Here is a 910820-nt window from a genome sequence, read left to right as displayed (position 1 = left end):
CCGGGCGGTCGGCGCGTACCGACCGGCGCCGGGCCGGCCTGCTGCTCTGGGGCGGCTGGCTGCTGGTCACCGGGCTGATCTTCAGCTTCATGTCCGGGATCTTCCACGCCTACTACACCGTCGCGCTGGCCCCGGCCGTCGGCGCGCTGGTCGGCATCGGGGTCACCCAGCTGGGGCGGGCCCGGACCGCCTCCGGCCGGTGGCGCGGGTACGCCGCCACGCTGATCCTGGCCGGCACGCTGGCGGTCACCGCCTGGTGGTCGTGGCGACTGCTCGGCCGCAGCCCCGACTGGCATCCCTGGCTGCGCCCGGCCGTGCTGGCCACCGGCCTGACCACCGCCGTCCTCCTGGCGCTCCTCGACGCCCCGGCGGCCAAGGGGTTCGCGTCGCGCCGGGCGGCCCAGGGTGACGCGAACTCCTTGCCCGACCCGTCGCGGGGCCCGAGGTGGGCGCGGTGGGCGTCGGCGGGGGTGCTGGCGCTCGGGCTCGGCGCGGGGCTGGGCGGGCCGGCGGCGTACGCGGTGCAGACGGCGGCCACCCCGCACACCGGCTCGATCCCGAGTGCCGGCCCGTTCGTCGCGGGCGGCTTCGGGCGGGGCGGCTTCCCGGGTGCTCGGATGCCGGGTGGCGCGGAGTTCCCCGGGGGCGGGTTCCCGGGCTTCCCGGGCGGCACCGGCTCGGTCCCGGGCGGCTCGAATGCCGGCCGGAACGGCGCGTTCCCGGGTTTCCCGGGCGGCCGGCCGCCGGGCCTCCCCAGCGGCCCGGACGGCGGCACCGGCCCGGACGGCGGCATCGCGCAGAACGGCGGCACCGGGCGCGGGCAGCGCGGTGGCGGCATGGGCGGGCTGCTCGACTCCCGCGAGCCGAGCGCCGAGATGACCGCGCTGCTCAAGGCCGACGCGGACGACTACACCTGGGTCGCGGCCACGGTCGGCTCGAACAACGCCTCCGGCTACCAGCTCGCCACCGGCGAGCCGGTGATGCCGATCGGCGGTTTCAACGGCAGCGACCCGTCGCCGACGCTCGTGCAGTTCCAGCGGTACGTGGCGGACGGGCGGATCCACTGGTTCCTCGGCGGGGGCGGCTTCCGGGCCGACGGCGGCAGCAGCGCGTCGGCCGAGATCGCCGCGTGGGTCGCCGAGACCTTCACCGCGACCACCGTCGACGGGGTGACCGTGTACGACCTGAGCAGCGGAAAGCAGGGCTGAGCGATGACGCTGACGCCGGAGCCCCGGGCCGCGGTGCGGGCCCGCCCCACCGCCGAGGGCGCCGTGCTGGACGTGGTGGTCCCGGTCTACAACGAGGAGGTCGACCTCGGCCCCTGCGTCCGGCGGCTGCACGCGTACCTGGGCGCGCAGTTCCCGTACCCGTTCCGGATCACCGTGGCCGACAACGCCAGCACCGACGGCACCCTGGCGGTGGCCGAGGCGCTCGCCGCCGAGCTGCCCGAGGTGGCGGTGCTGCACCTGGCGGAGAAGGGGCGCGGACGGGCGCTGCGGGCCGCCTGGTCCGCCTCGCCGGCGCCGGTGCTCGCGTACCTGGACGTGGACCTCTCCACCGACCTGGCCGCGCTGCCCCCGCTGGTCGCCCCGCTGCTGTCCGGGCACTCCGACCTGGCCATCGGCACCCGGCTGGCGCGCACCAGCCGGGTGGTCCGCGGCGCCAAGCGGGAGGTGATCTCCCGGGGGTACAACCTGCTGCTGCGCGGCACGCTCGCGGTGCGCTTCTCGGACGCGCAGTGCGGGTTCAAGGCGATCCGCGCCGACGTGGCGGCCGAGCTGCTGCCGCTGGTGCAGGACACCGGCTGGTTCTTCGACACCGAGCTGCTGGTGCTGGCCCAGCGGGCCGGGCTGCGGATCCACGAGGTGCCGGTGGACTGGGTGGACGACCCGGACAGCCGGGTCGACGTGCTCGCCACCGCCCTGGCCGACCTGCGCGGCATCGGGCGGCTGGGCCGGGCGCTGGTCACCGGCGCGCTGCCGCTGGCCCGGCTGCGCGCCCAGCTCGGCCGGGGACCGCTGCCGGTGCCGCCGGCGCCGGTGCCGGTCGGGCTGCCCCGCCAGCTCGTCCGGTTCGCCGCGGTGGGGATGGCCAGCACCCTCGCGTACCTGCTGCTCTTCCTGGCGGCCCGCGGGCCGCTCGGCGCGCAGCCGGCGAACCTGCTGGCGTTGCTGCTGACCGCGGTGGCCAACACGGCGGCGAACCGGCGGCTCACCTTCGGGGTGACCGGCCGTCGGCACGCCGGGCGGCACCACCTTCAGGGGCTGCTCGCGTTCGCCCTCGGCCTGGCCCTGACCAGCGGTTCCCTGGCGGTCCTGCACGCGCTCACCGCCCCGCCGCGCGTGGTCGAGCTGGCCGTCCTGGTGTCGGCCAACCTGGCCGCCACCGCGCTGCGTTTCCTCCTGCTCCGCCTGGCCATGCACCACCGCCCCTGAGCCCGCCGGGGAGGTGGCAGGGTGGGTGGGGTGTACCGGGAGCGGGAGGCGGTGGGGATCCGCGGGGGCGTGCGGTGGGTGAGCGTCTCGGCGGGCGACGGGCCGGTGCGGGTGCTGCCGGACGGGTGCCTGGATCTGCTCTGGTCCAGCCGGGCCGGGTTGCTGGTGGCCGGGCCGGACCGCGTCGCGCAGGTGGGCCGGTCGGTGCCGGGGGAGCGGTGGATCGGGTTGCGGCTGCCGCCGGGCGTCGGGCCGGCCGTGTTCGGGGTGCCCGCCGAGGAGCTGCGGGACCGGCGTGTGCCGCTGGCCGACCTCTGGGGCCGCGCCGCCGCCGACCTGGCCGAGCGGGTCGAGGCGGCGGCCGGCCCGGCCGGGTCGCCGACCGACTGGTCGGCCGCCGGCGCGACCCTCCTGGAGGAGGTGGCGCGGGCGCGGCTGCGCGCCGCCGGCGGGCCCGACCCGCTCGGCGCGCGGGTGGCCGCCCGGCTGGCCGCCGGGGCGACGGTCGCCGCGACCGCCGCCGAGGTCGGCCTCGGGGCGCGAGCCCTGCACCGGCGCAGCCGGCTCCTCTTCGGGTACGGACCGAAGACGCTCGCCCGCATCCTGCGCATGCGCCGCGCCCTCGACCTGGCCCGGGGCGGCGTTCCGCTCGCCGAGGTCGCGGCGCGCACCGGGTACGCCGACCAGGCCCACCTCACCCGCGACGTGCGCGAGCTGGCCGGGGTGCCCCCGACCCGGCTGCTCACCCCGTCCGTCGGCTGACCGGGTCAGCCGGCGGGCAGCGGCGCGAACAGGTCCACGCCGTTGCCGTCCGGGTCGTGCAGCACCGCGTACCGCTGCCCCCAGAAGGCGTCCCACGGGGGCAGCTCCCCGTGGTGACCGGCGGCGGTCAACTCGGCGTACCAGCGGTCCACCTCCGCCGGGTCGGCGCAGCGGAAGGCGAGGCTCATCCGCGAGTTGCCGCCGCTCGGGTCGAAACCGGGGTGGAAGCTGCGGATGGTCTCCACGGTGTCCCAGGCCAGCCGTACGCCGCCGGGCAGGGCGACCTCCACGTGCGGTTCCGTCTCGGCGCCGGGTGGGATCGGCAGCCCCAGGCGGCGGTAGAAGTCGAGGGTGCGGGCCATGTCGGTGACGACCGTCCCGACGAGATCGAACTGCGGTGTCATGCCGGCCACGGTAGGCGCGTCCGGACCGGTCCGTCTTGAACGGATCGGACGGAGGGGAGTGCCCGGTGTGCCCGCGCGGTGTCCGGTCGACAGCGTACGGTAGGGGACGAGTCCGGCTTTGAGGAGCAAAGCTCGCATACCGGACCGCGCTTCGATGACCGGCGAAGGAAGGGAAAGCAGCCGTGACGCACCTGGCCTACCTGGACGCGGGATCCGGCAGTCTCATCGTGCAGGCGGTGGTCGGCGGGGTGGCCGGAGTGGCCGTGGCCGCCAAGCTCTACTGGCGCCGACTGGTGAGCCGGTTCCGTCGCCAGCCCACCGACCAGGGCTGACGGCGTGACGGTCCCCGACACCGGCGCCCGCGTCGAACCCGGCTCCTTCCGCGACCCCGGCAACCGGGTCTTCCACCGCGGTCAGGAGGTGCTGCGCGGGCTCGACGAACGCTCCGCCCGCGACTGGCGCGCGCTGGCCGCCAGCGACCTCTTCCGCGACCTCACCGCCGCCGGGCACCTGGTCGGCACCGAGGAGCTGACCCCGACGCCGGTCGACGCGCCCTGGGCCGCGGTGCTGCGACACGACCGCATCCCGTTCGTCTCGCACCCGTACGAGTGGTCGTACGCGATGCTGCGCGACGCGGCGCTGCTGCACCTGGACCTGCTGCGCGCCGCGCTGGAGGCCGGCTTCACCACCAAGGACGGCTCCGCCTACAACGTGCAGTGGCACGGCGCGCGCCCGGTGTTCATCGACGTCGGCTCGTTCGAGGCGCTGCGCGAGGGCGAACCCTGGGCCGGCTATCGGCAGTTCTGCCAGACGTTTCTCTATCCGCTGCTGATCCAGGCCCACCTCGGGCTGGACTTCCAGCCGTTCCTGCGGGCCCGCGTCGACGGCGTCGAGGCGGACCAGATGCGGCGGCTCTTCGCCGGCACCCGCCGCTGGCACGCCGGCGTGCCCACCCACGTGCACCTGCACGGCGCCATGCAGGCCCGCAACGCCGGATCCAGCACCAGCGACGTCCGCGCCCAACTGCGCGCCGCCGGGTTCTCCCGCGAACTGGCGCTGGCGACCGTACGCGGGCTGACCCGGCTGGTGCGCCGCCTCGACCACCGGCCCGGCGTCAGCCACTGGTCGGACTACCAGCGCACCTGCGCCTACTCGGTGCCGGACCGGCAGGCCAAGGAGGCCTTCGTCGAGCGGGCGACGGCCGCCGTCGGCCCCGGCACCGCGCTGGACCTGGGCGCCAACGACGGCCGGTACGCCCGCATCGCGGCCCGGCACGCCGCGCACGTGGTCGCCGTCGAGCAGGACCCGGCCGTGGTCGACACGCTCTACCGCACCCTGCGCGACGAGGGGGAGCGGCGGATCCTGCCCCTCGTCATGGACCTGGCCGACCCGTCGCCCGGCGGCGGCTGGCGGGGCGTCGAACGGGCCGCGTTCGCCGACCGGGCGCGCGCCGACGTGGTGCTCGCCCTGGCCGTCGTGCACCACCTGGCGATCGGCCGGAACGTGCCGCTGCCCGAGGTGCTCGACCAGCTCGCCGCATTCACCGAGCCCGGCGGCAGCCTGGTGGTGGAGTTCGTCCACCCGGACGACCCGATGGCCCGCCGGTTGCTCGCCAACAAGCCCGACGGCCTCTTCCCCGACTACCGGCGGGACGCGTTCGAGGCGCTGCTGGCCCGGCGCGGCCGGGTGGTGGCCCGCGCCGAGCTGCCGTCCGGCACCCGCACGCTCTACCAGGTGGTGGTGGGTGGCTGAGGAGACCCTCGCGCCGCCCCGGGAACAGCCGGCCCACACCGACGCGCCCCGACGGCGTGCCCCCTGGCGGGCCGAGGCGGCCCGGCTGGCGGAGGTGGTGGCGCTGGTCGGCCTGGTGGTCACCCAGCCGCTGCTGGACGTGCTCGGCCGCAGCCCCGACTTCTTCCTGTTCCACCGGGCCTCCCGGGGCGACGTGCTGCTGCTGGTCGCCCTGATCGCGCTGGCGCCCACGCTGCCGTTCGCGGCGCTCGGCGCGCTGGCCCTGCTCGGCGGCCGGACCACCCGCGGCGCGGTGCACACCGTGCTGGTCGGGCTGCTGCTCGCCGCGCTGGCGGTCCAGGTCGGCCGGCACCTCACGCCGCTTCGGGGCGTACCGCTGCTGCTGGTGGCCGGCGTGGCGGGCGCCGGCGCGGCGGCCGCGCACCGGCGGTGGCGGGCGCTGCGGCGGGTGCTGCGGGTCGCGGCGGTCGGTCCGGCGGTCTTCGTCGGGCTGTTCCTGTTCGCGTCGCCGGCCTCGGCGGTGGTGCTGCCCCGCGGCGACGGCGGCGCTGCCGGCGTCGCCGGGGCGGGCGCGCACCCGCCGGTCGTCATGATCGTGCTGGACGAGCTGCCGCTGGTGTCCCTGCTCGGCCCGGACGGGCGGATCGACGCCACCCGCTACCCGAACTTCGCCGCGCTGGCCGCCGGCTCGACCTGGTACCGCAACGCCACCGGGGTCAGCGGCTGGACGCCCTACGCGCTGCCGGCCATGCTCAGTGGCCGCTACCCGGAGCGGGCCGTGGCGCCGCACTACTCGCAGTACCCGGACAACCTGTTCACCGCGCTCGGTGGCCTCTACCAGATCAAGGCCGAGGAGAGCATCACCCGGCTCTGCCCGCCCAGCCGCTGTGAGCAGGCGGCCAGCCCGCAGCAGGGGATCGGTGTGCTGACCCGGGAGAGCGGCAAGCTGCTGCGCCAGCTCGCCGCGCCGGTGGACAGCCGGGTCGACCCGGAGGACTCCTACCGCGAGCAGACCGCCGCCGAGGCCGGGCTGGACGCCGCCGAGCCGGTGCCCGACGACCCCAAGTTCCGCTGGGACACCCTCGACGACAACCAGCCCGCCCGGTTCACCTCGTTCCTCGCCGGGCTGCGCCCCGCCGCCCGGCCCACGCTGCACTTCCTGCACCTGCTGATGCCGCACTCGCCGTGGGCGTACCTGCCGTCGGGGGCGCACTACGACGCGCCGGAGGACCTGCCCAACGACGGCGCCGGCTGGGTGGACCTGGCCCGCGCCCGGCACCTGGCCCAGCTCGGCTACACCGACCGGCTGATCGGCGAGACGCTGCGTACGCTGCGCGCCACCGGCCTCTACGACAAGGCGCTCGTCCTGGTCACCGCCGACCACGGGGTGAGCTTCCGCCAGGACTGGCAGGGGCGGGGGATGGGCGCCATCGAGCACGCCGCCGACCAGGTGGCCTGGGTGCCGATGTTCGTCAAGGAGCCCGGCCAGCGCGCCGGCCGGACGGACGACCGCAACTGGGAGCACGTCGACCTGCTGCCCACGATCGCCGACGAGACCCATGTGCGGGTGCCGTGGCGGATGGACGGCGTCTCGGCGAAGGTCGCCCCGCGCGGGCGGACCGACAAGCGCTTCTACGACCGGCCCGGGCAGCCGGTGACGATCACCGGCGGGGTGCCCGCACCGGTCCCGCTGCCCGCCGCCGACCCACTGGTCGGCAAACGGGTCGGCGTCGTCCCGGCCGGCGGCGCCGCCACGGTGGCGAACCGGTCCGCGTTCGACGCGGTCGACCCGGAACGTGGGCTCCCGGCGCTGGTCTGGGGCACCGTGCCCGACACCGTGCCGGACGGCGCCCGGCTCGCGGTCGCGGTCAACGGCACGGTCGGCGCGGTGGTGCCGGTGGTGCCGCCCGACGCAGGCGGGCGACGGTTCGCCGCGTTCCTCGCCGACGACCGGCTCTTCGCCGCCGGCGCCAACCGTCTCGACCTCTACCGGGTCGACGGTGGGGCGCTGCGACGCCTCGACCTGTCCTGATCCGCGCTCCCGGCCGGTTTCCGACCCAGCAAGTCGGGAATGAGGTGACGCATACCTCACCCCCAAACCATGCCGAGCGTTGTCCACCGCACCGTGATTACGGTAGAAGCGAAGGCAATTCAACGAAGATCTTGCCGGCGAAGCGAGGAACAGATGACGGAAGTCAAGCTCGACCACCCCGGTGGACAGCTGTCGATGCCGGTGCAGTCCGCGGTCGAGGGCCCCGCCGGGATCGGCGTGAGCAAGCTGCTCAAGGAAACCGGGATGACCACGTACGACCCCGGTTTCGTCAACACCGCGTCCTGCTCGTCCGCGATCACCTACATCGACGGTGACGCGGGCATCCTGCGGTACCGCGGCTACCCCATCGACCAGCTGGCCGAGAAGTCCTCTTTCCTGGAGGTCTCCTACCTGCTGATCTACGGCGAGCTGCCGACCCAGACGCAGCTCACCGAGTTCAGCGAGCGGATCCGGCGGCACTCGCTGCTGCACGAGGAGATGCGCCGCTTCTTCGACGGCTTCCCCCGTGAGGCGCACCCGATGGCCGTGCTCTCCTCGGCCGTCAGCGCCATCTCGACCTTCTACCAGGACAGCCTGGACCCGTTCGACTCCGAGCACGTGGAGATGTCCACGGTGCGGCTGATGGCGAAGGTCCCCACCATCGCCTCGTACGCGTACAAGAAGTCGATCGGCCAGCCGCTGCTCTACCCGGACAACTCGCTCGGCTACGTCGAGAACTTCCTGCGGATGACCTTCGGCGTCCCCGCCGAGCAGTACGAGGTCGACCCGGTGGTCGCCCGGGTGCTGGACATGCTGTTCGTCCTGCACGCCGATCACGAGCAGAACTGCTCCACCTCGACCGTGCGGCTGGTCGGCTCCAGCAACGCCAACCTGTTCGCCTCGGTCTCGGCCGGCGTGAACGCGCTGTTCGGCCCGCTGCACGGCGGCGCCAACCAGGCCGTGCTGGAGATGCTCCAGAAGATCCAGGCCGACGGCGGCGACGTGGCGTCCTTCGTGCGGAAGGTGAAGGACAAGCAGGACGGCGTGAAGCTGATGGGCTTCGGCCACCGGGTCTACAAGAACTACGACCCGCGCGCCGCGATCGTGAAGAAGGCCGCCCAGGACGTGCTCGGCCGGATGGCCAAGCCGGACCCGCTGCTGGACCTCGCGATGCAGCTCGAGGAGATCGCGCTGGCCGACGACTTCTTCGTCTCCCGGCGGCTCTACCCGAACGTGGACTTCTACACCGGCCTGATCTACAAGGCCATGGGCTTCCCGACCAAGATGTTCACGGTGCTGTTCGCGCTGGGCCGGCTTCCGGGCTGGATCGCCCAGTGGCGCGAGATGATCAACGACCCGGAGACGAAGATCGGCCGCCCGCGGCAGATCTACACCGGCGCCCCCGAGCGCGACTACGTCCCCGCCCCCAACCGCTGAGGTGTGTAAGGAGGGGCCCCCTGTTAACGCCTCAGGTATAGGCGGGGCCCCTTCTTAACAACGGCGCGACGCGAAGGCCGCCGACCCGATCGGGTCGGCGGCCTTCTGCGTGCTCCGGAGCGCGGAACGTTAAGAGGGGGCCCCTGCTATGCCTGAGGCGTTAACAGGGGGCCCCGCCTTTCACCTCAGGCCGGCGGCGGTGAGGAGGTTGCCGGCGGGCAGGGCGGGCAGCGCGCTGCCAACCGCCATCCGCTGCTCGGTGCGGGCGGCGGTGAACGCCGGGTCGCCGGCGATGGCGGCGGCGTACGCGGCGGCCGTGCGGGACGCGATGGCGCTCCAGCCGTACTTCTCGTGCACCATGGCGCGGGCCCGGCGGGCCATGGCGCGGGCCCGGTCGGTGTCGGCGAGCACCGCGTGCACCGCCTCGGCGAGCCCGTCCGGGTCGTGCGGCGCGAACGTCATCCCGGTCGCGCCCGGCTCGACGATCTCGGCCAGCCCGCCGGTACGCGACACCGCCAGCGGCGCGCCCGCGGCGGCCCCCTCCAGCGCGACCATGCCGAACGGCTCGTAGATGCTGGGCACCGCGAAGCAGTCCGAGGCGGCCATCACGGCGGGCAGGTCGGTGCCGCCGAGGAACCCGGGCATGCTGACCGTGTCGCCCAGCCCGAGCCGGTGCACCTCGGTCTCCAGTTCGGCCCGGTACGGCCCGTCGCCGACGATCACCGCGCGCAGCCCGGGGTGCCGCTCGCGCAGCCGGGGCAGGGCGGCCAGCAGGTGCTGCACGCCCTTCTCGTAGACGAGGCGGCCGGCGAACGTGACGAGCGGGCCGCCGGCGGCGAAGCGGGTCCGGGCGGCGGCGACCGCCGAGGCGGGCACCCGCCAGCGGTGCGGCTCGACGCCGTTGGGGACCACGTCGACCCGGGAGCGGTCCACGCCGAACAGCGCGCCGACCTCGTCGCGCATGTAGCCGGAGCAGACGATGACCCGGCCGGACTCGCCGGCCAGCCAGTGCTCGACGCCGTGGATGGTGCGGTTCATCTCCTCCGGCAGCCAGCCCTGGTGCCGGCCGGCCTCGGTGGCGTGGACGGTGGTCACCAGCGGCACGTCCAGGTGCTCCCGCAACGTCATCGCGGTGTGCGCGACCAGCCAGTCGTGGGCGTGGATGACGTCGTACGAGCCGGTCTGGGCGGCGCGCAGCGCGGCCCGGGTGAGCGTGTGGTTGAACGCCATGGTCCAGGCCAGCAGCGAGCCGGTGGCGAGCGGGAAGGTGACCGGGTCCTCGGCGGCGCGGACGATCCGCACGCCGTCGGCGTACTCCTCCAGCGGCGCGCCCTCGGCGTGCCGGGTGACGACGGTGACCTCGTGCCCGGCGGCGGCCAGCGCGACGGAGAGCGCGTGCACGTGGCGGCCCAGACCACCGACGAGCACCGGCGGGTACTCCCACGACAGCATCAGGATGCGCCGGCTGCGCGGCGCGGCGCCGGGCTGCGCCGGCGGCGTCGGCCGGGAGGTGAGGGTGGGCCGGTGGAGCCGGTCCGTCGCGGTGGCGGTCTGCGCGCCGACCCGCAGAGAGGTCACGTCGATCTCCGTCCATGCATGGGGGGACACGCCGGCATCGGTGGCGGCGGGAAGCAGCGGTGAGGGTGGCCGAACGGCCGGGGCGGACCCACGCGGGCGCGCGTCCGCGCTCCAGGAAAGTGCATCGGGCGCTCCGGCGCACCCTGAAAAGGACGATCGTGACGGACGACACCCGTGCTTTCGGGTTACCGTCCGAACGGGTGGATTGGTGGCCGGTACGGCGGGGCATGAACCGCGTGCGCGTCGGCCGCCCGTCCGGTGCGCTCATGATCATGGGCCGAAGGAGCGACATGCAGGTCTGGCCGGGCGACAGCTACCCCCTCGGCGCCACCTACGACGGGATGGGCACCAATTTCGCGATCTTCTCCGAGGTGGCGGAGAAGGTCGAGCTCTGCCTCTTCGACGAGTGGGACATCGGCACCGAGCGCCGGGTGGAGCTGCGCGAGGTCGACGCGTACGTCTGGCACGCCTACATCCCCGGCGTGGAGCCGGGCCAGCGCTACGGCTTCCGGGTGCACGGCCCGTGGGACCCGGCCAACGGGGTGCGGTGCAACCCGCACAAGCTGCTGCTCGACCCGTACGCGAAGGCGGTCGACGGCGAGGTCTCCTGGGACCCGGCGGTCTACGACTACGAGGTGGGCGGCGACCCGGACCGGATGAACACCGCCGACTCGGCGCCGCACATGCCGAAGTCGGTGGTGGTGAACCCGTACTTCGACTGGGGCAACGACAAGCCGCCGCGCACGCCCTACCACCACTCGGTGATCTACGAGGCGCACGTGCGCGGGCTGACCATGCGGCACCCGGACATCCCGGAGGAGCTGCGTGGCACGTACGCGGGGATCGCCTCGCCGGTGATGATCGAGCACTTCCAGCGGCTCGGGGTGACCGCTGTCGAGCTGATGCCGGTGCACGAGTTCGTGCACGACCACCGCCTGGTCGACCTGGGGCTGCGCAACTACTGGGGCTACAACACGATCGGCTTCTTCGCCCCGCACCACGGCTACTCCGCGCTGGGCCGCCTCGGCCAGCAGGTGCAGGAGTTCCGGGGCATGGTCAAGGCGCTGCACGCCGCCGGCATCGAGGTCATCCTCGACGTGGTCTACAACCACACCGCCGAGGGCAACCACCTCGGCCCGTCGCTGAGCTTCAAGGGCATCGACACGCCGAGCTACTACCGGCTGTCGGAGGAGGATCGGCGCTACTTCGTCGACTACACCGGCACCGGCAACAGCCTGAACGTGCGCAGCCCGCACTCGCTGCAACTGATCATGGATTCGCTGCGCTACTGGGTCACCGAGATGCACGTCGACGGCTTCCGCTTCGACCTGGCCGCCACGCTGGCCCGCGAGTTCTACGAGGTGGACCGCCTCTCCACGTTCTTCGAGGTGGTGCAGCAGGACCCGGTGGTCGGCCGGGTCAAGCTGATCGCCGAACCGTGGGACATCGGCCCCGGCGGCTACCAGGTGGGCAACTTCCCGCCGCAGTGGACCGAGTGGAACGGGAAATACCGCGACACCGTCCGCGACTTCTGGCGCGGTGAGCCGGCCACGCTCGCCGAGTTCGCGTCCCGCATCTCCGGCTCCGCCGACCTCTACCAGGACGACGGCCGCCGCCCGTTCCACAGCATCAACTTCGTCACCTGCCACGACGGCTTCACGCTCACCGACCTGGTCTCCTACAACGACAAGCACAACGAGGCCAACGGCGAGGAGAACCGGGACGGGGAGAGCCACAACCGCTCCTGGAACTGCGGCGTCGAGGGCGACACCGACGACGCGGGCGTGCGGGCGCTGCGGGCCCGGCAGCGGCGCAACTTCCTGGCCACGCTGATCCTGTCCCAGGGCGTGCCGATGCTCGGGCACGGCGACGAGCTGGGCCGCACCCAGCGCGGCAACAACAACGCCTACTGCCAGGACAGCGAACTGGCCTGGGTGGACTGGGAACGCGCCGACGACGAGCTGCTCGCCTTCGTGCGGCGGCTCACCGACTTCCGCAACCGGCACCAGGTGTTCCGCCGCCGGCGGTTCTTCACCGGGCTGCCGGTCGGTGGCCGGGCCGCCGGCTCCGGCCTGCCCGACCTGGCCTGGTACACCCCGGACGGCCGGGAGATGACCGGCGAGGACTGGGGCAACGACTTCGGCCGCTCGGTGGCCCTGTTCGTCAACGGCGACGGCATCCCGGAACGCGGCCAGTACGGCCAACGCCACCGGGACAGCTCCTTCCTGCTGCTGTTCAACGCGCACGACGCGCCGCTGGACTTCACGCTGCCCGGCGAGGAGTTCGGCCCGCAGTGGGAGCTGGTGATCAGCACCGCGGAACCGGATCCGGAGAAGACGACAGTGGTGGAGGCGGGGGGCACGGTCTGCGTACCGGACCGCTCGCTGCTGGTCCTGGAGAGGACGCCCTGACCATGCCCGACACCCCCCGCTCGACCTACCGCGTGCAGGTGCGGCCCGGCTTCGACCTGGACGCCACCGCCGACCTGACCGACTACCTGTCCGCGCTCGGCGTCACCCACCTCTACACCGCGCCGCTGCTCACCGCCACCCCCGGCTCGCAGCACGGCTACGACGTGGTCGACCACCGCGCGGTCAACCCGGAGCTGGGCGGCGAGGCCGGTCGGCAGCGGCTCGTCCGGGCGCTGCGCGCGGCCGGGCTGGGCCTGGTCGTGGACATCGTGCCCAACCACGCCGGGGTGGGCCGGCCGGCGGCCAACCCGGCCTGGTGGGACGTGCTGCGCCGGGGGCGCGACTCGGCGTACGCGGGCTGGTTCGACATCGACTGGGACCGCGGCCGGCTGCTGCTGCCGGTGCTCGCCGACGCTCCCGAGGCGCTCGACGACCTCAAGCTGGTCGACGGCGAGCTGCGCTACCACGAGCACCGCTTCCCGGTGGCCGACGGCACCGGCGACGGGACGCCGCGGCAGGTGCACGACCGGCAGCACTACGAGCTGGTCGACTGGCGGCGCGGCGACACCGAGCTGACGTACCGTCGGTTCTTCGCCGTCTCCGACCTGGCCGGGCTGCGGGTGGAGGACCCGGGCGTCTTCGACGCCACCCACGCGGAGATCCTGCGCTGGGTCGACGCCGGGGACGTCGACGGCATCCGGGTGGACCACCCGGACGGGCTGCGCGACCCGGCCGGCTACCTGGCCCGGTTGCGCGCCGCCGCCCCGGAGCGCTGGCTGGTGGTGGAGAAGATCCTGGAGTACGGCGAGGACCTGCCGGACTGGCCGGTCGACGGCACCACCGGCTACGACGCCCTCGCCGCGGTGTGCGGACTCTTCGTCGACCCGGACGCCGAGGCGGACTTCACCGCGCTCGACGGCCGGGTCACCGGGCGGCACACCTCCTGGGAGGACCTGACCCACGCCACCAAGTTGGAGGCCGCCACGCGGCTGCTCGCCGCCGAGCTGACCCGCCTCGCCGCGCTCGTGCCCGAACTGCCCGGCGAGCAGGTCCGCGCCGCCCTCGCGGAGCTGGCCGCGTGCTTCCCGGTCTACCGCGGCTACCCCCCGCAGGGCGCCCGGCACCTGGCCGCCGCGCGCAGCGAGGCCGGCCGGCGGCGCCCCGACCTCACCCGCGTGCTCGACGAGGTCACCGCCCGCCTGCGCGACCCCGGCCACGAGCTGGCCGCCCGGTTCCCGCAACTGACCGGCGCGGTGATGGCCAAGGGCGTGGAGGACACCGCCTACTACCGGTGGAGCCGCTTCGTCGCGCTCAACGAGGTGGGCGGCAGCCCGGCCCACTTCGGCGTGCCGCCGGCCGAGCTGCACCGCTTCGCCACCGCCCGACACGTGCGCTGGCCGGCGAGCATGACCGCCCTCTCCACCCACGACACCAAACGCGGCGAGGACGTGCGGGCCCGGCTCGCGGTGCTCAGCGAGATGCCGGGACGCTGGGCCGAGCGGGTCACCGACTGGATGTCCCGCGCGCCGCTGGCCGACCCCGCGCTGGCGCACCTGCTCTGGCAGACCGCCGTCGGGGCCTGGCCGGTGGAGCGGGACCGGCTGCACGGGTACGCCGAGAAGGCCGCCCGGGAGGCCTCGGTGAGCACCAGCTGGGCCGACCCCGACCCGGCCTTCGAGCACGAGATGCACGCCCTGGTCGACCGGATGTACGACGACCCGGAGCTGCACGCCCAGATCACCGCGTTCGCCGACGAGATCACCCCGGCCGGCTGGTCCAACGCGCTCGGGCAGAAGCTGGTCCAGCTCGCCATGCCCGGGGTGCCGGACACCTACCAGGGCACCGAGCTGTGGGAGAACTCCCTGGTCGACCCGGACAACCGTCGCCCGGTCGACTTCGCCGTACGCCGGGACGTGCTGGCCCGCCTCGATGCCGGCTGGCAGCCGGCGGTGGCTGCCGACGGCGCGGCCAAGCTGCTCGTGGTCTCCCGCACGCTGCGGCTGCGCCGCGACCGCCCGGAGCTGTTCGACGGCTACCGGCCGGTGCCGACGCGCGGCCCGGCCGGCGCGCACGCGGTGGCCTTCGACCGGGGCGGCGCGATCGCGGTGGCGACCCGGTTGCCGCTGCGGCTGGCCCGCGAGGGTGGCTGGCGGGACACGACCCTGTCACTTCCCGTTCATGGTGTGACCGACGTGTTCACCGGTCGGGTCTACAGTGGTGGGGAGCTGCTCCTGGATGATCTGCTGAGCACCTATCCCGTCGCCCTCCTCGCACCCACCGACCCTGTGGAGGCCGCCGCATGACCGAGTTCACGGTGTGGGCGCCCGAGGCCGCCCGGGTGCGGCTGCGCCTGCCCGGCGCGGCCGACCACGAACTGCGTCCCGACCGGGACGGCTGGTGGCGGGTGGAGGCGCCCGACGCCGGGCCGGGCACCGACTACGCGTTCCTGCTCGACGACGACGAGCAGGCACTGCCCGACCCTCGCTCGGCCTGGCAGCCGGCCGGCGTGCACGGCCCCAGCCGGGTGTACGACCACGCGGCGTTCGCCTGGACCGACACCGCCTGGACCGGGCGGCAACTGCCCGGCAGCGTCCTCTACGAGCTGCACGTCGGCACGTTCACCCCCCAGGGCACGTTCGACGCGGCGATCGCCAAGCTCGACCACCTGGTCGACCTCGGCGTCGACCTGGTGGAGCTGCTGCCGGTCAACGCGTTCAACGGCGAACACAACTGGGGCTACGACGGGGTCTGCTGGTACGCCCCGCACGAGCCCTACGGCGGGCCGGACGGGTTGAAACGGTTCGTGGACGCGGCCCACGCCAAGGGGCTGGGGGTGATCCTCGACGTCGTCTACAACCATTTCGGGCCCTCCGGGGCCTACGCGCCGCGGTTCGCGCCCTACCTCACCGAGCAGAGCAACACGTGGGGCCGCACGGTCAACCTCGACGGCCCGCACTCCGACGGCGTCCGGCGCTACATCGTCGACAGCGTGCTCATGTGGTTGCGTGACTACCACGTCGACGGGCTGCGGCTGGACGCCGTGCACGCCATGCCGGACGGCCGCGCCACCCACTGGCTGGAGGAGGTGGCCGTCGAGGTGGAGTCGCTGTCGACGGCCCTGGGTCGGCCGCTGTCGCTGATCGCCGAGTCCGACCTGAACGACCCGACGCTGATCACCGCCCGGGAGGCCGGCGGCTACGGCCTGCACGCCCAGTGGAACGACGACGCCCACCACGCGCTGCACACGTTGCTCACCGGCGAGCGGCAGGGCTACTACGGCGACTTCGGCTCGCTGGAGTGCCTCACCGACGTGCTCACCGGCGCGTTCTTCCACGCCGGCACCTGGTCCAGCTTCCGTAACCGCAGCCACGGTCGACCGGTCGACCGGCAGCGCACCCCGGGTCACCGGTTCGTGGCCTACCTGCAGAACCACGACCAGATCGGCAACCGGGCCACCGGTGACCGGATCTCCGCCACGCTCTCGGCCGGGATGCTGCGGGTCGGCGCCACGCTGCTGATGACCGCGCCGTTCACCCCGATGCTGTTCATGGGGGAGGAGTGGGCCGCCACCACGCCGTGGCAGTTCTTCACCAGCCACCCGGAGCCGGAACTGGCCGTCGCGGTCGCCACCGGCCGGCGGCGCGAGTTCGCCGCGCACGGCTGGGCCACCGACGACGTGCCCGACCCGCAGGACCCGCAGACCTTCCTGCGGTCCCGGCTCGACTGGGCGGAGCTGGACAAACCCGAACACCGCGAGATGTACGAGTTCCACCGCCGGCTGATCGCGCTGCGCAGGTCGCGGCCCGACCTGTCGGACCCGCGGCTGCACCGGGTCGAGGTGCGCCACGGCGACCAGTTCCTGGTGATGCGGCGCGGCGACACGCTGGTGGTGGCCAACCTGGCCGACCGGCCGCAGCGGGTCAACCTGCCCGGCGTGGTGCGTCGGGTGCTGCTGGCCACCTCGGAGGGGGCCACGGTGATGCGCGACGGGATCGAGCTGCCGGCGGAGAGCGCGGCGATCGTCTCGCTCTGACCCGAGCGGTGCGGGGTCTGACCGGCCGGCCGCCGTACCCGGAGGACCGGCCCGGCGACCTCCTGGACCACCAGCATGCGCCCGCCACACCTGGGTCGGGTGCGCGTCTGCTCCCGAGGGAACCACCTGATGCTTGACGACCTGGATGTGCTGCGCGCCGCCGTGGCGCGTTACCGTGCCGCGGCGCGCGCAGCCGGCCTCGACTGGCCCGACGAGCCGGAGAAGCCGGCCGGCCCGCCGCCGGAGCAGGTGTACCGGATCTTCGGCGTCGACCACGTCGCGGAGCAACTCACGTGGCTGTATGCGCAGCCGTGGCGCGAGCTGCAGATACTGCCGGACGGCGGGTGGCTGGAACCGTGGCCACCCGGTGTGGACGCGCTGGACGGTCTGCACATGTCGGTCGGTACGCCGTTTCCGTGGCGGCAGCAACTCCCGCTGTTCCACTTTCACAACCTCATCTACAACTTCGTGCTGGCCGGCGAGCACGAGGGGGAGATCTGGCGGTTCGAGTTCGGTCCGGACGGCTCGGATCCGGTCCGTGCCGCCGTCAGCCTCGCCCCGCTGTTCGACCAGTGGACCCGCGGTGTCGGCGAGGGGGTGCTGGTCCATGACGAGGGCGGCTGGCTCCGGATCGAGGAGGACGAGGTGCCCTGGGCCACCGGGCTCGACCCGGTGGCGTTCCCGATCGACCTGGACGAGGACCTGCTGCGGCAGCGGCAACGCGAATGCGGCGTGGACCTCGCCGCCGTCGCCGCGGGTTTCGAGCGGTACGAGCAGATGATCCGCACCGTCGACGCCGTCAAGGCATCGCTGACGTAGATCGGCCGGATCGCACGACGATCGCCCCGCCACCACTCCGGTCGCGGGGCGATCGTCGCCATGCGGTCGGTGCCTCGATCGCGAAGGTCGGTGGCCCGTCAGCCGACCCGCTGATCGCCGCGCCGATGAGTCCGGGGCCGGAGCGCGGTCCTCACAGGGACAGCTCGACCCCTTGGAGGCTTCCGTGTCCGACACGCTTTCCCGCGCAGACCTGTGGGCGCTCGCGCACGCCGAGCGGGCCGCGCTCGCCGACGACCTGGCCGGGCTCGACGCGGCGCAGTGGGCACGCCCCTCGCTGTGCGACCGGTGGACGGTGGAGGAGGTGGTCGCCCACCTCACCGCGGCGGCCAGCGTCGGCCGGGTCCGCTGGCTGGTCAGCGTGCTGGGCGCCCGGTTCGACTTCGACCTTCACAACGACCGCCGCCTGGCCGAGCACCGGGGCGCCGACCCGGCGGAGACCCTGGAACGGTTCCGCCGCGTCATCGGCAGCACCACGTCGACGTTCGGCCCGACCGAGGCGTGGCTCGGCGAGGTGGTCGTGCACGCCCAGGACGTCCGCCGCCCGCTCGGCCTCGGCCGCACTCCGCCGGTCGAGGCCGTCACGCCGGTCGCCCGCTTCTTCGCCGGGCGGGACTTCACCGTGGCCGGGCGCACCGCCCTGGCGGGACTGCGGGTGGCGGCGACCGACGGGCCGTTCCGCGCCGGGGACGGCCCGCTGGTCAGCGGCACCACGCTGGCGCTGACCATGGCCATGGCCGGACGGGCCGCGTACTGCGACGATCTCACCGGGCCCGGCGTGCCCACCCTGCGGGCGCGCAGCGCCCCGGCCGGCCGGCCGGCGTCGCGGGAGGACGCCACCGGGTGACCTTGTCGGACGACGCCCTGGTCACCCGGTGGCGGCGGCGACCCTGACGGCGCTGCGCGGACAGCATACTGAGTATGCTGTCGGCCATGCCCCCCGCACGTCGCACCCTGGCACTGGCCGCCCCCGTCGTCGGCTTCCTGCTCGGCTTCCTCGACTTCGTCTGGATCAAGTGGGTGCCGTACCCGTTCGCCGAACTCGGCAACTCCACGGCCACCTGGGCGGTCGCCGCTTTCGCACTGGGCTGGTGGGTCCGGGCGGGTGCGCTGCGGGCCGCCGTGGCCGCCACCGTCCTGCTTGTCGTCGCCGTACCCAGCTACTACCTGGCGGCGACGCTGCTCCAGGGCGACGACCTGGCCGTCGTCGTCGCGCCGACGGCACTGCTCTGGATGGCGTCCGGTGTGCTCGCGGGCGTGGTGTTCGGCGTCGCCGGCGTCTGGGCGCGCACGTCCGGATGGCGTGAGGTGGTGGCGACCGCGCTGCCGGCGGCCGTGTTCGTCGAGGAGGCGCTGCGCTTCGCCGGCCGGGCCCGCACCGGCTACCCGGGCGCGTGGTGGAACGTGGCCATCGACCTCGGGCTCGCCGCGCTGCTGCTGGAACTGGTCGGCCGCACGCTGCGGGGGCGGCTGCTCGCCACGGCCGTGGCGCTCCCGCTGGCCGTCGTCGGCGCGTTCGCGTTCGCCGCCGCCGCCGGCTGACGGGGAGGGTGATGGTATGCCGGATATTCCGGTCAAGGTAGGTCAGTGGTGATTACTTAGCGTAGTCAGATCATGGATAATGCCTGGTCGCACTGTTACCTAACGTCAAGCCGTCAAGTCGGCAGCCCGGCGTCAGCCGGGTAGGGAACAGGAGCAACCCATGTCCCAGCACACCAGACCCTGGCGGCACGCCACGGTCGCCCTCGCCCTCTGCGGCACCGCCGCGGTCGTGGTGGTCGCCCCCGCCACCCCGGCCTCCGCCGCCGTACCCGGCCTGGTGCGGATCTCCGCCGTCAGCGCCACCAACTCCAACGACTTCCGCACCGTCACCGCGACCTGCCCGGCCGGCAAGGTCCTGACCGGCACCGGCTACCAGATCGACGGCGCTCGCGGCGAGGCGGTGGTGGACGACCTGCGGCCCAACGGCGGGCCGGCCACCGCGCCCACCGCGGTCACCGTGGGGGCGTACGAGGCCGACGCGTTCGCCGGCAACTGGAACGTCACCGCGTACGCGATCTGCGCCAACCCGGTTCCCGGGCTGGTCCGGGCGTCGGTGACGAGCGCGAACAACTCGAACGACTTCCGCAGCGCCATCGTGTCCTGCCCGGCGGGCAAGGTGCTCACCGGCACCGGTTACGAGCTCAACGGCGCCACCGGTGAGGCGGTCGTCGACGACCTGCGGCCCAACGGCGGACCGGGCACCGCGCCCACCGCCGTCGTCGTGGACGCGTACGAGGCCGACGCGTTCGCCGGCAGCTGGCGGGTCACCGGCTACGCGATCTGCGCCAACCGGCTTCCCGGGCTGGTCCGGGCGTCGGTGGCCAGCGCCACCAACTCCAGCGACTTCCGCAGCGCCGTCGCGCCCTGCCCGGCGGGCAAGGTGCTCACCGGGGCCGGCTACGCGGTCAACGGCGCCACCGGTGAGGCGGTCGTGGACGACTTCCGGCCCAACGGCAGCAACGTCACCGCGCCCACCTCCGTCACCTCGGGCGCCTACGAGGAGGACCCCTTCGCCGGCAACTGGAACCTGACGTCGTACGCGATCTGCGCGACCGCGTAGATCGCACCTGGGCCGTCCCCCGAAGCCGGGGGACGGCTCCGAACCGGATCAGGGGATCGGCCACTCGTGGACGGGGCGGTTGCTGTGCATCAGGTCGACGTAGTGGCGAACCACCTCGCGCAGCGCGTCCGGGCGGTCCAGGTGGTCGGCGGACTCCAACCGGTGCAGCGTCTCCACCTGCCAGGTCGCGCCGTTGCGGCCGGTCAGGCAGCGCTGCTCGATGATGCCCAACAGCCGGTCCCGCTCGGCCGGGTCCAGCCCCCACCGGTCCAGCCCGTGGTGGGCCATCGGCAGCAGCCGGCGCAGCACCAGCTCGGTCACCGGCAGGTAGCCGAGCCCGGGCCAGAACACCTGGGCGTCGATGCCGTGCCGGGAACACGCGTTGAAGTTCTCCTCCGCGGCGCTGAACGACATCTGCGACCACAGCGGACGGTCCGACTCGGCCAGCGCCCGGACCAGGCCGAAGTAGAACGCGCCGTTGGCGACGGTGTCCAGCACGGTCGGACCGGCCGGCAGCACCCGGTTCTCCACCCGCAGGTGCGGTCGCCCGCGCAGCACGTCGTAGACCGGCCGGTTCCAGCGGTAGATGGTGCCGTTGTGCAGGCGCAGCTCGGCCAGCTTCGGCACACCGCCGCTGGCCAGCGTCGCCGCCGGGTCCTCCGGGTCGCAGACCGGCAGCAGCGCCGGGAAGTAGCGCACGTTCTCCTCGAACAGGTCGAACACCGAGGTGATCCAGCGCTCGCCGAACCACACCCGCGGGCGTACCCCCTGGGCTTTGATCTCCTCCGCCCGGGTGTCGGTGGCCTGCTGGAACAGCGGGACGCGGGTCTCCCGCCACAGCTCCCGGCCGAAGAACAGCGGCGAGTTCGCGCCGAGCGCCACCTGGATGCCGGCGACCGCCTGGGCCGCGTTCCAGTAGTCGGCGAACTGCGCCGGGCTGACCTGGAGGTGGAACTGGGTGCTGGTGCAGGCCGCCTCCGGCGTGATGCTGTCGGCGGTGGTGGCCAGCCGCTCCACCCCGCTGATCGAGATCGGCAGGTCCTCGCCCCGGGCGGCGAGGATCTGCTCGTTGAGCAGCGCGTAACGCGGGTTGGTGGAGAGCGTCTCGGCGGTCAGGTGCTCCGGACGCAGCGTCGGCAGGACGCCGATCATCACCATGTGCGCGCCGACCGTGCGGGCCTTCTGCTCGGCCGCGTTCAGGCTGGCCCGCACGTGTTCCTCGAACTGGGCGGTGCCGGTGCCGGCGAGCCGGCGCGGCGCCACGTTGATCTCCACGTTGAACCGGCCCAGCTCGGTCTGGAACGCCTCGTCGGCGATCGCCTCCAGCGCGTCCGCGTTGCGCATGGCCGGGTCGAAGGCGTCGTCGACCAGGTTCAGCTCGATCTCCAGCCCGGTCATCGGCCGCTCCACGTCGAACCGGGACTCGCGCAGCATCTCCGCGAAGACGTCCAGGCACCGCCGCACCTTCTCGCGGTAGCGGGCCCGATCCTCCCGGCTGAAGGTGCGCGCGCCGACGTCCTCGCCCATGGTCACCGCCTTGTCACCGTTGGTTCTCCCAACCTGGCACGGAGCGGCCGGTCAGGAAAGGCCCGAAGGACCTTTCCTGTACCCACAACGGCGCCCGCTCACCCTCCACCGGTGCAAGGAGGGGCCCCCTGTTAACGCCTCAGGTATAGGCGGGGGCCCCTTTTAACGCCTGGTCCCAGCTGGGGCGGATACCATGGCCGCCGGCTGCGACAGGGGGAGCGTTGATGCGCGACGGGTGGATCCGGGCGTTCGTGGTGGCGGCGATCGCCGAGGCGTGCTCGTGGGCGGCGCTGCTGGCTGGCATGGCGGTCAAGTACGGACCGCCGCGCAACGAGATCGGCGTGCAGGTGTTCGGCCCGATCCACGGCGCGCTCTTCGTGGCGTACGGGCTGCTGGTCCTCGTGGTGGCCCGGCGCCGCCGTTGGTCGCTGGTGCGGACCGGGCTGGCACTGGCCAGCGCCGTCCCCCCGTTCGCCACGGTGCTGTTCGAGCGCTGGGCGCGCCGCCGCGGCCTCCTCGACGCCCCCACCGACGCGCCTGCCGAGCGCACCCTCACCGGTGTCGGTGGTTAAGAAGGGCCCCCTCCTCTGCCGAAAACGTTAAGAGGGGGCCCCTCCTTTCACGTCAGCGCGGAGCAGGCGGCGACGCCGAGCACGAGCGCGGCGCCGAGCAGCGCCTGCAGCAGCAGCGCCGGGCCCAGGTGCGACCAGAGCGTCGCGGTACGCGGGGTGAGCAGCTGCCCGGTGGTCAGGTTGACGATCCGCTCGATCCGGGGCGGCAGGTCGGCGTCGCGCTGGGCGCGCAGCGTGAGCTGGACGTGGTCGCCGGGGTGCAGTGCGCTCTGCGGCAGGTGGCCGTGCAGCTCCACCTCGACCAACCGGTCCGTGGTGTCGCGGACCCGCACCGGGGTGACCAGGAACTCGGGCCCCTTCTTCAGGTCCTTGAAGCTGCGCTTGGCGCCCCCGCCGCCGTTGCTGAGCAGCGCGCGGACCACCCGCAGCAGCAGCCCCACCACCCCGGCGGCGGTCAGCACCGCGACCAGCACCGGCTGGCCCACGCGTACCTCGCGGGCGTAGCCCTCCATCAGCCGGACCAGGCGGCCGGTGACGACGCGTTCGGTCGGATGCGCCGGGCGTCTGATGTGCAGGTCCGTGTCCATGTTCACCACCGAGAGTTCCGTTGCGTGCACAGATGGTATCGATCCTTCGGGTTGAACGACGTGAATGAACGGCGGTCACGGCCCGGTCCGGGGTGCAGGTGACATCGGCCGGGGTGCGGGTATGCGTGCGGCCGAGCTGGAAAGGGGTCGAGCATGCAGCTGTCCTTCCTGCGCCCGCTCTACGACCGTCCCGGGCCCTGGTGCTCGGTCTACCTGGACGCCTCCCGGGACACCCACGACTCCCGCCCGCAGGTCGACCTGCGCTGGCGGGCCCTCAAGGGTGACCTGCTGGCCCAGGGCGCCGACCAGGTCACCGTCGAGGCGGTGGAGGAGGTGGTGCGCCGGCACGAGCCGATGCCCGGCGACTACGGCATCGCGGTCTTCGCCAGCCGGGGCCGGGTGGTGCTCACCGAGTACCTCTCCGCGCCGCCGCTGCGCGACCTGGCCACCTGGGCCGCGCTGCCGCACACCATGCCGCTGGTCGCCCAACGCGGCGAGCAGGTCGCCTGGGTACGCGTGCTGGCCGACCGGAGCGGCGCGGACGCGATGGCGGTAAGCGCCGGCGGCGTGCCCCGGCGGGCCCACGTGACGGGCCGGCAGAGCCGGCAGCTGCGCCGCGTGCAGCCGGGCGGCTGGTCGCAGTCCCGCTACCAGCGCGCCGCCATGGAGGCCTGGCACCACAACGCCGGCGACGCCGCGGCCGCCACCGCCGACCTGGCCGAGCGCGTCGGCGCGGACGTGGTCGTGGTGGCCGGGGACATCCGGGCCACCGGCATGATCGCCGCCCAGCTTCCGGAGCGCTGGCAGGACGTGCTGGTCCGCACGGACGCCGGCGCGCGTACCGGCGGCGCCGACGACACGCTGATGGACGACCTCACCGTGCAGACCGTCGCCGAGGTCGCCGACCGCCGGATCGCCGCCGCGCTGGACCGCTTCGGCGTGCAGGAGGACGTCGGCGCCGGCCTCGACGCGGTGGTCGCCGCGCTGCAACGCAACCAGGTCGACACCATGCTGATCGTCGACGACGCGTCCGCCGACGGCGAGCTGTGGGTCGGCCCCGAGCCGACCGAGATCGCCACCGACCCGGCCCAGCTGGCGGACATGTCGGTGGCCGACCCGCAGCGGGTACGCGCCGACGCCGCGCTGCTGCGTGCGCTGATCGGCACCGACGCGGACCTGACCGTGCTCGCGCCGGAGGAGGCGCCGGAGTTGACCGACGGGGTCGGTGCGGTGCTGCGCTACGTCGACGCCGGCACCCCAGGGCGGGCCGATGGCTGACCGTACCGTCGCCGACCTGGTGGTCGAGCGCCTGCGGGCCTGGCGGGTGCCGCGGGCCTTCGGCTACCCCGGCGCGGCGCTCGCCCCGCTGCTGACCGCGCTCGACGACGCGGGCGGCGACCCGGCGTTCGTGCCGGCCCGGCACGAGGAGACCGCCGCCTACATGGCCACCGGCCACGCCAAGTTCACCGGCGGCATCGGGGTGTGCCTGGCCACCCAGGGTCCCAGTGCGGTGCACCTGCTCAACGGCCTCTACGACGCCAAGCTGGACAGCAAGCCGGTGGTGGCGATCATCGGCGAGGACGTCAGCGGCCCGCTCGGCGGGGCGCACGAGGAGATCGGGCTGAGCCGGCTCTTCGGCGACGTGTGCAACCAGTTCGTCCGCTACGGCCGCAGCCCGGAACAGGTGCCGGCGCTGCTGGACCAGGCCTTCCGCACCGCGGCGGCGACCCGCAGCCCGACCTGCGTGGTGTTGCCCCGGGCGTTGCAGGTGACCGCCGTGCCGGACCTGCTGCCGCAGACCGCCGGCGTGGTCACCGCCACGCCCGGCGAGCCGCTGGCCCGGGTGCTGCCGCACGACGCCGACCTGGACGCCGCCGCCTCGCTGCTCGGCGCCGGGCAGCGGGTGGCGCTGCTGGTCGGCCAGGGGGCGCACGGCGCGGCCGAGGAGGTCGTCGCGCTCGCCGACCGGCTCGGCGCGGGCGTGGCCACGTCGCTGCTCGGCAAGCCGGTGCTGGACGAGCGGCTGCCGTTCCACACCGGTGTGCTCGGCGAGGTCGGCACCACGGCGGCCGCCCAGCTGATGGGCGGCTGCGACACGCTCGTGATGATCGGCACGAACGACCCGTGGACCGACTGGTTCCCGCTGCCGGGGCAGGTCCGCACGATCCAGATCGACATCGACGGGCGGCGGATCGGCACCCGCTACCCGGTCGACGTGCCGCTGGTCGGCGACGCCGCAGAGACGCTGCGGGCGCTGCTGGCCCGGGTGCCGGAGCGGCCCCACACGCAGTGGCGCGGCGTGGTGGAGAGCGCGGTGGACCGCTGGCGGACCGCCGCCGCCGAGTGTGCCGACGCCCCGGCCGAACCGGTCAACCCGCAACTGGTGCTCCGCGAGCTGTCCGCGCGCCTGCCGCGGGAGGCCGCGGTCGCCGTCGACGTGGGCTCGGTCGTCTACTGGTACGCCCGGCACCTGGAACTGCCGCCCGGCGTGCAGGCCCGGCTGTGCGGCACGCTCGGCTCGATGGGCTGCGCCCTGCCGTACGCGGTCGCGGCCAAGCTGGCCCGGCCGGACCAGCCGGTGCTGGCGTTGCTCGGCGACGGGGCGATGCAGCTCAACGGCCTGGCCGAGCTGATCACCGTGGCGCACCACTGGACCGAGTGGCCGGATCCCCGGCTGGTCGTGCTGGTGCTGAACAACCGGGACCAGTCCGGCGTGGGTGGCGGTCGCCCACCGGGCGCGTCGGTCGACCGGCGGCCCGATGTGCCGTACGCCGGTTGGGCGAGGCTGCTCGGCCTGCACGGGGTCCGGGTGGACCGGCCGGACCTGGTCGGTGCGGCGTGGGACGAGGTGCTCGCGGCGGACCGCCCCAGCGTGCTGGAGGCGGTGGTGGACCCGGCCGTGCCGCTGGACGTGCCCGAGCCGGCCCTGGCGGACCTGCGCGGCCTGGTGGCCGAGGGCGACGCGGCCCGGCGGGTGCGGGAGCGGGTGATCCAGACCGAGGCCATCGCGGCGGAGGACCTCGTTTAGCCGGACCCGGGTGGGGCACTGCGAACAGGCGTTCGACGGCCCCGGGAGGTCCCGCTTGTCCACCAGCACCGATCGTCGTTACGGCCCCGCCCCGCTGCCGGCGGCGCGTGGGCCGGTCTCCGCCGCGCTGCTCACCGCGTTGCGCGGGTCACCCGGCGAGCTGCCGGCCGGGCTGGGCGACGGGTTCGCCACGGTGGCCGAGCCGTTGACCGACGAGGATCTCCAGCTCACCCTCTTCCTCTGCTACGAGCTGCACTACCGGGGTTGGCGGGACGTGGCCGAGGAGTGGGAGTGGGAGCAGTCCCTGCTGGCGCTGCGCGCCCGGGCCGAGCGGCCGTTCGAGGCGGCGCTGCGCGGGCTCGCCGGCCCGCTGCCGGCGGTGCTGCCCGCCGCGCTCCCGGCGACGCTGACCGACCTGGTGGCCGCGGACGACGGCCCCCCGCTCGCCGGCACCCTGCAACGCCGGGCCGACCTGGAGCAGTTCCGCGAGTTCGTCACCCACCGCTCGATCTACCACCTGCGGGAGGCCGACCCGCACAGCTGGGCGCTGCCCCGCCTCGGTGGGCCGGCGAAGGCGGCGCTGGTGGAGATCCAGATGGACGAGTACGGCAACGGCCGGCTGGACCTGATGCACGCCGAGCTGTTCCGCGCCACGATGGACCGGCTCGGCCTGGACACCGGGTACGCCGCCCACCTGGACCGGGTGCCGGCGGTGACGCTGGCGATCAACAACCTGATGTCGCTGTTCGGTCTGCACCGGCGGCTGCGTGGGGCGTTGCTGGGGCACCTGGCCGCGTACGAGATGACCTCGTCGCTGCCGAACCGCCGCTACGGCAACGGGTTGCGCCGGTTGGGGTTCGACGCGGTCGCCACCCGGTTCTACGACGAGCACGTCGAGGCGGACGCGGTGCACGAGCAGATCGCCGCGTACGACATGTGCGGCGGGCTGGTCCGGGCGGAGCCGGCGCTCGCCGGGGACGTGCTGTTCGGGGCCGCCGCCGGGCTGGCGCTGGACCGCCTCTTCGCCGGTCACGTGCTGTCCGCCTGGTCCGCCGGCGAGTCCTCGCTGCGCGCGCCGCAGCGCGCCCTCGCTGCCGCGTGAGCGCCGCCCGGTGTTAGGCGGGGCCCCCTGCTATACCGGAAGCGTTAAGAAGGGGCCCCTCCTCAACTCCGGAAGTTGGCGACCTTGTGGGTGCCGTCGCAGAACGGCTTGATGGCGCTCTTGCCGCAGCGGCACAACGCCACCGTGCCCCGGCGCCGCTCGATCGGCTCGCCCTCCGGTGTGACCAGCGCGAAGTCGCCGCGCACCAGCAGCGGTCCGTCCCGGTACGGGGTGATGGTCGCCGCCGGGGTGCTCTCGTCGTCGGGCATGCGCCGTGCAGTGCCCGTCCCGCCCCGGCCCAAACCCGCACCGCCGTGCCGTTGCGCCCGCGACGGCGGTTCGGCGGCGCGACGGCACCCGACCGGGCGTTGGTCCGCGCCGTGGGGAGATGCCCCGTTTAGACCCAAGCGGGACGGGAAGCCGGGCCGCGTGGTGAGCGAACGAGTCACGCGGAGGGCGGCGGAGGACGCCGGGCTGCCCGGTGCGCGGGTGGTGGCGACGGCCAGCGCCGCCCGTACCCTGGTCGCGGCGACGGCCCGGGCGCTGCGCGGCGACGACTGCGGCGACCTGGGCCACCCGGGTCCACTGGCCCGGCTCACCGGGACGCCGGAGCCGGTGCGTCGCGCCGCCGCGAGCCGCGCCGCCGGGCGGGCCGCGCTCACCGCCGCCCAGGTCGCCCGCGTCGACGCCGAACGGGTGGCCGGCTGGTTCGTCGACCAGTACCCGGAGCGGCGGTGGCCGGGGGCGGTGCTCGGTTCGCCACACGGGTCGGCGGCCCACCTCGCGGTGGCGCTCGGCGTGCCCTGGCTGCCCGCCGGCTTCGAACTGAGCGCCCAGTGGGGCCGGGGCGCGGTGGACCGGCCGGACGCCGCGCTCGACCACGGCGCGGCGCTGGCCGCTCGGCTGCTCGCCGGCAACCCGCGGGTGCACGTGCGGCAGGTGCACTGCCCGGCCAGCCGGGGCGTACCGGCGGGCGCCACGGTGACGCTCACCGTCCGCTGGCGGACGCTGCCCGGGGCGTACGCGAGCTTCCTGGCCGACCGGCTGGAGCCGGCGGCGCCGGTGCTGCTGTTGCACGACGCGCGCACGTGGCCGGTCCGCGACACCGGTGACGGGCACAGCTTCCAGGCCGGTAGCCCGGGCAGCGGCCTCGACCCGGTCGACTTCCACCCGGACGCCCGGACGCTGCGGCACGTGCTGCGCGCGGCCGGTGGCGACGAGACGCGCTGGCGCGCCCCCGAGGTCACGGTGTCGGCGGCGTTCGCCGAACACGGCGTCGAGTCCGGTTTCGAGCACGGCGCGCGGGAGTGGGGCGACCGGCACCGGCACCCGTTGCACCGGGTGGTCGTGCCGCAGCCGGACGCGTTGAGCGCGGCCACCGCCGACCTGTACCGGCGCTGGCTGCGGCGGGCCGGCAAGACCGGGGACCGGTTGGTGGTGGAGTGCGGCCGGCTGCTCGACCCGGGGCAGGTGCTGCGCGCCGGCCTGGTGCCCTACTGGTGCGAGAACGCCACCCGCCGCCGGGTGGAGGGCGCCGAGTGGTGGCTCGCCGGCAGTGAGCCCTTCAGCTCGGTGGACGTGCTGCCGGAACCGCCCGGGCTGCGCTCGCCCGCGCTCGCCGGGCTGCCCCAGTGGCTGGCGGTGGCCGGGTTCGGACGCCGGCGGCGGGCCCTGGACCGGGGTGCGGCACGTGGCTACCCGGTCACCTCGGTACCGACCCGACGTGCCACGGAGGTGTTGCGCAACCAGCCCTGTGACCTGCCCGCGCCGCCGCCGCTGGCGATGGCCGAGGCCCTCGCCGCGCTCCGGGACGCCGGCGCCCACCAGGGCCTGCTGGTCTGCTGACCGGCAACCTGGCGAAACATCCTCGCGATCCTGCGGTCCGTGATTGAGTACCTACGGAGCGGGAAGACCGCTCGCCGCGGAACGGCCCACGACGCCCGTGCGGCGGGCAGCCACCGCCTTGGACGTAATCCGTCACGTAACCCAACTTCCTCACCCGGTGCGTGGCCCGACCACGCGCACGACCGGTTTCCGACCGGGCGGGGGACCCTTCGGCGAGGGAGGCGCGGATGTTCGGACAGACCGCCACACCCACACCACCGACCACCGATCGTGGCCTGGAGGACCTCGACGCGGCGGCGCTCGCGTACGCGGCCCGGATCGAGGGGCTGCCACCCGAGCGGCGGCAGGAGGCGCGCGACGATCTGGTCCGCTTCGCGTTGCCGTTCGCCGGCCGGCTGGCCCGCCGCTACCGGGGCCGCGGGGAGCCGCTGGAGGATCTGGAGCAGGTGGCCCGCCTGGGCCTGGTCAACGCCGTCGACAGGTACGACCCGGAGCGGGGGTCGTTCACCGCGTACGCGGCGATCACCATCGTCGGCGAGATCAAACGGCACTTCCGGGACCGTACCTGGGGCGTGCACGTGCCGCGCCGGCTGCGCGACCTGATCCTCGAGGTGGGGCAGGCGACGGCGACGCTGACCAGCGAGCTGTCCCGAGCCCCGTCGGTGGCCGAGCTGGCCGAGCGGTTGGAGACGCCGGAGGAGGAGATCCTCGCCGCGCTGGAGTCGGCCGCCGGCTACAGCCCGGCGTCCCTCAACGCGCCGGTGGGTGGGGAGAGTTCGGCCGAGTTCGGCGACCTGGTGGGCGAGTCCGACAACGCGCTGGAGTCGGTCGACGACCGGGTCACGGTCAGCGGCCTGCTGCACCGGCTGCCCTGGCGGGAGCGGCGGATCCTGGCCATGCGCTTCTACGGCAACCAGACCCAGGCGGAGATCGCCGCCCGGTTCGGCATCTCGCAGATGCACGTGTCCCGGCTGCTGTCGCGCGCGCTGACCTGGCTGCGCCAGGCGATGCTCGCCGAGGCGCCACCGCCGTGGCAGAACGGGGCCGCCGAGACCGAGCCGGCCAAGGCCCGCATCTCGGTGCGGCAGAACGGTGACCGGGTGGTCGTGGAGGTTGGCGGCGAGGTCGACCGGGCCGGCGCGGACCAGTTGCGCCGGGCCGTGCTGGAGGCGGTCACCGGGCAGCCCCGCGAGGTGGTGGTCGACCTGGTGGGCGCGGGCGGCTTCGACGCCGGGGGGATCGCCGCGCTGATGGCCGGTCGCGACGCCGCCGCCCGGACCGGGGTGCCGCTGCGGCTGACCCGGGTGCAGCCGGCGGTACGCCGCTCGCTCACCGCGGCCGGCCTGCCCGCCGCCGACTGACCGCCCGCACACCGCGCGCCGCCCACCGCACGACGTGCGGCGGGCGGCGTGGGTGTCAAGCGGGGCCCCCTCCTGTACCGAAAGCGTTAACAGGGGGCCCCGCCTTGCTAGTTGTCCCGGGAGTCGCCGTGCCCGCGCGGGTGGCGCCACCGGTCGTCCGGGGGATCGCTCCGCTGGGCGCCCAGGATGTTCTGCTCGGGCTCGTCGGTCTCCTCGAAGCTGGGCCGGATCACTCCCTCCGGCTCCGGCACGTCGACCGGCCGCGCGCCGGACTGGGGCGCGGGCTGGTACTCCACCGCCTCGCGGGCGCCGTGCGCGCCCTCGGCGGCCGGGGACTCGGGCGTCCGCCTCTCGTGGCGCAGCTCCTCGGCGAAGTGCTGCGGTGGCTTCGTGCTGCGCTGCGGCAGGTCGCGGCCGAGGTCGGAGACGAGCGGACCGTACTTGGCGTCGAACGCCGGGCGCTCGGAGCGGATCCGGGGCATCCGGTCGAAGTTGCGCAGCGGCGGCGGGCAGGTGGTGGCCCACTCCAGCGAGTTGCCGAAGCCCCACGGGTCGTCCACGGTGACCATCGCGCCGTACCGCCAGGACTTCCAGATGTTGTAGATGAAGAAGAGCGTGGACGCGCCGAGCACGAACGACCCGATGCTGGAGATCTCGTTCAGCCCGGTGAAGCCGTCGCTGGGCAGGTAGTCGGCGTACCGGCGGGGCATGCCCTCGGCGCCGAGCCAGTGCTGCACCAGGAACGTGGCGTGGAAGCCGATGAACATGGTCCAGAAGTGCATCTTGCCCAGCCGCTCGTCGAGCAGCCGGCCGGTCATCTTCGGGAACCAGAAGTAGATCCCGCCGAACGCGGCGAACACGATGGTGCCGAAGAGCACGTAGTGGAAGTGCGCCACCACGAAGTACGAGTCGGTGACGTGGAAGTCCACCGGCGGGCTGGCCAGCAGCACGCCGGTCAGGCCGCCGAGCAGGAACGTGACCAGGAAGCCGACGGCGAACAGCATCGGCGTCTCGAACGTCAGCTGCCCCTTCCACATGGTGCCGATCCAGTTGAAGAACTTCACCCCGGTCGGCACCGCGATCAGATAGCTGAGGATGCTGAAGAACGGCAGCAGCACCTGCCCGGTGGCGAACATGTGGTGCGCCCAGACCGCCATCGAGAGCACCGTGATGGCGAGCGTGGCCAGCACCAGCCCGGTGTAGCCGAAGATCGGTTTGCGGGAGAAGACCGGGATGATCTCGGTGATGATGCCGAAGAACGGCAGCGCGATGATGTAGACCTCGGGATGGCCGAAGAACCAGAACAGGTGCTGCCAGAGCATCGGCCCGCCGGTGGTCGGGTCGTAGACGTGCGAGTGCAGGATCCGGTCCGAGGCGAGCGCGAGCAACGCGGCGGCCAGCAGCGGGAACACGAAGATCACCAGGAGGCTGGTGAGCAGCAGGTTCCAGGTGAAGATCGGCATCCGGAACAGCGTCATGCCGGGCGCGCGCAGGGTCAGGATCGTGGTGATCATGTTGACCGCGCCGAGGATGGTGCCCAGGCCGGAGATGACCAGCCCGACCACCCACATGTTGGCGCCCACGCCGGGGGAGTGCTGCGCGGTGCTCAACGGCGTGTACGCGGTCCAGCCGAAGTCCGCCGAGCCCTGCGGCGTGAAGAAGCCGCCCACGGTGATCGCGGCGCCGAAGAAGTACAGCCAGTAGGCGAACGCGTTCAGCCGGGGGAAAGCCACGTCCGGCGCGCCGATCTGCAACGGCACCAGGTAGTTGCCGAACCCGAACACCATCGGCGTCGCGAACAGCAGCAGCATGATCGTGCCGTGCATGGTGAACATCTGGTTGTACTGCTCCGGCGAGAGCAGCTGCATCCCGGGCCGCGCCAGCTCCGCCCGGATGAGCATCGCCATGAACCCGCCGATGATGAAGTACGCGAACGACGTGCCCAGATAGAGCAGGCCGATCAGCTTCGCGTCGGTGCTCCGCAGCAGGCGCCACAGCGAGTTGCCGTGCACCTGCTCCCGGACCGGGCCCGGAAAACCGCCGAACCGGGCCGGTGCGAGGATCGCCGGCCCCCGGTCGTGTGCCGGATCCGTGACTACTCGCTTGGGCATGGCATCTCACCCCGTGTGACGACAGACAGGACGGGCGCGCGTACCCGTCCCCTCTGCCCATAAAACCAGGCGAGAGCGGAGAATTCGGTCAGTTCGCCGGGAGCATGGCCCAGACGACCTTGCCGGCGCCGACCGGCGTGCTGCCCCACCGCTGGGTCAGCTCGCGCACCAGCATCAGCCCGCGGCCCCCCTCGGACCGCAGGTCGCGGCCGGTCGCGGCGCGCGCGTCGGCCGGGCTGCCGTCCATCACGGCCACCCGCAGGTACGGCCGGCGCAGCGTCAGCGTGACCTGCATGGGCGTGCCGGCGTGCCGGACCACGTTGCCGACCAGCTCGCTGAGCACCAGCGAGGCCGGGCCGACCAGCTCCGGCACGTTCCACCTGCCGCACGCCTCGGTGACCAGCTCCCGGGCCCGGCGGCAGGCCCCCGCCACCGGCTCCAACCGGGCCCGCAGCCGCGGCGCGGCCTCGGCGCCGGCCAGCGCGGTGGCCTCGGCGCAGTCCTGGCGCACCGGCACCACCCGGCAGGCGGTGGTCTCGTTCAGCCAGGCCGCCGCCTCCCGCGGCGGCGCGGAGAGCACCAGCGGCACCGCCGGCCAGTCGTCGGCCCGCCGGCAGGCCGCGGCGAAGACGGAGAGCGCCAGCGGCTCGACGACGTGGACGTCCTCCAGGTCGACCACGAGCGCGTCCGGCTGCGCGGAAAGGCACCGGTCCAGCACCTCGTGCACCGCGCGCGTGGTTCCCAGGTCGAGCGCACCGGCCAGCCGTACGACAGTGACCGGGGACTCGTCGCGGACCTCGCACCTGATCCGGGTCGACATCGGGCCCCTCGTTTCCAACTCGTCGGGAGGACTACCGACGTACCCGGACCCCGGAGGCCCGAAACCGGGCGCCCGGCACGTCACGTCGCCGCCGCGCGGCGAGGCGTGCCCGCAGGTCAGCGGCGGCGTTCGCGGCGGCCGGCGAAGAGTCCGAGGGCCAGCATGGCGGCGCCCAGCAGCAGGTGCAGCCAGGTGCCGGCCGGGTTGACCGCCAGCACGTTCGCGTCGCTGCGCCGGTCGACGGCCAGGCCGTGGAGCCAGAGGACCAGGTAGACCGCGCCGCCGCCGAGCAGGAACGCGCGGGCGCCGGCGACGGTGCGGGCGAGCGTCAGCCCGACCGCGCCGAGGACCAGGTGGACGAGGTTGTGCAGCGCCGAGACCTGGAACAGCCCGAGCAGCCGGGCGCCGGATCCGGGCCCGGCGAACCGCAGGTCGGCGTACGAACTGGTGATGCCGGGCACGAAGCCCAGCACGCCGAGCAGCAGCAGGAGCACGGCGAACGCCGAGGCGACCCGGCGTACCGGCGCGCGGCCGTCGGCCGGGTTGCGCCGCGCCCGGGAGTGCGCCATCGAGTTCGTCACGCCGACCTCCTCGCCGCCGCCGGTTTCCCCGGGCCGCCTGCCGCAAACCGGCGAGCGGAGCGGCAGCGCGCCGTGCCGGCGGGCCGAGTGGCTGCCGAACGAGCGGTCGAGTCGATCCGGACGGGCCAGGGCGACGGCCGGGCCCGGACGAGCGCCGGCCCGACCGCGCGGAGCGGCCGGGCCGGTGGACGTGCTGCCGAACTCAGGCGAGCTGCAACGGCTTCGCGGCGCCCTGGCGGACCCGGTCGTACAGCTCGACGTAGCGCTGCGCCATCCGGGCCGGGGTGAACCGTTCGGCCGCCACCCGCCGGCACTCGTCCTCCGCCAGCGTGCCGGCGGCGAGCACCAGCTCGCCCAGCTCCTCCTCGTCGGTGGTGAGCAGGCCGGTGCGGCCGTGCTCGATCAGCTCCGGCAGGCAGCCCCGGGCGGTCGCGACCACCGGCGTGCCGAGCGACAGCGACTCCACCACCGCGGTGCCGCCCGGCTCCTCCCAGCGCAGCGGGAACAGCGAGGCGCGCGCCGAGGCGACCAGGTCGTCGCGCTCCTGCCCGGCCACCGTGCCCACCCAGCGCACCAGGTCACCGTCGACGTACGGGGCGACGTGGTCGTGGAAGAACCGCACGTCCGGGTTCTGCCGGGCCTCGTCGCCGGCCGCGGCCAGGTCCTCCGGCCGGTGGTACGGGCCGACCGGGCCGGCCAGCACCAGCGGGAAGCCGACCTCCCGGGCCAGCCGGGCGCCCAGGTCCTGCCCCTTGCCCGGGTTGATCCGGCCGAGGATCACCACGTGCTCGCCCTTCGCCACCGCCGGGCGGCGGTCCGCGTCGACCGCGAGCGGGGTGGACAGGTGCACGTGGCCGACCGAGTGGTCCCGGAGCGCGCGCGGCGCCCGGGCCAGCTGCGAGGCGGACACCCCGTTGACCCGGACCCGGTCGCCGCCGTCCAGGTTGCCGTACAGCTCCGGGTGCTTGGCCAGGTCCCAGTGCAGCGTGTGCAGCACCGGCGGCGCGTCCGGCCCCATCGCGGCCAGGGTGGCCAGGCCGACCGCCTCCACGTGGTCGTGCACCAGGTCGATGTCGTCCCGGCGGTGCAGCTCCCGCACCACGCCGGCCAGGTGCGCCTGCGACACGCCGCAGACCTGGTTGTACGGCCGCTGCAACGCGTGGAACTGCCCGTCCGGGTAGACCGCGATCCGCTCGTCGACCGGCAGCGTGCTGGTCTCCACCGAGGCCAGCACCACCCGTACGCCGAGCCGGCGCAGCTCCGGCACCAGCGTCGCGATCACGTTCTCGATCCCGCCGTAGCCCGGCGGCGGCACGGACAGCCACGGACCCGCGTTCATCAGCACGGTGAGCGTCATGCGCCGCCCTCTCTCTCACTTGTCGTCGTCACGCGGGAACCCGCCGGCGGGGGACGCGGTGGCGCAGCTCGGCCAGGGGCGGCCGTTCCTCGACCGAGACGTCGTTGACCACGATCTCCCGGTCCAGATTGGGCAGCGCCTCCGAGCCGCCGCGGCGGAACTGGGTCAGCAGCGGCGTCGGCACCGTCCCCGGCGCGGCCCAGCCCCGCCGTTGCAGCCGGGACCAGGCGGTCAGCATGATCTGCGCCGACATCCGGCCCAGCGCGGCGGTGTCCTGGTGCCGGTGCTTGCGCTCGCCCAGGTCGACCTGGGCCAGCGCGTCCAGCCCGACCAGGTCCAGCAGGTCGATGAGCATCGCCGTCTCGACGCCGTACCCGGTGACGAACGGCACCCGCTCCAGCACCTCCCGGCGGCCGGCGTACTCGCCGGCCAGCGGCTGCACGAAGCCGGCCAGCTCCGGCCAGAACAGGTTGAGCAGCGGCCGGGCCATCAGCTCCGTCACCCGCCCGCCGCCGTCGGGCTCCACGCTCGTGGCGCCGACCAGCGGGCGGTGGTAGAAGCCCTTGACGAACTCCACCCCCGGGTCGGTGAGCAGCGGCCCGAGCAGGCCGGTGACGAAGTGCGGCCGGAACTCGCGCAGGTCGGCGTCGATGAACGCCACCACGTCCCCCTCGGCGGCGGCCAGCCCGGCCCAGAGCGCGTCGCCCTTGCCGGCCAGCTGTGGCAGCCCACGCGTCATCGCGTCCTGCCCCACCACCTCGGCGCCGGCCGCGCGCGCCACCTGCGCGGTCCGGTCGGTGGACCGCGAGTCCACCACGATCAGCTCGTCGACCAGCGGCACCCGGTCCATCAGGTGCTCGCGGATGGTCGACACGATCGCGCCGACCGTGGCCTCCTCGTTCCGGGCCGGCAGCACCACGCTGACCCGGCTGGCTCCCTTGGCACGCAGCAGCCGCCCCGCCGGCCAGTCGTCGGCCGTGCTGGTGCGGTACGTGGCCCACGCCTCCACCACCGGTGAGACGGTCGAATCTGATTCCCGCACGGGCACCCCCCATTAGTGGCGGAATCGCGGACTCTTGTTTCCCAGTGGCGAGCCCGCGCTAACCGGATAATGCTCAACTACTTGATCACTAGGTGCGTACCGGTCGGTTCCCGGCGGATGAACGTCACGTTGCGGGCCCCGCCGGTTTGCCGCGGAGCCGGCCGGGGGAGTGCTTGGCGCAGCTTGTCAGTCACGGTGAGAGGGCGGTCGGATGCGGGTGGGACTGGTCGGGGCCGGCGGGGTGGCGCAACGCCACGCCCGCGTGCTCACGGGCTTCGAGGACGTGGAACTGCTCGGCGTGACGGACGTGGCGCCCGAGGCGGCGGAGGCGCTCGCCGGCACGTACGGCGGGCGGGTCTTCCCGGACGTGGCCGAGCTGCTCGCCGCCGGCCCGGACGCGGTGTACGTGTGCGTGCCGCCGTTCGCGCACGGCCCGGCCGAGGAGGCGGTGATCGCCGCCGGCGTGCCGATGTTCGTGGAGAAGCCGGTGGCGGTCGACCTGGAGACGGCGGAGCGGGTCGCCGGCCTGGTGGAGCGGGCCGGGCTGCGCACCGGCGTCGGGCACCACTGGCGCTACCTGCACGTGGTGGAGGAGGCGCGGCGGCTGCTCGCCGACCGGCCGGTGCGGATGGTCAACGGCGCCTGGCTGGACAAGGTGCCGCCGGTGGCCTGGTGGGCGCGGCGGGACCGCTCCGGCGGCCCGGTGGTGGAGCAGGCCGCGCACGTGCTCGACCTGGTCCGGCTGCTGGTCGGCGAGGTCACCGAGGTGACCGCGTACGGCGACGGCTCTCCGCCGCCGGTCGAGGGCGCCGACATCGACTCGGTGACCGCCGCCACGCTGCGGTTCGCCTCCGGGGCGGTCGGCACGCTCGCCGCGGCCTGCGTGCTCACCTGGAAGCACCGTGCCGGCCTGGAGATCCTCGCCGACGGGCTGGCGCTGTCGCTGGCCGAGGACGGCCTGACGATCCGCGACGCCGACGGCGAGCGGCACCTGCCCGCCGACCCGGACGCCGCCCGGGTCGCTGTCGACCGGGCCTTCGTCGACGCGGTGCGCGGCGTCGGCGACGACGTCCGGGTCCCGTACGCCGAGGCGCTGCGCACCCAGCGGCTCGCGCTCGCGGTGGCCGAGTCGGCGCGGACCGGCCGGCCGGTGGCGCTGCCGACCGGCCCGGCGGCCCGGCTGACCGCCGCGGTGGCGGACGCGGGGGTGACAGTCGATGCGTGACCGGGTGGTGGTGGTCAGCGGACCCGGCCGGGTCGAGCTGGTCGAACGGGACGCGGCCGAGCTGCGCGACGGCATGTTCCGGGTGGAGACGCTCTACAGCGGGGTCTCCGCCGGCACCGAGCTGAGCTTCGTCAAGGGCACCAACCCCTACCTGCACGTCACCTGGGACGCCGGCCTCGGGCTGTTCCGGCCGGGTTCGGCGAGCACGCCGTACCCGGTCGAGCGCCTCGGCTACATGCAGGTCGGCCGGGTGGTGGAGAGCCGCACCTCGGCGATCGCGGTGGGCACGGTCGGCGCGATGACGTACGGGCACCGCAGCGGCTGGGTCGCCGATCCGGTCGCCGAGCGGTTCGTGCCGCTGCCCGACGACCTCGATCCGCTGCTCGGCGTCTACGTCGCGCACATGGGTCCGATCTGCGCCAACGGGCTGCTGCACGCCGCGGCGGACCTGTGCGGCACCGACGTGCGTACTCTCGGCGACGGCGTCCGGGGACGGCGGGTGGCGGTGGTCGGCAGCGGCGTGGTCGCGCTGCTCACCGCCCTGTTCGCCCGCCGGCACGGCGCCGCCTCGGTGGTCGTGGTGGACCCGACCCCGGCCCGCCGCCAGGTGGCCGAGTCGCTCGGCCTGGAGACGCTCGACCCGGAGGCGGACGACCCGGCCGTGGTGCTCAAGACCCGCTGGAACCACGCCGCCGGCGACCGGGGCGCGGACGTGGTCTTCCAGTGCCGGGGCCAGGACTGGGCGTTGCAGCTCGCGCTGCGCCTGCTGCGACCGCAGGGCACCGCGATCGACCTGGCCTTCTACCAGGGCGGCGCGGACGCGGTCCGGCTCGGCGAGGAGTTCCACCACAACGGGCTGTCGCTGCGCTGCGCGCAGATCGGGCGGGTGCCGCGCGGGCTCGCCCCGACCTGGGACCGGGAGCGGCTCTCCGCCGAGACGGTGGAGCTGCTGCGCCAGTACGGCGACCAGATCCGCAAGCACCTGGTCTCCGCGGTGGCGCCGCTGGACGAGGCGCCGACCCTGCTCACCGACCTGGCGGAGCGCCGCCGCTCGGAGCTTCAGGTGGTCCTGACCGGCTGACCCCGCCGCGGCGACCGGCCGGCCCGGTGCGGGGCCCGGATACGGTTCGGTCATGACCGCCGAAGCCGGCCCGACGCCAGGGCTCGCCGCTCTGCTGCCCTACCTGCGCGCCCACCGCGGCACCCTGCTCGCGGTGGGCGCGCTGTCGCTCACCGGGTCCGCCGCCGCGCTCGCCCAGCCGCTGCTCACCCGCACCGTGCTGGACCGGATCACCGCCGACCGCCCGGCCGCCACGCTGGTGGTCGCGCTGGTCGCCCTGGTGGTGGCCGGGGCGCTGCTCGGCGGGCTCCGCGACTTTCTGCTGCAACGCACCGCCGAAGGGCTCGTCCTGGGTGTCCGCCGGCGACTGGCCGGGCACCTGCTGCGGCTGCCGATCGTGGAGTACGACCGGCGGCGCACCGGTGACCTGCTGTCCCGGGTGGGCGCCGACACCACGCTGCTGCGGGCGGTGGTCACGTCCGGTCTGTTCGAGACCGTCACCGGGGCGGTGATGGTCCTCGGCGCCGGCACCGCGATGCTGCTGCTGGACCCGCTGCTGTTCGGGGTGACGCTGGCCGCGGTCGCGGTCGGTGTGGTCTTCGCGGTCACCGTCGCCCGCCGGGTGCGCGGGCTGGCCCGGCGTGCGCAGGAACGCGTCGGCGAGATGACCTCGGCGGTCGAGCGGGCGATCTCCGCGGCGCGGACCATCCGGGCCAGCCGCGCCGAGGGCCGGGAGACCGGCACGGTGGTGGCGAGCGCGACCGCGGCGTACCGGGCCGGGTTGGGGGTGGCCCGGGCCGAGGCGGTGGTGGGCCCGGTCAGCACGGTCACCGTGCAGGGCGCGTTCCTGTTGGTGCTGGCCGTGGGCGGGGCCCGGGTGGCGGCGGGCGCGATCAGCGTCGGCGACCTGGTCGCCTTCGTGATGTTCCTGTTCTTCCTGGTGCTGCCGCTGGGCCAGGCGGTGCACGCGTACACCCAGTTGCAGAGCGGCCTGGGCGCGCTGGCCCGGATCGAGGAGATCCTCGCCGTGCCGGACGAGGGGGGCGACGACCGGCCCGCCGTGGCGGTCCCGCCCGCCGCCGGCGTGCCGGCGCGGGTCGAGTTCGACCGGGTCGGCTTCGGCTACCCGGGCGGCCCGCCGGTGCTGCGCGAGGTGAGCTTCACCGTGCCGGCCGGCACCCGGACCGCCCTGGTCGGTCCGTCCGGCGCCGGCAAGTCCACGCTGCTGGCGCTGGTCGAGCGCTTCTACGAGGTGGGCGAGGGCGCGGTGCGCCTGGACGGCGTGGACGTGCGGGAGCTGCCCCGCGACGCGCTGCGCGCCCGGCTCGGCTACGTCGAGCAGGAGGCGCCGGTGCTCGCCGGCACGCTGCGCGACAACCTGCTCATCACCGCGCCCGACGCCACCGACGACCGGCTGCGCGCGGTGCTCGACGAGGTCAACCTGGGGCACCTGGCCGACCGGACCGCCGACGGGCTGGACGTGCAGGTGGGGGAGGGCGGCGTGCTGCTCTCCGGCGGGGAACGGCAGCGGCTGGCCATCGCCCGGGCGCTGCTGGCCGGGCCGCCGGTGCTGCTGCTCGACGAGCCGACCAGCAACCTCGACGCGCGCAACGAGGCGGCGTTGCGCCGGGCGATCGACGCGGTGGCGGTGCGCCGTACCCTGGTCATCGTGGCGCACCGCCTCTCCACCGTGGTGGACGCCGACCAGATCGTGGTGCTCGACGGCGGCCGGGTGGTGGCGGTCGGCACCCACGACGAGTTGACCACCACCAGCCCGCTCTACCGCGAGCTGGCCACGCACCAACTTCTGGTGGCCTGATCCGCCCGGGTCGGGGGTCACAATCGGCTGCGGTTCGCGTACCGTTGCGGCTCATGGGTGTGTCGCAACGGATGAAGACCAGGTTCCGCCGGTTCCTCCAGCGCCCGGGGACGACGGTCGACCTGGCTCCGCTGGAGAAGCTGCTGCCGGCGATCGAGGCCCGGGAGGCCGAGCTGGAGCAGCTCTCCGACGCCGAGCTGACCGAGGCCGCCGGCCGGGCCGAGAAGTACGAGGAGATCTGCGCCGTCGGGCGGGAGGCGGCCCGTCGCGGGCTCGACCAGCGCCCCTACGACGTGCAGCTGCTCGGCGCCATGGCGCTGCTCTCCGGCAAGGTCGCGGAGATGGCCACCGGTGAGGGCAAGACGCTCACCGCGACCGTCGCCGCCTACGGGCACGTGCGGCTGGGCAACGGCCCGGTGCACGTGCTCACCGTCAACGACTACCTGGCCCGCCGCGACGCGGAGTGGATGGAGCCGGTCTACACCCTGCTCGGGCTCACCGTCGGGTGGGTCAACGAGGCCTCCACGCCGGAGGAGCGGCGCGCCGCGTACGGCTGCGACGTCACCTACGTCGCGGTCAGCGAGGCCGGCTTCGACTACCTGCGCGACCAGCTCGCCACCGACCTGGCCGACCGGGTGCAGCCACCGCTGCGGACCGCGATCGTGGACGAGGCCGACTCGATCCTCATCGACGAGGCGCGGGTGCCGATGGTGCTCGCCGGCGCCGTGCCGGGCGAGCAGGATCCGGTGCACGCCGCCGCCGCGCTGGTGCGTGGCCTGCGCAAGGGCAAGCACTACACCGTCGCCGAGGACGGCCGCAGCGTCGCCTTCACCTCGGTCGGCCTGGCCACCGTCGAGGCCAAGCTGGGTGGCATCGACCTCTACGACGCCGAGCACGTCGGGCAGCTCTCCGCGGTGAACGTGGCGCTGCACGCGCACGCCCTGCTGCACCGCGACGTCGACTACATCGTCCGGGACGACTCGGTCGAGCTGATCGACGAGATGCGCGGCCGGGTCGCCCAGCGCCGCCGCTGGCCGGACGGGCTCCAGGCCGCGGTCGAGGCGAAGGAGGGGCTGGACGCCACCGCCGAGGGCGAGGTGCTGGGCACCGTCACCGTCCAGGCCTTCATCGCGCTCTACCCGACGGTCTGCGGGATGACCGCGACCGCGGTGCTCGTCGGCGATCAGCTCCGCGAGTTCTTCGGCCTCGAGGTGGCGGTGATCCCGCCGAACACCCCGTGCGTACGGGAGGACGAGCCGGACCGCATCTACGCGACCCGCGCCGAGAAGGAGGAGGCGCTGGTCGACGAGATCAGCCGCTGCCACGAGGCGGGGCGTCCGGTGCTGGTGGGCACGCTCGACGTCAAGGAGTCCGAGGCGCTGGCCGCCGCGCTGGGCGCCGCCGGGGTGCCGAGCGTGGTGCTCAACGCCAAGAACGACGACGAGGAGGCGGGGATCATCGCCGAGGCCGGCGCGTACGGCGCGGTGACGGTCTCCACCCAGATGGCCGGTCGGGGCGTGGACATCCGGCTCGGCGGCAGTGACCAGTCCGACCGGGAGCGGGTGGCCGAGCTGGGTGGTCTCTACGTGATCGGCAGCGGCCGGCACGACAGCCGCCGGGTCGACGACCAGCTGCGGGGCCGGGCCGGTCGGCAGGGCGACCCGGGCGGGTCGGTCTTCTTCGTCAGCCTGGAGGACGACCTGGTCGTCCGGCACGCCGGCGACACGGTTCCGGCCTCGCCCCGGATGAACGCCGACGGCCTGGTCACCGACGCGCAGGTCGACTACGCGGTGGAGCACGCCCAGCGGGTCGCCGAGGGCGTCAACCACGAGATCCACCGCAACACATGGCGCTACAGCCACGTGATCGAGCAGCAGCGCAAGGCCCTGGCGGAGCGGCGGGAGCGGCTGCTGACCACGGACATCGCCGCGCTCATGCTGATGGAGCGGGTGCCGGAGAAGGCCACCGAGATGGACGAGGACCTGCTCGCCGACGTGGCCCGCAAGATCGCTCTCTATCACCTGGACCGGCTCTGGGCCGAGCACCTGGCCGAGCTGTCCGAGGTGCGCGAGGGCGTGCACCTGCGGGCCCTCGGGCGCCTCGACCCGTTGGACGAGTTCCACCGCAGCGCGGTGCCGGCGTTCAACGCGCTGATGCCCGAGATCGAGACGCGGACCATCGCCACGTTCGAGGAGACGGAGTTCGACGAGGGCTGGGAGCCGGACGCGTCGAAGCTGGTGCGGCCGACGGCCACCTGGACCTACCTCGTGCACGACAACCCGTTCGGCTCGGAGCTGGACCGGCTGATCGCGTCGGTGGGCCGGCGGCTGATCTCCGGGTCCCGCTGACCCGCGTCGCGGCGGCCCCTCCGGCCGGTACGGCCGGAGGGGCCCCTTTTGCGCGGTTTCGACGCCGGTCCGGCCGGGTAGTAGGCCGAGGCTCGGCCAGAGAGAGGACGGACATGGGACAGGCAACGGCGCCGGACGGGGACACCGCGTGGACGGACGCGGGGGCGGTGGAGGCCTCGTCGCGGTGAACCTCGACGCCTGCCAGCCGATGACCGACGACCTGGGCGTGCTGGAGACGGCCGCGCTGCTGCGCGAGCTGACCGCCGGCCTGATCGCCGTGGCCGACTTCGACGAGGCGCTGGACCGCCTGGTCCGCATCGCCCGCGATGCGGTGCCCGGCGTCGACTGCTGCGGGTTCACCGCGCTGCGCGCCGGTGAGCCGGCCGGGGTGGCCGCGTCCGACCCGCAGCGGGCCGAGCTGGACGACCTGCGGCACGGCCCGGACACGCCGGCCCTGACGGCCATCCGCCGCCGCGAGATGATCATCGCGGGCGGGTTGGCGGACGAGACCCGCTGGCCGGTGTGGAGCGCGCGTGCCCGTGCGCTGGGCGTGCACGGGGTGATCTCCGCGCCGGTGGACGTGGACGAGCAGGTCATCGGCGCGATCAACCTCTATGCGCAGTCGCCGGAGGCGCTCACGCCGAGCCACCAGCTCACCGCGATGCTGTTGGCCGAGCACGCCGGGCTGCTGCTCGCCGCGGTTCGTGACCGGGAGCGGTCGAGCGCCCGCGCCGACCAGCTCGACAGCGCGCTGCTCGCCGAGGGCGTGGTGGGTCAGGCGGTCGGGGTGATCATGACGCAGCGGGGTTGCCCGGCGCCGGAGGCCCTGGGCGTGCTGCGCAGCGCCGCCGCCTCGTTGGACATTCCGTTGCGCGAGGTGGCCGAGCGGCTCGTGCTCACCGTGTCCCGGCCTCGGGACAACTGACCGACAGTCGTTTCGCGTCGCGGGGCGTCGGGTAGCACCCTGGACTGGTGATCTGCGCCGACGTGGGGAGAACGCGATGGAGAGCCGACTTCGGGTGCAGGGGCACCCCATTCAACCGATGCTGGTGACGTTCCCGTTCGGGCTCTTCGTCAGCGCCGCCGTCTTCGACCTGGCCGACGTCGCCGGCGGCCCGGCCTTCCTCGGTGAGGTGGGCTACTGGACGGCGGTCGCCGCGCTGGTCGCGGCCGGGCTCGCGACGGTCGCCGGGCTGGTCGACCTGTGGGACGTGCGGATCGGCCGGGCCAACCGGACCGCTGTCACGTTCAACCTGGTCAATGCCGTGATGGCGGCGATGTTCCTGCTCACCTGCCTGATCCGGGCGCACGCGCCGCAGCGCGGCGCGACCGGAGGCCAGCTCGCCACCGAGCTTGTCGCGCTGGCGGTGGGCGCGGTCGGCGTGGCCCTGGGCGCGCGGCTGATGCAGCAGTCCGACCGGGGTCGTGCCGCCACCGCCGAGCCGGCCGGGCTGGACGCCTTCGACGGCGTGCACGGCGCCACCGTCGAGATCGCCCGTCCGCGCCCCTTCTGACCACCGCTGAGCATCCTGGTCGCCGCGTCCCGGTGGGGGCGCCGGGCGTGTCGCGGCGGTCAGGACATGTGAGGTCGACGCGACATACCTCCTGGTCATATTTATGACCAGGAGGTATGTCGCTGTCGAGTTGACGCTTGTCCCCGGGCCGTTACGTTGGGTGACCAGACGGCACCGAGGTCGGGGGGCCGCCCGGGCACGACGGCGGGCACGCCCGCCCGCCTGCCCGGCCCGCATACCCGGACCAGCGGGCCCGCAGACTCGCGCCGGCCGGCGCGCACACACCGGCGTCCGCCGGCAACGCGCAGCCGGGCCGGACACGGAAATCGCGTTGCCGGCCGCCGCCGTCCGGCGGCAGGCTCGGCCGATGGTCACCGATCGTGGATTCGACGAACTGGTCGCCGAGGCCGAGGCCGCGCGGGTTGAGGGATGGGGGTTCTCCTGGCTGGCCGGGCGGGCCACCGAGGAGCGTCCGCCGTGGGGCTACGCGCGTCTGGTCGGGGCCCGGCTGGCGGCCGTCGACGCCGCCCTGGACATCGACACCGGCGGCGGCGAGGTGCTGGCCGAGGTGCCCGCGCCGCCACCGCTGCTGGTCGCCACCGAGGCCTGGCCGCCGAACGTGCCGGTGGCCCGGCGCAACCTGCGCGGGGTCGGCGGGCACGTGGTCCGCGTCGGCGAGCGCCCGCCGCTGCCGTTCCGCGACGCCGCGTTCGACCTGGTGGTCAGCCGGCACCCGGTGGACACCTGGTGGGACGAGGTGGCCCGGGTGCTGCGCCCCGGCGGCAGCTACCTCTCGCAGCAGATCGGGCCCGGCACGGTGCGGGAACTCAGCGAGGCGATCCTCGGGCCGCTGCCGCCACCGGAGCACCGCCACCCGGAGCGCGCGGTCGCCGCCGCCGAGGCCGCCGGGCTGACCGTGGTGGACCTGCGGACGGCCACCCTGCGTACCGTCTTCCACGACATCGGCGCGGTGGTCTGGTTCCTGCGCAAGGTCGTCTGGACCGTGCCCGGTTTCACGGTCGACGGGCACCGCGCCGCGCTGCGCCGGTTGGACGAGCGGATCCGGGCCGAGGGCCGGTTCGTGGCCCACGCCCGGCGGTTCCTCATCGAGGCGCGCCGCCGGTGACCGGGCGGTGCGCGGCGGCGTGGTGTGCGGCCAGCACGTCGGCGCCGAAGTCGCCGGCCGGGCGGCGCAGCACGGTGTGCGCGTGGTTGCCGTCGTCGGTGGTGTTGTCGTACTCGATCAGCAGGTCGTCGCCCTGCACCCGGTAGTAGTGCCGCCGGCCCGGCTCGACCGGGCCGGCCCAGGCGAAGTGCAGCTCGCCGCCGTCGAGCCGGTCAGCCTCCCGGGCGGCCAGCTCGGCCGGGAGCCGGTCGAGGTAGAGCGCGACGAGGCGGTCGAGAAGCGCGCGGCCGGTCGGCCCGAGCCGACCGCGCGCCACGCCGAGCGGGTCGAGCCGGCCGGGCGCGGTGGCCCGGGTGGCGCTGATGATGTCGGCGGGCGCCTCCGCGGCGATGATCGCGGCGGAGCGCCCGCCCGGGCCGAGCGCGTCCAGCAGCTCGCGGGCCAGGTCCTCCTCCGGGCCCAGCGGCCGGGAGACCGGCCGGCCGCCGTGCCGGACGGTGGCCGGGTTCGCGCCGAGGAAGATCGGGGCGGGGGAGACCCGGTCGTCGGCGACGGTCATGCTCACCGACAGGTGGTGGCCCTCGAACCGCCACGCCCAGCGGTCGTCGCGCGCCGGGTCGCCGAAGACCGCCACCCAGTAGTCGCCGCTGTGCCGGCCGCGCCGCCAGCCCTCCGCCCGGTCGAGCACCTCCTCCAGTGCCACCACGGCCATCGCCTGCGCGTAGGCGGCCGGGCTCAGCGCGGTGGCGAGCAGCCGGTGCGCGGCCTTGCGGGCGGTGACGTCGAGGTCGGCGAGCGCGACGCCGGGGCGGGGCCGGGGTCGGTACTCCAGCCACCGCCGGGCCGGCTCGTCGTCGAAGTCGTGCCGGGCGCGTCGGCGGGCCGGGTCGTCGAGCGCCGCCAGCAGCGCGGTGGCCGCCGTGCGCATCTGCTCGGGTACGGGATCCTCCACCGACCCTGTATACCCGCCCGCGGCCGTCAGTCGCGGTCGAGCAGCGCCAGCATCTCGGGCAGCTCGAAGAACCGGGCGGTCTCGACCGCCGACGGGCCCCCGTGGTCGGGGTCGGCGCCGGCGTCGAGCAGCGCTCGTACCGCCGTCGTGTCCTGCCGGAACACGGCCGCCGCCAGCGCGGTCTGCCCCCGGTCGTTGACCCGGGCCGGGTCGGCGCCGCGGGCGAGCAACGCGGACACGGTCTCCGGGTGGGCGTGGTAAGCGGCCAGGATCAGCAGCGTGTCGCCCTTGCCGTTGGTGAGGTTGACCGGTAGTCCGGCGTCCACGTTGGCCGCCAGTTCCTCGGTCGCGCCGGCCCGGGCCAGGTCGAACATCCGGTGGGCGAAGTCGATCGTCGCGGCGTCCAGTTCGTCGGGCATCCGCCCAGGTTAGGGCGTCCGGGCCGGCCGCGCCTGGTAGCTTGCGCAGCCGGGCACGGGAGGCGGGCATGGACGATCGGGTGTACGTGGGCAATGCGGCGGTGGACGGTGCGACCGACGCGGGCTGGTTGCTGGGTCACTTCAAGCCGGTCGGCGACGTGCGGCACAGCGCCGAGGTGGAGGTGAAGTGGGGTGTGCACCCGGCGGGGGAGGCCCGGTCGCGGTGGGCCACCGGCGAACGGCGTACCGCGCTGCTGGTGCTGATCAGCGGCGCATTCCGGGTCGAGCTGCCGGACCGCACGGTGGTGCTGCGCGCGGCCGGGGACTACGTGGTGTGGGGTCGCGGTGTGGACCACTCCTGGTACGCCGAGCGCGAGTCCACCGTGCTCACCGTCCGCTGGCCGTCGGTGCCGGGTTACCGGGTGGACCCGCCGGTCGTCCGCTGACCGCATCCCAGCATTCGGTATTACCTACTAAACCTATAGGGTTTACCGTCTAGAGTATGGGGGCACGCGCCGCTCCGCACCGTGAGGACGTCCCGCCGATGACCAGGACCGACCCGACCGATCTGCTCGCCGTCGCCGCCCACTGGGCCGACCCGACCGGCTGGCCGGTGCCGCTGAGCTTCGACCGGTCCGAACGCTGGTACGCGCGGCTGCACGCCGACGGCGAGCGCGAGGTGTGGGCGCTGAGCTGGCTGCCCGGGCAGGGCACCGACCTGCACGACCACGGCGGCTCCTCCGGCGCCTTCCTGGTCGTCGCCGGCGTCCTCACCGAGGAGACGGTCAGCGGCGGCCGGCTTCGCCCGCACCGCCTCGCCGCGGGCGCCGGCCGGCGTTTCGGCGCCCGGCACGTGCACCAGGTCACCAACCGGGGCGACCAGCCGGCGGTCAGCGTCCACGTCTACCGGCCCGCGCTGCGCCGGATGACCCGCTACCGGCTCGACGCCGGGCGGCTGCGGGTCGCCGAGGTCGCCGAGGCCGGTGTCGCGTGGTGAGCCGACCGGCCACCCCGCCCCCGGTTCCCGCCGAACGGAAGGACGCCACCATGGCGCTGCCCCCCGCCCCCGCCGAGAGCTGTCCGGTCCCGCCACCCGGCTCGCGGGGCATCGACGAGATCCTCGCCGCCGCCCGTGCCCGGCTACGTCGCCTCGACCCCGAGCAGGCGCACCTCGCCTGTCGGGCCGGCGCGCTGCTGGTCGACATCCGCCCGGCCGGCCAGCGGGCCGCGCACGGCACCGTGCCCGGCGCGCTCACCGTCGAGCGCAACGTCCTGGAATGGCGCTTCGACCCGCGCTGCGCGGCCCGGCTGCCGCAGGCGGTCGACTACGACGTGCCGGTGGTCGTCCTCTGTCAGGAGGGCTACACCTCGTCGCTGGCCGCCGCCGCACTCCGGGACATCGGCCTGCACCGGGCCACCGACGTGATCGGCGGGTTCGCCGCCTGGCGCATCGCCGGCCTGCCCACCCTCGGCCCCACCCCGCCGCCCCGACCCTCGTTCACCGCGCCCCCGGTCACCGCCGGCCGGGCGCTCCGCTGACCGTCCCGCCGCACCCGGCGGGGCGGGGCGACCGCCCGCACAGGAGGCTCCCATGTCCGTCGTCGCCCTCAACACCCGTCCGGCCCGACCGGGCCGCCCCGACCGGGCGCTGCCGCCCCGGCCGCGCACCGCGCCGACCCTGACCATCACGCTCGACCTGGGCGCCGGCCCGCTGACGCCCGGCCTGGCCCGGCTGGTCGACCTGCTGGACGAGCTCGCCGCCTCCGGCGAGGGCCTGGTCCGCGCCGACGAGCACCGGGCCGCCCGGGCCGTGCTCGACCTGCGCCGCCCCGCCGCGCCGCCGGCCGAGGCCCGGCCGGCGGCCGCGCCCGGCGCCGTGCGCCTGCTCACCGGCACCCGCCGGGTCCGGCACGGCGGCGTCGAGGTCGGCCTGACCCGCATCGAGTACGACCTGCTGCTGTTCCTCGCCGAGCACCCCCGCCGGGTGTTCACCAGGCTGCAACTGCTCGCCAACGTGTGGGGCTACGAGCACGCGGTGGCCCGGACCGTGGACGTGCACGTCCGCCGGCTGCGGGCCAAGTTCGGGCCGGACACGCCGCTGGTGACCACCGTGTACGGCGTCGGCTACCGACTCGCCGACGACGCCCCGATCGAGGTGGACCGCGACGCGTGAACCGGCCCCGGTCGACCCGCGGCGTGCCCGGTTCCCGGGCACGCCGCGTTCACGTTCGTGTCGCACCCGCCATTGTGAACCGGCCGGGGACCCCCCGTAACGCCTCGTCCGGCCGCTCTGCTGTAATCAACGGGCCTCGTACGCAGAGCGAGCACCCGGCTCCGATGCGTTCGTCAATTGTCACATTCATGCAACGCAGTGGCCCCTTGACCCTCACGCGAGCGCCGGGAAGCATCGATGAAGCGGCGTCCCGGGCCGTGGGGAGATACCCGGACCAGCCAAGGAGGACCATGTCGGTCAGCCCCGCCTCGTCGCGCGCCGGATGGCATACGTCCCAACCCGCGGTCCCCGGCCGTCCACCCGGTGGCCAGCGTCGTCCCGCCAACACCGCCACCCCGGTGCTCACGGTGACCCTGAACATCCCGCTGGCCTGCGAGGAGTCGCTCACCCCGGCCGCCCGCCGGCTCCTCGACGCCGCTCGTGAGCTGCTCGAACGCGGCGACGCGGTGATCAGCACGGGCACCGTCGCGCCGGAACGCCGCCCCGAGGTGCCGGCCGGCCGCACCCCCGCGCGCCCGCTCACCTCGACCATCCCGACCCTGCACATCCTGGCCTCGTCCCGGTCGGTGCTGCGCGACGGCGAGCCGCTGCCGCTGACCCGCCTGGAGTTCGACCTGCTGCTGCACCTGGTCGCCCACCCGCGCCGGGTGTTCACCCGGCTGCAACTGCTCAACGCGGTCTGGGGGTACGAACACGCCGGCGTCCGCACCGTCGACGTGCACGTCCGCCGGCTGCGCGGCAAGGTCGGCGTGGACGTCCCGCTGGTCACCACCGTCTACGGCGTCGGCTACCGGCTCGCCGACGACGCCCGGGTGACCATCGACCGCACCGGCTGACCGCCCGCCACCCGTCGACCGCCCGCCGGACGGAGCCCCGACCGCCCGGACGCGAGCACGAGGTGAGCCACCGCCGCCGGCCGGGCAGGATGGTCGGATGCGCGTCCGCCCGATCAGCCCCGACCGGCTCGTCGCCGAGCTGGCCGAGCGCCTCACCCACGCCGAGGCGCCCGGCCGGCTGCGGGTGGCCGTCGACGGCCCGCCGGCCGCCGAGCCGGACACCCTCGCCGCCGCCCTCGTCGACCCGCTGCGCGCCGCCGGCCGGCCGGCGCTGCACGTACGGGCCGCCGACTTCCTGCGACCCGCCTCGACCCGTCTGGAGCAGGGCCGCACCAACCCGGACGCCTACTACGAGGGCTGGCTCGACGAACCCGGACTGCGCCGCGAGGTGCTCGACCCGGCCGGCCCGGACGGCAGCGGCCGGCTGCTGCCGTCGCTCTGGGACGCCGACGCCGACCGGGCCAGCCGGGCCGCGTACCAGGATTTGCCGGCCGGCGGGGTGGTCCTGGTCAGCGGCGCGCTGCTGCTCGGCGGCACGCTCCCGTTCGACGTCACCGTCCACCTGGTGCTCTCCCCGGCGGCGCTGGAGCGGCGCACCGACCCGGAATGGCGCTGGACCCTGCCGGCCTTCGCCCGCTACGCCGACGAGGTCGACCCGGCCTCCTTCGCCGACGTGGTGGTCCGCGCCGACGACCCCCGCCGTCCGGCCCTCGTGGAACCGGCCTGACCAGGCCAGACAAACTCCCCGGAAAGTGCCAGGAAATCTCCGGTTTGGCCCGCCGGAGGCAGGGGTATTCGCCCGGCTCACAGAGCACGGGTGATCTCACCCGGGCACCCGACGTTCTCCACCGGGTCCTCCGGCGCTCGCCGCCGGAGGAGAACCCGCCACGAGGCCGCAGGAAAGGCAGGCAGCGATGCTCGTCCACGACACGACAGCCACGGGCCGCTCCCAGGCGGAGGTCGACCAGATCCGGCAGTCCCTGCGGTCCCGGTACGACGAGCTGACCGCGGAGTACGACCACGCCGTCATGCAGAGCCAGGTGCTGCGACTGGTCGAGGTCGGCGACACCGCCGGCGACGACCAGGCCGACAGCGGCACCAAGACCGCCGAGCGGGACACCGCGCAGTCCCTGCTGCGCACCATCCTGGACCGGCGGGCCCAGTTCGAGCGCGCGCTGGCCCGCCTCGACGAGGGCACCTACGGCTTCTGCGAGGGCTGCACCGCGCCGATCCCGGTGGAGCGACTGGAGATCTTCCCGTCCGCCACGTCCTGCGTGGCCTGCAAGCAGACCCGGGAGCGGCGGGCGGCCTGAACCGTCCCGCCCGCCGCGCCGGTCGGTCCTCATGGGTGAGATCAAGGTAGGCACCGCGTCCTGGACCGACCGGACCCTGCTCGACTCCGGCTGGTATCCGGCGGACGCCGACACCCCGGAGCGCCGGTTGTCCTACTACGCCCGGCGGTTCCCGCTGGTCGAGGTGGACGCCACCTACTACTCGCCGCCGGCCGAGCGCACCGCGCGGCTGTGGGCGGAGCGCACCCCGCCCGGGTTCACCTTCAACGTCAAGGCGTTCAGCCTGCTGACCGGCCACCCGACCCGGGTCTCCGCGCTCTACAAGGACCTGCGACCGCAGACGGAGAAGCGCAACGTCTACCCGGACGACCTGCCGGCGCAGGCGTACGAGGAGGTGTGGACCCGCTTCCTGTCCGCCCTCGACCCGCTGGTCTCCGCCGGCAAGCTCGGCGCGCTGCTGTTCCAGTTCCCGCCCTGGTTCACCATCAGGCGGGACAACAAGCAGTACCTGATCGAGGTGGCCCGGCGGTGCGCCCCGCTGCGCCCCGCCTTCGAGTTCCGGCACGCCTCCTGGTTCGACGGCGACAACGCCGACGAGACGCTGGGCTTCCTGCGCGAGCACGAGCTGCCGTTCGTCTGCGTGGACATGCCGCAGGGCCACAAGTCGTCCGTACCCCCGGTGCTGGCCGCCACCGCGGACCTCGCGGTGGTCCGGTTCCACGGGCACAGCGACAAGTGGACCAGCAAGGACATCCACGAGAAGTTCGGCTACGACTACTCCGACCGGGAGCTGCGCGACTGGGCGCCGAAGCTGCGCGAGCTGGCCGGTCAGGCCGAGCGGACCCACGTGCTGATGAACAACTGCTACCGCGACAACGCGCAGCGCAACGCCACCACGCTCGTCGACCTGCTGGCCCGCTGAGCGCGCCTCACCCGTTCCGGGTGAGGCCGGCTCACCCGCTCGCCGCGCAGCATGGAACCAGCGCGCGGACCCACCGGCCCGCGCGCGGCGACGAGGAGGTGGGTCATGACGGTACGGGTGGTGGCGGACCGACGCCGCGGCGGCGTCCTGCACGTGGTCGGCAACTCCGAGGCGCCGCGGGAACGCGGCGCGCGGCCCGGACGGTTCAGCCCGACCCGGCTGTGGCGGGGACCCAGCGGCCCGCCGCGCCGCGCCGACGACCGACGCTGGGAGACCGACGCCCGGGGGTGAGCCGCATGCCTGAACAGCTGATGTCCGCGTTCGAGTCCTCCCTGGACAAGACGAACGTGATCCTCAAGGAGATCGAGTCGGAATACGGCTGGCCGCCCGAGCGGCGCAACCAGTCGTACGCGGCGCTGCGCACGGTGCTGCACCTGCTGCGCGACCGGATGCCGGTGGGCGAGAGCGCCGAGTTCGCCCAGCAGTTGCCGGTGCTGCTTCGCGGCATCTACTTCGACGGCTGGCAGCCGGAGAACGTGCCGATCAAACTCAACCGCGACGACTTCCTCTACGAGGTCCGCCAGGGCTTCCCGTACGACGTCGAGGGCGGCCCGCAGCGGGTGACGCAGGTCGTGCTGGACACCCTGCGCCGGCACGTCACGCAGGGCGAGTGGCAGGACGTGAAGTCGAACATGCCGCAGGACCTGGCTCGACTCATTCCCTGACCGGCCCCGCCCCGACCCGTCCCGCCCCCTCGGCGGGGCGGGCCGGCGGCGTCCGGGACACCGGCAGCCCGGCCCGCCGGGCCAGCCCGGCGAACGCGACCGCGTCGACGATCGCCGCGCCGCCCGGGTCGTTGTTGAAGTAGACGTACGCCGGCTCGCCGTCGCCGAACGCGGCGGCCAGCCGGTCCACCCAGCCGGCCAGCGCCGCCCGGCCGTAGCGCGGCCACGGCCGGGCCCGGCCCTCGTGCAGGCGTAGATAGCCGAAGTCGGTGGTGCGCCACAGGGGGGTGATCGGCCGGCTGCGCCGGTCGGCCCAGACCAGCGCCGCCCGGTGCCGCTCCAGCACCCGCCGGGTGTCGCCGGTCCACCAGGACGGATGCCGCGGCTCCACGGCCACCCGCACCTCGGCGGGGAAGCGGCGCAACACGCCGGCCAGCGCCTCCGGGTCGGCCCGCAGCGTCGGCGGGAGCTGCACCAGCACCGGCCCCAGCCGGTCACCGAGCCCCGACGCCCGGTCGAGGAAACGGGCCACCGGCTCGGCCGGATCGCGCAGCCGCTTCACGTGGGTCAGGTAGCGGCTCATCTTCACCGCCACGCAGAAGTCGTCGGGGGTGCGCTCCCGCCAGGCGACGAACGTGTCCCGCACCGGCAGGCGGTAGAACGCGTTGTTCACCTCGACCGTGGCGAAGCCCTCGGCGAAGTGCTCCAACCAGCGCCGCTGCGGCACACCGGCCGGATAGAACCGCTCCCGCCAGTCCTTGTACTGCCAGCCGGACGTGCCGACGAGAAACACGCCGCCGCCTCAGGCCAGGTCGATCCGGAACACCTCGAACGCGGCGCCGTAGCGGACGCCGAGCCGGGCGCCGGCGGGTCGGGCCATCCCCTCCAGGAACTCCTCGGCGTCGAAACTGCCGTCGCCGAGGCCGCTCAGGTAGGCGCCGTGCGCCCGCAACGACGCCACCCCGGCGTCGAAGCTGTCCGTCACGTCCACCCCGTGCCGGGCCACCGGCGAACCGGCCGCCCAGACCTCGCGGACCCGGGACCACGGCTCGGCGCCGTCGCCGAGCTGCTCCGGGAAGACCCACCGGTTGCCGGCGTCGCGGACCGCGTCGAGCGTGGCCCGGCCGCAGGCGATGTGGTCGGCCTGGTTCAGCGCGTACTCGCCGTCCCAGGTCTCCCGGAAGTTGTTCGTGAGCACCACGTCCGGCCGGTGCCGCCGGACCACCCCGGCGATGGCCCGGCGCAGCGGCACGCCGTATTCCAGCAGCCCGTCGGGGAGGCCCAGGAACTCGACGGCGGACACCCCGACCACCGCCGCGGAGGCGCGCTGCTCCTCCTCGCGCAGCACCCGGCTGCGCTCCGGCGGCATCCCGTCGATGCCCGCCTCACCGCTGGTGAGCAGGCAGTAGACGACCTCCTTGCCCTGCCGCGTCCAGCGGGCCACCGCGGCGGCGGCGCCGAACTCCAGGTCGTCCGGGTGGGCCACCACGGCCAGCGCCCGTTGCCAGTCCTCGGTCAGCGGGGTGAGCGGTTCCGGCTGCGCCACCTGCGTACCTCCTCGCGCGTCTCCTCCGGCCATCCTGGCACCGACCGGGCCCGGCCGCCGTCCCGCCGCGAACCGTCGGTGCGCGCCGGCCCCGGCGTCTACCGTGTGGTTAGAGAAGATCGGGCGTGGGGTACCCCCCGCTGAAGACGGACCCCGGGAACACGCGGGGCGGCACACCGAGGGAGCACCCATGGCATTGAACGACGACGACATCCAGACCAGCGGCGGCGGCGGCCTGGAGGGCCCGGCCGACGGCGGTGCCACCCCGGGTCAGCACGACGGTGGCGCGGACGGCGGCGCGGAGGGTCCGGCCGACGGCGGCGCGACCCCGGGTCAGCACGACGGTGGCGCGGACGGCGGCGCGGAGGGTCCGGCCGACGGCGGCGCGACCCCGGGTCAGCACGACGGTGGCGCCGACGGCGGCGCGGAGGGTCCGGCCGACGGCGGCGCGACCCCGGGTCAGCACGACGGTGGCGCCGACGGCAGCGCCTGACACATGACCATGACGCACGTCGACCCGCCGGGTGGCCACGGCCACCCGGCGGTTCCGTCTGCCGCCGCGACGGCGCTGGCCCGGTGCGTGGCCGTCGAACCGGCCAAGTTCGCCGCCGACCACTGGGGGAGCAGTCCGCTGCTGTCCCGGGCCGCCGAACTGCCCAACCCGCACGGCTTCACCGACCTGCTCAGCCCCGCCGACGCCGACGAGCTGCTCAGCCGCCGCGGCCTGCGTACCCCGTTCCTGCGGGTGGCCAAGGACGGCCAGCTCGTGCCGGCGGCGCGGTACACCGGCGGCGGTGGCGCCGGCGCCGAGGTCGGCGACCAGGTGCTCGACGACAAGGTCCTGGCGCTCTACGCCGACGGCGCCACCCTGGTGCTGCAGGGCCTGCACCGCACCTGGCCGGCGCTCGTCGACCTGGCCCGCGACCTGGGCGCGGCGCTGGCCCAGCCGCTGCAGGTCAACGCCTACCTGACGCCCGCCGGCAGCCAGGGCTTCGCCACCCACTACGACACCCACGACGTGTTCGTGCTCCAGGTCGACGGTCGCAAGCGCTGGCGCATCCACCCGCCGGTGCTCACCGACCCGCTGGAGCGCCAACCCTGGGGCGGCCGGGCCGACGAGGTCTCCGCCACCGCCGAGGGTCGACCCGCGCTGGACGTGGTGCTCGAACCCGGCGACGCGCTCTACCTGCCGCGCGGCTGGCTGCACAGCGCCCAGGCCCAGGAGTCCTCCTCGCTGCACCTGACCGTGGGGATCCGGGCGCTCACCCGCTACGCCCTGGTGGAGGAGCTGGCGGCGCTCGCCGCCGAGGACGCCCGGCTACGCGCCGGCCTGCCGTTCGGCCTGGACCTGGCCGACCCGGAGGCGATCGAGCCGGAACTCACCGAGACCGTCGAGGCGCTGCGCGACTGGTTGCTGCGCGCCGACCCGGCGGCGGTGGCCGCGCGGCTGCGGGCCCGGGTGTGGCCGGCCGCCCGACCGGCGCCGATCCGCCCGCTGGCCCAGGCCGAGGCGCTGGCCCGGCTCGACCCGGACAGCCGGGTGGCGCTGCGCGGCGGCCTGCGCTGGCAGCTCGCCCCAACCGGCGACGGCACGGTCGCGCTGCGCCTGGTCGACCGCACGCTCACCCTGCCCGGCACCTGCGAGCCGGCGCTGCGCGCGCTGCTCGCCGGCGAGGTGACCCGGGTCGGCGACCTGCCCGGCCTCGACGACGACGCCGACCGCCTGGTCCTCACCCGCCGCCTGCTCAAGGAGGCCGTCCTGGTCCCCGCCTGACCCCGACGCTTTCGTTGACCATGGACTTGTGGTGCCATGGAATGCCGGTTTCGGCCCGGAATCTGAGGTGCCACAAGTCCATGATCGGCGGGCGGCCCCTTCGGGGTCACCGGGTGTAGGTGACCGTCAGCAGGAGCAGGGTGGTGGCCAGGCCGCTGGCGGCCACCAGGATCATCGGGCGCGGGGTCAGCACCGCGTGCCGGCGGTCGGCCAGCAACCGGGCCGGCGCCAACCCGACCAGCGGGCCGAGCAGCGTGATCACCAGGGCCAGCACCGGCAGGCCGACCGCCAGGTCACCGCCCGAGCCGGCGCCCAGCGCCCGCGCGCCGGTCCCCAGCAGGAACGCCACCAGCGCGCCGCCCACCCCGCACGCGATCAACAGCGGGTTCACCGAGCCGGGCAGCTCGCCCGGCTGCCCGGTGCGCTCCAGCAGGTCGCGCACGCCGCGCAGCAGCGGCACCGGGTCGCCGGCGGCGCCGCGTACCGGGCCCGGCGGGTCACCGAGGCGCCGGGCGCCGCCGCCGAGACGGGCCCGCAACTGCGCCCACAGGTGGGTGACCTCGCCGTCCACCCGCTCCACCATCCGCTGCGCCTCGTCCACCTCCGCCTCGGCGCGTCGCACCTGCCCGGCCGCGTCTGACACCGCCCGCTCGGCGGCGGCCACCTGCTGCGCGTGCCAGGCGTGCGCCTCGGCGCGCTGGGCGGCCACCCGGGCGGTCAGCTCGGCGAGCCGGCGGATCTGGGCGCTGTACGTCTCACTGGAGACCGGTTCGTTCATCGCGATGGACCATAAGGGATGATCACCTGCCCGGTGCGGTGCACCGCGCGGTCGAAGTAGAGACCGCGCCACGGCCGCGGATACCAGTCCGGGCCGCCACTGCCCGGATAGAGCGACGAGCCCAGCTCACCGCCCTGCACGTCGAGCGCCACCCAGGCCCCGATCTGGTCGGTGCGGGCGCCGGCGCCACCCAGGTCGGCGCGCATCCGGGCCACGCCCCGCCACCAGGCCAGCACATGGGTACGCCGCTCCGGCCCGTCGTGCAGGATCCGGCGCAGCTGCTCCAGCCCGCTGCGGGTGCCCGCCTTGCCGGCCAGCGCCCCGGCCGCCGCGTCCACCGCGTAGAGCAGCAGGAAGTGCGGGGTACGCGGGGTGCCCGGCGCGGCCAGCCCGTCGCCCACCTCGGCCATCAGCTCGGGCACCGTCTCCTCGTCGTACCAGGAGGAGTCGTCGGGCAGGTCCTCGTAGAGCGCGCGGGCGGCCGGGTCGGCGTCCGGGTCGAGGCAGGCGATGGAGAAGCGGGCGGCGCCCGGGGCGTACTGGCGGGCCAGCGAGCGGGCGGCGGCGTCGAGCACCGCGCACGCCTCGTCCACGCGGGTGCCCAGCACGGCCAGGTTCCGCCCCGGTGCCCGGGGCAGGCGCAGCGACGCCGAGCGGGACTGCACGTCGATGATCTCCCCGAGCAGTGCCACCGGGTTGCGGGGCACGCCCTGCTCGGGGGCGGTCAGCGCGCGGAAGTCCGGCGCCTCGGCCAGCCGGGGGATCGCGTCGCCGTCGAAGAGCCGGGCCGGCGCGGCGTCCTGCGGGCGCATCCGCCACAGCCGGTGCTGCAACTCGCTCCAGGTCTCCCAGTCGCTGGCCGACGGGATGCGGGCCACCTCGTTCCCCTCGGCCAGGCCGGACTCGGCGTTGACCACGGCGTGGTGGCGGGGCAGCGACTGCGCGGCGTCGTTGCGTTCGGCCAGGATGCGCAGCGCCTTCGGCAGCGCGATGCGCAGGGTGAACTGGGCGACCAGGGCGGGCCGGCCCCACAGCGCCTCGATGCCGCGTACGTCCTGCGAGGCGAGCACCAGGTGGATGCCCTGCGAGCGGCCCCGCCGGGCCAGGTCCTCCAGCAGGTCGGCGGCCTCCCGGGCGACCACGTCCCGGCCGGCGAGCAGCGCCTGGAACTCGTCGACCACCGCGACGATGCGCGGCCAGTGCCCGGTCGGGTCCACCGCGCGCAGCTCGGCCAGCTTGGTGACCTCGTGCTTCTTCGCCGCGTCGGCCCGCCGGCGCAGCTCCTCGGCGAGGAACCGCAGCAGGGCCAGGCCGAACTCGCGGTCGGTGTTGACGTTGATCCCGACCAGCCGCATGTGCGGCAGCCAGCTCGGGTCGCGGCGGCCCTTGGCGAACCGGGCGAAGGACACCCCCTCCTTGAAGTCCAGCAGGTAGAACTCCAGCTCGGCGGGGGAGTAGCGGGCGGCGAGCGCGCCGATCCAGGCGAAGATCAGGTTGGTCTTGCCGGTGCCGGACGGCCCGCCGATCAACGCGTGCGGCGGGTAGTCGCCGAGGGTGAGCAGCACCGGCCGCCCGTGCGGGCCCTCGCCGATCGGGGCGCTGAGGCCGTGCGCCGAGTCCTCCCGCCAGTATTCGTCGGGCGGGGGGAGCAGGTCGCTGAAGGGCGTCGGCGGCGGCCCGGCGGCGACCCGGGAGGCGACCGCGCGGCAGGTCTCGGTGACCAGGGCGGCCGGCGGCGGGTCGTCGAGCACCACCGGCAGCCCGGCGATCCGGGCGTCGTCCTCCTCGACCACGATCCGGGTGACGGTCCGGTCCTCGGGCAGGTCGATGCCGCGGACCACCAGGTGCACGCCGCAGGCCGCCCCGGTGCGGACCACCCGGTCGAGCTGGCCGCGCTCGTGCCGGGACAGCTCGTCGCCGCCGAGCAGCACCGCCACCCGCCACGGCTCGGGCCGGCGCCCGGTGGCGGCGGCCAGCTCGCGCAGCGAGCCGTACTCGCCGGCCAGCACGGTGGCGTTGATCCGGCGGATCTGCTCGACCAGGTCGTCCAGCAGCCGGCCCAGGCCGCCCGGGCCGACGAAGGTGAGCAGGCCGGCGGTGCCGAGCGGCGCGAACCCGGCCAGCCCGCCGCCCAGGTGCTCCGGGTCGTAGCCGTACACCCGCACTGCGCCCGGGTCGGCCCGGCCGACGGAGCGCAGCAGCAGCGCGGGCACCACCGAGGCCAGGCCGTCCCGGTCACCGCCGGCCAGGTGCGCGTGCCCGGCGTCGAGGAGCGGCACCAGCGCCGGCACCGGTTCGGCGCCGGTGATGCGTACCGTGCCGATCCGGACCGCGCCGGGCGGCTCGGCCCGGCCCGCGGGCGTCGCCTGCCAGTGGTCCCAGGGCTCGGACGCCGCGCCGGGCGCCTCCCGCCGCGCCGCGTCCGCGGCGCGGCGCGCCAGCTCGGCGAGGCGGGCGGTGTGCCGGTCGTCGATCTCGGCGAGCCGGCGGTCACGCGCCGCGCCGACCCGGGCCGGCACCGCCGCGGCGGCCCGCCGGGTGCGGTCCAGCCGTTCCCGGCCGGCGACCAGTTCGGCGTCGGCGGCGGCGAGCCGGGTACGGGTGGCGCCCAGGGCTTCGGAGAGCATTCCCCGGACCCGTGTCACCAGTTGGGCGCGGACGTCAGCCACGCTGCGGCTCCCGTTCCTCGGTGTCCTTCGGCAGGTCCCGGCCGAGCCGGTCGAGCAGTACGCCGGTGAGCACCCCGGCGGTGACCGCCGGGTCGGCGGCGTGCGGCTGCTCCGGCCCGCCGTCGCGGCGCGGCGGGGGCATCCGGCAGACCCGGGTGAGCAGCGTGTCCAGCACCGGCGGTGGCAGCCCGGGCAGCAGGTCGCGGACCCGTCCGTCCAGCTCGCGGCGCAGCCGGGTCAGGTCGTCCGCGCGGGGCGGGTGGCCGAGCAGCTCACCGGCCAGGTCGCGCAGCATCGGCGGGGCGATCGCGGCCAGCCCCAGCCCGACGTCGGCGTGCGCCCGGCGCAGCTCGGCGTGCAGCCGGTCCCGGTCGCCGGAGCGGATCCCGACCACCACCCGGCGCAGCAGCTCGCGGGAGTCCGCCACCCGCTCGTCCGGCTCGTCCGGCGCGCCCTCGCGCCCGCCGGTCAGCTCCGCCACCCGGACCGCCCACCAGCGGCGTACCGCGGGCGGCTCGTCGGGTTCGGCGGCCGCGCCCGGCGTGGGCGGCGCCGCGCCGCGCGGCGCGTCGTGCCGGGGCCGCCGCTCGCCCGGTGTCGCGGCCGGCGCGCCGTCGGCGGCCAGCCCGATCGCGGCCAGGTACGCGGTGAGCTGCTCCTGCGCCACCCGCAGCGCGTAGCCGGCGGTCTCGGCGTGCTCGGTGGCCGCGGTCAGCTCCGGCACGCCCAACGGGTCGGCCGACTCCTGGCGCACCCAGCGCAACCGTTCCTCGGCCTGGCCGAGCTTCTCCAGCGCGGCGGCGAGCTGCGCCAGCGGCAGCTCCTCGGCGGCGGCGCGGACCTGCGCGCCGATGTCCTCGACGATGGACACGGCCGGCCCTTCAGAGCGTCGCGACGTAGAGCTGTGCCTGCTCCACCGCCACCAACGTCGCGGCGAGGCACTCCTCCAGCTCCTGGCTGGCCTGGGTCAGTGAGGCCTGCGCCGCCTCGACCGTCTCGTGGCCGCTGCCCTCCAGCGCGCCGGCCAGGGTCTGCTGCGCCTCGGCCAGCTTCTCGCCGGCGGCCTGCACCGCTGTCTGGCCGTCACCGATCTGCTGGAGAGCGACATCGATGGCGGCCTTCAGCTCGGCGACGCTCGCCACGGGGACCTCCTGGGGGCAGGGGAGATCTCCATTACAACCCATCCCGACGGGTGGGCGAACATCCACCCTCGCGTCGTTCCTGCCCGGGTGTCCGATTAGGGCCTTGACGTGCGCGAAGACGCCGCCTGACGGATCCGCCGGTCCCGTCCGCGGGCACGCCGGTCCCGCTCACGGCACCCGCGTCAGCGGCCCAGCCAGCGCGGGCCGCGTACCTCCGCGCCGAGCGCGGTCACCCGGGCCCGCAGCTCCCGGTCGGCGGTGACCACCACCCGGCGCCGGTCCGGCGCGGCGGCGACCAGCTCGACCACCGTGTCGTCGCCGGACCCGGCGGCGGACACCACGTCGACGTCGGGCACCGGCGCGACGTGCCGGGCCGCGCCCTCCACCACCAGCACCACCTGCACCGGCGGTGGCAGCTCCGGCGGCACCCCGGCCCCGGCCACCGACGCCAGCGCGTCGCGCAGCCGGACCGCCGCGCCGGCCCGGTCCCGCCACCAGCCGTCCGGCCGCGACCCGACCACGTTCGCGCCGTCGACCACCAGCAGCGCTCTGCTCTCCATGCCCCCAGCCTGCCATCGGTGTCGCGTTTGTCGGTCACCCCGCCGGGTAGCCACCGCCGACCGCGCCGCGCCCGTCGCGTCCCGGTCGTGCCGACCGACTGCGGAGGACGAAGATGATGGGACCCGGTGACTTCGGCAACGACCCGTGGGACGAGTTCCTGGCCCGCTACTTCGGCCGGGGCGAGGGGGGACGCCGGCCGGCCCACCGGGTGGACATCACCCGCCTGATGACCGCCGACGCCCGGGAGATGCTGGCCGACGCGGCCCGCCGGGCGGCCCAGAAGCACAGCAACGACCTGGACACCGATCACCTGCTCTGGGCGGCGCTGCAACGCGAGCCGCTGCGCGACCTGGTCCGACGCGCCGGCGCCGACCCGGACGCGCTGGTCAACGCCCTCGGCGGGCGCGCCGAGGGCGCGCCCGGCGGCGAGGTGCCGCCGAACCTGTCGCTCACCCCGGCCGCGAAACGGGCGCTGCTGGACGCGCACCAGCTGTCCCGGGCCATGGGCGCCAACTACATCGGGCCCGAGCACATCCTGATGGCGCTGCCGCTGAACCCCGAGTCGCCGGCCGGCCGGATGCTCGCCGCCGGACGGATCCAACCGGAGTCGTTGCAGGCCGCCAGCGCCGAGCGCGGCGCGGCGAACGGACCGCGCCCGGACCGCGGCACGCCCACCCTCGACCAGTACGGGCAGGACCTCACCGAGTTGGCCCGGATGGACCAGATCGACCCGGTGATCGGCCGGGCCGACGAGATCGAGCAGGCGGTGGAGATCCTGTCCCGGCGCACCAAGAACAACCCGGTGCTGATCGGTGAGGCCGGCGTCGGCAAGACCGCCATCGTGGAGGGGCTGGCCGAGCGGATCTGCGACGGGGACGTGCCGCAGACCCTGATCGGCAAGCGCGTCGTCCAGCTCGACCTGTCCGGCCTGGTCGCCGGCACCCGCTACCGGGGCGACTTCGAGGAACGCCTGAAGAAGGTGATCGACGAGATCCGCGCCCACCGCGACGAGCTGATCGTCTTCCTGGACGAGATCCACACCCTGGTCGGCGCCGGCGGCGCCGGCAGCGAGGGCGGGATGGACGCGTCCAACATGCTCAAGCCGGCGCTCGCCCGGGGCGAGTTGCGGGTGATCGGCGCGACCACGCTGGACGAGTACCGGCGCAGCATCGAGAAGGACGCCGCGCTGGCCCGCCGGTTCCAGCCGGTGCTGGTGCCCGAGCCGACCGTCGAGGACACCGTCGCCATCCTGCGCGGCCTGCGCGACCGCTACGAGGCGCACCACCAGGTCCGGTTCACCGACGAGGCGCTGGTCGCCGCCACCGAACTGTCCGACCGGTACGTCACCGACCGGTTCCTGCCGGACAAGGCGATCGACCTGATCGACCAGGCCGGCGCCCGGGTGCGGCTGCGCACCCGCACCCCCGCCTCCGACGTGCGCGACCTGGAGCAGCAGCTCGACGAGGTACGCCGGGACAAGGAGCAGGCGGTCTCCGACGAGCAGTACGAGCGGGCCTCCTCGCTGCGCGACAAGCTCGCCGAGTTGGAGGACCAGATCCGCCGCGCCCGCGGCGACGAGGGACCCAACCACGTGCCCGAGGTGGGGCCGAAGGAGATCGCCGAGGTGGTGTCCCGGGCCACCGGCATCCCGGTCACCCAGCTCACCGAGGAGGAGCGCGACCGCCTGCTGCGCCTGGAGGGACACCTGCACGAGAAGGTGATCGGGCAGGACGACGCGGTCGGCGCGGTGTCCGAGGCGGTGCGCCGCTCGCGTACCGGGCTGGCCGACCCGAACCGTCCGATGGGCAGCTTCCTGTTCCTCGGCCCCACCGGCGTCGGCAAGACCGAGCTGGCCCGCGCCCTCGCCGAGGCGCTGTTCGGCGAGGCGGACCGGATGGTCCGGGTGGACATGAGCGAGTTCCAGGAGCGGCACACGGTCAGCCGGCTGGTCGGCGCCCCGCCCGGCTACGTCGGCTACGAGGAGGCCGGCCAGCTCACCGAGGCGGTCCGCCGCCGCCCGTACGCGGTGGTGCTGCTGGACGAGATCGAGAAGGCGCACCCCGATGTGTTCAACATCCTGCTCCAGGTGCTCGACGACGGCCGGCTCACCGACAGCCAGGGCCGGACGGTGAACTTCAAGAACACCGTGCTGATCATGACCAGCAACCTCGGCTCGGAGCTGATCACCGGCGCCCAGCGCACCGTCGGGTTCGCCACCGGCGAGCCGGGTCAGCAGGAATCCACCGAGCTGCGGGAACGGCTGATGCGCCGGTTGCAGGAGAACTTCCGCCCCGAGTTCCTGAACCGGGTCGACGAGATCATCATCTTCCAGCGGCTGGAGGCCGAGCAGCTGCGCGAGATCACCGGCCTGCTGCTGGAGGAGACCCGCCGCCGGCTGCACGCCCAGGACATCCAGGTCGAGATCAGCACCGCCGGCGTCGACTGGCTCGCCGAGCACGGCTACCAGCCGGAGTTCGGCGCCCGCCCGCTGCGCCGGGTGATCCAGCGTGAGATCGACAACCGGCTGTCGAGGATGCTGCTGGAGAACGAGATCTCACCGGGGCAGAAGGTCACCGTGGACGCCCGCGACGACCAGCTCGTCTTCGACGTGTCCGCCGGTGAGCGCGGATACACGGCCGCCACCACGTCCCATCCCCGGTGAGGCCGGCGGCCACCCTCGGCGGGCCGGCCCGGCCCGTCGCGCACGGATCGGAGGGCGGACATGACCGAACCCGAGGAGACCCGGGAGGACATCGCGGCCGGCGAACCGATCGAGGCGGCGCCGACGGCGAACCCGTCCCGGGTCCGGGTGCCGCCGGAAGGCCTGACCCAGCAGACACCGCACGGCGAGGGCGATCCGGAGGAGTCCGGGCCGCCGCCGGGAGAGGAGGCGTGATGGTACGCGAGGCGCGACTCGACAGTGAGGTCGAGGTGATCTGGGACGACTTCCACGCCGAGGTGAATGTGCCCTCCGAGCAGCTACGACAGTGGTTGCTGACCCGTGGGTCGGGGGAGGAGGCGTTCGGCCCCGACCCCGACCTGGACCTGCCCGAGCCCGGCCGGCAGATCCTCGCCGTGCTGCGCAAGCGCAAGGTCGACCTCACTCCGGAGGACATCGAGGTGATGCGGGACGCGATCACCCGGATCCGGGAGCTGACCGCCGAGAAACCGGGCCGGGGCAACGCCGACGACGAGTGGCGGCACGCGCTGCTCGACCTCGGTCACGACGTGCTGGTCGAACGCTGAGCCGGGGTCGCGGTGCCCGGGCGGACACCCGCCCGGGCGGGCGGCGTCGTCGGACCGGCCCGGCGCCGGCAGCCGCCGGCCGTCGTCACGGCGGGTGACGACGGCGGAAAGCGGATGCGGTCGGGAGCGGTATACCTCCCAGGCATAATCCTGCCTCTGCGGTATACCGCTCGCGACCGAACTCTCCGCCCGGACCCGACACGCCCGGGTCGCCGACGGTGGTGCGTTCGCCCGTCCCGGCCTACTCGGACTCCATGCTGGGCAGTCGCAGCCCGGCGGCGTCGGCGGCGGCCTGCCGGTCCGTCCGGGCCCGCTCCTCCCGGCTCAGCAGATCAGCGTACTCGGTGACGTCCGCCGGGTCGGGCACCTCCGGCAGGCGGCGCAGGAACGCCTCCACGTCGGCGGCGGCGGCGGTGTGCGCGGTGGCCGCCCGACGCAGCAGCTCCCGGTCGTCGGCGGCCGGATACAGATCAGTCATGCCGCGTGATACCCGCGTTCAGGCGGTTCGCACCCCGCCCACCCGGTGCGGCTGCACCCCGAAGTCCGGATGGGCCAGCAGCCAGGCCAGATAGTCCGGATGGTTGGCCAGCGCGTCGGTGTACGCCGCCACCGCCGTCTCCAGCACCGGCTCCGCCACCGCCGCGGCGGGTGCCTCCGGGTGCCAGCCGAACAGCAGCCGCCAGCGCAGCGGGGTGCCGGCCAGCCGGCGGGTGACCAGCCCGGCGACCGGGCGGAAGGTGGCCTGGCACAGCGCCACCGCCGTGCCCGCGTCGACCAGGTCCAGGGCGGCGCGCACGTCCGCCTCGTACACCTTGCGGGGGGTGAAGCCGGCGCGTGCGCAGGCGGCGGCGAAGCAGTCGCCGAAGCAGCCGTCGCCCGGCGCCGCCACCCACTGCTCACGCCGCAGGTCGACCAGGTCGATCTCGTCCCGGCCGGCCAGCGGGTGGGCCTGCGGCAGCAGCACGAAGACCGGGTCGACGGCCACCTCCCGCCAACTCAACCCGAACACCGGCGACGGCGCCGCGTCCCCGCACACACCGGTGAGCGCGAAGTCGAGCCGGCCGCCGGCCACCATCTGCGCCAGCTCGTCCACCGACCAGGACGCGAACGTGGAGATCTGCGCGTCGGCGCGCTCGGCGGCGAGCCGGTGCACCAGCCGGCCCAGGATCGGGCTGTTCACCCCGCCGAAGCGGTAGCGGCGCAGCGGGTCGCCCGCGCCGGCCAGCCGGGCCGCCTCGTCCTGCAGGCCCTTCATCGCCGGCAGCAGCACCCGGGCCCGGTCCAGCACCAGCTCACCCAGCGCGGTGGGCCGGGCGCCGCGGCGGTCCCGCTCGAACAGCGGCCCGCCGAGCACCCGTTCGATCCGCTGGAGCTGGGCGGTCAGCGCCGGCTGGGCCAGGCCGAGCATGGAGGCCGCCTTGGTGACGCTCCCCGTCTCGGCGATCGCGCAGACCACCCGCAGGTGTCGCAGCTCCAGATTCATAGGGTGACGGTAGGACCACGAACGGGTGTCCGGGAAGGGGCGGTTCGGCTCAGGCGTCCCGGCGGTGCTCCAGGTCGGCCAGGCGGGTGCGCCGCCCGGTGACCGCGTCGCGGACCTTGTCCAGCACGCCCACCGCCGGCTCGACGATCTTGTTCCACGGCGGGGTGGCCGGGGTGCCCGGGTGCGGGCGGGTCGGCGCGGCCTCCTCGGCGATCTCCCACCGGTTGCCCAGCCGGATCAGCTCGGCGTCGCTGGCCACCTCGCGCAGCGGCGTGACCAGCGCGGCCACCCGGCTCACGTGCCGCCGGACCCGCTCGGCCACGTCGGCGACCACCGCGTCGTCCGGACCGGACAGTTGCTTCAACGCGGTCAGCAGGGCGGCGTCCGCCTCGATCTCCCGGGCGACCAGGTCGGCGCTCTCCGGCACCGCGGCGCGGGCGGCCGGGAACAGATACTGCTCCTCGGCGGACAGGTGCCGCGACACCGCGGCGGTCAGCACGTCGAGCACCCGGCGCCGGCCCGCCGGGTCCAGCCCCGGCTCGGTCACCCGGTCGGCCAGCTCGAGCAGGGTGCGGTGCTCGGCGTCCACGAGGTCGGCGAGGCTCCGCCCACCCGGCCGGTACGCGTCGTCGGCGGCGGGCGGCAGCGGCGGCAGGGGGACGGTCATGGTGCCCTCCTCGTGGTGGCCGGCAGTGGTGGCCGGAATCGATGTTCGGCGTTACCCGTCCGCGCGTCGCGCGAAACCGCACCGCACCGCGCCGGCCGTCGCGGCCCGCCCGGCTGGTATAAGGAAGCGATGACGACCTCCGCCTCACCCCAGCCCGCCGACGAGGTCGTGGACCTCTGCCGGGACCTGCTGCGCATCGACACCACCAACACCGGGGACAACGACACCAGCGCGGGGGAGCGGCGCGCCGCGGAGTACGTCGCGGAGAAGCTCGCCGAGGTCGGTGTCGACGCCGAGATCCACGAGTCGGCGCCCGGGCGGGCCAACCTGGTGGCCCGGATCCCCGGCACCGAGCCGGGCCGGGACGCGCTGCTCGTGCACGGTCACCTCGACGTGGTGCCCGCCGACCCCGACGAGTGGTCGGTGCACCCGTTCTCCGGCGAGATCCGCGACGGCTACCTGTGGGGCCGCGGCGCGATCGACATGAAGGACTTCGACGCCATGGTGCTGGCCGTGGTGCGCGACTGGCAGCGCACCGGCGTGCGGCCCCGACGCGACGTCGTGCTCGCCTTCACCGCCGACGAGGAGGCCGGCAGCGACTACGGCGCGCACTTCCTGGCCCGCAACCACCGAGGGCTGTTCGACGGCTGCACCGAGGCGATCGGGGAGGTGGGCGGCTTCTCCTACTCCGTCGACGACGCCCGCCGGCTCTATCTCATCGAGACCGCCGAGAAGGGCATCGACTGGCTGCGCCTGCACGCCCGGGGGCGGCCCGGGCACGGCTCGATGGTGCACGACGACAACGCGGTGACCGCGCTCGCCGAGGCGGTCGCCCGGATCGGCCGGCACCGGTTCCCGGTGGTCATGACCGACACCGTGCGGGCGTTCCTGGCCGAGGTCGGCGACGTGCTGGGCATCGAGATCGACCCGGACGACCCGGAGACCGCGATCGCCAAGCTCGGCCCGATCGCCAACATCATCGGTGCCACGATCCGCAACACCGCCAACCCCACCCGGCTGGCCGCCGGCTACAAGGACAACGTCATCCCCGGCCGGGCCACCGCCACCATCGACTGCCGCAGCCTGCCCGGGCAGAGCGAGGAGCTGGAGCGGCAGCTGCGCGAGCTGGTCGGCCCGGACATCGCCATCGAGTACGTCCAGCGCCAGCCGGCCCTGGAGACCACCTTCGACGGCGACCTGGTCGAGCAGATGTCGGCCGCGCTGCGCGCCGAGGACCCGGGCGCGCACCCGGTGCCGTACATGCTCTCCGGCGGCACCGACGCCAAGGCGTTCTCCCAGCTCGGCATCCGCTGCTTCGGCTTCGCGCCGCTGCGGCTGCCCGCCGACCTCAATTTCTCCGGCCTGTTCCACGGCATCGACGAGCGGGTCCCGCTGGACGGACTACAGTTCGGCGTGCGGGTTCTCGACCGCTTCCTCCGCAACTGCTGACCGCGCCCGCCGCGGCGCCGCCGGCGCGGACCTCCCCCATCGCGAAGGGACTGCCTCACATGACCGACCAGCACGCTGAGCTGGACGCCGCCCTCGAGCAGGTGATCGACGCCGCCCGCACCCACCTGGCCGCCGTCCGGGCCGCGCAGGGCCGGATCGACGACGACGCCGTCTGGCAGGCGTACGTCGCGTTGAACAACGCCTCGTTCGCCTACGACGAGCAGCTGCTCGACGCGTTCGGCGAGGTGACGCCCTGGGACGTCGAGTCGATCGACCCGGACGAGGCGGACGAGCGCTTCGGCGCGGTCGAGGGCGGCGAGCCCACCGACCCGCACCCGCGGGTGATCTCGGTGCGGCAGCGGCGCGACTACCGGGTGCCCAGCGTCGCCGCGCTGCTGCGGGTCGCCGAGGCGGCCCGCCGGGAGGGCACCCCGGAGGAGGACGAGCCGGCGCCGGTGGAGGGCGTCGGCGAGGCGGTGCTGGAGCTGTTGCAGAGCGGCGACGGCTCGCTCTCCGCGCTCGACGTGCCCGAGCTGGAGCCGCTCGACGGCGTGGTCATGGTCAGCGAGGTCGGCACCCCGGTCGACCTGGAGTCGTTCGACGACGACGACCCGGTCGGCCCGTTCCAGCCGGCCGTCGACGACCGGCTGGTCGGCCGGCTCGACGAGCACCCGTTCCTGGAGCTCGACGACGAGCACGACCACGCCCACTAGGCAGTGCTCGCCCCGGGGCCGCACCGCGCGCGGCGCGGCCCCGGGGCGGGACCCGTCAGTAGGACAGGCCCGGCTGCGGCTTGCTCACCACGCGACGGCGCAGCATCACCTGCCGCGTGCCGTCCCGGTAGAGCCGCACCCGGGCCAACTCCCAGCCGGAGAACTCCGCCTGGATCGCCAGCTGCGCCGCGGCGGTCAACCGATCGACGTTCGAAGGCAACCGCAGCGGCGCGTATTCGTAGTCCATGGGCTCTATGCTGCCCAGCTCGCGGGCCCTTCGCCACCCCCTGGGCGTGACCCGGATCGCTCCCGTTTCAGCCGTCGCGCTCCGGGTAGCCGACCGGCACCGCGGAGACGTCGTCCAACGCCGTGACGATCTCGTCCGGCAGCGTCATCCGCTCCACCTGGAGCGCGCCCAGCAACTGCCCGACGGTGCGGGCGCCGAGGATCGGCGCGGTCACCCCGGGCCGGTCCCGCACCCAGGCCAGCGCCACCTCCATCGGCGACACACCGAGCCCGCCGGCGGCGATGGCCACCGCCTCCACGATGCTGGAGCAGCGGGGCTCCAGGTAGGTGCCGACGAAGCGCTCGAAGTGCGGCGACACCGCACGCGAGTCGGCCGGGCGGCCGTTGCGGTACTTGCCGGTGAGCACGCCCCGGCCCAGCGGCGACCAGGGCAGCACGCCCAGCCCCATCCCGGCGCAGGCCGGCAGCACCTCACGCTCGATGCCGCGCTCCAGCAACGAGTACTCCACCTGGGCGGCGACCACCGGCGCCCGCCCCGGCCAGGCGGCCTGCCATGCCGCGGCCCGGGCGGTCTGCCAGCCGGAGAAGTTCGACACCCCGACGTAGCGCGCCTTGCCGCTGGACACCGCGTGGTCCAGGGCGGTGAGCGTCTCCTCCAGCGGCGTGTCCGGGTCGTAGCCGTGCACCTGCCACAGGTCGACGTGGTCGGTGCCGAGCCGGCGCAACGACGCGTCCAGCGTGCGCAGCAGGTGCCCGCGGGAGCCGTCGCGGCGGCGCCCGCTGCCCGGCCGCAGCCCCGCCTTGGTGGCGATGAGCAGCTCGTCGCGGTCGACCAGGCTGCCCAGCAGCGAGCCGATCACCGACTCGGCGTCGCCGTCGGCGTACACGTCGGCGGTGTCGACGAGGTTGCCGCCCGCGTCGAGGTAGCTCTTCAGCTGGGCGGCCGCGTCGTCGGCATCGGTGTCCCGTCCCCAGGTCATGGTGCCGAGCGCGAGCCGCGAAACCGCCAGCCCGCTTCGGCCGAGCGGTCGCTGTTGCATGGGTGAACCTTATTTCCATCCCGGGCGTCACGGATATCCTCGCCGTAGTCAAGTTCCCGCGCGACCGCAGAGCGGTGTGACGTGTTCGGGGCGAGCCGGTCGTCGGCGGTGGCACCGGCATTGCGTAACCTGATGCGACCTGTGGTGCGGACGGTGGGAGGACCAGTGCGACTCGGGCTCAACCTCGGATACCAGACGGCCTGGAGCACACCGGCCGACCACCTGGCGTTCGCCCAGGAGGCGGACCGGCTCGGCTACTCGGTGGTGTGGGCCGCGGAGGCGTACGGCTCCGACTCGCCGAGCATGCTCGCCTGGATGGCCGGGCAGACGCAGCGGATCGACCTCGGCTCCGCCGTCATGCAGATCCCCGCGCGGACCCCGGCGATGACCGCGATGACCGCCGCGACCATCGACACGCTCTCCGGCGGCCGGTTCCGGCTCGGCCTCGGCGTCTCCGGCCCGCAGGTCTCCGAGGGCTGGCACGGCGTCCGGTTCGCCAAGCCGCTGTCGCGCACCCGGGAGTACGTCGACATCGTCAAGCTCGCGGTGGCCCGCAAGGAGGTCGCGTACGACGGCGAGCACCACACGCTGCCGCTGCCGGACGGCCCGGGCAAGGCGCTGCGGCTGAGTTTCCACCCGCCGCGCGAGCACATCCCGATCTACCTGGCCGCCGTCGGTCCGAAGAACCTGGAGCTGGCCGGCGAGATCGCCGACGGCTGGCTGGCCGTCTTCTTCGCCCCGGAGTTCGCCGAGGATCATCTCGCCGCGATCCGGGCCGGGCGGGCCACGGCCGGCAAGGAGCTGGCCGGCTTCGACGTGGTGCCGTCGGTGCCGGTCGTGATCGGCGACGACGTCGCCACCTGCGCCGAGCTGGTCCGCTGGTACGCCGCGCTCTACGTGGGCGGGATGGGCAGCCGGAAGCAGAACTTCTACAACCAGCTCGCCACCCGGATGGGCTACGGCGACGCGGCCCGCGAGGTCCAGGAGCTCTACCTGGCCAAGCGGCAGCGCGACGCGGCCGCCGCGGTGCCGATGGAGTTCATCGACCGCACCTCGCTGCTCGGCCCGAAGGAGCGCATCGCCGAGCGGATGCGGGAGTACGCCGCCGCGGGCGTGACCACCCTGTCGGTGACGTTGTTCGTGGCCGACCGGGACAGCGGCGTCAACACGCTGCGCACCGTCGCCGAGGCGCTGGAGCTGTCCGGGGTCGGCGAGTGACCTGGGTCGAGGCCATCGTCCTGGGCGTCGTCCAGGGGCTGACCGAGTTCCTGCCGGTGTCGTCGTCCGGGCACCTGCGGATCACCTCGGCCATCTTCTTCGGCCGCGACGCGGGCGCGTCGTTCACCGCGGTCACGCAGCTCGGCACCGAGGCCGCCGTGCTGATCTACTTCTTCAAGGACATCTGGCGGATCGTCCGCACCTGGTGCCTGGGCCTGGTCGACCGCTCGGTGCGCTCCAGCCTCGACTACCGGATGGGCTGGTACGTCATCGTCGGCACGATCCCGATCGGGATCCTCGGGCTGCTCTTCAAGGACCAGATCCGCACCGCGGGCCGCAACCTCTACCTCATCTCGTTCACGTTGATCTTCTTCGCCCTGGTGCTCGCGTTCGCCGAGTACTGGGGGCGGCAGACCCGCACGCTGGAGAACTTCCGGATGCGCGACGGCGTGGCGATGGGCCTGGGGCAGGCCATGGCGCTCATCCCCGGTGTCTCCCGCTCGGGCGGTACGCTCACCGTCGGCCTGTTCCTCAACCTCACCCGGGAGACGGCGGCGCGTTACTCGTTCCTGCTGGCCATCCCCGCCGTGGTGATCTCCGGCGTGTTCAGCCTGCCGGACGTCTTCGAACCGTCCGCGCCCGGCACCGCCGCGCCGAGCGTCGCGCAGATGGTGGTGGCCACGCTGATCGCGTTCGCCATCGGCTACGCGGCCATCGCCTGGCTGCTGCGCTACGTCGCGCACCACACGCTCTACCTGTTCGTGCTCTACCGGGTGGCGCTCGGCACGCTCGTGCTCTGCCTGCTGCTCACCGGCACGATCAGCGCCACCTGATCCCGGCGACACGACGAAGGCCGGCACCCCGTCACGGGGTGCCGGCCTTCGCGTTCGTCAGCTGTTCCAGTGCTGGGCGACCAGGTCGGCGGCCTGCTGCTCCCACTGCGCGTACGCGTCGGGGTAGGCGCTGACCTGCACGGTCTGCGCCGCCTGGGTCAGCGGCATGTCCTGCCAGCCGTCGACCTGCTTGAGGCCCTTGAGGAACGCGAGCGTCGAGTACTCGGGGTCGGTGATCTGCTCAGGGGTGCCCCAGCCGCTGGACGGGCGCTGCTGGAACAGGCCCAGCGAGTCGTGGTCGTTGCGGTCGCCGAGGTGGCCGAGGTTCTCCAGCTTCGACTCCTGCAGGCTGGTGGCGATCGAGACGACCGCGGCGCGCTCGTCCATGTCCGCCTTCTTGGTGGCGGCGACGATCGCCTTGACGTTGGCGGTCTGCTCGTCGTTCAGGTCGACGCGGGACTGCGCGCCCTGCACGCCGTGCGGCACGAGCGCGGCGGGGTCGGCCTGCGCGGTGACCGCCACGTCGCGGGCGGTCGGGGTGCTGTCGTGGTGGTTGAGCGGGCCGGCGGCCAGGCCACCGGCGACGGTCAGACCGGCGATACCGAGGATGCTCTTGCGCAGCATGGTGTTCATGGGGGGCTCCATTCGGGGGTCGACACCCGGGGGTGGGTGTGCGAGCACCGTCAGGCGCTCTCGTGGGGGACTCCGTCGGCTCACGGGGCGGGGGCCTCGTCGTGGCGGCGGAACCATGTGCAACGACCGGCGACCCGCCGTCATTCCCCGGATCCGGGGACCCAGGTGGCGAGCGTTTCCGCTGCTCAGCCGTGCACCGGTTACAACGCCCCAGCCCCCGGACCCATTCCACCCGCCGGCACCCGCGAACCGGACACGCGCTCCATACGCCCGTCCGCACGCATCGCCCCGACGAGATCTTGGTAGGAAACGGCCCCTCGAGGAGTCGTTTCCTACCAAGATCTACCCAAGTACGTGGGACACGGATGAAGCCGCCCGGTTGGGCGGTTCGTCACCGATGCCCGCTCGCTCGGCGGCCTGCGGCTGACGGGCCGGAGGTAACCAGTGGCTGTCGCCGCCTCCGGATCGTCCGTCAACCGTCGCCGCCCGTCTCGGTCGCGGGTCGCCCGTCCCTGGCGGCGGTTGCTGGTGAGCGCCGGCCGCCCGTCACGGGTCGCTGGGTAACGGGAAAGGGCGTCGTCAGGCGGTGGGCCGGGATGCGCGTCCGGTGGTGGCGGGGGACGGTTGTCGAGGTGGCACCCCCTAGGGTGGTGGGCGTGGCGACCCTTCTGCTTCTGCGACACGGCCGGACCACCGCGAACGCCGACGGTGGCCTCGCCGGCCGGCAACCGGTCGAGCTGGACGACACCGGGCGGGCCCAGGCCACGGCGGTGGGCGGCCGGCTCGCCGGGCTGCCGCTCGCGGCGGTGGTGACCAGCCCGCTGATCCGTTGCCGGCAGACCCTGGAGCTGGCGTTGCCGCAGGCCGAGCCGGTGGTCGAGGACGGGCTGATCGAGTGCGGCTACGGAGCCTGGGAGGGGCAGTCGCTGAAGAAGCTGGCGAAGGAGCCGCTCTGGCCCGTGGTGCAGCAGCATCCGAGCGCCGCCGCCTTCCCGGAGGGGGAGTCGATGGCGGCGATGTCCGCGCGAGCGGTCGCGGCGGTGCGGGCCTGGGACGCGCGGGTCACCGCCGAGCACGGGCCGGAAGCGGTCTGGCTGGCGTGCAGCCACGGCGACGTGATCAAGGCCATCGTGGCGGACGCCCTCGGCGTACACCTGGATCTTTTTCAGCGGATCGTGGCCGACCCGGCGTCGGTGACGGCGATCCGCTACACGCCGCTGCGGCCGTTCCTGGTCCGGCTCAACGACACCGGCGGCGACCTGGCGGCGCTGGTCCCGCCGCCGCGCAAGCGGCGCCGGCGGGCGGTGCGCGCCGCCGAGTCGGACGCGACGGTCGGTGGTGGCGCGGGCGCGGCACGGTGAGCCGGCGGTCGCCGCGCCGCGTTGCGCTCTGGGCGGATTCGGCGTCGGTGGGCTGCGCGGTGCTTCCGCGCGCCGGATAGGGTCGTGGGTATGACGCACCAGGTGCACGCGTTCGAGCCGCCGGAGCGGTTCGTCGCCGGAACGGTCGGCCCGCCGGGGGAGCGCACGTTCTTCCTCCAGGCGCGCGGCGGCGGCCGGCTGGTCAGCGTCGCCCTGGAGAAGGTCCAGGTGTCGCTGCTCGCCGAGAAGCTGGAGGAGCTGCTCACCGAGGCGCAACGCCGGTTCGGGGTGAAGCTGCCGGAGTCGGCGCCGATCGTGGTGGGCGACAACGAGCCGCTCGACACCCCGGTCGACGAGGAGTTCCGGGTCGGCACGCTGGGCCTGGCCTTCGACGTGGACACCGCCACCGTGGTGATCGAGGCGATCGCCGTGGGCGAGGCCGAGGTCGAGGTCGAGCTGGGCGACGCGGACGACGACGAGGTCGAGATCGACGAGGAGCCGGACGAGCCGGACGACGACCTCGACCGGCTCCGGGTGCGGCTGACCCCCGAGGCGACCCGCGAGTTCATCGAGCGCGCCAAGCGGGTGGTCAACGCCGGCCGGCCGCCCTGCCCGCTCTGCGGCCAGCCGCTCGACCCGGCCGGCCACCTGTGCCCCCGGCACAACGGCTATCACCGGTGACCTCGTCGGAACTGCAGCCCCGACAGGGCGGCGCCGAGGCGCTGCCGTTGCTCACCGACGGTGAGCTGACCCTGGAGGGGCGGCTGGTCGACGCCTCCAACGCCACGCTGCGCGCCGTCATCGCGCTCGGTGAGGTGAGCGCGCACTGCGTCTACAAGCCGGTGCGCGGCGAGCGCCCGCTCTGGGACTTCCCGGACGGCACGCTCGCCGGCCGGGAGGTGGCCGCCTACCTGGTCTCCCGGGCCACCGGGTGGGACCTGGTGCCGCCGACCGTGCTGCGCGACGGCCCGTTCGGCCCCGGCTCCTGCCAGCTCTGGATCGACGAGCCGGCCGACGCCGAGCCGCTGGTCGGCTTCGTGCCCGCCGAGTCGGTGCCGCCGCGCTGGTTCCCGATCGCCGCCGCGCGCGACGACGACGGCGCGGCGTACGCGCTGGCGCACGCCGACGACCCCCGGCTGGCCCGGTTGGCCGTCCTCGACGCCGTGATCAACAACGCCGACCGCAAGGGCGGCCACGTGCTGGTCGGCGCGGACGACCGCATCTACGGCGTGGACCACGGCGTCAGCTTCCACGTGGAGGAGAAGCTGCGCACGGTGCTCTGGGGCTGGGCCGGCCGCCTGCTCCCGCCGGACGCGGTCGAGATGCTCGACGCGCTGGCCGCCCGGCTCGACGGGGCGCTCGGCGAGGAGCTGGCCGAGCACCTCACCCTCGGTGAGGTCAGGGCGGTGGCGGCCCGGGTGGACCGGCTGCGTGACACCGGCCGGTTCCCGCAGCCCCCGGAGGAGTGGCCGGCCATGCCCTGGCCACCCATGTGAACCGCTGTCGCGTTGATCACCCGTGGGGCGGCACCCGCGTGCCTGACGGATCGTTAGGCTGGCGGTCATGGAGTCTTGGGCGGGACACGAGGTGCCACGGCTGCCGGGTGAGGGCGCAGCACTGAGGTTGTACGACTCGGCGCGGCAGGGCCCGCACCCGTCCCGGCCCGACGGCGTCGCCTCGATGTACGTCTGCGGCATCACCCCGTACGACGCCACCCACCTCGGGCACGCCGCCACCATGATCACCTTCGACCTGGTGCAGCGGATGTGGCGCGACGCCGGCCTGACCGTGCGCTACGTGCAGAACGTCACCGACATCGACGACCCGCTGCTGGAGCGCGCCGAGCGCGACGGCGAGGACTGGAAGGTCCTGGCCATGCGGGAGACCGCGCTGTTCCGCGAGGACATGGAGGCGCTGCGGATGATCCCGCCGGCGCACTACGTCGGCGCGGTCGAGTCGATCCCGGACATCGCCGACAAGGTGCTCGTGCTGCTCAAGGACGGTGCGGCGTACCGGCTCGACGACGGCACCGGCGACGTCTACTTCGACGTCTCCGCCGCTCCCGCGTTCGGCTACGAGTCCAACCTGTCCCGTGCCGAGATGCTGGAGATCTTCCCGGAGCGCGGCGGCGACCCCGACCGCGCCGGCAAGCGGGACCCGCTCGACCCGCTGCTGTGGCGCGGCGCCCGCGAGGGCGAGCCGTCCTGGCCCGGCGGTGAGCTGGGTCCCGGCCGCCCCGGCTGGCACATCGAGTGCACGGTCATCGCGTTGAACCTGCTGGGCGACCGGATCTCCGTGCAGGGCGGCGGCAACGACCTGATCTTCCCGCACCACGAGTGCTCGGCGGCGCACGCCGAGCGGCTCACCGGCGAGGCGCCGTTCGCCGACCACTACGTGCACGCCGGCATGATCGGCCTGGACGGCGAGAAGATGTCGAAGTCCAAGGGGAACCTGGTGTTCGTCTCCCGGCTGCGCGCCGACCGGGTCGACCCGGTGGCGGTGCGGCTCGCGCTGCTCGCCGGCCACTACCGCAGCGACCGGGCCTGGACCGACGAGCTGCTCGCCGAGGCGCTCGGGCGGCTGGACCGTTGGCGGCGGGCCGCCGCCGCGCCCGCCGGCCCGTCCGGCGGGGCGTTGCTGGCCGGGGTACGCGACCGCCTCGCCGACGACCTCGACACGCCGGGCGCGTTGGCGGTGGCCGACGCCTGGGCCGAGCGGACGCTCGCCGGCGAGGCTGACGACCCCGCCGCCCCCGCGCTGTTCGCCGACACCGTCGACGCCCTCCTCGGGATCCGGCTGTAAGGCGGGGGCCCCGCTTAACGCACGCCGGGTCCCGCCTGGGCGAGTCGGGCTCGGCCCGCCTCGGAGGGCCCGCGCCGGAGAGGCGCTCAGCCGAGGACGAGTCCGGGGTCCGGGTCCTGCTCGGGCGCCGGCGCGGGGACCTTGTACTCCTCGGTCAGCGTGGTCATCGGGCCCGGCCAGGTGGCCTGGGCGACCTCGATCGGCTTGTGTCGTTCGTCGTACGCCACGTGCAGCAGGTGCAGCACCGGGGTGTCCGGGCGGATCTGCAGGATCTCCGCCTCCTCCCGGCTGGGCTGGCGGGCGCTGATGGTGTCGGTCGCGGTGGCGTACCGCCGGCCGATCGCCTCCTCGGCCTCCTGGTAGAGCGGCCGGCCGAACGCCTCGGCCCGTTCGAGGGAGGTGCCCGCGGTGTCGGCGGGCAGGAACCAGGAGGCGCCGACCTCGACCGGGGAGTCGTCGGTGCGGACCAGGTGCCGCCGGCAGAGCAACTCGGTGCCGTCGGTGACACCGAACGCGTCGGCGACCTCGGGCGGGGCGGCGGCACGGCCGACCGAGACGAGCTGCTGGCGGTACCGGGCAGCGAGGTCGGTGTGGTAGCCGCGGAAGCCGCCGTACCGGCCCCGGGAGAGGCGGTTCAGCCGGCGCCGGGTGCCCCGGACAAACGTACCGGAGCCGGGTTTGGTGATCAGGATGCCCTCGACCCGCAGCTGGTCGACGGCGCGTTGCACGGTCTGCTTGGCGACGCCGAACATCTCGGCGATGGCCGGGATGGACGGCAGTCGCTCGCCCGGGCCCCAGTCGCCGCGGCGAACCTGGGTCTTGAGCTGCGTGGCGATCTGCCGGTGGGGGAACTCGGCCGCACCCGGGTTGATCTGCATGCCCGCCTCCTCATGACAGCTAGGTTCCTAGGATGCCCTAGAGGGTGTGACAGCGCCACCCCGGACACGAAGAAGCCGGGCCCCGACCACGGAGCCCGGCTTCGACGGAGAAGAGCTACCAGGAACCGGCGGTCGGGCCGGCGGAACCGCCCCGACGGCGCAGGTACTTCTCGAACTCCTGGGCGATCTCGTCCCCGGTCAACGGGGTGATGCCCGCATCGCCGACGCGTTCCTCCAGCTCACGCACGTACTCACCGAGTTCGGCGTCCTGCTCGGCGGCGCTGCGCACCCGCTGCTCCCACTCGGCGGCCTCCTCGGCCAGATCGGCCATCGGCACCGGGAGGTCGAGCACCTCCTCGACGCGGTGCAGCAGCGCCAGCGTGGCCTTCGGGCACGGCGGGTTGTTGGCGTAGTGCGGCACGTGCACCCAGAACGACACCGCGTCCACCTCGGCCCGGGTGCACGCGTCGTGCAGCACCCCGACGATGCCGGTCGGGCCGTCGTAGCGGGTGGGGGTGAGCTGGTAGCGCTTGGCCGCGTCGGCGTCCGAGGCGCTGCCGCTGATCGGCAGCGGCCGGGTGTAGGGAACGTCGGCCAGCAACGCGCCGAGCAGCACCACCCGCTCGACCTCCAGGCTGTGGCAGATCTCCAGCACCTGCTCGCAGAAGGTGCGCCAGCGCATGCTCGGCTCGATGCCGCGGATCAGCACCACGTCGCGCTCGGTGCCCTCCGGGCTGGCCACCATGAAGCGGGTGGTGGGCCACTCGACCCGTCGGGTCTCCCCGTCGGCCATGGTGATGGTCGGACGGCTCACCTGGAAGTCGTAGAAGTCCTCCGGGTCCAGCTCGGTCACCTGCCGGGACTGCCAGACCTGTTCCAGATGCTCCACGGCGGCGGTGGAGGCGTCCGCGGCGTCGTTCCAGCCCTCGAAGGCCGCGATGGCGACCGGTGAGCGCAGGACCGGCAGCCCGTCGAACTCGGTCACGCCGTCACCTCACCCTGCTCGTCGGGAGCGGTGCCGCCCCGTCGCACGGTCGCATCCCTGTTGTCCTTCACGTCCGCCAGCCTACGTGCCGCCGCCGGAGCCGGCCCGTCGGCCGCGCCGGTCGCCCGGCCCGACCACCCGGTCGAACCGGATGAAAGGTACGCGGTGATCCGGCCGACACTATGTGGGAAGGCCCGATTGGGGTGACCGCTGCGTACCGGGGCGCACTAACCTGGCCGTGTGCCTACTTCGTTGCGCGACCTCCTGGCGGACCGGATCCTCATCGCCGACGGGGCGATGGGAACGATGCTCCACGCGGCCGACCTCACCCTGGACGACTTCGACGGTCTCGAGGGCTGCAACGAGATCCTCAACGTCACCCGGCCGGACGTGGTCCGTGGCGTGCACGACGCCTACCTGGCCGCCGGCGCCGACTGCGTGGAGACCAACACGTTCGGCGCGAACCTGCCCAACCTCGCGGAATACGGCATCGCCGAGCGCATCCGGGAGCTGTCCGAGGCTGCCGCGCGGATCGCCCGGGAGGCCGCCGACGCCCACGCGACGCCGGAGCGCCCGCGGTTCGTGCTCGGCTCGATGGGGCCGGGCACCAAGCTGCCCACCCTGGGCCACGCGAGCTACGCCTCGTTGCGCGACGCGTACCAGGAGAACGCCGCCGGCATGATCGCCGGCGGCGCGGACGCGTTGATCATCGAGACCTGTCAGGACCTGCTCCAGGTGAAGGCCGCGGTGGTCGGCGCGAAGCGGGCCCGCGACGCCGCCGGCCGGGACGTGCCGATCATCTGCCAGGTGGCCATGGAGACCACCGGCACCATGCTGCTGGGCAGCGAGATCGGCGCGGCGCTCACCGCGATCGAGCCGCTCGGGGTCGACCTGATCGGGCTCAACTGCTCCACCGGACCCGCCGAGATGGGCGAGCACCTGCGCTACCTGTCCCGGCACTCGCGCCTCCCGGTATCGGTGATGCCGAACGCCGGCCTGCCGGTGCTGACCGCCGACGGGGCCTACTTCCCGCTCGGCCCGGAGGAGATGGCCGACGCGCTGGAGCAGTTCGTCGACGACTACGCCGTCGGGCTGATCGGCGGCTGCTGCGGCACCACGCCGGAGCACATCCGGGTGCTGGTGGAGCGCCTGGGCGGACGCCGCCCGGCGCCCCGGGAACCCCAGCCGGACGCCGGCGTCTCCTCGATCTACCACCACGTGCCGTTCGCGCAGGACGCCAGCGTCCTGATGGTGGGGGAGCGCACCAACGCCAACGGCTCGAAGGCGTTCCGCGAGGCGATGCTGGCCGCCGACTGGCAGGCCTGCGTGGAGACCGCGCGTAGTCAGTCCCGGGACGGCTCGCACCTGCTGGACCTGTGCGTGGACTACGTGGGCCGCGACGGCGCGGTCGACATGCGGGAGCTGGCCGGCCGGTTCGCCACCGCCTCCACCCTGCCGGTCATGCTCGACTCGACCGAGCCGGCAGTGATCGAGGCCGGGCTGGAGATGCTCGGCGGCCGGTGTGTGGTCAACTCGGTCAACTTCGAGGACGGCGACGGCCCGGATTCCCGTTACGGCCGGGTGATGCCGGTGATCGCCGAGCACGGCGCCGCCGTGGTTGCGATGCTGATCGACGAGGAGGGTCAGGCGCGCACGGCGGAGTGGAAGGTCCGCATCGCCGGGCGGCTCATCGAGGACCTGACCGGCAGGTGGGGGCTGCGCCGGGAGGACATCCTCATCGACGCCCTGACGTTCCCGATCGCCACCGGTCAGGAGGAGACGCGCCGCGACGGCATCGAGACGATCGAGGCGATCCGCGAGATCACCGCCCGCTGGCCGGGGGTCAACTTCACCCTCGGCATCTCCAACGTGTCCTTCGGGCTCAACCCGGCGGCCCGGCAGGTGCTCAACTCGGTGTTCCTGCACGAGTGCGTGCAGGCTGGCCTGACCTCGGCGATCGTGCACGCCAGCAAGATCCTGCCGATGTCGAAGATCCCGGACGAGCAGCGCGAGATCGCGCTCGACCTGGTCTACGACCGCCGCCGCGAGGGCTACGACCCGGTGCAGCGCTTCATCGAGGTGTTCGAGGGCGTCGACGCGGCGTCGGCGCGCGCCACCCGGGCCGAGGAGCTGGCCGCGCTGCCGCTGGAGGAGCGGCTCAAGCGGCGCATCATCGACGGGGAGCGCAACGGCCTGGAGGCCGACCTGGACACCGCGATGGCCGAGGGGCGCACCCCGCTGTCCATCATCAACGACCTGCTGCTCGACGGCATGAAGGTGGTCGGCGAGCTGTTCGGCTCGGGGCAGATGCAGTTGCCGTTCGTGCTCCAGTCCGCCGAGGTGATGAAGACCGCGGTGGCCTACCTGGAGCCGCACATGGAGCGGGCCGACGACGACGGCAAGGGCAGGATCGTGCTCGCCACGGTCAAGGGCGACGTGCACGACATCGGCAAGAACCTGGTCGACATCATCCTGTCCAACAACGGCTACGACGTGGTCAACATCGGCATCAAGCAGCCGATCACCGCGATCCTCGACGCGGCCGAGGAGCACCGGGCCGACGCCATCGGCATGTCCGGGCTGCTGGTCAAGAGCACGGTCATCATGAAGGAGAACCTGGCCGAGATGGCCACGCGGGGCGTCGCCGAACGCTGGCCGGTGCTGCTCGGTGGTGCGGCGCTGACCCGGGCGTACGTGGAGGACGACCTGCGTGCCATCTACCCCGGTCAGGTGCACTACGCCCGCGACGCGTTCGAGGGGCTGTCCCTGATGGACCGGGTGATGGCCGCCAAGCGCGGCGGCGCGCCGGTGGTCGATCCGGAGCGGGAGGCCGCGCTGGCCGCCCGCCGGGAGCGCCGGGAGCGGCAACGGGCGCAGGTCCGTGAGGCGCTGCCCGAGCTGGACGACGCCTCGGTCCGCTCCGACGTGGCGGTGGAGGTGGGCGTGCCGACCCCGCCGTTCTTCGGCACCCGGGTGGTCAAGGGCGTGCCGCTGGCCGACTACGCGGCGCTGCTCGACGAGCGGGCCACGTTCCTGGGTCAGTGGGGGCTGCGCGGCGCCCGCGGTGGGAAGGGCCCGTCGTACGAGGAACTGGTGGAGACCGAGGGCCGGCCCCGGCTGCGTTACTGGCTGGACCGCCTCATCTCCGAGCAGGTGCTGGAGGCGGCCGTGGTGTACGGCTACTTCCCGGCGTACTCCGAGGGCAACGACCTGGTGGTGCTGGACGAGAACGGGCACAGCGAGCGGGCCCGGTTCTCCTTCCCCCGGCAGCGGCAGGAGCGCCGGTTGTGCCTGGCCGACTTCTTCCGGCCCAAGGGCGACCAGCTCGACGTGGTGGCGCTGCAACTGGTCACCGTGGGGCAGCCGGTCAGCGAATACACGGCGAAGATGTTCGCGGCCAACGAGTACCGCGACTACCTGGAGGTGCACGGCCTGTCCGTGCAGCTCACCGAGGCGCTGGCGGAGTACTGGCACCGGCGGATCCGCTCCGAGCTGGTGCTGCCGGACGGCCGTACCGTCGCCGCCGACGATCCGGGCGACCTGGCCGGCCTGCTGCGCACCGACTACCGGGGCTGCCGGTACGCGTTCGGCTATCCGGCCTGCCCGGACCTGGAGGACCGGGCGAAGATCGTCGGGTTGCTCGGCGCGGAGCGCATCGGGGTGCAGTTGTCGGAGGAGTTCCAGCTCGTGCCGGAGCAGGCCACCGACGCGATCGTGGTGCACCACCCGGAGGCGAACTACTTCAACGCCAAGTGACGCCGTCGCCCTTCCCCTCCGGGCCTGCGAACGGTGCTACCGCTGCGGCTCGCCTGCATACCAGCATGGACGCCCACCCGTAGCCTTGACGCATGAGTGGCAACGAGCCTCCGCGACCGGTTGACGCAGATCCGCGCTCCTCTGACGGCAGCCGGCCGAGCAGCGCTCCGCCTCCGGGTCCTCTCCCCGTGGCCCCCTCGATCGTTCCTTCCTTGCCGCCTCCGGCCGTCTCCCCCGGGTCCGGGGGCGTTCCGAACCCAGGTGATGTCGCCACCTGGTTCGGGGCGGCGATGGCTGCCGGAGTTGTCGGGAACGTTGCCTACGATGCGCTGAAGGCAGCACTGGGCCGCCTCTCTCGACGGAAGGGAAGTTCCCCCGCATCGCCGGAGAGCACGGCTGACGCGTCGCTTGTCGCAAGCGCGGTGGTGCGGACGAGGGCCCAACTGCCCAGCGACGCCGTCCTGAGTGTCGACTGCCTGCCCACGCCAGGTGGTTGGCAGGTCACCCTCTACGGCGAGGACATCGTGGCGGACGTGTGGATCCGTTCGGCAGGCGTGTCGGACGAGGGCGCCATGGTCGAAACACAGATCTCCCGGCGTCGCATCGAGTCCCGTCCCAAGGAAGTGGCGGACGTGAGGCGCAGGTGGGTGCCAGGCTTCCTGTCGACGCGGATCTTCCGCCGACGAGACTGACCGGGGTGACTACCTCTGCGATCTGTCACAGGCTGTGGTCGGTGCCGAACCAGAAGACCAGAAACGGCAGGGCGAGTGGGACGAGGGTGGCCGCCAGCAACGGTACGAGGCCGACGTGCCGGGCGCGGCGGAGCCGGCGATTGACGAACGTCGCGGCTACCAGCAGCACCGCGCTCATGATGCTGATCTCGGCGACGGCGAACCGGGCGCCGGCCGGGCCGTACGGTGAGACGACGTCGTCGCCGGCGGCCGCGCGCAGGTAGTGGGACAGGGTGTGGATCGCGCCGATCGGCAGAATCGCGCACACGCCGATGAGCAGGTTGCCGACCAGCCAGGCCAGCACGGTCCGGAGCAGGGGCGTCCGGATGTCAGTGGTCGGCACGAGTGCTAACCCAGGCTCAGATCGTGGTCCTCGAGGGCGCTCTGGATGATGTCGAGCGCCTTCGGGCCCAGGCCGTGCAGCGCCGCAAGTTTCGCGCGCGGCACCCCGGCAAGTTCGCGCAGAGCGGTGTAGCCGGCGTTGGTCAGTGCTCGCGTCGCCGGCGCGCCGATCCTCGGCAGGGAATCGAGATCGGAGTGCACGCTCTTCATCATGGCGGCTCCGGCGTGAGTCGATGTCGGCCACGGCGACCGGGTGAGAACGCTACTCGTCGTCTTCGTCGTCGCGCATCAGGCGCCGCGGTGGTTGGGATCCATCCCGTTGCGCCGCCGTGAGCTGCGGTCGTACCCCTTGAGGAAACCGCGGGTGGACCTCGGCAGGAGCGCGGGACGGCAGCTGGTCACCGCGCAGCCTGTTCACACGCTGGGCGGATTGACGTTCCTCGCGGTTATGCCCGACCCGAGGTGACGCTCCGCCTCGTGCCGATGCTGGTCGGCGCCGGCGTGGTGGACGGCCGTCGCATCCTCCTCGGACGAGAGCCGATTCCGGTCGCGCCGGTTCACGAAGACCACGACTGCGAGCACCAGCGCCACGAGCGCCACGACTGACACCATCACCGTCGTCATGCCGTCGACGGTACAGCGTCCGTGCCGGTGCCGGCTGCCGCCGGTACGGGGTGGACAGGGTCCGCCGACATGGGCACCATCCCTGCGTGACGGTCGAGGCATGGACGGCGTTGACGTCGCTCGGTGGCGTGGCCATCGGCGGAGGACTCTCCTATCTGGTGCAGCACTCCACCGCCCGGCAGTCGGCGCGCGCCGAGCGGCGCCGGCAGGAGGCCGCCTTGGCGGAGAGCCGACGGGCCGAGCGGCTCGCGTTGCTGGAGCGGTTCGTCGGGGTGGCGGCGGACGCGGAGCGATGCGCGTTCACCCGGCCGGACCGCTGGGCGGACGATGAGGAGTGGCCGACGCGGACCCAGGCGGTGATGAACCAGCTCTGGGTCGCGGAGCGGATGATCCGTCTGTTGTTCCCGATCGCGGTCCATGACGCCGCCCGGGTCTACTTCCTGGTGCTCAACGGCGCGGTGTGGGAGGGCGTGCCGGAGGGGGAGAGCGCGCGGGACCGGTTGGAGCGGCCTCGGCTGGACTTCCTGGACGCGGCGCGCAAGGCCCTCGACCCCTGACCGGGGCGGTCACTCGGACGGGTTTCGCCCTCCTCTTCCGCTTATGTGAAGAAGTGTCCGGTCTTAGCGTGAGGTCGCACGCCGGCAAGGGTCCGAGGCCCGTCGGCCCGACCGAGAGGCGAGGACCATGCCCGACATTTCTCGACGTACGCTGCTCCAGGCCACCGCGGCCGTGGGCGCCGGGGCGGTCGTCGCACCGGCCGTGCTCGCCGGGGCCGCCCAGGCGACGACCGGCACCGACGGCTCGGGGGCGCCGATCTGGGCGGAGTGCCCGCCGGCGCAGTTGACCGGCCGGATCGTGCGTTTCGGCGACCCCGACTACCCGACCGCGAGCCAGGGCTGGGACGAGCTGTTCGTCCGCAATCCGCTGGTGATCGTGTTCGCGCAGAACACCCAGGACGTGGTGAACGCGCTCGCCTGGTCCCGGCAGAACGACGTCGCGCTGCGGGTGCGCAGCGGCCGGCACAGCCTTGAGGGCTGGTCGAACGTGGACAACGGGATCGTGATCGACGTCAGCGAGCTGAAGTCGGCCGAGATCAACCGGCAGGCGCTCACCGCGCGGGTCGGCGCCGGGCTCAACCAGTTGGAGGCGGTCACCGCGCTCGCCCAGCAGGGTCTCGCCGTGACGACCGGTACGGAGGGGACCGTGGGCCTGTCCGGCGCGACCCTCGGGGGCGGTTTCGGGTTCCTCACCCGCTGGCTCGGCATGGCCTGCGACAGCCTGATCGGGGCGGAGATCGTCGTCGCGTCCGGGGCGAACGGCGCCCGGGCGATCGAGGTGGACCTGCGCAACCGCGGGGACCTGCTGTGGGGGTTGCGCGGGGCGGGCAACGGCAACTTCGGCATCGTCACCTCGCTGACCTACCGGGTGGCCCCGCTGCGCAGTGTCGCCTACCTCCAGGCAACGTGGTCCGGTCTGGACGACCTGCGGGGCGTCTTCGACAGGTGGCAGCGCACCGCGCCGTTCACCGACGTCCGCCTCGGCTCCCAGCTGGAGATCCACAAGTCGCAGATCCTGCTGTTCGGCGTGCTCGCCGAGGGCACCGAGGCGGAGGCGCGGAGGCTGCTGGCGCCGGTCCTGTCGGTCGGCAGTCCGCAGGTCACCGTGCAGATCGGCGGCTGGGGCGAGATCTACGCCGGGTTCCAGATCCCGACCCAGGACGAGCCCGCGAACTGGAAGTTCTTCTCCCAGTTCACCCGCAGGCCGTTCCCGCCCGAGGCGATCGAGATCATCCGTACGTTCATGGCGGTCGCGCCCACCGACGCCAGCAACTTCTTCACCCAGGCGTTCGGCGTCGGCGCGCAGGCGAGGCAGCCGGTCGGCGGGTCGGCGTTCCCGCACCGCGACGCGATCTTCTACTCCGAGCCGGGCGCCGGCTGGGGGACCCGCGGCGTGCCGGACAGCGGTGACGCCCTCACCCCGGCCTCCCAGGCGTGGATCGCCGAGTTCAGCCAGGCGCTGCGCCCTTACGTGGACGGCGCCTACGTCAACGTGCCCAACATCGGCATGCAGGAGTGGGAGACCGCGTACTGGGGGCCGAACGTCGAGCGGCTCCGCAGGCTCAAGGCGAGGTACGACCCGCACAACGTCTTCCAGTACGAGCAGAGCATCCCGCCCGCGTCGTGCTGACCTAACGGGCGGTGCGGAGGATGTCGCGGGCCTGCTCGGCGGCGCGGGTGATGCTCTCGCTGATGAAGTCGAGGAAGCGGGCGATGTTCTCCAGGCGGGCGGCGGCCGGGGTGTCGGCGCCGAGCAGGGCGACGCCCCGGCGGGCGACGGCGACGAGCTGGTCGTTGGCCCGGGTGCTGGCGATCGTCGCCTGGTAGAAGAGGTCGTCGTCGACGACGTAGCGTTCCCGGCGGCCGTCGCCGCGTTCCCGGCGGACCAGGCTCTGCCCGTCCAGGAAGGTGATCGCCTTGGAGACCGAGGCGGGGCTGACCTGGAGGCGCCGGGTGAGTTCGGCAGCGGTGAGACTGCCCGCGTCGGTGGTGAACAGGCAGGTCAGGATCCGGGCCGCCATCGTCGGCAGGCCCGAGGCCATGAGGACGGTGGTGAGCGTTTCGGCGTACTCGGTGACGGCGTCGTCGGGTTCGTGTGGCCGGGGGAGCGGCCCGGAGCCCGGCGAGGCGGTGATCGTGCGTCGCCGGGCGCGTCGTTCGGTGGCGCGGTGGGCGAGGTCGGCGCGGTAGGCGGTGGGGCCGCCGTTGCGCATCACCTCACGCGTGATCGTCGAGGTCGGGCGGTCGAGGCGGCGGGCGATCTCCGCGTAGGCGAGGCTGTCGGCCAGCCCGGCCGCGATCCGCTGCCGTTCCTGTTGGGTGAGCCTGCCTCCGGGCATCGCCGTCTCCCCTTCCGTGACCGTTCCGCGGAACCATAGCCTTCACCATCATCCATTGCAACGCTCGCTCCTCGGATTGTTGCGTTAGATCCAGGCTGGTTGCAATGAAAAGCGCACGCTGAGCAGCAAAGAGCACCGTCCGGTGCAACAACGATGTTGAAGCAATATAGAAAGCAACGTAGCGTTTCCCATATCGGAAAGATGCCACGCACCGCTGGGAGCGCACGATGCAGACGTTCACCACCCCCGAACCGATCACCGCCGTCCTGGACGTCCCCGCCGGGCGCGTCCAGGTCATCGCCGCCGACCGCGCCGACACCACCGTCGAGGTCCGACCCGCCGACGCCGCCCGTGACCGCGACGCCCGGACCGCCGGGCAGGCGGTCGTCGGCTACGCCGACGGCGTCCTGCGGATCCGGATCCCCGAGCCCACCAACCGGATCGTCGGCGCCGCCGGGTCCGTCGAGGTCACCGTGCGACTGCCCGCCGGCTCCCGCGTCCAGGCGACATCCGGCGCGATCGAGGTACGCGGCGTCGGCCGCCTCGGCGACGTCACCGTCGACGGAGCGCACCGGCGGGTCAAGATCGACGAGGCCGCGAGCGTGCGACTGACCGCGACCGACGGTGACGTCGAGATCGGTCGGCTCACCGGCGCCGCCGAGATCAGCACCGCGCGCGGCCACATCCGGATCGCCGAGGCGGTACGCGGCATGCTCGTGCTCCGCACCCGCTCCGGCGACATCAGCGTCGCCGCCGCCGGCGGTGTCCCGGCCACCCTGGACGCCGGCACCGACCACGGCCGCATCGACAACGCCCTGCGCAACGACGGCGCACCCGTGCTCGACATCCGGGCCACCACCTCGCACGGCGACATCACCGCCCGCAGCCTCTGACCCACCGCCGCCCCCCACGAGCAGGAGCAGGATCATGACGACGAACACGTGGACCGGAATGGTGCCGGTCGAGGACACCGCGCTGGCGGTCACCGACACCGGCGGCACCGGCGTGCCCGTCCTCTACCTCAACGGTCAGTTCGCCACCCAGGGCTACTGGCGGCGGGTCGTCGCCGGCCTGGGCGACGGGTGGCGGCACATCACCTACGACGAACGGGCCCGTGGCCGCTCGAAGCGGTCGGCGGACTACTCCTTCGACGCGGCCGTGCGCGACGTCGACGCCGTGCTCGCGGCGCGCGGAGTGGACCGGGCGCTGCTGGTCGGCTGGTCCTACGGCGCCGTGGTCGCGGCGCACTGGGCCGAACGCAACCCCGACCGTACGGTGGGCGCGGTCCTGGTCGACGGCGCGTTCCCCTACGACTGGCTCGACGAGGCGATGGAGGCGCGGATCCGCAAGCTGTTCCAGCGGATGGGCTGGTTCACTCCGCTGCTGCGCCCGACCGGCCTCACGCCGCGGATGTCCGCGGCGCAGCAGGCGGAGAGCAACATCGAGCTGGGTCGGCTCTCCCGCGAGCGCGAACTGGGCCCGGTGCTGGACCGGATCACCGTCCCGGTGCGCTACGTGGTCGCCTCGGGCACGTCCCTCGGCAGCCGCGGCGACGAGCAGGAACGCATCCGCGCCGGGCTCGACGCGGTGACCTCCCGCAACCCGCACATCCGGATCAGCGCGAAGGTCGCCAGCAACCACGGCGCGCTGCTCAAGAAGGACGCTCCGGCCATCGTCGCGGCCGTCGGTGAGGTCGCCGCGCTCGACAGGGCCGGTACGGCCAGGTAGCCGACGACGACCGTCCCGCCGGACGCGGCCGGTGGGACGGTCAACTCGTGCGCGGCGCGTACATGATGACCGCGACGCCGACCAGGCAGATGGCCGCGCCGACGAGGTCGTAGCGGTCGGGCCGGAACTTGTCGACGAGCATGCCCCAGGCCAGCGACCCGGCGACGAAGATGCCGCCGTAGGCGGCGAGGATGCGCCCGAAGTTCGGGTCGGGCTGGAACGTGGCCACGAAGCCGTAGATGCCCAGCGCGATGATCCCGCCCGCGACCCAGAGCAGGCCACGGTTCTCCCGCCAGCCCTGCCAGACCAGCCACGCGCCGCCGATCTCGGCCAGCGCGGCGACCAGGAACAGCAGGATCGAGCGGGCGACCGTCATGCCTCCGACCGTACCGTGACGATCTTGTCGGCGGGCCGGCAGGCGCAGTCGCCGCCCGCGCAGCCGGCGCGGTGGCTGCGTCGGGCGGCCCACCACCAGGCCAGGCCGGCGAGCGCGGCCAGGGCGACGGCGACCCCGGGCAGGACGCGGGTCACGGCCGCCCAGCCGCCGCCGGCCAGGACGCCGGCGGCCAGCAGCAGCGGCAGTACGCAGCACGCGGCACAGGCCGCGCCGGCGAGCCCGGTCAGGCCGGTGGGCAGCAGCCGGCGCAGCCGGTCAGCGGGGTTCGGCACGGTCGGTCCTCCCGGCGAGTTCGACGAAGGGCAGCGGGCAGCAGGTGCTGCCGGCGCAGGCGACCAGGTCGTCGCAGCCGGCGGAGATGGCGGCCCGCAGCGTGTCGCGGATGACGGTGAGGTCCGCCAGCCGCCGCTCCACCTCGGCGAGCTTCTCCCCGGCGCGGGCCCGCAGGCCGGTGTCGCGGCCGTGCCGGTGCCGGCCGGCGTCGAGCAGTTCGGCGACCTCGGCGAGGGTGAACCCGAGGCGTTGCGCGGTCTTGACCACCCGCAGCAGCGTGACGGTCTCGGCCGGGTAGAGCCGGTGCCCGCCCGGGGATCGGCGCGGCGCGTCGAGCAGCCCTCGACGTTCGTAGTAGCGCAGCGTCTGCACGTTCACCCCGGCGGCGTCGGCGAGCTGGCCGGTGCGCAGGCCGGTCATGGTCGGGGCGCGGGCGCGGCCCGCTCGGCGAGGGCGTCGAGCACGTCGACGTGGGCGGGCGGCACCCGGATGTCGAGCGTCAGCGTGGCGTCGTCCGGTCGGGTGAGGTCGAACGTGAAGAAGGAGCAGCACGCCGACTCCCGGGCGATCAGGTCCCGGGCGACCGGTTCGGCGGCGCCGTCGAGGCGCAGCCGCAGGTGTCGGGCCGACACCCGGTCGGTCTCGTGGACGGCGTCGTGGAACAGCCTGTCGAACTCGGCGAGTCGCCGCGGCCGTTCGGTGGTCGGCAGGGTGCAGGCCTCGGGCACCCAGTCACGTTCGGTCATGCCTCGACGGTAGGCCTGTACCGGGGTACCGGATGCAAGTCGGCGGCGGTGAAGATCCAGTCGAGGCCGTCCTCGCCGGGCGTGTCCAGGTGCGCGGCGCGGCGCAGGCCGGCTCGCCGGGCGACGCGCTGGGAGGCGACGTTGTCCGGGCGTACCCGGGCGATCACCGGCAGACCCGGCCGGTGGGCGGCGGCCCAGCCGACGACCGCGGTGGCCGCCTCGCCGCCCACACCGTCGCCCCAGGCGGCCGGTGCCAGGCGGTAGAACAGGTTGAGCACGTCGTGTCCGTGCAGCCGCATGACCTTCAGGCCGCAGAAGCCGAGCCGTCGGTCGTCGCGGCACACCACCCAGTAGCCGAAGCCGTGCCGCCGCCAGTGCGCGTCCCAGCGGTCGAAGCGCTCGGCCGCCTCGGCGCGGTCGCGCAGCAGGTCGGACGGGTTGTGCGCGCAGGCGAGCGGGTCGGTGTGCAGGAGGTGGATCAGGTCCACGTCGGCGGGGGTGGGGCGACGCAGGGTCAGCCGCGCCGTGGTCAGCTCCTCGTCGCCGCTCATGCCTCCGCATCCTGCTGCCGGTCGAGCCACGCGTCCAGGTGCGACAGCGTCGCGGTCGGGTTCTCCAGGTGCGGGAGGTGCCCGGCCTCGGGTACGACGACCAGCCGGCCGTCGCCGAGCGCCGCCGCGTACGCCGCGCCGTAGGCGGGGGTGACGATGCGGTCGCTCTCGCCCCAGAGCAGCAGGGCGGGCACGCCTACCCGCCCCAGCCGGCGGCGCAGCTTCGGGTCGTGCATGTAGGGGTCGCCGACGAGCACCCGCATGGTCTCGCGGTTGGCCGCCTGCCGGGCCTGCTGCTCCGGTGCGAGGGCCGCCGGGTCGACGGGGAACCGGTCGGGGTCGTGCCAGGCGTGCTCGGCCAGGCTGCGCGGGTCGAGGGCGAAGAAGTCCTGGATGGGTTCGCCGGGCACGTCGATGCCGACCGCGTCGACGAGGACCAGGCCGGTGACCAGGCCGGCGGTGTCCCGCACGGCCATCTCGGCGGCGATCCAGCCACCGAGGGAGGAGCCGACGACGAGGACGTCGCGCAGCCCGCGGTCGTGCAGCAGGTGCAGGTAGGCCAGGGCGAGGTCGTCGATGCCGGTGAGCCAGGAGGGCCGCTGGGTGCCGTCCCAGCCGGGATGCACCGGCGTGATGGTCTGCGCGCGCCGGGCCAGGTGCCGGCCGAGGGGAGCGACGGTGGTCGGTCCGCCGCCGCCGTGCAGGAGCAGGACGGGACGGCCGTGGCCGGCCTCGGAGACGGTCAGGGTGAGGTCGGGGTAGCCCGCGAGGGAGGTCATGCCGCCACTTTAACTAAGGAAGCTTAGTTAAGCTAGTTGAGTTTCCGGCTAGAATGGACCGGTGCACGAACTGCAACAGCTCGCCCGCACCGTCAAGCAGGCCCAGTACCGGCAGCACCGCGCCCTGGAGGCCGGCCTGACCGAGGTCGGCACCACGCTCGCCCAGTGGGACGCCCTGCGGGCGGTCGACCGGTCGCCCGGCGCGTCGGCGCGCGAACTCGCCGCCGCGACGTTCCAGACCGAGCAGGCCTTCGGCGCGCTCGCCGGGCGGCTCGTCGCGCAGGGCCTGGTGGAGCGGCGCGCAGGTCGCGGCCGGCGCATCCCGCACCACCTCACGCCCGCCGGGCGACGCGTGCTGGAGGCCGGTCACCGGGTGGCCGACGAGGTGCTGGAGCGCTGCTACGCCGGGCTGCCCGCCGCCGACCGCACCGATCTGCTCGCCCTGCTGCGCCGCGCGCTCGCCGACGAGGACGCCTGAGCCACCCCCTCTCCCCCCACTACCGGCGTCGGCGTCCGGAATAAGGGGTGTGCCGGCCGTCACACCGGGCTACCGTCACCGGAGTACGGCCGACGCCGGCACACCGAGCGCCGCGTCCCCACCCGCGCCGTCCCGTTGACGCGGCGGAGACGCCCCAGGGCGAGCATGGGTACGACGAAAGGGGCGGAAATGGCCGACCAGGTGACGACGAAGGTGCCACCCGAGCGGACGCCCGTGCTGACCGCGCCGCCCCGGCCGGCTCAGGTCGGGCCGCCGAGCAGCCTGGACCTGTGGGCCCGCGCCCAGGTGCTGCACCGCTGCTTCGGCGACGACGACGGCGAGCCGCACATCATGCGCGGACTCGACTGACGCCCGGAGCGGATCACTCCACCGTCGCGGAACCGAGCAGCGCGGCGGTGGGCAGCGCCACCATCCCGTCGGCGTCCCGGTAGCCGGCGGTGAGCCGGTCGTACGCCCGGCGGATGCGAGCCCGCACCGCCGGCTCCTGCCGCTGCACGACCAGCCCGATCGCGCTGATGCCCGCCGCCGGCCCGGCCCACCAGTCGTCCGGGTCCGCGCGGTGGGTCCAGCTCAACGTCGCGCACGCGGCGTCGACCAGGCCGGCGGTGGTCAGCAGCCCGGTCACACCCTCCTCGGTGCGGGGGAAGTCCCGTTCGGGCGCCAGCCGCGGCAGATCCGCCGGCGGCGTCACCCCGGCGGCGTCGAGCGCCTCGCCCCACAGCCGCTGCAACGGCGGATGCGGGGACGGCCAGAGCGTCACCGACACCCGGCCGCCGGGGCGTACCAGGCGGCGCAGCTCCGCCACCGCGGCCGCCGGGTCGCCCACGTGGTTGAGCACGAAGTTGGCCACCGCGGCGTCGAACCGGCCGTCCGGGAACGGCAGCCGCGGCAACGCGGCGCCGACCAGGCCGGCGCCCGCCGCGTCGATCCGCGCCGCGGCGAGCATGCCCGGCTCGGCGTCGACCGCCACCACCTGCGCGCCGCGGGCGAGCGCCGCGGCCGCGACGGTCCCCGGCCCGGTGCCGACGTCGATCACCCGCCGTCCGGCCCGCACCGCCGCCGCGTCCAGCAGCGCCCCGGTGGGGTACGCGCAGAGCCGGCCGAAGCTGCGCCGGTAGGCCTGCGCCCGCCCGGCCCAGCGGGACCGTTCGTGGGCGTCGAAGTCCACTCCGATCATGGATCGCAGCGTACGGGGCCCACGGCCCGGCCAACGCCCCCTGTCGAGGCGGGCATGACGGCTGGAACAGCGGCGGGCACGGCTTCACCGGCTGACGGCGCGGGTCAGCGCACCGCCGCGCCCGCGCGGGCCAGCGCGTCGCGCCACGACCGGGTGTGGAACGCGGCGCCGGAGTTGAAGACCAGGTCGAGGAAGCTCGGCGCGTCGCCGCTCGGCGGGGCCCGGTGGGCCCAGAACTCGTCGAGCGCGCGCCGCTGCTCCGGGCTGGGGGAGGGGGAGATGTCGGAGCCCCGCCCGACGATCGGGTAGCGCCGGCCGCCCACGGACAGCAGCAGCGTGCCCAGCCGGGTCAGCCGGCCCTCGACCTGTCCCGTGGGCGCGGCGAACACCTCGGCGCCGCGCCGGTCGCGGGACCTGAGCCAGCCCTGGTCGAGGGTCATCAGCACCGGCACGCACCGCCGGCCGTTCCAGAGACTGCGTCGCCAGTGGACGATGCTGGCCAGGGCCACGTCAGGAGTCACGGCGGGGACTGTACCGGGGTGGCTCCACGGTGGCCGGCGGCGACTACCCTGCCGGCGTGACCCGCCGATCGTGGTTCGTGACCGTCGCCGCCGTGCTCGGCGTCGCCCTGCTCGCCGGCTGCGGCGGGGTGCTGTGGCTGGCGCGCGCCGGCGACACCGACGAGCGGGACTGCGCGGCACGGGTCGCCGCCGAGGAGGCGACGGTCCGCACCGACCGGCGGTGGACCGAGGAGGACGTGCCGGGCATCGGCGCGTACCCCGAGATCCACTGGCAGGTCGACTACCCGAGCTTCGCCTGTTCCCGCGCGCCCGGCCCGACCGACCGGCGCTACCAGGGCGTGGTGCGGCTCGCGCCGGCCGACGCGCGGGCGCTGGCCGCCGCGTACACCTGGGCGCCGGTGACCGGCGCGGCGCCCGCGCTCTGGCCGGCGCTGGCCGGGTACGTGCCGGACGGCGTGCGCTGGCAGCGCAGCACCGACCACGATGCGGGCGGCACCGAGGTGTTCCTCGACCCCGGCGAGGCGCTGCTGTTGTTCACCGCCGTCGACACGTGATGAACGATTGCCGCCGCCGGTGCGTGAGAGCCGGTGGAAACGGGGGTACTGCGGCGGGCACGAGGTCGGACAACCGGAGGTGGTCGTGGGGGACAGGGTGCGACGACGGCGGCTCGGGCCGCTCGCCGGGCTGCTGGTGGCCGCGGTGGTGGCGGCCGGGTGCATGGGCGGCGGGCTCGACCAGGGCGAGCCGCAGCAGCCCGCCCCGCGTCCCAGCGGGCAACCGGCGTCCCCCGGCGCGGAGACCACCCGGGCGGACGGGACCACGAGCGTCGCCGAGTTCAAGCAGGACTTCGCCGACGCCGTCGCCGGCGCCGAGCAGTACTGGACCGCGCAGTTCCGCGCCTCGGGGGAGCAGTTCCGGCCGATCCGGCGGGTGGTGCCCTACACCCGGGCCGGCGAGGTGTCCTGCGGCGGGCAGGGGCTGCCGCGCAACAACGCGGTCTACTGCTCGGCCGGCGACTTCATCGCCTACGACGTGAACTGGTCGGTCTCGGCGTTCCGGCAGGTCGGCGACGCGTTCCTGTTCTACCTGCTCGGCCACGAGTACGCCCACGGCGTGCAGACCCGCCTCGGCATCCGCTACAACTTCACCATCCAGCAGGAGTTGCAGGCCGACTGCATGGCCGGGGCGTACCTCGGCGACAGCGTGCGCGCCGGGACGCTCAAGCTGGAGGACGGCGACCTCGACGAGTTCCGCGAAGGGCTGCTGGCGGTCGGCGACGACCCGGACCAGCCCTGGTTCGCCGAAGGCTCGCACGGCACCGCCGAACAGCGCTCCGACAAGTTCTTCGCCGGCTACGAGAACTCGCTGGACGCCTGCGGCCTGCGGTGATGCCGCAGGTCACCCCGCTCGGGGGACGCCGCCGGCCCGGTGCCTGCGGGCTGGCAGGATCGGCGGGGTACGCCTACCGAAGGAGGCCCCGCTGAGCAGCCCACACCCCGCCGCCGTGCTCTTCGACATGGACGGCACCCTGGTCGACAGCGAGAAGCTGTGGGACGTCGCGTTGCAGGAGCTGGCCGCCGTCTACGGCGGCACCCTGTCCGACGCGGCCCGGCAGGCGATCATCGGCACCTCGATGGCCGACGCCATGCGGATCGTGCACGACGACCTGGGCCAGCCGCAGCGGGACCCGCAGGCCAGCGCCGACTGGATCAGCGCGCGGATCCTGGACCTGTTCCGCACCGGGCTGCGCTGGCGGCCGGGAGCGCTGGCGCTGCTGCGCGCGGTACGCGCCGCCGGCATCCCGACCGCGCTGGTCACCTCCAGCGGCCGGCCGCTGGTCGAGGTCGCCCTGGACACGCTGGGGCGCGACAGCTTCGACGCGGTGGTCTGCGGCGACGAGGTGGGCGAGGCCAAGCCGCACCCGGAGCCGTACCTGACCGCCGCGAAGCTGCTCGGCGTGCCGGTCGAGCGGTGCGTGGCGATCGAGGACTCGCCGACCGGGGTGGCGAGCGCGCTGGCCGCCGGGGCGGCGGTGCTGGCCGTGCCGGCCGAGGTGCCGCTGCCGCCGACCGACGGCGTGCACCAGCTGGAGAGCCTCACCACGGCGGACCTGGAGCTGCTCGCCGCGCTGCTCGACCGTTAGGAAGGGGCCCCTCCTATCGCCCAGGCGATAACAAGGGGCCCCTCCTTCCACCTCAGTCGTGGGCGATGGCGCCGAGGACGTTGATCCGCGCGGCGCGGATGGCCGGCAGTACCGCCGCCACCACGCCGATGATCGCGGCCAGGACCAGGAACGTCACCATCTGCCCCCAGGGCAGGACCAGGTCGGTGATGCCCTCGTCCTTCAGGGCCCGGACCACGGCCGCGCCGAGACCGGTGCCGACCACCACGCCGAGCAGCGCGCCGAAGATCGAGATCACCACCGCCTCGACGGTGATCATGCGCATGGTCTGCGCCCGGCGCAGGCCGATCGCCCGCAGCAGACCCAGCTCGCGGGTCCGCTCCAGCACCGACAGCGCCAGCGTGTTGATGATGCCCAGCACCGCGATCACGATGGCCAGCGCCAACAGGATCTGGATCATGGTGATGAGCGTGTCCGTCTGGCTGGTCTGCTGCTCGATGAACGCCGCCCGGTCCGCCACCGACACCTCGGGACTGTCCGCCAGCAGCCGCTCGACCTGCGGCTGCACCGCGGCGACCGAGGTGCCCGGGTCGAGCTGCACGAAGCCCTGGATCGGCTGCGGGATCGCGAAGTCCGCCGCCGCCTGCGGCGGCAGCACCACCGGGTTGGTCAGCTGCGAGCTCTCGTAGATGCCGCTGACCGTGTAGGTGCGCGCGTCGCCGCGCGACAGCTGCACCGGCACCGTCGAGCCGACCGTCAGGTTGCGCGACGTCGCCGTGTCCGAGCTGAGCAGCATCTGGTCGGGGGCCAGCCGGCTGATGTCACCGGCGGTGGCCTTCGCCCCGAAGATCTGCTGGAGCGCGGCCACGTCGCTGGACGCCGCCACCCAGGTCCGCTTGCCGCCGACGGTGGCCATGTCGCCGTACTCGCCGTCGACCAGCCGCACCCCGGGGATCGCGGCGGTCTTCTCCAGCACCGCCGCGTCGAAGCTCGCCGGGCGCGGCCCGGACGAGGCACCGGAGATCACCAGCTCGGCCTTGATGGTGTCCTCGGCCAGCGAGCTGATGCTGCTCTTGGCCGAGTCCAGGATCACCGTCACGCCGGTCACCAGCGCGATGCCGACCATCAACGCGGCGGCCGTGATCGCCGTGCGGCGCGGATTGCGGCCGGAGTTGAGCCGGCCCAGCTTGCCCGGCACCGACCAGGCGAAGATCGCCCCGAGCAGCGACACCACCGGCCGGCTGATCACCGGGGTCAGCAGCGCCACCCCGATGAACGCGAACAGCACGCCGCCGAGGATGGTCGCGAGAGTGTTGTCGCCGGCGTTGCCGCTGAGGCCGAGGAAGAGCAGCACCGCGCCGATCGTGGTGACCACCGCGCCGCCGACGGTCACCTTGGTCAACGGCCGGTCCGGGGTGGCGACGTCCTGCATGGCGGCGATCGGCGGGATCCGCGACGCGCGGATCGCCGGCAGCAGCGCCGCCACCACCGTGATCACCATCCCGACGCCGAAGGCGCCGATCACCGCCGCGGCCGGCACACCGAGCCCGGCCAGGGCGAGACCGCCGGCCAGCTTCCCGAACAGGTACGCCAGCAGCGCGCCCACCCCGATGCCGGCGGCCAGACCCACCGCCGAGGCGATCAGGCCAACCGCCACCGCCTCCAGCACCACCGAGCCGATGACCTGCCGGCCGCTGGCGCCGATGGCCCGCATCAGGGCCAGCTCGCGGGTGCGCTGGGCCACGATGATCGAGAAGGTGTTGAGGATCAGGAACGTGCCCACCAGCAGCGCCACCGCGGCGAAGCCGAGCAGGATCTTGTTGAAGAAGGAGAGTCCCTCCTTCAGGCCGGCCGAGGCGCTGTCGGCCAGCTGCTCGCCGGTCTTCACGTCATAGGCGCCGCCGAGCGCGCGGGACACCTCGTCACGCAGCGCCTCCGGTGTGGTGCCGCTGCCGGCCCGGGCCGTGACGTTGGAGAACACGTCCGGCTTGCCGAGCATCAGCTGCTGGGCGACCGGCGTGGTGAAGGCGACCTCGTTCGCGCCGCCGACGGAGTCCCGGCCACCGCTGTAGCCGAACACGCCGACCAGGGTGAACTCCTTCTTCGGCGACAGCGTCAGCACGCCGACCCGGTCGCCCACCTTCACGTTCGCGGCCTTCGCCAGCGCGGCGTTGACCACGATCTCGTCGTCGGCCTGCGGGCCGCGCCCCTCGCGCAGCTTGACCAGGTCACCCTCGCCGAGCCAGTTCTCGCCCAGCTGCGGCGGCCCGAACGAGGTGACCACCTTGCCGTTGCTGCCGATCAGCCGCGCGCCGTCGGTGGCGACCACGCCGCGTACGTCCGCCGCGCCCGGCACCGCCTTCACCCGGTCGACGAGCGACGCCGGCACCGGGGCGGCCACCTGCTCGCCCTCGGCCTCGGAAAGCTCGACCTTCGGCTTCGCGGCCACGTTCACGTCGACGTCGGCGTAGGCGTCGGCGAAGACCGCGTCGAAGGAACGCCCGAGCGTGTCGGTGAGCACGAACGCGCCCGAGACGAACATGACGCCGAGCACCACCGCCAGGCCGGACAGCAGCAGGCGCAGCTTGCGCGCCAGCAGGCTCTTCAGCGTTGCCCGCAGCATCAGTTGCCCACCTCGACCGGGGCGTCCAGCTTCTTCATGGTGTCCAGCACCGTCTCGGCGGTCGGCTCGATCAGCTCCGAGACGATCTGCCCGTCGGCGAGGAAGACCACCCGGTCGGCGTACGCGGCGGCGGTCGGATCGTGGGTGACCATGACGATGGTCTGGCCGTGCTCACGCACCGAGTCGCGCAGGAAGTTGAGCACCTCGGCGCCGGAGCGGGAGTCCAGGTTGCCGGTCGGCTCGTCCGCGAAGATCACCTCGGGGCGGGCGACCAGCGCCCGGGCGCACGCCACCCGCTGCTGCTGACCGCCGGAGAGCTGGGCCGGGCGGTGCCCGAGCCGGTCCCGCAGCCCGACCGTGTCGATCACCGTGTCGTACCAGGCCGGGTCCGGCTTGCGCCCGGCGATCGACAGCGGCAGCACGATGTTCTCGTGCGCGGTGAGCGTGGGCAGCAGGTTGAACTGCTGGAAGATGAAACCCACCTTGTCGCGGCGCAGCTTCGTCAGGCCCGAGTCGTTGAGCCCGGTCACCGTCGTCTCGCCGATCGTCACGGTGCCCTTGGTCACCGAGTCCAGGCCGGCGAGGCAGTGCATCAGCGTCGACTTGCCGGAGCCCGACGGCCCCATGATCGCGGTGAACCGGCCGCGTTCGAACTCGGCGCTCACCCCCCGCAGCGCGATCACCTGCGCCTCGCCGCTGCCGTACACCTTCCACACGTCGTTCGCCCGGGCCGCGGCCTGCGCCTGCCGGCCTACCGTCGCGGTCACGTCATCTACCTCTTCCGTCTGGCTAGGGAACCGCACCGCCCCCGCTGGCCGGTGCGGCAGTTCCATCCTCGGTGCCGCCGGGCGCGGATCCCTCCGACCCCGGGCGGAATCCGTGCCGAACTTCTGGTGGGGGCCGCCCCCCAGACCGGCTCAGGGTGATCCCTGAGCGGCCGGCGACGCCGACGGTAGGACCTCACGTCGCGTCATGGTCAACCACCGACCGCCGCCGTTGGTCACGGTACGTGAGCGCCGCCACCTATTTCCCCGGCCGGACCAGCCCCGTCTCGTACGCCAGCACCACGGCCTGCACCCGGTCGCGCAGCCGCAGCTTGGTCAACATGTGCCCGACGTGGGTCTTGACGGTGGTCTCGCTGACCGACAGCGCGCGGGCGATCTCGGCGTTGGACAGCCCGCGCGCCACCTGGACCAGCACCTCCCGCTCCCGCTCGGTCAGCGGGTCCAGCACCGGCGGCGGGACGGCCGCCGGATCCGGCAGCACGTCGGCGAAGCGGTCCAGCAGCCGGCGCAGGATCCGCGGCGCCACCACCGCCTCCCCGGCCGCCACCGTGCGGATCGCGGTGACCAGGTCCTCGGCCGGCACGTCCTTGGCCAGGAACCCGCTCGCCCCGGCGCGCAGCGCCCCGACCACGTACTCGTCCAGCTCGAACGTGGTCAGCACCAGCACCCGCACCGGCAGCCGGGCGTCCACGATCGCCCGGGTGGCGGCCACCCCGTCCATCCGCGGCATCCGGATGTCCATCAGCACCACGTCGGGCAGCAGCCGCCGGGACAGCTCCACCGCCTCCACCCCGTCGCCGGCCTCGCCCACGATGTCCAGGTCGTCCTCGACGCCGAGGACCATCCGGAACCCGGTACGCAGCAGTGGCTGGTCGTCGGCGAGCAGCACCCGCACCGGTCGGGGCGCGGCGGCCTCGGTCATGGGTTTCCCCTCGTCGTGCCGGCGGTCAGTCGCGGACCGCGCCGGCCGGGTCCAGCGGGATCCGGGCGTACACCCGGAAACCGCCGCCCGGCGCCGCTCCGGTCCGCAGGATCCCACCGTAGAGGGCGACCCGCTCCCGCATGCCGACCAGCCCGTGCCCGATGCGGTCGGGCGCTCCCGGGCCGCGCCCGGTGTCGGTGACCTCCACGGTCAGCGCGCCGCCGACGGCGGCGAGCCGGACCAGCGCGGCGGCCGGGCCGGCGTGCCGGAGCACGTTGGTCAGCGCCTCCTGCACGACCCGGTAGGCGGCCAGCGCCACCCCGTCCGGCACCGACCCGAGCGGACCCGACGTGCGCACGGTGACCGGTAGCCCGGCGTCGCGGGCCGCGCGCGCCAGCGTCGCGATGCCGGACAGGCCGGGCTGCGGCGCCAGCTCGGCCGCCGGGCCGGCGGGGCGCAGCACCCGCAGCAGGCGGTGCAGTTCCCGCAGGGCCGCCCGGCCGGTGTCCTCGACCGCGGCCATCGCCCGGTCGGCCGCGCCCGGATCCCGGTGCAGGGCCCGGCGGGCACCGGTGGCCAGCACCTGCATCGCGGCGACCTGGTGGGCCACCAGGTCGTGCAACTCCCCGGCGATCCGGCGGCGCTCGTCGGCGGCCACCGCCTGCCCGGCGGCGCGCGACACCTGCCCGCCCGCCCGGGCCGGCTCCCGACCGGCCCCGGCGTTGCCGATCCTCTCCCGTTGCTCGCCGGCGGTCCGGCGGCGCGCCCGGGCTCCCCACCGGGCCTGCGTGACGCGGCCCAGCGCATACGCCAGCGCGGCGGTGAGCACCGTGTCGCGCACGCGGCGGGCCGGCAGCCGGTCGGTCATGCCTGCGACGCTAGGCCGCCGCAGGGCCCACCTCGTCGTCGCCGCAGCCGAACCCCGTCTCCTCCCCGAGGAGGAGGATCACTCGTCGGCACCCGGGGTGGCCGGGCGGGAGCGGGCGTCCACGAGCGGGTCGGGCGCGGCGGCGGCGACCGGGAACGGCGGCGGGGTGCCGCCGAAGCTCGGGCACCGCGACTGGTGGCTGCACCAGTCGCAGAGCCGGCTCGGCCGGGGCCGGAAGTCCTGCCGGGCGGTGGCCTGCTCGATCGCCCGCCACAACGCCACCACCGTGCGCTCGAAGCGGACCAGCTCCTCGGCGTCGGGGGCGTAGTCGCAGACCTCGGCGTCCTTGAGGTAGAGCAGGCGCAGCACCCGCGGCACCACGCCCCGGGTGCGCCACAGCACCAGGGCGTAGAACTTGAGCTGGAACAGCGCCCGCGCCTCGAACGCCTCGCGCGGCGCGCCGCCGGTCTTGTAGTCGACCACCCGCAGCGCGCCGTCCGGCGCCACGTCGAGGCGGTCGAGGTAGCCCCGGATGAGCAGCTCGTCGTCGACCACCGCGGAGATCAACGCCTCGCGTTCGGCCGGCTCCAGCCGGCGCGGGTCCTCCACCGCGAAGTAGCCCTCCAGCAGCGCCGCCGCCGAGCGGAGGAACCCCTCGACGCCGGCCGCGTCGTCACCGGCGAACAGCTCCGCCAGCTCCGGCTCCTCGGTGACCAGCCGGTCCCACTGCGGGGCGACCAGGTCGCCGGCGGACTCCGGGGTGCGCGTCGGTGCCGGCAGGTCGAACAGGCGCTCCAGCACGGCGTGCACCAGGGTGCCCCGGGCCTGCTCGATCGTCGGGCGCTCGGGCAGCCGGTCGATGCTGCGGAACCGGTAGAGCAACGGGCAGGTCTTGAAGTCGGCCGCCCGTGACGGCGACAGCGACGCCCGCACCGTGACCGGCGTCCGCGTCGCCGTCTGGTCGCCCTGGGTGTCGATCACCGATTCCGCCGTCATGTCCGGAAGGTTAGGCCACCGGTGTGACACCGCCGCGATCGCCGCACCGGTCCATGATCTCCCCCGCGTAGCATCGCCGGGGTGCAGCAGCGGACCCGACCACCGCGCCGGCGTGGGCTCAGCCTGGGCCGGGTCTTCGGGGTGCCGCTGCGCGCCGACGCCTCGATGTTGCTGCTCACCGTCGTGGTCACCGTGCTCTACGCGGCCCTGGCCCGCCGCCAGCTCGACCTCGGGCACCTCGGCGGCTACCTGGTCGGCCTCGGCTTCGTGGTCTCGCTGCTCGGCTCGGTGCTGCTGCACGAGCTGGGCCACGCGCTCACCGCCCGCCGCTTCGGCATCGGTGTGCGGGGGATCACGCTGGAACTTCTCGGCGGCTACACCGAGATGGACCGCGACGCCCCGACACCCCGCGTCGAGCTGCTGATCTCGCTGGCCGGGCCGGCGGTGTCCGCGGTGCTCGGCGCCGGCGCGGTCGCCGCCACGCTCGCGCTGCCCGCCGGCACGCTGGGCCACCAGCTCGCCTTCCAGCTCGCGGTCAGCAACGTGGTGGTGGCGATCTTCAACAGCCTGCCTGGCCTGCCGCTCGACGGCGGTCGGGCGCTGCGCGCGGCGGTCTGGGCGCTCACCCGCGACCGGCACCGGGGCACCGAGGTGGCCGGCTGGGTCGGGCGGGCCGTCGCGCTGGGCACGCTGGCCCTGGTGGTGGTGCTCACCCTGCGCCGGGCGCTCGCCCCGCTGGCCCTGCCGCTGCTCCTGCTGGTCGCGCTGACGCTCTGGCGCGGCGCCGGGCAGTCCGTCCGGCTGGCCCGCATCGGCCGCCGGCTGCACCTGGTCGACCTCGCCCGGCTCGCCCGCCCGCTGCTGCCGGTGCCCACCGGCACCCCGCTGGCCGAGGCGCAACGCCGCCGCGACGCCGCCGGCACGCCGGACGCGGCGCTCGCCGTGGTCGACTCCGCCGGCCGTACGGTGGCGCTCGTCGACCCGGCCCGCGCCGCCGCCGTACGGCCGGAACGGCGGCCGTGGCTCGCGGTGGACGAGGTGGCCCACGCCCTGGCCGACGTCCCCGCCCTGCCGGTCGGCGCGGACGGCGAGCATGTGCTGGAGACCGTCCGCACCCACCCGGGCGCGCAGTACCTGGTGACGGCAGGCGAAGATGTGGTCGGCGTGCTGCACGTCGCAGATCTCGCCCAGCTCCTCGAACCGAAACGGAAGACGAACACGTGACCGCAGAGCTCTCCACCGTCCCGGCGCTGCCTCCGGTGCACCGCGGGCCGTTCCGGCCCGGCGACCGGGTCCAGCTGACCGACCCGAAGGGCCGGATGCACACCGTGACGCTGGAGCCCGGCAAGGAGTTCCACACCCACCGGGGCATCCTCGCGCACGACACCCTGATCGGCCTGCCCGACGGCAGCGTGGTCACCACCGCCGGCGGCGGCACCGCGTTCCTGGCGCTGCGGCCGCTGCTGTCGGACTACGTGCTCTCCATGCCGCGCGGCGCCCAGGTGATCTACCCGAAGGACTCGGCGCAGATCGTCGCCATGGGCGACGTCTTCCCCGGCGCCAAGGTGCTGGAGGCGGGCGCCGGCTCCGGCGCGCTGTCCTGCTCGCTGCTGCGCGCCGTCGGCACCGAGGGCGAACTGCACTCCTTCGAGGTGCGTGACGACTTCGCCCAGATCGCCCGACGCAACGTCGAGGCGTTCTTCAACGGGCCGCACCCGGCCTGGCGACTGCACGTCGGCGACGTCGCCGAGTGCGCCGAGACCGGCTTCGACCGGATCATCCTCGACATGCTCACCCCGTGGGAGATGCTCGACATGGTCGAGCGGGCGCTGGTCCCCGGCGGCGTGCTGATCGGCTACGTGGCCACCACGCCGCAGCTGTCCGAGCTGGTGGAGGCGCTGCGCGAGCGCGGCGGCTGGACCGAGCCGCGGGCCTGGGAGTCGATGGTCCGCGACTGGCACGCCGAAGGGCTGGCGGTCCGCCCGGACCACCGGATGATCGCGCACACCGCCTTCCTGGTGTCCGCGCGCAAGCTCGCCCCCGGGGTCACCGCCCCGCCGCGCCGACGCAAGCCCAGCAAGGGCGCCGAGGCGTACGCGCAGCGCCGCGACGCGCTGCGGGCCGCCGCGGCGGCCCGGTCGGCGGAGGAACCCGAGCAGTCCTGACCCCCCGGCGCGCGGACCGGTGCGGGCGGGGGAATCATGTGTGCCCGTGGGGACGACGACACCGGAGACGGTAAGCATGAGGGAGCGGGCCGGGGCGCGGGACGGGCGGGGCGCCCGTGGCGGCGACGGCGGCACGGGCCGACGGGAGGTGGCGTGAGCAGTCCCGGCTACGGCAACGGCGAGATGCCCGCCGTCTTTCCCGACTGGTCGCCCTACGCCGACCTGGAGTCGGCCGCCCGGGCCTACCTGCGCGACCCCGACATCGCGCTGGAGGCGCTCGGCGGGGTGCTGCGCGGCGCCTCGGTGCTCGGGTTCACGCTGGAACGCTTCGTCAACGAGGTGAACGGGGTGTGGCAGGAGGTCGTCGTCTGCGACGGCAGCCGGCTGGTGCTCTGGCACGGCGAGGACGTCCCGCCGGGGGAGGGGCCACCCGGCGCGATGACCTCGTCGCTGCGCGTGGTGCCGGTCTCCACGGTCACCGAGGTCGGCTGCCGGCGGCGGCTCACCCGCGCCGACGACGGCACGGTCCGGGTCGACAGCATCGACGTCTACCTGCTGCTCAGCTCGCTGGACGAGGCGCCGCCGAGCGACGACGCGCCGGGCACGCCGCGGCACGACGCGCTGCGCTTCGGCAAGACGCTCGACGACGGCGGCGCCGGCCAGATCACCCGGCTGGAGGAGTTCGCCCGGCTGGTCGCCTCGGTCGTCGGGCGTCCCATGCTCTGAGACGACAGCACGGGCCGGGGACGCCGTCCCCGGCCCGTCGCGATCATCGTCCGCCTCAGTCGTCGGCCTCCGGGCCGGCCACCTCGACGCCGTCGCTGCCGCGCACCACGTGGATGCACTCGCCCGGGCACTCCTTCGCCGAGTCGATCACCTCGAGGCGCAGGTGCTCCGGCACGTCCACCCGAGCGCCCGGGGCCTGCCGCAGCTCACCGTCGGCGCCCTTGACGTACGCCAGGCCGTCGACGTCGAACTCGAAGACCTCCGGCGCGTACTGCACGCACAGGCCGTCACCCGTGCAGAGTTCCTGGTCCACCCAGACCTGCAGCTGGTCCGTCGCGACGTCGGTCACGAAGCACCCCCCATGTTCTCCCGTCCCGGACTCCGACGGTACCCGAACGCCCGTACCCGCCCGTCGACCAGCCCTTGGCGATCAAGCTTCGGTGACGAGCGCGTTGCGGAGGACCGAATCGGGCTCATAGCGGCTAGTGTTAGCTCAGAACGTTCAAGCCCCCCGGGGAGGTGGGACGTGGCACGCAGCGACGACGCGGACTCGCGCGCCGCACGGTGGGAGAAGGAAGCCCACGATCTCTCCACGCAGGTCGCGTTCCTGCAAGAGGAACTCGCTCTGGTGCGACGCAAGTTGACCGAAAGCCCCCGACACGTCCGGCAGCTCGAAGAGCGGCTGGCCGCCACCCAGGCGCAGTTGGCACGGCTGAACGAGAACAACGAGCGGCTCGTGAGCACCCTCAAGGAGGCTCGCGCGCAGATCGTGACGCTCAAGGAGGAGATCGACCGACTCGCCCAGCCGCCGAGCGGCTACGGCGTCTTCCTGGCGAAGCACGACGACGGCACGGTGGACGTGTTCACCGGCGGGCGCAAGCTCCGCGTCGCCGTCTCGCCCTCGCTGGAGGTCGACGAGCTGAGCCGTGGCCAGGAGGTGCTGCTCAACGACGCGCTCAACATCGTCGACGCGTTCGGCTTCGAACGGGTCGGCGAGGTGGTGATGCTCAAGGAGATCCTCGCGGGTCCCGACGGCGCTCCGGGCGACCGGGCGCTGGTGGTGTCCCACTCCGACGAGGAACGGATCGTGCACCTCGCCGAGACCCTGATCGGCAGCGCGATCCGGGCCGGCGACTCGCTCATGATCGAGCCCCGCTCGGCGTACGCCTACGAGCGGATCCCGAAGAGCGAGGTCGAGGAGCTGGTCCTGGAGGAGGTGCCCGACGTCGGCTACGAGGACATCGGTGGCCTCCAGTCGCAGATCGAGCAGATCCGCGACGCGGTGGAGCTGCCCTTCCTGCACGCCGACCTGTTCCGCGAGCACCAGCTCCGGCCGCCGAAGGGCATCCTGCTCTACGGTCCGCCCGGCTGCGGCAAGACGCTGATCGCCAAGGCGGTGGCCAACTCGCTGGCCAAGAAGATCGCCGAGCGCGAGGGGAAGGAGCGGCACACCAGCTTCTTCCTCAACATCAAGGGTCCCGAGCTGCTCAACAAGTACGTCGGCGAGACCGAGCGGCACATCCGGCTGATCTTCCAGCGAGCCCGGGAGAAGGCCGGCGAGGGCACCCCGGTGATCGTGTTCTTCGACGAGATGGACTCGATCTTCCGCACCCGTGGCTCCGGCGTCTCCTCCGACGTGGAGAACACCATCGTCCCGCAGCTGCTCAGCGAGATCGACGGCGTGGAGGGCCTGGAGAACGTCATCGTCATCGGCGCCTCCAACCGGGAAGACATGATCGACCCGGCGATCCTGCGGCCGGGCCGGCTCGACGTGAAGATCAAGATCGAGCGGCCGGACGCCGAGGCGGCCAAGGACATCTTCTCCAAGTACGTCCTCGCCGACCTGCCCCTGCACGCCGACGACCTGACCGAACACGGCAGCGACCCGCAGGCCACCGTGGCCGCGATGATCGACGCCGTGGTCCTCCGGATGTACTCGGAGACCGAGGAGAACCGCTTCCTCGAGGTCACCTACGCCAACGGCGACAAGGAAGTCCTCTACTTCAAGGACTTCAACTCCGGCGCGATGATCCAGAACATCGTCGACCGGGGCAAGAAGATGGCCATCAAGGAGTTCCTCACCTCCGGGCGCAAGGGGCTGCGTCTGCAGCACCTGCTCGACGCGTGCGTCGACGAGTTCCGGGAGAACGAGGACCTGCCCAACACCACCAACCCCGACGACTGGGCGCGCATCTCCGGCAAGAAGGGCGAGCGGATCGTCTACATCCGCACGCTCGTCTCCGGCGGGAAGGGCGCCGAGGCCGGCCGGTCCATCGAGACCGCCAGCAACACCGGCCAGTACCTCTGAGATCGGCCCACCGGGGCGGCGCCGCGCAGGCGTCGTCCCGGTCGGTCGTCTCCAGGGCCACGAAAACGAGGCAACCTCGCTAGAGTCTGCCGGTGCGTAGATCACTTGCCCCGGCCCTGGCCGTCTGCCTCACCGCCCTGCTCACCGCCTGCGGCACCACCACCGACAACGATTCCACGCCGGCCGACTCCGGCTCGGCGTCGGCGTCGGCGTCCACCGCCGCCGACCCGGTCGCCGCGATCCGGCAGGGTCTCGGCCGCAGCCTGGAGAAGACGGCCAAGATGGACGTCACCATCAAGGCGGGAGAACAGACCATCACCATGCGCTCCGCCATCGAACCCGCCACGGGTGCGATGACGCTGGACATGAAGACCCCCGACCCGGTGAGCATGGTCGTCACCGCCGACGCCCTCTACGTCAAGCAGGACGAGCCGGACCGTAAGCCCTGGGTGAAGTTGGACCGCAAGCGCCTCCGGCCGGACGGGCCGTTGGCCCAGGGCCTCGACGTCCGGTCGCAGGCCGGCATCCTCGGCGGCGTGGAGTCCGCCCAGTCGGTCGGCGACGGCCGCTACACCGGTGTCGCGGACGCCGAGAAGGCCGTCGCTGCCGCCTCCACCGAAGGCGAGCGCAAGACCCTGCGGAACGCGTTCAAGGTGCTGAAGAACAAGTCCGTGCCGTTCCAGGCCACCCTGGACCCCGAGGGTCGGCTCACCCTGCTCACCTACACGTTCGACACGGCCGCCGGGGCCATCGAGAACGAGATGAAGATGCACAGCTTCGGCGAGCCGGTCCGCATCAACCCGCCGAAAGCGTCGGACACCGAGGCGGCATCGGCCGAGATGTACCGCTTCTTCTGACCGGTCGCGCGGGGGCGCCCGGAGCGGAAGGCGCTGCTCCGGGCGCCCCCGCCTGCCGCGCCGCCCCGCCCACCCGGGGCCCGGCGCGTCACCTATCGGCGACGCGCCGACTACGCTCGACCTGACGGGGAATCCGACGGCGAGCGGAGCGGGCAGGTCGATGAGCGTCAGACGGATCATGGGCACCGAGGTCGAGTACGGCATCTCCGTGCCCGGCCAGGCCGGAGCCAACCCGATGGTCACCTCGTCCCAGGTGGTCAACGCCTACGGAGCACGACCGGAACTCAACCGGGGCGGACGGGCACGCTGGGACTACGAGGAGGAGTCGCCGCTGCGCGACGCCCGCGGGTTCACCTACTCCGGGGCGGCGTACGACCCGGCCGAGGCGCTCGCCGACGAGGATCTCGGGCTGGCCAACGTGATACTCACCAACGGCGCCCGGCTCTACGTCGACCACGCCCACCCCGAATACTCCACCCCCGAGGTGACCACGCCGCTCGACGTGGTGCGCTGGGACAAGGCGGGGGAGCGGGTGATGGCCGAGGCGTCCCGGCGGGCCGCCACCATCCCGGGCACCCACCCCATCCACCTCTACAAGAACAACACCGACAACAAGGGCGCCAGCTACGGCTCCCACGAGAACTACCTGATGCGCCGGCAGACGCCGTTCGCCGACATCGTGGCGTACCTGACGCCGTTCTTCGTCACCCGGCAGATCGTCTGCGGCGCGGGCCGCGTCGGCATCGGCCAGGACGGCGGCCAGAGCGGCTTCCAGATCTCCCAGCGCGCCGACTTCTTCGAGGTCGAGGTCGGGCTGGAGACCACCCTCAAGCGGCCCATCATCAACACCCGCGACGAGCCGCACGCGGACGCCGACAAGTACCGGCGCCTGCACGTCATCATCGGTGACGCCAACCTCTCCGAGATCTCCACCTTCCTCAAGGTCGGCACCACCTCGCTGATCCTCGCCATGATCGAGGAGAAGGCGCTCGGCGCCGACCTGGGCATCGCCGACCCGGTCGGCGAGCTGCGCGCGGTCAGTCACGACCCGTCGTTGAAGCACCTCATGCGGATGCGCGACGGCCGCAGGCTCACCGCGCTGGACGTGCAGTGGGCCTACCTGGACCGGGTCCGTTCCTTCGTGGACGACCGCTACGGCCAGGACGTGGACGCGCAGACCGCCGACGTCCTCGACCGCTGGGAGAGCGTGCTGGACCGGCTCGGCCGCGACGCCTTCGAGTGCGCCGACGAGCTGGACTGGGTGGCCAAGCTGCGGCTGCTGGAGGGCTACCGGGAGCGGGAGAAGCTCGGCTGGGGCTCGCACAAGCTGCAGCTGGTCGACCTGCAGTATTCCGACGTGCGGCCGGAGAAGGGCCTCTACCACCGGCTGGTGCAGCGCGGGTCGATGAAGACGCTGCTCACCGACGAGCAGACCCGGACCGCGATGACCGAACCGCCGGAGGACACCCGGGCCTACTTCCGCGGCCGCTGCCTGGCGCAGTACGCCTCCGAGGTGGTCGCCGCGAGCTGGGACTCGGTCATCTTCGACGTGGGTCGGGAGTCGCTGGTGCGGGTGCCGATGATGGAGCCGGAGCGGGGCACCCGGGCGCACGTCGGGCAGCTCTTCGACAGGTGCGAGAGCGCCAAGGACCTGCTGGAGATGCTCACCGGCGGCTGACCAGGATGCCGGAAGGCCCGCCGAGTGCCGGAACCCGGCGCGCGGCGGGCCTTTCGTCGTCCGCGCGAGGTAAGTTGATCGCAGGCGATCGTGGAGGAGGCACCACCATGGCGGCACAAGAGGGTGGGCAGACCCAGTCCGGCAAGTCCCACGAGGAGGTCGAGGAGGTCACCGCTCAGGCCAACCCCGAGGTTGCCGAGCGGCACGCCGAGATCACCGAGGACGTCGACGACCTGCTCGACGAGATCGACTCCGTCCTGGAGGAGAACGCCGAGGAGTTCGTGAGAGGATACGTCCAAAAAGGCGGAGAATGAGGCTTTTGTCCGTTTCTCCGGTGGTGGGCGACGGCCGGTCCGCCTGGCGTCGCGGTCCGGCCCACGATGATCGCATCTGACGGGTGCGCGGGATACTCTGCTTCAACTGCAACGGCGGTCTCGGCCAGTTCAAGGACGACCTCGACAGCCTGGCCGGGGCGATCACATACCTGAGAGGAACCACGTGGCAGCGGGTTTTGATCCATCCGGGCGTCTTCCAGATGTGTTCACCAACGCGGGGACGTCCTCCTTCACCACATTCCTGAGCAAGGCGGCCCCCGAGATGCTGCCCGGCCGTCGGCCGCTGCCGCCCGGCATGGCCGCCGACATGGCGCCGCACGCCACCACGATCGTGGCCATCTCGGCCGCCGGTGGTGTGGTCATGGCCGGCGACCGCCGCGCCACCATGGGCAACCTGATCGCCCAGCGCGACATCGAGAAGGTGCACCCGGCCGACGCCTACTCGCTGGTCGGCATCGCCGGCACCGCGGGCATCGGCATCGAGCTGATGCGACTGTTCCAGGTGGAACTGGAGCACTACGAGAAGATCGAGGGCGCGATGCTCTCGCTCGACGGCAAGGCCAACCGGCTGGCCTCGATGATCCGCGGCAACCTGGGCGCCGCCATGCAGGGCCTGGCCGTCGTCCCGCTGTTCGCCGGCTTCGACCTGGCCGCGAGCGACCCGGCGCGGGCCGGCCGGATCTTCAGCTTCGACGTGACCGGCGGCCCCTACGAGGAGACCGGCTACGACGCGATCGGCTCCGGCTCACTGTTCGCCAAGTCCGCGCTGAAGAAGCGCTTCCGGGCGGGCCTGTCGGTCGACGACGCGACGCGGCTGGCCGTCGAGGCGCTCTACGACGCGGCGGACGACGACACCGCCACCGGCGGCCCCGACCTGACCCGGCGGATCTACCCGGTCGTGATGACCGCGACGGCCGACGGCACCCACCGCCTCACCGACGCCGAGACGGCGGCGATCGCCGAGGGCGTGGTGTCCGGCCGGATGGAGAACCCGGGCGGCTGACCCCGCTTCCGACGCCCACCGAGTCAGCAGTCCCGCACCACAGGCACGAAGGAGAACCACCGCCGTGGCCATGCAGTTCTACGCCTCGCCCGAGCAGATCATGCGCGACCGCTCCGAGCTGGCCCGCAAGGGCATCGCCCGGGGCCGCAGCGCGGTGGTCCTGAGCTATGCCGGCGGCGTGCTCTTCGTCGCCGAGAACCTGTCCAGCACGCTGCACAAGGTCAGCGAGATCTACGACCGGATCGGCTTCGCCGCGGTCGGCCGCTACAACGAGTTCGAGAACCTGCGCCGCGCGGGCGTGCGGATGGCCGACCTCAACGGCCTGAGCTACGACCGGCGGGACGTCAACGGTCTGGCGCTGGCGAACGCGTACGCGCAGACGCTGGGCGCCATCTTCACCGAGCAGTCGAAGCCGTTCGAGGTGGAGATCTGCGTGGCCGAGGTGGGTGCCACGGCCGAGGACGACTCGCTCTACCGGGTGACCTACGACGGTTCGGTCAACGACGAGCCGGGCCGGATGGCGATGGGCGGCCAGTCCGAGGCGATCGCCGGGGTGCTGAAGAACGAGCACCGCCCGGAGATGTCGCTGTCGGAGGCGGTCCGCGCCGCGATGAAGGCGCTGAGCAGCGTCGGTGGTGACGGTGGGTCGGCCCGCACGATCGCCGCGAACCAGCTCGAGGTGGCGGTCCTGGACCGGGCCCGGGTGGGCCGGACGTTCCGGCGGATCACCGGGGCGGCGCTGTCGGCGTTGCTCGACGGCGACGCGGAAGGTGACGTCGCGCCGGCGCCGGGGCGGGCGAAGACGCCGACGGTGCCGACCGAGGAGGCGAAGAAGCCGACCACCTCGGCCGGCTCCGCCGACCTGGAGGGCAACCCGCAGGACAAGCCCGGCGAATGAGGCCGGTCGTCGGACCCCGCCACTTCCCGAAGTGGCGGGGTCCGTTGCTGTCCGGGCGGCTCCGCCGTGCGACGCTGAGCCCGCGCGCTGCCATCGGGGCCTCCGGGCGGCTAATGTCTCATCATGGAACGGCGAATCTTCGGCATCGAGACCGAGTACGGCGTCACCTGCACCTATCGCGGGCAGCGCCGGCTGTCGCCCGACGAGGTCGCGCGGTACCTGTTCCGGCGGGTGGTGTCGTGGGGCCGGTCGAGCAACGTGTTCCTCCGCAACGGAGCCCGCCTCTATCTGGACGTCGGCTCGCATCCGGAGTACGCGACACCGGAGTGCGACTCGGTGACCGACCTGGTGGCCCACGACCGGGCCGGTGAGCGGATCCTGGAGGGCCTGCTCGTCGACGCGGAGAAGCGGCTGCACGACGAGGGCATCGCAGGCGAGATCTACCTGTTCAAGAACAACACCGACTCGGCCGGCAACTCGTACGGCTGCCACGAGAACTACCTGGTGTCCCGGCACGGCGAGTTCGGCCGGCTGGCCGACGTGCTGATCCCGTTCCTGGTCACCCGGCAGTTGATCTGCGGCGCCGGCAAGGTGTTGCAGACCCCGCGTGGCGCGGTCTACTGCCTGTCGCAGCGGGCGGAGCACATCTGGGAGGGCGTCTCCTCGGCGACCACCCGCAGCCGACCGATCATCAACACCCGCGACGAGCCGCACGCGGACGCGGAGCGCTACCGCCGGCTGCACGTGATCGTCGGCGACTCGAACATGAACGAGGTCACCACGCTGCTGAAGGTCGGCACGGCCGACATCGTGCTGCGGATGATCGAGGCCGGCGTGGTCATGCGGGACCTGACGCTGGAGAACCCGATCCGGGCGATCCGCGAGGTGTCGCACGACATCACCGGCCGGCGCAAGGTCCGCCTGGCCTCCGGCAAGGAGGTCTCGGCGCTGGAGATCCAGCAGGAATACCTGGCCAAGGCGACGGAGTTCGTGGAGCGCCGCGGCGGTGACCAGACCGCCAAGCGGGTGGTGGACCTGTGGGCGCGGGTGCTGCGCGCGGTGGAGACCGGCGACCTGGACCCGGTGGCGCGGGAGATCGACTGGGTCAGCAAGCTGAAGCTGATCGAGCGTTACCAGCGCAAGCACGACCTGCCGTTGTCGCACCCGCGGGTGGCGCAGATGGATCTGGCCTATCACGACCTGCGGCGCGGCCGGGGCCTGTACGGGCTGCTGGAGCGTCGCGGCGAGGTGGACCGGGTGGCGAACGACCCGGAGATCTTCGAGGCGAAGGAGACGCCGCCGCAGACCACCCGGGCGCGGCTGCGTGGCGAGTTCATCCGGCACGCGCAGGAGAAGCGGCGTGACTTCACCGTCGACTGGGTGCACCTGAAGCTGAACGACCAGGCGCAGCGCACGGTGCTCTGCAAGGACCCGTTCCGGGCCTACGACGAGCGGGTGGAACGGCTGATCGCGAGCATGTGACGCCGGTGGGCGGCCGGTGCCCGGCACCGGCCGCCCGGGCACCGGTACGCTGGCGTCGCCATGGACACTTCCGAACCGCAGGGCCGCGAGCGCGGCCAGACCTCCGGCCGCGAGCGGGACGGCGGCACCGAGAAGCTCAACTGGATCGACCGGCGGCGGGAGAAGATCCGCGCCGAGCTCGAGCGCAACCGCCGCGGCGACCACAAGGTGCCCACCTGGGCGCTGGCGGCCGCGCTGGTGCTGATCGTGGTGGCCTGGGTGGGGCTGATCCTCTGGTTCGGCTGAGCCGGCGCCCGGCGTGCGCCGGTCAGTCGAGCAGACCGGCGGCGTACCGGCCGGCGGCGGCCGCGGCCAGGAAGTAGGCGTGGTCGGCGTCCAGGCCGCGACCCATCGTCGACAGCCCGACCGGGCTGGCCCGCAGCGCCGCGTAAAGGCCGTCGGTGGGCACGGTGACGATCCGGTGCCGGTCGACCAGGGGCGCCAGCGCCGCCGTGACGGCCGCCGTGAGTTCCGGGTCGAGGCCGTCCGGCACGACCAGCTCCGCGCGGGCCAGCGCGACCCGGCCGTACGCGGTGAGGCTGTGGTGGGAGACGCCGCGGTGCCGGGGGCGGGGGTCGGCGTCGGAGACGCGCAGCGAGCCGACCGGGCGCCCGCCGAGCGTGGCGACGGCGTTGACGGCCTCGCCGACGGCCACTCCGGAGAAGCCCCAGCGGGTGCCGGTGCCGAGGTTGCCCGGGCCCTGGGCGACGATCGCCAGGTCGGCGTCGAGCACGTGGCGGGCGGCGAGCAGGCCGCTGTGCAGGGTGGTGGCCTCCAGGTCGCCGCCGAACGCCTGCCCGACGGTGACCGTGCCGGCGAGGTGGCCGGCGAGCCCGGCCAGGGTCCGGGAGAACCAGGCGGGCAGCGCCCCGCCGTCGGTGAGCAGGTAGGCGACCCGGGCCCGGGGGGCGTCGGCGTGCACGCCGGCCAGGACCGCCGGCAGGGCGGAGTGCAGGTCGGCGGTGACCACCGGCATCCCGTCGATCGACTCGGCGGTGGCCAGCCGCGCGTGGTGCGGGGAGGCCTCCTCGTCGACGCCGAGCAGGATCGGCTGCAGCGGGGTGTAGCGGGCCTTGACCAGGTGCCCGGCGTCGCGGTTGTCGACTGCCTGCGGCGGGTCCGCGGGGAGCCGGTCGGGCAGCGCGACGACGAGCGCGTACCCGCCGGTGCCGAGGCCCATCAGCAGGGCGCCGGCGTTGAGCAGCACCCGGTCGCCGGGTTCGGGGTCGCCGACCAGTGCCGGGTAGGCCAGGGCCCGCATCCGGGCGCCGTCGGGCAGCTCGACGTCGAGTTCGACGGCGCCGGCCCACCGCCGTCGTACCGTCGTGACCGTCCCGGACCGCCATCGCACCATGCGGGCACGCTATCGGCCGGCGCCCCGGCGGCGGGCGGCCGGGGTCAGGCCCCCTGGTCGACCGACCGGCCCGGCTCGTCCTGCGTGGTCCGCGCGCGGCGGCCGGTGCCGCGCGACCGGGTCGGGTCGAGGAAGACGTACGCGATCTCCGGGAACCGCCCGGTGAGCCGCCGTTCGGCCTCGTCGGAGGCGGCCTCGATCTCGGCGCCGGTGGCGTCGTCCCGGAAGTCGACCTTGGCGGCGACCAGGATGTCCTCCGGGCCGAGGAACATGGTCATCAGCGTGTCGACCCGGTCGACGGTCGGCAGCTGCGCCAGCTCCTGCTCGATCTGCCGGTGCGTCCGCTCGGAGACCGCGCGGCCGACCAGCAGCGAGATGTTGCTGCGGGCCAGGACGGCGGCGACCACCAGCAGCAGCACGCCGATGAGGATCGACGCGACGCCGTCGTAGAGCTCGTCGCCGGTGAGGTGGGACAGGGTGAGCCCGGCGGCGGCGATCAGCAGGCCGATCAGCGCGGCGCTGTCCTCCAGGAAGACCGCCTTGACCGTGGTGTCGGCGGTGAGCCGCAGGTAGCGGCGGGGGGTGGTGCGCCAGCGCCGCGACTCGCCGCGCACCTGCCGCACGGCCCGGGCCAGCGACACCGACTCGATGGCGAACGAGATCGCCAGTACGACGTACGCGACCAGGTAGCTGCCGGTGTGCTCGTGCACCAGGATCGTGGTGACGCCGTGGGTGATGGCGAAGCCGGCGCCGGCCACGAACGTGAACAGCGCGGCGAGGAACGCCCAGACGTAGCTCTCCTTGCCGTACCCGAAGGGGTGTCGGGGGTCGGCGGGCCGTGCGCCGCGGCGCAGCGCGAGGTAGAGCAGCAGTTCGGTGGTGGTGTCGGCGACCGAGTGGGCGGCCTCGGAGAGCATCGCCGCGGAGCCGGAGAGCAGGCCCGCGACCAGCTTGGCGATCGCGATGGCGAGGTTCGCCGCGCCGGCCACCACCACGGTGCCGACGCTCTCGGTCTTGACTTCCGCTTCCGCCATGCGCCCACCCTATGACCGCTGCCGGTGGGTCGCCCGTCCAGCCGGGCCCGCGCCGCGCCCGCGCGGGTGCCCGCGTCGGACGCGCGGACTGCTAGCGTTCGGTACGTGTCCCGGACCCGTACCGAACGCCTGGTCAACCTGGTGATCTGCCTGCTGTCCACGCGGCGTTTCCTGACCGCCGCCCAGATCGCCGCGACCGTGCCCGGCTACGAGCACGACCCGGACGACGCCAAGGACCACGAGGCGTTCCAGCGCAAGTTCGAGCGCGACAAGGCCGAGCTGCGGGAGCTGGGCGTGCCGCTGGAGACCGGGACGGCGAGCGTCTTCGACGCCGAGCCGGGCTACCGGATCGCCCACCGGGAATACGCGTTGCCCGACATTCCGCTGGAGCCGGACGAGGCCGCCGCGGTGGGCATCGCGGCGCGGCTGTGGCAGCACGCCGGTCTGGCCGCCGCCGCGTCGTCCGGGCTGGCGAAGCTGCGCGCCGCGGGCATCGACGTGGACCCGCAGGCCACCCTGGGCCTGGAGCCGATGGTGACGGTCGACCCGGCGTTCGCGCCGCTGACCGCCGCCGCGCGGGACCGGCGGGAGGTCAGCTTCGACTACCGGGTGCCGGACCGGGACGCGCCGACGCGCCGCCGGGTGCAGCCGTGGGGTGTGGTCTGTTGGCGCGGCCGGTGGTATGTCGTGGGTCACGACCTGGACCGCGCGGCGACGCGCTGCTTCCGGCTCTCCCGGGTGGTGGGCGCGGTCCGGTCGACCGGTGAGCCGGGGGCCTACGAGCCGCCCGTCGGGGTGGACCTGATCAGTCACGTGGCCCGCTGGTCGGGGCCGGTGGAACGCACCGGCCGGGCGACCGTGCTGGTGACGCCGGGGCGCGCCGCCGGGCTGCGTCGCTGGGCGGTGGAGAGCCACGCCGGTCCGGACGGTGACCGGCTGGTGCTGCCGTACGCCGACGCCGACTTCCTGGCCGGGCAGATCGTCGGCTACGGCCCGGACGTGCGGGTGTTGGAGCCGCCGGAGGTGCGTGAGGCGGTCATCCAGCGGTTGAAGGAGGTCGCCGCCCGGCACGACGAGCTGGCGGTCGCCGGGGGTGCCCGGTGACCCGGCCGGCGGCCCGCGCCGGCCGCACCTCGGCCGACCGGCTGGCCCGGCTGCTCAACCTGGTGCCCTACCTGCTGGCCCGCCCCGGCATCGAGATCGCCGAGGCGGCGCACGACCTCGGGGTGACCGAGAAGCAGCTCCGGGAGGATCTGGAGCTGCTCTGGGTGTGCGGGCTGCCCGGCTACGGCCCGGGTGACCTGATCGACATGGCGTTCGACGGCGACCGGGTGACCATCACCTACGACGCCGGCATCGACCGGCCGTTGCGGCTCACCCCGGACGAGGCGCTGGCCCTGGTGGTGGCGCTGCGGATGCTCGCCGAGACGCCCGGGGTGGCCAACCGGGAGGCGGTCGAGCGGGCCCTCGCGAAGATCGAGAGCGCGGCCGGCGACCTGGCCGGCGCGCCGGTCGAGGTGCGGCTGCCCGGCGACAACGCGCGGGTGCGTGAGCTGCGTGCCGCGGTCGAGCGGGGTCGTGCGCTGCGGATCACCTACTACACGCCGGCCCGCGACGAGACCACCGAGCGCACCATCGACCCGCTGCGGATGCTGATGGTCGGCGGCCGGGCGTACGTGGAGGCGTGGTGCCGCCGCGCCGAGGCGGTGCGGCTGTTCCGCGCCGACCGGATCGACGCGGTCACCGAGTTGCCGGAGCGGGCCGTGGTGCCGCCGCAGGCCCGCCCGCATGACCTGAGCGACGGCGTGTTCCGGCCCTCGGCCGACCTGCCGTTGATCACGCTGCGGATCGGCCGGGGTGAGCGGTGGATCACCGAATATTATCCGTGCGAGCGGGTCGAGGCCGACGGCGAGCAGTGGTTGGTGTCGCTGCGGGTCACCGACCTGGGCTGGGCCCGCCGGTTCGTGCTGGGGCTGGGCCCGGAGGCGACCGTGGTGGCCCCGGCCGAGTTGGCCGAGCAGGTCCGCGCGCAGGCGGTCGCCGCGCTCGAAGCGTATGCGGTCCCGACCGGCACCGCCGATCCGGCGGCGACCGGCGTCACCCGATAGGCTGACCGCCGTGGTGATCTGGATCGTGCTCGGGGTCGTGCTGTTCGCGCTGGTCATGCTGGCCCTGGCGGTCCGCCCGGTGGTGGCGCGGCTGCCCCGGTTGCGCCGGTCGGCGGTGGCGTTGCAGCGCCGGGCTGCCGAGGCCGAGTCGCTGCGTTCCGCCGCCGAGGACCTGCAGGCGCGGGCCGAGGCGCTGCAGGAGCGGGCGGCCGTCGCGCAGCAGCGGGTCACGTTGATCAAGGCCAAGCGCGGGGAGTGATCGACGCGGGCCGTTTTCGGCCCGAATGCTCCATGACAGGTGGTTGACGGGACACTTCGGGTTGGTCGAGACTTCACCGACCGGGCCGGCACCAGCAGACCCGGCGAGGGTGGCAAGCCGCTGCGACGCACGTACGATGGGCGGCGACCCACCACACACCGACACAGAGCGACTGGAGCTTCCCATGGGTGCCCTCAAGCCGTGGCACATCGCCGTACTCGTGGTCGTGCTGATCCTGCTCTTCGGCGCGAAGCGGCTCCCCGACGCGGCCCGCTCGCTGGGCCGCTCGCTGCGGATCATCAAGGCCGAGACCAAGAGCCTGCAGGACGACGACCGTGACCTGGCCGAGAAGGCCGACGCGCAGGCCGGCTACCAGCCGCTCCCGCCGCAGCAGCCGGTCCAGGGCCACCCGCAGTACGCCCAGCAGCAGCAGTACGCTCCGCAGCCGCAGCAGCCGGTCGCCCCGCCGGTCGACCCGGTGCACCGCGTCCGCGAGAACTGAGCCGGAAGGGCCCCCACCACCGTGGCCTTCGGGTTGAAGAAGCGCGGGCCGAGTTCGTTCGCGCGCGCGTCCGACGGCTCGATGACGCTCATCGAGCACATCCGCGAGCTGCGGAACCGCCTGTTCCGGGCGTCGCTGGCGATCCTGTTCGGCTTCGGCTTCGGCGTCTGGCTCTCCGGGCCGGTGATGCACCTGCTGCAGAAGCCCTACTGCGACCTGCCCAAGGCGCGGTTGATCAACGGCGACTGCAACTTCGTCCAGCTCGGCCCCGCCGACCTGTTCCTGCTGCAGATGAAGGTCTCCCTCTGGGTCGGCCTGATCATCGCCGCGCCGATCTGGCTCTACCAGCTCTGGGCGTTCATCGCGCCGGGCCTGCACCGTCACGAGCGGCGCTACGCCTACTTCTTCACCGCCCTGGCCGCCCCGCTGTTCGCGGCCGGCGCGGTGCTGGCGTTCTTCGTGACGTCCAAGGGCCTGGAGTTCCTGCTCGACGTCTCCGGCGGCGGCGACGTGACCACCACGCTCGACATCACCCGCTACATCGGGTTCGTCACCAACCTGATCCTGCTGTTCGGGGTGGCGTTCGAGTTCCCGTTGATCGTGCTGATGCTCAACTTCGTCGGCCTGGCCAGCGCCAAGCGGCTGCTGAGCTGGTGGCGGGTGGCGATCTTCGTGTTCTTCGCGTTCTCCGCGGTGGTCACGCCGACGCCGGACCCGTTCGGCATGACGGCGCTGGCGTTCTGCCTCTCCGCGCTCTACTTCGGCGCGGTGGGGCTGGCGTTCCTCAACGACCGGCGGCGCGGGCGGGGCCGCGAGGTCTACGCCGGCATCGCCGACGACGAGGTGTCGCCGCTGGACCTGTCGAACGAGCCGGTGCCGACCGGCGCCCGGATCGAGGCGTCCGCCCCGGTCGAGGCGCCCGAGCCGGTCGCCGCCCCGGCGCCGATCGAACGCCGCTACGACGACATGACCTGACCGTCTCCCAGCAAGCTCCACCCGGCCGCCGTTCCCGCCCACGGGGACGGCGGCCGCGTCTCACCTTCACCCCCGTCCGCGTCGATCTTGGACTTGTGGCGCCTCGAATGCGGCTCCCGCACCTTTTGTCAACGACCACAACTCCAAGATCGACGGAATTGGGCGGGGCGCGGGGCGGGGCGGGGCGGGGCGGGGCGGGGCGGGGGCGGTCAGGACACGCGGCGGGCGGCGGTGGGGGAGAGGGGCGGGACCGCGTCGGGGTGCAGGATGGCGGCGATCGCCTCGGCGCCGTCGACCAGGCGCGGGCCGGCGCGAACGATCAGCGCGTCCGCGTCCAGCGCCCACACCTCAGCACCGGGAAAGTGCCCGGCCACCTCGGCCGCCTGGTCGGCGGCGCCGTCGAGCCGGAAACCGCACGGCGCGACGAGCACCACCTCGGGGTCGGCCGCGCGCAGCTCCGCCCAGGTCGTCGCCGTGGACCGGGCCCCCGGATGGGTGGCCACCGGCGCGCCGCCGGCGACGTCGACGAGATCCGGGATCCAGTGCCCGGCGCCGAACGGCGGATCCACCCACTCGACGACGGCGACCCGCCGCCGGGGCCGGCCGACCACCGCCGCGCCGATCGCCGCCAGCCGGGCCCGCAGGCCGTCCACCAGCGCCTCGGCGCGCTCCGGCACCCGGGCCGCCGCGCCCACCGCGCGGATCGTGCCCAGCACGTCGTCGAGGGTGTACGGGTCGAGCGACAGCACCTCCGCCCGCACGCCGAGATGGTCGACGGCGTCGGCCACCCGGCCGGACGGCAGCGCGCAGACCCGGCACAGGTCCTGGGTGAGGATCAGGTCCGGGTCCAGCCCGGCCAGCGCGCCGGCGTGCAGGGTGTAGAGGTCCGCCCCGGCCGCGAGCCGTTCCCGGACGTAGGCGTCGATCTCACCGGGGCTCATCCCGCTGGTGTCCCGCCCACCGACCACCACCGAGACCCCGGCCCGGTACGCCGCCGGCACCTCGCACTCGAACGTGACCCCGACCAGGTCGTCACCGAGACCCAGGGCGTAGACGATCTCGGTGGCGGAGGGGAGGAGGGAGACCAGTCGCATGCCGCCATCATCGCCGCACCGGAGCCGGACAATCGAGCCGCCCTCGGGCCTTGCCGGGACACCCGGCCCGCTTAGACTCTGCTGACTCTGCCGAGTCCCACCCCGTCCCGGTCAGCGCGCTGACCTCCGCTCCGGAGCGCCCGATGAAAAGCCGTACCGCCGCCGTCCTGACCCTCCTCTGCGCCGCCGCCGCGCTCACCGCCTGCGGCGACGACGAGCCCGCGCCGAAGGGCGAGCAGGTGCCGGTGACCGCCACCGACACCAGCTGTGAGGTCACCACCACGCTGTTCACCCCGGGCACGGTCACCTTCACCGTGACCAACCGGGGGCAGCAGGCCACCGGGGTCTACGTCTACGGCCGGGAGGGCGACCACTTCACCAAGGTGGTCGCCGAGGTGGCCGACGTGCCGGCGGGCCGCACCGGCGACCTGCGCGCCACGCTCGCCACCGGCTCCTACGAGGTGGCCTGCAAGCCGGGCCGGCAGGGCGACGGGGTGCGGACCCGGATCACCGTCTCCGACGACGGCAACGTGGCCAGCGCCGCGGCCGAGACGGCGTACGACCGGGCGGTCGCCATCGAGCTGACCGGTGACACGCTCACCGGCGCCGACGGGTTGATCGCCGAGCCCGGCGAGAAGCTCTCGCTCAAGGTGACCAACAAGACCGCCGGCGCCCGGACGCTGTACGTGCTCAACCCGGACGGCAAGCGGATCGCCGAGCTGAAGGCGGAGCCGAACGGCACCGCCGAGACGGTGGTGGCGCTGGGCGCCGCCGGTAACTGGACGCTCAAGGTTAAGGGCGACGGGGTCGCCGCGGTGAGCCGGCGGCTGGTGGTGCGCTGACCGACGGATCGCGGGCGGGTGCATCCATCGGGGACGGTCCGGGCGAAGCAAGGGTCGTGACGACAGTCACGGACCCGTTCGCTCGACGAAAGGCTCCCCGATGAACATCGCTCGTCTCGCCGCCCGGCTGGCCGTGGGCGCCACCGCCGCGGCGGTGGCCACCACCGCCGTCGCCGCTCCCGCCCAGGCCGGCGCGAAGCAGCCCGGCACCCGGTCGCTGGCCGCCGTGCTGACCGCCGACAAGAGCGGCTTCGACCGCAACGCGCGGGACTTCGACGTGCTCACCAAGGCGGTCCTGACGGTGCTCCAGGCCAAGCCGGACTCGCCGGTGAAGGTGCTCACCGACGGCACGGTCGCGCTCACCGCGTTCGTGCCGAACGACTACGCGTTCCGCGAGCTGGTCCGCGACATCACCGCCGCCAAGAAGCTCCCCGGCGAGAAGGCCGCGTTCGACGCGGTCGCCGGCCTCGGCGTGGACACCGTGGAGGACGTGCTGCTCTACCACGTGGTGCCGGGCGCCACGATCGACCGCAGGGCGGCGCTGAAGGCCGACGGCGCGGAGCTGTCGACCGCGCTCGGCGCCACCGTCGAGGTCGACGTGCGGCACTGCTGGTACGGCCGGCAGGTGCGCCTGGTCGACGCGGACACCAACGACCGCGACGCGCAGGTGGTCCGCTACGACATCAACAAGGGCAACAAGCAGATCGCGCACGCGGTGGACCGGGTGCTGCGCCCGATCGACCTGCCCTGATCCGCTTCCGTCGACGGCGTCCGGCACCCCCTGCCGGGCGCCGTCACCGTTCGCGGTGTCCGAACTGCTCGCTGAGCGCCAGCCCGGCGGAGCAGCTCAGCTCACCGGGGGCGAGCTGCACGTGGGAGGGCCGCCACGTCTCGGCGCCCTTCGGGCCGACGCGGGCCAGCAGGCAGTCGTACTGGCTGGCGCGCAGCGCCACGCCGACCGTGTCGCCCTCGACCGCGACCTCCTGGCGTACCGCCGGGTCGAGCTTCAGGCCGGCGACGGCGGCGCGGACCTTGCTCTCGTGCGGGCCGGCGCCGCTGAGGGCCCGCCGGAGGCGGTCGTCGAGGCCGGCCAGCGACGGGTCCTTCGCGACCGGCAACGGTTGCCCGGCGGGGCAGTCGACGTCGTCGTCGCGGTCGTCGTCCTTCGGGCCGAGGCGCAGCCGGAAGCAGACCTCCTCGGTGCCCTCGACCCGCTCGCCCCAGTCGTTGACGCTGCTGCCGTGCCCGGTCACCCGCAGCACCAACGTCACCCCGGTCTGCCAGTGCGTCTCGCCGTCGACCCGGAGCACCGCGACGGCCGCCTCCTGCCCGGCGGTGTGCGCGTAGTCCTCGGCCTTGTAGAGGTGGTCGCGGTCGAACCGCGCCTCGATCCGGTCGACCGTCTCGGTGGCGTCGGCGACGGCGTCGTCGTGCCACGGCGCCTCGTCCGGCCGTTGGGCCCACCACGCGGCCAGCAGGAACGGGGCGAGCGCGACCGGGGCGAGGACGGCGATCAACGTGCGGGAACGCATGGCGCGCAGTATTCCGCACGGCCGTGCGCGCCGTGGCCCCGTCGATGTCCGCTGCGGGCGTCGCCCCTGGTGGGTGGTGCGAGGTGTGCCGTACGGTGCTCGCCGTGACCGCGCACGATCATGCCCCGCCCGGCCCCGTCGCCGTGCTCGCGAACCCGACCGCCGGCCGGGGGCGGCACCGGGGTCTGCTGCCCGAGATCCTGGCGAGCCTCGGCCGGGCCGGCCGCCCGGTCGAGCTGCTGCGCGCCCGTACCCCGCAGGAGGCGGAGGCGGCGTGCCACGCCGCGGTGGCCGGCGGCGCCGGGGCGCTGGTCGCGGTCGGCGGCGACGGCACGGTGCACCGCGCGATGCAGGCGGTGGCCGGGACGGTCGTGCCGTTCGGGCCGGTGCCGGCGGGCACCGGCAACGACTTCGCGGTCGAGACCGGGTTCCCGGCCGACCCCCGCGCGGCCGTCGAGGTGATCACCGACGCGCTGGCCGCCGGCCGCAGCCGCCCGGTCGACCTGGCCCGGATGTCCGGGGCCGGCGGGGACGACCGGTGGTACGGCGCGGTGCTCGCGGCCGGGTTCGACGCGATCGTCAACGAGCGGGCCAACCGGATGCGCTGGCCGCGCGGCCCCCGCCGGTACGACCTGGCGATCCTGGTGGAGCTGGCCCGGCTGCGGCCGCGTCGCTACCGGCTGACCCTCGACGGGGTGCCGCAGGAGGTGGACGCGGTGCTGGTCGCGGTCGGCAACGCGGCCAGCTACGGCGGGGGTATGCGGATCTGCCCGGACGCCGACCCGACCGACGGCCTGCTGGACGTGGTGGTGGGCGGCCGGTTCGACAGGCGCACCCTGATGCGGGTCAAGCCGCGCATCTACCGGGGCACCCACGTGACGCACCCGCTGGTGCGCGCCTACCGGGCCCGGACGGTGGAGCTGGCCGCCGAGGGCATCACCACGTACGCCGACGGCGAGCGCGTCCTCGACCTGCCGGTGACCGTCACCGCGGTGCCGGCGGCGCTGCGGCTGCTCCGCTGAGCGACGGCGGCGGCCCGACCGGCGGCGGGGGCGCGGCGGCCCGGACCGCGCCGACGCTCGCCACCACCACCAGCGCGATGGCGAGCACCTCGATCGGGTGCAGCGCCTGGCCGAGCACCAGCCAGCCGGCCAGCGCGGCGACCGCCGGGCCGAGGCTCATCAGCACCGCGAACGTCGCGGTGGGCAGCCGCCGCAGGGCCGCCAGCTCCAGGCTGTAGGGCAGCACCGAGGCGAGCAGCGCCAGCGCGGCGCCGAGCCCCAGCACCGCCGGGTCGGCCAGCCGGCCGCCGGCGTCGGCCAGCCCGATCGGCAGGGTGACCAGCGCGGCCACGGCGAGCGCCAGGGCCAGCCCGTCGGCCCGGGGGAACCGCGCGCCGACCCGGGCCGAGCAGACGATGTACGCCGCCCACATGGCGCCCGCGGCCAGCGCCAGCGCGGCACCGAGTGGGTCGAGCCGGTCGAACCCGCCCTGCCCGAGCAGGGCCACCCCGGCCAGCGCCAGCCCGGCCCAGCACCAGGCCGCGACCCGGCGCGCGCCGGCCACCGACAGCGCCAGCGGGCCGAGCACCTCCAGCGTGACGGCCGGACCGAGCGGGATCCGCTCGATCGCCTGGTAGAAGACGGAGTTCATGCCGGCCAGGGCCAGCCCGAACGCGACCACTGCCGTCCAGTCGTCCCGGCCGTGCCCGCGCAGCCGGGGCCGGCACGCCGCGAGCATCAGCAGCGCGCCGAGGGTCAGCCGCAGGGTGACCGCGCCGGCCACCCCGGTGCGCGGGAACAGCAGCGCGGCCAGCGCGGAACCGAACTGCACCGACAGCGCCCCGCCGAGCACCAGCGCGACCCCGCCGAGCCGGCCCGACGCGCGGGGCGGAAAGGGGTGGGCTGCGGTCACGCCCCTGACCCTAGTCGGGGCGGCCGGTCACCCGACGCCGGCCAGGTCCAGCACCGCGCCCAGCCCGTTCGGGCGGCCGGCGTCGGCGGCGGGCAGCACCAGCACCCCGCAGCCGGCCGCCACCGCGCCGGCGTCGGCCGGGGTGTCACCCACCATCAGCGTGTGCTCCGGGTCGACGCCGAGCATCCCGCAGGCCCGCAGGAAGATGCCCGGATCCGGCTTGCAGCGCCCCACCTCGTACGACAGCGCGTACGCGTCGACCAGTCCGTCGAGGCCCCAGGCGGCGAAGAGGGGACGCAGGTCGAAGCCGATGTTGCTGACCACCGCCACCTTCACCCCGCCGGCGGCGAGCGCACCGAGCACCGGGGCGGTGTCGGGGTACGGCAGCCAGCCCTCGGGGACCAGCACCCGCTCGTAGAGCGCGTCGGCGAACCCGTCGATGCCGGCGTCGACGGTCTCGGCCAGCGCGGTGTAGGCACCGCGGTGGGCGTGCGGGTAGAGGTCGCGGTCGGCCCACAGCTCGGCCAGCCGGGGCGGGACCCGGGCCGGCAGCGGGCCGCCCGCCCGGCCGGCGGTGAGCAGGCGGTCGGCGAGCGAGGTGGCCCGGATCCGGTCCAGCTCGACCCCGCAGGCGGTCGCGGCGGCGTACACCCAGGCCAGTGGCTCCTCCACCTGGGCGAGCGTGCCGTGGAAGTCGAAGAGAACCGCCTCCACGGGCCGACGGGACGGGCTCGGGCGGACGGCGTCGTCGGCGCCGCGCGAGGCGTGGGGCAGTTCGGTACGGTCCGGCACGTCGTGCACCCTACCGACCCGCTCCGACCGCCCCGCCGGACGGCCTTGACCGGTGGCCGTCGGCGGTACCGATTAATCTTGGATGCATGTCGAGCCCCGCCGAGCGGTACGCCGCGGCGCGCCGCCGGGCCGCGCAGGCCTCCGCCTTCCCGGCCCTGGACGAATTCTCCCGCGACCTCGGGTTCGACCTGGACGACTTCCAGCGCGAGGCGTGCGAGGCCCTGGAGCGGGGCAGCGGGGTGCTGGTCTGCGCGCCCACCGGCGCCGGCAAGACGGTGGTGGGCGAGTTCGCGGTGCACCTGGCGCTGCGCGAGGCGCCCGCGGGCGACGGGCCGGCCGTGCGTCGCAAGTGCTTCTACACCACGCCGATCAAAGCGCTGTCCAACCAGAAGTACCACGACCTGGTCGACCGCTACGGCGCCGAGCAGGTCGGTCTGCTCACCGGCGACAACGCGATCAACGGCGACGCGCCCGTGGTGGTGATGACCACCGAGGTGCTGCGCAACATGCTCTACGCCGGCTCGGCGACCCTCGAGGGCCTGGCCTACGTGGTGATGGACGAGGTGCACTACCTGGCCGACCGCTTCCGCGGCGGGGTCTGGGAAGAAGTGATCATCCACCTGCCGGAGTCGGTGACGTTGGTGTCGCTGTCGGCGACCGTGTCGAACGCCGAGGAGTTCGCCGACTGGCTGGTCACGGTGCGGGGGGAGACCACGGTGGTGGTCTCCGAGCACCGGCCGGTGCCGCTCTGGCAGCACATGCTGGTCGGCAAGCGGATGTTCGACCTCTTCCACGACGCCGACGCGGCCCGCAAGCACGACGTGCACCCGGAGCTGCTGCGCTACACCCGGGACACGACGCGCCGGCTGGAGCTGGGCGAGGGGCGCAGCGCGGGCCCCGGCGGCGGGCGGCGCGGCCCCCGGTGGCGCGGTCCGATGCGCCCCGACATCGTCGACCGGCTCGACCGGGAAGGGCTGCTCCCGGCGATCCTGTTCATCTTCAGCCGCGCCGGCTGCCAGGCCGCCGTCCAGCAGTGCCTCGCCGCCGGGCTGCGGCTGACCTCCGCGGAGGAGCGCGCCGAGATCCGCGAGGTGGTCGAGTCCCGGATCACCGCCATCCCCGGCGAGGACCTGACCGTGCTGGGCTACTGGGAGTGGCTCGACGGCCTGGAGCGCGGGCTGGCCGCGCACCACGCCGGCATGCTCCCCGCGTTCAAGGAGGTCGTCGAGGAGCTGTTCGTCCGCGGCCTGGTCAAGGCGGTCTTCGCCACCGAGACGCTGGCCCTGGGCATCAACATGCCGGCCCGCTGCGTGGTGCTGGAGCGGCTGGTCAAGTTCAACGGCGAGGCCCACGTCGACCTCACCCCGGGTGAATACACCCAGCTCACCGGCCGGGCCGGCCGCCGCGGCATCGACGTCGAGGGCCACGCGGTGGTGGTCTGGTCGCCGGAGACCGACCCCCGGCACGTGGCCGGGCTCGCCTCCACCCGCACCTACCCGCTGCGGTCCAGCTTCCGGCCGTCCTACAACATGGCCGTCAACCTGGTCGGCAGCGTCGGGGCGGAGCCGGCCCGGGCGCTGCTGGAGTCCTCCTTCGCGCAGTTCCAGGCCGACCGGTCGGTGGTCGGCCTGGCCCGGCAGGTGCAGCGCAACACCGAGACGATCGAGGCGTACGGCGCGGAGGCCGCCTGCCACCAGGGCGACTTCGACGAGTACTTCGCGCTGCGGGTGGCGATCGCCGACCGGGAGCGGGCCATCGCCCGCCAGGGGCAGACCCAGCGCAAGGCGGCGGCCGTCGCCTCGCTGGAGCGGCTGCGGGTCGGTGACGTGATCCGGGTGCCGTCGGGGCGGCGCGCCGGCCTGGCCGTGGTGCTCGACCCGGCCACCGGCGGGTTCGGCGAGCCCCGCCCGCTGGTGCTCACCCAGGACCGGTGGGCCGGCCGGGTCAGCCCGGGCGACTTCACCACCCCGGCCGAGGTGCTCACCCGGATCCGGGTGCCGAAGCACTTCAACCACCGCTCGCCGGCGGCCCGACGCGACCTGGCCGCCGCGGTCAGCGGCACCGGCCTGGACCGGCACAGCGGCCGGCGCGGCGGGCGTTCCCGCCAGGCGGTGGGGGAGGACCACCGGCTCAGTCAGCTCCGCGTCGAGCTGCGCGGGCATCCCTGCCACGCCTGCCCGGAGCGGGAGGAGCACGCCCGGTGGGCGGAGCGCCGCCGCCGGCTGGAGCGCGACACCGAGGAGCTGCGCGAGCGGGTGAGCGGGCGGACCGGCTCGCTGGCCCGCACGTTCGACCGGATCGTCGCGCTGCTGACCGCACGCGGCTACCTGGCGACCGACGGCGAGGTGACCGACGCGGGTCGGATGCTGGCGCGGATCTGGACCGAGGCCGACCTGCTGGTCGCCGAGTGCCTGCGCCGCCGGGTGTGGGACGGCCTCTCCCCGGCCGAGCTGGCCGCCGCCGTGTCGGTGGTGGTCTTCGAGGCGCGGCGCGACCTGGACGAGCGGGCGTCGCTGCCCCGTGGCGCGGTCGGGGACGCGGTCGACGAGACGCTCAAGCTGTGGGGCGACATCGAGGCGGACGAGGCGGCGCGCGGTCTGACCGTCACCCGCGAGCCGGATCTCGGCTTCGCCTGGCCGATCTACCGCTGGGCGCGCGGTGAGGCGCTCGCCAAGGTGCTCGCCAGCGGGCACCAGATCGACGGCGAGATGCCGGCCGGCGACTTCGTCCGGTGGGCGCGGCAGGTGGTCGACCTGCTGGGCCAGATCGCCGACTCGGGCGGCGCCTCGACGGAGCTGCGGGCCACCGCGCGACAGGCGATCTCGGCCGTCAACCGGGGCGTGCTGGCCTACCACGCCTCCGCCTGACGATCACTTTCGGTCACCGACGCCGGTGAATCGACGCATCGCTGCGTCATCACGACACCACCCCACGAAACCTCCGGGGGGTGGTGTCGCGCCTGGTCAGGCCCTGCCGGATCATTGCCGAGGCGCGACGGTTACGCGCCGGTAGCGGATCGGGGGAAGGTCACCGTGGGCGAGATCAATCACTTTGAGTACGGGTGGATCACACCCGCGCTCAGCTACGCGCTGTCCGTGCTCGGCTCGGCGCTCGGCCTGGTCTGCGCCGGCCGCATCCGGACCGCCACCGGTGCCGGCCAGCGCGCCTGGTGGGGTCTGCTCGCGGCCTGGGCGCTCGGCGGCACCGCCATCTGGGCGATGCACTTCATGGCCATGCTCGGCTTCGCCGTCGGCGGCACCCGGATCCGCTACGACGTGCCGCTGACCGCGGCCAGCACGGTGATCGCCATGGTCGGCGTCGGCATCGGCCTGGCGATCGTGGGCACCGGCCGGCTCACCGCCGTCCGGTTGCTCGCCGGCGGTGTCTTCACCGGCGCCGGCGTGGCCGCAATGCACTACACCGGGATGGCGGCCATGCGGCTGGACGGCACGCTCGGCTACGACCCGTTGCGGGTGACGCTCTCCGTCGTCATCGCGCTGGTGGCCGCCACGGTGGCGCTCTGGCTGGCGATGACCGTCCGGCGCGGCGTCGCGATCATCGCCTCCGCGCTGGTCATGGGCATCGCCGTGAACGGCATGCACTTCACCGGCATGAGCGCGCTGTCGGTGCACCTGCACGAGGGTCGCGGCGCCACCACCGGCACCGAGGTCAGCGGTCTGCTGGTGCCGATCGTGCTCGCCGTGATCTTCGGCGTGGTGGGGCTGGTATACGCGCTGCTCGCCGCGCCGTCCGACGACGACCGGGCCGGGGCCGCGTACGTGGCCGCCCGGCTCGACGGCGCCACGCCGGTGCCGGAGGCGGCGCCGGATCCGGTGGGCCTGCGCGCGCCCCGCGTGGCACCGGAGCAGCCCGCGCCGGATCCGGTGGGCCTGCGCGCGCCCCGCGTGGTGCCGGAGCAGCCCGCGCCGGATCCGGTGGGCCTGCGGTCCCGCTCGACGCTGGCACAGCCCGGCGCCCAGTTCCCGTCCCGCCGCAAGTCCGACCCCCGCAGCTGACCCGGCGGCGAGACCGCTGCCGCAGTCCGGCCTTCCACGCTCGACGCGCCTGCCCGTCGATGTCGTCCCGTCCGGAATCAGCTCGCGGTGCGGCGCCGTGGCGGTACCGGAAACCGCGACAGCCCGCGGTCTCTCAAATAGCGAGAACGATCTTCCGCTGGACGGACCATTGTAGATCTTGGTACGAAAGTGCCCCCATGAGGGCCAATTCGTACCAAGATCTACATCACCGGCACCGATACCCGGGACGTGAAGTGCATTGTGCTGCGATGGACGGCGGCCCGAGAGGGGCGCAGACCTGCCCTGACGCCAGCGTCGTCGACCAGGCCGGTGAGCGGGCCGAGCCGTTCGGCGGCAACGCCAACGCGCCACCCTCGCCGAGCCCGCGCCGTCCGGGCCGAGATGCTGGGCCGCCTGCCCGGCGGGCCTGGCTGGCGCGAAACGGCCGGCACCCTCAGCTGGGGTGGGCCTCGGCGGGGGTGAGCCGCGGCGCTGCCGTCGGGTGGGTCCGCGCTCAGGTGCGGGGGGCGGCGAGCGCGTCGACCAGGCGTCGGCAGGAGCCGGCCAGGTTCCAGCGCTGCGCCAGTTCGAGCAGCCGCTCCGGGTCGGCGGGGGAGGTCGGCAGCGCCGGGTCCAGGTCGGGCAGCGGCACGTCGGTGGCGACCCGGACCACCTTCGGCGCCACGGCCAGGTAGTCGCGCGCGCCGTCGAGCTTGCCGCGCAGCCCCGGGGCGAAGCCGGAGCCGGGGTCGTCGAGCGCGGCCAGGATGCCGTCGAGCCCGCCGTAGCGGTCGATCAGGCGGGCGGCGGTCTTCTCGCCCACGCCGGGCACGCCGGGCAGCCCGTCGCTCGGGTCGCCGCGCAGCGCGGCGAAGTCGGCGTACCGGTCGGCGGGCACGCCGTAGCGGGCGCGGACCGCGGCGTCGTCGCAGTCGTCCAGCTTGGCCACGCCCCGACCGACGTAGAGCAGGCGCGTCGGGTGGGTGTCGTCGACGAGCTGGAACAGGTCGCGGTCACCGGAGACCACCTCGACCGGGCCGGGCTGGGTGACCGAGAGCGTGCCCAGCACGTCGTCGGCCTCGTAGCCGGTGGCGCCGACCACCGGGACGCCCAGCGCGTCGAGGACCTCCAGGATCATCGGCACCTGCGGGGACAGCGTGTCCGGCACGACCTCGCCGCCCTCCGGCGCGACCCGGTGCGCCTTGTACGACGGGAGCAGCTCCACCCGCCACGCCGGCCGCCAGTCGTGGTCCATCGCGCAGATCATCCGGTCCGGCCGCCGGGTGCGGACCAACTGGGCGAGCATGTCGAGGAAGCCGCGCACCGCGTTGACCGGCTGGCCGTCGTCGGTCCTCGCGGCCGACTCCGGGATGCCGAAGTAGGCGCGGAAGTAGAGGCTGGGGGAGTCGATCAGCAGGATCGGGGGTCGGTGTGCCACGCGCAACAGGGTGGCACACCCCTGGGACGAGATGGGGGACGGCGGTTGCGCAGACTGGTCGGGTGACGTTCGTACCCGGTCTGATCCTGGCCCGCCGGTTCCACGACGAGGTGGTTGCCCCGCTGCTGGCCCGGCGGTTGCCGGGCCTGCCGTACTCCGCCGGTCTGCTCGACGGCGGCTCCGAGCTGTTCGGTCTCGACATGCCCCGCTCGACCGACCACGACTGGGGGCCGCGTACCCAGCTATTCGTGGCGGACGCGACGCGGATCGCGGCGGTGCGGGCGGCGCTCGACGCGGAGCTGCCCGCGGAGTTCCTCGGCTGGCCGGCCCGGTTCGCCGGTGGCCCGACGACCCGGCTCGGCGTGGTCCGCGCGGACGGCGACCGGCACGGGGTGAGCGTCGAGGAGCTGGGGTCGTGGCTGCGGGCCCGGCTGGGCGTCGACCCGCGCGCCGGCCTGTCGACGGCGGACTGGCTGGCCACGCCGACGCAGCGGCTGGCGGAGCTGACCGCGGGCGCGGTGTTCCACGACGGGCTGGGCGGCGCGCTCACCGCCGTGCGGGCCCGGCTGGCGTGGTATCCGGACGACGTCTGGCGTCACGTGTTGGCAGCGTGTTGGCAGCGGGTGGCGCAGGCCGAGCACCTGGCCGGTCGCTGCGCCGAGGTCGGCGACGAGGTGGGCAGCCGGGTGGTCACGGCCGGGCTGGCCCGTGACCTGATGCGCCTCGGCCTGCTGCTGCACCGCCGCTGGCCCCCGTACCCGAAGTGGCTGGGCACGGTCTTCGCCGGCCTGGCGGCGGCGGGGCCGGTGGTGGACGCGTTGGCCGTCGCACTCGGCGGCGGCGACTGGGCGACCCGGCAGGCCGGCCTGGTGCGGGCGCTGGAGACGCTGGCCGGCTGGACCAACGAGGCCGGCTTGGCCGCGCCCGTGGACCCGGCGGCGCGGCCGTTCCACGACCGGCCGTTCCTGGTGCTGGACGCGGGGCGGCTCGTCGAGGCGCTGCGCGCCGCGATCGTCGATCCGGAGCTGCGCGGGCGCCCGCCGGTCGGCGCGGTGGACCAGTACGTCGACAACGTCGACGTGCTCACCGAGCCGGGCCGGGCGCGCCGGGTGGCGGCGGCGGTGCTGCCGGGCTGACCGTCAGGGCGCGGCGACCGGCTCCGGTGCGGGCGGCGCGTCGACGCGCAGGTCGGTCAGGTCGCGCAGCCGCCGGATCGGGGAGAAGAGCAGGGTCAGCGGGGCCAGCGCGGTGGCCGCGGCGAAGCAGAACAGGGTGGCCCGGGCCCCGGCGGGCCCGGCGAGGGCGCCGGCGAGCAGCCCGCCGACCGGGATGGCGCCCCAGGAGACGAAGCGGACCGTGGCCATCACCCGGGAGAGCAGGCCGGGCGGGCTGGCGGTCTGCCGGTAGGTGCGGGTGGTCACGCTGAGCACCACCACCCCGGCGGCGAAGAGCACGTTCCCCGCCGCGAAGGCCAGGTACGCGGGTGCGCCCACGCCCACCGGCACCAGGGCCGCGCCGCCGACCGACACCAGGCAGGCGACCACCAGCGAGCGGGCCGTCCCCCACCGCCCGGTGATCCACGGGGTCAGGGCCGCGCCGACGAGCGAGCCGACGCCCTCGACGGCGAGCAGCACGCCGACCAGCGCGGGTGGCGCGTGCAGCTCGCGGACCAGGTAGAGCGGGTAGACGGCGAGCTGGGCGCCGCAGACGAAGTTCACCGCGGTGGCGGTCCACATGGTCGGTCCCATCACCGGGTGCCGCGTGACGTACCGCCAGCCTTCGCCGATCATCGCCCGCACCGGGGGCCACCGGTCGGGCGCGTCGGTGCGGCGGGCCGGCAGCGAGCCGAGCAGCGCGGCGGAGACGAGGTAGCTGACCGCGTCGACAAGCACGGCCGGCACCGCGCCGAGCGCCTGCACCGCGACTCCACCCAGGGACGGGCCGCCGAGCTGCGTGGCGGCGTGCGTGGCGGAGGTGAGGCTGTTGCGGGCGTGCAGTTGCTCGCGGGGGACCACGGTGGGCAGGAACGTCGCGTTGGCGACGTCGAACAGCACGTTGGCGAAGCTGACCACAAGCGCCACGACGATCAGGTGCGCCACCGTCAGCCAACCCCACCACCAGGCCAGCGGTACCGACGCCACCGCCACGGCGCGGGCCAGGTCGGTGCCCACCTGTGCGCCGCGCAGCGGGAGCCGTTGCACGATCACGCCGGCGGGTAGGCCGATCACCAGCCAGGCGACGTAGCCGGCGGCGGCGACCAGCCCCATCTCGAACGCCGAGGCGTCCAGCACGGTCAGCGCGGTGAGCGGCAACGCCACCGCACCGACCGCCGACCCCAGATAGCTGGTGGTGCCGGCGGCCCACCAGCGCCAGAACACCCCGGCCCGATGCTCGACGGACATGCCGCCAACCCCCGATCCGAGCCAGTGAGTTCCAATCTGGAACGGACTATAGTCGTCGTGGGGGTGACGTGTGAAGCGGGCTGGACTCGAGGATGCGGACTGCGGCATCGCGCAGGCGCTCGGCGTGCTCGGCGACTGGTGGGCGGTGCTGATCGTCCGCGAGATCGCCGGCGGCACGACCCGGTTCGACGCCGTGCAGCGCGAGCTGGGGGTCAGTCGGCGCGCGCTCACCGAACGGCTCGGTGGCCTGGTCGCCCAGGGCGTGTTGCGGCGCGAGCCCTACTCACTGCACCCTCCGCGCCACGACTACCTGCTGACCGCCAAGGGCGAGGGCCTGCTGCCGGTGCTGGTGGCGCTCCAGGACTGGGGGACCCGGCACGTGATGGGCGACGGCGCGTTGACCGGCACCGCCGACGCCGGCTCGGCCGAGGCGCGCCGGATGCACCGTCTCGTCGGCCGGCGGCTGCCCCCGCTGGAGCTGACCCGGCACGACGGCGCCGTGGAGGCGCCCGCCGTGCCCGGCCGGTGGACAGTGCTCTACCTGTTCCCGGGCGCCTTCGCGCCGGGTGCGCCCGGCCTGCCGCCGGCCTGGGCGGACATCCCCGGCGCCGTCGGTTGCACGCTGGAGTCTCGCACGTACGCCGACCGCCACCCGTCGTTCCGGGTAGCCGGGGCGGAGGTGCGCGGCGTCAGCACCCAGCGCCCCGACCAGCTGGCCGCGTTCGCCGCGCACGCCCGGCTGCCGTATCCGCTGCTCGCCGACGAGGACGCCCGCCTCGCCGCCGGACTGCTGCTGCCCACCTTCCGCGCCGGCGGAGTGGTCCGGTTCAAGCGGCTCACCCTGCTGGTCGACCCGTCGGCCGTGGTGCGGGCGGTGCAGTTCCCGATCACCGATCCGGCCGGCTCCGTCGACGAGATGCTCGCCGAGGTACGTCACCGTGCCGGCTCGGACAGTTAGAAGTCGCGCGGAAGGGTGGTGTTCATCGGCGACATTCGGAGCGGCTGTCCCGCCGGCGGCGGATCCATCTCGCGTCGGATCAGGCTACGAATGGTGATGATCGCGTCGGCGGGTCGAAGTACGCGTCGATGACCTTCTCCGTTCGTCGTAGCAGCACACTTTCCTCGCCGAGTTCCCGATCCGGCAGCGGCCGCGGTGGGGCTCCCCTAGTGGGTGGCATGGGGAAAGGTCGGGGAGTTCCTCCGGATGCCCGGGGGCCTGGCCACGGGCCAGGATGAGGGGGTGACCATGCCCGCGTCCATAGCCTCCGACAACCCGTCCCGGACCCGTCGACCGGTCCGGGACGAGGGCGGCGCGGACCGGTTCACGCTGTTTCTCGTCGCGGCGGTGCTCACCATCCTGGTGACCCGGGCGTTCCTGCATATGACCGGCTATCCGCGGGTCGGCGGCGGAGGACTGCACGTCGCGCACGTGCTGTGGGGCGGCCTCGGGATGCTCGCCGCCCACCTGATGTCCATGCTGTTCCTCGGCATCGCGGTGAGAAATGCCGCCGCTGTCGTGGCCGGAGCCGGCTTCGGCTTGTTCATCGACGAGGTCGGCAAATTTCTCACCGCCGACAACAACTACTTCTATGAACCCGTCGCCGCCATCATCTACGCCGTTTTCGTCGCGACCTACGCCGTAGTAAGGCTCGGTGTCAACCGCCGGCCCCTGAGCGAACGGGAGCGACTCGTCAACGCGGCGCAGCGGACGGCAGATGGCCACGCCGGCTCGCCGACGGGCGGTGAATGGCCGACGCGCATCCGCGAGCAGTGGCGGGCGGCGCTTGCCGACTTCTGCCGACGGCCGTTGCTTCGCCGCTGGACCGCACCAGCGATCGCGTTGTTCACCCTCTTCTCGCTGGGTCGCCCGCTCGTGCTGCTGTCCCGGGATCCGAACCTGCCCAACGTCATCTATGCGACGTTCGCGTCCACCGCGTTCGTGCTCGCGGTCCTCGGGCTGTGGCGCTCGAGGCGTGGCCGGTCAGCAACCAACCTGTTCGAGGTTGCTCTGATGATGGAACTGCTGGTGGTACAGGTCTTCTGGCTCCTGGACAGCGAGTTCGCCGGAATCCTGCCAGTCGCCGGGACCGTGGCCCTGCTGACCGTCAACCGACGACACGCCACCCCGTCGCGTCGCGGGCGGTGCGGCGCTGCCGCGTACGTCCGGCACGTGTCCGGCGTTTGTGATGCAGATCACTGACCTCGCTCATGCTCAGCCCTCGCGCGCCGGGGTGCGCTGCCTCGCAAGTGGCCACTCACCCACCCTGAGGCCCCCGGGAACCGCCCGGGCGAGCGCGCGCGTACTCCTCCCAAGCGAATGACCTCGCCGAAGGCAGAGACGGCCTGCGGGCATGATCCACAGTAGATTCGAGGGGATCGCCGAAGGCCCGGACCGTGGCTACGGTGGCTCGCATGCCAACTCTGATATCGCCCACCACCAGCCTGTATGCCGCCTTCCAGGACTGCCGCGACGACTGGGGACCCGGTCTGCACGAGGACGGCTTCGGCATCGGCCCCGAAGACGACCTGGACTCGCCCGACGGCTTCGCCGACTGGGTGCGGCGACGTCTCCGGCTCGACCACGGGGCCGGGGCGCCGTGCCCCGACGAGCGGCACGCCTCGTGCCGGTGGATCGTCGAGGACGGGCAGGTGCTCGGGGGCATCGCGATGCGGCACTGGCAGGACGACGACCTGGGCCAGATCGGCTACGGCGTACGTCCCTCCGCGCGCCGCCGCGGCCTGGCGAGCTGGGCCCTGGGCGAGATGCTCCGCGAGGCCCGCACCGTGCTGGGTCTGCACCGGGTGCTCATTCCCTGCCTGGAGGACAACCTCGCCTCGGCGCGCACCATCGAGAGCCAGGGCGGCGTGTTCCAGGGAATCCTCGACACCGGGCACGTCCGGGTCCGCCGCTACTGGATCTCGCTCAGCCGCTGACCTGCCCACCGGCCGTCGGAGGTCAAGCAGGACCAGGCCGTCGGCGGTGCGCTCACCAAGGCGCCCGACGGTGGGCGGCGGGCGGGCCGATCCCCGGTCGACCGGGGCAAGGGCGGCCTCTACCTGGCAGCCGCCCTCGTCACGGTACGTCAACTCATCCGCCGAGCCCGAACCCTCTACCGGTGGACGCTCGCCCCACCGCCCGATGCCCCACGTGACACCTGCTGCCGGCGGTCTTAGTTCCGGACTTTTCACAAGGCGCGAAAAAAGCGGTGGAGCGGTGCCGCGGGAATTGACATACGCCACTGCGTACCGGGAGGGTCCTGCGCACGGGCAGACACCACGACACGCCCGGAATCCCCGACCCGCACTCCACCCGTCCCGGAGATGCCCATGTCACCCGTACCGTCCAGACGCCGCCGGCCGCTGCTCGCCGCGCTGACCGCCCTGCTCGCCGCCGTGGCGCTGGTCGCGCCGCCCGGCCCGGCCCGGGCCGCCGACCCGCTGCTGTCGCAGGGCCGGCCCACCACCGCCTCGTCCACCGAGAACGCCGGCACCCCGGCGTCCAACGCCACCGACGGCGACGCCGGCACCCGCTGGTCGAGCGCGTTCGCCGATCCGCAGTGGATCCAGGTCGACCTCGGCGCCACCGCCGCCGTCTCCCGGGTCAGCCTGGCCTGGGAGGGCGCGTACGCGCGGGCGTACCAGGTGCAGACCTCGACCGATGGCGCCACCTGGACCACCGTGTTCAGCACCACCAGCGGCGACGGCGGCACCGACGACCTGACGGTCAGCGGCACCGGCCGCTACGTGCGGGTGTACGGCACCGCGCGGGCCACCGGCTACGGCTACTCGCTCTGGGAGTTCCAGGTCTACGGCAGCACCGGCGGCGGCAGCGGCTGCGACACCGCGACCAACGCGGCGCAGGGCCGCCCGGCCACCGCCTCGTCGACCGAGAACGCCGGGACCCCCGCCTCCGCCGCCGTCGACGGCAACCCGGGCACCCGCTGGGCCAGCGCCGCCGCCGACCCGCAGTGGCTCCGGATCGACCTGGGCAGCGTGCGCACCGTCTGCCGGGTGGTGCTGAGCTGGGAGGCCGCGTACGCGCGGGCGTACCAGATCCAGACCTCGACCGACGGCGCCACCTGGACCACCGTGTACGGCACCACCACCGGCGACGGCGGCACCGACACGGTGACCGTCACCGGCACCGGCCGATACCTGCGGGTGTACGGCACCGCGCGGGCCACCGGCTACGGCTACTCGCTGTGGGAGGTCGCCGTCAACACCACCGGCGGCGGCACGATCCCGGGCGGCGGGCCGCTCGGGCCCAACGTCATCACGTTCGACCCGTCGATGTCCGCCGCCACCATCCAGGGCCAGCTCGACACCGTCTTCCGGACCCAGGAGTCGAACCAGTTCGGCACCCAGCGGTACGCGCTGATGTTCAAGCCGGGCGACTACTCCGGCATCAACGCGCAGATCGGCTTCTACACCTCGATCATGGGGCTCGGCCGGAACCCCGGCGACGTGCGGATCCACGGCGACGTCACGGTGGACGCCGGTTGGTTCAACGGCAACGCCACTCAGAACTTCTGGCGCTCCGCGTCGAACATGCAGGTCTTCCCGTCCGCCGGGTTCACCCGCTGGGCGGTGTCGCAGGCCGCGCCGTTCCGCCGGATGGACATCCAGGGCGACCTCAACCTGGCCCCGAACGGCTACGGCTGGGCCAGCGGCGGCTACATCGCGGACAGCCGGGTGACCGGCATCGTCCAGCCCTACTCGCAGCAGCAGTGGTACACCCGCGACAGCAACGTGGGCGGCTACCTCAACGCGGTCTGGAACGTGACCAACTCCGGCGTGGTCGGCGCGCCCGCCACCAGCTTCCCCAACCCGCCGTACACCACGCTGGCGCAGACCCCGGTCAGCCGCGACGTGCCCTACCTCTACCTCGACGCCGCCGGCGCCTACCAGGTGTTCGTCCCGTCCACCCGCACCAACGCCAGCGGGGCGTCCTGGCTGGGCGGGTCGACGGCGGGCACGTCGATCCCGCTGAGCCAGTTCTACGTCGCCAGGCCCGGCGACTCGGCCGCCACCATCAACGCCGCCCTGACCCAGGGGCTCAACCTGCTGTTCACCCCCGGCGTGTACGCCGTCGACCAGACCATCGCGGTGAACCGGCCCGGCACCGTGGTCCTCGGCATCGGCTACCCGACGCTGGTGCCGCAGAACGGCGTGGTGCCGATGACGGTCGCCGACGTCGACGGGGTCCGCCTGGCCGGGCTGCTGTTCGACGCCGGCGCGGTGAACTCGCCGGTGCTGCTCCAGGTCGGCCCGGCCGGGTCGAGCGCGCGCCACGCCGCGAACCCCACCTCGATCCAGGACGTCTTCTTCCGCATCGGCGGCGCCCACGCCGGCAAGGCCACCACCAGCCTGGTGGTCAACCAGGACGACGCCCTGATCGACCACATCTGGGCCTGGCGCGGCGACCACGGCACCGGCATCGGCTGGACCGTGAACACCGCCGACACCGGCCTGATCGTCAACGGCGACAACGTCACCGCGCTCGGTCTGTTCGTCGAGCACTACCAGAAACACGAGGTGATCTGGAACGGCGAGAACGGGCGGACCATCTTCTTCCAGAACGAGCTGCCGTACGACCCGCCGAACGCGGCCGCCTGGACCAACGGCTCACGGGTCGGCTACGCGGCGTTCAAGGTCGCCGACAGCGTCACCTCGTTCGAGGGCTGGGGGATGGGCAGCTACTGCTACTTCAACGTGGACCCGACCATCGCCGCCTACCACGCCTTCGAGGCGCCGACCCGCTCCGGCGTGCGGTTCCACGACCTGCTCACCGTCTCACTGGGCGGCAACGGGTCGATCACCCACGTCGTCAACGACACCGGCGCCGCCGCGCAGGGCACCGCCACGGTCCCGGTCAACGTGGTCAGCTACCCCTGACCCGGCCCGCCGCCGCCCGGGGGAGAACACCCGGGCGGCGGCGAAGCCGACCAGCGGCCGGTAGATCCGCACCGAGTCGGCCAGCGCCGAGAAGTGCGAGCCGGAGTTGCCGGCGTGGTAGCGGGTGGCGATGTCGACCTGCTCGATCGGAAGCCCGTCCCGGGCCGACTCCAGCAGCACGTTCATCTCGTACTCGAAACGGTCGCCGGGAATGGTGGCGAGCCAGCTCAGCAGCCCGGCCGGGTAGGCGCGCAGGCCGGTCTGGGTGTCCCGCACGTCGCGGCCGGTGGCCAGCCGGAACGCCGCCCGGGTCGCCGCGTTGCCGAACCGGCTGCGGGCCGGCACCTCGCCGTCGAAGCGGCGCACACCCAGCGTCTGCGCCCCGGTGTCGCGCATCCGCTCGGCCACCCGAACAACGTCGGACACCTCGTGCTGGCCGTCCGCGTCCACGCACACCACGCCGTCGCCCGGGCGGTGCGTCGTGGCGTACCGGAAACCGGTGCGCAGCACCACGCCCTTGCCCCGGTTGACCCGGCGGCGCAGCACGGTGGCGCCCCGGGCGCGGGCCGCATCGAGCACCGCGGTGGCGGACGGGCCGCTGCCGTCGTCGACGACCAGCAGGGACGCCCCGGGCACCGCGGCGGCGAGGTCGGTGACGAGCGGCGGCAGCCGGTCACCCGGCCGGTACACCGGCACCAGCACGATCACGGAACCTCCCGGGGTGGTGTCGCCCGCCGGCACGGCCCGCCGGGTCGATCGCGGACCGTCGTACCCCCGGGGCCGGTCCGCGAATCCACCGTGGTCAGCGACCGCCGAGAAGCCGCTCGACCCGGTGCGCGGCGCGGGTCAGCCCGCGCTCGCGCCGCAACAGCGACTCCGGGGTACGCAGGCCGAGGTAGCCGAGCCGACAGGCGACCCGGGCCGCCCGCTCCCGCCGGGCCGGCACCGGATCCGGACCGGTCACCGGCACGTCCAACAGGTCGGCGCCGCGCAGCCCGAGAGCGCGGCGGGCGAGCAGCCGGATCCGGGGCAGGTGCCACGGGTGGGAGACCAGCCCGAGCGGGTGCGCCGGGGTGAACCGGGCCGCGTCGAGCAGTCCGTCCTGGACGGTGAGTGCGAGGTTCTGCAGCGTGGTGCGGGAGCGGGTCTCGGCGTCCAGCCGGGCGTACGCGTCGAGGCCGGCGTCGCGGGCGAGGGCCCGCATCAGCTCGCCCTCGCGGTGCTGCGCCGGCGGGTCGGGCGCGCCGGCCGGACCGTGCGGCCAGCCGCCGGTGAAGACCACGCGCGCGTCGGGCGCGGCCCGGAACTCGGCCGCGTGGGCGCGGACGTACCCGATCGCGGCCCGGGTGCGGGCGACGCTCTCGGCGGTGAGCCGGTAGCCGCCGCCGTCGGCCACCACTCCGCGACCGAAGACGAGCAGCACGGTGGCGATCATGATCCAAGTGTAAGGAGGGGCCCCTTTTTAACACCCGTCTGTTAAAAGGGCCCCCTCCTCACACCCAGGGTGGCGGGCCGACGCCGGTGATCCGCACGCCGCCCCACGGGTCGACCTCGGTGAGCCGGGCGGGGGCGACCCGGTCGCCGATCCGGACCTCGACGTCGCGCCGGCCGGCGCGCAGCAGCCGTGCCACCCGGGGCTCCGGCTCGATCCGCCCGGCCCAGTGGTAGCGGCCGTCGACCGGCTCCCACCGGCCGGCGGCGTGCAGCCGCACCGGGGTGCCGGCCACCTCGGCCGGCCCCTGCCAGGTCACGGCTCGATCCGCTCGTGCGCGCGGGTCAGTTCCGGCGGCAGGTCGGCGCCGCGCCGGACCCCCTCGATGCCGCTCCACAGCAGCGTGGTCAGGTAGTCGGTGAGCGCCTCCCGGCGGATCGGCTGCCCGTGCGTGGTCCACCAGTCGCCGACCGCCTGCACGAAACCCACCAGCCCGTACGCCCACGGCTCGGCCGGGCCGGCGTCGAGGCCGAGCGTCCGCAGCCGGTCGCCGATCACCCGGGCCAGCCCGGTGGCGACCTGCCGGCTGGTGCCGGTGACCACCTGCTGGATGCCGGGGTGGCCGGCCTCGTGCACCAGGAAACGGTAGAGCGTCGGCTCGGACTCGATCACGCTCAGGTAGGCGTCGATGGTCGCCTCGACCAGCGCCCGTTCCTCGCGTACCTGGGCCACGGCGGGGGCGATGGCGTCCACCACGCGCGCCGCGACCACCTCGCTGACCGCGAGCCAGAGTTGCGCCCGGTCGGCGAAGTAGCGGTAGAGCACCGGTTTGCTCACCCCGGCCGTGGCCGCCACCTGGTCCATGTCGACGGCGGGGCCGTGCCGCAGCAGCGCCTGCACGGCCGCGCCGATCAGCTCGTGCCGGCGTTGCTCGCGATGCTCGGCCCAGCGGTCGCGCCGGCCGCTGCGCGGTGGCTCCGTCGGCCCGTCGGAGCCATTGACATCGGTGGAGGTGCGTCGCATGCTACCACTCGTAACAGTTACCTGAAGTTACGTCAACCTGGAGGGGTCATGGAGCGGACGCCGGCCGGATTCCCCCGCGAGGCGGTCGCCGACCGCCTGCTCACCGCCTCGGTGCGGACCAGCTACGACCCGCTGGTGGACCTCGACTGGTCGGCGCCCCCGGTGCCGGGCGCCTACTGGATGCCGCCGCGACGCAGCAGCCTCTACGGCACGTCGCTGTGGGAGGCGATGACCGAAGACCAGCGGATCGAGCTGACCAAGCACGAGGTGGCCGGCGCGGCCAGCGCCGGCCTGTGGTTCGAGACGATCCTCATGCAGATGCTGATCCGGCACTACTACGACGCGGACCCGACCAGCCGGCACGCCCAGTACGCGCTCACCGAGGTCGCCGACGAGTGCCGGCACTCCATCATGTTCGGCCGGCTCATCGAGGCGATGGGGTGCCCGGTCTACCGCGCCGACCCGGTCGACCACCTGCTCGGCCGCTGGCTCAAGGCCACCGCCACCGGCCCGCAGATGTACGCGTCCATCCTGATCGCCGAGGAGATCCTCGACTCGTTCCAGCGCGAGGCGATGGCCGACGAGTCGGTGCAGCCGCTGATCCGCATGGTGTCCCGGATCCACGTGGTGGAGGAGGCCCGGCACGTCCGGTTCGCCCGCGACGAGTTGGCCCGCCAGGTCGAGGCGGCCGGCCCGGTCGCGCTGGGCTACGCCCGGTTGGTGATCGGCCGGGCCGCGCACTCGATCAGCCGGCGGCTGGTGAACCCGCGGGCGTACGCGGCGGTCGGCATCGCGCCGGCGGTCGGCCTGGCCGCGGCCCGGAGCAACCCGCACTGGCAGGCCACCCTGCGCTGGTCCGCCCAGCGGATCGCCGAGCACCTGGCCGACCTCGGTCTGATCGCCGGTCCGGGCCGCGTGCTGTGGCGGCGCTCCGGGCTGATCGCGTCCTGAGGCGGGGGCGGGCCGGCGGCGACCCGAAGGGGGGAGGGTCGCCGCCGGCCGCCCGGTCAGGAGGTGGGGAAGTTGTCCGGGGTGCGGATCCGGTCGCGCATGTACGTGCCGGACTCGGTGAGCACCGAGGGGCCGGTGAACGTGCCCGCCGCGCAGGTGCCCGGGCGCAGCGCCGCGCTGCCCTCGGCCGCGTCGGAGAACGTCCAGTTCGCGTAGCTGATCTTCAGCCGGTCGAGCAGATCCAGCCAGGCGTTGCTGCTGGCCGTGTCGACCGCGCCGTCACCGGTGTAGGTGACCGTGCCGAACTCGGTGACGAACAGCGGCAGCCGGGAGGCGGCCCGCTGCACCTCGTTGCGGTAGTTGTCCTTGTGCGACGCGGCGTAGAAGTGGAACGTGTACATGATGTTCTCGGCCCGGACCGGGTTGTTGACGATCTCGTCGGAGTTGCCGCCCTCGGACACGCCCAGTGAGGACCAGCCCCGGGTGCCGACGATGACCACCGCGTCCGGGTCGGCGGCCCGGATCACCGGGATCACCTGCTCGGCGTAGCTGCGGATGGTCGACCAGCTCACCCCGTTGGGCTCGTTGGTGATCTCGTAGATCACGTTCTTCTTGGCGGCGTTGCGCGAGGCCACGTTCGCGAAGAACGTCTTCGCCCGGTCCAGGTTGTACATCGGGTCGCCGGGCGTCAGCGTGTGGAAGTCGATCAGCGCGTACATGCCCCGCGCCTCGGCCTTGTCGACGAGCGTGTTCACCTGGTTGGTGAAGGCGGTCGGGTTCGTCTCGTAGCCCTTCTCCTGCACGTACATCGAGATGCGCAGCAGGTCGGCCTGCCAGTCGTCGGCCAGCGCGGTGAGCGACGTGTCGGTGTAGCAGTTGGCGAACCACTGCAACCCGTGGGTGCTCATGCCGCGCAGTTGGATCGGCTTGCCGTACTGGTTGCAGAGGTTGACGCCGCAGACCCGCAGCTGCCCGTTGATCGCCACCGGCGTGGTGCCGGTCGGCGGCGGTGGCGTGGTCGGCGGGGGAGTGGTGGTCGGTGGCGTGCCGGGCGTCGTCGGCGTGGTGGTGCCGCCGGTGCAGACCGTGCCGTTGAGCGTGAACGAGGTCGGGTTCGGGTTCGACCCGGTCCACGACCCGTTGAAGCCGACGGTGGTGCTGGCCCCGGTGCCGAGTGATCCGTTGTAGTCCAGGCTGCGCCCGGTGACCGCGGAGCCGCTCTGCTGCCAGGTGGCCGACCAGCCCTGCACCAGCCGCTGGCCCCCGTCCGGGAAGGTGAAGCCCAGCGTCCAGTTGTTCACCGGGTCGCCGAGGTTCTTGATCGTCAGGTTGGCGGTGAAGCCGCCCTGCCAGGAGTTGGTGGTGTAGGTGACGGCGCAGCCGGTCGCCGCCATCGCGTTCGTCGTCGGCAGGACGGCCGTCGCCGCCAGGGCGAGCGCGCCGACTGCGCCGCCGACGAGCAGGTGCCGCCGGGACGGTCGGGGGATCGAGAACATGCGGGAAGGTCCCATCTGATGGGTGATGATCGGACGGTGCCCGTCGTCAACCTGCCCGGAAAGTCCGACGTGGCGCACAGGGGAGCGCTCCCACGCCGAGGGTAGAGGCGGATGCCGATACGTGCAACCGCCGTCGATGGGCTCAGCGCCGACCGCGCCGCCCCCCGTACAGCCGCACCGCGTTGCACACGTCGAACACGCCCGGCACGTCCCAGGCCAGCTCCGCGGCGACCCGGCGGGTCTCCGGATCGGCCACCAGCCCGGCGAGGATCACCACCCGGTTCTGCACGGTCACCGTGATCTGCTGCCGCCGGGTGGTCCAGTCGGCGCTCAGCCGCTGGGCGACCAGCGAGGAGAGCCGCACGTCCGCGTCGTCGGGCTCCGGCCCGCCGGTGAACGGGAACTCGGGGTACGGCCAGGGCATCATCACGGGGGAGGCTCCTTCTTCTACGGTCATGACCGCCCGCCGGGCGCGACGCCCGACGCCGGGGCGCGGTCGTCGACGACGCCGAAGACGCCGTCGAGACGCATGGTGTGCAGCACGGTGAGCACGAAGCGCGACGGCGCCACCAGGCAGAGCTGCCGGCCGTCGCGTCGCGCCTCCTGGTGCGCGCGGACCAGCAGGCCGAGGCCGGCGGAGTCGATCACCTCCAGCTCGGCGAGGTCGACCAGCACCCGGTCGTCCCGGACGAGCCGGTCGGCCAGCGCCCGGCGTACCGCCTCGGCGGAGGCCTCCTCCGGGGCGGCCCGCGGGCCGCGGACCTGCTCCAGGTCGTCCATGCCCAGGCCGTCGTCGGCGACCGCCGCGCGGACGCTGCACCGGGGGCAGTGGTGCGGCCCGGAGGCGAAGGGCGAGCCGACCCAGTCGTGCTCGAAGACCAGCGTCCACACCACCTCCGCGTCGGGGAGGGTGGTGCCCGGGCCGGTGACACTGTCGCCGCAGCCGTCGCAGATGAGCATCATCAGGTGTTCCGCCGGTACGACCGTCACACCTCCTCCTTCCGCCGGGCGCCCCGGTCGGAGGGCGCCTGCGGGTCCGCCGTCGACCGTCCGGCGGCGAGTACCGCCAGGATGACCGCCACGGCGGCGAAGCCGGACTGCACCAGCAGGGGCAGCAGCGGTGACCCGGTCGGGCGGCGGTCGACCTGCCCGGTCACGATCGCGCCGAGCAGCGCGGCGGCCACGCCGAGCGCCAGGGTCAGCCAGATCGGGGCCGCCTTGCGACCCGGGATCACGAGGCGGCCCACCGCGCCGATCGCGAGCCCGACGACCAGCGCCCCGACGAGCGTGCTGACGGTCACCACTCCTCCTCAGCGCGGGCCGGACGTGACCCGGGCCCGGCCGCGGACGGGCGCGCGGGGCGAGTCGACGACGGGCACTGTCGCGCCGACCCCGGCGGTGTCGAGGATGCGCCGGATCCGGGGGTGCGGGTTGCTCAGGGTGAGAGTCCCGTCACGTCGGCTCAGGCGACGGTGCACGTCCAACAGCAGCGCGATCGCGGCGGCGTCCACGTGACGGCACCCGGCGAGGTCGATCGTCACCTCCCGGGGACGCAGCGCGAGGACCTGGTCGAGCACGTGCGCGACCTCGGGCAGCCCGTCGAGGTCCAGCTCATCGGTGATCTCCACGCGCACGTGCGGCACGGTGGAGTCCGGCGGGGAGGACGGCAGGGTGCTGGTCATCGGGTCGCTTCCGGGACGGGTGCGGAGGGCGCTCCCCACTCTGTGCGCCGACCTTGGAGGTCACCGGACGGTTGGATGACGGTTCGATGACAAAAACCGTGAGCGGCCGGCGCGATTGGGCGACCCGTGGTTGGCCGGTCATGATGCCCATATGACGGCCGTACTGGTGATCGAGGACGACGACCGTATCCGGCTCGCGCTGCAGCTCGCCCTGGAGGAGGAGGGCTACGACGCCGGCGGGGCGGCGACCGCGGAGGAAGGGCTGCGCCAGCAGCGGGAGAACCCGGCCGACTACGTGCTGGTCGACCTGATGCTGCCCGGCATGAACGGCTTCGACTGCATCCGTCAGCTGCGACGCGACGACGACGTGCCGGTCGTGGTGATCAGCGCCCGCGACGACACCCACGACATCGTCGCCGCGCTGGAGGCCGGCGCCGACGACTACGTGGTCAAGCCGGTCGCGATCAAGGAACTCTCGGCCCGGCTGCGGGCCCTGCGCCGGCGGGTACGCACCGTCGCCGGCCCCGCGCCCGCCCAGTTCTTCGGCGACCTGGAGATCAGCGCCGAGGCCGGCGAGGTACGCCGCTCGGGCCAGCCGGTGCCGGTGACCCGCACCGAGTTCCGGCTGCTCTGCGAGCTGGCCGAGCACGCCGGCCGGGTGCTGTCCCGCCAGCAGTTGCTGAGCCGGGTGTGGGGGTACGAGACCGGCGACGAGCGGCTGGTCGACGTACACGTGGGCCGGCTGCGACAGAAGATCGAGTCGGACCCGGCCAATCCCCGCCACCTGGTCACCCTCCGTGGCCTCGGATACAAGCTGCAGCGATGAGCCGACCGGGACTGCGTGCCAGGGTCACCGCCGCGTTCGCCATCGGGGCGCTGCTGCTCGCCGCGCTGATGGCCCTCTTCTCGTACGACCTGACCCGCCGCTCGCTGCTCGACGAGCGTGAGCGCGCCGCGGTCCGGGCCGCGTACTACGACGCCGCGGTGGTCCGCTCCGGCCTGGACACCGGCACCCCGGACGTGGTGGCCGTGCTGCGCTCGCTGGACACCGGCAGCGCCCGGCGCCCGTTGCTGCACCTGCGCACCGGCTGGTACGCCCGCACCGCGGACGTGGGCGCCAGCTCGGTGCCGGCGGAGCTGCAACGCGTGGTCGCCGAGGGCCAGCCCGCCGTGCAACGGATCCGCCTCGACGGTCAGCCGACGCTGCTGGTCGGCGTCCCGCTCCCGGGTGAGCTGGGCTACTACGAGCTGACCTCGCTGCGCGAGGTGGAGGACACGTTCCAGGTGGTCGGGCTGGCGCTGACCGCGGTCGCCATCATGATCGCCGGAGCCGGCGCGGCGCTGGGCTGGTACGCCACCCGCAACAGCCTGCGGCCGCTCACCGCGGTCGCCGACGCCGCCGAGCGGATCGCCGCCGGCGACTTCGCGACCCGGCTCGACCCGACCACCGACCCGGACCTCACCCGGCTGTCCAGCTCGTTCAACGAGATGGTGGACAAGCTCGTGCAGCGGATCGACCGGGACCGTCGCTTCGCCGCCGACGTCAGCCACGAGCTGCGCTCTCCGCTGCAGACGCTGGCCGCGGCGGCCAGCGTGCTGAACCGTCGCAAGGAGCACCAGGACGAGCGCACCGCGACCGCGGCCGGCCTGGTCGCCGACGAGGTGGCCCGCTTCCAGCGCCTGGTCGACGACCTGATCCAGCTCGCCCGCACCGAGCAGCCGGCGCACCGCGAGACGGTCGACGTGGACGAGCTGGCGCGGGCCGCCTGCCGGGAACGGTCGTTGCCGGAGGATCTGGTGCGGGTCGGCGACGGGGTCCCGCACCAGTGGTGGGTCGACCGGCGCCGGCTCGCCCAGGTCCTGTTGAACCTGCTGGAGAACGCCGAGCGCTACGGCGGCGGGCCGGTCGCCGTCCGCCTCGACGCGGCGGACGGAGTGGGCGTGGTGGAGGTCGACGACGACGGGCCGGGTGTGCCGGCGGCGGACCGGGAAGCCATCTTCGACCGGTTCGTCCGGGGCCGGGCGGCGCACGCCCGGGCCGGCACCGACGGCACCGGCCTGGGGCTGGCCCTGGTGGCCCAGCACGCCGCGGCGCACGGCGGGACGGCCACGGTGCGGGACCGGCGCCCGGGCGCGCGGTTCCGGGTCGAACTGCCGGGGGCGGTCCGATGAACCGGCGACTGGTTCCGGCGCTGCTCGCGGTCGTCCTGCTGGCCGGGTGCGGCGTCCCGGTCGATGACGAGCCCCGGCTGGTGCGGGAACCGCCCGGCCGCTTCCCGACGCCGGCGGGCACGTCCACCGCCGATCCGGACGGGCGGGTGGGTGAGCCGTTCTGCTTCGTGCGGGACGAAGGGCTGGCGGTGGTCAAACGCCGGGTCGACGGCCTGCCCGGGGTGGACGCCCACCTGCAGCACCTGCTGGCCGGGCCGGACAGCGCGGAGCGCCGCAGCGGGCTGGCCACCGCACTGCCGGGCACCGTGGTGGTGGCCGGGGCGACGATGACCGGCAACGTCGCCACCATCGACGTGCGGCAGGCCGGGCAGGAAGCCCGCCGCAACGACGAGGTGCTGGCCTTCGGCCAGATCGTGTGCAGCCTCACCCAGCGCCCGGACGTGGACAGCGTGGCGTTCCGGCGCGACGGCCAGCCGTTGGAGGTGCCGCGCGCCGACGGAAGCGTCTCGGCGCTGCCGCTCACCGCCGCCGACTACCGGCCGCTGATGCCCCGCTGACCGCCTTTTTCCGAGTCGTGCCTGCTCTATGTCCGGTTTTGGGATTAAACATCCATCGGCCGTTCGGTTGATTTGCCGGTGACTTTTGGTCTAGTGTCACTGGCACGAACCGGTGTGGGAGTCCACCCCGTTCTCTGAGGACAGGAAGGGCAGCATGACCACGATGACCATGGCACCGTCCGTCACCGAGGTGCACCGCGCGCCGCAGACCGGTGAGGAGAACCGCGCCAGCGAGCTGATCGCGGCGCTCGCCGAACTGCCGGCGGACCACCCCCGGCGGGCCGCCCTGCGCAACCAGGTCATCGAGGCGTGGCTGCCGCTGGCCAACCACCTGGCCGCCCGCTACAGCGGTCGCGGCGAGCCGGCCGGCGACCTCGCGCAGACCGCGGCGCTGGGCCTGATCAAGGCCGTGGACCGGTTCGATGCCTCGCGCGGCGTCGACTTCGCCGGCTTCGCCATCCCGACCATCCTCGGCGAGATCAAGCGGCACTTCCGCGACCGCACCTGGAACATCCGGGTTCCGCGCCGCCTCCAGGAGCTGCGGCTGCGCATCTCCGAGGCGAACAGCACGCTGACCCAGACGCTCAACCGGGCCCCGACCGTCGCCGACATCGCCACCCACCTCGACGTCACCGAGGAAGAGGTGCTGGAGGGCCTGGAGGGCGCCCGCGCCTACAACGCGGTCTCGCTCTCCACCCCGATCGGCGACGGCGACAGCGCCACCGAGCTGGGCGACACCCTCGGCACCGAGGACAACGAGTACGAGCTGGCCGACCTGCGCGCCTCGCTCGGCCCGGCGCTGGCCACGCTCGACGAGCGCGAGCAGAAGATCCTCACGCTCCGCTTCTACGGCAACCTGACCCAGAGCGAGATCGCCACCCGGGTCGGCGTCTCGCAGATGCACGTGTCGCGACTGCTCGCCCGTGCGCTCACCAAGCTGCGCGGCCAGCTCACCGAGGTCTGAGAAGTAAGGAGGGGCCCCCTCTTAACGCCTGCGGTATAGGCGGGGCCCCTTCTCACGCACGCGTCCCGACCGCCACCGGCCCCGCCGGTGGCGGTCGCGTCTTTCCAACTCGGGCCGCTCCCGGCCGACATCGCCGGCCCCGGCTCGGCGGAGACGCCACCCCGAGCTGTCGACTGAGTGGCGAACGTCGCTGGAACGTCGCTGGTGCCTGACCAGTCGACGGCGGTGTGGGAGCTGAGGCCGCCGACGGGATCATCGACGCACCACGTCGGGGAACTCGCCGCTCCGACCGCAGCCCGGGATCACCGGTGCGGCCCTCGCCCCGCTCGCTCGCGCCTTCTCGGCTGCCATCTCGCCGCCGAGGCCCGGGCGGCGGGAGTCGGCGCGGTCGTGGTGCAGACCGTCTGCGTACCGGGGAGACGCCCGAACCGGCGGTGCGCGTCGGCAAGCTGCATGCCACTCAGCGGCGGCCGGCGCACGATGAGCCAGTGACATGGTCCGACGTGGTCGCCACCGCGACGCGGACTCCAGCGTCACCACCTTACGCGTGCCAGCACGGACGCGGTTCGGCCAGCCAGTCCTTTCCGGAAAACTTCCGGAAGAATCATTGACGTGTCCGAAACGCCGCTGCAATACTCCGAACGCTGTGGCATCAACTTCTGTCGATTAACCCAGCGTCGTCAGGTGCCACCCGTCCCAAGGAGGACCTGCTCATGTACGCCAGCATCGGCGGCCGCCGCCCGTCCGCTCCCCGAACATCGCGTCTCACCGTCCGGATGGCCGTGCTCGCCTCCACCGTGGCGCTGAGTGCCGCCGGTCTCGCGGTCGCCGCCACTCCGTCCAGCGCCGCCACCTGCAACGGGTACGTCGGCCTCACTTTCGACGACGGGCCGACCGGCAGCACCAGCGCACTGCTGTCCGTGCTGCGCGCGAACGGCGTACGGGCGACCATGTTCAACGTCGGGCAGAACGTGCAGAGCAACCAGTCCGCCGCGCGGGCCCAGGTCGACGCGGGCATGTGGGTGGGCAACCACAGTTGGAACCACGCGCACATGACCTCGATGAGCCAGAGCCAGATGCAGTCGGACCTCTCCCAGACCAGCTCGGCGATCCAGTCGGCGACCGGCGTGCGGCCGCAGTTGTTCCGCCCGCCCTACGGGGAGACCAACTCGACCCTCCAGTCGGTCGCCGCGTCGCTCGGCCTGCGCCAGGTGATCTGGGACGTCGACTCCCAGGACTGGAACGGCGCCAGCGTCAGCCAGATCGTCTCCAACGCCAGCCGTCTCCAGGACGGCCAGGTGATCCTGATGCACGACGGCATTCAGAACACCCGCGACGCGATTCCGCAGATCGTGGCCAACCTGAGCAGCCGCAACCTCTGCCCGGGCATGATTTCACCGAGCACCGGCCGAGCGGTGGCCCCGGACGGCACTCCACCGCCGACCACTCCGCCGCCGACCGGCACGCCGACCACTCCACCGCCCACCGGCGGGTGCACAGCGACGGCGACGACCCCCAACGTCTGGGGTGACCGGTACAACACCTCGGTGACGGTTCAGGGGGCCAGCAACTGGACCGTGGTAGTGGCGGTGACCGCGCCGCAGCGGATCGTCACTACCTGGAACGGCTCGCCCAGTTGGGACAACACCGGTTACGTCATGACGATGCGGTCCAACGGCAGCGGCAACACCTTCGGCTTCACCACGATGATGAACGGCAACAGCGGCGCCAGAGCCCAGATCCGTTCCTGCACCACGGGCTGATCCCGGTGGCCCGCCCAGGCCACTGAACTGGCTCAGATGGGCGTGGTCGACCGTGCCCCTGCGGTGAACTCCACCTGACCGTGGACCGTAGGGGCACCTCCGGCCGAGGCTGATCTCGATTCCCTTTACGCTCCGCGGGTTTCCGTGTCGGTCCGGTCGGTGGTCCGGCTCGGCCCGCAGGCCCGGCCGGGCCCCGGGTCACCAGGGGGCGGGCGGGGGCGGCGGCGCCACCGGCGGTCGGTCGTCGCAGGTGATGGTGTTGGGCAGCAGCCACGGGGCCAACCAGCCGCCGTCGTTGCCGCCGAGGTCGGTCAGCCGGAACTCCGAGCCAGCCGGCGTGAAGTGGAACGAGCCGCAGTTGTTGACCCCGACCGCCCCCACGTTGCGCGCGTCGACGTCGGAGAAGCTCGCCCCGCCGGCCGATCGGGCGCTGACGACCGAGGTGCCGGTCCCGTCGACCCGGATGTCGCGGAAGGCGACGTTGTCGATGCGGACGCTGTCCTTCACCGGCCAGTCGCTGACCAGCATGATCGCGTTGTAGGTGTTGTCCAGATAGGCGTCGCCGACCACCTGGACGTCGGCGTCGATGCTGCGGTCCAGGGCGTAGAACCAGATCGCGCCGAGGCCGATGTTCCAGTTGAGGTCGTAGGTGCCGGCCCGGACCGTGGTGTTGCCGGTGATCCGGATCCGGCCGGCGAACGGCTCCGCGCCGAAGCGGGCGCCGACGTGGATGGCGCTGCCCTCGCGGACCGGGTCGGCGATCAGGTTGTGCGCCACGGTCAGGTCGGCGCCGCCGTAGAGCGCGATGCCGTTGGCCAGCACCGGCGACTGCACCGTGTTGTACGCGAACGTGTTCGACGCGTTCGCGGTGCCCTCCGACCACATGGCCAGCGCGTCGTCGCCGCTGTTGCGCACCACGGAGTTGGTGACCGACGACCGGGTGACGCCGGTGTGGAGGTTCAGCCCGTCGGCGATCTGGTCGGCGATCACCGTGTTGGTGACCCGCAGGTCGGTCATCGGCCCGTCGAACCACATGCCGACCTTGGTGTGGTGCAGGTAGAGGCCGTCGATCGTGCTGTGGCTGAGCGCGCCACCGACGCCGTTGACCTGGTCGGTGTCGATCCGCTCGCGGACGTCGCCCTCGACCGCGAAGCCGGAGAGGTGCACGTCGCGGCTGCCGCCGTCGGCGGCGTCGCGGCCGTAGAAGCCGACGCCGGTGTGCCGGGAGCCGTCGGGTGCGGGGGTGTCCAGGGCGACCTCGCGTCCCTTCACCACTGTGTACCAGCTGCCGGCGCCGGCGATCGTCACGTCGTCCACGACGATGTGCCGGTTGACCTGGTAGGTGCCCGGCGGCAGGTAGAGCGGACGATGTACCCGCCGGGCGTGCGCCACGGCACGGGCGAACGCGTCGGCGGACTCGCGGCGGCCGGTCGGGTCGGCGCCGAAGGCCAACACGTTCAGCGCGTGGGGGAGCACCCGGGGCGGCGCGACCAGATGCGAGTCCAGCAGGTCGATGACGGTCCAGGCGGCGGCCGTACCGGCGGGCGCGGTCAGCCGGACCACCTCGCCGGCCCGGTGGGTCCGGCCGAGCAGCATCCGCTGTTCGTCGTAGAAGTGGTGCGGCCGGAACGGCTTGCTGATCGCCGGCGTGGGTGTGGTGGCCGCCGGCACGCAGGAGCACTCGGTGATCCACCAGTCCGGGTGCAGCAGGTCGGCGTCCGGGTCGTTGGTGAACGGGTACTGGTTGTAGAGCCAGGCGTACTGCGAGGTGAGCGTCATGGTTCGCGCGGGCGCGTGGCCGACGGCGACCCGCAGCGGCGCGGTGATGCCACCGCCGCCCGGCGCGTCCGGGATGCTGTACCGCACGGTGAGCGCGTTTGTGGTGCGGGGCAGCGTGAACTCGACGTACTGGCCGGGGAGCAGGCGCACGGCGCGGCGGCCGGAGGCCTCGCCGGCCAGGGTGTAGGCCGAGCGGTCGGGGCCGATGACGGCGCCGGTGGTCCGGGCGTGCTCGGCCTCCTGCTCGAGGTAGTCGACGCGGGCGCCGCGGCCGTCGACCAGCGCCGGGTCGAGCGCGGCCCGGGTCGCCGGGACCGCCGGGCCGGCCGGCGACGCCGCGGCGACGCCGGCGGTCGGGACGGCCAGGGCGGCGGCGGCGACCGCGGCGGCGAGGAGCTTCGGTACGGACGGACGGCCCGCCGGGCCGGGAACGCTCCGCTGCATCGGAGCACCCACTTTCTCGGGGGAGGGAACGGTGGCGGCCATGTTATTCCTGAACTCTGTCGTCATTCAAGCATCAATATGCCCGAATCTTTCGACACTGTTGGCCGGTCCGACGGCAGGATTGGCGCCGATCTGCTGTTCATTTCTTGCAAGAATCTGACGTACGATTGCCGCCGTGACGAAGCGCTTGACGGAGGTGGCCCGCAAGGCGGGTGTCAGCGAGGCGACCGTGAGTCGGGTGCTCAACGGTCGGGTCGGCGTGTCCGAGGCGACCCGGACGGCGGTGCTGACCGCGCTCGACGTGCTCGGCTACGAGCGCCCGACGAAGCTGCGCGGCGAACGCGCCCGGCTGGTCGGGTTGGTCCTGCCGGAGTTGCAGAACCCGATCTTCCCGGCGTTGGCCGAGGTGGTCACCGGCTCTCTCGCCCAACGGGGTTTCACCCCGGCGCTGTGCGCCCGCACCATCGGCGGCGTGCCGGAGTCCGGCTACGTGGAGATGCTGCTGGACCACCAGGTCAGCGGCGTCATCTTCGCCGGCGGCTCGTACGCGCTGGCCGACGCCTCGCACGAGCACTACCGGCGCCTGATCGACCGGGGCCTGCCCGTCGTGCTGGTCAACGCCGGCGTCGAGGAGCTGGGCTTCCCGCGGGTGTCCACCGACGACGCGGTCGCCGTCGAGCAGGCCTACGGGCACCTGCGCTCGCTCGGGCACGAAATGATCGGCATGGTGCTCGGCCCGGAGGACCACGTGCCGTCGCGGCGCAAGCTGGACGCCATGGTCCGGGCCGCCGACTGGGGCGAGGACCGCAGCTACGTCGAGCGCTCCAGCTTCTCCATGGAGGGCGCAAGGGTCGCCGCCACAAAACTGATCGAACGCGGCGTGACCGGCATCGTCTGCGCCAGCGACGTGCTGGCGTTGGGCACGATCCGGGCCGCCCGGCGGCTCGGTCGCGCGGTGCCCGCCGACGTGTCGGTGGTGGGCTTCGACGACTCGGCGTTCATGACCTGCACCGACCCGCCGTTGACCACGGTGCGGCAGCCGATCGAGACGATGGGGCAGGCCGCGGTCGACCTGCTGGTCACCCAGATCGAGGGGGCCGGCGTGCTGCGCGACGAGCTGCTCTTCGAACCCGAGTTGGTGGTCCGCGGCTCCACCGCCCCCGCTCCCCGTACCTGATCCCGCGCGCCACCCGGCCGTCGACCGCCCCCGCGGTCGGCGGCCTTTTCGTGTGCTCCTGACCTACCGTCGTGATCAGCCGTTGCAAAGTCGTGTTCTTTCGTCATGAGGTCGAAACCTTGCTGTGAAGAGTCCGCGTCGCTACATTGACTCCACTCACCAGCGGTTCCCGCACTCACTGACATTCATCGATACTCCCGTTCCCGAAGGGATGGACAGATGTCCGTACCGCAGTACCGGAAGCTCGCGGCGGCGGCGCTCGCGGCCGGCCTCGGGCTCAGCCTCGCGGCGTGTTCCACCAAGAGCGACGACTCCGCCGACGCCGGCGGCAAGGTCACCATCACTGTCGACTGCCAGCCGGTCGGCGCGCAGAAGGAGCTGCTGAAGAACTGGAACGACGACGTCGCCGAGTTCCAGCGGCAGAACCCCACCATCGTGGTGAAGAGCGTCAGCGTCGGCGAGCAGTGCAACAACCCGCCGGACTTCACCGCCCGCCTCGCCGGCGGCACCGTCACCGACGTGTTCTACGGCTACATGACCGACCTGCAGCAGGTGCTGGACTCCGGCCAGGCGATGGACATCACCGAGTACGCCACCAAGGACACCATCGGCACCTGGGACAGCGTCGACCCCGCGCTCAAGGAGGTCTTCACCGACGGCGGCAAGCTCTACGGGATCCCGGTGAAGAACTACTCGATGGGCCTGGTCTACAACAAGGCGCTGTTCCAGCGCGCCGGGCTCGACGCGGCCAACCCGCCGAAGACGTGGCCGGAGGTGCGCGCCGCGGCCAAGAAGATCTCCGCGCTCGGCGGCGGCGTCGCCGGCTACTCCGAGTACAGCGCCGGCAACACCGGCGGCTGGCACTTCACCTCGCTGCTCTACTCGCAGGGCGGTCAGGTGCTGAGCGCCGACGGCAAGAAGGCCGACTTCAACAACCCGATGGGCAAGCAGGTCCTGCAGAACCTCAAGAACATGCGCTACGGCGACAACAGCATGGGCAGCCGCCAGCTCCTGCAGTGGGGTGACCTGCTGACCAACGCCGGTGCCGGCAAGGTCGGCATGTTCATCGGCGCGCCCGACGCCACCCAGGCGATCGTCACGCAGTTCCAGGGCAAGTACCAGGACTGGGCCATGGGCCCGCTGCCCGGTCAGGACGGGCAGGCGAAGGCGACGCTCGGCGGCGGCGAGGGCTACTTCTTCAAGAAGGGCCTGAGCCCGGAACAGGTCAAGGCCGGTCTGAAGTGGATCGCCTACCAGAAGCTCACCCCGGGCAAGGGCCAGTTCGACTACGCCCGGGCCAAGCCGCAGAACTACCCGGTGGGCCTGCCCCAGCCGCTGCTGTTCGCAGGCGGCAGCGACGCGCAGAAGCAGGAACTGGAGCTGCGCAAGGCCAACGCCAACGTGGACACCGCCAACTTCGCGGTCTTCGAGGCGAACCCGGTGCCGATCAAGGGTGAGCCGCGCAACGCCCAGGCCATCTACGCGGTGCTCGACGCCGCGATGTCCGGGGTGCTGACCAACCCGAACGCGAACATCGACGCCCTGCTCAAGACCGCCGAGGACAAGGTCAACCAGCTCCTCGCCGCCGGCAGCTGACCCGACCGGGGTGGGGGCCGGCCGCACCGGCCCCCACCCACTACCGCAGGAGTCGTCTTGGCGCTCACCACCGCCCCGGGTGCCACCCGCCGGCCCGCCCGTCCCGCGCCCGCGTCGCCGCGTTCCGCGTCGCGTCGGGCCGGGTTCGGCCGGAAGGTACGGGACAACCTCACCGGGCACACGTTCCTGATCGGCGCGGTCGCGTGCTTCGCCGTCTTCTCCTGGTATCCGATGGTCCGCGGCGTGGTGATGAGCTTCCAGCGCACCAGGCGCGGCGAGACCACCTGGGTCGGCTGGGACAACTACACCCGGATCATCGCCGACCCGAGCTTCTGGACGGCCTGGAAGAACACGTTCGTCTTCACCGGGCTGGCGCTGGTGCTGGGTTACGCCGTGCCGTTCTTCGTGGCGATCCTGCTCAACGAGCTGCGCCACGCCAAGGGCTACCTGAGGGTGCTGGTCTACCTGCCGGTGATGCTGCCGCCGGCGTCCGCGCTGTTCCTGTTCAAGTTCTACGCGTACGACCCGAGCGAGGCGGGACTGTTCAACGCGATCCTCACCGCGCTCGGACTGCCCACCTCGGAGTGGATGCAGTCGCCGACCATGACGATGCCGGCCATGGTGCTGGCGTCGACCTGGATGAACATGGGCGGCGCCGTGCTGATCTACCTGGCCGCGTTGCAGAACATCCCCGGCGAGCTGTACGAGGCCGCCGAGATCGACGGCGCCGGGGTGTGGCGGCGGATCGTGCACGTGACGATCCCGCAGACCCGGCTGATCCTGGCGCTGCTGGCGATGCTCCAGATCGTGGCCACCATGCAGCTCTTCATCGAGCCGCTGATCCTCGCCAACGGCGCCGGCACGCAGGACTCGGCGACCTCGGTGGCGTACCTGATCTACCAGCACGGGTTCTTCCAGAACGACCTCAACGGCGCCGCCGCGCTCGGCGTGATCATGCTGGTGGTGCTGGCCGGGTTCTCCGCCGTCTACGTGCGACTGACCGCGAGACAGGACTAGGACATGGCAGTCGACTCCACCACCCGTACCCTGATCTCACCGGCGCAACTGCGGCGCGGTCGCGGCCGGTTCCTCTACTGGACCGTGCTCGTCGTCGTGGTGCTGGCGTTCACCCTGGTCTTCCTCGGCCCGCTCTACTGGATGGTCACCGGCGCGCTCAAGAGCGGCCAGGAGATCGCGCAGACGCCGCCGTCGCTGTTCCCGCGCGACCCGCAGCCACAGAACTACGTCGACGCGTGGACCAACCTGGACCTGGCCAAGCTGCTGTTCAACACGTTCTACTACGCCACCGGCGCGGTGCTGTTCCAGCTGGTGTTCGACACCGCCGCCGCATACGCGTTGTCGAAGCTGCGCCCGGTGCTGGGCGGGCTGATCCTCGCCATGATGCTGGCCACGCTGATGATCCCGGCGATGGTGCTGATCGTCCCGCAGTACGTGACCGTGATCGACCTGCCGATCGTGCACGTCAACCTGCTCGACTCGCCGTTCGCGATCTGGCTGCCGCTGGTCGCCAACGCGTTCAACATCTTCCTGCTCAAGCGGTTCTTCGACTCGATCCCCGAGGACCTGATGTCGGCCGCGGTGATGGACGGCGCCTCGCCGCTGCGCACCCTCTGGTCGATCGTCCTACCGATGTCCCGCCCGATCCTCGGCGTGGTCGCCATCTTCGCGGTGACCGCGGTCTGGAAGGACTTCCTCTGGCCGAAGCTGGTCATGCCGTCGCCGGAGACCCGGACGGTCAGCGTCGGCATCTACGCGTTCGCCGGCGGCACTCCGATGAACGTGGTGATCGCCGCCTCGGTCATCGCCGCGATCCCCACCGTCGTGCTGTTCCTGATCTTCCAACGGAACATCATGGCCGGCCTGACCACCGGCGGCCTCAAGGGCTGACCGGTCGCCGCCGCCCGCCGCATCAGAACCGACCCGCAGAAAGCAGGTGCCCGTGTCCATCGTCGACAGCAGCCCGTGGTGGCGCTCCGCGGTGATCTACCAGGTCTACCCGCGCAGCTTCGCCGACGGCAACGGCGACGGGATCGGCGACGTCGCCGGCATCCGGTCCCGCCTGGACCACCTCGCCGCGCTCGGCGTCGACGCGATCTGGTACAGCCCCTGGTACCCGTCGCCGATGGCCGACGCCGGATACGACGTGTCCGACTACCGCGACATCGACCCGGTCTTCGGCACGCTCGCCCAGGTCGAGGCGCTGATCACCGAGGCGCACGCGGTCGGCATCCGGACCGTCGTCGACGTGGTGCCCAACCACTGCTCGGACGCGCACCCGTGGTTCCGCGCGGCACTGGCCGGCGGCCCGGACGCGCCCGAGCGGGAGCTGTTCTGGTTCCGCGCCGGCCGCGGCCCCGGCGGTGACCTCCCACCCACCGACTGGACCGGCGAGTTCGGCGGCCCGACCTGGACCCGCACCACCGACCCGGACGGCACGCCCGGCGACTGGTACCTGCACCTGTTCGCCCCGCAGCAGCCCGACTTCAACTGGGACCACCCCCGGGTCCGCGCCGAGTTCGAGGCCATCCTGCGGTTCTGGTTCGACCGGGGCGTGGACGGCATCCGGATCGACTCGGCCGGCCTGCTGGTCAAGGACGGCACGCTGCCCGAGGTCCACCCGGACCGGCCGCACCCGTTCCGCGACCAGGACGGCGTGCACGACGTCTACCGGGCGTGGCGGCGGATCGCCGACAGCTACCCGGGCGAGCGGGCGCTGGTCGGCGAGGTGTGGCTGCCGGACCGGCAGCGCTTCGCCCACTACCTGCGCCCGGACGAGCTGCACACCGCGTTCAACTTCGACTTCCTCGGCTGCGCCTGGGACGCCGGCGCGCTGCGGGAGAGCATCGACGGCACGCTGGACGCGCACGCGCCGGTCGGCGCCCCGGCCACCTGGGTGCTGTCCAACCACGACGTCACCCGGCACGTCACCCGCTACGGCCGGGCCGACACCAGGTTCAGCTTCGCCGCCAAGCGCGAGGGCATCCCCACCGACCTGGAGCTGGGCACCCGCCGGGCCCGGGCCGCCGCGCTGCTCTCCCTCGCGCTGCCCGGCGCCGCCTACGTCTACCAGGGCGAGGAGCTGGGACTGTGGGAGGTCGAGGACATCCCGTACGCGCTGCGGCAGGACCCGATGTGGGAACGCTCCGGGCGGGTCGACCCGGGCCGCGACGGCTGCCGGGTGCCGCTGCCCTGGCAGGGCGACGACCCGCCGTTCGGGTTCAGCCCCGAGGGCGCGACGGCCGCGCCGTGGCTGCCGCAGCCCGCGGACTGGAAGGACCGCACGGTCCGCGCCCAGACCGGCGACCCGCACTCGATGCTGGAGCTGTACCGGGCCGCGCTTGCCCTGCGCCGCGCCGAGCCGGCACTCGGTGACGGCGCGCTGACCTGGCTGCCCGCGCCGGAGGGGATGCTCGCGTTCGCCCGCGAACCCGGATTCGCGTGCCTGGTCAACCTCGGCGACCAGGCGGTTCCGCTGCCCGCGCACGATCGCCTGCTGCTGGCCAGCGGGCCGCTCGACGACGACCGGCTGCCCCCGGACACCGCGGTCTGGCTGCGTACCCGATCGACCTGAACCGCGGCGGCGCCGGCGGCCCCGTCCCGTCGCCGGCACCGCCGCGCCGCACGACGACCGGCGGCCCGTCCCGGCCGCCATCGCAACACCTGGGGAGGAAAGGAGACCGGAGCACCGCCGCAACGGGGGACCTGGCCACCGATGAAAGGGAGCACACCCCGCATGGCCGAGCACCGCACCGCGCACCGCCACCGACGCACTCAGCTGGCGGCCCTGACCGCCGCCGCGCTCGCCGCCTCGACACTGACCGTCGTGGCGTTGACCTCCACCGCCACCCCGGCCTCCGCCGCCGGGCTGTCCCCGTTCGACATCGCCGGCCGCGGCGCCACCGTTCCGTTCCGGGAGCAGGAGGCGGAGCAGGCCGCGCACACCGGCACGAAGATCGGCCCGGACCGGCGCTACGGCACGCTGCCGTCCGAGGCGTCCGGCCGGGAGGCGGTCACCCTCGACGCGGTCGGGGAGTACGTCGAGTTCACGCTCGCCGCCCCGGCGAACGCCGTCACGTTCCGCTACAGCCTGCCGGACAGCGCCGCCGGCACCGGCCGGGACGCCAGCATCGACCTGCGCGCCAACGGCACGCTGGTCAAGGCCGTCCCGGTCACCTCCCGGTACGGCTGGTACTACGGCGGCTACCCGTTCAACAACAACCCGGGCGACACCAACCCGCACCACTTCTACGACGAGACCCGGGCCATGTTCGGCACCACCTGGCCGGCCGGCACGAAGATCCGCCTCCAGGTCTCCTCGACCGCGCAGTCACCCACGTTCACCATCGACCTGGCCGACTTCGAGCTGGTCGGCGCGCCGATCGCCAAGCCGTCCGGCGTGCTCGACGTGGTCACCGACTTCGGCGCGGACCCGACCGGGGCCACCGACTCGACAGCGAAGTTCCAGGCCGCGGTGGACGCCGGCAAGGCGCAGGGGAAAGCGGTGTGGATCCCGTCCGGCACGTTCACGCTCTGGGACCACGTGGTGGTCGACAGCGTGACGCTGCGCGGCGCCGGGCCGTGGTACTCGGTGCTCGGCGGCCGGCACCCCACCGACCGCAAGCGCGCCGCCGGCATCTACGGCAAGTACGTCCCCGGCGGCGGCTACTCCGGCGAGATCCGCTCGCACGAGGCCGGCGGCCCCAGCCGCAACGTCACGCTGCGGGACTTCGCCATCATCGGCGACATCCGCGAGCGCGTCGACGAGGACCAGGTCAACGCGCTCGGCGGCGCGATGACCGACTCGGTGGTGGACAACCTCTGGCTGCAGCACACCAAGGTCGGCGCCTGGATGGACGGCCCGATGGACAACTTCACCATCCGCAACAGCCGCATCCTCGACCAGACCGCCGACGGGGTGAACTTCCACTGGGGGGTCACCAACTCCACGGTGACGAACACGTTCGTCCGCAACACCGGCGACGACGCGCTGGCCATGTGGGCGCAGAGCGTGCCGAACGTCGGCAACTCGTTCACCCACAACACCATCGGTGTGACGGTCCTGGCGAACCACCTGGTCACCTACGGCGGACGCAACATCACCATCGCCGACAACGTGACCGCCGACTCGGTGACCAACGGCGGCGGCATCCACGTGGCGAACCGCTATCCCGGCGTCACCGGGTCGACGGCGGTGGCCGGCACGATCACTGTCGCCCGCAACACGCTGATCCGCAACGGCAACTCCGACTACAACTGGCAGTTCGGGGTGGGCGCGATCTGGTTCTCCGCGCTCAACGAGCCGATCCAGGGCGCGGCGATCAACGTCACCGACACCGACATCCTGGACAGCTCCTACGCGGCGCTGCACTGGATCGAGGGGCAGACCAGCGGCATCTCGTTCACCAACGTCCGCATCGACGGCGCGGGCACGTACGCGCTCCAGGTGCAGGCGCCCAGCCAGGTCAGCTTCACGAACGTGCGGGCCACCAACATCGCCCAGGCCAACCCGATGCACAACTGCGTGGGCAGCGGCTTCCAGATCACCCAGGGCGCCGGCAACTCGGGCTGGTACACGGCCACCCCGTACTGCGGGCCGTGGCCGCAGCCGCAGTGGGGCAACGGCCCGTCCAGCCCGCCGCCGACCAGCGCGCCGCCGACCACGACCCCGCCGACCACCGCGCCCCCGACCACGCCGCCGCCGACCACCCCGCCGCCGACCGGCGGGAACCTGGCGCTGGGCCGGCCGGCGACCGCCACCAGCGTCAACCAGGTGTACGCGGCCGGCAACGCGGTCGACGGCAACGCGGCCAGCTACTGGGAGAGCGCCAACAACGCGTTCCCGCAGTCGCTGACCGTCGACCTCGGCGCGTCGCGCACCGTCGACCGGGTGGTGCTGAAGCTCCCGGCCGGCTGGGAACGCCGCACCGAGACGCTGTCCGTGCTCGGCTCCACCGACGGCTCCTCGTTCAGCACGCTCGCCTCGTCGACGGGCCGGGTGTTCGACCCGACCTCCGGCAACAGCGTGTCGATCGCGCTGCCGTCCGGCGCCCGCCGGTTCGTCCGGGTCACCGTCACCGGCAACACCGGCTGGCCGGCGGCCCAGCTCAGCGAGCTGGAGGTGTACGGCGACGGCACCACCACCCCGCCGCCGACCACCACCCCGCCCACCACCACACCGCCGCCGACCACCGCGCCGCCGACCGGCAACCTGGCCGCCGGCCGACCGGTGGTCGAGACCAGCCACGCCGACGTGTACGGCGCGGGCAACACCGTCGACGGCAACGCCAGCACCTACTGGGAGAGCGCCAACAACGCCTTCCCCCAGTCGGTGACCGTCGACCTGGGCAGCGCCCGCCCGGTCGCCCGGGTGGTGCTGAAGCTGCCGCCGTCGGCGGCCTGGCAGACCCGCACCCAGACGGTGGCCGTGCTCGGCTCCACCGACGGCTCGTCGTTCACCACGCTCAAGTCGGCGGCCGGTTACACGTTCGACCCGGCGGCCGGCAACACCGTCTCGATCGCGGTGCCCTCCGGTGACCGCCGCTACGTGCGGCTGACGTTCACCGGCAACACCGGCTGGCCCGCCGGCCAACTCTCCGAGTTCGAGGTCTACGCCTCCTGACCCGGCGCGGCGGGGACCCGCCCGGGTCCCCGCCGCACCACATCCCCCACCCCGTCAACGCCTCTCCACCTCCCCCGGGAAGAAGGTGTCCGTCCACCATGTCCAGACTCCGTACCAGAATGGTCGCGGTGCTCGCCGCGGTCGGCCTGGCCGTCACCGCGGCGCCCGCCCCACCGGCCCTCGCCGCCGGCGGCCCGAACCTCGCCGCCGGCCGGCCCGCCACCGCCAGCAGCGTCAACGGCCCCTACGTCACCGCCAACCTCACCGACGGCAGCCAGGGCAGCTACTGGGAGAGCAGCGGCGCGCTGCCCCAGTGGGCCCAGGTCGACCTCGGCGCCAGCCGTGCCGTCGATCAGGTGGTGCTCAAGCTCCCCGCCGCCTGGGAGGCCCGCAACCAGACGCTGTCCGTGCAGGCCAGCGCCGACGGCAGCGGCTTCACCACGGTCGTCGCGTCCGCCGCCCGCTCGTTCAGCCCGGCCGCCGGTAACGCGGTGTCGCTCGGCTTCAGCGCCACCAACGCCCGCTACCTGCGCGTCGTCGTCACCGCGAACACCGGCTGGGCTGCCGCCCAACTCGCCGAGCTGGAGGTCTACGGCACCGCCAGTTCGTCCACCAACCTGGCGCTCGGCAAGACCATGGCCGAGAGCGGGCACTCCGACGTGTACGCCGCCGGCAACGCCAACGACGGCAACGCGGCAACCTACTGGGAGAGCCCGAACAACGCGTTCCCGCAGTGGATCCAGGCCGACCTCGGTGCCGCCACAAGCGTCAACCGGCTGGTGCTGCGGCTGCCCACCGGCTGGGGCGCGCGCACCCAGACGCTGACCGTGCAGGGCAGCACCAACGGCTCCACGTTCAGCACGCTCGTCGGGTCCGCGTCGTACGCGTTCGACCCGGCCGGCGGCAACACGGTGACCGTCAATGTGCCCACCGCGTCCACCCGCTACCTGCGGCTGCTGTTCACCGCGAACAGCGCCTGGCCCGCCGGGCAGCTCGCCGAGCTGGAGATCTACGGCCCGGCCACCGGCGACACCCAGGCGCCGAGCGCGCCGGGCAACCTGGCGTTCACCGAGCCGGCCACCGACCAGGTCCGCCTCACCTGGACCGCGTCCACCGACAACGTCGGCGTCACCGGCTACGACGTGTACGCCAACGGCGTCCTGCGCACCACCGTCGGCGGGTCCACGCTGACGTACACCGACACCCAGCCGGCCGGGACCACCGTTTCGTACTACGTGCGAGCCCGCGACGCGGCGGGGAACGTGTCCGCGAACAGCAACACGGTGACCCGCACCGGCAACACCGGGGACACCACCGCGCCGACCGCGCCCGGGAACCTCGCGTACACCCAGCCGGCCACCGGGCAGATCAAGCTGACCTGGACCGCGTCCACCGACAACGTCGGCGTCACCGGCTACGAGGTGTGGGCCAACGGGTCGCTGCGCACCACCGTCGGCGGTTCGACGCTGACGTTCACCGACAGCCAGCCGGACAGCGCCACCGTCTCCTACCAGGTGCGCGCCCGCGACGCCGCCGGGAACGTGTCCGCGAACAGCAACACGGTCACCCGCACCGGCACCACCACCGGCGGCACCAACCTGGCCGTCGGCAAGCCGGCGACCGCCTCGTCGGTGGTGCACGTGTTCAACGCCGCCAACGCGGTCGACAACGACGTCGCCACCTACTGGGAGGGCGCGCCCGGCGCGTACCCGAGCACGCTGACCGTGGCGCTGGGCGCCAACGCGAGCATCAGCGCGGTCGTGGTGAAGCTCAACCCGGACCCGGCGTGGGGCGCGCGTACCCAGACGTTCCAGGTGCTCGGCCGGGAGCAGTCCGCCTCCGGGTTCACCAGCCTGGTCGGCTCCGCGACGTACTCCTTCAACCCGAACACCGGCAACACGGTGACCGTCCCGGTGTCCGCGACCACCGCGGACGTCCGGCTCCAGTTCACCGCGAACTCCGGCTCGTCAAACGGTCAGGTCGCCGAACTCCAGGTGATCGGCGTGCCGGCCCCCAACCCGGACCTCACCGTCACCGCCGTCACCGCCGCGCCGTCCGCGCCGGTGGAGACCGACACGATCACCCTGTCCGCCACCGTGCGCAACGCCGGCAGCGCGGCGTCCGCCGCCACCACCGTCAACCTCTACCTGGGTACGACGAAGGTCGGCACCGCCGCCGTCGGCGCGCTCGTGGCCGGCGCGTCGAGCACCGTCTCGGCGAGCATCGGCGTACGCGACGCCGGCAGCTACCAGCTCACCGCCACTGTCGACGAGTCGAACACGGTGATCGAGCAGAACGAGGCGAACAACTCCTACACCAACCCGACCGCGTTGACGGTCAGCCCGGTGGCCAGCAGCGACCTGGTGGCCTCCGCGGTGACCTGGTCGCCCGGCACACCCGCCGCCGGCACCACGGTCAGCTTCTCGGTCACGCTGCGCAACCAGGGCACGATCGCCTCGGCGAGCGGGTCGCACGGCATCACGCTCACCGTGCTCAACGACGCAGGCTCGGTGGTCCGCACGCTGACCGGCTCGTACTCCGGCACGATCGCCGCCGGGGCCACCGCCGGTCCGGTGTCGCTCGGCACCTGGACCGCCGCCAACGGCCGCTACACGGTCCGGGTCGTGCTCGCCGACGACGCCAACGAGCTGCCGGTGAAGCGGCAGAACAATTCGAGCGACCGGCCGCTGTTCGTCGGGCGGGGCGCCAACCTGGGCTACGACGCGTACGAGGCCGAGGACGGCTCGGTCGGCGGCGGCGCGCAGGTGATCGGCCCGAACCGCACCATCGGCGACCTGGCCGGCGAGGCGTCCGGCCGCCGCGCGGTCACCCTCAACACCACCGGCGCGTACGTCGAGTGGACCACCAAGTCGGCCGCGAACGCCCTGGTGACCCGCTTCTCCATCCCGGACGCCCCGGGCGGCGGCGGGATCGACTCCACGCTCGACGTCTACGTCAACGGGGTGCTGCACAAGCCCATCAGCCTCACCTCGAAGCACATCTGGCTCTACGGCGCCGAGGCCGCACCGAGCGACTCACCCAGCGCGGGCGTGCCCCGGCACCTCTACGACGAGGCGAACGTGCTGCTCAACTCCACGGTCCCGGCGGGCAGCCGGATCCGCCTCCAGAAGGACCCGGCCAACAGCACCACGTACGCGATCGACTTCGTCAACACCGAACTGGTGTCGCCGCGCGCCAACCCGGACCCGGCGCGCTACAAGGTGCCCACCGGCTTCAGCCACCAGGATGTGCAGAACGCGCTGGACGCGGTGCGGATGGACACCACGGGCACGTTCGTCGGCGTCTACCTGCCCGCCGGCACCTACGAGACCGCGCAGAAGCTCCAGGTGTACGGCAAGGCGGTGAAGGTCGTCGGCGCCGGCATGTGGTACACCCGCTTCCAGACGCCGACGAACCAGCAGAACACCGACGCCGGTTTCCGGGTGGAGTCCTCGGCCAGCGGGTCGAGCTTCGCCCACCTGGCGTTCTTCGGCAACTACACCAACCGGATCGACGGGCCGGGCAAGGTGTGGGGCGAGCTGAAGGACGTCGACAACCTGACGCTGGACAGCGTCTGGGTGGAGCACACCGTCTGCGCCTACTGGGGGGTGAGCGTGGACGGGCTGACCATCCGGGACAGCCGGTTCCGCGACACCTTCGCCGACGCGGTGAACATGACAAACGGCAGCACCAACGCGCTGGTCACCAACTCGGAGGGCCGCTCCAACGGCGACGACGCCTTCGCGTTGTTCTCCGCCACCGACCAGGGCGGCTCCGGCGGCAACCACGGCAACGTGTTCGAGAACCTGACCGCCACGCTGACCTGGCGGGCCGCCGGCATCGCCGTCTACGGCGGCTACGACAACATCTTCCGCAACCTCTACATCGCCGACCAGCTGACGTACTCGGGCATCACCATCAGCTCGCTGGACTTCGGCTACCCGTTCGTCGGGTTCGGCGCCAGCCCGCCCACCCGGTTCGAGAACATCTCGCTGATCCGCTCCGGCGGGCACTTCTGGGGCGCGCAGACGTTCCCGGCGATGTGGTTGTTCTCCGCGTCCAAGGAGTTCCGCGGCATCCGGGTGACCGACGTCGACATCGTGGACCCGACGTACTCCGGGATCATGTTCCAGACCAAGTACACCGGCAGCCAGCCGGAGAACCCGATCACCGACACGGTCCTGACGAACGTGTCGATCTCCGGCGCGCGGCGCAGCGGTGACGCGTTCGACGCGAAGTCCGGCATCGGCATCTGGGTCAACGAGATGCCCGAGGCGGGGCAGGGGCCGGCGGTCGGGTCGGCGACGTTCACCAACCTGCGGCTGAGCGACAACGCCCAGGACATCCGCAACACCACGAGCACGTTCACCATCGTCAGGTGAAAGGAGGGGCCCCTTCTTAACGCCTCCGGTAGAGAAGGGGCCCCCTCTCACATTCGGGAACGCCCGACTCGGCCATGTGCGGGTACCGGAGCGCCTCGCCGGCCGAACTCCGGCACCGCCCGGGCCGCGCGTGACCTGGTCACGCAGCTCCCGACGGTGCTGCGCGCCGATCGTGGAGTTGTGGCACCTCCGATAAGGGGGTGAAGCGGAAGTTTCCCGGCACCACACCTCCAAGATCGACGAGGCGGGGCCGGCGGACGGTCAGGACGGGGAGCGGAGGGTTCGGGTCAGGGCGGGGATCATCACCGCCGCGGCGACCAGGTGCAGCCCGGCCAGCGTGACGGCGGTGGCGAGGGCGGCGCCGGCCAGGAACGGCGGCACGAGCGAGATCGCGGTCAGCGTCACCGCCGTCCACAGGAACCGCCGGGCGGGTCGGATGCTCCACCGCAGCAGGGCGGCGGCGATCAGCACGCCCACCAGCGAGAAGAAGCAGGTGACCACGGCGAACCCGGACAGCGGGATCGTCTCACCGCCGTCCGGGATCGCGAAGTCGACGCCGGCGGTCCGGGCGAGCGCGGCGGCCACCGTGGTGGCCACCACCGCGACGAGCGCGGCGATCAGCCCGGTGCCGGTGAGCCGGCGGAACCGGTGGGTACGGCCGACCCGGTCCGGTGCGGGGTCGGTGGTCTGGGTGGTGCCGGTCATGTCGGGACCTCCGTGGTCGGTGACGGGGCAGCGCTACTCGGAGCCGTCCGCGGGCAGGCGCTCCGGCAGCCCGAGCCCGGCGAACCGGTCGGCGTGGAACGTGAAGATCTCGGTGATCGCCCCGCCGGTGACGCGCAGGACGTCGAGCGTCAACGGCAGGTACGCGCCCTCGCGCTCCCGCCGGTGGTAGAACGCGACCGCCGGCTGCCGATTAACCGCGGTCGGCACGCCGCGCAGGCCGGTCATGCCCTCGAAGCCGTCGTCGACCCAGTCCTTGACCACCGCGTCGCGGCCGACGTGCAGCCCCGGGGTGGGCGGCATCGCGCACCGGACGTCGTCGCGCAGCATCGCGGTGAGCGCGGGGATGTCGGTTGCCACGCTGGCGTCGGTGAAGCGGCGGACCAGGTCGCGGGTCGCGGCGTCGCCCTCGCCGCCGGTCCAGTCCTGGCGCTCGGCGGGCAGGTGCTCCCGCATGCCGGCGCGGGCGCGTTGCAGCGCGCTGTTCACCGAGTTGACGGAGTCGCCGAGCAGCTCCGCGACGTCCTTCGCCGGCCAACCGAGCACGTCTCGCAGGATCAGCACGGCCCGCGGGCGCGGCGCGAGGTGCTGCACCGCCACCACGTACGCCAGCTCGATCGTCTCCCGCGCCACCGCGAGGGTCTCCGGCTCGTCCGCGCCGGCGGCGGGCAGCTCGTCGAGCAGCCGGTCCGGGTACGGCTGGAGCCAGCGCACCTCGCCACCGGTCGCCGGTTCCGGCCGGCACCTGGCCAGCCGGTCCAGGCAGGCGTTGGTGGCGATGCGGTAGAGCCAGGCCCGGAACGTGGAACGCCCCTGGTAGGTCTCCCGTCGCCGCCAGGCCCGCAGGTAAGTCTCCTGCACGGTGTCCTCGGCGTCCTCGAACGAGCCGAGCATCCGGTAGCAGTGCACGTGCAGCTCCCGCCGGTGGCGCTCGGCCAGCCCCGAGAACGCCGACTCGTCGATCTCGCCCATCCGGTCATCCTTCCGCCTCGTGGTGTCCCGTCGTAGGTATGACTGCCGCGGGCCGCGGAACTCATCACCCGGGTCGGCGCGCCGGGCCACGACTGGTCAACCGCTGTTCGTGAATTCAAACTCCGCTCTTGTCACGACTTCGGGATGTGGAACTCACCGCCGTGTCATGACTCATCGCACTGGGCCCACGCCTCCGCCATCCGCAGGATTGACGTCAACCGATCAGCCGGTGGAGGCACCCGACATGGACGAACGCTACGACTCGTACTGCGCGGTCGATCCGCTCTTCTACGACTCGCTGGCCAGCGCCACCGTCGAGACCGGCGGCTACTCGACCGGCCCGGTCCCGCCGGGCTGGGAGTGCGAGACCAAGGACGACTGGATGATCCACGGCCCGGTCGACGGCTCCCTCCCCGCCCAGGGCTGGAAGATCCACGTGTCGGCCCGGCTGGACAACGCCGAGCGTGTCCTCGCCCAGGTGGTGGACTACTGCCGGCCCCGGGGCATCCCGTTCAAGCACCTGCGCGGCCCGCGCCTGCTGCTCATGCGCAACAGCAAGTACGCCCGGCGCGGCGCCAGCGGCAAGTTCGTCACCGTCTACCCGCGCGACGACGCCGAGCTGGAACTGACGGCCAAGGAACTCGCCGACCTCCTCGACGGCGAGCAGGGGCCGTACATCCTCTCCGACCTGCGCTACGGCGACGGCCCGGTCTACCTGCGCTACGGCGGTTTCGCCGCCCGCTACTGCGTCTCCGCCGACGGGCAGACCGTGCCGGCGGTCGAGGACCCGGACGGCGTCCTGGTGCCCGACCGGCGGGACCCGGTGTTCCACGTGCCGGAGTGGGTGCCCCTGCCCGACTTCCTCGCCCCGCACCTGGCCGCCCGGAACGCGGCGACGACGACCGACCTGCCGTACCGGATCGAGAAGGTGATCCACTTCTCCAACGGCGGCGGCCTGTACGAGGCCCGCGACACCCGCACCGACCAGCGGGTGGTGCTCAAGGAGGCGCGCCCGCACGCCGGGCTGGACGCCACCGGCGTCGACGCGGTGGCCCGGCTGCGCCGCGAGGCGCAGACGCTCCGCCGGCTGGCCGACGTGGCGCACCTGGTGCGGGTGCACGACGAGTTCAGCTTCGGCGGGCACGAGTTCCTCGCGTTGGCGTTCGTCGAGGGACGCCCGCTCAACCAGCTCGTGGTGGAGCGGTACCCGCTGGTCAACGCCGACGCCGACCGGGCCGACTACACCCGCTGGGCGCTCGACGTGCACCGCCAGGTCGCCGAGGCGGTCGCCGCCATCCACGCGCACGGCGTCGTCTACGGCGACCTGCACATGTTCAACGTCATGGTGGGCGACGACGGCGCGGTGACCCTGATCGACTTCGAGGTCGCCGCCGACGTCGCCGACGCGACCCGGCCCGCGCTGCGCAACCAGGCGTTCGCCGCGCCGCGCGACCGCACCGGCGTCGAGGTCGACAGGTACGCCCTGGCCTGCCTGCGACTCGCCCTGTTCCTGCCGCTGACCGCGATGCTGCGGCTCGCGCCGGCCAAGGCAGCGCACCTGGCCGACGTGGTCGCCGAGAACTTCCCGGTGCCGCGCGAGGTGCTGGACGAGGCGGTCGAGGTGATCGTGGGCGGACGACGGGCGGACCTGCGCGACGTCGTCACGATCGACCCCGACGACTGGCCGGGCCTGCGCGACCGGCTCGCCGAGGCGATCACCGCGAGCGCCACCCCGGAGCGCGACGACCGGCTCTTCCCGGGCGACATCCGCCAGTTCGCCGGCGCCGACGGCGGGCTCAACCTGGCGTACGGCGCGGCCGGGGTGCTCTGGGCGCTGCACGTCGGCGGCGCCGGCACCGACCCCGCGCACGAGCGGTGGCTGATCGACCGGGTACGCGAGCCCGCCTCCGGCAGCCGGCTCGGCCTCTACGACGGGCTGCACGGCATCGCGTACGTGCTGGACCTGCTCGGCCACTCCGACGAGGCGCTGCGCCTGCTCGACCTCTGCCTCGACCAGCCCTGGACCGAGCTGCGCGACGACCTGACCGGCGGGCTGCCCGGCATCGCGCTGAACCTTGCGCACTTCGCCGCGCGCACCGGCGAGCGGCGGTACGCCGACGCCGCCCGGCGGGCCGTCGACGTGGTGGTCGGCCGGCTCGGCGACGTCGACTCGGTCGCCGAGATCAGCGGCGGACAGCACCCGTACGCCGGGTTGACCCGGGGCGGGTCCGGCGTGGCGCTGATGCTGCTGCGGATGTACGAGCGGTACGGCGAGGCCGACCTGCTCGACCACGCGCGCACCGCGCTCCGCCAGGACCTGCGTCGCTGCGTCCGCCGCGACGCCGGGCACCTGGAGGTCAACGAGGGCTGGCGGACCATGCCCTACCTGGCCGAGGGGAGCGTCGGCATCGGGCTGGTGCTCGACCAGTACCTGCGACACCGGCCCGACGACGAGCTGCGTGACGAGGCGAGCGCGATCCGCCTCGCCGCCGACTCCCCGTTCTACGCCCAGTCCGGGCTCTTCGCCGGCCGCGCCGGGATCGTCGCGTACCTCGCCGAGCGCGGCGACCGGGACGCGGCCCGGCAACAGGCCCGGCTGCTCGGCTGGCACGCCCTGCCGTACTCCGACCGGCCCGCGTTCCCCGGCGACCAGCTCCTGCGGCTCTCCATGGACCTGGCCACCGGCACCGCCGGGGTGCTCGCCGCGCTCGCCGCGACCCGGCCGGACGACCCGCTCCACCTGCCGTTCCTGACCCCGCTGCCCGACGTGACGACTGTCGCGGGCGCGGACCGGGCGGCCACCGACCCCCCGGCTTCCCCGGGGCGACCCCGCACCGACGTGACCGGAAGGAGGTGAATCGACATGGCTCTGCTCGACCTCCAGGGGATGGAACTGCCGGCCGCCGAGCGTACCGGCGGTGGCAGCCAGGCCAGCCTGCTGCTCTGCGGCGACAGCTCGCTGAGCGTCACCACGTGCAACTGATCCGTCCGACGACCGACGTCAACGTCACACGAGAGAAGTGAGGAACCGACATGGCTCTGCTCGACCTCCAGGGGATGGAACTGCCGGCCGCCGAGCGTACCGGCGGTGGCAGCCGCGCCAGCCTGCTGCTCTGCGGCGACAGCTCGCTGAGCGTCACCACCTGCAACTGACGATCAGTCGCTTGGCCCCGGACCGGCTCCGCGCCGGCCCGGGGCCCGCGCCCGTGGGAGGCCCGATGACCCCCGCCGACCGGCTCGCACTGCGCGCCGTGGCCTTCGCCGGCTGGTGGACACCGACGCTGGCGGTGCTCGCCGTGGTCGAGACGGCCGCCGAGCTGGCACTGCCCGCCGTCCTGGGCCGCGCGGTGGACGCCGTGGTCGGTGCGGGGCCGCAGTCCTCGTCCGGCCGGTGGATCGTCGTGGTCACCGTGCTGGTGCTGGTGCTGATCGGCACGCGGGCCGCGCAGGACTACGGCGGCGGCGTGGCCGGGGCCCGCTCGGTGGCCGCGTTGCGGCACGCCCTGGTCCGGCACCTCTTCACGCTCGATCCGCGCACGGTGGCCCGTCGGCCGGTGGGTGATCTGGTCGGCCGGCTGGTCGGGCAGGTCGCCGACGCCGGGCAGGCCGCCCCGACGGTCGTGCTGGCCGGCAGCGTGCTGCTGCCACCGCTGGGCAGCCTGGTCGCGCTCACCCTGATCGACAGGTGGCTCGGCGTGACCTTCGTGGTCGGGCTCCTGCTGCTGGCCGTGCTGCTGCGGCGCTTCGTCGGCGAGGCGTCCGACGCGGTCGCCGGCTACCAGCGGGCCCAGGGGGACCTGGCCGGCCGGCTCGTCGAGGCGCTCGCCGGCGCGCGGACCATCGCCGCCGCCGGCACCGCCGGGCGGGAGGTCGACCGGGTGCTCACCCCGCTGCCGGAGCTGCACCGACACGGCGTACGGACCTGGCGGGTGCTGGCCGGGGCGTCCGCCCGCGGGGCGCTGCTGAACCCGCTTCTGCAACTGGCGGTCGTGGCGGTCGGCGGTTGGTCGCTGTCGGCCGGGCGGCTGACCCCGGGGGAGCTGCTCGCCGCCCTGCAGTACGCGGCGATCGGCGCCGGCCTGGGCGCCGCGATCGCTGCCGTCAACACCGCCGTGCGGGTACGGGCGGGCTGCGCCCGCGCCGCCGAGATCCTCGACGAACCGGCCCGCCGCCACGGCGCCCGGGACCTGCCGCCCGGACCGGGTCGGCTGGAGCTGTGCGGGGTGCGCGTCCGGGACGACGACGGCCGTCCGCTGCTCGACCGGGTGGACCTGCGGGTGCCGGGCGGGACGCTGCTCGCCGTGGTCGGTCCGTCGGGTGCCGGCAAGTCCCTGCTCGCGGCCGTGGCCGGCCGGCTGCGTGACCCCGACGCCGGCGAGGTACGCCTGGACGGCGTGCCACTGGGCGAGTTGTCGCCGGCGGCGCTCGGCCGGGCGGTCGGCTACGGCTTCGAACGGCCCGTGCTGGTGGGCGACACGGTCGGTGCGGCGGTCGGCTGCGGCGCCGACCCGGTGCCGTTGACCCGCGCGGCGCAGGTGCACGACGTGGTGCGGCTGCTGCCCGAGCGCTATCGCACCCCGCTGGCCGGGCTGGCCCTCTCCGGCGGGGAGCGGCAGCGCCTCGGCCTGGCCCGCGCGCTGCGGGCCGAGCGGCTGCTGATCCTCGACGACGCCACGTCCAGCCTGGACACCGTCACCGAGCACCGGGTGGTGGACGCGCTCACCGGCTCGCACGACCGGCGTACCCGGGTGGTGGTGAGCCACCGCGTCGGCACCGCGGCCCGCGCGGACCTGGTGGCCTGGGTGGACGGCGGCCGGGTCCGGGCGGTGGCCCGGCACCAGGCGCTCTGGGCCGATCCGGCCTACCGGGCGGTGTTCCGGTCGTGACCACGGTGGGCGCTACCGTCCGCGCCGCGCTGTCGGCGCGGCGGGGCCCGCTGCTACGCCTGGCCGGCTGGTCGCTGGCCGAGGCGCTGCCGGCGGCCTTGACCGGCCTGCTGACGGCCCGTGCCGTGGACGACGGGTTCCTGGCCGGCCGGCCCGCCGTCGGGCTGCTCTGGCTGGGCCTGCTGGCGGTTGCCGTGCTGGTCGGCGCGCTCGGCACCCGGCAGGCGTACGGGCTGCTCGGTGCGGTGGTGGAGCCGTTCCGCGACGACCTGCTGCGACGGGTGGTGGCGGGGGCACTGGCCGGCGCGAGCGACGGCCGGGTCGACGACGCGGCGGTGACCCGGCTGACCCACCAGGTGGAGATGGTCCGGGACACCTGGGCCGGCCTGCTGATGGTGGTCCGGGGTTTCGTGTTCGCCGCCGGCGCCGCCGTGGTCGGCCTCATCTCCCTGGCCGCTCCGGTCGCGCTGCTGGTCTCCGTGCCGGTGCTCGTCGGTCTGCTGCTCTTCGGCGCGGCCCTGCCGGCGATGGTCGCCCGGCAACGCGAGTACGTCCTGGCCGGCGAGCGGCTCGGCCGGGACGCGGTGGTGGCGGTGGCCGGGCACCGCGACGTGACGGTCAGCGGGGCCGGGGACCGGGTCGTCGGTTGGCTCGGCGGTCACGTCGACGCGCAGGCCCGGGTGGAGCGGCGCCTGGCCGTCATGGCCGCCGCGCGCAGCCTCAGCCTGGCCGTCGGTGGCTGGCTCCCGGTGCCGCTGCTGCTGCTGGCCGCACCGTGGCTGCTGCGGCAGGGACTGGGGCCGGGTGCGCTGCTCGGGGCGCTGGTCTACGTCGTCCGCGGCATCCAGCCCGCGCTTCACACGTTGTTCCAGGGGGTGGCCGCCGGCGGTCTCCGCTTCGTGGTCACCCTCGACCGGCTGCTGCGCACCTGCGTACCCGCGGAAGCGTCCGGCGGCGCGGCGACCGCGCCGGCACCGGATCCGACGGCGCCCGCGCTGTCGCTGCGGGCGGTGACCTTCCGGTACGGGCCGCACGCCGAGCCGGTGCTGGACGGCTTCGACCTGACCGTGCCGCCCGGCGACCACCTGGCGATCGTCGGCGCGAGTGGGATCGGCAAGTCCACTCTCGCCGGGTTGATGGCCGGGGTGCTGCGTCCGGCTGCCGGCACGGTCCACGTCGCGGGGACGCCGACCGCCGGGGCGGGCGCGGCCGAGCTGGCGACCCACCGGGTGCTGATCCCGCAGGAGGCGTACGTGTTCACCGGCACGGTCCGGGACAACCTGCGCTACCTGCGACCCGACCTGGACGACGCGGCCCTCCTCCGGGCGGCCGACCGGCTGGGGCTGGCGGGCCTGGTGGCGCGGCTCGGCGGTCTCGACGCGACGCTGCGGCCGGCCGGCCTCTCGGCCGGGGAGCGCCAGCAGGTGGCCCTGCTCCGCGCCTGGCTGTCACCGGCGCCGCTGGTCATCCTCGACGAGGCGACCTGCCACCTGGACCCGGCCGCCGAGGCGCGCCTGGAGGCGGCCTTCGCGGCCCGGCCCGGCACCCTCGTGGTGATCGCGCACCGGATCAGCTCGGCGGCCCGCGCCCGTCGGGTGCTGCTGCTCGACGGCGGAGACGCCCACCTGGACAGCCACCGGGGGCTGCTGGCCGTCTCGGCGGCCTACCGGGAACTGGTGGGCCACTGGGCGGGCGGCGGGTCAGATCCAGCAGGACTCCCGGGCGATCCGCACGGCTTCCAGGCGGGTCCGCGCCCCGGTCTTCGCCATGACGTGGGACAGGTGGTTGCGGACCGTTCCCGGTGACACGCCCAGCTTCTGGGCGATCTCCCGCACCGGCATGCCGCCGGCGGCCACGTCGAGCACCTCCCGCTCGCGTGCGGTGAGCGGATTGTCGGCGACGTCGAGCGCGGCGACGACCAGGTCCGGGTCGAGCACCGGCTGGCCGTCGGCGACCTGCCGGACCCCGTCGGCGATCCGTTCCGGCGGCACGTCGCGGTCGAGGAAGCCGATCCACCCGTGATGCTCGGCGAGCACCTCACGGAGGCGTCCGGCCCGACGTCGGTCCACGAGCACCAGCACCCGGCCGCCGTGACTGTCGTCGGCCGCGGCGGCCAGCCGGGCGAGCTGCTCCACCGGTACGACGTCGACGTCGATGACGGCGACGTCCGGGCGGACATCCAGGAGCGCGGCGTGGGCGGTGTCCGCGGTGTCCGCCTCAGCGACGACATCGATGTCCTCCTGGGCGGCGAGCAAATGGGCGAGCGCGCCCCGAACCAGCCGTCCCTCGATCGCGAGCAGCGTGCGGACCATGTCGACTCCCAGCCATGACCCCCGCCTTCCTGACATAATGTGAACAACCGATAACCGGCCGTCAGGAATCTTATTTGCATCGCTGTCTCGGCGACACCCGAGTGCGGGTGTCGACAATCAGATCCAGCCGGCGTCCCGGGCGCGCCGCACCGCCTCCCACCGGTTCCGGCCGCCGGCCTTGCGCAGGAGGCTGGACAGGAGGTTGCGGACCGTGCCCGGGGCGAGGTGCAGCAGCGCGGCGATCTCCCGGCTCGGCAGGCCCTTCGCCGCGGCGGTGGCCACCTCACGCTCGCGGTCGCTGAGCGGGTTGTCCGCGGTGTCGAGCGCGGCGAGCGCGGTCACCGGGTCGACGGTGCAGCGCCCCTCGGCGACCGCCCGCAACCGGGCGATCATCTCCTCGGGCGGCACCTCCTTGGCGACGACCCCGCGGGCCCGCAGTCGCAGCGCCGACCGCAACACCCGGGCGGTCGGCCGGCCGGTCAGCACCACGATCGCGCAGTCCGGCACCGCGGCGCGCAACGCCGCCACCACGGTCCACGGCTCCTGCTCCGGGTTCTCGTCCTCCGGGTTCTCGCGCTCCAGGTCGAGGTCGACCAACGCGAGGTCCGGGCGGGTACGGGCGAGGCGGCGCAGGTCGGCGGCGGTGCCGTCGCACTCCCGCACCACCTCGAAGTCGGGCGCCGCCGCCACCACCCCGGCCACGAGTGTCCGGCACAGGCCGGGCTCACCGAGCACGGCGACGCGGACCGTCGACGTCGGACCGGCGGAGGGTTCGGGGGGAGTATCACTCACGGGACCACTGTGCCCCACGGAGCGTCACCGATAACCCCCGTCGGCGGGACATTCCCGGTCTTCCCGAAATGTGGTCGGCGCGCCGTCCTCAGTGGCCGAGCGCGGCGGCCAGCCGGCGGACCGCCTCGTCCATCTGCTCCGGCGCGGCGGCGGCGTAGGTGAGGCGCAGGTGCGGCGCCGGCGGCTCGGCGGCGTACCAGGGCCGGCCGGGGAAGACGGTGACCCCCTCGACGGCCGCCGCCGCGGTCACCGCGACATCGTCCACGCCGTCCGGCAGGCGCACCCACAGGTGCAGGCCACCACGGGGCACGTGGCGCGGGACGAGCGCCGGCAGGTGCCGCTCCAGCGCCGCGAGCAGCGCCTCCCGGCGGGCCCGCAGCTCCCGGCGGAGCGTACGGCGGTGCCGGTCCCAGGCCGGCGCGGTGAGGAACTCCAGCGCGGCCTGTTGCAGCGGACCGGCGACGAAGAGGTCGTCGAGCAGCCGGGCGGCGCGTAGCCGCGCCCCGGCCGGTCCCCGGGCACCGAGCGCGGCGATGCGCAGGCCGGGTGCGGCCGCCTTGGTCAGCGAGCGCAGGTAGACGACGTGTCCGTCCGGGTCGTCGGCGGCCAGCGGCGGCGGCGCCTCGCCGTCGACGGTCAGGTCACGGGCGTAGTCGTCCTCGACCAGGAACGCGCCCGCGTCGCGGACCGCCGCGGCGACCTCGCCGCGGCGCGCGGGGGAGAGGATCGCGCCGTGCGGGTTGGCGTGCAGCGGCTGGCAGTAGAACAGCCGGGCGCGGGTGCGGGCGAACGCGGCGGCGAGCTGGTCGGGGCGTACGCCGTCGGCGTCGGCGGGCACCGGCACCACCCGCAGCCCGGCCGCCCGCGCGGCGGCCAGCGCGCCCAGGTAGGTGGGGGACTCGACCAGCAGCGTGTCGCCCGGCGTGCTGAGCGCCCGCAGCGTGGAGGAGAGCGCGGCCTGCCCACCCGGGCAGATCACCATGTCCTCGGCGCGCAGCCCGCCGCCGGCCGCGCGGGCGAACCAGGCCCGCAGGTCCGCACGCCCCTCCACCGGACCGCGATGCCAGCTGGCCGGTTGCCGGGCCGCGCGGGCGAGCGCGGCACCGAGCGCGGCGGCCGGCTGGAGGTCGGGATCCAGGTATCCGCCGGAAAGCGGAATGGCCCCGGACGGCGGTAGCGCCAGTAGCGCCTGCATCTCCTCCTCGCCGTCGCGCCGGGAGCCCAGCGCGACCGTCTGCCAGGACAGGTCCCGGCCGGGCCGCTCGTCCCGGCGGGCCGCCACGAACGCTCCGCGACCGGACCTGGTCTCGACCAGACCCTGGGCGACGAGCCGGCGGGTCGCCTCGGCGACGGTCACCGGGGAGACACGATGGCGGGCGGTCAACTCGCGCACCGACGGCAGTCGCGATCCCGGCGCTGCGGTCGCCACCAGTGCCCCCAGGTGGTGAACGACCCGGTCCACAGCGCTACCATCATTCATGAAGCCACAGAATAGCGCTACTCATCCCGCAGCGGTAACGGCCGTCGCCCTCGGCGCGCTGGGGGTGCTCGCCTTCAGCATGTCGCTGCCGATGACCCGCGTCGCAGTGCAGGCGTTGGACCCGTGGCTCGTCGCGTTCGGACGGTCCGTCGGCGCGGCGCTGCTCGCCGGCGCGTACCTGGGGCTGACCGCCGGACCGCGGCCCACCCGGGAGCAGTGGCGGCGACTGGCCGTCGTCGCGCTCGGCGTCGTCGTCGGCTTCCCGCTGTTCACCTCGCTCGCCCTCACCACGCAGACGTCCGCGCACGGCGCGGTCGTGGTTACCGTGCTGCCGGCCATGACGGCGGTGTTCGCCGTGCTCCGGGCCGGCGAACGACCGCCGCCGCTGTTCTGGCTCGCCAGCGCCGCCGGCCTGGCGCTGGTGCTCGCGTTCCTCGCCGCCGGCGGCGCGATGCGCGGGACGCTCTCCCTCGCCGACGCGTTCGTGCTCGCCGCCGTGGCGCTGGCCGGTCTCGGCTACGCCGAGGGCGGCGTGCTGGCCCGGGAACTCGGCGGCGCCCGGACGATCTGCTGGGCGCTGCTGCTCTCGCTGCCGGTCACCGTGCCGATCACGGCGGTGGCTGCCGTCGCCGACCCACCGAGCGCCGGTGTCGCCGCCTGGTCCGCGTTCGGCTATCTCACCGTCGTCTCGATGTTCCTCGGCTTCTTCGCCTGGTACGCCGGCCTGGCCCGGGGTGGAATCGCCAAGGTGGGCCAGATCCAGCTCGCCCAGCCGGTGCTCACGCTGATCTGGTCGGCGCTGCTGCTCGGTGAGGCGGTCACCCCGGCCACCGTCGCGGTGGCGGCGGCGGTGCTGGCCTGCGTCGTGCTCATCCAGCGCACCCGCGGCGGTGGCGTCCGAGCACGGGGGTACGCCCAGGCCCACCCCGAACAGGCCGCCCAGCGGTAGTGAACCCACCGCGCGCGTGATGATCAGCTCAGGGCATGTCACTTCGGGTACGCGGAATCGTCGTCTTCCTGGTGGCCGCGTTCGGCGGGACGTGGCCGTACCTCTTCTTCGCCCGGTGGGTGATGGGCTGGTCGTTGGTGAATCCGCTGGTCCAGCTGCCGGTGGCGATGATGCCCGCGCTCGGCGCGGTGGTGGTGCGGCGGTGGGTGACCCGGGAGGGGTTCGCCGACGCGGGCCTGCGGCTGCGGCTGCGCGGCGCGTGGCCGCACTGGCTGCTCGCCTGGTTCGCGCCGCTCGCGGTCACGTTCCTGGCCCTGGGCTGCGCCGCCGCGCTCGGCTGGTGGCGGCCGGACCTGTCGCCGGCCGGCGGGCCTGGCGGCGTCGCGTTCCTGCTGGTCCTGCAACTGGTCTCGACGCCGCTCTACTGGGGGGAGGAGTTCGGCTGGACCAGCTTCCTCTGGCCGCGCCTGGTGCCCGGTCGCCCCCGCGCCTCGGTGGTCGCGACCGGGCTCGTGTGGGCGGTGTGGCACTACCCGCTCGCGTTCCTCGGCTACGCGGAATTCACCGACCACACCGTGAGCATGGCGCTGTGGACGGTCATGTTCGTGCTGTTCCAGGTGATGCTGTGCTGGCTCTACGCCCGCAGCGGTTCGGTGTGGGTGACCAGCCTGGCGCACGCCGGCAACAACATGGTGATGGGTCTGCTCACCGAGCAGTTGTTCGGTGGGCTGTCGACCGTGCGCAACATGATCTGCGTCGACGTGGCGCTGGCCCTGGTCTGCCTGCCGTTGCTCCGATCGAGCGCGTTCCGTTCCCCGGGAGGCACGGCCGCACGGATGAGGGCCGGCCGTCGCGTCGTCGTCCTTCTCGGACCTGGCTGTTCTGATCGATCGACGCGATGGCCGGCCCTCATCCGTGCGCAACCCCAATCTGCGGCGGCATCCGCGCTCGGTGCCACCCCCCGTTGAACGTTGACTCTAGCTAGCTAGCGGAGTGGTGTCTACCTAGCTAGAGATAGCTCATTGCCGGAGGCGCAACACGATCGCCAGGGACACCGCGGCCCGCAGGCACTGCACCAGCTCGTCGGCCCACCGGCGACGAGACCCCTGCTCGCGGAGGACCGCCTGGAGGCCGTCCCGCCATTCCTCGACATATCGGTGCCGCACATCCGGCGGGAGCAGCGCCGCGGCACAGCCGAGGCCCCGCTCGCCCCACCTGGGAGCGGCGAGGCTCCGATCGGGAGCGGTGTACCGACCGAAGATGGCGCTGTGCCCCATCTCCAACCGCCGTTCCCGCAGCGACCGTGGATCCTCCTCCACGATGGCGAGACTGATCTGGACCGGGGTGCGATAGGGCACGTCGTGCTCGGAACGGGTTCGGCGCATTGCTGGGCTCCTACCACTGGTAGCCGGGCTGCGTCCTGAGGTTCGTGGCCGGCGTCCGGGCGCTCTGGCGGGCGGTGTCCGCGAGAGCCGCGCGAGCGGCCCGTTCGCCGTCGTCGGTCAGCCGGTAGTACCGGCGTCGCGGCCGTCCCTGGTCCTCGTGCTCGGCCGGGTCCTCCCAGAAGCTGTCGATCCACCCCGCCAGCTCCAACCGGGCCAGGATCGGATGCACGGTGCCCGTCTTGAGCCCGGTCTCGCGGGCGAGGTCGCGACCGTACCGGGGCTCCGTCGGAGTGGCGAGCAGAAGCGCGAGCAGCTGCGTCGTCTGCGGGGTGAGGCGGGGAGCGTTCGCCGGCATGTACGCAGTCTAGCTAGGTAGCCCCCTGGAGCACCGTGGGATCCGCCTGGGCCGGTGCCGGGTCGCCTGCTCAGTGGGCCGCCCGTGCTTGACCCGACTTGCGCCGGAATCTAAACTAACAACCTGTTAGCGCTAACAGCGGCGTCAGTCGATGAGGGCCGACGGGTCATTGACGCCGGGGTCGCGGGCAGTCCCCAGGGCGACGCTGGAGGGGCGGTGCCGACCGGTCCGGGCAGGACCGGGGCACGCGCGTGTCACCACCACCAGCCAGGAGGACGCAGAATGACGCACGACCAGAACGGGCCGGTCAGCGGCCAGCGGCGATTGCTGAGCCGGAGAGCCGTCCTGATGACGATGGGAGCCGTGCCGGTCTCGGCAGCGGCGACCACGCTGCTGGGAGCCACGGGAGCCTCGGCCGCGCCGGCGACCATCAACCTTTCGGCGCAGCGGCAGACGATCAAGGGCTACGGCGCCATGACCCACGCCGCCTGGATCGGCGACCTGACGGCGGCTCAGCGGGAGACGGCGTTCGGCACCGGCGAGGGACGGCTGGGTTTCTCCATCCTGCGGATTCCCGTCGGCGAGAGCTCGGCTGACTTCGGCCGTGACCTCGCGACGGCGAAGCGCGCGGCCGAGCTCGGGGTGACCGTCTTCGCCTCGCCGTGGAACCCGCCCGCCAGCATGATCGAGACCTTCACCCGCGGCAGCCAGACCAACGCGAAGCGGCTCCGCTACAGCTCGTACGCCGCCTATGCGCAGCACCTCAACGACTTCACCACGTACATGCGCAACAACGGCGTGTCCCTGTACAGCATCTCCGTGCAGAACGAGCCCGACTACGCACACGACTGGACGTGGTGGACCTCCGCCGAGATGGTCAAATTCCTGCGGGAGAACGCCGGCTCGATCAGCACCCGGGTCATGGCGCCCGAGTCGTTCCAATACGTGAAGTCCATGTCCGACCCGATTCTCAACGACCCCACGGCGCTGGCCAACGTGGACATCATCGGGGCCCACCTCTACGGGACGTCGTACTCGAACTTCCCGTACCCCCTCTTCAAGCAGAAGGGCGCGGGCAAAGAGCTGTGGATGACCGAGGTCTACTACCCGAACAGCAACACCAACTCGGGCGATGCCTGGCCCGAGGCGCTCGACGTGGGCGAGCACATCCACCGCGCCATGGTGGACGCCGAGTTCCAGGCGTACGTCTGGTGGTATCTGCGGCGCAGCTACGGCCCGATGCGGGAGGACGGCCAGGTCAGCAAGCGTGGTGCCATGATGGCGCACTTCGCCCGGTTCGTCCGGCCCGGCTACACCCGGATCGACGCGACGGCGAACCCGGCGTCGAACGTCTACGTCTCGGCGTACCGGGGTGGCGACACCGTCGTCATCGTCGCCGTGAACAAGAACACCTCCTCGGTGAGCCAGCAGTTCACCCTGTCGGGCGCCACCGCTTCCGGCAGCGTCTCGAACTGGCTGACGGACGCGAGCCGGACCGTCGCGCCCCAGGGCGCGCTCACCATGTCGAACGGCTCCCTCACCGTCACCCTGCCCGCCCGAAGCATCATGACCTTCGTGACAAGCGTGAACGGCACCCCACCGCCCAGCCCGACCCCCACGCCCACCGTCATCCCGACCCCCACTCCCACTCCCACCGCCACCCCGACCCCGGGTGGGGGCACCGGTCCCCGGGTCGCCTACACGATGAACTCCTGGGGCTCGGGCTTCACGGCCAGTATCGACATCACCAACACCGGCACCTCGGCGATCAACGGCTGGACGTTGGCCTTCAACCTGCCGTCGGGCCAGTCGATCACCTCAGGCTGGGGTGCCACCTACTCGCCGTCCAGCGGTCAGGTGAACGCCCGCAACGTCGACTACAACGCCGCGATCGCCCCCGGGGCCACCATCAACATCGGCTTCCAGGCCAACACCAGCGGCAACACCGCTGAGCCGACGGCCTTCACTCTGAACGGCGTCGCCTGCACGGTGGTCTGATCGTTACGACGCAGGTCCACTCCACGGTGGAGATCCGCCAGAACCGGGTGCGGCCCTTCCGACGACGGAAGGGCCGCACCCTTCTCATGCCCGGGCCGGTGTCCACCGGACGCCGCGCACGAGGCGACCGCCCACGCTGCTGAGGCTGAACGGTCCGCTGTGGCACGGCGCGCCGACGCTACTGACGCGGGCGAGGACCCATATCTCTGCAAAAAACCTGCAAACGCCAGCCCTTGCTCTGGGCGAAAGCGCTTTCTTACGATTGCGTCACATCGATGTTTCGTTTGCGGGCCGGGCACCGCGAACGGATGAACGCCGCTGGCGGCGCGCCTGATCGCGTCGCGGCACTTCACTTTCCCGTTCGGCGACAGCCGGTGATCCGGCGTGCGCGAAAACGAAACGAGGCGTCAATGAGACGACCAGTCGCACTGCGACTTCAGGCCACGGTGGCCACGGCGGTGGTGGGGGTCGCGGTCGCCGTGGCCATGCCGACCCCGCAGGCGTCGGCGGCGGCCGGGACCGCCACCGGCTTCGCGAGCCAGAACGGCGGGACCACCGGCGGCGCGGGCGGGCAGACGGTACGCGCCACCACCGGCACCGCGATCCACGCCGCGCTGTGCAACCGGGCCAGCAGCAGCACCCCGATCACCATCGAGGTCTCCGGGACCATCAACCACGGCAACACCGCCAAGGTGTCCGGGCCGAGCTGCAACACCGCGGCCGGGGTGATCGAGCTGAAGCAGATCAGCAACGTCACCATCGTCGGGGTGGGCGGCGGCGCGGTCTTCGACCAGCTCGGCATCCACATCCGCGACTCCCGCAACATCATCGTCCAGAACGTGACGGTGAGGAACGTGAAGAAGTCGGGTTCGCCCACCTCCAACGGCGGTGACGCGATCGGCATGGAGAGCACCGTCCGCAACATCTGGGTGGACCACGTCACGCTGGAGGCGTCGGGCGGGGAGGCGGAGGGCTTCGACGGCCTGTTCGACATGAAGGACGACACGCAGTACGTGACGTTGTCCTACAGCATCCTGCGCAACTCCGGCCGCGGCGGTCTCATCGGCTCCAGTGAGAGCGACCGGTCGAACAGCTTCATCACGTTCGACCACAACCTCTACGAGAACATCGACTCGCGTACGCCGTTGCTGCGCGGCGGCGTCGCGCACATGTTCAACAACCACTACTCGGGCCTGCACGAGTCCGGCATCAACTCCCGCGCCGGCGCCCGGGCCAAGGTGGAGAACAACTACTTCCGCAACTCCAAGGACGTGCTCGGCACGTTCTACACCAACGAGCGCGGCACCTGGCAGGTCGGCGGCAACATCTTCGACAACGTGACCTGGTCGGCCCCGGGCAACGAGAACTACCCGGCCGGGCCGAACCCGACGTCCACCACCACGGTCAGCATCCCCTACTCCTACCGGCTGGACGGGGCGAGCTGCGTGCCGGACATCGTCCGGCAGACGGCCGGCGCGAACACCGGCCTGAAGGTGTCGAACGGCAACTGCACGCCGGCGTCCCCGGCGCCCACCACGCCGGGCCCGACCACGCCCGCGCCGACCACCCCGCCGCCGACGACCACCAGCCCGCCCCCGCCCAGCGGGACCAACCTGAGCCTCGCCTCCGGCGCCGGCGCCGACGGCACCAGCAAGGCCGACGGCACCAGCTACGGCAACGTGCGTGACGGCAGCCTGGGCACCTGGTGGTCGCCGTCCGGGTCCACCGGCACCATCTCGATCAAGTGGGGCTCGGCCACCACGGTGTCGCGCGTGGTCATCCGCGAGCCGTCCGGCACCCAGGGTTCGATCGGGTCGTGGCAGCTCGTCAACAACGACACCGGGGCGGTGCTGGCCTCCGGGAGCGGCGCGGGCGCCACCAGCTTCGCCGCCACCTCCCTGAAGAAGATCAACTTCAAGATCAACAGCTCGAACGGTACGCCGAAGGTCGGCGAGTTCGAGACGTACGCCGGCTGATCGGCGAAAGGGGGGCGGGGGCGGCCGTTTCGGCCGCCCCCGCCCTCGCGCGTCCCTGCGTCAGGGGGTGAGTACGACGGTGGCGATGTGCTCGGACTTGCTGACGCTCTGCGGCTGAGCCGTCAGCGCTGGAGGGTGAGCAGGCCGGGGCGGTAGGGCAGGAGGCCGTAGTCGCCGCCGGAGTTGGGGGAGCGGCCCTGGTAGAGCAGTTGCAGGTTGCAGGGGTCGACGGTGAAGGTCTGGTCGGCGGTGGTGCGGATGAGTTCGCCGTGGCTGATGTCGTTGGTCCAGGTGGCGCCGCTGTTGGCCTTGCCGGCGAAGGGGTTGCTCTCGGTGGCGGCGTTCGGGGTCCAGGTGCCGCCGAGGCTGGTGGCGGTGAAGGAGCGGAAGTAGCGGCCCTGCGCGCCGATGGCTTCGACGATCATGAGGTAGCGGGTCTGGCCCTGCAGCTTGTAGACCTGCACGGCCTCGAAGAGGTTGTTGGTGCTGTCGCTCATGATGGTGGTGTAGGTGGAGCCGAAGTTGCCGGGGAAGTTCCCGATCGGCATGCTGGCCCGGTAGATCTTGCCGTTGTCACCGGCGAAGAACAGGTACATGTTCTGGCCGTCGGCGATGACGGTCTGGTCGATGGGGCCGGTGCCGGAGCCGGAGATGCTGCCGGTGAACAGCGGTTGCGCCGAGGACCAGCCGTTGGGGTTGGTCGGGTCGGTGGAGGTCTTGTAGGAGAACGCGGTGGCGCCCCACTGGTAGGTGAGGACCCAGATGTTGCGCGGGGCGAAGTAGAACAGCGTCGGCGCGACGGTCCCCTGGTTCATGCCGTTCTGGCTGGCCGAGGCCATCTCCGACCAGTTGGTGAACGGGCTGAAGTTCATCGAGCCCCAGGACGTGCCGGTGTTGTGGGTGGTGGCGTAGACGAGGTGCTTGCCGTTGTAGGGCGCGACGGTGAAGTCCTTCAGCGACACCCAGCCCGACTTCGGCTGCGCCAACGCGCCGGTCGAGGACCACCGGTAGGACGACGGCAGGGTGCACGTGCCGGTCGGCGGCGGCGTGGTCGGCGGCGGCGTGGTGGGCGGTGGCGCGGTTGTCGGTGACGTGGTCGGTGAGCTGGTCGGGGTGGTGGTGCCGCCGGTGCAGGTGACCCCGTTGAGGGTGAAGCTGGTGGGGGCGGGGTTGCTGCTGGTCCAGGAGCCGTTGAAGCCGAACGAGGTGGTGCCGTTGGTGGGGATGGATCCGTTGTAGCTGACGTTCTTGGCGGTGACGGCGGCGCCGCTCTGGGTGACGGTGGCGTTCCAGGCCTGGGTGACGGTCTGGCCGGCGCCGTAGTTCCAGGTGAGCGTCCAGCTCGACAGCGCGTCGCCGAGGTTGGTGATGGCGACCTCGGCGCCGAAGCCGCCGCCCCACTGCGACGACACGGTGTATTTCACCGAACAGCCGGCCGCCGCGGCGCCGGCCGGCAGCGCGGCGACGACTCCCGTGGTGGCCAGCAGCACGGTGCCGGCCGATGCCAGGCCGACATTGGCGGCCCTAGATCTAGGCATAACGCTTCCTCCTGTGGTGGTGGCGGCCCACGCATTCACTGAGGTGATTGTGTTGTGAACGTTAACAGCCGCATCAGGCATGTTACGGGAGCGCTCCCATGTGCTCAATGGGAGAAATCCCGAGATGGCAGCGGTCGACGTCCGGGACGCTGGTCAGCGGGTGGCGCAGGGGGTGCCGTCGGCGGCGCACGACTCGGGGGCGTTGTGCAGGGGGTCCGGGTCGCGGACGTCGAACCGGATGGTCGTCGACCCGTTGGCCGGCAGCGCGGTGCCGGTGAACGTGAGCACCGAGCCGTCCTGCGCCGCCTCGGCCCCGTCGACCGGACCCACCGTCGCGCCGTCGCCGATCGTCACGGTCACCGTCCACTCCGGCCGTGGCGCCGGGCCGGGGTTGCGCAGCACCACCTCGCCCCGGTAACCGAACACCCGGTCGGTGACCGTCTGGTAGGTCGCGGTCAGCGGCACGGCGGCCGGTGACGGCGGCGGGCTCGGCGTACGGCTGGGGGAGCGCGACGGCGACGGCGAGGGGGAGGCGCTGCGTCGGCTGGGGCTCGGCGTGGGCCGGGCGGTCGTGGATCGCGGCGACGCGGTGGTGGTGGCTGGCATGACCAGCGGCGGCGCGGACGGCGGCGGCCCGGCCGGCGCGGGCGCGGTGTCCCGGGTCGCCCACAGCGCCGCCCCGGTGGCGGCGGCGAGCACCGTCACCGCACCGGCCGCCAGCAGGGCCCGCTTGCGGGAGCGGTCACGCCGCGGGACGAGCAGGGGGACGATCGGCAGCTCCGCGGTCAGCCCGCCCTCGGCGCGGCGCAGGTCCACCTCCTGGAAGGCCAGCCAGTCGAGGATCGCCGGCAGGCGTCCGGTCAGCGCGCGTTCGTGCTGCTCGGCGCGGGCGTCCGCGTCCCAGTCGCCCTCCTCCAGCACCTCGCGCACCGAGAGCCGGGCGCCGTGTGCGGTGGGGGTCAGATCGCACGCCATGCGGGTGGCCCGGGCGGCTTCCCGGCACCGCACCACCAGTCGCCGCGGGGCGCGCAGCTCGACCACCTCGACCTCGGTGTCGGCGTCGTAGCCGGGCAGCGCCGCGGTCGCCAGCATCCAGCGGTCGTCCTGCGGCGTGCTCTCGGCGAACCACTTGGCCAGCAGCGCCCGCTCGGTCAACGCCTGCCAGATGCGGGCGGGCGGGTGGAACAGCTCGACCTCGGTGGCGATCTCGATCACCCGGAGACTCTAAGGCCCGTGCCGTCCGACCGGTCGCCGTGGTCGGGTCACTCCGACTCGCCGTCGTGCCACCGGGCCCGCCAGGCGGCCTCGCTCTCCTCGGCGCTGACCCGCTCCTGGTGCACCACCCGGCGTAGCGCGGCTCGCGCGTCCGCGAAGACCACCAGCTCGACCGCGACAAGCGCCACGCAGATGAAGGTGACCAGGGCGAGCGCGCCGAGCGCCGGCAGGTGCCGGCCGACCGGCAGCGCCACCGCCAGCACCACCAGGGCGCCGACCCGGGTCCACGACAGCGTCCGCAGCGTGCGCCACTGGAACGCCATGTTCGCGGCCAGGTAGACCATCACGCCGACGAAGAGCAGCGGTACCGCCGGTCCGTGGCCCCGCTCCAGCGCCCCGCCCACCGGGTCGGTGACGGTCCGGACCAGCTCCTCGGCCCCGATCGCGAACAGGATCACCCCGGCGATCATCGGCAGGTACAGATACGCGTACGCGTCGCGGGCCATGGCCACCCGCGGATGGCCCCGGGCGGCGTGCAGCGCGATCCGGGCGGCCGGTCCGATCATGTCGAAGTGCGCCCACCAGAGCGCGGCGGTGAACAGGATCCCGCAGATTGCCGCCGGGATGGCCGGCCAGGTCACCGGCTTGCCGAGCAGGTTGCCGCCGACGCCGATCGAGATGACCGACTCGCCCAGCGCGATGATCAGGATGAGGTCGTAGCGTTCGGTCCAGTGCTCGGCGGAGGTGATCTTCCAGCCGTCGGTGCCGGCCAGCAGCCCGCTGCTGTACTGGATCGCCACCACGGCGATCCACAACCCGTCGCGCAGCCACGGCCCGGTGTCCGGGTCGACGTGCGACGGCAGCAGCGCGGCCACCAGCAGCAGGCAGGTCGAGAGCAGCACCTCGGGCAGGAACAGCCACACCTTGCGCCGCGCCGGCGGGTCGCCGCGGGTCGCGTACCAGTAGAGCAGCGTGTGCACGACCCGGATCACCACGTAGCTGACCGTGACCAGGATCGGGCCGGCCGCGCCCTTGTCCAGGTCGCCGAACGTCTGCGGCAGCGCGAGTGCGAACGTGAACAACGCGATCATGCCGATCACCATGAGGACCGGTACGAAGCCCTCGCCCAGCCGCAGCCGGGCCGCCACCGCGCTGTGCACCACCCAGCACCACCACAGCACCGCGAGCACCAACAGCGCGTGCAGCAGCTCCCGCACGGTCACGTTGGCCGCGGTGGCCCGGGTGATGATGAAGAAGGACACCACGAAGACGAGGTCGAAGAAGATCTCGAACTTGTCCACCCGGGTGGCGGGGGCGACCTGCGCCGCGGGCCCGAGCCCTCTGCGCCACCGGTCGCCGCCCACCGAAAGAGTGTGTCAGCCCAGCTCAGAGGCAGGGTCGGAATCGGTGGGCCGGCCACCCATCCGCAGCCGGCGCGGCACCGAATCACCTGTGTGACGGACCATCTCGAGCGTGTGGGGCGCTACCGGCTGGTGCGCTGCGTCGGCCAGGGCGGCATGGGGCGGGTGTGGCTCGCCCGCGACGAGCTGCTCGACCGCGACGTCGCGGTCAAGGAGGTGCTGCCCCGGGCCGGCGCGTCGCCGCAGGAGACCGCCGAGCTGCACGACAGCACCCTGCGCGAGGCGCGGGCCGCCGCCCGCCTGGACCACCCCAACGTGGTACGCGTGCACGACGTCATCACCGCCGACGGCCGGCCCTGGATCGTCATGCAGTACGTCCCGTCGAGGTCGCTGCACCGGATCGTCACCGACGACGGCCCGCTGCCGCCCCGGGTGGTGGCCCGCATCGGCGTCGAACTGGTGGAGGCGCTGCGCGCGGCGCACCGGGTCGGCGTACTGCACCGCGACGTGACTCCGCGCAACGTGCTGGTCACCGCCGACGGCCAGGCGCTGCTCGGCGACTTCGGCGTGGCGGCGGTGGAGGGCGCGGCGGCGCTGAGCCGGTCCTGGGGGATCACGGCCACCCCGCAGTACGTGGCGCCGGAGCGGGTCCGCCAGGGCGTCTCCTCGCCCGGCACCGACCTGTGGGCGCTGGGCGCCACGCTCTACACCGCGGTCGAGGGACGGCCGCCCTACCGGCGGGACGGGACGATGGCGACGCTGCTGGCCATGGCGACCGAGCCGCCGGACCGGATGCGCCGCGCCGGCCCGCTCGGGCCGGTCGTCGCCGGCCTGCTTGCGCGGGACGAGCGGCAGCGGCTGACCGCGGGGGAGGCGGCCCGGATGCTGCGCCGGGTCGCCGGCCTGGACGGTCGCCGTGGCCTCGGCCGGCTGCGCCCGCTGTCCCGGCCCGTCCAGGGGTCGGACCGGACGCCGGGCGTCGAGCCGTCGCGGTCGCCCGAGATCGACGCGGGCGGGCCACTGCCGGTGACGGCCGAGGACGTCACGCAGTCGCTGCCGGTCGGAGAGGTGACGCAGTCGCTGCCGGCCGGAGGCGTGACGCAGGCGCTGCCGGCGGCGGAGGCCGATCGGTCGCTGCCGTCCGGCGCGAAGGTCACCCAGGCGCTACTGGCCGCCGACGTCACGCAGGCGCTGGCGGCGGCGGACGTCATGCGATCGCTGTCGCCGGACCCGGAGGTCACCCAGGTTCTGCGGAGCGGGGACGTGACGCCGGCTCCGGCGGGCGGCGACGTGACACAGGTGCTGCCGGGCGGGGGCCACGACGTCCGCCGGCCGCCCGTGCCGGAGCTCGACGTCCTGCCGCTGCGCGTGTCGACCGGTGCCGCCGATCGGCGTACCGGATGGCGGTCCGCGGCCACCCTGGCCACGGTGGTGGTGGCGCTGGCGGCGGCCGGCGGGGTGGCGGTCGCGGGCGTGCGGACCGCGCTCGGTGAGTGGCGGGACGGCACCGGGGGCGGCCCGTCCTCGGCGGCGGCCGAGCCCGACCCGGCCGGCCCGATGTCGACGGCGGCTGGTGCCGCGCCGCCGAGCCCTACGCCGACCGGGGCGGGCCCCACGCCGCCCGGCACCAGCCCGACGCCGACCGGGGGCGGGGCGGGCGTGGCGACGGGGGCGGCGGGCGCGCCCTGCCTGACCCGGCCGTCCGCGTCGGTGCCGGTGACCGCCGGTCGAGCGCCCACCGGCGGCGTCCGGTTGCCCGCCGGGTGGGTGTGGCACCGGGACCGGGCCGGGTTCGCCGTGGCCCTGCCGGCCGGCTGGACCCGTGACGTCGACGGCGCGGTGGTCTGCCTGCGCGACCCGACCGGTACGCGGGCGCTGGGGGTGCAGGTCGGCGGTGGCCGGGCGGCGGACCCGAGCGGGCTGTGGCGACGCGAGGCCGAGCGGCTGCGCGCGGCCGGCGGGCTGCCCGGTTACCAGCGGCTCAGCATCGGCCCGGTGATCCGGCCCGGCGGCGCGGCCGAGTGGGAGTACACCTGGGACGGTCCCGACGGCCGGCTGCACGCCCGCCGCCTGGTCGCCAACGGCGCCGGGGCGACCAGCCGGCACCGGCTGGTCTGGGTGACCGCCGACGACCGCTGGCCGGCTGAGCAGGAGGCCTACCGGGTGGTGCTGGCGAGCTTCCGCCGCCCCGGGTGAGCCGCGACCCATCCGGTCGCCGCGCCGCTCCGAATGCCTGACACGTCCCGGCGCCGGTGCCGGGACCGGCGACGAGGAGAAACCGTGAAACTGTCCCGAACCCTGCTGGCGTTGCCGGCGGCGGCGCTCGTACTCGGCTTCCCCGGTGTGGCGCACGCCGACGAGAGCGTCCGGGTGGCCCTGCTGGACCTCAACGAGACCGGGGCCAAAGGCACGGCCACGCTGACCGCGACCGACGGCGGTGACCTGCGCGTGCGGATCACCTCCACCGGGATGACGCCGAACTCCCCGCACGCGCAGCACATCCACGGCGCCGTCAACGGCATGGACTTCCACTGCCCGGACAAATCCGCCGACGCCGACGGCGACGGCTACGTCAGCACCGAGGAGGGCCTGAAGATGTACGGCGACATCTTCATCTCGCTCACCACGAACGGTGACACCACCCGGGCCAGCGGACTGGCGGTGGACCGGATGCCGAAGGCGGACGCCCAGGGCAAGCTGACCTACGACCGGGTCATCCCGGCCGCCGACCTGCCGGCCGGCACCGTCGCCCACCTCAAGGACCTGCACCTGGTGCAGCACGGCATCGACGCCAACCGCAACGGCAAGTACGACATGGACGCGCTCGGCGAGTCCACGTTCGCCAAGTCGGTCGGCGTGAACGGCATCCCGGAGGAGGCCACCGACCCGGCCACCTGCGGCATGGTCAGCGGCGCCGCCGCGGGTTCCGTGCCGGCCGGCGGGGTCGCCACCGGGGACGGCAGCACCGAGGCCACCCCCGTCGCCGGTTACGTCGCGGGTGGGCTGGCGTTGCTCGGCGCGTTCGGCCTGGTCGCGGCGCGGCGTCGCCTCGGCCGGCAGGGCTGAGCCGGCCGTGGGCGACCCGCAGGACCGTACGGCCACCGGCCCCCGCCGTCAGCGCGCCGCGCTCGCGGCGGGGGCCGGCCTGCTCACTCTCGCCGCCGCGGTCGTCGTCGGGCTGGCGGTGTCCCGCGCGGACGACGGCCCGCCCGAGGCGGCGCGCCCGGCAGCGTCCGGCCAGGCGTCGGCGCCGCGCCCCGTCGGGCGGGCCGGGGAACTGACCAGCGGGCCGCTGATGGCCTCGTCCCCGCCGGTGCGCGTCCGCATCGCGAGCCTGCGGGTGGACGCGCCGATCGTCCCGCTCGGACTGCGCCCCGACGGCGCGATGCAGGTGCCGGACAGCGCGACCGACGTCGGGTGGTTCACCCGGGCGCCGACGCCGGGCTCGCTCGGGCCGGCGGTGCTGGCCGGGCACGTGAACTGGAAGGGCCGCGAGGGTTCCTTCTTCGACCTGGCCCGGCTGCGTCCGGACACACCGCTGAGCGTGGAGCGGCGCGACGGCAGCACCGCCACCTTCGTGGTCACCCGGGTGGAGCAGCACCCGAAGGACCGGTTCCCCAGCGACGACGTCTACGGCCCGACCGACCACGCGGCGCTGCGCCTGATCACCTGCGGCGGCGAGTTCGACCGGAAGCGGGACAGCTACCGGGACAACGTCATCGTGTACGCGCGGCTGGCCCGGGCGGAGCCGGCCCGGTAGCCGGCGTCAGGCGGCGTGGGCGGAGGCGGCCGGGGTGGCGTGCGCCAGGACGTCGCTCAGCACGTCGCGCAGCGGCGCGTCCGGGTGTTCGATCCACTGTTGGGCGGCGACGCGGAGCGTGGCCAGGAACGTGGCCGCCAGCACCCGGGAGCGCACCGGCACGTCGGGGCCGGTGAGCCGGCCGGCGATCTCCACGGCCAGGTCCCGCTCGATGGCCGCGTACGCGGCGACCTGGTGGGCGACCAGGCTCGGATGGCCGTGCAGCCGGCGGCGCCGGTTCAGCCAGGGCTCGGCCGGGTCGTCGTAGCTCTCGTCGGCCTGGAACACGGCGGCCCGGGTCAGCGCGGTCCAGGGCGGCAGCTCGGTGGGCTGCTCCGCGATCAGCTCCAGGAGCCGGCGCAGCCGCATGGTGTCGCCGTGGAAGAGCGCCTCCTCCTTGCCGGAGAAGTAGTTGGAGAACGTGCGCCGGGAGACGTTGGCGGCGTCGGCGATGGCCTCGACGGTGACCCGGTCGGGGCCGTGCTCGACGGCCAGGCGCAGGGCGGCCTCGTGCAGCGCCAGGCGGGTGGCCGCCTTCTTCCGCTCCCGCAGGCCGGTGCACTCGTCCACGCCGGCCAGCGTACGTGATCCTTTTCTCAATGGGCAAACTTGCCTGCTGGGCAAGATTTGTTGATGATTGCTTGAGGCAACCAAGCTGGCCACCATATCCGACACACCTGGAGGACGCGCGATGAGCGCACCCACCGCGACGGCCGAGGCCGTGCCCATGAGCCGGCGGCAGACGCTGGAGGCACTCAGCGGGCTGCTGCTCGTGCTCTTCGTGGCCATGCTGAGCAGCACCGTCGTCTCCACCGCCCTGCCGAAGATCATCGGGTCGCTCAACGGCTCACAGACGCAGTACACCTGGGTGGTCACCGCCACCCTGCTCACCGCCACGGCGACCACCCCGATCTGGGGCAAGCTCGCCGACCTGTTCAGCAAGAAGCTGCTGATCCAGGCCGCCATCGTGGTCTTCCTGGCCGGCTCCGTCGCGGCTGGCTTCTCGCAGAGCGCCGGCCAGCTCATCGCCGCCCGGGCCTTCCAGGGCATCGGCGTCGGCGGCCTGCAGGCGCTGGTCCAGGTCGCCATCGCGGCCATGATCCCGCCGCGGGAGCGGGGCCGTTACAACGGCTACCTGGGCGGCGTCATGGCGCTCGCCACGGTCGGCGGCCCGCTGCTCGGCGGCCTCATCGTGGACACCTCCTGGCTCGGCTGGCGCTGGTGCTTCTTCGTCGGCGTGCCGGTCGCGATCATCGCGCTGTTCCTGCTCCAGCTCACGCTGAACCTGCCCACCGTGCGCCGGCAGAACGTCAAGATCGACTACCTGGGCGCCGCGCTGATCGCCGCCGGGGTCAGCGTGCTGCTGATCTGGATCTCCTTCGTCGACGACTCGTTCGCCTGGCTCTCCTGGCAGACCGCCGCCATGGTCGGCGGCGCGGTGTTGCTGCTGGCGCTGGCCGTCTGGGTCGAGTCGCGGGCCGCCGAGCCGGTGGTCCCGCTGGAGATCGTCCGCCAGCGCACCACCGCGCTGGCCATCCTGGGCAGCCTCGCGGTCGGCATGGCCATGTTCGGCGGCGCGGTCTTCCTCGGCCAGTACTTCCAGATCGGCCGCGGCTACAGCCCGACCGAGGCCGGCCTGCTCACCATCCCGATGATGGCCGGCGTGCTGATCTCCTCGATCGTCGCCGGCCGGATGATCACCGCCAGCGGAAAGATCAAACCGTACATCGTGTTCGGCGCGATCGTGCTGGTCGCCGGCTTCGCCCTGCTCGGCACCATCGACCACGAGACGTCCCTGGTCATCGTCGGGGTGGCCATGTTCGTCGTCGGCGTGGGCGTCGGCATGACCATGCAGAACCTGGTGCTCGCGGTGCAGAACACGGTCGCGCTCAAGGACATCGGCGCCGCCAGCGCCAGCGTCGCGTTCTTCCGCTCGCTCGGCGGCACCATCGGCGTGTCGGTGCTCGGCGCGATCCTGGCCCGCCGGGTCACCGACCGGATCACCACCGACCTCGCCGCGGCCGGCATCCCCACCTCCGGCAGCGGCGGCAGCAGCACGTTGAACCTCGACGCGCTGCCCGAGCCGGTGCGGCAGATCGTCCGGGCCGCGTACGGGGACGCGACCGGGCACATCTTCCTCATCTCGGCCGCCATCGCGGTGGTCGGCGTCATCGCGGCGCTGTTGCTACGCCCGGTTACTCTTCGCTCCAGTCTCGATCTTCCGGACACCGGTCGATCGGTGGCGGTGGGCGCCGACGCGGTCGACGGAGCGCCCGCGTTCGACGGGGTGAGTGCCGACCAGGCCGGCCGGGAGGAACACGCCCGCCGCTGAGGCCGTACCCCAGGGCCGTCGCCGACCACGGCGGCGGCCCTGGTCCGTGCCGGAAGGCACCGAAGGAGGAGCCGTGCAGCTCACCAAGACCGCGTCGACGCGGGCCGGCGCGCTGCGCCGGGCGGCCCGCGAACTGGCGCTGGTCGCCGTGCTCTTCCTCGCCTACAAGGCGGGCCGGCAGCTGATCGCCGGGCGGGCCGGGACCGCGCTGGCAAACGGCGAGCGGATCTGGTGGCTGGAACGCCTGCTGCACCTGCCCGACGAGGCGCTGCTGCAGGCGCCCCTGCTCGCGCACGAGCTGCCGGTGCGGCTCGCCAACAGCTACTACGCCTACGTGCACTTCCCGGCCACCGTGCTCTGCCTGGTCTGGCTCTACCTGCGCCGGCCGGAGGACTACCTGCGGCTGCGGCGGGCGCTGGCGGTGCTGACCGCCGCGGCGCTGGTGCTGCACGTCTGCGTCCCGCTCGCGCCGCCGCGGCTGACCGCCGTCACCGCCATGGTGGACACCGGCCGCCGGTTCGGCCCCAGCGTCTACGGGCCGCCGGAGGCCGACCAGCTCAGCAACCAGTACGCGGCCATGCCGTCACTGCACGTGGGCTGGGCGCTCGCGGTGGCGCTGGCCCTGGTGGCGGTCACCGCCGGGCGGTGGCGCTGGCTCTGGCTGGCGCACCCGCTGGTCACCGCCGTGGTGGTGGTCGCCACCGGCAACCACTACTGGCTCGACGGGGTGGTCGCCGCGGTCCTGCTCGCGGTGATCCTGGCCGCGCTGCCCCGACCCGTACCCCCCGACCGGACGCCGCCGCCACCGGTGGCCGGGCCGCCGCGCCCGCACGTGGTGCCGCCGCCGCGCCGCGCCGGCCGCCGCCGGACCGCGAAGGTCCCGACGGCGGCCGACGCCCGGCTCCGGCCGCCCGGCCGGGGCTGAGACCCGGCTCAGGAACGCACGGTGCAGACCGTGCCGTTGAGCCGGAACACCCCCGGCGGCACGTTCGGCCCGCTGTACGCGCCGACGAAGCCGACGCTGGTGCTCCCGCCGTCCGCCGCGAGCCGGCGGTTGTCCGCGGTCGGGGTCACCCGGACCTCCCTGCCGGTCTGCGTCCAGGTGGCGTTCCAGCCGCTGCTCACCTGCTGCCAGCCGGTCGGCCAGGTCCAGGTGAGCGTCCAGCCGTCCACCACGTCCGGGCCGGTGTTCACCACCTCGACGGTCGCCACGTAACCGTTGCCCCAGTCGGTGTCGTCGTGGAAGCGGACCGCGCAGCCGGCGTCGACCGGGCTGCCGGTGGCGAACGTCAGCGGCGGCGACGACCAGGACACCCGGCCGGCGGTGTCGCGAGCGATCACGTTGACCGTGTAGCGGGTGCCCGGTTCCAGGTTGCGCACCGTGAACGAGGTGCCGGCGGTCTCACCGAGCTGCTCGCTGACCGCGCCGAACTGCCGGTACACCTCGTACTTCGCGATCGGCGCGGCGCCCGCGGTCGCGGCCGGCCAGGAGATGGTCGCCGCGCGGTCGGTCACCGCGCTCGCGGTCGGGCGCCCCGGCGCGGTCGGCCGTCCGGCGGAGCTGACGGCCGGTCGCAGCACCAGCGTGGTCAACGAGTACGGCGGCAGCGTCCGGGTGGTCGCGCTGCCGGAGCGGCCGGTGCTCACGCCGTTCGCGCCGTTGGTCAGCGTGTGCACGGTCGGCGCCTCGTCCGCCGGGGTGAAGCCGGCGTAGTCGACCGTCACCGGGTAGGCGGTGTCCGGGTCCTTGTTGAGCAGCTGGACCGCGAGGCCGCCGTCCGGCCGGCGCACCGCGTGCGCGGTGACCAGCGGCTGGTCGGTGCCGGCGCGGACGAACTGGTCGCCGGGGCGGGCGAACAGGTTCATCATGGACAGTGCGTGGTACGGCGCGAACGGCGTGTTGAACGCCGGCTCGCAGACGTCACCGTCGCTGGTGCAGCCGCCGCTGGAGAGCAGCCCGAAATCGCCGTAGTCGGTCTGGCCGGCCACCTCGGAGACCGTGCCGAGGCCGTTGTGCACGTTCCACCACTGCACCGTGAAGACGCCCTGTTCCAGCAGGCCGCTGTAGGCGTCGGCGAGGAACAGCGCGCCGGGCTGGGTGTTGCGGCCGGCGTCGACGTTCAGCTCGGTGAGGCTGATCCCGATCCGGTCGGCGTCCGGGCCGGCGTACCGGGAGATCTGCTGGCGCAGCAGCCAGGCGGCGTCGGGCAGCTGGTTGGTGCGGGTCAGCGACTCCGCCGCGCTGCCGCCCGGATACCAGTGCACGTCCACAAAGTCGATCTTCGGCCCGGCCAGGGAGAGCACGGTCTGGTTCCACGGACCGGGGTCGGTGCCGGCGGTGATCCCGTCGGGCCAGTTGCCGGGCATGGTCAGCACCGCGCCGACCTTGACGCTCGGGTCGACCGCCTTCATCGCGTCGGCGTACTCGATCACCAGCTTGGCGTACTGGGTGGCGCTCTTGTCCGGGTGGTCGTCGGCCTCCCAGGCCGATCCGTAGTGGCCGTTGCCGTAGTTCTCGTTGCCGACGGTCCACCACTTCGCGCCGTAGCCCTTGGTGACGTTGGCGTAGCGCACCCAGTCGGCCGCCTCGGCGGGCGTCCCGGTGCCGTAGTTCGCGATGATCATCGGCTGGGCGCCGACCCGGCGCGCCCCGGCCATGAACGTGTCGAAGTCGGTGTCCGGCGCGACGTAGCCGCCCGGCGCGGTGTGCGTCTTCCAGTGGTAGATGTCGGCGTACGAGCCGCCGGGGTAGCGCAGCATCCGCACGCCGGCCGCCTTGAGCAGGTCGGACGTCTCGGCGCTGCCGAGTTGCGCGTCCCAGATGGCGTGGTTGACGCCGAGCGCGGTGTCCGGCACGGTGGCCAGCCCGGCGCGGGCGTTCACGGTCACCGTGACCGGGTCGACGGCGGCGTCGGCGGCGGGCGGTCGGACGGTGGCGAGCGCGGTGGTGACGAGCAGCAGGCTTGCCGCGTACGTGGTCCACCGGCGCGCGGTGGGCAGGGATCTCCTCATGGGGGTTCCTTCGAGAGGCGGGGTTCCCGGGTCTGTGCCGCCGTCCGCCCGGATGCCTGCCGGCCCCCGGGTGCCCTGGGACGACGATCGGCTCCGCGTGCTGATCAGAATTCCACGCGCGACGCGGCCGGCTCAAGGCTTAATTTATAGATAGGAGTCTTTACTGTTAACAAGGTTTAATTTATGTTCGTGGCACCTCCCGTTCCCCCGAAGGAGTTGCCACCATGCGTCGAAGAATCACCCTGCCCCTGCTCACCACCGGCGCGGTCGGTGCCACCCTCGCGCTCGCCGCACCCGCGCAGGCCCACGGCTACGTCTCCTCGCCCCCCAGCCGCCAGGCGCTCTGCGCACAGAACCGGGTGCCCGACTGCGGGCAGATCAGGTACGAGCCGCAGAGCGTCGAGGGGCCCAAGGGCCTGAAGACCTGCAACGCCAACATCGCCCAGTTCGCGGTGCTCAACGACGACAGCCGCAACTGGCCGGCCACCCCGGTCGGCAGCACGGTGACGTTCACCTGGATCAACACCGCCCGGCACGCCACCGCCACCTGGGAGTACTGGATCGGCAACACCCGGGTCGCGGTCGTCGACGGCGGCGGCCGCCAGCCCGACGCCACCGTCTCGCACACGGTCAACCTGGGCGGCTTCTCCGGCCGGCAGAAGCTGCTCGCGGTCTGGAACATCTCCGACACCGCGAACGCGTTCTACTCCTGCGTGGACCTGCAGATCGGCGGCGGGGGCGGCAACCCGACCCCCACGCCCACCCCGTCGCCCACGCGCACCGCCACCCCGTCGCCGACGCCCACCCCGACCGGCTCGTCCACCCCACCCGGCACGCCCGCGCCGGGTGGCACCTGGACCGCCGGCCGGTCGTACCAGGTCGGCGACACGGTCACCTACGCCGGCCGCACCTACCGCTGTCGCCAGGCGCACACCGCGATCGCCGGGTGGGAGCCGCCGAACGTGCCGGCGCTCTGGCAGCAGATCTGACCGCTCCCCGGCGGCCGCCATCGCACCAGGCGCGTCGCGCGGCCGGTCGGTCCCGCCGGCCGCGCGACGCGCGTCCGCCCGCTCCCGATCGGAGGTTCCGCATGCGCCGCCCGTCCGCCGCCGTGCCGTCCGTGCTGCTCGTCGCCGTGCTGCTCGTCGCCGCCGGCTGCGGCGGCGGACCGCCGGCACCCACCGCGTCCCGCCCCGCCCCGGCCGTCGCCGACACGACCAGCGGCATCGACGCGCTCTTCCTCGCCATGATGGTGGCGCACACCGCGCAGACGCTGGAGATCGCCGACCTCGGGCTCGACCGGGCCACCGACCCCGAGGTCCGCACCCTGATCGCCGCCGTCCGCGCCACCGAGACCGACGAGCTGGCCACCATGCGTGGCTGGCTGCGCGAGGCCGGCCCCTCCGCGGCGGCCGCCGCCGCGCGGCACGACCACACCGGGCACAGCGACGCCGCCGCCGGCCTGGCCCGCCTGCGGGCCGCCCCGGCCGCCGAGGTGGACCGGGTGCTGCTCGACGTGTTCGCCGCGCACCAGCGCACCGCCGCCGCCCTGGCCCGCGCCCAGGTCACCGCCGGCACCAGCGACCGGGTACGCGACCTCGCCGCCCGCATCGACCGCTCCCGCACCGCCGAGGTGGCCCTGATGGCGAAGCTGCGCGCGGACTCCCGGCGCTGACCTCGTCGATCTTGGACTTGTGGCGCCTCGGATGTCGTTGATGCACCCTTTGTCAACGACCACAAATCCAAGATCGACGAGGCAGGCAGGCGGGCGGGGCATGACGTTCGTCACGGGAGTGGCGGGCGGGGGTGTGGGTGGGAGCGGGTGGGGGAGAGGCGAAAGGGGGCGGATCGGGGTCTTTCTCTCGGGGAAGCGGCTCGGTGAGGGCCGGCGCCGGGTGCGGCGGACGGGGGCGGGGCGTGGGGGCGTTCGCCTCTGGGCAAAACCGGCCGCGCGATGTCGCAGGCCGTGACTAGGCTTTCGCCGGGCCTCGTCCCGCCGCGCGCCCCGCGTGCGTGCGGCGCCGCCACCCCTCGGACCGGACCGGAACCAGGAGACTGTCTGTGACCCAGCAACCCGTCGCGACATCGAACAAACTCGACGCCGCGGTGCTCAAGGTGGCCGGCGTCGTCGTGCTCGGTGCGATCATGTCGATCCTCGACGTGACCGTCGTCAGCGTGGCCATCCCGACGTTCCAGAGCGAGTTCGACGCGTCCTACGCGCGGGTCGCCTGGACCATGACCGGCTACACCCTCGCGCTGGCCACGGTGATCCCGCTCAGCGGGTGGGCCGCGGACCGGTTCGGCACGAAACGCCTCTACATGGTGGCGCTGGCGCTGTTCACCATTGGCTCCGGGCTGTGCGCCACGGCCGACTCGATCGGCGAGCTGATCGCCTGGCGGGTGGTCCAGGGGCTCGGCGGCGGCATGCTCATGCCGCTCGGCATGACCATCATGACCCGGGCCGCCGGCCCGCACCGGATCGGCCGGCTGATGGCCGTACTCGGCATCCCGATGCTGCTCGGCCCGATCGGCGGCCCGATCCTCGGCGGCTGGCTGATCGACACCGCGAGCTGGCACTGGATCTTCCTGATCAACCTGCCGATCGGCGTGGTCGCGCTGATCTACGCCCAGCTGGCGCTGCCGAAGGACGCCCCCGAGCCGTCCGAGTCGTTCGACTTCCTCGGCATGCTGATGCTCTCGCCGGGCCTGGCGCTGTTCCTCTACGGCGTCTCCTCGCTGCCGGAGGCCGGCACCGTCACCGACACCGAGGTCTGGCTGCCGATGGCGGCCGGCGCGGCGCTGGTGGTGGCGTTCGTCCGCTACTCGTTCCGGCCCCGGCACCCGCTGCTCGACCTGCGACTGTTCCGCAACCGTAACCTCACCCTCGCCTCGCTGACCCTGTTCGTCTTCATCATCGCGTTCATGGGCGCGGGCCTGCTGTTCCCGAGCTACTTCCTGCAGATCCGGGGCGAGACGACGCTGACCGCCGGCCTGCTGATGGCGCCGCAGGGCATCGGCGCGATGCTCACCATGCCGATCGCCGGCATGCTCGCCGACCGGGTGCCGGTCGGCCGGACGGTGCCGTTCGCGCTGGTGCTCATCGCGGCCGGGTTCTTCACCTTCACCCAGCTCGGCACCGACACGTCCTACCTGCTGCTCTGCGGCTCGCTGTTCGTGATGGGCCTCGGCATGGGCGGCACCATGATGCCGATCATGACCTCGGCGCTGAAGACGCTGCAGGCCGCGGAGGTGGCCCGGGGCTCGACGCTGGTCAACATCCTCCAGCAGATCGGCGGGTCGGTCGGCGCGGCGGTGATGTCGGTGATCCTCACCAGCGAGCTGAACGGCTCGCGGGTGATCCCCGGCGTGACCGACCCGGGCACCGGCGCCCCGGTCACCGAGGCCCAGCTCGCCATCGGCGTGCAGCAGCAGCCGGAGCTGGCCCAGCAGCTCCCGGTGCCGCCGTCGCTGATCGAGCGTGGGCTCGACTTCGCGGCCAACTCGTTCGCCACCACGTTCTGGGTGGCGTTCGGCCTGGTGCTGCTCACCTTCATCCCGGCCGCCTTCCTGCCCCGCCGCCGCGAGCCGTCGCACCTGCTCGACGGCGAGCCGGGGGAGGAGCAGCGGCCGATGCCGGTGCCGATCCACTGATCCCGCCCGTCGCCGTGGGGCCGACCACCGCCGGTGGTCGGCCCCACGGCGTCCCGGCCGCCCCCGCGGCGCCGGCGGTCGGACCGGTGATGGCCGGCCGGGCGGGAGGCGGGATGCCGGCCGTATCCGCCACCGGCGGGCCGGGCTGCGCCTAGGCTCGACGCAGGTGGCGGGCGAGAGGCGGGCACGGTGAGCGCAGGCGGCGAGGACCGGTCGGCGCGGCGGCGCAAGCGTCTGCTGCTGGCGGGCCTGCTGGCCGTGGTCGGGCTGATCCTGCTGCTGCTCGGCCTCACCGTCGCCAACGGCGCGGTCGCCGGCGTCGAGGTGGTGCTGGCCCTGCTGCTGTTGGTGGCCAGCTACGCGATCCAGCGGGTGGCCCGCCGGGAGACCGTCTACCGCGACGAGGGGCGGCGGTGACCGGCGCGACGGTCCGGCCCGGCTAGGCTGACCGGCGTGGATCAGGAAGACCGGATCGCGCTGTTCCTCGACTACGAGAACCTGGCGCTGGGTGTACGGGACCATCACGGCGGTCGGCCGTTCGACTTCCGTCCGATCGCCGACGCCCTCGCCGAACGCGGCCGGGTGGTGGTGCGCCGGGCGTACGCGGACTGGTCGTACTTCGACGAGGACCGGCGGATGCTGACCCGCTCGCACGTGGAACTCATCGAGATCCCGCAGCGGATGGGCTTCTCGCGCAAGAACGCGGCCGACATCAAGATGGCCGTGGACGCCGTCGAGTTGGCGTTCGAGCGGGGCTACATCTCGACGTTCGTGATCTGCACCGGCGACAGCGACTTCACCCCGCTCGTGCACAAGCTGCGCGAGCTGAACAAGCGGGTGATCGGTGTCGGGGTGGAGAAGTCGACCTCGGCGCTGCTGCCGCCGGCCTGCGACGAGTTCCTCTACTACGACCGGCTCGAAGGGGTCGACGTGCCGCCGCCCGCGGCCCGCCGCACGCGCCCGGCCCGCACGACCGGGCCGTCGCCGGTGGAGCCGGCGCCCGAGCCGGCGGTGGAGGAGACCGTGCCGGTCGAGGAGGAGCCGTCGCGGGACGTGGACACCCTCGCCGTCCTGCTCGTGCAGACCGTGGCCGGCATGCAGGGCAGTGGCGGCGGTGAGGTGACCGCGTCCGGCCTGAAGCGGGCCCTGCTCCGCAAGGACCCGACGTTCAGCGAGTCGAACTACGGCTTCCGTACCTTCGGGGAACTGCTGCGGCACCTGGCCGCCTCCAACGTGGTGGAGTTGGCCGCCGGCCCGGCCAAGGGCGACCCCGAGGTGTCGCTGCCCGAGCGCGGTGACCGGGAGGTCGCGTTCGGGCTGCTGCGGTCCGTGGTGGTGGATCTGGCGGGCGAGGGCGGCGCGGTGGCGCTGTCCGGCCTGAAGGACCAGCTCCGGCGCGCCCGGCCGGATTTCAGCGAGAAGAAGCTCGGCTACCGCAGCTTCCTCCAGTTCTGCAAGGCCGCCGCCACCGACGGGGCGGTGGACCTGCGCTGGAGCGCCGACGACGGCGACTACCTGCTCAGCCCGCAGCCGTCCTGACCGATCCGGCGTCGCCCGGCCACGGCACGTGACCCGACGCGGCTACCCGGTCGGGCCGGAGCCTCCGGTCGGGCTCGGGTCGCCCGGAGGGCTCGCCGCGCCGGTCGGGCTGGTGACGACGGTCGGGCTGGGAGCCGCCGGGGAGGGCGGGACCTGACTCGGGACCGGGTCGGTCGGTGTGGCCGGTGGCGGCGTCGGCGCCGACGACCGGCCGGGGACGGCCGTCGCGCCCGGGGCGGCGATCCGCGGACCGTTTCGGTCCACCGCGGCGGCCGGCGACGGCCGGGAGGGCGGGCGACCCGTCCGGGGCAGCGTGCGGGGCGACCGGGGACCGTCGGTCGCCCGCGGATCGACCGGGGCCACGACGGGCGTCGGCGTGACCGGGGCCGTGCCGACCCGGCCGCTCCCGACCGGCGCGGGCGCCGCGGAGCGGGCCGACGACTGGTTCGGCCCGGCGGTCGCCGGCCAGGTGCCGGCGGAGGTCACCCCGAGCAGGACGGCCACCACCGCGACGCCGGCCGCCACCAGTCGTCCCGGCGGCATCCGGTCGGGCGGGGCGTCGCCGGGGCCCAGCGGGCGGGGCGGCCGGGGCCGGGCGGCACGGTGGGCGGCGCGCAGCGCCTCGACGTCCTGCGCGACCGCGCTTCTCGCCCCGCTCGCGTCGGCATGGGCGAGCGTCAGGTAGAACCGGGTGTTCGCGGCGCCGGACGCCGGCACCCGCAACCCGCACGGGGGTGCGCCGTCGGCAGGATGCAGCAGCGTCACCGGGCGGTCGGGGTGGTGCCCGGCGCCCCGCAGCTCACGCAGGGGCCAGTCCTGGCGGCCGTCCCGGCCGGCGAAGGCCACCCGCCGGTCGGTCACCACGGCGGCGCCGGTGTCGACCACGCGCAGCCCGGCCGGCAGCGGGCCGTCGACCGGGTCGAGGCGTCCGACCAGCGTCCCGCCGGGCGCGGGCAGTCCGGCCACGTGCCGGGCGGTGGCCTCCACCAGCTCGACGACGGGCAGGATGCGGTAGACGACCTCGCCGTCGTCCAGCGGCACGGGCAGCGGCGTGCCGGGCAGCGCGCATCCGTGGAACCCGTCCGCCTCGATCCGCAGCCGGTCGAGGTGGTCCGCGCGCCGGCGCCAGCCGCGCGCCGCCGTCTCGTACGCCCGACGCCGGAGTTCGTTCTCGCGCCGCGCCCAGGCCAGCCGTCGCGCCGGATGGGACCCGAGCGGGTCGGGTCGTCTCGCCGTCACGCCCGGTACAACGCCGACCACCGGTACGCGGACACGTGAGCGTGGCTATCATCCGCATTGGTGGCGTTATGCCCGCGCCTAGACTCGGGCCATGCCGCGGATCGTCCAGTTGCTGGCCTCGCCGGTGCACCGCTACGTCGGCCGCCCGGCGGACGGTCCCGCCCCGGCACCGCCCGGCGAGCTGGTCGACCAGGTGCGGCTCCGGGCCGGCCTGGGCGTCGTCGGCGACCGCTACTTCGGCCGGCCGGCGCACCGCACGGCGAGCGTCACCCTGATCGCGCAGGAGTCGCTGCCCGCCGGCGCCGACCTCACCCAGCTCCGACGCAACGTACTGACCAGCGGCATCGCGGTCGACGAGCTGGTCGGCCGGGTGCTCACCCTCGACTCCGGCGACGGTCCGGTCCGCCTGCGCGTGCACCGGGCCGCACCGCCCTGCGCCTGGCTGGACGTGGTGGTCGCGCCCGGCACCTGGACGGCGATGCGCCGCCGCGGGGGCGTACGCGCCGAGCCGCTCACCGACGGCGTCCTGCGGGTCGGCCCGGTCACGGTCGCCGTCGGCGACTGACCCGTCCGGGAACTTTTCCGGCCCGCCGGCCGACCAACCTCGGGGTCACCGATCGCCGGATCGGCGGCGAGGTGACGGAGAGGACGCCAGGGATGAACCGAGCGACGCCCCCATCCGTACCGTCCGGCATGACGGTGCCGGACCGGCGGGCGGGCCGCGGATGAGCCCGGACGCCGACGACGAGCAGGTGACCCGGTGGGCGCACCAGGCCGGCCGGGGCGACCAGCTGGCCGCCGCCGCGTTCGTCCGGGCGCTCCAGGGCCCGGTGTGGCGGTTCCTCGCCCACCTGGCCGGTCCCGCCGAGGCCGACGACCTGGCCCAGGAGACGTTCCTGCGCGCGCTGCGCAGCCTGCCCGGATTCGCCGGCCGGTCCTCGGCCCGGACCTGGATCTTCACCATCGCCCGCCGGGTCGCCGTGGACCACGTCCGCGCCGCGACCGTCCGCCCCCGGGTGGCCGCGCTGCCGGACTGGCAGACCGCCGCCGAGGCGGCCGGGGCGGTCACCGTGGGCGGAGACGACGGCGTCGCGCTGCGTGGGCTCATCGCCGGGCTCGCCCCGGACCGGCGGGAGGCGTTCGTCGCCACCCAGGTGCTCGGCCTCTCCTACGCCGAGGCCGCCGAGGTGTGCGGCTGCCCGGTCGGCACCATCCGGTCGCGGGTCGCCCGCGCCCGCGAGGACCTGGTCGCGGCCTGGTCCGGCGACCTCCGGGACCGCCGGGCCCGCTGAGCCGCCCCCACCGACGGCCGGCCGGCGCGTGCCGGCCGGCCGCCCGCAGCCGGGCGTCCGTCGACGGTCGCGGCCGGTGCGGGCGTCAGGCCGCGCGACGGTCGCGGGCCTGCGCGGTGTACGGGCCGGGCGGCACCAGCCGCAGCGGCGCCGGGGCGGCCGGCTCGTCGGTACGCAGCGCCCAGCGCGAGCCGGACGACCGGCGCTGGCCGGGCGGCGTGTCCCCGGGACGCAGTCCGGGCCGGGACAGCAGCAGCATCACCGCCCAACCGACCAGCAGGAAACCATGGCTGACCAGCCGGGTCATCGCCACCTGCCCGGTGATCAGGTCGTTCACCGACAGCAGCACCAGCGTGGCGACGAACGCGCTGAGCATCGGCAGCAGCCCGGACGGGGTGGACCGGCGCAGCGCGACGTAGAGGAAACCGGCGCCGACCGCCACGTTCCACGCCGCCGACTCGTGCCACAGGTGCTGGCCGGAGGTGTGCGCGTGCGCGACCACCGCCTCCCGGCCGATCTGCGCCAGACCGAGCACCAGCTGCACCGCGCCGAGCAGGCCGAGCGCCCCGCGCAGCCCCCACACCACCCGCTGGCGCCGGCTCGGCCGGGGCGGCGGCGCGGCTGCCAGCACGGACGCCACCAGGTCGGGCACCTGCGGGGCGAGCTGCGTACGGGCACGCCGGGTGACCGCCGCGGCCGAGTCGAACCAGCCCTGGCACCCGGCGCAGCCGCCCAGGTGCGCCTCGGCCGCCTCGGTCTCGGCCCGGGACGCCTCACCGTCCAGCTCGGCCGACAGGATCTCCCGCCACTGCTCACACGCCATGTAGGGATAGTCGTCCGGACTCCCCGCCTGGTTCCCGGCGGGGTGCCGATCACGCCGGTGACTAGCCCGGACGGGCGCGGGTAAGCGGGCCGGACTACCGCGTCGGGGGAGGGGAGTGGGGTGACACGGGCGTTCGTCAACTGGTCCGGCAGCCTCTCCTTCACCCCGGCGCAGTGGGCCGAACCCGCCGACGAGGACGAGGTGTGCGCGCTGGTGCGCCGGGCCCGCGACAGCGGCGTCACGATCCGCCCGGTCGGCTCGGGGCACTCGTCCAGCCCGCTGGTGCGTACCGACGGGATCCTGCTCGGCCTGGACCGGCTCGCCGGCGTGATCTCCGACGACGGCCGGCTCGCCACCGCCTGGGCCGGCACCACGCTGAAGGCGCTCGGCGAGGGTCTCTACGACGCCGGGCTGGCCATGGACAACCTGGGCGACGTCGACTACCAGTCGATCGCCGGGGCGACCGCCACCGGCACCCACGGCACCGGGCTGGGCTTCGGCAACCTGAGCACCCAGCTCACCGGCGTACGCCTGGTCACCGGCACCGGCGAGGTGCTGGAGATCGACGCGGAGCGCAACCCGGAGCTGCTGCCGGCCGCCCGGCTCTCCCTCGGCGCGCTCGGCGTCGTCACCCGGGTCACCCTCCACGTGCAGCCGCGCTACGAACTGCGCCGACGGTCCTGGTGCGCCCGCCTGGACTGGACGCTCGACCATCTCGCGGAACTCCAGCACACCAACCGCAACATGGACTTCTACTGGTATCCCCGCAGCGACCGGACGCAGATCCGGGTGATCAACCGGGTCGACGAGGCGCATCACCGGCCGGCCTGGCCAGGGTCGCCGACAGCGGGTGGCGCGCCACGGCAGAGCCAGGTCGGGCCGACCCACCGCACCATCCCCCGGCACCGGGAGCTGCGATTCGAGGAGATCGAGTACATGCTGCCGTCGGAGGCGTTCCCGGCCTGCTTCGCCGAGGTGCGTCGCCGGGTGCGGGAGCGGCACCGGCGGGTGGCCGGCTGGCGGGTGCTGGTGCGCACCGTCGCGCCGGACGACATCTGGCTCAGCAACGCCCACGGCCGGCCCACCACCACGATCGCCTGCCTGCAGAACACCTCCCTGCCGTACGACGACTACTTCCACGACATGGAGGCGGTGTTCCGGCACTACGGCGGCCGGCCGCACTGGGGCAAGAAACACTGGCTCGGCGCGCGGGAGCTGCGCCCCCTCTATCCCCGCTGGGACGACTTCCAGGCGGTCCGGCGCCGGCTCGACCCGGACGGGGTGTTCCTCACCCCCGACCTGGCCCGGCTGCTGGAGGACTCGTGACCGCGCCGGTCGGGGCCCGGGTGTGGGTGGTCCCCGGCGGGCACGTGCCGTTCCCGGCGCACGGGACGGAGCCCGAGTTCACCGGCTTCGACCAGCTCTGCGTGCTCAACGCCGGCGACGACGACGCCGAGCTGACGCTCGACCTCTACTACGAGGACGCCGAGCCGGTCGGGCCGTACCGGATCCTCGTGGCCGCCCGCCGGATCCGGCACGTGCGGGTCAACGACCTGATCGACCCGGAGGCGGTACGGCTGGACCGCCCGTACGGCTGCGTGCTGCGGTCCCCGGTGCCGGTGGTGGCGCAGTTCCTGCGCCAGGACACCCGGTTGCCCGGCGTGGTGGCGCTGACCGGCACGATGGCGTACCCGGGGTGAGGTTCGACCGCGCGGCGACGGGTACCCCGGCGCATGCGGGGAGCCGGTGACCGGGTACGCGAGGCGGGACGGGCCAGCCGGGACCGGCTGCGCACGTACTTCATCGTGGCGGTCCAGGCGGGACTGGCCGCGGCGCTGGCCTGGCTGATCGCGCGCGAGGTGCTCGGCAACCCCGACCCGACGTTCGCTCCCGCCGCGGCCGTCGGTGTCATCGCCGCCTCGCTGGGCGGGCGGACCCGGCGCACGGTGGAGCTGGTCGGCGGCGTGGTGCTCGGCATCGTCGTCGGCGACGTGCTGCTGCACCTGCTGGGCACCGGCCCGTGGCAGACCGGTGTGATCGTCTTCCTGGCGGTCAGCGCCGCGGTGCTGGTCCGCGGCACCGGCGCGCTTGTCACCCAGGCCGGCGGTACGGCGGTGCTGGTCGCCACGCTCACCCCGGTCTCGCCGGACCTGGAGCTGCCACGGACGATCAACGCGTTGGTCGGCGGCGCGGTCGGCCTGTTCGTGGTGCTGGTGCTCGCGCCGCTCAACCCGCTGCGCACGGTACGCCGGGTCGCCGACCCGGCGCTGGACACGTTCGCCCGGGAGTTGACCGCCTCGGCGGAGGCGCTGGCCCGCGGTGACGTGCGCGCCGCCGACGCGGTGCTGACCCGGATGCGCGCGGCCGAACCGGAACTCGACCGGATCGACGAGCTGGTGAGCGCCGCCGACGAGGTGGTCCGCTTCTCCCCGGTGCGCCGGCGGCGACGGCGCGCGCTGACCGCGTACCGGCGCGGCGCCGAGCACCTGGACCGGGCGTTCCGCAACAGTCGCGCGCTGGTCCGCCGGGTCGGCACCGCGCTGCGCGACGACGAGCCGGTGCCGCCGGACCTGCCGGCCGCGCTGGAGCACTTCGGTGCGGCGATCCGGCTGCTGCACCGGGAGTTCCTCACCGCCCGGGAGCCGGTCGCGGCCCGGGACCGGGTGTTGCAGGCGGTTCGCGACGCGGGTGCGGCGTGCCGGCAGGACATCGGCTTCTCCGGCACCATCGTGGTCTCGCAGTTGCGGACCGCCGCGAACGACGTGCTGCGCGCCACCGGGGTCCCGGCGGACGAGGCGCGCCGCCTCGTCCGCCGGGCCGCCGCGGCCCGCTGAGCGCGGTCGTCCGGCTTCGCGCTCTCCGGCGGCCGGCTCCCAGAGGCTCTACTTTTTAGCGGTATGACTCCGCGTCATAATTATGACCAAGAGTCATCCCGCGAAAAAGACACCTTCTTCCGGCCGCCGACTCGCCGCGCGGAACAGACATCTCATGGCAACGCATCGACCACAGCCCTCGGCGGCACGCCGCCGTGGTTAGCATGGGCCGTGCCCGAGCAGCCGACGACCGACGACGCCACGCTCGCCCGCATCAACGAGGGCGTGCAGTTGCACCACCAGCAGGGTGAGCGGGCCGCCGCGCGCGACCTGTTCGCGCGGGTCTGGGACGACATCGGCGGTGAGCGGGGCGACCCGTTGCACATCTGCGTCCTCGCGCACGCGATGGCCGACGTGCAGGACGACACCCGCGAGGAACTGCTCTGGGACGAGCGGGCGCTCGCGGCGGCCGGCCGGCTCACCGACGCCCGGGTGGCCGAGTCGGGGGTGCCGCTGTCGGTGGCCGCGCTCTATCCGTCCCTGCACCTCAACCTGGCGGAGTGCCACCGTAGGCTCGGCGACCTCGACCGGGCCCGCGAGCACCTGCGGCATGCGGAGGCCGGGATCGGCGCGCTGGGCGACGACGGCTACGGCAAGCTCATTCGGGGCGGCCTGGACCGCCTGCGGCAGCAGGTGGACGTCGGCTAGTGCCCTGCGTCCTCAGGCTGGTGAAGCAGAAGCTCAACGGCAATGCGGGTAGCTGGCTCACCTATCACCTCGGTGACGACGAGGTCGGCTCCTGGCTGTTCCATCCCGAAGGAACCTCCTACACAGGTCGGTGGGCCGACGGCCGCGAGGCCGTGTGCTTCTCCGGGGTTCCTGAGGAACCGGGCTGCGCCGTCCTCTGCTTCGCACCACATCAGGGCGGCTGGGTCGCCGCCTGGAGGCGCACGCCCTGGACGGGGATCACCGTCGACCTGTCCCGCCCGGTGACGCGAAGCGGGGACGTGTGGCGCTTCGTCGATCTTGAACTCGACCTCTGGCATCGGCTCGACCGCGACACGCCGTCCGGCGCCGATCCTGGCCCCAGGATCAGCCGGCACGGCAGGACCGTCGGCATCGCCGACGACGACGACCTCGACGAGGCCGTCAACCGCGAATGGATCACCCCGGCCGAGGCCTCCCGCACCCGCGACGACGCACGGTACGTCGCCGACCTGATTCTCGACCAGGTCCACCCCTTCACGCAGGCCGCCTGGGAACACTTCGAGCAGGCAGTCGCCCGAGGACTGCCGGCTCCTCGACAACCGGGGAGAAGCCTCGCACCTTGAGGCGGGAGCCGCGGCTCGTGCGGTTGCGATGAGTTCGGCGGGGGATGGCGGTCTACCTTCCAACTGAGACGAACCGAACTCAACGGGAGCACCGCATGGGCGTGATCCAGATCGAGCTGTTCACCACCCTGGACTTCGTGGCGCAGTCGCCCGGCAGCCCGGACGAGGACCCGGATGGTTTCCCGTTCGGCGGTTGGCAGGCGCCGCTGCTGGACGAGGTCTCCGGCGCGCAGGTGATGAAGGCCTACCAGGGCACGGACGCCCTGCTGCTCGGCCGGCGCACCTACGACATCTTCGCCGCCTACTGGCCGCACCAGGAGGGCGGCGAGGACAACGAGATCGCCTCGCTCTTCAACCGCATCCCGAAGTACGTGGCCTCGCGCGGCCGGCCCGACCTGTCCTGGCAGGGCTCCACGCAGCTCGGCCCGGACCTGGTGACGGCGGTGCGCGAGGTGCGGGACCGGCACGAGAACGTGAAGGTCGTCGGGAGTGTGAACCTGGTGCAGACGCTGCTGCGGGAGAAGCTCTTCGACCGCATCGACCTCTGGGTGCACCCGATCGTGCTCGGCGTGGGCAAGAAGGTGTTCGACGGCGGCGCGGTGCCCACGAACGTCACTCTCCTCGAACCGCCGGTCGCCAACCCGAAGGGCACCGTCTACCTGCGCTACGGGCTCGCCGACGGCACACCCGCGACCGGGGACATGAGCGCGCCCGACCGGGGGGTCTGAGGCCGTCAGCCCTCGGTCAGCCGGCTCTTCTGCACCTTGCCCATGGCGTTGCGGGGCAGCGCGTCGACCAGCCGCACCTGCCGGGGTCGCTTGTGCACGGACAGCTGCCGGGCCACGAAGTCGATCAGCTCGGCCTCGCCCAGGCCGTCACCGACCACGTACGCGGTGATCTGCTGGCCCAGGTCGGGGTGCGGGGTGCCGACGACGGCGGCCTCCCGCACGCCCGGGTGGGCCAGCAGCGCGTCCTCCACCTCGCCGGCACCGATCCGGTAGCCACCGCTCTTGATCAGGTCGGTGGCGGCCCGGCCGACGATACGGTGCCAGCCGTCCGGTCCGACGGTGGCCACGTCGCCGGTGCGGAACCAGCCGTCCGCCGTGCGGGTCGCCGCGTCGGCGTCCGGCCGGTCGAGGTAGCCGTCGAAGAGCGTGTCGCCGCGCACCTGCAGCTCGCCCATGGCCTCGCCGTCGGGGGGCAGCGCGGCGCCACGCTCGTCCACCACCCGCGTGCCCACCCCGGGCAGCGGCACGCCGACCGTGCCCGGCCGTCGCGGCCCGTCGGCCCGGGCGCTCACCGTGATCAGGGTTTCGGTCATCCCGTACCGTTCGACCGGCCGGTGGCCGGTCAGGTCCGCGAGCGCGGCGAAGACCGGCTCGGGCAGCGCGGCGCTGCCGGACACCAGCAGCCGGGCGCCGCGCAGTTCCCGCGCCGCCGCCGGCTCCGCGGCGATCCGCGACCAGATCGTGGGTACGCCGAAGTAGAGCGTGCCGCCCGCGGCCGCGTACCGGTCGGGGCGGGGTCGGCCGACGTGGTGCAGCCGGCTGCCCAGGCGCAGCGGGCCGAGCACCCCGAGGACGAGCCCGTGCACGTGGAACAGCGGCAGCCCGTGCGCCAGCACGTCGTCCGGCGTCCAGGCCCAGGCGTCGGCGAGCCCGTCGAGGCAGGCGGCGATCGCACGGCGGGACAGCACCGCGCCCTTCGGTGCGCCGGTGGTGCCGCTGGTGTAGAGGATCAGCGCGGTGGCCGCCGGGTCCGGCTCGGCATGGCGGCTGTCCGAGCGCCGGGCCAGGTCGACCGACACCACCGGCGGGGCGGCGACGCCGTCCGGGCCGGGCGGCCCCAGCAGCACCTCGGCCCCGGAGTCGCGCAGGATGTGGTCGCGTTCCACCGGCCCGGCGTCCGGCGGCACCGGCACCACCGCCGCACCGGCGAGCAGCCCGCCGACCACTCCGACCACGGTCTCCAGGCTGGCCGTGGCGGACACCGCCACCCGGCGTACGCCGCGCAGGTCGTCGGCGACGGCGCCGGCCGCCCGGCGCAGCTCGACCCAGGACAGCGACCGGTCGTCGACGCGGATCGCGCCCGGACGCTCGTCGGTGGACTCGTCCAGCCAGGTCAGCAGCGGCACGGCGTCCCCTCTCGGGTCGGGCCGGCGCCGACCTCGGACGCCCCGACCGTAACGGCGTCCCCGAGCGGGCAGCCACCCCTACGGCGTGTCCAGCCCCTACCGCCCGGTGTCGCGTCACCGCCGGCGCGCCCGGTCCGGCCTCGGCGAACAGTTCGCGTTAGGGGGTGCCTAAGGGTTCTTTCGGAATTGTGACCCCGATTACGGTCGAATGGCACAGGAGATCGCCACCGGCCACCGGTGCAGGGCCATTCCTTCCGTCTCGGCGGAATGCGGCGGCGATCCGCTCGACAGATGCGTTCGGCGACTGCGCGCGCATGGCGAGGCTGAACGACGAGCGACGGAGGTCGTGTCATGACAGCTTCTATCAATCCCGCTCCGGCCGTCCGGGGCTCCTTCGTCGACGGCGACGACCGGAGCGCCTGGCCGGCCCAGGTGGGCGCCGACGCCGCGGGCGTCGTCGAGGCGGTGCTGGAGGGCGGGCCGGCGATGCTGCCGGCCGAGCTGCGCAACCAGCGGGTGTCCACGGTGGAATCCAAGATCAAGGTGCGCTACTACGGGGGCTACGAGCACTTCGAGCGGGACCCCGCGGTCACCCTCGACGGCGTGCCCACCGTGTTCCGCTGGACCGGCCGTACCCGGATCGCGGAGTGAGTGAGAGGCGGTAGGGCGATGGGCGTCGGGGAACTGCGCAACGATGCGCACCTGGCGGTGACCGATGTGGCCACTGTGGCCGCGTTCTACGCGGAGGTCTTCGAGGCCGTGCCGGTGCAGCGGGAATGCCTGCTGGACGGGCGGGTCGTGCACGCCGAGCTGGTGGTCGGCGACCACCGGCTGACGGTGAGCGAGTGGTCCGACCGGCCGGCCGAGAAGGGCGGGGACGTCCCGATGTCGCTCACGCCGACCGATCCGCACCTGCTCGTGCAGCGCGCGCTGGCCGCCGGCGCGACGCTGGAGGCGACGAACGGCGGCCCACCGGTGGGCGTGGTGCTGCGGGACCCGGCCGGCCTGCGCTGGGCGGTGCCCGGGGCGAACACGACCTAGTCCGCCGTCATCGACGGACGCCCCGCCGCCGGCGACGGCGGCGGGGCCGTCACGGCCGGTGCGGCGACGCGACCGGCGGGAGGAACAAGAACACATGTCGGGACCGTTGCGCGGGATGCTCATCGCCGACTTCTCCCGGATCCTCGCCGGGCCGTACGCGACAATGCTCCTGGCCGATCTCGGCGCGGACGTGGTCAAGGTGGAGGCGCCGGGCGGCGACGACACCCGCGACTGGCGTCCACCGGTCCGCGACGGCGTCTCCACCTACTATCTAGCGGTCAACCGCAACAAGTGGTCGGTGGTCCTCGACCTCGCCGACGCCGACGACCTGGTGCTGGCCCACCGGCTGGCGGACCGGGCCGACGTGCTGATCCAGAACTTCCGCCCCGGCGCGCTGCGCCGCTTCGCCCTCGACCACGACACGCTCACCGCCCGCAACCCGGCCCTGGTGTACGCGTCGATCAGCGGCTTCGGCGCCGCCGCCGGCGCGGACCTGCCGGGTTACGACCTCATGGTGCAGGCCGCCGCCGGCCTGATGAGCCTCACCGGGGACGCCGGCGGCCCGCCCTACAAGGCCGGCGTGGCCGTCCTCGACGTGATCGCCGGGCTGCACACCGCGATCGGGATCCTGGCCGCGCTGCACCACCGCGGGCGGACCGGCCGTGGGCAGCACGTCACCGTGGACCTGCTCTCGTCGGCCCTGTCCGGGCTGGTCAACCACGCCGCCGCGTACGTCTCCGGGGGAGTGACGCCGCAGCGGACGGGCAACGCCCACCCGAGCATCATGCCGTACGAGCCGCTGCCCACCGCCGACGGCGAACTGGTGGTGATCGCAGGCAACGACGCCCAGTTCCGTACCCTCTGCCGGGTCCTCGGGGTGCCGGAACTGGCGGACGACGCCCGGTTCCGCCACAACGCCGACCGCACCGCGCACCGCGACGCCCTGCGGCCGCTGCTGGTCACGGCGCTGGCCCCGCGCGGCAGCGCGGAGTGGTTCCGCGAGCTGCGCGCGGCCGGCGTGCCGTGCAGCCCGATCAACTCGGTCGCCGAGGGGGTGGCGCTGGCGCAGCGGCTCGGGCTCGACCCGGTGGTGACGGTCGGCGGCGTGCCGGGCGTCCGACATCCGATCGGCCTGTCGGCCAGCCCGCCCCGCTACGACCTGCCCCCGCCGGACCTGGACGAGCACGGCACCGAGTTGCGCGCCTGGCTCGCGGGGGAGTGAGAGCCGGCCAGGTCCACTACGATCGTCCCCATGTCCGTCGATGCCCTGCCGGCCCGGCCGCTGTTGGCGCGCACCGTGGCCGCGGCCCAACTCGCGCTGGTGCTGGCGTTCCTCGCCGTCGCCGCCCTCTGGCTGGCCCGGATGGCGGCGGCCGACGTGGGCCCGGCCGAGATGCGCAGCGGCGCCTACGACCCCAAGGATCTCGTGCCGTTCGGCATGCACGGCTGGAACCCCTTCATGTGGCTCTACGGCCTCACCGCGATGCTCTTCCTCGCCGGCCTGGTCAGCCCGCTGCTCGCCGGCTACGGCGCGCTGCTGCTGGCCCGGGACCGCCGGGCGCTGTCCGGCGCGCTGCGGGCGCTGCTGCTGGTCGGCGTGCTCGCCGGCCTCGTGGTCACCGTGCTGCGCTTCACGCCGGTCGGGGCGGACATGCAAGCCTGGTGGCTCGACTGAGCGGTGGCCCGCCCGACCCGGCCGCGTTCACCGACGCCGAGAACTGGACCGGCGGCTTCTACGAGCTGGCGATCGAGGTCGGCGACGCCGACGACGAGCGACTGGACCGTGCGCTGGGCGCGCTGTGGCGGGCGGCCGGCGTCCGGGGCTGCCACCTCGACCCGGCCCGGGAACCGGACGAGACCACGGTGGTGCCGCCCACCCGGTCGTCGATGGTCGCGTCGGACCACCTGTACGGCCGGGTCGACCTGCCCGGCGGCGCCCGGATCGTCTGCGGCGTCTTCGTCACCCGTGAGGATCGGGGCTCCGACTGGGTCGACTTCTACCTGCCGACCACCGCGCTGGCCCGGGTCGACGCGCGGGTGGGCGGCTTCCCGTTCTCCGACGACGGCGGGCCGCGGTCGCTGGACTGGCGCCGGCCGATCGACGACTGGCTGGCCAGGATCGGTGCCGAGATGTACGACGACGTCGGCTTCCGGCTCGGGCTGATCGGCTTCGAGGTCTTCGGCGACCCGGATGTCGAGGAACCGTTCGACCGTGCGGACCCGCCGCCGCACTTCGGCTACCTGTTCCCGGAGCCTGCGGGTGTGCGCTACGTCCCCGCGACGCGATGACGCGTCTTGTGTCCGGCGGCGGGCGCGGGGCGGAATCTGGGGCGGCCCGCGGGTAGCCTGCCCGGCATGATCGAGAGCGTGAAGGTCGCCGTCGTGGGCGTCGGGAACAACACCTCGGCGCTGGTGCAGGGCATCGACCTGCACCGGCGGACGGGGAGCCTGACCGGCGTCCGCCATCCTGAGGTCGCCGGCCTGGGCGTGGACGCGGTCGAGGTCGTCGCGGCGTTCGCCACCTCGCCGGTCCGCGTGGGCCGGGACCTGCACGAGGCGATCTTCCTGCCACCCAACAACTTCCCCCGCCTGGGCGCGGACCTGGCGCCGTCCGGTGTGCTCGTCGAGCGTGGCCTCGTCGACTCGACGGAGGTCCACCGGGTGGCCGACGCGCTGGCCGGAGCGGAGGTCCTGCTCTACTCGGCGCCGAGCGGCCGGCCGGCCACCGCACGCGCCTACGCCGAGGCGGCGCTGCTGGCCGGGGTGGGGTTCGTCAACACCACGTCTGACCCGGTCGCCCGGGACCCGGCACTGCTCGGACGGTTCACCGAGGCCGGCCTACCCCTGATCGGGGACGATCTGGCCAGTCAGTTCGGCACGTCCGTCGTCCACCACGCGTTGCTGCGCCTGTTGCAGGAGCGCGGCCTCACCCTGACCAGTTCCTACCAGGTCAACCTCGGCGGTACGGAGGACTTCCGCAACCTGGCGGAGCACCCGGACACGAAACACCGGTCCAAGTTGAACGCGCTGGGATCCGACCGGGTCCACCTGGCGCCCCTGGGCTACCTGCCGCACCTGGGATCGCAGAAGGTCGCGCACGTCAACGTCGAGGCGCAGGGCTGGGGTGGGACCGCGGTCAGCCTGGACCTGCGGTTGACGGTGCACGACCCGAGCGGCGCGGCCGGGGTGAACATCGACCTCGTCCGGATGGCCGCGGTGGCCCTGCGCGCGGGCCGAGGTGGGCACCTTCCCGAGGCGGAGTCCCTGCTGAAGTCGCCTCCGGGCACGGCGGTCTGAACGAGTTCGTGTCCGCTCCGCACGCCTCGGTCAGAGCGTCTCGACGAGCCGGAACCGCTCCAGAACGGCCGGCGTGTCGTCGTCGATCGTGAAAGCCGGGTCGCCGAGCCATCCCCGGTAGTCCGCGCCGTGCCAGTAGTTCTCGTGGCCGGCACGCCAGTCGGCCACCGACGCGTAGCCCTCGCCCTCGTCGCGGGCATGGTCGAGATCGACGTCGCCGATCCGGGCGACGCGGACCTCGACCAGTTCGATCACCGCCACCGGCCGGCAGGCCGAGTCGATCACCGCGAAGCGGGTGCCGACCTCCGGCATGGCCTCGCCCTCGATCTCGAGATCCTGGAGCAGCCCGGTCGTGCTGGTCTTCGTCCCGTCGAGCACGGCGGCGACCAGTTGGTCGCGCAGCGGCCCGGGGAAGGCGAACTCGTAGTGCGGCAGCTCGGCGGCGGTCATGGCGGGCAGCGTAGCGGCGGTGCCGGCGGCCGGCGACGCGTTTACCGGCCGGGCGGCAGCCGCCGGTCGAGCCAGCCGAGCAGGACGGCCTCGTACTGCGCGCTGACGCCGGCCAGGTCCTCGCGCTCGTCGAGCGTGGGCGCGTGGTCGCAGCCGGCCAGCCGGGCCACGGTCAGCTCGGCGTCGCGGGCCGCCCGCCGCCACACCGCGAGGCTGTCGTCGATCGGGGTCCACGCGTCGGTCTCGCCGTAGCAGAGCAGCACCGGGCCGGTCAGCCGGGCGAGGATCGGCGCCGGGTCGAAATCCATGTCGGCCCAGGTGCCGGGCGCGTCGGGCAGCACGCGGGGCAGGAACGCCAGCGGGAACCACGGCCGCCGCACCGCGGCGTCCAGCTCCGCCTGCGCCGTCGACCGGGGCACGTCGCCGCGCAGGAACCCCTCGGCGACCTCACGCAGCCGGGCCAGCTCGGCCAGGTCGGTCGGCCCGTAGCCGTGCCGGCGCAGCTGCTCGGCGGTGCCGTAGCGCATCTGGACCGCCGGGCTGACCCCGCTGGACCCGACCAGGACCAGGAAGTCGACCGGATTCCGGGTCGCGGTGAGCGCCGCCGCCCACGAGCCCTGGCTGAATCCCCAGAGCCCGACCGGCGCCGAGCCGACGTGCCGGCGCAGCTCGGTGAGCGCTGCGGCGGCGTCGTCGGCCTGGTCGGCCAGCGGCACGTCGTGACCGTCGACGCGAGGGCGGCGGTCGAAGCGCAGCACCGCGACGCCGACCGGCGGCAGCAGCCGGGCGAGGTGCTCATAGAGGAAGTAGGACCGCTGGTCGGCGTGCGAGCCGTGCAACACCACCAGACCGCCGCGGGCCGGCCCGGCCGGCAGGTCGAGCGTGGCCGGTAGGCCCGGCGCTCCGATGGTCGCCTCCATGGCGGGCAGTCAACCACGCCCGCGCCGGTCCCGGCCGTCCCGCCACCGCCGGGTCCGCGCCATGTCGGGGCGGCGGCCTGCGTACGCTGGCCCGGTACGCCGCCTCGACCGTGGAGAACACGATGCACATCCGCACCGCTCGACCTGCCGACGTGCCCGCCCTGGTCGACCTGATCCAGTCGGCGTACCGGGGGGACCGCGCCCGGGCCGGCTGGACCCACGAGGCGGACCTGCTCGACGGGCAGCGCACCGACCCGGAGATGGTGGCCGCGGCGGTGACCGGCCCGGGCGGCGTGGTGCTGGTGGCGGAGCGCGACGGCGGGCTCATCGCCTGCTGCCAGGTGGAGCGGCGCGACGACCACGCCTACTTCGGCATGTTCGCGGTCGACCCGCGGCACCAGGGCGGCGGGCTGGGCCGGGAGTTGCTGGCCGAGGCCGAGCGGTACGCCCGCGAGAGCTGGCACGCCGGCGAGCTGCGGATGACCGTGATCGTCCAGCGTGACGACCTGATCGCCTGGTACGAGCGGCGCGGCTACGTGCGTACCGGCGAGCTGAGCCCGTTCCCGTACGGCGACGAGCGTTTCGGCGTGCCGCGCCGCCCGGACCTGGCGTTCGAGACGCTGCGCAAGAAGCTGGGCTGACTCAGGCCCGGGTGCCTGCGCCGCCGTCCGGCGTCGCGGCGGTCGACTCCGCCGCCTCACCGTCGGGCGCGGTCGGTGGCGTCGTCGGCGGGTCGGGGTCGGTCGTTTCGGTCGGGTCGGCGGTGGGCCGGGGCGGTGTCGCCGACTCCGACGGTTCGGCGGACTTCGACGGGCTGGTGGACGGCGACGGCGTGGCCGACGGCGACGGGTCGGCGCCGCTCGCCGAGCCGGACGGCCGGGGATCGGCCGTGGGTGGGTCGGAGGCGCGTCCCGGCGCGCCGCTGGCCGGCGGTCCCTCGTCCCGTACCAGCTCGGTGGGCGGGGGTGCCCAGGGTCGGTCCGGGCCGGTCGCGGAGCGGGAGTCGCCGATGGTGACCACCGTGGATCGCCGGCACGGCACGCCGCCGATCGCGAACGAGTCGGCGACGGTCCCGGCGCGATCCGTCCAGGTGCCCCGCAGCGGCAGTCGTGTCGTGCCGGCCGGGTCCACCGCCACCGGCAGACGCACCTGGCGGCCCGACTGCCAGCGGTCGAGCGGCGCGGTGAGCTGTTGACCGGGCGGGAGTCGGAACGACAGCACCGGCTCGCCGGCCGGTCGCGGCCCGGTGACTTCGACGCTGACGTCGGCGCCGAACGTGCCGTCCGTCGCCCGGTCGGCGGACCAGGCGACGGCGCAACCGAACGGCGCGCCGGACGGCGGCTCCGCCGCTCCCTCGGCGGCGTCGCCGGTCGAGGAGAGCCCGGGCAGTTGGGCGGCGAGCACCGCGCCCGCCAGCACGACCGGCAGGCCGCCCACCAGCAGCGCCCGGCGACGTCGTGAGCGCGCGGACCCGGTGACCACCGTCGGCGGGAAAGCCGGAGGGCCGGCCACGGCGGGTCGCATCCGCGCCGGCGGGGTCGCGACGGTCCCGCCGAGCCGGTGGGCCACCTCCTCGGCCGTCGGCCGGTCCTCGACCTCGGGTGCCAGGCAGGCGCGACGCAACTCGTCGACCGCCTCCGGTACGCCGTCGACCGGGAGCGCGGCCAGGTGGTCCGGGCGCTCGGGCTGGTCGGGGCGCACCGGCGGGTGTCCGGTCAGGCACTCGGTGAGCAGTAGGCCGAGGGCGTAGACGTCGCTGGCCGGCACCGCGACCTCGCCGAGCAGTTGCTCCGGCGCCATGTAGCGGGGTGTCCCGCGGATCTCGCCCCGGCCGTTGACGGTGTCGGCGCCGACCGCGAGCGCGATACCGAGATCCACCAGCTTCGGCCCGGCGGGCGGGAGTAGCACGTTGCCCGGCTTGAGGTCGCGGTGCACCAGCCCGGCGGCGTGCACGGCGGCGACCCCGGCCGCGATCTCCGCGCAGATCCGGACCGCCTGAGACCAGTCCAGCGCCCCGTCGCGGCGCAGCGCGTCGGCGAGCGTCTCGCCCTCGACGTACTCCAGCACCAGGAACGGCAGCCGGCGCAACCCGGCGACTCGGGCCTCGCCGTAGTCGTAGACCATGGCCACGTTGGGATGGTTCAGCCGGGCGGCCGCCCGTGCCTCTTCCCGTACCGCGGCCCGCCACCAGCGGTCGTCGGCGGCGTCGGAGTCGAGCAGCTTCACCGCGACGGTCCGGCCGAGCAGTTCGTCGACGGCGCGCCAGACGGTCGCCGTTCCGCCCCGACCGATCTGATCGACCAGCCGGTAACGCCCCGCCAGAACCCGCACGCTCACCCCCCCCCGGACGGTCTCGTGGCCGCGTCGGTCCCAGCCCCGGGACCACCGCGGCGACCGGCCCGGGTTGCGGGCAGTGCTACCCCGCACACGGTAGCGGGAAACGGAGGTGCGCCGCATCCCCCGGCGGGTGGGTCAGCCGGGGGGATGCGGGCGCGCGACCAGCGTGACCAGCTTCTTGGGGGCGAGCACGCAGTAGCTCTCGGTCAGCAGTTCGGCGACCTCGGCCCAGTCGGTCTCGTCGTCGAGCGCCAGGCCGACCACGTCGGGGCCCCAGTCCGGCTTGAAGAACGGCGGGCCGGCGGCGACCAGCCCGGCGATCTCGTCGCCGGGGGAGCGGAACGTGAGCACGCAGATCGGCTCGTCGGTCCCCGCGGCCCGCGCGTACGCCGCCTGGTGGTCGGGGTCGACGGTGCACACGTGGGCGAACGTGCGCTTGCGGATCCGCCAGCGGGTGCCCACCCAGGCCGGCTCCTCGTAGGTCTCGGGCAGGCCGAGGCAGACCGGCCGCAGCCGGTCGAGGTAGGGCTGTGGGACGTCTCCGGGCCCGGTCATGCGCGCAGGCTAGCCGCACCCACCGACAACCTCCGGCGGCCGGCGCGGCGGCCTTGCCGCCACCGGCGCGGACGCCGATTGTCGTACCCGGGGAGTACGACAGCGATGAGTTTCGGCGTGGCGCACGGTCGGACCTGGTGAACGGTCGAACGGAGGACGAGACGTGACATCAACACGAGTACTTGTCGGCACGCGCAAGGGCGCGTTCATCCTGACGTCGGACGGCCGGCGCGCCGACTGGACGGTCGACGGGCCGCACTTCGGCGGTTGGGAGGTCTACCACCTCACCGGCTCCCCGGTGGAGCCGGACCGGCTCTACGCGTCGCAGTCCGGTGGCTGGTTCGGGCAGCTCATCCAGCGCTCGGACGACGGCGGCAAGAACTGGACGACGGTGGGCAACGACTTCGCCTACACCGGCGAGGTCGGCGACCACCTCTGGTACGACGGCACGCCCCGGCCCTGGGAGTTCAAGCGGATCTGGCACCTCGAGCCGTCCCGGCACGACGTGGACACGGTCTACGCCGGCGGGGAGGACGCCGCCCTCTACCTCTCCACCGACGGCGGCCAGAAGTGGTCCGAGCTGACCGCGTTGCGCCAGCACCCGACCGGCCCGAGCTGGCAGCCCGGCGCCGGCGGGATGTGCCTGCACACCATCATCCTGGACCCGGCGGACCGCGACCGGATCTACGTGGCGATCTCGGCGGCGGGAGCGTTCCGCAGTGACGACGGCGGCGCGAGCTGGCTGCCGATCAACAAGGGGCTGCGCTCGGGCGAGATCCCCGACCAGGATTCCGAGGTCGGGCACTGCGTGCACCGCCTCGCCCAGCACCCGTCCCGCCCCGACACGCTCTTCATGCAGAAGCACTGGGACGTGATGCGCACCGACGACGCCGGCGCGAACTGGCGCGAGGTCAGCGGCAACCTGCCGACCGACTTCGGCTTCCCGATCGCGGTGCACGCGCACGAGCCGGAGACGATCTACGTGGTACCGATCACCAGCGACTCGCTGCACTACCCGCCGGACGGCAAGCTGCGCGTCTACCGCAGCCGCACCGGCGGCGAGCAGTGGGAGCCGCTGACCAACGGGCTGCCGCAGGAGCACTGCTACGTCAACGTGCTGCGCGACGCGATGGCCGTCGACACGCACGAGGAGTGCGGGATCTACTTCGGCACCACCGGCGGGCAGGTCTACCACTCGGCGGACGGCGGCGACAGCTGGGCGCCGATCGTGCGCGACCTGCCGGCGGTGCTGTCGGTCGAGGTCCAGGTGCTGCCGTGATCCGGGTCGTGCTGCCGGCCCACCTGAAGAACCTGGCGCACGTCAGCGGCGAGGTCCGCGTCGAGGTCGCCGGGCCGCCCACTCAGCGTGAGGTGCTCGACGCGCTGGAGACCGCGTACCCGATGCTGCTGGGCACGATCCGCGACCGGCACAGCGGCGAGCGCCGCGCGTTCGTCCGCTTCTACGCCTGTGAGCTGGACCTGTCGAACGAGTCGCCGGATTCGCCGCTGCCCGAGGAGGTGGTCGCCGGCAAGGAGCCGTTCATCGTGCTCGGCGCGATGGCCGGCGGCTGATCCCCGGGCGGCGGAACCGCGCCCGGGGCGGCCGCGTCTGACGGTCCATGACTGGTGGCAGATCCCGGACCGTCGGATGGGCGACGGTCGCCGTGTTGACCCTGGCCGGCTGCACCACGCACGCACCCGCCGCGCCGCCGCCCCACGATCGGGGCGTGCCGGCGGGCGGCCTGCGGCTGGTCGCGTTCGACTCCTGCGACGAGGCGCTGCGGCAGCTCAGGTCCGCCGCGAAGGCGGCCGTGGGTCCGTGGGGTCTCGGCGCGGACGCCGGGATCCTGCCGTATGCGGCGGCCGAGCGGGCCGGCGCGGTCGGCGGGGCGGTGAAGGACGCGGCGGGCGCGCCGTCGGCGGGCTTCTCCGGCACCACCGTGCACGAGGCCGGGGTGGACGAGCCGGACCTGGTGAAGACCGACGGCCGGCGGATCGTCACGGTCTCCCGCGGCACGCTGTCCGTGGTGGACCCGGCGAGCCGTCGGCTGACCGGCCGGCTGGTGCTCGACCCGACGACCGAACAGCAGCGGTACGCCGGCGGTGAGGCCAACCTGCTGCTGCACGGCGACCGGGCGCTGGTGTTGCTGCCCGACCGGTGGGTCACCGCGCCGGGCGCGGCGAAGCGGCGCCCGGCGCCGGGCGCCCCCCAGGCCCGGCTGGTGCTGGTCGACCTCGCTGGCGCGCCGAGGATCGTCGGCGACTACCAGGTCGACGGGCACCTCGTCGACGCCCGGCAGGTCGGTGCGACCACCCGGGTGGTGGTCCGCTCCGCGCCGCGGATGGTGTTCCCGCAACCGGCGAAGGGCACGGACGCGCAGCGGACCGCCGCCAACCGGGCGGTGATCGACAAGGCGACGCTCGACGACTGGTTGCCCCGCTACCAGGTCCGCGAGGGCGGTCGCACCGCCTCCGGGCGGGTCGGTTGCGACCGGCTCAGCCGGCCCGCCGGCTTCTCCGGCGCGTCGCTGGTCACCGTGCTCAGCTTCGACCTCGGCGCGGCCGCTCTCGGCACGGGTGACCCGGTGACCGTGGCGGCCGACGGGGACACCGTCTACAGCAGCGGCCCGCGGCTCTACCTCACCAACGACAACCGTTGGCGGCTTCCGCTCCGGCCGGCGACCCGGGCGGCCGACTCCACCGAGATCTACCAGTTCGATGTCGGTTCAGGCACGCCGCGCTACGTCGCCGCCGGCACCGTGCCGGGCCGGCTGATCAACCAGTACGCGCTGTCGGAGTGGGACGGTCACCTGCGGGTGGCCACCACGACGGGCGGCGACCGGTGGGGCAGCGGCGACGACACCGTCTCGGGCGTGCACGTGCTGCGGACCGACGGCGCGCGGCTCACCGAGGTCGGCAAGGTCACCGGCCTGGGCAAGGGGGAGCGGATCTACGCGGTGCGCTTCCTCGGCCCCACCGGCTACGTGGTGACGTTCCGGCAGACCGATCCGCTGTACACGGTGGACCTGCGTGACCCGGTCGCGCCCCGGCTGACCGGCGAGTTGAAGGTCAACGGCTACTCGTCGTACCTGCACCCGGCCGGCGACGGCCGCCTGCTCGGGGTCGGGCAGGAGGCGACCGACCGGGGGCGGATCCAGGGCCTGCAGGTGTCGTTGTTCGACGTCGCCGACCCGGCCCGGCCGACCCGGGTCGCCCAGCACCATGTCGCGCAGGGCTGGTCCGACGCGGAGTTCGACCCGCACGCGTTCCTCTGGTGGGCGCCGGAACGTCTGGTGGTGCTCCCGGTGATGCGGCCCGGCGTGGCCACCGACCGGGCCGGCGGCGAGGGTCGCCGGGGCGCGCCGGGCGCCGAGGTGCTGGCGTTGCGCGTCGGCGCCGACGGGTTCACCGCGGTCGGCACGATCGCGCATCCGCCGTCCCTGGCCGACGGCGCGCAGTGGAGCATGCGGATCCGCCGCTCGCTGGTGGTCGACGGCGTGCTCTGGACCGTTTCCGACGCCGGCTTGAAGGCGACCGGGCTGACGGGCCTGACCACGCTGGCCTGGGTGCCCATGCCCTGACCCGCCCGGCGCGCCGGCTCTGGTCGCCAGCTCGGCGATGTGGCGGTGTCCCGGAGGGGGACCCGGCGACGTCCCCGAGCTGGTGTCGATCATGCCGGGGCAGGGGCCGGGCCGGTGGAGTCGCGGATGACCAGCGTGTGGCCGGTGGAGCGTCGGCGCGGTCGGGTGGCGCGGGGCTTCAACGCGAGTTGCAGCGCCATCCGGCCCATCTCGGTCATCGGCAGGCGCACGGTGGTGAGGCTCGGTGCCAGGTCGGCGGCGACCGACACGTCGTCGAAGCCGACCACGGAGATCCGGTCCGGCACCGGGATGCGCCGGGACCGCAGCACGGAGAGCACCCCGATCGCCATCGCGTCGTTGAGCGCGACGATCGCGGTGCTCTCCGGGTACGCGCCGAGGATCCGCTCGGCCGCCACCCGGCCGCCGTCGCGGGTGAAGTCGGAGTGCACCACCGACAGCGCGTCGGGGGAGTGCCCGGCGGCGGCCAGCGCGGCGGCCACGCCGGCGAGCCGGTCGGCCACCGTGGTCAGGCCGGGCGTGCCGGCCGCCACCGCGATCCGCCGGTGCCCGAGGCTGAGCAGGTGCGCGCCGAGGGCGCGGCCGCCTGCCTCGTTGTCCGGCACCACGGCGTCCACGCCGAGCGCGTGCCGCCCGACCACGGCCACCCGGCCGCCGCCGCGCTGGAACCCGGCCAGCTCGTCGCGGGCCTGCGCCTCGACCGCCGGGTCGTCGTAGCCGGAGCCGGCGATCAGGATGATGCCGACCCGCTGGGCGATGAGGTGTCGCAACTGGCGCAGCTCGTTCTCCGGGTCGCGGCCGGAGTGCGCGATCTGGACGAGCAGGCCCTGCTCGGCGGCGACCTCGATGACGCCGCTGGCGATCTCGGAGAAGTAGGGGTCGTCGATCTGGTGCACGATCAGCCCGACCGTGGAGGTGGCGCCGCCGGCCAGCGTCCGGGCGTAGGGGTTGGCGACGTAGCCCAGCTCCCGGGAGACCTCGCGGACGTGCCGGGCCAGTTCCTCGCTGACGCCGTCGCGGCCGGCCAGCGCGCGGGAGGCGGTGGCGAGGGAGACGCCGGCGCGCGCGGCGACGTCGGCGAGGCGCAGCCGTGGACCGGGTCGGGGCATCGACGAACTCCTGCTGGGGGCATTGATCCGCGCCGCGCTCTTGCCTGGGCGTGGGGACAAGCATAGGGTACGAAAGCGCTTACGTAAGCGCTTTCGCAGTTCGGTGATCCACCTTCGACACCACCTCACACCGACGAAGGGAGCACCACCACCGTGAGAAGACCTCGACGCCTCGCCGCCGTGACCGCCGTCGCGCTCGCGTCGGCCCTGGTCGCCGCCGCCGCCGGCCCGGCCAACGCCGGCCGGCCCGCCTCCGGCGACGTCCACCCCGCCCTCCGACCGCACCTGGTCGCCTCCTACGACTTCGACCACCCGGTGCCGGGCGACCCGGCGCTCGAGCGCGACCAGGGTCGCTCCGGCACCGAGATCGAGCTGGTCAACGGCGGCGCCGCCATGCGGGTGCGGGACCGCGCGTATCCGGGCAGCGGCCGGGCGCTGCAGACCCGGCAGGTCGCGCCGGACACCGCCGGCAACGACGACTGGAAGGCGGGCATCTGGTCCGCCGGCGGCGTGCGTACGCTGCGCCCGTTCGCCGCCACCGGCGGCACCACGGTGATGGGCTGGTTCAAGCGCGAGATGGACGGCCCGGCGCTCAACTCCACCACCGCCGACCCGACCGACCGCTACAACGCCATCGGGCTGGCCGGCGTGCTCACCGGCGACTCCGACGGGCACGGCGTCCGGGCGCTGCTCGAACTCATCGACGTGAACGGCGAGCTGCGCCTGGTCGCGCTCGGTCGACGCGTCGACGGCGGCGCCTCGCAGACGTTCGCCGCCCGCGAGGACTGGCGCACGCTGCTGCCCAAGGGGGAGTGGGTGCACCTGGCCGCCACGTACGACTTCACCCGCGGCACCATGGCCCTCTACCGCGACGGCCGGCCGGTCGACGGCTTCTACACCACCGCCGGCGACCCCTGGCAGCTGAGCGGGCCCGGCCCGCACCTCACCAGCGCCACCGACCCGCGCGGCATCAAGATCGGCGGGAGTTTCCCGCAGGACACCCTGGAACGCAACCCGTGCGACTGCCGGATGGACGGCCTGATGTTCCTCGACACCGTCGTGCCGGCCCGCGACGTCGCCGCGCAGTACCGGCTGATGAGCCGATGACCCGTCCCGTCGACAAGGAGAACCGCGTGTCCCACCACCGTGGCAGCGCCGGCCGGCTCCGCAGAGCCGTGTTCACCGCCGGCGTCACCGCCGCCACCCTCGTCCTGTCCACACTGGTCGGCGCGCCCGCGCGAGCCGCCGGCGCGGTCTACGACCCGATCCCGCAGACGCCCACCCAGTCCCGCCTCGGCCTGGTGCTCGAGGAGTACGCCAGCTTCCCGCAGTCCACCCCGAACCCGGTCCCGGTCGACAACCGTCTGGTCCGCAAGGCGCGGATCAACACCATCAGCGAGCTTCCGGACCGCTCCGGCCGCCGCGCGGTGCCCGACCTCAACGGCAACCTCTACCTGGTGCGAAACGGGGTGCCGCACGTCTACCTGGACGTGGCCGCCACCTTCGCGCCGCAGTTCTTCTCCGGCCGCGGCCTCGGCCAGGGCTTCGGATACGTCGCGTTCCACCCCGATTTCGGCCGCAACGGTCGCTTCTACACCATCCACACCGAGCAGGCGACGCTCGCCCCCCGGACGCCGGACTACGCCCAGCCGAAGACGATCTACCAGGCCGTCATCACCGAGTGGACGGCTACCGACCCGGCCGCCGACACGTTCGCCGGCACGCACCGGGAGTTGCTGCGCATCGGCTTCGCCGGCCAGATCCACGGCGTCCAGGAGATCAACTTCAATCCGACCGCGAAGCCGCGCGACCGCGACTACGGGATGCTGTACCTCGCCGTCGGCGACGGCGGTCAGGGCGCCGGCAACGGCGACCCGCAGAACATGGGCCTGCCGCACGGCAAGCTGCTGCGCATCGACCCGCGCGGCACCAACGCCCCCAACGGCCGCTACGGCATCCCCGCCGACAACCCGTTCGTCAAGCGCGCCGGGGCGCTCGGCGAGATCTACGCGGTGGGCTTCCGCGACCCGCACCGGTTCTCCTGGGACAAGGCCACCGGAAAGATGTACCTGGGTCACATCGGTGAGCACGCCGTCGAGTCGATCTACGAGGTGCGCGCCGGCGACAACTTCGGCTGGAGCGAACGGGAGGGCAACTGGGTCTTCGACAAGACCGCCACGAACCCGTGCGACAAGCTCTACCCGCTGCCCGCCGACGACGCGAAGTACGGCTACACCTACCCGGTCGCCGCGTACGACCATGACCCGCCCGCGGACTGGAACTGCACCTCGGACGTCGGGGTCGCGGTGGCCGGCGGGTTCGTCTACCGCGGCCGCACCCTGCCGGCGCTGACCGGCAAGTACGTCTTCGGTGACCTGGTCGACGGTCGCGTCCTCTACACCGAGGCCGACGAGATGCGGCGCGGCCGGGGGCTCGCCGAGATCCACCAGCTCGCGCTCTACACGCCCGCCGGTGACCTGGTCCGCATGCGGGACCTCTCCGCGCCCGGCGCGCCCGGCGACCCGAACCGCGTCGACCTGCGTTTCGGCACCGACGCGGCCGGGGAGATCTACCTGGTGGCCAAGGCCAACGGCAAGATCTGGAAGGTGGTCGGCACGAGGAAGGTGGCCGACGGCGATGTGGGCCGCACCCGGGTCAACAACACCGCGGGCGAGCGCAACTGGGCGCCGCGGACGCCGTCGAAGTGGCGGTTCGAGGGCAACCAGGTGATCCTCGCCGAGGCCGGCGACGCCCCCACCGGCCCGCGGCGTCCCTTCGAGTACGCGGTGCTGACCAAGGGCCCGGCCTGGACGTCGGTCCGGATCGATGCCAAGGTACGCCTGGACACCCCGGTCGAGGTGACCAACCGCGACGTGATCGTCGTGTTCGGCTGGCAGTCGGACACGCAGTACTACTACGCGCACCTCTCCACCGACAACACGATCTATCCGCACAACGGCATCTTCAAGGTCGACAACGCCGACCGCGAGCGCATCGACCACCAGTGGAACGGCCGCTCCCGGGGCGCCAACCCGGCGGTCACGGACGCGAAGTGGCACGACGTGCGGGTGGTGCACCTGCCCGCCACCGGCGAGATCGCCGTCTACGTCGACGGTCATAAGGATCCGTTGATGACCGCGAAGGACACCACGTTCACCTCCGGTCGGGTGGGCTTCGGCTCGTTCGACAACGTCGGTCGTACCCGGAACTTCACCGTGACCGGCAGGCCGGCCTGACGAACGCACCGGGTGGGGGCGGTGGCCGGACGGCCACCGCCCCCACCCGTCAGGACAGCCAGGCGTAGCGGCGTTCCGGGCGGCCGGCGGCGCCGTAGCGCAACGTCACCTCGGCCCGGCCGCTGCCGGAGAAGTGCTCCAGGTAGCGGCGGGCGCTGACCCGGGAGATGCCGACCCGGTCGGCGCACTCGCTCGCCGACAACGTGCCGTCGTGCCCGCGCAGCGCGCGTTCCACCAGGTCGGCGGTCTCCGCGCTCAGGCCGCGCGGCAGCGTCGGGACGGCGGCGACCGCCCCGCCTCGCGACAACACCCGGTCGACGTCGGCCTGGTCGGCGACGACCGCCGCGCGCAGCGCGCTGCGGCGCGCGGCGTACTGCTCCAGGCGGACCCGCAGCTCGTCGAAGCCGAACGGTTTGAGCAGGTAGTTGACCGCCCCGTAGCGGACCGCGCGGCGCACCGCCTCGGCCTCCCGGGCGGCGCTGATCACCAGCACGTCGCAGTCGTGCCGGGCGGCCCGGATCCGGGTGACCACGTCCAGGCCGAACATGTCGGGCAGGTAGAGGTCGAGCAGGATCAGGCCCGGGCGCAGCCGGTCGATCTCGGAGACCGCCTCCTCGCCGGTGCTGGCGGTGCCGACCACCCGGAAGCCGGGGACCCGCTCGACGAAGCCGCGGTGGATCCGGGCCACCATGAAGTCGTCGTCGACCACGAGTACGTCGATCATCGGGCCCCCTGCGGCGCGGTCGGGAACGTCGACATCCGGGCGGTGAACATGGCGCCCTCGTCGGTGTTCGTCACCGCCACCTCCCCGGCGCGCCGGTGGCACACCAGCCGGGTGAGCGCCAGGCCGATGCCGCGTTCCCCGCCCTCGGCGGCCTTCGTGGTGAAGCCGTGGGTGAAGACCTCGGTGGCGAGTTCGGGCGCGACGCCGGGCCCGCTGTCGCGGACCACGATCTCCACCGAGGCGGTGTCCTGGCGCAGCTCCACCTCGACCCAGGCCGGACCGGTGGCGGCGTCACCGGCCACCGCCTCGACCGCGTTGTCCAGCAGGTTGCCCAGCACCGTGGCGACGTCGGCGGCCACCTCGGGCGGCAGCCGGTCCAGCCCGGTGCGCTCGGAGACGCGCAGCTCCACCCGGCGCTCGGCGGCGGCCGCCGACTTGGCCATCAGCAACGCCGCCACGGCCGTGTCGTGGATGCGGCTGGTGATGGTCAGGTCGAGCGAGGCGCGGTGCCGGCTGAGCGTGTCGACGTAGCGGACCACCTCGTCGTGCTCGCCGATCTGGATCAGCCCGGAGATGGTGTGCAGCTGGTTGGCGAACTCGTGGGTCTGCGCGCGCAGCAGCTCGGTGGTGCTGCGGAACGAGCCCAGCTCCTGCTCCAGCCGGGCCAGTTCGGTGCGGTCGCGCAGCGTGGTGACGGAACCGAGCCGACGCCCGTCCTTGGTGACAGTCGTCCGGTTCATCACCAGCACCCGGCCACCCCGGACGACCACCTGGTCCGGTGCCGCGCCGCCGCCGGCCCCGGCCAGCACGTCCCGGAGCCGGCCGTTGATCCGCAGCTCGGCGAGGCTGCGGCCGAGGCAGTGCTCGGGCAGGTCGAGCAGGCGGCGGCCGACCGCGTTGACCAGGGTGACCCGGTGCTGCGGATCCAGCGCGATCACCCCCTCGGCGATGCCGTGCAGCAGCGCCTCCCGGTGCTCGGCCAGGCCGGCGATCTCGCGCGGCTCCAACCCCAGGGTCTGCCGTTTGATCCGGCGCGCCAGCAGCCAGGACCCGGCCACGCCGAGCGCGCTGGCGATGCCCAGGTAGGTGAAGAGGTACGACGACGCTCCGACCAGCCGCTGCCACCAGCTCGGCGACGCCTCGCCGATGACCACGACGCCGAGGTGCCGGCCCAGGTTCTCCTCCCGCGCGCCGAGCACCGGCACCTGGGCGACCAGCTCCCGCGACCGGCCCAACTCCAGCTCGCCGAACCAGCTGCGGCCCCGGGTCACCCCCGGGTCGCCGAGCACCAGTTGACCGCCCACGAGCGTCGGGTCGGTCGAGCTGACCACCCGGCCCCGGGCGTCGGCCACCGTCACCGAGGTGACGCCGGACTGGGTGAGCGTGTTCTGCACCAGCGGTGCGATCGCCTCGCCCGGCGCGGGCCGGTTGAGCCGGTCGCGCAGCAGCGCGTTGCCGGCGAGCTGTTCGCCGAGGGCGGCCACCCGGCGGCCCTCGACCCGGTTGAACGTCGCCGCCGACTGGGCCAGGGACACGGCGGCGACCGCCACCAGCACCACCAGGATGATGGCGAGCTGGAGGATCAGGAGCTGCCCGGCGAGCGTACGGCGCCGGGACGTGACCGCGACCACAAAGACCTCAACTTCCGCTGGTGACACAACGCAGACGGGCGACCCGACCGGGAGCCATCATCTTGCCGCCGGACTCATTCGAAACGGAAGAGAAACATGATGGCAACCAGGAAAAGTGTGCTGGTCATGGGCGTCGCGATGGCGACGGCTCTCGCGCTGGGCGGGTGCGGCGCCACCGCCGGGCAGGACGAGCCAGGCGAGGACGGCAAGCCGGTCGCGGGCTTGCGGATCATGGTGCCGAACAGCCCGGGCGGCGGTTACGACACCACGGCCCGGACCGCGGCCAAGGTGATGGAGGACGCCAAGATCGCCACCGGCGTACAGGTGTTCAACCTGCCCGGCGCGGGCGGCACGGTCGGTCTCCAGCGGACCGTGAACGAGAAGGGCAACGGCAAGCTCGCCATGCAGATGGGGCTGGGCGTGGTCGGCGCCTCGTACACCTCGAAGTCGGCGGCGACGCTCACCCAGACCACCCCGCTGGCCAAGATGATCGAGGAGGCCGGCGCCGTGGTGGTGCCGAAGGACTCCCCGTACAAAACCATCAACGACCTGGTGGCGGCGTGGAAGGCCGACCCGAAGAAGATCGCGGTCGGCGGCGGTTCCTCGCCCGGCGGCCCGGACCACCTGCTGCCGATGCAGCTCGCCAAGACCGTCGGGATCGACCCGCGCCAGGTCAACTACGTCTCCTACGACGGCGGCGGCGAACTGCTGCCGGCCGTGCTCGGCGGCAAGGTCGCCTTCGGCGCGAGCGGCTTCGGCGAGTTCCTCGACCAGGTGGAGGCCGGTCAGCTCCGCGTCCTCGCGGTCACCAGCGAGGCACCGATCGACGCGCTGAAGGACGTCCCGACGCTGAAGTCCGCCGGGATCGACCTGGTGTTCACCAACTGGCGGGGGATCGTCGCCCCGCCCGGGATCAGCGACGCCGACAAGAAGGTCTGGATCGACGCGCTGACCAAGATGCACGAGTCCGCGGAGTGGAAGGCCGAGCTGGCCAAGCGCGGCTGGACCGACGCGTTCGTCACCGGCGACGAGTTCGGCGCGTTCCTCACCGCCCAGGACACGTCGGTGGCCGACCTGCTCAAGCAGCTCGGACTGGCATGACCGGCACGTCGACGCGACCGGACCGGGACGGCGACCCGCCGCCCCGGCCTCCGGGCGTACCCGAGATCCCGGCGCAACCCGGTCCGACGCCCGCCGGCGAACCGCGCGACGCCGTACCGCCGGGCGCCGGACCGTCCGACGGCGCAGCCGCCGGCGAAGCGCGCCCGGACCGCGCGCAGTACGCGGTGTGCGCGTTCCTCGCCGTGCTCGGCGCGCTCGTGCTGGTGGACGCCGGCCGGATCGGCCAGGCCCTCAACGCCGCCGACCCGATCGGACCGAAACCGGTGCCGATGCTGCTCGGCGCGCTGCTGCTGGTGGTCGCGGCGGTCTACGCGGTGGACGTGTACCGCGGCGGCACGGGCGAGCCGGAGGGTGGCGAGGACGTCGACCTGAGCAGCCCGATCGACTGGCGCACGGTGCTGCTGCTGATCGCGGCGTTCGTGGTGAACGCGGTGCTGATCGAGCCGCTGGGCTGGGTGATCAGCGGTGCGCTGCTGTTCTGGGGCTCCGCGTTCGCGCTCGGCAACCGGCACCACGTGCGCAACCTGGTGATCGCGGTCGCGCTGTCGCTGATCACCTTCTACGCCTTCGCCATCGGGCTCGGCGTCAACCTGCCCGCCGGTGTGCTGCAAGGGATCCTCTAGATGGACAGCCTCTCCGCCCTGCTCGACGGGTTCGGCCACGTGCTGACCCCGATGAACCTGCTGATCGCGTTGCTCGGCGTCACGATCGGCACCGCCGTCGGCGTGCTGCCCGGCATCGGCCCGGCGATGACCGTGGCGCTGCTGCTGCCGGTCACCTACGGCATGGAACCGGCCCAGGCGTTGATCCTGTTCGCCGGCATCTTCTACGGCGGCATGTACGGCGGCTCGACCACCTCGATCCTGCTGAACACCCCCGGCGAGTCGTCGTCGGTGGTCACCGCGATCGAGGGCAACAAGATGGCCAAGGCGGGCCGGGCCGCGCAGGCGCTGGCCACCGCCGCGATCGGCTCGTTCGTCGCCGGCACCATCGCGACGCTGCTGCTGGTGCTTGTCGCGCCGCCGGTGGTGTCGTTCGCGGTCAGCCTGGGCGCGCCCGACTACTTCGCGGTGATGCTGCTGGCGTTCGTGGCGGTCACCGCCGTGCTCGGCGCCTCCCGGATCCGCGGCTTCGCCTCGCTGCTGCTCGGCCTGGTGATCGGGGTGATCGGAATCGACCAGACCGGTCAGCAGCGGCTCACCCTCGGCCTGCCGCAACTCGCCGACGGCGTCGACGTGGTCGTGGTGGCGGTCGGCATCTTCGCCGTCGGCGAGGCGCTGTGGATCGCCGCGCACCTGCGGCGACGCGCCGGCGAGGTGATCCCGGTGGGCCAGCCGTGGATGGGCCGGCAGGACTGGCGGCGGTCCTGGAAACCGTGGCTGCGCGGCACCGCGCTCGGCTTCCCGTTCGGCGCGGTGCCGGCCGGCGGCGCCGAGATCCCCACCTTCCTGTCGTACGTCACGGAGAAGAAGCTCAGCCGGCATCCGGAGGAGTTCGGCCGGGGAGCGATCGAGGGCGTGGCCGGGCCCGAGGCGGCGAACAATGCCTCCGCCGCCGGCACGCTGGTGCCGATGCTCGCGCTGGGACTGCCCACCAACGCCACCGCCGCGGTGATGCTTGCCGGCTTCCAGCAGTACGGCATCCAGCCCGGGCCACTGCTGTTCACCCGCGAGTCCGCGCTGGTCTGGACGCTGATCGCCAGCCTCTTCGTGGGCAACCTGATGCTGCTCGTGCTCAACCTGCCGCTCGCGCCGGCCTGGGCGCGGCTGCTGCGGATTCCCCGCCCCTACCTGTACGCCGGCATCGTCTTCTTCGCCTCGATGGGCGCGTACGCGGTCAACGCCCAGCCGTTCGACCTGTTCCTGCTGCTCACCCTCGGCCTGCTCGGGTTCGGCATGCGACGCTTCGGGCTGCCGATCCTGCCGCTGGTGGTCGGCGTGATCCTCGGCCCGCGCGCCGAGTTGCAGGGCCGGCGGGCGTTGCAGCTCTCCGGCGGCGAACTGCACGGCCTCGTCGGCGGCTGGGTGTCCTGGCTGGTGTACGCGGTCATCCTGGTGGTGCTCCTCTGGCCGCTGCTGGCGCGTTTCGTGGTGCGACCGCTTCGGGAAAGGTCGGTGACGGCATGACGATCCTGGTGGGCTACGTTCCCTCGCCGCCGGGGGAGGCGGCGCTGCGGGCAGCGATCGAGCAGGCCCGCCTCCGCGACGAGGGGGTGCTGGTGCTGAACACGTCCCGCGGCGACGCCTACGTCGACCCGAGGCTGGCCGGCGAGCCGGACCTGGACCGGGTGGTGCGGGAACTGGTCGCGGCCGGGGTGCCGCACGAGGTCCGGCAGCTGGTCCGCGGCCGGGACGCGGCCGAGGAGATCGTCGAGCTCGCCACGACCACGGACGTGTCGATGGTGGTGATCGGCGTGCGGCACCGCACCCCGGTCGGCAAGCTGATCATGGGGTCGACCGCGCAGGAGATCCTGCTCCGGGCGCCCTGCCCGGTCCTCGCGGTGAAAGCCGACTGAGTCACCGACCCGGGCACGCCTGCCGCCACCCGGCGGCACCGCTCGCTCGGGTGGACGGCCGTGCGCCACGACGGTGGCGACCGGCCGTCCACCCGTACGGCGGGCGGGTGCGATCAGGAGATCGAGCAGGCAGCGCCGTTCAGGCTGAACGACGCCGGCTTGCCGGTGTTGCCGGTGTGGGTGGCCTGGAAGCCGATGTCGATCGAGCCGTTCGGGGCGATGGCGCCGTTGTAGGAGACGTTGCGCGCGGTCACCGCGCCGCTCGTCGGCGCGTACGTGGCGTTCCAGCCGCTGGTGATCGTCTGTCCGCCCGGCAGGGTGAAGGCCAGCGCCCAGCCGTTGACGGTCGAGCCGCCGGTGTTGGTGATCGTGACGGCGGTGGTGAGGCCGTTGTTCCAGGCGTTGACCGTGTAGGCGACCCGGCATCCGCCGGCCGGCGGCGGAGTGGTCGGCGGGGGAGTCGTGGGCGGAGGAGTCGTCGGCGGGGTGGTGGTGGGCGGCGCGCTGGTGGGCGGGGTGCCGTCGCTGATGCTGCCGGGCACCGACCGCAGCGCGGCGTACCAGGCCGCGGCCATCTTGTTGTAGCCGCCGGCGTTGGGGTGCACCCCGTCGGCCAGGTCGCTGAGGGTGAGGGCCGCGTACATGTCTACCAGGTGCACCCGCCGCCCGGCGTCGGCCCGGCTCTTCACGATGCCGGGGATCGCCGCGTTGTAGGCGCGGACCTGAGTGTCCGCGCCGGACTTGGGGACGATCGTCGCGACGAAGACCTCGGTCGTGGGCGCCGTCGTGGTGATGCGGTCGATCAGGGTGGCCAGCCGGGACGGAGCGCCGCTGGTGTCGCCGTACATGTCGTTGGTGCCGATGTGCAGCAGCACGGTTCGGGGGTTCGTCGCCCGCAGCCAGTTCACCACGTTGGCGTCGACCTGGGCGATGGTCCACCCGGAGTGGCCCTCGTGGTCGTGGTCGCCGAGGCTGCTCGGGCCGTTGAACTGCGAGCCGACGAAGTCGATCCGGTAGTTGTCCGCCGCCAGCCTCCGCCACAGCTCGATCCGGTAGCCGCCGGGGACGTTGAAACCGTCCGTGATGGAGTCGCCGAGCGGCATCACCCGTACGCCGCCGTTGGATTCGGCGCTCGCCGGGCCGGTGGCCATGGTCGCCGCGGCGACCATGACGGCCACGGCGGCGGCCGCCGCGCTGAACAGTCGAAGTCTTCGGGTCATCGGGTCCTCCGGATGGTGATCGGTGGTGGCGTGTCGCCGCGGCGGCGCGACGGCGTGGACCGGCCGGCGGCGACGTCGTGCGGAAAGGGCGGGCGCGATGGAGAACGGCCCGCCGGGGACCCGGACACCGACGGACGGCTCGTGCTGTTGCGGCGCGGGACGGCACCCGGCTTCCGGCGGGGCACCTGCCCTCCGCTCCCGCCGACCTCACGCTACTGCGCCTTCGAAAACGTTGTCAATAAACGATCTTCGATTGATGCCGCCGGCGGGAACCCGGTTGCGTGCGCCGCTGTCCCGACCCGAGGATCGGTCGATGCGAACCCGACTGCGGCGGCTGTGGATCGAGGGGCGGGCCGTCTCGTGGCGCGCGGAGATCCGGGACGTGATGGGCAGCACCGACTGTCACCGGTGCGTCCGGCTGCGGATCTGGGGCACCGGGAAGACCGGCCAGGCGCTCCAGGTGGACCTGCTGTCGACCACCTGGGGCACGCCGTGGACGCCCTGCACCGTCGACGGTGCCTACCCGACGCCGGCCGATGTGCGCGCCGTCGTCGGCTATGCCGTGCGGCACGGGTGGGAGCCCGATCGGCGCGGCGGCACGTTCGTGCTGTCCGAGCGGGAGCACGCGGCCGGGTTCCGGCTCCCCGGCTTCCTGTTGACCGACCGGCTGGGCGGCGCGGGCGGTGGCGATCCGACCGCGCGGGTCGTCGCGGCGCATTCCACCTCGCCCGGCGGCTGACGGGCGGCGCGCCGGGGGAGCGCGTGGTACGCAGGGCGGTGACCGCACGCGCGACGAGAGGACCGAGCCATGCCGACGTTCATCACCATCGGATACGGCGACCAGGCGGGCTACGACCGCACCGATCCCGCCGTACGCGACGCCGCCCACGCACACGACGAACGGCTGCGGGCGGCCGGGGTGCGGATGGGCGTCGCCGGCCCGCCGGCGCAGGTGCGCAACCACGACGGCGCGGGCACCCAGGTGCGCGACGGCGCGTTCCTCACCTCGGCGCTGCCGATCGGCGGGTTCGCCGTCATCGAGGCGGCGTCGATGGAGGAGGCGATCGAGATGGTGGCCGGCACGCCGTGCGCGGTGGCCCACGGTGTGGTCGAGGTGTGGCCGCTGCGGGACACGCCCTAGCCGAGCCGGCGCAGCGCCGCGTCCAGGGTGTCCTCCGGCGTGCTGTTGAAGGCGATCGCCGCGCCGGGAGCGTGCCGGTGCACCAGGTTGACCACCTGTTCGAAGAACTCCAGCAACGGCTCGTGCTTGCGGATGCCGCCGCCGACCACCACGCAGGCGTACTCCCGGCGGGTCAGCGCTGCCGTGATCTGCTCCTCGGCGGCCGCGTCGGTCGCCGTGAGGCACAGGTCGGCCTCGATCCCGTACTCGGCGAACCGGGCGTGTCCGCGGGCGATCGCGGACACGACCGGCTCCGGGTCCCAGCCCGGGATCCGGGCCGGGTCGAGCCCGACGACCAGCACGGGGCCGTGTGCCATGTGTCCTCCTCGGGGTGCCTGAGCCATCACACACCAGTCGGTTTCGTTTTTCGTTGCCTTGGGCAATCAGGTCGGCGACGACAACCACCCCGTGGAAGGGCGACCATCATGCACGTCGGCGGCATCATCTCCGGCATCATCATCGGTCTGATCATCGGCGCCCTGGGTCGCCTGGTCGTACCGGGCAAGCAGAACATCCCGATCTGGCTCACCCTGGTCATCGGCGTGGTGGCGGCCCTCCTGGGCACGGCCGTCGCCGGCGCGCTGGACGTGGCCGACACCAACGGCATCGACTGGATCGAGCTGCTGATCCAGGTCGTCTTCGCCGCCATCGGCGTGGCCATCGTCGCCGGCACGTACGGCCGCCGACGGATCTGACGCTGGGCGAGCCGCCGGCCGGACCAGGTCGTGACGACCCGTCACAGCGGTGACGGGTCGTCACGCAGCCGGCTGTAGAGCCACCCGTCGCGCCAGGCGCCGGCCCGGAACTCGCAGGCCCGCACGACCCCCTCCAGCTGGAAACCGGCCTTCTCCAGCGAGCGCTGCTCCGCGGTGTTCTCGGCATGGGTGCCGGCCTGGATGCGCTGCGCCGGGGTGTGGCTGAACAGGTAGTCGCAGAGCAGCGCCTGGGCCCGCCAGCCGATACCCCGGCCGCGCCACTCGGGCAGCAGCACGATCCCGATCTCCCAGTAGGGTGCCCGGCCGCCGTACTGGCCCTGCAGATAGCTGAGGTAGCCGGCCGGGCCGTCCTCCGCCGGGTCGACCTGCACGACCAGGCCGCCGGTGCGCTCGCCGAGATAACCGTCCTCGGCGAAACGGCGGGCCGGCGCGGCGGCGTCCCGGAAGCCGGCCCAGTCGAGCCCGATCAACCCCGGTTCGACAGCGAACCGGCGCAACATCGCCAGATCGCCCTCGGCCACCGGACGCAGCCGGACGGTCGAGCCGGGTGCCTCGTGCACGATGCCCGCCACCGGCGGGTGGGAGCTGTCCACCTTCCGTACCGTAGCGACGGGCCGCACCACCCGCTGTCCCGCGCGGCGGTTCCTGCCGGGACCTACCGCCCGTGGCGTCGACGACGCGCGCGTTCGAACTCGGCGACGTCCGACATCCAGGGACCGTGCCTGTCGAGTGCGGCGCAGCCGCCGCGGACGAAGGCACGCACCAGCTCGCGGTATCCGGCCATCCCGTCGACCAGGCGGTACTCGACCCGGTACTGCGGATCCGACCCGCCTTCCCCGGGGCGGACCGTGGTGATCCGGGCGACGGAGTCCGCGTAGAAGTGCAGCTGGATCCCCTCGCCCATCTCCTCGTCCTCGATGGTGAACACCTCGTTGTCCGCCGCGGAGCGGTCGGCGACGAACGCCCAGAACTCGGCGGAGGCGGTGCGCGGACCGTCCCGCGACCACGTCACCTCGCCGCCCTTGTCGTCGGTGAACGACAGGGCCGTCTTCCCCGCACTCCCACCGACGGCGGCGGCCTCGTCGTCGTCCTCCACCGGGGCGCTCCTGGAACGCTCCGCCACCTCCGAGCACATCAGAAAGCTCACCGTACGCACCGCGTCGCCGGCGAGATCGGGGTACGCGCGGCGCACGGCCGCGTCGACCGTCGCCGCCGTCCGATCCCAGTCGCCCTTGTCCGTGGCCCGGTTTCCCCGCCGCGGATCGAGGCCGATCCGCATCCCGGCGCACGCCTGCTCCGCGGTGGCGATCACCCGCATGACCTGCGGCAGCAGCGCGGGGTCGACGTCGTCGGGCAGTCGCCTCGGAATCGTCGCGCCGTGCAGGTACTGGCCCGTGTACCGCAGAATCTGCGCGTCGAGCGGCCCGAGGACCACTCCGCGGTCGGCGCGACGGCGGTTCGCGGCATGCTCCTGGGCACGCTTCTCGTCCGCCCCCTCCGTCGCCGCGCGCATCGCCTCGCAGACCCGACCGCGCTCGAGCAGGTCGACGTCGGCGCCGTGGGCGACGAGCCGACTCCGGTCCCATCGGATGCGCCGGAACAGCGCGTCGACCTCCGCGGGCGGGGAGAGCAGGACCGGGTCCAGGAGCGCGACGGCGGCGTTCTCGTCGAGCCGCCCCCGGCTTCCGGCGGCGTCGCACAGCGGCAGGACCGCGCTCCACAGCAGCAGGTGTCGGGTCAGGTCCTCCCGGATCACCGCGAGGTGGGCTTCGGAGATCGGGACCGTGAACACGCGAGGCTCGTGATTGGCGTCGGCCCCGGCGGCGAGCATCAGCTTCAGCTCACCGTCGGAGCGGACCACGTCCGGGATCCAGCCGTCGCCGACGCGCGTGAAGACGACGTCTCTCGCCGGTCTGCTCACGACCATCGCTCGCATTCGGCGTCGAGTCGCGGATCGCTGCGCACCCAGACCTCGCCCCCGGCGGCCCCGGCCGGAGGGTCGACGCGTTCCAGACCGAGGAATGCGATCAGCTGGAGCAGCTCGGCGCGTTCGGCCCGGTCGTGGTCGAGATCGTCCGAGTCGAAGAAGACGTAGTACCGGTCGCTCGGGTCGACGATGCCGGAGTCCGCCCAGATCCGGCCCACCTCGGCGATGGCCGCGGCTTCCGTGGTGAACATGGCGGCGCGGGTGGCGCCGCGGGCCTCCGGTGCCGCGTCGAGGTCGGAGAGGTCGGCGAGCCACTGGCCGAAGTAGTCGAGGCCGGCGTATCCGTTCTCGAAGAACAGCATCGCGGCCGGAAGGTAGCGGTTGCCCCGGTCGACCTTGAGGTGTTCCGACCGGGGTTGGTCCGCATCCCGGAATCGGGAGATCAGCCCTCGACGGGGCATGAGCACGAGACTCTGCCCCGCCGGTTCGTCCCTGATGGTGGAGGTGTCGGACTCTCGCCCCTGGAGGAACGCGGCGAACGCCTCGTAGGCCTCCTGCGGATCACGCACCGAGACCCGTTGATCGTCGCCGTCGCCGGCGGCGAAGACGAACTGCTTCGGTCCGGGACCATAGGGGCGAGCCATGTACGTCCTTCGTTCGGGTGGGACAGTCCGGCGAGTGTAGTGGATGAGGCGGACCGCCCCGCGGCGTCGACGGGTCGACGGAGCCGGGATCGCCCGCCCGCTCAGTCGGCGAACGGACCGCCCGGGCCGAACGCCAGCGCCGCGAACCGCTCGCCGATCCGGCGGTCCGCCACCGGGTCGGGGTGCAGCGCGTCGGGCAGCGGCAGCTCGGCGAAGTCCGCCTCGCCGTAGAGCGCCAGCCCGTCCAGGTAGTGCAGGTTCGGGTCCTCGGTGGCCCGCTCCGCGACGATGCGGGCCAGCTCGGCGCGGATGACCCGCAGCGTGAGCTTGCCGGCGGCCTGCTCGGCCGGGTCGCCGGTGGCGACGAACCGCAGCGTGCCGGTGCTGAGGTCGGCCGCGCCCGGCCCGGGCGTGTCCTCCTGGATCGGGCACAGGATCGACGACACGACCAGCAGCGGGGTGTCCGGGTGCCCGTCGCGCAGCGTGTCGAGGAAGCCGTGCACGGCCGGGGTGAACGCGCGCAGCCGCATCGCGTCGCTGTTCACCAGGTTGATGCCGATCTTGACACTGATCAGGTCGGCCGGGGCGTCGCGCATGGCCCGCGCGGTGAACGGGTCGAGCAGCGCGCTGCCGCTGAAGCCGAGGTTGACCAGATCCACGCCGGCGAGCCCGGCGGCGATCGCCGGCCAGGTGCCGGTGGGGCTCTCCGCGTCCGAGCCGTGGCTGATCGAGCTGCCGTGGTGCAGCCACACCCGCCGGCCGCGGTCGCCGACCGGCTCGACCGGCGCGTCGGTGCGCAGCGCCACCAGCTCGGTGATCTCCCGCTGCGGCAGCCAGATCTCCACCTCCTTTTCGGTGGCGGGCAGGTCGGCGAAGCGGACCGCGGCGACCGGGCCCGGCTCGGTGCTCACCGCACCGTTGCTCAGGTCGATGGCGAGCACCTTGCCGCCGCCGGCCGTGGCCTGGCCGGTCAGCCGCCCGTCGACAAGCAGGTCGTAGCGGCCGTCCGGGCGCGGCGGCGTGCCCCGGTAGACCATCTTGGTGGCGAGCACGTCCAGCTCGACGACGGTGGCGCGGGTGCGGAACACCAGCCGTACGCCCGACGGCATCGCCTCCGCCATCGCCACCTGCGGGTCGGAGTTCTGCGCCCGGGCCCGCGCGGGCAGCCGGTGCGGCAGCACCCCGTGCGCGGTACGTTCCAGGTCCAAGGCCCCGCGCAGCAGGTCGGGGGTGATGGGCGTGGTGATCCGGGGGTGGGCGGATGTCATGATCCGATCCTGGTCCACCGGCGGGTCGATCGGCTACGTGTTCTGTCCGACAGGCCGGACTCGCGTCCCGGGGGCGGGGAGGAAGCCGTGCGCGTCGAGATGCTGACCAGCCCGGGCCGGGACGGTCGGCCGAACGAGGATTTCGCCGGCGCGGTGCCCGGCGCCGCCGTGCTGCTGGACGGTGCCGGAATCCCGGGCACGGAGGCGGTCTGCCGCCACGGCGTGGCCTGGTACACGCACCGCCTCGGCGGGGCCCTGCTCGGCCGGCTGCTCCGCGACGGCGGGCGCGACCTCGCGACGATCCTCGCCGAGGGGATCGACGAGGTGACCGACGCGCATCGCGACACCTGCCACCCGGCCGACCCCGCCGGCCCGCAGGCCACCGTGGCGATGATCCGCGTCGATGGTGGGCGGCTGGACTACCTGCTGCTCGCCGACGCGTACCTTCTCCTCGATCGGGCCGGCGCCTCCCCACGGGTCGTCACGGACGTGCGGGAGGTCACCGCCCGGCGGGCCTGCGCGGCGCCGCTGGACGGGGTGCCGGCGGGCACTCCCGAGTACGACCGGGTGTACGCCCGCTGCGTCGAGGCGTTGCGGGCGCGTCGCAACCAGCCGGGCGGCTACTGGCTCGCCAAGGACGACCCGCACGCGGCGGCCGAGGCGGTGACCGGTGACCTTCCCGTCCGAGGGGTCCCCGACGTCGCGTTGCTCAGCAACGGCGCGGCCCGCCTGGTCGACCCGTACGGCCTCCTCGACTGGGCCGGTGTGCGGGACGTGCTGCGCTCCGAGGGGCCGGCTGGCGTCGTGCGTCGCGTCCGGCGGGCCGAGGAGTCCGGTGCGGGCGCAGCGCCGGACGATGCGACGGTCGTGCGCTGTACCGACCTGGCGGGCTGAGCGGGCGGTCACCTCGCCGTGGCGGCGCCGGCGAGCCGGTCGCCGGCCGCGCGCAACCACCGGCCCGGCTCGGCCAGCGCCGACTCCACCGACCCGGCCAGCTCCACCAGCGACACCGCCGCCGTCACCGCGTCCGGGGGCGTCGCGCCCAGCTGACCGGCGACGACCTGCACGGGTACGCCGGCGGCGGCTGCCGTGTCGAGCAGCGTGCCCACCACCTTGCCGCCCAGCGACGTCTCGTCGAACCGGCCCTCGCCGGTGAGCACCAGGTCGGCGTCGGCCAGCGCGTCGGCGAGGCCGGCCAGTTCGGCGACGGCCGCCGCGCCGGGCACGATCCGCGCGGCCCAGAGCGCGGCGAGACCGTATCCGGTGCCGCCGGCCGCGCCGGCGCCCGGCTGGTCGGGGTCGCCGCCGGCGTGCTCGGCGAGGCGGCGCAGCGCGGCGTCCAGCGCCGCCACGTCGTCGGGGCCGGCGCCCTTCTGCGGGCCGAAGACGGCGGCGGCGCCGGCCGGCCCGGTCAGCGGCGCGGTCACGTCGACCAGCAGCCGCACCCCGCCCGGCGGGGCGGGCCGCAGGCCGGTGCGGTCGAGGTCGGCCAGGTCGGCCAGCGCGGCGCCGCCGAGCGGCAGGTCCCGGCCCCGGCGGTCGCGCAGGCGCAGCCCGAGGGCGCGCAGCGCGCCGGTGCCGCCGTCGGTGCTCGCCGACCCGCCGAGACCGATCACGAGGTCGGTGGCCCCGGCGTCGAGCGCGGCGGCGGCGACCGCCCCCAGGCCGTAGGTGTGGGCGTGCCGGGGGTCAGGCGCGCGCAGCAGCGGCAGGCCGCTGGAGCGGGCCAGCTCCAGCACCGCGGTGCGCCGCCCGTCGGTGCCGGAGCCCGGGTCCGGCCCGACGGCCCGGTGCTCCGGCAGCAGCAGCCAGCCGGCGTCGACCGGGCGGCCGTCCGGCCCGGGCACGGTGGTGGTGTGCCACCCCGCGTCGGGCCGGGCGGCGGCGAAGGCGTCGAGCGTGCCCTCGCCGCCGTCGGCGAGCGGAAGCAGCCGTACGTCGTCGTCGGGCCGGCGGGCCCGCCAGCCGTCCGCGAGGGCGCGGGCCGCGTCGCGGGCGTCCAGTGAGCCCTTGAACGAGTCCGGCGCGACGACGACCCGCATCAGTCGGCCAGCACCAGCTCGACGTAGCGCTCGGCCATGGTGGCGAGCACCCGGTCCGGGTCGGTGGCCCACACCTCGGCGTTGAAGATCTCCACCTCGGTGTCCCCGGTGTATCCGGCCGCCTCCACGGCGCGGCGCAGCGGCGGGAAGTCGATGTGCCCGTCGCCCATCATCCCGCGGCCGAGCAGCACGTCGGCCGGGAGCGGGGTGAGGAAGTCGCAGACCTGGAAGCTGGCGATCCGCGCCCCGGCGCGGGCGATCTGCCGCCACACGTCCGGGTCCCACCAGACGTGGAACGTGTCCACCACGACGCCGACCTGCTGCACCGGGAACGCCTCGGCCAGGTCGAGGGCCTGCCCGAGCGTGGACAGCACCGCCCGGTCGGCGCAGTACATCGGGTGCAGCGGCTCCAGCGCCAGGCGCACGCCGCGCTCGCCCGCGTACGGGGCAAGTTCGGCGAGCGCGTCGGCGACGCGCTGCCGCGCGCCGGCCAGGTCGCGGGAGCCGGGCGGCAGTCCGCCGACGACGAGCACCAGGCAGTCGGTGCCCAGCCCGGCGGCCTCGTCGATCGCCCGCCGGTTGTCGGCCAGCGCCTCGGCCCGCGCGCGCTCGTCGGCGGCGGTGAGGAACCCGCCCCGGCACAGCGACGACACCCGCAGCCCGGCGTCGGCGACGAGTTTCGCCGCGGCCGGTACGCCGACCTCGGCGACCGGTTCGCGCCACAGCCCGATCGCGCCGATCCCGGCGCGTACGCAGCCGTCGACCGCTTCCCGGACCGTCCAGCGTTGCGTGGTGCGCTGGTTGAGCGACAGCTTCGCCAGCCGCGGGTCGGCGGTCATCCGGTCACCCCCGCCACGGTCAGGTAGCCGCGCATCCGGGCGGCGGCCAGGTCCGGGTCGAGCAGCAGCCCGGCGGCGTCGGCCAGCCGGAACACCTCGACCAGGTGCGGGACGCTGCGCCCGCCGTGCAGGCCGCCGACCATGGTGAAGCCGGGCTGCCGGCCGTTGAGCCAGGCCAGGAACGCGATACCGGTCTTGTAGTAGCGGGTGGGTGGGGCGAAGACGTGCCGGGACAGCGGCACGGTCGGGTCGAGGATCGCCCGGAAGCCGGCCGGGTCGCCGGCGTCGAGACGTCGCAGCGCCGCCGACGCGGCCGGTGCGATGGCCGCGAACGCGCCGAGCAGGGCGTGGCTGGACCGTTCGCCGTCGCCGGCGATCAGCTCGGGGTAGTGGTAGTCGTCGCCGGTGTAGACCTTCACGGTCGGCGGCAGCAGCTCGCGCAGCCGCACCTCCCGGCCGGCGTCCAGCAGCGACACCTTCACCCCGTCGATGACGTCGGCGTGCGCGTGCACCAGCGCGACGAACGTCTTGGTGGCGTCGTCCAGGTCGGTCGAGCCCCAGTAGCCGGCGAGGGCCGGGTCGAACATGTCGCCGAGCCAGTGCAGCACCACCGGCGCGCCGGCTTCCCGCAGCACCTGCTCATAGACGCGCAGGTAGTCGTCGGGGCCGGTGGCGAGCGCGGCGAGGTGCCGGCTGGCCATCACCACCGCGACCGCGCCGCACTCCTGCACGAACGCGACCTGCTCGGCGTACGCGGCGACGACGTCGTCGAGCGTGTCGGGCACGCCGGTGAGCTGGTCGGTGGCCGCCCCGGCGACGATGCGCCCACCGCAGGCGGCGGCCTCGGCGGCGCTGCGCCGGATCAGCTCCCGGGTGGCCGCCCAGTCCAGTCCCATGCCGCGCTGCGCGGTGTCCATCGCCTCGGCCACGCCGAGCCCCCAGGACCAGAGGTCGCGCCGCACCGCGAGCGTGGCGTCCCAGTCCAGCCCCGCCGGGGCGTCCGGCGCGTTGTCGGCGTACGGGTCGGCGACCACGTGCGCCGCCGCGTACGCGATCCGGCTGGTCGGCGGCGCGGCCGGCCGCTGCCAGCCGGCCGGCTCGCGCAGGGTCAGCGTCTCGACGCCGCCGCCGGGGGTGGGCACTGTGATCCGTGCGGTCACCTGTCGATCTCCTCGATCTCGACGCGGCGGCCCTCGCGGGCGGAGCGCAGCCCGGCCTCGGCGAGCTGCACGCCGCGCACGCCGGCCAGGAAGTCCCACGGGAACGGGTCGCCGTCGACGACGTGTCGCAGGAACGCCTCCCACTGCACCTTGAACCCGTTGTCGTAGTCGGCGTTGTCCGGCACCGTCTGCCACTGCGCCCGGAACGGCTCGGTGACCGGCAGGTCCGGGTTCCACACCGGCATCGGGGTGGCGCCCCGGTGCTGGATGCGGCAGTCGCGCAGCCCGGCGACCGCGCTGCCGTGGGTGCCGTCGACCTGGAACTCGACCAGCTCGTCGCGGTAGACCCGGACCGCCCAGGAGGAGTTGATCTGGGCGATGACGCCGCCGGCCAGTTCGAAGATGCCGTACGCGGCGTCGTCGGCCGTGGCCGGGTAGGTGGCGCCGTTCTCGTCGACGCGCTCGGGGATGTGCGTGGCGGTGACCGCGGTGACGGCGGTGACCTTGCCGAAGATCTGCTCCAGCACGTAGTGCCAGTGCGGGAACATGTCGACGGTGATGCCGCCGCCGTCCTCGGCGCGGTAGTTCCAGCTCGGCCGTTGCGCGTCCTGCCAGTCGCCCTCGAACACCCAGTAGCCGAACTCGCCGCGCACCGACAGGATCCGGCCGAAGAACCCGCCGTCGACCAGCCGCTTGAGCTTGCGCAGGCCGGGCAGGAACAGCTTGTCCTGCACCACGCCGTTCTTCACGCCCCGGGCGGCGGCGAGGCGGGCCAGCTCCAGCGACCCGGCCAGCCCTTCGGCGAGCGGCTTCTCGGTGTAGATGTGCCTGCCGGCCTCGATCGCCGCCCGGATCGCCTTCTCCCGCTGGGCGGTGACCTGCGCGTCGAAGTAGATCTGGTGGGCGTCGTCGGCGAGCGCCGCGTCCAGGTCGGTGGTGTAGGAGGTCAGCCCGTGCCGGGCGGCGATCTCGGCGAGTCTGGCCTCGTTGCGGCCCACCAGGGTCAGCTCCGGCCAGATGCGGCTGCCGTCGGCCGCGGGCAGTCCGCCCTGCTCGCGGATCGCGAGCAGGGACCGGACGAGATGTTGCCGGTAGCCCATCCGTCCGGTCACGCCGTTGAGGATGATCCCGATAGACGTGCGCTCCACGTGTGTGTCCTTCCCAGTGCTCAGTCGGCGGACGTCGTCGCGCCCAGCAGGTCGCGGATGCGGCCCGTGACGCGGGCGAAGACCGGGTCGGACATGGTCCGGCCGTAGTCGCGCTCCGCGGGCAGGTCGACGTCGATGACCTCGGCGACGGTGCCGGGTCGAGGGGTCATGACGATCACCCGGTCGGCGAGGTAGACGGCCTCGGCGATGGAGTGGGTGACGAGCAGGACGGTGGTGCCGGTCTCCCGCCAGATGCGCCGCAGCTCGACGTTCATCTGTTCCCGGGTGAGCGCGTCGAGCGCCCCGAACGGCTCGTCCATCAACAGCACCGGGGGCCGGTGCAGCAGCGCGCGGCACAGCGCCACGCGCTGCTGCATCCCACCGGACAGCTCGTTCGGGTACGCGTCCTCGAAGCCGGTCAGCCCGGTCATCGCGATCAGCTCGTCGACCCGGGCGCGGGCCTGCGCCTTGGGCAGGCGCCGCATCTCCGCCTGGAGCAGGATGTTGCGCCGGGCGCTGCGCCACTCCAGCAGCGCGGCGCGCTGGAAGACGTACCCGATGTCGCGGCGCGGCCCGCGGACGTCCTCGCCGTCCAGGCGGACCTGGCCGGACGACGGGCGCAGCAGCCCGGACACCAGCTTCAGCAGCGTCGACTTGCCGCAGCCGGAGGCGCCGACGATGGCCACGAACTCGCCGGGGGCGATGCGCAGCGTCACGTCGCGCAGCGCGGTGGTGTCCTTCTTCTTGGTGCGGAAGCGGACCGCCACCTGGTCGATCTCGACCGCGGCGCCGGTCGCCGTGGCGTCCGGGGCGGCGTCGGTGGTGGGGTTGCCGACCGTCATCGCGCTCATCCCTTCGGGGCGAAGCTCGCGTCCCAGTAGGACGCGGGCGGCTCCGCCTTGGTGATCACGCCGGAGTCGGCGAAGACGGTGATGGTCTTCTGCCAGTCGGCCTCGTCGTTGACGCCCGGCGCCATGGCCTTCGTGGCGTCGGTGTGCAGCAGTTGCAGGGTGGCGTTGAACTGGTCGGTGAGCACCTTCTCCGAGGGCAGTTGCTGGGAGGCGCCGGCCATCGCCGCGACCGCGGCGGCCGGGTCGGCCTGGGCGGCGGTCCACGCCTCGCTGCTGGCGGTGACCATCCGCTTCACCAGGTCCTGCTTGTTCTTGATGGTGTCGGTGGAGGCGATCAGGCCGTTGCTGTAGAAGTTGAGCCCGTGCTCGGCGAACTTCAGGTACGACACCTGCTTGCCGGCCTTCTCCTGCATGGTCGGGCCCTGGTCGCTGGCGAAGCCGAGCAGCGCGTCGGTCTTGCCCGACATGACCGCGGCCATCTTGCCGGCGGGGTCGGTGTTCTGCAGCGTCACGTCGCCGGCGGCGAGCCCGTTGGCCTTCAGGAACGCCGGGAAGGTCTTGCTCAGCGCGTCGCCGGCGGTGGAGGCGATGGTCTTGCCCTTGAGGTCGGCCGGGGCGTTGATGTTCTTGTCGCTGAAGAACTGCACCGACGACGGGGTGGTCTGCAGGAAGACGCCGACGCTCTTGACGTCCATGCCCTGGCCGACCGCGGAGAGCAGCGCCGGGGTGTCGGCCCAGCCGAAGTCGGTCTGCCCGGCGGCGGTGGCCTGGACGGTCTTCTGCGAGCCCTGCCCGGCGTTGATGGTCAGGTCGATGCCGTGCTTGGCGAAGATGTCCTTCTTCTGGCCCAGGTAGAACGGGGCGTGCTCGCCGTACGGGTACCAGTTGAGCGTCAGGGTGACCTTGTCCTTGCCGTCGGCGGACTTGGCCTGCTCGCCCCCGCCCGACGAGCCGCAGGCGGTGACGGAGATGAGGAACGCCGGCAGCAGCGCGGCGGTGAGGAAACGCTTCTTCATCTGCGGATGGCTCCGTTTCACATCGTTGTGGTGGTGGCGTCGGTGCGGCGGCTGGCGTGCCACGGCAGCAGGAGGTGTTCGAGCAGTTCGACGACGACGAACAGGACGACGCCGAGCAGCGACATGACGACCAGCCCGGCGAACAGCGTCGGGGTGTCGAGGTTGCCGTTGGCCTGCAGGATCACGTAGCCGAGGCCCTCGTTGGCGCCGACGAACTCGCCGACCACGGCGCCGGTGACGGCCATCGTGGCGGCGACCTTGAGGCCGGCGAACAGGTGCGGCAGGGCGGCCGGGAAGCGGATCTTGCGGAACGTCTGCGCCGGCCCGGCGCCCATGGTGGCGGACAGTTGCAGCATCTCCGGGTCGATCGACTTCAGGCCGGTGACGGTGGAGATGACGATCGGGAAGAACGCCATCAGGACCGCGACGACCACCTTCGGCGACAGCCCGAAGCCGAGCCACACGACGAACAGCGGCGCGATGGCGATCTTCGGGATGACCTGGGCGAACAGCAGCAGCGGGTAGAGGCTCTTCTCGACCGTGGGGGAGTAGACCATCACCACCGCCGACAGCACGCCGACGGCGATCGCGATGACGAAGCCGAGCACGGTCTCGTAGGTGGTGATCCAGGTGTGGTGGGCGAAGTAGCCCGGCTGGGCCCGCACCACGTCGAGCGTGGCGGACGGCGACGGGACCAGGTACGGCTTGACCAGCTCGGCGGCGGTGACCACCCACCAGAGCGCGAGGATGCCGGCGAGGACCGCGGCCGGCCGCCAGGTGCGAGAGGCGAACCGGAGCGCGGCGGCGCCGGGCCGGCCCGGTCGGCGGGCGGCCGGCGTGGGGCGGTCGGGCGGGCTGGTCCGTCCGGGCTGCTCGATGGTGCTCTGCGCGGCCATGACCCTCCGTTCTCCAAGGAGCCGACGATCCCCGGTGAGGTCGGGGATGCGGCCCTGAATGCGCTTTCAGTAAGCGCTTTCAGGATGCTACGGTAACCACGCAGAAACAGGCCGGTCAAGACGTTCCGCAGGGGGAAAATCGATGCAGCCACGGACGCACGTGACCCTGGAAGACGTGGCCAGAGCCGCCGACGTCTCGCTGGCCACGGCCTCCCGCGCGCTCAACGGCATGCGCGTCACCCCGCACCTGCGCGACCGCGTCCTCGCCGCCGCCGCGCAGCTCGCCTACACCCCGAACGCGCACGCCCGCGCGCTCGCCGGCGCCTCCCACCGCACCGTCGGCGTCATCTGCCACGACGTCACCGACCCCTACTTCGCCGCCATCGCCGGCGGCGTCATGCGCGTCGCCGGCGCCAACGACCTGCTGGTCATGCTCGCCAGCACGTTCCGCGATCCGGAACGCGAGATCGCCTACGTGTCCATGCTGCGCGCCGAACGCGCCCCGGCCATCCTGCTCATCGGCTCCGGCTTCGAGGACACCCGCTGGGAGCGGGCCATGGAGGCCGAGCTGAAGCCCTACCTCGACGGCGGCGGGAAGGTCGCCGTGGTCAGCCGGCACCGCAGCCTCAAGGTCGACAGCGTGCTGCCGGAGAACCGCGCCGGCGCCGCCGCCATGGCCCGCGCCCTGCTGGAACTCGGCCACCGCCGCTTCGCGGTGCTCTCCGGCCCCCGCGCGCTCACCACCGTCATCGACCGCCTCGGCGGTTTCCGCGACGAACTCGCCGCCGCCGGCGTCCCGCTCGACCCGGCCGAAGTGGTCGAGGGGCCGTTCACCCGCGACGGCGGCTATCAGGCGATGACCGAACTGCTCGACCGCGGCCTCGACGCCACCTGCGTGTTCGCGCTGACCGACGTGATGGCCATCGGCGCGTACGCGGCGCTACGCGACCGCGGGCTCTCCGTGCCCGGTGACGTCTCCGTCGCCGGCTTCGACGACATCCCGATCGTCCGCGACCTCACCCCGCCGCTGACCACCGTGGCGCTGCCGCTGCGCGAGATCGGCGAGAAGGTCATGGAGTTGGCGCTCACCGAGAACACCGGCAGCCGGCGGCGGATCGTGCGCCTGACCGGCGAGGTCGTCGTACGCGCCAGCACCGCCAAGGTGGGCTCGTGACCACGCTCGCCGGCCTCACCGTCGACCGCGTCGAGACGTACGCGGTCGCGCTGCCCACCATCCGCTCGTTCGGCGTCTCCGGCGGCGCCGTCGCCGTCGCCGGCACCCCGAGCATCCGGGTGCTGACCAAGGTGAGCGCGGACGGCATCACCGGCTGGGGCGAGGCCACCCCGATCCCCGCCTGGACCTACGAGACCGCCGAGTCCATCGTCACCACGATCGACCGCTACCTCGCCCCGGCCATCCTCGGCCGCCCCGCCTGGGACCTCGACGGCGTCACCACCGCCTTCGACCGAGCCATCAACCGCGGCTTCACCATCGGCGCGCCGCTGGCCAAGGCCGCCGTCGACATCGCGCTGCACGACCTGCTCGGCCGCGCCCTCGGCGTCTCCGTCGGCGTGCTCTGGGGACAACGCCGCCGCGACACCGTCGACCTGGGCTGGATCGTCGCCGGGCAGAGCGCCGCCGAGGTCGCCGACGCGGTCGCCGAGGGACGCGCGCTCGGCTACCGGGCGTTCAAGGTCAAGGTCGGCCTGCACACCGAGGCCGAGGACGCCGCAGTGGTCCGCGCGGTGCGCGACGCCGCCCCCGACGCGGCGCTCTGGGTCGACGCCAACCAGGCGTACACCTGCGACGCCGCGCTGCGGATGGCCCGCCGCCTGGCCGACCTCGACGTCACCGCGTTCGAGCAGCCGCTGCCGGCCAACGACGTCGCCGGGCTGCGCCGGCTGCGCGCCGCGTCGCCGGTGCCGGTCGCGCTCGACGAGAGCCTGCGCCACCCCAGCGACCTGGCCACCTTCGTCAAGCTCGACGCCGTCGACGTGGCCATCGCCAAGGTGCAGCGCAGCGGCGGGCTGACCCTGTCGCGGCGGCTGTGCGCGCTCGCCGAGGACGCCGGGGTGCGGCTGATGGGCTCCGGGCTCACCGACTCCGACCTCGGCCTCGCCGCCTCGCTGCACCTGTTCGCCGCGTACGGCATCGAGACCCCGGTCGACCTCAACGGCCGGCAGTTCCTCACCTCGTCCTACGCCACCGGGGAGACGGTGCGGATCCACGACGGCGTGGCGACCGTGCCCACCGGCCCGGGCCTCGGCGTGGACGTGGACGAGTCGGTGGTGCGGGAGCTGGCCGTGGACGTGCTCGCCCGCGCCTGACCCCGGGCGTACGCTCGATTCGTGCCCCGCCTGACCTGGCCCGACCTGCGCAACGCGCGCGACGTGGGCGGCCTCCCGACCGCCGGTGGCGGTCGGATCCGCCAGCGGGCGCTCGTCCGCACCGACAACCACCGTCGGCTCGGCGCCGCCGGACTCGCCGCCCTCCGCTCGTACGGCGTCAGCCGCGTGCTCGACCTGCGGTGGCGGTCGGAGGCGGAGGCGGACCCCAGCCCGCTGGCCGCCGACTCCCGCTACCGGCTCGTGCCGGCCTGCTTCGACCCGACCGGCGACGAGGACATCCCGCCGGACAGCTACCGGTTGCTCGTCGATGCCAGCCGGGAGCGCCTGGCCGCCGCGTTCACCGCGATCGCGGACGCGCCACCCGGCGCGGTGGTGGTGCACTGCCACGGTGGCCGGGACCGCACCGGCGTGCTGGTGGCGCTCGCGCTGCACATCGCGGGCGTGCCGGTGTCGGCCATCGCCGCCGACTACGCGCTCACCGAGAACGCCCCGGCCTTCATGATCACCAACACGTGGGACCACCTGCACACGCGCTACGGCGGCGTCACCGACTACCTGCTCGGCTCCGGTGTGGCCGCCGCCCACCTCTCCGCCGTCCGCACCAGACTCACCGGGGAGCCGCCGGCCCGGTAGGGTGCCGCCATGATCGAGGACGCCGCGTGCCGTTGACGAATCCGTGGCTGGCCGGGCCGACGCCGACGCGGAAGCTGGACCGGGAACGCCTCGAGGAACGCATCCTCAACCTGCTGTCGTCGCAGAACATGTGCGTCCTCGCCACCGCTGGGCCGGACGGGCCGCTGGCCACCCCGGTGCGCTACTACTCGCTCGGCTTCACGCTGATGTTCACCGCCGCGCCGCGCTCACCGAAGATGCGCAACATCGCCGCCGACCCGCGGGTGTCCGTCGGCGTCTTCGCGCCGCTGGTCGGGCTGGCCAGCAGCCGCGGCGCCCAGGTGTTCGGCGCCGCCCGGGTGCTCGCCCCGGACCACCCGGACCACGCGCACCACTGGTCGGCCTTCCGCTGGCAGAACGAGCACGCCGAGCGGGGCCGGTCGTTGGCCGAGCCGCCCCAGGAGACGCTCGTGCTCGTCGAGGCGGAGCGGATCGTCTACACCGAACACTGGCTACGCCGCGAGGGTTACGCCCCACGCCAGCACTGGCGCCGCTGACCACCACGGGACCCGCTCAGCGTCGGCGGGTGGTCCGCAGCAGGTGGCCGGGGAGGCGGAGGTCCTCGGTGTCGACCCGGGCCAGCACGTCGATCGGCTCGACCGTGGTGTGCGTCCAGGTCGGGTCGGGGAACGCCGACCGCAGTGCGTCGGCGTCCAGGCCCCAGCCGCCGCCCGCCTCCGGCGACACGGCCAGCACGAACACGGTTCCGCCGGGCGCGGTCAGGCGCGGCAGCAGGGCCAGGTAGTCGCCGACCGCGGCCCCGCGCCGGTCCAGCGTGTGCAGCAGCCCGGAGTCGAACACCGAGTCGTACGGCGTGGGCGGCACCGGCAGGCGGGTGGCGTCGTGCACCTCGAAGCGCACGGTCAGGCCGGCCGCGGCGGCCTTGGCCCGGGCCAGCGCGATCGCCACCGGCGACAGGTCGACGCCGGTCACGTCGTGGCCGAGGCGGGCCAGCGCCAGGGCCAGCTCACCGGTGCCGCAGCCGACGTCGAGCACGCGCGGGCCGCGTACCCCGGTGTCGAGCACCGCGGCGAGCGCCGGCTGCGGGCCGCCGATCTCCCACGGCGGGCGCCCGGTGTCGCTGGTGTCGCGGTAGAGGCGGTCGTAGTGGACGACGTCCGGCTCGTCGGTCATCGCGTACCCCCTCGGTCGGTGCGTGACCACGACCCGAGCCTGCCACGTCCGACGGCGGCCGTGGGGCCCCACGCGCGGACGCCGCGTCAGTAGGTCAGGCGGCGCAGGTAGCGGTAGCCGACGGCGGCGGTCTGCTGCGGGGTCACGTCCGGGGTGTCGTTCTCCACGATGTACTCCAGCACCGGGTGCCGGCGGAAGATCCGGGCGAAGTCGATCATGCCGGTGCCCAGGTCGGCCATGTCGCCGGTGGCCGGGTCGCGGTCCTTGACGTGGTATTGCAGCACCCGCTGCGGCGCGGAGCGGATGACGTCGAGCGTGAAGCCCTCCGGGTCCCGCACGCCGTCGCCGGAGTTGATGCCGCCGGTGACCGCCCAGTAGATGTCGATCTCCAGGTGCACGAGCCGGGGGTCCAACTCCTCGGTGAGCACGTCCCACGGGCGCCGGCCGTTGCCGAAGTCGATGGTGAACTCGTGCGCGTGGTTGTGGTAGCCGTAGCGCAGGCCGGCCCGGCGCGCGGCGGCGGCCTCGACGTTCATCTGCTCCGCCCAGCGCTTCCAGTCGTCCTCGCGGTCGGAGTTCAGGTAGGGCACCACCATGAACCGCTGGCCCAGCGTACGGGCGTTCGCGATCTTCTGTTCCAGCCCGGCGGCGTCGGCGGCGATCCCGTCGTGGCTGGAGCTGGCCCTGATGCCGATGCCGTCGAGGAACCGGCGCAGCTGCCCGGCGGTGCGGCCGAAGTAGCCCAGCGCCAGCTCGACCCGGGGGTAGCCGATCCGGGCCAGGTGGGCAAGCGTCGCGTCGTAGCCGGGTGGGCCGTTGAGCGCGTCGCGGACGGTCCAGAGCTGGAGGCTGATCAGCTCCTTCGGCACGTGCCGCCGGCCGTGGTGGTGCCCGCCGCCGGCCTGGGCCGCGGTCGCGCCGAGCCCGCTGGCCAGCCCGACACCGGCGAGCGCCGCCAGCGAGCCGCGCAGCAGGTTGCGCCGGTCGAGCGAGCGACGTAGCGCGCCCTCCCCGTCGAATCCGTAACACATGACGGTTCTCCTCTCGGCCGGCCTGCGCCCGACGCTACAAAAGACATGTCGATGTGTCCATGACTTTCGCTGTTCTCGTCTCGACTTCTGTCTCGCTGAGGCAAAAGGCGTGGTGTGGCATGCTCGGGCCGTGGCCTTCTACGACGTAGCCCTCGTCCTGCTCGTCGACCGGACCGGCGCGATCCTCATGCAGCACCGGGACGGCAACGCGCCCGTCTCACCGCACCAGTGGAGCCTGCCCGGCGGCAGCATCGAGCCCGGTGAGACGCCCGAGCAGGCCGCCCGCCGCGAACTGCTCGAGGAGACCGGCCTGACCGCCGGCGAGCTGCACCTGTTCTGGAGCGGCCCGCGCCCCCACGAGGAGGGCTTCCCGCACACCGTCACCGTGTACATCTTCCGCGGCGACACCGACGCCCGGCAGGAGGACGTGGTGCTAGGCGAAGGGCAGGCGATGGTCTTCGTGCCCCGCGACGAGGTCCTCGACCGGGAGCTGGCGGTCAGCGCCGCGAAGGTGCTGCCGATGCACCTGGCCGAGACTCAGCCCGCTGCCCTCAACGCTCCGGCCAGCTCCCGCACGAACCGGGGGAGCACCTCGCCGTCCGGCAGGTGATCCGGGTTGATCTCGGTCACTGACAGCCCGGCGAACCGCGGGCTCGCCACCAGCTCCGCCAGCGTCGTGGCCGCCTCGGCGAGACTCAGCCCGAACGGCTCCGGCAAGTCGGCCAGCGGTGCGTCCACGAAGCGCAGCACGTCCACGTCGAAGTGCACCACGAACGTCTCGGCGGCGGCCTCCGCCGTGGCTCGGGCCCGGCGCGCCGCCGCGACCGGGTCGGCGTGCACCTCGTCGGCCGGCACGTAGGCGAGCCCCAGCTGCGCCACCAACTCCCGCTCGTGGTCACCCCGGGGCAGTGAATCGCCGTACACCACCACCCGGTCGGGTGTCAGCAGCGGCACGGCCGGGCCGACGCCCGTCACCTCGGGCAGCGTTCCGGGCAGACCGAGCAGGTGCGCTAACCCTGTGGCGTCCAGGTTGCCGTTCGGCCGGGTCGCCGGCGTGTAGAGATCCGGACCGCCGTCCACGTAAACCAGCGCGGGTGACCGGCCGGCCCGCGCGTGCCCGGCGACCAGACCGATCGTGACGGTGCAGTCGCCGCCGAGCACCAGCGGCGTGCGCCCGCCGGCCACCGCCGCCGCGACGAGCTCGGCCACCTCCGACGCCACCGCGGCCACCGCGCCCGCGTTCTGACCCCGGGGGTACGCCGGATCCGGCCGCCACCGGAACTCTCGGATGTCACCGGCGTCCTCGACGGGGGTGTGCTGCCTGATCAGGTCGACCAGGCCGGCGGCGCGCAGGGCGGCCGGGGCGCGCTCGACACCGGGGGTGTGGGCGCCGGCGCTCGACGGCGCGCCGATCACCGTCCACATGCGATGGCGCATGGCCCACCCTAACCGGCTGATCAGCGCAGGACGAGCAGGTCAAGCGCGTCGACGACAGGGCCGGTGGTGACACGTGCCGCCTCGCGGAGGCGCGCGACGCCTGCCGCGTACTCGTCGTCGCTGATCAGTTGCAGCGGGGTGTGCGCCTCCCGTCGCAGGCCGGCCGCCGCCTCCCGCAGCGACCCCGCGGTGACCTGCGGAACCGGCTCGACCGCGGCGGTGGCGAAACCGGCGTCGGCGAACGCCGCCTCGACGTCGGCGATCGAGGGATAGGAGTCGAGCACGCGTACCGCCTCCGGGAAGTAACGGAACAGGGTGATCGCCTCGTGTCGGCCGGCGAACGCCGACCGGATCAGCACCGGGCCGCCCGGCCGCACCACCCGACGCAGCTCCCGCGCCGCGGCGGCCAGGTCCGGCACGTGGTGGACGACGGTGGAGAGCCACACGCCGTCCACGCTGGCATCGTCGAGCGGGACGCGCGTGGCGTCACCGGCGAGCACGGGCCGGAACACGCAGCGGTCGCGCATGGCCGCCGACGGGTCCACGGCGACGACCTCCAGGCCCGGGAACCAGGCGGTGAACGCCTGGGCCCAGCTGCCGGTGCCGGCGCCCAGGTCGAGCAGGCGCATGCCCGCTTCCGGGGCGAGGTGCAGCGCGACGGCGTCGCGCCAGGCGGCGAACCCGTCGTCGGTCGGGTGACGCGTCGCCGCGAAGGCCTCCGCGTCGGTGTCGTCGTACGCGATGCGAGCCATGCGTCGAGCCAACTCCGCGGCCAAGCCGTGAGGCAAGCGTTCTGTGACGAACTGCGCACATGCGACGGGCTTTTCCGCGCCTAGGGTCGGAATCATGAGCGCTGACGTCGATGTGTACGCCTGGCTCCGCGACCGCGGCGCCGAGACCATCGCGCATCCCGGCGGCACCCTCTACGCCCACCTGCGCCGGGTGCGGCAACGCCTTGCCGAGCTGGGCCAGAGCCCGGACGTGCAGCTGGCCGGGCTGACGCACGCGGCGTACGGCACCGACGGCTTCGACGTCGTGCTCCTCGACCACACCGACCGGGGCCCGCTGCGCGCCCTGATCGGGGCCGACGCCGAGGACCTCGTCCACCTCTACGGCGCGTGCGACCGGAAGCGTTCCTGGCCGATGCTCGCCGCCACCGGCACGGTGCACGACCGCTTCGCCGGACGGGCGGTGAGTGTCCGCGCCGACCAGGTGACCCCGCTCGTCGACCTGAGCATCGTCAACGAGTTGGACGTGGTGCAGCACCTGGCATCGGTGTCCGACGCGCATCTGGCGTACCTGCGGGAGTTGTTCGCCACGTGGTCGCCGGCCGCGTCGGTGGCCGTGCGCGGTGAGGCGGCACGGGTGCTCGGCGGGTAGCCGCATCAGCCGGTGAGGCTGACGTGTCCGTCGCGCCGGAACGCGCCGCCCGGGTGCCCGGCGCGGCCTTTCCAGCCCGCGACGACCGGTGGGGAGGCGCTGGTCCGCTGCCCGATCTCGCCGCGTCCCCGTTCCTGGTCGGGTCGGGGCCGGCAGGCGGCGCCGTGGTCGGCGGCCAGCCGGACCGCGTTGTCGAGAAGCTGACCGGCCGAGGTGAGCTGGTCGTAGTGGGCCGCGGTGAGCGCGAGGGCGACCGTGTCGCCGATGCTCCGGCACCGGGGGCAGTCGGTGCGGAAGACGTGGCGGCGCAGCGGGAGGACGCGGGCTTGCAGGGCAGCGGGGAGCAGGTCCAGGGCCTGGCGGAACTCGTCGGGGCGCACGGGTGCCTCCTCGGGATGTCTGCGGGCAGGGGCGACCGGCCCGGCGTGATACGCCGGGCGGCCGGTTCGGGAGCGGTACGCGTCAGGCGGGTGGGATGGCGACGATCTCGACGTCGACGCCTTCGGCGCGCAGCGTCTTCACCGCCTGGTAGAGCGCGACCTGGGCGAAGGTGAAGAGCGAGTCCACGGTGAGTGCGCGGCCGGCGCTCAGCGCGATGGCGTAGACGACGGTGCGCGGGCGGAAGTCGTCGGGCAGGTCCGGCCCGCCGGGCTGGGCGCGGACGAGGTCACGGAACCGGGTGCGCGCCTGGGCGTCGTAGCGCAGCGCGTCGTACGAGGTGACGCCCTGGGCGAAGAGGTGGCTGAGCGGGGAGCTGCCGGAGGCCCGCTTGACGTGGATCAGCTCGCCGTTCGGGCCGAGCAGGTCGCACGCCTCGATGCCGCGCGGGTGCTGGCGGGTCCGGACGAGCTTCTTGTCCAGCAGCACCAGCCCGGGGTCACGCTTGGCGGCCTCCCTGTTGTAGGCGTCCTCGTTCGGCAGGTGCGCGGTCCAGGGCGGGAGCGCGATGCTCGACGGACGGTCCAGGATGCGGCTGATCTCCTCGCGCAGGAACTCCCGGTGCCGGTCGCCGATCTCGTACCAACGGCCCTCGTGCAGCAGCACGTGGCTCGCGTCGAGCGCCACCTCGGCGGTGAGCCAGCGGGACACCGGCGTCGACGCCATCTCCTCGGTGCCGGCGGCGTCGGCGTAGAGCGTCAGCGTCCCGTTCCGCAGCCCGTTCCACCGGTCGCCGTCGAGCGCCCGGGTGGTGTGCGCGAGGATGCCGTCCAGGTCCAGCTCCGTGGTCAGGGTCGGGCGCCGGCCGGTGCGGGGCACCCGGATCCGGTACGAAACGACGTGTTCGACGTCGGCCACGAGGCTGCCCGGCACGGCGACGCCGAGATCCGGCGGGTCGGCCAGCGCCAGCCGCCGGTCCAACTCGTCGGCCAGCGCCGCCTGACGCGGGTCGGTGGAGCGCAGCGGCCGGATCTGCTCGATAAACTCCAGATCCGCTGGAGGCGACTCCTGCCGGCACACCCGATCGATCTCCCGCAGGTCGGCCAGGAGACGCTCCGGGGTGACGCCCAGCGGGATGCGCAGCGCCTCACCGCCCTCGACCTTTACCGCACCGCCGGAGGTCCGGCAGGCGGTCAGGTGCGGGTTGTCGGTGCGGCCGCACACCTGGCCGACGATCTCGCCCCACTTGTCGATGCCGTACCGCCAGATGGGCTGGCCGCCCGGCACGAGGCTGCGGTCCACCCGGCCGCTGGCGCCGAGCATCCGCCGGCGGACCTGGCGGATGTCGTCGGGCCGGAGCGCCCGCACCGCGAAGCGGACGCCGAACGTGGGATCCACCTTCTCCTGCTCGACCATGAACCGGCCCAGCGTGCCGAAGGTCAGGGCGTACGCCCGGTCGTCGACGGCCAGCAGCAGCGCGCCGCCGCCGCTGCGGTAGCCGAGGGCCACGTCCACGCCGACGAGCCCGGACAGGATGTCGCACCACTCGGCCCGGGCGCGCGGCGCGCTGCCGTGCACCAGCAGCGCCGGCACGTCGGCGACCCGGTGCGGCGCCGGCTCGAAGCCGTGCCGCCGCAGGTAGTCGACGTTGAGCGCGGAGGCGAGGCCGTCGGCGGTGGACGGCACGGCGAGCCGGTAGACGGTGGTCGGGTAGGTGCCCAAGGGCGTCGGCGGGTGCGTGGGGTCGAAGAGCGGGAGCTGCTCGGGGAGACGGCGGTCGGCGCCGTCGTCCGGCTTGTTCGCACTGCGCATGTCGATCTCCTCGCGTAGAGAGGGGGACGGCGGTGGTGCGGAGGGAGTCGCGTCGGGGGCGGGCTTCGCGGGGCCCGTCCCCGACCGGTGCGGGGATCAGCCGAGGGCGACGGTGACGCCGCCGGAGAACGCGGAGTCGTGCAGTTCGAGCCGGGTGAGCTTGACGGTCTTCGGGATGTCGAAGACGAACACGCCGGTCACCTGGTTACCGGGGTTGATCTCCTCGAAGAACGTGCTCTGCTCCTGGTTGGCGTAGATGCCGGCCTCGGTGTCGGTGGAGTATTCGGTGCCGTTGGCCGCGTAGGCGGTCTGGCTGCTGCCGTCGAGCAGCTGCGCCTTCTTGCCGATGTTCTTGACGGTGATGGTCACCAGGCAGAACTGGCCCTGCGCCTTGGCGCCCAGCGCCGACGACCCGACCTTGGTGACGCCGCACTTGGCGGACTTCACCGTGAATTCGAACTTGCCGTCGCGGGCCGGTTGGCCGATCTTCGCGGTCTTCGGCGTGTCCCCGCCCTGCCCGCCGCCCGCGCCGGTCTCCGTCTGGCCGCTGCTGCTGGTGGCGTCGTCGGTCGAGCCGGCGCCGCAGCCCAGCGCGACGAGAGCGCCGGCGATCAGGGCGAGCGTGGTGGTCTTGCGCATCGTTGTCCTCCTGCTGTGAATGTGGCGGCGTCAATAAGAACATCATCCGTGAACACTGTCAACAGACATTATGCTTGACGGATGTGACACACTCCGAATGTGCAGGAGACACCGACCATCACCGCAGCGGAGATCGCCCGGCTCGCCGGTGTCGGTCGGGCCGCCGTCAGCAACTGGCGCAAACGCCACGACGACTTCCCCGACCCGGTCGGCGGCAGTGCCACCAGCCCCGAGTTCGACCTCACCCAGGTCGAGCGCTGGCTGCACGCCCAGGGCAAGCTCCCCGAACTCGCCACCGGCGACCGGCTCTGGCGACACCTCGCCGCCACCAGCACCTCCCCGGCCGCCGGCCTCGCCGCCGTCGGCATCCGGCTGCTCGCCCGGCAACGCGGCCAACGCCCCGCCCGGTCGACAGACCCTCAGCTCAAACCGCTGCTGCCCGACGTCGACAAGCTCGCCGACGAACTCGGCCCGCAGGGCGCGTTCGACGCGCTCTGGCAACGCTTCTCCGCACCCGGACCCGGCCGCCCCTTCGCCACCCCCGACGACTTGGCCGACCTGATGGCCGGCCTCGCCGACGTTGGCGGCGGCTCGGTGTTCGACCCCGCCGCCGGCTCCGGCGCCACCCTCCGCGCCGCCGTCCGCGCCGGCTGCACCTCCGCGTACGGGCAGGAACTCGACAGCGATCTCGCCCGGCTCGCCGGACTCTGGCTGGCCCTGCGCGACGTGCCGGGAGAGGTGAGCACCGGCGACTCGCTACGCGCCGACGCCCACCCCGGACGCACCTTCGACGCCGTCGTCTGCCACCCGCCGTTCGGTGCCAGCAACTGGGGCGACGACGAACTCGGTCACGACCCGCGCTGGATCGTCGGCACCACCCCGCGTACCGAACCTGAACTGGCCTGGGTCCAACACGCCCTGGCCCATCTGCGTCCCGGCGGCCACGCCGTACTCCTGATGCCGCCCACCGTCGCCGGCCGCCGCGCCGGCCGGCGGATCCGCGCCGAGCTGCTGCGCCGCGGCGCGCTGCGTGCCGTCGTCGCGCTGCCACCGGGGGCGGCGGCGCCGCACGGCGTACCCCTGCACCTGTGGGTGCTGCGACGCCCGTCGGCCGACGCGCCGCCACCGGCGCGGACGCTGCTCGTCGACGCCGCCGCCGGCGACCTGGCGCGCGTCCTCGACACCTGGCGGGCGTTCGCCGCGGGCGACGACGTCGACGAGGCTGGCTACGCGCGGGCCGTGCCTGTGATCGAGCTGCTCGACGAGGAGGTCGACCTCACCCCCGCCCGCCGCCAACCCGCCGTCGTGGGCGAGGCGAGTGGAGAACAGCTGGTACGCACGCGCGAACGCCTCGCCGCCGTCGTGGCCGACCTGCCGGCGCTGATGCCGCAGGTCACGCCCGCGCCCGACGGGATCGACGGGGAGTTCCTCAACGTGGGGGAGCTGGTCCGGGCCGGGGCGTTACAGCTCCTCGGCCCGCTCCGAGGCACCGGCGACGGTGCCTCCGACGGTGACGGGCGACCGGTGCTGACCGTGGCGGACGTGCTGGGCGGCGTGGCGGCGACCGGGCGGGACGACGGGCGGCTCGGGCAGGAGATCGAGCTGGCTGTCGGGGACGTGGTGGTGCCGATGATCGCGCGGCAGCTCACGGCGCGGGTGGTGACGGTCGACGGTGTTCTGCTGGGGCGGAACCTCTATCTGCTGCGGCCCAATCCTGCGGTGTTGGACTCGTGGTTTCTGGCCGGACAACTGCGGACGTCGACGAATGAGCGGCAGGCGTCGAGCCTGTCGGGGACGCTGCGGTTCGACGTGCGGCGGGCGCAGGTGCGGCGGGTGTCGCGGGAGGAGCAGGGGGCGTACGGGGAGGCGTTCCGGCGACTGGACGCGTTCGAGTCGGCAATCCGACAGGCCGCCGCGATGGGCGCCGAACTCGTCCAGTTGACCGCGGACGGACTGGCCCGGGGGGCTCTGACGCCGACGTCCCGGCGTTCGGACCAGCGCAAATCGCCGAAGGGTCAGTAGCTCCTTGATCGTTCAACGATGTACGGTCGTGCGTCCACCGGGTGTGGCGTCGACGGATCGGGTCGGCAGTTCGGTGGGGTGTCATCGTGAGGGGGTGGGATGACGCTGGGCAGCATCGGCGGCTTCAAGTTGGTCAAGCCGCTGGGGTCGGGCGGGATGGGTGAGGTGTTCTTCGCCGTGTCGCCGACCGCCGACCGCGTCGCGCTCAAGGTGATCCGGAAGCACCTGCTCACCGAGTCGACGGTCCGGGACCGATTCGCCGCCGAGGTCGACAGCCTCAAGCTGGTGTTCGGCTCGCGGATAGCCCGCTTGGAAAACGCCGACCCCTACGGCGACCCGGCCTGGCTGGCGGTCGAGTACGTGCCGGGCGCGACGCTGCGGCAGCACGTCGACGCCCGTGGCCCGCTGTCGTTGCCGGTGGCCGCCATGGTCGGCGCGCTGCTCGCCGACGGCCTGGGCAGGGTGCACCAGGCCGGCCTGCTGCACCGCGACCTGAAGCCGCAGAACATCATCCTCGGGCCGGACGGTCCGAAGCTCATCGACTTCGGTCTCGCCATCCTGATCGACCGTAGCGACTTCCTGACCGAGCCGGGGGCTCTGGTCGGCACGCCCGCCTACATGTCGCCGGAGCAGGTGCGGGGGGAGCGGGAGCTGACCGCTGCCGTGGACGTCTACGGGCTGGCCGCGACGCTTGTCTTCGCGATGACCGGCCACGGCCTCTACCCGCCGACCAACTCGTGGAACCTGCTGCTGCGCATCACCGAGCCGAGCGACCTGCCCGACCTGTCCGGCGTGCCGGCCGAGCTGGCGCCGCTGCTCGGCGCGATGCTCGCCCACGATCCCGGCGCCCGACCCGGCCTCGACGACGTCGGTGCTCGGCTGCTGGCGGTCGCCTCGGCGAGCAGCGGCAAGAGCGTGCCGAGCCTCCGGCAGGAGGTCGCCGGGCTCACCTACGACGGCGAGACTGAGCTGCTCGTCCCGCCGGACCTCCAGGACCCGCGAAAGGAGCCGGAGGACACCGCCGTCGACGCGCACGACACGCTCGAGGTGCCGGACCCGGCCCCCACCCTGCCCGACCCGGAGCGCGCCGCCGGCCGAGGCCCCGACGTGACCTGGCTTGTCGACCGGATCCGCCGCCAGTACGCCCGCCGCTCGACGCTGTAGGAAGGCTCCACCGTATGACCACCTCCCAGGACGCCATTTTCGCCCCGGGTTCCCGCATCGTCGTCCGGGACGAGGAGTGGCTGGTGCGCAGCGTGAAGACCGGCACCGCCGACGGCACGATGATCAAGGCGGTCGGCGTGTCCGAGTTCGTGCAGGACGTCGAGGCGACGTTCTTCACCGAGATCGACAAGACGATCCAGGCGATGCGGCCCGAGGACACCGTGCTGGTCCACGACACCTCCTCGCGATTCCGGCAGAGCCGGCTGTTCCTGGAGGCCGTGCTGCGGCGTACCCCGCTGCCGCGCACCGAGCGCGGGCTCGCGTTGGCCGACCGGTTCCTGCTCGACCCGCTGACCTACCAGCAGCGCCCGGTGGAGCTGGCCCTGGCCGGCCTGCGTCCGCGCATCCTGCTCGCCGACGTGGTGGGGCTCGGCAAGACCCTGGAGATCGGGCTGATCCTGGCCGAGCTGATCCGCCGGGGCCGGGGCGACCGGATCCTGGTGGTGTCGCCGCAGCAGGTGCTCGAACAGTTCCAGCGGGAGCTGTGGACCCGGTTCGCCATCCCGCTGGTGCGGCTCGACTCGACCGGCATCCAGCGCATCCAGCAGGAGATCCCGGCTGGGCGGAACCCGTTCACCTACTTCAAGCGGGCCATCATCTCGGTCGACACGCTCAAGGACGCCGGCCAGTTCGGCCACCACCTCGACGCCACCACCTGGGACGCGGTGGTCATCGACGAGTCGCACAACCTCATCAATAAGGGCACCCAGCGCAACGAACTGGCCCGCCGGCTCGCCGCGAAGACCGACGCGTTGCTGCTGGCCAGCGCCACCCCGCACAACGGCGACAAGGAGTCGTTCGCCCAGCTCATCTCGCTGCTCGACCCGGCGGCCATCGCCGACGAGAAGCGGTACGAGGCGAAGGACATCGCCCATCTCTACCTGCGCCGCACCAAGATCAGCCCGGAGGTGCGCGACCAGATCGGCGACCGCTGGGCCGATCGTGGTCCCTCGCAGGCGGTGCGCTGCACGGCCGGCCCGATCGAGGAGCAGATCTTCGACGAGCTGACCGACGTGTGGCTGGCCGGCAAGTGGAGCGACGAGGCGGTCACCGGGCAGCACCGCCTGTTCCCGTACACGTTGGTGAAGTCGTTCCTCTCCTCCCACCGGGCGCTGCACGAGACGGTGACCAACCGGCGCAAGAAGGCCACCGGCGCGGAACGGGCGGCGCTGGACCGGCTCGCGGAGCTGACCTCGGCGATGACCGACCAGGACTCCAGCAAGCTGCGCAAGCTCGTCGAGGAGCTGAAGGAGATCGGCGTCGGGCGGGGCAGCGACACCCGGGCGGTGGTCTTCTCCGAGCGCGTCCCCACCATCAAGTGGCTGGCCGAGACCGTCCCGGCGATGCTCGGGCTCAAGCCGAACGCGGTGCGGGTGCTGCACGGCGGCGTCGCCGACCAGGACGAGCAGCGGATCCTCCAGGAGTTCGAGCTGGCCGGCAGCGACGTGCGGCTGCTGTTCACCGGCGATGTGGCCTCCGAGGGCGTCAACCTGCACCAGCAGTGCCACCACCTGATCCACTACGACATCCCGTGGAGCCTGATCCGGATCGAGCAGCGCAACGGCCGCATCGACCGCTACGGGCAGAAACACCAGCCGCAGTTCCGCGCGCTCATCCTCACCTCCGACCGGGAGGACGCCAAGGACGACCGTACGGTCTCGGAGAAGCTGCTCGACCGGGAGGCGGTCGCCCACCGCAGCCTCGGCAGCGTGGAGGCCGCCACCGGTCTCTACGACGCCAAGGCCGAGGAGGACCGGCTGGTCCGTGACCTGCTGGCTGGCCGAAGCGTCGACGAGTCCTACGAGGCCGCGCACGCCGAGATCGACGTGATGGCCGACCTGTTCGGCGACGTCGGCACCGCGCCGGTCGCGGCGGACATTCCGGTGGCCCGGGTGCCGAAGCTGTTCGGCTCCACCGAGGACTTCGTCGACGCGGCGCTCCAGGAGATCTACCAGGACCGGCCCGAGGACCACATCGACCTGCGCCGCGAGGACGAGCTGCTGACGTTCCTCGCCCCCGACGACCTGGTGCACCGGCTCACCGACCTGCCCCGCTCCTATCTGCGTGCCCACCGCGAGGGCGAGGACCTGCGGCTCAAGGTCACCTTCGACCGCGGGCTCGCGCAGCGCAAGCTCGACCAGGCCCGGCAGAGCAAGACCCCGATGTGGCCGGAGGTCGCCTTCCTCAGCGACGTGCACCCGATGGTCGACTGGCTGGTCGACAAGGTGCTCATCCGGCTGGGCCGTCAGCAGGCCCCGGTGCTGACCGCCGACGTGTCCGCGCCGACCTATCTGATCCAGGGCGTCTACGCCAACCGCCTCGGCCAGCCGACGGTGGTGCAGTGGATGGCCGTCTCCGGCCTGCCCACCGCGCCCGAGATCCGGCCGATGGACGAGGTGCTGCGCGAAGCCGACGTCGGCCCGACCATGGTCAACCGCGCGGAGGCCGCCGCCCTCGACCCCCACCGGCAGCTCCTGCCGCAGGCCGTCCGCGTCGCCCGCGCCCACCTGGAAGGCAAGCGCGACGAGTGGGCCGCGGCGAACGCCGAACCGCTGGAGCAGTACCGCCGGCAACTGCGCACCTTCGAGCAGGCCAGCCTCTTCGACGAGCTGCCCGCGGCGCACCGCGCCAAGCGCCGCGAGCACGCCCGGCACACCGTCGCCGAGCAGCACGACCTGCTCGACCGCCTGGAAACCGCGGGCGACCCGCTGCTGCGGGTCCTCGCCGTCCTCGTCCCGTCCCCGGAGAGTGCCGCATGAGCTTCGACGCGTTGACCAACCGCGGTGAATACCTCTCCGCCCACTACCTGGCCGAGATCCTGCCCACCACGCTCAAGGGCGGCCTGCTCAAGCAGTGGACCGAGCGGGAGAAGGCCGGCGACCCGACGCCGCGCACCGGCCTGCGTGGCCTGCGCCGGCCCTACTTCGACGCCAAGTCCGAGCTGGCCGACGACGAGTTCTTCGACCCCGAGCGGCAACGCAAGCTGCACCAGGAGCTGTTGAAGGCGCTCGGCTTCGAGCCGAACCCGCAGACCATCACCGTCGAGCGCGCCGGCCAGGAACACCAGATCGCCGTCGCGCACGCCGAGCTGACCTCCGCGCACGGCATCGTCGCGCTGGACTGCGGCTGGGCCGTCGACGCCGAGGCCGCCCAGGACCCGGACGACGCCGGCCGGCTGCTCGCCCCGGTCACCCTCGGCGGCACCGAGACCATCGACACCGGTGCGAAGCTCGCCTCCTGGCTGTTCGCCGCCGACAACCCGAAGCCCCGGTACGTGCTCATCCTCAGCGGCGGCGTGGTCACGCTCGCCGACCGCGTCGCCTGGGGCGAGGGCCGCTACCTGGCGGTCAGCCTGGACACCGCCTACGCGCGCAACGACGACAAGGAGTACGGCGTCGTCGCCGCCCTCTTCGGCGCCGACTCGCTGCGCCCACCCGCCGAGGGCGGCACCGAACCCCTCGCCGACCTGGTCGCCGGCTCCCGCCAGCACGCCGTCGGCGTCTCCAGCGAGCTGCGCGAGGGCCTGAAGGTCTCCGTCGAACTCATCGCCAACGAGGTCCTCGACCGCATCCGGCAGGCCGGCTACCAGCCGCAGGACGTGATGGTCCTGGACGAGCTGGCCAAGGAGCTGGGCCGGGAGGCGCTGCGTTACCTCTACCGGATCCTGTTCCTGCTCTATGCCGAGGCCCGCCCCGAGCTGGGCGTCCTGCCGGTCAACGACCGCGAGTACGTCGAGGGCTACAGCCTCGCCCGCGTCGGCGACCTCGTCTCCCGCCGGCTCGCCCCCTCCGCCGAGGACGGCTTCCACCTGTACGAGTCGCTGGAACTGCTGTTCCGCATGGTCAACGGCGGCCACCGCCCGCGCGGTGGCGCCGACGTCGACGACAAGGCCAGCGAGGGCGAGGGCCTGCGCTTCGAGCCGATGAAGTCGGACCTGTTCCTGCCGGAGAAGACCAAGCTCATCGGCCGCGTCTTCGCACCGGACGGCGACGAGGACGACCCGGACGCGCCGACCATCGACACCCGGCTGCGCAACAAGGTGCTCTACCAGGTGCTGCGCCGGCTAATGCTGACCAAGGGCGCGAAGAAGCGCCGTGGCGGTTTCATCTCGTACGTGCAGCTCGGCATCAACCAGCTCGGCGCCGTGTACGAGGGCCTCATGTCGTACACCGGTTTCGTCGCCACCGAGCAGCTCTACGAGGTCGCCAAGAACGGCGACCCGAAGGACGGCTCGTGGATGATCCCGGCCTCCAAGGCCGACGAGTACGAGGACAGCGTCTTCGTCTACAAGGAGGACCCGTACACCGGAGTGCGGAGCCGGGTCAGCTACACCCCCGGCGCGTTCGTCTACCGCCTCGCCGGCCGGGACCGGCAGACCAGCGCCTCCTACTACACCCCGCAGTCGCTGACGGAGGTCACCGTCCAGCTCGCCCTGAAGTACCGCCTCGACCAGGACGGCACCACCACCCCGGCGCGGGAGCTGCTGGACTGGACGATCTGCGAGCCGGCGCTCGGCTCCGGCGCGTTCCTCAACGAGGCGATCAATCAGGTCGCCGCCGAATACCTGCGCCGCCGCGCCCGCGAGTTGAAGGTCGACCTGGACCCGGAGCAGTACCAGGTGGAACTCCAGCGGGTGAAGGCGTACATCGCGCTGCACAACTGCTATGGCGTCGACCTCAACCGCACCGCCGTCGAGCTGGCCGAGGTGTCGCTCTGGCTCAACGTCATGCACGCCGGCCTCCAGGCCCCCTGGTTCGGCCTGCACCTTCAGCGCGGCAACTCCCTGATCGGCTGCGGACGCAAGACCTACGAGCCGAAGCAGCTCGCCGACAAGTCGTGGCTCACCACCGCCCCGGCCGAGAAGCCGTTCCGCGACGGGCCGATCGACGAGGGCGCCATCCACCACTTCCTGCTCCCCGCCGACGGGTGGGGCGCGGTCGCGGGGGAGAAGGAGGCCCGGGAGCTGGCGCCCGCCGAGACCGCAAAGCTCAAGGCATGGCGTACGGCGATGAAGCGCGTGCCGTCCGCCAAGGGCAAGAACTCCCAGGTCAAGCGGTTGCAGGCGCTGGCCGGGCGGGTCGAGTTCCTGTGGGGGTTGGTGCAGCAGCGCCTGGACATCTCCGAGCGGGAGATCCGCCGTGACATCACCGTCTGGGGTGCCGACGACCTGCCGCCGGTGACCGAGGCGGTGGCCCGGGACAAGATCCTCGCCGACCTGACCGCGCCCGGCACGCCGTACTGGCGGCTCAAGACGCTGATGGACGTGTGGTGCGCGCTGTGGTTCTGGCCGCTGGACAAGGTGGGGCTGCTGGACGGCTCCGACCCGGTCTATCCAGCCGCGCCGGTCCAGGTCTCGCACGTCAAGGACGTCCCGGCGTACGAGGAGCCGGCCGCTTACGAGGTGGCGGACCTCTACGGGAACGTGCAGCCGCAGCAGATGAAGCTGCCGACGAAGGCGACCGGGACCCGGCGGCTGAGCGTGGCGGAGCAGTTGCGCCGGCAGGTGCCGTTGACCGACCTGGACGATTGGCTGACGTTCGCGGAGGCGCTGATCGGCCGCAGCGACGTGGACGAGGCCACCGAGCGGTTCTACGGCCGGAAGTTCACGACCCTGGACGAGATTAGCGAGTTCGAGCAGCGGCTTGACGGTGTGATCGGGGTGGACTCGCCCTGGACACTTTCAGATCGCTTCCCCTGGCTGCTCGCCGCCGACCAGGTCGCTGAACGTCAGGGATTCTTCCATTGGGAACTCACCTTCGCCCAATCCTTCGGCAAAGGTGGCTTTGATCTTCAGATCGGAAATCCGCCATGGGTTCGCCCCGATTGGCAAGAAGATATCGTCCTAGCCGAGCGGGACCCGTGGTTTGTCATGACGGAGGCTGTGTCAGGACAGAGAAGGAAGGACCGCAAGAGGACTGTGCTACAAGCTGGCGGCTTTTACATGCGTGAGCTTACTGTCAATGCGGGAAGCGTCGGCTTTTACACATCTATAGCTAATTACCCCTTGCTGTCAGGGACTCGTCCGGACCTCTACCGGGCATTCATGTGCCGCGTTTGGGCAAGTATCTCCGGCGCTGGCACCGCTGGGCTGATACATCCCGACAGTCATCTGGCAGGAGCTCGCGAAGCGCGCTTGCGTTCGGGTGCCTATGAGCACCTGAGACTCCATGGGCACTTTCAGAACATGCGCCTACTTTTTCGAGAGATTAACTGGCGTCAGGAATTCGGTATCCATGTTTATGGATCACGACGGAGTCGGATCGATTTTCTGCATGCGAGTTGGTTGTACGCGCCTGAGACGCTGGTCGGATCACTGGCGCATGACGGAACGGGTGCCCTGCCGGGCATGAAGGCGTCAGGTACTTGGGACCTGCGTCCGCATAGAGGGCGGTTAATTGCCGTAGATGAGTCGGTGCTCTCGGAGTGGCGAATGGTTGTCGGGGATGCCGGCATGTCGGTACGTCAGGCCCCGCTACTGCAGCCAATAACCGTTGGGGAGCAGCGAGCAATATCTGCGCTTGCCTCTGTGAATCGGCGGCTAGCAAATTGCCGTCCGATGATCTCGACAGGCCTCAATGAAAAAACTGCAAAGGAGGACGGATTAATCGAGTGGGATACATCCGCGAGTGATGATTGGTCCGAGGTGATCCTGCAAGGGCCGCATTTCGGAGTAGCAACGCCGTTGGCCAAACAACCCAACACTCCATGCCGGAGCAACAAGGACTACGAGGCATGGGATCTGGCCACCTTGGATGAGAACTCTGTGCCGCGGACAAATTATAGACGGACTGCTGAACGTGCCGCTTTTCGACAGGCTCAGGATCTGTGGTCGGGTATTTCCGCAACTGACTACTACCGACTCGTTTGGCGAGAGATGGTGCCCCTCACCACCGAGCGAAGCCTGTTTGCTGCAATTATGCCCCCTGGACCGACACATATTCATGCCGTTCGGTCTATGGTGGTGGGTGCCGAGCGTGAGACCGCTTTGCATGCGGCCTTCTGGTCCTCCTTGCCGCTTGACTACCTGCTTCGTATCACTGGTCGTGGCCATTTAGACGTGAATAATTCGGGGGCAATGCCGGCCCCTGACCCTGATCATCCGCTTGCATCTGCCGCACTGCTGCGCGTGCTTCGACTAAATTGCCTTACCAGGGCATACGCCGCGCTGTGGGAAAAGGTTTACGACAGCCGTTGGCGTGCTGAAGAATCCTGGGCGGTGCCTTGGCCCGCACTACCCGAAGCGGAAGTGCTCGGTGACCTTGAGCGCTCTTGGACGCGAGAGGTTCCGCTCAGGACGGAAAGGGCTCGCCGATCTGCCTTGGTTGAGCTTGACGCGCTCGTCGCTGTTTGGCTCGGCATCGGGGAGGAGGAGCTGCTGTCGATGTATCGGGCCCGCTTTCCCGTACTTAATGAATATGAGTCCGCGATGTGGTTTGATAGCAAGGGCCGTAGGATCACGCGAGATTACTATGCGCGTGGCATCTATCAGTCAAACAACGCGCATGATCAGCTGATCAAATATCTGGATGATTCGGAGCGTAATCCGGTGCCCGAGGGTTATCAGGTGCCATTCTATAAGGCGGATCGGGAAAGCGAGTATCGGCAGGCGCATGCCGCATTCCGAAAACGTCTCAGTGATTAGATTGACAACAGCTTGTCGCCCGCTTGGCCCGCATTCTTCTCATCAAGCTGGTTGATTGCAATGGTCCGCCACTTGCGCCTGGCCGATACTTCCTTGCGGTGAGGCGTCACTGCTGGATTTCGGAGGCTAATGGAGCCGACGGGAGTGCGGCCAGCAGGTCCGCCAACTGTGTTCTTGGCGGAGGCTGGTTAGTGAGTGCCCCGAATTGTCACGATAAAAATTTGCCAGGCGCCGGTAGTAAAGGTGAGAGGGGGGCCTGCTGGATCCTTGCTGTCACGCACAGCGACGAGGCTGGGCAGGTTGTCGGCGACCTCGATGCAGTTGCCGCCGTTGTCGCCGCTGCGGGTGCTCTTGCGCCACCGTGCTCCGGTCAGGTCAGCCATGATGAACCTCTCTGATGATCTTGTTGATCAGTTGCCTTGACTGGTGCTCATCATGGGCCAAGGACATGAGACTTGCCCATACCTCTTCGTAGACAGCGACCTCGTCCTTGCGATCGAGGTAGAGCGCCCCGGTCAGCGACTCGCTGTAGATGACCGAAGGATCGGGCTCGACACGGTTGCGGAGCGGGAATTCGAGCATGACGAAGGGGCCGGCCACTGCGCCGAAGTGCAGGCCGGCGGTGAGTGGAAGAACCCGGATCGACACGTGAGGAAGCCTGCCCACGTCGAGCAGGTGACGTAGCTGCTCGGCCATGGTGGATGAGGTGCCGACGGTCCGGAGGAGGACCGCCTCGGAGAGGACAGCCTGGAACTTCGGTGCGGGTGGGAGGCGACGTTCCAGGAGCGCTTGACGCTGCAAGCGCACTTCGACCAGACGCTCGCGCTCATCCTCAGACATCCTTGATCGGTGCTGATAGACGCCACGGGCGTAGGCACGGCTCTGGAGCAGCCCTGGTATCAGCGTGTCTTCGTACTCTCTGAGGTGCGATGCGGCGGATTCCAGGCCGACGTACAGCTCGAACCAGTCGGGGATGGCGTCGCCGTAGGAGTGCCACCAGCCCTTGGCCTTGGTTTCGGTGGCCAGGGCGGTGAGCGCGCCGGTCAGCTCGGGCGTCGCCCCGTACAGCTCGCACAGGGCATTGACGTCGACGCCGCGGACGGCGCCGATGCCGGTCTCGATGCGCCACAGCTTCTGCCGGCTGCACTGCACGGCCTCCGCCGCGCCGTCGAGGGTCATCCTCGCCTCGGTGCGCAGCTCGCGCAGCGCCCGCCCGAGCTGTCGCCTCGGGACCGTCGATCCCATGTCGTCGGCCATCCGCCGCCCCTCTCCGCGTTGCATTTTGTTACATCCGGAAGCCGCCATCGCAACGTTTATCCGTTGCTATGACTATTCTTCAGGAAGCGTGACCACAAACGAGTACCGACGTTCGACCCTACAAGGCCGCGTCGCGCCAGTCACGTCCGTGCAATTCCCATGTCGGGTCGCGAAAATGATCGACTTCCGAAAACCGCGAATGCGGATCGGTATATCTTCTGACAGTCATCGCGACCGGGCGCGGTGATGATTGTCGGATGCCGAAGTGCCGCGCGCGGTGCCAGGACAACACCCTCTGCAAGAACCGCGTGCGGATTCCTGGGCTGCGCTGCCACCGGCATATCGGGTTGCCCGAGGCCGGGCCACGGCATCCGAAGGAGAGGAAGGCGCGGGGGAGGGCTTGGGCGCCACAGCCGAGGCGTCGGGTCGCCGTCATGGGCGCCGTACCCGGTGGTGTGGGTGGTGGCGCCCGGGCACGGAGGGGGCAGGAGCGTGTCGCGAAGGCAGCCGAGTTCTGCGCCTCGGTCCTCACCGACGGGTGGGTCGAGGTCGTGTCGGACCGGGCCACGGCGTACGTGACGGAGGAGACCTGGACGCGGCTCTTCCGCCGGCGACGGCGGAAGCGGTGCAAGCTGCTGGCGCGGATGGCCGGCGCGATCCTGGCGGGCAAGAAGAAGCTGCACGACCTGGTCGGCGCGATCGGGGCCTGGCTCGTCTCACTCCTGGGCGGCGACCGGGTCGTGCAGTCGCTCGCCCGCGAACTCGCGTCCCGCATCCCGCTGCCCCCGGACGCCAAGATGGTTGCGGCGGCCCGGGGGCTTCAGGTGACCGGGGTGCTGTTGTGCCTGGTCAACGGGGACGACCTGACGAGATGCCAGTGCTTCATCGACCTCGCGCTGGAGGAGACGAAGACTCAGGTCAAGAAGATCCTCGTCGCCGCGCTGGAGGACTGGACCGGCCTGGCGCAGTTTCCGGCCAAGCCCGCGGTGGTGGAGCGAGGCGTGTACGGGACGGCGGGTGGCTGACGGCGGCGCGTACCCGTTATGGCCACGACGGCGGGGGCGGGCCGAACGCGCGACGGCCGGCCTTCACCGCGAGGGTGGCCATTGCGGCGTTGGCGCCACCGCCGATCAGCGCGCCGATCCCGAACGGCGCCACCCGGCCGAGCACGATGATGCCCTGCTTCGTCCCGTACTTCGTGATGAAGTTCCTGCCCAGGATCTTGTTGATCTGTCGCAACGTCTCCAGCGGCACCTTGGCGACGACCTGACGCCCCCAGTGTTGCCCGGTGCGCTCGGCGACCTTCGTGATGGTCGCGGAGCCGGACCCGCCGAGCATGATGCCCATGACGATGGTGCGGCGGCGCTCGATCTCGTCGATGCCGACGCCGTGGACCTCGGCGACCGACAGCGCGAAGAGCGCGCTCAGTTCGAGCGAGGAGAGCGCCTCGCCGGCCGACAGCGCCAGCGCGATGCCCGTGCCGACGCCTGGTGCGGCCGCTGCACCGCCGACCGCCGCGCCCGTTCCGGTCAACGCGCTGACGTACATCCGCTCCAGATTGCGGATCACCTCTTCGGGCGTCGCCTCCGGGTTCCGTTGGCGGGCCCGGGCGATGTTCTTGCGCACCAGTGGGCTCTGGACGGCGATCGCCTTGTCCAGGAGGTCGAGGACCCGCTGCCCGGGTACGACTGCGTCCGAAACCGGTCCGTCGAGGGCATCCGAGGTCATGCCGGCAACTCCTTGGTCGAGGCGCGTGGGGGTGGGCGGTCCGAGCCGTGTCGCGTTTGGCCGCAGTGGGTCAGGCTATGCGGCGGCGCCTGGCTGTCGAAAGATCAGAAGCGTCCGTCCACTGGGTACGAAAGGTCACCCGGCGAATACGTCACGTTCGCCTGGTCCCACCGATGGGACCTTGACGACATCAGGCATCGCGGTCGGGCCGGCGGGTTCCGTCACACCGAACTGCGCCGCGCCGCCAGCCCGCAGGAGGCCAGGATCGCGGCCAGCACCAACCCGACCCGCAGCCACGGCACGTCCCGCGCCGGTCGTGCGCCGATCGAGACCGCGATCCCGAGCTGCACGACGACGACCAGGCAGATCGCGATGCTGAGGAGCCGGTAGGCCAGGCCGAACTCCGACCACCACATCACGGTGCCGAACAGCGCCGGTACGAGCATCAGCAAGCTCAGCAGGATCAGGGGTGTGGCGAGCTTCCAGCGGAACCAGGCGCTCACGGGCGGCCCGACCGGATCTGGGTGCCGTGCCGGCCCGGCGCGACCGGCCAGTGCCGGCTGATCAGACTGGTGGTCGGCGTCAGGAACAACGGCACGACCCGAGCGCCGAAGGCACGACGCCGCACGCGAAGCAGGCGTCGGGGTGGGGGGCTCGCACGGTCCGCAGCGATGAAGTAGATGCCAGCGCCTTCAACATCGCTGGAGTCGGCTGTGGCGGAATCGGTCGCAATGATTGCCGAGCGGACTGCACCTCCTTCTTGGTGGCCGTCGGCCAGCCGCGTGCCCTGACCTCCTGGGCCAACAGCTTGATGCCGATGCCCGGATGGCTTGCCTGGACTGCACGGACCACCTCGGCCAGGGAAGGCCGATTACGGGCAGCGGTTGTGACCTTCGCCGACTTCCGGGTCCCGGTGGGGGGAGTGATCACCTTGATGGTTCCCCGGGACTTCTTCGGCGGCGGAGGGTTTGTAGGCGGAAAGATCACCGTGATGGTTCCGCCGGACTTCGCCCTCGTCGTCGACGACGTGGGGGTGGGCGCGGGGGCGGGGGCGGTTCGGTGAGTCTGTGCGTTCGACCGGGCGGGGTGGGAACGCAACGCGTGGCGAATCTGATCCGCGGTGACGTCCGGCCAGCCGCTCTGTTGGAGATGCCGGACGAGCGTCTTGTCCTTGATGCCGCGCATACGCGCCTGAAGCTCACGGGCGGCATCCGCCAAATCCCGCTGTGTCGGCACCCGTCCGGGGCTGCTCCTCCGCGAGGTCGAGGCGGAACGGCGCGAAGGGCGGGCAGCAGCCGGCCGCTCCGACGGCTTCAACCGGTCGAGCCAGGAGTCGGGAGTGCGGTCGGGTCGGTCGTCGTTCTCCCAGTCGCGCCGGAAGTCGGCCGAATCGCGGCCCTCCGCGTTCGAATACCAGTCGGCGATGCTGCGCCTCATGACCAAGGTGCCCTCCGATGCCGTCGGGGTGGATCACCGTACGTGAGGCAGTCGACACTATGGCGAGCGCGCAACACGTGGAAGCCACCGATCGTCCTGGCAGGACAACGAACGGCTGATCCATCGATACGGCTACCTGGCTGATCCGCTCCAGCGGGCGAACGCGGTAAACCGTCGTCAACCTTCTCTGTCCGGTCGTCGGTTGTCCTGCGCAGCTGACGCCACCCTTGCGCGCAACCGTTCTGCCCGTGGATCGGGAAACCGAGTGAGGATTCTGGTCGCCTCGTCCCAGCAACGGTGTGCCTCCTCGGCCTGACCGATGCCGGCCAGCGCCGTCGCGAGGTGATCCAGCGTCACCGCGAGCTGCCAGTCGTCGCCGAGCTGCCGATGGACCGCGGCGGCCCGTCGGTGGAAGGCGATCGCTTCCTCCGGCTGACCCAGCTCTCGATACCCCTCACCGGCCTCGTCGAGCGCCATTGCCTCACGGCTCAGGTCACCCAGCCGACGCTGGATCGTGGCCGCCCGGTGTGCCGCCTCCAGGGCCGACGTAGGGCTGCCGAGCGCACGCTGCACGCGGGAGTACTCGACCAGCCAGTGCGCCAGCCACAGCGGGCTTCCGTTTTCGGCGATGGCGAGCGCCGCCTCGATCGCAGTGAGTGCTTCGCCGGTGCGGCCAAGTTCCCGCAGCGCCATGCTGAGGAAGAACAGCGAATTGCCCTCCTGGCCTCGATCGTCGATATCCCGCTGGACCGCGAGCGCCTGCTCCAGCAGCGACACCGCGTCGTCGAGGTCGCCCAGCTCGTACCGTGTCTCCCCGAGGTTGCTCAGTAGCAGCGCCCGCCACCGGCGGTCGCCGCGGCGGATGAAGATATCGAGGCTCTCGCCGAAGTGGGTGAGCGCGTCGTCGAGCCGGCGGTGGCGAAGCGCCAGCAGCCCCAGCGCGTTGACCGACACCGCCGTACCGTGTTCGTCGCCGATCTCGCGCCGGATCGCCAGCGCTGCCCGGTGGGAATCCTCGGCCTCGGCCAGCCGGCGCGCCTGGAAGTGGGCCTTGCCGAGGCTCTCCAGTGCCTCGGCCTCGGCTCGCCGGTCGCCTAACGTCCGGGCTGCGGCCAGGCCGATCCGCGCGGTGGTGAACCACCCGTCGAAGGCGTTGCGGTGCATGAAGACGCTGCGCAACAGCACCGCCAGGCGCCACGCGATCCGCGGCAGACCCGCATCGGCCGCCGCGCGGGTGGCGGCGACGAGATTGTCCTGCTCGGCGACGAGCCAGGCATCCGCCTCCCCGGCGTCGGTGAACGCGAGCGGTGTGATGTCGGTCGGCGGCTCCAACCGCTCGGTGCGGTAGAACGGCAAGCTGCGGCCCAGCGCGGCGTCCGCCGTGTGCAGATACCAGGCGAGGACTCGCGCCAACGCCGCCTGCCGGCTCTCCTCGCTCTCCAGGTGTCTCGCCTGATCGATCGCGTACGCGCGCAGCAGGTCGTGAAGCTGGTAGCGGCCGGGTGCGCCCTGCTCCAGCAGGTGAGCGCCCACGAGCGCGTCGAGAGGCTGCCGGACCTGCGTCACCGGCACACCGGCCAGCGCGGCTGCGGCCGGCGCGCTGACATCCGGCCCGGGATGCAGCCCGAGTAGACGGAAGAGAAGAGCCGCCGAAAGGCTGAGTGCTCGGTATGACCAGGCGAAGACGGTACGGACTGCATCCGCCTCCTCGCCTTCCTCCGTGGTGAGGGCATCCCACAGCGCCGACTCGTCGCGCAGATCCTGGATCAGTTCGGCGAGCGGCATGAACGGGCGACTCGCCGCCCGTTCGGCGGCGATGCGCAGCGCCAACGGCAGGCGCGCGCACAAACGGGCGAGTTCAGCCAGCTCCTCCGGGTCGTCGCCGGCGCGATAGTCGGCGGTCACCTCGTGCAGTAGCTTGACCGCATCGCCGTCGGACAGCATCGGCAGCGTCAGTCGCCGGCCGCCGTCGCGACTGACGAGTCCGGACAGCTTGCTACGGCTCGTGACGATAACCAGGCAACTGCTCGTACCCGGCAGCAGCGGCCGTACCTGCCGTACGGTGGCGGCGTTGTCCAGCAGCACCAGCACTCGGCGGTCGGACAGCCGGGAGCGGTACAGCGCCGCCCGGTCATCCAGGTCGGCGGGTACGGCGGACGGCGGGATGCCGAGCGCCCGGAGGAAGCGGTCGAGCACCTCTTCCGGTCGGCTCGGCTGCCCGGGGTCGTAGCCACGCAGGTTCGCGTAGAGCTGCCCGTCGGGAAACCGCTCGCGTACGGCGTGCGCCCACCGCAACGCCAGCGCGGTCTTGCCGACGCCGGCGGTGCCGCAGATGACGGAGAGACCGACGTCGAGAGCCTCGCCGGCGAGAAGCTGGTTCAGCGAGCCGAGTTCCTCAACCCGGTTGACGAAGCCACGGACGTCACCGGGCAGCTCGCGCGGCGGGATGTACACGGAAGAGGTGCCGCCGGAGTGGAAATGCACCCCGCCGTAGACGTCACGGGCCTGCACGAGATCGGCGGGACCGGACGACCTGGACCGGTTGACGTGGTCCGGTCGCCGGTCCTCCTCATCCCCGCCGGCCATCGAGCTCAGTCCAGTTGCGGAGGCTCCAGGGGCGCCACCGCCCGCGCGAAGTATTCATCCAACGGCTCACCGTCGGCATAGAGCGACTCGATGAACTGCTGACAAGTCGCCACCACCGCCGGGTTCCGCCACCGGCGGGCCGCTTCCAGCACGCCGTCGGCGTCGTAGATCGCCTCGTACATGACGTCGCCGCCCAGGGTGTACAGCTCCGGCAGCGGTCCGCGCGCCTCAGTGGCGCCGACGCGGTCCGGCCCCACTACCCGGGTCAGACCGCCGTACTCGTGGCGCAGCCGCAGCACGTGCAGCTCCCATTGCAGGTACGGAGTCAGCGGCTCCTCCACCACTCGTACCCGCCGGGTGGCGAACCCGCTGTCGGCGATGCGCCGGTAGTAGTCCGCGAATTCGGGACGCCGCGCGTCGAGGATCCGCTGCGACTCCTCCCACCGGCCGGCGGCGAACGCCTGCCAGCCTTCGTCGAAGGGTTCCCTGAACGTCTGCTGCCGCTCCAGCTTCCAGAACCCCGGCGGACCGGTCTTCCAGAACTGCTGCTCGAAGTCGGCCCAGTAGGCGTCGAGAGCCAGCAGTTCGCCGGGATCTCCGCCGAAAAGTTCACGCATCCGGGATGTCCACCTTTGCCGCGATCATGGCTGATCGGGGGATGATGACAAGCCGCTCGCCCGGGTCGACGGAAACGCCGTCGGGCAACCGTTCCCGGTAGGTGTCGGTGAGATCTTGGCCGATCACGGCGACATCCCCATTGCTCAGCTCCCAGATGTCGGGGCAGCTGCCATCACCGGAGGTGTTGCCGAGTTCGTGCGACGACTTTCCCCAGCGGCGACTGAGCTGGGCGGACGGGTCAGCCTCCCACCGGTGTGCCTGCATGCCGACCTCCTGGACGCGTGTCCGATCGAACGCAGATAGTAACATCGGTGGATGGATGACCCGCTGATGCTCGCGGCGGCGACGACGCTGGTCGGGTGGACGACCACTAACCTCGCCGAGGGCGCCCGGTCCGCCGTGAACGGCCTGACCGAGTTCCTCCGACGTCGCTTTCGAGGCGAGGCGTCAACGCGGGAACTGGTCGACGCAGCGTTGGACCGATCGTCTCCAGACTCGGTCCGTCGCTTCGCCGTTCTCCTCGACCAGGAGATGCTGCGGGACCCAGGGTTCGAGGCGGAACTTCGGGCCCGCTTCGAGCGGGTGCAGGTCGTAGTCACGGCTCACCAGGGCGATGTGACGAACCTGGTGTCCGGTGACGTCAGCGGGTCGGTGGTGCAGGCACGCGACGTCCGCGGAGGCATCTCCTTCGGCAACGGCCCCAGCTGACGCAGGCACCGGGAGTCAACTGATGACTGCGGCCACCTCAGGCAGTAGCACGGTCAAATCGACAAGTTCGACGTGACCGGCGGGACCGGCCGTGAAGTCACGGATCGGCACATCCAGTGAGCCGAATCTTTCCTCGAAGCGCTGCCTCAGCCTGGGTGACGACCTGTTGAGTCCCCATGCCGCCGTCGCTTTTGCGCTTCGCAGGAAGTGGATGGCCGGTGGCCCGGCGACGTACAGTTGCGCCCGGCGACCCGATGTGTCGAGCGCCAGGTGGACCAGGTCTGCGAAGGCACCCCGCTTGCGCATCGCGTCCGCACCCTTCCACACCGACATCTTGAACTCCGCAACCCTCCGGTCGGTCTCCAGATCAAAGGGCCGACTCGGATCGTTGCCCGCAGCGAGAGACGGGCGAGTTGCAACCCGTTCACCCTCTTCGAGGATCTGCGGCAGGACTTGGGCGATCACGGCAGCGTGGATCACGTCGCTGAGGCGACCAGCGTGCCGGCGCACCAGAAGCGCGGCGCTGAGCAGTTCCGGGCCCATGGCAGTCTCCTCGGCAAGCGACACTGCTGCTCGGCGATCGGCTCCGTTGAGTCGCGTTTCCAGGTCGGCGATCCGCGCGGTCAGATCCGAAGAGCCAAGGAAGGTGAGCAGCGTCGCGAACGCCGCTGCCGGATCCGACCCCTCGCGCGGCGGAATCGGCGACCGGCCCGTCCGGGTGTCCCGGTCTCCTTTCGAGCGAGCGCTGGTCGGAAAATCCAACGCTTGGAGATGCCTCAGCGCGGTGTGTGAGGTAAAGGCGCTTCGGTGCAACCCTGTGAGGGCACCGAACACCTGCTTGACTGGCCACCGGACCCCGTCGATCTCAACCCAGTGCTCGCGGATGTCCTCCCGGAGGAGGGCCGCCAGCGCCGCCCGAGTCGTTGTGGTGCTGATCGTATAGGTCTCGCCATTGAGCTGGAAGGTGTGATCTTTCATCCGCGGTACTGGCGAATCAGATCGAGGAAGTTTCGCAGCTTATGTACGTCTGCGAGTTTGACCGGATCGGGGTTGAAATGCATGACGTTGTTGCGGACACGGCGTAGCCGGTCAAGGCGCTTGATGAATACCTTCCGATCGAGCGGCCAGCCGAGTTGCTTCCAGCAGTCTGGGTTGTCGAGTACCGCCTGGTACTGCCCGATGGACATGGAGTCGAACGACTTGAACGACGCGCCGGCCGACAGACATGCCTGTTTGACGGTCTCCTCGTCGAACGTGTTCTGGAGAAGCTGCCGCAACTCCTGGTCGATCTCGCCGATCAGAAAGAACGGAGTCGCCGTCTCGTCGTACTTGCGCACGACGTCGGCAGCCGTGATGATCCCGCTGATTTTGCGTTGATCGTCCCGTACGAAGATGAAACCATCCTGCTGGAGAGTGCCCAGCACGTCGAGCAGTCGTACGTCGTAGTCAAAGACACGGGTTCCCGCGCGGCGGTCGATCGCATCACTGAAGGTGGCGTTCGCGTCGCGATGCTTGGCGGCTGCGATCGAGCCCCAGCTCACCGCACCGTGCAACGTATACGGATTGGTCAGCACCGCGATCTGCGAGAAGTCATCGACCTGCATCGCCGTGATTGCCTCCTCGAACGAGGCCGTGGGGGACACAAAGGTCAACGACATGTCATCGGGTAGGAGGTTGCCCAGCGTCAATCCGACGTCGACGCTCTCTTCGTCGCTGGCTGACACCGCCGGCTCGCTGCTCTCGGGGCTGGATTCGATTGCCTCGGCGGCCTGGCCATCCTCGGGCAGTGCCATGATCCGGATTGTTTTGTCCAGGCTGACGGTGCGGAAGTCGGGAACGGTGCTCAAGCCGTGGTTGGCCAGGTCAGCATCGATCTGCACGCTCACGGTGCGATCGCGGTCCTCTATGCCCCAGTGCTTGATGAACTCGCGGACGGTCAGTGTGCGCGGTTGACCTGCCTCTGCGTCCGCTCGTGCCTCTTCGAGTAGTGCGAAGCGCCGCCGCGCCTCCTCCGCCTCCTCGTGGGGACGCGCCTGATCCGTGTCTACCTCCTCGGCGACATCCTTGAGCAGCTTCACGCGGAGCTGGTGCAGCGTCTGCCCACTCGGCTGGACCCGCCAGACCGCCCACCCGGGTACGGCTACCAGTCCAGACACTTCGACGGCGGCACGGGAAGGGGTAGCGAACTCCCGTCCGTCGGCGAGCCGAAGCTGTCCTCGCGCCGTGACGGTTGCTCGGTATGGGGTCTCACCGATCCGTTGCTGAAAGGTCAGCTCGGTCTCAGGGGTGAGCAGCCCGGCAGCGATCAGGTCGGAGATCCGGACGCGCCGCCCGTTGATGAGGAGCTCTCGACGGCTTCGCAGGGACGTGTCGTTCGACATGCTGTCGCTTTCTCTAATGGGTGAGGGCGAGTGCGGCTCTGTCGCCTGGGACTGGTCCTCGGCTCCCTCGCGCTCGTCGCCGTCGTCGCCGTCTGCTCGGGGCACCAGGACCGGTTCCACGCCAAGGACGTTGCTAACGATTGCGAGGGCCCGCTCACCCGCTGTCGTCTTGCTGATCTCGCGGGCTGCCCATTTCCAACCGAGGACGGAGAGGTCATTGGCGGCCCGACCGAGCGCGGAGTCGTCGTAGCCGTCGACGACTCGTACGGTGACCCGGTCGGCCTGTTCGTGCACCCGAGGCGCCAGATGCATCAGCTTGGCTTTGCGGCCGGAGGGACGGTCAGCCCGGTCGTAGCCGGGGGGAGCGGCGGTGAGGTCACCCCGACGCCATGCGTTGACGATGTCGGCGATGGCCGGGTAGTCGGTCACGACGGTCACCCGATACGTGGGCAGGAGTCGGTGCAACGCCCAGAACAATGCCCTTGCTTCTGCTGCCAACTCTCCGTCGCCGTCGAATCGGCGTTGGGTGGTGGTGGCCCCGAAACCGTAGTGGCCGTCGTCCGCGAGGTAGCCCCATCCACGGGGGTGCTCATGATCGGTCGGATGCAGTTGGTAGCAGCCGACGACGGCAACCTCGACCGAGCTGTCCGCAGGTATGACGAGTTGCCGGAGTTGGGCCTCGTGTATCCATCGGTCACGTCTGACGAGTTGCATCGCACCACGCTTCGCCTCCTGCGGTGTCGCCAGCCGCAGTGGTTCAGGTTGGTCGCAGATACGCCGGGCCTTCAGGGTGCGCCATGGTTCCGGGTGAACCCATCCATGGTCGTGCGGGATGCAGATGACGCCGCAATTGCGGCAGATGTGTTCGCCGCTGGTGTTGGTGTCCGTCACGCAGGATTGCCCATCCCTCGGATTTAGGTCGTCGCAGCCTAGGTGATGATCGACACCGAGCAGTGTCGCGAATCTGACTCACGCATGGATCAGACGGTCCGGCAGGTCAGGGGCCGGTAAGGGGTGAAGTAGCATGCGTCGGGTGATCCGCTCATGAGACCGACGATCGCCGCCGACACCCTGCGCCGGACCCTCACGCAATACCTGACCACCACCTTCGGCCTGACCGAGGACGGCGTACGCCACGGTCTTGAGGGTTTCCTCTCCCACCGCGAGCAGGGCATCTTCCGCGGGCCGTACCTGCGGATCCGCACCCCCTTCCGCCCGGCGGCGGGCGACTGGCGGGCGTGCCTGGACTGGGCGCCGGCCGGGTTCGCCCCCTACCTGCACCAGGCGAAGGCGTTCGCCCGGCTCTCGACGCGTGGCCGGGCGGCCACGCCGACCCTGATCACCACCGGCACCGGTTCCGGCAAGACCGAGTCGTTCCTGATCCCGGTGCTCGACCACTGCCGCCGGCAGCGGCAGCAGGGTCGGTCCGGGGTCAAGGCGATCCTGCTCTACCCGATGAACGCCCTGGCCACCGACCAGACGCAGCGCATCAACGAGCTGCTCGCCGACCCGGCGCTGGCCGGGGTCACCGCCGGCCTCTACATCGGTGACGTGGCGGCCATTGAATACCGGCACGTGATGACCAAGCGGTCGGAGATGCGGCGGACGCCGCCCGACATTCTGATCACCAACTACAAGATGTTGGACCTGCTCCTTCAACGCGGCGATGACCTGCCGCTCTGGGAGGGCGCGGAGCCGGCATACGTGGTGCTGGACGAGTTCCACACCTACGACGGCGCGCAGGGCACGGACGTGGCGATGCTGCTGCGCCGGCTCGGTGCCGCGCTCGGCCTCGCCGAGCCGGACCGCCCACTGGGCGGCATCTGCCCGGTCGCCACCTCCGCCACCCTGGGCGAGGGCGGCGGTCGCGACGGTCGGACGGCCATCCGGGAGGTCGCCGAGCAGGTCTTCGGCGTCGCCTTCGACGCCGGATCGCTGGTCGGTGAGGACCGCTACGAGCCCGGCGAGTTCATGGCCCGCCAGGACTTCAGCCTGCCGCTGCCCAGCCCGGAGCAGCTCGCCGCGGTCGACGACCGCGACCCCGAACTCATGATGGCCGAGGTCGCTGAACTGGTGGTCGGCCAGCGATGCGTGAACGACCCGCCACGCCTTGGCCGGCTGTTGCGCCAGCATCCGCTGACCAAGGCGGTGCTCGACTCGCTCCAGACCCGGCCGTGCACGCTCGACGAGATCATCGACGTGCTGCCCCGGAAGAACGCCACCGGCTGGGGCAGCGCCATGAGGACGCGTCCCGAGGTGACCGCCCGGGCGCTCGCCCGGTTCGTCGGCCTGCTGTCCCTGGCGCAGAACCCTGAGGTGCCCGGTCGGCCGCTGCTCAACATCGAGACGCACCTGTGGGTGCGGTCCGTGTCCCGGTTGCTGCGCGGCACCTCCCACCAGCCCGCCTTCGGCTGGTACGGCGAGCCGCCCCGGCAACTCGACCCGTACGCGTCCGACGCCGACGTCGTGGTGGCCGACAACCGCCATCCACGCCTGCCGGCCGTCTACTGCCGGCACTGCGGCCGGTCGGGCTGGATGGCCCTGTCGCCGGAGAAGGACCCGCAGGAGCTGGAGACCGACCCGGACAAGATCTACCGGGCCAGCGTCGGCCGGGACAAGCGCCGGGTCCGCGCGCTGATCGCCGCCACCGACGACGAGATCCAGCAGCGGACCGGCGGGCTGCTGGTGCTGGAGTACGGCCGCCGGGTCCGTCCCTTCGACGAGCACCGGGACCGGGTACGGTCCGACGACGCGGTCGTCGTGCTCGGTGACATCGTCGCCATCGACGCGGCCGAGAAGGACCGCTGTCCGTCCTGCTCGATGGACCACGGCATCCGGTTCCTCGGCGCAGGGCTGGCCACGCTCGCCTCGGTGGCCATCACCCAACTGTTCACCGGCGGCGAACTGGACGAGCACGAGAAGAAGACGCTGCTCTTCAACGACTCCGTGCAGGACGCCGCGCACCGCGCCGGCTTCGTGGCCAACCGGTCGTACGCTTTCTCGCTGCGCTCACTGCTCGCCAGCCGCCTGCGGCCGGGGCAGTCGGTCGGGTTGGACGACCTCTTCGTCGAGATGATCGAGAAGGCCGCCGAGCCGGAGATCCTCTCCACCGTCGTCCCGCCCGACCTGCACGACCGACCGGACGTCGACAGCCTGCTCGCCGGCGAGCACCAGGGCAGCCGGGAAACCTGGTCGCTGATCAGCGAGCGGCTCGTCTTCGCCACGGTGATGGAGACCGGGCTGCGCTCCCGCCAGGGCCGCACCCTGGAGCTGACCCGCAGCGTCGCCGTCGAGGTCGCCCTCGACGACCCGGCGAAGGCCGCCGCGATCTGCCGCGACGTGCACCTGACCGGTCCCGGGCATCTCGGCGAGACGCCGCCGGACGACGCCCGCTACCTCGCCTTCCTGCGCGGCCTGCTGGAGCGACTCCGCACCCGGGGAGCGGTCTACCACGAGTGGCTCGTGCCCTACCTGCGGCGCGGCGGCACCCGGTGGCAGGTGTGGGGTGGCCGTCCCGCCGGCATGCCCGCCTTCCCGCGCGGCGTGTCGGCGCCCGCCTTCCTGCTCACCACGTCCAAGTCCCGGTCCGAGTTCGACGCGATCAACGCCCGCGGCAACTGGTACCAGGACTGGACCTCCCGCTGCCTCGGCATGGACCACGGCGAGGCCGGCGTCTACCTGTCCCGGCTGCTGCCGGCCCTGGCCGCCGCCGACGTCGTCGCCGCCGGTGACACCGAGGACGGCAACACGGTGTACGGGCTGATGCCCGGCCACCTGCGGGTCACGCTGCTGGACGACGATGCCGCCGTGCGGGCCGGGGTCGGCTGCGACACGTGCCACTGGCAGCAGACCGAGCACCCGGACCGGGTCGGCGAGTGGGTTGACCAGCCGTGCCGTCAGTACCGCTGCCGTGGCCGGCTGCGAGCCGTCCACGACGACACCGCGCCGGACGACTACTACCGCCGGCTCTACCTGGAGAGCCCGGTCTTCCGCGTGGTCACCGGCGAGCACACCGGCATGCTCACGCGGGTCCAGCGGGAAACCGTGGAGCAGAAGTTTCGCGGCGGCAAGCGGTACACCGACCCGAACGTGCTCTCCTGCACGCCCACCCTGGAGATGGGCATCGACATCGGCGCGCTCTCCGCGGTGGTGCTCGCGTCGCTCCCGCACGGCCCGGCCAACTACGTGCAGCGGGCCGGTCGCGCCGGTCGTAAGAGCGGCAACGCGCTCGTGCTCACCCTGGTCGGCCGCAGCGAACGGGACCGCTACTACCTGACCGAGCCGCGCGACATGATCGCCGGGCAGATCGTGCCGCCCGGCTGTTTCCTCTCCGCCGTCGAGATCCTGCGCCGGCAGTACCTCGCCCACCTGATCGACCTGGCCGCCCGCGGCCGCATGCCGGGCGTGCTGCCGATGCCCCGGCGCGCACACGTCCTGTTCGGCCCGAGCGGGTGGCTGACCAACCTGGCCGACGCCGGCCGCCGCGACGGGGTCCGGCTGGTCGAGGACTTCTTGGCGCTCTTCGGCGACCGGATCCTGCCGTCCGCGGTCGAGCAACTGCGGGAGTTCGCGGTCGACGGGATCGTCCACCGGGCAAAGGAGGCGGGCGAGACCTGGGAACTCCGACTGGCGGACCTGCGACGCCGCCTCCAGGAGATCAGCAGGGCCCGCGGCACGCTCGTGCCGAGCGACCCCGACCACGCCCGCGAGATCCGGATGCTGAAGGCGGAGGAAGGGGCGGTCCGCCGCCGGCTGCGGGAGGTCAGTGCCGCAGCCGCGCACGGCACCCTGGTCGAGTTCGGGCTGCTACCGAACTACGCGCTCATCGACAGCCGCACCGACCTCGAAGCCACCCTGACCTGGGAGGAGCAGGTCGACGGCGACCGCCGGTTCCACAGCGAGCTGCGCGAATACGCCCGGCCCGCCCGGCCCGCCCTCGTGGAGATCGCCCCTGGCAACAGCTACTACGTGCGGGGCTACAAGCACGAGATCTCCGGGCTCGACGTCGGCCCGCCCGACCGGCCCACCTACGAGCAGTGGCGGGTCTGCGCCCAGTGCGGCTACGTGCGTACCCACCTGGCCAAGGAGGACACCAGCGCGTGCCCGCGCTGCGCGGACCGGGGCATCGCCGATCACGGCCGGCTGTTCCAGGTGCTCCAACCGACCCGCGTCTACAGCCGGGACAAACGCGACGACGCCCGGATCCGGGACGACAGCGACGACCGGGACCGCCGCTTCTACGCCACCACCGTCGCGGTCGACATCGACCCGGCCAAGGTCGGGTCGTCCTGGCGGCACGCGCACGACACGTTCGGCGTCGACTACAGCCGGCACGCCATGATCCGGCACTTCAACCTGGGCGCCCAGCGCTACGACCGGACTGCCGAACTCTTCGCCGGCGAGGAGGTGCGGATCAACCGGTTCCACACCTGCACGTCCTGCGGCGGCACCACGGTCGACGGCAGCCCGGTGGTCAGCCAGCAACTCGCGGCGCAGGCCTCCGGCGCCACCGTCATTCAAGGCGCCGAGCACCACCGGCCCTGGTGCCCGTACCGCCGGTCCGCGGCGGCCCCGGACACGCACGTCGACCTGATCCTGGCGCACGAGCTGGAGACGGAGGCGCTGCGGATCCTGATTCCGGCGGCGACCGCGTTGGTGCAGGAGCGGCTGTTGTCCTTCGCGGCCGCGATCCAGCTCGGCATCGCGGCCCAGTACGGCGGCGAGCCAGCCCACCTCCAGGCGATCTCGGCCACCATGCCGGACGGCCAGAGCGACGGCACCCGCAACTTCGTGGTCGTATACGACACCCAGCCGCAGGGCACCGGCTACCTCCACCGCCTCGCCGAGCCGGAGGAGTTCCGGGCCGTCCTGCGCCTGGCCCGACAGCAGATCGCCGACTGCGACTGCCGCAACGAAGCCAAGCCGGTCTGCCACCGTTGCCTCCTGCGCTACGCCCGCAACGAGCACTTCGCGCTGATGAGCCGGGACGAGGCGCTGGGCATGCTCGACAAGCTGCTCGACAACTGGGGCGTCGAGGAAGGCACCCGCACCGACGAGATCTCCCTGATCCACCAGGTGGAGAGCGAACTGGAGCTCCAGTTCCTCAGCAAGTTGCTGAAACTCGGTGAGACGCCGGGCTCCGGGCTGCGGATCGACAGGCGCCGGGACCACGACGGCGCGCGGATCGCCGACCTGCGGTTCGTCAGCGACGGTGGGCAGAGCATCACGCACTGGCAGATGAAGTTGCAGAACACCGTCCGGGGAACCCGACCCGACGTGCACTTCACGCGCCTCGACGCGCCGTCGCCCGAGGTGGCGGTCTACCTCGACGGGTTCAAGTACCACGCCTCGCCGCAGTACAACCGGCTCGCCGACGACGCCGAGAAGCGGGCCCGACTGCGCGCCCACGGCTACCTGGTCTTCGCCGCCACCTGGGACGACGTGAAGACCTGGGGGAGCGCCGACGGGTCGGGACGGTGGACGCCGTACGGCGGGGTCTGCAAGCAGACCGCCCGCGAGCGGTACCGGCAGTTCCTGCCCGGCGTGGACCCGGACGAGCTGGAAGCGACGATCTGGACCAACCCGATCGAGCAGCTGATGCGCTTCCTCGCCGAACCCGACCTCGTCCGCTGGCAGCGCCGCGCGGAGGCGACGCTCGCCGGTCTGCTCAAGCAGGCCCGGGACAACAGCGCCACCGACTCCGGTGGGGTCGCGGAACGCCTGGTGGCGGCCCTACGCGGCGACGCTCTGCCCGCACCGGGCGCGGCACGCCACATCATGGTCGCTCGGGCCCGCGACAACGCGGACTGCCCGGTGACGGTGCTGATGGACGGCCGCAGCAAGCCGCTGCCGACCTGGTCGGCGCTGGCCGTCGTGGACGATCTACCCGCCGCGATGACCGACGTCGGCCACAAGGACCGCTGGACGGCGTGGCTCGCCTGGGGCAACGTCATCCAGTTCCTGGTGCACGGTGGCGGTGACGGCGGCCAGCTCGCGGTCTCCGCACTGGACACCTTCGAACCCGCGTCCCTGGCGGTCACCGAGGGCACCGGGCTGATGCTCGCTCAGCGTGCGCTGCCGTTGGACGAGGAGACCGCCACCTGGCTCGGTGCCGCCCCCCAGCCGACGCCGACCGAGCCGGATCCCGTCGACGACCAGTCGCCGTGGCGGGACGTCCTGCGGTACCTGGATCCCGAGGAGAGCCGCCTGGAACCCCTCGTGCAACAGCTTGCGCGGCACAACCTGCCCGCGCCGGTCGTCGGCTACGAGCTGGGCGACCAGGCGTGGCCGGCCGAGCTGGCATGGCCGGAGCGGCGGGTAGCCATCGTGCTCACCGGTCGGCCCGACGACCCGGAGACCGAGGACCGCGATCGGGCGTACGCCGAAGCGGGCTGGCATGCGCGCACCGCGCGGGAATGGTCCGCCGAGGAGCTGGCGGCGCAGCTCGCGGCGACGAGTGGGGGAGAGAACTGAGATGAGCACCGGAGCGATGCTGCGCATCCTGGACCGCGCGGACAAGGAGGTCATGAAGCTCACCCGCGCCGACATCGGCGCGGTCTACGAGTTCATGCACAAGTTCCGCGACAACCCGGCCAACCCGGGGCTCAAGCTGAAGGCGCTCAACGGCGACTCCCGGCTGATGTCCGCCCGTGTCACCCGCGACTACCGGGCGCTCCTTCTCCACATCGCCGACCGGGACTACCTGCTCGTCGCGGTCAAGCACCGCAGCGAGGTGTACGACGACCTGTCGCGGTACGCGTACCGGATCAACCGGGTGACCGGGGGCATCGAAGTCGTCGACCTGGCGCCGGTCGGTGACAGCATCATCGGCCGGGTCGTACCGCCGGACCCCGAACCGGTGCCCGCGAGCAAGCCGCTCTTCGACGCCCACACCGACGCCCAACTCATCGACCTCGGCGTCTCCGAGCCGCTACTGCCGCAGATCCGGGAACTCACCACCGAGGCCAGCCTGCTGGAGCTGCTGGACCGCGCGCCGCAGCTCACCACCGACGTGCTCTTCGCGCTCTTCGACGGCACGTCCTACGACGAGGTGCTCCAACAGGTCACCGACCCGGTACGCGCCGACGAGCCGATCGACCCGGACGACTTCGAGGCGGCCGTGGAACGCCCCGCCACCCAAGTGACGTCCGACGACGAGGCGTTGCAGGCGATCATCGGGGAGGCCTTCGAGCGCTGGCAGATCTTCCTGCACCCCACCCAGCGCAAACTGGTCGAACGGAAGTACAACGGTCCCGCCCGGGTCGGCGGCGGTCCCGGCACCGGCAAGACCATCGTCGCCCTGCACCGGGTCGCCCACCTCGCCCGGCAGCTTCCGCCCGGCGCGGACAAACCCATCCTGCTGACCACCTTCAACCGCAACCTCGCCGCCGACCTCCGTACCCGCCTACTGGCGCTCGGCGGTCAGGACCTGGTGGCCCGCGTCGACATTGTCAACATCGACCGGCTGGCCAGCCGGGTCGTGACCGAGGCGAAGGCCGGCGCGAACCGCAGGGTCGTCGACGACAACCGGGTCCCCGACCTGTGGGGCGAGTTCCTCCTGGAGACCGGCGAGTCGGGTTGGGACGCCGACTTCCTCGCCGCCGAGTGGACGCAGGTGATTCTCGGCCAGGTGCTGAACTCCCGCGCCGACTACTTCAAGGCACGCCGGCCCAACCGGGGCCGCAGCCTCACCCGCATGGAGCGGGATCAGATCTGGCAGCTGACGGAACGCTTCACCTCGTGGCTCGAAGACCGCGGCGTCTGGACCTGGCGCCAGGTGGCCCAGCGGGCGGCCCGACTGGAGATGGACCGGGCGGACGCCTCCGGGGAGTCGTCCGGCGCTCTCCGCCGCCCGCGCTACCGCCACATCGTGGTGGACGAGGCGCAGGACCTCAGCGCCGCGCACTGGAAGATGCTGCGGGCCATGGTGCCCCCGGGGCCCGACGACCTCTTCCTGACCGGCGACACCCACCAGCGCATCTACGACAACCACGTAACGCTCGGCAGCCTCGGCATCAACATCCGCGGCCGGTCGTCCCGCCTCACCCTGAGCTACCGCACCACCCGCCAGATCCTCGCCGACGCCCTCCAGATCATGACCGGCGAGGTGTACGACGACCTGGACGGCGGCGAGGAGGACCTGGCCGGCTACCGATCGCTCCTGCGAGGTGCGCCACCGATGTTCCGTGGCGCGCCGACCTGGGCCCAGGAGCGGGAGCTGATCGCCGAACAGGTACGTGCCTGGGGTAACCCGGTCGACGGCTCGGTGGCCGTCTGCGTCCCGACGAAGGACCTGGCGGCCGAGGTGCTGAGCCGGCTCGAAGCCGACGGGCTCCCGGCCGTGGAGATCGGCCCAGACGGCCCGAAACAGCCGGACGGCATCCACGTCGGCACCATGCACCGGTTCAAGGGCCTCGAATACCAGCGCATGATCATCGCCGGTGTCGGCGACGGACTTGTGCCCCGGCAGATGATCAGCCGGTACCGGGACACCGATCCGAAGCGCTACCAGCGGGAGCGTCAGAAGGACCGGTCGCTCCTCTTCGTCGCCGCCACCCGGCCGCGTGACGAGCTGGCCGTGTTCTGGCACGGCACGCCCAGCCCGTTCCTGACCGCCCGACTCGTGCAACGGCAGTTGCCCGGATAGGAGGCCAGATGCAGGCGCGGGATCGCGTCAGTGATCGGTACGAGCTGACGTATCCGATCGGACGTGGGGGGATGGGTCAGGTCTGGGCCGGCTACGACGAGCGCCTCGACCGACCGGTGGCGGTCAAGTTCCTCCGGACCAAGGAGGTGCCGGAGACCGAGCGAGAGGTCTCGGTCAAGCGTTTCCGGCGGGAGGCGCGGGTGACCGCCCGCCTCGACCACCCCGGTGTGCCGGTCATCCATGACCTCGGTGTGCACGACGACGACCTGTACATCGTCATGCAGCTCGTCCGTGGATGCGAGCTCGCCGACGTGGTGGCGGAGCAGGAGCGACTGTCGGTGGCCAAGTCGGCGTCGATCGCCGCGCAGGTCTGCTCCGTGCTGACGGCCGCTCACGCGGCCTCCCTGGTGCACCGTGACCTGAAGCCGCAGAACCTCATGATCACACCTGCGGGGGTGGTCAAGGTCCTCGACTTCGGTGTCGCCGCGCTGATCGGGCCGGCCGAGCAGTCCCGCCTGACGGCCACTGGTCACACGCTCGGCACGCCCGCCTACATCGCACCGGAGCAGGCGTCCGGCGCGGCCGTCGGACCTGCCGCCGACCTGTACGCCCTCGGGTGCATACTCTTCGAGACGCTCACCGGAAGACCGCCCTTCGAGGCCGCGAACTCGCTGGAGATGCTGCACCGGCACATGCGGTCACCCGTCCCGATCGTCACCGAGTACCGCTCGGATGTGCCCGACGACCTGGCTCATCTTCTGTTCTGCCTCCTGGCGAAGGATCCGGCGGACCGGCCCGCGTCGGCTGCTGAGGTCGAGCAGCTCCTCACGCCCTTCAGCGGCGGCGGAAGCGTCGGCGCGCTGGGCGGAGGTAAGACCGGTCCGGCCGCGTCGACGACCGCGAACGTCGTGCCACCACAGCGATCGGTGCAGTCCCTGGCCGAGCTGCGTGCACAGGTCGAGGAACTGGCCGAGCAGGAACGGTTCGCGCAGGCGGCGGAACTCCTGGAGCGTTCTCTCGATGCCGCCAGGGCTGGGGACGAAATCGTGCCGCTACGGCTCGATCTCGCCAATCTCTTCATGCTCGGAGGCGACTTCCGGCGGGCGGAACGTGCATTCGAGGAGCTTGGTCGGGACTTATGTCACTCGGGGGGCCACGAAGATCTCGCTGAACAGTGCCGCCGAGACGCGATCGCATGCCGTGTCGAACTGGGGGAACTGACGCAACCGGTGACGGAAACAAATTCCTCAGCTTGACTCCCGCGAGCGAGGGGCCTCGACGGCGTGATCAGCGACGCCCGTCGCGCACCGGGCCACTGAGGAACGCGGACCAGATCTGCGGGGCGAAGGTGAGAGCGGGCCCGTGCGGATCCTTCGAGTCGCGTACGGCGACGAGGCCAGGGAGGTTGGTGGCGACCTCCACACACTCGCCACCATTGCCGCCACTGCGGGTGCTCTTGCGCCAGGCGGCGCCGGTCAGGTCAGTCATGGCGCAGCTCCCCGATGATCCGCTTGATCGTGTCCCTCGATTCTGCCCGACTCTGCGCGAGCTGAGCCACGCTCGCGAACGCCTGTTCGTAGGCGCTCAGCTCCGCCGGCTTGTCGAGGTAGAGCGCACCGGTCAACGACTCGCTGTAGACGACCGACGGTTCCGGCGCTGCTCGGCCGCCCTTGGCGGCGGGGAAGTCGAGGATGACGAAGGATCCGGCTACGGCGCCGAGATGCGGCCCGGCGGAGAGCGACACCACCCGAACCGAGACATGTGATCGCTCGGAGGCCTCGAGGAGACGGGTGAGCTGACCTGTCATCACGCCAAGCCCGCCGACCTGGCGCCGGAGCACGGCTTCGGAGAGGATCACGTCCAAGGTGGGCGGTTGTGGTAGACGACGGCTCAGCAGGTTCTGCCGTTGCAGGCGCACCTGGACGGCGTGCTCGCGTTCCTCGTCGGTCGCCGCCGGCTTGTCGATGCGGGCCAGCGCGCGGATGTATTCGTGGGTTTGCAGGAGCCCGGGAATGACCGTCTCCTGATACTGACGCAGGCTGGCGGCGGCGGATTCCAGGCCGACGTACAGCTCGAACCAGCTCGGCACCGCGTCCCCGTACGCGTGCCACCACCCCTTCGACTTCGTCTCGGCGGCCAGCCCTTTCATCGCGTCGGCCAGTTCGTCGGACACCCCGTACAGCTCGCACATCGCCTTGACGTCGAGCACCCGGACGGCGCCCATGCCGCACTCGATGCGCCAGATCTTCTGCCGGCTGTATTCGAGCGCCTCGGCGGCCGCGTCGAGCGTGACGCCGGCCTCGGTGCGGTACTGCCGCAGCAGCCGGCCGAGCTGCCGGCGCGGCACGGTCGATCCGATGTCTTCCGCCATTCGAGCACTCCCCGGTTTCACTGTGCAACGCTGAGTGATGATGCTCTGAAACGCTTACAGGTTGCAGTAAAGAAAGTCAATGCACCTCGGAAGAAATGCGGGATGGAATGTTGCGCAAGAGGGGATGAGCGTCCCATCCTGGCCACCAGGAGTCGGGCTCGGAGGAGGCCAGCACATGATCGTCGGCATTCGGCGTACGACACTGGGGAGTGCCGCCGCGTACCCCAGGCTTCTGCCGTGGCAGGTGCGTGAGCGCCGCTTCAAGCCGGCCGGGTTCGGACGCCGGGGCCTCGACCCGCGCGAGGTGTACGCCTACCTCGAACGGGTCTCCGGTGAGCTGGCCATCGTCTACGACGCGTTGGCGGCCAGCCGCCGGGAGGCCGCGGTCGCCCACTACGCGTTGTTGCGGCGCGAGGCAGACCAGCCGCTGGGAGACGACCGGTGACCCAGCGGTACGTCATTCACCTGCCGATCGTCGCCGCCGACCTGCCCGCCGCGCAGCGCCTGGCCCGGGTTGTCGGCCGCTGGATGCTCGTGCTGCCGTGCGCCGAAGCGGGCGGCATCACCGTGTCGGCCGAGGACGACCAGAACGTACGCCACTGGGTCTTCTGCGACGCGCCGATGGCGAACGGTCGGCGCTGCCTGCTCGGCGCCGACCACGACGGACCCTGCTCCCGGCGCCTCTCCGGTGCCCGGGGGTCGGAGCGCTGACGGCCGAGGCCGGGGTCCGGACGTCACCGCGGCGGGCGGAAACGCGAGCACCCGCCACGTAGGCTGTAGGTGGCCATCTCCCTCCCACCGGAGCATGCCTTGACCCTCAAGTACTACCTCTACATGTCGCACCTCAAGCTCGGGCTCCTCGCGGCGCAGGTCGCCCCCTCCGCGCAGCACGAGACCGAGCTGGCCGTGGATCTGAAGGTCGTCCGCTACAGCCGCAAGGCGGTCTGGCCGGAGCGCCACGACCTCGACAAGCTGGAGAGGGTGATCCGGCACCTCCAGGACGCCGACCAGATCGGCACCGCTTTCGAGCCGGGCCCCTACTTCCAGGCCTGCCTGCCGATGCGCTGGCAGGTGTTCCCCACCGCCGGCATCGTGGTCTTCGCGGGGACGCTCGACGACCAGGTCATCGTGCTGGGCGGGTCGGCGTCGCACGTGGTCGGCGGCGGCGATGCCGAACCGCGCGGCTCGGTCCCGCCATACCTGTTCCGCAAGCTTCAAGAACTGCACCCGGAGCCGGGCGAGTTCGACGACGAGCGCCTTCACGAGGCGCTGGCACAGATCGGGGACGGGCTCCCCGGGCCGACGCAACCGGTCGAGTTCGTCGCCAAGCGGCTGGCCGAGAAGTCGGGACCGAACGGCGCGTTGCTGGGCAGCCCGATCTACGTGGCGCTCGCCGACTAGGGCTTCGGGTGGCCGCGAGGGACGTGATCCGGTGGCGGCCGGGGGAGACCGTCCTCGACACGTTCCGCATCGACGAGGTGGTCGAGACCGGCGGCATGGGCTTCGTCTACCGCGCCCGTCACCTCGGGTGGAACGTCGACCTCGCCGTGAAGACGCCCCGACCCGACCTGGCCACCGCGTCCGGCATCCTTGACCTGCTCGCCCAGGAGGCGCAGGCCTGGACCGATCTCGATCCCCATCCGAACGTGGTCGGCTGCGCCTACGTGCGGCGCGTCGGCGCGTACCCGGTGATCTTCTCGGAATGGGTCGCCGGCGGCGACCTGACCGCGGCGGTGCGGGAGGGTCGCTGCCGCGACCTCCCGATGGCGCTCGACGTCGCGATCCAGACGCTGCGCGGCATCGGGCACGCCCACGCCGCGGGCCTGGTGCATCAGGACATCAAACCCTCGAACATCATGTACGACGGCGAGACAGCCCGGGTGACCGACTTCGGCACGGCCAAGGCGAAGGCGCACGCACCGCAGAATCCGCAGGGATCCGCGGAGACCGCGTACGCGACGCTCGGCGGGTTCACGCCGCAGTACTGCTCCCCGGAGCAGGTCGATCCGGACGGCCGGATCGGTCGGGCCAGCGACCTGTGGTCCTGGGCGCTGACGGTGATCGAGATGCTCCACGGGCGCCGGCTGTGGGAGTGGGGCCACGACGGCGCGGACGCGCTGGCGGCGCTGCGCGTCGATCTCCCGGCGGCGCTGCGTGACCTGCTGGCGGGCTGCCTCGCGCGCGATCCCCGGTCGCGGATCGACGACACCGCCGAGGCGGAGGCCGTCCTCACCGCCGTGTACGCGGACCGCACCGGCAGCCCCTACCCGCGCTCCCACCAGGTCCCGCCGTCGCTGAAGGCCGACGGCCTGTCCAACAAGGCGCTGTCGCTGTGGGACCTCGGCGAGCAACGCCGCGCGATCGAGTTGTTCGATCAGGCGAAGGCGATCGATCCGCACAACGTCCGCGCGGTCTACAACCACGGGCTCACCAGGTGGGCAGACGGGCTCGTCACCGACGAGACCCTGCTGTCGGAGCTGCGCGCCACCGGCGACTCGTGGGAGGCCGACTACCTCGCCGCGATGGTCCACCTGGAACGCGGCGACGGCGTCCTCGCGAAACGGCACCTGGTTGAGGCGGACCGGAAGCATCCGGGCTCACCCGAGATCACCGCTGCCCGCGAGCGCTGCGCCCAACTGACGCCGAGGGGCACGCTCGAGACGTTCGGGCAGTTCTCCGGCGAGGTCGTGGCGATGGCCTGCGACCACGACGCGACGCACGTGGTGGTGGCCGAGGCGTCCGGCCGGGTGCGGATCTGGGACGCCTTCGCCGGCCGGGTGGTCGGCGAGCTCGCCGATTCGGGTCGGACACCCGTCGACGTCGCGATCGACCACGCCGGGGCGCGGGTCCTCGTCTGCTACCAGGACACCGGGGTCGAGCGGTGGCGTCTCACCGACGGCATCGCCGAACTCGAAGGCCGGCTGGACAGCGGAACGGCCGTGGCGCTCAGTCCGGAGGGCGGCTTCGCGGCCGTGGGCACGACCGACGGTCGGGTCCTCGTCTTCCGCACCGACACGTGGGAGTCGGTCGCCGACATCCAACCCCACGAAGGTCGGGTCACCCGGGTGATCCTCGCCCGGAACGCCGAGGTGTGCGTCTCCGCCTCACTGGGCGGCACCGACGCCGATCGCCGGGTGGAGCAGTGGTGGCCCCTGCGGCGTACGAGGATGCGCGGCCTGCAGATGCCGTCCGACGGAATGGGCGATGACGACCGGAGGATCGCCCTGGCGACGGACGGGTCGATGGTCCTGCGGCTCGGCGTCCGGTCCATGATGACGGTGGACATGCGGGTCTGGGACGAGCCGCGTCGGTGGGAGGTTCCCTGGCTCCTCGGATACGACGTACTTGGCGTCTCGGGCCGGGCCGGCTGGGCCCTGCTCGACCCCGGGACCGGCGACCTCCAGATTCTGGAGTTGGCCATCCGCCGCTGCGTCCGTACCTTCCCGAAGGACTGGAAGCGCGGGTCGCATCGTGACGCGACCGCGTTCAGCGGCGACTGCGGATACGCCGTCATCGCCGAACGCGACGGTTACCGCGGCCGGACCTCGTTGTCGCGCCTCCCGATGCCGCTGCCCGGACATCTCGCCCCCTGGGCGTACGCGCCGCCTCGCCCGGTCGGCACCCTCGCCTCCGAGGAGCGTGCGTTCGACCAGGTCATGGCGCGCATCGAAGGGATGATCGCGGCCGGGGAGGGTCAGCGCGCGACCGAGGCGGTCCGCGAGGCCAGGACCATTCCCGGCTTCGCGCGCCATCCGCGGCTGCGCCGGGCCTCCCGGGACGCGGGCCGCGGCCGGCGACGCACCGGACTGGCCGGCATCTGGGTGGAGCAGGAACTGTCCGACGTGATGCTCGCCCACGGGGCCTTCGACGTCAGCGACGACGGGCGACTGTTCGCCTTTCCCGCGAACGTCGACGAGGTGGAGATCTTCGACCTGGAGACGCTGGAGAAGGCGGGCTCGGTGGTCGAGAGGCGGAACCCCGCCCGCGGCCTGCACTTCGCCCGGGCCGGGCGCGACCTGGTCATCGGCTACGCGGACGGGTCCGTCGCGTGCCACGACACCGCGACGTTCGAGCCGCGTTTCAAGGTCGCCGGCGCCCTGCCGCGCGACGAGGGGGAGACGACATTCGACATCTCCGGCGATCTGCTGACGGTCGGGTTCGGACACGGGCTGGCAACGGTGTGGTCGTTGGAGGATGCGGCCTGCGTCGCGAAGACCCGCACCGGTGCCGGGACGATCCGTGGCGTCACGGCTGACGAGAAGTCCCGCTCGATCGCGGTGCACCTGGCGACGGGCGACACGACAAGCGTGGAGGTCCGGTCGATCGACACCGGCAAGCTGGTGCGTACCTTCCCGGACGTCCACTCGCACACGGAGATCCGCTTCGCCTCCGGCGTGCTGTTGCTGGCCGAGATGACCCGCCTCACCGCGTGGCGGCCGGAGCGCCGGCGCCCGCTGTATCGCCTCGACGGGGTCAGGCACAGCTCGTCGGCGGACCTGGCCTTCGCCGACTCCCGTCGCCTCGCCGTCCTCGCCGGGATGGCGGGCTTCGTGGTCTGGCACGCCGCGACCGGAGAGGTGGTGTTCGACGGGCGGGCCCTCGCGGAGCCCGATCTCCGCCACGGGACCGAGGAGGTGGCGGTCTCCTCCGACGGTCGATTCGCCGTGGCGGGAGACGGTGAGGACGAGACCGTCGACGTCTGGGACCTCCGCGCCCGGCGCCGGATCCGATCGCTGCACGGTCACCCCGTGCGGGTGAACGCGATCCGCGCCGACGCCTCGTTCCGCACCATCGTCACCGGGGACCACCAGGGCAACGTCCGGATCTGGGGCCTCGACTGGGACCACGGGAGCGATCGATGACGTCCAAACCCGACCTGCGGGCGAAGTTCGTGGCCAACCGGGAGCAGGTCCGGTCCTGGCTGGAGGCCTGGGAGATCCCGGAGATCGTGTGGACCGACGAGTTCAACGAGATCCCGGCGCCCTGGGTCGTGTTGGGGCGGGATGAGAAGAGTTGGCTCAAGGAAAACGCACCCTTCCTGGACGCGTACCACTGGATGTTCCTCGGCCGGCCGCTTACCCCGGGGGTGCGCAAGGTGCAGGCCCTGTGGCGCTTCGGGGTGGGACACCGGTTCGAGAAGCTCGAACTTTCGATCACCAGCGTCTGCGATCCCGGCTACCTGGCCGAGAAGCTGACCCTGGCGGTTCACCACGGCGGGTTGAAGGGGTGGCGGCAGGAGGACGCGCAGCCGCTCTACCAGTGGCTCGTCGAGGGCGTGAACACCAGACCCCTCGACGACGCCGTGCGGGGCAACAAGAGGTTGGGATTCATCCTGCTGAGCTTCACCCGCTTTCCGACCGGCGACGGCGACGTGGCGGTGTCGCTGACCGCCGTCGAGACGGATCGCGCGCTGGACGGTTCGCTACTCGACGACAACGGGGTCTCCATTCCCCCCACACAGTGATCCGCTCGGCAGACCGGATTTCGGAGGCTGCCCCGGCCAAGGTGTCGGCATCGACGGAGGCGAGGCAGTCGTCATGCGTGGCGTGGCCGTAGACGAGGTGGCGCGCCGTCATGGCGCCATCCTGCCCCAGCGGTACGACGACCAAGATCGGCCGGGGGCGGCTCGGCCGAACGCCCGACCGCTAGGCTGGGCGCTTCCTGGCCTCGCCACCTGGAGTAACGCCCATGTCCGACAGCGTCTTCGCGCAATTCACCGCCGACGACGACCAGCTCGCGGTCGCGTTGCTCGTGCAGCCGGCGATCAACGCCGCCCTGGTGCACAACCGGGTGCCTCTGGTCCGCCACCTCACGCTGACCAACCGGGGCGCCGAGCCGCTGGTGGACGTGACCCTCACGCTGGAGCTGCTCGGCCCGGAGGGCGCCCTCGCCGAGCCGTGGACGCGGACCCTCACCCGACCGCTGAGACCCGGCGCCGGCACCGGCTGGGACGACTTCCGGGATGTCACTCCCGACCGCGCGCTGCTCTACCGCACGGACGAGGCGTTCCCGGTCGACTACCGCCTGACCGTCCAGCCGCACGGCGGGACGGCGAACGGCGGGCCGCTGAGCCTGGTCGCCCCGTCGCGCGTGCTCGCGCACAATGAGTGGTTCAACAGCCCTGTCCTCTACGACAGCCTGGCCGCGTTCGTGCAGCCGAACACCCGCGCGGTCGACGCGGTGCTGCGGTCGGCGGCACAGCTCCTGCTGGCGCGTACCGGCTCCGGGTCGTTGCAGGGCTACCAGGAGGGATCCGAGCGGGCGGCGCTGATCGCCGGCGCCGTCTACGAGGCGCTGCGTCGACTGGAGATCACCTACCAGACGTTGCCGGCGTCGTTCGAGAACACCGGCCAGAAGGTACGGACCACGGCAGCGGTGCTGGACGGGCGGCTCGGCAACTGCCTGGACCTGTCCGTCACGTACGCCGCCTGCCTGGAGGCGGCCGGGCTGCACCCGCTGGTCTTCGTCAGCGAGGGGCACGCGTTCGGCGGTTTCCTGCTCGAGGAGGAGCGGCTCAGCGCGGCGGCGGTGACCGAGACGAACCTGCTCACCTCGATGGTCGACTCGGGTCGGGCGGTGCCGGTCGAGCTGACCCGGATCGGACCGGGTGCCCAGAGCGCGACGTTCACCGAGGCAGCACGCGTCGGACTCGGCCACTTCCGCGGCGACGGCCACCGGCTGCTGGGGGTGGTCGACGTCCACCTGGCCCACCGCTCCGGCATCCGGCCACTGCCGTCCGCCGACGAACTGGTCGCGCCGGTCGACGCCGCCCCGGCCGGCGCGACCACCGCCGAGGCGTCCCTGGACCTGCCGGCCGGGGTGGCCGCGGCCAAGCTGCGCCGCCTCGCCGACGAGGGCGAGGAGGTGCCGCAGCCCGCCGACGGGTCACCGGCGCGTATCCAACAGTGGCGCAAGTCGCTGCTCGACCTGAGCCTGCGCAACCCGCTGCTGAACCTGCCGAAGCGGGGCCGCGGCCTGGAGCTGCACGTGCCGGCCGGCGCGCTGGCCCTGCTCGACGACCTCATCCACGACGGCCGTCAGGTGCAGGTCATTCCGCAGGACGACATCAGTCGTGTCCACGAGTTGGCCGGCGCGCGTCGGGCCCAGGACCTCGACGCCGACATCCTCACCCGGGACCTGCGTACCGACCGTCGGGTCTACGGCGCGGTCACCGAGGCGCGCTACAAGACCGTGATGCGGGCGTTGCAGCGCGAGGCGCGCACGATGGAGCAGGAGACCGGCAGTAACTACCTCTACCTGACCATCGGCACGCTGGTGCATCCCCGGGCGGCCGGGGGAGAGGCGTACGCGCCGCTGTTTTTGCTGCCGGTGCGCATCGAGGGCGGCACCGGTCGCCGCCCGTACGCGATGGTCATCGACGGTGCCGAGGTGGCCAGCCCGAATCACTGCCTGGTCGAGTGGCTGCGGGTCAAGCACGGCGTCCGCATCCCGGAGCTGGAACAACCGGTCCGCGACGAGCACGGCATCGACGTGGCGAAGACGCTCGCCGCGATCAACACCGGGCTGGTCGACAACCGGCTCAACTACCGCATCGACGAGTCCGCCAGCCTGCGGCTGTTGCAGTTCTCCACCTTCCAGATGTGGCGGGACCTCGGCGACCACTGGCCCCGCTTCCTGGAGAACCCGGTGGTGCGGCACCTGGTGGAGTCCTCCGGCGCCACGTTCGACGACCCGGCGCGACCGGAGGGCCAGGCGGAGGCGACCGTCGACGAGGCGGAACTGCACCTGCCCATCCCCGCCGACGGCTCCCAGATGCAGGCCATCGTGATGGCCGAGCGCGGCCAGTCGTTCGTCCTCGAAGGGCCGCCGGGCACCGGCAAGTCGCAGACCATCACCAACATGATCGCCCGGGCGGTCGCCGCCGGCCGGTCCGTGCTCTTCGTCGCCGAGAAGCAGGCCGCGCTGGAGGTGGTGAAGCGGCGGCTGAAGCAGATCGGCCTCGGGCCGTTCGCACTCGACCTGCACGGGCGCAAGCAGTCCCTCAACGCGATCCGCCAGCAGTTGCGCGACGCCCTGGACCAGTACGACGCGGGCGGCGACGGCACCTGGACGGCCGTCGAGACCGCTTACCGGACCCGGCTCGCGCCGCTGGTCGACTATCCGGGGCAGGTCCACACCGCCAACCCGGTCGGGATGTCACTCTGGTCGGCCTACGAGCAGGTCCTCGCGTACGGCGACGGGCCGGTCGCCCCGATCCCGGTGAGCTATCTGCACGCGCCGGACGAGACGCGGGCCGCGGTGCAGCGCACGCTGCGGGAGTTCCCGGCCGCCGCCCGCTCGGCGCGGATCCGGCCGGCGCACCCGTGGGCGTTGAGCGCGTGCCGCGCGCTCGACGGGCTGCACGCCGCGGCGCTGGCCGAGATCGCCGTCGACCTGGAACGCGTCCGGGCCGACCTGGCCACCCGCCCGCACCTGGTCGGCCTGTTGCGGACGCTGCCGGCCCCGGAGGCGGTCGGCGAGCTGCTGGCCGGCGCCTGGCTCGCCGTACGCGGCATGCTGCCGGACCGGGAGACCACCGCGCGGGCCGGCGATCGGCGCTGGGACGAGGCGGTGGCTCGCCTTCAGGCGGAGGTGGCCGGCTTCCACCAGGGCTTCGCCGGTGAGCTGGCCACGTTCCGACCCGATGTGTACGCGCGCCCGGAGCTGGCCGCATGGCACGCCGAGGCGCAGGAGGCGGGCAAGAAGGTCTTCGGCAAGCGCAAGCGCCGGCAGGCCGTGGTGGACAGGCTGGCCGTGTACCTGGTCGCCGGGGCGACACTCGAAGCCGAGCAGGTCGAGGTGAACACCGGCCGGCTGGTCGCCGCCCAGGCCCAGGCCGCGGCGCTGCACCGGCAGATGGCCGCGCTGGGTGGGCTGCACCTGCCCGGATGGCTGCCCACCGACGCGGACGCGCCGCGGCGGCTCGCCGACGCGGTCGAGGCGACCCGAGCCGGTCGGGTGCTGCTGGCCCGGCACCCGCAGGCGTGGGAGCTGTTCCGCCGCGGCGTCGCCGACACCGACGCCGCGCTCCTCGACCGGGTCGCCTCCCGCTGGCGGGCCTGGCGTGGGGTGCTGCGCTCCGGGGAGCCGGAGCTGGCCCTGTGGGCCGCCGGCGGGCACTGGCTCGACGCCTGGGAACGCGACGGGGCGACCTGGCCGCACGAGCTACGCGCCGAGGAACTGTTCCCGCTGCGCCGGTGGGCCACCGTGCTCGGCCACGCCGACGTGCTCGCCGCCGCCGGTCTCACCGACTACCGCGACCGGTTGTTGCGCGGCGAGGTGACCGGGCAGTTCGCCGAGGAGGCGTACCGGCGTGGCGTCGCCGTGGCCTCCCTCGCCGAGCGGGTCCGGGCCGGCGGCCTGCAGTACTTCGACCCGGAGCTGCACGACGACGAGATCGCCCAGTTCGAGGCCGCCGCCGGTGAGCTGCGTGCGGCGCTGCCCGAACACCTGCCGTCGGTGCTGGTCCGCCGCCGCCCGTTCAGCCCGACCGACCGGCGGGGACGCTTCGCCGACTTCGCGGCGGAGCTGCGTCGCAAGCGCGGCGGACGGTCCTTCCGGGACCTGTTCGAGCGCTACCCGGACGCGGTGCTGGCCCTGACGCCGTGCGTGCTGGTCAGCCCCGCCTCGGCGGCGAACTTCCTCGCCCCCGGCGGCCAGCGGTTCGACCTGGTGATCTTCGATGAGGCGTCACAGATCCGGGTCGCCGAATCGGTCGGCGCGATGGGACGCGGCCGCGCGGTGGTCGTCGTCGGTGACTCCCGGCAGATGCCGCCGAGCAGCTTCATGCAGGCCAGCCACACCGTCGACGACGCCGACGAGGATGCGGAGCCGGTGCTGGAGGACCTGGAGAGCATCCTCAGCGAGGCCGTCGAGTCCGGGTTACCGCAGCGGTGGCTGTCCTGGCACTACCGCAGCCACGACGAGTCCCTGATCGCCTTCTCCAACCGGTACTACTACGACAACAAGCTCTCCAGCCTCCCGTCGCCCGGCGCCAGCGACACGGCCGGGGTCACCTGGCGGCGGGTCGACGGCCGCTACGACCGGGGCGGCGCGCGGACCAACGAGGTCGAGGCGCGGGCCGTGCTCGCCGACATCACCCGCCGCCTGCACGACCCGGGCACCGCCGGGCAGTCGATCGGCGTGGTCACCTTCAACATCCAGCAGCGCGACCTCATCCTCAACCTGTTGGAGGAAACGGCCGACCCCATCATCCGGGAACGGCTCACCGACGCGGTCGCCGAACCGATCTTCGTGAAGAACCTGGAGAACGTGCAGGGCGACGAGCGCGACGTCGTCCTGTTCTCGTTGGCCTTCTCCACCAACCCGCAGACCGGGCAGTTGCCGCTGAACTTCGGCCCGCTCAGCCAGGTCGGAGGTGAGCGGCGGCTCAACGTGGCGATCACCCGGGCCCGCCGGCAGGTGGTGCTGTTCTCGTCCTTCGACCCGTCCGACATCGACCTGTCCCGCACCTCGGCGGTCGGCACCCAGCACCTGCGGGCATACTGCGAGATGGCCGCCGCCGGCGCCGACCGGCTCGGTGACCTGGCCACCGACCGGACCGAGCGGCGCAGCCGCGTCCGCGACGAGGTGGCCGCCGCGCTGCGCGAACGCGGCCACGAGGTACGCCCCGCCCACGGCCTGTCCGACTTCACCGTGGACCTCGCCGTGCGCCGGCCCGGTTCGGCGCGGTGGCAGGTCGCGGTCATGCTCGACGGCCCCGACTGGAGCAGCCGGCCGACGGTGGCCGACCGGGACTCGGCGCCGGCGCTGCTGCGGCACATCATGGGCTGGCCCGAGGTGGTCCGGTTCTGGCTGCCGGCGTGGATCCACGACCGGGCCGCGCTGCTCGACCGCGTCGACGAGGCGGTCACCCGCGCCGACGAACCGGTGGCGCCTCCCGGCGAGGTCGAGGTGCCGTCGCCCCGTGAGCCCGTTCCGGCCGAGGTGTCCCTCGGGGACCCCGGGCCGCCGCCGGTGACGAGCCTCGTCGCCGCACCGGCCACCGTCGAGCCGCTGCCGGCCGCACCGGCCCCGGTGTCGGTCGCGTCGTCGGTGGCCGCCGGCGCCATCGAGGTCCGGCCGTTCGTCCCGTACACCCCGACGCCGCTCGGCGACCAGGCCGACCTCGACCTGCTCGCCACCGACCAGCGGACACGCGGCCTGGTGCGGGAGGCGCTGCGGGAGATCATCGAGGTCGAGGGGCCGGTCGAGCAGCACCGGCTGGCCCGCCTGGCACTCGCCCGCTTCGGCTTCCTGCGCACCCGGGAGGACCGGCGGCTCGCCGTGCTCTCGCTGGTCGACACCCGCCGGCTCTACGACCACCCGACGGTCGGGCGGTACGCCTGGCCCGAGGGGACGGACCCGCAGGGCTGGCACGCGTACCGGGTCACCCAGGTGAGCAACGACCGGGCCTTCGAGGAGGTGCCGCCGGAGGAGGTGGCGAACGCGTTCGTGCACGTGCTTCAGGGCTACCCGAGCATGGACGAGGACCGGCTGTTGCGTGCGGGACTGGAGCGCCTGGGCTACCGGCGGCGCACCGAGAAGATCGACCGGTTGTTGCGCTACGGCCTGCACGTCGCGGTGACCAGCGGACGGATCCGCTTGGACCCCGAGCGACGCCTCACGCTCGGCTGACGCTTCCCGCTCGCCCTGCTCAGAATGCCGGAAGAGGCCTCGCTCGCTCTCGAGCATCCTCCGCGATCCGGGACGGCTACTCGCAGCCAAGCGCCGCTTGGTACTCGGCCGGCGGGTTTCCGGCGGCCACCTTGTCGGCGGTCTCCCAGAACACCTCCGGCCAGTCACCCTCCTCGTTCATCTGGTGCAGCACCGTCCACTTGTGGCTGCTGCGCAACGCCTCAGCGGCCCGTTGGAGGGCGGCGTCGTCTCCTGCCTTGTTCGCGCGTAGCCATTCGGCTATCCACGCGCAGCCAACTCGGCTGGTCACCTTGGCGCCGAACTGGTAGGCGTCGTTGGTGCCGACGTCGCCCAGCGTGCTGGTGTCGAAGCCGGGAGGCAGCGGCACGTCGGCGAGCACCTTGGCCGCCTGCGCGTCCACTCGCTTCGGCGTGACGATCTCCGCCGGGAGCGCGGCCAGCCACGTACGCGCGTCGACGCGCACCACGTCGGCGAGAACCCGATCGAAATCGCTGCGCGTCCAAGTGCCCCCGGTACGCAGTTCGACGAAGGAACCGTCGCGGGGCCGGAGCATGACCGCGAAGTCGCTGGCGCTGTATCGGAACAGGTCCGCCGGCCAGCCGTCGACCTTCACCGGCTCCGGCTTGCTGACGTGGAGCCGATCCTGGTGGTAGCCGTCGTACTGGTCGGCCGGGTACCAGTTCATCTCCACCTGCCGTGCGCCGTTGCTGAACCCGATGGTGCCCGTTTTTTCGGCGAAACCGTAGACCGTGGTCGCCTTCCAACCGGGTTGGTCGATCAGCAGCCGGGGGTTCTCCTCGGCAGCTTTCAGCACCATCGCCGAGAGCGTGACCGGGTCCGTCGCTGCGGAGGTGATCGCCGGGTTCGCCGGTCGCCCTTCCGGCTGGTCGGACTTCATGATCGAGACGGTCAGGACACCGGCGAGAAGGGTGGCCGCGACGCCTGCGCCGGCGAGGCCACCCATCACGCCGCGGCGCGCCCGGAATCGCTTGCCCAACGGTTCGGCGACAGGGTCGAGGGTCGGCACGGACATGATGTCCTCCAGGAGGTTCTGCGCGGCCCCGTCGAGGTGCCTGATGACACCGGGTCGGTACGGGTCGGCGTCTCGGACCATCCGGTCGAGGTGCTCGTCGGTCATCTGCCCTCCTCGGCGGTGCGTGCGGCCATGACGTCGAGTACATGTCCGGGCGGGGCGAGGTCGTCACCGATGAGTTCTCGCAACCGGGCCCGGGCCCGCGACAGCCGGGTACGGACGGCAGCCGCCTTCACGTCAAGGACCGCCGCGGCCTCGCGGGGCTCCAAGCCCTCCCAGAAGGTCAGCATCAACACCTCCCGGTCCAACTCACCCAGCCGGGCCAGCGCGGCCTGGACCGTTAGCCGCTCGGGCACCTCGCTGCCCGGGTCGACGGCGACGGCGACCCTGAGCCGTTGCCGCAACCGTTCACCCAGCCGTTCCCGGCGCATTCCGCCCCGGTGGTGGTTGGCCAGCACCCGCCGGGCCACGCCGTACAACCACAGTCGGGCCTCGCTCTCGGGCGGCATGTCACGGCTGCGCCGCCAGGCGACGAGGAAGGTCTCGGCGACCACGTCGGCGGCGTCATCAGGCTGCCCGACGCGCCGCATCGCGTACGCCAGCAGCGGCTCGAAGTTGACCGCATAGACGCGTCGGAAGCGATCCTCGTGCTCAGTCCCGGGGCTCACGTCTACTCCATGTCCGGTCGAGCGCCCATCGTGACAAGCCCGACCAGAATTCACGCAGTTCGCCAGGCCGGCTCCGACCGGGACAGCGCTCGAAGAGCCTGGAACCCCAGGTCGGTCGCGGTCGCTCCCTCCGGGAATAACCAGTGACCTCTTCGATAACACCGAAGAGGTCACTGGTTCGATCCCAGTATCGCCCACGCAGGTCAAAGGCCATCTCCCGCTTCGGCTGGCCTGTCTGCTCGTCTGCAACAGCGGTGTGCAGCAACGGTCACGGGAGAGTGCAGCCGGTTGCAGGAACGGCTGGTGGGTGTGCCAGGCGGTTTCGTGCGCCCCGCAACTGGTGACGGGACCACATCGGGGCGATTCCCGAAGGCGGAGGCCGCCGGCTCGACCCAGTCTCCACTGTGCCGAAGCGGGCTTCGGGGAGCCCAAAGGCGTGAACGTCGAGGGTCCGCCGGGTCCGCCTGTCGACGTGAGCGGCCGGGCGCATCAGCCAGCCGTAGATCTGTCCGACCGGTATTGCCAGTAGACGAGGTTGTTGTGTGTGGCGCGGATGTCGGGATGGTTCGGGCCGAGTACACGCGAGCGGTCGCTGAGCAGCGCTCGGAAGGCGGCTGCGGCACCTCTGGCATCTCCGGCGTACCCGCGCCACGAGGCGAGGTTGTTACGGGTGGTCAGCGTGTCGGGATGGTCGGGTCCGAGAACACGCAGGCGGTCTGACAGGAGCGCTTCGAAGGTGGCCACCGCACCGGCGGCGTCCCCCGCCTTACCTCTCCAGTGCGCGAGGTTGTTGCGGGTGGTCAGCGTCTGCGGGTGGTCGGGCCCGAGGACACGCAGACGGTCCGACAGGAGTTCCTCGAACGCCGTCACGGCGCCGGCGGCGTCCCCGGCCTCACCCTGCCAGTGAGCCAGGTTGCTCCGTACCCGAAGTGTGTCGGGGTGGTCGCGGCCGACACGACGAAGCTGATTGTCCAGTAACTCCTGGAAGGCTGTGACGGCTCCGCCGGCGTCGCCCGCCAGGCCGCACCAGGAGGCGAGGTTGTTGCGGGTTTTCAGGGTGCGCGGATCGTCTGGGCCGAGGACGCGCAATTGCTCGTTCAGGAGGGCCCGGAAGGCTGCGGCAGCGCCGGCGGCGTCCCCGGCCATGCCCCGCCAGAGGGCGAGGTTGTTGCGGGTGGCCAGAGTTTGAGGATCGCCGGGGCCGAGGATGCGTAGCATGCTGTCGAGGAGATCCTGGAAGGCGGCGGCCGCCCCGGCGGGATTCCCGGACTGCCCCTGCCAATCCGCCAGGTAGCCGCGGATGCCCAGGGTGTGGGGGTGATCGGGACCGAGGAGACGTAGGTGCTCGTCGAGTAGGTCCTGGAAGCCGGCGACCGCGCCGGCCGGGTCGCCCGCCTCGCCCTGCCAGTGGGTGAGGTCGCTTCGGGTGACCAGGATGTCGGGGCGGTCCGGCCTGAGGTGCCGCCGCTGGTCGTCCAGTAGCTCGCCGAGGAACGTGATGGCCGGTAGAAGCAGTCCGGTTCTGCCGAAACTGCGTCCTATGGCGAACAGCACCGGGTGGGTGCGCGGGGCGATCAGCAGATTCCCGGTGACGTGGCGTAACGCAAGGGCGTTGTCCCGCATGAGCTGTTCCGGCTCGGGATGGTGCGCTGACGACCAACAGTCGAGGAGGGCGTCAGCAGCGGTCAGCGCGGCGGCGCGCAGTTCATCGGGCGAGAGGTGCTCGCGGGTAGCGCGTTGGATGAGCGCGTGAACGCGGATCTGATCCCTGGTAACGGTGGCTAGATTGAGCCGGTGCAGGTTGTGCAGAGCACCGGTAGCTGCGTGAGCGTTGCTCTGCTGATCGTCGTCCGTCGCGCGGGTGAGGTAGGCCAGGGCGGGTCGGCTGGTGAAGACGGCCACGGGTATGCCGTTGGAATCCAACAATGAGGCCAAGGCGAGCATCGGCCGTGCGAGGCCTTGAGGCTCGGCCCGGTCCGCTGCCTCGACGGACAGGGACCACGCGGCGGTCACCGTTGCCCGCTGGTCGTCAGGTAGAGCGTCCTGGTGGGGCAACAGCTCTGCCAGAGCAAGCTTGCGGTCGGCGAGGCGTCGGCGGTAGCCGGCGCAGTCGAGGCCGTCGGTATCGGCGCGGTCGCGGATGTAAGCCGTCGCTTGTGCAAGCGCGAGAGGCAAGAAGCCCAGATCAGCGGCGAGTCCGTCCGCGCCGGTGAGCCGAGCCGGGTCGGCGATGGCCCGGTTCACGTAGGAAACGGCCTCGACAGGTGTGAAGAGACCTACGGTGATCAAGGTCCGTCCTTCGGTTGCGAGGACGGCGTCACGACGACGGGTTGTCACCAGCGTGCGGCCGTTGCTGTTGGCGGGAGGCCACAGACCAGCGGCGTGGACTGGCGCGTCGAGGTTGTCCAGAACGATCAGATGCTTCTGGGGGGTGCGCTCGAGCCAGCCGAGCAGGGCACCTGCTGCCTCCTCGGGAGGAACCTTGGCGCCGGCCACCCCGAGCCGTTCCGCGGTCTGGGCGTATGCGGTGACGATCGCGTCGCGGCTGGCGGCAGTAATCCACACCAGCAGATCAAGCTGATCGGTGTCTGCCAAGTGGCGCGCGAACCGGGCAGCCAACTGCGTCTTGCCGACCCCGCCCATCCCGGACAGCACCTGGGTCGTCGCCGTCGTCCGCCCTGCACGAGCCGAGGCGACCAGATCGTCGGCGATGCGCCGATCCTGGAACCATGCCGCCAGCCGCGGGACCGACCCAACCTGAATCAAGCGACCGACAGTGGCACGGTTCCTGGCCTGGATTGGGCTGGAACCGGGCCGCAGCGTCACCACCAATGAGAACAGCCCGAGCAGCGCGCTGACTATCCCCGCGATCCACCCCGCCTGCTCCGTGCCTTTCCACCCCGGCCGTGGCAGCTCCCCGCCCCACAGAGCGCCCACGGCAAGCACGGCGAGGCCGAGCAGCAGCGCCACGGCTGTCCCCAACAGCAGGCCTGCTTGATGTCGCCGCGGCTTGCGGCCGAAGACTCGGGTCACCACCCCATCATCGATGGTTCTTCCCATCACGAGGGAACCGACGAGCCAGCAGAGGCGAGATTGGACTTTCGGACCAGCCCAGCTCCGGGACTACATGAGCTTCCCTGGCGATCGGCCTCGCCATCGACGGCTTCATCGTACGCCTGACGGCCGGCCCGGCGGTCATTTCACTGCGGGGCCACGGCGCGTGGTGGCGGCCGCGGTCGCTGGACCGGCTGCCGAACGTCGCCATCGAGGGCGACGGTCGACGCCTGGCCGCCGAGCCGGGGTGGGAGGCCGTCCGGGCCTGATCCGCGCGGGCGACCGCGACCGGTCGTCGCCCGGGACCGGCCCCGTCAGCGCGGGTGGTAGACGACCGCGCGGCTGACACCCCAGACCGGGCGGATCGACGCCGCGATGCGGCCGCGGTCATCGAGGTCGACGACCTCGCCGTCCGTGCTGACCCCGGCGAGGCTGAGGTCGTGCAGGACGCCGCGTCGCCACAGCGCCGGGCGGGCGCTTCCGTCGGTGGCCTGGGAGCTTGCCAGGATCTCGCCGCGGTTGTTGATCGCCCGCAGCTGGGTGAAGCTGCCGCCGAGGGTGCCGACGTCCAGAGCGCGGCCGTGCTGCCAGAGGATGCCGCGCTCGAACTGCTCGGCCGAGAACTGCCAGCCGATCACCCAGCCGTGGTCGTTGAGGGCGTACGTGTTGCTGCGGTCGAAAGGGCCGGCGCCGAGGTCGGTGACCCGGCCACGGTGCCACAGGGCGGCGTGGAAGCCGCCCGGCACAGACACCCCGCCGGAGACCTGGCCGCGCTCGTTGACGTCGGACACCTCGTCGAGGGCCAAGGGCAGGGCACGGCCGTTCGTCCACAGGACGGGGCCTGCGTCGGTGCGGCCGAGGACCTGGCCGCGGTTGTTGATCGCCACGGGCAGGGTGGACGGGGCTCCCAGCGGCCGCAGGACACCACGGTGCCAGACGTACCCGCCTGAGCCGTCGTCGCGGGTGCCGACGACCTGGCCGCGGTCGTTGACGTCGGTCGGGTTGAAGGCGCCGAGATCGATCATCCGGCCGTGGTGCCAGAGGAACCCGTGGTAGGTGCCGTCGGCGGCCTGGGCGCGGCCCACCACGTCGCCGCGGTCGTTCATGGCGCTGGCGTAGCTGCTGTCGCCGCCGAGGGTGCCGAGGTCCACCATGCGATAGCCAGCCAAAGCGCCGGGCGTGGTAGACGCGGCGGCGGTGGGTGCGGCCGTCAAGGCGGCCGCAAGGAGAGCGGTGGCGAGAATGGATGGCATGGGACGGCTCCTTCCGGAGCTCGCCGGGCGAAACGTGCGCTCAGCCTAGGCGCGTCCCACCGCTCTGCCAGGTAGCCGTCACGAATCCGACAGTCTCGCCACCCGCTACGCGTCACTCGCCCGCGATCATGGGCGTGGAGCCCTTTCGAAGGCCGGCGTGGCCGCAGAACATCCTCTCGATTCCGAGATCATCGAGACGAGCGGACCATGGTGATGCCTATGAATCCGACATAGCGTGGGCCGACGGTGCCACACTTCCAAGGAGCAAGACGTTGGAAAATGAGATTCAGCTGATCAGTGACGGCGATGGGTTGGCGATCATCGGGCATCCGGCGGCTGTCGATCGTTTCCTCACCACGGAACGGCTCCCATCGAAGGACCTGGGGCTGAAGCGGCTCAGCAGCGCCCTCGGTACCGGTTCCAAGATCGCCAAAGTGGGGGCCGAAATCTCCGAGCAGTCCGGTCGCTGGGTCCAACTGTCCGCTGAGTCCGCCCAGGCGATGAAGAAGTACAACCTGATGAGCGGCTCGGAGCATGGTCTCAGCCGTGCCGTGCTGACCGACCACGGCAGGATCACCGGCCTGCTCGAGATCGTGCAAACCCCGAGCGCGATGCTGACAAACCCGGCGATCCTGACCGGTGCCGCTGGTCTCATGGCGCAACTCGCGATGAAACAGAGCATGGACGAGATCACCGACTATCTCGCCGTGATCGACGCGAAGGTCGATGCCGTGCTCCGCACTCAGACCGACGCGGTGATGGCTGACATGATCGGGGTAGAGCTCGTCATCGACGAGGCCCTGACGATCCGGGAGCAGGTGGGCAGGGTTTCTGAGGTCACCTGGTCGAAGGTGCAGGCCACCCCGGTGCCGCTCGCCCGGACCCAGGCGTACGCGTTGCGGCAACTCGATGCCATCGCCGAGAATCTGGAGACGACCAACGTCGGTGACTTGGCCGCGACGTCGAAGCAAGCCGAGATCAAGGTGCAGGAGTGGCTCGCCGTTCTGGCCCGCTGCTTCCAACTCCAGGACGCGGTCGCCGTGCTCGAACTCGATCGCGTGCTGGACGCGTCCGCAGAAGAGTCGGAGGAGCACCGCGTCGCCATCCGGATCGCCCGGCAGAAGCGCCTCGAGCTCATCTCCCGCACCACCGAACGCCTGATGGCCCGGATGGACACTGCCGCCGGCACCGCCAACGCGAAGGTGCTGTTCAATCCGACCTCGTCACGCGCCGTGGTGCGGTCGACCAATCACGTCGCGACCATCGTCGTCGATTTCCACGGCCGGCTCGGCATCGAACGCGTCCGCCGGTCGTGGGATGCCAGGCGATGGCTCGACGCGGCCGTGGAAGTGCGCGACAAGGTCGTCGAAACCGGGTCCGAGGTGGGAGCCAAGGTTCTTGACACCGGAGCTGAGGTGAAGGACAAGGTCGTGGAAACTGGGGCGGAGGGTGTCGGTGTCGCCAGTCGTTTCAGTATGCAGGCTTTCGGCCGGGCCAAATCGATGATGGGCAGGGTTCCCGGCGGGATCGCCGAGCGGGCCCAGCGGCAGCTTGGGAGTAGCGAGGAACTTGATCGGGAACAACCGTAGTGCTGCGTCTGGATCGGCGGTGATCCGCACGCTTTCAACCCGAGGCCCGGGATTCCTCAGGCGTCTCGTGACGGGTGAAGGATTGGATTGACCTCGGTGAGCGTGTCGACCAACTGCGCGGTGCCGTGGCGAACGCGATCGTCCGGGTGATGGATCAACGTCTCACACTCAGGCCGAGCGGCGTCGCGCGGTGAGAGCCTCGACCCGAATCGTGTTGATGGGGTGAGTCGCGATGCGGTAGCACTCGACCTCGATGGCCGCCCAGCGTCAGTTCCGCTGAACCCTCGGGTCAGCGCTACGCCCGCATGCCCTGAGCAGAACGGCTCGCCGATTCCGCCAACGGCGGGCAGGCTTCCGCCATGACAAGCGGCTTCAGCGGTGAGGTGGCCACCTACTACGCCCGGCATCGACGCGGCTATCCGCCCGAGGTGCTCGACGCGCTCACCGCGACATTCCACCTCGGCGCCGAGGACACGGTGATCGACCTCGGCTGCGGCACCGGCCAGCTGAGCATCCCGCTCGCTGCCCGGATCGGCGCGGTCCTCGGCGTGGACCCGGAGCCGGACATGCTGGCCCTTGCCCGCAGCGCCGGTGTGGAAGCCGGAACGACGAACGCCACCTGGATGCTTGGCGGTGACCGGGACCTGCCCGCCCTGTCCCGGTCGCTCGGTGGTCGGACGGTCGGCGCGTTGACTGTCGCCGTCGCCATCCATTTCATGGACCGCGACACTCTGTTCGAGGCCGTGCGGCCGTTGCTGCGGCCCGGTGGCGGCATCGCCGTGGTCACCAACGGTGCGCCGTTGTGGCTGCAGAACACCGCATGGTCGGAGGCGCTGCGCGGATGCCTGGAGCGGCTGTTCGGCCATCCCGTCACCGCGAGCTGCCAGACCGACGAGGCGGGCCGCCGTCGCAACCGGGAGGCGCTCGTCCGCGCCGGCTACCGGTACGCGGAGACGTGCGTGGAGTACGACGCCCCGCTCACTGTCGACGACATGGTCGGCGGTGTCCTCTCCGCCATGTCGGCCGACTCGCTGCCCTCCGTACAGCAGCGGGCCGAGTTCGCCTCGGAGGTTCGCGAGGCTCTCGGTGGGACGGACGAGGTCACGGAGCGGGTGCGGGTCTGGCTGCAGTACGGCGTGCGGGCGTAGCCGCGCACATCCCTGGTCGGACTTCCAGCCCGGAGAAGGCGATAGTCGCCAAGGCCCACCGGGCAGCGGGTGGACCGTCATGGTGTAGGACGGGGCCGCAGACACCCGTGGCGTTCCACCCGCTCGGTTCTGCGGTTACGGGATCCTCGGGGTCAGCTTGCGAACAGCATTCTCTGCGGGAAGTCGCCAGCACTGCGCCACGAGTTGACGATCTTGGCGGCAATGGCGCTGGCAGCGGCATTGAAGTCGCCGTCCGTGACCGATGCCTCCAAGGTCTTCGGGTCGATGATGAGAACGCGATCGAACCTGTCCTCGAACCCGAACTCGTAGCGCACCTCATCCGGCGGGGCGTCAACCCGACGTGCGACCACCATCATGCCCATGTCGCTATTCTCCCTACCTGGAGTAGTCCTCGAACGTCGGGTCGGGAATCGAGTCCTCCCAGTTCGAGATTCGATTCGCCGCGAGGTGGGCTTCTCGGTAGTCAGCATGCGGGTTGGCGAGGTAGTACCTCGACTCTGCCAGCTCGTGTTCCAGCAGCCTGAAGTCCTCCGGCAGGGGATCGCCTCGGCGCAGCCGCAGCCAAGCCTCGGCCATCGGCGCGCTCGGATCGTACTGTTGTCGGATGATCCCGCCGGCGTAGTCGTCCATCGGATGCTCTTCGAAGAAGACGTGCCGTCGGATCTGCTCGATCTCCGCTGGTGAGAACCCGCGAGATCCATCGAGCCGAGGTGCATCGGTGAGGTTGGCCGCGATCGTTCCCGCATCGTCCTGCTGCCGGATCGCCGCGTAGGCGTCCTTGGCCCAGCCCTCCTGACGTTCGTAGTCGGACAGGTTGCGTGGCCTGCTGGTGTGCCCTCCATGGACTCCGTCGACCGGGTTGTGCGGGGATCTGGGGGAAGAGTCGGTGAGCCGGCTCAGTGCCTGCTTGAGCCTCTCGATCAGCTCGCCGAGCCGCCGCACCTCCGGCATCAGCCGCCGCAGACTCGCCAGCAACCCCCGCAACAACCGCGCGATCCGTGCCGCCCAGGACGCCACAGTCGTGGTGACCTGTTCTACGACCAGCGGCGTGGCCAGTCCGGCGCTGGCGACCAGCTCCGTGGCGTACACGATGAGGCGGGAGACGCAGGCGGCGACGGCGTCGCGGACCAGCAGCCGGACGGCGGCGACCAGGCCGGCGGCGCCCTCGGTGATCGCGGCCAGCGCCTCGGCGCCCTGCGCCAAGCCAATGACGGCCTGCTGCTGCTCGCCGGCCCAGCTGCGGTATCCGGCCCCGGCGACGCCGGTCCAGCCGGCGACCTCGGTGCGGACCGCGTGGGCCAGGTCGGCGGCGTCCTCGCGCAGCGAGGCGGCGACGTTGCGCCAGGTCTGGGCGTGCGCGGTGATCTCGGCCGGGTCGCCGGCGAGCCAGTCGAGGGCCTCGCTGAGTGGCTTGACGTGTTCGACGAGCCACGCGATGCCGTATTGCAGCAGCGCGCTGACCGGGTCGGACACGATCGCGAGCGCGTCCAGGCCGGCGCTGACCACGCCCAGGCCGCCGTCGATCCAGCTGCCGGTGCGGACACCCTGGGCGATGAGTTCGATGTCCTCGCAGATCCAGATGCCCGCCCAGGCACTGGGCCCGGTGTCCGCCGCACCGGCGACCAGCGGGTTGCTGCTCACCGCCGGTTCCGCGCCTGGTCGAGCAGGTGCGCGGCGTGGGTGTCGGAGGCGCGGTAGCGCTCGGCGCTGGTGCGGACCTTGCCGGCGGTGTCCCGGACCGACGTGGCGGCGGCGCCGACGCCGTCGACCAGGGTGCGCCCGAGGCCGTCGAGGAGCACCGGCATGATCTGGCAGAGTTGCCCGTACGCGTCGGCGCCCAGCCGGACGTGCTGCCCGGCCTGGCGGGCGGTGTCGATGCTGTCGGCGCAGCGGTCCAGGTGGGCGGCGTGGGCGGTCAGGTCGCCCGGATCGACCTGGAGGATCTCACCGTCGGGCATCCGGCGGGCCCTGGTCGGGGTCGAGCCGCCGCCGGTGGGACTCGACGATCGCCCGTGCGGCCGGGTCGTCCGTGCCGAGCGTCTCGGCGGTCGCCTCGGTGAGCCTGCGCAGCAGGTCGGTGCGCGCGGCCCGGGCGGTGGACACGACCTGCCGGGCGGTGTGGGCGGCGGAGTGCTGCCGGGTGCGTTCGTCGAGCCGCAGGTCGGTCAGCAGCCCGGACGCGTCGACTGTCACCTCGACCAGGCCGTCGTCACTGCGGGCGGAGCCGGTCAGCGCCTGTGTGCGGGCGGCGAGGTCCCGCGCCCGCGCGGCCTGCGCGGCGAGGCCCGACTCCCACTCGTCGAGTCGGCGACCCGCCGCGTCCAGTGCGGCCTCGTCCGCCCACATGGCCACCCTCCCCAGGGGACATCGGTGACCGCTACGCTACCAACCGGTGGCGCTGGGTGTATGTCCCGTCCTGCGGCGATCTCGGGCGGCGGGAGGGGCAACGGTCAGCCCTGGAGCCGCTGTGCCCAGTAGATCTGGTCGTCGGGTCCCAGGTAGACGAGCGCCAGCAGCAGGTCGGGCAGCGTCACCGGCGCGGTGGCGATCGGGAACTCCTGCCGTTGTCTTCCCAGGCGTGGAAAGAGCGCCACGAACGTCACCGGTGAAGCCCGGGCGTCTCCGATCGCCAGCCGGCTTCCGCCGTTCCGCCAATCGTGTTCGCCGACCCGCACGTCGCCCGCGCCGCGTAACCAGGGGTAGCGGTCCGGGATCCTGTTCTCCACCCCTGCGCTGCCCATGCCGACGCTCTCCTGCGGCGCGGACACCGCGAACACCGGCGGTTTGAGGTCGGTGCGCTTGTCGATGAGGAAGAGCGCGAAGTAGCCGCCGTCCAACGGTGCCGGTGGCGTCTGCCAGGACACCCGGCCCAGCACCAGTTGGTCACCGCCGGACGCCACCGGTGCCTGGTACGCCGAACCGAGCGCGGCCTGCGCCTCGTCGTAGGTGACGAACTCCAACGACGAGCGGAGGTGCAGCGCCTCCGGCCCGTAGGGCGGGCGCTGGTGCCACAGGTGCCATCCGCCGATCGCCGCCACGATCACCACCAACGCCACCGCCGCGGAGGCTGCCCGTCGCCACGTCACGACCGTGAGTGAAGCATGCCCTCGCCCGTCCGGCGGGCCAGCCGGCTGATCGCCGCCACCGACCGGTCCACGTCCGCCTCGGTGGTGGTCGCGTTCGACACCGAGATCCGCATCAGCCGCCGCCCCCGCCACGTCGTGCCGCCCACCCAGCACGTCCCGTCGGCCTGCGTCGCGGCCACCACCCGGTCGGTCTCCGCGTCGTTACCGAAGCCGACCAGCACCTGGTTGAGCACCACGTCGTTGACCACTTCAAACCCGGCCGCGGTCAGCCCGTCGGCGAATCGGCGGGCCAGCGCGCAGCAGCGTTCGACGAGCGCCGCCACGCCGTCGCGGCCCAGCTCCCGCAGGCCGGCCCAGGCCGCGAAGCCACGGGCGCGCCGGGAGGACTCCGCGGTCAGGTCGGCGCCCCCGGGCACGCCACCGGAGCCCACGAGGTACGTGGCCGCGTACGACATGGCCGCCGCGTGCACGTCGGGTCGGGCGCAGAACGCGAACGCCGTGTCGTACGGCAGGTTCAGCCACTTGTGGCCGTCGCAGGCCCACGAGTCGGCCGCCTCGACGCCGTCCACCAGGTGCCGGGTGCTCGGGCTGGCGGCGGCCCACAGCCCGAACGCGCCGTCCACGTGCACCCAGCCGCCGTGCCGGTGCACCAGGTCGCACGTCGTGCGCAGCTCGTCGAACGCGCCGGTGTTCACGTTGCCGGCCTGCAGGCAGACGATGGTCGGGCCGGTGCCGCCGTCGCGCAGCGCCGCCGCCAGCGCGGCCGGGTCGACAGCGCCCTGCGGGCCGGCGGGCACCTGCGTCACCGCGTCCGTGCCGAGGCCGAGCAGGCGCAGCGAACGGTCCACTGTGGCGTGTCGTTCGGCTCCGGCGAGCACCCGCACCGGCGGCGCGCTGAGCAGCCCGCGCCGTTCCACGTCCCAGCCGGCGTCGGCGAGCACCTGGTGCCGGGCGGCGGCGAGCCCGGCGGTGTTGGCGGCCTGGCCGCCGGTGACGAAGCCGACCGACGCCGTCGCCGGAATGCCGAGCAGGTCCTTGAGCCAGGTGCCGGCGGCCGCCTCGGCGGCCACCGCGGCGGGCGAGGTGACCGCGTTGAACGCGATCTGGTCCCAGCCGGCGGCGAGCATGTCGGCGGCGGTGGCGGCCGGGGACGCGCCGCCCACCACGAAACCGAAGTAGCGCGGCCCGGCGGTGGCGACCAGCCCTGGCTCGGCGGCGGCCACCAGCTCGGCGAGCACCTGCTCAGGCGGGGTGGGCGCGGCCGGCAGCCCGACGGCGAACGCCTCGTTCAGCGCGGCCTGGTCGACCGGCACCCCGACCGGCCGTTCGGCAAGTGTCCGCCGGTAGTCGGCGGCATGCTCGGCGGCCCGCCGAAACAGCTCCCGCAGCTCGTCCATCGCCGCACCCTAACCGGAGGTCGTGGGGCCGGACGCCCCGACGGTGGCCGGGTGTACTCGGAGTGAGTGCTGAGTGACCCCCGTGACCGCTGGCTCACCCACGAACTCCTGGGTTTCTGTGGATGGATCGGACCGTCGGTGGCTTTCCCGCCGACGAGATGGCACACCGGGGGAGGGCCGATGGGTCTGCGGAGACTGCTGGACAGCACACCCGCGCGTCTCGCCGGGCAGGGTTCAGACCTGCTCCAACTGGTCGTACTCGCCGGGACGGCTCTCGCCGCGCTGTACGGTGTCGGCACCACCTGGGCGGTGGCGCTGCACGTCCCTCCCGCGACGCTCGTCGTCGTGGCGGTGCTTCTCCTGGCCGCCTCGGTGCTGACGTACTACGTCAGGTGCGTCTACCGCCCGCCGGACTTCCTGATCGAGGAACTCGACGGGTCGCTGGTCGTCACGCGCGTCAAGGGGGCCGACGGTCGTTCCCACCACCGCTACGCCTACACGCGACAGCAACGAGTCCGGGCGACGCGGCAGATCCGCCTGGTCGGCGTCCGCTCGCACTGGAGCGGCCAGAACCGCACGGTCGAGGAGGCGACGTCGCTGTTCCCGGAACACCGGCTGCTCGACGGCGCGGTGGCCGAGGAGGACGGGCGGGTCTACCGGTGGTTGTACCTGCTCGGCCCGCTGGCCCGCGGCCGGCGGGTGAGGGTCGGCATCAGGCAGGTGTTCGAGGATGCCTACGCGCCGATGAAGCCGTACTACCGGGAGAGCTGCGAGGAACGCCCGGTCGGAAAGCTGTCGGTACGGGTGCAGTTCGACCACGCCGACGCGCCGGCCGAGGCGTGGCACGTGGTGTGGCGGAGAACGCGGTCGGGGTCGAGTCGTCAGGAGGTCGCCCGCACCCGATGCCGGCCCAGCGCTGACCAGGCGGCGGGAAAGGTCGTCTACGCGTTGACCCTGCGGCGGCCGGACCCCGAGTGCGCCTACGGCATCTGGTGGCGGTGGCCGGAGGAAACGCCCCGACGACTCGCGGGTGCGCCCGCGCGACGGGCGCAGGGCGAGGACGTCAGTCGGGCGCTTCCCCGAGGGCGGCGGTGAGCCGGTCGAGGTGCACGGCGACCGGGCCGGCGGTGAGCATCCCGCTGCCGGCGCCGGCCACCTCGTGCGCGGCCGGCGCCAACGCGTCGCGGGCGCGGCGCATCGCGGCCCGGTCGTGGAGCGCCACGGCGGCTCGGCCGGTGAGCGCCCACAGCGCCTCCAGCAGCAGGTCGCGCGGCGGTGGCGGGGTCCGGCGCAGCGCGGCGGCGGCGTCGGCGCGCCGGTCGGCGGCGAACAGCACGAGCGGGCGGGCCCAGGGCGCGTACGGGCCCCAGTCGGTGTCGTCGGGGAAGTCGGCCGGGAGGTCGTGCCACACCCGCAGGCAGAGCAGCGCCAGCGGGAGCAGGCCCCGCTCGACGCCGGGCATGCCGCAGCCGGCCAGGCGACCAGCGGCCGCCCGGTAGGCGGCTTCCGCCTGCGGGTACGACGCGCCGGTCGCCGCGGTGCCCATGGCCCGGTACCAGGTGGTGAACACGCCGGTGAGCGGGGACTCGTGCCGGGCGGCGAGCCGGTCCGCGGCGTCGGCGTGCGCGTCGGCGGCGGTGAGGTCGGCGAGCGCGCCGCGCGCCTGCATCCGGATCAGGTGTCCGAGGATCTCGACCGGGGCCAGGCCGTGCCGGGCGGCCAGCGCGACCAGCTCCGCGCCGGTCGCGTCCCGCTCGGCGGCCAGCCCGGCGCGGTGGAACGTCTGCATGAACACGCCGTTGAGCGCCTGGGCGAGCAGGGCCGGGTCGGCGAGGCGCCGGGCGATCGCCTCGGCGTGGCGGGCCGCCTCGGGCCCGCGCGTCGACGGCAGGCCGCGGGACTCGACGGCGACGGTGGCGAGCAGCCGCGCGCGGGTCGCCTCCGGCGCGTCCGGGCCGAGGCCGGCCAGCGCCCGTTCCGCCGCCGCCACCACCCGGGCCGCCTGCTGGGGGTCGTCGGCGCGGGTCCAGATCGCCGGCACGTCGTAGCCGCCGATCACCCGCGCGGTCAGGTCCGGGTCGCCGAGCTGCTCGGCGGCGTCGATGGCGGCGACCCGCTGGTCGCGGGCCGCCTCCAGACCACCCGGTCCGGTCACCGCCAGGCTGCGCAGCAGCCCGACGGTGGACTCCAGCCGGGCCCGCGCCCCGGGGACCACGCTGCGTTCGTACGCCGCGGCGGCCTCCGCCCACACCCGGGCCGGGCCGGTCGGCTCCGGGTCGGTCTGGCGCAGGAGGTCGGTCTCCAGCCGGCGCAGTCGCGGGCCGGGGTCCAGGCCGAGCTGGTCGCGCAGCCGCTCGCGGGCGCGGCGCAGCACGGCCAGCGCGTCGGCCTGCCGCCCGGCGCGGTAGAGGGCCAGCGCCAGCAGCCGCCAGCCGTCCTCGCGCCACGGGTGGTCGGCCACGTGGGCGTCCAGATCGGGTACGGCGTCGACGGCGCGCCCGAGCGCGAGCAGCGCCTCGGCGCGCCGTTCCACCGCGGTCAGCCGCAGCTGGTCGAGGCGGGCGCGTTCGGCGCGCGCCCACGGCTGGTCGAGGCCGGCGTACCCGGGGCCGCGCCACCAGCCCAGCGCGGCGTCGAGGCGGTCGAGCGTCGGCCGGGGGAGCGCGTCGGCGGAGGCGGTGACGGCGTCGGCGAACCGCCAGGCGTCGACCATGTCGCCGGTGGCGCGCAGCGCGTACCCCGGTCCGTCGGTGACCAGGAGCCGGGCCGGCTCGCGCGGTGCGCGCCGCGGTTCCAGGCGGCGGCGCAGCGCCGCCACGAAGGTGCGGACCGCGCCCACCGCGCCGGCCGGCGGGTCGTCCCACAGGTCGTCGACGAGGTGGTCGACCGGCACCACCCGGCCCCGGGCCACGATCAGCCGGGCCAGCACCGCGCGGTGCCGGGGGCCCTTCAGGTCGACCGGCGCGCCGGCGTCGTCCCAGGCCGTCACCGGGCCGAGCACACCGAAGCTGACCTGCACCGACCCCTCCTCGACCCGGGGGCCACCGTACCGCGCTCATCGGTTGCTCATCCGGCGCCGCCACGCTTGGCCGGTCCGACGAGAAAGAGAGGTACGAGATGACCATCGGCATCACCGGATTCGACTACCAGCGCGTCACCGTCGCCGACGGCGTGGCGCTGAACGTGGCGGTGGGCGGTTCCGGCCGCCCGGTTGTGCTGCTGCACGGCTTCCCGCAGACCCACCTGATGTGGCGGCACGTCGCCGCCGACCTGGCCGCCGACCACACCGTGATCTGCCCGGACCTGCGCGGGTACGGCGCCAGCGACAAGCCGCCCGCGCGCGACGAGGACACGTACGCGAAACGGACCATGGCCGCCGACGTGGTGGCGCTGGCCCGGGCGCTGGGTCACGAACGGTTCGCGCTGGCCGGGCACGACCGGGGGGCGCTGGTCGCGGTGCGCGCCGGCCTGGACCACCCGGACACGGTGACCCACCTGGCGTCGCTGGACGTGCTGCCCACCCTCGACATGTGGGACGTGCTGCACGGGGCGTCGGCGGCGGTGGCGTTCCACCTCTACCTGATGGCGCAGCCGCCCGGCCTGCCCGAGCGGATGATCTCCGCCAGCGCGGACGCGTTCTTCGGCTACTTCCTCGACGCCTGGGGCACCGATCCGGCGGCCATCGGCGCACAGGTGCGCGCCGAGTACCTGCGGGCCTCCCGGGAAGCCGTCGACTCGATCGTCGCCGACTACCGGGCCTCGGCCGGCATCGACGTGGCGCACGACCGGGCGGACCAGGACGCGGGTCGGCGGCTGGCCATGCCGGTGACCGTGATCCAGCAGGATTGGGGCGCGGCGCTCGGCTACGACGCGCAGGCGGTGTGGCGGGCGTGGGCCCCGGACCTGGAGCACCGCACCACCACCGCCGGGCACTTCATGGCCGAGGCGGCGCCGGCCGAGATCAGCGAGGCGCTGCGAGCGCTCCTGAAGCGGTAGCGTACGACCTATCGTACGTTGTACGGTAGGTCGACGACACCACGGAGGAGGCGACCCGGTGGAACACGCGATCATCGCGGAAGGGCTGCGCAAGCGGTACGGGGACACGGCCGCGCTGGACGGATTCGACCTGCGGGTGCCGCCCGGCACGGTCTGCGGGCTGCTCGGCCCGAACGGCGCCGGCAAGACCACGGCGGTGCGGATCCTCGCCACGCTGCTGCGCTTCGACGCCGGCCGGGCCGAGGTGGCCGGTCTCGACGTGGCCCGCCAGGCCGACCGGGTGCGCTACCGGATCGGCCTGGTCGGGCAGCGTCCGGCCCTCGACGAGGCGCTCAGCGGTCGGGAGAACCTGGTCATCCTCGGCCGGCTGTTCCACCTCGGCCGGTCGCAGGCCCGGGCGCGCGCCGCAGAGCTGCTGGAGCGGTTCGGGCTCGCCGACGCCGGCGGCGCGCCGGTGCGGACGTACTCGGGCGGCATGCGCCGGCGGCTCGACCTGGCCGCCGGGATGATCCGCACGCCGTCCGTGCTCTTCCTCGACGAGCCCACCACCGCACTGGACCCGCGCGGGCGCAACGAGGTGTGGGAGTCGGTCCGGGACCTGGTCCGGGCCGGCACCACAGTGCTGCTCACCACGCAGTACCTCGACGAGGCCGACCAGCTCGCCGACCGCATCTGCGTGCTCGACGCCGGCCGGGTCATCGCCGAGGGCACCCCGGACGCGCTCAAGTCCCGCCTCGGCGGCGACCGGATCGACCTGGTCGTCCGCGACGCCCGCGACCTCGCCACGGCGGCGGACCGGCTGCGCCGGGTGGCGACCGCCGAGCCGGTCGTCGACGCGGACCGCCGCGCGGTCAGCGCCCAGGTCGACGACCGGGCCGGCGCGCTGACCGAGGTGCTGCGCGCGCTCGACGCCGACGGGGTGACCGTGGCGGACGTGGCGCTGCGCCGGCCCACCCTCGACGAGGTGTTCCTCCGGCTCACCGGCCGACCCGCCGAGCGCGCCGACGCCACCGTGGAGGTGCCCGCGTGAGCGCCGCCACCGTCGCCTCGTCGCCGGGCCGCCCGTCCCTGGCCGGCGACAGCCTCACCCTCACCTACCGGGCGCTCGCGCACTGGCGTCGTGACCCCGGCCAGCTGGCCGGCGCGCTGGCCTTCAACATCCTGATCGTGCTCATGTTCGCCTACCTGTTCGGCGGCGCGCTCCAGGTGCCCGGCGGTGGCAGCTACCGGGAGTTCCTGATGCCCGGCATGTTCGCCATGACCATGCTCTTCGGCATCAGCCAGACCACCATGGCGGTCTCCGCCGACGCCGAACGCGGCGTCACCGACCGGCTCCGGTCGATGCCGGTGTCCCGGCTCGCCCCGCTGCTCGGCCGGGCGCTGGCCGACATGCTGTTCGCGGTGGTGACGCTCGCGGTCATGCTGCTCGCCGGCCTGGCCGTGGGCTGGCGGGCGCACGGCGGTCCCGGCGACACGCTCGCCGCGCTCGGGCTGATCCTGCTGCTGCGCTTCGCGCTGACCTGGGTGGGCATCTACCTCGGCCTGGTGACCAAGGGCGCGGGCGCGGTGACCGCCGTGCAGACGCTGGAGTTCCCGCTCGGTTTCCTGTCCAGCGCGTTCGTCGCGCCCTCGACCATGCCCGCCTGGCTGGGCGCGGTCGCCGAGTGGAACCCGCTGTCGGCGACCGTCGGCGCCACCCGGGAGCTGTTCGGCAACCCCGGCTGGGGTGGCGAGGGCTGGGTGGCCGCGCACCACCCGCTGCTGGCCGTGCTCTGGCCGCTGGCCCTGGTCGCCGTGTTCGTGCCGCTGTCGCTGCGCCGCTACCGGGCGCTGGGCGGCTGAATCCCGCCGGCGGGGGCGGCCCCACCGTCCCCGCCGGTGAGCACGACCAGCTGTCCGGTGGCCCGGGTCATCGCCACATAGCGGTCCACCGCCCCGGAGATCCCGGCGCCGAACGCCTCCGGGTCGACCAGCACCACCAGGTCGAACTCCAACCCCTTGGCCAGCTCGGGGGTCAGCGACCGGACCCGGCCCGACGCCGGGCACCCGGGCTCGCCGATGACGCACGCGACGCCCTCGGCGTGCGCGGCGAGCCAGCTCCGGACCACCTCGTCCAGCTCGGCGCGGGCGCCGTAGCGCACCGGCAGGTCACCGGTGCGGATGGAGGTCGGCACGTTGGCGTCCGGCAGCACGGCCCGGATCACCGGCTCGGCCGCCGCCATCACCTGCGCCGGGGTGCGGTAGTTGACGGTCAGCGACGCCACCTCGATCCGGTCGAACCCGACCCGTGCCAGCCGCTGCCGCCACGACTCGGTGAACCCGTGCCGGGCCTGGGCCCGGTCGCCGACCACGGTGAAGCTGCGCGACGGGCAGCGCGCCAGCAGCATCTGCCACTGCGCGTCGGTCAGCTCCTGCGCCTCGTCCACCACCACGTGCGCGAACGGCCCGGCCAGCGGGTCCGCGTCGGCGACGGTCAGCACGCTGTCGTCGACCAGGCTGGTCCGCATGTCCGCGCCGGACAGCATGGTCATCAGCCCTTCGCCGTCGTCGTAGGCGTGCGACGCGATCAGCGCGTCCACCACCGTGTCCATCCGCTCCCGCTGCGCGGCCAGCGCCGCGTCGTCGCGGCGCCGCCGCCGCGACGCCTGCGGGTCGCCGACCCGCCGGCGCGCCGCGTCCAGCAGCGGCAGGTCGGCCACCGTCCAGGCCCGGGCGTCGACGCGTCGCAGGGTACGGATCTCCTCGGCGCTCAGCCACGGGGCGCACCGACGCAGGTAGGCCGGCACGGACCACAGGTCCGCCACGATGTCGGCCGGGTCGAGCAGCGGCCACGCCCGTCCGAACGCGGTGACCAGCTCCCGGTTGCCCGCCAGCGACCGGCGCACCGCGTGTTCCGGCTCGTCGCCGTCGTAGCGTTCCCACAGGATCGTCAGCAGCTCCTCCCACACGTCGTCGCGCGCCTCGTTGTGCGCGGCGCCCGGGCCGGCCGCCGCGAACGCCTCCGTCCAGTCGTCGGCGGTCAACTGCAGCTCGGTGTCCTCGACGGCGACCGTCATCGCCGTCGCGGGCGGCTCCTCGTAGAACCGCACCGCCGCCTCCACCGCGCCGAGAAGCTCCGCCGACGCCTTCAACCGGGCCACCTCGGGGTCCGTCTCGACGGTCGCCGCCGCACCCTCGGGGACCAGATCACGCAGCGTGCAGATCTGCACCTCCTCCTCGCCGAGGCTGGGCAGGACGTCGGAGACGTAGCTCAGGTAGGGCTGGTGCGGGCCGACGACAAGCACCCCGCCGCGGCGCTCGCCCAGTCGCGGGTCGGCGTGCAGCAGGTACGCGGTGCGGTGCAGTGCGACGACCGTCTTGCCGGTGCCCGGCCCGCCGTCGACCACCAGCGCACCCCGGGAGCCGGCCCGGATGATGGCGTCCTGGTCGGCCTGGATAGTGCCGAGCACGTCGCGCATCCGGGCCGAGCGGGTGGTGCCCAGGCTGGCGACGAACGCGGACTGGTCGTCGAGGGCGGCGTGCCCGACGAGCCCGTCGGCGGTGAACACCTCGTCCCAGTAGTCGGTGACCCGCCCGCCGCTCCAGCGGTAGCGGCGGCGGCTCGCAAGGCCCATCGGGTCGGCGTGGGTGGCGCCGAAGAACGGCTCGGCGGCCGGGGAGCGCCAGTCCAGCAGCAGCCGTCCGCCCGCGCCGTCGGTGAGGCCGAGCCGCCCCACGTACACCGGTTCGGCGCCGTCCGCGCCGACCATCCGGCCCAGACACAGGTCCAGGCCGTAACGGCGCAGGGTACGCAGCCGCGCGCCCAACCGGCGTACCTCCTGGTCCCGCTCGACGGCCTGGCGGCCCTTGCCGCCCGCGGCCCGGCGCACGGTGTCGAGCCGGTCGGACAGCTCGGCGATCGACCGCCGCAGGCTCTCCGCGATGACCGCGAAGTGCCGTTCGTCAGCGGCGATCAGATTCGGGTCGGCCTTCGCGGCGAGGCGCTCGGGGAGATCGAAGACGCTGGTGGTGGACGGTTTCACGCGGTTCAGCTCCGATCTGCGGCCTGCGTCGGCCGGGTGTGCGGCTCGTGCTCGCGACTCGTCGATCCGCGGACGCGGGCACGACCGGACCGCCGCTGCGCGCGGCCGTCATGTGCAGGGGAATCGCTTCGAGCGGCCATTTTGCGCCAGCACCGGGGGCTTGCCGCAAGACCCCGGGTGCGCTATAAGGTGGTAGTGGCGGGAGAGGTGTCCCCGCCTTTTTTCGCGCTCGATGTCGGCGCGCCCACCCGTTCCGTGCCTCCACGCTGGCGCGGCCAGCTTCGCGTCGCAGCTACGGTACGTTGTACGGTAGGCGCGGGGCGGTCGGTGGCTGACCGCGGCGATGCCGCCGAGCGGGGGAGGTGCCGGGTGCGACTCGGTCGGTTCGCTGTCGTCTTCGAGCCGGGCGACCCGCCGCGGGCCGGCGTCGTCAGCTTCTACCACCCGACCGGTGACGCCGTGCCGGATGAGCCGGACCCGCCGGGTGAGGCCCGCGAACTGGAGCTGGCCCTGCCGCTCGACGGACCGGTGGCCGCGTGGCGGGTGCCGGTCCGCGCGGTGCCGGTCGCCGACGCGGTGCCCCTACTCATCGCGCTGCGCGACGTCGAGGACGCCACGCCCGCCGCCGCATTCTGGTCGGCGGTGGCGGTCACCGGCCTGCATCTGGTCGCCCGTGGACGGTTGCTGCCCGGCGTCAGCCCGGACGGGTACGACGCCTGGCGGGCGGGGCCGTTCGACGTCGCCGACGTGCGGCGGGTCCGCGCGCTGGCCGCGGCGATGCCGGCCGGGGCCCGCGCCGTACCGGTCGACCCGTTCGCCGAGCCCGTCCAGCTTCCGGACGCCGAGGGCCTGGTCCGGGCGTTCCTCGACGCGGTGGCCGACACCCTGCCGCGGACCCCGGCCGCGCCCTGGCTGACCGGCGACCCCCGATTCGCCGCCCGGGACCCGCGCCCGGCGCCGGAGCTGCGCGACTGGGCGCGGGACGTCGCCGCCGGCGTGGACACCGGCCTGCGGCTGGCGCTTCGGCTGGTCGCGCGCCCGGACGTCGCCGCCGGGGGCCTGACCGCCGTCGTGCGGATGCGCAGCCTCGCCGACCCCACCCTGGTCAGCGACGCGGCGGCGCTGTGGCGCGGCGACGCGCACGGCCTCGGCGACACCGCGACGTTCGAGGCGATGCGCGCGGTACGCCGGTCCGCGCCGGTGTGGCCGCCGCTGGAACGACTGCTCGACGACGCCGCGCCGGTCGAGCTGAAGCTGCTCGACGAGGATCTGGCCGACCTGCTCGACGGTGCCGAGCGACGGCTCGCCGCAACCGGTGTCGACGTCGAGTGGCCTCCCGACATCTCCCGCGAGCTGGGCGCCCGGGTCCTGATCGGCTCACCACCGGAGCAGCCGGCGGAGGTGGCCGCGTTCTTCCACTCCGCCGCCCCGATGCCGGTGAGCTGGCAACTCACGCTCGCCGGGGAAGCGCTCACCGACGCCGAGACGGACCGGGTCGCCACGTCCCGGCCCCTCGTCGAGCTGCGCGGGCGGTGGGTGGCGGTCGAGCCGGAGCTGGCCCGCCGCGCCCGGCAGCGGTGGCTGCCCCCGCTGCCCGCGTACGAGGCTCTGGCCGCCACGCTGATCGGCAGCACCGAGGTGGCGAACGAGCGCGTCGAGGTGGTGGCCGACGGATGGCTGGCCGCCCTGTGCGCGCGGATCGCCGAGCCGGAGCACGGCCCCGAGCCGCTCGCCCCGCCGGCCGGGCTGGACGGCACGCTGCGCGACTACCAGCTCCGCGGGCTGCGCTGGCTGGACCGGATGACCGCGCTCGGATTCGGCGGCTGCCTCGCCGACGACATGGGCCTGGGCAAGACGGTCACGGTGATCGCCCTGCACCTGCGCCGCCGCGCCGGCGCGACGCTCGTCGTCTGCCCGGCCTCGGTGCTCGGCAACTGGGAACGCGAGATCCGCCGGTTCGCCCCCGGCGTACCGGTGCGCCGCTTCCACGGTGCCGCCCGCTCGCTGCATGGCGTGACCGACGGGTTCGTCCTGACCAGCTACGGCACCATGCGGCGCGACGCGGCGACGCTCGGCGGTCACCGGTGGGCGACGGTCGTCGCGGACGAGGCCCAGTACGTGAAGAACCGGCTCAGCGGCGCCGCAAAGGCGCTGCGCGAGATCCCCGCCGACGCCCGGGTCGCGCTCACCGGCACACCCGTGGAGAACAACCTCTCCGAGCTGTGGGCCGTCCTCGACTGGACCACGCCGGGGCTGCTGGACAGGATCGGCGCGTTCCGCGCCGGTTGGGCCCGCCCGATCGAGGTGGACCGCGACACCGCCGCCGTGCGGCGGCTGTCCCGCCTGATCCGACCGTTCCTCCTGCGACGCCGCAAGTCCGATCCCGGCATCGCCCCGGAGCTGCCGTCCCGGACCGTCACCGACCACCTGGTCCCGCTCACCGGCGAGCAGGCGGCGCTCTACCGCCGGGTGGTCGACGAGGTGATGGCGGAGATCCGCGCCAGTCCGACCGGCATCGCCCGTCGCGGACTGGTGCTGAAGCTCCTGGTCGGACTGAAACAGGTGTGCAACCACCCGGCGCACTACCTCCGCGAGCCGCACGGCCGGCTCACCGGCCGCTCGCAGAAGTTGCAGCTGCTCGACGACCTGCTGGAGACCGTCCTCGCCGGGGACGGCGGCGTCCTGGTCTTCACCCAGTACGTGCGGATGGCCCGCCTGCTCGAGCGGCACCTGAGCGAGCGGGGCGTACCGGCGCAACTGCTGCACGGCGGCACGCCGGTGCACCGGCGCGAGGAGATGGTCCACCGGTTCCAGGCCGGCGCCGCGCCGGTGTTCCTGCTCTCGCTCAAGGCCGCCGGCACCGGGCTCAACCTGACCCGCGCCGACCACGTCGTGCACTACGACCGGTGGTGGAACCCGGCGGTCGAGGACCAGGCCACCGACCGCGCCCACCGGATCGGGCAGACCAGACCGGTGCAGGTGCACCGGCTGATCGTCCAGGGCACGCTGGAGGAGCGGATCGCCGCGCTGCTGGAGTCCAAACGGGACCTGGCCGACGCGGTGCTCACCGGCGGCGAGCGCGCCCTGACCGAACTGTCCGACGCCGAGCTGCTGCGGCTCGTGCGGCTGGACGAGGGATGAGGGACGTGGACCGCGACGACGACTGGGACGACGAGCCGGCCGGCGCGCCCGCGCACGACGGGCGGGCCCGCAGCTTCCCGGCGTTCGGGCCGGGCCGGCGGATCGGCCGGAGGTTCGCCGACACCTGGTGGGGCAACGCCTGGATCGAGTCCATGGAGCACACCGCGCTCGACCCGGAGCAACTCCGCAAGGGCCGGCGGTACGCCTTCGCCGGGCAGGTCGGGACGATCACCGTCAGCCCGGGCCGGATCTCCGCGCCGGTGCACGACGGCGACCCGGACACCCCGCACGACACCGTGGTCCGGGTCGGGACGCTCTCCGACGCGGACTGGGACCGGCTGCTCGACCGCGTGGCCGCCCGGGCCGGGCACATCGCCGCGCTGCTCGACCGGGACATGCCGCACGAGCTGGCGCACACCGCCGAGGACGCCGGCGTGCGGCTGCTACCCGGATACGGCGACCTGGAGCCGGAGTGCGACTGCCCGTCCTGGGACCATCCCTGCCGGCACGCCGCCGCCCTTTCCTACCAGGCGTCCTGGCTGCTCGACCGGGACCCGTTCGTGCTGCTGCTGATGCGCGGTAGGGCGGAGGCGGAGCTGGTCGAGGAGTTGCGCGCGCGTAACGGCGGCCGCGGCGGCGTCGGCGGCGAGGAGACCGCCGGCGGCGTCCGCGCCGACGAGGCGTACGCGCTCGTCCCCGCCGTGCTGCCCGACCCGCCGGCAGCGGTGCGCGGCGAGCCGATGGCGCTTACCCCGCTGCTGGCCGGGCACGACGTGCCCGGCCTCGACGTGGAGGCGCTGGGGATGCTCGCCGCGGACGCCGCGGACCGCGCCCGGCGCCTGCTAGACGCCGGCGCGCACGGGGCGTCGGCGTCCGCACCCGACGCCTGGCCGGACGCCGTCCGGCTGGCGGCGCGGCACCCACGCTCACCGGCGGCGCAGCGCCTCGGCGACGCCAGCGGCCGGCCCGACGACCTGCCCCGGGCGATCACGGCCTGGGAGTACGGCGGCGCCGGCGGCGTGGACGCGCTCGACGCGGTGTTCAGCCCGCCCCGGGACCTGGTGTCCCGGACCACCGACGCGCTGCGCGCGGCCGGGCGGGCCGGCGACGCGGCGCAGGTGCGGCACTGGCGCAACCGCTGGACCGTCGGCGGTGACACGCAGGTGCGCCACGGCCGCGACGGCCGCTGGTATCCGTTCCGCCGCCGCGCCGGCCGGTGGTGGCCGGCGGGCCCACCCGGCCCTGATCCGCTTGACGCGCTGCTGGACCTGCCGCCGGACTGAACCGGCCGCCGCCGTACGCGATACGGTGGCGACCGGTAGGAAGGATCACCCATGTCGAAGCAGCGCGGGGGCAAGGTCGACCCCGCACGCAGCCTGGCCATCCTCTGGCGCACCCGGGAGCCGACGAGCCGGGGCGCCGGGCCCGGCCTCAGCGTCGACCGGATCGTGCGGACGGCGATCGAGATCGCCGACGCCGACGGCATCGACGCGCTCACCATGCGGCGGGTCAGCGAGGCGCTCGGCGTCGGCACCATGTCCGTCTACACCTACGTGCCGGGCAAGGCCGAACTGCTCGACGTCATGGTCGACACCGTCCTCGGCGACCTGCCCCGCCCGGCCGACGTGCCGGGCGGCTGGCGAGGTCGGCTGGAACGCATCGCGCGGGACAACCTGGCGCTCTACCGGGCCCACCCGTGGCTGCTGCGCGCCGAGACCACCCGGCCGGTGCTCGGCCCCAACGTGCTCGCCAAGTACGACCACGAGTTGCACGCGGTCGCCGACATCGGGCTCGACGACGTGGAGATGGACGCCGTGCTCACCCTGGTGCTCGGGCACGCCAAGAGCGCGGCCCGCGCCGCCGTCGACGTGGTCGAGCTGGAGCGGGAGACCGGGATGACCGACGAGGCGTGGTGGCAGACGCACGCGCCCTGGCTGGAGAAGTTCATGACCACCGGCAGCTATCCGCTCGCCGCCCGGGTCGGCACCGCCGCCGGCATGGCGCACGGCGCGGCGTACGGGCCGGACCACGCATTCGAGTTCGGCCTCCAGCGGGTGCTCGACGGCATCTCGGTGGTGGTCGCCGAGCGTGCGGCCGGCTGACGGGTCGCTATGGTGCTCGCATGATCACCTGCGTGGTGCACTACACCATCGATCCCGGGCAGATCGAGGCGTTCGAACGGTTCGCCCGCGCCTGGATGACGCTGGTGCGGCGGCACGGCGGCGTGCACCACGGCTACTTCCTGCCGGCCGAGGGCGCCAGCGACCGGGCCGAGGCGCTGTTCAGCTTCGAGAGCCTGGCGGCGTACGAGCGCTACCGCACGCGGTTCGGCACGGACCCGGAGTTCCTCGCCGCCGACCGGATCCGCGACGAGTCGGGCTGCGTGCTGCGCTACGAGCGCACGTTCATGCGCCCGTTGTTGCCCTCGGACTGAGTTCGGGGCGTCGCGGGTGCGGGTGGCCGCCCTAGACTGGCGGCGATGACGAGCTGGCCCCGCCTGGACGACTGGGCGGAGGTCGACCCCGCCCGCCACCCGTTCGACGCCGCCGAGGCGGCCGATGTCGTGCGACGGCTGGCGCCGCCGGTGCCGCCCGCCGCGCCCGTGCCGCACCCACGCCGACATTTCGACGAGGCCGACTGGGCCGCGTCCCGCGAGGCGGACCGGGTGGCCTACGAGTGGAACTCGGCCGTGACCGACGCCCTGATGGGCCACTACGGATCCTGGGCCTACTCCTGGCACTGGGGGCCGCGCCGGCACTGGTACTACTTCTCCCCGATCGTCACCTCACCGCCGGAGACCCTCGCGCTGGTCGCCGCGGCCCTGGTGGACTGGCGGCGATGGCTGGAGGAGGTGGCTGAGCGGTTCGACCGGCTGCTGCCCGCGCTGCGCGAGGCGACGCTCACCGGGCCGGACGAGGCCGTCGCGGCCTGGGAGTCGGCGCTCGCCGAGCTGCTGACCACCAGCTCGGCCTGGGCCGAGGACGCGGACGGCTGGTGGGGCCCGTGCAGCCGGCTGCTGACCTGGCTGCTCACCGCCGCCGGGCTGCCGGAGGACCGGAGCGTGGCGCTGGTCGGCGAGGCGCTGGCGCCGTGGTCGATGACCTATGCCTACCTGTCCGCCGCGGATGTCGCCGACGTGGCCGAGCGCATCGCCCGCGAGGTGGTCGGCCCCGAGGCGCGCACCCTCGCCCCGGGCGAGACCGGTGACGACTGGCCCGACACGTGGCCGCACGACTGGCCGTCCTGGCGCGCGACGAACCGCCCGTCCCCACCCCGGCGGTGACCTTCCCCGCCGATCTTGCACCTTCGGCCCCGTATCCGTCGGGAAAGTCCCTTGTGTCGGGGCGGTAAGTGCAAGATCGCGGGGGAGGGGTCAGGGTTGGGGTGAGGGGTGGGCGGCGGCGGTGTAGCGGCGGGCCAGGTGGGCGAAGGCGGCGCGCAGCTCGGGTGGGCCGATGACCTCGATGTCGGCGTCGTAGCGGCCGAGTACGGCGGCCAGGCCCGGCCAGGACCAGGCGCCCAGCACCAGCCGGCACCGGTCCGGGCCGAGTTCCTCGACGACGCCGTCGCGGGTCCACGCGGAGACCGTGCGAGCGGGCAGGTCGAGGATCACCTCACCCCGGCACGGCCAGTCGCCGGGGCCGGTCGCCCCGGTGAACCGGCCGGCCACGTACGCGGCCACGTCCCCGCCGGGCAGCTCGCGGGGCGTGAACCGCGGGCCGGTGGGCGAACGCGGGCGGATCCGGTCGACGCGGAAGGTGCGCCAGTCGGCGCGGTCCAGGTCCCAGGCGACCAGGTACCAGCGCCCGCCCCAGGTGACCAGGTGGTGCGGTTGCGTCCGGCGCGGCGGCGTCACCCCGTCGGCCGGGGCGGCCGTCGGCGCGGGCGGATAGTCGAAGCGCAGTTCCTCGCGGGCGTGCACGGCGGCGCTGAGCGTCATCAGCAGGGCCGGCTCGACCCGGGGCTTCGTGGCGGACCCGGCCCGTTGCACCGCGACGACCCGCAGGGCGTCGACGCGGTGGCGCAGCCGCGCCGGCATCACCTGCCGCACCGTGGTCAGCGCCCGCGCGGCGGCCTCCTCGATGCCGGTGACGGTCGTGGCGGCGGTCTGCAACGCCACCGTGAGCGCGACGGCCTGCTCGTCGTCGAAGAGCAGCGGCGGCAGCGCCGAGCCGGCGCCCAACCGGTAGCCGCCGTCCGGTCCCTTGGCGCTGACGATCGGATAGCCCAGCTCGCGCAGCCGGTCCACGTCGCGGCGCACGGTGCGCGGGCTGACGCCGAGCCGTTCGGCCAACACCGCGCCCGGCCAGTCCCGGCGCGCCTGCAACAGGGACAGCAGGGAGAGCAGTCGCGCGGAGGTGGTCGCCATGACACGCATTCTGCCGGCAGTAGCGGACACAACCTGACCGCTACGGCTGCGAGCGTGTGCCCGTACCCGAAACTGGACCGGAAGGAACCGATGACCATGACCGTCCCCACCGCGACCACCCTCGACGCCGAGCGCGCCGACCTGCTCAAGGCGCTCGCCGGCGCCCGGGCCGCGCTGACCGCCACGGTGCGCGACCTCACCGACGCCCAGGCCGGCGAGCGTCCCACCGCAAGCGCGCTCTGCCTCGGCGGCGTGCTCAAGCATGTGGCGTCCGGCGAGGAAGCCTGGCTGCGGTTCGTGGTCGAGGGCCCGGCGACGATGACGTTCACCCTGCCCGACGGCGTCGCCTGGGCCGACATCATGGCCGGCACGGCGCGTGAGATGCCACAGTGGTTGGTCGACCGGGAGCGGACCTTCCAGATGCTGCCCGAGGACACGCTGCCCGCGATCCTCGGCCGGTACGCCCGGGTGGCCGCCCGGACCGAGGAGATCGTGGCCGGCGTCGACGACCTGTCCGCGGCGCAGCCGGTGCCGGAGGCGCCGTGGAACGAGCCCGGCACGGTGATGAGCGTGCGCGCGGTGCTGATGCACGTGATCGCCGAGACCCGCCAGCACACCGGCCACGCGGAGATCCTGCGCGAGACGCTCGACCGGCGCGCCGCCGCCTGACCCGCCCGGCGCCGACGGAACGGAACCCGATGACCGTGCTCGACAACCGGGCGCTCAACCGGGCCACCCTGGCCCGGCAACTGCTGCTCGACCGCGCCGACCTGCCGGCCGTCGACGCCGTGGCGCAGCTGTGCGGCCTGCAGGCGCAGGAGCCGCAGGAGCCGTACGTCGGGCTCTGGTCGCGGCTGCGCGACGTCGACCCGGCGGACGTGTCCGACCTGCTGGTGCGACGCCGGCTGGTGCGTACCCACCTGATGCGCCGCACCGTGCACCTGCTCACCGCCGGCGACGTGCTGGCGTGGCGGTCCCGCCACGCCGGCATGCCGCGCCAGCGGGTGCACGGCGCCTACCGCGGCGAGTTCGACGGGATGGACCTCGACGACCTCGCCGCCGCCGGCCGGGCGGCGCTCGCCGACGGCGAACCCCGCACCACGGCGGAGATCGTGCGGGTGCTCGCTGACCGCTGGCCGGCGCCGGACCGGCGGGCCCTGGCCGAGATGACGATCGCGCTCGTCCCGACCGCCCAGGCGCCGCCGCGCGGGCTGTGGCGCACCGGCGGCGGCGTCCGCGTCGTGGCGCTCGCGTCGTGGCTGGGCCGGGAGGTCGACCCGCCCGGCCCGGCCGCCGACCCGGTCGGGCGCGAGCTGGTCCGGCGCTACCTGGCCGCGTACGGTCCGGCCGCCTCGGCGGACCTGCGCGCCTGGTGCGGCCTGGCCGGGCTGCCCGCGGCGGTGGCCGCGGTCCGCGACGAGCTGGTGTCGTTCCGCGACGAGCGCGGCCGGGTGCTGCTCGACCTGCCGGACGCACCCCGTCCGGACCCCGACACCCCGGCCCCGGTCCGGTTCCTGCCCGCGTTCGACAACGCCGTGCTCGGCTACGACGACCGCCGTCGCGTCATCGACCACGCGCACCGCGGCCTGTCCGTCGCCGGAACCCGGATGGTGCTGGTGGACGGACGGGTGGCGGCCACCTGGACGGTCGACGCCGGCACCGTGCTGGTCACGCCGCTGCGCCCGCTCAATGCGGCCGAGCGGGCCGACGTCGACCACGAGGGCAGGGCGCTGGCGTCGTTCCTGTCCGACGGGGACAGCGACCGGTTACGCCTCGCCGCGCCTCCCGGGTGACCGGTCGACGGACGCCCGGCCCATCCGGGTCACCGCCTCGGTCAGCACGGCCGGTGAGGTGGCGAAGTTGAGGCGGACGAAGCCGGCGCCGCCGGCGCCGAAGACGTGCCCGGAGCTGAGCGCCACCCGGGCGTCGTCGAGGAACATCCGCGCCGGGCCGGCCAGGTCGCTGGCCACCCCGGGCCCGTCACCCGGCGCCTCGGTGGGCACACCGAGGCGGGTGCAGTCCAGCCAGGCGAGGTACGTCCCCTCGGGTGGGTGCCACGACACGTCGGGCAGGTGCTCGGCCAGCAGCGATCCGAGCAACGCGCGGTTGGCGTCGAGGCCGTCGAGCAGCAGGTCCAGCCAGGGCCCGCCGTCGCGGAACGCGGCGGTGTGCGCGAGCACCCCGAGGTGGCTGGGGCCGTGGCTGACCTCCTCCGGCATCCGGGCCAGGTCGGCGGCGGCCGCCGGCCCGGCGACCGCCAGGGCCGCCTTCAGGCCGGCGAGGTTCCACGCCTTCGACGCCGACACCAGGGCGAACGCGTCGTCGGCGCCGGGCACCGTGAGGTACGGGGTGAACCGCGCGCCGGCCAGCACCAGCGGGGCGTGGATCTCGTCGGAGACCACCCGCACGCCGTGCCGCGCGGCCAGCTCGGCGACAGCCGCCAACTCGTCGCCGCGATGCACCACCCCGGTCGGGTTGTGCGGGTTGCAGAGCAGGAACGCCGGCCGGTCGCCGACCGTGCGCGCCCGGCGGAACGCGTCGTCGAGCGCGGCGAGGTCGAGCCGCCGGTCCGACCCGAGCGGAGCCTCGAGCACCCGCCGGTCGGCGTGCGTGACGAACGCGTAGAACGGCGGGTAGACCGGGGGACAGACCACCACCGCGTCGCCCGGGCCGGTGACCAGCCGCAGCACCTCGACCACGCCCATCATCACGTCGGGCACCAGCGTGCTGCGCCCGACCGGGAAGTCCGCCCAGCCCCAGCGCTGCGCGGCGAACCCGCCGAGCGCCTCCGCGTACGCCGTCCCGAACGAGTAGCCGGTGTCGCCCAGCTCGACGGCGCGGCGCAGCGCGTCGGCCACCGGCGGCGCCAGCGGCACGTCCTGCTCCGCCACCCACAGCGGCAGCACGTCCGGGGGGTACAGCCGCCACTTCACGCTGGTGCGCCGGCGGAGCTGGTCGAGCGTGAGCCGGGTCAGCGGATTGCGGTCGTCGGCGGAAACGCTCATGCCGCCCACCCTAGGTGGCCCTACCATCGCCCGATGGCCCACCCGAGCTACCCGCTGCGTACGACCCGGCTGCTCCTGCGGCCGGTCACCCTCGACGACCTCGACGACGTGCACGCCTGGCAACGCCGCCCCGACGTGGTCCGCTGGATGCGCGGCGCCGAGCCGCGTACCCGGGAGGCGTCCCGGGCGTCGGTGGCCGCGATGGCCGGCGAGACCGCGCTGCGCGCGGAGGGCGACTGTTTGACGCTGGCCGCGGTGGCCGGGACCCGGGTGGTCGGCGCGGTGGAGCTGGTCTGGCGCAGCCAGGCCGACCGCACCGCCGAACTCGGCTACGTCTTCCACCCCGACCACGGCGGCCGTGGCCTGGCCACCGAGGCGACCACGGCGGTGCTGGACTGGGGTTTCGGGGAGTTCGGCCTGCACCGGGTGATCGCCCGGTGCCACGCCGGCAACGAGGCGTCCGCGCGGCTGGCGTCCCGGCTCGGCATGCGGCGCGAGGCCCGGCACGTGCGCAGCTACCGGTTCCGCGGCGAGTGGGCCGACCAGCTCGTCTTCGCCGTGCTCGCCGAGGAGTGGCGGGCCGGTCGGGACGCGTTGGTAGATTCCAGCGGTGCCAGCCCCCGCAGATGACCCGACCATCGGGCCGGCCGACGGCGAGCTCTACTTCCGCGTGCTCGGACCGCTCACCGTCGAGCGTCGCGGCGAGCCGGTCGCGCTGGGCGGGCCGCAGCACGCGGTGGCGTTGGCGCTGCTGCTGTGCCACGCCGACCAGCCGGTCCCGGTCGACGGCTTCGTGGCGGAGCTGTGGCGGGACCGGCCGCCGCGCTCCCACCGGGTGCAGGTGCAGGGCATCATCTCCGAACTGCGCCGCCGGCTGGCGCCCGGTGGCCGGGCCGCCGCCCCGATCGTCACCCGGCCGTCGGCCTACCTGCTGCACACCGCGCCCGGCGGGCTCGACCTGCGGCAGTTCTCCGACGAGGTGGCCGCGGCGGCGGCCGCGCGGGCGACCGGCGACAGCGCGGCCGCGCTGCGCCTGTTGGAGGTGGCGCTGGGGCGCTGGCGCGGGCCGGCGTTCAGCGGCCTGACCGGCCGATCGATCGAGTCCACCGCCGCGACGTTGCACGAGGCGCGCCTCGACGCCGCCGCCGAGCTGGTCGACGCGCGCCTCGCCGACGGGCGGCTCACCGGCCTGGTCGCCGAGCTGGGCGCGCTGATCGGCGAGCGTCCGCTGGACGAGCGGTTCCACCGGCAGCTGATGACGGTGCACGACCGGCTCGGCCGGCCGGCCGACGCGCTGGCCGCCTACCGGGAGCTGCGCGAGCGGCTGGTGCGGGAGCTGGGCATCGAGCCGGCCGTACCGACCCAGGACCTGCACCGGCGGATCCTGTCCGGCGAGCCCGGTCCGGCCGGCCCGGCGAACACCCCGGCGCCGGCGAGCGCCCTGCGGCAGCTGCCGCCGGACATCGCCGACTTCGTCGGCCGGGAACGGGAACTCCGGGCGCTGCGCGGCCAGCTCGCGCGCAGCGCGTCGGCCGGCGCGGTGCCGATCGTCGCCGTCGAGGGCATGGCCGGCGTGGGCAAGACCAGGTTCGCGGTGCACGCCGCGCACCGGCTCGCGGCCACCTACCCGGACGGGCAGTTCTATCTGGACCTGCACGGGTTCAGCGCCGAGTCGACGCCGGCCGCCCCCGGTGCGGTGCTGGAGTCGTTGCTGCGCCGGCTCGGGGTGCCGGCCCCGGCGATCCCGGAGTCCGTCGACGACCGGTCGGCGCTGCTGCGCGACCGGCTGGCCGACCGGCGGGTGGTGCTCGTGCTGGACAACGCCGCGGACGAGGCCCAGGTGTCGCCGCTGCTGCCCGCCACCTCGGGATGCCTGGTGATCGTCACCAGCCGGCGCGCCCTGGCCCTGGACGGCGCGGGCGTGATCGTGCTGGACGTGTTCAGTCCCGTCGAGGCGCGGGAACTGCTGACCGGGATACTCGGGCGGGACCGGGTCGCCGCCGAGCCGGCCTCGGTTGAGGAACTCGCCGGTCGGTGCGGGCACCTGCCGCTGGCCGTCGCGGTCGCCGGGCGGCGGCTGCGCGGGCGACCGGCGTGGCGGGTCGAGCACCTGCTGGCGCGGCTCAGCGACACCGACCGAGGGCTGGCCGAGTTCGCCGTCGGCGCCCGCGGCGTCGAGGACGTCTTCGCCCTGTCGTACCGGGCGCTGCCGGCCGGCCGGCAGCGGCTGTTCCGGCTGCTCGGCGTGCACCTCGGCGACGACGTCACCGCGGCGTCGACGGCGGCGCTGGCCGGCGGCGACCCGGCGGACGCGGAGCGGGACCTGGAGGCGTTGCTCGACGAGCACCTGGTGCAGCAGGTGCGGCCCGGCCGCTACGAGCTGCACGACCTGCTCCGCCGGTATGCCGCCCGGCAGGCGGCGGTGACACCGGACGAGGCCGCCACCGCGCGGCGCCGGCTCGTCGACTGGTACGTCGCGACGGCCGACCGGGCCACCCAGCTGATCCGCCGCTTCCCGCTGCCCCCGGTCGGGCGGCCGCCGGAGCCCGCCGCGCCGGTGCCGGGCTTCGGCGACGGGGAGGCGGCGTTGCGCTGGCTCGACGCGGAGTTCACGAACCTGCGGGCGGTGATCCACGGCGCGGCGGACCTGCCGTCGTGGCGCAACGCGGTGGTGCTGGTGCACGTCCTCCAGCCGTACCTGGTGCGACGCGGTCAGGTCGACGACGCGCTGGTGACGTTGCGCGCCGCCGCGGCGGCGGCGCGCCGCCTCGACGACCCGGTCGCCGAGGCGCACACGTTGACCGCGCTGGGGCAGGCCTACGACACCGCGGGCCGCACGGACCGGGCGCTGGAGTTCCTCCGCGACGCGCTGGACCGCCACGTCCGGCTCGGCCAGCCCGTCGGCGAGGCGACCACCCGCCACCACCTCGCGACGGTCTTCCGCCGGCTCGGCCGGCACGAGGACGCGATCGCCGAGTACCGGCGGGCCGTGGTGCTGTTCCACGCCGCCGGCGACGGTCAGTGGGAGGCGTCGGCGCTGAGCAGCCTGAGCGTCGACCTGCACCTCGCCGGCCGGGACGAGGAGGCGCTGGAGCAGGCGCTGCGGGCGCTGTCACTGCAACGCGTCGTCGGCGGGCCCGGCCTGGCGAGCGTGGAGAACAACGTCGGCCTGCTGCACGCCCGCTTGGGCCGGCACGCCGAGGCGATTCCGTACGCGCTGCGCGCCCTGGCGTTCCAACGGCGCACCGGGAGCCGCCCCGGGCAGGCCAACGCGTTGGCGAACCTGGCGTTCAGCTACTCCCGTACGGGCCGGCACGACGACGCGGTGCGGGCCGCCGTCGAGGCGGTGGAAATCGCCCGCGATCTCGGCCCGGACCTGCGGGCGAACGTGCTGAACACGCTGGGGGAGGCGCACCGGTTCGCCGGTGACCACCGGGCGTCGTTGCGCTGCCACCGCGAGGCGCTCGACATCGCCACCCGGATCGGGGAGGCCGACGAGCAGGCCCGGGCGCGGGCCGGCATCGACGGCGCGAGCCTGCCCGCGGGCGCTTAGCGGATTCTTAGCGACCGTCGGTAGCGTCCGGCTCGTTACGGGGGTGACCCGGCGAGCGATCGCCGTCCGACGCCGGCGCGTGGTGTCGTGGAGGATCTCGGTCCTGGTCAGCGAGGGAGCAGCACCGGCGCGGGGCCACGGCGTCGGCAGCCGTCGGGGATGCCCGAGACGCCGGATCCCACCGGCCGGTTCGCACCACCGGCCGGTGCCCCGGCGAACGGGGTCGCTGAGCGTCGCGGACCGGCCCGGCGGCGGCGCGTCGAGGGGGCCGTGCCGCCGCCGTCAGCCGGCCACGACCGGGTCACCGACGGAGATCTCGCCGGTCGTCACCGGAATCAGCCGGACGCCGAACCATGTCTTGCCGTCCTGCCGCCGGTGCCGCGCCAACGTGCGGATCGGCTCCTTGCCCCGGGTGAGCGTCTCCGGGTCGATCAGGGTGAGCTGGCAGCGGTCGCAGCGTTCGGAGACCCGGAAGTCGACCGCGCCGATCCGGACCCGGGCCCAGCCGTCCTCGGCGAACGGCTCGACCGGCCCGTCGAGGACCACCGTGGGGCGGAACCGCGCCATCGGCAGTGGGTCCGGCGCCGGCTCGCCGCGCTCCAGCGCGCCCTCGACGATCCAGTCGCGCAGGCGGCGCAGCGACGGCAGCGTGGCGAGCAGCAGCGGGCCCGCGTCGGAGAGGTTCAGCGGGTCGCCGGGCCGGCCGCCGTGCGCGGCGGAGACCGGCCGGCGTCGCGGGTCGTCCAGCCAGCCCAGCCGCACCGGCTGGCCCAGCCGGTCGGAGAGCCAGTCGTGTGCCTCGCCGGCGGCCAGCCGCAGCGTGTCCAGCCGGGACAGCGTGGTGCCGGCCGGCGGCCCGTCCTTTGGTTCTGCGACCGTCAGGGACGCGCCGGCGGAGTCGTCCAGGGTGATCGACCCCGGGCCGGGCTTGGCGGTCAGGCCGAGCATCCGGGGCGCGGTGCGGGCGGTCAGCACCGCGCCGTCGGGTTGCAGGAGCACCCAGCGCCGGTCGTGGCGCAGTCCCCACGGCTCGACAGTGGCGTGGTCGACGTCCACCCCGGCGAGGGACTTCACCGGGTGGACGTGCGTCGAGACGAGTCGCACGCTCAGCCGACCTTCGGGGTGGCCCGGTCGATGATCGCGGCGAGGTCGACCCCGGCGGGCAGCGTCCCGTACGCCTGGCCGTGGTCGCCGTCGAGGCGCGACGCGCAGAACGCGTCGGCGACGGCGGGGTGGCCGTGGCGGACCAGCAGCGCGCCCTGCAGCACCAGCGCGAGGCGTTCCACCACGCGCCGGGCCCGCAACTCCAGGTCGGTGTGGTCGGCCAGCTCGTCGCGCACCCGCCGGACCGCGGTGTCGAGACGCCGGTCCGCGCCGGCGGCGGCGGCCACCTCCGCCTCGTACGCGGCCAGCACCTGCGGCTCGCGGGTGAGCGCGCGCAGCACGTCCAGCGCGGCGACGTTGCCGGAGCCCTCCCAGATCGAGTTCAGCGGCGACTCGCGGAACAGCCGCGGCATGCCGGATTCCTCGACGTAGCCGTTGCCGCCCAGGCATTCGAGGGCCTCGGCGGCGTGCCCGGGCCAGCGCTTGCACACCCAGTACTTGCCGACGGCGAGGGCGAGCCGCTTGAACGCGGTCTCGCCGGCGTCGCCGCGCGCCGACCGGTCGGTCGCGCCGGCCAGCCGCATCATCAGCACGGTGGCGGCCTCGGACTCCACCGCCAGGTCGGCCAGGACGTTGCGCATCAGCGGCTGGTCGGCCAGGTAGCGGCCGAACGCCTGGCGGTGGGTGGTGTGGTGCACGGCCGTGGTGACGCCCTGGCGCATGCCGGCCGCGGCGCCGATCACGCAGTCCAGCCGGGTCAGGTTGACCATGTCGATGATGGTGCGCACGCCCCGGCCCTCGTCGCCGACGCGCCACGCCACCGCGTGCTCGTACTCGATCTCGGCGGAGGCGTTGGAGCGGTTGCCGAGCTTGTCCTTGAGCCGCATCAGCCGCATCGGGTTGCGGGCGCCGTCGGGCAGCACGCGGGGGACCAGGAAGCAGGTGAGGCCGCCCGGTGCCTGGGCGAGCGTGAGGAACAGGTCGCACATCGGCGCCGAGGTGAACCACTTGTGCCCGACCAGCCGGTAACTGCCGTCGGGCTCGGGCCGGGCGGTGGTGGTGTTGGCGCGCACGTCCGAGCCGCCCTGCTTCTCGGTCATCGACATGCCGGCCAGCAGGCCGCGCTTGCCGGTGGGCGGGCGCAGCCCGAAGTCGTACTCGGTGCTGGTGAGCAGCGGTTCGTAGCGCGCGGCCAGCTCCGGGCTGTGCCGCAGCGCGGGCACCGCCGCGTAGGTCATCGAGATCGGGCAGCCGTGCCCGGCGTCCGGCCGCCACACGTAGAAGCCGGCGGCGCGGGCCACGTGCGCGCCGGGCCGGTCGTCGGCCCACGGCGCCGCGTGCAGGCCGTGCCCGACCGCGGTGCGCATCAGCTCGTGCCAGGACGGGTGGAACTCCACCTCGTCGACGCGGTGGCCGAACCGGTCGTGGGTGCGCAGCACCGGCGGGTGCTCGTTGGCCAGCCGGCCGTGCTCGGTGGCGGCCTCGCCACCGGCCAGCCGGCCCAGGTCGTGCAGCCCGGCGGCGGCCCAGCCGGCACCCTCGCGGGCCAGGCCGTCGAGCAGCGCCGGGTCGTCGGCGGTGTCGTGGCCGACCAGCGGCGGGGCCTGGTTGACGACCTCGTGTGTGGGCACGGCGGCACTCCCTGCGCGCGGTGACGGAAGGTGGATTGAACCACCGTTCAGCGACGGCCGGCAACCGCCCGCCGACCAGTCGATTCGGCTCGATTCGTTTGACATCATCCCGCTCGGCGAGAAGAGTGGCCGAAACTTTCTTTTGTTCGGAAAGCGGCAGGGGGGCCAATGTCCAGGAACAAGCTCGGCGTGATCGGCGCGGCACTCACCCTCGCGGTCGGTGTCCTGTCCGGATGCACCGGCGGCGAGAGCGTCGACGTCGGCGACGGCGGCGGCAGCGCCGGGGGCGCGGGGGGCGTTCTCAACGCGGCCATCGGCGGCGAACCGGACCAGCTCGACCCGCACAAGACCTCGGCCTACTACAGCTTCCAGGTCCTGGAGAACGTCTACGACACGCTCGTCGAGCCGGACGCCGACCTGAAGATGGTGCCCGCGCTGGCCACCAAGTGGACCACCAGTGAAGACCAGCTCACCTGGACGTTCACCCTGCGCGACGGGGCGAAGTTCTCCGACGGGTCGCCGTTGACCTCGGAGGACGTCGTCTACTCCTACGAGCGGATCATCAAGCAGAAGCTCAACACCGCCTACAAGTTCGCCACCGTCAAGTCGGTGACCGGCCCCGACCCGGCCACCGTCGTGGTGACGCTCAGCGCGCCCACGCCGAACCTGCTGGCCAACCTCGGCGGCTTCAAGGGTGTGGCGATCGTCGAGAAGACCAACGTGGAGTCCGGGAAGGTGAAGACCGCCCCGGTCGGCAGCGGCCCGTTCAAGGTCGCCGGCTACACCTCCGGCGACAGCATCAAGCTGGTCCGCAACGACGCCTACTGGGGTGACAAGCCGAAGCTCGACGGCGTCACCTTCACCTTCGTCAAGGACCCCACCGTCGCGTTGCAGAACCTGCGCAGCGGCCAGGTGCAGTGGACCGACAACCTGCCGCCGCAGCAGGTGAAGTCGTTGCGCGACGGCGACGACCCGGTGGTCAGGTCGGCGCCGTCGACCGACTACTGGTACGTGGCGCTCAACGAGGCCCGCAAGCCGTTCGACAACCCCGAGGTCCGCCGCGCGATCGGCTACGCGCTGGACCGCGAGGCGATCACCAAGGCGGCCAAGTTCGGCCTCGCCACCGTCAACCAGACCGCCATCCCGAAGAACAGCGCGTTCTACTACGACTACGCGCCCTACTCGCACGACCCGGACAAGGCCAAGCAGATGCTCGACCAGGCCGGCGTCGCCAACCTCACCCTGGACCTGATGGTCACGAGTGAGTACCCGGAGACGGTCACCGCCGCCCAGGTCATCGCGGCGCAGCTCAAGGACGTCGGGATCACCGTGAAGATCCGTACGCTGGACTTCGCCCAGTGGCTCGACGAGCAGGCCAAGGGCAACTTCGGCGCGTTCATGCTCGGCTGGCTCGGCAACGTCGACCCGGACGAGTTCTACTACGCCCAGCACCACAGCGGCGGCACGTTCAACTTCCACAAGTACGCCAACCCGGCGGTGGACAAGCTGCTCGACGCCGCCCGCACCGAGACCGACCAGGGCGCCCGCAAGCAGGCGTACGAGCAGGCCGCGAAGCTGATCGTCGACGACGCCAGCTACCTCTACCTCTACAACCCGGACGTGGTGCAGGGCTGGTCGAAGAAGGTCTCCGGCTACGACGTCCGCAGCGACCGGGCGATCCGGTTCCGCTCGGTCTCCCTCGGCAAGTGACCCGCTTCGTCCTGCGGCGGGTCCTGCAGTCGGCGGTCGTGCTGCTCGGGGTGACCCTGGTGGTCTTCCTGCTGCTGCAACTGGTGCCGGGCGACCCGGTGCGGGTGGCGCTCGGCACCCGCTTCGACCCGCAGACGTACGAGGCGCTGCGCTCACGCGCCGGCCTGGACCAGCCGCTGCCGGTGCAGTACGCCAGCTACCTCGGCCACGCGCTGACCGGTGACCTCGGGGTCAGCTTCCGCACCGGCCAGCCGGTCAGTCGGATCGTGCTGGAACGGTTGCCGGCGACGCTGTCGCTGGCCGTCACCGCGGTGGTGTTCGCCCTGCTGGTGGCGTTCCCGCTGGGCATCGTCGCGGCGGTGCGCAGCGGCTCGGCGGTGGACCACGCCGCCCGCGTGTTCAGCCAGTTCGGCGTCTCGGTGCCCGACTTCTGGATGGGCATCATGGGCATCATCCTCTTCGCCGGCGTGCTGGGCTGGCTGCCACCGTCGGGCTACGTGGCGCTGACCGAGGACCCGGGCCGGTGGGCCACCCACGTGGCCCTGCCGGCGGTGACCGTCGGCCTGGTCACCGCGTCGATCCTCACCAGGTTCATCCGCTCCTCGGTGCTGGAGGTCCTCTCCGCCGACTACGTGCGTACCGCCGAGGCGAAGGGGCTGCGCAACCGGGTGGTGATCCTGCGCCACGTGCTGCGCAACGCGCTGATCCCGGTGGTCACCGTGGTCGCGGTGCAACTCGCAAGCCTGCTCGGCGGTGTGATCGTGATCGAGGTGCTGTTCGCCTGGCCGGGCATCGGCCGGCTCACCTTCGACGCCGTGCAGGCCCGTGACTACCCGGTCCTGCAGGGCGCGGTGCTGCTCGTCGCCGCGCTGTTCCTGCTGGTCAACCTGCTGGTGGACATTCTCTACGCCCGCCTCGACCCGAGGATCACGGTCAAGTGAGCGCCGGAGGTGAGAGCACCGGACGCCGGGTGCTGGACGCGCTGCGCCGCGACCCGCTCGCCGTCGGCGGCACGCTCGTCCTGCTGCTGCTGGTCGTGGTGGGCGTCGCCGGCCCGTGGCTCGCCCCGGCCGGCGTCAACGACGTCGACGTCGACCAAATGTTGCGCCCGCCCAGCGGCACCCACTGGTTCGGCACCGACGAGCTGGGTCGGGACGTGCTCAGCCGGGTGCTGGTCGCGGCCCGCGTCTCGCTGGAGGTCGGCGTGGTCAGCGTCGGCATCGCGCTGGTGGCCGGCGTGACGCTCGGGCTGTTCGCCGGCTACTACCGGGGTTGGCTGGACAGTGTGCTGATGCGCTGCATGGACGTGTTGTTCGCGTTCCCGGTGCTGTTGCTGGCGGTGGCGATCGTGGCGGTGCTCGGTCCCGGCCTGCTCACCGCCATGGTCGCCATCGGCGTGGTCTACACGCCGATCTTCGCCCGGATCACCCGCGCCGGCGTCCTCTCCGTACGCGAGCAGGTCTTCGTCCGGGCGGCCGTCTCCATCGGCGCGTCCGACCTGCGGATCATGCGCCGGCACGTGCTGCCCAACATCGCCGCGCCGCTGATCGTGCAGACGTCGCTGTCGCTGGCGTTCGCGATCCTCTCCGAGGCGGCGCTCTCCTTCCTCGGCCTCGGCATCCAACCGCCGGCGCCGGCCTGGGGGCGGATGCTGTTCGACGGGCGCGGCTTCGTCACCGACGCCTGGTGGCTGGGCGTGTTCCCGGGCGCGGCGATCTTCCTGACCGTGCTCGCCTTCAACCTGGTCGGTGACGCGCTGCGCGACGTGCTCGACCCGCGCCAGCTCACCGTCAGCGAGGCCCGCAGGAGCACCTCATGACTGAAGAGACCGTGTTCTCCGTCGAGGACCTCACCGTCACCGTCGGCACCCGGCGCGGGGCGGCCCGGGCGGTGGCCGGCGTGTCCTGGCAGGTCCGGGCCGGCGAGACGTTCGCGCTGGTCGGCGAGTCCGGCAGCGGCAAGAGCATGACCCTGCTCGCGGCCACCGGGCTGGCGCCGCGCGCCGCGACGGTCACCGGCCGGGTGCGGCTGCTCGACTCCGAGCTGAGCGCGCTGCCCGACGACCGCCGCCGCAAGCTGCGCGGCCGGCACGTCGGGTTCGTGTTCCAGGACCCGATGACCTCGCTCAACCCGGTGCTGCCGGTGGGCCGGCAGGTCACCGAGGCGGCCGAGGAGCACCTCGGACTGACCCGCCGGGCCGCCCGCGACCGGGCGGTGGAGCTGCTGGAGCTGGTCGGCATCCCGTCCGCCGCCCAGCGGGTCGACGCCTTCCCGCACCAGTTCTCCGGCGGCATGCGCCAGCGCGTGGTGATCGCGATGGCGCTGGCGTGCGAGCCGGACCTGCTGATCGCCGACGAGCCCACCACCGCGCTCGACGTCACCACCCAGGCCCAGATCGTCGAGCTGGTCGCCGACCTGCAACAGCGGCTCGGCACGGCGGTCGTCTGGGTCACCCACGACCTGGGCGTGGTGGCCGGCATCGCGGACACCGTCGCGGTGATGTACGGCGGCCGGATCGTCGAGCAGGGCCCGGTCGACGCGGTGTTCGACGCGCCTACCCATCCGTACACCCGGGCGTTGCTCGCGGCCCGGCCGGACCCGGCGCGGCGCGGCGAGGACCTGGTGGCCATCCCGGGCGCGCCGCCGAGCCCGCTGGACCTGCCGCCGGGCTGCGCGTTCTGGCCGCGCTGCCCGGTACGCGCCGACCCCCGGTGCGAGCACGAGCTGCCCCCGCTGACGCCGGTCGGCCCCGGGCACACGGTCCGCACCTTCTATCCGGGAGAGACCTCATGACAGCCGCGGACGTGGTCGCCGAGCTGGACGAGCTGGCGGTGCACTTCCCGACCCCGGCCGGCCTGGTCCGCGCCGTCGACGGTGTCTCCCTCGCGGTGCGCCGGGGCGAGACGCTCGGCCTGGTCGGCGAGTCCGGCAGCGGCAAGTCGACCGCCGGCCTGGCGCTGCTACGGCTGGTCGACCCGACCGCCGGGCGCATCCGGGTGGCCGGCGCCGACGTGACCGGCCTGTCCCGGCGTCGCCTGCGCGGGATGCGCCGGCACGTGGCGATGGTCTTCCAGGACCCGCAGGCGTCGCTCGACCCGCGCCGCACGGTCGGCGACAGCATCGCCGAGCCGCTGCACGTGCACCGGCTGGCCGGGTCCGCCGCCGCTCGCCGGGACCGGGTGGCCGAGCTGCTGGACCTGGTCGGCCTGCGCGCCGACACCGCCGACCGGCACCCGCACGAGCTGTCCGGCGGGCAGCGCCAGCGGGTGGGGGTGGCCCGCGCGCTGGCCGGCGAGCCCGACCTGATCGTCCTGGACGAGCCGATCGCCTCGCTGGACCTGAGCGTGCAGGCGCAGATCATGAACCTGCTGCGGCACCTGCAACGCGACCTCGGGCTGACCTACCTGTTCATCGCGCACGACCTGGCCGCGGTCGAGCACATGAGCGACCGGATCGCGGTGATGTACCTGGGCCGCATCGTCGAGACCGGCCCGCCGGAGCGGATCTACCGGCGACCGGCCCACCCCTACACGGCGGCGCTGCTGTCGGCGGTCCCGGTGGCCGATCCCCGCGTCGAGCGGGAACGCCGCCGCACGGTGCTCTCCGGCGACATCCCCAGCCCGGTGGACCCGCCCAGCGGCTGCCGGTTCCGGACCCGCTGCCCGCAGGCCCGCGCCGCGTGCGCGGAGACCGACCCGGCGCTCGCCGAGGTGGGCCCCGACCAGCACGCCGCCTGCCTGTTCCCGCTCGACGGCGGAGCCGCGGACCCGGCGTAGGATCGACGCCGATGACGTTCACCACCCGGCCGACGCTGCGCGGCACGTTCGGCATGGTCTCCTCCACGCACTGGCTGGCCAGCCAGTCCGCGATGGGTGTGCTGGAGCGCGGCGGCAACGCCTTCGACGCCGCCGTCGCCGCCGGGTTCGTGCTGCACGTGGTCGAGCCGCACCTCAACGGCCCGGCCGGCGAGGTGCCCGCGATCGTGGCCACGGCCGGTGACCCCACCCCGCGGGTGCTCTGCGGCCAGGGCCCGGCCCCGGCCGGCGCCACGATCGCGCACTTCCGCTCGCTCGGGCTGGACCTGGTGCCCGGCTCCGGCCCGCTGGCCGCGGTGGTGCCCGGCGCGGTGGACGCCTGGCTGCTCCTGCTGCGCGACCACGGCACCCGGTCGCTCGACGAGGTGCTGGAGCCGGCGATCGGCTACGCCTCCGCCGGCCACCCGCTGGTGGGCGCCGCCGGGGAGACCATCGACCGGGTCCGGTCGCTGTTCACCGAGCACTGGCCGACCTCCGCGCAGCTCTGGCTGCGCCACGGCCGCCCGCCCGCGCCGGGCGAGATGGTCACCAATCCGGCGTACGCGCGGACGCTGCGCCGACTCGTCGACGCCGCTCGGGCGGCCGGGGCGGACCGGGTGGCGCAGATCGAGGCGGCCCGGCGTGCCTGGCGGGAGGGCTTCGTCGCCGAGGCGGTCGGGGCGTTCAGCCGTCTGCCGTTCCGCGACTCCAGCGGTCGCGCGCACGCCGGGCTGCTCACCGGCGACGACCTGGCCGGCTGGTCCGCGGGCTGGGAGGAGCCGGTCACGTTCGACTGGCACGGGCACACGGTGGCGAAGACCGGCTTCTGGGGCCAGGGTCCGATGCTGCTGCAGACGCTGGCGACGCTCGACGCGCTCGACGACCCCCGGGTGCTCGACCCGTCCACGGCCGAGGGCATCCACGCCCAGGCCGAGGCGCTCAAGCTGGCCTTCGCCGACCGGGAGGCGTGGTACGGCGACACCGACGTCCCGGGCGACGCGCTGCTGTCGTCGGAGTACGCGCGAGCGCGGGCCGCGCTGGTCGGCGACCAGGCGTCGACCGAGCTGCGCCCGGGCAGCCCGGCGGGCACGCCGCCCCGACTTCCGGCGCACCTGCGCGCGCACGCCGCCCGGCGGGCCGGCCCGCAGGACCCGACCACGGGCGAGCCCACGGTGCGGGCCGACGGGGTGACCCGCGGCGACACCTGCCACGTCGACGTGGTCGACCGGTGGGGCAACATCATCTCCGCCACGCCGAGCGGCGGCTGGCTGCAGAGCTCGCCGGCCGTCCCGGAGCTGGGCTTCGCGCTGGGCAGCCGGTTGCAGATGTGCTGGCTGGAGGAGGGGCTCGCGTCGTCGCTGCGGCCGGGCCGACGGCCGCGAACGACGTTGAGCCCGACGCTGGTGCTGCGCGACGGCGAGCCGGTGCTGGCCTGCGGCACGCCCGGCGGCGACCAGCAGGACCAGTGGCAGTTGCTGTTCCTGCTGCGCCACCTGGCCGGCGGGCAGGAGTTGCAGGCGGCGATCGACGCGCCCGCGTGGCACACCACCAGCCTGCCGGCGTCGTTCTACCCGCGCGAGGTGGAGCCGGGCGTCCTGGTGGTGGAGGACCGCCTCGACCCGAAGGTGCTGGCCGGGCTGCGCGCGAAGGGCCACACCGTCCGTCTCGCGGACCCGTGGAGCCTGGGCCGCCTCTGCGCCGTCACCCGCGACCCGCACACCGGCGTCCTCTCCGCCGCCGCCAACCCCCGCGGCGCCCAGGGCTACGCCGCAGGCCGCTAACCCCACCCCACCCCACCCCCGCCCCACCCCCGCCCGTCGATCTTGGAGTTGTGGCGCCTCGGATGGGCTGGATGTCCACTTCGCCAACGACCACAACTCCATGATCGACGGATCGGGTCGGGGCGGTTACGATCTCGCGGTCGAGTCACGGGGGAGGAGAACGTCATGGGGTTGTTCCGGCGGCTTCGGGGACGAGCGCAGGAGCGGGTGGGCGGGCCGGTGATGGATCCGGCGTTCGGGGATCCGGTGGCGCGGACGCTCGTCGACGCGCTCAAGGCGCGGGACTGGCGGGCCGCCCGGGACGTGCTGACCCCGGTCACCGACCCGGACGACCGCGCGTACCTGATGGAGGCCGCCGGCCGGGTCGACGGCGTGCAGGACTGGATCGGCGAGTGGGTCGCCGCGGAGCCGGACTCGACGCTGCCGGTGCTGGTGCGCGGCTGCCACGCGTTCTACTGGGCGTGGGAGGCGCGCGGCAACAAGCGCGCCCAGCACACCGGCCAGGACCAGTTCCGGGAGTTCCACAAGCGGCTGCTGGTGGCGGAGAACCTGCTCGACGAGGTGGCGGACCGGGACCCCGACGACGTGACCTGCCGGGCCTGGCTGGTCGCCACGTCCCGGGCCCGCCAGGTCGACGCGGACGAGGCGGCGGCCCGCTTCGACGCGGTGGTCACCCGGCACCCCGGGCACCAGGTGGCGCACGAGCACCGGTTGCAGTACCTCTGCCCGAAGTGGTTCGGCACCGAGGAGGCCATGTTCTCCCTGGCCCGGGCGGCGACCGCGAGCGCGCCGGAGGGCAGCATGCTGCCGGCGCTGATCGCCGCCGCGCACATCGAGAAGTGGCTGGAGTTGCCGGCCGAGGAGGACGACGCGTACATGCGGTCCGACGAGGTCGGCGCCGAGCTGGTGGCCGCCGCCGAGAAGTCGATCCTGCACCCGACGTTCCGGCCCGGCCTGGGGCTGGCGCCCCGGGCCGGCCTGTTCGCGCTCGCCCTGGAGCTGGCGCACGAGTTCGACACCGCCGCCCGCGTCTTCGACCTGCTCGGCGACCAGGTCAGCGAGTGGCCCTGGGGGTACGTGGGGGAGCCGGTGGCGGCGTTCGTCCGGTCCCGGGACTGGGTGCGCGAGCACGTGTCCTGACGAGGAACGCGATGTCCGATCGCCGCCGGACGTCACCGTCGCCCACGCCCAGACTTGTGTGCATGAACAACAACATGCTTGCGGGCAAGGTCGCCCTGGTCACCGGAGGCGGTCGCGGGATCGGAGCCGCGGTCGCGGTGCGGCTGGCCGAGGAAGGCGCCGACGTGGCCCTGACGTTCCAGCAGGACCAGCGGCGAGCCGACGAAGTGGTGGACCGGGTCAAGGCCGTCGGCCGACGTGCGATGGCGGTACGCGCGGACAGCGCCGACCCGGGGGAGGTGGTGGCCGCGGTCGATCGGGTCGCCGAGGAGTTGGGCCGGTTGGACGTGCTGGTCAACAATGCCGGTGCGTTCCTGATCGGGCCGGTGGAGCAGCTGAGTTCCGACGAGTTCGACCAGACCGTCGCGGTGAACGTCCGGGCGCCGTTCGTCGCCTCGCAGGCAGCGGTGCGGCACATGCCCGCCGGCGGGCGGATCGTCAACATCGGCAGCAACATGGCCGAGCGGACGCCGTTCCCGGGCTTCGCGCTGTATGCCATGAGCAAGACCGCGTTGATCGGGCTCACCCGGGCGCTCGGCCGGGAACTCGGCGGCCGGGCGATCACCGTGAACCTGGTGAACCCTGGGCCGACGGACACCGACTCGAACCCGGCGGACGGTCCGAACGCGGGCACGATCAACGGTTTCACCGCCCTCGGCCGCTATGCGGAGCCGGCGGAGGTGGCCGCCGCGGTGGCGTTCCTCGCCGGCCCGGACGGGCGTTACGTCACCGGCGCCACGATCAACGTCGACGGCGGCTTCGCCGTCTGACCGTCGGGTCGTCCGGTCATCGCACGTGGGGCCCGTCCCGGTCGGACCGGGACGGGCCCCACGCGACGCTCAGCCGTCGATCCGGGTGATGTTGCGGATCTTGTTGGCGGCGTCCAGCGCCGCCACCTTGTACGCCTCGGCCAGCGTCGGGTAGTTGAACACCGCGTCGAGCAGGTAGTCGACCGTGCCGCCGCAGCCCATCACCGCCTGCCCGATGTGGATGATCTCGGTGGCTCCGGTGCCGAAGACGTGCACCCCGAGCAGGCGTCCGTCGCCCGGCGAGACGAGCAGCTTCAACATGCCGTACGAGTCGCCGACGATCTGCCCCCGGGCCAGTTCGCGGTAGCGGGCGATGCCCACCTCGAACGGGGTGGAGCTGTCGGTCAGCTCGTCCTCGGTCTTCCCGACGAAGCTGATCTCCGGGATGGTGTAGATGCCGATCGGCTGCAGGTCCGGCATGGCACGCGCCGGTTCGCCGCAGGCGTGCTGCGCGGCGAGGCGGCCCTGTTCCATCGAGGTGGAGGCCAACGCCGGGAAGCCGATCACGTCGCCGACGGCGTAGATGTTCTCGACCGAGGTGCGGTAGTCGGCGTCGACCTGGATCCGGCCCCGGTGGTCGGCGGTGAGGCCGGCCGCCTCCAGCGCCAGGTCGTCGGTCTGGCCCTGCCGGCCGGCGGAGTACATCACGGTGTCCGCGACGATCTTCTTGCCGCTGCGCAGCACGCACAGCGCGGCGGTGCGGTGCTTCTCCACCGACGCCACCTCCTCGCCGAAGCGGAAGGTGACCGACAGGTCCCGCAGGTGGTACTTCAACGACTCGACGATCTCCTCGTCGCAGAAGTCGAGCATCCGCTCGCGGCGCTCGACCACCGTCACCTTGGTGCCGAGCGCGGCGAACATGGACGCGTACTCCATGCCGATCACGCCGGCGCCGACCACCACCATGCTGCGCGGCACGGCCTGCAGGTTGATGACGCCGTCGGAGTCGACGATGGTCCGGTCGTCGAAGTCGACGCTGTCCGGGCGGGCCGGGCGGGTGCCGGCGGCGATGACCGCCTTGTCGAAGGTGATCCGTTCCTCGCGACCGGAGCCGGCGTCGACCCAGACGGCGTGCGGGTCGGCGAACCGGCCGGTGCCGGTGATCATCGCGATCCGGTTGCGGGCGAGCTGGTTGCGGATGACGTCGGTCTGCCGGTTGATCACGTGCTGGGTACGGGCGGCCAGGTCGGCGACCGTGATGTCCTCCTTGACCCGGTAGCTGCTGCCGTAGAGGTCACGCTGGCTGAGCCCGGTCAGGTAGAGGACGGCCTCGCGCAGCGTCTTGGACGGCACGGTGCCGGTGTTGATGCACACCCCGCCGAGCATGTCGCGACGGTCCACGATGGCCACCCGCCGCCCCAGTTTGGCCGCGGCGACGGCCGCCTTCTGTCCACTCGGTCCGGATCCCAGCACCAGCAGGTCGTAGTCATACACGTCCGACAGCCTGGCAGCATGTGCGGGCGCGCGCCAGGGGAGGGGCCACCGGAAGTGGATCATTGCCGTAGGGTGCGCTGATGCGTCGCCGCGTACCTCTGATCCTGCTTCTCGGGCCGCTGCTCGCCGCCGGGTGCACCACCGACCCCGCCGCGCCGGCCGCCGACCCGTCCGCTCCCACGACCACGCCCGCCCCGACCGCACCCGCCGTCGACTACACCGCCTGGCAGGCGGGCCGCTCCACGCCGGTGGCCGACAAGGTCTACCCGGCACGGGGCACCGACGCGGTGGACGTCCTGCACTACGACCTGGCGGTGCAGTGGGCGCCGCCGACCCGGACCCTCACCGGCACCGCCACGCTGCGGATCCGCCCGGTCCGGGACGCGCCGGACCTCACCCTGGACTTCATGCCCTACCAGCTCGACGGCGTGACGCTGGACGGCGCGACGGTCACCGCCGCGGTGGCCCGGGAGAAGCTTACGGTGTCCGCGCCGGTGGTCGCCGACCGACCGGTGACGCTCGTGGTCAAATATCACGGCCGGCCGCGGAGCACGCCGATGCCGTCGCACCGCAAGGACGTGGAGGACCTGGGCCTCACCGTCACCAAGGAGGGCGGCCTCTGGACGATGCAGGAGCCGTTCGGCGCGTTCACCTGGTACCCGGCGAACGACCAGCCCGCCGACGAGGCGCTCTACGACATCCGGGTGACCGTCCCGGCGGGTTGGACCGCGATCGCCGGGGGCACCCCGGCCGGGCAGTCCGGCACCACGTTCACCTACCGCAGCACCGACCCGGTCGCGACGTACCTGACCACGCTCGCGGTCGGCAAGTACCAGAAGCTCACCGCCAAGGGGCCGCGCGGCGTGCCGCTGACCTACTGGTACCGCAAGGGCGCCGACGACAAGCTGGTGCCCTACCTGAAGAAGTCCCCGCAGTACCTGGCCTGGCTGGAGAAGAAGTTCGGCCCGTATCCGTTCCCCTCCGGCGGCGTCGTGGTGGTGGACTCCGCCTCGGGCATGGAGACCCAGCAGATGATCACCATGGGCGGGAAGATCGAGGACACAAGGGACCGCCGGGACCGCTGGGGCAGCGACCTGCTGCACGAGTACGCCCACCAGTGGTTCGGCAACTCGGTCACGCCCACCAGCTGGACCGACCTGTGGTTGAACGAGGGGTGGGCGAAGTACGCCCAGGACCTGCACACCCAGGAGACGTTGAAGTTGAGCGCGGCCAGCCTGGACCGGTACCTGCGCGAGGGCGACGCCGTCCTGCGCAAGAAGCTGGGCCCGCCCGGCCGGCCCGATCCGAAGCGGTTCGCCGAGGGCAACGTCTACCTCTGCCCGGCGGCCATGCTCCGCGAGATCCACCGGCAGGTCGGCGACAAGACGTTCTTCGCGCTGGCCCGGGCCTGGGTGCAGGAGCAGCGCAACACCCAGCAGGACCGGGCGTCGTTCATCGCGTTCGTCAACAAGCGGACCGGCCGCGACTTCACCAAGCTGATCAACACCTGGCTGGACTCGAAGACCACGCCGAAGTCGATCAAGGTCGCCTGACCGGCTCCGGGGCCTCGCCGACGCGCGGGCCCCGGAGCCGGCTCAGCGGCCCTGGAGTCCCTTCACGGTGTCGCCGAACGTCCAGCCCTTCGACCCGTCCCAGTTGATCGACCAGGTCATCAGGCCCTTGAGGCCCGGGACGGCGTTCCAGGCCTGGCCGACCAGCGACGGGCCCATGTACCCGCCGCCCGCGCCGGGCTGCGCCGGCAGGCCGGGGACCTGCTTGTCGTAGGGGACGCGGATCGTGACGCCCTGCACGGTCAGCCCGTTGTGCAGGCACTGCGTCTGCACCGTGAAGCCCTGCACCGTGCCGGCCGGGTACGAGTCGCCGGCGCAGCCGTACATCGAGCCGTTGTAGTACTGCATGTTCAGCCACCAGAGCCGGCCGTTGTCCGCGTACTTCTTGACGATCGGCAGGTAGGCGCCCCAGATCGAGCCGTAGGTGACGCTGCCCCCGGTGACGTACGCGGTCTCCGGCGCCATGGTGAGCCCGAACCCGGCGGGCATCTGGGCCAGCACCCCGTCGATGATCCGGATCAGGTTGGCCTGCGACGGCGAGAGCTGGTTGATGTTCCCGCTGCCGGTCAGCCCGGTCTCGATGTCGATGTCGATGCCGTCGAAGTTGTGCCGCTTGAGGATCGGCACGACGGTGGCGACGAACCGGTCGGCGACGGCGGCGGAGCCGAGGTCGATGCCGGCGGCGGCGCCACCGATGGAGAGCAGCACGGTCAGCCCGGCGGCCTTGGCCTGGCACACCTGCGCCGGCGTGGGCACCTTGACGCCGGCGTCCATGCCGTCCTCCCAGAGCACGGTGCCGTCGGCGCGGATGACCGGGAACGCGGCGGTGACTACGTTGTAGCCGTGGCCGGTGATCCGGGTGTCGGTGATCGGGATCCAGCCGAGCCCGGGGTGCACGCCGTTGGCCGCGCCGTCCCAGTTCTCCCAGTAGCCCTGGAGCACCTTGCCCGTCGGCCGGGGCCGCAACGCGCAGGTCTCGCCGCCCGGGGTGGTCGGGCTGGGCGTGGCGGTCGGCGTCGGGGTGGGGCTGGGCGTCCGGGTGGGGGAAGGGCTGGGGGTGGGCGAGGGGGGCCGGGTGGTCGGGCTCGGTGACGGGGTGCCGCCGGAGCAGGCGCCGAGGTCGGTCCAGAGCGCCGGCACGGCGGCCGGCGTCCAGCCCGCGCCGACCGGTGGGGTGTGGGTCACCAGCGCCTGGTAGAGCCGTCCGCCGAAGGTGGCCCGGCTGCCGGCGGTCCAGGTGACGCCCTCGGCCCAGGCCGGCGCGTCGCAGGCGACCAGGGCGGCGGTGCTGCCGGCGAGCGTGGCGCCGCCGGTCGCGGGCAGGGCCACGGTGGCGGCGAGCAGCGCGACGCCACCGAGCAGGGCTGTCATCGAACGTCCGAGTCGCATGTCATACCTCCTCGTCGATGCGGCGGACGGTATCAGTTAACTTTGTTAAATGTAAATGGGCAGTATTCTGTCAGCACTTCGTTCAGGGCGTGAAAATGCGGGAAGGGCGGCGGCGGACGTGGACGCCAGACGCACCACGGTGCGCGACATGCGCCGGGCCAACCGGTCGGTCCTGCTCACCCGGATCTGGCTGGACGGGCCGCTCAGCCGGCACGAGCTGGGCCAGTCCACCGCGCTGAGCCTGGCCAGCGTGAGCAACCTGGTCGGCGAGATGATCACGGAGGGGCTGGTCGAGGAGGCCGGCTCCGTCGAGTCCGACGGCGGCCGCCCCCGGGTCCTGCTGCGCGTCGCGCCCGGCTACGGCTACCTGGTCGGCGCCGACGTCGGCGAGACCCGGGTGCAGGTCGAGCTGTTCGACCTGAGCATGACCGCGCTGGCCAAGGCCGAATATCCGATCGCCGCCGCCGAGCCCGACCCGGCGCGCGTCGCCGACCACCTCCTCCACGGCCTCGCCGCGGTGACCGAACAGGCCGGCGTCGACCCGGCGGCGGTGCTCGGCTTCGGCGTCGCCGTCTCCGGCACTGTCGAACGCACCGCCGACGCCGTGGTGCACGCCCAGACGCTCGGCTGGGACGGCGTGCCGCTCGGCGCGATGCTGCGTGCCGGCACCGACGTGCCGGTGCACGTCGACAACGGCGCCAAAACGCTCGGGCAGGCCGAGATGTGGTTCGGCGCCGGTCGCGGCGTCCGGCACGCGGTGGTCGCCCTGGTCGGCTCCGGCGTGGGCGCGTCAGTGGTCGCCGACGGCGTCGGCTACCGCGGCGCGCACAGCAGCGCCGGCGAGTGGGGCCACACCACAATCGTGTACGGGGGCCGGCGCTGCCGCTGCGGCAACCACGGCTGCCTCGAGGCGTACGTCGGGGCGGAGGGCGTGCTCGACCGGTACCGGCAGGCCAACCGGGGTCGCCCGGCGGCCGGCGGGGACGAGGAGACCGCCTTCGGCGAACTGCTGCGCGGCACCGGCCGCACCGCCGCGAAGGTGATCGACGAGACGGTCGGCTACCTGGGCGCCGGGGTGGCGAACCTGGTGAACCTGTTCAACCCGGAGCGGGTGGTGCTCGGCGGCTGGGCCGGGCTGGCCCTGGGCGAGCGGCACCTGCCGGCGATCCGCGAGGCCACCGCGCGGCACGCGCTGCGCCAGCCGTACGCCCAGACCTCGATCGAGCTGTGCCGGCTCGGACCGGACGCGGTGGCGATGGGCGCGGCCACCCTGCCGATGACCCGGCTGCTGCGCGACGGCGGCGTCCCCCGCGAACCCGCGGTCCGAATCGCGCCTGCGCGCCGGCCGGGCCGCCGCTGAGCGGCGGCCCGACCGGTCGGTTCAGGACGGCAGCGTCCACTTCTGGTTGGCGCCGCCGGTGCAGCTCCACACCTGGGTCTTGGTCCCGTCGGCGGAGGTGTTGCCGGTGACGTCGAGGCACTTGTTCGCCTGCGGGTTCACCAGGTCCCGCCCGGCGGTCCAGGTCCACTGCTGGGCGGCGCTGCCGTTGCAGGTCCACAGCTGCACCTTCGTGCCGTCGGCGGTGCCCCCGCCGGCCACGTCCAGGCACTTGCCGAGCGCGCGCAGCGTGCCGTCGGCGGCCCGGGTCCAGCGCTGGTTGGCGCCGCCGGTGCAGCTCCAGATCTGCGCCGGTGTGCCGTCGGCGGTGGCGTTGTCGGTGACGTCCAGGCACTTGCCGCCGATGCCGGTGACCGGGCCGGTCGGCGCGGCGCCGCCGCCGGACGGGGTGCCGGACCAGGTGAACGTGGCGGTGGTGCGGGCCGGCAGCGTGTAGGTGAACGACTGCCCGCCCCACACCACCTTCACCGACTGCGCCGACGTGCCGCCGTTGTGCGCGAGCAGGGCCTTGGAGCCGTCCGCGTTGCGGTAGGCGACGTTCGGCACGGTGCCGTCGGCGGTGGAGTCGATCCGGGTCGCGCCGGGCCGGACGAACTTGGTCAGGTGCCCGGTGGTGTAGTACTCGACGGTGTAGTCGACCTGGCCGGCCCGGGCGCCGCCCTCCTGCACGGTGATCAGGCCGGTGCAGGTGCCGCAGCCGCCGTTGTGCGGGCCCATGTTCTGGTTGACCGCGAGGCTCCACTTCACCACGCTGCGACTCCAGTTCCGGGCGTAGGTGACGATGTCGGCCATGTCCTCGTTGTGCTGGTTGGTGATCCAGGTGCCGCCGGAGTGCTCGGTGCTGAACTGCGGCACCGCCGGATACTGGGCGCGCACCTGGCTGCCGACCGCCGGGTCACCGAAGTAGCCGTGCCAGGCGATGCCGCCGAAGAGCGGGTCGGTGCGGACGCCCGCGTCGCCGAGCACCCCGGAGCCCAGGGTGGCGTAGTCGCCGTAGTTCCAGTCGTGCACCAGCACCTTCGTGGTGATGCCGGCGGCCCGGAACGCCGGGTAGACGAAGTTCTTGGTCAGCTCGGCCAGGCCGGAGGAGTTCCAGCTCATGCCCGGGTAGTCCATCGCGGTGGGGTTGCCGGACTGGCAGCAGTTCGGCTCGTTCTGCACCGACAGGTAGTCGACCTTCACGCCGCGGGCCGCGTACGCCTGGATGGTCCTGACGAAGTACTGGGCGTAGGTGGCGTAGTACTCCCACTTCAGCCAGCCCATCTGGTCCATCCGGCCGTTGTCCTTCATCCATGCGGGCGCGCTCCACGGCACCACCATCACCCGCAGCGCCGGGTTGAGCTGGCGGGCCTGCGCGGTGAGCAGCTCGACGTTCGTGTCGTAGCCGTTGGCGCCGAAGTCGTTCAGGTCGCAGCAGGTGTCGTCGAGGGACACGTTTCCGGGGCGGGACAGGTCGGATGCGCCGATCGGGTTGCGCACGAACGACAGCCCGATGCCGTCGGTCGGGCTGAACAACTTGCGCATCACCGCGTCCCGGGTGGCCGCGCTGACTCCGCCGCCGCGCAGCAGGTACGCCGTGGTGTCGGTGATGGACGCGCCGGCGCCCTCGAACGGCTGGTAGCGGGTGTTCTCGTCGACGGTGATGGTGTGGGTGGCGCCGGGGCTGGTGGTGGCGAAGCTCAGCGGGCTCTGCTGTTGCAGTCCGCGGGTGACGGTCCGGCCGCCGGCGTCGGAGGTGGTGGTGAGCCAGACGTCGACGGTCTCGCCGGCGGCGTGGGCGGCGGTGGTGGGGACGAGGGCGCCGGCGGTGAGGCAGAGCGTCAGGGCGACGCGGCCGGCGTGGCGGGCAGCGGTGGTGGGGGACACGGATGCTCCTTCCCAACTGGATTGACATCCGCGAATGAGCGAACCGTTGTTCCGGCCTTATGTCAAGACGTGAAAAAAAGGGGCGGCCGCCCGGGAGGACTCCCGCGCGGCCGCCCCCTGCGGTCGACTCAGCGCTGCCCGCGCACCCGACGCACCGTGTCGCGGTACCACAGCGCGCTGCGCTTCGGCGTGCGGCGCTGCGAGTCGTAGTCCACCCGGACGATGCCGAACCGCTTGTCGTAGCCGTACGCCCACTCGAAGTTGTCCAGCAGCGACCAGGCGAAGTAGCCGCGGATGTCCGCGCCCGCCTGCCGGGCCCGGGCCACCGCCCGCAGGTGCTCGGTCAGGTAGGAGACCCGGTCGTCGTCGGCCACGAACCCGTCGGCGTCCGCCTCGTCGTCGAACGCCGCGCCGTTCTCGGTGATCACCATGGGCACGCCCGGGTAGTCGCGGTGCAGCCGCACCAGCAGGTCGGTGAAGGACTCCGGCACGATCTCCCAGTCCATCGCGGTGCGCGGCAGGTCCCGGCGGACCACCCGGCGCACCGGCTTTCCGTCGTCGTCGCGCTCGCGGCCCTGCTCGTCCACCCCGGAGTGCAGCTGCCCGAAGTAGTAGTTGACCCCGAGCACGTCGATCGGCGTGGCGATGACCTCCAGGTCACCGTCCTGCACCGGGATCTGCACGCCCTCCGCGGCCAGGTCCGCGATCACGTCCTGCGGGTAGGAACCACGCAGCACCGGGCCCAGGTAGAGCCGGTTGCCCAGCCCGTCCGCGGCCCGCGCCGCATCCCGGTCCGCCGCGCTGTCGGTGGCCGGGTCGGCGGTGGCCAGGTTCACGGTCAGGCCCAGCTCGATCGGCGCCTGTGCCGCCGCGCGCAGCCGCTGGGTGGCCAGCCCGTGCCCGAGCAGCAGGTGGTGGGCGGCGGCGATGCCGTCGCCCAGGTTCCGCCGGCCCGGGGCGTGGTCGCCGTACGCGTAGCCGAGCATCGCCGAGCACCACGGCTCGTTCAGCGTGGTCCAGGTGCGGACCCGGTCGCCGAGCGCGGCGAAGACCAGCTCGGCGTAGTCGGCGAAGCGGTAGGCGGTGTCCCGGTTCGGCCAGCCGCCGGCGTCCTCCAGCTCCTGCGGCAGGTCCCAGTGGTAGAGCGTCACCCACGGGTCGACGCCCCGGCCGAGCAGCTCGTCCACCAGCCGGTCGTAGAAGGCCAGCCCGGCGGCGTTCGCCGGTCCGCGCCCGCCCGGCTGCACCCGCGGCCACGCCACCGAGAACCGGTAGGTGTCCAGCCCCAGGTCGGCGATGAGCGCCACGTCCTGCGGCATCCGGTGGTAGTGGTCGCAGGCCACGTCGCCGTGGTCGCCGTTCGCCACCGCCCCCGGGACCCGGCAGAAGGTGTCCCAGATCGACGGGGTGCGGCCGTCCTCGGCCACCGCGCCCTCGATCTGGTACGACGACGTCGCCACCCCCCACCGGAAGGTCGGCGGCAGCGTGTCGATCGGGTCGGCCTGATCGACACTCGGGCGGTTGAGGTCGGTGTCCATGGTTCTCCTCGCGGTAGCGGTGGGCTCGGACTCTTCAGCGGGGCAGGGGGGTGACGGCCGGGTGCAGCCAGCACGCGACCGCCCGCGTCGGATCGTCGACGCCGGGCGGGCCCAGCACCGGCACCCGCTCGTCGCACGGCTCGAACGCCTTGGGGCAGCGCGGGTGGAACGCGCAGCCGGCCGGCATGGCGCGCAGGTCAGGCGGGGAGCCGGGGATGCCGGTCAGCTCGCGGCGCGGCCCGCGCAGCGCCGGGAACGAGTGCAGCAACCCCTCGGTGTACGGGTGCAGCGGCTCCCGGTACAGCCGGGCGGCGGGCGCCTCCTCGACGATCCGGCCGCCGTACATGATGGCGATCCGGTCGGAGAACTCCACCAGCAGCGACAGGTCGTGGGTGATGAACAGCACCGCGAAGCCCAGCCGTTCGCGCAGCTCGGCGAGTTGGCCGAGGATCTGCCGCTGCATCACCACGTCCAGCGCGGTGGTCGGCTCGTCCATGATGACCAGTTGCGGCTCCAACGCCAGCGCCATGGCGATCATGACGCGTTGGCGCATGCCGCCGGAGAGCTGGTGCGGATAGCTGTCCAGCCGGTCGGCGGCGATGCCGACCAGGCGCAGCAGGTCCTTGGCGCGGGCCAGCCGGCCCGCGGCGGTGCTCTTCGGCTCGTGCGCCCTGATCACGTCGAGGAGCTGGGTGGAGACCTTGTGCACCGGGTTGAGCGAGTTCATCGCGCCCTGGAACACGATCGACGTCTCCGCCCAGCGGAACTCCCGCAGCCGGGCCGGGCTGAGCGTCAGCACGTCGACCGGCGGGCCGTCGGCCGGGTGGTAGATCACCTGGCCGCCGCTGACCACGCCGGGCGGGGGCAGCAGCCGGGTCAGCCCGTACGCCAGGGTGGACTTGCCGCTGCCGCTCTCCCCGGCCAGGCCGAGCACCTCGCCGCGGTGCAGCGTCAGGTCGACGTCGCGGACCGCCCGCACCGCGTCCGCGCCGATGCCGTAGTCGACGCAGAGCCCACGGATCTCCAGCACCTTGCCGTTCATGAGATCTGGTCCTTCCGGGTGTCAGGCATCGGCACGGTGGCCGCCTTCGGGGCCAGCACCGGGGTGAAGCCGACCCGCATCCGCACGGTGCGGCCGTCGGCGGTGCGGATCCGGGTCCGGCCGCCGGTGCGCAACCGGGGGCTGACGAACTCGTCGATGCCGAAGTTGATCAGCGCGAGCGCGGTGCCGAGCAGCGCGATGGCCAGCCCGGCCGGCACGAACCACCACCACGCGCCCTGCGCGAGCGCCTGCTGGCCCTGCGCCCAGAACAGGATCGTTCCCCAGTTCCAGGAGCTGACCGAGGAGATGCCGATGAACGCCAGGGTGATCTCCGACATCACCGCGAAGATCACCGTGCCGACGAAGCCGGAGGCGATGATCGCGGTCAGGTTGGGCAGGATCTCGAAGCCGATGATCCGCCAGGTCCGCTCGCCGGTGGCCCGGGCCGCCTCCACGTAGTCGCGGCGACGCAGCGACAGGGTCTGGGCGCGCAGTACCCGGGCCCCCCACGCCCACGAGGTGAGCCCGATGATCAGCGCGACCAGCAGGTCGCCGGCCTGGTCGACGAGCGACGCCACGATGATGATCAGCGGCAGCGCCGGGATCACCAGGAACACGTTGGACAGTGCGGACAGGCTCTCGTCGGCGGCGCCGCCCAGGTAGCCGGCGGTCACGCCGATCAGGATGGACAGGACGGTGGCCAGCACGCCGGCGATCAGCCCCACCACCATCACGCTGCGCGCGCCGACCAGGATCTGGCTGAAGATGTCCTGCCCGAGGTGGGTGGTGCCGAACCAGTGCCGGGTCGACGGCGCCTGGAGCACGTCGGCGCTGCGCGCGTCCGGGTCGTACGGCGCGATCCACGGCCCGATCACCGCCAGCAGCGCGTACACGCCGAGGACGACCAGCCCGGTGGCGGCCTTGGCGTTGGCCACGAAGCGGAACCGGCGTCGCCGGGCCCGGGCCGACGGCTGCGCCATCGCGCCCTGCCCGGGGATGACCTGCTCGATGCTCGACGGGGAGATTGTCATCGGCTCAGCTCTTTCGGGTCCGCGGGTCGAGAAGCAGGTACGCGACGTCGGCCAGCAGGTTCGCCACCAGCACCGAGATCGTGATGATCAGGAAGATGCCCTGCATCAGCGGGTAGTCCTTGCTGCCGACGGCCTGGAAGAGCTGGAACCCCAGGCCCGGGTAGGAGAAGACGATCTCCACCAGCAGCGTGCCGCCGACGATGAAGCCCAGCGACAACGCGAAACCGGAGACGTTGGGCAGCAGCGCGTTGCGGGCGGCGTAGCTGAGCGCCACCCGGCGCTCGGATAGCCCCTTGGCGTGCGCGACGGTGATGTAGTCCTCGCTGGCGACGGTGACCATCATGTTGCGCATGCTGAGGATCCAGCCGCTCATCGACGACACCAGGATGGTCGCCGCCGGCAGGATGCTGTGCTGCAACGCGCTCGGGATGAAGTACGCGTCGAACGCCGGCACCAGCCCTGGTTCGTAGCCGCCGGAGGAGGGGAAGAAGCTGCCCGGCCCGGCGAACAACGCGATCGCCACCAGGCCCAGCCAGAAGTAGGGGATCGAGGAGAGGAACGTGGTGGCCGGCAGCAGCCCGTCGATCCACGACCCGCGCCGCCAGCCCGCGCCGACGCCGAGGGCGGTGCCGAGCAGGAAGCTGACGATCGTGGTGACGCCGACCAGGCCGACCGTCCACGGCAGGCTGCTCCCGATCACCTCGGACACCGGCGCCGGGAAGAACGTGAACGACAACCCCAGGTCGCCGTGCAGCAGTTGGCCCCAGTAGGCCACGTACTGCTCCCACAGGTTGCGGTCGGAGTCCAGCCCGAACAGCACCCGCAGCGACGCGATGGCGTCGGCGCTGATCCGGCCCTGGTTGCGGGAGATCAGCGACTGCACCGGGTCGCCCGGCACGATCCGCGGGATGAAGAAGTTGAGGGTGATCGCCGCCCACGCGGTGAACAGGTAGAAGGCCACCCGTTGCAGCAGGAACCTCATCGGGCCGCCTCCTGCCCGGCGGTGGCGCCGGCCGTCGGGGTCGCCGCGGCGGTTCCGGTCCTCTCGGCCGCGACGGTGGCCGGGTCGAACAGCCAGCACGCCGCCCAGTGCCCGGGCCGGTCGTCGACCGGGATCGGCGGCGGCAGGTCGCTCGCGCACCGGGGCATGGCGTGCGGGCAGCGCGGGTGGAACCGGCAGCCGGCCGGCGGGCGGATCAGGCTCGGCGGCTCCCCGTGACCGCGCTCGGTGGTCGCGGGGGCGTCGGCGCCCGCGCCGGTGATCCGCTCCGGGTCCGGCGCCGAGTCGGTCAACAACCGGGTGTACGGGTGCGCCGGCCGTTGGGTGACCGTCTCGCTGTCGCCGCCCTCGACCATCCGGCCGGCGTACATCACGATGGTGTCGTCGGCGAAGTAGCGGGCCGACGCGATGTCGTGGGTGATGTAGAGGATCGCCAGGTTGAGCCGGTCCTTCAGGTCCTGCAGCAGGTTGAGCACGCCGAGGCGGATCGAGACGTCCAGCATGGAGACCGGCTCGTCGGCCAGCAGCACCTCGGGGTCGGCGCCGAGCGCCCGCGCGATCGCGACGCGCTGGCGCTGGCCGCCGGACAACTCGTGCGGGAACGCGTCCAGGTAGCGCTCCGGCGGGGTGAGGCTGACCCGGGTGAGCAGGTCGGCCAGCGCCTTCTCCAGCCCGTCCGGGCCGGTCCCGGCGTTGCCGTGGATGCGCAGCGACCGGGTGAGGTGGTAGCGGACCGTGTGCACCGGGTTCAGCGAGGCGAACGGGTCCTGCAGGATCAGCTGCACCCGGCGCACGTACGCCCGGAAGCGGCGGCCGCCGCGTACCCGGATCGAGGCGCCGTGCAGCCGGATGTCGCCGCCGGTACGCGGGTAGAGCTGGGCCAGCAGCCGGGCCACCGTGGACTTGCCGGAGCCGGACTCGCCGACCAGCGCGGTCACCCGGCCGCGGCGCAGCGCGATCGAGACGTCGTCGACGGCGTGCACCACCGTCGGGGTCCGGGAGAGGAGGTCGCGCAGCCGCCGGCGGACCGGGAAGTGCTTGGTCAGGCCGACGGCCTCCAGCACCACCTCGTCGGCCGGCGCCGGGGCGCTCTCGGTCGTCGTCATGCCGAATTCCTGTCTGGGGTTGCCGGGGTGAGGGCGGGGTCCGTCGCCCCGGCCGGCGGGCGTGCCGGCCGGGGCGACGGCGCCGGGTCAGCCGGCGGTCGGCTTGAGGTGCAGCACCACGTCCACCGCGTTGGGCTGGGTGGGCTGCAGCGCGCCGTACGGGTTCGAGTCGTCCGGCCAGCCGGTCCAGTTCTTCGCGCTGTAGGCGCCGCCGATGTTGTCAGCGCCGACCGGGATCATCGGCGTCTGCTCGACGAAGATCTTCTGCAGCGTGGCGAGCGCCGCGGTGCGGGTGGCGTCGTCGGTGGCGTTGGCGTAGGAGACCAGGGCGTCGGTCGCCGTCTTGTCGTCGAAGCGGCCGAAGTTGCCGGCGGGCGACGCGGTGCCGATCGGCTTCAGCACCCGACCGTCCATGATCGTCCGGTAGATGTCGTACGGCGTGGCGCCGCTCTCGGTCCAGCGGAAGGTGGCTTCGAAGTTGCCCTGCTCCACGTTGCGGAACCAGGCGTCCTGGTTGGCCTTGTCGATGGTCGCCGCGATGCCGATCTTGGACAGGTTGTCCTTCACGATCTCCAGGCTGGTCTGGTAGTCGGACCAGCCGGCCGGGTCGGTCAGCTTGATCGTCACCGGCTTGCCGGTCTTGTCCTTGAGCGTGGTGCCGTCGAGCTTGTAGCCGGCGCCGGTGAGCAGCGCCTTGGCGCCCTCGACGTCGACCTTGTGCTCCTGCCCCTTGTACTCGGGCGCGATGAACGAGTCACCGGCCGGGCTGGGCAGGCCGGTCACGCTCTTGACCTCGGGGTGGAAGTAGGCCGCCTCGGCGGTGGTGAAGATGTCGGCCCGGTCGACCACCATGTTCATCGCCTTGCGCAGCGTCGGGTCGTCGAACGGCTTCTTCGTGGTGTTCAGGTAGAGGCCGTGGATGCCCAGCACCGGCGGGGCCCACACCTTGTGGTTCTTCTGGTCCTTGGCCACGAACACGGTCTGGTAGTTGGGGATGAAGACGAAGCTCCACTCCGACTCGCCGTTGGCCAGCGCCGTGGTCTGCGCGCTGTTGTCGGTGTACGAGGTGAAGCGCAGTTCCTTCACCTTCGGCGCGTCCTGCCAGTAGCCCTTGTCGCGCACGGTCAGCGTGGTGGTGGCCGGGGTGAACGACTTGAGCGTGTAGGGGCCGCTGCCGACCGGCTGCTTCACCGGGTCGGTGGTCGGGTCGGCGATCTTCTCCCAAAGGTGCTTGGGCACGATCGGCACCCGCCACAGCACCTTCTGCTGGTTGACGAACTGCGGGCTGGACATGGTGATGGTGACGTCGTTGCCGCTGGCGGTCGCGTCGGTGTAGGGCACGCCCTGGTCGTTGAGCGCCGGGAACTTCTTGACCAGGTTGTAGGTGAACGCGACGTCCTCGGCGGTGACCTTCTGCCCGTCGGACCAGGTGGCGTTGTCGCGGACGGTCACCTTGACCGACTTGTAGTCCGCGGACCACTCGGCCTTGGTGGCCAGCCACGGCTTGAACGGCTCGGCCGGCTTGACCGGGTTCCACATCATCAGCGGCTCGTAGATCTGCCACCGGTAGCCGAGCGACGCGGCGGCCGAGGTGGTGAGGAACGGGTTGTTGTTCTCCGCCTGCGGGCCGTTGGGCATGCCGACGTTCAGCACGGTCGCGGCCTGGCCGCTCTTCTTGTTGGCGTTCGGGCTGTCGCCGCAGGCGGCGACCGTGGTGGTGACCATCGCGCCGGCCAGCGCGACGGCGAGGAGTTGCCTTCTTCTCATGGAGGTCTCCCTCGGTGGTCCCGCGTGTCCTCGGGCGGGATGTGGTGGATGGAGGGTGTGCGGTGGTGCACCGGCGGGCTGGCTGCCCACCGGCGGGGTCGCCGGGTGCGGCGGGGTGGCGCTCAGGTGACGCGGGTGGAGGCGCGGGCGGCGAAGCCGGTCGGGATGACGGTCGGGGTGTCGGGCAGCGGTGTGCCGGTGAGGTGGGCGATGAGGAGTCGGGCCGCGGCCGTGCCCATCTCCCGCAGCGGCTGGTGCACCGAGCTCAGCGGGGGATGGGTGTGCCCGGCGAGCGGCAGGTCGTCGAAGCCGACCACCGCCACGTCCTGCGGGACGCGCCGTCCGGCGTCGCGCAGCGCCTGCAACGCGCCGGCGGCGGAGAGGTCGTTGTGCGCGAAGACCGCGTCGAACGGCACGCCGTCGGCGAGCAGCCGGCGCACCGCCGCGCGCCCGCACTCGAAGGTGAAGTCGCCCTCCACGACCCGTTCCGGCGCGATGGGTACGCCGGCGTCGGCGAACCCGCCGGCGAAGCCGGCGAGCCGCTCCCGGGTGCAGCCGAACCGGCGCAGGCCGGTGATGACCAGCGGCCGTCGGCGGCCGAGGGACAGCAGGTGCGCGGCGGCGGCCCGGGCGCCGTCCTCGTTGGTGGTCCGCACCGACGGGAAGCCGGGCTGGTGACCGCGGTCGTCGATGAGAATCACCGGCAGGCCGCGCCGGTGCAGCCCGGTGATGTAGTCGAGGGTGCCCTCGGGTTCGACCACGAGCAGGCCGTCGAAGGACTTGGCGGAGACCTGGGAGGCGAACCGCCGCATCGACTCGTCGCCGTGGGTGCAGGTGAACAGCAGCATGCCGTAGCCCTCGGCCTCGACCGCGTCGGCCGCGCCCTGCAGCACCTCGCCCATCCAGGGCCAGGTCAGCGCCGGCACCAGCATGCCGACCACCCGGGTGCGCCCACGCGCCAGCCCGACCGCGCGGGCGCTCGGCACGTAGCCGAGGTCGCTGATCACCGCGCGGACCCGGTCGGCGGTGCGGATGTGCACCTCGCCCTTGCCGTTGAGCACCCGCGAGACGGTCGTCTTGCTCACCCCGGCCCGGGTCGCGACGTCGGCGATGGTGATCGGCACGTGACGCTCCCGGGTCGCAGGGATGAGGAGGGTGTTTCGGAACCGGTTGCGGTAGCGGTTCCGTGGCAGTCAACCGAAGTGGCGCCGGTCACGTCAATAACGGGCCGGTAACGAAACATGGCTAAGTTCGACCCTTGAAAAAAGCGGCCGGGCAGCGGATGTGTCGATCAAGCCGGTGAGCAGCGTCAATGTGGTCGGACGCGGTAAATCCGATGTGGACGGACGTCAGGTCCGCGCGTACACGTCGCCGGCGTTCGCCTCGTGCGGCAACGCGTCCAGGTACGCCGCCACGTCCGCCGCCGGCCGCCAACTCGGCAGGGCGAACGTCATCTCGTCGCCGAGCGCCACGGTGAACGCGGTGAAACCGAGCGCGGTGAGCCGGTCCAGGCAGCGTCCGGCCAGTTCCCGGGCGATGGTGGTGAACTCGAACGACAGCGCCGGCACCGGCCGGCTCAGCCCGGCCAGCACGGCGTCCTCGAAGCCCTCCACGTCGATCTTCACGAAGGCCGGCACGCCGTATGCGTCGATCAGCGCGTCCAGCGTGGTGCCGGCGACCTCGATCTCGCCGTCCCAGGTCTCGCCCTCCCAGCCGGCGGCGTGCCCGGCGGCCCGGACGAACCCGGGGGAGGCGGTGGAGACGGTCGGGTTGGCGGAGTTCACGTGCAGCCGCACCGGTGCGGCGTTCCGTCCGCAGGCCGCCTCCAGCACCGTCACCGCGTCGTCGCCGTCGTGCAGCGCGCGCAGCACCCGGGCGCACAGCGGTTGCGGCTCCACCGCCACCACCCGGGCGCCGAGCCGGCGGAAGCTGGCCAGCCGGTCGCCCACGTGCGCGCCGACGTCGAGGACCAGGTCGCCGGCGCGGACCAGCGGCGCGTAGAACGCGTCGAGCGCCGCCTCGCGCACCGGATCGCCGTGGTAGAAGTCCAGCGAACGGCGCAGGCCCGACATCGCCGGATCCGCCTTGAGCGCCTCGATCACCCCGTCCCGACCCCCACCCCACCGACGGTAGCCACCCGTCGTCGGACGCGAGCCGTATTCGCCCGCCCGGGCACCACGCTATCCTCCTAGGATGCTTTAGCGGGCGTGACCGCGGTGACGCTCCCGGCAACAGGTGGTCGGCCGCGGCGGATCGGAATCCGCGGCGGCCGACCCTTCGGGTGAACTGCCTGTCGAGCTGATGTCGACAACGACTCAACCGGCGGCGCTCCGGCGGTCCGGCCGTCCGGGCCGCCGATGTCCGCCGTCGACCGACACCCCGGGCGGCCGAGTCGTTTCTGTCGACCGACCGCGGAGGCCCGAGCACTTCTGTCGCCCGACCGCAGGCGGCCGAGTACTTTCTGACGACCGCCCCCGGGGGGCGGCCCGAGTCGTTTCTGACGTCAGCTCGACAGGCGCCAGGAGGAGGGTGGCCGACCGTCGGGTGCGGCCGGGTCAGGGAGTCTCGACGACCTCCTGGCCGAGCGGCCAGAGCGCGGCCGGGACCAGCTTGAAGTTGGCCACCCCGAACGGGATGCCGATGATCGTTACGCAGAGCGCGACCCCGGCGAGGATGTGCGACAGGGCCAGCCACCAGCCGGCCAGCACCACCCAGAGCACGTTCGCCAGGCCGGACGGGACGCCGGCACCCGGCTTCGGCACCAGCGTGCGGCCGAACGGCCAGAGCGCGTACGAGGCGAGGCGCAGCGAGGCGACGCCGAACGGGATGGTGACGACGAGGACGAAGCAGATCAGGGCGGCCACGCCGTAGCCCAGGGCCAGGACGAAGCCGCCGCCGAAGACGAGCCACAGCAGGTTCAGCAGGAAGCGGATCACCACTCCATGGTGCCTGCCACCGGCAAGTGCCCAGAAGGCCCGGACGTTCCCGGCTAGCGTCGAAGCCGCGGCCCGGCCGCCCGCCCGGAAAGGAGCACACCGTCGTGGGACCCTCGACCGAAGGCGTCACCCGCACCGAGTTGCAGCGCGCTCACGCCGAGGTGCCGGGCCGGCTGATCGTGCAGACCCTGTTCCGGATCCCGGTCGGCCACGAGTCGGGACGGCACAGCCACCCCGGCGAGGAGGTCGGCTACCTGATCCAGGGCGACATCGTCATGGAGTTCGACGACCGGCCCGCGCTCACCGTCGGCGCCGGGGAGCCGTTCCTGATCCCGCCGGACGTCGTGCACAACGCCCGCAACATCGGCGACGTCGAGACCCGGATGCTCTCCTCCTACTTCGTGGACGACGGCCGGCCCCTGGTCACCCCGCGCTGAGCTCGGGCCGCCCCGGCGGTGCCAGCAGGGCCGCCACGGCGTGGGCGGTGTCCGGGTGCGCGGCCAACAGCGGCGAGCCACCGCCGCCGCCGGGCGCACCAGGCTGAGCGGGGGAGCGCCACGGCGCGTCGCAGCCGAGCAACGCGGCCACCGCGTCGACCGCCGCCGGGTGCGCGACGAGCAGCCCGTGCGCCCGCCCCGGGCCGGCGGCCGGCGACCCGGCTGGGGGCGAGACCGGCGCGGCGGGCGGGGCGGCCCATGGGGGTGTCCAGCCGTCCAGCGCCGGCAACGTGGCGGGGAAGGTGCGTTCCGCCTCGCGGACCAGCAGCGGCACCAGCTCCGGGCCGTGTTCGCGCAGCGTCGTGATCAGGGTGGGCAGCCAGGGCAGCAGCACCGGGTCGGGCAGCCGGGCGAATGCGGCGGACATGGTCTCGACCACGAACGGCGCCAGCCCCGGCACCGGGTCGAGGGCGTGCACGAACCCGGAGAGGTAGTGCGGGAACGCCGGCACCACCAGCGGGTTTGCCAGCAGGTCGGCGCAGCGCTCGCGCAGGTGCGCCAGCGGCAGCAGGCCCAGGTGGTGGCGGGCGGCCCAGAGCAGCGCCAACTTGGCCGGCGCCTCGGGGTGGGCCTGGGCGACGGCCAGCTCGAGCTGCGACCGGTCACAGCCCAGAGACAGGGCGAGGCTCTCCAGGTGGAACAGGAAGCCGAGCATCGCGCCGACCTGGCGGACACCTGTCGTCTCGTCGACGAACGCGGTGGGCAGCAGCGTGCAGTAGTGGGCGTAGCCGGTGGTGACGAACGCCTGACACCAGGCGGGCAGCGCCGGTGCGGTGGTGCGGTGGTGCGCGAGCAGCCGGCGGATGCGACGCAGCACCTCCGGCGCGTCGTCGACGGTGCGTTCGGTGGCGAGCAGTTCCACCGCCCGCGCACCGAGTTCGTCGACCAGGCGCGGGCTGTCCAGCAGGCGGATGGCGTCCTCGACGGCGGCGAGCGCGCGGGCGGCGGTGGCGTCCGGGCCACGCACCGCTCGCCGCAGCCGCTGCTCCAGCACCTGCTCGACGGTGACGCCCTCGTAGCCCAGCTCGATGAGCGCGCGCTGGTTGCGGCCGAGGGCGAGGTCCCAGCTCTCCTGGGTGGAGCGGTGGCCGAGGCGACGCTCGCCCATGATCGGGCGCACCGCGTCGGCGGGCAGCAGGTGTCGCAGCATCCAGAGCAGGTCGGAGCAGGCTTCCAGCGCCGGGTCACCGCGCAGGTCGAGCAGCGCGCGTTGCACGGTGCGCCGTTCCAGGTCGAGGCCGAGCGGGCGGAGCCGGTCGAGGACGTCGCGGGCCAGCGGCGGCAGGGAGTCGTAGCCGACCTGGCCGATCCGGTCGCCGCCGAGCAGGATCTCGCAGAGCCGGCGGACGTCGCGCCGGCCGGGCACCACGTCCTTCTCGATGCAGGTGACCGCGGCGTCGGCGAAGTCGTACGGCGTGGGTCGGGCCCGGTTGCGCAGGTTGGCCAGCAGGATCGAGGTCTCGAACACGGCGATCGCGTCGGCGGTGCTGGCCAGGTAGCCGTTGCGTCGGGCGAGCCGGACGATGTCGACGCACCAGCCACGCAGCTCGGCCTCGTCCAGCTCGTCGAGCGCGGGCGGCGCGGCGAGGAAGCCGGTGAGCCGGTCGGTGGTCGCGTCGGGCGGGGCGGGCGCGGTGACGGCGCGGTGGCGGCGCCCTTTCTTCCCGGTCTGCTGCCCGGCCAGCCGGAACGGCGTGACGCGGGTGCGGCCGAGCGCGGCGGTCCAGTTGGCGGCGGCGATGGAGACGGTGCCGGGAGCGAGCCCGAACTGTGCCTCGATGGCGGAGTGGCTGGACGGGATGAGGCCGTAGCGCCAGCGGGTGCCGGTGCGGGGGCTGATCGGGAAGTCCGGCGCGGTGGAATCGAGGCCGAACTGTTCGACGCGGCTGGCGGCGTGGAACGCGCCGCAGACGTAGAGGCAGTCGGCGGGGTCGGCGCCGGTGGCGGCGAGGTGCTGGCGCATCCGGGTCCACATGTGGCGCTCGCGGTCCTCGTCGCGGTCGTCGCGGGCGGACCGGCTCGGGCGCAGCCGGCGGAACAGGCTGCCGATCAGCACCATGACCTGCCGGTAGGTGTCGTGGTCGGCGTCGGCGAGGGGGCGTTCGACATATTGCTCCCACCACTCCGACCAGTGCCGGACCTTGCCGTGGTGCAGCAGGTAGGACTCCAGTTCGGCGAAGCGGGGGCGCAGGTCGCCGATCTCCACGCCGACCGCGTCGCCGTGCAGGGCGGCGTCCTCGTCGGCGGACGAGGCCGGGTGGGGGCCGGCCGGTTGGTCGTCGCGGGGGGCCCACTGGTAGACGTGGTCGGTGGAGCGGTCCACCAGCACCAGCTCGACGCCCGGGGTGTCCAGCGCGTACGCGATGGCCTGGTATTCCGCGGAGGCCTCGGTGACGGGCGCGATGACGCTCAGCGGGCTCCACTCGGCGGGGAAGCCGTCGAGTTCGGTGGCGAACGCCTGCACGGCCACCGGCAGGCGGCAGTTGCGCAGCTCGTCGAGGAGGGGCCGGAGGTCCTCGCAGAGTTCGAGATAGATGACCCGGGGTGGGCGGGCGCGCAGCCGTCGGGCCATGGCCAGCGCGGACGCGGGGGAGTGGTGGCAGACGGGGAAGATCTCCAGCCGTTCGCCGAGCGCACGGTCGACGTCGTCGACCATGCCGGCGAGGATCCCGGCGAACGCGTCGGGTGAGCCGGCGAACGCGGCGGCGGCGTCGGTGAGCTGCTCGCGCAGCGCGCCGAAGAGGCCGGTCGGGGCGGGCGCGGTCATGCCAGCGACGCGATCGCCTGGCGACCGCCGTCGAGGAAGCCGTCCCAGTCGCCGCCGTCGGCCTTGGCGCGGGGCTCGACGACGCCGTGCAGGTATTTGTTGAGGATGGCCAGGTCCTCCGGGCTGCGGCGGGCCAGCGAGCCGACCAGGGAGCCGGCGAGGGTCGCCGCGCGCAGCGTACGGTCGCCGAAGAACTGGCTGTGCAGGACGGCGTCCTCCAGCACACCGATCTGCTCGGCGGTGGACAGCGCCGACTCCAGCTTCTCGTCGTCGCTGGTGGCGGCGGACGCGGCGGCGCGCAGGTCGGCGAAGCTCTGCAGCAGGATGTCGAGCAGGGTGGGGGGCACCTCCAGCTCGATGCGGTGCCGGCGCAGCAGCTCCTCGGTGCGGAAGCGGACGATCTCGGCCTCGCTACGCTTGTTGGTCACCACCGGGATGCGGACGAAGTTGAACCGCCGCTTGAGCGCGGAGGACAGGTCGTTGACGCCGCGGTCGCGACTGTTGGCGGTGGCGATGATCGAGAAGCCGGGCTGGGCGAAGACGATGTTGTCGTGGTCCAGCTCCGGGATGGAGACGTACTTCTCGGACAGGATCGAGATGAGCGCGTCCTGCACGTCGCTGGTGGAGCGGGTCAGCTCTTCGAAGCGGCCGATGACGCCCTGTTCCATGGCGGTCATGATCGGCGAGGGGATCATCGACTCGCGGGACTGGCCACGGGCGATGACCATGGAGACGTTCCAGGAGTATTTGATGTGGTCCTCGGTGGTGCCCGCGGTGCCCTGCACGACGAGGGTGGAGTTGCGGCAGATCGCGGCGGAGAGCAGCTCGGCGAGCCAGCTCTTGCCGGTGCCGGGGTCGCCGATGAGCAGCAGGCCGCGGTCGGAGGCGAGGGTGACGATGCTGCGTTCGACGAAGCTGCGGTCGCCGAACCACTTCTGCGGGATCTCCCGGTCGAGGCTGTCGGCGCGTTCGGAGCCGAGCACGAACAGTCGGACCATGCGCGGGCTCAGTCGCCAGGAGAACGGCTTCGGCCCGGTGTCGACGGATTCCAGGTAGGCCAGCTCGTCGGCGTACTTGACCTCGGCGGGGGCGCGGAGCATGTCGGACATCAGGGGTGCTCTCCTAGGTGAGGAAGTTCTTGAGCTCGGTGACGAGCTTGCGGATGTGGCCGGAGATGACGGGCGTGCCGAGGTCCTTGAAGCGCTGCCGGAACCAGGGGTTGACGCTCTGGTGGCCGGAGCTGTTGACCGAGCCGACGGGGATGAACTTCACTCCGGAGCGGTGCACGGCCTCGATGCCGTCGAAGAGTGGTTGCGAGCGGTCGAACTCGTAGAAGTCGGAGATCCAGACCAGCACGGTGTTGCGCGGTTCGACGATCTTGGGGCGGGCCAGGGCCATGGCGACCGGGCCGTCGTTGCCGCCGCCGAGGTTGGTGCGCAGCAGCACCTCGAACGGGTCGTGGACCCAGGGGGTGAGGTCCAGCGCCCGGGTGTCGTACGCGATCAGGTGCACGTCGACCTTGGGCAGCCCGGCGAAGATCGAGGCCAGGATGGTGCAGTTGACCATCGAGTCGACCATGGAGCCGGACTGGTCGACGACCACGATGAGTCGGGCCGGGGTGGTGCGGCGGGCGGTCTGCCGGTAGTAGAGCCGGTCGACGTAGAGGCGCTCGTCGTCCGGGCTCCAGTTGGTGAGGTTCTGCCAGATCGTGCGGTCCAGGTCGAGGTTGCGGAAGACCCGCTTGGGCGGCACCGACCGGTCGACGGCGCCGACGGTGGCCTGGGCCACCTGGGTGCGCAGCACCTCGGCGACCTGGTCGACGTAGCGGCGGATCAGCGACTTGGCGTTGGCCAGCGCCACCCCGGACAGGTTCGCCTTGTCGCGCAGGAGTTGCTCGATCAGCGACATGCTCGGGGTGAGCCGGGCGGCCAGTGCCGGGTCGGCGAGCACCTCCCGCAGCCGCATCCGGCGGACCAGGTCGCCCTCGAGGCCGGCGAGCGTGGCGCCCAGGCCGGCGCCGTCGCGGCGCAGCTCGCCGGGGGCGACGCCGCACGCCTGCTCGAACCAGCCGGCGTCGGCCTGCCAGCGGGCCAGTTGCCCGGCGCTGACCTCGCCGGTGCCGGTGGCGAGCACGTTGAGCAGCAGTTTGGACGCCAGCGCGGCGCGGCGTACCTCGGCCTCTGCCGGGTGGAACGGCTCGGCGCCGGTCGGGGTCTCCCGGTCGGCGGCGAGCAGGTCTCGCAGCTCGTCGGCGAGCGCCGGGAAGCGCTGGACGACGGTGTCGACGGAGACGGTCGGGTCGAGCAGCGCGGCGGGCAGGCCGAGGTCGTCGACCACGGCGACGCTGGCGGACTCCAGCGCAGGCTGCTCGTCGGGGCTGAACAGGCGGGCGAGCAGGCGCCAGTAGAGCACCTGGCGGCGGTTGGCGTGGGCGCGGTCGTCGTCGGTCATCGGCGCAGCAACCGTCCCGCGCGCTCGCGCAGCACGGCCACCGCGTCGCCCGCCCTGGCCTCGGCCTTGGCGGCCTTCGCGTCGGTGACGCCGCACGCCCAGTCGCCGTTGTGCGCCTCGACGGCCTGCCGCTTGACGGTGGCCCGCACGGCGAGCGGTTGCAGCAGCCAACGGTCGTCGTCCCAGCGCAGCAGGCCGAGGCAGGCGGTGGCGGCGGCGAGCAGCGCCGGGGTGAGCGGACCGGCAGCCGGCAGCCGGTCGGTGGCCAGCGGAACCGATCGGCCGTCGAGGTCGACCACCAGGTCGCCGGCGGCGTCCCGGACGACCCGACCCTCGACGAGGACCGGCTCGGCGATCGCGGCGGGGTGGCGCTGCAGCGGCGGGGTCGCGGCGGCGGACGCGCCGGCGAGCAGCACCCGGGCCGTGGCGAACGGGTCGGCCGGCTCGGCCAGCTCCGCGCGTGCGTCGACCCAGTGCAGGTCGCCGCCGTACGCCGGCAGGTCGGTGACGGTCATCGCCCGCCGCTCGGCGAGCGCCTTGAGCAGCACCGGATAGGCCTCCAGCAGCCGCCAGCCGGCCGGGCCGACGATGGTGGCCACCTTCGCCGCGCCCACGGTGACCCGGACCAGCCGGGGCGTGCCACCGCCGGCCGGTTCGAGCAGCGCGTGCAGCTGCGCCTGGAACGCGGTGTCGTGCTCGTGCACGTCGAGGCCGAGCGGCAGCAGCCGGCCGGACACCTGCTCGGGCGCCGTGGCCTCGGCGGCTGCGGCGCCGGCGGCGAGCAACACGCCCCGCGTCCACAGGTCGGCCCAGCGGCGGGCGGGCAGCCGCGCCGGGTCGGTCACCGGCAGGCCGGCGCGCAGCTCGGCGGCGAGACCGTCGAGCAGCACCGCGAGGCGGCGCAGCGCCGGCGCGGCGAGCGCGGTCTCCACCGGCGCGGCGGCGCCGGAGAGCAGTTCGTGGTCGGCGCCGCGCCAGCCGGCGAGCGTCAGCTCGTGCAGCCAGGCCCGGGCGCCGGCGCGGGCGGGCGCGGCGTCCGCCGGCCTGCCCACGGAGGCCTCCTCCGGCGGGGTGCCGGCGGAGGTGACGCCCGGCGGCGCGTCGGTGGTGGCGTCCGGCGGGGTGCCGGCGGAGGTGACGCCCGGCGGCGCGTCGGAGGTGACGACCGTCGGAATGCCGGTCGCGGCGGCCCATGGGACGCGGGACCGGTGCAGGGCGGTGTCGAGCCGGTCCAGTAGCGCGTCGTGGACGGCGCCGAGCAGCGCGGCGCGGGCACCTGCGAGCACGGCCAGGTGCTCCTCGGTGAGCCCGCCGGTGGTCGCGGCGCGCACCGCCTCGCCGGCCCGCTCGGCCAACGGCGTGCCACCGACCGCCTCGGCCAGCGCCGCCCAGGCGGCCGCGTCCGGTTCGGCGACGCGGGCCAGGCCGCGGGTGAGCGTGTCGTCGATGCCGTCGACGACGGCGAGTGCCTCGGCCAGCCCGGCCGGTGCGTCGTCATGGAGCTGGGTGAGCTGTGCGGCGAGCATCAGCGCACCCCCGCCGTGGCCGGGAACCAGTGCAGCTCGGGCACCGGCGTGGCGCTCGGCGGCACCTCCAGGTAGGCCAGGTGGCGCAGGAAGCGGCTGAACACCACCGCCGCCGGGCCGGGCTCGTGCCGCGCCTCGGTGCGGGCCAGCAGGTCGGCGCCGCCGTCGACGCCGTCGCCGACGTCGATGCGCAGGTAGCGGGCGACCTGGTCGACGCCGTACTGCAGCACGGCCTCGTCGGCGAGCGCGTGCAGGTGCTTGCAGAGCAGGCTGCCGCGCAGGCCGCCGCAGGGCCGGTTGTTGTTGGTGCTGCAGTTGACCGCGTGGCTGCCGGCGGTCACCGAGGAGACGTAGACGCGCTCCACGTCGGAACCGCTGGACACCACCCCCTGCAGCCGCCCGTCGGCCAACTCCACGAAGGGCACCTTGGCCAGCTTGCGGGCGCGCGCGGGGGGTGCGACCCGCAGCACGCTCCGCCGTCGCCAGGAGGCGTCCGTCGGCTCCGTCATCGTTTCGACCTCCCCGCCGGCGGCCGGCGCCGGGCACGCCGGAACGCCGTCGCCGGCCCGTGATCCGTGCCGCTGTGACGACAAGGATCATGGACCACGGGTACGACAGGAGCGCGCCGGCCTCACCCGGCGTCGAGCGCCACCAGCCGGGTTCGCAGCTCGACCACGACCGGGTGCTCCGGCACCAGGGCCGCCAGGGCGTCGGCGAGCGCCCGGCCCGGTGCCAGGTGCCGGTGGTCGCGCAGCGTGTCGAGCGCGGCGAGCAGCTCCAAGCGGGCCGGGCCGGGCCGGGTCAGCTGCTCGCGGACGCGCATCGGCAGCCGCGCGTACGCCTGGGCGCGGAACGCCGGGTCGGTCATCCCCGGCACCGCGAGCAGCAGGTCCACCAGCTCGGCGTCGGCGCCGGTCGACGGCGCGTCCCCGCCGGCGCGCGGCCGGGGGAGCGGGGTCGCCGGTGGTCGGTCGTCGGCGCGGGCCAGGCGCAGCAGCTCCTGGCGCAGCACGACGTAGGACCGGTGCGCCGGCGAGTCGGGCTGGACGATCGTGAAGTGGTCGCCGGGCAGCACGCCGGCGTCGGGGAACACGCTGCGGGCGGAGGCCGGTGGCACCACGGCGTCGCTCTCGCCCGCGAACGCCAGCACCCGCGTCGACGGCTCGGCCGTGTGCACGATCCGGTGCAGCACGGCGCGCTGGGCGTCGAGGACGGCGGCGTTCAGCGGCCGCAACTGCCGCTCCTGCGGGTTGGCGCGCAGCAACGCCCGGCGCGCGGAGAGCCCGAGGTCCGAGCCGGCGGTCGGGCAGGCGTACATCAGCAGCAGACGGATCCGGGCCAGGTCGGCGTCGTCGTCGGTGAGCATCCGGGCCAGCGCCCGCTGCGCCACCAGGCCGCCCTGGCTGTGCGTGACGAGCGCCAGCCGGGGCCGGTCGGCCAGGTCGTGCCGCAGGAACGTGCGCAGCCCGTCGGCGACCTCGTCGAACGTCGGCACCTGCCGCAGCGGGTGCCAGGACAGCAGCGAGGTGGCGTATCGGTACGCGTGCGTCTCGACGTCGTCGAGCGCGGGATCGGCACGGATCAGGTCGCGGAACGCCGTCCACACCCGATCCGAGGACAGGAAGCCGTGGACGAACACCACGGTGGTTCTGGCCACGACGTCACGCTAGCATCGCGCCGCACGGGGGCGGGGCGGCGCGGGTTGCCGCGCCACGCGGCGATTCTTCGGCCCACCGACCGTCCCGGAGGCCCGCCACTATGGATAATGACTCCCCGTGAATCAACCGTACGCTGTCGACGTCGACTCGGAGCTGATCGATCTCAACCCCGTCGATCTCGCCCTGCTTCCCGAGCTTGACCAGGAGATTCTCGGCCCCGTGATGGGCCGGTTGCTGCGCCGTGTCGACGATCCCGAGAGCATCACCAGTGGTTACAATCCGCAACGACTCGACTGATCTCGCCCACCCGGGTGGAGGAAGCATGACCGTCACGCAGCCGACGGACGAGCTGGTCCGGCACCGGCTCGCCCGCCACCACTTCGGGGTCCTGGCGGCCGGCGGCGGCGACGCCGACACCGTCGAGGAACTGCTCGCCGCCGAGCACAGCTGGCGGCTGCTGCAGTTGCGCGCCGTGCTCGACGCGGTGGCCGGCACACCGGAGGTGGCGGGTCCGCTGCCGCCGGTGGCCGAGGCGTGGGCGCTGCTGGTGGCGGCGCAACGCCGCGCCCCGGCCGAGGTCGACCGGCTGGTCGCGCATCCGCACGTCGGCACCTGGGCCGGTTACGTGCTGCGCCGGCTGCGCGGCTCCACGGTCACCGCCGACGGCCCGCTCTGGGTGGACCTCGGCTATCTGCACGCCCTCGCGGCCGTGGCCGGCCTGCGCGCCGGCCTGTCGTTCGCGTTGCGGGTGCCGGTCCGCGACGGCTTCGCCGCGCTGCCCACGCTGGGCGGTGCGGTGCTGCCGGCGACGCGGCGGTGGACGGTGGCCGAGGTGGCCGGCGCCGACGGCGGGGCGACCGTCTCGCTGGAGGGTCACCGGGTCGCCTTCGACGCCGCGGGCGGCGGCGCCGACGGCTGGTTCGCGCTGCCCACCGTCCGGGCCGAGGCCGGCGGCCAGACGCTGACGGTCGGCCTGGACTTCCTCGACCCGTACCGCAACCTGCGCAGCCCTACCCCGCCGGACCTGGACACGGTCGCGGCCATCGACCGCTGGCGGACGCTGCTCACCGAGGCGTGGGAACTGCTCGTGCGGGTCTGCCCGGAACGCGCGGCGCCCATCGGCCGCGGCCTGTTCTCGGTGGTGCCGCAACGCCCGGCGGAGCGGTTCCGCACCATGAGCGCGTCGGCCGGGGACGCCTTCGGCAGCATGCTCATCTCGGAACCGGAGGACGCGCCGGAGCTGGCGGTGACGCTGGTGCACGAGTTCCAGCACATCAAGCTCGGTGGCCTGCTGCACCTGACGCCGTTGCTGACCGCCGAGCCGCCGCACCGGCTCTACGCGCCGTGGCGGGACGACCCGCGCCCGCTGGGCGGCCTGCTGCAGGGCGTGTACGCGTTCGTCGGCATCACCGAGTTCTGGCGGGCGTACCGTCCGGTGGCCACCGGCGTCGGGGGGCCGGTGGCGCACTTCGAGTTCGCCAGGTGGCGGCGGCAGGTCGCCGCGACGCTGGAGATGCTGCGTGCCCGGCCCGAGTTGACCGACGTCGGTCGGCACCTGCTCGACGGGCTGGCCGGCACCGCGGCCACCTGGTGGTCCGAACCGGTGCCGGCGGAGGTGCTCGCCGCGGCCGACGCGGCGGTCGACGACCACCGGGCCCAGTGGCGGCTGCACCACCGACACCCCGACCCGGCGGTGGTGCGGGTGTTCGCCGAGGCGTGGCAGGCCGGCGCGGCCCGACCCGCCGTGGACTACCCCGATCCGCCGGTCGTGGCGGACGCCGCCGCGCGGCGGCTCGACACCCGGGCGGTCCTGCTGCTGTGGCGGCTCACCGACCCGGAGGGCTTCGAACGGCTGCGCAAGGACCCGTCGGCGGTCGGTGAGCGGGTCACCGGGGCGGGACCGGCCGACCTGGCCTACGCCGCCGGCGATGCCGTGCAGGCGCACCACCTGCATCTCGGGGAGCTGGCCGGCGGCTCGGACACCCCGTCGGCGTGGGCCGGGCTGGCGTTGACCAGCGCCGCCCTGGGGCTCGACGAGGCGGCGGCGGCGCTGCGGAGCCGGCCCGAACTGGTCCGCGCCGTGCACCGCCGGCTCGCCGACGCGACACCGACCGACCCGGTGGACCTGGCGGCCTGGATCGGGCCGGCGCCGACCGCCGGATGAGCCGCCCGCCCCGGTGGCGGTACGCGAGCCGCCACCGGGCCGGGCCGGCTACAACGGCATCGGGTCGAGGTCGCAGTCGCCCCGCACCGCCGGGTCCAGGCCGGCGCGGGTGGCCGGGTGGGCGTCGCCGAGCGTCCGGTGGAACGCCGGCACGATCTCGTCGAGCAGCGCCCGCCCCTCCGCCACCCGGTCCAGCGCGATCAGGTCCATCGCCAGGTTGCCCAGCGCGATCAGTGTGGTCGGGTGCTCCGGCCCGAACACCTCCCGCGCCCGGTCCACTGTCGCCCGGTCCAGCTCGTACGCGGCCCCGTGGTCCTGAAGCACGTAGAGGTCGTTGCCGAGGTTGATCGAGGCGGCCAGCACCAGCGGGTGGTCCGGGCCGAGGCGGCGGGTGAGCACCGCCAGACCGGACTCGTTGACCGACCGGGCGAGCCCGGCGTCGCCGCGCAGCCGGTGCACGATAGCGGCGTTCGCCCGGGCCGCCACGGTGTAGGGGTGGTCGTCGCCGAAGAGCCGCTGGTAGCTCTCGCCGATCTCCTCGCTGAGCCGGGCCGCGGCCGCCAGGTCACCGGTGGCGCGCAGGTCGACGGCGAGACCGAACGCGGCGAGCAGGGTGTCCGGGTGGCCCTGGCCGTAGCGGGCGGCGAAGCCGTCGCGTACCTCCTGGGAGAGGGCGCGGGCGGTGACGTGGTCGCCGGCCTTGCGCACCGCGGAGGCCAACCGGCGCCGCGCCAGCAGCGTCTGGGTCTGCGCGCTGCCCCAGACCAGCGGCAGCCGGTCCACCACGTTCTGCATCTCCGCCCGGGCGGGCAGGTATTCGCCCAGCTCGCGCCGGTCGATGATGAGGTTGAGGTGGGACTCCAGGGTCTGCGCGTGGTCCTCGCCGAACAGCAGCACCCGGTGCGCGTAGGTGGACCGGTCGACCGCGAAGGCCCGTCGCATGTCGCCGGTCAGGCGCAGGCTGACCGCGAGGTTGTGGGCCGCGTTGAGGGTGCTCGGGTCGTCCTCTCCGAGCAGCACCACGTGCCGGCGGTAGACGTCCTCGTCGATCTCGAGCGCCTGCGCGAAGTCGCCGGCGACGCGCAGGTCGGCGGCGACCGCGCCGAGCGCGCTGAGCAACTCCTCGGTGTCCTCGTGACTGGCGCTCTCGTGGGCCCGCAGGATCCGGGTGTTCAGCTCGGCGGCCTCGGAGTGCCGGCCGAGGCGGTAGAGCATGAAGCCGAGCCACTGGCCGATCCGCAGCGTGGTCGGGTCGGTCTCCCCGAGCCGCTGCCGCCAGGTGTCGTAGGCGTGCCGGGACAACTCCAGCGACGCCTCCATGTCGCCCCACCAGTAGAGGTAGCGGGCCTCGTTGTAGATGAGCTGGTGCACCCAGCCCTGGGCGGACTCGACCGCCCCGGAGACCAGCACGTGCGGGTAGAGGTCGGCGTAGCTCGGCCAGTTGGCCGGCGTGTCCGGGTCGTTGCGGTCGCCGGTGGCGAGCAGCCGGTGGGCGCTGGCCCGCATGGCGTCGCGCTCGGCGGTGTTCATCCGGTCCAGCAGCACCGCCTGGATCAGGCGGTGCATCTGGATCGAGTTGGTCCGGTGGATCACCCGGGCCAGCGCGTACCTGTTGATGTCGCGGATGGCCCGGCCCAGCCGCATCGGGTCGCGCAGCGCGCCGTTGAGCTCGGGGTGGATGTCGGCGTTCTGCGCGCCGCTGAACAGCGTGCGGGGGATGGGCTCGGGGGCCAGGAAGGAGCACACCTGCAGCAGCCGGAAGGCGGCCGGGTTGGCGACCACCAGCCGGTCCAGCGAGACGTTCCAGGCGGCGGCCACGGGGAGCTGGTAGTCCATCGGCGGGGCCTGTTCGAGCAGCTCGACGCGCTTCTCCTCGAACACCCGCAGGTATTCCTCGGCCGGCATGCCGGTCTCGGCACGCCAGGCGGCCGCCTGTTCCAGGGCCAGCGGCAGGTCGCCGAGCGCCTCGGCCAGCCGGTCGGCCTGCTCGTCGGTGAGTTCCGGGCCGCGCCGGCGCAGCAGCTCGACGCTCTCGGCGCGGGTGAAGACGTCCACCTCGAGGGTGCGGGCCATGGTGGCCCACTGCGGATTACGCGAGGTGATCATGATGCTGCCGGAGCCGCCGGTGGGCAGGTAGGGCAGCAGCACCTCCGGGCTCTCCGCGTTGTCGAAGATCAGCAGCCAGCGCGGGTAGGGCCGGCCCGTCCGCAGCGCCTCCTGCACCGCCAGCCGGGCGCTGCCGATGTCCGGTCCGGCGGTCAGGTTCATCCGGTGGGCCAGCTCGACCAGCGAGGCGCCGATCTGGGTGGCGCGTTCGGCCGGGATCCACCAGATCAGGTCGTACTCACCCTGGTGCTGGTAGACGTATTCCACGGCGAGGTGCGACTTGCCCACGCCGCCCATGCCGTGCAGGGCGTGCGGCAGCACCGCCGTGGCGCCGCCCTGGATCTGCCGGTGCAGCATGGCCAGGTGGTCGGCGCGGCCGGTGAAGTTCGGGTTGCGCGGCGGGACGTTGCCCCAGACGGCGGGAGTCCGGCCGGGGGTGCTGGCGTCCACTGGGGTCGTCGACAATCCGGCTCCTTCAGCGGGGACGCTACGGGGGACGTCGGCTTCTTCGCCTCCGTCCATGATGACATTCGTGCCCCGCGATGCGGGAGTGTCGCGGACGTCGCGTTCGTCCGGCGTGTCCCGCTCCAGCGCGCTCCGCAGCCTGCGGGCCCGCCCCAGGTAGCGGCCGGAGAGCGCGCGCAGCACCGCCACCTCGACCTCCGCGGCCGGGCCGGGCCGGTCCAGTGGCGTGCCGTCCGGGTCGGACAGCACCGGCCCCCACGCCGCCAGCTCCGGCCGCTCCGGGCCGAGACGCGCGGCGAGGGCGCGCAGGATCCGTACCGTCTCCGCCCGCCGGCCGATCGCCAGCAGCTCCTCGCGCACCCCGGGCCGGAAGTCGAGGCCGAGCTGCCGCGGCCCCGGCCCGACCAGCGGACCGGTGAGCAGCTCGGCGAGGTGCACGTCGCCGGCCTCGGGCACCGCCTCGTCGCGGACCGCCGCGATGGCCGCCGCGTCCAGCGGAGCGGCGGCCAGGCCGGTGGCCAGCCGCAGCGCCGCCGGGGACGCCCAGGAGACGAACTCGCGCACCGCCGCCGCCGGATCCCACCGCCCGGGGGTACGCCGCTCGGCCAGGTGCGGCGGCCGGGCGTACGCCAGGACGGCGGGCAGGTCGACCCAGCGCGGGTGCCGGCCGGCGACCAGGTCCACCCAGGCGGCCAGCCAACGGGGTCGCAGCTCCACCACCGGCACCGGCACCGCGTCGGGGTCGGCCGGGCGGCCGGCGTCGGTCCACGCCCGCAGCGGGTCCGGCTGCCGCCACCACAGGCGGGAGTTCGGCGCGCCGGCCCGGGGCGCCCGCAGGCCCAGGCGTTGCGCGGCGAGCCCGCCGCGGTGCCACATCTGCTGCGGCAGCAGGTGCACCACCGCCACCGGCTGGCGGCGCGCCCACGCGTGCAGGTGCGGCAGGGCCGCGCCGCTGCGCCAGGCCGGGGCGGCCCCGTCGGAGAGCACCAGCACGATCCGGTGCCGGCGCACCGCGGGCAGTCCCGCCGCGGCGGGCACGGCCGGGCCGCGCCGGCTGCGGCGCAGCAGGACCTCCTCGGGGCTCGTCCCGCCGGTGGCGAGGTGGCACACGCGCACGTCGTGGAAGGCCAGGTGCCGGCGCAGCAGGGTGGTGAAGGTCCGTACCCGGGTCGACCAGACCGTCATCGAGGGGTGCTCGTCCACGACCAGCACCACGTCCCAGCGGGCCCGGGCCGCCCGCCGCAGCACCGGCCGGACCAGCCCCGCCTCGGCCTGGGCGGCGGTGGCCTCCTCGTCGTACACGAACAGCTCCCGCGGCGAGACCAGCCGCCGGAACGGACGCAGCACGTCGGCGAGCGACTCCTCGCCGGCGGCCGCGGCACCGGATTCGGCCGGGCCGGCGGGGGGCCGGGCCGGCAGGATCATTCCGGGTCCGCCGTCGGCCCGCCGCGCCACAGCACCTCGGCGAGGCGGTCCCAGTCCGCGGCGTCGTCGGCGTCGGCGGCGGCGAGCTGGACCGCGTCGAGCAGCTGGTCGAGGGTGGGCGCCTCGGGGCCGTGTCGCCGGTCCAGGTACGCCCGGACCAGCCCGGCGGCGCCCGCCGGGCGCTCGGCGAAGTGCGCGTCCACCATCCGCAGCAGCGCCGCCTCGTCCGGGTCGGCCAACCGCAGCCGCAGGCAGTGGCGCAGGAACGCGGGTGGGAACACCCGGTCCTCGGTGCAGGTCATCACCACCAGCGGGAACTCGTGGCAGCGGACGCGCCCGCCGCGCACCGTGGCCCGGCCGCCCGGGTCGGCGGTGTGCACGGTGACCTCGGGGCTGCCCCCCGCGGCCCGGACCAGCTCCGGGATGTCGAACCCGCCGTCGTCGAAGACGGTACGCAGTTGCTGGGGCAGGTCGATGTCGCTCTGGTCCAGCTCGTCGACGAGCAGCACCCGGGGGGTGCGGTAGGGCAGCAGCGCGGTGCCCAGCGGCCCGAGGCTGAGGTGCTCGCCCAGCTCGTCGCCGACCGAGCGGTCGTGACTCCGGCCGGCGCGTACCCGCCCGAGCGGGTCGTGCTGGTAGAGGCCGGCGCGGACGGTGTCGTGGGCGGACACCGGCCAGTGCAGCACCCGGCCCAGGCCGAGTTCCCGGGCGATCCGGTAGGCCAGGCTGGACCTGCCCGACCCGGCGCGGCCGGTGACCAGCAGCGGGCGGCGCAGCAGCAGCGCCGCGTTCACCACGTCCACCTCGCGGGGGTCCGGGCCGGCGGGCGCGGTCGCCGCGCCGAGCCGCCGCTGAAGGTCCGGGTCCTCGGTGGGCGCCGGTGGCTCGTCCGGCCCGCCGTCGAAGGCGCGCCAGCGCGGCGGCGCCGGCCAGCGCCGGTCGCGCTCCGCCGGGTCGAGCGGCTCCCCGGTGCCCCGGTAGACGCGCCACCCGGCGGCCCGCGGGGCGCTCACGCCGACCGTCCCGGTCGGTCGTCGGGCCGGTGCAGCTCGGGGGTGCGTTCCGGGTCGTCCCAGAGCACCACCAGGTGGCGGCCGTTGTGTCGGTCGGCGTGCGGCTCCAGGGCGAGCGCGTCCAACCGCGCCCGCCGGGCGTGCACCGGGAGGCGCGCGATGCGTCCGTCGGCGGTCATGTCCCGGATCTCCTCCCAGAACTCCGTGTCGGACGGGCGGGTGCGGTGCCAGACGATCACCGGCAGTCCCGCCCGCAGGGCGGTCATCACTTCCTTGAAGCCGAGCGGGTTCGCCGGCGTCGGCGGCGCGCTGAGCAGCAGGGTCGACCAGCGCGGGTCGGTGGTCAGCTCGGCCTCCAGGCGGGTCAGGTACGCCGGGCCGCGCGGCCTGCTGCGGAACAGCCGGCTGTGCGCCGGCTCGGCCTGCAGGTGTTCCCACCGTCGCCGCCAGGCCCGGTGCCACTCCGGCTGCCGCAGCCGGTTGAGGCTGCGCACGACCACCGGGTAGTCCATCGCCAGCACCTTCTGTTCCAGGTGGACGCTGGCCGCCTCCTTGCGCCACCAGGCGACGTCCTCGTTGAGCAGTTCCACCGGCAGCACCAGTTCGACGGCGACGTCGGCGCGCCGGTCGGACCACTCGATCTCCATCTGCTGCACGATCCGCTCGACGGTGGTCTCCAGCTCGGCGTGCGCGACGTCGGTGAGCTGGCCGTGCCGTCGGGAGTGCCACCCCTGCGCGCCCTGCCACTGGCGGTAGTGCGAGACGGTGTAGCCGGCGCTGCCGGGGGCCAGGTCCGGCTCGACCTGGATGACCAGGTAGACGTACGGCTCGGGGGTCTGGTCGCCGGCGTTGACCTGGGCCCGGCGGCGGTCCAGGTCGGCGGTCAGCTCCAGCAGGCTGGCCTGGCGCCGGTTGCGGTGCCGGATCACCTGGGCCGTCTCGGCGTCCACCTCGTGCTCCAGCAGCACCAGGAAGAGCATGCTCGGGGGCAGCCCGCGCGGCGGGGCGTTCTGCCCGCTGAGGTAGACGAAGACGTCCCAGGCGCTGACGCACCAGGACGGGGGCGTGGCCGTCTTGTGGTCGGTGGCCCGCTGGTACAGCCAGCCGAGCGACTCCGGCCGGTGGGTGGTGAGCGCCGGTCGCAGGTCGGTCCAGTCCTCGGCGGCGAGCAGCTCGAACGCGTCGACCTCGTGCCGCAGCCGGTGCAGCGGGCCGAGCTGGGCCGCGGCCGGCTCGAAGAGCGCCACCACGTCGACCAGGGCGGCCAGGTCGCCGAGGCAGACGCGGGCCACCTCGATGCTCTGGTCGCGGGGGTTGGCGAAGTCGTTGACGCCGTGGTCGGCGAGCCTCTCGCGCAGCCTGCCGACCATGAGCCGGCGGCTGTCCGGCTCCTGCAGCAGGCGCATGCCGGAGAGCAGGTCGACCAGTTCTTCCTCGATGCGGTGTCGCTGGGCGGCGCCGGGGGACGGAAGGTGCGTCATGGGCCATCCGGTTCGTCGCACGGCGGGTGTCGGAGGTCGGCCGGTGCGGCCACGCCGGCACTGCGGCGGGCGACGGCGGACGTCCATGATCGCAGTGGGGGGAACGGTCTCACGTCGACTGTCCGGTCCCCGACACCGTTTGCATCGGTACCCTCCGATTCGTCGTGGCGGAGCACGCACCATTCTGACGCTGCGGTCAAGCGCCGGCCACGGGCCGTGGGCGCGGGTGGACTCCCGCCGACGCCCAAACGACCGTTAAGCTGCAGGGGTCCACACCCGGACGCCGCACCGGCTCACCCACCCCCACGGAGCTCATCGCGCTATGGACGTCGACCGGATCCTCCCCACCGACGAGGCCCACGACCTGCTGGACCTCGCCACCGAGCTCGCCGACCGGGAACTCGCCCCGCGGGCCGCCGGCTTCGAGGAGCGCGCCGAGTTCCCCCGCGACGTGCTGCGCACCCTGGGCCGCGCCGGCCTGCTCGGCCTGCCGTACGCCGAGGAGCACGGCGGCGCCGCCCAGCCGTACGAGGTCTACCTGCAGGTGCTGGAGATCCTCGCCAGCCGGTGGCTCGCAGTGGCCGAGGCGGTCAGCGTGCACACGCTGTCCTGCTACCCGCTGGCGCAGTTCGGCACCGACGAGCAACGCAAGCTGCTGCCCGACATGATCGGCGGGGAACTGCTCGGGGCGTACTGCCTCTCCGAGCCGCAGGGCGGCTCGGACGCGGCCTCACTGACCACCCGGGCGGTGCGCGACGGCGACGACTACGTGGTGACCGGCACCAAGGCGTGGATCACCCACGCCCGGGTCGCCGACTTCTACAACATCTTCTGCCGCACCGGCGGGCCCGGCCCGAAGGGCATCTCCTGCCTGCTCGCCGACCGCGGCACGGCCGGGATCCACCCGCAGGCCGCCGAGCGCACCATGGGCCTGCACGCCTCCCCGGTGGCGCAGATCGCCTTCGACGACGCCCGGGTGCCGGCCGAGCGGTTGCTCGGCGGCGAGGGTGCCGGCTTCACCATCGCCATGGCCGCGCTGGACTCCGGGCGCCTCGGCATCGCCGCCTGCGCGGTGGGGCTGGCGCAGGCGGCGCTGGACTACGCGGTCGGCTACGCCCGGGAACGCCGGCAGTTCGGCCGGGCGATCATCGACTTCCAGGGGCTCGGGTTCAACCTGGCCGACCACGCCACCGGCATCTCGGCGGCCCGCGCGCTCATGCTGGCCGCCGCGCGGCTGCGCGACGCCGGCCGGCCGTACTCGATCGAGGCGGCGAAGGCGAAGCTGTTCGCCACCGACCTGGCGATGCGGGTGACCACCGACGCGGTGCAGGTGCTCGGCGGCGCCGGTTACGTCGCCGACCACCCGGTCGAGCGGTACATGCGTGAGGCGAAGGTGCTGCAGATCGTCGAGGGCACCAACCAGATCCAGCGCCTGGTCATCTCCCGCGCGCTCGCCAAGGGCTAACCTGTCGCGGTGACCTTCCCCCGGATCACCGTCGACCCCGACGTCATGGGTGGTGCGCCCTGCGTGCGGCAGTCGCGCATCCCCGTGGCCACGCTGCTGGCCATGATGGCCGAGGGCATGTCCGTCACGGACATCCTCACCGACCTGCCGTTCCTCGACGAGGAGGACATGGCGGAGGTGCTGAACTACGCGGCGGACGCGGTCCGCGACCGCACGGCCCGCTGAGCGTCACGACGGCGGGGCGGGTACGCCGTGGGAGCGCTATCTCCGGTAGGTTGCACCGCGTGGAGGACATCGACCGCGCCATCGTCGCCGCGCTGACCGGCGACGGTCGGCTGTCGTACACGGACCTGGCCGAACGGGTGGGCCTGTCGGTGTCCGCCGTGCACCAGCGGGTCCGCCGGCTGGAGCAGCGTGGCGTGATCAAGGGCTACTCCGCACGCGTGTCGTTCGAGGCACTGGAGCTGCCGCTCACCGCGTTCGTGGCGATCCGGCCGTTCGACCCGTCGCAGCCCGACGACGCGCCGGAGCGGCTGGCCCACCTGCCCGAGATCGACTCCTGCTACTCGGTGGCGGGGGAGGACTTCTATCTCCTGCTGGTGCGGGTGGCCGGCCCGGCCGACCTGGAGCGGCTGCTGCAGGAGATCCGCACCTCGGCCAACGTCACCACCCGCACCACTGTGGTGCTCTCCACGCCCTACGAGAACCGGCCGCCGAAGATCAGTGCCGAGCTGTCCGGTCGGGGTCGTTCCCGTTCGGCGGCGGAGCCGGCAGGTTCCACCGCTGGATGACCCGCCGGCCGTGCTCGTGACCGAGCACGCTGAGCGTGGCGGTGTCCAGGCGCAGCAGCCCGCCCGCCGCCGGCGGCAGTCCGATCCAGCGTGCGCCGAGCACCCGCAGGCTGTGCCCGTGCCCGACCAGCGCGACGCTGCCGCGCTCGAGCAGCGGGGTGACCCGGTCGAGGACCCGGTCGAGGCGCGCGGCCACCTGCTCCGGTGACTCGCCGCCGGGGCCGCCGTCGGTCCAGATCGTCCAGTCCGGCCGCTCCTCGGTGATGGCCGCGGTGGTGCGTCCCTCGTAGTCGCCGTAGTTCCACTCGGCCAGGTCGGGGTCGGTGGCGTCGACGGTGAGCCCGGCCAGGTGCGCGGTGCGGGTGGCGCGCTGCCGAGGGCTGGACAGCACCCGCACGAAGCGCCGGCCGGTGAGCAGGGGAGCGAGCGCCCGGGCCTGTCGCTCGCCGTCGGCGGTCAGCTCGAGATCGGTGTACGAGGTGTGCCGGTGGCTGGCGCTCCAGGTGGTCTCGCCGTGCCGGACCAGCAGTATCTCGTTCACCGACCCAGTCAACCACGCCCTCGGTGCGACCGCCGGTGCACGCCTTTCAACCTATTATCCTAGGATGCATTAGAGGTGGTGCGTGGTCGCACCACGTTTCACCAGCACGGCACCGGGGACGCAACCGGGGCAACGCTCAGCCGGACGAGGAGGGCGACATGAGCTTCACCGACAAGGCGAAGAACAAGGCCCAGGAGATGAGCGGCATGGCCAAGGAGCGCATCGGCGACGTGACCGACAACGAGCGGTTGCGGGCCGAGGGCGCCAACGAGCAGAGCACGGCGCGCGCCAAGCAGGCCGGGGAGAACGTCAAGCAGGCCGGCCGCGACGTCAAGGACGCGTTCGAGAAGTGACCACGAACGAGGGCGGGCCACCGGTACTCCGGTGGCCCGCCCTCGGACGGCAGGGAGCGCGGATCAGTCGTCGCGGTGGGCGTGCCACCAGGCCTGACCGGCCTCGGGCAGGGTGTCGATCGGGTCGTAGTAGGCGTAGCGCTTGTTCAGCGCCTCCAGGTCGGCCGACTCGATCGAGGTGCGGTAGTTCTTGGTCCAGTAGGAGATGCCGCGCTCGCGGTCGTAGTCGGTGAGCATGTGCACCCAGCGCTTGCCGACGAACGGGACGTCGCAGACGATGCGCGGGGTGGCGTAGCCGGGCAGGTAGCCCATGATGTCGTGCTGGAGCTGCTGGGCGTGCCAGACCGGGACGCGCCAGTGCTCGGCGTTGGGGATCATGTCGCACATGTAGAAGTAGTACGGCAGGATGCCCGCCTCGCCCTGGAGCGCGAAGCACAGGTCGAGCAGGTCGGCGTTGGTGGCGTTGACGCCGCGCATGAGCACGCCCTGGTTGCGCACGTCGCGCACGCCCACGTCGAGGGCGGTCTGGGCGGCCTTGGCGACCAGGGGGGTGAGCGACTGGGCGTGGTTGACGTGGGTGTGGATGGCGAGGTTGACGCCGCGGCGGGCGGCGGTGCGGGCGACGCGTTCCAGGCCCTCGACCACGTCGGGCTGCAGCCAGTGCTGGGGCAGGCCCATGAGGGCCTTGGTGGCGAGCCGGATGTCGCGGATGGTTCCGATCTCGAGCAGGCGCATGAGGTAGGACTCGAGGTTGCGCCAGGGCACGTTGGCGACGTCGCCGCCGGAGACGACCACGTCGCGGACGCCGGGGTGGGCCTTGAGGTAGGCGATGTGGGCGTCGTAGCGGTCGACCGGCTTGAGGGTGAGCTTGAGCTTGTCGACGGCGGGGGTGGAGTTGCCGACCAGGTCCATGCGGGTGCAGTGCCCGCAGTACTGCGGGCAGGTGGAGAGCAGCTCGGCGAGCACCTTGGTGGGGTAGCGGTGGGTGAGGCCCTCGGCGACCCACATGTCGTGCTCGTGGAGGCTGTCGCGGCTGGCGTAGGGGTGGGACGGCCAGTCGGTGCGCCGGTCGGAGGCGACGGGGATCATGTAGCGGCGGATCGGGTCGGCGAGAAGCGCCTCGGTGGTCATCGGCGCGAACGGCACCATGGTGTTGATCATCTGGGGCGGCACCAGCATGGACATGGTGGCCAGGGCCTTCTGGTCGGCCTCCAGGTCGGCGTAGAAGGTCTCGTCGACGAGGTCACCGAGCACGGCGCGGAGCTGCTTGATGTTCTTGACGCAGTTGACCCGCTGCCACTGGGCGCTCTCCCACTGTTCGCGGGTGACGTGGCGCCAGCCGGGGAAGCGGGTCCAGTCGGGTTCGACCAGCGGGGTGCGCCGGTATTCGTAGGGTTGTCCGGCGGTGGGGACGGCGACCGGCGTGGAGCGGGGCGTCGGGATGGTCTCCACCGGTTGGGTCTGGGTCACGGCCCCTCCTCGTCTGCGGTGCGGGTTGATCAACCTTGCGAAGGCTACTGGAAAATCTGCGGTGAAGAAATTAGTCTGCCGTAAGTTTTCCCGCGACGCGAACCCTGGCCGGGGGTTCGGGCGGCTGAACATAGGGGGTCGGCGTGACGTCACCGGTGGGTCTGCACCGAGTCGTGGAACCGGCGGGGGTGCTGCCGCAGGCGGCCTGGCGCCTGGACGCCGATTCGCGGATCGCGGCGAACGAGGTGCGGATCCGGGTGGAGCGGCTGAACCTGGACGCGGCCAGTTTCCGGCAGCTCGCCGAGAAGCACGGCGGGGACGGCGAGAAGGTCCGCGCCGAGGTGCTGGAGATCATCTCGACCCGGGGGAAGATGCAGAACCCGGTGACCGGCTCCGGCGGCATGCTGATCGGCACGGTGGAGGAGGCGGGGCGCCGCTCCCCGCTGGGGCTGCGGGCGGGGGACCGGGTGGCCACGCTGGTGTCGCTGACGCTGACGCCGCTGAGCATCTCCGACGGGCTGGCCCGCTGGGACGGGCGCAGCGAGCAGGTGCCGTGCGACGGGCACGCGATCCTGTTCGCCCGCTCGATCGCCGCGGTGCTGCCGGCGGACCTGCACCCGGAGTTGTCGCTCGCGGTGCTGGACGTGTGCGGGGCGCCGGCGTTGACCGCGCGGGTGGTGGCCGAGCAGGTGGCGCGGCGGGGCCGCGAGGGTGATCCGCGTCCGGTGTCGGTGGCGGTGATCGGTGGGGCCGGTAAGAGCGGCTCGCTGTCCCTCGCGGCGGCGCGGCGGGCGGGCGCCGCTCGTACGGTCGGGGTGGTGCCGGTGGCGGCGGAGCGTGACGCCCTGGTGGCGGCCGGGTTGGCCGACGCGGTGGCCCTGGCCGACGCGCGGGATCCGGTGGGGTTGTCCACGGCGGTGACGACGGCGTTGAGCGCGCCGGCGGACGTGACGGTGGTGTGCGTGGACGTGCCGGGGTGTGAGCACGGCGCGGTGCTGGCCACGGCGGACGGCGGTACGGTGATCTTCTTCTCGATGGCGACGAGTTTCGCGGCGGCGGCGTTGGGCGCGGAGGGTCTGGCCGCGGACGTGACGATGCTGGTGGGGAACGGGTTCGTGCCGGGGCACGCGGAGCTGGCGTTGGAGTTGTTGCGCTCCGAGCCGGGGGTGCGTGGTCTGTTCGAGGCGCGGCTGGCGGCAGACTGAGGCCATGACGAACCCCTCGACGCTGTATCGCGGTGGAGTGCTGCACTGTCCGGCCGAGCCGAGCGCGACGGCGCTGTTGGTGCGCGACGGTCGGATCGCCTGGTTGGGCACGGACGCGGACGCGCCGGCTGCCGACCGGGTGGTGGAGTTGGGTGGTGCGCTGGTGACGCCGGCGTTCGTGGATGCGCACGTGCACGCGACGGACACCGGCCTGGCGTTGTCGGGGCTGGACCTGTCGGCGGTGCGGTCGGCCGGTGAGCTGTTGGCGGCGGTGTCGGCGTTCGCGGACGGGTTGCCGGGTGACGCGGTGGTGCTGGGGCACGGGTGGGACGAGTCGTGCTGGGCGGAGCCGGTGTTGCCGGACGCGGCGGCGTTGGACCGGGCGGCCGGGGGTCGCCGGGTGTACCTGTCGCAGGCGTCGATCCATTCGGCGTTGGTGTCGTCGGCGTTGCTGGCGGCGTGTCCGGACGCGGCGGGGGCGGCGGGGTTCGACGGGTCGGGGTGGTTGCGGCGCGACGCGCACCATGTGGTGCGGGCGGCGGCGTTCGCGTCGGTGACGCGGGCGCAGCGGGTGGCGGCGCAGCGTCGGGCGTTGGCGCACGCGGCGTCGTTGGGTATCGCGGCGGTGCACGAGTGCGGTGGTCCGGACATTTCCGACGAGGAGGACTTCACCGGGTTGTTGGCGGTGTCCGGTGACGGGGTGCCGGAGGTGTACGGGTACTGGGGTGAGCTGCTGGGTGCGGCGCGGGCCCGGGACCTGGGTGCGGTGGGCGCGGGTGGTGACCTGTTCGCGGACGGTGCGTTGGGGTCGCGGACGGCGCACGTGTCGGCGGCGTACCTGGATGGTGAGCCGGGGGCGTGTGGGCACGGGTACGTGTCGGCGGAGCAGGTTCGTGATCATTTGTTGGACTGTGCGGCGCACGGGATGCAGGGCGGGTTCCACGCGATCGGTGACGCGGCGATCGGGACGGTGCTGGCGGGGTTCGCGGAGGCGGCGCGGAAGCTGGGCACGGAGCGGTTGCGGGCGGCGCGGCACCGGGTGGAGCACGCGGAGATCATGAGTAAGCGGTTGATCGCCGGGTTCGTGGAGTACGGGATCGTGGCGTCGATGCAGCCGGCTTTCGACCGGTTGTGGGGCGGTTCGGGGCGGATGTACGAGTCGCGGTTGGGCCTGTCCCGGTCGTTGGAGTCGAATCCGATGGGTGCGATGCACGGGGTGGGTGTGGCGTTGGCGTTCGGGTCGGATTCGCCGGTGACGCCGCTGGACCCGTGGGGGTCGGTGCGGGCGGCGGCGGCGCATCACAACCCGTCGCAGCGGATGAGTGTGCGGGCGGCGTTCGCGGCGCACACCCGTGGCGGGTGGCGGGCGGTGCACCTGGACAACGAGGGGGTCGTGGCGTTGGGTGCGCCGGCGACGTTCGCGGTGTGGGACTCCCCGGCGGGGGTGGAGCGGGGTCTGCCGGTGTTGCAGGCCGAGGATCCGGAGGTGCGGGGGGCGGATGATCCGACTCCGCTGCCGGTGTGCCGGGCCACGGTGTTGCGCGGTGACGTGATCTATCAGGAAGGTTCTTCGTGACGGGCAAGCTTGGGTTGGATCCGGCGCTGGTGGCGCGGGCGCGGGAGTTGGCGCGCCGGGCGGGGCAGCCGGTGGTGGATCTGGCGCGTAGCCACACCACGGTGTCGGTGGAGCGGGCGGTGTTGCGGCTGGCGGGGGTGTCGGGCGCCGACCCGGACGGCATTCCGTGGGTGAACCGCCTGGTGGACGCGGTGGTGGCCGATGTGGGGCTGGGGCACGGGGTGGCGTTGCCGGTGTTCGACGCGTTGGCGCGTGAGGGCATCGCGGATGTGACGTTGCTGGCGCAGAAGGCGGCGGCCGGGTCGGTGCGGTTCGACCAGCCGTCTCCGAAGGCGGCGACGGCGGCGCGGCGGTCGTCGCGTCGGGCGGTGGCGGCGGGGATCCGGCAGATCGACAGGCGGCGCGCGGAGCGTGACCGTCTGGTGAAGCGGTTCGGGGATCCGAAGCAGCGGCCGTGGATCTATCTGATCGTGGCGACCGGGGACATCTACGAGGACATTCCGCAGGCGCAGGCGGCGGCGCGGGCCGGTGCGGACGTGATCGCGGTGATCCGGTCGACGGGGCAGTCGTTGTTGGACTACGTGCCGGAGGGCGCGACCCGGGAGGGGTTCGCCGGCACGTACGCCACGCAGGAGAACTTCCGGTTGATGCGGGCGGCGTTGGATGAGTCGTCGAGGGAGTTGGGCCGGTACGTGCGGCTGACGAACTACGCGTCGGGGCTGTGCATGCCGGAGATGGCGACCCTGGCCGGCCTGGAGCGGCTGGACATGATGCTCAACGACTCGATGTACGGGATCCTGTTCCGCGACATCAACCCGATCCGCACGTTCGTGGACCAGCGGTTCTCGCGGCAGGTGCACGCGCGGGCGGGGATCATCATCAACACCGGTGAGGACAACTACCTGACCACCGCGGACGCGGTGGACGAGGCGCACACGGTGACGGTGTCGCAGTTGTTGAACGAGTTCTTCGCGCACGAGGCGGGGTTGCCGGACCGGCTGTTGGGTCTGGGGCACGCGTTCGAGATCAACCCGGATGTGCCGGAGTCGTTGCGGTTGGAGTTGGCGCACGCGTTGTTGGCGCGGGAGTTGTTCCCGGACGCGCCGTTGAAGTGGATGCCGCCGACGAAGCACATGACCGGTGACGTGTTCCGGGGCAATCTGCTCGACGGGTTCTTCAACCTGGTCGGGGCCATGACCGGGCAGGGCATCCTGCTGGTGGGGATGATGACCGAGGCGGTGGTGACGCCGTGGTTGTCGGACCGGGACATCGCGTTGCAGAACGTGCGGTACGTGTTGGGCGCGGCGGGCGGCCTGCACGAGGACTTCGTGCCGGCGTCGGGCGGGTTCATCCAGCAGCGGGCGCACCGGGTGCTCGGTGAGGCGGTGGAGTTGCTGGAGCGCATCGGGGAGCAGTCGTTGTTGACGGCGATCGCCGAGGGCACGTTCGGGATCATGAAGCGGCCGGCGGACCGGGGCAAGGGCCTGGACGGGGTGGCGCGGCACGAGGCGAACTACTACAACCCGGCCACGGAGATCCTGGAGCAGCCGGCATGAGCGAGCGCACCGAGCGAAGCGAGGGCCGTGAGCGCACGCCCGGCCAGCACAGCATGAGCGAGAAGAAGGTCGTGCGGCCGTACGGGGACACCACCGGTGACGGCATGGTGCAGGTGTCGTTCACGTTGCCGGTGCCGCACGACAAGCGGGCCGAGGGCGCGGCGGTGCAGTTGGCCAACAAGATGGGCATGGACCCGGCGATGCTGGTGCACGCCAAGCCGATCGGCGACGGGTTCACGTTCTTCGTGGTGTACGGGCGGGTGAACCACCTGGTGGACCTGGACAAGGTGCAGGTGGTGGAGCGGGACTTCCCGCTGCTGTCGGCCAAGGAGGTCAACGCGGTGGTGAAGCAGAAGATGCGCCGCAAGTTGTCGGTGGTGGGGGCGTGCATCGGCACCGACGCGCACACGGTGGGCATCGACGCGATCCTGAACGTCAAGGGCATCGCCGGGGAGAAGGGCCTGGAGTACTACCGGGAGTTGAAGGTCAGCAACCTGGGCGCGCAGGTGAGCGTGCCGGAGCTGGTCGAGGCGGCCCGGCAGGAGAAGGCCGACGCGGTGCTGGTGTCGCAGGTGGTGACGCAGCGCGACGCGCACCTGCACAACACGCGGGAGATGTCGGCGGCGTTCCGGGAGGCCATGCCGGCGGGGAAGCGGCCGCTGTTGATCGTGGGCGGGCCGCGCTTCGACGAGTCGATGACCGGTGAGCTGGGCGTGGACCGGATCTTCGGTCGCGGCACCACGCCGGGCGAGGTGGCCAGCTACCTCGTGCACGCGTTGATCACTTCCAGGAAGGCGAGCAGTTGAGCGAGCAGGATCCCCGGCTGGGGTTGACCGTGACGCACCGCCGGTACGTGCCGTACGCGCACGCGCACTACGCGGGGAACCTGGTCGACGGGGCGTACGCGTTGGGGTTGTTCGGTGACGTGGCCACCGAGGTGTGCATCCGCACCGACGGCGACGAGGGTCTGTTCGCCGGCTATTCGGATGTGCGGTTCACCGCGCCGATCCGCGCCGGGGACGTGGTGGAGGTGACGGCGCAGGTCGCCCGGGTGGGTTCGCGCAGCCGGACGCTGGAGTTGAGCTGCGCGGTGGTGTGCCGGGGCCGCCCGGAGCGGGGCGAGTCGGCGGCGGAGGTGCTGGATCCCCCGATCGTGGCGGTCACCGCGACCGGCACGGTGGTCGTGCCGCCGGCCCCGTGAGCGCGAGGAGCGAGCCGATCCTGCGAGCCCCGCAGTCGCGAACGAAAGACGACACCGTGAGCGCGAGGAGCGAGCCGATCCTGCGAGCCCCGCAGTCGCGAACGAAAGACGACGGCGTGAGCGCGGGGAACGGGACGGAGGGCGGCGCCGCGTGAGGGCCGCGGTCTGCGCCGACGTGGGGTCGACGTACACGAAGGCGGCGGTGGTCGACCTCGACGGCGGGCGGCTGGTCGGCGCGGCGTCCGCGCCGACGACGGTGGGCACGGACGTGCTGCACGGCCTGGACGCCGCGGTCGGCGCGGCCACCGCGTCGGCGGGCGTGGGTGAGGTGCCGTGGTACGTGTGCTCGTCGGCCGGTGGTGGGCTGCGGCTGGCCGTGATCGGCTACGAGCCGCTGGTCACCGCGCAGGCGGGTCGGCGGGTGGGCCTGTCGGCGGGGGCGAACGTGGTGCACGTGGCCGCCGGGCGTCTCGGCGCGGCGGAGCTGGCGGCGTTGCGGGCGGCCCGTCCGGATGTGGTGTTGCTGGTCGGCGGCACCGACGGCGGTGACGCGGACACGTTGACGCACAACGCGACGCGGCTGGCGCGGGCCCGCTGGCGGGTGCCGGTGGTCCTGGCGGGCAACGTCGACGCCCGCGCCGGGCTGCACGCGCTGCTCGCCGACGCGAAGGTGCCGGTGACCGTGGCGGACAACGTGCTGCCGCGCATCGGGGTGCTGGCGCCGGCGTCGGCGCGCGCGGCGATCCGGGAGGTGTTCCTGCGGCACGTCATCGGCGGCAAGAAACTGTCGCGCGGTGCGCGGTTCGCGCGGCTGGTCCGCGCGGCGACCCCGGACGCGGTGCTCACCGGCGTGGAGGTCCTCGCCGACACGCTCGGCGGTGACCTGGCGGTGGTGGACGTCGGCGGCGCCACCACCGACGTGTACTCGGTGCTCACCCCCGACGAGCGGGCCGAGGGTCCGGGTCGGGAGGTCACCGGCACGCTGTGGCGGGCCCGCACCGTGGAGGGGGACCTGGGGATGCGGTGGTCCGCGCCGGGGGTGGTGCGCGCCGCCGCCGAGGAGCGGCTGCTCGCCCCCGGGGAACAGGAGACCCTGGCCGCGGCGGCCGCGGTGCGGGCCGCCGACCCGGGGTTCCTGCCCGGCGGGGACGCCGACCGGGCCGCGGACCGGCGGATCGCGGCGCTGGCCGCGACCGTGGCGGTGCGCCGGCACGCCCGCGGCGCGGCGACCGGGGAACGTGCCGGGCGGGACCTGCGGGAGGTGCGGCTGCTCGTCGGCTCCGGTGGGGTGCTGCGCCACGGCGACGCCGCCGACGCGGGTGCGGTGCTCGACGCGGTGCTGACCGACCATGCCGGCGGGTGGCCGTTGCCGCGCGCGGCCCGGCCGGTCGTCGACGTCGACTACGTGCTGGCCGCGGCCGGGCTGCTCGCCGCCGAGCATCCGGGCGCGGCCGTCGCGGTGCTGCGCCGGCACCTCGGCGCCTGAGTCGAGGCGTCCACCCATCGAGACGCGCCGACGCGACACGCCGTGGCGCAACACACGACAGGCCGGGGTGGGTTGACAGCGGCGGGGGTGCACGCCGTACCGTCTTTGAGTCCTACCACGGGAAGCGGCTGTTGTTCGTTTCGTCCTCTCGTCCGCTGGCCGAGTGACCGGAAGGTTGCGGCGGCCAGGTCCAGCGGGCGGGGGTCGGCGGGACGGCGCGAACCGGTCGCGGTTACCGGTGTACGGGCAGGGTGTGAGGAACGGCCAGTAGACAACGGCCAGGCGGGGGCAGCCAGTCCACGTCCGGTCGGTCCGAAGGTCGGCGCCGATCACTCTCGCCCCACCGGCCGGGGAGGGCCTGGGAGCATCGGGGCGCGGCTTAGGCCGCGCCCCGATTTCCGTCTCCGGGCCGCCCGCGGGCCGGCAGGCGCCCACGCCGGGTAGCCTTCGGCCCGTGATCGTGGTGAGGTGCCGGTGACGACGCTCGAGCAGGACCAGCCGCGTGCCACCGACGGGGCACGTCCGCACGCCGGTGGGCGTCCGCTGCCGTTGACGGTGGCCGTGCCGGCGGCCGTGGCGGCCGGGTTGGCGCTGCTGGCGGCGTTCCCGCCGTACGGTTTGTGGCCGCTCGCGCCGGTCGGGGTGGCGTTGCTGGCCGCCGCGGCGCACCGGCGTCGGTTGCGCGCCGGCGCCGGGCTGGGGTTCCTGGCCGGGGTGGCGCTGTTCGCGCCGCTGCTGGAGTGGACGAACCTGCACACCGGCTGGCTGCCGTGGGCGCTGCTGTCGCTGCTGCAGGCCGGCTATCTGGCGCTGCTCGGCGCCGCCACGGCCTGGGTGTCGCCGCTTGTCGACCGGTGGCGGGCGGCGTGGCCGCTGCTGACCGGCGTGCTGTGGGTCGGGCAGGAGGCGCTGCGCGACCGCACCCCGTTCGGCGGGTTCCCGTGGGGGCGGTTGGCGTTCAGCCAGGACACCTCGCCGCTGCTGCGCCTCGCCGCGCTCGGCGGCGCGCCGCTGGTCACGTTCGCCGTCGCGCTCGCCGGTGGGATCCTGCTCACCGCCGCCTGGCGGGACTGGCGGCGGCCGGCCGGGCAGTGGCGGCCGGTGGCCGGCCTCACCGCCGCGCTGGTGGCGCTGCTCGCCGCCGGACCGGTCGTCCCGGCGGGGGTACGCGGCGCCGGCGACACCGTCACCGTCGCGATCGTGCAGGGCAACGTGCCGCGCCTCGGCCTGGACTTCAACGCGCAGCGTCAGGCGGTGCTCAACAACCACGTCGACGCCACCCTGAAACTGGCCGAACGGGTCATCCAGGGCGCGCAGGCACGCCCCGACCTGGTGGTGTGGCCGGAGAACTCCAGCGACATCGACCCGCTGCGCAACCCCGGCGCCGGCTACCGGATCTCCCAGGCCGCCGACGCGATCGGCGCGCCGATCCTCGTCGGCGCGGTGCTGCTCGGTCCCGGCCAGGGGGAGGTCCGCAACGCCGGCCTGCTGTGGCGCCCCGGCAGCGGCGCCGACCTGGGCCAGGTGTACACCAAGCGGCACCCGGTGCCGTTCGCCGAGTACGTGCCGCTGCGCTCCATCGCCCGCAAGGTCAGCGCCGAGGTCGACCGGGTCCGCTCCGACTTCGTCCCCGGGGACCGCCCCGGCGTGCTGGACGCCGGCGCGGCCACCCTCGGTGACGTGATCTGCTTCGAGGTCGCCTACGACGGCATCGTCCGCGACACCGTCACCGGCGGCGCGCAGCTGCTGGTGGTGCAGACCAACAACGCCACCTTCGACGTGGCCGAGGCCCGCCAGCAGCTGGCCATGGTGCGGCTGCGCGCCGTCGAGCACGGCCGCGCGGCGTTGATGTCCTCCACGGTCGGGGTGTCCGGGTTCGTTTCCCCCGACGGGCGGGTAGACGGTGCCACCGGGTTCAACACCGCCGAGGTGGTGGTGCGGCAGATGCGACTCGGGGACGGGCGTACCCCGGCCACGACGGTCGGGGTGTGGCCGGAGGTGGCGCTCGCGGCCCTCGCGGTCGCGGCCCTGGCCGGCGCGGCCGTGGCACGCCGCCGCCGGGAGGTCACGCCCGGCTGAGGCGACGGAAGGCGGTGCGACGGTGGGTGCGGCAGCCGGCCATCCCGGGGTGGGGCGGGTCCTCGTGGTCATCCCCACCTACAACGAGGCGGACAACGTGCGCCACGTCGTCGCCCGGGTCCGCGCCGCGGCGCCCGCGGTGGACGTGCTCGTCGCCGACGACAACAGCCCCGACGGCACCGGCGGCATCGCCGACGCGCTGGCCGGCGTCGACACGCAGGTGCACGTGCTGCACCGGCCCGGCAAGGACGGCCTGGGCGCGGCGTACCTGGCCGGGTTCGCGTGGGCGCGCGAGCGCGGCTACGACGCGGTGGTGGAGATGGACGCCGACGGTTCGCACGCCCCGGAGGACCTGCCGGCGCTGCTGCACGCCGCCCGCGACGCCGACGTGGTGATCGGCTCGCGGTGGACACGCGGCGCGCGGGTGCTGAACTGGCCGTGGCGGCGGCTGCTGCTGTCGCGGGTGGGCAACCTGTACGCGCGGGTTGCGTTGGGCATGCCGGTCAGCGACGCCACCGGCGGCTACCGGGTGTACCGGTCGGCGGCGTTGGACGCCATCGACCTGGGTTCGGTGCGCTCGCAGGGCTACGCGTTCCAGGTGGAGCTGTCGCGGCTGGCGCACCGGGCCGGGGTGCGCATCGTCGAGGTGCCGATCACGTTCGCCGAACGGGAGCACGGTGACAGCAAGATGAGCCCGCTGATCGTGGCGGAGGCGCTGTGGCGGGTCACCCGGTGGGGGGTGCGGGACCGCCGGGCGGCGGTGCGGGGCCGGCCGCGGGCGTTGGCCCGGTGGCCGTGAGCGCGGGCGTGTCATGCTGGAGGGGCGTGAGGACACACCGGGCGGATGGGGTGAGATGCGCCGAGGACTCAGATTCGTACCACCGGCTCTGCTGCTGCTGACGCTGCTGGAGCTGGCCGTTTTCGTGCTGGTCGGGCGGGCCGTCGGGTTCGGCGCGGCGCTGCTGCTGGTGTTCGCCGCGTCGCTGCTGGGGCTGGTGCTGCTGCGCCGCGAGGGGATGCGGGCGTGGCGCGGGTTCCGGGCCGCCGCGCAGGCCGGCCAGCCGCCCGGCGCGCAGGTCACCGACGGTCTGGTCGGGTTGGCCGGCGCGCTGCTGTTGGCGCTGCCCGGCCTGGTCAGCGGCGTCGTGGGCCTGCTGCTGCTGGTGCCGCCGCTGCGCCGCCTCGCCGGCGGCGGGGTGCGCCGGGCCACCGAGCGGCGGGTGTCGTCGATGGTCGCCGGTGACCTGTTCGGCCCGCGCCGGGTGCGGGTCTATCCCGGCGCGCCGCAACCGGCACCCACCACCGTGCAGCCGCCGGCCGGGCCGCAGCAGCAGCCCGGCCCGGCGATCGAAGGGGAGATCGTGGACCGCTGAGCGCGGCGCAACCGCCCAGACGTGACGAAAGCGCCCCCGGGATGATCCCGGGGGCGCTTTCGACGCATCAGGTGCTCAGGCGCGACCGCGGCGGGTGCGGACCTCCTGCAGCCGCTCGGCGAGGATGTCCTCCAGCTCGGCGATCGAACGCCGCTCCAGCAGCATGTCCCAGTGGGTGCGCGGCGGCTTGGCCTTCTTCTGCTCCGGCTCGCTGCCGTCGACCAGCCGGGCGACGCTGCCGTCGAACTTGCACTCCCAGGTCGTGGGGACCTCGGCGTCGACGGCGAACGGCACCTCGAACTGGTGGCCCTTGGCGCACAGGTACTCGCGGGTCTGACGCGGCGCGAGCTCCGTGTTGCGGTCGGATTCGTAGCTGACCGCGCCCAGCCGGCTACCGCGCAGCATACGCTCGCCCATGATCGACTTCCCCTCGTTCGTGGTGCTGGTCCTCAGGTGTAACGGCCGGTCACCGTCCGCCCATTCCCCACCCACGCCGGCCGGGCCGAACGCGGGTCGGGAAGCTCAAGGGTAACCGGCCGCGACAGCCGACCGAATCGGTGGAGTGTTTCGCCCGTCACCGGGGATGTTACCCACCACGCGTGCCGGAGGTGACGATGAGCAGTGACGCGCCGGTCGGGGCCCGACCGCCCGCAGGGAAGACGTTCTTCGGTCACCCGCGGGCGCTGTCCACCCTCTTCCTCACCGAGATGTGGGAGCGGTTCAGCTTCTACGGCATGCGGGCCATCCTGGTGCTGTACCTGACCGCGGCGGTCGCCGACGGCGGCCTCGGCATCGGCGAGTCCACCGCCAACGCCGTCTACGGCACCTACAACGCCATGGTCTACCTGATGGCGCTGCCCGGCGGATGGGTCGCCGACCGGCTGATCGGGGCGCGGCGCAGCGTGCTCTGGGGCGGCGTGGTGATCGCCGCCGGGCACTACGTGATGGCGATCCCCACCGGGTGGAGCGTGTTCGCCGGCATGACGCTGATCGTGCTCGGCACCGGCCTGCTCAAACCCAACATCTCCACCATGGTCGGCGACCTGTACGAGCGGGACTCACCGCGCCGCGACGCCGGGTTCTCCATCTTCTACATGGGCATCAACCTGGGCGCGTTCATCGCCCCGTTGATCACCGGCTTCCTCGGCGAGAAGATCAACTGGCATCTGGGGTTCGGCGCGGCCGCCGTCGGCATGACCTTCGGCGTGCTGCAGTACGTGGCCGGGCGGCGCAACCTCGGCGACGCCGGCGCCCGCCCGGCCGACCCGCTGCTGGGCGCCGACCGCCGCCGCGCCCTGACCCGCGCCGGCATCGCCGTCGGCGTGCTGCTGCTGGCGCTGCTCGTGCTGCTGCTGGCCGGCTGGTTCACCGTCGACACGGTGGTCAACCTGCTCGCCGTGCTCACCGTGCTGGTGACCGTCGGCTACTTCACCAGGATCCTCACCGACCGGGAGATCAGCGACACCGAACGTCTCCGGATGAGGGCCTACGTGTGGTTGTTCGTCTTCGCCGCCGCGTTCTGGCTGATCTACGACCAGGCCGGGTCGGTGCTGAACATCTTCGCCGCCGACCGCACCGACCGGAACGTGGGCGGGTTCACCTTCCCGGCGTCCTGGCTGCAGTCGGTCAACCCGATCCTGATCATCATCGGCGCGCCGCTGGCCGCGTGGCTGTGGCTCAAGCTCGGCCACCGGGTGTCCACGCCGACGAAGTTCGCCGTCGGCCTGGTGCTCAACGGCCTGTCGTTCGTGCTGATGGCCGCCGCGGCGCGCGCCGCCGTCGGCGGCGACCTGGTCTCACCGTGGTGGCTCGTCGCGGTCTACGCGATCCAGGTCGCCGGTGAGCTGTCGCTGAGCCCGGTGGGCCTGTCCGCCACCACGAAGCTCGCCCCGGTGAAGTACGCCAGCCAGATGCTCGGCCTGTGGTTCCTCGCCACCGCCGTCGGCGACGCCATCGGTGGCCAGGTCGCCCGGCTGGCGCAGAGCTGGTCGCAGTCGACCTATTTCCTCACCTTCGGGCTGGCGTCGGTGGTGCTGGGCCTGGCCGCGGTGATGTTCACCCGCCAGATCCGGGGCCTGATGGCCGGCATCCACTGACCGGCGGTCAGCGAGCCGGTGTGGGCGGCAGCGGCAACGGCAGGCCGGGCAGCCCGTCGATGCTGCTCGCCACGTGCTCCTTGCCGGCGAAGTAGGCCGACAGCGACTCGTCGTCCTCCCGGGCGAAACGACGCCCATGCAGGTCACGGTCGGTGTCGTAGCTCATCAGCGGCACCGCGTAGCCGCAGGTGTCGCGGACCAGTTGGGCGCGCACCACGATCACCGCCCGCAACCCGTGCGGCGTCGGGTCGACGTCGAAGTGCCGCAGCAGGTCGGGCCAGCGCGGATCGTCGCGGAACACCGGCTCGCCGTGCCCGTGCACCCGCACGATGTTCGGCGGGCCGCCGAACGCGCACCACATCAGCGTGACCCGGCCGTTCTCCCGCAGGTGGGCGATGGTCTCGGCGTTGCTGCCGGCGAAGTCGAGGTAGGCCACGGTGTGCTCGTCGAGCACCGCCAGGGTGCCCCGCAGGCCCTTGGGGGACAGGTTGACCGTGCCGTCGCCGGCCAGCGGCGCGGTGGCCACGAAGAACATCGGCTGCGCCTCGATGAACTCCCGCAGCCGGCCGTCGATGCGCTCGTACGTCTTTCCCATACCGTCGATCCTCGCCCGACACGCCGACGTCGCGCTGCCCCGTCCCGGTCCGTGGCCGGGCGCCACGCGGTGCTCGGTGGCGTGCTGAGTTCTCCGTCCACGCGCCGGCCTCCGTCCATAGCGGAAAGGATCGCGTGATCGACTCCAGGTCGCCGACGTGGCGGGGTCGGGCGCACCGGGATACGGCCACCTCGGCGAGTTGGTGTCGATCAAGGCCGAGATGCCGCCGCCTCGCCGGCGCCCGCGGTCTTCGAGCCGAAGACGTCGGCGGTGCGGTCAGCCGGCCCGGGAACCGAGCGCGGCCAACGCCCCCGCCAGGTCGCTGACCTGGTCGGCGAGCTGCCCGGCGCGGCGCGTCGCGGCGTCCCGGTCGGCCTCGGCCGTGGCCAGGCGCGCCGCCAGGTCGCTTCCGCGCGCCTGCGCCGCGGCGGCGGCCCGCCGGGCCTCGGCCAGCTCGGCGCGCAGCGCCTCCCGCTCGGCGGCACGGGCCGCCACCTCCACGCGAAGCGCCTCGGCCGCCTCGGCGCGGGCCGCGTCGGCCGCCGCCACGGCGTCGGCGCGGGCGGTCTCGGCCCGGTCCCGTTCCGCGACGGCCTGCCGCGCGGCGGCGGCCTCGGCGGTGGAGCGCTCGGCGGCGGCCTGCGCCGCGCGGCGGTCCTCGGCGGCCTGCGCCCGGGCGGCCTGCGCGTCGGCGCGAGCCGCGTCGGCCTCGGCGCGCAGGCGGTGCGCCCGGTCCAGGGCCTCGGCGGCGGAGCGGGTGGCGCGTTCGGCGTCGGCGCGGGCGGCGTCGCGTTCGACGGTCAGCTCGGTGACCCGATGCCGCTCGGCGTCGCGTTCGGCGCGCACGCCACGCAGCTCGACGCGCGCGGCGTCGCGGTCGCGTTCGGCCTGCACCCGCAACGCCTGCGCGGCGCCCGCCTCGGCGCGGGCGGCGTCGCGTGCGGTCTCGGCGGCGGCGGCCCGCTCGGCGGCCGCGGCGGCCGACGCGTCCGCCCGCTCGGCCCGCTGAGCGGCGGTGTCGCGTTCGGCCAGCGCGGCGCGGGCGTCCTGCCGGTCGCGGGCGGCCGCGGCGGCGGCGTCCTCGGCGTCGCGGCGGGCCTCGTCGCGCTCGGCGTGCGCGGCGGCGACCTGCGCGGCCGTCTCGGCACGCAGCTCGGCGAGCTGCCGCTCCACCCCGGCCGGGGACAGCTCGGCGTGCAGCGCCTCGGTGAGCGTCTCCACCACCTGGTCGAGCCGGTCCACCGCCTCCCAGGTCCGCGCCACCTGCCCGGGCAGGCCGGGGGAGTTGCGGTGGCGCATCCGTGAGTTGCGGGCGGCCCGCTGGCAGGTGCCGTCGTTGTCCCGGCAGTAGCGGAACGGGCGGCCGGCGCCGGCGCGCTGCGGCACCTCGCGGCCACAGTGGGCGCAGGGGCGGGTCTCGGTGGCGGGCTCGGCGTCCATCGGGGGCGAAGTCTAGTGCTCGTCGCGCGCGGCGCCGTCCAGGGTGTAGCGGCGCTGCACCAGCACCGCGAGCACCATCACGGCGGCCGGCAGCAGGCCGAAGCCGTAGCGCAGCGCCGCGAGGGCGTCCGGCGACTGGACCACCGTCTGCCCGGCGCCCGACGCCACGAACCCGCCGGCGGCCAGGCACAACGCGTACGCGTAGGGGCCCAGTGCGGCGCCGGTGGCCTCGGTGGCGGTCCACACCCCGGTGTAGGTGCCGGCCCGCGGCGCGCCGGCGGCGCGGATCACGTCGGGCAGCATCGAGAACGGCAGCAGTTGCATGCCGGCGAACGCCACGCCGAGCACCGCCACGGCGGCGACCAGCACCGGCAGCCCGGCCGGCCGGCCGACCGCCAGCACCAGCGACCCGGCGGCGAACGCGACCTGCGCGCCGAGCAGCGCCCGCTGCTTGCCGACGCGCCGGGCCAGCGCCAGCCACGCCGGGGTGACCAGCAGCGCCGGCGCGACGAACGCGGCGACCAGCACCGTGGTCAACCCGGCACGGCCCAGCTCGTACTCGGCGTAGTAGGGCACCCCGGCCAGGACCAGGTGGGTGGTGGTCGACATGGCCAGGTACGCCCCGGCGAGGCGGCGGAACTGCCTGTCGCGCAGGCTCGCCGCCAGCGCCCGCCACCCGCCCGCGCCGTGCCCGGCCGCCGGGGCGGGCGCCGCGCGGCGCAGCCGGCCGATCCCGGCCACCCCGACCGCCATCGCGGCGAGCATGCCGGCGGCCAGCAGCACCGCCATCCGCAGGTAGCCGGCCCGGGTGGCGTCGTCGCCGCCGGCCAGCAGCGGCGCCAGCAACCCGGAGACCAGGATGCCGAGGGTCAGCACCACCATCCGGAAGGCCATCAGCCGGGTCCGCTCGTGGTAGCCGATCCGCAGGTCGGCCGGCGTCGCCAGGTAGGGCACCTGGTAGGCGGCGAACAGCAGGTTGCCGGCCACGAAGAACACCGCCACCCAGGCCGCCGCGCCCGCGCCGGTCAGGCCGCCGGGCACCGCGAACAGCGCGGCGAACGCCACCGGCAACGCGCAGCCGGCCAGCAGCAGCCGACGCCGGTGGCCCCGGCGGGCCTGCTCGACGTCGCAGCGGTGCCCGATCCACGGGTGCAGCAGCACGTCGGCGACCTTCGGCAGCAGCAGGGTCAGTCCGGCCAGCCACGGCGCGACCGCGAGGACGTCGGTGAGGAAGTAGAGCAGCAGCAGGCCGGGCACGGTGACCCAGACGCCCATGCCCAGCGAGCCGGCGGCGAACCCGACCAGCGGGCCACGCGGTAGGGCGACGGCCTCGCGTCGCGGCGCCACAGCGGTCATCGCCACCCCAATCCAACGGTTGCTGGATTGTAGGGGGAACAATGGCCGGATGACCATGCCCCGCCGGCGGCCGGGCCGGCCCCGCCGCGACGACCAGCGACCCACCCGCGACCTGGTGCTCGCCGCCGCCACCGCGCTCTTCGCCGAGCGGGGCTTCGACGCGGTGAGCGTGCGCGACGTCGCCGCCGCGGCCGGCGTGGACGTGGCGACCGTCGCCCACCACACCGGCGCCAAGGCGCAGCTCTACGACGCCTGTTTCGCCCGGGTGTTCAGTGCCGAACGGCAGGCCTTGGAGGCCGCCGGGGAACGCGCGCGCGCCGCCCTGGCGGCCGGGCCGGCCGACGCGCTGCGCGCCCTGCACGACCTGGTCGACGTGTTCGTCGACTTCCTCGAGGACCGGCCGGAGACGACCGCGCTGTGGCTGCGCCGCTGGTTGGAGCCGCAGCGGCACGCCGAGCTTGACCAGCGCTACGCCGCGCCGCTGTACGTGCAGGTCGAGGGCCTGCTCGCCGCTGCGGCCGACGCCGGGGCGCTCGTCGAGCCGGCGCCGCACGTCACCGTGCGCAGCCTGGTCTGGGCGGTGCACGGGCACGTGGTGGCGCTGGCCGCGCGCACCGGCTCGGCGGCCCGCGAGCGGCGGGAGTTCCGCGCGTTCGTGCACCGGCTGCTCGACGGGCTCTACCCGCCGGCCGGCTCTTGACGCGTGCCACCTCGCCGGGGATTATCCAGCGGTCGTTGGATTAAGGGGGCGGGATGGCAACACCACCGAGGGTCGCGGTCGTTGGCGCGGGCGCGGCCGGACTGGCCACGCTCAAGGCGCTCGCCGACGCCGGCGTACCGGCGGTGGCGTTCGAGACCGCCGGCACGCTCGGCGGCCTCTGGGTCTACGGCGCGCCCGGCTCACCGGCCTACCGGACGCTGCACCTCAACACCAGCAAGGGGCGCACCGAGTTCGCCGACCACCCGATGCCGACCGACTGGCCCGACTACCCCGACCACACCCGCGTCGCCGGCTACCTCGACGACTACGCCGACCGGTTCGCGCTGCGCGATGCGGTACGGCTGCGGCACACCGTCGACCGGGTCACCCGCGCCGGCGACCGCTGGCGGGTGCACGCCACCGGACCCGACGGGCCGGTCCAGGTCGACGTCGAGGCCGTGGTGGTGGCCAACGGACACAACCGGGTGCCGAACCGGTCCGAGCCCTACCCGGGCGAGTGCGCCGCCGAGCAGATGCACAGCCACGACTACCGGGGGCCGGAACAGCTCGCCGGCCGGCGGGTGCTGGTCGTGGGCGGCGGCAACTCGGCCATGGACATCGCCGTCGACGCGTCGCACGCCGCCGACCGGACGCTGCTGTCGCTGCGCCGCGGCGTCTGGGTGGTGCCGAAATACCTGCTCGGGCGTCCCTCGGACACCCTCAACGGGGCACTGGCGCGCCGGTTGCCGTGGCGGCTGCGGCAGCGGATCAGCCAGCGGATGCTCACCGCCACCGTCGGCCCGCCCACCCGCTACGGGCTACCGGCGCCGGCGCACGGCTTCCTCCAGGACCACCCGACGCTCTCCGACGCGCTGCTGTCGCGGCTCACCCACGGCGACATCCAGCCCCGCCCCGGCATCGCCCGCTTCGACGGGCACCGGGTCGAGTTCACCGACGGCCACGCCGACGAGGTCGACCTGGTGATCTGGTGCACCGGCTACCGGGTGCGGGTGCCGTTCCTCGACCCGGGCCTGCTCGGTGACGGCGCCGACCGGCTGCCGCTGTACCGCCACGTGTTCCACCTGGACGCCCCCGGGCTGGCGTTCGTCGGGCTCATGCAGTCCACCGGGGCGGCGTTCCCGCTGCTGGAGGCGCAGGCCCGGCTGGTCGCCGCGCGCCTGGCCGGCGACTGGGCGCCACCGGAGCCGGCCCGGCAGGCCGCCGCCTGCGCCGCCGAGCTGCGCGCCGCCACCGCCCGGTGGGGGCAGCGCCGCCCGCACATGCGGGTCGACTTCGACGCGTACCTGGCCGAGCTGCGCCGGGAGCTGGCCGTCGGCCGGCGGCGCGCCGGAGCGACGCGGTGAGCGCGTTGGCCGGCCGGCGGGTGCTGGTCACCGGCGCGCGCGGCACCTTCGGCCGGCGCCTCGGCGACGCGCTGACCGCCGCCGGCGCACACGTGGTCGGGCTGGACCTGCACGCCGACCCCGACGGCACACCCCCCGTGCTCGGGGTGGACCTGACCGACCCGGCGGCCACGCCGGCGGCCGTGACCGCCGCCGTCGACCGGCTCGGCGGGCTGGACCTGCTGGTCAACAACGCCGGTGTCGGCGGGCCCGCGCCGGCCGAGCTGGCCCCCGACGAGGTGGTGCGCCGGCAACTGGAGGTGAACCTGCTCGCCGCCTGGCGGACCACGGCCGCGGCGCTGCCCGCCCTGGAGGCCGCCCGCGGTCGGGTGATCTTCGTGGCCAGCCGGATGGCAGTGCTGCCGCTGCCGCTGGCCGCCGCGTACGGGGTGAGCAAACGCGCCCTGGTCGCGTACGCCGACGCGCTGCGCCACGAGGTCGGCACGCACGTCGGGGTCAGCGTCGTCTATCCCAGCATGGTCGACTCGCCGATCCACGACAGCACGGTGGCGGCCGGGCTGTCGCTGAGCGGGGTGTCCCGGCCGGAGCCGGTCGACGGGGTGGTGGCGGCGATCCTGCGCACCGCCGCCGCCCGGCGGGCGCCCCGCGACGTCGCCACCACCCGGCGCGGGCGTGTCGAGCTGGCGCTGGCCCGGCACGCGCCGGCGCTGGCCGACCGGCTGGTGCGGCGTACCGTCGCCGGGCGCGTCGCCGCCGGTGACCTGGACCGTGCGGCGCTGGCCGCCGGGATGCTCCGGCGGCACCGCGACGCCCGGCGGTAGCCTGCTCGCCATGCCCGTGTCGCCGTACATCGCCCGGCTGCGCCAGCACGTCGGCCAGGACCTGCTCATGCTCTACGGGATCAGCGCGGTGGTGACCGACGACGCGGGGCGGGTGCTGCTGGCCCGCCGCGGCGACAACGGCCGCTGGTCGGTGCCGGCCGGCACCGTCGACCCGGGTGAGCAACCCGCCGACGCGCTGGTGCGCGAGGTGCGCGAGGAGACCGGGGTCGAGGTGGTCATCGAACGGTTGGCCGGCGTCGCCACCCACCCGGTGGTCTACCCCAACGGCGACGCCTGCGAATACCTCAACGTCTGGTTCCGCTGCCGGGCCGTCGGCGGGGCGCCCACCCCCGACGGCGACGAGTCGCTCGCGGTGGCCTGGTTCGCCCCCGACGCGCTGCCCGACCTGGACGACTGGGCGCGGCTGCGGATCGGCACCGCGCTGGCCGACGGCCCGCCCTGGTACGCGGCGCCGGGCGATCGGCACGCCGCGCTGCGCCGACCCGACAGCCTCTGACCATCCTGGGCGGGCGGGTCCGTCGCCCTCTCATCTCGTCGCGGTGGCCCAGCCGGCTGCCACGGAAGGGCTGTAGTACCGGGTGAAACCGCAGCCCCACGCGATCGGGTCGGCGAGCGGCGCGCCACCCCAGCGGGGCGTGCCGGACACGAGCAACCGGGTGCCGATCCGATAGGCAGGGACATGCTCGGACGTGGCGTCGCCCGTCCCGGCCCCCGCGGCGGGCGGCGACATGTCCACCACGGCGGTGCCCGCCGAGCCACCCCTGAACCAGGTGTGCACCTGGAAGGTCACCGATCGCAGGTCCCGGGGCGGCTGCGTACTGCGCCCGGTTCGCGCCGGTCCGATGGCGGTCACGGTGCCGTCGAAGGCGAAGGCCTGCTCGGCGAGCGTCTTCGGTGAGTAGGGCTTGACGCACTGCGCCGCGCCGAAGGCGAGCGGATCGCCCGGCTCCACCCCGGCCGGCAGATCGGCCGCCGGCGCCGAAGCGCCAGGTGCGAGCGAGGACGTGACCGGCGGCTGTGCCTGCGGCGTCGCGGCCGGCCGGTGGACGCCGTACACGCCCGCCGCGACGATCACCGCGATCACGGACACCGCCACCAGCAGGGTTCGGCGCCTGCGGTGGACCCTGCGTACCGCCGCCGCGGCCACGGCCAGCTCGTCGGGGGCGTCGGCGGCGTCGGCGGCGAACAGCTCACGCAGCTCGCGCTCGGTCGACTGGTTCATCGGGTCTCCCTCTGGGCGTCGATGGCCGCGGGCACGCGCAGGCTCGCCAGGGCACGCGAGGCGGTGGCCCGCACCGAGCTCTCGCTGACCCCCATGGCCGCGGCGATCGCCGCGTCGTCCAGGTCGGCGTAGTAGCGCAGGACGAGCACCGTGCGCGCGCGGGGGGCGAGCCTGCTCAACAGCACCCGCATCTGGTCCCGGGCGGCGACTGCGTCGGCCGGGTCGGCCACCGTGGCGCCGGTCTCCTGGCTCAGGTCGGCGGGCCGCTCCGTCGTCCAGCGCCGACGGCGCCAGCTCAGATGCGCGTTAACCAGCATGCGGCGTACGTAGGCTTCGGGGTCCGCCGCCGCGCGCACCCGCTTCCAGTGCCGGTACGCGTCGGCCAGCACGGTCTGGGCAAGATCCTCCGCCAGCTGCCGGTCGCCGCTCAGCACGAACGCCAGGCGTACCAGCGACCGGCCGTACCCCGCCACGAAACTCTCGAACGACACGCCCGCTCCCGTCAGTGCTCCTCACCAGAAAGACGCATCGGCTACCGCCCCGCGCTGCACGCCCGCCCCTGTTAGCTCACAGTCGAACGTTTGTCAGCCCGCTGCCGACTGTTGTCGGCAATCGAACCGAGTCGATTGCGATGTGTTCCCGTGTCATAACCTGACGATCGGCAGCCATCCATACCTGCCGCTGCGGCACCTTCGCCGCGCCGACAAATCGGGGGAAACATGCAGGTCAATCATCGCTCAAGGTGGCTGTTCGCCACCGCGACGGCCATCGCGCTGACAGTGGCCATCCTGCCGGGGGCCGCCCACGCGTCCACCACGCACGCGTCCGCCGCGACGTTCGTCGACCCGGACGAGCAGTACGCCGCCTTCCTGGCGGAGAAGAAGGCGGACGGCAGCTGGGCGGGCTCCGCCGACCCGGGCGCCAAGGCCAAGGCCCCGGCCACCGACCTCGCCGCCTACCCCAAGCTCACCGACCAGCAGCTCGCCGCGATGAGGGCATCGGCGACCGCCGCCGCGCCGGTCGGCGCGGCGGAGCCGGTGACCGTGCAGAGCGTGCAGGTCACGCCGACCGGCATCAGCGTGACCACCTACGACCCGGCGCCGGGGTTCACCCCGGAGAAGTTGGCGGACAAGCTCCGGGCACAGGGCAAGACGTCCGTGCGCGTCGTCCGGCCGGAGCCGACCGACGGCATCTCGGCGATGGCGGCCAGCGACTGCGCGTACGGCTCGGCCAGGAGCTGGAGCTGCCCGGTGTCGTACTGGCGCAACCAGGGGTGGGAGGACCCGTACGTGCGGTTCAACGACCACTCCGGCTCGTCGTGGCCGGTGTCCTCGGTGGTGCCCAAGTGGAACACGGTGAAGAACATCGACAGTGAATACCGCTGGAACAGCTGCCCGACGGTGTCCGGTTCCCGGTGCGTCGACGTCTTCTCCGGCAACTACGGCGCCGGCTGGACCGGGCTGACCACGCTGTTCTACGCGTCGGGTTCGCCCGGCGCGTTCTCCAACACCGGCGCGAAGGTCCAGCTCAACGACTACTACGACTCGGCTGCGATCGGCGGCACCCGCAACAACACCACCACCCACGAGTTGGGCCACGCCCTGGGGCTCGGCCACAACACCTACAGCAACGACGTCATGTACTACGCGGTCAACAAGCGTGAGGACCTCGGCGGCGAGAACCCGGTGCTGCTGGCCAGCATCTACTCGGTGACCCGCTGACCTTCGCCCCACACCGGAGCCGGCCCGCCGCGTCGCGGGTCGGCTCCGCGCCTGTGCCCCTCCCGGACGGGTCGACGGTGACCGGGCGGCGGCGTCACCGGCTGGTGTCGCGCACGGTCAGCCGGGGCTCCAGCAGGGTCACCTCCGGCACCGACTCGTCGCGCAGCCGCCGCATCAGCAGCGTCACCGCCTGCCGGCCCACCTCCTCGGCGGGCACCGGCACGCAGGTCAGCCCGGACGGTTCGGCCAGCTCGTCGGGGCAGACCGCGACCACGGAGACGTCCTGCGGCACCCGGCGACCCAGCGTCGGCAGCGTGGACAGCACCGGCTCGACCGCCGACTCGTTCTGCACCACCAGGCCGGTGACATCGGGATGCTCGGCGAGCAGTGCCGCCAGGTCCCGGCGTACCGCCGCCGGGTTCTCCTCGCAGGGGCGGGTCACCGCGTCGACGCCGAGCCGGTCGGCCGCGGCCAGCACGCCGGAGCGGGTGCGGTGGGCGAAGCCGGTGCCCCGGTCGTAGACGGCGGCCGGGGCACCGAGCAGCGCGATCCGTTGGTGCCCGGCGCCGGCCAGGTGCTCCACGCACAGCTCCCCGGCGCGCCGGAAGTCGAGGTCCACGCAGGCCAGACCCGTGCTGTCGGCCGGGTGCCCGATCAACACACCGGGCAGCGACAGCTCCCGCAGCAGCGGCACCCGGGAGTCCTCGAGTTCCACGTCCATCAGCAGCACCCCGTCGACCAACGCGCTGCCGGCGATGCGGTGCAGCCCGGCCGGCCCCTCGTCGGCGGTGACCAGCAGCACGTCGTGGTCGAAGCGGCGGGCGGTGGTGACCACCGCGGTGGCGAAGCGCATCACCACCGGCACCTGCATGCCGGTTCGCAGCGGCAGCACCAGCGCGATCACGTTGGCCTTGCGGCTGGCCAGGGCGCGCGCGCCGGCGTTCGGGTGGTAGCCCAGGGCGCGCACGCTGGCCAGCACCCGGCTGCGGGTGGTGGCGGAGATGGCGCGCTTGCCGCTGAGCACGTACGACACGGTGCTGGCCGCCACCCCGGCGTGGCGGGCCACGTCCGCGATGGTGACCTGCTCGCCGGCGGCCCGGCCGCTCACCGGCCGGCCCCGGAGCGCCGCGCCGCGGGCGTGCTCACCCCGTCGGCGCCGGTCACGGTGACGGCGCCGACCAGCCGGATGTCGCGGGCGGAGCGGCCGACCAGCACCGAGTGGGTGGCGTCCTCCACCACCGGGGCGGCGCGGGTCTCGTCCCACCAGGCCAGTTCCGCGGTACGCAGCCGCAGGGTGACCCGGGCCGCGCAGCCGGGTTCGAGGGTGACCCGGGCGAAGTCGCGCAACTGGCGCAGCGGCTGCTTGACCCGGGAGCGGCGCTGCCGGGTGTAGAGCTGCACCACCTCGGTGCCCGGGCGGCGGCCGGTGTTGGTGACCTCGACGCTCACCTCCACCTCCTCGCCGGCGTGCGCCGCGGCGGTGCTCAACCGGAGGTCAGCGTAGTCGAACTCGGCGTAGCTGAGCCCGTGGCCGAACGGGTACAGCGGCTCGCCCCGATGGTAGAGGTAGGTGGCGTCGGCGCCGATGACGTCGTAGTCGAGCAGGTCGGGCAGCTCCGCGGTGTCGGCGTACCAGGTCTGGGTGAGCCGGCCGCCCGGGTCCTCCGCGCCCAGCAGCACGTCGGCCAGCGCGTTGCCGTGCTCCTGCCCGCCGTGGGCGCTCCACAGCACCGCCGGCAGGTGCTCCCGGGCCCAGCGCACCGCGTACGGGTAGCTGCTGGTCAGCGCCAGCACGGTGCGCGGGTTCGCGGCGTGCACGGCGCGCAGCAGGTCGAGCTGGCCGGCGGGCAGCGCCAGGTCGACGCGGTCCTCGGTCTCGCGGCCGTTGACCATCGGGTGGTTGCCGAGCACCACCACGGCCACGTCGGCGGCGGCGGCCAGCGCGGCGGCCTCGGCCGCGCCGTCGACGCGCAGCCGCACGGTGAACGCGGCGGGGGCGCCGGCGGCGACGCTGAGGCGGCCGCCGCCGTCGACGCCGACGTGCCGGCCGGTGGCGAGGTGGTGCAGCAGCGCCGTGCCGTCGGGGCGGTGGTGCAGGCGGAACGTCTCGCGGACCACCCAGCCGCCCGGACCCGGACGGTCGGCGACGAGCGCGCCGGAGTCGTCGGCGCCGACGTAGCGGCCGGTGTGGACCGTGCGCAGCGCCAGCACACCGTCGCCCCAGTCGACCACGTCGAACTCGGCCGGCGTCGCGTCGGCGAGCGTCAGCGGTCCGTCGTCGGCGCAGCTCACCGCGCGACCGTCGACGTGCAGCGTGATCCGGTCCGCGCCGGCGTGGGTGGTGACCTCGCGTACCCGCCCGAGCAACCCGTCGTACGCGCTGACCGCGTACGGCAGCGTGCCGCTGTACCAGTCGGTGAGCACGGTGTCGGCGAGCGGGCCGAGTACGGCGACCCGCAGGTCGGCCGCGAGCGGCAGCAGCCCGTCGTTGCCCAGCAGCACGATCGACTGGCGGGCGGCCTCGCGGGCGAGTTCCCGGTGGGCGGGGCAGTTCACCACGTCGGCCGGCACGTCGGCGTACGGGTCGTGGCCGGGCGGGTCCAGGTCGCCCAGGCGCAGCCGCACCGACAGGATCCGCCGCACCGCCCGGTCCACGTCGGACTCGGCGATCAGGCCACGGGCCAGTGCCTCGGTGAGCCGTTCGACGGTGGGGCCCGGATCCTCGTCGTCCTCGGTGAAGCTGTCCACCCCGGCGCGCAGCGCGGCGGCGAACCCGGCGACGTGGTCGGGCAGGTGCCGCTGCACGCCGGCGATGTTGCCGACCGCGCCCGCGTCGCCGACCACCATGACCTCGTCGTCGGCCCAGCCGCGCAGTTCGCCGTCGATCAGCGGGCTCAGGTGTGCCGGCACGCCGTCGACCAGGTTGTACGACGCCATCACGGCGACCGCCGCGCCGGCGGCCAGCGGTGCGCGGAAGGCCGGCAGCTCGTACTCGTGCAGCACCCGCGGCGGCAGGTTGCTGGAGGTGACCGCCCGGTCGGTCTCGTTGTTGTAGCCGAGGAAGTGCTTGAGCGTCGGCGCGGTCCGAAGCCGGGTGGGGTGCTCGCCGCGCAGCCCGGACGCGTACGCGGTGCCGAGCCGACCGGTGAGCCAGGGGTCCTCGGACCAGCCTTCCTCGTTGCGGCCCCACCGGGGGTCGCGCAGCGGGTTGACCACCGGCGCCCACACGTTGAGCCCGACGCGCCGCGGGTCGGCCCGGTGCTTGGCCCGTACCTCGTCGCTGACGGCGGCGCCGACCGCCCGGATGAGCTGCGGGTTCCAGCTGGCCGCGAGGCCGAGCGCCTGCGGGAAGACGGTGGCCTCGCCGAGCCAGGCGACGCCGTGCAGCGCCTCGGTGCCGGTGCGGAACGCCGGCAGGCCGAGTCGGGGGACCGGCGCCTGCCACTGGTGCAGCAGGCCGAGCTTCTCCGCCACGGTGAGGCGGGCCAGCAGGTCGTCGGGGCGGTGGGGGGTGTGGTCGGTCATGGCGGGCGCCTCCGGTGGGCGTGCGCCCGCCCGCCGGTGCGTCGAAGCGCTTCGACGACCAGCCGGTGGACGGCGGCGCGCACGCGTGCAGAAAAGGGGGTGGTCGGCCGGCGGCGGTCGGCCCGGAGCACTGGTGAAGCGCTTCGACAATCGCCGGAAAACAGGCCGCCCACGGGTTGCCCGGCCCGGTGGCGGCGCTACCGAGGTTGGCACCCGGGGGCGGTGCGGTCAAGGGTCAGGCGGCGGGCAGTTGCCCGGCCTCCACCGTGGCCAGTGCGGCGGTGGCGCCGCCCAACGCGCTGGCCACCGCGCCCAACGCGCTGGCCTCCAGCCGGACCGTGGCCGGCGGCCCCGACGTGCGGGCGGCGACCTCGGCGCGGGCGGCCGGCAGCAGCCACGGCGCGAGCGCCGCCAGGTGACCGCCGACCACCACCACCTCCGGGTCGAGCAGGTCGACCAGGACGGAGATCGCGTACCCGAGCCGCCGGCCGACCTCGGCGAGCCCGTCGCGCACCGGGGCGTCCCCGGCGCGGGCGAGGGCCTGGATCCGTTCGATCTCCGGCAGGTAGTCGGTGACCGGGCCGTGCGAGGCGGCGTCCGGCAGGAGGCGACGCACCACGGCGTCCACCCCGGCCACCGCCGCGAGACAGCCGTGCCGGCCGCAGTGGCAGGCCGGCGCCTCGGTCCCGGTCGGCAGCGGACCCGCCGACACCGGCAGGTGGCCGATCGCGCCGGCGAAGCCGCGGCCGCCGCGCAGCAACCGGCCGCCGCTGACCAGGCCGGCGCCGACGGCCAGCCCGCCGGTCAGGTGCACCAGGTCGGCCGTGCCGGCGTACGGGCCGTGGCGCAGCTCGGCCGAGACGGCGAGGTTGGCGTCGGTGTCGACGCCGACGGGGAAGCCCGGGTCGCGCAACGCGCGGCGCAGGGCGGCGGCGAGCGGCACGCCGCGCCAGCCCAGCGCGGGCGCGGCCGGCACGGCGCCGTCGGCGTCGACCAGCCCGGGCACGCCCACGGTGAGGCCGAGCACCGTGCGGCCCGCGCCGGTGACCCGGGTGACCGCGCGGCGGGTGAGCGTGGCGAGCGCGCGTACCGTCTCCTCGGGCCCGGCGGTCGCGGCGGCGAACGCGCGTCGCCAGGTGAGCAGCGGCTCGCCGGCGAGGTCGGCGGCGACCACGACCAGCTCGTCGGCGCCGATCTGCAGGCCGAGCCCGACGTGGCGGGAACCGTCCAGGACCAGCATGGTGGCCGGCCGGCCGACCCGGTTCTCGGTCAGCCCGGTCTCGCGCAGCAGACCGTGATCGATCAGCTCGCCGACGAGGCTGGAGACGGTGGCCTTGTTGAGCCCGGTGCGCGCGGCGACGTCGGCGCGCGAGCAGGGGGCGTGCAACCGGACGTGCCGCAGCACGACGGCCCGGTTGGCCACCCGCACGTCGCCCAGGTCGGCCGTCTGGAACGACCGGTCGATGCTGATCACGTGGTGCCCGCCTCCTGCGCCGCGACCGTCGGGTTCGGCTACAGCTTAAACTAAATCGGCCACGTCCCCGGCCGGTGGCCTCAGCCGCCGAACCAGGGCTCGAACGGGGCCACCGGCGCCGGCTGGCCGTCGAGCACCACCCGTCGTGGCGGGTCGTCGCCGACCACGCTGACCCGGCGGACGTCCAGCGGCCCGTCCACCCGTACCCGCAGCGTGTCGCCGTCGCGGGCGGCGGTGACAGTGGTGTCGCCGTCGGGGTCGCGGATCACCGTCACCCCGTCGGTCCCGCCCCAGGCGACGAGCGTGACGTCGCGGAACGGGCCGTCGGCGACGGTCGGCGCGGGCGCCACCACCGGCACCAGTGCGCCGCGTCGCACGTACAGCGGCAGCCGGTCGATCGGCGCGTGCACCCGCAGGTGCCGGCCGCCGGCGTGTCGCTGCCCGGTGGCCGCGTCCAGCCAGTCGTCGCCGGCGGGCAGGTAGACGGCGCGGCGCCCGGACTCGTCGAGCACCGGCGCCACCAGCAGGTCGGCGCCGAGACGGTACTGCAGGTCGGTGGCCCAGGCGGTCGGGTCGTCGGGCGTGTCGAGCAGCAGCGCCCGCATCATCGGGCTGCCGGTGCGCGCCGCGTCCACGGCGGCCGACCAGAGGTACGGCAGCAGGCGGTAGCGCAGCCGTAGCGCGGCCACCGCGTGGCGTTCCGCCTCCGGCGGGAAGTCCCACGGCAGCCGGCTGGTGGTGCCGTGCAGCCGCACCAGCGGTGACAGCGCGCCGAACTGGGTCCAGCGCACGTACAGGTCGGGCTCGGGCGTGCCGTGGAAGCCGCCGGTGTCGTGGCTCCAGAACGGCACCCCGGACAACCCGTGCGACAGCCCGCCGCGCAGCGTGCTCGCCATGCCCGGCCAGGTGGCGTTGACGTCGCCGCTCCACTGCGCGCTGTGCCGCTGCCCGCCCAGGTAGGACGAGCGCGCCCACACCGTGCGGTGCCCGGCCACCTCCTCGGTGACGTCGGCGACCACGTCGTTGAACAGCAGCGCGTAGACGTTGTGCAGCTCGACGCCGGTCATGCCGTTGTGCGCCACCGCGTCGGCGGGCACCGCCTCGGCGAAGTCGGTCTTGAACACCGCGACGCCCTGGGCCAGCAGCGGGCGCAGCAGGCCCTGGAACCAGCGCACCGCCGCCGGGTTGGTGAGGTCCACGATGGCGCAGACCGGATAGCTGCCGTGCCAGGTGTCCGCGACGTACGTCCCGCCGTCGGGGTGGCGCAGGAAGTAGCCGGCGGCCTCCGCCTCGGCGTAGAGCGGGCTGTCGGTCATCAGGTAGGGGTTCATCCACAGGCACACCCGGAAGCCCTGCTCGGTGAGGTCCTTGAGCATCCCGGCCGGATCCGGGAACGCCTGCTCGTCCCAGCGCAGCTCGGACCAGCGTCCGGCGACCTGCCAGTAGCAGTCCAGGTGCAGCACGTCGCAGGGGACGTCCCGTTCGCGGATCAGCCGGGCCCGCTCGCGCACCCGCTGCTCGCTGTCCGGGAAGAACCCGGAGGAGATCCACGCGCCGAACGCCCACCGCGGCGGCAGGTACGGCCGGCCGGTCAGCGCGTCCAGCCGGTCCAGGACCTGCGCCGGGGTCGGGCCGGCCAGCACGTAGTAGTCGAGCAGGTCGTCCGGGACCAGCAGCTGCACGCTGCTGTGGGTGCTGGCGCAGACGTCGAACTGCACCGGCAGGCCGCTGTCGACGAGCACGCCGTAGCCGCGGTCGGACAGGTAGAACGGCATGTTCTTGTGCGACCGGTCGGACTCGCCGCCGAACGCGTCGAAGTTCCACATCAGCGGGCGCTGGCCGCGCTTGTCCAGCGGGGTGAACTTCTCGCCGAAGCCGACGAACCGCTCGTCGCCGGGCGCGACGAAGCTCTCGTGCCAGGCGACCGGCTCGCCGTCCACGGTGGAGCGGCCCAGCGGCAACGTGCGTCGCCGGCCGCTGATGTCGCGGGTGCCGCCGTCGGTGGCCACCAGCAGCCGGCCGTCGGAGTCGAGGAACCGCAGCCCCCACGGGTCGAGGCGGATCTCGGCGACCACCCCGCCGGCGTCCACCCGGGCGTACGCGTCGTCGACGGTGACCTCGGCCGGGTGCGGCGTGGGTCGGGTCAGGGTGGTGGCGGGCGCGGAGCGGCTGCGCACCGACAGGTCGTCGGTGAGGCGTACCCGCAGGATCCCGTCCCCGGCGGCCTCGACCCGGGCGACGAGCGTGCGACCGGAGCCACAGGTGGCGGTGAGCGTGACCCCGTGCGGGTCGGTCCCGGCCACCTCGGCCCGCAGCACGTCGTCGGCGCCCTCCTCACCGGGGGAGCGGACCGGCAGGTCGGGCGGGTCGGCCACGAACGTCTCGTACGGGACCAACGGCGGGCGGTACGGCATGGGCGTCTCCTTGCGGCGACCCGGGCGGCGGCACCGCCAGTTTCTTTGGAACCACAACTAACTGTCAATGATCGGGCGCATTGACTTTCCGCCTCACCTGTTCTTATTTTGGCCGGGATGACAACTAAAGCGCTGTGGTACGGCGGGGACTGGAACCCGGAGCAGTGGCCTCCCGAGGTGTGGCACGAGGACGTCGCCCTGATGCGCGCGGCCGGTGTCAACCTGGTCACCGTCGGCGTCTTCGCCTGGTCCCGGCTGGAACCAGCCCCCGGCCGCTACACGTTCGACTGGCTCGACCGGGTGCTGGACCTGCTGCACGCCGGCGGCGTACGGGCCGCGCTGGCCACCCCCACCGCCTCGCCGCCGCCCTGGTTCACCCACGCCCACCCGGACGCGATGCCGGTCACCGCCGACGGCACCCGCCTGCACCACGGCAGCCGGGACACCTACTGCGCCGCCGCGCCCGCCTACCGCACGGCGGCCCGCCGCATCGCCGAGACGCTGGCCACCCGCTACGCCCACCACCCGGCGCTGGCGCTGTGGCACGTGCACAACGAGTACGGCACCACCTGCCACTGCCCGCACGCCGAGGTGGCGTTCCGCCGCTGGCTGAAAAACCGGCACGGTGACCTGGACTCGCTCAACGACGCCTGGACGACCAGCTTCTGGGGTCAGCACTACGCCGACTGGGCGCACGTCGGCGCGCCGCGCGCCACCCAGTACCTGGGCAACCCCGGCCAGCTGCTCGACTTCCGTCGCTTCTGGTCGGACGAGCTGCTGTCGGCGTACACCGAGCAGCGCGACGTGCTGCGGACGGCGAACCCGGCGGTGCCGGTCACCACCAACTACGTGCTCGGCGACTGGGTGCCCGTCGACCACGCCCGGTGGGCGCGCGAGGTGGACCTGGTGGCGATCGACCACTACCCCGACCGGGTCGACGGCGGCGCCGAGGAGCAGACCGCGCTCGCCGCCGACCTCGCCCGCGGCTGGGCCCGCCACGGCGCCGGCCGGCCCGCGCCGTGGCTGCTGATGGAGAGCGCCCCCGACCAGATCCACACCGCCGGGCGGATGCACACCAAGGAGCCGGGACGGATGACCCGGCACAGCCTCGCGCACGTCGCCCGCGGCTCCGCCGGGGTGATGTTCTTCCAGTGGCGCGCCCCGGCCGGCGGCGCGGAACGCTTCCACTCCGCCGTGGTGTCGCACGCCGGCCCGGACACCCGGGTGTTCCGCGAGGCCACCGACCTCGGCACCGCACTCTCGCGGCTCGGCGGGACCGAGGCGGGCCGGGTCGAGGCGCGGGTGGCCATCGCGTACGACGCGGCCAGCGGCTGGGCGCTGCGCCACCCCGGGATGCCCCGCGCCGGCCTCGACCACCCGGGCGAGGTGGCCGCGGCGCACCGGGCGCTGTGGCACGCCGGCGTCACCACCGACCTGGTGATGCCCGGCGACCCGCTCGACGGGCACCGGCTGCTCGTGCTGCCCGCGCTCTACCTGGCCGCCGACGCCACCGTCGAGTGGGTGCGCCGGCACGTCCACGCCGGCGGGCACCTGCTGGTCACCTGGCTCAGCGGGGTCGCCGACGAGCACGCCCGGGTCCGCCTCGGCGGCCACCCGGGCGCATACCGCGACCTGCTCGGGGTGCGGGTGGAGGATTTCCACCCGCTCGCCGACGACGAACGGGTGCCGCTGACCAGCGGCGGGTACGGCCGGATCTGGTCCGAGACGGTGCACCTGGCCGGCGCGGAACAGGTCACCGCCTACATCGGCGGGGTGCTCGACGGCCGGCCCGCCGTCACCCGGCACCGGGTCGGCGACGCCCGCGCCTGGTACGTCTCCACCCGGCCCGACGAGGACAGCTACCGCCGGCTGCTCACCGACGCGGCCCGGCTCGCCGGCGTCGTCCCGACCTGCCCGGCGGCGCCCCCCGGCGTCGAGGCGGTACGCCGGCGCGACGGCGACCGGAGCTGGCTGTTCCTGCTCAACCACACCGACCGGCCGCAGCGGGTGCCGGCCGCCGGGCACGATCTGCTCACCGGCGAGCCGGTCGACGACCGGGTCACCGTGCCGCCCGGCGGGGTGGCGGTGCTGTGCGAACCGCCGCGCTGAGGCGCGTACCCGATCACGGGGTGGCGACGGCGGCGCGGGAGCGGTCCGCGGCGATGCGCACCGCGAGCCCGGCCAGCACGGTGCCCATCACGTAGCGCTGGAGCCGGGCCCAGCCCGGCCGGCGGGTGAGGAACGCCGACACCGCGCCGGCGCTGAGCACGATCATCGCGTTGACGGTCAGCGCGATGCCGATCTGGGTCAGCCCGAGCAGCAGGCTCTGCACCGCCACGTGCCCGCGCGCCGGGTCGACGAACTGCGGCAGCAGAGACACGTAGAGGATCGCGATCTTCGGGTTGAGCAGGTTGGTCACCAGCCCCATGGTGAACAGCCGCCGGGGCCGGTCCGGCGGCAGCGGCGCCGGCGTGAACGCCGACCGGCCGCCCGGGCGCAGCGTGCGCCAGGCCAACCAGAGCAGGTAGGCCGCGCCGGCCAGTTTCACCGCCGTGTAGAGCGGCGGGACCAGCACGAAGACGGTGGCGATGCCGGCCACCGCGGCGGCCAGGTAGACCAGGAAGCCGACCGCCACCCCGAGCAGCGACACCAGACCGGCGCGGCGCCCCTGGGTGACCGAACGGGACACCAGGTAGACCATGTTCGGCCCGGGCGTGAGCACCAGACCGAGCGCCACCAGGGCGATGCCCACCACCGCACCGAGCGTGACCATGCCGCCTCCCACCGTCGACCCTGCCCGGACCCTACGCCGCCGGGACCGCCCACGGGTGCGGGGTCGCGGCCCGGGCGCGTGACGCGCGACACTGTCGGAATGCCCGTCGTGCTGTCCGCCGCCGCCACTCCCGCCGCCCCCGGCCTGACGCTGCGGCCGTGGTGCGACGGTGACGCCGACGACCTGCTGGAGATCTACCAGGATCCGGTGCTGCGCGCCTGGACCCGCTACCCGGTGACCACCCGGGGCGAGGCGCGGGCGTTCGTGCGCCGCAGCCGGCAGGGCTGGGCGGCCGACCGCCGGTTCAGCTTCGCCGTGCTGGAGCAGGCGCCGGCGGGGGAGCGGCTGGTGGCCTGCGTCGTGCTCAAGGAGGTTCGCCCGGGCCACCCGGCCGCCGAGGTCGGCTACTGGACCGCCGCGCCGGCGCGGGGGCGGGGCGTCGCGCCCCGGGCCGTCGACGCGGTCACCGGCTGGGCGTTCGCCCGCTTCGCCGCCGCCGGGCTGAACCGCATGGAACTGTTCCACCAGATCGACAACCCGGCCTCCTGCCGGGTGGCGGAGAAGAGCGGGTACGCGTTCGCCGAGGTGATGCCGGCCCGCCCGCCGTTCCCCCGCGACGGCCACCGACACGTACGCCTGCGGCACTGAGCGGTCACGGCGCGCCGAGCAGGCGCAGCAGCAGCCGCGGTTCGCCCGGCCACGCGTCCAGCAGCACCTGGCGGGGCACCTGCCGCCCGGCGTAGCGCAACGCGAGCGCGACCACGACGATGTCGTCCAGCGGGCCGATCACCGGCAGGAACTCCGGGATCAGGTCGATCGGGCTGGCCAGCCAGACGCCCGCGACCACGATCGCGATCCGGGCCCGGCGCGGCACCCGGGGATCGCGGCGCAGCCGGCGCACCGTGGTCAGACAATCGGGCACGAAGGCGGCCAGATCGCGCAGGATCCCCGGCGGCAGTCGCCGGGCCAGCAGCACCAGCAGCGCCCAACTCCCCACCAGGCAGACCACCGCCGCCCCGAGGCCGACCAGCCAGTCCCGCACGCCACTCCCTTTCTCACGGGCGCCCGGGAACACCCCGTCGCCGCCCGGCGCTGACCATAGGCGAAAACCGGCGGATACGGTGGACTCCGGAGGTGACGGGGATGACGTACGGCTGGGAGGCCGCGGTCGAGGCGCAGATCCGCTCCGCCCAGGAGCGCGGCGAGTTCGACAACCTGCCGGGCGCCGGCAAACCGATCCCGGGCCGCAACGAGCCCTACGACGAGGGCTGGTGGATTCGCGGCTTCATGGAACGGGAGCAGATCCCGTCCGACCTGATGCTGCCCACCCCGCTGCAGTTGCGCCGCCGCATCGAGCAGCTTCCCGGCGAGCTGCGTGACCTGCCCACCGAGGAAGCCGTCCGGTCGTACGTGGCGGTGCTCAACGCCGAGGTGGTGGCCTGGCTGCGCACCCCGACCGGACCCCGCGTGGTGGTCCGCCCGGTCGACGTCGAGCAGGCGGTGCTGCGGTGGCGCGCCGACCGCGGTCGGGCCGCGACGAGCCCGCCGGCGCCGATGTCACCGCCGCCGGCCGAGCGGCCCGCGCGATCCCGGCGCCGGTGGCGCTGGTGGCGTCGCTGAGCCCGACGGCAGGTCGACCGGGTTATTCTCGATTCCATGGACCCGACCGGCTCCGTCCGAGGTGCGAGTGCACCACACACGGCCCGTCCGAGGCGCCGTGTGGTCGTGGCGGACGATCTCCGCGAGCTGCGCGGTCCCACCACCGGTGTCGTCGAGCTGCCCCACCGGCTGTTCTGGCAGTCCGACCGGCATGTCGACCTCGATCGCCCGGGGCTGTTGCCCTGGATGTACGAGACGGTGCTGACCGAAGCCGTCCGCACCGATGAGCTGCGCACGTGGCTGCACGGACCGACGTTGATCCGACTCTGGTCGACGCTGTATCTGCCTCGCGGCGTCCGCCGCGCCTGGGAGCAGCGCCACCAGATGCTCCGCGTCCAAGACATCGCGGCCTGATGCCGCTGATCCCCGACCCGTTTCAGCACGATGTCGCCCGGATCGCACTCACCGCGGCCGCCGACCACGGCTTCGCCCTCGCCGGCGGGCAGGCGCTCGTCGTCCACGGCGTCGTCAATCGTCCGACCGAGGACGTCGACCTGTTCACCGACATCGACGGTGGGGTAACTGCGGGCGCCGAGCTGGTCCGCGAGGCACTCCACGACGCTGGCTACCAGGTCGAGAGCGTCGCAGATCCCACCGAGTTGGATGAGGTTTTCTACGGGTTCGACCAGGACATGGTCGAGTTCGAGGTTCGCCACGACGCCGAGGCGGTCCGGGTGCAGCTCGTCCGCTTCGCCCGGACCAACACTCCCGTCGTGCTCGACATCGGACCTGTCCTGCACCTCGACGATCTCATCGGCACCAAGGTGGCTGCCATGATCACTCGGGCTCAGCCTCGTGACTACATCGACGTCGCGGCAGTCCTCGACCGCTACGACCGATCCGACCTGATCGCGCTCGGCCAGCGCGCCGACCCCGATCTCACCGAAGACGAGGCCCACGACGCCCTCCGACGGCTCGACCGCCTTCCCGACGCCGTCTTCACCCTCTACCGCCTCGCACCCTCGGAGATCGATCGGCTGCGCAAGGCCTTCGCGGACTGGCCGCGAACGTGACGACGGTCTTGGCGCACCTGCGCGGCTCGGCGTGCCGGTGACGTCGTACCTCGGTCCTATCCTCGGGGCGTGACGATTCACCGGATGGACAACGTCGGCATCGTGGTCGACGACCTCGACGCCGCGGTGGCCTTCTTCACCGCGCTCGGCATGGAGCTGGAAGGCCGGATGCCGATCGAGGGTGACTGGGCGGGCCGCGTCGTCGGGCTGTCCGACATGCGCAGCGAGATCGCGATGATGCGGATCCCGGACGCGCCGGGCCGGCTCGAACTCGCGACCTACCACGCCCCGACGTCGATCATCCCCGAGCCGGCGGTCACCCCGGCCAACACGCTGGGCCTGCACCGGGTCATGTTCGCCGTCGACGACATCGAGGCCACGCTCGCCCGCCTGCGTCCGCTCGGCGGCGAACTCGTCGGCGAGGTGACGCGCTTCGAGGACAGCTTCCTGCTCTGCTACCTGCGCGGCCCGAGCGGGATCATCCTCGCCCTGGCCGAGCAGCTGAACTGAGACGTAGGCCCACCGCGGGGGCCGGGCCGCGCCTGCGTACCCTCGGGCCATGACTCGACGGGGGTGGGGCCTGGTCGTCGTCGCCGCGAGTGTGCTGGCGTTGGTGTCGCTGGCCTCGAACGTGACGACTGCGGGCCAACTCGAAGGCCGGGCGGACACCCTGTTGGCCAGCCGGTTGACACTGAGTCAGTTGGTCAACGCCGGAACGGCCTGGGCCGGGTTGGCAGTGCTGTCCGGGTGGCTCGTCCGGCGCCCCGCGCCGGCCGCCGCCGCGGGAGTCGTCGCCCTGCTCACCGCCTGCGTCGTGCACTACGGCGTGGGGGCGGCGTTCGGGATGTTCGACCGGGGCGACTGGGCGGCCAACCTGTTCTGGCTGGCGGCGGCCGTGGTCGTCGGCGGCCCGCTCGGCCTGGTGGGCGCGATCGCCCACCGGGCGGATCCGTGGGGGCTGGCCGCCCGCCTCGTCGTCCCGCTCGGCGCGATGCTCGAACCGTTCGTCGTCGGTCGGTTCACCACCCCCGCGATCCTGCCCTGGCCGAACCGGGTCGCCGACGTCGTCAGTGGGCTGGTGCTGATGGTGGCCGGAGTGGTGGGCTGCGCGCGGATCCTCGTCGCCGGCAGGCGGCGGACAGCAATGCCTGGGCAAAGGCCGACCGCCGACGTCTGAGCACCGTCGTCCCAGGTCAGGAGCCCGGCCGCGCTCAGCCGCGCGCCGCCCGCCAGGTCCAGGCGCTCCGGCGCGGTCGACCGCCCAGCGGGGCGCGGCCGGTCAGCCAGAGCAGCACCGGCGCCGGGTCACCGGCGGGCGCGTCGGGGAACAGCCGCCGCACCGCAGCCGCGCACAGCTCGGCCGGCGGTGACCAGGCCAGGCCGAGGCCCCGGGTCACGTCGTGGGTGTGCAGCAGGATCTCGGCCACGCCCATCGCGGCGAACCCGTCCGCGTCGCACGGACCCCAGTGCCAGCCCCGGTCGGCCGGGTCGGCGGCGTCCACCACGGCCGCGAGCATCCCGGCGGCGGCCACCGCCACGGCCAGCACCTCGGCGGGCGGTGCGTCCGGACGGACCCGCAGGTCGAACGGGAGGTAGCCGTCGGTGCGACGGCCGGCCACCTGGCCGGCGTATCCGACCAGGTCGTGCGCCACGTGCGCGGCGGTGGTCCAGCAGGACCAGTCCAGGTCGCCCGCGCGTACCGTCCAGTCGCGGTCGGCGGCCGGCAACAGCGCGGCGGCCATTACCGTGGCGGCCGAACGGACGTCCGCGCCGTTCACCGCCGCCGCACGCGCAGCACGCAGGTCAGCATGGGCACGGTGAACTCGCCGTGCGCGGTCTCCGGGCGGCTCGCCAGGAACGCGCGGATCCGGTCGAGCGCGGCCGCCCGCTCCGGCTCCGGCATGACCAGCATCCCCGCCCGGGTGGCCAGCGTCGCCACCAGCGAGTCGGCGGTGCGGCGCTGCCCGTGCGGGAACTCGGCCTGCTCCGGCGCGTCGAAACGGGCCGGCGCGCCGTTCCTCGGCAGGTGCATCCGCGCCGTCTCGACCCGCCAACTGGCGGGCGTGTCCCGGGGGCCGACGGCCGCGCTGCCGCTGACCTCGGCCAGCCCGGCGACCCAGTCGACCCGGTCGTCCAGCACGTTCCACAGCCCGGCCAGCACGCCGCCGGGGGCGAGGACCCGGGCGATCTCCGGGCCCGCCACCGCCATGTCGAACCAGTGCATGGCGTTGCCGGCCAGCACGGCGTCGACGGCGGCGTCCGGCAGCGGGATCGCCTCGGCGCTGCCCGGCAGCGCCGACGCGTCGGGCAGGGCGCGGCGCAACTCGCCCAGCATGGCCGGGTCCGGCTCGACGGCGGTGACCTCGGCGCCGACCGCGCCGAGCGTGGCAGTCAGCTTGCCGGTGCCGGCGCCGAGGTCGAGCACCCGCCGACCGGGCGCCGCCTCCAGCGCCCACCGAACCGCGTCGCGCGCGTAGTCCGGGCGGTGCTCGGCGTACGCGGTGGCCGCCGCACCGAACGACGAGGAGTGCCGATCGTGTGCGTCCTGGTCCATTCAGACGTTCCCCTCGTCGAGCGCGGCGAGCAGGCGCAGCGGATTGATGTAGTCGCGGTAGGACACGACCAGGCCGTCGCGGACCCGGAACACCGCGATCACGGTCTGCTCGAACGGCGCACCGGTCGCGACGACGGTGCCGTGGGCTTCGTATTCCACGACGACCACCTCGGGGTCGGTGCTCTCGTGCAGCACCAGGTCGCGGTGCTCGTCGATCGTGACCAGGGCGTTGGCCGCCTCGGTCAGGTGCCGCCGCAGCTCCGCATGCCCCTGCACCCGGCCGGGCACACCCGCCGGCCGGAACGGCCACTCGATGTACCCCTCCGGGGCCATCAGGGCCACGAACGCCTCGACGTCCTGCTCCCGGCCGGCGCGCAGCACCCGCTCGACGACCTCACGCGACGACACCGGCACCGTTGCCTCCAGAGTGGATCGGCGTTGTTGCTGCCACCGTAGTGGAGGTCCCGGTCGTCCGGTGCGCCTGTGCGCTGTTCTGCCAGCGGCGAAACCCGTTCTGACCGGGCTCGCCGGTCACTACGCTCAGTGCGATGACGGCGATCACCACACGTACGGTCGAGTACTCGGCCGACGGCCTGACGATGATCGGGCATCTCGCGCTCCCGGCCGGTGTCGACCGGCGACCAGCGGTGTTGCTCGGGCCCGAGGGCACGGGACTCAGCGACGTCGAGCGCGGCCGGGCCGATGCGCTCGCCGAGCGGGGATACGTCGCGCTCGCCTTCGACCTGCACGGCGGGCGCTATCTGGGCGATCCCGAGGAGATGCTGGCCCGGTGCCTGCCGCTGCTCGCCGACCCCGAGCGGATGCGGGAGATCGGCCACGCGGCGCTCGCCGTGTTGCACGCCGAACCGCGGACCGATCCCGAGCGGATCGCCGCCGTCGGCTACGGCACCGGGGGCGCCATCGGGCTGGAACTCGGGCGCGACGGCGTCGACCTGCGGGTGATCGGGACAGTCAACGCACTGACCACGGGCCGACCGGGCGAGGCGGCGCGCATCCGCTGCCCGGTGTGGGTCGGGGTCGGATCGGAGGACCCGATCATGCCGCCCGCGCAACGGGACGCGTTCGTCGACGAGATGCGGGCCGCGGGCGTCGACTGGCGCCTCGTCGTCTACGGCGGCGCCCTGCACGCCTTCCACCACCCGCCCGTCGACCACCCGGTGGTCCCCGGCGTCGGCTACCACCCACAGCACGCGCGGCGGGCCTGGCGCGACGTCGTTGCTCTGCTCGACGAGTGCCTGCCCGTGACGCAGTGACACGGCCCTGCGTCGAACGGCTACCGTGCACCGCAAACGACGGTCAGGGTTGACCGGTCGCGGCGGGCCGAGTGCCCGCCGCGACCGGATGCCCGCTACCGCACCGAGATCAGCGTGAAGGTGAAGCCGGCGATCCTGGACCGCCGCATCGGCACGTCGCACTTGACCCGCCGCTGGACCTCGGGCCGGCTGAGGCCGAGCCCGCGCGCGACGAGCCGGTCCGGGCGTACCGGTACCGGATCGCGGAAGGCCACCTCCACCCGGACCGGCCACGCCTCGTCGAGCGGCGTCGGCGCGGCGTCCAACCGCCAGGCGTCCGTCCAGTCGAGGGTGAAGCGGTTGCGCCGGGCCAGCGCCGGATCCAGCAGTGTGGACGCCACCAGCCGGCTGTCGTTGACGTGGTAGCCGTGCAGTTCGACCGGATCGAACGAGCCGACCGGCATGCGCTCGTACACGGTGAGTTTGCTCGTCCGGTCGCAGCGCATGCAGCGGACCAGCAGCCACACGTCCAGCAGCTTGCCGTTGGCGTTGACCCGGAACCGCCCGGCGCCGATGGTGGCGGACTCCGAGGGGCAGTCCACGCACCGCCACGACAGCAGCGGCAGCCGGGTTCGGTGAACGACCCAGGGCAGCACGATATGAGGTTGTGAGGACATGAGTTTCGAGACCTGATCTCTCTAGACCTGACACGAGGCCGATTACGCGCGACCTCGAACGCCGCATGACCGGGTGCGCGGGGCAGCCCGGCGGAACCGACGCGGGGCGTCGGCTACCGGTGAGCGGTGGAACGTGTCAGATCTGGAGAGCAGGCGGGGTCATGCGGTGTGTCCTCTGTCCTCGACGCGATAGGTCGAGCGGAACCTACGGGAGTTCGGCCGCACGGCTCAACCGGTTTCCGCCGGAGGGTCGGGCCGTGGGCGGCCGCACGCCGTCGAACAGGACTGCGAGAGCGCGGTCGAGAACCGGGCCTGGGTAGTCGCCGGTCTCGGCGGCGAGGCTGGCTCCCCGCAGCAGGGCGAGCACCTCGGGCATGTCGATGTCGGGGCGCACCGCGCCGACGCGCTGGGCGTCGTGCAGGAGTTCCGTCAACGCCGCGCGCATGCGCGTTCGCTGCTCCGACTGCTCCGCCTTGGGATCGACGCCGGCGCCTCGTAACGCGTCGGTCAGCGACTTCCTGCCCGCCGCGTCCGCCACGATCTGCGTGAAGAAGTCGAAGAAGGCGGTCTTCGGCGTGGCGGCCGTCCGTAACCGGGCGGCCGCCTGCAGAAGCAGTTCCACCCGAGCCGAGATGATGGCCGCGTACAAGGCCTCCTTGGTGGCGAAATGGCGGTAGACGGTGCCGACGCCGACTCCGGCGCGCCGGGCGATCTCGTCCATGCGGGCCGCCGGCCCCTGCTCACCCAGCACGACCTCGGCCGCGGCCAGGACTCGTGCGCGGTTGCGCGCCGCGTCCGCGCGCATCATGCCCGCCCCGCAACGTCCGGCGGCGTTGACAAGCGGAATCCAGGTTCCATATATTCAAACGGAATCACGGTTCCGATTCTACGAGGGCGGCCATGCGGTACACGACACTGGGCCGGTCGGGCCTCCGCGTCTCCCGGGCATGCCTGGGCACGATGAACTTCGGCAGCGATCCGCAGGCCCCGACTCCGGAAGCCGAGGCGCGGCGAGTCGTCGACGCATTCCTCGACGCCGGCCACAACTTCATCGACACCGCGGACACCTACCGGGGCGGCACCAGCGAGGAAATCGTGGGACGGGCAATCGCGCACCGCCGCGCCGAGGTCGTCCTGGCCACCAAGGCGGGGGTGCCGCAGGGCGGCGGTCCCAACGACCGCGGCCTGTCCCGGGCGCACTTGACCCGCGCCCTGGAGGCGAGCCTGCGCCGCCTGGGCACCGACTACGTCGACCTGTACCAGTGCCACGTCCCCGACCCGGACACCCCGGCCGAGGAAACCATGGCCGTCCTCGATGATTTCGTCCGCTCGGGCAAGGTTCGCTACCTGGGCTGCTCCAATTTCACGGCGGCGGGGATCGTCGGGGCCCAGTGGGCGGCGCAGCGCGTGGGCGCAACGCCCTTCATCAGCCTGCAGGCCAACTACTCCCTGATCGCACGCGCCATCGAGGGCGAGATCGTCCCCACCTGCCGACAGCACGGCCTCGGCATCCTCGCCTACAGTCCACTCGGCAGCGGACTGCTCGCCGGGCGATATCACCGAGGCGTTGCGCCGGCCGAGGGTTCGAGACTCGCCGAGTGGGCAGCCATGCCCAGCCCGACGGCTCGGACCTTCGTGAGCGGTCTGCTCGCCGAACGGCATTTCGACATCGCCGAGGAAGTTGCCGCCGTCGCCGCCGAACTGGGGACCCCTACGCCGGCCGTCGCGCTCGCGTGGCTCGGCGGCCGATCCGAGATCACCTCGGTCGTCCTGGGGCCCCGCTCGGTCGAGCAGTTGGAGACCAACCTCGCGGGCTTGGCGGCCAGCCTGCCCGAACACACCGTCACCCGGCTGGATGCCGCCAGCCGCAGCACCGTGGCACCACCGGTGAACGGCCAGCACCACGCATCCTGACCCGGGACCGCCCGGCTCGGCGACGGCGTGCACCCGAATTAATGGATTACCGGTTACGATATTCCACCAACCTGGACGGACATTATGGACAAGTGGGGCTTGCATCATAATGACAGTTCTTGTGCGTAATGCTTCAGCCTGGTGTTCGACGCCCGCTAGCCTCCAGCGGTGAGCGTCATCGACAAGGTCGCGTGGCTGCGGGTGGAGAACGGGGCGATCCTCAGCACCCGGTCCTTCGGCAAGGACGTCTACTACCTGCCGGGCGGCAAACGGGAAGACGGTGAGAGCGACCTCGACACGCTCGTCCGCGAGATCCGGGAGGAACTCAGCGTCGACGTGGACCCCGACAGCGCCGTGTTCACCGGCGTCTTCGAGGCCCAGGCGCACGGCCACGCGGACGGCGTCGTGGTGCGGATGCGCTGCTACACCGCCGACTACCGGGGGACCCTACGGCCGGCGGCCGAGATCGCCGAACTGGCCTGGCTCACCTACGCCGACCGTCACCGGGTCTCCCCGGTGGATCAGATCATCTTCGACCATCTACGTCGCGAGGCCGAGCTGCGGTGAGCGGGCTCAGGGCCGGTAGCCGGCCCGGGCCGCGGCCACCTCGGCGGCGCGCCGCTCGCGCCACCGACGCTGGGCGTCGCTGTTGCAGCGCCGGCACACCTTCCGGAACCGCCCGGTGGTGGGGTCGAACTCCCGGTCGTGCCCGTTGCGGCACGTCGGCTGCTGCTGACGCTCCCGGCAGTTGTCGGCGTGGCTGAGCTGCCGCAGGTGGGTCGGCTCGATGCAGTCGGGGACGCCGCAGTCGTGGCGTACCTCGAGGTCCGGCCGGTAACCGCCGACGAAGACCGCGTACGCGGCGACGTGCGCCCAGGCGCGACCGGCGAGCTTCTGGTGGACCCCGCGCCGGTCGCCGTAGCCGCGCACGACCAGGCAGCCGGTGGGTGAACGCTCGGCCCGGCTCAGCAGGTAGGCCCGCAGCGACTCGTCGGTGAAGCGTCGGGACAGTCCGGTCACCTGCGACAGCATGCGGGGAGAATACGAGAACCCGCCGGCGCGCGGGCCGCCCGCACCGGCGGGCGACCCGCGTCTCGTCTCAGCGTTGGGTGCGATCGTCGATCTCGGTGCCCGACTCGCCGGGCCGGGCGCCGATCGCCTCCTCGGCGGCGCGACCGCCGGTGCTCTCGTCGCCCTGCCGAAGCGAGCTACGGGGCAGCCCGGCCAGGTGCGCCGGGTCCTCGATCGGCTGGTCCGGCCAGTCGTCCTGGGTGCCGTCGGCCAACCCGGCGCGGCGTAGCACCTCGACCAGGTCGTCGTGCGACAGACGCTCGGCATTTGGAATGCCGGCCCCGCGCGCCATCGACTGAAGCGTCTTCAGGTCTTCGCTCACGAATGTCTCGGCCATGCCGAAGCCTTCCCCGCGCTCAGGACAAGGAAACCGGCGTGATCGCGGAAGAGTGGTATACCTAGGAGTCATAATTATGACCAGGAGTCATACCGCTTTTGCTCTGCTATTCCAATGACGGCGACACGCCCGAGGGAGCAGGCGCCGCCGAGCGCGACACCACCGGCCGGTACCTCCTCGGCAGTGTCGACGGGCGACGCGTGGATCCGCCCGAGACCGCGGCCGAGCGGCCCGCCGGCCCGACCGGTGCGGACCGCGATCACCTCGGCGGCGATGCTGATCGCGGTCTCGGCCGGCGTGCTCGCGCCCAGGTCCAGGCCGGCCGGACCGGCCAGCCGCGCCAGCGCGCCGTCCTCGACACCGGCCGCGCGCAGCCGGGTGACGCGCTCGGCGTGCGCGCGGCGGGACCCGACCGCGCCGACGTAGGCTGCCGGGCCGGCGAGGGCGACCTCCAGCAGCGGCAGCTCGAACTTCGGGTCGTGGGTCATGGCGATCAGCACGGTCCGTTCGTCCACCCGGGCGCCGGCGACCTCGGCGGCGAGGTAGCGGTGCGGCCAGTCGACGACCACCTCGTCGGCCGAGGGGAACCGGCGGCGGGTGGCGAAGGCGGGCCGGGCGTCGCAGACGGTCACCCGGTAGCCGAGCTGGGACCCGACTGCGGCCAGCGCCGCGACGTGGTCGGTCGCCCCGAAAAGGATCATCCGCGGCGGCGGTCGGTACGCGGTCACCAGCACCGCGAGGTCACCCGGGTGTCGGCGCACCTCGGTGCGGGCGGCGGCCAGCGCCGCTCGCGCGTCCCGGACGGCCGCCGCGTCGAACCGCGCGTCGCCGAGCGAGCCGTGCACCCCCCAGGGGCCGAGCAGCATCCGCCGGCCCAGCCGGTGCCGGGGTCCGGCGACACAGGTCAGCACGGCCACCGGCGCGCCGGTGGCCACGGCGGTGACCACGTCGTCCAGCCGGGGAAACGTGTCCCGGTCGAGGCGTTCGACGAAGACGTCGATCGTGCCACCGCAGGTGAGGCCGACGCCGGTCGCCGCCTCCCGGCCGGCGCCGTAGCGCAGCGCCCGGGCGAGCCCGGTCTCGCGTACGCGCTCGGCCTCGGCGTGCACCGCCGCCTCCACGCAGCCACCCGAGACGCTGCCCAGGACCGTGCCGTCCGGCCCGACCAGCATGGTGGCGCCGACCGGGCGCGGCGCGCTGCCGGTGGTACCGGTGACGGTCGCGGCGGCCACCGGCCGGCCCGCCAGCCACCACCGCAGCAGGTCGGCGAGGTGCTCACGCATCGAGCAGCCCCGCCTGCTCGGGCCGGTCCACGTCGGTCCCGTCGGCGACGTCGGCGCAGGGCACGACCCGCAGCCGGTCGCGGTGGGCCCGTAGGTAGTCGCGCGCGCCCCGGTCGCCGACCGCCGTGCGGGCAACTCCCGTCCAGTGGTCGCGGCCGAGCAGCACCGGATGTCCGTGGCGACCGTCGCGGTGGGCGGCCACGGCGAGGGAGCCGGTGGTGGCGTTCCGGGCCACCCGGCGTACCGCGGCGGGGGTGAGGCCGGGCATGTCGACCAGGGTGACCACCGCCGCGACGGCGGCCGTGGGCCGGAGCGCGGCCAGCCCGGCACGCAGGGACGAGCCCATGCCGGTCGGCCACGCGTCGTTGTGGACGACCTGGGGCAGTCGGGCGCGGGCCCGTACCTCGTCGGCGGCCGCACCGAGCACCACGACGACCGGATCGCAGCCGGCGGACGTGAGGATCCCGGCGGTGTGCTCTACCAGCAGGCCACCGCGACAGGCCAGGAGCGCCTTCGGGGTGCCGAACCGACGGCCGGCGCCGGCGGCGAGGAGCAGTCCAGCCGTGGCCATGGGCCGAGCCTAGGCGGGAGAACCGAGATCCGGTATCCCTCGCTTGTTGGTTTCTCGCCTAGCATGTATCTCGTATTTGTCGACGGGATGGCGGTGAGGTGCCGGGTGACACCAGACGAAGCGCCCGCGTGGCGGCGGCTCAGCCCGCTGCCACTGGACCGGTTGGCGCCACTGCCGGCGGTGGCCGACCACCTGGGCCGGGCCGGCGCCGGCCGGCGACTGGCCGAGGCCGACGCCGCCCGCACACCCCCCGACGACCTGCTGGCCGAGTTGCGGTCCCTCGGCGTCGCGGCCGTGTACGACCCGGCCACGGCCACCGCTGTGCACGTCAACGCGCTCAACGCCGTCCTCGCACGGCACAGCGGCAGCCTCGCGATCACCCTCGGCGTCAACGCGTTGGCCCTGCTGCCGCTCTACATCGCCGGGACCCCGCAGCAACGCGATCGGGCCGGTGCCGTGCTGCGGGCCGGCGGCTCGGCCGCCATGCTGCTCACCGAGCTGGAGCACGGCAGCAACCTGGCCCGAATCGCGACCCGGGCGGTGCCCGACGGCGACGGCTGGCGGCTGACCGGCGAGAAGGACCTGATCAACGGCGGCCGACGGCACGAGCTGCTGGTGGTCCTGGCGCGCGTCGACGACGGCGCGGACCTCGGGATGTTCCTCGCCGAACGCGACGGCTCGGTGGACGCCCTGCCCGCCTGGCGCACGCTGCCCACGTCCGCGGCCGACATCTCCGGCGTACGCCTCGACGGCACCGTGGCGCAGCCGGTCGGCGCGCCGACCGACGGCGCGGGTGTCCTGCGGCTGACGCTCGCCCTGTCCCGGGGCGGCATCGGGTCGCTGGCCTCGGGTGCCGCCAGCGGGGCGCTGGCCCAGGCGGTCGCCTACGCCCGGGAACGGGACGTCTACGGCGAACCGATCGTGCACCTGGGCGCGATCGCGGAGCACCTGTTCCGGGCCACCGCCCTCGACGTGCTGGTGGCGGCCGCCGCCGTCAAGGCCACCTTCCTGATCAACACGCTCGGGCCGGCCGCCGCGCACGCCACGGCGGTGGCCAAGTACGCCTGCTGCCTGCTCGCCGAGGAGGCCGTCACCGAGGGCCGCGCCGTGCTGGGCTCCCGGGCGCTGGTCGAGGAGTTCGGCTACGCCGCCCGGGTGCGCGACGTGCTGCTCTACGGCGTCTTCGACGGCACCAGCCACATCCTGCTCGACCAGTTGCAGTGGCGGCTGGAACGCTTCGCCGCCGGGCCGCCCCGGGGCGAGGACGGCTACCGGACACTCACCGCTGCGTACGCGAGCGCGCCGCAACCCCTCATCCACGTCGCCCGGTTGCGGGTGCGGCCGTTCGCGCCGAACCCGGCGGTGCGCGCCGCGACGCTGGCCGCGGCCGGCGGCCGGCCGGCGGTGGGCGCGCTGGCGACGCTGCTACGGCGCCTGTTCGACCTGGTGGGCCGGGCCCGGCGCAGCGGACGCTGGGCCGCCGACCAGGCCTGGCGGTTCGCCGCCGCCGGGGTCCTCGCGGAGGTGGAGGCGCTGCTGGCCGCCGTCGAGCTGGTCGATCCGCACGGTCGGGTCGCGGCCGGCCTGCCCGGCCGCGCCGGGGAGGTCGACGAGGCCGCGCTCGGCTACGCGCTCGGCTGGCGGGGTGCCGTGCTCGCGGCCCGGGTCGACGACCTCGCCGCCGACCTGGCGGCCGACGATCCACCCGGACCTGGGCCGGCGCGGACCGACGACCTGATCGCCGCGTTCGCGGGCGAACGGGCGCCGGCGCGTGCCGCGCTGCGACGCTGGCTGACCGCTCCGCCCGCCGACCGGTCGGCCGCCGGGGCGTCCCGGTGAGCGGCGCCGACCGCCGACCGCGGGTGGCCGTCGACGTGGCCGGCGCGGACCTCGGGCCGGAGCCGGTGGTCGCCGGCGCGCTGGCCGCCGCGGCGACCACGGACGTGGTGCTGGTCGGCCCGCGCGAACGCATCCGGCCGCTGCTGCCCGACGGCGTGCCACCACCGGGGGTACGGCTGCTCGACGCCCCGGACGTGGTGGGCATGGCCGACGACCCGGTGGCCGCCACGTACGCCAAGCGGCGTTCCTCGCTGCTGCTCGCCGCCGCGGAGGTGGCGGCGGGCCGGGTCGACGCCATGGTGACCCCGGGCAACACCGGCGCCGCCGTGCTGGCGGCGGCGGCCCGGCTGGGGCGGGTGCCGGGGGTGACCAACCCCGCGCTGGCGACGGTGGTGCCGGTGCCGGACGCCGGGCCGACCGTGCTGCTGGACATCGGCGCGACGGCCACCGCACAGCCGGAGTGGCTGGTCGAGTTCGCGGTGCTCGGCGCCGAGTACGCCCGCTGCCGCCTCGGCGTCGAGCGGCCCCGGATCGGGTTGCTGTCCAACGGCCACGAGTCGGTCAAGGGCGGCCCGGTACGCCGCGACGCGCACCTGCTGCTGGCCGCGGCGCCCGGCTACGTGGGCCAGATCGAGGCGTACGACGTGCTGGGCGGCCGGGTGGACGTGGCGGTGACCGACGGGTTCACCGGCGACGTGGCGTTGAAGATGTACGAGCGCACGCTGGACGCCACCGTGGGGCTGGCCCTGGCGGCGGTGCGGGCGTTCTCGCCGATCGGGGCGCTGGCGCGCGACCGGGAGCGGCGGGTGACCGCGGCGGTACGCCGAGGGCTGGCGGCCGAGGCCGGCGGCGCGTTGCTCGGCGTACGCGGGGTGTGCGTGGTCTGCCACGGCGCGGCCGGCGCGGCCGACGTGGCGGCCGGCGTGGACATCGCGGTCGAGTGCGTGCGCTCCGGGGTGGTGGCGCGGACCGGCGTGGCGTTCGCGGCCTCGTCGCGTCGCCGCCGGGCGGTGCGTCGGGTCGCCGTCGACGGATGACTCAGTCGTTCTTGTATCTGGTTTTCCACATACGAGCGTTGATATGGTGCCGGGGACTCCTGGGGTGAGGGTGGTGCGATGTCAGAGCAGATGATCCAGGTCCACGAGCTGCGCCGGTCGTTCGGCGCGACGACCGCTGTCGACGGGGTCGGATTCTCCGTCGCCGCCGGCGAGGTGGTCGGCCTGCTCGGCCCGAACGGCGCCGGCAAGACCACCACGATCCACTGTCTCACCACACTGCTCAGACCGGATTCGGGCAGCGCCCGCGTCGCCGGGTTCGACGTGGTCGAGCAGGCCGCGCAGGTGCGCCGCAGCATCGCGGTCACCGGCCAGTTCGCCGCGCTCGACGAGATGCTCACCGGCCGGGAGAACCTGGTGCTGTTCGGCCGGCTGCTCGGCCTCGACCGTCGGGCCGCCGCCGCGCGCGCCGACGAGCTGGTGGAGCGTTTCGACCTGGGGGAGGTGGCCGGCAAGGCGGTCCGCACCTACTCCGGCGGCCTGCGCCGCCGTGCCGATCTGGCCGCGAGCCTGGTGGTCGACCGGCCGGTGCTGTTCCTCGACGAGCCGACCACCGGTCTCGACCCGCGCAGCCGGCGGGCGTTGTGGGAGGTGGTGCGGCAGCTGCGCGCCGACGGCACCACGGTGCTGTTGACCACGCAGTACCTGGAGGAGGCGGACCAGCTGGCCGACCGGGTGCTGCTGATCGACCACGGGCGGGTGGTCGCCGAGGGCACGCCGGACGAGCTGAAGGGACGCCTCGGCGGCACGGTCTGCGAGGTGCGGGTGGAGGATCCGCGGGCCCGGGAGACGGCCGCCGCGCGCCTGCGCGAGGCGTTCCCGGACCTCACCGAGGACGACGACGTGCTGCGCGTCGCCGCGGGCGCGGGCACGCTGACCGAGGTGGTACGCCGGTTGGAGTCCGCCGGCGTCGAGGCCGACGACGTGACGGTCCGCCGGCCCACCCTGGACGAGGTGTTCCTGTCGCTGACCGGGTCGACAGCCGGCGTGCCCGACGTGGCGGGGGCCGGGCGGTGACCGTCGCGAGCCCGCCGGCCGCCGGGCCGGCACGGCAGTTCGCCGTGCTGGCCGCGCGCAACCTGCGCCAGGCGCGGGTCGGCCGGTCGATCGGGCTGACCGTGGTGTTCCCGCTGACGTTCTTCGCCGGCTTCATGGTGGTGTTCCACCGGCTGATGGCGGACTACGGGATCGCCTACGAGCAGTTCCTGCCGCCGGCGATCGTCGTGCAGACCACCGTCCTGGTGGCCATGTCGGCGTGCTACATGGTCGCCGGTGACGCGCGCAGCGGGTTGATCTCCCGCTACCGGACGCTGCCGATGGGAGCGGCCGTGGTGCCCGCCGCCCGGCTGGTGGTGGACGCGGCGCGGGCCGCCGTCGCGGTGGCGGTGATCCTGGTCGCGGCGGTGGTGGTCGGCTTCCGGTTCACCGCGGGCGCGGCCGGAGCGGTGGATTTCGTGCTGTTGGCGATCGGTTTCGCGGTCGTGCTGGCGGCCGGTTGCGCCGCGTTGGGCCTGGGCGCTCGCGACCCGGAGCAGGCCTACTCGGCGCTCACCCTGCCGTATCTGGTGTTGACCACGGTGTCCACCGCCTTCGTGCCGGTCGACGCGTTCCCGGGCTGGTTGCAGCCGGTGGTCCGGGTGTCGCCGTTCTCCGCCCAGGTCGACGCGCTGCGGGCGCTGTCCACCGAGGGCGCCGACCAGCGGGTGTGGCCGGCGCTGGTCTGGTTGCTGGTGCTGGGTCTGCTGTTCGGCTTCGCCGCCGCCCGTTCCTTCCGGAGGACCCGATGAGCACTGTCACCCAGGCGTCGCTGTTCGCCGGGCGCAACCTGCGCCGGTTCTTCCGCGCCCCGCCGGCGCTGATCTACTCGTTCGCGTTCCCGGTCCTGCTCCTGCTCACCCAGTACGCGGTCTTCGGGCGCATCGTCGGCGACGGCGACCGCCAGCACTACCTGGAGCGGCTCGCGCCGCTGGTGGTGCTCTCGACCGCCGCGTTCGGCTCGCCGTCGAGCGCGGTGGGTTTCCTGCGCGACCTCAAGGGTGGGCTGGTCGACCGGCTGCGGACCATGCCGGTGCGGCCTGGGGCGCTGCTGGCCGGCCGGCTCACCGGCGACGTGCTGCGCATCGTGCTCATCGGGGTGCTCACCACCGCGGTGGCGCTGCTGCTGGGGTTCCGGTTCCGGCAGGGCGCGGCGGCCGTGGTGGGTTTCTTCGCGGTGCTCGCGCTGTTCGGGGCGATGTGGGCGGCGATCGCGTTGTGGCGCGGCTCGGGGCCCGGCGACGAGGAGTCGCTGCCGCCGTCGCTGACCGGCCCGGCGACGCTGCTGTTCATCTTCTCCTCGGGGTTCGTGCCGGTGTCGGCGTTCCCGTCGGTGGTGCAGCCGCTGGTGCGGGCCAACCCGTTCTCGACGGCCACCGAGGCGCTGGTCGGGCTCTCCTCCGGCGGCCCGGTCCTGGCGCCGGTGCTGCAGACCCTCGCCTGGGTGCTCGGGCTGGGCGGGGTCTGCCTGCTGGTGGCGGTGCGCCGGTTCGCGCGACGTACCGCCGCCTGACGGCGCGGGCCGGTCAGACCGGGCTGGCCATCCGGTAGAGCATCTGCTGGCCGCCGGTGGCCAGCAGATGCCCGCCCGCCGACCACACCCTTGCGCGGGCGCCCAGGGTGCCGCCGTTGGCCGAGGCGGCCTCGCCCTCGACCAGCAGCCACTCGCCGGCGTCGCCGCCGGCCTGGAAGCCCACGTACAGGTCCATGCTCGGGGCCATGAACGTGGTCTGCTCGAACGCCTGCACGATGGCCGGGAACTGCACCACGTCGACGGCGAACACCAGTCGGGCGGCGGCCAGCCACGGGTCCGCATCGGCCGGCAGCGGCTCGTGCAGCCGCAGCCAGCCCCGCACCGTCGGCACGCCGTCGCGCTGCGGCGACCAGCCGCCGGCGGGCCAGCCGGACAGGCGTACCTCGTAGCAGCGTTCCCAGATCGGCAGCACCGGCAGGCCGTCGCGGCGCATCAGGTCGACGAGCGCCGGCAGTTCGTCGGGCCCGGGCAGCTCCGGCGCCGGCATCCAACGACGTTCCGGGCCGACCAGGCCGTCCGCGACGGTCCACACGTGGGCGGCGAGCACGGTGCGGTTGCGTTGGCGCAACGTGACGTGGAACGCGGCGGCGCGGCGGGTCCCGTGCACCCGCTCCACCGTCAGTTCGGCCTCGCCGTAGCGGGCCGGGGCGAGGAACTGGCAGCTCAGGCTCACCGGCAGCAGCCCACCGGCGGCGTCGCCGGCGGCGCGCAGGGCCACCGCCGCCAGGTAGCCGCCGTTGGGCCCCCACACCGACCAGTCCTCCGACAGGTCGGCCCGGTAGTGGCCGGGCACGGTCCGCTCGACCGCGGCGTCGTCCGCGAGACTGGCCATCCGGTCCTCCTCCTCGACGCACCCGTCCGTCGACACAAGATACTGCACAACAAAAGCAGATACGAGTACGATGCGGCGCATGGATCTACGTGACAGCGCCGAGGAGGCCGCGTTCCGGGCCGGGCTGCGCGACTGGCTGACCCGGTCGGTGCCGGTGACCGCCGGGGCGGACGGCGCGCCGGCGCGGGGGCGGTGGGACGACGTCGACGCCGTCCGGTCCTTCAGCGCCGCGCTGCACGATGCCGGCTACGCCGGGCTCACCTGGCCGGCGGAGTACGGCGGTCGCGGGCTGTCCCCGGTGCACCAGGCGATCTACCTGGAGGAGAGCGCCCGGGCCGAGGCCGGCGAGCACATCGGGGTGATCGGCCTGGGCATGGTCGGTCCCACCGTCATCGCCTGCGGGTCACCCGCCCAGCGGGCCTGGTACCTGCCCCGGATCCTCACCGGCGAGATCATCTTCTGTCAGGGCTTCTCCGAGCCGGAGGCGGGCAGTGACCTGTCCGCCGTGCGGACGCTCGCCCGCCGCGACGGCGACACCCTGGTGGTGACCGGGCGCAAGGTCTGGTCCTCCTACGCGCACCTGGCCGACCACTGCCTGCTGCTCGTCCGCACCGACCCGGGGGCGACCCGCCATCGTGGCCTGTCGTGCCTGCTGGTGGACCTGCGGGCGCCGGGGGTGACGGTGCGGCCGATCCGGCAGATGACCGGCGAGGCCGAGTTCGCCGAGATCGAGTTCGACGAGGCGCGGGTGCCGCTCGACGCGGTGGTCGGCGAGATCGGCGACGGCTGGCGGGTCGCGATGACCACGCTGGCCCACGAGCGCGGCACCTTCGGGTTCACGCTCACCGCCCGGCTGGAGGTGGCGTTCCGCCGGCTGGTCGCGACCGCCCGGGCCCGGGGTCGCGACACCGACCCGCTGGTCCGCGACCAGATCGCCGCCCGCTACGTCGAGCTGGAGGGACTGCGCTGGACCAATCGGCGCGCCCTGGCCGCGCTGCGACGCACCGGCACGCCGGGCCCGGAGACCTCGGTGGTGAAGCTGCGCTGGTCGCAGGCGCACCAGCGGTTGACCGCGCTGGGGGTGCAGCTCACCGCCGGTGGCCGGCCGGACGGGTGGGACCGCTACTGGCGGCGCGAGATGCTGCGCAGCCGCGCCAACACCATCGAGGGCGGCACCTCGGAGGTGCTGCGCAACGTGATCGCCGAGCGGGTGCTCGGCCTGCCCCGGTCCTACTGACGCGCCGCCCCGTCCGTGGAGGAGACAGCATGGACTTCGCACTGACCGGTGAGCAGGAGGCGTTGCGCGACACCGCGGCGAAGTATCTCGCCGACGAACGCGCCGACGCCGACCGGGCGTGGAACGACGTCACCGGGCTCGGCTGGATCGACCCGGAGCTGGGCACCGTCGAGCTGGCCCTGCTCGCCGAACAGCTCGGTTACGCGCGCAGCCCGTCGCCCTGGTGGGCGACCGTGGGCCTGGCCGGGCCGGCGCTGCGGGCCGGCGGCCGTACCCTGCGCCGGCCGGCCACGCTGGCCTGGGCCGAGGAGCCCGGCCCCGGGACGCTCGCCGCCCTGCTGTCGCCGGCCCGCTCCGGCGGTGTGAGCTGTACGGTCGCCGCCGACGGCACCCTCGACGGGCGCAAGGTCGCGGTCCCGCACGCGGGGGAGGCGGCGGACCTGGTGGTGGCCGTCGCCGGTCCGGACGGCGTGGAGCTGCGCCTGGTCGACGCGTCCGCGCTGCACCCGGCGCCGAGCGACGCCGGGCCGGCGGGCCTGGACCCGACCCGGCCGGCGGCCACGGTGGACCTGTCGGGTGCGGCGTCGGCGCCGCTGGTCGCGGCGCACGCGAGCGGGGACGTGCTCGCGGAGATCAGGCGGCGCACGCTGACCCTGCTCGCCGCGGAGGCCGTCGGCGTGGCGACGCGCGCGCTGGCCTGGGCCACCGAATACGCCACCGCCCGCACCCAGTTCGGCCGGCCGATCGGCGCCAACCAGGCGGTGGCGCACCCCCTCGCGGAGCTCTACGGCCAGGTCGAGACCGCCCGGTCACTGGCCTACCGGGCCGCCTGGTCGGTCGACGCGGAGCCCGGCCCGGTCGCGGACCGGGCGGTCGCCACCGCCGCGGTGGCCGGGCGCGAGGCCGCGACCACCGCCTGCGAGGCCGCCATCCAGACGTACGGGGGCAGCGGGTTCACCTGGGAGCAGCCGTTGCACCACTGGTATCGGCGGGCGTGGTGGCTGGCCACGTTCGACGGCACGGTGAGCGACCTGCGCGCCGAGCTGGCCGCGTCGCTGTTGGACGGGACGACCGGTCAGGACGCCCCGGGCCGGTAGGAGCCGAAGCTCCAGATGTTGCCCTCGGAGTCACGCACCGAGTAGCCCTGGCCGCCGTAGTCCTCGTCGCGCAGCTTCTGCACGATCTCGGCTCCGGCCGCGACGAGCCGGTCGTAGTGCGCGCCCACGTCGTCGAGGACCACGTAGGTCGCGCCGGGGCCGGTCTCCAGCACCAGGCGCCCGTCGCTGCCGTCGGTCTCGGAGGCGAGCATGACCATGCCGTTGCCCCAGGTCAGCTGGGCGTGGCTGATGGTGCCGTCCGGACCGGGGACGACCAGGGCCTCGCGGAAGCCGACGACGTCCACCAGCCAGCGGACGGCGGCCGGCGCGTCGCGGTAGCGAAGCGTGGGGATGATTTCCGGGCCTGCGCTCATGCCGGAGAGTCTAATGAAGAATCGCGGATAGCACATGCGCTGCGCATGGCATGTCGGATCTTCGGCTACGCTGTGCCCATGCTTCGCTACGACTACGTCATCGTCGGCGCGGGAGCGGCCGGCGCGGTGCTGGCCGCGCGGTTGAGCGAGGAGCCCGGGCGTTCGGTGCTGCTGCTGGAGGCCGGGCCGGACCTGGTCGGTGACGCCGGTCCGGAGGTGTTGCGCACCGGTTCGGTGGAGGCGGAGGACGGCTTCGACTGGGACCTGCGCGCCACCGTCGTCGCCGGGCGCGAGGCGCCGCTGCGCCGCGGCCGGGTGGTCGGCGGCTCGACGCGGATCAACGACCGGGGCGCGATGCGCGCGCCGGCGGCCGACTTCGCCGCCTGGGGTCGCGCCCTGCCGGAGTGGGACTGGCCGGCGGTGCTGCCCGCCTTCCGCCGGCTGGAGAGCGACAAGCAGTTCGGCGACCGCGACCACCACGGCGCGGACGGTCCGGTGCCGATCACCCGCTGGTCGCGCGGTCAGCTGACCCCGGCGATGGACGGCTTCCTGGAGGCGGTGCTCGCGCTCGGGCACGACTACCAGGAGGACATGAACGCCCCCGACGCGGTCGGCATCGGGATGTATCCGCAGAACCGGCGCGACCGGCTGCGCATGTCGACCGCGCTCACCCACCTCGACCCCGCCCGGTCCCGGCCCAACCTGACGGTCCGGGGCGACGCGGAGGTCGAGCGGGTGCTGCTGGCCGACGGCCGGGCGGTGGGGGTGCGCGTCGGCGGCGAGACGATCGGCGCCGGCGAGGTGGTGCTGTGCGCCGGCAGCCCCTACAGCCCCGCGTTGCTGCTGCGCTCGGGCATCGGCCCCGCCGACGAGCTGCGGGCCGCCGGCGTCGACCCGCTGGTCGACCTGCCGGGTGTGGGCGCCGACGTGATCGACCAGCCGGGCGCGATCATCCTGGTGGTGCCCGAGCCGGAGGCGGTCGGCGGCGACTGGCCCCGCACCCAGCTCATCGGACGGCTCGCCGGCATCCCGGGGCACGCCGCCGACCAGGCCTTCTACCTGAGCCTGTTCACCGGGATGAGCACCACGCGCGGCCCCGGCGCGGGCCTGGACAGGCTCGTCGGCACCGACCTGATCAACACGGTGATGATCGGCGACATGGCGATGGCCTCGCGTGGCCGCATCGGCATCCGCTCCGCCGACGCGGGCACCCCGCCGGTGGTCGACCTCGACTTCTACTCGGCCGACGGCGACCTCGCCCGGATGCGCGACGCCTACCGGCACGCCTGGGAGATCGCCAACCAGGCGGCGTTCACCAAGACCGTGGCCCGCTTCGCGCTGGTGGACGACGCGGTGGTGGGCGACGACGAGCAGCTCGACCACGTGTTGCGCAACACGACCTACAGCCGGCTCAACCTGGTCGGCGGCGCGCGGATGGGCCCCTCGGGCGACCCGGGCGCGGTGGTCGACGGGCACTGCCGGGTGCACGGCGTGCCAGGCCTGCGGGTGGTGGACGCCTCCGTGGTGCCGGTGCCGCTGCGGGCGCCGGCGGCGCTGACCAGCATCATGATCGGGGAGCGCGGCGCGGAGCTGATCCGGGGCTGACCGCGCCGGCTGACCCGCCCGGGTGGCGGCGGGGCGCTCGCCGTGCGACCGGGCGGTCAGCGGTAGAGGCTCGCCGACGCGGCGGGGGCGTCAGCGCCGCAGCAGCGCGGACAGCGGCGTCCGCGGGTCGGCCACCACGGTGCGCGCGACGGCAACGTAGCCGTCGAGCAGCCGCTCCGCGTCGGCGGGCGCCAGCCTAGGGGTGTGGAACAGCACCACCCGCAGGCCGGGCCCGCGCGGCGCGACCGCCAGTTCGGTGCCGAACCGGCTGCCGATCGCCTCCGGCAGGAGCAGTTCGAAGTCGGCGTCGGCGACCGGGACCCGGTGGTCGAGCTCGGCCATCATCTGGAACACCACGTCGTCGACCCGCCCGCCCAGGTTGGCGCTGCCGGTCGAGACCGCCTGGTAGGGCTGCTCCTGGTGGGCGAAGGCGGCGGCGGCGGTCGCGTGGGTGGCGCCCAGCAGGGCCTCGAAGGTGGCGAACGGCGGCAGCCGGGTGCGCAGCACCACCATGTTGGCGCAGAAACCCACGGTGCGTTGGCTGTCCGGGTGGCTGCGGTTGGCGAACAGCGAGGCGACGGCGAGGTCGCCCTGACCGGTGATCCGGTGCAGCACCGCGTAGTAGACCGCAAGCGTGACGGTGAACAGCGTGGTGCGGTGCTGCCGGGCCAGCTCCCGCAGCCCGCCGGCCACGGCGACGTCCAGGTCGCGCCCCAGTACGCCCGGCGTGGCGCCCGGCGGTGGTTCGCGGTAGGGCAGTCGGGGCAGCCGCAGCCCGGTGAGCTGGGCGCGCCAGAACTCCCGCTGCCGGTCCAGTTCGGTGCCGGCCAGCCGGGCCTCCTGCCAGGCGACGAACCGGCCGTACTGCCACGGCACCGCTGGCAGCTCGGCGGGCCGGCCCAGGTGCCGGGCGTAGAGCGCGCGCAGTTCCTCGAAGAGCAGCCCGCACGACCAGGCGTCGGTGACCAGGTGGTGCATGGTGAAGCAGAGGACCACCTCGTCGTCGGCCACCCGCCAGGCGGTCGCCCGGGTGGGCCACTCGCCGACGTCCACCCGGGTGGACAGTTCGGTGGCGACGGCCGCCTCCGCTGCGGCGCGCGGGTCGGGGTGGTCGCGCAGCTCGACCACGGGCAGCGGCACCGGTCGCGGGTCCTGCACGTGTTGGGTCAGGCGGGGGCCGCGGCCGGTGAACGTGGTCCGCAGCGCCTCGTGCCGGGCGGTGAGCGCGGTCAGCGCCGCCGCCAGCGCGTCGACGTCGACGGTTCCGGTCACCCGGCACAGCAGCGGGCAGTTCAGCGCCCCGTGGTCGGCGCGGTAGTGGTCGATGATGCCGAGCAGTCGCTGACCGACGGAGGCCGGTAGTTCTCGGGGCGCCACGCTGCGACGGTACCCGCCCTCTCGCGTATCTGTCATCAAGGGTCTGGCATCTTGTGTTGTTCGTCGGTACCTTGGGCGCATGTCTGGTCTGTCGGTCACCACGCCCGTGCCGGCTCGGCTGACGTGGCGGTACGAGTCCGAGATGCCTCGGGTGCTCGCCCTCTACGAGCGGGCCAAGAGCGCGCAGTGGAACGCCACCACGGACGTGGACTGGTCGATCCCGGTGCCGTTCGGCGAGCCGTTGCCCGACGACTCGGCGTTCGCCATGGCGTCCTTCGAGGCGTCCCCGCTGGCCGCGCGCGGCCGCCCGATGTGGGACACGTTCCGCTGGGAGCTGCAGTCCTGGATGGTCAGCCAGTTCCTGCACGGCGAGCAGGGCGCGCTGGTGGTCGCCGCCCGCCTGGTCGAGGTGGTGCCCGACCTGGACAGCAAGTACTACGCGGCCAGTCAGGCCGCCGACGAGGCGCGGCACGTCGAGGCGTTCTCGCGCTACCTGCGGGAGAAGGTGCCGGACCCGTACCCGATCAACCCGGCGCTGGCCGAGCTGCTGGAGGACCTGCTGTCCGACGCGCGCTGGGACATCACCGCGCTGGGCATGCAGATCATCGTCGAGGCACTGGCGATGGCCGCGTTCCGGCTGGCCAACAGCACCTTCCACGACCGTCTCATCTGCGACATCACCCGGCTGGTGGCCCGCGACGAGGCCCGGCACGTCTCGTTCGGCGTGCTGTCGCTGGAGGGCATCTACGCGGAGATGACAAGCGCCGAGCGGGCCGACCGGGAGGAGATGGTGCTGGAGTCGGCGAGCCTGATGCGCCGCCGCTTCCTGCTCGAGGACGTGTGGGAGCGCATCGAGGTCGACCGCGAGGAGGGCGTCGACTTCGCCGCGCACAACGAGCTGATGATCAAGTACCGGCAGGCCATCTTCGCCCGGGTGGTCACCGCCCTGGCCAACATCGGCCTGCTGACCCCCCGGGTCCGCTCGGGGCTGGAACGCCTCGACCTCATCGGTTTCGCCGACCGCTCGATCCGCCTACCTCGCGCCTGACCGGAGTGGACATGCCAGTGCTGACCACGCTGACCCTCGACGGCATGTGCGACGACGTCGCCGAGCTGCTCGACGAGCCGGTGTCGCCCGACGACGACCTGCTCGAACGCGGTCTCGACTCGATCGGCCTGATGCGGCTGGCGGCGCGGTGGTCGGCCGCCGGGGCGGACCTCACGTTCGGCCAGCTCATCGAGCACCGCACCGTACGGCAGTGGCACGCCCTGGCGCACGCGGCCGGCGGCGACGCGACGCCCGCGCCGCCCGACGACGAGCAGGTCGACCCGACCGCGCCGTTCGCGCTGGCGACCATGCAACACGCGTACTGGGTCGGACGCGCCGGGGACCAGGCCCTCGGCGGGGTGGGCGCGCACTTCTACAACGAGTTCGACGGCCGGCACGTGGACGCGTCGCGGCTGGAGCGGGCGGTGCGGGCGCTGGTGCGCCGGCACGACATGCTGCGGGCGCGGTTCCTCGACGACGGCCGCCAGCAGATCACCCCGGACGGCGGGTGGCCCGGCCTGACCGTGCACGACCTGCGCGGCCTCACCCCGGCCGACCGGGAGCTGCGACTCACCGAGCTGCGCGACACGCTGTCGCACCGCAGCCTGCGGGTGGACCGGGGCGAGGTGTTCGACATCCAGCTCTCCCTGCTGCCCGAGGGCCGCACGCGGATCCACGTCGAGATCGAGATGCTGGTCGCCGACGCGCACAGCTTCCGGGTGCTCCTGGCCGACCTGGCCGCCCTCTACGACCGCCCGGACTCACCGCTGCCGCCGATCGGCTACAGCTACCCGCGTTACCTCGCCGTGCACACTCGCCGCCGGGAAGCCGCGCGGGAAGCCGCGTCCGCCTACTGGCGGGAACGGCTGCCGGACCTGCCCGGCGGGCCCGAGCTGCCGGTCGCGGTGGCGCCCGAGCGGGTGAGCGGGCACCGGGTGACCCGCCACCACCACTGGTTGTCCGGCGCCGACCGGGACCGCCTCGCCGCACGCGCCCGGGAGCACGGCGTCACCCCGCCGATGGTGTTCCTGACCGCGTTCGCCGAGGTGCTGGCCGCCTGGAGCAGCCGGCAGCGTTTCCTGCTCAACCTGCCGTTGTACGACCGCACGCCGTACCACCCGGACGTGCCGCTGCTCAGCGGTGACTTCACCAACCTGCTGCTGCTGGAGGTGGACGCGACCGACGAGGTGCCGTTCGTCGACCGGGCCCGCCGGTTGCACGAGCAGTTCACCCGCGACGTCGCGCACGGCGCGTACTCCGGGGTGGACGTGCTGCGCGACCTGGCGCGGCACCGCGCGGACCGGGCGGTGCTCGCGCCGGTGGTCTTCACCAGCGCGCTGAGCCTCGGTGAGCTGTTCGGCACGGACGTGCGGACGTGCTTCGGCGATCCGGTGTGGACCAGCTCGCAGACCCCGCAGGTGTGGCTGGACAACCAGGTCACCGAGCGCGAGGGCGGCCTGTACCTGAACTGGGACGTGGTGGCGGAGCTGTTCCCGCCCGGTGTCTCGGAGGCGATGTTCGACGCGTACGTCCGGTTGTTGCGTGCCCTGGTGGACGGGGACTGGTCGGCGTCGGTGGGGTTGCCGGCGGCGCAGCGGGCGGTGCGGGAGCGGGTGAACGACACCGCAGGCGAGTTGCCGGTGGGTCTGTTGCACGAGGGGTTCTTCGGGTGGGCGGCGCGGGAGCCGGGCCGGACGGCCGTGTGCGGTGACGGCGTGTCGGTGTCCTACGGCGAGTTGGCCGAGCGGTCGTTGCGGCTGGCCGGTGCGTTGGTGCGGGCCGGCGTCGGGGTCGGTGACGCGGTCGGGGTGCGCCTGCCCAAGGGTGTCGACCAGATCGTCGCGGTGCTCGCCGTGCTGGCCGCCGGTGGCGTGTACGTGCCGGTCGGGGTGGACCAGCCGGCCGCACGGCGGGAACGCATTCTGAGCCGCGCGCGGGCCAAGGTGCTGATCCGTGACGGCGGCGAGCTGGGGCCGGACGGCGACGGTGGGCCGGCGTTGGAGCGGCCGGTGCAGGTCGACCCGACGTCACTGGCGTATGTGATCTTCACGTCGGGGTCGACGGGGGAGCCCAAGGGTGTGGAGGTGTCGCACGCCGCCGCGGTCAACACCATCGAGGCGATCCGCCGCCGCTACGACGTGAACGCCGACGATCGGGTGCTCGCGGTGTCCGCGTTGGACTTCGACCTGTCCGTGTTCGACGTCTTCGGCCTGCTCGGCGCCGGCGGCGCGCTCGTGGTCGTGACCGAGGAACAACGCCGCGACGCCCGCGCCTGGCTACGCCTCGCCACCGAGCACCACGTCACGATCTGGCAGTCGGTGCCGGCGTTGCTGGACATGCTGCTCACCGCCGCCGAAGCCGACGGCGCGACCACCCACCTGCGGCTCGCGCTGCTCGGCGGCGACTGGGTGGGGTTGGACCTGGCGGCCCGGCTGACCGCGCTGCGCCCGCACGCCCGGCTGGTCGCCCTGGGCGGCACGACCGAGACGGCGATCCACTCCACCGTCTTCGAGGTGGGCGAGGTGCCGGCGCACTGGCGGTCGATCCCGTACGGCCGCCCGCTGCCGAACCAGCGTTGCCGGGTGGTGGACGGGCGGGGGCGGGACTGCCCGGACTGGGTGCCCGGCGAACTGTGGATCGGCGGCGCGGGCGTGGCCGCCGGCTACCGGGGCGACCCGCAACGCACCGCCGAACGCTTCGTCACCCACGACGGCACCCGCTGGTACCGCACCGGCGACCTCGGCCGCTACTGGCCCGACGGCACCCTGGAATTCCTCGGCCGCACCGACCACCAGGTCAAGATCCGCGGCCACCGCATCGAACTCGGCGAGATCGACACCGCCCTGCACCAGCACCCGGGCGTACGCGACGCGGTCACCGTGGCGGTCGGCGCGACCACCCGACGGCTCGCCGCCGCCGTCACCGTCCACCCCGGCCACGACGTCGACGACCTGCGGGTCTTCCTCGCCGACCGGATGCCCGCGTACATGGTGCCCGAGCACGTCGCGGTCCTCGACGACCTGCCGCTGAGCGGCAACGGCAAGATCGACCGGCGGGCGCTGGCCGAGCGACTGGCCGACCGGGCCGACCGGCCCACCGAACTCCAGCCGCCGATCGGCCCGGTGGAGACGGCCCTGGCCGCGGTCTGGGCCGAACTGCTCGACGTGCCGACCGTCGGTCGTACGGACAGCTTCTTCGCCCTGGGCGGAGACAGCCTGCTCGCCACCCGCCTGCTCGGCCGAATGCGGGCGGCCGGCCTGGCCGGCGGGCAGCTGCGGCAGCTCTTCGCCGCGCCGACGCTGAGCGGGTTCGCCGCCGGCCTGCGGCTGGAGCGCGGCGCCGACGCGACCGCCACGCTCACCGCGGACCTCGCGCACCGGCACGATCCGTTCCCGCTCACCGACGTGCAGCGGGCGTACTGGATCGGGCGCACCGGCGACTTCGCGCTCGGCGAGGTGGGCTCGCACTGGTACTGGGAGTTCGACGGCGCGGACGTCGACCTCGACCGGCTCGCCACGGCGTGGAACCGGCTGGTGCGCCGGCACGAGATGCTGCGCGCGGTCATCGACCCGGACGGGCGGCAACGCATCCTCGCCGAGGTGCCCGAGGTCGTCATCGACGTCACCGAGGGCGGCGCGGCGCTGGCCGACCTGCGTGACCGGCTGTCGCACCGCGTCGCCGATCCGACCCGCTGGCCGCTGGTGGCCGTCGAGGCGGTCCGGTACGGCGAGAACCGGGTCCGGCTGGCGTTCAGCTTCGACTACATCGTGCTCGACGCGCTGAGCATCGTCACCGTCTTCGCCGAGCTGTCCGCCCTCTATGCCGACCTCGACGCGCCGCTGCGCCCGATCGGAGTGTCCTTCCGGGACTACGTGCTGCACGCCCGGCCCGACGAGGCCACCGTCGCGGAGGACCGGCGCTACTGGTCGGCGCAGGCGGCCGAGCTGCCACCCGCGCCGCAGCTGCCGCTGGCGGTCGACCCGGACCGGATCCGCGCGCCCCGCTTCGTCCGGCACGAGGGACGGCTCGACCCCGCCCGGTGGACCGCGCTGGTGGCCACCGCCCGTACCCACGGCGTGAGCCCGGCAGCGGTCCTCGCGACCGCGTACGCCGAGGTGCTCTCGGCCTGGAGCGGCCGGGGAGACCTCACGCTCAACCTGACCCTGTTCGACCGCCGTGAGGTCCACCCGGACATCGACCACGTGTTGGGCGACTTCACGTCGCTGCTGCTCGTGCCGCACCGGCCCGCCGCCGGCGACGACTTCCTGGCCCTGGTCCGCGGCCTGCAGGAGCGGATGTGGGACGGCATGGAGCACCACGGCGTGTCCGCCCTCTGGGTGCTGCGGGAGATCGCCCGCCGCACCGGGGCGTCCGCGGCGACCATGCCGGTGGTCTTCACCAGCGCGCTCGGCATCAGCGACGAGCTGGTCAGCATGGACCTGCCGTTCGGCGAGCAGATCTGGGGCGCCTCGCAGACCCCGCAGGTGTGGTTGGACAACCAGGTCATGGAGCGCGACGGCGGCCTGCTCGTGAACTGGGACCTGGTGGCGGAGCTGTTCCCGCCCGGCGTCTCGGAGGCGATGTTCGACGCCTATCTGGAGTTGCTGCGCGCTCTGGCACAGGGGGACTGGTCGCGGGCGGTGCCGGTGGGGTTGCCGGCGGCGCAGCGGGCGGTGCGGGAGCGCGTGAACGACACCGCCACGGCGTTGCCGACCGGGCTGTTGCACGAGGGGTTCTTCGGGTGGGCGGCGCGGGAGCCGGGACGCCCGGCCGTGCTGGGTGACGGCGTGTCGGTGTCCTACGGCGAGTTGGCCGAGCGGTCGTTGCGGCTGGCCGGTGCCCTGGTCCGGGCCGGTGTCGGGTTGGGTGACGCGGTCGGGGTGTGCCTGCCCAAGGGCGCCGACCAGGTCGTCGCGGTGCTCGCGGTGCTGGCCGCCGGCGGCGTGTACGTGCCGGTCGGCGTGGACCAGCCGGCCGCCCGGCGGGAACGCATTCTGAGCCGCGCGGGGGCCAAGGTGCTGATCCGTGACGGCGGCGAGCTGGGGCCGGGCGGGGACGGTGGGCCGGCGTTGGAGCGGCCGGTGCAGGTCGACCCGACGTCACTGGCGTATGTGATCTTCACGTCGGGGTCGACGGGGGAGCCCAAGGGTGTGGAGGTGTCGCACGCCGCCGCGATGAACACCATCGAGGCGATCCGCCGCCGCTTCGACGTGAACGCCGACGATCGGGTGCTCGCGGTGTCCGCGTTGGACTTCGACCTGTCCGTGTTCGACGTCTTCGGCCTGCTCGGCGCCGGCGGCGCGCTCGTGGTCGTGACCGAGGAACAACGCCGCGACGCCCGCGCCTGGCTACGCCTGGTCACCGACCACCGCGTCACGATCTGGAACACCGTGCCGGCGCTGCTCGACATGCTGCTCACCGCCGCCGGCGACGAACCCCTGACGGCGCTGCGACTCGCACTGGTCTCCGGGGACTGGGTCGGGCTGGACCTGCGGGACCGGTTGACCGCCTGCCGGCCCCACGCGCGGCTCGTCGCGCTCGGCGGGGCCACCGAGGCGGCGATCTGGTCGAACGCGTGCGAGGTGCACGAGGTACCGGCGCACTGGCGGTCCGTCCCCTACGGGCACCCGCTGCCCAACCAGCGGTACCGGGTGGTGGACGGGCGGGGGCGGGACTGCCCGGACTGGGTGCCCGGCGAACTGTGGATCGGCGGTGCCGGAGTGGCCGCCGGCTACCGGGGCGACCCGCAACGCACCGCCGAACGATTCGTCACCCACGACGGGACCCGCTGGTACCGCACCGGCGACCTCGGCCGCTACTGGCCCGACGGCACCCTGGAATTCCTCGGCCGCACCGACCACCAGGTCAAGATCCGCGGCCACCGCATCGAACTCGGCGAGGTCGAGGCCGCGTTGCTGCACCACCCAGCAGTGCGGGAGACCGTCGCCGTCGCGGTCGGCGCGACCACCCGCCGCCTCGCCGCCGCCGTCACCGTCCACCCCGGCCACGACATCGACGACCTGCGTGCCTTGCTCGCCGACCGGCTGCCCGCGTACATGATCCCCGAGCACGTCACGGTCCTCGACGAGCTGCCGCTCACCGCCAACGGCAAGATCGACCGCGGCGCGGTGGCCCGGCTGCTCGCCACCGGCGACGGCGCGCCGCCCGACGAGCCGCCCCGGCCCGGGCTGGAGACCGAACTGGGCGCGCTCTGGGCCGAGCTGCTGGACTGCCCGACGCCCGGCCGCAACCGCAACTTCTTCGGCCTCGGCGGCGACAGCCTGCTCGCCACCCGCCTGCTGGCGGTGCTGCGCGACCGCTACGGCGTCGACCTGCCGATGCGCGGGCTGTTCGACCGACCCACCATCGCGGACCTGGCCACCGCCGTGCAGGACGCCGCCGGCGCGTACGAGGAAGGGGCGATATGACCGGGCAGGACCTTCTCGCCGAACTGGCCGAACTCGGTGTCCGACTCTGGGAGGAGGACGGTCAGCTCCGCTTCCGCGCCCCGGCCGGCGTCCTCACCGAGCAGCGGCGGGCCGCGCTGCGCCGGCACCGGGATGAGGTGCTGGCCGCGGTGCGCGACGCCGCCGTCCCCGCCGCCGTGCCGCACCCCGAGCAGCGGTACGAGCCGTTCCCGCTCACCGACGTGCAGAGCGCCTACCTGCTCGGGCGCGGTGACACGTTCGCCTACGGCGGGGTCGGTTGCCACGGCTACGGCGAGCTGGGCTTCCCCGACCTCGACGTGGACCGGCTGGAACACGCCTGGCGGCAGGTGGTGGCCCGGCACGACATGCTCCGGGCCGTGGTCGACCGCGACGGCTCCCAGCAGGTCCGCCCCGACGTCCCGCCGTACCGGATCGAGGTCCGCGACGCGGACGCGGACGGCTTCGCCGACGCGGTCGCCGCCACCCGCGCGGAGCTGGACCACCGCCGCTACGACCCGCGGCAGTGGCCGCTGTTCACCCTGCGGGTGACCCGGAGCCCGGAACGCAGCGTGCTGCACTTCTCCATCGACTTCCTGGTCTGCGACTTCGTCAGCATCAACCTGCTCCTCGACGAACTGGGCCGCCGCTACGCCGGTGACCCGCCCGCCGAGGACCTGGAGCTGACCTTCCGGGACCACCTGCTGGCCACCGCCCCGCTGCGCGACGGGCCGCGCCGCGACGCCGACCGGGACTGGTGGCTGGCCCGCCTCGACGACCTGCCGCCCGCGCCGGAGCTGCCGCTGCGCCCCGACGCGCTCGCCGCGCCACCCCGGTTCCGCCGCCTCGACCTGCGCCTCGACGCGGCCGAGTGGGCCGGGTTGCGGCAGCGGGCCGGCCGGCACGGCGTCACCCCGTCCGGCGCGGTGCTCGCCGCGTACGCCGAGGTGATCGCCGCCTGGAGCACCCACCCGCGCTTCTGCGTCGACGTCACCCTGCTCGACCGCACGCCGACACACCCGCAGGTGGACCGGATCGTCGGCGACTTCACCTCGGTCAGCCTGCTCGCCGTCGACCAGGACCCGGACGCGCCGGTGCAGGAGCGGGCCAAGCGCCTGCAGGCACAACTCTGGTCCGACCTGGACCACCGCCGGTTCTCCGGCGTCGACGTGCTGCGCGAGGTGGCCCGACGGCGGGGACCCGACGCCGCGCTCATGCCGGTGGTGTTCACCAGCGCGATCGGGCTCGGCGGCGACACCGGTGTGGAGGGCTTCGGCGAGCTGGGCTACGGCATCAGCCAGACGCCGCAGGTCTGGATCGACTGCCAGAACATCGAACGCTCCGGCGGGCTCGCCACCAACTGGGACGTGCGCGAGGGTGTCTTCCCCGACGGCGTCGTCGACGAGATGTTCGCCGCGTACACGGCGCTGCTGCGCCGGCTGGCCGGCACCGACGAGGCGTGGGAGGAACTCGCCCCGGTCGCGCTGCCGGCCGCGAGCGCCCGCCGGCGGGCCGAGGTCAACGACACCGCCGCGCCGCTGCCCGACGGGCTGCTGCACGAGGGCGTGCTCGCGCAGGCGTTGCGCACCCCGGACCGGGTCGCCGTGGTGACGCCGGACGCGACCCTGACATATCGGCAGCTCACCGGGCGGGCGAGCGCGGTGGCCGCCCGGCTCACCGAGGCCGGCTGCCGCCCGGGCGACCTGGTCGCGGTGGTCGCCGACAAGGGCTGGCGTCAGGTCGTCGCGGTGTTCGGCGCGCTGCTCGCCGGCGCGGCGTACGTGCCGATCGACACCAACCAGCCGCCGGCGCGCCGCGACCTGATCCTCGGCGGCGCGGGCGTGCGTCTCGTGCTCACCGAGTCCGGCCGCGCGGACGGCCGCTGGCCGGAGCGGGTCGAGGTGATCACCGTGGACGACTGCGACGGTCCCGCGCCGGCCGCCCTGCCGGCGCGTCTGGTCGGGCCCGACGACCTCGCGTACGTCATCCACACGTCCGGTTCCACCGGCACCCCGAAGGGCGTGATGATCACGCACCGGGCGGCGTTGAACACGGTGGCCGACATCAACACCCGCTTCGACGTGACAGCCGACGACCGGGTCCTCGGCCTGGCCGGTCTCGGTTTCGACCTGTCCGTCTACGACCTGTTCGGACCGCCGGCGGTCGGCGCCGCCCTGGTGCTGCCCGCGCCCGAGCGGCGCGGCGACCCCACCCACTGGGCGGACCTGGTGACCGGCCACGAGGTGACGCTCTGGAACTCGGTGCCGGCGCAGTTGCAGATGCTCGCCGACTACCTTGCCGCCGCGCCGACGGTGCGCACGCCGTCGCTGCGCCTGGCGCTGCTCAGCGGCGACTGGATCCCGGTCACCCTGCCGGAGCAGATCCGCGGCCTGGTGCCGGGCCTGGCCGTGGTCAGCCTGGGCGGCGCGACCGAGGCGGCGATCTGGTCGATCATTCACCCGGTCGGTGCGGTCGACCCGACCTGGCGCAGCATCCCGTACGGCGTGCCGCTGGCCAACCAGAGCTGGCACGTGCGCGACGCCGGCCTGCGGGACCGCCCCGACTGGGTCACCGGCGAGCTCTACATCGGCGGCGCCGGGCTGGCGTCGGGCTACCTCGGTGACGCCGAGCGCACCGCCGAGCGGTTCGTCACCGACCCGGCCACCGGGCAACGGCTGTACCGCACCGGTGACCTGGGCCGCTACCGGCCCGACGGGGTGATCGAGTTCCTCGGCCGGGAGGACCACCAGGTCAAGATCCGTGGCCACCGGATCGAACTGGCCGAGGTGGAGTCCGCGCTGCTCGCCCATCCCGCCGTGGGCGCGGCGGTCGCCGTGGTGGACGGGGACCGCCCGTTGGAGCGCCGGCTGGCCGCCGTCGTCCAACCGGCCGCCGTGGAGCCCGGCCCGGCCTCGGCCGTCGACCCGGCCGGACCCGCCACCGCCGGCGCCGCCGTGGTCGCCGGCACCGACCTGGACGGGTACGCGGCGTACCTGCACGACCTGGACCGCCTCGGCCTGGCCGCCATGCTGGACACGCTGCGCGCCGCCGGCCTGTTCCTCGACGACCGCCCGCACCCGCTCACCGAGGTGTACGCGGCCACCGGTGTCGCGCCCCGGCACCGCCGGCTGCTGCGGCGCTGGCTGCGGGCGCTCACCGACTCCGGCGTGCTGCGGCGCGACGACGACGCGTACCGGCTGGTGGAGACGCTGTCGCCGACGGCGCGCGGGTGGGACGCGGCGACGCGCCGGGCGGCGGAGGTGGGGGAGGCGCCGGAGCTGGTGCGCTACTTCCAGGGCAGCGCCGCTGCGCTGCCGGCGCTGCTGCGCGACGACGAGGACCCGCTGGCGCTGCTCTTCCCCGCCGGGGAGCTGGCGGTGTCGGACAACCTCTACGCCGGCGCGCTGTTCAACAGGTGGGCCAACGCGGTCGCCGCGGCGGCGGTGCGGGCGCTCGTCGAACGGTTGCCCGGCCCGGTGCGGATCGTCGAGGTCGGCGCCGGTTCGGGCGGCACCACGGCGGCCGTCCTCGACGCGCTCGACGGGCTGGACGTCGACTATCTCTACACCGACCTGTCCGGGTTCTTCGTCGAGGCCGGCCGGCAGCGTTTCGGCGACCGGCCGGGCCTGCGCTTCGCCGCGCTGGACCTCGACGCCGATCCGGCCGGGCAGGGCCTCGCGCCGAACAGCGCCGACCTGGTGATCGCCGGTGACGTGCTGCACGCCACCCGGGACGTGCCCGCGACGCTGGCCCGGCTGCGGGGGATCCTCGCCCCGGGCGGGCATCTGGTGCTGCTGGAGATGACCCGGGAGCACTACCAGATCATGACGTCGCTGGAGCTGCTGGTGCGGCTCGACGACGAGCTGGGGGACTTCGCCGACCTGCGCCGCGGCACCGACCGGACGTTCCTCGACGCCGACGAGTGGCGGGGCCTGCTCACCGGGGCGGGCGCCGCGCCGGTGCTGGACCTGCCCGCGCCCGACGACCCGATGGCCGGGCTCGGGATGCGGATCATCGCGGCCCGGGTCAAGGCGGACCGACGTCGGGTGGTGCCGGACGAGCTGCGGGCGCACCTGGCCGACCGGCTGCCCGACTACATGGTGCCGAACGTGGTGCAGGTGCTCGACGAGTTGCCCCGTACCGCCAACGGCAAGTTGGACCGCACCGCCGTACGCCAGGTGGTGGCGGCCTCGACGGCCGGTCCGGAGACCGGCGGCGCCGCGCCGAGCGCCGGTCTGGAGGAGGAGATCGCGGCGGTCTGGGCGGACGTGCTGCGGGTCGACCGGGTGAGCCGGGACGCCGACTTCTTCGCACTGGGCGGTGACTCGCTGCTCGCCGCGAAGCTCGCCGGCCAGCTCGCCGAGCGGGTGCCGGCCGCGGCCGGGGTCTTCTTCGACGAGCTGCTGCGGACCATCCTCGAACACCCGACCGTCGGCGCGCTGGCCGGACGGCTGGCCGCCACGGCCGGGCCCGCCGCGCCGGACGACGAACCGGACGAAGGCGCGGTGGAGACGACCCGGCTCGCCGGTGACGGCCCGCCCCGGTACGTGCTGGTGCACGACGGCAGCGGCCGGCTCGACGGGTACGCCGGCCTGCCCGCCCCGCTGGCCGCCGGCGGCCCGGTGTGGGGCGTGGCCGACGGCGCGCTGCACCGCTACGCCGGCCTGGACCCGGCGCCGCTGGTGCAGCGGCTCGCCGCCGACTACGCCGCCGACCTGACCGGGCACCTGGCGGGGGAGCCGCTGACCGTGGTGGGCCGGGGCGAGGCCGGCGCGCTGGCGCTGGAGCTGGCCCGCCAGCTCACCGAGTCCGGGGTGGACGTGACCGGGCTGGCGGTCGTCGACCCGGTGCCCGGCGACGCGTACGCCAGCTCGCCGTACGCCGGGGACGTGACGCTGCTCTGCGCGGGCGAGCCGGACCCGGACGGTGTGGCGTGGTGGCGCGAGGTGTGCCTCGGCGAACTGACCGTGGCCCGGGTGCCGGACGACCCGTCCGGGTGGGCCGACGCGATCGCCGGGGAGGGCTGACGTGCCCGGCGCGATCGCGCTGGTGGGCGCGAGCGGTGGGGTGGGCCGGCACGCGTTGGCGCACCTGCTGGCCTGGACCGTGGACACCGTCCGCGCGGGCAGCCGCGACCCCCGGCGGGTGCCGACCGGTGACCCGCGGGTCCAGGCCCGCCCGGTGGACCTCACCGACCGGGGCAGCCTGGACGCGTTCTGCGCGGGCTGCCACACGGTGGTCAACTGCGCCGGTCCCGCGGTCACGGTCGGCGACACGGTCGCCCGCGCCGCGGCCCGCGCCGGCGCCGCCTACGTGGACGCCGCCGGCGACGACGGGCTGTACCGGGCCGTCGCCGCGCTGCCCGGCGCCGCCGACCGGGTCGCGGTCATCTCCGCCGGCATGATGCCGGGGCTGTCCGGGCTGCTCCCGGCGTACCTGGCCGGGCACCTTCCGGGCGCCCGGCGGCTGACCGGCTGGGTCGGCGGGCGCGACGGTTTCAGCCCGGGCGCCGCGTGGGACTTCCTCGCGGTGGGCGAGGGCGGCTACGGCGAGCCGCTGGCCGCCTGGCGCGACGGGGCCCGACGCAGCCGGGCGCTCGCCGCGCAGGTCGGCGTGGCGGTGCCGTTCTTCGACGAACCGGTGCTGCTGCAGCCGTACCTGAGTACCGAGACCGAGCGGCTGGCCGGCCGGCTGCGCCTCACCGACGTGGACTGGTGGTCGGCGTTCGCCGGCAGCCGGGTGCCGGCCGCGCTCGCCGACGGCGCACGGCGCGCGTCGGCCTCCCGCGCCGGGCCGGTCGACGCGGCCGAGCGGACCGGGCCGGCGGAGGCGGCGGACCTGGCCGACGCGGTGGACGCGCTGTGCCGGGCGGCCGAGCTGGACGCGTTCGGCCGACCCCGCTACCAGGTGCTGCTCGTGGAGCTGAGCGGCCCGACCGGCAGCCGGGTGCTGGCCTGCCGGGGCGCCGGCGCGAACGCGCTCACCGGCGCCGCGGTGGCGCTCGGCGCGGTGGCGGCCGCCGCCGGTGACCTGCCGCCGGGCGTGCACCACCTGGCCGAGGCGGTCGACCCGACGTGGGCGGTGGACCGGCTGCGGAGCAGCCCGGCGGTCACCGCGCTGCACGTCGAGGACGGCCCGCTGGCCCGCTACGAACCGATCGAGGAGGGGGTGGCGTGAGACCGAGGGTGCTCGTCGCCGGTACCAAGTTCGGCCAGGTCTACCTGCAGGCCTTCCGGCAGCCCGACTTCCCGTTCGAGCTGGCCGGGATCCTGGCCGGTGGCAGCGCCCGCTCGGTGGCGTGCGCGCGGCACTACGGGGTGCCGCTGTTCACCGACGTGACGCAGGTGCCCGAGGACGTGCGGCTGGCCTGCGTGGTGATCCGCGGCGGCCTGCTCGGCGGGCCCGGCGGCGAGGTGGCCCGCGCGTTGATGGAACGCGGCCTGCACGTGTTGCAGGAACATCCGCTGCACCACGACGAGCTGGTCGAGTGCCTGCGCACCGCCGGCCGGGCCGGGGTGGTCTACCACCTCAACTCGTTCTACGTGCACACCGCGCCGGTGCGCCGGTTCGTCGCCGCGGCCCGCGCCCTGCTGGCCCGCCGCCCGGCCCGCTACGTCGACGCGGCGTGCGGCTTCCAGGTCGCGTACGCGCTGCTGGACATCCTCGGCCAGGCGCTCGGCGGGGTCCGCCCGTGGGGCCTGGCCGCCCCGGCGGAGCTACCCGAGCAGGTACGCCGCCTGTCCCCGGTGGATGTGCCGTTCCGCAGCGTCGACGGGGTGCTCGCCGGGGTGCCGCTGACCCTGCGGGTGCAGAACCAGATGGACCCGGCCGACCCGGACAACTACGCGCACCTGCTGCACCGGGTCACCATCGGCACCGAGGCCGGCAACCTGACCCTGCTCGGCACGCACGGGCCGACCGTGTGGAGCCCCCGACCCGACTTCCCGCAGCAGGTGCAGGACCGGGCGGTGGGCCGCCCGCACTTCGCCGGCGCGGCCGGTGACGAGCCCGACCACCTGGACGTGCCGAGCGCGCAGCCGCTGGACGAGCCGACCGCGCCCAGCTACCGCGACGTGTTCGAGCGGGTCTGGCCGGCCGGCGTGGGGCACGCGCTGGGCGAGCTGCACCGCGCCGCGCAGGCAGGCGAGAAACCGGTCCGGCACGGCCAGTACCACCTCACCCTGTGCCGGCTGTGGCAGGACGTCACGGCCCGGCTCGGCCCGCCCGAGCTGCTGCACTCCACGCCGCCGCGAATGCTGCTGCCGGCCGACGTCGCGGAGCTAGCCGACGCCGCCGCGCGGGCGGTCGAGCCGGAGCCGATCGGGGCGCGCCGGTGAACGCCGCCCGGACCTGGCTGCGCTGCCCCCGGCCGCTGCGCTGGCCGGCGCTGCGCCTGGTCTGCTTCCCGCACGCCGGCGGCAACGCGGCGTTCTACCGGCCCTGGGCGGCACACCTGCCCGACGACGTCGAACTGCACGGCGTGCAGTACCCGGGCCGGATGGACCGCACCGGGGAGCCGTTCGCCGCCGACCTGCCGAGCCTGGCCGCCGGCGTGGTGTCGGCGCTGCGCGCGCTGCCGGGCGACGTCCCGGTGGTCCTGTTCGGGCACAGCCTCGGCGCGTCGGTGGCCTACGAGACGGCACGCCGGCTGGACGGCCCGGGCGGCGGGCTGCGGGCACTGGTGGTCTCCGGCCGTCCCGCGCCGGACCGGCTGCGCGACACCAGCGTGCACCTGGCCGACGACGACACGCTCTGGGCCGAGACCGGGCGCCTCGGCGGGACCGGCCGGGAGACGCTGGAGCACGACGGGGTGAAGGCGGTGGCCCTGCCGGTGCTGCGCGCCGACTACCGGATCGCCGAGACGTGGCGGCCGGAACCACCGCTGCCGTTGCGCGCCCCGGTGCTGGCCTGCATCGGCGCGGACGACAGCGAGGTGACCGCGGACGAGGCGAACGCCTGGGCCGCCCGGACCCGGGGCCGGTTCACGCTGCACACCTTCGGAGGCGGGCACTTCTATCTGCTCGCCCACCGCCACCGGCTCGTCGAGACGATCCTGCGCGCCACGCACCGCAGCCCGGTGCCCACCTGGTCGGCGGCCGGCCCGTGATCCCGGCGCACCTGCGGTACCACCGCGCCGGCGACCTCACCGAGGCGCTGCGGCTGCGGCGCGAGCACGGCGACCTGCTGCGGCCGCTGGCCGGCGGGCAGTCCCTGCTGCCGGCGCTGAAGCTGCGCCGCGACGCCGTCGACACGCTGCTGGACCTGGGCCGGCTCACCGAGCTGTCGTACGTGGCGGCGCGCGGCGACCACCTCGCGATCGGCGCGCTGACCCGCTACCACCTGCTGCTCGCCGACCCGCTCGTCGCGCGGCACGCGCCGATCCTGGCGGCGGCCGCCGCGTCGGTCGGCGACCCGCAGGTCCGCCACGCCGGTACGGTCGGCGGCGCGCTGGCGCAGGCCGACCCGGCCGCGGACCTGCCGACCGCCCTGGTCGCGCTGGCCGCCACCGCGGTCCTGACCAGCGTGGACGGCGCCCGACTGGTGCCGGTCAACGAGCTGGCCGTCGCGCCGGGTGTCACCGTGTGCCGGCCCGACGAGCTGCTCACCGAGGTGCGGGTGCCGCTGCCCGGTCCGCGCCGGTGGAGCTACCGCACGTTCGCCCGGCCGGCGCTGGAATGGTCGCTGGTCGCCGTCGCGGTGGCCGACGGCCGGGTCGCCCTCGCGGGCATGGACCGGACGATCCGGCGCGCCACGGCCGTCGAGGCGGCGCTCGCCGAGGGGGCCGGACCGGTCGCCGCGGCGGCGCACGCGGACCGCGACTGCGAACCGGCCGACGACGTGCGCGGCTCCGCCGACTACCGCCGGCACCTGAGCCGGGTGCTGGTGGCCCGGGCCCTCGCCGACCCCGTGGAGGAGCGACGATGACCATCGACACCCGACCCGGCGCAGCGACGGTCACCGTCACGGTCACCGTGAACGGCCGCCCGCAGCGCCGGGAGGTGCCGGCCCGCACCCTCCTGGTCCACCTGATCCGGGAGGAGCTGGCGCTGACCGGCGCCACCGTCGGGTGCGACACCTCCTCCTGCGGCGCCTGCACGGTCCTGCTGGACGGCCGGTCGGTCAAGTCGTGCACGCTGCTCGCCGCGCAGGCCGACGGCGCCGACATCGGCACCGTGGAGGGGCTCGCCGACGGCGACCGGCTGCACCCGGTGCAGGAGGCGTTCCACGAGCACCACGCGTTGCAGTGCGGCTTCTGCACACCCGGCATGGTGCTCGCGGCGGTGAGCCTGCTCGCCGAGCACCCGGGACCGCTGACCGAGCAGGAGGTGCGGCACGGGCTGAAGGGCAACCTGTGCCGCTGCACCGGCTACCACAACATCGTCCGCGCCGTGCTCGCCGTCGACGCGGCCCGCCACGCCGGGTGAACGGCAGAAACCGGAAGGGAGACCGACGATGTCGGCACGCTACGTACTCGGGGTGAACATCGGCTTCCACGACTCCAGCGCGGTGCTGCTGCGCGACGGCGCGCTCTGCTCGCTCGTCGAGCAGGAGCGGGTCAGCCGGCGCAAGCACGCGGTGGGGCAGCCGCCGGCGGAGGCGGTCGCCGCCTGCCTGGCGATGGCCGGCATCGGGCCGGCGGAGGTGGACACCGTGGCGATCGGCTGGGACTTCCGGCAGATCCCGCTGGGCCGCAACCGCCGGTTCACCACCGAAGGGCTGCGGGCGATGCTCTTCCCCGACCAGGAGGACCTGGTCATGCCGGCGGTGCGCTGGGTGCCGCACCACGTCGCGCACGCCGCGAGCGCGGCGTTCAGCTGCGACGCCGAGGAGGCCGCGGTGCTGGTGGTCGACGGTGCCGGCGAGACTCAGTCGACGTCGATCGGTCGCTTCGCCGACGGCGAGGTGGAGATCCTGCGGGAGTGGCCGGTCGAGGAGTCGCTGGGCTTCTACTACAACGCCGCCGCCGAGTGGGCCGGGTTGGGCTACTGGGGCACCGGGAAGCTGATGGGCCTCGCCGCGTACGGGCGGCCCGGGCCGGGCGCGCCGGTGCGGGCGGCGCCGGGCGGGTACGAGCTGGTCCGGGCACCGGCTGCGGAGGTGCCGGCCCGGCGGATCGCGTCGCTCGGCCCGCTGATGGCCTACTACCCGGCGGTGGCCGAGTCGCTGCGCCCGGGCTTCGGCGCGTTCTTCCCGTACGCGCCGCGCGAGGCCGAGGAGCCGATCGCGTACGCGGACTTCGCCGCCACCGTGCAGCAGGGGCTGGAGGAGGCGGTGCTGTCGCTGGCCACCGAGCTACGCCGGCGGGTGGACACGCCGGTGCTGGCGCTGGCCGGGGGCGTGGCGATGAACTGCACCATGGTCGGGGTGCTGGTGCGCAGCGGCCTGTTCGACCGGGTCTACGTGCCGCCGGTGCCCACCGACGCCGGGGTGTCGCTGGGCGCCGCGCTGGTCTCCGCCCGCGAGTGCGGGCCGTTCACCCCCACCCGCATCGACCACGCGTACTGGGGGCGGCCGGTGACCACGCAGGCGGGGGAGGCGGCCGCCGCCCGGGCCGGCCTGCCGTTCCGCCGTCTGGGCGACGACGCGTTGGCCCGGTTCGTGGCCGGCGAGATCGCCCGGGGGCGCATCGTCGGCTGGGCGCGGGGCCGCGGGGAGATCGGGCAGCGCGCGTTGGGCGCCCGCAGCCTGCTCGCCGACCCGCGCGACCGGCGCAGCCTGGAGCGGCTCAACGTGCTCAAGGGGCGGGAGATGTGGCGGCCGGTGGCGCCGAGCATGCTGGCCGAGCACGCGCACGAGCTGATCGAGGGCCGGCTCGACGACCCGTCGAGGTTCATGCTGGCCGCCGCGTCGGTGCGCCCGGACGCCCGGCGGCGGATCCCGGCGGTGACGCACGTGGACGGCTCGGCGCGCCCGCAGACGGTGCACCGCGACACCAACCCCGGCTACTGGGCGCTGATCGAGCAGTTCCGGCAGCTCACCGGCGTGCCGGCGGTGGTGAACACGTCGTTCAACCTGGCCGGTGACCCGATCGTGGACTCGGCGGCGGACGCGGTGGACACGTTCACCCGGGCCAAGGAGATCGACCTGCTGGTGCTCGGCGACACGGTCGTGACCCGCGGCGAGGACGAGCTGCCGGCCTGAGCGTGCGCGGGCGGGCCGAACACCCGGTCCGCCCGCGCATCTCGGTCAGGCGGTGGTGCGCCGGCGTTCGCGCCGCCACACCTGGCGTAGCCGGTCGACGAAGAAGTCGCGGTTGACCCAGTAGAACTCCAGCCAGATGTGGTCCGGGTCGCGCAGCCAGATCTGCGAGCCCGCCTCGTGCTTCGAGGTGGTGATGCCGGAGTGGGGCACGCCGAGGGCGTCCAGGTGGGCGGCCCAGTCGTCGAGGTCGCCGCGCTCGGGCACGTGGTAGGCGAGATGGTGCAGGCCGGGGCGGCGCTCGTCGAAGCGGTCCGGCACGGCCGGGTCGCCGGGCGGTTCGGCGCGGCCGAGCACCACCGAGGCGAACGAGCCGGGGTGCACCAGGGTGCGGAACCGGAACCCGGACTCGGGTGGGGTGACGTCGTTGACCACCACCATCTCGAAGACCGCCTGGTAGAACTCCGTGCTGCGGTCGAGGTCGACGACGGTGAGGTTGATGTGGTTGCGGCCGTCCAGGCGGGGCATCGGGTCCTCCTCAGCCGGCCCGACCGGCGGACACGGCGGCGGCCGGGGCGTCGTCGACGGGCGGGCCGGCCGGCACCGCCTCCAGGACGGACATCGACGACGTCGGGGTGATCCGGGTGAGCCGGAAGCCGGCGTCGGCGAGCAGCGCGCGGAACTCGTCAGCGGTGCGGGTGTGCCCGCCGAAGAGTGCCAGCGCCTTGACGTCCATCACCTTGCCGGTGTCGTCGTGGTTGCCGTAGCGGCTGACGGATTCCACGATGACCACCCGGCTGTCCGGCCGGACAGCGGCACGTACCGACCGCAGGATCGTGGCGGCCTGCTTGTCGGGCCAGTCGTGGATGATGGTCTTGAGCAGGTAGACGTCGGCGCCGTCGGGCAGCGGGTCGAAGAAGGAGCCGCCGCGGATCTCGGCCCGGTCCGCGACGCCGGCGCGGGCCAGCACGGCCGGCGCCTCGGCCACCACGTGCGGCAGGTCGACCAGGACCGCGCGCAGCCCTCGGTGGCGGGCGAGCAGCCCGGCGGCGAAGGTGCCGTGCCCGCTGCCCACGTCCACGAGGGTGGCGTCGTCGGCGAGGTCGAGCACGGGCAGCACGGTGCGCAGCACGAACGGGTTGACGCTCTCCGCCGAGCGTTCGAACCGGACGCACTCGTAGGGGTGGTCGGCGAAGTGGTCGTAGTAGCGGGCGCCGTCGTGGACGTGGCCGAAGGCGGTCTCGCCGGTGCGGATGCTGTGGGTCAGCCGCGCCCACGAGTAGATGTCGGGCGGCATGAGCGGGAAGCACTCCCGCACCGAGAAGGGGTGGTCGCTGCGCAGCGGCTCGGCGAGTGGGGTGAGCCCGAAGACCTCGGGCTCGGTCTCGGTGAAGATGCCGCGCCCGGCCAGGGCGCGCAGGCCCCGGGTCAGCGCGCCGGGGTCCGCGCCGACGCGCCGGGCCAGCTCGGCGACCGGCAGCGGGCCGTCGGTGAGCTGGTCGGCGACGGCGAGGTCGCACATGACCCGGATGGTGAACGGGACGATGTAGTCGGCCAGCTCGGTGAGCCGGGTGACCGAGGCGAGGTCGATGCGGGGCGTCACGGGCATGACGACACCGTATCGGGTCGGCCGTTGCCATACCAGATACGATGCGAGATGCTTGATACGTGCATCTGAATCTGTTCACCCAGTGCTCGCCGTCCCCGCAGTTCAAGGGCTTCTGGCGGCATCCCGCCGACCGCAGCGCCACCGGCTACCGCGACCTCGGCTACTGGGTGGACCTCGGCCGCAAGCTGGAGGCCGCCTGCCTGGACGCGCTCTTCTTCGCCGACGTGCACGGCGTCTACGACGTCTACCGGGGCGACTGGCGGGCGGCGGTACGGCACGCGGTGCAGATCCCCTCGATCGACCCGCTGCTGGTGTTGCCCGCCATCGCGGCCACCACCTCCCGCCTCGGGCTGGCCGTCACCTACTCGACCACCTACCACGCCCCGTACGAGTGCGCGCGCGTGTTCAGCTCGCTGGACCACCTCACCGGCGGCCGGGTCGCCTGGAACATCGTCACCTCGTACCTCCGCTCGGCCTCGGCGAACGGGCTGGGCGAGCACCTGGACCACGACGAGCGCTACGACCGGGCCGACGAGTACGTCGAGGTCGCCCGCCGGCTGTGGGAGGAGAGCTGGGACGACGGCGCGGTGGTGCGCGACGCCGCCGCGAACGTGTTCACCGACCCGGACCGGGTGCACCAGATCGACCACCGGGGTCCGTGGTTCGACGTGCGCGGGCCGCACCAGTGCGAGCCGTCGCCGCAGCGCACGCCGGTGCTCTACCAGGCCGGCGCGTCCGGTCGAGGGCTGACGTTCGCCGCCCGGCACGCCGAGGTGGTGTTCCTGACCATGGCCGAACCGGCCGACGGCGCCCCGCAGGTGGCGAAGCTGCGCTCGACGGTCGCCGCGCACGGGCGCGACCCGCGCTCGGTCAAGGCGTTGCAGGGCAGCATGGTGATGGTGGCACCGACCCGGCAGGAGGCCCGCCGCCGCGCCGAGGAGTACGTGGCGCTGTGGAGCGGGGAGGGCCAGCTGGCCAAGTGGTGCGGCTGGATGGACGTCGACCTGGGCGCGTACCCGGACGAGACGCCGGTGGGCGAGATCGCCGGGCAGGGCAGCCACAGCTTCCTCGGCTTCCTGCGCCGGCTCGGCCCGGAGCGCGACTGGACCGTCGGCGACGTGCGCTACCTGGTGGCGACCGCGCGGCGGCCGCGCACGAACGCGCCGGTCACCCTGTTCGGCACCGTGGAGCAGGTGGCCGACCGGATGGAGCAGTGGCTGGAAGTCGCCGACGTGGACGGCTTCAACCTGATCCCCTGCCCGACCACCCAGGGCATCGCCGACATCTGCGACCTGCTGGTGCCGGAGCTGCAGCGTCGCGGGCTGTTCCGCACCGCGTACGACCCGGCGGAGCGGACCCTGCGGGAGCGCTACTTCGGCGCCGGCGCGCCGGTGCCGCCCCGGGTGCCGCTGGCGCCCGTGCCGGGTTGAGGCGGTGCCGCTGGCGCCCGTGCCGGGTTGAGGCGGTCAGAACCCCGAGCCGGTCAGAACATCGTGGTGTCGACCGGCGCGCCGGCCAGCAACGCGCCGACCGTGGCGTAGCTGTCGCGGCCGTTGACGAAGTGCTGGGTGGCGGTGTTGATGTCGCGCAGCCGGCGTTGCAGCGGCGAGCCGTCGAACACCGTCGACGCACCGGCCAGCGCGTACGCCGCCTGCACGGCCTGGTGGGCGACGGCGGTGACCTGCGCGGCGGTGGCCCGCAGGCAGGCCCGGTCCAGCGGGCTGAGCACCTCGCCCCGGCGGGCGGTCTCCCAGGCGGTCTCGGCCTCGGCGTGCAGCAGCGCGCGGGCGGCGCGCAGCGCCACGTGGGCCTCGCCGAGACGGTCGTGGAAGACGGGGGAGTCGGCGAGCGAGCGGGTGCTGAACGTGCGCCGGCGGCCGGCGGCGGCCTGGGCGGCGGCGTCGCCCACCGCGCCCTGGGCGATGCCGAGGTCGACCGCGGCGATGAGCAGCCCGGCCTGGGCGATCCGGAACACCGTGCGGTGCACCTCGTCGCCGCCGCCGACCAGGCTGAAGCCGCGGTGCTCCGGGCAGGTCCGGGCGGCCGCCCGGACGTCCACGCTGGCGGTGCCGCGCAGGCCGAGCACCTGCCAGGTGTCGACCAGCTCCAGCTCGGCGGCGGGGAAGAGCACCATCCGGGTCAGCGGGGCGCCGTTGGGCAGCGTCTGCGGGGTGCGCCCGTCGAGCACGAGGCAGTTCAGGTAGATCCAGCTCGCCTGCGGCGCGCCGGTGACGAACGGCCACCGGCCGTTGACCTGCCAGCCGCCCGCGCCGTCCGGCGCGGCCCGGCCCTTGGGCGCGACCGCGCCGGCGCCGAGCACGTCCGGGCCGCTCGCGTAGATCTCCTGCCGGGCGGCCTCGGGGAAGCAGGCGAACAGCAGGTGCGCCAGCCCGACCTGACCGACCAGCCAGCCGGTGGACGAGTCGGCGACGGAGAGCTGCTCGACCACCCGCAACGCCTCGACCAGCGGCAGGTCGGCGCCGCCGTGCGCGGCGGGCACCAGCATGCGCAGGCAGCCGGCCGCGGCGAGGCCGGCGATGACGTCGTCCGGGATCCGGCCGGTGCGGTCGATCTCCGGCGCCCGTTCCGCCAGGTCGGGAAGCAGGCCGTCGACCCGGGGCAGCGTACTGGTCACGAACGCACTCTATCGGCTCACTCGTATCTTGTTTAGCCTTGTATCTGCTATCAATCTCAGATACATGTACTGAGGGAGGAGGTGACGGCTCGATGACCGCAGGCGCCACGTCGGGTTCCCCGTTGCTGAGCTGGCTGGAGCGCCCCCGCTCGGACCGGGGTGTGCACTTCGCCGCCGCCGGCGACGAGTGGGAGTTCCGCTCCTACGCCGAGCTGGCCGACCGTACCCGGGCCATCCTCGCCGGCCTCACCGCCGCCGGGGTCGGCCCGGGCGACGTGGTCTCCGTCGTCGAGCCGGCCGGGCCGGACTTCGTGGCCACGCTGTTCGCCGCGATGGCCGCCGGGGCGGCGCCGTCGCCGATCGCCCCGCCGCTGACCTTCGGCGACCGCGACGTCTACCGCGAGCACGTGCTCGGGCTGCTGCGTGCCGCAGCGCCCCGGGTGCTGGTCTGCGCGCCGCGGCTCACCGCGACGATCGGGCCGCTGGCCGCGGCCGCCGGCGTGGCCCGGGTGCTCAGCGCCGAGGAGCTGGTCTCCGTCGGTGGCGACGCCCGGGGCACGGTCGCCGAGCCCGGCCCGCTGGCCCTGCTCCAGTTCACCTCCGGCTCCAGCGGCCGCGCCCGCGGCGTACGTGTGCCGCACGCCGCGCTCGCCGCCAACGTCGCGGCGATCCGGAAGTGGCTGGCCATGACCCCCGACGACCCGACCGCCTCGTGGTTGCCGGTGCACCACGACATGGGCCTGATCGGCTGCCTGGTGACGCCGGTGGTCAACACCAGCGACCTGTGGCTGATGCCGTCCGAGGAGTTCGTCCGCGACCCCGCCCGCTACCTGCGCTGCTTCGGCCGGCACGGTGCGCGGCTGACCTCGATGCCGAACTTCGGGCTGGAGTACATCGCCCGGCGGGTGCGCCCGGCCGCGCTGGAGGGGATGGACTTCTCCGCCTGGCGGGCGGTGATCGTCGGCGCCGAGCGCATCGACGTCGACGCGCTGCGCCGCTTCTGCGACCTGCTCGCGCCGCACGGCTTCGACCCGCGGGCGCTGCTGCCCGCGTACGGCCTGGCCGAGGCCACCCTGGCGGTGACCGGGCTGCCGCTGGACGAGCTGTACACCGCCGTCGACCTGCGCCCGGACCGGCTGCGCCCGGGCACCCAGGTGGTGGCCGACCCCGACGAGCCCGCCGGCGACGGGCCGACGCAGCCGGTGGTGGGCTGCGGCCGGCCCCTGACCGGGGTGGCGGTGCGGATCCTGGACGCCGACGGCGCGCCGGTGCCCGACGGCGTGGTCGGCGAGATCGAGGTGCGCGGCCCGTCGGTCGCCCAGGGATACGTCACCGACGGCGAGTCGGCGTCGCAGACCGCGCTGGACGAGGGCGTGCTGCGCACCGCCGACGCCGGTTTCCTGCACGAGGGCCAACTGCACGTGCTCGGCCGCCTCGGCGACAGCATGAAGGTGCGCGGTCGGGCGGTCTTCGCCGAGGATCTCGAGTGGGCGGTCTGCCGCCCCGGGGTGCCGGCGCAGCGGATGGCCGCCCTGCTGGGGCACCGGGCCGGCGCGGCGACCGTGGTCGCCGTCTTCGAGCAGGCCCGCCCCGAGTGGCTGGCGCAGGCGTCGCAGGAGCTGCGCCGGCGGGCCGAGGGCGCGCAGGTGGTCATCGTGGACGCCCCGCGCGGCACCATCGCCCGCACCTCCAGCGGCAAGCCCCGGCGGCGCCAGATGTGGCAGGCGTTCGTCGACGACCGACTGCCCGGCACCGTGGTCACCCCGACCGCCGGGCAGCGGCAGCAGACCACCGAACACACGACGGCGTCCTGAGGGATGTCCGGACAGGAGGCGGCAATGACCGAGGCGACCAGGTCGACCCCGACCGAGGTGCGTACCGAGGAGGACGTCCGCGAGTCGGTGACGGCGATCGTCACCGAACTGGCACCGAACCCGGAGCAGATCGAGGGCGCCGGCGACTCGCGGCTGGTCGAGGATCTCGGCTTCCACTCGCTGGCGCTGCTGGAGCTGGCGTTCACGCTGGAGGACGAGTTCGAGCTGCCGCCGATCGACGAGACGACGGCCCGCAAGATCGTCACGATCGACGCGGTCGTCGAGCACGTCACCGGGATCCTGCGCGAGCGCGGCGAGATGGCCAGTTGACCATCCGCACCGGGCCCGCCCCGGGGCCGGCGGCGCCCGGTGCGCCGGCCGACGGGCCGCAGCGCCGTGCCCGGGCGTTGTCGCTGCGGCTGTTCCTGGCCATGTTGCACACCCAGGAGCTGCTCGCCGGCTACCTGGGCACCAAGCTGGGCCTCTACGAGGCGCTGCACCGTGGCCCGGCCGACCCGGCCGAGCTGAGCGCGCGTGCCGGGATCGCCCCCCGGTACGCGCGGGAGTGGCTGGAGCAGCAGGCGGTGGCCGGCTTCCTCGACGTGGACGACGTGACCGCGCCACCGGAGCGACGGGTCTACCGGCTGCCGGAGGGGCACGCCGAGGTGCTGCTCGCCTCGGACAGCCCGCTGTCGCTGGTGTCGCTGACCATGCTGCCGCTGGGCGGGGTGGCCGGGGCGCTGCCGGCGCTGCTGGAGGCGTACCGCACCGGGGCGGGCGTGCCGGACGAGGTGTTCGGCGACGACTGGCGCCACGGGCACTCCGGCGCCAACCGGGCGTTATTCACCCACGCGCTGCCCGGGTGGCTCGCCGCGTTCCTGCCGGAACTCCACGATCGGCTCACCGCCGGGCCGAGCCGGATCGCCGACGTCGGCTGCGGTGCCGGCTGGGCCGGTGTCGCGCTGGCCCGCGCGTACCCGCTCGCGCAGGTCGACGGCTTCGACCTGGACGCGGCGACGCTGGCCGCGGCGGCGGAGCACGCTGCGGCGGCCGGGGTGGCCGACCGGGTCCGCTTCCACCGCCGCGACGCGGCCGAGGCGGAGCCGGCCGGCGGCTACGACCTGGTCTGCGTCTTCGACGCGTTGCACGAGATGAGCCGGCCGGTGCCGGTGCTGCGGGCCTGCCGCCAGCTGCGCGGGCCGGGCGGCGCGGTGCTGGTGCTCGACGCCAAGGTGGCACACCGGTTCGTCGCGCCCGGCGACGAGGTGGAACGGTTCCAGTACGCCACCAGCGTGCTGCACTGCCTGCCGGCCGGTCTGGCCGGGCCGGACTCGTCGGCCACCGGGACCGCGCTGCGCCCGGCCCAGGTGCGGCGGTTCGCCACCGACGCCGGCTTCGCCGACATGCAGATCGTGCCGGTGGACGACCGCTTCCACCGGCTCTACCACCTCACCGGCTGAGCGCCGCGGGGCCGCCGGACGCGCCGGCGGCCCCGCGGCTCAGGCCGTCAGCTCCGCGGCGAGCGCCCGCTTGTCCACCTTGCCCACCCCGGTGTACGGCAGCGCCGCGCGCACCTGGAGCCGGTCCGGCAGCTTGTAGCCAGCCAGGCCGCGTCCGGTGAGGAACTCCCGCAGCTCGGCCAGCGTCGGCGGGCCGTCGTGCGGCACCACCACCGCGCAGGTCTTCTCGCCGAGCACCCGGTCGGGCACCGGGAGCACCGCCACCTCGCGCACGCCCGGGTGGGCGAGCAGGTGTTCCTCCACCTCGCCGGCCGGGACCTTCTCCCCGCCCCGGTTCACCACCTCCTTGATCCGGCCGACCACGACCAGTTCGCCGGTCGGGGTCCACCGGACCAGGTCGCCGGTGCGCAGCAGGCCGTCCGGGGTGAACGCGTGGGCGTTGTAGTCGGCGGCCCGGTAGTAGCCGCGCAGCGTGGTGGGTCCGCCGACGACCAGCTCGCCCACCTCGCCGGCGGGGACCGGCTCGCCGGTGTCGTCGACCACCCGGAACTCGTCGGCGGCCGACAGCGGCCGGCCCTGGGTGTGCGCGGCGCGCTCCGGCGGGTCGTCGGGCCGGGTGCAGGCGATCGGCCCCTCGGCCATGCCGAAGAAGTGGGTCAGCCGGATGCCCAGCTCGGCCACCGCCCGGTCGGCCACCTCGGGGCTCAGGTTGGCGCCGCCCACCTCGACCACCAGGCCGGAGAGATCGGCGCCCAGCACGGGCGCGAGGTCGGTCCAGAGCGGCAGGAACGCCGGCATCAGGGTGGTCAGGGTGACCCGCTCCCGGGTGATGAGCCGGAACGCCTCGTCGGGGCTGGGGCTGCCGGCCAGCACCGCGGTGCCGCCGGCGCGCAACGCGCCGAGCACGCCCGGGCAGCCCAGCGCCGCGTTGTGCGCGGCCGGCAGCGCCGCCAGGTAGACGCCGTCGGCGCCGAAACCCATCGCCGCCGCGGTGGCCCGCAACTGGTACGCGTAGTCGTCGTGGGTGCGTGGGATCAGCTTCGGCACGCCCGTCGAGCCGCCGGAGAGCAGGAAGAACGCCACGTCGCCCGGGTCCGGGCGGGGCAGCGGCACCGGGTCGGCGTCCACCTGCGCCAGCGCGGTGAACTCGCCGGGGTCGCCGACGACGAACACCTCCCGCAGCGACGGCGTCTCGGCGCGCACGTCGGCGGCCAGCTTGCGCAGGTCGAAGCCCTGGGTCTGGTCGACGGTCAGGTAGGCCACCGCCTCGGTGTGCGCGCACAGGTGGCCGATCTCGGCGCGCCGGTGCGCGGGCAGCGCCAGCACCGGCAGCGCGCCGAGGCGGAACAGCGCCAGGCACACCACCACGAACTCGACCGAGTTCGGCAGTTGGACGACCACCCGGTCGTGCCGGCCGATGCCGCGCTCGCGCAGGCCGGCGGCGAGCCGGTCGGCGCGGCGGTCCAGCTCGCCGTAGCCGACCCGCTGCTCGCCGGCGACCAGCGCGGTCCGCTGCGGATCGGAGCGGGCCAGGTCCCGGCCCAGGTCGCCGAGCACCTCGCCGCGCCAGTAGCCCTCGGCGCGGTAGCGCGCGGCGAGGTCGTCGGGCCAGCCCACACAACCGTCGAGCATCGAAGCCTCCCGGGACGACGGTGACAGCGATCCCTCCACAAGCTAGTGTGCACATACACGAGATACAAGACACGCGATAGGGGAGGCGGTTGATGCTGGTGGCCCGGCCCCGCGCCGATCTCGGTGCCCTCACCCGGCTCACCGAACTGGCCGACTACATCGTGCCGTTCACCGTGCGCGTCGTCGCCGACCTCGGCGTCGCCGACCAGCTCGCCGACGGGCCGCGCCCGGTGGGGGAGCTGGCCGAGGCCACCGGGGCGCACGCACCGTCGCTGCTGCGGGCGCTGCGCGCGCTGGCCGGCAAGGGCATCTTCACCGAGGTCGAACCCGAGGTGTTCGGCCTCACCCCGCTCGCCGAACCACTGCGCACCGACCACCCGCTGTCGCTGCGCGACGCCTACCCGCTGCTCGCCGCCGACGTGCGCGCCTGGGCCGGGCTCGGCCGCTGCCTGCGTACCGGCGAGGCCGCCTTCCCACGCGTGCACGGCACCGACTACTGGTCGCACCTGGAACGGCACCCCGCCGACAGCCTGGCCGTGGACCGGTGGATGTCCAGCCTGACCAAGCTGCACCTGCGTACCGTCCTGCCGGCCTGGCCGTGGGACCGGGCGCGCGAGGTGGTCGACGTCGGCGGCGGCGACGGCGCGTTCCTCGCCGGGCTGCTGACTCGCTACCGGCAGCTGCGCGGCGTCCTGCTCGACCTGCCGCACGTGGTCGCCGCCGCACCGGCGCTGCTGGAGCGCGCGGCGGTGACCGGCCGCTGCCGGATCGTGCCCGGCAGCTTCTTCGACCCGGTTCCGGCCGGCGCCGACCTCTACGTGCTCAAGACGATCCTGCCCGGCTGGGACGACGCCCAGGCCACCGCGATCCTGCGCCGCATCGCCGAGGCGATGCGGCCGGAGAGCCGGCTGCTGCTGCTGGAGGCGATCATCCCGGCCGGCGACGCGTTCGACGTGGCGAAGCTCGTCGACGTGCACACCCTGGTCCTCACCGCAGGCCGGCACCGCACCCAGGCGGAACTGGTCGGTCTGCTCTCCGACGCCGGCCTGCGGCTCGACCGCGTCGTCGGCACCCCCACGCTCACCGTGATCGCCGCCGGTCCCGCCGGGGCGCGGCCGACCACCCCCTAGGAGGTAATCGATGGCCCCGAGCCGACCCCGGATCGACATCGAGTCGGTGTTCCGACTGACCGAACTGGCCGACTACATCGTGCCGTTCACCGTGCGCGCCGTCGCCGACCTCGGCATCGCCGACCAGCTCGCCGACGGCCCCCGCCCGGTCGACGACCTCGCCGAAGCCACCGGCGCGCACGCGCCCTCACTCCTGCGGGCGCTGCGCGCGCTGGCCGGCAAGGGCATCTTCACCGAGGTCGAACCCGAGGTGTTCGGCCTCACCCCACTCGCCGAACCACTGCGCACCGACCACCCGCTGTCGCTGCGCGACGCCTACCCGCTGCTGGAACCCGACATCGAGGCGTGGGCGCACTTCGACCACAGCATCCGCACCGGCAAGGCCGCCTTCGACGAGGTGCACCCGGAGGGCTACTGGTCCTACATGGCCGCGCACCCGCGCGACAGTGCCCGCTTCGACGCCTCCCAACAGGCCGCCACCCGGCTGGAGCTACGCGCCGCGCTGCCCGCGTACCCGTGGGGTGAGCTGGCCACCATGGTCGACGTCGGCGGCGGCAACGGCGCCTTCCTCGGCGGCATCATGGCCCGCTTCCCGAACCTGCGCGGCACCCTGTTCGACCTGCCCCACGTGGTCGCCGAGGCCGAGCCGGTGCTGCAGAAGCTCGACGTCGCCCAGCGCTGCACGGTCACCGGCGGCAGCTTCTTCGAGACGGTCCCGGCCGGCGCGGACGCCTACATGCTCAAGCGCATCCTCTACGGCTGGGACGACGACAACGCGGTGCGGCTGCTCAGCGCGGTGCGCGCGGCGATGCGGCCGGACAGCCGGCTGCTGGTGCTGGAGCCGGTGGTCGAGCCCGGCGACCGCTTCGACGTCGGCCGCCTCTACGACCTGCTGCTGCTGGCCATGGTCGGCGGCGGCGCCCGCTCCCGCGAGCACATCGAACGGCTGCTGGACGTCGCCGGCCTGCGGCTGGCCCGCAGCCTGCCGACCATGATGTTCCCCATCCTCGAGATCGTGCCGAAGACGGAGGCGTGAGCGATGCGACTGGTCGTGGACTACTCCCGCTGTGAGAGCAACGCCGTGTGCGTGGGGCAGGCTCCCGAGGTGTTCGACGTCGGTGAGGACGACCTGCTGCACGTCACCGAGCAGCCGCTGGAGGGCTCTCTGGGCAGGCGGGTGCGCGAGGCCGCCCGCCGCTGCCCGAAGCAGGCCCTCTCCGTCGTCGACGACTGAGACGACGGCGTGCGGTCGCCGCCCCGTCGGGCCCGGTCGGACAACTCCTGCGCGACGCCGCGGTGAGCTTCGGATTCCGGCCGGGCCCGGATCCGGCTCGCTCGCCTGGACGGCGCGGTGGGTCGGGGGCAGCTCGTAGCCGAACCTGCCCGCCAGGGCGTGCACGTCGAGAAGATCCTTCGGGGCCGGATCGTAGGCGGTCTTGAAACGGAACATCCACTCCGGTGCGATGCAGTGCACATCGAGTCCGCCGAGAGTGGCGCGTCCGGTCAACGACTCCGCCGGGTACGCGATCCCGTAGACGTGCCGCCCCTGCTCGTCGTACTCGAACACGTGCACGTCGACGTCGCGCCCCCGGGCGTCACCGAGCACGAAGTTCCACGCCGACTCGCCGGCCCTCGGCCGGTGTGCGTAACCTCGCCCACCGAACCAGCCGCGCAGAGCCCCCTCATCCGCACGACTCACGGCGACGTCGAGATCTGCGTGCTCGCGCAGCTCGCGCCCGACAAGGGCGTCCACGCACCAGCCGCCATCGACCCACACGGTGATCCCGTCGGCGGCGAGGCCACCGACGATCTCGGTCACGTCCCGCACGGTCATCCTCGGCACGGCGCCACGGTATCGGCACCCCTCGCCACCGGCGGGTCAGGCGGTCGCGGCCCGGATCGCCGACCAGACCCGCTCCGCGGTCAGCGGCATGTCGACGTGCCGCACACCCAGGTGGCGTACGGCGTCGACCACCGCGTTCTGCACCGCCGGCGGCAGCCCCACCGCGCCCGACTCGCCCAGGCCCTTGGCGCCCAGCGGGTTCACCGTCGTCGGCGTCTGCATCGCCACCGTGTCGAACGAGGGCAGCTCGGCCGCACCGACCATCGTGTAGCGGTGCAGGTCGCCGTGCAGCGGCGTGCCGTCGGGGGCGAAGCGGACCTCCTCCACGAGCGCCTGCCCGGCACCCTGCGCCAGCCCGCCGTGCACCTGCCCCTCGGCCAGCAACGGGTTGAGCAGCACCCCCGCGTCGTCGACCGCCACCACCCGCAGCAGGGTCACCCGGCCGGTCTCCACGTCCACCTCGACCACCGCCAGGTGCGCCCCGTACGGGCAGGTGGCGGCCGACGGCTGGAACGTCGCCTCGGCGTGCAGGCCGTCGCCGCCGGCCAGGTCGGCCCAGCCGACATCGCTGCCGGACGCGGCCCGGAACCGGCCGTCGGCGAACTCGACCGCGTCGGCGGGTACGCCCAGCCGAGCGCCGGCCGCGTCCCGGCCCCGCTCGACGAGCGCCAGCGCCGCCTCCCGGACCGCCATCCCGCCGGTCTGCAACGAGCGGGACCCGCCGGTGCCGCCGCCGGCCGGGATCGTGCCGGTGTCGGAGAACAGCACGTCGATCCGGTCCACCGGCACGCCGAGCACGTCGGCGGCGAGCATCGCCCAGGCGGTGCCGTGCCCCTGACCGTGCGGGCAGGTGCCGGAGCGGACCGTCACCCGGCCGTCCTCCTCGAGGCGCGCCGAGGCGTACTCGCTGCGGGTGTCCGCGCCGGTGAGCTCGACGAACGTGGACAGGCCGACGCCGAGCCGGCACACGTCGCCGCGGGCGCGGCGGGCCGACTGCTCGGCGCGCAGCGCCGGATAGTCGGCCTCGGCGAGCACCCGCTCCAGCGCGGCCGGGTAGTCACCGTTGTCGTAGCGGGCGCGGGTGACGGTGGTGACCGGGAAGCTCTCCGGCGGCAGCAGGTTGCGCCGGCGCACCTCGGCCGGGTCCAGGCCGATCTCCGCGGCGTACAGGTCGATCATGCGTTCCAGCGCGGCCACCGCCTCGGGCTGCCCGGCACCCCGGTAGGACACCACCGGCGTGGTGGTCGTGGTGACGCTGGCCGAGGAGAACCGGGCCCGGTCGATCCGGTACGGGCCGGTCAGCATGGTCCGGGTCCAGAACGGCAGGATCGACCCGATGCGCGGATAAGCGCCGGCGTCCTGCACCACGTCCAGCGCGTACGACACGATCCGCCCGTCGCGGGTGCCGCCCAGTTCGGCGCTCTGCCGCTGGGCCCGCCCGTGCCCGGCGGCGACCATGCTCTCGCTGCGGGTCTCCGCCCAGCGCACCGGCCGGTCCAGTCGCCGGGCCGCCCAGGCCAGCAGCACGTCCTCGCGGCCGGCGAACGCCTTGGAGCCGAACGCGCCGCCGACGTCGCCGTTGACCACCCGGACGCGGTCCTCCGGTTCGCCCAGCGCCGCCGCCATCTGCGCCCGCCACAGGTGCACCGCCTGGCTGCCGGCCCGGTAGCGCAGCCCGTCCGGCCCCCACTCGGCCTGCCCGGCCCGCGCCTCCAGCGGACAGGGCGCGACGCGCTGGTTGGTCATCCGTTGCCGGATCACCACCTCGGCGCCCTCGTGCAGCTCGGCCCGGCCGGCCGGGCGGCGGAAACCGAGCTTGAGCACCATGTTGGTGCCGGCGTCGGGGTGCAGCACCAGCGCGTCGGTGAGCGCCTCGTCCGGGTCGACAAGCGGCGGCAGCGGGTCCACGTCGACGGCGACGAGCGCGGCGGCGTCGACCGCCTCGGCCCGGCCGGTCGCCACCACCGCGGCGACCGGTTCACCGACGAACCGGACCACGCCGTCGGCCAGCAGCGGCGTGGTCATCTTCTGGTTGAGCACCCCGGCCTCGGGTGGTAGCGGCGGCAGGTCCACGTCGGCGGCGGTGAACACGGCGACCACGCCGGGCGCCCGCCGGGCGGCCGAGGTGTCGACGCCGCGCAGCCGGCCGTGCGCCACGGTGGAGCGGACGAACACCAGGTCCAGGCTGCCGGGCACGACGACGTCGTCGACGTACGTGCCGCCGGTGGTGAGCAGGACACGGTCCTCGGTACGCCGGACCGGGCGGCCGATCACTGACATCTGGCGACTCCTCGGTGCGCCGGCTCAGGCCGGGGTGACGGCGAGCGGGATCGACGCGTAGGACCGGAACAGGGCGCTGGGCTCCCGCTCCGGCGGCGCGGCCAACTCCAGGCCGGCGAGCCGCCGGGCGAGCCGGTCGAAGATCACCGCTCCTTCGATGCGGGCCAGCGCCGCGCCGAGACAGCCCCGGACGCCGCCGCCGAACCCGACGTGCGGGTTGGGCCGGCGTCCGATGTCGACCCGGCCGGGGTCGGCGAACACCTCTTCGTCGTGGTTGGCGCAGCCGAGCAGCAGGAACACCGAGCGGCCGGGGCGGATCACCCGGTCGCCGACCGCGATCGGCTCCAGCGCCAGCCGGGCGGTGTACTGGATCGGCGCGTCGAACCGGACGAACTCCTCGGCGGCGGTGCCGGCCAGCGACGGGTCGGCGCGCAGCCGCCGCCACTCGTCCGGCTGCCGCGCCAGCGCCACCGTGCCGGTGCAGACCATGTTCATGGTGGTCTCGTAGCCGGTGAAGCAGAGGAAGACGATGTTGTCGACGACCTCCTCGACGCCCTCGGCCGGGTCGGCCACGGCGAGCATCCGGTCGAGCAGGTCGCCGTCGGGGTCCGCGCGCCGTTCGGCGAGCACGTCGCGCACGTAGCCGCGCAGCCAGCTCAGCGCGGCGTCGGCGGCCGGGCGGTCGGCCGCGGGCAGGAACGGGGTGAACGCCCGGCCGAGCGCGGCCGCGCGGGGCCACACCTCCGCGCGGGTGCGCGCCACCGGCAGCCCGATCAGCTCGCAGACCACGCTTGCGGCCACCGGGAACGCCAGGTCGGCCACCGCGTCCAGGCGGCCGGTGTCGCACCCGAGCGCGAGCAGCTCGTCCACCATCGCGCCGATGCGCTGGGCGCTGCGCCTGGCGACGCCGGGGCTGAACGCGCGCACCATCTGCTGGTGCAGCCGGCTGTGGTCGTCCGGGTCACGGGTCGGGATGATCCGCCGGAACACGTCGCGGGACAGGTCCGGCGCCATCCGGAACTGCGGGTCGTCCTCGGGGAAGGTGTTGCTCAGCCGGCGGTCGCGCAGCAGGGCGGCCACGTCGCGGTGGCGGGTGACGCCCCAGCTCGCCGGGCCGAAGCGGCACAGCGGGCCGGCGGCGCGCACCCGCGCGTACGTGGGGTAGGGGTCGGCGACGACGTCGGGGGAGAGCGGGTCCATCCGCGCCGGCAGGACCCGGCCGGCGGGCGTCACGGTCCGACCGCCACGGGCACGCTCGCGTACGAGCGCAGCGTCCCGTCGGTCTGCCGGCGCGCCGGGCCGGCGGCGGTGAGCGTGGGGAACCGGCGCAGCAGCGTCTCGAACGTCACCTGCGCCTCGACGCGGGCCAGGTAGCCGCCGAGGCAGTGGTGGATGCCGCCGCCGAAGGACAGGTGCGGGTTGTCCTCGCGGGTGACGTCGAGCCGGTCCGGGTCGGCGAACTGCTCCGGGTCGCGGTTGGCGCTGCCCAGCAGCAGGATCAGCACCCGCCCGGCCCGGATGGTGCGGTCGCCGACGGTGACGTCCTCGCGGGCCAGCCGGGCGACGCCCTGGATCGGGCCGTCGTAGCGCAGGAACTCCTCCACCGCCCGGGGCACCAGCGTCGGGTCGGCCCGCAGCAGGGCCTGCTGGTCGGGGTGCTCCAGCAGCGCGGCGACCCCGGTGGCGAGCAGGTTGGTGGTGGTCTCGAAGCCGGCGAAGAACGCGAACACCGCGTTGTCCACGATCTCGTCGGCGGCGAGCACCGCGCCGTCGTCGTCGGTGGCCGCGAGCATCCGGGACAGCAGGTCGTCGCCGGGTTGGGCGCGGCGTCGGTCGAGGATCTCGCCGAGGTAGCCGCGCAGCCACTCGACCGCCCGGTCGGCGGCCGGCCGGTCCTGCTCGGGCACGATCGCGGCGAACGCCTTGCTGAGGTCGAGCGCGTGCGGCCGGATCTTCTCGTGGTCGGCCGGCGGGATGCCCATCAGCGCGCAGACCACCATCACCGGCAGCGGAAAGGCGAGATCCGAGACCGCGTCGAACCGGCCGGCGCGTTCCGCCGGGTCGAGCAGCTCGGTGACCATCGCCTCGATGGTGGGGCGCAGCCGGCGGACCAGGGCGGGGTTGAACGCCCGGGCCATCAGCCGGCGCAGCCGGCCGTGCTCGGGCGGGTCGCGGTAGAGGATGATGCTGCCGAAGAACGACCCGGCGGGGCCGTCGCCGGCCGACATCCGGTGGTAGTCGGGCGGGAACTCGCTGCCCAGGCGGGGGTCTCGGACCAGCCGGGCGACGTCGGCGTAGCGGGTGACGCCCCAGCTTCCGGGTCCCATCCGGCACAGCGGCCCGGCCGCGCGCAGCGCGGCGTAGGTGGGGTAGGGGTCGGCGACCACGGCCGGGTCGCGCGCGTCGAATCTCGGCGGCATGCGGGTACGGGCCGTCGTCATGCCCGCCAGTATGCGCAACCAAAGATACGAGAAACAAGTGCTTCCGAGATACGGGAAACGCGATTAGGCTCCGGTGTCATGACCGAGACCGTGGCGAGCGCTGATCCCCGGATCATCGCGATGGAGTTGCTGATGAAGGCCCCGGCCACCGTCAGCAGCCCCTACCCGCACTACCACGCGCTGCGTGCCGCGGCGTCGAAGTACCGGATGGAGCAGCCCGGCCAGGGAGTCGGCTGGGTGCTCACCGGCTACGACGAGTGCCGCGCCCAACTGCGCAACCCGGCGCTGGACAAGTCGGCGCAACGCCCCCGCATGGGCGACTCCCGTGGCCGCCAGGGCGCCCGTACGCTGCTCTTCCTCGACGGGCCGGAGCACACCCGGCTGCGCGGGCTGGTCAGCCGGGTGTTCACCCCCCGCCGGGTGGAGACCCTGCGTCCCCGGCTCGCCGGCTTCGTCGACGGGCTGCTCGACGACGTCGCCCGCCAGGTCGGCCCGGGCGGCGGCGAGGTCGACATCGTCGGCTCGTTCGGCTTCCCGCTGCCGGTGATGGTGATCGGCGAGCTGGTCGGCGTGCCGCCGGAGGACTGGCCGCTGCTGCGCCGGCTCACCCGGGCCGCCTCCGCCGGGCTGGAGATCTTCGCCCCCGAAGAGGTGCTCAAGGCCTCCGACCAGGCTCTCGGTGAGATGGAGGAATACTTCACCGACCTGGTCCGCAAGCGCCGGGAGAACCCGCGCGACGACCTCGCCTCCGCGCTGGGACAGGTCGAGATCGACGGCGACCGGCTCGGCCTCGACGAGCTGATCCAGGTCATCGTGCTGCTCTTCGGCGCCGGGTTCCAGACCATGACCGACCTGATCGGCCTCGGCACCCACGCCCTGTGCCGCAACCCCGACCAGCTCGACCGACTGCGCGCCGAGCCGGACCTGACCCGCTCGGCCATCGAGGAGTTGCTGCGCTACGACTCCCCGGTGCACGTGCTGGGCCGGGCCGCGGTCGAGGACACCGCGTTCCTCGACGGCACCCCGCTGAGCGCCGGCGAACACGTCATCACGCTGATCGGCGCGGCCAACCGGGACCCGGCCCGCTACGCCGACCCGGACACCCTCGACATCGCCCGATTCGCCGGCGCCGAACCGCCGGAGACGCCGCTGTCGTTCGCCTGGGGCCCGCACCACTGCCTCGGCGCCCAGCTCGCCCGCGCCGAGGGCCAGATCGCGTTCCGCCGCCTGGTCGACCGGTTCGCGGTGGTCGAACTGGCCGACCCGGACATCGACGAGATCGACCTGGAGTGGCGGCACAGCAGCACGTTCCGCGGGCTGGAGGAGCTGCGGGTGCGGCTCGTACCCGCCTGAGAAACCACACCACCACACGCCGACAGCCGAGAAGGGGGGGACCGATGCCGGAGGCGGTGATCGTCGAGGCGGTCCGCACCCCGATCGGCAGACGCGACGGGGCGCTGTCCGGCCTGAAGGCCGTGCAGCTGCTGCGACACGTGCAGGTCGAGGTGCTGCGCCGCGCCGGGGTGGAACCCGGCGACGTCGACCAGATCATCGGCGGCTGCGTCACCCAGGTCGGCGAGCAGAGCCTCAACGTCACCCGCAACGCGTGGCTCAACAGCGGCCTCGACTTCGAGGTCGCCGCGAGCACGGTGGACACCTCGTGCGGCTCGGCCCAGCAGGCCAACCACCTGATCGCCGCGCTGGTCACCGCCGGCGCGATCGACGTGGGCATCGCCTGCGGCGTGGAGTCGATGAGCCGGGTCCCGGTGGGCACCAACCTCTACCAGGGGCCCGGCCACTACAAGACGCCCGACTACCCGTACGACGATCCGCCGCGGGCGCAGTTCGGCGGCGCCGAACGCATCGCCACCCGGCAGGGGCTGACCCGCGCGGACCTGGACGCCTACGGCCTGCGCTCGCAGCGCCTCGCCGCCCGGGCCCGCGACGAGGGCCGCTTCGACCGGGAGATCAGCGCGGTGCCGCTGCCCGACGGCACGCTCGTCACCACCGACGAGGGCATCCGCGACAGCACCGCCGAGGGCCTGGCCGCGCTGCGCCCGGTGGTCCCCGACGGCCGGCACACCGCCGCCACCATCTCGCAGATCTCCGACGGCGCGTCGGCCATCCTGTGGATGTCGCGGGAGCGCGCCACCGCCCTCGGGCTGCGGCCCCGGGCCCGGCTGGCGCACCAGGTGGTCACCGGCGCGGACCCCTACTACCTGCTCGACGGGCCCGTCGTGGCCACCCGCAAGCTGCTCAAACGCGCCGGGATGAGCCTCTCCGACGTCGACCTGGTCGAGGTCAACGAGGCGTTCGCGGCGGTCGTGCTGTCCTGGGCCGCGCACCACGACGCCGACCTGGACCGGGTCAACGTCAACGGCGGCGCGATCTCGCTCGGGCACCCGCTGGGCAGCAGCGGCACCCGGCTGCTGGTCACCGCGCTGCACGAGCTGGAACGCCGCGACCGGCACAGCGCCCTGGTCACCATGTGCTGCGGCGGCTCGCTGGGCACCGCCTCGCTGTTGGTGCGGGAGTAGGCGGGCATGGACACCGACACGAGCGCCACCACCGACGCCGCCGCGTTCTACGCCGACGCGCGCGCCGACCTGCCCGGACCGCTGCACGGCGTGCGGGTGCTCGACGTGACGAAGGTCTGGTCCGGCCCGGTCGCCAGTTGCGTGCTGGCCGACCTCGGCGCCGACGTGCTGCGGGTCGAGATGCCCGGCAACCGGGAAGGGCTGATGCCGCCGCACATCCCAGGCACCGGGCTGTCCTGGTTCCGGCAGAGCGTGCACCGCAACAAGCGCAGCATCGGGCTGGACCTGCGCCGCCCCGGCGCGGCCGAGGTGTTCCTGCGGCTCGTCGCCACCGCCGACGTCGTGGTGGAGAACTACAAGCCCGGCACCCTGGACGCCTGGGGCGTCGGCTACCGGGCCTGCCGCGAGGTGCGGCCCGACGTCGTGCTGGTCTCCATCTCCGGCTACGGGCAGTACGGCCCGGACGCCGGGCGCCCCGGCTACGACCCGACCACCCAGGCCGCCGCCGGCTGGATGTCGCTCAACGGCGAACCCGACGGCACCCCGCTCAAGGCGCCCACGTTCCTCGCCGACGACATCGCCGGCCTGCACGCGGTGATCGGCGCGCTCGCCGCCCTGCGCCACCGCGACCGCACCGGCGAGGGCCAGCACGTCGACGTGAGCATGCTGGACGCGCTGCTGTTCTCCAGCAACGGCTACCTGACCCTCGGCGCGACCGGCGTGCCGCTGCGCCGCTGGGGCGACCAGGCCGACTTCGTGGTGCCGGCCGGCTGCTTCCGCTGCGCCGACGGGCACGTATACGTCGCCGTCGCGCTGGACCGCTCCTGGCGCGGGCTCGCTACGGTGATCGGCCGGCCCGAGCTGGCCCGGGCGCCCGGCTACGCCACCAACGAGGAACGCCGGGACAACCGCGCCGAGGTCAATGCCGTGCTCGCCGGCTGGTGCGCGGAGCGCACCTGCGCCGAGGTGGTCGCCGCGCTCGACGGCGCGGGGATCACCGCCGAGCGGGTCCGCACCTTCGCCGAGGCGGCCGCCGACCCGCAGGTACGCGCCCGGGCCATGGTGCAGCAGACCGTGCTCGCAAACGGCAGCACCGCGCCGCTGACCGGACCCGCGGTCAAGTTCTCCCGCACGCCGACGGCGGTGCGCGCCGGCGCCCCCGAACCGGGCGCCGACACCGAGCAGATCCTCGACGAACTGAAGGTGGACGCGGCCACCCGGGCGCGGCTACGGGCGGAACGGGCGATCGGATGACCGGAGGTGGCATGGACACGGCGGGTGACACGTCGCGCTGCGCGCTGGTGACCGGCGCGTCGCGCGGCATCGGGCGGGCGGTCGCGCTGCGGCTGGCGGCCGAGGGCTACGCGATCGCCGGATGCTTCAACACCGCCGGCGAGGCGGCCGAGAAGACCCGGGCGGAGATCGAGGCGTACGGGGTGCCGAGCTGGTTCGCCCCCTGCGACGTCACCGACCGCACGGCGGTCGACGAGTTCGTCGCCGCCGCCGAGAAGCGCCTCGGCCCGCTCACCGCGCTGGTCAACAACGCCGGCATCACCCGGGACCGGCCGCTGGTGCTGATGGGCCCGGACGACTGGCACGACGTCATCGACACCAACCTGACCGGCACCTGGAACGTCTGCCGCACTGTCGCGTTCCGCTTCCTCAAGCGCCGGCGCGGCGCCGTGGTCAACCTTTCCTCGGTCGCCGGCGTCACCGGCAACACCGGGCAGACCAACTACGCCGCCAGCAAGGCCGGCATCATCGGGTTCAGCCGCTCGCTGGCCAAGGAGGTCGCCGGGCACGGCGTCCGGGTCAACGTGGTGGCGCCCGGCTTCATCGAGACCGACATGACCGCGGCGCTGGCCGGCAAGCTGCGCGAGCAGGCGCTCAAGCAGATCCCGTTGGGCCGCTTCGGCACCCCGGAGGACGTCGCCGAGCTGGTCGAGTTCCTGCTGTCCGACCGGGCCGCATACCTCACCGGCCAGGTCGTGCGGGTCGACGGGGGGATCGTGCTGTGACCGCCGCCGCGCCCGCGTTCGCCCCGGACCGCACCCCCGCCCAGACGTACGCCGAGGCGGCCGCGCCGCTGCCGGCCGTCGCGTGGGTCGAGGTCGCCGCCGGCCCACGCGGCGGGATCACCCTGCGCGCCGGCACCACGGTCGACCCGGACGACGTCTACCTGACCGGGCACTTTCCCGAGCTGACCGTCTACCCGGGGGTGTTCACCCTGGAGACGCTGCGGCAGGCGGTCACCGCGGCGGTCGGCCACTGCGCCGGCCGGCCGCCGGAGCTGCACCGGCTGCGCTCGGCCCGGTTCCTCGCCCCGCTGCTGGCCGGCGACACGCTGACCGTCGAGGCGTCCGTCGGCCCGGTCGCCGAGGACCAGTCCTTCGAGGTCACCGCCCGCTGCGTACGCGGGGACGGGGTGCGGACCGCGACCGTGCGGGCGGTGTTCCGCTGGCCGGTCGAGGACGGGGACGACGGCCGATGAGACTGGAGCACGCCGCGCTGCGCGCGCTGCTGCCGCACCGGTACCCGATGCTGCTGCTCGACCGGGTCGAGGACGTGACGCCGGGGGAGAGCCTGACCGGCGTCAAGGCGGTGAGCGGCTGCGAGCCCTGCTACCGGGGCATCGCCGAGGGACAGCCCGCCGACCGGTACGCCTACCCGGCGTCGCTGCTGATCGAGTCGTTCGGCCAGGGCGCGGCGGTGCTCTGGCTGCTGTCACGGCGGTCCGGCACGGCGGGGCTGCCGATGTTCACCGCGGCCCGCGACGTCGCCCTGCTGAGCCCGGTGCACCCGGGCGACGTGATACGCCACCGGGTCCGGCTGGAGCAGGTCGTCGACGGCGCCGCGTTCGCCTCCGGGTCCAGCTGGGTCGGGGAGCGGCGGGTGGCCGAGTTCGACTCGATGATGGCCGTCGTCCGGGCGGTCGACGCCATCGTCGAGCCGCGAGATGAGAGGGAGGAACCGCGATGAGTGAACGCGACAAGCACCTGGAGCAGCTGCGGGAGATCGTCGCCGAGGTGCTCGAGATGGAGCCGGAGGAGGTCGCCGACACGGCCGACTTCGTCGAGGAGTACGAGGCGGACTCGCTGCGGGCGATCGAGATCCTGGCCCGGATCGAGAAGACCTACAAGGTGGAGATCCCGCAGGCCGAGCTGAACGAGATGCGCAGCCTGAAGGCCGTGCACGAGGTGGTGGCGCGGTACGCCGGCTGGCAGGACTGAGGTGCACCGGGTAGTCGTCACCGGGCTCGGCCCGGTGTCGGGCATCGGCATCGGCGTCGACGAGTTCACCGACGGGCTGCGCCGGGGCCGCTCCGCCGCCGCGCCGATCACCAGCTTCGACGCGTCCGGCTTCCCGCACCGGTACGCCGGCGAGGTGCCCGCGTTCCGGCCGGCGGAGGTGCTGCGCCGGCTGCGGGTCGACCAGTGGGGCCGCTCGGCGCTGCTGGCCGCGGCCGCCGCCCGGCTGGCCGCGACCGACGCGGACCTGCCGCTGCCGCTGGCCGACCCGGGGCGCGCGGGCGCGGTCATCGGCACCACCAGCGGCGAGTCGACGGTGGTGGAGCAGCTCGTCGCGGACCTCGTCGCCGGCGGCTACCCGAGCATGTCGGCGCGCTCGCTGCGCCAGGCGCCCGCCGAGCGGCTGGCCTACGCGGTCAGCGCCGAGCTGGGCCTGGGCGGTGAGTCGGTCACGCTCACCACCGCGTGTTCGGCAAGCAACTACGCCATCGGCTACGCCTACGACCTGCTGCACACCGGCGAGGCGGACGTGATGGTGGCCGGCGGGGCGGACTCGGTGTGCCGGTGGGCGCACGCCGGCTTCTTCCGGTTGGGCGCGCTGACCGAACGGCAGTGCCGCCCGTTCGACCGGGACCGCTCCGGCATCCTCACCGGCGAGGGCGGCGCGGCGCTGGTGCTGGAGACGCTGGAGCACGCCCGGGCCCGGGGCGCCCGGATCTACGCCGAGGTGCTCGGCCACGGCCTGAACTGCGACGCCCACCACATGGTGGCGCCGAACGAGGACAGCATCGCCGCCTGCATGCGCCTGGCCCTGGACAACGCCGGGATCAAGCCGGTGGACGTCGACTACGTGAGCACCCACGGCACCGGGACGCCGGCGAACGACCTGTGCGAGGCGCGGGCGATCCGGGCGGTCTTCGGCGACCGGGTGCCGCCGGTCAGCTCGATCAAGTCGATGCTCGGGCACACCATGGGCGCGGCCAGCGGCTTCGGCGCGATCGCCACCACCCTCGCCATCCGGCACGGGTTCCTGCCCCCGACGATCAACTGGGAGAATCCGGACCCGGAGCTGCCGTGGATCGACCCGGTGCCGAACGTCGCCCGGCCGGCGACGGTCCGGGTGGCGCAGAACAACGGGTTCGCCTTCGGCGGCAACAACGCCATCACGATCTTCGGGGCGATCCGGTGAGCGGCGTGGTGACCGGCTGCGGGGTGGTGTCCGCCGCCGGGGACTCCGTCGCCGAGGTGCTCGCCGCGATCCGCGCCGGCACGGCCGTCCGCACCGACGTGCACGACCGGTTCGCCGAGCCGCTGCCGGAGGCCGAGGCGCCGGCGATCGCCGGCTTCGACGTACGCGGCCTGCTCGGCCGCAAGGGCACCAGCTTCCTGGACCGGGCCACCGCGCTGGCGATGGTGGCCTGCGGACGCGCGCTCACCGACGGGGAGCTGACCCCCGACGACGACAACCGGCACCGTATCGGGGTGGTGCTGGGCACCACCACCGGCAGCCTGAGGTCGACCATGGACTTCTCCCGCGAGACGCTGGTGCAGGACAAGCCCTACCTGGTCAACCCGGTGCTGTTCCCCAACACGGTGATGAACTGCGCCGCCGGCCAGGCGGCCATCCGCTACGGCCTGCGCGGCGTCAACGCCACAGTGGCCGGCGGCCCGCTGGCCTTCCTGTACGCGCTGCGCTACGCGCTCAACGCCATCCGGCGCGGCTACGCCGACGCGCTGCTGGTCGGCGGCGTGGAGGAGTACACCCCGAACACGGCCTGGGCGGCGCGGCTGACCGACGCCGGGCCGGCCGGCGAGGCGTCGGCGGTCTACCTGCTGCGCCGTCGCGGCGCCGAGGCGGGCGGCGCCCGCGCCGAGGTGCTCTCGGTGGCCACCGGTTTCGCGCCCGACGACGCCGACGCCGGGCTCGCCGGCTGCGCCGGCCGGGCGCTGGCGGCCGCCGACGTCCGGACGGCCGACGTCTGGGCGCTCGCCGGCGACGACGCCGACGGCCTGCGGAGTGCCGTGCCCGCCACTGTGGAACGGCTGCCGGTGCGTCCGGCGCTCGGTGACTGCCAGGCCGCGGCCGGCGCCCTGGCCTTCGGCGCGCTGCTGGCCCGCTACGCCGAGGAGCCCGAACAGGCCGGACGCCCGGCGCTGGTCACCGCGCGTTCGCGCGACGGCGGGGTGGCGGCGGCCGTGGTGAGGGGGTGGGCCGGTGGCGGCGACGATCACCGCTAGCGCGGCGCGTACCTGCTTCGGCGACGGACCGGCCACCTGGGACGCGCTGCTGCGCGGCGAGTGCGGCGTCGCGCCGCTGCGGCGGGTTGACCCGCGACGCGTCGGGGTGGAGCACGGCTACCCGATCGCCGACGACCGGCCGTTCGGGCCCGGTCGCTGGCTCGCCGACTGCGTCACCGAGGCGCTGGCCGCGGCCGGCGTGGATCCGCTGCGCCGCCGGGTGGTCAGCCTGGTCGGCACCGGGCTGCGCGAGTCGGCCGAGGTGGAACGGGCCGCGCTGGGCGGCGCCGTCGACTTTCCCGCCGAGCGGCTGCACTTCGGCCCGGCCGTCGCCGGCGCGGCGCCCGGCGTGGGTCGTGTGGTGACGCTCGCCAACGCGTGCAGCGCCGGCGGGCACGCCCTCGCGCTGGCCCAGGATCTGGTGGAGACCGGCGAGGCGGACGCGGTGCTGGTCGGCGGCGCCGACGGCAGCAGCGCGTCGATGCTGGCGATGATCGGTCGGGTGGCCGCCCGGCCGACCGAGCGGGTGCGGCCGTTCGACGCCGACCGCACCGGTGTGCTGCTGGGCGACGGCGCGGTGGTGCTGGTCGTCGAGGCGGACCGGCCGGGCGCGGGGCTGGCCCGCCTGCTGGGCACCGGGCTGTCCTGCGACGCCGGGCACGAGACGGCCCCCGACCGCCACGGCATCCTGCGGGCCGTGCACGACGCGTACCGCCGGGCCGACCGCCGGCCCGAGCAGGTCGACCTGGTGCTGGCGCACGGCACCGGCACCGCGCTCAACGACGAGACCGAGGCCGGCGTGCTCGCCGAGGTCTTCGCCGGCTGCGAGCCCGGACCGCTGGTGACCGCGCTCAAGGGCGCGGTGGGGCACACCTCGGGCGGGTCGGCGCTGCTCAGCGTCGCCGTCGCGATCGAGGCGCTGCGCACCGGGCGGGTCCCGCCGGTGGTCGGGCTGAGCCGGCCCACGCCCGAGGCGGCCGGGCTGCGCCTGGTACGCGACCGGGCGGTGGCGGCGGCCCCGCGTGTCGCCCAGGTCGACGCGTTCGGCTTCGGCGGCCTCAACGCGGTCACCCTCCTGGAGACGACATGACGACAGTCCACGCCGTGCCGTCCCCGGCGACGACCGGCTTCCGGCCGGTGGCCGCGGTGCTGAGCGCCGCGCTGAACGTGCCGGGACTCGACGTGCCGACCCTGCTCGCCGACGCCGGCCGGCCCGCACCGGACGCGGATCTCGCCCCGGCCGGCGGGCCCACGGTCCCCGCCGGCCCCGGTGCGAGACCCGGCGGTGTCGGTGCGCCGGACGACGCCGCCGACGGGCCGGGCTGGCCGCCGGAGCGGGCCGCCGAACTACTCGGCCGCAAGGGCCTGCTGGCCAAGGAGCCGGCCACCCGGCTCGCGCTGTGCGCCGTACACCGGGCGTTGGGCCTGCCGCCGAAGGCGCCCCGGCGGACCGGACCGGCCGACCCGCGTACCGCCGTGGTGGTCAGTTCCAACCTGGGCAACGTCGCCACGGTGGGCGACATCGCCGGGCGGCTGCGCGACGGCGGGCCGCGGGAGGTCGGCCCGCTGGAGGCCCCGAACGCCTCCAGCAACGTCATCGCCGGGGCGATCGCGATCTGGTTCCGCTTCGGCGGCCCCAACCTCACCGTCTGCTCCGGCGCCACCGCCGGGCTGGACGCGATCTGGCTCGCCGGCCTGCTGCTGCGCGTCGGCCGCGCCGACCGGGTGGTGGTGGTCGGCGTCGAACCGGACGACCCGCAGGCCCGGGCCCTGCACGCCGCCCGCCGCGGCGCCACGCCCGGTCGGCCGCTGCGCGCCGGCGCCGCCTGCCTGCTGCTCGGCCCGCCCGACACCCCGGAGCGGCCGCTGCCGCCACGCGACCCGGCCGACGCGGCGGGGCGACCACCGGCGTCGCTCGACCCCACCGGTACGCCGGAGCGGCCACTGGCGCTGCTCGGACCGGTCCGCGACGGCGCGTCCGACACCGACCCCCTGGTCGACGAGGCCCGGCTGGACGCCGACCACTACGGCGCCGCCGGGGTCGTGCACACCGCGCTCGCCGTGCGGCTGACCGCCGGCACCCCGGCCGTCGCCGTGCGCTGCGGCGACCCGGTCGACGGCGTACGCGAGACGACCGTGCGGGCGGTGCCGCGATGACCCGGACCGCACCCGCCGCGCCCGTGCACCCCGTCGCGGGCCCGGACTCCGGCGCGCCGACCGTGCTGCTGGTGCACGGCATGTCCGACACCTGGCAGAGCTGGCGGCACCTGGCGGCACGGCTGCCGGGCACCTGGCGGCTGCTCGCGGCCGAGCTGCCGTGGAAGGCCGGCACCGACCACCACTGGCGGCGGCGGGGCACCCCGGGCGCCTGGCTCGCCGGGACCGTCGAGGCCATGCCCGCGCCGCCCGACATCGTGGTCGGCCACTCGCTCGGCGCCAACGCGGTGCTGGAGATGCTGGCCACCGAGACGGCGGTGCGCCCGCGCGGCGCGATGCTGATCGCGCCCTTCTACTGCCCGCCGGACCTGCCGATCACCTGGGCGGTGCACGAGCGGGCCCAGGCCAACTTCGTCCGGATCATCGACGAGGGACTGCGCAACCGGCTCGGCGCGCGTCTGGCCACGCTGGACGCCGCCACGCTGGCGTCGATGCGCGACATCATGGTGGACCGGATCGGCCCGGTCGGGTTCACCGCGCTGTTCGACCACTTCACCGCCACCGCCGGCCTGCCCCTGCACGCGGTGACGGTGCCGACCAAGGTGCTCACCGGCGGCCGGGACCCCAGCCTGGACGGCCCCCGCGCGAGCGCCCTGCGCGCCCGGCTGCCCGGCGCCGAGGTCGTCGTCGAGCCGGAGTTCCACCACTTCTGCCACCTCGACCGCGCCGCCGAGGTGGCCCGGCACATCGCGGTCTTCGTCGCGCAGGTGTGCCCCGATCCCGCGATCCGAGGAGGTACGCCGTGACCACGGCGGTCCAGCACGAGCCCGTGACCCTGTCCGCCCGGCCCGGGTTCGAGGGCGCCAACATCCGCACCTGGATCGGGTTCAAGCACTTCGCGTACCTGGTGGAGCAGGGTGTCCTGCAGTGGTTCCGGGAGCGTGGCCACGGCCCGGGCCGGCTCTACCTGGAGCACGGCGTGGGGCTGTCGGTGCGGGAGTGCTCACTGCTGCTCCCGGCCGTGCTGGAGGTCGACGACGAGGTCGACGTGACGGCCACCCCGGGTGCGGGCGGCCGGTTCGCGGTGCGGATCGCGCGCGCGGGCGGCACGGCCGGGGCCGAGACGGTCACCGCCTGCCGGGCCCGGGTCCGGGTCGCGCTGGTCCGCGAGCCGGACGCGCCGGCGTCGGCGCCGCTGCCGGCGGAGCTGGCAGGCCTGCTGGAGGAGCCGGGCGCCGGCGAGCCCGGCCCGGCCGCCGGCGCCGACCCGGCCGCCACCCTGCGCGCCGCCGGCGCCGGCTTCGTCTGGGCCTGGCGGGTGCCCTACTTCTACTGCCAGTACTCGCAGCGCATGCAGCACGCCGGCTACGTCCGGCTGCTGGAGGAGGTGGTGGACCGCTACCTCGCCGACCGGGGCGTCTCGGTCGGGCGGATGCTGCGCGAGCGGGGCTGGATCCCGGTGGTGTCCCGGGCCCGCGTCGAGGTGCGCGGCGACGCGCGCGTCGAGGAACCGATGTGGATCACCTTCACGGTCACCGACGTGCTCAAGGACGTCACCTACGACGCCCGGATGACCTGTCACGTGGTGCGCGACGGCCGGTTGGTGCAGGTGGCGACCGCCACCATCCTGCACGGCTACGCGGCCAGCCGAGGGCCGGACGCGGGCAGCCTGGCCACCCTCGACCCGGAGACCGTGGCCGCGTTGACCGCGGGGAGCCGGTGATGGCGCCCCGGCCGCCCCGGTTGTACTTCTCCTTCCGCAGCCCGTACAGCTGGCTGGCGGTGGAGCGGCTGACCCGGGCGCTGCACCGCCCGCAGGAGGTGCTGGAGTTCATCCCCTACTGGGACCCGGATCCGCGGACCGAGGCGGCGCTGACCGCGGCCGGCGGCGCGTTCCACTACGTGCAGATGAGCAAGCCGAAGCACCTCTACCTGTTGCAGGACGCCAAGCGCCAGGCCCGGCGACTGGACCTGCCGATGCGCTGGCCGATCGACGTCGACCCGTGGTGGGAGCGGCCGCACCTGGGCTTCCTCGCGGCCCGGGAGCGGGGCGCGGGGGAGGCGTTCTACCGGGAGGTGATCGCGGCGCGCTGGCAGCGCGGCGAGGACGTCTGCACGCCGGAGGTCCTCGCCGGGGTCGCCGAGCGGGCCGGCGTCGACCCGCAGGTGGTGCTCGGCGCCGTCGACGACGACGCGGTCCGGGCCGCCGGGGTGGACTGCCTGATGCGCGCCTACGACGACGACATCTTCGGCATCCCCTACCTGCGGCTCGGCCCGCACCGGTTCTGGGGCGTGGACCGGGTCGACGACTTCCTCGCCGCCTACGCCGACCGGCCCGGCGCCCCGGCGCGCCCGGCGGAGCCGGTGCCGGCCGGCGCCGGCGGTTACGACACCGACACCGGAGGCGGCTGTGGCTGAGCGACGCACCCCCGAGCAGGAGCGGGCCCACCGGCGTCGGCAGCTGGTGCTGACCGTGCGCGCCTTCGCGCTGGCCGGCTTCGACGAGGGCGCCGGCGGGCACGTGACCGCCCGGGACCCGATCGACCCGGACACGTTCTGGATCAACCCGTTCGGCCGGCACTTCGGCCACGTCCGCGACGACGACCTGCTGCGGGTCGACCACGCCGGCGAGGTGGTCGAGGGCACGGGCCGGGTCAACCCCGCCGGGTACGCCATCCACTCCGCGATCCACAAGGCACGGCCGGACGTGGTGGCCGCCGCGCACACCCATTCGATCCACGGCCGGGCGTTCGCCGCGCTGGGCCGGCCGCTCGCGCCGATCACCCAGGACGCCTGCGCGTTCTTCGAGGACCACGAGGTCCACGACGAGTACGGCGGGGTGGTGCTCGACGGCGCGGAGGGCGACCGGATCGCGGCGACGCTGGGCGCCGGCAAGGCGGTCGTGTTGCGCAACCACGGCCTGCTCACGGTCGGCGGCTCGGTCGCCGAGGCGGCCTGGTGGTTCCTCGCCATGGACCGCTGCTGCCAGGTGCAGCTGCTCGCCCAGGCCGCGGGCGAACTGGTCCTGATCCCCGACGAGGCGGCCCGGGCGGCGCGCGCGGACATCGGCGCCCCCGGGATCGCCCGGCTCAACTTCCGGCCGGTGGCCGAGCACGTCCTGGCGGTCAGCCCGGACCTGACGGCCTGAACCACGCACAGACAGGAGGTTCGGAGTGGCCGAGCTGCTGGAGAACATGGTGCGCGACGCCGGCGACGACACCGCGCTGGTCGACGAGGACGGCACCCGGACGTGGGCGGAGCTGGACCGGGCGGTCGACAGGTGGATCGGGGTGCTGCGCGGCGCCGGCCTGACCGTCGGCGACCGGGTGGCGTTCGTGCTCGGCAACCGGCACGAGACCTTCGAGGCGCTGCTCGCCTGCGTGCACGCCGGCCTGGTGGCGGTGCCGGTCAACTGGCACCTGACCGCGCCGGAGATCGCGCACATCCTGGCCGACTCCGGCGCCCGCGCGGTGCTCACCGAGGCCGCCTACGCCCCGACCGTACGCGCCGCCGTGGACCGGGTGCCGGACACGCCCGCCGTGCTGGTCACCGTGGACGGCGGCGACGGGTTCACCCCGCTCGCCGAGCTGCCCGTCGGCGACGCCGGACAGGCGGTGTCCGGGGGCGTGCTGCTCTACACCTCGGGCACCAGCGGCCGCCCCAAGGGCGTGGTCAACCCGTTGCTCACCGTCGGCGCGCCGATCGAGCGGGTGGCCGCCACCACGGCCGCGCTCGGTGGCGGGCTGGGCATCCCGACCAGCGGGCGGGCCCTGCTGGTGGGCCCCTGGTACCACTCGGCGCAGCTGTTCTTCGCCCAGTTCCCGCTGCTGCGCGGCTGCGCCCTGGTGATGCGCCGACGGTTCGACCCGGTCGAGGTGCTGCGGGTGATCGACGACGAGAAGATCACCATCAGTCATCTGGTGCCGACGCAGTTCATCCGCCTGCTGCGCGTCGACGACGCCACCCGCGCCGCGTTCTCCGGCGCCGGCCTCGCCCGTATCTGGCACGGCGGCGGTCCGTGTCCGCCGGAGACCAAGCGCGCGATGATCGACTGGTGGGGTCCGGTGTTCGTCGAGTACTACGCCGCGACCGAGGCCGGCATCGTCACCCTCGCCGACTCGCACACCTGGCTGGCCCGGCCCGGCACGGTGGGCCGGCCGGCGCCGCCGACCGAGGTCCTGGTGGTCGACGACGCGGGCCACCCGGTCCCGGCCGGGCAGGAGGGCCGGGTCGCGGTCCGGCGTCCCCCGGGCCGCGGTTTCCACTACCACAACGCCCCGGAGCAGACCGAGAAGGCGCACGTCGCCCCGCACACCTTCACCCTCGGCGACCTCGGCCGCCTCGACGACGACGGCTACCTCTACCTGACCGGCCGCTCGGCGGAACTGATCGTCTCCGGTGGGGTCAACGTGTACCCGGCCGAGGTGGAGGCGGTGCTGCTGACTCACCCGGCGGTTGCCGACGGGGTGGTCGTCGGGGTGCCGGACGCCGAGTTCGGCGAGCAGGTCAAGGCGCTGGTGCAGCTCGATGCGGCGTGGCCGGCCGAGGGCGTCGAGGCGGTCCTGGACGCGCACTGCCGGGCCGGCCTGGCCGGCTTCAAGGTGCCGCGTTCCTACGAGCTGGTCGACCGGATCCCCCGGGAGCCCACCGGCAAGGTGCCGCGCGCCGCGCTGCGCGAGCGCCACCGGCACGCGCCGGCCCCGCCGGGCCTGCTCGCCGACCCGGGTACGTACCTGACCGGCGTGCCGCACGCCGAGTTCGCCCGACGACGCCGGGAGGCACCCGTCGCCCGGGTCGACGAGGTCGCGCTGACCCGCACCGACCGGGACGGCGAGACCACGTCGCGGGGACGCGGCTTCTGGGCGGTCACCCGGTACGCCGCCGTGTCGGCGGTCTCGCGGGACCCGGCGCTGTTCTCCTCGGCCGCCGGCGGCGCGTTCCTCGCCGACCCGCGTACCCCGGCCGACCTGGACCGCAACCGGCAACTTCTGATCAACATGGACGCGCCGGAGCACACCTGGGTACGCCGCCTGGTGGCCGGCGCGTTCACCCCGCGCGCCGTCGGGCGCCTGCGTGAGCTGGTCACCCGGCACGCCGAGGAGGTGGTGTCCCGGGCGGTGGCCGCCGGGGACATCGACGTGGTGGCGGACCTGGCCGCCGAACTGCCGCTGCTGGTCCTCACCGACCTGCTGGGCATGCCGGCCACCGACCGCAAGCTGCTGTTCGAGTGGAGCAACAACCTGGTCGGCTTCGACGACCCGGAGCACGGCGGCGGCAGCGTGGCGCGCTACCGGGACACCTTCGCCGCCGCCTTCGCCTACGTCCGGCAGCTCGCCGAGCAGCGGCGGGCCGGACCGGGCGACGACCTGATGAGCCTGCTGGTGCACGCCGAGTCCGACGGCCGAGGGCTGACCGACGCGCAGTTGTGCCAGCTGTGGCTGCTGCTGGTCATCGCCGGTAACGAGACCACCCGACACCTGATCTCCGGCGGCGTACAGGCCCTGGTGGAGCACCCGGAGCAGCGCGACCGCCTGATCGCCGAGCCGGACCTGACCGGGACGGCGGTGGAGGAGCTGCTGCGCTGGGTCACCCCGATCATGCAGTTCCGGCGGACCGCCACCCGCGACACCGTGCTCGACGGCGCCCGGATCGCCGCCGGCGACAAGGTCGTCGTCTACTACAGCTCGGCCAACCGGGACCCGGAGGCGTTCACCGACCCGGACCGGCTGGACCTCGGCCGCGACCCGAACCCGCACCTGGCGTTCGGCATCGGACCGCACTTCTGCCTCGGCGCGCACCTGGCCCGGCTGGAGATGGCGGCCTTCCTCACCGCGGTCCGACCGCACCTGGCCGGCCTGCGGCTGACCGGACCGGTCCGCCGGATGCGGACCAACTTCATGAACGCGATCACCGCGATGCCCGCGCGCTTCGACACCGCGCCGAGGGGGGAGTGACCCGATGCCACTGGAACTGCACTGGTTCCTGCCCTCGCACGGCGACGGCCGGGATCTGGCCGAGCCGGCGCGGGGCGGCGCCCGGCCGGCGCGGATCACCCGCCGCGCACCGGACGTCGGCTATCTCGCCCAGGTGGCCCAGGCCGCCGACCGGCTCGGCTTCGCCAGCGTGCTCACCCCGGCCGGGCTGTTCTGCGAGGACCCGTGGATCGTGGCGTCCGCGCTGGCCGCGCAGACCGAACGGCTCAAGTTCATGATCGCGCTGCGGCCGGGGCTCGTCTCGCCCACCCTGGTCGCCCAGATGGCCGCGACCCTGCACCGGGTCACCGGTGGGCGGGTGCTGCTCAACATCGTCGCCGGCAGCGACCCGGACGAACAGCACCGCTACGGCGACTGGCTGGACCACGACGACCGCTACGCCCGGGCCGAGGAGTTCCTGGCCATCCTCAACCAGCTCTGGTCCGGTCGGCCGGTGGACCACACCGGCGCGCACTACCGGGTGCGTGGCGCGCTGCTGGCCCGACCACCGGAGGCCCCGCCGACGGTGTTCCTCGGCGGCTCGTCACCCGCGGCCCGGCAGGCGGCGGCCCGACACGCGGACGTCTACCTCGCCTGGGGCGAGACTCCCGCCCTCCTCGGCGAGCTGCTGAACCGGGCCCGCGACCGGGCGGCGGAGGAGGGGCGGACGCTGCGCACCGGCAGTCGGCTGCACGTGATCAGCCGGGACACCGCACGGGAGGCCTGGGCCGAGGCGGAGCGGCTGCTCGCGGGCGTGGACCAGGCGCGCATCGACGCGGCGCGCAAGCGGTTCTCGCGTACCGAGTCGGAGGGGCAGCGGCGGGCCGCGGCGCTGCACGCCGGCGGCAACGCCCGGATGGAGGTCCACCCGAACGTCTGGGCCGGCTACTCGCTGGTCCGGCCGGGCGCCGGCGCGGCGCTGGTGGGCAGCCACGAGGAGGTCGCCGAACGGATCGCCGAGTACCACGCCGCCGGCGTCGACCACCTGATCCTCTCCGGACAGCCGCACCTGGAGGAGGCGTACTGGGTCGGTGAGGGGGTGCTGCCGTTGCTCCGGCACGACGGCCTGCTCGCCGCCGACGCCGGCCGGGCGCCCGAGCTGGCGGCGCGGTGATGGCGGCGCCGGCGCGGCACCTGCCGCTGACCGTGGTGATCGGCAACCCGAAGCCGCACTCCCGGACCCGGACCGTGGCGCTGAGCACCGCGGCGGCGCTGCACGAGCGGCTGGCCGACGGCAGGACCCCGGTCGGGCTACCCGGTGTGATCGACCTGTCCGAGCTGACCGCCGAGCTGGTCGGTCAGGGCAGCCGCCCGGAGGCGCTGGACGAGGCGCTGGAGTCCGTCCGTCGTCCCGGGCTGCTGCTGGTGGCCAGCCCCACCTTCAAGGCGGCGTACAGCGGCCTGCTGAAGCTCTTCGTGGACGTGCTTCCCCGCGGCGCGCTGGCCGGCGTGGTGGCGGTGCCGCTGATGACCGCGGCCCGGTCCGGGCACCGCCGCGTCGTCGACACCCACCTGGGTGCGCTGCTGGCCGAGGTGGGCGCCTGCGTCCCGGTGCCCGGGCTGTGCGTGCTCGAACGCGAACTCGACACCGCCGAGGTGGGCATCGGGCGGTGGCTGGACGGCGCGGCGCCGGCGGTCACCGAGGCGTTGGCCGGCACGGTCGGACCGGGTTGAGCCGGTACGCCCTCCGGCGCGCGGGCTGGTCAGCCCGCGCTCACCTCGGTGCCGTGCTTGCGTCGCAGCCGGCTGATCCAGCCCTGCGCGGTGTGCACCGGCACGTCGAAGTGCTCGGCGACCCGGCTGATGGTGCCGACCTGCTCGTAGATCGCCTCGAGGTCGGCCGCGTCGGGCGCCCGCCGGTAGGCCCGCCCGCTCTTGAGTCGGCTGAGGCGCTCCGGCTCCGCCGGCCGGCGGGCGGGACGCGGTGGCGCCGGCGGCGCCGGCGGCGCGGCGGCGGGGGTGACGGCGGTGGCCGTGGGGACCGGACCGACGCCCGGCTCCGGGCGACCGCCGGAGACGGTGCTCCGGCCGCGCTCGCGGTCCTGCGGCGGGACGAAGGCACGCAGCAGGGCGTCGAAGTCGACGTACGGCAGCTCGCCGGTGAGGCCGGCGCTCTGCGGAGCGCGGACGGTGAGCTCGCGGACGACCGGGTGACCGTCACCGGTGTCCAGACGCACGACGGTCTGGGCCACCGGACCGGTGATCTCCTCGCCGTCGTCCTCCACCGGGACGATGGTGATGATGTATTGGCTCACGGCGATGCCTTCCTGCGCATGTCCGGTGGGGCAGCGAGGCCGTCCGATCTGCTTGAACGGGGGTGCTCGACGGTGGGAGACAAGATATCGGATCTCAGTATGACAGGAGCCTAGATGTCCGACACCATCCTGCGGTCGCCTATCCTTCATCTCTCTTCGGGCCACCGGTATGAACAGGGGTGCTAGGCGGGACCCCGATAGTTGACAGCACCGGTGGCCAGGAGCGCCGCCAGCGCCGCCCGGGAGGACACCCCGGTCTTGCGGAAGATCCGGGTCAGGTGGGCCTCCACCGTCTTCACTGTCACGTACACCTGCTCCGCGGCCTCGGCGTTGCTCGCTCCCGCCGCGACCAGCCGGGCGATGTCCCACTCCCGCCGGGTCAGCGTCAGCTCGCCCCGTGCCGCGCTGTCGGGGCGACGCCCCGCCGCGCCGGCCGCCCGGCTCTGCACGCCGGCGACCGCCCGCCGCAGCGGCGGCGAGCCGACCAGATCGGCGATCCGGCGTGCCTCGGCCAACTCGACCTCCGCCGCCGTCCACTCCCGCACGTCGCACAACGCCCGCGCCCGCACCAGCCGGGCCGACGCCTCGTCCAACCGCCAGCCGATGTCGGCGAAGCTGTCCGCGGCGGCCCCGGCGAGTTCCGCCGCGCCACGCGGATCGGTGTCGAGGGTCAGCCGGGCCCGGCTGACGCGCACCATGGCGCTCTGCCCGCGCAGCCGCAGCCGCTGGGCGTGTCGCCCGGCCACCGCCAGCCAGTGCAGCGCCTCGTCGCGCCGGCCGGCGCGGTGGGTCATCTCGGCCAGCGACGAGGCCCAGCAGGCCCGGCCGGCCGCCTCCACCTGGCCGAGTTCGACGCCGCCGCAGGCGCGCAGCAACGCCGGCGCCGCGCCGACCCGGTCGCCGGCCAGGAACCGCAGTCGCACGGCCACCCGCTGGCTCACCCCGTCGTACCAGTTGGGCCGGCGGGTGGCGGCGTCCAGCACGGCGGTCTCGGCCAGCTGGCGGGCCGCGGCCGGGCCACGCCGCCAGGCCACCGCGATGGCGCGATGCGCCCGGGCCAGCCCGACCAGCGGTTCCACCCCCATCGCCACGGCCACCTCCTCGGCGTCCTCGCCCTCGCTCAGCGCCCGGTCGAGGCTGCCCAGCCGGCAGGTCACCGCGCAACGACCGATCAGCAGCCACGGGGTCAACGCGACCAGGCCGGCGCGGCAGCAGATCTCCAACGCCCGGTCGAGGTGGTGCAACGCCGACCGGTCCCGTTCGAGCAGGTGCTCGGCCCAGGCCAGCAGCGCCAACAGGTCGGGGTGTCGGGCGAGTTCGTCGTCGGCGAGCGCGTCCACCTCGGACGACGCGCGGCCCAGCGCCTCCTCGGCCGGGAAGCCGCAGTCGACGTGCGCCGCGACGAAGCAGCGGACCACTGCGGCGGTGGTGCCGCACCCGGGTTCGTCGAGCTTGTCGGCGAGCCGGCCCAGTTCGCACGCGTGCTGTGCGACGCCGGCCGCGCCGCACAGCGCGCCCGCCACGGCGGCCTCCGCGGTCAGGTCGAACCGGGCCCGCGCCCCGGCCGGCGCGTCCAGGTGCGGCAGCAGCAGGGCGTACGCGTCGAACGGGCGCCCCAGCAGGCGCTCGACGCGGGCCCGTGCGACAAGCGCCCGCACCCGCTGGTCCTCGCCCGGCAACGCCCGACGGCTGAGGTCCTGCAACAGGGTGCGGGCCTGACGCAACCGGCCCGCGCCGACCAGGGCGTCCGCGGTGGCGAAGTCCAGACGGACCCGGCGCGGGTCGGTCGACCCGGCGTCCGGCAGCAGCCGGCGCACACCGGTCAGCCAGCGGATGGCGTCCGGCCGTGGCGTCCGCGGGCTCTCCGCCGCCTCGATCAGCGCGTCGGCCGCGGCCGGGTCGGTGCACTGCCCACCGGCCGACAGGTGCTCGGCGTAGCGCGTCACCGGGTGGCCGAGGTCGCGCAGGATGTCGGCGGCGACGGCGTGCAGGCGGCGCCGCCGCCCGGGGGACAGCGAACGGTAGACCACCGCCCGGTCGACCTCATGGCGGAACCGCAGGGTGGGCGCCAGCGCCGGGTCGGTGCGCAGCAGGTCGGCGGCGACCAGCCCGTCCAGCAGGTCGCTGGTGGCGGCGGGATCCCGATGGGCGAGCGCGCCCGCGAGCGTCGGCTCGAACCCCTCCGCGCACACCGAGACCGCCTCCAGCATCTGCCGCTGGTCGACCTCGAGCGCGTCCACGTCGAGCTGGACCGCGGCGGTGACCTCGAACGGCAGCTCCGCGGGCAGGCCACGCAGCGCGGCCACCGCACCGTCCAACGCCTCGGGCCGGTAGGCGAGCACGTAGCGGGGCACGCCGCCGGAGAGGCGGTGCACCCGCTGCCCGGCGCGGCCGTCCGGCAGCCCGAGCAGCGCGGCCACGCCGGCCGGGTCCAGCGGCGACAGGGTGAACGTGCGACGGTTCAGCTGGACGACGCCGCCCAGCGCGGCCGTCGCCCAGCCGGGCATCTGTCGCGGCCGGTACGCGACGACCAGCAGCAGCCCGGCCGGCGGCGCCTGCGCGACGCGGGCCAACAGTGCCGCCACCGCCGGCGGCGCCAGGTGCAGGTCGTCCAGGAGCAGCACCGAGGCGCCGCTGACCGGTTCGGCCCGGTGCGCCGCCGGAGCGACCAGCGAGGTGAGCAGTCGTCGCATGCGGTCACCGTCGCGGCCGGCGGCGGCGAGCACCGGCACGGCCGCCTGCCCGGCCCGAACTGCCAGCTCCCGCAGCAGACGGGTCTTGCCGCAGCCCGGGTCGGCGGCGAACTCCAGCATCGACGGCTGCCCGGCCCGTGCCGCGCACAGCGCCCGGTCGAAGAGGTCGAGGGCGCAGTTGCGGCCGACCAGCGGTTCGAGGGGTCCGCCGGACGAGGCCGGCTCGACGCCGGTCACCGGCGCACCGCCGGCGGGTCCGCCTCGACGCGATCAGGTCGGGCGGGGCCAGGTGACATGGTCCGGTCAAGCATCGGCCGCCCCCCAGTTCCGCCCCTTGTGGACCGCGCGGCGCTCCCGAGCCGACGGATCGTCGCCGGCGTCGGGCGAGCGCCCGGTGCCACTGTACGAGCGTGAAACAACTGTGACGATCGCGAGAGTGGCTGAATCTGACCGTCTGGGAAGAGGAATCGTGCGTGGTCGACCGACCATGTTCGGTTCCCGACCCGCGACTCAGCGCGCCGCCGCGCTCGCGCTCAGTTCACCCCAGTGTCGGGTTTTCCCTACTGTCGCATCGGTGGGCTTGGCCTACCGTCGACTGCGGCGGGTGCGACGCCTACGTTGGGGGAACCGTTCATGACGATGCATGGCCCATCCTGTCTGGACAGTCCACCGGAGATCCGGGCCGAGGGGGGACCGCCCGACCGCTGGCACGTGTTCCGATGCCTGCTGCCCCCGCGCGCGGCGGTGGCCGACGCGTTCGTGACGCGGGGGGTCGGCCCGCTCCTGCGCGAGTTGCAGGCGGTCGGTGAGCTGTCCGGCTGGTCCTTCACCCGCCAGTCGCCGCGGGTGGTCGACATCCACCTGCTCGGTGGCGCGCCGGGGCTGCTGGCGGCCCGGCTGGCAGGCCTCTGCGCGGCGGTCGGCGCGCACGGGCCGACGCGCCTGCCGCAGCTCGCCGGGCCGCCGACACCCGACCTCCGGCTGGTCGACGTGGCGGTGGAGCTGATCGGGATGACGCCGAACCGACCGGCCCGCCTCGGCGCCGCCGTCGACCTGACGATGGTGGCGGCCGTGCACACCTGTCCCGCGTTGCGGGTCGCCGACGCGCCCGTCGTGGCCGGCACCCGGGACGTCGCGGTGGTGTCGCCGGCGCGGTGGCGCCGGATCGCCGCCGCGCTGGCGACCGACCAGCACCCGCTGACCTGCTGGTCGCGGCTGCTGGAGACGCACCGGCGCGCACCCGGCTACGACGGCGCCGCGGCGTTCGGCATGGTGCACCTGCTGCACAACCAGCTCGGACTGACCGAACGCGACGAACAGCGGGTGCACGCCGGGTTGATCCGGTCGATGTCCCGGCGGTCCGGCGGCCCGCGCCGCTCCCAACGCTGGCACCAGGGCGTCGTACCTCCGGGGGCGGTCGGCCAGCGCGGCTGAGGGACCCGGCGGGCCCTCGGCTGCGGGCGGGCCGGCGCTGATCAGGGGCCCGGCGGGCCCTCGGCTGCGGGCGGGCCGGCGCTGCTCAGGGGCCCGGCGGGCCCTCAGCGGCGGGCCGGCCGGCGCTCGGGGCGCGGGCGGTCGCGCTCCGGGTCGACGCCGACCTGCACGGCGAAGGCCGGGTCGACGGCGAGCAGCGGCCGGGGGCCGAACAGCGCCATGGCGGTCAGCAGGGCGTCGGTGTCGCGCCCCTGCCAGACCGGGCGGCGCTCCGGATCGAGCTCGGCGTGCTCGCGGCGCAGCCGGCGCAGCAGCCGGCGGGCGGCGGCGCCGGTCTCGGGCACCTCGGTCAGCCACCAGCCGCCCAGCGCGGTGGCCAGGCAGCACAGCAGCAGACCGGCGACGGACGCCGGGCCGCCGGCCGTGCGACCCTCGACCGCGCTCTCGACGAGCCGGGTCACGCCGACGGCGGCGACCGCGAACAGGGGCAGGGTGCCCAGGGCCACCCGCCGCCGTTGCCCGGGGGTGAGCAGCCAACCGTCGCGGGCCAGCCGGGCGACGCTGCGGCGCAGCGCCCGGCCGACGTCCGGGTCGGCGAGGACCGCAGCCCAGGTCTGCGGGCGGCGCAGCGCGGTGTGCAGGGCGCGGACCAGCCCGGGTGCGCGGGGCGGCGGCAGGCCCTCGGCCTGCAGGGTGGCGAGTTCACCGACGGTCACCCCGCCGGCGCGGCGCAGCGCGGCCACGCCGACCTGGCAGGCCAGCAGCGACCGGTCGGTGAGGTACGCCAGTTCGACCCGGTCGGGCGTCGCGCCGCGGGCCCGGTGCCCGGTCAGCTCCCGCGCCGCCAGGGCGACCGCGACGGCCACGGCCACCGCGCCCAGGTAGTCGAGGAGGAAGAGCGGCCCGCTGACACCCCAGAGCATGGCGACAAGTATGGCCGCCGCCGCTCAGGAGGCGTGCCGGACCTCGCCGTCCCAGATGTCGGCCCACGGACGACGCAGGCCCCGCCCGAGGAAGATCGGTTCGCCGTTCTCGTCGTTGTCGACGTCGACCCGCTGGTCGACCCGGCCCACCTCGGTGACCTCGGTGAACCAACGGCGCAGCTGGTCGGGGCGGGACCAGCCGACGGCGATCACCACGTCGGCGTCGGCCGGCGGCCGGCCGAACGCGGCCATGCTGTTGTGCCCGGAGTAGGCGCGGGGCAGGCCGCGCGCCGGACCGTAGCGGGCCAGCGCCCCGGCCTCGCCGTAGTTGCCGGTGAGCACGACCGCCCGGTCACGCTCCGGCGCGGGCAGGCCGCGGTGCACGGCGGCGACGGAGTCGGCGAACGCCGGCCAGCCGATGGTCTCCCCGGCGTCGTAGTTCACGTCGACCACGAAGCCGGGCAGCCGGTCCGCCGGCAGGACGGGCAGCATCAGCGCCGCGCCGCCGGCCACCATCAGCACGGCGGCGACGGCGAGCAGCGCCCGCCGGGCCCGGGCCGCGCCGCGCCGGGCCCACCCGACCGTCGGCACCGCGCCGGCGGCGGTGAGCACCAGCAGCAACGGCGCGGTGTAGTAGCCCTTGCCGCCGGCCAGCACCACGATCGCGAGCACCACCAGCCACGCCCAGGCGAGCGCCCGGAACGCCGCCCAGGCCGGGCGGCGCAGCAGGGCGACCAGCCCGGCCACCCACACCGGCACCGCGAGCGGGCTGATGATCTCCAGCTGCAGCACGACCGCGTCGAGCCGGCCGCTGTAGGAGCTGTCGCCCTCGGCGATGGCGGAGGCGACGGAGAGCTGCGGGAAGCCGTGCGCGGCCTGCCACGCCACGTAGGGCGCGGCGAACAGCACGGCGACCGCCGCGCCGGCGAGGACCCACCGGTCGCGCAGCAGCGGACGCGGCCCGGCGATCAGCACGCCGGCGACCAGGCCGACGCCGAGCAGGGCGGGCAGCGGTTTGTTGAGCAGTCCCACGCCGAGGGCCAGCCCGGCGCCGAGCGCCCACCGGGTGTCGCCGGTGCGCAGCATCCGTGTCACGCAGAGCGCCGCCACCAGCCACACCAGCAGGTCGACGGTGGTGGTGCTGAGCAGGTGGCCGCCGGCCAGGACGATGCCGGAGGCGGCGGCGAGCACAGCCGCGGTCGACTGGGCGGCGCGGCCGGCGCCGAGCTGCCGGGCGATCGCGGCGACCAGCACCACCGCAGCGCCGCCGATCAACGCCGACGGGGTCCGCAGCAGCACCAGGTTGCCGGGCGCGATCGTGTCGGCGGCGCGGGCCAGGGCGGGCACGAGCGGCCCCTGGTCGACGAAGCCCCAGTCGAGGTGCCGCCCGCACAGCAGGAAGTAGAGCTCGTCGCGATGGTAGCCGTAGCGGCCGGCGAGCAGCAGCAGCGCGGCGGTGACGGCCGCGCCGACCAGCCACGGCAGCGCCGTGCGCGGCCCGGCGGGCGGCCGGCCGACGGGTGTGACGGCGTCGCGGCGATCGACGTCGGTGACGGATTCGGCCACCCACCCATCATGGCCCGACCGACGCGGGTCGCGCTGCCCCGGAATGCGGTGGCGGGGCACCCCGGGCCGGCGCTACCGTGCCGGCGATGCACATCCGTGACTGCACCGAGGGCGACTGGCCGAACGTCTGGCCGATCGTCGAGGACGTCGTCACCGCCGCCGACACGTTCGTCTACGACCCGGCCTGGCCGGCCGAGGTGGCGCGCGAGGTGTGGCTGGAACGGCCGCCGGGGCGTACCTCGGTGGCGGTGGACCACGACGGCGCGGTGCTCGGCACCGCGAAGATGGGCGCCAACCGGCCCGGGCCGGGCTCGCACGTGGCGACGGCGAGCTTCATGGTCGCCGCGACCGCCCGCGGTCGGGGCGTCGGTCGGGCGCTGTGCACCGACGCGCTGGACTGGGCGCGCCGGCGCGGGTTCGCCGCGATGCAGTTCAACGCCGTGGTGGAGACCAACACCGCGGCGGTGGCGCTCTACCTGCAGCTGGGCTTCGCGGTGGTCGGCACCGTGCCGCAGGCGTTCGCCCACCCCCGTGCGGGTCGGGTGGGCCTGCACGTGATGCACCGGTTCCTGTGACCGTCCACGGTGCGCGAGGATGACCGGATGAGCGCTGAACCGATCGAGCTGGCCGCCGCCCTGGCGCGTTTCGACCAGCTGTGGAGTCCCCGGATCGTCACCACGGTCAACGACTACGACGTGCGGATCGCGAAGGTGGCCGGCGAGCACGTCTGGCACAGCCACGACCACACCGACGAGTTCTTCCTGGTGCTCGACGGCGAGCTGCGCATCGCGCTGCGCGACGGCGCCGACGGCGGGCAGCGCGAGGTCACGCTGCCGCGCGGCGCGGTGTTCGTGGTGCCGCGCGGGGTCCAGCACCGGCCGTACGCGCCGGACGGCGCGTCGATCCTGATGTTCGAGCCGTCCGGCACGTCCAGCGTCGGGGACCGGCACGACGCGGTGCCCGGGCACGTGGACGCCACCACCGGGCACCGCCTCTGAGCCGGCCCGGAAGTGTCGGAGGCCACGGTTAGGTTCGTCGCGACGACAGCCGCCGAAGGAGTCCCGCCATGACCACGCTCGCCGACCGCCCGCGCACCGCCCTGCTCGTCATCGACGTGCAGAACGGCGTGGTGGGTGACGCCCACGACCGCGACCGGGTGGTCGCCAACATCGCCGCCCTGGTCGAGCGGGCCCGCACCGCCGGCGTTCCGGTCGTCTGGGTGCAGCACCACGCCGACGACCTGCCCGCCGGCAGCGAGCCCTGGCAGATCGTGCCGGAGCTGACGCGCCGCGACGACGAGGCGCTGGTGCACAAGGCCTACGGCGACTCGTTCGAGGACACCGACCTGGAGCGGGTGCTCGCCGACGCCCGGGTGGGCCGGCTGATCGTGACCGGCGCGCAGACCGACGCCTGCGTCCGCTCGACCTTGCACGGCGGGTTCACCCGCGGCTACGACGCCGTCCTGGTCGCCGACGCGCACACCACCGAGGACCTGTCCGGCTACGGCGCGCCCCCGCCGGCGCAGGTCATCGCGCACACCAACCTCTACTGGCGGTTCCAGAGCGCCCCGGGGCGCACCGCCGGCACGGTCGACACCGCCGACGTCGACTTCGCCGCCACCGTCGCGGCCTGACCGCCGGGCCCCGTCGACGCGGCGCGGCCGGGCACCACGCCCCGTCGTCGCCGGCAACCGCGCCCGGTCCGCCGCCTGCCGGCGACGCGGCCGGGAAAACGCCTCGCTGTCCGGCCGTGCCGCTGGCAGGCTGCCGGCCATGACCGCACAAGCTCTCGCGGGGGCGCTCGCCGACGAGCGTCGCCGTGTCGTGTTCGCCGCGATCGTGCTCGGCGCCCGGGACGTGCCCGCCGTGGTGGCCCGCACCGGCCTGCCCGCCCGGGACGCCGCCACCGCTGTGCGTCGGCTGACCGACGCGGGCGTGCTGACCGACGACGACAACGCCGGGCTGCGGGTCGACGCCGACCGGCTGCGCGAGTTCGCCCGGGCCGCCGCGGCGGCACCGGCGGCGCCGACGGCCGACCCGCGCCAGACGATCCTGCGCACCTTCCTGCGCGACGGGGCGCTGACCCGGCTGCCGGCCCAGCGCGGCCGACGTCGGGTGCTGCTGGAGCACATCACCGAGCGCACCTTCGAGCCGGGGCTGCGCTACCCGGAGCGGGCGGTGGACGACGCCCTGCGCCCGTGGTGCGAGGGCGGCGAGGCCGATCACGTCACGCTGCGCCGCTATCTCGTCGACGACCTGCTGCTCACCCGCGAGCACGGGGTCTACTGGCGGACCGGCCCGTGACCGGCTGGACGACCGGCCTCGCCCGGCCCGACCACCCCGACGCGGGCGTGCTGCTGCGCGAGTACATGGCGGACATGGTCCGCCGCTGGTACGGCCGGCCGGAGCGCCCCGGCGAGGTGGCTGCCGCGCTGGCCGAGATGCCCAGCGACGACCTGGCCCCGCCGACCGGGCTGCTGGTGCTGGCCCACCATGACGGGCGGCCGGCCGGCTGCGCCGGGTTGCGGTGGCAGCCGGGTTGGGCGGAACTGACGCGGGTCTACGTGCGTCCGGCGCACCGGGGATCCGGTGGTGGCGCCGCCCTGCTCGCCGCCGTCGAGACGTACGCGGACGGCGCCGGGGCGGACCGGATCCGGCTGGACACCCGCGCCGACCTGGTCGAGGCACGCGCCCTCTACGCCCGGCACGGCTACCGGGAGATCCCGGCGTTCAACGCCGGCCCGTACGCGCAGCACTGGTTCGAGAAGACGCTGCCGGCGCGAGTTGACGAGACGTCGGTGTCGCGCTAAAACAGAAACCGGAAGTTGAGTCACCCCGACTCAACAGGAGACCTTGGGCCAGGAGAACCGAGGAGGCAAGGGCCATGCTGATGCGTACCGACCCGTTCCGCGAGATCGACCGGATCGCCGAGCAGTTCTTCGGCACCACCGCCCGGCCGGCGGTGATGCACCTGGACGCCTACCGCGACGGCGACCACTTCTACGCCGCGTTCGACCTGCCCGGCGTCGACCCGGACAGCATCGACTGCACTGTCGAGCGCAACGTGCTGACCGTCCGCGCCGAGCGCCGCCGGCCCACCGGCGAGCACATCGAGCTGGTCGCCGCCGAGCGGCCGATGGGCACGTTCACCCGGCAGCTGTTCCTGGGCGACACGCTGGACACCGACCGGCTGGAGGCCGGCTACGACAACGGCGTGCTGACGCTGCGCATCCCGATCGCCGAGCGCGCCAAGCCGCGCCGCATCGCGGTCACCGCGACGGAGGGCAACGGCCACCGGCAGCTCACCACCGCGTGAGCACGCCTCACGCCGACGCGGGGGAGGCCGGTGCGCCGCCGTCCCCCGCGTCGGCGGGATAGAGCCGGGTCAGCGCGTGCGCGGTCGCGGTGAACCGGTCGCGCAGCTCGACCGGCGCCAGCACCTCCACCTCGGCGCCGAGCTTGAGCAGCTCGGCGTGGGCGTGGCGCACCGACTCGATCGGCACGGTGGTCTCCAGCCAGCCGTCCGGCCCGGGTTCCCCGGCCGCCGCCCGGGCTCCCCGGCTCATCTCCGGCGGGAAGACGTACGGCATGAACTCCAGCGCGGCGACGGTGAGCCGGATCCGCGCCTGCTCGCGGTAGACGTCCCGTTCGTAGCGGGCGGTCCACTCCCGCCAGTAGCCGGCCAGGTCGAACCCGTCGGGTCGCGCGAAGCCCTCGTCGGTGACGGTCGCGTCGAGCACCGCGCCGACCCGGTAGGTGCGCACCTCGTCGTCACAGCCGGCGACCAGATACCACCGGCCGGCCTTGAGCACCACGCCCAGCGGGGCGACCAGCCGGGTGACCTCGCGCGGGGCGCGCCAGCGCCGGTAGCGCAGCCGCACCAGCCGGTCGGCCCACACCGCGCCGGCCAGCGTCTCCAGGTGCGGCACCGGCTCCGGGTGGCGGAACCAGCCGGGCGCGTCCAGGTGGAACCGTTGCCGGATGCGGCCGCTGCGGTCGGCCAGCTCGTCGGGCAGGGCGGCGCGCACCTTCAGCTCGGCGGCGGCCACCGCCGACGCCAGCCCCAGCTCGGCGGCGGGCCCGGGCAGTCCGGCGAGGAACAACGCGTCGGCCTCCGGCCCGGTCAGCCCGGTGAGCCGGGTACGCCAACCCGCCAGCAGCCGGTAGCCGCCGGCCGGGCCCCGGTCGGCGTACACCGGGACACCGGCGGCGCCGAGCGACTCGACGTCGCGGTAGACGGTCCGCACCGACACCTCCAGGGCGTCGGCGAGTTCCCCGGCGGTCATCCGCCCCCGGGTCTGCAGGAGCAGCAGCAGGGAGACCAGCCGACCGGCGCGCATCCGGTGACGGTAACCCGCGCCGGAAAACCTTCTCGGGCGCGCCTCGTCGCGAAACGCCGCACCGACTGAGAACCTTTCTCACATGCTGCGTCCTGAGGTGCTGCCCCGCGCGCGTCCCGCCCTGCCCGGCGGCCCGGCCGACTTCACCGAGGCGTGGCTGCGCAACCGGCGCCTGTCCGAGCACACCCGCGACGCCTACCGCCGCGACGTCACCGGCTGGCTGCGCTGGTGCGCCGAGCACGGGGTGGAGCCGCTGCGGGTCACCTTCCTCGACGTCAACGCGTACGGCCGGGATCTGGAGTCCATCCCGCGCGGGCGCGACGGGCGTCCGCTGACCCCGGCCACCGTGGCCCGCCGACTGTCCGCGTTGTCCAGTTGGTACGACTTCCTGGTCAAGCTGGGCGCGGTGCCGGCCAACCCGGTCGCCGCGGCGGACCGGCCCCGGGTCGACCGGGACCACTCCGCGACCGTCGGCCTGAGCCCGGAGGAGGTCGACGCGCTGCTGGCCGCCGCCGAGGCCGACACCGGCCCCACCGCCGCCCGCAACCGGGCCGCGCTGGCGCTCCTGGCCGACCTGGGGCTGCGCGTCGGCGAGCTGGTCTCGCTGAACCTGGCCGACCTGGGCGCGGAGCGCGGGCACCGCAGCGTCCGCTTCGTCGGCAAGGGCGGCAAGGTCCGCCGCCGCGCGCTCACCCCGGGCACCGCGTACGCGCTGGACGCCTACCTGGCCGAGCGGGCCGCCGGGCAGGGGGTGACGGTGCCGGAGCTGACCGGCCCGCTGCTGGTCACCGCCACCGGTGGGCGACTGGACCGGCACGCGGTGTTCCGGCTGGTGCGTCGCCTCGCACAGAGCGCCGGGATCGCCGCCTGGGCCCGGCTGTCGCCGCACTCGCTGCGGCACTCGTTCGCCACCACGGCCCGCTCGGAGGGGGTGCCGCTGGAGGACGTGCAGGACGCGATGGGGCACGCCGATCCGCGCACCACCCGCCGCTACGACCGGGACCGGCACAACCTGGACCGCGACCCGGCGTACGCGATCTGGGCCGCCCGCGCCCGCCGGCGCGGCTGAGCGTCGCACCCCGGCCGTAGGGTGCCGGCATGCGACACGGCCTGGAGATCCCCTGCGGCGGCGCCTCGGTGACGGACCTGGTGGCGCTCGGCGAGCTGGCCGAGCGTGCCGGCTGGGACGGCGTGTTCCTGGAGGACTATCTGATCCACCACGCCGGCGACGACCCGCCGACCTGGGATCCCTGGCTGGTGCTGGCGGCGGTGGCCGGGCGCACCGAGCGGGTCCGGCTGGGCACCACGGTGACCGCGCTGCCCCGGCGTCGCCCGGCGAAGCTGGCCCGGGAGGTGCTCACCCTCGACCACCTCTCCGGCGGCCGGGCGGGCGTCGCGGTCGGGGTCGGCGATCCGGCCGACCGAGGGCTTGCCGCGTTCGGCGAGCCGACCGACGTGAAGACCCGCGCGGCGATGCTCGACGAGGGCCTCGACCTGCTGGTCGCGCTGCTGGGCGGCGAGCGGGTCAGCCATCGGGGCGCCCACTACCGTGCCGAGGACGTGGTGCTGCGCCCGGCGCCGGTGCAGTCGCCTCGGGTGCCGGTCTGGGTCGGCGGCAGCACCCAGGCCGGAGCGGTGCTGCGGCGGGCGGCCCGGGCCGACGGGATCGTGCCCTACAAGCTCACCGACACCGACGGCTGGTCCGACTTCACCGCCGACGAGGTGGCCGCCCTGGTGGCCGCGCTGCCGGCCACCCGTGCCGACGGTGCGCCGTTCGACGTCGCGGTCGGCGGCCGGCGGCGCCGCGCCGACGAGCGCGCCGAGCGGGCTTACTTGGCCGAGTTGGCGGCGGCGGGCGCCACGTGGTGGCTGGAGTACGTGCCGGCCGGTGACCCGGCCGCGATGCGGGCCGCGGTCGCCCGCGGCCCGCTGCGCTGAGTCAGTCGTTGCGGCGCGGGCAGAGGCAGAACGGCTGCCCGATCGGGTCGAGCAGCACGGTCCAGCCCTCGCCGGGCTGGTGGTCGGGGCGGGTCGCGCCGGCGGCCAGCAGGTCCTTCTCCGCCAGCGCCACGTCGTCGACGACCAGGTCGAGGTGGTAGCGCTTGGCGCCGTTCTCGTCCGGCCAGGCCGGCGGCGCGTACCCGGGCACCAGGCCGAAGCCGATCGACGTGCCACCGGAGACGATCATGGCGTACTCGGCCTGGCTGTGGGTGATCTCCCAGCCGAGGGCGTGGGCGTAGAAGGCCGCGTGGGCGGCCGGGTCGGAGCTGTCCAGGTTGACCATCGCGAGGTCGGCGTGTGTCGTCATGTCGGGGAAGTCTGCCGACCGTACCTGCCACCTGCTGTCAGGTACCGCCCGCGGGTCGCAGGGTCAACCGGCCGTCGGGGCCCCGGCAGGCCAACGCGTCGGCGACCAGGTGGCAGTCGCGGGTGCCGGCGGGCAGCGTGCCGCCCTGGCGAGGGCCGTCGGGTCCGACGTCGACGAGCGAGGCGCGGCCGTCGCCGCCCGGGCGCAGCAGCACCTGCCGGCTCGGGTCGGGGCCGCCGGGCACCGGCTGCCAGCCGGCGCCTCCCGGCCATCGCCACAGCGACGCACCGCTGCCCGCGTCGAGCGCGCGCCGGTCGGTCATCCCGGCCAGGCAGAGCACCCGGGGGCAGCCGGGCGCGGGTGTCTCCCCGACCGGCAGCAGCCGCCGCCAGCGCGGGGTCAGCGCCGGCAGGTCGTAGCCGGTCAGCGCGGTCCCGCCGGGCGCGGGGTGCCGCAGCACCAGGTGGTCGCCGACGACGAGCGGGTTGTCCGGCGCGTACCCGGCCGGTGGCAGGCGGGTCTCGGCGATCGCCGCGCCGTATCGGGTGTCGTGCACCCGGGCCAGTCCGCTGTCGTGCACCACGACGACGCGCCCCGGTGCCGTCGCGAGCACGGCGGTCGACGGCACCGGTGTCGACCAGCGGTCCGCGCCGGTGGCGAGGTCGACGCCGCGCACCGCGCCCTGGATCCGTTGGCCGGGGTCGGCGACGCTGCGCACCTCGGTGACCGCCACCGCGGCGGCGCCGGCCACGTCGACCCGGTCGGGGCGGCGCCAGCGCAACTGCCCGGTGTCGGCCGCGTAGGCCGACGTGCCGGTCACCTGGCGGGCGGAGTCGCGGGTGGTGACCAGCACCAGGTCGCCGACGGACGCGGCGGACCGTGCGCCGGCGGGCGCCGGGACGCGCCACGTCACCCGGCCGGTCGAGGTGTAGCCGGTCAGCGTGGTCGGGTCGGCGACCAGCAGCAGGGCGCCGGTGGGCAGCAGGAGAGCCCGGGCCGGCAGCGGTGGCCCGCTGATCGCCGGTCGGGCCGGCGCGGCGGCGGCGCCCAGCAGCAGGCAGCCGGCGAGCACCGGCGCGACCAGCCACCGTCGGGTCGACGCCGGTCGTGGCGTCGGCGCGGCGGCCGGCCGGTCCAGCTCGATCACCGGTCCGGGGCGGTCGGGTGTCATCCGGGCTCCTCGCGAGGGGTGGCCCGACGGTAGACGATCAGTGGTCGCGGGGGCGAGTGCGGCGCAACCGGCTGCGGGCCGGTCGCGGTTTGCCTACCGTCGGTGGTGATGGGCAGGGAGCAGGTGTGGCACCGGCCGGCCCGGCGTCGCCGGCCGATGCGTGCGGGTGTGCTGGCCGCCGGGCTGGGGCTGGGTACCTGCCTGATCGGGGTGGCCGGGCTGGCGGTGTGGAACGCCCAGGTGGTGCTGCAGGCCGGCGGGCCGGTGCGGGAGACCACCGACGGGTTCTTCCGCGAGGTGGCCGCCGGCGACACCGACCGGGCGTACGGGCGGCTGTGCCGCGAGGCGCGCAGCCGGTGGAGTCAGGCCGGGTTCGGCAGTTGGGTGCGCACGCCGCCGCTGGTCAGCGGCTACGAGATCGTCGACGTGTCAGTGACCACCCGGGCCGGGCGTCCGCGCGCCACGGTGGTGGTGCGACTCAACCGCGACGGCGGCGGCAGCGAGGAACGCGAGCTGCCGGTGGTGTCGGAGGACGGCGGCTGGCGGGTGTGCGGGGACCCGTTCTGAGGCTCAGGCGCGCGGGCCGAGGTCGCCGGAGCGGTAGTGCCGCCGGCACAGCACCTGGTAGCGCACGTCGGCGGTGTCGACGGTGTCGCCGATGACGACCTGCGCGCCTTCGCGGACCACCCGGCCCTGCACCACCCGGGCGTTGAGCAGCCCCTCGCGCCCGCACCAGCAGAGCACCTCGACCTGGATGCGGGCCACCTCGTCGGCCAGCTCGAACAGCCGCTGCGCGGCGGGGAACAGGCAGGAGCGGAAGTCGGTGGCCAGGCCGAAGGCGTAGACGTCGACGTCGAACTTGTCGACCAGCTCGGCCATCTGCTCGACGTGCTCCAGGTCGTAGAAGGACGCCTCGTCGCAGATCAGGTAGTCCACGCGTACCCCCTCGGCCCACGCGGAGCGGACCAGGTCGCGCAGGTCGAGGCCGTCGGTGACCTCGATGGCCTCGTGGGCCAGGCCGATGCGGGTGGTGACCTGGGGGCCCAGCGAGCGGTCGATGCGGGTGGTGACCAGGCCGCGGCGGCCCTGCCGGGCGTGGTTGTAGTTCATCTGCAACGCCATGGTGGACTTGCCGCAGTCCATCGGCCCCCAGAAGAACTTCAGCGCGGCGGCGTGCAGGGGCCGGCCGTCGACGCCCCGTGCGGCGGCGCAGCCACCGGCGCGGTCGTCGCCGGGCCCCGGCAGGGGGCGGGCCAGGCAGGTCGGGGAGGCAGCGGCGTCGTCGGTCACGTCGGGGCAGCCTAGCCGATCGACGCCGCCGCATACCGGCCGCGATGATCGACCCGGCCGGGTCAGAGCACCCGGGGCGGGGTGTTGCCGGCGGCGAGGATGGCCCGGCGCATCGGCACGGCGGCCAGCAGCGCGAAGCCGACCACGAAGAAGATCAGCAGGGAGACCAGGCCGACCCGGTAGGACGAGGTCAGCTGGAAGACCAGGCCGAAGGCGAGCGGGCCGAGCCAGCTGGTGCCCTTGTCGCTGATCTCGTAGAAGCCGTAGTACTCGCCCTCCTTGCCGGCGGGGATGAGCTGGCTGAACAGCGAGCGGCTCAGCGCCTGGCTGCCGCCGAGGACCAGGCCGATGCAGCCGCCGAGGATCATGAACGGCACCGGCGCCTCGGCGGGCAGCCGGAACGCCGCGATGATCACACCGGTCCAGAGCACCAGCGACAGCAGCACGGTCTTCCAGGCGCCGATGCGCTTGGCGAGGGCGCCCAGGGTGAGCGCGCCGCCGAAGGCGAGAAACTGCACCAGCAGGATGGTCACGATCAGCGTGCTCTGCTCCAGGCGCAGTTCCTCGGTGCCGTACTGGCTGGCGAGGGTGATGACGGTCTGGATGCCGTCGTTGAAGACCAGGAAGGCGAGCAGGAAGAACAGCGTCAGCGGGTACGCCTTGATCTCGCGCAGGGTGCGCCCGAGTTGCCGGAACCCGTCGGTGAGCACGTTCGCGCCGCCGCCGGCCACGGCGGCGGCGGTGGGGTGTTCGCGCAGCCAGCGCAGCGGGATCAGGGTGAACGCCGCCCACCACACGCCGGCCGACACGATCGACCAGCGGGCCAGGTCGAGGGTGCGCTGGGCGTTGCCCTCCTCGCTGAGCGCGGTGACGGCGACCAGGTTGAGCGCGAGCAGCAGGCCGCCGCCGAGGTAGCCGATGGCCCAGCCGCGGCTGGAGATGCCGTCGCGGTCGTCGGGGCCGCCGAGCTGCGGCAGGAACGAGTTGTAGACCACCACGGCGGCGCCGAAGCTGATGTTGGCGATCAGGAACAGCGCGCCGCCGAGCAGGTAGCGCTCGCCGGTGACGAACGCGAAGGCGATGGTCGCCCCGGCGCCGGTGAACGCGGCGGCGGCGAGCAGCCGCTTCTTGTGCGCCGACCGGTCGGCGATCGCGCCGACCACCGGCAGCACGAACACGGTGAGGAAGACCGACAGCGAGATCAGGTACGGGTAGTAGGAGCCGGCGGCGACGCGGATGCCCAGCGGGTGCACCACGCCGTCGCAGCTGTCGGCGCCCAGTTCGCAGCCGGCGGCCAGTTCGGTGACGGTGGTCAGGAACGGGCCGAGGAAGACCGTGATGACGGTGGTCTGGAACGCGGAGTTCGCCCAGTCGTAGAAGTACCAGCCGGTGCGTTCGCGTCGGGTGCTGCCCGGGCGTGCGGGCTCGGCGACGGCGGGGGTGACCGTATCGGCCATCGGGCGGTCCTCGAGTGGCTCAGGCGGCCCAGTGGCCGCGGCTGCGGTAGACGTCGCGGAGCACGCCGACGTGATCGGTCATGATGCCATCCACACCAAGATCAAGTAAGTGGTGCATCTGGGCGGGTTCGTCGATCGTCCAGACGTGCACCTGCAACCCGATCCGGTGGCAGTAGGCCAGGAACCGCCGGTCCACCACCGGGATCCGCCCGTAGGAGACCGGCACCTGCGCGGCGACCACGGACGGCGGCAGCCGCAGCGACCGCCCGTGCAGCGAGGCCATCCGCAGCCGGGCCACGGCGCGCATGCCGAGGCTGGTGGCGACTTTCGGGCCGGCCAGGGCCCGCAGCCGGGTCAACCGGGCGTCGCTGAACGAGGCCAACAGCACCCGGTCGGCGGCGCCGGCCCGACCGACCGCGGCGACGGTGGGCTCCACCCCGCCGTCGGCCTTGACGTCGACGTTGAACCGGACCTCCGGCCAGGCGGCGAGCACGTCGTCGAGGCGGGGCACCACGGCGGCGCCGCCGACGCGCACCGAGGCGAGGTCGGCCCAGCGCAGGTCGGCGATGCGCCCGGGCTCGCCGGTGACGCGGCGCAGCGTCGGGTCGTGGAAGACCACCGGCACGCCGTCGGCGGTGGCGTGCACGTCGGTCTCCACGTACCGGTAGCCGAGGGCGACGGCGCGGGCGAACGCGGCGGCGGTGTTCTCGTCACCGTCGGCCGCGCCGCCGCGGTGGGCGAAGGCCAGCGGCGCGGGCGCGTCGAGGTAGCCGTGACGGGGCTGCACGCCGGCAGTATGCCGGGCGCGGACGGCGCGCGGGTGTCCGGCCAGCGAAATTCCCTATCCTTCCCTGAAGCCGCTAGAATAGGGTGCGATGAGTAACGACATGTACTCGGTGGAGCAGGTGGCGGAGTTGCTCGGGCTGCACGTGCGCACCGTGCGCGGCTACATCCGGGCCGGCCGGCTGCGCGCCACCCGGATCGGCAAGCAGTACCGCATCGCCCGCGCCGACCTCGACGCGTTCACCGGCCGCCCGGCCCCACCGCCGGGCGCGGCGGCGGAGGTGTCGAGCATCGTGGCGCTCGACGGCGTCGACCGGGCCGGCGCCGACCGGCTCGCCACGCTGGTGCTCGCCGGCGTCAACACCCACCACGACCCGGACCGTCCGCTGCGGGTGCGCACGGTCCACGACGAGGAACGGCACCGAATGACGATCGTGATCCTGGGCGACCTGGCCGCCACCGCCGAGCTGCTGCGGCTGCTCGACGCGGTGCTCGACGGCGACAACGGCCTGCTCGGCGGGGCGACCCACGATGGCTGACGAACTGTCCGAGCGCGCCGGGGTGACGGTGCTGCTGTGCGATCCGGCCGGCCCGCCGATCGCCACCGAGGCCGACGCGCTGGACCTGATCGGCGCGGCGTTCCTCGGCGCCACGGTGGTGGCGGTGCCCGCCGAGCGACTCGATCCGAGCTTCTTCGCGCTGGGCACCCGCTTCGCCGGGGAGGTCATGCAGAAGTTCGTCAACTACCGGCTGCGCCTGGTGGTGGTCGGCGACATCTCCGCGCACCTGGCCGAGAGTGGTGCGCTGCGCGCGCTGGTCGCCGAGTCCAACCGCCACGACCAGGTGTGGTTCGTGCCCGACCTGGCCGCCCTCGACGCCCGCCTGCGCGCCGCCCGGTAAGCCCCGCGTCGATCTTGCATTTCCGGCCCTCGTTCGGGGAGGTTTTGCCCGATACGTCCGGACAGCAAGTGCAAGATCGGCGGGGGAGGCGCTCAGCGCAGCCAGCCGGCGGTCAGGGCGGTCACGCCCAGGCCGTCGGTGTCGGCCAGCTTGACCGCGACGAACTGCCGGGCGGCGGCCGACGTCTGCACGCGGGGCGCGGGTTCCGGGTCGGTCAGCGTCGCCACCACCGCCGCGGCGGCCTCGGCCGGGGACTGCGCGGCCGCGAACGCGCCGGCGCTGCGCTCGAGGTACGCCCGCAGCGCCGGCCCGTACGGCCCGGCGGCGGCGACGGCGGTGTCCGGGTCGACGCCGACGTTGGCGACGAACTCGCTGGCCACCGCGCCGGGCTCGACCACGCAGACGCTGACGCCCACGGTGGCCGCGACCGGGGCGAGGGATTCCATGAACCCCTCGACGGCGAACTTCGCCGCGCAGTACGCCTCGTTGAACGGCTGTCCGACCACCCCGCCGACGCTGGTCACGGTGATCAGGCGGCCGTGCACGGCGCGCAGGTGCGGCAGGGCGGCGCGGGTGACGTGCAGGACGCCGAAGAAGTTGACCTCCAGGACCGCCCGGACGTCGTCGACGGTCTCCTGTTCGAGGGTGCCGACGTGCCCGGCGCCGGCGTTGTTGACCACCGCGTCGAGCCGGCCGTGGCGGGCCACCACGTCGGCGACGCAGGCGGCGACCGAGGCCTCGTCGACGACGTCGAGCCGGCGTACCTCCAGCAGGTCGCCGACCCCGGCGGCGTCGGCGGCCGCGCGCAGCGCGCCGGAGCGCCCCGGGTCGCGGAGCGTGGCGACGGTGCGCCAGCCGGCGCGGGCGGCGCCCACGGCGGTGGCCAGGCCGATGCCGGTGGAGGTGCCGGTGATCAACACGACGGGTGCGCTCACGCCTGTCACGGTCCCATCCCGGCGGCGCCGGTGCGCCGGGTTCAGCCGGTTCGGTGCCGGCGGTGCGCGCGGCTGAGGTCGACCGGGCGGCCGGGGTCGACGTGGCGCGGCCGGTCCGGCTCGTGCGGGCGCAGCGGGGCCAGGGTGTCGGTGATCGCGTCGATGATCCGGTCGGTGGCGTGCCGGGCCGCGCCGGGCACGCCGGGGCGCAGGTCGCGCAGGGTCACCGGGGCGCCGAAGTGCACCCGGATCACCGGGCGCCGGCGCAGCGCTCGGGCCAGGCCGCGCAGCATCCCCTTGGGGGCGCGGTAGGGCAGCACCTCGTGCGAGCCCCACTGGGCGACCGGGACGACGGCGGCGCCGCTGGCGAACGCGAGCCGGGCGGCGCCGGTCTTGCCGCGTTCGGGCCACATGCCGGGGTCGAGGCCGATGCGTCCCTCGGGATAGACCAGCACCACCGAGCCGCCGGCGACGGCCTCGGCGGCGATCTCCAGGGAGCGGTGCACGGCGGTGGTGCCCCGGTCGACGCGGATGTGCCCGGCGCGGCGCATCAGCGCGCCGAGCACCGGGGCGCGGAACAGCCCGCCGGTGGCCATGATGCGGGGGGCGACCCGCCGGAGGTGGCAGGCGGCGGCGAGCACCACCGGGTCGAACGGGCTGATGTGGTTGGCCGCCAGGATCAGCGGCCCGCGGCGCAGCTCGGCCGGCACGTCGCCGGTGACCTCGAGGCGGCCGATCAGCGCGACGACGGCGCGGGCGAGCGTCTGCGCGCCGCGCCACAGCAGCGGCGCGCGCCAGGGGGAGGTGTCCATCAGTGGTGGATGGTCGCATGTCACGGCGTGATCAGGGTCATTGGTCCCGGGTCGGTTCGGGACCTGCGGCCCTCACGTTTCCACTACGACGCCGAGTAGTATTTACTACGTCTCGTAGTACGAAGGCTGGGGGTTTCAGGTGGACGCGTTGGACGTCGCCCGCTGGCAGTTCGGTGTCACCACCGTCTACCACTTCTTGTTCGTGCCGCTGACCATCGGCCTGTCCGTCCTGGTCGCCATCCTGCAGACGATGTGGCACCGCACCGGCAACGAGCGCTACCTCAAACTCACCAAGTTCTACGGCAAGCTCTTCCTCATCAACTTCGCGATGGGGGTGGTCACCGGCATCGTGCAGGAGTTCCAGTTCGGCATGAACTGGAGCGACTACTCCCGCTTCGTCGGCGACATCTTCGGCGCGCCGCTGGCGATCGAGGCGCTAGTCGCGTTCTTCCTGGAGTCCACGTTCATCGGCCTGTGGATCTTCGGCTGGGACCGGCTGCCGAAGCGGCTGCACCTCGCCGCGATCTGGGCCGCGGCCATCGGGACCAACCTGTCGGCCTACTTCATCCTCGCCGCGAACTCGTTCATGCAGAACCCGGTCGGCTTCCGGATCAACCCGGACAGCGGCCGCGCCGAACTGACCGACTTCGTCGCCGTGCTCACCAACAAGGTCGCCCTGGTCACCTTCCCGCACACCCTCGCCGGGTCGTTCCTGGTCGCCGGGTCCCTGGTGGTCACCGTCGGGCTGTGGCACGTGATGCGCAACCGCGGCAGCGCCGACACCGGCGCCTACCGCTTCGCCACGAAGTTCGGCTCCTGGGTGGTGCTGGTCTCCTCGGCGCTCGTCGTGCTCACCGGCGACATCCAAGGCAAGATCATGACCGAGGTGCAGCCGATGAAGATGGCCGCCGCCGAGGGCCTCTACACCACCGAGAGCCCCGCCTCGTTCTCCGTACTCACCGTCGGCAGCCTCGACGGCAGCCGCGAGGTCTTCGCCGTCAAGATCCCCTACCTGCTGTCGTTCCTCGGCACCGGCGACCCGAACGGCACCGTGCAGGGCATCAACGACCTGCAGGCCCAGTACGCCAGCCAGTACGGCCCCGGCAACTACGCCCCGATCATCCCGGTCACCTACTGGAGCTTCCGCTTCATGATCGGTTTCGGGTTGGCCGCCGCCGCGATCGCCCTGCTGGTGCTGTGGAGCCAGCGCAAGGGCCGCACCCCCACCAGCCGGTGGCTGCTGCGCGCCGGCCTGGTCATGCCGGTGCTGCCGCTGCTGGCCAACTCCTTCGGGTGGATCTTCACCGAGATGGGCCGCCAGCCGTGGATCGTCTTCGGCGAGATGCTCACCCGCAACGGCGTGTCCCGCAGCGTCTCCCTGACCGAGGTGCTCACCTCGTTCACCGCCTTCACCCTCATCTACGCCACCCTCGCGGTGATCGAGTTCAAGCTGCTGGTCCGCTACGCCCGCGCCGGCGTACCCGACGTCAGCGACCGACCCGCCGACGACGACACCGACGACGCGCAGCGCCCGCTCGCGTTCGCCTACTGACCCGGAGCCCACCGTGGAACTGACGACCGTCTGGTTTCTCCTCGTCGCCGTGCTCTTCACCGGCTACTTCATCCTCGAAGGCTTCGACTTCGGCGTCGGCATGCTGCTGCCCGTGCTCGGCCGCGACGACCGGCAACGCCGCGTCCTGATCAACACCATCGGCCCGGTGTGGGACGGCAACGAGGTGTGGCTGATCACCGCCGGCGGCGCCATGTTCGCCGCCTTCCCCGAGTGGTACGCCACCCTGTTCTCCGGCTTCTACCTGCCGCTGCTGCTCATCCTGCTGGCCCTGATCGCCCGCGGCGTCGCCTTCGAATACCGGCACAAGCGCCCCGAGGCGTCCTGGAAACGCCGCTGGGACCAGGCCATCTTCGCCGGCTCGGCGGTGCCGGCCGTGCTGTGGGGCGTGGCGTTCGCCAACATCTTCCGCGGCGTGCCGCTGGACGCCGACCACGAGTACGTCGGCGGCCTGCTCGACCTGCTGCACCCGTACGCGCTGCTCGGCGGCCTGACCACCCTCGGGCTGTTCCTCACCCACGGCGCGGTGTTCCTCGCGCTCAAGACCACCGGCGACATCCGCGAGCGCGCCGGCGCCCTCGCCGTCAAGCTCGGCGCCGGCACCGCCGTGGCCGCGGTGGCGTTCCTCGGCTGGTCGCTGACCATCCGCTCCAGCGCCGCCGCCGTCGTGCTCGCCGCCGGCGCCGCGCTCGCCCTGCTCGGCGGCCTGGCCGCGGCCCGGGTACGCCGGGAGGGCTGGGCGTTCACCGGTACCGCGGTGGCCATCGCGCTGGCCGTGGCGACCCTGTTCGCCGCGCTGTTCCCGAACGTGCTGCCGTCCACCGGGGACCCGGCCGGCACGCTCACGGCCACCAACGCCGCGTCCACCCCGTACACCCTGAAGATCATGACCTGGGTGGCGGTGGTGTTCACCCCGATCGTGCTCGCCTACCAAGGTTGGACCTACTGGGTGTTCCGCCGCCGAATCGGGGTACAGAACATTCCGCAACACTAATGGACCTGTGGGCGCAGGGGTACGCGGGGCCGGGGCGAGGGGGTCGCACCGGCCCCGCGGGGCGTCCGGGACCCGCTCAGCGCGCCTCGCGCAGCTCCGCCAGCCGCGCCTCGATCTCGGCCAGCTCGGCGCGCAGCTTCTCCGCCTGCTGCTCCGCCTCGGCCCGCTCGGCGGCCAGGATCTGCTCCACCGCCTCCTGCACCCCGGGCACGTCCACCAGCGCCACCATCCGCAGCGCCTCGGCCGGCTTCACCACGTACGGCCGAGCGAGGGCCTTCGTGCCCTGCTGCGCGGCGACCGTCCACTCGCCCTCGGCGTAGGCAAGCGTCACCGTCAGCCCGGGCGGGCTCTTCGGCTTCGCCGCCTTCACCGCCCGCTTCGCCGGCTTCGGCTCCACCTGCTGCTGCTCCACCTTCGGCTCCTCCCGCCGCGGCGCCGGCACCCGCGGCGTGTCCAGCACGAACTCCGGCTCCGCGACCGCCGGCGCGCTCGGCGGCGCCGGCTCCGGCTTCGCCTCGGCGACCGGCTTGCGACCGGCGCCCTTGGGCGCGATCGCCACGTCGGCGGGGGAGAAGGGCAACTCGTCGCGGCCGAAGCGCACCACCACGAACTCCTCCGACACCGCCGGGTCGGTCAGCTCCACCACCTGCCCGAGCTGCCCGGCCATCTGCCCGGCCGCCTCGGTGAACACCACCCGCGGTTTACGGCCCGCCGCCAACGACTCACGGATCTGCTGGACCTCGTCAGTGGACAAACCCTGGACCGCCATCACGCCACGCCCTCTTCCGTACACCTGTTTGATGCAGCCTTGATACCAGTCGGGGGCGACAGCGCGACGCTCAGCCCCCGAGCGCGCGCAACGCCGCGTCGGCGTGCTCGTTCATGCTCAGCTCGCTGTGCACCACGGCCAGCACCCGCCGGTCCGCGCCGATCACGAACGTCATCCGCCGGGTGCTCAACGCGCCCAGCGGCAGCCGCCGCCGCACCCCGAACGCGTCCGCGACAGTGCCGTCGACGTCCGACAGCAGCGGATAGTCGAAGTCGTGCCGGCGGGCGAACTCCGCCTGCCGGTCCACCGGGTCCCGGCTGATCCCCACCCGGGTCGCGCCCAGCGCCGTGAACTCCGCCGCCAGGTCCCGGAAGTGGCAGCTCTCCGCCGTGCACCCGCGGGTCATCGCCGCCGGGTAGAAGAACAGCACCACCGGACCCGCGGCCAGGAACTCCGACAGCCGCCGGGGCGTACCCGTCTGGTCCGGCAGCGTGAAATCCTCGACCAGGTCACCGACACTCAACGCGTTACTCATGGCACGAGGATAGGTAGACATCGCCGAGGCGGCTCCGACGTACCCGGCGAGCGACGGAGAAGCCGCCGCCCGAGACGAGGGAACGACCGTGAAGTACGTCATCATGATCCACTCCAATCCGGAACCGTGGGGGCACCCGACCTCCGACTACCTGGCCGCCCACCAGGACCTGCCCGAGCAGGTACGCCAACGGCTCAACGCCGACTTCGAGCAGGTGATGGCCGAGCTGCACGCCAACGGCGAACTGATCGGCGGCGAAGCGCTCGGCGCCCCGTCCGCCGCCCGGCTCTACCGGTGGCACGACGGCGCGCCGCTGGCCAGCGACGGCCCCTACTCCGAGGCCAAGGAACACCTCGCCGGCTTCTTCCTCATCGACGTCGAGGACTCCGCCCGTGCCGACGCCGTCGCCGCGAGGTTCGCCGGCCCGGGGGAGACCGTCGAGCTGCGTCCCCTGATGTGGCCCGGCGGCGACGATCAGTAACGCCACGCACCCGGACCTCGCGGACGTGTGGCGCCGGGAGGCGCCACACGTCCGCGGCGCGCTGCTGCGCCGCTACGGCCACGCCGACGCCTGCGACGACGCCGTGCAGGAGGCGGCCGAGGCCGCCGTGACCCGCTGGCCCGTCACCGGTGTCCCCGACGACCCGCGGGCCTGGCTCGTCCGGGTCGCGTCGCGGCGGCTGATCGACCGGCTACGCGCCGACACGGCCCGCACCCGACGCGAAACCCTCGACGCGGCACGGCGACCCGACGCCGGCGTCGCGCCCGCCGCCGACGACACACCCGCGCCGGCCGTCGACGACACGCTCCGGCTGCTGTTCCTCTGCTGCCACCCGGCCCTGAGCAGGCCGTCGCAGGTCGCGCTGACCCTGCGCGCCGTGGCCGGGCTGCCGGTGGCGCAGATCGCCGCCGCCTTCGCAGTGCCGGCCCGCACCATGACGCAGCGCCTCAACCGGGCCCGCAGCGCCCTGCGCCAGGCGGGCGCCCGGTTCACCATGCCACCGCCGCGGTCACTGCCCGACCGGGTCGCCGCCGTGCTGGACGTGTGCCACCTGGTGTTCACCGAGGGCTACACGCGGACCTGCGGAGACAGCCTGGTCGACGGGGAACTGGCCGAGGAGGCCATCCGGCTCACCCGCCAGATCCACACCGCGCTGCCCGGGCACCACGAGGTGACCGGCGCCCTCGCGCTGATGCTGCTCACCCACGCCCGCTCACCCGCGCGCACCGACTCCGGCGGCGACCTCGTGCCGCTGGCCGAACAGGACCGCTCCCGCTGGCGCCGCGACCTCATCGACGAAGGCGTCACCCTGCTCGGGCAGGCCCTGCCCCGGGGCCCGGTGGGCCGCTACCAACTTCAGGCCGCCATCGCCGCCGTCCACGCCGAGGCGCCGACGTTCCAGGCCACCGACTGGCGCCAGATCAGCGTCCTCTACGACATGCTCAGCCGCGTCGCGCCCAGCCCGTTCGTCACCCTCAACCAGGCCGTCGCCGTGGCCATGGCGCACGGCCCGGCACTCGGGCTGGCCCTGCTCGACCCGCTGCTCACCGACGCGGCGATGCTCCGCCACCACCGGCTGCACGCCGTGCGCGCGCACCTGCTGGAACTCAACGGCGAACCGGACGCCGCCGCCGAACACTACCGCCGTGCCGCTCGACTGACCGCAAGCCTTCCCGAACAGCGCTACCTCAACCGGCGACTCACCGGGCCGTGACACCTCGGCGCGCCGGCGCCGCTCACCGCCACACCGCCGCCACCTCGTCGGCCACCACCGCCGCCTGCGCGAACCCGGCGCGCGCCGACGCCGCCCGCCGCGTCGGGTCCAGCACGTTACGCCCGATCGCGGCGCGCGCCGCCCGTTCCGGCGCCACCACCGTCGCCCGCGCCCCCGCCGCCTGCAACGCCGCCACCTGCGCCGACAGCCGCGGCATCGGCCCGACCGCCGCGCTGGTGGGCGCCAGCACCACGACCTGCCGGGCGCCGGCGGCCAGGTCCGCGTTCACCGGGGAGCGCACCCCGCCGTCGACGAAGCGCCGCCCGCCGACGGTCACCGGCGGCCACACCCCGGGCACCGCGCAACTCGCGCCGACCGCGTCGACGAGCGAAACCCCGCTGGCTGCGTCGAACACCACGAACTCACCCGAGGCCGCGTCGACCGCGGTGACCAACAGCCGCCGCGCCGGCCACGCCGCCGTCGGCAGCCGCGCCGCGATCACCGCCCGCCGTGACTCCTCCGACGGGGTACGCGCCGACAACGCCAACGCGCCCACCCGCGCCCGGGCCCGCGCGCCGGCCCACGCCCACCGCGCCAGCACCCCCAGGCCCAGACGGGCGGGCACCTCGTCGCGTGGCGGGCGCAGTTGCGCCGCGTACAACTGGGCCAGGGGCACACCCGAGCACACCTGCGCCCCGACCACCGACCCGGCCGACGTGCCCACCACCAGGTCCGCCTCGTCCAACCGCACGCCCCGCTCGGCCAGCCCGGCCAGCAGCCCCAGCTCCCAGGCCACCCCGGTGACCCCGCCGCCGCCCAGCACCAACGCCCGCCCCATGTGACCGTCCTCTCCGTCCCCGGTGGTCCCGCCCACGGTAACGTCGCCCCCACCACCGGGCAGGGGAGAACGCATTGACCTGGATCACCATCGTCACCGGCGGCGGGCGCGGCATCGGCGCGGCCACCGCCCGCCGGCTCGCCGCCGACGGGCACGACCTCGTCATCGGCTACCGCACCGACCACGCCGCCGCCGAAGCCGTCGCCACCGACGTGCGCGCCGCCGGCCGCCGCGCCGTCACCGTCGCCGCCGACACCTGCGACCCCGAGCAGGTCCACCGACTCTTCGCCGCCGCCGAACGGCTCGGCCCACTCACCGGCCTGGTCAACAACGCCGGCGTCACCAGCCCGATCGGCCCCTTCACCGACCTGCGCGCCGAGGACCTGCGCGAGGTCGTCGACGTCAACCTCGTCGGCTACGTGCTCTGCGCCCAGCAGGCCGCCCGCCGGATGAGCGCCGGCGGCGCGATCGTCAACGTCTCCTCCGCCGCCGCCACCCTCGGCAGCCCCGGCGAGTACATCCACTACGCCGCCGTCAAGGCCGCCACCGACACCCTCACCGTCGGCCTGGCCAAGGAACTCGCGCCGCGCGGCATCCGGGTCAACGCGGTCGCCCCCGGCATCATCCGCACCGACATCCACGCCCGCTCCGGCGTGCCGGACCGCCCCGACAGCGCCGCCGGCCGGATCCCGCTGGGCCGCGCCGGCGAACCCGACGAGGTCGCCGGCGCGATCGCGCACCTGCTCGGCCCGGACGCCTCCTACACCACCGGCGCGGTCCTGCGCGTCGCCGGCGGACTGTAGAGACGACGGCGGCCCGGGGCAGACCCCCGGACCGCCACCACCACCGTCGTCAGTTCGTGAACAGCTTCGCCGCCGTGATCAGCGTCTGCACCACGCCGTACCCCAGCAGCGCGGCCACCACCAGCCACGACACCACCAGGCGGACCTGCTGCCCGCCGCCGCTGCGCTCGTTCACGATCCGCTCCGCTCCGCCGTCACCGGCTGTCCGTCCGCCATCTCGTCCCGGCCCGACGCCGGCTCGTGGAACCGCTGCGGCACCGGCCGGATCAGCAGGTTCGCCAGCAGCCCCACCGCCAGCACCCCGACCATCGTGAACAGCGCCGGCCGGTACGCCGACGCGGTCAACGAGCCCGGCTCGCCCTGCGCGTCGAGGAACGCGTTGACGATCAGCGGCCCGGCCACCCCCGCCGCCGACCACGCGGTCAGCAGCCGGCCGTGGATCGCGCCCACCTCGAACGTGCCGAACAGGTCCCGCAGGTACGCCGGCGCGGTCGCGAACCCGCCGCCGTAGAACGACAGGATCACGCAGGCCAGCAGCACGAACAGCGCCGTCGCGCTCTGCCCGAACAACGCCAGCAGCAGGTACAGCACCAGCCCGACACCCAGGTACACCACGTAGATCGGCTTACGGCCGATCACGTCCGACGTCGAGGACCAGACGAACCGGCCGGCCATGTTGAACAGCGACAGCAACCCGACGAAACCGCCGGCCGCCGCCACCGACACCGCCGAGGTGCCGTTGTCCCGGAAGAAGTCCTGGATCATCGGGCTGGCCTGCTCCAGGATGCCGATGCCCGCGGTCACGTTGCAGAACAGCACCACCCACAGCAGCCAGAACGAGCGCGTCTTCACCGCGTTGGCCGCCGACACGTTCGCGGTGGTCACCAGCGGCTTCGCCGCCACGCTCGCCGGGTCGAACCCGGCCGGACGCCAGTCCGGCGCCGGCACCCGCACGTTGAACACCCCGAACATCATGATCGCGAAGTAGCCGACACCGAGCGTGACGAACAGCCACACCAACGCCGAACCCGACGCCGTCGACCCGCTGTTCGACGGGTCGTACCCGGAGTCGAAGAACGACAGCAGCTGCCGGGACAGGGGAGAGGCCACCATCGCCCCACCGCCGAAGCCCATGATCGCCAGGCCGGTCGCCAGGCCCGGCCGGTCCGGGAACCACTTGATCAACGTGGAGACGGGGGAGATGTACCCGATCCCCAACCCGATGCCGCCCAGCACCCCGTACCCCAGGTACAGCAGCCACAGCTGCGACGTCGCGATGCCCAGCGCGCCCACCAGGAACCCGGCCGCCCAGAAGCACGCCGAGACGAACATCGCCTTACGCGGCCCGTTCGCCTCCACCCAGGTCCCGGCCACCGCGGCCGACAACCCCAGCATCACGATCGCGATGCTGAAGATCACGCCGATCGCCGTCTGCCCGGTGTCGAAGTGCGCGATCAGGGAGTTCTTGTACACGCTGGTCGCGTAGACCTGCCCGATGCAGAGATGGATCGCCAGCGCCGCCGGCGGGATCAGCCAGCGGCTGTACCCCGGCGGCGCGATGGTTTTCCGACGATCGAGTGCGGAAAGCATCAGTGCTTCCTCCGTCCAGATGGCGAGAACCGCTCGCTTCATGCCCCCAGCGCACGCTGCGCCCAAACCCGCGACGCGCCCGACGGTCGAAACCATGAGCCGAGCGGTCGACGCTACCCCCGCCCGTCGCCCGACGACCACTCAGCGTGACCACCCGCCGGGATGCGACGATGGGCCGGTGAAGATCCTGTCCATCCAGTCCTCGGTCGCCTACGGTCACGTCGGCAACTCCGCCGCCGTGTTCCCGCTGCAACGCCTGCGGCACGAGGTGTGGCCGGTGCTGACCGTGCACTTCTCCAACCACACCGGCTACGGCGCGTGGCGCGGCCCGCTGCTCGCCCCCACCGACGTCGCCGACGTCATCGCCGGCATCGCCGACCGCGGCGTGCTCGGCACCGCCGACGCCGTGCTCTCCGGCTACCAGGGCGACCCCGCCGTCGGCGCGGTGATCCTCGACACCGTCGCCCAGGTCAAGGACGCCAACCCGGCCGCGCTCTACTGCTGCGACCCGGTCATGGGTGACGTCGGGCGCGGCATGTTCGTCCGCCCCGGCATCCCCGAATACCTGCGCGACACCGTCGTCCCACGCGCCGACATCGTCACCCCGAACCAGTTCGAGCTGGAATTCCTCGCCGGCCGCCGCACCGACACCATCGACGACCTGCTCGCCGCCGTCGACGCCGTGCGCGCCACCGGCCCCGAACACGTCCTGGTCACCAGCGTCCTGCACAGCGACCTGCCCGCCGGCCACCTCGAGGTCGTCGCCGTCTCCTCCCACGGCGCCTGGGCCGTCACCACCCCACTGCTGCCCATCAGCCCCAACGGCGGCGGCGACGTCACCGCCGCCCTCTACCTGGCCCACCTCGCCACCACCGGCTCACCGCAGACCGCACTCGAACACACCACCAACTCGATCTTCGCGGTGCTGGAGGCCACCCTCGCCGCCGGCACCCGCGAACTGCAACTCGTCGCCGCCCAGGACGCCATCGCCGACCCACCCACCCGCTTCACCGCCCGCCGCCTGCGCTGACCCATGTCGACCGGGTGCGGGGCCGACCCACCCCGCACCCGCCGGCCACCGTCGAAACGCCGACCCACAAGGTGGCCGACGACCCGACCCAGCAGCGAAGATGCACCCGTGCACCCCGACGACCCCGCGTTCGCCCAACGCCTGCGCGACCTCACCCGGCTGCGCCGCGTACGCGACCGCATCGACCGCGAGTACGCCCAACCCCTCGACGTCGAAGCACTCGCCCGCGGCGAACACATGTCCGCCGGCCACCTCAGCCGCCAGTTCCGCCAGACCTACGGCGAATCCCCGTACGCATACCTCATGACCCGCCGCATCGAACGCGCCATGGCCCTGCTGCGCCGCGGCGACCTCACCGTCACCGACGTCTGCTTCGCCGTCGGCTGCCAGTCCCTGGGCACCTTCAGCACCCGCTTCACCGAACTCGTCGGCGAACCACCCAGCGCCTACCGCGCCCGCCACGCACCCGACACCCCCGAACCACCCACCTGCCTCACCAAACAGGCCACCAGACCGATCAGGAATCGAGAAGCCCGACCCACGCCACCCCCACTAGCGTGACCACCATGACGATCACCATCCACTACGCGTTCCTGCCCCACACCGACGCCGACGCCGCCATCGCCTTCTACCGCGACACCCTCGGCTTCGACCTGCGCAACGACGTCGGCCAGGGCGCCACCATGCGCTGGCTCACCGTCGGCCCACCCGAACAGCCCGAAACCGGCATCGTCCTGCACCCCCCGGCCGTCGACCCCGGCATCACCGACGACGAACGCCGCACCATCCACGAACTCATCGCCAAGGGCAGCTACGGCGCGCTCACCCTCGCCACCGACGACCTCGACGCCCTGTTCGACCGCCTCCAGGCCAGCGGCGCCGACGTCGTCCAGGAACCCACCGACCAGCCCTACGGCGTACGCGACTGCGCCTTCCGCGACCCCACCGGCAACCTCATCCGCATCAACCAGCGCCCCTGAAACCCGTCCACGATGACCGACACCCCCCGCACCCGCGCCCGACGCCGCCACGACACCACCCACCGCCTCGAACACGACATCGACTGCTGGGTCGCCAGCGCCGACACCGACGGCACCCCCCACCTCGTACCGCTGTCCTTCCACTGGGACGGCCACACCCTGCTGCTCGCCACCGACGCCGACAGCCCCACCGGCCGCAACCTCGCCGGCGGCCGCGCCCGCATCGCCCTCGGCCACACCCGCGACGTCGTCATGATCGACGGCCACGTCGAGACCCTCGACCTCGACGCACTGCCCACCGAACGAGGGGAGCGGTTCGCCACCCGCACCGGCTTCGACCCCCGTACCCTGACGCCCTACCGCTGGTACCGCATCCAACCCCACCGCGTCCAAGCCTGGCGCGAGGTCGACGAGATGCCCGGCCGCACGCTCATGCGCCACGGCCGCTGGCTGGACTGAACCCCACGACCGGACGGAGACCCCATGACCACGGCCCACGCCGACAGCCACGACGTCATCCGCGTCCACGGCGCCCGCGAGAACAACCTGCGCGACGTCGACGTCGAACTGCCCAAACGCCGCCTCACCGTGTTCACCGGCGTCTCCGGCTCCGGCAAGAGCTCACTGGTCTTCGGCACCATCGCCGCCGAGTCGCAACGCCTCATCAACGAGACCTACAGCGCGTTCGTCCAAGGCTTCATGCCCACCCTGTCCCGACCCGAGGTCGACATCCTCGAAGGCCTCACCACCGCCATCATCGTCGACCAGGAACGCATGGGCGCCGACCCCCGCTCCACCGTCGGCACCGCCACCGACGCCAACGCCATGCTGCGCATCCTCTTCAGCCGCCTCGGCCGACCCCACATCGGCCCACCCAACGCCTACTCGTTCAACGTCCCCTCCGTACGCGCCGCCGGCGCCATCACCGTCGACCGCGGCCCCGGCAAGACCCAGACCAGGAAAGGCACCTTCAACCGCCTCGGCGGCATGTGCCCCCGCTGCGAGGGCCGCGGCAACGTCAACGACATCGACCTCACCGTCCTCTACGACGCCGACCGCAGCCTCAACGAAAGCGCCATCACCATCCCCGGCTACAGCATGGACGGCTGGTACGGCCGCATCTTCCGCGCCAGCGGCATGTTCGACCCCGACAAACCCATCCGCGACTACACCGAACGGGAACTGCACGACCTCCTGCACAAGGAACCCACCAAGATCAAGGTCGAGGGCATCAACGTCACCTACACCGGCCTCATCCCCGCCCTCCAGAAATCCATGCTGGCCAAGGACGTCGACGCCATGCAACCGCACATCCGCGCCTTCGTCGAACGCGCCGTCACGTTCACCACCTGCCCCGACTGCGACGGCACCCGGCTGGCCCCCGAAGCCCGCTCCTCGAAGATCAACGGCATCTCCATCGCCGACGCCTGCGCCATGCAGATCAGCGACCTCGCCACCTGGCTCCACGACCTCGACGAACCCTCCGTCGCCCCCCTGCTCACCGCGCTGGGGGACACCCTCGACTCCTTCGTCGAGATCGGCCTCGGCTACCTCAGCCTCGACCGACCCGCCGGCACCCTCTCCGGCGGCGAGGCCCAACGCACCAAGATGGTCCGCCACCTCGGCTCGTCGCTCACCGACGTCACCTACGTCTTCGACGAACCCACCATCGGCCTGCACCCGCACGACATCACCCGGATGAACAACCTCCTGCTGCGCCTGCGCGACAAGGGCAACACCGTCCTGGTCGTCGAGCACAAACCGGAGACCATCGCCATCGCCGACCACGTCGTCGACCTCGGCCCCGGCGCCGGCACCGACGGCGGCACCATCTGCTACCAGGGCACCGTCGCCGGCCTGCGCGCCAGCGACACCACCACCGGCCGCCACCTCGACGACCGCGCCACCCTCAAGGACACCCCGCGCACACCCACCGGCACCCTGCCCGTGCGCGGCGCGTCCACCCACAACCTGCGCGACGTCGACGTCGACATCCCCCTCGGCGTCCTGGTCGTCGTCACCGGCGTCGCCGGCTCCGGCAAGAGCTCCCTCATCCACGGCTCCCTGGCCAAGCGCGACGACGTCGTCAGCGTCGACCAGAGCCCCATCCGCGGCTCCCGCCGCAGCAACCCGGCCACCTACACCGGCCTGCTCGACCCCATCCGCAAGGCCTTCGCCAAGGCGAACGGCGTCAAACCCGCCCTGTTCAGCGCCAACTCCGAGGGCGCCTGTCCCACCTGCAACGGCGCCGGCGTCATCTACACCGACCTGGGCATCATGGCCGGCGTCGCCAGCACCTGCGAGGACTGCGAGGGCAAACGGTTCCAGGCCGCCGTGCTCGACTACCACCTCGGTGGCCGCGACATCAGCGAGGTTCTCGCCATGCCGGTCAACGAGGCCGAGAAGTTCTTCGGCGCCGGCGACGCCCGCACCCCGGCCGCCCACACGATCCTGGACCGCCTCGCCGACGTCGGACTCGGCTACCTCACCCTCGGTCAGCCGCTGACCACGCTGTCCGGAGGGGAGCGGCAACGGCTCAAGCTCGCCACCCGGATGGGGGACAAGGGCGGCATCCACGTCCTCGACGAGCCGACCACCGGCCTGCACCTGGCCGACGTCGCCCAACTGCTCGGCCTGCTCGACCGGCTCGTCGACGCCGGCAAGTCCGTGATCGTCATCGAACACCACCAGGCCGTCATGGCGCACGCCGACTGGATCATCGACCTCGGCCCGGGCGCCGGACACGACGGCGGCCGGATCGTCTTCGAGGGCACCCCGGCCGACCTGGTGGCCGCCCGATCCACGCTCACCGGCGAGCACCTCGCCGACTACGTCGGGGCCTGACCCCGCGGGGCCCGGGGCGGCGGCGTCCGGCACCGACGCCGCCGCCCCGACCAGCCCACCATCCGCGATTCGATAATCTACATTATGTCAAGTAAACCGGATCGGGGCCTCCCCGGACCTCACTCCGCCACCGGATCGTCGAGCACCGCGGCCAACGCTCGCGCCTGCTCCTCGTGCGGCCCCGGCGCGAGCGACACCAGCGCCTTCCACAACGCCCAGCCGCTCGCCCGCCGCCACGCGTCCGCCGGCAACCCCACCGCGTCCCGGAACACCGCACGCTCGGCGCCCACGCACCACGTCCACGCCGGCACCAGATCGCAGGCCGGGTCGCCGACGCCGCACTGCCCGAAGTCGATCACCGCGGCGAGCCGCCCGTCCGCGACGAGCAGGTTGCCGGCGGAGACGTCGCCGTGGAACCACACCGGCGCGTCCGGCCAGGCCGACGTCAGCGCCCGCGCCCACACCGCCCGACAGGCGGCGGTGTCCACCCGGCCACCCAGCACCGCCAGGGCCTGCTCGACCTCGTCGCCGTAGACGCTCGGGTGACAGCCCCGGAACGCGGAGTGCCGGCCGGCGGCCGGGCCGCCCGCGGACGGGACCCGGCGCAGCGCGGCCAGCAGGCCGCCGAGGTCGCGCGCCACCGCGGCGCGGTCGAGGCCGCGGGCGGCGGCCAGGGTGTCGCCGGGCAGCCACCGTCGCACCGACCACGGGTACGGGTAGCCGGCGCCGGGCGCGCCGGTGGCGACCGGTTCGGGTACCGGCAGTGGCAGGTGGCGGGCCAGGATCGGCAGGCAGTGGTCCTCCTTGGCGATGCCTGGCGCGTAGCCCTCGGCGCTGGGCAGTCGGACCAGCAGCTCGCCGCCGAGGCGGAACGTCCGGTTGTCCCACCCCTGCCGGGTCACGGCGGTCACCGGCAGGTGCGCCCACCGCGGGAACTGCGCCGCGACGAGGGTGCGGACGAGCGTCTCGTCGATCTCCACCATGGGGCCCAGTCTGCGCTGCGCGGCAAGCGTTTTTCGGCCACTCTCCCCCGGGGCGACCACTGGCGGGAACGCGAGAATCATGCATAATATCCCTTATGCATGACAAACCGGACGAAACGGTAGGAACGTTGATCGGGGAGTTCCTGACCGCCCGGGCCACCCGCAAGCCCTCCCCCCACACCCTCGCCGCGTACCGGCGGGACCTGAACGCGGTGGCGGCGCTGGTCGCGGCGGACGGCGACGACGCCACTCCCCTCCCCCCGGGTCGGCTGCCGGTGGGCGCCCTGTCCCCCCGGGTGATGCGCGCGGCGTTCGCCCGCTTCGCCGCTCCCCGCGCCGCCGCCTCCGTCCACCGCGCCTGGTCCACCTGGAACAGCTTCTTCACGTTCCTGGTGGCCGAGGGCGTCGTACCGGGAAATCCGATGCCGGCGGTGGGGCGGCCCCGCACGCCGCTCCCCCGTCCCAAGCCGTTGCGCGGTGAGGACACCCCGGAGGAGTTGCTGGCGGCGGTGGCGCGGGCCGAGGGCCGGCAGCGTGACCCGTGGCCGGAGCGGGACCTGGCGGTGCTGGCGCTGGCGCTGTGCGCCGGGTTGCGCCTGTCAGAGCTGCTGGCGTTGCGGGTGTCGTCGGTGGCCGGGCGCGACGGTGAGCGGCGCGTCGACGTGGCGGGCAAGGGCGGGCGGCCGCGGACGGTGCCGATCGAGGCGGGCGTGGACCGGGTGTTGACCGGCTATCTGCAGAGCCGGCGATTGCGGTTCGGGCGGCGCAGCGTGCGGCCGGACGGGCCGTTCCTGGTGGATCGGGCGGGTGAGCCGTTGCGTCGCGGTGGCCTGCAGTATCTGGTGGAGTCGTGTTACCGGCGGGCGGGCATCGGTGACCGGGTGCCTCGGGGGGCGCGACTGCACGCGTTGCGGCACACGTTCGCGACGCGGTTGGCGGAGGACGGGGCGGGCGCGGCGGAGATCATGCGGCTGTTGGGGCACGCGTCGTTGGCGTCGTCGCAGACGTACATCGAGGTGACGGCGGGTCAGCAGCGGGCGGCGGTGGCGGCGAACCGCACGAATCGCGCGTTGTCGGGGCTGTCCGGTCTCTAGCGTGGCGCCGGCGGGGTGGTCGGGAAGTCGGCGTCACGGGAGAGGCGCTCGTTGGCCCGGATGTCGGCGGCCCGCTCGGCGAGGGTGGCGGTGACCGCGTCGAACGCGTCGCTGCCGAGGACGAGTCGGTGTGGTGGTGGGTCCTGGTTCATCGCCTCGACGACGGCGCGGGCGCCGCGCCGGGGGTCGCCGGGTTGCGCGCCGTGTTGGTCGATCATCGCGGTGCGGACCTGGTGCAGCATCGGCTGGTAGTCGTCGATGGTGTCGCGCGTCGGCTCGTCGGCGAAGCCGGCGTAGGCCTGGGTGCGGAAGGCTCCGGGTTCGACTGTCAGTACGCGGATGCCGAAGGGGGCCACCTCGTCGCGCAGCGCGTCGGTGAGTCCCTCGATCGCGTGTTTGGCGGCGCTGTAGTAGCCGAATCCGGTCACCGCGCGCAGGCCGGCGGCGGAGGACATGGTGACGATCCAGCCGGTGCCGCGGGCGCGCATGCCGGGCAGGGCTGCGCGGGTGACCGTCAGGACGGCGAAGAAGTTCAGTTCGAACATGTGTCGTACGTCGGAGTCGGGGGTGCCCTCGACGGATCCGTACCAGCCGCGTCCGGCGTTGTTGACCAGCACGTCGATGCCGCCGAATCGCGCCTCGGCGGCGGCGACGGCTTGTTGCGCCTGGGCGGGGTCGGTCACGTCCAGCGGCAGTACGAGGGTCCGGTCCGGCTGGGTGTCCGCCCAGTCGCGCAGCGGTTCGGTGCGTCGGGCGGTGAGCACCACCCGGTCGCCGGCGTCGAGGGCGGCTTCGGCGTAGGCCATTCCGAAGCCGCCGGGGCTGCCGCCGGTGATGAACCAGGTCCTCGCCGTCGGGGTCGGGGCGGTCACGGTTCGATCACCAGGCGGGCGATCAGCCCGTTGCGGAGGGTGAATCGGAAGTGCAGGTCGGCGGTGCCGCCGGGGAAGTCGCCTTCGAGGTGGTGCACGGCGTCGTAGTGCTGGTCGTCGAGCTTGGCGGCGGCGGTGAGTTCGGTGGTGAAGGTGTATTCGCCTGTCGATCGGGACAGCCAGGCGCGGATCTGCTCGGGTCCCTGGTGGGTGCGGCCTTCGTCGGTGACCGACGCGTCGGGCGTGAGGAGCGCGACGGCGGCGTCGAGGTCGCGCGCCTGGTGCGCGGTGAGGTATCGGGTGATCGTCTCGGGCAGTTCGTCGGGTGCGACGACGTCCGCTCGGGTCCAGTCGGTCGTGTCCATGTGCCCACCGTGAGGTCTCTCGTCGGGAGAGGGTCAAGTCGTCGGGTCTCCCGCGTGGGGAGGGTGCAGAGTGGGTGGTGTGCGGAAGGGTCTGACGATCGGTGAGTTCGCGACGGTCACCCACCTCAGCGTGCGGACGTTGCGTCGGTACCACGAGGCCGGCCTGTTGGAGCCGGAGAGTGTCGATCGGTTCACCGGGTACCGCTACTACGCTACGGAGCAGATCCCGACGGCGCAGGTGATCCACCGGTTGCGTGAGTTGGACGTGCCGTTGGCCGAGGTGAGGGCGATCCTGGCGACCGACGACCCGGATCGGCGTGCCGCTCTGGTCGCGGGGCACCTGCGTCGGCTGGAGGAGGCGTTGGAGCGTACCCGTGGGGCGGTCGTCGCGCTGCGGCGGCTGTTGGGGCCGGAGGACCGTGAGTTGCCGGTCGAGATGCGTTCGGTGCCCGGGGGTGCGGTCGCCGGTGTTCGGGGGGACGTGGAGTTGGCGCGGGCCGGTGCCTGGTACGACGGTGCGATGGCCGAGTTGGACGCGGCGTATCCGGTGGGCGAGCGGACCGGGCCGCCGGGCGGGCAGTACGCGAACGAGTTGTTCACCGGTGGCGTCGGTGCGGTGGTGGTGTACCGGCCGGTGCGTGACCCGCGTCCGTCGGGGCGGGTCGAGGTGGTCGACCTGCCGGCGGCGGAGTTCGCGGTTGCCGTGCACCGCGGGCCGCACGATGACATCGACGTGACGTACGGGCGGCTCGGGGCGTGGGTGGTCGGACACGCGCTGGCCGTTGACGGGCCGGTCCGGGAGACGTACCTGGTGGGGCCGCGTGACACCGACGTGCCGGCGGATTGGCGTACCGAGATCGGTTGGCCGGTCTTCCGCCTCTCCCCCGCCTGACTCTGCCGGGGTGGGCGTCATGCGCGGTTGAGGCCGAGCTGGGCGGCGACGTAGGCCAGGTGGTGGGAGGTGCCCCAGGCAAGCCACTGTGTGGCGGTGCCGGGTCCGGCGTGGCCGGCCGCCCGACGCGCGATCTGCTCGTCGCCCCAGGAGAAGCGTCGTCCGTCGGGCGGCCAGTGGTCGGCGGAGACCAGGGCCCGGCAGAGATCGTAGATGGCGCTGTTGCCTCTGCCGTCGCGTGCGGCGCGGTAGGTCCACCATGTGTCGCGGTCGGTGTAGCGGATGTTGGGTGCCGGCCCTCGCGCTCGCTGGTTCGTTCCGGGATGGGAGATGCCGTAGTCGGCGAACTGGATGCCGTGATCGTGGATCCGCTCCCAGAGTTCGAGGTCGCGACGCGTAGTGGGGTCACGGTGTTGGGCGGCAGATGGGACAGGCTCTGTGGCATCGCTCCCGCGGCGATGACGACGGCTTTCCAGGGGTGGTGCTGCGCCCAGGCGACGCACTTGCGGACGAGTGGTTCGACTCGCGCCAGGTCCCGCTCCGAACGCAGCTCGGCGACGTCGAGGAGGAGCACGCAGTTCTCGGTGTGCAGCTCGATGGCGGGCAGCACGCGGTGGAGACGGGTTTCGGCTTCGGCGGGGTCGGGGTCGGCGTGGTCGTCGCCGAGTCTTAGGACGGCGCCGCGGCCGTGCAGGGCGGCGGCGTCGCGGACGTCGGCCAGCCGGACGGGAGGGTCGTGCAGGTGCGCGACGGGCACCATGACGGTCCCCCACTGGTGCAGGTCTTCGGCGATGTCGTGGAGTGGTCGTCGGAGGCCGCTGCTGGGTTCGGGCAGGTGGCGGATGTCGACGGCGATGGTCATGTCGCGCGGGACGGTTCGTTGCGCGTGCTGAGCGAAGGTGTGGGCGTCGTGGATCGGTCCCCGCTCGGTGGCCGTCACATCGAAGACCGGGAGGATGTGTGGCGCGAGTTCGTCGTTGATGTGGTCGAGGGCCTCGAACTCGGCTCTGCGGCCCTTGAGGATCGGGTAGTAGCCAGCCATCACGCATCGCCCCACACGATTCGACGACAGTCATTACTATCGATATTGCACGCTGTGTGTCTGATCGGCAACGCCACGTATTCGGACGGGCGGCGGCGTGGGTGTCGGGCTGGCAGGATCGGCCGGATGCGGGTGGGTGCGGCGCGGGCGGTGGCGGTGGAATGGGTGCGGGAGCGGATGCGGGTCGATCCGTCGATCGAGGGGGCGTTGTTCAGCGGGTCGACGGTGGGGTTGCCGGACGACGCGGTGTTGCCGGTGTCGTCGGACGTGGACGTGTTGCTGGTGCGCGACTCCCCCGGCGCGAAGGTGGGCAAGTTCGTCCGTGGCGGGGTGCTGCTGGAGGTCAGCACGGTGACCTGGGCGCAGTTGGGTGGCCCGGAGGACGTGTTGGGGTCGTGGGTGTTCGCGCCGATGTTCCGTACCGATGGGGTGATCGCGGATCCGTCGGGGCGCTTGGCCGCCGTGCGGCGGCGGGTGGCGGCGGGGTTCGCGGATCCGGTGTGGGTGCGGCGGCGGTGCGCGGGCGTGCGGCGGCGGGTGGAGGACGGGCTGCGGGCGTTGGACGCGCGGGCGCCGTTGGCGGATCAGGTGTTGGCGTGGGTGTTTCCGACTTCGCTGGTGGCGGTGTGGCCGGCGGTGGCGGGGTTGGTGGATCCGACGGTGCGGCGGCGGTACGTGCGGGCGTCGGAGATGTTGGCGGGTCACGGGTTCGGTGGGCGGTATCCGGAGTTGTTGGCGACGTTGGACGGCGGTGGGGTGGGCGCGGGGCGGGTGCGGGAGCATCTGGCCGGGTTGGCGGTGGTGTTCGACGAGGTGGCGCGGCTGCCGCGGGAGGGTTTCGCGTTCGGGGCGGATCTGGGTGCGGCGGGGCGGCCGGTGGTGTTCGACGGCGGCGCGGAGTTGGTGGCGGCGGGGCGGCACCGGGAGGCGATGTTCTGGGTGCTGGTGACGTACGCGCGGTGTGACGCGGTGGTGGCGGCGGTGGCGCCGGAGCGGGCGCGGGTGGTGCGGCCGGGGTTCGAGGCGGTGTTGGCGGATCTGCGGGTGGTGTCGGCGGCGGACCGGCGGCGGCGCGCGGATGCGGTGTTGGCGTCGTTGCCGGCGTGGCAGGCGGTGGTGGATGCGGTGTCGCGGCGGGTTGTGGCAGGCTGAGGGGGACGCGACTGGCGGCACGGGGATGGGTGAACCATCGGGGAGCTCGTCGTGGGGGTCGACCGCCTGGGCCTCCGCGGGCGAGGTGTCGCATGTCTTCTTCTTCGTCGGTTTCCGTGGTGTCCGGTGCGACCGCGCGGCTGTTGCCGGGTGGGCCGGTGGCGGATGAGGTGTTGGCCGAGGTGGCCGCGTCGGTGGGGCGGCTGCGGGCCGCGGGGGTGACGCCGGCGTTGGCGACGGTGCTGGTGGGTGACGACGACGCGAGCGCGGGTTACATCCGGATCAAGCAGCGGCAGGCGGCGGAGTTGGGGTTCGCGTCGCCGCACGTGCATCTGCCGGCGTCGGCGTCGCAGGCGGATCTGCACGCGGTGCTCGCGGACTTCAACGCCGATTCCGGGGTGCACGGGGTGTTGGTGCAGCATCCGATCCCGGGGGGTCTGGACTACGACCGGGCGTTGGCCGAGGTGGATCCGGACAAGGACGTCGACGGGATGCATCCGGTGAACATGGGTCGGTTGGCGTTGGGGTTGCCGGGGCCGTTGCCGTGTACGCCGGCGGGGATCGAGGCGTTGCTGGCGTTCCACCGGGTGCCGGTGTCGGGCCGGGAGGTGGTGGTGCTGGGTCGGGGTGCGACGTTGGGTCGGCCGTTGGCGATGTTGTTGGCGCAGAAGCGGCCGACGGCGAACGCGGCGGTGACGGTGGTGCACACCGGGGTCGCGGACTGGCCTCGGTACACGCGGCGGGCGGAGATCCTGGTGGCGGCGGCGGGGGTGCCGGGGATCGTGCGGCCGGAGCATGTGCGCCCGGGTGCGGTGGTGGTCGGTGGTGGGGTGCGCTACGAGGGGCGGCGGTTGCTGCCGGACGTGGACGAGTCGTGTGCCCGGGTGGCGGGGGCGATCACGCCGCGCGTCGGTGGGGTGGGTCCGACGACGGTGGCGATGTTGTTCCGTAACGCGGTGCGGGCGGCGCAGCGGCAGACCGGGTTGGGGTGAGGTCTCAGCCGAGGTCGACGACGAGGGGCCGGTGGTCGGAGATGGTGGCCAGCGGGGTGTCGACGGCGGTGACGGGTGGGAGCCGGTCGAGGTGGTGGGGGTCGGCGAGGACGTGGTCGAGTTGGACGCGGGGTTGCCCGGCCGGGTAGGTGGCGCGGCGGGCCAGGGGCCGCCAGCGGGTGACGGTGGCGGCGGGGCCGGCGGGGAGGTTGAGGTCGCCGAGCAGGATCCGGGGGGCGGGTAGCGCGCGCAGGGCGCGCACGACGCGGCGCAGTTGCCAGATGTTCCAGCCGGGGACGAAGGACAGGTGGGTGGCGGCGACGGTGAGGGGGCCGTGGGGGGTGTCGAGGACGGCGGCGAGCACGACGCGGGGTTCGTCGCGGAGCAGGACGAGTCCGCCGCCGGGGCCGGGGACGTAGATGGGTGAGCGTACGGGTGCGGCGCGCAGCCGGGTGACGTGCCAGGTGCGCACGGGGTGGCGGCTGATGAGGCCGACGCCGTAGAGGGGTTCGCCGTGGCCGTCGTCGTCGTGGGTGAGGGGGCGGAACTGTTCGCCGGGGGTGCCGACGACGGCGGCGGCGAAGCGGTGGTGGTCGGCGCCGAGGGCGCGGGCGGCGAGGGCGGTGAGGTCGAGTTTGCCGCTGCGGGTCTGGTCGCGGTCGACTTCCTGCAGGGCGAGGACGTCGGCGTCGAGGGCGGTGACGGCGGCGGTGAGGCGGTCGGGGTCGACGAGCCCGTCGGTGAGGGAGCGGCCGTGCAGCAGGTTGAAGGTGGCCAGGCGCACCTGCACACCCTACGTCGCTCTGGCAGGCTGGCCGGGTGCTGAAGCTGCTGTGCTGTTCGATGCTGGTGTTCGTGGCGGTGGCGTGCGTGGGGATGTGGTTGCGGCGGCGTCGGGGCCGGTGAGGCTGGCCACAGCCGTTCTCGCCGGTGGCGGCGTGGTGGGCAGAATGCGCGGCGTGGATGCGTGGGCGTTGACGACGTTGCTGTGCGTGGCCGCGTTGGCGGGTTGGGTGGACGCGGTGGTGGGCGGCGGCGGGCTGCTGTTGTTGCCGGCGTTGTTGGTGGCGGCGCCGGGGGTGCCGGTGGCGACGGCGTTGGGGACGAACAAGTTGGCGGCGATCTTCGGTACGTCGACGGCGGCGGTGACGTATGCCCGGCGCACGAAGCTGGACTGGGCGGTGGCGGGGCCGGCGGCCGGGTTGGCGGTGGTGACCGCGGGTGTGGGTGCGGCGTTGGCGGGCGCGGTGCCGGCGGGGGCGTACCGGCCGGTGGTGTTGGTGGTGCTGGTGTCGGTGGCGGTGTTCGTGGTGACCCGGCCGCGGTTGGGCACGGTGGCGGTGCCGTCGCGGCGGACCCGGTCGCGGGTGGTGGCGGCGGTGCTGGTGGCCGGGCTGGGCATCGCGTTGTACGACGGGTTGGTCGGCCCGGGCACCGGGACGTTCCTGGTGTTGGCGTTCACCGCGTTGGTGGGCGCGGATTTCCTGCACGCCTCGGCGATGGCGAAGGTGGTGAACGCGGGGACGAACCTCGGCGCGTTGGTGGTGTTCGGGGTGAGCGGGCACGTGTGGTGGTGGTTGGGCGCGGCGATGGCGGTGTGCAACGTGGCGGGGGCGGCGGTGGGCGCGCGGATGGCGGTGCGTCGGGGCGCCGGGTTCGTGCGGGTGGTGCTGCTGGTGGTGGTGCTGGCGTTGGTGGCGCGGTTGGGCTATGACCAGTGGGTGGTGGGCTGAGGTGGCGGTGCGGGCGGAGCACGACCGGGCGGTGCTGGCCGGGCTGTTGGGGCGGGATCCGGTGTTGCACGCCTACCAGTTGGGTGATCTGGACGATTTCTTCTGGCCGTTCACGTCGTGGTTCCGCTCGGGCGACGAGGTGGTGTTGCTGTATCACGGGGTGGCGCCGCCGACGTTGTTGGCGTTCGCGGCGCCGCAGCGGGCGGCGGCGTTGGCGGAGTTGCTGACGCGGGTGGCGCCGGTGTTGCCGGCGCGGTTGTACGCGCACCTGTCCCCCGGGCTGATCGGGGCGCTGGCCGGGTCGTTCGACCACGTCCCGGGTGGGCGGCACCTTCGGATGGCGTTGACGGATCCGGGGCGGCTGGCGGGGGTGCCGGCGGCGGGCGAGGTGTTGGGGGCGGCGGACCTGCCGGAGTTGCTGCGGTTCTACGAGCGGGCGTATCCGGGGAACTGGTTCGACGCGCGGATGGTGGAGACCGGGCAGTACGTGGGGGTGCGCGACGGCGGTGAGCTGGTGGCGGTGGCGGGGGTGCACGTGTTCTCGCCGGCGTACGGGGTGGCGGCGTTGGGCAATGTGGCGACGGTGCCGCGGTGTCGGGGGCGGGGTCTGGGCGCGGCGGTGGTGGCGGCGTTGTGCGGGCGGCTGCGCGAGCGCGTCGGGCACGTCGTGTTGAACGTGAAGGCGGACAACACGGCGGCGGTGCGGTTGTACGAGCGGGTGGGGTTCACCCGGGTCGCCGACTACGACGAGTTCTCGCTGGTCGCCCGGGTGGGGTCAGCGGCCGCGGCTGGGTGAGTCGAAGCGCCCGGCGCGGATCTCGCGCAGCGCCTGGCGGCGGGTGTCGCCGCGCAGGGTGTCGACGTAGAGGCGGCCGCGCAGGTGGTCGGTCTCGTGTTGCAGGGCGCGGGCGAGGAAGCCGCTGCCGGTGATGGTGAGTGGTTCGCCGTGCTGGTCGTGGCCGTGGGCGGTGGCGTGCAGGGCGCGGGGGGTCGGGAAGTAGAGCCCGGGGATGGACAGGCAGCCCTCGTCGTCGTCGGAGAGTTCTTCGGACAGCTCCAGGGTGGGGTTGACGAGGTGGCCGCGGTGCCCGTCGGCGTCGTAGACGAACACCTGGGTGTTGACGCCGATCTGGGGTGCGGCGACGCCGGCGCGTCCGGGTGCGCCGAGCAGGGTGTCCATCAGGTCCTGCACGAGGGCGCGTAGGTCGGCGTCGAAGGTGGTGACCGGTTCGCTGGGGGTGCGCAGGACGGGGTCGCCGATGATCCGGATCGGGCGCATAGTCATGCCCGGAAGGTTATCCGTTGCTTACCGGGTGCGGGTGTCACCGGGCGGGTGGGAGCAGGCCGGTGTCGGCGATGCGCTCGCGTAGCGGGCGGCGGCGCAGCGCGTCGAGCACGGCGTACAGCTCGTCGGCCAGGGGCACGGGCAGTTCGGTGTCGAGCCGGCGTACGGCGGCGGCGGTGGCGGCCCATTCGGCTTCGACGGCGGGCAGCAGGGCGCGGGCCCGGTCGGTGAGGGTGACGATGCGGTGGCGGGCGTCGGCGCCGGGGGTGAGGGTGACCAGGCCGGCGTGGCGCATGCCGGCGACGGTCTGGCTGGCGGCGGAGTGGGTGACGCCGACGCGGGTGGCCAGGTCGCGGATGGGCAGCGGCCCGTCGGCGACGAGGACGCGCAGCACGGGTGAGTAGCGGGGCCGGTAGTCGGTGAGGCCGAGGCGGGCGTGCACGGCGGCGACGTCGGCGTCGAGGGTGTCCAGGACGTGGCGCAGCAGGGTGCCGAGGGCGTCGCGGTCGGGGGCGGTCACGTCCGCTAATGTAACAGCGCTGTTGTATCCGGTGGCGGGGAGGACCGCGGACATGTATCCACCGATCGAGCCGTACGCGTCGGGTCACCTGGACGTCGGTGACGGCCAGCGCGTGTACTGGGAGACCTGCGGCAACCCCGACGGGCGGGCGGCGCTGGTGGTGCACGGCGGTCCCGGCTCCGGCGCCGGCGCGTCGTGGCGTCACCTGTTCGACCCGGACGCCTACCGGATCGTGCTGTTCGACCAGCGCGGCTGCGGGCGCAGCACCCCGCCGGCGGCCGACCCGGCCACCGACCTGTCGGTGAACACCACCGGGCACCTGGTGGCCGACATGGAGGCGCTGCGGGAGCACCTGGGCGTCGAGCGGTGGCTGCTGTGCGGCGCCTCCTGGGGGTCGGCGTTGTCGCTGGCGTACGCCCAGGCCCACCCCGGGCGGGTCACCGCGCTGGTGCTGTTCAGCGTGGTGGCCAACACCCGGCGGGAGATCGAGTGGGTGACCCGGGACATGGGCCGGGTGTTCCCGCAGGAGTGGGCGCGTTTCCGCGACGGGGTGCCCGAGGCCGAGCGCGACGGTGACCTGGCCGCCGCGTACGCCCGGCTGGTCAACGACCCGGACCCGGCGGTGCGCGAGCGCGCGGCGCGCGACTGGTGCGCGTGGGAGGACGTGCACGTCTCCCTCGCCGGCGGCTACGCGCCCAGCCCCCGCTACGCCGACCCGGTGTTCCGCTACGGCTTCACCCGGCTGGTCACCCACCACTTCGCGAACCTGGGTTTCCTGCCCGACGGTCAGCTCCTGCGCGACGCCGGGCGCCTCGCCGGCATCCCGGGGGTGCTGATCCAGGGCCGCCTCGACGTCAGCGGGCCGCCGGACATCGCGTGGCGGCTGACCCAGGACTGGCCGGACGCCCGGCTGGAGATCGTCGAGACCGGCGGCCACGGCGGCGGGCACGGCATCGGCGAGCGGGTGGTCGCCGCGCTGGACGCGTTCGCCGCCTCCTGAACGCCCCGGCGGCCGGGGCCGGTCTCAGCCTGCGGCGAGCAGCGCCCGCACCGGGGCGGCCTTGGCGGCGGCCTCGGCCACCTCGGCGGCCGGGTCGCTGCCCCAGGTGATGCCGCCGCCGGCCCACAGGTGCAGCCGGTCGGCGTCGGCCGCGGCGGTGCGGATGGTCAACCCCAGGTCGAGCCGGTCCGGCGCGACCCAGCCGAGGGCGCCCATGCCGGCGCCGCGACCGACCGGCTCGAGGGCAGCGACCTCGGCGAGGGCGGCGTGCTTGGGCGCGCCGGTGACCGACCCGCCCGGGCACACCGCGCGCAGCAGGTCGGCCAGGCCCAGGCCGTCGGCGGGCGCCGCGGACACCGTCGACTCGGCCTGCCACAGGTCGCACCAGCGGCGTACGGCGAACAGCTCGTCGACGCGCACGCTGCCGGTGCGGGCCACCCGGGCCAGGTCGTTGCGTTCCAGGTCGACGATCATCACGTGCTCGGCGCGTTCCTTGGCCGAGGTGAGCAGCTCGCGGCGCCCGGCGGCGGTGGCCGGGCGGGTGCCCTTGATCGGGCGGGTGACCAGCCGGCCGTCCTGCACGGCGACGAGCGTCTCCGGGGAGGCGCAGCCCAGCGCCCAGCCGGGCCCGCTCAGGGTGCCGCCGTAGCGGGCGCCGGGCAGCGCGGCGAGGCGGGCCAGCGCCGGGCGCGGGTCGCCGGCGTACCCGGCCGTGGCGTGCCCGACGAGGTTGACCTGGTAGACGTCGCCGCGGGCGATGGCGGCGCGGACCGCCTCGACGGCGTCGGCGTGCGCGCCCGGGGTCCAGCTGTCGCGCCAGTCGGCCAGCCACCAGCCGCCCGCCGTCGCCGGTCGCCGCGGCGGCGGGTCGGCGTGCCGGTAGACGACCACGACCAGGTCGGGCAGCGCGGGCGCCGGGGTGGGCGCGCCGGTCGGTGCGCCGATGGCGTACGCGCCGGCGGCGGCGGACAGGAACAGCGCCGCCCCGCACACCCCGTCGGGGGCGTGCCGGCCGGGTCGGGTCAGGTCGTCGACGGGTACGCCGTGTGCGCCCAGGAAGCTCTGCGCCAGGTCGGCGGGGTCGCCGCCGTCGCCCAGGCGCCACTGCAGCCGGGCGGTCTCGACCAGTCGGGACCGGCAGGACCGCGGCGCGCCGGGCACATCGACCGGTACCTGTGGGAGCGCTTCCACGACGTCCGGGCGGTTCCGGCTCATCCGTTCAGCCGATTCTGGGTGAACAAGACGCATCCTTGCTCGATGCCGCGCGGTTTCGCTTGGTACTGTGCGTCACTGGTCATGTGAACCATGACACAGTGCCCCCACAGTCCGGAGAACCCGATGTGTCAGCACCAGCCCACCTGCCCCTCCGCCGACGCGACCGACCGCGAAGCCGCCCGCGTCCTCGCCTGCTTCCCTGAGCAGGGCTGGAGCCTGCTCTGCAACGGCGTCATCGTCTTCGAGGACACCGGTGAGCTGCTCCCCGACGGGCGGACCATCGCCCCGCACCGGGGACCGGCCCGCCACGCCCTCGTCGCCTGAGCGATCACGCAGCGTCAGTGAGCGTACGCGCCGGCGGTGACCGTCGGCGCGCCGGCCGGGGCGGCGATCCACCCACCGCCCCGGCGCGATGCGCTCAGTCCTCCTCGAACGCCTCCGGCGCGGGGCACGAGCACACCAGGTTCCGGTCGCCGTACGCGCCATCGACCCGCCGCACCGGCGGCCAGTACTTCCCCGCCCGCTCCGTCCCACCCGGGTAGGCGCCCACCGACCGCGGGTACGGGTGCGGCCACTCGTCGGCGGACACCATCGCCGCGGTGTGCGGCGCGTTGGACAGGGGGTTGTCCCCCGCCGGCCACCGCCCCGCCGCCACCTCGTCGATCTCCGCGCGGATGGCGATCATCGCGTCGCAGAACCGGTCCAACTCGGCCAGGTCCTCGCTCTCGGTCGGCTCCACCATCAGCGTGCCGGCCACCGGGAACGACATCGTCGGGGCGTGGAAGCCGTAGTCGATCAGCCGCTTCGCCACGTCGTCGACGCTGACCCCGCTGGCCTTCGTCAACGGCCGCAGGTCCAGGATGCACTCGTGCGCCACCAGGCCCTTGTTGCCGGCGTACAACACCGGGAAGTGCTGCCGCAGCCGCGCCGCCACGTAGTTCGCCGCCAGCACCGCCACCGCGGTGGCGCGGGCCAGCCCGTCCGCGCCCATCATCCGCAGGTACGCCCACGGGATCGGCAGGATCCCCGCCGACCCGTAGCGGGCCGCCGAGATCGCCGGCCGCCCGTCGACGTGCCCGCCGACCGGGTCGCCGGGCAGGAACGGCGCCAGGTGCGCGCGCACCGCCACCGGCCCCACGCCCGGGCCGCCGCCGCCGTGCGGAATGCAGAACGTCTTGTGCAGGTTCAGGTGCGACACGTCCGCCCCGAAGCGCCCCGGCTTGGCGAACCCGACCAGCGCGTTGAGGTTCGCCCCGTCGACGTACACCTGACCGCCGGCGTCGTGGACCTTCGCGCACAACTGCGCGATGCCCGTCTCGTACACCCCGTGCGTCGACGGGTACGTCACCATGATCGCGGCCAGGGCGTCCCGATGCTTGTCGATCTTCGCGTCGAGGTCGACCAGGTCGACGTTGCCGTCGGCGTCGCAGCCGACCACGACCACCCGCATCCCGGCCATCACCGCCGACGCGGCGTTGGTGCCGTGCGCCGACGACGGGATCAGACACACGTCGCGGTGTGCCTCGCCCCGGTCCCGGTGGTAGGCGCGGATCGCCAGCAGCCCGGCCAGCTCGCCCTGCGACCCGGCGTTGGGCTGCACGCTGACCGCGTCGTAGCCGGTCACCTCCGCCAGCCACCCCTCCAACTGGGCGATCAGCCGCCGGTAACCGGCGGTCTGCGCCTCGGGCGCGAACGGGTGCAGGTGCGCGAACTCCGGCCAGGTCACCGGTTCCATCTCGGTGGTGGCGTTGAGCTTCATCGTGCACGACCCCAACGGGATCATGCCCCGGTCCAGCGCGTAGTCGAAGTCGGCCAACCGCCGCAGGTAGCGCAGCATCGCCGTCTCGGAGTGGTGGGTGCCGAACACCGGGTGGGTGAGGAAGTCCGACGTACGCGCCAGCGCGGCCGGCAACGCCGCGTCGACGTCGCCGTCGACACCGTCGACACCGAACGCCGCCCACACCGCCGCGACATGCGCCGCCGTGGTCGTCTCGTCGCAGGACACCCCGACCCGGTCGGCGTCGACCAGCCGCAGGTTCACGTTGCGCGCCGCCGCGGCGGCCACCACCTGCGCCGCCCGCCCCGGCACCGTCGCGGTGACGGTGTCGAAGAACGCCACGTCCGCCACCTGCACGCCGCCGGCGCGCAACCCGGCCGCCAACCGGGCCGCCGCCTCATGGGTACGCCGGGCGATGGCGCGCAGCCCGTCCGGGCCGTGGTAGACCGCGTACATGCCGGCCATCACGGCCAGCAGCACCTGCGCGGTGCAGATGTTGCTGGTCGCCTTCTCCCGCCGGATGTGCTGCTCGCGGGTCTGCAACGCCAACCGGTAGGCCGGGTTGCCGTCGGCGTCGCGCGACACCCCGACGAGGCGGCCGGGCAGCATCCGCTCCAGCCCGGCGCGCACCGCCAGGTAGCCGGCGTGCGGGCCACCGAAGCCCATCGGCACGCCGAAACGCTGCGTGGTGCCGGCGGCGATGTCCGCGCCGATCTCCCCCGGCGGGCGCAGCAGCGTCAATGCCAGCAGGTCCGCCGCGACCGTGACCAGGGCCCCGGCGTCGTGCGCGGCGGCGACCAGCGGGGCGTGCTCGCGCACCGCCCCGGACGCGCCCGGGTACTGCAGGTGCACGCCGAAGAACTCCGCCGGCAGCGCCTCGGCGTCCAGGTCGAGCACCCGCACCTCGATGCCCAGCGGCTCGGCGCGCCCGGCGATCACCGCGATCGTCTGCGGCAGCGCGTCGGCGTCCACCACGTACACCGGGCTCTTGCTCTTGCTCGCGCGGCGCGCGAGGGTCATCGCCTCGGCCGCGGCGGTGCCCTCGTCGAGCATCGACGCGTTCGCCGTCGCCAACCCGGTCAGGTCGGTGACCATGGTCTGGAAGTTCAGCAGCGCCTCCAGCCGGCCCTGGCTGATCTCCGGCTGGTACGGCGTGTACGCGGTGTACCAGGCGGGGTTCTCCAGCACGTTGCGGCGGATCACCGCCGGGGTGTGCGTGCCGTGGTAACCCAGGCCGATCATCGACACGGCGACGGTGTTGTCGGCCGCGAGGGCGCGCAGCTCGGCGATCGCCTCCCGCTCGCCGGCCGGCGCCGGCAGGTCCAGGGTGCCGTGCCAGCGGATCACCTCGGGGATCGCCGCGTCCATCAGCTCGTCGACGGAGCTGTAGCCGACGGCCTCCAACATCCGGCGCTCGTCGTCCGGCCCGGGGCCGATGTGCCGGTCGGCGAACTGCTCTGCGGTCATGCGCGGCGCTCCTTGCGGGGGCGAGGTCGACGGGTCGGCCTCCCCCTGAGTCGCGCTGACGCGCTCCACAGCGCCTGCCCACGTGGTCCTTTTGCCTGAGAGGTTCCGGGGAGAATCTGCCCCTTCGGCGCCGTCTGCTCGACGGTCTCTCCCACGTGGGTGGTACCGGCACCCTCCACGCTACCAGCGGCGGTGTTTCCGGCTCATGTCCCGGGGGTGATCACACCGGCGCGGGCGCCGCCGCCGTCAGCCGGGCCGCCACGGCCGTCAGGGTGGCGCCCAGCGGCGCGTCGAGGCGCAGTGTGGCGTAGCCGTCGCCGCGCGTCGCGCCCTGGTTGACGATGCCCACCGCGATGCCGTGCTTCGCCGCGCGCAGCACGAACCGCCGACCCGACATGACCGTCAACGACGAGCCGAGCACCAGCAACGCCCGCGCCCGCTCGACCAGGGCGAAACAGTCCGCCACCCGGGTGGCGGGCACCGTCTCGCCGAAGAACACCACGTCCGGTTTCAGCATGCCCGCGCCGCACACCGCGCAGTCGACGGTGCGGAACCCGGCCACCGCGTCGTCGGGCAGGTCCACGTCGCCGTCGGGGTTGACGTGCGCCACCGCCGCGTCGAACCCCGGGTTGGCCTCGCTGAGACGCCGGTGCAGCTCCGCCCGGCCGGTGGCGTTGCCGCAGTCCAGGCACGTCACCTCGTCGAGGCGCCCGTGCAACTCGATCACCTGAGTCGCGCCGGCCGCGGTGTGCAACCCGTCGACGTTCTGGGTGATGATCCCGCCGAGCAGCCCGGCCTGCTGCAACCGGGCCACCGCCCGGTGCCCGTCGTTGGGCGCCGCCCCGGCGATGGTGCGCCACCCCAGGTGGCTGCGCGCCCAGTAGCGCCGCCGCGCGTCCGGATCCCGGGTGAACGCCTGGTAGGTCATCGGGGTGTGCCGCCGCGCCGCGCCGCTGGGCCCCCGATAGTCCGGGATGCCCGACTCGGTGGACAGCCCCGCACCGCTGAGCACCACCACGTCCCCGGCGGCCACCAGCCGCGTCAACGCCTCCAACGCATCACTCACCCCACCATGCTGCCTCGCCCACCCCCGCACCTCCCACCCCCACGCCTCACCCCCCCTCGTCGATCATGAGGTTGGCCGGCGGTCCGCGCGGCATGTCGCACCGCCAACCTCATGATCGACCCGGTCGGTTCACCCGGCTCGGCGCACGGTGGCGCGCTACGTTGACGGCATGCGCGTCGTCATCGCCGGAGGCCACGGAAAGATCGCCAAACTGCTGGAGCGGGAACTCGCCGGGCGCGGCGACACCGCCGTCGGGTTGATCCGCAACCCCGAGCACGCTGCCGCGCTGCGCGCCGCCGGCGCCGAACCGGTCGTCTGCGACCTGGAACACACCGACGTCGACACCCTCGCCGCCCACCTCGACGGCGCCGACGCGGTCGTGTTCGCCGCCGGCGCCGGCCCCGGCAGCGGCGCCGACCGCAAGGACACCGTCGACCGCGGCGCCGCCGTGCTGCTCGCCGACGCCGCCGTCCGCGCCGGCGTCCGCCGCTACCTGCTGGTCTCCTCGATGGGCGTGGACAACCCGCCCGCACCCGACACCGACGACGTCTGGGCCGCCTACCTGAAGGCCAAGAAAGCCGCCGAGGACGACGTCACCGGCCGCGACCTCGACGTCACCGTGCTGCGCCCCGGCCGGCTCACCGACGACGAACCCGCCGGCCGGATCACCCTGGCCCGGCCCGTCACACCCGGCGCGGTCAGCCGCGCCGACGTCGCCCGGGTGCTGCTGGCCCTGCTCGACGCACCCGACACCGCCGGGCACACCGTCGAACTCGTCGCCGGCGACACCCCCATCGCCCAAGCCGTCGCCGGCATGTAAGGAAGGGCCCCTTCTTAACGCCTGGCGTCGAGAAGGGGCCCCCTCTCACCCTCAGCGCTGGTGACGCGGCAACGCCGGCTGCGCCTCCCCGGCGCCCACCGACGGGGCCTCCCGGGCGATGCGCTCCATCGTGCGCGCCAACTGCTCGCTGCCGTCGTCGAGGTGCCGCGCCGCCGCCCGCATGTGCGACATCATCATCTCCCCGAAGATCCGCAACGCCTCCCGCGTGGCCACCGAATCGTCCGCGTTGCCACCGGCCGCGCTGCGATACTCCATCACCGCCCGCTCGGCCTCCTGCTTCGCCTCCTCCGCCGCCGCCCGCAGGTAACTCTCGTACTGCGTACGCGCGTACTCGGCGACCCGCCGGGCGTAGTCGTGGGCCTGCGCGATGATCTGCTCGGCCTCCCGCTGCGCCGCCGACAACAGGTTGACCTCCTTCGCCGCCGGCATCACCGGCTTGTCGGCGCTCGGGATCACCCCGTGCCGGTGCAGTTCCAGATGGTCGTTGAGCCGCTCGTTCTCCGCCCGCAGGTTCGCCACCTGCGCGGCCAGCAGATCCAACTCGTCGGCCACCTGCATCCGGAACCGGTCCACGTCGGCCTGCTCGTAGCCGCGGCGGGTGAACGCCGCCGCCCCGAACTCCCACCGCCGCACCCGATCCGAGGTCAGCCGCACCTGCACCGGCCCGGACACCTGCTGCGCGTCGTAACCGCTGATCGGAGTCGCACTCACCGGAAACCTCCGTCAGGGGTGGTCACGGTACGCCACGTCGGCCCGTACCAATGCTTACCGAAACCCTCATGGTGCAGCTGACCCGGCTGGTAGCCGGCACCTGTCAACGCCGCCACCGAATGGCCCACCATCTCGTCGGACCCGCACACGTACACATGCCGCGACCGCCAGTCCCCGTCGGCCAGCACCCGATCGACCACCCGCGCCACCTCACCCGGACGCCGCGGATCCGACCCCGTCACGTACGACACCCGCAGCCACGGATGCGACGCCGCCACCTTGTCGATCGCCTCGCTGTCGTAGAACTCCGTACGCGAGCGGGCCCCCACGTACAGGTCCACCTGCCGCCCCGAACCCTCCGCCGCGACCTGCTCCACCAACGCCTTCAGCGGCGCCCAACCGGTGCCCCCGGCCAACAGCAGCAGATCCGACGAACCGGCCGGCCGCAACGTCAACCGGTCCCCCACCGGCGCCGCCAGATGGATCTGGTCACCCGCCGCGCACCCGTACACCAGCCGCGACGACACCGCCCCACCCGGCGCCGCCCGCACGTGCAGCTCCACCGTCCCGTCCGGACGGGGCGCGTTCGCCGGCGAGTAGTACCGCCACGACCGCACCGCCGGATGCGACACCCCGATCGACTGCCCCGGCGTGAACGGCAACAGGTACTGCGGCCGCACCGTCACCACCGCCACGTCGAACGTGCGCCGCTCGTGCGCCAGCACCTCCGCCGCCCACCACGGCGGGGAATGCGCCTCCGCCGCCTGCGCGGCCTCCGTCATCACCTGCGCGACCAACCCGTACGCCGCCGCCCAGTCCGCGGCCAACTCGTCGGACCACGCCGCGCCGCTGAAGTGCCGCAACGTCTCCAGCAGCGCCCCACCCACCGCCGGATAGTGCTCGGCGCGCACCGCGAACTTGCGGTGGTCGGCGCCGAGCTGCTGCAGGAACCCCACCAACCGGTCCACCTGGTCCACGTGCGACACGATGTGCCCCAACGCGGACACCAGCCGGTCCCGCTGCCCGGCCATGTTGGTCGGGAACATCTGCCGGGTCTCCGGATGCGCCAGGAACAACGTCGAATAGAAGTAGAGCGGCACCTGGTCGCCGTGCCCGGCCACCAGCGACCAGCTCTGCTTGAGCCGTGCCGCGTCCACGCTCAGGCGTTCCCCGCCGACACGACCTGGTCCCGCACCTGACCGAGCACGACCTGCACGTCGGCGATCACGTCCGCCGGCACACCCAACTCCACCAACGTCGCCGTCAGGTGCTCGCCGACCTTCGCGTAGTGCGCGCCCGCAATGTTCAACGGCTGGTGCGCCTCCGCCAGCCCCCGCCCCGCGTACTCGTTCGGCCCGCCCAACACCACCGCCAGCATCAACGCCAGGTGCCGCCGCTGCTCGGCCATGTCCACACCGGTGAAGTAGCCGGCCAGGTCCGGGTCCGCCAACACCTTGTCGTAGAACAGCTCCACCGCGGCCTTCACCGCCGCCGCGCCGCCGATGCGCTCGTAGTGGGAGATCGGCGTGGTCTCGCTCGTCACCGTCATGCTCGGTCCTTCCGCCAGGGGACCGCGGCAGCGCCGCGGCAGGGGCATCGCCAGCCGGCCCGGCGTCACACACCGTGACGTCGACGCGCCGACGACCGAGACGGACCATAGCGCCTCCGCCGCCACAGTTCACGCGTGCCCTATCGGCGTCCCGACAACCCTCAACTACGGAAAGTCAAGGAACCGGCCCGATCCGGTGGACGCGGCGCACGCACCCCACCACAGCCGGTCAAACCGGCCCGCGTACCGTCTCTTTCGGACACTGCGCGGCCACCCACCGCCACCTGCGCACACCCGCCCCACCACGCACGCCCGTCGCGCCGACACCCCGAACCGGCCCCGGACACCCCACCACGCTCACCGTCGGTCACCGAAACGACGAATCGCGCCGGGCCGAAAGGCCACGACGCGATCCCGTGCACGAGACGCCGATCGATCAACCGGCCCGACGCCGCGCCCGACGCGCCGCCAACTCGTCCCCCACCGACTCCGCCTCCGGCTCCACCTCCGGAGCACCCCGCTCCGGACCCCCCGCCGGCTCCGCCGGCAGATGCGACAGCGAACCCTGGATCTCCTTGAACGCGCCACCGATCGCGATGCCGAACACCCCCTGGCCGCCCTGCAACAGGTCGACCACCTCCTCCGGCGACCGGCACTCGTACACCGTCGTCCCGTCGGAGATCAACGTGATGCCCGCCAGATCATCCACCCCACGCGACCGCAACGCCTCGATCGCCTTCCGGATGTTCTGCAACGACACCCCGGCGTCCAACAACCGCTTCACGACCTTCAACACCACCAGGTCGCGGAACGAATACAACCGGGACGTCCCCGAACCCGACGCGTCACGCACACTCGGCACCACCAGAGACGTCCGCGCCCAGTAGTCCAACTGCCGGTAACTGATGCCCACCGCCGAACACGCGGTCACACCCCGGTAGCCCACCTCACCGTCACCGGCCAGCGGTTCCCCACTCGGACCAGGATCCTGCGGCTCGTGCATCGGACCAACCTCCCCGCCCGTGCGGCGCCACGTCGACTTCCCCGTACGCGCACCCCTCGACACGGCCACCCTAACGCCGCCGAGCCGACGACACCGGCAGGAGACACCCGACACGCCGCGCCACCGACAGCACACACGGCGGCAAGCCGCCACCACCGTGACAACCACCGCCGCGCACCCCGACCCACCGGCCGGCCACCGCTCAGCCCGCGAAATCCTCCGGACGCACCTGGTCCAGGAACTCCCGGAACTTCTCCACCTCGTCCTCCTGCTCGTCCGGGATCACGATCCCCGCCTCGCTGAGGACCTGCTCCGCACAACGAATCGGCGCACCCACCCGCAACGCCAACGCGATCGAGTCACTCGGCCGCGCCGACACCCGCACCCCGTCACCCAGCAGCAGATCCGCGTAGAAGACGTTCTCCTTCAACTCGGTGATCTCCACCGCCCGCAACGGCGCCTGCACCGCCGCCAACACATCCCGCAGAAGATCGTGCGTCAACGGCCGAGCCGGCTTCACGCCCTGCTGCTCGTAAGCGATCGCCGTCGCCTCGACCGCGCCGATCCAGATCGGCAGATAGCGGTCCCCCTCGACCTCCCGCAGCAGGACGATCGGCTGGTTGCTGGGCAACTCCACCCGAACTCCGACCACGCTCAGCTCGCGCACCGCCGCCTCCGTGTCGTCGTCACCATCGCACCGCGCCCTTCCCTGCACGGTACACGGACCAGGACACGCAAGTCCCACGCGCTACGTGCACCACGCCTCGACAGACGGGCTTACCCCGGCAAGCCTACGACACGCCCACGCCGGCCGAACGGCGCGCGCCCACCCACGACGAAGGGCCGGACACCCCACGGCGCCCGACCCCTCACCACCACCTCACCGACCCAACGTCGACCGCAGCCCCACCCGCACCAACGCCGCGTGCAGCTGCTGCGACAACGCCATCAACTCCCGCGCCGTCTCCGCCGCCCGCGCCCGCGCCGCCGGATCACTCTGCCGCGCCAACGGCGCCACCAACTGCGCGAACAGACCGACCTCCCGATCCGCCGCCGACCGGTACGCCCGCAGATGCCGCGGCTGGAACCCGTACGCCGCCAACCCCGCCACCGCACTAGCGATGATCAACGCATCCGCGTCGTACCACCCCGGCGGATCCGACACGAGCACACCGAGTCGCTCCAACTCCACCAACGTCGACTCGTCGACGCCGCTGCGCGACAGCAACTCCGACCGGCCCAACCGCACCTCGGACGACTCGACCGGCTCCACCGACTCCCGACCCGGCACCTCACCACCCGGACCGACCGCCACCAGATTCGGCCGCGACCGCCCCGACGGCGCACCCGACGAATCCCACTCCGCCAACTGCTCCCGGATCACCCGCAACGGCAGATACTGATCCCGCTGCGCGGTCAGCACGAACCGCAGCCGCGCCACGTCGTCCCAGCCGTACTTCCGGTAACCCGACGGCGTCCGCTGCGGCTCCACCAGGCCCTCGGCCTCCAGGAACCGCAACTTCGAGATCGTCACGTCCGGAAACTCCGCCCGCAACTGCGCCAACACCTCGCCGATACTCATCAGCCCAGGCGAGCGCGCCGCACCGGACGGCGTCGAAGCCGCAGGCTCGTTCACCCCCGGCCGGCCTCCTCCTCCGGGCGCGGACCGGCGATGAACACCACCCGGAACTTGCCGATCTGCACCTCGTCACCGTTGCTCAACGTCGCCGCCTCGACCCGCTCACGGTTCACGTACGTGCCGTTCAGGCTGCCCACGTCCCGCACCGTGAACGTGCCACCGTCACGGTGGAACTCCGCGTGCCGCCGCGACACCGTCACGTCGTCGAGGAAGATGTCACTGTCCGGGTGCCGTCCACTCGTCGTCACATCGTGGTCCAACAGGAACCGGGCACCCGCGTTCGGGCCCCGGCGAACCACCAGCAACGCCATTCCCGGCGGCAACGAACCGGACATGCGGCTCGGCACCACATCGGTGTCCGGCCCCTCCAGCACTTCGTCGAGCGAACCGAGATTGAGCGTCGAAGTGACGTCGAGCGGGGGGAACTCGTCGTCTGGGCGCGTCATGGGACCACCTCACGGATCTGTTCGGTCGGCGTCGGGGAATGGCGGGTCTGGCCGCCGGGCAAACCCACACCCGGCGGCTGGCTCCCCGTGCCCGGGAAGGCGCATTCCGCAACGCTCAAACTATTGGTTCTCGGTCGACTGGGCGAGCCTAGCCAGCGCCGAAATGCAGGGCAACCGGACGCGCGGAACCAACCCCGCCGCCCGGAACGACACGAACTCAGCTCTCGGTGAGCTCGCGGTACGCACCAGCGGTCAACAGACCCTCGACCGCCGCCGGATCATCCGGAGTGATCTCCACCAACCAACCCGCACCGTACGGGTCCGTGTTGATCACCTCCGGCGTGTCGGCCAACGCCTCGTTGCGCGCCGACACCGTGCCACTCAACGGCGCGTAGATCTCCGACACGCTCTTCGTCGACTCGATCTCCCCCAGCGACTCACCGGCCGCCACCACCGCACCGGCGTCCGGCAGTTGCACGAACACGATGTCACCCAGGGCGTCCTGCGCGAAGTGCGTGATACCGACGCGGACGACACCACCGTCACCACCGACCACCCACTCGTGCTCGGCGGTGTACCGCAGATTCTCAGGAATCACCAACTGCGTCCTTCGTCATCGGCGCACCGGGAGGAACCGGCGCGGCCGCGACCGGTCAGGAGACCGGCCGGGCGTGGTCCAGCTTGATCGGCGCGTGCAGCTGCGAAACCTCCACAACCTCACGATCCTCGGACGTCACGTTACCGCCGTTGTTCCGCACCGTTGAGACCACCCCGCCCGGAATGTTCAAGGCCGTACGCATCGTCGCCGGGTCACCGATCACCAGGATCGTGTACGGGCCACCCAACCGACGCCCGTCCACCACCAGGCCACCACCGGAGGCGTCCACGAAATACGTCGACGCGATGATCCGCACCGCGGTGCCGTCCGCACCCTGGATCTGCATCGCCTCCGCGCCCGCGCCCCGCAACTCCTGCACCGCGTCCAGGATCCGCGTCGACGACATCGCCTTGCCCGACCCCGAGAACCGCACCTCCAGGCCCGGCCCCACCGCCGGCAGCGTCCCCGCCAGGATGCCCAACTCGTCCGCGCGCCGCGTCGCCTCCTGCAACGCCGCCTGCCGACCCTGCGCACCCGAACGCAACTGCCGCTGGCTCTCCTCCAACGCCTCGATGTCCTGACGCAGCCGCCGCTCCCGCGAATCCAGATCCGACGAGATTCGCACCAGGTCCTCCTCCCGCGTCGCCGCGAGCGTCGGATCCGTCGACGTCGTCTTGAGCTGCACCACCAGCGTGAAACCCAACAACGCCAGCAGCACGCCGATCATCGCCCCCGCCGAGGTGAACCGCCGCGCCACCGGCGCCCGCCCACGCTCCGGCCCGGCCGCACCCGGCTCGTCCGCCGGCGCCGGCACGTCCTCCCGCTCCGCGGGGTCCTCCCGCTCCGCGGGCTCGATCGGCTCGGCGGGCTCGATCGGCCCCACGGGCCCCACGGGCTCCACCGGACCCACGGGCGCGACCGGCTCGACCGGGGCCAACGGGCTCAACTCGTCCGGATCCGGCGCGTCCGGACGCGGATCCGGCTCACCCGCCGGACCCGACGGCCGCCCCGGCACCGCCGGCTGCGGCCACCCCGTGCCCGTCTCCCTGTGCTCCTCGCTCATCGCCACCAACCTACGCCCGGAACAGGTGCCGGCGGATCGCCGCCACGTTCCCGAAGATGCGCACCCCGAGCACGACCACCACACCGGTGGACAACTGACCGCCCACACCCAACTGGTCACCCAGATACACGATCAGACCCGCCACCAGCACGTTCGAGATGAACGACACCACGAACTGCTTGTCGTCGAAGATCCGGTCCAGCTTCGCCCGCACCCCGCCGAACACCGCGTCCAACGCGGCCACCACCGCGATCGGCAGATACGGCTGCAACGCCGCCGGCACCGTGGGATCCAGGTACACCCCCAGCACCACACCGGCGAGCAACGCCAGCACCGCGATCATCGGCCACCTCCGGAGGGACTGGGGGAAACACCCGAGCCGGACGGCCCAGGGCTGGACGAACCCACGACTGGCGAACCCGACGGACTCGGACTCACCGAGGGCTCGGCGTAGCGTAGCCGTGGCTCGGGAGCGGCCGGGAGGGTGAGGTCGTCGACCTCCTTCACCCCGAACGACAACCCCTCCGTCCGCGCCACCTCCCGCATCAACGCCGCCGCCCGGCCGTCGTCGAACTTGTCCCGCATCGACCCCGGCCCGATCGCCTGCACCTCGTACGGGCTCGTCACCGGCCGGTAGTCCACCAGGATCGCCTCACCGGCCTGCCGGATCGTCGTCGTCGCCGTCAACCGTTGCCCGTTGATCGACACGGCCTCCGCACCCGCCGCCCACAGATCGTTCGCCACCTTCTGCAGATCCGAGTACAACACCTGCGACTCCGCCCGGTCCTCGCCCGTCACCGCGTCCTTGTCGCGCGGGGCGTCGGCCAACCGCACCACCACACCGTCGCCACGCACCCGACCCAGGCCGGTGCCCGCCTCCAGGTCGCGCAACCGGGACGCCTGCGAGCCACCCAGCGCCGCGTCCCGCTGCCGGCCGACCTCCTCGCGCAACTGCTCCGCCCGGGAGGTCAACCGGTCGGTCTCCGCCTCCCGCTGCTTGATCTCGGCGATCAGCCCGGCCCGCGCCGTCGCCCGGCTCGGCTCCGCGGCCATCGTCTCCTGGTACGCCACCGCGAACAGGAAGCCGATGACCGCCAACACCGCCAGGCTCACCGGCCGCCCCAGCACCTGCCGCACCCGCGACACCGGACCCGTCGCCCGTCGCGCCGCCGCGTCCCCGTAACCCGGATCCAGCGGATTGCGGAACAGCTCGGTCAGGAAGTCCGGCGCGTACACCCGCGCCGACGGGTCGCGCTCACCGTCGCGCGGCGGCGCCGTCATGCCGTCGCTCCCGCACGCCGTGCCCGCATCTCCCGGACCAGCCGGCGGGCCTGCACGACGTACATCGCGCCGGCGACCCAGTAGAGCACCAGGCCCCACCACGCCAGCCCCCACCCGATAGCCCCGGCGGCGGTGGCCGCGCCCGGGGCGGCGTCGGCCAGCAGCAGGAGCGGGAACGCGGCCAGCAACAGGAACGTCGCGGTCTTGCCCACGTAGTGCACCGGCGGCGGGCCGTAGCCGTGGCGGCGCAGCACCCCCAGCGAGCCGAGCAGCAGCAGCTCACGGGCCAGCAGCGCGGCGGTGAACTGCCAGGGCACCACCTCGCGGGCGGTGAACGCGAGCAGCGTCGCCAGGATGTAGAGCCGGTCGGCCAGCGGGTCCAGCAGCTCGCCCAGCCGGCTCACCTGGCGCATCCGACGCGCGATCCAGCCGTCCACCCAGTCGCTGGTGCCGCCCACGGCCAGCACCACGACGGCGATCACGTCGGCCCGGACCACCAGGAAGAGCCAGAGGAAGAGCGGCACACCCAGCAGACGCACGAAGCTGATCAGGTTGGGCAGGGTGAGGACGCGATCGGCCGCGGCCGTCGAACCATTCCCCGGGTGCTCCGCCGGAGCCGGCCCACGCGACACCCCAACCCCCTTCGCAGCACGGTCCGGCAGCCGTACGAGCGGCCGCCGGAGGAACGTGCGCGTTGCCGGCCGGTCAGATGCCGGCGCCCTCCCCGATGCGGCCCATCATCCAATCGATCATGGGCCGGCCAGTTGCGCTGCCACTATATCGGGCTCCCCTGCCGGCTCCGCCCGCTGCGCTGCGTGGCTGCTCAGTGTCGTGACGGTGGCGACCGTCACAATCGCCAGAGCATCCTAGGATACTAGCTGAATGCGGGAGCCGGTGTGGCGGGCCGGGAGATCAGGCGGTGCGCGCGGTCGAGTCGGAGCCGGTCTGCGGCGCCGTCATGGTGGCCGCCTGGCCGAACGCGAGCAGCGCCAGCAGCAGCTCGTGCTGCACCCGGTTGGGCATCCGGTCGAGCACGGCCTGCACCGCCCGGTGCCGCCGCTCCTGCAGCTCCCGCAGCAGCGACTCGGCGGCGTTCGTGGGCAGCAGACGCACCTCGCGGCGGTCGCGCGGGTCGGCCACCCGACGCAACAGGCCCACCGCCTCCAGTCGGTCGCAGAGCCGGCTGGCCGACGACGGCACCACGTCCAGCAGCTCGGCCAGCCGGTTCACGTTGGTGTCGGGATGCGACATGATCAGCGACAGCACCCGCAACTGGGTGGGCGAGACGCTGACGGTGTCCCGCGAGACGGCGGAGTCGAGCACACCGATGAGCGCCTCGGCAGCCGCCTCGACGGCCGCGGCAAGATTCGGAGGTCGCTCCACCCGCTGTCCCCTGCGATCGTCTCGCTCGTGTTCGCTCCGCCGCTCCGGTCACTGCCCGGTGACGTCGTCCGACCGGCTGGAACCGCGCCAGTCCAGGCAGACGACGACCGCGTCGTCGCGGAGATCCGCGTCGGCATGGTACGCGTGCAGTTCGCGCATCACCGTACCAACTGCCTCGGTCGCCGGCTGCAACCGCGTGGACCGCATCGCCCGCGCCATCGCCCGATTCCCGTAGGGCTCCTGCTCGTCCGGCTCCGCCGCGTACACCCCGTCGCTGACCACGAACAGCCGGTCCCCCGGCTCCAGGCCGAACTCCTGCACCGCGTAGCGGGTCTCGGCGAACATGCCCAACGGAAGCTGTTGCTCCAGCGTGACCGGGGTGACCCGGCCGCCGCGCAGCCGCAGCACGTGCGGGGAACCGGCGTCCACCGCCCGCACCACGCCGCGCCGGTCGTCCAGCTCCAGCAGCAGCGTGGCCACGTGCCGTTCCCCGCGGTGCTGGTAGAAGATCGTGTCGGAGGCCAGCTCCGCCTGCTCGACCAGGCTGCCGCCGGAGCGGCGCGCGTTGCGCATGGCGTTCACGGTCACCGCGGTGAGCAACGACGCGGACAGCCCGTTGCCGGCGCCGTTGAGCACCGTGACGGTGAGCCGGTCACCGTCGACCGACCAGTCGAAGTGGTCGCCCCCCACCGTGTAGGCCGGTTCGAGTTGCCCGGCCAGCAGCACGTCGCCGTGCCGGACGCTGCGCCCGGGCAGCAGGTCCCACTGCATCTCCGCGGCCATGCTGAGCCGTTCCCGGCGCCGCGCCCGGCGGTAGCGGTCGGTCTCCCGGTCGGCCGCCCGGATCGCCACCGCCAGGTCGCCGGCGGCGTCCCGCGCGGCGGAAACGGTCTCGCCGTCCGGCGTGTCCGGCAGCTCCACCATCAGCACGCCGAGCCGCTCCCCCCACACCGACAGCGGCAGGTAGGTGCGGCAACGGCCGTCGTCAGCGGTGTCCAACACCGGCTGCTGACTGCTGAAACAGCGCTGGGCCACGCCGTGGGAGCGGAGCGGGCCGCCGTCGGGCCGATCCGGGTCCAGCACCGGCCAGAGGCCGCTGGACCGGTAGTCGGCGACGAACACCTCCGCCCGCACGGCGCCGAACGTCTGGCGGAGCACCGCTTCCGCGGCCTCCGCCAGCTGGTCGGGTGGCGCCGTGCGCAGGGCACGCGACACCGGTCCGGACGCCTCCGGCATGTGCTCATCCTCCGATGACGACTATTGCTACAGGGCAAACATCATACGGAGGGCCACCGACACCGGGCCGGGGGTGGCGGTCAGCCGGCCGGACGCTGCGCCAACGCGCCGTGGAAGGCGTCCGGCACCCGCTCCGGCTCCCCCACCGGCCGCCACCGGGCGACCGGCACGACGCCCTCGACCGTGGGTCGCCACCGGCCGAGCAGCGGCGCGAACCGCTCGGGCGCGCGCATCCGGAACGCCGGACCCATCATGGCCAGCGCCTCCGGGTGCCCGGCCAGTTCCTCGCCGTCGAAGTCGATCGCCAGCCAACTGCCCGGCGCCACCGCCTCGTACAGCTCGTCGAGGGTGCGGGCGAGCGTGTCGTCGTCCAGGAACGCGGCCAGCCCGAGGAAGACCACCCCGACCGGCCGGCGCCCCCAACCCGGCACGAAGCGGTGCAGCAGGGCCGGGTCGAGGGTACCGATGTCGGTGGCGTCACCGTAGCCGTAGCCGACCCGGTCGCTGCCGGCCAGTAGACGCTGGCCGAGTCGGACCGTCTCGGGGTCGACATCGGTGTAGAGGACTGTGGCATCCGGCGCCACCTCGTGCACGTTGCCGCAGGTCGGCACGCCGGCGCCGAACACCAGGAAACTGTCGACACCCTCGGCGGCGATCGCCCGCACCGCCCGGCCCAGGAAGCCCCGCAACGAGCGGAAGATCGCCGCACTCGGCCCGTACGCAGCCTCGAACGCGGATGCCGCCGCGACGTCCACCGGGCGGTGGTGCCGGCCGCCGAGCCAGTGGTCGATCATGCGGGCGGTGCTCGGTGCCTCCGGTGCGGCCATCGACGAGGCTCCCTCCCCTGGACGCTGACCGCCAGCGTACCGAGCGGCCCACTCACGCGGTATCGGCCCGGCGGGGCCGCGCCGGCCGGGATACTGACGCCAGGGCGGCCGGCGACGGGAGGTACGGGGTGAACTCGGCGAACGGCGCGGCCGTGGTGGTGGGCGTGGACGGCTCGGAGCCGGCGGCCCGGGCGGTGCGCCTGGCGGCCCGGGAGGCCGACCGCCGCAACCGCCCGCTGCGGGTGGTACACGCCTTCATCTGGCCCCTGCTGCGCGTGCCGGTGTCCGCGCCCGCGCAGTCGCCGCCCGGGGCCGGCCTGCGCCACCAGGCCGAGCAACTGGTCACCGACGCGGTCGCGACGGCCCGGGCGGAGTGCCCCGGGCTGCGGACCACCGGCGAGATCATCGACGGGGAGGCGGCGGCCGTGCTGCTCGGTGAGTCCCCCGCCGCCGCCCTGGTGGTGCTCGGCGACCGGGGTCTCGGCGGCTTCGCCGCGCTGGTGGTCGGCTCCGTCGCGGTGCAGGTCGCCTCGCACGCCGACTGCCCGGTGCTGATCGCCCGCGGCACGGACCGCGCCGCCGGCCCGGTGGTGGTGGGCGTGGACGGCTCGCCGCTGTCCCGCGACGCGGTCGAGTTCGCCGCCGGCACCGCGTCCGCGCGCGGCGCCCGCCTGCACGCCGTGCACGCCTGGACCCATCCGACCTCGCGAGGGCCCGGCGACATGCAACCCCTGGTGTACGACGAGGGCCAGGTGCGCGACGAGGAGGAACGGGCGCTGACCGAGACGCTGGCCGGCATCGACGAGCGCTGGCCGGACGTGCCGGTGACCCGCGAGGTCGTGCACGCCCGCCCGGTCGCGGCGCTCACGGCGGCCTCGCGCGACGCCCAGCTGGTGGTGGTCGGCCGGCAGGGGCGCGGCGAGCTGACCGGGCTGCTGCTCGGCTCGGTGAGCCAGGCGTTGCTGCACCGCGCCGACTGTCCGGTCGCGGTGGTGCGCGCCCCCGACTGAACGGTTGTCCGCGCCCCGGGCGGGTAGACGGTGCCGTCAGCCGAAGCGACCGGAGGAGGCAGCGATGCCAGGACCACGGCCGGGCAGCAACGCGTACGACAAGCAGCGGGCGCGCCTGCGCGACCGCGTCGAGCAGTCCGGACGGGCCGCCGACCAGGAGGCGAACCAGGTGGCCAACCGGATCCTGCAGGACGACCGGGGCCAGCGGGGCGTCGTGCGGGGCGAACGGACCTACGGGCCCAAGGGTGAGCGCGAACCGGGCGACCCGAAGTGAGGGCGGCGCCCCTGGTCGACGGCGCCATCGCGGGCGCCGTCGGCAGCGCCGTGCTCAACGTGGTCAGCTATCTCGACATGACGGTACGGGCCCGCCCGGCGAGCACCACCCCGGAGACGACCGCCGGGCGTCTCGCCGACGTGGCGCACGTCGACCTGGGGCCGGTGGAGGAGGCCGCGAACCGCCGGGCCGGCCTGGGGCCGGTGCTCGGGTACGTCACCGGGATCGCGGCCGGGGCGGCCTTCGGTCTGCTCGCCGCCCACCGGCGGGTGCCACTGCCGGTGGCCGTGACGCTGCTCGGCGGCGGGGTGATGGCCGTCTCGGACAGCTCGATGACGCTGCTCGGCGTGACCGACCCGCGCACCTGGCGCCGGATCGACTGGCTCTCCGACCTGGTGCCGCATCTGGCGTACGGGCTGACGGCCGCAGCCACCTGGCGGAGGCTGCGGCCGTCGTCGTGACCCGCTCAGCGGTCGCTGGCGTCGTCGGCCACCGGCTCACCGGCCGGGCCGTACGGCGACGTCTGCCCCTTCGGCACCGGCCGCCCCGCGTCGGCGTTCGACGTGCCACCGCCGCGCGAGCGGTCTCCGCCGCCGACGGCGGACTTCCGGCTGTCCTGGCTGGTCGCGCCGAGGTCGTTGCGGCGAAGTTCCTCCTGCTGCGGCTTGACCACAGGTCTCTCCCTCCCGGTGGGTGCGCACGGCCGTCGGCCGGGCACGTGAGCGGGGTACCCGCCGCCGCCCGGCGCATTCCGCCACCGCGTCGGGGTCTGGCCCGGCCCCCGGTGGGTAACCGGGACGAATGGCGGACGATCGGAACGTGGCGCGGGCCCTGCTGGACCGGCAGTCCCGCACGTACGCGGAGGAGGCCGGGATCACGCTCGCGGACCGGCCCGGCCCGCTCTACCAGCTGCTGGTGCTCACCACGCTGCTGAGCACCCGGATCCGGGCGAGCGTGGCGGTGGCCGCGGCGCGGGAGTTGTTCACCGCGGGTTGGCGCACCCCGCAGACGATGGAGGCGGCGAGCTGGCAGCAACGGGTGGACGCGCTGGGTCGGGGTCACTACCGGCGCTACGACGAGCGGACCGCCACCATGCTCGGCACCGGCGCCCGGCTCTGCCTGGACCGGTGGCACGGCGACCTGCGCCGGCTGCACCGGGAGGCCGGCGCGGACCGGACGGTGCTGCGCCGGTTCCTCACCGAGTTCCCCGGCATCGGCCCGACCGGCGCGGACATCTTCCTGCGCGAGGCGCAGGCGGTCTGGCCCGACGTGCGCCCGTACGCCGACCGGCGGACCCTGGCCGGGGCCCGGCGCCTCGGCCTGCCGGCGAACCCGGGCAGCCTGGTCGGGCTGGTCGGGGAGGCGGACTTCGGGCGGCTGGCCTCGGCGCTGGTGCGGGTGGCGCTCGGCGAGGAGTCGGCCGGTGAGGTGAGCCGCACCGCCGCGGCGTCCGGTTGAGCCGGCGCGGCTACTTGGCCGGCCCGGGCCGGGTCAGGTGCCAGGCCAGCAGCGAGGCGAGCAGGGCCAGCAGCACCACGCCGCCGGAGATGCCGCCGCCCTCGCCGTCGGCGGCACGGTGCCCGGTGGCACCGAAGTAGATCACGGCCAGCCCGGCGAGCACGGTGACGAACGTCCGCATTCCTCGGTCCTTCACGCCCCGCACGGTATGGCCGGTGGCCGCTGCGGCGGGGTGGTTCGACCCGGGTGTCCCCCGTTCGGGGTCAGTCGGTCTCCAGGTCGTCGAGGGAGACGGCGTGCGTCATCAGCCAGCGGGCCAGCGCGGCCATCCCGAACAGCCACAGCGGCGCGGACTCGGTGGTGCCGTTCGTGGCGAAGATGGCGAAGCGCAGGTCCGGGGCCCGGTACGCCTCGATGCGCCACCTGTGGTTCTTGTCCCGCCAGATCGCGGAGGGGTCCATGGCGTCACGGTAGGTGACCGGCCGGGCCACCGTCGCCGGTTCGCTCACCGGCTGGGCACGACGCCCTGGCCGAGCATCGCGCCGAGCGCCACCACCACCAGCGACAACCCGATGCCGCCGACGAGCCACCAGCCGAACCCGCTCCAGCCGGAGCGACGCGGCCGGGCGGCGGGCGCGTCCGCGCGCCAGCACTCCCGGTACGCCCAGGCGAGCACGCCGACGCCGAACGGCAGCAGCCCGATCCAGAACCAGAACCAGCGGGTGCCGAGCACCGGCGGTGGCGCGGCGAGCAGCGTGAGCAGCCAGGCGGCGCCGATCACCAGCGCGATCACGGCGGCGGCGTCGGCGAGCGCGTCGGCCCGGGTGTCCCCGAAGTGGGTGGTGGCGTCGAGGGCGCGGGGGTCGGCCAGCGGGTCCGTCCACGGGTCCCGGAACCGACCGTCGTCCGGGTCCGGCGACGCGCCGGTCGCCGCCGGGGACGGGGAGCCGGGGTCCACGCCCTGCTGCGGGTCCGGGTCGGCGCCGTCCTCGTCGTCGGTCCCGTCGGACACCGGCGCGGGCACGTACGCGTAGTGGAACCGGCCGTCGGGGCGGGCCCAGACCACCGTCGAGCCGCGCTCCGCGAACCGGGGCTCCGGCCGTGCACCCCACGGACCCCTGTCGTCCCACCCCTCGGCACGGGTGATCGTCAGCACCCTGTCGGCGGCGAGGTCACGCTGCAGGCCGGACTCGTCGTCGGCGCGCGGCGCGGTCCACCAGGCGAGCGCCGACCAGACCAGCCAGCAGACCAGCAGCGCCGCGGGCAGCGCCCGGCGGCGCAGCCACGCCCGGTCGAGCCGCCGCATGTCGATCATGCCGATACTGTGACATCCGCGCGCAACCGGTCAGCCGGGCGGGCGGACCACCTCGCGGGCGTCGTCGGGCAGCCGCCGGGTGACACCGCGACGGTCCAGCAGCTCCAGCAGCGGCACCGCCACCCGGCGGGTGGTGCCCAGCGCCTGCCGGGCGGCGCTGAGCGTGAACGGCTGCGGCAGTCCGGCGAGGACCCGCGCCGCGTCGTCCGGCGCGCCCGGCAGCAGCACCACGTTCTCCGCCAGCTTCAGCAGCGCGCCGGCCCGCACCGCCGCGCCGATCTCCCTCGGCCCCAGGCCGAGGCCGGCGAGGTGGTGGGTCTCGGGGGCCTGGAACGGCCGGTCGCCGTACTCGGCGCGGACCCGCGCCACCGCCCGGGCCACCGGTTCGGGCAGGGTCCCGGCGGACGCGGCGGTGACCAGGCCGTCGCGCAGCCGCAGCGGCGGACGCAGCAGCGCGGTCACCAGCGCCCGGTCGGGCAGGCCGAGGCGGTGGCGCAGCACGTCGACGGGCACGCCGGCGGCGAGCGGATGCTCGCCGGCGTAGTGGGCGACCTCCTCGGCGAGCCGGCGGCCCAGGTCCCGCCAGTGCTCCGGGTCGGCGAGCCAGTCCCCGGCCACCGGGCTCGCGGTCGGTGGCACGCCCATCCGGGTGAGCTGCCCGGCCCGCACCAGCCGCCGGCGGCGCAGCTCGCCGGCCAGGTCGGGCCGGCCGTCCAACCCGGCCAGCACGCCGGCCCGGGCGGCGGCCGCCCCCCGGCGGCGCAGCGGCGGCGGGTCCACGTCCAGCACTGTCACCCCGCCGGCCACGTGGTGCCGGCCGGGGTCGCGCAGCAGCGCCCGGTCGCCGATCAGCAGCGGCAGCGGGCGCGCCAGGCGCAGCCGGACCGTGTCCGGGCCGAGCGGCCGGACCCGGGCCGGCACCGCCGCGGAACCGACGTGCAGCATGAGGGTGGCGGGCAGGTCGGCGGCCGGGTCCCCGGTCAGGCGCACGTCGAGCAGATCGGTGCGGCCGAACCGGCCGGGGCGCAGCAGCGCGTCACCGCGGCCGATCCGGTCCCGGGACACACCGCGCAGGTTCACCGCCACCCGGGCCACCGCGTCGACCTCGGCCCGGGCGACGCCCAGCGAGTGCAGGCCGCGGACCCGCACCGGCTCACCGGTGGCGGCCAGTTCGAGTTCGTCGCCGACGCGCAGCCGGCCGCCGCCGAGGGTGCCGGTGACCACGGTCCCGCTGCCGCGCACGGTGAACGCCCGGTCCACCCAGAGCCGCACCGGGGCGTCCCGGGCCGGGTCGGGCAGCCGGGCGACCAGGCGGTCCAGGGCGGTGCGCAGCTCGGGCAGGCCGGCGCCGGTGACAGCGGAGACCGCCACCGCCTCCACCTCGCCGAGCGACGTGCCGGCGATCTCCTGCCGGGCGCGGGTCATGGCCGGCGCCGGGTCGGCCAGGTCGGCGCGGGTCACCGCCAGCAGCCCGTACGACACCCCGAGCGCGTCCAGCGCGGCGAGGTGCTCGGCGGACTGGGGCATCCAGCCCTCGTCGGCGCCGACGACGACCAGCGCGGCCGGGACCGGGCCGACGCCGGCCAGCATGTTCGGCACGAACCGTTCGTGCCCGGGCACGTCGACGAACGCCAGGGTGCCGCCGGAGGGCAGCGTGGTCCAGGCGAAGCCCAGGTCGATGGTCATGCCCCGGCGGCGTTCCTCCGCCCACCGGTCCGGTTCCATCCCGGTCAGCGCCCGGACCAGTGTGGACTTGCCGTGGTCGACGTGCCCGGCGGTGGCGACGACCCACACCGCGCTCAGCCCTCCGGGACGCGCAGGATCGCGGCGCGCACGTGGTCGTCGGCGGTGTCGGGCACGGCGCGCAGGTCGAGCAGGAGCCGGCCGTGCAGCACCCGACCGAGGATCGCCGGCTCACCGGTGCGCAGCGGCACGGCGTAGCGTTCGGGCAGGCTCAGCGCCCAGGAGTCCAGCTCCACGCCGGGCGCGCCGCCGCCGCCGACGACCGCCGCCGCCGGCACCACCTCGGCCTTGCAGCCGTCGGCGCCGAGCAGGTCGCGCAGCCGTTCGGTCCGCTCGCGCAGCCGCGCCGGGTCGGCGCGCAACGCCTCCCCGGTGGGCGTGGCCGGGGCGTGCAGCGTGGCGGCGAGCGCGGCGAGGGTGAGCTTGTCCACCCGCAGCGCCCGGGCCAGGGGGTGCCGACGCAGCCGCTCGACCAGGTCGGCGTCGCCGAGCAGCAGGCCGGCCTGTGGCCCGCCGAGCAGCTTGTCGCCGCTGGCGGTGACCAGGTGCGCGCCGGCGCGCAGCGTGCTCGCCGCGTCCGGTTCGTCGGGCAGCAGCGGATCCGGCGCGAGCAGCCCGGAGCCGATGTCGACGACCACCGGCACGCCGAGCGTGGCCAGTTCCCCCACCGGCACGGCCGAGGTGAAGCCGGTGACCACGAAGTTCGAGGGGTGCACCTTGAGCACGAAGCCGGTGTCCGGGCCGATCGCGGCGGCGTAGTCGGCAGGGGTGGTGCGGTTGGTGGTGCCCACCTCGCGCAGCCGGGCGCCGGTGCTGGCCAGCAGGTCGGGCAGGCGGAACCCGTCGCCGATCTCGACCAGCTCGCCGCGGCTGACCACGATCTCCCGGCCGGCGGCGAGCGCGGTGGCGGCCAGCACCAGCGCGGCGGCGCCGTTGTTGACCACGTGCACGGCTTCCGCGTCGGGCACGGCGGCGGCGAGCGCGTCCAGCGCCTCCCGGCCGCGCCGGGCCCGCCGGCCGGTGGCCAGGTCGAGTTCCACGTCGGTGTGCCCGGCGGCGGCGACCAGTGCGTCCACGGCGGCCGGCGCGAGCGGGGCCCGGCCGAGGTTGGTGTGCAGCACCACGCCGGTGGCGTTGAGCACCGGCCGGGGCGTGCGCCCGGGCAGCGCGGCCAGCGCGACGTCGCGTACCTGCTCGGGGGTGATCTCGCCGCGGCGGGCGCGGTGCTGGGCCGCGACGATCGCGGCCTTGACCCGGTCGCGGCCGAGCGTGCCGGCGGCGACCGCCAGCGCCGGGTCGGCGAGGAGCGCGTCGGTGCGCGGCACCCGCCGACGCGGGTCCACCTCACGCATGAACGCTCCCCCGGACGGTTTGGCGGAGACGGACGGGAATCGAACCCGCCTGGCCCGGGTCCCGGACCACACCGGTTTTGAAGACCGGGAGGGGCACCAGCCGCCTGAACGCCTCCACGCAGCAGTCAACCACAGGGGCCCGCCGGCCGCCCGGCAAGGTGCTCAGGCCCCCCGGTCGGCGCGTTCCCGCTGCGGGACCACGGTGTACTTCGGGTCGCGCGCCGACGCGACGCCGCCGTGGAAGATGCCGAACCGGGTGCAGACGGAGGCGGCGAGCAGCGCGCCGCCGGAGACCGCGGAGAGCAGCCGGCTCCGGCGGCCGAGCCACGCGCCGGCCACCCCGGCGGCGGTGAGCGCCCGCCCGGCGCGCAGCAGCCGGCCCGGCGTGCCGTCGGTGTAGGGCTCGCTGAGCAGCCCGAGGCGGTTCTCCACCCGGTGCGCGCCCCACAGTTCCAGCGCCGCGCCGGCGACCGCGAGCCGTCGCGCCGGCCCGGCCTGCCCGGGCGGCGCGGCCAGCAGCCCGACGCCGGCGCCGCTGGCCAACGCGCTGCCCGCGAAGATGACCGGCAGCTCCGGGTACGCCTCGTGCCAGGACGGGACCGCCGTGTCGGCCAGCAGCACCCCGGTGTACGTGGCCAGCGCCGGCGCGGTGACGGCGGCGACCAACCCGGCCGCGTGCCCGGTCGGCGGCAGCAGCCGGCGGCCCAGCCCGAGCACACCGTGCTCGGGCAGTCGGGGCGCGACCTCGGCGACCGCGGCGATCCCGGCGGCCGGGCCGAACGCGCTGAGGATCCAGGTGCCCACGGACATCGGCGAGGTCAGCTTCGCCACCCGCAGCATGTGGTGGAAGCGGCTCGGCCGGCCCAGGTCGTTGATGAGGAAGTACGCGCTGGCGCTGACCGCCACCAGGGAGGCGGTCCGGCCGGCGCGGCGCAGCGCCGGGCGGCCGGTGAGCTGCCCGCCGGCGGCCAGCAGCGAGGAGCCGGCGGCGAGGCCGCCGGTGAACAGGTAGGCGGCGATGTCCCACTTCCACACCGGCGGCTTCAGCACCGGCCGGCCGTAGTAGGAGGTGAACTCCGCCGGCGGCACGTTGAGCTGCTCGCCACCCTTGCCACCCTTGCCGCCGCGTCGACGGCCGACGGTCGGCGCGGCGTCGCGGGGCGGGTGCGGGGTCAGCCCCGCGTCGCGCGCGCCGGCGTCGGTGCGGCCGACGCCGGGGCCGGCGCCGGTGGCCCGACTGCCGCTGTCGGCGCGGCCCACCCCACGGGCGGTCGGCGAGCCGGCCGACGGCGCGGCGCCGGACTCCCCGGCGACGGGCACGCCCTCGCCGGTCCGTTCCGCGACGGCCGTCCGCTCGGCGGCCAGGCGCTCCCGGAAGCGACGGAACAGGGCACCCACCGGACGGTCCGGGCTCACGACGATCCTCCGACGAACGCGGCGACGGTCGCCGCCGCCATTGCCAGCGCGGCAAGGCCGGCCCGCTTCCACATCTGCGGCAGGTCCCGGGTGGTGACCACCGGGTCCGGCGGCAGCCCGTACACCTCGGGTTCGTCCAGCAGCAGGAAGAAGGCGCCGTCCCCGCCGACACCGTCGGTCGGGTCGTGGCCGTAGAGCCGGGCCTCCGGCACGCCGCGCTCGTGCAGCGTGGCGACCCGCTGGGCGGCACGGTCGCGCAGCTCGTCGAGCGGGCCGTACTGGATCGACTCGGTGGGGCAGGCCTGCGCGCAGGCCGGGGTCATGCCGGCGCCCAGCCGGTCGTAGCAGAGCGTGCACTTCCACGCCCGGCCGTCGTCCTTGCGCTGGTCGATGACGCCGTACGGGCAGGCGGAGATGCAGTAGCCGCAGCCGTTGCAGATGTCCTCCTGCACTACCACCGTGCCGAACTCGGTGCGGAACAGCGAACCGGTCGGGCAGACGTCCAGGCAGGCCGCGTGGGTGCAGTGCTTGCACACGTCGGACATCATCAGCCAGCGGAAGTCGGTGCGGCTCTCCGCGCCGGTGTCCCGCCCGGGCGGCTGCGCGCCGGGCATGCCGAGGAACTCCGGCCCGGCCGACATCCGCGCCGCCGGCTCCGGTCGGCCCGGTGGCAGGCCCGGGTTCGTGCCGGTGTCGGTGGCCGTGCCGGCGCCGACCGACGCCGACACCGGACTGCTGGCCGCCGGCCCGGTCGGGTCACCGGCGAACGGCGGCGTGCGGTGCCCCGCCGGGCGGGGCTGCTCGATGAACGCCACGTGCCGCCAGGAGTTCGCGGTCAGCGCGCCGGTGTTGTCGTAGGACATGCCGAGCAGGTCGAAACCCGAGTCCGGGACGCCGTTCCACTCCTTGCAGGCGACCTCGCACGCCTTGCAGCCGATGCAGACGCTGGTGTCGGTGAAGAAACCCATCCGGGGCGGCGCGGACACCCAGCCGGCGTCGGGCGCCGGGTCGAGCGGTCCGTACAGGCTGTTGGTGTCAGGCATTACCGTTCCCGTCCTGGTGCGCGGCGGCCGACTGCTCGTCGGTGCTGCCGGCGGCGTCGTCCCCGCCGGCCGCGTCGGTGGTGACCATCGGCACCTTCCGGTCCGGGGTCATCCCGGCCCGCCGCTGGTAGTCGCCGACCAGGTCGAGCAGGGCCGGCCCGGTGGGCCGGCGCCCGGACCGGATGTCACAGGTGCCGATCTTGCTCTCCTGGATGAGCACGTTCGGGTCCAGGGTGATGCCGAACAGGTCGTTCGCCGAGTCGCCGGTGACCAGCCCCTCGCTGCCGAAGTGGTAGGGCAGCCAGACCTGGTGGATGATCCGCCCGTCCACCCGCAGCGGGGTGAGCCGGTCGGTGACCAGCACCCGCGCCTCGATCACCGCGCGCCCGCTGATCAGGTGCGCCCAGCCGAGATGCGCCAGCCCGACCTCGGCGGCCAGCTCCGGCGACACCTCGACGAACATCTCCGGTTGCAGCTCGGCCAGGCGCGACACGGTACGGCTCATCCCGCCGGCCGTGTGGTGCTCGGTGAGCCGGCTGACCGTGAACACGTACGGGAAGACCTCGCTGTGCGGCTCCGGCGGGCTCGGGTTGATCCGGTTCACCGGGTGCTCGTAGATCTTGCGGGTCGGGTTGGCCTGCTGCCCGTAGAGCGGGTTGCGCATCGGTGACTCGGCCGGCTCGTAGTGCGTCGGCATCGGGCCGTCGAGCACGCCGCTCGGCGCGTACAGCCAGGCCTTGCCGTCGCCCTGCATGACGAACGGGTCGTCACCCGCGAGCGCCGCCGGGCCGGAGGCGTCCTCCGGCGGCCGGTACGACGGCGGCTTCGTCTTCTCGAAGTCCGGCACGTCGTAGCCGGTCCACTCGCCGGCGTCCGGGTCCCACCAGACGTACTTCTTGCGCTCGCTCCACGGCCGGCCCTCCGGGTCGGCGGAGGCGCGGTTGTAGAGCGTGCGGCGGTTCGCCGGCCACGCCCAGCCCCACTCGGCGGCCACCCAGTCCTGCTCGTGCCCGGGCTTGCGGCGGGCCGCCTGGTTCACCCCGTCGGCGTAGACGCCGGTGTAGATCCAGCAGCCGATCGCGGTGGAGCCGTCGTCCTTCGCCTCGGCGAACGCGTTCAGCGGACGGCCGGTCGCCACGTCGAAGCCGTTGATCTCCCTGAGCACCGCCTCGGCGCTCGGCTCGGCGTGCTCGCCGTGCGTCGGGTAGTCCCAGGCCAGGTCCAGCAGCGCCCGGTCGCGGGGCTTGGTGGAGGCGGCCAGCTTCTCCCGCAGCACCCGGCCCAGGTGGTAGAAGAACCACAGCTCGGAGCGGGCGTCGCCGGGCGGGTTGACCGCCTTCTCCCGCCACTGCAGCATCCGCTGCGTCTGGGTGAAGGTGCCCTCCTTCTCCACGTGCGAGGCCGCCGGCAGGAAGAACACCTCGGTGCGGCACTCCTCCGGGACGATCTCCCCGGTGGCGATCTCCGGGCTGTTCTTCCAGAACGTGGCGCTCTCGATCTGGAACAGGTCGCGCACGACCAGCCAGTCGAGGTTGGCCATGCCCAGGCGCTGGGCCCGGCCGTGCGCCGAGCCGACCGCCGGGTTCTGCCCGAGCAGGAAGTAGCCCTTCACCTTGCCGTCGATCATGTTGAGGACCTGCTGGTAGGTCCCGTGGTCGCCGGTCATCCGGGGCAGCCAGCCGTAGCCGAAGTCGTTCTCCGGCGTCGCCGCGTCACCCCAGTACGCCTTGAGCAGGCTCGCCGCGAACGCCCGCGAGTTGCCCCAGAAGCCCTTCTGGCCGGGGTGCCGGATGCTGTCCACCCACTTGTCGAACGTCGGGTGGTCGGCGTGGTGCGGCATCGGCAGGTAGCCGGGCAGCAGGTTGAACAGCGTCGGGATGTCGGTGGAGCCCTGGATGCTGGCGTGCCCGCGCAGCGCCAGGATGCCGCCGCCCGGCCGGCCCATGTTGCCCAGCAGCGTCTGGATGATCGAGCCGGTGCGGATGTACTGCACGCCGACGCTGTGCTGGGTCCAGCCCACCGAGTAGACGAGCGCGCCGGTGCGCTCCCGGCCGGAGTTCTCCGTCCAGGCGCGGGCCAGCTCCAGGAACTTCTCCTCCGGAATGCCGCAGACCCGGGCCACCATCTCCGGGGTGTAGCGGGCGAAGTGGCGCTTGAGGATCTGGTAGACGCAGCGCGGGTGCTGCAACGTCTCGTCCCGCTGGGTCTGCGCCGGCACCGGCTCGCCGTGGGACTCGTGTTCCAGCCCGGAGGCCGAGTCGCGCTCCTTGCCGGTGCCCCGGACCTTGGTGTTGCCCTCCTGCCCCTCGTACTGCCAGCTGGCGTGGTCGTAGGAGCCGGTCTCCGGGTTGTAGCCGGAGAAGAGGCCGTCCAGGTCCTCGGTGTCGGCGAACTTCTCGCTGACGATGGTGGCCGCGTTGGTGTAGGCCAGCACGTACTCCCGGAAGTCCAGCTCGTTGTCCAGGATGTAGCGCACCACCCCGCCGAGCAGCGCGATGTCCGTGCCCGCCCGGATCGGCAGGTAGGTGTCGGCGAGCGCGCTGGTGCGGGTGAACCGCGGGTCGACGTGGAAGACCTTCGCGCCGCGCTTCTTCGCCTCCATCACCCACTGGAAGCCCACCGGGTGGGCCTCGGCCATGTTGGAGCCCTGGATGACGATGACGTCAGCGTTGGCGAGGTCCTGCTGGAAGTCCGTCGCGCCGCCGCGACCGAAGCTGGTCCCCAGACCGGGGACGGTGGCGGAGTGTCAAATCCGGGCCTGGTTCTCGATCTGGAGTGCCCCCATCGCCGTGAACAGCTTCTTGATGAGGTAGTTCTCCTCGTTGTCCAGCGTCGCGCCGCCGAGACTGGAGATGCCGAGCGTCCGGTTGAGCGGACGGCCCTCGTCGTCGACGTCCTCCCACGTCTCCTCGCGCGCGGCGAGGATCCGGTCGGCGATCATGTCGAGCGCGACGTCGAGGTCCAGGTCCTCCCACTCGGTCGCGTACGGCCGGCGGTAGCGGACCTTCGTCTGGCGCAGCGGGCTGGTCACCAGGCTCTTGCTGGCCGAGCCCTTCGGACAGAGCCGGCCGCGGGAGATCGGGCTGTCCGGGTCGCCCTCGATCTGGGTGACCTTGCCGTCCTTGTGGAAGACGCGCTGCCCGCAGCCGACCGCGCAGTAGGGGCAGACCGAGCGGGCCACGCCGTCCGCGGTCTCGGTGCGCGCGGTCAGCTCGGCGGAGCGCGCCGACTGGGCGGCGGTGCCGCGGCCCAGCGGGTCGGTGCCGGTGAGTTGCCGGTAGACCGGCCAACCCTGGATGAACGTCTTCAGACCCATCCGGGCACCCCCTCCACGTTCGAAGATCGGCTGACCCTTTGCACACTAGGCCAGCCGAACGACGCTCGCGAGTCGAGCGGCAAACAGCGCCGCCCCGACCGGAACGGCCGGGGCGGCGCTGGGCGTCGGTGTGCAGGTCGCCTCTCGGCGAGTGGCGCGACGCGGCTCCAGCCGAACGGTATTCCGCGAAGGCAATTTAGGTGAGGCCCGGGGACACTGGTCACACCGACGCTCTGCATAACCGTACCCGTGAGTCCGTTCTTCCGCCGGGCGTCGTGACGCCGGTCACCGACCTCGACGCCCGCGACGCCGGGCAGGGGTTACCCTGATGCCATGTCGGCCACCGTCAGCGCGTACCTCGCCCGGCCCGGGCGTCCCGCGGTGGTGGCGCGCACCCTGGCCGAGCTGGCCGGCCCCACCGCCGGCATCGTCGAGCTGCCGGTGCGCCTGATGTGGAGCAGCGAGCGCGCCTTCGACCTGGCCGACCCGGACGAGCTGCTCTGGATGTACGAGAACGTGCTGCGCGAGACCAGCCGGGTGGAAGACCTGCGGGAGCTGATCCACGCGGGCACGTTGCGCCGGGTGTGGCCGCTGCTCAACCTCCCCCGGGGCGTGCGCCTGGCCTGGGAGGGCCGGCACCGGAGCCTGCGCAGCGCGTGACGCACCCGCACGACTTCTACCGGGAGGTGGCCCGGGTGGCGCTGGCCGCCGCCGGCCCGCACCGCTTCGTGCTCGGCGGCGGCGTGGCCTGGGCGGCGCACGGCCTGGTCACCCGCCCCACCGAGGACGTCGACCTGTTCGCCGACGTCGAGGGCGCCGCCGCCGCGGCGGCCGCCGACGTACGCGACGCGCTGCGGCGGGCCGGCTACCGGGTGGAGGAGGCGGACCCGGGCGGGCTCGGCGAGGTGTTCGACGGCTTCGACCGCGACCTGCGCGACTTCGTGGTGAGCCGGGACGGGCGCGAGATCCGCCTCAGCCTGGCCCGCCTGGACCGGCACCGCAGCCCGGTGGTGATGGACCTCGGCCCGGTGATGGACGTGCGGGACCTGATCGCCAACAAGACCGCCGCGCTGGTCAACCGGCGGGAGGTACGCGACTACATCGACGTCGCCGCCGCCCTGGACCGGTACGCGGTGACCGAGCTGCTGGAACTGGCCCGCCAGGTGGACCCGGCGCTCGACGACGCCGACGTGCGCGCGGCCGGCCGCTACCTCGACGCCCTGGCCGACCGCCGGTTCACCCGCTACGGCCTGGACGCGGCACGGATCTCCGGGGTGCGCCGCCGGATGGCCGTCTGGCCCCGCTGACCCGACGGACGGCGCACGGGCGGGTGCGTCACTTCGTCGGCTTGCCGCCGGTGACGCCGAGGATCTCGCCGGTGACGTAGCTCGACTCCTGGGACGCGAAGAAGACATACGCCGGGGCCAGCTCGGCCGGCTGCCCGGGGCGGCCCATCGGCACGTCGGTGCCGAACTGCTTCACCTTGTCCTCCGGCATGGTGGCCGGGATCAGCGGCGTCCAGATCGGGCCGGGCGCGACCGCGTTCACCCGGATGCCCCGGTCGGCCAGGTTCAGCGCCAGCGCCTTGGTGAAGTTGGCGATGGCCGCCTTGGTGGTGGCGTAGTCGAGCAGTTGGGGCGACGGGTCGAACGCCTGGATCGACGAGGTGTTGATGATCGCCGAGCCCTCCTTCAGGTGCGGCACCGCGAACTTGCTCAACCAGAACATGGCGTACACGTTGGTCTTGAAGACCCGGTCGAACTGCTCGGTGGTGATGTCGTCGATGCCGTTGTCCTGCGACATCTGGTAGGCCGCGTTGTTGACCAGGATGTCGATGCCGCCGAGGTCGGCGACCGCGCGGTCGATCAGCTCGCGGCAGTTCGCCTCCTCGCGCAGGTCGGTGCGGACCGCGACGCCCCTGCGGCCGGCCCGCTCGACCAGGTTGACCGTCTCGCGCGCGTCGGCCTCCTCCTCCTCGCCGAGGTAGGAGACGAGCACGTCGGCGCCCTCCCGGGCGAACGCGATGGCCACGGCCCGGCCGATGCCGGAGTCACCGCCGGTGATCACCGCCCGCTTGCCGCTGAGCCGGTCGGCGCCCCGGTACGACTCCTCGCCGTGGTCCGGCTTCGGGCCCATCTCCTGCGTGGATCCGGGGGTGGACTGCTGCTGCGCGGCCTGGCCCTGCTGCTGGCCGTACTGCTCGGTGGGGTCCTGCCGGGTGTACTGATCCTCCGTCATACCTGCGCCCCTACCCCGGCCGGTCGGCCGAAAACAGCAGCCGGTGACGACAGGGCGAACAACTCGGGGCGGTGTGGCGCATGCGACAGCTGGTGGTTATGGTGCGCAACGGCGCCCACGAGGCGCGTACCCCCTCCGAAAGGCACCGCATTGACCTCCTCCTCCGGCGCCTCGCGGCGCCAGGTGCTCGCCGTTGCCGCCGCCGCGGCGACCGCTCCCCTGCTCGCCGGCGCCCCCGCCGAGGCGAAGCCGAAGCAGCCGAAGACCTGGGACCTGACCGTCCTGGGCACCTCGGACACCCACGGCAACGTCTACAACTGGGACTACTACAAGGACGCCGAGTTCGACGACAGCAAGCACAACGACGTCGGCGTCGCGAAGCTGGCCACCCTCGTCAACCAGATCCGGGCCGAGCGCAAGGGCAGGGCGACGCTGGTCCTGGACGCCGGCGACACCATCCAGGGCACGCCGCTGGCCACCTACTACGCCAAGCAGGAGCCGATCACCAGCACCGGTGAGACGCACCCGATGGCCAACGCGATGAACGTGCTCAAGTACGACGCCGTCACACTGGGCAACCACGAGTTCAACTACGGCCTGCCGCTGCTCGCCACCTGGATCAAGCAGCTCGGCTTCCCGGCCCTCGCGGCCAACGCGCTCAACGCCAAGACCGGCAAGCCGACCTTCCTCCCGTACGTGATCAAGGAGGTGCGGCTCGGCGGCCACGGCGCCCCGAAGCTGCGGGTGGGCATCCTCGGGCTCACCAACCCCGGCGTGGCCATCTGGGACAAGGCCAACGTCGAGGGCCGCCTGGTCTTCGCCGACATGGTCGCCACCGCCGCCAAGTGGGTGCCGGAGATGCGCCGGCGCGGCGCCGACGTGGTCATCATCTCCGCGCACGGCGGCGACAGCGGCACCTCCAGCTACGGCCCGGAGCTGCCGAACGAGAACCCGACCGCGCTGATCGCCGAGCAGGTGCCCGGCATCGACGCGATCCTCTTCGGGCACGCCCACAACGAGGTGCCGGAGAAGTTCGTCACCAACCTGAAGACCGGCAGGGCGGTGCTGACCTCCGAGCCGTCGAAGTGGGGCCAGCGGCTGACCCGGATGGACTTCACGCTGACCCGGGAGAAGGGCTGTTGGAAGGTGGTCGACTCGTCGGCCACCACGCTGAACACCAACACCGTGGTCGAGGACCCGGCGGTGCTCGCGGCGGTGCAGGGCCAGCACGCCAAGACCGTCGACTACGTCAACAAGGTCGTCGCGCAGTCGAGCGTGGAGTTGTCCGCCGCCGAGTCGCGCTACAAGGACACCCCGATCCTGGACTTCATCAACCACGTCCAGACCGAGGTGGTCACCGCGGCGCTGGCCGGCGGCGCGTACGCGGGCCTGCCGGTGCTGTCCATCGCCGCGCCGTTCAGCCGCACCGCGGTGTTCCCGCAGGGCGACGTGCGCATCCGCGACGTGGCCGGCCTCTACGTGTACGACAACACCCTGGAGGCGGTCGTGCTGACCGGCGCCGAGGTGAAGGCCTACCTGGAGTACTCGGCGAAGTACTTCGTCACGGTGCCGGTGGGCGCCGCGGTCGACCCGGAGACGATCAGCGACCCGGCCGTGCCGGACTACAACTACGACGTGTTCTCCGGCGTCGACTACGACATCGACATCTCCAAGCCGGTCGGGCAGCGGATCACCCGGCTGGTGCTGGCCGGCACCGACACCCCGGTGGCGGCGGACGCGCAGTTCGTGGTGGCGGTCAACAACTACCGGCGCAGCGGCGGCGGCAACTTCCCCGGCATCGTGAAGACCCAGGTCTACAACGCGCAGCAGGAGATCCGCCAGCTGCTCATCGACTGGGCGCAGGCAAAGGGCGTCATCGACCCGGCCGACTTCTTCGTGCCGAACTGGAAGCTGGTCCGCGAGGGCGTGCCCGTCTTCTGACCCGCCCCGCCCCACCCCCCTTGTTGATCATGAAGTTGGCGGTGCTCCCGGGTCCGCTTCGACACCGCCAACTTCATGATCGACGCGGCCGGGTGGAGATCTTGGAAGGAAAGGGCCCCTGGAGGGGCCGGGAGCTTCCAAGATCGGTTCGTCGCCCGTGTGTCAGCCGCCGGCCCGCAGGTGCCACTCGGACTCGCCGCCGGCCGGGTCCGGCCGGTCCGGGCGGGTGTCGGTCTCGGTGGACTCCGCACGCTCCTCGGGACGCACCCGGGACGGCAGCTCGCCGAAGCGGACATGCCGCAGGAACGCGTACTCCTCGTCGGTGAACGACTCGACCGGCTCGCTCATGCCCGCATTGTGCCCCCGCCACGCCCGCGCCGGTATCAACCGGGACGGCACGGGTATGCCGCCCCGACGGCCGTCGGCGACGAGGTGGAGGCGACGCGATGCGCGCGGTACGGATGACCGCTCCCGGGGTGCTGGAGCTGACCGAGACGCCCACCCCGCAGCCCGGGCCCGGTGAGGTGCTGCTGCGCGTCGGCGCGGTCGGGGCCTGCCACTCGGACCTGCACATCCTCGACGCGGCGGCGGGGATGTTCCCCACCCCGATGACGCTCGGCCACGAGATCGCCGGCACGGTGGAGACCGCCGGCCCCGGCGTGGAGGGTTGGTCACCCGGGGACCGGACGGCGGTCTACGGGATCATCGGCTGCGGCCGGTGCCGGGCGTGCCTGCGCGGCGAGGAGAACCGCTGCCGGGTGAATCCGCTGGGCGGCATCGGGCTCAGCCGCGACGGCGGGCTCGCCGAGTACGTGGTGGTGCCGGCGTCCCGGCTGCTGCACGTCGGCGACATGGACCTCACCCAGGCCGCCCCGCTGACCGACGCCGGGCTGACCCCGTACCACGCGGTGGAGCTGGCCCGGCCCCGGCTGCGTCCCGGCACCACCTGCGTGGTGATCGGCATCGGCGGGCTGGGGCACATGGCGCTGCAGATCCTGGCCGCCACCACCGCGGTGCGGATCGTCGCGGTGGACACCAGCGTCGCGGCGCTGGACCTGGCCGGCCGGCTCGGCGCGCACCACGTGGTGCAGGCCGGCCCGGACGCCGTCGACAAGATCCGCGAACTGGTCGGCCCACCGCCGGACGGCGCCGACGTGGTGCTCGACTTCGTCGGCGCGCAGCCCACCCTGGACACCGCCCGGCAGGTCGTCGCCACCGGCGGTCAGCTGCTGCTGGTCGGCCTGGCCGGCGGCACGCTGCCGGTCCGGCCGGTCGCCGACGAGCCGCCCACGGTGCCGCTGGAGACGAGCGTGGTGGTGCCGTTCTGGGGCACCCGGGCCGAACTCCAGGAGGTGATCGCGTTGGGCCGGGCCGGCCGGCTGCACGCCGACGTGCAGACGTTCCCGCTGGCCGAGGCGCCCGAGGCGTACGAGGCGTTGCGCCGGGGCGACATCCACGGTCGGGCGGTCATCGTCCCCTGACCGGGGGCAGCCGGTCGAGCAACGCCAGCCCGGCCCGCACCGGCCGGCGCTCGAGCGCCTCGGCGAAGCTGACCCGGCCCTGGCAGAACCGGACGAACATCCGCCAGCCGGGCGGGCTGGCGAGCATCGCGTGGAACACGTCGGGCCGCCGCTCGAACACGTCCAGCAGCCGGTGCCCGGCGCGCATCTCCGGCGCCAGCCGCCGCCCGACCTCCCGCCCGTAAGCGTCGAGGTCGCCGCCGGCGACCGCCTCGCCGGCCAGGCGGCCGGAGCGCAACGCGTAGCTGATCCCTTCCCGGCTCCACGGCTCCAGCAGGCCGGCCGCGTCGCCGGCGACCAGCACCCGGCCGTGGCGCAGCGGGGCGTCCTCGGCCCGGCAGCGGGTCAGGTGCCCGGAGTCGTGCTCCGGGGCGATCCCGGCCAACCCCAGCCGGGTCACGAAGTTTCGCAGGTAGGCGCGGGTCCGCTCGCCCTCGCCGCGCGCGGAGATGACGCCGACGGTGAGCCGGTCGCCCTTCGGGAAGACCCAGGCGTACGAGCCGGGCACCGGGCCCCAGTCGAGCAGCACCCGTCCCCGCCACCGCTCCCGCTCGGCGGCGGGCACCGGCAGTTCCAGTTCCAGGCCCAGGTCGACCTGGTCGAAGCGCACCCCGACGTGGCGGGCGGTCACCCCGGAGGAGCCGTCCGCGCCGACCACCGCCCGGGCGCGCACCACCTCGCCGTCGGCCAGCCGCAGGCGTACCTCGTCGGGGTCCTGCTCGACGGCGCGCACCGCGACGCCCTCGCGGACCTCGGCGCCCGCGGCGATCGCGGCGGCGCGCAGCCGGTCGTCGAACTCCTCCCGGCGGATCATGGTCACCAGCGGTGCGCGGTGGCGGCGGGTGAACGCGCGCCGCCCGTCGCGGGTGAACGTCACCCGGTCGACGCGGTCGTGCGCGGGCACCTCGACCCGGCCGTCGACCTCGGCCAGGGATGTCCCGATCAGGCCCCCGCCGCACGTCTTGTAACGGGGATGGGTGGCCCGCTCGACCACCAGCGTGCGGACGCCGGCCCGGGCCGCCGCGTGCGCGGCGGAAAGTCCGGCGGGCCCGCCACCGACCACGACCAGGTCCCAGATGATCACGGGTGCAGCCTAGGGCACCGCCGGACCGAACCGCCCGCCACGACCCTCGAACGGGTGGGCATCATCGCCTGCCGTCCGGGTAACCGCCGGTCGCCGGCTGTCCGCGGGTCGGGCGGCCCACGCCGAGGAGGAGCGATGCCTCAGGTCCAGCTGTCCGCGGTCGAGGAACGGGTCTACCAGGCGGTGACCGCGCTGGAGGTGCGCGGCCACGTCCCCTACCCGGACATGATCGCCGAGGAGACCGGATTGAGCGAGGAGGAGGTGCACGAGCCGCTGCACTCGCTCACCGAGCGGGGGCTGTTGCACCGGGAGGACTCGCCGATGTCGGGCCTGGACTTCGGGCCCCGGTGGTGCGCACGCCAGACTGCCTGATCGCGCCGTTTGCCCCGCCGGGGTCCGGGTAGCGATCGGGGATGCGTGATCAACGGTCTGCGGGGGGCACGATGAGCGGTGGCCGGGCACCGGCGCCGGACGCGGGACACGACGACAGGCGCCGCTGGCAGGCGCTCAGCGTCGGCTTGGTCGCGGCGTTCATGACGCTGCTGGACGTCAGCATCGTCAACGTCGCCGTCCCGTCGATCGACCGGGCGCTGGACGCCACCCCGAGCGACCTGCAGTGGGTGCTGTCCGGGTACGCGCTGACGTTCGGCCTGGTGCTGGTGCCCGCCGGGCGGTTCGGCGACGCGCGCGGGCGGCGTACCGCGTTCGTGGTCGGGGTGGGACTGTTCACGCTGACCAGCGCGCTGGCCGGGCTGGCCACCTCGTCGACCTGGCTGATCGTCGCCCGGCTCGTTCAGGGCGCCGCCGCCGGCGTGGTGAACCCACAGGTCAGCGGCATGATCCAGCAACTGTTCCGCGGCGCCGACCGGGGCCGTGCGTTCGGGCTGCTCGGCGCCACCATCGGCATCTCCACCGCGGTCGGACCGCTGCTCGGCGGGCTGCTCATCCAGCTCGGCGGCGAGGAGCACGGATGGCGCTGGGTGTTCTTCGTGAACATCCCGGTCGGCATCCTGGCGATGGTCCTCGGCTGGCGGCTGATGCCGGCCCGCCCCGAGGGCCAGCCCCGCCGGCACCGGCTCGACCCGGTGGGCGTGCTGCTGCTCGGGGCCGGGGTCACCGTGATCCTGCTGCCGCTGGTGCAGCGGGAACAATGGCAGGGCTCGGCCAAGTGGCTACTCATCCCGCTCGGCCTGCTGCTGCTGGCCGGCTTCGCGCTCTGGGAACGCCGATTCGCCCGGCACGCCACACCCCTGTTCGACCTGCGGCTGTTCGGGCTGCGCTCGTACACCCTCGGTTCGCTGATCGGGCTGATCTACTTCGCCGGCTTCACCGCGATCTTCTTCATCTTCACCCTCTACCTCCAGATCGGTCTGGGCTACAGCGCGCTGGTCGCCGGCCTGGCGATCACGCCGTTCGCGCTCGGCTCGGCGCTCGCCTCCGCGCTCGGCGGCCGGGTCGTCACCCGCTACGGCCGGCCGCTGGTCGCCATCGGACTGCTCGCCGTGGTGGTCGGGCTGGTCGCGACCGACCTGGTGCTGACCGGCGGGCCGCACCAGAACGTGCCGCTGCGGACCGCGTTGCCGCTGCTCGTCGCCGGGCTGGGCAGCGGCCTGGTGATCGCGCCCAACCAGACGCTCACCCTCTCCGAGGTGCCGGTGCCGATGGCCGGCAGCGGCGCCGGCATGCTCCAGACCGGGCAGCGGATCGGCACCGCCGCCGGCATCGCCGCGGTCGGCGCGCTGTTCTTCTCGACGCTGGCGCAGAACCAGAACGACTGGGCGCTGGCGTTCCGGCACTCACTGCTGCTGGCCGCCGGCATCATCGTGCTGGCGCTGGGCGTGGCCGTGGCCGACATCGTCGCCGGCCGGCGCCGGTCCTGACCGACCCGTCCCGGCCAACCCGGACGGAAGTCCCGGAGAACTCTGCGTGACCGGGGCAGCGCACAGCGCGTCGACATTGATAGATACGAGGGCATGACGAACACCCTCGACCGTCGTGCCCTGCTGCGCCTCGCCGGCGCCTCCGCCGGCACCGCCGTCCTCGCCGGCGCCACAGTGGCCGGCGCCTCCCCCGCCGGCGCGGCCACCGCCGCCTTCCGGCACGGCGTCGCCTCCGGCGACCCCCTGCCCGACGGGATCCTGCTCTGGACCCGAGTCACCCCCACCCCCGACGCGCTGCCCGGCTCCGGCGCCGGCCCGGACGTCGAGGTGCGCTGGCAGGTCGCCGCCGACCCGGACTTCACCACGCCGGTCGCCGTCGGCACTGTCACCACCGGCGCGGCCCGAGACCACACCGTGAAGATCCCGGTCACCGGCCTCGCGCCGGCCACCACCTACTGGTACCGCTTCGGGTACGCCGACGCCTGGTCGCCGACCGGCCGCACCAGCACCGCCCCGCCCGCCGACTCGGCGGTGGACCGGCTGCGGCTGGGCGTGGTGTCCTGCGCGAACTGGGAGGCCGGCTACTTCGCGGCGTACCGGCGGCTGGCCGACCGCGACGACCTGAACCTGATCGTCCACCTCGGCGACTACCTCTACGAGTACGGGACCGGCGAGTTCACCGCCGCCGGCCGGGTGGTCCGGCCCACCCAGCCGGCGCACGAGGTGCTCACGCTGGCCGACTACCGGATCCGGCACGCGCTCTACAAGACCGACCCGCACCTGCAGGCGCTGCACGCGGCGGTGCCGTGGGTGATCACCTGGGACGACCACGAGGTGGCCAACGACGAGTGGTCCGGCGGCGCGGAGAACCACACGCCCGGCACCGAGGGGCCGTTCGCCGACCGGCTGGCCGCCGCCCGGCAGGCGTACCTGGAGTGGATGCCGGTGCGCATCGGCGCGGACGGGGCGATCTACCGACGGTTCCGATTCGGCCGGCTGGCCGAGCTGTCCATGCTCGACCTGCGGTCGTACCGCTCGGCGCAGGCGTCCGGCACGGCCGTCGACGACCCGTCCCGCACCATCACCGGCGACGCGCAGATGGCCTGGCTGAAGGCGGGCCTGGCCGGCTCGACCGCCCGCTGGAAGCTGGTCGGCAACCCGGTGATGATCGCCCGGGTGGACGTGGGCGCGCTGCCCGCGTGGCTGCTCGGTCCACTCGGGAAGCTGCTCGGCATCCCGGAGAACGGCGCGGTGCTCAACGCCGACCAGTGGGACGGCTACAACGCCGACCGCAACGAGCTGGTCGACCACCTCCGGGCCACCGGCACCCGCGACGTGGTGTTCCTGACCGGCGACATCCACACCTCGTGGGCCAACGAGGTGACCACCCGGGCGACCGGGTCGGCCAACCCGGCCGCGGTCGAGTTCGTCGTACCGTCGGTGACCAGCGACAACGTCAACGACTTCCTGAAGTTGCCGGCCGGCAACGCGCTGAGCCAGCTCGGCGCGGGCCTGATCCGTGCGACCAACCCGCACGTGCGCTGGACCGAGCTGGACGGGCACGGGTACGGGGTGTTCGAGGTGACGCCGCAGCGCTGCCGGATGGACTGGTACCACCTCGCCGACCGGACCAGCAGCACCAGCGGCAGTCGCTGGGTGGCCGGCTGGTCGGTGGCCGCCGGGTCTTCCACGCTGCGGTCCGAGGGCGCTCCGCTGTCCTGACACGTGCGAAGGCCGGCACCCGTCGTTCGGGTGCCGGCCTTCGCGTGTGTGCTTACTTGGTCCAGTGCTGGTTGACCAGGTCGGTGGCCTGCTTCTCCCACTGGGCGTAGGCGTCCGGGTAGGCCGACACCTGCACGGTCTGGGCGGCCTTGGTCAGCGGCATGTCCTGCCAGCCGTCGACCTGCTTGAGGCCCTTGAGGAAGGACAGGGTGGAGTACTCGGGGTCGGTGATCTGCTCCGGGGTGCCCCAACCACTGGACGGGCGCTGCTGGAACAGGCCCAGCGAGTCGTGATCGTTGCGGTCGCCGAGGTGGCCGAGGTTCTCCAGCTTCGACTCCTGCAGGGCGGTGGCGATCGAGACGACCGCGGCGCGCTCGGGCAGGCCGGCCTTCTTCGTCGCGGCGATGATCGCCTTGACGTTGGCGGTCTGCTCGTCGTTCAGGCTGATGGTCGACTGCTCACCCTGCACCGTGGCGACCGCGACCGGCTTGGTCGAGGCGGCGTGGGCGGGGGTGTCGGCGTGCGCGGCGATCGGACCGGCGAACACACCACCGGTGAAAGCCAGACCAGCAATACCGAGAATGCTCTTACGCAGGATCGTGTTCATGAGGGGGCTCCATTCGGGGGTCGACGCACCCGGGGGACGGGGTGCGGGCACCGTCAGGCGCTCAGAAGACTCGGGGGGATCCGGCATGCTCGCGGGGCAGGAGGCTGCCTCGTCGCGGGTGCCGGGAGTGTGTGTAACGACCGGGCGGCCACCGTCATTCCCGGGGCCGTCACCACGGGGGATGCGGGCTTCGGGGTGCAGTGGGCGGCCTCGCGGGTCGGCCCCACTCAGGGCTGGCGGCGCGGGGTGCGCTCGCCTTCCTCGGTCGTTCACCCGTCTACAACGCCCCGCACCCCGCGACGATTCCACCGCCGGAGTGCCGCCCACCACCCCCGAACCGGACACCCACCCCACCCGGGCCGTTCGGCGACACACCACGGGCACCCCGACAGGCCGTCACCATGCTTCGGCCAGCGCGACCGGGATGCCATGGGGTGCATTCCGGTCGACCCGGACACCCGGGTGTTAAGCGGGGGCCCCTCCTCTACCGAAAGCGTTAAGAAGGGGCCCCGCCTTTCACCAGAGCTGCTGGACGATGTCCGCCGCCTGCTCCTCCCACTGCGCGTACGCGTACGGGTAGGCGGACACCTGGACCGTCTGCGCCGCGCTGGTCAGCGGCAGTTCCTGCCAGCCGCCGACGTTCTTCAGCGCGCCGAAGAACGCCTTGCTGGCGTAGTCCGGGTCGGTGATCTGCTCGGACGAGCCCCAACCGGACGACGGGCGCTGCTGGAACAGGCCCTCCGAGTCGTGGTCGTTGTAGGTGCCGAGGTGACCCAGGTTGTAGAGCTTCGACTCCTGCAGGGAGGTGGCGACGCCGATCACCGCGCCCCGCTCCCCCACGCCGGTCTCCTTGGCCGCCTTGACGATGGCCTTGGCGTTGTCGAGCTGCGCGTCGTCGAGCGGGATACGCGACTGCGCGCCCTCGACGCCGTGCGGCATGAGCTTGTCCCGGGCCGGCCGGTCGGCCCTGGTCGGCACCTTGTCGCTGCCGGTGGTCAGGCCGGACTTCGCCGACTCGGTGGCGGTCTTCTTGCCGGTGGCCAGGTCGATGGCGGCCACGGCGCCGGCGTGCGGTCCGCTGGTCACCGGGGCGGCGACGGCGGTCGGGGCGAAGGCCAGGCCACCCAGGGCGGCCACGCCCGCCACGGTCAGCGCGGCGCGGCGGTTCTGGGCGACGGTGGTGGTCTTCGCGTAGGCGGTCTTCGCGACGGCGGGGAGCCATCGGGTGACGTGCTGCTTCACGATGGTTGCCCTTTCGATCGTTACGACGCGCTCCGGGGTGAGCGCCCCTCGGGGGTCGGCCGGCGTCCCGGGTTTGGGTGCCGGCGGTACGGGGGACACAACCAGCCGGGCCTGTCGGTCATTCCGGAAATGTCAGGGGCGGCGCGGGCTGCGATCCAGGTCACCCGGGCCTCCGGACAGCGGGCCCCTCACCCCGGGAAACGGGACGATCCGGCCGGACGCCCGAACCACACCAGGACGTGCCACAGCTGCTTGAGGTGCTGCCAGGTGACCTCGGCCGCGCCCCGGTCGGCCCAGCGCTGCGGTTCGCGTACCAGGGAGGCGGCGGCGCGGCCGATGAGCGCCGCGTGCAACGGCTCCCCCGGCCGGCCGAACTCGGCGTGCACGCGGGCGGCCAGCGGCGGGATGTCCGGACCGCGGAACTCGGCGTCGACGCCGTCGACGGGCAGCTCGAAGCCGGCGTGCCAGTCCAGCACGAACCCGTGCCGCCGGGCGAGCAGCGCGAGGCGCCGTCCGTCGTCGGTGCCGCGGAACGACGGGTCGACCACGACGGCCTCGACGTCGCGGTCGAGGCGCAGCTCACCGTGCACCTGGGCCTCGATGTAGTCGTCCAGCGCCCGGCCGGCCCGCGCGGACGCCCGTTCCCGCCGGGACAGCAGCGCCCGCAGCAGGGCGCCGGTGTCCATGCCCGACACGCCCAGGCTGACGCCGGTGCTCTCGGTGGCGTCGAGGAGCGCGGCGAGGACCGGCTCGAAGACGGCGAGGGTGCCGACCTCGGTGGGGCCGAGGTGACTGTCGCCGAACGTGAACGTCGTCCGGGTCGACACCTCCGGGCGCAGCCGCAGGTGGCAGGAGCCGAACCGGGGGCAGGCGCCGTCCGGGTGGTCGAGCAGGTTGAGCCCGCCGTACGTCGGACGCTCCGCGGGTCCTACGCCCGGTCGCTGGTACGCGCCGCCGAACATCGACCGCTCCCACACGTCGCGGTCGCCGCCGGGAAACGCGGTCAGCCCGCCGTTGGAAATGCCGGTGGCGAACTGACTGCGGTACACGCCCTCGTCGTCGAGCGCCCCGACCACGGTGCGGCCGTCGCGCAGCAGCCGGTCCGGGTGGAAGTTGACGGTCAACCGGCCGTGCCCGGTCACCGCCGCGACGACCTCCTCGCAGCGGACGTCGGCGCCGGAGCCGGCGAGGTGGGCCGCGATCACGGCGAGCGCCGACGGCCGGTCCCGCAGGGCGACGTCCCGCACGTGTCGCAGGGCGGCGGACTGCGCGGCGGTCAGGGTCGGCCCGGGCATCGGGTGAGTATGGCGGGCCCGGAGCCGAGCGGCCAGGCGGTTACCGGTGGTCGACCGCGCCGAGTCGGGCGAGCAGGTGCGCGTTGCCGCCGGTCGCGGTGAGTTGCCGCAGGAGCTGGTCCAGGGCGGCCTGGCGGTCCAGGGTGGACAGCGCCGAACGCAGTGCCCGCAGGCGGTGTCGTTCGGTGTCGGACAGCAGCGCCTCCTCCCGCCGGGTGCCGGAGGCCCGCACGTCCACGGCCGGGAAGACGCGCCGGTCGGCGAGCGAACGGTCCAGTCTCAGCTCGGCGTTGCCGGTGCTCTTGAACTCCTCGAAGATGAGCGTGTCGGCGGCGGAGCCGGTTTCCACCAGGGCGGAGGCCAGGATGGTCAACGAGCCGGCCTCCTCGGTCGCGCGGGCCGCCGCGAGCAGCTGCTTGGGCGGGGTCAACGCGGCCACGTCGACGCCGCCGGACAGGGTGCGTCCGGCGGAGCGCACGGTCAGGTTGTAGGCACGGCCGAGCCGGGTCAGCGAGTCGAGCAGCACGACCACGTCGTGGCCCAGCTCGACCAGGCGCTTCGCCCGCTCGATCGCCAGCTCGGCGATCGAGGTGTGGTCCTGCGGCGGACGGTCGAACGTGGCCGCGACGACCTCGCCCTTCACCGACCGAGACATGTCGGTGACCTCTTCCGGCCGCTCGTCCACCAGCACCACCATCAGGTGGCACTCCGGGTTGTTGCGGGTGATCGCGTTCGCGATCGCCTGCAGCACCATCGTCTTACCGGCCTTCGGCGGCGACACGACCAGGGCCCGCTGACCCTTGCCGATCGGCATCACCAGGTCGATCACCCGGGTGGTCAGGATGTGCGGCTCGGTCTCCAGCCGCAGCCGGTCCCGCGGGTAGATCGGCGTGAGCTGGTAGAAGTCGGGGCGGCGTCGCGCCTCGTCCGGGGCGTAGCCGTTGACGGTGTCGAGCCGGGTCAGCACCGGCCGGCCCGGTCGGGACCCGCCGGCGACCTCGCCGGTGACCAGGTCACCGCGGCGCAGGCCGTGGCGGCGCACCTGGCCGACGGTGAGGTGGACGTCGGCGGGTGACGGCAGGTATCCGTCCACCCGGATCGTGAAGTGTCCGCCGGCGGTGTCGAGGACACCGCTGACCGGACGGCATGCGTGCGTCATGGGTTGCCTTTCTCAGGCGGCGTCGGTGGACGTCACCGACGCGGGAAGGGAAGCCGGCAGGGATCGCCCGACGGGAAGCCGGGTGTCGCTGCGGCGGGGACGACGGTCGAGGGACCGGCCACACGGGAGAGTTCGAACTCCGGGCGGCGCCTGGCGCCGGCATCCGGGTCCACCGGCAGGCTAACCCCTCGGCGGCGCGGCGGGCAAGCGGATCGCCGGCACGGCGGCGGCACCGCCCTTCGTTAGAGTGAGGCACCTGCCGCACCGGGAAGGCCGTACCGTGACTGCTACGAGCGTGGTCGACCAGGTCGATCTGGGCGATCACGTCTGTTGGATCCACGACGACGACAGCGACGCGCTCGACGCCGTCGGCCGTTTCGCCGCCGCCGGCCTGCGCCGCGGTCACAAGGTGGTCTGCTTCACCGAGACGTCGACGCCGCAGGCGGTCCGCGCGCGCGTCGACGCCGTGGGGGTCCCCACCGAGGCCGCCGTGGCCGCCGGGCAGCTGCGGATCCTGCCGGCCGTGGACGCCTTCCTGGCCGACGGCCGGCCCACCCCGGCCACGCTCGCCGACGCGGTCCGCCACGAGGTCGACCAGGCCCGGCGCGAGGGCTATCCGGGGGTACGCCTCAGCGGCGACATGGCGTGGGTGCTGGGCACCGGTGTCACCCTGGACGAGCTGCGCCGGTACGAGCTGGCGCTCAACCCGCTCTTCCCCGACGGCCGGGTCGCCGGCCTGTGCCTGTACGACCGGCGGCGCTACCCCGCCGACCGGCTCCGGCTCCTCGGCGCGGCCCACCCGGGCACCGCCGCGCCGTCCACGCCCCGCACCTGGTCACCGCTGCTGCGGGCGTACCGGATCGGCGACCCGGCCGGGTTGCGGCTGGTGGGCCAGGTGGACCGCAGCAACCGGGACGCGCTCGTCGCGCTGCTGGGCGGCCTGACGGCCGGGCGGACGGCCGGCGTACCCCCGGTGCTGGACCTGACCGACCTGAGCTTCGCCGACGCCGGCGCCGTCACCGAGCTGGCCCGGGCGGTCCGGGCCGGCGGCCCGGGCGTCCGGTTGGTGGGCTGCCGCCCGGCGTTGCGCCGGCTGTTGCACGTGCTCGGCGGCGTGACCGCGGGAGGGTCGGCATGACGACCCCCGCGTTCAGTGGCCGCGGGCGATCCACTCGTCCAGGTGCGGCGCCTCCGCCCCGATGCTGGTGTCCGCGCCGTGCCCGGTGTGCGCCACCGTCTCCGGCGGCAGGGTGAGCAGCCGGGTCCGGATCGACTCGATGATGGTGCCGAAGTCGCTGAAGGAGCGGCCGGTGGCGCCCGGGCCGCCGGCGAAGAGGGTGTCGCCGGTGAAGACCGCGTCCAGCTCCGGGGCGTACAGGCTGCACGCTCCGGGGCTGTGCCCGGGGGTGTGCAGGACCCGCAGCGTGGTGCCGCCGACGGTCACGGTCTGCCCGTCGGTGAGGTCGCCGTCCGGCGGCGTGTCCGGGTGGACCTGGTCCCACAGCACCCGGTCGGCCGGGTGCACCAGCACCGGCGCGCCGGTGGCCCGGGCCAGCTCGGGGGCGACCCGGACGTGGTCGTCGTGGGCGTGGGTGGCGAGGATCGCGAGGACGCGGCGGTCGCCGACGACCGCGTGGATGGCGGCCACGTCGTGCGGCGCGTCGACCACCACGCATTCGTCGTCGTCGCCGATGACCCAGACGTTGTTGTCCACGTCGAACGTCTGTCCGTCCAGCGAGAACGTGCCGGAGGTGACGGTGTGGTCCACGCGGGCGGTCACGGGAACACCACCACCGAGCGCAGCACGTCGCCGTGGTGCATCCGGGTGAACGCCTCCTCGACCTGGTCGAGGGCGATCTCCTCGGTGACGAAGGCGTCCAGGTCGAGCCGGCCCTGCCGGTACAGCTCGGTGAGCATCGGGAAGTCCCGGCTGGGCAGGCAGTCGCCGTACCAGCTGGACTTGAGCGCGCCGCCGCGACCGAACACGTCGAGCAGCGGCAGGTCGACGGTCATCTCCGGGGTGGGCACGCCGACCAGCACGACCGTGCCGGCGAGGTCACGGGCGTAGAAGGCCTGCTTCCAGGTCTCCGGGCGGCCCACCGCGTCGATCACCACGTCGGCGCCGAACCCGCCGGTGGCGGCGCGGATCGCCTCGACCGGGTCGTCGGCGGAAGCGTCGACGGTGTGCGTGGCGCCGAACGTCCGCGCCCGGTCGAGCTTGCGGGCGTCGGTGTCCACCGCGACGATCGTGGTCGCGCCGGCCAGGGCCGCGCCGGCCACCGCCGCGTCGCCGACGCCGCCGCAGCCGATCACCGCGACGGAGTCGCCCCGGGTCACGTTGCCGGTGTTCATCGCCGCGCCGAGACCGGCCATCACGCCGCAGCCGAGCAGGCCGACGGCGGCGGGCCGGGCGGCCGGGTCGACCTTGGTGCACTGGCCGGCGTGCACGAGGGTCTTCTCGGCGAACGCGCCGATGCCGAGCGCGGGCGTCAGCTCGGTGCCGTCGGTCAGGGTCATCTTCCGCGCCGCATTGTGGGTGGCGAAGCAGTACCAGGGTCGGCCACGCCGACAGGCCCGGCACTGCCCGCAGACGGCCCGCCAGTTGAGCACCACGAAGTCGCCGGGGGCCACGTCGGTGACGCCGTCACCCACCTGCTCGACGATGCCGGCGGCCTCGTGGCCGAGCAGGAACGGGTAGTCGTCGTTGATGCCGCCCTCGCGGTAGTGCAGGTCGGTGTGGCAGACGCCGCAGGACTGGACGCGGACCACCGCCTCGCCCGGCCCCGGGTCGGGCACCACGATCGTGGTGACCTCCACCGGCGCGCCCTTGCGCCGCGACACGACTCCCCGGACTTCCTGGCTCAAGAGATTCTCCTTCGTTCGGTCCCCTCCGCCGAACCTACCGCCGATCATCACCGCCGGCCCAGCGTCGCGTACACGTCAGGCCGGCACCGCCACCGCGGCGGCCCGGTCGTCGGCCCAGCGGCGGCGCGCGGCGTTGCGGTAGCGCAGCACCTGCACCGCGCCGAGCGCCCAGAGCAGATACTGCACGGCGAACGCCCAGCGGAACGCGGACAGCGGCGGGGTGCCCTGCCCGGCGGGGGTGGCCAGGTCGAGCACCACGCCGACGGCGAGGATGAGCACGATCGAGGCGACGAAGCCGCCGACGTTGACGATGCCGGTGGCGCTGCCGATGCGGTGCACCGGGTTGAACGTGCGGGCGTAGTCGAAGCCGATCACCGAGCCGGGGCCGTTGACGGCGAGCACCACCACCAGCGCCACCAGCAGCCCGTGCGGGGCGCGGCCGGGCCAGGCCAGCACCACCGCCCAGACCGCGGCGGTGGCTGCCGTGATGGCGAACACCACCACCGAGCGGTGGAACGGGTGCCGGGCGCACAGGTGCGCGATCACCGGGCCGCACACCAGCGTCACCACGGTCATCAGCGTGAGCAGCCCGGCCGCGGCGGTGGGTGAGAACCCCTGCCCCTGCACCAGGAACGGATAGCCCCAGAGCAGCGCGAACACCGCACCGGAGAACTGGGTGACGAAGTGCGTCCACAGCCCCAGCCGGGTGCCGGGCTGCCCCCAGGCGTCGGCGAGCTGCCGGCGGACGGCCGCCAGGCCGCCGGTGGGCGCGGTGACGTGCTCGGCGCGCGGGGTGTCGCGTACCGCGGCGAGGACCAGCAGCAGCACGGTGGCGCCGAGCGCCGCAGCGGTCAGGAACGCCGTGGTCCAGCCCGCGTGGTGCAGCAGCGCCACCAGGGGTACGGCGCCGAGCACCGCGCCGAGCTGGCCGACGGTGCCGGTGAGCTGCACCAGCAGCGGGTTGCGCCGGCCGGGGAACCAGTACGCCACGATCCGCAGCACGCTGATGAACGTCATCGCGTCGCCGAGGCCGACCAGTACCCGGGCGGCGACGGCGAGGCGGACGTCGACGGCGACCGCGAAGACGAGCTGCCCGGCCACCATGAGCGCGCCGCCGGCCAGCAGCAGCCGACGCGAGCCGTAGCGGTCCAGCAGCACCCCGACCGGGATCTGCATGGCGGCGTAGACGGCGAGCTGGGCGACGGAGAAGGTGGCCAGGGCGGCGGCGTTGATGTCGAAGCGGTCCGCCGCGTCCACCCCGGTCACGCCGAGGGAGCTGCGGTGGAACACCGCTGCCACGTACGCGGTGACGGCCACCGCGTAGACCAGGGCGGCCGGCCGGCGGCCGGCGGTCACCGCAGCGTCCCGAGCATGGTGGCGGCCGTGTCGATGTGCCCGGCCACCGCGTCGCGCCACGCCTGCGGGTCGTCGCCGTCGAGCGCGGCGAGCTGGCCGGCGTGCTCGGCGAGGGCGACCTCCGCCCAGCCGGGCGAGAGCCGGAAGCTGGCCTCGCCCATCCGCAGCTGCCGGTCGCGCAGCCGGTGGTAGAGCTCGGCCAGGATCTCGTTGCCGGCCGCCTCCACCACCGCGGCGTGAAAGGCCCGGTCGGCGGCCATCAGCGCGGTGAGGTCGCCGACGGCGTGCGCGCGGCGCATCTCGTCGAGCCGGCCGGCCAGCTCGGCGCGGAGCGCGGCCCGCCGGGGCCAGCCCCGCTCGGCGGCGTGCAGCTCCACCAGCCGGCGGGCCTCGACGACGTCGGCGATCTCCCGGGCGGAGACGGGCCGGATCAGCGCGCCCCGCTTCGGGTAGAGCCGCACCAGGCCCTCGGACTCCAGCCGCAGCAGCGCCTCCCGGACCGGGGTCCGGGACACCCCGGTCGCCTCCGCGATCTCGCCCTCGCTGACCAGGTGGCCACCGGGGTAGACCTGTTCCAGGATGGCCTGCTTGAGGTGCCGGTACGCCCGCTCGGCGGCCGACGGCGCCACCACGCGCGCATCGGCGGCAGCACTGGGATGCGTCATGTATCTATGCTGCGCCCGCACCGGGAGGCGCCTGACCGCGCCATCCCCGTTCGTGGCGCGCACCACGCCCACCCGCCCACCGCTCGCGTGACCAGGGATGTCACGTCCCGGGAGCGGGAGAGGGGTTGATCATGAGGTTAGCGGCGTTTCAGGTCCGAATTGTCGCCGCCAACTTCATGATCGACGCGCGCCGTTGTGGGGTGGGCGCGGGGTGGGGTGGTTCGACCAGAGGGCGCGCAGCAGGGCTTCCACCTCGGGGGTGCGCTCGATCTGCGGCATGTGGCCGGTGTCGCGGAACAGGTGGGCGCGGGCGTGCGGCAGCCGGGTCCGCGCGTACGCCAGGTGGGCGGCGGGCAGGATCAGGTCGCGGTCGCCCCAGACCAGCAGCGTGGGCAGCTCCAGCGCGGCGACCGCGTCGAGCAGCTCGGCCCGCCAGCGGGGGCGTACCCCGCGCCAGGTGCCCAGGTCGCGCACCAGCTCCCGCATCACCCGCGCGGCGTGCGGCTGCCGCGCCACCGCCAGCGCGGTGGCGATCCGCTCGTCGGTGACGTGGGCGGGGTCGACGAAGATGGCCCGCTCGGTGCGGCGGGCGATCGCCGGGTGCGGGCGCAGCAGCAGCCGAGCCAGCGGCGGCACCGCCAGCAACCGCAGCGCCACGGTCACCTCCCGACCGAAGCCGGCGCTGTTGAGCAGCGCCACGTCGGCCACCCGGTGCGGCGCGTCGACGGCCAGGCGCATGGCCACCGCCCCACCGAGGGAGTTGCCGACCAGGTGAGCTGCGCCGGTCACCCCGGCGGCGTCGAGGAACCCGGCGACCGCGCCGGCCAGCGCGGGCAGCGTGTGCGGCCCGTCCAGTGGCGCGGAGCCGCCGTGGCCCGGCAGGTCCACCGCGAGCACCCGGTGGTCCCGGGCCAGTGCCGCGTGCAGCGCGGTGAAGTCGTCGAGGGTCCGGCCGATGCCGTGCAGCAGCACCACCGGCGGCCCGTCGCCGGTGATCCGGCAGCGCGTGCGCAGCCCGGCCACGGTGCGCTCGTCGGCCGGCGGCAGCGCGACGCTCACGCCGGCCGTCCGGGCTCCGGGGCGACCGCCTCGCCACCCGACCGCGCGCCCACCCCGGGCCCCGGCTCGCCGGGTACGCCCACGGCCGGGCCGGAGCCGTCCGGCCCGGCGGGCTCGGCAGGCGGAGCCGACTCGGCGGACGCCGCACGCGGGGCGGGCTCGGCGGAAGCGGCACGGGGGGCCGGCACCCGGGCCGGGCGGGAGCGCATGCCCAGCGCGAGCACCCGACCGTAGCCGGCGGGAGCGATCCGGGCGAGCAGGTCGGGCAGCGTCGCCGACCAGCCGATCAGCACCCGGCCGCGACGCCGCCGCGCGCCGTTCAGGATCGCCTCGGCGGCGACGGCCGGGTCGATGGTGAGCAGCTTCTCGAACTGCCGGCGCCCGGCCTCGTACTCCTCGACCGGCACGCCGCTGCCGACCCGGGCGCTGGCGGCGATCCGGGTCCGGATGCCGCCCGGGTGCACCGAGGTGACGCCGATCCCGTCGTCGACCAGCTCGTGCCGCAGCGCCTCGGTGAACCCGCGGACGGCGAACTTGCTCGCCGAGTACGCGGCCTGCCCGGCGGGGGCGATGAGCCCGAAGAGGCTGGAGACGTTGACCAGGTGGGCGCCCGGCTCGGCCTTGAGCGCGGGCAGCAGCGCGTGGGTCAGCCGCACCACGGCCCGGAAGTTGATCTCGACGACCCAGAGGAACTCGTCCAGCGTGACCTGGTCGAACCGGCCGCCCAACGCGACGCCGGCGTTGTTGATCAGCAATCGGATCCGGGGATGGGCGCGGTGGATCTCGGCGGCGACCCGGTCGGTGGCGTCGGCGTCGGCCAGGTCGACCACGTAGGTGTCGATCTCGCGGGGCAGGTGCCGGGCCCGGATGGACTCGACCACCGCGGCCAGTCCGTCGGCGTCGCGGTCGAGCAGGACCAGGTCGCAGCCGCGCCGGGCCAGGCCGTCGGCCAGCGCCGCGCCGATACCGCCGGCCGCGCCGGTGACGACCGCGGTGCCGCCGGGAAAGTCCAGGTCACGCATTGCTGCCTCCCGAGGTGGACACGGCCGCGGTGGCCGGCGCGCCGGCCCGGGCGAACCGCACGCCGTCGGTGAGCGGCCCGTGCCGCATCAGGCGTACGTCCCGGGGATAGTTCTGGTGCAGCCGCCACGGCGCGCGCGGCCCCTGCTTGGGCAGCTGGTCGACCGCGCGCAACACGTAGCCGGACTTCAGGTCGATGATCGGCACGAGGTCGTCGGTGTCCGGCGCGTCCGGGGTGACGATCTGCTGCCCGGTCTCGTCGAGGTGGCGCAGCAGCCGGCAGACGTACGTGGCGACCAGGTCGGCCTTCAGCGTCCAGGAGGCGTTGGTGTAGCCGATCGTCATGGCGAAGTTCGGCACCCCGGAGAGCATCATGCCCTTGTAGGCGATGGTCGAGGCGAGGTCGACGTCGGCGCCGTCGACGGCCAGCGTCATGCCGCCGAGCGCGAGCAGGTTGAGGCCGGTGGCGGTGACCACGATGTCCGCCGGCAGCTCCTCGCCGGAGGTGAGCCGGATGCCGTGCTCGGTGAACGTGTCGACGGTGTCGGTCACCACCGATGCGCGCCCCTCGCCCAGCGCGGTGAACAGGTCGCCGTCCGGCACCACGCACAACCGCTGGTCCCAGGGGTCGTAGCGGGGCGAGAAGTGCCTGTCGACGTCGTACCCGACGGGGAGGCGGCCCTTCGCGGCCCGGCGCAGGAACCGCTTGACCAACCCCGGCGCGCGCCGGCTGAGCTGGAAGTTGGCCACGCCGAGCGCGACGTTCTTCCACCGGGCCACGGCGTACGCGGCCTTCGGGGGCAGCCAGCGCCGCGCGGCGTCGGCGAACGCGTCGCGCGACGGCAGCGAGATCACGTACGTCGGTGAGCGCTGGAGCATGGTGACGTGGGCGGCGGTGTCGGCCATGGCGGGGACCAGGGTGACCGCGGTGGCGCCGCTGCCGATCACCACCACCCGCTTACCGGTGACGTCGAGCCGCTCCGGCCAGTGCTGCGGGTGCACCAGCGTGCCGGCGTAGCGCTCGACGCCGGGCAACCGGGGCGTGTAGCCCTCGTCGTAGCGGTAGTAGCCGGAGTTGGTGAACAGGAACGCGCAGGTCAGCGTCGTGTCCTCGCCGGTGTCGTCACGGTGGGCGTGCACCGTCCAGCGGGCGGTGGCGCTGTCCCACTCGGCGCGCACCACCCGGTGGTGGAAGCGGATGTGCTCCTGGACGCCGTACTCGCGGGCGGTCTGGCGCACGTAGCGGCGGATCGACTCGCCGTCGGCGATGGCCTTCGGGTCGGTCCACGGCTTGAACGAGTAGCCGAGCGTGTACATGTCCGAGTCGGATCGGACGCCGGGGTAGCGGAACAGGTCCCAGGTGCCGCCGATCGCGCCCCGCGCCTCCAGCACCGCGTAGGTCTTACCGGGGCACTGGAGTCCCAGGTGGACGGCGGCGCCGATGCCGGACAGGCCGGCGCCGACGATGAGGACGTCGACGTGGTCGCAGGCCATGGCTTCTCCCGTTCTCGCCCGGCGGTGGACCGGACCCTATCCACCGCTCTCGACCCCAGTCAACACCCTGTCGAGTCCGATCGACAGGGTGTCGAGCGGGTGTAGCATCGGCCGACATGAGCCCCGCCCGTACGCCGAACGGCGCCGCGCCGAGCCGCGGGCGGCGGGCCGGCCGCTCCACCGGCGACGACCGGGAGGTGGCGATCCTGGCCACCGCCGAACGGCTGCTGCGCGAGCGCGCCTTCGGCGACATCTCCATCGACGATCTGGCCCGGGGCGCGGGCATCTCCCGCCCCACCTTCTATTTCTACTTCCCGTCCAAGGACGCGGTGCTGCTGACCCTGCTCGACCGGGTCACCGAGGAGGCCGACGCCGCCGCCGGCGACGTGCTGGAACGGCTCGCCGAGGACCCGCGCGCCCGGTGGCGGGAGCTGATCGCCCGGTTCCACGCCACCTTCGGCGGCCACCGGGACGTGGTGCTGGCGTGCGCCCAGGTGCGCGGCACCAACGCCGAGGTCCGGCGCCTCTGGGCCGAGGTGCTGGAACGCTGGGTCCGTGCGGTCCAGGCCGCGATCGAGGTGGAACGCGTCCGGGGCGCGGCCCCGGACGGGCTGCCCGCCCGGGACCTCGCCATCGCGCTGAACTCGATGAACGAGCGCGTCTGGTACGCCACGTTCGCCGGCGACGGGCCGGCGGTGGCCGAGCGGGACGTGGTCGACGTGCTGCTCGACGTCTGGCTGACCGCGATCTACCGCACCACCACTCCCCCGGTCACGCCACCCGGCTGAACTCCATGACCCAGTTGGTCTCCCAGGTGCGCTCGCCGTCGGTGGAGAACGCCTGCTCCCAGCGGCAGGAGGTCGGGGTGATCGCCGACCAGACGAACCGGCAACGCACCGGCCGGCCGTCGTCGGTGTCGTCGGCGAAGAACGTGCCGACGCCGTCGGTGAACCGGCCCACCACCGGCGGCAGCTCCAGCACCCCACGCCGGCTGTTCATCCAGTAGATCGACCACAGGCCGGTGGTCGGGTCGAGCAGACGCACCGTGGAGCCGGAGAAACCCCGGCTCGGGCAGCGCATCTCGTCGAAGCTGCCGGCGCCGGCGAAGAACGACCGGGCCTCGCTGACGCCGGGGAACTCGTCCCAGGCGTCGCTACCCACGTGGCGCTCCCGCAGCCGCCGGTTGGTCACGTCCCAGGTGCCGACGAGGAAGTCGAAGTCGCCCATCAGCGCCCCACCGGCCCTTCGGCGCGGGTGTCGGCCAGGTAGCCGGCCAGGTCGGGCCGGGCCGGCGCGAGCAGGTGCCGGACCCAGGCGGCGCGCTCGTGCTCCAGCACACCCAGCTCCCACACGCAGCCCACCCCGGGCCGCCGGAGGTCGACGAAGTGCGTCGGGTCGTCGTCCGGGCAGTCGAGCGCCGGTTGCCCGGCGATCGCGATGCGGCACTCGACGACGTTGTCGAAGAACCAGCTGTACGCCAGTAGGTACGCAGCGGTGTCCGCGCCCCGGTGCAGCACCACCCAGCTCGCCGGCGGGGTGCCGCCGTCCGGGCCGGGCAGCAGCCCCGGCAGGTACGCGTAAGCGGCGTCGACCACCTCCGGTTCGAGGCGGCGTTCCGGCTGGTCGATGTGGTAGCGCTTGACGTGCCGGCCGGCGACCTCGACGGTCCCCGGCACGGTCAGCTCCTTGTCGTGAAAGGCCATGCCGGGACGGTAGGACCCCTTCCCTGACAGCTAGTGTCAGCGGAATGCGGGCCAGTCGACTCCTGTCCATCCTGCTGCTCCTGCAGGCCCACGGCCGACTCACCGCCGCCGACCTGGCCGCCCGCCTCGAGGTGTCGACGCGCACCGTCTACCGCGACGTCGAGGCGCTGCACGCCGCCGGCATCCCGCTCTACGGCGCGGCCGGGCACGCCGGCGGCTACCGGCTCGTGGAGGGGTGGCGTACCCGGCTGACCGGCCTGACCGGCGAGGAGGCCGACCGGCTGCTCTTCGCCGGGCTTCCCGGGCCGGCCGCCGAGCTGGGCTACCAGTCGGTCGTGGCGGCCGTGCAGCTCAAGCTGCGCGCCGCGCTCCCGGCCCCGCTCGCCGACCGGGCCGCCCGGCTGGAGCAGCGGTTCCACCTGGACACGCCGGGCTGGTACTCCGACGGCGACCCGTCGCCGCACCTGGCCGCGGCGGCCGAGGCGGTGTGGCGGGAACACCGGGTACGGGTCCGCTACCGCAGTTGGCGCGGCGAGGTGACAAGGGTGCTGGAACCGTACGGGCTGGTGCTCAAGGGCGGGCGCTGGTACGTGGTCGCGGCCCGACCGGACCGGACCGAGCCGGCCACCTACCGGGTCAACCAGATCCTCGACCTCACCCCGCTCGACGAGCCGTTCGACCGCCCGGAGTTCGACCTGCCGGCGTGGTGGCGGTCGCACGTGGTCGCGTTCCGGGCCGGGCTGCACCGCGACGAGGCCACCGTCCGGCTCTCACCACGCGGGCGGGAGCGACTGCGGGAGATCGGCAGCGACGTGGTGGTCGCCGCCGTCGAGGCGAGCGCCGGGCCACCCGACGAGGCGGGCTGGGTGCGGGCCACGCTGCCGATCGAGTCGCTCACCCACGCGCACGGCGACCTGCTGCGGCTCGGCGCCGACGTGGAGGTCCTCTCCCCCGCCGCCCTGCGCGACCGCCTGGCCGGGACCGCCGCCGCGCTGGCCACCCTCTACCACCCGCGCTGAGGCGCGCGGCCGGCTCAGCGTCGAGCGGACGGTGGTGCGTTCGCCCGGTTCGCCGAGTCGGCGCGGCGCCGACGGAGGAACCAGCCCGCTCCGATGAGAGCGACGACGATCGGAACGATCACCTTCTCCACGATCGAGAGGATCCGATCGAAGGTCGAAGGCTTCGGATCTGGGGTCGGCGGTGCAGGCTGGGCGACGGCCGGCGTGGAGATCTGTGGAGGCACCGCTGACTGCTGCGGCGCCACCGGTCCGCGTGGCGCCCCGACATCAGCTGGCCCGTCGTACGCTACCTGCCGCGCGGTGAGCGCGACCGGGATCGTCTCCGGCGGCACCAACGCCTCGTCGCCCTCTGCACCGAAGACGCGGATCACGACGAACAGCGTGAACGTTCCCGACCTCGTGGCTCGGACGTCCCACATCCACGCCCCTGAGTCCGACGGGTTCGTCAAGGGCTGAGGCTCCGCCTCGTCCAGCAGCGGTCGGATCAGCAGCCGCGGGTCGGCCGACCGCAACTGCACTCGCACTCGCCCGCCCAGAAGGACATCCGGGTACGGCGTCCCCGACACCTGCACGAGCCCCGTCGGGGGTGGCTGACGCACGCAGTCCTCGGAGGTGGCGGCGGGTCCGCAGAGCGCCACCCGGACGATGAACGACTCGGCCACCTCGACCGCCTCGTCGGCGGTGAGGTAGACCCGGCCGTGGAACAAGGCGCGGCGCTCGTTCTGCAGCTTCGCCTGATACCGGAATTGCTCCGACGAGGTCGGCCGGGCGCCCGAGGGTGAGGCGGCGGGGTACGTGTCGTCGGGGCCTGAGGGCGAGATGGTGGGCGGGGGTGACTGCGTGGAAGGTGGCGACTGCCCGTACAGCCAGGTCGCCGCGGCCGCCAAGATCGCCGTCACCGTCGTCGCCACGAGGGCGAGCAGATGGATGCGTTCGCGGGACGTCTGCCGACTCTGCCGCTGGTGATCCCTGCCTGCCACTGCCGGTCCTTCCGACGTCGATCCGTTCGCCCAGTGTGCGACAGCCAGGGACGGACCGCGAGCGGACGCTGACGATGGGTCACCCTCGGCGACGCCGGCTCGGTATCCGCACCGGTTGGGATCGCCTACCCGGGGGTACCGGGCCGGCATGCCCCAGCGATACGAGGACTACGACCGCGTCGCGATCGTCACCGGCGCGGACTCCGGCATCGGCAAGGCGTGCGCGGTGGCGCTCGCCGAGGCCGGCTACGACATCGGCATCACCTGGTACGGCGACGCGGACGGCGCCGAGCGCACCGCCGCCGAGGTACGCGCCACCGGCCGGCGCTGTGAGGTCGCCGAACTGGACCTGACCCGGCTCCCCGACGCGGCCAAGGTGGTCGACGACCTCGCCGACCGGCTAGGTGGCCTGGGCGTTCTGGTCAACAATGCCGGCACCGGCCTGTCAGAGTCCTTCGTGGACGTGACCTGGGAGAAGTGGCGGGAGGTGCTCGCGGTCGACCTGGACGGGCCGTTCCTCTGCGCGCAGCGGGCCGCCCGGCGGATGCGGGTGTCCGGGCGGGGTGGCCGAATCATCAGCATCACCAGTGTGCACGAGCACGCTCCCCGGGTCGGCCTGTCGGCGTACTGCGCGGCGAAGGGTGGGCTCGGGATGTTGACCAGGGCGATGGCGCAGGAACTGGCGGCGGACGGGATCACCGTCAACGCGGTCGCGCCCGGCGAGATCGCTACCCCGATGACCGGCCAGGAGGACGTCGACCCGTTCACCGAGGAACGCCCGGGGGTGCCGGTGGGACGTCCCGGGGACGCCCGGGAGGTGGCCGCGGTGGTGGCGATGCTCGCCTCGCCCGCGGCGGCGTACGTCACGGGGGTGTCGTGGCCGGTGGACGGCGGGATGCTGCTGATGGGGCCGCAGGCGTCCGAACTGCCCTCCGACTCGTGGCGCGCGGTCCGAGCCGGTCAGTAGGCTGAGGCGGTGATTCGGGCGGTGATCGTGGACGTCGACGACACGCTGTGCCTCACCCAGGCCGCCTCGCTCGCACTGGAGAACGAAGTCCTGACCGAGATGGGCCGGCAGCCGGTGCCGCGGGAAGTACATCTGTCCACATGGGGCGAACCCCTCCTCGACGCCATGCCCCGGAGGTCGCCCGGCGTCGACCTTTCTCTGTTCTCGGCGCTTCATCGACGCGCGCTGGAACGGCACATCGCCGACGGTCGCCTGGACGTCATTCCGCCGGAGAACCTGCGCGCGCTGGACGAGTTCGTGCTAGCCGGCCGGTCGGTGTTCCTGCTGACCTCCCGGACCGAGGACGAGATGCGGCACATGTTGGAGCCGGATCACGTCTTGGCCGGGCGCGTCAGTGGCATCTACCACGCCGGCAACACACGTTTCCGGAAGCCGGATCCTCGTGTCTTCGACGAGCTGCTGACAGCCGCGGGGATACCGCCTCGGCAGTGCGTCTACGTAGGGGACTCACCGGGCGATGCCGTGGCCGCCGGCCGCGCCGGAATGAGCTTCGTCGGCTGCCTACAGAGCAAGGTACGAAAACCGGAGGACTTCCACCTCCTCTACGTCAACGTGTTCGTCGACGCCTTCCCCGATGTCGTCGAGGCAATCCGGCAACTCGACCGGTTGACCGCTGCTGACGTCTAGCCGGTAGCCGACGAACGGGCCCACGCCACCGACGAGTCCGTGCCAGATGAGCGAGCGAGAGCAGGAGCCCCCGGAACCCGTCGATGACGCGCGTTGTTGCTGGCGTGAGCCACACGTGTGCGAGGACGGCGTCAACCGCTCCAGCTCATACCCCGCGGCCCCCGAGTTCGAGCGCATGATCACTCGGCCTTCATATTGTCCCTTCGGAATGGTGGCTCGTACCCGCAGTGATCGGGTCGTTCTCGGGGTAGTGGCAGGCGGTGAGTTGGGTGCCGCCGTCGCGGGTGGTGAGTGCGGGTGTGTCGGTGGCGCAGTGGTCGGTGGCTTTCCAGCAGCGGGTGCGGAAGCGGCAGCCCGAGGGTGGGTCGAGGGGGGTGGGGACGTCGCCGGTGAGGCGGATGCGGCCGGCGGGTCCGAGGGTGGTGACGTCGGGGATGGCGGAGAGCAGGGCGCGGGTGTAGGGGTGCTGGGGGCGGGTGTAGATGGCGTCGCGGTCGCCGATCTCGACGATTTTTCCGAGGTACATGACGGCGACGCGGTGGCTGAAGTGGCGGATGACGGCGAGGTCGTGGGCGATGAACACGAAGGCCAGGTCGAGGTCGCGTTGCAGGTCGCGTAGCAGGTTGATGACCTGGGCCTGGATGGAGACGTCGAGGGCGGAGACGGGTTCGTCGGCGACGATGAGTTTCGGTTTCAGGGCCAGGGCGCGGGCGATGCCGATGCGTTGGCGTTGCCCGCCGGAGAACTCGTGGGGGTAGCGGTTGTAGTGCTCGGGGTTGAGTCCGACCAGTTCCAGCAGTTCCTGCACGCGTTTCTTGACGCCGCCGGGTGGGGTGATGTTGTTGACCTGCAACGGCATGGCCACGATCCGTCCGACGGTGTGCCGGGGGTTCAGCGACGCGTAGGGGTCCTGGAAGATGATCTGCAGGTCCTGCCGCAGCGACCGCAGGTCACGCCGGCCGGCGTGGGTGATGTCCCGGCCGGCGAACGTGATCGTCCCGCTCGTGGGTTCCAGCAGGCGCACCAGCATCCGCCCGGTGGTGGTCTTCCCGCACCCGGACTCTCCGACCAGGCCGAGGGTCTCGCCGGGGCGCACGTCGAAGTCCAGCCCGTCGACCGCCCGCACGGCGCCCCTGGCGCGGAAGCCCTCCCGCACCGGGAAGTGCTTGGTCAACCCCCGCACGGACAGCAACGGCTCCACGGCCGCGGACGTCCGGGGCCGGGCGGTCGCAACGGGCGACGACCCGACTGGCGACGTGGACACCGCCGGATCCGCAGTGGACGCCATGGGCGCCGCCCGATCGACGGGCGTCGCGGACGCTGCCGGCGTCCCGGACTCGGCAGAAGGCGTCGTGGTCGTGTCCGGCTGGCCTGCGGTCGGGTCGGTGTTCATCGGGCCACCCCCGTCTGCGTGACGTCCTGCTGGTAGATCCGCTCCCGCCTGGCAGCCGGCAGGTGGCAGGCCACCAGATGACCCGCCTCCCCGGCGTCGCGCAGTGCGGGCACCTCGGTGCGGGAACGGTCACCGTTCACCTCGGCGTAGCGGCAACGCGGATGGAACGCGCACCCCGACGGCAGGTTGATCAACGACGGCGGGTTACCCGGAATGGGCACGAGGTCCGCGTCCGCGTCACCGCGCAGCGACGGCACGCTCGACAACAACCCCCACGTGTACGGGTGCTGCGGCGCCCGCAACACCTGCGCCACGCTGCCGCGCTCCACCGCCCGACCCCCGTACATGACCAGCACGTCGTCGGCCACCTGGCTGACCACACCCAGGTCATGAGTGATCAGGATGATCGCCGAGCGGAACTCCTCCTGCAGATCACCGAGCAGATCCAGGATCTGCGCCTGCACCGTCACGTCCAACGCCGTGGTCGGCTCGTCGGCGATCAACAGATCCGGATCATTCACCAGGGCCATCGCGATCATCGCCCGCTGCCGCATCCCACCGGAGAACTCATGCGGATACTGCTCGAACCGCCGCTCCGGCTGCGGGATCCCCACCCGATCCAGCATGTCCACCGCCCGGGTGCGGGCCTCCCGCTTCCCGGCCCTCGGATGGTGCACCCGATACGCCTCGGCGATCTGCTTCCCCACCGTGTAGTACGGATGCAGCGCCGACAGCGGATCCTGGAAGATCATCGCCATGTCCCGACCTCGCAGCCGCCGCACCTCCTCCTCCGGCAGACCGACCAGCTGACGCCCACCCACCGAGATCTCCCCGGAGATCGACGCCCGCTTCGAATCGTGCAGACCCAGGATCGCCAACGACGTCACGCTCTTACCCGAACCGGACTCCCCCACGATCCCGAGCGTGCGGCCACGCTCCACGGCGAAGGACACCCCGTCCACGGCCCTGACCACACCGTCCTCGGTGTCGAACCGCACCCGCAGATCCGTGACCCGCAGGTACGGATCCCGCGACGACGACTCCACCATGTCCCCACTCCTCCCTCTCAGCTCAGCCGGACCCGCGGGTCGATCACCGCGTACAGCACGTCGACGACGATGTTGGCGGCCACGATGAACACCGCCGCCAGCAGCACGGTCGCCATCACCACCGGCAGGTTGAGGAACTGCACCGCCTCCACTGTGGCCTTGCCGAGACCCTGGAGGCCGAAGATGGTCTCGGTGATGAAGGTGCCGCCAAGGCTGGTGCCGATGTCCAGCCCCGCGATGGTGACGATCGGGGTGATCGCCGCGCGTAACGCGTGCCGGGTGTGCACCTGCCGGGCCGAGAGGCCCTTGGCCCGGGCAGTGCGGACGAAGTCCTCCGACAGTGTCTCCAGCATCTGCGCCCGGGACAGCCGGGCGTAGAGCGCCGAGTTGAGGAATCCCAACGTCATCCAGGGCAGCAGCAGCCCGGCCGCCCAGCGAGCCGGACTCTCGGTCAGCGGGGTGTAGCTGGGGAACGGCAGCAGGCCGGTGGAGTAGACCAGCAGGTAGAGCAGGATCAGCCCGAAGAAGTAGACCTGCATGGACGCACCCGCGAGGGTGATGCCGATGGCGGCGCGGTCGAACGCGGTACCCCGGCGCAGCGCCGACACCATGCCCAGCGAGACGCCCAGGGCCAGCCAGAGCACGGCCCCGCCGAGCACGATGCTGAACGTCACCGGGGCACGCTGGACGACGATCTCGGTGACCGGCTGGTTGTTGCGGAACGAGTAGCCCAGGCAGGGCGCCGGGCAGTCCTGCCGGAAGTCGCCGTCGCCGTAGCTGCGGCCGACGAAGACGCCCTGGACGAAGTCCGCGTACTGGCGCGGCAACGGTCGGTCGATGCCCAGCCGGCGCTCGACCTGGGCGATGTCCGCGGCGGTGCAGTTCTTGCCGCACATCACCTTCGCCGGGCTGCTCGGCACCGCGAAGAACAGGCCGAAGGTGACCAGGCTGATCACCGCGAGGGTCAGGACGGCGACGAGCAGCCGCCGGACGACGAATCGGAGCACGGGACACACCTCCCTCGGATGCGGCGGGGACGGCCGGTGTGACCGCCCCCGCCGGCGACTGTCACTTCTTCACGTAGATGCCGTTGAGCGAGATGATGCCGAACGCGTCGCTGAGGACGGCGTTGCCGACCTTCGAACCGTGCAGCTCGTAGGTGGCGTCGTAGTAGCAGGGCACCACCGGGGCGTACTCCTCCATGATCTTGCGGTCGAGCGCCATCCAGCCGGCGTCCTGCTCGGCGGCCGGCAGCTTGCGGACCCGGTCGATCTCCGCGCCGACCGACGGCTGGTTGAGGTACGACAGGTTCTGGTTGCCCTCGGCCACGATCTCCCGGCCGTCGTAGACCGGTGGGATGACCGTCGAGCCGGTGGGCCAGTCCGAGCCCCAGCCGCTGAGGTAGATGTCGTACGGGTTGTCCTTGCGGCCGATCTCGTCGTAGTAGCTGCTGTTGTCGATCGGCTTCATCACGATGTCGAAGTCCATGTCGGTGAGGTTCTTGCGCAACGCCTCGGCCTGCTGGGTGCGCAGCTCCAGGTTGGAGTGGGCGAGTACCAGCTTCGGGCGCTTGCCGGCGAGCAGCTCGGCGACCTTGGCCTTGTCACCTGTCACCGGGGCGTTGAACAGGTCGTACTTCTGGAAACCGGCGGTGGTGGGTGACATCAGCGTGGTGGCGGGCGAGCCGGCCGCCTGCCCGCCGAGCACCTTGAGCAGCGCGTCCTTGTCCACCGCGTAGTTCAGCGCCCGCCGTACGGTCAGATCGGTGACCCGCTGGGTGTTGATGCTGAGCACCCAGTTGTACTGCGTGGGGCCCTTGACCACCCGGTCGGCGACGCCGGCGCCGGTGGTCCGGGGCAGCACGGACGGCGGCACGTCCGTCCAGCTCAGCGCCGCCTGGTCGGCGGCGCCGTCGGCGACCAGGCGCTCGGCGATCTGGGCCTGTTCGAGGCCGAAGGTCATCCGCACGGCGTCCGGGTAGGCGTTGCGGATCGGGTCGGTCTCCGGGTCCCAGTTCGGGTTGCGCTCCAGCTCCAGCGCCACGTCGCGCTGGTAGGACTTCACCTGGTACGGGCCGGACGAGAACGGCCGCAGGTCGTAGTTGGCCCGGGTGTCCTTGGCCGGCGGCACCGGCGCGCTGGTGGCCAGCGCGGCGGCGTACGGCAGGTCGCAGTGCGGCTGCGGGAACGTGAACCGGATGGTCCTGTCGTCGGGCGTGGCGACGCCGTCGGGCACCGGCCGTCCGCCGTCGTACGGTCCCTGGTAGCTCGCGTTGTACGCCCCGCCGGGGTAGAGCCACTGCTGGATGTAGTGCGGGCCCTCGTTGAGCGCCGGCGCGAACGACCGGGCGATCCCGTGGGCGACGTCCTTGCTGGTCACCGGCGAGCCGTCCTCGTACTTCACGCCGTCGCGGAGGGTGAACTCCCAGACCTTGCAGTCGCCGTTCACGTCCTTGCCGGGGTTGGTCGCCAGGTCGCCGACGAGCAGTAGCTTGCCGGTGCCGTCTTCCCGGTAGCCGTTGAGCGCACGGTAGAGCAGGCCACCGGCCACCTGCTGGGTGTTGACGTAGTTGCGGGCCGGGTCGAGGTGCTCGAAGTCGGCCGGCTGCATGACGGTCAGGGTGCCGCCCCGGGTCGCGCCGTCCACCGGCTTCGCCGGGCCCTGGTTGTCGGCGGCCTCGTAGGAGATCGATCCGCTCTGCGTCTTGGCCTTCTGGTCACCGCCGCCGCTGTCGTCGGTGGTGGGGCTGCAACCGGCGGCGACAAGCGCCGCCGTGGCGAGGACACCGGTCAGTGTCCGGGTTCGGGTACGCACGAGGTGCTCCCTTCCTGCCCGGCGGCCCCCGCCGGCCGGGCTTGTGACGGCCGGATGGGGACTACCGGGTGGAGCGGGGATCCAGCGAGTCGCGCAGCGCGTCACCGAGCAGGTTGAACGCCAGGACCAGCAGGAAGATCGTCAACCCGGGGAACAGGGTGTACCAGGGGTCGCTCGCGACGTAGCCGATGCTATTGAAGATCATCCGGCCGAGGTCGGGCGTGGGTTCGGTGACGCCGATGTTGACGAAGGCCAGCGCCGCCTCGATGGCGATGAACTGGGGCACCATCAGGGAGACGGTCACCAGGATCGGGGCCCAGATGTTCGGCAGGAGCTGCCGCAGCAGGATGTGCCCGGTGCCGGCGCCGGCGGCGCGGGCCGCATCGACGAACTCCCGCTCCCGCAGCGAGATCACCTGCCCGCGGACCAGCCGCGCGGTGTACGTCCAACTGAACAGGCCGAAGGTGGCGACGATCAGGGCCACCCGGAAGGCCGGCGACGGGGACTCCCGGTCGGAGTAGAACCGGTCCTGCAGGATCGGGATCACCGCGAGCGCGAAGATGAGGAACGGAAACGCCAGGGTCAGGTCGATCAGCCAGTTGACGAGGCTGTCCAGCCAGCCTCTGGCCCAGCCGGCCAGCACCCCGACCGCGACGCCGATGAAGGACGCCAGCAGCGCCGAGGCGAACGCGATGAACAATGACGTACGCAGGCCGTAGACCAACTGGAGCAGGATGTCGCGTCCGCTGCCGGGTTCCAGCCCGAGCCAGTGGTCGGCGCTGATTCCGCCGGCATAACCGATGGGCATTCCGAAATCGTTGAGCCGGTCGACGAACTTGTCCGTCGGATCGATTCCGGTGACCAGGCCCAGCAGCGGCGCGCCGAGCGCGACCAGCGCGGCGACGACGAGCGTGACGGCGCTGGCCCGGGCCGTGCGGTCCCGCTTGAGCCGCAGCCAGGCGAGCTGGTTCGGGGATCGACCGACGATCTTTCCCGGGCCGGCGGCGGTTTCCGGTGGAACCTCGACCGTGGCGTCGCCGGCGGCCGGCACACCGGGTGCGGTCAATGACGGTGGATGGGAGAGATCGCTCATGCTCACGTCCTTGAGACGGGGACCGAAAGCGCCCTGCCATTCGACGGTAATGCGCTGGGGAACACCGAAAAGAATCGTTACGGTAACGGCCTTTCCGGTTGTCGTCGGCGGACAACGATCCGGCCTACGGAAGGCATCGGCGCAATAACGGAACGATCCGGTTGTCAACCTTTCAGGCATTCGTTCCGCTCATTCGAAATGCGTTGCCATTGGCCGCGGCCCCGGTTGTCAGCCGTTCGGGCATTCCCCTGCACCGATGTCACACCCACCGACCGGCGCGGCCGGGTGGTGTAACACTTCGTGACTCTTCGCGTTCATACCGTCCACCTAGGGTTCTCGGCGGCCCGGTTCGCACGACGTGCCGGACCGCCCACCGGCCCTCACCCGGGGCCCCGACGGAAGGACCACCCATGCCCTTCGCCCGACGTACCGTCGCCCTGGCCCTGGCCGCCGCGCTCGGCGGCCTCGCCGCGGTGGCCGCCCCCGGCGCCGCCGGCGCGGCGCCCCGTCCCGGCCCGGAGACCCCCTCGGTGCTGCTGCTCACCGTCGACGGCGGCGGCGCCGACGTGCGCGCCACGGTGCTGGTCTGCGGACCCGCCGGCGGCCTGCACCCCCAGCCGGCCGCCGCCTGCCGGCTCGTCGCGCGCGTCGACGGCGACCTCGACGCGCTCGACGTGGACGCCGACCCCTGCACCGCCGTCTACGCCCCGGTCGTCGCGCGCGCCGTGGGCCTCTGGCAGGACCGCCCGGTCCACTACACCCGCACGTTCGACAACCGCTGCCTGCTGACCCGCGCCACCGCCACCCTCTTCGTCTTCTGACCCCTGCGGTCCTCCGGAGGGCGGCGGGCTTGAGCCCACCCCGTTTCGTCGATCATGGACTTGTGGTGCCATGGAATGTCGGTTTCGATCCGATATTGGAGGTGCCACAAGTCCAAGATCGGCGGCGTCATCCGAGATCTTGGAGGGCGAGGGTCCCTGGGCTCGGCGTTCGTGAAGGCGGCGGTGCAGGGCGGCCGGTAGTCGCCATGAGCGTGGTGAACCCCTGACAACCCGGTCGCAGATCGCCGGGTGAGTCGTCGGGGGGGACGGCGGACCGTGGCGGGGGTGGGACGGGGGCGGGGTGGGGGTGGGGCGGACAATGGGCTGCGGAGATGGGGCACGGCGGGCTGGGGAGGTGCGATGACGGCGAGGGATGGGACCGCGGGTGTCCGGGAGCTGCGGGCGGACTGCGGGCGCTGCGCCGGGGTCTGCTGCGTCGCGCCGGCGTTCGCCGCGTCGGCCGACTTCGCCATCGACAAGCCGGCCGGGCGACCCTGCCCGAACCTGCGCGCCGACGCCCGCTGCGGCATCCACTCCGAGCTGCGGCAGCGCGGCTTCCCCGGGTGCACCGTGTTCGACTGCTTCGGCGCCGGCCAGCACCTCACCCAGGGCACCTTCGCCGGCCGTGACTGGCGCACCGATCCGGACACCGCGCGGCGGATGTTCGACACGTTCGCCGTGCTGCGGCCGCTGCACGAGCTGCTCTGGTACCTGACCGAGGCGGTGCGGATCACCCCGCCCGGCGCGCTGCGCGACGACCTGACCGCGATCCTCGACGAAACCGGGCGGCTCACCGACGGCACCCCGGAGGACCTGCTCGCCGTCGACGTCGACGCCCACCGGGGCCGGGTCAACCGGCTGCTGTCGCGCGCCGGCGAGCGGGCCCGCGCCGGCCGGGCCGGCCCGGACCGCCGGGGCGCCACGCTGATCGGGGTCGACCTGCGCCGCGCGACGCTGACCGGGGCCAACCTGCGCGGCGCGGTCCTCATCGGGGCGGACCTGCGGGGCGTACGCCTCGGCGCCGCCGACCTGACCGGGGCCGACCTGCGCGGGGCGGACCTACGCGGTGCCGATCTCGGCGAGTGCCTGTTCCTGCACCAGTCCCAGCTCGACGCCGCCCGCGGCGACCACCGCACCGTCCTGCCACCGACCCTGCGCCGCCCCGCCCACTGGTCCCCGTCCCTCCCCCTCACCCCCATCCACCGCACCCGCACCCGCCGCTCCCGGTGATCGAGGAGTTGGCGTCGGGGTGGGCGTCCGGCCGTGACGCGAACTCCTTGATCGACGGCGGTGGGGCAGGGCCCCGAGGGCCGGGGGTGTGGTTTCGGTGGGTGTGGGGCGGGTAGGCGGCGGGGCGATCGACCGACGGGAGGCGGACCGATGGGCTATCGGGCACGCGACGGCGAGGAACCGGTCGACCCGGCGCACGCCGAGGACGCGGCCGGTCAGGCCCGGCTGGTGCAGGTGCCGGCGGACACCGACGTGCCGGCTCCCGCGCCGGACGCGCCGCGACCGGACGAGGTGACCGAGGACGACGGGTCGGGGATGGCCGGCGGGGCCTCCGGCAGCAGCTCGGGCGGCTCGTCGATGCCGACCCATCCGGACGCGTCCCGCTGAACGTTTGCCGTCACCGGATGCGGGCAGGAGTGCGACATGACCAGTGAAGAGTCCTTCGGCCGCGCCACCGACGACGAGCCCGACGGCGCCACCGCGTACGAGGCGTCGTTGCGCCCGCCGGGCGAATCCCTGCACACCACGGACGACACCGGCGACGACTTCGCCGACCTGCCGGCCGAGGACCGACGCTCCGCGCGGGACACGAGCCGGGCCGGCTACGACGTGGACGCCGTCTCCGGCACCGCCGACCCGGCCGACGGGCCGGAGGAGATCGAGGAGGGCCGCCCGCTGCGGTGACCCGCGGCCGCGCGCGGGGTGGCCGGTGCGCCGGCGCCCCGCGCCTCGGTCATCCCCCGGTTGGCCAGCGCGTCGGCGCGTTCGTTCTCCGGGTGCCCGTTGTGGCCCTTGACCCACAGCCAGGTGACGTCGTGCCGGGCGCACGCCGCCTCCAGCCGCTGCCACAGGTCGGCGTTCTTCACCGGCTGCTTCGCGGCGGTGAGCCAGCCGTTGCGCTTCCACGCGGTCAGCCAGCCGGTGATGCCGTTGCGCACGTAGGTGCTGTCGGTGTGCAGCCGCACCGTGACCGGCCGGGTCAGGCTCTCCAGCGCCCGGATCGCGGCGGTCAGCTCCATCCGGTTGTTGGTGGTCGCGGCGGCCTCGCCGCCGCACAGCTCCCGCTCACGATCGCCCCAGCGCAACACCGCGCCCCAGCCGCCCGGCCCGGGATTGCCGCTGCACGCGCCGTCGGTCCAGATCTCCACGACCCGGCCGCTCTCCGCCTCCACCATGCCGGGCAACCTACCCGGTACGTCGCCCGCGGCTACCCGCCGACCCGCCGGGCCGGCCGGCGCACGGGCCGCCGGGGACCACCGGTCCGACGGCGCGCGGCCCGACGTGCCGGGTGCCGACCGGCGGCCCCGCCCGTCCCCCACCTCCACGCCCGGCCCGGCGGGACCGCGGGCCGCGCGCCGTCCGGCTACGGTGCGGACCATGACCGCGCCCCCGCAGTTCGACACCCTGTGCAACTTCCGGGACCTCGGCGGCTGGCGGACCGGCGACGGCCGCACCGTCGCGCGGGGCCGGCTCTACCGCTCCGACTCGCTGGCCAAGCTCGCCGGCGACGACCTGGCCCGGTTCACCGCGCTCGGCGTCCGCACCGTCATCGACCTGCGCTACCCGTGGGAGATCGCCGACCGCGGCCGGGCACCGGAAAGCCTCGGCGTCACCTGGCACAACCTGAGCATCGAGCACCGCCCCTACGTCCAGGCCGACATCGACCCCGACGTCGACCCGTGGCGCTACCTGGCCGACCGGTACGCGGAGGTGGCCGAGGACGGCGTGGTGGAGCTGCGCCGGGCGCTGGAGGTGATCGCCGAGGGAGAACACCCCCTGGTGTTCCACTGTGCCTCCGGCAAGGACCGCACCGGGCTGCTCGCCGCGCTGGTGCTGGCCCTGCTCGGAGTGGACGACGACCAGATCGCGGCGGACTTCGCCCGCACCGAACTGGCCACCGACCGGCTGGTCGACGAGTGGCGCGAGCGCAACGGCGGCGCGACGCCCGGCTGGCCCGCGTACGGGCGGGCGCCGGCCGAGCTGATCCGGCTGGTGCTCGCCGAGCTGGTCGCGGCGCACGGCTCGGTGCGCGGCTACGTCACCGGGCGGCTCGGGGTGCGCGAGGACACCATCGCCGCGCTGCGCGCCCGGCTCCTCACCGACGACGAAAAACCGCACGACGGCGACGGGGCGCTCTGGCAGGCTCGCTGATCGTGGACACTCGCTGGGACGGCCTGCGGGCCGAGGTGCGCACCGCGCTCGACGACCTCGTCTCCTCCGGCCGGGAGGCCGGCGTGCAGGTGGCCGCCTACCTCGACGGGACACCGATCGTCGAGGAGCAGGCCGGCCTGGCCGACACCGACACCGGCCGGCCGATGACCGCCGACACCCCGGTGCACGCGGTCTCCACCGGCAAGGGCCTCACCGCCACCGTGGTGCACGTGCTCGCCGAGCAGGGCCGCCTCGACGTCGACCTGCCGCTGGCCCGGGTGTGGCCGGAGTTCGCCCGGCACGGCAAGGACGGCATCACGCTGCGCCACGTGCTCACCCACACCGCCGGCCTGCCCACCCTGCCCGCCGACGTCACGCCGGCCAACTTCGCCGACTGGGCGCGGATGTGCCGGCTGCTCGCCGACGCGAAGCCCCTGTGGGCGCCCGGCGAACGGCTGGCCTACCACGCCTGGACGTGGGGCTGGCTGGTCGGCGAGGCGGTCCGCCGGGTCACCGGCCGGTCCGTGTCGCGGGTGCTCGCCGAGGAGGTCGCCGGCCCGCTCGGCGTCGACCGGGAGCTGTTCCTCGCCGTACCGGAGGCGGAGCTGCCCCGGCTGGCCCGGCTGGAGGACGCCGGCCTGTCCGCGCTGATGACCTGGGCCGGCGCCAACCTGCCGCACTTCGACGCGGTGGCCCCGCCCGCGGTCCGGCCGGACGCCACGATCGGCGGCAACCCCGACGTGCTGCGCGCCGAGGTGCCGTCGGTCGGCACGATGAGCGCCCGCGCGGCGGCCCGGATGTACGCGGCACTGCTCGGCCCGGTCGACGGGGTGCGGCTCGTCTCCCCCGAACGGCAGCGCGCGATCTGCGCGCCGGCGGTCCGCGCCCAGGAGTGGGTGTTCGGGCAGGAGAGCACGTTCGGGCTCGGCTACGCGGTCGACGACGACGGGTCGTTCGGCACCGCCGGCAGCGGCGGCAGCCTCGCGTTCGCGTACCCGGAACTGGGGTTGACCGTGGCGGCAGTGCGCAACCGGCTCGGCGCGGGCGACGGCGACCCGATGGAACGGCTGCGCGCGCTGGTGCACGACCGGGTCGCCGCGACCCTAGGCGGGGCGCAGCCGGGCGCGTAGCCGCCCGGCCGCGTCGCCGAACACCGCCCCGGCCATCGGCAGCAGCGGGCTGGACCGCATCACCGCCAGGTCCTCGGCCGGACTCGTTACCCCGTCGAGGAACCGCAGCACCCGTTCCGCCGGGTTGCGGTCGAACAGCCGCTCGAAGAACTCCACCCCGTCCACGTGCCCCCGGTCCAGGGCGCGCAACGCCACCGCGTCCATCCACCGGTGCCGCCCCGGGTACGCCGGCGCGGGCACCGGCGGCCGGCCCGCCGCGACCGCCCGGGCCACCTCGTCGGCCTGGCGGAGCATGGCGGAGAAGGTGAACCCGGTGGACGGCCGGGTCGCCCCACCGGCCGTGCCCAGCCGCACCACCCGCGGGCTCGGGCGGGCCACGAACGGGCCGTCGGTCATCGGGATCACCCCGTTCTCCACCTCCCGCACCCGCAACGCGGCCAGGTCCAGCCCGAGCAGCGCGGCGTAGCCGCGCAGCGCCGCGTCGTAGCCGGCGTCGTCGAGCAGCGCCGGCCCGAACTCGGTGTACTCCACAAGCGCGAAGCGGTCGTCGACCGGCAGCACGTAACCGAACGACACCCCGCGCGCCGGCTGCGGGGTGCGGAAGTCCATCAGCACCGCCCGGCCCGGGTCGAACGTCGGCCTCTCGGCCGCCAGCCACCACCCCCGGAAGTGCTGCAACCAGCTGGTCCGCCCCGGCCGCGACGGCGGGCGGGGGCGCGAGTCGAGCACCCAGCCGGCCCGCACCAGCGCCCGACCCTCCGGGTCGCACACCGTCACCCGGTCACCGTCGTCGCGCAGCTCCCCCGCCGGCGCGCCGATCCGCACCGCGTCCAGCCGCCGCTCGGCCTCGGCAGCCCGGTCGTAGACCGGGGCGGAGCGCACCATGGCGTACCGAAGCGGGTCCAGCGGCAGGACGCGGCGGCCCGCCGCCGTGACCACCTCGACCCGCGACCAGCTCGCACTCAGCAGCGGCTCCAGGTCGCCGCCGGGCGTGCCCCAGAACGCCCAGGTGCGGTCCTGGCCGCGCTTGTGCACCGGGTCCACCACGGCCACCCGCACACCTGTCACCCGGTGCCGGTCCAGGGCGGCCAGGACAAGTGAGGCGGCGCCGCCGCCGCCGACCAGCGCGAGGTCGACGTCGACCGGGGAGGATGCGGGCACCCGCCCACGCTGTCACACCGGCGGGGAGCGCCGCCGGGGACCCCGCCGGCCGCGCCGGCACGCCGCGTAGATTCGGCGGCATGACGGGCGCGCCGCTGCGGGTGGGGTTGCTGGGGTACGGGACGGCCGGACGGGTGTTCCACGCCCCGCTGATCGCCGCCACGCCCGGGCTGCGGCTGGACGCCGTGGTGACCCGGGACGCCGAGCGCCGCGCGCAGGTCGAGGCCGAGCACCCCGACGCCCGCGTGGTCGACGACGCCGCGCAGCTGTGGGCCGCCGCCGACGCGCTCGACCTGGTGGTGGTGGCCGCGCCCAACCGCCAGCACGTGCCGTTGGCCCGGGCCGCGGTCGCCGCCCGGCTGCCGGTGGTGGTGGACAAGCCGGTCGCGCCGGACGCCGGGCAGGGCCGGGCGCTGGTGGCCGAGGCCACCGCCGCCGGGGTGCCGCTGACGGTGTTCCAGAACCGGCGCTGGGACGGCGACTACCGCACGGTGCGGCGGCTCGTCGAGGGTGGCGAGCTGGGCCGGGTGACCCGGTTCGAGTCGCGGTTCGAACGGTGGCGGCCGGCGATCAAGCCGGGCTGGCGGGAGAGCGCAGCCCCGGGCGAGGCCGGCGGCGCGCTGTTCGACCTCGGCGCTCACCTGCTCGACCAGGCGGTGCGGCTGTTCGGGCCGGTGGAGCACGTCTACGCCGAGGTGGACCGGCGGCGCCCCGGCGCCGAGGTGGACGACGACGCGTTCGTCGCGCTCACCCACACCGGCGGCGTGCGCTCGCACCTGTGGATGGGGGCGGTGACCGCGCAGCTCGGCCCCCGCTTCCGGGTGCTCGGCGACCGGGCCGGGTACACCAGTTGGGGCCTGGACCCGCAGGAGGCGGCGCTGCGCGACGGCCGGCGCCCCGGCGAGCCCGGGTGGGGCGAGGTCGCCCCGGAGCGGTACGGGCGTCTCGGCGCCGGCGACGACCTGCGGGTCGTGCCCACCGAGGCGGGCTGCTACCCGGACTTCTACGCGCGGGTGGCGGCGGCGCTGCGCGACGGCACGCCGATGCCGGTCGACCCGGCCGAGGCGGTCGCCGTGGTCGAGCTGATCGAGCTGGCCCACGAGTCCGCCACCCAGAACATCACCCTCCCCGTGCCGCCGGTGTAAGGAGGGGCCCCCTGTTAACGCCTGCGGTCGAGAAGGGGACCCCTCTCACACCCGCCAGGCGAGCACCGCCGGGGTGAGCGGGTCGGTCAGGTCGACCAGCACGTCGGCCCGTTCCGCGGGCCCCGCCTCCGCCCGGTACAGCTCCTGCCCCGGCAGGTAGCGCGCCCGGTAGCGGCGGCGCACCTCGTCGGCCGAGCCGAACACCTCGAGGTCCCGGACCAGCGCCCGGCGCACCGTCTCCTCCGGAGCGACGTGCAGGTAGACCGTCACGTCCCAGTGCTCGCGCAGCTCCGGGCGGAGCAGGAACACCCCGTCGACCAGGAGCACCGCGTCCGCCGGCGCGGTCAGCGGCTCGGCGGTCACCGGCGCGTCGGCGCGCACGTCGTACGCGGCCGGCAGGTAGCGCCGGTCGCCGCCGGGGCCCAGCGGACGCAGCACCCGCGCCACGATCGTCTCGTGGTCGAACGAGTCCCGGTAGTAGCCCTCCGGCGACAGCCGGCCCCGCGCCGACCGGATCGCGGCGGGCCGGTGGAACCCGTCCACGCTCACCCGGCACACTGGTCGCCGCCGGGCCAGCACCCGGGCCAGGTCGTCGGCGAACCGGGTCTTGCCGGCCGCGTCGGGACCGTCGATCGCCACCCGCAACGGGTGCGGCGCCCGGCGCCCGGCGAGGTCGTCGGCGAAGCGTTCCAGCAGTTCGGCACGCACGGGCTATCCGGTGACCGGCTCGCGGACGGCCGCGGCGGCCGGCTCGGCGTACGCGGCGGCCACCGTGGCCCGGTCGAAGACCCGCCAGGTCGCGGCGATCACCCCGACCGCCACGGCGAAACCCACCCAGTACGGGGCGGTGATGCCGTACCGGGCGGCGACCACCCCGCCGAGCAGCGCGCCCACGCAGTTGCCACCGGCCGCGACGAAGAGCGTGGTGCTGCCCACCCGGCCCATCATCGCCGGCGGGGTGAGTCGCTGCCGCAGCGAGTTCGCCACGATGTTCCACAGCGCGCTGTGCACCCCGAACGCGAACAGCGCGACGCCGACCACCACCGCGCTGCGCGAGGCGGCCAGCGCCAGGTGCAGGCCGGCCTCGACCAGCAGACCCACCCGGACCGTCCAGGTGGCGGTGACGGCGGCGATCAGCCGGTCACCGAACACCGACCCGAGCAGCCCGCCCACCGCCATGCAGGTGAACAACGCACCGTAGCCGACCGAACCGAGGCCCAGACGCTCGGTCGCGAGCAGCACCAGCACCGCGATGGCCGCGGTCAACGTGACGTTGAGCAGGCCGATCAGCGCCGCCATGGTGCGCAGCAGCCGCTGCGACAACAACCACCGGAACCCCTCGGCGATCTCCGCCCGCGCCGAGCGTGGCCCGGGCCTCGGCCCCTCCCCCCGGTACGTGCCGGCGAGCAGGCCGACGAGCACGGCGCTGAGCGCGTACGTGCCGGCGTTGAGCGCGAACGGCGCCGCCGCCGCGAGCACGAACAGGAACCCGCCGAGCGGGCCGGCGACCATGTTCTGCGTGACCTGGGTGCCGCCGTTGAGCCAGCCGTTGGCCCGTTCCAGCCGGGACCGGGGCACCACCGCCGGCAGGACCGCCTGGGCGGCGGTGCGGAACACCACCTCGCCGGTGTTGACCACGAACAGCACCACGTAGAGCAGCGCCACCCCGGCCCGGTCGGTGAGCATCGCCGCGGCCAGCACGACCAACGCGACGACCCGCACCCAGTCGATGAGCACCATCAGCCGACGCCTGTCCACCCGGTCGGCCAGCACACCGCCGGGCAGCGCGAACAACAGCCACGGCAGCCACGACACCGCCGCGCCGGCGGAGACCACCAGCGGGTCGTCGGTTCTCGACGCCACGTACAGCGGGGCGGCCACCGTGGCCGTGCCGCTGCCGAGCGCGGACAGCGTGCTCGCGGTCCACAGGCGGGCGAACCGCCCGCCGAGTCGTTCCCCCGTCACGACGAGGCAAGCTACCAGCGAAAGCGCCACCCGCCGAGCAATTAACGGAGGGGCCCAGCAGGACGGACGGGCACCCCGCTCAGCTCAGTCGGGCTCGCCGGGGATGGGAATCGGCAGCGCGACCGGGGCGGTCGGGCCGCCCGCCGTGGCCGAGTGCGCGGGTGCCGGCCGGTCCGCCGCCGGTCGCCGCGAGAACAGCCGACCCTGGCCGGCCGGACCGTTGCGGCGGGACACCTCGATCGTCACCATCCGGATCGGCGGGGGCGGCGCGGCGAACCCGGGTACGCCCCACCGAAGCCAGATCGGGATCCGCCCGGCCCCGGCCTCGGCCAGCAGCTTCTCCACGGTCCGTCGACGGTCGGTGTGGTCGACCTCGACGACGACCGGCGGACGGTCCGGCCGGGCGCAGGCGACGTCGAGCACCGACTGCCGCCCGGACAGTGGCGGCGGCAACGGCAGCACGCTCGCCGCCCGGCGGTAGACCCGCCAACCCTCCCCGCTCGCCCACTCGACCACGGCGTCGACGAGCCGAGCGGTCACCTGGTCGGTGGTCAGATCCTCGAAGGTCAGCCCGTCGAGTCGGTGCGCGAGGGAGGCGGCCACCCGCTCGCCGTCCTCCCCCAGATCCATGCCCGCAGGCTAGCGCGCCACCGGAGCGCACCGTCCAGGACCACCGGCCGGGGTCACCGGGAGTTCAGGCGGGCGGCCTGGCGGATCAGGTGGTCGCGTTCGGGCAGGTTGGTGGCCCTGCGGGCGGCCTCGGCGTAGAGGCGTGCGGCCGTCTCCGGGTTGCCGTCGCGCTCGTGCAGGTACGCCGCCACCGCCGCGCGCCGGGGCAGCGCGTCGTCCAGTGCGGCGAGCGCGGCCAGTCCGGCCCGCGGGCCGTCCGCCTCACCGACCGCGACCGCGCGGTTGAGCCGTACGACCGGGCTGTCGGTGAGGCGGACCAGTTCGTCGTACCACTCGACGATCTGCACCCAGTCGGTCTCCGCGGCGGTGGGCGCGTCGGCGTGCAGCGCCGCGACGGCGGCCTGGGCCTGGAACTCACCCAGCCGGTCCCGGGACAGGGCCGTCTGCAGGATCTGGACCCCCTCGGCGATCAGGCCGGTGTCCCACCGGCGGCGGTCCTGGTCGGCCAGCGGCACCAGGTCGCCGTCCGGACCGGTGCGGCTGGCCCGGCGGGCGTGGTGCAGCAGCATGAGGGCGAGCAGCCCGGCCACCTCGGGATGGTCGACGGCGGTCGCGAGCTGCCGGGTGAGCCGGATCGCCTCGGCCGCCAGGTCGACGTCGCCGGAGTAGCCCTCGTTGAACACCAGGTAGAGCACGCGCAGCACGGTGGCGACGTCGCCGGGCCGGTCGAACCGTACGCCGGAGACGGTGCGCTTGGCCCGACTGATCCGCTGCGCCATGGTCGCCTCGGGCACCAGGTAGGCACGGGCGATCTGGCGGGTGGTGAGCCCGCCGACCGCGCGCAGGGTGAGGGCGACCGCCGAGGACGGGGTCAGCGACGGGTGCGCGCACAGGAAGTAGAGCCGGAGCGTGTCGTCGGCCTCGGGCACCGGCCCGGGCGCCGGCTCCTCGTCGACGAGGTCCTCCCGCCGGCGGCGGGCGGCGTCGGCGCGGGCGGTATCGAGGAACCGGCGCCAGGCCACGGTGACCAGCCACGCCCTCGGCTCGCGCGGCGGATCGGCCGGCCAGACGCGCAGCGCCTCGACCAGCGCGTCCTGCACGGCGTCCTCGGCCGCCGCGAAGTCGGCTCCGCGGCGGACGAGGACGCCGAGGACGCCCGGCGTGAGGCTGCGCAGCATCGCCTCGTCCATCGGATCAGGTCACTCCGTGACGGTGGGCGGGTCGGTCATGAACGGGCGCAGCTCCAGCCACTCCCGGATCGGCTCGCCGCCCTGCCCCGGCGCGGCGGACAGCTCCGCGGCCAGTTCGAGGGCGCGCTCGTAGCTGTCCACGTCGATCACCATCCAGCCGGCGATGAGGTCCTTCGTCTCGGCGAACGGGCCGTCGGTGACCGGCGGGCGCCCCTCGCCGTCGTAGCGGACGAACGTGCCCTTCGGCGCGAGCGCCTGCGAGTCGACGAACTCGCCGGAGGACTCCAGCCGGGCCGCGAAGTCCTTCATGTACGCCACGTGCGCGGAGAACTCCTCCGGCGTCCACCGGTCGAACTGCGGCATGTCGGTGACCGGGGTCGGGCCGCCGCGGTAGTGCTTCAGCAGCAGGTACTTCGCCATGGTGCGCTCCTCGGGTCGACTGCGGCCATTCTGGCCGCGTTCATTCCGGGGACGGAGCCGCCCACCGGTTCTCGACATCGCGGCGGAGGTTTTTTCGTCGGCTCACATCCCCTAGAGCGTCCTAGGAGGCTAGCTTCGGGCTGGACAGGCAACCGGCGGGGTGCCTATCCTTCCGAAGGGCAACCGAATGGCTGCCCTTCGGAAGAGCGGAGCAGCGGGTGGACGACGTGTTCCGGGCGCTGGCCGACGCCAACCGGCGACGCCTGCTCGACCGCCTGAACGCCCGCAACGGCCAGAGCCTGCGCGAGCTGTGCGCCGGCCTGGACATGACCCGGCAGTCGGTGAGCAAGCACCTCGCCGTGCTGGAGGCCGCCGGCCTGGTCACCACCACGCGGCGGGGGCGGGAGAAACTGCACCACCTCGACGCCGCCCCGATCAACGCGGTGGCCGACCGCTGGATCGGCCGCTACCACCGGGAGCGCGCCCGCGCCCTCGCCGACCTGCGGACAGCACTGGAGGGGGAGCCCATGGAGAGCCCCACGTTCGTCTACACCACCTACGTCCGGACCACGCCGGAGCGGCTCTGGCAGGCCCTGACCGAGCCCGCGTTCACCCGCCGCTACTGGGGCGGCGTCACGCTGGTCTCCGACTGGCGACCCGGCTCGCCGGTGCGCTGGCAGGACACGCCGGACGGCGAGCCGAAGGACCTGGGTCAGCGGGTGCTCGTCGCCGAGCCGTACCGGCGGCTCGCGTACACCTGGCACGGCTTCCAGGCAGAGCACGCGGCGCACTTCGGGTGGTCCGACGAGGAACTGGCCGCCCGGCTCGGCGAGCGCCGGTCGAAGGTCACGTTCGACCTCGTTCCGCAGGGCGGGACCGTCCGGCTGACCGTGGTCCACGACGACTTCTCGCCGGACAGCGAGATGCACCGGGCGATCAGCGGCCAGCTCGACGGCAGCGGCGGCTGGCCGGAACTGCTGGCCAGCCTCAAGAGCCTGCTGGAGACCGGCGAGCCGTTGCCGGAGCCGGTCCCGGCGGGCTGACCGGCGGCCGGGTCGGGACCGCCCGCCCCCGTGACGGCGGTCCCGACCATCCGGTCAGCGGACGGCGGTGCGCCGCAGACCGGGCACCAGCACGGCGCCGGCGAGCAGGTGCAGCGCCACGAGCGTCAGCGTGGCCGCCCGACCCACTCCCCCGCCGACCGGCCCGAGCAGGGACAGCAGGAGCACCAGCACGGCGACCACGGTCCAGACCGTCCGCGCCCGCCCGGTGAGGCGCTCCAGCAGGGCCAGCAGCGCCCATCCGGCCAGCCCGGCGAGCAGCGTGCTGACCGCCACCGCCACCGGGCTGACGCGCTGTTCGACGCCACCGTTGCGCGCGGTCAGCTCCACCCCGGCGAGCGGCACCGCGACGGCCCAGCCCACCAGCGTGGCCACGGTGGCGCCGAGCACCGTGAGCAGCCGGTCGCGGCGGCGGACGGGACGGGCGGTGGGGCTCGGGATGGTGGTCTCCATCGGTGCGTACCTCCGGTGCGGCGGGATCGACTGCCGGAGACGCTAGGGCCGCCGGGGCGTCGCCCGGATCGCACCGGCGACCGGTTCCCGGCTCCGTCGCGAGAACCAGGAACGGGCCGGATCTCCGTCTACCGGCCGATGAACGCGGGCGGGTCGGCGGCCTAGCATCCGGACATGAGGTGCCCGTCCCGCTCCCGGTCCGCGCTGCTGCTGATCGACGGCGGCATCGCCGCGGTCGTCCTCGTCGTGTCGCTGCTCGTGCTGCTGACCTCCGACCTCGGCCCGCCGACGGCGGGCGGGACCGCCGTCGCGGTCGGCCTCGCCGCGCTGCAGGCCAGCTGTCTGCTGTGGATCCGCTACCGCCCCGGGTACGCCCTCGCGGTGGCCGCGCTGGCCGGCGTCGGCCTGGAGGCGTTCTGCCCGGCGCTCGGCTGGCTCGGTCTGGTGGCCGCGCCGCTGTCCTACGTGGCCCGGTTACGACCGCCCCGGTTCTCGCTCGTGGCCCTGGGCCTGCTGGCGGCGCCCACGCCGTGGAAGCTGGTCACCGGCGGGTGGCGCGACCTGCTGCTGGCGGTCTTCGCGCTCGGCTTCAGCTGGTCGGTCGGCGAGCTGGGACGCGCCCGGGCGCAGCGGCGCTGCGAGTGGGAGCGCCACGTGCGCGCGACCGAACGGGAGCGGATCTCCCGCGAGCTGCACGACGTGGTCGCCCACCACGTGGCGGTGATCGCGGTGCAGGCCGTCGCCGCCGAGGACGTCTTCGACCAGCAGCCGGAGCAGGCCCGCGCCGCGCTCGGTTCGATCAACCTGGCGGCCCGGTCGGCGCTGACCGAACTGCGGGCCATGCTGCACGCCCTGACCGCCGACGACGGGTCCGACCCGGACGGGCCGCAGCCGCGACTGGCGCAGCTCGACGCGCTGGCCGACGCCGTACGGGCGGTGGGGTTGCCGGTGACGCTGCGCCGGGAGGGCGACTGCGAGGCACTGCCCGGCGGGGTGCAGCTGTCGGCGTACCGGATCGTGCAGGAGTCGCTGACCAACGCGCTGCGGCACGGGCACGCCACCCACGCCGACGTCGACGTCCGCTTCGGCGACGGGGTGCTGCGGCTGGAGGTGGTGAACGACGGCTCGGCGGCGGCCCGCCGGCCCGGCACGAGTGGCGGGCGCGGCATCGTCGGCATGCGGGAGCGCGCCCGGCTGCTCGGCGGCACGCTCGACGCCGGCCCGCTGCCGGCCGGCGGTTTCCGCGTGCGCGCCGACCTCCCGGTGGGAGCGAACCGGTGAGCGCGAGGAGTGAGCCGGTCCTGCGAGCCCCGCAGTCGCGAACGAAGGAGGCCCGGTGAGCGCGAGGAGTGAGCCGGTCCTGCGAGCCCCGCAGTCGCGAACGCAAGACGGTCCGGTGAGCGCGAGGAGCGAGCCGGTTCAGGTGCGGGTGGTGGTCGCCGATGACCAGGAACTGATCCGCACCGGGCTGCGGATGGTCCTCGACGCGCGGCCCGACCTGACCGTGGTGGGCGAGGCGGCGGACGGCGTCGAGGCGGTCGCGGTGGCGACGCGTACCCGGCCCGACGTGGTGCTGATGGACGTGCGGATGCCCCGGCAGGACGGCATCGCCGCCACCCGCGAGCTGGTGGCTGCCGGCAGCCCCGCCCGCGTCGTCATGCTCACCACGTTCGACGTCGACGAGCACGTCTACGCGGCGCTGCGGGCCGGGGCGAGCGCCTTCCTGCTCAAGGACACCCGCCCGGCCGACCTGGCGGAGGCGGTGCGGGTGGTGGCCCGGGGCGAGGCGCTGCTGGCGCCGACCGTGACGCGGCGGCTGCTGGACCGGTTCGCCGGCCGGCTGCCCGGCCCGGCGCCCACCGCCGAGCGGGCCCTGGCCGCGCTGACCGCCCGCGAGGTGGAGGTGCTCACGCTGACCGCACGCGCCCTGTCCAACGCGGAGATCGCCGCCCGGCTGCATCTCAGCACCGCCACCGTGAAGACGCACGTCTCCGCGATCCTCACCAAGCTGGGCCTGCGCGACCGGATCCAGGCGGTGGTGCTGGCGTACGACACCGGGCTGGTCCGGCCGGAACGCCCGTCCCGGTGAACTTTCGCCCGCCCTGCGCCGCTCCGGCCGGCATGTCCGTCGTGGGTGGCGAGACGGGGAACACCGGACGGCAACGAAGATTTCTCAATTACCCCCAGTGACCGTCGCAACCCTCCTAGTGTTGGCCACACCGGTGCTAGTCACGGAGTTGGCCACCCGAACGACGTCCCACGCAGACAGCGGACGAAAAGTGAGGGAAGACGCGGATGAAGGCACAGTCATTTCTCGGATCGGCGGCGGTCGGCGTGGGCCTCGGCACACTGCTGCTCCCGGCCGCCGCGCTGGCGGACACCAGAGTCTCACCCGCCACCACCCCGGTCGGCGGCACGGTCGTGCTCACCACGACGTGCAACCCGAACGCCGGTGACGCGATCTTCCGGGTCACCGGACCGGACCGCGACCAGAACGTCCGATCCACCACGGCCGCCGCGGGCGGCGGGCTGAGCGCCGAACTGTTCACCGCCGGGTTCACGCTCGGCACGTACACGGTCGCGGCCACCTGCGGCGACGGCAGCGACGGCGGCAGCGCCACGTTCACCGTCACCCCGATCGGCGGCGCGCAGGCCGGCGCCGGCGGCCGGGACGGCGACACCGGAGTCCTGGTCGCGGGCGGCGCGCTGGCCGCGGGCGCGGTCGCCGGGGGGACGTACGTCCTCCTTCGTCGCCGGCGGCGGGCGGGCGCCACCGCCTGAACGGCTCACCGAGCGGATCGCCCGCGCCGGCCCGACCGGCGCGGGCACCGCGTCCACGTCGGACGGAGGTGGAACCGGTGTCCTCGTCGAACCGCCGCACGGGCCGGCCGTCGCGGGCCCGCACCGCGGTCGTCGTCACCGCCGTCACCCTCGCCGGCGCCACCGGCGTCGGACTGGTCTCGGCCGGCCTCGGCAGCACCTCGGCGTCGCCGCCGCAACCCGGCGCCTCCGCCGCGCCGGCCACCGAGCAGCCCGGCTCCGCCGGCCCGACCTTCCCCCGGTCCACGCCGGTCCGGATCGCCATCCCCCGCATCGGCGTCGACGCCGACATCGTGCCGGTCGCCACCGACGACAACGGCGCGCTGGAGGTGCCGCCGCTGGAGCGCCCGGAGGTCGCCGGCTGGTACCGCCCCGGTCCCGCGCCCGGCCAGGCCGGCAACGCGGTGCTGGTCGGGCACGTCGACTCGCAACGCGGACCGGCGGTCTTCTTCGACCTGGGCCGGCTGCGCCCCGGCGACACCGTGCGGATCGTGCGGGCCGACGGACGGACCGCGGCGTTCACCGTGGACGGTGTCGGCGCGTACCCGAAGGACCGCTTCCCCACCGAGCGGGTGTACGGCGGCGGGGCGGCGGCCCGGCTGCGCCTGATCACCTGCGGCGGGCGGTTCAACCCGCGCACCGGCAGCTACCCCGACAACATCGTGGTCTTCGCCACCGCCGCCCGCTGACGCGGGCCCGACACCACCGGGGCGCCGGCGGGCCGTACGGTAGGCCGTCGGTTTCCCGGCGGGCGGAGGTTGCGGTGGACCGGATCCGGTGGCGGCCGCGGCTGCCCGGCCTCGTCGGGCGGCTGCTGCGGCGCGACGAGGCGGCGACCGTGCCGCGACAGCGCCGGGTGAACCCCGACGCGGTGGTCGACTGCGCGGTCTACGTTGCCGGGCGGCGGGAGCCGGGCCGGCCGCACTACGCCGACGCGTACGCGAGGGCGCGCCGCGGCCGGCGTACCTTCGTCTGGCTCGGGCTGCACGAGCCCGGCGCCGCGGTGCTGGCCGCGGTCGGGCGGACGTTCGGGCTCGACGAGGCGGCGGTCGAGCAGGCGCTCGCCGACGGGCACCGGCCCACCGTGCGGCGCTACGGCGAGGTGACGCTGCTGGTGCTGCGCAGCGCCGGCTACGTCGAGCACACCGAACTGACCGCCACCTCGGAGGTGGTCGACACCGGCGACGTGCTGGTGTTCCTCGGCGAGCGGTTCGCGCTGACCGTGCGGCACGGCGCCACCGGCGCGCTCGCCCCGGTGCGCGAGGAGGTGCAGCGCCGCCCGGACGTGCTGGCCCAGGGGCCGTGGGCGGTGGGGTACGCGGTCTGCGCCCGGATGGTCGAGCTCTACCTGGAGGTCGCCGAGCACCTGGAACGCGACCTGGACCGGGTCGAGGAGAGCGTCTTCGCCCGCGAGCACGGCGCCGACATCCAGCATCTCTACCAGCTCAAGCGGGAGGTGGTGGAGTTCAAACGCGCGGTGCTGCCGCTGACCGCGCCGCTGCGCGCGCTGCTGGACTCCCCCGACGGCGGCCCGCCGGCCGCGCTGCGGCACCGCTTCGCCGCCGTGGGCGACGGGTTGGCCCGGGCGGTCGAGCGGATCGGGGCCTACGACGAGTTGCTCACCTCGCTGGTGCAGTCCCGGCTGGCGCAGCTCGCCGTGGAGCAGAACGACGACATGCGGCGGATCGCCGCGTGGGCGGCGATCGCCGCCTCGCAGACCGCGGTGGCCGGCGTCTACGGGATGAACTTCGCGCACATGCCGGAGCTGCACTGGCGCTACGGCTACGGCGGCGCGCTGCTGCTCATGGCGACGCTGGCGGTGACGCTGCACCGGTTGTTCCGCCGCTCGGGTTGGCTGTGAACGGCGCTCGGCGGCGGGTCAGTCGGAGGTGGCGGCCCGGAGCAGGGCCGTGAGGCCCTCCTCGAACAGCAGGTCGTCGCTCCACCGCGTGTCGTCGAGGTGGCCGGTGGCGGTCAGGGTCGGGTAGGCGTCGGCGTGCGAGGCGACGTGGTCGCGGGCGGCCGCGCGCACCTCGGGGTTCGCGGTACGACGCCACGTGGCCTCGGTCAGCGAGGCGCCGACGACGAAGTTCGCCAACATGCGCGTGACCACCGCGAGCCGGCGGCCACGGCAGCCGCCGCGCGCCAGCGCGGCCTGCAGGAACTCCGTGCGGGCCAGGACGTTGGGTCCGAGCATCGGACGCCCGACCAGCCCCGGCGCCCACGGATGGTCGAGCATGGCGGTGCGCCACCCCCGGACGAGAACCCGGACGTCCTGCGCCCAGTCGTCGCTCGCGTCCGGGACCGGCACGTCGCCGAAGATCCGGTCGACGGCGAGGTCCACGACGTCGTCCTTCGTCCGCACGTGCCAGTACAGCGCGGTGGCCGTGACGTCCAGGCGCTCGGCGAGGCGGCGCATGGTCAGGCCGTCGGCTCCGTGCTGGTCCAGCAGCGCCACCGCCACGTCCACGATGTGCTCCCGGGTGAGGGGCCGCCCGCGCCGGGCTCGACTCGGCTCCGCCCGGAGCCAGACCGGTTCGACGGTGTTCATGCCGCCACATTAAACAATGTACATCTGACTTGACAGCGGTAAGTTAGATGTCGTCGGACCGGTCGACGAGGAGGTCCCCGCGATGCCCCTCCTGCGCATCCAGCTCGACAGCGACCCCGCCACCGCTCGACGCGTCCTGCTCCTGCATCGGTGCGGCCGCATCCACCACGAGTCACGGGAGGCCGCCCGGGAGCAGGCGTGGCGGCAGGGCCGGACCCCGGCCGGCGACCCCTTCTTCGTCGGCGTCACCAACGGCCGCCGGCACGTCCGGCTGCTCTACGACGTCCCGGTCCACCCCGACACGGTGCCCTGACCCCCCACCACGGGCGGCCCTCACCCCACCGGCCGGGCCAGGTCGGACAACTCGGCGTCGAGCAGCTCGGCCAACAACGCGACCCGACCCGGGTCCGACTCCGCGGTGATGGCCCGGCTGGGCATCTCCACGGTCATCAGCAGATAGAGGTGCAGCCGGTAGAGGCCGAGCCGCCGCCGCGCGCCGGCGTCCAGCGGGAACGGCGCGGCCATCCGGTAGGCCCGCACCAGCGGATCGTCCGGCTCGTCCTCGGCGCGGCGGAACAGCAGCGGCGACACCAGGTCCAGCAGCGGGTCGCCCCACAGGTGCCGTTCGCCGTCGACCAGGCCGCTGAGCCGGGGCGTGCCGTCCGGCCCGTCGACGGCCAGCACGTTGCCGGCCCAGCCGTCGAAGTGCAGCAGCGCCGGCCGGCGTACCACGTCGAGGACGGTCGCGTGCCGGGCGACCAGCTCCCGGATCCGGGTCGCGGGCGCGGGCAGCGGCACCGCCCAGTCCGCCGCGTCGGCGAGCAGGTCGTCCACCATCGCGGTGTAGGCGTCCCGCCAGGTGGCCGCGGCGGCACGGCCGCCGTCGTAGCCGTACCGGTCGCCGGTGACGGCGTGCAGCGCGGCCAGCGCCCGGCCGAACTCCGCCCGCAGCGGCCCGACGTCCGCGCCGGCCCGGGTCAAGTCGGCGAGGGTACGGCCGGGCAGGCGCGCGCTGAGCAGCCAGTCGCCCAGGTCGGGGTGGCGGCCGTGGTGCAGCAGCGACGGCACCGGCACCGCGGGCGCGCGGGCGGCCACCAGGCGCAGGTAACGCGCCTCCGCGCCGATCATGTCGCGCTCGTAGCGCAGCAGCGGCACGTGCGGCGGCGGCCCGACCTTGAGCACCACGTCGCGGCCGTCGGTGAGGCGTGCCCACCACACCGCGGCGAACCCCCCGCCGGCCAACGGCCCGCAGTCGGCGGCCTCGGCGGCCGGGCCGAGCGAGGCGGTCAGGTAGCGGCGCACCTGCTCCGGATCGAGGTCACGCCGCGTCGGGCTCACGCTCATGACCCCCGGACCCTAGTGCGCCGCCCCGGCGCGCGCTGCCCCGCAGGTGTAAGGAGGGGCCCCTTATTAACGCGCTGGGTATAGATGGGGCCCCTTCTAATCGGATGTGTCGAGCGGGGTCCCCTCCTCGTACGTTCCGGCGGCGGGCGAGAATCGGCGGATGGTGACACGCGCAACGGCCTGCCCGTGCGGCTCCGGCCGGCCCTACGAGGACTGCTGCGCCCCGGTGCACCGGGGCGCCGCGACGGCGGCCACCGCCGAGGCGCTGATGCGGTCCCGGTTCAGCGCGTTCGTCCTCGGCGACGCCGACTACCTGCGGCACAGCTGGCACTCGCGCACCCGGCCCGAGCGCCTGGCGCTGGACCCGGGCACCCGGTGGACCCGGCTGGAGGTGCTGGAGACCGGGCAGGGCGGCCTGTTCGACAGCACCGGCACGGTCCGCTTCCGGGCGCATTACCGCGAGGACGGCCGGGCCGGCGTACTGGCCGAGCTGAGCCGCTTCGCCCGCGAGGACGGCCGCTGGGTCTACCTCGACGCGCTGCCGGAGTGACACCTCGGCCGAGGGGCGTTGAGAAGGGGCCCCGCCTCTACCGGAGGCGTTAACAGGGGGCCCCGCCTTACGCCAGGGCGCGCGCCGCGGCGACGACCGCGTGCACGCCGATGCCGGCGCGGTCGAGCTGCTGGGTCGGGGTGCCGGAGCCGGGCAGTCCGCGCACCGCGAGGTGCCGGACGCGCACCGGCTCGGCCAGGTCGGCGAGCGCCTCCAGCACGGCCGAGCCCAGGCCGCCCTCCGGGTAGTGGTCCTCCACCACCACGAGCCGGCCGCCGGTGTCCCGGACGGTCTCCAGCAGGCGGTCCCGGTCGACCGGCTTGATCGAGTAGAGGTCGACGACCCGGGCGTCGATCCCCTCCCGGGTCAGCTCGTCGGCGGCGGCGAGGCAGACGTGCACGGTGACGCCGGCGCCGAGCAGCGCGACGTCGCCGCCGTCGCGCACCACCCGGCTGCCGCCGATCGGGAACGCCTCGCCGTCGTCGTAGAGCACCGGGTAGGCGCCGCGGGTGGTACGCAGGTAGGACACGCCGGGACGGTCCGGCAGCTGGGCGACCAGGGCCGCGCAGGAGACCGCGTCGGCCGGGCAGAGCACCGTGGAGCCGGGCACCGCGCGCAGCGCGGCGACGTCCTCCAGCCCCATCTGGGACGGGCCGTCCGGGCCGATCTCCACGCCAGCGTGCGATCCGACCAGGGCGATGTCGGCGCGGGAGACGCCGGCCATCCGGATGAAGTCGTAGGCCCGCGACCAGAACGCGGCGAACGTGGCCGCGAACGGCCGCCGGCCGCGGACCGCCAGCCCGACGGCGGCGGCGACGAGCTGCTGCTCGGCGATGAACATCTGGAAGAACCGGTCCGGGTACGCGTCGGCGAAGCGGTCGGCCCGGGTGGAGTCGGCGACCTCGCCGTCGAGGGCGACCACGTCCGGTCGGGCGGCGCCCAGGGCGCGCAGCGCGTCGCCGTACGCGTCGCGGGTGGCGACCTTCGCGCCGCGTTCGTAGCGGGGCAGCTCGGGCCGGCGGTGCTCGACCGGGTCGGCGCGCGGCACGGTGAACGGCCTGGGTCCGGCGACCCGGATCCGCCGCGGCCCGCCGAGCGCCCGGACCGCCCGGTCGGCCAGCTCGGGGTCGAGCGCCTTGCCGTGCCAGGACGGGTCGTCCTCGATCTCGGTTACGCCCCTGCCCTTGACCGTGCGGGCCAGCACCACGGTCGGTCCGGTGGCGTGCCGGGCCTGCTCGTACGCCTCGTCGACCGCGCCGAGGTCGTGGCCGTCGACCAGGATCGCCCGGCAGCCGAACGCCTCGACCCGCCGCCGGTAGGTGTCCAGGTCCCACTCCAGCTCGGTCGGGCCGCGCTGGCCGAACCGGTTGACGTCGACGATGGTGCTGAGGTTGCGCAGCCCGTAGTGACCGGCCTTGTCCAGCGCCTCCCAGACCGAGCCCTCGGTGGTCTCGCTGTCGCCGCAGAGCACCCAGACGTGCGCCGGTGACCGGTCGAGGTACTGCGCGGCCAGCGCCACGCCCACGCCGACCGGCAGGCCCTGCCCGAGCGAGCCGGTGGCGACGTCCACCCAGGGCAGGACCGGGGTGGGGTGGCCCTGCAGGCGCGAGTCGGCCTTGCGATAGGTCTCCAGCAGCTCCTGTTCGCTGATCGCGCCGACGGCCCGGAACACCGCGTACAGCAGCGGTGAGGCGTGGCCCTTGGAGAAGATCAGGTGGTCGTTGCCGGGGTTGCCGGGGAAGGACCAGTCGTAGCGCAGGTGCCGGGCGACCAGCACGGCCAGCAGGTCGGCGGCGGAGAGGCTGGAGGTGGGGTGGCCGGAGCCGGCCATCGTGCTGCACCGGATCGCGTCCACCCGCAGCTGCGCGGCCAGCTCCGCGAGCCCGGTCAGGTCCTCGTCGCGCAGGGTGCGCTCTGCTTCCAGGGTCACCGGACCGACCGTAGTGACGAGTGCCCTTCCTGTTCGTCTTTCCGGCGATTCACCCCCGATCGGTGAGCTGCCAGAGCGCCACCAGCAGGTACGGCAGCACGGCCACCGCGAACGCGGCCGGGATGCCCAGCGCGCCGGCCAGCAGCCCGTACCCGCCGTAGAAGGCGACGGTGGTCAGGTCGGTGGTCATCCCGGCCAGGGAGGTGACGGTCGCCCGGGCCTCGCCGGTGATCCGCGCCTGCAACCGGACGTCGGCGAGCACGGTGGCGAGCTGGAAGGCGGCGAACGCGAGGGCCAGCAGCAGGAAGCCGACCGGGTGGCGCAGCAGTGCCCCGCCCGCCGTCGCCGCCGCAGCGACGACGAGCAGGCCGGCGTACCCCCGGTGGGACAGCCGCTCCCCCCACGGGGCGAGCAACCCGCCGACGGTCATCCCACCCCACACCAGCAGGAGCAGCAGCGGCACGGTCACCTCGGCGACGCCGGTGTCGCGCGCCAGCAGCCCGGTGTACTCGTCGAGTCCGCCCCAGATCGCGGCCACGGCGGCGACCAGCAGCACGGCGACGCGGACGCCGCGATCGGCCCGCACCTCGGCGAGACCCCCGCGCAGGCTGTCCCACCAGCCGGGCTCGTCGTCGTCCGGCCGCTCCCCCGGCGCGGCGTCCGCACCCGCCGGCGACCGGTGCTCCGGGAGGCGGGCCCCGACGACGGCCGCGAGCAGGCAGGTCAGCACGCTGGCGGCACCGACCGCGAGGTAGCCGCCGAGCGCGTAGACCGGCCCGGCGAGCACGCCGGAGCCGACCGCGCCGAGCACCTCGGCGGTGCGGGTGCGGCCGATCAGCCGGGCGTACCGGTCGGCCGCGCCGAGGCGGTCGAGTTCGGTGAAGACGAGCGCCTCCAGCGCGCCGGAGCGCAACGCGCCGCCGGCGCCCCAGAGCAGGAACCCGACGGCGAAGGCCGGGTAGGACGGCAGCAGCACCCAGAGCGCGAAGCCGGCGGCGGCGAGCAGCGGCGCCAGGCAGAGCAGCAACCGGCGCGACAGCGCGTCGGCCCACGCGCCGGACGGCACCTCCAGCAGGATGCCGGCGGCCGACCAGAGGACGAAGAGCGAGGAGATCTGCCCGACCGACAGCCCGGTGTCGGCGAACAGCAGCACGTAGAGCGGGTAGAGCAGGACGAGGTCGGTGAGGAACGCGTAGCCGTAGAGCGTCGCCGCGAGGCGGCGGATCGCGGGCACGCGGGCAGGAGCGACGAGCATGAGGCCTTCCCACGGGACGTGACGGACACCTGTCGCAGTGCGTGGTGTCCGCGGTGGCCCGCGGCCTCGTCGTTCAGGCGGGGATCAACATCGCCAGGTCATGCAGACGATCCTAACCGGACCCACGGCTTGACGGGAGTCCGCGCGCGAGGCAGTCTGTTAATCGATTAACAACGGGAGGTGCGGAATGGGTTCCCGGGTCACGTTGCGATCCGTCGCCGAGGCGGCCGGCGTCTCCACGGCGGCGGTCTCCTACGCCTTCAACCGGCCGCAGCGGCTCTCCGCCGAGGTGCGGACCCGGATCCTGGCCGTCGCCCGGGACCTCGGCTACGCCGGCCCCAACGCCGCCGCGCGGTCGCTGCGGACCGGGCGGGCCAACGCCGTCGGCGTCATCCTGACCACCGAACTGGCGTACGCGTTCCGCGACCCCTACGTCCTGGACCTGCTCGGCGGCCTCGCCGAGACACTGGCGGCAGGCCGGACCAGCCTGGTGCTCATCCCGTTCGCGCCGGTCGTCGCCGGGCTCACCGACGCCCAGGTGCGCGAGTCGCTCGACGCCGTGCACCGCGCGGTGATCGACGGCGCGGTCGCCGACGGGCTCACCGACGCGCACCCGGCCGTCCGGGCGCTCGCCGACCGCTCACTCCCGCTGGTCCTCTCCGCCGAGTCCACCGCCGCCCGCTGCGTGCTGATCGACGACCGGCAGGCCGGCCGGACCATCGGCCGGCATCTGGTCGACCTCGGGCACCGCGACCTGGCGATGGTGGTCGCCGCGCCGGCCCCACCCGGCCGACTCGTCCCGACGGTGGACGAGGCGACGCTCTACCCGTACTCCCGCAACCGGCTCGCCGGGGTCCGCGACGCCCTGCCGCCCGGCGCCCGCCTGCGGGTGGTCAGCGGCGGCGGCAACGCCACCGTCTCCGGCCACACGGCCGCGACGGCGCTGCTGGCGGGCGGCGACCGGCCGACCGCGATCGTCGCGGACAGCGACGTGCTCGCCGCCGCCGTGGCACACACCGCCGCGGAGCGGGGCCTGCGGGTCGGACACGACCTCTCGGTCACCGGCTTCGACGACGTGCCGCTCGCGGCGGCCGCCGGGCTCACCACGGTGCGCCAGCCGATCGCCGAGAAGGGCCGGCTGATGGCCCGCATGCTGCTCGACCCGGCCGGCACCCCGAACCGGGTCACCCTCCCCACCCACCTCGTCGTCCGCTCCAGCAGCGGCCCCGCGCCGGCACACCGAGCAGGAAGGACCCTGACGTGAACCGACCACCCACCACCCCGCTCGGACTCGTCGACCCGGCCGCGCACTGGCCGGTCGACGCGCTCGACCTCGACGCGTACCTGCGTCGGGTGGGCCACCGCGGACCCGTCACGCCGGACGGACCGACGCTGCGCGCCCTGCACCGGGCGCACGTCGCCGCGATCACGTTCGAGAACCTGGACGTGATGCTCGGCCGGGGCGTCGAGGTCGACCTGCCCCGGGTGCAGGACAAGCTCGTCCGGGCCGGGCGCGGCGGCTACTGCTACGAGCACGGCGTGCTCTTCGGCGCGGTGCTCCAGCGCATCGGCTACCGGGTCGACCGGCTGCTCGCCCGCACCGGCGACCCGGCCGAGAGCCCGCGCCCGCGTTCGCACCTGGTGCTGCGCGTCGACGACGGCGACCGGGTGTGGCTCGCCGACGTCGGCTTCGGCTCCGGCCTGCTCGAGCCGCTGCCGCTGGTCGACGACGAGCCCCGGCGGCAGGGCCGGTGGGAGTACCGGCTGCGGCGCGGCCTGGACGGCGCGTGGCGGCTGCAGGAACGGACCACCGGCGACTGGGTCAGCCTGCTGATCTTCACCGAGGAGCCGCAGTACCCGGTGGACGTCGAGGTCGCCAACCACAACACCGCCACCAGCCCGCACTCGCCGTTCACCCGGCAGCGCGTCGTGGTCCGCAAGGACGACGAGTCGGTGCGCCGGCTCATCGACCGCGAGTACGCGCGGGAGAGCCCCGGCCACCCCGCCCGGTCCCGCTCGCTGACCGACGAGGAGTACGCCGACGCGCTGGTCGGCGAGTTCGGCCTCACCCTGAGCCCGGCCGAGATCCGGGCGCTGCTGGACTCGCTGCCCGCGCCGGACGTGGGCGCCGCCGTCGCCCCGGACGTCGAACTGCGGGCCCCCGCCGGAGGACACCGTGCCTGACCGGCCCGCCCCGTACCCGCTGGCGGTCATCACCGCCAGCGTCCGGCCCGACCGGATCGGCCCGACCGTGACCCGCTGGCTTCTGCGGCGGCTCGACGGCCACCCCGCCGCCGTGGACCACATCGACCTGGCCGACCTCGACCTGCCGGGCGACCTGGCCGGCGGCGGGGACGCCGAGCGGTTCACCAAACGGATCGCCCACGCCGACGCGTTCGTCGTCGTCACACCCGAGTACAACCACGGCTATCCCGGGCCGCTGAAGACCGCCCTCGACACCGCGTACGTCGAGTGGCGGGCCAAGCCGCTCGGCTTCGTCTCGTACGGCGGCGCGTCCGGTGGCCTGCGGGCGGTGGAGCAGCTGCGGGTCGTGCTGGCGGAGCTGCACGTCAGCACCATGCGCACCGGCGTCATGATCCCCGACGTGCACGCGGCGTTCGACGAGCACGGGGAGCTGCGCCGGCCCGAGCGGGCGGAGGCGGGCCTGGCCGGGATGCTGCGCCAGCTCGACTGGTGGGCCCGGACCCTGCGGCACGGCCGGACCCGTCGTCCCTACGACGGCTGAACGACGACCGGGGCGGGATCCGCTCGGATCCCGCCCCGGTCGTCACGCGCTCGGCTCAGCGGCGGAACTTGTCCGCATCCGCCGGCGGGATGACCATCGTCGCCTCGCTGTCCGCGGCCTGCTCGGCCGTGGTCTGGCGCGGCGTGGTCGGCTGGGTGCGCTCGGAGTCGGCGAGCGCCGGGATGACCTGGGTGGTCTCCCCCGCGGCCGCCGCCGGGTCGCCGCCGGTGTGCGTCGGCACCACCTGGGTCGGCTCGGCCGAACCCGCGTACGCCGGCACCGGCTGGGTGCGGTCCGCCTCGGCGTCCCCGGCCGCCGGCCGGGTCAGCTCGGCCTCGCGGTCCGCGGCGAGCCGGGCCGCCACGTCACGCCGACCGGCCTGGTAGGCACGGGCGTGGGTGGCGATGGTCCGGGACTCCTCCTCGGCCCGGCTCAGCCAGCTCTCCCAACGGCTCTGCATCGGCCGGACCAGCCCGCCACCGACGCCCACCACCAGGATGCCGCCGACGGTGGCCAGCACCGCGATCAGCACCGGCGTGGTCACCGCGGTGGCGACGCCGATCTGGTTGAGCGCGGCGATGACGCCGAGGCCCAGGATGAACACCGAGGCGAGGTTGGCCAGCACCCGGCCGTAGGAGAGGCCGCCGAGGGCGCTGGAGATGATGTCCTTCACCGCGCGGGCGATGGCCGCGGCCACCACCACGATGACGATCGCGACGAACGCCCGCGGCAGCCAGGCGACCACGCCGGCGATCAGGTCGGAGATCGGGTTCGGGCCCCAGATGCCGAACGCGAGCTGGAGCGTGACCAGCAGCACCGCGTAGTAGGCGAGCTTCGCGACGATGTCGCTGGCGTCGTACTTCGAACGCGCCAGCGCGGTCTTGATCCCGCCGCGCTCGACCGCCCGGTCGAAGTGCACCCGCTCCAGGACCTTGTCCACCAGCTTCAGCACGGCCTTGGCGATCAGCCAGCCGGCGACCAGGATCGCGACGAACGCGACCGCCTTGGGTAGGAACAGCATCACCGAACGGAACGCGTCGCCCACCGCGTCACCGAAGTTGTCTCTCATCGAAGGGCCTCCACGCACAGGGTCAGGGTCGTTCCGGGTGGGCCTACCCTGACCGGCGCGCGGGGAAACGCTCAGCCGCCGGGGCAGCGGTAGCCGACCCGCGTCCCGGCCTGCACCGGCGCCGGTTCGACGATGTTGACGGTGGCCGTCCCGGTGGTCGCGCCGACCCCGCTGAACGTCCACCGGAGGGTGAGCGTGACGGTCCGCTGCCCGCTGCCGACCCGCTCGCTGAGCAGCGCGCCGGGTGGCGCGTCGGAGCGGAACCACTGGTAGCGGATCGTCCCGGCGCGCCCGTTGGTGCGGACCGTGGCGACGACGTCGACGGTCACGTCGCAGGCCACCCCGGCCGGTCGGGGCACCGCCACCGAGACCTGCTCGACCTCCAACGGCCGCAGCCGCTGCCACAGGTAGAGCCCGACCGCCACCAGCAGCGCGGCGGTGAGCACTGTGGACAGCACCGAGACGACCCGACGCCAGACCGGTCGCGGCGGCCGGACCGGCGGCGCGACCGGCCAGGCCGGAGCCGGCGGCGGCGTCGCCGGCACACCCGGGCCGAAGCGCAGCTCGCCGCCGGGCCCGGGCACGCCGCTCACCGCCCGCGTCGTCGGATTCCGGTACGCCCCGGAGGTCGTCCCCGCCGTCGGGGCGGCCGGGCCGGTGGCCGCCGGCCGGTACGCCGCGGTCGACTGCCCGCCGGCCCACCGCGGCGCGGTCGGGTGCACTGTCGACTCCACGCCGAACCGGGCGGCGTCCGGCCCCGCGAGACTCACCGTCGCGTCGGCGCCGGCGGGCGACACCGCACCCGGACCGGCGAAACTGACCGTCACGTCGACGTCGGCGGGCGACGCCGCCGCCCCCGGACCGGCGAGATTCACCGTCGCGTCGGCGTCGGCGGGCGGCGCCGCAGCCGGACCGGCGAAGTGCACCGTCGCGTCGACGTCGGCGGGCGGCGCCGCAGCCGGACCGGCGATGTGCACCGTCGCGTCGACGTCGACGGCGGCGGGCGCGTCCGGGCGGACGGGCCGCGCGGTCGGTTCCGTCGCGGCGGGGTCGACGGTCAGCGGCGCGGTGGCGTCCGCGTCGACCGGCGGCCGGGGCGGGACGAGGTGGACGGTGGCGGCGTCCCCGGCCGGGACGGCGGGCAGGGCGCGGGTGGGCAGCGCCTCGGTGGGTTCGTCCGGCCGGTTCACGCCGACCGTCCCCGGTCCGGGCTGCGGTGCTGGGCAGCGGGCACGTCGTACTCCTAGCCGGGGGTGCAGTAGTTGTAGAGCGTCACGTACACCGGTCTGGCCGAGGTGGCCGCGTTGCCGGCGGCGTCGACGGCGGTGACCTGGATCGGGATGCGGCTGCTCTGCTTCGGCGCCGCCAGCGGGCCGAGCGTGCCGGTGAACACGTCGCGCCCGGCGGCGGCCATCCGGACCGTTCCGGTGGCACCCTCCACGGTGTAGCGGAACGTGACCTTCAGGGCGGCCGGGCCGCTGCGGTCGTCGGTGACCGTGACGGTGACGGCGCTGCTCTGGAGGCCGAACGGGCAGCCCTTCGGTTCGAGCTGACCCGGATCGGCGTCGACGGCGCCGACGGTCGGCGCGGTGACGTCCGGCGGGGGCGGCGGCGCCGTGCTGCGCGACGGGGTGGGGGTCGGTGTGTTGGTGCGGACCGGAGGCCGGGTCGGCCCCCGGGTCGCGTCCGCGGTGGCGGACGGCGTGCCCGGCAGCGGGGTGGGCAGGGCGGACGGGGTGGGGGTGGCGTCCGGGGTCTCGGCGCCCGTCGGGTCCGGTGCGGCCGGGTCGGTGCGGGTGGGGCCGGCCGGCGACGGGCCGTCGGGAGCCCCGGCGGCGGCCGGGGTCTCGCGGGCGGCGTAGCTGTAGCCCGTACCGCCGGCCAGCACGGCGGCGGCCAGCGCGCCGGCCGCCAGCACGGTGCGCCTGCGTCCCCGTCGGGACGCGCCGGCCCGGCCGGTCGTCGCACCGAGCGCCGTGCTGGCCACCGCGGTGGCGCCCTCCGCCCGGTCGGGGAACGGCCACAGCGCGGCGAGCAGGGCGGCCCGGCGGGCCAGCTCGCGCAGTCCACGCTCCTCCCACTCCGGGCCGTATCCGGCGCCGGCCACCCGGTCCAGCAGTTCCAGGAAGACCTCGGCCGGTTGCGGCCGGTCGGCGGCGCTCTTGGCCATCCCGTGCCGCAGCAGCTCGTGCACCTCGGCCGGCGCCGGGTCGGTGGGGATCGGCGCGGTGGCGTGCTGCGCGCGCAGGGAGAGCAGGTCCGGCCCCGGGTACGGGGGTCGCCCGGTGAGACACTCGAAGAACGTGGCGGTGGCGGCGTAGATGTCGCAGGCCGGGCCGGCCGGCGCGCCGGTCCACTGCTCCGGAGCCATGTAGCGGGGCGTGCCGGAGACGGTCGTGTCCGAGCCCCGGCCGATCGGCATGGCGATGCCGAAGTCGGCGAGCTTGCTCGACCCGGCGCCCGTGACCAGCACGTTCTCCGGCTTGTAGTCACGGTGTACGACCCCGTGGGCGTGTGCGGCGGCGAGCCCGGCGAGCGATCCCTTCAGCACCCGGAGCGCCGCCTCCGGGGTGGTGGGGCCGTGCGCGCGCAGCATCTGCCGCAGCGAGACGCCGTCGACCAGTTCCATGACGATGGCCGCGCCGTGGGGCGATTCCACGTACTCGTAGAGCCGGCTGACATGCGGGTCGTCGACCTCGCCGAGCAGCCGGGCCTCGTCACGGAACGCGGTGCGGAACGAGGAGTCCGCGCCGAGGTCGCGGACCAGGTACTTGATCGCGACCGGGGTTCCGGTGGCGTCGTGGGTGGCCAGCACGACGCTGCCCGACGCCCCGGAGCCGAGCCCACGAACCGGCGTGTAGCCGGACAGCTGCCAGCCGCTCATGCGACGAACCCCACTGCGATCCACGGACGGCTGCCGGTTGCCGCCTCGCTGGTCATTCTGGTCGCGTCGGCGCCGCCGTCCATCGGCGCAACGGACGCCTCCGCCCGGCGGACGGCGACCCCGGACCGGCGGTGTCCCGCCGGCCGGGGGCCGGGCGGCGGATGGTCGGTAACGGACACACCGCCACTGCAGCAGACCGGCGCAACCCTCAGCCGGCCGGACGCTCCCGGTCGGCGGCGCGTCCCAGCGCCACCATCCGCTGCGTCTCCTCGCGTCGCCGGACCAGCAGCACCCCGGCCAGGAACGTGACCGGAGGGACGAGCACCAGCATCGCCCACTGGCCGCCGGCCAGGGGAATGACGTGCCCCATGTGGACCGTGGAGGTCGCCCAGCCGGCCAGCGCACCGTCGATCACCAGGGCGAGGGCGGCCACCGGCGCCAGCAGCACCACGATCCGCCGCCGCACCGCCGGGGTCAGCCGCAGCACCGGTACGCCGACCGCCAGGCCCGCCGCCGCGAGGCCGGCGAGGTACAGGTTCATCACCGCTTCGCTGCCGGCGCTCAGCCCGTAGAAGCTCTCGTAGCTGACCTCACCCCCGCCGAACAGCGGACTGGTGACTCGGTTCAGCTCCAGCAGGCCGACGGCCACGACCGGGCCGGCCGCCACCGCGGCGAGGCGGCGCGCACCCAGCACGTGCACCGCCCGGCGTGGCGGCGCCGCCACGGTGAGCGCGCCGGCGGCGATCACCGCCAGGGTGAACTGCGGCAGGGTGTCCACGACGTATCCCGGCTGGTCGACCGCGCCCGGCCCGACCAGCACCAGCCAGCCGGCGACCCCGGCCCAGGCCACGCCCGCGGCGATCCGGCGCAGCCCGACCGCCGCGGCCACCGCGACCACCGCCCAGCCGACCAGACGCAGCCAGTCGACCGGGTCCGTCGCGGGTGGTCGGAACGGCGGCGGCAGGGACGGGTCGACCAGGATCTGGTCCAGCACGTTCTTCCCGGCGGCGGCGGTGAGCACCAGCGCCACCAGCAGCCCGGTGACGGCGGCGGCGTCGGCCCACGCCGGCTCGGTGAACCCCCGTGCGCCCACCCGGAGCCGGGCCCGCAGCCCCGCCCCCACCAGGTCGACCGTGTCGGCGAGACCCGGGCGGGTCTGCCCCGGCCGGGCGCCCGCCATCAGCACGGCCAGCATCTCCTCCTCGTAGACCCGGCGATGGGTCCAGGGATGGACGGCCAGCAGCCGCCGGTAGCGCCGCTCCAACTCCCCGCTCATGCTGAGCCACCTTTCGTTCGCGACTGCGGGGCTCGCAAACCCGGCTCACTCCTCGCGCTCACGAGAGACCCCCCTCGGGCAGCAGCCCGGCGGCGCGCAACCGGCGGCCGGCGGTGTCGGCGTGCCGGCGCAGCCGGTCCACCTCGGTGGCGAGCCGGGTCGCGCCCAGCGCGGTGAGCCGGTAGTAGCGGCGCAGCCGGGACTGCACCACCTCCTCCCGGTCGACCTCGATCAGGCCGTCGGACCGCAGCCGGTCCAACACGGCGTAGAGGGTGCCGGCGCGCAACCGGACCCGACCGTCGGAGATGCGGAGCACGTCCTCGATGACCGCGTAGCCGTGCCGGGGCTCCTCGGTCAGCGCGGTGAGGATCAGGAATGTCGGCTCCCGCAGCGGAGATTCACTCACACCGAGAGCATATACCGACTAGCGGTATATGCACACGCCCGGTCAGAAGCGACGGGACGCGGGGACGCCCTGGGACGGGGGGTGGCGCAGCAGCCAGAGCGGATTGCTCGCGGCGACGATCGCGCCGTCGCGGTCTCGCACCTGGGTGCGCAGGTACACGCCGCCGCCCACCCGCACCGGCACGTCGTGCCAGCCCTGCCGCAACTGCCGCCACGGCACCTGACCGGTGCGGATCGCCGGTGTCGGATCCGCGGCGCCGGCCAGGTCGACCTCGCCGGTGACCGCCTCCAGGACAGCCCCGGCCGGCAGGTCGGTGGCGCGCAGCCGCACCGTGACGGTGTCGTCGACGACCGTCGGCAACGCGCCCATCGCGCTGCGGCCACCGAGTTGCAGGTCCAGCGCCCCCCGATAGCCGACCAGGTCGGCGAACCAGGCCTGCCCGGCGCGCAGCGCCGCGACCAGGTCGTCGCGGCCGGTCGAGGCGGCCCAGACGGACGTGACCCACCGGTCCCGCCCGGCCCGCCAGTCGGTGCCGTCGTGGTCGTCGGTCACCCCCACGGCGGTCAGCGGGATCGCGTTGCGGGCCGCCACGTCGTACGCCCAGAGGTGGTCCTCGACCGGGGTTCGTCCGATCTCGATCAGGTCGGCGCCGAGCCCGCGCCGGGCCACCAGCAGCCGGGCCAGCGAGTCCCGGCGCTCCACGTCCAGCGGGTGGTTCCAGCAGACCACGCCACCGTGGGCGTGCAGGAACTCCACCATCCGCTCGGTCGCGCCGGGATCGTTGTCCCGGTAGGGCGGGGACGGGAAGCGCGGCAGCGTGCCGTCACCGCCGAACCAGTTGAGGTGCCGCACCATCGACACCTCGTACGCCCGGTGGTGGGTCACGCCCGGGTACGTCCCGTCGTAGCCGCGCAGCACCTCGGCGCGCAGGTCCTCCCCGCCCTGCCCGGCCCGCCGCGCCCGGTCGAAGACCAGCCGGTCGACCAGGTACGCGCCGCGCGCGCCGCCGGCGACGGTCACGCCGAGGCGCAGCCCGCGCAGCGAGTTGTCGCCGGCCACCAGGTCGGGCCAGAGCCGCCGGACGTCGGCGAGCAGATCGAAGGTGTGCCGCCGCCAGGCGCCGGCCGGGGCGGGCACGTCGACGGTGCCGTGCCGGCCGTCGACGGTGTGCCGGACCGTCCTCGCCGCGCCGAGGCGGTAACGCAGCACCAGCTGGCCGGCGGGCCGGCCGGGCCCGGCCGGGTGGTGGGACAGGGCGATCTCGACGGTGAGCGTGGTGTCCGGGCGGGTCGCCTCGGGTCGCACGTCCAGGTGCAGCGTGGTGTCGGAGATGTTCCCGGTGTGCGTCCAGTTCCAGGCCTTGCCCGCGTACCAGTGGGTGCCGGCGCCGGTGGCGGCCAGGCGCAACGCGCGGCCGGGGCCGTCGGCGGCGTCCGGCGCGGCGACGAAGTCGGCCGCCGACTCGGTGAGCCGACCCTCGGTGGCCGACGTCCAGGTCCAGGCCAGCTCGCCCTCCCGTTCCTCCGGACCGTCGAAGCGCACGACGCGGCGGTGGTCGTGCGCGGCGACCCGGAAGTCGTGGTCGGTCCACCAGAGCACGTCGACGGCGTTGCGGCGGGCCTGGTCGAGGTGGGCGGCGTAGCTGGCGACGCCCTCGCTGAACGAGGCGTGCAGGTGCATGGCCATGCTGACCGGCCGGCGTCCGCGGGCCGGTGCCGGCCGGTCACGGGTGAGGGCCAGCCCCACCGGTACGCCGATGCCGGCGACCGCCAGCCCGCCCGCGGCGGCGAGCACGGCGCGCCGGTCCGGTCGTGCCCGTCCGCCCATGCCACTCCCCCGTCCCGCCCCGACCCAAGCGTAGAACCGCACCCCCCCATCCGAGATCTCCACTCGCCGATCTTGCGGTTGCGGCCCTCGGTCCGGGCGGATCGTCCCTTTCGCCGGGGCACCAAGTGCAAGATCGGCGGGGTGGGGTGGGGTCAGCGTGGGGGGACGGGGAGGCGGGCGGTCAGCGGGTGGCCGGTGAGGCGGCGGAGCGCCAGGTAGGCCTCGCAGCCGAGGCAGAGTCCGAACGTTGCGTTGAGGAACGCGGCGGCGAGCGCGGCGGCGGTGGCGACCAGCCCGAGGGCGCTCAGGCCGGCGTACCAGGCCACCGCGCCCACGACGGTGAAGGCCAACCCGACGAGCTGCGCGAACCGGACCGGGGCGACCGGCTCCAGCTCGACCGGCGGGTCCAGCCGGGGGGCCACCACGGCCCGGAAGAGCAGGCCGTACGGGCCGAGACGCGGGTGGGCCGCGGTGAGCGCGAAGACGACGGCCTGGGCGAGCAGGAGCAGCCCTGATCCGGTGAGCAGGGCGGCGGCGAGGACGACTGTGGTGAGGGCGGCGGCGAAGCGCGGCCCCCGAGGATCGAGCAGCATCGAGGTCTTCCGTTCCGGCGTGAGGCGAGGGCGAGGGCGAGGGGGTGCGGTCGGTCAGGCGGGGCGGACCGGCGCACAGAGGCTCGCCGCCAGCCGGCCGTGGTCGACCACCCGACGCCGGGTGAGCCGCGCGCCGGTCATCCGCGCGCCACGGCGGAGAGGGAGCCGAGCGCGGTGCGCAGCTCGTCCCGGTCGGGTACGCCGGTGGCCCGCCGGACGATCCGCCCACCCGCGTCCACCACCAGCAGCGTCGGGGTGCGCCAGACGTCCAGGGCGCGGGCCGCGTCGAGGTGTTCGTCGACGCCGACCTCCAGCAGGGTCACCCCGTCGAGCCGGCCGGTGACGTCGTCGAGGATCCGGCGGGTGGCCCGGCAGGGCGCGCAGACCGGGGCGGAGAACTGCACCACGGTGACCGCGCCGGGTCGTACCCCGAGGGCGGCGAGGGTGGCCGCGAGGCGCACGTCGCCGGCGGCGACCGACCGGCCGGTGCCGGCGGCGACCGACCCGTCGGCGCCGGTCGACCCGTCGGGGCCGGCGGGTCGTCGATCCCGGACAGCGCGCAGCCGGCCGTCGTGACGGCGGCGCCACCAGCCGAACGCGGTGGCCGCCGCGAGGACCGCGACGAGCACGGCGAGGCCGGTCAGGTTGGGCGACTGCACCGGTCCAGGCTGCCACGGCGACCGGCCGAGCGACATGGTCCGTCCCGGTCATCGGACGTGACATCGCCTACTGGTCCGGTAGGAGCCGGCCGGCCCGGGTGGCTTTTGTCCTCTGGCGCACGGCGCGGTCTTGGCAATATTCTCCACCTCGCGCGCCTCACTTGGAGTTCCTTTACATCGCCCGGCGTCGGTCGGGCCATCGAGGAGATGCCATGCACTTCGACCATCCCGAGCTGGATCGCCGCACGCTGCTGCGGGCCGGCCTCGGCGCCGCCACGGTCGCGGTCGTCGGGACCGAGCTCGCGCTCCCGAACGCCGCGCACGCCGCGCCGGGCACGGACCTCGACTGGATCATCAGCTGCGACGAGTGGGCCGCCCGCCCGCCGGCGGACCCGCTGTCGGTCAGCGCGATCCCCACCAACAAGATCATCCTGCACCACATGGCGTTCCCGAACGTCACCGACTACTCCGAGGAACACGCCAAGCAGCTGGCCCGCGACTGCCAGGACCTGCACATGGACGGCAACGGCTGGTCGGACACCGGGCAGCACTTCACGGTCAGCCGCGGCGGCCACGTCCTGGAGGGACGGCACGGCAGCCTGGAGCGGCTGGCGGCCGGCGACCGGCAGATGATCGCCGCGCACTGCCCGGGCGAGAACGGCCGCGCCATCGGCATCGAGAACGAGGGCACCTACGTCACCGAGGCGCCGCCGGAGGACCTGCTCGACGGGCTGGTGCGGCTCTGCACCGCAATCTGCCGGCAGTACGGGCTGCACGCGCACGACATCTTCGGCCACTGGGACTTCCGGGAGACCCAGTGCCCGGGCGCCACGTTCTACCGGGAGTTCCCGGCGGTGCGGCGTCGGGTGTTCCGGAAGCTGGGCACCCGCCTGGGCGACGTGCCGGCGCGCCGCTGGCCGGACATCTGGCGCTTCGTCGGCGGCCCGGTGGTCCGGGTCGCGCAGTACCTGCTGACGTTCCGCGGCTACGCCGTGCCGGTCACCGGCGTGTTCGACGCGGCAACCGTCGCGGCGGTGCAGGACTGGCAGGCCCGCAACGGCATCCCGGTCGACGTCGACGCCACCCTGACGGCGCCCACCTGGGAGACGCTCGCCCCGGAGCTGGACCAGCGCGACACCGGCGTGCCGGTGGTCGCGGCGCAGGTCATGCTCGCCTCCAAGGGCTGGGCGGAGGTCACCCCGACCGGCGAGTACGACCACGCGACCCGCAGCGCGGTGAAGGACCTGCAACGCCTGCACGGCCTGCCGCCCACCGGCAAGCTCAGCACCACCACCTGGTGCGCCCTGGTGGGGGGCGTGGTGCGCCAGTCGTTCCACAAGCACTGACGGCGCGCCGGTTCAGGAACGCGGTGGGGGGTGGCAACGGCGCCACCCCCCACCGTCGCGTCCACGGGCGACGGTGGGGGCGAAACGTCGGCATTCACGGCTGGTGAACGACGGCTATCCCGAGCGACGGTTCGCCGCCGATCATTGCCCGGAGATAGATATGAGTCATTCTCACCTCCGGGTGGAACGCCCGGGCGCGGAGGGCGAGACGTCGGCACCGACCCGCCGGGCGTACCGAAGGCCCGACTCCGCGTCCCCGGAGGATCGCCATGCCCCGTCGCCCACTCCGCGCCCGGCTCGCGGCACTCACCGCCGCCGCCCTGACCGCGAGCGTGCTGACCGTCACCCCGCCCTCACCGGCGCTCGCGGCCAGCACCTTCGCCCCGAACGACTACTGCCTCGGCCAGTGCGCCGACATCCTGCCGCCCGGGCAGAACGGCAACGCCACGCTCGTCGCGATCCTGGCCCACCAGACGCTCGGCACCCGCCCGGCGCACTCCAGCGACCAGCTCGACGAGTACGCGAACCTGGTCTACAACTACGCCGGGCTGACCGACGAGCAGATCGCCTCGTTCTACAACGACTCCTCGTTCGGCGTGCCCGCCGCGCAGGTCGAGAGCACCGTCTCACCGCGCTCGGACGTCACCATCGTGCGCGACAAGGCCACCGGCGTCCCGCACGTCACCGGCACCACCCGCGGCGGCACCATGTTCGGCGCCGGTTACGCCGGGGCCCAGGACCGGCTCTGGGTGATGGACCTGCTGCGCCACGTCGGCCGCGGCAACGTCACGTCGTTCGCCGGCGGCGCCCCCGGCAACCGGGAGCTGGAGCAGAGCGTCTGGGCCAACTCGCCCTACACCGAGGCGGACCTCCAGGCCCAGGTGGACGCGCTGCGCACCAAGGGCGCCCGGGGCCAGCAGCTCTACACCGACGTGGTCGACTACATCGCCGGCATCAACGCCTACATCGACAAGTCGATCGCCGACGACAACTACCCCGGCGAATACGTGCTCGCCGGCGCCGGCAAGCCGAAGCACTTCACCATGACCGACCTGATCGCCACCGCCGGCGTGATCGGCGGCCTGTTCGGCGGCGGCGGTGGCAGCGAGATCCAGTCCGCGCTGGTGCGCGTCGCCGCGCGCGCCAAGTACGGCGCCACCGAGGGCGACAAGGTGTGGGCGGCGTTCCGCTCGCAGAACGACCCGGAGACCGTGCTCACGCTGCACGACGGTCAGAGCTTCCCGTACGGCGCGACGCCGCCGGGCGCGACCAGCGCGGTGCTGCCCGACGCCGGCACCGTGACCGCCGAGCCGCTCGCCTACGACCAGAGCGGCGGCGCGGCCTCCCGTACCGGCGCCAGCAAGGCCACCAAGGAACTGCTCGGCGGCCTGGCCAACCTGCGCGCGCACGGCATGTCCAACGCCGTGGTGGTCTCCGGCCGGCACACCACCACCGGCAACCCGGTGGCCGTGTTCGGACCGCAGACCGGCTACTTCGCCCCCCAACTGCTGATGCTCCAGGAATTGCAGGGGCCGGGGATCAGCGCCCGCGGCGCGGCGTTCGCCGGGCTGAACCTCTACGTGCTGCTCGGCCGCGGCCAGGACTACGCGTGGAGCGCCACGTCCGCCTCGCAGGACCTGACCGACACGTACGCGGTGCCGCTGTGCACCACCGACGGCAGCGCGCCGACGCTGCGCACCAACCGTTACCTCTACCACGGGCAGTGCCTCGCCATGGAGGCGCTGGAGCAGCGCAACTCCTGGTCGCCGACGCTCGCCGACTCCACCCCGGCCGGCTCCTACACGCTGCGCGCGCTGCGCACGAAGTACGGGCTGGTGTCCTACCGGGGGCTGGTGAACGGGCAGCCGACCGCGTTCACCAAGCTGCGCTCCACCTACCGGCACGAGGCCGACTCGGCGATCGGCTTCCAGGCGTTCAACGATCCGTCGGCGATGGGCAGCGCGGCGGCGTTCCAGGCGTCCGCGGCCAGCGTCGGTTACGCGTTCAACTGGTTCTACGTCAACTCGACCGAGGCGGCGTACTACAACTCCGGCGCGAACCCGGTCCGGTCGTCCGTCACCGACCCGAACCTGCCGGCGAAGGCCGAGCCGGCGTACGAGTGGGCCGGCTGGAACCCGGACACCAACGACGCCAGCTACGCCCCGGCGTCGGCCCACCCGCAGTCGGTCAACCAGGACTACTACGTCAGCTGGAACAACAAGCAGGCGCGCGACTTCGGGGCGGCGGACGGCAACTTCAGCTTCGGCTCCGTACACCGGGGTCAGTTGCTCGACGGCCCGGTGCGCGCCGCGATCGCCCAGCGCAAGCTCGGCCGCGCCGACGTCGTGAAGATCATGGCGGACGCGGCGGTGACCGACCTGCGCGGCCAGCAGGTCCTCGGTGACCTGCTGCGGGTGCTGGACAGCGCGCCGGTCACCGACCCGGCGCTGGCCGACGCGGTGACCAAGCTGCGGGCCTGGCAGCAGGCCGGCTCCCGGCGGGTGGCGACGTCCCCGGGGTCCAAGGTCTACCAGCACGCCGACGCGATCCGGATCTTCGACGCCTGGTGGCCGCTGCTCGCATCGGCGGAGTTCCGCGCCGGCCTCGGGCCGGACCTCTACGCCGCGCTCGTCGACGCCATCGAGGTCAACGAGGCGCCGTCGGGCGGGCAGAACGGCGGGCGCGACGGCAACGCGAACTGGGCCCTGGCGGGCCAGGCGCACAAGGGCTCGTCGTTCCAGTACGGCTGGTGGGGCTACGTCGACAAGGACGTGCGCACCGTGCTCGGTGACCCGGTCGCCGGCGGGCTGGGTCGCGCGTACTGCGGCAACGGCAACCTGGGCGCCTGCCGCACGGCGCTGCTCGGAGCGCTGGGCCAGGCCGCCGCGGTGCCCGCGACCACGGTCTACCCGGGCGACAAGTCCTGCGGCGCCGGCGACCAGTGGTGCGCCGACTCGATCGCCCAGTCCGGCCTGGGCGGCATCACCCACCCGCTGATCGCCTGGCAGAACCGGCCCACCTACCAGCAGGTGGTGTCGTTCCCGGCGCGCCGGGGTGACGACGTCACCAACCTGGCCCAGGGCCGCCCGGCCAGCGCGTCGAGCACCCAGTTCCTGACCAGCTACACCCCGGACAAGGCGGTCGACGGCAGCCTGGGCAGCCGGTGGGCCAGCAGCTACAACGACAACCAGTGGCTGCGGGTCGACCTCGGGGCGGCCCGCACGGTGAGCCGGGCGGTGCTGCGCTGGGAGTCGGCGTACGGCACGTCCTACCGGATCGAGGTCTCCGGCGACGGCAGTTCCTGGACGCCGGTGTTCGCCACCACCACCGGCAACGGCGGCGTCGACAACGCCACCTTCGCCCCGGTCAGCGCCCGCTACGTGCGGGTGTACGGGGTCAAGCGGGCCACCTCGTACGGCTTCTCGCTCTACGAGTTCGAGGTCTACGGGCGGTGACGCAGGCGGCCGGCCGGCGGGATCCTCCCGCCGGCCGGTTGCCGTCCGGGCAGGTCAGCCCACGCTGATCGAACAGGTGTGCGAAGATGGCCGGGTGTCGGGCGAGGCCACCATCCTGCATGCCGACCTGGACGCGTTCTACGCCTCGGTCGAGCAACGCGACGATCCCCGGCTGCGCGGCCGGCCGGTGATCGTCGGCGGCGGCGTCGTGCTCGCGTGCAGCTACGAGGCGAAGGCCCGGGGCGTGCGCAGCGCGATGGGCGGCCGGCAGGCGCGGCGGCTCTGCCCCGACGCGATCGTGGTGCCGCCCCGGATGGCCGCCTACACCGCCGCCAGCCGCGCCGTGTTCGAGATCTTCCGGCACACCACCCCGCTGGTCGAAGGGCTCAGCATCGACGAGGCGTTCCTCGACGTGGGCGGGCTGCGGCGGCTGGTCGGCCCGCCGGCCGGCATCGCGGCCGACCTGCGCGAGCGGGTCCGCCGGCAGGTGGGCCTGCCGATCACGGTCGGCGTGGCCCGCACCAAGTTCCTCGCCAAGGTCGCCAGCGGGGTGGCCAAGCCGGACGGGCTGCTGGTCGTCGAGCCGGACCGGGAGCTGGCCTTCCTGCACCCGCTGCCGGTGGAGCGGCTGTGGGGCGTCGGCCCGGTCACCGCCGGCCGGCTGCGCGAGCGCGGCCTGCGTACCGTCGGGCAGGTGGCCCGGCTCGACGAGCCCGCCCTGGTGTCGCTGCTCGGCGGCGGCGCCGGCCGGCACCTGCACGCCCTGGCGCACAACCGTGACCCGCGCGCGGTGCAGGTGGGCCGCCGGCGCTCCTCGATGGGCGCGCAGCACGCGCTGGCCCGCGAGCCGCACTCCCCCGCCGAGCTGGACGCGGTGCTGGCCGGGCTGGTCGACCGGGTGACCGGGCGGATGCGCGACGCCCGGCGCACCGGCCGCACGGTGACGCTGCGGCTGCGCTTCGCCGACTACACCCGGGCCACCCGCTCGCACACGCTCGACAAGCCGACCGCGCAGACCGCGCCGCTGCGGGCCGCCGCCCGGGCGCTGCTGCGCGCCGCGCTGCCGCAGATCGAGCAGCGCGGCGTCACCCTGCTGGGTGTGTCGGTGGGCAACCTGGACGGCGGGCACACCCAGCTCACCCTGCCGTTCACCGCCGAGCCGGGGCCGGCGCTGGACGCCGCGGTCGACGCCGTGCGCGACCGGTTCGGCTCGCGAGCGCTCACCCGCGGCGTGCTGCTCGGCCGCGACCCGGGCGTGGAGATGCCCCGGCTGCCCGACTGAGCGTCTCCTCCCCCGGTAGGAGGCGCGGCTCGCACCGCCGGCCGCGACCGCGGCTTCCGGTCGGGCGCGACCGGCCGCGCCGACCACCAGCATCTACAGGCATGACTACCGTGTGGAACCGGGCGGCCGGATGGCACCGCCCCCTGCTGCTCCTCGTGGCCGCGATGGCGGTGCTCACCGTCGTCGCCGCGGTCGGCGTCGTGGCCGACCCCCGGGTGCTCACCGGCGCGCCCGCCTGGCTCAAGCCGCTGAAGTTCGCGATCTCGTTCGTGCTCTACGGCGTGACGCTCGCCTGGATGCTGTCCCTGCTGCCGACGCGCAGCCGACTCGCGGAGCGGGCGGCCACCGTGATCGTGGCGGTGTCGGTGGTGGAGATGGTCGTCATCGTCGGCCAGGTGATCCGCGGCACCACCAGCCACTTCAACGGCACCACCCCGCTGAACGCGGCGCTGTTCGACGTGATGGGCGCGGCGATCATGGTGCTCTTCCTGGCCCAGGTCGTGCTCGCGGTCGTGCTGCTGCGCCGCCGCACGCCGGACCGGGCCGGCGGGTACGCGGTGCGCCTCGGCCTCGGGGTGTCGCTGCTCGGCATGCTCGTCGCGTTCCCGATGGTGGCGCAACGGCCGGCCGGGGCGCCGGCCGGGATCACCGGGGCGCACAGCGTCGGCGTGCCGGACGGCGGACCGGGGCTGCCGCTGGTCGGCTGGAGCACCACCGGCGGTGACCTGCGGGTCGGACACTTCGTCGGGTTGCACGCGCTGCAGGCGCTGCCGTTGCTGGCGATCCTGCTCGACCGGTTCCTCGGCGCCCGACTGGACGAGATGACCCGGGCCCGGCTGGTGCTCGTCGGCGGCGCCGGGTACACCGCGCTCACCCTGCTGCTCACCTGGCAGGCGCTGCGCGGGCAGCCGCTGTCGCGGCCGGACGGGCTCACCCTGGCGGTGGCGGCGGTGGCGGCGCTCGCCACCGCGACGGCCGCCGGTCTGGTGCTGGCCCGCCGGGTCCGCCGCCCCGGAATGGCGCTGGCCGGATGAGCGGCGCGCTGTTCGGGTTGACGTTCGCCCTCGCCGCCCCGTTCTGGGCGCTGATGATCCTGGCGCCGCGCTGGTCGTGGACGACCCGGATCGTCGGCTCGCCGCTGATCGTGGCACCGGTCCTGCTGGTGTACGCGCTGCTGGTGCTGCCGGCGCTCGGCACGGTGCTGCCGGTGGTCACCGCGCCCACGCTGGACGGCCTGCGGGACCTCCTCGGCACCGCCGACGGCGCGGCGGCGGCCTGGGCCCACATGATCGGCTTCGACCTGTTCGTGGGCCGCTGGATCTTCGCCGACGCGCGGGAGCGGGGCGTCCCGGCCCTGCTCACCGCCCCGGTGCTGGTGCTGACCATCCTGCTGGGCCCGCTCGGCCTGGCCGTCCACCTCGGACTGCGGGCCGGCTGGCGGCGGCCGGCCCGTGACGGTGGGACGGGCGCGCTGGCCCGCACCGCGCCGGTTGCCTAGGCTGGCGCCGTGAGCTGGGTGGGTCGGCTGTTCGACGCGCGGGACACGCTGGCGCGGATGCTGCTGCTGGATCTCAGCGGCGTCGGCTACCTGGTCGTCGGCGCACACAGCCGGCCCGACCCGACGGCGACGCAGTGGCTGCTCGCGCTCGCCGCGTTCGCGGTCGCGCTGCTCTGCCACCGGCGCCCGCGGCTCAACGTGCTGCTCCAGTCGGCCCTGCTGGTGGTCGCGTTCCGGCTGGTCGACGACGTGACGATCAATCAGGTCGGCGCGAGCTGGGCGCTGCTGGAACTCACCATGCGGGCCGCCCGCCCTCGCACGTTCTGGCTGGCCGCCGCCCTGCTGGCCGCCGTGGACCTGACCGATCTGATCGGCGACCCGATCCGGCAGGTGGTCACCGGGGTGTTCGGGCTGGCCGTCACCGTCGGCCTGCCGCTGCTGCTCGGGCTGGTCGTGCGGACCACCCGGGAGCTGGGCCGGCAGGCCGCGGAGCGGGCCGCGGCGGAACAGCGCCGGCGCGAGTCGGAGAGCCGGGCCGCCCGCGCCGACGAGCGCAGCGCCATCGCCCGCGAACTGCATGACGTGCTCGCCCACCACGTCGCGTCGATGGTGCTGCGCGTCGGGGTGGCCCGGCACGTGCTGCCGGACCTGGACCCCCGGGTGGGCGAGGTCTTCGACGACGTGCACGGCACCGGCACGGCCGCGCTGACCGACCTGCGCCGGCTGGTCGCGGTGCTGCGCGACCCGGACGGCGTACGCGGGGACGCGGCGCTGACGGTGATCGAGCCGGGGTCGCTGCCGGCGGCGCTGGGCGCGACGGTGGACCGGGCCCGGCAGGCCGGGGTCGTGGTGGAGGCCGACGTGGACGCGGCCGTCGGTACGCTGGACGCGGTCCGCGGCCAGGCGGTGCTGCGCCTGACCCAGGAGGCGTTGACGAACGTGGCGAAGCACGCGGGCGCGGCGGCCCGGGCCCGGCTGTCCGTGTCGGTGGTGGACGGTGCGGTGCACTGGGCGGTGTCCGACGACGGGCGCGGCGCCACGCCGACCGGGGTGCCGTCCGGCGGCGGCCACGGCCTGGTGGGCATGCGGGAACGGGTGGAGGTGCTCGGCGGGCGGCTGGAGGCCGGGCCGACCGGGTCCGGCTGGCGGGTGCGCACCGTCCTGCCGCCGGCCGACCCGGAGCGGACGTCCGCCGCCGCGCCGGCGCCACGGCACCGGCCGGCCACGCCGGAGCCGGCGTGATCCGGGTGCTGCTGGTCGACGACCAGCACCTCATCCGGGCCGGCCTGCGGATGCTCTGCGACGCCCAGCCCGACCTCGAGGTGGTCGGCGAGGCCGACAACGGCCGCGACGCGATCGCGCTCGCCGCCCGGCTGCGCCCGGACGTGGTGGTGATGGACCTGCGGATGCCCGGCGTGGACGGGATCAGCGCGACCAGCCGGATCCTCGCCGACCGGCCGGCCACCCGGATCATGGTGCTCACCACGTTCGGCGACGACGACCACCTCTATCCGGCGCTGACCGCCGGCGCCTGCGGCTTCCTGCTGAAGGACGCGCCGCCGGCCGACCTGCTCGACGGTGTCCGGCGGGCCGCCGCCGGGGACAGCCCGTTCAGCCCGGAGGTGCTGCGCCGGCTGGTCCAGCGGGCGGTGCACGCCCGGTCCGACGCGCCCCGGCGCACCGTCGAACTGACCGCCCGCGAGCAGGACGTGCTCGGTCTGGTCGCGGAGGGGCTGTCCAACACCGAGATCGCGGAGCGGCTGCACATCGGCGTGACCACGGTGAAGACCCACATCACCAGCCTGATGACGAAGACCGCCAGCCCCAACCGGGTGCGCCTGGCCCTGTGGGCCCGCGGCGGCTGAGCCTCACTCCTCGATCGCGCCGCCCACCGCGCGCAGGTGCGCCCGGAACGTCAGCGTCGCGTCCGCCGCCCGGGCCGCCAGGTAGTCGCCGAACCCGAGCTGCGCGCGCAGCGACTCGCCGGCGGCGATCCGGTCGGCCTGCCGCCGCTCGGTGTCCCGGATGGACCCGGCCAGGTCGAACAGCTCGCTGGCGGCGTCGGCGGGCACGAAGAGCACGCCGTCGTCGTCGGCCAGGACCAGGTCGCGGGCGTCGACCGTCCACGGGCCGACCCGCGCCGAGTCCAGCGCCCCGGCCGGCGGCGGGTCCAGCTCCAGCGGCCCGGTCGGGGTGACGGCGGCGCTGAACACGGGCAGCCCCACCGCCGCCAGGTCGGCGGTGTCCCGGTGCGCGCCCCACACCACCAGGCCGGCCAGGCCGGCCGCCCGGGCCTCCCGCACCACCAGGTCGCCCACGCACGCCCGGTCGGTGCGCCCGCCGTCGTCGACCATCAGCACGTCGCCCGCCGACGCCCGGTCGATCGCCTCCAGGAACACGTCGACGCTGCCGGCGTGCCGGGCCGGCAGCACCCGCCCGGCCAGGCGCCACCCGGCCACCACCGGGCGTACGGCGGCCGGGGCGCAGCGCACCGGCACCCCCGCCCGCAGGCAGGCGTCGGCGACGTGGGCGGTGGTCAGGCCGGCGAACCGCCCGGCAGGCGCGCGGTGATCGGTGTCCATGGGCCGACGCTAGCCAGCCCGGCCGACGACGGCAGGTGCCAGTCGAGTGCCCGTGGCCTGCCCTCCCGCCGAAGTGGTCAGCGGGCGGCCAGCCGCGCCACGCCGTCACCGGTGAGGTCGGCCAGCGCCACCCGCCGGCCGGTCAGCGCGAGCAGGAGCGCCTCGCCGGGGCCGTGGACCGCCGGCCCGTCGCCGGCCGACCAGCCCAGGTCGGTCGCCTCGAACCGCAGCCCGGCGACCCGGCGGCGGTCGACGAACCCGATCGCCCGGCCGCCGGTGAGGAAGTCCAGCGAGATCCGCAGCCGGTCCGGGTCCAGGTCGGCGGGGAGGCCGAGCGGGCGGCGGATGTCCTGCCCGTGCACCTGAAGGTCGGTGAGCTGGCCGTACCAGCCGACCACGGGCGGGCGGAACCGGTGCTCGGCATGCGTGCGCAGCGCGGCGGCCAGCTCGCCGGGCGGACGCCGGGACACCAGCCGGGCCAGCCGCGCGTTGGCCACGTGCGGCCGGAAGCCGGCGCCCACCAGCAGCGGCAGCAGCCGCCACGGCGACTCGACCAGCGGCGACACCAGGTGCCCGGCGACCTCGCGCACGGTCCACGCGCCGCAGAGACTGGGCGTGTCCAGCTGGGCCGGCGTGAGCGAGTCGATCAGGTCGGCCGTGCGACGCCGCTCGGCGGCGATCATCGGCAGCAGGTCGGCGTCCACCGCACCATTGTGGCCGTCCCGGGCCGTCCGGGTCAGCCCCGGAACGTGCGTTCCAGCAGATCGAACAGCGCCTCCCAGTGCCGCTCGGTGGCCTGCTCGTCGTACATCGGGGTGTCCGCCTGGGTGTAGCCGTGGTGGGCGCCCGGGTAGACCTCCGAGCGGTAGGTGACACCGGCCGCGTCCAGCGTCTTCTCCAGCACGGCGATCTGCTCGGCGGTCATCGACGCGTCCTGGTCGGCGTGGCCGAAGTAGAGTTCCCCGGTCACCGCGCCGACGCCGAGGTGCGGGCTGTCCGGCGCGTCGGTGACCACCCGCCCGGCGTGGAAGGCCGCCACCGCGGCGATCCGGTCCGGGTGCGCCTCGATCGCCCGCAGCGCGTTCGTGCCGCCCATGCAGTAGCCGGTGATCGCCGCCGGGCCGGGCGCCACGTCCGGCTGGGCGGCGAGGAAGTCCAGGTAGGCGGCGGTGTCGCGGGCCACCGTCTCCGGCGTCAGCGCGGCGATCATCGGCCCGACGCGCCCGAACAGCTCGGCGCGGCGGCTGTCGTCGGCCAGGGCGGACATGTCGACCGGCCCGGTGCGGCCGGCGCGGTGGAACAGGTTGGGCACCAGCACGACGTACCCGCGGGCGGCGATCGTCCCGGCCATCTCGGCCAGCCGGGGCCGCAGCCCGAACGCGTCCATGAACAGCAGGACTCCCGGGAACGGGCCGCCGGAGTCGGGCCGGGCCAGGTAGGCGTCCGCCATTCCGTCGGGGGTGGGCACGTCCACGATCGTCGGCTGCACGGTCCTGACCTCCTCGTTGCGGGTTCCGCGTCGCACGCTACTCCCGGCCGCGTCACCCGGCCCGCCGGGTGCACCGGCCGGCCGGGCCTTCCCTCCCGGGTCCGGGTGGGGCATCCTGGATCGATGGGAGAGGTGCGACCGCTGCCCGAGTTCGGTGATCTGTTCGGCGACCTGCGCGGTGAGGACCGGACGCTGCGGGTGAGCTACCACCCCGACCGGGGCGCCGTCGTCCTCTCGCTCTGGACCGGCCCCCGGTGTCGTGGCTCGTTCCGCCTGGCCGCGACGGACCTCGACCGGTTCCTGGACCTGCTCACCGTCGTGCGGGACGACGCCGACCGGGATTCCACCGGCACCGGGGTCGTGGTGGACGCGCCGACGGACCCGGCCGTCGAACGGACCGGGCAGATCGCCGTGGAACGGACCGAGCCGATGGACCTGGAACGGACCGGGCAGATCGACGCCACCGCGCACCGGGTGGCGTGGCCGGTGCCCCGGGTCGCCTGAGTCACCGTCCCGAGGCCGTCGACCCGAGGCCGCCCGGCAGCCGTTTGCGGCGGCTGAGCGCGGGAATCCCGCTGTCCCGGCAGAGGGAGGCGGCGAGATGGACCAGGACCAGTTCATCGGCGCGGTGGCCAGGCGCTGCGGGGCGTCCGCGGAGCAGGCCGCCGCGGTCACCCGGGCCACGTTGACCACGCTGGCCGAGCGGATCGACGGCGGGGAGGCCCGCGACCTGGCCGACCGGCTCCCGGAGGCGCTGCGGGCGTACGCGTTCGGCCCCGGCGAGGCCGCCGAGGCGTTCGGGCTCGACGAGTTCGTGACGCGGGTCGGCGGGCGCGCGGACGTCGACGCCGACGCGGCCCGCGACGGGGTGACCGCCGTCTTCGACGTGCTGCGCGACGCGCTCGATCCGGCCGCCTACGCGCAGGCCGTCGCCCAACTCCCGGCCGGTTACGACGACCTGGTCGACCGGAGCGCACCGGTCGTGCGGCGGGCGGCGCGATGAGCGAGGACGCGCTGCGCCGGCCACCGGAGGCCGACGCCAGGAGCAGCGGCAGGACCAGCGGGTCGTCGGCCCGCCCGAGCGGGTGGCGGACGCCGTGCCCGAGGCGGCCGAGGCCGACCTGGCCGAGCAGGGCGTGCTGCGCCCGCCGAGCGACCGCGCCGGCCTGGGCGAGTCGGTCCGCGCCGACCTGACCACCGCCGACGCGGTGGAGCAGAACCAGGAGATCCCGCTGCCCGACGAGGACCGCCCGGTGTGACCGGTCAGCGGTCCGGGCTGTCCGCCGGGGCCATCAGCCGCAGCGCGTTCGGGTCCAGGCCGATGCGCACCGGTGTCTCGCCGTACGGCTCGCCGTCGACCTCGATGCGGGCCGGCCGGTCGGTCTCCAGCCAGAGCTGGCGGACGGCCAGGAACGGCTCGTCGCCGAGCGTGCGCCGGCGGCCGGCGGCGGCGTTGCGCGCCGTCTCGCGCAGCAGCCCGCGCCGGGTCGCCCCACCCACCGGGTACGCGACCAGCAGCCGGTCGTCGGCGTTGGCGTCGGCGGTGATCGGTCGCCCGGCGTGGAACCCGCCGTTGGCCACGTACACCTGGTGCGTGGTGAACGCGTGGTCCCGCCCCTCGGCGCGGACGGTCACCTCCAGCGGCCGGTGCCGGGCCAGCAGCCCGAGCGCGGTGAGCGGGTAGGCCAGCCGGCCCACGGCGCGCTTCAGTCGGGGCGGCGCGGTCAGCATGATGTCGGCGGACAGGCCGATCCCGACATGGTTGGTGAACCGGGTGTCGCCGATCAGGCCCAGGTCGACGTCGATCACCTTGCCGTCGGTGAGCACCGTGACCGCCGCGTCGAGGTCGAGCGGGACGCCGACGGTGCGGGCGAAGTTGTTCGTGGTGCCCAGCGGCAGCAGGCCCAGCGCGACGTCGCGGTGGGCGAGCAGCCGGGCCGCCGCCCCGATGGTGCCGTCGCCGCCGCCGGTGACCAGCAGGTCCGGCCCGAGGCCGACGGCCTCGGCCAGCGCCCGGTCCAGCTCGCCCGGCCGGTCCACCGGGTACGCGCCGAGCAGCGTGAACCCGGCCGCGCGCAGGCGCGAGTGGACGGTGTCGTAGAGCCGGCGCCCCCGGCGGGAGTGGGCGTTGACCACCAGCGCCGCCCGCCGTCGTTCCCGGATCGCCGCCGACAGCTCCTGCTTGGTCCGCACGGGTCCGACCTTATCCGGGGGGCGCCGTCGCCCCGTCGCGGGCGAGCTGGTCGAGGTGCGCGGCGAGCAGGTCGCGGAGTCGCTGCGGCGGCATCCGGTCGGGGTGCAGCAGCGCGTGCAGGGTGAGGCCGTCGAGCAGGGCGTGCAGGCGGGCGACCGCCGCGTCGTCGGCCGGTCGTTCGCCGGTGAGCAGCGCGACGGCGAGTTCGGCGGCCCGGCGTACGCCGTCGTCGGCCTCGGTCATCCGCTCCCGGGCGGCGGGGTCGACCTGCGCCCGGGCGGCGAGCAGCAGCCACACCTCGGCCTCCCGGACGCGCTGGCGGTCCAGCGGCAGCAGTTCCTCCAGCATTCCCTGGACGACGTGGCGGGCGGGGCCGGTGCGGTGGTCGGCGGTGAACCGCTGGGTCGCCTCGGCCATCACGTGTTCCATGGCGAAGACCAGCAGCTCGGTCTGGGTGGCGAAGTAGTGCCGCAGGGCGCTGGGCGACCAGCCGGCCTCGGCGGCGATGCTGCGCACCGTGGCCGCGCCGACGCCGTCGCGGTAGACCACCCGCCACATCGCCTCGGCCAGCTCGGCGCGGCGGGCGTCATGGTCGACGATCTTGGGCACGGGCCCCTCCGGCGGCTGGTGGTCGGCGGTTGCTAGGGTTGTTGTCGCACAGCGTACTAAAACGGGGAGGCCACATGCTCATCGGAGTCATCGTCGCGTGCGAGGTGGCGTTCTGGCTGTTCCTGGCCGCCGGCCTGGTCGCCCGGTATCCGCTGCGCCGCCCCCGCCTCGGCGCCGCCCTGCTGCTCGCCGTGCCCGCCGTCGACCTCGTCCTGCTGGCCGCCACCATCGTCGACCTGCGCGGCGGCGGCACCGCCACCTTCGCCCACGGCCTCGCCGCGGCGTACCTCGGCTTCTCGGTCGCGTTCGGGCACAGCATGGTGCGCTGGGCCGACGAGCGGTTCGCGCACCGGTTCGCCGGCGGACCGCCACCGCGCCGCGCGCCCCGCTACGGGTGGGCGAGGGCCCGGCACGAGTGGCGCGAGTGGGGCAAGGGCATGATCGGCTGGGCGGTCGCCTGCGCGGTGCTGCTCGGCGGCGTCGCCCTGGTCGGCGACGCCGAGCGGACCGAGGAGCTGTGGGCGTGGGCGGCCCGGCTCACCCTGGCCATGGCGGCCTGGCTGGTGTTCTGGCCGGTGGCCTACACCGTCTTCCCGAAACGGGCGCCGCGCGACGCCTGAGGCTCACCCCTTGCGGCCGGTGGTCGCGATGCCCTCGACGAAGTGCCGCTGCGCCAGGAAGAACAGCACGATCATCGGTACGGTGGCGATCACGCTGCCGGCGAGGACGATCTCCCACTGTTGCTCGCCGCCGTAGCCGAACCGGTCCAGGATCACCTTGAGCCCGCGCGGCAGCGTGTAGAGCTGCTCGTTGCGCAGATAGATCAGCGGTTTGACCAGGTCGGTCCAGCTGGCCTTGAACTCGAACACGAACGCCACCAGCAGGGCCGGGCGGACCAGCGGGAACGCCATCCGCCAGAACAGCTGCGGATAGCTCGCGCCGTCCACCCGGGCCGCCTCGAAGTACTCCCGGGGCAGCGAGAGGAAGAACTGGCGCAGCAGGAAGATGTAGAACGCCGAGCCGAACAGGTTGCCCGCCCAGAGCGGCACCTGGGTGTCCACCAGGCCGAGCCGGTTCCAGATCAGGTACGTCGGGATCATGGTGACCGCGAACGGCAGCATCATGGTGGCGAGCACCAGACCGAAGAGCAGGTTGCGGCCGGGGAACCGGAAGTACGCGAAGCCGAACGCGACCCAGGCGCTGGACAGCGTCGCCGTGGCGGCCGCCGCCACCCCGACCACCAGGCTGTTGAACAGCCAGGTGAGCAAGGGCATGGCCTGCCAAGCCTCGGCGTAGTTGTCCGGCGCGAAGGGCACGGGCAGGAAGCCGGGGGCGAACACGTACTCCCGGGGCCGCAGCGAGGCGCTGACCAGCCAGACGAACGGCAGCAGGAAGACCACCGCGGCGGCCACCAGGGCGAGCACGAACAGGATCCGCTGCCAGCGTGGCCGCCGGCCGTCGTCCGGCCGGTCCGCCCGACCGGGCACCGCCACCGGGGCGACGACCGTGCCGACACCCGCCGGCCGACTCGTCGTGGTCGTCACCGGTCCTCCCCCTCGTAGTAGACGAAGCGATTGCCGAGCTTCACCTGGACCAGCGTGATGCCCAGAATGATCAGGAAGAGCAGCCAGGCCATCGCCGAGGCGAAGCCCATGTGCAGGAACTGGAACGCCTCCCGGAACAGGTGGATCACGTAGAACGACGCGGCGTCGCTGTTGAACGAGCCGGCGGTCTGCCGGTTGCCGAAGTACATGGTGTAGACCTCGGTGAACATCTGCAGCGACGCGATGGTGTTGACGATCAGCGTGAAGAACAGCGACCCGGAGATCATCGGCAGCGTGACGTGCCGGAACCGGGCCCACGCGTCGGCGCCGTCGAGGTCGGCCGCCTCGTACAGGTCACGGGGCACGTTCTGCAGCGCCGCCAGGTAGATGATGACCGTGGAGCCGAGGCTCCAGAGGCTCATCAGCACGATGCCCGGCATCACCCAGCCCGGGTCGGTGGTCCAGCTCGGACCGTCGATGCCGACCAGGGCGAGACCACGGTTGATCAGGCCGTCCTGCGTGTTGAGCAGCAACAGGAACAGGATGCCGACCGCCACGGCCGGGGTCATCACCGGCAGGTAGAACACGGTACGGAAGAAGCCCTGGAGCCGGCCGACCCGCTTGAGCAGCAGCGCCAGCCCGAGCGAGAGCGCCATCACCAGCGGCACGTGCAGCGCCGCGTAGTAGACGGTGTTGCCGAGGCTGCGCGCCACCTGCGGATCCGACACGAGCTGCCGGTAGTTGTCCAGCCCGGAGAAGCGCGGCGCGTTGATCACGTCGTACTCGGTGAAGCTCAGCCAGAGGCTGGCGACCATCGGCCCGGCGGTGAACGCCAGGAAACCGACGATCCACGGCGCCAGGAACAGGTACGCCCAGCGGGCCTCCCGCCGGGCCAGCGGCGTGCGACGCCGCCGGCCCGGTACGGCGGGGGTGACGGTGGTGGCCATCCGCGACCTAGCCCGCGGCCTTGTCGAGTGCGGCGGTCGCCTCCTGCTGTGCTCGGGCGAGCGCCTGGGCGGGCTGCTCCTGGCCGGCGAGCACCCGGTTGACCGCGTCGGTCCAGGCCTTGTCGAACTCGGCACCGGCGGGCGAGGCGGGCATGGCGAACGCGACGTCCTGCGCCTGGCGTACGGCCGCGACCGCGTCGTCGAAGCGCTTGTCGCCGGTCGGCTGGTACACCTCGTCGAAGATCTTCTTGTCGGCGGCGGTGTTGCCGGTCCAGAGGCCGGTGAAGGGCAGCTTGTCGGCCTTGCGGGCGTCGGCGCGCACCCGGGCGGCGGCGAGCCAGGTGTCGGTGGCGGTCATCTGCTTGACGAACGCGCAGGCCGCCTTCGGGTTCTTCGCCCCCTTGGTGAGCACCCAGGCCTGGCCGGAGGACATGCTCAGCGGCTTGCCCTGCCGGTCCACGAACGGCTTCACCACCAGTTCCGCCTTCGGGCTGTTCTTCGCCGCCTGGTTGAGGAACCACTCCTCCATCGGCCAGGCGACCATCTGGTTCTTGGCCAGCGGGTTCTGCGCGCCGAAGAAGTCGAACGTGTCGCGGAACGACTTGAACTTCCCCCAGCCGCCCTGGTCCTGGACCAGCTTGAGGCCGGTGGTGAGCGCCTCGACCACCTTCGGGTCGGTGAGGTTCGGCTTCGTGCCGTCGGCGGAGATCATCTCGGCGCCGTTGGCCTTCGCCCACATCGGCAGGAACTCGGGGATCTTCGGGTCGATGCCGATGCGGCTGAGCCGGCCGCCGGAGACGGTGGCGAGCTTGGCGTTCAACTCCGGCAGCCCGGCCCAGTCGGCCAGGTTGACGTCGTCCGCGGTCAGGCCGGCCTTCTTGAGCAGCCCCTCGTTCAGGTAGAGCACGCGGACCTGGGAGAACTCGGGGATCCCGTAGACCGTGCCGTCGAGCGTCACCTGGTCCTTCGCGGACTGGCGGAACTGTCCCATGTCGATCCCCTGCTCGTCGACGCAGTCGGTGAGCGGCTGGATCGAACCGCGCTTGGCGTACGTGCCGATCAGCTTGCGGTCCAGGTACACCAGGTCCGGCGGGTTGCCCGAGGCAACCGCCGACAGGAACTGCTGCTCGTCGAAGGCGCCCTCGGTGATCTGCAGCCGGACGTCGGGGTGGTCCCGCTTGAACGCGTCCACCCGGGTCGTGGCGATCTCGTCGGACAGGCTGAGGCCCATGGTGCTGAGCGCGCCGCTGCCCTTGGCGCCACCGCCGTCGGAGTCACCTCCCCCGCCGACGCCGCCGCAGCCGCTGATCGCCAGGGCCAGCACCCCGACCAACGCGGTCGCCCGCAGTTTCCGTGACATCGCCACCTCCCGTGGTCGCGCCGGCTACTCTGCCCGCGCGACCTGCACTTCTCCGAGAAGCGGACTCTCAAACCGGTTGATGCACATCGTTTACCGAACACCGGCGTGGGCCATCGGTGTCCCTGACCGGTCCACCGCGACGGCGACCAGCAACAACCCGGTCAGCACGCCGAGCGCCGCCGCCGGGGGCAACACCACGCCGACCGGCGCCAGCAGGACGACCGCACCGGTGACGGCGGTTCGGGCCGGCCCGACCGGCTGCCCGGTGAGCCGGCGGAACACCAGCCGCCCGGTCAGGTAGACCGCCGCGCCGCCGAACAGCGCCCCGGCGGCCCAGCCGTCCAACCTCGCCCCCGGTTCCGCGCCGGCGACGTGCGCCAGCACCTGCTCGACACCGATCGCCAGGTAGATGACGCCGGCGACCAGCATCAGGTGGGTCTGGCTGTAGGCGTCCGCGGCCATCCGGTCCCGCCGCGCCGGCGCCGCCGCGCCGAGCGCTCGGGCCGCCGCCGCCGCGGTGCGGTGGAAGTAGAGCCACCAGAGGCAGACCGTGGCGGTGAACCCGACCAGCGCCACGCCCAGGACCGGCGGCGACGTCACCGCCGAGCCGGCGCCCACCCCGGCCGCGACCACCGACTCCCCCAACGCGATGATCAGGACCAGGTGGTGCCGCTCGGCGAAGTGCGTCGGGCTGCGCAGCGGCCAACTGCCCCGGCGGGCGTACGCCAGGCGTTGGCCGACCACCTCCACCAGAAAGGCCAGCACCCACAGCGCGGCGTGCCCGGCGCCCCCGAGCAGCGCGCCGATCAGCAACGCCACCCAGCCCACGACGCTGACCAGCGCGAAGAAGCGGATCCGCGCGCGCAGCGGCGCGTCGTCCCCGGCCGCCCAGTGGGACAGCGCCAGGTGCACCACGCGCAGCAGCACGTAGCCGAGCGCGACCAGCAAGGGCCCGTCCAGCCCCGGCCCCGGCGTCCAGGACCGCGGCATGACCAGCGCGACCACGAACAACGCCGCCATCGCGACCAGGAATCCGCCGCGCACCACCCCCACGTCGGCCCGTGTCTGGTTGCCCAACCAGGTGTACGACGACCAGGCGACCCAGAGCAGCACGAGCAGGAGCAGTCCGCGGGCCATCCCGGCCGGCGTCGGATGCCGCCCGACCAGTGCCATGATCCGGGTGAGCGCGAAGACGAAGACCAGGTCGAAGAAGATCTCGAACGGCGTGACCCGGCGGTCCCGCGCCGCCGGCCGGGGAGGACGCGGCCACGGCGGGCGCCGTCGCCCCCGGTCGTCTCCCACGCTCCGCCCTCCGCCGCCGCACCGCCCCCGCCGACGGTAGGCGGCAGCGGCCGGGCCGGTCGGGCGATTCGACCGATCAGACCGGACAGGGGCCGGTCAGTCGCCGGCGTCCGCCGGCCAGGCGACCCGGACCAACGCCGGCAGCACGTCGCCCGCACGACCGCGCAGGTTGACCGCGCAGACCGCGTCCAGCGGCGTAGGCTCCGGATTCACCTGCACCACCGGCGCGCCGAGGCGGGCCGCCACCAGCGGAATCTCGGCGGCCGGGTGGACCAGCGCCGAAGTGCCGACAGTGAGCAGCAGGTCGCAGCGGGACGCCGCCTCGGCCGCCGCCCCCAGCGCCTCCTCCGGCAGCGCCTCACCGAACCACACCACGCCCGGCCGGACCGGGGCGGCGCAGCGCACGCAGGCCGGCGGGTCGAGCGGCCCCTCCGGCGGCGGCGCGTCGTCGGGCACCGGCGCCGGGTGGGCGCAGGCCGAGCAGCGGGGCGCGAACAGGCTGCCGTGCAGCCGCACCGCGCCGGGAACGCCACCCCGCTCGTGCAGGTCGTCGACGTTCTGCGTGATCACGACGGTGCCGGGAAGCCGGGCCTGGATCGCGGCCACCGCCCGGTGTCCCGGGTTCGGCTCGGCCCGGCGCACCCCGTGCCGCCGGCCCTCGTACCAGCCCCAGACCAGGGCCGGGTCGGCGTGGAACGCGGCCGGGGTGGCCAACCGGCTCGGGTCGTACCGCTGCCAGAGGCCGGTCCGGGCGTCCCGGAACGTCGGCACGCCGCTCTCGGCCGACATCCCGGCGCCGGTGAACACCACCGGTCGGGTCGCGGCGGCGAGCAGCCGGCCCGCCTCCGCCAGGGCCTCGGCGGTCACCCGCCCACCGTCAACCGGACGTCCACCCGGTCGCCCAGCTCGATCCCCTCCGCCCGGCGCGCCGCGACCCGCAGCGGCACCACGTAGCGCCCGTCCTTCGGCCACAGCGACGTCCGCCAACCGGTGTCGCCGATCCGGACGCGCACCGGGACCATGCCCCAGCCGTAGGTGACCGAGGCCGCCGCGGCCTCCAGCGCCGCGCACTGCTCGTCGGGCACGGTGACGAAGTGGTAGGGCGCCGGCCCACGCCAGAACCACACCTCGCCGCTGAACGCCAGCTCCATCGGATCAGGATAGGCGCGGGCCGGCCGCCCTCGAGGGCGTGGCGGGCCGGTGGCGAGGTAGGGCCAGACCCACCTGGCAATCGGGGTCTGGACGGCTGGGCCGGCCACCGGCCGGCTGGCTAGCGTCAGGTCATGACTCAGCCGTCACACCTGGCCGGGGCGTTGCGCCGCCGCCGCTACCCGCTCTCCGCCTGGCCCTGGCGCGCCCTGGCGTACGCCGCGACCACAGTGCCGGTGGCCGGCGCCTTGGCGGTCGGGTGGTCCGTGGTCGCCGCGCCGCTGCTGCTCGTGGTGAGCGCGCTGCGGCGGGGCCGGCCGGTCGACGTGCCGGTGCTGGCCGTGCTCGCCGTACTGGCGCTGGCCGCGCTCGCCGTCGCCCCGCTGGTCAGCGCGCCGGTGGCGGCGGTCGAGCGGTGGCGACTCGGCCTGGTCGACGACCGGCCGCTGCCCGGGCCGCTGCGGCGCGGCGCGGCCGCCCGCTGGACCAGCGCCGCCGCCTGGCGGGAGGTCGCGTACGCGGCCTGGGTGGCCACCGCGGTGCCGCTGGCCTACGGGACGTTCGGCCTGCTGGTGCTGCTCGACGTCGCGCTGGTCGCCGGTCCGTGGCTGACCGGCCGGGGGGAATGGATCGTGCTGGTCTGGACCACCGTGGACTCCCCCGCCGCGGCCGTCCCGTACGCCGTCGCCGGCGTGCTCGCCGCGCCGGTGCTCGTCTACCTGGCCGGTCTGCTGGTCGCCGGCCAGGCGGCGGTGGCCCGGTGGCTGCTCGACGGCGCGCCCGACGCCGCGGCGTTGCGCGAGGTGACCCGGTCCCGGGCCCGCCTGATGGGCGCCTACGAGGCGGAACGCCGCCGGATCGAGCGGGACGTGCACGACGGGGCGCAGCCGCGCCTGACCAGCCTCACCCTCCAGCTCGGGCTGGCCCGCCTCGACGTGCCGGACGACTCGCCGGCCGCACGGCCGCTCGACGCGGCGCACGAGCAGGCGAAGGAGCTGATGGTGACGCTGCGCGGCATCGTCCAGGGCATCCGCCCCCGACAGCTCACCGAGCTGGGGCTGGCCGGCGCGGTCGACGACCTGGCCGCCCGGTCGGTGGTCCCGGTCACCGTGCGGGCGGAGCTGTCCCGCCCGACGCCGGAGCTGGTCGAGACCACCGCCTGGTACGTGGTCTCCGAGGCGCTGGGCAACGTGGCCCGGCACGCCGGGGCGACCCGGGCCGAGGTGCGGTTGACCCGCGCCGACCGCGGGCTGGTGGTGGAGGTCGAGGACGACGGCCGCGGTGGCGCCGACCCGGCGCGGGGCACCGGCCTGACCGGGTTGGCCGACCGGGTGGCCGCGGTGGACGGCAGGTTGCTGCTGGCCAGTCCACCCGGCGGGCCTACCCTCGTGCGGGTGGAGCTGCCGTGCCGTCCGTGACCCGGGTCGTCCTCGCCGAGGACGAGGTCCTCCTCCGCGAGGGCCTGGTGGGCCTGCTGACCCGGTTCGGTTTCGCGGTGGCCGCCGCCGTCGGTTCCGCCCCGGCGCTGCTGGACGCCGCCCGCACCCACCGGCCCGACCTGGTGGTGACCGACATCCGGATGCCGCCGGAGCACCGCGACGACGGCCTGCGCGCGGCGGTCACGCTGCGCGCGGAGCGGCCGGACCTCGCCGTGGTGGTGCTGAGCCAGCACGTGCAGAGCGGGTACGCGGCGGCGCTGCTGGACAGCGGCGACGGCCGACGGGTCGGCTACCTGCTCAAGGACCGGGTCGCCGACGTCGCCGAGTTCGCCGACACGCTGCGCCGGGTGGCCGCCGGCGGCACCGCCGTCGACCCGGACGTGGTGCGGCACCTGCTGCGCCGTCCGCGCGATCCGCTCGACGCGCTCTCCCGGCGCGAGCGGGAGGTGCTCGGGCTGGTCGCCGAGGGGCACTCCAACGGCGCGATCGCGGCCCGGCTGCACGTCACCGAGGCCGCGGTCGGCAAGCACGTCGGCAACATCCTGGCCAAGCTGGACCTGCCGCCGGACGACGACACCAACCGCCGGGTCCTGGCCGTGCTCGCCTACCTGCGCGCCGGTACCTGACACCGCGCCGCCCAGGCGTGAGGATGAGAGCATGCCTGTCGCCGACCCCACGCCCGAGCCGGGCCCGGAGCACCGCTATCTGCTCGACAACGCGCGGTTGGAGGCGGGCGAGCGGTTCACCTGGCTCGCCGAGCTGTTCGACGGGGTCACGCGGGGACACGTCGACCGGCTCGGGCTGCGGGCGGGCTGGCGCTGCTGGGAGGTCGGCGCGGGCGGCCCCGGCATCCCCGAGGCGCTCGCCGCGGCCGTCGGCCCGACCGGTCACGTGCTGGCCACGGACATCGATCCGGCCTGGCTGGACCCGCACGGCGGGTACGAGGTGCGCCGCCACGACGTCGTCCGGGACCCGCCGCCGCAGCCCGGCACGTTCGACCTGGTGCACGCGCGGCTCGTGCTCGTCCACGTGCCCGACCGGGCCCGCGCGGTGGCGACGATGGTGGCGGCGTTGCGGCCCGGCGGGTGGCTGCTGGTGGAGGACGCCGACACCGAGCTGCAACCGCTGGCCTGCCTCGACGAGGTCGGCCCGGCGCAGCGGCGCGCCAACCGGCTGCGGCGCGCCGTCCGGGAGTTGATGACCCGCCGCGGCGCCGACCTGCGCTTCGGCCGGACGTTGCCGCGGGCGCTGCGGGCGGCGGGCCTGGTGGACGTCGCGGCGACCGGCTGCTTCCCGGTCGGCGGGGTGGCCTGCGACCGGTTGGAGGCCGCGACGGTGCGCATGGTCCGCGCCGAGTTGCTGGCCGCCGGGCTGACCGACGACGACGAGATCGACGCCCACCTGGCGGCCGTCGACGCCGGCGAGCTCGACCTCACCCTCGCGCCGCTGATCTCGGCGTGGGGACGCCGCCCAGGCTGAACCGACGCGTCCCCCGTGCCGCCGGGCCCCGCGTCGCGGTGGGCCCGGGCCGGCTCACAGGCTCATCGGCGCCGGGTCGGCGGCCAGCGCCCGGAACCGCTCGCGCGGCTCGGGCACCAGCCGCCGGGCCGTCAGGTCCAGCAGGCCGCCCACGCCGGTCACCGAGGCGACCGGGCTCCCGTCCGGGCGGGTGAAGTCCTGCACGATCTGGAACGTCCTGCCCTCGCCCCACCGGAACTCGCAGGTGACGTCGACCTCGTCGCCGCCGCGCAGCTCCCGCAGGTAGCGCACGGTCACCTCCAGGGCGACCGGCCCGACGCCCGCGGCGAGCAACCGGTCCTGGGCGATCCCGGCGGCGCGCAGGCACTCCCAGCGGGCGTGCTCGGCGTACTGGAGGTAGACCGCCTGGTTGAGGTGCCCCTGGGTGTCGAGCTCGTAGCCGCGCACGGTGACGCGCACCCGGAATGGATCTGCCATGCCGGCAGACTAGCCAGCGTCCTGCGGCGCGCGGGTCTCGACGAGCGTGCCGTCGGCCAGCCGCAACCACCGGTCCACGCCGATCGCGGTGAGGAACCGCGGGTCGTGGCTGACCACGAGCATCGCCCCCCGGTAGCCGCCGAGCGCGCTCTCCAACTGCGCGACGCTGTCCAGGTCGAGGTTGTTGGTGGGCTCGTCGAGCAGCAGCAGCTGCGGTGCCGGCGAGGCGTTCAGCACGCAGGCCAGGGTGGCCCGCAGCAGCTCGCCGCCGGAGAGCACCCGCACCGGCAGGTGCACCCGGTCGCCGCGGAACAGGAACCGGGCCAGCAGGTTCATCCGCTCGGCGTCGGCGAGCGCGGGCGCGAACACGGCCAGGTTCTCGGCGACCGTACGCGCCGGGTCGAGCAGGTCGAGCCGCTGCGACAGGTACGCCACCCGGCCCTCGACCCGGGTGGCGGTGCCGGCGACCGGCGCCTGGTCGCCGCTGACCAGGCGCAGCAGCGTGGACTTGCCGGCGCCGTTGCCGCCGGTGAGCGCGATCCGCTCCGGCCCGCGGACGGTCAGGTCGATGCCGTCGCCGGCGAACACCGGCCGGCCGCCGTACTCGGCGCGCAGCCGCTCGCCGGCGAAGACGGTCCGGCCGGCGGGCACGGTGGTGTCGGGCAGGTCGATGACGATCCGGTCGTCCTGGCGGGCCGCCCGGCTGGCCTGGTCCAGGCGGGCCTGCGCGTCGCCGACGCGCGCGGTGTGCGTCTCGGCGGCGCGCCCGGCGGAGACCTGGGCGTCCCGCTTCAGGCCACCGGCGACGATCCGGGCCAGCCCGGCGTCGGGCAGGTTGCGCGCGGCGGTGGAGGCCCGGCGGGCGGCACGTTCCCGGGCCTGCTGCAACTCGCGTTTCTGCCGCTTCAGGTCCTGCTCGGCGCTGCGGACCTGGCGTTCGGCGACCTCGCGCTCGGCGCGCACGGCCTGCTCGTAGGCGGTGTAGTTGCCGCCGTACCAGCGGATCTCGCCGGATTCCAGCGACGCGATGCGGTCCATCTCGTCGAGCAGCGACCGGTCGTGGCTGACCACCACCAGGCAGCCGGTCCAGCCGCGCAGCACGGCGGTGAGCCGCTCCCGGGCCACCTCGTCGAGGTTGTTCGTCGGCTCGTCGAGCAGCAGCACGTCCGGGCGGCGCAGCAGCTGCGCGGCCAGGCCCAGGGAGATCACCTGGCCCCCGCTGAGCGTGCCCAGGCGGCGGTCCAGCGCCAGCTCGCCCAGCCCCAGCCGGTCCAGCTCGGCGTGGGTGCGCTCCTCCACGTCCCAGTCGTCGCCGACGGCGGTGAAGTGCTCCTCGCGGGCGTCACCGGCCTCGATGGCGTGCAGCGCGGCGATGGCCCGGTCGACGCCGAGGACCTGCGCGACGCTCTGGTCGACGGCGAAGGGCAGATGCTGGGGCAGGTAGCCGAGGACACCGTGGACGGTGACCGTGCCGGCGGCCGGGCGCAGCTCGCCGGCGATCAGCCGCAGCAGCGTGGTCTTGCCGGTGCCGTTGGGAGCCACCAGACCGGTGCGGCCGGCGGGCACGGAGAAGGACAGGTCGGTGAAGACCGGAGTGTCGTCCGGCCAGGAGAAGGTGAGCGCGGAGCTGACGACGAAGGCGTCGGACATGATCGACCTCGAGAAGGGAAGCGCCGGGGCGCGACGTGGCGCCCGGCGGTGGCAGGGGACGACGAAGGGGGCCGCGGCGACGGCGCGGGGTGTGCGCGTCGGCGGCCGTCCGGGCTCTCACCCGGAGATGTCGTCGTCACCTGCCATGATCACTCCGATTCTCGGGGACCGCTCCACCCTAGCTCACCGGCGGGAAATCGGCGTGCGGGTCGGACCGGGAGTGCCTAGTGTGCCGGTCGTGGACCTGAAGATCATGACCTTGGCCGAGCGCCCCGACCTGGCGCCGCGACTCGACGCCGACTTCGCCGGCGCCTGGCCGGAGTTCATGCTCTGGGACCCGATGGGCGCGGTCTACTACGGCGTCGCCGACGACCTCTACCCCGAGTTCGTCTTCGCCGCCGTCGACCCGGCCGAGCCGGGTCGCGTCGTCGCGCGGGCCTACGCGGTGCCGCTGCGCTGGACGGAGGACGAGCTGCCCGACGGCGGCTGGGACCGGGTCATCCAGCGGGCCACGCTCGGCCGGCTCACCGGTTCCACCCCCAACCTGGTCTCGGCCCTGGAGATCTGCGTCCGCCCGGACCGCCGCGGCGGCGGGGTGTCCGCGCTGATGCTGGACGCGATGCGCACGGCCGTCGCCGCGCGGGGCTTCGACACGCTGGTGGCGCCGGTGCGCCCGAACGGCAAGGCCGCGCTCCCGGACGTGCCGATGGCCGAGTACGCCGCCCGCCGGCGCCCGGACGGCCTGCCCGAGGACCCGTGGCTGCGGGTGCACGTCCGGGCCGGCGGCGTCGTCGAGCGGGTGGCGCCCCGGTCGATGGCGGTCACCGGCACGCTCGACGACTGGCGACGCTGGACCGGGCTGCCGTTCGACACCGACGGACCGGTGCACGTGCCCGGCGCGCTGGCGCCGGTGCTGGTCGACGTGGCCCACGACCACGCCGCCTACGTCGAGCCCAACGTGTGGGTGCGGCACCGGCTCTGAACGGCCGGAGCGCGCTCAGGCCGGCCAGGCGTGCCCGATCCCGTCGAGCAGCAGCACCACCCCGTCGGTGGCCGCCTCCCGGTCGCGGGACATCTCCCGGTATTCCGGCGAGGTGGACCAGCGCTCGAAGTCCTCCCGGCTGTCGAAGGACAGCAGGACCACCTTGTCGTGCGGCCACTCGCCGGACACCACCCGCGGTGCGGTGTCCGCCGCGAGCAGGCGACCGCCGTGCCGGGCGAGCACCGGCAGGAAGGCGGCGACGTACCTGTCGTAGCGCGCCCGGTCGTGGACGGTGAGCTGCGCGAGGGCGTAGACGGTCACCGCGCCAGGCTAGCGACCGTCGGGCGAGCGCGGCGTCCCCCGTTCCGCCGGTGCCGGCGGTGGTCCGGGGTAATCCGGGCGGCACGCGTCCGGCCTGCGGATACTGGGGGAAGGAACGGCGCGGAACCGGACCCGCCGGGGAGGTGCACGATGACCGGACGGCAGGGCCGGGTGGCACCGGGGGCGGACGGCGGGCCGGGGACCGGTCCGCGGCGCCGCCACACCGGGGTGCCCGGCGCGGTGTGGCAGGTCGAGGTCCGCACCCGGCTCGACGAGCTGCACCAGCAGCTCGACTCCCTGGGTCCCGGCGATCCGCCGTTGGCCGCGGCGTTGCGCGAACGACTGGCCGGGGTCGAGCCGGTGCTCGGCCGCGCCGGGGTGCTCGGCTGGCTGCGCGGCGGCGACGTCGAGTACGCCTGGCAGACGCTGCACGCCGTCGAGCGGGCCATGGTGGGGCTGCGGCCGGTGGCGGAGATCGTGGGGTTCCTGCCCGCGTACCGGGACGCGGCGGCGCGGTTCCTGCGGGCCGACGACAAGGTGGTCACCGACATCGACCCGGCGGCGGACGCGGCGACACCGGCGCTGCTGCGGGCCAAGGTGCAGGCGTTGCTGCTGCGCTACCACTGCGCGTCGGACGAGTTCCACGAGGCGGTACGCCGGCTGCGCAACCGGATGCTGGGCCTGTCGGTGTCCGCCCTGGTGGCGGAGGCGCTGCTGGTGCTGGTGCAGTGGCGCAACCCCGACGTGCCGTTGGTCCGGGTGCCCGCCGACGCCGTCGGCGTCCCGCCGTGGCGGCTGCTGCTGGTCGTCCTGCTCGCCGGCGCGCTCGGGGCGTTCGTCAGCGCGCTGCCCTCGATGATCACGTCACAGTCCGCCGGGCTGCCCTACCGGCTGCCGTTCCAGCAGGGGCTGCTGAAGCTGGCGGTCGGCCCGCTGGTCGCGGTGGTCGGCATCATGCTGGTCGTCGGTGGCCTGGCGAACACCACCGTGAACAGCACCGCCGCCCTGCTGGGCCTGGCCATCGTGTTCGGCGCCGGTCAGCAGGCGGTCACCGCGTTCGCCGACCGGCGGGCGGCCGACCTGCTGGCGCCGGTGACCCGGGGGCGGGGCGCCCGACCTGGGTAGCCTGGACGCATGATCTTCATTACCGCCAAGTTCCGGGTCCGGCCCTCCGACGCCGACCGGTGGCCGCAGATCGCCGCCGACTTCACCACGGCGACCCGGGCCGAGCCCGGCTGCCTGTGGTTCGACTGGTCCCGCAGCCTGGACGACCCGACCGAGTACGTGCTGGTCGAGGCGTTCCGCGACGACGAGGCCGGCGCGGCGCACGTGCAGTCGGCGCACTTCCGCGAGGCGCAGCGCACGCTGCCGCCGCACCTGGCCGAGACGCCCCGGATCGTCAACGCGACGGTGCCGCAGGAGGACTGGTCGCTCCTCGGTGAGATGGCCGTGCCCGGCGACGCCTGACGCCGGTCACGGGATGGTCAGGCCGTACGCGGCGAGGATCTCCAGGATCGGCTGGTAGTAGCTGGTGCCGCCGCTGGCGCAGTTGCCGCTGCCGCCGGAGAGCAGGCCGAGGACGGTGCCGGTCGCGGCCACGTAGAGCGGGCCGCCGCTGTCCCCCGGCTCGGCGCAGATGTTGGTCCGGATCAGCCCGGTGACGCTGCCCTCGGCGTAGTTGACTGTCTGGTTCAGCCCGGTGACCAGTCCGCACCGCACGCCGGTGGTGGCCCCGCTGCGGCAGACCGCCTGCCCCACGTACGCGTTGCCGGCGCCGGAGATCGTCACCTGGCCCGGCCAGGTGTACACCGCGCTGGGGTGGGCGACCGTGCCGGTGTAGCGGACCACCCCGTAGTCGTTGCCGGGGAAGCTGCTGCCGGTCCGGGTGCCCAGCACGCTGGTGCGGGCGCTGTCGGCGTACCAGGTGGCGCCGAGGCTCGTGCAGTGTCCGGCGGTGACGAAGTACCAGGTGCTGCCGCTGCGCGCGTTCGCGCCGAGCGAGCATCGGCCACCGCCGCCGTAGATGGCCTGGCCGCCGGCGATCAGTGTGCGCAGCCGGCCGGGCTCGTGCCGCAGCACCGCCCCGGACCGGTCGGCGGCCCGGCGCACCGCGGCCAGTTCGGCCCCGCGCACGGTGTCGTCGACGGTGACGGTGAGGCGGCCGGTGGCCGGGTCGTGGCCCCAGGCGGTGCCGGCGGCGCGCACCTCGGCGAGCGACGCCGGGGTGGCCGGCCGGGGCGCGCCGGCCCGGGCCGCGGCCGGGGTGACGGCGAGCAGCGCGGCGAGCGCGAGGACGACGAGCGACGGTCGGCGCATCAGGACTCCTCCATCGTCGATAATCGATGTAATGCCAGCATCGACCCACGGTCGCCCCCGTTCAAGCGCCGGCGGCGGTCCGGTGGCGGACAGCGTGTCGGCCCGACGGGCCCGGGTCCCGAAACTTTCGGGGCCGGTGCACCGGGGCGACCCCGGCGCGTCCACCGCCCACGGCCGGCACGTTCCCGTCTCCGGGCGTCGCAGGCGGCGGGCGAATCGAAGCATCGAGAACGTTAAGTTTTCGGAACGCTTCCGGTAGGCTCCTGACAGATTCGCTTCGATCACTCCACGGTGACGGGGAGTCACTCCCCACCCGCGCGGCCTCCGGGCGGCCGCGTCCGAGCCGACACCGTGGCGGGCGGTGGTCGAGGTGGACCGTCCCATTGGTCAGGCTAGGAGAGGCTTCAGATGGACAAGGTGTTCGCCCGCACCAGTCAGCGCGCGGCGGCCCGGCCGCGCCCCCGCGCCACGGTGGTGTCGATGCTCGCCGGGGCCGCGGCGGTCGCCGCGACGGTAGCGGTCGCGACCAGCGCCAGCGCCGGCACGACGCTCGGCGCGTCGGCGGCGGAGCAGGGTCGCTACTTCGGCACCGCGGTGGCCGCGAACAAGCTGTCGGACAGCACGTACGTCGGCATCCTGAACCGCGAGTTCAACATGGTCACGCCCGAGAACGAGATGAAGTGGGACGCCACCGAACCGTCCCAGAACCAGTTCAACTACAGCAGTTCCGACCGGATCGTCGCGCACGCCCAGGCCAACGGCATGCGGGTCCGCGGGCACGCGCTGGCCTGGCACTCCCAGCAGCCGGGCTGGGCGCAGAACATGTCCGGCACCGCGCTGCGCAACGCCATGATCAACCACATCACCCAGGTCGCCACCCACTTCAAGGGCAAGATCCACTCCTGGGACGTGGTCAACGAGGCGTTCGACGACGGCAACGGCGGCCGCCGCGACTCGAACCTCCAGCGCACCGGCAACGACTGGATCGAGGTCGCCTTCCGCACCGCCCGCGCCGCCGACCCCGGCGCCAAGCTCTGCTACAACGACTACAACACCGACAACTGGACCTGGGCCAAGACGCAGGGCGTCTACAACATGGTCAAGGACTTCAAGGCCCGAGGCGTGCCGATCGACTGCGTCGGCTTCCAGTCGCACTTCAACAACGGCTCGCCGTACCCGAGCAACTACCGCACCACGTTGCAGAACTTCGCCGACCTCGGCGTCGACGTGCAGATCACCGAGCTCGACATCGAGGGCTCCGGCAGCGCCCAGGCCACCACCTACGGCAACGTCGTCAAGGACTGCCTGGCCGTGGCGCGGTGCAACGGCATCACCGTCTGGGGCATCCGGGACAGCGACTCCTGGCGGGCCAGCGGCACGCCGCTGCTCTTCGACGGCAGCGGCAACAAGAAGGCGGCGTACACCTCGACGCTCAACGCGCTGAACGCCGGCGGCACCACGCCGCCGACCAGCACCCCGCCCACCACCACGCCGCCCACCAGCACCCCGCCCACCAGCACGCCGCCGACCAGCACCCCGCCGTCGACTCCCCCGCCGGCCGGCGCCTGCACCGCGACGCTCTCCACCAACCAGTGGCAGGGCGGCTTCGTCACCAACGTCCGGGTCACCGCCGGTGGCAGCGCGCTCAACGGCTGGTCGGTGTCGCTGACGCTGCCGTCCGGCTCGTCGGTCACCAACGCGTGGAGCGCGCAGACCAGCGGCTCCACCGGTCCGGTGACGTTCCGCAACGTCGACTACAACCGCCAGGTCCCCGCCGGTGGCAACACCGAGTTCGGCTTCCAGGGCACCGGCACCGCCCCCTCCGGCACCGTGAGCTGCACGGCCGGCTGATCCCCTCCCGTGGCCCGGCGCGGCACCCCGCCGCGCCGGGCCACGGCTCAGTCCTCCAGCTCGGGGCCGAGCAGCCGGATCTCCTCGATGTCCGTGGCCGCCTGGAGCTCGCGCAGCACCGCGTCGTCGATCTGGTTGGTGTTACGCAGCCGGGTGACCGCCTGACGCTTACGGTCCAGCATCTCGAGTTGCAGCCGGCGGGCCAGCTCCCGCTCCCGGTCCGCCTCCTCGCCGCGCGGATTGCGTACCTCATCGAGGTGGTCCTGGTAGCCGGCGCGGAGCCGGTCCACGGTGTCCGGCGCGACGCCCAGGTCGGCGGCGGCCGACGGCAACGCCTCCAGCACCGCCTCGGTGGCCCGGATCCGCGCCCGGCGCACCTCGTCGTCGCGCTCCCGGTCGCCGGTCAGGCCGGCCCAGCTGACGACGGCGGGCAGGGTGGTGCCCTGCACCACCATGATCAGCACGATCACCACCACGGTGACGAAGATGATCAGATCGCGCTCGTGCACCCGGGTGCCGTCGTGCATGGTGACCGGCACGGCCAGCGCCGCGGCGAGCGAGACCGCACCACGGAACCCGGCCCAGCCGGCGGCGGTACGCATCCGAGCGTCGAAGTGCGCCGACCGCCGTGACTGCCGCCGGTCGACCCGCTGCAACGCCGACACGGACAGGTGCACCCAGCCCAGCCGGGTCGCGACCACGACCAGCGCGACCAACACCGCGATGCCGAACGACGCGGCCGGCGAATGGCTGGTGATGCTGCGCAGCGAGCTCGGGACCTGCATGCCCAGCAGCACGAACAGGCTGCCGTTGATCATGAAGGTGGACAGGTCCCAGAACGCGTAGGCGGTGACCCGGGAGCGGGCCCGGATCACCCGCGGGCCCGCGTACGACAGCAGCAGGCCGGAGACGACCACCGCGAGCACCCCGCTGGCGTGCGCCGCGTCGGCGAGCAGGAACGCCACGAACGGGGTCAGGATGCTCAGCCCGCCCTCCCGTAACGCGTCGTCGACGTGCTTGCGGATCAGCACCACCACCCCGCCGACGAGCAAGCCGGCGGCCACCCCGCCCAGCGACTTGCCGACGAACTGACCGGTGAGCGAGAACGCGCCGGGCACCTTCCCGCCCGCGATCACGCCGGCCGCCACCGCGAACAACACCAGCGCCGTACCGTCGTTGACCAGGCTCTCGGCGCGCAGCGTGGTGAGGATGCCACGCGGCATCCGCTTGGCCAGGCCGGCGACGGCGGCGGCGTCGGTGGGCGCCAGGACCGCGCCGAGCACCCAGGCGGCGGCCGGTTCCACGCCGAGGGCCTGAGCCACGTACGCGACGGCGACCATCGTGATGATCACCAACGCGACGGCCAGCAGCACGATCACCGCGAGGTTGGCGCGGATCTCGCGGAGGCTGATCACCAGGCTCTCCCGGTAGAGGATCGCCGGGAGGAACAGCACCAGCACCACCTCGGGTTCGAGGACCACGTTCTCGAACGGCGGCAGCAGGCCGAGCAGCGCGCCCATCGAGATGAGCAGCACCGGCGGCGCGACGCTGTACCGGCCCCCGATGGTGGTGCCGATGAGCACCGTGGCGCCGAGCACCGTGATCAGCACGAGTGCGCTCACGCCATACCCCCGTCACCGTCCGCCGGGTCCACCGTGCCGCACGGCACGATCGGGTGGGGCGGAACGGCCCGATCGTTACTCGAAGCGGGACGGGTCGCCGACGCCCCGGCGCAGGATCTCCGGCTCGTCGCCGGAGAGGTCGACCACGGTGGTGGGTTCCAGCCCGCAGTCGCCGGCGTCGACCACGGCGTCGACCTGATGGTCGAGGCGTTCCTTGATCTCCCAGCCCTGGGTCATCGGCTCCGGCTCGTCGGGCAGCAGCAGCGTGCTGGAGAGCAGCGGCTCGCCCAGCTCGGCGAGCAGCGCCTGGGTGACGGTGTGCTTCGGCACGCGCGCACCCACCACCCGCCGGCGCGGGTCCTGGAGCCGCCGGGGCACCTCGGAGGTGGCCGGGAGCAGGAACGTGTAGCTGCCCGGGATGACGGCCTTTACCTGCCGGAACACCGAGTTGCTGAGCTTGACGAACTGGCCGAGCTGGGCGAAGTCGGCGCAGACCAGCGTGAACGGGTGCCGCTCGTCGAGCCGGCGGATGTCCCGGATCCGCTCCACGCCGGCCCGGTTGTCGAGCCGGCAGCCGAGGGCGTAGCAGGAGTCGGTCGGGTAGACGATCACCCCGTCGGACCGCAACAGGTCCACCACCTGCCGGATGACCCGCGGTTGGGGATTGTCCGGATGCAGGTCGTAGTACCTCGCCACGCCGGCCAGCCTATGCCCGTTCCCGATCACCCGCAGGTTTGGCGGGCGCCGGTTCCGGAAACAGGTCAGGGCCGTTTTCAGCACAGGGGGGACCGACCATGTCCGCATCCACCACCGACCGCGTCGCCGACCGTCCCGCGGAGGTGACCGACCCACTGCTGTGGGACCTGTCCGCCGCGGTGGCCGACACGCACCAGCCCGACGCGCAGCGGGCCTGCGCCAGCCCGAGTTGCGCCGGCGTCGCCTGGCCGTGCCCCGCGTGGAACGCGGCCCAGGCGGGCCTGACCATCGCCCGCGCCGGCTCACCCGGCACACGGACCGGAGCCACCGGCCCTCGGACCGCCGTCACACCGGCCGGGACCGCCGCCACCTGGGTCGGCTCACCCGTCGCCCGAGCCGGCTCCCGCGCGACCGACCCGACGGCTCCCGGCGTCGCCACCGACTCCTCGGCAAGCGGCGGCCCCACCGACCCGGGCCGCCCCACTGCCGACACCCACCTCACCGCCACCGCAGCCTGAACCCACCCCACCCCACCCCACCCCGGCCCGGCCCGGCCCGGCTCGGCTCGGCCCGTCGATCTTGGAGTTGTGGCTGTTGTCAAAAGGCGCAGTCCCGACTATCCGGGTGCCATAACTCCAAGATCGGCGAGGCGGGGTGGGTTCGGGCGGCCGAAGGAAGGTTGACCAAGGGGTTCGTGTCGTCGGGCGGCCTCGGTGCCGACGCCAACTCCTTGATCGACAGCGTGCGGGACGGGGTGACGCCGGCCGGGCCGGACATCCAGGCCGTGCCCGCCGCGCGGCCAACGGCATGGCTCGAACGCCATGATTGCCGGCGCGGGAGGGCTCCCGTTCACGCCGTTCCACCGCGAGCCACCAGCGGGCCGCGACGGGAACGCCACGCGCCCCGGCTCCACACCAGACCCTCCACACCGTTCCACCCGGGCGGCCGACCGGCAGTGCCGGAAACGCCATGCGCACCAACCCAGGCGCCGCACGTCCACGCCCTTCCAGGCCCGCAGCCACAGGCCCGCATCCCGCGTCGATCATAAAGTTGGCGGCATTTTCGATCTTCCCGACCTCCGCCAACTTCATGATCGACGGCAGGGGCAGGCTCAGGGTGGGACGGGGACGGCGTGCGCGGCGCGCAGAAGCGAGGGCTACGCACCCCACGCCATTCCACCCGGGCAGCCGACGGGCCGTACCGGAACGCCATGCACCCCGAACCGCGCGCCAGATCTCCACGCCGTTCCACCTGGGCGGCCGACAGGCCACAACCGGGATGCCATGCGTGCCGATCGCGGCGCGACACGGCCATGCGGGCGACCGACGGCCGCGAGTGGACGGCACGGGGCGCGCTCGAGGGCTCGACGTTCCACGCCGACCCGTGAAACGGGCAGGGGGTCCACGGTGGACGGGTGGGACATGGTGCGCGCCGGTACGGACCCCTGTCGTGGGAGCCGTCCCATGGTGCGGAGAGCGCTCTCTTTGGTAACGAGACATTGACGGACGCGTAACCGGAACCTAATCTCGCTTCTCAAGAGAGCGCTCTCTCGACTATCGGACCACCCTCCGAACACCACCTTCTCCTCTGAAGGGGACCTCCATGACACTCCCCCTGCGGGACGTCTCCCCCGTACCCCCGCCTGCCTCGCCACCCTCGGCCACCCGCCGGCGTCGACGCCGGGTGACCGCCCTCGCCGCCGTCTCCGTGCTCGCCGCCGGCCTCCTCGGTGTCGTGGTCGGCGGTGGCGGCACCGCCGCCGCCGGCACCGTCGGCGCGGGCAGCTACACCGAGACGCTGCCGCCCGGCGCCGCGCTGCCCAAGGGCTGCGGCACGGTCAGCACCAACCCCCGGATCTTCGCCACCGCGGACGCCCCGGCCGGCGCGATCCCCACCAACGACTGGTGGTCCTCGCTGATCTGGAAGCGCAACACCTGCGGAGGCAGCGAGAACCTCCAGGCCCACCCGCTGGCGTTCAAGGCCGAGAACAACGGTCTCGGGCTGTCCTACAACACCACGCCGGCGATCAGCGGCACCGCCACCGGCGTCGGCGAATACCACTACCCGTACACCGAGGACGTCCGCGTCGGGGTGGCCGGGCTGGCCGCGCCGGTGGTCAAGGCCGCCGACTGGACGGACTGGACGGTCACCGCCGACTGGAGCGACGGCAGCCGGAGCATGCGGGCCACCATCGGCCACGGCCTGCCGTTCAGCTACTACACCGTGACCGGCGGCGGTGCCGCGCAGCTCACCGCCACCGCGACGCCCACCGTGTGGCGCAACTCCGGCGCCACCATCGGCTTCACGGTCAACGGCCACGACTACGTCGCGTACGGGCCGACCGGCGCGACCTGGACCGTCAACGGCGCCGGCATCAGCTCGACGCTCGCCGGCAAGGGCTACTTCTCGGTCGCGGTGCTGCCCGGCGGCGCCGACAAGGCCGCGCTGGCCGACACCTACGGCCGGTACGCCCACGCGCACGTCACCGGCACCCGGATGAGCTACGCCTACGACCCGGCGACCGGTTCGGTGCGCACCACCTACGCGTTCACCACCACGCCCCGCGAGGGCACCGAGACGAAGACCGTGGTGGCGCTCTACCCGCACCAGTGGCGCAGCCTCACCGGCGCCACGCCGATCACCCCGACGTACGTCTCGCCACGCGGCGCCATGCGGGTGCTCGCCGGCGTGCCGTCGTTCACCACCTCGATGCGCTTCACCGGCGTACTCCCCGAGGTGCCCGCAGTCGGCGACTCCACCGGCGCGGACCTGAGCACGGTCACCAACTACCTCAACGCCGAGCTGGCCAACCCGGAGGGGATCAGCGGCCAGGACACCTACTGGGCCGGCAAGGGCCTCGGCCGGGCCGCCCGGATCGCCGAGATCGCCGACCAGCTCGGCCTGGCGCCGGTCCGCGACAAGGCCGTCGCGGCGATGAAGGCCCGGCTCACCAACTGGCTCACCGCCTCCTCCGGCGAGACCAGCCAGCTGTTCTACTACGACCGCAACTGGGGCACGCTGATCGGCTACCCCGCCTCGTACGGCTCCGACGAGGACCTCAACGACCACCACTTCCACTACGGCTACTTCATCGCCGCGGCGGCCACGCTGGCCAAGTTCGACAGCGGCTGGGCCGACGACACCCGCTACGGCGGCATGGTCGACCTGCTGATCCGCGACGCCAACAACTACGACCGCGCTGACAACCGCTTCCCCTACCTGCGGGACTTCGACATCTACGCGGGCCACGACTGGGCCTCCGGGCTGGCGCCGTTCTTCGCCGGCAACAACCAGGAGTCCTCGTCCGAGGGGATGAACTTCGCCAACGCGCTGATCCAGTGGGGCCAGGCCACCGGGAACACCGCCGTCCGTGACGCCGGCGTCTACCTGTGGACCACCCAGTCCGCGGCCATCTCGGAATACTGGTTCGACGTGCACGACGAGAACTTCCCGGCCGGCTTCCAGCACAAGACCGTCGGCATGGTGTGGGGCGACGGCGGCGCGTACGCCACCTGGTTCTCCTCCGCGCCGGAGATGATCCAGGGCATCAACATGCTGCCCATCACCGGCGGCCACCTCTACCTCGGCGAGTACCCGGAGTACGTCAAGGCCAACTACGCGGAGCTGCTCGCCAACAAGGGCGGCCCACCGACGGTGTGGCAGGACATCATCTGGGAGTTCCTCGCCCTCGGCGACGGCGACCAGGCGCTGCGCAACTTCCGGGCCAACAGCACCTTCGCCAGCGAGGAGGGCGAGAGCAAGGCGCACACGTTCCACTGGATCCGCAACCTCGCCGCGCTGGGCACGGTGGACACCTCGGTCACCGCGAACCACCCGCTGGCCAAGGTGTTCAAGAAGGGCACCGAGCGCACCTACGTGGCGTCGAACATCACCGCCGCGCCGCTGACCGTCACGTTCTCCGACGGCACCACGCTCGCCGTGCCGGCCGGCAAGACCGTCACCTCCGGGGCGTACACCTGGAGCGGCGGCAGCGCCACCGGCGGGGTGACGGTGCCGACCGGTCCCCCGCCGACCGGGACGCCCACGCCCACCCCGACCACCCCGACCCCGACGCCGACCACGCCGAGCCCGACGCCGACCAGCGCCAGCCCGACGCCGACGCCGACCAGCCCGAGTCCCAGCCCGAGCACCACGCCGCCAGCGCTGGAGCCCACCCGCTACCTGGGCGCCGACGGGGCGCTCGGGGGCACCGCCGGCCCGGCCGGCACGGTCACGGTGGCCGCGGCCAACGGCAACCACGACGGGTCACCGGCCAACCCGCAGGTGTTCACCGCCACCGGGCTGACCGGCACGTACACCGGCGGGAACACCGCCTTCGACCTGGCCGTCGACGCCGGCACCTCGGTCGGCAACGGCGTCCAGGCCCGGGTCTCCTACGACCTGACCGGTGACGGCAGCTTCGACCGGGTGGAGACCTACCGGTACTACGCCACCGACCCGGTCACCGGCGTGGAGCACTACCGGCACACCCAGGGCCTGACCTCGGCCACCGGCACGCTCGGCGACCTGTCCGGCGGCACGGTCCGGATCGAGGTGTGGAACGCCATCGGCGCCGGCGCCACCACGCTCGGCGTCGGTGACGCGTCGCGCCTGGTCCTGCCGTACGCCGGCAGCACCGCCACCACCACCGCGCCGCCGCCCGCGGGCGGGTTCACCGCCGAGCGGCACCTGGTCTCCCCGACCGGGCTGGCCGGCGCCGCCGGGGCCTCCGGTGCCGCGGCCGTCCCGGCGGCCGGCGGCGACCACCTGGTGTTCACCGCCTCCGGTCTGACCGCCCGCTACACCGGCGGGGCGACCCGGTTCGACCTGCTCCTCGACGCCGGCACCGCGGTGGGCAACGGTACCCACGTGCGGGTCTCCTACGACCTGACCGGCGACGGCAGCGCCGACCGGGTGGAGACCTACCAGTACTGGGCGACCGACCCGGTGCCGGGCTGGGAGCACTACACCGAGGCCCGGGGCCTCCAGTCGGGCGTCGGCACGCTCGGTGACCTGGCCGGCGGCACGGTGACCGTGGAGGTGTGGAACGCCATCGGCGGCGCCCCGACCAGCCTCGGCGTCGGCGACCGCTCGACCGTCACCCTGCCCTTCGGCGCGTGACACCGACCGGAGCCCCGGCCGTCCGACGGCCGGGGCTCCGGTGTGTCCGCCGCGCCCCGGCCCGCGCCGCGGCGGCGGCTCAGGGCCAGCGGGTGGCGGTGGACGCGAACAGCTCCGGGTCGCTGGCCACCGGGATGACGCAGACGAGGTGGCCGCCGGGCGCGCGCAGCACGTGGCAGTCCTGCCAGCGGGAGACCGGGGTGGCGCCCAGCCCGCGCAGCCGCTCCACCTCGGCGGGCACGTCGTCGGTCTCGATGTCGAGGTGGTGCCGGGGCGCGTCGTCGACCGCCTGCACGGCGGTGACCAGACCCGGGACCACGTCGGCCAGGCCGGTGAACTCGGGCTCGGACGGGTCGGTGCGGACCTCCGCGCCGAGCGCGGCGGACCAGAACGCGGTGACCTCCCCGGCCGAATCCTGGGGCGCGTCGATGATCAGTGCGTAGAGCCGGGACCGGTGCATGGGAAGACCCTAACCACGGCCGCCCGTCCCGGCAGCCCCGGTTCCGGCCGCGAGCCGCGCGCGCAACCACGCCGGGTCGGGGTTCACCACGGCCCCGTCCGGCAGCACCACGGTCGGCACGGTCTCGTCGCCGCCGGTCACCGCCCGGACCGCCGCCGCCCCCTCCGGGTCGCGCCAGATGTCCACCCAGTGCGCCCGCCGGGCACGCCGGCCCAGCCGCAGACGCAACCGCAGGCAGTACGTGCAGCCGGGGCGCCAGTAGACCACCGGCCGGCCGTCCCGGGCGCTGCGGGCGCGCGCCTGTTCCGCGCTCAGCGACCGGGGGAAGGCCAGCGGCGAGAAGAGCACCGCCAGCACGGCGAAGGCGGCGAAGCCCAGCACGGACGGCACCACCCCGTCCCGGGTGACGCCCACGAGCACACCGGCGACCAGCATCAGCCCGGCGAACCACCAACTGCGCCCCATCAGGCGGTCACCTCCGCGAGCAGCTCCAGCAGGTGCCGGTACGGCTGGCCGGTGGCCCGCGCCAGGCCGATCTCGCAGGTGCGGTTCACCGAGGCGTACCCGTCGAAGGGCCGCGCCGCGACGGCGGCGGCCTCGGCCCGGGTGGCCGACGCGGTCAACTCCGGATGCAGCAGCCCTCGGTCGCCGGCGAAGCCGCAGCACTGCCAGCCGTCGGGGACCACCACCTCGTCGGCGACCGCCCGGGCCACCGCGCGGAGCGCGTCGTCCAGGCCGAGCCGGGTCGACGAGCAGGTCGGGTGCAGCGCGAGCGAACCCAGCCGGCGGCGCACGGTCAGCCGCGGCAGCAGCGTGGTGGCCGCGAACTCCACCGCGTCGACCACCCGCAGGTCGCCCGCGTCGGCGAGCAGCCGGTCGAAGCCCTCGGTGCAGGAGGCGGCGTCGCTGACCACCGGCAGCGCGCCGTCGCGGCTGGCCGCGCGCAGCACCGGCGGCACCCGGTCGCGCACCGCCCGGTAGCCGTCGGTCAGCCCCTTGGACGACCAGGGCGTGCCGCAGCACAGGTCGCCGACGCCGTCCGGCACGAGCAGGCGTACGCCGGCCCGGTCGGCGAGGGTGAGCAACGCGGCGGCCACGCCGGCGCCGCCCTCGGCGGGGGCGAACAGCGTGCCGAGGCAGGAGGGCACGAAGACCGCGTCCGGCTCACCGGCCGGATTCGGGCGGCGGGGCGACCCGCCGGTGGGCAGGTCCCGTCGCCACTGCGGGACCCGCTCGGCGCCGAGCACCGCCCGGGCCACCCGGGTGGCCGCCTCGGGCAGCGCCGGGGGCAGCGCGCCGGCCAGGTCCAACCCGCGCGCCATGCCCCGGGTGGTGGCGCCCCACCGCCGGGCCGCGGCCCGCCAGCCGGTCGACGCGGCCCGGCCGTGCTCCTCGGCGCGCAGCCGCTTGACCAGGTCACCGGTGTTGATCAGCACCGGGCAGGCGGTGGCGCACATCCCGTCGACCGCGCAGGTCTGCACCGCGTCGTAGTCGTAGGCGTCGGTCAGCTCCTTCGCCAGCGCCCGGTCACCGGCGGCCTCGGCGGCGGCGATCTCGCGGCGCAGCACGATCCGCTGCCGAGGCGTGGTGGTGAGGTCGCGGCTCGGGCAGACCGGCTCGCAGTAGCCGCACTCGACGCAGCGGTCCACCTCCTCCTCCACGGTCGGCACGGTCTTCAGATGCCGCAGGTGCACCTCCGGGTCGTCGCCGAGCAGCACGCCCGGGTTGAGCACGCCGTCCGGGTCGCAGAGCGTGCGCAGCTCGCGCATCACCTCGTACAGCTCGTCGCCGAACTGGCGGCGCACGTACGGGGCCATCACCCGGCCGGTGCCGTGCTCGGCCTTGAGCGTGCCGCCGTGGCCGAGCACCAGGTCGACCATCTCCTCGGTGAAGTCGGCGTAGCGCGTCGGGGCCTCGCCGCCGGCGAACCGCTCGTTGAGCATGAAGTGCAGGTTGCCGTCCTTGGCGTGGCCGAAGATCACGCTGTCGGCGTAGCGGTGACGGTCGAACAGGTCGGTCAGCGCGGCGCAGGTGTCGGCCAGCGCCGCCACCGGCACGGCGACGTCCTCCAGCAGCGCGGTGGTGCCGGAGGGTCGGGCCCCGGCCACCGCCGCGTACAGGCCCTTGCGGATGTGCCAGAGCGCGGCCCGGGCGGCCGGCTCGCCGCTGAGCCGGGCCGCTGTGGTCAGCGGCAGGTCGGCCAGCACCGGCTGCGCGGCGGCGACCCGGTCGGCGAGCGCGTCCGGTTCCGACTCCTGCCACTCCACCAGCAGCGCGGCGTGACCGCGCACGGCCAGGCCGCGCAGCGCCGCGTCCGCCTTCGGGTCGCGCTGGGCCACCCGCAGGGCGGCGGCGTCCAGCAGCTCGATCGCCGCCGGCCCGGCGGCCACCAGCGCCGGCATGGCCGCCGTCGCCGCGCCCAGGGTGTCGAAGACCAGCAGGCCGGTCGCGGCGTGCCGGAGCACGGGTACGGTGCGGAACGTCGCCGACGCGACGAACGCGAGCGTGCCCTCGCTGCCCACCACCAGCCGGGTCAGCAGGTCGGCCGGGTCGTCGTGGTCGAGGAACGCGTTCACCCCGTACCCCATGGTGTTCTTCATGGCGAACTGGGCGCGGACCCGGCGCACCGAGTCGGGGTTGCCGCGCACTCGGTCGCGCAGCCGCAGCAGGCCGGCGTGCAGCGCCGGCTCGGTGGCGCGCAGCCGGGCGTCGGCGTCCGGCGCGCCGGTGTCCAGCACGGTGCCGCTGGGCAGCACCAGCACCAGCGACTCCAGCGTGCGGTAGGTGTTGAACTCGGTGCCGCAGGTCATCCCGCTGGAGTTGTTGGCGACCACCCCGCCGACGGTGCACGCGGACTCGCTGGCCGGGTCCGGGCCGAGCCGGCGGCCGTGCGCCGCGAGCCGCGCGTTGACCTGCCGCAGGACCACCCCGGGCTGCACCCGCACCCGCCGCCCGCCGTCGAGCACCTCCAGGTCGCGGAAGTGCCGGCGGACGTCGACGAGCAGCCGGTCGGTGACCGCCTGGCCGCTGAGGCTGGTGCCGCCGGAGCGGAACGTCAGCGGGACGCCGACGCGGCGGCTCTGCGCCAGCAGCGCGGCGACCTGGCCGGCGTCGGCCGGGGTGACCACCGCGCCGGGGTGCAGCAGGTAGTGCGACGCGTCGTGGGCCAGCTTCAGCCGGTCCACGGCCCGGGTGCTCACGCCGCCGGGCACCGCCGCCTCCAGCCCGGCCCGTACCGACGCGTCCAGCTCCGTCATGATCACCGCACCTCCCCCACCCACCCTAGGCCGGGCCGGTCGCGGGTCAGCGGGTGGCCGGACGACATCGGGCCTCGTCAACCGGCCTCGATCCGCGCCAGCACCCGGTGCTGGAACGCGCGTGCCGCCGGCCCGGACGGCGGTGGCCCGCCCGAGCGGGCGGCGACCGCTCGGAGGATCAGCGCGGCGTCCGGGTCGTCGGCGGCCACCCGCCGACCGGCGTCGACCTTGCCCAGCCAGACGCCGTCGCGGCAGCGCACCAGCGCGCGGCAGGCCCCGAGCACCGCGTCCTCGGCGCCCGGCGCCGGCGCGTCGCCGGGTGGGGTGGGAAGTGCCAGCCACCAGCGCAGCGCGTCGACCAGCAGCGCCCGCAGCGCGGCCGGCGGCGGGTCGGCGAACGCGTCGGCGGCGGGCGGGCCGAGCAGGGTCAGGCCGGACTGGCGCAGGATGCTGCGGTCCAGCGCGTACCAGAACCGCCCGTCCGCGGCGGGCCGGTCCGCCGGGTCGTAGGTGGCGCGGAACGGCATCGTGGCGCCGGTGTTCAACTCCACCTCGAAGCCCGGGTCGGACGTGCCGGAGGTGGCCACGTCCCGTCGGTAGACGACCAGTTCCAGGCCGCGCGCCGGGCAGGGCAGCGACTCGTGCCGCAGCTTGTCCACCAGCGCCCGCTTCGCCGCGGCGGACGGCGGCCCGGCGGCCAGCAACGCCACGTCCACGTCGCTGCGCCCCGGCTGGTAGGCGCCCAGCGCGACCGAGCCGGCCGCGTACGCGCCGGCCAGGTCGGCGCCGAGTACGTCGCGGGCGCGCCGGAGGAGTTCGGCGAGGTAGTCGCGGACGTCGTCGCGCATGCCCGCATCCTGCCCGGCGCGGTTCCGGCGACGCCGTCCGGGTGGGCTCGGACGCCACCGCGGCCCGCCGCGCCGGCCGGTGCCGTCGGCGCAGGTCGGTTAGCCTGCGAGCCGGGCATGGACACGATTCGGCCGAGCAGTCGGAGGCATCGCGTGCGGCACAGCGGAGACAACGGCGCGGTCCCGAAGCGGCCGCGACGGCGGGGGCGGCGACTGCTGGTCGTGCTGGCGGTGGGCGCGCTGCTCGCCGGGTGCGGGCTGGTCGCCGGCGGCTACTACTTCGACTCGGTGCCGACGCCCACCGACCTGAAGCTGCCCGAGTCGACAACGGTCCTCTACGCCGACGGCCGCACGCCGATGGCGAAGCTGGGCGCGCAGAACCGCACCATCGTCCCGTACGAGGCGATGAACGACTCGGCGAAGCAGGCCATCGTGGCGGCCGAGGACCGCACGTTCTGGACCAACCGCGGCATCGACGTCAAGGGCGTGCTGCGGGCGGCCTGGGCGAACGTGAGCGGCGGGCAGCGGCAGGGCGCGTCCACGCTCACCCAGCAGTACGCGCGGGTCGCGGCCGACCTGCGCGGGGTCACCTACTCCCGCAAGCTGCGCGAGGCGGTGATCGCCTGGAAGCTCGACGACAAGTACAGCAAGGAGGAGATCCTCGGCTTCTACCTGAACACGGTCCCGTTCGGCCGGGGCGCGTACGGGATCGAGGCGGCCGCGCAGACGTTCTTCGGCAAGACCGTCCGTCGGGACGCCCCGGCCGCGCAGCAGCTCACCCCCGCCGAGGCGATGGTGCTCTGCGCCATGGTGAAGCAGCCGGAGGCGGACCCGGCGGACCCGCAGGGCTCACCGGGTTACGACCCGCGCCGCAACGCGCTCGCCAAGCAGAATTCGATCGACCGATGGAACTACATCCGCGACGGCATGGTCAAGCTCGGTTACCTGACCCCGCAGCAGGCGGCGGACCTGGCGTACCCGGACACGGTGCGACCGATCGACCGTGACGCCGGCCGCTCCGACCTGGACCGGCCGACCGGCCTGGTGGTCAACCACGTGCTGGCCGAGCTGCGGGAGACCGAACCGTTCCGCGGCAAGCCGGACGAGGTGATCCGCGACGGCGGCTACCGGATCGTCACCACCATCGACAAGCGGGTGCAGGACGCGGCCGAGGCGGCGGCGGACATCCGCCGCGACACCGCGCCGGCGGCGGTCCGCGGCCAGCCGAAGAACTGGCAGGCGGCGCTGGTCGCGGTGGAGCCGGGCACCGGCCGGGTGCTCGGCTACTACGGCGGCGACCGCGGCTCGGGCGCCGACTACGCCGGCTGGTACACCGACGAGCAGGGCCAGGCGCGCGGCTTCGGCCAGCATCCGCCGGGGTCGTCGTTCAAGGTGTACGACCTGGCCGCCGCGGTGCGCGACGGCATGTCGGTGAAGCAGCGGTTCGACTCGCCGGACACCAAGGAGTTCCCCGGGTCCGGCCGGACCCGGGGCAGCGCGGCCGGGCCGATCCGCAACGCCGAGCACGCGTCGTGCCAGCCGGACTGCGCGCTCTGGGAGGCCACCGTCGCCTCGTTGAACGTCACCTACTTCGAGCTGACCGAGAAGCTGGGCACCGCGAAGGTCATCGAGACGGCCCGGCAGGCCGGCGTGGGGTCGATGTGGGAGACGGTGCGGGGCAACCCGCGGCCGCAGCGGGTCGACCTGCGCGACGACCCGGCCGACGAGCTGGCGGAGCACTTCTCCACCGAGGTCGGCATCGGCCAGTACGGCATCACCGTGCAGGACCACGCCAACGGGATGGCCACGTTCGCGGCCGGTGGCAAGCGGGCCGACGCGCACTTCGTCCGGTCGGTGACCAAGGGTGACGACAAGGTGTGGACCGAGCAGCTGCGGCAGACCGACCTCGGTCTCGACGCCGAGGCGGTGAACCAGCTCGACTGGACGCTGCGCCGGGTCCGGGCGGCCCGGCTGGACAACGGCTGGGACTCCGCCGGCAAGACCGGCACGTGGCAGGCCGGGCAGAGCACCACCAAGAACGTGCACACCTGGATGGTGGGGTGGACCGGCGCCCTCGCCTCGGCGGTCTGGCTGGGTACCACCGACGGCAAGCCGCTGCGGACGACGGGCGGCAGCTACGAGGTGTACGGCTCGACCGGGGCCGCGCCGATCTGGCGCCAGTTCATGACCCGGGCCACCGCGGCGATGAAGCTCGACCCGGACAAGTACCGCTTCCGCGAGCCGGCCTTTCCCGGCGACGCGCCGGAGCCGAGCCCGTCGGCGCCGGTCCCGAGCAGCTCCACGCCGAGCCCGTCCGCGTCGCCGACCGGGTCGCCGACCGCGAGCCCTGCTCCGTCGAGTGCGAGTCCCAGCCCGAGCCGGCGACCCGGACCGCGGCCGACCCTGTCGCCCTCACTGACGACGCCGCCCGGGGGGGCCGCCGACGAGGACCCGGGGACCGCGCTGAAACTCTGTGCACCATTCGGTAACTGCGGCATTGAACCTACATCGGGCATGCACTCGTCCACTGCCGACAATGTTCGCCCTGATCAGGGGCTATTGAAGATCATGGCTTCCTGAATTCGGGTCGACGGCGGGGTGTCCGACGGCAGTCGGTTGCCCAGGTCACCCATTGCTCACGGCTCCGACGGCGTGTGATCGTGCACCAGCGAGTCGTCGACCCCCGGCGGCTCACGACGGTCGATCTGTCGACCCGGAGCCACGCCGGCAGCTCCGGTGACCGCCCGTCACCCTGCCTCGCACCATCGCGCCGCCCGACCCCACCGGGCTCCGTGCGGCGCGCCTAGGAACAGGAGCGAACCCTCGTGAAGCTCTCCCCTCGCCTCGCCGCGCTCACCGGCGCGGCCGCGGCCGGCGTGATCGCCGCCGGCACCGCCGCGGCCGTGCAGGCCGCGCCACCCGGGCCCGCCGCGCCCAACCCCGCCCAGGCCCGCGCGGCGGCCGCCGACTCGGCCCGCGCGCTGGTCGCGAACCGCCCCGCCTACCTGCAGGCCGGTTCCGACGACGCGTTCGTGCAGAAGCCGGTCATCTCCTCCGAGGGCACCCAGTACGTGCCCTACGAGCGCACCTACAAGGGCCTGCCGGTGGTCGGCGGTGACTTCGTGCTCGCCACCGACGGCGCCGGCAACCTCAAGTACGCCTCGGTCGCGCAGCAGCGGCCGATCGGCGCCCTCGCCACCTCCCCCAAGCTGACCTCGGCCGCCGCCGCGAAGACGGCGCGCGGCCAGCTCAAGACCGTCAGCTCCGTCGAGGGCACCACGCTCGTCGTCTACACGCTCGGCGCCAGCCCGGCGCTGGCCTGGGAGACGACGGTACGCGGCACCGACGCGGACGGCCCCAGCCGGCTCACCGTCGACGTCGACGCCCGCACCGGGGCGGTGCTGCGCAAGCAGGAGCACATCGTCGCCGGCACCGGCACCGGCGCCTGGAACGGCCCGGCCCCGCTCACGCTGAACACCACCCAGTCGGGCAGCACCTTCACCATGAAGGACCCGACCGTCACCAACCTGAGCTGCCAGGACGCCGCCAACAACACCACGTTCAGCGGCACCGACGACGCCTGGGGCAACGGCACCGCCACCAACAAGGAGACCGGCTGCGTCGACGCGCTGTTCAGCGCGCAGACCGAGCACAAGATGCTCGCCCAGTGGCTGGGTCGCAACGGCGCCGACGGCAACGGCGGCTACTGGCCGATCCGGGTGGGCCTGAACGACCAGAACGCCTACTACGACGGCACCCAGGTGCAGATCGGCAAGAACACCGCCGGCCAGTGGATCGGCTCGCTCGACGTGGTGGCCCACGAGATCGGCCACGGCATCGACGACCACACCCCGGGCGGCATCTCCGGCGGCGGCACCCAGGAGTTCGTGGCCGACACGTTCGGCGCGGCCACCGAGTGGTTCGCCAACGAGCCGTCCAGCTACGACGCGCCGGACTTCCTGGTCGGCGAGAAGATCAACCTGGTCGGCTCCGGCCCGATCCGCAACATGTACAACCCGGGCGCTCTCGGCGACCCGAACTGCTACTCCAGCAGCGTCCCGGGTGGCGAGGTGCACGCCTCCGCCGGACCGGGCAACCACTGGTTCTACCTGCTGGCCAACGGCAGCAGCCCCACCAACGGCCAGCCGTCCAGCTCCACCTGCAACAGCAGCAGCGTGACCGGCCTGGGCATCCAGAAGGCCATCAAGATCATGTACAACGCGATGCTGCTGAAGACGTCGTCCTCGTCGTACCTGAAGTACCGCACCTGGACGCTGCAGGCGGCGAAGAACCTCTACCCGACCGGCTGCACCGAGTTCAACACGGTGAAGGCGGCCTGGGACGCGGTCAGCGTGCCGGCGCAGTCCGGTGACCCGACCTGCTCCGGCGGCACCACGCCCACGCCGACCGCCACCACCACCCCGCCGTCGGGCGGCTGCTCCGGCAACAAGCTGGCCAACCCCGGCTTCGAGTCCGGCAACGTGAACTGGACCGCCTCCTCCGGCGTCATCACCACCGACAGCGGCCAGGCCGCGCACGGCGGCTCGTACAAGGCGTGGCTCGACGGCTACGGCTCCTCGCACACCGACACGCTCAGCCAGTCGGTCACCATCCCGGCCGGGTGCAAGGCGACGCTGACCTTCTGGCTGCACATCGACAGCGCGGAGTCCACCACGACCACCGCCTACGACAAGCTGACCGTCAAGGCCGGCAGCACCACGCTGGCCACCTACTCCAACCTGAACAAGGCCACCGGTTACGTGCAGCGATCCTTCAACATCTCGTCGCTCGCCGGCACCACGGCGTCCATCTCGTTCAGCGGCGTGGAGGACGCCTCTCTCCAGACGTCCTTCGTCGTCGACGACACCGCGGTCACGCTGAGCTGACCACGACGCGAACGGCCGGCCGTCACCCTCGGAGACGGCCGGCGGTTCCGCGCCTCCAACTCCCGGCTCCCGGCCCGCCCGGCTCCCGGCCCGCCCGACTCCCGGCCCGCCCGACTCCCGGCCCGGCTCCCCTCCTCGCCGGCTCCCCGCCCGGCCGACTCCCCGCCCGGCCAGCTCCCCGCCCGGCCGACTCCCCGCCCGGCCCGGCCCGGCCCGGCCGGAGATCTTGGTACGGATCGGCCCCTATAGGGGCCCTTTCGTACCAAGATCTCGGCCGTTCCCGCTGTTCGGACGCTCCATCCCGACAAGCGGGAAGAGGCAGCCGCATGTGGCGCGCGTTCCTCCGGCAGGGACAGCGGGCGGCACGGCGGGATGAGTCGCCGTCGGATAGGCCGGCACGTCACTCGATCCGGCACGTCAGGCAGGGCGACCGACCAAGCGGGCTGGTCACTCAGACCGGGTTGACCGCTCAGACCGGGTTGACCGCTCAGGCAGGGGTGATGACTCAGGCAAGGGTGATGACTCGCGCAGGGACGGCCACTCAGGCAGAGGTGATGACTCGCGCAGGGGTGACGACGCAAGCAGGGGTGACGACGCAAGCAGGGAGGTCGGTCAGGCAGGGTGGGCGGCGCGGGTCACCGCGTCTCGGTCGCGGCGGATGCGCGCGGCCACCTCGTGCATCGTCCGACTGAACAGCTCCGCCTGGTCGGGCAGGCCGCCGAGCCGGGCGGCGAGCGCGTCGGTGTCCGCCCGGGCGGAGTCGCCGACCCGCGCGTCCAACTCGCTCAACGCGTCGTTGACGGCGTCGACCAGGTGTCCGCAGAGGACCTCCAGCGACACGTCGGCCAGTTCCGGGTCGACGACGACTGAATGCAGCCGGCCACCCTGGACGGCGACCGCCCGGACCCGGCCGCCGGCGGCCGCGCCCTCGGCCCGGAGCAGCTCACCCGGCTCACCGTCGGCGAGCCCGCAGGCCCGGGACCGCATCGCGGCCAGCGCCTGCTGCGTGCGGGTCAGCAGCTCGTCGAGGCTCGCGGCGGCCGAGAACGCATCGTTGGTCATATCCGCGCTTTCTTCACGTCTTAGCCGAGCCTCGTGACCATAGCAACCACCGGCGACGGAACCTCGTCACCCGCCGCGCCCGGCCGGCCGTCGACGCCGGGAGCAGGACGGACGCCCACCACCCCCGGCGTGTCGCGACGACGAACGCCCGACCGGATGACCCGGCCGGGCATGTCGTCGCCGGTCGCCACGACGCGGTCCGAGGAGTCGTGCCGCCGGCCCACCGGATGCGTCACGGACACGGCAGCCACACGGACCGCGGGACCTGCCGCGAGCCGGGGATCAGCGCAGGCTCAGCCGCTGTCCTGGAAAGATCAGGCTCGGGTCCGCACCGACCACGGCACGGTTGCGCGCGTGCAGGGCGTGCCAACCGCCGGCGACGTGCTTCGCCGCCGCGATCTCGGACAAGGTGTCGCCGGGGCGTACCAGATAGGCGCCGGTGGCCGGCGCGCCGCGCCGCTCACCGGCCGACGGGCGCGGCGAGGCGGCCTTCTTCGTGGACGTGGTCGAGGCCTTGCCGGCCTTCGTACCGTTCGTGCCGCGCGACCCGGCGGTCCGGCCGCTCGAACCGGCCTTGTCGCCGCCGGACCGGGCCTTCTTGCCACTGGACCCGGCCTTCTTGCCGCAGACCGGCCAGGCGCCGATGCCCTGTCCGTCGAGGACCCTCTCGGCGACGGCGATCTGCTCGGAGCGGCTGGCCAGGTCGGCTCGGGCGGCGTACTTCTGGCCGCCGTGACCGTTCCAGGTGGACCGGGAGAACTGGAGCCCGCCGTAGTAGCCGTTGCCGGTGTTGACGTGCCAGTTGCCGCCCGACTCGCAGCGGGCGACGGCGTCCCAGTTCACGCTCGCGGCGCTGGCCGGCGCGGCCGGCCCGAACAGGGCCGCGGCACCGGTGGCGGCACCGGCGACGAGCGCGGCGACCACGGTTCGGCGGCGGCGGGTTGAGTATGCAGTTGACATGTGGATTCCTCCACGCCGACGAGGTGAGCTGTCGGGTTCGGGCCGAGGAGCCCGGCCGCCGGTGGCGGCTTCACCCCGAGGTGACGTGCACCGTGGAACGTGTGGGTCCCCCGCTCCCGCCCGAGGTTCGGGTACCACCGGGCCGGTGGCGGGACTAGGCGTTACCGGCCCGTGGTGTCCGCGACTGCGAACGGAACCGACGCTAGGGATGATTTGCGACGATCGCCCGCTTCTTGTGACGTTCTTCACCCGGCCGGACTACCGCGTCCAGGGTGGCGGGTCCACCGCCGCCGGCCCGCTGACGGGGCTACCGTGGGCCGGGACCGGGCAAGATCGCGCAAGGAGCGGGGCGGATGACCGACAACGGACACGAGCTGGCATTCGGCGGCTTCCTCACCCCCGACGCCGGTCGCCCCGACCAGGTGGTCGCGCTGGCCACGCTCTGCGAACAGGCCGGGCTCGACCTGGTCACCTTCCAGGACCACCCCTATCAGCCGGCCTTCCTGGACACGTGGACGCTGATGTCGTACGTGGCCGCCGCCACCGACCGGATCGGTCTGGCCGGCAACGTGCTCAACCTGCCGCTGCGCCAGCCGGTGGTGCTGGCCCGCAGCGTGGCCAGCCTGGACCTGCTCACCGGCGGCCGGGTCGAGCTGGGGTTGGGCGCTGGCGCGTTCTGGGACGCGATCGAGGCGACCGGCGGGCGGCGACTCACCCCCGGCGCGGCGGTCGACGCGCTCGACGAGGCGATCCAGGTCATCCGCGAGGTCTGGGACGCCGAGCGACGCGGCATGATCCGGGTGGCCGGCGAGCACTACCGGGTGGTCGGGGCGAAGCGCGGGCCGGCGCCGGCGCACCCGGTGGGCATCTGGGTGGGCGCGTACAAGCCGCGCATGCTGCGGCTGGTCGGACGGGCCGCGGACGGCTGGCTGCCGTCGCTGGCGTACCTGCCGAAGGGACCGGACGATCTGCCGGCGCTCAACGCCCTCGTGGACGAGGGCGCGCGGGCCGCCGGGCGCGATCCGGGCTCGATCCGCCGGATGCTGAACGTCACCGGCACGTTCAGCCGCTCGTCCACCAGCTTCCTCGCCGGGCCGCCGGAGCAGTGGGTCGAGGAGCTGGCCGGCCTCACCCTGGAGCACGGCGTCACCACGTTCATCCTCGGCAGCGACGAACCGCGCGCCATCCAGCTCTTCGCCCAGGAGGTGGCGCCGGCCGTCCGGGAGCTGGTCGCCGCCGAGCGCACCACGCCGGGTAGCGGGGCCCGCGCCGTGGCCGAGGAGCAGGCCGCCGCCGGCGGTCCGACCACGCTCGCGGTCACCCCCACCCCCGACCCGGGGGTACGGCGCAGCGCCCGCCGCCTCTGGGACGAGACGACCCGTCCGACCGCCCCGCCGCCACCGGCCGGGCACGTCTACCCGGCTCGCGGACAGGCCGCCGGGCAGCACCTGGTGGACGTGCACGACCACCTGCGCCAGGAGCTGGCCCAGGTGCGCGACCTGCTGGAGCAGGTCCGGCGTGGGGCGGTGTCGCCGGGCGGAGCCCGGGCCGCGCTGAACGCGATGACCATGCGGCAGAACGACTGGACGCTGGGCGCCTACTGCGCCGCGTACTGCACCGTGGTGACCCAGCACCACGGCCTGGAGGACGCGTCGATCTTCCCGCACCTGCGCCGCTCCGACGCCGGGTTGGGGCCGGTGCTGGACCGCCTGGAGCAGGAGCACGTGGTGATCCACGGAGTGGTGGAGAGCGTCGACCGGGCGCTGGTGGAGCTGATCGGCTCGCCCGGGGACTTCACCGCGTTGCAGGAGGCGGTGGACCTGCTCACCGACACGCTGCTGTCGCACCTGTCCTACGAGGAGCACCAGATCGTCGAGCCGCTGGCTCGGCACGGTTTCTTCCCCGGCCAGCTGTGATAAGCGGGGGCCCCTCCTATCGCCCAGGCGATAAGAAGGGGCCCCTCCTTGCATCTACAGGTTGCGGGCGAGACGGTCGGCGAGGATGCGGGTGAAGTGGGCCGGGTCGGCCAGTTCCCCGCCCTCGGCGAGCAGCGCCATGCCGTAGAGCAGCTCGGCGGTCTCGGTCAGCGCGGCGGTGTCGCCGCCCTCGCCGTGGGCCTTGCGCAGGCCGGTGACCAGCGGGTGGGTCGGGTTCAGCTCGAGGATCCGCTTGACCCGGGGCACCTCCTGGCCCATCGCCCGGTACATCTTCTCCAGCGTCGGCGTCATGTCGTGCGCGTCGCCCACCACGCAGGCCGGCGACGTGGTCAGCCGGGTGGACAGGCGCACCTCCTTGACGCTGTCGGTGAGCGCGCCGCCGAGGAAGGTGAGCAGGTCGGCGTACTCCTGCCGCTCGGCCTCGGCCTTTTCCTTCTCCTCCTCGGTCTCCAGGTCGACCTGGCCCTTGGCCACCGAGCGCAGCGTCTTGCCGTCGTACGCGCCGACCCGCTCGACCCACACCTCGTCCACCGGGTCGGTGAGGATCAGCACCTCGTAGCCCTTGGCCCGGAACGCCTCCAGGTGCGGGGAGTTCTCGATGGTGGCCCGGTTCTCGCCGGTGGCGTAGTAGATCTCGGTCTGGCCGTCCTTCATCCGCTCCACGTAGTCACGCAGCGTGGTGGGCTCGGCCGGGTCGTGCGTGGAGGCGGCGCGGACCAGGTCGAGCAGCGCCTCGGTGTTGTCCGGGTCCTCCAGCAGACCCTCCTTGACCACCGGCCCGAACTCCGTCCAGAACGTGCGGTACGACTCGGCCGACATGTCCTTGAGCGTGCCGAGCACCTTCTTGACCAGGCGCCGGCGCACCGCGCGGATCTGCCGGTCCTGCTGCAGGATCTCCCGGGAGATGTTCAGCGACAGGTCGTGCGCGTCCACCACACCCTTGACGAAGCGCAGGTAGTTGGGGATCAACGCATCGCAGTCGTCCATGATGAACACGCGCTTGACGTAGAGCTGCACGCCGCGGCGGCCCTGCGGGGAGAACAGGTCGAGCGGGGCGTGCGAGGGCAGGAAGAGCAGCGCCTCGTACTCGAAGGTGCCCTCGCCGCGCATGTGGATGGTTTCGAGGGGGTCGGCCCAGTCGTGCGCGACGTGCCGGTAGAACTCCTTGTACTCGGCCTCGTCCACCTCGTCCCGGGAGCGCGCCCAGAGCGCCTTCATCGAGTTGAGCGTCTGCTCCTCGCGGACCGTCGCGCCGTCCTCGCCGGGCTTGTCGACGGTCATCCGGATCGGCCAGGCGATGAAGTCGGAGTATCGCTTGACGATGTCCCGGACGGTCCGCTCGTCGGCGTAGTCGTGCAGGTTGTCCTCGGCGTCGACCGGCTTGAGGTGCAGGGTGACCGAGGTGCCCTGGGGGGCCTCCTCGACCTCCTGCACCGAGTAGGTGCCCTCGCCGGTGGACTCCCACCGGGTGCCGCCGGCCTGCCCGGCGCGCCGGGTCAGCAGGCTGACCTTGTCGGCGACCATGAAGGTGGCGTAGAAGCCGACGCCGAACTGGCCGATCAGCTCCTGCGACGCGGCGGCGTCCTTGGACTCGCGCAGCTTGCGCAGCAGCTCGGCGGTGCCGGACTTGGCGATGGTGCCGATCAGCGCGACCACCTCGTCGCGGGACATGCCGACGCCGTTGTCCCGGACGGTGAGCGTGCGGGCGTCCCGGTCGACCTCCAGCTCGATGTGCAGGTCGGACGTGTCGGCCGACAGCTCCTTGTCGACAAGCGACTCCAGCCGCAGCTTGTCCAGCGCGTCGGACGCGTTGGAGATGAGTTCACGCAGGAAGACGTCCTTGTTCGAGTAGATCGAGTGCACCATCAGCTGCAGCAGCTGACGTGCCTCGGCCTGGAACTCCAACGTCTCGACCCGGTCGCTCACACCGACTCCCTTCCCGGTCGTGGGCCTACGGCGGAAAGGATACGAGGGGTGACCGCGGCGGCACGCACCGGCCGCCGATCACACTGGTACAACCAGTTGACGGGTTGATGTGTCCCGGGCCACACTGCTGTCCATGGCCTTCGTCCCCGCCCCCCGCGCCTCGGTCTCCGACCACGTCTTCGGCCAGCTCCGCGACGCGATCGTGGCCGGCCGGTACCGCCCGGACGAGACGCTGCCCGGCGAGCGTGAGCTGGCCGCCGCGTTCGCGGTGAACCGGCACGCGGTGCGCGAGGCGCTGCGCCGGCTGCAGCAGCTCGGCCTGGTCCGGGTGAGCCAGGGCGGCGCGACCCGGGTGCTCGACTGGCGGGTGCACGCCGGCCTCGACCTGGCGCTGTCGCTGGCCCGCTCCGGCGACGTGCTGCCGGTCGAGACGCTGGTGCGCGACATGTTGGAGATGCGGGCCTGCGTCGGGGTCGACGCGGCCCGGCTCTGCGCCGAGCGCGCCGACACCGACGTCGTCGCCGCGCTGGTCCGGGCCGCCGAGGAGTACGGCACGCTCGCGCCCGACCTGGACCGGATGGCCGAGGCGAACATCCGCATCTGGCGACTGGTCGTGCGGGGCAGCGGCAACACCGCGTACCAGCTCGCCTTCAACAGCCTGGTGGCCGGCACGTTCGCGGTCGGTGACGTCCCCCCGGACGCCCGCGCCGCCGAGCTGCTCGACGTGGTCGGCCACCGCCGGCTCGCCGCCGCCGTCGCGTCCGGCCAGGGCGCGGCGGCCGCCCGGCACGCCCGGGCGCTGCTGACCGCCCCGGTCACCACCCCCACCCCCACCACCCCCGGAAGGGAAGCGCGCGCATGATCCCCGCCGTGCTGTACGCCGTACCGGCGTTCCTGCTGCTGATCGTCATCGAGGCGGTCTCCTACCGTTTCCTGCCCGACGACGACGAGCGCGGCTACGAGCTGCGCGACACCACCACCAGCCTGTCGATGGGGTTGGGCAGCCAGGTCATCGGCTTCCCGTGGAAACTGCTGACCGTCGGGCTCTACGCGGCGCTGTGGACGGTCGCGCCGGTGCACCTCTCCCCCGGCGACTGGTGGACCTGGGCGATCGTCTTCTTCGCCGACGACCTGGCCTACTACTGGTTCCACCGGTCGCACCACGAGGTACGCGTGCTGTGGGCGAGCCACGTGGTGCACCACTCCAGCGTCCACTACAACCTCTCCACCGCGCTGCGGCAGAGCTGGACGCCGATGACGTCGCTGCCGTTCTGGCTGCCGCTGGCGCTGCTCGGCATCCCGCCGTGGATGATCTTCCTGCAGCAGTCGATCAGCCTGCTCTACCAGTTCTTCCTGCACACCGAGCGGGTGGGGAAGCTGCCCCGGCCGATCGAGTGGGTCTTCAACACCCCGTCGCACCACCGGGTGCACCACGGTTCCAACACCGAGTACCTGGACCGCAACTACGGTGGCATCCTGATCGTCTGGGACCGGCTGTTCGGCAGCTTCGAGCCGGAGCGGGCGCCGGTGCGCTACGGCCTGACGAGGAACATCCAGACCTACAACCCGCTGCGGGTGGCCACCCACGAGTTCGCCGCGATCCTCTCCGACGTACGCCGGGCCACCTGCTGGCGGCACCGGCTCGGCTACCTGCTGGGCCGCCCCGGCTGGCAGCCGGCCCGGTGAGGCGCTTCTGGCTCACCCTGTTCGGGGTCGTCGCCGCCGTGGAGCTGGCCGGGGTCGCGCTCGACTCGACCGCGCTCCAGTGGCTGGCCAAGCCACTGCTGGCGCCGGTGCTGCTGGCGTACCTCGTGACGCACCGACGCCGGGTGGACGCGGTGGCCGCCGGCCTGGTCGCGGCCACCGCCGGCGACGTGGCCCTGCTCGTGCCGGGACGGGCCGCGTTCCTGGTCGGCATGGGGTTCTTCCTGGTCGCGCAGCTGTGCTTCCTGGCCGGCTTCCTGCGTCACGGTCGACCGCCGGCGTCGGCGTGGGTGGGCTACCTGCTCGCCTGGGCGGCCGGGAACGCGGCGCTGTGGGGCGCGCTGGGGCCGCTGCGACTGCCCGTGCTCGGCTACAGCCTGGCGCTGTGCCTGATGGCCGCCGCGGCGACCGGGGTGTCCGCCCGGGTCGCGGCCGGCGGCGCGCTCTTCCTCGCCTCCGACCTGCTCATCGGCGTGGGCGCGGCCGGCACCGAGCTGCCCGGCGCGGGCCTGCTGGTGATGGGCACCTACTGCGCCGCGCTGCTGTTGATCACCACCGGCTGGATGGCCGCCCGCGTCGACGCCGCCCGCGAGCCGGACATGGTGCCCGCCTGAGCGGCGCGGGTGGCGGTGTGCGGGAGCCGCGCACCGCCACCCGCCCGTCAGCGGATCCGGACCGGGGCGGAGAGCAGTTCGTTGTCCGCCGGGAGCGCGTCCCGGTGGTCCCGCACCGCGGCCACCGCGCGGAAGGTGACCTTGCCGGCCGCCGCGTCCTGCGGCGTCACGGTGTACGCGAACGAGAACGAGGTACGCCCGCCCCCGGCCGTCGCCGGAACCGGCTTGGTGGCGGCGTCCACCTGCTCGAATCCCCACGGGTGGCTGCGCTCGAGACGGATCTCCACGGTCTCGTCGTAGCGGGTGTTGCGCACCTCGACGGTGACGCCGACGCGCTGCCCGGCACGGGCGGTCGACGGAGCGTTGACCTTGACGACCGCCACGTCGTGCGTGCGGACCACCGACGTGTGGGTGGCCGAGGCGGTGCGCCCGTCGACCGTCCGCGCGGTCAACCGCACCGCGTGGTCGCCGTCGGACGCGAAGCGGTGCCTCGGGAACTGCTCGGTCGACGTGGTGCCGTCTCCGAAGTCCCAGACCAGCGAGCCGAGGTCGATGCCCAGCCCGGCCGGGTCGAACAGGCGGGGCCAGAACGCCACCTCGTCGAAGACGCTCCACTCCACCTCGGCGACGTCGAAGCCGACCTCCGGCGGCGGCGCCACGTCCAGCCGGAACGTGGCCTGCTCGGCGTAGTTGGCCCCGACCCGGAACCGGTACGTCGTGCCGGCCCGCGCCTCGAACGTCACCGGCGTCCCGCTGTAGGTGGGGCGACAGGTGACCTCGGCGAGGGTGTCCAGGGAGTCGCCGGTGTAGACCGCCACGCCGAGGTGGTCCGGCCCGGCGTGGGCGGTGACCATCCCGGTCTCCGCCGGGGTGTACGAGTACCAGACCGTCCGGTCGGTCTCGAAGCAGGACGACGGCTCGCCCTCCTGCACGGTGGCGGTGCTGAGATCCTGGCCGTTCGCGAACGGCAGCGCGCCGACCGGCAGCGCGCCGGCCAGGTCGTCGTTGACCGGCGCGTCGGTGGCGGCGGACGCGCCCGCCGCGTGGACGGCCAGCAGAGCGACCACGCCCGGAACCGCGACCGCGATCCGGGCGAGTTGACGGTTGAGCACTTCTCCTCCTGAGGGGCCCCGTATCCCTTGTGGATGCGACCGGGCCACGGTAGGAGCGCGCGCCCCAGGACGGGGCTAAGCGAAGCTCTCGTTCCGGTTAAGACCGCCCGAGCATCCGGGTCACCACGGTCAGGTCGTCACCGCCGAGCCCCTGGTCCGCCGCGTGCCGCCACTCGGCGGCCAGCGCCTCGGCGGCCGGGAAGCTGCCCGCCGGCGCCTCGCGCAGCGCCAGCTCGACGTCCTTGAGCGCCAGCGCGAGCGCGTACTGCGTGCCGTGTTCGTCGCGCACGACACGGGCGAGCTTCTCCGCCGCCCAGGGCGCGACCAGCGGGCTGCCGTCGAGCGCCTGGCGCACGGTGTCCCGGTCGAGGCCGAGCGTGTCGCCGAGCGCCACCGCCGCGGCGACGCCCTCGTTGACGAACGCCAGCAGCAGGTTGTTGACGAGCTTGAGTCGCGAGCCGGCGCCCACCGGGCCGAGCCACAGCGTCCGCTGGCCGACCGCGTCGAAGACCGGGGCGACCCGGTCGCGCGCCTGCTCCGGGCCGGAGGCGAGCACCGTGAGGCGGCCCTGTTCGGCCGGGCCCCGGCTGCCGGCCACCGGCGCGTCCACCAGGGTGACGTCGGGTCGCTCGGCGGCGACAAGTTCGGCCAGCAGCTCGGTCTCGGCCACGCCGATGGTGCTCATCTGCGCCCAGACCGCGCCGTGCGGCAGGGCGGCGAGCATGCCCTGCTCGGTGGCGATGGCGCGGACCGCGGCGCCGTCGGTCACCATGGTCACCGCCACGTCGGCCCGGCGGACCGCCTCCGCCGGGTCGGCGGCCACCTCGGCGCCGCGCTCGGCGAGCGCGCGGGCCGGTTCGGGGTGCCGGTTCCACACCACCGTGTCCAGCCCGGCGCCGACCAGGTTCGCCGCCATCGGCGTGCCCATGCCGCCGAGCCCGAGCACCGCCACCCGTGTCATCCGCCGCTCCCCTCGTCGCCGTCCGGGCCAGCCTAGGTGCGGGTTCGGGCGGCGGCACTCCGAACGACGTCGCGCCCGTTCACTTTCGCAAGAACTCGGAAATTCTTTCTTATCAAGACTGTCCACTTGCAACTCTTGAAAGACTTTCCAATGCCTCCTAGCGTGGTCCGAGCCACCGCCGCCCGCTGGAGCATCCGCTACCGGAAGGACGACCATGCGACGTACCCTGCGCGCCCTGCTCACCACGTTCGCCCTGCTCGCCGCCGCGCTCGCCGCGCCGGCCGCGGCGCACGCCTCGCCGCCGCCCCCGCAGGAGCTGGGCGGACTGGACCTCGGCGCGTACTGCCGGTCGCTCGGGGCGGCCGACGCCGCGCTGACCGGGCCGACCGCGTACGACTGGCACTGCCGGGCCGCCGACGGCCGCCTCGGTGACCTTGCCTTCGACGCGGCGTGCCGGTGGACCTACCGGACCGACGCGGCGGTGGACCGCATCGGCGACTTCTACGACCCGACCTCGGTGCGCTGCTGGCGGGTCCGCCCGGAGGTGGTGACGCCGGACTTCACGCTCTGGTGCCAGCTCACCGGGAACTCCACCGCCGAGCTGCGCGGCGACACCGTCTACGGGTGGCGCTGCGTGCGCTACAGCCGTGCCGGGGTCACCTACTCCGACATCGACGTGCTGGCCGCCTGCCGGGAGACCACCTTCGGGTACGCGACGGTGGAGCGCTTCGTCCGCTTCGGTGACCCGTACTCCTGGCAGTGCCGCGCCTGATCCCTCCCCACCACGCCCGCCGGCGCCGGCAGCCAGCCGGTGCCGGCGGGTATCCTGCCGGCGTGGCCAGGGAGAACGGGCGCAAGCTGATCGCCTCGAACAAGAAGGCGCGGCACGACTACGACGTCCTCAAGACCTACGAGGCGGGCATCGTGCTGGCCGGCACCGAGGTCAAGTCGTTGCGCGAGGGGCGGGTGTCGCTGGTCGACGCGTTCGCCCAGGAACGCGACGGCGAGCTCTGGCTCTACGGGCTGCACATCGCCGAGTACGGCTTCGGCACCTGGACCAACCACGCGCCCCGGCGCACCCGCAAGCTGCTGCTGCACCGGGTGGAGATCGGCCGGATCCTGGAGAAGCTGCGCGACGGTGGCGTCACGCTGGTGCCGCTGTCGATGTACTTCGCCGACGGCTGGGCCAAGGTCGAGCTGGGCCTGGCCCGGGGCCGCCGGTCCTACGACAAGCGCCAGGCGCTCGCCGAGCGGGACGCCAAGCGGGAGATCGCCCGGGAGATGGGCCGCCGGCTCAAGGGCCGGGCGGCGACACGTCGGAGCTGAGCGCCCCGGCCCCGTCCGCTCCGGCGAGCGTCGAGAGGCGGCGGGCGAGCCGGGCCGCCGCCTCCCGCAGCTCCGGCGGCTCCAGCACCTCCGCCGGGAGGTCCAGCCGGGCCACGTGCGCGGCCAGCCACTCCAGGTCGTCCCCGCCGACCACCAGCACGCACCATCCGTCGCGATCGTCCTCGACCCGCCCCACCTGCGGCGGCACCAACCCGCGCAGCTCCTCCGGCCGGGCGCGCACCCGCACCCGGGCGAGATGACGGTACGGCGCCTGGGTCACCGCCCGTTGCACGTACGCGACCGGGTCGGGATGCTCCCGGGGCCGGAACCGCCAGGTGGTCGGGGTCACCGCGAGCATCCGGTCCAACCGGAAGGTGCGCCACTCGTCGCGGTCGACGTCGCGGGCCATCAGATACCAGCGGCGGCCGGTGGTGACCATCCGGACCGGCTCGACCGTGCGCTCGCGCCGCTCCCCGTCGCGGCCCGCGTAGCCGAACCGCACCCGGACCGCGTCCCGGCACGCTCGCGCCAGCGTCACCAGGACGTCCGGGTCGATCTCGGCCCCGGGGCCGACGAGCGTCTCCGTGGCGCCCTGCACCGCGCGCACCTCGGCACGCAGCCGGGGCGGCATCACCTGGTCGAGCTTCGCCAGGGCACGAAGCCCCGCCTCGCCCGCTCCGGCGACCGTGCCGCCCGCCGCGAACCGGAGGGACACCGCCGTCGCGATCGCCTCCTCGTCGTCGAGGAGCAGCGGCGGCAGCCGGGTGCCCGCGCCGAGGCGGTAGCCGCCGCCGACGCCGGCGACCGCGTGCACCGGATAGCCGACCGCGCGCAGCCGTTCCACGTCACGGCGTACCGAACGGTCGGTGACGCCCAGCTCGGCGGCGAGCTGGGCGGCGGTCCAGGACGGCCGGCGCGGCAGCAGCGCCAGCAACCGCAGCACCCGCTCGGTCGTTCCCTCGACGGCCATCCGCGCATCGTTCCACGAATCACGGAACGGAACGGTCCGCAATAGGTGGCAGGCTGCCATCACGGCCGGGACGACGCCCCGACTGCCGTCCGCACACCCGACAGGAGACGAGCTGACATGGCCCGCGACGTTCAATTCACCTTCGACTGCGCAGACCCGGCCAAGCTGGCCGCCTTCTGGGCCGAGGCGCTCGGCTACCGGGTGCAGGGGCCGCCGCCGGGATTCGACTCGTGGGAGCAGGCGCTGACCGCGATGGGCGTGCCCCCGGAACGGCACAACGACGCCTCGGCCGTGGTCGATCCCGACGGCGCCGGGCCACGGGTGTTCTTCCAGCGGGTGCCGGAACCCAAGCGGGTCAAGAACCGGGTGCACCTCGACGTACGGGCCGCGCCCGGGCTCGCCGAGGAGGCCCGGATGGCGGCGCTGGAGGCGGCCGCCGACCGGCTCGTCTCGCACGGCGCCACCCGCCTCGAACGCCACGAGCCCGCTCCCCCGCTCGACGCCGGGCACATCGTGATGGCCGACCCCGAAGGCAACGAGTTCTGCCTCGACTGATGGGACTCTCGAGGACCGACCACGTGACCGAACCGACCTGGAACCCGCTGCTGCGCGAGCAGCTCACCTGGCACTGGACGCACCAGTTGCGCGGCCGCCTGGAGGGACTGACCGACGAGGAATACCTCTGGGAACCCGCGCCCGGCTGTTGGAGCTTGCGCCCGGGTGCCGAGGGCGGCCCGCCGGCGATCGACGTCGCCCTGCCGCAGCCGGACCCGCCGCCGTTCACCACCATCGCGTGGCGGCTCGCCCACGTGATCGTCGGTGTGCTGGCGGTGCGCAACGCCGGGCACTTCGGCCGCGCGCCGACCGACCACGGCTCGTTCCCCTACGCCCCGACCGCCGCCGGCGCGCTGGCCCAACTCGATATCGAGTTCGCAGCCTGGCAGGCCGGCGTCGAGTCGCTCGGCGATTCCGGCCTGGCCCGACCCGCCGGCCCGGCCGAGGGCCCGTTCGCCGACGTCCCGATGGCCACGCTGGTGCTGCACATCAACCGGGAGGTGATCCACCACCTGGCCGAGGTGTGCCTGCTGCGCGACCTCTACCGGCACACCCGTCGACCTTGAGTACAAGGGTTCTTGTACATCACTTCTTGTCGGTCTAACCTGACCCCCATGGCGGACGAGCCGAATCACGTGCACCTGACCGACCCGCGTGCCATGCGGGCGCTGGCCCACCCGACCCGGCTACGGCTGCTCGGCGAGCTGCGGCTGCGCGGCCCGCAGACCGTGGGCATGCTGAGCGACCGCACCGGCGAGGCGGTCGGCTCGGTCAGCTGGCACATCGGCAAGCTGGCCGAGCACGGCTTCGTGACCGAGGCACCCGACCTGGCCCGCGACCGCCGCGAGCGGTGGTGGCGGGCCGCGCACGCCACCACCGACTGGGACCCGGTCGAGCTGCTCGACGACCCGGAGCGGCGACTCGCCAGCAACATGCTGGGTCGCGCCGTGATGGAGCGCTACGCGGCCCGCTACCAGGCCTACCTGGAGTCCGAGGCGAGCCTCGACCTGGCCTGGGTGCGCGGCACCACCAGCAGCGACACCGTCCTGCACCTGACCCCCGACGAGCTGGGCGAGCTGCGCGACGAACTGTCCGCGCTGGGCCGGCGCTGGCGGGAGCGAGGCGCGCCCGGCCGACCGGGCGCGGAGATGGTCACCCTGATCTGGCAGGCCTACCGGGGGCCGCAGTGACCCGCGACCGCCGGCCACTGGCCGGGCTGCTGATCGGGCACGCCGTCTCGCTGACCGGCAACGTGCTGACGCTCATCGCGCTGCCGCTCTACGTCCTCGCGGAGACCGGCTCACCGGCGGCCACCGGACTGGCCGGCGCGTTCGCCACCGCGCCCGTGGTGCTCGGCGGCGCGTTCGGCGGCGTGCTCGTCGACCGGATCGGCTACCGCCGGTCCAGCGTGCTGGCCGACGTCGTCTCCGGCGTGACCGTCGCCGCCGTACCCCTGTTGCACGCCACGGTCGGCCTGCCGTTCCCGGCGCTGCTGGCGCTGGTCTTCGTCAGCGGCCTGCTGGACACGCCCGGCCAGACCGCCCGCACCGCGCTGCTGCCGGAGGCCGCCGCCGCGGCCGGGGTGCCGATCGAGCGGGCGGTCGGCTGGGCGGAGGCCACCTCGCGGGGCGCCCGCATGATCGGCGCGCCGGTCGCCGGCCTGCTGGTCGGCGTGCTGGGTCCGCTGCCGGTGCTGGCCGTGGACGCGGCGACGTTCGCCGTCTCGGCGCTGGTCGTGACGCTGCTGGTGCCGCGCGGCCTGCGGCCGTCCACCGAGGACGACGAGGTGGAGGCGAGCGGCTACTGGCGGCAGTTCGCGGCCGGGCTGCGCTTCCTGGTCCGGGAGCCGCTGCTGCGGGCCATGGTGCTGCTGGTGCTGGTCACGAACCTGTTCGACGCGGCCAAGAGCAACGTGCTGCTGCCGGTCGTCGCCGACCGCGAACTCGGCGGGCCGGCCGCGTTCGGCCTGCTGGTCGGCGTGATGGGTGGGGGCGCGCTGATCGGCTCGCTGGTGTTCAGCGCGATCGGGCACCGGCTGCCCCGCCGGGCCACGTTCGTCACCGCGTACGCGATCTGCGGCGCGCCACCGCTGTGGGCGCTCGCCGCCGCGCCACCGCTGCCGGTGGTGGTCGCGGTGATCGCGGTGGCCGGGTTGGCGGCCGGCGCGCTCAACCCGCTGATGGGCGCGGTGGAGCTGGAGCGGGTGCCGGCATCGATGCGGGCCCGGGTGTACGGGGTGATCGGCGCCGGTGCGTGGGCGGCGATGCCGCTCGGCGCGCTGGGCGCCGGGCTGGCCGCCGACCGGTTCGGCCCCGCCTCCACGCTCGTCGTGATGGCGGCCTGCTATCTGCTGGTGGTGCTCACGCCGCTGCTGGGCGGGCCGTGGCGCTCCATGGGTCGGCCGGTTCCGGCGACGCGCCAGGTGCAGCGGGAGGAAGCGCTCTCTTGACAGCGGGGTGGCTTCGTTCATACCTTCATCGAAGCCTATCTTTATAGTTTGTTTACCGTTCGACGGGGCCGGCCGGCCGCACGGTGAGCGAACCCCACCACCGCAGGAGGCACCCCGTGCGCAGTATCCGTACCGTCGCCGCGCTGGCGATGGCGGCGGTCGGCCTCACGGCCGCCCTCACCACCGTCCCGAGCACCCCAGCGGTGGCCGCCCCCGGCGCGGTCACCTGGTCCGACGACTTCACCGGCCCGGCCGGCGCCGCCCCCGACGCGAGCAAGTGGCGCTACGACGTCGGCGGCGGCGGTTGGGGCAACAACGAGTTGCAGTACTACACCAACAGCACCCGCAACGCCGCGCTCGACGGCAACGGCAACCTGGTCATCACCGCCCGCAAGGAGAACCCGGCCGGCTACAACTGCTGGTACGGAAGCTGCCAGTACACCTCCGCCCGACTGCTCACCAACAGCACGTTCGCGCAGGCGTACGGCCGGTTCGAGGCCCGCATCAAGATCCCGCGCGGGCAGGGGCTGTGGCCGGCGTTCTGGATGCTCGGCAACGACATCGGCAGCAACCCGTGGCCCAACAGCGGCGAGATCGACATCATGGAGAACGTCGGGTACGCGCCGTCCACCGTGTGGGGCACGCTGCACGGCCCGGGTTACTCCGGCGGTAACGGCATCGGCGCGTCCACGTCGCTGCCGGGTGGCCAGGCCCTTGCCGACGCGTTCCACACGTTCGCCGTGGACTGGGCGCCGGACTCGATCACCTGGTATCTCGACGGGGTGGCGTACTCGCGCAAGACGCCGGCCGACGCGGGCGGCAACCGCTGGGTCTTCGACCACCCGTTCTTCATGATCATGAACGTCGCGGTCGGCGGCAACTGGCCCGGCTCGCCGGACGGTTCCACCACGTTCCCGCAGACCATGACCGTCGACTACGTCCGGGTGCAGGCCTGGGACAACGGCGGCGGGGGCAGCGGCGGGCAGATCGTCGGATACGGCAACAAGTGCGTCGACGTGGCCAGCGCGAACACCGCCAACGGCACCCCGGTGCAGCTCTGGACCTGCAACGGCACCGCCGCCCAGCGCTGGACCTGGAACGCCGACGGTTCGGTGCGGGCGCTGGGCAAGTGCCTCGACGTGACGTCCGGGTCGACCGCCAACGGCGCCAAGGTGCAGCTCTACGACTGCAACGGCTCCGGCGCGCAGAAGTGGGTGTTCAGCGCCGCCGGCGACATCGTGAACCCGCAGGCCAACAAGTGCCTGGACGCCACCGGGAACAGCTCGGCCGACGGCACCCGGCTGCAGATCTGGGAGTGCGGCGGCACCGCCAACCAGAAGTGGCGGCGCTGACCGCCCGGTGAGCCGGGGCGGGCGGCGCTCACCGCCCGCCCCGGCGCCGTGCCCAGCCGACGAAGCGCCGATAGCGGTCCGCCGCCCCACCGTCCGGCGCGGGCCGCTCCGCCTCGGCCTCCGCCCACAGCGTGGCCAGGTGCATCAGCAGCGCCGGCCGGGCGTCGCGGTAGGCGGCGAGCAGCCGCAGCCTCGCGGCCGAGCAGGGCCAGGCGACCCCGCAGGCCCGGCACCGCCACGTCGGTCGGGACGGGACGTGCTCCCGGCTCACCGCAGCCGCCGCGCGACCGCACGCGCCTCCTCGTCGTTCAGCGTCAGGAACCACAGGAACCGCCGCACGATCTCCGGTGGCTGCGGCCCGCCGGGACGGCCGCGCAGGTCGCGGATCGCCCGCCGGGTCAGCCGGACGAACTCCGGCAACAACTCGGCCCGCCGCGCCGCGTCGGCCGGCGTCGACGTCCACGCCGGACACGGCCAGTCCGCGCCGCAGGCGTCACAGACCCAGGCCGGGGCGGCCGTCGAGTGCAGGGCGGTCATCGCTGGCACCGTCCGAGATTCGTCCGGCTCCCCTCCCGGTACGTCCGACCGCTCCGCGCGCGCCTGGTCCCCCTGCATAGCGCGTCTCCCTCCGTCGCCTCGACACACTGCCCACCAGAACCCTGCCGACCGTTGCGGGGCGATCACACTGCGTTGCAGGATGGCGTGGGGATGGGCGGAACGTTCAAGGAGGACATAGGGATGAACCGTGCCGTGGCGGCGGCGATGTCCGAGGCGGGGCACACCGCCGAGAGTCTGGCCGAGCGGGTCGGCGTCGACCCGAAGACCGCGGCCCGCTGGGCGAGCCAGGGCCGCATCCCGCAGACCCGGCACCGCGCCCAGGTCGCCGAACTGCTCGGCAAGGACGCCGCCGAGTTGTGGCCGGACGCGCTCAAGCGCCGCGAGCCGGCGTGGTTCCGCCCCTGGGCCGACATCGAACGCGAGGCGACGGCCCTGCGGTGGTACGAATCCGCCGTCCTGCCCGGTCTACTTCAGACGCCCGAATACGCTCTCGCGGTCCTGCGAAGCGGGCCACTGTTCGCGGACGCGGACAGCCTCCTGGAGGCGCGGCTCCGCCGCCAGGCGGCAGTCCTGGACCGACCACGACCCCCGCTGCTGGTGTTCGTCGTCGACGAGGCAGCGCTGCACCGGGGGGATCCCGAGATCATGCATCCCCAGTTGGACCACCTCGTCGACCTCGCCGGACGTCAGCATGTGATGGTCCACGTCCTCCCCCTGCGTGCCGGGCTCCACCCCGGCCAGGCCGGCCCGTTCATCATCGCCAGCACCCCCGAGGGCGAGGACGTCGGCCATCTCGACGACCAGGCGGCCGGACGGATTCAGAATGATGTTGCGGCCCTCTGGGCAGTCTGGGATACCGTGAGGTCCGTTTCGTTGCCGCGGGACCAGACCATCGACTTCCTGAGAGCACGATCATGGATAAGCTGATCGGTGCGCGTTGGCGCACCAGCACTCGGAGCAGTTCCAACGGTGGTGCCTGCGTCGAGGTGGCCGACAATCTGGCGGCCGTGGTGGGCGTGCGCGACTCCAAGGATCCGACCGGCCCGGTCCTCGTCTTCGCGCCGCCGGCGTGGCAGGCGTTCGTCGCCCACCTGGCGCCCCGGCGCTGACCCTGATGAGCGGGTTCGCGCCGGAGCCCATCGCCACCGCGCGGCTGCTCCTGCTGCCGCTGGGCGTCGCGCACGCCGAGGAGATGGCCGCCGTGCTCGCCGACCCGGCCCTGCACACCTTCATCGGCGGCGAGCCCGCCGCGCCGGCGGCGTTGCGTGCCCGCTACGAACGGCTGGTCGCCGGCTCCCCCGACCCGGCCGAGTCGTGGTGCAACTGGGTCATCCAGCTCCGCGACGACGGCCGGCTGGCCGGTTTCGTGCAGGCCACCGTCACCGCGCCCGAGGCTCCGACCCGGCACGCCGCCACGGGGAGCGCGCGGGCGGTCGGGCACCGACACCTCGACGAGGCGACGCCGGCCGCCGCCGGGCCGGTCGCGGAGATCGCCTGGGTGGTGGGCACGCCCTGGCAGGGGCGCGGGATCGCCACCGAGGCCGTCCGGGGGATGGCCAGCTGGTTGGGGCGGCGCGGTATGCGTACCCTCGTGGCCCACATCCATCCCGACCACCGCGCGTCGGCGGCGGTGGCCACGGCCTGCGGCCTGGCCCCCACGGACGTGTGGCACGACGGCGAGGTCCGCTGGACCCGGGCGTAACCATCTGTAGCCCTCCCTGCCCTGACCGGAGCGGCGGCGGAATGTCTCAGACCGGCGGTGAGGGCGACTCCAAGGGTCTACCCCAAGCGCGCCGCACGTCCGCCACGGCGACTCCGCACAGCACGATTCCGGCGGCGCCGAGGACGATGAGGGACGGTGCCCACAGCAGCGTCGGGATCAGCGCCACCAGCAACACGAAGGCGACCAGTCGGGACGGCGAGACCCGATTGAAGACCTCGTGCTCGAAGCGTGACCGGCCCACGATGTACAGCGCCGGGCCGCCGAGGATCACGATGATCCACACGGGCGGGATGTGACCCGTTGGCCGTAGAAGGGCAAGTTCGTAGCCGACCGCCGAGGTGATGACCCCTGCCACCATGAGCATGTGTGATTCGGCGGCGGAACGGCCGATCCGCGCCGGTTGCCGGCTCTGGGCGACGGCCTCGGCGAGGATGCGGCCCGCCCGGTAGAAGTAGATCCGCCAGATCAGAACAGACGTGGCCAGCGCCATCCCGAATGCCAGCATGCGCATCGGGGTCTCCGGGTGGGCCTTGTACGCCAGCCCCATGGCCAGCACCGATTCCCCCAGGGCGACCAGGAAGAACTGCTGGTACCGATCGGCCAGGTGCTCGCCCGCGATGCCCCACTCGGAAGCCGTCGACCTGCCGAGACCTGGCACCGGCCAGCCGCTGCGCCCGGCCAGGTACTCGATGGCCAACGCCGTCGCCCAGAGCAGTCCCAGTACCCAGCCCCGCGCCAGGGCCGCCGCCGCCAACCAGACCACGCCCGTTGCCGCACACGTCATCAACATACGGACCTTCAGGCGCTGCCGGTCCGTGCCGCGCAACGCGAAGGCCAACAGCAGCGGCCTACTCATCTGAGCCGTCACATAGCCTGCGGCGAAAGCGAGCGCCGCGGGTTCGAGCTGCCGCCGGATGGCCACCGCCATCACCATGCTGGACGCCAGCGCGATGAGCACGATGACCTGGATGACAGGCTGGTACGGGTCGTACTGGCTGGTGGTCCACGCCGTGCCCTGCCAGACCGCCCAGAGGGCCAGCAACAGGAAGGTGGTCTTCAAACCGTCCGCGACGATGGTTCGAGGATCATTCGCCCCCGACCTGGTGCTGAGGTCATCGACCGCGCGCGCCACCACCCGGGTCAGCGCGAAGACGAAGACCAGATCGAAGAACAGTTCCAGGAACGAGGCATGTCGCGTCGCCTCCCCCTTGTGCAACAGCCGCGATTGCCGATCCATCCCTCGACCCACCTGTCCGCGGGCAGTTCGAACCTGGACGTCACGCCACGCTCATCAAAGGATGTGCGCCCGAGCGAGTGGAGAGGCGTTGCGGCGGTCGGCGTAGACCAGTTCGTATCCTTCGGCCATCCGAGCGGTGGAGAAGTTCCGGCTGACATGCTCCTGGCAGGCCCGCCCACTGAGGCGGGCAGCGTCGTGCAGGGCCTGCGGGAGATCGCCGGGGTCGTCCCGGATGAAGCCCGTGACGCCGTCCTGCACCAGTTCGGGCATGGCGCCTCGATTCAACGTGACCACCGGCGTGCCGACGGCCATCGCCTCGATCACCACCATCCCGAACGGCTCATCCCACTGGATGGGCATGATGAGGCACCGTGCGGACAGCAGGAGCCGAGCCGTTGTCGACCGGTCCGGGTTGAGGACCACCTCCACGTCCGGGCCCAGCATCGGTTCCACCACCTCACTGAAGTACTCCTGCTCGAACGGCTCGACGCACTTGCCGGCCAGCACCAGGGGCAATCGGGCCGCCCGACATGCCTCGATCGCCAACTCCGGCGCCTTCTCGGCGCTGAATCGGGCGAGCCAGAGCACCGGTCGCCCTTCCCGATCGGCCGCCGTGTCGGTCGATCGGCCGGCCAGGTCATCGACGACCATCCCGTTGTGCACGGTTCCGTACCAGGGCAGGGTGGGGGCCAGTCGGCGTTGGGCGTCGGAGATCGCTACCAGCCGGACGTCGGGGCCGAGCGAGCGCAGCACGTCGCCGTACTCGTCGACGGGGTTGCCGTGCACCGTCGCCACAGTGGGGACGCTGCGCCGCTGGGCTGTGAGCGGTCCGATCACGGTGTGGTCGTGCACGATGTCGAACCCGCCGGCCTCGATCATCCGATTGGTCCGGGCGACGTGGACCACCTCCGGCAGGAACTCGCCCAGTCGCTCCATCTGCGGCTCCTCGACGGTAGCGGCGAGTCGGGCCCGGGTGCCGGTCTCGGCGCCGGCACCGAAGAGGGTCACGTCGTGCCCCCGATCCACGAGGGCGTCCACCAACCCGGCAACCACCTGCTCCACGCCGCCGTAGCCCGGCGGTGGGACCTCGTACCAGGGCGGCACCACCATCGCGATCCGCAACCACCGACGATTGTCGTAGGCCTTGCTCCTGCTCGCCATTCCTACCTCCAGCGGTCGCGCCTTCGCCGGCCCGGCAGAGCCGCGCGCGGCGGACCGGGCGGGCTGCCTGTGCCGGGCCTCAGGGCTTCCCGAGACCGACCCATTCACTCATGCCGACCGCTGTTGATTGGTCGGTCAGGTTGATGTCACCCGGACGAGGCCGCTGCCCCGGGACACTGTGGAGCTGCCGATGTCGAGCGCGGTTCGACCCGCGACAGATTGGCTGACTGGTCGGTCAGGTTCTAAGCATCATGGCGATGCCGACAGCCGCCGCTGTCGCCGCGGCGCTCAGTGGTCCGACCCGGTCGAAGAATGCGCCGCGCCGACCGATTTGGACTGCGACGACCCTCGTTGTCGCAGATAGATGGAGAGGACGACCATCGAGGAGACGGCCAGTAGTTCCGACTGCCAGTTCTGCAGGCTCCGGTTCCAGAAGTCAGGCCGGAGCAGGTACCGGCCCCAGGACACCGGATCCTGCAGGTTGCCGAGTTGCTGCTCGTTGTACGCGGCGACCCCCGTAATGGACTGGGCGGTCCACGACAGTATGAAGCCGGCGCCGAACACCAAGCCCAGCGAGTGCGAGAACAGGGCCCGCCGCAGGCCACCGACGCGCGCCCATCCTGGCGAGGAGGCGGGAGCGTGGGCGCCGACCATCTGGTCCTCGTCCGATCCCCGGCCCGCCTTGTCCAGCGCCTCGGATTCCGGAGAGCCCTTCTGCAGCAACCAGACCGCGAGGAAGATGTAGAGGAAGAACTGCAGGTACTCCGATTGCCAGTTCTCGGTGACGTCGACGGCGAAACTCGCCGAGGTGAGATAGCGGCCGAGCGAGATCGGGTTCAGGCCGTCGTCCATCTGGTGGCGGTTGAAGTCGGCATGCCCGGCGGAGGCCTGGCCGACCAGCGCGGCGGCGAACAGCAGACCGAACACCAGCCCGAGGGAGTTCTCCCGCAAGAATGTCCTCACCTGTGCAGCACCCCCAGAGCGCAGAAGTAGGCAAGGCCCACTGCGACCACCAACAGCATCAGCACGAACTGGGACCGCACGACTCAGTCCCTCTGCAGCACACAGTCGTAGGGCTCGTCGCCGCGACCGGCGCATCCGGCGGCAACCACGCGCCAGCCGCCATCGAAGACGGCGAGGAAGACGGTGTCACCCGTGAGTCGCACCTGCGCCCACTGGCCGTACACCTCGCCGGCCAGAACCGAGCCCGACGCGGGTAGACCGGCGTTCACGATCGCCTCGGCACACGGCTTGCCGGTGGAACGCTCGAGTTCGGCCGCGGTACCGGGCGCCAGCAGGGAGCAGGCCGCACCCCCGCCCCTGTCGGCCACGGCACTCAGCATCCGCACCGCGACGCCGGCCGCCGCGTCGACCCGAGCAGTCACCGACGCGCATCCCACGGCCGTCATCGCCATGACGGCGCCCACCACGATCCGGACGGTGCGCCACACACTCGCCCCAGGCGCGTCCCGACCCCAAAGGTCGGTCCACCGCACTGGCGGCGGGCACGGCGGCTGATCACTGTCGGGAGGTACCAGGCCCACCGTCGTCCACCCCACTGTCTCACGGCATTGGTGATGACTCGCTCGCGTGCCTTCCCTCTGTACCGCAGTGGCCGATCGAGAGTCAGTGCGTTCACCTGGTTCACGCCTCCGAGTTCGCCGACCACCGACCGGCACGTGCGGAAGGCTGCCGCGTTCCCGTCGAGTGGCGCTACTAACGGGCCACACCCCACCGCAAGGCCTCCCGAGATCTGCCACTCAGCGATTGCCGGCCCCTCTCGCTACTCAAAGTGACGGTATCGCAGCGGCGAGTTGGCCCGACCGGATCGACATGCTCGCGATCCCGACGGACCACATCGGAGGGTGAACAGGCCACCTGGGCTGCGCCGCCCTCCCGGTCGTCGCCACACCCCGCCGACGCCGCCGGCACCGGACGCGCAACCGGGACGGGAAACGACTGACCTAACACTCAGTATCGGCCCGAGGCTTTTGCCCGAGAAGCACTTTTCATTGTGCTTCAGGCGCTTACGATCGCTGAGCGTCTTGCCGACCAAGGTCTGGGAGTGAGCGATGCCGAAGCCGGCGAGTGTTGGGCCTGGTCAGCGGGGTGGGTCAGCGACGCGGGCCGCAGCGGCGTCCGAGGGCTACCCGGGACCGCTGCGTCGAGCAGTGCCCGGTAACACCCTGCTCAGGATGCTTGCCACCACCGATGCCAAGCAGATCGGCCTGCTCTACCTGATCTCGTCGTTCTTCTTCTTCCTCGCCGCGGGCATCGAGGCGCTGCTCATGCGCGGCGAGCTGGCCCGCCCGGGAATGCAGTTCCTCTCTCAGGAGCAGTACAACCAGCTGTTCACCTCCCATGGAACGATCATGATGTTCCTGTTCGCCACCCCCCTCGCCTTCGCGTTCGGCAACTACCTCGTGCCCCTGCAGATCGGCGCGCCGGATGTGGCCTTCCCCAGGCTGAACGCGTTGGCCTACTGGCTCTACCTGTTCGGTGGCCTGATGGTGCTCGGTTCCTTCATCACCCCGGCCGGCGCCGCGGACTTCGGATGGACCGCCTATCCGCCGCTGAGCGAGGCGGAACACACCCCCGGGGTGGGCGGCAACCTGTGGGTGGTCGGGTTGGTGCTCTCGGGCGTCGGCACGATCCTCGGGTCGGTCAACCTGATCACGACGACTCTGACCCTGCGCGCCCCGGGGATGACGATGTGGCGACTGCCGTTGTTCACCTGGGCCATGTTCATCACCGCGCTGATGGCGGTCGTCGTGTTCCCGCTGCTGTCGGCGACCCTTCTCGGCCTGCTGTCCGACCGGTTGCTCGACAGCCACATCTACGACCCCACCACGGGTGGCCCGCTGCTCTACCAGCATCTGTTCTGGTACTTCGGCCATCCCGAGGTCTACATCGTGGCATTACCGTTCTTCGGCATCATCAGCGAAGTGCTTCCGGTCTTCTCGCGAAAGCCGCTGTTCGGCTACAAGGGCATGGTCCTGGCGCTGTGGGCGATCTTCGTCTACTCGCTGAACGTGTGGGCGCACCACATGTTCGCCACCGGCCAGGTTCTCCTGCCCTTCTTCTCAGCCACCACCTTCATCATCGCCGTGCCCACCGGGGTCAAGTTCTTCAACTGGATCGGCACGATGTGGAAGGGCCAGCTCACTTTCGAGGCACCGATGCTGTTCGCCGTCGGGTTCCTCGTCACGTTCCTCTTCGGCGGCCTCACCGGCGTACTGCTGGCCAGCCCACCGATCGACTTCCACGTCCACGACAGCTACTTCGTCGTCGGGCACTTCCATTACGTCCTCTTCGGGACCATCGTCTTCGCCGCGTTCTCCGGCGTGTACTTCTGGTTTCCGAAGATGACCGGGCGGCTGCTCGACGAGCGACTCGCCAAGGTCCACTTCTGGACGATGTTCGTGGGTTTCCACACCACTTTCCTGGTCCACCACTGGCTGGGCAACCGTGGAATGCCTCGCCGCTACGCCGACTACCTACCGCAGGACGGGTTCACCATCATGCACACCGTCTCGACGATCGGATCGTTCGTGCTCGGCGTGTCCACCCTGTTCTTCATCTACAACGTCTGGAAGTCGTGGCGCTTCGGTGCCGTCGTCTCCGTCGACGACCCGTGGGGCTACGGAAACTCCCTGGAGTGGGCCACCACCTGCCCACCTCCGTTGCGCAACTTTGAGCGCATTCCGCACATCCGCTCCGAACGCCCCGCCTTCGACGCCAAGTACGGCCCCCTGGTCGCCGACCTCGGTCGTGACCTGCCGCAACGTGCGGCCAAGGCGCCGCAGAGACTCCGCGACGAACTGCACCGCGATCGGTCGGTGCCGCAGTCACCCGCTGCCCAGGGCGTCCACGGCGGCCCGGCCGCGACCGGGTACCGCATTCCTCAGTCCGGCGCCCGTCCCGTCGAGGTACCCGACCCGGACCAGACCCGCCGCCCGAGCTTCGAGCGGACCACCGAAGCGGACGAGAACCCGCTGGACTCTCAACGAAGCGAACAGGCACCGCCGCAGTGGCGTCATCCGGGCGACGAGAACGGCGAGAGGAGGTAGGGCGGGCGGCAGCGACGTGGCGATCTCAGGTGCGCTCGCCGTAGCGTTCCCGGGTGAGCCGGTTGGCCGTATCTGGATCAAGACCGCTGGCGCGGAGCAGATCACTCGTCGCGACACGCGTCTGGGTGACCAGGGTCTGAGTGAACCTGCCGGTGGCGACGTCGCCGGCCTTGCGAGCGCTGTGCATGGCCGCGAGGGCTGTCGCGCGCGCCCGCTGCGGATCGCGCCCCGAGACGCGTTCGGCCCTAAGGTGCTCGGTGGCCTCGGCGAGTTGCCTGAGTGTGGTGGGCAGCTCATCCGGAAGGGGCTCGTCGTACTGCAACGCGGTGGCCGAGGTCCGCGCCAGATCCTGCACGTCACCGACCAGCCGTTCGCCTTGCTGAGCGAATTGGGCGAACTGTTCCACGTCATGCCGCCGCTGCCATCTCACCGGAGCCAGACTCACCACCTCTCTCGCCCCGTCGAGCGCCTGCGACAACCGCGCGAGATCGGGCCCGGCTTCCCGAAGGCGCTGCAGGGACGCGACCGCCAGCTCGGTGTCGCGCTGATCCAGCGCACTCGCGGTCGTGCGTAGTTCCGCGCTGATCAGCTGGACGATCGGCGTGGCTGCGCGGTTGAGCACGCGTATCGGGTTGACCGGGAACAGGAGCGTGACCACCACCAGCCCCACCGCCCCGCCGACGAACGCGTCCAGGACCCGGGGCCACTCGAGGTTGGGATTCACCGGCGACAGCGTCGCGATCAGGACGGCTGAAGCACCGGCCTGGGCCACGGCTGCACCGCTGCCACCGGAGATGACGAGCGCGGTCGCGATCGCGATCGCGACCGCCAGACCGATCTGCACCGGCCCGGGGCCCAGGGTGTAGAGCAGAGCGTTCCCGACGAGGATTCCGATTCCTACACCGATCAACGACTGGGCGGTTCGTCGGGCCCGCTGCCCGATCGCCGCGACGATCGTGCCGACCGCCGCGGACGGAGCGAACACGGGCGCGGGGTTACCCAACACGTCGTGCCCGATGACCCAGGACAACGCCGCGGCTAGCCCCGCCTGGACCGCGATCACCAGGATGACGTACGTCAGGCGAAGCCGCACCCGCCACTCCCGACGGCCGCGCTCGCGGGCCCGCTCTCCCAGTCGAAGGGCTCGGCCGGCCAGGACGTCGGCATCGTAGGCCGGACCTGGTGCGCGCTCCTCGGCAGCACTCATGCCGATGACTTCCCCGAGCAGCGATCAACAAGTCAGCGCCCCGCGTCGCGCCGGGCAACAGGTGCGCGGCATGTCGATCCTCGCGACCTGCTCGACCCGCCAGTGGGTCTCGTATCACCCCCGCGGTCCGTGCCCGGTAAGGGCATTCCCAGCATGACGGTGATGCGATATGACAGTTTTGTCCCTGACGGAGTCGTCAGTCAGGAAGATGCAGCGGCGATACCAGCGGCTGAACTCGGGGGTGTCCATGAAGGCATTGGTCAAGGCAGGGGTCATCGTGGTCGGGGGGTGGGCACTTCGCAGGTTCCTGCTCCGGTCGACCCGTCAAGGGCCCTGGCAGTCCGCTCCATTGATGCGGCATGAGCCGCGGTGGCACGTGGTGACCGTCAACCCGACCCGCGACGAACTGACCCCCGACTCGCCACTCCCGGAGCCACTGGCCGATCTCGGTGACGCGGTGGACGTACAGATCCGCCGCGCCGCGGGCGACCGTGGCATCGAGCTGGCCGTACGGCTGCGCGAGTCGGCCCGGTCGCCGCTGACCGCGGGAGTCAGGCGACTCGCCGGTAACGATCCGAACCAGGCGATCCGGGCCGCGCTGCGCGAGGCGAAGCAGTTGCTGGAGACCGGCGAGGTGCTGCACCCCGACGCTCCACCCACCACCCGGACAACGGTGGTCAACAAACCGCTGCAACTGGCGACGCGGCAGGGACGTCGGGAGGGGCGACTGTGAAGGCACTGATGTGGCAGGGCGTCAACGAGCTGTCGGTGGGCGAGGTCCCGGACCCGACGATGCGCAACGAGCAGGACGCCATCATCCGGGTACGGAAGACGGCGACGTGCGGTTCCGACCTGCATCTGCTGGGTGGGTACATCCCGTTCATGGAGCAGGGCGACGTCCTCGGGCACGAGTTCCTGGGCGAGGTGGTCGAGGTCGGCCCGCAGGTGCGTAAGCACAAGGTGGGCGATCGGGTGGTGGTCTGCTCGTTCGTCTCCTGCGGTCGCTGCTGGTACTGCCGACAGCAGCAGTACTCTCTGTGCGACAACGGCAACACCAACCCGGCGATCACCGAGGACGTCTGGGGCTTCGCACCCGGCGGCTGCTACGGCTACTCGCACGCCCTCGGTGGCTTCGCAGGTAGCCACGCCGAGTACATCCGGGTTCCCTACGCCGACCAAGGGGCCTTCACCGTCCCCGACGGGGTGAGCGACGAGCGTGCTCTCTTCGCCTCCGACGCCGCCCCGACCGGCTGGATGGGCGCGGACCTCGGTGGAGTCAGAGCCGGGGACGTGGTCGCGGTGTGGGGCGCCGGCGGGGTCGGCCAGATGGCGGCACGCGCCGCCGTCCTGCTCGGCGCCGAGCGGGTGATCATCATCGACCGATTCGCCAATCGGCTGCAGATGGCCGAGAAGTACCTGGGTGTGGAGACGCTCAACTACGAGTCCCAGGACATCGGTGGTGAGCTGCTGGAACGCAGCGGCGGGCGAGGGCCGGACGTCTGCATCGAGGCCGTGGGGATGGAGTCCCACAGCACCGGACCGCAATACCTGTACGACCAGGTCAAACAACAGCTCCGCCTGGAACCTGACCGCCCGATCGCCGCTCGGCAGGCCGTCTACCACTGCCGCAAGGGCGGCAGCGTGTTCCTGCTCGGCGTCTTCGCCACCCTTGTCGACAAGTTCCCGCTCGGGGCGCTGATGAACAAGGGCCTCACCCTGCGCGGCGCCCAACAGCACGGACACCGCTACATCCCGATGCTGCTCGATCGGATGGCACGGGGCGAACTGGTCACCGAACACCTCGCGACACACACCATGCCACTCGACGAGGCACCGCAGGGATACCACATGTTCAAGAACAAGCTCGACGGATGCGTACGCGCCGTCTTCGAGCCCTCCCGATGATCGGACGCGCTCTGGTCTCCCGTCTCCGACCGGACCACCGAGCGCGCCAGGTCCGGTAGCCGAGACACCTGCCGGTCGGGGCTCCGGGCCGGGCTGATCCCCCCGCTCCGGAGCCCCACCGATCACGCCGTCGCCATCTGGCGCACGTGTTCGCCCTTGGCGAACTCCTCGACCATCCTGGCGCAGAAGGCCGGCAGGTCGCCAGGGTTGCGGCTGGTGATCAGGCCGTTGTCGACCTGCACCTGTTGATCCACCCAGTTACCGCCCGCGTTCTGGATGTCGGTGCGCAGGCTGGGGAACGAGGTGACGGTCCTGCCGTTGACCATCCCGGTCTCCACCAACGACCAGGGACCGTGGCAGATCGCCGCCACCGGCTTCTGTTGTGCGAAGAACGCCCGGACGAAGTTCATCGCCTGCTGGTTCATCCGGAGCCGGTCGGGGTTGACCGTCCCGCCCGGCAGCAGCAGCGCGTGGTAGTCGGCCGCGTCGGCCTCGTTCACGGTCCGGTCCACCCGGTAGCGGTTCGCCGGGCTGATGTCCTGGTTCATCGACTGGATCTCGCCGGAATTCAACGAGATCAGGTGGACCTCGGCCCCCGCCTGCTCCGCGGCGGCCCGCGACTGGATGTATTCCACGTCCTCCACCCCGTCGGCGGCGAGGCAAGCGACTCGCTTGCCGGTCAGTCGCTGCTGGCTCTGCGCCATTTTTGCGGCCTCCCCTTCGCGGTGCCGCCCGGTCGGCGGCACATCGTTCGCTCGCGGCCGCCTTCCCGGTGGCGGCACCGCAAAACAGGCAGCCGCACGCCGCTCGAGGCGGACAAACTCGCCCATCCGCTCGTCCCTGTGCGGAGAAAGGTCGCGCCGTGAGAGTGCTTCCTGTCGCAGCGGGAAGGCACTCGACCCACTGGTACCGAGGCTCGGGAAAGGTCACATCATGACCCTCGCCGCAGACGCGATCGAACTGCCGTCCGGCCAGACGATGCCCGTGCTCGGCCAGGGCACGTGGTACCTGGGTGAGCGACCCGAGAGGCGACGGGACGAGCTGGCCGCCCTCCGCACCGGGCTCGACCTGGACATGACCATGATCGACACTGCGGAGATGTACGGTGACGGCGCTTCCGAGGAACTCGTCGGCGAGGCGATCGCCGGACGACGCGCCGAGGTGTTCCTGGTCGACAAGGTGCTGCCGTCCAACGCCAGCCGGCGGGGAACCGTGCAGGCCTGCCGTCGCAGCCTGCAACGACTCGGCGTCGACCACATCGACCTCTACCTGCTGCACTGGCGCGGCAGCCATCCGCTCACCGACACCATCGAGGCGTTCGGCGAACTCGTCGAGGCCGGCGACATCGGGCAGTGGGGTGTGAGCAACTTCGATCTTTCCGACATGCAGGACCTCCTGGAGGCGGGCGGAAGCGCCTGCGCGACCAACCAGATCCTGTACAACCTCACCCGCCGGGGCCCGGAGTTCGATCTGCTGCCGTGGCTACGCGAGCACCAGATCCCGGTGATGGCGTACTCGCCGATCGAGCAGGGCAGGCTGCTCGGCCACCCCCAGGTCGCGGAGGTCGCCGCCCGGCACGAGGCCACCGCTGCTCAGGTCGCGTTGGCCTGGCTGCTGCGGCAGGGGAGGACAGCGGCGATCCCCCGGTCGTCCAACCCCGAACACACCCGGGAGAACGCGGAAGCGCGCGACCTGTATCTGGCCGAGGAGGACGTGGCGGCACTCGACACGGCCTTCCCGCCGCCGGCCGGCCCGCAGCCGCTGGAGATGTTGTAGCGTCCGGCGGATCGGCGCATGCGGTTGCTGGTCGGTGCCCGCCGCGATCGTCCAGATCACCCCACCGGTACCGCCGCTACGACTCGTCCGATGGCGGCGGAGGACGGCGGCTGATCCGGCGCGGCAGCCGAAACTGGTACAGGCCCGCGCTGGTGACGGCGTAGAAGATGGGCGGGAGAAGGAAGATGGCGAGGCCGACCAGCGGCGTCACCAGGTAGCCGAGCACCCCCGCGAGGACGTACAGCAGGACCCCGGCGAGAGCCCGGATCCGCTCGACGCGGAAGAACTCGTCCTTCACCTGTTCTCGCAGCAGGTCGGGGTGCCGGCTCAGGTAGTGGTAGAACGCCAGCCAGGTGGCGCACAGCGACGCGCCGATCAACGCGTAGAAGGCGATGGCCACGCGCTGGTCCGTGTTGTCGTGCTCCTGCAGGGCGTGCGACACGACGATGGTGGGAAACGGCAGCAACGCCGTGGTGAACAGCACCAACAGGTTCATCCAGTGCAGGCCACGATCAGTCTGCTGGATGCGATTGAATGCCGCCTTGTGGTTGAGCCAGACAACGGCCACGTACGAGTAGGACGCGAGGTACGCGACGTACGACGGCCACTGGCCGAGCAGTCCGGACAGCAGACGGCCGGGCGGGACGTCCGGCACCTGGAGATCCAGGACCAGCAGCGTGATGATGATCGCGAAGATGGCGTCGCTGAACGCCACGGCGCGACTGGTGTCCGACCGGGTGCCCAGGCGCGTGTCTGGCCCACTCATCGGCCGCGTCTACCCAGGATCGTCGGCGGCAAACAAGCCACCGTATCCGGCCGCCGCGCACGTCGCGGTGGCCGGATACGGTTGGCTGGTCAGGCCTTGAGGACGACCTTTTCGCAGTGGTCCCGCTTGTTCTTGAAGATGTCGAAGCCGTGTTCGGCCTCGTTGAGCGGCAGCGTGTGGGTGATGACGCGGGTCGGGTCGATCTCGCCGCGTTCGATGCGCTGCAGCAGCGGCTTCATGTAGCGCTGGACGTGGCACTGGCCCGTGCGCAAGGTCAGCGAGCGGTTCATCCAGGCGCCGGCGGGAAACTTGTCGAGGAAGCCGCCGTACACGCCGATCACCGAAACGATGCCGCCGCTTCGGCACGACATGATCGCCTGACGCAGCGCGTGCGGGCGCTCGGTCTCCGACCGGACCGCCTGCTTGATCCGGTCGTAGGCGTGGATGTGCGCGGCGCCGTGGCTGGCCTCCATGCCGACCGCGTCGATGCACTTGTCCGGTCCCCGCCCGCCGGTCAGTTCCAGCAGCCGGGACCGCACGTCGACCTCCTCGAAGTTGATCGTCGTGTGGCCCGCCCGCTCCGCCATCTGCAGCCGGTAAGGCTCCTTGTCGATGGCGATCACCTTTGCGGCGCCGAGCACCCGGGCGCTGTCCATGGCGAACTGGCCCACCGGCCCGGCGCCCCACACCGCCACCACGTCGGTGGACTGGATGTCACACAGGTCGGCGCCCATGAAGCCGGTGGGCAGGATGTCGGAGAGGAACAGCACCTGCTCGTCGGTCAGATCAGACTCGATCTTCAACGGACCCACGTCGGCGAACGGCACTCGGGCGTACTGCGCCTGACCGCCCGCGAAGCCACCCGTCAGATGCGAGTAGCCGAAGATCCCGGCGACCGGGTGACCGAACATCTTCTCCGCGATGCCGGCGTTGGGGTTGGAGTTCTCGCAGCAGGAGTAGAGTTGGGCGGCGCAGGCGCCGCACGCGCCGCAGGCGATCGGGAACGGCACGACGACCCGGTCGCCGACCCGTAGCTTGTCGGCCGGCACTCCCGATCCGACCTCGATCACCTCGCCCATGAACTCGTGGCCCATGACGTCGCCGTCCTGCATGGTGGGCACGTATCCGTCCACCAGGTGCAGGTCCGATCCGCAGATCGCGGTGGAGGTGATCTTCACGATCGCGTCGCGCTTGTTCAGGATCTTCGGGTCCGGCACATCGCGGACCTTGACCTTGTTGCGGCCCGCCCAGGTGTTCGCCCTCATGCGTCCGCCCCCTTCGCCAACTCGGCATCCGACAGCGGTTGCGCCGCGCGCTGCGGGAACTCCTTGCGGGCCCGCTTGCCCCACGGGGCGCCGTCGGAGCGGACCACCTCGCCGGTTTCCAGCACCTGCTTGAACCGGCGCAGATCGTCATCGAGCTGCTGGTGCGGTTCCTCGCCGAAGTACTTCGCGACCGCTTTGCCGACCGCGCCGCCCGGGATGTCGTAGCTCAGGACGACGCGCACCTGGGTGCTCACGCCGTCCGGGGCGGGCACGAACCGGACCGTACCGGCGTTCGGCACATCGGCGCTCCCGGTCGACCGCCAGGCGATCTTCTCGCCGGGCGCCTCGTCGGTGATCTCGGCGTCCCACTCGACGTTCCTGCCGAAGGGAGCGCTGGCGGACCAGTGGCTCGTACGCCCACCGGTGACGCGGACCTCCTCCAGATGAGCCATGAACGTCGGGAGGTTCCCCAGCTCGCGCCAGAACTCGTACACCTCCGACGGAGGCTTGCGAACGGTCGTGGTGGCAGTGAGCTCCATGGGTCCTCCTCTGCGTACGCCCCGTACCGCCGATCCGGAGGCGGTCTCCTTCGCCCGGGTGGCCTGCACGGCGGTCAGTACATCCAGCACCGTGATCCCGAGGATGGCGCCGGTGACACCGACGAGCCGCCGCCGGCGGCGCCCGCCCCGGTGCGCGAGGGCCATTCCGAGCGAGGTCAGATCCATCGCATCGCCCACGACCCGGGTCCACGCCCAGACGCCCTTCCGCCGGCTCGTCAGGAGCCCGGCCGCGTGTACCAGTTCCCGTGCCCCGACGAGCGGCACCACCACCCGCGAAGTCGGGGAGTCGTCCACGCCGCTGATCCGACGCACCTTGTCCGGCGCCGCCAACTGCGCCACGCCCAGACCGAGACTCATCCAGCCGAGCCCTCGCCCCCGCCGCTGCACCTCCTCCTGCCTTGCCTGCGCTTCCTCTCGGACTGCCAGTCGAGTCACGCTAGCCTCCCTATCCGGTCGCACCAGGCCAAGCAGCACGGTTCCTTGCGAACCGGGGCGGCGGACCGGCGGGGCCGGCATACCCACCGCAGACCACCTGAACCCTGTCAAATCGACCACTGGCGCAGCCTGCACGACAGGCCGGCGGGGCTCAGCGGGCTTCCGGAGGGCCCCGTGACGGCAACCGGCCTGCGGTGCCGGCGGACCAGGGGTGGCTGTGGGGCTACCCGTCCTTCTCGTCCCGCCAGCCGTCGGGCTCGGGGTGGTAGCCGTAAGCGGCGGCCCGCACCGCTTCCTCGTCCTCCAGCCCGGAGCCGATCGCACCGCCGACGGTGGCCAGGGAACTGGTTATCCAGGCGAGCGTCAGGTAGTCGGTGAAATCGACCGGCCGCTGCAAGGTCTGCTCCAGCACCGAGGTGTCGATCAGCAGCGCCCCGACGAGCGCCGTTCCGGCGAACAAGACCAGGTAGGACACCGCCGTGGCAAGAGTGAGGGTGAGGATCGTACCCAGGTTGAACAGCCGGGCCAGCTCCGGCGGTGTCGTGGGGCCCGGTTTCTCCCACAGGTCGTGGGCGACGATCAGCCAGGCCACCAACGCGGTCAGTCCGAGCACCATGATCACGGCGAGCCGCAGTCCGCCGAGGGCATCACCCATCTGCCAGATGGTGTCCGTGGTGAGCGCGAACGCGGCCGCGCCAAAGGCGCCGACCAGCAGCTTGGACAGGCCCAGCAGAGCGCGTCCCGGTCGGTTGGCCCGGACCATCCCGGCCAACAGCCGCATCCGGCCGATCAGCGGCGAGGCCACGTATCCCAGTTCCCCGGCCTCGCCGACCACCTGATGGATGGCCCCGACCCGGCTTGCCATCTCGGCCGGCATCCACCGGGCACGCAGCACCCGCTGGTCCGAGGCGTCGGTGAGTAGTCGACTCACCATGTCCGGAACGGCCGCGCGGGCTGCTCGCAGTTGCCGCGGTCCCAACGCCGGCAGGGACACCAACGCGACCCGGCGCCGGCCGGAGGTCTGCGCGACCAGCGGCACTCCCCCGCTGTGCAGCGGCAGGTCGGTCAGGCAGATCGCGACATCCCACCGGTCGCCGGTGCGCCGTTCGGCAATGTCGTCGAGCAGCGCCTCCACTCCGGCGTCCCGGCGCGGCGCCGCCTCACCCCAGCCTTCCCGAACGGTCCACCGCACGTCCGCGTCCACCCGCTCGGCGAGCCGGCCGGCCAGCTCGGCGGCGAGCCGCGCGGCCACCCGGGCCGGCTGGTCCGGCGGGGTCGCCACCAGTCCGACGACGATCTCCGGTCGGTGCCGTTCGCTGTGGATCATCGGTGTCCTCACGGGTAGCCGAGCTTGTCGCCGTCCACCGGCACCAGCCGGTCGTCGTGAGCCTCCGGCCGTCGTCACGGTGCTTCGTTGTGACAGCAATGCGGAGGTCTTTCGTCAACCCGCGCGGCACGGCCACCACGAAGAAGGCGCCGACGAGCCCGGCTGAAGGGGCAACCATACCCCTCCGCGAAGGTGAATCCGCCTGCCTCGCTTCCCGACGCAGCTGATCTGCGGGGCTCCTCGGCCGCACCGCTGAGCCGTTTGACACTTCGGCACACGGGTAGACCGCGACCTCGTCCAAGACGGTGGGCCGCGGGTCGCGCACACACTGACCGTGGGCTCCATCCGGTCCGGATGCCAGGCGAGGCCCGAGGAGTACGCAATGGCCGAACCGAAGAGCCGAGCCACGAGCACACGCGAGTCGGCCACGCAGTCGCGCGAGCAGGTCGATCGGCAGCGCGACTCCGCCCCGCGGCGTGGTGAGCACGACCTTCCCCAGCCGTCCGGCGGACACAGCAGCAAGACGATGTCCGACCCGGACGTCGTCCTCCAGATCCCACAGGCCAAGGTCGAACAGCTCTACGTCGAGTCGCTGGTCAGGACGGTGGACAGCGCCGTGAACCAGGTCGGGCGGACAGCTGAGCAGGTGCTCGGGCCGCAGGGGCCGCTGTCGCAGACGCTGGAGCAGACCAGCCAGCAGGTTGGCCAACAACTCGGGCAGGCCACCCGGCAACTGGCTCAGAACGGCGAGGCAGCGGCCGGCGACGGAGGCCGGAGCGGCGTGCCAGGCGGATCCCTCGCCCGCGCGGCGTGGCAACGCATGAAGAAGGTCGTCGACAACAACCAGCCGCTGAGGCAGATCACCATGCGGCTGGTAGGGCCGCAAGGGCACCCGCAGGACTGACCGAGGTACCCGGTCAGAAGGGGGCGTCGACGGCCAGGCGGCGGACCTGGGTGAGGTAGGGGTCCAGTTCGCCGACCTCGAAGCGGCAGGTGCCGATGACGTGCCAGAACTGGCCGCCCGGGTCGCCGTCCAGCTTGTACCGGCCGTCCGGGCTCACCGCCGCCCAGCCGTCCGCCAGGCCGATCAGCGTGGTCCGCAACTGCGCGTGCTCCGGATCCGCCACGTCCCAGAGCCGCACCGTGCCGTCGTCGCCGGCGCTGGCGAGCAGGCTGCTGTCCGGGCTGAAGTGCACCGACCAGACCCGCCGGGTGTGCGCGGCCAGAGCGCCGTGCAGCCGACCGGTGACCGGGTCCCAGAGTCGGATCACCAGGTCGTCGCCGGCGGTGGCGAGCAGGTTGCCGTCCGGGCTGAACGCGCACGACCAGAGCCGCCCGACGTGCTCGCTCAGCACGAGGCGCCGCTCGCCGGTGGCCACGTCCCAGATCACCGCCGTACCGTCGTTGCCGGCGCTGGCCAACAGCGTTCCCTCGCTGTTGAAACCGACCGAGTAGACCCGGTCGGTGTGGTGTTCCAGGGTCAGCCGGCAGGTGGCGGTGGCCGCGTCCCAGAGCCGGACCATCTGGTCGTCACAGCCGGTGGCGATGGTCTCGCCGTCCGGGCTGAACGCCACCGTCCGCACCCGGCCCCGGTGCGGGGTGAGCGTGGCGAAGTGCCGGCCGGTACGGCGGTACCACAGCCGCACGGTGTCGTCGTCGTTCGCGGTCGCCAGCGCGTCGCCGTCCGGGCTGAACGCGACCGCCCAGACGTGGTCGGTGTCCACGTTGAGTTCCCGCTCGTCGGCGCCCGTGTCGGTGTTCCACAGGTGCACGCCGCCGTCGCCGCTGGGCGTGGCGACCAGCGGCTCGTCCGGGCAGAAGACCACCGACAGCAGGCGGTCGGCCGGGCTGGCGAGCTGCCCCAGCAGGCGCCCCGTACGCGGCTCCCAGAGCCGGATCACGCCGTCGTTGCCGCACGCCGCCAGCACCTCCCCGTCGTCGCGGAAGGAGAGCGCGGTGACCCGCCGGCCGTGCCCGCGCAACGTGTGCTGGAGTTGCCCGGTGTGCACGTCCCACAGCCGGGTGGTGCCGTCGTTGCTGCTGGTGGCGACCTGGTTCTGGTCCGGCCGCCAGACCACCGGCCAGACCGAGCCGCGGTGCCGGGTCAGCTCGTGCCGCACCTGACCGTCGTCGGTGTCCCAGAGCTGGATCGCGCCGTCGCTGGCGGCGGTGGCGAGCAGGCTGCCGTCGCCGTTGAACCGGACGCTGTAGATGGCGCCGCGCTGCCGGCCGAGCACCCGCACCGGCCGGCCGGTCTCCGTCTCCCACAGCCGCAACGCGCCGTGTGTGTCGCCGGTGGCCATCAGCGTGCCGTCGGGGCTGATGTCGAGCGCGTACACGTCGGCCTCGTGGCCGCGCGGCTGGCGCAGCAGTTCGCCGTCGGTGGCCCGGCGGATCCACACCCGGCCGTGCTGCCCGACGGCGACCAGCAGTCGCCCGTCCGGTGAGTGCACCACCCGGTAGACCACCTCCGGCTCGCGCACCTCGAACGCCTGCCGGCCGGTGTGGATGTCCCAACCGCGCACCGTGCCGGCGCTGTCCGCCACCACCACCCGCCGGCCGTCCGGGCTGAACGAGGTGCCCCAGATCGGCGCGTCGTGCCCCGGCCATTCGTGCCGCAGCCGGGCGGTGCGGGTGTCGAAGAGCCGGACCACGCCGGCCGCGTCGCCGACCACCAGCCGGCCTCGACGCCCGTCGGTGAGCAGCGGCCAGACCCAGCCGGCGAAGACGTCCTCGATGACGTGCCGCACGTCGCCGTGGTCGGCGTCCCACAGCCGTACGGTGAGGTCGGCCGCGCCGGTGACCAACTGGTGCGAGGCGGCGTCGTAGCGGACCGCGTAGACCCGGGACCGGTGTCCCGGCAGGGTGCGCACCGGCAGCCCGGTGGCCGTGTCGCAGAGCAGCACGCCACCGTCGTCGCTGCCCACCGCCAGCACCGCGCCGTCCGGGCTGTACGCGACCGGCACCGGCAGGCGTCCCACCTCGAAGCCGTACCCCACGCCCACCGCGGGCGGGGCCAGGCCGGGCGCCACAGGCCGGCCCGGCGCGACCACGGCGCCGCGCAGTTCCGGCGCGCGCAGCATCGCCGGGTCGGCGCTGACGTCGATCAGCGCGGTGCGGTGCCAGCTGCTGCCGGCGATCCGCGCCCCGCGCAGGTCGGCCCGGAACAGCCGGGCGCCGGCCAGCTCCGCGCCGCGCAGGTCCGCCCCGGACAGGCGGGCCTGATCCAGGCGGGCGCCGCGCAGCCGGGCGTGCTCCAGCCGCGCCTCGGTCAGGTTCGTGGCGACCAGCCGGGTGTCGGTCAGGTCGGCGCCGGTGAGGTCGGCGCCGGCCAGCTCCCGGTGCGACAGGTCCTCGCCGCGCAGCACCGCGCCGCGCAGGTCGGCCCGGTCGGGCAGGCGCAGCCGCGCGCTGAGCCGCAGCGCGTTGGCCCGCAGCGTCTCGCCCGCCGCCTCGTCGCCGAGCACCCGGGCCGTCCACGCCGTGCACCGGGCCGGGTCGGCGAGGTCACCGAGGAACTCCACGGCCAGCGCCGACAACGACCGCACCGCCAGCGCGGCCGGCTCCTCACCCCGGTTGAGCTGCTCGGCCACGCCCTCGGCGACCAGCCACTCCATCACCGAGGTGTGGATGAAGCCGAACAGCCCGTCGTCGGTGCGGACCAGCAGGCTGCCCGCGCCGACCGCGTGGGTGGCCTGCGGCCCGGACAGTCGCGAGTCGGCCCGCCCGGCGAGCTGGCCGGTGGACTCGGCCAGCTCGGCCAGCCGCAGGTAGGCCTCGCCGCTCTCCCAGAGCTGGAACGCCAGCCGGCTCACCGCCTGCCACAGCTCCGGCCGGCGCAGGCTGACCGGCGCCCCCGGGATGCCCTGGGTACGCCGCTCCTCGAAGTCCAGCCAGGACTCCAGGATCTCGCGGTAGAGCGCGGCGGCGCTGAACGTGCCGCCGGCACCGGCCACCGCGGCCAACCGGCCCTCGTCGAGGTTGGCGATGAAGCCGAGCATGCGCGGGTTGCGGGAGAGGCCGAGCAGGTCCTTGACGCCGCCGAGCAGGGTCATCCGCTCCCGCGCGGCCTGCTCGTCACCGCCGTAGCGGTTGCGCAGGAACGCCTCGATCTGGCCGGGGGTGAAGTCCTCCACGGCCAGCACCCGGCGGTGCGGCAGCAGCCCGACCCGCTCGCCCAGAGCGGTCAGCACCTGCGAGTTGGTCTTGAAGTGCTGGGTCCGGCTGCTCACCACGATCTTGGCCGCGCCGTCGGCGGCCTGGAGCAGCGTCTCCAGGTGGTCGGCCGCCCGGTCGTAGGTCACCCGGGCCACCAACTCGTCGAACCCGTCGAAGAGCAGCACGATCCGGCCCTGCCGCAGCATGTAGCGGAACGCCTTGAGGTCGATCACCTGCTCGCCGTGGTTGGCCAGGTGCGCGGCGACCAGGCCGTCGACGGAGTGCGCCTTGTCCAGCGCGCGCAGCTCCACCAGGATCGGGATCAGGTCCGGCGCGGCGGTGGGCAGCCGGCGGGCCACCTCGCGCAACGCGAACGTCTTGCCCCGGCCGAAGTCGCCGAGCACCAGCACGAACCGGCCGTCCGGGGCGGAGACGGTCTCCAGCAGCTCGTCCACCACGTCGTCGCGGACCCGCTGGTCGGCGCCGACCAGGTGCCGGTAGCGCTGCGGCACGTACTGCCCCGGCGGGTAGAGCCGGTCGGCCTGGAGCCGGGCGGTCTGCGCGGCGACGTAGTCGCGCAGGTCGAGCAGGCCCTGGAACTCGGTCAGGTGCAGCACCCGCACGCCGCGCCGCTGCGCCTCCTCGGCCAGCCCGCGCGGCACCCGGTCGCCGTCGTAGACCAGCTCGGAGGCGATGTCCGGGTCGGTGGCGTGCACCCGGCGGGCGAACCGGTCCAGGTCGGCCGGCGCCGGGGTGCCCACGTGCGCGCCGACCCGCTGCTGCCGCACCACACCGTCGGAGCGGTAGCTGACGTAGAGGTGCGGCGGGTCGGCGTCGACCCGGCGCACCACCACCCGGTCGTAGCGCGCCTCGCACACCTCGGCCAGCCGGTCGAGCAGCCGCTCCACCGGCGTCCCGACCGCGGGCGTGGCCTCGCGCTGGGTGGCGCCCTCGACCCCGACGGGACGACGCGGATCCGGCACCTGCGCCGGGCCGGCCGCGCCGAACGTCGCGTCGGCCCGCGGCCACGCCACCACGGTGGACTCGCCGCCGTCCAGCCGGTCGTCGCGGCCGAGCACCCAGCGGGTCATCCCGTCCGCGCCGAGACGCAGCACCTGGGCCCGGCCGTCGCGCGGGGCGGCGGCCAGCGGCACCACCGGGTCGGCCCGGCCGGCCGGCGCGGCGTCGGAGAGCAGCAGGTTGAGCATCGGACCGACCAGCCGGTTGACCGAGCCGCGGTCGCGCAGCGACACCCGGTCCGGCGGGGCCTCGTCGGCGTACGGGCTGCGCGGGCCCGGCGCGTGCGCCATCGCGCCCAGCCGCAGCCAGCCGGACTGCTGGTAGTGGCGCAGCCGCTGGGCGAACCAGCTGGACTGCGCCTCGCCGAGGAAGCCGTAGCGGTCCTCCTCGCGGTGGGTGATGGCGATCGTCGAGTTCAGCCCGGCCACCACCACCCGCAGGTCGGGCACCGGGAACAACGTCCACGGTTGCTCGCTGTCGAAGATCCGGTCCTCGAGGCCCTGGAACAGGTCGTCGAAGAGGCGCGCGTAGTGCCGCCACTTCGGCCAGTAGGGCGGCTGCGGGTCCACGTCGTCGGCCTCGCAGGTGGCGAAGTAGGCCCGGCAGGCGGCCATCGTCACGTCGCGCGGGCCGGGCACCACGACCAGGCGGTGCGGCTCCAGGCCGAGCAGCACCCGCAGCCCGGTGAGGAAGCTCAGCGCGTCGGAGAACTCGCGCGGGCTGCCCGACTCGGTCAGGTTGCCGGCGACCACCAGCAGGTCCGGGCGGGGCACCCCGTCGTTCATCAGCAGCGTCAGGTCACCCATCAGGTGCTCCTGGAGCTCACCGGGGGTGACCGGGGCGCCGGGCTCGATCACGCCGCGACCGAAGCGGGGCCCGCCCACCTGGAGCACCGTGACGGTGTCGCGGGCCGTGGGCGGTGCGGTCGCGGCCGGCGGGAACGGCGGCGGGTTGATCGGGGTACGCCGGGGGCGGCGCTGGGCCGGCGCGCCGGCGGCCGGCGCGGCCAGCACGTCGGCGGGGTCGTCGAGGTGCAGCGGGAACACGGGCTGGCGCATCGGCTTGGCCCGGCCGTCGAGCGTCTCGCGGATCCGGTTCAGCACCCGGGCGCGCGCCTGCGCCGGATCGTCCACCCCGACCAGGTCGACGTAGGTGATGGTGGCGAGCAGGCCGTCGATCGGGCAGTCCTCGACCCGCACGGTGACCAGCTTGTTGCCGGTGCCGTCGGGGTCGGCGCGCAACGCCGCCTGCCACTCCAGCTTGCCGTACGTCGAGTGCAGGTAGCGTTCGGACAGCACCGCCACCACCACCTCGGCCTCGCGGACCCCGCGGTCCATGAAGTCGATGAAGTTGGTGCCGGCGACGAAGTCCCACGCCTGGATCATCGTGCGGTAGCCGGCCTTCTCGAACTCCCAGGCCAGCCACGTCGCCCACCGTTCGTCGGCCGGTGAGTAGCTGATGAAGAAGTCGATGGGGCGGTCGGACCGGGTGGGGTGCGCGCCTACAGCCACGTGGTCATTATGACCACCGACGGTCAACAGATCGACACCGTCGGCAGCTCGACATGACGATCGCGTCGGGCCGGACCGGCCGTGGCCGGATGTGCGAGGATCAGCGTTCGTGGAGACCGTCGGCGACCCGCCGTCCGCCGCGCCGGACCGGCCCCGTCGGCGCCTGCACGTGCTGGACTGGATCGCGATCGTGCTGGCCGTCGTCGGGGTGCTCTGTGTGCTCACCGGGCTGCTGCCGCGCGCCGACGCCGAGGCCACCGTACGCCGCATCGTGCCCATCCTGATCTTCCTCGGCACGGTGGTGGTGCTGGCGGAGCTGACCGCGGTGGCCGGGGTCTTCGACGCGCTCGCCGCCCGGGTGGCGATCACCGCCCGGGGCAGTTTCCGGGCGCTGTTCTGGCTCTGTGTCGGCTTCGCGTCGGTGACCACGATCGCGCTCAACCTGGACACCACGGCGGTGCTGCTGACGCCGGTGATGATCGCCCTGGCCCGGACGCTGAACGTGCCGGCGACGCCGCTGGCCATGACCACGGTCTGGCTGGCCAACACCGCGAGCCTGCTGCTGCCGGTGTCCAACCTGACAAACATCCTGGCCAGCGACCGGATCGGGCTCGACCCGGTGCCGTGGGCGGCCCGGATGTGGTGGCCGCAACTGGTCGCCATCGCCATCACCATGCTGCTGCTGTGGTGGTGGTACTGGCGCCCGGCCCGCGCCGGCGCCGATCCGTTCGTCCCGCCGCCGCCGTACGTGCCGCCGGACCGCCTGGTCTACCGGACCGCGCTGGTAGCCTGCCTGCTCTTCGTCGCCGGGGTGCTGGCCGGCGTCGAGATCGGCGTCGCCTCGGCGGTGGCCGCCGCGATCCTGGTGGCCGGCTTCGCGGTGCGGGCCCGGCACCGGCTGCGCCCGGCGCTGGTGCCGTGGCGGCTGCTGGTGTTCGTCACCGGGCTGTTCCTGGTCGTGCAGACGATCGGCCGGCACGGGCTGGACACGGTGATGGGCGCGTTGATCGGTGCCGACCCGGGCGCGGAGGGCGCGCTGCGGGCGGGCGCCGTCGGCGCGTTGTTCAGCAACGTGGTCAACAACCTGCCCGCGTACGTGGCCGGCGAGGCGGTCATCGCCGCCGACCGGCACACCCAACTGCTGGCGCTGCTGATCGGCACGAACGTCGGCCCGCTGGCCACGCCGTGGGCGTCGCTGGCCACGCTGATCTGGTACGAGCGGTGCCGGGCGGCCGGGCTGACGGTGCCGCTGGGCCGGTTCGTGGCCACCAGCGCCGCGCTGGCCGCGCTCGCCACCGCGTGCACCGTGGCCGCGCTGCTGGTCGGCCCCGGCGCGTGACGCCGCCGTGCCGGCCGGTCAGCGCCGCCACGGCCGGCGGGCCGTGTAGAGCAGCGCGCTGACGGCGAACAGCACGCCGGTGACCGCCAGCCAGCGACCCAGCAGCGGTGCCGGGGCGAGGCCGGTGGCCGCCGCGTAGGTGCCGTCGCCGAGGCCGAGCACACCGGGCAGGTAGACCAGGAACAGCAGCGCGGACCCCAGCGCCGGGACCCGCACGTGGTTGCGCAGCGACCGGCCGGCCCGCCCCAGTGTCCGGTCGGCCGCCGCGTACGCCGGGAACAGCACCAGGTCGTGCACGACCGCCGCGCCGACGAACCAGAGCAGCATCCGGCCGGCGGTCGGCTCGCCGGCCAGCCGCAGCGCGACCCATCCGGCCACCGCCAGGCAGCCGACCGTCAGCGGCAGGTGCCACGCCGCCGCGCCGTACGCCCGCCGCAGGTCAGCCATCGAACACGATCTCCTCCACCCACTTGGTGCAGTGCACGCCGGGCAGCGCGGGCACCACGACCCGGGCCGGGAAGCCGTGGTCGGGGCTCAGGTCGACGCCGTTGACCCGCAGCGCGAGCAGCGCGTCCGGGTCGGTCACCTGGCCGCCGTGCAGGGTGGCCCGGCCGAACAGGCCGCTGCGCTCCAGCGACCGGACCCGTGCGGCGGCCGGACCGGCGGCGCCGACCAGGGCGGCCAGGTCACGCAGGCGTACCCCGGTCCAGGTCTGTGACGTGGACCAGCCCTCCACGCAGGCGATCGGCAGCGTGGCGGTGTGCTGCGGCAGCGCGAGCAGCCCGGCCCGGTCCAGCGTGACCGTGCGGTCGCCGGCCCGCAGCGACAGCCGCCAGCCCGGGCCGGTGCGGTCGGCGGTGACGCCGGCCGCCGCGGCGGTGCGGTTGACCGGGAAACCGGTGGGCCCGTCGTCGACGCGCCGGCCCCGGGGCAGCAGCAACGCGGTGCGCCGCAGCGCGTCCACGCTCTGCCCCACGGTCAGCGCGGCCAGCAGCAGCGCGCCGCCGCCGGCCAGCGCCAGCACCCCGCGGCGGCTCATCGTCGCCGGGCCGGGGCGGCGGGCCACCAGGCCGTCCGGATCCGCCGGCTCCGGCGCGGTCCGCTCCACCGGGGTACGCGCGAAGCCCGGCCCGCGCAGCGCGGTCACCAGCCGGGGCAGTTTGAGCGCCACGTGCGCCACCAGCGCCACCGTGAAGATCCACGCGCCGTACCAGTGCGCGGTGTAGAAGTCGAAGCCGAACAGGTAGGCGTACTGGACGTTGAGCAGACCGGTCACGCTCTGGAACAGGATGCCGCCGACCAGCAGCAGCAACGACAGCCGCTCCAGCACCTGCGCGACCGAGCGGGCCGGCGGCCACGCGAACAGCTTCGGCACCACCGACCAGAGCTTCGCCAGCACCACCGGCACCAGCACGATGCCGAGCGTCACGTGCAGCCCCTGGGTGAGCCGGAACAGCCAGGCCGGCCGGGTCGGCCAGTCGAACACCGGCGGGTGCAGCCAGCCCACGTCCCGGGGGAACGCCTGGTCGAAGCGGGGTCCGTAGGCGATCCAGTCGAGCAGCCCGGTGACGATCACCAGCGGCAGGGTGGCCAGCAGCACCGCGCCCAGCACGGAGGTCAGCCACGGCCCGCGTACCGGGCTGCGCCAGGCCCGGTCGACCACGTCGACGCCCGGCGGTCGGTGGCGGTCCAGGGCGCGCCAGAACGACGCGGGCGCGGCGTACGCCGGGCGGGCCCGCGGTGCGACCTCGACGGGCGCGGGGCCGTCCGGGGGCGGGGCGTCGGTGGGCACGGCACCTCCTCCGGCGGCGGGGCCGACCCTGGCGGCCGGCGCTTCCACCGATGGGACGCTAGACGCCTCCGGCGGCCCGTGACGGCGTTTGCCGCATTACCGATGCCTTACCGCGGCCGTCCCTTACGGACCGCTGACGTCCGGCCGGAACCGGCCTCCCACCCGCGCCGGGTGCCCTAGCGTCAGCCGGTATGCGGGTACTGGTCACCGGCGCGGCCGGGTTCATCGGATCGCAGATCGCCGACCTGCTGGCGGCCGAGGGCCACGAGCCGGTCTGCCTGGACGCCCTGCTGCCGCAGGCGCACGGCGGGACGTTGCCGGAGTGGTCCCGGCGGCACGACCCGGTGGTCGGCGACGTACGTGACGCCGCGCTGCTGGACCGGCTGCTGTCCGGGGTGGACGCGGTCTGCCACCAGGCGGCCATGGTCGGGCACGGCCTCGACCCGTCCGACGCGCCCGACTACGCGGCGCACAACGACCTCGGCACGGCGACGCTGCTGGCCGCCATGCACTCCGCCGGGGTACGCCGGCTGGTGCTGGCCAGCTCGATGGTGGTCTACGGCGAGGGGCGCTACACCTGCGACCGGCACGGCGTGGTCCGTCCCGCCCCGCGTCGCCCCGCCGACCTGGCCGCCGGCCGGTACGACCCGACCTGCCCCGACTGCGGCGGCACGCTCGCCCCGGCGCTGGTGCCCGAGGACGCGCCGCTGGAGCCGCGCAGCACGTACGCGGCCAGCAAGCTCGCCCAGGAGCACTACGCCGCCGCGTGGGCCCGGCAGACCGGCGGCGAGGTGTGGGCGTTGCGCTACCACAACGTCTACGGCCCGCGGATGCCCCGCGACACCCCGTACGCCGGGGTGGCCTCGCTGTTCCGCTCCGCGCTGGCCAACGGCCGCGCGCCGGTGGTGCTGGAGGACGGCCGGCAACGACGGGACTTCGTGCACGTCACGGACGTGGCCCGGGCGAACCTGCTGGCACTGACCGCGCCCCCGCCGGACGGCCTGGTGCCGGTGAACGTCTGCTCCGGACAGCCGCACACCGTGGGTGACCTGGCGGCCGCGCTGGCGGCGGCCATGGGCGGCCCGGTTCCGGTGGTGGCCGGCGGCGCCCGGGCCGCCGACGTCCGGCACGTGGTCGCCGACCCCACCCGCGCCCGGGAGCTGCTCGGCTACACCGCGACGGTCACCTTCGCCGAGGGAGTGACCGCCTTCGCCACCGACCCCCTCCGCGCCCCCGCCACCCTCCTCACCCCCCACCCCGCCTAACCCCGCCCCGCCCCGCCCCGCCCCGGCACGGCACGGCTCGGCTCGGCTCGGCACGGCTCGGCACGGCTCGGCACGGCTCGGCACGGCACGGCTCGGCACGGCACGGCTCGGCACGGCACGGCTCGGCACGGCTCGGCACGGCACGGCTCGGCACGGGAGATCTTGGTATGAAACGGCCCCTGGAGGGGCCGTTTCATACCAAGATCTCGCACCATCTCACCCACCGGAAGCGCTCTCTCACACTGCGAACCCGCAACCCTGCGCCCGACACTCCCGACCTGACCGCATCGTCGATCTTGGAGTTGTGGCACCTCTGATATGGGTCTGATCCGACATCCTGGGCGCCACAACTCCAAGATCGGCGAGCCACGGCCAGTCCGGTGAGCGCCGTGTCCAGAGCGCTTGCGGGCCGGAGAGCGCCCCGCGCGCTCGGGTGGAACGCGATGGGTGTCTGGGAGGGCCTGAGACACCCACGGCGTTCCAGTCACGCCCAAGCGGCGTGGTGGGTGGAACGCGATGGGTGTCTGGAGGGCCGGGGGGCGGGGCAGGCCCGACGGGGGGTCCGTGGGTGTTCGGCGGGGGTGGGGTGGGTCAGGAGACGGTGCGGAGCAGGTGGTTGACGAGCAGGGCGGTCAGGGCCTGGGCGGCGAGCCAGCGGCGGCGGGTCGGCGGGGGCAGGTGCGCGGCGGCGACCAGCAGCCAGACCACGAACGGCAGCCAGATCCGCTCCACCTCGGCCTTGCTCATCCCGGACAGGTCGGCGGCGGTCACCACCAGCGCGGCGGCGGCCGGTAGCAGCACCGCCGGCCCGAGTCCGACGACCCGCCGCGCCCGGACGACCCACGCGGCCGACCCACCGACGGACGACGACGCGTCGACGGCACGCCAGGTGGCGCGGGCGGCGACGGCGGTGCGGCGTAGCGCCGGGCCGAGCACCGGCCCGGCCGAGAGCAGCAGCGCGGCCAGGTTCGCCCACACCCAGTAGGCGTACGGGCGGTCCGCCGCCCAGCCCTGGTAGTAGCGCTCGACGACCTGGTCGTACCCCTCCCACCAGCGGAAGCCGGCCAGCACGAAGACTCCCGTGACGGTGGCGACGCCGGCGGTCGCGGCGAGCAGGGCGGCCCGGCGGCGGTCGGGCCGCAGCGCCAGCACGGTCACCGCCAGCGCCCCGACCAGCACGAACCCGTAGGACAGGTGCAGGGCGAACCCGAGCAGCAGCCCGCCTGCCAGCGCGGCCCGTGGCCCGCGTACCGCCAGCAGCGCCAACCCGGCGGCCACCACGCCGGTGAACACCGCGTCGGCGGAGGCGCCCAGCCACACCGCGCCGGGCAGCAGCACCAGGAACGGCAGCACCGCCCGGGCAACGTCGGGGGCGCCGAGCGCGCGCAGGGTGACCGGTACGGAGACCACGGCGGTCGCCCCGACCAGCACGCAGCAGAGCGCGGCGGCGGTGCCACCACCGAGCCCGACCCGGTCCAGCCAGACGAAGACCAGCAGCGCGCCCGGCGGGTGCCCGGCGGTGTGGGTGGACCACGAGTCGGGCTGGAAGTCCAGGATGCGCCCGGTGAAGCCGGCCAGCATGGCCGGGATGTCGATCACCCCGGGCACCTCGTGCAGGTACTCCGCCTGCGGGATCAGCCGCCGGGTCAGCCCGGCGGACCAGCCGTCGATCAGGGCCAGCGCCAGCGTCCAGGCCACCGCGGCCAGCCAGCCGGCGGTCAGCAGCGGCCCCCACCGCGCGGTCCGCGACCAGCGCAGCCCCGGCCCGAGCACGACCAGCGCGACGGCCACCGCGAGCGGGGTACCCCAGCCGACGTGCGGTCGCCAGGTGGCGTAGAGCGGCGCCGCGTCGGCGTGCAGGCCGACGCCGCGTCGGTTGAGCACCAGCCCGACCACGACGGCGGCGGCGAGCAGCGCCGCCTCGACGGCGACCGCGACCAGGTCGCCCCGGCGTGGGGGCCCGGCCCGGCCCGCGGTGGGGGTGCGGCGCAGCGTGGGTGCGGATCTCATGACGACCGGACGGTACGGCCCGCCGGCGCCGGCCGGGTCGACAATCGCCGGCCCGTCACGGGACGGTAAGAAATGCCTGCTCGGTAAGGGTTCCGTAAGCACGATCGGGGCTCGTCGGGGCGGCTGCCGGCCTAGCGTCGGCGGCATGCGGACACAGATCGACGTGGTGCTGCCGTGCCTGGACGAGGCCGCCGCGCTGCCCGGGGTGCTGGGCGCGCTGCCTCCCGGCTACCGGGCGATCGTGGTGGACAACGGCTCGCGGGACGGCTCGCCCGAGGTGGCCGCCCGGCACGGCGCGCGGGTGGTACGCGAACCCCGCCGCGGTTACGGCGCCGCGGTGCACACCGGGCTGGAGGCCGCCGAGACCGAGCTGGTCTGCGTGCTGGACGCGGACGGCTCGTTCGACCCCGGCGAGCTGCCGGCGCTCGTCGCCCCGGTCGCGGCGGGCACGGCCGACCTGGCGGTGGGCCGCCGCCGGCCGGTGTCCACCGGCGCCTGGCCGTGGCACGCGCGGGCCGGCACCGCGCTGGTCGCCGCGTTGCTGCGGCAGCGCGGTGTGCCGTTGCGCGACCTCAGCCCGATCCGGGTCGCCCGGCGCGCGGAACTGCTCGCGCTCGGCGTCACCGACCGGGCCTTCGGCTATCCGCTGGAGCTGATGATCCGCGCCGCGGCGGCCGGCTGGCGGATCCACGAGCACGACGTCCGGTACGCCCCGCGCGCCGCCGGCACGAAGTCCAAGGTGTCCGGCTCGGTCCGCGGCACGGTCCGCGCCACCCGGGACTTCCTGACGGTGCTGCGCAGCGTGGACGGCCCCCGGTGACCGTCCTGCTGGTGGTGGCGAAGGCGCCGGTGCCCGGAGCGGTGAAGACCCGGCTCTGTCCCCCGGCCACTCCGGCGCAGGCGGCCCGGATCGCCGCCGCCGCGCTGCGCGACACGGTGGACGCGGTCGCCGCCACCGGGGGCGTCCGGCCGGTGCTGGCGCTGGCCGGGCGCCTCGCCGACGCCGAGGACGGCGCAGGGCTGGCCGCCGCGGTCGCCGGGTGGCCGGTGCTGCCGCAGCGCGGCGACGGACTGGCCGACCGGCTCGCGCACGCCCACGCCGACGTGGCCGAGGCGTACCCGGGTCGGCCGGTGGTGCAGATCGGCATGGACACCCCGCAGCTGACGGCGGCGCGGCTCGCCGACGCCGTACGCCGGTTGTCGACCCCCGGCGTCGACGCGGTGCTCGGCCCGGCCGCGGACGGCGGCTGGTGGGGTCTGGGCCTGCGCGACCCCCGGTGGGCGGCGGCGCTGCGCGGCGTGCCGATGTCCACCGCCGACACCGGGCGGCTCACCTACGCGGCGCTGGTCGCGGCCGGCCTGCGGGTGGCCGCGCTGCCGACGCTGCGCGACGTGGACGACTGGGCGGACGCGCGGGCGGTGGCCCGGGACGCGCCCGCCGGCCGCTTCGCCCGCGAGGTCGCCGCGCTGCGCCCCACCCTGGTGGGGCACCCGTGAGAGCCCGGCAGTCGCGAGCCGAGGCCGGCACCGCGAGCGCGAGGAGCGAGCCGGGCTTGCGAGCCCCGCAGTCGCGAGCCGAAGCCGGCACCGCGAGCGCGAGGAGCGAGCCGGAGGTGCGGGCCGGTGGGGACGGGTTCGGGGCGGCGCTGCGGCGGCGGGCCGGCGCGCACTGGCTGGTGCAGGCCGACGGGGTGCGCCGCCGGTTGCCGGTGGAGCGGTGGCACGGTCCGGCGGAGCCGGCGACCGCCGCGGTGGTGGGCCGGTGCCACGGGCCGACGCTGGACCTGGGATGCGGGCCGGGCCGACTCGCCGCGGCGCTGACCCGGGCCGGCGTCACCACCGTCGGGGTCGACGTGTGTCCACGGGCGGTGGCGTTGACCCGGGCGCGGGGCGCGGTCGCGGTGCGTGCCGACCTGTTCGCGCCGCTGCCCGCCGAGGGGCGGTGGCGGCACGTGGTGCTGCTGGACGGCAACGTCGGCATCGGCGGAGACCCGGAACGGCTGCTGCGCCGGTGTCGGGCGCTGCTCCGCCCGGACGGCACCGTGCTCGTCGAGCTGGACCCGCCGGGCAGCGGCGCCTGGCGGGGCCAGGCGCACGTGGTGTCCGGCCGGCGGCGGGGACCCAGCTTCGGCTGGGCACGGCTGGACACCCGGTCGGTGCACGCGCCGGCCGCCGCGGCCGGGCTGGTGGTGCGGGACCTGCGCCCGGCCGGGGGCCGCTGGTTCGCGGAGCTGGTCAGCGACTGAGCCGGCGCCGCCGGCCGGGCGGAACTGGCGGCCGAGCGGGAACCGGCAGCCGGGCGGGAAATCCGCTACGGCGGAGCCTCGCACGCCGACTACCGTGCCGGCATGGCCACCACCCTGCACTTCCACGCCGACCCGGGCGAGTTCCTCGACGCCGCCGGCGACCACCTGGCCGCCGATCCGGTGGTCAACACCGTGGTCGCCTCCGTCGCGTACCGGATGGCCGCCCGCCGGGCCGAGGGGCTCGGGCTGCCGCCGGACGACTGGTGGCTGGTGGTCCGGGACGGTTCCGGCGCGGTGGTCGGCGCGGGGATGCGGGCCGCGCCGTTCCCGCCGCGCCCGCCGTTCCTGCTGCCGATGCCGGCGGAGGCGGCGGTCGCGCTGGCGCGGACCTGGCACGAACGCGGCGAGCAGGTGTCGGCGGTCAACGGCGCGCTGCCCGCGGCCCGCGACTGTGCCGACGAGGTGGCACGCCTGTGCGGCGGGCGGGTGGAGGTCGCCCAGCACACCCGCCTGCACGAGCTCGACGCGCTGGTCCCGCCCGCGCCGGTGCCCGGCGCGCTGGCGGTCGCCGGCGAGGACGACGTCGAGCTGGTCACCGCCTGGTTCGGCGCGTTCATGGCCGACGCCGACGAGCAGGCGGGCCGCCCGCGCGGCGCCAGCGCCCACGAGACGCCCGACCGGGACGAGATACTCCGCCGGATCCGGGGCGGCCGGATCTGGTTCTGGACCGACGCGGCGGGCCGGCCGGTGCACCTCACCGCCGCGAACCCGCCGGCGTTCGGCGTGGCCCGGGTGGGACCGGTCTACACGCCACCGGAGCAGCGCGGCCGGGGCTGGGCCGGCAGCGCGGTCGCCGAGGTGAGCCGGCTGCTGCGGGCCGAGGGCGCGCGGGTGTGCCTCTTCACCGACCAGGCGAACCCGACGTCGAACCGGCTCTACGCCCGACTCGGCTTCCGGCCGGTGGTGGACATGGCCAACCTCGTCGTCGTCCGCTGAGGCGGGCCGCCCACGCCGGGTAGGGCTCAGCCGTCGAGGCCGAGCGCGGCCAGCCGACGTGGGTCGGCGATCACGTCGACGGCGACGACCAGACCGCCGGTGACCGTGAACGCCATCACCGACAGCGGCCGGCCGCCGGCGCTCACCAGCACCCCGGCGGCGCCGTTGACCAGCACCGGCCGGGCGTACGGGAAGAGTCGACCGAACGTGGTGGCCTGCGCGGCGACCTCCGGCGCGCCGGTCAGCACGGTCGTGTGCCGGGCCCGGGCGGTCCCGCCGTCGGAGCGGAGCACCACGTCCGGGTGCAGCACCGCGATCAGCGCGTCGAAGTCGCCCTCGCGGGCGGCGGCCAGGAACGCGTCCACCATCGCCCGCTGGCGGGCCAGGTCCGGGTCCGGCGTGGGCGCCTGGCCGCGTACCCGGCGGCGGGCCCGGCTGGCCAGTTGCCGTGCCGCCGCCGGCGAGCGGTCGACCAGCGGGCCGATCTCGTCGAACGGCACCCTGAACATGTCGTGCAGCACGAACGCGAGTCGCTCGGTCGGGTTCAGCGTGTCCAGCACCACCAGCAGCGCCAGCCCCACCGAGTCGGCGAGCACCGCGGCGTGCGCCGGGTCGGCGTCCGGCTGCGGCGACTCGACCACCGGGTCGGGCAGGCGTACCTCCAGCGGGTCCTCCCGGCGGGCGGCGCGCGACCGCAGCATGTTCAGGCTGACCCGGGCCACCACCGTGGTCAGCCACGCGTCCAGGTTGTCGACCGCGTCTGCGTCGGCGCGGGCCAGCCGCAGCCACGTCTCCTGCACGGCGTCCTCGGCCTCGCTCAGCGAGCCGAGCAGCCGGTAGGCCACCGCGCGCAGGCGCGGCCGTTCCCGTTCGAACCGCTCCGCCAGCCAGGTGTCGCCGTCCATGAGCGCCTCCCTTCCCCCACCGTCCCGACCCGTGGCCGGCCGGCCATGTGACCGCAGGTGACACCGATCACATCGGTCACACCGGACCGCTCCCCCGGGTCGACCGGTCACCGCAATCGAACCTGGAGGACGAGATGAACGCACCCATCCTGGTCACCGGCGGCACCGGCACACTCGGCCGGCACGTCGTACCGCTGCTGCGCGCCGCCGGGCACCCGGTCCGCGTGCTGAGCCGGCGCGGCGGGCCGCCCGGCGACGGGGTCACCCACGTGACCGCCGACCTGCTCACCGACACCGACCTGACACCGGCGCTGCGCGGCGCGGCCACCGTGCTGCACCTGGCCGGCGGCGCGAAGGGCGACGACCGGGCCGCCGCCAACCTGGTCCGCGCCGCGCGGCGGGCCGAGGTGACGCACCTGGTGCACGTCTCCGTGACCGGCGCCGACCGGGTGCCGCTGGCCTGGCTGCGGTCCAAGCTCGACGCCGAGCGGGCGGTCGCCGACGCGGGCCTGCCGTGGACGGTGCTGCGGGCCGCGCAGGTCCACGACCTGGTGCTGAGGATGCTGACGGCGATGACGAAACTGCCGGTGGCGCCGGTCCCCGTTGGCCTGCGCCTGCAACCGGTCGACGCCGCCGAGGTGGCCGCGCGGCTGGTGGACCTGACGCTCGGCCCACCGGCCGGGTTGGCGCCCGACCTGGCCGGCCCGGCCACGCTCGGCCTCGACGAACTGCTGGCCGGCTACCTGGCCGCCACCGGACGACGCCGGTTGCGGCTGCCGGTGCGACTTCCCGGCAAGGCCGGGCGGGCGTACCGGGAGGGGGCGAACCTGGCCCGCCCGGGCGCGACCCGCGGCGTACGGACCTGGGACGACTTCCTGGCCGACCGGCTCCGGAGCGGCGTCGGTCAGCCCTGACCGGCCGGCCTGTGGAACTGCTCGAACATGACCTCGTAGCCATCCGGGTCGAGGCCGTAGAAGATGCGAGCCCAGCCCACGTCCTCCGGTTCCAGCGTCACCGGCAGCCCTTCGGCGCGCCACAACGCGTGGGTGGCGTCCAGGTCGGGCGTGGGCACGGTGATCACGACGCCGAGCCCGGGCGGACCCTCCCTGGTGGCGCGTTCCCGTTCGGCGTTGTGGTGCCCGTGCCGGTGCAGGTCGGACAGGATCAGCCAGGTGTGACCGAAGGTCAGGTAGCGCAGGTGGGCCTGGTCGGGTTGCGGGATCTGCCTGAAGCCGAGCCGGAGGTAGAGCCGTTGGGAGCGGTCCAGGTCGCGGACCCGGAGCCCGATCTTCAGCTGTCTGGCGGCCACCGACGCGACGCTACCGGATCTCGGTGGCGTGCCGGCCGCGCCGGATGGGAACCTGCCCGACGTGTGCAGCAGCGTGCCGCTCGTGGTGCAGGTCCACTGTCGAATCGACGTCGTGGTCGACGATCCGGGCGCGGTGACGGCGCTCGCCCGGCGGCGGCTGCGCGAGGCGGACATCGACTGGACGAACGAGCCGGACACCATCGAGGAGGCCACCGCCGAAGTGGCGGCGGACCTGCCGCTGGCGCTGGCCGGCCTGGTCGACCCGGAGCGCCTGCTCACGGACCTACCCGGCGTGCGGTTCCGGGGCGCGCACTGCTGGGCCACGGCCGCCGGTCAGCTCACCACCCGACCGAGCCCAGACTGACCGGGGTCAGCCGGCGCACCTGCGGTTCGATCCACTGTGCCGCGGTGACCAGCTTGACCAGCCGGTCGATCGTCTCCGGCGGGCCGGCCACGAAGCTGCGCCGGTCCGCCGGGACGCCGTAGCGGTCGTCGAACGTGCCGCCGTCGAGCGCGCGCACGGCCATCCCGGCCTCGGCGGCCAGCAGCATCCCGGCCGGCAGGTCGACCGCCTCGGGGTGGTAGCCGACGATCCCGTCGATGTCGCCGCGGGCCAACATCACCCAGGCCAGCAGCGGCGCCCACAGTTGCAGCACCCGGCGAGCGGTGGAGTCGAGGACGACCTTCAACGCCCGGGCGGTGCTGTCGTCGCGGCGTACCCCGTGGCCCTGGGTCCAGGCCAGCACCGGCGCGGCCGGCACCGGCCGGTGTGCGGCGCGCAGCCGGCGCCCCACCGGGTCGGAGCCGTGCACGAAGGCCCCCTGGCCGCGCACCGCGGACCAGGTCCGGCCGGCGACCGGGTCGTGCACCACGCCGAGCACCGGGGAGCCGCGCTCGCACAGCGCGATGCCGACCACGTACGCGGGAAGGCCGATCGCCACGTTGTTGGTGCCGTCGAGCGGGTCCACCAGCCACGCCCAGGTGGTGTCCGGCGCGTATTCCCCGCCCTCCTCGGCGATCACGCCGTGCTCCGGCCAGCGGGCCCGGATCCGGCCGACGATCAGCCGCTCGGCGGCCAGGTCGAGGTCGGTGACCAGGTCACCGGAGTCGTTCTTGGCCCGGGCGTGCACGTCGCCCCGGATGCCGTGGCGCAGCAGGCGGCCGGCCGCCCGGGCCGCCTGCACCGCGAACCGGTGCGCGTCGCGCAGGTCGGGCCCGTCTCTGTTCGGCTCCACGTCCACGGCTCCTCCAGCCAGTCAGCCCCGTGCCACCAGTCGCGCGATCTGTCGCGCCATCCGCGCGGTCTCCGCCGCGTCGCAGCGGTCCCGGCGTACCCGGTGGCTGCGTCCGTCCACCGCGCCGAGGCTCAGGTCGCACGCGCCGGGGGTGGTCCGGCCGAGCGCCACGGTGACCGCGGGCGCACCGGCGGTCACCTCCGAGGTGTGGAAGCCGCCGGCGCGCAGCGCGTACGAGTCGCCGGCGGAGTGCGTCTCCACGGTCGCGGTCGTCGCGGTGACCAGCCGGTCGGTGGCGGCCACCTCGTCGACCTCGCCGAGGCTGTGCACCTGGTAGACCCGCCAGGACGGGTCGGCGGGCGTGTCGGTGACGTCGATCAGCTCGTTGCGGACCGTGCCGTGCAGCACGTGGCTGAGCAGGTCCCAGCTGTGCGAGTGCATGGCCGAGGTGCTCGGGCGCACCGGCGGCGGTTCGGCCGGCCAGGCGTGCACGCAGATCCCGTCCGGGCCGTCGCGTTCCACCGGCAGGCAGGTGAAGCCGAGCGGGTGCCGGACCGCCCGCAGCGGCCGCCGCCCGTCGGCGACGTCGCCGAGCACGCCGAGCACCCAGTCGCGCAGCAGCTCCGGCCGGGTGCCCCGGTCGATCTCCCGTTCCAGGTCGGCGTAGCTCGTCATGTGTAGGGGTTCCTCGCCTGGAGGGCCTTGCGCACGACGTCGGCGACCTCCCGGTCGCCGAAGGACCGGGGCAGGGCCAGGCCGAGCGCGGTGAACAGCCGGCGCACCTGCTCGACCGACGGCTCGTCGTCGAGCCGGACCTGACCGGCGGACTCGACCGGCACCCGCCGGCTCTGCCGGCGGCTGTAGTCCAGCTCGATGGTGAACCGGTTGTAGTAGACCTCGCCGCGGTCGATGCGCAGCGCCGGGGTCTGCGGGTTCTCCTGGGTGATGACCACGCAGGAGGAGGAGAGGTCGTAGCGGAACGTGGTCATCTGCGCGGTGAGCCGCAGGTCGACCGTGAGCAGGCCGGAGCGCTGCGCGTACCAGCAGGCGGCGAGCACCGTCGCGTACGACTCCTTGCGGGTGCGGTCGACCGTCCACGGCTCGGTCGGCTCGTCCGACTCCAGGCTGCGCCGGAAACGCGCGTAACGCTCGCAGACCTCCTCGTCGGTCGGGTCGATGATCTCGACGGCGACGGTGAGCGTGGCGTTGCGGCGGCGGGCCAGCTTGAGGCACTCGGGCAGCGTGACCGCGCGCAGGTAGGTGCCGGTGCCGCCCTTGAAGTCCCACCGGTCGGTGTGCTGACGCGCCTCGGCCAGCGCCTGGCCGACCTCGCTGCCGTGCAGCACCCGCACCATCGAGGAGCTGTGGATCGCCTCCCGGGCCCGGCTCAGCGCACCCTCCGGGCCGGTCAGCTCGCGCATCGGCGGCACCAGGTCGGTGAGTCGCTCCCGGGTGTCCACGATGACCTGGCGGACCTCCTGCTCGGCGGTGCGGCGGCGCAGCCGGTCGCGCAGCACCGCCTGCGCGAGCAGGCCGAGGACCAGCAGGATGGCGCTGTTGACCACGTCCTGGCTGACCGTGTTGGTCAGGCCCAGGACCGCGACCGTGACGGCCAGCACCAGACCGATGAACGCGTCGAGATTGGTGACGACCCAGCCGATCAGGCGCGCCATGACAACCCCCGGTCGACGACGGAGCCTCCATGATAGCCCTTTGTCAATGTCGCGATCACGCCCTGTTCCGGGGCGGTGGCGGTGCGCCGCACCGCCGGGCGGCACAGATCAGCGACCCGCCGAGCCCTGGCGCGGCCCGGGCCAGCCACCGCGACGTGACCCATCGTCCACCCGGCAGCCGCCATCCGACCTCGTTGGAACGGATCACCAGCGGGGCGAACCCGGCCCGGCGCAGGGTGCGCCGCAGCAGCGACGCGGTGAACGGTCGGATGTGCAGCCACAGGTAGGGGTGCAGCGGGTCGACCTGGCGCGGCGCCCGCCCGGCGAGGAACGCCAGCCGGTCCTGCACCGGCGCCAGGTTGGGGGTGGTGAGCACCAGCAGGCCGTCCGGGGCGAGCACCCGGTGGCACTCGCGCAGCAACGCCAGCGGGTCGTAGACGTGTTCGATCAGCTCGCCGGCGAGCAGACCGGCGAAGCTGCCTGCCCGGAACGGCAGCCCTCGGGTGGCGTCCAGGCAGACCGGCAGCGCCCGGCCGCCGGCCGCCCGCCGGGCGGTGCCCAGCGCGGCCTCGGCCACGTCGGCCAGCACCAGCGGCCCGGGCAGCGCGACCGGGTCGAGCATGCCGCGCGACCCGCACCCCAGTTCGAGAACCGGGCCGCCGCCGGTCACCCCCTCGGCCACCAGCCGGGCCGCGACGGCCCGGCGCACCCGGTGGTACGGGTCGTCGACGTACCCGTCGACCTGCGCTCCGTCGTGGTAGCTGTGGTGGTTGGCGTGCCGGCCGTGGGCCTGCGCGCGGTGCGCCGAGGCCCCGGTCGGCGGCTCGACCATCGCACCTCCCCGGCGGTCGCCGGCCCCGTCGGCGGCGTCCACCCCCAGCCTCGCACCGCGCGCGCCCGACCGCGTGGACATCCACACCGCAGACGCCGACGCGGCGGCCGTCAGCCGGCCGCCGCGTCGGTGCGGACGCGTCAGATCGCCCGCGTCCAGTCCAGCCGGGTGCTGTCGTCGTACTCGTCGCCGGCGATCCACCACTGCGCGTCGAAGCCCCTGGTGAAGACCGTGATGTTGCCACCGTCGGGGTATTCCTGGTTGGCCGGTGGGATGGACAGCGCGGCGCAGTAGCGGCCGTCCGGGGAGAACACCGGCGACAGGTAGAACTGCGGTTCGTCGGTGAGCTTCTTCAGGCCGTCGCCGCCGATCCGCACCGACGCCAGCGACTGGTTGTAGGTGTCCCGGTCCGGATACCACCGGGTGGTGCAGAAGACGACGCGCTGGGAGTCGGGCGTGAACACCGGCCCGCTGAAGCGCTCCCCGACCAGGGGGGCGTAGAGCCGCCGCACCGTGCCGGTCGCCAGTTCCAGCACGCGCAGTTGCAGGCCCTCCGAGCGACTGAGCCAGTGCATGACGATCATCGAGCCGTCCCGGGACCAGTCCGGCGAACCCATGGTGTGGCCCTGGGCCAGTACCCGGGTCCCGCCGGTCGCCACGTCGACCGCGATCAGCGTGTCCCGCTGCTTCCCCGTCACCAGGGCGATCTCCCGGCCGTCCGGCGACCAGGTGGGCGCGCCGTAGAGCACGCCGGGCGGGTCGGCGAGCAGCGTGCGCTTCGCGCCGGTGACGCGGTCGTGCACCGCCACGTAGGGCAGCAGCGTGCCGTCACCCGACCAGGCGTCGTTTACCCAGGCCACGTACCGGCCGTCCGGCGAGGCCTTGGCGTGGTCCCCGTCCGGCAGCAACGACCGTGGCGTGGTGTGGCCCGGGTCGATCTGGAGCACACCCCAGCCCACGCTCACCAGCCACGACCCGTTGACGACCTCGGCGGCCGAGGCCGGCGCGGCGGCGACGAGGCCACCGGCCAGGCCGGTCGCGGCGGCGGCGCCGGTCAGGGTGGCGGCGCGCAGGAGGGTACGACGATTCAGTGCGGTCATGCGGTCTCCCCGTGATAGACGTCGGCACCACCCTCCTGATCGGACGTTGGTCGGGGGATCGGGTGAGCGGACCGTTCACCGTCGGCCACTCGGCCAGGACAGGGGGTGACCGGCCGGGACGGCCGGTACCCTCGCCCCGGTGACCTCCGACGCGTTGCGCCACGCCCTGACCGACCCGGGTGACCCGCCGCTGCTGCCGCTGCCCGGCGTGGCGGTCGAGCTGCTGGACGCCCTCGCCGCGCCGCCCCGGCTCGGCGCCCACCTGCGGCTGGTGCACGACGTGGCGTGGCACCTCACCGCCGCGTTCGCCGACCGCTTCGCCGCGGTGCCGTTCGACCGGCAGGCGGTGCTGTTCGGCGCGGCCGTGCACGACATCGGCAAGGTCGAGCACCCGGCCGAGCTGACCGGCCCCGGTTCGGCGCACGAGGAGGCCGGCTTCCAGCTGCTGCTGCGCTTCGGTGTGCCCGAGGAGCGGGCCCGCTTCGCCGCCACCCACGCCGACTGGCACTCCCCCGGCGTGCAACTGGAGGACCTGCTGGTCAGCCTCGCCGACAAGGTCTGGAAGGGCCGCCGGGTCACCGACCTGGAGCAGCTCGTGGTGGACCGCCTCGCCGGCATCACCGGGCAGGAGCCGTGGCAGACGTTCCTGGACCTCGACGACGTGCTCGCCGAGCTGGCCGCCGGCGCGGACCACCGGCTGGCCTTCCAGGCCGAGCATCCGGTGTACGGCTGAGCATCGTAAGGAGGGGCCCCCTCTTAACGGATTCGGTAGAGGAGGGGCCCCCTTTCAACCACCTGACGGTACGTATCACGGTCCGCGTGAGCCTGGTGAGCCGGCGGCGTCGATCAGCGCCTCCGACGGGCCGGTCCGCGCGTACAGGAGGTAGCGCCCTGCCCGGTGGGTGCCGACCAGACCGGCGTCGCGCAGCGCGGTGAGATGGTGGGAGATCGTGCCGGCGCTCAACCCGCAGCGCCCGGCCAGTTCCGTGGTGGAGGCCGGCACCGCCAACTCGTGCAGCAGGGTGGCGCGGGTCCGGCCGAGCACGCGGGCGAGCGCCGCGCTCGGCGGGGCGGCGCTGCGCTCCCAGAGCGTGCCGAGGGCCCCGGCCGGGTAACGCAGCAGCGGCTGAGTCGGCCGCTCGGTCAGGTTGGACCAGACCCGCGCCCCGGCGAACACGGACGGGACCAGCACCAGACCGCGCCCGCCGAGGTCGACCGCGCCGGCGCGGGTCAGGTGATCGACGCGCAGCGTGCCGTCGTCCCAGGACACGTACCTGTCGATCCCGTCGAGCAGGCCGCGCAGCCCGTCGGTCGCCATCCGCCCGGCCGCCACCATGATCTCCCGCTCCAGCAGGGATCGCATGCGCGGCCAGTACGGCGCGATCGCCACCGCGGCGTAGTCGGCGATCACCGACGCGAGGCGGGCCAGCCCGGCCGTCGGGTCGGCGTGGAAGGCGGCCAGCCGGGGCGAGCGGGTCCCCGGCAGTTCGGCCAGGCCGGCGCGGACCACGTCCGGCGGGGTGGCCACGAGCGCGGCCAGTTCCGTCTTCAGCGCCGGCAGCGCGGCCGGCGGCGCCGGGCAGACGAAGCCCGGGATCACCACGGTCGGCTCCGGCACCAGGTCGGCGAGCAGGCGCCAGTCCACCCCGGCCAGTCGCGGCGCGACCTGGTCGCGCCAGAGCTGGTGGGCGGGGAAGAACTCGGGCAGCCGCAGCGCCCGGACGCTCGCGACCACCTCCCAGAGCGGCGAGATCGCGAAGCGCACCCCGGCGAGATCCCGCACTCCCAACGCGACCCGCAGCACCGACGCCTCCCGGATTCGACCAGGCTCAAACTTATCGACCGTCGCCGGTGGCACGGGACAGGCTCCCGGCATGACCGCCACCACCGCCCCACCCGCCCGCTGGCCCCGCGCGTTCCGCCAGGTCTACACGGCCAACCTCGTCGAGGGCATCGGCTTCCAGGTGGGGCAGCTCGCCGTACCGGTGCTGGCCGTGTCGGTGCTGGCGGCCACGCCCGGTCAGGTCGGCCTGCTCGCGGTGCTGAGCACCGCCGCGTTCCTGCTGATCGGCCTGCCCGCCGGGGTGTGGGTGGACCGGACCCCCCGACGCACCGTGCTGGTGACCGCCGGCCTGGCCTGCGCCGCGCTCTACGCCTCGGTCCCGCTCGCCTGGTGGGCGGGCGGACTGACGCTCGGCCAGCTCTACGCGGTGGTGCTGCTCGTCGGCGTCGCCACCGTCTTCGGCGACGTGGCGTCGCAGAGCGTCCTGCCGGAGCTGATCGGCCGGGAGCGCCTGGTCGCGGCGAACTCGCTGCTGATGACCACCAACGCCATCGTCCAGATCGGCGGTCGAGGGCTCGGCGGCCTGTTCGTGCAGGCGCTCGGCGCACCCTTCGCGCTGGCCCTGAACGCGGTCACCCACCTGCTCGCCGCGCTGGTCCTGACCCGGGTCCGTCCCGCGGTGCCCGCCACGGGGACGCGGCCGACCGGCGGCTTCGGCCGGGAGCTGGGCGAGGGGGTACGGCACGTGCTGGGCCGGGGGGTGCTGCGTCCACTGGCCGTCTCCCTGGCCGGTATCAACCTCACGGTGAACCTGATGACCACCATGCTGCCGCTGGTCTTCCTGCGTGAGCTGCGGCTGGGCGCCGGCGCGCTCGGCCTCTTCCTGGGCGTCGGCGGGGTCGGTGCGCTGCTCGGCGCGGTGACCGCCCGCGCGCTGGCGGCCCGGATCGGTGTCGCGCGCACGCTGTGGCTGCCCGGGCTGCTGGTCGCGCCGGCCGGCGCGCTGGTGGCGCTGATCGACCGGGGGCCCTGGCTGTGGTTGGCCGGTCTCGGCTGGCTGGCCCTGGCGTGGCGGACCGGCATCGGCAACGTGATCGGGGTGAGCCTGCGGCAGCGGGTGACCCCGGACCGGCTGCTCGGCCGGATGAACGCCACGTTCCGGTTCCTGCTGACCGGCGCCATCGCGGTCGGCGCCGGGCTCGCCGGCCTGCTGGGCCAGTACGCCGGACCACGCGCCCCGCTCTGGGCCGGGGCGATCGGCGCCGCGCTGACCTGGCTGCCGCTCTACCGCGCCCGGCAGCGGGTCACCGGCGAGGACGACCGGTGACGCCGGCTGTTACCCGGCGGTTACGCCGCTGCGAAGGCGCTGTTGCCGGGCCGGTCGACCGTCGGGGCAGGGACACCGGAGGGGGGTCCCGGCACACGGGAGGTCACCATGAGACTGAGGAGAACACTGCTGGCGCTCGTCGTCCTGCTCGGCGGCCTGGTCGTCGGCGTGAGCGGCGCGAGCGCGGCGGCGCCGTACTGCGGGATCACCTGGGGCAGCACGGCCAGGTCGGGCGGCGCCCTGAGCGCCGCCCCGCTGGTCGGCGTCGCCACCGAACGGCAGGACTGCTGGGACCGGGTCGTCTTCGAGTTCGCCGGGCCGGTGAACGGCTACTCCGTCGCCTACGGCGAGACGTACACCGAGGGGCAGGGCCTCGCGTTGAGCCCCTACACCGCCGGCGGGGCGCTGCTGTCGGTGTCGCTGCGGGCGCCCGCGTACGACGCCGGACACGTCGCGACCGTGCCGTACCGCGTCGGTGAGCACGCCGGGACCGTGCTGGGTTCCCGCACGTCGCGCGACGTCGTCTTCGGCGGCAGCTTCGAGGGCTACACCACCTTCGCGGTCGGGGTCCGCGCCCAACTGCCGTTCCGCGTCGTCGTGCTCGGCGGCCCCGGCACGCACAGCCGGATCGTGATCGACGTCGCCCACCAGTGGCAGGTGTGAACCACGTGCCGAGGGGCCGGTCGGCCCCTCGGCACCGTCCGATCCACCCACGCCACCCGGGGTTCCGCGGGACTACCCTCGGTGATTGTGGAGGGCCGCGTGCTGGTCGTCGAGGACGACGCCTCCATCCGGGAGGTGTCGGCTCTCGGCCTGCGCCGCGCCGGTTTCCGGGTGACCACCGCCGCCGACGGCCCGGCCGCCCTCGCCGTCTGGCGAGCTGGCCCGACCGACCTCATCGTGCTCGACGTGATGCTTCCCCGCCTGGACGGATTCGAGGTGTGCCGGGAGATCCGGCGCACCAGTCGGGTGCCGATCCTCATGCTCACCGCACGCACCGACACCATCGACGTGGTGGTCGGTCTGGAGTGCGGCGCCGACGACTACCTCCGCAAACCGTTCGACCTGCCGGAGTTGGTCGCCCGGGTCCGCGCCGTGCTCCGCCGGACCGTCGCGCCGCCGCCCGAGGCCACCGTGACCGCCGGTCCGCTGGAGATCGACCCGGCGCGCTTCGAGGCCCGCCTCCGGGGGCGCGAGCTCACCCTCACGGCCACCGAGTTCCGGCTGCTGCTGGAGTTGGCCCGGCGTCCCGGCCAGGTGTTCACCCGCGAGCTGCTGCTGCATCGGGTCTGGGGGTACGACCACCTCGGCGACTCCCGGCTGGTCGACGTGGCGGTGCAGCGCCTGCGCGCCAAGGTGGAGGACGACCCCCACGCGCCGGCCCTGATCCGCACCGTGCGCGGCGCCGGCTACAAACTGGCGACGGGGTGAGCGCGCCGTGGCGGCCGGCACTGTCGCGCCCGGCCGGCTGCGGCGCCGGTTGGTCGTCGCATTCGTGCTGGTCGCCGGCCTGTCCGCCGGGATGTCGGCCGCCGGCTCCTACCTCCTGGTGCGGCAGGCCCGGTTCGACGGCTCCCTGCAACGCGCCGCCGCCGACGCCCGCTACCAACTGGTGGTCGCCGCCCAGTTCCTGCCGCTGACCGAGGCCCGCCGCGCCGACCTGCTGGCCAGCTTCGAGGAGGCGGGCCGGCACGTGCTGCTCGTCGCCGGCGGGACCCGGGCCTCCAACCCCCGGTACGCGCCCACGCCGGGGGCGGGCCTGCGGGCCACCGTCGCCGCCGGGCAGCTCGGCTTCCGGCGCACCCCCGGCCGGCCCCACCTGCTGGTCGTCGGGGGCCGCATCCCCGGATCCACCGCCGAGCTGTACGTGGTGACCGTCGAGGACGACGTCGTCGACGCGCTGGACCAGCTCCGTACCGCCTCGGTGCTGGGCTGGGCGGCGGTGGTGCTGGTCGCCGCCGCCGTGGGCCACGCCCTCGCGCGCCGCACCCTGGAACCCGTCGGCCGGGCCAGCCGGGCCGCCCGGGCAGTTGCCGAAGGGCTGCTGCGCACCCGGCTGCCGGTGCGGGGCCGCGACGAGTTCAGCGACTGGGCCGTCGCCTTCAACGAGATGGCCGAGGCGCTGGAAGTCAAGATCGAGGCGCTGTCCCGGGCCCAGGCCCGGGAGCGGCGGTTCACCGCCGACGTGGCGCACGAGCTGCGTACCCCGGTCACCGCCCTGGTGGCGGCGGCCTCGCTGCTGGCCGACGAGATCGACGCCCTCCCGGCCGGCGCGGTGCGGGCGGCCGAGCTGCTCGTGGCCGACGTGGTCCGGCTGCGCCGACTGGTCGAGGACCTGCTGGAGATCTCCCGTCTGGACGCGGGGCGGGAGGCGCTCGCGGTCCGCCCGGTGGACGTCGCGGCGCTGCTGCGGCGGATCACCGCCGCCGACCCGGGCGCCCGGGTCGGGGTGGCCGTGGACACGCCGCCGGTGGTGACCGATCCACGCCGGCTGGAGCGGATCCTGACCAACCTGGTGGACAACGGGATCACCCACGGCGGGGGCCGGCTCGGGGTCGAGGTCCGGCGCGCCGGCGCCGAGTTGGTGGTCGAGGTGGCCGACCACGGCCCGGGCATCCCCGCCGAGCACCTGGCCCACATCTTCGAGCGCTTCTACAAGGTCGACCCGGCCCGCACCGGACCCGGCAGCGGGCTCGGGCTGGCCATCGCCCGGGAGAACGCCCGGCTGCTCGGCGGCCGGCTCGACGTGACCAGCGCGGTGGGTCACGGCACCCGGTTCCGTCTCACCCTCCCGCTCGATGCCGCCGGGGACACCTGATGCGACGACTGATCCCACCCCTCGTCGCGCTGCTGCTCATCGCCGCCGCTTGTGCCCCGCCGCGCACCGGCGCCCTCGGGCCGGCGCCGGCTGTCCCGTCGGCCACCGCCGTCCCGTCGGCCACCACCGCCGCGCCGACGGGCGCGCCCGCGCCGGGTCCGCCCGCGACCCGCGACCCCGGCCCACCGGCCGGTCCGGGTACGCCGACCCTCCGTGTGTCCGGCGGGCCGGACGGGACGCTGGACGTCCAGCTCTGGTTCGTCCGGGCCGGCCGGCTCGCGCCCACCCGGCACGCGCTTCCCGCCACCGTCGCCACGTCCCGCCTGGCGCTCGCCGAACTGGCCGCCGGCCCGTCCCCGGCGGAGCGCGTCGACGGCCTGACCACCCTGGTGCCGGCCGGCGCGGAGGTGACCCGCATCGCCGGCGGCGTCGCGACACTGGTTCCGCCACCGGGGTTCGACGCCGGTGGGGCCGTCGTCGTCCGGATGCGACGGGCCCAGGTGGTCTGGACGCTCACCCAGTTCCCCACCGTCCGGCGGGTCGCCTTCGCCCCGGCCGGCGCGGCGACCGGCCGGGACGACTACGCCGACCTGCTGTCCCCGATCGTGGTGACCGCCCCGGTGACCGGCGACCGCGTCGCCAGCCCGGTCACCGTCACCGGGACCGCCGACGTCTTCGAGGCCACCGTGAGCGCGCGGGTGCTGGACGCGGCAGGCCGGGAGGTCGGCACCGGGTTCACCACGGCCTCGTGCGGCTCCGGCTGCCGGGGCGCGTACCGGATGGCGGTCCGCTATCGGCGTGCGGCGGCCGGAGCCGGCGTGGTGGAGGTGTTCCAGGTGTCGGCGCGCGACGGTTCCCGGGTCGACGTGGTGCGCGTCCCGGTCACGCTGACGTCAACCGGATAACAGCGGATCGATTGACTTTCGATAACTTGCGAGCGATAGTCGATACATGTTGACTACCGAGCGCGCGGTGACCGCACTCCGCGCCTTCCTCGTCCTCCTGTTCGGCGTCCTGGTCCTGTTCCAGACGATGTCGCTGCCCGGGCAGTTCGCGCACATGGCCCGGGAGAACCCGGACGACGCGTACCTCCGGTGGCCGGCCACCGCGGTCACGGTGTTCTGGGTGCTCTGCGTGCAGGTGGTGATCGTGTGCACCTGGCAACTCCTCACTCTGGTCAAACATGATCGGATCTTCACCGAGGCGTCCCTGGCCTGGGTCGACGGCATCGTCTGGGCGATCGCCGCCGGCTGGGTGAGCCTGGTCGGCGTCTTCCTCTGGGTCGGGTTCAACGCGAACGACCCCGGCCTGCCGCTGCTGCTCTTCCTGCTCAGCACCGGGGTCAGCGTGCTGGGGCTGCTGATGGTCGTGATGCGTGCGCTGCTGCGGCAGGCCACCACGCTGCGCACCGACATGGAAGCGGTGATCTGATGCCCATCGTCGTGCGCATCGACGTCGAGCTGGCCAAGCGAAAGATGAGCGTCGGCGAGTTCGCCGAGCGCGTCGGGCTCACCCCGGCCAACGTCGCCGTGCTGAAGAACGGGCGCGCCAAGGCCGTCCGCTTCAGCACCCTGGAGGCCATGTGCCGGGTGCTCGACTGCCAGCCCGGCGACCTGCTGGAGTGGGTCGACGACGGGGAGGAGCGATGAGAACGCTGCTCGCTGCCGTCGTCGTCCTCGCCGCCGCGCTCGGCGTCGCCGGACTGGTCTACGGGGAGGCCGACGACTCCCCCGGGCTCCAACTCCTCTCCGGTCTGCTCGTCATCGGCGCGGTCGCCGTCGTCGCGCGCCACGCCCGTCGTTCCCGGTAGGGCCGGCGCCCCCTCGACGCCGGCCCTGCCTCAGCCCTTCACGCAGACGACCTGCTTGAGGTGGGCGACCACCTCGACCAGGTCCTCCTGCTGAGCCATCACCTCGGTGATGTCCTTGTAGGCGCCGGGGATCTCGTCGACCACCCCGGCGTCCTTGCGACACTCCACCCCGGCCGTCTGCGCGGCCAGGTCGGCCGTGCTGAACGTCCGCTTCGCCTGCCCCCGCGACATCCGCCGCCCCGCGCCGTGCGACGCCGAGCAGTACGCGTCGACGTTGCCCTTGCCTCGCACGATGTACGAGCCGGTGCCCATCGAACCCGGGATGATGCCCAGGTCGCCCGCGCCGGCCCGGATCGCGCCCTTGCGGGTCACCAGCACCTCCACCCCCTCGTAGCTCTCCTCGGCCACGTAGTTGTGGTGACACGAGATCGGCTCGTCGTAACCGACCCGCGGGAACGCGTCCCGGACCACCTGGCCGAGCAGCGCCAGCATGACCGCCCGGTTACGCCGCGCGTACTCCTGCGCCCACCACAGGTCCCGCCGGTAGGCGTCCATCTCCGGCGTGCCGGCGAGGAACACCGCGAGATCCCGGTCGGGCAGGCCGGTGTTGTGCGGCAGACCGCGCGCCACCGCCATGTGCCGCTCCGCCAACTCCTTGCCGATGTTGCGGGAACCGGAGTGCAGCATCAGCCAGACCCGCCCGTCGTCCGGGCCACCCTGCTCGAGGCAGACCTCGATGAAGTGGTTGCCGCCGCCGAGCGTGCCCAGTTGCCGCTGCGCCCGCGTCTCCAGCTGCGCCACCCTCCGGTCGAGAGTGCCGAACCGCCGCCAGAACTCGTCCCAGCCGGCCTGCTCCAGCCCGCGTATCCGGCGCGGGTCGACAGCGTCGTCGCGCATCGCGAAGCCGACCGGGATGGCCGCCTCGATCGCCGAACGCAGCGGCCCCAGGTCGTCGGGCAGGTCCGCGGCGGTGAGCGAGGTCCGCACCGCGGACATGCCGCAGCCGATGTCGACGCCGACCGCGGCCGGCGACACGGCCTGCCGCATGGCGATCACCGAGCCGACGGTCGCGCCCTTGCCGAAGTGCACGTCCGGCATCACCGCGACACCCTGCACCCAGGGCAGCGAGCCGATGTTGCGCAGCTGCCGGGCCGCCTGCGCCTCGATCGTGTACGGGTCGGTCCAGACCCGGACCGGCGCCCGGGTACCGGCCAGCGGGGTGAAACCCATCGTCGTCTCCTCGTTCGTGGGGTGTAGGCCGTACGGGACTCGAACCCGTAGCCTCCCGGGTGAGAACCGGGTGAGCTGCCAATTGCTCCAACGGCCCGTGACGGGCGGACGAAAAAACCGCCCGGCTCCGGTCTGGGGCGGGCGGTTCGCGCGAGATCGTCGCGTCGGCGCTAGACGCGCCACCACCCTGACTGCCACCGCTGCTCCCGGCGGCCCGCGCCCGGTTCGGGCAGCAGGGCACCGACGCGCGGCACGGACCGCTCGACGCGGGTGCGATTCTGCTGCGACACGGTGTGCTCCCCAGTGGATCGGTTCGGTGTTGCCCGCTCACGGTACGGCGGCCGGGTCCGGGGCGACAACCGGATATCGGCGGCAGTCTTTCGCGCCCGGCCGCGGCACACCCCCGCTGAGTTGACCTTCGTCCCGGGCAGGCCGCAAGCTGGCCGAATGGGGACCGTCATCCGCAACATCGCATTCGACTGCGCCGACCCGTACGAACTGGCGCACTTCTGGGCCGAGGTCTTCGAGTGCCCGGTCGACCCCGGGTTCCAGCCCGACGACGAGGAGGTGGCCATCGAGCCGCCCGACGGCGGCAGGCTCTACTTCCAGCGGGTGCCGGAGCGGAAGAGCGTCAAGAACCGGGTGCACATCTGTCTGCAGCCCGATGGGCCGCGCGATCAGGAGGTCGAGCGGGTCGGCGCCCTCGGCGCCGCCATCGTCGACGACAGGCGTCATCCGGACGGCAGCGGCTGGGTGGTGATGGCGGATCCGGAGGGCAACGAGTTCTGTGTGGTACGCAGCGACGCCGAGCGCCCGGACACCGCGTAGGCCGACGATCGGCCCCACCCGGCCCTCCGGTCACGGGTGAGCGGCCCGGACCGCCGGTTCGAGCAGCGCGAGCGTGCGTCGCCCCGCGTCCAGGGCGACCCGGATGCCGACCGGCATCGGCAGGTTCGGGCCGGCGTGCCCGAACTCGACGTTGCCCAGCACCGGGATGTCCCGATCGCCGATCACGTCGAGCACGATCTCCGGCAGGGTCGGCGAGGCGTCGGGGGTCCCGAGGCCGTCGATCGCGTGCGGGACGCCCACCACCATGCCGGCGATCCGGTCGAGCACGCCGCCGTGTCGCAGCACCTGCAGGTCGCTCCACACCCACGACGCGTAGCCGCCCATCTCCTCCCAGAACAGCACCGCGCCGTCGAGCCGGTCGAGCGGCAGCGCCCACCGCGTCGCCTGGGCCCGCATCACGCGGTTGAGCACGCCACCGATCAGGCGGCCCTCGACCCGGCCGGGACGCCAGCACTCCCACGCGGGGCTCGTCGGCAGCGCGCCGATCGGCTCGACGCCGGTCAGCAACGTCGAGTAGAGCCGCTCCAGGTCGGCCCGGCGCGCCGCCGGTGCGGCCTGCCACGAGCCGCCGAGGCCGGGCGTGGCCAGGTCGGCGTGGAAGCCGACCAGCCCGGTGCGCGCGTGGAGCACCAGGTGCAGCAGCGAGATGTCGCTGTAGCCGAGGATCGGCTTGGGGTCGGCGAGGATCGCCTCGACGTCGATCAGGTCGAGGTAGCCGAGGGCCGTCTGGCCGCCGTCGTGGGCGACGATCGCGCGCACCTCGGGGTCGCGCAGGAGGCCGTTGAGCTCGGCGGCGATCTCCGCCGGCCGGGCCGCGCTCCACCAGTGGCGCCGACCCGCCTCGAGCAACGGCGCCCGGCGTACGCGGAAGCCCATCCGCTCCAGCACGGCCACCGCCTGCTCCAGGTCGGGCTCGTAGACGGCGTGCAGAGGCCCGGACAACGACGCGACGACGACGAGATCCCCCGCCGCCAGCGCACGGGGCCGGAGCAACGGAGGCGACACGGAAGCGGTCATGGGGGAAGAATCAACGGCGCCCGCGGCGACGCGCCACTCCTTTACCCGGCCTGGGTCACCGGGTGGCGCTTCATCTGCTCCATGAAGGGGAAGCGCGCGGTGAGGTCGGCGAGCGTGGTGCCGGCGCGCCAGGCGTCGGCCACCTGCGCGACCTGGAGGAGGTCGGTGGCGTCGCCCCGAGCCTCGACCTCGCCGTCGACCCGCAGGTCGATCATGAAATAGCGGGCCTGGGCGCCGAGGCTGACGCAGACCACGCCCCGCTTCGAGGTCAGCTCCGCGCAGGTGAACCGGCTGCGGCCCTGCTCGGGAGCGGTCACCTGGCCGACATCGAGCTGGTGGGCGGTCGCGGTCTGCGCGAGCGCGGGAGCGAGGCCGCCGGGCTCGACCAGATCCGGGTAGAGGCGCACACCCAGTGCCGCCGAGACGTCGCTCATGCCTGACTCCCACTTCCTCGTGACAGAGACCAGCAGCGCGCAGGTTACGAACACGTTTCCGACACGCATGCCCATCCTGTCCCGCCCGGGTGGCCCGCGGCAATAGGAACGGTCGATCAACCCCCCATCGGGTCGCGGGTACGCTGCGGGCTCATGGCGCGGATCCGCTGTGACTTCTTCTCCGAGGCGCTCGGCATGGGCACCTCGATGACCGTGCTGCTGCCCGATCGCGGCGCGGCCGGGATCGGTATGGCCGGCGCCGCCGGCGACGGCGACCCGCCGGTGCTCTACCTGCTGCACGGCCTCACCGACGACGACACCGCGTGGACCCGGCGGTCGTCGATCGAACGCTACGTCGCCCCGCTGGGACTGGCCGTGGTGATGCCGCAGGTGCAGCGCAGTTTCTACTGCGACGAGGAGCACGGCAACCGCTACTGGACGTTCCTCAGCGAGGAACTGCCCGAGGTGTGCCGATCGCTCTTCCGCCTCTCCACCCGGCGGGAGGACACGTTCGTCGCCGGCCTGTCGATGGGTGGCTACGGCGCGGTGAAGTGGGCGCTGCGCCACCCCGACCGGTTCGCCGCCGCGGCCAGCCTCTCCGGGGCACTCGACGTGGTGCGGCGACGCCACCACCCGTCCAGCCCGGTCGACCCGGCGGTGTGGCACACGGTCTGGGGCGACCGCCCGCCGCCGGACGAGGACGACACCGTGGCGCTGCTGGAGCGGGCCGGCGACGACCTGCCGGCGCTCTACGTCGCCTGCGGCACCGAGGACTTCCTGTACGAGGACAGCGTGCGCTTCGTCGACACCGCGCGCCGCCTGGGCCGGCCCCTCACCGTCGACTTCGGTCCGGGTGACCACGACTGGGCGTACTGGGACGCCCGCATCGCCGACGTGCTCGCCTGGCTCCCGCTGCGGTGAAAGGCGGGGCCCCCGGTTAACGCATTCGGTAGAGGAGGGGGCCCCGCTTAACACCCCTCAGCGGGTGAGCACGACCTTCAGCGCGCCGGTCTCGGCCGCCCGCGCGAACACGTCGTACGCCTCGACGATCTCCTCCAGCGGGTACCGGTGGGTCACCATGTGCGCGGTGTCGAGCTGGCCGGCGACCAACATGTCCAGCAGCTTCGGCGTGGTGCGGGTGTCGACCAGGCCGGTGGTGATGGTGACGTCGCGGATCCAGAGCCGCTCCAGGTGCAGCGTGGCCGGCGCGCCGTGCACACCGATGTTGGCCACCCGCCCGCCGGGGCGGACCAGCGTGGTGCACAGTTCGAAGCTCGCCGGCACGCCGACCGCCTCGATCGCCACGTCCGCGCCGAGCCCGTCGGTGACCGCGCGGACCGCGTCGAGCGGGTCGTCGTCGGCGAGCACGGTCTGGTCGGCGCCGAACCGCTTGGCCGCGTCGAGCCGGCTCTGCGCCTTGTCGACGGCGATCACGTGGGTGGGCGAGAAGAGGCGCGCGGTCTGGATCGCGGCCAGGCCGATCGGGCCGGCGCCGACCACCACGACGGTGTCGCCGGGCCGCACCCCGCCGTTGAGCACGCCGACCTCGTACGAGGTGGGCAGGATGTCGGCCAGCAACACGGCCGCCTCGTCGGAGACGCTCTCCGGCAGGCGGTACGTGGAGAGGTCGGCGAACGGGATCCGGGCGTACTCGGCCTGCACGCCGTCTACGGTGTGCCCGAGGATCCACCCGCCGCCACCGAGGCACTGCCCGTAGACGCCGTCGCGGCAGTACCGGCAGACGCCGCACGCGGAGATGCAGGAGGCGAGGACCCGGTCGCCCGGGGTCAGGTTGGCGACGCCCTCGCCGACCGCCACGACCGTGCCGACCGCCTCGTGGCCGAGCACCCGACCCGGCTCGACCTCGGGCACGTCGCCACCGAGGATGTGCAGGTCCGTGCCGCAGATGGTCACCGCGTCGACCCGGACGATCGCGTCGCGCGGGCCGGCGATGGTGGGATCCGGGATCTCGGACCAGGACTTCTCGCCCGGCCCGCCGTACACGAGTGCCTTCATGGCTCCTCCTCACGCCGTTGTCACCACCCACGCTTCTCCCCGGTGGTGGCGGGCGGCAGGGCCGGAGGGCCCGGTGGCCGGGACGTCCGGCCCGCGCCACGATCGACAGGTGTTAAGAGGGGGCCCCTCCTCTACCGAAGGCGTTAACAGGGGGCCCCGCCTTACACGCCGACGGTGCCGTCGACGGCTTCGCGGATGAGGTCGGCGTGGCCGTTGTGGCGGGCGTACTCGTGCAGCATGTGCAGCATCACCAGGCGCAGCGAGACGTCCTCGCCCCAGCGCGCCTGGTGGCCGGTCACGTCGAGCGACTCGGCCTCCCGCTCGATCCGGCGGGCGTGCTCGACCTCCCGCCGCCACGCCTCGAACGCCTCCGCGCGGTCGGCCTCGCGTGCGTCGTACGCCACCTGGAAGTCGCCGCTGTCCGACCAGACCAGCGGCACGTCCTCGGCGGCGATGACGCGGCGGAACCAGGTGCGTTCCACCTCGGCCATGTGCCGGACCAGGCCGAGCAGGGACAGCGTCGACGGCGGCGAGGCCGGCCGGCGCAACTGCTCGTCGGTCAGCCCCTCGCACTTGAGGGCCAGGGTGGCCCGGTGGAAGTCGAGGAACGCGCGCAGCGTCTCCCGTTCGCCGGCCAGCAGCGGCGGGCCGATCCGTTCGGTCTCCACGGGACATCCTTCCGGGCAGGTGTGCGGTCACCGGGAGCCTAGCGGTCATGGATCATGGAGCAACGGCATTACCGCAGCGAGGAGCGGGCCACCGGGAAGTCGAACCAGGTGTCCGGGTACGGCTCGTCCACGTACCGGTAGTGCCACCACTCGCGCGGGTAGTTCTCGAAACCCTGCTCGGTCATCAGCCGCTTCAACAGCTCGCGATTCGCCCGGGCGGCGCCGGTGGTCCTCGCGTCGGCGGTGTGGGCCCGCGGGTCGAAGCAGTCGAACCCGGTGCCCATGTCGACCGAGGCGTCGGCGAAGCGGCGGCCGGCGGGGTCGGTGCAGGGCAGCAGGGGTTCGCCGGGCGTGTAGTCGGGCTGGGCGGGGGTGGGTACCGGGACCAGCGTCAGGTCGAGTGTGCTGCCCCGGCTGTGCGCGGTCGGCGCGCCGATGTAGCCGTCGGCGAAGAGCCGGTCCTTCGGCAGGCCCGGGTAGAACTCCACCTTCATCTGCTGCTCCGCCGGGCGCTTCGCCCAGGCCACGAACTCGTTCACGGCGCGTTGCGGGCGGTAGCAGTCGTACACCTTCAGGCTGCGCCCCCGGGCCAGCGCGGCGGCCTGCACCCGACGCAGCGCCTCGGCGGCCCGCCGGGTGAGCAGGCAGAGCGGCTCGGGGTAGCCGTCGATCGGCCGCCCGACGAAGTTGTGCGCCGAGGCGTACCGGATGTCGGTGCGCACGGTGGGATCGACGGCGGCCAGGTCGACGATGTCGGCCGGCGCGCGCGGCCCGGTCGGGGTGGGCGACGGCGCCGGGCGCGGCGCGGGCCGCTGGCAGGCCGTCGCGACGGCCGCGACCACCACGACCAGGACCGCTGCCGTACGTCTGCGCACGCTGCCGTGTCTACCACGGGGTAAGGAGGGGCCCCTTGTTAACAGACGTCTGTTAACAAGGGGCCCCTCCTTACATCAGGGCCGTGCGGAGGAAGTCGAGCGCCGCGGCGTCGTCGTCGATGCCGCCCGCCTCGTGGCCGTTGAAGCGCCACACCGTCAATTCCTTCTCGCCCCGGTAGTCGTGGTATGCGGCGTAGACGGTCGACGGTGGGACGATCTCGTCCATCAGCGCCACGGAGAAGCGGGCCGGCACGGTGGCGCGCCGGGCGAAGGCGACCCCGTCGACGTAGGAGAGCGTGCGCCGCACCTGCTCCTCCCGGTCGCGGTGCACGGCCAGGTAGTCACGGATCTCCCGGTACGGCGCCGAGTCGGTGAGCGTGACCGCACGCGGGATGTCGCAGAGGAACGGCACGTGCGTCACCGCCGCCCGGACCCGGGGCGCCAGCGCGGCGGCGGCCAGCGCCGCGGCCCCGCCCTGGCTGTGCCCGAGCACGGCGACCCGACCGGGGTCGACGCCCGGCAGGTCACCGAGGGCGTCGACCGCCCGCACCGCGTCGGTGAGGAACCGCCGGTAGTAGTAGCGGCGCGGGTCGTCGACGCCCCGGGTGGCCATTCCGGGCGCCTGCGGCCCGGCCGCCGCCACGTCGGGCGTGTCGCCGCGGCTCCACCCGGAGCCCTGGCCGCGGGTGTCCATCTGGAGGTGGGCGAAGCCGGCGGCGGACCAGAGCAGGTTCTCCAGCGGGTGGCCGCGCCCGCCGCCGTAGCCGACGTACTGCACGACGGTCGGCAGCGGCCCGGGAGCGCCGCGCGGGACTCGCAGCCAGGCCCGCACCGGCTGCCCGGCGAAACCGGGGAACGTCACGTCGAAGACGTCCACCCCCGCCAGCGGGGTGGACACCGGCGTCGCCGCGACCGGATCGCCGCACGAGCGCGCCTCGGCCAGCGTGTCGGCCCAGAAGGCGTCGAAATCGGACGGTTCGCACAGGTCGCTGCGGTGCTGGCGGAGTTCCGCCTCGGGCAGGTCGGTGAACACGCCTCGGCTCTCTGGTCGGTCCGTGGGCCGGCCGGGGCGCGTTTCCGCGCCCGGCACCCGGCGCATTTCCGGAAGGTTTCCGTAACTTGACCGAACGCTAGGACCGGACCGATCTGTCGTCAAGGCCTCGGCGTACGGCAAGATGTGCGTGGGGCGGAACGGTTTTCCGGTCGGTTCCGGCAGCCGGCGAAGGGAACACGGGTGAGCGGGGACGACGAGCGCAGGGTGACCATCACCGCGATCGCACGGGAGGCCGGTGTCTCGGTGCCGACCGTGTCACGGGTGCTCAACGGGCGCTCCGACGTCGCCCCGGACACCCGGGAGCGGGTCGAGAAGCTGCTGCGCCACCACGGCTACCGGCGTCGCGGCAGCCGCACGGTGCGCCGGGCGGACCTGGTCGACCTGGTCTTCAACGACCTGGACAGCCCCTGGGCCGTGGAGATCATCCGCGGGGTGGAGGACGTCGGCCACGCCGCCGGGGTGGGCGTGGTGATCTCGGCCGTGCACCGGGAGTCCAGCTCCACCCGGCAGTGGCTGCACAACCTGCGCGCCCGCGCCTCGGACGGCGTGATCGTGGTGACCTCGCACCTGAGCCCGGCGGTGCAGGCGCAGCTGCGCCGGCTCAACGTGCCGGTCGTCGTGGTCGACCCGGACGCCGGCGTGGCCGGGACGGACGTGCCGGCGATCGGCGCCACCAACTGGACCGGCGGCCTGTCCGCCACCGAGCACCTGTTGAAGCTGGGCCACCGGCGGATCGGCTTCGTCGCCGGCCCGCCGCACCTGCTGTGCAGCCGCGCCCGGCTGGACGGGTACCGGGCGGCGCTGGCCGCGGCCGGCGTGCCGACCGACGACTGCCTGGTCCATCCCGGCGACTTCTACCACGCCTCCGGTTACACCGCCGGCGGCGCCCTGCTCGACCTCGACGACCCGCCCACGGCGATCTTCGCGGCCAGCGACCAGATGGCCTTCGGGGTCTACGAGGCGGTGCGCCGGCGTGGGCTGCGGGTCGCCGACGACGTCTCCGTGGTGGGCTTCGACGACCTGCCGGAGGCGCGGTGGGCCTCCCCGCCGCTGACCACCGTGCGCCAGCCGCTGGTGGAGATGGGGCGGCTCGCCGCCCGCACCGTGCTGCGGCTGGCCCAGGGCGAGGAGATCGAGTCGCCGCGGATCGAGTTGGCCACCGAGCTGGTGGTGCGGGACAGCACCGCGGGCCCCGCCGGCCGGTAGCCGGACCGGTCCTTTTCAGTCCTCTTCCGGAAGTTTCGACCCCCGCAGGACGGGGCCGGTCGACATGGCCGCGGCCGCGGCGTGCCGGCGACGCCGGGCCAGCAGCACCCCGCCCCCGGCCACCAGCACCGCGCCCACCGCGACCGACAGACCGGCGCCCGGCCGGGCACCCGGGGCCGCCGCGCCGCCACCCAGGTCGGCGTGTCCGGCCAGGGCCGACGCCGCACCGGTCGCGGGCGCCGCCGAGCGGTCCAGCTCGCCCGGCTCGACCAGCCGGCCGACCTTCGCGTCCCGGGGCGTCCCGAATCCCCAGTCCAGCAGCGCCGCGCCCTGCTGCCAGCCCCGCTGGGTGGGGATCTCCGCGCCGAGCACCGTCACCACGAGCCGGCGCCCGCCCCGCTCGGCCGCGCCGACGTACGTGTGCCGGGCCAGGTCGGTGAAGCCGGTCTTACCGCCGATCGCACCCGGGTAGTGGTCCAGCAGCATGTTGTCGTTCTGGATCTGGAAGGCCTTCTCGTGCAGCGCCGGCTGGGCGGGCACCCGCGCGGTCCGGGTGACGGTGTAGCGGCGGAAGGCCGGTTCGTGGAAACACGCCCGGGCGATCAACGCCAGGTCGTACGCGCTGGTGAACTGTCCCGGACCGTCCAGACCGGACGGCGTGACCGCGTGCGTCTGCCGGGCGCCGAGGTGCTGGGCCTCGGCGTTCATCGCCCGCACGCCACCGGCCAGGCCGTCCGGCCCGCCACCGAGCCGGGCCAGGGCGTTGGCCGCCTCGTTGCCCGACTTCAGCAGCAGGCCCAGCCAGATCGTCTCGATCCGGTAGCGCCCGCCCTCGGCGAGCCCGACCGCCGAGCTGCCCGGCTCGATCGCCACGTCGCCGGCGGTCACGGTGACCTCCCGGTTCGGGTCCAGCCGGGGCAGCATGGTCGCGGTCAGCAGCAGCTTCTGCACGCTGGCCGGGGCGCCGTACTCGTGCGGGCCGCACCCCCCGAGCACCGCGCCGGTGTCCAGGTCCGCGACCAGCCACGAGGTCGCGGTCACCGGTGGTGGCGCGGTCGCCGCGGGCGGCACGACGAGCCCGGTGGTGTCCAGCGCGGCGCCGCCGATCGACCGGGCGGCCGGATCTGGTGCCGGTGGGGCCTGCGGCGGGCGGGTCGCCGGGGCCGGCACGTTCGGGCAGGGCGGCGCGGCGCCCGGGAGCCGGCGGGCGGACGCGGCGCCGGGCCTCGTCCCCGCCACGGCGGGTGTCGCCGGCGTCGACAGGGGCAGCAGCAGGGCGGCGGCAAGCGCCACGGACGGTCCCCAGGTCCTCATGCCCCGCACGCTAGCCACGCCGACCCGAACGGGTCGCCGGCTCCGGGATTCGCGTCCCGGGCCGGGTGCCACGGGGTACGCTGCCGCACCGCTGGGGGTCAGCGCGGGGTGAGGCCGTGCGCGGCGAGCGGGCCGACGTGCCACCCCCGTCGGCGGCACTCCTCGATCAGCCCGGGCAGCGCGGCGAGCGCGGACCGCCAGGCGCCCGGCTCGGCGGCGCCGGAGGAGTCGTGCAGCAGGACCGTGCCGCCGCCGCGCAACCCGGCCAGTACCCGCCGCCGGACGCCGTCCCCGGTCGCCGACGCGGTCCAGTCCCGCCCCCAGCAGCTCCACAGCACCGGACGCAGGCGCAGTCGGCGGGCGGCCAGCAGGGTCGCGCCGGTCAGCACCCCGTACGGCGGGCGCAGGAACCGCGGCGGTCGGCCGGTCACGTCCGCGACCAGGTCGTACGCCCGGGTCAGGTCGCGGACGGTGCCGGCCGGTCCGCGCAGCAGGAGGTTGTCGTGCGCCCAGCCGTGCAGGGCCACCTCGTGGCCGCCGGCGACCAGCCGCCGGCCCAGGTCCGGGTGCCGGCGCAGCATCGCGCCGAGCACGAAGAACGTGGCCCGCACCCGGTGCGCGGCGAGCACGTCCAGGAAGTGGGGGGTGGACTCCGGGTCCGGACCGTCGTCGAAGGTCAGCGCGACCCGGTCGGGCGGCCCGAGGCCGTGCAGGCCGGGCAGCAGGCGCCGGCGGAGCGCCGGCAGCGCGGTCACCGCCGGCGCCACCTGGACCGCCGGCAGCGTCACCGCCGCGGCCAGGGCCAGGGCGGCGGGCCTCACCGCAGGCCGCCGGTCGACTGGAGCAGCGCGGCGACCACGGCCACCGCGTCACCGACCGGATCGAGCAGCGGCCGGCGCTCCGGCTCGGCCGGACCGGCGGGGGCGGCCCGGCGGGCGGCGGCGGCGACCAGCCCGGCCGGGTCCTCGGGTGGCGGGCCGTCCCGCGGCGCGGCCGGCGGGTCCGCGCCGACCACGGCCGCGAGTACCGGCCCGAGCTGTTCGGGCGTGCCGGCCCAGCGGGTGAGGCCGGACCGGGCGAGGATGGTGGCGTTCGCCCTGCCGTGCCCGGGAAGGGGACGGTAGGTGACCACCGGCACGCCGGCGGCGAGCGCCTCCTGGCAGGTCAACCCGCCGGCGTTCTCGACCACCACGTCGACGGCCCGCATCAGCGCCGGCATGTCGTCCACCCAGCCCAGCACGTGCCGCCCGGCGCCGCTCAGCCGCCGGTACAGCGCCCGGTTCCGGCCGCAGACCACCACCGGCCGGACCCCGGTCGACCCCACCTCCGCGGCCGTGGCCGCCACCGCGCCGGCGCCCCAGGAACCGGCCACGATCAGGGCGAGCACACCGTCCTGCGGCAGGCCGAACCGCTGCCGGGCACGGCCCCGGTCGACCTTGTCACCGCCGGCGAAGGCACGCGACACCAACGGCTCGACCAGCGTGACGTCGACCTCGTCGGGCCGGCGCAGCTCGGCGTGGCGCACCGTGCAGTAGACGTCCACGCCGGGCGCCAGCCAGGTCGGGTGCACCACGAGGTCGGTCACGTAGGTGAGAACCGGCACGCGGAGCCGCCCGCGACGCCGCAGCGGCCCGAGGAGCTGGTTGGCGAACGGGTAGGTGCTCACCACCGCCCGGGTGTCCGGCGGGATGCGGCGGCGGATCCGGGCCCGGAACGGGCGCAGCAGCACGCGGATGGCGCGCACCGATGTCCGCGAGCGACTGGTGAGACGGAAGAGCAGGTGGTAGCTCCAGGGGAGCCGGTGCAGCACTCCCCGGTACGTCTCCCGCACCGCCCGGTGCACCGGACCGGGCAGCAGGTGCAGGAGGTTCAGCCGGTCCACCTCGAAGCCCCGGCCGCGCAGCCGCGCCGCCAGCTCGTCGGCGGCCCGGTCGTGCCCGGCGCCGATGTCCGCGGAGACCACCACGATCCGTCCCGGGTGCTCCATGGGCGGCGCATACCCGCGCGGGCGGCGTCCACGCGGCCGGCCCCGCAACCCGGCCCGGCCGCGCTCCCACGACCGGGCGGTCCGCGCGGGCGGCCCGCAGCCCGGCCGCGCTCCCACGACCGGAGGGGCGGCGGGCGCGGGCGGTCGGGCGGGGGTCAGGCGCGACGGCGACCGCGACGGCGGGTCCGGGTGCGAGCGGCGAGCACCGCCGCGACGCCGCCGACGGCGAGCGCCAGGAGCCCGGCGGCCGGCACGATGACCTGCCAGTCGCCGTCGGCCATTCGCCGCAGCGCGGTCCCCGCCGGCCCCCGCCACGGCTTCGGCTCGCCACCGGCGGGCGCCGCGGCCAGCGGCGCGTCGCCCGGCGGCTCGTCCGTCGCGGCGTCCAGTTCGCCCGGCTCGACCAGCTTGCCGACGGAGGCGTCCCGGGGCAGCGAGAAACCCCAGTCGAGCAGCTGCGCGCCCTGCTGCCAGCCGCGTACCGGCCGGGCCTCGGCGCCGAGCAGCGTGACCACCAGCCGGCGTCCGCCGCGCTGGGCGGCCCCGACGTAGCTGTGCCGGGCCAGCTCGGTGAAGCCGGTCTTGCCGCCGAGCGCCCCGGGATAGCGGTAGATCAGCTGGTTCTCGTTCTGAATCTGGAATCCGCCCTTCTTCAGCGCGGGCTGGGCCGGGATCTGGGCCCGCTCGGTCAGCGCGTACCGGCCGAAGCGGGGGTCGGCGAAGCAGGCCCGGGCGATCAACGCCAGGTCGTATGCGCTGGTGAACTGGCCCGGACCGTCCAGGCCGGACGGCGTGACGGCACGGGTCTGCAGCGCGCCGAGCCGGCGGGCCTCCGCGTTCATCTCGCCCACCCCCGCCCGGGCGCTGCCGGCGCCCAGCCGCGCCAGCATGTTGGCCGCGTCGTTGCCGGACTGGAGCAGCAGCCCCAGCCAGAGCGTCTCGACCCGGTAGCGACCGCCCACCAGCAGACCCACGGCCGAGCTGCCCGGTTCGATGTCCAGGTCGTCGCGGGTGGCGACGGCCACCTGATTCGGGTCGAGGCGGCCCAGCATGGTGGCGGCCAGCAGCAGCTTCTGGGTGCTCGCGGGCGTGCCGTACACGTGCGGCCCGCAGGCGCCCAGCACGGCGCCGCTGTCCAGGTCGGCGACCAGCCAGGTGGTGGCGGTGACCGCCGGCGGCGCGGTCGCGCCGGGCGGGGTGACGAGCCCCGGCGCCGCCAGCGCCTCGCCGCCCACCACCTGCTGTTCGGGCACCGACGCGGGCGGGACGGGACGCGGCGGCCGGGTGACCTTCGGGGCCGGCAGGCGCGGGCAGGGCACGGCGGCGGCGCGGGCCGCGGGGGCCGCCGGCGCGCCGGTGGCCGGGGTGGGCACCCCGGCGACGAGCAGCGTGACGGCGGTGACGGGGGCCAGGACCCGGGCTCTCATGAAGAGGCACCATACCGAGCGCGGCGTCCGGGTCGACGCGGCTCACCAGCTCGGTGACGCTGTGCCGATCCGGCGGTCCCGCGCCGTGGTCGGCGCGAGCGCCGTCACCGGACGCCGCGCAGCCACCACCGCTGCCACGGCGTCTCCACCGCGCGTGGGTGGTAGTGCGCGCGCACCCAGGCCACCGCCCGGCCGGGGTCCAGCCCGTCGAGCACGGCAAGGGCGGCCAGCGCGGTGCCGGTCCGGCCGACGCCGCCGTGGCAGGCGGCCTCGACCCGCTGGCCGGCGTACGCGCGTCGCCGCGCCTCGCGCAGCGCGTCGAGCGCGTCGGCGCGGTCCAGCGGGAGCCAGAAGTCGGGCCAGCGGATCCGCCGGAACGGCCACTGCGGCTCCGGCCCGGGTGCCAGCACCAGGGTGAAGTCGGCGGGCGTGGCCGGCGCGGCGATCCGACGTCCACGCACGGTGGCGCCACCGGGCAGCGTGAGCAGACCGGCCGGATCCGTCCACGGCGTCGTCGGGTCCATCAGGTCATTGTGCGGCGTGGTGGAGACACGCGAGTGCCCGCCGGACGGGGTCCGGCGGGCACTCACGACGTGCCGGGTCCACCCCGGCTCGCCTCGGGTCAGCCGAGGCGACGGCGGCGCCAGGCCAGGGAGGCCAGCAGCAGCACCGCTCCGGCGCCGGCCAGGCCGCCGCCGAGCTTCAGCGGCGTGCCGATGCTGCCGCCCGTGACGGGCAGGTGTCCGCCGTGGTGCGGCGGGCGCGGCGGGTGTGGCGGCCGCTTGGGCAGCACCGTGCCGGTCGTGCTGGCGGTCCGGCCGGTCGTCTGGCCGGTGGCGGTGAACGTGTACCGACCGGTACGGGTCGGACGGTACGTGGTGGTGAAGTTGCCGTTCGCGTCCGCCCGGACGGTGAAGTCGGTCGGTGCCGGCTGTGGTGCGGCGTTCGGGATGTACGCCACCGTCGACATCGCCACCGTGCTGCCGTCGCTGCGCCGCGCCGTCCCCTCCGCCGGAGCCGCGATCGGGAGGTTGGTGCGGGACACGTGGATCGAGACCAGCTCGTTCGGCCCGAAGCCCCGGCCCCGCAGGGTGAAGGTCTGACCCTCGAAGATGGTCGGATTGAGCAGGTCAAGCCGGACGGTGGTCGGCGGGTAGACCGGTGGCTGCGGCTGCGCCGCCCCGGCCGCGGTCGGCGCGGCCGCGACGGCCAGGCCCACCGTGAGCGCCATGATGATGCGGGATAGCCGCATGATGGATTCCCTCCTACTGTTCACATCTGGGTGCGGTGACTATCTGGGTGGTCCACGGGGTGACGGTGGGTGTGAGCACCAGGTCGGCCGTGCCCGCGCCGTTCTGGCCGGTGAGCAGCGTGACGTCGAGCGTCCGGGTCTGCCCCGGTCCGACCTCCACGTTCGCCACCGCCACCTGACGCCGACGGTCGGTCCCGCCGCCCATCGAGGTGTTCCGTCCGTCCAGCCGGCCGGTGAGGACCGCACCCCCGCTCGGTGTGTGCACCGAGACGAAGGTCCGGGCGGTGTACTTGTCGCCGGACAGGGCGAGGCCGGTGACCGACTCGGTGAGGCCCGACCGCGGGGCGGTGGAGTGCACCGTGACCCGCAGCCGCAGTTCGCGGCGGCCGTCCGGCTGGCACGCGCCGACCGTCAGGGTGGCCGAGAACCTGAGGTAGTAGCCGAGCTTCGCGCCGCTGCCGTCGTTGAGGAACACGCCGACCGTCGGCACGGTGTCCTTCTCCGGGAGCTGCCCGGCCAACCGGGTGCCGGCCAGCACGCGTTGCTCCTCAGATCGGACACTCCAGAACAATATCCGACGTTCCTGTATTGAGCGTCTTATAACGGTCAGAAGGGCTGTCGCGTCCACCGTTTTGGTGAACAGCGCCTCGAACACCCCGGTGGCGGCGCGTGCGAAGAACGTGTCCTGCGCTTGCGCGTCCAGGTCCCGGTACGAGTCGCTGAGCAGCGTCCGTACGGCGGTGCTGCCGGTCAGCGCGGGTCCGTCCGGCACGGTGACCGGGCCGATCACGCCGAGCAGGTACGACAACACCACCGGGTCCACCGCCAGGACGCCGTCCACCGTGGTCCCGGTGCGGCGACGCACCATCTCGCGGTAGAGCGCGGCGGCGGCCGGGAAGTCCGGACTGAGGTTCACGTCGGCCGGATAGATGCCGGGCAGGTCGGACCAGAGGCGGCGCGCCTCCGGGTCGACCTTGAGCGGCGGATCGAAGCGCAGCAACTGGCTCGCGTTGCCCTGCCCGGCCAACCGGATCCGGCCACCGTCCGTCCGCAGCACCACGTAGGCGCCGAACATGCCACCGGTGGCGCGCAACTCGGCCGGATTCTGCGAGACGATCAGGTAGGTGCGGGGCCCGTCGGCACCGAGCAACGGCGGCAGCAACCGCGCGCCGCGATCGGCCGCCGAGGTGAGGTCGCCCAACTTGTCCAGTTCCACCTGCAGGGCGGTGACCGCGTCCCGCACCTGCGTCACCAGACCTCCGGTCGGCACCGCACGCAGCCGTTCCGAGCTGCGCCGTACCGCCTGGTCGGCGCTCGACACCTCCGCCGAGACGGCGCGCAGGCGGTTCACGTCGAGCCGGCCCTGCTTCGGCACCAGCGAGGCGAGGTCGACCCGGAGCAGGGTGGGAAAGGCGAGCCGGGCCAGGTCGTCCACCGCCACCGAGATCTGGCGGACCGCGGTCAGGTCGTCGCCGGCGTACGGGGTCCGCTGGCCCAGCCACCAGACCGGGTCCCCGGTCGCCCCGCGGGCCGCGGTGGCCTGCTCCTGCAACGCGGAGAGGGTCCGCTGAGCCCGGGCCATGTCCCCCTCCAGCACCTGGACGCTGAGGTCCTTGGCGAGCCCGGCGGCGTTGACCAGGTGGGAGCGGGCCTGCCAGCCCCGGAACGCGACCCAGCCACCGGCGGCCAGCAACACCGAGACCACGACCAGTCCGGTCAGCAGGACCCGGCGCACGCGCCTTCGACCGCGTCGTCGCGAGCGCCGCCGCCGACGATGCGAAGCCCCGCGTTCGGTCACACCACTCCCCCAATGCGTTAAACGGACAGACAGCTACTTTCTAGCACATATCTGCTGTACGTTTTTCGGATAACAGTATGTATAGGCAATGCAGGTTGAATGAGTGGTTTGCTAGTTTTTAACCCGATCCGACGTCACCCGTCGGAGGGAATCCTCGATCCGGTCGACACCGGCCCGCAGCGACATCTGCCCGAGGTAGGCGTCCCGGCCACGCCGTCCCATGTCGACCCGGGCCGCCGGGGGGATCGCCGCGGCCAGCCAGAACCGGTCGGCAAGCGCGGCCCAGTCCTCGGGCGGGCAGGACAGCCCGGCCCGGCTCCGCTCCACCAGCTCCGCGGTGGCGCCGCCGGTCGAGGCGACCACCGGCGCGGCGCAGGAGAGCGCGGCCGGCAGCTTGCCGGGCACGGTGGCGCGAAGCTCCGGCAGGTCGCGCTGCATGACGAGCTGGTAGTCGGCGGCCGCGTACAGCTGCGGCATGTCCGCCGGCGAGCGCCGCTCGACGAACCGGACGTTGTCCGCGCCCAGCTCGGCCGCCAGGCCGCGCACCCGCCGCTCCTCGCTGCCCGACCCGACCAGGACCAGGTCCATCCGGTCACCGAGCGCGGCCGCCGCCCGAACCGCCGTCTCCAGACCCTGTCGTACGCCGATCGTGCCGGCGTGCATCACCACGCAGCGGTCGTCCCGGCGGACCAGCCGGCGCGCCACGGGACCGGCTTCGGCCGGCCGGAACAGACGCTCGTCGGTCCAGGTGAGCACCGTACGCACCCGCTCCGGCTCGGCACCGCCGGCCAGCACCAGCTCGCGCATGGACGGCGCGCCGACCACGACCATGCCCGCCTCCCGGTACAACCGGCGCAGGCCGGCGTCCAACCGGCTCGCCCGGCCGCGCGACTCCCCCGTCCGGGCCGCGTCCTCCTCCGACCAGACGTCCTGCACGTGCAACACCGTCGGCACCCGGCCGAGCAGGCGCAGCAGGCCGGTGGCGGCGAACGTCACGGCGGGGAGCTGGAAGACGTAGAGAGCGTCGAGATCCCGGAAGTAGCGACGGCCGGCGAGCGCCACGCTGCCGGCGAACGAGAGCCGGTTGGCGGTCCGGGCCCGGGGCGAACCGTCGCCGCCGGAGTACCGGGGCACCCGGCGAACCGTCAACCGCTCGCTGTGCGTCCGGTGCCGCCACCGCTGCCGCCAGCCCGGATAGACCTGGCCGCCGGGGTAGTCCGGGAAGCCGGTGAGCACGCGCACCTCGTGGCCACGGGCGGCCAACTCCTCGGCCAGGCTGCCCGGGACGAACGCCGGCTCCGGCGGGAAGTGGTACGTCAGGATGCCGACTCTCACGTCCACCCTCCCGGCGCGGCCGGCCGGGCGGTCGGCGCCGGTGCCACGTACGATGCCGGCATCCCCTCCGTGACCACCCGCGACCGGCCGCCGCCGACCGTCGCGGCGCCGCGCGGTGTCACCGCGCCGACCAGAGGGGTCCAGATGCTCGACGAGGTGCTCTTCGTCTGCCAGGCCAACATGTGCCGGTCGCCGATGGCCGAGTTCATCGCCCGCCGGTTGCTCGCCGACCTCCCGGTGACCGCGACCAGCGCCGGCACCGACGCGGTCGACGGCGCGGCCATGCACCCGTACGCCGTCGAGGTGGCCGCCGCGGCGGGCGCGGACGTCACCGCCTTCCGGACCCGCCGGCTGCGGGCGGAGCACCTGACCGCGGCCGATCTGGTGCTGACCGCCACCCGGCGGCAGCGCTCCGCCTGCACCGCGCTGGCACCGGCCGTGCTGGGCCGCACGTTCACGCTGCACCAGTTCGCCCGGTTCGCCGCCGCGGCGGCACCGGCCGGCGCGACCGGCGACACCCCGGTGCGGGCGGCGGTGGCCGCGGCCGTCCGCGCCCGGGGGCGGCTGCAACCCGCCGCCCCCGGCGCGGACGACCTGTGGGACCCGATCGGTGGTTCCCCGGCCGACTTCCGTCGCTGTGCCGAGGAGATCGAACGGTCGATCCGGCCGGTGTTCGCGCTCATCGCGACAGCCGGGTGAGTTCCTGCGTCCGGTTCCCCTCGGCGGGCGGCGCGCCACGCCGCGCCGTCTCGGCCCGGTCCGCGGGCACCGTGGTCGGGGCGGGCGGCACGACCACCTTGTACGTCTCGTACTGGTAGGCGTCCGCCTTGCCCACCTTGGCCATGTTGAGCACGCAACCGAGCAGTCGCACCGACACCGAACTGAGCGACCGCGCCGCGGCGGCCACCTGACCGCGCGAGGTCCGCCCCTGCTGGGTGATCAGCAGCGCGCCGTCGGCCTGCACGGCCACCACCACACCGTCGGTGACCGCGAGCAGCGGCGCGGTGTCGATGATCACGATGTCCGCGGACTCGCGCAGCGCCACCAACAGGTCCGACATCGCCTTGGAACCGAGCAGCTCGCTCGGGTTCGGCGGCGCGGCGCCGCTGGGCAGCACCAGCAACGACTTCTCGCCCCAGCGCTGCACCACGTCGCCGACCTGGACGTCGCCCACGAGCACGTCGGTGAGTCCGACCCCGCCGTCGACGCCGAGGTAGTCGGCCACCTTCGGGCGGCGCAGGTCGGCGTCGATGAGCAGCACCCGCCAGCCCGCCTCGGCCAGCGCGATGGCGGTGTTGCAGGCCATCGTGGTCTTCCCCTCGCCCTGCAGGGCGCTGGTGACCGCGATGACCCGGGCCGGCTCGTGCACGTCCACGAAGCGCAGATTGGTGCGCAGCTTGCGGACCGCCTCGGCGCGGGCCGAGGTGGCCGCGTCGCCGACGATCAGCGGGGCCGTCTTCGCCCCGGACTCGAACGGGATCTCCCCCAGCAGCGGGCTGCCGGTCACCCGCTGCAACGCGGCGGCGTCACGCATCCGCACGTCCGCGAGGCCGCGCAGCACGGCCAGGCCGGCACCGGCCAGCAGGCCGAGCAGTCCACCCAGAATCAGGTTTCGCACCGGCCGCGGCGAGACCGGGCTGGATGTGACCCGCGGCCCGCTCACCACCTCGATCTTGATCGGCGTCGCCCGGCCGTCCGCCGGCGTCTCCACCTTCCGGACCAGCTCGGTGAACTTGGCGGCGAGCGCCTCGGTGGTCTTCAGCGCCCGATTCTGGTCGGTGTCGGTGAGGGTCGCGTTGAGCAGCACCGTGCCGGTCGTGGCGGACGTGGTGATCCGGCCGCGCACCTGGTCGGCGGTGAGCCCGAGCGGCGCGTCGGCGACCACGCTCTGTGCCAGCCGGTCGCTGGTGAGCAGGTCGGCGTAGGACTTCACCCGCTGCTGCAGGAAGAGGCTGCCCTGGTAGGCGTCGGTGACCCCCTGGCTGGGCGTGGTGACGAAGAACGTCACGGTGGCCTGGTACCGCGGCGGCGTCCGGACCGTCACCAGCGCGGCGGCACCGACGGCGAACATCACCGTGATCAGCACGATCCACCAGTGGCGTCGGACCAGGCGCAGATAGCCGAGAACATCCATCACGCTCCCCCTCGCGACACGCCGGTCTGCCGATGAAACTGCACGAAAGCCCCCTAAAACCCACAGTCGTCATGCCAGGATCGAACCGCCCATTAAGCACGTTAGGCGACTGGATGGAATCTAAACGACGCAACATGCTCGTATGACCTGAAACTTCTTATTCCGGATAGGACACGAGGGCAACCATGGATCGTGACGCCACCGCCGCCGAAGACGTCGTGCGACCCCGTAGCCGGATCACCCATCGCGCCGCCACCCTCTCCCTGTTAACGCTGGACACGGCCGCGTGGTGCGGAGGATTTCTCGGCGCCGCCTGGACCCGGTACGAGTTCGACCTGACCGCCGCCGGGGGCGCCCGGGTGCTCGCCGCCGCACTCGCCTGCGCCGCGCTCTACGCGCTCCTCACGTTCGTGCGGTCGCGGCTCTACGGCCGCTACCCGATCGGCAGCGCCGGGGACGCGCGCGGGCTCGCCGGCACGGTCACCATCGCCGCCGTCGTCACGCTCGCCGCCGTGCTGCCCTGGACCGAGCGACCGATCCCGGCGACCACCCCGCTCGTCGGCGGCGCCGTCGCGCTGGTGCTGATGGCCGCCGGTCGCGGACTCTGGCGCGCCCACGCCGACCGCCACCGTCCCGCCGCGCGGCACGCCGAACGCTGTCTGGTGTACGGCGTGGACGCGGCCAGCGAACGACTCGTCCGCGCGCTGCTGCACGACCCGGAGAGCAACTACCGGCCGGTCGGACTGCTCGACGACGCTCCGGAGAGCCGCGGGCTCCGGCTGGAGGGCCTACGCGTCCTCGGCGGGCGGGAGCAGGTCGGCGCCGTCATCCGCGGCACCCAGGCCCGCACCGTCATCTTCTCGATGAGCTGCTCGGACGCCGGGCTGCTGCGCGACGTGCGCACCCGCACGCTGGAGGCCGGCGCCGCGTTCAAGGTCCTGCCCCCGGTGCGGGAGCTGCTCGACCGGCCGGTCGCCGCCACCGACGTCCGCGACCTCCAGCTCACCGACCTGCTCGGCCGCGCCCAGCGGGTGGCCGAGCTGACCGTCGAACGCGGCGGGCTGGCCGGCCGGCGGGTGCTGGTGACCGGCGCCGGCGGCTCGATCGGGTCCGAGCTGTGCCGGCAGATCGCCCGGTGCGAGCCGGACGAGCTGATGATGCTCGACCGGGACGAGTCGGCGCTGCACGCGCTGCAGATGTCCCTGCACGGCCGGGCGCTGCTGGACGGCCCCGAACTGATCCTGGCCGACATCCGCGACGCCGAGGGCATCGCCCGGGTGGTCGCCGACCGGCAGCCCGACGTGGTGTTCCACGCCGCCGCGCTGAAGCACCTGACCATGCTCCAGCGGCACCCCGGCGAGGCGATCATGACCAACATCTGGGGCACCCTGAACGTGCTGGAGGCGTGCCGCGACGTCGCCCAGTTCGTCAACATCTCCACCGACAAGGCGGCCAACCCGGCCAGCGTCCTGGGCTACTCCAAGCGGATCACCGAACGGCTCACCGCCCACCAGGCCCAGCAGCTGGGCGGCACCTATCTGAGCGTCCGGTTCGGCAACGTGCTGAGCAGCCGCGGCTCGGTGCTGACCGCGTTCCAGGCGCAGATCCGGGCCGGGGTGCCGATCACGGTCACCGACCCCGACGTGACCCGCTACTTCATGACCGTGCAGGAGGCCGTCCACCTGGTCCTGCAGGCCGCCACCATCGGTCGCGGCGGCGAGGCGCTGGTGCTCGACATGGGCGAGCCGGTCCGGATCGCCGACGTGGCGCGCCGGCTGGCCGCCGAGGCGGACCACCCGGTGGAGATCGTCTACACCGGGCTGCGGACGGGCGAGAAGCTGCACGAGCATCTCTTCGGCGCCGACGAGTCGGACACCCGCCCGCTGCACCCGTTGATCTCCCACGTGCCGGTGCCCCCGCTCGATCCGGACGAGGTGCGCGGGCTGGACCCGTACGCCGATCCGGACGAACTGGTCAAGCGGATGGCGGCGTTCTGCGAGACGGTCGGCTCGGCGCTGCCGGCGTTGCCCGGCCAGCGCTGAAGCGCACCCCGCTGCGGGCGCCGCGCGGACGCGGCGCCCGCCCCGGTCCGACTCGCCACCGGGCCGCCGGCGGCGATAGGGTCGGCCCTGGTGTGCCGGGAAGCCTGGTCGGCGATGTGATCAGTCGACCCCTCTTCCCGAAACGGACACCCTGTGTCTCATCGCCCTCCGCACTCCTCCCGCCTGCTGGCCCGCCGGTCCTGGCCGGAGGCCCGCTTCCTGGCCGACGTGCTGCGCACCGAGACGGTCGGTGGCGGGCTGCTGCTGCTCGGCGCGGTCCTCGCGCTCGTCTGGGCCAACTCGCCGTGGCGCTCGGCGTACGCCGCGCTGGGCGAGTGGGTGCCGTGGCCCGGCGGCGCGGCACTTCACCTCGACCTCGGCCTCGCCGCCTGGGCCGCCGACGGGCTGCTGGCGATCTTCTTCTTCGTGGTCGGGCTGGAACTCAAGCGCGAGTTCGTCGCCGGTGACCTGCGCGATCCCCGGCGGGCCGCGCTGCCGGTGGTCGCCGCGCTCGGCGGCATGGTGGTGCCGGCGTTGATCTACCTGGCGGTAACCGCGAGCGCCGGCGGCGCGGGGCTGCGCGGCTGGGCGATCCCCACCGCCACCGACATCGCCTTCGCGCTGGCCGTGCTCGCCGTGATCGGCTCCCACCTGCCGCAGGCGTTGCGGGCCTTCCTGCTCACCCTCGCGGTGGTCGACGACCTGCTGGCGATCACCGTCATCGCCGTGTTCTACACCGCCGACTTCCAGCCGCTGCCGCTGCTCGGCGCGCTGCTGCCGATCGCCCTGTTCGCCCTGCTGGTGCAGCGGCGGCGCACGTGGTGGTGGGCGCTGATCCCGCTCGCGGCAGCCGCCTGGGTGCTGGTGCACGCCTCCGGCGTGCACGCCACGGTGGCCGGGGTGCTGCTCGGCTTCACCGTGCCGGTGCTGGCCGGCCGCAACGGCGAGCCCGGGCTGGCCGAGCGGCTGGAGCACCGCTGGCGGCCGATCTCCGCCGGGCTCGCCGTGCCGGTCTTCGCGTTCTTCGCCGCCGGGGTCTCGCTCGTCGACGTCGACCTGGGTGCGGTGGTACGCGACCCGGTGGTGCTCGGGGTGGCCGGCGGCCTGGTGCTCGGCAAGGTGATCGGGGTGTTCGGCTCGACGTTCCTCCTCGCCCGGTTCACCCGCGCCGAACTGGACGAGGAGATCACCTGGGCGGATCTGGTCGGCCTGGCGCTGCTGGCCGGCATCGGCTTCACGGTGTCCCTGCTCATCGGCGAGCTGGCGTTCGGTCCGGGCAGCCCGGAGGACGCGCGGGTCAAGGCGGCGGTGCTGGCTGGTTCGCTGATCTCCGCCGGCCTGGCCGCCGTCGTGCTGCTGCGCCGCAACCGGGTGCACCGGCGGATCAGCGAACGGGAAAGCCGGGACGACGACGGCGACGGCATCCCCGACGTCTACCAGGAACGGCCCGCCTGACCCGGACGCGCCGGCCGCCGTCCCGCATCGGGACGGCGGCCGGCGCGCGGCCATCAGCGGCGGTGCTCGGCGCGCCGCTCGGCGCCCTCGTCCTCGGGCTCCTCCAGCGCGTCGGCGAACGGCTCGGTGAGGTCGTCACCCGGCACCGCGACCCGCTCCGCGCGGTCCTGCTCGTCCGCGTGACCGCCGGCCGGCGGCTGCGGCGCCGTGGCGCCCCCGGCGAAGCCGTACTCGTTGGGTTCGTCGTGCCTGCTCATGCGCGCAACCTCCCGGTCGTCCGATTCGGTGGCCCGCCGGGCGGCGCTCGTCGCGCCGCCACGGCGTCACCGGAGGTACTTACCCACGGTCGTGGTTCCTGATCATCCGAGGACCGCTCAGCTCAGCTCCCGGATCGCCTCGAAGATCAGCCAGAGGCCGCAGATGGCGAACAGCACGGCCGCGCCGTAGCGGATGGCCCGCTCCGGCAGGTGCCGGCCGAGCATCCGGCCCACCAGGATGGCCAGCGCGTCGGCGGCCACCATGCCCAGCGTCGAGCCGAGCCAGGTGCCGAACCAGCCGTACTTGGTGGCCAGGGTGATGGTCGCGAGCATGGTCTTGTCCCCCAGCTCGGCCAGGAAGAACGCCACACCGACCGCGACGATCGCCGACTTGGTGCTGCGCTCGGCCTTGCGCTTCTCCTCCTCGGTCAGCTTGTCGCCGCGCAGCGTCCAGGCGCCGAAGCCGAGGAACGCCAGACCGGCGATCAACGAGATCCAGCCCGTCGGCAGGGCGGCGTTGAGGCCGACCCCGATGGCCACCGAGGCCAGGTGGACGATCGCGGTGGCGACGGTGATGCCGATGAGCACCGGCAGCGGGCGGAAACGCGTGGCGAACGTCAGGGCCATGAGCTGGGACTTGTCTCCCAGCTCGGCGACGAAGATGACGCCGAAGCTGACCACCAGCGCGACGAGGAAACCCTCCATGTGAACCTTCCCGATCAAGCCGGGAGGAGAGACAGGGATGCCCTCGACCCGGCTGCGACAGCCTGAGTCGAAGGTCTCGCCCGCCCCGGGGACCGGGGCCGCGTGGCCGGATGCGGAACGCACCAGTGTGTCGACCACGACATTGGGGGCTACTCCCCTTCGCGCCGACCAGCCTAACCGATCACCACCGGAGCCGCCCGCCGGGTGTGGGCGAGGCCACCGGCCTCAGTCGGCTCGGGCCAGGCAAACCCCGAACAGCCCGTCCGGGTCGGTCCAGAAGGCCTGGCGCGCGAATCCGGCGCCGGCCAGCTCGGCCGCGATCCCGGCCGGCCGGAACTTGGCCGAGACCTCGGTCCGCAGCTCCTCCCCGGCGGCGAACGCGACGTCCAGACCCAGCGCCGCCACCCGCACCCGCGTCGGGCGCTCGGCGCGCAGTCGCATCTCGATCCACTCCCGCTCCGGGTCCCAGACCGCCACGTGGCGGAACGCCTCGACGTCGAAGTCGGCCCCCAGCTCCCGGTTGACCACCCGCAGCACGTTGCGGTTGAACTCGGCGGTCACCCCGGCCGCGTCGTCGTAGGCGGGGACGACCACGCCCGGGTCCTTCACCAGGTCGGTGCCGACCAGCAGCCAGTCGCCGGCCTCCAGCGCCGCGCGGGTGGCGGCGAGGAACCCGGCCCGCTCCGCCGGCAGCAGGTTGCCGATGGTGCCGCCGAGGAACGCCACCAGGCGCCGGCCACCGGTGGGCAGCCGGTCCAGGTGGCGGGTGAAGTCACCCACGATGCCCCGCACCCGCAGCCCCGGGTACGCGACGGCGATCCGCTCGGTGGAGGAGCGCAACGCGCTGACCGAGACGTCCAGCGGCACGAACGTGCCGAGGTCGCCCTGGCGGGTGAACGCGTCCAGCAGCAGCCGGGTCTTCTCCGACGAGCCCGACCCCAGCTCGATCAGCGTCTTCGCCCCGGTCATCGCCGCGACGTCGTCCGCGTGCGCGGCGAGCGCCGCCCGCTCGGCCCGGGTCGGGTAGTACTCCGGCAGGCGGGTGATCTCCTCGAACAGCTCGCTGCCCCGGGCGTCGTAGAACCACTTCGGCGGCAGCCACTTCGGCGACGCGGTCAACCCGACCCGTACGTCCTCCCGCAGCGCACGGTCGAGGTCCTGCTCCTCCAGGTGGATCTCCAGCGGCTCCGCGCTCATCGAGAATTCCTCTCTCCTACCGGTGGGTGGGTGGTCAGGCGGTGGTCAACTCGTGGACGTCCAGCCCGGTGGCGGTGGCCAGCACCAGTCGGCCGTCCGGCACCGCCTGCCAGGCGGGGTCGTCGTCGGACGGCTCGGAGGACAGCAGCACGGAACCGGGGCCACGCCGTACCGACAGCGCGTGCCCGGCCACGCTCGCCGCCACCGTCACGCCGTCGGTGAGCAGCAGGTTCAGCCGCGAGCCGGGAGCGGCCGCGGCGACCGCCGCCACGGTGTCCGCCACCGCCTCGCCGGGTGTCGCGCCGGCACGCAACCGGTGCCGCGCCAGCGCCCAGAGCACCGCCGAGTCGGTCGGCACCTCCAGGGTGAGCAGATCCCGGACGGGCAACCCGGCGGCGAGCGGGACCAGGCTGTCCGGCCAGCCCCGGACCACGCCGTTGTGGCTGAACAGCCAACGTCCCTCGGCGAACGGCGCGGCCGCGGTCTCGTGCAGCGGCATGCCCACCGTCGCGGAGCGGACGGCGGCCAGCACCGCGCCGGCGGACGTCACGGCCGCCAGCTCCGGCAGGGTCGTGTCGCTCCACATCGGTTGGGCCCGCCGGTAACGGACCGGATCCGCGCCGTCGGGGTACCAGCCGACGCCGAAGCCGTCGGCGTTGATGGTGCCGCCGCCCCGCATGTCACGCGGCGCCCAGGACTGCCGCAGCAGCCCGTGCGGCGGGTCGTGCAGCAGGCTGCGGAGGGTGACCGGTGGACCGAGGTACGCGAGGTGACGGCACATCGGGCCGAGTCACTCCCCGGCGTCGCGGGCGCAGCGGAAGCCGCTGAAGATCTGCCGTCGGATCGGGTAGTCCCAGTTGCGGAACGTGCCCCGGCAGGCCGACCGGTCGGTGCCGAACGAGCCGCCGCGCAGCACCCGGTGCTCCTCGCCGAAGAAGACCTCCGAGTATTCCCGGTACGGGAACGCGGTGAAGCCCGGATGCCCGTGGAAGGTGCCGGCGGTCCACTCCCACACGTCGCCGATCAGCTGGTGCACGCCGAGCGGCGAGGCGCCGGCCGGGTACGCGCCCACCGGTGCCGGCCACAGGTGACGCTGCCCCAGGTTGGCGTGCGCGGCGGTGGGATCCTCGTCGCCCCAGGGATAGCGGCGGGAGCGGCCGGTCGCCGGGTCCCAGCGGGCCGCCTTCTCCCACTCGGCCTCGGTGGGCAGCCGCTTGCCGGCCCAGGCCGCGTACGCCTGCGCCTCGTACCAGCAGACGTGCACCACCGGCTCGTCGTCGCGCACCGCGGACCACCGGCCGAACCGGCGGTACGCCCAGCCGTCGCCGTCACGCCGCCAGTGCAGTGGCGCGCTCAGCTCGGCGTCGACCCGGTGCCGCCAGCCGGCCTCGCTCCACCAGCGCGACTGCTCGTAGCCCCCGTCGGCGATGAACGCGCGGTAGTCGCCGTTCGTCACCGGCGCGGCGTCGATGAGATAGGCGGGCAGGTCGACGGTGTGTGCCGGGCGTTCGTTGTCCAGCGCCCACGGGTCGGTGGAGGTGCCCATGGTGAACGGCCCGGCCGGCACCAGCACCTCGCCGACGACGGTCGCCCGGGGCTCGGGCGGGGGCGGGGCGTCCAGCACCGGCACGCCGTCGCGCAGTTGGTGGGTGGCGAGCATCGTCTCGTCGTGCTGCTGCTCGTGCTGCACGATCATGCCGAACGCGAAGCCGTCCTCGACCAACCGGCGGTCGGTGAAGCGGATGCCGTCCAGCAGGTCGTACACCTTCTCCCGCACCGTGCGCACGTAGGCCCGCGCCTCGGCCGGCGGCAGCAGCGGCAGCGACGGCCGGTCCCGCCGGGGCTGCTTGAACGCGTCGTAGAGATCGTCGATGTCGCGGCGCACCGGGTCACGCCCGCCGACGTCGCGTACCAGCCACAGCTCCTCCTGGTTGCCGACGTGCGCCAGGTCCCAGACCAGCGGCGACATCAGGGTGGAGTGCTGCCGGACCAGGTCGTCGTCGTCCACCGCGTCGGTCAGCGCGGCGGTGCGGGCGCGGGTGCGCTCCAGCTCCGCCGCGATCCGCATGCGCAGTTGCTCGGCGTCGGTTCCCGGCCGCTCGGTGGTGGTCACCGGTGTCCCCTCTCCGCGGCGGCGCGGTGCCGCCGGATCGCTCGGTGGATCTGATCGTGGATCCCGGCCGGCAGGTCCAGCCCGGGCAGCGCGGTCAGCGCCAGGTCGAACAGGGTCGTCGCGGCGGTCGCCAGCGGACGCTCGGCCAGCCCACGCCGCGCCGCCGCGTGCCACCGGTCGGCGACCGGAAGGGCCGCGGCGAGCGCGTCGCCGGTGGTCGGCGGTTCGGCGAAGAGCGCGGCCAGCACCGCCGACGGGACGGTCCACTCCCGGCCCGGCTGGGCGTCGAGGTAGCGCAGCTCCAGGTAGCCGCGCGGCCGCACCGGCGGGAAGAGCGTGCTGACGTGGTATTCCAGGTCGTCGGTGGTGGGCGGGCGGGGCAGCGCCCCGGCCAGCCAGTCGGCGAAGGTCACGCCCTCCGGCGGGGCCCAGTCCGGGCCGTCGCCGCGGACGCAGAGCAGCGGCGCGGCGAGCACGTACCCGGTCCAGGCGGTGACCGGGTCGCGGTCGGCGTGCGCCGGCGACCACACCGGGCGGGTGCGCGCCGGGTCGATCGCCAGCCAGGCGGCCATCCGGGCGGACACCCACCCGGTGGACCGGCCGGCATGCCGGTCGGCGGTGGCGAACGCGGCCAGCAACGGCGGTCCGACGGCGTGCGCGGTGGCCCACCGCTGGGCAAACTGGTCCGGCTCGCCGGCGTCCAGGCAGACCTGGAGCCCGGCCGTGCTGTACATCATGGCCCGCCCGGCCGGACCGCGCCGGTCGAAGACACGGCGCATGGCGCGGTAGCGGGGGGTGTCGACGACCGGCCGCGGCGGGCGCCACGGATCCATCCCGGTGTCCCCCAGCACGAGGCCGGCGGCGTCCAGCAGGGCTCGCAGCTCGTCGATGTCGGCCTGGGTGGCGCAGAGGAGCGCGGCGACCGACGGTCGCGGCGGCGCGGAGACCTCCACCTGCCCGCCGGGCTCCACGGTCACGGTGCCGCCGTGCCGGAGCTCGTGGGCCGGGCTGGTGGGGTCGAGGGTGACGGGGCCGTGCCGGCCCAGCGCCTGGCGCAGTCGCTCGCGGTCGACCGGACGGGTCGGGTCCGCGGCGTCGTGCACGGTCCATTCCAGTTCGACGCCGGTGAGGATGGGTGGACCGGTCTTGAAGCAGATCCGGGCCAGGTGGCCACGGGCCGCGGCCTCGTCCCCCAGGACGGTGGCCCGGTCCAGTTCCGGCGACATCACCACGTGACGGCTCCTCTCGCGGAGACGGGCGACCACGCCGTCGCCCTGGACCCGACCCCGACGGCCCGGGTCCGCGCGTCCCACCATCCTCTGTCTAGCAGACGGAATCCGCGCGCCCGGAGAGATGAATTTTTGTCCGGATCCGATCGCCCCCGGGCCGGCTCAGTCGTCGTCCTCGTCGTCGGGGCCGGGCCTGCGGTCCTCGTCAGCTGACGACTTCTTCGACTTCGGCTCCGGCGGCGTCGGCGCCGCGGCGCTCGGCGCCGTGCCCCGGCAGTAGCTCTCCACCCGGTCGGCGCCACCGGCGGCGGCCACCAGATCGGCGAAGCCCGGCTTGGTCAGGGCCTTGGCCCGTTGCCCCTCCGGCTTGGCCAGGTAGGCGCGGCACTGACCGGCGAGCTTGCCGTCGACCGGCGGCGGGGCCGGGCGCCCACCGGGGGGCGGCCCGGCGGAGGACGGTGGCGTGGGCGACAGCGGGGTCGGCGACGGCGCCGCGCCGGACGCCTCGCCGGCCGGGCCGCTGGGCGCCGGCCGCGAGGGGCCGGTGCCGGTAGGGCCGGTGCCGGCCGTCGTCGAGGCCGGTGGGACCACCGGTTCCGGGCCGTGGTCCAGCCGCACGGCGGCGAACGCCACCCCGGCCACCGCGGTGGCGGCGAGCCCGGACAGCGCGGCGGCGATCCGGAGCCGGCGGCGCGGGCGGGGCGCGGGCGCCCGCTCGGTGACCGCGGGGGCGGCGCGGGCGGCCCGGAAGGCGGCGAGCGCCCGTTCCTCGCCGGCCAGTTCGTCGCCGGTGGCCGGCGCGGCGGCTGCGGCGAGCAGTCGGGCCAGCGGGTCGACGCCGGCCGACGTCGCGGCGCGCGCGGCGTCGAGGCGCCGGTCGGACTCCGCCCGGTCGGCGGGCCCTGCGGGCCCGGGAGAGTTCATGCCGTTTCCCCTCACGTCAGCCCTCCGCCGGCTCGGCCTCGGGCGCGTGCGGCGCCGGACGGTCGGTGCGGGGGCGCGGCCGCACCGCGCCCCGGTCGCCCTCCGGGACCGCGCCCGGCACGTTCTCCGGCGCGCCCTCCGCGGCGCGCTCCAGCATCGCCGCCAACCGGCGCAGCCCACGATGCGCCGCGGTGCGCACCGCGCCGGCTCGCCGGCCCAGCACCCGCCCGGCGGTCTCCGCGTCGAGGCCGACGACGGCCCGCAGCATCACCGCCTCCGCCTCGGCCGGCGGCAGGGTGCGGATCAGCGCCAGCGCGCTCTCGGTGCCGATGGCCTCACCGGCGCGGTCCGCGGTGTCGGCGTCCGCGGCCAGGTCGTTGAGGGCCTGCACGGGCACCGGGACCACCGGCCGCCGCCGCTGGCGGCGCAGGTGGTCCATGGCCCGGTTGCGGGCGATGGTGACGGCCCAGGCGCGGAACTCACCGCCGGTGAACGAGGGCAGGTCTCGGGAGATCTGCAGCCAGGTCTCCGAGGCCACGTCCTCCGCGTCGGCGCCCACCAACGACGTCAGGTAGCGCAGCAGGGCCGGCTGCAGGCCGCGGTAGAGGAAGCGGAACGCCTCCTCGTCACCGGCCTGCGCCGCGGCGACCGCCTCGTTCAGCTCGGCGGTCACGGGCGCCGCCCCGGCCCGGCCGGCGCCTGCGGCCGGGCGTCCGCCGACCCGGGAGACCACACCGCCATCCGCACCTCGGCCCCCCGCTGAGCTGATCGGCAACCGGCTCGGAGCCGGTGCGCACCTGGACACCGCCGCCGGCACGCCGGGGCGGGACATACCGTACCGGCGTCATCGTGCGACCGGGAGCCCGGCCGACAGTGGTGGAGCGAGCCGGTGGCCGGCAAGGCACGGACCGGCGAAAAAGCGAGAGAAATGTCTAAGCCCACCGTCGGCGTGTCGGTGTAACGAAGACCACCGCACGGACGCTACCCATCAGGCGGAATGGGGCGGATCAGGCCGGAAGGAGCGGACACCCGCCCGGAGACCGGCATTATCTGGCCGATCGTACCCGCCCGATCACGGTCAGCGCACCGGCCCACCCGCCCCCGGCCGTTCGGCCGAGCGGCCCGCAGCCGCTCGCCGACCGCGACAGGAGAGATCGCCGGAAATACTCCGGGGCCACTGTGGGTACGGTATGGGGATGCTCACCTCCGACGTCGTACTCAGCGGTCGGTACCGCCTGGATGACCGTGTCGCCACCGGCGGCATGGGCGACGTCTGGCGTGCCAAGGACCTGGTGCTCGGCCGTCAGGTGGCGGTGAAGGTGCTCCTTCCCGCGCTGGTCAACGACCCCGACTTCATCGCCCGGTTCCGCTCCGAGGCGCGGATCATGGCCTCGCTGCGCCACCCCGGCGTGGTCCAGGTCTTCGACTGCGGCGAGGACGAACTGCCCGACGGCAGCCGCGCCGACTACCTGGTCATGGAGTTCGTCGACGGGGAGCCCCTGTCCCGGCGGATCGAGGACGCCGGCCAGCTCGAGGTCGCCGAGACCATGTCGATCGTGGCCCAGGTGGCGCAGGCGCTGCACGGGGCCCACGGCCGGGGCATCGTGCACCGTGACGTCAAGCCGAGCAACCTGCTCGTGCAGGACGACGGCACCGTGGTCCTGGTCGACTTCGGGGTCGCCCGCTCGACCAACGTCACCAGCATCACCAGCACCAACGCGGTGCCCGGCACCGCCCTCTACATGGCGCCCGAACAGGCGTCCGGCCGTCCGGTCTCGGGCGCCACGGACGTGTACGCGCTCGGCGCGGTCGCCTACTGCTGCCTCACCGGCAGCCCGCCGTTCACCGGCGACAACCCGCTCCAGGTAGCCGTCCGTCACCTCGACGACGCTCCGCCGGAGCTGCCCGCGGAGATCCCGGCCCCGGTCCGTGAGCTGGTGGCCCGGGCCCTGGCCAAGGATCCGGGCGACCGCTACCCGAGCGCCGCGGCGATGGCCGACGCCGCCCGCGCCGCGCGGAGCGTGTCGCCCACCGCGACGGTGCCGGCGGCGCTGCGCGGCGCGGCCGGTCCGGCGCCGACCCGCGGCGACCAGCCGGTGGTGCGGTCGGCGGCGACCGCCGCGGCCCCCCGCCGCCGGGGCCGGCGCGGCGCGCTCGTCGGCGCCGCGGGCGCGGTGCTGGTCGCGGTGACCGCGCTGGGCGCGATGCTGGCCGCCGCCGGGGACGCGGAGGCGCCCGCCACCCAGCTGGACACGAACCCGCCCGCGGTGGCGCCGAGCAACTCGGTCGCCGACACCGCGGTCACCGGCGGGCCGTCGAGCAGCGTCGACGACAACAACTGGCAGCCGGCCGGTTCGAGCGGTCGACCGTCGACGTCGACCTCGGTGTCGCCGAGCGCCTCCCCGACCGGGTCGGTCCAGCCCAGCCCGTCGGCCACCCCGTCGACGGCGCCGACCGCGCCGAGCACCGCACCGACCACCAGCCCGCCGCCGGCCCAGACCACCGCGCCGACCGAGACCACCACCACCACGACGGCCCCCGCCGACGGCGGCGGCGGCGACGCCGGCGGCCAGCCGGTCTCCCGGCCCTGATCGCGCCCGGCCCGGTCCCGCCGTCGTGGCGGGGCCGGGCCGGACCGGGATCAGTCCGCGCCGAGCGACGCCACCACCGGTCGGGCCAGCGCACGCCGGGCCGGCACGACCGAGGCGAGCAACGCGGCGAGCACCGCCACCGCGACGATCAGACCGAGCCGCCCCCACGGCAGCACCAGCGTGAAGTCGCCGCCGATGCGTGCCACCACCGCCATCGCCCCCGCCGCGACCCCGATGCCCAGCGCGACGCCGAGCAGCGTGCCGACCAGCGCGGTGAGCACCGCCTCGACCGCGAGGACGGCCCGCATCCCGGCCCGGCTCAGGCCGACCGCGCGCAGCACCGCGTTCTCCCGGGTCCGTTCCACCACCGACAGGCTGAGCGTGTTGGCGACACCCACCAGCGAGATCACCACGGCCAGGCCGAGCAACGCGGTGACGAAGCCCAGCACCAGGTCGACGGTGCCGGTGAGCATCTTCTTGTAGGCAGCCTGGTCCATCACGTTGACCGTGGGGTAGCGGACGACCACGGACTCGACCGCGGCCCGGGCGACGTCCACGCTCACCCCGTCGGCCGGTTCGACCTCGGCCAGGAAGCCGTGCTCGGCCGGGAAGAGACGGCCGAAGTCGGCGTCCGCCATCTCCACCACGTGCCCGGTGGGCACCGCGCTGCCGCCCAGGAGCGGCCCGTCGTCGGCCACCACCGCCACGACCCGGAACTGCCGGCCGGCGACGGTGACCGTGTCACCCACGGTCCATCCCCGGGCGGCGGCCAGCTCGCGGTGCACCAGCACCGAACCCGGTCCGAGGGCACCCGGGTCGCCGGCGTCCACCGCGGACAGCGTCCGCCGGACCAGCGCCGGGTGCGCGGCGCGTACCTCGACGCCGTCGGTCACCCGGCTGCGCTGCTCGTGCACCACGCCCAGCTCGGGCCGGGCGGCCAGCTCGCCGGCGAGCGGGGCCGGCAGGTCCGCGCCGATGCCGGTGACCAGGAAGTCCACCCCGACCCGGGCGTCCACCGCGTGTTCGATGCCGGCCTTGACGCTGCCCGCGCCGACCACGAACGACGAGACCAGCCCGATTCCGATCACCATGGCCGTGGCGGTGGCCGCGACCCGGCGCGGGTTGCGTACCGCGTTCGCCACGGCCAGCGCCGCCGGGGCGCCGAACAGCACGCGGGCCGGCACGCCGAGCACCCGGACCAACGCCGGCACCAGCACCGGGCCGAACGCCACGACACCGCCGAAGGCCAGCAGCCCACCGGCCGCCACCAACGGCACCTGGCCGGTGGGGCCGGCGCCGAACAGCGCCGCCACCCCGGCGGCGAGGACCAGCGCTCCGACCACGAGGCGGACCCGCCCGGCCGGGCGGGCGGGCCGCGTCGCCGCGTCGGTCAGCGCCGCCACCGGCGGGATCCGGGTGCCCTGCCACGCCGGCACCGCGGCGGCCCCCACGGTGAGCAGCGTGCCCAGCGCCAGCGAGACCAGCACCGTACGGGCGGTCACCGTGACCCCGCCACCGGCCGGCGCGCCGACGCCGCCCAGCAGCGCACCGAGCGCGGCGGCCAACGCGGTCCCGACCAGCACGCCGACCGCGGCGGCGACCAGCCCGGTCAGCGCCGCCTCGGCCAGGGTGGCGCGGTAGACCTGCCCCCGGGTCGCCCCGACCAACCGCAGCAGCGCGGTGCGGCGGGACCGCTGGGCGATCACGATGGCGAAGGTGTTGGCGATGACGAAACCGGCCACCACCACCGCCACCGCGGCGAACGTACCCAGCATCAGCTCGAACTGCCGCAGGTCGCGGACCGCGTCGGCGACCGCCGCGTCGAGGATCGCGGCCCGGTCCCGCACCGTGACACCCGGCCCCGCCACGGCCCGCACCCGCTCGGCCAGCGCCGCGACGTCCGCGCCGGGCCGCGCCGCCACCATGATCCGCCCGTACCCACGCTCGCCGCCGACCGCGAGGGCGTCCGCGCCGGTCAGGCCGATGAACGGGCCGCCGGCGTCGCGGACGGTGCCCGCCACGTCGACCGAGCCCACCAGCGTGTACGGCCGGGCCGCACCGGCCGCCCCGCCGACCGAGACCGGACCGCCGAGGGCGAAGCGCTGCTCGGCGACCGTCCTCGAGTCCAGCACCAGCTCGCCCGCGCGCTGCGGCAGCCGCCCGGCGACCACGTCGTACGACTGGAGGGCCGGCTCGGTGGGGACGGCGGCGAGGACCGCGTAGCCGAGCACCGGCCGCCCGTCGGCGCCGACCACTCCGGCGGAGCCGGTCAGCTCCCCCGCGGCGGCGGCCACCCCGTCGACCGCGCGCACCCGGTCGACCAGGGCCGGCGGCAGGGGCGTGGCACCGGCGTACGCGGCCAGGTCGGTGTGCCGGTCGAACGCGCCGGCCCGCTCGTACGCGCCGGCCCGCATGCCGTCGGTGAACATCAGGGTGCCGGCGACGAACGCGACACCGAGCACGATCGCCAGCGAGGACAACAGCAGACGCAGGCCGTCGGCACGGATCTGGCGCAGGGTCAGGCGCAGCATCCCGCTCACCGCCCCGTTCCGGTGGTGGCCCGGTCGAGCCGGCTGAGCGCCTCGTGGACCTGACCGACGGTCGGCCGGTGCAGCTCGTCGACCAGCCGGCCGTCGGCCAGGAACACCACCCGGTCGGCGTACCCGGCGGCCGCCGGATCGTGGGTGACCATGACGACGGTCTGGCCGAGCGTGTCCACCGCCTCCCGCAGCAACCGCAGCACCTCGGCCCCGGCGCGGGAGTCGAGGTTGCCCGTCGGCTCGTCGGCGAAGATCACCCACGGTCGGGTGACCAGCGCCCGGGCCACCGCGACCCGCTGCTGCTGGCCGCCGCTGAGTTCGGCCGGCCGGTGGCCGAGGCGGTCGGTCAGGCCGACCGCGGCCACCACCTGCCGCAGCCAGGCCGGGTCGGGCCGCCGGCCGGCGATGGCCAGCGGGAGGACGATGTTCTCCTCGGCGGTCAGGGTGGGCAGCAGGTTGAACTTCTGGAAGACGAAGCCGATCCGGTCCCGACGCAGCCGGGTGAGCCGGCGGTCGTCGAGCCGGGCCAGGTCGGCGTCGCCGATGCGCACCGCGCCGGCCGTCGGCCGGTCGAGGCCGGCGAGGCAGTGCAGCAGTGTGGACTTGCCGGAGCCGGAGGGGCCCATCACGGCGGTGAACCGGGCGGCGGCCAGGTCGAGGTCGACGCCGTCCAGGGCGACGACGCGGGACTGCCCGACGCCGTACTCCCGGCGCAGGTCACGGGCGGCGAGGGCGACGCCGGTGGTCGGGGCTGCGGACAACGTGGTGCTCCTGTCGGACGTGGTCTGTGACCCTTCCGACGCTATGGCCGCCGCACCGTCGACGATTCCACCTGCGCGCTCGGCCTCGGTACGCCCACGGTCGTCCCCGACCGGACGAACCGTACGACCTGCGGCGTACGCCGGGTCAGCCGCCGGGGGTGACCAGCCCGCTCTCGTACGCCAGCACGACGGCCTGGACGCGGTCGCGGAGCTGGAGCTTGGCCAGGATCCGCCCGACGTGGGTCTTCACTGTCGCCTCCGCCACGTGCACCCGCGCGGCGATCTCCGCGTTGGACAGACCCTGCGCCACGAGCAGCAGCACCTCCCGCTCCCGCTCGGTCAGCTGGGCCAGCCGCGGGTCCTCGGCCGGCGCCGGGCCGAGTTGCCCGGCGAACCGGTCGAGCAGCCGCCGGGTGATCGACGGGGCCACCACCGAGTCGCCCTCGGCGACCACCCGGATCGCGGTGAGCAGTTCCTCCGGCGGCACGTTCTTGAGCAGGAAGCCGCTCGCCCCGGCGCGCAGCGCGGCGAACGCGTCGGCCTCGGTGTCGAAGGTGGTCAGCACCAGCACCCGCGGTCGCGCACCGGCCGACCGGGCGCAGATCCGCCGGGTCGCCTCGACCCCGTCCATGGTCGGCATCCGCAGGTCCATCACCACCACGTCGGCCTCGACCCGGTCCAGCACCCGCAGCGCGTCCGCGCCGTCGATCGCCTCACCGACCACGGCCAGGTCGGGCTGCGAGTCGAGCACCATCCGGAAGCCGGCGCGCACCAGCGCCTGGTCGTCGACGATCATCACTCGCACGGTCACGCCGCCGCGCTCCCTTCCTCGGTGCCGGCCGCCGCGGGCAGCGGCAGTCGCGCCTCGACCCGCCAGCCACCGGCCAGCGTGGGGCCGGCGGCGAGGCTGCCGTCGTACACCCCGACCCGTTCCCGCATGCCGACCAGGCCGTGCCCGCCGGACGGCGCCGGCCGGACCACCGGACGGCCGCGGCCGTCGTCGACGGCCCGGACCGCGACGGTGTCGGCGGCCCAGTCGAGCGTCAGCTCGACCGACGCGCCCACCCCGGCGTGCTTGAGCGCGTTGGTCAGGCTTTCCTGCACCACCCGGTAGACGGTCAGCTCCAGGCCGGGCGGCAACGCCACCGGCGTGCCGTCGCCGCCGCAGTCGATGCGCAGCCCGGCGGCGCGGAACCGGTCGAGCAGCGCGGGCAGCTCCACCAGCGCGGGCCGCCGGTGCGCCGGCTCGCCGGCGGGCTCGTCCGCCGCCGGCTCCGGCCGGCTGGGTTCCCGGAGTACGCCGACCAGCCGCCGCATCTCCTCCAGCGCCTGCCGGCCGGTGTCCGCCACCACCTTGGCCGCCTCCCGTGCGGTGGCCGGGTCCCGGTCGAGCGTGAACCGGACGCCGTCGGCCTGCACGATCATCACCGCCAGGCTGTGTGCGACCACGTCGTGCAGCTCACGGGCGATGCGGGTGCGTTCCTCGGCGACCGCCGCCCGGGACTCCGCCTCCCGCTCCCGGTCCGCCGTCGCGGCGCGTTCCTCCAGGCTGAGCACGTAGAGGCGGCGGGTCCGCACGTTGAGGCCGACCAGCCACACCGCGCCGGTGACCAGACCGTAGTAGAGCGCGCCGGCCCACCAGGGCGACGGCCCGGGCCAGGAGAGCGCGGAGAGCAGCACGCCGATCGCGGCGCCGATCCCGGCCAGGATGCCGTCGCGCGACCGGGCGGCGTACTTGACCACACTGTAGAGCGCGATCAGCACGCCGATGTCGTAGCCGAGCGGGCCCCAGCCGACGATCACCTGGACCAGCGCCAGCGCGGCCACCGCGACGGCGACCGCGGACGGGTGGGTGCGCCGGAAGAACAGCGCCGCCGCCATCGCCACGCCGACCGCGAACGCGGGCAGGCCGCCCTGCTCGGCCAGCAGGCCCAGCACGGCGAAGACGGCGACCAGCCCGGAGACCGCGGCGTCGAACGCGACGCCGCGCAACGGCCGGCCGAGGATCAGGCGGTCCACGGTCACCCAGCGTACGGGGGTGACCGGTGTCTCTTCGGCCCCGGTCAGGGGGCGAGCAGGGCGCGCATGCGGCCGATCTCGGCGGACTGCTCGACGGCCACCCCGGTGGCGAACTCCTGCATGGTCTGGTCGGCACCGACCTTGAGCAGGTCGCTGGACATCACCACCGCGCCCTCGTGGTGGGCGGTCATCATCCGCACGAAGAGGCGGTCGAACGCCGCGCCGCGGGCGTCGGAGAGCTGTCGCATCGCCTCGGCGGACTGCATCCCGCGCATGGTGGCGTGGTCGTGGCCGGCGACCTCGGCGGGCAGGCCCCGGGTGCTGAGCCAGGCGCGCAGCACGCCGACCTCCGGCCCCTGGGCGGCCCGGATCCGGTCGGCGACGGCGCGTAGCCGGGGGTCGGCGGCCCGGTCGGGGGCGAGCTTCGCCATCTCCAGGGCCTGCTCGTGGTGCGGGATCATCATCCGGACGTACCAGACGTCGAGGCCGTTGTAGCGGGGCTGCGCCGCATCGCGGACCTGCCCGCCGGGGCGGGTGGCCGCCGGCTCGCCGGGGCGTCCGGGGACCAGCACCGGCGGCGCCGAGACGGTGCCCGTGGGGCTCGGGGTGGCCGGGGCGGTGGCGGTCGGACCGGGCGCGTCCGCCGCCGGGCGGCTGTCGTCGTCGCAGCCGGCCAGCGCCGGGCCGCCGATCGTCAGGAGCGTGGCCAGGGCTGTGACGGGAAGCCACGCGCGTGCCGGTCGACCGGTCATACGACCCTCCCTCAGGTCGAGGTGACAGCGATCCTATCCATAGACGAAAGTTCCCGGATGTGACCGGGGTCACATTGATGACGGTCACATATCGGTAAGGTGTGGCGAATCATCATCCCCTTTCGAAGGGTGTTGCCGATGATCAACATCCAGCTGTCCCGTGCCCGGACCGTCAGCCTCGCCGCCGCAGGCCTGCTGCTCGCCGGCGTGATCGCCGCGCCACCGAGCAGCGCCCAGGAGATCCCCCGCGCCCAGGCGGCGCCGGCCACCGTGGACAACGCCGTCCCCGGGGTCGACGAGATCTCCAGCAGCCCCAACCTGCGTCAGGTCGCCAACCTGCCGAAGCAGGGCCCGTTCGACACCACGTCCGCCCTCGGCACCGACATCGCCTTCCAGGGCCGGTACGCGTTCGTCGGCAACTACGAGGGCTTCGTCATCTACGACGTGTCGCGGCCGAGCCGGCCGACGATCGTGTCGCAGGTGCTCTGCCCCGGCTCGCAGAACGACATCTCGGTCAGCGGGAACCTGCTGTTCCTGTCCACCGACTCCTCCCGCAGCGACGACTCCTGCGCCAGCACCGCCCAGCCGGCGTCGGTCAAGGAGTCCTGGGAGGGCATCAAGATCTTCGACATCCGCGACAAGCGCAACCCGCGCTACATCAAGTCGGTCGAGACGGCGTGCGGCTCGCACACCCACACGCTGGTGCCGGGCAAGGACCGGCGCAACGTCTACCTGTACGTCTCGTCGTACAGCCCGCGCGCCGAGTTCCCGGACTGCCAGCCGCCGCACGACTCGATCTCCATCGTGAAGGTGCCGGTGAAGAGCCCCACCACGGCCTCGGTGGTGGCCACCCCGAACCTCTTCCCCGACGGCGGCTACCCGGGCATCCCCGGCCAGACGTCCGCCACCACCGGCTGCCACGACATCACCGCGTACCCGGCGAAGGACCTGGCCGCCGGCGCGTGCATGGGCGACGGCATCCTGCTGGACATCAAGGACCGGGAGGCGCCGCGGGTCATCGAACGGGTCACCGACACGGTGAACTTCGCGTTCTGGCACTCGGCCACGTTCAACAACGCCGGCACCAAGGTCGTCTTCACCGACGAGCTGGGCGGCGGCGGCGCGGCGACCTGCAACGAGGTGGTCGGGCCGAACCGCGGCGCGGACGCCATCTACGACGTCACCGGCCGCGGCGACGCCCGCAAGCTGGCGTTCCGCAGCTACTACAAGATCCCGCGGGTCAACGCGGACACCGAGAACTGCGTGGCGCACAACGGCTCGCTGATCCCGGTGCCGGGCCGCGACATCATGGTCCAGGCGTGGTACCAGGGTGGCATCTCGGTCTGGGACTTCACCGACTCGGCCAAGCCCAAGGAGATCGCCTACTGGGAGCGTGGTCCGCTGGACGCCGCCCAGCTGCGCACCGGCGGCTCCTGGTCGGCCTACTGGTACAACGGCCACATCTACTCCAGCGACATCCAGAAGGGCCTGGACGTGCTGGAGCTGCGGGACCCGCGCACCTGGCTGGCCCAGCTGATCCGGGTGCCGGAGCTGAACGTGCAGACCCAGGCGGGTTACCTCAGTTGGTGACCTGACGACGGAACCGGCCGGGCCCGGCACCCTTCGGGGCGCCGGGCCCGGCTCGTGGAGGGAACACCCACGTGACGATCGACCACCGGACGGCGGTGCCGACCGACGAGCGGATCCGGTCCCTGCACGAGCGGTTCGCGCCGACCGAGGAGGCGTTCCGGCTCGTCTGGACGCACTGCCGGATCGTCTGCGAGATCGCGGAGGACCTGCTCGGCCGGCACGACGCCGGCCTCGACCACGCGCTGGTGCGGGCCGGCAGCCTGCTGCACGACATCGGCGTCTACCGCCTCTACGACGCCCACGGGCGACTGGACCAGCGAAACTACGTCCGGCACGGGGTGCTGGGGCACGCGCTGCTGCGCGACGCCGGCCTGCCCGAGTCGCTCGGCGGCTTCTGCTCCCGGCACACCGGGGTGGGGATCACCCGCGAGGACGTGCTCCGCCAGCGCCTGCCACTGCCGGTGGCGGACCACACGCCGCGCACCGGCGAGGAGAACCTCGTCATGTACGCCGACAAGTTCCACAGCAAGACCACGCCACCCACATTCGTCTCGGCGGCCACCTACGCCGTCACGGTGGGGCGATTCGGGGCGGACAAGGCCGCCCGGTTCACGGCGCTCGTCGAACGGTTCGGCGAACCGGACCTGGCCGCGCTGGCCCGCCGGCACGGGCACCCGGTCACCTAGCCCATCGGCAGCCGGTAGCTGCGGGCGCCGCCGCCCGCGGTGACCACCCGCACCTCGCCGGTACGCAGCCCGTACGTCACCGACCAGCGGGTGTGCGACTGGCGCACCGCGTCGAGCAGCCGCAGCGCGCCGGCGGCGTCGACAGTCCCGCCGACGCGGTCCAGCTCCTTCGCCAGTACCCCGTACCGGTGGTCCCGGCGCAGGTCCCGCTCGGGCACCCCGACCGCGGGCACGTTCGTCAACGCCTGCCACGGGCCCCGCCGGCGGTCCACCTTCAGCGCCCCGTCGACGAACTCGACGACCGCGGAGGCGCCGGTGGCGTCCGCGAGCAGGTAGTGCAGCGGCGGCCCGCCGTCGAAGTCCAGGTTGTACCGCCCGAACACGGCGACCGCCTCGTCGACAGTGGCCGCCGAGTCGAGCACCAGGCGCAGGATGCGCACCGAGCCCACGGTGGGCCGCCCGGGCACCGGCTCGGCGCGGGCGCCGTCGTCGGCGGCCAGCCCCACCGCCAGGCCCCGCTCGTTCATCCCGTCGAACGGCAGCAGCGGCGCGTCGAGCAGCCGCCGGTCGCCGGTCGGGTCGGCGGCGACCCCCAGGTAGGAGATGTCCACCAGGGAGATCGAGGCGTGCCCGTCCGGCGGGTCGGTGCGCAGCACCAGCGCCGGGTTCGATTCCCAGTCGAAGTTGCGGGCGAACAGCGGACGGTCGCGGTCGGCCAGGGCGGCGAACAGCGAACAGCCGAACGGGCTCGGCGGGGTGCTGCCGGCCACGCCGGCGCTCGGGTCGTAGTCGCCGACGTAGGTCATCTCGTACAGCGGCAGCTCGTCGACCTTGCGCAGGCTGGCCAGCGTCCGCTCGACCTGGCCGGGATCCTGCCGGGAGGCGGTCGGCGTGCCGGCGGCGGCCGGGCCGGCGGGCGCGCCGCCCTCCCCGCAGGCGGTGCCGAGCAGGAGCAGGGCGAGCCCGGTGGCGACGAGGGTCCTCCGCATGCCCGCGACGCTAGAAGAGTCGGCGCGCGGTGTCCATCGAGGAAACGGGTCAGCTCTACACGCCCATCTCGACCTCGTACGCCCGCCGGAACCGGCGACGGGCGCCGGGGGCGAGGCAGACGTGCCAGGCCCGCCCCTCGTCGACCACGTTGACCTCGCCGGCGTCCTGCCGGGCCAGCAGCAGCCCGGCGAGGGCCGCGCGGGCGCCGAACCGCTCGTACCAGTCCACCTCCACGTCGGCCGCCCAGCCCAGGCAGTGGCCGCTGGGCATCGTGGCGGGGTGACCCAGCCGGCGCAGCCGGTGCTGGTGCTCGGCGCTGCGGACCAGGCCGGTCACCCAGAGCGGCGGCGTGCCGGGCCGGGTGACCGCGACGAACTCCCGGGCCAGGTCGTTGAGGAGGGCGATCATCTCGCGACGGGCGCGGGGGATCAGCAGGCCGCCGACGGCCGGGCCGGCGGCCGGACGCACCCGCCTCCGGACCGCCCACCACCCGCGCCCGAACGCGGTGGCGGGCTGCTCCCGGTACCGGAAGCCGAGCAGGCCCCGGCGACGCAGCCATTCCAGGTCGACCAGGTCGATGCTGGTGCGCACCTGGTCGTCGGTGAGCAGGGTGGGGCTGTCCCCCCACCACAGCACGTCGACCCGGGACAGCAGGTAGGTCCGGACCAGGGTGGTCAGGTCCGACGCCGGGGCGCGGGAGCCCGGCTGGTGGCGGGCCATCTCCAGCAGCAGCGTCTCCCGGGCGCCGACCAGTCCCTGCGGGGTCGCGTCGAGGACCGCGGCGATGGCCGGCTCACGCAGCCGCTGGTCGAGCAGCACCTGCCGAGCGGCGGTCGACGGCGCATCCGCGAGCGCGCCCACCTCGACCAGCAACTCCGCCACCGCGGCCCGGTAGGCCGCCAGGTCCGGCCGTGAACCGTCGGCGGGCCGGTCACCCGACGGCAGCCGACGGCTGGGAGTGGTGGACGCGACGGCGGGACCGGGCTGGCGACCGGGGCTGCGGTTGGGCACTCGCATGGTCTCCGCCCCCTCTCGACAGAACACGGCGTAGTCGATTCTGCACACACCGTAATTGGCCGGGAGGGGCCACCGAGAACAATCCTCCCGAAGGCGCCCGATCAGGTAGCCGCCCCACCCGCCAACGCCTGCACCTCGGCGTAACCGGGAGCCGGCGGCAGCCCGGGGTCCCGCCCGGCGGCGACCGCGTCGACCAGGTGCAGCGCCGCACCCAGCGCCGCACGGAACGGCAGCGAACCGGTGCTGACCCGGGCCACGCCGAGCCGGCCCCACGCGGCCAGGTCCGGGCCACCCGGGCGGTGCAGCACGTTCAGCGGCAACCCCACCTCCGCGGCCAACGCCCCGACCTCCTCGTCCGGCGCGCCGGGGACGAAGAAACCGTCCGCACCGGCCGCGCGGAACACCGCCGCCCGACGCCGGGCCTCGGCCGACGGCGACGTCACACCCAGCCACCACGCGTCGGTGCGGGCGTTGACGAACAGACCCGGCACGGCCGCCCGCACCGCCGCGATCTTGGCGGCGACCAGCGGCGCCGGCGCCAGCGTGCCGTCCGGGCGACCGTCCTCCAGGTTCACCCCCACCACGCCGAGCGCGGCCAGTTCGCCGACGTACCGGGCCACCGCCGCCGGGTCGTCGCCGAAGCCACCCTCCACGTCGACGGTGAGCAGCACCGGCACGCTGCGCAGGCGGCGGACCAGATCCCACGATTGCACCCGGGTCGCGCCGGCACCGTCCGGCCGGCCGGCGGCCGCCGCGACGCCGAGGCTCGTCGTGCCGACCGCCGGGTGGCCCCGGGCGGCGAACGCGGCTGCGGAGGCGTGGTCCCAGGCGTTGGGCAGCAGCAGAGGGCGGCCCGGCCGGTGCAACTCGCGGAAGGCGGCGAAGCGGTCGGTCATCGCAGGATCACCTCGATACGGGTCGGGACGCGCAGCGTCGGGTGCGGGGCGTACGGAACCGGCAGGTCGACGCGACGGCAGCGCCGACGCACCACGTCGACCACGCCCTCGGCCAGGGCCAGCGCGTGCCGCTCCCCCGGACAGCCCCGGGGTCCGGCCCCGAAGGTCAACGCCCCACCCGCCCGGCCCACCACGAACCGGTCCGGCGCCGGGTGGACCGCCGGGTCCCGGTTGGCCGCGTCGAAGCGCAGCAGCAGCGGTTCCGCGGCACGGATGGTCCGGCCGCCCAGGTCGATCGCCACGGTGGCGACGCGCCGAGTGGCGCGTACCGGCGGGTCCAACCGCAACACCTCGGCGAGCAACCCGGAGGTCCGGAGGCCCGCCGGCGCGGCGAGCCCGTGCCGGACCGCGCCGCCGATCAGCCCGGCGGTGGCGTCGGAGGCCTGCACCAGCAGGCCGATCCGGTTCGCGGTCACCTCGTCCGGGGCCGATGGCGACATCGCCACCAGCGCGGCCACCGCCCGGTCCGCGCGCGCCACCGCATCGGGGTCGGCGCCGGGATGGTAGGCGGCGGCCACCGCGGTCACCGCCGCGACGGCCGCCGTCGGGTCGGCCAGGCCGAGCCGATCCGCCAGCACCCGCACGGGTACGCGCCGCGCCACCGCTCCCATCACTTCGAGGAGGCGGGGCCCCCTGTCAACGCCTCCGGTACGGGCCGAGCCCCCTGTCGACGCCTCGGCGGCGACGCGGTCGAACAGCTCGTCGGTGAGCCGCGCCGCGGCGCGGGACAGGTCGCGCGGGTCCACGCGGTCGAGCGCGGCCACGCCGATCGACCGACGGGCGGGATGCGAGCCGGGTGGGCTGAACCGGCACACGAAGGCGCGCAGCCAGCCCAGCGTGCCCGGCGGCGCGTCGGGGTCGACCGAAGGCACCACGCAGCGGGGGTCGGTCAGCGCGGCGACGACGTCCGCGTGCCGGGTGACCACCCAGCCGTCGTCGCCACGCACCGGCGGCCCGCAGTCCGGCGTACCGGGGGCGGCCGTGATCGTCGGTAGCTCCACCGTCCGACCGTAGGCGGCCGATCGTTCGGCCGGAACCGAAGGATAGCCCCCTGGCGGGTCGGGCCGGACTCGTTCCGGGTGAGCGTGTTCCGGTTGGGCTCGGTCAGGCGGTGCCGGCTCGGCGAGGTGGCGGCATCGACCGCGCCACGACCCCACCACCTCGCCGAGGTGGAGTCGATCAAGCGGGGACGCCGGACCCCGGCCCGGCTGGCCGGCACGGCCGAGCGCAGTCCGAGTGGTGGGCACGGCCGAGGCCACGGGTCGAGCCGGCGGCACGGCCGAATGCCAGGTCAGGCGCGCGCGGGTCCGCTGTGACGGGGCGGCGGGGCGAGCGCGGACGGGTCGAGCGCGAGCGCCTCGGCGAGCGCGTGCCGGCCGGTCCGGGTGAGCCGCACCGACCGGCCGGTCCCCCGTTCCGTCCAGCCGAGGTCGAGAAGGCGTGCGCACAGCGCGGCACCGAGCGCCCCGGCCAGGTGCGGGCGTCGCTCGGTCCAGTCGAGACAGTCGCGCACCAGCGGCCGCCGGGCGGCGCGCAGCGGTTCGACCGGCACGCCGAGGTCGGCCAGCCAGGACGTCCCGGTCGGGGTGAGCGCCAGCCCGCCGGCCAGATCCAGCACGCCGCGCGCGAGCAGCGCGTCGTACAGCAGCACGCCGAGCCGCCCGGCGAGGTGGTCGTAGCAGGTCCGGGCGTACGCCAGGGCGGCGCCGGCGGAGGCGGCGCGCAACGTGCGCGGTGGCGCGGCCGGCGTGGGCGCCCGGGCGGCCAGGTCCTCGACGAGCTGGGCGACCGCCGGGTCGGCGAGTCGGACGTAGCGGTGCCGGCCCTGTCGCTGTTCCACCAGCAGGCCACCCCGCACCAGTCGGGTCAGGTGGTCGCTCGCGGTGGAGGCCGCCACCCCGGCGGATCGGGCGAGTTCCCCGGCGGTCCAGGCGCGCCCGTCCAGCAGGGCGAGGCAGAAGCCGGCCCGGGTGGGGTCGGCGAGCAGCGCGGCGAACCCGGCCAGCCCTCGGCCGTCGGCGCGGGTGGTCATCGGCCCATGGTGGCACGGGCACGTTTCGGCCGGTGCCGAACGGTCCGGCGGCAACTCTTTACATCGTTGTATCCAACGTTGTAGAAACGTGTGCACCGCAGTGACCTCCGTCTACTCCGAGGCAGGCCCGATGCGACACCTCCACCGCGGCGGCGTGCTCGCCGCCGTACTCACGCTCCTGCTCGCCGGCGCGGCGCCCGCGCCCGCCGCCGGGCCCGACCGCTACCGCAACCCGGTCTCCGCCGGATTCGCCGACACCTTCGCCGACCCGGTCGTGGTCCGCGGCGACGACGGGATCTGGTACGCCTTCGGCACCTCCGACCCGCTGCGTGAGGGTGAGGGGAAGGCGCACCGCGTGCCCATCGCCCGCTCCACCGACCTGGTCGACTGGACCTTCGTGGGCGACGCGTTCACCGCCGACCAGCGCCCGGCCTACGCCGCGCCCGGCTCGGCGTTCTGGGCCCCCGACGTGCGCCGGGTCGCCGGCCGCTGGGTCATGTACATGACCGTCACCGACACCACCGTCTCCGACGACACGTTCGACACCGCGGTCGGCGTGGCCACCGCGCCGAGCCCGGCCGGCCCGTGGACGTTCGCCGACACCCCGGTGGTCGCCCCGCGCCCCGGCGCCGGCGGCGGCTACCTGTGGACCATCGACCCGAGCCAGCTCACCGGCGCCGACGGGCGGTCGTACCTCTACTACGGCAGCTACTACGGCGGGATCTCCGTCACCGAACTCTCCCCCGACGGCCTGCGCGCGGTCGGTGCCTCGACCCAGGTCGCGGTGGACAACAAGTTCGAGGGCGCCTACGTGCTGCGCCGCGACGGTTGGTACTACCTGTTCGCCTCCGCCGCCAACTGCTGCGCCGGGCCGGCCACCGGCTACTCCGTCCAGGCCGGCCGCTCCCGTGACCCGCGGGGACCGTTCGTCGACCGCGACGGCCGGCGCCTCGACGTCTCCCGGGCCGGCGGCACGCCGGTGCTGACCCAGAACGGCAACCGCTGGATCGGCACCGGCCACAACGCGGTGCTCACCGACCTGTCCGGGCAGGACTGGATCGCCTACCACGCGATCGACCGCGCCGACCCGTACCTGGACGAGCCGTTCGGCGTCAACGAGCGGCCCATGCTGCTGGACCGCCTCGACTGGATCGACGGGTGGCCCACGGTCAACGCCGGTGCCGGCCCCTCCGAGGGCGCCCGCCCGGCACCCGTCACCACCGGTCGCGTCGACGCCCGCTTCGACACCGCCGACCTGCGCGGCTGGCGGACCGAGGCGGGCTCGTGGCGGGCGGCCGGCGGGAAGCTGACCGGCACCGGCACGCTGGCCTCGCGTACCGGCCTCGGCGGTGACCTGCGGGTGGAGACCGACCTGCGGCTGACCGGCGCGGACACCGCCGGGCTGCGGCTCGGCGCGGTGGACGTGCGGGTCGGCCGGGGCCGGCTGACCGCCGGGACCGCGAGCGTCCCGCTGCCCGCCGGCACCGACCTGCGCAACCGGCACAACCTCGCCGTCGAGGTACGCGGCCGGCAGCTCGTCGCCACGATCGGCCCGTCCCGCCTCGGTGACCCGGTCGCCCAGGTGACCCTGCGGCTCCCCCGCCCCGCGAACGGCACGCTCGCCGTCCGCGCCGAGGGCGGCCCGGCGGAGTTCGACAACGTCAGCGCGGCCCGGCTCTACCGACCGGCCCGCCACGCGGTCGCCCCGCCCCGGGTCGGCCCGGTGCTGCGCGGCTGGTCCGACGAGTTCGACGACGGGCTCGACCCGGCCTGGCGGTGGGTCCGCCAGGACCCGGCCGCCACGGTGTCCGGTGGCGCGCTGCGCTGGCCGGTCCAGGACGCCGACCTGTCCGGCACCGGCAACACCGCCGGGGTGCTGCTGCGCGACGCGCCGGCCGGGAACTACGTCGCCGAGACCAAGGTGACGCTTGACCTGGGCGAGGAGACCGTCCGCAACTACCAGCAGGCCGGCCTGGTCGCGTACGTCGACGACGACCGGTTCGCCCGGCTGACCCAGGTGGCGATCTGGAACACCCGGCAGGTCGAGTTCGGCTACGAGCTGCCCTTCGCCGGTCAGCCGGTGTACGGCGGCAGCATCGTCGGCACCCCGGGCACCACCACCTGGCTGCGGCTGGCCCACCGGGTGGACCCGGTGAACGGCGAGCACGAGTTCCGCGCCGGCTCCAGCCCCGACGGCCGGCGCTGGACGTGGGGCGCGGTCTGGACGTTCCCGGCGGACACCACGCCGCGGATCGGACTGGTCGCGCACGGCGGCGCCACCCCGGCGGTGACAGCGCAGTTCGACTACCTGCGCTTCCACCGCTGACCGTCGCCGGGGCCGTTCCCCATCAGGGGGCGGCCCCGGCTCGACCGCCCGGGCGCGGGCACGCGGCGGTCAACTCGCTCACCGTGCGGGTCTCGCCGTCGTAGCTGCGGGCCGCCACGAACTCCCCGGCCGGCCGCTCCGCCCCGGCGACCGCCCGGGCCCGCCGCCGGTCCGCACCCCGGAAGCGCAACGCCAGGCTCAGGTGCGGGACCCACCGCCCGGGCAGGTGCCACGGGTGCGGGCCGGTGGCCTCGGCGAGCACGTCCCACACCGCCCCGTGCAACGCGACCAGCTGGGGCGTCGGGCGGACCAGCCAGACCAGCGGGGCGCTGCCGTCGAGAACCTCCAACCGACCCAGCCGCACCGGCAGCGGCAGCGCGGCCTCGCAGAGGTCGGTGAGGCGCTGCTCGGCGCCGGGCGGGAAATCCTCGACCGAGGCGAGCGTCAGGTGCGGCCGGTTCGTCGGGTGTGTGTTGCCGGCCAGGCTGGGCAGCCCGGCGGCGGCGAGCCGGCTCCAGGCCGCCCGCACGCCCGCATCCAGCTCCGGCGAGCAGATCAGTTCCACCGTCCGCACGGAATCAGGCTAGTCCCCGGCAGCGGGCCGCGACGCCCCGTGCCCGGTGCCCGCCGGCACGATCAGAGCCAGCCGGCCTCGCGGGCGCGCCGGACGGCCGCGGCGCGGTCGGCGACCCCGAGCTTCTGCACCGCGGCGCTCAGGTGGTTGCGGACCGTCCCGGCGGCCAGGTGGGTCCGCCGGGCGATCACCGCGACCGGCGTGCCGAGTTCGGCCAACCGGAGCGTCTCCAGCTCGCGCGGCGTCAACGGGCACTCGGGCAGGGTCAGCGCGTCGGCGGCGAGCGTGGGGTCGACGTAGCGCGCGCCGGAGTGCACCCGCCGGATCACGTCGGCCAGTGCCCCGCCGGGGGCGCCCTTGGCGAGGAACCCGCGCGCCCCGGCGGTCAGCGCCGGCCGGAGCAGGGCGGGACGGGCGTGCCCGGTGAGGATCACCGGCGCGCACCCGGGCAGCAGCCGGGTCAGCTCGGCGGCGACCTCGACCCCGCCGGGCGGCGGCATCTCCAGGTCCAGCACGGCCACGTCCGGGCGGTGGGCCGCCGCCGCGGCCAGGGCGGCGCGCCCGTCCGCGGCGTGCGCCACCACCTCGATGTCCGGCTCGAGGTCGAGCAGCGCGGCCAGGGCGAGCCTGATCAGCTCCTCGTCGTCGGCGAGCAGCACCCGGATCACGGCGTCACCGGCACGGTCGCCACCAGGCTGAACACGCCCTCCTCGGCGGACGCCCGGACGCGTCCGCCGGACGGGGCGAGCCGGTCGGCGAGGCCGCGCAGGCCCCCGCTGAACCCGTCCGGCCCGACGCCGCGGACGCCGTCGTTGCGTACGGTCACCGTCACCGCGCCATCGTCGCGGGTGAACTCGATCCGGCACCAGCCGGCCCGGCTGTGTCGCAGCACGTTCGTGCCGGCCTCCCGCAGCACGGCGGCCAGGTCGGCGGCGACGGGGGCGGGCAGCTCACCCGGCGGCGGCTCGACCGTGCAGCGCACCCCGCTGGAGCGCAGCACCTCCCCCACCGCCGCCGCCTGCTCGGTCAGGTCGACGGCGCGATAGCCGTGCACCGCCGCGCGTACCCGGGCCAGCGCCGACGCGGCGAGCCGCCGCGCCTCGGCCGCCTCCCGTCCGGCCCGGGCGGCGTCCACCGGCGCCAGCCGCTCGGCCAGCTCGGCCTTCAGCGCGATCACGGTGAGGTCGTGCCCGAGGAGGTCGTGCACGTCGCGGGCGAACCGCAGCCGTTCCTCGGCGGCGACGAGTCGGGCCCGGGCCGCCTGCCCCTGCCGGGCCTCGACCAGCAGGTCCCAGAACCACACCTGGGCCCAGGTGAGCAGCGCCACCCCGGCGCCCACCCCACCGGTGACCAGCAGCGCCGTGGCCGGCGGTCCGCCGGACGCCACGGTGACCACGACGGCGGCGGCGAGCACCCCGGCCCCGGTGGCCGCCGCCGCCGCCGGCCGGAACAGCAGCGGCGTCATGCCGACCAGCGACGCGCCCAGCCAGGCCCAGGTGGGCCAGGCGCCGGCCGCCACCGGACCGAGCAGCGGCAGGCTGAGCAGCGCGGCCACCGCCAGCGCGAGGTGCCGGCGACGCCGGGCCGCGGTGGCGAGCCACGGCGTGACCGCCGCGTGCAGCACCGCCACCTGGGCCACCGTGAAGCCGGCCAGCACGACCGCGCCGAGCACCACCCGCACCGGATCCGGCTCCCGGGCCAGACCGACGGCGGGCAGCAGCACCGTGGTCCACACGTTCGTGGCCAGCGACAGCAGGGTGATCCGTCGGGCCCGGCGCATCCGGTTGTCCACCGCATCGACCGTCATGGCCGCCGATCCTAGGTCGGCCGAATGTCACGACCGACCCGTGTGTTCCGCACGGTTTCCCGATGACGGACGCTCCTGGTTCCGCGCACCCGACACCGGCAGGGTCGGGGCATGACGGAGATGACGATTGACGTACCCCGGTCGCGGGCCCTGTGGACGCGGACCCGGCACCTGGCCGGGATGCTCGTGGCGATGGTGGCGGGCATGGTGCTGCTCGGCCCGTTGTGGCGGGCTGCCGGGCAGGCGTTCGGCGGCACGGGCGTGCTCGCCCGGGCGGACGTCGCCGCGCTGGTGATGGCGACGAACATGTCCCTGGGCATGATCGCCTGGATGTGGCACCGCGGCGACGGGTGGGCCGCCACCGCGGAGATGACGGCGGCCATGTACGTGCCCTTCCTCCTGCTCCTCCCACTCTGGTGGGCCGGCCTGGTCGGCGGCCACGCGCTGATGCTCGGCGGCCACCTGCTGATGGCGCCGGCGATGGTGCTGGTGATGCTGCGGCACCACCACGCGCCCGGCACCACCACCCGTCGGCATCCGGTGGCGGCGGCCCTGGCGCGCCGCTGGCCGGCCGCCCTGGCACTGCTCATGACGGCCGACATGTGGTTCGCCCCGACCGTGGTCCCGCCCTGGACCTTGCTGGTGCTGCCGGCCGGCTACCTGATCCTCGGCACCTGGCGGCGGCAGTGGGCCGACCGGCGGCGGCTCGTGGTCCAACTCGCCGGGCTGGCCGTCTGGGGCGGTCTCGCCGCCGTGGCGGCCGCCGGGCCGGTGGAGGTGGCCGGTGTGCTGGTCGGCCTGGGGTGGCTCGGGCACGCCGGCTGGGACCTCTGGTTCCACCGCACCGGCCGGGTGGTGCCCCGGGGGTACGCGCAGTGGTGCGCCGTGCTGGACGTCGCGGTCGGAATCACCACGCTGCTGGCCGTCCTCTCCCGGTGACCCGGGGTGGCGTGGCGAACGTTTGCGCCGGTCGCCGCGACCCGGCTCCGGCCGTGATGAAAGGCTTGCGGTATGAGCGCCGCACCGACCCCGACCGACCCCACCGCCCCCGCCGACGCCGAGGACGCCCCCGCCTTCGCCGATCTCGGGCTGCGCGACGAGCTGCTGGGGGCGCTGTCCGCCCTCGGCTACGAGGAGCCGACCCCGATCCAGAGCGAGGCCATCCCGCCGCTGCTGGCCGGTCGGGACCTGCTCGGGCAGGCGGCGACCGGCACCGGCAAGACCGCCGCGTTCGCCCTGCCGCTGCTGCAGCGGATGCCCACGGGGCGGCCGGACGGCGACCCGGTGTCGCTGGTGCTGGTGCCCACCCGGGAGCTGGCCGTGCAGGTCTCCGAGGCGTTCCACCGCTACGGCAAGGACCTCGGCGCCCGGGTGCTGCCGATCTACGGCGGCCAGCCGATCGGCCGGCAGCTGCGCGCCCTCGACCACGGGGTGGACGTGGTGGTGGCGACGCCCGGGCGCGCGCTCGACCACATCGCCCGGGGCACGCTGCGGCTGGGCTCGCTGGCCACCGTGGTGCTGGACGAGGCGGACGAGATGCTCGACATGGGCTTCGCCGAGGACATCGAGGCGATCCTGGAGCACGCCCCGGAGGGCCGGCAGACGGTGCTCTTCTCGGCCACCATGCCGGCCCGGATCGACGGCCTGGCCCGGCAGCACCTGAGCGACCCGGTCCGCATCCGGATCGAGCGCGAGCGCCCGGTGGCCGGCGCGGCGCCGAAGGTGCGGCAGAGCGCCTACCTGGTGGCCCGGGCGCACAAGCCGGCCGCGCTGGGCCGGGTGCTGGACGTGGAGTCGCCCACCGCGGCGATCGTGTTCTGCCGCAGCCGGGAGGAGGTGGACCGGCTCACCGAGACGATGAACGGCCGGGGTTACCGGGCCGAGGCGCTGCACGGCGGGATGAGCCAGGAGCAGCGGGACCGGGTGATGGGCCGGCTGCGCGGCGGCACCGCCGACCTGCTGGTCGCCACCGACGTGGCGGCCCGGGGGCTGGACGTCGAGCAGCTCACCCACGTGGTGAACTACGACGTCCCGTCGGCGCCGGAGGCCTACGTGCACCGGATCGGGCGGGTCGGCCGGGCCGGTCGAGAGGGGGTGGCGATCACCCTCGCCGAGCCGCGCGAGCACCGGATGCTCAAGACGATCGAGCGGGTCACCGGCCAGCGGATCACCATCGACAAGATCCCGACCGTCGCCGACCTGCGTACCCGGCGGTTCGAGCTGACCCAGGCCGCGGTGCGGGAGGCCCTGCTCGAGGACGACCTGGAGCCGTTCCGGGCGGTCGTCGAGTCGCTCACCGACGAGTTCGACCTGATGGAGGTGGCGCTCGCCGCGGTTCGCCTGGCGCACGAGGCCACGCTCCCCGGCACCGCCGATGAGGAGGAGATCCCGCAGGTCGCCGTCCGCGCCAACCGGGACGGCCGGCCCGGGTCCGAGGGTCGGGACCGGCGCGGCAGCGTACGCGCGCGCGGCGCCGGCACCACGCAGGTCTTCATCGGCCTGGGCCGGCGGGCCGGGGTGCGTCCGCAGGACCTGGTGGGCGCGATCACCGGCGAGACCCGGGCCAGCGGGCGCGACATCGGCTCGATCGAGATCGCGGACCGGTTCTCGCTGGTCGAGATCCCGCAGGCGCTGGCCGACGAGGTGATCGCCGGGCTGCGCGGCAGCACCATCAAGGGCCGCAAGGCGACCGTCCGCCGCGACCGGGACGGCGAGGGCGACCCGGGTGGCGAGCGCCGCTTCGAGGGCCGGGACCGGCGCGACCGTCGGTGACCGCGCGCCGGATCGGCCCGACGGGGGCGATCCGGCGCGGTGCCGTCCGACGGTCAGGTGCAGTTGCGGATGGACCAGACCGGGTCCCAGTTCTGGGAGCCGGTGCCGGTGCCGGTGAAGGAGTTCACCACGTTGCCGGTCTGGCCGTAGAAGGTGACGGTGGGGCCGCCGGTCTGGGAGTTGACGTAGAAGCCGGCGCCGTGCCAGTTGGCCAGCGAGTAGCGGGCGCACGTGAAGAGGTCGAAGATCTTCCAACTGGCCGTGGTCGGGTCCCAGACGAACGTGCAGAGGTTGCCGCTGGCGCAGGTGGCCGGTTTCCCGGCGGCCACGTGCCGCACCTGCCGGGCGGCCGGCGACACGGTCGGGGCCACCGCCTGGAGGCGCACCTGCCGCGCGGCGGCCGGCGCCGTCGGCAGGGTGAACGCGTGGTCACGGCCGGGTGGCCCGCCGGGTCTGGCGGATGCCGGAGCGGCCAGCACGAGGACGCCGGCGAGGACCACGCCGACGAGCAGCGCGACCCGGCGGATCAGGCTCAGGGAGGTGGTGGTGGACATGGGCTGCCCCTTTCCGAAAGCTGTTCCCGAATTCGACCCCGATGCGGGTCATATTCACCGCCGGGCCGAATAACCGCAGCTTAGGACGGCTTCCCCCACCCCACCAGGCCGGTATGTCGACAGTTTCAGAAACTGCACGACCGCAATTGCACGCCGAATTCCGCTCGCGTTTTCCGGCGTCCGCCGAACCCCCGCCACCGGTGCGGCGACGGGGGTTCGACGGGCAGCGGTCGGTCAGGCCGCGGCGAGCGGCTGGCCGCCGAGGCTCTGCGCGTCCACCTCGGCCGGACGCAGCGCCAGCGCGAGCACGTCGGCGACGTCGGCGAGGGTGTGCACGGTCAGCGCCTCCCGGACCTCGGCCGGCAGGTCGTCCAGGTCCGGCTCGTTGCGCTTCGGGATGATCACCTCGGTCAGGCCGGCCCGGTGCGCGGCGAGCAGCTTCTGCTTCACACCGCCGATGGGCAGGACCCGTCCGGAGAGGGTCACCTCGCCGGTCATCCCGAACTCCGGCCGCACCGGGCGGCCGGTGACCAGGGACGCCAGCGCGGTCACCATGGTGATGCCGGCGCTCGGGCCGTCCTTCGGCACCGCGCCCGCCGGGAAGTGCACGTGGATCCGCCGCCCGGCGAGGGCATTCGGGTCGATGCCGAGGCGTCGTCCGTTGGAGCGCAGGTACGACAGCGCGATGTGCGCCGACTCCTTCATCACGTCACCGAGCTGACCGGTGAGGGTCAGGCCCGGCTCGCCCTCCATGCTGGTGGCCTCGATGAAGAGCACGTCGCCGCCGGCGCCGGTGACCGCCAGGCCGGTGGCCACGCCGGGGACCGCGGTCCGCTCGGCCGACTCCGGGGTGAACTTCGGCCGGCCCAGGTAGCGGGCCAGGTTACCGCTGTCCACGCGGACCGCCGCCGGGTCGGACGCCAACGCCACCGTCACCTTGCGCAGGATCTTGGCGAGTGCCCGTTCGAGCTGCCGGACGCCGGCCTCCCGGGTGTACTCCCCGGCGATCAGCGCCAGCGCCTCGTCGGCCACGGTCACCTCCTCGGCGGTCAGCCCGGCCCGCTCCCGCTGCCGGGGCAGCAGGTGGTCGCGGGCGATGGCCACCTTCTCGTCCTCGGTGTAACCGTCCAGCGTCACCAGCTCCATCCGGTCCAGCAGCGGGCCGGGGATCGCCTCCACCACGTTGGCGGTGGCCAGGAAGAGCACGTCGGACAGGTCGAGGTCGACCTCGAGGTAGTGGTCACGGAAGGTGTGGTTCTGCGCCGGGTCGAGCACCTCCAGCAGGGCCGCCGCCGGGTCGCCGGAGTAGCCGACCGCCAGCTTGTCGACCTCGTCGAGCAGCACCACCGGGTTCATCGAGCCGGCCTCACGCAGCGCCCGCACGATCCGGCCGGGCAGCGCGCCGACGTAGGTGCGCCGGTGGCCCCGGATCTCCGCCTCGTCGCGCACGCCGCCGAGGGAGACCCGGACGAAGTTCCGCCCGAGCGCCCGGGCGACCGACTCGCCGAGGCTGGTCTTGCCGACACCGGGCGGGCCCGCCAGGGCGAGCACCGCGCCGGAGCCGCGCCCACCGACCACGCCGAGGTTGCGCTCCGCGCGGCGGTTGCGCACCGCGAGGTACTCCAGGATGCGCTCCTTCACGTCGGCCAGGCCGGCGTGGTCGGCGTCGAGCACGGCCCGCGCCGCGGCCAGGTCGGTGTTGTCCTCGGTACGCGTGTTCCACGGCATCTCGAGAACGGTGTCCAGCCAGGTGCGGATCCACCCCGCCTCGGGCGAGGCGTCGCTGGCCCGCTCCAGCTTGCCGACCTCGCGCAGGGCCGCCTCGCGGACGTCGTCCGGCAGGTCCGCGGACTCGACCCGGGTGCGGTAGTCGGCGGAGCCGTCCGGCTCGTCCTCGCCGAGTTCCTTACGGATCGCGGCGAGCTGCTGCCGGAGCAGGAACTCGCGCTGGGACTTCTCCAGCCCTTCCCGGACGTCGCTGTTGATCTGCTCGGTGACCTCCTGTTCCGCCAGGTGCTCCTTCACCCAGCCGACCAGCAGCTCCAGCCGGGCGGTGACGTCCGGCGCGGCGAGCAGCTCGGTCTTCTGCGCCAGGCTGAGCCAGGGGGCGTAGCCGGCCGAGTCGGCCAGCTCGGAGAGGTCGGTCATCCGCTCCATCGCGTCGATGACCTGCCAGGCGCCGCGCTGCTGGAGCACCGAGGTCATCAGCGCCCGGTACTCGCGGGCCAGTTCCCGGGCCCGGCCGGCCGGGGCGGGCTCGTCGAGTGCGGTCGCCTCGACCCAGAGGGCCGCGCCAGGGCCGGGCACGCCGGAGCCGATGCGGGCGCGGGCGAGACCGCGGACCACGGCCGCCGGCTCGCCGCTGGGCAGCCGGCCCACCTTCTCGATGGTGGCGACCACGCCGACCGAGCCGTACTCGCCGTCGATGCGGGGCACGGCCAGCAGTTCCTTGTCGCCGGTCGCGCGGGCCGCGTCGACCGCGGCCTGGGTGGTCGGGTCGAGGGTCACCGGGATGACCATCCCGGGCAGCAGGACGGCGTCGGTCAGGGGAAGTACCGGAAGAGTTGCCATCGAACACCTGCCATCACGTTGGTTGAGCGTGCCTGACTCAAGTAACAAACCGTGCCCCTTGTTCCGGCCTGTGACCCAGGACACACTCCGACCGCCGCCACCGATGTCCCCCTTTTTCGCCGTCCACGGATTCCGCGACCCGCCGAATGGCACTGGGCGGGTATTGTTGCGAAATTACCGCTTGGTAGGTCAAACTCTTAGCCACACCCCGCCCGACACAGGGAGTAATGGCGATGGCAAGGAAAGTAATCACCGTTCTGACCGACGACCTCGACGGTGGAAAGGCCGATCGGACCGTCGAGTTCAGCCTGGACGGCGTGGCATACACGATCGACGTCTCCGACGAGAACGCCGGCGTCCTGCGCAAGGCGCTCGACCCCTACATCAACGCTGGCCGGCGCATCGGCCGCGGACCCGTCGACGCCGGCCGCACCACCCGGCGAGCCGCCCGGCCGAGCACCTCGGGAATGGACCGCGAGCAGAACCGCGCGATCCGCGAATGGGCAGCCAAGAACGGCCACGAGATTTCCGAGCGGGGCCGCATCCCGGTCTCCGTGGTGGAGGCGTACAAGAACCGCTGAGCCTCCCGGTCAACCGTCGGGCGCCCCCGGGGTCACGCTGAGATGTCGGCGTGACCCCGTTCTGCTTTTTCCGGTCGCCAATTTTCATCCGGCCGGATCGTCGTGGCACGAATTTTCTTCCGCCCTCACCCGGCGCGAGGCACACCGTTCCGGATGCCGCCCGCGCGCGGATGCCTTTCGAGCTGATATCAGCGACGACTCAGCTCCCAAAGGCCGCCGCGAGGAGAGTCCCCGCCCGCCCCGATGTCGCTCCGGCGCCGGGAGACGGCGAGAGCCGCCCGAGGTCCTCCCCGGGCGGCTCCGCGTCGTCGTCGTTCGGTCAGTTGACCTGGATGCGCACCACGTCGATGGCCGGGGTCTGGTTGGCCCGCTCCATCATCGGGATCCGGTGGGAGCCGTCGCCCGCCCACACCGAGCACTGGGCCAGGCCCGAGTCCGGCAGGCCGGGGATCTGGATCAGCACGTCGTCCGGCTGGCCCCCACCCTTGCCGTCCTCGGTGGCGACGAAGAAGGCGGGCACGTCCTGCGGGTTCGGGGGCTGCCGGGTGCTGCCGAGCATCCGGCACGCGGTGTGGAAGTGGCCGCGGACCAGGCCCTGGTCGTTGAGCAGCGAGCTCTCGATGTAGTAACCACCCTGCCCGGCGGCGAGGAAGCGGTCCCGCACCAGGTTCTTCGTGGTGACCCGGAGGGTGAACGGCTGGTTGCGCTGCACCTGGTTCGGGAACTGGGTGATGAGCAGCGACGGGTTGTTCGCCGCGGCGCCGACCTCGCCGAAGGAGGTGCTCACGCAACGGTTGCCGTTCTGGAAGCCGTTGTGCGCCTCCAACTGGCTGTTGGTGCAGTCCTTGGCCAGCGCCTGCAGGCCGCCGCCGTTCTGGCCGCCGCCGTTGTTCCCGCCGTTGTTGCCACCGTTCTGACCACCGTTGTTGCCACCGGTCTGGCCGCCGTTGTTGCCACCGGGCTGACCGCCGTTGTTACCACCGGTCTGGCCGCCGTTGTTCCCACCGTTCTGGCCACCACCGTTGTTGGCGCCGCCGTTGTTGCCACCGTTCTGCGCGTTGTCGGCGAGGGCGCACTGGGCGAGCTTGTCCAAGCCCTGCGGGCGCTGGCCGCCGCGACCGATCGCCGTGGCGATCCGGTTCAGGGTGGCGGTCCGCTTGTCCGCCAGCGGACGGAGGATGGCGTTGTTGATGAAGTTGCCACCGTTGCGGCCGTCCGCCGCGAGCCGCCGGTTCGCCTCGGCGATCTGGCTGTCCAGCAGCGCCAGGTTGCGGTCCACCTCGGCGCGGGCCCGGTCGGGCACCTGCGGCAGCTTGCTCTTGACGTCCGGGCAGGTCACGGTCGGGGTGCCGGCACCCGCGCCGCCCGCGTTCGTCTGCTGACACTCGGCCGCGGACATCTGGCCGTCGCCCCAGTGGTTACGCACCCAGCGGCCGTTCTGCCAGGTGCGGGTGGTGCTGCCCTGACCGCCCGGAGCGGTCGCCCCCGGGCTCGAGGCCACGCAGGACGCCGAGGCGGCGCGAGTGGTCCTCCGCTGGTCCTGGGCGGACGAGATCTGGGTGACGGCGACGATGCCGCCGAAGACGGCGAGCGTGCCGACCACGGCCAGCACCCGCTTGCTCCGCGCGTTACCGGATGACCGGCGCGCCCGTGTGGACCTGCGCATCGAATTGCTCTCCTTCTCGATCCGGTAGTTGACTGGTGATCCCGGCGGATTTCCTCGGGGTGGGATCACTGCGACGCCGTGGTCGCGCGTCAATGGCCGACGATGCCCTCTCCGCACCGTCTCCGCGCCGTCCGGGCGCGGCGGAAGATCTGCGTCCATTCCCGCTTAGGTACGGAGCGCCGTCGGCGAAGGTTCAACCGGAGATCGGAAAAAAATCGAGCGCCCGGCCGGCGGCCGGAACGGGCGGATCAGTCGGCGCAGAGATGGTCGAACGCGAAGCCGCCGTCGAAGGAGTCCCGTCGGGCGGCGAGCCGTCGCACCTGCCCGCGCAGGTCGTCCCGGTCCACCAGGGACGTCGCGTCGGCGTCGAGGTCACGCAGCCGCTCCCCCAGGGCCATCGCGGCCAGGTCCTCCGCGAGCCGGCCCGGCTCCACCCCGCAGGAGAAACCCCGGGACGTCAGCCGCACCCGCTCCACCAGGCAACGGCCGGGCCGCACCTCGACCCAGCCCCAGCCCTCCGCCGGCCCGTCCGTCCACCGCACGTGCAGGCCGCGCACGATCGGGTCGGCCAGCCGGCCCGCCACGTACGCGCCGACGGCCTCGGCCCGGGCCAACGCGCCGAGGTCGTTGACCGGACCACGCCGACCGTCCGGCAGCCGGCCGACGATGTCGCGGAACCCGACCGTGTCCCCGCCGTCCGGGTCGGTGCCCTCGGCGTAGGCGCGCGCGTCGAGCACGTATGCCACGAACCGGCGGACCTGGTCGCCGCCGCCGAGCGTCGACGACTCGACCCGCAGCAGCGGCAGGCCCACGGCGGCGCAGACCGCGTCGGTCAACCGGTCGGCGCGGCGGGCGGCCGAGCCGTCGGGCGCGGGCGCGCCGAAGCGCACGGCGAACCGCGGCAGGCCGGTGTCGGCGGCGCAGGCCACCAGGTCGAGGCGGGCCCGTCCGGCGGTGCTCCACTGACTGCCGGTGATCCCCGGTGGACGGCCCAGCGCCAGTTCGGCGAGCCGCCGGTCGGCGTACCCGACGTGGCCCGCGTGCGCCAGGCGCGGCGCGGCGCCGGACCGGATCGGCCGCAACCAGGAGGCGGCCACGCTGCCGGTGCTCGTCATCTCGCCACAATCCGTCCGTCGCCTGCGTCGACGTCCGAGTGTAGGGCGTCGATCATGGTGGCCGCCTCGGCGGTGCGGCGGAATCCGGCCGCCCGACGGGCGGTGCGTCGCCGAGTCCGGCGATCTAGGCTCGGCGGGTGCACAGCGGACTGACCCCGGAACGTTTCACCAAACGCAGTCTCGTCGCCGTCTCCCACGCCGTCGAGCAGGCCGCGCTGGCGGAGGCCGAGGACGGCCCACTGGTCGTCCTCGCGCTCTTCCAGCGGCTGCCGTACTTCGAGCGGGAGCGGGCGGTCTACCGGCGCATCGCCGGTCGGGCGGCCGTCACCGTGGTCGGCATGGTCGGCGGTCCCCCGCCGGACCTGCCCGACGGGGTGTACGCCGTGACGCTGGACGAGACGGAGGAACTGGCCCGGGAGTGGAGCGTGGTGGCGCTGACCCCCCGCTTCGGCGCCTCCCTGGTGGCGTACGACCGGGGTGAGGTCACGCCGGCCGCGACGCTGGAGGCCGGCCGGCTGTTCGAGGGCCGCTGGGGGTTCCGCCGGGACGCGGCGCTGCACGAGGTGATCCGGCTGCGGGAGCGGCTCGCCGAGCGGCTGCCCGGCCCGGCCCGCTCGGCGCTGGACGAGGCGGTCGCCCGGGTGCGCGACATCCCGGCCGGTCCCGGCGAGGCCCGCGCCGAGTCGGCGCTGCGGCTGCTCGCCCGACGCGGTGACCGGAGCGCGCCGCCGGTCGAGACCACGGACGGCATGCTCGACGATCCCGGCCTGCGCCGCTGGAGCGGGGCGGACGGGGTGACCGCCTCCGGCACCCTGCCGGTGGCGCTGGTCGGCCTGCGGGTGGACGAGCCGGCCGGCTCACCGGAACGCTTCGGCCGGCGCAGCGCCGCCCGCGAGGGTCAGGCCCTGCTCGCCGCCGTCACCGGCGTGCTGCGCCCGGTCGACCGGGCGGTCCGGGTGGCCGACAACGAGTTCCAGCTGGTCCTCCCGGCGCTCGGCGAGCCGGAGGCGCTGGCCGTGGTGGGCCGGCTGCACGACGCGATCGGCGCGCTGGCCCGGTCTTTCCCGTTCGTCGCCTACTCGGTGCACGCGGCGGTCGCGGTGACCGCCCGGCGTCCGCTGCCGACGGCGGACCTGCGGGCCGCGGTGGAGTGGGCGGTACGCGAGGGGGTGCCCGTGGCGGGCCTGCCGCCGGAGCCCGCCGTCGCCCCGGCCGAGGCCCGCTGACCGGTCAGCGCCGGACGACCACCTCGGTGGTGGGTTCACGGTGGTCCGCCGACGCCGGCCACCGGACAGGGATCCGTCGATGCGCGAGGATGGGCCGGTACGAGGGGAGGACGGCGTGCGGGTGGTGTCGCTGGTGCCGTCGCTGACCGAGGCGGTCGCGGCGACCCGGCCGGAGGTCCTGGTCGGGGCGACCGACTGGTGCACCCACCCGGCCGGACTGGACGTCCCCCGGGTCGGCGGGACGAAATACCCCGACCTGGAGCGGGTCCTCGCCCTGGCGCCCGACCTGGTGCTGCTCAACGAGGAGGAGAACCGGCTCGCCGACGCGGAGGCGCTGCGCGCGGCCGGGGTCGACGTCCGGGTCACCTTCCCGCGTACCGTGCCGGAGGCGCTCGACCAGCTCGGCGCGCTCGTCGCCGCGCTCGGTGCGCCGGCCGAGCCGCCCTGGTTGCGGGCGGCCCGGCGGGCCTGGGCCGCCCCACCCGCGCCGGCGCGCGTACGCACCGCGGTGGTGCCGGTGTGGCGGCGACCGTGGGTGGTGCTGGGCCGGGACACGTTCGCCGGGGACGTGCTGCGCCGGCTCGGCGTGGTCAACGCCTGGGCCACCGACCCGGAACGCTATCCGCGCCCGACCCTGGACCGGTTGCGCGAGCGGGCGCCGGACCTGGTGGTACTGCCGGACGAGCCGTACCGGTTCACCGCCGACGACGGGCCGGAGGCGTTCGGCCAGGTGCCCTCGGCGCTGGTCTCCGGCCGGCACCTCACCTGGTACGGCCCGTCGCTGGCCGAGGCGCCGGCGCTGCTCGCCGCCCAGCTCGCCACGCCGGTCTGAGCCGGGAACCGGTCACGCGATCGGGGTGGCGTGCACCGGGTCCAGCTCCATCAGCGTGGTGTCGTCCACGTCGTACGAGATGGCGTTGTGCACCGCGACCACGCCGGCGACCTGACCGGCCAGACGGCCGGCGAGCTCGGCGGCGCTGCGGCGGTCCAGCCGACCGTCCATGGTGACCTCACCGCCGGTGACCTGCACGGTGACCAGGCCGTCGCGGACCGAGAGCACCCGGCGCAGCACCTCCTGGACCACGTCCTCGCGGATCTCCGCGTCGGTGCGCAGATGCACCCGGAGCAGGTCGCCGCGGGTCACGATGCCGGCCAGCCGGCCGAGGTCGTCGAGGACCGGCAGGCGCTTGACCGCCTCGCGGTCCATCAGCCGGGCCGTCGCCGCGAGGGCCGCCCGCTCGTGCGTGGTGACCGCCGGCGCGGTCATCAGGTCCCGGGCCACCAGCGCGCCCGCCTTCTCCCGGGCGGCCCGCCGACGCCGTCCCTCGAACACCCGGCGCTCCTCGGGCCGGCCGGACCGCTCCACCTTGTGCAGCAGGTCCGCCTCGGAGATCACGCCGAGCACCCGGCGGAACGAGTCCACCACCGGCACCCCGCTCACCCGCTCCCGGACCAGCACGTCGACGACGTCGCGGTACGGCGTCTCCTCGCCCACCGTGGTGACGTCCCTGGTCATCACGTCGGCCACCTGCCATGTCCTCATCACGACCTCCTCGCCACGTGCCTCCACCAGCGACGCTAGGCCGCCGGCGGTCGCCGGGACAGGGGCGGCGGGCCGGTCCCGGGCGGGCCGACCGGACCGGGTCCGGACGGGACCAAGGACCCGGTCGCGAGGGCACCCTCGGCCCTGCTCCGGGCCGCCTCCGGGCGGTGGAATGGAGGTGCCACCGAAGCGCGGTGCCAGGCACAGGAAGGGACGTGGAGACCATGACCGCGACAATTGAGCGGACCCCCGCCGCCACCAACGCTCCGGCGGTCGAGACCCCCCGCCAGAAGGCCACCCGGTACGTCTGGGCCGGGCTGCGGATCGCCCTGGGCTGGATCTTCCTCTGGGCCTTCCTGGACAAGATGTTCGGCCTGGGGCACGAGACCCCGGCGAAGAACGCCTGGATCAACGGCGGCAGCCCGACCAAGGGCTTCCTGGGCAACGCCGTGGCCGGCCCGTTCGCCGACATCTACCACGACATCGCCGGCGCGGCCTGGGCCGACTGGCTGTTCATGCTCGGCCTGCTCGGCATCGGCGTGGCGCTGCTCCTCGGCGTCGGCAACCGGATCGCCGCCGTCGCCGGTGGGCTGCTGCTGGTCCTGATGTGGACGGCCGTGCTGCCCCCGGAGAACAACCCCTTCATGGACGACCACCTCATCTACGCGGGCCTGCTCGCCGGCCTGGCCCTGGTCGGCGCCGGCAACACCCTCGGCCTCGGCCGGGCCTGGGCGAAGCTCCCCCTGGTTCAGCGCCTCCCCTGGCTGAAGTGAGCGCAGGTCGCCCCGGGCGGGCGTCGCCGGCAGGCGACGCCCGCCTCGTCGTGCGCCCCCGGCGGGCGAGGTCGGCCTCGTCGTGCGTCCCGGCGGGCGAGGTCAACCTCGTCGTGCGTCCCGGCGGGCGAGGTCGGCGGTGCGGCGGGGACCGGCGCGTATCGGCCGGTCGCGATCCGGCAGGATCGACGGTGACCGCACCGTCAGCACCGAGGAGACCCGCTCATGGACAAGCCCGAGGTTGGCCCGATCGAGGGCGCGCCGCCCGCCGATCTCGTCATCGAGGACATCACGGTCGGCGACGGCCCGGAGGCCCACGCCGGCCAGCTGGCCAGCGTGCACTACGTGGGCGTGGCCCACTCCACCGGACGCGAGTTCGACGCCTCGTGGAACCGGGGTGAGACGTTCGAGTTCCCGCTCGGCGGCGGCCAGGTCATCGCCGGCTGGGACCAGGGCGTGATCGGCATGAAGGTGGGCGGCCGGCGCCGGCTCACCATCCCGCCGCACCTGGGCTACGGCGCCCGCGGCGCCGGCGGCGTCATCAAGCCGAACGAGACGCTCGTCTTCGTGGTGGACCTGCTCGGCGTGCGCTGAGCGCTCCCCCTGGCCACCGGGCCGTCGGCGTCGCGCCGGCGGCCCGGTCGTCGCTCAGGCGGCGACGCAGGTCAGCAGCTCGCGGGCGCGGCCCGACTCGCGCACCGGAACGACCCGGTGCAGGCCGGTCACCCGCAGCACCCGGGCCACCACCGGCGCCGGGTCGAGCAGCACCAGCTCGCCCCCGCGGGCCCGGACCCGCAGGTGGGCGGCGGCCAGGGTGCGCACCCCGGCGGCGGAGAGCAGCGGCACGCAGGACAGGTCGACGCGCACCACCGGGCGCGCCGGCGCCGCCCAGAGCGCGGCCCGGAACGCCGACACGGTGGCGATGTCGATCTCGCCCACCGGGCGCAGCTCGACCGCGTGGTCGAGCACCTCCATCGCCACCGAGAAGCGGTCGCCGCTGTCCGTCATACCGGTAAACCTACCCCCGCCCACCGACAGTTCCGGCTGCTCGGCGGCGGGTTCCGGGTAGCTTCCGGTGCCGACCCCGAGCCGTCTCAGGGTCATCCCGCAACCGCCCGTCGCCCGTGCGTGGCCGCGCAGACACGCCGCGCGGACTCCCCACCCCGGCCGCGGGCGGGCCACAATGACCCGATGGCCGTCCCCCGCCCGCGCGTCCCCCTGCTGATCCGCCCGGTCCGCGAGCCGGCGACGGTGCCGCCGCCGCTGGCCGGCGCCTGGGCCCCCGACGACACCCGGCTGGACCGGGCCGACCTGCTGCCGCTGCCCGACGGCGGGCACGGGCCGGAGGACGTGGTCGTCGACGCCGACGGCCGGGTGATCAGCGGCGACGAGGACGGCCGGCTCTGGTGGTGGCCGGTGGACGCCCCGGCCGGCGCCCGCCCCACGCTGCTCGCCGAGACCGGCGGCCGGCCGCTCGGCATCGAGCTGGATCCGGTCGACGGCGGGCTGCTGGTCTGCGACGCCTACCGGGGGTTGCTGCGGGTCGACCCGGTGGGCGTGGTGCACGAGCTGACCGGCACCGCGCCGCCGGTGCACCTGGCCGACAACGCCGCGGTGGCCCGCGACGGCACCGTCTACTTCACCGACTCGTCGGACCGGTTCCCGCTCTCGCACTGGAAGCGGGACCTGCTGGAGCACCGGCCCAACGGGCGGGTGCTGGCGTACGACAGGCGCACCGGGCGCACCGACGTGGTGACCGACGGGCTCTACTTCCCCAACGGGCTGGCGCTCACCCCGGACGAGTCGGCGCTCATGCTGGTCGAGACCGCCACCCATCGACTGCTGCGGGTGGACCTGCCGGACGGGCGGGCCACCGTGCTGGCCGACCTGCCGGCGTACCCGGACAACGTCTCCGCGGTCGGCGACGGGACGTACTGGATCGCCCTGCCCAGCCCTCGGCTGCCGGTCATGGAGCGGCTGCTGCCCCACCCCCGGGTCCGCCAGCTCGTCGCGTTGCTGCCCGGGGCGGTGCAGCCGCAGCCACGCCGGTACGGGCTGGTCGCGCTGGTCGACGGCGCGGGGCGGGTGCTGCGGACGCTGCACGGGCCCGGCGGCGCGTACCCGATGGTGACCGGCGTGCGGCAGCACGGCCGGCAGCTCTGGCTGGGCAGCCTGACCGCGACCGGCGTGGCCCGCGTCGACCTGGACTGAGCCGGCGTCGGGCCGGCCCGCACGGACGCGGGCCGGCCCGTGGCCGTTCCTCCCCCGGTATCAGCCGCCGCTGTTGCTCCTGGTCGGAGTGGGCGCCGGCGCGGACCCGCCGGCCACCGCGCCAGGATGCGGCGTCGGGCTCTGCGTGGGCTTCAACCCCGCCGGTACGGGCAGCGCGCTGCCCTTGGCGAACTCGTTCCAGCTGACGTTCCAGGCGGTGAAGCCGTTGCCCGGCTGGAGCTGCACCTCGGTGCCCTTGACCGTCACCAGGTCACCGACCTGCGTGACGCCCATCAGCCAGTCCGCGCCGGCGGCCGAGACGTTCGTGCACCCGTGCGAGGTGTTGTTGTAGCCCTGCTCCCCCTCCGACCAGGGCGCGGAGTGGATGAACTCGCCGCCCCAGGTCAGCCGCTGCGCGTCGTCCACGTCGACCACGTAGCCGCCGTCCGGCTCGCCCCGGGTGTCGAACGTGGTGTGCTCGTGCTTCTCCATGATCACCATCGTGCCGCTGGAACTCGGCGTGCTCGGCTTGCCGAGGCTGACCGGGAGCTTCCGGAGCACCTTGCCGTCCTGGTAGACCGTCATCTGCTTGGTGGTGTTGTCGATGTCTAGCGACACCTGCCGGCCCACCCTGGCGGTCGCCACCCGGTCGACGTCGCCGACCGCCTCCTTGCCGATGGGCAGCCCTTCCAGCGCGCTGCGCACGCTGATCCTCGTGCCGGGCTTCCAGCGGTCGGGGGCCCGGTACTCGGCCTGCTTGCCGTCGGACATCCACGACCAGGCGCCCGGCTGCGGCGGGTCGGTCTTGACGAACAGCCGGCGCTGCACGTCCGCCCGCGCCTGCTCGGGAATCGGCGGGTCGAACCCGAGGACGACCGGCATCGCCGTCCCGTACGTCCGGTTGTCCTGGAAATACAATTCGCTGGTGACGGCCGGTTTGGTGGATTTGGCCATCGTGGTGAACGTCGTCTTCTGTGTGGTGGTCTTCCCGGAATCACCGGCCACGGTCACCTCGGCGGTGTACGTCCGGGAATTGGCCAGCGGGCGGTCCGGCACCCAGCCGGAACCGTCCTCGCGCGCTTGGGCCGGCACCGGGCGCCCCTTGTCGTCGGTGAGCTTCACGCCGGTCACCTTGCCGTTGCTGACCCTCGTGCCCACCTCCGCGCTGATCGGCACGTCGCGGGCCCGGTCGGCCGGCGTGACCGCGACCGACGGCGGCGCCGCCTCGGCGTGCCTCACCACCGACTTCGGGCCGGCGGTGCACGCGCCGACCGCGAGCGGCGCGGCCGCGACGGTCATCGCGAAAAGCGTCAGTCGCCGCCTCACAAACATATTTCGCCCCCCATTTCCGAACCCCCTCGCCCACATTCTGTAGGCCCGGCGTCACGGGGTGGCACCTTCGGCGGAATTGCTCGGAAACGGCCGCGCGAAATGATGCGACGGCTCCCGGATCAGGGATCGCGCCACCCACTCGTCCCGTTCTGCGAACTCGGGCTCAGGCTCGGGCTCGACGACGGTCGGGCCGGATGGCCCGCCCCGCCCGTCGATCTTGGACTTGCGGCGCCTCGGATGCCCCTTTCGCGAGCTTTGCAAGGTGCCACAATTCCAAGATCGACGGACCGAGCGAGCGGGTGAGGGCTGCGGTCGACAGGGTCAGGCGTTCGCGATCAGCAGCGCGGGGCGTTCGACGCAGTCGGCCACGTGACGCAGGAACCCACCCGCCACGCCACCGTCGCAGACCCGGTGGTCGAAGGTGAGGCTGAGCTGGGTCACCTTGCGGACCGCGAGCTGACCGTCGACCACCCACGGCTTGTCCACGATCCGCCCGACGCCGAGCAGCGCCGCCTCCGGGTGGTTGATGATCGGCGTGGAGCCGTCCACGCCGAACACGCCGTAGTTGTTGAGCGTGAACGTGCCGCCGGTCAACCGCCCGGGCGGCAGCGTGCCGGCCCGCGCCGCCGCCGTGGTCTCGGCCAGCGCGGCGGCCAGTTCCCCGGTGGTGAGCCGCTGGGCGTCGCGCAGCACCGGCACGACCAGGCCCCGGTCGGTCTGCGCGGCGATGCCCAGGTGCACCCCGGCGGACTGCACGATCCGCTGGCCCTCGGTGTCGACCCGCGCGTTGAGCTGCGGATACTTCCGCAGGCCGCTGAGGCAGATCCGGGCCAGCAGGGCCAGGATGCTCACCGGCGCGTCCGGGCTCGCGGCGTTGATCGCGGCCCGCGTCTCCAGCAGCCCGGTGGCGTCCACGTCCACCCAGATGGTCACCTCGGGGATCTCCCGACGGCTGCGGGACAGCTTGTCCGCGATCACCTTGCGGATGCCGGTGAGCGGAACGACCACGTCGCCGTCGCCGGCCGGGGCGAGCCCGACGTGCGCGTCCGGCGCGTCCGGCACCGCCGCCAGCCGTGCCGCCGGGACGGACAGGGCCGCCTCCACGTCCGCCCGGCGGATCACGCCACCGGGACCGGTGCCGCGCAGCGACGCCAGGTCGACCCCGCGTTCCTTCGCCAGCCGCCGCACGATCGGCGAGATGACCAGCGGCGCCGCGGCCGGGCCACCGGTCCGCACCGGATCGGACGCCCGGTCCACCGACGCGGGCGCGCCGGCCGGGTCCGACGCGTCGGCCACCACCCCCGAGCCGGTTCCGGCCGGGGCCGCAGGGCCGGGCCGGGCCGACGGGCCGGCCGGCGACGCGGGGCCGGAGCCGGAGTCCGCCGGGGCCGGTGGGCCGGGTTCCGGGGCGACCGACAGGCGGGGCCGGCGGCGTCGCCGGCCCGGCACGCCGTGCCCGGTGCCGTACCCGATCAGGACGTTTCCGGAGCCGGCCCGCTCCTCCTCGCGGTAGGTGGCGTGCGGGTCCGGATCGTCGCCGCCGTCGAGCGCGGCGATGGTGATCAGCGGCTGGCCGACCGGGCGAACCTCACCCGCCGCGCCGTGCAGCGCCACGACCCGACCGGGGTACGGGCAGGGCACGTCGACCACGGCCTTGGCGGTCTCCACCTCGACCACGGTCTGGTCCACGGTGACCACGTCGCCGACCGCGACCCGCCACTCGACGATCTCCGCCTCGCTCAACCCCTCACCCAGGTCCGGCAGGAGGAAGTCGCGGGTCCCCACGGTCGCGCTCATGCCGGGCCGGTCGGGCATGCGCTCACGGCCCTCGCTGCGCTCGGTGCGTTCGCTCATGCCGGGCCGGTCGGGCATGCGCTCACGGCCCTCGCTGCGCTCGGTGCGTTCGCTCATGCCGCCACCCACCGATTGTCGGGCTGGTCGTCCCACTGCAACCGGGCCACGGTGTCCAGCACCCGGTCCACCGAGGGCAGGTGGGTGTGCTCCAGCATCGGCGCGGGGTAGGGGATGTCCAGCCCGGACACCCGCAGCACCGGGGCGTGCAACGCGTGGAAGCAGCGCTCCTGCACCCGCGCGGCGATCTCGGCGCCGACACCGGCGAAGCCCTGCGCCTCCTGGATCACCACGCACCGGCCGGTCCGGCGAACCGACTCGGTAACGGTGGCGTCGTCGAACGGCACGATGCTGCGCACGTCGACCACCTCCAGGTCCCAGCCCTCCTCGCGGGCCGCCTCCGCCGCGGCCAGCGCCACCGGCACCGCCGGGCCGTACGCGACGAGCGTGGCGTCGGTGCCCGGCCGGCGTACCACGGCCGTGCCGATCGGCGCGGTGCGCGCCGGCAGCTCCGCCTCCGCGCTGCCGAAGTAGAGCTTCTTCGGCTCCAGGAACACCACCGGGTCCGGGTCGTCGATCGCGGCGCGCAGCAGCGAGTACGCGTCGTCGACGGTGGCCGGCGTGACCACCTTCAGGCCGGGCGTGTGCGCGTAGTAGGCCTCGGACGAGTCGCAGTGGTGCTCGACGCCGCCGATGCCGCCGGCGTAGGGCACCCGGATGACGATCGGCACGCTGAGCGCGCCCCGGGTGCGGTTGCGCAGCTTCGCCACGTGCGAGGCGATCTGCTCGAACGCCGGATAGGCGAACGCGTCGAACTGCATCTCGACCACCGGCCGCAGCCCGGACATGGCCAGACCCACCGCGAATCCGACGATGCCCGCCTCGGCCAGCGGGGTGTCGAAGCAGCGCTTGTCGCCGAAGCGGGCCTGCAACCCGTCGGTGATCCGGAAGACGCCGCCGAGCTGCCCGACGTCCTCGCCGAAGACGACCACCCGCTCGTCGTCGAGCATCGCGTCGGCGAGCGCGGCGTTGAGCGCCTTCGCCATGGTCACGGTGGCCATCAGGCGTCCCCCTCCGCGTCGCGGGCCGCGGCCAGCTCGGCCCGGACCAGTTCCCGCTGCTCCACCAACTGCGGCGTGGGCTCGGCGTAGACGTGGTCGAAGAGGCTGAGCGGGTCGACCGTGGGCTGCTCGTCCATCCGCCGGCGCAGCGTCGCGGCGTACGCCTCGGCCTCCTCGGCGATCGCCGCGACCGCGGCGTCGTCCAGCACGCCCCGGGACCGCAGGTACGCCTCCAGCCGGGCGATCGGGTCGCGGTCGCGCCACGCCTCGACCTCGTCGGCGTCGCGGTAGCGGGTCTGGTCGTCGGCGTTGGTGTGCGGTTCCATCCGATAGGTGTGCGCCTCGATCAGGTACGGGCCTTTGCCCGACCGGGCGTGCGCGATCGCGCGGTGCAGCACCGCCAGCACGGCCACCGGGTCGTTGCCGTCGACCTGCTCGCTCGGCACGCCGTAGCCGACGCCCTTGTAGGCCAGGCTCGGCGCGGCGGTCTGCCGGGACAGCGGCACGCTGATCGCGTACTTGTTGTTCTGCACCAGGAACACCACCGGGGCCTTGAACACGGCGGCGAAGTTGACGCCCTCGTGGAAGTCGCCCTCACTGGTCGCGCCGTCGCCGATGAACGCGAGCGCCACGGTGTCGCGCCCCTGGTAGGACTCGCCGTAGGCCAGCCCGGCGGCGTGCACGGTCTGGGTGGCCAGCGGGGTGCACTGCGGCGCGGTGCGGGTGACGGCCGGGTCGTACCCGCAGTGCCAGTCGCCGCGCAGCAGGGTGAGCACCTCGACCGGGTCGAGGCCGCGCGCGGTCAGCGCCATCGACTCCCGGTAGGTGGGGAACACCCAGTCCGCGTCGCGCAACGCGAGCACGCCGCCGACCTGGCAGGCCTCCTGGCCGCGCGCGGACGGGTAGACCGCCAGGCGGCCCTGTTTGGTCAGCGCGGTGGCCTGGGTGTCGAAGCGGCGGCCGACGACCATCCGGCGGTACATCTCGCGCAGCGTCTCGACGGGCGGCTCGGGGTAGTCGTCGCGGGGCGGCAACGCGGTGCCGTCGGGGTTCAGCAACCGGACCGGCTCGGGCTGCGGCAGCAGGCCGGCCGACGGGTCGGCGGCGGCCGGGGTGGCCGGCCGGCGGGTGCGCGGGGATGCCCTGCGGACCGCCTGGGGTGTGGTCGTCACGGCGGGGACCTCCTGGACGTGTGGTGGCCCTATGCTCCTGCCCAGGGATGATTGACTCAACATCCGCGATGAACGCGGGACGAATGGCACCGGGAGGTGAGCGCGATGAGCCAGGAGACCGGCGCCACAGCGGGCGCGCCGGGCGGAACGGGACGTTCGGTCGGACCGCTCGACGAGGTCGACCGGCGGATCCTGGGTGAGCTGGTCGCCGACGCCCGGCTCTCCATCCGCACGCTTGCCGAACGGGTGCACGTCTCGCGCACCAACGCGTACGCCCGGGTGGAGCGGCTGCTGCGCGACGGCGTGCTCACCGGCTTCACCGCGCGGGTGGCGCCCGAGCCGGCCGGGCTGGGCACCTCGGCGTACATCGCGCTGACCATCGAGCAGAACACCTGGCGGGAGGTCTCCGCCGAGCTGGCCCAGGTGCGCTACATCGAGCACGCGGCGCTGCTCAGCGGTGAGCACGACGTGCTGGCGCTGGTCCGCGCGCCGGACAACGCCACCCTGCGGGACGTGGTGCTCGACCGGGTGCAGAGCATCGCCGGGGTGCTCTCCACCCGCACCTGGCTGGTCTTCGAGGAGTTCGACGGCACCCAGAGCCCCTGGGCCTGAGCGCTCAACGCTCGGGTGGCGGCTCCAGCCCGTCGGAGTCGGCCAGGGCCAGCAGCGGCTCCAGCGAGTACCGACGGCCGTCCAGGCCGGCGTGCGGGTCGCCGCGGTCGGCGAACCGGGCCGGCATGCTGAGCACGTCGAAGTCCTCCGGCCGGGCGTCGTCCAGCTCGGCCCAGTCCAGCGGCGCGGAGACCAGCGCCGCCGGCGTGGGCCGGATCGAGTACGCCGAGGTCATGGTGTGGTCGCGGGCCATCTGGTTGTAGTCGACGAAGACCGGCCGGTCACGCTGGTCACGCCACCAGGTCGTGGTGACCAGGTCGGGCAGCCGGCGCTGCATCTCAAGGCCGAGCGCCAGCACCGCCCGCCGGCACTCGCCGAAGCTCCACCGCGGCTCGATGGACAGGTAGACGTGGATGCCCCGCCCACCGGTGGTCTTCGGGAAACCCTCCATCCCCAGCTCGGCCAGGAACGCCCGCACCTCGTGGGCCACCGGCACCACCTGCGCGAACTCCACCCCCGGCATCGGGTCCAGGTCGATGCGCAACTGGTCGGGGCGTTCCACGTCGGCCTTCGACACCGGCCACGGATGGAAGCGCAGGGTGCCCAGGTTGGCCGCCCAGATCACCACCGCCAACTCGCTCGGGGCCACCTCGTCGGCGGTCCGGCCGCTGGGGAACGTGATGTGCGCGGTGCGCACCCAGTCGGGCGCGCCCGCCGGCAGCCGCTTCTGGTAGAAGGCGTCGCCCTTGTTGGTCTGCCGGGTGGCCACCTTGGCACCCTCGAACACCCCGCGCGGCCAGCGTTCCAGCATGGTCGGCCGGTCCCGCAGCGCCCGCAGGATCCCGTCGCCGACGGCGAGGAAATAGCGCACCACGTCCAGCTTGGTCAGCCCGCGTTCCGGAAAGTAGGGCTTGTCGGGGCTGGAGACGCGGACCAGCCGCTCCCCTACCCGGATCTCCTCGGCCGCCGCGGTCGCCACGCAGAACACCGTAGGGCACCGGCCGGCGTCGTGCGGGCATCTCCTCAGGCGACCAGCAGAATCCCGACCGCGATCAGCGGGATGGAGACGAAGAGGAAGATGCCGACACCGGTGAGCACCCGGCCACCGCCGCCGTCCTCGCGCTCCGGCGCCAGCCCGAACGTGGACCGGGCCGGCAGCATGCCGATCCGACTCAACGTCAGGTCACCGGTCATCCCGATCAAGCCGCCCACCAGCATGAACGCCACGCCGACCCGGTGCACGAAGTCGCCCCCGCCGACCGCGACCCAGATGCCCACCGCCGCCGCGATCACCACCACCGCGATCACGAAGAGCACCAGCGCCTCGCGCAGCCCTCGCACCACCGTCGACATGCCCACCCCTTCCGCACGGGCCACCGGCGGCCCGGCGGACATTCTGCCGGGTCGATGCAACCTCGCGCTGCCCCACCGACGACACCCGGTGGGCACGGCCGCGGAGCCGGCCGGAGCGGCCGCGGGCGGGCGCGCCCCGCGGTCGGCCGGTTCAGACCGGCCGGGCCGGCGCGGTTACCCGGCGCGGGGCTCGGGTACCGGGAGCCGCATGGCGGAGTTGGCAGAGCTCTGGATCGTCCGGCACGGCGAGAGCACCGCGAACGTCGCGGCCACCGCGGCCGAGACGTCCGGCGCCGAGCTGATCGACCTCACCCACCGCGACGCGGACGTGCCGCTGTCGCCGACCGGCGAGGAGCAGGCCCGGGCGACCGGACGGTGGCTGGCCGGCCTGCCCGAGGGGCGCCGGCCCGAGGTGGCCGTGGTGTCGCCGTACCTGCGCGCCCTGCGCACCGCCGAGTTGGCGCTGGCCGGGACCGGCGTCCCGATGAGCCGCGACGAGCGGCTGCGCGACCGGGAGCTGGGCATCCTCGACGGGCTCACCGGGCACGGGGTGCGCCGGCGCCACCCGGAGGAGGCGCGGCGGCGCGACCGGCTCGGCAAGTTCTACTACCGTCCGCCCGGCGGCGAGTCATGGACGGACGTGGCCCTGCGGCTGCGCACCCTGCTCGGCGACCTGCGGCGCGACCACGACGGCGGCCGGGTGCTGCTGTTCGGCCACGACGCGCTGGTCTTCCTGCTCCGCTACCTGGTGGAGGGGCTCACCGAGGAGGAGCTGATGGCGCTCACCCGCGAGCACGTCATCGCCAACTGCTCGGTGACCGGCTGGCGCGCCGACGACGCCGGGCGGCTGCGCCCGGAGACGTTCAACGACGTCGCCCACCTGCACCGGCAGGGGGCGCGGCCCACCAGGGAGGACGAGGTCCATGCCGAACCGGTCTGACGTGATCACCCCCGCGCTGCTGCGTGACTGGGCGCTGCCCGTGCCCACCGGCGGCAAGGAGGCACGCGGCACGGTGCTGGTGGTCGGCGGCTCCCGGTTCACCCCGGGGGCGGTGCTGCTGGCGGGCGTGGCCGCACTGCGCGCCGGCGCCGGTGTGCTCCAGCTGGCCACCGCCGAGTCCACCGCCGCGGCGCTCAGCATCCAGGTCCCCGAGGCACTGGTGGTCGGCCTGCCGGAGACCGGCGAGGGCGCGGTCCGGGGCGACCCCGGTGACGTGCTCGGTGGCCTGGTCGCGGACGCGGACGTGGTAGCGGTCGGTCCCGGGTTGACGGACATCGACGCCACCGGGAAGCTGCTGCGCCTGGTGCTCGACGCGGCCGGCCGGGAGACCGCGCTGGTGCTCGACGCGTACGCGCTCGGGGCGCTCAGCCACGAGCCGGACCTGCTGGCCGGCTCCGGCCGCAAGGCGGTGCTCACCCCGAACCTCACCGAGGCCCGGCACCTGCTCGACCGCGACCCCGGCGACGACCTGGACGCCGAGGCGGTCGAGCTGGCCGGCCGGTACGACGCGGTGGTCTCGCTGTACGGCCACATCGCCACGCCGGACGGCCGGGCCTGGCGGGAGGAGAGCGGCGACGCCGGGCTGGGCACCTCGGGCAGCGGTGACGTGCGCGCCGGCCTGCTCGCCGGGCTGTTGTCCCGGGGCGCCGACCCGGCGCAGGCGGCCTGCTGGGCGGCGTTCGCGCACGCGGTGAGCGGGCAGCGGCTGGTGCCCCGGTACGGCCGGATCGGGTTCCTCGCCCGTGAGCTGCTCGACGAGATCCCCTACACCCTGGCGACGGTCTGACGGTCGACGTGCGGCGGCCTGTGGTGTGTGTAACACCACAGGCCGCCGCCACGCTGAACGGGCAACGGCGAGCAGCCTGCTCGTCCCGGATCGGCCCCTGGGAGTACGTGTGCAGAATCTTCGTCGCAAGACACTGGCCGGCACGTCCGCCGCGGCGCTCGGCGTCGGCCTCGCCCTCACCGGTGTTCCGTCGCCGGTGGCGGCCGCCGGACCGGAGACCTCCTACCTGGTCCTCGCCCCGCAGGGCACCACCACCGGCAAGGCCGCCGCCCGGGTGGCGGCCGCGGACGGCACGGTGGTGGCCAGCTACGACCAGATCGGCGTGCTGGTCGTGCGCTCGACCAACCCGTCGTTCCCCACGCGGGTGGCAGGCGCGGGCGTCCAGTCGGTCGCGTCCACCGCCGGCCTGGGCACCGCCCTCGACGAGGGCGAAACGGTGGAGGTGTCCGCGACCGCCGCCACCGCCGACCCCACCCGTGAGCCGCTCTACGGCCAGCAGTGGGACATGGACATGATCCACCTTCCGCAGGCCCACGCGGTGACCACCGGCCGCCCGGACGTCGTCGTCGGCGTGCTCGACAGCGGCATCTCCAGCACCCACCCGGACCTGGCGACCCAGATCGCCAAGGACAAGAGCACGTCCTGCGTCGGCGGCGTCACCGACACCGCCGAGGCGGCGTGGAACCCGACCACCAGCGACCACGGCACCCACGTGGCCGGCACCATCGCCGCAGCGGTCAACGGCGTCGGCGTCGCCGGCATCGCACCCGGGGTCAAGGTGGCCGCCGTCAAGGTGGTCAACGACGACGGCTACATCTTCCCGGAGGCCGCGGTCTGCGGGTTCCTCTGGGCCGCCGACCACGGCATGCGGCTGACCAACAACAGCTACTACATCGACCCGTGGGAGCTGAACTGCCGCAACGACGCCCGGCAGCGCCCGGTGTGGCAGGCCGTGCAGCGGGCGATCCGCTACTCGCAGTCCAAGGGCGTGCTGAACGTGGCGTCCGCCGGCAACTCCAACTACGACCTCGCGCACAAGATCACCGACACCGGCAGCCCGAACAACGGCACCCCGGAGGAGCGCGAGAACCTCACCAACGCCTGCCTCGACCTGCCGGCCGAGGTGCCCGGCGTGGTGACCGTCGCCGCGGTCGGCCCGACCGGCGAGAAGAGCTACTACTCCTCCTACGGCCAGGGCGTGATCGACGTGACGGCGCCGGGCGGCGACACCCGGTTCCGCACCCAGGGCGCGCGCTCGACGTCCACCGACGGCATCCTGTCCACCACCTTCAACACCGTCACCCGCACCAACGGGTGGGGCTACAAGCAGGGCACGTCGATGTCCGGTCCGCACGCCACCGGCGTCGCGGCGCTGGCGCTGTCGGCCCACCCGGGCATGACCCCGGGCCAGCTGTCGTCGTTCCTGGAGCGCACGGCGGTGGCGAAGTCCTGCCCGGCCGGCGTCTACAACCCGGTCCCGCTGATTCCGACGGGTCCGAACGCCTACGACGCGACCTGCTCCGGCGGTAACCGGAACGGGTTCTACGGCGCCGGCCTGGTCGACGCGTACAACGCGGTGCGGTAACCGCGACCCACACCGACCGGGCCCGGCGCGACTGCGCCGGGCCCGGTCCGTTTGTCCTGGTCGGACGTCGGGTAGGGGGGCATCGTCAGCCGACCTAGGAGGTAACCCGGTGTCCACCGACGCGATCGTCCTGCTCAAGGAGGACCACAAGGAGATCCGCCGCCTGTTCAAGGCCTTCCAGGATGCCGAGGACGGGCCGGCGAGCAAACGCGGGAAGATCGTCACGCAGATCATCGAGGCGCTGACGGTGCACACCTACCTGGAGAACGAGGTGATGTACCCGGAGGTCCGCAAGCTGGTGCCCGACGTCGAGGACGACATCCTCGAGTCGTACGAGGAGCACCACGTCGCGGACGTGCTCTGCCTCGAGCTGTTCGCGATGGACGCCGACGACGAGCGGTTCGTCGCCAAGACGACGGTGCTGATCGAGAACGTGCTGCACCACGTCGAGGAGGAGGAGCAGGAGTGGTTCCCGAAGGTGCGCGACGCGCTCGGCCGTAACCAGCTCCAGGAGATCGGCCAGCGGATGCTCGACCTGCGCCCGAAGGCGCCGAAGACGCCGACCGCCCCGAAGGCGCTGAAGAAGGCCCGCGACGCCGTGACCGCCTGACCCCGGATGCAGGGCGGGGCCCCCGCTTGACACGTGGATGTTAAGAGGGGGCCCCGCCTATGCAGAATGCGTTAACAAGGGGCCCCTCCTTGCACCTCAGTCGCCGGAGCCGGGCTCGGCCATCTTGCGGTGCTGCTCCGCCTTCAGCCGGTCCGGGACGATCTTGCCGGCGGCGGTCTGGATCTTGTTGATCATTGAGCCGGCCGCGACCTTGTGCTCGCCCTTCATCAACGCCTCGAAGGCGTCCTCGGCGACCTTGCGGGGGTCGTCCTTCTTCCCCTGGCCGACCCGGGTGTCCGCCATGTCGGCCCGGTCGAAGAACTCGGTGTCCGTCGGACCGGGCATCAGCGCGGTCACCGTCACGCCGCTGTCCTTCAGCTCGTTGCGGATCCCCTCGGCGAAGGACTGCACGAACGACTTCGAGGCGTTGTAGACCGCCTGGTACGCCCCGGGCATGGTGGCGGCGATCGACGAGGTGAACAGCACCCGTCCCGCGCCCCGCCGGACCATCTCCGGCAGCAGCAGCTTCGCCAGGTGCACGGTCGAGCGTACGTTCAGGTCGACGATGTTCAGCTCGTCGACCAGGTCGGTGCCGCCGACGAAGTCCCCGCCCGCGCCCCGGCCGGCGTTGAGCGCCAGCGCGTCGACCGGACGTCCCAGCGCGGTCACCGCCCCGGCCAGCCGCTCCACCCCCTCCGGGGTGGCCAGGTCCGCCCGCACGGGGTGCACCTCGGGGCCGCCGTCGCGCCGCAGGTCGCCCGCCGACGACTCGATCCCCGCGTCCTCGGCGACGGCCACCACGTCGTACCCGTGCTCGACGAACTGGACGGCCAACTCGTACCCGATGCCGCTGGACGCCCCGGTCACCACGGCGAGCGGCCGTCCGGTGGTCGGTGTGGTCATGGTCGTGCCTCCTCTCGGTGCGGCCGGCGGACCGGCCGTCACCCTCGTGTGCCCCACGAGGGGACGCCCAACCCCGCAGGTCCGGTCCGGCGCCGACCGCTAGGATCGGCACGGGCCGTGACTGGCGCGTGGAGATGGAGCACCATCGGGGAGCGGCCTCGTCATGAGGACGCATGCCGAGCGCCTGGGCCTTCCGCACGTCACCAGGAGGTCGCATGTCGCACAACGTCGAGTCCACCGCCTTCCGCAGCGCGCTCGAGGTGATCCGCGCCGTCGAGCCGCGGGTGGCGGACGCCATCGGCGCGGAGCTGGCCGACCAGCGCGAGTCGCTGAAGTTGATCGCCAGCGAGAACTACGCCTCCCCCGCGACGCTGCTGGCGATGGGCAACTGGTTCAGCGACAAGTACGCCGAGGGCACGGTCGGCCGCCGCTTCTACGCCGGCTGCCAGAACGTCGACACCGTCGAGGCGCTGGCCGCCGAGCACGCCAAGGAGCTGTTCGGGGCCGCCCACGCCTACGTGCAGCCGCACTCCGGCATCGACGCCAACCTGGTCGCCTTCTGGGCGATCCTGGCCGACCGGGTCGAGTCGCCCGCGTTGAAGAAGGCCCAGGTCCGCCAGGTCAACGACCTCACCGAGGCGGACTGGTTCGCGCTGCGCCGGGAGCTGGGCAACCAGCGGATGCTCGGCATGTCGCTCGATGCCGGCGGGCACCTCACCCACGGCTTCCGGCCGAACATCTCCGGCAAGATGTTCGACCAGCGCAGCTACGGCACCGACCCGGCCACCGGCCTGATCGACTACGACCGGGTGGCCGAGGCGGCCCGGGAGTTCAAGCCGCTGATCCTGGTCGCCGGCTACTCGGCGTACCCCCGGAAGGTCAACTTCCGGGTCATGCGGGAGATCGCCGACTCGGTCGGCGCCACCTTCATGGTCGACATGGCGCACTTCGCCGGGCTGGTCGCCGGCAAGGTCTTCACCGGCGACTTCGACCCGGTGCCGCACGCGCACATCGTCACCACCACCACGCACAAGTCGCTGCGCGGCCCGCGCGGCGGCATGGTGCTCTGCGGCCCGGAGCTGGCCGACCAGGTCGACCGGGGCTGCCCGATGGTGCTCGGCGGCCCGCTGCCGCACGTGATGGCCGCCAAGGCGGTCGCGCTGGCCGAGGCCCGGCGCCCCGACTTCGCCGACTACGCCCAGCGGATCGTCGACAACGCCCGGGCGCTCGCCGACGGGCTGCTGCGCCGGGGCGCGACGCTGGTCACCGGCGGCACCGACAACCACCTGGTGCTCATCGACGTCTCCGGGTACGGCCTGACCGGCCGGCAGGCCGAGCAGGCGCTGCTCGACTCCGGCATCGTGACCAACCGCAACGCGGTCCCGCAGGACCCGAACGGCGCGTGGTACACCTCCGGCATCCGGATCGGCACGCCGGCACTGACCACCCGGGGCCTCGGCACCGCCGAGATGGACGCCACCGCCGAGCTGATGCACACCGTGCTCACCCAGACCAGCGCGGGCACCGGCCCGGACGGCGCCCCGTCGAAGGCGAAGTACGTGCTCGACCCGGCGACCGCCGAGTCGGTCGGCAAGCAGGCCGCCGACCTGCTCACCCCGTTCCCGCTCTATCCCGAGGTCGAGCTGGGCTGAGACGCGCCCGCGCCCCTGCCGACCGGGCGGCCGGCAGGGGCGCGGACCTCAGCGCAGCGGGCGCTTGAGGTGGTAGCGGTGCACCTCGGTGCTGCCCTGCACGTTGTTCACGTCCTCGGCGGCGGAGACCAACTCCCAGCCCTCCCGGCCCACCCGGTTGAGGTGCGCGACCGCCGTGTCGCCGTACGCGGTGACGTCGGTGCGGGACCCGTCCGGGCCGTACCAGACGAACGAGACGTGGAAATTCCGGCCCTGCCCCTGATAGCGGCGGACCAGCAACGCGTACTCCCAGGCAACCATCCGTCCATTATCAACGGACACCCGGGCGCGACGGAACACGGGTGGTGCCGGAACGACGACGGTACGGCGTCAGACCGGCGCGGCCGCGGTGTCGGCGACGAGCGCGGCGAGCCGGTCCAGGCCCCTGTCGATCTGCACCGGGGTGACCGCGCTCACCGACAGTCGTAGCGCGTTCACCGGCGTGCCGGCGTCGTAGAAGTGCGCCATCGGGGTCCAGAGCACGCCGTACTCCCGCGCGGAGCGGTGCAGCAACGCGTCGTCGACCGGGAACGGCACGGTCAGCACCACGAAGAAGCCGCCGGCCGGCACGGTCCAGCGCACCGGGCCGCCGGCCGGGAAGCGCCGGGCCAGCCCGTCGACCAGGTGGTCCAGGTTGCGGGCGTACGCGGCCCGCTCCCGGACGTTCGCGGCGACCAGCGAGCAGTCGTGCGCCAGCAACGCGCCGCCGATCACCGCCTGGCTGATCGGCGACGTGTTCACCGTGACCATGCTCTTGATCTTCGCGAGCTGGTCGGCGAGCGGGCCGACCGTGCCGTCCGATCCCCTCACCCGCTGGTCGGCGACCACGTAGCCGACCCGGGCGCCGGGCAGCACGGTCTTGGCGAACGAGCCGAGGTAGACCACCCGGCGGGCGGTGTCCAGCGCCTTGAGCGTGGGGCGGCGGTCCGTGCCGGCGGCCGGGAAGAGCCCGTACGGGTTGTCCTCGATGAGCAGCAGGTCCTCCTCGGCGGCCAGGTCGAGCAGCCGGCGCCGGTGCGCGGTGTCCATGCTGACCCCGGACGGGTTGGCGAAGTCCGGCATCACGTAGCAGGCCCGCGGCCGCAGCCCCTCGGCGCGGGCCCGGCGCACCCCGGCGCGCAGGTCGGCCAGGTCGACGCCGTCCGGCCCGCCGGCCACCGGGCGCACCGGCAGGTCGACCAGGCGGGCCGCGCCGGTCAGCCCGACGTACGTCGGCGCCACCGCGAACAGCACGTCGGACGGGTCGGCCCGCAGCGCGCGCAGCACCAGGAACATCGCCTCCTGGCAGCCGACGGTCACCACGATCGCCTCCGGGTCGACAGTGATCCGCTCGTCGACGGCGAGATTGCGGGCGACCAGGTGGTGCACGATCCCCTTCGTCCGGCCGTACTGCAACAGCGTCCGGTCCACCTGGCCCGGGTCGAGCCCGAGGTCGTCCGCGAGGTGCCGGCGGAAGCGGTCCAGGTGCTCGGGCAGCCGCGTCGAGTCGAAGAACTCCTCGTAGGGCCGGCCGGCGGCCAGCGACACCGCGTCGGGATAGTGCTGTGCCACCTCGTTGAGGAAGTTCATCGAGTTCAACGCCGGGTCGTCGACGCTGCCGTGCAGCGCCGTGACGGTCAGGTCCACCGGTTCCACGTCAGCCTCCGATCCGGGTGCGCAGCCGCCGGGCCGCCGCCGGGTCGGGGCAGCCGCTGAGGATGAGCGCGTCGCGCAGCTCGGCCGCGAGCAGTTCGAGGGCGGTCTCCGCGCCGGCCCGGCCGCCGGCGGCGAGCGCCCAGAGCATCGGCCGGCCGACGAGCACGCCTGACGCGCCGAGCGCGAGCGCGCGCAGCACGTCCACGCCGCCACGGACGCCGCTGTCCAGCAGCACCGCGCACCGCTCCCCCACCGCGTCGACCACCTCCGGCAGCACGCTCACACTGGCCGGTGCGGCGTCGAGCTGCCGGCCGCCGTGGTTGGAAACCACCACCGCGTCCACGCCGGCGTCCGCGGCGCGGACCGCGTCGCGCGCGTCCAGGATGCCCTTGACCAGCAGGGGCACCGGGGTACGCTCGCGCAGCCAGGCCAGGTCCGCCCAGCTCAGCGCCGGGGCGAAGACCGCGCCGGTGTGCACCGCCACGGCCGAGACGCCGGGCGTGCCCTGGTGGGCCAGGTCGTCCCGGCCGCCGGGCAGGTTGGCGGCGGTGACGTGCGGCGGCAGCGCGAAGCCGTTGCGCGCGTCGCGCAGCCGCCGGCCCAGCACCGGCACGTCCACGGTGACCACCACCGCCGCGCACCCGGCGCCCAGCGCCCGGTCGAGCAGGTCGGCCACCAGCGCCCGGTCCCGCAGCCAGTAGAGCTGGAACCAGACCGTCCCGCCGGCCGCCGCGATCTCCTCGATCGGCGTGCTGGACAGCGTGCTGGCCACGTAGGGCACACCCGCCGCGCCGGCCGCCGCCGCGAGCGCCGGCTCGCCGTCGGGATGCAGCAACCGCTGGTACGCCATCGGCGCGACCGCCACCGGCAGCGCGGCCCGGCCACCCGGCAGCGGCGCCTCGGTGGAGGCCTCCTCCACGCCGGCCAGCATCCGGGGCACCACCGCCACCCGGTCCAGCGCGGCCCGGTTGGCGGCCAGCGCGGTCTCGGTGCCGCTGCCACCGTCGACGTAGTCCCACACGTCGGCCGGGAGCACCGCCCGGGCCAGCGCCGCGAAGTCGTCCAGGCACGCCGGCTCCACGAAGCCCGGTTCGGGTTCAGGCATGCTCGGTCCCGACGGTCGCCCGAGTAGGCGTCGGGTCGAGGCCGAAGCGCCGGCGCAGGAACGTGGCGGCGCGCTGCTGGGCGTCTCGGCCGGCGTCGAACACGCCGGGCATGGCGAAGAAGCCGTGCACCATGCCCGGGTAGTCGGCCGTCTCGGTGGGCACGCCCGCCTCGCGCAGCCGCTCGGCGTAGCGGCGGCCCTCGTCGCGCAGCGGGTCGTGCCCGGCGGTGACCACGAGCGCCGGCGGCAGGCCGGACAGATCCTCGGCGAGCAGCGGCGAGGCGAGCGGGTGGGCCGCGTCGCCCGGGTCGGTCAGGTAGTGGCCGCGGTACCAGCCGACCGAGTGCCTGTTGAACAGCAGCGGGTCCTCGTCGTCGCCCGGACGCCGGCCGGGACGCTGGTCGGTGTTCGGGTAGACCAGCACCTGGGCGGCGAGCCGGGGGCCGCCGTCGGCGCGGGCCAGCAGCGTCACCGCGGCGGCCAGGTTGCCGCCGGCGCTGTCCCCGCCCACCGCCAGCCGGCCCGGGTCGATGCGGAACTCCTCGGCGTGGGCGGCCAGGTGGCGCAGCGCGGCGTGGCAGTCCTCCACCGCGGCCGGGAACGGGTGCTCCGGGGCGAGCCGGTAGCCGACGGTCACGGTCTGGCAGCCGGCCAGGTTGACCAGCCGGCGGCAGATCCCGTCGGCGGTGTCCACGCTGCCGAGCGTCCAGCCACCGCCGAAGAAGTAGACGAGCGTGGGCAGCGGGCCGTCGCCGGCCGGCCGGTGGATCCGCACCGGCAGCGGCCCGGCCGGGCCGGGCACCTGCGTGTCGCGTACCTCCGCCACCGGCTCGACCGCGCCGGCGCCGGCGCGGATCGCGGCGAGGTCGGCGGCGCGGGCCTCGGCGAGCGTCTGGGTGTAGAGCGGCGCGGCGCCGGCGGCCGCGCGCGCGGCCCGCCACGCGACCACCTGCGGATCGAGCGTCATCCGGCCTCCCCGGTGGTGACGAAGAGCTTGTCGATGCCGCGCAGGAAGAGGCTGCCGCTGTAGGTGTAGGGCTGGGTGACCGCGAGCCGGGGGAAGCGGGCGAAGAGGCGGGGCAGCGCGAGGCGGCCCTCCAGTTTCGACACCGCCGAGCCGAGGCAGAAGTGCAGCCCGACGCCGAACGCCAACGACGGCGGGCCGTCGCGACGCGGGTCGAAGCGGTCCGGGTCGGGGAACCGGGCCGGGTCGCGGTTGGCGGCGGCGATCAGCAGCAGCACGTTGTCGTCGCGTTCCACGGGCACGCCGTCCAGCTCGGTGTCGGCGGGCGCGGAGCGGGCCAGGAAGTGCACCGGGCTCTCCATCCGCAGCACCTCGTCCACGCAGCCCCGGGCGAGCGCGTCGTCGCCCGGCAGCGCGGCGGTCACCTCCGGGTGGGCGAGCAGCAGCGGCAGGCCGTTGCTGAACATGTAGACGGTGGTGACGAAGCTGGCGTTGAACAGCACGATCAGGTTGCTGATCAGCTCGTCCTCGGTCAGCTCGACCTCGCCGGCGTCGAGCACCTCGACCAGGCCGCTGATCAGGTCGGCGTCCGGTGCGCGGCGACGGTGCGCGATCAGGTCGCGGTAGAACGACCGCAGCTCCTCGGCGGCCTGGTTGGCCCGGGCCAGCCGCTCCGGCGTCTTGCCGGCGACGTCCATGTACTCGTCGATCCAGTCGACCCGCTGCCGGTACCAGGCCAGGTCCGCCGCCGGCAGGCCGATGAACTCGGCCATCACCAGCGCCGGGACCGGGTACGCGAAGTCGGCGACGAAGTCCACCTCGGTGCCGTCCGCGCCGGCCTCGGCCATCGCCTCCAGCCGCTCGTCGACGATCCGCACCACCACCGGTTCCAGCGCGCCCAGCCGGCGCGGGGTGAACGTGCTGGCGAACACCGCGCGCATCCGGGTGTGGTCCGGCGGGTTCACGAACATCATCGAGGTGAGGAACGTGCGCAGGATCTCCTGCTCCTCCCAGCCGGGCGGGAAACCCTTGTACCAACCGGGATCGCGCAGGATCCGATCCACCACGTCGTACCCGCCGGCCACGGCGGTGACGGTGCTGTGCTCGGCGCGGGTGGGAATCGCGTTGATCGGCCCGTGCTCGTGCAGGGCCGCGTAGAAGGGATAGGGGTTCTGCCGGCCCTGCTCGCTGTACAGGCCGGTCAGGATCTCGCTGACGTCCACGGCGGTTCTTCCTCCCCAGGAATGGCGGCGGGGGCGGCCGCCGTGTCGACGCCGCCCCCGCCCGGTGTCACAGCCCGAGCAGTCGCAACGGGACGGCGTTCGCCATCGCCTGCGCGCCCGCGTCGTTCGGGTGGATGTGGTCCCCGGCGTCGTACGCCGGGAGCAGCCGGCTCGGCCGCGCCGGGTCCCGCAGCACGGCGTCGAAGTCGAGCACGCCGTCGAACTCGGCCCGCCCGGCGCCGCGCAGCCAGGCGTTCACCGCGTTGCGGGTGGCGTCCTTCTCCTCGGTCCACACCCCCGGCCCGCCGTTGCCCTCGTACGGGGTGATGGTGCCGACCAGGCTGGTCAGGCCGCGCGCCTTCACCTGCTGGTTGAGCTGCCGCAGCGACGCGATGATCGCCTCGCTGCTGTCGCCGCTCATCCAGATGTCGTTGATGCCCAGGTGGGTGATGACGGTACGCACGCCGGTCTGCGGGAACACGTCCTCGTTGAGCCGGGCCAGGGCGTTCGGGCCCAGCTCGTAGTAGCCGGGGAAGCCGCCCGCGCCGGGCTCGGTGCCCTCGTGGTTGAGCCGGTTGCCGGCCAGGCTGAGGTTGAGCACGCCCGGCGTGCGGACCTCCGGGCGGGCGTCGACGAGCCGCTCGGCGAGCAGGTCCGGCCAGCGCTTGTCGGCGTTGACGGTGCTGCCGTTGCCGTCGCCGATGGAGTCGCCGAGCACCACCACCGAGCCGGGGGTGGCCTTGCGCTCGACGTCGATGCCGGAGAGGAACATCCAGCAGCAGTTCGGCCTGATGGTGAAGCCGGCCCCGTCGGCCGCGGTGGTCAGGTCGGTCGCCCCGATGAAGTTGGTGACCCGGGACTGGCCGTGGAACGTGACCGGCCCGGTGAGCACCGGGAAGTACAGGGTGACCACCAGGTCCTCCTGCTCGGCCACCGGGTAGGCCAGCGGGTCGCTGAGCAGTTCGGCGCCCTTGTTGATGGTGGCCGACGTGCCGCCGGAGAACCGCAGCTCGCGGACGCTGGCCGGGTCGACGTCGGACAGGTCGTCGACGGTGGCGGTGTTCGGCCGGGCGACGGTGGCGTGACCGACCTTGACGGCCTGCTCGCCGTAGAGGTTGGTGAGCCGCACCCGCAGGCGCGGGCCACCCACCGTGGTCTGCACCGTCATCCGGATGCTCTGGTCGTTGAGGCCGGTGTTGGTCAGGCCCACGGTGTTCCCGCGGGTCACCGCCGCGGCCCAGCTCCCGGCCCACTCGGCGCGCCCGTGCCCGGCGCGGTCGGTGTCGGTGGGGCCGGCGCTCGCGGTGACCGCCGGGGTGCCGGCGAGCAGCAGCGTTGCGGCGGACGCTATGACGTGCCATCTCTTCGGGGTCGGCATCGAACCTCCATGTTCGGCAGCCCTGGGCGTGGCGCGGTCGGCGCCATCTTCCCGGGCGATGGACCGGAAACTAGCCGCCGGCGGTGACGAGCGTCAATCAACCTGATCGACATGATCAAATGCCCGCGGGATGCCGGGCACCGACGATCGGCTCTGTCCCCGGTGGACCGACGCTGCCTAGGCTCGGAACCGGCGGCGGTGCGGTCGCCGACCCCGGTACCCGCCGCCTGCGTCCCGGCCCCGACCTGGCCGGACGCCGCTCGCGGACCACGATGGGGGCTGCCCGATGACCGACCGGCCGAACTACGTGCACGAGGCGCTGGAGCTGTTCGCCGGGTTCGGCGACCGGGAGGCGCTGGTCGGCGGTGGACGCCGGCTGACCTACCCCCAGGTGGCCGCCGAGGTGCGCGCCCTGGCCGCCGCGGTGCGCCGCAACGGCGTACGCCCCGGCGCGGCGGTGCTGGTGATGCTCGGCAACACGGTCGAGGGTCCGCTGCTGCAGCTGGCGCTGCACCTGCTCGGCTGCCGCAGCATGTGGATCGCCCCGGTCACCTCGCGGCGGGAGATCGACGAGTTCGTCGCGCTCGCCGCGCCGGAGGTCTTCGTGCACGACCCGCGCGACCCGTTGGGCGGGCAGCTCGCGGCCGGGCTGGCCGGCGTACCCGTGCTCTGCCTCGGTCCCGGCGGCACCGGCCCGGACCTCACCGCGACCGACGCGACCGACGTGGACCTGCCGGCCGAGGTGCCCGCGCCGGAGTCGTTCCTGCAGACCAGCGGCACCACCGGCACGCCGAAGCTGGTGCACCACCGGGAGAGCTTCTACCGGCAGGTGCTCGCGCTCGCGGCCGACTTCCGGGCCGCCGGTTTCCCGCTGCTGCGGCACCTGTCGCACTCGCCGATGTGGCTGGCCAGCGGCCAGGTCACCACGCTGTTCAACCTGTTCACCGGCGGCGTGCTGTTCCTGCGCGAGCGGTGGGACCCGGCCGCGTTCGTCGCCACCGTCGACGCCGAGCGGCTCACCTCCACGTTCGTCACCCCGCCGATGCTCTACGAGGTGCTCGACCACCCCGACCTGCCGGGGGCCGACTTCTCCGCGATGTTCATGTTCAACGTGGGCGCCGGGCCGGCCGCCCCGGCCCGACTGCGCCAGGCGATCGACCGGTTCGGCCCGTGCCTGCGCATCGTCTACGGGCTCAGCGAGGCGGTCGTCATCTGCGCGCAGCCCGGCCTCACCGAGGACCCGGAGCACCCGGAGCGGCTGCGCTCCTGCGGCCGCCCGTACGGCGACGTCGCGGTGGAGATCCGCGACGCCGACGGCCGGGTGCTGCCGGCCGGCGTCGACGGCGAGGTGTGGGCCCGTACCAAGCTGAGCTTCGTCGGCTACCACGGCCAGCCGGAGCTGACCGCCGAAACGCTCGTCGACGGCTGGGTACGCACTCGCGACATCGGCCACCTCGACGACGACGGCTTCCTCTACCTGGTGGACCGGATGCAGGACCGGATCCTCACCCGCCAGCGCAGCTGGCCGATCTACTCCCGGCCGATCGAGGACGTGCTCGCCGGGCACCCCGAGGTCCGCGCCGCCGCGGTGATCGGGGTGCCGGACCCGGTGGCCGGGGAACTGCCGCACGCGTACGTGGTGGCGGCGCCGGGCGCGTCGGTCACCGGCGACGAGCTGATCGCGCTGGTGACCCGGGAACTGAGCGAGACCTGGGCGCCGGGCGCGGTCGAGTTCGTCGACGCGCTGCCGCTGAACCGGTCCGCCAAGGTCGACAAACGGGCGCTGCGGGCCCGGTACGCCGCCGCGCACCCGATCGGCAGCCCGGCGTGAACCCGCGCCGGGAGTTGTACACCCTGGTCGGCGCCGACCTGCTGTCCAACCTCGGCACCCGGATCTCGGTGGTCGCCATCCCCTGGCTGGTGCTGGAGACCACCGGCAGCCCGACCCGGATGGGCCTGGTCGCGGCCGCGGAGACGCTGCCGTACATGCTCTCCAGCGCGCTCGCCACGCCGTGGGCGGACCGGTTCGGCGTACGCCGGACGTCGGTCTTCGTGGACGCGGCGAGCGCCGCCGCGATGGCGGTGGTGGCGCTCGCGCCCTGGCTCGGGTTCGGCACGCTGCTGGTGCTGGTGGCGATCGCCGGCGGGCTGCGGGGCATCGGTGACCGCGTCAAGCACGTGCTGTTCAAGCCGGCCGCCGAGCGGGCCGGGGTGCCGCTGATCCGGCTCACCTCCGCCTACGACGGGCTGGCCCGGGGCATGACGCTGTTCGGCGCGGTGCTGGGCGGGCTGCTCATCGACTGGGTCGGGTTGACCCGGGCGATCTGGATCGACGCGGCCACGTTCGCGGTGTGCGCGCTGCTGATCGGGGTGCTGGTCCACCCGCCCGCGCTCGCGCAGCCGGCGCCCCGGGAGCGCTACCTGCGGGCGCTGCGCGGCGGCTTCGCCTACCTGCGTACCGACCGGACGTTGCTGGTCATGCTGGTGGTGGTGTCCGCGTCCAACATGTTCGCCAACGCCAGCGTCGCGGTCTGGATCCCGCTCTGGGTGAAGGAGGTGCTCGGCGACCCGGCCGGATTCGGGCTGCTGCTGGGCGTGTTCTCGGCCGGCGCGCTGCTGGGCAACCTGCTGTTCACGCTGGTCGGCACGCGCCTGCCCGGCCGGGCGACGTTCGCCCTCGGGCTGGCGCTCAGCGGCGCGCCCCGGCTGCTGGCGCTGGCGCTCAGCGACGACCTGGTGGTGGTGCTGGTGGTGACGTTCCTGTCCGGCATCGGCATCGCGGCGGTGAACCCGCTGCTCGGCGCCGCGCTCTACCAGCGGGTGCCGGAGTCGTTGCAGACCCGGGTGCTGGGCATCTCCGGCTCGGTGGCGTTCCTCGGCCTGCCGGTGGGGGCGCTGCTCGGCGGCTGGTCGGTGGCGCTGCTCGGCCTGACCCCGGCGCTGCTGGTGATGTCGGTGGCCTGCCTGGTGCTCACCGTGGCTCCGCTGCTGTTGTTCCGCACCGCCGCCGACCGTCCGGCGCCGGAACCGGTCACCCCGACGCCGGCCTGACCGGACGTGTCGGTGGGTGGGCGTACCGTCGCGGCATGGCCACCTGGGACGACGTCCGGCGCATCGCGCTCGCCCTGCCGGAGACCACCGAGCGCGGGTCCTACGACGACCTGCCGGCCTGGCGGGTGCGCGACAAGATGTTCGTCTGGGAGCGGCCGCTGCGCCGCGCCGACCTCGACGCGCTCGGTGACGCCGCGCCCGACGGCCCGATCCTCGGCGTCCGGATGCCCGACCTGGGCGCCAAGGAGGCGGTGCTGGCCGACGACCCGGCGGTCCACTTCACCGTGCCGCACCTGGACGGCTCGTCGGTGGTGCTGGTCCGGCTCGACCGGATCGAGGTGGCCGAGCTGACCGAGCTGATCACCGAGGCGTGGTTCGCGCGTGCCCCGAAGCGACTCGCCGCCGCCCACCGGGCCGACGCCTGACGCCTTCCTCCACGGCGGCGCGTCGGCTAGCGTGCCGGGCATGCCATCGACGTTGACCGAGGCGACCGACCCGTGGTGCCTGCGGCCCGGTGAGGCCGCCGAGCTGCTGCGCGGGCATCCGTGGCACCGGTTCGTGGTGCTGGGCGACAGCGTCGCCGAAGGGCTGTGCGAGCCGACGGACGGCTATCCCGACGTCCAGTGGGCCGACCGGATCGCGGCCGAGCTGCGGGCGGTGCGACCCGAGCTGGCCTACCTGAACCTGGGCCGGCGCGGGCTGCGCGCGCACGAGGTCCGGGCCACCCAACTGGACGACGCGCTGGCCTTCGCGCCGGACCTGGCGCTGGTGGTGTGCGGCGGCAACGACGCGTTCCGCCCCGGCTTCGACCCGGACGCGGTCGACGCCGAGCTGACCGCGATGGTCACCGCGCTACGCGACGCCGGGGCGGACGTGATCACGGTGGGCATGTTCGACGTGTCGCACAGCCCGGCGGTGCCGGACACGTTGCGGGCCGGCCTGGGCGAGCGGATGCGCCGGCTCTCCCGACACACCCGTGCGCTGGCCGAGCGGCTCGGCACGCTGCACGTGCACCTGACCGAGCATCCGCTGGTCGCCGACCCGTCGCTCTACAGCGGCGACGGCCGCCACGGCAGCGCCCGCAGCGACGCGGTCGCCGCCGCCGAGACCCTGCGGGTCCTCGCCACCCGCGTCCGCGCTGCCCAGCGCGACGGCAGCCGGTAACCGCGTCCCGCCCGACCGTCGTCCGCGCCGCCTCCCGGACGGATCGCGTCGCTCGGAGTGATCGCGCAGCCCGGATCGATCGCGCCGTTGGGATGAGGCCGACCCGGCTGGGTCCGGCTCGGTCCGGCCGGGCCCGGGGTTGACTTTCCGGCCTGGCCGTGCCGGTCGCCGAGGAAACATTCGCTCAGACGGGCTATACCTCAGAGGCATAATTATGCCTCTGAGGTATAGCGAGCTAAAGGCATCTGCCCCGGGAGCGGGCCACGGACAGTGGTCGCCGCCGGCGTGCTCGCCGGGACGGGAGCGACCGAGGGGTGGCCGGGGGCCGGTCCGTCACCGGATCGGTCGCTCCGGGCCGACCCTGTCGAGGGCGAGTGCCATTGTTCTCGGTGCAGGGGCGCTTCGAGAACAGCGGCCGACTGCCGGAAGGGCTGCCCGCGGTCCCGACAGCACCGCCCGCAACTACCGGCCGATCCCCAGCGCCGGTCGAGGCCCAGCGCCGAGGGCCACTGCCGGTGGAGGGCCACCGTCGATCGAAGACCCGCTCGAGGGCCAGAACCAGGGCCGGGGCCGGCCAAGGAGTTACGGCCGGTCGGCGGTCAGGAGGCCGGTGAGCAGGGCGCGCAGGGTGCGGTCGAACAGGTCCTCCGCGGGCGGCGGGGTGGATCCCGGGGCGGCGAACGCGGCCGCCAGGTGCGGGTAGGCGGCCAGGTCGACGTGGTCGAACGTCACCGTGCCGGTGGCCGTCGCGGTGCGGGCGAAGAGCGTGACCACGCCGGTGACCATGGCGATCGCCTCGAACTTCGCGGCGGTGCCGGCCGGAACCGGGCTCAGGATGCGCAGGCAGGCGTCGAAGTGGGCGAGCGTGTTCGGCCCGGGCGCGGTGCGTCGGGTGAGCGCGTCGGCCAGCCACGGGTGCCGCCCGTGCAGCGCGAGCTGGCGGCGGGCCAGCAGGAGGAACTGGTCCACCCAGCTCCCGTCGTCGGCCGGGTAGGGGCGCAGCTCGCCCACGCACCTGTCGACCATCAGGTCCAGCAGGTCGTCCCGGGACGACAGGTGCCGGTAGAGCGAGCCGGCCGCCATGCCGAGCGCGCCGGCCACCGCGCGCATGGAGACCGCGTCCAGGCCGCCGGCATCGGCCAGTTCGACCGCGGCCGCGGCGATCTCGTCCCGGCCGTGCGTCGGAGTCGGGCCGCGGGTGCCGCGTACCGGCCGGTTCCAGATCGAATTGGTGGGTGCGCCGCTCACCCTCCCACTGTAAACTGCAAACGGCGTTCGCAGTTTTGAGGGTCGGAGGGGACAGTCATGCAGCGGATCACGGCGCCGGACGGCGCGCACATCGTCCTGCATTCCACGGGCACCGGACCGGGACTGGTGGTGGTGCACGGCGGCGGGGTGACGATCCGGGAATACCGACGGCTGGCCGCACGGCTCGCCGACCGGTTCACGGTGCACCTCTACAACCGGCGGGGCCGTGCGGACGCGCCGCCGCGGCGCGAGCCGTACACGGTGGAGCAGGAGATCGACGACCTCGGCGCGGTGCTCGCGCACACCGGCACACGCTGGGCGGTCGGGCACAGCTACGGCGCGTTCGTGGTGCTGCGCGCCGCGCTGCGACTGCCGCTGGAGCGGATCGCGGTCTACGACGCCCCGCTCCGGCTGGCCGGGCACGGCATGTCGATGGCGTTCCTCGACCCGGCCGAGGCGGCGGTGCGGGCCGGCGACCCCGCGCGGGCCCTGGCGATCGTGGCCGCCGCCGTCGACCCGCAGAACCCCGCGTCGCGGCTGCCGCTGGCGGTGCGCACGGCGATCACGCGGCTCTTCCTGCGCACCGAGGTCGGGCGGACGATGGGTGAGCTGGTGGGCATGACGCTCGCCGAGTCGCGGCAGATCGTGGCGCACGAGGGGCCGGCCGAGCAGTACGCCGGGATAACCGCCGAGACGCTGCTGATCAGCGGCGCCAAGGCCGCCCCGTTCTTCACCGAGATCAACGACATGCTGGCCGCCGTGCTCCCCCACGCCCACACCCTGCGCGTCCCCGGCAGCCCGCACAACGGCATCGCCGTCGCACCCCCCACGCTGACCACGCCCCTCGCCGCCTTCTTCACCACCCCCGGCGATCATGAAGTTGACGGCGACAAATCAGACGCCGAGCACCGCTAACTTCATGATCACCGAGCCGAGCCGAGCCGAGCCGGGCCGAGGCGGCCGGTCAGTCGGTGAGCAGGACGCCGGTCATGAGGACGCCCCGGGCCAGGTTGAGCACCCCCTCGCAACCGGGGTAGCCGACGCGCGCCAGCGCGCCGGAACCGGCGCGGCCGAACAGGTACGGGGCGAGGCTGTACGGGACGTCGGCGGTCACCGTCTCCCCGGTCTCGATCTGCACGAAGTCCATCGCCACCCGGTCCGCCTCGTGATAGCGCTGCAGGATGTGGCCGCCCGCGTCGATCGCGGCGCGGACCCCGTCCTCCCAGGCCACCGCGCTGCACTCCGGCCCGATCAGCACCCCGTGCCCGGCCGAGCCGCCGGCCGGCTTCGCCACCAGGTCGGCCTGCTCGGCGAGCGCCCGGTCCATCTGGTCGGCGGTGAGCGCGACGGTGTGCGGCACGTACCGGCGGATCAGCGCCCGGTCCGGCTCGGGCAGCAGGTCCAGGTCCGCCCAGAGCCAGGCGTAGTTCAGCTTGTTGCTGAGCAGCCAGGCCGCGCTGCTGACGAACATCGGCAGCGTCCCGGCCGCCAGCGCGCCGGCCACCGCGTCCAGGCCGGTGCTGGGGGTGACCCGGTTCGGCACGAAGAGCCGGAACAGCGCGTCCACCGGGGCGCCGCCGACGACCAACCGGCTCTCGTCGTCCAGCGTGGCGGTGGCGACCGGGGCGATGACCAGGTCGATGCCGAACCGCCGGGCCTGATCGGCCAGCGGGGACAGGATCCGGATGAACGTCTCCGGGTCGTCCAGCCCCGGATATTCCGCCTCGAAGTCCATCAGCAGCGCCACCCGGGCGCCGTCGGGCAGGCCGAGGCTGTCCCGGATGGCGACGAACCGCTGGTCCAGCAGGGACGGCGCGGGCCGGACGCCGTCGAGCAGGCCGTGCGCCTGGTACAGCTCCGCGTAGCGCTGGATGACGGTGTCGGCGTCGAAGCCGCCGCCGAGGCTGCTGTCGATGTTGTACTCCACGATGCACGGCACGCCGCCGGAGAACAGCACGTCCGGCCGGTACGCGGCAAGTAGCCCCTCGTGCAGCACCTCGTCCGGGTCGAGCAGCCGGGTCTCCCCCTCCGGCACGTCGAGCAGCCGGCGCAGCTCCCCGGCGGTGCGGGCGCGCCGCCGGCAGGCCTCCAGGATGAGCTGGACGATGCGGTCGCAGACCTCGTTCAGCTCGCGGAACGCGTCGGCGGTGAGCACCGGCGGGCGGGCCAGCCGCCACTGCTTGTTGTAGGTGGCCCGGCCGTGGAAGATCTTCTCCCAGGCGCCGGCGCCGGCCGTCACCATCGCCGCGCGGGTGGGCTCGGGCAGGTCGGTCCATGCCTGCCCGAGCGGCGGCCACGGGTAGTTCGGGTCCATCGTTCATCCGTCCTTGAGGGTCAGTTGGATGGCGGCGGTGAGCTGGTCGCGGCCGGGCTGCACGGCCCGGTCCAGGGCCGGCGCGAAGGGCAGCACGGCGCCGTCGGGCCGGGTGACGCGCCGGGGCGGGGCGGCCAGCCGGACCCGCTCCACCACCGTCGCGATGATCTCGCCGGCGATGCCGCAGGAACGGTTGCCGTCGTCGACCACGACCAGCCGCCCGGTGCGGCGCACCGAGTCGACCAGCCCGTCCCAGTCGAACGGGTAGAGCGTGCGGGGGTCGAACACCTCCACCGACGCCTGGCCGGCCAGTTCGTCGGCGACCGCGAGCGCGTCGTGCACCAGGTGCCCGACCGCGACCACCGTGACGTCGTCGCCCGCCCGACGGACCACGCCCCGGCCCAGCGGCACCGGCGCCGGTTCGGCCACGTCCTCGCGCAGGTCGAGCGCCCCGGCGGGGGCGAAGACCACCACCGGGTCGTCGCAGCGGATCGCGGAGACCAGCAGCCCGTACGCGTCGGCCGGGGTGGCCGGCACCACTGTGGTCACCCCGACGTGGGCGAAGAGCGCGTACGGGTGGTCGGAGTGCTGCCCGGCCCAGCCGGTGCGGGAGCCGGAACCGGGCACCAGGTAGGTGACCGGCACCGCGCACTGACCGCCGGTCATCAGCGGGAACTTGTGCGCGTGGTTGACGATCTGTTCGAAGACCAGGAACAGCAGCGACGGGATCTGGAACTCCACCACCGGGCGGGCCCCGGCCAGCGCCGCCCCGGTGGCGAAGCTGGTGAACGCCTGCTCGGACAGCGGGGTGTCCCGGACCCGCTCCGGGCCGAACTTCTTCAGCAGGCCGGTGGTGACGTTCGCGGCGGCCACCCGGATGTCCTCGCCGAGCACGACCACCGACTCGTCGCGGGTCATCTCGTCGGCGAGCGCCCGGGTGAGCGCCCTGCGGTAGGAGAGCCGGGGCATCAGCCACCTCCGGTCCGGGCGGTCAGCCCGCTGGCGTACAGGTGGTCCATGGCGGTCGCCGGGTCGGGGTGCGGGCCGGCCAGCGCGAAGTCGACGGCGGCGTCGAGGACCGCCTCGACGGACGCGTCGACCTCGGCCCGCACCGCCGCGTCGAGGCGGGCGCCCTGGATGTCGACCGGGTCGCGGGACCGGCCCTCGGCCACCTCCTCCGGCGGCCGGTAGTCGAGGCGTACCCGATGTTCGAAGGTGTGGTGGGCGTCGAACCGGTAGGTGTGCGCCTCGATCAGCTCGGGACCGCCGCCGGCGCGCATCCGCGCGACGGCGGCGGCGCTCGCCCCGCGTACCGTCTCCGGGTCCTGGCCGTCGACGGCGGTCGACGGCATGCCGAACGCGGCGGCCCGCCCGGCGATCGTGCCGGCGACCGCGCCGGCGACCGGCATGGTGGTGGCGTAGCCGTTGTTCTCGCAGACGAACAGCACCGGCACCTGCCAGAGCGCGGCCAGGTTGAACGCCTCCAGCAGCATCCCCTCGTTGACCGCGCCGTCGCCGAAGAACGTCGCGCCGACGACGTCGGCGCCGCGCCGCCGGCGCTCCCACACCGCGCCGGTGAGGATCGCGCCGGCGGCGCCGACGATGGCGTTGGCGCCGAGCACGCCGACGCCGAAGTCGGCGGCGTGCATCGACCCGCCCCGGCCCCGGTTCAGCCCGGTGACCCGGCCGCACAGCTCGGCGAGCATCCGGGCCGGGTCGGCGCCCTTGGCCAGCACGTGCCCGTGCCCGCGGTGGGTGCCGGTGACCAGGTCGTCGGCGGCCAGCGCCGCGCACACCCCGGCGGCGATCCCCTCCTGGCCCAGGTAGGGGTGGATGCCGCCGACGATCTCCCCGGCGTCGACCAGCTCGATCGCCCGCTCCTCGAAACGGCGGATCAGCCGGACCGTCCGGTAGAGCCAGACCGGGTCGGGTCCGGTCACGCCGGACGGCCCTCCTTGATCGCGGCGAGGATGTCGTCCCAGAGGCGGGCGCGGGCGGCCAGCGCGCTGTTGACCGTGTCCGCGCACTCCTGCCACTTGGTGTCGTCGTCGCCGCACAGGTCGGCGAGCATCTGCATGGCCATCGGGGTGTGCTGCTCGCCGTCGACCTCGATGTGCCGCTCCAGGTAGTCGACGAACGTGTTCAGCCGGTTGCTGCGTTCGTTGACGGCGACGACCTGGGTGAACATCTCCGGGATGAGATCCTCCCGGCCGAACGCGAACGCCGCCGCCTGGCAGTGCACCGGGGTGGTCTCGATGATGCGCCAGGTGGTGCCGGCGAACGCGGCCGAGGCCGCCGGCACCCCCGCCTCGCCGAGCGCCTCGGTGACCGGGCGGCCGGCGCGCAGCAGGTCGACCAGGCTGTTCACGGCGGTGGTGTCGGCACCGGCCTCGGTCATGCCGTTGACGTACAGCTCGAAGTGGCTGATGTAGCCCTCGCCCAGCTCGTCGCTCTCCTCCACCATCACGATGTCGTTGATGAGGCGACGGCTGCCGGTCGGGCCGGTGGGGATCCACGGCACCGTCACGCAGGTGAGCTGGCGTTGCAGCGACTTCAGCAGGGACATGAAGTCCCAGACCGCGAAGACGTGGTGCTCCATGAACGTGACGAGCGCCTCGTGGGTGTCCAGGTTGGCGTAGAGCGGGTGCTTGACCACCACGTCGCGGCGCTCGGTCACCGCCCGCTCCAGCCGCTCGATGCCCGGGTGCGTCTTCCCCCAGTCGTACCGTGACATTGTCAGCCTCCCTGCTGGGCGCGGTCGCGCCAGATGACCGGGCAGTAATCGGGGTCCGCGTAGTCCGGCCGGCCCTCGTGGGTGCGGCGGACCAGCACGTCGTGGTTGTACGCGGCGAGCGTGCCGTCGGAGAGCGGATACTCCCGCCAGGCGTTCGCGCCGTCCTGCAGGTGCAGCGAGATCGCCCGCCGGGGGCGGCCGCTGACGTTCGCGCCGCTGCCGTGATAGGTGCGGCAGTGGTGGAAGCTCATGTGCCCCTTGGGGATCACCATCGGGATCTTGCGGATCTCGGCGTGGTTGTACGCCGCGTTCTCGGCCAGCATCGCCTCGAGCTGGCCGCGGTCCCGGTCGGCGAAGTGCCGGACCACGGTGTCGTCGGCGCCGATCTCCCGCCAGCGGTGCGAGCCGTCGACCATGGTGATGGTGCCCATCTCCTCGCCGCAGTCGTGGAACGGGATGAACGCGGTGAGCATGTCCTCCGACGACGACGAGGCCCAGTAGTGCTTGTCGAAGTGCCAGGGCACGATGTTCGACGGTTCACCGGCGATCGGCGGCTTCCAGATCAGCGTGGACTGGAAGATCCGGATCTCGGTGGCCCGGGCCAGCCGGGCCGCTACCGCACCGATCAGCGGCTTGCGCAGGATCCGGGCGATGCCGTCGTGCTCGTGGTGGACGTAGTCGTTGTGCCGCTGCACGTCGCCGCGCGACGGCTCCCAGTAGGCGAGCTTCGGCGGGCGCACCGGCAGCCGCCGGTCGCGCTCCCCCGCGTAGTAGCGGTCCGTCGCCGCGACGAGGGCGTCCACCTCGTCGTCGGTGAACAGCTTCTTCGACAGGTACCAGCCGTGCTCGGCGTAGTGCCGGACGTCGTCGTCGGAGGGCAGCAGCGCCTCCTCCTCGACGGTCAGCCCGGGATCGATGGTGGTCATGCCGAGCCGGCCGGGCATGGCCTCACGGCCCTCGCTTCGCTCGGTGCGTTCACTCATGCCGAGCCGGCCGGGCATGGCCTCACGGCCCTCGCTTCGCTCGGTGCGTTCACTCATGCCGTAACCCCTCCGGCCGCGACGGCGGGGGTCGCCCCCGCCGCGGCCAGCTCGCGTTCCTTCGCCTCGTAGAGCGCCTTGATGTTGCCGCTGCCGAAGGTGCGTGCCCCGCGCCGCTCGATCACCTCGAGGAAGAGCGTGCGGCGCACGTGCATCGACTCGGTGAAGATCTGCAGGAGCTGCCCGTCGTGGTCGGAGTCGACCAGGATGCTCAGCTCGCGCAGCCGGTCGACGGGCGCGTCGAGCCGCCCGACCCGCTGTTCCAGGTCGTCGTAGTAGGCGCCGGGCGTGCGGGCGAAGCGCACCCCCCGGCCGGCGAGCGCGCCGACGGTGGCGACGATGTCGTCGGTGCGCAGCCCCAGGTGCTGCACCCCGGCGCCGGCGTGCCAGCGCAGGAAGTCCTCGATCTGCCCGGGCCGGGCGCCGGTGTCCGGCTCCAGCAGCACCAGGGTCACCTGCCCGGACGGGCTCTGCACCACCTTGGAGTTCATCGCCTGGCCGGCGACCTCGATGTGCTCGTCGAAGATCTCGGCGAAGCCGAACACCTTCTCGTAGTGCGCGACCGTCTCGTCGAGCTGCCCGGGCGGCACGCAGACCGCCAGGTGGTCCACCTCGGCGAGCAGCGCGTCGCCGTCCGCGACCGGCACCGGCTCGATCGCGCCGGGCAGGAACACGCTCCGGTCGCCGCGCCGCTCCACCAGGCGGTGCAGCACGTCGCCGAAGCCGCCGACCTCGGCGAGGACCACCTCGGCGTCCGCGCCGGTGTAGGTGCGCGGCGGCGTCACCGGTGTCGCGCCCCGGGCCACCAGCTCCGCGTACGCCCCGGCGGCGTCGTCGACCGCGAGGGCCACCACGGCGATGCCGTCGCCGTGCCGGTGCACGTAGGTGGCGGCCGGGTGCTCGGCGGACAGGCCGGTGGTGAGCAGCAGCCGGATGCCGGCCTGGGCCAGCAGCAGCGACCGCTGCCCGGCCAGCCCGGTCTCCGGGCCGCCCTGGCCGTGCAGCCGGAACCCGACCGCGTTGTCGAAGTAGAAGGCCGCCTGCCGGGCGTCCCCCACGTACAGCTCCAGATGGTCTATGCCGTTGACGTGCATGGCTTCCCCCTCTTCCCCCGTGGTCGAGACCCGGGCACCTCGCCCGGGGTGGAGTCCGGTCAGCCCTTCGCCGGGGTGGCGACCCGGCGCAGCAGCAGGCTGACGTTCTGGCCGCCGAACCCGAACGAGTTCGTCAGCGCATGGTCGGTGCGGGTGGGCCGGGGCACGGCGCGGACGTGGTCCGCCTCGCACTCCGGGTCCGGGTCGTCCAGGTGGTACGTGGGTGGGAGCAGGCCGCGCCGGAGCGCCAGCGCGGTGGCCGCCGCCTCCAGCACCCCGGACGCGCCGAGCAGGTGCCCGGTGAGCGCCTTGGTGGAACTGACCGGCACCCCGCCGACGCCGAACACCCCGGCCAGCGCGGTGGTCTCGGCGACGTCGCCGAGCTTGGTGCCGGTGCCGTGCGCGTTGACGTAGCCGACGTCGGCCGGCGTGATCCCGCCGGCGGCGAGGGCCTTGCGCATGCACGCGGCGGCGCCGGCGCCGTCCGGGCGCGGCGCGGTCGGGTGGTACGCGTCGGTGTTCGTCCCGTAGCCGGCGACCTCGGCGTAGCCGGTCACGCCCCGCGCCGCGGCGTGCCCGGCCCGCTCCAGCACCAGCAGGGCCGCGCCCTCGGCGAGCACGAACCCGTTACGCCGCTTGTCGAACGGCCGGCTCGCCTCGGTGGGCTCGTCCCAGCCGCGGGCCAGCGCCCGGGCGTTGCCGAACGTGTCGGCGAACGTGCCGAACAGCGGCGCCTCGCTCGCCCCGCACACCACCACGTCGGCTTCGTCGGCGCGGATGAGGCGTACCCCGTCGGCGACGGCCTGGGCGCCGGAGGCGCAGGCCGTGCCGACCGCTGAGCTGTAGCCGCGGATGCCGTGCGCGATGGCGATGCGCGCCGAGGGCATGTTCGGCAGGATGCCGGTGAGCAGGTACGGGCTGACCGCGGCCCGGCCCCGGTCGGCGCGGGCCAGGACCTGGCTCTCCAGGGTGGACATCCCGCCGACCCCGCCGACGATCACCGCGATCCGCTCCGGGTCGACGTCGCGCCCGACAGCGATGCCGGCGTCGGCGAGCGCCTCGGCGGCGGTGATCAGGGCGAGCAGCACGACCCGGTCGAGCACCTTCGTCTCCGGTCCGCTGGCGACGCTGCGCGGGTCGATCGGCGGCAGCACCCCGGCCACCTCCAGGCTGTCGCGCGCCGGGTGTCCCTCCGGGGGGCGGGACAACCCGGAGCGGCCGGTGAGCAGCGCGTCGAACGTCTCCGCCGCCCCCCGACCGGCCGGGGTGAACAGCCCCATGCCGGTGATCAGGGCGGTCATGACGGCACCTCGGTCAGGTAGCGCTCGCGCAGCGCCACCTTGCGTACCTTGCCGGTCACCGTGACCGGGATGTCGTCGGCGCTCACCGGCACCACCCGGTGCAGCGTGGCCGCGACGTCCGGGCCGAGCGCGGCGCGGATGCGGGCGGTGCGGTCCTGCGCCGGGTCGGCGCCGGCGGCCAGTTCCAGCAGCACGTCCGTGGTGACGCTGCCGTCGTCAGCCTTGACGATCACCACCGTGCAGTCGGTGACGTCGGCGCAGGCGGCGAGGATCCGTTCCTCGGACAGCGCGGTGAAGAAGCGCGTCCCGTCGGCCGTCTCGACCGAGTCGACCGCCCGGTCCAGGTGGTAGTAGCGGCCGTCGTCGTCGGCGTACACCAGGTCACCGGTGAGGTACCAGCCGCGCAGTCGGTAGCGGTAGGTGGTGACCGAGTCGTTCCAGTAGCCGCGGAACAGTGACGGCGAGTCGATGCCCAGCCAGCCGACCTGCCCGGCGGGCAGCTCGTTGCCGTCGGCGTCGAGCACCGCCACGCCGGCGAACCGGTAGGGGCGGCCGACGCAGCGGCCGTAGTGGTTGGTGTCCACGGTGTGCGTGACGTGGAACATCGAGTGCCCCATCTCGCTGGAGCCGAGCCCGTCGATGAAGACCGAGCCGGGCACCCGGGTCACCCCGGCGCGGGTCACCACGTCCCGCGAGCCGACCGCGACCAGCTTGCGCACGTGCGGCTCGTGCGAGCAGTCACCGGTGTTGAACCACAGCCGCACCGATTCGAGGTCGTAGCCGGACAGGTCGAAGCGGGCCAGCTCGGCCCAGGTCACCGAGAAGCCGAACACGCCGTCCGGGCGCCAGCGCTGGATCGCGTCGAGGACCCGTTCGCCGCCCTGCTCGGACAGGAGGAACATCTCGGCCCGGTTACCCAGCGCCTGGTTGACCATCAGCACGGTGGCGGTGTGCGGGGCGGGCAGCGCGTTGAGGATCCGGCGGGTGCCCTGGGCCTGCGGCATGGACAGCAGGTGCCGGGTGGCGGCGAAGAGGCTGGCGTGCGAGTGCAGCACGGCCTTCGGCACGCCTGTGGTGCCGGAGGTGTGGGTGATCACGATCGGGTCGTCCGGGTGGTGCCGGTAGTGGGCGGGCGCGCCGGCCGGGTCTCCGCCGCCGGCCGTCGCCGGCTCGCCGAGCAGCGGAGCGCCCAGGTCGTGCCCGGCCAGCGCGGCGGCGTGCGCCGCGTCGGCGAGCACCCCGGCGGCGCGCAGCCGGCGGATGTACTCGGCGGCGATCTCCGGGCGCAGCTTGCCGTTCATCAGCGCCGGGATCGCGCCCAGGCGGGTGAGCGCCAGGAACGACAGCACCATGTCGGCCGCCGCCGTGGCCCAGACCGCGACCGGGTCACGCCGGCGCACCCCGCGTTCGTGCAGCCAGGCCGCCCGGGCGGCGACCAGCCGGTCGAGTTCGCCGAGCGTCAGCGGGGTCTCCGCCGGCCGCCCGTCGACAGCGGTGTCGAACGTGAGCCCCGGGCCGTCCGGGTCGGCGCCGTGGGCCAGCACCCGGGCGAGCACGTTGCCCGCGCCCAGTTCGGTGTCGGCGGCCAACGCGCCGCGCAGTCCCTTCGTCCTCATTGACGTGTTCCCTCCCCCAGCAGCACCGCGGTCGCCTCGCCCGGCGTACCGTCCGGTGCCAGTTCGATCAGGATCAGCAGCGCCTGCGCGGCGTCGCCGTCGTGGCGTAACAGCTCGGCCTCGGTCTCGCCCTCGGCCCGCGGGTCGCCGGTGGGGCTCAGGCACACCACCGGCCCGTCCAGTCCCCAGCGCGCCGCGACGTGCCCGGCCACGCTGTTCGGCACCGACTGGAAGAAGAACAGCGGCCCGACCCGCCCGCCGGCGGCCACCGTCGCCCGCACGTGCGCCGCGGCAGCGGTGTCCCCACTCGCGCTGACCAGCACCACCGCCGTCCGGTTCCCACCCGGCAGCGCCCCGGAGGCGTACCGCGAGAGGCACCGCTCGGCGACCGCCACCACCAGCGGCGCGAACTCCGAGTGCACGAACCCCGGCACCCCCGGCGGAGCCCCGTCCCCGTCCTCGGGCCACCGCGCCTCGGCGAGCACCCCCCAGGCCGTCGATCTTGCAGTTGGTGCCCCCACGTCGGGGCTTTCGCCCGGATTGTCGGGGCCGAAACTGCAAGATCGCGGGGGTGGGGTGGGGTGGTGCGGCGGGGCGGTCACGGGGTGCTCACCAGGAGGGCGGTGTTGGCGCCACCGAAGGCGGCGTTCAGGGTCAGGGCGTGGGGGGTCGCGGCGGGGCGGGGGGTGTCGCGGACGACGTCGAGCGGGCAGTCCGGGTCGGGGGCCAGCCAGCCGGCGGTGGGCGGCAGCATGCCGTGCCCCAGCGCCAGCACGGTGACCACCAGTTCGAGCAGCCCGGACGCCTCCAGCGCGTGCCCGTGCACCGACTTGGTGGAGCTGACCGGCAGCCGCCCGGCCCGGTCGCCGAAGACACGGGTCAGCGCCGCCGCCTCGGAGGCGTCGCTGAACGGGGTGCCGGTGGCGTTGGCGTTGACGTAGCCGACCGCGTCCGGGGCCAGCCCGGCGCGACCCAGCGCCGCGTCGACCGCGCGGGCCAGCCCGTCCCCGCCGGGGTGCGGCTGACACGGGTGATAGGCGTCCCCGGCCCGGCCCCACCCGGCCACCGTCGCCACCGTCTCCGCGCCCCGTCGGGCGGCGGCGCCGGCCGACTCCAGCACCACCGCCACCACCCCGTCGCCGAGCAGCAGACCCGTGCGGCCGGCGCTGAACGGGCGTACCGCCCCGTCGGCGGCGAGCGCCCGACCGGCGTCGAAGAGCGCGTACTGGTCGGGTTCGACCAGGTAGCCGGCCGCCACCACGACCCGCTCCAGGTCACCCCGGCGGATCAGCACGGCCGCGTCGGCGACCGCGGTGCTCGCCGACACACACGCGGTGGTGTAGACCCGGGTCCGCCCGCCCAGGCCGCACCGGGCGGCCAAGTGACCGGCGAGCGCCGGCACCGTCGGCTCGTCCACCCCCTCCGGTACGGGCAGCGAGGGCGGCCCGCCGTGGGTGGCCAGGAACAGCGCCGTGCCCGCCCGGTCGGCCGCGCCCAGCCCGGCGACCCGCACCACGTGGTCGATCGCGTCGGTGAGTTCGTCGGCGAGCGTGCCGGTCTCCGGCAGGGTGGCGGCCACGGTGACCCGACGGCCGGTGGTGTCGAAACGGCGCACCGGGGTGAACGCCGGGGCGCCGGTGAGCACCCCGGCCAGCAGCGCGTCGGCGCCCCTGCCCAGGGCGCTGACCGCGTGCGTGCCGGTGATCCGTACGAAGTCCCGCTCAGCCATCTGCGGGAGCGGTCAGCGAGGTGTGGAGCACCGCCAGCGCGTCGTCGACGGTGCGGATGCCGGCGAGCTGGTCGTCGGTCAGGTCGAGCCGGCGGTCGTAGCGTTGTTCGACGAGGTGCACCAGCCAGGCCAGCTCCATCGAGCCGATCCGGTCCGGCACCTGGTCGACGGGTTTCGCGGTCAGTTCGGCGAGCATGCTCACCAGGTCAGCTCGCCCCAGGTCGGGCTGACCGGACATCAGGAGTGGTCGCTGTTCGCGGCGGCCCGGTCGGCGACCATGGTGGTGAACTCGCCGACGGTCATCAACGCCAGCTTCTCCGACTCGTCGTCGGCGAACTTCAGCCCGTAGCGGTCCTCGACCCGCACGGCCAGGTCGGCCAACGCCAGCGACTCCAGGTCGACGCCGGACGGGCCGAGGGTGGTGGCGTCGTCGATCTCCTCGACGTCGTAGTTCATGTCGGCGAGCTGCTCGATGACGAAGGTGCGGACCTCGTCGCGCATGGGTGGGACCTCATTTCCGGTGAAACAGTTACCGGTGCCCGGTCGGGACACCGTGTCCTTCAGGGACCGGCCGGGCCGCCGGCGTCGCACGGGAGCTGACGCGGCGGCGGAGCCGGCGCGCGGGTGGCGCGCCGCCCGGCCGGACCAGGGTGGGGATCGGGGTACGCCGGGGGCCCGGCGGGCGCCCGGTGGTCGTCGTGGTCGCGCAGCGGGCCGGTCACGAGACCGCGTCCCGCAGTGCCGGTACGGAGCGGACCAGCTTGCCGGTGGTGGTGCGCGGCAACTGCTCCAGCAGGTGCAGGGCGCGGGGCCGTTTGAAGCCGGCCAGCCGCTCGGCGAGCAGGCGGTCCAGCGCGTCCTCGGTCAACGCGCCGTCGTGCTGCACGTAGGCGCTGATCCCGTCGTCCCAGACCACCACCGCGGCGGTGACCCCGGGCAGCCCGGCGACGGTGGCCTCCACCTCGGTCAGGTCGACCTTCAGGCCGCCCACCGACACCTGCGAGTCCAGCCGGCCCCGGATGGTCACCAGCCCGGTCTCCGGGTCGACAGTGCCGGCGTCGCGGGTGTGCAGCCAGCCGTCGGCCCACCGGGTCGGGTCGGCGAGCCCGACGTACGGGTTCGCCGGGCAGCTGACCCACAGCTCGCCGTCCTGCTCCCGCACCCGGATGCCGGGGGCGGGCGCGATCGCCGGGCGGTGGCGCCCGTGCAGGTCGGTGCCGATGACGCCGACCTCGGTCATCCCGTACATGTTGCCCAGCGGGACGCCGTAGCGGTCGGTGAAGGCTCGGGCGACCGCGGCGGGCACCAGCTCGCCGCCGGTGGTCATCCGGGCGAGCTGCGGCAGCGGCCCACCGGGCACGGTGGAGGCGAGCAGCCCGATGTGGAACGGCACGCCGAGCACGGTGGCCGGGCTGTCCTGGGCGGCGACGGCGGCCAGCACCGCGTCGCCGCTGAGCCGCTGCGGCGGGCACAGCTCGACGCCGGCGTGCAGCCCGTAGAGCAGGCCGCCGACCAGGCCGAGCACGTGCACCATGCTGGGCAGCAGGATGATCCGCTCGCCGGGACGGGCCACCCCGTCGATCTCGGTGTAGCGGCGCACCTCGGCGACCAGGTCCTCGGCGGTGCGACCGATCACCTTGGACGGCCCGGTGGAGCCGGAGCTGAGCTGGATCACCGCGTGCGGGCTGCCGGCCGGTCGGTCGGACCAGGCGCTCACTCCGGCGGTGACGTCGACGAAGACCCGCAGCGCGCCGCTGCCGGAACGCACCGGGGCGACCACGACCTGCGGTTGGAGCCGGTGCAGCGCCCGGTCGACCTCGTGGTCGGTGAGCCGGTGGTCGAGCAGCACCGCCTGGCCGCCGGCGCGCCAGGTGGCGAGCAGGTGCGCCACGTACGCCAGCGACGGCGGCAGGCGCAGCGCGGCGGCCCCGCCGCGACGCAGCCCGGCCCCGGTCAGCCGTTCCTGCGCCTCGCCGACCAGCCGGCGCAGCGTGCCCCGGTCGACCGGTTCGGGGAGGCGCAGACAGACGTCGCTCGCGGCCCCGGCGAGCAGCATGTCGTCCACCCAACCCGCCGTCGACTGTGGATCTTCCGCCCCGGTCACGACCCGCCACCGCCCAGCCTAGAGATGCGTGAGACCCGCCCCCCGGGATGCGCTCTCCGATGGGCTCACGGCACCCTACGACGGGCCTTCTCTGCATCGCCAGATGCAAATGGCTAGATCCAAAACAGCGGCTGGGTGGATTGCTCAGGCTCGATCGGACAGGCAGGATCGGGCGCACGCCGGCTTGGTGGCCCGCCGGCCGCGCCGTCGTGCGCGTGTCGCGGACGGCCGGACGGTTGGGCGGTCGCCGCCCGGGGAACTCCGACGTCGGCGGGCCGGGGCGGCCCACCGACGTGGAGGGGGAAGCCATGCGCGGTCTCTACCTGGTCCTGCTCGTCGTGCTGGTCGTGGCGCTCGTCGGCCTCCGGTTCTGGCTGCCGGGCCGCGCCCGGGACGCCGGCCGTAACCTGCGCCGCCGCGCCGACGGCGAGGACTGAGCGACCCGGCCGGGCGACCGCACGGGCTGGTGGCCGGTCCGCTCCCGGCCGCCGCCGAGGGCCGCGCGTCGGAGCGACTCCCGACCGCCGCCCGGGCCCGGGTCGGGTCAGCTCCCGGCGGTCGGCGGTGGCGCGGCGCCGCGCAGCACCAGCGCGCTGTTGAACCCGTCGAAGCCGCGCGCCCCCACCAGCGCGATCCGGCTGCGCGGCGGGCGCGGCTCGCGCAGGAACGTCAGCTCGCAGCCGGGCGCGGGCTCCTCCGGGCCGGCGGAGACCGGCAGCACGCCACGGGAGAACGCGAGCAGCGCGGTGGCCGCGTCCAACGCCGACCCGCCCTGGTGGGCCCGGCCGGTCAACGGCTTCTGCGTGGTCACCGGCGGGGTCCGGTCGCCGAACACGGCACGCAGCGCGCTCGCCTCGGCCCGGTCGTACGCCGGCACGCCGAGCGCGTCCGGCCAGATCACGTCCACGTCGTGCGGGCGCACCGCGGCCCGCTCCAGGGCCAGCCGCAGCGCGCGGGCGTAGTGGGTCGGGTCCGGCCCGTCCTCGCGGTCGGTGGGCGCGGCGTCGTGGGTGGCCGCCCAACCGGTGATCTCCCCGTAGATGCGGGCGCCCCGGTCCAACGCGTGCGCCAGGTCCTCCACCACGAACACGGCGCCTCCCTCGGCCGGCACGTAACCGCTGGCCGAGGCGTCGAACGGCCGGTACGCACGGGCCGGGTCGGCGACGTCGCTGAGCAGCCCGGAGCGAAGCTGGCAGGCCAGCGCGTACGGGCTCAGCGGACACTCGGTGGCCCCGGCGATCACCACCGGGGTGCCCCGCCGCACGGTGCGCACCGCGTGCGCCAGGCTGTCCAGCCCGCCCGCCGACTCGGACACGGTCACCCCGGACGGGCCCTTGAACTGGTGGCGGATCGACAGCTGGCCGACGCTCGCCGCGTAGAACCAGGCGATCGACTGGTACGCCCCGACGGTGCGGGTCGGCCCGCCCCAGAGCCGTTGCAGCTCCCGCTGGCCGAACAGGTTGCCGCCGGACGAGCTGGCGAGCGTCACCGCCCACCGGTACGGGTCGGGCGAGACCTCCGGCAGCCCGGCGTCGGTCAGCGCCAGCCGGGTGGCGGCGAAACCGAGATGGCTCCATCTGTCGGTCTGCACCCGCTGCCGGGCGTCGACGAACCCGGCCGAGTCGAAGTCGGCCACCTCGCCGGCCACCCGCGTCGGGTAGGACGCCGGGTCGAACAGCGTGATCGGCCCGGTGCGCCGGGTGCCGGCCGACACGGTGGCCCAGTGCGCGTCCGAGCCGACGCCGCTGGGCGCGACCACGCCGATGCCGGTCACCACCGCCCGGGCCGTCATGCTGCGTTCACCGCGAGTCGGCGGAACACCATCGCGGACTGGAAGCCGCCGAAGCCGCTGCCCACCGAGAGCGCCACGTCCACCGGCACCTCGCGGGCCTCGTTCGGCACGTAGTCCAGGTCGCACTCCGGGTCCCGGGTGGTCCAGTTGGCGGTGGGCGGGACCACGCCGTACTCGATGGCCAGCGCGCAGGCGGCCATCTCGATCGAGCCGATGGCGCCCAGCGAGTGCCCGACCATCGACTTGATCGAGCTGATCGGCACCCGGTACGCGGTCGGGCCGAGCGCCCGCTTGAACGCCGCGGTCTCGTGCCTGTCGTTCTGCCGGGTGCCGGAGCCGTGCGCGCTGACGTACGACACGGCCGACGGGGCGAGCCGGGCCTGGCGCAACGCGTCGGTGATGGCCACCGCCATCTCGGCGCCGTCCGGACGCAGGCCGGTCATGTGGAACCCGTTGCTGCGGCTGGCGTAGCCGGCGACCTCGCAGTAGACGTGCGCGCCCCGGCGGCGGGCGTGCTCGGCCTCCTCCAGGACCAGCACCGCGGCGCCCTCGGCGAGCACGAAGCCGTGCCGGTCGGCGTCGAACGGCCGGGAGGCGTGCTCCGGGTCGTCGTTGTCCGGGCTGGTGGCCCCGATCGCGTCGAACGAGGCGACGGTGACCGGGGAGATCGGCGAGTCCGCCGCGCCGGCCAGCACGATGTCGGCCTCGCCGTCGGCGACGAGTTGGTGGGCGTACCCGATCGCGTCGATGCCGGAGGTGCAGCCGGTGGAGACCACCTGCGCCGGGCCGTGCAGGCCGTGCCGGCAGGCCACGTCGGCGGCCAGGCTGCTCGGCACCAGCGCCTGGTAGAGGTGGGGCCCGCCGAGGGTGTGGTCGACCAGCCAGTGCCGGCCGGAGTCGCTGACCCGGACGTACTCCTGCTCCAGCGCCATGGTGCCGCCGACGGCGGTGCCCAGCACCACGCCGGCCCGTTCCCGCTCGGCGTCGGTGAGCGTGAGCCCACTGTCGGCGAGCGCCTCGGCGGAGCAGGCGAGCGCGAACTGCACGTAGCGGTCGGCGCGTTGCCGCTCGGCCAGGGTGATCCCGGCGGCGTCGGGGTCGAAGTCGCACTCGGCGGCGATCTGCGAGCGGAACGGCGACGGGTCGAAGAAGCTGATCCGCCGGGTGGCGGTGCGCCCCTCGGTGATGGTCTTCCAGAACCGGTCCCGGGTGGCGCCGCCGGGCGCCACCACCCCGACCCCGGTGACCACGGTGCGCCGGCCGGTCACGACGGCTCCCGTGGCGGTGGGGCGGCGCTCTCGGTGTCGACGTGGCCGAGTTCCGGGCGGGGCGCGAGCGGGCCGAGGTGGAAGACCACCTCGGCGGGCTCGTCGCCGGTGTTGCGCAGCCGGTGCCGGACGTCCTTCGGCACGTACAGCGCCTCCCCGGCGACCACCGGCACCGGCTGGTCGTCCAGGTCGACGGTGAGGGCGCCGCGCGCGACGTAGAGGAACTCCTCGCTGTACGGGTGGTAGTGCTCGGCGATCCGCTCCCCCGGCGCGAGCGTGGCCACCCCCATGAAGCCGGAGGTGCTGCCGACGGTCTTCGGGCCGAGCAGCACCCGCAGCTCCCCGCCGCGCCGCCGGTCGGCGGGGACGTCGCGCGCGGAGACCCGGGCCGTGGTGGTGTCTGTCATCGCGCCGCCCCCTCGATCTTTTCCTTGATCACGGCGAGCTGGATCGCGCTGTTGGTGTTGATCCGCTCGGTCATGCCGACGTTGTCCAGCGGGGCCCCGGGTTTCATGGCGAAGTCCTGGGTCCAGGTCATCCGGGTGCCGCCGGGAATCTCCTCGTAACGCCAGTGGATGCGCATGTACTCGAACGGGCCGGTCTCCACCCGCCGGGCGTGCACCTGCCGGGTGGCCGGGTCGGCGGTGCGTTCGCTGACCCAGCTCCACGCCACCCCGTTCTCGTCCGGGTGCATGGTGAGCCGGAAGCGGACCGTGTCGCCGTCGCGGTGCAGGATCTCGGCCACCGCGTACTCGGTGAACAGCTCGGTCCACCGGGCCACGTCGTTGGTGACGTCCCAGACCAGCGGCAGCGGCGCGGCGATGTCCACCGCGTTCTCGGTGTGCCCGGGCGGGTCCGCCCGGCGGGCGACCAGGTCGGCGACGCCGGCGATGCTGAGCCCGCCGGCCTGCTCGGGGATCTTCACCCGGTACCGGTCGGCCACGACCGCGGCGAGTTCGAGCAGCGCCAGCGAGTCCATGCCCAGCTCCTCCAGGCTGGCCGCCGGGGCGCCGGCGGCGGCGTCCGGGTCCAGGCCGCAGTGCGTCACCAGGATCTCGGTGATCTCGCTGGTCAGCGGGCGGTCGGGGGCGAGGGTCATCGGTTCCTCCAGGTGGTCGGGCCGGCGGCAGGCACGGCGGGAGCGGGGGTACGGGCGGCCGGGTCGGCCTCGGCGCGCGGGTCGGGCACGGTGGGCGCGGCCTCGGGGCGCGGGGCGGTCTCGGGGCGCGGGGCGGTTTCGGGGCGCGGGGCGAGCAGGCGCTCGACCAGCGCGGTGGTGTGCCGGGCGGCCCGGAACGCGGGGTCGCGCAACACCCGCCGGGCGAACGGGATGGTGGTGCGGACCCCGGGACCGGCCACGTCGAACTCGGCCAGGGCCCGGTCGAGCCGGTCCAGCGCGGCGTCCCGGTCCGGCGCCCAGACCGCCACCTTGGCCAGCAGCGAGTCGTAGTGCGGGCTGACCAGGTAGCCGACGTGACCGTGCGTGTCGACCCGGGTGAACGGGCCGCCGGGTGGCCGGAAGCGGTCCAGCCGGCCGGGCGCGGGCGCGAAGTCGCGGTCCGGGTCCTCCACGTTGACCCGGCACTCGATCGCCACCCCGTGCAGCCGCACGTCGGACTGCCGCAGGCGCAGCGGGACGCCGGCGGCCACGTGCAGCTGTTCCCGCACCAGGTCGACGCCGGTGACCATCTCGGTGACCGGGTGCTCCACCTGGATCCGGCAGTTGATCTCCAGGAAGTGGGCGCGTTCGGCGTCGTCGACCAGGAACTCGACGGTGCCGACGCCGGTGAAGCCGACCGACAGCGCGCCGCGCAGGGCCACCTCGGCGAGGGTGTCCAGGGTGGCCGGCCGCAGCGCCGGTGCGGGCGCCTCCTCGACCAGCTTCTGGTGCCGGCGCTGCACCGAGCAGTCCCGGGTGCCCAGGTGCACGCCGTTGCCCTGGTCGTCGCAGAGCACCTGCACCTCGACGTGGCGGGCGTCGGCGAGGTAGCGCTCGACGTACACCCGGTCGTCGCCGAAGGCGACCTGCGCGGCGGCGCGGGTGCGGGCGTACGCGCGGGGCAGCTCGGCCGCGGAGCGCACCACTGTCATCCCCCGCCCGCCTCCGCCGGCGGCGGCCTTGACGATCACCGGGTAGCCGACCTCGGCGGCCACCTCCTGGGCGTCGGACACGGTCGGCGACGTCCGCACGCTGCCCGGCGGCAGCGGCAGCCCGGCCCGGCTCATCAACGCCCGGGCGGTGGACTTGTCCGCGAGCGCGGCCATCACCTGCGGCGGCGGGCCGACGAAGACCAGACCGTTCTCGGCGCAGATCTCGGCGAAGTCGGCGTCCTCGGAGAGGAAGCCGTAGCCGGGGTGCACCGCCTGAGCGCCGGTCTGCCGGGCCGCCTCGACGATCGCCGCGGCGTTGAGGTAGCTGCGGCGGCTCGCCGCCGGACCGATCCGGACCGCCTCGTCGGCCAGCCGCACCGGCAGCGAGTCGGCGTCGGCGCTGGAGTGCACCACCACCGTCCGCACGCCGAGTTCCCGGCAGGCTCGCAGCACCCGCAACGCGATCTCGCCCCGGTTGGCGATCAGCACCTTCTCGAACATCAGGCGTCCGCTCCGGCGACCGGGTCCAGCGCGATCAGCGGCTGGTCGTACTCGACCGGTTTGCCGTCTCCGACCAGCACCTCGACCACCCGGCCGGCCTGGCCGGCGGTCACCTCGTTCATCAGCTTCATCGCCTCCACGATGCCGATCACCTGGCCCGGCCGGACCAGGTCGCCGACGGCGACGAACGGCGCGGCGCCCGGCTCCGGGGCCCGGTAGAACGTGCCCACCACGGGCGAGCGCACGGTCGGCCGGTCGGCCGCGGGCGCCGTGTCCACGTCGGCCCGCGCCACCGGCTCACCGGCGGGCGGGTGCCCGGCACGCGGCGCCGGCACCGGGTCGTGCCACTCCACCTCCAGCGCGGCGTCACCGCTGCGCAGCCGCACCCGGCGGACCGGGCCGGCCAGGTCGGCGACCAGCCGGTGGGCCTGCCGGCGCAGCCCGTCCAGCAGCTGTTCGGCCTCGCCGTCCGCCATCACGCCTCCTCCGTCCGGCCGCCGGCCGACGGACCCCCGCCCGGCTCGGCGGCGACGCGGCCCGCCGCCGGTCCCGGCGAGGGGCCGGCGGAGCGCGCCGCGCCGAAGCGACGGAAGCGCTGGCGGCGGCGGCGCACCAGGGTGGCCGGGGGGACCGTGAGCAGCGGGGCGAGGTTCGCCGCGACCGCCCGGCCCAGCAGCTCCGCGGCGCCCGCCGGGTCGCCGTGCGCCGCCGGGTGCGGCTCCGGCACCAGCTCGTCGACCACGCCGAGCCGGCACAGGTCGGCGCCGGTCAGCCGCAGCGCGCGGGCGGCCTGCGGCGCGGCCGAGCTGTCCGGCCACAGGATCGCGGCGCAGCCCTCCGGGCTGATCACCGAGTAGACCGCGTGCTCCAGCATGAGCACCCGGTCGGCGACGGCGAGGGCCAGTGCGCCGCCGCTGCCGCCCTCGCCGGTGACCACCGCCACCACCGGCGTGGGCAGCACGCTCAGCGCGAGGATGTTCTCCGCGATCGCCGCGGCCTGACCCTGCTGCTCGGCGGCCACCCCCGGGTCGGCGCCCGGGGTGTCCACGAGCGTCACCACCGGCAGCCGGAGCCGGGCCGCGAGGCGCATCAGCCGCAGCGCCTTGCGGTGCCCGGCCGGGGAGGCCATGCCGAAGTTGCGGGCCACCAGCTCGGCGGTGGTGTGCCCCTTCTGGTGGCCGATCACCATCACCGGCCGACCGTCGAGGCGGGCCACGCCACCGACGATCGCCGGGCAGTCCGCGCCGAGCCGGTCGCCGTGCAGCTCGACGAAACCGTCGAACGTGGTCTCCAGATAGTCCAGCGTGGTCGGTCGGCCGGGGTGCCGGGCGGTGCGTACCGTCTCCCAGGGGTCGCGGGCCGGGCGCGCGACGGCGGGGGACGCGGCGGCGAACGGGCGCGGCGCCGGCCCGGTGGCCGGCGGACGGCGACCGGCCTCGGCGGCGGCGAGCAGCGCGGCCAGCCGGCCCCGCAGGGCGTGCCGGGGCACCACCAGGTCGACCTGCCCGTGCCGCAGCAGGTACTCCGCGGTCTGGAAGCCGTCCGGCAGCGCCGCGCCGGTGACCTGCCGGATCACCCGAGGGCCGGCGAAGCCCAGCCGGGCGCCGCTCTCGGCCAGCACCACGTCGGTGTTGGTGGCGAACGACGCGGCCACCCCGCCGTACGTGGGGTCGGTGACCACGCTGACCGTGAGCAGACCCGCCTCGCGCAGCCCCGCGAGGGCCTGGCTGACGGTGGCCATCTGCATCAGCGACAGCGCGCCCTCCTGCATCCGTGCCCCGCCCGACGCGGTGACCAGCACCAGCGGGATGCCGTCGGCGAGCGCCCGTTCGGCGGTGCGGGTGATCAGCTCGCCGACCGCGCAGCCGAGGCTGCCGCCCAGAAAGCGGAAGTCCATCACCGCCAGCGCGACCGGGTGGCCGCCCAGCCGGGCGGTGCCGCAGACCACCGCCTCGTCCAGGCCGGTGCCGGCGCGGGCCGCGCCGAGCCGGTGCGGATAGGGCAACGCGTCGACGAAGCCGATCGGGTCGACCCGGACCGCCCGGTCGGGCAGCGGGGCGAACGAGTCCGGGTCGACCAGTTGCGCCACCCGCTCCGGCGCTTCCAGCCGGGCGTGTGAGCCGCACTCCGGGCAGACGTCCAGGTTGCGGCGTAGCCGCTTGCGGTAGAGCAGCGAGGCGCAACCGTCGCACCGCGACCAGAGCTGCTCGTCGCGGGGCGCGGTGGTGGTCACGGCCGCCGCCCGGCAGCGTCGTACGGGTGCACCTGGCGTCCCGGGGCGTCGTACCGGTAGAAGCAGTGGGCCATGGCGTCGCGGGGTGAGCGCCAGGTCGCCAGGTACGGCGAGACGTACGGCCGCAGCCGCTCGCTGATCCGCACGAACTCGGGGTGCCCGCGGGCGTCCTCGACCGCGCCCTCGGTCGGTGTCTCCGTCTCCAGCAGGTGCACGTAGAGGTCGTGCAGCCGGTAGAGGGCGCGGTGGCGCACGCCGACCAGGCCGGGCAGCTCGGTCGCGTCGGACTCGGCGAAGATCTCGGCGACCCGGTCCTCGGCGGTGGGCACCACCTTGGCGACGATGAGCGAACGGTCCATCCGCGGCCTCCCCTGGTACGTCCCGGTGCGCGGCGGACCGGTCACGCCGCACGGATGGCTCACGGTGCCGCCGGCGGCGTCAACCCGGCGTCAACCGGCCACCACCGGCCCGCCAGGATGGTGACGCTGCGTTGACGCAAACTGTGCGTGGGCTATGCGAAGATCCACTTCCGCTCTCGGTTGACGACACTTTTTCGCAGATCACAGGGGACTTACGAATCCGCTACGGAGCGTCAACGGCGGCCGGGGACGTTGACTGAGAGTAACAGACGTTGATATTCTCCGTTCCGATCGACCCGGCCACGGCGCGCGTTCGACCACCGCGGCGGAGACGTTCCGACACCGGGGTCGAGGGCGAGAATCCGGGCAGACAGGACAGTCGGGACCCAGGTGCCCGGCGGTGGGGGGTGCGCCGTGTCCGGTGGATCGAGGATGCCGACGGCGGGAGACCACGCCCCCCGGGTGGCACTGCACCTGCTCGGCGGTTTCCAGCTGCTGCACGACGGCACGCCGGTGGTGGTGCCCCGCGGCCTGCAACGCGTCATCGCGCTGATCGGGCTGCGCCCGGGCGCCACCCGCAGCCACCTCGCCGGCCTGCTCTGGCCGGAGAACCCCGAGGAACGGGCGCTGTCCTCGCTGCGTACTGCGCTCTGGCGGCTGCGCCAGGACCCGTGCTGTCCGCTGCGCACCGACGGCGACACCGTCCGCCTCGACCCCACCGTCCACCTCGACACCGACCAGCTGGTCGAGGCCGCCGCCCGGGTCCGCGAGGGCGCGGTCCCCCGCGGCGTCACCGGCGCCGGCCGGCACGACCTGCTCCCCGGCTGGTACGACGACTGGGTGCTGCTGGAACGGGAGCGACTGCGCCAACTGCGCCTGCACATGCTGGAGGAGCTGGCCGGCAACCACCTCGTCGCCGGGCGCCACGGCGAGGCCCTCGAAGCGGCGCTGGAGGCGATGGCGGCCGAGCCGCTGCGGGAGACCCCGCACCGCCTGGTCGTCCGCATCCACCTCGCCGAGGGCAACGCGTTCGAGGCGGTGCACTCCTTCTACGTCTACCGCGACCTGCTCCTGCGCGAGCTGCGCCTGGAACCGTCCCCAGCCATGACCGCCCTGCTCGACGACACCCTCGCCCCGATCCGCCGGGCCAGCCGCCCGGAGCCGCCGACGCGCCGCGCCGGCCCGGCCACCGGCGCCGCGCCGCGCCGCCCGGCGCCGCATCCGCGCGGCGCGACCTCGCCACCGCCATCAATGCCCAGGGGTACGCCGTGACGGCAAGGTGACACCCGCACCGCCACGGTGACGGTACGACGACCGCCGCCGCCCGGCCCGGGGGCGACGCGGCGGCAGCGCGGCGGAAGGGGACTGCGATGAGTCGACTGTTGGTGGTCAGCCGGATCGTGCCCGGCTCGCAGGGCCGGGTGGCACAGATCTTCGCCGAGTCCGACGCGACCGAACTGCCCCGGCTCACCGGCGTCCGGCACCGGTCGCTCTACTACCTGCACGACCTGTGCGTCCATCTGATGGAGACCGTCGACGTGGCGCCGGATCTGGCCGCCGAGCTGCGCGACCACCCGCTCTACGCACACGTCAACGAACGGCTGTCCGCGCACACCGCGCCGTACCTGCCGACCTGGCACTCGCCCCGCGACGCGGTGGCCGGCTGCTTCTACAGCTGGGACTCCGCCGACACCCCCACGCCCGACCGGATCCGCTGACCGGCCACGGGCCACCGACGGGGGCGCCCCGGGACCGCGCACGGCACCAGGTCCCGGGGCGCCCTCCCCCACCCACGGTCATCCTCCGGCCACCGGCCGGTCCCACCCGCACGTCCCACCGCCGACCTGCCTGTCGCCCCGCGCGCACGTGTGCGAAGCTGCCCCGAGCTTTCTCGTGACCGTCGTGCACGTACATAGAAGGAGGTTGGCCATGCCGTCGAGCTTCGGGCAGTGGCTGCTCGTGATCCTGGCCCTGCTCATCGGAGTCGGTATCGGCTGGGCGGTGTCCGGCCGCCGGACCGGCGCCGGCGCGTCGACGCCCACCGTGGAGGGTGCCACCGCCCCGGCCACCGAGGTGACCGCCACCGTCGACGAACCGCGCCCGGCAGCGGTGGTCGACGAGACGCCGGCGCCCGCCGCCGTGACCGACCGGCCGGCCCCGGCCGAGGTGGACACCACCCCCGAGTCCGACCCCGCCCCCGCCGAGCCGGTCGTCGTCACCGCCGAGGCCGAGCCCGCTTCCACGACCGAGCCGGCCACCGCCGGTTCGACGGAGCCGGCCCTCGATCCCGAGCCGACCACCACTCCCGAGCCGGCCACCGCCGGTTCGACGGAGCCGGTCGTCGAGGCCGAGCCGGCCACCACCGCCGAGCCCGTCGCCACCGCCGAGCCCGTCGCCGCCGCCGAGCCCGTCGCCGCCGCGACCGAGCCGGTCGCCAGCACGGCCGGGCCGGCCACCGCCGCCGATCCGGAGCCGGCCACCGCGGCGGAGCCCGTCGGCGCCGGCTTGTCGCACCCGGCGCAGGCGGTCGACACCGCCGAGCCGGCCGGCGCGGCTGCCGACCCGGTCGCCGAGCCGCTGCCGGCCACGCCGGCGACCGACCTGGAGCCCGTACCCGCCGAGCCCGTCGCCGCCGCTCCCGCGCCGACCGACGCGACGCCGGCACCCGCCGGCGCGCTGGCGGAGCCGACCGACACGACGCCGGCACCCGCCGGCGTGGTGGGGGAGCCGGCCACCTCGGCCGCCGGCGAGCCGGCGGCCACGCCGGTCGTTCCGGCGCCCCGGACCTCGGCGGAGAACGCCGGCCCGGACGACTTCCGCCGCATCCAGGGCATCGGGCCGAAGCTGGCCGCCGCGCTCCAGGAGGCCGGCATCCGCACCTACCGGCAACTGGCCGACCTGGACGAGGCCGCGCTGCGGGAGACCGTGAAGGCCGCCGGCCTACGCGCCGCGCCCGGGCTGGCCACCTGGCCGCAGCAGGCGAAGGTGCTGGCCGGCGCCCGGAGCGAGGCCGAGCAGGTGCTCCCGGCCGGCGCCGAGTAGCCCGTACCGGATTCCGGGCCGGTGGCGACCGTCGGTCGCCACCGGCCCGTTCCGTTCCCGGACGTCGGAATGCCGAAAGGCCGACGGGCACGCACGGGCGTGGTTACGGTCGGTGCAGGGGCGGAACGGCCTCACCGCACGATCCGCCACCGCAGGGAGCAGCTCGTGCCCACCGCGACACCGGACCCCGCCGGCCCGCGCCCCCCGGTCCGCGATCCCGAGGCGCCGCGCCGGGTGACGCTGCTGGAACTCTTCTTCGACCTGGTGTACGTGGTGGCGCTCGCCCTGGTCTCCCGCTACCTGATCGACGGGGTCGGCTGGGGGCGCGCCGCCGAATCGCTGATCATGTTGATGGCCATCTGGTGGACGTGGGCGATCACCACGCTGGTCACCGATCTCTACGATCCGCAGCGCGCCGAGATCAAACTGCTGGTGGTGGCGGTGATGTTCGGCGCGCTGCTGATGACCACCGCCATCCCGGAGGCGTTCGGCGCCCGTGGGCTGGTCTTCGCCGGCACGTACGTGGCGATCCATCTCGGACGCGGGCTGTTCCTCATGCCGGCGGTCCGGCGTCACCCGCAGACCCGCCGCCGCGCCATCCGGATCTTCGTCTGGTTCGCGGTGTCGGCGGTGCCCTGGCTGGTCGGGGCGGTCGCCGCGCACGACAACGCCCGGCTGTGGTTCTGGGCCGGCGCGCTGGCCATCGACTATCTGGGGTTCCGGCTCGCCTACCCGGTGCCCGGCCTGGGCGCCGTGCCGGACGCCCAGCGCAACGTGACCGCCGAGCACCTCTCCGAGCGCTACCAGCAGTTCTTCATCATCGCGCTGGGCGACGCGGTGCTGGTCTCCGGCACCGTGTTCAGCCTGCACCACTCCGAGGTGGAGAACATCGCCGCGTTCACCACCGCGTTCGGCACCACGCTGCTGCTCTGGCGCGTCTACGTGCACAAGTCCGGTGAGCTGCTGCCGGACGCCATCGCGCGGTCGAACCAGCCGAGCAAGTTCCTGAACACCGCCCCGTACACCCACCTGCTGATGGTGGCCGGGGTGGTGACCACCGCGGCCGGCTTCGACCTGGTGCTGCTGGAGCCGACCGGACACACCCCGCCGGCCTGGCTGGCGGTCATCCTCGGCGGACCGGCGCTGTTCCTGGCCGGTCGGGCGGCCTTCGAGTACGAGGTCTTCAGCCGGGTGTCGCCGTCGCGCCCCGGTGGCGTGCTGGCGCTGCTCTGCGTCGCGCCGGCGCTGGTGTTCCTGGCGCCGGTGTACGCCTCCCTCGGGGCGATGCTGGTGCTGGCCGGGGTGGCCGCTGCCGACCACCGGCGAAGTCGGGGCCGTCCGCCCGAGGAGCCGATGCCACCGCACTGAGCCGCCACCGGTAATCGGAATCGGCCGCGCCGCGGCGGTGCGCCGTTTGGCGGATCACCCGCGCGGGGTACATGCCCTCCACCTCGAATCCACCACAACCCCAGTGGAGGCAACTGATGCGCGGCACCTCGATATTCGGCGTCCTGGTCGTCATCTGGCTCATCATCGGCGCCATCGCGGCCGGGCAGCGCGGCTACTACGGCAACGACGAGACCAACTGCGCGGAGGCGGGCACGATCCTCGTCACCATCGTGGCCGGTCCGCTGAACTACATCGGCGCCAACCCGAAGATCGACTGCAAGCTGCCGGAGCCGTCCAAGTAGGCCGCCGCGCTCCGTACCCGTACCTCCTGCACTTCCCCGGCCCGCGCCCGCCCAGCGAGCGCGGGCCGTTCCGTATCCCACGTTCACCCCGCCACCCCGCTAAGGCGTCCTAGGAGGCTGGGTTATCGGCGTCGGCGTGAGAAGGGGACCCTTCTCTACCGGAGGCGTTAACAGGGGGCCCCTCCTTACACCTCAACCACCCACGTGGATGCCGGGTCGGCGGGTGGGGTCGGGCTCCGACTTGCGGATGATCTCGCGGACCACCGGCGGGGTGTCGCCGCGCCCCAGGATCAGGTAGCGCAGCAGGTGCGCGATCGGGTTGCCCTCCGACCACTCGAAGTGGCAGTGCGGCCGGACCCCGGTGGCGTCACGCAGCGCGAGCAGGATCGCCGCGATCGCGTTCGGCGCGGCCGGGCTGCGGGCCCGCAGGATCCGGTATCCGCCCACCTCCACCCCGTGCACCCGCAGCACCTGACTGAACTGCGACGGGTCGCTGACGTCGATCTCCAGGAAGATCACGTCGGCGGCGCCGGGAACCGGGTTCATCGACCGCTGGGCCCGCTCCTTGACCCGGTACTCCTTCACCGACCCGCTCTGCCGCTTGTTGGCGATCAGGTGCAGCCGCCCGTCCCGGGCGACGGACTCGTCGACGAACCGGCGGGCCGGCCCGTCGAACTCGATCCGCTCGGCGCGCAGCTCCGTGGTGCGGGTGACCCGGGAGATCAGCGACACCGCGACGATCCCGGCGATGAAGAAACCGGAGATGGTGATGCCGTCCGGCTTCTCCACCACGTTCTCCGCCAGCGCGTACAGCAGCACGGCGGTGAGCAGCGCGAACCCGGCGGCGGCGACCCGGTGCCGGGCGCGCAGCGCCGAGATGGTCACCGCGATCGCGCCGGAGACCATCATGGCCAGGATGCCGGTGGCGTACGCGCCGGCCTGGGCGTTGACGTCGGCGGAGAACGCGACAGTGATGGCGATGCTGATCGCGGTGTAGACCAGCACCACCGGCCGGACGGCCCGCCCCCACTCCGGTGCCATCCCGTACGACGGCAGGTAGCGCGGCACGATGTTGATCAGCCCGGCCATCGCCGAGGCGCCGGCGAACCAGAGGATGAGCACGCTGCTGATGTCGTACACGGTGCCGAAGGCCTCACCGAGGCGCTCGTGCGCCAGGTACGCCAGCGCCCGGCCGTTGGCCGGCCCGCCGGGGGCGAACGCGTCCGGCGGGATCAGCACGGTGGTGACGAACGTGGTCGCCACCAGGTAGACCGACATGATCAGCGCGGCGGTGGTGAGCAGCCGGCGGGTGCTGCGGATCCGGGCGGCCAGCCGCCGTTCCGGGTCCTCGCCGTCGCCTCGGACCAGCGGCATCATGCTCACCCCGGTCTCGAAGCCGGACAGGCCCAGCACCAGCAGCGGGAAGGCGAGCACGCTGGTGGCCAGCACGTCGCCGGCGCCGCCGACCCGGGTCAGCCGGCCGGTCCAGTCGCCCAGCACGCCCGGGTCGGCGGCGACGTCGGCCAGCCCGGCGACCACGACCACCGCGTTCAGCGCGAGGAAGACCGCCACCAGCGGGATGGCGACCTGGACGGCCTCGCTGAAGCCGAGCAGGAACACGCCGCCGAGCACCAGCAGCAGCACCACGGTGACCGCCACCGCGGCGGTGGTGTCGTGCGGGAACGACCGGGGCAGGATCGGGTTCTCCAGCAGGTGCACGCTGGCGTCGGCGGCGGAGAGCGTGATCGTGATGATCCACGAGGTGGCCACGAAGCCGAGCAGCACCAGCACGAAGACCTTGCCCCGCCAGAACGGCAGCAGCCGCTCCAGCATCGCCACCGAGCCCTGCCCGTGCGGGCTCTCCCGGGCCACCCGCCGATACATGGGCAGCATCCCGAGCAGGGTCAGCGCCACGATGAGCAGGGTCGCCAGCGGGCTGAGCGCGCCGGCCGCGACGGCGGCGATGCCTGGCAGGTAGGAGAGGGTGGAGAAGTAGTCGACCCCGGTCAGGCACATCACCTGCCACCACGGGTGCGCCCGGGTCTGGTGTTCCCGTACCTCCGGGCCGACCGGCTCGACCCGGTGCTGGAACAGCCACCGGTGCAGCCGGTCCGCGGGCACCGCCGGCCGGGCCGGCGTCTCCACCCGATCCGGCAGCGCGCACGGTGCCCGCCCGGCCCCGTCGCCGGGCTCGGCGTGGCGACCGGCCCGGGCCGCGGCGGCGGCGTGCGCCTCGCGGCGCCGGTCCCGCGTACGCCGGGGCTGCTCCCCGTCCCGTGCCTGCGCCATGACCCGACGGTAGGCGGTAGCCGGGTCACGACCCGGCCGAATGCCGATCGAACCAGCGACGAGTGGGACGGCGTCCCCGTGTCCCGCGCCCGGACGGCGGGACACGGGGACCCCCCGTCCCGGCTACTGCAGGAACGCCCCCAGGGGCGACAGCAGCAGCCGGCCGAGCAGCGCGGCGTTGTCGTCCAGCCGCGTCCGCTCACACTCGCGGGCGTCCGGGTCGTGGCGGCAGCGCCAGATCTTCTGGGCGTTGCGCCAGGCCACGTTGCGGGTGTATTCCACCAGCTCGCCCTGGTACCAGTCGTCGATGTCGCCGTTGACCATGTCGATCATGAGTTGCCAGTGGTCCAGGTAGCCCCGCCGCAGCTCCGGGATCCGCTCCGCGAAGATCTTGTTGATCTCCAGGTAGTCGCGGTGCTGGTCGCTGCCGTCGACCGGCTCCGACTCCAGGCTCTCCAGCGTGGTCACCAACGCGAACGGCAGGTCGTAGTTGATGTGCGCGTTGACGCCCGCGGCGGCCGACGGCAGCGGTCGGGCGTCCGGGCCACGCATCCGCTTGAACAGGCACGACCACGCCCGCGGCGTGCTCGGGCTGGAGTCGGTCCAGAACCGCAGCGCCTCGAAGTAGCGGGCGGCGAAGTCCACGTCGAGCCGGGCCAGGAACGCCGGGTCGACGAACCGGTCCTCGTAGAGGCCGTCCAGCACCGTGCTGGTGATGACCAGGTAGAGCTTGTTGAAGTCGGCCAGCGGGCAGCTCGCCTCCAACGGCGGGAGCCGGACCAGCAGGTCCTGCAGCTTCGTCAGATGGTCGACGACCGCCGGCACGTCGGCGGGGTGGTCGGCGAGCAACCCGACGATGTCCTGATGCACGGGACCCCAGACCGGTTCGGTCATCTCTCCTCCACGATGGTCGGCGTCCCCCACGACGCCACCCGATTCCGCGGCACAGCCTGCCAGCCACCGTGGGCGCCCCGGATCAGTAGAACGACGTATAACCGACGTACGTCTATTCCGGGCGGTTGCGCAGGAAGATCGCGCTGGCCTGCACCCGCGTGCGGACCTGGAGCTTGTCGAAGATGTGCGACACGTGCACGCCGATGGTCCGTTCGCTGATGAACAGCCGCTGGCCGATCTCCTTGTTCGTCAGCCCCTCGGCGACCGCGGCGAGCACCTCGCGCTCCCGCGCGGTCAGCACCGCCAGCTCGTCCACCGCCGGGGCCGCGGGCGCCGCGGGCACCGCCGTCCGCGGCCGGGGCACCGGCGCGGCCGACGGCGCGTCGTCCAGGGTGACCCGGGCCCGCCCCGCCAGGGTACGGATCTCCGCGCTGAGCGGCACCGCGCCGAGCGACTGCGCCATCGCGTGGGCCTGGCGCAGCAGCTTGCCGGCGGTGGCCACCCGGCTGCGCCGGGCCAGCAGCGCCTCGGCCTGCCGCAACCGCGAGTACGCCGCGGGGTAGGGATGGTTGCGCCGGTCCCACTCGGTGGCCGAGCGCGCCCACAGCTCGGGGTCGCCCCGGCCGTCGTCGAGCCGGCTCAGCTCGGCGTCGCAGAGCGCCAGGAAGCCGTCGGCCACGTAGCGCACCGGGGCGCCGGCCTGCCCGCTCTTGCGGGTCACCCGGTCGACCGCCTCGCGCAGCCGGCGCACCGCGGTCGGGTCCACCTCGACGGTGCGGCTGGCCGTCGCCTCGGCCTCGGCGCGCAGCCCGTGCCAGGCCAGCGTGGCCAGCACGATCACGTCGTCCGAACGGCTCTCGGTCAGGCCCCGCTGGACGGCCTGTCGGGCCAGGTCGTGCCGGCCCTGCCACATGAACAGCCCGGCGCGCAGGATCAGCATCGGCAGCACGTGCCGGGCGCCGCCGCCGGCCAGCACCGTGGCGACCGCCTCCAGGTCCCGGTCGGAGGCCTCGACGTCGCCGTACCCGACGGAGAGCCGGCACCGGGCCAGCAGCAGCTCGACCGCATCCGCGCCGGACGGCCGGTGCCGCAGCGCGGCGGCGACGACCTTCTCCGCCTCGGCCCACTGCCCCACCCGGAACAGCCCGTTCGTGGCGACCGCCAGCAGCCGGGTCTCCCAGGTGCGGCCGAGACCCAGCTCGGCGACCCGTTCCGCGCCGCGGCGGGCCACCACCACCCCCTCCTCGAGGATGTTCAGCGGCCCGGTGAGCAGCTCGGCGAGGTGCAGGTAGGCGCAGGCCACGTCCTCCGGCCGGCCGGAGCGTTCGGCGGTCTCCAAGGCCCGGCGCATCACCGCCAGCCCGGCGGTCGGATCCTCCAGGAACGCCTCGCTGAAGCCGAGCGCGGCGCTGGCCATCACCACCTCGGAGGTGGAGCCGGGGACCTCGGCGGCCAGGTCGAGGGCCTCCCGCGCCTGGGCGCCGGCCTCGGCGTAGCGGCCGAGGTGCAGCAGCAGCTCGGCCAGCCGGGCGGCGGCGGTGCACCGCTCGTGCGGCGTGCAGTCGGCCGAGGCGAGCACCCGCCGGTATTCCTCCTCGGCCGGGGCGGAACGGCCGGCGGCGGCCAGGTAGCGGGCCCGCCGGATGTGCAACGCGCAGGCCGGCGGACCGGCCGGGTCGGCGGACAGCTCCTCCAGCAGGGTCAGCGCCCGAGCGTGCTCTCCACTGTGGTGCGCGGCCTCGGCGGCGTGGCTGAGTAGTTCGACCCGGTCCACCTCGACCGGCTCGGTGGGCCGGCTGCCGTCCGGCGGCACCGGGGGCGGAGTGGCCGCCAGGGTCAACGCGGCGGACCAGTGGCGGTGCGCCTCGGCGTACCCGTGCAGCCGTTCCGCCTCGCGGGCGGCGGCCATCGTCGCGGGCAGCGCGCGGGCCGGCTCGCCGGCCTGCCGCCAGTGGTGGGCCAGCCGGGCCTGGTGCAGCTCGGCCGGGGCGGCCGTGAGCGCCTCGGCGTAGCGGCGGTGCAGCGCGGCCCGCTCGGCCGGCAGCAGCTCGTGGGCCAGGATCTCGGCGACCAGCCGGTGCCGCAGCCGGTAGCCGTCGTCGGCGCCGACCAGCAGGCGGTGCGCCACCGCCTCGCGCACCGCGTCGAGAAGCTCGTCCTCCGGCAGCCGGACCACCTGAGCCAGCAGCCAGTGCTCGACCGGCTCGACGCCGGCCGCGACCGCCTGCACCACGGCGTGCGCGGGCTGCGGCAACGCGTCCACCCGGTCCAGGAAGACCTCGCGCAGCGTGTCGGAGAGGCCGTCGCGGCCGTCGCGCCGGTCGCGGGCCAGCTCCTCCACCACGAACGGGTTGCCGCCGCTGCGTTGCCACATCTGGTCGGCGGCCTCCGGCGGCAGCGGCGCGCCGGCGATCGCGGCGGCCAGCTCGTCGGTGCCGGCCCGGTCCAGCGGAAGCAGGTCCACCACCCGGACCGATCGCAGGCGGCGCAGTTCGGTGAGCACCCGGCGCAGCGGGTGCGCGCCGCGCAGCGACTCGGCGCGGATCGCGGCGAGCACGGACAGCTGCAGGTCACCGAGGCCGGCGAGCAGGTAGAGCAGGAGCTGGCGGGTGCTCCGGTCGACCCACTGCAAATCGTCGAGGACGAGCACCAGCGGCCGGCCGCCGGCGACCAGGTGCAGCCCCTGGGCGACCCGTTCCAGCAGCGCGCCCGCGCCGTCCGGGCCCGGGGTCTCCTCGTCGAAGACCTGCAACAGGCCACGGACCGCCGAGGTGGTGCGCGCCTCGGCCAGGTCGGCGTCGAGCCGGCGCAGCGCTTGGCGCACCGGGTGCAGCGGCGAGGCGTCGCCGATGTCGAGGCAGGTGCCGGTGAGGACCAGGGCGCCGGCCTGCCGCAGGCGCTCACCGACCTCGCCGAGCAGCCGGGTCTTGCCCACCCCGCTCTCACCGGTGAGGAACACCGCCGCGGTCTGCCCGGCAGCGACGTCGTCGAGCAGCGCCGACCGCAGCGTCGCCAGGGTCCCGGTGCGGCCGACGAGCGGTGCGGTGTCCGGGTCGCTGGCCATGGGACGCAGCCTAGTCACAGGTCCCCGCACCGTTCTACGGCCTCGGGGGCCCACTCGTACTCCTCGCGTCGACAAACCGACTAACGGTTGCGCGTGCCCGACATACGTCGTCCTACCGATCCCCCGACGACCCGGTGGTGAAAGTGTCCGGAGGTCGTCGGGCACCGGACCAGGGAAAGGGTGGGTGCGATGTTGATCACCACGCCCGTGGGGAGTCGGGAAGCCGTCAGCGCGTCGCGCTGGCCGGTGCCGGAGGAACGCCGCACCGTCACGGTGCTCTTCGTCGACATCGTCGGCTCGACCGCCCTGGTGGAACGACTCGACCCGGAGGACGTGCGGGCGCTGCAACGGGTCTACTTCGGCACCGTGGGCGGCGTGCTGCGCCGCTGGCGGGGCGTGGTGGAGAAGTACGTCGGCGACGCGGTGATGGCGCTGTTCGGCGCGCCCGACTGCGACGGCTTCGACGCGTACCGGGCAGTGCGGGCCGGGCTGGAGATCCAGGCGGCGCTGGACCGGCGGTCGCCGGGCGACGCCCGGCTGCGGGTACGGGTCGGGGTGGCCACCGGCGAGGTGCTGGTCGACCTGACCGGAGCCCGCGACGGCGGGCACGGCGCGGCCAGCGGCGCGGTGATCACCACCGCGGCCCGCCTCCAGGAGTACGCGCCGCCCGGCGGGGTGGTGGTCTGCCCGACCACCCGACGGGCGGTCGCCGGCCTGGTGGAACAGCGCCCGCTCGCCACCATGACCCTCGCCGGCAAGGCGTCGCCGCTGGACGTCTGGCGGGTGACCGGGCTGCCCCGGCACCGGCCGGCCCGGCACCGCGGCCCACTGGTCGGTCGCCGGCGGGAATTGGCGGGCGCGGCCGACGCGCTGACCCGGGCGCTGCGCGAGCGCCGTCCACGATGGATCTCGCTGACCGGGCCGCCCGGCAGTGGACGCAGCCGACTGCTGCACGAGCTGACCCGGGCCGTCGCGCGGGTGGACGGCACCGCGGTGCGCTGGTGCGTGACGCACTGCCCGCCGTACCCGGACGGGGACCTCGCGCCGCTGGCCGGCCTGGTCCGCGCGCTGCTCACGCCGGAGCCGGCCGGCGTTCGCGCCCTGCCCGGGTCGGCGGCGCGGTGGGTCGCCACCACCCCCGCGCTGGCCGCGTTCCTCGCCGCGCCCCGCGACGCCGCGGCGGGCGCCCGGGCCGCGACGGCGTGCCGCGATCTCCTGCTCGACCGGGCCACCGGGAGCCCGGTCGTGGTGGCCGTGGACGACCTGGACCGGGCCGCACCGGCGCTGCACCGCTTCCTGCGCCAGTTGCACGCCGCCGCCGACGACCGAGGGCTCGCGCTGGCGGTGGTCACCACGCACGAGGCCGGACGCGCCGACCCGTGGTCCGGGCCGCTCGGCCGCCGACACGGAATGTGGTTGCCGCCGCTGGACGCCCGCGACACCGGTCGCCTGCTGCGCCACCTGCTCGACCGGGCCGGCCGGCCCGCCGCCCTGGCCGCGCGGCTGCTGCCGCTGGTCGGCGGCAACCCGGGCGTCGCCACCGCCTACGCCACGGCCGACCCGGCCGCCGAGCCGGCCGGGGTGCCCGCCACCGTACGCCGGCTGGTGGACGCCCGGCTGGACAGGCTGGACGGCCCGCAGCGGGCGGTGCTGATGGCCGGGGCCGCGCTGGGCGGCCCGATCGTCGCCGGCACGGTCGAGCGGATGCTCGGCTGGCCGGCCGGGCAGGCCGGGCCGGCGCTGCGCGCCCTGGTCGCGGCCGGCCTGCTCCGCCGAGCCGACGCCGGCCTGGGCGGCTCGGTGGGCTCGGTGGGCTCGGCCGGCTCGGCCGGCTCGGCCGGCTGGACGATCGTCGAGCCGGTGGTGGCCCAGGTGGCGGCCCATCGGCTGCCCCGCGCGGTGCGCGCGGAGTTCGCGCGCCGACTGGTCGAGGGCGTGCCGGACGCGGCGCTCCGGACCGACCGGACGGTTGTCCTCGCCACCGCCCGGCCCGCGACCAACGCCGGGCCCGGTGTCGACGACCGGCGGGGTGCCGGTGTCCGGGCCGGAGCCAACGCCGGACCGGGTGCCGGCGCCATCAGCGGTGCCGGCGCCGCGAGGAGGGCCGGCGCCGCAAGGGGCGCGGCCACCCTGCGGGGCGCAGCCTTCGGGCCGGGTATCGGCGGCGGCTCGGGGGCTGCCGTCCGGGCAGGTGCCGGCGTCGCCCGGGACGCCGACGGCGGGTCGGGTGCCGGCGTCGCCCGGGACGCCGACGGCAGGTCGGGTGCCGGCGTCGAGACGGCGGGCGGCGTCCGGCCGGGCCACGACATCGGGACGGCAGCCGCCGCGCGGGCGGGTGCCGGTGTCGTGACGGCCGGAGGCAGCGGGCCCGAAGCGGGTCGCGCGGGCGGCAACGGTGTCACGGGTGGGTCGGACGCGGTCGCGGGTCGTCGCCCGGCCGGCTGGTCGAACGAGGCTCCCGTCGCGTGCCACACGGCCGCGGCGGGTTCCGGGATCGGCGTTCCCGAGCGGAGCGTCGACGGGCGGGCGAGCTGCCCGCTCGGGGCGGGACGGTCGCGCCGGTCGGGTGGAGGGGCCCGACCGGCGCCCGTCCCGCCGTCCCGCTCCGCCGGATCCGACGTCGGGCCGGTGGTCGCGGACCGACCCGGGTACGCCGGTTCCGGCGCTGCGCGGGCCGGGCCACCGTCGAGGGCCGCGCCCGCCGGCGCGGGACCGACCGGGGTGGACGCCCCGGCGCACCCGTTCGGGCGGGCCGTTCGCCGGTCCGAGCCGGCGCCGCGCGACCGGCGGGACCGAACGACGCCACCGGACACCACGCTCGGGCTCGCGGCCTGAGGACCCGGTCCGGGTCGGAGCGGGCACGGGGCCACTCCGACCCGGGCGGGCCGCGCCAGGTGTCAAGCGGGGCCCCTTCCTATGCAGAATGCGTTAAGAAGGGGCCCCGCCTTGCACGACGCGGCTGCGTCCGCGGAACTCGGCCACCACCTCGTCGCCGCGCCGGACGGTGACGTCGTAGATGCCGCTGCGCCCCTGCCGGACCCGCTCGGTGGCGTACGCCTGGAGCACGTCGCCCTCGCGTACCGGGCGCAGGAAGCTGATCTCGCCGCCGGCCGCCACGGTGACCGGCCCGTGGCTGTTGCAGGCCAGCGCGAACGCGGTGTCGGCCAGCAGGAACACGAAGCCGCCGTGGCCGATGGCGTGCCCGTTGAGCATCGCCGGGGTGACCCGCATCCGGGCCACCGCCGCGCCGGCGCCGGCCGAGACCAGCTCGATGCCGAGGCCTTTCGAGGCCACGTCGGCGTCGAACATGTCGTGTGCGGCGGTACGGTCGCCCTCGGCCGCCATCTCAGCGCTCCCGCCGCTGGTCGACGATGCGGCGCATCTTGCCCATCGAGCGCTCGACCCCGTCCGGCTCGATCACCCGGACCGCCACGGAGACCCCGATGGTGTTCTTGACCTGCTCGACCAGGGCCGCCCCGGCCCGCTCGGCCTCGTCCAGCGCGGCGCCGGCGCGCCGTTCCACGTGGACGGTGAGGGTGTCCAGCCGACCCTGCCGGTCCAGCACGCACTGGAAGTGCGGCGACAGGGCGGGGGTGCGCAGGATCAGCTCCTCGATCTGGGTCGGGAACACGTTCACCCCGCGCAGGATCATCATGTCGTCGGTGCGTCCGGTGATCTTCTCGATCCGCCGCATCGGGCGGGCCGTGCCGGGCAGCAGCCGGGTCAGGTCGCGGGTGCGGTAGCGGACCACCGGCATGGCCTCCTTGGTGAGCGAGGTCAGCACCAGCTCACCCCGTTCACCGTCGGGCAGCACCGCGCCGGTGAGCGGGTCGATGATCTCCGGGTAGAAGTGGTCCTCCCACAGGTGCAGACCGTCCTTGGTCTCCACGCACTCGACCGCCACCCCGGGACCCATCACCTCGGACAGCCCGTAGATGTCGAGCGCGTGCATGTCCAGCCGCTGTTCCAGTTCCCGGCGCATGTCCTCGGTCCACGGCTCGGCGCCGAAGACGCCGACCCGCAGCGAGGTGGCGCGCGGGTCGACGCCCTGGCGTTCCATCTCGTCCACGATGGCCAGCATGTAGCTGGGGGTGACCATGATGACCTCGGGTTCGAGGTCGCGGATCAGCATGACCTGGCGTTCGGTCATGCCACCGGACACCGGGATCACGGTGCAGCCCAGCTCCTCGGCCCCGTAGTGCGCGCCGAGGCCGCCGGTGAACAGCCCGTAGCCGTACGCGACGTGCACCCGGTCGCCGCGCCGGCCGCCGGCGGCCCGGATCGAGCGGGCCATCAACGCGGCCCAGGTTTCCAGGTCGGCCCGGGTGTAGCCGACGACTGTGGGGCGCCCGGTGGTGCCGGAGGAGGCGTGCAGCCGGGCGATCCGCTCCCGGGGCACGGCGAACATCCCGAACGGGTAGTTCTCCCGCAGCTCGGCCTTGGCGGTGAACGGGAAGCGGGCCAGGTCGGCCAGGTCGCGTACGTCGTCGGGATGCGCGCCGGCGTCGTCGAACGCGCGGCGGTAGTGCGGCACGTGGTCGTAGGCGTGCCGCAGCGACCGGCGCAGCCGGTCCAGTTGCAGCGCCCGCAGCTCGTCGACGGCGATCCGCTCGACGGGATCCAGCTCGTCCGGACGAGGGGTGCGGTCCTGCACGGTGGCCTCCTGCGCGACGGGCCCGACGCCGCCGCGCCGGGCGAGATGCCGATCACCGTACGCCCGTACGGGCCGTCCTGCCAGGTCAGCGCCGCCGGAGGTGGCGGTCAGCGGGCGACCGGCAGGCGGTGCAGCGCGTCGACGAGCGGGGCCAGCTCGGGGGTGCGCTCGGCCTCGGCCAGCGCGTCGGCGAGCACCCGGTCGTGGGTGGGTCGGGCGCGGGCCAGCAGCTCGGACCCGGCGGAGGTCAGCTCGGTGTAGATGCCGCGGCGGTCGTCGGCGCAGAGGATCCGGGTGAGCAGGCTACGTTCCTCCAGCCGGCTGACCAGGCGGGTGGTGGCGCTGCCGGAGAGCGCGGCGGCGCGGGCCAGTTGCCGCATCCGCATGTGCCAGCCGTCCTGCCGGGACAGCGCGTCGAGCACCGTGTACTCCACGACGGAGAGGTCGTGCTCGGCCTGGAGGGCGCGCTCCAGGGCGGTCTCGATCAGGCCGTGCAGCGCGGCGAGCGTACGCCAGCCCTGGGCGCGGATCTGGACCGCGTCGTCGCCGATGCCCATCGACCCTCCTCGGGTGTGACGTGGACGTCCCCCAGCCTAGCACGCTTGCGCCTATATAAAGCGCGTGCAACTATTTCGTTGCTGGCGCGGGTAGTTGCACGCGCGCTCTTTATTCTTCCGCATGGAATGGGATGTCATGTCCTCACGCACCTCCGCGCTCCCGGGCGGCCTGCTGGCGCTGGCGATCGGGGCGTTCGGCATCGGCCTCACCGAGTTCGTGATCATGGGGCTGCTCCCCCAGGTCGCCGCCGACTTCGCGGTCAGCGAGTCGGTCGCCGGCTGGCTCATCTCCGGGTACGCGCTCAGCGTCGCCGTCGGCGGGGTGGCGCTGACCGCGGCGGTCACCCGACTGCGCCGCAAGCCGGTGCTGCTCGGGCTGATGCTGCTCTTCATCGCCGGCAACCTGCTCTCCGCGCTGGCCGGCGACTACCGGACCATGCTGGCCGGCCGGATCGTCGCGGCGCTCTGCCACGGCGCGTTCTTCGGCATCGGCGCGGTGGTGGCCGCCGGCCTCGTCGCGCCGGCCCGCCGGGCGGGCGCGATCGCCATGATGTTCGCCGGACTCACCGTCGCCAACGTCCTCGGCGTCCCGTTCGGCACGTTCCTCGGCCAGCACTTCGGCTGGCGCTCGACGTTCTGGGCGATCACCGCCATCGGCGTGGTCGCGCTGGCCGGGCTGGCGCTGCTGGTGCCCGGTCGAGGTCCCGCCACCGACGCCGCCACCGGTGGTGGCCTGCGCCGCGAGCTGCGCGCCTTCACCCGGCCGCAGGTCTGGTTCTCGCTGGTGGTCACCGTGCTCGGCTTCGGCGGCATGTTCGGCGCGTTCACCTACATCGCCTACACGCTGACCGAGGTGAGCGGCTTCGCCACCGGCACCGTCCCGTGGTTGCTCGTGCTCTTCGGCGTCGGGCTGTTCGCCGGCAACCTCGCCGGCGGCCGGGCCGCCGACAGGTCGCTGCCGGTCACCCTGGTCACCGTGCTCGCGGTGCTCACCCTGGTGCTCGTCGGCTTCGCGCTGACCGCCGCGAACCCGGCGCTCACCGTGGTCGCGCTGGTGCTGATGGGCGCGTTCGGCTTCGCCACGGTGCCGCCGCTGCAGATGCGGATCATGAGGTACGCCCACCAGGCCCCGACGCTCGCCTCCGGCGCCAACATCGCCGCGTTCAACCTCGGCAACGCGCTCGGCGCCTGGATCGGCGGCCTGACCATCAGCGCCGGCCTGGGCTTCACCGCCCCGATATGGGCGGGCGCCGGCCTGACCCTGCTCGGCCTGGCGGTCCTCCTGCTCGCCGAGCGCGCCGCCCACCGCACCCCCACCACCCCGACCCCCACCACGCCGCCCCCCACCCCACGAGACCTGTCCCCCACCCCTTCCTGACCCACCCACCCACCCACCCCACCGTCACCGCACCCGCACCCGCACCCGCACCCGCACCCGTCGATCTTGCAGTTTCGGCCCCCGAAATGGGCTGTTCGCACCCTTTGCCGGGGCCGAAAGTGCAAGATCGCGGAGCGGAGGCGGGGCGGGGCGGGGCGGGGCGGGGGCGGGGCGGGAAACGGGGGTGACGGCGGGGTGGGGAGGGCGGGGTTATGCTCGGGGTCGACCGGCGGTGGGGCCCGCCGTCCCGGGACGCGCCGGGAGAACCGCGAACGTCGCCAACGGTCCCTGCCAGTGATGCCCGTGCTGGTGGGAGGCACCGTGTCCCGACCGTCCGAGTCCCGCGTCGACCCCGACGTCGATCTCCGCGTCCCCGCCGACCGGGCGGAGCTGACCGCCCACCCGGCCGCGGTGCTGGGCGTGATCGCCGCCGGTGGCGCGTTGGGCGCGCTGGCCCGCGCCGGCGCCCAGGCCGCCGTGCCGCATCCTCCCACCGGTTTCCCGTGGGCCACGTTCGGCGTCAACGTCCTCGGCTGCCTGTTGATCGGCGCGCTGATGGCGGTGCTCACGACCCGCCCGGCCGGCCCGCTGGTCCGGCCGTTCCTCGGCGTCGGGGTGCTCGGCGGGTTCACCACGTTCTCCGCGTACGCGGTCGACGCGCAACACCTGGTGGCGGCCGGGGCGCCGGGCACCGCGCTGGCCTACCTGGTGGCGACCGTGCTCACCGCGCTGCTGGCGGTCGCCGCCGGGGACGCGCTGACCGGCCGGCTGCTGGCCGTCCGGGGCGGGGTGGCCCGGTGACCGTCCTGCTGATCGTGGTCGGCGCGGCGCTGGGCGCCCCGCTGCGCTACCTCACCGACCGGGCGGTGCAGGCCCGCCACGACTCGGTGTTCCCGTGGGGCACGCTGACCGTCAACGTGGCCGGGTCGCTGCTGCTCGGCGCGGTGCTCGCGGTGCCGGCCGCCCCGGGGGTCACGGCGCTCGTCGGCACCGGCTTCTGCGGCGCGTTGACCACCTGGTCCACGCTCAGCTACGAGACGCTGCGGCTGGCTCGCACCGGCCCGCGGCTGCACGCGTACGCGAACGTGCTCCTCAGCGTGGTCGCGGGCCTCGGCGCGGCCTTCCTCGGCTACGCGCTGGCCACCGCGGTGGCCGGTTGACGGGGCAGCCGTCGGGGGCGGGACGGCGATAGCATCCGGCCAAGCTGCGAGAGGAAGCCGCCATGGAACCGCGCCATCTGGCCGACCGGGTCTGGTTGTTCCCCGGCGATCCCGATCCGGGCGCGATCCGGCCCGCCGTGGCGGTGGTCGCCGACGAGCGCGGCAGCGTGCTGGTCGACGCCGGCCACAGTCCCGCGCACGCCCGGGAGATCCGCGCCGGGCTCGCCGCCGCCCGGCTGCCGGAGCCGCGCTGGCTGGTCTACACCCACCACCACTGGGACCATGTCTGGGGTGCCTGCGCCTGGCCGGGCGTGGAGATCGTCGGGCACGAGGCCGGCGTCGCCCCGCTGCGCGCCGAGGCGGCCCGCCCGTGGAGCCACCGGCACCTGCGCGAGCGGGTGCGCGAGGAGCCCCGGCTCGGCCCCAGCTACCGGGCCCGGGCGCTCGCGATGGACGACTGGGACGGCTTCGCCGTGCTGCCGCCGACCCGCACGTTCACCGACGAGCTGATGCTGCCCACGGGTGTGGTGCTGCGGCACGTCGGTGGCGGGCACGCACCGGACTCCACGGTGGTGCTGGTGCCGGACTCCCGGGTGCTGCTGCTCGGCGACTGCTGGTACCCGCCTCCGCTGCACGAGCGCACCCCGACCGACGGGCCGGATCTGGAGCTGGCGCGCAGCCTGCTCTCCGACCACGTCGAGTGGTACGTCTCCGCCCACGACGAGCCGCTGCGTCGGGACCAGGCCCGCGCCGCGCTGGGCGACTGAACGAGGCGCGGAGCGGCACCGGTCAGCGCTTGCGGCGTTCCGGGTGGGCCCGGTTCCAGGCCCGCATCCGCTCCGGATAGCCGGTGCGGGCCGCCTCGTAGAGTGGCACCGCGTGCCGCTGGGCGATCTTGCCGGCGACCCGGGGCGAGCCGGTGCGACGGCGGATCCACTCCCCGTCGTGGGCGATGGCGACCACCGTGGTGTCGGTGGCGGTGGTCTCCGGCTCCAGATAGAACTCGACCCCGCGCCGGCTGGTCACGAACGCCTCCAGCTGCGCCAGGTCCTCCCGGTTCGCCTCGCGGTCGAGCTTCGTCGGGGTCGTCGGGTCGGCGGCTCGTCGACTGAACCAGCCCATGCCCGCCTCCTCTCCTCGGCGTCTCGACCAGTGCAGCACGCGCGGCTGGCAGGCGCCTGGGAGCCCGGTGGGAGTCGGCTGGGCCGCGCTCAGCCGGCCGGGGTCTTCGCGGCGGGCGGCTGGCGCAGCACCGGCACCAGCGCGAGCGTGGGCAGCAGGAGCAGCGGCACCACGCCGAGCGCGTTCAGCACCCCGAAGTGGTCGCCGAGGAAGCCGAGCAGCGGCGGCCCGGCGAGGAAGGCGGTGTAGCCGATCACCGCGACCACGCTGACCCGGGCGGGCGCCTTGTCCTCGTCGTCGGCGGCGGCGCTCATCCCGACCGGGAACCCGAGTGACGCGCCGATCCCCCACAGCGCCACCCCGACCACGGCGAGGGGGCCGGAGCCGGCCAGCACGGCCAGGGTCGCGCCGGCGGCGGCGAGCCCGATGGTGCCGAACAGCACCGGCACCCGACCCCAGCGGTCGATGGCGACCGTGCCGGCGGTGCGGCCGAGGGTCATGCCGACCACGAAGACGCCGAACACGGCGGCGCCGACCGCCTCGTCGACCCCGTACCCGTCCACGAACGCCACCGCCAGCCAGTCGTTGGCGCTGCCTTCGGTGAACGCCATGACCAGGACCAGCAGGCCCACCAGCAGGGTGCGCGGCTCCCGCCAGGCGGCCAGCAGCGCGCGTCGCCGGGCCGCCGGCGCGCCCGCGTCGGTCGACTCGGCCGGCGCGGACAGGAACGCCCGGGCCCCGAGCAGCGTGCCGGTCAGGATCAGTACGGCCAGCACCGGCAGGTGCACCTCGATCGGTACGCCGAGCCGGGCGGCGCCCGCGCCGAGCCCCGCCCCGGCGACCGAGCCGAGGCTCCAGGCGGCGTGGAAGCGGGGCATGATCGTGCGGCCGAGCCGTTTCTCCACGGCCGCGCCCTCGACGTTCATCGCCACGTCGCACAGGCCGGAGCCGAAGCCGAACGCGGCGAGCCCGAGCCCGACGCCGAGCGCCCAGCCGGCCAGGCCGGTGGCGAGGCCGGCAACGGTCATGCCGAGCGCGACCAGCACTGTCGCCACGACGACCGTGCGGGCCGGGCCGAGCCGCTGGGTGACCAGGCCGGCGGCCGGCATGGCCAGCAGCGCGCCCACCGACATGCAGAGCAGCAGCAGGCCGAGCCGGCCCGGGGTGAGGCCGAGCGCCTCCCGGGCCGCCGGCACCCGGGAGAACCAGCTCGCCACCGCGAGACCGTTGAGGGCGAAGACGACGGCGACGCCGGTGCGGGCGGCCAGCACCGGCCGGGACGCCGGTGGCCGCCGCGCGGCCGGCGCGTCGAGAGTGTCGCTCACGTGCGGTCGTCCCTTCCCCGAATGGTTCCCGACGACGATCGCACACCTGAGAGCGCTACCACCACAAGCCCGCCCGCCCCTTACCCGGCGCGGCCGGGACCGGGCATGATGCGACCCATGGGTACGCCTACCGCACGACCTGCCAGGCTCGACGACGTGGCTCGGGCGGCCGGGGTGTCGCGGGCCACCGCCTCGCGGGTGCTCGGCGGCTACGGCTTCGCCTCGGCGGACGCCCGGGCGCGGGTGGGCGCCGCCGCCGACCGCCTCGGCTACGTGCCGGACCGGACCGCCCGGGCGCTGGTGCGCGGCGCCGGGGTGCGGCTGGTGGTGGCCGTGGTGGGCCGCGACGACCGGGTCTTCGACGACCCGTACGTGCACCGCGTGGTCAGCGCCGCGTCGCGGGTGTGCGGGCCGCACGGGGTCGGGGTGGCACTGGAGTGGCTGCCACTGGCCGACCCGTCCGGCCTGGGCCGCCTCGGGGCCGACCGGGGCGTCTGCGGCGTAATCCTGGTGAACACCACGCAGGCGGCGCTGGACGCGGTGCCGGCCCGGCTGCACGGCCGGGTGGTCTCCATCGGGCGGGGTTCGGCAACCGTGCCGTCGTTCGACGTGGACAACGCCGCCGGCGCCGGCGCGGTGCTGCGTCACCTGTACGCCACCGGCCGCCGCCGCATCGTCATGGTCACCGGCCCGCGCTGGCTGACCTGCGCGGAGCGGTCGGTGACGGCGTACCGGGAGCTGATGCGCGCGTCCGGGGCGCCGGCCCGGCTGGTGACCGGCGACTTCACCGCGGCCCGCGGCGGTTCGGCGGCGCTGGCGGCGCTGCGCCGGTGGCCGGACGTGGACGCGGTCTACGCGGCCAGCGACGCGACCGCGTTCGGCGTGATCGCCGCGTTGCGCGGCCACGGCGTGCGGGTGCCGCACGACGTGGCGGTCGCCGGTTTCGACGACCTGCCGTACGCGGCGATGAGCAGCCCGGCGCTGACCACCGCCACCCACCCGGTCGACCGGATCGCCGCCGCGGCGGCCACGGCCGTGCTGACGGAGGCGCCGGTGGCACCGAGCACCGCGTTCGCCTCGACGCTGGTGACCCGGGAGAGCGCCTGAGGTGACGGCGGTCAGCGCTCCGGCCCGGTGACCGCCGCGTCGACCCGGCTGAGCACTGTGGCGTCGTCGTCCACGCCCACCCCGCGCAGCAGGTCGATGGCGGTGGCCCGGACCTGGCCGATGATCATCGCGAGCGGCAGGGTCGGGCCGGCGGTGTAGAGCCGACCGGCCGACCGCACGGCCTCCAGCGCCGCCGTGTCGGCCCGCCCGGCGTGCCCGTCGGCGAGCTGCTCCTGGCCGCCGAGGTCGGCGGCCAGGGCGTCGCCGGCCGCGCGTACCGCCTCGGCCAGCGTGCGGACGGTGCCGCCGAGGTCGGCCGGCGCCGGCGCGGCGCCGCGGGTGAACGTGACCGCGGCCCGGGCCAGCACGCGGACGTTGCGCACGGCGTAGTCGATCTGACGGATCGAACCTTCGACCGAGCGCAGGCGGCCGAGGTGGCGGCGGCGTCGGACGTTGAGCCGCAGCGCCTCGCCGGCGGCCTGGACCGCGCCGCGCAGCCGTTCCACACCGGCGTCGGCGTGCCGGGCCCGTTCCAGCGCGGCCAGCGCCGCGGTGTCGTCGGCGTCGTCGAGCGCGGTCGCGATGTCGTCGAGCACGTCGGCCAGCTCGGCGAACGTGTGCCGGAACTCGGCGACCAGCGGGGCGAGCGGCCGACGGGCGTCGACGAGCTGGCTGGCGACCACCGCCACCGCGCCGCCGATCAGCGCGTCGACGAACCGGAACGGGATCAGCGACTCGGTCGGCGGCGACACCACCACCAGGTAGAGCGCGGAGACCGCGGCCTGCACCACGGTGACCGAGCTGGCGCCGACCGCGACCGCCAGCGAGACGGTGAGCAGGATGACGGTGAGCACGGTCCAGGTGGTGCGCGGGCCGAGCGCCTGCACCACCAGGTCGGCCACGAGCACGCCGGCGGCGACACCGAGCACCACCTCGACCGCGCGACGGATCCGCTGGCCGCGCGCCTGGCCGAGCACGATCAGCGCGGCGGCGGGGGCGAAGAACGGCTGCGGGTGCCCGACCAGCCGGGTGGCGAGCATCCAGGCGACGGTGGCCGCCACCGTCGCCTCGACGACCGGCAGCCAGCCCCGCCGCAGCCGCCCGGCCGCCTCGCGTACGGCTGTCGCGGCCCGTCCCGTGGTTCCCGCCATCGCCGACCTTCCTGTTCCGCCCGCACCCATCCTGCGGCCTCCCGGGCCGGACGGCAGTGATCGGCGGCATCCGGTCCCGGGTCAGGCGCCGGTGAACGCGCGCAGCAGGGTGCGTACGCCGGCTCTCAGGTCGTCCCGGCTGGCCGGGGTCCCGGGCGGCGGCGCGCTGAGCGCCCCGGCGCCGACCAGGCGGTCGAAGAGCAGCCCGTCGACGAACGCCACGAACTGGTCGCCCTGCCGGACCGGGTCCGCGGCGCCGGCGCGGGCCAGCAGCTCCCGGGCCTGCACCCGGAGGACGCTGCCGTGGTGCAGGATCCGGCGCAGCTCGGGCCGGTGGGTCGCCTCCAGCAGGCAGGCGTAGCGGGCGAGGGATCGGCTGCGCCCGACGGTCAGCCAGCGGTCCAGCACCTCGGCCACCCCGGCGGCGAGCTGGTCGAGCCCGTCCGGCCCGAGCGCCGGGGCGGGCCCGGTCGGGGCCGTGGGCAGGTCGTGCGCGACCAGGTCCTCGCGGTCCAGGTCGGCCAGGCGTTGCACCACCGCCTCGATGAGGGCCTGCCGGGTACGCAGGTACGCCGAGGTGGTGCCGGGTGGCATCCCGGCCCGGGCGTCGACCGCGCGGTGGGTGAGCGCCCGCATGCCGCCGCCGGCGACCAGTTCCACCGCCGCGTCGGCGAGCACGGCCACCCGGGCCGCCCGTGTGCTCACGTCCGCTCCCCCCTCGATCGGCTCCGTCGGGCGTAGTATCGCTTTCTACACCTGTAGAAGGAGGCACGGGGTGGACGACACGCACGCGGTGGTGGTCGGCGCGGGCATCGGCGGGCTGGCGGCGGCGCTGGCGCTGCATCGGCGCGGGTGGCGGGTCACCGTGCTGGAGCGCGCCGCCCGCCCCCGCGAACTCGGCACCGGCCTGACCCTGATGACGAACGCGCTGCGCGGTCTCGACGCGCTGGGCCTTGGCGACGCGGTCCGGCGCGACGGCACGCCCGACACCCCCGGTGGGCTGCGCGCCAGCTCCGGCCGGTGGCTGTCCCGGGTCGACGGCGCCGACCTGGAACGCACCCTCGGCACCTCGGCGCTCGGGATCCACCGGACCGCGCTGCACCGCGTGCTGCGGCACGCGCTGCCCGCCGAGGTGCTCCGCACCGGCGTCGACGTGGTGGACGTCGACGCCGACGCGCCGGCGGTGACCTACCGGGCGGACGGCGGGGTCCACGACCTCGCGGCCGACCTGGTGGTCGGCGCGGACGGGCTGCACAGCCTGCTGCGCCGGCGGTTGTGGCCGGCGCTGCCGCCGCCGGCCTACTCCGGCTCCACCGCGTGGCGCGCGGTGGTCCCCTGGCCCACCCCGGTGGCGACCGCCGTCACCTGGGGCGCCGGGCGCGAGTTCGGCACCGTCCCGCTCGGCGACGGCCGGCTCTACTGGTACGCCGCGGACGTGGCGCCACCCGGCGGCCGGGAGCCGGACGAGCTGGCCGCGGTGCGGGAGCGGTTCGGCGACTGGCACGACCCGATCCCGGCGCTGCTGGCCGCCACGCCGCCGGAGGCGGTGCTCCGCACCGACCTGCTGCACCTGGCCACCCCGCTGCCGAGCTACGTGCGAGGTCGGGTGGCGCTGCTCGGCGACGCCGCGCACGCCATGACACCGCACCTGGGCCAGGGCGCGTGCCAGGCGATCGAGGACGCCGTGGTGCTCGGCGCCGCCTGCGCGGGCGGGTCGGCGGACCTGGCCGGCGCGCTGGCCGCGTACGACGGGCAACGGCGACCACGCAGCCAGGCCGTGGCCCGGGCGGCGCTGCGCACCGCGCGCTACGGCCAGCAGCTCCGGCACCCGCTGGCGCGCGCCCTGCGCGACACCGTGCTCCGGCTCACCCCGTCCCGGGCGGCGCTGCGCGGCATGGCCCGGTACGCCGACTGGCAGCCACCGGGCTGAGCGTCGGCGTACCGGGCCGCTCGGTCAGCGGGCGACCAGCAGCAGCAGGCCCCGGCCGCGCAGCAGATAGCCGGTACCCTGGCCGCCCAGCGCCGCCTCGGCGCCCGGCCGGGCCACCTGCTCCGGGCCCTCCGCCCAGGTGGAGGTGTCGGTGACCCGGTACCACTGCTTGCCGGCGCCGGGCGAGGGCAGCGTGAAGCCGACGTCGCCGGACCAGCCGTTGTAGCCGACATAGATCGCCGACGCCGGGTCGCCGAACTCGGTGCCGTCGATCCGCCAACCGAGCGCGTGGTTGTTCGGGTCGTTCCAGTACCCGGCGTCCGGGGCGGCCCCGGCCGGGGTGAACCAGGCGAGCTGGCCCAACCCGTTGCCGTTGCCGTCGGCGGACGAGTAGAACGTTGCCGGCCGCAGCGCCGGGTGCGCGGCGCGGAACGCGGCCAGGCGGGAGGTGAACGCGCGGAACGCGCTCTGGTTCGCGTCCGGGTTCCAGGTCAGCCAGTTGGCCGACGAGTCGAGGTTGTACGGGTTGTTGTTGCACCGCACCCCGCGCAGCACCTCGTCACCGCCGGTCATCATCGGGGTGCCGGCGGAGAGCAGCAGCAGCGCCTGGCCGGTGCGGGCGGCCCGGCGCTGGTCGGCCGCGACGCCGCCCTGGTCCCAGGAGCGGTTGTCGTCGCTGCCGCCGTCGGACGGGCCGTACGGCCAGGGCTGGTTGTTGTTCTTCGCGTTGCAGGCGTAGAGGTCGCGCAGGGTGAACCCGTCGTGGGCGACGAGGAAGTTCACCGAGTTACCCGGCCGGCGGCCGTCGTCGCCGTACAGGTCCGCGGAGCCGGCGAGCCGGGTGGCGAGCTGGCCCGGGGTGACCGGGTCGTAGCCCATCCGGTTCTGGTCGCTGCGCACCGTGTCCCGGTACTGGCCGTTCCACTCCGACCAGCCGGCCGGCAGGTTGCCCACCTGGTAGGTGCCGGCGCCGATCGCCCAGGGCTCGCCGATCCAGTCCACCCCCGCGCCGCCGCCGGCCGGGCGGGCCGGCATCTCCCGGACGATCCGGTTGAGCGCGGTGCCCGGGTCGGTGCGGCTGTAGCGGTAGCAGCCGTGCTGGCAGGTGTTGCCGAGCACGGTGGCCAGGTCGTGCCGGAACCCGTCGACGCCGAGCGTGTCCTTCCAGTACGCCAGCGAGTCGACGATCAGGTCCTGGGCGACCGGGTGGTAGGTGTTGTAGTTGCCGCCCACCCCGGTGTTGTCGTACGACGCCTGCCGGTCGGCGGTCAACGAGTAGTAGGTGGGGTTGTCGAGCCCGCGCCAGGACCACAGGTCGTAGGCCGGGGCGCCGCCGATCGTGCGCGCCCCGCCCTCGCCGGTGTGGTTGTAGACCACGTCGAGCAGCACCTTGATCCCGGCGTCGTGGAACGCCTTGACCATGGCCTGGAACTCGCGGGTCGGGCCGCCCGGGGAGCGGTCGGCGGCGTACCGCCGGTCGGGGGCGAACCAGTTGAGCGTCATGTAGCCCCAGTAGTTGTCCTCGGCGGTGCCGGTCGGGTCGACGTCGTTGGTGTCGTTCTGCGTCTCCTGCACCGGCAGGAACTCCACCGCGGTCACGCCGAGCGAGGCGAGGTAGCCGGCCTTGGTCGCGGCCCCCCGGTAGGTGCCCCGCCAGGCCTCCGGCACGCTCGGGTCGTCGCGGGTGAGGCCGCGTACGTGCACCTCGTAGAGCACGTCGTCCTTGAACGCCCGGGTGGGCTTGACGCCGGTGGCGCCGGTCGCGACGGCGAGCACCGCGCCCTTCGGGGCGTACGGGCCGCTGTCCACGGTGCGGTGGGCCGGCCCCGAGGCGTAGACGGTGTCGTCGGTCGCGCCGGGGCGCAGCGGGTCGTGGCTGAGTTCCCGGGCGTACGGGTCGACGAGCAGCTTGTTGGGGTTGAACCGGTTGCCGGCGGCGTCCACGTCGGCCACGAAGCCGGCGGACGAACCCTTGGTCCAGGTGCTGGTCCACGGCCAGTTCGGCCCCCAGGCCCGGTAGCCGTACCAGATCGTGCCGGTGAGGCCGTGGGTGTCGCGCAGGGTGGCGACGTCGACGGTGACGCCGAAGACCGCCGACGCGTCGCGGGTGAGCACGTAGCTGACCTTCTCGGCGGCGCCGGTGGGCGCGGCGTACAGGTAGACGGCGATCCGGGTCGCGGCGGCGGAGTGGACCCGGAACGTGATGGTCGAGCCGGTGGCGTCGTAGCGGGCGCCGAGCGCGCGGGCGTCGACGGCGGCGCCGGCGGGTGGCGCGGCGGCGGTGAGGCCGACGGCGGACAGCACCGCGGCGAGGAGCAGGGCGAGGACCGGACGGGGTCTGGGCATGGCGGTCTCCGACGGGGACGCGGGTGGACGGTGCGTGCGGACGTCGGCCGACTTCCGGCTGTTGCAAAAACTTGCAAGTTTTGCCGGAAAGATAACAGTCGATTTCAACCAGGTAAAGAGGTCCGGGTCGATCGACCCTGGTCGCCGCCGCCCGCCCTGGTCCCCAATGGAGGTGAGGAGAGGGGGTCCGGATGAGCACGGAATCGTGGCGCCGGCAGATGAGGTGGATGTACCGGGGTGGCCGACCGAACCGGCTCGCCCGGGTGCTGAACGGGCTCGCCGCGCGGCAGCACTCCGCCGGGCTCGGCCCCCGGCACTGGGTGACGCTGGAGGTGCGGGGCCGGCGCAGCGGCCGGACGGTCGCCCTGCCACTGGTGGTCGCCGACCACGAGGGCGAGCGCTACCTGGTGTCGATGCTCGGCGACCGGGTCAACTGGGTGGCCAACGTCCGGGCCGCGGGCGGGCGGGCGGTGCTGCGCCACCGCGGTCGGGAGGCGGTCCGACTGGTCGAGGTCGACGTCGCCGACCGGCCGCCGATCCTGCGTCGCCACCTCGCGCTCGCCCCCGGCGCACGTCCGCACGTGCCGGTCGACAGGCACGCCCCGCTCACCGAGTTCGCGCGCGTCGCCCCGACCATCCCGGTCTTCCGGATCGTGGCGGACCGGCCGGCGCCGGAAACAGCGGAATGACAACCTTTCAGGATATCGATCGGGCGCGTTTGCGGGGTCGTCCGAATGGGAGAGGCAGCCGGTAAGATCGGCGACAAAGCGGCGGCTGATCGCTGACTGTCGAGCCCGTCCCGACCGCCCACACTGGGCGCATGAATACGAGACTCCGCCGCAGCCGGATATTCAGCCTCGCGGTGTGTCTCGCCCTCGTGGCGACACTGAGCGGCTGCATGCAGCTCAACCTCGGGTTGACCGTGAACCCCGACGACACGATCTCCGGCCAGCTCCTGCTGACCGCGCAGAAGTCCGTGCTCAAACAGCGCAACCCGGACGTCGCGGTGGCCTTCGCCGAACTGCGGCAGAACATTCCCACGCTTCCCGCCGGCACCGAGACCCGGTACGAGGACCCCAACTTCTACGGCATTCAGATCACCTACCGGAAAACACCGTTGGCGCAATTCACGAGCGAGAGCGTGAATCTTGTTCGGGACAACGATCTCTATCGCTTCTCACTCCCCCTGGATCCGAAGAAATACGGCGGAAAGGTGGCCGAACAGGATCCACGGAACCAGCAGGCGTTCATGACCTTGATGTCGTTCGAGATCTCGGTGACGTTCCCGGGCCGGGTACTCGACACCAACGGCGCGATCACCGGCCGCTCGGTGAGCTGGAAGGTGGTCGCCAACCAGCCCAAGCCGGCCGAACTGCGGGCCGTCGCCGAGGCGCCACCGGCGCCGCCCACCAGCGCGGTCGCCGCAGTGGTCGACGGCGGCTCCTTTCCCTGGCTGCCGGTCGTCGCCGGCGCGGTGGTCCTGCTGCTGGTCGTCGCCGTGGTGGTCGTGCTGCTGCTGCGCCGCCGCCGGGGCGGGAGCACGGTCGCGACACCGGCCGCGCCCACCACCGGACCGGCCGCGCCCGCCGCGCCGGCCACGCCGACGCCCCCCGCCGGTCCACCGGCCTGAGTCCCGCCGGCCCGGCCTCCTCCGGAGGTCGACCGTCGGCCCTCGACCACCGGCGACAACCCGCCGGTCCCCACCGCCGACCGGGCGGACCCCGTGGCGACAACCGCGGGCCGCCGCACCATCCCACCCGAGGCCGCACCACCGCACCGTCGAAAAGGGGGATCGCCGTGAACGATCTCTTCACCTGGGCCGCTCTGGGCAGTCTGACCGGCGCCAGCGCCGCCACCCTGCTCGCCACCAACGTCATCGGCGGCCTGATCGGGCCGAGCGGCGACAAGGCGCGCAAGTGGATCGCGCTGGGCTTCGCGCTCCTGCTCTCCTACCTGACCGCCGCGTTCGCCGACGCCGGCCCGGAAAAGTGGATCATCGCGTTCTTCAACGGGCTGGTCATCTTCTCCGCCGCGCTCGGCATCAACCAACTGCCCCCGGGCAACCGGCAGGCGACGCAGGCGTCGCCGACCCAGCTCGCCCAGGGGCGTGAGCCCCGCTACGTCCGCTCCTGGGTCTGAGAGAGGTGACCGTCATGGTCTTCGGCATCCTCAGCGCCGCCGTCCAGGTCGTCTTCGGCGCCGTCCTCGGGCAGCTCGCCGCCGGCACCGTCGGCCTGCTGGTCGGCGCGGTCGTCGGGTTGCTCGTCGGCGCGCCCTTCGGCTGGGCCACCGCCTCCGCCGGCACCTACGGCGCCGACGCGAAGGGGATCTTCCTCTTCGTCGTCGACCACACGTGGAGCCTGCTCAACACGTTCGCCGGGGCGCTCTACCTGGCCCTGCACCTGGTCTTCGGCCACCAGCTCGACCGGGTCGTCTCGGCCGGCAGCGGCCGGGTCAACGTGGTCGAGGGCGTCTCGCCCCGCTAC

The 910820-nt window shown here is 73.9% G+C and carries 853 protein-coding genes, 2 tRNA genes, 4 pseudogenes and 4 riboswitches (2 of these 863 cut by a window edge); of the genes and pseudogenes, 437 read left to right on the top strand and 422 right to left on the bottom strand.

Features of this window, described 5'->3' with window-relative positions; all coding sequences use genetic code 11:
• The 3 genes in view from O7598_RS16400 to O7598_RS16390 are tightly spaced (at most 30 nt apart) and all read left to right on the top strand, a layout consistent with a single transcriptional unit that may run on beyond the window.
• Nucleotides 1-1208, top strand: the 3' portion of a protein-coding gene (locus tag O7598_RS16400; protein WP_269692202.1) for an ArnT family glycosyltransferase. It extends 1153 nt beyond the left edge of the window; the window shows 1208 of its 2361 coding nt (coding positions 1154-2361); its start codon lies beyond the left edge, outside the window; the stop codon is at nt 1206-1208.
• 3 nt (nt 1209-1211) lie between these two features.
• Nucleotides 1212-2435, top strand: coding sequence for a dolichyl-phosphate beta-glucosyltransferase (locus O7598_RS16395; protein ID WP_269692201.1), 1224 nt, complete (start codon nt 1212-1214; stop codon nt 2433-2435).
• Nucleotides 2436-2465: 30 nt separating this feature from the next.
• Nucleotides 2466-3197: a helix-turn-helix transcriptional regulator gene (locus O7598_RS16390; protein WP_269694889.1), complete on the top strand. Its 732-nt coding sequence runs from the start codon at nt 2466-2468 to the stop codon at nt 3195-3197.
• Nucleotides 3198-3202: 5 nt separating this feature from the next.
• Here O7598_RS16390 and O7598_RS16385 read toward each other — a convergent pair whose 3' ends face one another.
• Nucleotides 3203-3601: a VOC family protein gene (locus O7598_RS16385; RefSeq protein WP_091058629.1), complete on the bottom strand. Its 399-nt coding sequence runs from the start codon at nt 3599-3601 to the stop codon at nt 3203-3205.
• 182 nt (nt 3602-3783) lie between these two features.
• Here O7598_RS16385 and O7598_RS16380 point away from each other — a divergent pair, with 182 nt between their 5' ends.
• From O7598_RS16380 to O7598_RS16365, 4 genes are all read left to right on the top strand, one after another.
• Nucleotides 3784-3933, top strand: a complete 150-nt coding sequence (locus O7598_RS16380) for a hypothetical protein (protein WP_172967795.1) — start codon at nt 3784-3786, stop codon at nt 3931-3933.
• 4 nt (nt 3934-3937) lie between these two features.
• A complete protein-coding gene (locus O7598_RS16375; RefSeq protein ID WP_269692200.1) occupies nt 3938-5353 on the top strand; it encodes a methyltransferase domain-containing protein in 1416 nt (471 codons plus the stop codon).
• Nucleotides 5346-7385, top strand: coding sequence for a sulfatase-like hydrolase/transferase (locus O7598_RS16370; protein ID WP_269692199.1), 2040 nt, complete (start codon nt 5346-5348; stop codon nt 7383-7385). Before O7598_RS16375 ends, O7598_RS16370 begins: the two co-directional genes overlap by 8 nt.
• Before the next feature lie 153 nt (nt 7386-7538).
• On the top strand, nt 7539-8822 hold the full coding sequence (locus O7598_RS16365) for a citrate synthase (protein WP_269692198.1): 1284 nt from the start codon (nt 7539-7541) through the stop codon (nt 8820-8822).
• 180 nt (nt 8823-9002) lie between these two features.
• On the opposite strand, the gene O7598_RS16360 is transcribed toward O7598_RS16365, so the two are convergent.
• Nucleotides 9003-10400, bottom strand: a complete 1398-nt coding sequence (locus O7598_RS16360; protein WP_269692197.1) for a glycosyltransferase family 4 protein — start codon at nt 10398-10400, stop codon at nt 9003-9005.
• Nucleotides 10401-10690: 290 nt separating this feature from the next.
• Here O7598_RS16360 and glgX point away from each other — a divergent pair, with 290 nt between their 5' ends.
• The 7 genes from glgX (at nt 10691) to O7598_RS16325 (ending at nt 20283) form a co-directional block, all read left to right on the top strand.
• Nucleotides 10691-12811 (top strand): glycogen debranching protein GlgX, encoded by a 2121-nt coding sequence (glgX, locus tag O7598_RS16355; protein WP_269692196.1) that lies wholly within the window; start codon nt 10691-10693, stop codon nt 12809-12811.
• A 2-nt stretch (nt 12812-12813) separates the two neighbouring features.
• Nucleotides 12814-15114 (top strand): malto-oligosyltrehalose synthase, encoded by a 2301-nt coding sequence (treY, locus tag O7598_RS16350; protein WP_269692195.1) that lies wholly within the window; start codon nt 12814-12816, stop codon nt 15112-15114.
• Nucleotides 15111-16844, top strand: a complete 1734-nt coding sequence (gene treZ / locus O7598_RS16345) for a malto-oligosyltrehalose trehalohydrolase (RefSeq protein WP_269692194.1) — start codon at nt 15111-15113, stop codon at nt 16842-16844. The genes treY and treZ overlap by 4 nt, the downstream gene beginning before the upstream one ends.
• 129 nt (nt 16845-16973) lie before the next feature.
• Complete coding sequence (locus tag O7598_RS16340; RefSeq protein ID WP_269692193.1) at nt 16974-17663, top strand: hypothetical protein; 690 nt, start codon at nt 16974-16976, stop codon at nt 17661-17663.
• Between the two features lie 184 nt (nt 17664-17847).
• Complete coding sequence (locus tag O7598_RS16335; protein WP_269692192.1) at nt 17848-18528, top strand: maleylpyruvate isomerase family mycothiol-dependent enzyme; 681 nt, start codon at nt 17848-17850, stop codon at nt 18526-18528.
• Between the two features lie 86 nt (nt 18529-18614).
• The gene (locus tag O7598_RS16330) at nt 18615-19223 is read left to right on the top strand and encodes a DUF6518 family protein (RefSeq protein ID WP_269692191.1); all 609 of its coding nucleotides are present in this window, start codon (nt 18615-18617) and stop codon (nt 19221-19223) included.
• Nucleotides 19224-19383: 160 nt separating this feature from the next.
• Nucleotides 19384-20283, top strand: a complete 900-nt coding sequence (locus O7598_RS16325; RefSeq protein WP_269692190.1) for a hypothetical protein — start codon at nt 19384-19386, stop codon at nt 20281-20283.
• A 48-nt stretch (nt 20284-20331) separates the two neighbouring features.
• On the opposite strand, the gene O7598_RS16320 is transcribed toward O7598_RS16325, so the two are convergent.
• Complete coding sequence (locus O7598_RS16320; RefSeq protein ID WP_269692189.1) at nt 20332-21810, bottom strand: glutamate--cysteine ligase; 1479 nt, start codon at nt 21808-21810, stop codon at nt 20332-20334.
• Nucleotides 21811-22034: 224 nt separating this feature from the next.
• Between O7598_RS16320 and O7598_RS16315 the strand changes: the two genes are divergently transcribed.
• Nucleotides 22035-22382, top strand: a complete 348-nt coding sequence (locus O7598_RS16315; RefSeq protein WP_269692188.1) for a DUF3817 domain-containing protein — start codon at nt 22035-22037, stop codon at nt 22380-22382.
• A gap of 47 nt (nt 22383-22429) precedes the next feature.
• On the opposite strand, the gene O7598_RS16310 is transcribed toward O7598_RS16315, so the two are convergent.
• The gene (locus O7598_RS16310; protein ID WP_269694888.1) at nt 22430-22978 is read right to left on the bottom strand and encodes a hypothetical protein; all 549 of its coding nucleotides are present in this window, start codon (nt 22976-22978) and stop codon (nt 22430-22432) included.
• A gap of 144 nt (nt 22979-23122) precedes the next feature.
• Between O7598_RS16310 and O7598_RS16305 the strand changes: the two genes are divergently transcribed.
• From O7598_RS16305 to O7598_RS16295, 3 genes are read left to right on the top strand one after another with little or no spacing between them, the layout of a single operon-like run.
• On the top strand, nt 23123-24247 hold the full coding sequence (locus O7598_RS16305) for a baeRF2 domain-containing protein (RefSeq protein WP_269692187.1): 1125 nt from the start codon (nt 23123-23125) through the stop codon (nt 24245-24247).
• Entirely contained in the window at nt 24240-25997 is a 1758-nt protein-coding gene (locus O7598_RS16300; protein WP_269692186.1) for a thiamine pyrophosphate-binding protein, read from the top strand. The genes O7598_RS16305 and O7598_RS16300 overlap by 8 nt, the downstream gene beginning before the upstream one ends.
• A gap of 55 nt (nt 25998-26052) precedes the next feature.
• Entirely contained in the window at nt 26053-27099 is a 1047-nt protein-coding gene (locus O7598_RS16295; protein WP_269692185.1) for an iron-containing redox enzyme family protein, read from the top strand.
• A gap of 62 nt (nt 27100-27161) precedes the next feature.
• Here the strand turns inward: O7598_RS16295 and O7598_RS16290 are convergent, their stop codons facing one another.
• A complete protein-coding gene (locus O7598_RS16290) occupies nt 27162-27368 on the bottom strand; it encodes a CDGSH iron-sulfur domain-containing protein (protein WP_269692184.1) in 207 nt (68 codons plus the stop codon).
• Nucleotides 27369-27528: 160 nt separating this feature from the next.
• Between O7598_RS16290 and O7598_RS16285 the strand changes: the two genes are divergently transcribed.
• Complete coding sequence (locus O7598_RS16285) at nt 27529-28944, top strand: hypothetical protein (protein WP_269692183.1); 1416 nt, start codon at nt 27529-27531, stop codon at nt 28942-28944.
• Nucleotides 28945-29171: 227 nt separating this feature from the next.
• Complete coding sequence (locus O7598_RS16280) at nt 29172-30305, top strand: SigB/SigF/SigG family RNA polymerase sigma factor (RefSeq protein ID WP_091058361.1); 1134 nt, start codon at nt 29172-29174, stop codon at nt 30303-30305.
• A 107-nt stretch (nt 30306-30412) separates the two neighbouring features.
• On the opposite strand, the gene ctaD (O7598_RS16275) is transcribed toward O7598_RS16280, so the two are convergent.
• The 5 genes from ctaD (O7598_RS16275) to O7598_RS16255 form a co-directional block, all read right to left on the bottom strand.
• Complete coding sequence (gene ctaD, locus O7598_RS16275) at nt 30413-32416, bottom strand: aa3-type cytochrome oxidase subunit I (protein WP_269692182.1); 2004 nt, start codon at nt 32414-32416, stop codon at nt 30413-30415.
• A gap of 88 nt (nt 32417-32504) precedes the next feature.
• Nucleotides 32505-33236, bottom strand: coding sequence for an ATP-binding protein (locus tag O7598_RS16270; RefSeq protein ID WP_091058352.1), 732 nt, complete (start codon nt 33234-33236; stop codon nt 32505-32507).
• Between the two features lie 116 nt (nt 33237-33352).
• Nucleotides 33353-33805, bottom strand: a complete 453-nt coding sequence (locus tag O7598_RS16265; protein ID WP_269694887.1) for a DUF4383 domain-containing protein — start codon at nt 33803-33805, stop codon at nt 33353-33355.
• 214 nt (nt 33806-34019) lie between these two features.
• Complete coding sequence (locus O7598_RS16260; RefSeq protein WP_269692181.1) at nt 34020-35174, bottom strand: glycosyltransferase; 1155 nt, start codon at nt 35172-35174, stop codon at nt 34020-34022.
• 28 nt (nt 35175-35202) lie between these two features.
• Nucleotides 35203-36183: a glucosyl-3-phosphoglycerate synthase gene (locus O7598_RS16255; RefSeq protein ID WP_269694886.1), complete on the bottom strand. Its 981-nt coding sequence runs from the start codon at nt 36181-36183 to the stop codon at nt 35203-35205.
• A 244-nt stretch (nt 36184-36427) separates the two neighbouring features.
• Between O7598_RS16255 and O7598_RS16250 the strand changes: the two genes are divergently transcribed.
• The 7 genes from O7598_RS16250 to O7598_RS16220 all read left to right on the top strand — a co-directional run bounded on the left by O7598_RS16250 (nt 36428) and on the right by O7598_RS16220 (nt 45308).
• Nucleotides 36428-37441, top strand: coding sequence for a Gfo/Idh/MocA family protein (locus O7598_RS16250; RefSeq protein ID WP_269692180.1), 1014 nt, complete (start codon nt 36428-36430; stop codon nt 37439-37441).
• Entirely contained in the window at nt 37434-38522 is a 1089-nt protein-coding gene (locus O7598_RS16245; RefSeq protein WP_269692179.1) for a zinc-binding dehydrogenase, read from the top strand. Before O7598_RS16250 ends, O7598_RS16245 begins: the two co-directional genes overlap by 8 nt.
• A gap of 52 nt (nt 38523-38574) precedes the next feature.
• The gene (locus O7598_RS16240) at nt 38575-40320 is read left to right on the top strand and encodes an ABC transporter ATP-binding protein (protein WP_269692178.1); all 1746 of its coding nucleotides are present in this window, start codon (nt 38575-38577) and stop codon (nt 40318-40320) included.
• Nucleotides 40321-40373: 53 nt separating this feature from the next.
• Nucleotides 40374-42668, top strand: coding sequence for an accessory Sec system translocase SecA2 (gene secA2 / locus O7598_RS16235; RefSeq protein ID WP_269692177.1), 2295 nt, complete (start codon nt 40374-40376; stop codon nt 42666-42668).
• Between the two features lie 208 nt (nt 42669-42876).
• Complete coding sequence (locus tag O7598_RS16230; RefSeq protein WP_442929928.1) at nt 42877-43593, top strand: GAF and ANTAR domain-containing protein; 717 nt, start codon at nt 42877-42879, stop codon at nt 43591-43593.
• Nucleotides 43594-43669: 76 nt separating this feature from the next.
• Complete coding sequence (locus O7598_RS16225; protein ID WP_269692176.1) at nt 43670-44182, top strand: DUF2231 domain-containing protein; 513 nt, start codon at nt 43670-43672, stop codon at nt 44180-44182.
• 367 nt (nt 44183-44549) lie between these two features.
• Nucleotides 44550-45308, top strand: a complete 759-nt coding sequence (locus tag O7598_RS16220) for a methyltransferase domain-containing protein (RefSeq protein ID WP_269692175.1) — start codon at nt 44550-44552, stop codon at nt 45306-45308.
• Here O7598_RS16220 and O7598_RS16215 read toward each other — a convergent pair.
• The gene (locus O7598_RS16215; RefSeq protein WP_269692174.1) at nt 45286-46260 is read right to left on the bottom strand and encodes a DUF3500 domain-containing protein; all 975 of its coding nucleotides are present in this window, start codon (nt 46258-46260) and stop codon (nt 45286-45288) included. The two genes, O7598_RS16220 and O7598_RS16215, sit on opposite strands and share 23 nt — an antisense overlap.
• Before the next feature lie 26 nt (nt 46261-46286).
• The gene (locus tag O7598_RS16210) at nt 46287-46679 is read right to left on the bottom strand and encodes an ankyrin repeat domain-containing protein (RefSeq protein WP_269692173.1); all 393 of its coding nucleotides are present in this window, start codon (nt 46677-46679) and stop codon (nt 46287-46289) included.
• A gap of 68 nt (nt 46680-46747) precedes the next feature.
• Between O7598_RS16210 and O7598_RS16205 the strand changes: the two genes are divergently transcribed.
• The 10 genes from O7598_RS16205 (at nt 46748) to O7598_RS16160 (ending at nt 52687) form a co-directional block, all read left to right on the top strand.
• On the top strand, nt 46748-47125 hold the full coding sequence (locus O7598_RS16205) for a signal peptidase I (RefSeq protein WP_269692172.1): 378 nt from the start codon (nt 46748-46750) through the stop codon (nt 47123-47125).
• Nucleotides 47126-47223: 98 nt separating this feature from the next.
• Complete coding sequence (locus O7598_RS16200) at nt 47224-47676, top strand: cysteine dioxygenase (protein WP_269692171.1); 453 nt, start codon at nt 47224-47226, stop codon at nt 47674-47676.
• 50 nt (nt 47677-47726) lie between these two features.
• Entirely contained in the window at nt 47727-48218 is a 492-nt protein-coding gene (locus tag O7598_RS16195) for a rhodanese-like domain-containing protein (RefSeq protein WP_269692170.1), read from the top strand.
• Between the two features lie 52 nt (nt 48219-48270).
• Nucleotides 48271-48852, top strand: a complete 582-nt coding sequence (locus O7598_RS16190; protein WP_269692169.1) for a winged helix-turn-helix domain-containing protein — start codon at nt 48271-48273, stop codon at nt 48850-48852.
• A gap of 290 nt (nt 48853-49142) precedes the next feature.
• Nucleotides 49143-49748, top strand: coding sequence for a winged helix-turn-helix domain-containing protein (locus O7598_RS16185; protein ID WP_269692168.1), 606 nt, complete (start codon nt 49143-49145; stop codon nt 49746-49748).
• 97 nt (nt 49749-49845) lie between these two features.
• Entirely contained in the window at nt 49846-50475 is a 630-nt protein-coding gene (locus O7598_RS16180) for a uridine kinase (protein ID WP_269692167.1), read from the top strand.
• Nucleotides 50476-50662: 187 nt separating this feature from the next.
• Nucleotides 50663-51061: a TraR/DksA family transcriptional regulator gene (locus tag O7598_RS16175; protein ID WP_091058300.1), complete on the top strand. Its 399-nt coding sequence runs from the start codon at nt 50663-50665 to the stop codon at nt 51059-51061.
• Nucleotides 51062-51092: 31 nt separating this feature from the next.
• Nucleotides 51093-51962, top strand: coding sequence for a DUF72 domain-containing protein (locus O7598_RS16170; protein WP_269692166.1), 870 nt, complete (start codon nt 51093-51095; stop codon nt 51960-51962).
• 105 nt (nt 51963-52067) lie between these two features.
• Nucleotides 52068-52253, top strand: coding sequence for a hypothetical protein (locus tag O7598_RS16165; protein WP_091058294.1), 186 nt, complete (start codon nt 52068-52070; stop codon nt 52251-52253).
• 5 nt (nt 52254-52258) lie between these two features.
• Entirely contained in the window at nt 52259-52687 is a 429-nt protein-coding gene (locus tag O7598_RS16160) for a DUF2267 domain-containing protein (RefSeq protein WP_269692165.1), read from the top strand.
• Here O7598_RS16160 and O7598_RS16155 read toward each other — a convergent pair.
• Together O7598_RS16155 and O7598_RS16150 are read right to left on the bottom strand one after the other, a co-directional pair.
• On the bottom strand, nt 52677-53480 hold the full coding sequence (locus tag O7598_RS16155) for a DUF72 domain-containing protein (RefSeq protein WP_269692164.1): 804 nt from the start codon (nt 53478-53480) through the stop codon (nt 52677-52679). The genes O7598_RS16160 and O7598_RS16155 overlap by 11 nt on opposite strands.
• A gap of 9 nt (nt 53481-53489) precedes the next feature.
• The gene (locus tag O7598_RS16150; RefSeq protein WP_269692163.1) at nt 53490-54233 is read right to left on the bottom strand and encodes a PIG-L deacetylase family protein; all 744 of its coding nucleotides are present in this window, start codon (nt 54231-54233) and stop codon (nt 53490-53492) included.
• A 190-nt stretch (nt 54234-54423) separates the two neighbouring features.
• Between O7598_RS16150 and O7598_RS16145 the strand changes: the two genes are divergently transcribed.
• Entirely contained in the window at nt 54424-54726 is a 303-nt protein-coding gene (locus O7598_RS16145; protein ID WP_091575306.1) for a hypothetical protein, read from the top strand.
• A gap of 9 nt (nt 54727-54735) precedes the next feature.
• Complete coding sequence (locus tag O7598_RS16140; RefSeq protein ID WP_269694883.1) at nt 54736-56007, top strand: cupin domain-containing protein; 1272 nt, start codon at nt 54736-54738, stop codon at nt 56005-56007.
• Between the two features lie 106 nt (nt 56008-56113).
• Here the strand turns inward: O7598_RS16140 and O7598_RS16135 are convergent, their stop codons facing one another.
• The 5 genes from O7598_RS16135 to O7598_RS16115 all read right to left on the bottom strand — a co-directional run bounded on the left by O7598_RS16135 (nt 56114) and on the right by O7598_RS16115 (nt 61156).
• Nucleotides 56114-56785 (bottom strand): hypothetical protein, encoded by a 672-nt coding sequence (locus tag O7598_RS16135; RefSeq protein WP_269692162.1) that lies wholly within the window; start codon nt 56783-56785, stop codon nt 56114-56116.
• Complete coding sequence (locus tag O7598_RS16130) at nt 56782-59454, bottom strand: FtsK/SpoIIIE domain-containing protein (RefSeq protein ID WP_269692161.1); 2673 nt, start codon at nt 59452-59454, stop codon at nt 56782-56784. Before O7598_RS16130 ends, O7598_RS16135 begins: the two co-directional genes overlap by 4 nt.
• Complete coding sequence (locus tag O7598_RS16125) at nt 59447-60325, bottom strand: hypothetical protein (RefSeq protein WP_269692160.1); 879 nt, start codon at nt 60323-60325, stop codon at nt 59447-59449. Before O7598_RS16125 ends, O7598_RS16130 begins: the two co-directional genes overlap by 8 nt.
• A gap of 10 nt (nt 60326-60335) precedes the next feature.
• On the bottom strand, nt 60336-60596 hold the full coding sequence (locus O7598_RS16120) for a hypothetical protein (RefSeq protein WP_030504016.1): 261 nt from the start codon (nt 60594-60596) through the stop codon (nt 60336-60338).
• Nucleotides 60597-60778: 182 nt separating this feature from the next.
• A complete protein-coding gene (locus tag O7598_RS16115; RefSeq protein WP_269692159.1) occupies nt 60779-61156 on the bottom strand; it encodes a hypothetical protein in 378 nt (125 codons plus the stop codon).
• 113 nt (nt 61157-61269) lie between these two features.
• On the opposite strand from O7598_RS16115, the gene O7598_RS16110 reads away from it, so the two are divergent.
• The 3 genes from O7598_RS16110 to O7598_RS16100 are packed head-to-tail and all read left to right on the top strand — an operon-like array spanning nt 61270 to nt 64403.
• Nucleotides 61270-63819 carry an ATP-dependent Clp protease ATP-binding subunit gene (locus O7598_RS16110; protein WP_269692158.1) on the top strand — a complete coding sequence of 850 codons (2550 nt, stop codon included), beginning with the start codon at nt 61270-61272 and terminating at the stop codon, nt 63817-63819.
• Between the two features lie 60 nt (nt 63820-63879).
• A complete protein-coding gene (locus O7598_RS16105; protein WP_175441209.1) occupies nt 63880-64053 on the top strand; it encodes a hypothetical protein in 174 nt (57 codons plus the stop codon).
• The gene (locus O7598_RS16100) at nt 64053-64403 is read left to right on the top strand and encodes a DUF3140 domain-containing protein (protein ID WP_269694882.1); all 351 of its coding nucleotides are present in this window, start codon (nt 64053-64055) and stop codon (nt 64401-64403) included. The genes O7598_RS16105 and O7598_RS16100 overlap by 1 nt, the downstream gene beginning before the upstream one ends.
• A gap of 241 nt (nt 64404-64644) precedes the next feature.
• Here O7598_RS16100 and O7598_RS16095 read toward each other — a convergent pair whose 3' ends face one another.
• Genes O7598_RS16095 through O7598_RS16085 form a run of 3 tightly spaced genes read right to left on the bottom strand, consistent with a single transcriptional unit; the run spans nt 64645 to nt 66553 of the window.
• Entirely contained in the window at nt 64645-64881 is a 237-nt protein-coding gene (locus tag O7598_RS16095) for a hypothetical protein (protein WP_091058259.1), read from the bottom strand.
• Nucleotides 64882-64899: 18 nt separating this feature from the next.
• On the bottom strand, nt 64900-65886 hold the full coding sequence (locus O7598_RS16090; protein WP_269692157.1) for a LysR family transcriptional regulator: 987 nt from the start codon (nt 65884-65886) through the stop codon (nt 64900-64902).
• Nucleotides 65887-65935: 49 nt separating this feature from the next.
• The gene (locus O7598_RS16085; RefSeq protein ID WP_269692156.1) at nt 65936-66553 is read right to left on the bottom strand and encodes a hemerythrin domain-containing protein; all 618 of its coding nucleotides are present in this window, start codon (nt 66551-66553) and stop codon (nt 65936-65938) included.
• A gap of 129 nt (nt 66554-66682) precedes the next feature.
• Here O7598_RS16085 and O7598_RS16080 point away from each other — a divergent pair, with 129 nt between their 5' ends.
• Together O7598_RS16080 and O7598_RS16075 are read left to right on the top strand one after the other, a co-directional pair.
• Nucleotides 66683-68002 carry a M20/M25/M40 family metallo-hydrolase gene (locus tag O7598_RS16080; RefSeq protein WP_269692155.1) on the top strand — a complete coding sequence of 440 codons (1320 nt, stop codon included), beginning with the start codon at nt 66683-66685 and terminating at the stop codon, nt 68000-68002.
• 59 nt (nt 68003-68061) lie between these two features.
• Nucleotides 68062-68715, top strand: coding sequence for a hypothetical protein (locus tag O7598_RS16075; RefSeq protein ID WP_091058246.1), 654 nt, complete (start codon nt 68062-68064; stop codon nt 68713-68715).
• A 55-nt stretch (nt 68716-68770) separates the two neighbouring features.
• Here O7598_RS16075 and O7598_RS16070 read toward each other — a convergent pair whose 3' ends face one another.
• Together O7598_RS16070 and O7598_RS16065 are read right to left on the bottom strand one after the other, a co-directional pair.
• Nucleotides 68771-68962, bottom strand: coding sequence for a DUF5703 family protein (locus O7598_RS16070; protein WP_091058244.1), 192 nt, complete (start codon nt 68960-68962; stop codon nt 68771-68773).
• 67 nt (nt 68963-69029) lie between these two features.
• Nucleotides 69030-70001 (bottom strand): aldo/keto reductase, encoded by a 972-nt coding sequence (locus O7598_RS16065; protein ID WP_269692154.1) that lies wholly within the window; start codon nt 69999-70001, stop codon nt 69030-69032.
• 165 nt (nt 70002-70166) lie between these two features.
• Here O7598_RS16065 and O7598_RS16060 point away from each other — a divergent pair, with 165 nt between their 5' ends.
• Both O7598_RS16060 and O7598_RS16055 read left to right on the top strand, forming a co-directional pair.
• A complete protein-coding gene (locus tag O7598_RS16060; protein WP_269692153.1) occupies nt 70167-71219 on the top strand; it encodes an LLM class F420-dependent oxidoreductase in 1053 nt (350 codons plus the stop codon).
• Nucleotides 71216-72052 carry an undecaprenyl-diphosphate phosphatase gene (locus tag O7598_RS16055; protein ID WP_091058234.1) on the top strand — a complete coding sequence of 279 codons (837 nt, stop codon included), beginning with the start codon at nt 71216-71218 and terminating at the stop codon, nt 72050-72052. Before O7598_RS16060 ends, O7598_RS16055 begins: the two co-directional genes overlap by 4 nt.
• A 57-nt stretch (nt 72053-72109) precedes the next feature.
• On the opposite strand, the gene O7598_RS16050 is transcribed toward O7598_RS16055, so the two are convergent.
• Nucleotides 72110-72685 (bottom strand): hypothetical protein, encoded by a 576-nt coding sequence (locus tag O7598_RS16050; RefSeq protein ID WP_269692152.1) that lies wholly within the window; start codon nt 72683-72685, stop codon nt 72110-72112.
• Between the two features lie 647 nt (nt 72686-73332).
• On the opposite strand from O7598_RS16050, the gene O7598_RS16045 reads away from it, so the two are divergent.
• The 4 genes from O7598_RS16045 to mshC all read left to right on the top strand — a co-directional run bounded on the left by O7598_RS16045 (nt 73333) and on the right by mshC (nt 76848).
• Nucleotides 73333-74046 carry an MSMEG_4193 family putative phosphomutase gene (locus O7598_RS16045; RefSeq protein ID WP_269694881.1) on the top strand — a complete coding sequence of 238 codons (714 nt, stop codon included), beginning with the start codon at nt 73333-73335 and terminating at the stop codon, nt 74044-74046.
• Between the two features lie 90 nt (nt 74047-74136).
• Complete coding sequence (locus O7598_RS16040) at nt 74137-74727, top strand: DUF3090 domain-containing protein (protein ID WP_269692151.1); 591 nt, start codon at nt 74137-74139, stop codon at nt 74725-74727.
• A complete protein-coding gene (locus tag O7598_RS16035; protein ID WP_269692150.1) occupies nt 74724-75542 on the top strand; it encodes an SCO1664 family protein in 819 nt (272 codons plus the stop codon). The genes O7598_RS16040 and O7598_RS16035 overlap by 4 nt, the downstream gene beginning before the upstream one ends.
• A gap of 67 nt (nt 75543-75609) precedes the next feature.
• The gene (mshC, locus tag O7598_RS16030) at nt 75610-76848 is read left to right on the top strand and encodes a cysteine--1-D-myo-inosityl 2-amino-2-deoxy-alpha-D-glucopyranoside ligase (protein ID WP_269692149.1); all 1239 of its coding nucleotides are present in this window, start codon (nt 75610-75612) and stop codon (nt 76846-76848) included.
• An 86-nt stretch (nt 76849-76934) separates the two neighbouring features.
• Here mshC and O7598_RS16025 read toward each other — a convergent pair whose 3' ends face one another.
• Together O7598_RS16025 and O7598_RS16020 are read right to left on the bottom strand one after the other, a co-directional pair.
• Nucleotides 76935-77726 (bottom strand): GntR family transcriptional regulator, encoded by a 792-nt coding sequence (locus O7598_RS16025; protein ID WP_269692148.1) that lies wholly within the window; start codon nt 77724-77726, stop codon nt 76935-76937.
• 115 nt (nt 77727-77841) lie between these two features.
• On the bottom strand, nt 77842-78711 hold the full coding sequence (locus O7598_RS16020) for a PAC2 family protein (RefSeq protein WP_089157832.1): 870 nt from the start codon (nt 78709-78711) through the stop codon (nt 77842-77844).
• A gap of 252 nt (nt 78712-78963) precedes the next feature.
• Here O7598_RS16020 and metH point away from each other — a divergent pair, with 252 nt between their 5' ends.
• A complete protein-coding gene (metH, locus tag O7598_RS16015) occupies nt 78964-82467 on the top strand; it encodes a methionine synthase (RefSeq protein WP_442929927.1) in 3504 nt (1167 codons plus the stop codon).
• A gap of 717 nt (nt 82468-83184) precedes the next feature.
• Here metH and O7598_RS16010 read toward each other — a convergent pair.
• From O7598_RS16010 to O7598_RS16000, 3 genes are all read right to left on the bottom strand, one after another.
• Nucleotides 83185-83541, bottom strand: coding sequence for a hypothetical protein (locus O7598_RS16010; RefSeq protein ID WP_269692146.1), 357 nt, complete (start codon nt 83539-83541; stop codon nt 83185-83187).
• Between the two features lie 5 nt (nt 83542-83546).
• Complete coding sequence (locus O7598_RS16005; RefSeq protein ID WP_269692145.1) at nt 83547-83753, bottom strand: helix-hairpin-helix domain-containing protein; 207 nt, start codon at nt 83751-83753, stop codon at nt 83547-83549.
• A 201-nt stretch (nt 83754-83954) separates the two neighbouring features.
• On the bottom strand, nt 83955-84164 hold the full coding sequence (locus O7598_RS16000; RefSeq protein WP_269692144.1) for a hypothetical protein: 210 nt from the start codon (nt 84162-84164) through the stop codon (nt 83955-83957).
• Nucleotides 84165-84250: 86 nt separating this feature from the next.
• On the opposite strand from O7598_RS16000, the gene O7598_RS15995 reads away from it, so the two are divergent.
• Both O7598_RS15995 and O7598_RS15990 read left to right on the top strand, forming a co-directional pair.
• Nucleotides 84251-84721 carry a hypothetical protein gene (locus O7598_RS15995; protein WP_269692143.1) on the top strand — a complete coding sequence of 157 codons (471 nt, stop codon included), beginning with the start codon at nt 84251-84253 and terminating at the stop codon, nt 84719-84721.
• 127 nt (nt 84722-84848) lie between these two features.
• A complete protein-coding gene (locus O7598_RS15990) occupies nt 84849-86351 on the top strand; it encodes an FAD-binding oxidoreductase (RefSeq protein ID WP_269692142.1) in 1503 nt (500 codons plus the stop codon).
• 1 nt (nt 86352) lies between these two features.
• Here O7598_RS15990 and O7598_RS15985 read toward each other — a convergent pair whose 3' ends face one another.
• Nucleotides 86353-87060, bottom strand: coding sequence for a helix-turn-helix domain-containing protein (locus O7598_RS15985; protein ID WP_269692141.1), 708 nt, complete (start codon nt 87058-87060; stop codon nt 86353-86355).
• 227 nt (nt 87061-87287) lie between these two features.
• Here O7598_RS15985 and O7598_RS15980 point away from each other — a divergent pair, with 227 nt between their 5' ends.
• Together O7598_RS15980 and O7598_RS15975 are read left to right on the top strand one after the other, a co-directional pair.
• Nucleotides 87288-87953 carry a DUF4097 family beta strand repeat-containing protein gene (locus O7598_RS15980; RefSeq protein ID WP_269692140.1) on the top strand — a complete coding sequence of 222 codons (666 nt, stop codon included), beginning with the start codon at nt 87288-87290 and terminating at the stop codon, nt 87951-87953.
• A 34-nt stretch (nt 87954-87987) separates the two neighbouring features.
• Nucleotides 87988-88788 (top strand): alpha/beta fold hydrolase, encoded by an 801-nt coding sequence (locus tag O7598_RS15975; protein WP_269692139.1) that lies wholly within the window; start codon nt 87988-87990, stop codon nt 88786-88788.
• A gap of 40 nt (nt 88789-88828) precedes the next feature.
• Here O7598_RS15975 and O7598_RS15970 read toward each other — a convergent pair whose 3' ends face one another.
• Genes O7598_RS15970 through O7598_RS15945 form a run of 6 tightly spaced genes read right to left on the bottom strand, consistent with a single transcriptional unit; the run spans nt 88829 to nt 91534 of the window.
• Nucleotides 88829-89164: a YnfA family protein gene (locus O7598_RS15970; RefSeq protein WP_269692138.1), complete on the bottom strand. Its 336-nt coding sequence runs from the start codon at nt 89162-89164 to the stop codon at nt 88829-88831.
• On the bottom strand, nt 89161-89457 hold the full coding sequence (locus tag O7598_RS15965; protein WP_269692137.1) for a hypothetical protein: 297 nt from the start codon (nt 89455-89457) through the stop codon (nt 89161-89163). Before O7598_RS15965 ends, O7598_RS15970 begins: the two co-directional genes overlap by 4 nt.
• Nucleotides 89441-89878, bottom strand: a complete 438-nt coding sequence (locus tag O7598_RS15960) for a MerR family transcriptional regulator (protein WP_269692136.1) — start codon at nt 89876-89878, stop codon at nt 89441-89443. The genes O7598_RS15965 and O7598_RS15960 overlap by 17 nt, the downstream gene beginning before the upstream one ends.
• Nucleotides 89875-90204 (bottom strand): hypothetical protein, encoded by a 330-nt coding sequence (locus O7598_RS15955; RefSeq protein WP_269692135.1) that lies wholly within the window; start codon nt 90202-90204, stop codon nt 89875-89877. Before O7598_RS15955 ends, O7598_RS15960 begins: the two co-directional genes overlap by 4 nt.
• Nucleotides 90201-90755: a GNAT family N-acetyltransferase gene (locus O7598_RS15950; protein WP_269692134.1), complete on the bottom strand. Its 555-nt coding sequence runs from the start codon at nt 90753-90755 to the stop codon at nt 90201-90203. Before O7598_RS15950 ends, O7598_RS15955 begins: the two co-directional genes overlap by 4 nt.
• Entirely contained in the window at nt 90752-91534 is a 783-nt protein-coding gene (locus O7598_RS15945) for an alpha/beta fold hydrolase (protein ID WP_269692133.1), read from the bottom strand. Before O7598_RS15945 ends, O7598_RS15950 begins: the two co-directional genes overlap by 4 nt.
• A 61-nt stretch (nt 91535-91595) precedes the next feature.
• On the opposite strand from O7598_RS15945, the gene O7598_RS15940 reads away from it, so the two are divergent.
• Together O7598_RS15940 and O7598_RS15935 are read left to right on the top strand one after the other, a co-directional pair.
• Nucleotides 91596-92012, top strand: a complete 417-nt coding sequence (locus O7598_RS15940; RefSeq protein ID WP_269692132.1) for a MarR family winged helix-turn-helix transcriptional regulator — start codon at nt 91596-91598, stop codon at nt 92010-92012.
• A gap of 189 nt (nt 92013-92201) precedes the next feature.
• Complete coding sequence (locus O7598_RS15935; RefSeq protein WP_269692131.1) at nt 92202-92381, top strand: hypothetical protein; 180 nt, start codon at nt 92202-92204, stop codon at nt 92379-92381.
• 13 nt (nt 92382-92394) lie between these two features.
• On the opposite strand, the gene O7598_RS15930 is transcribed toward O7598_RS15935, so the two are convergent.
• Nucleotides 92395-93210: a class I SAM-dependent methyltransferase gene (locus O7598_RS15930; RefSeq protein WP_269692130.1), complete on the bottom strand. Its 816-nt coding sequence runs from the start codon at nt 93208-93210 to the stop codon at nt 92395-92397.
• A 104-nt stretch (nt 93211-93314) separates the two neighbouring features.
• The gene (locus O7598_RS15925; protein ID WP_269692129.1) at nt 93315-93731 is read right to left on the bottom strand and encodes a hypothetical protein; all 417 of its coding nucleotides are present in this window, start codon (nt 93729-93731) and stop codon (nt 93315-93317) included.
• Nucleotides 93732-93787: 56 nt separating this feature from the next.
• Between O7598_RS15925 and O7598_RS15920 the strand changes: the two genes are divergently transcribed.
• From O7598_RS15920 to O7598_RS15910, 3 genes are all read left to right on the top strand, one after another.
• Nucleotides 93788-94285: a hypothetical protein gene (locus O7598_RS15920; protein ID WP_269692128.1), complete on the top strand. Its 498-nt coding sequence runs from the start codon at nt 93788-93790 to the stop codon at nt 94283-94285.
• Nucleotides 94286-94370: 85 nt separating this feature from the next.
• Nucleotides 94371-95120: a neutral zinc metallopeptidase gene (locus O7598_RS15915; protein ID WP_269692127.1), complete on the top strand. Its 750-nt coding sequence runs from the start codon at nt 94371-94373 to the stop codon at nt 95118-95120.
• A 115-nt stretch (nt 95121-95235) separates the two neighbouring features.
• On the top strand, nt 95236-95874 hold the full coding sequence (locus O7598_RS15910) for an HAD family hydrolase (RefSeq protein WP_269692126.1): 639 nt from the start codon (nt 95236-95238) through the stop codon (nt 95872-95874).
• 52 nt (nt 95875-95926) lie between these two features.
• Here the strand turns inward: O7598_RS15910 and O7598_RS15905 are convergent, their stop codons facing one another.
• From O7598_RS15905 to O7598_RS15885, 5 genes are all read right to left on the bottom strand, one after another.
• Complete coding sequence (locus tag O7598_RS15905; RefSeq protein ID WP_269692125.1) at nt 95927-98476, bottom strand: ABC transporter permease; 2550 nt, start codon at nt 98474-98476, stop codon at nt 95927-95929.
• On the bottom strand, nt 98476-99243 hold the full coding sequence (locus tag O7598_RS15900; protein ID WP_269692124.1) for an ABC transporter ATP-binding protein: 768 nt from the start codon (nt 99241-99243) through the stop codon (nt 98476-98478). The genes O7598_RS15905 and O7598_RS15900 overlap by 1 nt, the downstream gene beginning before the upstream one ends.
• 256 nt (nt 99244-99499) lie before the next feature.
• Complete coding sequence (locus O7598_RS15895; protein WP_269692123.1) at nt 99500-100183, bottom strand: response regulator; 684 nt, start codon at nt 100181-100183, stop codon at nt 99500-99502.
• A gap of 25 nt (nt 100184-100208) precedes the next feature.
• On the bottom strand, nt 100209-101051 hold the full coding sequence (locus O7598_RS15890; protein ID WP_269692122.1) for a sensor histidine kinase: 843 nt from the start codon (nt 101049-101051) through the stop codon (nt 100209-100211).
• A gap of 78 nt (nt 101052-101129) precedes the next feature.
• A complete protein-coding gene (locus O7598_RS15885; RefSeq protein WP_269692121.1) occupies nt 101130-102047 on the bottom strand; it encodes a RecB family exonuclease in 918 nt (305 codons plus the stop codon).
• Nucleotides 102048-102212: 165 nt separating this feature from the next.
• Here O7598_RS15885 and O7598_RS15880 point away from each other — a divergent pair, with 165 nt between their 5' ends.
• The 3 genes from O7598_RS15880 (at nt 102213) to O7598_RS15870 (ending at nt 104938) form a co-directional block, all read left to right on the top strand.
• Nucleotides 102213-103271 carry a M50 family metallopeptidase gene (locus O7598_RS15880; RefSeq protein WP_442929926.1) on the top strand — a complete coding sequence of 353 codons (1059 nt, stop codon included), beginning with the start codon at nt 102213-102215 and terminating at the stop codon, nt 103269-103271.
• Complete coding sequence (locus O7598_RS15875) at nt 103268-104212, top strand: tRNA (adenine-N1)-methyltransferase (protein ID WP_269692120.1); 945 nt, start codon at nt 103268-103270, stop codon at nt 104210-104212. The genes O7598_RS15880 and O7598_RS15875 overlap by 4 nt, the downstream gene beginning before the upstream one ends.
• Nucleotides 104213-104365: 153 nt before the next feature.
• Nucleotides 104366-104938: a hypothetical protein gene (locus O7598_RS15870; RefSeq protein WP_269692119.1), complete on the top strand. Its 573-nt coding sequence runs from the start codon at nt 104366-104368 to the stop codon at nt 104936-104938.
• A 55-nt stretch (nt 104939-104993) separates the two neighbouring features.
• Here O7598_RS15870 and O7598_RS15865 read toward each other — a convergent pair whose 3' ends face one another.
• Nucleotides 104994-105287 (bottom strand): ferredoxin, encoded by a 294-nt coding sequence (locus O7598_RS15865; RefSeq protein ID WP_091058143.1) that lies wholly within the window; start codon nt 105285-105287, stop codon nt 104994-104996.
• A 177-nt stretch (nt 105288-105464) separates the two neighbouring features.
• On the opposite strand from O7598_RS15865, the gene arc reads away from it, so the two are divergent.
• The 9 genes from arc to O7598_RS15825 all read left to right on the top strand — a co-directional run bounded on the left by arc (nt 105465) and on the right by O7598_RS15825 (nt 113784).
• Nucleotides 105465-107246, top strand: a complete 1782-nt coding sequence (gene arc, locus O7598_RS15860; protein WP_269692118.1) for a proteasome ATPase — start codon at nt 105465-105467, stop codon at nt 107244-107246.
• Nucleotides 107247-107338: 92 nt separating this feature from the next.
• Entirely contained in the window at nt 107339-108103 is a 765-nt protein-coding gene (locus O7598_RS15855) for a hypothetical protein (RefSeq protein ID WP_269692117.1), read from the top strand.
• A 160-nt stretch (nt 108104-108263) separates the two neighbouring features.
• On the top strand, nt 108264-109781 hold the full coding sequence (dop, locus tag O7598_RS15850) for a depupylase/deamidase Dop (RefSeq protein WP_442929863.1): 1518 nt from the start codon (nt 108264-108266) through the stop codon (nt 109779-109781).
• Between the two features lie 107 nt (nt 109782-109888).
• Nucleotides 109889-110095 (top strand): ubiquitin-like protein Pup, encoded by a 207-nt coding sequence (locus O7598_RS15845; RefSeq protein ID WP_091058131.1) that lies wholly within the window; start codon nt 109889-109891, stop codon nt 110093-110095.
• Nucleotides 110096-110178: 83 nt separating this feature from the next.
• Nucleotides 110179-110361, top strand: coding sequence for an endonuclease domain-containing protein (locus tag O7598_RS31460; protein WP_442929862.1), 183 nt, complete (start codon nt 110179-110181; stop codon nt 110359-110361).
• Nucleotides 110280-111119 (top strand): proteasome subunit beta, encoded by an 840-nt coding sequence (gene prcB, locus O7598_RS15840; RefSeq protein WP_442929861.1) that lies wholly within the window; start codon nt 110280-110282, stop codon nt 111117-111119. The genes O7598_RS31460 and prcB overlap by 82 nt, the downstream gene beginning before the upstream one ends.
• 64 nt (nt 111120-111183) lie before the next feature.
• On the top strand, nt 111184-112017 hold the full coding sequence (gene prcA, locus O7598_RS15835; RefSeq protein ID WP_269692116.1) for a proteasome subunit alpha: 834 nt from the start codon (nt 111184-111186) through the stop codon (nt 112015-112017).
• Between the two features lie 123 nt (nt 112018-112140).
• On the top strand, nt 112141-113499 hold the full coding sequence (gene pafA / locus O7598_RS15830) for a Pup--protein ligase (protein WP_091058108.1): 1359 nt from the start codon (nt 112141-112143) through the stop codon (nt 113497-113499).
• Between the two features lie 60 nt (nt 113500-113559).
• Complete coding sequence (locus O7598_RS15825) at nt 113560-113784, top strand: hypothetical protein (protein WP_091058105.1); 225 nt, start codon at nt 113560-113562, stop codon at nt 113782-113784.
• Nucleotides 113785-113806: 22 nt separating this feature from the next.
• On the opposite strand, the gene O7598_RS15820 is transcribed toward O7598_RS15825, so the two are convergent.
• Nucleotides 113807-114892, bottom strand: a complete 1086-nt coding sequence (locus O7598_RS15820) for a DUF3866 family protein (RefSeq protein ID WP_269692115.1) — start codon at nt 114890-114892, stop codon at nt 113807-113809.
• Between the two features lie 44 nt (nt 114893-114936).
• Entirely contained in the window at nt 114937-115926 is a 990-nt protein-coding gene (locus O7598_RS15815) for a cation diffusion facilitator family transporter (protein WP_269692114.1), read from the bottom strand.
• A gap of 105 nt (nt 115927-116031) precedes the next feature.
• Here O7598_RS15815 and O7598_RS15810 point away from each other — a divergent pair, with 105 nt between their 5' ends.
• The 5 genes from O7598_RS15810 (at nt 116032) to tatC (ending at nt 119770) form a co-directional block, all read left to right on the top strand.
• Entirely contained in the window at nt 116032-117030 is a 999-nt protein-coding gene (locus tag O7598_RS15810) for a helix-turn-helix transcriptional regulator (RefSeq protein WP_269692113.1), read from the top strand.
• Nucleotides 117027-118034: a helix-turn-helix transcriptional regulator gene (locus O7598_RS15805; protein ID WP_269692112.1), complete on the top strand. Its 1008-nt coding sequence runs from the start codon at nt 117027-117029 to the stop codon at nt 118032-118034. Before O7598_RS15810 ends, O7598_RS15805 begins: the two co-directional genes overlap by 4 nt.
• A gap of 10 nt (nt 118035-118044) precedes the next feature.
• Nucleotides 118045-118293, top strand: a complete 249-nt coding sequence (locus O7598_RS15800) for a hypothetical protein (RefSeq protein ID WP_269692111.1) — start codon at nt 118045-118047, stop codon at nt 118291-118293.
• A gap of 184 nt (nt 118294-118477) precedes the next feature.
• Nucleotides 118478-118795, top strand: a complete 318-nt coding sequence (gene tatA / locus O7598_RS15795) for a Sec-independent protein translocase subunit TatA (RefSeq protein ID WP_269692110.1) — start codon at nt 118478-118480, stop codon at nt 118793-118795.
• A gap of 21 nt (nt 118796-118816) precedes the next feature.
• Nucleotides 118817-119770, top strand: coding sequence for a twin-arginine translocase subunit TatC (gene tatC, locus O7598_RS15790; protein WP_269692109.1), 954 nt, complete (start codon nt 118817-118819; stop codon nt 119768-119770).
• Nucleotides 119771-119979: 209 nt separating this feature from the next.
• On the opposite strand, the gene O7598_RS15785 is transcribed toward tatC, so the two are convergent.
• Nucleotides 119980-120864: an ABC transporter substrate-binding protein gene (locus O7598_RS15785; RefSeq protein WP_269692108.1), complete on the bottom strand. Its 885-nt coding sequence runs from the start codon at nt 120862-120864 to the stop codon at nt 119980-119982.
• A gap of 143 nt (nt 120865-121007) precedes the next feature.
• On the opposite strand from O7598_RS15785, the gene O7598_RS15780 reads away from it, so the two are divergent.
• Both O7598_RS15780 and O7598_RS15775 read left to right on the top strand, forming a co-directional pair.
• Nucleotides 121008-121706: a hypothetical protein gene (locus O7598_RS15780; RefSeq protein WP_269692107.1), complete on the top strand. Its 699-nt coding sequence runs from the start codon at nt 121008-121010 to the stop codon at nt 121704-121706.
• 100 nt (nt 121707-121806) lie between these two features.
• Nucleotides 121807-122457 (top strand): fasciclin domain-containing protein, encoded by a 651-nt coding sequence (locus O7598_RS15775; RefSeq protein ID WP_269692106.1) that lies wholly within the window; start codon nt 121807-121809, stop codon nt 122455-122457.
• 43 nt (nt 122458-122500) lie between these two features.
• Here O7598_RS15775 and O7598_RS15770 read toward each other — a convergent pair whose 3' ends face one another.
• On the bottom strand, nt 122501-123238 hold the full coding sequence (locus O7598_RS15770; protein ID WP_269692105.1) for a hypothetical protein: 738 nt from the start codon (nt 123236-123238) through the stop codon (nt 122501-122503).
• Between the two features lie 104 nt (nt 123239-123342).
• On the opposite strand from O7598_RS15770, the gene O7598_RS15765 reads away from it, so the two are divergent.
• Nucleotides 123343-124260 carry a diacylglycerol kinase gene (locus O7598_RS15765; protein ID WP_442929860.1) on the top strand — a complete coding sequence of 306 codons (918 nt, stop codon included), beginning with the start codon at nt 123343-123345 and terminating at the stop codon, nt 124258-124260.
• Here the strand turns inward: O7598_RS15765 and O7598_RS15760 are convergent.
• Nucleotides 124223-125152 (bottom strand): EamA family transporter, encoded by a 930-nt coding sequence (locus O7598_RS15760; RefSeq protein ID WP_269692103.1) that lies wholly within the window; start codon nt 125150-125152, stop codon nt 124223-124225. The genes O7598_RS15765 and O7598_RS15760 overlap by 38 nt on opposite strands.
• Before the next feature lie 27 nt (nt 125153-125179).
• The gene (locus O7598_RS15755; protein WP_269692102.1) at nt 125180-125944 is read right to left on the bottom strand and encodes an HAD family hydrolase; all 765 of its coding nucleotides are present in this window, start codon (nt 125942-125944) and stop codon (nt 125180-125182) included.
• An 86-nt stretch (nt 125945-126030) separates the two neighbouring features.
• Here O7598_RS15755 and O7598_RS15750 point away from each other — a divergent pair, with 86 nt between their 5' ends.
• Nucleotides 126031-128811: a DEAD/DEAH box helicase gene (locus O7598_RS15750; RefSeq protein WP_269692101.1), complete on the top strand. Its 2781-nt coding sequence runs from the start codon at nt 126031-126033 to the stop codon at nt 128809-128811.
• Nucleotides 128812-128976: 165 nt separating this feature from the next.
• On the top strand, nt 128977-129960 hold the full coding sequence (locus O7598_RS15745; protein ID WP_269692100.1) for an MHYT domain-containing protein: 984 nt from the start codon (nt 128977-128979) through the stop codon (nt 129958-129960).
• A 514-nt stretch (nt 129961-130474) separates the two neighbouring features.
• Here O7598_RS15745 and O7598_RS15740 read toward each other — a convergent pair.
• The gene (locus O7598_RS15740; protein WP_269692099.1) at nt 130475-131398 is read right to left on the bottom strand and encodes a 5'-3' exonuclease; all 924 of its coding nucleotides are present in this window, start codon (nt 131396-131398) and stop codon (nt 130475-130477) included.
• A gap of 62 nt (nt 131399-131460) precedes the next feature.
• Between O7598_RS15740 and O7598_RS15735 the strand changes: the two genes are divergently transcribed.
• Entirely contained in the window at nt 131461-132534 is a 1074-nt protein-coding gene (locus O7598_RS15735) for a DUF4037 domain-containing protein (protein WP_269692098.1), read from the top strand.
• 3 nt (nt 132535-132537) lie between these two features.
• Here the strand turns inward: O7598_RS15735 and O7598_RS15730 are convergent, their stop codons facing one another.
• A complete protein-coding gene (locus O7598_RS15730; protein WP_269692097.1) occupies nt 132538-133800 on the bottom strand; it encodes an MFS transporter in 1263 nt (420 codons plus the stop codon).
• A gap of 70 nt (nt 133801-133870) precedes the next feature.
• On the opposite strand from O7598_RS15730, the gene O7598_RS15725 reads away from it, so the two are divergent.
• From O7598_RS15725 to O7598_RS15705, 5 genes and pseudogenes are all read left to right on the top strand, one after another.
• Nucleotides 133871-134758 (top strand): winged helix-turn-helix transcriptional regulator, encoded by an 888-nt coding sequence (locus O7598_RS15725; protein WP_269692096.1) that lies wholly within the window; start codon nt 133871-133873, stop codon nt 134756-134758.
• Nucleotides 134759-135040: 282 nt separating this feature from the next.
• A complete protein-coding gene (locus tag O7598_RS15720; RefSeq protein WP_269692095.1) occupies nt 135041-136000 on the top strand; it encodes a hypothetical protein in 960 nt (319 codons plus the stop codon).
• Nucleotides 136001-136212: 212 nt separating this feature from the next.
• On the top strand, nt 136213-136734 hold the full coding sequence (locus O7598_RS15715; protein WP_269692094.1) for a GNAT family N-acetyltransferase: 522 nt from the start codon (nt 136213-136215) through the stop codon (nt 136732-136734).
• A gap of 36 nt (nt 136735-136770) precedes the next feature.
• Nucleotides 136771-136974 (top strand): annotated as a pseudogene (locus tag O7598_RS31455) (hypothetical protein); the annotation flags it as partial.
• Nucleotides 136975-137127: 153 nt separating this feature from the next.
• Entirely contained in the window at nt 137128-139695 is a 2568-nt protein-coding gene (locus tag O7598_RS15705; RefSeq protein WP_269692093.1) for a discoidin domain-containing protein, read from the top strand.
• Here the strand turns inward: O7598_RS15705 and O7598_RS15700 are convergent.
• The 4 genes from O7598_RS15700 to O7598_RS15685 form a co-directional block, all read right to left on the bottom strand.
• Nucleotides 139594-140403, bottom strand: a complete 810-nt coding sequence (locus tag O7598_RS15700) for a glycosyltransferase family 2 protein (RefSeq protein ID WP_269692092.1) — start codon at nt 140401-140403, stop codon at nt 139594-139596. The two genes, O7598_RS15705 and O7598_RS15700, sit on opposite strands and share 102 nt — an antisense overlap.
• Nucleotides 140404-140497: 94 nt before the next feature.
• Nucleotides 140498-141130, bottom strand: a complete 633-nt coding sequence (locus O7598_RS15695) for a YdcF family protein (RefSeq protein WP_269692091.1) — start codon at nt 141128-141130, stop codon at nt 140498-140500.
• Nucleotides 141131-141188: 58 nt separating this feature from the next.
• Complete coding sequence (locus O7598_RS15690) at nt 141189-141446, bottom strand: DUF4873 domain-containing protein (protein ID WP_269692090.1); 258 nt, start codon at nt 141444-141446, stop codon at nt 141189-141191.
• Nucleotides 141443-142150 carry a TetR/AcrR family transcriptional regulator gene (locus tag O7598_RS15685; protein WP_269692089.1) on the bottom strand — a complete coding sequence of 236 codons (708 nt, stop codon included), beginning with the start codon at nt 142148-142150 and terminating at the stop codon, nt 141443-141445. Before O7598_RS15685 ends, O7598_RS15690 begins: the two co-directional genes overlap by 4 nt.
• A 48-nt stretch (nt 142151-142198) precedes the next feature.
• On the opposite strand from O7598_RS15685, the gene O7598_RS15680 reads away from it, so the two are divergent.
• On the top strand, nt 142199-143101 hold the full coding sequence (locus tag O7598_RS15680) for an AurF N-oxygenase family protein (protein ID WP_269692088.1): 903 nt from the start codon (nt 142199-142201) through the stop codon (nt 143099-143101).
• A gap of 56 nt (nt 143102-143157) precedes the next feature.
• On the opposite strand, the gene O7598_RS15675 is transcribed toward O7598_RS15680, so the two are convergent.
• From O7598_RS15675 to O7598_RS15655, 5 genes are all read right to left on the bottom strand, one after another.
• Complete coding sequence (locus tag O7598_RS15675) at nt 143158-144597, bottom strand: cellulase family glycosylhydrolase (RefSeq protein ID WP_269694876.1); 1440 nt, start codon at nt 144595-144597, stop codon at nt 143158-143160.
• Between the two features lie 142 nt (nt 144598-144739).
• Nucleotides 144740-145027 (bottom strand): BON domain-containing protein, encoded by a 288-nt coding sequence (locus tag O7598_RS15670; protein ID WP_091058026.1) that lies wholly within the window; start codon nt 145025-145027, stop codon nt 144740-144742.
• A gap of 23 nt (nt 145028-145050) precedes the next feature.
• Nucleotides 145051-145587 carry an STAS domain-containing protein gene (locus O7598_RS15665; protein WP_269692087.1) on the bottom strand — a complete coding sequence of 179 codons (537 nt, stop codon included), beginning with the start codon at nt 145585-145587 and terminating at the stop codon, nt 145051-145053.
• Nucleotides 145584-145898, bottom strand: a complete 315-nt coding sequence (locus tag O7598_RS15660; protein ID WP_269692086.1) for a hypothetical protein — start codon at nt 145896-145898, stop codon at nt 145584-145586. The genes O7598_RS15665 and O7598_RS15660 overlap by 4 nt, the downstream gene beginning before the upstream one ends.
• Before the next feature lie 9 nt (nt 145899-145907).
• Nucleotides 145908-146279: an STAS domain-containing protein gene (locus O7598_RS15655; RefSeq protein ID WP_269692085.1), complete on the bottom strand. Its 372-nt coding sequence runs from the start codon at nt 146277-146279 to the stop codon at nt 145908-145910.
• Between the two features lie 151 nt (nt 146280-146430).
• On the opposite strand from O7598_RS15655, the gene O7598_RS15650 reads away from it, so the two are divergent.
• The 5 genes from O7598_RS15650 to O7598_RS15630 all read left to right on the top strand — a co-directional run bounded on the left by O7598_RS15650 (nt 146431) and on the right by O7598_RS15630 (nt 151735).
• The gene (locus O7598_RS15650; protein WP_091058015.1) at nt 146431-147105 is read left to right on the top strand and encodes a response regulator transcription factor; all 675 of its coding nucleotides are present in this window, start codon (nt 146431-146433) and stop codon (nt 147103-147105) included.
• On the top strand, nt 147102-148451 hold the full coding sequence (locus O7598_RS15645; protein WP_269692084.1) for a HAMP domain-containing sensor histidine kinase: 1350 nt from the start codon (nt 147102-147104) through the stop codon (nt 148449-148451). Before O7598_RS15650 ends, O7598_RS15645 begins: the two co-directional genes overlap by 4 nt.
• A complete protein-coding gene (locus O7598_RS15640; RefSeq protein WP_269692083.1) occupies nt 148448-149008 on the top strand; it encodes a GerMN domain-containing protein in 561 nt (186 codons plus the stop codon). The genes O7598_RS15645 and O7598_RS15640 overlap by 4 nt, the downstream gene beginning before the upstream one ends.
• A gap of 154 nt (nt 149009-149162) precedes the next feature.
• On the top strand, nt 149163-149972 hold the full coding sequence (locus O7598_RS15635) for a SigB/SigF/SigG family RNA polymerase sigma factor (RefSeq protein WP_269692082.1): 810 nt from the start codon (nt 149163-149165) through the stop codon (nt 149970-149972).
• 713 nt (nt 149973-150685) lie between these two features.
• Complete coding sequence (locus O7598_RS15630) at nt 150686-151735, top strand: polysaccharide deacetylase family protein (protein ID WP_269692081.1); 1050 nt, start codon at nt 150686-150688, stop codon at nt 151733-151735.
• Between the two features lie 198 nt (nt 151736-151933).
• Here O7598_RS15630 and O7598_RS15625 read toward each other — a convergent pair whose 3' ends face one another.
• Nucleotides 151934-153958 (bottom strand): glycosyl hydrolase family 28-related protein, encoded by a 2025-nt coding sequence (locus O7598_RS15625; protein WP_269692080.1) that lies wholly within the window; start codon nt 153956-153958, stop codon nt 151934-151936.
• Nucleotides 153959-154133: 175 nt separating this feature from the next.
• Here O7598_RS15625 and O7598_RS15620 point away from each other — a divergent pair, with 175 nt between their 5' ends.
• The 7 genes from O7598_RS15620 to O7598_RS15590 all read left to right on the top strand — a co-directional run bounded on the left by O7598_RS15620 (nt 154134) and on the right by O7598_RS15590 (nt 167753).
• Nucleotides 154134-155135 (top strand): LacI family DNA-binding transcriptional regulator, encoded by a 1002-nt coding sequence (locus tag O7598_RS15620; protein ID WP_269692079.1) that lies wholly within the window; start codon nt 154134-154136, stop codon nt 155133-155135.
• Nucleotides 155136-155354: 219 nt separating this feature from the next.
• Complete coding sequence (locus O7598_RS15615) at nt 155355-156731, top strand: ABC transporter substrate-binding protein (RefSeq protein WP_269692078.1); 1377 nt, start codon at nt 155355-155357, stop codon at nt 156729-156731.
• Between the two features lie 57 nt (nt 156732-156788).
• Nucleotides 156789-157748: a carbohydrate ABC transporter permease gene (locus tag O7598_RS15610; RefSeq protein ID WP_269692077.1), complete on the top strand. Its 960-nt coding sequence runs from the start codon at nt 156789-156791 to the stop codon at nt 157746-157748.
• Between the two features lie 3 nt (nt 157749-157751).
• On the top strand, nt 157752-158639 hold the full coding sequence (locus O7598_RS15605) for a carbohydrate ABC transporter permease (RefSeq protein ID WP_269692076.1): 888 nt from the start codon (nt 157752-157754) through the stop codon (nt 158637-158639).
• A gap of 58 nt (nt 158640-158697) precedes the next feature.
• The gene (locus tag O7598_RS15600) at nt 158698-160323 is read left to right on the top strand and encodes a glycoside hydrolase family 13 protein (RefSeq protein WP_269694875.1); all 1626 of its coding nucleotides are present in this window, start codon (nt 158698-158700) and stop codon (nt 160321-160323) included.
• 162 nt (nt 160324-160485) lie between these two features.
• Complete coding sequence (locus O7598_RS15595; protein ID WP_269692075.1) at nt 160486-163371, top strand: galactose-binding domain-containing protein; 2886 nt, start codon at nt 160486-160488, stop codon at nt 163369-163371.
• Between the two features lie 98 nt (nt 163372-163469).
• Nucleotides 163470-167753, top strand: a complete 4284-nt coding sequence (locus O7598_RS15590; protein ID WP_269692074.1) for a discoidin domain-containing protein — start codon at nt 163470-163472, stop codon at nt 167751-167753.
• A gap of 261 nt (nt 167754-168014) precedes the next feature.
• Here O7598_RS15590 and O7598_RS15585 read toward each other — a convergent pair whose 3' ends face one another.
• Nucleotides 168015-168458, bottom strand: a complete 444-nt coding sequence (locus O7598_RS15585; RefSeq protein WP_269692073.1) for a DUF6069 family protein — start codon at nt 168456-168458, stop codon at nt 168015-168017.
• Nucleotides 168459-168491: 33 nt separating this feature from the next.
• On the bottom strand, nt 168492-169538 hold the full coding sequence (locus tag O7598_RS15580; protein ID WP_269692072.1) for an RNA polymerase subunit sigma-70: 1047 nt from the start codon (nt 169536-169538) through the stop codon (nt 168492-168494).
• A gap of 154 nt (nt 169539-169692) precedes the next feature.
• Between O7598_RS15580 and lanKC the strand changes: the two genes are divergently transcribed.
• The 5 genes from lanKC (at nt 169693) to O7598_RS15555 (ending at nt 176139) form a co-directional block, all read left to right on the top strand.
• Nucleotides 169693-172305 carry a class III lanthionine synthetase LanKC gene (lanKC, locus tag O7598_RS15575; RefSeq protein ID WP_269692071.1) on the top strand — a complete coding sequence of 871 codons (2613 nt, stop codon included), beginning with the start codon at nt 169693-169695 and terminating at the stop codon, nt 172303-172305.
• A gap of 6 nt (nt 172306-172311) precedes the next feature.
• A complete protein-coding gene (locus O7598_RS15570; protein ID WP_269692070.1) occupies nt 172312-172431 on the top strand; it encodes a SapB/AmfS family lanthipeptide in 120 nt (39 codons plus the stop codon).
• Between the two features lie 50 nt (nt 172432-172481).
• Nucleotides 172482-172601, top strand: a complete 120-nt coding sequence (locus tag O7598_RS15565) for a SapB/AmfS family lanthipeptide (RefSeq protein WP_088647629.1) — start codon at nt 172482-172484, stop codon at nt 172599-172601.
• 65 nt (nt 172602-172666) lie between these two features.
• Nucleotides 172667-174334: an ABC transporter ATP-binding protein gene (locus O7598_RS15560; RefSeq protein WP_269692069.1), complete on the top strand. Its 1668-nt coding sequence runs from the start codon at nt 172667-172669 to the stop codon at nt 174332-174334.
• Nucleotides 174331-176139: an ATP-binding cassette domain-containing protein gene (locus O7598_RS15555; protein WP_269692068.1), complete on the top strand. Its 1809-nt coding sequence runs from the start codon at nt 174331-174333 to the stop codon at nt 176137-176139. The genes O7598_RS15560 and O7598_RS15555 overlap by 4 nt, the downstream gene beginning before the upstream one ends.
• Here O7598_RS15555 and O7598_RS15550 read toward each other — a convergent pair.
• The 3 genes from O7598_RS15550 to O7598_RS15540 form a co-directional block, all read right to left on the bottom strand.
• Nucleotides 176035-176646: a helix-turn-helix transcriptional regulator gene (locus O7598_RS15550; RefSeq protein WP_269692067.1), complete on the bottom strand. Its 612-nt coding sequence runs from the start codon at nt 176644-176646 to the stop codon at nt 176035-176037. The two genes, O7598_RS15555 and O7598_RS15550, sit on opposite strands and share 105 nt — an antisense overlap.
• 117 nt (nt 176647-176763) lie before the next feature.
• Nucleotides 176764-177438, bottom strand: coding sequence for a response regulator transcription factor (locus O7598_RS15545; protein ID WP_269692066.1), 675 nt, complete (start codon nt 177436-177438; stop codon nt 176764-176766).
• An 88-nt stretch (nt 177439-177526) separates the two neighbouring features.
• Nucleotides 177527-178918, bottom strand: a complete 1392-nt coding sequence (locus O7598_RS15540; protein WP_332367373.1) for an aminotransferase-like domain-containing protein — start codon at nt 178916-178918, stop codon at nt 177527-177529.
• A 91-nt stretch (nt 178919-179009) separates the two neighbouring features.
• Here O7598_RS15540 and O7598_RS15535 point away from each other — a divergent pair, with 91 nt between their 5' ends.
• Nucleotides 179010-179867, top strand: coding sequence for a DMT family transporter (locus O7598_RS15535; protein ID WP_442929859.1), 858 nt, complete (start codon nt 179010-179012; stop codon nt 179865-179867).
• Between the two features lie 35 nt (nt 179868-179902).
• Nucleotides 179903-180835 carry a CPBP family intramembrane glutamic endopeptidase gene (locus O7598_RS15530; protein ID WP_269692063.1) on the top strand — a complete coding sequence of 311 codons (933 nt, stop codon included), beginning with the start codon at nt 179903-179905 and terminating at the stop codon, nt 180833-180835.
• Between the two features lie 51 nt (nt 180836-180886).
• Here the strand turns inward: O7598_RS15530 and O7598_RS15525 are convergent, their stop codons facing one another.
• Together O7598_RS15525 and O7598_RS15520 are read right to left on the bottom strand one after the other, a co-directional pair.
• On the bottom strand, nt 180887-181252 hold the full coding sequence (locus tag O7598_RS15525; RefSeq protein ID WP_269692062.1) for a hypothetical protein: 366 nt from the start codon (nt 181250-181252) through the stop codon (nt 180887-180889).
• A 10-nt stretch (nt 181253-181262) separates the two neighbouring features.
• Entirely contained in the window at nt 181263-181607 is a 345-nt protein-coding gene (locus O7598_RS15520) for a PadR family transcriptional regulator (RefSeq protein WP_091057934.1), read from the bottom strand.
• A 363-nt stretch (nt 181608-181970) separates the two neighbouring features.
• Between O7598_RS15520 and O7598_RS15515 the strand changes: the two genes are divergently transcribed.
• Both O7598_RS15515 and O7598_RS15510 read left to right on the top strand, forming a co-directional pair.
• The gene (locus O7598_RS15515) at nt 181971-183605 is read left to right on the top strand and encodes a cellulose binding domain-containing protein (protein WP_442929858.1); all 1635 of its coding nucleotides are present in this window, start codon (nt 181971-181973) and stop codon (nt 183603-183605) included.
• Nucleotides 183606-184015: 410 nt separating this feature from the next.
• Nucleotides 184016-185581: a pectate lyase family protein gene (locus O7598_RS15510; protein ID WP_269692061.1), complete on the top strand. Its 1566-nt coding sequence runs from the start codon at nt 184016-184018 to the stop codon at nt 185579-185581.
• A gap of 122 nt (nt 185582-185703) precedes the next feature.
• On the opposite strand, the gene O7598_RS15505 is transcribed toward O7598_RS15510, so the two are convergent.
• The 3 genes from O7598_RS15505 to O7598_RS15495 form a co-directional block, all read right to left on the bottom strand.
• Nucleotides 185704-187119, bottom strand: a complete 1416-nt coding sequence (locus tag O7598_RS15505) for a non-reducing end alpha-L-arabinofuranosidase family hydrolase (protein WP_269692060.1) — start codon at nt 187117-187119, stop codon at nt 185704-185706.
• Nucleotides 187120-187272: 153 nt separating this feature from the next.
• On the bottom strand, nt 187273-188334 hold the full coding sequence (locus tag O7598_RS15500) for an SRPBCC domain-containing protein (protein ID WP_269692059.1): 1062 nt from the start codon (nt 188332-188334) through the stop codon (nt 187273-187275).
• A gap of 47 nt (nt 188335-188381) precedes the next feature.
• Complete coding sequence (locus tag O7598_RS15495) at nt 188382-189698, bottom strand: low temperature requirement protein A (RefSeq protein ID WP_269692058.1); 1317 nt, start codon at nt 189696-189698, stop codon at nt 188382-188384.
• 90 nt (nt 189699-189788) lie between these two features.
• Between O7598_RS15495 and O7598_RS15490 the strand changes: the two genes are divergently transcribed.
• From O7598_RS15490 to O7598_RS15480, 3 genes are all read left to right on the top strand, one after another.
• Nucleotides 189789-191891, top strand: coding sequence for a serine/threonine-protein kinase (locus tag O7598_RS15490; protein ID WP_269692057.1), 2103 nt, complete (start codon nt 189789-189791; stop codon nt 191889-191891).
• A gap of 84 nt (nt 191892-191975) precedes the next feature.
• Complete coding sequence (locus O7598_RS15485) at nt 191976-192761, top strand: hypothetical protein (protein WP_269692056.1); 786 nt, start codon at nt 191976-191978, stop codon at nt 192759-192761.
• 7 nt (nt 192762-192768) lie between these two features.
• Nucleotides 192769-193455, top strand: coding sequence for a class F sortase (locus O7598_RS15480; RefSeq protein WP_269692055.1), 687 nt, complete (start codon nt 192769-192771; stop codon nt 193453-193455).
• A gap of 6 nt (nt 193456-193461) precedes the next feature.
• Here the strand turns inward: O7598_RS15480 and O7598_RS15475 are convergent, their stop codons facing one another.
• On the bottom strand, nt 193462-194064 hold the full coding sequence (locus tag O7598_RS15475; RefSeq protein WP_269692054.1) for a TetR/AcrR family transcriptional regulator: 603 nt from the start codon (nt 194062-194064) through the stop codon (nt 193462-193464).
• A 121-nt stretch (nt 194065-194185) separates the two neighbouring features.
• On the opposite strand from O7598_RS15475, the gene O7598_RS15470 reads away from it, so the two are divergent.
• Complete coding sequence (locus O7598_RS15470; protein ID WP_269692053.1) at nt 194186-195826, top strand: MDR family MFS transporter; 1641 nt, start codon at nt 194186-194188, stop codon at nt 195824-195826.
• Between the two features lie 73 nt (nt 195827-195899).
• Nucleotides 195900-196751: a phosphatase PAP2 family protein gene (locus O7598_RS15465; protein ID WP_269692052.1), complete on the top strand. Its 852-nt coding sequence runs from the start codon at nt 195900-195902 to the stop codon at nt 196749-196751.
• A gap of 8 nt (nt 196752-196759) precedes the next feature.
• Here O7598_RS15465 and O7598_RS15460 read toward each other — a convergent pair whose 3' ends face one another.
• A complete protein-coding gene (locus tag O7598_RS15460) occupies nt 196760-198838 on the bottom strand; it encodes a cellulose binding domain-containing protein (RefSeq protein ID WP_269692051.1) in 2079 nt (692 codons plus the stop codon).
• A 224-nt stretch (nt 198839-199062) separates the two neighbouring features.
• Between O7598_RS15460 and O7598_RS15455 the strand changes: the two genes are divergently transcribed.
• The 5 genes from O7598_RS15455 (at nt 199063) to O7598_RS15435 (ending at nt 204028) form a co-directional block, all read left to right on the top strand.
• Complete coding sequence (locus tag O7598_RS15455; RefSeq protein ID WP_269692050.1) at nt 199063-199827, top strand: lytic polysaccharide monooxygenase; 765 nt, start codon at nt 199063-199065, stop codon at nt 199825-199827.
• Between the two features lie 101 nt (nt 199828-199928).
• A complete protein-coding gene (locus O7598_RS15450) occupies nt 199929-200513 on the top strand; it encodes a DUF305 domain-containing protein (protein WP_269692049.1) in 585 nt (194 codons plus the stop codon).
• Nucleotides 200514-200899: 386 nt separating this feature from the next.
• Nucleotides 200900-202489, top strand: a complete 1590-nt coding sequence (locus O7598_RS15445) for a DHA2 family efflux MFS transporter permease subunit (RefSeq protein ID WP_091057868.1) — start codon at nt 200900-200902, stop codon at nt 202487-202489.
• A gap of 189 nt (nt 202490-202678) precedes the next feature.
• Nucleotides 202679-202906 carry a hypothetical protein gene (locus O7598_RS15440; protein ID WP_091057865.1) on the top strand — a complete coding sequence of 76 codons (228 nt, stop codon included), beginning with the start codon at nt 202679-202681 and terminating at the stop codon, nt 202904-202906.
• Between the two features lie 36 nt (nt 202907-202942).
• Nucleotides 202943-204028: an NYN domain-containing protein gene (locus O7598_RS15435; protein WP_269692048.1), complete on the top strand. Its 1086-nt coding sequence runs from the start codon at nt 202943-202945 to the stop codon at nt 204026-204028.
• 42 nt (nt 204029-204070) lie between these two features.
• On the opposite strand, the gene O7598_RS15430 is transcribed toward O7598_RS15435, so the two are convergent.
• A complete protein-coding gene (locus tag O7598_RS15430; RefSeq protein ID WP_269692047.1) occupies nt 204071-205267 on the bottom strand; it encodes a hypothetical protein in 1197 nt (398 codons plus the stop codon).
• 91 nt (nt 205268-205358) lie between these two features.
• Between O7598_RS15430 and O7598_RS15425 the strand changes: the two genes are divergently transcribed.
• Both O7598_RS15425 and O7598_RS15420 read left to right on the top strand, forming a co-directional pair.
• Complete coding sequence (locus tag O7598_RS15425) at nt 205359-205832, top strand: molybdenum cofactor biosysynthesis protein (RefSeq protein WP_269692046.1); 474 nt, start codon at nt 205359-205361, stop codon at nt 205830-205832.
• A 160-nt stretch (nt 205833-205992) separates the two neighbouring features.
• Nucleotides 205993-206559 (top strand): sigma-70 family RNA polymerase sigma factor, encoded by a 567-nt coding sequence (locus O7598_RS15420; RefSeq protein ID WP_269692045.1) that lies wholly within the window; start codon nt 205993-205995, stop codon nt 206557-206559.
• Nucleotides 206560-206644: 85 nt separating this feature from the next.
• Here the strand turns inward: O7598_RS15420 and O7598_RS15415 are convergent, their stop codons facing one another.
• Nucleotides 206645-207382: a zf-HC2 domain-containing protein gene (locus tag O7598_RS15415; RefSeq protein WP_269692044.1), complete on the bottom strand. Its 738-nt coding sequence runs from the start codon at nt 207380-207382 to the stop codon at nt 206645-206647.
• Between the two features lie 120 nt (nt 207383-207502).
• Between O7598_RS15415 and O7598_RS15410 the strand changes: the two genes are divergently transcribed.
• The 6 genes from O7598_RS15410 to O7598_RS15385 all read left to right on the top strand — a co-directional run bounded on the left by O7598_RS15410 (nt 207503) and on the right by O7598_RS15385 (nt 212254).
• A complete protein-coding gene (locus O7598_RS15410; RefSeq protein ID WP_269692043.1) occupies nt 207503-208708 on the top strand; it encodes a D-arabinono-1,4-lactone oxidase in 1206 nt (401 codons plus the stop codon).
• Nucleotides 208705-209082: a sensory rhodopsin transducer gene (locus tag O7598_RS15405; protein ID WP_269692042.1), complete on the top strand. Its 378-nt coding sequence runs from the start codon at nt 208705-208707 to the stop codon at nt 209080-209082. The genes O7598_RS15410 and O7598_RS15405 overlap by 4 nt, the downstream gene beginning before the upstream one ends.
• Before the next feature lie 33 nt (nt 209083-209115).
• Entirely contained in the window at nt 209116-210216 is a 1101-nt protein-coding gene (locus O7598_RS15400; protein WP_269692041.1) for an FUSC family protein, read from the top strand.
• A gap of 210 nt (nt 210217-210426) precedes the next feature.
• Nucleotides 210427-210903, top strand: a complete 477-nt coding sequence (locus tag O7598_RS15395; protein WP_269692040.1) for a hypothetical protein — start codon at nt 210427-210429, stop codon at nt 210901-210903.
• 20 nt (nt 210904-210923) lie between these two features.
• Nucleotides 210924-211526: a hypothetical protein gene (locus O7598_RS15390; protein ID WP_269692039.1), complete on the top strand. Its 603-nt coding sequence runs from the start codon at nt 210924-210926 to the stop codon at nt 211524-211526.
• 95 nt (nt 211527-211621) lie between these two features.
• Nucleotides 211622-212254, top strand: a complete 633-nt coding sequence (locus O7598_RS15385; RefSeq protein WP_269692038.1) for a dihydrofolate reductase family protein — start codon at nt 211622-211624, stop codon at nt 212252-212254.
• 5 nt (nt 212255-212259) lie between these two features.
• Here O7598_RS15385 and O7598_RS15380 read toward each other — a convergent pair whose 3' ends face one another.
• A complete protein-coding gene (locus O7598_RS15380) occupies nt 212260-213660 on the bottom strand; it encodes an acyl-CoA synthetase (RefSeq protein WP_269692037.1) in 1401 nt (466 codons plus the stop codon).
• 351 nt (nt 213661-214011) lie between these two features.
• On the opposite strand from O7598_RS15380, the gene O7598_RS15375 reads away from it, so the two are divergent.
• From O7598_RS15375 to O7598_RS15350, 6 genes are all read left to right on the top strand, one after another.
• Nucleotides 214012-214311: a DUF5988 family protein gene (locus O7598_RS15375; RefSeq protein ID WP_269692036.1), complete on the top strand. Its 300-nt coding sequence runs from the start codon at nt 214012-214014 to the stop codon at nt 214309-214311.
• 18 nt (nt 214312-214329) lie between these two features.
• Nucleotides 214330-214701: a VOC family protein gene (locus O7598_RS15370; RefSeq protein ID WP_269692035.1), complete on the top strand. Its 372-nt coding sequence runs from the start codon at nt 214330-214332 to the stop codon at nt 214699-214701.
• 94 nt (nt 214702-214795) lie between these two features.
• Nucleotides 214796-215923, top strand: a complete 1128-nt coding sequence (locus O7598_RS15365; RefSeq protein WP_269692034.1) for a CaiB/BaiF CoA transferase family protein — start codon at nt 214796-214798, stop codon at nt 215921-215923.
• Nucleotides 215924-215953: 30 nt separating this feature from the next.
• Nucleotides 215954-216376 carry a hypothetical protein gene (locus tag O7598_RS15360; RefSeq protein WP_269692033.1) on the top strand — a complete coding sequence of 141 codons (423 nt, stop codon included), beginning with the start codon at nt 215954-215956 and terminating at the stop codon, nt 216374-216376.
• Nucleotides 216364-216990 carry a hypothetical protein gene (locus tag O7598_RS15355; RefSeq protein ID WP_269692032.1) on the top strand — a complete coding sequence of 209 codons (627 nt, stop codon included), beginning with the start codon at nt 216364-216366 and terminating at the stop codon, nt 216988-216990. The genes O7598_RS15360 and O7598_RS15355 overlap by 13 nt, the downstream gene beginning before the upstream one ends.
• A 66-nt stretch (nt 216991-217056) precedes the next feature.
• Nucleotides 217057-217998 (top strand): inositol-3-phosphate synthase, encoded by a 942-nt coding sequence (locus O7598_RS15350; RefSeq protein ID WP_269692031.1) that lies wholly within the window; start codon nt 217057-217059, stop codon nt 217996-217998.
• A 30-nt stretch (nt 217999-218028) separates the two neighbouring features.
• Here the strand turns inward: O7598_RS15350 and O7598_RS15345 are convergent, their stop codons facing one another.
• Nucleotides 218029-218448, bottom strand: a complete 420-nt coding sequence (locus tag O7598_RS15345) for an ASCH domain-containing protein (protein WP_269692030.1) — start codon at nt 218446-218448, stop codon at nt 218029-218031.
• Between the two features lie 41 nt (nt 218449-218489).
• Nucleotides 218490-219368 (bottom strand): alpha/beta hydrolase family protein, encoded by an 879-nt coding sequence (locus O7598_RS15340; RefSeq protein WP_269692029.1) that lies wholly within the window; start codon nt 219366-219368, stop codon nt 218490-218492.
• A gap of 122 nt (nt 219369-219490) precedes the next feature.
• On the opposite strand from O7598_RS15340, the gene O7598_RS15335 reads away from it, so the two are divergent.
• A complete protein-coding gene (locus O7598_RS15335) occupies nt 219491-220009 on the top strand; it encodes a GNAT family N-acetyltransferase (protein ID WP_269692028.1) in 519 nt (172 codons plus the stop codon).
• Nucleotide 220010: 1 nt separating this feature from the next.
• On the opposite strand, the gene O7598_RS15330 is transcribed toward O7598_RS15335, so the two are convergent.
• Entirely contained in the window at nt 220011-221699 is a 1689-nt protein-coding gene (locus O7598_RS15330; RefSeq protein WP_269692027.1) for a serine/threonine-protein kinase, read from the bottom strand.
• Nucleotides 221700-221840: 141 nt separating this feature from the next.
• Nucleotides 221841-222260 carry an MmcQ/YjbR family DNA-binding protein gene (locus O7598_RS15325; RefSeq protein WP_269692026.1) on the bottom strand — a complete coding sequence of 140 codons (420 nt, stop codon included), beginning with the start codon at nt 222258-222260 and terminating at the stop codon, nt 221841-221843.
• A gap of 163 nt (nt 222261-222423) precedes the next feature.
• Between O7598_RS15325 and O7598_RS15320 the strand changes: the two genes are divergently transcribed.
• Genes O7598_RS15320 through O7598_RS15310 form a run of 3 tightly spaced genes read left to right on the top strand, consistent with a single transcriptional unit; the run spans nt 222424 to nt 225841 of the window.
• Nucleotides 222424-223539, top strand: a complete 1116-nt coding sequence (locus O7598_RS15320; protein ID WP_269692025.1) for a WD40/YVTN/BNR-like repeat-containing protein — start codon at nt 222424-222426, stop codon at nt 223537-223539.
• Entirely contained in the window at nt 223536-223832 is a 297-nt protein-coding gene (locus tag O7598_RS15315) for a MoaD/ThiS family protein (protein WP_091057768.1), read from the top strand. Before O7598_RS15320 ends, O7598_RS15315 begins: the two co-directional genes overlap by 4 nt.
• A 47-nt stretch (nt 223833-223879) precedes the next feature.
• The gene (locus tag O7598_RS15310) at nt 223880-225841 is read left to right on the top strand and encodes a beta-propeller domain-containing protein (protein WP_442929857.1); all 1962 of its coding nucleotides are present in this window, start codon (nt 223880-223882) and stop codon (nt 225839-225841) included.
• Nucleotides 225842-225930: 89 nt separating this feature from the next.
• Here the strand turns inward: O7598_RS15310 and O7598_RS15305 are convergent, their stop codons facing one another.
• On the bottom strand, nt 225931-226968 hold the full coding sequence (locus O7598_RS15305; protein ID WP_269692023.1) for a LacI family DNA-binding transcriptional regulator: 1038 nt from the start codon (nt 226966-226968) through the stop codon (nt 225931-225933).
• Nucleotides 226969-227121: 153 nt separating this feature from the next.
• On the opposite strand from O7598_RS15305, the gene O7598_RS15300 reads away from it, so the two are divergent.
• Both O7598_RS15300 and O7598_RS15295 read left to right on the top strand, forming a co-directional pair.
• Complete coding sequence (locus O7598_RS15300) at nt 227122-228075, top strand: LamG-like jellyroll fold domain-containing protein (RefSeq protein ID WP_269692022.1); 954 nt, start codon at nt 227122-227124, stop codon at nt 228073-228075.
• A gap of 26 nt (nt 228076-228101) precedes the next feature.
• A complete protein-coding gene (locus tag O7598_RS15295; protein ID WP_269692021.1) occupies nt 228102-230204 on the top strand; it encodes a PQQ-dependent sugar dehydrogenase in 2103 nt (700 codons plus the stop codon).
• Nucleotides 230205-230253: 49 nt separating this feature from the next.
• Here O7598_RS15295 and O7598_RS15290 read toward each other — a convergent pair whose 3' ends face one another.
• Entirely contained in the window at nt 230254-230928 is a 675-nt protein-coding gene (locus O7598_RS15290) for a response regulator (protein WP_269692020.1), read from the bottom strand.
• A complete protein-coding gene (locus O7598_RS15285) occupies nt 230925-232559 on the bottom strand; it encodes a sensor histidine kinase (RefSeq protein WP_269692019.1) in 1635 nt (544 codons plus the stop codon). The genes O7598_RS15290 and O7598_RS15285 overlap by 4 nt, the downstream gene beginning before the upstream one ends.
• A gap of 99 nt (nt 232560-232658) precedes the next feature.
• On the opposite strand from O7598_RS15285, the gene O7598_RS15280 reads away from it, so the two are divergent.
• From O7598_RS15280 to O7598_RS15265, 4 genes are read left to right on the top strand one after another with little or no spacing between them, the layout of a single operon-like run.
• Complete coding sequence (locus tag O7598_RS15280; RefSeq protein ID WP_269692018.1) at nt 232659-233660, top strand: Bug family tripartite tricarboxylate transporter substrate binding protein; 1002 nt, start codon at nt 232659-232661, stop codon at nt 233658-233660.
• Entirely contained in the window at nt 233657-234304 is a 648-nt protein-coding gene (locus O7598_RS15275; protein WP_269692017.1) for a tripartite tricarboxylate transporter TctB family protein, read from the top strand. Before O7598_RS15280 ends, O7598_RS15275 begins: the two co-directional genes overlap by 4 nt.
• Nucleotides 234305-235807 (top strand): tripartite tricarboxylate transporter permease, encoded by a 1503-nt coding sequence (locus O7598_RS15270; RefSeq protein WP_269692016.1) that lies wholly within the window; start codon nt 234305-234307, stop codon nt 235805-235807.
• The gene (locus tag O7598_RS15265) at nt 235804-236196 is read left to right on the top strand and encodes a universal stress protein (protein ID WP_269692015.1); all 393 of its coding nucleotides are present in this window, start codon (nt 235804-235806) and stop codon (nt 236194-236196) included. The genes O7598_RS15270 and O7598_RS15265 overlap by 4 nt, the downstream gene beginning before the upstream one ends.
• A gap of 113 nt (nt 236197-236309) precedes the next feature.
• Here O7598_RS15265 and O7598_RS15260 read toward each other — a convergent pair whose 3' ends face one another.
• The gene (locus tag O7598_RS15260; RefSeq protein WP_269692014.1) at nt 236310-237416 is read right to left on the bottom strand and encodes a cellulose binding domain-containing protein; all 1107 of its coding nucleotides are present in this window, start codon (nt 237414-237416) and stop codon (nt 236310-236312) included.
• Nucleotides 237417-237729: 313 nt separating this feature from the next.
• Here O7598_RS15260 and O7598_RS15255 point away from each other — a divergent pair, with 313 nt between their 5' ends.
• Both O7598_RS15255 and O7598_RS15250 read left to right on the top strand, forming a co-directional pair.
• The gene (locus O7598_RS15255) at nt 237730-238155 is read left to right on the top strand and encodes an integrase (RefSeq protein WP_269692013.1); all 426 of its coding nucleotides are present in this window, start codon (nt 237730-237732) and stop codon (nt 238153-238155) included.
• 69 nt (nt 238156-238224) lie between these two features.
• Entirely contained in the window at nt 238225-238557 is a 333-nt protein-coding gene (locus O7598_RS15250) for a YciI family protein (protein WP_269692012.1), read from the top strand.
• Here O7598_RS15250 and O7598_RS15245 read toward each other — a convergent pair.
• The gene (locus O7598_RS15245) at nt 238554-238913 is read right to left on the bottom strand and encodes a hypothetical protein (protein ID WP_269692011.1); all 360 of its coding nucleotides are present in this window, start codon (nt 238911-238913) and stop codon (nt 238554-238556) included. The two genes, O7598_RS15250 and O7598_RS15245, sit on opposite strands and share 4 nt — an antisense overlap.
• 108 nt (nt 238914-239021) lie before the next feature.
• On the opposite strand from O7598_RS15245, the gene O7598_RS15240 reads away from it, so the two are divergent.
• Nucleotides 239022-239291, top strand: coding sequence for a GlsB/YeaQ/YmgE family stress response membrane protein (locus O7598_RS15240; protein WP_181568274.1), 270 nt, complete (start codon nt 239022-239024; stop codon nt 239289-239291).
• Between the two features lie 41 nt (nt 239292-239332).
• Here the strand turns inward: O7598_RS15240 and O7598_RS15235 are convergent, their stop codons facing one another.
• From O7598_RS15235 to O7598_RS15220, 4 genes are all read right to left on the bottom strand, one after another.
• Nucleotides 239333-239905, bottom strand: coding sequence for a GNAT family N-acetyltransferase (locus O7598_RS15235; RefSeq protein ID WP_269692010.1), 573 nt, complete (start codon nt 239903-239905; stop codon nt 239333-239335).
• Between the two features lie 62 nt (nt 239906-239967).
• The gene (locus tag O7598_RS15230) at nt 239968-241239 is read right to left on the bottom strand and encodes a DUF6357 family protein (protein WP_269692009.1); all 1272 of its coding nucleotides are present in this window, start codon (nt 241237-241239) and stop codon (nt 239968-239970) included.
• Nucleotides 241230-241883 (bottom strand): hypothetical protein, encoded by a 654-nt coding sequence (locus O7598_RS15225; protein ID WP_269692008.1) that lies wholly within the window; start codon nt 241881-241883, stop codon nt 241230-241232. The genes O7598_RS15230 and O7598_RS15225 overlap by 10 nt, the downstream gene beginning before the upstream one ends.
• A gap of 101 nt (nt 241884-241984) precedes the next feature.
• Nucleotides 241985-243151: an SGNH/GDSL hydrolase family protein gene (locus O7598_RS15220; RefSeq protein WP_269692007.1), complete on the bottom strand. Its 1167-nt coding sequence runs from the start codon at nt 243149-243151 to the stop codon at nt 241985-241987.
• A gap of 87 nt (nt 243152-243238) precedes the next feature.
• Here O7598_RS15220 and O7598_RS15215 point away from each other — a divergent pair, with 87 nt between their 5' ends.
• Nucleotides 243239-244045, top strand: coding sequence for a hypothetical protein (locus tag O7598_RS15215; protein ID WP_269692006.1), 807 nt, complete (start codon nt 243239-243241; stop codon nt 244043-244045).
• Nucleotides 244046-244053: 8 nt separating this feature from the next.
• Here O7598_RS15215 and O7598_RS15210 read toward each other — a convergent pair whose 3' ends face one another.
• The 7 genes from O7598_RS15210 to O7598_RS15180 are packed head-to-tail and all read right to left on the bottom strand — an operon-like array spanning nt 244054 to nt 251103.
• Nucleotides 244054-245193: a glycerate kinase gene (locus tag O7598_RS15210; protein WP_269692005.1), complete on the bottom strand. Its 1140-nt coding sequence runs from the start codon at nt 245191-245193 to the stop codon at nt 244054-244056.
• A complete protein-coding gene (locus O7598_RS15205) occupies nt 245193-246032 on the bottom strand; it encodes a sugar phosphate isomerase/epimerase family protein (RefSeq protein WP_269692004.1) in 840 nt (279 codons plus the stop codon). Before O7598_RS15205 ends, O7598_RS15210 begins: the two co-directional genes overlap by 1 nt.
• Nucleotides 246029-247192, bottom strand: coding sequence for a dihydrodipicolinate synthase family protein (locus O7598_RS15200; RefSeq protein ID WP_269692003.1), 1164 nt, complete (start codon nt 247190-247192; stop codon nt 246029-246031). Before O7598_RS15200 ends, O7598_RS15205 begins: the two co-directional genes overlap by 4 nt.
• Complete coding sequence (locus O7598_RS15195; protein WP_269692002.1) at nt 247189-248340, bottom strand: Gfo/Idh/MocA family protein; 1152 nt, start codon at nt 248338-248340, stop codon at nt 247189-247191. The genes O7598_RS15200 and O7598_RS15195 overlap by 4 nt, the downstream gene beginning before the upstream one ends.
• A gap of 20 nt (nt 248341-248360) precedes the next feature.
• Nucleotides 248361-249182: an ABC transporter ATP-binding protein gene (locus tag O7598_RS15190; protein WP_269692001.1), complete on the bottom strand. Its 822-nt coding sequence runs from the start codon at nt 249180-249182 to the stop codon at nt 248361-248363.
• Nucleotides 249183-249187: 5 nt separating this feature from the next.
• Entirely contained in the window at nt 249188-250207 is a 1020-nt protein-coding gene (locus O7598_RS15185) for an ABC transporter substrate-binding protein (RefSeq protein WP_269692000.1), read from the bottom strand.
• 17 nt (nt 250208-250224) lie between these two features.
• The gene (locus tag O7598_RS15180; protein ID WP_269691999.1) at nt 250225-251103 is read right to left on the bottom strand and encodes an ABC transporter permease; all 879 of its coding nucleotides are present in this window, start codon (nt 251101-251103) and stop codon (nt 250225-250227) included.
• Between the two features lie 175 nt (nt 251104-251278).
• Between O7598_RS15180 and O7598_RS15175 the strand changes: the two genes are divergently transcribed.
• From O7598_RS15175 to O7598_RS15160, 4 genes are read left to right on the top strand one after another with little or no spacing between them, the layout of a single operon-like run.
• On the top strand, nt 251279-252277 hold the full coding sequence (locus tag O7598_RS15175; RefSeq protein WP_269691998.1) for a LacI family DNA-binding transcriptional regulator: 999 nt from the start codon (nt 251279-251281) through the stop codon (nt 252275-252277).
• Complete coding sequence (locus tag O7598_RS15170) at nt 252274-253431, top strand: mandelate racemase/muconate lactonizing enzyme family protein (protein ID WP_269691997.1); 1158 nt, start codon at nt 252274-252276, stop codon at nt 253429-253431. Before O7598_RS15175 ends, O7598_RS15170 begins: the two co-directional genes overlap by 4 nt.
• 21 nt (nt 253432-253452) lie before the next feature.
• On the top strand, nt 253453-254085 hold the full coding sequence (locus O7598_RS15165) for a tyrosine-protein phosphatase (protein ID WP_269691996.1): 633 nt from the start codon (nt 253453-253455) through the stop codon (nt 254083-254085).
• 26 nt (nt 254086-254111) lie between these two features.
• Nucleotides 254112-254621: a pyridoxamine 5'-phosphate oxidase family protein gene (locus O7598_RS15160; protein ID WP_269691995.1), complete on the top strand. Its 510-nt coding sequence runs from the start codon at nt 254112-254114 to the stop codon at nt 254619-254621.
• Nucleotides 254622-254637: 16 nt separating this feature from the next.
• Here the strand turns inward: O7598_RS15160 and O7598_RS15155 are convergent, their stop codons facing one another.
• Together O7598_RS15155 and O7598_RS15150 are read right to left on the bottom strand one after the other, a co-directional pair.
• Nucleotides 254638-255258 carry a class I SAM-dependent methyltransferase gene (locus tag O7598_RS15155; RefSeq protein WP_269691994.1) on the bottom strand — a complete coding sequence of 207 codons (621 nt, stop codon included), beginning with the start codon at nt 255256-255258 and terminating at the stop codon, nt 254638-254640.
• A gap of 86 nt (nt 255259-255344) precedes the next feature.
• Nucleotides 255345-256289 carry a sugar phosphate isomerase/epimerase family protein gene (locus tag O7598_RS15150; RefSeq protein WP_269691993.1) on the bottom strand — a complete coding sequence of 315 codons (945 nt, stop codon included), beginning with the start codon at nt 256287-256289 and terminating at the stop codon, nt 255345-255347.
• A gap of 130 nt (nt 256290-256419) precedes the next feature.
• On the opposite strand from O7598_RS15150, the gene O7598_RS15145 reads away from it, so the two are divergent.
• The gene (locus tag O7598_RS15145; protein ID WP_269691992.1) at nt 256420-256899 is read left to right on the top strand and encodes an NUDIX hydrolase; all 480 of its coding nucleotides are present in this window, start codon (nt 256420-256422) and stop codon (nt 256897-256899) included.
• On the opposite strand, the gene O7598_RS15140 is transcribed toward O7598_RS15145, so the two are convergent.
• Together O7598_RS15140 and O7598_RS15135 are read right to left on the bottom strand one after the other, a co-directional pair.
• Complete coding sequence (locus tag O7598_RS15140) at nt 256827-257726, bottom strand: arginase family protein (protein ID WP_269691991.1); 900 nt, start codon at nt 257724-257726, stop codon at nt 256827-256829. The genes O7598_RS15145 and O7598_RS15140 overlap by 73 nt on opposite strands.
• Nucleotides 257727-257746: 20 nt before the next feature.
• Nucleotides 257747-258478 (bottom strand): class I SAM-dependent methyltransferase, encoded by a 732-nt coding sequence (locus O7598_RS15135; RefSeq protein ID WP_269691990.1) that lies wholly within the window; start codon nt 258476-258478, stop codon nt 257747-257749.
• Between the two features lie 94 nt (nt 258479-258572).
• Here O7598_RS15135 and O7598_RS15130 point away from each other — a divergent pair, with 94 nt between their 5' ends.
• The gene (locus O7598_RS15130; protein WP_269691989.1) at nt 258573-259106 is read left to right on the top strand and encodes a DUF6817 domain-containing protein; all 534 of its coding nucleotides are present in this window, start codon (nt 258573-258575) and stop codon (nt 259104-259106) included.
• Nucleotides 259107-259111: 5 nt separating this feature from the next.
• Here O7598_RS15130 and O7598_RS15125 read toward each other — a convergent pair whose 3' ends face one another.
• The 3 genes from O7598_RS15125 to O7598_RS15115 all read right to left on the bottom strand — a co-directional run bounded on the left by O7598_RS15125 (nt 259112) and on the right by O7598_RS15115 (nt 261935).
• Nucleotides 259112-259486, bottom strand: coding sequence for a hypothetical protein (locus O7598_RS15125; RefSeq protein ID WP_269691988.1), 375 nt, complete (start codon nt 259484-259486; stop codon nt 259112-259114).
• Nucleotides 259487-259568: 82 nt separating this feature from the next.
• On the bottom strand, nt 259569-261296 hold the full coding sequence (locus O7598_RS15120) for a DUF6119 family protein (protein ID WP_269691987.1): 1728 nt from the start codon (nt 261294-261296) through the stop codon (nt 259569-259571).
• 96 nt (nt 261297-261392) lie between these two features.
• Complete coding sequence (locus O7598_RS15115; RefSeq protein ID WP_269691986.1) at nt 261393-261935, bottom strand: DUF4352 domain-containing protein; 543 nt, start codon at nt 261933-261935, stop codon at nt 261393-261395.
• A 99-nt stretch (nt 261936-262034) separates the two neighbouring features.
• Between O7598_RS15115 and O7598_RS15110 the strand changes: the two genes are divergently transcribed.
• From O7598_RS15110 to O7598_RS15095, 4 genes are all read left to right on the top strand, one after another.
• Nucleotides 262035-263957, top strand: coding sequence for an N-6 DNA methylase (locus O7598_RS15110; RefSeq protein WP_269691985.1), 1923 nt, complete (start codon nt 262035-262037; stop codon nt 263955-263957).
• A gap of 99 nt (nt 263958-264056) precedes the next feature.
• Nucleotides 264057-265121, top strand: a complete 1065-nt coding sequence (locus O7598_RS15105) for a serine/threonine-protein kinase (protein ID WP_269691984.1) — start codon at nt 264057-264059, stop codon at nt 265119-265121.
• Nucleotides 265122-265135: 14 nt separating this feature from the next.
• Nucleotides 265136-267940 (top strand): helicase-related protein, encoded by a 2805-nt coding sequence (locus tag O7598_RS15100; protein ID WP_269691983.1) that lies wholly within the window; start codon nt 265136-265138, stop codon nt 267938-267940.
• Nucleotides 267937-272823, top strand: coding sequence for a class I SAM-dependent DNA methyltransferase (locus O7598_RS15095; protein ID WP_269691982.1), 4887 nt, complete (start codon nt 267937-267939; stop codon nt 272821-272823). Before O7598_RS15100 ends, O7598_RS15095 begins: the two co-directional genes overlap by 4 nt.
• 188 nt (nt 272824-273011) lie before the next feature.
• On the opposite strand, the gene O7598_RS15090 is transcribed toward O7598_RS15095, so the two are convergent.
• A complete protein-coding gene (locus O7598_RS15090; protein ID WP_269691981.1) occupies nt 273012-273206 on the bottom strand; it encodes a DUF397 domain-containing protein in 195 nt (64 codons plus the stop codon).
• Nucleotides 273199-274080 carry a helix-turn-helix domain-containing protein gene (locus O7598_RS15085; RefSeq protein WP_269691980.1) on the bottom strand — a complete coding sequence of 294 codons (882 nt, stop codon included), beginning with the start codon at nt 274078-274080 and terminating at the stop codon, nt 273199-273201. The genes O7598_RS15090 and O7598_RS15085 overlap by 8 nt, the downstream gene beginning before the upstream one ends.
• Nucleotides 274081-274514: 434 nt before the next feature.
• Between O7598_RS15085 and O7598_RS15080 the strand changes: the two genes are divergently transcribed.
• Nucleotides 274515-275105 (top strand): hypothetical protein, encoded by a 591-nt coding sequence (locus O7598_RS15080; protein ID WP_269691979.1) that lies wholly within the window; start codon nt 274515-274517, stop codon nt 275103-275105.
• 16 nt (nt 275106-275121) lie between these two features.
• Here the strand turns inward: O7598_RS15080 and O7598_RS15075 are convergent, their stop codons facing one another.
• The 6 genes from O7598_RS15075 to O7598_RS15050 form a co-directional block, all read right to left on the bottom strand.
• Nucleotides 275122-275808, bottom strand: coding sequence for a hypothetical protein (locus tag O7598_RS15075; RefSeq protein WP_269691978.1), 687 nt, complete (start codon nt 275806-275808; stop codon nt 275122-275124).
• Nucleotides 275809-276029: 221 nt separating this feature from the next.
• Entirely contained in the window at nt 276030-276311 is a 282-nt protein-coding gene (locus O7598_RS15070) for a hypothetical protein (protein ID WP_269691977.1), read from the bottom strand.
• Between the two features lie 79 nt (nt 276312-276390).
• On the bottom strand, nt 276391-277245 hold the full coding sequence (locus O7598_RS15065; RefSeq protein WP_269691976.1) for a hypothetical protein: 855 nt from the start codon (nt 277243-277245) through the stop codon (nt 276391-276393).
• A gap of 177 nt (nt 277246-277422) precedes the next feature.
• Entirely contained in the window at nt 277423-279831 is a 2409-nt protein-coding gene (locus tag O7598_RS15060) for an ATP-binding protein (RefSeq protein WP_269691975.1), read from the bottom strand.
• A gap of 5 nt (nt 279832-279836) precedes the next feature.
• Nucleotides 279837-280448, bottom strand: coding sequence for a DUF6879 family protein (locus O7598_RS15055; RefSeq protein ID WP_269691974.1), 612 nt, complete (start codon nt 280446-280448; stop codon nt 279837-279839).
• Entirely contained in the window at nt 280441-280713 is a 273-nt protein-coding gene (locus tag O7598_RS15050) for a hypothetical protein (RefSeq protein WP_269691973.1), read from the bottom strand. The genes O7598_RS15055 and O7598_RS15050 overlap by 8 nt, the downstream gene beginning before the upstream one ends.
• Nucleotides 280714-280764: 51 nt before the next feature.
• On the opposite strand from O7598_RS15050, the gene O7598_RS15045 reads away from it, so the two are divergent.
• Nucleotides 280765-281157 carry a hypothetical protein gene (locus tag O7598_RS15045; protein WP_269691972.1) on the top strand — a complete coding sequence of 131 codons (393 nt, stop codon included), beginning with the start codon at nt 280765-280767 and terminating at the stop codon, nt 281155-281157.
• Between the two features lie 15 nt (nt 281158-281172).
• Here the strand turns inward: O7598_RS15045 and O7598_RS15040 are convergent, their stop codons facing one another.
• Together O7598_RS15040 and O7598_RS15035 are read right to left on the bottom strand one after the other, a co-directional pair.
• A complete protein-coding gene (locus O7598_RS15040) occupies nt 281173-282135 on the bottom strand; it encodes a hypothetical protein (protein WP_269691971.1) in 963 nt (320 codons plus the stop codon).
• Nucleotides 282132-284429, bottom strand: coding sequence for a hypothetical protein (locus O7598_RS15035; protein WP_269691970.1), 2298 nt, complete (start codon nt 284427-284429; stop codon nt 282132-282134). Before O7598_RS15035 ends, O7598_RS15040 begins: the two co-directional genes overlap by 4 nt.
• A gap of 153 nt (nt 284430-284582) precedes the next feature.
• Here O7598_RS15035 and O7598_RS15030 point away from each other — a divergent pair, with 153 nt between their 5' ends.
• From O7598_RS15030 to O7598_RS15020, 3 genes are read left to right on the top strand one after another with little or no spacing between them, the layout of a single operon-like run.
• Nucleotides 284583-291011 carry a DEAD/DEAH box helicase gene (locus tag O7598_RS15030; protein WP_269691969.1) on the top strand — a complete coding sequence of 2143 codons (6429 nt, stop codon included), beginning with the start codon at nt 284583-284585 and terminating at the stop codon, nt 291009-291011.
• 1 nt (nt 291012) lies between these two features.
• Nucleotides 291013-293184, top strand: coding sequence for a UvrD-helicase domain-containing protein (locus O7598_RS15025; RefSeq protein ID WP_269691968.1), 2172 nt, complete (start codon nt 291013-291015; stop codon nt 293182-293184).
• Between the two features lie 8 nt (nt 293185-293192).
• On the top strand, nt 293193-294440 hold the full coding sequence (locus tag O7598_RS15020) for a serine/threonine-protein kinase (RefSeq protein WP_332367372.1): 1248 nt from the start codon (nt 293193-293195) through the stop codon (nt 294438-294440).
• Between the two features lie 31 nt (nt 294441-294471).
• Here the strand turns inward: O7598_RS15020 and O7598_RS15015 are convergent, their stop codons facing one another.
• Both O7598_RS15015 and O7598_RS15010 read right to left on the bottom strand, forming a co-directional pair.
• Nucleotides 294472-294672 carry a DUF397 domain-containing protein gene (locus O7598_RS15015; RefSeq protein ID WP_269691967.1) on the bottom strand — a complete coding sequence of 67 codons (201 nt, stop codon included), beginning with the start codon at nt 294670-294672 and terminating at the stop codon, nt 294472-294474.
• On the bottom strand, nt 294665-295555 hold the full coding sequence (locus tag O7598_RS15010; RefSeq protein WP_269691966.1) for a helix-turn-helix domain-containing protein: 891 nt from the start codon (nt 295553-295555) through the stop codon (nt 294665-294667). The genes O7598_RS15015 and O7598_RS15010 overlap by 8 nt, the downstream gene beginning before the upstream one ends.
• Before the next feature lie 175 nt (nt 295556-295730).
• Between O7598_RS15010 and O7598_RS15005 the strand changes: the two genes are divergently transcribed.
• The 6 genes from O7598_RS15005 (at nt 295731) to O7598_RS14980 (ending at nt 307192) form a co-directional block, all read left to right on the top strand.
• Nucleotides 295731-296000, top strand: a complete 270-nt coding sequence (locus O7598_RS15005; RefSeq protein ID WP_269691965.1) for a DivIVA domain-containing protein — start codon at nt 295731-295733, stop codon at nt 295998-296000.
• Nucleotides 295997-296266 carry a hypothetical protein gene (locus O7598_RS15000; protein WP_269691964.1) on the top strand — a complete coding sequence of 90 codons (270 nt, stop codon included), beginning with the start codon at nt 295997-295999 and terminating at the stop codon, nt 296264-296266. Before O7598_RS15005 ends, O7598_RS15000 begins: the two co-directional genes overlap by 4 nt.
• Before the next feature lie 99 nt (nt 296267-296365).
• On the top strand, nt 296366-296956 hold the full coding sequence (locus tag O7598_RS14995; protein ID WP_269691963.1) for a DUF7019 family protein: 591 nt from the start codon (nt 296366-296368) through the stop codon (nt 296954-296956).
• 8 nt (nt 296957-296964) lie between these two features.
• Nucleotides 296965-300417, top strand: a complete 3453-nt coding sequence (locus O7598_RS14990) for a WD40 repeat domain-containing serine/threonine protein kinase (RefSeq protein ID WP_269691962.1) — start codon at nt 296965-296967, stop codon at nt 300415-300417.
• Nucleotides 300414-301019: a hypothetical protein gene (locus tag O7598_RS14985; RefSeq protein ID WP_269691961.1), complete on the top strand. Its 606-nt coding sequence runs from the start codon at nt 300414-300416 to the stop codon at nt 301017-301019. The genes O7598_RS14990 and O7598_RS14985 overlap by 4 nt, the downstream gene beginning before the upstream one ends.
• Nucleotides 301020-301243: 224 nt before the next feature.
• On the top strand, nt 301244-307192 hold the full coding sequence (locus O7598_RS14980; protein WP_269691960.1) for a DUF4011 domain-containing protein: 5949 nt from the start codon (nt 301244-301246) through the stop codon (nt 307190-307192).
• Between the two features lie 76 nt (nt 307193-307268).
• Here O7598_RS14980 and O7598_RS14975 read toward each other — a convergent pair whose 3' ends face one another.
• The 4 genes from O7598_RS14975 to O7598_RS14960 form a co-directional block, all read right to left on the bottom strand.
• Complete coding sequence (locus O7598_RS14975) at nt 307269-308246, bottom strand: hypothetical protein (RefSeq protein WP_269691959.1); 978 nt, start codon at nt 308244-308246, stop codon at nt 307269-307271.
• Between the two features lie 101 nt (nt 308247-308347).
• The gene (locus tag O7598_RS14970; protein ID WP_269691958.1) at nt 308348-308914 is read right to left on the bottom strand and encodes an RNA polymerase sigma factor; all 567 of its coding nucleotides are present in this window, start codon (nt 308912-308914) and stop codon (nt 308348-308350) included.
• A 489-nt stretch (nt 308915-309403) separates the two neighbouring features.
• Complete coding sequence (gene fxsT / locus O7598_RS14965; RefSeq protein ID WP_269691957.1) at nt 309404-311884, bottom strand: FxSxx-COOH system tetratricopeptide repeat protein; 2481 nt, start codon at nt 311882-311884, stop codon at nt 309404-309406.
• A gap of 398 nt (nt 311885-312282) precedes the next feature.
• Nucleotides 312283-313137 (bottom strand): hypothetical protein, encoded by an 855-nt coding sequence (locus O7598_RS14960; RefSeq protein ID WP_269691956.1) that lies wholly within the window; start codon nt 313135-313137, stop codon nt 312283-312285.
• Between the two features lie 356 nt (nt 313138-313493).
• On the opposite strand from O7598_RS14960, the gene O7598_RS14955 reads away from it, so the two are divergent.
• Both O7598_RS14955 and O7598_RS14950 read left to right on the top strand, forming a co-directional pair.
• Nucleotides 313494-314810, top strand: coding sequence for a hypothetical protein (locus O7598_RS14955; RefSeq protein WP_269691955.1), 1317 nt, complete (start codon nt 313494-313496; stop codon nt 314808-314810).
• Nucleotides 314811-315169: 359 nt separating this feature from the next.
• Nucleotides 315170-315958, top strand: coding sequence for a class I SAM-dependent methyltransferase (locus O7598_RS14950; protein ID WP_269691954.1), 789 nt, complete (start codon nt 315170-315172; stop codon nt 315956-315958).
• Nucleotides 315959-316110: 152 nt separating this feature from the next.
• Here O7598_RS14950 and O7598_RS14945 read toward each other — a convergent pair whose 3' ends face one another.
• The 6 genes from O7598_RS14945 to O7598_RS14920 all read right to left on the bottom strand — a co-directional run bounded on the left by O7598_RS14945 (nt 316111) and on the right by O7598_RS14920 (nt 320462).
• Entirely contained in the window at nt 316111-316341 is a 231-nt protein-coding gene (locus O7598_RS14945) for a hypothetical protein (RefSeq protein WP_269691953.1), read from the bottom strand.
• A gap of 13 nt (nt 316342-316354) precedes the next feature.
• A complete protein-coding gene (locus O7598_RS14940; protein WP_269691952.1) occupies nt 316355-317620 on the bottom strand; it encodes a WXG100 family type VII secretion target in 1266 nt (421 codons plus the stop codon).
• Nucleotides 317617-317937: a type VII secretion target gene (locus O7598_RS14935; RefSeq protein ID WP_269691951.1), complete on the bottom strand. Its 321-nt coding sequence runs from the start codon at nt 317935-317937 to the stop codon at nt 317617-317619. The genes O7598_RS14940 and O7598_RS14935 overlap by 4 nt, the downstream gene beginning before the upstream one ends.
• A complete protein-coding gene (locus O7598_RS14930) occupies nt 317924-318325 on the bottom strand; it encodes a YbaB/EbfC family nucleoid-associated protein (RefSeq protein WP_269691950.1) in 402 nt (133 codons plus the stop codon). The genes O7598_RS14935 and O7598_RS14930 overlap by 14 nt, the downstream gene beginning before the upstream one ends.
• Nucleotides 318326-318429: 104 nt before the next feature.
• On the bottom strand, nt 318430-319035 hold the full coding sequence (locus O7598_RS14925; protein ID WP_269691949.1) for a hypothetical protein: 606 nt from the start codon (nt 319033-319035) through the stop codon (nt 318430-318432).
• A gap of 26 nt (nt 319036-319061) precedes the next feature.
• A complete protein-coding gene (locus O7598_RS14920; protein ID WP_269691948.1) occupies nt 319062-320462 on the bottom strand; it encodes a pyridoxal phosphate-dependent decarboxylase family protein in 1401 nt (466 codons plus the stop codon).
• A gap of 180 nt (nt 320463-320642) precedes the next feature.
• Here O7598_RS14920 and O7598_RS14915 point away from each other — a divergent pair, with 180 nt between their 5' ends.
• A complete protein-coding gene (locus O7598_RS14915; RefSeq protein WP_269691947.1) occupies nt 320643-321557 on the top strand; it encodes a hypothetical protein in 915 nt (304 codons plus the stop codon).
• Here the strand turns inward: O7598_RS14915 and O7598_RS14910 are convergent.
• The gene (locus O7598_RS14910) at nt 321526-323481 is read right to left on the bottom strand and encodes an AfsR/SARP family transcriptional regulator (protein WP_269691946.1); all 1956 of its coding nucleotides are present in this window, start codon (nt 323479-323481) and stop codon (nt 321526-321528) included. The genes O7598_RS14915 and O7598_RS14910 overlap by 32 nt on opposite strands.
• A 98-nt stretch (nt 323482-323579) precedes the next feature.
• Here O7598_RS14910 and O7598_RS14905 point away from each other — a divergent pair, with 98 nt between their 5' ends.
• Genes O7598_RS14905 through O7598_RS14895 form a run of 3 tightly spaced genes read left to right on the top strand, consistent with a single transcriptional unit; the run spans nt 323580 to nt 326300 of the window.
• Nucleotides 323580-324458 (top strand): alpha/beta fold hydrolase, encoded by an 879-nt coding sequence (locus tag O7598_RS14905; RefSeq protein ID WP_269691945.1) that lies wholly within the window; start codon nt 323580-323582, stop codon nt 324456-324458.
• Between the two features lie 58 nt (nt 324459-324516).
• Nucleotides 324517-325488, top strand: a complete 972-nt coding sequence (locus O7598_RS14900; protein ID WP_269691944.1) for an ATP-binding cassette domain-containing protein — start codon at nt 324517-324519, stop codon at nt 325486-325488.
• Nucleotides 325485-326300, top strand: coding sequence for an ABC transporter permease (locus O7598_RS14895; RefSeq protein ID WP_269691943.1), 816 nt, complete (start codon nt 325485-325487; stop codon nt 326298-326300). The genes O7598_RS14900 and O7598_RS14895 overlap by 4 nt, the downstream gene beginning before the upstream one ends.
• On the opposite strand, the gene helR is transcribed toward O7598_RS14895, so the two are convergent.
• Nucleotides 326279-328480: an RNA polymerase recycling motor ATPase HelR gene (gene helR / locus O7598_RS14890; protein WP_269691942.1), complete on the bottom strand. Its 2202-nt coding sequence runs from the start codon at nt 328478-328480 to the stop codon at nt 326279-326281. The two genes, O7598_RS14895 and helR, sit on opposite strands and share 22 nt — an antisense overlap.
• 369 nt (nt 328481-328849) lie before the next feature.
• Between helR and O7598_RS14885 the strand changes: the two genes are divergently transcribed.
• Genes O7598_RS14885 through O7598_RS14865 form a run of 5 tightly spaced genes read left to right on the top strand, consistent with a single transcriptional unit; the run spans nt 328850 to nt 334904 of the window.
• Nucleotides 328850-331621 carry a DEAD/DEAH box helicase gene (locus tag O7598_RS14885; RefSeq protein ID WP_269691941.1) on the top strand — a complete coding sequence of 924 codons (2772 nt, stop codon included), beginning with the start codon at nt 328850-328852 and terminating at the stop codon, nt 331619-331621.
• Entirely contained in the window at nt 331618-332904 is a 1287-nt protein-coding gene (locus O7598_RS14880; RefSeq protein WP_269691940.1) for an SWIM zinc finger family protein, read from the top strand. The genes O7598_RS14885 and O7598_RS14880 overlap by 4 nt, the downstream gene beginning before the upstream one ends.
• A gap of 51 nt (nt 332905-332955) precedes the next feature.
• Complete coding sequence (locus O7598_RS14875; RefSeq protein ID WP_269691939.1) at nt 332956-333723, top strand: TetR/AcrR family transcriptional regulator; 768 nt, start codon at nt 332956-332958, stop codon at nt 333721-333723.
• 20 nt (nt 333724-333743) lie between these two features.
• Nucleotides 333744-334055, top strand: a complete 312-nt coding sequence (locus O7598_RS14870) for an NIPSNAP family protein (protein ID WP_269691938.1) — start codon at nt 333744-333746, stop codon at nt 334053-334055.
• 45 nt (nt 334056-334100) lie between these two features.
• Complete coding sequence (locus tag O7598_RS14865; protein ID WP_269691937.1) at nt 334101-334904, top strand: hypothetical protein; 804 nt, start codon at nt 334101-334103, stop codon at nt 334902-334904.
• Nucleotides 334905-334994: 90 nt separating this feature from the next.
• Here O7598_RS14865 and O7598_RS14860 read toward each other — a convergent pair whose 3' ends face one another.
• Nucleotides 334995-335990 (bottom strand): helix-turn-helix transcriptional regulator, encoded by a 996-nt coding sequence (locus O7598_RS14860; protein WP_442929856.1) that lies wholly within the window; start codon nt 335988-335990, stop codon nt 334995-334997.
• Nucleotides 335991-336086: 96 nt separating this feature from the next.
• Between O7598_RS14860 and O7598_RS14855 the strand changes: the two genes are divergently transcribed.
• Entirely contained in the window at nt 336087-336659 is a 573-nt protein-coding gene (locus tag O7598_RS14855; RefSeq protein ID WP_269691935.1) for a DinB family protein, read from the top strand.
• 29 nt (nt 336660-336688) lie between these two features.
• Nucleotides 336689-337783: a winged helix DNA-binding domain-containing protein gene (locus O7598_RS14850; protein ID WP_269691934.1), complete on the top strand. Its 1095-nt coding sequence runs from the start codon at nt 336689-336691 to the stop codon at nt 337781-337783.
• On the opposite strand, the gene O7598_RS14845 is transcribed toward O7598_RS14850, so the two are convergent.
• Nucleotides 337757-338995, bottom strand: coding sequence for a MalY/PatB family protein (locus O7598_RS14845; RefSeq protein WP_269691933.1), 1239 nt, complete (start codon nt 338993-338995; stop codon nt 337757-337759). The genes O7598_RS14850 and O7598_RS14845 overlap by 27 nt on opposite strands.
• Nucleotides 338996-339028: 33 nt before the next feature.
• On the opposite strand from O7598_RS14845, the gene O7598_RS14840 reads away from it, so the two are divergent.
• Complete coding sequence (locus O7598_RS14840) at nt 339029-339625, top strand: GNAT family N-acetyltransferase (RefSeq protein WP_269691932.1); 597 nt, start codon at nt 339029-339031, stop codon at nt 339623-339625.
• Entirely contained in the window at nt 339606-342548 is a 2943-nt protein-coding gene (locus O7598_RS14835; RefSeq protein ID WP_269691931.1) for an AfsR/SARP family transcriptional regulator, read from the top strand. The genes O7598_RS14840 and O7598_RS14835 overlap by 20 nt, the downstream gene beginning before the upstream one ends.
• A 282-nt stretch (nt 342549-342830) precedes the next feature.
• Here the strand turns inward: O7598_RS14835 and O7598_RS14830 are convergent, their stop codons facing one another.
• A complete protein-coding gene (locus O7598_RS14830; protein ID WP_269691930.1) occupies nt 342831-343652 on the bottom strand; it encodes an MOSC domain-containing protein in 822 nt (273 codons plus the stop codon).
• Between the two features lie 2 nt (nt 343653-343654).
• Nucleotides 343655-345283 (bottom strand): isovaleryl-CoA dehydrogenase, encoded by a 1629-nt coding sequence (locus tag O7598_RS14825; protein WP_269691929.1) that lies wholly within the window; start codon nt 345281-345283, stop codon nt 343655-343657.
• A 168-nt stretch (nt 345284-345451) separates the two neighbouring features.
• Between O7598_RS14825 and O7598_RS14820 the strand changes: the two genes are divergently transcribed.
• From O7598_RS14820 to O7598_RS14785, 8 genes are all read left to right on the top strand, one after another.
• A complete protein-coding gene (locus tag O7598_RS14820; RefSeq protein ID WP_269691928.1) occupies nt 345452-346993 on the top strand; it encodes an ABC transporter substrate-binding protein in 1542 nt (513 codons plus the stop codon).
• Nucleotides 346990-347934: an ABC transporter permease gene (locus O7598_RS14815; RefSeq protein WP_269691927.1), complete on the top strand. Its 945-nt coding sequence runs from the start codon at nt 346990-346992 to the stop codon at nt 347932-347934. Before O7598_RS14820 ends, O7598_RS14815 begins: the two co-directional genes overlap by 4 nt.
• On the top strand, nt 347931-348812 hold the full coding sequence (locus tag O7598_RS14810; RefSeq protein ID WP_269691926.1) for an ABC transporter permease: 882 nt from the start codon (nt 347931-347933) through the stop codon (nt 348810-348812). Before O7598_RS14815 ends, O7598_RS14810 begins: the two co-directional genes overlap by 4 nt.
• Entirely contained in the window at nt 348809-349786 is a 978-nt protein-coding gene (locus O7598_RS14805; protein ID WP_269691925.1) for an ABC transporter ATP-binding protein, read from the top strand. The genes O7598_RS14810 and O7598_RS14805 overlap by 4 nt, the downstream gene beginning before the upstream one ends.
• Nucleotides 349783-350769, top strand: coding sequence for an ABC transporter ATP-binding protein (locus O7598_RS14800; RefSeq protein ID WP_269691924.1), 987 nt, complete (start codon nt 349783-349785; stop codon nt 350767-350769). Before O7598_RS14805 ends, O7598_RS14800 begins: the two co-directional genes overlap by 4 nt.
• A gap of 11 nt (nt 350770-350780) precedes the next feature.
• Nucleotides 350781-352568, top strand: a complete 1788-nt coding sequence (locus tag O7598_RS14795; protein ID WP_269691923.1) for a gamma-glutamyltransferase family protein — start codon at nt 350781-350783, stop codon at nt 352566-352568.
• A 165-nt stretch (nt 352569-352733) separates the two neighbouring features.
• Nucleotides 352734-353708 carry a DUF4034 domain-containing protein gene (locus O7598_RS14790; protein ID WP_269691922.1) on the top strand — a complete coding sequence of 325 codons (975 nt, stop codon included), beginning with the start codon at nt 352734-352736 and terminating at the stop codon, nt 353706-353708.
• Nucleotides 353709-353770: 62 nt separating this feature from the next.
• A complete protein-coding gene (locus tag O7598_RS14785; RefSeq protein WP_269691921.1) occupies nt 353771-354517 on the top strand; it encodes an SDR family NAD(P)-dependent oxidoreductase in 747 nt (248 codons plus the stop codon).
• Nucleotides 354518-354586: 69 nt separating this feature from the next.
• Here the strand turns inward: O7598_RS14785 and sthA are convergent, their stop codons facing one another.
• Entirely contained in the window at nt 354587-355990 is a 1404-nt protein-coding gene (gene sthA / locus O7598_RS14780) for a Si-specific NAD(P)(+) transhydrogenase (RefSeq protein ID WP_269691920.1), read from the bottom strand.
• Nucleotides 355991-356070: 80 nt separating this feature from the next.
• Here sthA and O7598_RS14775 point away from each other — a divergent pair, with 80 nt between their 5' ends.
• Complete coding sequence (locus O7598_RS14775; RefSeq protein WP_269691919.1) at nt 356071-357543, top strand: M1 family metallopeptidase; 1473 nt, start codon at nt 356071-356073, stop codon at nt 357541-357543.
• Between the two features lie 42 nt (nt 357544-357585).
• Here O7598_RS14775 and O7598_RS14770 read toward each other — a convergent pair whose 3' ends face one another.
• Nucleotides 357586-358950 carry a glycosyl hydrolase family 18 protein gene (locus O7598_RS14770; RefSeq protein WP_269691918.1) on the bottom strand — a complete coding sequence of 455 codons (1365 nt, stop codon included), beginning with the start codon at nt 358948-358950 and terminating at the stop codon, nt 357586-357588.
• A 118-nt stretch (nt 358951-359068) separates the two neighbouring features.
• Here O7598_RS14770 and O7598_RS14765 point away from each other — a divergent pair, with 118 nt between their 5' ends.
• Complete coding sequence (locus O7598_RS14765; protein ID WP_269691917.1) at nt 359069-360310, top strand: ROK family transcriptional regulator; 1242 nt, start codon at nt 359069-359071, stop codon at nt 360308-360310.
• Between the two features lie 21 nt (nt 360311-360331).
• Here the strand turns inward: O7598_RS14765 and O7598_RS14760 are convergent, their stop codons facing one another.
• The 10 genes from O7598_RS14760 to O7598_RS14715 all read right to left on the bottom strand — a co-directional run bounded on the left by O7598_RS14760 (nt 360332) and on the right by O7598_RS14715 (nt 372635).
• Complete coding sequence (locus tag O7598_RS14760; RefSeq protein WP_269691916.1) at nt 360332-362215, bottom strand: lectin; 1884 nt, start codon at nt 362213-362215, stop codon at nt 360332-360334.
• A gap of 128 nt (nt 362216-362343) precedes the next feature.
• The gene (locus tag O7598_RS14755; RefSeq protein WP_269691915.1) at nt 362344-363753 is read right to left on the bottom strand and encodes a GH1 family beta-glucosidase; all 1410 of its coding nucleotides are present in this window, start codon (nt 363751-363753) and stop codon (nt 362344-362346) included.
• Nucleotides 363754-363787: 34 nt separating this feature from the next.
• Nucleotides 363788-364795 carry an ABC transporter ATP-binding protein gene (locus tag O7598_RS14750; protein ID WP_269691914.1) on the bottom strand — a complete coding sequence of 336 codons (1008 nt, stop codon included), beginning with the start codon at nt 364793-364795 and terminating at the stop codon, nt 363788-363790.
• Nucleotides 364792-365826, bottom strand: coding sequence for an ABC transporter permease (locus O7598_RS14745; protein ID WP_269691913.1), 1035 nt, complete (start codon nt 365824-365826; stop codon nt 364792-364794). Before O7598_RS14745 ends, O7598_RS14750 begins: the two co-directional genes overlap by 4 nt.
• A 4-nt stretch (nt 365827-365830) precedes the next feature.
• On the bottom strand, nt 365831-366808 hold the full coding sequence (locus tag O7598_RS14740) for an ABC transporter permease (protein WP_269691912.1): 978 nt from the start codon (nt 366806-366808) through the stop codon (nt 365831-365833).
• Complete coding sequence (locus O7598_RS14735) at nt 366805-367932, bottom strand: ABC transporter ATP-binding protein (protein ID WP_269691911.1); 1128 nt, start codon at nt 367930-367932, stop codon at nt 366805-366807. Before O7598_RS14735 ends, O7598_RS14740 begins: the two co-directional genes overlap by 4 nt.
• A gap of 87 nt (nt 367933-368019) precedes the next feature.
• Nucleotides 368020-369699, bottom strand: a complete 1680-nt coding sequence (locus tag O7598_RS14730; RefSeq protein WP_269691910.1) for an ABC transporter substrate-binding protein — start codon at nt 369697-369699, stop codon at nt 368020-368022.
• A 122-nt stretch (nt 369700-369821) separates the two neighbouring features.
• The gene (locus tag O7598_RS14725; RefSeq protein WP_091057417.1) at nt 369822-370823 is read right to left on the bottom strand and encodes a LacI family DNA-binding transcriptional regulator; all 1002 of its coding nucleotides are present in this window, start codon (nt 370821-370823) and stop codon (nt 369822-369824) included.
• A gap of 225 nt (nt 370824-371048) precedes the next feature.
• Entirely contained in the window at nt 371049-371771 is a 723-nt protein-coding gene (locus tag O7598_RS14720) for an FkbM family methyltransferase (protein ID WP_269694871.1), read from the bottom strand.
• A gap of 483 nt (nt 371772-372254) precedes the next feature.
• Nucleotides 372255-372635: a YccF domain-containing protein gene (locus O7598_RS14715; RefSeq protein WP_269691909.1), complete on the bottom strand. Its 381-nt coding sequence runs from the start codon at nt 372633-372635 to the stop codon at nt 372255-372257.
• A 104-nt stretch (nt 372636-372739) separates the two neighbouring features.
• On the opposite strand from O7598_RS14715, the gene O7598_RS14710 reads away from it, so the two are divergent.
• On the top strand, nt 372740-373072 hold the full coding sequence (locus O7598_RS14710; protein ID WP_269691908.1) for a cupin domain-containing protein: 333 nt from the start codon (nt 372740-372742) through the stop codon (nt 373070-373072).
• Here O7598_RS14710 and O7598_RS14705 read toward each other — a convergent pair.
• From O7598_RS14705 to O7598_RS14680, 6 genes are all read right to left on the bottom strand, one after another.
• Nucleotides 373059-375899, bottom strand: a complete 2841-nt coding sequence (locus O7598_RS14705) for a DUF5682 family protein (RefSeq protein ID WP_269691907.1) — start codon at nt 375897-375899, stop codon at nt 373059-373061. The two genes, O7598_RS14710 and O7598_RS14705, sit on opposite strands and share 14 nt — an antisense overlap.
• A complete protein-coding gene (locus O7598_RS14700) occupies nt 375896-377008 on the bottom strand; it encodes an ATP-binding protein (RefSeq protein ID WP_269691906.1) in 1113 nt (370 codons plus the stop codon). The genes O7598_RS14705 and O7598_RS14700 overlap by 4 nt, the downstream gene beginning before the upstream one ends.
• 13 nt (nt 377009-377021) lie before the next feature.
• The gene (locus O7598_RS14695) at nt 377022-378350 is read right to left on the bottom strand and encodes a VWA domain-containing protein (protein ID WP_269691905.1); all 1329 of its coding nucleotides are present in this window, start codon (nt 378348-378350) and stop codon (nt 377022-377024) included.
• Nucleotides 378347-379876 carry a hypothetical protein gene (locus tag O7598_RS14690; protein ID WP_269691904.1) on the bottom strand — a complete coding sequence of 510 codons (1530 nt, stop codon included), beginning with the start codon at nt 379874-379876 and terminating at the stop codon, nt 378347-378349. Before O7598_RS14690 ends, O7598_RS14695 begins: the two co-directional genes overlap by 4 nt.
• Entirely contained in the window at nt 379876-380346 is a 471-nt protein-coding gene (locus O7598_RS14685; protein ID WP_269694870.1) for a hypothetical protein, read from the bottom strand. The genes O7598_RS14690 and O7598_RS14685 overlap by 1 nt, the downstream gene beginning before the upstream one ends.
• Nucleotides 380347-380507: 161 nt before the next feature.
• Nucleotides 380508-381533, bottom strand: a complete 1026-nt coding sequence (locus O7598_RS14680; RefSeq protein ID WP_269691903.1) for an esterase/lipase family protein — start codon at nt 381531-381533, stop codon at nt 380508-380510.
• A gap of 118 nt (nt 381534-381651) precedes the next feature.
• On the opposite strand from O7598_RS14680, the gene O7598_RS14675 reads away from it, so the two are divergent.
• Together O7598_RS14675 and O7598_RS14670 are read left to right on the top strand one after the other, a co-directional pair.
• Nucleotides 381652-381831 carry a hypothetical protein gene (locus O7598_RS14675; protein WP_269691902.1) on the top strand — a complete coding sequence of 60 codons (180 nt, stop codon included), beginning with the start codon at nt 381652-381654 and terminating at the stop codon, nt 381829-381831.
• A gap of 25 nt (nt 381832-381856) precedes the next feature.
• Complete coding sequence (locus O7598_RS14670; RefSeq protein WP_269691901.1) at nt 381857-383698, top strand: HEXXH motif domain-containing protein; 1842 nt, start codon at nt 381857-381859, stop codon at nt 383696-383698.
• A gap of 48 nt (nt 383699-383746) precedes the next feature.
• Here the strand turns inward: O7598_RS14670 and fxsT (O7598_RS14665) are convergent, their stop codons facing one another.
• Together fxsT (O7598_RS14665) and O7598_RS14660 are read right to left on the bottom strand one after the other, a co-directional pair.
• Nucleotides 383747-388684 carry an FxSxx-COOH system tetratricopeptide repeat protein gene (gene fxsT / locus O7598_RS14665; RefSeq protein ID WP_269691900.1) on the bottom strand — a complete coding sequence of 1646 codons (4938 nt, stop codon included), beginning with the start codon at nt 388682-388684 and terminating at the stop codon, nt 383747-383749.
• A 19-nt stretch (nt 388685-388703) separates the two neighbouring features.
• The gene (locus O7598_RS14660; protein WP_269691899.1) at nt 388704-390188 is read right to left on the bottom strand and encodes a VMAP-C domain-containing protein; all 1485 of its coding nucleotides are present in this window, start codon (nt 390186-390188) and stop codon (nt 388704-388706) included.
• Between the two features lie 322 nt (nt 390189-390510).
• Between O7598_RS14660 and O7598_RS14655 the strand changes: the two genes are divergently transcribed.
• The 3 genes from O7598_RS14655 to O7598_RS14645 are packed head-to-tail and all read left to right on the top strand — an operon-like array spanning nt 390511 to nt 392444.
• Nucleotides 390511-391653, top strand: a complete 1143-nt coding sequence (locus O7598_RS14655) for an acyl-CoA dehydrogenase family protein (RefSeq protein WP_269691898.1) — start codon at nt 390511-390513, stop codon at nt 391651-391653.
• A gap of 9 nt (nt 391654-391662) precedes the next feature.
• On the top strand, nt 391663-391878 hold the full coding sequence (locus O7598_RS14650) for a DUF433 domain-containing protein (RefSeq protein ID WP_013286269.1): 216 nt from the start codon (nt 391663-391665) through the stop codon (nt 391876-391878).
• A gap of 59 nt (nt 391879-391937) precedes the next feature.
• Nucleotides 391938-392444, top strand: coding sequence for an Lrp/AsnC family transcriptional regulator (locus O7598_RS14645; RefSeq protein ID WP_091057367.1), 507 nt, complete (start codon nt 391938-391940; stop codon nt 392442-392444).
• On the opposite strand, the gene O7598_RS14640 is transcribed toward O7598_RS14645, so the two are convergent.
• The gene (locus O7598_RS14640; protein WP_269691897.1) at nt 392374-392985 is read right to left on the bottom strand and encodes a histidine phosphatase family protein; all 612 of its coding nucleotides are present in this window, start codon (nt 392983-392985) and stop codon (nt 392374-392376) included. The two genes, O7598_RS14645 and O7598_RS14640, sit on opposite strands and share 71 nt — an antisense overlap.
• Nucleotides 392986-393143: 158 nt before the next feature.
• On the opposite strand from O7598_RS14640, the gene O7598_RS14635 reads away from it, so the two are divergent.
• Entirely contained in the window at nt 393144-393338 is a 195-nt protein-coding gene (locus tag O7598_RS14635; RefSeq protein ID WP_269691896.1) for a CsbD family protein, read from the top strand.
• A gap of 63 nt (nt 393339-393401) precedes the next feature.
• On the opposite strand, the gene O7598_RS14630 is transcribed toward O7598_RS14635, so the two are convergent.
• Entirely contained in the window at nt 393402-394808 is a 1407-nt protein-coding gene (locus O7598_RS14630) for a KamA family radical SAM protein (protein WP_269691895.1), read from the bottom strand.
• Between the two features lie 143 nt (nt 394809-394951).
• Between O7598_RS14630 and O7598_RS14625 the strand changes: the two genes are divergently transcribed.
• The 9 genes from O7598_RS14625 to O7598_RS14585 all read left to right on the top strand — a co-directional run bounded on the left by O7598_RS14625 (nt 394952) and on the right by O7598_RS14585 (nt 405284).
• Entirely contained in the window at nt 394952-396013 is a 1062-nt protein-coding gene (locus tag O7598_RS14625) for a zinc-binding alcohol dehydrogenase (RefSeq protein ID WP_269691894.1), read from the top strand.
• A 4-nt stretch (nt 396014-396017) separates the two neighbouring features.
• A complete protein-coding gene (locus tag O7598_RS14620; protein ID WP_269691893.1) occupies nt 396018-397589 on the top strand; it encodes an amidohydrolase in 1572 nt (523 codons plus the stop codon).
• On the top strand, nt 397586-399145 hold the full coding sequence (locus O7598_RS14615; RefSeq protein WP_269691892.1) for a lysine 5,6-aminomutase subunit alpha: 1560 nt from the start codon (nt 397586-397588) through the stop codon (nt 399143-399145). Before O7598_RS14620 ends, O7598_RS14615 begins: the two co-directional genes overlap by 4 nt.
• A gap of 53 nt (nt 399146-399198) precedes the next feature.
• Nucleotides 399199-399951 (top strand): OAM dimerization domain-containing protein, encoded by a 753-nt coding sequence (locus O7598_RS14610; protein WP_269694869.1) that lies wholly within the window; start codon nt 399199-399201, stop codon nt 399949-399951.
• Nucleotides 399948-400346, top strand: a complete 399-nt coding sequence (locus O7598_RS14605; protein ID WP_269691891.1) for a hotdog domain-containing protein — start codon at nt 399948-399950, stop codon at nt 400344-400346. The genes O7598_RS14610 and O7598_RS14605 overlap by 4 nt, the downstream gene beginning before the upstream one ends.
• Before the next feature lie 151 nt (nt 400347-400497).
• Nucleotides 400498-401832, top strand: a complete 1335-nt coding sequence (locus O7598_RS14600) for a glutamate mutase L (RefSeq protein ID WP_269691890.1) — start codon at nt 400498-400500, stop codon at nt 401830-401832.
• Between the two features lie 474 nt (nt 401833-402306).
• Entirely contained in the window at nt 402307-403911 is a 1605-nt protein-coding gene (gene lnt / locus O7598_RS14595; protein ID WP_269691889.1) for an apolipoprotein N-acyltransferase, read from the top strand.
• 22 nt (nt 403912-403933) lie between these two features.
• Complete coding sequence (locus O7598_RS14590) at nt 403934-404710, top strand: polyprenol monophosphomannose synthase (RefSeq protein WP_091057327.1); 777 nt, start codon at nt 403934-403936, stop codon at nt 404708-404710.
• Between the two features lie 55 nt (nt 404711-404765).
• The gene (locus O7598_RS14585; RefSeq protein ID WP_269691888.1) at nt 404766-405284 is read left to right on the top strand and encodes an FxsA family protein; all 519 of its coding nucleotides are present in this window, start codon (nt 404766-404768) and stop codon (nt 405282-405284) included.
• 75 nt (nt 405285-405359) lie between these two features.
• Here the strand turns inward: O7598_RS14585 and O7598_RS14580 are convergent, their stop codons facing one another.
• The gene (locus tag O7598_RS14580) at nt 405360-405701 is read right to left on the bottom strand and encodes an RNA polymerase-binding protein RbpA (RefSeq protein ID WP_046564157.1); all 342 of its coding nucleotides are present in this window, start codon (nt 405699-405701) and stop codon (nt 405360-405362) included.
• A gap of 197 nt (nt 405702-405898) precedes the next feature.
• Here O7598_RS14580 and O7598_RS14575 point away from each other — a divergent pair, with 197 nt between their 5' ends.
• Complete coding sequence (locus O7598_RS14575; protein ID WP_269691887.1) at nt 405899-407380, top strand: peptide MFS transporter; 1482 nt, start codon at nt 405899-405901, stop codon at nt 407378-407380.
• 7 nt (nt 407381-407387) lie between these two features.
• Here the strand turns inward: O7598_RS14575 and O7598_RS14570 are convergent, their stop codons facing one another.
• The 3 genes from O7598_RS14570 to O7598_RS14560 all read right to left on the bottom strand — a co-directional run bounded on the left by O7598_RS14570 (nt 407388) and on the right by O7598_RS14560 (nt 410771).
• A complete protein-coding gene (locus O7598_RS14570) occupies nt 407388-407975 on the bottom strand; it encodes a pyridoxamine 5'-phosphate oxidase family protein (protein WP_269691886.1) in 588 nt (195 codons plus the stop codon).
• 276 nt (nt 407976-408251) lie between these two features.
• On the bottom strand, nt 408252-409415 hold the full coding sequence (locus O7598_RS14565) for a hypothetical protein (protein WP_269691885.1): 1164 nt from the start codon (nt 409413-409415) through the stop codon (nt 408252-408254).
• Nucleotides 409416-409427: 12 nt separating this feature from the next.
• Complete coding sequence (locus O7598_RS14560) at nt 409428-410771, bottom strand: MFS transporter (protein WP_269691884.1); 1344 nt, start codon at nt 410769-410771, stop codon at nt 409428-409430.
• A gap of 49 nt (nt 410772-410820) precedes the next feature.
• Here O7598_RS14560 and O7598_RS14555 point away from each other — a divergent pair, with 49 nt between their 5' ends.
• The 4 genes from O7598_RS14555 to O7598_RS14540 are packed head-to-tail and all read left to right on the top strand — an operon-like array spanning nt 410821 to nt 414173.
• The gene (locus O7598_RS14555; protein ID WP_269691883.1) at nt 410821-411471 is read left to right on the top strand and encodes a TetR family transcriptional regulator; all 651 of its coding nucleotides are present in this window, start codon (nt 410821-410823) and stop codon (nt 411469-411471) included.
• A gap of 53 nt (nt 411472-411524) precedes the next feature.
• Nucleotides 411525-412835 carry a flavin-containing monooxygenase gene (locus tag O7598_RS14550; protein WP_269691882.1) on the top strand — a complete coding sequence of 437 codons (1311 nt, stop codon included), beginning with the start codon at nt 411525-411527 and terminating at the stop codon, nt 412833-412835.
• Complete coding sequence (locus O7598_RS14545; RefSeq protein ID WP_269691881.1) at nt 412832-413656, top strand: SDR family NAD(P)-dependent oxidoreductase; 825 nt, start codon at nt 412832-412834, stop codon at nt 413654-413656. The genes O7598_RS14550 and O7598_RS14545 overlap by 4 nt, the downstream gene beginning before the upstream one ends.
• A gap of 10 nt (nt 413657-413666) precedes the next feature.
• Nucleotides 413667-414173: an NUDIX hydrolase gene (locus O7598_RS14540; RefSeq protein WP_269691880.1), complete on the top strand. Its 507-nt coding sequence runs from the start codon at nt 413667-413669 to the stop codon at nt 414171-414173.
• Nucleotides 414174-414203: 30 nt separating this feature from the next.
• On the opposite strand, the gene O7598_RS14535 is transcribed toward O7598_RS14540, so the two are convergent.
• Together O7598_RS14535 and O7598_RS14530 are read right to left on the bottom strand one after the other, a co-directional pair.
• The gene (locus O7598_RS14535; protein ID WP_269691879.1) at nt 414204-414899 is read right to left on the bottom strand and encodes a hypothetical protein; all 696 of its coding nucleotides are present in this window, start codon (nt 414897-414899) and stop codon (nt 414204-414206) included.
• Complete coding sequence (locus tag O7598_RS14530) at nt 414896-415390, bottom strand: sigma-70 family RNA polymerase sigma factor (RefSeq protein WP_269691878.1); 495 nt, start codon at nt 415388-415390, stop codon at nt 414896-414898. Before O7598_RS14530 ends, O7598_RS14535 begins: the two co-directional genes overlap by 4 nt.
• A gap of 228 nt (nt 415391-415618) precedes the next feature.
• Here O7598_RS14530 and O7598_RS14525 point away from each other — a divergent pair, with 228 nt between their 5' ends.
• Nucleotides 415619-416620, top strand: a complete 1002-nt coding sequence (locus tag O7598_RS14525; protein ID WP_332367371.1) for a matrixin family metalloprotease — start codon at nt 415619-415621, stop codon at nt 416618-416620.
• A gap of 94 nt (nt 416621-416714) precedes the next feature.
• Here the strand turns inward: O7598_RS14525 and O7598_RS14520 are convergent, their stop codons facing one another.
• From O7598_RS14520 to O7598_RS14505, 4 genes are all read right to left on the bottom strand, one after another.
• The gene (locus O7598_RS14520) at nt 416715-417728 is read right to left on the bottom strand and encodes a LacI family DNA-binding transcriptional regulator (RefSeq protein ID WP_269691877.1); all 1014 of its coding nucleotides are present in this window, start codon (nt 417726-417728) and stop codon (nt 416715-416717) included.
• On the bottom strand, nt 417725-420145 hold the full coding sequence (locus O7598_RS14515) for a glycoside hydrolase family 3 C-terminal domain-containing protein (protein ID WP_269691876.1): 2421 nt from the start codon (nt 420143-420145) through the stop codon (nt 417725-417727). The genes O7598_RS14520 and O7598_RS14515 overlap by 4 nt, the downstream gene beginning before the upstream one ends.
• 235 nt (nt 420146-420380) lie before the next feature.
• The gene (locus tag O7598_RS14510) at nt 420381-421619 is read right to left on the bottom strand and encodes an ROK family transcriptional regulator (RefSeq protein WP_269691875.1); all 1239 of its coding nucleotides are present in this window, start codon (nt 421617-421619) and stop codon (nt 420381-420383) included.
• A gap of 80 nt (nt 421620-421699) precedes the next feature.
• The gene (locus O7598_RS14505) at nt 421700-424033 is read right to left on the bottom strand and encodes a TIM-barrel domain-containing protein (protein WP_269691874.1); all 2334 of its coding nucleotides are present in this window, start codon (nt 424031-424033) and stop codon (nt 421700-421702) included.
• A 117-nt stretch (nt 424034-424150) separates the two neighbouring features.
• Here O7598_RS14505 and O7598_RS14500 point away from each other — a divergent pair, with 117 nt between their 5' ends.
• Complete coding sequence (locus O7598_RS14500; RefSeq protein ID WP_269691873.1) at nt 424151-426142, top strand: beta-galactosidase; 1992 nt, start codon at nt 424151-424153, stop codon at nt 426140-426142.
• Nucleotides 426143-426155: 13 nt separating this feature from the next.
• Here O7598_RS14500 and O7598_RS14495 read toward each other — a convergent pair whose 3' ends face one another.
• Nucleotides 426156-426806 carry a LysE family translocator gene (locus tag O7598_RS14495; protein WP_269691872.1) on the bottom strand — a complete coding sequence of 217 codons (651 nt, stop codon included), beginning with the start codon at nt 426804-426806 and terminating at the stop codon, nt 426156-426158.
• Nucleotides 426807-426905: 99 nt separating this feature from the next.
• Between O7598_RS14495 and O7598_RS14490 the strand changes: the two genes are divergently transcribed.
• Nucleotides 426906-427454 (top strand): GNAT family N-acetyltransferase, encoded by a 549-nt coding sequence (locus O7598_RS14490; RefSeq protein ID WP_269691871.1) that lies wholly within the window; start codon nt 426906-426908, stop codon nt 427452-427454.
• A gap of 4 nt (nt 427455-427458) precedes the next feature.
• Here the strand turns inward: O7598_RS14490 and O7598_RS14485 are convergent, their stop codons facing one another.
• Entirely contained in the window at nt 427459-427848 is a 390-nt protein-coding gene (locus O7598_RS14485; RefSeq protein ID WP_269691870.1) for a YkvA family protein, read from the bottom strand.
• Between the two features lie 101 nt (nt 427849-427949).
• Here O7598_RS14485 and O7598_RS14480 point away from each other — a divergent pair, with 101 nt between their 5' ends.
• The 5 genes from O7598_RS14480 (at nt 427950) to O7598_RS14460 (ending at nt 430655) form a co-directional block, all read left to right on the top strand.
• Nucleotides 427950-428426, top strand: a complete 477-nt coding sequence (locus O7598_RS14480) for a J-domain-containing protein (RefSeq protein ID WP_269691869.1) — start codon at nt 427950-427952, stop codon at nt 428424-428426.
• 36 nt (nt 428427-428462) lie between these two features.
• Nucleotides 428463-428819 carry a hypothetical protein gene (locus O7598_RS14475; RefSeq protein WP_269691868.1) on the top strand — a complete coding sequence of 119 codons (357 nt, stop codon included), beginning with the start codon at nt 428463-428465 and terminating at the stop codon, nt 428817-428819.
• The gene (locus O7598_RS14470) at nt 428819-429478 is read left to right on the top strand and encodes a nucleotidyl transferase AbiEii/AbiGii toxin family protein (RefSeq protein WP_269691867.1); all 660 of its coding nucleotides are present in this window, start codon (nt 428819-428821) and stop codon (nt 429476-429478) included. The genes O7598_RS14475 and O7598_RS14470 overlap by 1 nt, the downstream gene beginning before the upstream one ends.
• Before the next feature lie 69 nt (nt 429479-429547).
• The gene (locus tag O7598_RS14465) at nt 429548-429988 is read left to right on the top strand and encodes a VOC family protein (protein ID WP_269691866.1); all 441 of its coding nucleotides are present in this window, start codon (nt 429548-429550) and stop codon (nt 429986-429988) included.
• A 49-nt stretch (nt 429989-430037) separates the two neighbouring features.
• Nucleotides 430038-430655: a hypothetical protein gene (locus O7598_RS14460; RefSeq protein WP_269691865.1), complete on the top strand. Its 618-nt coding sequence runs from the start codon at nt 430038-430040 to the stop codon at nt 430653-430655.
• Between the two features lie 34 nt (nt 430656-430689).
• Here O7598_RS14460 and O7598_RS14455 read toward each other — a convergent pair whose 3' ends face one another.
• The 3 genes from O7598_RS14455 to O7598_RS14445 are packed head-to-tail and all read right to left on the bottom strand — an operon-like array spanning nt 430690 to nt 432440.
• The gene (locus O7598_RS14455) at nt 430690-431256 is read right to left on the bottom strand and encodes a hypothetical protein (protein ID WP_269691864.1); all 567 of its coding nucleotides are present in this window, start codon (nt 431254-431256) and stop codon (nt 430690-430692) included.
• Nucleotides 431253-432032 carry a class I SAM-dependent methyltransferase gene (locus O7598_RS14450; protein ID WP_269691863.1) on the bottom strand — a complete coding sequence of 260 codons (780 nt, stop codon included), beginning with the start codon at nt 432030-432032 and terminating at the stop codon, nt 431253-431255. The genes O7598_RS14455 and O7598_RS14450 overlap by 4 nt, the downstream gene beginning before the upstream one ends.
• Nucleotides 432033-432440, bottom strand: a complete 408-nt coding sequence (locus O7598_RS14445; RefSeq protein WP_269691862.1) for a nuclear transport factor 2 family protein — start codon at nt 432438-432440, stop codon at nt 432033-432035.
• 140 nt (nt 432441-432580) lie between these two features.
• Between O7598_RS14445 and O7598_RS14440 the strand changes: the two genes are divergently transcribed.
• Nucleotides 432581-433306: a dienelactone hydrolase family protein gene (locus O7598_RS14440; protein ID WP_269691861.1), complete on the top strand. Its 726-nt coding sequence runs from the start codon at nt 432581-432583 to the stop codon at nt 433304-433306.
• 95 nt (nt 433307-433401) lie between these two features.
• Here the strand turns inward: O7598_RS14440 and O7598_RS14435 are convergent, their stop codons facing one another.
• Both O7598_RS14435 and O7598_RS14430 read right to left on the bottom strand, forming a co-directional pair.
• A complete protein-coding gene (locus tag O7598_RS14435) occupies nt 433402-433941 on the bottom strand; it encodes a DUF1062 domain-containing protein (RefSeq protein ID WP_269691860.1) in 540 nt (179 codons plus the stop codon).
• Between the two features lie 226 nt (nt 433942-434167).
• Nucleotides 434168-434770 carry a TetR/AcrR family transcriptional regulator gene (locus O7598_RS14430; RefSeq protein ID WP_269691859.1) on the bottom strand — a complete coding sequence of 201 codons (603 nt, stop codon included), beginning with the start codon at nt 434768-434770 and terminating at the stop codon, nt 434168-434170.
• A 92-nt stretch (nt 434771-434862) separates the two neighbouring features.
• On the opposite strand from O7598_RS14430, the gene O7598_RS14425 reads away from it, so the two are divergent.
• On the top strand, nt 434863-435876 hold the full coding sequence (locus O7598_RS14425; RefSeq protein WP_269691858.1) for an aldo/keto reductase: 1014 nt from the start codon (nt 434863-434865) through the stop codon (nt 435874-435876).
• Between the two features lie 168 nt (nt 435877-436044).
• Nucleotides 436045-436443, top strand: a complete 399-nt coding sequence (locus O7598_RS14420; RefSeq protein ID WP_269691857.1) for an NUDIX hydrolase — start codon at nt 436045-436047, stop codon at nt 436441-436443.
• A gap of 6 nt (nt 436444-436449) precedes the next feature.
• Here O7598_RS14420 and O7598_RS14415 read toward each other — a convergent pair whose 3' ends face one another.
• From O7598_RS14415 to O7598_RS14400, 4 genes are all read right to left on the bottom strand, one after another.
• Nucleotides 436450-436908 carry an HNH endonuclease gene (locus O7598_RS14415; RefSeq protein WP_269691856.1) on the bottom strand — a complete coding sequence of 153 codons (459 nt, stop codon included), beginning with the start codon at nt 436906-436908 and terminating at the stop codon, nt 436450-436452.
• 67 nt (nt 436909-436975) lie between these two features.
• The gene (locus tag O7598_RS14410; protein WP_269691855.1) at nt 436976-437284 is read right to left on the bottom strand and encodes a hypothetical protein; all 309 of its coding nucleotides are present in this window, start codon (nt 437282-437284) and stop codon (nt 436976-436978) included.
• 74 nt (nt 437285-437358) lie between these two features.
• Entirely contained in the window at nt 437359-438567 is a 1209-nt protein-coding gene (locus O7598_RS14405; RefSeq protein WP_269691854.1) for an XdhC family protein, read from the bottom strand.
• The gene (locus tag O7598_RS14400; protein WP_269691853.1) at nt 438560-439138 is read right to left on the bottom strand and encodes a nucleotidyltransferase family protein; all 579 of its coding nucleotides are present in this window, start codon (nt 439136-439138) and stop codon (nt 438560-438562) included. Before O7598_RS14400 ends, O7598_RS14405 begins: the two co-directional genes overlap by 8 nt.
• A gap of 105 nt (nt 439139-439243) precedes the next feature.
• Between O7598_RS14400 and O7598_RS14395 the strand changes: the two genes are divergently transcribed.
• From O7598_RS14395 to O7598_RS14375, 5 genes are all read left to right on the top strand, one after another.
• Nucleotides 439244-440977, top strand: coding sequence for an acyl-CoA dehydrogenase family protein (locus O7598_RS14395; RefSeq protein ID WP_269691852.1), 1734 nt, complete (start codon nt 439244-439246; stop codon nt 440975-440977).
• On the top strand, nt 440974-442014 hold the full coding sequence (locus O7598_RS14390; protein ID WP_269691851.1) for a phosphate acyltransferase PlsX: 1041 nt from the start codon (nt 440974-440976) through the stop codon (nt 442012-442014). Before O7598_RS14395 ends, O7598_RS14390 begins: the two co-directional genes overlap by 4 nt.
• 78 nt (nt 442015-442092) lie before the next feature.
• Nucleotides 442093-443049 (top strand): ATP-binding cassette domain-containing protein, encoded by a 957-nt coding sequence (locus O7598_RS14385; RefSeq protein ID WP_269691850.1) that lies wholly within the window; start codon nt 442093-442095, stop codon nt 443047-443049.
• Nucleotides 443046-443819: an ABC transporter permease gene (locus O7598_RS14380; protein ID WP_269691849.1), complete on the top strand. Its 774-nt coding sequence runs from the start codon at nt 443046-443048 to the stop codon at nt 443817-443819. Before O7598_RS14385 ends, O7598_RS14380 begins: the two co-directional genes overlap by 4 nt.
• Nucleotides 443816-444580: an ABC transporter permease gene (locus O7598_RS14375; RefSeq protein WP_269691848.1), complete on the top strand. Its 765-nt coding sequence runs from the start codon at nt 443816-443818 to the stop codon at nt 444578-444580. Before O7598_RS14380 ends, O7598_RS14375 begins: the two co-directional genes overlap by 4 nt.
• A gap of 13 nt (nt 444581-444593) precedes the next feature.
• Here the strand turns inward: O7598_RS14375 and O7598_RS14370 are convergent, their stop codons facing one another.
• The gene (locus O7598_RS14370) at nt 444594-445433 is read right to left on the bottom strand and encodes an acyl-CoA thioesterase (protein WP_269691847.1); all 840 of its coding nucleotides are present in this window, start codon (nt 445431-445433) and stop codon (nt 444594-444596) included.
• Between the two features lie 79 nt (nt 445434-445512).
• Between O7598_RS14370 and O7598_RS14365 the strand changes: the two genes are divergently transcribed.
• Together O7598_RS14365 and O7598_RS14360 are read left to right on the top strand one after the other, a co-directional pair.
• A complete protein-coding gene (locus O7598_RS14365) occupies nt 445513-446670 on the top strand; it encodes an acyl-CoA dehydrogenase family protein (RefSeq protein ID WP_269691846.1) in 1158 nt (385 codons plus the stop codon).
• 29 nt (nt 446671-446699) lie between these two features.
• Nucleotides 446700-447767: an acyl-CoA dehydrogenase family protein gene (locus O7598_RS14360; protein WP_269691845.1), complete on the top strand. Its 1068-nt coding sequence runs from the start codon at nt 446700-446702 to the stop codon at nt 447765-447767.
• Here the strand turns inward: O7598_RS14360 and O7598_RS14355 are convergent.
• Entirely contained in the window at nt 447746-448141 is a 396-nt protein-coding gene (locus O7598_RS14355) for a VOC family protein (protein WP_269691844.1), read from the bottom strand. The two genes, O7598_RS14360 and O7598_RS14355, sit on opposite strands and share 22 nt — an antisense overlap.
• A gap of 78 nt (nt 448142-448219) precedes the next feature.
• On the opposite strand from O7598_RS14355, the gene O7598_RS14350 reads away from it, so the two are divergent.
• Nucleotides 448220-449746: a GMC family oxidoreductase gene (locus O7598_RS14350; protein ID WP_269691843.1), complete on the top strand. Its 1527-nt coding sequence runs from the start codon at nt 448220-448222 to the stop codon at nt 449744-449746.
• Nucleotides 449747-449836: 90 nt separating this feature from the next.
• Here the strand turns inward: O7598_RS14350 and O7598_RS14345 are convergent, their stop codons facing one another.
• A complete protein-coding gene (locus O7598_RS14345) occupies nt 449837-451123 on the bottom strand; it encodes a condensation domain-containing protein (RefSeq protein ID WP_269691842.1) in 1287 nt (428 codons plus the stop codon).
• A 79-nt stretch (nt 451124-451202) separates the two neighbouring features.
• Here O7598_RS14345 and O7598_RS14340 point away from each other — a divergent pair, with 79 nt between their 5' ends.
• Genes O7598_RS14340 through O7598_RS14300 form a run of 9 tightly spaced genes read left to right on the top strand, consistent with a single transcriptional unit; the run spans nt 451203 to nt 469738 of the window.
• Nucleotides 451203-452171, top strand: a complete 969-nt coding sequence (locus tag O7598_RS14340; protein WP_269691841.1) for a ferritin-like domain-containing protein — start codon at nt 451203-451205, stop codon at nt 452169-452171.
• 11 nt (nt 452172-452182) lie between these two features.
• Nucleotides 452183-458599 (top strand): non-ribosomal peptide synthetase, encoded by a 6417-nt coding sequence (locus O7598_RS14335; protein ID WP_269691840.1) that lies wholly within the window; start codon nt 452183-452185, stop codon nt 458597-458599.
• Nucleotides 458596-463623, top strand: coding sequence for a non-ribosomal peptide synthetase (locus O7598_RS14330; RefSeq protein WP_269691839.1), 5028 nt, complete (start codon nt 458596-458598; stop codon nt 463621-463623). The genes O7598_RS14335 and O7598_RS14330 overlap by 4 nt, the downstream gene beginning before the upstream one ends.
• Before the next feature lies 1 nt (nt 463624).
• Nucleotides 463625-464773 carry an NAD(P)H-binding protein gene (locus O7598_RS14325; protein WP_269691838.1) on the top strand — a complete coding sequence of 383 codons (1149 nt, stop codon included), beginning with the start codon at nt 463625-463627 and terminating at the stop codon, nt 464771-464773.
• Complete coding sequence (locus O7598_RS14320) at nt 464770-465933, top strand: Gfo/Idh/MocA family oxidoreductase (protein ID WP_269691837.1); 1164 nt, start codon at nt 464770-464772, stop codon at nt 465931-465933. Before O7598_RS14325 ends, O7598_RS14320 begins: the two co-directional genes overlap by 4 nt.
• Nucleotides 465930-466703 (top strand): thioesterase II family protein, encoded by a 774-nt coding sequence (locus O7598_RS14315; protein ID WP_269691836.1) that lies wholly within the window; start codon nt 465930-465932, stop codon nt 466701-466703. The genes O7598_RS14320 and O7598_RS14315 overlap by 4 nt, the downstream gene beginning before the upstream one ends.
• A complete protein-coding gene (locus O7598_RS14310) occupies nt 466700-467521 on the top strand; it encodes an FAD binding domain-containing protein (RefSeq protein WP_269691835.1) in 822 nt (273 codons plus the stop codon). The genes O7598_RS14315 and O7598_RS14310 overlap by 4 nt, the downstream gene beginning before the upstream one ends.
• Nucleotides 467518-468021 (top strand): (2Fe-2S)-binding protein, encoded by a 504-nt coding sequence (locus O7598_RS14305; RefSeq protein ID WP_269691834.1) that lies wholly within the window; start codon nt 467518-467520, stop codon nt 468019-468021. The genes O7598_RS14310 and O7598_RS14305 overlap by 4 nt, the downstream gene beginning before the upstream one ends.
• Before the next feature lie 28 nt (nt 468022-468049).
• The gene (locus O7598_RS14300) at nt 468050-469738 is read left to right on the top strand and encodes a carbamoyltransferase family protein (protein WP_269691833.1); all 1689 of its coding nucleotides are present in this window, start codon (nt 468050-468052) and stop codon (nt 469736-469738) included.
• Between the two features lie 45 nt (nt 469739-469783).
• Here the strand turns inward: O7598_RS14300 and O7598_RS14295 are convergent, their stop codons facing one another.
• Both O7598_RS14295 and O7598_RS14290 read right to left on the bottom strand, forming a co-directional pair.
• The gene (locus tag O7598_RS14295) at nt 469784-470263 is read right to left on the bottom strand and encodes a VOC family protein (protein WP_269691832.1); all 480 of its coding nucleotides are present in this window, start codon (nt 470261-470263) and stop codon (nt 469784-469786) included.
• A gap of 10 nt (nt 470264-470273) precedes the next feature.
• Nucleotides 470274-471344 carry a methyltransferase gene (locus tag O7598_RS14290; RefSeq protein ID WP_269691831.1) on the bottom strand — a complete coding sequence of 357 codons (1071 nt, stop codon included), beginning with the start codon at nt 471342-471344 and terminating at the stop codon, nt 470274-470276.
• Between the two features lie 59 nt (nt 471345-471403).
• On the opposite strand from O7598_RS14290, the gene O7598_RS14285 reads away from it, so the two are divergent.
• A complete protein-coding gene (locus O7598_RS14285) occupies nt 471404-472774 on the top strand; it encodes an LLM class flavin-dependent oxidoreductase (RefSeq protein ID WP_269691830.1) in 1371 nt (456 codons plus the stop codon).
• 53 nt (nt 472775-472827) lie between these two features.
• Here the strand turns inward: O7598_RS14285 and O7598_RS14280 are convergent, their stop codons facing one another.
• Nucleotides 472828-473979, bottom strand: coding sequence for an acyl-CoA dehydrogenase family protein (locus O7598_RS14280; RefSeq protein WP_269691829.1), 1152 nt, complete (start codon nt 473977-473979; stop codon nt 472828-472830).
• 92 nt (nt 473980-474071) lie between these two features.
• Here O7598_RS14280 and O7598_RS14275 point away from each other — a divergent pair, with 92 nt between their 5' ends.
• The 3 genes from O7598_RS14275 to O7598_RS14265 are packed head-to-tail and all read left to right on the top strand — an operon-like array spanning nt 474072 to nt 477253.
• Nucleotides 474072-475793 carry an AMP-binding protein gene (locus O7598_RS14275; RefSeq protein WP_269691828.1) on the top strand — a complete coding sequence of 574 codons (1722 nt, stop codon included), beginning with the start codon at nt 474072-474074 and terminating at the stop codon, nt 475791-475793.
• A 24-nt stretch (nt 475794-475817) separates the two neighbouring features.
• Entirely contained in the window at nt 475818-476123 is a 306-nt protein-coding gene (locus O7598_RS14270; protein ID WP_091057136.1) for an acyl carrier protein, read from the top strand.
• Nucleotides 476120-477253 (top strand): class I SAM-dependent methyltransferase, encoded by a 1134-nt coding sequence (locus O7598_RS14265; RefSeq protein WP_269691827.1) that lies wholly within the window; start codon nt 476120-476122, stop codon nt 477251-477253. The genes O7598_RS14270 and O7598_RS14265 overlap by 4 nt, the downstream gene beginning before the upstream one ends.
• A gap of 39 nt (nt 477254-477292) precedes the next feature.
• Here O7598_RS14265 and O7598_RS14260 read toward each other — a convergent pair whose 3' ends face one another.
• The gene (locus O7598_RS14260) at nt 477293-478885 is read right to left on the bottom strand and encodes a (2,3-dihydroxybenzoyl)adenylate synthase (protein ID WP_269691826.1); all 1593 of its coding nucleotides are present in this window, start codon (nt 478883-478885) and stop codon (nt 477293-477295) included.
• A 92-nt stretch (nt 478886-478977) separates the two neighbouring features.
• On the opposite strand from O7598_RS14260, the gene O7598_RS14255 reads away from it, so the two are divergent.
• Genes O7598_RS14255 through O7598_RS14245 form a run of 3 tightly spaced genes read left to right on the top strand, consistent with a single transcriptional unit; the run spans nt 478978 to nt 481249 of the window.
• Nucleotides 478978-480015, top strand: coding sequence for a methyltransferase (locus tag O7598_RS14255; RefSeq protein WP_269691825.1), 1038 nt, complete (start codon nt 478978-478980; stop codon nt 480013-480015).
• Nucleotides 480016-480025: 10 nt separating this feature from the next.
• Nucleotides 480026-481051, top strand: coding sequence for a methyltransferase (locus tag O7598_RS14250; protein ID WP_269691824.1), 1026 nt, complete (start codon nt 480026-480028; stop codon nt 481049-481051).
• Nucleotides 481052-481054: 3 nt separating this feature from the next.
• A complete protein-coding gene (locus O7598_RS14245; RefSeq protein ID WP_181568405.1) occupies nt 481055-481249 on the top strand; it encodes a ferredoxin in 195 nt (64 codons plus the stop codon).
• Nucleotides 481250-481417: 168 nt separating this feature from the next.
• Here the strand turns inward: O7598_RS14245 and O7598_RS31450 are convergent.
• From O7598_RS31450 to O7598_RS14230, 4 genes and pseudogenes are all read right to left on the bottom strand, one after another.
• Nucleotides 481418-481849, bottom strand: a pseudogene (locus O7598_RS31450) (nucleotidyltransferase domain-containing protein); the annotation flags it as partial.
• 45 nt (nt 481850-481894) lie between these two features.
• Nucleotides 481895-484138, bottom strand: a complete 2244-nt coding sequence (locus O7598_RS14240; RefSeq protein ID WP_269691823.1) for a xanthine dehydrogenase family protein molybdopterin-binding subunit — start codon at nt 484136-484138, stop codon at nt 481895-481897.
• A 24-nt stretch (nt 484139-484162) separates the two neighbouring features.
• Nucleotides 484163-485371 carry a cytochrome P450 gene (locus O7598_RS14235; protein ID WP_269691822.1) on the bottom strand — a complete coding sequence of 403 codons (1209 nt, stop codon included), beginning with the start codon at nt 485369-485371 and terminating at the stop codon, nt 484163-484165.
• Nucleotides 485368-486579, bottom strand: a complete 1212-nt coding sequence (locus tag O7598_RS14230) for a cytochrome P450 (RefSeq protein ID WP_269691821.1) — start codon at nt 486577-486579, stop codon at nt 485368-485370. Before O7598_RS14230 ends, O7598_RS14235 begins: the two co-directional genes overlap by 4 nt.
• A 78-nt stretch (nt 486580-486657) precedes the next feature.
• Here O7598_RS14230 and O7598_RS14225 point away from each other — a divergent pair, with 78 nt between their 5' ends.
• From O7598_RS14225 to O7598_RS14140, 18 genes are read left to right on the top strand one after another with little or no spacing between them, the layout of a single operon-like run.
• Entirely contained in the window at nt 486658-487932 is a 1275-nt protein-coding gene (locus tag O7598_RS14225; protein ID WP_269691820.1) for a cytochrome P450, read from the top strand.
• A 44-nt stretch (nt 487933-487976) separates the two neighbouring features.
• Nucleotides 487977-489116: a steroid 3-ketoacyl-CoA thiolase gene (locus tag O7598_RS14220; protein ID WP_269691819.1), complete on the top strand. Its 1140-nt coding sequence runs from the start codon at nt 487977-487979 to the stop codon at nt 489114-489116.
• Nucleotides 489117-489122: 6 nt separating this feature from the next.
• Nucleotides 489123-490370: a CaiB/BaiF CoA transferase family protein gene (locus O7598_RS14215; protein ID WP_269691818.1), complete on the top strand. Its 1248-nt coding sequence runs from the start codon at nt 489123-489125 to the stop codon at nt 490368-490370.
• Nucleotides 490371-490381: 11 nt separating this feature from the next.
• On the top strand, nt 490382-491134 hold the full coding sequence (gene fabG / locus O7598_RS14210; RefSeq protein ID WP_269691817.1) for a 3-oxoacyl-[acyl-carrier-protein] reductase: 753 nt from the start codon (nt 490382-490384) through the stop codon (nt 491132-491134).
• On the top strand, nt 491131-491607 hold the full coding sequence (locus O7598_RS14205; RefSeq protein WP_269691816.1) for a hypothetical protein: 477 nt from the start codon (nt 491131-491133) through the stop codon (nt 491605-491607). The genes fabG and O7598_RS14205 overlap by 4 nt, the downstream gene beginning before the upstream one ends.
• Nucleotides 491604-492095 carry a 3-hydroxyacyl-ACP dehydratase FabZ family protein gene (locus O7598_RS14200; RefSeq protein WP_269691815.1) on the top strand — a complete coding sequence of 164 codons (492 nt, stop codon included), beginning with the start codon at nt 491604-491606 and terminating at the stop codon, nt 492093-492095. The genes O7598_RS14205 and O7598_RS14200 overlap by 4 nt, the downstream gene beginning before the upstream one ends.
• The gene (locus O7598_RS14195; protein ID WP_091057089.1) at nt 492092-492346 is read left to right on the top strand and encodes an acyl carrier protein; all 255 of its coding nucleotides are present in this window, start codon (nt 492092-492094) and stop codon (nt 492344-492346) included. Before O7598_RS14200 ends, O7598_RS14195 begins: the two co-directional genes overlap by 4 nt.
• 1 nt (nt 492347) lies before the next feature.
• On the top strand, nt 492348-493553 hold the full coding sequence (locus O7598_RS14190) for a beta-ketoacyl-[acyl-carrier-protein] synthase family protein (protein ID WP_269691814.1): 1206 nt from the start codon (nt 492348-492350) through the stop codon (nt 493551-493553).
• Nucleotides 493550-494602: a beta-ketoacyl synthase N-terminal-like domain-containing protein gene (locus tag O7598_RS14185; protein ID WP_269691813.1), complete on the top strand. Its 1053-nt coding sequence runs from the start codon at nt 493550-493552 to the stop codon at nt 494600-494602. The genes O7598_RS14190 and O7598_RS14185 overlap by 4 nt, the downstream gene beginning before the upstream one ends.
• Nucleotides 494580-495692 carry a beta-ketoacyl synthase N-terminal-like domain-containing protein gene (locus tag O7598_RS14180; protein ID WP_269691812.1) on the top strand — a complete coding sequence of 371 codons (1113 nt, stop codon included), beginning with the start codon at nt 494580-494582 and terminating at the stop codon, nt 495690-495692. Before O7598_RS14185 ends, O7598_RS14180 begins: the two co-directional genes overlap by 23 nt.
• Nucleotides 495689-496759 (top strand): beta-ketoacyl synthase N-terminal-like domain-containing protein, encoded by a 1071-nt coding sequence (locus O7598_RS14175; protein ID WP_269691811.1) that lies wholly within the window; start codon nt 495689-495691, stop codon nt 496757-496759. The genes O7598_RS14180 and O7598_RS14175 overlap by 4 nt, the downstream gene beginning before the upstream one ends.
• On the top strand, nt 496756-497565 hold the full coding sequence (locus O7598_RS14170) for an alpha/beta fold hydrolase (protein WP_269691810.1): 810 nt from the start codon (nt 496756-496758) through the stop codon (nt 497563-497565). Before O7598_RS14175 ends, O7598_RS14170 begins: the two co-directional genes overlap by 4 nt.
• The gene (locus O7598_RS14165) at nt 497562-498482 is read left to right on the top strand and encodes an acyl-CoA thioesterase (RefSeq protein WP_269691809.1); all 921 of its coding nucleotides are present in this window, start codon (nt 497562-497564) and stop codon (nt 498480-498482) included. The genes O7598_RS14170 and O7598_RS14165 overlap by 4 nt, the downstream gene beginning before the upstream one ends.
• Nucleotides 498482-499177 carry a 2-hydroxychromene-2-carboxylate isomerase gene (locus tag O7598_RS14160; RefSeq protein WP_269691808.1) on the top strand — a complete coding sequence of 232 codons (696 nt, stop codon included), beginning with the start codon at nt 498482-498484 and terminating at the stop codon, nt 499175-499177. Before O7598_RS14165 ends, O7598_RS14160 begins: the two co-directional genes overlap by 1 nt.
• Nucleotides 499170-499907, top strand: a complete 738-nt coding sequence (locus tag O7598_RS14155; RefSeq protein ID WP_269691807.1) for a class II aldolase/adducin family protein — start codon at nt 499170-499172, stop codon at nt 499905-499907. Before O7598_RS14160 ends, O7598_RS14155 begins: the two co-directional genes overlap by 8 nt.
• A gap of 25 nt (nt 499908-499932) precedes the next feature.
• On the top strand, nt 499933-502713 hold the full coding sequence (locus O7598_RS14150; protein ID WP_269691806.1) for a cytochrome P450: 2781 nt from the start codon (nt 499933-499935) through the stop codon (nt 502711-502713).
• A 4-nt stretch (nt 502714-502717) separates the two neighbouring features.
• On the top strand, nt 502718-503845 hold the full coding sequence (locus O7598_RS14145; RefSeq protein WP_269691805.1) for an LLM class flavin-dependent oxidoreductase: 1128 nt from the start codon (nt 502718-502720) through the stop codon (nt 503843-503845).
• Nucleotides 503845-504405: an NADPH-dependent FMN reductase gene (locus O7598_RS14140; protein WP_269691804.1), complete on the top strand. Its 561-nt coding sequence runs from the start codon at nt 503845-503847 to the stop codon at nt 504403-504405. The genes O7598_RS14145 and O7598_RS14140 overlap by 1 nt, the downstream gene beginning before the upstream one ends.
• 29 nt (nt 504406-504434) lie before the next feature.
• Here O7598_RS14140 and O7598_RS14135 read toward each other — a convergent pair whose 3' ends face one another.
• Entirely contained in the window at nt 504435-504986 is a 552-nt protein-coding gene (locus tag O7598_RS14135) for a hypothetical protein (RefSeq protein WP_269691803.1), read from the bottom strand.
• Nucleotides 504987-505168: 182 nt separating this feature from the next.
• On the bottom strand, nt 505169-507916 hold the full coding sequence (locus O7598_RS14130) for a LuxR C-terminal-related transcriptional regulator (protein WP_269691802.1): 2748 nt from the start codon (nt 507914-507916) through the stop codon (nt 505169-505171).
• 396 nt (nt 507917-508312) lie between these two features.
• Here O7598_RS14130 and O7598_RS14125 point away from each other — a divergent pair, with 396 nt between their 5' ends.
• Entirely contained in the window at nt 508313-509113 is an 801-nt protein-coding gene (locus O7598_RS14125; protein ID WP_269691801.1) for a hypothetical protein, read from the top strand.
• Nucleotides 509114-509217: 104 nt separating this feature from the next.
• On the opposite strand, the gene O7598_RS14120 is transcribed toward O7598_RS14125, so the two are convergent.
• Together O7598_RS14120 and O7598_RS14115 are read right to left on the bottom strand one after the other, a co-directional pair.
• Nucleotides 509218-510036 carry a TIGR04222 domain-containing membrane protein gene (locus O7598_RS14120; protein WP_269691800.1) on the bottom strand — a complete coding sequence of 273 codons (819 nt, stop codon included), beginning with the start codon at nt 510034-510036 and terminating at the stop codon, nt 509218-509220.
• 24 nt (nt 510037-510060) lie between these two features.
• The gene (locus O7598_RS14115; protein ID WP_269691799.1) at nt 510061-511602 is read right to left on the bottom strand and encodes a glycosyltransferase family 39 protein; all 1542 of its coding nucleotides are present in this window, start codon (nt 511600-511602) and stop codon (nt 510061-510063) included.
• A gap of 86 nt (nt 511603-511688) precedes the next feature.
• On the opposite strand from O7598_RS14115, the gene O7598_RS14110 reads away from it, so the two are divergent.
• The 6 genes from O7598_RS14110 to O7598_RS14085 all read left to right on the top strand — a co-directional run bounded on the left by O7598_RS14110 (nt 511689) and on the right by O7598_RS14085 (nt 514917).
• Complete coding sequence (locus O7598_RS14110; RefSeq protein WP_269691798.1) at nt 511689-512177, top strand: GNAT family N-acetyltransferase; 489 nt, start codon at nt 511689-511691, stop codon at nt 512175-512177.
• Between the two features lie 27 nt (nt 512178-512204).
• Complete coding sequence (locus O7598_RS14105; RefSeq protein WP_091057025.1) at nt 512205-512600, top strand: cupin domain-containing protein; 396 nt, start codon at nt 512205-512207, stop codon at nt 512598-512600.
• Nucleotides 512601-512668: 68 nt separating this feature from the next.
• On the top strand, nt 512669-513235 hold the full coding sequence (locus O7598_RS14100; protein WP_269691797.1) for an isochorismatase family protein: 567 nt from the start codon (nt 512669-512671) through the stop codon (nt 513233-513235).
• 139 nt (nt 513236-513374) lie between these two features.
• On the top strand, nt 513375-513905 hold the full coding sequence (locus tag O7598_RS14095) for a DUF2087 domain-containing protein (RefSeq protein WP_269691796.1): 531 nt from the start codon (nt 513375-513377) through the stop codon (nt 513903-513905).
• The gene (locus O7598_RS14090; protein WP_269691795.1) at nt 513902-514411 is read left to right on the top strand and encodes a GNAT family N-acetyltransferase; all 510 of its coding nucleotides are present in this window, start codon (nt 513902-513904) and stop codon (nt 514409-514411) included. The genes O7598_RS14095 and O7598_RS14090 overlap by 4 nt, the downstream gene beginning before the upstream one ends.
• 74 nt (nt 514412-514485) lie before the next feature.
• Nucleotides 514486-514917 (top strand): Hsp20/alpha crystallin family protein, encoded by a 432-nt coding sequence (locus O7598_RS14085; protein ID WP_091057014.1) that lies wholly within the window; start codon nt 514486-514488, stop codon nt 514915-514917.
• 7 nt (nt 514918-514924) lie between these two features.
• On the opposite strand, the gene O7598_RS14080 is transcribed toward O7598_RS14085, so the two are convergent.
• Entirely contained in the window at nt 514925-515941 is a 1017-nt protein-coding gene (locus O7598_RS14080; RefSeq protein WP_269691794.1) for a helix-turn-helix transcriptional regulator, read from the bottom strand.
• Between the two features lie 82 nt (nt 515942-516023).
• On the opposite strand from O7598_RS14080, the gene O7598_RS14075 reads away from it, so the two are divergent.
• Both O7598_RS14075 and O7598_RS14070 read left to right on the top strand, forming a co-directional pair.
• Nucleotides 516024-517010 carry a tyrosine-type recombinase/integrase gene (locus tag O7598_RS14075; RefSeq protein ID WP_269691793.1) on the top strand — a complete coding sequence of 329 codons (987 nt, stop codon included), beginning with the start codon at nt 516024-516026 and terminating at the stop codon, nt 517008-517010.
• Between the two features lie 29 nt (nt 517011-517039).
• Entirely contained in the window at nt 517040-517879 is an 840-nt protein-coding gene (locus O7598_RS14070; protein WP_269691792.1) for an LLM class flavin-dependent oxidoreductase, read from the top strand.
• A 1-nt stretch (nt 517880) separates the two neighbouring features.
• On the opposite strand, the gene O7598_RS14065 is transcribed toward O7598_RS14070, so the two are convergent.
• Both O7598_RS14065 and O7598_RS14060 read right to left on the bottom strand, forming a co-directional pair.
• The gene (locus tag O7598_RS14065) at nt 517881-518249 is read right to left on the bottom strand and encodes a VOC family protein (RefSeq protein ID WP_269691791.1); all 369 of its coding nucleotides are present in this window, start codon (nt 518247-518249) and stop codon (nt 517881-517883) included.
• A 37-nt stretch (nt 518250-518286) separates the two neighbouring features.
• Nucleotides 518287-519420, bottom strand: coding sequence for an outer membrane protein assembly factor BamB family protein (locus tag O7598_RS14060; RefSeq protein ID WP_269691790.1), 1134 nt, complete (start codon nt 519418-519420; stop codon nt 518287-518289).
• Nucleotides 519421-519528: 108 nt separating this feature from the next.
• Here O7598_RS14060 and O7598_RS14055 point away from each other — a divergent pair, with 108 nt between their 5' ends.
• The gene (locus tag O7598_RS14055) at nt 519529-519987 is read left to right on the top strand and encodes an Rv0361 family membrane protein (protein WP_269691789.1); all 459 of its coding nucleotides are present in this window, start codon (nt 519529-519531) and stop codon (nt 519985-519987) included.
• A gap of 3 nt (nt 519988-519990) precedes the next feature.
• Here O7598_RS14055 and O7598_RS14050 read toward each other — a convergent pair whose 3' ends face one another.
• The 3 genes from O7598_RS14050 to O7598_RS14040 form a co-directional block, all read right to left on the bottom strand.
• On the bottom strand, nt 519991-520710 hold the full coding sequence (locus O7598_RS14050; RefSeq protein ID WP_442929855.1) for a thymidine kinase: 720 nt from the start codon (nt 520708-520710) through the stop codon (nt 519991-519993).
• 62 nt (nt 520711-520772) lie between these two features.
• On the bottom strand, nt 520773-522167 hold the full coding sequence (locus O7598_RS14045; protein WP_269691788.1) for an MFS transporter: 1395 nt from the start codon (nt 522165-522167) through the stop codon (nt 520773-520775).
• A 19-nt stretch (nt 522168-522186) separates the two neighbouring features.
• Nucleotides 522187-522954, bottom strand: a complete 768-nt coding sequence (locus O7598_RS14040) for a glycerophosphodiester phosphodiesterase family protein (RefSeq protein ID WP_269691787.1) — start codon at nt 522952-522954, stop codon at nt 522187-522189.
• 88 nt (nt 522955-523042) lie between these two features.
• On the opposite strand from O7598_RS14040, the gene O7598_RS14035 reads away from it, so the two are divergent.
• Complete coding sequence (locus O7598_RS14035; protein WP_269691786.1) at nt 523043-523489, top strand: helix-turn-helix domain-containing protein; 447 nt, start codon at nt 523043-523045, stop codon at nt 523487-523489.
• A complete protein-coding gene (locus O7598_RS14030) occupies nt 523482-523850 on the top strand; it encodes a DUF4180 domain-containing protein (protein ID WP_269691785.1) in 369 nt (122 codons plus the stop codon). The genes O7598_RS14035 and O7598_RS14030 overlap by 8 nt, the downstream gene beginning before the upstream one ends.
• A 92-nt stretch (nt 523851-523942) precedes the next feature.
• On the opposite strand, the gene O7598_RS14025 is transcribed toward O7598_RS14030, so the two are convergent.
• A complete protein-coding gene (locus O7598_RS14025; RefSeq protein ID WP_269691784.1) occupies nt 523943-524785 on the bottom strand; it encodes an SDR family NAD(P)-dependent oxidoreductase in 843 nt (280 codons plus the stop codon).
• A 41-nt stretch (nt 524786-524826) separates the two neighbouring features.
• A complete protein-coding gene (locus O7598_RS14020; protein ID WP_269691783.1) occupies nt 524827-525597 on the bottom strand; it encodes a lysophospholipid acyltransferase family protein in 771 nt (256 codons plus the stop codon).
• Between the two features lie 139 nt (nt 525598-525736).
• Between O7598_RS14020 and O7598_RS14015 the strand changes: the two genes are divergently transcribed.
• Nucleotides 525737-527149: a cytochrome ubiquinol oxidase subunit I gene (locus O7598_RS14015; RefSeq protein WP_269691782.1), complete on the top strand. Its 1413-nt coding sequence runs from the start codon at nt 525737-525739 to the stop codon at nt 527147-527149.
• Between the two features lie 13 nt (nt 527150-527162).
• The gene (gene cydB / locus O7598_RS14010) at nt 527163-528161 is read left to right on the top strand and encodes a cytochrome d ubiquinol oxidase subunit II (protein ID WP_269691781.1); all 999 of its coding nucleotides are present in this window, start codon (nt 527163-527165) and stop codon (nt 528159-528161) included.
• Nucleotides 528162-528237: 76 nt separating this feature from the next.
• On the opposite strand, the gene O7598_RS14005 is transcribed toward cydB, so the two are convergent.
• Both O7598_RS14005 and O7598_RS14000 read right to left on the bottom strand, forming a co-directional pair.
• Nucleotides 528238-528930 carry a hypothetical protein gene (locus tag O7598_RS14005; RefSeq protein ID WP_269691780.1) on the bottom strand — a complete coding sequence of 231 codons (693 nt, stop codon included), beginning with the start codon at nt 528928-528930 and terminating at the stop codon, nt 528238-528240.
• Between the two features lie 70 nt (nt 528931-529000).
• Nucleotides 529001-529465, bottom strand: a complete 465-nt coding sequence (locus O7598_RS14000) for a peroxiredoxin (RefSeq protein WP_269691779.1) — start codon at nt 529463-529465, stop codon at nt 529001-529003.
• A gap of 88 nt (nt 529466-529553) precedes the next feature.
• Here O7598_RS14000 and O7598_RS13995 point away from each other — a divergent pair, with 88 nt between their 5' ends.
• Nucleotides 529554-529946, top strand: a complete 393-nt coding sequence (locus tag O7598_RS13995; protein ID WP_269691778.1) for a YciI family protein — start codon at nt 529554-529556, stop codon at nt 529944-529946.
• Between the two features lie 25 nt (nt 529947-529971).
• The gene (locus tag O7598_RS13990) at nt 529972-531180 is read left to right on the top strand and encodes an RNA polymerase sigma factor (protein WP_269691777.1); all 1209 of its coding nucleotides are present in this window, start codon (nt 529972-529974) and stop codon (nt 531178-531180) included.
• Nucleotides 531181-531202: 22 nt separating this feature from the next.
• Here O7598_RS13990 and O7598_RS13985 read toward each other — a convergent pair whose 3' ends face one another.
• Nucleotides 531203-532018, bottom strand: coding sequence for a patatin-like phospholipase family protein (locus tag O7598_RS13985; protein ID WP_269691776.1), 816 nt, complete (start codon nt 532016-532018; stop codon nt 531203-531205).
• Between the two features lie 74 nt (nt 532019-532092).
• On the opposite strand from O7598_RS13985, the gene O7598_RS13980 reads away from it, so the two are divergent.
• Nucleotides 532093-532821: an SDR family NAD(P)-dependent oxidoreductase gene (locus O7598_RS13980; protein WP_269691775.1), complete on the top strand. Its 729-nt coding sequence runs from the start codon at nt 532093-532095 to the stop codon at nt 532819-532821.
• Nucleotides 532822-532870: 49 nt separating this feature from the next.
• Here the strand turns inward: O7598_RS13980 and O7598_RS13975 are convergent, their stop codons facing one another.
• Both O7598_RS13975 and O7598_RS13970 read right to left on the bottom strand, forming a co-directional pair.
• Nucleotides 532871-532996: an MFS transporter small subunit gene (locus O7598_RS13975; RefSeq protein ID WP_269691774.1), complete on the bottom strand. Its 126-nt coding sequence runs from the start codon at nt 532994-532996 to the stop codon at nt 532871-532873.
• Entirely contained in the window at nt 532993-534411 is a 1419-nt protein-coding gene (locus O7598_RS13970; protein WP_269691773.1) for an OFA family MFS transporter, read from the bottom strand. Before O7598_RS13970 ends, O7598_RS13975 begins: the two co-directional genes overlap by 4 nt.
• A 178-nt stretch (nt 534412-534589) precedes the next feature.
• Here O7598_RS13970 and pdxY point away from each other — a divergent pair, with 178 nt between their 5' ends.
• The 5 genes from pdxY to O7598_RS13945 all read left to right on the top strand — a co-directional run bounded on the left by pdxY (nt 534590) and on the right by O7598_RS13945 (nt 539265).
• Nucleotides 534590-535441: a pyridoxal kinase PdxY gene (gene pdxY, locus O7598_RS13965; protein WP_269691772.1), complete on the top strand. Its 852-nt coding sequence runs from the start codon at nt 534590-534592 to the stop codon at nt 535439-535441.
• A gap of 108 nt (nt 535442-535549) precedes the next feature.
• Entirely contained in the window at nt 535550-536002 is a 453-nt protein-coding gene (locus O7598_RS13960; protein ID WP_269691771.1) for a helix-turn-helix transcriptional regulator, read from the top strand.
• Between the two features lie 5 nt (nt 536003-536007).
• Entirely contained in the window at nt 536008-536421 is a 414-nt protein-coding gene (locus tag O7598_RS13955) for a VOC family protein (protein WP_269691770.1), read from the top strand.
• Nucleotides 536422-536433: 12 nt separating this feature from the next.
• Nucleotides 536434-536880, top strand: a complete 447-nt coding sequence (locus O7598_RS13950; protein ID WP_269691769.1) for a pyridoxamine 5'-phosphate oxidase family protein — start codon at nt 536434-536436, stop codon at nt 536878-536880.
• Nucleotides 536881-536904: 24 nt separating this feature from the next.
• The gene (locus O7598_RS13945) at nt 536905-539265 is read left to right on the top strand and encodes an excinuclease ABC subunit UvrA (protein WP_269691768.1); all 2361 of its coding nucleotides are present in this window, start codon (nt 536905-536907) and stop codon (nt 539263-539265) included.
• 119 nt (nt 539266-539384) lie between these two features.
• Here the strand turns inward: O7598_RS13945 and O7598_RS13940 are convergent, their stop codons facing one another.
• On the bottom strand, nt 539385-540248 hold the full coding sequence (locus O7598_RS13940; protein ID WP_269691767.1) for an aminoglycoside phosphotransferase family protein: 864 nt from the start codon (nt 540246-540248) through the stop codon (nt 539385-539387).
• A 95-nt stretch (nt 540249-540343) separates the two neighbouring features.
• Here O7598_RS13940 and O7598_RS13935 point away from each other — a divergent pair, with 95 nt between their 5' ends.
• Entirely contained in the window at nt 540344-541342 is a 999-nt protein-coding gene (locus O7598_RS13935; RefSeq protein ID WP_269691766.1) for a tyrosine-type recombinase/integrase, read from the top strand.
• Here the strand turns inward: O7598_RS13935 and O7598_RS13930 are convergent.
• Both O7598_RS13930 and O7598_RS13925 read right to left on the bottom strand, forming a co-directional pair.
• Nucleotides 541339-542214 (bottom strand): oxidoreductase, encoded by an 876-nt coding sequence (locus O7598_RS13930; RefSeq protein WP_269691765.1) that lies wholly within the window; start codon nt 542212-542214, stop codon nt 541339-541341. The two genes, O7598_RS13935 and O7598_RS13930, sit on opposite strands and share 4 nt — an antisense overlap.
• Nucleotides 542211-542579, bottom strand: a complete 369-nt coding sequence (locus O7598_RS13925; protein ID WP_269691764.1) for a nuclear transport factor 2 family protein — start codon at nt 542577-542579, stop codon at nt 542211-542213. Before O7598_RS13925 ends, O7598_RS13930 begins: the two co-directional genes overlap by 4 nt.
• A 79-nt stretch (nt 542580-542658) precedes the next feature.
• On the opposite strand from O7598_RS13925, the gene O7598_RS13920 reads away from it, so the two are divergent.
• Complete coding sequence (locus tag O7598_RS13920; RefSeq protein ID WP_269691763.1) at nt 542659-543471, top strand: MerR family transcriptional regulator; 813 nt, start codon at nt 542659-542661, stop codon at nt 543469-543471.
• Between the two features lie 17 nt (nt 543472-543488).
• Here the strand turns inward: O7598_RS13920 and O7598_RS31445 are convergent.
• Nucleotides 543489-544513: pseudogene (locus O7598_RS31445) on the bottom strand (beta family protein).
• Nucleotides 544514-544639: 126 nt separating this feature from the next.
• Here O7598_RS31445 and O7598_RS13910 point away from each other — a divergent pair.
• Nucleotides 544640-545665 (top strand): hypothetical protein, encoded by a 1026-nt coding sequence (locus tag O7598_RS13910; RefSeq protein ID WP_442929854.1) that lies wholly within the window; start codon nt 544640-544642, stop codon nt 545663-545665.
• Nucleotides 545663-545744, top strand: a riboswitch (ZMP/ZTP riboswitch). It overlaps the preceding gene by 3 nt.
• Nucleotides 545745-545757: 13 nt before the next feature.
• Nucleotides 545758-546657 carry a bifunctional 5,10-methylenetetrahydrofolate dehydrogenase/5,10-methenyltetrahydrofolate cyclohydrolase gene (locus O7598_RS13905; protein WP_269691760.1) on the top strand — a complete coding sequence of 300 codons (900 nt, stop codon included), beginning with the start codon at nt 545758-545760 and terminating at the stop codon, nt 546655-546657.
• A 4-nt stretch (nt 546658-546661) separates the two neighbouring features.
• Here O7598_RS13905 and O7598_RS13900 read toward each other — a convergent pair whose 3' ends face one another.
• Entirely contained in the window at nt 546662-547441 is a 780-nt protein-coding gene (locus tag O7598_RS13900) for an endonuclease/exonuclease/phosphatase family protein (RefSeq protein ID WP_269691759.1), read from the bottom strand.
• Between the two features lie 166 nt (nt 547442-547607).
• On the opposite strand from O7598_RS13900, the gene O7598_RS13895 reads away from it, so the two are divergent.
• Both O7598_RS13895 and O7598_RS13890 read left to right on the top strand, forming a co-directional pair.
• Nucleotides 547608-548390 (top strand): sulfite exporter TauE/SafE family protein, encoded by a 783-nt coding sequence (locus tag O7598_RS13895; protein WP_269691758.1) that lies wholly within the window; start codon nt 547608-547610, stop codon nt 548388-548390.
• On the top strand, nt 548368-549186 hold the full coding sequence (locus tag O7598_RS13890; RefSeq protein ID WP_269691757.1) for a GNAT family N-acetyltransferase: 819 nt from the start codon (nt 548368-548370) through the stop codon (nt 549184-549186). Before O7598_RS13895 ends, O7598_RS13890 begins: the two co-directional genes overlap by 23 nt.
• Here O7598_RS13890 and def read toward each other — a convergent pair.
• Both def and O7598_RS13880 read right to left on the bottom strand, forming a co-directional pair.
• Nucleotides 549166-549675 carry a peptide deformylase gene (gene def / locus O7598_RS13885; protein WP_269691756.1) on the bottom strand — a complete coding sequence of 170 codons (510 nt, stop codon included), beginning with the start codon at nt 549673-549675 and terminating at the stop codon, nt 549166-549168. The two genes, O7598_RS13890 and def, sit on opposite strands and share 21 nt — an antisense overlap.
• Nucleotides 549676-549712: 37 nt before the next feature.
• Complete coding sequence (locus tag O7598_RS13880) at nt 549713-550249, bottom strand: MarR family winged helix-turn-helix transcriptional regulator (protein ID WP_269691755.1); 537 nt, start codon at nt 550247-550249, stop codon at nt 549713-549715.
• Here O7598_RS13880 and pip point away from each other — a divergent pair.
• Entirely contained in the window at nt 550248-551195 is a 948-nt protein-coding gene (pip, locus tag O7598_RS13875; RefSeq protein WP_269691754.1) for a prolyl aminopeptidase, read from the top strand. The two genes, O7598_RS13880 and pip, sit on opposite strands and share 2 nt — an antisense overlap.
• A 24-nt stretch (nt 551196-551219) precedes the next feature.
• Here the strand turns inward: pip and O7598_RS13870 are convergent, their stop codons facing one another.
• Nucleotides 551220-552410 (bottom strand): chorismate-binding protein, encoded by a 1191-nt coding sequence (locus O7598_RS13870; protein WP_269691753.1) that lies wholly within the window; start codon nt 552408-552410, stop codon nt 551220-551222.
• Between the two features lie 123 nt (nt 552411-552533).
• Here O7598_RS13870 and O7598_RS13865 point away from each other — a divergent pair, with 123 nt between their 5' ends.
• Entirely contained in the window at nt 552534-552734 is a 201-nt protein-coding gene (locus O7598_RS13865; RefSeq protein WP_013286363.1) for a DUF5999 family protein, read from the top strand.
• Between the two features lie 94 nt (nt 552735-552828).
• Here the strand turns inward: O7598_RS13865 and gcvP are convergent, their stop codons facing one another.
• Entirely contained in the window at nt 552829-555654 is a 2826-nt protein-coding gene (gcvP, locus tag O7598_RS13860; protein WP_269691752.1) for an aminomethyl-transferring glycine dehydrogenase, read from the bottom strand.
• A 73-nt stretch (nt 555655-555727) separates the two neighbouring features.
• Nucleotides 555728-555818: riboswitch (glycine riboswitch) on the bottom strand.
• A 56-nt stretch (nt 555819-555874) separates the two neighbouring features.
• Nucleotides 555875-556720, bottom strand: coding sequence for an NAD-dependent protein deacetylase (locus O7598_RS13855; protein WP_269691751.1), 846 nt, complete (start codon nt 556718-556720; stop codon nt 555875-555877).
• Between the two features lie 169 nt (nt 556721-556889).
• Between O7598_RS13855 and O7598_RS13850 the strand changes: the two genes are divergently transcribed.
• On the top strand, nt 556890-557540 hold the full coding sequence (locus O7598_RS13850) for an NAD(P)H-binding protein (protein ID WP_269691750.1): 651 nt from the start codon (nt 556890-556892) through the stop codon (nt 557538-557540).
• A 51-nt stretch (nt 557541-557591) separates the two neighbouring features.
• Here the strand turns inward: O7598_RS13850 and O7598_RS13845 are convergent, their stop codons facing one another.
• The 15 genes from O7598_RS13845 to O7598_RS13775 all read right to left on the bottom strand — a co-directional run bounded on the left by O7598_RS13845 (nt 557592) and on the right by O7598_RS13775 (nt 569297).
• Entirely contained in the window at nt 557592-558272 is a 681-nt protein-coding gene (locus tag O7598_RS13845; protein WP_269691749.1) for a DivIVA domain-containing protein, read from the bottom strand.
• Nucleotides 558269-559429, bottom strand: coding sequence for a globin domain-containing protein (locus tag O7598_RS13840; RefSeq protein ID WP_269691748.1), 1161 nt, complete (start codon nt 559427-559429; stop codon nt 558269-558271). The genes O7598_RS13845 and O7598_RS13840 overlap by 4 nt, the downstream gene beginning before the upstream one ends.
• Before the next feature lie 2 nt (nt 559430-559431).
• On the bottom strand, nt 559432-559821 hold the full coding sequence (locus tag O7598_RS13835; protein WP_269691747.1) for a group I truncated hemoglobin: 390 nt from the start codon (nt 559819-559821) through the stop codon (nt 559432-559434).
• Between the two features lie 436 nt (nt 559822-560257).
• Nucleotides 560258-560824 carry a MerR family transcriptional regulator gene (locus tag O7598_RS13830; RefSeq protein WP_269691746.1) on the bottom strand — a complete coding sequence of 189 codons (567 nt, stop codon included), beginning with the start codon at nt 560822-560824 and terminating at the stop codon, nt 560258-560260.
• Nucleotides 560825-561026: 202 nt separating this feature from the next.
• Entirely contained in the window at nt 561027-561491 is a 465-nt protein-coding gene (locus tag O7598_RS13825) for a bifunctional nuclease family protein (RefSeq protein WP_091056860.1), read from the bottom strand.
• A gap of 213 nt (nt 561492-561704) precedes the next feature.
• Nucleotides 561705-562406 carry a transcriptional regulator FtsR gene (ftsR, locus tag O7598_RS13820; RefSeq protein WP_269691745.1) on the bottom strand — a complete coding sequence of 234 codons (702 nt, stop codon included), beginning with the start codon at nt 562404-562406 and terminating at the stop codon, nt 561705-561707.
• Between the two features lie 50 nt (nt 562407-562456).
• Nucleotides 562457-562909 carry an oxoglutarate dehydrogenase inhibitor Odhl gene (gene odhI, locus O7598_RS13815; protein ID WP_007071101.1) on the bottom strand — a complete coding sequence of 151 codons (453 nt, stop codon included), beginning with the start codon at nt 562907-562909 and terminating at the stop codon, nt 562457-562459.
• Nucleotides 562910-563126: 217 nt separating this feature from the next.
• Nucleotides 563127-563507, bottom strand: a complete 381-nt coding sequence (gcvH, locus tag O7598_RS13810) for a glycine cleavage system protein GcvH (protein ID WP_091056853.1) — start codon at nt 563505-563507, stop codon at nt 563127-563129.
• Between the two features lie 55 nt (nt 563508-563562).
• Entirely contained in the window at nt 563563-564570 is a 1008-nt protein-coding gene (locus O7598_RS13805; RefSeq protein WP_269691744.1) for a DUF881 domain-containing protein, read from the bottom strand.
• A gap of 10 nt (nt 564571-564580) precedes the next feature.
• The gene (locus tag O7598_RS13800; protein ID WP_007071104.1) at nt 564581-564913 is read right to left on the bottom strand and encodes a small basic family protein; all 333 of its coding nucleotides are present in this window, start codon (nt 564911-564913) and stop codon (nt 564581-564583) included.
• A complete protein-coding gene (locus O7598_RS13795) occupies nt 564910-565851 on the bottom strand; it encodes a DUF881 domain-containing protein (RefSeq protein WP_269691743.1) in 942 nt (313 codons plus the stop codon). Before O7598_RS13795 ends, O7598_RS13800 begins: the two co-directional genes overlap by 4 nt.
• Complete coding sequence (locus tag O7598_RS13790; protein WP_269691742.1) at nt 565848-566483, bottom strand: CDP-alcohol phosphatidyltransferase family protein; 636 nt, start codon at nt 566481-566483, stop codon at nt 565848-565850. The genes O7598_RS13795 and O7598_RS13790 overlap by 4 nt, the downstream gene beginning before the upstream one ends.
• Nucleotides 566484-566763: 280 nt before the next feature.
• Nucleotides 566764-567234 (bottom strand): MarR family transcriptional regulator, encoded by a 471-nt coding sequence (locus O7598_RS13785; RefSeq protein ID WP_269691741.1) that lies wholly within the window; start codon nt 567232-567234, stop codon nt 566764-566766.
• A gap of 48 nt (nt 567235-567282) precedes the next feature.
• The gene (locus O7598_RS13780; RefSeq protein WP_269691740.1) at nt 567283-568470 is read right to left on the bottom strand and encodes a PP2C family protein-serine/threonine phosphatase; all 1188 of its coding nucleotides are present in this window, start codon (nt 568468-568470) and stop codon (nt 567283-567285) included.
• Nucleotides 568471-568550: 80 nt separating this feature from the next.
• A complete protein-coding gene (locus O7598_RS13775; RefSeq protein ID WP_269691739.1) occupies nt 568551-569297 on the bottom strand; it encodes an SAM-dependent methyltransferase in 747 nt (248 codons plus the stop codon).
• Nucleotides 569298-569425: 128 nt separating this feature from the next.
• Between O7598_RS13775 and O7598_RS13770 the strand changes: the two genes are divergently transcribed.
• From O7598_RS13770 to O7598_RS13760, 3 genes are all read left to right on the top strand, one after another.
• Entirely contained in the window at nt 569426-570307 is an 882-nt protein-coding gene (locus O7598_RS13770) for a universal stress protein (protein WP_269691738.1), read from the top strand.
• A 64-nt stretch (nt 570308-570371) separates the two neighbouring features.
• Nucleotides 570372-570581: a phosphatidylethanolamine-binding protein gene (locus tag O7598_RS13765; protein WP_091056824.1), complete on the top strand. Its 210-nt coding sequence runs from the start codon at nt 570372-570374 to the stop codon at nt 570579-570581.
• Entirely contained in the window at nt 570578-571042 is a 465-nt protein-coding gene (locus O7598_RS13760; RefSeq protein ID WP_269691737.1) for a hypothetical protein, read from the top strand. The genes O7598_RS13765 and O7598_RS13760 overlap by 4 nt, the downstream gene beginning before the upstream one ends.
• Nucleotides 571043-571047: 5 nt before the next feature.
• Here the strand turns inward: O7598_RS13760 and O7598_RS13755 are convergent, their stop codons facing one another.
• The gene (locus tag O7598_RS13755) at nt 571048-571254 is read right to left on the bottom strand and encodes a hypothetical protein (protein WP_091056818.1); all 207 of its coding nucleotides are present in this window, start codon (nt 571252-571254) and stop codon (nt 571048-571050) included.
• 128 nt (nt 571255-571382) lie between these two features.
• Between O7598_RS13755 and O7598_RS13750 the strand changes: the two genes are divergently transcribed.
• Nucleotides 571383-572039, top strand: coding sequence for a hypothetical protein (locus O7598_RS13750; RefSeq protein ID WP_269691736.1), 657 nt, complete (start codon nt 571383-571385; stop codon nt 572037-572039).
• Between the two features lie 10 nt (nt 572040-572049).
• Here the strand turns inward: O7598_RS13750 and O7598_RS13745 are convergent, their stop codons facing one another.
• The 9 genes from O7598_RS13745 to fdh all read right to left on the bottom strand — a co-directional run bounded on the left by O7598_RS13745 (nt 572050) and on the right by fdh (nt 582224).
• Nucleotides 572050-572235, bottom strand: coding sequence for a hypothetical protein (locus O7598_RS13745; RefSeq protein WP_269695046.1), 186 nt, complete (start codon nt 572233-572235; stop codon nt 572050-572052).
• Nucleotides 572236-572302: 67 nt separating this feature from the next.
• Complete coding sequence (locus tag O7598_RS13740) at nt 572303-572500, bottom strand: hypothetical protein (protein WP_091056808.1); 198 nt, start codon at nt 572498-572500, stop codon at nt 572303-572305.
• Nucleotides 572501-572544: 44 nt separating this feature from the next.
• Nucleotides 572545-573354 carry a hypothetical protein gene (locus tag O7598_RS13735; protein WP_269691735.1) on the bottom strand — a complete coding sequence of 270 codons (810 nt, stop codon included), beginning with the start codon at nt 573352-573354 and terminating at the stop codon, nt 572545-572547.
• Nucleotides 573355-573384: 30 nt separating this feature from the next.
• Nucleotides 573385-575148, bottom strand: a complete 1764-nt coding sequence (selB, locus tag O7598_RS13730) for a selenocysteine-specific translation elongation factor (protein ID WP_269691734.1) — start codon at nt 575146-575148, stop codon at nt 573385-573387.
• Nucleotides 575149-575153: 5 nt separating this feature from the next.
• On the bottom strand, nt 575154-576449 hold the full coding sequence (gene selA, locus O7598_RS13725) for an L-seryl-tRNA(Sec) selenium transferase (RefSeq protein ID WP_269691733.1): 1296 nt from the start codon (nt 576447-576449) through the stop codon (nt 575154-575156).
• A 20-nt stretch (nt 576450-576469) separates the two neighbouring features.
• Nucleotides 576470-576565: transfer RNA gene (locus O7598_RS13720), tRNA-Sec, on the bottom strand.
• 46 nt (nt 576566-576611) lie between these two features.
• Nucleotides 576612-577865, bottom strand: a complete 1254-nt coding sequence (gene nrfD, locus O7598_RS13715) for an NrfD/PsrC family molybdoenzyme membrane anchor subunit (protein ID WP_269691732.1) — start codon at nt 577863-577865, stop codon at nt 576612-576614.
• Nucleotides 577862-578908, bottom strand: coding sequence for a 4Fe-4S dicluster domain-containing protein (locus O7598_RS13710; RefSeq protein WP_269691731.1), 1047 nt, complete (start codon nt 578906-578908; stop codon nt 577862-577864). The genes nrfD and O7598_RS13710 overlap by 4 nt, the downstream gene beginning before the upstream one ends.
• Nucleotides 578901-582224, bottom strand: coding sequence for a formate dehydrogenase (gene fdh, locus O7598_RS13705; RefSeq protein ID WP_269691730.1), 3324 nt, complete (start codon nt 582222-582224; stop codon nt 578901-578903). Before fdh ends, O7598_RS13710 begins: the two co-directional genes overlap by 8 nt.
• Before the next feature lie 333 nt (nt 582225-582557).
• Here fdh and O7598_RS13700 point away from each other — a divergent pair, with 333 nt between their 5' ends.
• Both O7598_RS13700 and O7598_RS13695 read left to right on the top strand, forming a co-directional pair.
• Nucleotides 582558-582884, top strand: coding sequence for a hypothetical protein (locus O7598_RS13700; RefSeq protein WP_269691729.1), 327 nt, complete (start codon nt 582558-582560; stop codon nt 582882-582884).
• On the top strand, nt 582881-583531 hold the full coding sequence (locus tag O7598_RS13695; protein ID WP_269691728.1) for a nucleotidyl transferase AbiEii/AbiGii toxin family protein: 651 nt from the start codon (nt 582881-582883) through the stop codon (nt 583529-583531). The genes O7598_RS13700 and O7598_RS13695 overlap by 4 nt, the downstream gene beginning before the upstream one ends.
• A gap of 28 nt (nt 583532-583559) precedes the next feature.
• Here O7598_RS13695 and O7598_RS13690 read toward each other — a convergent pair whose 3' ends face one another.
• On the bottom strand, nt 583560-584462 hold the full coding sequence (locus O7598_RS13690; protein ID WP_269691727.1) for an SDR family oxidoreductase: 903 nt from the start codon (nt 584460-584462) through the stop codon (nt 583560-583562).
• 150 nt (nt 584463-584612) lie between these two features.
• Between O7598_RS13690 and O7598_RS13685 the strand changes: the two genes are divergently transcribed.
• On the top strand, nt 584613-586403 hold the full coding sequence (locus O7598_RS13685) for a bifunctional metallophosphatase/5'-nucleotidase (RefSeq protein WP_269691726.1): 1791 nt from the start codon (nt 584613-584615) through the stop codon (nt 586401-586403).
• A 162-nt stretch (nt 586404-586565) separates the two neighbouring features.
• On the opposite strand, the gene O7598_RS13680 is transcribed toward O7598_RS13685, so the two are convergent.
• Nucleotides 586566-586751 carry a hypothetical protein gene (locus tag O7598_RS13680; protein WP_269691725.1) on the bottom strand — a complete coding sequence of 62 codons (186 nt, stop codon included), beginning with the start codon at nt 586749-586751 and terminating at the stop codon, nt 586566-586568.
• 98 nt (nt 586752-586849) lie between these two features.
• On the opposite strand from O7598_RS13680, the gene O7598_RS13675 reads away from it, so the two are divergent.
• Nucleotides 586850-587884, top strand: a complete 1035-nt coding sequence (locus O7598_RS13675; RefSeq protein WP_269691724.1) for an NAD(P)-dependent alcohol dehydrogenase — start codon at nt 586850-586852, stop codon at nt 587882-587884.
• Here the strand turns inward: O7598_RS13675 and O7598_RS13670 are convergent.
• Complete coding sequence (locus O7598_RS13670; RefSeq protein ID WP_269691723.1) at nt 587871-589007, bottom strand: geranylgeranyl reductase family protein; 1137 nt, start codon at nt 589005-589007, stop codon at nt 587871-587873. The genes O7598_RS13675 and O7598_RS13670 overlap by 14 nt on opposite strands.
• A gap of 135 nt (nt 589008-589142) precedes the next feature.
• On the opposite strand from O7598_RS13670, the gene O7598_RS13665 reads away from it, so the two are divergent.
• The 3 genes from O7598_RS13665 (at nt 589143) to O7598_RS13655 (ending at nt 592609) form a co-directional block, all read left to right on the top strand.
• Nucleotides 589143-589379 (top strand): hypothetical protein, encoded by a 237-nt coding sequence (locus O7598_RS13665; RefSeq protein WP_091056763.1) that lies wholly within the window; start codon nt 589143-589145, stop codon nt 589377-589379.
• A 71-nt stretch (nt 589380-589450) separates the two neighbouring features.
• A complete protein-coding gene (locus O7598_RS13660) occupies nt 589451-590887 on the top strand; it encodes an MFS transporter (RefSeq protein ID WP_269691722.1) in 1437 nt (478 codons plus the stop codon).
• 93 nt (nt 590888-590980) lie between these two features.
• A complete protein-coding gene (locus tag O7598_RS13655; RefSeq protein WP_269691721.1) occupies nt 590981-592609 on the top strand; it encodes an alkaline phosphatase D family protein in 1629 nt (542 codons plus the stop codon).
• Between the two features lie 52 nt (nt 592610-592661).
• On the opposite strand, the gene O7598_RS13650 is transcribed toward O7598_RS13655, so the two are convergent.
• From O7598_RS13650 to rho, 4 genes and pseudogenes are all read right to left on the bottom strand, one after another.
• Complete coding sequence (locus O7598_RS13650; RefSeq protein WP_269691720.1) at nt 592662-593216, bottom strand: hypothetical protein; 555 nt, start codon at nt 593214-593216, stop codon at nt 592662-592664.
• Between the two features lie 516 nt (nt 593217-593732).
• A complete protein-coding gene (locus O7598_RS13645; RefSeq protein WP_269691719.1) occupies nt 593733-594458 on the bottom strand; it encodes a hypothetical protein in 726 nt (241 codons plus the stop codon).
• Between the two features lie 188 nt (nt 594459-594646).
• Nucleotides 594647-595753 (bottom strand): DUF3626 domain-containing protein, encoded by a 1107-nt coding sequence (locus tag O7598_RS13640; RefSeq protein WP_269691718.1) that lies wholly within the window; start codon nt 595751-595753, stop codon nt 594647-594649.
• 39 nt (nt 595754-595792) lie between these two features.
• Nucleotides 595793-596894, bottom strand: a pseudogene (gene rho / locus O7598_RS13635) (transcription termination factor Rho); the annotation flags it as partial.
• 298 nt (nt 596895-597192) lie between these two features.
• Here rho and O7598_RS13630 point away from each other — a divergent pair.
• Nucleotides 597193-598050: an MEDS domain-containing protein gene (locus O7598_RS13630; protein WP_269691717.1), complete on the top strand. Its 858-nt coding sequence runs from the start codon at nt 597193-597195 to the stop codon at nt 598048-598050.
• A 12-nt stretch (nt 598051-598062) separates the two neighbouring features.
• On the opposite strand, the gene O7598_RS13625 is transcribed toward O7598_RS13630, so the two are convergent.
• The 7 genes from O7598_RS13625 to O7598_RS13595 all read right to left on the bottom strand — a co-directional run bounded on the left by O7598_RS13625 (nt 598063) and on the right by O7598_RS13595 (nt 605371).
• A complete protein-coding gene (locus O7598_RS13625; RefSeq protein WP_269691716.1) occupies nt 598063-598692 on the bottom strand; it encodes an MBL fold metallo-hydrolase in 630 nt (209 codons plus the stop codon).
• A complete protein-coding gene (locus tag O7598_RS13620; protein ID WP_269691715.1) occupies nt 598689-599777 on the bottom strand; it encodes an S-(hydroxymethyl)mycothiol dehydrogenase in 1089 nt (362 codons plus the stop codon). Before O7598_RS13620 ends, O7598_RS13625 begins: the two co-directional genes overlap by 4 nt.
• A 75-nt stretch (nt 599778-599852) precedes the next feature.
• Nucleotides 599853-601133 (bottom strand): MFS transporter, encoded by a 1281-nt coding sequence (locus O7598_RS13615; RefSeq protein WP_269691714.1) that lies wholly within the window; start codon nt 601131-601133, stop codon nt 599853-599855.
• Nucleotides 601130-601798, bottom strand: coding sequence for a GntR family transcriptional regulator (locus O7598_RS13610; RefSeq protein WP_269691713.1), 669 nt, complete (start codon nt 601796-601798; stop codon nt 601130-601132). The genes O7598_RS13615 and O7598_RS13610 overlap by 4 nt, the downstream gene beginning before the upstream one ends.
• Before the next feature lie 174 nt (nt 601799-601972).
• Nucleotides 601973-602857: an alpha/beta fold hydrolase gene (locus O7598_RS13605; RefSeq protein WP_269691712.1), complete on the bottom strand. Its 885-nt coding sequence runs from the start codon at nt 602855-602857 to the stop codon at nt 601973-601975.
• Complete coding sequence (locus O7598_RS13600; RefSeq protein WP_269691711.1) at nt 602854-603879, bottom strand: SDR family NAD(P)-dependent oxidoreductase; 1026 nt, start codon at nt 603877-603879, stop codon at nt 602854-602856. The genes O7598_RS13605 and O7598_RS13600 overlap by 4 nt, the downstream gene beginning before the upstream one ends.
• Nucleotides 603872-605371 (bottom strand): flavin-containing monooxygenase, encoded by a 1500-nt coding sequence (locus tag O7598_RS13595; protein WP_269691710.1) that lies wholly within the window; start codon nt 605369-605371, stop codon nt 603872-603874. The genes O7598_RS13600 and O7598_RS13595 overlap by 8 nt, the downstream gene beginning before the upstream one ends.
• 116 nt (nt 605372-605487) lie before the next feature.
• Here O7598_RS13595 and O7598_RS13590 point away from each other — a divergent pair, with 116 nt between their 5' ends.
• On the top strand, nt 605488-606159 hold the full coding sequence (locus O7598_RS13590; protein WP_269691709.1) for a TetR/AcrR family transcriptional regulator: 672 nt from the start codon (nt 605488-605490) through the stop codon (nt 606157-606159).
• Here O7598_RS13590 and O7598_RS13585 read toward each other — a convergent pair.
• Entirely contained in the window at nt 606143-606598 is a 456-nt protein-coding gene (locus tag O7598_RS13585) for a hypothetical protein (RefSeq protein ID WP_269691708.1), read from the bottom strand. The two genes, O7598_RS13590 and O7598_RS13585, sit on opposite strands and share 17 nt — an antisense overlap.
• Nucleotides 606598-607074 carry a hypothetical protein gene (locus tag O7598_RS13580; RefSeq protein WP_269691707.1) on the bottom strand — a complete coding sequence of 159 codons (477 nt, stop codon included), beginning with the start codon at nt 607072-607074 and terminating at the stop codon, nt 606598-606600. Before O7598_RS13580 ends, O7598_RS13585 begins: the two co-directional genes overlap by 1 nt.
• Before the next feature lie 44 nt (nt 607075-607118).
• Here O7598_RS13580 and O7598_RS13575 point away from each other — a divergent pair, with 44 nt between their 5' ends.
• Nucleotides 607119-608093 carry a helix-turn-helix transcriptional regulator gene (locus tag O7598_RS13575; RefSeq protein ID WP_269691706.1) on the top strand — a complete coding sequence of 325 codons (975 nt, stop codon included), beginning with the start codon at nt 607119-607121 and terminating at the stop codon, nt 608091-608093.
• Nucleotides 608094-608107: 14 nt separating this feature from the next.
• Here the strand turns inward: O7598_RS13575 and O7598_RS13570 are convergent, their stop codons facing one another.
• A complete protein-coding gene (locus O7598_RS13570) occupies nt 608108-609004 on the bottom strand; it encodes a hypothetical protein (protein WP_269691705.1) in 897 nt (298 codons plus the stop codon).
• A gap of 217 nt (nt 609005-609221) precedes the next feature.
• On the opposite strand from O7598_RS13570, the gene O7598_RS13565 reads away from it, so the two are divergent.
• Both O7598_RS13565 and O7598_RS13560 read left to right on the top strand, forming a co-directional pair.
• Complete coding sequence (locus O7598_RS13565; RefSeq protein ID WP_269691704.1) at nt 609222-610040, top strand: SDR family oxidoreductase; 819 nt, start codon at nt 609222-609224, stop codon at nt 610038-610040.
• A 9-nt stretch (nt 610041-610049) separates the two neighbouring features.
• A complete protein-coding gene (locus tag O7598_RS13560; RefSeq protein ID WP_269691703.1) occupies nt 610050-610727 on the top strand; it encodes an HAD family hydrolase in 678 nt (225 codons plus the stop codon).
• Between the two features lie 190 nt (nt 610728-610917).
• On the opposite strand, the gene O7598_RS13555 is transcribed toward O7598_RS13560, so the two are convergent.
• The 5 genes from O7598_RS13555 to O7598_RS13535 form a co-directional block, all read right to left on the bottom strand.
• On the bottom strand, nt 610918-611928 hold the full coding sequence (locus O7598_RS13555) for an ABC transporter ATP-binding protein (protein WP_269694865.1): 1011 nt from the start codon (nt 611926-611928) through the stop codon (nt 610918-610920).
• Nucleotides 611929-612116: 188 nt separating this feature from the next.
• On the bottom strand, nt 612117-613169 hold the full coding sequence (locus O7598_RS13550) for an ABC transporter ATP-binding protein (protein ID WP_269691702.1): 1053 nt from the start codon (nt 613167-613169) through the stop codon (nt 612117-612119).
• A 17-nt stretch (nt 613170-613186) separates the two neighbouring features.
• A complete protein-coding gene (locus O7598_RS13545; RefSeq protein WP_269691701.1) occupies nt 613187-614176 on the bottom strand; it encodes an ABC transporter permease in 990 nt (329 codons plus the stop codon).
• 61 nt (nt 614177-614237) lie between these two features.
• Nucleotides 614238-615983 (bottom strand): ABC transporter substrate-binding protein, encoded by a 1746-nt coding sequence (locus O7598_RS13540; protein ID WP_269691700.1) that lies wholly within the window; start codon nt 615981-615983, stop codon nt 614238-614240.
• A 61-nt stretch (nt 615984-616044) separates the two neighbouring features.
• Complete coding sequence (locus O7598_RS13535) at nt 616045-617076, bottom strand: ABC transporter permease (protein WP_269691699.1); 1032 nt, start codon at nt 617074-617076, stop codon at nt 616045-616047.
• Between the two features lie 410 nt (nt 617077-617486).
• Between O7598_RS13535 and O7598_RS13530 the strand changes: the two genes are divergently transcribed.
• From O7598_RS13530 to O7598_RS13515, 4 genes are all read left to right on the top strand, one after another.
• On the top strand, nt 617487-617897 hold the full coding sequence (locus O7598_RS13530; RefSeq protein WP_269691698.1) for an SSI family serine proteinase inhibitor: 411 nt from the start codon (nt 617487-617489) through the stop codon (nt 617895-617897).
• Between the two features lie 360 nt (nt 617898-618257).
• A complete protein-coding gene (locus O7598_RS13525) occupies nt 618258-619127 on the top strand; it encodes a pentapeptide repeat-containing protein (protein WP_269691697.1) in 870 nt (289 codons plus the stop codon).
• 150 nt (nt 619128-619277) lie between these two features.
• On the top strand, nt 619278-619514 hold the full coding sequence (locus O7598_RS13520) for a preprotein translocase YidC (RefSeq protein WP_269691696.1): 237 nt from the start codon (nt 619278-619280) through the stop codon (nt 619512-619514).
• A 36-nt stretch (nt 619515-619550) separates the two neighbouring features.
• Entirely contained in the window at nt 619551-619811 is a 261-nt protein-coding gene (locus O7598_RS13515) for a hypothetical protein (RefSeq protein ID WP_269691695.1), read from the top strand.
• Here O7598_RS13515 and rnhA read toward each other — a convergent pair.
• A complete protein-coding gene (gene rnhA / locus O7598_RS13510) occupies nt 619730-620302 on the bottom strand; it encodes a ribonuclease HI (RefSeq protein ID WP_269691694.1) in 573 nt (190 codons plus the stop codon). The genes O7598_RS13515 and rnhA overlap by 82 nt on opposite strands.
• Nucleotides 620303-620504: 202 nt before the next feature.
• Between rnhA and O7598_RS13505 the strand changes: the two genes are divergently transcribed.
• The gene (locus O7598_RS13505) at nt 620505-621278 is read left to right on the top strand and encodes a tyrosine-protein phosphatase (protein ID WP_269691693.1); all 774 of its coding nucleotides are present in this window, start codon (nt 620505-620507) and stop codon (nt 621276-621278) included.
• A 2-nt stretch (nt 621279-621280) separates the two neighbouring features.
• Entirely contained in the window at nt 621281-622408 is a 1128-nt protein-coding gene (locus O7598_RS13500; RefSeq protein WP_269691692.1) for a serine hydrolase domain-containing protein, read from the top strand.
• On the opposite strand, the gene O7598_RS13495 is transcribed toward O7598_RS13500, so the two are convergent.
• The gene (locus O7598_RS13495; protein WP_269691691.1) at nt 622382-623569 is read right to left on the bottom strand and encodes a lycopene cyclase family protein; all 1188 of its coding nucleotides are present in this window, start codon (nt 623567-623569) and stop codon (nt 622382-622384) included. The two genes, O7598_RS13500 and O7598_RS13495, sit on opposite strands and share 27 nt — an antisense overlap.
• An 80-nt stretch (nt 623570-623649) precedes the next feature.
• Between O7598_RS13495 and O7598_RS13490 the strand changes: the two genes are divergently transcribed.
• Complete coding sequence (locus O7598_RS13490) at nt 623650-624714, top strand: Gfo/Idh/MocA family oxidoreductase (RefSeq protein WP_269691690.1); 1065 nt, start codon at nt 623650-623652, stop codon at nt 624712-624714.
• Between the two features lie 45 nt (nt 624715-624759).
• On the opposite strand, the gene O7598_RS13485 is transcribed toward O7598_RS13490, so the two are convergent.
• From O7598_RS13485 to O7598_RS13465, 5 genes are all read right to left on the bottom strand, one after another.
• Entirely contained in the window at nt 624760-625422 is a 663-nt protein-coding gene (locus O7598_RS13485) for a uridylate kinase (RefSeq protein ID WP_269691689.1), read from the bottom strand.
• Nucleotides 625423-625425: 3 nt separating this feature from the next.
• Nucleotides 625426-626679, bottom strand: a complete 1254-nt coding sequence (locus O7598_RS13480) for an MFS transporter (RefSeq protein WP_269691688.1) — start codon at nt 626677-626679, stop codon at nt 625426-625428.
• Nucleotides 626680-626763: 84 nt separating this feature from the next.
• Nucleotides 626764-627309 (bottom strand): hypothetical protein, encoded by a 546-nt coding sequence (locus tag O7598_RS13475; protein ID WP_269691687.1) that lies wholly within the window; start codon nt 627307-627309, stop codon nt 626764-626766.
• 53 nt (nt 627310-627362) lie between these two features.
• Nucleotides 627363-628499: an RNA polymerase sigma factor gene (locus O7598_RS13470; protein WP_269691686.1), complete on the bottom strand. Its 1137-nt coding sequence runs from the start codon at nt 628497-628499 to the stop codon at nt 627363-627365.
• A gap of 9 nt (nt 628500-628508) precedes the next feature.
• Nucleotides 628509-628919, bottom strand: a complete 411-nt coding sequence (locus O7598_RS13465) for a YciI family protein (protein WP_269691685.1) — start codon at nt 628917-628919, stop codon at nt 628509-628511.
• A 218-nt stretch (nt 628920-629137) separates the two neighbouring features.
• Between O7598_RS13465 and O7598_RS13460 the strand changes: the two genes are divergently transcribed.
• Nucleotides 629138-629962: an ArsR/SmtB family transcription factor gene (locus O7598_RS13460; protein WP_269691684.1), complete on the top strand. Its 825-nt coding sequence runs from the start codon at nt 629138-629140 to the stop codon at nt 629960-629962.
• A gap of 54 nt (nt 629963-630016) precedes the next feature.
• Here the strand turns inward: O7598_RS13460 and O7598_RS13455 are convergent, their stop codons facing one another.
• Nucleotides 630017-630433 (bottom strand): DUF6069 family protein, encoded by a 417-nt coding sequence (locus O7598_RS13455; RefSeq protein ID WP_269691683.1) that lies wholly within the window; start codon nt 630431-630433, stop codon nt 630017-630019.
• Nucleotides 630434-630607: 174 nt separating this feature from the next.
• Here O7598_RS13455 and O7598_RS13450 point away from each other — a divergent pair, with 174 nt between their 5' ends.
• The 5 genes from O7598_RS13450 (at nt 630608) to O7598_RS13430 (ending at nt 635114) form a co-directional block, all read left to right on the top strand.
• Complete coding sequence (locus O7598_RS13450) at nt 630608-631714, top strand: sensor histidine kinase (RefSeq protein ID WP_269691682.1); 1107 nt, start codon at nt 630608-630610, stop codon at nt 631712-631714.
• Between the two features lie 115 nt (nt 631715-631829).
• Nucleotides 631830-632522: a response regulator gene (locus tag O7598_RS13445; protein ID WP_269691681.1), complete on the top strand. Its 693-nt coding sequence runs from the start codon at nt 631830-631832 to the stop codon at nt 632520-632522.
• Nucleotides 632523-632728: 206 nt separating this feature from the next.
• Complete coding sequence (locus O7598_RS13440; protein WP_091056498.1) at nt 632729-633214, top strand: hypothetical protein; 486 nt, start codon at nt 632729-632731, stop codon at nt 633212-633214.
• Between the two features lie 77 nt (nt 633215-633291).
• Nucleotides 633292-633942 (top strand): class F sortase, encoded by a 651-nt coding sequence (locus O7598_RS13435; protein WP_269691680.1) that lies wholly within the window; start codon nt 633292-633294, stop codon nt 633940-633942.
• Between the two features lie 74 nt (nt 633943-634016).
• Nucleotides 634017-635114, top strand: coding sequence for a magnesium and cobalt transport protein CorA (locus O7598_RS13430; RefSeq protein WP_269691679.1), 1098 nt, complete (start codon nt 634017-634019; stop codon nt 635112-635114).
• 18 nt (nt 635115-635132) lie between these two features.
• Here the strand turns inward: O7598_RS13430 and O7598_RS13425 are convergent, their stop codons facing one another.
• On the bottom strand, nt 635133-635804 hold the full coding sequence (locus O7598_RS13425; protein ID WP_269691678.1) for a TetR/AcrR family transcriptional regulator: 672 nt from the start codon (nt 635802-635804) through the stop codon (nt 635133-635135).
• 82 nt (nt 635805-635886) lie between these two features.
• On the opposite strand from O7598_RS13425, the gene O7598_RS13420 reads away from it, so the two are divergent.
• Nucleotides 635887-636117, top strand: coding sequence for a hypothetical protein (locus O7598_RS13420; protein ID WP_269691677.1), 231 nt, complete (start codon nt 635887-635889; stop codon nt 636115-636117).
• Nucleotides 636118-636137: 20 nt separating this feature from the next.
• Here the strand turns inward: O7598_RS13420 and O7598_RS13415 are convergent, their stop codons facing one another.
• Nucleotides 636138-637148, bottom strand: a complete 1011-nt coding sequence (locus O7598_RS13415; RefSeq protein ID WP_269691676.1) for a phosphotransferase family protein — start codon at nt 637146-637148, stop codon at nt 636138-636140.
• 160 nt (nt 637149-637308) lie between these two features.
• Here O7598_RS13415 and O7598_RS13410 point away from each other — a divergent pair, with 160 nt between their 5' ends.
• Nucleotides 637309-637698, top strand: a complete 390-nt coding sequence (locus O7598_RS13410; RefSeq protein WP_269691675.1) for a YchJ family protein — start codon at nt 637309-637311, stop codon at nt 637696-637698.
• Between the two features lie 67 nt (nt 637699-637765).
• On the opposite strand, the gene O7598_RS13405 is transcribed toward O7598_RS13410, so the two are convergent.
• Nucleotides 637766-639628, bottom strand: coding sequence for a transketolase (locus O7598_RS13405; protein WP_269691674.1), 1863 nt, complete (start codon nt 639626-639628; stop codon nt 637766-637768).
• A gap of 49 nt (nt 639629-639677) precedes the next feature.
• On the bottom strand, nt 639678-640883 hold the full coding sequence (locus O7598_RS13400; RefSeq protein WP_269691673.1) for an MFS transporter: 1206 nt from the start codon (nt 640881-640883) through the stop codon (nt 639678-639680).
• Between the two features lie 187 nt (nt 640884-641070).
• On the opposite strand from O7598_RS13400, the gene O7598_RS13395 reads away from it, so the two are divergent.
• From O7598_RS13395 to O7598_RS13385, 3 genes are read left to right on the top strand one after another with little or no spacing between them, the layout of a single operon-like run.
• Nucleotides 641071-642147, top strand: a complete 1077-nt coding sequence (locus O7598_RS13395; RefSeq protein ID WP_269691672.1) for a LacI family DNA-binding transcriptional regulator — start codon at nt 641071-641073, stop codon at nt 642145-642147.
• The gene (locus O7598_RS13390; RefSeq protein ID WP_269691671.1) at nt 642144-643067 is read left to right on the top strand and encodes an arylamine N-acetyltransferase family protein; all 924 of its coding nucleotides are present in this window, start codon (nt 642144-642146) and stop codon (nt 643065-643067) included. The genes O7598_RS13395 and O7598_RS13390 overlap by 4 nt, the downstream gene beginning before the upstream one ends.
• The gene (locus tag O7598_RS13385) at nt 643060-643629 is read left to right on the top strand and encodes an NADPH-dependent FMN reductase (protein ID WP_269691670.1); all 570 of its coding nucleotides are present in this window, start codon (nt 643060-643062) and stop codon (nt 643627-643629) included. The genes O7598_RS13390 and O7598_RS13385 overlap by 8 nt, the downstream gene beginning before the upstream one ends.
• Before the next feature lie 55 nt (nt 643630-643684).
• On the opposite strand, the gene O7598_RS13380 is transcribed toward O7598_RS13385, so the two are convergent.
• The 8 genes from O7598_RS13380 to O7598_RS13345 all read right to left on the bottom strand — a co-directional run bounded on the left by O7598_RS13380 (nt 643685) and on the right by O7598_RS13345 (nt 652343).
• Nucleotides 643685-644698, bottom strand: a complete 1014-nt coding sequence (locus O7598_RS13380; RefSeq protein ID WP_332367370.1) for a mechanosensitive ion channel family protein — start codon at nt 644696-644698, stop codon at nt 643685-643687.
• A 71-nt stretch (nt 644699-644769) separates the two neighbouring features.
• Nucleotides 644770-645888 carry a hypothetical protein gene (locus O7598_RS13375; RefSeq protein ID WP_269691669.1) on the bottom strand — a complete coding sequence of 373 codons (1119 nt, stop codon included), beginning with the start codon at nt 645886-645888 and terminating at the stop codon, nt 644770-644772.
• Nucleotides 645889-645941: 53 nt separating this feature from the next.
• The gene (locus O7598_RS13370; RefSeq protein ID WP_269691668.1) at nt 645942-647582 is read right to left on the bottom strand and encodes a serine/threonine protein kinase; all 1641 of its coding nucleotides are present in this window, start codon (nt 647580-647582) and stop codon (nt 645942-645944) included.
• A gap of 208 nt (nt 647583-647790) precedes the next feature.
• Entirely contained in the window at nt 647791-648858 is a 1068-nt protein-coding gene (locus O7598_RS13365; protein WP_269691664.1) for a hypothetical protein, read from the bottom strand.
• A 58-nt stretch (nt 648859-648916) separates the two neighbouring features.
• Nucleotides 648917-649264 carry a PadR family transcriptional regulator gene (locus O7598_RS13360; RefSeq protein WP_091056464.1) on the bottom strand — a complete coding sequence of 116 codons (348 nt, stop codon included), beginning with the start codon at nt 649262-649264 and terminating at the stop codon, nt 648917-648919.
• A gap of 42 nt (nt 649265-649306) precedes the next feature.
• Entirely contained in the window at nt 649307-651091 is a 1785-nt protein-coding gene (locus O7598_RS13355; protein ID WP_269691663.1) for a hypothetical protein, read from the bottom strand.
• 152 nt (nt 651092-651243) lie between these two features.
• Nucleotides 651244-651684: a DUF4395 domain-containing protein gene (locus tag O7598_RS13350; RefSeq protein WP_269691662.1), complete on the bottom strand. Its 441-nt coding sequence runs from the start codon at nt 651682-651684 to the stop codon at nt 651244-651246.
• Nucleotides 651685-651821: 137 nt separating this feature from the next.
• Nucleotides 651822-652343: a TlpA family protein disulfide reductase gene (locus tag O7598_RS13345; protein ID WP_269691661.1), complete on the bottom strand. Its 522-nt coding sequence runs from the start codon at nt 652341-652343 to the stop codon at nt 651822-651824.
• A gap of 212 nt (nt 652344-652555) precedes the next feature.
• Between O7598_RS13345 and O7598_RS13340 the strand changes: the two genes are divergently transcribed.
• The 7 genes from O7598_RS13340 (at nt 652556) to O7598_RS13310 (ending at nt 661789) form a co-directional block, all read left to right on the top strand.
• A complete protein-coding gene (locus O7598_RS13340; protein ID WP_269691659.1) occupies nt 652556-653689 on the top strand; it encodes a peptidoglycan recognition protein family protein in 1134 nt (377 codons plus the stop codon).
• 269 nt (nt 653690-653958) lie between these two features.
• Nucleotides 653959-657144, top strand: coding sequence for a penicillin acylase family protein (locus tag O7598_RS13335; protein WP_269691658.1), 3186 nt, complete (start codon nt 653959-653961; stop codon nt 657142-657144).
• Between the two features lie 94 nt (nt 657145-657238).
• Entirely contained in the window at nt 657239-658426 is a 1188-nt protein-coding gene (gene dinB, locus O7598_RS13330; RefSeq protein WP_269691657.1) for a DNA polymerase IV, read from the top strand.
• A gap of 101 nt (nt 658427-658527) precedes the next feature.
• Nucleotides 658528-659460: a hypothetical protein gene (locus tag O7598_RS13325; protein WP_269691656.1), complete on the top strand. Its 933-nt coding sequence runs from the start codon at nt 658528-658530 to the stop codon at nt 659458-659460.
• Nucleotides 659457-659924, top strand: a complete 468-nt coding sequence (locus O7598_RS13320) for an ABA4-like family protein (RefSeq protein ID WP_269691655.1) — start codon at nt 659457-659459, stop codon at nt 659922-659924. The genes O7598_RS13325 and O7598_RS13320 overlap by 4 nt, the downstream gene beginning before the upstream one ends.
• 9 nt (nt 659925-659933) lie before the next feature.
• A complete protein-coding gene (locus O7598_RS13315) occupies nt 659934-661166 on the top strand; it encodes a sensor histidine kinase (RefSeq protein ID WP_269691654.1) in 1233 nt (410 codons plus the stop codon).
• Nucleotides 661163-661789, top strand: a complete 627-nt coding sequence (locus O7598_RS13310; RefSeq protein ID WP_269691653.1) for a response regulator — start codon at nt 661163-661165, stop codon at nt 661787-661789. Before O7598_RS13315 ends, O7598_RS13310 begins: the two co-directional genes overlap by 4 nt.
• 3 nt (nt 661790-661792) lie before the next feature.
• On the opposite strand, the gene O7598_RS13305 is transcribed toward O7598_RS13310, so the two are convergent.
• From O7598_RS13305 to O7598_RS13295, 3 genes are all read right to left on the bottom strand, one after another.
• Nucleotides 661793-662506 (bottom strand): RraA family protein, encoded by a 714-nt coding sequence (locus O7598_RS13305; protein WP_269691652.1) that lies wholly within the window; start codon nt 662504-662506, stop codon nt 661793-661795.
• Nucleotides 662507-662583: 77 nt separating this feature from the next.
• Nucleotides 662584-663210, bottom strand: coding sequence for a maleylpyruvate isomerase family mycothiol-dependent enzyme (locus O7598_RS13300; RefSeq protein ID WP_269691651.1), 627 nt, complete (start codon nt 663208-663210; stop codon nt 662584-662586).
• 32 nt (nt 663211-663242) lie between these two features.
• Complete coding sequence (locus tag O7598_RS13295) at nt 663243-663995, bottom strand: dienelactone hydrolase family protein (protein WP_269691650.1); 753 nt, start codon at nt 663993-663995, stop codon at nt 663243-663245.
• Nucleotides 663996-664118: 123 nt separating this feature from the next.
• Between O7598_RS13295 and O7598_RS13290 the strand changes: the two genes are divergently transcribed.
• The 3 genes from O7598_RS13290 (at nt 664119) to O7598_RS13280 (ending at nt 665254) form a co-directional block, all read left to right on the top strand.
• Complete coding sequence (locus O7598_RS13290) at nt 664119-664499, top strand: hypothetical protein (protein ID WP_269691649.1); 381 nt, start codon at nt 664119-664121, stop codon at nt 664497-664499.
• 97 nt (nt 664500-664596) lie between these two features.
• Nucleotides 664597-664998 carry a DUF2267 domain-containing protein gene (locus O7598_RS13285; protein ID WP_269691648.1) on the top strand — a complete coding sequence of 134 codons (402 nt, stop codon included), beginning with the start codon at nt 664597-664599 and terminating at the stop codon, nt 664996-664998.
• Between the two features lie 82 nt (nt 664999-665080).
• Nucleotides 665081-665254 carry a hypothetical protein gene (locus O7598_RS13280; protein ID WP_269691647.1) on the top strand — a complete coding sequence of 58 codons (174 nt, stop codon included), beginning with the start codon at nt 665081-665083 and terminating at the stop codon, nt 665252-665254.
• Nucleotides 665255-665258: 4 nt separating this feature from the next.
• On the opposite strand, the gene O7598_RS13275 is transcribed toward O7598_RS13280, so the two are convergent.
• Complete coding sequence (locus O7598_RS13275) at nt 665259-666188, bottom strand: diacylglycerol/lipid kinase family protein (protein WP_269691646.1); 930 nt, start codon at nt 666186-666188, stop codon at nt 665259-665261.
• A gap of 10 nt (nt 666189-666198) precedes the next feature.
• Nucleotides 666199-666798 (bottom strand): TetR/AcrR family transcriptional regulator, encoded by a 600-nt coding sequence (locus O7598_RS13270; protein ID WP_269691645.1) that lies wholly within the window; start codon nt 666796-666798, stop codon nt 666199-666201.
• 74 nt (nt 666799-666872) lie between these two features.
• Between O7598_RS13270 and O7598_RS13265 the strand changes: the two genes are divergently transcribed.
• Nucleotides 666873-667418 (top strand): hypothetical protein, encoded by a 546-nt coding sequence (locus tag O7598_RS13265; protein WP_091056409.1) that lies wholly within the window; start codon nt 666873-666875, stop codon nt 667416-667418.
• A 3-nt stretch (nt 667419-667421) separates the two neighbouring features.
• Here the strand turns inward: O7598_RS13265 and O7598_RS13260 are convergent, their stop codons facing one another.
• From O7598_RS13260 to O7598_RS13235, 6 genes are all read right to left on the bottom strand, one after another.
• Nucleotides 667422-668342, bottom strand: coding sequence for a carbohydrate ABC transporter permease (locus tag O7598_RS13260; RefSeq protein WP_269691644.1), 921 nt, complete (start codon nt 668340-668342; stop codon nt 667422-667424).
• A complete protein-coding gene (locus O7598_RS13255; RefSeq protein WP_269691643.1) occupies nt 668339-669289 on the bottom strand; it encodes a carbohydrate ABC transporter permease in 951 nt (316 codons plus the stop codon). Before O7598_RS13255 ends, O7598_RS13260 begins: the two co-directional genes overlap by 4 nt.
• A 7-nt stretch (nt 669290-669296) precedes the next feature.
• The gene (locus O7598_RS13250) at nt 669297-670649 is read right to left on the bottom strand and encodes an extracellular solute-binding protein (protein ID WP_269691642.1); all 1353 of its coding nucleotides are present in this window, start codon (nt 670647-670649) and stop codon (nt 669297-669299) included.
• 90 nt (nt 670650-670739) lie between these two features.
• Nucleotides 670740-671951, bottom strand: a complete 1212-nt coding sequence (locus O7598_RS13245) for a low temperature requirement protein A (RefSeq protein ID WP_269691641.1) — start codon at nt 671949-671951, stop codon at nt 670740-670742.
• A 96-nt stretch (nt 671952-672047) separates the two neighbouring features.
• A complete protein-coding gene (locus O7598_RS13240; RefSeq protein ID WP_269691640.1) occupies nt 672048-672818 on the bottom strand; it encodes an SIR2 family NAD-dependent protein deacylase in 771 nt (256 codons plus the stop codon).
• Complete coding sequence (locus tag O7598_RS13235) at nt 672815-673102, bottom strand: DUF1905 domain-containing protein (protein ID WP_269691639.1); 288 nt, start codon at nt 673100-673102, stop codon at nt 672815-672817. Before O7598_RS13235 ends, O7598_RS13240 begins: the two co-directional genes overlap by 4 nt.
• Nucleotides 673103-673234: 132 nt before the next feature.
• Here O7598_RS13235 and O7598_RS13230 point away from each other — a divergent pair, with 132 nt between their 5' ends.
• Genes O7598_RS13230 through O7598_RS13220 form a run of 3 tightly spaced genes read left to right on the top strand, consistent with a single transcriptional unit; the run spans nt 673235 to nt 676018 of the window.
• The gene (locus tag O7598_RS13230; protein WP_269691638.1) at nt 673235-674518 is read left to right on the top strand and encodes a sensor histidine kinase; all 1284 of its coding nucleotides are present in this window, start codon (nt 673235-673237) and stop codon (nt 674516-674518) included.
• A complete protein-coding gene (locus O7598_RS13225; protein ID WP_269691637.1) occupies nt 674506-675165 on the top strand; it encodes a response regulator transcription factor in 660 nt (219 codons plus the stop codon). Before O7598_RS13230 ends, O7598_RS13225 begins: the two co-directional genes overlap by 13 nt.
• Nucleotides 675166-675196: 31 nt before the next feature.
• Complete coding sequence (locus O7598_RS13220) at nt 675197-676018, top strand: methyltransferase domain-containing protein (RefSeq protein ID WP_269691636.1); 822 nt, start codon at nt 675197-675199, stop codon at nt 676016-676018.
• A gap of 54 nt (nt 676019-676072) precedes the next feature.
• Here O7598_RS13220 and O7598_RS13215 read toward each other — a convergent pair whose 3' ends face one another.
• Together O7598_RS13215 and O7598_RS13210 are read right to left on the bottom strand one after the other, a co-directional pair.
• Nucleotides 676073-676495: an acyl-CoA thioesterase gene (locus O7598_RS13215; protein WP_269691635.1), complete on the bottom strand. Its 423-nt coding sequence runs from the start codon at nt 676493-676495 to the stop codon at nt 676073-676075.
• 9 nt (nt 676496-676504) lie between these two features.
• Nucleotides 676505-678145 carry an ABC-F family ATP-binding cassette domain-containing protein gene (locus tag O7598_RS13210; protein WP_269691634.1) on the bottom strand — a complete coding sequence of 547 codons (1641 nt, stop codon included), beginning with the start codon at nt 678143-678145 and terminating at the stop codon, nt 676505-676507.
• Between the two features lie 238 nt (nt 678146-678383).
• Here O7598_RS13210 and O7598_RS13205 point away from each other — a divergent pair, with 238 nt between their 5' ends.
• Nucleotides 678384-679127, top strand: a complete 744-nt coding sequence (locus O7598_RS13205) for an N-acetyltransferase (protein WP_269691633.1) — start codon at nt 678384-678386, stop codon at nt 679125-679127.
• Nucleotides 679128-679142: 15 nt separating this feature from the next.
• Here the strand turns inward: O7598_RS13205 and O7598_RS13200 are convergent, their stop codons facing one another.
• Complete coding sequence (locus O7598_RS13200) at nt 679143-679448, bottom strand: DUF1330 domain-containing protein (protein WP_269691631.1); 306 nt, start codon at nt 679446-679448, stop codon at nt 679143-679145.
• A 150-nt stretch (nt 679449-679598) separates the two neighbouring features.
• Here O7598_RS13200 and O7598_RS13195 point away from each other — a divergent pair, with 150 nt between their 5' ends.
• Both O7598_RS13195 and O7598_RS13190 read left to right on the top strand, forming a co-directional pair.
• Nucleotides 679599-680573: a hypothetical protein gene (locus O7598_RS13195; RefSeq protein WP_269691629.1), complete on the top strand. Its 975-nt coding sequence runs from the start codon at nt 679599-679601 to the stop codon at nt 680571-680573.
• A gap of 9 nt (nt 680574-680582) precedes the next feature.
• Nucleotides 680583-680915, top strand: a complete 333-nt coding sequence (locus O7598_RS13190) for a putative quinol monooxygenase (RefSeq protein WP_269691628.1) — start codon at nt 680583-680585, stop codon at nt 680913-680915.
• Nucleotides 680916-680921: 6 nt separating this feature from the next.
• Here the strand turns inward: O7598_RS13190 and O7598_RS13185 are convergent, their stop codons facing one another.
• Nucleotides 680922-681764 carry a S1 family peptidase gene (locus tag O7598_RS13185; protein WP_269691627.1) on the bottom strand — a complete coding sequence of 281 codons (843 nt, stop codon included), beginning with the start codon at nt 681762-681764 and terminating at the stop codon, nt 680922-680924.
• Nucleotides 681765-682172: 408 nt separating this feature from the next.
• On the opposite strand from O7598_RS13185, the gene O7598_RS13180 reads away from it, so the two are divergent.
• Nucleotides 682173-683615: an endo-1,4-beta-xylanase gene (locus O7598_RS13180; RefSeq protein ID WP_269691626.1), complete on the top strand. Its 1443-nt coding sequence runs from the start codon at nt 682173-682175 to the stop codon at nt 683613-683615.
• 47 nt (nt 683616-683662) lie between these two features.
• On the opposite strand, the gene O7598_RS13175 is transcribed toward O7598_RS13180, so the two are convergent.
• Together O7598_RS13175 and O7598_RS13170 are read right to left on the bottom strand one after the other, a co-directional pair.
• A complete protein-coding gene (locus O7598_RS13175) occupies nt 683663-685237 on the bottom strand; it encodes a Na+/H+ antiporter (protein WP_269691625.1) in 1575 nt (524 codons plus the stop codon).
• A gap of 75 nt (nt 685238-685312) precedes the next feature.
• Nucleotides 685313-685933, bottom strand: a complete 621-nt coding sequence (locus tag O7598_RS13170) for an L-threonylcarbamoyladenylate synthase (RefSeq protein WP_269691624.1) — start codon at nt 685931-685933, stop codon at nt 685313-685315.
• A 98-nt stretch (nt 685934-686031) separates the two neighbouring features.
• Between O7598_RS13170 and O7598_RS13165 the strand changes: the two genes are divergently transcribed.
• Both O7598_RS13165 and O7598_RS13160 read left to right on the top strand, forming a co-directional pair.
• Nucleotides 686032-686451, top strand: coding sequence for a hypothetical protein (locus O7598_RS13165; protein ID WP_269691622.1), 420 nt, complete (start codon nt 686032-686034; stop codon nt 686449-686451).
• Nucleotides 686452-687535: 1084 nt separating this feature from the next.
• On the top strand, nt 687536-691054 hold the full coding sequence (locus tag O7598_RS13160; RefSeq protein ID WP_269691621.1) for a glycosyl hydrolase: 3519 nt from the start codon (nt 687536-687538) through the stop codon (nt 691052-691054).
• Between the two features lie 79 nt (nt 691055-691133).
• Here the strand turns inward: O7598_RS13160 and O7598_RS13155 are convergent, their stop codons facing one another.
• The 4 genes from O7598_RS13155 to O7598_RS13140 form a co-directional block, all read right to left on the bottom strand.
• Complete coding sequence (locus O7598_RS13155; RefSeq protein WP_269691620.1) at nt 691134-691514, bottom strand: VOC family protein; 381 nt, start codon at nt 691512-691514, stop codon at nt 691134-691136.
• Between the two features lie 9 nt (nt 691515-691523).
• Complete coding sequence (locus O7598_RS13150) at nt 691524-691979, bottom strand: glutaredoxin domain-containing protein (protein ID WP_269691619.1); 456 nt, start codon at nt 691977-691979, stop codon at nt 691524-691526.
• A complete protein-coding gene (locus O7598_RS13145) occupies nt 691979-694771 on the bottom strand; it encodes an FAD-binding and (Fe-S)-binding domain-containing protein (protein ID WP_269691618.1) in 2793 nt (930 codons plus the stop codon). Before O7598_RS13145 ends, O7598_RS13150 begins: the two co-directional genes overlap by 1 nt.
• Before the next feature lie 77 nt (nt 694772-694848).
• Nucleotides 694849-695619, bottom strand: coding sequence for a nucleotidyltransferase domain-containing protein (locus tag O7598_RS13140; RefSeq protein ID WP_269691617.1), 771 nt, complete (start codon nt 695617-695619; stop codon nt 694849-694851).
• 153 nt (nt 695620-695772) lie between these two features.
• On the opposite strand from O7598_RS13140, the gene O7598_RS13135 reads away from it, so the two are divergent.
• Entirely contained in the window at nt 695773-698199 is a 2427-nt protein-coding gene (locus O7598_RS13135; protein WP_269691616.1) for a transglycosylase domain-containing protein, read from the top strand.
• A gap of 245 nt (nt 698200-698444) precedes the next feature.
• A complete protein-coding gene (locus O7598_RS13130) occupies nt 698445-700505 on the top strand; it encodes a M4 family metallopeptidase (RefSeq protein ID WP_269691615.1) in 2061 nt (686 codons plus the stop codon).
• A gap of 612 nt (nt 700506-701117) precedes the next feature.
• Here the strand turns inward: O7598_RS13130 and O7598_RS13125 are convergent.
• Nucleotides 701118-701567: a YbaB/EbfC family nucleoid-associated protein gene (locus O7598_RS13125; RefSeq protein WP_269691614.1), complete on the bottom strand. Its 450-nt coding sequence runs from the start codon at nt 701565-701567 to the stop codon at nt 701118-701120.
• 282 nt (nt 701568-701849) lie between these two features.
• Nucleotides 701850-702527: a LysM peptidoglycan-binding domain-containing protein gene (locus tag O7598_RS13120; protein WP_269691613.1), complete on the bottom strand. Its 678-nt coding sequence runs from the start codon at nt 702525-702527 to the stop codon at nt 701850-701852.
• A riboswitch (cyclic di-AMP (ydaO/yuaA leader) is annotated at nt 702526-702670 on the bottom strand. (Overlaps the previous gene by 2 nt.)
• A gap of 210 nt (nt 702671-702880) precedes the next feature.
• Between O7598_RS13120 and O7598_RS13115 the strand changes: the two genes are divergently transcribed.
• Complete coding sequence (locus O7598_RS13115) at nt 702881-704443, top strand: LLM class flavin-dependent oxidoreductase (protein WP_269691612.1); 1563 nt, start codon at nt 702881-702883, stop codon at nt 704441-704443.
• A 54-nt stretch (nt 704444-704497) separates the two neighbouring features.
• On the opposite strand, the gene htpG is transcribed toward O7598_RS13115, so the two are convergent.
• Nucleotides 704498-706390 (bottom strand): molecular chaperone HtpG, encoded by a 1893-nt coding sequence (gene htpG, locus O7598_RS13110; protein WP_269691611.1) that lies wholly within the window; start codon nt 706388-706390, stop codon nt 704498-704500.
• Nucleotides 706391-706523: 133 nt separating this feature from the next.
• Between htpG and O7598_RS13105 the strand changes: the two genes are divergently transcribed.
• The 3 genes from O7598_RS13105 to O7598_RS13095 are packed head-to-tail and all read left to right on the top strand — an operon-like array spanning nt 706524 to nt 708708.
• A complete protein-coding gene (locus O7598_RS13105) occupies nt 706524-707252 on the top strand; it encodes a FadR/GntR family transcriptional regulator (protein WP_269691610.1) in 729 nt (242 codons plus the stop codon).
• Entirely contained in the window at nt 707249-708076 is an 828-nt protein-coding gene (locus O7598_RS13100) for a sterol desaturase family protein (RefSeq protein WP_269691609.1), read from the top strand. The genes O7598_RS13105 and O7598_RS13100 overlap by 4 nt, the downstream gene beginning before the upstream one ends.
• On the top strand, nt 708073-708708 hold the full coding sequence (locus O7598_RS13095) for a lysoplasmalogenase (protein WP_269691608.1): 636 nt from the start codon (nt 708073-708075) through the stop codon (nt 708706-708708). The genes O7598_RS13100 and O7598_RS13095 overlap by 4 nt, the downstream gene beginning before the upstream one ends.
• Before the next feature lie 47 nt (nt 708709-708755).
• On the opposite strand, the gene O7598_RS13090 is transcribed toward O7598_RS13095, so the two are convergent.
• Both O7598_RS13090 and O7598_RS13085 read right to left on the bottom strand, forming a co-directional pair.
• Nucleotides 708756-709820 (bottom strand): PKD domain-containing protein, encoded by a 1065-nt coding sequence (locus O7598_RS13090; protein WP_269691607.1) that lies wholly within the window; start codon nt 709818-709820, stop codon nt 708756-708758.
• 97 nt (nt 709821-709917) lie between these two features.
• Complete coding sequence (locus tag O7598_RS13085; protein ID WP_269691606.1) at nt 709918-710781, bottom strand: NAD(P)-dependent oxidoreductase; 864 nt, start codon at nt 710779-710781, stop codon at nt 709918-709920.
• 214 nt (nt 710782-710995) lie between these two features.
• Between O7598_RS13085 and O7598_RS13080 the strand changes: the two genes are divergently transcribed.
• Complete coding sequence (locus O7598_RS13080; protein WP_269691605.1) at nt 710996-711553, top strand: hypothetical protein; 558 nt, start codon at nt 710996-710998, stop codon at nt 711551-711553.
• Nucleotides 711554-711615: 62 nt separating this feature from the next.
• The gene (gene smpB, locus O7598_RS13075; RefSeq protein ID WP_269691604.1) at nt 711616-712107 is read left to right on the top strand and encodes an SsrA-binding protein SmpB; all 492 of its coding nucleotides are present in this window, start codon (nt 711616-711618) and stop codon (nt 712105-712107) included.
• Here smpB and O7598_RS13070 read toward each other — a convergent pair.
• Nucleotides 712076-713077: a helix-turn-helix transcriptional regulator gene (locus O7598_RS13070; protein WP_269691603.1), complete on the bottom strand. Its 1002-nt coding sequence runs from the start codon at nt 713075-713077 to the stop codon at nt 712076-712078. The two genes, smpB and O7598_RS13070, sit on opposite strands and share 32 nt — an antisense overlap.
• 117 nt (nt 713078-713194) lie before the next feature.
• Between O7598_RS13070 and O7598_RS13065 the strand changes: the two genes are divergently transcribed.
• The 5 genes from O7598_RS13065 (at nt 713195) to O7598_RS13045 (ending at nt 717433) form a co-directional block, all read left to right on the top strand.
• Nucleotides 713195-713632 carry a VOC family protein gene (locus tag O7598_RS13065; RefSeq protein ID WP_269691602.1) on the top strand — a complete coding sequence of 146 codons (438 nt, stop codon included), beginning with the start codon at nt 713195-713197 and terminating at the stop codon, nt 713630-713632.
• Between the two features lie 23 nt (nt 713633-713655).
• Nucleotides 713656-714198: a DinB family protein gene (locus tag O7598_RS13060; RefSeq protein WP_269691601.1), complete on the top strand. Its 543-nt coding sequence runs from the start codon at nt 713656-713658 to the stop codon at nt 714196-714198.
• A 48-nt stretch (nt 714199-714246) separates the two neighbouring features.
• Nucleotides 714247-714822: a helix-turn-helix domain-containing protein gene (locus tag O7598_RS13055; RefSeq protein ID WP_269691600.1), complete on the top strand. Its 576-nt coding sequence runs from the start codon at nt 714247-714249 to the stop codon at nt 714820-714822.
• Entirely contained in the window at nt 714819-716081 is a 1263-nt protein-coding gene (locus tag O7598_RS13050; RefSeq protein WP_269691599.1) for an MFS transporter, read from the top strand. The genes O7598_RS13055 and O7598_RS13050 overlap by 4 nt, the downstream gene beginning before the upstream one ends.
• 116 nt (nt 716082-716197) lie before the next feature.
• Nucleotides 716198-717433: a ricin-type beta-trefoil lectin domain protein gene (locus tag O7598_RS13045; RefSeq protein WP_269691598.1), complete on the top strand. Its 1236-nt coding sequence runs from the start codon at nt 716198-716200 to the stop codon at nt 717431-717433.
• 28 nt (nt 717434-717461) lie between these two features.
• Here the strand turns inward: O7598_RS13045 and O7598_RS13040 are convergent, their stop codons facing one another.
• Together O7598_RS13040 and O7598_RS13035 are read right to left on the bottom strand one after the other, a co-directional pair.
• Nucleotides 717462-717704: a flavin reductase gene (locus O7598_RS13040; protein WP_269691597.1), complete on the bottom strand. Its 243-nt coding sequence runs from the start codon at nt 717702-717704 to the stop codon at nt 717462-717464.
• Nucleotides 717701-717970, bottom strand: a complete 270-nt coding sequence (locus O7598_RS13035) for a hypothetical protein (RefSeq protein WP_269691596.1) — start codon at nt 717968-717970, stop codon at nt 717701-717703. The genes O7598_RS13040 and O7598_RS13035 overlap by 4 nt, the downstream gene beginning before the upstream one ends.
• A 201-nt stretch (nt 717971-718171) precedes the next feature.
• Here O7598_RS13035 and O7598_RS13030 point away from each other — a divergent pair, with 201 nt between their 5' ends.
• The 3 genes from O7598_RS13030 to O7598_RS13020 are packed head-to-tail and all read left to right on the top strand — an operon-like array spanning nt 718172 to nt 719693.
• On the top strand, nt 718172-718918 hold the full coding sequence (locus O7598_RS13030) for a helix-turn-helix domain-containing protein (protein ID WP_269694863.1): 747 nt from the start codon (nt 718172-718174) through the stop codon (nt 718916-718918).
• Nucleotides 718906-719100, top strand: coding sequence for a DUF397 domain-containing protein (locus O7598_RS13025; RefSeq protein ID WP_269691595.1), 195 nt, complete (start codon nt 718906-718908; stop codon nt 719098-719100). The genes O7598_RS13030 and O7598_RS13025 overlap by 13 nt, the downstream gene beginning before the upstream one ends.
• Before the next feature lie 5 nt (nt 719101-719105).
• On the top strand, nt 719106-719693 hold the full coding sequence (locus O7598_RS13020) for a GNAT family N-acetyltransferase (protein WP_269691594.1): 588 nt from the start codon (nt 719106-719108) through the stop codon (nt 719691-719693).
• 46 nt (nt 719694-719739) lie between these two features.
• Here O7598_RS13020 and O7598_RS13015 read toward each other — a convergent pair whose 3' ends face one another.
• The 4 genes from O7598_RS13015 to O7598_RS13000 all read right to left on the bottom strand — a co-directional run bounded on the left by O7598_RS13015 (nt 719740) and on the right by O7598_RS13000 (nt 723542).
• Nucleotides 719740-720951 (bottom strand): low temperature requirement protein A, encoded by a 1212-nt coding sequence (locus O7598_RS13015; RefSeq protein ID WP_269691593.1) that lies wholly within the window; start codon nt 720949-720951, stop codon nt 719740-719742.
• A gap of 54 nt (nt 720952-721005) precedes the next feature.
• On the bottom strand, nt 721006-722112 hold the full coding sequence (locus tag O7598_RS13010; protein WP_269691592.1) for a glycosyltransferase family 4 protein: 1107 nt from the start codon (nt 722110-722112) through the stop codon (nt 721006-721008).
• A 288-nt stretch (nt 722113-722400) separates the two neighbouring features.
• Nucleotides 722401-723063: a DUF6766 family protein gene (locus tag O7598_RS13005; RefSeq protein WP_269691591.1), complete on the bottom strand. Its 663-nt coding sequence runs from the start codon at nt 723061-723063 to the stop codon at nt 722401-722403.
• A gap of 95 nt (nt 723064-723158) precedes the next feature.
• Nucleotides 723159-723542 carry a hypothetical protein gene (locus O7598_RS13000; RefSeq protein WP_269691590.1) on the bottom strand — a complete coding sequence of 128 codons (384 nt, stop codon included), beginning with the start codon at nt 723540-723542 and terminating at the stop codon, nt 723159-723161.
• Between the two features lie 642 nt (nt 723543-724184).
• Here O7598_RS13000 and ctaD (O7598_RS12995) point away from each other — a divergent pair.
• On the top strand, nt 724185-726182 hold the full coding sequence (gene ctaD, locus O7598_RS12995; RefSeq protein ID WP_332367369.1) for an aa3-type cytochrome oxidase subunit I: 1998 nt from the start codon (nt 724185-724187) through the stop codon (nt 726180-726182).
• 25 nt (nt 726183-726207) lie between these two features.
• On the opposite strand, the gene O7598_RS12990 is transcribed toward ctaD (O7598_RS12995), so the two are convergent.
• Nucleotides 726208-727389 (bottom strand): FUSC family protein, encoded by a 1182-nt coding sequence (locus tag O7598_RS12990; protein ID WP_269691589.1) that lies wholly within the window; start codon nt 727387-727389, stop codon nt 726208-726210.
• Between the two features lie 352 nt (nt 727390-727741).
• Here O7598_RS12990 and O7598_RS12985 point away from each other — a divergent pair, with 352 nt between their 5' ends.
• Both O7598_RS12985 and O7598_RS12980 read left to right on the top strand, forming a co-directional pair.
• A complete protein-coding gene (locus O7598_RS12985) occupies nt 727742-728122 on the top strand; it encodes a hypothetical protein (RefSeq protein WP_269691588.1) in 381 nt (126 codons plus the stop codon).
• Nucleotides 728119-729294 carry a zinc-dependent alcohol dehydrogenase gene (locus O7598_RS12980; protein WP_269691587.1) on the top strand — a complete coding sequence of 392 codons (1176 nt, stop codon included), beginning with the start codon at nt 728119-728121 and terminating at the stop codon, nt 729292-729294. The genes O7598_RS12985 and O7598_RS12980 overlap by 4 nt, the downstream gene beginning before the upstream one ends.
• Before the next feature lie 122 nt (nt 729295-729416).
• Here O7598_RS12980 and O7598_RS12975 read toward each other — a convergent pair whose 3' ends face one another.
• Complete coding sequence (locus O7598_RS12975) at nt 729417-729998, bottom strand: type 1 glutamine amidotransferase domain-containing protein (RefSeq protein ID WP_269694862.1); 582 nt, start codon at nt 729996-729998, stop codon at nt 729417-729419.
• Nucleotides 729999-730227: 229 nt separating this feature from the next.
• Between O7598_RS12975 and O7598_RS12970 the strand changes: the two genes are divergently transcribed.
• Nucleotides 730228-731070, top strand: coding sequence for an aldo/keto reductase (locus O7598_RS12970; protein ID WP_269691585.1), 843 nt, complete (start codon nt 730228-730230; stop codon nt 731068-731070).
• A 76-nt stretch (nt 731071-731146) separates the two neighbouring features.
• Here the strand turns inward: O7598_RS12970 and O7598_RS12965 are convergent, their stop codons facing one another.
• From O7598_RS12965 to O7598_RS12950, 4 genes are all read right to left on the bottom strand, one after another.
• The gene (locus O7598_RS12965) at nt 731147-731836 is read right to left on the bottom strand and encodes a TMEM175 family protein (protein WP_269691584.1); all 690 of its coding nucleotides are present in this window, start codon (nt 731834-731836) and stop codon (nt 731147-731149) included.
• 89 nt (nt 731837-731925) lie between these two features.
• Nucleotides 731926-733101 (bottom strand): zinc-dependent alcohol dehydrogenase, encoded by a 1176-nt coding sequence (locus O7598_RS12960; protein WP_269691583.1) that lies wholly within the window; start codon nt 733099-733101, stop codon nt 731926-731928.
• Complete coding sequence (locus O7598_RS12955; RefSeq protein WP_269691582.1) at nt 733098-734000, bottom strand: SRPBCC family protein; 903 nt, start codon at nt 733998-734000, stop codon at nt 733098-733100. The genes O7598_RS12960 and O7598_RS12955 overlap by 4 nt, the downstream gene beginning before the upstream one ends.
• A gap of 319 nt (nt 734001-734319) precedes the next feature.
• Nucleotides 734320-735423 carry a hypothetical protein gene (locus O7598_RS12950; RefSeq protein WP_269691581.1) on the bottom strand — a complete coding sequence of 368 codons (1104 nt, stop codon included), beginning with the start codon at nt 735421-735423 and terminating at the stop codon, nt 734320-734322.
• A gap of 382 nt (nt 735424-735805) precedes the next feature.
• Between O7598_RS12950 and O7598_RS12945 the strand changes: the two genes are divergently transcribed.
• A complete protein-coding gene (locus O7598_RS12945; RefSeq protein ID WP_269691580.1) occupies nt 735806-736327 on the top strand; it encodes a hypothetical protein in 522 nt (173 codons plus the stop codon).
• A 13-nt stretch (nt 736328-736340) separates the two neighbouring features.
• Here O7598_RS12945 and O7598_RS12940 read toward each other — a convergent pair whose 3' ends face one another.
• Complete coding sequence (locus O7598_RS12940) at nt 736341-742112, bottom strand: TIR domain-containing protein (protein ID WP_269691579.1); 5772 nt, start codon at nt 742110-742112, stop codon at nt 736341-736343.
• A gap of 109 nt (nt 742113-742221) precedes the next feature.
• Between O7598_RS12940 and O7598_RS12935 the strand changes: the two genes are divergently transcribed.
• Nucleotides 742222-743451 (top strand): SLC13 family permease, encoded by a 1230-nt coding sequence (locus O7598_RS12935; protein ID WP_269691578.1) that lies wholly within the window; start codon nt 742222-742224, stop codon nt 743449-743451.
• Nucleotides 743452-743469: 18 nt separating this feature from the next.
• Here O7598_RS12935 and O7598_RS12930 read toward each other — a convergent pair whose 3' ends face one another.
• Together O7598_RS12930 and O7598_RS12925 are read right to left on the bottom strand one after the other, a co-directional pair.
• On the bottom strand, nt 743470-743898 hold the full coding sequence (locus O7598_RS12930) for a hypothetical protein (RefSeq protein WP_269691577.1): 429 nt from the start codon (nt 743896-743898) through the stop codon (nt 743470-743472).
• Nucleotides 743891-745243: a molybdopterin-dependent oxidoreductase gene (locus O7598_RS12925; RefSeq protein ID WP_332367368.1), complete on the bottom strand. Its 1353-nt coding sequence runs from the start codon at nt 745241-745243 to the stop codon at nt 743891-743893. Before O7598_RS12925 ends, O7598_RS12930 begins: the two co-directional genes overlap by 8 nt.
• A gap of 191 nt (nt 745244-745434) precedes the next feature.
• Between O7598_RS12925 and O7598_RS12920 the strand changes: the two genes are divergently transcribed.
• Nucleotides 745435-746508, top strand: coding sequence for an NAD-dependent epimerase/dehydratase family protein (locus O7598_RS12920; RefSeq protein WP_269691576.1), 1074 nt, complete (start codon nt 745435-745437; stop codon nt 746506-746508).
• Between the two features lie 591 nt (nt 746509-747099).
• Here O7598_RS12920 and O7598_RS12915 read toward each other — a convergent pair.
• On the bottom strand, nt 747100-748518 hold the full coding sequence (locus tag O7598_RS12915; RefSeq protein WP_269691575.1) for a hypothetical protein: 1419 nt from the start codon (nt 748516-748518) through the stop codon (nt 747100-747102).
• Between the two features lie 145 nt (nt 748519-748663).
• Here O7598_RS12915 and O7598_RS12910 point away from each other — a divergent pair, with 145 nt between their 5' ends.
• The 4 genes from O7598_RS12910 to O7598_RS12895 all read left to right on the top strand — a co-directional run bounded on the left by O7598_RS12910 (nt 748664) and on the right by O7598_RS12895 (nt 751760).
• Nucleotides 748664-749338, top strand: a complete 675-nt coding sequence (locus O7598_RS12910; RefSeq protein WP_269691574.1) for a glycosyltransferase family 2 protein — start codon at nt 748664-748666, stop codon at nt 749336-749338.
• Nucleotides 749335-750015 carry a TIGR04282 family arsenosugar biosynthesis glycosyltransferase gene (locus tag O7598_RS12905; protein ID WP_269691573.1) on the top strand — a complete coding sequence of 227 codons (681 nt, stop codon included), beginning with the start codon at nt 749335-749337 and terminating at the stop codon, nt 750013-750015. The genes O7598_RS12910 and O7598_RS12905 overlap by 4 nt, the downstream gene beginning before the upstream one ends.
• A 116-nt stretch (nt 750016-750131) precedes the next feature.
• Nucleotides 750132-750764 (top strand): methyltransferase domain-containing protein, encoded by a 633-nt coding sequence (locus O7598_RS12900; RefSeq protein ID WP_269691572.1) that lies wholly within the window; start codon nt 750132-750134, stop codon nt 750762-750764.
• Nucleotides 750765-750866: 102 nt separating this feature from the next.
• The gene (locus O7598_RS12895) at nt 750867-751760 is read left to right on the top strand and encodes a GNAT family N-acetyltransferase (protein ID WP_269691571.1); all 894 of its coding nucleotides are present in this window, start codon (nt 750867-750869) and stop codon (nt 751758-751760) included.
• A gap of 26 nt (nt 751761-751786) precedes the next feature.
• Here O7598_RS12895 and sigJ read toward each other — a convergent pair whose 3' ends face one another.
• Nucleotides 751787-752665 (bottom strand): RNA polymerase sigma factor SigJ, encoded by an 879-nt coding sequence (gene sigJ, locus O7598_RS12890; protein ID WP_269691570.1) that lies wholly within the window; start codon nt 752663-752665, stop codon nt 751787-751789.
• A 134-nt stretch (nt 752666-752799) separates the two neighbouring features.
• On the opposite strand from sigJ, the gene O7598_RS12885 reads away from it, so the two are divergent.
• A complete protein-coding gene (locus O7598_RS12885) occupies nt 752800-753579 on the top strand; it encodes an SDR family oxidoreductase (RefSeq protein ID WP_269691568.1) in 780 nt (259 codons plus the stop codon).
• Here O7598_RS12885 and O7598_RS12880 read toward each other — a convergent pair.
• A complete protein-coding gene (locus O7598_RS12880; protein WP_269691567.1) occupies nt 753570-753974 on the bottom strand; it encodes a VOC family protein in 405 nt (134 codons plus the stop codon). The two genes, O7598_RS12885 and O7598_RS12880, sit on opposite strands and share 10 nt — an antisense overlap.
• 61 nt (nt 753975-754035) lie before the next feature.
• On the opposite strand from O7598_RS12880, the gene O7598_RS12875 reads away from it, so the two are divergent.
• On the top strand, nt 754036-754338 hold the full coding sequence (locus tag O7598_RS12875) for a hypothetical protein (protein ID WP_269691566.1): 303 nt from the start codon (nt 754036-754038) through the stop codon (nt 754336-754338).
• Here O7598_RS12875 and O7598_RS12870 read toward each other — a convergent pair.
• The 5 genes from O7598_RS12870 to O7598_RS12850 form a co-directional block, all read right to left on the bottom strand.
• Nucleotides 754313-755209, bottom strand: a complete 897-nt coding sequence (locus O7598_RS12870) for an inositol monophosphatase family protein (RefSeq protein ID WP_269691565.1) — start codon at nt 755207-755209, stop codon at nt 754313-754315. The genes O7598_RS12875 and O7598_RS12870 overlap by 26 nt on opposite strands.
• Nucleotides 755210-755230: 21 nt before the next feature.
• Nucleotides 755231-755884, bottom strand: a complete 654-nt coding sequence (locus O7598_RS12865) for a hypothetical protein (RefSeq protein WP_269691564.1) — start codon at nt 755882-755884, stop codon at nt 755231-755233.
• The gene (locus tag O7598_RS12860) at nt 755881-756882 is read right to left on the bottom strand and encodes a hypothetical protein (protein ID WP_269691563.1); all 1002 of its coding nucleotides are present in this window, start codon (nt 756880-756882) and stop codon (nt 755881-755883) included. The genes O7598_RS12865 and O7598_RS12860 overlap by 4 nt, the downstream gene beginning before the upstream one ends.
• Nucleotides 756883-756937: 55 nt before the next feature.
• On the bottom strand, nt 756938-757714 hold the full coding sequence (locus tag O7598_RS12855) for a class I SAM-dependent methyltransferase (protein WP_269691562.1): 777 nt from the start codon (nt 757712-757714) through the stop codon (nt 756938-756940).
• 140 nt (nt 757715-757854) lie between these two features.
• Nucleotides 757855-758814, bottom strand: a complete 960-nt coding sequence (locus O7598_RS12850) for a TolB family protein (RefSeq protein ID WP_269691561.1) — start codon at nt 758812-758814, stop codon at nt 757855-757857.
• Nucleotides 758815-758953: 139 nt separating this feature from the next.
• On the opposite strand from O7598_RS12850, the gene O7598_RS12845 reads away from it, so the two are divergent.
• On the top strand, nt 758954-759547 hold the full coding sequence (locus O7598_RS12845) for an HD domain-containing protein (RefSeq protein ID WP_269691560.1): 594 nt from the start codon (nt 758954-758956) through the stop codon (nt 759545-759547).
• A 75-nt stretch (nt 759548-759622) separates the two neighbouring features.
• On the opposite strand, the gene O7598_RS12840 is transcribed toward O7598_RS12845, so the two are convergent.
• The gene (locus O7598_RS12840) at nt 759623-760618 is read right to left on the bottom strand and encodes an ArsR/SmtB family transcription factor (protein ID WP_269691559.1); all 996 of its coding nucleotides are present in this window, start codon (nt 760616-760618) and stop codon (nt 759623-759625) included.
• Between the two features lie 70 nt (nt 760619-760688).
• On the opposite strand from O7598_RS12840, the gene O7598_RS12835 reads away from it, so the two are divergent.
• The 8 genes from O7598_RS12835 (at nt 760689) to O7598_RS12800 (ending at nt 766552) form a co-directional block, all read left to right on the top strand.
• Complete coding sequence (locus O7598_RS12835; protein ID WP_269691558.1) at nt 760689-761924, top strand: MFS transporter; 1236 nt, start codon at nt 760689-760691, stop codon at nt 761922-761924.
• Nucleotides 761925-762032: 108 nt separating this feature from the next.
• Nucleotides 762033-762587, top strand: a complete 555-nt coding sequence (locus tag O7598_RS12830) for an AMIN-like domain-containing (lipo)protein (protein ID WP_269691557.1) — start codon at nt 762033-762035, stop codon at nt 762585-762587.
• 87 nt (nt 762588-762674) lie between these two features.
• Complete coding sequence (locus tag O7598_RS12825; RefSeq protein ID WP_269691555.1) at nt 762675-763355, top strand: response regulator transcription factor; 681 nt, start codon at nt 762675-762677, stop codon at nt 763353-763355.
• Between the two features lie 7 nt (nt 763356-763362).
• Nucleotides 763363-764742 carry a sensor histidine kinase gene (locus tag O7598_RS12820; protein WP_269691554.1) on the top strand — a complete coding sequence of 460 codons (1380 nt, stop codon included), beginning with the start codon at nt 763363-763365 and terminating at the stop codon, nt 764740-764742.
• Nucleotides 764742-765647, top strand: coding sequence for a Gmad2 immunoglobulin-like domain-containing protein (locus O7598_RS12815; protein WP_269691553.1), 906 nt, complete (start codon nt 764742-764744; stop codon nt 765645-765647). The genes O7598_RS12820 and O7598_RS12815 overlap by 1 nt, the downstream gene beginning before the upstream one ends.
• 46 nt (nt 765648-765693) lie before the next feature.
• Nucleotides 765694-766173, top strand: coding sequence for a DUF2975 domain-containing protein (locus O7598_RS12810; protein ID WP_269691552.1), 480 nt, complete (start codon nt 765694-765696; stop codon nt 766171-766173).
• Complete coding sequence (locus O7598_RS12805) at nt 766173-766391, top strand: helix-turn-helix domain-containing protein (RefSeq protein ID WP_269691551.1); 219 nt, start codon at nt 766173-766175, stop codon at nt 766389-766391. Before O7598_RS12810 ends, O7598_RS12805 begins: the two co-directional genes overlap by 1 nt.
• Nucleotides 766388-766552, top strand: coding sequence for a hypothetical protein (locus O7598_RS12800; RefSeq protein ID WP_269691550.1), 165 nt, complete (start codon nt 766388-766390; stop codon nt 766550-766552). The genes O7598_RS12805 and O7598_RS12800 overlap by 4 nt, the downstream gene beginning before the upstream one ends.
• A gap of 30 nt (nt 766553-766582) precedes the next feature.
• Here the strand turns inward: O7598_RS12800 and O7598_RS12795 are convergent, their stop codons facing one another.
• A complete protein-coding gene (locus tag O7598_RS12795) occupies nt 766583-767782 on the bottom strand; it encodes an RtcB family protein (protein ID WP_269691549.1) in 1200 nt (399 codons plus the stop codon).
• 24 nt (nt 767783-767806) lie between these two features.
• Nucleotides 767807-767879: transfer RNA gene (locus O7598_RS12790), tRNA-Glu, on the bottom strand.
• A 350-nt stretch (nt 767880-768229) separates the two neighbouring features.
• Here O7598_RS12790 and O7598_RS12785 point away from each other — a divergent pair.
• Nucleotides 768230-768610, top strand: a complete 381-nt coding sequence (locus tag O7598_RS12785; RefSeq protein ID WP_269691548.1) for a VOC family protein — start codon at nt 768230-768232, stop codon at nt 768608-768610.
• 30 nt (nt 768611-768640) lie between these two features.
• Here O7598_RS12785 and O7598_RS12780 read toward each other — a convergent pair whose 3' ends face one another.
• Nucleotides 768641-769648: a S66 peptidase family protein gene (locus O7598_RS12780; protein ID WP_269691547.1), complete on the bottom strand. Its 1008-nt coding sequence runs from the start codon at nt 769646-769648 to the stop codon at nt 768641-768643.
• Nucleotides 769649-769689: 41 nt separating this feature from the next.
• Nucleotides 769690-770082, bottom strand: coding sequence for a hypothetical protein (locus O7598_RS12775; protein WP_091056226.1), 393 nt, complete (start codon nt 770080-770082; stop codon nt 769690-769692).
• Nucleotides 770083-770235: 153 nt separating this feature from the next.
• On the opposite strand from O7598_RS12775, the gene O7598_RS12770 reads away from it, so the two are divergent.
• Complete coding sequence (locus tag O7598_RS12770; RefSeq protein ID WP_269691546.1) at nt 770236-771003, top strand: alpha/beta hydrolase; 768 nt, start codon at nt 770236-770238, stop codon at nt 771001-771003.
• A 57-nt stretch (nt 771004-771060) separates the two neighbouring features.
• Here O7598_RS12770 and O7598_RS12765 read toward each other — a convergent pair whose 3' ends face one another.
• From O7598_RS12765 to O7598_RS12750, 4 genes are all read right to left on the bottom strand, one after another.
• Complete coding sequence (locus tag O7598_RS12765; protein WP_269691545.1) at nt 771061-772098, bottom strand: zinc-dependent alcohol dehydrogenase family protein; 1038 nt, start codon at nt 772096-772098, stop codon at nt 771061-771063.
• Nucleotides 772099-772259: 161 nt separating this feature from the next.
• Nucleotides 772260-772766 carry a DinB family protein gene (locus tag O7598_RS12760; protein WP_269691544.1) on the bottom strand — a complete coding sequence of 169 codons (507 nt, stop codon included), beginning with the start codon at nt 772764-772766 and terminating at the stop codon, nt 772260-772262.
• A gap of 68 nt (nt 772767-772834) precedes the next feature.
• Nucleotides 772835-773641: a M15 family metallopeptidase gene (locus tag O7598_RS12755; protein WP_269691543.1), complete on the bottom strand. Its 807-nt coding sequence runs from the start codon at nt 773639-773641 to the stop codon at nt 772835-772837.
• A 70-nt stretch (nt 773642-773711) separates the two neighbouring features.
• A complete protein-coding gene (locus tag O7598_RS12750) occupies nt 773712-774674 on the bottom strand; it encodes an acetylxylan esterase (RefSeq protein ID WP_269691542.1) in 963 nt (320 codons plus the stop codon).
• A gap of 201 nt (nt 774675-774875) precedes the next feature.
• Between O7598_RS12750 and O7598_RS12745 the strand changes: the two genes are divergently transcribed.
• A complete protein-coding gene (locus O7598_RS12745) occupies nt 774876-775901 on the top strand; it encodes a LacI family DNA-binding transcriptional regulator (protein ID WP_269691541.1) in 1026 nt (341 codons plus the stop codon).
• A gap of 15 nt (nt 775902-775916) precedes the next feature.
• Here O7598_RS12745 and O7598_RS12740 read toward each other — a convergent pair whose 3' ends face one another.
• The 8 genes from O7598_RS12740 to O7598_RS12705 form a co-directional block, all read right to left on the bottom strand.
• Entirely contained in the window at nt 775917-777215 is a 1299-nt protein-coding gene (locus O7598_RS12740; protein WP_269691540.1) for a D-alanyl-D-alanine carboxypeptidase family protein, read from the bottom strand.
• A gap of 98 nt (nt 777216-777313) precedes the next feature.
• Entirely contained in the window at nt 777314-778036 is a 723-nt protein-coding gene (locus tag O7598_RS12735) for a polysaccharide deacetylase family protein (RefSeq protein ID WP_269691539.1), read from the bottom strand.
• Nucleotides 778033-779202, bottom strand: a complete 1170-nt coding sequence (locus tag O7598_RS12730; protein ID WP_269691538.1) for an MGDG synthase family glycosyltransferase — start codon at nt 779200-779202, stop codon at nt 778033-778035. Before O7598_RS12730 ends, O7598_RS12735 begins: the two co-directional genes overlap by 4 nt.
• Before the next feature lie 155 nt (nt 779203-779357).
• Nucleotides 779358-780629: a D-alanyl-D-alanine carboxypeptidase family protein gene (locus O7598_RS12725; protein ID WP_269691537.1), complete on the bottom strand. Its 1272-nt coding sequence runs from the start codon at nt 780627-780629 to the stop codon at nt 779358-779360.
• A gap of 104 nt (nt 780630-780733) precedes the next feature.
• A complete protein-coding gene (locus O7598_RS12720; protein ID WP_269691536.1) occupies nt 780734-781153 on the bottom strand; it encodes a protein-tyrosine phosphatase family protein in 420 nt (139 codons plus the stop codon).
• A 98-nt stretch (nt 781154-781251) separates the two neighbouring features.
• Complete coding sequence (locus O7598_RS12715; RefSeq protein WP_269691535.1) at nt 781252-781881, bottom strand: hypothetical protein; 630 nt, start codon at nt 781879-781881, stop codon at nt 781252-781254.
• A 13-nt stretch (nt 781882-781894) separates the two neighbouring features.
• Nucleotides 781895-783616: a DUF4012 domain-containing protein gene (locus O7598_RS12710; RefSeq protein WP_269691534.1), complete on the bottom strand. Its 1722-nt coding sequence runs from the start codon at nt 783614-783616 to the stop codon at nt 781895-781897.
• 174 nt (nt 783617-783790) lie between these two features.
• On the bottom strand, nt 783791-785014 hold the full coding sequence (locus O7598_RS12705) for a glycosyltransferase family 4 protein (protein WP_269691533.1): 1224 nt from the start codon (nt 785012-785014) through the stop codon (nt 783791-783793).
• Between the two features lie 69 nt (nt 785015-785083).
• On the opposite strand from O7598_RS12705, the gene O7598_RS12700 reads away from it, so the two are divergent.
• Nucleotides 785084-785713 carry an arsenate reductase/protein-tyrosine-phosphatase family protein gene (locus tag O7598_RS12700; protein ID WP_269691532.1) on the top strand — a complete coding sequence of 210 codons (630 nt, stop codon included), beginning with the start codon at nt 785084-785086 and terminating at the stop codon, nt 785711-785713.
• On the opposite strand, the gene O7598_RS12695 is transcribed toward O7598_RS12700, so the two are convergent.
• Entirely contained in the window at nt 785694-787148 is a 1455-nt protein-coding gene (locus O7598_RS12695; RefSeq protein ID WP_269691531.1) for a polysaccharide biosynthesis tyrosine autokinase, read from the bottom strand. The genes O7598_RS12700 and O7598_RS12695 overlap by 20 nt on opposite strands.
• 185 nt (nt 787149-787333) lie before the next feature.
• On the opposite strand from O7598_RS12695, the gene O7598_RS12690 reads away from it, so the two are divergent.
• On the top strand, nt 787334-789190 hold the full coding sequence (locus tag O7598_RS12690; protein WP_269691530.1) for a nucleoside-diphosphate sugar epimerase/dehydratase: 1857 nt from the start codon (nt 787334-787336) through the stop codon (nt 789188-789190).
• Between the two features lie 153 nt (nt 789191-789343).
• On the top strand, nt 789344-790645 hold the full coding sequence (gene nhaA, locus O7598_RS12685; RefSeq protein WP_269691529.1) for a Na+/H+ antiporter NhaA: 1302 nt from the start codon (nt 789344-789346) through the stop codon (nt 790643-790645).
• A gap of 53 nt (nt 790646-790698) precedes the next feature.
• Here nhaA and O7598_RS12680 read toward each other — a convergent pair whose 3' ends face one another.
• The 8 genes from O7598_RS12680 to O7598_RS12645 all read right to left on the bottom strand — a co-directional run bounded on the left by O7598_RS12680 (nt 790699) and on the right by O7598_RS12645 (nt 797743).
• A complete protein-coding gene (locus O7598_RS12680) occupies nt 790699-790902 on the bottom strand; it encodes a hypothetical protein (protein ID WP_269691527.1) in 204 nt (67 codons plus the stop codon).
• 117 nt (nt 790903-791019) lie between these two features.
• A complete protein-coding gene (locus O7598_RS12675; protein WP_269691526.1) occupies nt 791020-791607 on the bottom strand; it encodes a TMEM165/GDT1 family protein in 588 nt (195 codons plus the stop codon).
• 225 nt (nt 791608-791832) lie between these two features.
• On the bottom strand, nt 791833-792804 hold the full coding sequence (egtD, locus tag O7598_RS12670; RefSeq protein ID WP_269691525.1) for an L-histidine N(alpha)-methyltransferase: 972 nt from the start codon (nt 792802-792804) through the stop codon (nt 791833-791835).
• A gap of 34 nt (nt 792805-792838) precedes the next feature.
• Nucleotides 792839-793585 carry an ergothioneine biosynthesis protein EgtC gene (gene egtC / locus O7598_RS12665; RefSeq protein WP_269691524.1) on the bottom strand — a complete coding sequence of 249 codons (747 nt, stop codon included), beginning with the start codon at nt 793583-793585 and terminating at the stop codon, nt 792839-792841.
• 9 nt (nt 793586-793594) lie between these two features.
• Nucleotides 793595-794872 carry an ergothioneine biosynthesis protein EgtB gene (gene egtB, locus O7598_RS12660; protein WP_269694861.1) on the bottom strand — a complete coding sequence of 426 codons (1278 nt, stop codon included), beginning with the start codon at nt 794870-794872 and terminating at the stop codon, nt 793595-793597.
• 41 nt (nt 794873-794913) lie between these two features.
• Entirely contained in the window at nt 794914-796149 is a 1236-nt protein-coding gene (egtA, locus tag O7598_RS12655; RefSeq protein WP_269691523.1) for an ergothioneine biosynthesis glutamate--cysteine ligase EgtA, read from the bottom strand.
• A 159-nt stretch (nt 796150-796308) separates the two neighbouring features.
• On the bottom strand, nt 796309-797070 hold the full coding sequence (locus O7598_RS12650; RefSeq protein ID WP_269691522.1) for a hypothetical protein: 762 nt from the start codon (nt 797068-797070) through the stop codon (nt 796309-796311).
• 16 nt (nt 797071-797086) lie between these two features.
• Nucleotides 797087-797743 (bottom strand): RNA polymerase sigma factor, encoded by a 657-nt coding sequence (locus O7598_RS12645; protein WP_269691521.1) that lies wholly within the window; start codon nt 797741-797743, stop codon nt 797087-797089.
• A gap of 523 nt (nt 797744-798266) precedes the next feature.
• On the opposite strand from O7598_RS12645, the gene O7598_RS12640 reads away from it, so the two are divergent.
• The gene (locus O7598_RS12640; RefSeq protein ID WP_269691520.1) at nt 798267-799661 is read left to right on the top strand and encodes a serine/threonine-protein kinase; all 1395 of its coding nucleotides are present in this window, start codon (nt 798267-798269) and stop codon (nt 799659-799661) included.
• A 50-nt stretch (nt 799662-799711) separates the two neighbouring features.
• Here the strand turns inward: O7598_RS12640 and O7598_RS12635 are convergent, their stop codons facing one another.
• The 5 genes from O7598_RS12635 to O7598_RS12615 form a co-directional block, all read right to left on the bottom strand.
• Entirely contained in the window at nt 799712-802192 is a 2481-nt protein-coding gene (locus O7598_RS12635) for an ABC transporter permease (protein WP_269691519.1), read from the bottom strand.
• A 5-nt stretch (nt 802193-802197) separates the two neighbouring features.
• A complete protein-coding gene (locus O7598_RS12630) occupies nt 802198-802962 on the bottom strand; it encodes an ABC transporter ATP-binding protein (protein ID WP_269691518.1) in 765 nt (254 codons plus the stop codon).
• Between the two features lie 145 nt (nt 802963-803107).
• Nucleotides 803108-803773 carry a response regulator gene (locus O7598_RS12625; RefSeq protein WP_091056171.1) on the bottom strand — a complete coding sequence of 222 codons (666 nt, stop codon included), beginning with the start codon at nt 803771-803773 and terminating at the stop codon, nt 803108-803110.
• Nucleotides 803770-804987 carry a sensor histidine kinase gene (locus O7598_RS12620; RefSeq protein WP_269691517.1) on the bottom strand — a complete coding sequence of 406 codons (1218 nt, stop codon included), beginning with the start codon at nt 804985-804987 and terminating at the stop codon, nt 803770-803772. Before O7598_RS12620 ends, O7598_RS12625 begins: the two co-directional genes overlap by 4 nt.
• Before the next feature lie 38 nt (nt 804988-805025).
• Nucleotides 805026-805733 (bottom strand): DUF305 domain-containing protein, encoded by a 708-nt coding sequence (locus O7598_RS12615; RefSeq protein ID WP_269691516.1) that lies wholly within the window; start codon nt 805731-805733, stop codon nt 805026-805028.
• Between the two features lie 138 nt (nt 805734-805871).
• On the opposite strand from O7598_RS12615, the gene O7598_RS12610 reads away from it, so the two are divergent.
• On the top strand, nt 805872-807323 hold the full coding sequence (locus tag O7598_RS12610) for an LVIVD repeat-containing protein (RefSeq protein WP_269691515.1): 1452 nt from the start codon (nt 805872-805874) through the stop codon (nt 807321-807323).
• Nucleotides 807324-807394: 71 nt separating this feature from the next.
• Nucleotides 807395-808009 carry an HDIG domain-containing metalloprotein gene (locus tag O7598_RS12605; RefSeq protein ID WP_269691514.1) on the top strand — a complete coding sequence of 205 codons (615 nt, stop codon included), beginning with the start codon at nt 807395-807397 and terminating at the stop codon, nt 808007-808009.
• Here O7598_RS12605 and O7598_RS12600 read toward each other — a convergent pair.
• The 5 genes from O7598_RS12600 to O7598_RS12580 form a co-directional block, all read right to left on the bottom strand.
• The gene (locus O7598_RS12600; RefSeq protein ID WP_269691513.1) at nt 808006-808998 is read right to left on the bottom strand and encodes a linear amide C-N hydrolase; all 993 of its coding nucleotides are present in this window, start codon (nt 808996-808998) and stop codon (nt 808006-808008) included. The two genes, O7598_RS12605 and O7598_RS12600, sit on opposite strands and share 4 nt — an antisense overlap.
• A gap of 55 nt (nt 808999-809053) precedes the next feature.
• The gene (locus O7598_RS12595; protein ID WP_269691512.1) at nt 809054-810016 is read right to left on the bottom strand and encodes a hypothetical protein; all 963 of its coding nucleotides are present in this window, start codon (nt 810014-810016) and stop codon (nt 809054-809056) included.
• Between the two features lie 101 nt (nt 810017-810117).
• A complete protein-coding gene (locus O7598_RS12590) occupies nt 810118-810912 on the bottom strand; it encodes an isocitrate lyase/PEP mutase family protein (RefSeq protein ID WP_269691511.1) in 795 nt (264 codons plus the stop codon).
• Nucleotides 810909-811973: a cytochrome P450 gene (locus O7598_RS12585; RefSeq protein WP_269691510.1), complete on the bottom strand. Its 1065-nt coding sequence runs from the start codon at nt 811971-811973 to the stop codon at nt 810909-810911. Before O7598_RS12585 ends, O7598_RS12590 begins: the two co-directional genes overlap by 4 nt.
• A gap of 290 nt (nt 811974-812263) precedes the next feature.
• Complete coding sequence (locus O7598_RS12580; protein WP_269691509.1) at nt 812264-813004, bottom strand: ArsR/SmtB family transcription factor; 741 nt, start codon at nt 813002-813004, stop codon at nt 812264-812266.
• Between the two features lie 130 nt (nt 813005-813134).
• On the opposite strand from O7598_RS12580, the gene O7598_RS12575 reads away from it, so the two are divergent.
• The gene (locus tag O7598_RS12575) at nt 813135-815330 is read left to right on the top strand and encodes a family 43 glycosylhydrolase (RefSeq protein WP_269691508.1); all 2196 of its coding nucleotides are present in this window, start codon (nt 813135-813137) and stop codon (nt 815328-815330) included.
• Between the two features lie 22 nt (nt 815331-815352).
• Here O7598_RS12575 and O7598_RS12570 read toward each other — a convergent pair whose 3' ends face one another.
• The 3 genes from O7598_RS12570 to O7598_RS12560 all read right to left on the bottom strand — a co-directional run bounded on the left by O7598_RS12570 (nt 815353) and on the right by O7598_RS12560 (nt 817711).
• Nucleotides 815353-815904 carry a 2'-5' RNA ligase family protein gene (locus O7598_RS12570; protein ID WP_269691507.1) on the bottom strand — a complete coding sequence of 184 codons (552 nt, stop codon included), beginning with the start codon at nt 815902-815904 and terminating at the stop codon, nt 815353-815355.
• A gap of 62 nt (nt 815905-815966) precedes the next feature.
• Complete coding sequence (locus O7598_RS12565) at nt 815967-816572, bottom strand: response regulator transcription factor (protein WP_269691506.1); 606 nt, start codon at nt 816570-816572, stop codon at nt 815967-815969.
• Nucleotides 816569-817711, bottom strand: a complete 1143-nt coding sequence (locus tag O7598_RS12560; protein ID WP_269691505.1) for a sensor histidine kinase — start codon at nt 817709-817711, stop codon at nt 816569-816571. The genes O7598_RS12565 and O7598_RS12560 overlap by 4 nt, the downstream gene beginning before the upstream one ends.
• A 111-nt stretch (nt 817712-817822) precedes the next feature.
• Here O7598_RS12560 and O7598_RS12555 point away from each other — a divergent pair, with 111 nt between their 5' ends.
• A complete protein-coding gene (locus tag O7598_RS12555; RefSeq protein WP_269691504.1) occupies nt 817823-818650 on the top strand; it encodes a hypothetical protein in 828 nt (275 codons plus the stop codon).
• Between the two features lie 72 nt (nt 818651-818722).
• The gene (locus O7598_RS12550; protein WP_269691503.1) at nt 818723-820483 is read left to right on the top strand and encodes a DEAD/DEAH box helicase; all 1761 of its coding nucleotides are present in this window, start codon (nt 818723-818725) and stop codon (nt 820481-820483) included.
• Nucleotides 820484-820536: 53 nt separating this feature from the next.
• Here O7598_RS12550 and O7598_RS12545 read toward each other — a convergent pair whose 3' ends face one another.
• Nucleotides 820537-821037: a hypothetical protein gene (locus O7598_RS12545; protein ID WP_269691501.1), complete on the bottom strand. Its 501-nt coding sequence runs from the start codon at nt 821035-821037 to the stop codon at nt 820537-820539.
• 234 nt (nt 821038-821271) lie between these two features.
• Nucleotides 821272-823608 carry an endopeptidase La gene (gene lon / locus O7598_RS12540; RefSeq protein WP_269691500.1) on the bottom strand — a complete coding sequence of 779 codons (2337 nt, stop codon included), beginning with the start codon at nt 823606-823608 and terminating at the stop codon, nt 821272-821274.
• Between the two features lie 233 nt (nt 823609-823841).
• Between lon and O7598_RS12535 the strand changes: the two genes are divergently transcribed.
• Nucleotides 823842-824189 carry a histone-like nucleoid-structuring protein Lsr2 gene (locus O7598_RS12535; protein ID WP_269694860.1) on the top strand — a complete coding sequence of 116 codons (348 nt, stop codon included), beginning with the start codon at nt 823842-823844 and terminating at the stop codon, nt 824187-824189.
• Between the two features lie 319 nt (nt 824190-824508).
• On the opposite strand, the gene O7598_RS12530 is transcribed toward O7598_RS12535, so the two are convergent.
• The gene (locus O7598_RS12530) at nt 824509-825855 is read right to left on the bottom strand and encodes a hypothetical protein (protein WP_269691499.1); all 1347 of its coding nucleotides are present in this window, start codon (nt 825853-825855) and stop codon (nt 824509-824511) included.
• A 248-nt stretch (nt 825856-826103) separates the two neighbouring features.
• Entirely contained in the window at nt 826104-826970 is an 867-nt protein-coding gene (locus O7598_RS12525; RefSeq protein WP_269691498.1) for a DUF2726 domain-containing protein, read from the bottom strand.
• A 137-nt stretch (nt 826971-827107) separates the two neighbouring features.
• Between O7598_RS12525 and O7598_RS12520 the strand changes: the two genes are divergently transcribed.
• On the top strand, nt 827108-828196 hold the full coding sequence (locus O7598_RS12520; RefSeq protein WP_269691497.1) for a DICT sensory domain-containing protein: 1089 nt from the start codon (nt 827108-827110) through the stop codon (nt 828194-828196).
• Nucleotides 828197-828311: 115 nt separating this feature from the next.
• Nucleotides 828312-829028, top strand: coding sequence for a helical backbone metal receptor (locus tag O7598_RS12515; protein WP_269694858.1), 717 nt, complete (start codon nt 828312-828314; stop codon nt 829026-829028).
• 12 nt (nt 829029-829040) lie between these two features.
• Here O7598_RS12515 and O7598_RS12510 read toward each other — a convergent pair whose 3' ends face one another.
• Nucleotides 829041-829739, bottom strand: coding sequence for a CBS domain-containing protein (locus O7598_RS12510; protein ID WP_269691496.1), 699 nt, complete (start codon nt 829737-829739; stop codon nt 829041-829043).
• Nucleotides 829740-829954: 215 nt separating this feature from the next.
• Between O7598_RS12510 and O7598_RS12505 the strand changes: the two genes are divergently transcribed.
• Both O7598_RS12505 and O7598_RS12500 read left to right on the top strand, forming a co-directional pair.
• Nucleotides 829955-830512: a hypothetical protein gene (locus tag O7598_RS12505; protein WP_442929853.1), complete on the top strand. Its 558-nt coding sequence runs from the start codon at nt 829955-829957 to the stop codon at nt 830510-830512.
• Between the two features lie 225 nt (nt 830513-830737).
• Nucleotides 830738-831106, top strand: coding sequence for an FKBP-type peptidyl-prolyl cis-trans isomerase (locus tag O7598_RS12500; protein WP_091056121.1), 369 nt, complete (start codon nt 830738-830740; stop codon nt 831104-831106).
• 54 nt (nt 831107-831160) lie between these two features.
• On the opposite strand, the gene O7598_RS12495 is transcribed toward O7598_RS12500, so the two are convergent.
• Entirely contained in the window at nt 831161-831520 is a 360-nt protein-coding gene (locus O7598_RS12495) for an STAS domain-containing protein (protein WP_269691494.1), read from the bottom strand.
• A gap of 183 nt (nt 831521-831703) precedes the next feature.
• Between O7598_RS12495 and O7598_RS12490 the strand changes: the two genes are divergently transcribed.
• Nucleotides 831704-832723, top strand: coding sequence for an SMP-30/gluconolactonase/LRE family protein (locus O7598_RS12490; RefSeq protein ID WP_269691493.1), 1020 nt, complete (start codon nt 831704-831706; stop codon nt 832721-832723).
• A 60-nt stretch (nt 832724-832783) separates the two neighbouring features.
• Here O7598_RS12490 and O7598_RS12485 read toward each other — a convergent pair whose 3' ends face one another.
• The 4 genes from O7598_RS12485 to pdhA form a co-directional block, all read right to left on the bottom strand.
• Nucleotides 832784-834055: a L,D-transpeptidase gene (locus O7598_RS12485; protein ID WP_269691492.1), complete on the bottom strand. Its 1272-nt coding sequence runs from the start codon at nt 834053-834055 to the stop codon at nt 832784-832786.
• 321 nt (nt 834056-834376) lie between these two features.
• Nucleotides 834377-835852 (bottom strand): dihydrolipoamide acetyltransferase family protein, encoded by a 1476-nt coding sequence (locus tag O7598_RS12480; RefSeq protein ID WP_269694856.1) that lies wholly within the window; start codon nt 835850-835852, stop codon nt 834377-834379.
• A 110-nt stretch (nt 835853-835962) separates the two neighbouring features.
• On the bottom strand, nt 835963-836967 hold the full coding sequence (locus tag O7598_RS12475; RefSeq protein WP_269691491.1) for an alpha-ketoacid dehydrogenase subunit beta: 1005 nt from the start codon (nt 836965-836967) through the stop codon (nt 835963-835965).
• The gene (gene pdhA, locus O7598_RS12470; protein ID WP_269694855.1) at nt 836967-838172 is read right to left on the bottom strand and encodes a pyruvate dehydrogenase (acetyl-transferring) E1 component subunit alpha; all 1206 of its coding nucleotides are present in this window, start codon (nt 838170-838172) and stop codon (nt 836967-836969) included. The genes O7598_RS12475 and pdhA overlap by 1 nt, the downstream gene beginning before the upstream one ends.
• 72 nt (nt 838173-838244) lie before the next feature.
• Here pdhA and O7598_RS12465 point away from each other — a divergent pair, with 72 nt between their 5' ends.
• Entirely contained in the window at nt 838245-838751 is a 507-nt protein-coding gene (locus O7598_RS12465; RefSeq protein WP_269691490.1) for an Lrp/AsnC family transcriptional regulator, read from the top strand.
• Between the two features lie 4 nt (nt 838752-838755).
• Here O7598_RS12465 and O7598_RS12460 read toward each other — a convergent pair whose 3' ends face one another.
• Together O7598_RS12460 and O7598_RS12455 are read right to left on the bottom strand one after the other, a co-directional pair.
• Nucleotides 838756-839739, bottom strand: a complete 984-nt coding sequence (locus O7598_RS12460; RefSeq protein WP_269691489.1) for a DNA polymerase domain-containing protein — start codon at nt 839737-839739, stop codon at nt 838756-838758.
• A gap of 35 nt (nt 839740-839774) precedes the next feature.
• Nucleotides 839775-840104 carry a hypothetical protein gene (locus O7598_RS12455; protein WP_269691488.1) on the bottom strand — a complete coding sequence of 110 codons (330 nt, stop codon included), beginning with the start codon at nt 840102-840104 and terminating at the stop codon, nt 839775-839777.
• A 208-nt stretch (nt 840105-840312) separates the two neighbouring features.
• Here O7598_RS12455 and O7598_RS12450 point away from each other — a divergent pair, with 208 nt between their 5' ends.
• The 4 genes from O7598_RS12450 (at nt 840313) to O7598_RS12435 (ending at nt 844086) form a co-directional block, all read left to right on the top strand.
• Entirely contained in the window at nt 840313-841044 is a 732-nt protein-coding gene (locus tag O7598_RS12450) for a histidine phosphatase family protein (protein WP_269691487.1), read from the top strand.
• Nucleotides 841028-841891 carry an NAD(P)H-hydrate dehydratase gene (locus O7598_RS12445; protein WP_269691486.1) on the top strand — a complete coding sequence of 288 codons (864 nt, stop codon included), beginning with the start codon at nt 841028-841030 and terminating at the stop codon, nt 841889-841891. The genes O7598_RS12450 and O7598_RS12445 overlap by 17 nt, the downstream gene beginning before the upstream one ends.
• 109 nt (nt 841892-842000) lie before the next feature.
• Nucleotides 842001-843476 carry a S8 family peptidase gene (locus O7598_RS12440; RefSeq protein ID WP_269691485.1) on the top strand — a complete coding sequence of 492 codons (1476 nt, stop codon included), beginning with the start codon at nt 842001-842003 and terminating at the stop codon, nt 843474-843476.
• 109 nt (nt 843477-843585) lie between these two features.
• Nucleotides 843586-844086, top strand: coding sequence for a hemerythrin domain-containing protein (locus O7598_RS12435; protein WP_269691484.1), 501 nt, complete (start codon nt 843586-843588; stop codon nt 844084-844086).
• Nucleotides 844087-844182: 96 nt separating this feature from the next.
• On the opposite strand, the gene O7598_RS12430 is transcribed toward O7598_RS12435, so the two are convergent.
• The gene (locus O7598_RS12430; RefSeq protein ID WP_269691483.1) at nt 844183-844989 is read right to left on the bottom strand and encodes an SDR family NAD(P)-dependent oxidoreductase; all 807 of its coding nucleotides are present in this window, start codon (nt 844987-844989) and stop codon (nt 844183-844185) included.
• 107 nt (nt 844990-845096) lie between these two features.
• A riboswitch (ZMP/ZTP riboswitch) is annotated at nt 845097-845186 on the top strand.
• 18 nt (nt 845187-845204) lie between these two features.
• Between O7598_RS12430 and O7598_RS12425 the strand changes: the two genes are divergently transcribed.
• Nucleotides 845205-846641: a glycine hydroxymethyltransferase gene (locus O7598_RS12425; protein WP_269691482.1), complete on the top strand. Its 1437-nt coding sequence runs from the start codon at nt 845205-845207 to the stop codon at nt 846639-846641.
• A gap of 48 nt (nt 846642-846689) precedes the next feature.
• Here the strand turns inward: O7598_RS12425 and O7598_RS12420 are convergent, their stop codons facing one another.
• From O7598_RS12420 to O7598_RS12395, 6 genes are all read right to left on the bottom strand, one after another.
• A complete protein-coding gene (locus O7598_RS12420) occupies nt 846690-846941 on the bottom strand; it encodes a hypothetical protein (protein ID WP_091056082.1) in 252 nt (83 codons plus the stop codon).
• A 69-nt stretch (nt 846942-847010) separates the two neighbouring features.
• Complete coding sequence (locus O7598_RS12415) at nt 847011-848315, bottom strand: aminotransferase-like domain-containing protein (RefSeq protein ID WP_269691481.1); 1305 nt, start codon at nt 848313-848315, stop codon at nt 847011-847013.
• Between the two features lies 1 nt (nt 848316).
• A complete protein-coding gene (locus O7598_RS12410; RefSeq protein WP_269691479.1) occupies nt 848317-849420 on the bottom strand; it encodes an alpha-hydroxy acid oxidase in 1104 nt (367 codons plus the stop codon).
• Nucleotides 849413-850387, bottom strand: a complete 975-nt coding sequence (locus O7598_RS12405) for an alpha/beta hydrolase (protein WP_269691478.1) — start codon at nt 850385-850387, stop codon at nt 849413-849415. The genes O7598_RS12410 and O7598_RS12405 overlap by 8 nt, the downstream gene beginning before the upstream one ends.
• Nucleotides 850384-851607: a cytochrome P450 gene (locus tag O7598_RS12400; protein ID WP_269691477.1), complete on the bottom strand. Its 1224-nt coding sequence runs from the start codon at nt 851605-851607 to the stop codon at nt 850384-850386. Before O7598_RS12400 ends, O7598_RS12405 begins: the two co-directional genes overlap by 4 nt.
• A gap of 67 nt (nt 851608-851674) precedes the next feature.
• Entirely contained in the window at nt 851675-852958 is a 1284-nt protein-coding gene (locus O7598_RS12395) for an SGNH/GDSL hydrolase family protein (RefSeq protein WP_269694854.1), read from the bottom strand.
• Between the two features lie 313 nt (nt 852959-853271).
• Between O7598_RS12395 and O7598_RS12390 the strand changes: the two genes are divergently transcribed.
• Genes O7598_RS12390 through O7598_RS12375 form a run of 4 tightly spaced genes read left to right on the top strand, consistent with a single transcriptional unit; the run spans nt 853272 to nt 857200 of the window.
• Nucleotides 853272-854816, top strand: a complete 1545-nt coding sequence (locus O7598_RS12390; protein ID WP_269691476.1) for an AMP-binding protein — start codon at nt 853272-853274, stop codon at nt 854814-854816.
• Nucleotides 854813-856036, top strand: coding sequence for an MFS transporter (locus O7598_RS12385; RefSeq protein ID WP_269691475.1), 1224 nt, complete (start codon nt 854813-854815; stop codon nt 856034-856036). Before O7598_RS12390 ends, O7598_RS12385 begins: the two co-directional genes overlap by 4 nt.
• Before the next feature lie 35 nt (nt 856037-856071).
• On the top strand, nt 856072-856461 hold the full coding sequence (locus tag O7598_RS12380; RefSeq protein WP_269691474.1) for an MmcQ/YjbR family DNA-binding protein: 390 nt from the start codon (nt 856072-856074) through the stop codon (nt 856459-856461).
• A 40-nt stretch (nt 856462-856501) separates the two neighbouring features.
• Complete coding sequence (locus tag O7598_RS12375; RefSeq protein WP_269691473.1) at nt 856502-857200, top strand: SGNH/GDSL hydrolase family protein; 699 nt, start codon at nt 856502-856504, stop codon at nt 857198-857200.
• A gap of 582 nt (nt 857201-857782) precedes the next feature.
• Here O7598_RS12375 and O7598_RS12370 read toward each other — a convergent pair.
• Nucleotides 857783-858448 (bottom strand): TetR/AcrR family transcriptional regulator, encoded by a 666-nt coding sequence (locus O7598_RS12370; protein WP_269691472.1) that lies wholly within the window; start codon nt 858446-858448, stop codon nt 857783-857785.
• A gap of 57 nt (nt 858449-858505) precedes the next feature.
• Here O7598_RS12370 and O7598_RS12365 point away from each other — a divergent pair, with 57 nt between their 5' ends.
• On the top strand, nt 858506-859363 hold the full coding sequence (locus tag O7598_RS12365; protein WP_269691471.1) for an alpha/beta fold hydrolase: 858 nt from the start codon (nt 858506-858508) through the stop codon (nt 859361-859363).
• Between the two features lie 49 nt (nt 859364-859412).
• Here O7598_RS12365 and O7598_RS12360 read toward each other — a convergent pair whose 3' ends face one another.
• The 13 genes from O7598_RS12360 to O7598_RS12300 all read right to left on the bottom strand — a co-directional run bounded on the left by O7598_RS12360 (nt 859413) and on the right by O7598_RS12300 (nt 872332).
• Nucleotides 859413-860762, bottom strand: coding sequence for a hypothetical protein (locus O7598_RS12360; protein ID WP_269691470.1), 1350 nt, complete (start codon nt 860760-860762; stop codon nt 859413-859415).
• 3 nt (nt 860763-860765) lie between these two features.
• A complete protein-coding gene (locus O7598_RS12355) occupies nt 860766-861731 on the bottom strand; it encodes an alpha-ketoacid dehydrogenase subunit beta (RefSeq protein WP_269691469.1) in 966 nt (321 codons plus the stop codon).
• Entirely contained in the window at nt 861731-862702 is a 972-nt protein-coding gene (locus O7598_RS12350; RefSeq protein WP_269691468.1) for a thiamine pyrophosphate-dependent dehydrogenase E1 component subunit alpha, read from the bottom strand. Before O7598_RS12350 ends, O7598_RS12355 begins: the two co-directional genes overlap by 1 nt.
• Nucleotides 862699-863496, bottom strand: coding sequence for a DUF3050 domain-containing protein (locus O7598_RS12345; RefSeq protein ID WP_269691467.1), 798 nt, complete (start codon nt 863494-863496; stop codon nt 862699-862701). The genes O7598_RS12350 and O7598_RS12345 overlap by 4 nt, the downstream gene beginning before the upstream one ends.
• A 2-nt stretch (nt 863497-863498) precedes the next feature.
• Nucleotides 863499-864422 carry a phytanoyl-CoA dioxygenase family protein gene (locus tag O7598_RS12340; RefSeq protein ID WP_269694852.1) on the bottom strand — a complete coding sequence of 308 codons (924 nt, stop codon included), beginning with the start codon at nt 864420-864422 and terminating at the stop codon, nt 863499-863501.
• A gap of 110 nt (nt 864423-864532) precedes the next feature.
• Nucleotides 864533-865630 (bottom strand): 4-hydroxyphenylpyruvate dioxygenase, encoded by a 1098-nt coding sequence (hppD, locus tag O7598_RS12335; RefSeq protein ID WP_269691466.1) that lies wholly within the window; start codon nt 865628-865630, stop codon nt 864533-864535.
• 59 nt (nt 865631-865689) lie between these two features.
• Nucleotides 865690-866931: a beta-ketoacyl-[acyl-carrier-protein] synthase family protein gene (locus O7598_RS12330; protein WP_269691465.1), complete on the bottom strand. Its 1242-nt coding sequence runs from the start codon at nt 866929-866931 to the stop codon at nt 865690-865692.
• Nucleotides 866928-868547, bottom strand: a complete 1620-nt coding sequence (locus O7598_RS12325) for a class I adenylate-forming enzyme family protein (protein WP_269691464.1) — start codon at nt 868545-868547, stop codon at nt 866928-866930. The genes O7598_RS12330 and O7598_RS12325 overlap by 4 nt, the downstream gene beginning before the upstream one ends.
• The gene (locus O7598_RS12320; protein WP_269691463.1) at nt 868544-869032 is read right to left on the bottom strand and encodes a beta-ketoacyl synthase chain length factor; all 489 of its coding nucleotides are present in this window, start codon (nt 869030-869032) and stop codon (nt 868544-868546) included. Before O7598_RS12320 ends, O7598_RS12325 begins: the two co-directional genes overlap by 4 nt.
• A 113-nt stretch (nt 869033-869145) precedes the next feature.
• Nucleotides 869146-870276 (bottom strand): beta-ketoacyl-[acyl-carrier-protein] synthase family protein, encoded by a 1131-nt coding sequence (locus O7598_RS12315; RefSeq protein WP_269691462.1) that lies wholly within the window; start codon nt 870274-870276, stop codon nt 869146-869148.
• A complete protein-coding gene (locus O7598_RS12310) occupies nt 870269-870514 on the bottom strand; it encodes an acyl carrier protein (RefSeq protein WP_269691461.1) in 246 nt (81 codons plus the stop codon). Before O7598_RS12310 ends, O7598_RS12315 begins: the two co-directional genes overlap by 8 nt.
• Nucleotides 870514-870777, bottom strand: a complete 264-nt coding sequence (locus O7598_RS12305) for an acyl carrier protein (RefSeq protein ID WP_091056030.1) — start codon at nt 870775-870777, stop codon at nt 870514-870516. Before O7598_RS12305 ends, O7598_RS12310 begins: the two co-directional genes overlap by 1 nt.
• Before the next feature lie 217 nt (nt 870778-870994).
• Nucleotides 870995-872332: a class I adenylate-forming enzyme family protein gene (locus O7598_RS12300; protein ID WP_269694850.1), complete on the bottom strand. Its 1338-nt coding sequence runs from the start codon at nt 872330-872332 to the stop codon at nt 870995-870997.
• Nucleotides 872333-872688: 356 nt separating this feature from the next.
• Here O7598_RS12300 and O7598_RS12295 point away from each other — a divergent pair, with 356 nt between their 5' ends.
• On the top strand, nt 872689-872817 hold the full coding sequence (locus tag O7598_RS12295; RefSeq protein WP_269691460.1) for a hypothetical protein: 129 nt from the start codon (nt 872689-872691) through the stop codon (nt 872815-872817).
• Nucleotides 872818-872924: 107 nt separating this feature from the next.
• On the opposite strand, the gene O7598_RS12290 is transcribed toward O7598_RS12295, so the two are convergent.
• From O7598_RS12290 to O7598_RS12255, 8 genes are read right to left on the bottom strand one after another with little or no spacing between them, the layout of a single operon-like run.
• Nucleotides 872925-874172 (bottom strand): beta-ketoacyl synthase N-terminal-like domain-containing protein, encoded by a 1248-nt coding sequence (locus O7598_RS12290; RefSeq protein WP_269691459.1) that lies wholly within the window; start codon nt 874170-874172, stop codon nt 872925-872927.
• The gene (locus O7598_RS12285; protein ID WP_269691458.1) at nt 874169-875440 is read right to left on the bottom strand and encodes a beta-ketoacyl-[acyl-carrier-protein] synthase family protein; all 1272 of its coding nucleotides are present in this window, start codon (nt 875438-875440) and stop codon (nt 874169-874171) included. Before O7598_RS12285 ends, O7598_RS12290 begins: the two co-directional genes overlap by 4 nt.
• The gene (locus tag O7598_RS12280; RefSeq protein ID WP_269691457.1) at nt 875437-875847 is read right to left on the bottom strand and encodes a cupin domain-containing protein; all 411 of its coding nucleotides are present in this window, start codon (nt 875845-875847) and stop codon (nt 875437-875439) included. Before O7598_RS12280 ends, O7598_RS12285 begins: the two co-directional genes overlap by 4 nt.
• Nucleotides 875844-876539 (bottom strand): SRPBCC family protein, encoded by a 696-nt coding sequence (locus tag O7598_RS12275; RefSeq protein ID WP_269691456.1) that lies wholly within the window; start codon nt 876537-876539, stop codon nt 875844-875846. Before O7598_RS12275 ends, O7598_RS12280 begins: the two co-directional genes overlap by 4 nt.
• Nucleotides 876536-878032, bottom strand: coding sequence for an acetyl-CoA carboxylase biotin carboxylase subunit (locus O7598_RS12270; protein WP_269691455.1), 1497 nt, complete (start codon nt 878030-878032; stop codon nt 876536-876538). Before O7598_RS12270 ends, O7598_RS12275 begins: the two co-directional genes overlap by 4 nt.
• Nucleotides 878032-878508: an acetyl-CoA carboxylase biotin carboxyl carrier protein gene (accB, locus tag O7598_RS12265; RefSeq protein ID WP_269691454.1), complete on the bottom strand. Its 477-nt coding sequence runs from the start codon at nt 878506-878508 to the stop codon at nt 878032-878034. The genes O7598_RS12270 and accB overlap by 1 nt, the downstream gene beginning before the upstream one ends.
• A complete protein-coding gene (locus O7598_RS12260; RefSeq protein ID WP_269691453.1) occupies nt 878508-880265 on the bottom strand; it encodes an acetyl-CoA carboxylase carboxyltransferase subunit alpha in 1758 nt (585 codons plus the stop codon). The genes accB and O7598_RS12260 overlap by 1 nt, the downstream gene beginning before the upstream one ends.
• Nucleotides 880262-880624, bottom strand: a complete 363-nt coding sequence (locus tag O7598_RS12255; protein WP_269691452.1) for a TcmI family type II polyketide cyclase — start codon at nt 880622-880624, stop codon at nt 880262-880264. The genes O7598_RS12260 and O7598_RS12255 overlap by 4 nt, the downstream gene beginning before the upstream one ends.
• 432 nt (nt 880625-881056) lie before the next feature.
• On the opposite strand from O7598_RS12255, the gene O7598_RS12250 reads away from it, so the two are divergent.
• The 5 genes from O7598_RS12250 (at nt 881057) to O7598_RS12230 (ending at nt 885357) form a co-directional block, all read left to right on the top strand.
• Nucleotides 881057-881896 (top strand): AfsR/SARP family transcriptional regulator, encoded by an 840-nt coding sequence (locus O7598_RS12250; protein WP_442929852.1) that lies wholly within the window; start codon nt 881057-881059, stop codon nt 881894-881896.
• Between the two features lie 98 nt (nt 881897-881994).
• Nucleotides 881995-882342, top strand: a complete 348-nt coding sequence (locus tag O7598_RS12245; protein ID WP_269691450.1) for a TcmI family type II polyketide cyclase — start codon at nt 881995-881997, stop codon at nt 882340-882342.
• 211 nt (nt 882343-882553) lie between these two features.
• On the top strand, nt 882554-883666 hold the full coding sequence (locus O7598_RS12240; RefSeq protein ID WP_269691449.1) for a helix-hairpin-helix domain-containing protein: 1113 nt from the start codon (nt 882554-882556) through the stop codon (nt 883664-883666).
• 165 nt (nt 883667-883831) lie between these two features.
• On the top strand, nt 883832-885034 hold the full coding sequence (locus O7598_RS12235) for a low temperature requirement protein A (RefSeq protein ID WP_269691448.1): 1203 nt from the start codon (nt 883832-883834) through the stop codon (nt 885032-885034).
• A gap of 116 nt (nt 885035-885150) precedes the next feature.
• The gene (locus O7598_RS12230) at nt 885151-885357 is read left to right on the top strand and encodes a hypothetical protein (protein WP_091055994.1); all 207 of its coding nucleotides are present in this window, start codon (nt 885151-885153) and stop codon (nt 885355-885357) included.
• A gap of 192 nt (nt 885358-885549) precedes the next feature.
• Here O7598_RS12230 and O7598_RS12225 read toward each other — a convergent pair whose 3' ends face one another.
• The 3 genes from O7598_RS12225 to O7598_RS12215 form a co-directional block, all read right to left on the bottom strand.
• Nucleotides 885550-887646 (bottom strand): amino acid transporter, encoded by a 2097-nt coding sequence (locus O7598_RS12225; protein WP_269691447.1) that lies wholly within the window; start codon nt 887644-887646, stop codon nt 885550-885552.
• 123 nt (nt 887647-887769) lie between these two features.
• Nucleotides 887770-888540, bottom strand: coding sequence for a DUF5995 family protein (locus O7598_RS12220; RefSeq protein WP_091055989.1), 771 nt, complete (start codon nt 888538-888540; stop codon nt 887770-887772).
• A gap of 112 nt (nt 888541-888652) precedes the next feature.
• Nucleotides 888653-891604 carry a helix-turn-helix transcriptional regulator gene (locus O7598_RS12215; RefSeq protein ID WP_269691446.1) on the bottom strand — a complete coding sequence of 984 codons (2952 nt, stop codon included), beginning with the start codon at nt 891602-891604 and terminating at the stop codon, nt 888653-888655.
• 189 nt (nt 891605-891793) lie between these two features.
• Between O7598_RS12215 and O7598_RS12210 the strand changes: the two genes are divergently transcribed.
• Nucleotides 891794-894439, top strand: coding sequence for an AAA family ATPase (locus O7598_RS12210; protein WP_269691445.1), 2646 nt, complete (start codon nt 891794-891796; stop codon nt 894437-894439).
• A gap of 93 nt (nt 894440-894532) precedes the next feature.
• Here the strand turns inward: O7598_RS12210 and paaI are convergent, their stop codons facing one another.
• The 3 genes from paaI to O7598_RS12195 all read right to left on the bottom strand — a co-directional run bounded on the left by paaI (nt 894533) and on the right by O7598_RS12195 (nt 896815).
• The gene (paaI, locus tag O7598_RS12205; RefSeq protein WP_269691444.1) at nt 894533-894949 is read right to left on the bottom strand and encodes a hydroxyphenylacetyl-CoA thioesterase PaaI; all 417 of its coding nucleotides are present in this window, start codon (nt 894947-894949) and stop codon (nt 894533-894535) included.
• A 1-nt stretch (nt 894950) separates the two neighbouring features.
• On the bottom strand, nt 894951-896258 hold the full coding sequence (gene paaK / locus O7598_RS12200) for a phenylacetate--CoA ligase PaaK (RefSeq protein WP_269691443.1): 1308 nt from the start codon (nt 896256-896258) through the stop codon (nt 894951-894953).
• Nucleotides 896259-896365: 107 nt separating this feature from the next.
• Nucleotides 896366-896815, bottom strand: coding sequence for a MarR family winged helix-turn-helix transcriptional regulator (locus O7598_RS12195; protein ID WP_269691442.1), 450 nt, complete (start codon nt 896813-896815; stop codon nt 896366-896368).
• Between the two features lie 136 nt (nt 896816-896951).
• Between O7598_RS12195 and O7598_RS12190 the strand changes: the two genes are divergently transcribed.
• The 4 genes from O7598_RS12190 (at nt 896952) to O7598_RS12175 (ending at nt 900120) form a co-directional block, all read left to right on the top strand.
• Nucleotides 896952-898193: an MFS transporter gene (locus tag O7598_RS12190; protein ID WP_269691441.1), complete on the top strand. Its 1242-nt coding sequence runs from the start codon at nt 896952-896954 to the stop codon at nt 898191-898193.
• A 297-nt stretch (nt 898194-898490) separates the two neighbouring features.
• The gene (locus O7598_RS12185; RefSeq protein ID WP_442929851.1) at nt 898491-898994 is read left to right on the top strand and encodes a fluoride efflux transporter FluC; all 504 of its coding nucleotides are present in this window, start codon (nt 898491-898493) and stop codon (nt 898992-898994) included.
• A complete protein-coding gene (locus O7598_RS12180) occupies nt 898991-899353 on the top strand; it encodes a fluoride efflux transporter FluC (protein WP_269691440.1) in 363 nt (120 codons plus the stop codon). Before O7598_RS12185 ends, O7598_RS12180 begins: the two co-directional genes overlap by 4 nt.
• Before the next feature lie 62 nt (nt 899354-899415).
• The gene (locus O7598_RS12175) at nt 899416-900120 is read left to right on the top strand and encodes an MBL fold metallo-hydrolase (RefSeq protein WP_269691439.1); all 705 of its coding nucleotides are present in this window, start codon (nt 899416-899418) and stop codon (nt 900118-900120) included.
• 22 nt (nt 900121-900142) lie between these two features.
• On the opposite strand, the gene O7598_RS12170 is transcribed toward O7598_RS12175, so the two are convergent.
• A complete protein-coding gene (locus tag O7598_RS12170) occupies nt 900143-900475 on the bottom strand; it encodes a hypothetical protein (protein WP_269691438.1) in 333 nt (110 codons plus the stop codon).
• Nucleotides 900476-900564: 89 nt separating this feature from the next.
• Complete coding sequence (locus O7598_RS12165) at nt 900565-901800, bottom strand: MFS transporter (RefSeq protein ID WP_269691437.1); 1236 nt, start codon at nt 901798-901800, stop codon at nt 900565-900567.
• Nucleotides 901801-901917: 117 nt separating this feature from the next.
• On the opposite strand from O7598_RS12165, the gene O7598_RS12160 reads away from it, so the two are divergent.
• Entirely contained in the window at nt 901918-902907 is a 990-nt protein-coding gene (locus O7598_RS12160) for a LacI family DNA-binding transcriptional regulator (RefSeq protein ID WP_269691436.1), read from the top strand.
• 11 nt (nt 902908-902918) lie between these two features.
• On the opposite strand, the gene O7598_RS12155 is transcribed toward O7598_RS12160, so the two are convergent.
• The gene (locus O7598_RS12155; protein WP_269691435.1) at nt 902919-904058 is read right to left on the bottom strand and encodes an FUSC family protein; all 1140 of its coding nucleotides are present in this window, start codon (nt 904056-904058) and stop codon (nt 902919-902921) included.
• Nucleotides 904059-904139: 81 nt separating this feature from the next.
• Nucleotides 904140-904763, bottom strand: coding sequence for a TetR/AcrR family transcriptional regulator (locus O7598_RS12150; RefSeq protein WP_269691434.1), 624 nt, complete (start codon nt 904761-904763; stop codon nt 904140-904142).
• Between the two features lie 70 nt (nt 904764-904833).
• Between O7598_RS12150 and O7598_RS12145 the strand changes: the two genes are divergently transcribed.
• A complete protein-coding gene (locus O7598_RS12145; RefSeq protein WP_269691433.1) occupies nt 904834-905988 on the top strand; it encodes an FAD-dependent oxidoreductase in 1155 nt (384 codons plus the stop codon).
• A gap of 24 nt (nt 905989-906012) precedes the next feature.
• Here O7598_RS12145 and O7598_RS12140 read toward each other — a convergent pair whose 3' ends face one another.
• Nucleotides 906013-908334, bottom strand: a complete 2322-nt coding sequence (locus O7598_RS12140) for an isoamylase (protein ID WP_269691431.1) — start codon at nt 908332-908334, stop codon at nt 906013-906015.
• 191 nt (nt 908335-908525) lie between these two features.
• On the opposite strand from O7598_RS12140, the gene O7598_RS12135 reads away from it, so the two are divergent.
• The 4 genes from O7598_RS12135 to O7598_RS12120 form a co-directional block, all read left to right on the top strand.
• The gene (locus tag O7598_RS12135; RefSeq protein ID WP_269691430.1) at nt 908526-909023 is read left to right on the top strand and encodes a nitroreductase/quinone reductase family protein; all 498 of its coding nucleotides are present in this window, start codon (nt 908526-908528) and stop codon (nt 909021-909023) included.
• Between the two features lie 131 nt (nt 909024-909154).
• Nucleotides 909155-909964 carry an LppM family (lipo)protein gene (locus O7598_RS12130; protein ID WP_269691429.1) on the top strand — a complete coding sequence of 270 codons (810 nt, stop codon included), beginning with the start codon at nt 909155-909157 and terminating at the stop codon, nt 909962-909964.
• A 167-nt stretch (nt 909965-910131) separates the two neighbouring features.
• On the top strand, nt 910132-910473 hold the full coding sequence (locus O7598_RS12125) for a hypothetical protein (protein WP_091055940.1): 342 nt from the start codon (nt 910132-910134) through the stop codon (nt 910471-910473).
• Nucleotides 910474-910487: 14 nt separating this feature from the next.
• On the top strand, nt 910488-910820 hold the 5' portion of the coding sequence (locus O7598_RS12120; RefSeq protein WP_269691428.1) for a glycine zipper family protein. Its footprint extends 276 nt past the window's final position; only the first 333 of its 609 coding nucleotides appear in the window; its start codon is at nt 910488-910490; the stop codon falls past the right edge of the window.

The sequence above is a fragment of the Micromonospora sp. WMMC241 genome (genome assembly GCF_027460165.1).
Taxonomy (GTDB): Bacteria; Actinomycetota; Actinomycetes; order Mycobacteriales; family Micromonosporaceae; genus Micromonospora; species Micromonospora humi.
The sequence above is the reverse complement of the archived record's forward strand: the minus strand, read 5'-3'. Positions and strand labels throughout refer to the sequence as shown.

Coding starts and splice junctions, on each gene's coding strand:
- O7598_RS16395 (WP_269692201.1), top strand. CDS start 1,212: ATGACGCTGACGCCGGAGCCCCGGGCCGCGGTGCGGGCCCGCCCCACC.
- O7598_RS16385 (WP_091058629.1), bottom strand. CDS start 3,601: ATGACACCGCAGTTCGATCTCGTCGGGACGGTCGTCACCGACATGGCC.
- O7598_RS16365 (WP_269692198.1), top strand. CDS start 7,539: ATGACGGAAGTCAAGCTCGACCACCCCGGTGGACAGCTGTCGATGCCG.
- glgX (WP_269692196.1), top strand. CDS start 10,691: ATGCAGGTCTGGCCGGGCGACAGCTACCCCCTCGGCGCCACCTACGAC.
- treY (WP_269692195.1), top strand. CDS start 12,814: ATGCCCGACACCCCCCGCTCGACCTACCGCGTGCAGGTGCGGCCCGGC.
- treZ (WP_269692194.1), top strand. CDS start 15,111: ATGACCGAGTTCACGGTGTGGGCGCCCGAGGCCGCCCGGGTGCGGCTG.
- O7598_RS16340 (WP_269692193.1), top strand. CDS start 16,974: ATGCTTGACGACCTGGATGTGCTGCGCGCCGCCGTGGCGCGTTACCGT.
- O7598_RS16330 (WP_269692191.1), top strand. CDS start 18,615: ATGCCCCCCGCACGTCGCACCCTGGCACTGGCCGCCCCCGTCGTCGGC.
- O7598_RS16325 (WP_269692190.1), top strand. CDS start 19,384: ATGTCCCAGCACACCAGACCCTGGCGGCACGCCACGGTCGCCCTCGCC.
- O7598_RS16320 (WP_269692189.1), bottom strand. CDS start 21,810: ATGGGCGAGGACGTCGGCGCGCGCACCTTCAGCCGGGAGGATCGGGCC.
- O7598_RS16315 (WP_269692188.1), top strand. CDS start 22,035: ATGCGCGACGGGTGGATCCGGGCGTTCGTGGTGGCGGCGATCGCCGAG.
- O7598_RS16305 (WP_269692187.1), top strand. CDS start 23,123: ATGCAGCTGTCCTTCCTGCGCCCGCTCTACGACCGTCCCGGGCCCTGG.
- O7598_RS16300 (WP_269692186.1), top strand. CDS start 24,240: ATGGCTGACCGTACCGTCGCCGACCTGGTGGTCGAGCGCCTGCGGGCC.
- O7598_RS16290 (WP_269692184.1), bottom strand. CDS start 27,368: ATGCCCGACGACGAGAGCACCCCGGCGGCGACCATCACCCCGTACCGG.
- O7598_RS16280 (WP_091058361.1), top strand. CDS start 29,172: ATGTTCGGACAGACCGCCACACCCACACCACCGACCACCGATCGTGGC.
- ctaD (WP_269692182.1), bottom strand. CDS start 32,416: ATGCCCAAGCGAGTAGTCACGGATCCGGCACACGACCGGGGGCCGGCG.
- O7598_RS16270 (WP_091058352.1), bottom strand. CDS start 33,236: ATGTCGACCCGGATCAGGTGCGAGGTCCGCGACGAGTCCCCGGTCACT.
- O7598_RS16265 (WP_269694887.1), bottom strand. CDS start 33,805: ATGGCGCACTCCCGGGCGCGGCGCAACCCGGCCGACGGCCGCGCGCCG.
- O7598_RS16260 (WP_269692181.1), bottom strand. CDS start 35,174: ATGACGCTCACCGTGCTGATGAACGCGGGTCCGTGGCTGTCCGTGCCG.
- O7598_RS16250 (WP_269692180.1), top strand. CDS start 36,428: ATGCGGGTGGGACTGGTCGGGGCCGGCGGGGTGGCGCAACGCCACGCC.
- O7598_RS16245 (WP_269692179.1), top strand. CDS start 37,434: ATGCGTGACCGGGTGGTGGTGGTCAGCGGACCCGGCCGGGTCGAGCTG.
- O7598_RS16240 (WP_269692178.1), top strand. CDS start 38,575: ATGACCGCCGAAGCCGGCCCGACGCCAGGGCTCGCCGCTCTGCTGCCC.
- secA2 (WP_269692177.1), top strand. CDS start 40,374: ATGGGTGTGTCGCAACGGATGAAGACCAGGTTCCGCCGGTTCCTCCAG.
- O7598_RS16230 (WP_442929928.1), top strand. CDS start 42,877: ATGACCGACGACCTGGGCGTGCTGGAGACGGCCGCGCTGCTGCGCGAG.
- O7598_RS16225 (WP_269692176.1), top strand. CDS start 43,670: ATGGAGAGCCGACTTCGGGTGCAGGGGCACCCCATTCAACCGATGCTG.
- O7598_RS16220 (WP_269692175.1), top strand. CDS start 44,550: ATGGTCACCGATCGTGGATTCGACGAACTGGTCGCCGAGGCCGAGGCC.
- O7598_RS16210 (WP_269692173.1), bottom strand. CDS start 46,679: ATGCCCGACGAACTGGACGCCGCGACGATCGACTTCGCCCACCGGATG.
- O7598_RS16205 (WP_269692172.1), top strand. CDS start 46,748: ATGGACGATCGGGTGTACGTGGGCAATGCGGCGGTGGACGGTGCGACC.
- O7598_RS16200 (WP_269692171.1), top strand. CDS start 47,224: ATGACCAGGACCGACCCGACCGATCTGCTCGCCGTCGCCGCCCACTGG.
- O7598_RS16195 (WP_269692170.1), top strand. CDS start 47,727: ATGGCGCTGCCCCCCGCCCCCGCCGAGAGCTGTCCGGTCCCGCCACCC.
- O7598_RS16190 (WP_269692169.1), top strand. CDS start 48,271: ATGTCCGTCGTCGCCCTCAACACCCGTCCGGCCCGACCGGGCCGCCCC.
- O7598_RS16185 (WP_269692168.1), top strand. CDS start 49,143: ATGTCGGTCAGCCCCGCCTCGTCGCGCGCCGGATGGCATACGTCCCAA.
- O7598_RS16180 (WP_269692167.1), top strand. CDS start 49,846: ATGCGCGTCCGCCCGATCAGCCCCGACCGGCTCGTCGCCGAGCTGGCC.
- O7598_RS16175 (WP_091058300.1), top strand. CDS start 50,663: ATGCTCGTCCACGACACGACAGCCACGGGCCGCTCCCAGGCGGAGGTC.
- O7598_RS16170 (WP_269692166.1), top strand. CDS start 51,093: ATGGGTGAGATCAAGGTAGGCACCGCGTCCTGGACCGACCGGACCCTG.
- O7598_RS16165 (WP_091058294.1), top strand. CDS start 52,068: ATGACGGTACGGGTGGTGGCGGACCGACGCCGCGGCGGCGTCCTGCAC.
- O7598_RS16160 (WP_269692165.1), top strand. CDS start 52,259: ATGCCTGAACAGCTGATGTCCGCGTTCGAGTCCTCCCTGGACAAGACG.
- O7598_RS16145 (WP_091575306.1), top strand. CDS start 54,424: ATGGCATTGAACGACGACGACATCCAGACCAGCGGCGGCGGCGGCCTG.
- O7598_RS16140 (WP_269694883.1), top strand. CDS start 54,736: ATGACGCACGTCGACCCGCCGGGTGGCCACGGCCACCCGGCGGTTCCG.
- O7598_RS16135 (WP_269692162.1), bottom strand. CDS start 56,785: ATGAACGAACCGGTCTCCAGTGAGACGTACAGCGCCCAGATCCGCCGG.
- O7598_RS16115 (WP_269692159.1), bottom strand. CDS start 61,156: ATGGAGAGCAGAGCGCTGCTGGTGGTCGACGGCGCGAACGTGGTCGGG.
- O7598_RS16110 (WP_269692158.1), top strand. CDS start 61,270: ATGATGGGACCCGGTGACTTCGGCAACGACCCGTGGGACGAGTTCCTG.
- O7598_RS16105 (WP_175441209.1), top strand. CDS start 63,880: ATGACCGAACCCGAGGAGACCCGGGAGGACATCGCGGCCGGCGAACCG.
- O7598_RS16100 (WP_269694882.1), top strand. CDS start 64,053: ATGGTACGCGAGGCGCGACTCGACAGTGAGGTCGAGGTGATCTGGGAC.
- O7598_RS16095 (WP_091058259.1), bottom strand. CDS start 64,881: ATGACTGATCTGTATCCGGCCGCCGACGACCGGGAGCTGCTGCGTCGG.
- O7598_RS16090 (WP_269692157.1), bottom strand. CDS start 65,886: ATGAATCTGGAGCTGCGACACCTGCGGGTGGTCTGCGCGATCGCCGAG.
- O7598_RS16085 (WP_269692156.1), bottom strand. CDS start 66,553: ATGACCGTCCCCCTGCCGCCGCTGCCGCCCGCCGCCGACGACGCGTAC.
- O7598_RS16080 (WP_269692155.1), top strand. CDS start 66,683: ATGACGACCTCCGCCTCACCCCAGCCCGCCGACGAGGTCGTGGACCTC.
- O7598_RS16075 (WP_091058246.1), top strand. CDS start 68,062: ATGACCGACCAGCACGCTGAGCTGGACGCCGCCCTCGAGCAGGTGATC.
- O7598_RS16070 (WP_091058244.1), bottom strand. CDS start 68,962: ATGGACTACGAATACGCGCCGCTGCGGTTGCCTTCGAACGTCGATCGG.
- O7598_RS16065 (WP_269692154.1), bottom strand. CDS start 70,001: ATGCAACAGCGACCGCTCGGCCGAAGCGGGCTGGCGGTTTCGCGGCTC.
- O7598_RS16050 (WP_269692152.1), bottom strand. CDS start 72,685: ATGAACACCATGCTGCGCAAGAGCATCCTCGGTATCGCCGGTCTGACC.
- O7598_RS16040 (WP_269692151.1), top strand. CDS start 74,137: ATGACGCACCAGGTGCACGCGTTCGAGCCGCCGGAGCGGTTCGTCGCC.
- mshC (WP_269692149.1), top strand. CDS start 75,610: ATGGAGTCTTGGGCGGGACACGAGGTGCCACGGCTGCCGGGTGAGGGC.
- O7598_RS16025 (WP_269692148.1), bottom strand. CDS start 77,726: ATGCAGATCAACCCGGGTGCGGCCGAGTTCCCCCACCGGCAGATCGCC.
- O7598_RS16005 (WP_269692145.1), bottom strand. CDS start 83,753: ATGATGAAGAGCGTGCACTCCGATCTCGATTCCCTGCCGAGGATCGGC.
- O7598_RS16000 (WP_269692144.1), bottom strand. CDS start 84,164: ATGACGACGGTGATGGTGTCAGTCGTGGCGCTCGTGGCGCTGGTGCTC.
- O7598_RS15990 (WP_269692142.1), top strand. CDS start 84,849: ATGCCCGACATTTCTCGACGTACGCTGCTCCAGGCCACCGCGGCCGTG.
- O7598_RS15985 (WP_269692141.1), bottom strand. CDS start 87,060: ATGCCCGGAGGCAGGCTCACCCAACAGGAACGGCAGCGGATCGCGGCC.
- O7598_RS15980 (WP_269692140.1), top strand. CDS start 87,288: ATGCAGACGTTCACCACCCCCGAACCGATCACCGCCGTCCTGGACGTC.
- O7598_RS15975 (WP_269692139.1), top strand. CDS start 87,988: ATGACGACGAACACGTGGACCGGAATGGTGCCGGTCGAGGACACCGCG.
- O7598_RS15970 (WP_269692138.1), bottom strand. CDS start 89,164: ATGACGGTCGCCCGCTCGATCCTGCTGTTCCTGGTCGCCGCGCTGGCC.
- O7598_RS15960 (WP_269692136.1), bottom strand. CDS start 89,878: ATGACCGGCCTGCGCACCGGCCAGCTCGCCGACGCCGCCGGGGTGAAC.
- O7598_RS15955 (WP_269692135.1), bottom strand. CDS start 90,204: ATGACCGAACGTGACTGGGTGCCCGAGGCCTGCACCCTGCCGACCACC.
- O7598_RS15950 (WP_269692134.1), bottom strand. CDS start 90,755: ATGAGCGGCGACGAGGAGCTGACCACGGCGCGGCTGACCCTGCGTCGC.
- O7598_RS15945 (WP_269692133.1), bottom strand. CDS start 91,534: ATGACCTCCCTCGCGGGCTACCCCGACCTCACCCTGACCGTCTCCGAG.
- O7598_RS15935 (WP_269692131.1), top strand. CDS start 92,202: ATGGCCGACCAGGTGACGACGAAGGTGCCACCCGAGCGGACGCCCGTG.
- O7598_RS15930 (WP_269692130.1), bottom strand. CDS start 93,210: ATGATCGGAGTGGACTTCGACGCCCACGAACGGTCCCGCTGGGCCGGG.
- O7598_RS15905 (WP_269692125.1), bottom strand. CDS start 98,476: ATGCTGCGGGCAACGCTGAAGAGCCTGCTGGCGCGCAAGCTGCGCCTG.
- O7598_RS15895 (WP_269692123.1), bottom strand. CDS start 100,183: ATGACCGAGGCCGCCGCGCCCCGACCGGTGCGGGTGCTGCTCGCCGAC.
- O7598_RS15890 (WP_269692122.1), bottom strand. CDS start 101,051: ATGACCGACCGGCTGCCGGCCCGCCGCGTGCGCGACACGGTGCTCACC.
- O7598_RS15885 (WP_269692121.1), bottom strand. CDS start 102,047: ATGACGGCGGAATCGGTGATCGACACCCAGGGCGACCAGACGGCGACG.
- O7598_RS15880 (WP_442929926.1), top strand. CDS start 102,213: ATGTTGCTGCTCACCGTCGTGGTCACCGTGCTCTACGCGGCCCTGGCC.
- dop (WP_442929863.1), top strand. CDS start 108,264: ATGAGCGTCAGACGGATCATGGGCACCGAGGTCGAGTACGGCATCTCC.
- O7598_RS15845 (WP_091058131.1), top strand. CDS start 109,889: ATGGCGGCACAAGAGGGTGGGCAGACCCAGTCCGGCAAGTCCCACGAG.
- pafA (WP_091058108.1), top strand. CDS start 112,141: ATGGAACGGCGAATCTTCGGCATCGAGACCGAGTACGGCGTCACCTGC.
- O7598_RS15825 (WP_091058105.1), top strand. CDS start 113,560: ATGGACACTTCCGAACCGCAGGGCCGCGAGCGCGGCCAGACCTCCGGC.
- O7598_RS15820 (WP_269692115.1), bottom strand. CDS start 114,892: ATGGTGCGATGGCGGTCCGGGACGGTCACGACGGTACGACGGCGGTGG.
- O7598_RS15815 (WP_269692114.1), bottom strand. CDS start 115,926: ATGGCGGAAGCGGAAGTCAAGACCGAGAGCGTCGGCACCGTGGTGGTG.
- tatA (WP_269692110.1), top strand. CDS start 118,478: ATGGGTGCCCTCAAGCCGTGGCACATCGCCGTACTCGTGGTCGTGCTG.
- O7598_RS15785 (WP_269692108.1), bottom strand. CDS start 120,864: ATGCGACTGGTCTCCCTCCTCCCCTCCGCCACCGAGATCGTCTACGCC.
- O7598_RS15780 (WP_269692107.1), top strand. CDS start 121,008: ATGAAAAGCCGTACCGCCGCCGTCCTGACCCTCCTCTGCGCCGCCGCC.
- O7598_RS15775 (WP_269692106.1), top strand. CDS start 121,807: ATGAACATCGCTCGTCTCGCCGCCCGGCTGGCCGTGGGCGCCACCGCC.
- O7598_RS15770 (WP_269692105.1), bottom strand. CDS start 123,238: ATGCGTTCCCGCACGTTGATCGCCGTCCTCGCCCCGGTCGCGCTCGCC.
- O7598_RS15750 (WP_269692101.1), top strand. CDS start 126,031: ATGTCGAGCCCCGCCGAGCGGTACGCCGCGGCGCGCCGCCGGGCCGCG.
- O7598_RS15730 (WP_269692097.1), bottom strand. CDS start 133,800: ATGTCCGTCGAGCATCGGGCCGGGGTGTTCTGGCGCTGGTGGGCCGCC.
- O7598_RS15715 (WP_269692094.1), top strand. CDS start 136,213: ATGCCAACTCTGATATCGCCCACCACCAGCCTGTATGCCGCCTTCCAG.
- O7598_RS15705 (WP_269692093.1), top strand. CDS start 137,128: ATGTCACCCGTACCGTCCAGACGCCGCCGGCCGCTGCTCGCCGCGCTG.
- O7598_RS15695 (WP_269692091.1), bottom strand. CDS start 141,130: ATGATCGCCACCGTGCTGCTCGTCTTCGGTCGCGGAGTGGTGGCCGAC.
- O7598_RS15685 (WP_269692089.1), bottom strand. CDS start 142,150: ATGCGACGCACCTCCACCGATGTCAATGGCTCCGACGGGCCGACGGAG.
- O7598_RS15680 (WP_269692088.1), top strand. CDS start 142,199: ATGGAGCGGACGCCGGCCGGATTCCCCCGCGAGGCGGTCGCCGACCGC.
- O7598_RS15675 (WP_269694876.1), bottom strand. CDS start 144,597: ATGTTCTCGATCCCCCGACCGTCCCGGCGGCACCTGCTCGTCGGCGGC.
- O7598_RS15655 (WP_269692085.1), bottom strand. CDS start 146,279: ATGACCAGCACCCTGCCGTCCTCCCCGCCGGACTCCACCGTGCCGCAC.
- O7598_RS15650 (WP_091058015.1), top strand. CDS start 146,431: ATGACGGCCGTACTGGTGATCGAGGACGACGACCGTATCCGGCTCGCG.
- O7598_RS15645 (WP_269692084.1), top strand. CDS start 147,102: ATGAGCCGACCGGGACTGCGTGCCAGGGTCACCGCCGCGTTCGCCATC.
- O7598_RS15640 (WP_269692083.1), top strand. CDS start 148,448: ATGAACCGGCGACTGGTTCCGGCGCTGCTCGCGGTCGTCCTGCTGGCC.
- O7598_RS15635 (WP_269692082.1), top strand. CDS start 149,163: ATGACCACGATGACCATGGCACCGTCCGTCACCGAGGTGCACCGCGCG.
- O7598_RS15630 (WP_269692081.1), top strand. CDS start 150,686: ATGTACGCCAGCATCGGCGGCCGCCGCCCGTCCGCTCCCCGAACATCG.
- O7598_RS15625 (WP_269692080.1), bottom strand. CDS start 153,958: ATGCAGCGGAGCGTTCCCGGCCCGGCGGGCCGTCCGTCCGTACCGAAG.
- O7598_RS15615 (WP_269692078.1), top strand. CDS start 155,355: ATGTCCGTACCGCAGTACCGGAAGCTCGCGGCGGCGGCGCTCGCGGCC.
- O7598_RS15605 (WP_269692076.1), top strand. CDS start 157,752: ATGGCAGTCGACTCCACCACCCGTACCCTGATCTCACCGGCGCAACTG.
- O7598_RS15595 (WP_269692075.1), top strand. CDS start 160,486: ATGGCCGAGCACCGCACCGCGCACCGCCACCGACGCACTCAGCTGGCG.
- O7598_RS15590 (WP_269692074.1), top strand. CDS start 163,470: ATGTCCAGACTCCGTACCAGAATGGTCGCGGTGCTCGCCGCGGTCGGC.
- O7598_RS15585 (WP_269692073.1), bottom strand. CDS start 168,458: ATGACCGGCACCACCCAGACCACCGACCCCGCACCGGACCGGGTCGGC.
- lanKC (WP_269692071.1), top strand. CDS start 169,693: ATGGACGAACGCTACGACTCGTACTGCGCGGTCGATCCGCTCTTCTAC.
- O7598_RS15570 (WP_269692070.1), top strand. CDS start 172,312: ATGGCTCTGCTCGACCTCCAGGGGATGGAACTGCCGGCCGCCGAGCGT.
- O7598_RS15565 (WP_088647629.1), top strand. CDS start 172,482: ATGGCTCTGCTCGACCTCCAGGGGATGGAACTGCCGGCCGCCGAGCGT.
- O7598_RS15560 (WP_269692069.1), top strand. CDS start 172,667: ATGACCCCCGCCGACCGGCTCGCACTGCGCGCCGTGGCCTTCGCCGGC.
- O7598_RS15550 (WP_269692067.1), bottom strand. CDS start 176,646: ATGGTCCGCACGCTGCTCGCGATCGAGGGACGGCTGGTTCGGGGCGCG.
- O7598_RS15540 (WP_332367373.1), bottom strand. CDS start 178,918: ATGAATGATGGTAGCGCTGTGGACCGGGTCGTTCACCACCTGGGGGCA.
- O7598_RS15535 (WP_442929859.1), top strand. CDS start 179,010: ATGACCCGCGTCGCAGTGCAGGCGTTGGACCCGTGGCTCGTCGCGTTC.
- O7598_RS15530 (WP_269692063.1), top strand. CDS start 179,903: ATGTCACTTCGGGTACGCGGAATCGTCGTCTTCCTGGTGGCCGCGTTC.
- O7598_RS15525 (WP_269692062.1), bottom strand. CDS start 181,252: ATGCGCCGAACCCGTTCCGAGCACGACGTGCCCTATCGCACCCCGGTC.
- O7598_RS15520 (WP_091057934.1), bottom strand. CDS start 181,607: ATGCCGGCGAACGCTCCCCGCCTCACCCCGCAGACGACGCAGCTGCTC.
- O7598_RS15510 (WP_269692061.1), top strand. CDS start 184,016: ATGAGACGACCAGTCGCACTGCGACTTCAGGCCACGGTGGCCACGGCG.
- O7598_RS15505 (WP_269692060.1), bottom strand. CDS start 187,119: ATGCCTAGATCTAGGGCCGCCAATGTCGGCCTGGCATCGGCCGGCACC.
- O7598_RS15470 (WP_269692053.1), top strand. CDS start 194,186: ATGAGCGCACCCACCGCGACGGCCGAGGCCGTGCCCATGAGCCGGCGG.
- O7598_RS15460 (WP_269692051.1), bottom strand. CDS start 198,838: ATGAGGAGATCCCTGCCCACCGCGCGCCGGTGGACCACGTACGCGGCA.
- O7598_RS15455 (WP_269692050.1), top strand. CDS start 199,063: ATGCGTCGAAGAATCACCCTGCCCCTGCTCACCACCGGCGCGGTCGGT.
- O7598_RS15450 (WP_269692049.1), top strand. CDS start 199,929: ATGCGCCGCCCGTCCGCCGCCGTGCCGTCCGTGCTGCTCGTCGCCGTG.
- O7598_RS15425 (WP_269692046.1), top strand. CDS start 205,359: ATGCCGCGGATCGTCCAGTTGCTGGCCTCGCCGGTGCACCGCTACGTC.
- O7598_RS15420 (WP_269692045.1), top strand. CDS start 205,993: ATGAGCCCGGACGCCGACGACGAGCAGGTGACCCGGTGGGCGCACCAG.
- O7598_RS15415 (WP_269692044.1), bottom strand. CDS start 207,382: ATGGCGTGTGAGCAGTGGCGGGAGATCCTGTCGGCCGAGCTGGACGGT.
- O7598_RS15400 (WP_269692041.1), top strand. CDS start 209,116: ATGCGGGGAGCCGGTGACCGGGTACGCGAGGCGGGACGGGCCAGCCGG.
- O7598_RS15385 (WP_269692038.1), top strand. CDS start 211,622: ATGGGCGTGATCCAGATCGAGCTGTTCACCACCCTGGACTTCGTGGCG.
- O7598_RS15375 (WP_269692036.1), top strand. CDS start 214,012: ATGACAGCTTCTATCAATCCCGCTCCGGCCGTCCGGGGCTCCTTCGTC.
- O7598_RS15370 (WP_269692035.1), top strand. CDS start 214,330: ATGGGCGTCGGGGAACTGCGCAACGATGCGCACCTGGCGGTGACCGAT.
- O7598_RS15365 (WP_269692034.1), top strand. CDS start 214,796: ATGTCGGGACCGTTGCGCGGGATGCTCATCGCCGACTTCTCCCGGATC.
- O7598_RS15360 (WP_269692033.1), top strand. CDS start 215,954: ATGTCCGTCGATGCCCTGCCGGCCCGGCCGCTGTTGGCGCGCACCGTG.
- O7598_RS15350 (WP_269692031.1), top strand. CDS start 217,057: ATGATCGAGAGCGTGAAGGTCGCCGTCGTGGGCGTCGGGAACAACACC.
- O7598_RS15345 (WP_269692030.1), bottom strand. CDS start 218,448: ATGACCGCCGCCGAGCTGCCGCACTACGAGTTCGCCTTCCCCGGGCCG.
- O7598_RS15340 (WP_269692029.1), bottom strand. CDS start 219,368: ATGGAGGCGACCATCGGAGCGCCGGGCCTACCGGCCACGCTCGACCTG.
- O7598_RS15335 (WP_269692028.1), top strand. CDS start 219,491: ATGCACATCCGCACCGCTCGACCTGCCGACGTGCCCGCCCTGGTCGAC.
- O7598_RS15325 (WP_269692026.1), bottom strand. CDS start 222,260: ATGACCGGGCCCGGAGACGTCCCACAGCCCTACCTCGACCGGCTGCGG.
- O7598_RS15310 (WP_442929857.1), top strand. CDS start 223,880: ATGACTGGTGGCAGATCCCGGACCGTCGGATGGGCGACGGTCGCCGTG.
- O7598_RS15305 (WP_269692023.1), bottom strand. CDS start 226,968: ATGCCCCGACCCGGTCCACGGCTGCGCCTCGCCGACGTCGCCGCGCGC.
- O7598_RS15290 (WP_269692020.1), bottom strand. CDS start 230,928: ATGATCGACGTACTCGTGGTCGACGACGACTTCATGGTGGCCCGGATC.
- O7598_RS15280 (WP_269692018.1), top strand. CDS start 232,659: ATGGCAACCAGGAAAAGTGTGCTGGTCATGGGCGTCGCGATGGCGACG.
- O7598_RS15275 (WP_269692017.1), top strand. CDS start 233,657: ATGACCGGCACGTCGACGCGACCGGACCGGGACGGCGACCCGCCGCCC.
- O7598_RS15270 (WP_269692016.1), top strand. CDS start 234,305: ATGGACAGCCTCTCCGCCCTGCTCGACGGGTTCGGCCACGTGCTGACC.
- O7598_RS15265 (WP_269692015.1), top strand. CDS start 235,804: ATGACGATCCTGGTGGGCTACGTTCCCTCGCCGCCGGGGGAGGCGGCG.
- O7598_RS15260 (WP_269692014.1), bottom strand. CDS start 237,416: ATGACCCGAAGACTTCGACTGTTCAGCGCGGCGGCCGCCGCCGTGGCC.
- O7598_RS15255 (WP_269692013.1), top strand. CDS start 237,730: ATGCGAACCCGACTGCGGCGGCTGTGGATCGAGGGGCGGGCCGTCTCG.
- O7598_RS15250 (WP_269692012.1), top strand. CDS start 238,225: ATGCCGACGTTCATCACCATCGGATACGGCGACCAGGCGGGCTACGAC.
- O7598_RS15245 (WP_269692011.1), bottom strand. CDS start 238,913: ATGGCACACGGCCCCGTGCTGGTCGTCGGGCTCGACCCGGCCCGGATC.
- O7598_RS15240 (WP_181568274.1), top strand. CDS start 239,022: ATGCACGTCGGCGGCATCATCTCCGGCATCATCATCGGTCTGATCATC.
- O7598_RS15230 (WP_269692009.1), bottom strand. CDS start 241,239: ATGGTCGTGAGCAGACCGGCGAGAGACGTCGTCTTCACGCGCGTCGGC.
- O7598_RS15225 (WP_269692008.1), bottom strand. CDS start 241,883: ATGGCTCGCCCCTATGGTCCCGGACCGAAGCAGTTCGTCTTCGCCGCC.
- O7598_RS15220 (WP_269692007.1), bottom strand. CDS start 243,151: ATGACATCCGCCCACCCCCGGATCACCACGCCCATCACCCCCGACCTG.
- O7598_RS15210 (WP_269692005.1), bottom strand. CDS start 245,193: ATGCGGGTCGTCGTCGCGCCGGACTCGTTCAAGGGCTCACTGGACGCC.
- O7598_RS15205 (WP_269692004.1), bottom strand. CDS start 246,032: ATGACCGCCGACCCGCGGCTGGCGAAGCTGTCGCTCAACCAGCGCACC.
- O7598_RS15190 (WP_269692001.1), bottom strand. CDS start 249,182: ATGACGGTCGGCAACCCCACCACCGACGCCGCCCCGGACGCCACGGCG.
- O7598_RS15185 (WP_269692000.1), bottom strand. CDS start 250,207: ATGAAGAAGCGTTTCCTCACCGCCGCGCTGCTGCCGGCGTTCCTCATC.
- O7598_RS15180 (WP_269691999.1), bottom strand. CDS start 251,103: ATGGCCGCGCAGAGCACCATCGAGCAGCCCGGACGGACCAGCCCGCCC.
- O7598_RS15155 (WP_269691994.1), bottom strand. CDS start 255,258: ATGACCGACGAGCCGGACGTCGTCCACTACGACCGCCTCTACCGCGAC.
- O7598_RS15150 (WP_269691993.1), bottom strand. CDS start 256,289: ATGTGTTACGGATTCGACGGGGAGGGCGCGCTACGTCGCTCGCTCGAC.
- O7598_RS15140 (WP_269691991.1), bottom strand. CDS start 257,726: ATGCGCCATCGCATGTGGACGGTGATCGGCGCGCCGTCGAGCGCCGGC.
- O7598_RS15135 (WP_269691990.1), bottom strand. CDS start 258,478: ATGGCTCGCATCGCGTACGACGACACCGACGCGGAGGCCTTCGCGGCG.
- O7598_RS15130 (WP_269691989.1), top strand. CDS start 258,573: ATGAGCGCTGACGTCGATGTGTACGCCTGGCTCCGCGACCGCGGCGCC.
- O7598_RS15120 (WP_269691987.1), bottom strand. CDS start 261,296: ATGCGCAGTGCGAACAAGCCGGACGACGGCGCCGACCGCCGTCTCCCC.
- O7598_RS15115 (WP_269691986.1), bottom strand. CDS start 261,935: ATGCGCAAGACCACCACGCTCGCCCTGATCGCCGGCGCTCTCGTCGCG.
- O7598_RS15105 (WP_269691984.1), top strand. CDS start 264,057: ATGACGCTGGGCAGCATCGGCGGCTTCAAGTTGGTCAAGCCGCTGGGG.
- O7598_RS15100 (WP_269691983.1), top strand. CDS start 265,136: ATGACCACCTCCCAGGACGCCATTTTCGCCCCGGGTTCCCGCATCGTC.
- O7598_RS15095 (WP_269691982.1), top strand. CDS start 267,937: ATGAGCTTCGACGCGTTGACCAACCGCGGTGAATACCTCTCCGCCCAC.
- O7598_RS15090 (WP_269691981.1), bottom strand. CDS start 273,206: ATGGCTGACCTGACCGGAGCACGGTGGCGCAAGAGCACCCGCAGCGGC.
- O7598_RS15085 (WP_269691980.1), bottom strand. CDS start 274,080: ATGGCCGACGACATGGGATCGACGGTCCCGAGGCGACAGCTCGGGCGG.
- O7598_RS15080 (WP_269691979.1), top strand. CDS start 274,515: ATGGGCGCCGTACCCGGTGGTGTGGGTGGTGGCGCCCGGGCACGGAGG.
- O7598_RS15075 (WP_269691978.1), bottom strand. CDS start 275,808: ATGACCTCGGATGCCCTCGACGGACCGGTTTCGGACGCAGTCGTACCC.
- O7598_RS15065 (WP_269691976.1), bottom strand. CDS start 277,245: ATGAGGCGCAGCATCGCCGACTGGTATTCGAACGCGGAGGGCCGCGAT.
- O7598_RS15060 (WP_269691975.1), bottom strand. CDS start 279,831: ATGGCCGGCGGGGATGAGGAGGACCGGCGACCGGACCACGTCAACCGG.
- O7598_RS15055 (WP_269691974.1), bottom strand. CDS start 280,448: ATGCGTGAACTTTTCGGCGGAGATCCCGGCGAACTGCTGGCTCTCGAC.
- O7598_RS15050 (WP_269691973.1), bottom strand. CDS start 280,713: ATGCAGGCACACCGGTGGGAGGCTGACCCGTCCGCCCAGCTCAGTCGC.
- O7598_RS15045 (WP_269691972.1), top strand. CDS start 280,765: ATGGATGACCCGCTGATGCTCGCGGCGGCGACGACGCTGGTCGGGTGG.
- O7598_RS15040 (WP_269691971.1), bottom strand. CDS start 282,135: ATGAAAGATCACACCTTCCAGCTCAATGGCGAGACCTATACGATCAGC.
- O7598_RS15030 (WP_269691969.1), top strand. CDS start 284,583: ATGAGACCGACGATCGCCGCCGACACCCTGCGCCGGACCCTCACGCAA.
- O7598_RS15025 (WP_269691968.1), top strand. CDS start 291,013: ATGAGCACCGGAGCGATGCTGCGCATCCTGGACCGCGCGGACAAGGAG.
- O7598_RS15020 (WP_332367372.1), top strand. CDS start 293,193: ATGCAGGCGCGGGATCGCGTCAGTGATCGGTACGAGCTGACGTATCCG.
- O7598_RS15015 (WP_269691967.1), bottom strand. CDS start 294,672: ATGACTGACCTGACCGGCGCCGCCTGGCGCAAGAGCACCCGCAGTGGC.
- O7598_RS15010 (WP_269691966.1), bottom strand. CDS start 295,555: ATGGCGGAAGACATCGGATCGACCGTGCCGCGCCGGCAGCTCGGCCGG.
- O7598_RS15005 (WP_269691965.1), top strand. CDS start 295,731: ATGATCGTCGGCATTCGGCGTACGACACTGGGGAGTGCCGCCGCGTAC.
- O7598_RS14985 (WP_269691961.1), top strand. CDS start 300,414: ATGACGTCCAAACCCGACCTGCGGGCGAAGTTCGTGGCCAACCGGGAG.
- O7598_RS14980 (WP_269691960.1), top strand. CDS start 301,244: ATGTCCGACAGCGTCTTCGCGCAATTCACCGCCGACGACGACCAGCTC.
- O7598_RS14975 (WP_269691959.1), bottom strand. CDS start 308,246: ATGTCCGTGCCGACCCTCGACCCTGTCGCCGAACCGTTGGGCAAGCGA.
- O7598_RS14950 (WP_269691954.1), top strand. CDS start 315,170: ATGACAAGCGGCTTCAGCGGTGAGGTGGCCACCTACTACGCCCGGCAT.
- O7598_RS14945 (WP_269691953.1), bottom strand. CDS start 316,341: ATGGGCATGATGGTGGTCGCACGTCGGGTTGACGCCCCGCCGGATGAG.
- O7598_RS14935 (WP_269691951.1), bottom strand. CDS start 317,937: ATGCCCGACGGTGAGATCCTCCAGGTCGATCCGGGCGACCTGACCGCC.
- O7598_RS14930 (WP_269691950.1), bottom strand. CDS start 318,325: ATGTGGGCGGACGAGGCCGCACTGGACGCGGCGGGTCGCCGACTCGAC.
- O7598_RS14920 (WP_269691948.1), bottom strand. CDS start 320,462: ATGGACGAGCTGCGGGAGCTGTTTCGGCGGGCCGCCGAGCATGCCGCC.
- O7598_RS14915 (WP_269691947.1), top strand. CDS start 320,643: ATGGGTCTGCGGAGACTGCTGGACAGCACACCCGCGCGTCTCGCCGGG.
- O7598_RS14905 (WP_269691945.1), top strand. CDS start 323,580: ATGACCATCGGCATCACCGGATTCGACTACCAGCGCGTCACCGTCGCC.
- O7598_RS14880 (WP_269691940.1), top strand. CDS start 331,618: ATGAGGGACGTGGACCGCGACGACGACTGGGACGACGAGCCGGCCGGC.
- O7598_RS14875 (WP_269691939.1), top strand. CDS start 332,956: ATGTCGAAGCAGCGCGGGGGCAAGGTCGACCCCGCACGCAGCCTGGCC.
- O7598_RS14870 (WP_269691938.1), top strand. CDS start 333,744: ATGATCACCTGCGTGGTGCACTACACCATCGATCCCGGGCAGATCGAG.
- O7598_RS14865 (WP_269691937.1), top strand. CDS start 334,101: ATGACGAGCTGGCCCCGCCTGGACGACTGGGCGGAGGTCGACCCCGCC.
- O7598_RS14860 (WP_442929856.1), bottom strand. CDS start 335,990: ATGGCGACCACCTCCGCGCGACTGCTCTCCCTGCTGTCCCTGTTGCAG.
- O7598_RS14855 (WP_269691935.1), top strand. CDS start 336,087: ATGACCGTCCCCACCGCGACCACCCTCGACGCCGAGCGCGCCGACCTG.
- O7598_RS14850 (WP_269691934.1), top strand. CDS start 336,689: ATGACCGTGCTCGACAACCGGGCGCTCAACCGGGCCACCCTGGCCCGG.
- O7598_RS14845 (WP_269691933.1), bottom strand. CDS start 338,995: ATGAGCGTTTCCGCCGACGACCGCAATCCGCTGACCCGGCTCACGCTC.
- O7598_RS14840 (WP_269691932.1), top strand. CDS start 339,029: ATGGCCCACCCGAGCTACCCGCTGCGTACGACCCGGCTGCTCCTGCGG.
- O7598_RS14820 (WP_269691928.1), top strand. CDS start 345,452: ATGTCCAGGAACAAGCTCGGCGTGATCGGCGCGGCACTCACCCTCGCG.
- O7598_RS14805 (WP_269691925.1), top strand. CDS start 348,809: ATGACTGAAGAGACCGTGTTCTCCGTCGAGGACCTCACCGTCACCGTC.
- O7598_RS14800 (WP_269691924.1), top strand. CDS start 349,783: ATGACAGCCGCGGACGTGGTCGCCGAGCTGGACGAGCTGGCGGTGCAC.
- O7598_RS14795 (WP_269691923.1), top strand. CDS start 350,781: ATGACGTTCACCACCCGGCCGACGCTGCGCGGCACGTTCGGCATGGTC.
- O7598_RS14790 (WP_269691922.1), top strand. CDS start 352,734: ATGGGGTTGTTCCGGCGGCTTCGGGGACGAGCGCAGGAGCGGGTGGGC.
- O7598_RS14785 (WP_269691921.1), top strand. CDS start 353,771: ATGAACAACAACATGCTTGCGGGCAAGGTCGCCCTGGTCACCGGAGGC.
- O7598_RS14775 (WP_269691919.1), top strand. CDS start 356,071: ATGCGTCGCCGCGTACCTCTGATCCTGCTTCTCGGGCCGCTGCTCGCC.
- O7598_RS14770 (WP_269691918.1), bottom strand. CDS start 358,950: ATGCGACTCGGACGTTCGATGACAGCCCTGCTCGGTGGCGTCGCGCTG.
- O7598_RS14755 (WP_269691915.1), bottom strand. CDS start 363,753: ATGGACACCGACCTCAACCGCCCGAGTGTCGATCAGGCCGACCCGATC.
- O7598_RS14750 (WP_269691914.1), bottom strand. CDS start 364,795: ATGAACGGCAAGGTGCTGGAGATCCGTGGGCTCTGCGTCGACTACGGC.
- O7598_RS14745 (WP_269691913.1), bottom strand. CDS start 365,826: ATGACAATCTCCCCGTCGAGCATCGAGCAGGTCATCCCCGGGCAGGGC.
- O7598_RS14740 (WP_269691912.1), bottom strand. CDS start 366,808: ATGAGGTTCCTGCTGCAACGGGTGGCCTTCTACCTGTTCACCGCGTGG.
- O7598_RS14735 (WP_269691911.1), bottom strand. CDS start 367,932: ATGACGACGACCGAGAGCGCCCCGGCGCCGGCCGACGAGGTGGTGCTG.
- O7598_RS14730 (WP_269691910.1), bottom strand. CDS start 369,699: ATGAGAAGAAGGCAACTCCTCGCCGTCGCGCTGGCCGGCGCGATGGTC.
- O7598_RS14720 (WP_269694871.1), bottom strand. CDS start 371,771: ATGTCGGGCCTGCGCCGTTCGCTGGACTTCTACCACGGCGATCCGGTG.
- O7598_RS14705 (WP_269691907.1), bottom strand. CDS start 375,899: ATGACCGCGCCCGCCCCGACCGGCCTCTTCGGCGCGCTGCGCGAGCAG.
- O7598_RS14700 (WP_269691906.1), bottom strand. CDS start 377,008: ATGTCCGACATGCTCCGCGCCCCCGCCGAGGTCAAGTACGCCGACGAG.
- O7598_RS14695 (WP_269691905.1), bottom strand. CDS start 378,350: ATGACCGACGACGACCGCGCCCACGCCAACCGCCGCCAGGTGCTCTAC.
- O7598_RS14690 (WP_269691904.1), bottom strand. CDS start 379,876: ATGCTCGCCGCACAGCTCACCCAGCTCCATGACGACGCACCGGCCGGG.
- O7598_RS14670 (WP_269691901.1), top strand. CDS start 381,857: ATGACCGTCACGCAGCCGACGGACGAGCTGGTCCGGCACCGGCTCGCC.
- O7598_RS14660 (WP_269691899.1), bottom strand. CDS start 390,188: ATGACGCACCTTCCGTCCCCCGGCGCCGCCCAGCGACACCGCATCGAG.
- O7598_RS14655 (WP_269691898.1), top strand. CDS start 390,511: ATGGACGTCGACCGGATCCTCCCCACCGACGAGGCCCACGACCTGCTG.
- O7598_RS14635 (WP_269691896.1), top strand. CDS start 393,144: ATGAGCTTCACCGACAAGGCGAAGAACAAGGCCCAGGAGATGAGCGGC.
- O7598_RS14620 (WP_269691893.1), top strand. CDS start 396,018: ATGACGAACCCCTCGACGCTGTATCGCGGTGGAGTGCTGCACTGTCCG.
- O7598_RS14610 (WP_269694869.1), top strand. CDS start 399,199: ATGAGCGAGAAGAAGGTCGTGCGGCCGTACGGGGACACCACCGGTGAC.
- O7598_RS14585 (WP_269691888.1), top strand. CDS start 404,766: ATGCGCCGAGGACTCAGATTCGTACCACCGGCTCTGCTGCTGCTGACG.
- O7598_RS14580 (WP_046564157.1), bottom strand. CDS start 405,701: ATGGGCGAGCGTATGCTGCGCGGTAGCCGGCTGGGCGCGGTCAGCTAC.
- O7598_RS14575 (WP_269691887.1), top strand. CDS start 405,899: ATGAGCAGTGACGCGCCGGTCGGGGCCCGACCGCCCGCAGGGAAGACG.
- O7598_RS14570 (WP_269691886.1), bottom strand. CDS start 407,975: ATGGGAAAGACGTACGAGCGCATCGACGGCCGGCTGCGGGAGTTCATC.
- O7598_RS14565 (WP_269691885.1), bottom strand. CDS start 409,415: ATGGACGCCGAGCCCGCCACCGAGACCCGCCCCTGCGCCCACTGTGGC.
- O7598_RS14560 (WP_269691884.1), bottom strand. CDS start 410,771: ATGACCGCTGTGGCGCCGCGACGCGAGGCCGTCGCCCTACCGCGTGGC.
- O7598_RS14555 (WP_269691883.1), top strand. CDS start 410,821: ATGACCATGCCCCGCCGGCGGCCGGGCCGGCCCCGCCGCGACGACCAG.
- O7598_RS14550 (WP_269691882.1), top strand. CDS start 411,525: ATGGCAACACCACCGAGGGTCGCGGTCGTTGGCGCGGGCGCGGCCGGA.
- O7598_RS14540 (WP_269691880.1), top strand. CDS start 413,667: ATGCCCGTGTCGCCGTACATCGCCCGGCTGCGCCAGCACGTCGGCCAG.
- O7598_RS14535 (WP_269691879.1), bottom strand. CDS start 414,899: ATGAACCAGTCGACCGAGCGCGAGCTGCGTGAGCTGTTCGCCGCCGAC.
- O7598_RS14525 (WP_332367371.1), top strand. CDS start 415,619: ATGCAGGTCAATCATCGCTCAAGGTGGCTGTTCGCCACCGCGACGGCC.
- O7598_RS14515 (WP_269691876.1), bottom strand. CDS start 420,145: ATGACCGACCACACCCCCCACCGCCCCGACGACCTGCTGGCCCGCCTC.
- O7598_RS14505 (WP_269691874.1), bottom strand. CDS start 424,033: ATGCCGTACCGCCCGCCGTTGGTCCCGTACGAGACGTTCGTGGCCGAC.
- O7598_RS14500 (WP_269691873.1), top strand. CDS start 424,151: ATGACAACTAAAGCGCTGTGGTACGGCGGGGACTGGAACCCGGAGCAG.
- O7598_RS14495 (WP_269691872.1), bottom strand. CDS start 426,806: ATGGTCACGCTCGGTGCGGTGGTGGGCATCGCCCTGGTGGCGCTCGGT.
- O7598_RS14490 (WP_269691871.1), top strand. CDS start 426,906: ATGCCCGTCGTGCTGTCCGCCGCCGCCACTCCCGCCGCCCCCGGCCTG.
- O7598_RS14480 (WP_269691869.1), top strand. CDS start 427,950: ATGACGTACGGCTGGGAGGCCGCGGTCGAGGCGCAGATCCGCTCCGCC.
- O7598_RS14475 (WP_269691868.1), top strand. CDS start 428,463: ATGGACCCGACCGGCTCCGTCCGAGGTGCGAGTGCACCACACACGGCC.
- O7598_RS14470 (WP_269691867.1), top strand. CDS start 428,819: ATGCCGCTGATCCCCGACCCGTTTCAGCACGATGTCGCCCGGATCGCA.
- O7598_RS14460 (WP_269691865.1), top strand. CDS start 430,038: ATGACTCGACGGGGGTGGGGCCTGGTCGTCGTCGCCGCGAGTGTGCTG.
- O7598_RS14450 (WP_269691863.1), bottom strand. CDS start 432,032: ATGGACCAGGACGCACACGATCGGCACTCCTCGTCGTTCGGTGCGGCG.
- O7598_RS14440 (WP_269691861.1), top strand. CDS start 432,581: ATGACGGCGATCACCACACGTACGGTCGAGTACTCGGCCGACGGCCTG.
- O7598_RS14430 (WP_269691859.1), bottom strand. CDS start 434,770: ATGATGCGCGCGGACGCGGCGCGCAACCGCGCACGAGTCCTGGCCGCG.
- O7598_RS14425 (WP_269691858.1), top strand. CDS start 434,863: ATGCGGTACACGACACTGGGCCGGTCGGGCCTCCGCGTCTCCCGGGCA.
- O7598_RS14415 (WP_269691856.1), bottom strand. CDS start 436,908: ATGCTGTCGCAGGTGACCGGACTGTCCCGACGCTTCACCGACGAGTCG.
- O7598_RS14410 (WP_269691855.1), bottom strand. CDS start 437,284: ATGGCCGAGACATTCGTGAGCGAAGACCTGAAGACGCTTCAGTCGATG.
- O7598_RS14405 (WP_269691854.1), bottom strand. CDS start 438,567: ATGCGTGAGCACCTCGCCGACCTGCTGCGGTGGTGGCTGGCGGGCCGG.
- O7598_RS14400 (WP_269691853.1), bottom strand. CDS start 439,138: ATGGCCACGGCTGGACTGCTCCTCGCCGCCGGCGCCGGCCGTCGGTTC.
- O7598_RS14385 (WP_269691850.1), top strand. CDS start 442,093: ATGTCAGAGCAGATGATCCAGGTCCACGAGCTGCGCCGGTCGTTCGGC.
- O7598_RS14375 (WP_269691848.1), top strand. CDS start 443,816: ATGAGCACTGTCACCCAGGCGTCGCTGTTCGCCGGGCGCAACCTGCGC.
- O7598_RS14370 (WP_269691847.1), bottom strand. CDS start 445,433: ATGGCCAGTCTCGCGGACGACGCCGCGGTCGAGCGGACCGTGCCCGGC.
- O7598_RS14365 (WP_269691846.1), top strand. CDS start 445,513: ATGGATCTACGTGACAGCGCCGAGGAGGCCGCGTTCCGGGCCGGGCTG.
- O7598_RS14360 (WP_269691845.1), top strand. CDS start 446,700: ATGGACTTCGCACTGACCGGTGAGCAGGAGGCGTTGCGCGACACCGCG.
- O7598_RS14355 (WP_269691844.1), bottom strand. CDS start 448,141: ATGAGCGCAGGCCCGGAAATCATCCCCACGCTTCGCTACCGCGACGCG.
- O7598_RS14350 (WP_269691843.1), top strand. CDS start 448,220: ATGCTTCGCTACGACTACGTCATCGTCGGCGCGGGAGCGGCCGGCGCG.
- O7598_RS14340 (WP_269691841.1), top strand. CDS start 451,203: ATGTCTGGTCTGTCGGTCACCACGCCCGTGCCGGCTCGGCTGACGTGG.
- O7598_RS14335 (WP_269691840.1), top strand. CDS start 452,183: ATGCCAGTGCTGACCACGCTGACCCTCGACGGCATGTGCGACGACGTC.
- O7598_RS14330 (WP_269691839.1), top strand. CDS start 458,596: ATGACCGGGCAGGACCTTCTCGCCGAACTGGCCGAACTCGGTGTCCGA.
- O7598_RS14305 (WP_269691834.1), top strand. CDS start 467,518: ATGACCATCGACACCCGACCCGGCGCAGCGACGGTCACCGTCACGGTC.
- O7598_RS14300 (WP_269691833.1), top strand. CDS start 468,050: ATGTCGGCACGCTACGTACTCGGGGTGAACATCGGCTTCCACGACTCC.
- O7598_RS14295 (WP_269691832.1), bottom strand. CDS start 470,263: ATGCCCCGCCTGGACGGCCGCAACCACATCAACCTCACCGTCGTCGAC.
- O7598_RS14290 (WP_269691831.1), bottom strand. CDS start 471,344: ATGCCCGTGACGCCCCGCATCGACCTCGCCTCGGTCACCCGGCTCACC.
- O7598_RS14275 (WP_269691828.1), top strand. CDS start 474,072: ATGACCGCAGGCGCCACGTCGGGTTCCCCGTTGCTGAGCTGGCTGGAG.
- O7598_RS14270 (WP_091057136.1), top strand. CDS start 475,818: ATGACCGAGGCGACCAGGTCGACCCCGACCGAGGTGCGTACCGAGGAG.
- O7598_RS14260 (WP_269691826.1), bottom strand. CDS start 478,885: ATGCTCGACGGTTGTGTGGGCTGGCCCGACGACCTCGCCGCGCGCTAC.
- O7598_RS14255 (WP_269691825.1), top strand. CDS start 478,978: ATGCTGGTGGCCCGGCCCCGCGCCGATCTCGGTGCCCTCACCCGGCTC.
- O7598_RS14250 (WP_269691824.1), top strand. CDS start 480,026: ATGGCCCCGAGCCGACCCCGGATCGACATCGAGTCGGTGTTCCGACTG.
- O7598_RS14245 (WP_181568405.1), top strand. CDS start 481,055: ATGCGACTGGTCGTGGACTACTCCCGCTGTGAGAGCAACGCCGTGTGC.
- O7598_RS14240 (WP_269691823.1), bottom strand. CDS start 484,138: ATGTCAGTGATCGGCCGCCCGGTCCGGCGTACCGAGGACCGTGTCCTG.
- O7598_RS14230 (WP_269691821.1), bottom strand. CDS start 486,579: ATGACGACGGCCCGTACCCGCATGCCGCCGAGATTCGACGCGCGCGAC.
- O7598_RS14225 (WP_269691820.1), top strand. CDS start 486,658: ATGACCGAGACCGTGGCGAGCGCTGATCCCCGGATCATCGCGATGGAG.
- O7598_RS14220 (WP_269691819.1), top strand. CDS start 487,977: ATGCCGGAGGCGGTGATCGTCGAGGCGGTCCGCACCCCGATCGGCAGA.
- O7598_RS14215 (WP_269691818.1), top strand. CDS start 489,123: ATGGACACCGACACGAGCGCCACCACCGACGCCGCCGCGTTCTACGCC.
- fabG (WP_269691817.1), top strand. CDS start 490,382: ATGGACACGGCGGGTGACACGTCGCGCTGCGCGCTGGTGACCGGCGCG.
- O7598_RS14200 (WP_269691815.1), top strand. CDS start 491,604: ATGAGACTGGAGCACGCCGCGCTGCGCGCGCTGCTGCCGCACCGGTAC.
- O7598_RS14195 (WP_091057089.1), top strand. CDS start 492,092: ATGAGTGAACGCGACAAGCACCTGGAGCAGCTGCGGGAGATCGTCGCC.
- O7598_RS14175 (WP_269691811.1), top strand. CDS start 495,689: ATGACGACAGTCCACGCCGTGCCGTCCCCGGCGACGACCGGCTTCCGG.
- O7598_RS14170 (WP_269691810.1), top strand. CDS start 496,756: ATGACCCGGACCGCACCCGCCGCGCCCGTGCACCCCGTCGCGGGCCCG.
- O7598_RS14160 (WP_269691808.1), top strand. CDS start 498,482: ATGGCGCCCCGGCCGCCCCGGTTGTACTTCTCCTTCCGCAGCCCGTAC.
- O7598_RS14145 (WP_269691805.1), top strand. CDS start 502,718: ATGCCACTGGAACTGCACTGGTTCCTGCCCTCGCACGGCGACGGCCGG.
- O7598_RS14140 (WP_269691804.1), top strand. CDS start 503,845: ATGGCGGCGCCGGCGCGGCACCTGCCGCTGACCGTGGTGATCGGCAAC.
- O7598_RS14125 (WP_269691801.1), top strand. CDS start 508,313: ATGACGATGCATGGCCCATCCTGTCTGGACAGTCCACCGGAGATCCGG.
- O7598_RS14120 (WP_269691800.1), bottom strand. CDS start 510,036: ATGCTCTGGGGTGTCAGCGGGCCGCTCTTCCTCCTCGACTACCTGGGC.
- O7598_RS14110 (WP_269691798.1), top strand. CDS start 511,689: ATGCACATCCGTGACTGCACCGAGGGCGACTGGCCGAACGTCTGGCCG.
- O7598_RS14105 (WP_091057025.1), top strand. CDS start 512,205: ATGAGCGCTGAACCGATCGAGCTGGCCGCCGCCCTGGCGCGTTTCGAC.
- O7598_RS14100 (WP_269691797.1), top strand. CDS start 512,669: ATGACCACGCTCGCCGACCGCCCGCGCACCGCCCTGCTCGTCATCGAC.
- O7598_RS14095 (WP_269691796.1), top strand. CDS start 513,375: ATGACCGCACAAGCTCTCGCGGGGGCGCTCGCCGACGAGCGTCGCCGT.
- O7598_RS14085 (WP_091057014.1), top strand. CDS start 514,486: ATGCTGATGCGTACCGACCCGTTCCGCGAGATCGACCGGATCGCCGAG.
- O7598_RS14080 (WP_269691794.1), bottom strand. CDS start 515,941: ATGCGCGCCGGTCGGCTGGTCTCCCTGCTGCTGCTCCTGCAGACCCGG.
- O7598_RS14075 (WP_269691793.1), top strand. CDS start 516,024: ATGCTGCGTCCTGAGGTGCTGCCCCGCGCGCGTCCCGCCCTGCCCGGC.
- O7598_RS14070 (WP_269691792.1), top strand. CDS start 517,040: ATGCGACACGGCCTGGAGATCCCCTGCGGCGGCGCCTCGGTGACGGAC.
- O7598_RS14065 (WP_269691791.1), bottom strand. CDS start 518,249: ATGACGACACACGCCGACCTCGCGATGGTCAACCTGGACAGCTCCGAC.
- O7598_RS14060 (WP_269691790.1), bottom strand. CDS start 519,420: ATGACACCCGACCGCCCCGGACCGGTGATCGAGCTGGACCGGCCGGCC.
- O7598_RS14055 (WP_269691789.1), top strand. CDS start 519,529: ATGGGCAGGGAGCAGGTGTGGCACCGGCCGGCCCGGCGTCGCCGGCCG.
- O7598_RS14045 (WP_269691788.1), bottom strand. CDS start 522,167: ATGGCCGATACGGTCACCCCCGCCGTCGCCGAGCCCGCACGCCCGGGC.
- O7598_RS14035 (WP_269691786.1), top strand. CDS start 523,043: ATGAGTAACGACATGTACTCGGTGGAGCAGGTGGCGGAGTTGCTCGGG.
- O7598_RS14030 (WP_269691785.1), top strand. CDS start 523,482: ATGGCTGACGAACTGTCCGAGCGCGCCGGGGTGACGGTGCTGCTGTGC.
- O7598_RS14020 (WP_269691783.1), bottom strand. CDS start 525,597: ATGGACACCTCCCCCTGGCGCGCGCCGCTGCTGTGGCGCGGCGCGCAG.
- O7598_RS14005 (WP_269691780.1), bottom strand. CDS start 528,930: ATGGCGGTCCAGGGTTTGTCCACTGACGAGGTCCAGCAGATCCGTGAG.
- O7598_RS14000 (WP_269691779.1), bottom strand. CDS start 529,465: ATGAGTAACGCGTTGAGTGTCGGTGACCTGGTCGAGGATTTCACGCTG.
- O7598_RS13985 (WP_269691776.1), bottom strand. CDS start 532,018: ATGGGGCGGGCGTTGGTGCTGGGCGGCGGCGGGGTCACCGGGGTGGCC.
- O7598_RS13970 (WP_269691773.1), bottom strand. CDS start 534,411: ATGCTTTCCGCACTCGATCGTCGGAAAACCATCGCGCCGCCGGGGTAC.
- O7598_RS13955 (WP_269691770.1), top strand. CDS start 536,008: ATGACGATCACCATCCACTACGCGTTCCTGCCCCACACCGACGCCGAC.
- O7598_RS13950 (WP_269691769.1), top strand. CDS start 536,434: ATGACCGACACCCCCCGCACCCGCGCCCGACGCCGCCACGACACCACC.
- O7598_RS13945 (WP_269691768.1), top strand. CDS start 536,905: ATGACCACGGCCCACGCCGACAGCCACGACGTCATCCGCGTCCACGGC.
- O7598_RS13940 (WP_269691767.1), bottom strand. CDS start 540,248: ATGGTGGAGATCGACGAGACGCTCGTCCGCACCCTCGTCGCGGCGCAG.
- O7598_RS13935 (WP_269691766.1), top strand. CDS start 540,344: ATGCATGACAAACCGGACGAAACGGTAGGAACGTTGATCGGGGAGTTC.
- O7598_RS13925 (WP_269691764.1), bottom strand. CDS start 542,579: ATGGACACGACCGACTGGACCCGAGCGGACGTCGTCGCACCCGACGAA.
- O7598_RS13910 (WP_442929854.1), top strand. CDS start 544,640: ATGCGGGTGGGTGCGGCGCGGGCGGTGGCGGTGGAATGGGTGCGGGAG.
- O7598_RS13905 (WP_269691760.1), top strand. CDS start 545,758: ATGTCTTCTTCTTCGTCGGTTTCCGTGGTGTCCGGTGCGACCGCGCGG.
- O7598_RS13895 (WP_269691758.1), top strand. CDS start 547,608: ATGCGCGGCGTGGATGCGTGGGCGTTGACGACGTTGCTGTGCGTGGCC.
- O7598_RS13890 (WP_269691757.1), top strand. CDS start 548,368: ATGACCAGTGGGTGGTGGGCTGAGGTGGCGGTGCGGGCGGAGCACGAC.
- def (WP_269691756.1), bottom strand. CDS start 549,675: ATGACTATGCGCCCGATCCGGATCATCGGCGACCCCGTCCTGCGCACC.
- pip (WP_269691754.1), top strand. CDS start 550,248: ATGTATCCACCGATCGAGCCGTACGCGTCGGGTCACCTGGACGTCGGT.
- O7598_RS13880 (WP_269691755.1), bottom strand. CDS start 550,249: ATGTCCGCGGTCCTCCCCGCCACCGGATACAACAGCGCTGTTACATTA.
- O7598_RS13870 (WP_269691753.1), bottom strand. CDS start 552,410: ATGAGCCGGAACCGCCCGGACGTCGTGGAAGCGCTCCCACAGGTACCG.
- O7598_RS13865 (WP_013286363.1), top strand. CDS start 552,534: ATGTGTCAGCACCAGCCCACCTGCCCCTCCGCCGACGCGACCGACCGC.
- gcvP (WP_269691752.1), bottom strand. CDS start 555,654: ATGACCGCAGAGCAGTTCGCCGACCGGCACATCGGCCCCGGGCCGGAC.
- O7598_RS13850 (WP_269691750.1), top strand. CDS start 556,890: ATGCGCGTCGTCATCGCCGGAGGCCACGGAAAGATCGCCAAACTGCTG.
- O7598_RS13835 (WP_269691747.1), bottom strand. CDS start 559,821: ATGACGGTGACGAGCGAGACCACGCCGATCTCCCACTACGAGCGCATC.
- O7598_RS13830 (WP_269691746.1), bottom strand. CDS start 560,824: ATGCACGAGCCGCAGGATCCTGGTCCGAGTGGGGAACCGCTGGCCGGT.
- ftsR (WP_269691745.1), bottom strand. CDS start 562,406: ATGAGTATCGGCGAGGTGTTGGCGCAGTTGCGGGCGGAGTTTCCGGAC.
- odhI (WP_007071101.1), bottom strand. CDS start 562,909: ATGACGCGCCCAGACGACGAGTTCCCCCCGCTCGACGTCACTTCGACG.
- O7598_RS13805 (WP_269691744.1), bottom strand. CDS start 564,570: ATGAGCGAGGAGCACAGGGAGACGGGCACGGGGTGGCCGCAGCCGGCG.
- O7598_RS13800 (WP_007071104.1), bottom strand. CDS start 564,913: ATGATCGCGGTGCTGGCGTTGCTCGCCGGTGTGGTGCTGGGGGTGTAC.
- O7598_RS13795 (WP_269691743.1), bottom strand. CDS start 565,851: ATGACGGCGCCGCCGCGCGACGGTGAGCGCGACCCGTCGGCGCGGGTG.
- O7598_RS13780 (WP_269691740.1), bottom strand. CDS start 568,470: ATGCCGGAGGCGTCCGGACCGGTGTCGCGTGCCCTGCGCACGGCGCCA.
- O7598_RS13775 (WP_269691739.1), bottom strand. CDS start 569,297: ATGGCCGCACCGGAGGCACCGAGCACCGCCCGCATGATCGACCACTGG.
- O7598_RS13765 (WP_091056824.1), top strand. CDS start 570,372: ATGCCAGGACCACGGCCGGGCAGCAACGCGTACGACAAGCAGCGGGCG.
- O7598_RS13750 (WP_269691736.1), top strand. CDS start 571,383: ATGGCGGACGATCGGAACGTGGCGCGGGCCCTGCTGGACCGGCAGTCC.
- O7598_RS13740 (WP_091056808.1), bottom strand. CDS start 572,500: ATGGACCCCTCCGCGATCTGGCGGGACAAGAACCACAGGTGGCGCATC.
- O7598_RS13735 (WP_269691735.1), bottom strand. CDS start 573,354: ATGATCGACATGCGGCGGCTCGACCGGGCGTGGCTGCGCCGCCGGGCG.
- selA (WP_269691733.1), bottom strand. CDS start 576,449: ATGCGTGAGGTGGACCCGCGTCGGCGGGTGCCGCGCACCGACGCGCTC.
- O7598_RS13710 (WP_269691731.1), bottom strand. CDS start 578,908: ATGCCTGACACCAACAGCCTGTACGGACCGCTCGACCCGGCGCCCGAC.
- O7598_RS13700 (WP_269691729.1), top strand. CDS start 582,558: ATGTCGGCCACCGTCAGCGCGTACCTCGCCCGGCCCGGGCGTCCCGCG.
- O7598_RS13690 (WP_269691727.1), bottom strand. CDS start 584,462: ATGACGGAGGATCAGTACACCCGGCAGGACCCCACCGAGCAGTACGGC.
- O7598_RS13680 (WP_269691725.1), bottom strand. CDS start 586,751: ATGAGCGAGCCGGTCGAGTCGTTCACCGACGAGGAGTACGCGTTCCTG.
- O7598_RS13675 (WP_269691724.1), top strand. CDS start 586,850: ATGCGCGCGGTACGGATGACCGCTCCCGGGGTGCTGGAGCTGACCGAG.
- O7598_RS13665 (WP_091056763.1), top strand. CDS start 589,143: ATGCCTCAGGTCCAGCTGTCCGCGGTCGAGGAACGGGTCTACCAGGCG.
- O7598_RS13660 (WP_269691722.1), top strand. CDS start 589,451: ATGAGCGGTGGCCGGGCACCGGCGCCGGACGCGGGACACGACGACAGG.
- O7598_RS13655 (WP_269691721.1), top strand. CDS start 590,981: ATGACGAACACCCTCGACCGTCGTGCCCTGCTGCGCCTCGCCGGCGCC.
- O7598_RS13650 (WP_269691720.1), bottom strand. CDS start 593,216: ATGAACACGATCCTGCGTAAGAGCATTCTCGGTATTGCTGGTCTGGCT.
- O7598_RS13640 (WP_269691718.1), bottom strand. CDS start 595,753: ATGCCCGGGCCGACCCTGACCGCCGCGCAGTCCGCCGCCCTGCGACAC.
- O7598_RS13610 (WP_269691713.1), bottom strand. CDS start 601,798: ATGACGCATCCCAGTGCTGCCGCCGATGCGCGCGTGGTGGCGCCGTCG.
- O7598_RS13600 (WP_269691711.1), bottom strand. CDS start 603,879: ATGCGTGACCTGGACTTTCCCGGCGGCACCGCGGTCGTCACCGGCGCG.
- O7598_RS13595 (WP_269691710.1), bottom strand. CDS start 605,371: ATGGCCTGCGACCACGTCGACGTCCTCATCGTCGGCGCCGGCCTGTCC.
- O7598_RS13590 (WP_269691709.1), top strand. CDS start 605,488: ATGAGCCCCGCCCGTACGCCGAACGGCGCCGCGCCGAGCCGCGGGCGG.
- O7598_RS13585 (WP_269691708.1), bottom strand. CDS start 606,598: ATGGGCGACTTCGACTTCCTCGTCGGCACCTGGGACGTGACCAACCGG.
- O7598_RS13580 (WP_269691707.1), bottom strand. CDS start 607,074: ATGGCCTTTCACGACAAGGAGCTGACCGTGCCGGGGACCGTCGAGGTC.
- O7598_RS13575 (WP_269691706.1), top strand. CDS start 607,119: ATGCGGGCCAGTCGACTCCTGTCCATCCTGCTGCTCCTGCAGGCCCAC.
- O7598_RS13565 (WP_269691704.1), top strand. CDS start 609,222: ATGCCCCAGCGATACGAGGACTACGACCGCGTCGCGATCGTCACCGGC.
- O7598_RS13550 (WP_269691702.1), bottom strand. CDS start 613,169: ATGGTGGAGTCGTCGTCGCGGGATCCGTACCTGCGGGTCACGGATCTG.
- O7598_RS13535 (WP_269691699.1), bottom strand. CDS start 617,076: ATGAGCGATCTCTCCCATCCACCGTCATTGACCGCACCCGGTGTGCCG.
- O7598_RS13530 (WP_269691698.1), top strand. CDS start 617,487: ATGCCCTTCGCCCGACGTACCGTCGCCCTGGCCCTGGCCGCCGCGCTC.
- O7598_RS13525 (WP_269691697.1), top strand. CDS start 618,258: ATGACGGCGAGGGATGGGACCGCGGGTGTCCGGGAGCTGCGGGCGGAC.
- O7598_RS13520 (WP_269691696.1), top strand. CDS start 619,278: ATGGGCTATCGGGCACGCGACGGCGAGGAACCGGTCGACCCGGCGCAC.
- O7598_RS13515 (WP_269691695.1), top strand. CDS start 619,551: ATGACCAGTGAAGAGTCCTTCGGCCGCGCCACCGACGACGAGCCCGAC.
- rnhA (WP_269691694.1), bottom strand. CDS start 620,302: ATGGTGGAGGCGGAGAGCGGCCGGGTCGTGGAGATCTGGACCGACGGC.
- O7598_RS13505 (WP_269691693.1), top strand. CDS start 620,505: ATGACCGCGCCCCCGCAGTTCGACACCCTGTGCAACTTCCGGGACCTC.
- O7598_RS13490 (WP_269691690.1), top strand. CDS start 623,650: ATGACGGGCGCGCCGCTGCGGGTGGGGTTGCTGGGGTACGGGACGGCC.
- O7598_RS13475 (WP_269691687.1), bottom strand. CDS start 627,309: ATGGATCTGGGGGAGGACGGCGAGCGGGTGGCCGCCTCCCTCGCGCAC.
- O7598_RS13470 (WP_269691686.1), bottom strand. CDS start 628,499: ATGGACGAGGCGATGCTGCGCAGCCTCACGCCGGGCGTCCTCGGCGTC.
- O7598_RS13465 (WP_269691685.1), bottom strand. CDS start 628,919: ATGGCGAAGTACCTGCTGCTGAAGCACTACCGCGGCGGCCCGACCCCG.
- O7598_RS13455 (WP_269691683.1), bottom strand. CDS start 630,433: ATGGAGACCACCATCCCGAGCCCCACCGCCCGTCCCGTCCGCCGCCGC.
- O7598_RS13450 (WP_269691682.1), top strand. CDS start 630,608: ATGAGGTGCCCGTCCCGCTCCCGGTCCGCGCTGCTGCTGATCGACGGC.
- O7598_RS13440 (WP_091056498.1), top strand. CDS start 632,729: ATGAAGGCACAGTCATTTCTCGGATCGGCGGCGGTCGGCGTGGGCCTC.
- O7598_RS13425 (WP_269691678.1), bottom strand. CDS start 635,804: ATGAACACCGTCGAACCGGTCTGGCTCCGGGCGGAGCCGAGTCGAGCC.
- O7598_RS13420 (WP_269691677.1), top strand. CDS start 635,887: ATGCCCCTCCTGCGCATCCAGCTCGACAGCGACCCCGCCACCGCTCGA.
- O7598_RS13415 (WP_269691676.1), bottom strand. CDS start 637,148: ATGAGCGTGAGCCCGACGCGGCGTGACCTCGATCCGGAGCAGGTGCGC.
- O7598_RS13410 (WP_269691675.1), top strand. CDS start 637,309: ATGGTGACACGCGCAACGGCCTGCCCGTGCGGCTCCGGCCGGCCCTAC.
- O7598_RS13400 (WP_269691673.1), bottom strand. CDS start 640,883: ATGCTCGTCGCTCCTGCCCGCGTGCCCGCGATCCGCCGCCTCGCGGCG.
- O7598_RS13395 (WP_269691672.1), top strand. CDS start 641,071: ATGGGTTCCCGGGTCACGTTGCGATCCGTCGCCGAGGCGGCCGGCGTC.
- O7598_RS13380 (WP_332367370.1), bottom strand. CDS start 644,698: ATGAGAGACAACTTCGGTGACGCGGTGGGCGACGCGTTCCGTTCGGTG.
- O7598_RS13370 (WP_269691668.1), bottom strand. CDS start 647,582: ATGAGCGGCTGGCAGCTGTCCGGCTACACGCCGGTTCGTGGGCTCGGC.
- O7598_RS13365 (WP_269691664.1), bottom strand. CDS start 648,858: ATGAGCGGGGAGTTGGAGCGGCGCTACCGGCGGCTGCTGGCCGTCCAT.
- O7598_RS13355 (WP_269691663.1), bottom strand. CDS start 651,091: ATGGGCGGACGGGCACGACCGGACCGGCGCGCCGTGCTCGCCGCCGCG.
- O7598_RS13350 (WP_269691662.1), bottom strand. CDS start 651,684: ATGCTGCTCGATCCTCGGGGGCCGCGCTTCGCCGCCGCCCTCACCACA.
- O7598_RS13340 (WP_269691659.1), top strand. CDS start 652,556: ATGCACTTCGACCATCCCGAGCTGGATCGCCGCACGCTGCTGCGGGCC.
- O7598_RS13335 (WP_269691658.1), top strand. CDS start 653,959: ATGCCCCGTCGCCCACTCCGCGCCCGGCTCGCGGCACTCACCGCCGCC.
- O7598_RS13325 (WP_269691656.1), top strand. CDS start 658,528: ATGACTACCGTGTGGAACCGGGCGGCCGGATGGCACCGCCCCCTGCTG.
- O7598_RS13320 (WP_269691655.1), top strand. CDS start 659,457: ATGAGCGGCGCGCTGTTCGGGTTGACGTTCGCCCTCGCCGCCCCGTTC.
- O7598_RS13305 (WP_269691652.1), bottom strand. CDS start 662,506: ATGGACACCGATCACCGCGCGCCTGCCGGGCGGTTCGCCGGCCTGACC.
- O7598_RS13290 (WP_269691649.1), top strand. CDS start 664,119: ATGGGAGAGGTGCGACCGCTGCCCGAGTTCGGTGATCTGTTCGGCGAC.
- O7598_RS13285 (WP_269691648.1), top strand. CDS start 664,597: ATGGACCAGGACCAGTTCATCGGCGCGGTGGCCAGGCGCTGCGGGGCG.
- O7598_RS13265 (WP_091056409.1), top strand. CDS start 666,873: ATGCTCATCGGAGTCATCGTCGCGTGCGAGGTGGCGTTCTGGCTGTTC.
- O7598_RS13255 (WP_269691643.1), bottom strand. CDS start 669,289: ATGGCCACCACCGTCACCCCCGCCGTACCGGGCCGGCGGCGTCGCACG.
- O7598_RS13250 (WP_269691642.1), bottom strand. CDS start 670,649: ATGTCACGGAAACTGCGGGCGACCGCGTTGGTCGGGGTGCTGGCCCTG.
- O7598_RS13235 (WP_269691639.1), bottom strand. CDS start 673,102: ATGGAGCTGGCGTTCAGCGGCGAGGTGTGGTTCTGGCGTGGGCCGGCG.
- O7598_RS13230 (WP_269691638.1), top strand. CDS start 673,235: ATGACTCAGCCGTCACACCTGGCCGGGGCGTTGCGCCGCCGCCGCTAC.
- O7598_RS13220 (WP_269691636.1), top strand. CDS start 675,197: ATGCCTGTCGCCGACCCCACGCCCGAGCCGGGCCCGGAGCACCGCTAT.
- O7598_RS13215 (WP_269691635.1), bottom strand. CDS start 676,495: ATGGCAGATCCATTCCGGGTGCGCGTCACCGTGCGCGGCTACGAGCTC.
- O7598_RS13210 (WP_269691634.1), bottom strand. CDS start 678,145: ATGTCCGACGCCTTCGTCGTCAGCTCCGCGCTCACCTTCTCCTGGCCG.
- O7598_RS13195 (WP_269691629.1), top strand. CDS start 679,599: ATGACCGGACGGCAGGGCCGGGTGGCACCGGGGGCGGACGGCGGGCCG.
- O7598_RS13190 (WP_269691628.1), top strand. CDS start 680,583: ATGATCTTCATTACCGCCAAGTTCCGGGTCCGGCCCTCCGACGCCGAC.
- O7598_RS13185 (WP_269691627.1), bottom strand. CDS start 681,764: ATGCGCCGACCGTCGCTCGTCGTCCTCGCGCTCGCCGCGCTGCTCGCC.
- O7598_RS13180 (WP_269691626.1), top strand. CDS start 682,173: ATGGACAAGGTGTTCGCCCGCACCAGTCAGCGCGCGGCGGCCCGGCCG.
- O7598_RS13165 (WP_269691622.1), top strand. CDS start 686,032: ATGTCCGCATCCACCACCGACCGCGTCGCCGACCGTCCCGCGGAGGTG.
- O7598_RS13160 (WP_269691621.1), top strand. CDS start 687,536: ATGACACTCCCCCTGCGGGACGTCTCCCCCGTACCCCCGCCTGCCTCG.
- O7598_RS13155 (WP_269691620.1), bottom strand. CDS start 691,514: ATGCACCGGTCCCGGCTCTACGCACTGATCATCGACGCGCCCCAGGAT.
- O7598_RS13150 (WP_269691619.1), bottom strand. CDS start 691,979: ATGGGGCGCAGTTGGTGGTTCGCCGGGCTGATGCTGGTCGCCGGTGTG.
- O7598_RS13145 (WP_269691618.1), bottom strand. CDS start 694,771: ATGACGGAGCTGGACGCGTCGGTACGGGCCGGGCTGGAGGCGGCGGTG.
- O7598_RS13140 (WP_269691617.1), bottom strand. CDS start 695,619: ATGCGCGACGACGTCCGCGACTACCTCGCCGAACTCCTCCGGCGCGCC.
- O7598_RS13125 (WP_269691614.1), bottom strand. CDS start 701,567: ATGACCAACGATGCGTTCTCGGCCGCCGCGAGCCTCGACGAGCTGCTG.
- O7598_RS13120 (WP_269691613.1), bottom strand. CDS start 702,527: ATGTCAACTGCATACTCAACCCGCCGCCGCCGAACCGTGGTCGCCGCG.
- O7598_RS13115 (WP_269691612.1), top strand. CDS start 702,881: ATGACCGACAACGGACACGAGCTGGCATTCGGCGGCTTCCTCACCCCC.
- O7598_RS13105 (WP_269691610.1), top strand. CDS start 706,524: ATGGCCTTCGTCCCCGCCCCCCGCGCCTCGGTCTCCGACCACGTCTTC.
- O7598_RS13100 (WP_269691609.1), top strand. CDS start 707,249: ATGATCCCCGCCGTGCTGTACGCCGTACCGGCGTTCCTGCTGCTGATC.
- O7598_RS13085 (WP_269691606.1), bottom strand. CDS start 710,781: ATGACACGGGTGGCGGTGCTCGGGCTCGGCGGCATGGGCACGCCGATG.
- O7598_RS13080 (WP_269691605.1), top strand. CDS start 710,996: ATGCGACGTACCCTGCGCGCCCTGCTCACCACGTTCGCCCTGCTCGCC.
- O7598_RS13070 (WP_269691603.1), bottom strand. CDS start 713,077: ATGGCCGTCGAGGGAACGACCGAGCGGGTGCTGCGGTTGCTGGCGCTG.
- O7598_RS13065 (WP_269691602.1), top strand. CDS start 713,195: ATGGCCCGCGACGTTCAATTCACCTTCGACTGCGCAGACCCGGCCAAG.
- O7598_RS13055 (WP_269691600.1), top strand. CDS start 714,247: ATGGCGGACGAGCCGAATCACGTGCACCTGACCGACCCGCGTGCCATG.
- O7598_RS13035 (WP_269691596.1), bottom strand. CDS start 717,970: ATGACCGCCCTGCACTCGACGGCCGCCCCGGCCTGGGTCTGTGACGCC.
- O7598_RS13030 (WP_269694863.1), top strand. CDS start 718,172: ATGAACCGTGCCGTGGCGGCGGCGATGTCCGAGGCGGGGCACACCGCC.
- O7598_RS13025 (WP_269691595.1), top strand. CDS start 718,906: ATGGATAAGCTGATCGGTGCGCGTTGGCGCACCAGCACTCGGAGCAGT.
- O7598_RS13020 (WP_269691594.1), top strand. CDS start 719,106: ATGAGCGGGTTCGCGCCGGAGCCCATCGCCACCGCGCGGCTGCTCCTG.
- O7598_RS13015 (WP_269691593.1), bottom strand. CDS start 720,951: ATGGATCGGCAATCGCGGCTGTTGCACAAGGGGGAGGCGACGCGACAT.
- O7598_RS13010 (WP_269691592.1), bottom strand. CDS start 722,112: ATGGCGAGCAGGAGCAAGGCCTACGACAATCGTCGGTGGTTGCGGATC.
- ctaD (WP_332367369.1), top strand. CDS start 724,185: ATGCCGAAGCCGGCGAGTGTTGGGCCTGGTCAGCGGGGTGGGTCAGCG.
- O7598_RS12990 (WP_269691589.1), bottom strand. CDS start 727,389: ATGAGTGCTGCCGAGGAGCGCGCACCAGGTCCGGCCTACGATGCCGAC.
- O7598_RS12985 (WP_269691588.1), top strand. CDS start 727,742: ATGCGGCATGAGCCGCGGTGGCACGTGGTGACCGTCAACCCGACCCGC.
- O7598_RS12975 (WP_269694862.1), bottom strand. CDS start 729,998: ATGGCGCAGAGCCAGCAGCGACTGACCGGCAAGCGAGTCGCTTGCCTC.
- O7598_RS12970 (WP_269691585.1), top strand. CDS start 730,228: ATGACCCTCGCCGCAGACGCGATCGAACTGCCGTCCGGCCAGACGATG.
- O7598_RS12965 (WP_269691584.1), bottom strand. CDS start 731,836: ATGAGTGGGCCAGACACGCGCCTGGGCACCCGGTCGGACACCAGTCGC.
- O7598_RS12960 (WP_269691583.1), bottom strand. CDS start 733,101: ATGAGGGCGAACACCTGGGCGGGCCGCAACAAGGTCAAGGTCCGCGAT.
- O7598_RS12950 (WP_269691581.1), bottom strand. CDS start 735,423: ATGATCCACAGCGAACGGCACCGACCGGAGATCGTCGTCGGACTGGTG.
- O7598_RS12945 (WP_269691580.1), top strand. CDS start 735,806: ATGGCCGAACCGAAGAGCCGAGCCACGAGCACACGCGAGTCGGCCACG.
- O7598_RS12930 (WP_269691577.1), bottom strand. CDS start 743,898: ATGGCTGACCTGCGGCGGGCGTACGGCGCGGCGGCGTGGCACCTGCCG.
- O7598_RS12920 (WP_269691576.1), top strand. CDS start 745,435: ATGCGGGTACTGGTCACCGGCGCGGCCGGGTTCATCGGATCGCAGATC.
- O7598_RS12915 (WP_269691575.1), bottom strand. CDS start 748,518: ATGAGATCCGCACCCACGCTGCGCCGCACCCCCACCGCGGGCCGGGCC.
- O7598_RS12910 (WP_269691574.1), top strand. CDS start 748,664: ATGCGGACACAGATCGACGTGGTGCTGCCGTGCCTGGACGAGGCCGCC.
- O7598_RS12895 (WP_269691571.1), top strand. CDS start 750,867: ATGGCCACCACCCTGCACTTCCACGCCGACCCGGGCGAGTTCCTCGAC.
- sigJ (WP_269691570.1), bottom strand. CDS start 752,665: ATGGACGGCGACACCTGGCTGGCGGAGCGGTTCGAACGGGAACGGCCG.
- O7598_RS12885 (WP_269691568.1), top strand. CDS start 752,800: ATGAACGCACCCATCCTGGTCACCGGCGGCACCGGCACACTCGGCCGG.
- O7598_RS12865 (WP_269691564.1), bottom strand. CDS start 755,884: ATGACGAGCTACGCCGACCTGGAACGGGAGATCGACCGGGGCACCCGG.
- O7598_RS12860 (WP_269691563.1), bottom strand. CDS start 756,882: ATGGCGCGCCTGATCGGCTGGGTCGTCACCAATCTCGACGCGTTCATC.
- O7598_RS12855 (WP_269691562.1), bottom strand. CDS start 757,714: ATGGTCGAGCCGCCGACCGGGGCCTCGGCGCACCGCGCGCAGGCCCAC.
- O7598_RS12850 (WP_269691561.1), bottom strand. CDS start 758,814: ATGACCGCACTGAATCGTCGTACCCTCCTGCGCGCCGCCACCCTGACC.
- O7598_RS12835 (WP_269691558.1), top strand. CDS start 760,689: ATGACCGCCACCACCGCCCCACCCGCCCGCTGGCCCCGCGCGTTCCGC.
- O7598_RS12830 (WP_269691557.1), top strand. CDS start 762,033: ATGAGACTGAGGAGAACACTGCTGGCGCTCGTCGTCCTGCTCGGCGGC.
- O7598_RS12815 (WP_269691553.1), top strand. CDS start 764,742: ATGCGACGACTGATCCCACCCCTCGTCGCGCTGCTGCTCATCGCCGCC.
- O7598_RS12810 (WP_269691552.1), top strand. CDS start 765,694: ATGTTGACTACCGAGCGCGCGGTGACCGCACTCCGCGCCTTCCTCGTC.
- O7598_RS12805 (WP_269691551.1), top strand. CDS start 766,173: ATGCCCATCGTCGTGCGCATCGACGTCGAGCTGGCCAAGCGAAAGATG.
- O7598_RS12800 (WP_269691550.1), top strand. CDS start 766,388: ATGAGAACGCTGCTCGCTGCCGTCGTCGTCCTCGCCGCCGCGCTCGGC.
- O7598_RS12795 (WP_269691549.1), bottom strand. CDS start 767,782: ATGGGTTTCACCCCGCTGGCCGGTACCCGGGCGCCGGTCCGGGTCTGG.
- O7598_RS12785 (WP_269691548.1), top strand. CDS start 768,230: ATGGGGACCGTCATCCGCAACATCGCATTCGACTGCGCCGACCCGTAC.
- O7598_RS12780 (WP_269691547.1), bottom strand. CDS start 769,648: ATGACCGCTTCCGTGTCGCCTCCGTTGCTCCGGCCCCGTGCGCTGGCG.
- O7598_RS12775 (WP_091056226.1), bottom strand. CDS start 770,082: ATGAGCGACGTCTCGGCGGCACTGGGTGTGCGCCTCTACCCGGATCTG.
- O7598_RS12770 (WP_269691546.1), top strand. CDS start 770,236: ATGGCGCGGATCCGCTGTGACTTCTTCTCCGAGGCGCTCGGCATGGGC.
- O7598_RS12765 (WP_269691545.1), bottom strand. CDS start 772,098: ATGAAGGCACTCGTGTACGGCGGGCCGGGCGAGAAGTCCTGGTCCGAG.
- O7598_RS12740 (WP_269691540.1), bottom strand. CDS start 777,215: ATGAGGACCTGGGGACCGTCCGTGGCGCTTGCCGCCGCCCTGCTGCTG.
- O7598_RS12730 (WP_269691538.1), bottom strand. CDS start 779,202: ATGGAGCACCCGGGACGGATCGTGGTGGTCTCCGCGGACATCGGCGCC.
- O7598_RS12725 (WP_269691537.1), bottom strand. CDS start 780,629: ATGAGAGCCCGGGTCCTGGCCCCCGTCACCGCCGTCACGCTGCTCGTC.
- O7598_RS12720 (WP_269691536.1), bottom strand. CDS start 781,153: ATGGACCCGACGACGCCGTGGACGGATCCGGCCGGTCTGCTCACGCTG.
- O7598_RS12715 (WP_269691535.1), bottom strand. CDS start 781,881: ATGCGGCTATCCCGCATCATCATGGCGCTCACGGTGGGCCTGGCCGTC.
- O7598_RS12695 (WP_269691531.1), bottom strand. CDS start 787,148: ATGGATGTTCTCGGCTATCTGCGCCTGGTCCGACGCCACTGGTGGATC.
- O7598_RS12690 (WP_269691530.1), top strand. CDS start 787,334: ATGGATCGTGACGCCACCGCCGCCGAAGACGTCGTGCGACCCCGTAGC.
- O7598_RS12680 (WP_269691527.1), bottom strand. CDS start 790,902: ATGAGCAGGCACGACGAACCCAACGAGTACGGCTTCGCCGGGGGCGCC.
- O7598_RS12675 (WP_269691526.1), bottom strand. CDS start 791,607: ATGGAGGGTTTCCTCGTCGCGCTGGTGGTCAGCTTCGGCGTCATCTTC.
- egtD (WP_269691525.1), bottom strand. CDS start 792,804: ATGAGCGCGGAGCCGCTGGAGATCCACCTGGAGGAGCAGGACCTCGAC.
- egtC (WP_269691524.1), bottom strand. CDS start 793,585: ATGTGCCGTCACCTCGCGTACCTCGGTCCACCGGTCACCCTCCGCAGC.
- egtB (WP_269694861.1), bottom strand. CDS start 794,872: ATGCGGATCGCGGCGGAGCTGGAGCGCACCCGCGCCCGCACCGCCGCG.
- O7598_RS12650 (WP_269691522.1), bottom strand. CDS start 797,070: ATGAACTCTCCCGGGCCCGCAGGGCCCGCCGACCGGGCGGAGTCCGAC.
- O7598_RS12640 (WP_269691520.1), top strand. CDS start 798,267: ATGCTCACCTCCGACGTCGTACTCAGCGGTCGGTACCGCCTGGATGAC.
- O7598_RS12635 (WP_269691519.1), bottom strand. CDS start 802,192: ATGCTGCGCCTGACCCTGCGCCAGATCCGTGCCGACGGCCTGCGTCTG.
- O7598_RS12615 (WP_269691516.1), bottom strand. CDS start 805,733: ATGACCGGTCGACCGGCACGCGCGTGGCTTCCCGTCACAGCCCTGGCC.
- O7598_RS12610 (WP_269691515.1), top strand. CDS start 805,872: ATGATCAACATCCAGCTGTCCCGTGCCCGGACCGTCAGCCTCGCCGCC.
- O7598_RS12600 (WP_269691513.1), bottom strand. CDS start 808,998: ATGCGGAGGACCCTCGTCGCCACCGGGCTCGCCCTGCTCCTGCTCGGC.
- O7598_RS12595 (WP_269691512.1), bottom strand. CDS start 810,016: ATGCGAGTGCCCAACCGCAGCCCCGGTCGCCAGCCCGGTCCCGCCGTC.
- O7598_RS12590 (WP_269691511.1), bottom strand. CDS start 810,912: ATGACCGACCGCTTCGCCGCCTTCCGCGAGTTGCACCGGCCGGGCCGC.
- O7598_RS12580 (WP_269691509.1), bottom strand. CDS start 813,004: ATGACCACCCGCGCCGACGGCCGAGGGCTGGCCGGGTTCGCCGCGCTG.
- O7598_RS12575 (WP_269691508.1), top strand. CDS start 813,135: ATGCGACACCTCCACCGCGGCGGCGTGCTCGCCGCCGTACTCACGCTC.
- O7598_RS12560 (WP_269691505.1), bottom strand. CDS start 817,711: ATGACGGTCGATGCGGTGGACAACCGGATGCGCCGGGCCCGACGGATC.
- O7598_RS12555 (WP_269691504.1), top strand. CDS start 817,823: ATGACGGAGATGACGATTGACGTACCCCGGTCGCGGGCCCTGTGGACG.
- O7598_RS12550 (WP_269691503.1), top strand. CDS start 818,723: ATGAGCGCCGCACCGACCCCGACCGACCCCACCGCCCCCGCCGACGCC.
- O7598_RS12545 (WP_269691501.1), bottom strand. CDS start 821,037: ATGTCCACCACCACCTCCCTGAGCCTGATCCGCCGGGTCGCGCTGCTC.
- lon (WP_269691500.1), bottom strand. CDS start 823,608: ATGGCAACTCTTCCGGTACTTCCCCTGACCGACGCCGTCCTGCTGCCC.
- O7598_RS12535 (WP_269694860.1), top strand. CDS start 823,842: ATGGCAAGGAAAGTAATCACCGTTCTGACCGACGACCTCGACGGTGGA.
- O7598_RS12530 (WP_269691499.1), bottom strand. CDS start 825,855: ATGCGCAGGTCCACACGGGCGCGCCGGTCATCCGGTAACGCGCGGAGC.
- O7598_RS12525 (WP_269691498.1), bottom strand. CDS start 826,970: ATGACGAGCACCGGCAGCGTGGCCGCCTCCTGGTTGCGGCCGATCCGG.
- O7598_RS12510 (WP_269691496.1), bottom strand. CDS start 829,739: ATGAGGACATGGCAGGTGGCCGACGTGATGACCAGGGACGTCACCACG.
- O7598_RS12500 (WP_091056121.1), top strand. CDS start 830,738: ATGGACAAGCCCGAGGTTGGCCCGATCGAGGGCGCGCCGCCCGCCGAT.
- O7598_RS12495 (WP_269691494.1), bottom strand. CDS start 831,520: ATGACGGACAGCGGCGACCGCTTCTCGGTGGCGATGGAGGTGCTCGAC.
- O7598_RS12490 (WP_269691493.1), top strand. CDS start 831,704: ATGGCCGTCCCCCGCCCGCGCGTCCCCCTGCTGATCCGCCCGGTCCGC.
- O7598_RS12485 (WP_269691492.1), bottom strand. CDS start 834,055: ATGTTTGTGAGGCGGCGACTGACGCTTTTCGCGATGACCGTCGCGGCC.
- O7598_RS12480 (WP_269694856.1), bottom strand. CDS start 835,852: ATGAGCGCGACCGTGGGGACCCGCGACTTCCTCCTGCCGGACCTGGGT.
- O7598_RS12475 (WP_269691491.1), bottom strand. CDS start 836,967: ATGGCCACCGTGACCATGGCGAAGGCGCTCAACGCCGCGCTCGCCGAC.
- O7598_RS12465 (WP_269691490.1), top strand. CDS start 838,245: ATGAGCCAGGAGACCGGCGCCACAGCGGGCGCGCCGGGCGGAACGGGA.
- O7598_RS12455 (WP_269691488.1), bottom strand. CDS start 840,104: ATGTCGACGGTGGTGCGAGGGCTGCGCGAGGCGCTGGTGCTCTTCGTG.
- O7598_RS12450 (WP_269691487.1), top strand. CDS start 840,313: ATGGCGGAGTTGGCAGAGCTCTGGATCGTCCGGCACGGCGAGAGCACC.
- O7598_RS12445 (WP_269691486.1), top strand. CDS start 841,028: ATGCCGAACCGGTCTGACGTGATCACCCCCGCGCTGCTGCGTGACTGG.
- O7598_RS12430 (WP_269691483.1), bottom strand. CDS start 844,989: ATGACCACACCGACCACCGGACGGCCGCTCGCCGTGGTGACCGGGGCG.
- O7598_RS12425 (WP_269691482.1), top strand. CDS start 845,205: ATGTCGCACAACGTCGAGTCCACCGCCTTCCGCAGCGCGCTCGAGGTG.
- O7598_RS12420 (WP_091056082.1), bottom strand. CDS start 846,941: ATGGTTGCCTGGGAGTACGCGTTGCTGGTCCGCCGCTATCAGGGGCAG.
- O7598_RS12410 (WP_269691479.1), bottom strand. CDS start 849,420: ATGCCTGAACCCGAACCGGGCTTCGTGGAGCCGGCGTGCCTGGACGAC.
- O7598_RS12405 (WP_269691478.1), bottom strand. CDS start 850,387: ATGACGCTCGATCCGCAGGTGGTCGCGTGGCGGGCCGCGCGCGCGGCC.
- O7598_RS12390 (WP_269691476.1), top strand. CDS start 853,272: ATGACCGACCGGCCGAACTACGTGCACGAGGCGCTGGAGCTGTTCGCC.
- O7598_RS12380 (WP_269691474.1), top strand. CDS start 856,072: ATGGCCACCTGGGACGACGTCCGGCGCATCGCGCTCGCCCTGCCGGAG.
- O7598_RS12375 (WP_269691473.1), top strand. CDS start 856,502: ATGCCATCGACGTTGACCGAGGCGACCGACCCGTGGTGCCTGCGGCCC.
- O7598_RS12365 (WP_269691471.1), top strand. CDS start 858,506: ATGCAGCGGATCACGGCGCCGGACGGCGCGCACATCGTCCTGCATTCC.
- O7598_RS12360 (WP_269691470.1), bottom strand. CDS start 860,762: ATGGACCCGAACTACCCGTGGCCGCCGCTCGGGCAGGCATGGACCGAC.
- O7598_RS12355 (WP_269691469.1), bottom strand. CDS start 861,731: ATGCCCCGGCTCTCCTACCGCAGGGCGCTCACCCGGGCGCTCGCCGAC.
- O7598_RS12345 (WP_269691467.1), bottom strand. CDS start 863,496: ATGTCACGGTACGACTGGGGGAAGACGCACCCGGGCATCGAGCGGCTG.
- O7598_RS12340 (WP_269694852.1), bottom strand. CDS start 864,422: ATGACCACCATCGATCCCGGGCTGACCGTCGAGGAGGAGGCGCTGCTG.
- hppD (WP_269691466.1), bottom strand. CDS start 865,630: ATGCACGTCAACGGCATAGACCATCTGGAGCTGTACGTGGGGGACGCC.
- O7598_RS12330 (WP_269691465.1), bottom strand. CDS start 866,931: ATGACCGCCCTGATCACCGGCATGGGGCTGTTCACCCCGGCCGGTCGG.
- O7598_RS12325 (WP_269691464.1), bottom strand. CDS start 868,547: ATGAGGACGAAGGGACTGCGCGGCGCGTTGGCCGCCGACACCGAACTG.
- O7598_RS12315 (WP_269691462.1), bottom strand. CDS start 870,276: ATGGCTGAGCGGGACTTCGTACGGATCACCGGCACGCACGCGGTCAGC.
- O7598_RS12310 (WP_269691461.1), bottom strand. CDS start 870,514: ATGTCCGGTCAGCCCGACCTGGGGCGAGCTGACCTGGTGAGCATGCTC.
- O7598_RS12305 (WP_091056030.1), bottom strand. CDS start 870,777: ATGCGCGACGAGGTCCGCACCTTCGTCATCGAGCAGCTCGCCGACATG.
- O7598_RS12300 (WP_269694850.1), bottom strand. CDS start 872,332: ATGCTGCTCGCCGGGGCCGCGAGCGACGTCTGTCTGCGCCTCCCCGAA.
- O7598_RS12295 (WP_269691460.1), top strand. CDS start 872,689: ATGCGCGGTCTCTACCTGGTCCTGCTCGTCGTGCTGGTCGTGGCGCTC.
- O7598_RS12290 (WP_269691459.1), bottom strand. CDS start 874,172: ATGACGGCCCGGGCGGTGGTGACCGGCATCGGCGTGGTCGCGCCCAGC.
- O7598_RS12280 (WP_269691457.1), bottom strand. CDS start 875,847: ATGACAGACACCACCACGGCCCGGGTCTCCGCGCGCGACGTCCCCGCC.
- O7598_RS12275 (WP_269691456.1), bottom strand. CDS start 876,539: ATGACCCTCGCCCCCGACCGCCCGCTGACCAGCGAGATCACCGAGATC.
- O7598_RS12270 (WP_269691455.1), bottom strand. CDS start 878,032: ATGTTCGAGAAGGTGCTGATCGCCAACCGGGGCGAGATCGCGTTGCGG.
- accB (WP_269691454.1), bottom strand. CDS start 878,508: ATGGCGGACGGCGAGGCCGAACAGCTGCTGGACGGGCTGCGCCGGCAG.
- O7598_RS12255 (WP_269691452.1), bottom strand. CDS start 880,624: ATGGACCGTTCGCTCATCGTCGCCAAGGTGGTGCCCACCGCCGAGGAC.
- O7598_RS12250 (WP_442929852.1), top strand. CDS start 881,057: ATGCCGACGGCGGGAGACCACGCCCCCCGGGTGGCACTGCACCTGCTC.
- O7598_RS12245 (WP_269691450.1), top strand. CDS start 881,995: ATGAGTCGACTGTTGGTGGTCAGCCGGATCGTGCCCGGCTCGCAGGGC.
- O7598_RS12240 (WP_269691449.1), top strand. CDS start 882,554: ATGCCGTCGAGCTTCGGGCAGTGGCTGCTCGTGATCCTGGCCCTGCTC.
- O7598_RS12230 (WP_091055994.1), top strand. CDS start 885,151: ATGCGCGGCACCTCGATATTCGGCGTCCTGGTCGTCATCTGGCTCATC.
- O7598_RS12225 (WP_269691447.1), bottom strand. CDS start 887,646: ATGGCGCAGGCACGGGACGGGGAGCAGCCCCGGCGTACGCGGGACCGG.
- O7598_RS12220 (WP_091055989.1), bottom strand. CDS start 888,540: ATGACCGAACCGGTCTGGGGTCCCGTGCATCAGGACATCGTCGGGTTG.
- O7598_RS12215 (WP_269691446.1), bottom strand. CDS start 891,604: ATGGCCAGCGACCCGGACACCGCACCGCTCGTCGGCCGCACCGGGACC.
- O7598_RS12210 (WP_269691445.1), top strand. CDS start 891,794: ATGTTGATCACCACGCCCGTGGGGAGTCGGGAAGCCGTCAGCGCGTCG.
- paaI (WP_269691444.1), bottom strand. CDS start 894,949: ATGGCGGCCGAGGGCGACCGTACCGCCGCACACGACATGTTCGACGCC.
- O7598_RS12195 (WP_269691442.1), bottom strand. CDS start 896,815: ATGGGCATCGGCGACGACGCGGTCCAGATCCGCGCCCAGGGCTGGCGT.
- O7598_RS12190 (WP_269691441.1), top strand. CDS start 896,952: ATGTCCTCACGCACCTCCGCGCTCCCGGGCGGCCTGCTGGCGCTGGCG.
- O7598_RS12185 (WP_442929851.1), top strand. CDS start 898,491: ATGCCCGTGCTGGTGGGAGGCACCGTGTCCCGACCGTCCGAGTCCCGC.
- O7598_RS12175 (WP_269691439.1), top strand. CDS start 899,416: ATGGAACCGCGCCATCTGGCCGACCGGGTCTGGTTGTTCCCCGGCGAT.
- O7598_RS12170 (WP_269691438.1), bottom strand. CDS start 900,475: ATGGGCTGGTTCAGTCGACGAGCCGCCGACCCGACGACCCCGACGAAG.
- O7598_RS12160 (WP_269691436.1), top strand. CDS start 901,918: ATGGGTACGCCTACCGCACGACCTGCCAGGCTCGACGACGTGGCTCGG.
- O7598_RS12155 (WP_269691435.1), bottom strand. CDS start 904,058: ATGGCGGGAACCACGGGACGGGCCGCGACAGCCGTACGCGAGGCGGCC.
- O7598_RS12140 (WP_269691431.1), bottom strand. CDS start 908,334: ATGCCCAGACCCCGTCCGGTCCTCGCCCTGCTCCTCGCCGCGGTGCTG.
- O7598_RS12135 (WP_269691430.1), top strand. CDS start 908,526: ATGAGCACGGAATCGTGGCGCCGGCAGATGAGGTGGATGTACCGGGGT.
- O7598_RS12130 (WP_269691429.1), top strand. CDS start 909,155: ATGAATACGAGACTCCGCCGCAGCCGGATATTCAGCCTCGCGGTGTGT.